This is a genomic window from Methylocella silvestris BL2 (genome assembly GCF_000021745.1).
GTDB classification, from domain to species: Bacteria; Pseudomonadota; Alphaproteobacteria; order Rhizobiales; family Beijerinckiaceae; genus Methylocapsa; species Methylocapsa silvestris.
In genome coordinates this window covers 169117-1081315 of the sequence record NC_011666.1, presented here as the reverse complement: position 1 = coordinate 1081315, position 912199 = coordinate 169117, and the positions used below count along the sequence as shown (strand labels likewise).

824 protein-coding genes, 17 tRNA genes, 2 other RNA genes and 12 pseudogenes (2 of these 855 running past the window's edge) are annotated in these 912199 nt (G+C 63.4%); 472 read left to right on the top strand and 383 right to left on the bottom strand.

The window, feature by feature from the left end:
• Window positions 1-1850 carry the 3' portion of a RelA/SpoT family protein gene (locus MSIL_RS05150; RefSeq protein ID WP_041367639.1) on the top strand. It extends 364 nt beyond the left edge of the window, so only the last 1850 of its 2214 coding nucleotides appear in the window; its start codon lies off the left edge, out of view; its stop codon occupies window positions 1848-1850.
• Between the two features lie 9 nt (window positions 1851-1859).
• On the opposite strand, the gene MSIL_RS20040 is transcribed toward MSIL_RS05150, so the two are convergent.
• Window positions 1860-2753 (bottom strand): tetratricopeptide repeat protein, encoded by an 894-nt coding sequence (locus MSIL_RS20040; protein ID WP_012590036.1) that lies wholly within the window; start codon window positions 2751-2753, stop codon window positions 1860-1862.
• A 146-nt stretch (window positions 2754-2899) separates the two neighbouring features.
• Window positions 2900-3700 carry a hypothetical protein gene (locus MSIL_RS05140; protein ID WP_012590035.1) on the bottom strand — a complete coding sequence of 267 codons (801 nt, stop codon included), beginning with the start codon at window positions 3698-3700 and terminating at the stop codon, window positions 2900-2902.
• A gap of 265 nt (window positions 3701-3965) precedes the next feature.
• On the opposite strand from MSIL_RS05140, the gene MSIL_RS05135 reads away from it, so the two are divergent.
• The 15 genes from MSIL_RS05135 (at window position 3966) to MSIL_RS05065 (ending at window position 17533) form a co-directional block, all read left to right on the top strand.
• Window positions 3966-4748, top strand: a complete 783-nt coding sequence (locus MSIL_RS05135) for a pentapeptide repeat-containing protein (protein ID WP_012590034.1) — start codon at window positions 3966-3968, stop codon at window positions 4746-4748.
• 90 nt (window positions 4749-4838) lie between these two features.
• Complete coding sequence (locus tag MSIL_RS05130) at window positions 4839-5618, top strand: pyridoxine 5'-phosphate synthase (RefSeq protein ID WP_012590033.1); 780 nt, start codon at window positions 4839-4841, stop codon at window positions 5616-5618.
• The gene (gene acpS, locus MSIL_RS05125) at window positions 5615-6052 is read left to right on the top strand and encodes a holo-ACP synthase (RefSeq protein WP_012590032.1); all 438 of its coding nucleotides are present in this window, start codon (window positions 5615-5617) and stop codon (window positions 6050-6052) included. Before MSIL_RS05130 ends, acpS begins: the two co-directional genes overlap by 4 nt.
• Before the next feature lie 292 nt (window positions 6053-6344).
• Window positions 6345-7136, top strand: coding sequence for a signal peptidase I (gene lepB / locus MSIL_RS05120; RefSeq protein WP_012590031.1), 792 nt, complete (start codon window positions 6345-6347; stop codon window positions 7134-7136).
• 2 nt (window positions 7137-7138) lie between these two features.
• Window positions 7139-7846, top strand: coding sequence for a ribonuclease III (rnc, locus tag MSIL_RS05115; protein ID WP_012590030.1), 708 nt, complete (start codon window positions 7139-7141; stop codon window positions 7844-7846).
• On the top strand, window positions 7843-8775 hold the full coding sequence (gene era, locus MSIL_RS05110) for a GTPase Era (RefSeq protein WP_012590029.1): 933 nt from the start codon (window positions 7843-7845) through the stop codon (window positions 8773-8775). Before rnc ends, era begins: the two co-directional genes overlap by 4 nt.
• A gap of 99 nt (window positions 8776-8874) precedes the next feature.
• Window positions 8875-9759: a YicC/YloC family endoribonuclease gene (locus MSIL_RS05105; protein ID WP_012590028.1), complete on the top strand. Its 885-nt coding sequence runs from the start codon at window positions 8875-8877 to the stop codon at window positions 9757-9759.
• 97 nt (window positions 9760-9856) lie between these two features.
• A complete protein-coding gene (gene gmk, locus MSIL_RS05100) occupies window positions 9857-10468 on the top strand; it encodes a guanylate kinase (protein WP_049768247.1) in 612 nt (203 codons plus the stop codon).
• 581 nt (window positions 10469-11049) lie between these two features.
• A complete protein-coding gene (locus MSIL_RS05095) occupies window positions 11050-12195 on the top strand; it encodes a glycosyltransferase family 9 protein (RefSeq protein ID WP_012590026.1) in 1146 nt (381 codons plus the stop codon).
• 85 nt (window positions 12196-12280) lie between these two features.
• Window positions 12281-12850 (top strand): D-glycero-alpha-D-manno-heptose-1,7-bisphosphate 7-phosphatase, encoded by a 570-nt coding sequence (locus MSIL_RS05090; RefSeq protein ID WP_012590025.1) that lies wholly within the window; start codon window positions 12281-12283, stop codon window positions 12848-12850.
• Between the two features lie 127 nt (window positions 12851-12977).
• Window positions 12978-14018: a CgeB family protein gene (locus MSIL_RS05085; RefSeq protein ID WP_012590024.1), complete on the top strand. Its 1041-nt coding sequence runs from the start codon at window positions 12978-12980 to the stop codon at window positions 14016-14018.
• Between the two features lie 418 nt (window positions 14019-14436).
• On the top strand, window positions 14437-15576 hold the full coding sequence (locus MSIL_RS20035; protein WP_187148705.1) for a glycosyltransferase family 4 protein: 1140 nt from the start codon (window positions 14437-14439) through the stop codon (window positions 15574-15576).
• A gap of 67 nt (window positions 15577-15643) precedes the next feature.
• On the top strand, window positions 15644-15898 hold the full coding sequence (locus tag MSIL_RS05075) for a zinc-finger domain-containing protein (RefSeq protein ID WP_012590022.1): 255 nt from the start codon (window positions 15644-15646) through the stop codon (window positions 15896-15898).
• 22 nt (window positions 15899-15920) lie between these two features.
• Window positions 15921-17120, top strand: coding sequence for an FAD-dependent monooxygenase (locus MSIL_RS05070; protein ID WP_012590021.1), 1200 nt, complete (start codon window positions 15921-15923; stop codon window positions 17118-17120).
• A gap of 50 nt (window positions 17121-17170) precedes the next feature.
• Window positions 17171-17533, top strand: a complete 363-nt coding sequence (locus MSIL_RS05065) for a hypothetical protein (RefSeq protein WP_012590020.1) — start codon at window positions 17171-17173, stop codon at window positions 17531-17533.
• Here the strand turns inward: MSIL_RS05065 and MSIL_RS05060 are convergent.
• From MSIL_RS05060 to MSIL_RS05050, 3 genes are read right to left on the bottom strand one after another with little or no spacing between them, the layout of a single operon-like run.
• On the bottom strand, window positions 17530-18258 hold the full coding sequence (locus MSIL_RS05060; RefSeq protein ID WP_012590019.1) for an NUDIX hydrolase: 729 nt from the start codon (window positions 18256-18258) through the stop codon (window positions 17530-17532). The two genes, MSIL_RS05065 and MSIL_RS05060, sit on opposite strands and share 4 nt — an antisense overlap.
• Window positions 18255-18824: a DUF2478 domain-containing protein gene (locus tag MSIL_RS05055; protein ID WP_012590018.1), complete on the bottom strand. Its 570-nt coding sequence runs from the start codon at window positions 18822-18824 to the stop codon at window positions 18255-18257. Before MSIL_RS05055 ends, MSIL_RS05060 begins: the two co-directional genes overlap by 4 nt.
• Window positions 18821-19063, bottom strand: a complete 243-nt coding sequence (locus tag MSIL_RS05050) for a sulfurtransferase TusA family protein (RefSeq protein ID WP_012590017.1) — start codon at window positions 19061-19063, stop codon at window positions 18821-18823. The genes MSIL_RS05055 and MSIL_RS05050 overlap by 4 nt, the downstream gene beginning before the upstream one ends.
• Window positions 19064-19177: 114 nt before the next feature.
• Between MSIL_RS05050 and mobB the strand changes: the two are divergent.
• From mobB to MSIL_RS05025, 5 genes and pseudogenes are all read left to right on the top strand, one after another.
• Window positions 19178-19744 (top strand): annotated as a pseudogene (gene mobB, locus MSIL_RS05045) (molybdopterin-guanine dinucleotide biosynthesis protein B); the annotation flags it as partial.
• Window positions 19741-21021: a molybdopterin molybdotransferase MoeA gene (locus MSIL_RS05040; RefSeq protein WP_012590015.1), complete on the top strand. Its 1281-nt coding sequence runs from the start codon at window positions 19741-19743 to the stop codon at window positions 21019-21021. The pseudogene mobB and the gene MSIL_RS05040, both read left to right, overlap by 4 nt.
• Window positions 21022-21067: 46 nt before the next feature.
• On the top strand, window positions 21068-21478 hold the full coding sequence (crcB, locus tag MSIL_RS05035; protein ID WP_280110214.1) for a fluoride efflux transporter CrcB: 411 nt from the start codon (window positions 21068-21070) through the stop codon (window positions 21476-21478).
• Window positions 21479-21648: 170 nt separating this feature from the next.
• Window positions 21649-21831 (top strand): hypothetical protein, encoded by a 183-nt coding sequence (locus MSIL_RS05030; RefSeq protein ID WP_148213025.1) that lies wholly within the window; start codon window positions 21649-21651, stop codon window positions 21829-21831.
• Window positions 21832-21900: 69 nt separating this feature from the next.
• Window positions 21901-22413, top strand: a complete 513-nt coding sequence (locus MSIL_RS05025; protein WP_012590012.1) for a hypothetical protein — start codon at window positions 21901-21903, stop codon at window positions 22411-22413.
• A gap of 41 nt (window positions 22414-22454) precedes the next feature.
• Here the strand turns inward: MSIL_RS05025 and MSIL_RS05020 are convergent, their stop codons facing one another.
• A complete protein-coding gene (locus tag MSIL_RS05020) occupies window positions 22455-24335 on the bottom strand; it encodes an ABC-F family ATP-binding cassette domain-containing protein (RefSeq protein ID WP_012590011.1) in 1881 nt (626 codons plus the stop codon).
• A 397-nt stretch (window positions 24336-24732) separates the two neighbouring features.
• On the opposite strand from MSIL_RS05020, the gene MSIL_RS05015 reads away from it, so the two are divergent.
• Window positions 24733-25287: a peroxiredoxin gene (locus tag MSIL_RS05015; RefSeq protein ID WP_012590010.1), complete on the top strand. Its 555-nt coding sequence runs from the start codon at window positions 24733-24735 to the stop codon at window positions 25285-25287.
• Complete coding sequence (ahpD, locus tag MSIL_RS05010; RefSeq protein ID WP_012590009.1) at window positions 25287-25823, top strand: alkylhydroperoxidase, AhpD family; 537 nt, start codon at window positions 25287-25289, stop codon at window positions 25821-25823. The genes MSIL_RS05015 and ahpD overlap by 1 nt, the downstream gene beginning before the upstream one ends.
• A gap of 86 nt (window positions 25824-25909) precedes the next feature.
• On the opposite strand, the gene MSIL_RS05005 is transcribed toward ahpD, so the two are convergent.
• Complete coding sequence (locus MSIL_RS05005) at window positions 25910-26827, bottom strand: hydrogen peroxide-inducible genes activator (RefSeq protein ID WP_012590008.1); 918 nt, start codon at window positions 26825-26827, stop codon at window positions 25910-25912.
• A gap of 138 nt (window positions 26828-26965) precedes the next feature.
• Between MSIL_RS05005 and ndk the strand changes: the two genes are divergently transcribed.
• Window positions 26966-27388 carry a nucleoside-diphosphate kinase gene (gene ndk / locus MSIL_RS05000; RefSeq protein ID WP_012590007.1) on the top strand — a complete coding sequence of 141 codons (423 nt, stop codon included), beginning with the start codon at window positions 26966-26968 and terminating at the stop codon, window positions 27386-27388.
• A gap of 55 nt (window positions 27389-27443) precedes the next feature.
• On the opposite strand, the gene MSIL_RS04995 is transcribed toward ndk, so the two are convergent.
• Entirely contained in the window at window positions 27444-28388 is a 945-nt protein-coding gene (locus MSIL_RS04995; protein ID WP_012590006.1) for an aliphatic sulfonate ABC transporter substrate-binding protein, read from the bottom strand.
• Between the two features lie 67 nt (window positions 28389-28455).
• Window positions 28456-29520, bottom strand: coding sequence for a GlxA family transcriptional regulator (locus MSIL_RS04990; RefSeq protein WP_012590005.1), 1065 nt, complete (start codon window positions 29518-29520; stop codon window positions 28456-28458).
• Window positions 29521-29581: 61 nt separating this feature from the next.
• On the opposite strand from MSIL_RS04990, the gene MSIL_RS04985 reads away from it, so the two are divergent.
• Window positions 29582-29887 (top strand): putative quinol monooxygenase, encoded by a 306-nt coding sequence (locus MSIL_RS04985; protein ID WP_012590004.1) that lies wholly within the window; start codon window positions 29582-29584, stop codon window positions 29885-29887.
• A gap of 13 nt (window positions 29888-29900) precedes the next feature.
• On the opposite strand, the gene purN is transcribed toward MSIL_RS04985, so the two are convergent.
• Together purN and purM are read right to left on the bottom strand one after the other, a co-directional pair.
• Entirely contained in the window at window positions 29901-30557 is a 657-nt protein-coding gene (gene purN, locus MSIL_RS04980) for a phosphoribosylglycinamide formyltransferase (protein WP_012590003.1), read from the bottom strand.
• A 13-nt stretch (window positions 30558-30570) separates the two neighbouring features.
• Window positions 30571-31632 carry a phosphoribosylformylglycinamidine cyclo-ligase gene (purM, locus tag MSIL_RS04975; protein WP_012590002.1) on the bottom strand — a complete coding sequence of 354 codons (1062 nt, stop codon included), beginning with the start codon at window positions 31630-31632 and terminating at the stop codon, window positions 30571-30573.
• Window positions 31633-31794: 162 nt separating this feature from the next.
• On the opposite strand from purM, the gene MSIL_RS04970 reads away from it, so the two are divergent.
• The 3 genes from MSIL_RS04970 to MSIL_RS04960 all read left to right on the top strand — a co-directional run bounded on the left by MSIL_RS04970 (window position 31795) and on the right by MSIL_RS04960 (window position 34308).
• Window positions 31795-32343, top strand: a complete 549-nt coding sequence (locus MSIL_RS04970; RefSeq protein ID WP_012590001.1) for a CDP-alcohol phosphatidyltransferase family protein — start codon at window positions 31795-31797, stop codon at window positions 32341-32343.
• Between the two features lie 92 nt (window positions 32344-32435).
• Complete coding sequence (locus MSIL_RS04965) at window positions 32436-33584, top strand: AI-2E family transporter (RefSeq protein ID WP_012590000.1); 1149 nt, start codon at window positions 32436-32438, stop codon at window positions 33582-33584.
• Between the two features lies 1 nt (window position 33585).
• Complete coding sequence (locus MSIL_RS04960; protein WP_012589999.1) at window positions 33586-34308, top strand: P-loop NTPase family protein; 723 nt, start codon at window positions 33586-33588, stop codon at window positions 34306-34308.
• Here the strand turns inward: MSIL_RS04960 and MSIL_RS04955 are convergent.
• From MSIL_RS04955 to MSIL_RS21605, 3 genes are all read right to left on the bottom strand, one after another.
• Window positions 34293-34841 (bottom strand): hypothetical protein, encoded by a 549-nt coding sequence (locus MSIL_RS04955; protein ID WP_012589998.1) that lies wholly within the window; start codon window positions 34839-34841, stop codon window positions 34293-34295. The genes MSIL_RS04960 and MSIL_RS04955 overlap by 16 nt on opposite strands.
• Window positions 34842-34958: 117 nt before the next feature.
• Window positions 34959-35816 (bottom strand): EcsC family protein, encoded by an 858-nt coding sequence (locus MSIL_RS04950; protein WP_244406218.1) that lies wholly within the window; start codon window positions 35814-35816, stop codon window positions 34959-34961.
• Window positions 35817-36105: 289 nt separating this feature from the next.
• Window positions 36106-36306, bottom strand: a complete 201-nt coding sequence (locus tag MSIL_RS21605) for a hypothetical protein (protein WP_187148734.1) — start codon at window positions 36304-36306, stop codon at window positions 36106-36108.
• Here MSIL_RS21605 and MSIL_RS04945 point away from each other — a divergent pair.
• The gene (locus MSIL_RS04945; protein WP_244406217.1) at window positions 36287-36805 is read left to right on the top strand and encodes a transglutaminase-like cysteine peptidase; all 519 of its coding nucleotides are present in this window, start codon (window positions 36287-36289) and stop codon (window positions 36803-36805) included. The genes MSIL_RS21605 and MSIL_RS04945 overlap by 20 nt on opposite strands.
• Window positions 36806-36983: 178 nt before the next feature.
• Window positions 36984-37382: a VOC family protein gene (locus MSIL_RS04940; protein WP_012589995.1), complete on the top strand. Its 399-nt coding sequence runs from the start codon at window positions 36984-36986 to the stop codon at window positions 37380-37382.
• 102 nt (window positions 37383-37484) lie between these two features.
• Here the strand turns inward: MSIL_RS04940 and MSIL_RS04935 are convergent, their stop codons facing one another.
• From MSIL_RS04935 to MSIL_RS04915, 5 genes are all read right to left on the bottom strand, one after another.
• On the bottom strand, window positions 37485-39860 hold the full coding sequence (locus MSIL_RS04935; protein WP_148213023.1) for a TonB-dependent receptor: 2376 nt from the start codon (window positions 39858-39860) through the stop codon (window positions 37485-37487).
• Between the two features lie 334 nt (window positions 39861-40194).
• On the bottom strand, window positions 40195-41679 hold the full coding sequence (locus MSIL_RS04930) for a DEAD/DEAH box helicase (protein WP_012589993.1): 1485 nt from the start codon (window positions 41677-41679) through the stop codon (window positions 40195-40197).
• 334 nt (window positions 41680-42013) lie between these two features.
• The gene (locus MSIL_RS04925) at window positions 42014-43033 is read right to left on the bottom strand and encodes a S1C family serine protease (RefSeq protein WP_012589992.1); all 1020 of its coding nucleotides are present in this window, start codon (window positions 43031-43033) and stop codon (window positions 42014-42016) included.
• 183 nt (window positions 43034-43216) lie between these two features.
• Window positions 43217-44254, bottom strand: coding sequence for a glycosyltransferase family 4 protein (locus tag MSIL_RS04920; protein WP_012589991.1), 1038 nt, complete (start codon window positions 44252-44254; stop codon window positions 43217-43219).
• On the bottom strand, window positions 44254-45072 hold the full coding sequence (locus MSIL_RS04915) for a UDP-2,3-diacylglucosamine diphosphatase (protein WP_012589990.1): 819 nt from the start codon (window positions 45070-45072) through the stop codon (window positions 44254-44256). The genes MSIL_RS04920 and MSIL_RS04915 overlap by 1 nt, the downstream gene beginning before the upstream one ends.
• A 203-nt stretch (window positions 45073-45275) precedes the next feature.
• Between MSIL_RS04915 and MSIL_RS04905 the strand changes: the two genes are divergently transcribed.
• Window positions 45276-45893 (top strand): helix-turn-helix domain-containing protein, encoded by a 618-nt coding sequence (locus tag MSIL_RS04905; RefSeq protein ID WP_012589989.1) that lies wholly within the window; start codon window positions 45276-45278, stop codon window positions 45891-45893.
• A gap of 64 nt (window positions 45894-45957) precedes the next feature.
• Entirely contained in the window at window positions 45958-47178 is a 1221-nt protein-coding gene (locus MSIL_RS04900; RefSeq protein WP_012589988.1) for an MFS transporter, read from the top strand.
• On the opposite strand, the gene MSIL_RS04895 is transcribed toward MSIL_RS04900, so the two are convergent.
• The 6 genes from MSIL_RS04895 to MSIL_RS04870 form a co-directional block, all read right to left on the bottom strand.
• Entirely contained in the window at window positions 47163-47585 is a 423-nt protein-coding gene (locus MSIL_RS04895) for a hypothetical protein (protein WP_012589987.1), read from the bottom strand. The genes MSIL_RS04900 and MSIL_RS04895 overlap by 16 nt on opposite strands.
• Window positions 47586-47606: 21 nt before the next feature.
• A complete protein-coding gene (locus MSIL_RS04890; protein WP_012589986.1) occupies window positions 47607-48326 on the bottom strand; it encodes a cytochrome c biogenesis CcdA family protein in 720 nt (239 codons plus the stop codon).
• Window positions 48323-48730: a thioredoxin family protein gene (locus tag MSIL_RS04885; RefSeq protein WP_012589985.1), complete on the bottom strand. Its 408-nt coding sequence runs from the start codon at window positions 48728-48730 to the stop codon at window positions 48323-48325. Before MSIL_RS04885 ends, MSIL_RS04890 begins: the two co-directional genes overlap by 4 nt.
• Before the next feature lie 116 nt (window positions 48731-48846).
• Entirely contained in the window at window positions 48847-51969 is a 3123-nt protein-coding gene (locus MSIL_RS04880; RefSeq protein WP_012589984.1) for an efflux RND transporter permease subunit, read from the bottom strand.
• Between the two features lie 2 nt (window positions 51970-51971).
• Window positions 51972-53135, bottom strand: coding sequence for an efflux RND transporter periplasmic adaptor subunit (locus MSIL_RS04875; protein WP_012589983.1), 1164 nt, complete (start codon window positions 53133-53135; stop codon window positions 51972-51974).
• A gap of 247 nt (window positions 53136-53382) precedes the next feature.
• Complete coding sequence (locus tag MSIL_RS04870) at window positions 53383-54246, bottom strand: dienelactone hydrolase family protein (RefSeq protein ID WP_012589982.1); 864 nt, start codon at window positions 54244-54246, stop codon at window positions 53383-53385.
• Between the two features lie 318 nt (window positions 54247-54564).
• Here MSIL_RS04870 and MSIL_RS04865 point away from each other — a divergent pair, with 318 nt between their 5' ends.
• A complete protein-coding gene (locus MSIL_RS04865) occupies window positions 54565-55311 on the top strand; it encodes a GlcG/HbpS family heme-binding protein (RefSeq protein WP_012589981.1) in 747 nt (248 codons plus the stop codon).
• 65 nt (window positions 55312-55376) lie between these two features.
• Here MSIL_RS04865 and MSIL_RS04860 read toward each other — a convergent pair whose 3' ends face one another.
• Window positions 55377-55571 (bottom strand): CsbD family protein, encoded by a 195-nt coding sequence (locus tag MSIL_RS04860; RefSeq protein WP_012589980.1) that lies wholly within the window; start codon window positions 55569-55571, stop codon window positions 55377-55379.
• A gap of 270 nt (window positions 55572-55841) precedes the next feature.
• On the opposite strand from MSIL_RS04860, the gene MSIL_RS04855 reads away from it, so the two are divergent.
• Together MSIL_RS04855 and MSIL_RS04850 are read left to right on the top strand one after the other, a co-directional pair.
• Window positions 55842-56588, top strand: a complete 747-nt coding sequence (locus tag MSIL_RS04855) for an ABC transporter permease (protein ID WP_244406216.1) — start codon at window positions 55842-55844, stop codon at window positions 56586-56588.
• Window positions 56578-57342, top strand: coding sequence for an ABC transporter ATP-binding protein (locus MSIL_RS04850; protein WP_012589978.1), 765 nt, complete (start codon window positions 56578-56580; stop codon window positions 57340-57342). The genes MSIL_RS04855 and MSIL_RS04850 overlap by 11 nt, the downstream gene beginning before the upstream one ends.
• A 33-nt stretch (window positions 57343-57375) precedes the next feature.
• Here MSIL_RS04850 and MSIL_RS04845 read toward each other — a convergent pair whose 3' ends face one another.
• The 4 genes from MSIL_RS04845 to MSIL_RS04830 form a co-directional block, all read right to left on the bottom strand.
• Window positions 57376-57774 (bottom strand): winged helix-turn-helix domain-containing protein, encoded by a 399-nt coding sequence (locus MSIL_RS04845; protein WP_012589977.1) that lies wholly within the window; start codon window positions 57772-57774, stop codon window positions 57376-57378.
• Window positions 57771-58913, bottom strand: coding sequence for an LptF/LptG family permease (locus MSIL_RS04840; RefSeq protein ID WP_012589976.1), 1143 nt, complete (start codon window positions 58911-58913; stop codon window positions 57771-57773). Before MSIL_RS04840 ends, MSIL_RS04845 begins: the two co-directional genes overlap by 4 nt.
• Before the next feature lie 11 nt (window positions 58914-58924).
• Window positions 58925-59842, bottom strand: coding sequence for a hypothetical protein (locus tag MSIL_RS04835; RefSeq protein ID WP_012589975.1), 918 nt, complete (start codon window positions 59840-59842; stop codon window positions 58925-58927).
• A 118-nt stretch (window positions 59843-59960) separates the two neighbouring features.
• Complete coding sequence (locus MSIL_RS04830) at window positions 59961-60800, bottom strand: sulfotransferase domain-containing protein (RefSeq protein ID WP_012589974.1); 840 nt, start codon at window positions 60798-60800, stop codon at window positions 59961-59963.
• A gap of 401 nt (window positions 60801-61201) precedes the next feature.
• Here MSIL_RS04830 and MSIL_RS04825 point away from each other — a divergent pair, with 401 nt between their 5' ends.
• The 4 genes from MSIL_RS04825 to ahcY all read left to right on the top strand — a co-directional run bounded on the left by MSIL_RS04825 (window position 61202) and on the right by ahcY (window position 65432).
• Window positions 61202-62533, top strand: a complete 1332-nt coding sequence (locus tag MSIL_RS04825) for a glycosyltransferase (RefSeq protein ID WP_012589973.1) — start codon at window positions 61202-61204, stop codon at window positions 62531-62533.
• A gap of 240 nt (window positions 62534-62773) precedes the next feature.
• Window positions 62774-63199 (top strand): organic hydroperoxide resistance protein, encoded by a 426-nt coding sequence (locus MSIL_RS04820; protein WP_012589972.1) that lies wholly within the window; start codon window positions 62774-62776, stop codon window positions 63197-63199.
• A 124-nt stretch (window positions 63200-63323) separates the two neighbouring features.
• Window positions 63324-63812 (top strand): cupin domain-containing protein, encoded by a 489-nt coding sequence (locus MSIL_RS04815; protein ID WP_012589971.1) that lies wholly within the window; start codon window positions 63324-63326, stop codon window positions 63810-63812.
• A 213-nt stretch (window positions 63813-64025) separates the two neighbouring features.
• Complete coding sequence (ahcY, locus tag MSIL_RS04810; RefSeq protein ID WP_012589970.1) at window positions 64026-65432, top strand: adenosylhomocysteinase; 1407 nt, start codon at window positions 64026-64028, stop codon at window positions 65430-65432.
• A 176-nt stretch (window positions 65433-65608) separates the two neighbouring features.
• On the opposite strand, the gene MSIL_RS04805 is transcribed toward ahcY, so the two are convergent.
• Together MSIL_RS04805 and MSIL_RS20030 are read right to left on the bottom strand one after the other, a co-directional pair.
• Entirely contained in the window at window positions 65609-65947 is a 339-nt protein-coding gene (locus tag MSIL_RS04805; RefSeq protein WP_012589969.1) for a Rieske 2Fe-2S domain-containing protein, read from the bottom strand.
• Between the two features lie 186 nt (window positions 65948-66133).
• Complete coding sequence (locus MSIL_RS20030; RefSeq protein WP_012589968.1) at window positions 66134-66547, bottom strand: protease inhibitor I42 family protein; 414 nt, start codon at window positions 66545-66547, stop codon at window positions 66134-66136.
• Window positions 66548-66672: 125 nt separating this feature from the next.
• Here MSIL_RS20030 and ampH point away from each other — a divergent pair, with 125 nt between their 5' ends.
• Entirely contained in the window at window positions 66673-67794 is a 1122-nt protein-coding gene (ampH, locus tag MSIL_RS04795; RefSeq protein ID WP_012589967.1) for a D-alanyl-D-alanine-carboxypeptidase/endopeptidase AmpH, read from the top strand.
• Between the two features lie 66 nt (window positions 67795-67860).
• Here ampH and MSIL_RS04790 read toward each other — a convergent pair whose 3' ends face one another.
• The 3 genes from MSIL_RS04790 to MSIL_RS04780 all read right to left on the bottom strand — a co-directional run bounded on the left by MSIL_RS04790 (window position 67861) and on the right by MSIL_RS04780 (window position 70625).
• Complete coding sequence (locus MSIL_RS04790) at window positions 67861-68976, bottom strand: alpha/beta hydrolase family protein (protein WP_012589966.1); 1116 nt, start codon at window positions 68974-68976, stop codon at window positions 67861-67863.
• Between the two features lie 162 nt (window positions 68977-69138).
• Window positions 69139-69558, bottom strand: a complete 420-nt coding sequence (locus MSIL_RS04785; protein WP_012589965.1) for an EVE domain-containing protein — start codon at window positions 69556-69558, stop codon at window positions 69139-69141.
• Window positions 69559-69608: 50 nt separating this feature from the next.
• A complete protein-coding gene (locus MSIL_RS04780; protein WP_012589964.1) occupies window positions 69609-70625 on the bottom strand; it encodes an NAD(P)H-dependent glycerol-3-phosphate dehydrogenase in 1017 nt (338 codons plus the stop codon).
• Window positions 70626-70782: 157 nt separating this feature from the next.
• Between MSIL_RS04780 and ybgC the strand changes: the two genes are divergently transcribed.
• The 5 genes and pseudogenes from ybgC to tolB all read left to right on the top strand — a co-directional run bounded on the left by ybgC (window position 70783) and on the right by tolB (window position 75270).
• Window positions 70783-71217 carry a tol-pal system-associated acyl-CoA thioesterase gene (ybgC, locus tag MSIL_RS04775; protein ID WP_012589963.1) on the top strand — a complete coding sequence of 145 codons (435 nt, stop codon included), beginning with the start codon at window positions 70783-70785 and terminating at the stop codon, window positions 71215-71217.
• 201 nt (window positions 71218-71418) lie between these two features.
• Window positions 71419-72165 carry a protein TolQ gene (gene tolQ / locus MSIL_RS04770; RefSeq protein ID WP_012589962.1) on the top strand — a complete coding sequence of 249 codons (747 nt, stop codon included), beginning with the start codon at window positions 71419-71421 and terminating at the stop codon, window positions 72163-72165.
• Window positions 72166-72295: 130 nt separating this feature from the next.
• Window positions 72296-72742 (top strand): ExbD/TolR family protein, encoded by a 447-nt coding sequence (locus tag MSIL_RS04765; RefSeq protein WP_012589961.1) that lies wholly within the window; start codon window positions 72296-72298, stop codon window positions 72740-72742.
• A 5-nt stretch (window positions 72743-72747) separates the two neighbouring features.
• Window positions 72748-73932, top strand: a complete 1185-nt coding sequence (locus MSIL_RS22160) for a PspC-like choline-binding domain-containing protein (protein WP_012589960.1) — start codon at window positions 72748-72750, stop codon at window positions 73930-73932.
• A gap of 11 nt (window positions 73933-73943) precedes the next feature.
• Window positions 73944-75270, top strand: a pseudogene (gene tolB / locus MSIL_RS04755) (Tol-Pal system beta propeller repeat protein TolB).
• A gap of 58 nt (window positions 75271-75328) precedes the next feature.
• Here tolB and MSIL_RS21860 read toward each other — a convergent pair.
• The 10 genes from MSIL_RS21860 to MSIL_RS04705 all read right to left on the bottom strand — a co-directional run bounded on the left by MSIL_RS21860 (window position 75329) and on the right by MSIL_RS04705 (window position 84005).
• Complete coding sequence (locus tag MSIL_RS21860; RefSeq protein WP_049768098.1) at window positions 75329-76078, bottom strand: hypothetical protein; 750 nt, start codon at window positions 76076-76078, stop codon at window positions 75329-75331.
• On the bottom strand, window positions 76060-76608 hold the full coding sequence (gene gspM / locus MSIL_RS04745) for a type II secretion system protein GspM (protein WP_012589958.1): 549 nt from the start codon (window positions 76606-76608) through the stop codon (window positions 76060-76062). Before gspM ends, MSIL_RS21860 begins: the two co-directional genes overlap by 19 nt.
• The gene (locus MSIL_RS04740; RefSeq protein WP_012589957.1) at window positions 76605-77738 is read right to left on the bottom strand and encodes a PilN domain-containing protein; all 1134 of its coding nucleotides are present in this window, start codon (window positions 77736-77738) and stop codon (window positions 76605-76607) included. The genes gspM and MSIL_RS04740 overlap by 4 nt, the downstream gene beginning before the upstream one ends.
• Before the next feature lie 51 nt (window positions 77739-77789).
• A complete protein-coding gene (locus tag MSIL_RS04735) occupies window positions 77790-78686 on the bottom strand; it encodes a type II secretion system minor pseudopilin (RefSeq protein ID WP_041367625.1) in 897 nt (298 codons plus the stop codon).
• On the bottom strand, window positions 78683-79447 hold the full coding sequence (locus MSIL_RS04730; RefSeq protein WP_012589955.1) for a PulJ/GspJ family protein: 765 nt from the start codon (window positions 79445-79447) through the stop codon (window positions 78683-78685). Before MSIL_RS04730 ends, MSIL_RS04735 begins: the two co-directional genes overlap by 4 nt.
• Window positions 79444-79899 carry a type II secretion system protein gene (locus MSIL_RS04725; RefSeq protein ID WP_012589954.1) on the bottom strand — a complete coding sequence of 152 codons (456 nt, stop codon included), beginning with the start codon at window positions 79897-79899 and terminating at the stop codon, window positions 79444-79446. The genes MSIL_RS04730 and MSIL_RS04725 overlap by 4 nt, the downstream gene beginning before the upstream one ends.
• Window positions 79877-80338: a prepilin-type N-terminal cleavage/methylation domain-containing protein gene (locus tag MSIL_RS04720; RefSeq protein ID WP_012589953.1), complete on the bottom strand. Its 462-nt coding sequence runs from the start codon at window positions 80336-80338 to the stop codon at window positions 79877-79879. The genes MSIL_RS04725 and MSIL_RS04720 overlap by 23 nt, the downstream gene beginning before the upstream one ends.
• Window positions 80335-80853, bottom strand: coding sequence for a type II secretion system major pseudopilin GspG (gene gspG, locus MSIL_RS04715; protein ID WP_012589952.1), 519 nt, complete (start codon window positions 80851-80853; stop codon window positions 80335-80337). Before gspG ends, MSIL_RS04720 begins: the two co-directional genes overlap by 4 nt.
• A 121-nt stretch (window positions 80854-80974) precedes the next feature.
• Window positions 80975-82189, bottom strand: a complete 1215-nt coding sequence (locus MSIL_RS04710; RefSeq protein ID WP_012589951.1) for a type II secretion system F family protein — start codon at window positions 82187-82189, stop codon at window positions 80975-80977.
• A 130-nt stretch (window positions 82190-82319) separates the two neighbouring features.
• On the bottom strand, window positions 82320-84005 hold the full coding sequence (locus MSIL_RS04705; RefSeq protein ID WP_012589950.1) for a GspE/PulE family protein: 1686 nt from the start codon (window positions 84003-84005) through the stop codon (window positions 82320-82322).
• Between the two features lie 196 nt (window positions 84006-84201).
• Here MSIL_RS04705 and gspD point away from each other — a divergent pair, with 196 nt between their 5' ends.
• The 4 genes from gspD (at window position 84202) to MSIL_RS04685 (ending at window position 87970) form a co-directional block, all read left to right on the top strand.
• Window positions 84202-86619: a type II secretion system secretin GspD gene (gspD, locus tag MSIL_RS04700; protein WP_012589949.1), complete on the top strand. Its 2418-nt coding sequence runs from the start codon at window positions 84202-84204 to the stop codon at window positions 86617-86619.
• A complete protein-coding gene (locus MSIL_RS04695) occupies window positions 86616-87224 on the top strand; it encodes a prepilin peptidase (protein ID WP_012589948.1) in 609 nt (202 codons plus the stop codon). Before gspD ends, MSIL_RS04695 begins: the two co-directional genes overlap by 4 nt.
• 8 nt (window positions 87225-87232) lie before the next feature.
• Window positions 87233-87805 carry a tetratricopeptide repeat protein gene (locus tag MSIL_RS20540; RefSeq protein WP_012589947.1) on the top strand — a complete coding sequence of 191 codons (573 nt, stop codon included), beginning with the start codon at window positions 87233-87235 and terminating at the stop codon, window positions 87803-87805.
• A 91-nt stretch (window positions 87806-87896) separates the two neighbouring features.
• A tRNA-Gly gene (locus MSIL_RS04685) sits at window positions 87897-87970 on the top strand.
• 87 nt (window positions 87971-88057) lie between these two features.
• Here MSIL_RS04685 and MSIL_RS04680 read toward each other — a convergent pair.
• Together MSIL_RS04680 and MSIL_RS04675 are read right to left on the bottom strand one after the other, a co-directional pair.
• Window positions 88058-88426 carry a hypothetical protein gene (locus tag MSIL_RS04680; RefSeq protein ID WP_148213020.1) on the bottom strand — a complete coding sequence of 123 codons (369 nt, stop codon included), beginning with the start codon at window positions 88424-88426 and terminating at the stop codon, window positions 88058-88060.
• Window positions 88427-88718: 292 nt separating this feature from the next.
• A complete protein-coding gene (locus MSIL_RS04675; RefSeq protein WP_012589945.1) occupies window positions 88719-89696 on the bottom strand; it encodes a hypothetical protein in 978 nt (325 codons plus the stop codon).
• Between the two features lie 411 nt (window positions 89697-90107).
• Here MSIL_RS04675 and MSIL_RS04670 point away from each other — a divergent pair, with 411 nt between their 5' ends.
• The 3 genes from MSIL_RS04670 to MSIL_RS04660 all read left to right on the top strand — a co-directional run bounded on the left by MSIL_RS04670 (window position 90108) and on the right by MSIL_RS04660 (window position 93137).
• A complete protein-coding gene (locus tag MSIL_RS04670) occupies window positions 90108-91484 on the top strand; it encodes a carbohydrate porin (RefSeq protein WP_049768096.1) in 1377 nt (458 codons plus the stop codon).
• Between the two features lie 139 nt (window positions 91485-91623).
• The gene (locus tag MSIL_RS04665) at window positions 91624-92676 is read left to right on the top strand and encodes an enoyl-CoA hydratase/isomerase family protein (RefSeq protein ID WP_012589943.1); all 1053 of its coding nucleotides are present in this window, start codon (window positions 91624-91626) and stop codon (window positions 92674-92676) included.
• A complete protein-coding gene (locus tag MSIL_RS04660; protein WP_012589942.1) occupies window positions 92673-93137 on the top strand; it encodes a DUF6163 family protein in 465 nt (154 codons plus the stop codon). Before MSIL_RS04665 ends, MSIL_RS04660 begins: the two co-directional genes overlap by 4 nt.
• A gap of 126 nt (window positions 93138-93263) precedes the next feature.
• Here the strand turns inward: MSIL_RS04660 and rplI are convergent, their stop codons facing one another.
• The 5 genes from rplI to MSIL_RS04635 form a co-directional block, all read right to left on the bottom strand.
• Entirely contained in the window at window positions 93264-93833 is a 570-nt protein-coding gene (rplI, locus tag MSIL_RS04655) for a 50S ribosomal protein L9 (protein ID WP_012589941.1), read from the bottom strand.
• A gap of 40 nt (window positions 93834-93873) precedes the next feature.
• Entirely contained in the window at window positions 93874-94926 is a 1053-nt protein-coding gene (locus tag MSIL_RS04650; protein ID WP_012589940.1) for a hypothetical protein, read from the bottom strand.
• A 151-nt stretch (window positions 94927-95077) separates the two neighbouring features.
• The gene (gene rpsR / locus MSIL_RS04645; protein ID WP_012589939.1) at window positions 95078-95320 is read right to left on the bottom strand and encodes a 30S ribosomal protein S18; all 243 of its coding nucleotides are present in this window, start codon (window positions 95318-95320) and stop codon (window positions 95078-95080) included.
• The gene (gene rpsF / locus MSIL_RS04640; RefSeq protein ID WP_012589938.1) at window positions 95320-95760 is read right to left on the bottom strand and encodes a 30S ribosomal protein S6; all 441 of its coding nucleotides are present in this window, start codon (window positions 95758-95760) and stop codon (window positions 95320-95322) included. Before rpsF ends, rpsR begins: the two co-directional genes overlap by 1 nt.
• 264 nt (window positions 95761-96024) lie before the next feature.
• Window positions 96025-96441 (bottom strand): hypothetical protein, encoded by a 417-nt coding sequence (locus tag MSIL_RS04635; protein WP_012589937.1) that lies wholly within the window; start codon window positions 96439-96441, stop codon window positions 96025-96027.
• Between the two features lie 249 nt (window positions 96442-96690).
• On the opposite strand from MSIL_RS04635, the gene fabD reads away from it, so the two are divergent.
• From fabD to mltG, 5 genes are all read left to right on the top strand, one after another.
• Complete coding sequence (gene fabD, locus MSIL_RS04630) at window positions 96691-97644, top strand: ACP S-malonyltransferase (protein WP_041368490.1); 954 nt, start codon at window positions 96691-96693, stop codon at window positions 97642-97644.
• 24 nt (window positions 97645-97668) lie between these two features.
• A complete protein-coding gene (gene fabG, locus MSIL_RS04625) occupies window positions 97669-98406 on the top strand; it encodes a 3-oxoacyl-[acyl-carrier-protein] reductase (protein WP_012589935.1) in 738 nt (245 codons plus the stop codon).
• Window positions 98407-98690: 284 nt separating this feature from the next.
• A complete protein-coding gene (locus tag MSIL_RS04620) occupies window positions 98691-98930 on the top strand; it encodes an acyl carrier protein (RefSeq protein ID WP_012589934.1) in 240 nt (79 codons plus the stop codon).
• Window positions 98931-99283: 353 nt separating this feature from the next.
• Window positions 99284-100543 (top strand): beta-ketoacyl-ACP synthase II, encoded by a 1260-nt coding sequence (fabF, locus tag MSIL_RS04615; protein ID WP_012589933.1) that lies wholly within the window; start codon window positions 99284-99286, stop codon window positions 100541-100543.
• A gap of 233 nt (window positions 100544-100776) precedes the next feature.
• The gene (gene mltG / locus MSIL_RS04610; RefSeq protein WP_012589932.1) at window positions 100777-102516 is read left to right on the top strand and encodes an endolytic transglycosylase MltG; all 1740 of its coding nucleotides are present in this window, start codon (window positions 100777-100779) and stop codon (window positions 102514-102516) included.
• A gap of 13 nt (window positions 102517-102529) precedes the next feature.
• Here the strand turns inward: mltG and rimO are convergent, their stop codons facing one another.
• From rimO to MSIL_RS04590, 4 genes are all read right to left on the bottom strand, one after another.
• Window positions 102530-103885 carry a 30S ribosomal protein S12 methylthiotransferase RimO gene (gene rimO / locus MSIL_RS04605; protein ID WP_049768244.1) on the bottom strand — a complete coding sequence of 452 codons (1356 nt, stop codon included), beginning with the start codon at window positions 103883-103885 and terminating at the stop codon, window positions 102530-102532.
• A 142-nt stretch (window positions 103886-104027) separates the two neighbouring features.
• Window positions 104028-104795 (bottom strand): outer membrane protein, encoded by a 768-nt coding sequence (locus tag MSIL_RS04600; protein WP_012589930.1) that lies wholly within the window; start codon window positions 104793-104795, stop codon window positions 104028-104030.
• A gap of 254 nt (window positions 104796-105049) precedes the next feature.
• Window positions 105050-105811, bottom strand: coding sequence for an outer membrane protein (locus tag MSIL_RS04595; RefSeq protein ID WP_041368486.1), 762 nt, complete (start codon window positions 105809-105811; stop codon window positions 105050-105052).
• A gap of 221 nt (window positions 105812-106032) precedes the next feature.
• Window positions 106033-106752: an outer membrane protein gene (locus tag MSIL_RS04590; protein ID WP_012589928.1), complete on the bottom strand. Its 720-nt coding sequence runs from the start codon at window positions 106750-106752 to the stop codon at window positions 106033-106035.
• Window positions 106753-107100: 348 nt separating this feature from the next.
• Here MSIL_RS04590 and MSIL_RS04585 point away from each other — a divergent pair.
• Window positions 107101-107190: transfer RNA gene (locus MSIL_RS04585), tRNA-Ser, on the top strand.
• Between the two features lie 149 nt (window positions 107191-107339).
• On the opposite strand, the gene MSIL_RS04580 is transcribed toward MSIL_RS04585, so the two are convergent.
• Together MSIL_RS04580 and MSIL_RS04575 are read right to left on the bottom strand one after the other, a co-directional pair.
• Window positions 107340-107600 carry a hypothetical protein gene (locus tag MSIL_RS04580; RefSeq protein ID WP_012589927.1) on the bottom strand — a complete coding sequence of 87 codons (261 nt, stop codon included), beginning with the start codon at window positions 107598-107600 and terminating at the stop codon, window positions 107340-107342.
• A gap of 243 nt (window positions 107601-107843) precedes the next feature.
• Window positions 107844-108539 (bottom strand): O-methyltransferase, encoded by a 696-nt coding sequence (locus tag MSIL_RS04575; RefSeq protein WP_012589926.1) that lies wholly within the window; start codon window positions 108537-108539, stop codon window positions 107844-107846.
• A gap of 149 nt (window positions 108540-108688) precedes the next feature.
• Here MSIL_RS04575 and MSIL_RS04570 point away from each other — a divergent pair, with 149 nt between their 5' ends.
• Complete coding sequence (locus MSIL_RS04570; protein WP_012589925.1) at window positions 108689-109492, top strand: AraC family transcriptional regulator; 804 nt, start codon at window positions 108689-108691, stop codon at window positions 109490-109492.
• 65 nt (window positions 109493-109557) lie between these two features.
• Here MSIL_RS04570 and MSIL_RS04565 read toward each other — a convergent pair whose 3' ends face one another.
• From MSIL_RS04565 to MSIL_RS21595, 4 genes are all read right to left on the bottom strand, one after another.
• Window positions 109558-110238 (bottom strand): histidine phosphatase family protein, encoded by a 681-nt coding sequence (locus MSIL_RS04565; RefSeq protein ID WP_148213019.1) that lies wholly within the window; start codon window positions 110236-110238, stop codon window positions 109558-109560.
• 161 nt (window positions 110239-110399) lie between these two features.
• Window positions 110400-111113 carry an acylphosphatase gene (locus tag MSIL_RS20535; RefSeq protein WP_187148703.1) on the bottom strand — a complete coding sequence of 238 codons (714 nt, stop codon included), beginning with the start codon at window positions 111111-111113 and terminating at the stop codon, window positions 110400-110402.
• The gene (locus MSIL_RS04555; RefSeq protein ID WP_244406214.1) at window positions 111061-111714 is read right to left on the bottom strand and encodes a hypothetical protein; all 654 of its coding nucleotides are present in this window, start codon (window positions 111712-111714) and stop codon (window positions 111061-111063) included. The genes MSIL_RS20535 and MSIL_RS04555 overlap by 53 nt, the downstream gene beginning before the upstream one ends.
• Window positions 111715-112162: 448 nt before the next feature.
• Complete coding sequence (locus MSIL_RS21595; protein WP_187148702.1) at window positions 112163-112396, bottom strand: hypothetical protein; 234 nt, start codon at window positions 112394-112396, stop codon at window positions 112163-112165.
• A 415-nt stretch (window positions 112397-112811) separates the two neighbouring features.
• Between MSIL_RS21595 and MSIL_RS04545 the strand changes: the two genes are divergently transcribed.
• From MSIL_RS04545 to MSIL_RS04525, 5 genes are all read left to right on the top strand, one after another.
• On the top strand, window positions 112812-113429 hold the full coding sequence (locus tag MSIL_RS04545; protein ID WP_012589920.1) for a ParB-like protein: 618 nt from the start codon (window positions 112812-112814) through the stop codon (window positions 113427-113429).
• Window positions 113430-113683: 254 nt separating this feature from the next.
• The gene (locus MSIL_RS04540; protein WP_012589919.1) at window positions 113684-114070 is read left to right on the top strand and encodes a GFA family protein; all 387 of its coding nucleotides are present in this window, start codon (window positions 113684-113686) and stop codon (window positions 114068-114070) included.
• 244 nt (window positions 114071-114314) lie between these two features.
• Window positions 114315-114575: a hypothetical protein gene (locus MSIL_RS04535; protein ID WP_012589918.1), complete on the top strand. Its 261-nt coding sequence runs from the start codon at window positions 114315-114317 to the stop codon at window positions 114573-114575.
• A gap of 72 nt (window positions 114576-114647) precedes the next feature.
• Window positions 114648-115175, top strand: a complete 528-nt coding sequence (locus MSIL_RS20020; protein ID WP_012589917.1) for a hypothetical protein — start codon at window positions 114648-114650, stop codon at window positions 115173-115175.
• 218 nt (window positions 115176-115393) lie between these two features.
• Window positions 115394-116164, top strand: coding sequence for a 2-keto-4-pentenoate hydratase (locus tag MSIL_RS04525; protein WP_012589916.1), 771 nt, complete (start codon window positions 115394-115396; stop codon window positions 116162-116164).
• Between the two features lie 107 nt (window positions 116165-116271).
• Here MSIL_RS04525 and MSIL_RS21190 read toward each other — a convergent pair whose 3' ends face one another.
• The 4 genes from MSIL_RS21190 to MSIL_RS04500 form a co-directional block, all read right to left on the bottom strand.
• On the bottom strand, window positions 116272-116586 hold the full coding sequence (locus tag MSIL_RS21190) for a hypothetical protein (protein ID WP_012589915.1): 315 nt from the start codon (window positions 116584-116586) through the stop codon (window positions 116272-116274).
• Window positions 116587-116781: 195 nt separating this feature from the next.
• The gene (gene kdpA, locus MSIL_RS04510; protein ID WP_012589914.1) at window positions 116782-118500 is read right to left on the bottom strand and encodes a potassium-transporting ATPase subunit KdpA; all 1719 of its coding nucleotides are present in this window, start codon (window positions 118498-118500) and stop codon (window positions 116782-116784) included.
• Window positions 118501-119108: 608 nt separating this feature from the next.
• Window positions 119109-120305, bottom strand: a complete 1197-nt coding sequence (locus MSIL_RS04505) for a TCR/Tet family MFS transporter (RefSeq protein ID WP_012589913.1) — start codon at window positions 120303-120305, stop codon at window positions 119109-119111.
• Between the two features lie 48 nt (window positions 120306-120353).
• Window positions 120354-121262: an NADP-dependent oxidoreductase gene (locus tag MSIL_RS04500; RefSeq protein WP_012589912.1), complete on the bottom strand. Its 909-nt coding sequence runs from the start codon at window positions 121260-121262 to the stop codon at window positions 120354-120356.
• A gap of 241 nt (window positions 121263-121503) precedes the next feature.
• On the opposite strand from MSIL_RS04500, the gene MSIL_RS20530 reads away from it, so the two are divergent.
• Entirely contained in the window at window positions 121504-122142 is a 639-nt protein-coding gene (locus tag MSIL_RS20530) for a TetR/AcrR family transcriptional regulator (protein WP_083772285.1), read from the top strand.
• 352 nt (window positions 122143-122494) lie between these two features.
• Here the strand turns inward: MSIL_RS20530 and msrA (MSIL_RS04490) are convergent, their stop codons facing one another.
• Together msrA (MSIL_RS04490) and MSIL_RS04485 are read right to left on the bottom strand one after the other, a co-directional pair.
• Window positions 122495-123028 carry a peptide-methionine (S)-S-oxide reductase MsrA gene (msrA, locus tag MSIL_RS04490; RefSeq protein WP_012589910.1) on the bottom strand — a complete coding sequence of 178 codons (534 nt, stop codon included), beginning with the start codon at window positions 123026-123028 and terminating at the stop codon, window positions 122495-122497.
• A 125-nt stretch (window positions 123029-123153) separates the two neighbouring features.
• Window positions 123154-123762, bottom strand: coding sequence for an alpha-ketoglutarate-dependent dioxygenase AlkB (locus MSIL_RS04485; protein ID WP_012589909.1), 609 nt, complete (start codon window positions 123760-123762; stop codon window positions 123154-123156).
• A gap of 277 nt (window positions 123763-124039) precedes the next feature.
• On the opposite strand from MSIL_RS04485, the gene MSIL_RS04480 reads away from it, so the two are divergent.
• The 5 genes from MSIL_RS04480 to MSIL_RS04460 all read left to right on the top strand — a co-directional run bounded on the left by MSIL_RS04480 (window position 124040) and on the right by MSIL_RS04460 (window position 129287).
• On the top strand, window positions 124040-125449 hold the full coding sequence (locus tag MSIL_RS04480; RefSeq protein ID WP_012589908.1) for a cytochrome c biogenesis protein DipZ: 1410 nt from the start codon (window positions 124040-124042) through the stop codon (window positions 125447-125449).
• Window positions 125450-125507: 58 nt separating this feature from the next.
• Window positions 125508-127031, top strand: a complete 1524-nt coding sequence (locus MSIL_RS04475; protein WP_012589907.1) for an FMN-binding glutamate synthase family protein — start codon at window positions 125508-125510, stop codon at window positions 127029-127031.
• Window positions 127032-127302: 271 nt separating this feature from the next.
• The gene (locus MSIL_RS04470) at window positions 127303-127563 is read left to right on the top strand and encodes a pentapeptide MXKDX repeat protein (protein WP_012589906.1); all 261 of its coding nucleotides are present in this window, start codon (window positions 127303-127305) and stop codon (window positions 127561-127563) included.
• Between the two features lie 85 nt (window positions 127564-127648).
• Entirely contained in the window at window positions 127649-128515 is an 867-nt protein-coding gene (locus MSIL_RS04465; protein ID WP_012589905.1) for a cytochrome b/b6 domain-containing protein, read from the top strand.
• Complete coding sequence (locus MSIL_RS04460; RefSeq protein WP_012589904.1) at window positions 128508-129287, top strand: molybdopterin-binding protein; 780 nt, start codon at window positions 128508-128510, stop codon at window positions 129285-129287. Before MSIL_RS04465 ends, MSIL_RS04460 begins: the two co-directional genes overlap by 8 nt.
• Window positions 129288-129439: 152 nt before the next feature.
• Here the strand turns inward: MSIL_RS04460 and MSIL_RS04455 are convergent, their stop codons facing one another.
• From MSIL_RS04455 to MSIL_RS04445, 3 genes are all read right to left on the bottom strand, one after another.
• Window positions 129440-129685: a hypothetical protein gene (locus MSIL_RS04455; protein WP_012589903.1), complete on the bottom strand. Its 246-nt coding sequence runs from the start codon at window positions 129683-129685 to the stop codon at window positions 129440-129442.
• 86 nt (window positions 129686-129771) lie between these two features.
• Window positions 129772-130254, bottom strand: coding sequence for a cupin domain-containing protein (locus MSIL_RS04450; protein ID WP_012589902.1), 483 nt, complete (start codon window positions 130252-130254; stop codon window positions 129772-129774).
• Between the two features lie 31 nt (window positions 130255-130285).
• Entirely contained in the window at window positions 130286-130546 is a 261-nt protein-coding gene (locus MSIL_RS04445; protein WP_012589901.1) for a hypothetical protein, read from the bottom strand.
• 206 nt (window positions 130547-130752) lie between these two features.
• Between MSIL_RS04445 and MSIL_RS04440 the strand changes: the two genes are divergently transcribed.
• Window positions 130753-131640: a LysR family transcriptional regulator gene (locus MSIL_RS04440; protein WP_012589900.1), complete on the top strand. Its 888-nt coding sequence runs from the start codon at window positions 130753-130755 to the stop codon at window positions 131638-131640.
• Window positions 131641-131656: 16 nt separating this feature from the next.
• On the opposite strand, the gene MSIL_RS04435 is transcribed toward MSIL_RS04440, so the two are convergent.
• A complete protein-coding gene (locus MSIL_RS04435) occupies window positions 131657-132358 on the bottom strand; it encodes a peroxiredoxin-like family protein (protein WP_012589899.1) in 702 nt (233 codons plus the stop codon).
• Between the two features lie 279 nt (window positions 132359-132637).
• On the opposite strand from MSIL_RS04435, the gene MSIL_RS04430 reads away from it, so the two are divergent.
• Window positions 132638-133837, top strand: coding sequence for a patatin-like phospholipase family protein (locus MSIL_RS04430; protein ID WP_012589898.1), 1200 nt, complete (start codon window positions 132638-132640; stop codon window positions 133835-133837).
• 72 nt (window positions 133838-133909) lie between these two features.
• Here the strand turns inward: MSIL_RS04430 and MSIL_RS04425 are convergent, their stop codons facing one another.
• Together MSIL_RS04425 and MSIL_RS04420 are read right to left on the bottom strand one after the other, a co-directional pair.
• Window positions 133910-135121: an MFS transporter gene (locus tag MSIL_RS04425; RefSeq protein WP_012589897.1), complete on the bottom strand. Its 1212-nt coding sequence runs from the start codon at window positions 135119-135121 to the stop codon at window positions 133910-133912.
• A 136-nt stretch (window positions 135122-135257) separates the two neighbouring features.
• On the bottom strand, window positions 135258-135551 hold the full coding sequence (locus MSIL_RS04420) for a hypothetical protein (protein WP_012589896.1): 294 nt from the start codon (window positions 135549-135551) through the stop codon (window positions 135258-135260).
• A gap of 445 nt (window positions 135552-135996) precedes the next feature.
• Here MSIL_RS04420 and MSIL_RS04410 point away from each other — a divergent pair, with 445 nt between their 5' ends.
• The 4 genes from MSIL_RS04410 (at window position 135997) to MSIL_RS04395 (ending at window position 142299) form a co-directional block, all read left to right on the top strand.
• Complete coding sequence (locus MSIL_RS04410; protein WP_012589895.1) at window positions 135997-140124, top strand: non-ribosomal peptide synthetase; 4128 nt, start codon at window positions 135997-135999, stop codon at window positions 140122-140124.
• A 333-nt stretch (window positions 140125-140457) separates the two neighbouring features.
• Complete coding sequence (locus tag MSIL_RS04405) at window positions 140458-140985, top strand: RNA polymerase sigma factor (RefSeq protein ID WP_012589894.1); 528 nt, start codon at window positions 140458-140460, stop codon at window positions 140983-140985.
• Window positions 140982-141806 (top strand): anti-sigma factor family protein, encoded by an 825-nt coding sequence (locus tag MSIL_RS04400; RefSeq protein WP_012589893.1) that lies wholly within the window; start codon window positions 140982-140984, stop codon window positions 141804-141806. The genes MSIL_RS04405 and MSIL_RS04400 overlap by 4 nt, the downstream gene beginning before the upstream one ends.
• Window positions 141807-141906: 100 nt before the next feature.
• Window positions 141907-142299 (top strand): COG4315 family predicted lipoprotein, encoded by a 393-nt coding sequence (locus MSIL_RS04395; RefSeq protein ID WP_012589892.1) that lies wholly within the window; start codon window positions 141907-141909, stop codon window positions 142297-142299.
• Between the two features lie 664 nt (window positions 142300-142963).
• Here the strand turns inward: MSIL_RS04395 and MSIL_RS04390 are convergent.
• A tRNA-Phe gene (locus tag MSIL_RS04390) sits at window positions 142964-143039 on the bottom strand.
• A 99-nt stretch (window positions 143040-143138) separates the two neighbouring features.
• Window positions 143139-144065, bottom strand: a complete 927-nt coding sequence (locus tag MSIL_RS04385; RefSeq protein WP_012589891.1) for an alpha/beta fold hydrolase — start codon at window positions 144063-144065, stop codon at window positions 143139-143141.
• 367 nt (window positions 144066-144432) lie between these two features.
• On the opposite strand from MSIL_RS04385, the gene MSIL_RS04380 reads away from it, so the two are divergent.
• Entirely contained in the window at window positions 144433-144828 is a 396-nt protein-coding gene (locus MSIL_RS04380; protein ID WP_012589890.1) for a response regulator, read from the top strand.
• A 19-nt stretch (window positions 144829-144847) separates the two neighbouring features.
• Here MSIL_RS04380 and MSIL_RS04375 read toward each other — a convergent pair whose 3' ends face one another.
• Complete coding sequence (locus MSIL_RS04375; protein WP_012589889.1) at window positions 144848-147091, bottom strand: lytic transglycosylase domain-containing protein; 2244 nt, start codon at window positions 147089-147091, stop codon at window positions 144848-144850.
• Between the two features lie 208 nt (window positions 147092-147299).
• Between MSIL_RS04375 and dapA the strand changes: the two genes are divergently transcribed.
• The 4 genes from dapA to ribB all read left to right on the top strand — a co-directional run bounded on the left by dapA (window position 147300) and on the right by ribB (window position 151214).
• Window positions 147300-148196, top strand: a complete 897-nt coding sequence (dapA, locus tag MSIL_RS04370) for a 4-hydroxy-tetrahydrodipicolinate synthase (RefSeq protein ID WP_012589888.1) — start codon at window positions 147300-147302, stop codon at window positions 148194-148196.
• Window positions 148197-148215: 19 nt separating this feature from the next.
• The gene (gene smpB / locus MSIL_RS04365) at window positions 148216-148692 is read left to right on the top strand and encodes an SsrA-binding protein SmpB (RefSeq protein WP_012589887.1); all 477 of its coding nucleotides are present in this window, start codon (window positions 148216-148218) and stop codon (window positions 148690-148692) included.
• Between the two features lie 45 nt (window positions 148693-148737).
• On the top strand, window positions 148738-149853 hold the full coding sequence (aroC, locus tag MSIL_RS04360; RefSeq protein WP_012589886.1) for a chorismate synthase: 1116 nt from the start codon (window positions 148738-148740) through the stop codon (window positions 149851-149853).
• Between the two features lie 71 nt (window positions 149854-149924).
• Window positions 149925-151214 carry a 3,4-dihydroxy-2-butanone-4-phosphate synthase gene (ribB, locus tag MSIL_RS04355; protein WP_012589885.1) on the top strand — a complete coding sequence of 430 codons (1290 nt, stop codon included), beginning with the start codon at window positions 149925-149927 and terminating at the stop codon, window positions 151212-151214.
• A gap of 1 nt (window position 151215) precedes the next feature.
• Here ribB and MSIL_RS04350 read toward each other — a convergent pair whose 3' ends face one another.
• The 3 genes from MSIL_RS04350 to MSIL_RS04340 all read right to left on the bottom strand — a co-directional run bounded on the left by MSIL_RS04350 (window position 151216) and on the right by MSIL_RS04340 (window position 153473).
• Window positions 151216-152145, bottom strand: a complete 930-nt coding sequence (locus tag MSIL_RS04350) for a histone deacetylase family protein (protein ID WP_012589884.1) — start codon at window positions 152143-152145, stop codon at window positions 151216-151218.
• Window positions 152146-152266: 121 nt separating this feature from the next.
• On the bottom strand, window positions 152267-153169 hold the full coding sequence (locus MSIL_RS04345) for a metallophosphoesterase (protein ID WP_012589883.1): 903 nt from the start codon (window positions 153167-153169) through the stop codon (window positions 152267-152269).
• Window positions 153170-153281: 112 nt separating this feature from the next.
• Window positions 153282-153473 carry a hypothetical protein gene (locus tag MSIL_RS04340; RefSeq protein WP_012589882.1) on the bottom strand — a complete coding sequence of 64 codons (192 nt, stop codon included), beginning with the start codon at window positions 153471-153473 and terminating at the stop codon, window positions 153282-153284.
• A gap of 753 nt (window positions 153474-154226) precedes the next feature.
• On the opposite strand from MSIL_RS04340, the gene MSIL_RS04335 reads away from it, so the two are divergent.
• The 8 genes from MSIL_RS04335 to phoB all read left to right on the top strand — a co-directional run bounded on the left by MSIL_RS04335 (window position 154227) and on the right by phoB (window position 162110).
• Window positions 154227-155246 carry a lysylphosphatidylglycerol synthase domain-containing protein gene (locus MSIL_RS04335; RefSeq protein WP_012589881.1) on the top strand — a complete coding sequence of 340 codons (1020 nt, stop codon included), beginning with the start codon at window positions 154227-154229 and terminating at the stop codon, window positions 155244-155246.
• A 170-nt stretch (window positions 155247-155416) separates the two neighbouring features.
• Complete coding sequence (locus MSIL_RS04330; protein WP_012589880.1) at window positions 155417-156508, top strand: ATP-binding protein; 1092 nt, start codon at window positions 155417-155419, stop codon at window positions 156506-156508.
• A 237-nt stretch (window positions 156509-156745) separates the two neighbouring features.
• Window positions 156746-157789 carry a phosphate ABC transporter substrate-binding protein PstS gene (pstS, locus tag MSIL_RS04325; RefSeq protein ID WP_012589879.1) on the top strand — a complete coding sequence of 348 codons (1044 nt, stop codon included), beginning with the start codon at window positions 156746-156748 and terminating at the stop codon, window positions 157787-157789.
• 110 nt (window positions 157790-157899) lie between these two features.
• A complete protein-coding gene (gene pstC, locus MSIL_RS04320) occupies window positions 157900-158889 on the top strand; it encodes a phosphate ABC transporter permease subunit PstC (RefSeq protein ID WP_012589878.1) in 990 nt (329 codons plus the stop codon).
• Window positions 158890-158892: 3 nt separating this feature from the next.
• Window positions 158893-159732 carry a phosphate ABC transporter permease PstA gene (pstA, locus tag MSIL_RS04315; RefSeq protein ID WP_012589877.1) on the top strand — a complete coding sequence of 280 codons (840 nt, stop codon included), beginning with the start codon at window positions 158893-158895 and terminating at the stop codon, window positions 159730-159732.
• Window positions 159729-160511 carry a phosphate ABC transporter ATP-binding protein PstB gene (pstB, locus tag MSIL_RS04310; RefSeq protein ID WP_012589876.1) on the top strand — a complete coding sequence of 261 codons (783 nt, stop codon included), beginning with the start codon at window positions 159729-159731 and terminating at the stop codon, window positions 160509-160511. The genes pstA and pstB overlap by 4 nt, the downstream gene beginning before the upstream one ends.
• An 86-nt stretch (window positions 160512-160597) precedes the next feature.
• Window positions 160598-161308, top strand: a complete 711-nt coding sequence (gene phoU / locus MSIL_RS04305) for a phosphate signaling complex protein PhoU (RefSeq protein WP_012589875.1) — start codon at window positions 160598-160600, stop codon at window positions 161306-161308.
• 4 nt (window positions 161309-161312) lie between these two features.
• Window positions 161313-162110 (top strand): phosphate regulon transcriptional regulator PhoB, encoded by a 798-nt coding sequence (gene phoB, locus MSIL_RS04300; protein WP_012589874.1) that lies wholly within the window; start codon window positions 161313-161315, stop codon window positions 162108-162110.
• 138 nt (window positions 162111-162248) lie between these two features.
• On the opposite strand, the gene MSIL_RS04295 is transcribed toward phoB, so the two are convergent.
• Window positions 162249-162911 carry a GcrA family cell cycle regulator gene (locus MSIL_RS04295; RefSeq protein WP_012589873.1) on the bottom strand — a complete coding sequence of 221 codons (663 nt, stop codon included), beginning with the start codon at window positions 162909-162911 and terminating at the stop codon, window positions 162249-162251.
• A gap of 991 nt (window positions 162912-163902) precedes the next feature.
• Here MSIL_RS04295 and MSIL_RS04290 point away from each other — a divergent pair.
• From MSIL_RS04290 to MSIL_RS04280, 3 genes are read left to right on the top strand one after another with little or no spacing between them, the layout of a single operon-like run.
• Entirely contained in the window at window positions 163903-165105 is a 1203-nt protein-coding gene (locus MSIL_RS04290; RefSeq protein WP_012589872.1) for an aspartate aminotransferase family protein, read from the top strand.
• Window positions 165102-166055: an ornithine carbamoyltransferase gene (gene argF, locus MSIL_RS04285; RefSeq protein WP_012589871.1), complete on the top strand. Its 954-nt coding sequence runs from the start codon at window positions 165102-165104 to the stop codon at window positions 166053-166055. The genes MSIL_RS04290 and argF overlap by 4 nt, the downstream gene beginning before the upstream one ends.
• A complete protein-coding gene (locus tag MSIL_RS04280) occupies window positions 166052-167029 on the top strand; it encodes an Hsp33 family molecular chaperone (protein WP_012589870.1) in 978 nt (325 codons plus the stop codon). The genes argF and MSIL_RS04280 overlap by 4 nt, the downstream gene beginning before the upstream one ends.
• 3 nt (window positions 167030-167032) lie before the next feature.
• On the opposite strand, the gene MSIL_RS04275 is transcribed toward MSIL_RS04280, so the two are convergent.
• Complete coding sequence (locus tag MSIL_RS04275) at window positions 167033-171748, bottom strand: DUF3320 domain-containing protein (protein ID WP_012589869.1); 4716 nt, start codon at window positions 171746-171748, stop codon at window positions 167033-167035.
• A 215-nt stretch (window positions 171749-171963) separates the two neighbouring features.
• Between MSIL_RS04275 and MSIL_RS04270 the strand changes: the two genes are divergently transcribed.
• Window positions 171964-172797 (top strand): universal stress protein, encoded by an 834-nt coding sequence (locus tag MSIL_RS04270; protein WP_012589868.1) that lies wholly within the window; start codon window positions 171964-171966, stop codon window positions 172795-172797.
• 37 nt (window positions 172798-172834) lie between these two features.
• Here the strand turns inward: MSIL_RS04270 and MSIL_RS04265 are convergent, their stop codons facing one another.
• Window positions 172835-174460 carry an FMN-binding glutamate synthase family protein gene (locus MSIL_RS04265; RefSeq protein ID WP_012589867.1) on the bottom strand — a complete coding sequence of 542 codons (1626 nt, stop codon included), beginning with the start codon at window positions 174458-174460 and terminating at the stop codon, window positions 172835-172837.
• A 393-nt stretch (window positions 174461-174853) separates the two neighbouring features.
• Between MSIL_RS04265 and exbB the strand changes: the two genes are divergently transcribed.
• The 6 genes from exbB to MSIL_RS20015 all read left to right on the top strand — a co-directional run bounded on the left by exbB (window position 174854) and on the right by MSIL_RS20015 (window position 179681).
• Complete coding sequence (gene exbB, locus MSIL_RS04260; RefSeq protein WP_244406213.1) at window positions 174854-175825, top strand: tonB-system energizer ExbB; 972 nt, start codon at window positions 174854-174856, stop codon at window positions 175823-175825.
• A 4-nt stretch (window positions 175826-175829) separates the two neighbouring features.
• Complete coding sequence (gene exbD / locus MSIL_RS04255; RefSeq protein ID WP_012589865.1) at window positions 175830-176291, top strand: TonB system transport protein ExbD; 462 nt, start codon at window positions 175830-175832, stop codon at window positions 176289-176291.
• 2 nt (window positions 176292-176293) lie between these two features.
• Complete coding sequence (locus MSIL_RS04250) at window positions 176294-177169, top strand: energy transducer TonB family protein (protein WP_012589864.1); 876 nt, start codon at window positions 176294-176296, stop codon at window positions 177167-177169.
• Window positions 177170-177264: 95 nt separating this feature from the next.
• Window positions 177265-177681 carry a lanmodulin LanM gene (lanM, locus tag MSIL_RS04245; protein ID WP_012589863.1) on the top strand — a complete coding sequence of 139 codons (417 nt, stop codon included), beginning with the start codon at window positions 177265-177267 and terminating at the stop codon, window positions 177679-177681.
• Window positions 177682-177875: 194 nt separating this feature from the next.
• On the top strand, window positions 177876-178868 hold the full coding sequence (gene tal / locus MSIL_RS04240) for a transaldolase (protein ID WP_012589862.1): 993 nt from the start codon (window positions 177876-177878) through the stop codon (window positions 178866-178868).
• Window positions 178869-179096: 228 nt separating this feature from the next.
• A complete protein-coding gene (locus MSIL_RS20015) occupies window positions 179097-179681 on the top strand; it encodes a hypothetical protein (RefSeq protein ID WP_012589861.1) in 585 nt (194 codons plus the stop codon).
• A gap of 78 nt (window positions 179682-179759) precedes the next feature.
• Here MSIL_RS20015 and rpmF read toward each other — a convergent pair whose 3' ends face one another.
• A complete protein-coding gene (gene rpmF, locus MSIL_RS04230) occupies window positions 179760-179948 on the bottom strand; it encodes a 50S ribosomal protein L32 (protein ID WP_012589860.1) in 189 nt (62 codons plus the stop codon).
• A 172-nt stretch (window positions 179949-180120) separates the two neighbouring features.
• Window positions 180121-180807 carry a monofunctional biosynthetic peptidoglycan transglycosylase gene (gene mtgA, locus MSIL_RS04225; protein ID WP_012589859.1) on the bottom strand — a complete coding sequence of 229 codons (687 nt, stop codon included), beginning with the start codon at window positions 180805-180807 and terminating at the stop codon, window positions 180121-180123.
• A gap of 109 nt (window positions 180808-180916) precedes the next feature.
• On the opposite strand from mtgA, the gene MSIL_RS04220 reads away from it, so the two are divergent.
• The 3 genes from MSIL_RS04220 to MSIL_RS04210 all read left to right on the top strand — a co-directional run bounded on the left by MSIL_RS04220 (window position 180917) and on the right by MSIL_RS04210 (window position 185452).
• A complete protein-coding gene (locus tag MSIL_RS04220; RefSeq protein WP_012589858.1) occupies window positions 180917-181846 on the top strand; it encodes a polyprenyl synthetase family protein in 930 nt (309 codons plus the stop codon).
• Window positions 181847-181878: 32 nt separating this feature from the next.
• A complete protein-coding gene (locus MSIL_RS04215; protein WP_012589857.1) occupies window positions 181879-182556 on the top strand; it encodes a DUF1345 domain-containing protein in 678 nt (225 codons plus the stop codon).
• 211 nt (window positions 182557-182767) lie between these two features.
• Complete coding sequence (locus tag MSIL_RS04210; RefSeq protein WP_012589856.1) at window positions 182768-185452, top strand: hypothetical protein; 2685 nt, start codon at window positions 182768-182770, stop codon at window positions 185450-185452.
• Between the two features lie 22 nt (window positions 185453-185474).
• Here MSIL_RS04210 and MSIL_RS04205 read toward each other — a convergent pair whose 3' ends face one another.
• Both MSIL_RS04205 and ispG read right to left on the bottom strand, forming a co-directional pair.
• The gene (locus MSIL_RS04205) at window positions 185475-185951 is read right to left on the bottom strand and encodes a J domain-containing protein (RefSeq protein ID WP_041368466.1); all 477 of its coding nucleotides are present in this window, start codon (window positions 185949-185951) and stop codon (window positions 185475-185477) included.
• 140 nt (window positions 185952-186091) lie between these two features.
• On the bottom strand, window positions 186092-187405 hold the full coding sequence (ispG, locus tag MSIL_RS04200) for a flavodoxin-dependent (E)-4-hydroxy-3-methylbut-2-enyl-diphosphate synthase (RefSeq protein ID WP_012589854.1): 1314 nt from the start codon (window positions 187403-187405) through the stop codon (window positions 186092-186094).
• Window positions 187406-187618: 213 nt separating this feature from the next.
• On the opposite strand from ispG, the gene MSIL_RS04195 reads away from it, so the two are divergent.
• The gene (locus MSIL_RS04195) at window positions 187619-188149 is read left to right on the top strand and encodes a C39 family peptidase (RefSeq protein WP_012589853.1); all 531 of its coding nucleotides are present in this window, start codon (window positions 187619-187621) and stop codon (window positions 188147-188149) included.
• Between the two features lie 100 nt (window positions 188150-188249).
• Here MSIL_RS04195 and MSIL_RS04190 read toward each other — a convergent pair whose 3' ends face one another.
• On the bottom strand, window positions 188250-188753 hold the full coding sequence (locus MSIL_RS04190; RefSeq protein WP_012589852.1) for a Fur family transcriptional regulator: 504 nt from the start codon (window positions 188751-188753) through the stop codon (window positions 188250-188252).
• A gap of 188 nt (window positions 188754-188941) precedes the next feature.
• On the opposite strand from MSIL_RS04190, the gene MSIL_RS04185 reads away from it, so the two are divergent.
• The gene (locus tag MSIL_RS04185; RefSeq protein ID WP_012589851.1) at window positions 188942-189727 is read left to right on the top strand and encodes a 3-hydroxybutyrate dehydrogenase; all 786 of its coding nucleotides are present in this window, start codon (window positions 188942-188944) and stop codon (window positions 189725-189727) included.
• A complete protein-coding gene (locus MSIL_RS04180) occupies window positions 189724-190767 on the top strand; it encodes a patatin-like phospholipase family protein (protein WP_012589850.1) in 1044 nt (347 codons plus the stop codon). The genes MSIL_RS04185 and MSIL_RS04180 overlap by 4 nt, the downstream gene beginning before the upstream one ends.
• 106 nt (window positions 190768-190873) lie before the next feature.
• On the opposite strand, the gene MSIL_RS04175 is transcribed toward MSIL_RS04180, so the two are convergent.
• Together MSIL_RS04175 and MSIL_RS04170 are read right to left on the bottom strand one after the other, a co-directional pair.
• Window positions 190874-191389 carry a DinB family protein gene (locus MSIL_RS04175; RefSeq protein ID WP_012589849.1) on the bottom strand — a complete coding sequence of 172 codons (516 nt, stop codon included), beginning with the start codon at window positions 191387-191389 and terminating at the stop codon, window positions 190874-190876.
• Between the two features lie 153 nt (window positions 191390-191542).
• Window positions 191543-192889 carry a DEAD/DEAH box helicase gene (locus MSIL_RS04170; RefSeq protein WP_012589848.1) on the bottom strand — a complete coding sequence of 449 codons (1347 nt, stop codon included), beginning with the start codon at window positions 192887-192889 and terminating at the stop codon, window positions 191543-191545.
• Between the two features lie 493 nt (window positions 192890-193382).
• Between MSIL_RS04170 and MSIL_RS04165 the strand changes: the two genes are divergently transcribed.
• Window positions 193383-194624, top strand: coding sequence for a glycosyltransferase (locus MSIL_RS04165; RefSeq protein WP_012589847.1), 1242 nt, complete (start codon window positions 193383-193385; stop codon window positions 194622-194624).
• Window positions 194625-194669: 45 nt separating this feature from the next.
• Here the strand turns inward: MSIL_RS04165 and MSIL_RS04160 are convergent, their stop codons facing one another.
• On the bottom strand, window positions 194670-195470 hold the full coding sequence (locus MSIL_RS04160) for a DUF2076 domain-containing protein (protein WP_012589846.1): 801 nt from the start codon (window positions 195468-195470) through the stop codon (window positions 194670-194672).
• A 179-nt stretch (window positions 195471-195649) separates the two neighbouring features.
• On the opposite strand from MSIL_RS04160, the gene hisS reads away from it, so the two are divergent.
• The 4 genes from hisS (at window position 195650) to MSIL_RS04140 (ending at window position 199847) form a co-directional block, all read left to right on the top strand.
• Window positions 195650-197155 (top strand): histidine--tRNA ligase, encoded by a 1506-nt coding sequence (gene hisS, locus MSIL_RS04155; protein ID WP_012589845.1) that lies wholly within the window; start codon window positions 195650-195652, stop codon window positions 197153-197155.
• A gap of 239 nt (window positions 197156-197394) precedes the next feature.
• Window positions 197395-198510 (top strand): ATP phosphoribosyltransferase regulatory subunit, encoded by a 1116-nt coding sequence (locus MSIL_RS04150; protein ID WP_012589844.1) that lies wholly within the window; start codon window positions 197395-197397, stop codon window positions 198508-198510.
• Window positions 198507-199484, top strand: a complete 978-nt coding sequence (hisG, locus tag MSIL_RS04145) for an ATP phosphoribosyltransferase (RefSeq protein WP_012589843.1) — start codon at window positions 198507-198509, stop codon at window positions 199482-199484. The genes MSIL_RS04150 and hisG overlap by 4 nt, the downstream gene beginning before the upstream one ends.
• A 48-nt stretch (window positions 199485-199532) precedes the next feature.
• Window positions 199533-199847 (top strand): CU044_2847 family protein, encoded by a 315-nt coding sequence (locus MSIL_RS04140; RefSeq protein WP_012589842.1) that lies wholly within the window; start codon window positions 199533-199535, stop codon window positions 199845-199847.
• Window positions 199848-199857: 10 nt separating this feature from the next.
• On the opposite strand, the gene cowN is transcribed toward MSIL_RS04140, so the two are convergent.
• The 9 genes from cowN to groES all read right to left on the bottom strand — a co-directional run bounded on the left by cowN (window position 199858) and on the right by groES (window position 207944).
• Complete coding sequence (cowN, locus tag MSIL_RS04135) at window positions 199858-200130, bottom strand: N(2)-fixation sustaining protein CowN (RefSeq protein WP_012589841.1); 273 nt, start codon at window positions 200128-200130, stop codon at window positions 199858-199860.
• Between the two features lie 64 nt (window positions 200131-200194).
• Entirely contained in the window at window positions 200195-200869 is a 675-nt protein-coding gene (locus MSIL_RS04130) for a Crp/Fnr family transcriptional regulator (protein WP_012589840.1), read from the bottom strand.
• Window positions 200870-200918: 49 nt separating this feature from the next.
• Entirely contained in the window at window positions 200919-203024 is a 2106-nt protein-coding gene (locus MSIL_RS04125; protein WP_012589839.1) for an ABC transporter ATP-binding protein/permease, read from the bottom strand.
• 612 nt (window positions 203025-203636) lie between these two features.
• Entirely contained in the window at window positions 203637-204380 is a 744-nt protein-coding gene (locus MSIL_RS04120) for an immunity 52 family protein (RefSeq protein ID WP_148213014.1), read from the bottom strand.
• A 17-nt stretch (window positions 204381-204397) separates the two neighbouring features.
• Window positions 204398-204673, bottom strand: coding sequence for a hypothetical protein (locus tag MSIL_RS04115; protein ID WP_041367591.1), 276 nt, complete (start codon window positions 204671-204673; stop codon window positions 204398-204400).
• A gap of 71 nt (window positions 204674-204744) precedes the next feature.
• Window positions 204745-205143, bottom strand: a complete 399-nt coding sequence (locus MSIL_RS21590; RefSeq protein WP_210160582.1) for a hypothetical protein — start codon at window positions 205141-205143, stop codon at window positions 204745-204747.
• Window positions 205144-205423: 280 nt separating this feature from the next.
• The gene (locus MSIL_RS04105; protein ID WP_012589836.1) at window positions 205424-205780 is read right to left on the bottom strand and encodes an integration host factor subunit alpha; all 357 of its coding nucleotides are present in this window, start codon (window positions 205778-205780) and stop codon (window positions 205424-205426) included.
• Window positions 205781-205966: 186 nt separating this feature from the next.
• Entirely contained in the window at window positions 205967-207610 is a 1644-nt protein-coding gene (groL, locus tag MSIL_RS04100; RefSeq protein ID WP_012589835.1) for a chaperonin GroEL, read from the bottom strand.
• 46 nt (window positions 207611-207656) lie between these two features.
• A complete protein-coding gene (groES, locus tag MSIL_RS04095) occupies window positions 207657-207944 on the bottom strand; it encodes a co-chaperone GroES (RefSeq protein WP_012589834.1) in 288 nt (95 codons plus the stop codon).
• A gap of 349 nt (window positions 207945-208293) precedes the next feature.
• Between groES and MSIL_RS04090 the strand changes: the two genes are divergently transcribed.
• A complete protein-coding gene (locus tag MSIL_RS04090; RefSeq protein ID WP_012589833.1) occupies window positions 208294-208866 on the top strand; it encodes a cytochrome b in 573 nt (190 codons plus the stop codon).
• 82 nt (window positions 208867-208948) lie between these two features.
• Window positions 208949-209725, top strand: coding sequence for an SDR family oxidoreductase (locus MSIL_RS04085; RefSeq protein ID WP_012589832.1), 777 nt, complete (start codon window positions 208949-208951; stop codon window positions 209723-209725).
• Window positions 209726-209756: 31 nt separating this feature from the next.
• Here MSIL_RS04085 and MSIL_RS04080 read toward each other — a convergent pair whose 3' ends face one another.
• The 5 genes from MSIL_RS04080 to MSIL_RS04060 form a co-directional block, all read right to left on the bottom strand.
• Window positions 209757-210017 (bottom strand): hypothetical protein, encoded by a 261-nt coding sequence (locus tag MSIL_RS04080; RefSeq protein WP_012589831.1) that lies wholly within the window; start codon window positions 210015-210017, stop codon window positions 209757-209759.
• 120 nt (window positions 210018-210137) lie between these two features.
• Window positions 210138-211397 (bottom strand): CCA tRNA nucleotidyltransferase, encoded by a 1260-nt coding sequence (locus MSIL_RS04075; protein WP_012589830.1) that lies wholly within the window; start codon window positions 211395-211397, stop codon window positions 210138-210140.
• Between the two features lie 13 nt (window positions 211398-211410).
• Window positions 211411-211671 carry a DUF6111 family protein gene (locus MSIL_RS04070; RefSeq protein WP_012589829.1) on the bottom strand — a complete coding sequence of 87 codons (261 nt, stop codon included), beginning with the start codon at window positions 211669-211671 and terminating at the stop codon, window positions 211411-211413.
• Window positions 211671-212333 (bottom strand): CoA pyrophosphatase, encoded by a 663-nt coding sequence (locus tag MSIL_RS04065; RefSeq protein WP_012589828.1) that lies wholly within the window; start codon window positions 212331-212333, stop codon window positions 211671-211673. Before MSIL_RS04065 ends, MSIL_RS04070 begins: the two co-directional genes overlap by 1 nt.
• Window positions 212330-212908 carry a DUF1285 domain-containing protein gene (locus MSIL_RS04060; RefSeq protein ID WP_049768242.1) on the bottom strand — a complete coding sequence of 193 codons (579 nt, stop codon included), beginning with the start codon at window positions 212906-212908 and terminating at the stop codon, window positions 212330-212332. The genes MSIL_RS04065 and MSIL_RS04060 overlap by 4 nt, the downstream gene beginning before the upstream one ends.
• A 229-nt stretch (window positions 212909-213137) precedes the next feature.
• Here MSIL_RS04060 and MSIL_RS04055 point away from each other — a divergent pair, with 229 nt between their 5' ends.
• The 5 genes and pseudogenes from MSIL_RS04055 (at window position 213138) to MSIL_RS04035 (ending at window position 220065) form a co-directional block, all read left to right on the top strand.
• A complete protein-coding gene (locus tag MSIL_RS04055) occupies window positions 213138-214139 on the top strand; it encodes an AAA family ATPase (RefSeq protein WP_012589826.1) in 1002 nt (333 codons plus the stop codon).
• Window position 214140: 1 nt separating this feature from the next.
• Window positions 214141-215097: a DUF58 domain-containing protein gene (locus MSIL_RS04050; RefSeq protein ID WP_012589825.1), complete on the top strand. Its 957-nt coding sequence runs from the start codon at window positions 214141-214143 to the stop codon at window positions 215095-215097.
• Window positions 215097-217908: pseudogene (locus tag MSIL_RS04045) on the top strand (DUF4159 domain-containing protein). The gene MSIL_RS04050 and the pseudogene MSIL_RS04045 overlap by 1 nt, the downstream one beginning before the upstream one ends.
• A gap of 362 nt (window positions 217909-218270) precedes the next feature.
• On the top strand, window positions 218271-218780 hold the full coding sequence (pal, locus tag MSIL_RS04040) for a peptidoglycan-associated lipoprotein Pal (RefSeq protein WP_012589824.1): 510 nt from the start codon (window positions 218271-218273) through the stop codon (window positions 218778-218780).
• Between the two features lie 142 nt (window positions 218781-218922).
• The gene (locus tag MSIL_RS04035; RefSeq protein ID WP_012589823.1) at window positions 218923-220065 is read left to right on the top strand and encodes an MBL fold metallo-hydrolase; all 1143 of its coding nucleotides are present in this window, start codon (window positions 218923-218925) and stop codon (window positions 220063-220065) included.
• 69 nt (window positions 220066-220134) lie between these two features.
• Here MSIL_RS04035 and MSIL_RS04030 read toward each other — a convergent pair whose 3' ends face one another.
• The 4 genes from MSIL_RS04030 to ybgF all read right to left on the bottom strand — a co-directional run bounded on the left by MSIL_RS04030 (window position 220135) and on the right by ybgF (window position 225696).
• Window positions 220135-221238 carry a DUF1176 domain-containing protein gene (locus tag MSIL_RS04030; RefSeq protein WP_187148700.1) on the bottom strand — a complete coding sequence of 368 codons (1104 nt, stop codon included), beginning with the start codon at window positions 221236-221238 and terminating at the stop codon, window positions 220135-220137.
• Window positions 221239-221322: 84 nt separating this feature from the next.
• Window positions 221323-223254, bottom strand: a complete 1932-nt coding sequence (gene ftsH / locus MSIL_RS04020; RefSeq protein WP_012589821.1) for an ATP-dependent zinc metalloprotease FtsH — start codon at window positions 223252-223254, stop codon at window positions 221323-221325.
• 154 nt (window positions 223255-223408) lie between these two features.
• Window positions 223409-224542 carry a tRNA lysidine(34) synthetase TilS gene (gene tilS / locus MSIL_RS04015; protein WP_012589820.1) on the bottom strand — a complete coding sequence of 378 codons (1134 nt, stop codon included), beginning with the start codon at window positions 224540-224542 and terminating at the stop codon, window positions 223409-223411.
• On the bottom strand, window positions 224536-225696 hold the full coding sequence (ybgF, locus tag MSIL_RS04010; RefSeq protein ID WP_012589819.1) for a tol-pal system protein YbgF: 1161 nt from the start codon (window positions 225694-225696) through the stop codon (window positions 224536-224538). Before ybgF ends, tilS begins: the two co-directional genes overlap by 7 nt.
• 353 nt (window positions 225697-226049) lie before the next feature.
• On the opposite strand from ybgF, the gene glmM reads away from it, so the two are divergent.
• A complete protein-coding gene (glmM, locus tag MSIL_RS04005) occupies window positions 226050-227399 on the top strand; it encodes a phosphoglucosamine mutase (RefSeq protein WP_012589818.1) in 1350 nt (449 codons plus the stop codon).
• A gap of 67 nt (window positions 227400-227466) precedes the next feature.
• Here the strand turns inward: glmM and MSIL_RS04000 are convergent, their stop codons facing one another.
• The 11 genes from MSIL_RS04000 to MSIL_RS03945 form a co-directional block, all read right to left on the bottom strand.
• Window positions 227467-227670 (bottom strand): hypothetical protein, encoded by a 204-nt coding sequence (locus MSIL_RS04000; RefSeq protein WP_012589817.1) that lies wholly within the window; start codon window positions 227668-227670, stop codon window positions 227467-227469.
• A gap of 42 nt (window positions 227671-227712) precedes the next feature.
• Window positions 227713-227958 (bottom strand): hypothetical protein, encoded by a 246-nt coding sequence (locus MSIL_RS03995; protein WP_012589816.1) that lies wholly within the window; start codon window positions 227956-227958, stop codon window positions 227713-227715.
• 156 nt (window positions 227959-228114) lie between these two features.
• Entirely contained in the window at window positions 228115-229065 is a 951-nt protein-coding gene (locus MSIL_RS03990; protein ID WP_012589815.1) for a sulfonate ABC transporter substrate-binding protein, read from the bottom strand.
• Between the two features lie 41 nt (window positions 229066-229106).
• Complete coding sequence (locus tag MSIL_RS03985; RefSeq protein WP_012589814.1) at window positions 229107-229895, bottom strand: ATP-binding cassette domain-containing protein; 789 nt, start codon at window positions 229893-229895, stop codon at window positions 229107-229109.
• 4 nt (window positions 229896-229899) lie between these two features.
• Window positions 229900-230808: an ABC transporter permease subunit gene (locus MSIL_RS03980; protein ID WP_012589813.1), complete on the bottom strand. Its 909-nt coding sequence runs from the start codon at window positions 230806-230808 to the stop codon at window positions 229900-229902.
• Window positions 230809-231000: 192 nt separating this feature from the next.
• Window positions 231001-232446, bottom strand: a complete 1446-nt coding sequence (locus tag MSIL_RS03975; RefSeq protein ID WP_012589812.1) for an FAD/NAD(P)-binding protein — start codon at window positions 232444-232446, stop codon at window positions 231001-231003.
• Window positions 232443-233630 (bottom strand): FMNH2-dependent alkanesulfonate monooxygenase, encoded by a 1188-nt coding sequence (ssuD, locus tag MSIL_RS03970; RefSeq protein WP_012589811.1) that lies wholly within the window; start codon window positions 233628-233630, stop codon window positions 232443-232445. Before ssuD ends, MSIL_RS03975 begins: the two co-directional genes overlap by 4 nt.
• A 30-nt stretch (window positions 233631-233660) precedes the next feature.
• Window positions 233661-234419: an ABC transporter ATP-binding protein gene (locus MSIL_RS03965; protein ID WP_012589810.1), complete on the bottom strand. Its 759-nt coding sequence runs from the start codon at window positions 234417-234419 to the stop codon at window positions 233661-233663.
• Between the two features lie 4 nt (window positions 234420-234423).
• Window positions 234424-235266, bottom strand: coding sequence for an ABC transporter permease (locus tag MSIL_RS03960; protein ID WP_148213011.1), 843 nt, complete (start codon window positions 235264-235266; stop codon window positions 234424-234426).
• Window positions 235267-235280: 14 nt separating this feature from the next.
• A complete protein-coding gene (locus tag MSIL_RS03955; RefSeq protein WP_012589808.1) occupies window positions 235281-236249 on the bottom strand; it encodes an aliphatic sulfonate ABC transporter substrate-binding protein in 969 nt (322 codons plus the stop codon).
• A gap of 493 nt (window positions 236250-236742) precedes the next feature.
• Window positions 236743-237054, bottom strand: a complete 312-nt coding sequence (locus MSIL_RS03945) for a hypothetical protein (RefSeq protein WP_012589807.1) — start codon at window positions 237052-237054, stop codon at window positions 236743-236745.
• A gap of 105 nt (window positions 237055-237159) precedes the next feature.
• On the opposite strand from MSIL_RS03945, the gene MSIL_RS03940 reads away from it, so the two are divergent.
• From MSIL_RS03940 to MSIL_RS03890, 11 genes are all read left to right on the top strand, one after another.
• Window positions 237160-237756, top strand: coding sequence for a cation efflux transmembrane domain-containing protein (locus MSIL_RS03940; RefSeq protein ID WP_012589806.1), 597 nt, complete (start codon window positions 237160-237162; stop codon window positions 237754-237756).
• A 216-nt stretch (window positions 237757-237972) separates the two neighbouring features.
• The gene (locus tag MSIL_RS03935; protein WP_012589805.1) at window positions 237973-238839 is read left to right on the top strand and encodes an aldo/keto reductase; all 867 of its coding nucleotides are present in this window, start codon (window positions 237973-237975) and stop codon (window positions 238837-238839) included.
• Between the two features lie 168 nt (window positions 238840-239007).
• Complete coding sequence (locus MSIL_RS03930; RefSeq protein WP_012589804.1) at window positions 239008-239994, top strand: tetratricopeptide repeat protein; 987 nt, start codon at window positions 239008-239010, stop codon at window positions 239992-239994.
• On the top strand, window positions 239994-241397 hold the full coding sequence (gene der / locus MSIL_RS03925) for a ribosome biogenesis GTPase Der (protein ID WP_012589803.1): 1404 nt from the start codon (window positions 239994-239996) through the stop codon (window positions 241395-241397). Before MSIL_RS03930 ends, der begins: the two co-directional genes overlap by 1 nt.
• Before the next feature lie 11 nt (window positions 241398-241408).
• The gene (locus MSIL_RS03920; protein WP_012589802.1) at window positions 241409-242392 is read left to right on the top strand and encodes a phosphotransferase family protein; all 984 of its coding nucleotides are present in this window, start codon (window positions 241409-241411) and stop codon (window positions 242390-242392) included.
• Between the two features lie 75 nt (window positions 242393-242467).
• A complete protein-coding gene (locus tag MSIL_RS03915) occupies window positions 242468-242989 on the top strand; it encodes a hypothetical protein (RefSeq protein ID WP_012589801.1) in 522 nt (173 codons plus the stop codon).
• A 69-nt stretch (window positions 242990-243058) separates the two neighbouring features.
• The gene (pssA, locus tag MSIL_RS03910; protein WP_012589800.1) at window positions 243059-243964 is read left to right on the top strand and encodes a CDP-diacylglycerol--serine O-phosphatidyltransferase; all 906 of its coding nucleotides are present in this window, start codon (window positions 243059-243061) and stop codon (window positions 243962-243964) included.
• 209 nt (window positions 243965-244173) lie between these two features.
• Window positions 244174-244392, top strand: coding sequence for a translation initiation factor IF-1 (gene infA, locus MSIL_RS03905; protein WP_012589799.1), 219 nt, complete (start codon window positions 244174-244176; stop codon window positions 244390-244392).
• A 53-nt stretch (window positions 244393-244445) separates the two neighbouring features.
• The gene (locus MSIL_RS03900; protein ID WP_012589798.1) at window positions 244446-245093 is read left to right on the top strand and encodes a Maf-like protein; all 648 of its coding nucleotides are present in this window, start codon (window positions 244446-244448) and stop codon (window positions 245091-245093) included.
• Between the two features lie 9 nt (window positions 245094-245102).
• The gene (yacG, locus tag MSIL_RS03895; RefSeq protein ID WP_012589797.1) at window positions 245103-245324 is read left to right on the top strand and encodes a DNA gyrase inhibitor YacG; all 222 of its coding nucleotides are present in this window, start codon (window positions 245103-245105) and stop codon (window positions 245322-245324) included.
• Window positions 245325-245382: 58 nt separating this feature from the next.
• On the top strand, window positions 245383-246177 hold the full coding sequence (locus tag MSIL_RS03890) for a YdcF family protein (RefSeq protein ID WP_012589796.1): 795 nt from the start codon (window positions 245383-245385) through the stop codon (window positions 246175-246177).
• A 14-nt stretch (window positions 246178-246191) separates the two neighbouring features.
• On the opposite strand, the gene MSIL_RS03885 is transcribed toward MSIL_RS03890, so the two are convergent.
• On the bottom strand, window positions 246192-246881 hold the full coding sequence (locus MSIL_RS03885; protein WP_012589795.1) for a DUF599 domain-containing protein: 690 nt from the start codon (window positions 246879-246881) through the stop codon (window positions 246192-246194).
• Between the two features lie 127 nt (window positions 246882-247008).
• Between MSIL_RS03885 and MSIL_RS03880 the strand changes: the two genes are divergently transcribed.
• The 3 genes from MSIL_RS03880 (at window position 247009) to MSIL_RS03870 (ending at window position 249281) form a co-directional block, all read left to right on the top strand.
• Window positions 247009-247662: a glutathione S-transferase family protein gene (locus MSIL_RS03880; protein WP_012589794.1), complete on the top strand. Its 654-nt coding sequence runs from the start codon at window positions 247009-247011 to the stop codon at window positions 247660-247662.
• A gap of 48 nt (window positions 247663-247710) precedes the next feature.
• Complete coding sequence (locus tag MSIL_RS03875) at window positions 247711-248424, top strand: vWA domain-containing protein (RefSeq protein WP_012589793.1); 714 nt, start codon at window positions 247711-247713, stop codon at window positions 248422-248424.
• 125 nt (window positions 248425-248549) lie between these two features.
• Entirely contained in the window at window positions 248550-249281 is a 732-nt protein-coding gene (locus tag MSIL_RS03870) for a DnaJ domain-containing protein (RefSeq protein WP_012589792.1), read from the top strand.
• A 69-nt stretch (window positions 249282-249350) separates the two neighbouring features.
• Here the strand turns inward: MSIL_RS03870 and MSIL_RS03865 are convergent, their stop codons facing one another.
• Complete coding sequence (locus MSIL_RS03865) at window positions 249351-251195, bottom strand: D-alanyl-D-alanine carboxypeptidase family protein (protein ID WP_012589791.1); 1845 nt, start codon at window positions 251193-251195, stop codon at window positions 249351-249353.
• Window positions 251196-251429: 234 nt separating this feature from the next.
• Between MSIL_RS03865 and MSIL_RS03860 the strand changes: the two genes are divergently transcribed.
• From MSIL_RS03860 to clpA, 3 genes are all read left to right on the top strand, one after another.
• Window positions 251430-251771 carry a phasin family protein gene (locus MSIL_RS03860; RefSeq protein WP_012589790.1) on the top strand — a complete coding sequence of 114 codons (342 nt, stop codon included), beginning with the start codon at window positions 251430-251432 and terminating at the stop codon, window positions 251769-251771.
• Between the two features lie 746 nt (window positions 251772-252517).
• A complete protein-coding gene (clpS, locus tag MSIL_RS03855; RefSeq protein WP_187148699.1) occupies window positions 252518-252865 on the top strand; it encodes an ATP-dependent Clp protease adapter ClpS in 348 nt (115 codons plus the stop codon).
• A gap of 13 nt (window positions 252866-252878) precedes the next feature.
• Window positions 252879-255359, top strand: a complete 2481-nt coding sequence (clpA, locus tag MSIL_RS03850; RefSeq protein WP_012589788.1) for an ATP-dependent Clp protease ATP-binding subunit ClpA — start codon at window positions 252879-252881, stop codon at window positions 255357-255359.
• Between the two features lie 163 nt (window positions 255360-255522).
• On the opposite strand, the gene MSIL_RS03845 is transcribed toward clpA, so the two are convergent.
• The 3 genes from MSIL_RS03845 to MSIL_RS03835 all read right to left on the bottom strand — a co-directional run bounded on the left by MSIL_RS03845 (window position 255523) and on the right by MSIL_RS03835 (window position 258640).
• The gene (locus MSIL_RS03845) at window positions 255523-255960 is read right to left on the bottom strand and encodes an HIT family protein (protein WP_012589787.1); all 438 of its coding nucleotides are present in this window, start codon (window positions 255958-255960) and stop codon (window positions 255523-255525) included.
• 103 nt (window positions 255961-256063) lie between these two features.
• Window positions 256064-257305, bottom strand: a complete 1242-nt coding sequence (locus tag MSIL_RS03840) for a GNAT family N-acetyltransferase (RefSeq protein WP_012589786.1) — start codon at window positions 257303-257305, stop codon at window positions 256064-256066.
• A 72-nt stretch (window positions 257306-257377) separates the two neighbouring features.
• On the bottom strand, window positions 257378-258640 hold the full coding sequence (locus MSIL_RS03835; protein ID WP_012589785.1) for a flavin monoamine oxidase family protein: 1263 nt from the start codon (window positions 258638-258640) through the stop codon (window positions 257378-257380).
• Window positions 258641-258766: 126 nt separating this feature from the next.
• Here MSIL_RS03835 and MSIL_RS03830 point away from each other — a divergent pair, with 126 nt between their 5' ends.
• A complete protein-coding gene (locus tag MSIL_RS03830) occupies window positions 258767-260251 on the top strand; it encodes an amino acid permease (protein ID WP_012589784.1) in 1485 nt (494 codons plus the stop codon).
• 4 nt (window positions 260252-260255) lie between these two features.
• Here the strand turns inward: MSIL_RS03830 and ruvX are convergent, their stop codons facing one another.
• On the bottom strand, window positions 260256-260741 hold the full coding sequence (gene ruvX, locus MSIL_RS03825) for a Holliday junction resolvase RuvX (protein ID WP_012589783.1): 486 nt from the start codon (window positions 260739-260741) through the stop codon (window positions 260256-260258).
• A gap of 70 nt (window positions 260742-260811) precedes the next feature.
• Between ruvX and MSIL_RS03820 the strand changes: the two genes are divergently transcribed.
• Window positions 260812-261510 carry a metal-dependent hydrolase gene (locus MSIL_RS03820; RefSeq protein WP_012589782.1) on the top strand — a complete coding sequence of 233 codons (699 nt, stop codon included), beginning with the start codon at window positions 260812-260814 and terminating at the stop codon, window positions 261508-261510.
• A gap of 34 nt (window positions 261511-261544) precedes the next feature.
• Here MSIL_RS03820 and MSIL_RS03815 read toward each other — a convergent pair whose 3' ends face one another.
• On the bottom strand, window positions 261545-262336 hold the full coding sequence (locus tag MSIL_RS03815; RefSeq protein ID WP_012589781.1) for an alpha/beta hydrolase: 792 nt from the start codon (window positions 262334-262336) through the stop codon (window positions 261545-261547).
• A gap of 164 nt (window positions 262337-262500) precedes the next feature.
• On the opposite strand from MSIL_RS03815, the gene gatC reads away from it, so the two are divergent.
• From gatC to MSIL_RS22155, 5 genes are all read left to right on the top strand, one after another.
• A complete protein-coding gene (gene gatC / locus MSIL_RS03810; RefSeq protein ID WP_012589780.1) occupies window positions 262501-262788 on the top strand; it encodes an Asp-tRNA(Asn)/Glu-tRNA(Gln) amidotransferase subunit GatC in 288 nt (95 codons plus the stop codon).
• A 52-nt stretch (window positions 262789-262840) separates the two neighbouring features.
• On the top strand, window positions 262841-264322 hold the full coding sequence (gatA, locus tag MSIL_RS03805; protein ID WP_012589779.1) for an Asp-tRNA(Asn)/Glu-tRNA(Gln) amidotransferase subunit GatA: 1482 nt from the start codon (window positions 262841-262843) through the stop codon (window positions 264320-264322).
• A gap of 50 nt (window positions 264323-264372) precedes the next feature.
• The gene (gene gatB, locus MSIL_RS03800) at window positions 264373-265860 is read left to right on the top strand and encodes an Asp-tRNA(Asn)/Glu-tRNA(Gln) amidotransferase subunit GatB (protein ID WP_012589778.1); all 1488 of its coding nucleotides are present in this window, start codon (window positions 264373-264375) and stop codon (window positions 265858-265860) included.
• Between the two features lie 702 nt (window positions 265861-266562).
• Window positions 266563-267012, top strand: a complete 450-nt coding sequence (locus MSIL_RS03790; RefSeq protein ID WP_012589777.1) for a histone H1-like repetitive region-containing protein — start codon at window positions 266563-266565, stop codon at window positions 267010-267012.
• Between the two features lie 202 nt (window positions 267013-267214).
• The gene (locus MSIL_RS22155; RefSeq protein ID WP_280110213.1) at window positions 267215-267343 is read left to right on the top strand and encodes a hypothetical protein; all 129 of its coding nucleotides are present in this window, start codon (window positions 267215-267217) and stop codon (window positions 267341-267343) included.
• Between the two features lie 66 nt (window positions 267344-267409).
• Here MSIL_RS22155 and MSIL_RS03785 read toward each other — a convergent pair whose 3' ends face one another.
• A complete protein-coding gene (locus MSIL_RS03785; protein ID WP_148213009.1) occupies window positions 267410-267832 on the bottom strand; it encodes a hypothetical protein in 423 nt (140 codons plus the stop codon).
• A gap of 512 nt (window positions 267833-268344) precedes the next feature.
• A tRNA-Ser gene (locus MSIL_RS03780) sits at window positions 268345-268438 on the bottom strand.
• 418 nt (window positions 268439-268856) lie between these two features.
• Here MSIL_RS03780 and MSIL_RS03775 point away from each other — a divergent pair.
• Entirely contained in the window at window positions 268857-270542 is a 1686-nt protein-coding gene (locus MSIL_RS03775; RefSeq protein ID WP_012589775.1) for a porin, read from the top strand.
• A 125-nt stretch (window positions 270543-270667) separates the two neighbouring features.
• Here MSIL_RS03775 and MSIL_RS03770 read toward each other — a convergent pair whose 3' ends face one another.
• On the bottom strand, window positions 270668-272104 hold the full coding sequence (locus tag MSIL_RS03770; protein ID WP_012589774.1) for an FAD-binding oxidoreductase: 1437 nt from the start codon (window positions 272102-272104) through the stop codon (window positions 270668-270670).
• A 133-nt stretch (window positions 272105-272237) separates the two neighbouring features.
• Here MSIL_RS03770 and MSIL_RS03765 point away from each other — a divergent pair.
• The 3 genes from MSIL_RS03765 to MSIL_RS03755 all read left to right on the top strand — a co-directional run bounded on the left by MSIL_RS03765 (window position 272238) and on the right by MSIL_RS03755 (window position 274436).
• A tRNA-Trp gene (locus MSIL_RS03765) sits at window positions 272238-272315 on the top strand.
• A gap of 304 nt (window positions 272316-272619) precedes the next feature.
• Window positions 272620-272886, top strand: a complete 267-nt coding sequence (locus MSIL_RS21175) for a hypothetical protein (RefSeq protein WP_012589773.1) — start codon at window positions 272620-272622, stop codon at window positions 272884-272886.
• Window positions 272887-273074: 188 nt separating this feature from the next.
• On the top strand, window positions 273075-274436 hold the full coding sequence (locus MSIL_RS03755; RefSeq protein ID WP_012589772.1) for a cytochrome P450: 1362 nt from the start codon (window positions 273075-273077) through the stop codon (window positions 274434-274436).
• A gap of 13 nt (window positions 274437-274449) precedes the next feature.
• Here the strand turns inward: MSIL_RS03755 and MSIL_RS03750 are convergent, their stop codons facing one another.
• Together MSIL_RS03750 and MSIL_RS03745 are read right to left on the bottom strand one after the other, a co-directional pair.
• Window positions 274450-275232 carry a DsbA family protein gene (locus tag MSIL_RS03750; protein WP_012589771.1) on the bottom strand — a complete coding sequence of 261 codons (783 nt, stop codon included), beginning with the start codon at window positions 275230-275232 and terminating at the stop codon, window positions 274450-274452.
• Between the two features lie 240 nt (window positions 275233-275472).
• Window positions 275473-278715 (bottom strand): Rne/Rng family ribonuclease, encoded by a 3243-nt coding sequence (locus tag MSIL_RS03745; protein ID WP_012589770.1) that lies wholly within the window; start codon window positions 278713-278715, stop codon window positions 275473-275475.
• Between the two features lie 925 nt (window positions 278716-279640).
• Between MSIL_RS03745 and MSIL_RS03740 the strand changes: the two genes are divergently transcribed.
• Window positions 279641-281125 (top strand): N-acetylmuramoyl-L-alanine amidase, encoded by a 1485-nt coding sequence (locus MSIL_RS03740; RefSeq protein WP_012589769.1) that lies wholly within the window; start codon window positions 279641-279643, stop codon window positions 281123-281125.
• Window positions 281126-281402: 277 nt separating this feature from the next.
• Window positions 281403-283817 (top strand): penicillin-binding protein 1A, encoded by a 2415-nt coding sequence (locus MSIL_RS03735; RefSeq protein ID WP_012589768.1) that lies wholly within the window; start codon window positions 281403-281405, stop codon window positions 283815-283817.
• Window positions 283818-283909: 92 nt separating this feature from the next.
• On the opposite strand, the gene MSIL_RS03730 is transcribed toward MSIL_RS03735, so the two are convergent.
• From MSIL_RS03730 to MSIL_RS03715, 4 genes are all read right to left on the bottom strand, one after another.
• Entirely contained in the window at window positions 283910-284485 is a 576-nt protein-coding gene (locus MSIL_RS03730) for a hypothetical protein (protein ID WP_012589767.1), read from the bottom strand.
• 114 nt (window positions 284486-284599) lie between these two features.
• Window positions 284600-284809 carry a hypothetical protein gene (locus MSIL_RS03725; protein ID WP_148213008.1) on the bottom strand — a complete coding sequence of 70 codons (210 nt, stop codon included), beginning with the start codon at window positions 284807-284809 and terminating at the stop codon, window positions 284600-284602.
• A 125-nt stretch (window positions 284810-284934) separates the two neighbouring features.
• Entirely contained in the window at window positions 284935-286110 is a 1176-nt protein-coding gene (locus MSIL_RS03720) for a hypothetical protein (protein WP_012589765.1), read from the bottom strand.
• A 44-nt stretch (window positions 286111-286154) separates the two neighbouring features.
• Window positions 286155-286688, bottom strand: a complete 534-nt coding sequence (locus MSIL_RS03715; RefSeq protein WP_012589764.1) for a hypothetical protein — start codon at window positions 286686-286688, stop codon at window positions 286155-286157.
• Between the two features lie 139 nt (window positions 286689-286827).
• Between MSIL_RS03715 and MSIL_RS03710 the strand changes: the two genes are divergently transcribed.
• The 4 genes and pseudogenes from MSIL_RS03710 (at window position 286828) to MSIL_RS22145 (ending at window position 289625) form a co-directional block, all read left to right on the top strand.
• On the top strand, window positions 286828-287457 hold the full coding sequence (locus MSIL_RS03710) for a cupin domain-containing protein (RefSeq protein ID WP_244406211.1): 630 nt from the start codon (window positions 286828-286830) through the stop codon (window positions 287455-287457).
• Between the two features lie 138 nt (window positions 287458-287595).
• A protein-coding gene (prfB, locus tag MSIL_RS03700; protein WP_012589762.1) for a peptide chain release factor 2 occupies window positions 287596-288727 on the top strand; the annotation gives its coding sequence in 2 pieces (ribosomal slippage) (window positions 287596-287664 and window positions 287666-288727; 1131 coding nt in all).
• 66 nt (window positions 288728-288793) lie between these two features.
• Window positions 288794-289243: pseudogene (locus MSIL_RS22230) on the top strand (rhomboid family intramembrane serine protease); the annotation flags it as partial.
• A gap of 100 nt (window positions 289244-289343) precedes the next feature.
• Window positions 289344-289625, top strand: coding sequence for a rhomboid family intramembrane serine protease (locus MSIL_RS22145; protein WP_280110212.1), 282 nt, complete (start codon window positions 289344-289346; stop codon window positions 289623-289625).
• Window positions 289626-289678: 53 nt separating this feature from the next.
• Here the strand turns inward: MSIL_RS22145 and MSIL_RS03690 are convergent, their stop codons facing one another.
• The 3 genes from MSIL_RS03690 to dxs form a co-directional block, all read right to left on the bottom strand.
• On the bottom strand, window positions 289679-290947 hold the full coding sequence (locus MSIL_RS03690; RefSeq protein ID WP_012589760.1) for a class I SAM-dependent RNA methyltransferase: 1269 nt from the start codon (window positions 290945-290947) through the stop codon (window positions 289679-289681).
• A complete protein-coding gene (locus MSIL_RS03685) occupies window positions 290944-291711 on the bottom strand; it encodes a TlyA family RNA methyltransferase (RefSeq protein ID WP_012589759.1) in 768 nt (255 codons plus the stop codon). The genes MSIL_RS03690 and MSIL_RS03685 overlap by 4 nt, the downstream gene beginning before the upstream one ends.
• Window positions 291712-291796: 85 nt before the next feature.
• The gene (dxs, locus tag MSIL_RS03680) at window positions 291797-293725 is read right to left on the bottom strand and encodes a 1-deoxy-D-xylulose-5-phosphate synthase (RefSeq protein WP_012589758.1); all 1929 of its coding nucleotides are present in this window, start codon (window positions 293723-293725) and stop codon (window positions 291797-291799) included.
• A 448-nt stretch (window positions 293726-294173) separates the two neighbouring features.
• Between dxs and ppdK the strand changes: the two genes are divergently transcribed.
• The 5 genes from ppdK (at window position 294174) to MSIL_RS03650 (ending at window position 302445) form a co-directional block, all read left to right on the top strand.
• Window positions 294174-296873, top strand: coding sequence for a pyruvate, phosphate dikinase (gene ppdK, locus MSIL_RS03675; protein WP_012589757.1), 2700 nt, complete (start codon window positions 294174-294176; stop codon window positions 296871-296873).
• A gap of 91 nt (window positions 296874-296964) precedes the next feature.
• On the top strand, window positions 296965-298977 hold the full coding sequence (locus MSIL_RS03670) for a hypothetical protein (RefSeq protein ID WP_012589756.1): 2013 nt from the start codon (window positions 296965-296967) through the stop codon (window positions 298975-298977).
• A gap of 115 nt (window positions 298978-299092) precedes the next feature.
• The gene (locus MSIL_RS20010) at window positions 299093-300142 is read left to right on the top strand and encodes a glycosyltransferase family protein (RefSeq protein WP_049768091.1); all 1050 of its coding nucleotides are present in this window, start codon (window positions 299093-299095) and stop codon (window positions 300140-300142) included.
• A gap of 99 nt (window positions 300143-300241) precedes the next feature.
• The gene (locus tag MSIL_RS03660; protein ID WP_012589754.1) at window positions 300242-301165 is read left to right on the top strand and encodes a glycosyltransferase; all 924 of its coding nucleotides are present in this window, start codon (window positions 300242-300244) and stop codon (window positions 301163-301165) included.
• A 344-nt stretch (window positions 301166-301509) separates the two neighbouring features.
• Window positions 301510-302445 (top strand): glycosyltransferase, encoded by a 936-nt coding sequence (locus MSIL_RS03650; RefSeq protein ID WP_049768090.1) that lies wholly within the window; start codon window positions 301510-301512, stop codon window positions 302443-302445.
• Between the two features lie 7 nt (window positions 302446-302452).
• On the opposite strand, the gene mdoH is transcribed toward MSIL_RS03650, so the two are convergent.
• Together mdoH and MSIL_RS03640 are read right to left on the bottom strand one after the other, a co-directional pair.
• Window positions 302453-304666: a glucans biosynthesis glucosyltransferase MdoH gene (mdoH, locus tag MSIL_RS03645; protein ID WP_041367563.1), complete on the bottom strand. Its 2214-nt coding sequence runs from the start codon at window positions 304664-304666 to the stop codon at window positions 302453-302455.
• Window positions 304654-306246: an OpgD/OpgG family glucan biosynthesis protein gene (locus MSIL_RS03640; protein WP_012589751.1), complete on the bottom strand. Its 1593-nt coding sequence runs from the start codon at window positions 306244-306246 to the stop codon at window positions 304654-304656. The genes mdoH and MSIL_RS03640 overlap by 13 nt, the downstream gene beginning before the upstream one ends.
• A 205-nt stretch (window positions 306247-306451) precedes the next feature.
• Between MSIL_RS03640 and glmU the strand changes: the two genes are divergently transcribed.
• Window positions 306452-307834 carry a bifunctional UDP-N-acetylglucosamine diphosphorylase/glucosamine-1-phosphate N-acetyltransferase GlmU gene (gene glmU, locus MSIL_RS03635; RefSeq protein ID WP_012589750.1) on the top strand — a complete coding sequence of 461 codons (1383 nt, stop codon included), beginning with the start codon at window positions 306452-306454 and terminating at the stop codon, window positions 307832-307834.
• A gap of 75 nt (window positions 307835-307909) precedes the next feature.
• Window positions 307910-309748, top strand: a complete 1839-nt coding sequence (gene glmS, locus MSIL_RS03630) for a glutamine--fructose-6-phosphate transaminase (isomerizing) (protein ID WP_012589749.1) — start codon at window positions 307910-307912, stop codon at window positions 309746-309748.
• 10 nt (window positions 309749-309758) lie between these two features.
• On the opposite strand, the gene MSIL_RS03625 is transcribed toward glmS, so the two are convergent.
• The 4 genes from MSIL_RS03625 to MSIL_RS03605 all read right to left on the bottom strand — a co-directional run bounded on the left by MSIL_RS03625 (window position 309759) and on the right by MSIL_RS03605 (window position 311799).
• Window positions 309759-310421: a hypothetical protein gene (locus tag MSIL_RS03625; protein WP_012589748.1), complete on the bottom strand. Its 663-nt coding sequence runs from the start codon at window positions 310419-310421 to the stop codon at window positions 309759-309761.
• The gene (locus MSIL_RS21170) at window positions 310352-310672 is read right to left on the bottom strand and encodes a hypothetical protein (RefSeq protein WP_148213007.1); all 321 of its coding nucleotides are present in this window, start codon (window positions 310670-310672) and stop codon (window positions 310352-310354) included. The genes MSIL_RS03625 and MSIL_RS21170 overlap by 70 nt, the downstream gene beginning before the upstream one ends.
• 78 nt (window positions 310673-310750) lie before the next feature.
• Window positions 310751-311323 (bottom strand): GNAT family N-acetyltransferase, encoded by a 573-nt coding sequence (locus MSIL_RS22140; protein ID WP_083772164.1) that lies wholly within the window; start codon window positions 311321-311323, stop codon window positions 310751-310753.
• Window positions 311212-311799, bottom strand: a complete 588-nt coding sequence (locus tag MSIL_RS03605) for an NAD(P)H-dependent oxidoreductase (RefSeq protein WP_012589746.1) — start codon at window positions 311797-311799, stop codon at window positions 311212-311214. Before MSIL_RS03605 ends, MSIL_RS22140 begins: the two co-directional genes overlap by 112 nt.
• On the opposite strand from MSIL_RS03605, the gene MSIL_RS03600 reads away from it, so the two are divergent.
• The 6 genes from MSIL_RS03600 (at window position 311773) to MSIL_RS03575 (ending at window position 316429) form a co-directional block, all read left to right on the top strand.
• On the top strand, window positions 311773-312300 hold the full coding sequence (locus MSIL_RS03600; protein ID WP_210160581.1) for an MAPEG family protein: 528 nt from the start codon (window positions 311773-311775) through the stop codon (window positions 312298-312300). The genes MSIL_RS03605 and MSIL_RS03600 overlap by 27 nt on opposite strands.
• Window positions 312301-312406: 106 nt before the next feature.
• The gene (locus MSIL_RS03595; protein ID WP_012589744.1) at window positions 312407-312646 is read left to right on the top strand and encodes a type II toxin-antitoxin system VapB family antitoxin; all 240 of its coding nucleotides are present in this window, start codon (window positions 312407-312409) and stop codon (window positions 312644-312646) included.
• Entirely contained in the window at window positions 312643-313056 is a 414-nt protein-coding gene (locus MSIL_RS03590) for a type II toxin-antitoxin system VapC family toxin (RefSeq protein ID WP_012589743.1), read from the top strand. The genes MSIL_RS03595 and MSIL_RS03590 overlap by 4 nt, the downstream gene beginning before the upstream one ends.
• Before the next feature lie 90 nt (window positions 313057-313146).
• Window positions 313147-314469 (top strand): proline--tRNA ligase, encoded by a 1323-nt coding sequence (gene proS / locus MSIL_RS03585; RefSeq protein ID WP_012589742.1) that lies wholly within the window; start codon window positions 313147-313149, stop codon window positions 314467-314469.
• Window positions 314466-315737, top strand: a complete 1272-nt coding sequence (locus MSIL_RS03580) for a lipoprotein-releasing ABC transporter permease subunit (RefSeq protein ID WP_012589741.1) — start codon at window positions 314466-314468, stop codon at window positions 315735-315737. Before proS ends, MSIL_RS03580 begins: the two co-directional genes overlap by 4 nt.
• Before the next feature lie 2 nt (window positions 315738-315739).
• The gene (locus MSIL_RS03575; RefSeq protein WP_012589740.1) at window positions 315740-316429 is read left to right on the top strand and encodes an ABC transporter ATP-binding protein; all 690 of its coding nucleotides are present in this window, start codon (window positions 315740-315742) and stop codon (window positions 316427-316429) included.
• A gap of 65 nt (window positions 316430-316494) precedes the next feature.
• Here MSIL_RS03575 and lipB read toward each other — a convergent pair whose 3' ends face one another.
• Window positions 316495-317229 (bottom strand): lipoyl(octanoyl) transferase LipB, encoded by a 735-nt coding sequence (gene lipB / locus MSIL_RS03570; protein ID WP_012589739.1) that lies wholly within the window; start codon window positions 317227-317229, stop codon window positions 316495-316497.
• A gap of 144 nt (window positions 317230-317373) precedes the next feature.
• On the opposite strand from lipB, the gene MSIL_RS03565 reads away from it, so the two are divergent.
• Window positions 317374-317458, top strand: a tRNA-Leu gene (locus tag MSIL_RS03565).
• A gap of 52 nt (window positions 317459-317510) precedes the next feature.
• Here the strand turns inward: MSIL_RS03565 and MSIL_RS03560 are convergent.
• Window positions 317511-318404 carry a polysaccharide deacetylase family protein gene (locus tag MSIL_RS03560; RefSeq protein WP_012589738.1) on the bottom strand — a complete coding sequence of 298 codons (894 nt, stop codon included), beginning with the start codon at window positions 318402-318404 and terminating at the stop codon, window positions 317511-317513.
• A gap of 170 nt (window positions 318405-318574) precedes the next feature.
• Here MSIL_RS03560 and mgtE point away from each other — a divergent pair, with 170 nt between their 5' ends.
• Complete coding sequence (gene mgtE / locus MSIL_RS03555) at window positions 318575-319987, top strand: magnesium transporter (RefSeq protein WP_012589737.1); 1413 nt, start codon at window positions 318575-318577, stop codon at window positions 319985-319987.
• A 39-nt stretch (window positions 319988-320026) separates the two neighbouring features.
• Here mgtE and MSIL_RS21165 read toward each other — a convergent pair whose 3' ends face one another.
• The 4 genes from MSIL_RS21165 to MSIL_RS03535 form a co-directional block, all read right to left on the bottom strand.
• Window positions 320027-320611 (bottom strand): hypothetical protein, encoded by a 585-nt coding sequence (locus MSIL_RS21165; RefSeq protein WP_012589736.1) that lies wholly within the window; start codon window positions 320609-320611, stop codon window positions 320027-320029.
• A gap of 230 nt (window positions 320612-320841) precedes the next feature.
• On the bottom strand, window positions 320842-321570 hold the full coding sequence (locus MSIL_RS03545) for a helix-turn-helix transcriptional regulator (RefSeq protein WP_012589735.1): 729 nt from the start codon (window positions 321568-321570) through the stop codon (window positions 320842-320844).
• Between the two features lie 584 nt (window positions 321571-322154).
• Window positions 322155-323480, bottom strand: coding sequence for an ABC transporter ATP-binding protein (locus MSIL_RS03540; RefSeq protein WP_012589734.1), 1326 nt, complete (start codon window positions 323478-323480; stop codon window positions 322155-322157).
• Between the two features lie 8 nt (window positions 323481-323488).
• Complete coding sequence (locus MSIL_RS03535; RefSeq protein ID WP_012589733.1) at window positions 323489-325225, bottom strand: ABC transporter permease; 1737 nt, start codon at window positions 325223-325225, stop codon at window positions 323489-323491.
• A gap of 262 nt (window positions 325226-325487) precedes the next feature.
• On the opposite strand from MSIL_RS03535, the gene MSIL_RS03530 reads away from it, so the two are divergent.
• Window positions 325488-326234: a glycoside hydrolase family 25 protein gene (locus MSIL_RS03530; protein ID WP_012589732.1), complete on the top strand. Its 747-nt coding sequence runs from the start codon at window positions 325488-325490 to the stop codon at window positions 326232-326234.
• Window positions 326235-326577: 343 nt separating this feature from the next.
• On the opposite strand, the gene MSIL_RS03525 is transcribed toward MSIL_RS03530, so the two are convergent.
• The gene (locus tag MSIL_RS03525) at window positions 326578-328116 is read right to left on the bottom strand and encodes a hypothetical protein (protein ID WP_012589731.1); all 1539 of its coding nucleotides are present in this window, start codon (window positions 328114-328116) and stop codon (window positions 326578-326580) included.
• 597 nt (window positions 328117-328713) lie between these two features.
• Between MSIL_RS03525 and MSIL_RS03520 the strand changes: the two genes are divergently transcribed.
• The 6 genes from MSIL_RS03520 (at window position 328714) to MSIL_RS03490 (ending at window position 336659) form a co-directional block, all read left to right on the top strand.
• Window positions 328714-329907, top strand: a complete 1194-nt coding sequence (locus MSIL_RS03520; RefSeq protein WP_012589730.1) for a glycosyltransferase — start codon at window positions 328714-328716, stop codon at window positions 329905-329907.
• The gene (locus MSIL_RS03515; RefSeq protein WP_012589729.1) at window positions 329904-330509 is read left to right on the top strand and encodes an LbetaH domain-containing protein; all 606 of its coding nucleotides are present in this window, start codon (window positions 329904-329906) and stop codon (window positions 330507-330509) included. Before MSIL_RS03520 ends, MSIL_RS03515 begins: the two co-directional genes overlap by 4 nt.
• Before the next feature lie 140 nt (window positions 330510-330649).
• Window positions 330650-331630 carry an aldo/keto reductase gene (locus MSIL_RS03510; protein ID WP_012589728.1) on the top strand — a complete coding sequence of 327 codons (981 nt, stop codon included), beginning with the start codon at window positions 330650-330652 and terminating at the stop codon, window positions 331628-331630.
• A 484-nt stretch (window positions 331631-332114) separates the two neighbouring features.
• Window positions 332115-333203 carry an alpha/beta hydrolase family protein gene (locus MSIL_RS03500; protein WP_012589727.1) on the top strand — a complete coding sequence of 363 codons (1089 nt, stop codon included), beginning with the start codon at window positions 332115-332117 and terminating at the stop codon, window positions 333201-333203.
• A 415-nt stretch (window positions 333204-333618) separates the two neighbouring features.
• Window positions 333619-334440, top strand: a complete 822-nt coding sequence (locus tag MSIL_RS03495; protein WP_244406209.1) for an alpha/beta hydrolase — start codon at window positions 333619-333621, stop codon at window positions 334438-334440.
• A 494-nt stretch (window positions 334441-334934) separates the two neighbouring features.
• Window positions 334935-336659, top strand: coding sequence for a carboxylesterase/lipase family protein (locus MSIL_RS03490; protein WP_012589725.1), 1725 nt, complete (start codon window positions 334935-334937; stop codon window positions 336657-336659).
• Window positions 336660-336899: 240 nt separating this feature from the next.
• Here MSIL_RS03490 and MSIL_RS03485 read toward each other — a convergent pair.
• The 4 genes from MSIL_RS03485 to MSIL_RS03470 all read right to left on the bottom strand — a co-directional run bounded on the left by MSIL_RS03485 (window position 336900) and on the right by MSIL_RS03470 (window position 341094).
• Window positions 336900-336975, bottom strand: a tRNA-Lys gene (locus MSIL_RS03485).
• Between the two features lie 211 nt (window positions 336976-337186).
• Window positions 337187-338767, bottom strand: coding sequence for a 2-isopropylmalate synthase (locus MSIL_RS03480; protein WP_012589724.1), 1581 nt, complete (start codon window positions 338765-338767; stop codon window positions 337187-337189).
• Window positions 338768-339047: 280 nt separating this feature from the next.
• Window positions 339048-340037, bottom strand: coding sequence for a bifunctional riboflavin kinase/FAD synthetase (locus tag MSIL_RS03475; RefSeq protein ID WP_012589723.1), 990 nt, complete (start codon window positions 340035-340037; stop codon window positions 339048-339050).
• A gap of 172 nt (window positions 340038-340209) precedes the next feature.
• Window positions 340210-341094 (bottom strand): TIGR01459 family HAD-type hydrolase, encoded by an 885-nt coding sequence (locus tag MSIL_RS03470; RefSeq protein WP_012589722.1) that lies wholly within the window; start codon window positions 341092-341094, stop codon window positions 340210-340212.
• 293 nt (window positions 341095-341387) lie between these two features.
• On the opposite strand from MSIL_RS03470, the gene MSIL_RS03465 reads away from it, so the two are divergent.
• The 3 genes from MSIL_RS03465 to MSIL_RS03455 all read left to right on the top strand — a co-directional run bounded on the left by MSIL_RS03465 (window position 341388) and on the right by MSIL_RS03455 (window position 343309).
• Complete coding sequence (locus MSIL_RS03465; RefSeq protein WP_012589721.1) at window positions 341388-342191, top strand: hypothetical protein; 804 nt, start codon at window positions 341388-341390, stop codon at window positions 342189-342191.
• A 76-nt stretch (window positions 342192-342267) separates the two neighbouring features.
• On the top strand, window positions 342268-342903 hold the full coding sequence (mobA, locus tag MSIL_RS03460) for a molybdenum cofactor guanylyltransferase MobA (RefSeq protein WP_012589720.1): 636 nt from the start codon (window positions 342268-342270) through the stop codon (window positions 342901-342903).
• 73 nt (window positions 342904-342976) lie between these two features.
• Window positions 342977-343309 carry a rhodanese-like domain-containing protein gene (locus MSIL_RS03455; RefSeq protein ID WP_012589719.1) on the top strand — a complete coding sequence of 111 codons (333 nt, stop codon included), beginning with the start codon at window positions 342977-342979 and terminating at the stop codon, window positions 343307-343309.
• 144 nt (window positions 343310-343453) lie between these two features.
• Here the strand turns inward: MSIL_RS03455 and MSIL_RS22295 are convergent.
• Window positions 343454-343840: pseudogene (locus MSIL_RS22295) on the bottom strand (YpsA SLOG family protein); the annotation flags it as partial.
• Between the two features lie 236 nt (window positions 343841-344076).
• On the opposite strand from MSIL_RS22295, the gene MSIL_RS03445 reads away from it, so the two are divergent.
• The 3 genes from MSIL_RS03445 to MSIL_RS03435 all read left to right on the top strand — a co-directional run bounded on the left by MSIL_RS03445 (window position 344077) and on the right by MSIL_RS03435 (window position 347920).
• Complete coding sequence (locus tag MSIL_RS03445) at window positions 344077-344430, top strand: septal ring lytic transglycosylase RlpA family protein (RefSeq protein WP_012589718.1); 354 nt, start codon at window positions 344077-344079, stop codon at window positions 344428-344430.
• A 348-nt stretch (window positions 344431-344778) separates the two neighbouring features.
• The gene (gene rpsA, locus MSIL_RS03440) at window positions 344779-346527 is read left to right on the top strand and encodes a 30S ribosomal protein S1 (RefSeq protein WP_012589717.1); all 1749 of its coding nucleotides are present in this window, start codon (window positions 344779-344781) and stop codon (window positions 346525-346527) included.
• A gap of 88 nt (window positions 346528-346615) precedes the next feature.
• Window positions 346616-347920 carry an Hsp70 family protein gene (locus tag MSIL_RS03435; protein ID WP_012589716.1) on the top strand — a complete coding sequence of 435 codons (1305 nt, stop codon included), beginning with the start codon at window positions 346616-346618 and terminating at the stop codon, window positions 347918-347920.
• A 43-nt stretch (window positions 347921-347963) separates the two neighbouring features.
• On the opposite strand, the gene greA is transcribed toward MSIL_RS03435, so the two are convergent.
• Window positions 347964-348437 (bottom strand): transcription elongation factor GreA, encoded by a 474-nt coding sequence (gene greA, locus MSIL_RS03430; RefSeq protein ID WP_041368414.1) that lies wholly within the window; start codon window positions 348435-348437, stop codon window positions 347964-347966.
• 258 nt (window positions 348438-348695) lie between these two features.
• Window positions 348696-352019 (bottom strand): carbamoyl-phosphate synthase large subunit, encoded by a 3324-nt coding sequence (carB, locus tag MSIL_RS03425; RefSeq protein WP_012589714.1) that lies wholly within the window; start codon window positions 352017-352019, stop codon window positions 348696-348698.
• 370 nt (window positions 352020-352389) lie between these two features.
• On the opposite strand from carB, the gene MSIL_RS03420 reads away from it, so the two are divergent.
• Entirely contained in the window at window positions 352390-352872 is a 483-nt protein-coding gene (locus MSIL_RS03420) for an Lrp/AsnC family transcriptional regulator (protein ID WP_012589713.1), read from the top strand.
• A gap of 54 nt (window positions 352873-352926) precedes the next feature.
• The gene (locus MSIL_RS03415) at window positions 352927-353928 is read left to right on the top strand and encodes an isopenicillin N synthase family dioxygenase (RefSeq protein WP_041368411.1); all 1002 of its coding nucleotides are present in this window, start codon (window positions 352927-352929) and stop codon (window positions 353926-353928) included.
• A 120-nt stretch (window positions 353929-354048) separates the two neighbouring features.
• On the opposite strand, the gene MSIL_RS03410 is transcribed toward MSIL_RS03415, so the two are convergent.
• Window positions 354049-355050 carry an aldo/keto reductase gene (locus MSIL_RS03410; RefSeq protein ID WP_012589711.1) on the bottom strand — a complete coding sequence of 334 codons (1002 nt, stop codon included), beginning with the start codon at window positions 355048-355050 and terminating at the stop codon, window positions 354049-354051.
• 124 nt (window positions 355051-355174) lie between these two features.
• Here MSIL_RS03410 and MSIL_RS03405 point away from each other — a divergent pair, with 124 nt between their 5' ends.
• From MSIL_RS03405 to rfaE1, 7 genes are all read left to right on the top strand, one after another.
• Window positions 355175-356377 carry a glycosyltransferase family 2 protein gene (locus MSIL_RS03405; protein ID WP_012589710.1) on the top strand — a complete coding sequence of 401 codons (1203 nt, stop codon included), beginning with the start codon at window positions 355175-355177 and terminating at the stop codon, window positions 356375-356377.
• A gap of 112 nt (window positions 356378-356489) precedes the next feature.
• Window positions 356490-359069 (top strand): PAS domain-containing sensor histidine kinase, encoded by a 2580-nt coding sequence (locus MSIL_RS03400; RefSeq protein ID WP_012589709.1) that lies wholly within the window; start codon window positions 356490-356492, stop codon window positions 359067-359069.
• The gene (locus tag MSIL_RS03395) at window positions 359059-360630 is read left to right on the top strand and encodes a bifunctional tRNA (adenosine(37)-N6)-threonylcarbamoyltransferase complex ATPase subunit type 1 TsaE/phosphotransferase (RefSeq protein ID WP_012589708.1); all 1572 of its coding nucleotides are present in this window, start codon (window positions 359059-359061) and stop codon (window positions 360628-360630) included. The genes MSIL_RS03400 and MSIL_RS03395 overlap by 11 nt, the downstream gene beginning before the upstream one ends.
• A gap of 23 nt (window positions 360631-360653) precedes the next feature.
• Window positions 360654-361379 (top strand): nucleotidyltransferase family protein, encoded by a 726-nt coding sequence (locus tag MSIL_RS03390; protein WP_012589707.1) that lies wholly within the window; start codon window positions 360654-360656, stop codon window positions 361377-361379.
• A gap of 100 nt (window positions 361380-361479) precedes the next feature.
• A complete protein-coding gene (locus MSIL_RS03385) occupies window positions 361480-363018 on the top strand; it encodes a YifB family Mg chelatase-like AAA ATPase (protein ID WP_012589706.1) in 1539 nt (512 codons plus the stop codon).
• Between the two features lie 46 nt (window positions 363019-363064).
• Window positions 363065-364360 carry an AGE family epimerase/isomerase gene (locus MSIL_RS03380; RefSeq protein WP_148213005.1) on the top strand — a complete coding sequence of 432 codons (1296 nt, stop codon included), beginning with the start codon at window positions 363065-363067 and terminating at the stop codon, window positions 364358-364360.
• Between the two features lie 273 nt (window positions 364361-364633).
• Complete coding sequence (gene rfaE1 / locus MSIL_RS03375) at window positions 364634-366091, top strand: D-glycero-beta-D-manno-heptose-7-phosphate kinase (RefSeq protein ID WP_012589704.1); 1458 nt, start codon at window positions 364634-364636, stop codon at window positions 366089-366091.
• A gap of 8 nt (window positions 366092-366099) precedes the next feature.
• On the opposite strand, the gene MSIL_RS03370 is transcribed toward rfaE1, so the two are convergent.
• Window positions 366100-367635: a bifunctional aminoglycoside phosphotransferase/ATP-binding protein gene (locus MSIL_RS03370; RefSeq protein ID WP_041368404.1), complete on the bottom strand. Its 1536-nt coding sequence runs from the start codon at window positions 367633-367635 to the stop codon at window positions 366100-366102.
• Between the two features lie 142 nt (window positions 367636-367777).
• Here MSIL_RS03370 and ribH point away from each other — a divergent pair, with 142 nt between their 5' ends.
• From ribH to MSIL_RS03350, 4 genes are all read left to right on the top strand, one after another.
• Window positions 367778-368272 carry a 6,7-dimethyl-8-ribityllumazine synthase gene (gene ribH, locus MSIL_RS03365; protein ID WP_012589702.1) on the top strand — a complete coding sequence of 165 codons (495 nt, stop codon included), beginning with the start codon at window positions 367778-367780 and terminating at the stop codon, window positions 368270-368272.
• On the top strand, window positions 368269-368733 hold the full coding sequence (gene nusB, locus MSIL_RS03360) for a transcription antitermination factor NusB (RefSeq protein WP_012589701.1): 465 nt from the start codon (window positions 368269-368271) through the stop codon (window positions 368731-368733). The genes ribH and nusB overlap by 4 nt, the downstream gene beginning before the upstream one ends.
• A 101-nt stretch (window positions 368734-368834) precedes the next feature.
• The gene (gene thiL / locus MSIL_RS03355) at window positions 368835-369806 is read left to right on the top strand and encodes a thiamine-phosphate kinase (RefSeq protein ID WP_012589700.1); all 972 of its coding nucleotides are present in this window, start codon (window positions 368835-368837) and stop codon (window positions 369804-369806) included.
• A gap of 160 nt (window positions 369807-369966) precedes the next feature.
• Window positions 369967-372102: a sodium-translocating pyrophosphatase gene (locus MSIL_RS03350; RefSeq protein WP_012589699.1), complete on the top strand. Its 2136-nt coding sequence runs from the start codon at window positions 369967-369969 to the stop codon at window positions 372100-372102.
• A gap of 139 nt (window positions 372103-372241) precedes the next feature.
• Here MSIL_RS03350 and MSIL_RS03345 read toward each other — a convergent pair whose 3' ends face one another.
• Entirely contained in the window at window positions 372242-372733 is a 492-nt protein-coding gene (locus MSIL_RS03345; RefSeq protein WP_012589698.1) for an outer membrane protein assembly factor BamE, read from the bottom strand.
• A gap of 223 nt (window positions 372734-372956) precedes the next feature.
• On the opposite strand from MSIL_RS03345, the gene MSIL_RS03340 reads away from it, so the two are divergent.
• The 6 genes from MSIL_RS03340 (at window position 372957) to MSIL_RS03315 (ending at window position 378003) form a co-directional block, all read left to right on the top strand.
• On the top strand, window positions 372957-373484 hold the full coding sequence (locus MSIL_RS03340) for a ubiquinol-cytochrome C chaperone family protein (RefSeq protein ID WP_012589697.1): 528 nt from the start codon (window positions 372957-372959) through the stop codon (window positions 373482-373484).
• 25 nt (window positions 373485-373509) lie between these two features.
• Window positions 373510-374124, top strand: coding sequence for a YceD family protein (locus MSIL_RS03335; protein ID WP_012589696.1), 615 nt, complete (start codon window positions 373510-373512; stop codon window positions 374122-374124).
• A 369-nt stretch (window positions 374125-374493) separates the two neighbouring features.
• Window positions 374494-375603 carry a phosphate acyltransferase PlsX gene (gene plsX / locus MSIL_RS03330; protein WP_012589695.1) on the top strand — a complete coding sequence of 370 codons (1110 nt, stop codon included), beginning with the start codon at window positions 374494-374496 and terminating at the stop codon, window positions 375601-375603.
• A gap of 3 nt (window positions 375604-375606) precedes the next feature.
• Window positions 375607-376596 carry a beta-ketoacyl-ACP synthase III gene (locus MSIL_RS03325; protein WP_012589694.1) on the top strand — a complete coding sequence of 330 codons (990 nt, stop codon included), beginning with the start codon at window positions 375607-375609 and terminating at the stop codon, window positions 376594-376596.
• A 364-nt stretch (window positions 376597-376960) separates the two neighbouring features.
• Window positions 376961-377299, top strand: a complete 339-nt coding sequence (locus MSIL_RS03320; protein WP_012589693.1) for an integration host factor subunit alpha — start codon at window positions 376961-376963, stop codon at window positions 377297-377299.
• A 185-nt stretch (window positions 377300-377484) separates the two neighbouring features.
• Window positions 377485-378003 carry a MerR family transcriptional regulator gene (locus MSIL_RS03315; protein WP_012589692.1) on the top strand — a complete coding sequence of 173 codons (519 nt, stop codon included), beginning with the start codon at window positions 377485-377487 and terminating at the stop codon, window positions 378001-378003.
• Window positions 378004-378026: 23 nt separating this feature from the next.
• On the opposite strand, the gene MSIL_RS03310 is transcribed toward MSIL_RS03315, so the two are convergent.
• Window positions 378027-378911: an alpha/beta hydrolase gene (locus MSIL_RS03310; RefSeq protein ID WP_012589691.1), complete on the bottom strand. Its 885-nt coding sequence runs from the start codon at window positions 378909-378911 to the stop codon at window positions 378027-378029.
• Between the two features lie 358 nt (window positions 378912-379269).
• Here MSIL_RS03310 and rsfS point away from each other — a divergent pair, with 358 nt between their 5' ends.
• Both rsfS and rlmH read left to right on the top strand, forming a co-directional pair.
• Window positions 379270-379596 carry a ribosome silencing factor gene (gene rsfS / locus MSIL_RS03305; protein WP_041368398.1) on the top strand — a complete coding sequence of 109 codons (327 nt, stop codon included), beginning with the start codon at window positions 379270-379272 and terminating at the stop codon, window positions 379594-379596.
• 12 nt (window positions 379597-379608) lie between these two features.
• On the top strand, window positions 379609-380091 hold the full coding sequence (gene rlmH, locus MSIL_RS03300) for a 23S rRNA (pseudouridine(1915)-N(3))-methyltransferase RlmH (protein WP_012589689.1): 483 nt from the start codon (window positions 379609-379611) through the stop codon (window positions 380089-380091).
• Here the strand turns inward: rlmH and msrA (MSIL_RS03295) are convergent.
• Window positions 380088-380828, bottom strand: coding sequence for a peptide-methionine (S)-S-oxide reductase MsrA (gene msrA / locus MSIL_RS03295; protein WP_012589688.1), 741 nt, complete (start codon window positions 380826-380828; stop codon window positions 380088-380090). The two genes, rlmH and msrA (MSIL_RS03295), sit on opposite strands and share 4 nt — an antisense overlap.
• Window positions 380829-380860: 32 nt before the next feature.
• A complete protein-coding gene (msrB, locus tag MSIL_RS03290; protein WP_012589687.1) occupies window positions 380861-381346 on the bottom strand; it encodes a peptide-methionine (R)-S-oxide reductase MsrB in 486 nt (161 codons plus the stop codon).
• Between the two features lie 208 nt (window positions 381347-381554).
• Here msrB and MSIL_RS03285 point away from each other — a divergent pair, with 208 nt between their 5' ends.
• The 3 genes from MSIL_RS03285 to MSIL_RS03275 all read left to right on the top strand — a co-directional run bounded on the left by MSIL_RS03285 (window position 381555) and on the right by MSIL_RS03275 (window position 384944).
• Entirely contained in the window at window positions 381555-382928 is a 1374-nt protein-coding gene (locus MSIL_RS03285; protein WP_012589686.1) for a murein hydrolase activator EnvC family protein, read from the top strand.
• The gene (locus MSIL_RS03280; RefSeq protein WP_012589685.1) at window positions 382925-384268 is read left to right on the top strand and encodes a S41 family peptidase; all 1344 of its coding nucleotides are present in this window, start codon (window positions 382925-382927) and stop codon (window positions 384266-384268) included. Before MSIL_RS03285 ends, MSIL_RS03280 begins: the two co-directional genes overlap by 4 nt.
• Window positions 384269-384404: 136 nt before the next feature.
• Window positions 384405-384944, top strand: coding sequence for an RNA pyrophosphohydrolase (locus MSIL_RS03275; RefSeq protein WP_012589684.1), 540 nt, complete (start codon window positions 384405-384407; stop codon window positions 384942-384944).
• A gap of 149 nt (window positions 384945-385093) precedes the next feature.
• Here the strand turns inward: MSIL_RS03275 and infC are convergent, their stop codons facing one another.
• Window positions 385094-385621 carry a translation initiation factor IF-3 gene (gene infC / locus MSIL_RS03270; RefSeq protein ID WP_012589683.1) on the bottom strand — a complete coding sequence of 176 codons (528 nt, stop codon included), beginning with the start codon at window positions 385619-385621 and terminating at the stop codon, window positions 385094-385096.
• A 287-nt stretch (window positions 385622-385908) separates the two neighbouring features.
• Window positions 385909-387102, bottom strand: coding sequence for a glycosyltransferase (locus MSIL_RS03265; protein WP_187148698.1), 1194 nt, complete (start codon window positions 387100-387102; stop codon window positions 385909-385911).
• Between the two features lie 152 nt (window positions 387103-387254).
• Between MSIL_RS03265 and MSIL_RS03260 the strand changes: the two genes are divergently transcribed.
• Window positions 387255-388073 carry an alpha/beta hydrolase gene (locus MSIL_RS03260; protein ID WP_012589681.1) on the top strand — a complete coding sequence of 273 codons (819 nt, stop codon included), beginning with the start codon at window positions 387255-387257 and terminating at the stop codon, window positions 388071-388073.
• A gap of 124 nt (window positions 388074-388197) precedes the next feature.
• Window positions 388198-388635 carry a 50S ribosomal protein L19 gene (gene rplS, locus MSIL_RS03255; RefSeq protein WP_012589680.1) on the top strand — a complete coding sequence of 146 codons (438 nt, stop codon included), beginning with the start codon at window positions 388198-388200 and terminating at the stop codon, window positions 388633-388635.
• 189 nt (window positions 388636-388824) lie between these two features.
• On the opposite strand, the gene MSIL_RS03250 is transcribed toward rplS, so the two are convergent.
• The gene (locus MSIL_RS03250) at window positions 388825-389226 is read right to left on the bottom strand and encodes a VOC family protein (RefSeq protein ID WP_012589679.1); all 402 of its coding nucleotides are present in this window, start codon (window positions 389224-389226) and stop codon (window positions 388825-388827) included.
• A gap of 135 nt (window positions 389227-389361) precedes the next feature.
• Here MSIL_RS03250 and leuC point away from each other — a divergent pair, with 135 nt between their 5' ends.
• Entirely contained in the window at window positions 389362-390768 is a 1407-nt protein-coding gene (leuC, locus tag MSIL_RS03245; RefSeq protein WP_012589678.1) for a 3-isopropylmalate dehydratase large subunit, read from the top strand.
• Window positions 390769-390796: 28 nt separating this feature from the next.
• Here leuC and MSIL_RS03240 read toward each other — a convergent pair whose 3' ends face one another.
• Window positions 390797-391612, bottom strand: coding sequence for a hypothetical protein (locus tag MSIL_RS03240; RefSeq protein WP_012589677.1), 816 nt, complete (start codon window positions 391610-391612; stop codon window positions 390797-390799).
• Window positions 391613-391843: 231 nt separating this feature from the next.
• On the opposite strand from MSIL_RS03240, the gene MSIL_RS03235 reads away from it, so the two are divergent.
• A tRNA-Leu gene (locus MSIL_RS03235) sits at window positions 391844-391928 on the top strand.
• A gap of 236 nt (window positions 391929-392164) precedes the next feature.
• On the opposite strand, the gene minE is transcribed toward MSIL_RS03235, so the two are convergent.
• The 4 genes from minE to MSIL_RS03215 form a co-directional block, all read right to left on the bottom strand.
• Complete coding sequence (gene minE, locus MSIL_RS03230; RefSeq protein WP_012589676.1) at window positions 392165-392500, bottom strand: cell division topological specificity factor MinE; 336 nt, start codon at window positions 392498-392500, stop codon at window positions 392165-392167.
• Window positions 392497-393312: a septum site-determining protein MinD gene (gene minD, locus MSIL_RS03225; protein ID WP_012589675.1), complete on the bottom strand. Its 816-nt coding sequence runs from the start codon at window positions 393310-393312 to the stop codon at window positions 392497-392499. The genes minE and minD overlap by 4 nt, the downstream gene beginning before the upstream one ends.
• Before the next feature lie 99 nt (window positions 393313-393411).
• Window positions 393412-394155 carry a septum site-determining protein MinC gene (minC, locus tag MSIL_RS03220; protein WP_012589674.1) on the bottom strand — a complete coding sequence of 248 codons (744 nt, stop codon included), beginning with the start codon at window positions 394153-394155 and terminating at the stop codon, window positions 393412-393414.
• Window positions 394156-394475: 320 nt separating this feature from the next.
• Entirely contained in the window at window positions 394476-395648 is a 1173-nt protein-coding gene (locus MSIL_RS03215) for a patatin-like phospholipase family protein (RefSeq protein ID WP_012589673.1), read from the bottom strand.
• A gap of 297 nt (window positions 395649-395945) precedes the next feature.
• On the opposite strand from MSIL_RS03215, the gene MSIL_RS03210 reads away from it, so the two are divergent.
• From MSIL_RS03210 to astB, 5 genes are all read left to right on the top strand, one after another.
• Window positions 395946-397655 (top strand): efflux transporter outer membrane subunit, encoded by a 1710-nt coding sequence (locus MSIL_RS03210; RefSeq protein ID WP_012589672.1) that lies wholly within the window; start codon window positions 395946-395948, stop codon window positions 397653-397655.
• Between the two features lie 62 nt (window positions 397656-397717).
• The gene (locus MSIL_RS03205) at window positions 397718-398926 is read left to right on the top strand and encodes an efflux RND transporter periplasmic adaptor subunit (RefSeq protein ID WP_187148697.1); all 1209 of its coding nucleotides are present in this window, start codon (window positions 397718-397720) and stop codon (window positions 398924-398926) included.
• A 28-nt stretch (window positions 398927-398954) separates the two neighbouring features.
• The gene (locus tag MSIL_RS03200; RefSeq protein WP_012589670.1) at window positions 398955-402116 is read left to right on the top strand and encodes an efflux RND transporter permease subunit; all 3162 of its coding nucleotides are present in this window, start codon (window positions 398955-398957) and stop codon (window positions 402114-402116) included.
• A 126-nt stretch (window positions 402117-402242) separates the two neighbouring features.
• Window positions 402243-402932: a GNAT family N-acetyltransferase gene (locus MSIL_RS03195; RefSeq protein ID WP_012589669.1), complete on the top strand. Its 690-nt coding sequence runs from the start codon at window positions 402243-402245 to the stop codon at window positions 402930-402932.
• A 39-nt stretch (window positions 402933-402971) separates the two neighbouring features.
• Window positions 402972-404315, top strand: coding sequence for an N-succinylarginine dihydrolase (gene astB / locus MSIL_RS03190; protein ID WP_012589668.1), 1344 nt, complete (start codon window positions 402972-402974; stop codon window positions 404313-404315).
• A gap of 27 nt (window positions 404316-404342) precedes the next feature.
• Here the strand turns inward: astB and MSIL_RS03185 are convergent, their stop codons facing one another.
• Window positions 404343-404798: a cupin domain-containing protein gene (locus MSIL_RS03185; protein WP_012589667.1), complete on the bottom strand. Its 456-nt coding sequence runs from the start codon at window positions 404796-404798 to the stop codon at window positions 404343-404345.
• 536 nt (window positions 404799-405334) lie between these two features.
• Window positions 405335-405988 (bottom strand): glutathione S-transferase, encoded by a 654-nt coding sequence (locus tag MSIL_RS03180; RefSeq protein WP_012589666.1) that lies wholly within the window; start codon window positions 405986-405988, stop codon window positions 405335-405337.
• 162 nt (window positions 405989-406150) lie between these two features.
• Here MSIL_RS03180 and MSIL_RS03175 point away from each other — a divergent pair, with 162 nt between their 5' ends.
• Entirely contained in the window at window positions 406151-407368 is a 1218-nt protein-coding gene (locus MSIL_RS03175; RefSeq protein WP_041368391.1) for a polyhydroxyalkanoate depolymerase, read from the top strand.
• A 63-nt stretch (window positions 407369-407431) separates the two neighbouring features.
• Here MSIL_RS03175 and MSIL_RS03170 read toward each other — a convergent pair whose 3' ends face one another.
• Together MSIL_RS03170 and MSIL_RS03165 are read right to left on the bottom strand one after the other, a co-directional pair.
• Window positions 407432-408295, bottom strand: a complete 864-nt coding sequence (locus tag MSIL_RS03170; RefSeq protein WP_012589664.1) for an SHOCT domain-containing protein — start codon at window positions 408293-408295, stop codon at window positions 407432-407434.
• A 183-nt stretch (window positions 408296-408478) separates the two neighbouring features.
• Window positions 408479-409276: a DUF2189 domain-containing protein gene (locus tag MSIL_RS03165; RefSeq protein WP_012589663.1), complete on the bottom strand. Its 798-nt coding sequence runs from the start codon at window positions 409274-409276 to the stop codon at window positions 408479-408481.
• A 444-nt stretch (window positions 409277-409720) separates the two neighbouring features.
• Between MSIL_RS03165 and MSIL_RS03160 the strand changes: the two genes are divergently transcribed.
• The 3 genes from MSIL_RS03160 to MSIL_RS03150 all read left to right on the top strand — a co-directional run bounded on the left by MSIL_RS03160 (window position 409721) and on the right by MSIL_RS03150 (window position 412231).
• Entirely contained in the window at window positions 409721-410584 is an 864-nt protein-coding gene (locus tag MSIL_RS03160; protein ID WP_012589662.1) for a tellurite resistance TerB family protein, read from the top strand.
• 94 nt (window positions 410585-410678) lie between these two features.
• Window positions 410679-411221: a Dps family protein gene (locus MSIL_RS03155; protein WP_012589661.1), complete on the top strand. Its 543-nt coding sequence runs from the start codon at window positions 410679-410681 to the stop codon at window positions 411219-411221.
• Window positions 411222-411325: 104 nt separating this feature from the next.
• Window positions 411326-412231 (top strand): ROK family protein, encoded by a 906-nt coding sequence (locus MSIL_RS03150; RefSeq protein ID WP_012589660.1) that lies wholly within the window; start codon window positions 411326-411328, stop codon window positions 412229-412231.
• Between the two features lie 59 nt (window positions 412232-412290).
• Here MSIL_RS03150 and MSIL_RS03145 read toward each other — a convergent pair whose 3' ends face one another.
• From MSIL_RS03145 to MSIL_RS03135, 3 genes are all read right to left on the bottom strand, one after another.
• Window positions 412291-413019 (bottom strand): YkgJ family cysteine cluster protein, encoded by a 729-nt coding sequence (locus tag MSIL_RS03145; protein ID WP_012589659.1) that lies wholly within the window; start codon window positions 413017-413019, stop codon window positions 412291-412293.
• Between the two features lie 181 nt (window positions 413020-413200).
• Window positions 413201-413276: transfer RNA gene (locus MSIL_RS03140), tRNA-Ala, on the bottom strand.
• 147 nt (window positions 413277-413423) lie between these two features.
• Window positions 413424-413780 (bottom strand): TIGR02300 family protein, encoded by a 357-nt coding sequence (locus tag MSIL_RS03135; RefSeq protein WP_012589658.1) that lies wholly within the window; start codon window positions 413778-413780, stop codon window positions 413424-413426.
• 211 nt (window positions 413781-413991) lie between these two features.
• Between MSIL_RS03135 and aroA the strand changes: the two genes are divergently transcribed.
• The 3 genes from aroA (at window position 413992) to MSIL_RS21585 (ending at window position 417692) form a co-directional block, all read left to right on the top strand.
• The gene (aroA, locus tag MSIL_RS03130; RefSeq protein ID WP_012589657.1) at window positions 413992-415323 is read left to right on the top strand and encodes a 3-phosphoshikimate 1-carboxyvinyltransferase; all 1332 of its coding nucleotides are present in this window, start codon (window positions 413992-413994) and stop codon (window positions 415321-415323) included.
• Complete coding sequence (cmk, locus tag MSIL_RS03125) at window positions 415320-415970, top strand: (d)CMP kinase (protein WP_012589656.1); 651 nt, start codon at window positions 415320-415322, stop codon at window positions 415968-415970. Before aroA ends, cmk begins: the two co-directional genes overlap by 4 nt.
• Window positions 415971-416201: 231 nt before the next feature.
• A complete protein-coding gene (locus tag MSIL_RS21585) occupies window positions 416202-417692 on the top strand; it encodes an energy transducer TonB (protein ID WP_049768087.1) in 1491 nt (496 codons plus the stop codon).
• Window positions 417693-417714: 22 nt separating this feature from the next.
• Here MSIL_RS21585 and acuI read toward each other — a convergent pair whose 3' ends face one another.
• Window positions 417715-418704, bottom strand: a complete 990-nt coding sequence (gene acuI / locus MSIL_RS03115) for an acrylyl-CoA reductase (NADPH) (protein WP_012589654.1) — start codon at window positions 418702-418704, stop codon at window positions 417715-417717.
• Window positions 418705-418890: 186 nt separating this feature from the next.
• Between acuI and mgtA the strand changes: the two genes are divergently transcribed.
• Together mgtA and MSIL_RS03105 are read left to right on the top strand one after the other, a co-directional pair.
• Window positions 418891-421497 carry a magnesium-translocating P-type ATPase gene (gene mgtA, locus MSIL_RS03110; protein WP_012589653.1) on the top strand — a complete coding sequence of 869 codons (2607 nt, stop codon included), beginning with the start codon at window positions 418891-418893 and terminating at the stop codon, window positions 421495-421497.
• Between the two features lie 194 nt (window positions 421498-421691).
• Window positions 421692-421943 carry a hypothetical protein gene (locus MSIL_RS03105; protein WP_012589652.1) on the top strand — a complete coding sequence of 84 codons (252 nt, stop codon included), beginning with the start codon at window positions 421692-421694 and terminating at the stop codon, window positions 421941-421943.
• Window positions 421944-422246: 303 nt separating this feature from the next.
• On the opposite strand, the gene MSIL_RS03100 is transcribed toward MSIL_RS03105, so the two are convergent.
• The 11 genes from MSIL_RS03100 to MSIL_RS03050 form a co-directional block, all read right to left on the bottom strand.
• A complete protein-coding gene (locus MSIL_RS03100; RefSeq protein ID WP_012589651.1) occupies window positions 422247-422453 on the bottom strand; it encodes a TOBE domain-containing protein in 207 nt (68 codons plus the stop codon).
• 117 nt (window positions 422454-422570) lie between these two features.
• Complete coding sequence (locus MSIL_RS03095; RefSeq protein ID WP_012589650.1) at window positions 422571-422795, bottom strand: hypothetical protein; 225 nt, start codon at window positions 422793-422795, stop codon at window positions 422571-422573.
• A 96-nt stretch (window positions 422796-422891) separates the two neighbouring features.
• On the bottom strand, window positions 422892-423104 hold the full coding sequence (locus MSIL_RS20515; RefSeq protein WP_012589649.1) for a hypothetical protein: 213 nt from the start codon (window positions 423102-423104) through the stop codon (window positions 422892-422894).
• A gap of 87 nt (window positions 423105-423191) precedes the next feature.
• Window positions 423192-423268: transfer RNA gene (locus tag MSIL_RS03085), tRNA-Pro, on the bottom strand.
• A gap of 111 nt (window positions 423269-423379) precedes the next feature.
• Window positions 423380-424951, bottom strand: coding sequence for a Do family serine endopeptidase (locus tag MSIL_RS03080; RefSeq protein ID WP_012589648.1), 1572 nt, complete (start codon window positions 424949-424951; stop codon window positions 423380-423382).
• Window positions 424952-425354: 403 nt separating this feature from the next.
• Entirely contained in the window at window positions 425355-426293 is a 939-nt protein-coding gene (gene hflC / locus MSIL_RS03075) for a protease modulator HflC (protein ID WP_012589647.1), read from the bottom strand.
• Window positions 426290-427396: an FtsH protease activity modulator HflK gene (gene hflK / locus MSIL_RS03070; RefSeq protein WP_012589646.1), complete on the bottom strand. Its 1107-nt coding sequence runs from the start codon at window positions 427394-427396 to the stop codon at window positions 426290-426292. The genes hflC and hflK overlap by 4 nt, the downstream gene beginning before the upstream one ends.
• A gap of 111 nt (window positions 427397-427507) precedes the next feature.
• Window positions 427508-428032 carry a dihydrofolate reductase gene (locus MSIL_RS03065; protein ID WP_012589645.1) on the bottom strand — a complete coding sequence of 175 codons (525 nt, stop codon included), beginning with the start codon at window positions 428030-428032 and terminating at the stop codon, window positions 427508-427510.
• Complete coding sequence (locus MSIL_RS03060; RefSeq protein WP_012589644.1) at window positions 428029-428535, bottom strand: GNAT family N-acetyltransferase; 507 nt, start codon at window positions 428533-428535, stop codon at window positions 428029-428031. Before MSIL_RS03060 ends, MSIL_RS03065 begins: the two co-directional genes overlap by 4 nt.
• A 4-nt stretch (window positions 428536-428539) precedes the next feature.
• Window positions 428540-429457 (bottom strand): DMT family transporter, encoded by a 918-nt coding sequence (locus MSIL_RS03055; protein WP_012589643.1) that lies wholly within the window; start codon window positions 429455-429457, stop codon window positions 428540-428542.
• Window positions 429458-429537: 80 nt separating this feature from the next.
• Complete coding sequence (locus MSIL_RS03050) at window positions 429538-430347, bottom strand: thymidylate synthase (RefSeq protein WP_012589642.1); 810 nt, start codon at window positions 430345-430347, stop codon at window positions 429538-429540.
• Window positions 430348-430492: 145 nt separating this feature from the next.
• Here MSIL_RS03050 and ssrA point away from each other — a divergent pair.
• The 4 genes from ssrA to MSIL_RS03035 all read left to right on the top strand — a co-directional run bounded on the left by ssrA (window position 430493) and on the right by MSIL_RS03035 (window position 432127).
• Window positions 430493-430854, top strand: a transfer-messenger RNA (tmRNA) gene (ssrA, locus tag MSIL_RS20510).
• 189 nt (window positions 430855-431043) lie between these two features.
• On the top strand, window positions 431044-431586 hold the full coding sequence (locus MSIL_RS03045) for an SspB family protein (RefSeq protein WP_012589641.1): 543 nt from the start codon (window positions 431044-431046) through the stop codon (window positions 431584-431586).
• On the top strand, window positions 431586-431870 hold the full coding sequence (locus tag MSIL_RS03040; protein ID WP_012589640.1) for a DUF4169 family protein: 285 nt from the start codon (window positions 431586-431588) through the stop codon (window positions 431868-431870). The genes MSIL_RS03045 and MSIL_RS03040 overlap by 1 nt, the downstream gene beginning before the upstream one ends.
• Window positions 431867-432127, top strand: a complete 261-nt coding sequence (locus MSIL_RS03035; protein ID WP_012589639.1) for a ribbon-helix-helix domain-containing protein — start codon at window positions 431867-431869, stop codon at window positions 432125-432127. Before MSIL_RS03040 ends, MSIL_RS03035 begins: the two co-directional genes overlap by 4 nt.
• Before the next feature lie 7 nt (window positions 432128-432134).
• On the opposite strand, the gene MSIL_RS03030 is transcribed toward MSIL_RS03035, so the two are convergent.
• Window positions 432135-435683 carry an AsmA family protein gene (locus tag MSIL_RS03030; protein ID WP_041367534.1) on the bottom strand — a complete coding sequence of 1183 codons (3549 nt, stop codon included), beginning with the start codon at window positions 435681-435683 and terminating at the stop codon, window positions 432135-432137.
• Between the two features lie 201 nt (window positions 435684-435884).
• On the opposite strand from MSIL_RS03030, the gene MSIL_RS03025 reads away from it, so the two are divergent.
• Entirely contained in the window at window positions 435885-438257 is a 2373-nt protein-coding gene (locus tag MSIL_RS03025) for an ATP-dependent helicase (protein ID WP_012589637.1), read from the top strand.
• A 53-nt stretch (window positions 438258-438310) separates the two neighbouring features.
• Here MSIL_RS03025 and MSIL_RS03020 read toward each other — a convergent pair whose 3' ends face one another.
• The 3 genes from MSIL_RS03020 to MSIL_RS03010 all read right to left on the bottom strand — a co-directional run bounded on the left by MSIL_RS03020 (window position 438311) and on the right by MSIL_RS03010 (window position 440876).
• Entirely contained in the window at window positions 438311-439417 is a 1107-nt protein-coding gene (locus MSIL_RS03020; RefSeq protein WP_012589636.1) for an alpha/beta hydrolase family protein, read from the bottom strand.
• 139 nt (window positions 439418-439556) lie between these two features.
• A complete protein-coding gene (locus tag MSIL_RS03015; RefSeq protein WP_012589635.1) occupies window positions 439557-440057 on the bottom strand; it encodes a hypothetical protein in 501 nt (166 codons plus the stop codon).
• A 30-nt stretch (window positions 440058-440087) separates the two neighbouring features.
• The gene (locus MSIL_RS03010; RefSeq protein WP_012589634.1) at window positions 440088-440876 is read right to left on the bottom strand and encodes a TIGR01458 family HAD-type hydrolase; all 789 of its coding nucleotides are present in this window, start codon (window positions 440874-440876) and stop codon (window positions 440088-440090) included.
• 180 nt (window positions 440877-441056) lie between these two features.
• Between MSIL_RS03010 and MSIL_RS03005 the strand changes: the two genes are divergently transcribed.
• Complete coding sequence (locus tag MSIL_RS03005; protein ID WP_012589633.1) at window positions 441057-442160, top strand: sensor histidine kinase; 1104 nt, start codon at window positions 441057-441059, stop codon at window positions 442158-442160.
• A 5-nt stretch (window positions 442161-442165) separates the two neighbouring features.
• Here the strand turns inward: MSIL_RS03005 and MSIL_RS03000 are convergent, their stop codons facing one another.
• Complete coding sequence (locus MSIL_RS03000) at window positions 442166-442588, bottom strand: META domain-containing protein (protein ID WP_012589632.1); 423 nt, start codon at window positions 442586-442588, stop codon at window positions 442166-442168.
• A gap of 167 nt (window positions 442589-442755) precedes the next feature.
• Here MSIL_RS03000 and MSIL_RS02995 point away from each other — a divergent pair, with 167 nt between their 5' ends.
• From MSIL_RS02995 to MSIL_RS02845, 31 genes are all read left to right on the top strand, one after another.
• Window positions 442756-443004: a twin-arginine translocase TatA/TatE family subunit gene (locus tag MSIL_RS02995; RefSeq protein ID WP_012589631.1), complete on the top strand. Its 249-nt coding sequence runs from the start codon at window positions 442756-442758 to the stop codon at window positions 443002-443004.
• A 118-nt stretch (window positions 443005-443122) separates the two neighbouring features.
• Window positions 443123-443749, top strand: coding sequence for a Sec-independent protein translocase protein TatB (gene tatB / locus MSIL_RS20000; RefSeq protein WP_012589630.1), 627 nt, complete (start codon window positions 443123-443125; stop codon window positions 443747-443749).
• Window positions 443750-443827: 78 nt separating this feature from the next.
• Window positions 443828-444616: a twin-arginine translocase subunit TatC gene (gene tatC / locus MSIL_RS02985; protein WP_012589629.1), complete on the top strand. Its 789-nt coding sequence runs from the start codon at window positions 443828-443830 to the stop codon at window positions 444614-444616.
• A gap of 193 nt (window positions 444617-444809) precedes the next feature.
• On the top strand, window positions 444810-446195 hold the full coding sequence (serS, locus tag MSIL_RS02980; RefSeq protein WP_012589628.1) for a serine--tRNA ligase: 1386 nt from the start codon (window positions 444810-444812) through the stop codon (window positions 446193-446195).
• Between the two features lie 369 nt (window positions 446196-446564).
• Window positions 446565-446936, top strand: coding sequence for a 30S ribosomal protein S12 (gene rpsL / locus MSIL_RS02975; RefSeq protein ID WP_012589627.1), 372 nt, complete (start codon window positions 446565-446567; stop codon window positions 446934-446936).
• 69 nt (window positions 446937-447005) lie between these two features.
• A complete protein-coding gene (rpsG, locus tag MSIL_RS02970) occupies window positions 447006-447476 on the top strand; it encodes a 30S ribosomal protein S7 (protein WP_012589626.1) in 471 nt (156 codons plus the stop codon).
• 32 nt (window positions 447477-447508) lie between these two features.
• The gene (gene fusA, locus MSIL_RS02965; RefSeq protein ID WP_012589625.1) at window positions 447509-449584 is read left to right on the top strand and encodes an elongation factor G; all 2076 of its coding nucleotides are present in this window, start codon (window positions 447509-447511) and stop codon (window positions 449582-449584) included.
• A gap of 40 nt (window positions 449585-449624) precedes the next feature.
• Window positions 449625-450815 carry an elongation factor Tu gene (gene tuf / locus MSIL_RS02960; protein WP_012589624.1) on the top strand — a complete coding sequence of 397 codons (1191 nt, stop codon included), beginning with the start codon at window positions 449625-449627 and terminating at the stop codon, window positions 450813-450815.
• A 131-nt stretch (window positions 450816-450946) separates the two neighbouring features.
• Window positions 450947-451255 carry a 30S ribosomal protein S10 gene (gene rpsJ, locus MSIL_RS02955; RefSeq protein ID WP_012589623.1) on the top strand — a complete coding sequence of 103 codons (309 nt, stop codon included), beginning with the start codon at window positions 450947-450949 and terminating at the stop codon, window positions 451253-451255.
• 92 nt (window positions 451256-451347) lie between these two features.
• Window positions 451348-452085, top strand: coding sequence for a 50S ribosomal protein L3 (gene rplC, locus MSIL_RS02950; protein ID WP_012589622.1), 738 nt, complete (start codon window positions 451348-451350; stop codon window positions 452083-452085).
• Window positions 452082-452702, top strand: coding sequence for a 50S ribosomal protein L4 (rplD, locus tag MSIL_RS02945; RefSeq protein ID WP_012589621.1), 621 nt, complete (start codon window positions 452082-452084; stop codon window positions 452700-452702). Before rplC ends, rplD begins: the two co-directional genes overlap by 4 nt.
• 8 nt (window positions 452703-452710) lie before the next feature.
• Entirely contained in the window at window positions 452711-453007 is a 297-nt protein-coding gene (locus MSIL_RS02940) for a 50S ribosomal protein L23 (RefSeq protein ID WP_041368379.1), read from the top strand.
• Between the two features lie 26 nt (window positions 453008-453033).
• Window positions 453034-453873, top strand: coding sequence for a 50S ribosomal protein L2 (gene rplB / locus MSIL_RS02935; protein ID WP_012589619.1), 840 nt, complete (start codon window positions 453034-453036; stop codon window positions 453871-453873).
• Between the two features lie 2 nt (window positions 453874-453875).
• Complete coding sequence (gene rpsS / locus MSIL_RS02930; protein WP_012589618.1) at window positions 453876-454154, top strand: 30S ribosomal protein S19; 279 nt, start codon at window positions 453876-453878, stop codon at window positions 454152-454154.
• Window positions 454155-454156: 2 nt separating this feature from the next.
• A complete protein-coding gene (rplV, locus tag MSIL_RS02925; RefSeq protein ID WP_012589617.1) occupies window positions 454157-454543 on the top strand; it encodes a 50S ribosomal protein L22 in 387 nt (128 codons plus the stop codon).
• Window positions 454544-454552: 9 nt separating this feature from the next.
• Window positions 454553-455272 carry a 30S ribosomal protein S3 gene (rpsC, locus tag MSIL_RS02920; protein WP_012589616.1) on the top strand — a complete coding sequence of 240 codons (720 nt, stop codon included), beginning with the start codon at window positions 454553-454555 and terminating at the stop codon, window positions 455270-455272.
• 29 nt (window positions 455273-455301) lie between these two features.
• Complete coding sequence (gene rplP, locus MSIL_RS02915; protein WP_012589615.1) at window positions 455302-455715, top strand: 50S ribosomal protein L16; 414 nt, start codon at window positions 455302-455304, stop codon at window positions 455713-455715.
• Window positions 455716-455726: 11 nt separating this feature from the next.
• Window positions 455727-455939, top strand: a complete 213-nt coding sequence (rpmC, locus tag MSIL_RS02910) for a 50S ribosomal protein L29 (RefSeq protein WP_012589614.1) — start codon at window positions 455727-455729, stop codon at window positions 455937-455939.
• Between the two features lie 48 nt (window positions 455940-455987).
• Entirely contained in the window at window positions 455988-456233 is a 246-nt protein-coding gene (rpsQ, locus tag MSIL_RS02905; RefSeq protein WP_012589613.1) for a 30S ribosomal protein S17, read from the top strand.
• 99 nt (window positions 456234-456332) lie between these two features.
• Entirely contained in the window at window positions 456333-456701 is a 369-nt protein-coding gene (rplN, locus tag MSIL_RS02900; RefSeq protein ID WP_012589612.1) for a 50S ribosomal protein L14, read from the top strand.
• A complete protein-coding gene (gene rplX / locus MSIL_RS02895; RefSeq protein ID WP_012589611.1) occupies window positions 456701-457018 on the top strand; it encodes a 50S ribosomal protein L24 in 318 nt (105 codons plus the stop codon). The genes rplN and rplX overlap by 1 nt, the downstream gene beginning before the upstream one ends.
• Window positions 457011-457742, top strand: a complete 732-nt coding sequence (rplE, locus tag MSIL_RS02890) for a 50S ribosomal protein L5 (protein ID WP_012589610.1) — start codon at window positions 457011-457013, stop codon at window positions 457740-457742. Before rplX ends, rplE begins: the two co-directional genes overlap by 8 nt.
• Window positions 457743-457783: 41 nt before the next feature.
• Window positions 457784-458089: a 30S ribosomal protein S14 gene (gene rpsN, locus MSIL_RS02885; RefSeq protein WP_012589609.1), complete on the top strand. Its 306-nt coding sequence runs from the start codon at window positions 457784-457786 to the stop codon at window positions 458087-458089.
• Window positions 458090-458099: 10 nt separating this feature from the next.
• The gene (gene rpsH, locus MSIL_RS02880) at window positions 458100-458498 is read left to right on the top strand and encodes a 30S ribosomal protein S8 (RefSeq protein WP_012589608.1); all 399 of its coding nucleotides are present in this window, start codon (window positions 458100-458102) and stop codon (window positions 458496-458498) included.
• Between the two features lie 25 nt (window positions 458499-458523).
• On the top strand, window positions 458524-459057 hold the full coding sequence (gene rplF, locus MSIL_RS02875) for a 50S ribosomal protein L6 (protein ID WP_012589607.1): 534 nt from the start codon (window positions 458524-458526) through the stop codon (window positions 459055-459057).
• Between the two features lie 23 nt (window positions 459058-459080).
• On the top strand, window positions 459081-459443 hold the full coding sequence (gene rplR, locus MSIL_RS02870; RefSeq protein ID WP_012589606.1) for a 50S ribosomal protein L18: 363 nt from the start codon (window positions 459081-459083) through the stop codon (window positions 459441-459443).
• 80 nt (window positions 459444-459523) lie between these two features.
• Complete coding sequence (gene rpsE, locus MSIL_RS02865) at window positions 459524-460093, top strand: 30S ribosomal protein S5 (RefSeq protein ID WP_012589605.1); 570 nt, start codon at window positions 459524-459526, stop codon at window positions 460091-460093.
• A 10-nt stretch (window positions 460094-460103) separates the two neighbouring features.
• Window positions 460104-460301 carry a 50S ribosomal protein L30 gene (gene rpmD, locus MSIL_RS02860; RefSeq protein ID WP_012589604.1) on the top strand — a complete coding sequence of 66 codons (198 nt, stop codon included), beginning with the start codon at window positions 460104-460106 and terminating at the stop codon, window positions 460299-460301.
• A 25-nt stretch (window positions 460302-460326) separates the two neighbouring features.
• Entirely contained in the window at window positions 460327-460821 is a 495-nt protein-coding gene (rplO, locus tag MSIL_RS02855; protein ID WP_012589603.1) for a 50S ribosomal protein L15, read from the top strand.
• 309 nt (window positions 460822-461130) lie between these two features.
• Window positions 461131-462459 carry a preprotein translocase subunit SecY gene (gene secY, locus MSIL_RS02850; protein ID WP_012589602.1) on the top strand — a complete coding sequence of 443 codons (1329 nt, stop codon included), beginning with the start codon at window positions 461131-461133 and terminating at the stop codon, window positions 462457-462459.
• Window positions 462456-463037, top strand: a complete 582-nt coding sequence (locus tag MSIL_RS02845) for an adenylate kinase (RefSeq protein WP_012589601.1) — start codon at window positions 462456-462458, stop codon at window positions 463035-463037. The genes secY and MSIL_RS02845 overlap by 4 nt, the downstream gene beginning before the upstream one ends.
• Before the next feature lie 69 nt (window positions 463038-463106).
• Here the strand turns inward: MSIL_RS02845 and MSIL_RS02840 are convergent, their stop codons facing one another.
• On the bottom strand, window positions 463107-463556 hold the full coding sequence (locus tag MSIL_RS02840; protein WP_012589600.1) for an RrF2 family transcriptional regulator: 450 nt from the start codon (window positions 463554-463556) through the stop codon (window positions 463107-463109).
• 490 nt (window positions 463557-464046) lie between these two features.
• Between MSIL_RS02840 and MSIL_RS02835 the strand changes: the two genes are divergently transcribed.
• From MSIL_RS02835 to MSIL_RS02830, 3 genes are read left to right on the top strand one after another with little or no spacing between them, the layout of a single operon-like run.
• A complete protein-coding gene (locus tag MSIL_RS02835) occupies window positions 464047-464478 on the top strand; it encodes a hypothetical protein (protein ID WP_012589599.1) in 432 nt (143 codons plus the stop codon).
• 9 nt (window positions 464479-464487) lie between these two features.
• Entirely contained in the window at window positions 464488-464637 is a 150-nt protein-coding gene (locus tag MSIL_RS21580) for a DUF5989 family protein (protein ID WP_012589598.1), read from the top strand.
• Between the two features lie 6 nt (window positions 464638-464643).
• Window positions 464644-466485: a carbamoyltransferase family protein gene (locus tag MSIL_RS02830; protein ID WP_012589597.1), complete on the top strand. Its 1842-nt coding sequence runs from the start codon at window positions 464644-464646 to the stop codon at window positions 466483-466485.
• Between the two features lie 49 nt (window positions 466486-466534).
• Here MSIL_RS02830 and MSIL_RS02825 read toward each other — a convergent pair whose 3' ends face one another.
• Both MSIL_RS02825 and MSIL_RS02820 read right to left on the bottom strand, forming a co-directional pair.
• Window positions 466535-467644, bottom strand: coding sequence for an SGNH/GDSL hydrolase family protein (locus MSIL_RS02825; RefSeq protein WP_012589596.1), 1110 nt, complete (start codon window positions 467642-467644; stop codon window positions 466535-466537).
• 309 nt (window positions 467645-467953) lie between these two features.
• Window positions 467954-469129, bottom strand: a complete 1176-nt coding sequence (locus tag MSIL_RS02820; RefSeq protein ID WP_012589595.1) for an SGNH/GDSL hydrolase family protein — start codon at window positions 469127-469129, stop codon at window positions 467954-467956.
• Window positions 469130-469296: 167 nt separating this feature from the next.
• Here MSIL_RS02820 and MSIL_RS02815 point away from each other — a divergent pair, with 167 nt between their 5' ends.
• The 3 genes from MSIL_RS02815 (at window position 469297) to MSIL_RS02805 (ending at window position 471367) form a co-directional block, all read left to right on the top strand.
• Complete coding sequence (locus MSIL_RS02815; RefSeq protein ID WP_012589594.1) at window positions 469297-470052, top strand: SIR2 family NAD-dependent protein deacylase; 756 nt, start codon at window positions 469297-469299, stop codon at window positions 470050-470052.
• 144 nt (window positions 470053-470196) lie between these two features.
• Window positions 470197-470766 (top strand): cold-shock protein, encoded by a 570-nt coding sequence (locus MSIL_RS02810; protein WP_012589593.1) that lies wholly within the window; start codon window positions 470197-470199, stop codon window positions 470764-470766.
• 91 nt (window positions 470767-470857) lie between these two features.
• Window positions 470858-471367, top strand: coding sequence for a DUF192 domain-containing protein (locus MSIL_RS02805; RefSeq protein ID WP_012589592.1), 510 nt, complete (start codon window positions 470858-470860; stop codon window positions 471365-471367).
• Between the two features lie 6 nt (window positions 471368-471373).
• Here MSIL_RS02805 and MSIL_RS02800 read toward each other — a convergent pair whose 3' ends face one another.
• Complete coding sequence (locus MSIL_RS02800) at window positions 471374-471889, bottom strand: molybdopterin-dependent oxidoreductase (RefSeq protein ID WP_012589591.1); 516 nt, start codon at window positions 471887-471889, stop codon at window positions 471374-471376.
• A gap of 236 nt (window positions 471890-472125) precedes the next feature.
• Here MSIL_RS02800 and MSIL_RS02795 point away from each other — a divergent pair.
• The 14 genes from MSIL_RS02795 (at window position 472126) to mazG (ending at window position 484222) form a co-directional block, all read left to right on the top strand.
• A tRNA-Pro gene (locus MSIL_RS02795) sits at window positions 472126-472202 on the top strand.
• 121 nt (window positions 472203-472323) lie between these two features.
• Window positions 472324-472629, top strand: a complete 306-nt coding sequence (locus MSIL_RS02790; protein ID WP_012589590.1) for an ETC complex I subunit — start codon at window positions 472324-472326, stop codon at window positions 472627-472629.
• Between the two features lie 92 nt (window positions 472630-472721).
• A tRNA-Arg gene (locus MSIL_RS02785) sits at window positions 472722-472798 on the top strand.
• Between the two features lie 43 nt (window positions 472799-472841).
• Entirely contained in the window at window positions 472842-473993 is a 1152-nt protein-coding gene (locus MSIL_RS02780) for a DNA cytosine methyltransferase (RefSeq protein WP_012589589.1), read from the top strand.
• Window positions 473990-474415, top strand: a complete 426-nt coding sequence (locus MSIL_RS02775; RefSeq protein ID WP_012589588.1) for a very short patch repair endonuclease — start codon at window positions 473990-473992, stop codon at window positions 474413-474415. The genes MSIL_RS02780 and MSIL_RS02775 overlap by 4 nt, the downstream gene beginning before the upstream one ends.
• Window positions 474416-474900: 485 nt before the next feature.
• Complete coding sequence (locus MSIL_RS19995; RefSeq protein ID WP_244406205.1) at window positions 474901-475809, top strand: septal ring lytic transglycosylase RlpA family protein; 909 nt, start codon at window positions 474901-474903, stop codon at window positions 475807-475809.
• Window positions 475810-475958: 149 nt separating this feature from the next.
• On the top strand, window positions 475959-477182 hold the full coding sequence (locus tag MSIL_RS02765) for a D-alanyl-D-alanine carboxypeptidase family protein (protein WP_012589586.1): 1224 nt from the start codon (window positions 475959-475961) through the stop codon (window positions 477180-477182).
• Complete coding sequence (gene tmk, locus MSIL_RS02760; protein WP_012589585.1) at window positions 477166-477867, top strand: dTMP kinase; 702 nt, start codon at window positions 477166-477168, stop codon at window positions 477865-477867. Before MSIL_RS02765 ends, tmk begins: the two co-directional genes overlap by 17 nt.
• A complete protein-coding gene (locus MSIL_RS02755; protein ID WP_012589584.1) occupies window positions 477857-478951 on the top strand; it encodes a DNA polymerase III subunit delta' in 1095 nt (364 codons plus the stop codon). Before tmk ends, MSIL_RS02755 begins: the two co-directional genes overlap by 11 nt.
• Window positions 478952-479045: 94 nt before the next feature.
• Window positions 479046-480605: a methionine--tRNA ligase gene (gene metG, locus MSIL_RS02750; RefSeq protein WP_012589583.1), complete on the top strand. Its 1560-nt coding sequence runs from the start codon at window positions 479046-479048 to the stop codon at window positions 480603-480605.
• Window positions 480606-480624: 19 nt separating this feature from the next.
• Window positions 480625-481428 carry a TatD family hydrolase gene (locus MSIL_RS02745; RefSeq protein ID WP_012589582.1) on the top strand — a complete coding sequence of 268 codons (804 nt, stop codon included), beginning with the start codon at window positions 480625-480627 and terminating at the stop codon, window positions 481426-481428.
• Entirely contained in the window at window positions 481425-482222 is a 798-nt protein-coding gene (locus tag MSIL_RS02740; protein WP_012589581.1) for an MBL fold metallo-hydrolase, read from the top strand. Before MSIL_RS02745 ends, MSIL_RS02740 begins: the two co-directional genes overlap by 4 nt.
• Before the next feature lie 371 nt (window positions 482223-482593).
• Window positions 482594-483247, top strand: coding sequence for a cold-shock protein (locus MSIL_RS02735; RefSeq protein WP_012589580.1), 654 nt, complete (start codon window positions 482594-482596; stop codon window positions 483245-483247).
• A gap of 102 nt (window positions 483248-483349) precedes the next feature.
• Window positions 483350-484222 (top strand): nucleoside triphosphate pyrophosphohydrolase, encoded by an 873-nt coding sequence (gene mazG / locus MSIL_RS02730; protein ID WP_012589579.1) that lies wholly within the window; start codon window positions 483350-483352, stop codon window positions 484220-484222.
• Here the strand turns inward: mazG and hflX are convergent.
• The 10 genes from hflX to dusB all read right to left on the bottom strand — a co-directional run bounded on the left by hflX (window position 484195) and on the right by dusB (window position 495715).
• Window positions 484195-485604, bottom strand: coding sequence for a GTPase HflX (gene hflX, locus MSIL_RS02725; protein ID WP_012589578.1), 1410 nt, complete (start codon window positions 485602-485604; stop codon window positions 484195-484197). The genes mazG and hflX overlap by 28 nt on opposite strands.
• Before the next feature lie 111 nt (window positions 485605-485715).
• On the bottom strand, window positions 485716-485967 hold the full coding sequence (gene hfq / locus MSIL_RS02720; protein ID WP_012589577.1) for an RNA chaperone Hfq: 252 nt from the start codon (window positions 485965-485967) through the stop codon (window positions 485716-485718).
• Window positions 485968-486182: 215 nt separating this feature from the next.
• Window positions 486183-487043, bottom strand: coding sequence for a D-amino-acid transaminase (locus MSIL_RS02715; protein WP_012589576.1), 861 nt, complete (start codon window positions 487041-487043; stop codon window positions 486183-486185).
• Between the two features lie 16 nt (window positions 487044-487059).
• The gene (locus MSIL_RS02710) at window positions 487060-487599 is read right to left on the bottom strand and encodes a chromate transporter (RefSeq protein WP_012589575.1); all 540 of its coding nucleotides are present in this window, start codon (window positions 487597-487599) and stop codon (window positions 487060-487062) included.
• A complete protein-coding gene (locus tag MSIL_RS02705; RefSeq protein ID WP_244406204.1) occupies window positions 487596-488126 on the bottom strand; it encodes a chromate transporter in 531 nt (176 codons plus the stop codon). The genes MSIL_RS02710 and MSIL_RS02705 overlap by 4 nt, the downstream gene beginning before the upstream one ends.
• 66 nt (window positions 488127-488192) lie before the next feature.
• Window positions 488193-489560, bottom strand: a complete 1368-nt coding sequence (ntrX, locus tag MSIL_RS02700; RefSeq protein WP_012589573.1) for a nitrogen assimilation response regulator NtrX — start codon at window positions 489558-489560, stop codon at window positions 488193-488195.
• 10 nt (window positions 489561-489570) lie between these two features.
• Complete coding sequence (locus MSIL_RS02695) at window positions 489571-491838, bottom strand: sensor histidine kinase NtrY-like (protein WP_012589572.1); 2268 nt, start codon at window positions 491836-491838, stop codon at window positions 489571-489573.
• Between the two features lie 167 nt (window positions 491839-492005).
• Window positions 492006-493481, bottom strand: coding sequence for a nitrogen regulation protein NR(I) (gene ntrC / locus MSIL_RS02690; protein WP_012589571.1), 1476 nt, complete (start codon window positions 493479-493481; stop codon window positions 492006-492008).
• Between the two features lie 105 nt (window positions 493482-493586).
• Window positions 493587-494732 (bottom strand): two-component system sensor histidine kinase NtrB, encoded by a 1146-nt coding sequence (locus MSIL_RS02685; RefSeq protein WP_012589570.1) that lies wholly within the window; start codon window positions 494730-494732, stop codon window positions 493587-493589.
• The gene (gene dusB, locus MSIL_RS02680) at window positions 494732-495715 is read right to left on the bottom strand and encodes a tRNA dihydrouridine synthase DusB (RefSeq protein WP_012589569.1); all 984 of its coding nucleotides are present in this window, start codon (window positions 495713-495715) and stop codon (window positions 494732-494734) included. Before dusB ends, MSIL_RS02685 begins: the two co-directional genes overlap by 1 nt.
• A 175-nt stretch (window positions 495716-495890) precedes the next feature.
• Here dusB and MSIL_RS02675 point away from each other — a divergent pair, with 175 nt between their 5' ends.
• Window positions 495891-497105 (top strand): bifunctional 2-C-methyl-D-erythritol 4-phosphate cytidylyltransferase/2-C-methyl-D-erythritol 2,4-cyclodiphosphate synthase, encoded by a 1215-nt coding sequence (locus MSIL_RS02675; RefSeq protein WP_012589568.1) that lies wholly within the window; start codon window positions 495891-495893, stop codon window positions 497103-497105.
• Window positions 497105-497596 carry a CinA family protein gene (locus tag MSIL_RS02670; protein WP_012589567.1) on the top strand — a complete coding sequence of 164 codons (492 nt, stop codon included), beginning with the start codon at window positions 497105-497107 and terminating at the stop codon, window positions 497594-497596. The genes MSIL_RS02675 and MSIL_RS02670 overlap by 1 nt, the downstream gene beginning before the upstream one ends.
• Window positions 497597-497603: 7 nt before the next feature.
• On the opposite strand, the gene MSIL_RS02665 is transcribed toward MSIL_RS02670, so the two are convergent.
• From MSIL_RS02665 to eno, 10 genes are all read right to left on the bottom strand, one after another.
• The gene (locus MSIL_RS02665; protein WP_012589566.1) at window positions 497604-498062 is read right to left on the bottom strand and encodes a type II toxin-antitoxin system RatA family toxin; all 459 of its coding nucleotides are present in this window, start codon (window positions 498060-498062) and stop codon (window positions 497604-497606) included.
• Window positions 498063-498156: 94 nt separating this feature from the next.
• Window positions 498157-499134, bottom strand: coding sequence for a lipoyl synthase (gene lipA, locus MSIL_RS02660; protein WP_012589565.1), 978 nt, complete (start codon window positions 499132-499134; stop codon window positions 498157-498159).
• Between the two features lie 94 nt (window positions 499135-499228).
• Window positions 499229-500671 (bottom strand): dihydrolipoyl dehydrogenase, encoded by a 1443-nt coding sequence (gene lpdA, locus MSIL_RS02655; RefSeq protein WP_012589564.1) that lies wholly within the window; start codon window positions 500669-500671, stop codon window positions 499229-499231.
• 24 nt (window positions 500672-500695) lie between these two features.
• On the bottom strand, window positions 500696-502030 hold the full coding sequence (locus MSIL_RS02650) for a pyruvate dehydrogenase complex dihydrolipoamide acetyltransferase (protein ID WP_012589563.1): 1335 nt from the start codon (window positions 502028-502030) through the stop codon (window positions 500696-500698).
• A gap of 99 nt (window positions 502031-502129) precedes the next feature.
• On the bottom strand, window positions 502130-503512 hold the full coding sequence (locus MSIL_RS02645; RefSeq protein ID WP_012589562.1) for a pyruvate dehydrogenase complex E1 component subunit beta: 1383 nt from the start codon (window positions 503510-503512) through the stop codon (window positions 502130-502132).
• Between the two features lie 53 nt (window positions 503513-503565).
• Entirely contained in the window at window positions 503566-504600 is a 1035-nt protein-coding gene (gene pdhA, locus MSIL_RS02640; RefSeq protein WP_012589561.1) for a pyruvate dehydrogenase (acetyl-transferring) E1 component subunit alpha, read from the bottom strand.
• A gap of 174 nt (window positions 504601-504774) precedes the next feature.
• A complete protein-coding gene (locus MSIL_RS02635; RefSeq protein ID WP_012589560.1) occupies window positions 504775-505098 on the bottom strand; it encodes an FtsB family cell division protein in 324 nt (107 codons plus the stop codon).
• Window positions 505099-505131: 33 nt separating this feature from the next.
• A complete protein-coding gene (locus tag MSIL_RS02630) occupies window positions 505132-506391 on the bottom strand; it encodes an anion transporter (RefSeq protein ID WP_012589559.1) in 1260 nt (419 codons plus the stop codon).
• Window positions 506388-507623 (bottom strand): MFS transporter, encoded by a 1236-nt coding sequence (locus MSIL_RS02625; RefSeq protein WP_012589558.1) that lies wholly within the window; start codon window positions 507621-507623, stop codon window positions 506388-506390. The genes MSIL_RS02630 and MSIL_RS02625 overlap by 4 nt, the downstream gene beginning before the upstream one ends.
• Before the next feature lie 113 nt (window positions 507624-507736).
• A complete protein-coding gene (eno, locus tag MSIL_RS02620; RefSeq protein ID WP_012589557.1) occupies window positions 507737-509020 on the bottom strand; it encodes a phosphopyruvate hydratase in 1284 nt (427 codons plus the stop codon).
• A gap of 346 nt (window positions 509021-509366) precedes the next feature.
• Here eno and MSIL_RS02615 point away from each other — a divergent pair, with 346 nt between their 5' ends.
• Window positions 509367-510131 carry a lytic transglycosylase domain-containing protein gene (locus MSIL_RS02615; RefSeq protein WP_012589556.1) on the top strand — a complete coding sequence of 255 codons (765 nt, stop codon included), beginning with the start codon at window positions 509367-509369 and terminating at the stop codon, window positions 510129-510131.
• A gap of 27 nt (window positions 510132-510158) precedes the next feature.
• On the opposite strand, the gene MSIL_RS02610 is transcribed toward MSIL_RS02615, so the two are convergent.
• Window positions 510159-510740 (bottom strand): TetR/AcrR family transcriptional regulator, encoded by a 582-nt coding sequence (locus MSIL_RS02610; RefSeq protein WP_012589555.1) that lies wholly within the window; start codon window positions 510738-510740, stop codon window positions 510159-510161.
• Window positions 510741-510939: 199 nt separating this feature from the next.
• Between MSIL_RS02610 and queF the strand changes: the two genes are divergently transcribed.
• Window positions 510940-511401, top strand: coding sequence for a preQ(1) synthase (gene queF, locus MSIL_RS02605; RefSeq protein ID WP_012589554.1), 462 nt, complete (start codon window positions 510940-510942; stop codon window positions 511399-511401).
• Between the two features lie 5 nt (window positions 511402-511406).
• On the opposite strand, the gene MSIL_RS02600 is transcribed toward queF, so the two are convergent.
• The 4 genes from MSIL_RS02600 to tpiA form a co-directional block, all read right to left on the bottom strand.
• Window positions 511407-512477, bottom strand: a complete 1071-nt coding sequence (locus tag MSIL_RS02600; protein ID WP_012589553.1) for an aldo/keto reductase — start codon at window positions 512475-512477, stop codon at window positions 511407-511409.
• A 57-nt stretch (window positions 512478-512534) separates the two neighbouring features.
• Window positions 512535-514163 carry a CTP synthase gene (locus MSIL_RS02595; protein WP_012589552.1) on the bottom strand — a complete coding sequence of 543 codons (1629 nt, stop codon included), beginning with the start codon at window positions 514161-514163 and terminating at the stop codon, window positions 512535-512537.
• A gap of 138 nt (window positions 514164-514301) precedes the next feature.
• Window positions 514302-514673 (bottom strand): preprotein translocase subunit SecG, encoded by a 372-nt coding sequence (secG, locus tag MSIL_RS02590; RefSeq protein ID WP_012589551.1) that lies wholly within the window; start codon window positions 514671-514673, stop codon window positions 514302-514304.
• Between the two features lie 218 nt (window positions 514674-514891).
• A complete protein-coding gene (tpiA, locus tag MSIL_RS02585; RefSeq protein ID WP_012589550.1) occupies window positions 514892-515683 on the bottom strand; it encodes a triose-phosphate isomerase in 792 nt (263 codons plus the stop codon).
• 141 nt (window positions 515684-515824) lie between these two features.
• Here tpiA and MSIL_RS02580 point away from each other — a divergent pair, with 141 nt between their 5' ends.
• From MSIL_RS02580 to MSIL_RS02540, 9 genes are all read left to right on the top strand, one after another.
• Window positions 515825-517735 carry a peptidylprolyl isomerase gene (locus MSIL_RS02580; protein WP_012589549.1) on the top strand — a complete coding sequence of 637 codons (1911 nt, stop codon included), beginning with the start codon at window positions 515825-515827 and terminating at the stop codon, window positions 517733-517735.
• Between the two features lie 10 nt (window positions 517736-517745).
• Window positions 517746-519263, top strand: a complete 1518-nt coding sequence (gene trpE, locus MSIL_RS02575) for an anthranilate synthase component I (RefSeq protein WP_012589548.1) — start codon at window positions 517746-517748, stop codon at window positions 519261-519263.
• Between the two features lie 101 nt (window positions 519264-519364).
• A complete protein-coding gene (locus tag MSIL_RS02570) occupies window positions 519365-519970 on the top strand; it encodes an anthranilate synthase component II (protein ID WP_012589547.1) in 606 nt (201 codons plus the stop codon).
• Between the two features lie 10 nt (window positions 519971-519980).
• Complete coding sequence (gene trpD, locus MSIL_RS02565) at window positions 519981-521030, top strand: anthranilate phosphoribosyltransferase (RefSeq protein WP_012589546.1); 1050 nt, start codon at window positions 519981-519983, stop codon at window positions 521028-521030.
• Entirely contained in the window at window positions 521027-521857 is an 831-nt protein-coding gene (trpC, locus tag MSIL_RS02560; protein ID WP_012589545.1) for an indole-3-glycerol phosphate synthase TrpC, read from the top strand. Before trpD ends, trpC begins: the two co-directional genes overlap by 4 nt.
• Window positions 521854-522381 carry a cyclic pyranopterin monophosphate synthase MoaC gene (moaC, locus tag MSIL_RS02555; RefSeq protein WP_012589544.1) on the top strand — a complete coding sequence of 176 codons (528 nt, stop codon included), beginning with the start codon at window positions 521854-521856 and terminating at the stop codon, window positions 522379-522381. Before trpC ends, moaC begins: the two co-directional genes overlap by 4 nt.
• Window positions 522382-522383: 2 nt before the next feature.
• Entirely contained in the window at window positions 522384-523616 is a 1233-nt protein-coding gene (locus MSIL_RS02550; RefSeq protein WP_012589543.1) for a molybdopterin molybdotransferase MoeA, read from the top strand.
• Between the two features lie 419 nt (window positions 523617-524035).
• Window positions 524036-524737 carry an aquaporin Z gene (gene aqpZ, locus MSIL_RS02545; protein ID WP_012589542.1) on the top strand — a complete coding sequence of 234 codons (702 nt, stop codon included), beginning with the start codon at window positions 524036-524038 and terminating at the stop codon, window positions 524735-524737.
• Window positions 524738-524929: 192 nt separating this feature from the next.
• Complete coding sequence (locus MSIL_RS02540) at window positions 524930-525961, top strand: cysteine synthase A (protein ID WP_012589541.1); 1032 nt, start codon at window positions 524930-524932, stop codon at window positions 525959-525961.
• An 11-nt stretch (window positions 525962-525972) separates the two neighbouring features.
• Here the strand turns inward: MSIL_RS02540 and scpB are convergent, their stop codons facing one another.
• From scpB to MSIL_RS02515, 5 genes are all read right to left on the bottom strand, one after another.
• Window positions 525973-526710 (bottom strand): SMC-Scp complex subunit ScpB, encoded by a 738-nt coding sequence (scpB, locus tag MSIL_RS02535; protein ID WP_049768084.1) that lies wholly within the window; start codon window positions 526708-526710, stop codon window positions 525973-525975.
• Window positions 526711-526733: 23 nt separating this feature from the next.
• Complete coding sequence (locus tag MSIL_RS02530) at window positions 526734-527528, bottom strand: segregation and condensation protein A (protein WP_012589539.1); 795 nt, start codon at window positions 527526-527528, stop codon at window positions 526734-526736.
• 146 nt (window positions 527529-527674) lie between these two features.
• Complete coding sequence (locus MSIL_RS02525; RefSeq protein WP_012589538.1) at window positions 527675-529051, bottom strand: SPOR domain-containing protein; 1377 nt, start codon at window positions 529049-529051, stop codon at window positions 527675-527677.
• A gap of 287 nt (window positions 529052-529338) precedes the next feature.
• Window positions 529339-531111: an arginine--tRNA ligase gene (argS, locus tag MSIL_RS02520; RefSeq protein ID WP_041367519.1), complete on the bottom strand. Its 1773-nt coding sequence runs from the start codon at window positions 531109-531111 to the stop codon at window positions 529339-529341.
• A 219-nt stretch (window positions 531112-531330) separates the two neighbouring features.
• The gene (locus tag MSIL_RS02515; protein ID WP_012589536.1) at window positions 531331-532548 is read right to left on the bottom strand and encodes a deoxyguanosinetriphosphate triphosphohydrolase; all 1218 of its coding nucleotides are present in this window, start codon (window positions 532546-532548) and stop codon (window positions 531331-531333) included.
• 128 nt (window positions 532549-532676) lie between these two features.
• Here MSIL_RS02515 and MSIL_RS02510 point away from each other — a divergent pair, with 128 nt between their 5' ends.
• From MSIL_RS02510 to MSIL_RS02495, 4 genes are all read left to right on the top strand, one after another.
• A complete protein-coding gene (locus tag MSIL_RS02510; protein WP_012589535.1) occupies window positions 532677-533021 on the top strand; it encodes a HesB/IscA family protein in 345 nt (114 codons plus the stop codon).
• Between the two features lie 453 nt (window positions 533022-533474).
• Window positions 533475-535358, top strand: a complete 1884-nt coding sequence (locus MSIL_RS02505; RefSeq protein ID WP_012589534.1) for a hypothetical protein — start codon at window positions 533475-533477, stop codon at window positions 535356-535358.
• Window positions 535359-535583: 225 nt separating this feature from the next.
• On the top strand, window positions 535584-536900 hold the full coding sequence (locus MSIL_RS21150; RefSeq protein ID WP_187148696.1) for an MBL fold metallo-hydrolase: 1317 nt from the start codon (window positions 535584-535586) through the stop codon (window positions 536898-536900).
• A gap of 100 nt (window positions 536901-537000) precedes the next feature.
• Window positions 537001-538068: an ABC transporter substrate-binding protein gene (locus MSIL_RS02495; protein ID WP_012589532.1), complete on the top strand. Its 1068-nt coding sequence runs from the start codon at window positions 537001-537003 to the stop codon at window positions 538066-538068.
• 68 nt (window positions 538069-538136) lie between these two features.
• Here the strand turns inward: MSIL_RS02495 and MSIL_RS02490 are convergent.
• Window positions 538137-538214: transfer RNA gene (locus MSIL_RS02490), tRNA-Pro, on the bottom strand.
• Window positions 538215-538615: 401 nt separating this feature from the next.
• On the opposite strand from MSIL_RS02490, the gene MSIL_RS02485 reads away from it, so the two are divergent.
• The 3 genes and pseudogenes from MSIL_RS02485 to MSIL_RS20505 form a co-directional block, all read left to right on the top strand.
• On the top strand, window positions 538616-539542 hold the full coding sequence (locus MSIL_RS02485; protein ID WP_012589531.1) for a family 2A encapsulin nanocompartment shell protein: 927 nt from the start codon (window positions 538616-538618) through the stop codon (window positions 539540-539542).
• Window positions 539529-541853 carry a family 2A encapsulin nanocompartment cargo protein cysteine desulfurase gene (locus MSIL_RS02480; RefSeq protein WP_012589530.1) on the top strand — a complete coding sequence of 775 codons (2325 nt, stop codon included), beginning with the start codon at window positions 539529-539531 and terminating at the stop codon, window positions 541851-541853. The genes MSIL_RS02485 and MSIL_RS02480 overlap by 14 nt, the downstream gene beginning before the upstream one ends.
• 307 nt (window positions 541854-542160) lie before the next feature.
• Window positions 542161-542779 (top strand): annotated as a pseudogene (locus MSIL_RS20505) (UdgX family uracil-DNA binding protein); the annotation flags it as partial.
• Window positions 542780-542865: 86 nt separating this feature from the next.
• Here MSIL_RS20505 and MSIL_RS02470 read toward each other — a convergent pair.
• The 3 genes from MSIL_RS02470 to MSIL_RS02460 form a co-directional block, all read right to left on the bottom strand.
• Window positions 542866-545082, bottom strand: coding sequence for a sensor domain-containing diguanylate cyclase (locus tag MSIL_RS02470; RefSeq protein ID WP_012589529.1), 2217 nt, complete (start codon window positions 545080-545082; stop codon window positions 542866-542868).
• Window positions 545083-545347: 265 nt separating this feature from the next.
• Window positions 545348-545974, bottom strand: coding sequence for a response regulator transcription factor (locus MSIL_RS02465; RefSeq protein WP_012589528.1), 627 nt, complete (start codon window positions 545972-545974; stop codon window positions 545348-545350).
• Window positions 545975-546044: 70 nt separating this feature from the next.
• Window positions 546045-547172 carry an ATP-binding protein gene (locus tag MSIL_RS02460; protein ID WP_187148695.1) on the bottom strand — a complete coding sequence of 376 codons (1128 nt, stop codon included), beginning with the start codon at window positions 547170-547172 and terminating at the stop codon, window positions 546045-546047.
• Here MSIL_RS02460 and MSIL_RS21575 point away from each other — a divergent pair.
• Window positions 547155-547580 carry a hypothetical protein gene (locus MSIL_RS21575; protein WP_187148694.1) on the top strand — a complete coding sequence of 142 codons (426 nt, stop codon included), beginning with the start codon at window positions 547155-547157 and terminating at the stop codon, window positions 547578-547580. The genes MSIL_RS02460 and MSIL_RS21575 overlap by 18 nt on opposite strands.
• On the opposite strand, the gene MSIL_RS02455 is transcribed toward MSIL_RS21575, so the two are convergent.
• The 13 genes from MSIL_RS02455 to MSIL_RS02395 all read right to left on the bottom strand — a co-directional run bounded on the left by MSIL_RS02455 (window position 547509) and on the right by MSIL_RS02395 (window position 559100).
• Entirely contained in the window at window positions 547509-548036 is a 528-nt protein-coding gene (locus MSIL_RS02455; RefSeq protein WP_012589526.1) for a hypothetical protein, read from the bottom strand. The genes MSIL_RS21575 and MSIL_RS02455 overlap by 72 nt on opposite strands.
• A 39-nt stretch (window positions 548037-548075) precedes the next feature.
• Window positions 548076-549056, bottom strand: a complete 981-nt coding sequence (locus tag MSIL_RS02450) for a YncE family protein (RefSeq protein WP_012589525.1) — start codon at window positions 549054-549056, stop codon at window positions 548076-548078.
• Between the two features lie 9 nt (window positions 549057-549065).
• Window positions 549066-549596: an SRPBCC family protein gene (locus MSIL_RS02445; RefSeq protein WP_012589524.1), complete on the bottom strand. Its 531-nt coding sequence runs from the start codon at window positions 549594-549596 to the stop codon at window positions 549066-549068.
• Window positions 549593-550621, bottom strand: coding sequence for a vWA domain-containing protein (locus tag MSIL_RS02440; RefSeq protein ID WP_012589523.1), 1029 nt, complete (start codon window positions 550619-550621; stop codon window positions 549593-549595). Before MSIL_RS02440 ends, MSIL_RS02445 begins: the two co-directional genes overlap by 4 nt.
• The gene (locus tag MSIL_RS02435) at window positions 550618-551208 is read right to left on the bottom strand and encodes a tetratricopeptide repeat protein (RefSeq protein WP_012589522.1); all 591 of its coding nucleotides are present in this window, start codon (window positions 551206-551208) and stop codon (window positions 550618-550620) included. Before MSIL_RS02435 ends, MSIL_RS02440 begins: the two co-directional genes overlap by 4 nt.
• Entirely contained in the window at window positions 551205-552245 is a 1041-nt protein-coding gene (locus MSIL_RS02430) for a vWA domain-containing protein (protein WP_012589521.1), read from the bottom strand. Before MSIL_RS02430 ends, MSIL_RS02435 begins: the two co-directional genes overlap by 4 nt.
• Window positions 552242-553138: a hypothetical protein gene (locus tag MSIL_RS02425; protein WP_041368361.1), complete on the bottom strand. Its 897-nt coding sequence runs from the start codon at window positions 553136-553138 to the stop codon at window positions 552242-552244. The genes MSIL_RS02430 and MSIL_RS02425 overlap by 4 nt, the downstream gene beginning before the upstream one ends.
• 14 nt (window positions 553139-553152) lie before the next feature.
• Window positions 553153-554001 carry a DUF58 domain-containing protein gene (locus MSIL_RS02420; RefSeq protein ID WP_012589519.1) on the bottom strand — a complete coding sequence of 283 codons (849 nt, stop codon included), beginning with the start codon at window positions 553999-554001 and terminating at the stop codon, window positions 553153-553155.
• Between the two features lie 25 nt (window positions 554002-554026).
• The gene (locus MSIL_RS02415; RefSeq protein ID WP_012589518.1) at window positions 554027-555064 is read right to left on the bottom strand and encodes an AAA family ATPase; all 1038 of its coding nucleotides are present in this window, start codon (window positions 555062-555064) and stop codon (window positions 554027-554029) included.
• A gap of 121 nt (window positions 555065-555185) precedes the next feature.
• Window positions 555186-555491, bottom strand: coding sequence for a methanol dehydrogenase [cytochrome c] subunit (locus tag MSIL_RS02410; protein ID WP_012589517.1), 306 nt, complete (start codon window positions 555489-555491; stop codon window positions 555186-555188).
• Between the two features lie 68 nt (window positions 555492-555559).
• Window positions 555560-556168 (bottom strand): cytochrome c(L), periplasmic, encoded by a 609-nt coding sequence (gene moxG / locus MSIL_RS02405; RefSeq protein WP_012589516.1) that lies wholly within the window; start codon window positions 556166-556168, stop codon window positions 555560-555562.
• A 55-nt stretch (window positions 556169-556223) separates the two neighbouring features.
• Entirely contained in the window at window positions 556224-557081 is an 858-nt protein-coding gene (moxJ, locus tag MSIL_RS02400) for a methanol oxidation system protein MoxJ (RefSeq protein ID WP_012589515.1), read from the bottom strand.
• A 141-nt stretch (window positions 557082-557222) separates the two neighbouring features.
• Window positions 557223-559100, bottom strand: coding sequence for a methanol/ethanol family PQQ-dependent dehydrogenase (locus MSIL_RS02395; RefSeq protein WP_012589514.1), 1878 nt, complete (start codon window positions 559098-559100; stop codon window positions 557223-557225).
• A gap of 1120 nt (window positions 559101-560220) precedes the next feature.
• Here MSIL_RS02395 and MSIL_RS22290 point away from each other — a divergent pair.
• The 7 genes from MSIL_RS22290 (at window position 560221) to MSIL_RS22135 (ending at window position 566329) form a co-directional block, all read left to right on the top strand.
• Window positions 560221-560736, top strand: a complete 516-nt coding sequence (locus MSIL_RS22290) for a DUF2946 family protein (RefSeq protein WP_083772158.1) — start codon at window positions 560221-560223, stop codon at window positions 560734-560736.
• A gap of 62 nt (window positions 560737-560798) precedes the next feature.
• Window positions 560799-561776, top strand: coding sequence for a hypothetical protein (locus MSIL_RS02385; protein ID WP_012589512.1), 978 nt, complete (start codon window positions 560799-560801; stop codon window positions 561774-561776).
• Window positions 561777-561786: 10 nt separating this feature from the next.
• On the top strand, window positions 561787-562167 hold the full coding sequence (gene copC / locus MSIL_RS02380; RefSeq protein ID WP_012589511.1) for a copper homeostasis periplasmic binding protein CopC: 381 nt from the start codon (window positions 561787-561789) through the stop codon (window positions 562165-562167).
• 28 nt (window positions 562168-562195) lie between these two features.
• Window positions 562196-563137, top strand: coding sequence for a CopD family protein (locus tag MSIL_RS02375; protein ID WP_012589510.1), 942 nt, complete (start codon window positions 562196-562198; stop codon window positions 563135-563137).
• Between the two features lie 141 nt (window positions 563138-563278).
• The gene (locus tag MSIL_RS02370; RefSeq protein WP_012589509.1) at window positions 563279-563644 is read left to right on the top strand and encodes a hypothetical protein; all 366 of its coding nucleotides are present in this window, start codon (window positions 563279-563281) and stop codon (window positions 563642-563644) included.
• A gap of 134 nt (window positions 563645-563778) precedes the next feature.
• Window positions 563779-566010: a TonB-dependent receptor gene (locus tag MSIL_RS02365; RefSeq protein ID WP_085985889.1), complete on the top strand. Its 2232-nt coding sequence runs from the start codon at window positions 563779-563781 to the stop codon at window positions 566008-566010.
• Between the two features lie 196 nt (window positions 566011-566206).
• Window positions 566207-566329 (top strand): hypothetical protein, encoded by a 123-nt coding sequence (locus MSIL_RS22135; protein ID WP_012589507.1) that lies wholly within the window; start codon window positions 566207-566209, stop codon window positions 566327-566329.
• A gap of 525 nt (window positions 566330-566854) precedes the next feature.
• Here MSIL_RS22135 and MSIL_RS22285 read toward each other — a convergent pair.
• The 3 genes from MSIL_RS22285 to MSIL_RS02350 form a co-directional block, all read right to left on the bottom strand.
• A complete protein-coding gene (locus tag MSIL_RS22285; protein ID WP_049768080.1) occupies window positions 566855-567262 on the bottom strand; it encodes a phage integrase central domain-containing protein in 408 nt (135 codons plus the stop codon).
• Window positions 567263-567292: 30 nt separating this feature from the next.
• Entirely contained in the window at window positions 567293-567616 is a 324-nt protein-coding gene (locus tag MSIL_RS19975; RefSeq protein WP_049768079.1) for an Arm DNA-binding domain-containing protein, read from the bottom strand.
• Window positions 567617-567781: 165 nt separating this feature from the next.
• Window positions 567782-567871: transfer RNA gene (locus tag MSIL_RS02350), tRNA-Ser, on the bottom strand.
• 218 nt (window positions 567872-568089) lie between these two features.
• Here MSIL_RS02350 and MSIL_RS02345 point away from each other — a divergent pair.
• Together MSIL_RS02345 and MSIL_RS02340 are read left to right on the top strand one after the other, a co-directional pair.
• Window positions 568090-570399 carry a Tex family protein gene (locus MSIL_RS02345; RefSeq protein ID WP_012589506.1) on the top strand — a complete coding sequence of 770 codons (2310 nt, stop codon included), beginning with the start codon at window positions 568090-568092 and terminating at the stop codon, window positions 570397-570399.
• Window positions 570400-570643: 244 nt separating this feature from the next.
• The gene (locus MSIL_RS02340; RefSeq protein WP_012589505.1) at window positions 570644-572167 is read left to right on the top strand and encodes an aspartate ammonia-lyase; all 1524 of its coding nucleotides are present in this window, start codon (window positions 570644-570646) and stop codon (window positions 572165-572167) included.
• Between the two features lie 555 nt (window positions 572168-572722).
• Here MSIL_RS02340 and MSIL_RS02335 read toward each other — a convergent pair.
• Window positions 572723-574255 carry an endo-1,3-alpha-glucanase family glycosylhydrolase gene (locus MSIL_RS02335; protein ID WP_041367508.1) on the bottom strand — a complete coding sequence of 511 codons (1533 nt, stop codon included), beginning with the start codon at window positions 574253-574255 and terminating at the stop codon, window positions 572723-572725.
• A gap of 1541 nt (window positions 574256-575796) precedes the next feature.
• Between MSIL_RS02335 and MSIL_RS02330 the strand changes: the two genes are divergently transcribed.
• Window positions 575797-577188 (top strand): hypothetical protein, encoded by a 1392-nt coding sequence (locus tag MSIL_RS02330; RefSeq protein WP_012589503.1) that lies wholly within the window; start codon window positions 575797-575799, stop codon window positions 577186-577188.
• A gap of 246 nt (window positions 577189-577434) precedes the next feature.
• Window positions 577435-578688 (top strand): hypothetical protein, encoded by a 1254-nt coding sequence (locus MSIL_RS02325; RefSeq protein ID WP_012589502.1) that lies wholly within the window; start codon window positions 577435-577437, stop codon window positions 578686-578688.
• A 119-nt stretch (window positions 578689-578807) separates the two neighbouring features.
• On the opposite strand, the gene MSIL_RS02320 is transcribed toward MSIL_RS02325, so the two are convergent.
• Entirely contained in the window at window positions 578808-580073 is a 1266-nt protein-coding gene (locus MSIL_RS02320; protein WP_012589501.1) for an NAD(P)/FAD-dependent oxidoreductase, read from the bottom strand.
• Between the two features lie 471 nt (window positions 580074-580544).
• On the opposite strand from MSIL_RS02320, the gene MSIL_RS02315 reads away from it, so the two are divergent.
• Window positions 580545-580760 (top strand): hypothetical protein, encoded by a 216-nt coding sequence (locus MSIL_RS02315; RefSeq protein WP_012589500.1) that lies wholly within the window; start codon window positions 580545-580547, stop codon window positions 580758-580760.
• A gap of 84 nt (window positions 580761-580844) precedes the next feature.
• On the opposite strand, the gene efp is transcribed toward MSIL_RS02315, so the two are convergent.
• Window positions 580845-581414: an elongation factor P gene (gene efp, locus MSIL_RS02310; protein WP_012589499.1), complete on the bottom strand. Its 570-nt coding sequence runs from the start codon at window positions 581412-581414 to the stop codon at window positions 580845-580847.
• Between the two features lie 212 nt (window positions 581415-581626).
• Between efp and epmA the strand changes: the two genes are divergently transcribed.
• The 3 genes from epmA (at window position 581627) to MSIL_RS02295 (ending at window position 586463) form a co-directional block, all read left to right on the top strand.
• Complete coding sequence (gene epmA / locus MSIL_RS02305; RefSeq protein ID WP_012589498.1) at window positions 581627-582682, top strand: EF-P lysine aminoacylase EpmA; 1056 nt, start codon at window positions 581627-581629, stop codon at window positions 582680-582682.
• Window positions 582679-583770 (top strand): lysine-2,3-aminomutase-like protein, encoded by a 1092-nt coding sequence (locus MSIL_RS02300; protein WP_012589497.1) that lies wholly within the window; start codon window positions 582679-582681, stop codon window positions 583768-583770. The genes epmA and MSIL_RS02300 overlap by 4 nt, the downstream gene beginning before the upstream one ends.
• A gap of 152 nt (window positions 583771-583922) precedes the next feature.
• Window positions 583923-586463: a DUF3772 domain-containing protein gene (locus tag MSIL_RS02295; protein WP_148212997.1), complete on the top strand. Its 2541-nt coding sequence runs from the start codon at window positions 583923-583925 to the stop codon at window positions 586461-586463.
• Here MSIL_RS02295 and MSIL_RS02290 read toward each other — a convergent pair whose 3' ends face one another.
• Both MSIL_RS02290 and MSIL_RS02285 read right to left on the bottom strand, forming a co-directional pair.
• On the bottom strand, window positions 586464-587117 hold the full coding sequence (locus MSIL_RS02290) for a cupin domain-containing protein (RefSeq protein ID WP_187148691.1): 654 nt from the start codon (window positions 587115-587117) through the stop codon (window positions 586464-586466).
• 102 nt (window positions 587118-587219) lie between these two features.
• Window positions 587220-587783, bottom strand: a complete 564-nt coding sequence (locus tag MSIL_RS02285) for a nitroreductase family protein (RefSeq protein ID WP_012589494.1) — start codon at window positions 587781-587783, stop codon at window positions 587220-587222.
• 312 nt (window positions 587784-588095) lie between these two features.
• Here MSIL_RS02285 and MSIL_RS02275 point away from each other — a divergent pair, with 312 nt between their 5' ends.
• Together MSIL_RS02275 and MSIL_RS02270 are read left to right on the top strand one after the other, a co-directional pair.
• On the top strand, window positions 588096-590567 hold the full coding sequence (locus tag MSIL_RS02275; RefSeq protein WP_012589493.1) for a YfhO family protein: 2472 nt from the start codon (window positions 588096-588098) through the stop codon (window positions 590565-590567).
• 7 nt (window positions 590568-590574) lie between these two features.
• Entirely contained in the window at window positions 590575-591567 is a 993-nt protein-coding gene (locus tag MSIL_RS02270; protein ID WP_012589492.1) for a hypothetical protein, read from the top strand.
• A 10-nt stretch (window positions 591568-591577) separates the two neighbouring features.
• Here MSIL_RS02270 and MSIL_RS02265 read toward each other — a convergent pair whose 3' ends face one another.
• On the bottom strand, window positions 591578-592192 hold the full coding sequence (locus MSIL_RS02265; RefSeq protein ID WP_012589491.1) for an FMN-dependent NADH-azoreductase: 615 nt from the start codon (window positions 592190-592192) through the stop codon (window positions 591578-591580).
• 80 nt (window positions 592193-592272) lie between these two features.
• On the opposite strand from MSIL_RS02265, the gene MSIL_RS02260 reads away from it, so the two are divergent.
• The gene (locus MSIL_RS02260; RefSeq protein ID WP_012589490.1) at window positions 592273-592680 is read left to right on the top strand and encodes a winged helix-turn-helix transcriptional regulator; all 408 of its coding nucleotides are present in this window, start codon (window positions 592273-592275) and stop codon (window positions 592678-592680) included.
• Window positions 592677-593663, top strand: coding sequence for an L-threonylcarbamoyladenylate synthase (locus tag MSIL_RS02255; protein ID WP_012589489.1), 987 nt, complete (start codon window positions 592677-592679; stop codon window positions 593661-593663). Before MSIL_RS02260 ends, MSIL_RS02255 begins: the two co-directional genes overlap by 4 nt.
• 5 nt (window positions 593664-593668) lie before the next feature.
• Here the strand turns inward: MSIL_RS02255 and MSIL_RS02250 are convergent, their stop codons facing one another.
• Entirely contained in the window at window positions 593669-595342 is a 1674-nt protein-coding gene (locus tag MSIL_RS02250; RefSeq protein WP_012589488.1) for an electron transfer flavoprotein-ubiquinone oxidoreductase, read from the bottom strand.
• Window positions 595343-595540: 198 nt separating this feature from the next.
• Between MSIL_RS02250 and MSIL_RS02245 the strand changes: the two genes are divergently transcribed.
• Together MSIL_RS02245 and ypfJ are read left to right on the top strand one after the other, a co-directional pair.
• Window positions 595541-596386, top strand: a complete 846-nt coding sequence (locus MSIL_RS02245) for a uracil-DNA glycosylase (RefSeq protein ID WP_012589487.1) — start codon at window positions 595541-595543, stop codon at window positions 596384-596386.
• A 105-nt stretch (window positions 596387-596491) separates the two neighbouring features.
• On the top strand, window positions 596492-597394 hold the full coding sequence (ypfJ, locus tag MSIL_RS02240; protein WP_012589486.1) for a KPN_02809 family neutral zinc metallopeptidase: 903 nt from the start codon (window positions 596492-596494) through the stop codon (window positions 597392-597394).
• A gap of 66 nt (window positions 597395-597460) precedes the next feature.
• On the opposite strand, the gene MSIL_RS02235 is transcribed toward ypfJ, so the two are convergent.
• Window positions 597461-597994 (bottom strand): hypothetical protein, encoded by a 534-nt coding sequence (locus tag MSIL_RS02235; RefSeq protein ID WP_012589485.1) that lies wholly within the window; start codon window positions 597992-597994, stop codon window positions 597461-597463.
• 183 nt (window positions 597995-598177) lie between these two features.
• On the opposite strand from MSIL_RS02235, the gene aat reads away from it, so the two are divergent.
• Window positions 598178-598867, top strand: a complete 690-nt coding sequence (gene aat, locus MSIL_RS02230) for a leucyl/phenylalanyl-tRNA--protein transferase (RefSeq protein ID WP_012589484.1) — start codon at window positions 598178-598180, stop codon at window positions 598865-598867.
• On the opposite strand, the gene MSIL_RS02225 is transcribed toward aat, so the two are convergent.
• The 7 genes from MSIL_RS02225 to MSIL_RS02195 all read right to left on the bottom strand — a co-directional run bounded on the left by MSIL_RS02225 (window position 598858) and on the right by MSIL_RS02195 (window position 605578).
• Window positions 598858-599340, bottom strand: coding sequence for a cytochrome c-type biogenesis protein (locus tag MSIL_RS02225; RefSeq protein ID WP_041367488.1), 483 nt, complete (start codon window positions 599338-599340; stop codon window positions 598858-598860). The genes aat and MSIL_RS02225 overlap by 10 nt on opposite strands.
• Window positions 599337-601319: a heme lyase CcmF/NrfE family subunit gene (locus tag MSIL_RS02220; protein WP_012589482.1), complete on the bottom strand. Its 1983-nt coding sequence runs from the start codon at window positions 601317-601319 to the stop codon at window positions 599337-599339. The genes MSIL_RS02225 and MSIL_RS02220 overlap by 4 nt, the downstream gene beginning before the upstream one ends.
• A gap of 14 nt (window positions 601320-601333) precedes the next feature.
• Window positions 601334-601834, bottom strand: a complete 501-nt coding sequence (gene ccmE / locus MSIL_RS02215; protein WP_012589481.1) for a cytochrome c maturation protein CcmE — start codon at window positions 601832-601834, stop codon at window positions 601334-601336.
• Between the two features lie 9 nt (window positions 601835-601843).
• Window positions 601844-602962, bottom strand: coding sequence for a c-type cytochrome biogenesis protein CcmI (gene ccmI, locus MSIL_RS02210; protein WP_012589480.1), 1119 nt, complete (start codon window positions 602960-602962; stop codon window positions 601844-601846).
• Between the two features lie 47 nt (window positions 602963-603009).
• Window positions 603010-604455, bottom strand: coding sequence for an ATP-binding protein (locus MSIL_RS02205; RefSeq protein WP_012589479.1), 1446 nt, complete (start codon window positions 604453-604455; stop codon window positions 603010-603012).
• Complete coding sequence (locus MSIL_RS02200; RefSeq protein WP_012589478.1) at window positions 604455-605165, bottom strand: response regulator transcription factor; 711 nt, start codon at window positions 605163-605165, stop codon at window positions 604455-604457. The genes MSIL_RS02205 and MSIL_RS02200 overlap by 1 nt, the downstream gene beginning before the upstream one ends.
• A gap of 89 nt (window positions 605166-605254) precedes the next feature.
• The gene (locus MSIL_RS02195) at window positions 605255-605578 is read right to left on the bottom strand and encodes a PepSY domain-containing protein (RefSeq protein ID WP_012589477.1); all 324 of its coding nucleotides are present in this window, start codon (window positions 605576-605578) and stop codon (window positions 605255-605257) included.
• 34 nt (window positions 605579-605612) lie between these two features.
• Between MSIL_RS02195 and MSIL_RS02190 the strand changes: the two genes are divergently transcribed.
• Window positions 605613-606359: a S1 family peptidase gene (locus tag MSIL_RS02190; protein WP_012589476.1), complete on the top strand. Its 747-nt coding sequence runs from the start codon at window positions 605613-605615 to the stop codon at window positions 606357-606359.
• Window positions 606360-606388: 29 nt separating this feature from the next.
• Here MSIL_RS02190 and MSIL_RS02185 read toward each other — a convergent pair whose 3' ends face one another.
• Window positions 606389-606661, bottom strand: a complete 273-nt coding sequence (locus tag MSIL_RS02185) for a hypothetical protein (protein WP_012589475.1) — start codon at window positions 606659-606661, stop codon at window positions 606389-606391.
• Between the two features lie 316 nt (window positions 606662-606977).
• On the opposite strand from MSIL_RS02185, the gene sseA reads away from it, so the two are divergent.
• From sseA to parE, 6 genes are all read left to right on the top strand, one after another.
• Window positions 606978-607838 (top strand): 3-mercaptopyruvate sulfurtransferase, encoded by an 861-nt coding sequence (sseA, locus tag MSIL_RS02180; RefSeq protein ID WP_012589474.1) that lies wholly within the window; start codon window positions 606978-606980, stop codon window positions 607836-607838.
• Window positions 607839-608202: 364 nt separating this feature from the next.
• Entirely contained in the window at window positions 608203-608589 is a 387-nt protein-coding gene (locus MSIL_RS02175; protein WP_012589473.1) for a hypothetical protein, read from the top strand.
• Window positions 608590-608974: 385 nt separating this feature from the next.
• Window positions 608975-609313: a P-II family nitrogen regulator gene (locus MSIL_RS02170; RefSeq protein WP_012589472.1), complete on the top strand. Its 339-nt coding sequence runs from the start codon at window positions 608975-608977 to the stop codon at window positions 609311-609313.
• A gap of 89 nt (window positions 609314-609402) precedes the next feature.
• On the top strand, window positions 609403-610812 hold the full coding sequence (gene glnA / locus MSIL_RS02165; RefSeq protein ID WP_012589471.1) for a type I glutamate--ammonia ligase: 1410 nt from the start codon (window positions 609403-609405) through the stop codon (window positions 610810-610812).
• 535 nt (window positions 610813-611347) lie between these two features.
• Entirely contained in the window at window positions 611348-612391 is a 1044-nt protein-coding gene (locus MSIL_RS02160; RefSeq protein WP_012589470.1) for a glutamine synthetase beta-grasp domain-containing protein, read from the top strand.
• 208 nt (window positions 612392-612599) lie between these two features.
• The gene (gene parE, locus MSIL_RS02155) at window positions 612600-614696 is read left to right on the top strand and encodes a DNA topoisomerase IV subunit B (protein WP_012589469.1); all 2097 of its coding nucleotides are present in this window, start codon (window positions 612600-612602) and stop codon (window positions 614694-614696) included.
• Between the two features lie 332 nt (window positions 614697-615028).
• On the opposite strand, the gene MSIL_RS02150 is transcribed toward parE, so the two are convergent.
• Both MSIL_RS02150 and MSIL_RS02145 read right to left on the bottom strand, forming a co-directional pair.
• Entirely contained in the window at window positions 615029-616438 is a 1410-nt protein-coding gene (locus MSIL_RS02150; RefSeq protein ID WP_012589468.1) for a PleD family two-component system response regulator, read from the bottom strand.
• Between the two features lie 43 nt (window positions 616439-616481).
• Entirely contained in the window at window positions 616482-616853 is a 372-nt protein-coding gene (locus MSIL_RS02145; RefSeq protein WP_012589467.1) for a response regulator, read from the bottom strand.
• A gap of 110 nt (window positions 616854-616963) precedes the next feature.
• Between MSIL_RS02145 and MSIL_RS02140 the strand changes: the two genes are divergently transcribed.
• A complete protein-coding gene (locus MSIL_RS02140) occupies window positions 616964-617278 on the top strand; it encodes a DUF3572 domain-containing protein (RefSeq protein WP_012589466.1) in 315 nt (104 codons plus the stop codon).
• Between the two features lie 6 nt (window positions 617279-617284).
• On the opposite strand, the gene MSIL_RS02135 is transcribed toward MSIL_RS02140, so the two are convergent.
• Entirely contained in the window at window positions 617285-618274 is a 990-nt protein-coding gene (locus tag MSIL_RS02135; RefSeq protein ID WP_012589465.1) for a glutathione S-transferase family protein, read from the bottom strand.
• Between the two features lie 107 nt (window positions 618275-618381).
• Here MSIL_RS02135 and hemB point away from each other — a divergent pair, with 107 nt between their 5' ends.
• A complete protein-coding gene (gene hemB / locus MSIL_RS02130) occupies window positions 618382-619473 on the top strand; it encodes a porphobilinogen synthase (protein ID WP_012589464.1) in 1092 nt (363 codons plus the stop codon).
• A 150-nt stretch (window positions 619474-619623) separates the two neighbouring features.
• Window positions 619624-619854: a hypothetical protein gene (locus MSIL_RS02125; RefSeq protein ID WP_012589463.1), complete on the top strand. Its 231-nt coding sequence runs from the start codon at window positions 619624-619626 to the stop codon at window positions 619852-619854.
• A 33-nt stretch (window positions 619855-619887) separates the two neighbouring features.
• Here MSIL_RS02125 and MSIL_RS02120 read toward each other — a convergent pair whose 3' ends face one another.
• Entirely contained in the window at window positions 619888-620328 is a 441-nt protein-coding gene (locus MSIL_RS02120) for a DMT family transporter (RefSeq protein ID WP_012589462.1), read from the bottom strand.
• A 70-nt stretch (window positions 620329-620398) separates the two neighbouring features.
• Entirely contained in the window at window positions 620399-621115 is a 717-nt protein-coding gene (locus MSIL_RS02115) for a helix-turn-helix domain-containing protein (RefSeq protein WP_012589461.1), read from the bottom strand.
• Between the two features lie 243 nt (window positions 621116-621358).
• On the opposite strand from MSIL_RS02115, the gene MSIL_RS02110 reads away from it, so the two are divergent.
• From MSIL_RS02110 to MSIL_RS19970, 8 genes are all read left to right on the top strand, one after another.
• The gene (locus tag MSIL_RS02110) at window positions 621359-622855 is read left to right on the top strand and encodes a replicative DNA helicase (RefSeq protein WP_012589460.1); all 1497 of its coding nucleotides are present in this window, start codon (window positions 621359-621361) and stop codon (window positions 622853-622855) included.
• 37 nt (window positions 622856-622892) lie between these two features.
• Window positions 622893-624305 (top strand): DNA repair protein RadA, encoded by a 1413-nt coding sequence (radA, locus tag MSIL_RS02105; RefSeq protein ID WP_012589459.1) that lies wholly within the window; start codon window positions 622893-622895, stop codon window positions 624303-624305.
• 206 nt (window positions 624306-624511) lie between these two features.
• On the top strand, window positions 624512-625126 hold the full coding sequence (locus MSIL_RS02100; protein WP_012589458.1) for a CvpA family protein: 615 nt from the start codon (window positions 624512-624514) through the stop codon (window positions 625124-625126).
• Window positions 625127-625370: 244 nt separating this feature from the next.
• Window positions 625371-626846, top strand: a complete 1476-nt coding sequence (gene purF, locus MSIL_RS02095) for an amidophosphoribosyltransferase (protein ID WP_012589457.1) — start codon at window positions 625371-625373, stop codon at window positions 626844-626846.
• A 137-nt stretch (window positions 626847-626983) separates the two neighbouring features.
• The gene (locus MSIL_RS02090) at window positions 626984-627733 is read left to right on the top strand and encodes an SDR family NAD(P)-dependent oxidoreductase (protein ID WP_012589456.1); all 750 of its coding nucleotides are present in this window, start codon (window positions 626984-626986) and stop codon (window positions 627731-627733) included.
• Between the two features lie 196 nt (window positions 627734-627929).
• The gene (locus MSIL_RS02085; RefSeq protein ID WP_012589455.1) at window positions 627930-629294 is read left to right on the top strand and encodes an arylsulfotransferase family protein; all 1365 of its coding nucleotides are present in this window, start codon (window positions 627930-627932) and stop codon (window positions 629292-629294) included.
• A 100-nt stretch (window positions 629295-629394) separates the two neighbouring features.
• Entirely contained in the window at window positions 629395-630861 is a 1467-nt protein-coding gene (locus MSIL_RS02080; protein WP_012589454.1) for an MBL fold metallo-hydrolase, read from the top strand.
• A 378-nt stretch (window positions 630862-631239) separates the two neighbouring features.
• Window positions 631240-631884 carry a glutathione S-transferase family protein gene (locus MSIL_RS19970; RefSeq protein ID WP_012589453.1) on the top strand — a complete coding sequence of 215 codons (645 nt, stop codon included), beginning with the start codon at window positions 631240-631242 and terminating at the stop codon, window positions 631882-631884.
• On the opposite strand, the gene MSIL_RS02070 is transcribed toward MSIL_RS19970, so the two are convergent.
• The gene (locus MSIL_RS02070; protein WP_012589452.1) at window positions 631881-634022 is read right to left on the bottom strand and encodes a glycoside hydrolase family 3 N-terminal domain-containing protein; all 2142 of its coding nucleotides are present in this window, start codon (window positions 634020-634022) and stop codon (window positions 631881-631883) included. The genes MSIL_RS19970 and MSIL_RS02070 overlap by 4 nt on opposite strands.
• A gap of 228 nt (window positions 634023-634250) precedes the next feature.
• Here MSIL_RS02070 and MSIL_RS02065 point away from each other — a divergent pair, with 228 nt between their 5' ends.
• The 10 genes from MSIL_RS02065 to xseA all read left to right on the top strand — a co-directional run bounded on the left by MSIL_RS02065 (window position 634251) and on the right by xseA (window position 647049).
• A complete protein-coding gene (locus tag MSIL_RS02065) occupies window positions 634251-636080 on the top strand; it encodes an ABC transporter ATP-binding protein/permease (RefSeq protein ID WP_012589451.1) in 1830 nt (609 codons plus the stop codon).
• A gap of 38 nt (window positions 636081-636118) precedes the next feature.
• Window positions 636119-637381, top strand: a complete 1263-nt coding sequence (locus MSIL_RS02060) for a glucoamylase family protein (RefSeq protein WP_012589450.1) — start codon at window positions 636119-636121, stop codon at window positions 637379-637381.
• Complete coding sequence (locus tag MSIL_RS02055; RefSeq protein WP_012589449.1) at window positions 637378-638811, top strand: glycoside hydrolase family 15 protein; 1434 nt, start codon at window positions 637378-637380, stop codon at window positions 638809-638811. Before MSIL_RS02060 ends, MSIL_RS02055 begins: the two co-directional genes overlap by 4 nt.
• Window positions 638808-639707 carry a LysR family transcriptional regulator gene (locus tag MSIL_RS02050; RefSeq protein WP_012589448.1) on the top strand — a complete coding sequence of 300 codons (900 nt, stop codon included), beginning with the start codon at window positions 638808-638810 and terminating at the stop codon, window positions 639705-639707. Before MSIL_RS02055 ends, MSIL_RS02050 begins: the two co-directional genes overlap by 4 nt.
• Before the next feature lie 109 nt (window positions 639708-639816).
• On the top strand, window positions 639817-641115 hold the full coding sequence (locus tag MSIL_RS02045; protein ID WP_012589447.1) for a DUF3422 family protein: 1299 nt from the start codon (window positions 639817-639819) through the stop codon (window positions 641113-641115).
• 121 nt (window positions 641116-641236) lie between these two features.
• The gene (locus MSIL_RS02040; RefSeq protein WP_012589446.1) at window positions 641237-642925 is read left to right on the top strand and encodes a cation:proton antiporter domain-containing protein; all 1689 of its coding nucleotides are present in this window, start codon (window positions 641237-641239) and stop codon (window positions 642923-642925) included.
• A 120-nt stretch (window positions 642926-643045) separates the two neighbouring features.
• On the top strand, window positions 643046-643594 hold the full coding sequence (locus tag MSIL_RS02035; protein WP_012589445.1) for a sigma-70 family RNA polymerase sigma factor: 549 nt from the start codon (window positions 643046-643048) through the stop codon (window positions 643592-643594).
• Window positions 643591-644307, top strand: a complete 717-nt coding sequence (locus tag MSIL_RS02030; RefSeq protein ID WP_012589444.1) for an anti-sigma factor — start codon at window positions 643591-643593, stop codon at window positions 644305-644307. Before MSIL_RS02035 ends, MSIL_RS02030 begins: the two co-directional genes overlap by 4 nt.
• A 132-nt stretch (window positions 644308-644439) precedes the next feature.
• Window positions 644440-645408 carry a hypothetical protein gene (locus tag MSIL_RS02025; RefSeq protein ID WP_012589443.1) on the top strand — a complete coding sequence of 323 codons (969 nt, stop codon included), beginning with the start codon at window positions 644440-644442 and terminating at the stop codon, window positions 645406-645408.
• A 75-nt stretch (window positions 645409-645483) separates the two neighbouring features.
• Window positions 645484-647049: an exodeoxyribonuclease VII large subunit gene (gene xseA, locus MSIL_RS02020; RefSeq protein ID WP_012589442.1), complete on the top strand. Its 1566-nt coding sequence runs from the start codon at window positions 645484-645486 to the stop codon at window positions 647047-647049.
• Between the two features lie 12 nt (window positions 647050-647061).
• Here xseA and MSIL_RS02015 read toward each other — a convergent pair whose 3' ends face one another.
• Together MSIL_RS02015 and murI are read right to left on the bottom strand one after the other, a co-directional pair.
• Window positions 647062-647448 carry a VOC family protein gene (locus tag MSIL_RS02015; protein ID WP_012589441.1) on the bottom strand — a complete coding sequence of 129 codons (387 nt, stop codon included), beginning with the start codon at window positions 647446-647448 and terminating at the stop codon, window positions 647062-647064.
• 7 nt (window positions 647449-647455) lie between these two features.
• Window positions 647456-648295 (bottom strand): glutamate racemase, encoded by an 840-nt coding sequence (gene murI, locus MSIL_RS02010; protein WP_012589440.1) that lies wholly within the window; start codon window positions 648293-648295, stop codon window positions 647456-647458.
• 130 nt (window positions 648296-648425) lie between these two features.
• Between murI and MSIL_RS02005 the strand changes: the two genes are divergently transcribed.
• The gene (locus tag MSIL_RS02005) at window positions 648426-649844 is read left to right on the top strand and encodes an MFS transporter (protein WP_012589439.1); all 1419 of its coding nucleotides are present in this window, start codon (window positions 648426-648428) and stop codon (window positions 649842-649844) included.
• On the opposite strand, the gene MSIL_RS02000 is transcribed toward MSIL_RS02005, so the two are convergent.
• Window positions 649817-650662 (bottom strand): RNA methyltransferase, encoded by an 846-nt coding sequence (locus MSIL_RS02000; protein WP_012589438.1) that lies wholly within the window; start codon window positions 650660-650662, stop codon window positions 649817-649819. The genes MSIL_RS02005 and MSIL_RS02000 overlap by 28 nt on opposite strands.
• A gap of 64 nt (window positions 650663-650726) precedes the next feature.
• Window positions 650727-651590, bottom strand: coding sequence for a pyridoxal kinase (pdxY, locus tag MSIL_RS01995; protein WP_012589437.1), 864 nt, complete (start codon window positions 651588-651590; stop codon window positions 650727-650729).
• Between the two features lie 163 nt (window positions 651591-651753).
• Between pdxY and MSIL_RS01990 the strand changes: the two genes are divergently transcribed.
• The 4 genes from MSIL_RS01990 to MSIL_RS01975 are packed head-to-tail and all read left to right on the top strand — an operon-like array spanning window position 651754 to window position 654410.
• The gene (locus MSIL_RS01990; RefSeq protein ID WP_012589436.1) at window positions 651754-652695 is read left to right on the top strand and encodes a metallophosphoesterase family protein; all 942 of its coding nucleotides are present in this window, start codon (window positions 651754-651756) and stop codon (window positions 652693-652695) included.
• Between the two features lie 11 nt (window positions 652696-652706).
• Window positions 652707-653051 (top strand): cupredoxin domain-containing protein, encoded by a 345-nt coding sequence (locus MSIL_RS01985; protein WP_012589435.1) that lies wholly within the window; start codon window positions 652707-652709, stop codon window positions 653049-653051.
• A gap of 37 nt (window positions 653052-653088) precedes the next feature.
• Window positions 653089-653631 carry a sigma-70 family RNA polymerase sigma factor gene (locus MSIL_RS01980; RefSeq protein WP_012589434.1) on the top strand — a complete coding sequence of 181 codons (543 nt, stop codon included), beginning with the start codon at window positions 653089-653091 and terminating at the stop codon, window positions 653629-653631.
• Entirely contained in the window at window positions 653631-654410 is a 780-nt protein-coding gene (locus MSIL_RS01975; protein ID WP_012589433.1) for an anti-sigma factor family protein, read from the top strand. Before MSIL_RS01980 ends, MSIL_RS01975 begins: the two co-directional genes overlap by 1 nt.
• A 75-nt stretch (window positions 654411-654485) precedes the next feature.
• On the opposite strand, the gene MSIL_RS01970 is transcribed toward MSIL_RS01975, so the two are convergent.
• The 3 genes from MSIL_RS01970 to MSIL_RS01960 all read right to left on the bottom strand — a co-directional run bounded on the left by MSIL_RS01970 (window position 654486) and on the right by MSIL_RS01960 (window position 657823).
• Window positions 654486-655055, bottom strand: coding sequence for a TetR/AcrR family transcriptional regulator (locus MSIL_RS01970; protein ID WP_049768077.1), 570 nt, complete (start codon window positions 655053-655055; stop codon window positions 654486-654488).
• A 214-nt stretch (window positions 655056-655269) separates the two neighbouring features.
• On the bottom strand, window positions 655270-656478 hold the full coding sequence (locus MSIL_RS01965; RefSeq protein WP_012589431.1) for an FAD-dependent monooxygenase: 1209 nt from the start codon (window positions 656476-656478) through the stop codon (window positions 655270-655272).
• 448 nt (window positions 656479-656926) lie between these two features.
• A complete protein-coding gene (locus tag MSIL_RS01960) occupies window positions 656927-657823 on the bottom strand; it encodes a LysR family transcriptional regulator (RefSeq protein ID WP_012589430.1) in 897 nt (298 codons plus the stop codon).
• Window positions 657824-658112: 289 nt separating this feature from the next.
• Here MSIL_RS01960 and MSIL_RS01955 point away from each other — a divergent pair, with 289 nt between their 5' ends.
• The gene (locus MSIL_RS01955) at window positions 658113-658847 is read left to right on the top strand and encodes an SDR family NAD(P)-dependent oxidoreductase (RefSeq protein WP_012589429.1); all 735 of its coding nucleotides are present in this window, start codon (window positions 658113-658115) and stop codon (window positions 658845-658847) included.
• Between the two features lie 217 nt (window positions 658848-659064).
• A pseudogene (locus MSIL_RS20495) lies at window positions 659065-659277 on the top strand (NAD(P)-binding domain-containing protein); the annotation flags it as partial.
• Between the two features lie 34 nt (window positions 659278-659311).
• Here the strand turns inward: MSIL_RS20495 and MSIL_RS01945 are convergent.
• The gene (locus MSIL_RS01945; RefSeq protein WP_012589428.1) at window positions 659312-660028 is read right to left on the bottom strand and encodes a hypothetical protein; all 717 of its coding nucleotides are present in this window, start codon (window positions 660026-660028) and stop codon (window positions 659312-659314) included.
• A 120-nt stretch (window positions 660029-660148) separates the two neighbouring features.
• On the opposite strand from MSIL_RS01945, the gene MSIL_RS01940 reads away from it, so the two are divergent.
• Window positions 660149-660601: a winged helix-turn-helix transcriptional regulator gene (locus MSIL_RS01940; RefSeq protein WP_012589427.1), complete on the top strand. Its 453-nt coding sequence runs from the start codon at window positions 660149-660151 to the stop codon at window positions 660599-660601.
• A complete protein-coding gene (locus MSIL_RS01935; RefSeq protein ID WP_012589426.1) occupies window positions 660594-661619 on the top strand; it encodes an NADP-dependent oxidoreductase in 1026 nt (341 codons plus the stop codon). Before MSIL_RS01940 ends, MSIL_RS01935 begins: the two co-directional genes overlap by 8 nt.
• Window positions 661620-661840: 221 nt before the next feature.
• Here MSIL_RS01935 and MSIL_RS01930 read toward each other — a convergent pair whose 3' ends face one another.
• Window positions 661841-662638 (bottom strand): SDR family NAD(P)-dependent oxidoreductase, encoded by a 798-nt coding sequence (locus MSIL_RS01930; RefSeq protein ID WP_012589425.1) that lies wholly within the window; start codon window positions 662636-662638, stop codon window positions 661841-661843.
• Window positions 662639-663330: 692 nt separating this feature from the next.
• Here MSIL_RS01930 and MSIL_RS20490 point away from each other — a divergent pair.
• Window positions 663331-663498 (top strand): winged helix-turn-helix transcriptional regulator, encoded by a 168-nt coding sequence (locus MSIL_RS20490; RefSeq protein WP_244406201.1) that lies wholly within the window; start codon window positions 663331-663333, stop codon window positions 663496-663498.
• A gap of 56 nt (window positions 663499-663554) precedes the next feature.
• On the opposite strand, the gene guaA is transcribed toward MSIL_RS20490, so the two are convergent.
• Window positions 663555-665159 carry a glutamine-hydrolyzing GMP synthase gene (gene guaA / locus MSIL_RS01925; protein ID WP_012589424.1) on the bottom strand — a complete coding sequence of 535 codons (1605 nt, stop codon included), beginning with the start codon at window positions 665157-665159 and terminating at the stop codon, window positions 663555-663557.
• Between the two features lie 124 nt (window positions 665160-665283).
• Here guaA and MSIL_RS01920 point away from each other — a divergent pair, with 124 nt between their 5' ends.
• Window positions 665284-666744, top strand: a complete 1461-nt coding sequence (locus MSIL_RS01920) for a cryptochrome/photolyase family protein (RefSeq protein ID WP_012589423.1) — start codon at window positions 665284-665286, stop codon at window positions 666742-666744.
• An 84-nt stretch (window positions 666745-666828) separates the two neighbouring features.
• Here MSIL_RS01920 and MSIL_RS01915 read toward each other — a convergent pair whose 3' ends face one another.
• The 3 genes from MSIL_RS01915 to MSIL_RS01905 form a co-directional block, all read right to left on the bottom strand.
• Window positions 666829-667578, bottom strand: coding sequence for a manganese catalase family protein (locus MSIL_RS01915; protein ID WP_012589422.1), 750 nt, complete (start codon window positions 667576-667578; stop codon window positions 666829-666831).
• 171 nt (window positions 667579-667749) lie between these two features.
• Window positions 667750-668514, bottom strand: coding sequence for an SDR family NAD(P)-dependent oxidoreductase (locus tag MSIL_RS01910; RefSeq protein WP_012589421.1), 765 nt, complete (start codon window positions 668512-668514; stop codon window positions 667750-667752).
• A gap of 10 nt (window positions 668515-668524) precedes the next feature.
• Window positions 668525-669460 (bottom strand): ChbG/HpnK family deacetylase, encoded by a 936-nt coding sequence (locus MSIL_RS01905; protein ID WP_012589420.1) that lies wholly within the window; start codon window positions 669458-669460, stop codon window positions 668525-668527.
• 423 nt (window positions 669461-669883) lie between these two features.
• Between MSIL_RS01905 and MSIL_RS01900 the strand changes: the two genes are divergently transcribed.
• Together MSIL_RS01900 and murJ are read left to right on the top strand one after the other, a co-directional pair.
• Window positions 669884-670882 (top strand): glycosyltransferase family 2 protein, encoded by a 999-nt coding sequence (locus MSIL_RS01900; protein WP_012589419.1) that lies wholly within the window; start codon window positions 669884-669886, stop codon window positions 670880-670882.
• Window positions 670883-670888: 6 nt separating this feature from the next.
• A complete protein-coding gene (gene murJ / locus MSIL_RS01895; RefSeq protein ID WP_012589418.1) occupies window positions 670889-672448 on the top strand; it encodes a murein biosynthesis integral membrane protein MurJ in 1560 nt (519 codons plus the stop codon).
• Window positions 672449-672468: 20 nt separating this feature from the next.
• Here murJ and MSIL_RS01890 read toward each other — a convergent pair whose 3' ends face one another.
• The 3 genes and pseudogenes from MSIL_RS01890 to MSIL_RS01880 form a co-directional block, all read right to left on the bottom strand.
• Entirely contained in the window at window positions 672469-674829 is a 2361-nt protein-coding gene (locus tag MSIL_RS01890) for an alpha/beta fold hydrolase (RefSeq protein ID WP_012589417.1), read from the bottom strand.
• A gap of 176 nt (window positions 674830-675005) precedes the next feature.
• A pseudogene (locus MSIL_RS01885) lies at window positions 675006-675200 on the bottom strand (hypothetical protein); the annotation flags it as partial.
• An 8-nt stretch (window positions 675201-675208) separates the two neighbouring features.
• A complete protein-coding gene (locus MSIL_RS01880) occupies window positions 675209-675823 on the bottom strand; it encodes a TetR/AcrR family transcriptional regulator (RefSeq protein WP_012589416.1) in 615 nt (204 codons plus the stop codon).
• 89 nt (window positions 675824-675912) lie between these two features.
• On the opposite strand from MSIL_RS01880, the gene MSIL_RS21845 reads away from it, so the two are divergent.
• Together MSIL_RS21845 and MSIL_RS01875 are read left to right on the top strand one after the other, a co-directional pair.
• Window positions 675913-676248: an MBL fold metallo-hydrolase gene (locus MSIL_RS21845; RefSeq protein WP_244406199.1), complete on the top strand. Its 336-nt coding sequence runs from the start codon at window positions 675913-675915 to the stop codon at window positions 676246-676248.
• Window positions 676212-676748: an MBL fold metallo-hydrolase gene (locus MSIL_RS01875; protein WP_244406198.1), complete on the top strand. Its 537-nt coding sequence runs from the start codon at window positions 676212-676214 to the stop codon at window positions 676746-676748. The genes MSIL_RS21845 and MSIL_RS01875 overlap by 37 nt, the downstream gene beginning before the upstream one ends.
• 144 nt (window positions 676749-676892) lie before the next feature.
• On the opposite strand, the gene MSIL_RS01870 is transcribed toward MSIL_RS01875, so the two are convergent.
• Window positions 676893-678275 carry a M20/M25/M40 family metallo-hydrolase gene (locus MSIL_RS01870; RefSeq protein WP_012589415.1) on the bottom strand — a complete coding sequence of 461 codons (1383 nt, stop codon included), beginning with the start codon at window positions 678273-678275 and terminating at the stop codon, window positions 676893-676895.
• A 210-nt stretch (window positions 678276-678485) separates the two neighbouring features.
• Between MSIL_RS01870 and MSIL_RS01865 the strand changes: the two genes are divergently transcribed.
• The 5 genes from MSIL_RS01865 (at window position 678486) to MSIL_RS01845 (ending at window position 683156) form a co-directional block, all read left to right on the top strand.
• On the top strand, window positions 678486-678824 hold the full coding sequence (locus MSIL_RS01865; RefSeq protein WP_012589414.1) for a DUF1491 family protein: 339 nt from the start codon (window positions 678486-678488) through the stop codon (window positions 678822-678824).
• A gap of 16 nt (window positions 678825-678840) precedes the next feature.
• Window positions 678841-679245 carry a lysozyme inhibitor LprI family protein gene (locus tag MSIL_RS01860; RefSeq protein WP_012589413.1) on the top strand — a complete coding sequence of 135 codons (405 nt, stop codon included), beginning with the start codon at window positions 678841-678843 and terminating at the stop codon, window positions 679243-679245.
• Between the two features lie 85 nt (window positions 679246-679330).
• Window positions 679331-679777, top strand: coding sequence for an acyl-CoA thioesterase (locus tag MSIL_RS01855; RefSeq protein ID WP_012589412.1), 447 nt, complete (start codon window positions 679331-679333; stop codon window positions 679775-679777).
• 116 nt (window positions 679778-679893) lie between these two features.
• Window positions 679894-680289 (top strand): hypothetical protein, encoded by a 396-nt coding sequence (locus MSIL_RS01850; RefSeq protein WP_012589411.1) that lies wholly within the window; start codon window positions 679894-679896, stop codon window positions 680287-680289.
• A 605-nt stretch (window positions 680290-680894) separates the two neighbouring features.
• Entirely contained in the window at window positions 680895-683156 is a 2262-nt protein-coding gene (locus MSIL_RS01845) for a polysaccharide biosynthesis tyrosine autokinase (RefSeq protein WP_012589410.1), read from the top strand.
• Window positions 683157-683345: 189 nt separating this feature from the next.
• On the opposite strand, the gene MSIL_RS01840 is transcribed toward MSIL_RS01845, so the two are convergent.
• A tRNA-Tyr gene (locus tag MSIL_RS01840) sits at window positions 683346-683430 on the bottom strand.
• A 163-nt stretch (window positions 683431-683593) separates the two neighbouring features.
• Between MSIL_RS01840 and rlmB the strand changes: the two genes are divergently transcribed.
• Window positions 683594-684475, top strand: coding sequence for a 23S rRNA (guanosine(2251)-2'-O)-methyltransferase RlmB (gene rlmB, locus MSIL_RS01835; RefSeq protein ID WP_012589408.1), 882 nt, complete (start codon window positions 683594-683596; stop codon window positions 684473-684475).
• A 42-nt stretch (window positions 684476-684517) separates the two neighbouring features.
• On the opposite strand, the pseudogene yidD reads toward rlmB, so the two are convergent.
• Window positions 684518-684796, bottom strand: a pseudogene (yidD, locus tag MSIL_RS20485) (membrane protein insertion efficiency factor YidD); the annotation flags it as partial.
• 150 nt (window positions 684797-684946) lie between these two features.
• On the opposite strand from yidD, the gene MSIL_RS01830 reads away from it, so the two are divergent.
• Window positions 684947-685768, top strand: a complete 822-nt coding sequence (locus MSIL_RS01830; protein ID WP_012589407.1) for a MipA/OmpV family protein — start codon at window positions 684947-684949, stop codon at window positions 685766-685768.
• 24 nt (window positions 685769-685792) lie between these two features.
• On the opposite strand, the gene MSIL_RS01825 is transcribed toward MSIL_RS01830, so the two are convergent.
• Entirely contained in the window at window positions 685793-686242 is a 450-nt protein-coding gene (locus tag MSIL_RS01825; protein ID WP_012589406.1) for an iron-sulfur cluster assembly scaffold protein, read from the bottom strand.
• 228 nt (window positions 686243-686470) lie between these two features.
• Here MSIL_RS01825 and folE point away from each other — a divergent pair, with 228 nt between their 5' ends.
• From folE to MSIL_RS01810, 3 genes are all read left to right on the top strand, one after another.
• Window positions 686471-687112, top strand: a complete 642-nt coding sequence (gene folE / locus MSIL_RS01820) for a GTP cyclohydrolase I FolE (protein WP_012589405.1) — start codon at window positions 686471-686473, stop codon at window positions 687110-687112.
• A 61-nt stretch (window positions 687113-687173) separates the two neighbouring features.
• Window positions 687174-687599, top strand: coding sequence for a phosphoribosyl-AMP cyclohydrolase (hisI, locus tag MSIL_RS01815; RefSeq protein ID WP_012589404.1), 426 nt, complete (start codon window positions 687174-687176; stop codon window positions 687597-687599).
• Window positions 687600-688061: 462 nt separating this feature from the next.
• Complete coding sequence (locus MSIL_RS01810; RefSeq protein ID WP_012589402.1) at window positions 688062-689027, top strand: patatin-like phospholipase family protein; 966 nt, start codon at window positions 688062-688064, stop codon at window positions 689025-689027.
• A 106-nt stretch (window positions 689028-689133) separates the two neighbouring features.
• On the opposite strand, the gene MSIL_RS01805 is transcribed toward MSIL_RS01810, so the two are convergent.
• Both MSIL_RS01805 and MSIL_RS01800 read right to left on the bottom strand, forming a co-directional pair.
• The gene (locus tag MSIL_RS01805; RefSeq protein ID WP_012589401.1) at window positions 689134-689565 is read right to left on the bottom strand and encodes a CBS domain-containing protein; all 432 of its coding nucleotides are present in this window, start codon (window positions 689563-689565) and stop codon (window positions 689134-689136) included.
• A 213-nt stretch (window positions 689566-689778) separates the two neighbouring features.
• The gene (locus MSIL_RS01800) at window positions 689779-690504 is read right to left on the bottom strand and encodes a carbonic anhydrase (protein ID WP_012589400.1); all 726 of its coding nucleotides are present in this window, start codon (window positions 690502-690504) and stop codon (window positions 689779-689781) included.
• A gap of 173 nt (window positions 690505-690677) precedes the next feature.
• Here MSIL_RS01800 and MSIL_RS01795 point away from each other — a divergent pair, with 173 nt between their 5' ends.
• Window positions 690678-691601, top strand: a complete 924-nt coding sequence (locus MSIL_RS01795; RefSeq protein WP_012589399.1) for a cation diffusion facilitator family transporter — start codon at window positions 690678-690680, stop codon at window positions 691599-691601.
• A 69-nt stretch (window positions 691602-691670) separates the two neighbouring features.
• Here MSIL_RS01795 and MSIL_RS01790 read toward each other — a convergent pair whose 3' ends face one another.
• The gene (locus MSIL_RS01790; protein WP_012589398.1) at window positions 691671-693479 is read right to left on the bottom strand and encodes an ABC-F family ATP-binding cassette domain-containing protein; all 1809 of its coding nucleotides are present in this window, start codon (window positions 693477-693479) and stop codon (window positions 691671-691673) included.
• A gap of 336 nt (window positions 693480-693815) precedes the next feature.
• Between MSIL_RS01790 and MSIL_RS01785 the strand changes: the two genes are divergently transcribed.
• The 4 genes from MSIL_RS01785 (at window position 693816) to MSIL_RS19965 (ending at window position 696715) form a co-directional block, all read left to right on the top strand.
• The gene (locus MSIL_RS01785; RefSeq protein WP_187148690.1) at window positions 693816-695426 is read left to right on the top strand and encodes an adenylate/guanylate cyclase domain-containing protein; all 1611 of its coding nucleotides are present in this window, start codon (window positions 693816-693818) and stop codon (window positions 695424-695426) included.
• Window positions 695427-695508: 82 nt separating this feature from the next.
• Window positions 695509-695823, top strand: coding sequence for a hypothetical protein (locus MSIL_RS01780; protein WP_012589396.1), 315 nt, complete (start codon window positions 695509-695511; stop codon window positions 695821-695823).
• Between the two features lie 136 nt (window positions 695824-695959).
• On the top strand, window positions 695960-696109 hold the full coding sequence (locus MSIL_RS21570) for a hypothetical protein (protein WP_187148689.1): 150 nt from the start codon (window positions 695960-695962) through the stop codon (window positions 696107-696109).
• A gap of 246 nt (window positions 696110-696355) precedes the next feature.
• Window positions 696356-696715: a cupredoxin domain-containing protein gene (locus MSIL_RS19965; RefSeq protein ID WP_012589394.1), complete on the top strand. Its 360-nt coding sequence runs from the start codon at window positions 696356-696358 to the stop codon at window positions 696713-696715.
• 70 nt (window positions 696716-696785) lie between these two features.
• On the opposite strand, the gene MSIL_RS01765 is transcribed toward MSIL_RS19965, so the two are convergent.
• The 9 genes from MSIL_RS01765 to leuS form a co-directional block, all read right to left on the bottom strand.
• Window positions 696786-697187 (bottom strand): F0F1 ATP synthase subunit epsilon, encoded by a 402-nt coding sequence (locus MSIL_RS01765; RefSeq protein ID WP_012589393.1) that lies wholly within the window; start codon window positions 697185-697187, stop codon window positions 696786-696788.
• Between the two features lie 126 nt (window positions 697188-697313).
• A complete protein-coding gene (gene atpD, locus MSIL_RS01760; protein ID WP_012589392.1) occupies window positions 697314-698765 on the bottom strand; it encodes a F0F1 ATP synthase subunit beta in 1452 nt (483 codons plus the stop codon).
• A 27-nt stretch (window positions 698766-698792) separates the two neighbouring features.
• Window positions 698793-699668, bottom strand: coding sequence for a F0F1 ATP synthase subunit gamma (locus MSIL_RS01755; protein ID WP_012589391.1), 876 nt, complete (start codon window positions 699666-699668; stop codon window positions 698793-698795).
• Between the two features lie 55 nt (window positions 699669-699723).
• Window positions 699724-701253 carry a F0F1 ATP synthase subunit alpha gene (atpA, locus tag MSIL_RS01750; protein ID WP_012589390.1) on the bottom strand — a complete coding sequence of 510 codons (1530 nt, stop codon included), beginning with the start codon at window positions 701251-701253 and terminating at the stop codon, window positions 699724-699726.
• Entirely contained in the window at window positions 701253-701819 is a 567-nt protein-coding gene (locus tag MSIL_RS01745) for a F0F1 ATP synthase subunit delta (RefSeq protein WP_012589389.1), read from the bottom strand. Before MSIL_RS01745 ends, atpA begins: the two co-directional genes overlap by 1 nt.
• A gap of 265 nt (window positions 701820-702084) precedes the next feature.
• Window positions 702085-703101: a DNA polymerase III subunit delta gene (gene holA, locus MSIL_RS01740; protein WP_012589388.1), complete on the bottom strand. Its 1017-nt coding sequence runs from the start codon at window positions 703099-703101 to the stop codon at window positions 702085-702087.
• A 46-nt stretch (window positions 703102-703147) separates the two neighbouring features.
• The gene (locus tag MSIL_RS01735) at window positions 703148-703351 is read right to left on the bottom strand and encodes an integrase (RefSeq protein ID WP_148212994.1); all 204 of its coding nucleotides are present in this window, start codon (window positions 703349-703351) and stop codon (window positions 703148-703150) included.
• A gap of 109 nt (window positions 703352-703460) precedes the next feature.
• Window positions 703461-704000, bottom strand: coding sequence for an LPS assembly lipoprotein LptE (locus tag MSIL_RS01730; protein WP_012589386.1), 540 nt, complete (start codon window positions 703998-704000; stop codon window positions 703461-703463).
• A complete protein-coding gene (leuS, locus tag MSIL_RS01725) occupies window positions 703987-706617 on the bottom strand; it encodes a leucine--tRNA ligase (protein WP_012589385.1) in 2631 nt (876 codons plus the stop codon). The genes MSIL_RS01730 and leuS overlap by 14 nt, the downstream gene beginning before the upstream one ends.
• A gap of 147 nt (window positions 706618-706764) precedes the next feature.
• Between leuS and MSIL_RS01720 the strand changes: the two genes are divergently transcribed.
• The gene (locus MSIL_RS01720) at window positions 706765-707457 is read left to right on the top strand and encodes a YggS family pyridoxal phosphate-dependent enzyme (protein ID WP_012589384.1); all 693 of its coding nucleotides are present in this window, start codon (window positions 706765-706767) and stop codon (window positions 707455-707457) included.
• Between the two features lie 40 nt (window positions 707458-707497).
• Here MSIL_RS01720 and MSIL_RS01715 read toward each other — a convergent pair whose 3' ends face one another.
• Complete coding sequence (locus tag MSIL_RS01715; protein ID WP_012589383.1) at window positions 707498-708037, bottom strand: L,D-transpeptidase family protein; 540 nt, start codon at window positions 708035-708037, stop codon at window positions 707498-707500.
• Window positions 708038-708226: 189 nt separating this feature from the next.
• Here MSIL_RS01715 and MSIL_RS01710 point away from each other — a divergent pair, with 189 nt between their 5' ends.
• The 3 genes from MSIL_RS01710 to MSIL_RS01700 all read left to right on the top strand — a co-directional run bounded on the left by MSIL_RS01710 (window position 708227) and on the right by MSIL_RS01700 (window position 710591).
• A complete protein-coding gene (locus MSIL_RS01710) occupies window positions 708227-709117 on the top strand; it encodes a helix-turn-helix transcriptional regulator (protein WP_012589382.1) in 891 nt (296 codons plus the stop codon).
• A gap of 310 nt (window positions 709118-709427) precedes the next feature.
• A complete protein-coding gene (locus MSIL_RS01705; protein WP_012589381.1) occupies window positions 709428-710114 on the top strand; it encodes a response regulator transcription factor in 687 nt (228 codons plus the stop codon).
• Between the two features lie 24 nt (window positions 710115-710138).
• Window positions 710139-710591: a cyclic nucleotide-binding domain-containing protein gene (locus tag MSIL_RS01700; protein WP_012589380.1), complete on the top strand. Its 453-nt coding sequence runs from the start codon at window positions 710139-710141 to the stop codon at window positions 710589-710591.
• Window positions 710592-710603: 12 nt separating this feature from the next.
• On the opposite strand, the gene MSIL_RS01695 is transcribed toward MSIL_RS01700, so the two are convergent.
• Both MSIL_RS01695 and MSIL_RS01690 read right to left on the bottom strand, forming a co-directional pair.
• Window positions 710604-711416 carry an exodeoxyribonuclease III gene (locus MSIL_RS01695; RefSeq protein ID WP_012589379.1) on the bottom strand — a complete coding sequence of 271 codons (813 nt, stop codon included), beginning with the start codon at window positions 711414-711416 and terminating at the stop codon, window positions 710604-710606.
• Between the two features lie 272 nt (window positions 711417-711688).
• Window positions 711689-712372: an outer-membrane lipoprotein carrier protein LolA gene (locus MSIL_RS01690; RefSeq protein WP_012589378.1), complete on the bottom strand. Its 684-nt coding sequence runs from the start codon at window positions 712370-712372 to the stop codon at window positions 711689-711691.
• A gap of 217 nt (window positions 712373-712589) precedes the next feature.
• Between MSIL_RS01690 and metB the strand changes: the two genes are divergently transcribed.
• Window positions 712590-713747 (top strand): cystathionine gamma-synthase, encoded by a 1158-nt coding sequence (metB, locus tag MSIL_RS01685; RefSeq protein ID WP_012589377.1) that lies wholly within the window; start codon window positions 712590-712592, stop codon window positions 713745-713747.
• Between the two features lie 40 nt (window positions 713748-713787).
• Here the strand turns inward: metB and MSIL_RS01680 are convergent, their stop codons facing one another.
• Window positions 713788-716433, bottom strand: coding sequence for a DNA translocase FtsK (locus tag MSIL_RS01680; RefSeq protein WP_012589376.1), 2646 nt, complete (start codon window positions 716431-716433; stop codon window positions 713788-713790).
• 263 nt (window positions 716434-716696) lie between these two features.
• A complete protein-coding gene (locus tag MSIL_RS01675) occupies window positions 716697-717104 on the bottom strand; it encodes a GFA family protein (protein ID WP_041367464.1) in 408 nt (135 codons plus the stop codon).
• Window positions 717105-717423: 319 nt separating this feature from the next.
• Between MSIL_RS01675 and rpmB the strand changes: the two genes are divergently transcribed.
• Entirely contained in the window at window positions 717424-717714 is a 291-nt protein-coding gene (gene rpmB / locus MSIL_RS01670; protein WP_012589374.1) for a 50S ribosomal protein L28, read from the top strand.
• Between the two features lie 55 nt (window positions 717715-717769).
• Here the strand turns inward: rpmB and MSIL_RS01665 are convergent, their stop codons facing one another.
• A complete protein-coding gene (locus tag MSIL_RS01665; RefSeq protein ID WP_012589373.1) occupies window positions 717770-718561 on the bottom strand; it encodes a M48 family metallopeptidase in 792 nt (263 codons plus the stop codon).
• Between the two features lie 62 nt (window positions 718562-718623).
• Entirely contained in the window at window positions 718624-719907 is a 1284-nt protein-coding gene (locus MSIL_RS01660) for a polyhydroxyalkanoate depolymerase (RefSeq protein WP_012589372.1), read from the bottom strand.
• 375 nt (window positions 719908-720282) lie between these two features.
• Here MSIL_RS01660 and MSIL_RS01655 point away from each other — a divergent pair, with 375 nt between their 5' ends.
• From MSIL_RS01655 to MSIL_RS01645, 3 genes are all read left to right on the top strand, one after another.
• Complete coding sequence (locus MSIL_RS01655; protein ID WP_012589371.1) at window positions 720283-721617, top strand: ActS/PrrB/RegB family redox-sensitive histidine kinase; 1335 nt, start codon at window positions 720283-720285, stop codon at window positions 721615-721617.
• Window positions 721618-721927: 310 nt separating this feature from the next.
• Complete coding sequence (locus tag MSIL_RS01650) at window positions 721928-722464, top strand: ActR/PrrA/RegA family redox response regulator transcription factor (protein ID WP_187148722.1); 537 nt, start codon at window positions 721928-721930, stop codon at window positions 722462-722464.
• Window positions 722465-722578: 114 nt separating this feature from the next.
• A tRNA-Ile gene (locus MSIL_RS01645) sits at window positions 722579-722654 on the top strand.
• A gap of 81 nt (window positions 722655-722735) precedes the next feature.
• On the opposite strand, the gene MSIL_RS01640 is transcribed toward MSIL_RS01645, so the two are convergent.
• Entirely contained in the window at window positions 722736-723062 is a 327-nt protein-coding gene (locus MSIL_RS01640) for a BolA family protein (RefSeq protein ID WP_012589369.1), read from the bottom strand.
• A gap of 112 nt (window positions 723063-723174) precedes the next feature.
• On the opposite strand from MSIL_RS01640, the gene MSIL_RS01635 reads away from it, so the two are divergent.
• From MSIL_RS01635 to cobT, 3 genes are all read left to right on the top strand, one after another.
• Window positions 723175-723774, top strand: coding sequence for a J domain-containing protein (locus tag MSIL_RS01635; protein WP_012589368.1), 600 nt, complete (start codon window positions 723175-723177; stop codon window positions 723772-723774).
• Window positions 723775-723853: 79 nt separating this feature from the next.
• Entirely contained in the window at window positions 723854-724852 is a 999-nt protein-coding gene (cobS, locus tag MSIL_RS01630) for a cobaltochelatase subunit CobS (protein WP_012589367.1), read from the top strand.
• Between the two features lie 83 nt (window positions 724853-724935).
• Entirely contained in the window at window positions 724936-726870 is a 1935-nt protein-coding gene (gene cobT / locus MSIL_RS01625) for a cobaltochelatase subunit CobT (RefSeq protein WP_012589366.1), read from the top strand.
• A gap of 1 nt (window position 726871) precedes the next feature.
• Here the strand turns inward: cobT and MSIL_RS01620 are convergent, their stop codons facing one another.
• The 3 genes from MSIL_RS01620 to secB all read right to left on the bottom strand — a co-directional run bounded on the left by MSIL_RS01620 (window position 726872) and on the right by secB (window position 728080).
• A complete protein-coding gene (locus tag MSIL_RS01620) occupies window positions 726872-727207 on the bottom strand; it encodes a HepT-like ribonuclease domain-containing protein (RefSeq protein WP_244406197.1) in 336 nt (111 codons plus the stop codon).
• Between the two features lie 26 nt (window positions 727208-727233).
• Complete coding sequence (locus MSIL_RS01615; RefSeq protein ID WP_012589364.1) at window positions 727234-727527, bottom strand: nucleotidyltransferase family protein; 294 nt, start codon at window positions 727525-727527, stop codon at window positions 727234-727236.
• Between the two features lie 67 nt (window positions 727528-727594).
• Window positions 727595-728080 (bottom strand): protein-export chaperone SecB, encoded by a 486-nt coding sequence (secB, locus tag MSIL_RS01610; RefSeq protein ID WP_012589363.1) that lies wholly within the window; start codon window positions 728078-728080, stop codon window positions 727595-727597.
• A gap of 219 nt (window positions 728081-728299) precedes the next feature.
• Between secB and MSIL_RS01605 the strand changes: the two genes are divergently transcribed.
• Both MSIL_RS01605 and MSIL_RS01600 read left to right on the top strand, forming a co-directional pair.
• Window positions 728300-728932 (top strand): thiamine phosphate synthase, encoded by a 633-nt coding sequence (locus MSIL_RS01605; RefSeq protein ID WP_012589362.1) that lies wholly within the window; start codon window positions 728300-728302, stop codon window positions 728930-728932.
• A gap of 1 nt (window position 728933) precedes the next feature.
• Window positions 728934-729902 (top strand): tetratricopeptide repeat protein, encoded by a 969-nt coding sequence (locus tag MSIL_RS01600; protein WP_012589361.1) that lies wholly within the window; start codon window positions 728934-728936, stop codon window positions 729900-729902.
• 6 nt (window positions 729903-729908) lie between these two features.
• Here MSIL_RS01600 and MSIL_RS01595 read toward each other — a convergent pair whose 3' ends face one another.
• The 4 genes from MSIL_RS01595 to MSIL_RS01580 form a co-directional block, all read right to left on the bottom strand.
• Window positions 729909-730613, bottom strand: a complete 705-nt coding sequence (locus MSIL_RS01595; protein WP_012589360.1) for an RluA family pseudouridine synthase — start codon at window positions 730611-730613, stop codon at window positions 729909-729911.
• 2 nt (window positions 730614-730615) lie between these two features.
• Window positions 730616-731602, bottom strand: a complete 987-nt coding sequence (locus tag MSIL_RS01590; protein WP_012589359.1) for a magnesium transporter CorA family protein — start codon at window positions 731600-731602, stop codon at window positions 730616-730618.
• A 207-nt stretch (window positions 731603-731809) separates the two neighbouring features.
• Window positions 731810-733384 carry an OpgD/OpgG family glucan biosynthesis protein gene (locus MSIL_RS01585; RefSeq protein WP_012589358.1) on the bottom strand — a complete coding sequence of 525 codons (1575 nt, stop codon included), beginning with the start codon at window positions 733382-733384 and terminating at the stop codon, window positions 731810-731812.
• A gap of 55 nt (window positions 733385-733439) precedes the next feature.
• Window positions 733440-733718 carry a hypothetical protein gene (locus MSIL_RS01580; protein WP_012589357.1) on the bottom strand — a complete coding sequence of 93 codons (279 nt, stop codon included), beginning with the start codon at window positions 733716-733718 and terminating at the stop codon, window positions 733440-733442.
• A 188-nt stretch (window positions 733719-733906) separates the two neighbouring features.
• Between MSIL_RS01580 and MSIL_RS01575 the strand changes: the two genes are divergently transcribed.
• Window positions 733907-735622: an AMP-binding protein gene (locus MSIL_RS01575; protein ID WP_012589356.1), complete on the top strand. Its 1716-nt coding sequence runs from the start codon at window positions 733907-733909 to the stop codon at window positions 735620-735622.
• A 4-nt stretch (window positions 735623-735626) separates the two neighbouring features.
• On the opposite strand, the gene MSIL_RS01570 is transcribed toward MSIL_RS01575, so the two are convergent.
• Together MSIL_RS01570 and MSIL_RS01565 are read right to left on the bottom strand one after the other, a co-directional pair.
• Entirely contained in the window at window positions 735627-736259 is a 633-nt protein-coding gene (locus tag MSIL_RS01570) for an NrsF family protein (RefSeq protein ID WP_012589355.1), read from the bottom strand.
• A complete protein-coding gene (locus MSIL_RS01565) occupies window positions 736256-736813 on the bottom strand; it encodes a sigma-70 family RNA polymerase sigma factor (protein ID WP_012589354.1) in 558 nt (185 codons plus the stop codon). The genes MSIL_RS01570 and MSIL_RS01565 overlap by 4 nt, the downstream gene beginning before the upstream one ends.
• Before the next feature lie 194 nt (window positions 736814-737007).
• On the opposite strand from MSIL_RS01565, the gene MSIL_RS01560 reads away from it, so the two are divergent.
• The 4 genes from MSIL_RS01560 to MSIL_RS01545 are packed head-to-tail and all read left to right on the top strand — an operon-like array spanning window position 737008 to window position 739509.
• Entirely contained in the window at window positions 737008-737304 is a 297-nt protein-coding gene (locus MSIL_RS01560) for a BufA1 family periplasmic bufferin-type metallophore (protein WP_012589353.1), read from the top strand.
• A gap of 57 nt (window positions 737305-737361) precedes the next feature.
• The gene (gene bufB, locus MSIL_RS01555; RefSeq protein ID WP_012589352.1) at window positions 737362-738252 is read left to right on the top strand and encodes an MNIO family bufferin maturase; all 891 of its coding nucleotides are present in this window, start codon (window positions 737362-737364) and stop codon (window positions 738250-738252) included.
• Window positions 738253-738260: 8 nt separating this feature from the next.
• Window positions 738261-739052, top strand: a complete 792-nt coding sequence (locus tag MSIL_RS01550) for an HvfC/BufC N-terminal domain-containing protein (protein ID WP_244406196.1) — start codon at window positions 738261-738263, stop codon at window positions 739050-739052.
• Entirely contained in the window at window positions 739036-739509 is a 474-nt protein-coding gene (locus MSIL_RS01545) for a DoxX family protein (RefSeq protein WP_012589350.1), read from the top strand. Before MSIL_RS01550 ends, MSIL_RS01545 begins: the two co-directional genes overlap by 17 nt.
• A 5-nt stretch (window positions 739510-739514) precedes the next feature.
• Here the strand turns inward: MSIL_RS01545 and chrA are convergent, their stop codons facing one another.
• Window positions 739515-740918 (bottom strand): chromate efflux transporter, encoded by a 1404-nt coding sequence (gene chrA, locus MSIL_RS01540; protein ID WP_012589349.1) that lies wholly within the window; start codon window positions 740916-740918, stop codon window positions 739515-739517.
• Between the two features lie 11 nt (window positions 740919-740929).
• On the bottom strand, window positions 740930-741748 hold the full coding sequence (locus MSIL_RS01535) for a chromate resistance protein ChrB domain-containing protein (RefSeq protein WP_012589348.1): 819 nt from the start codon (window positions 741746-741748) through the stop codon (window positions 740930-740932).
• A 238-nt stretch (window positions 741749-741986) separates the two neighbouring features.
• Here MSIL_RS01535 and MSIL_RS01530 point away from each other — a divergent pair, with 238 nt between their 5' ends.
• Complete coding sequence (locus MSIL_RS01530) at window positions 741987-742232, top strand: hypothetical protein (RefSeq protein ID WP_041367460.1); 246 nt, start codon at window positions 741987-741989, stop codon at window positions 742230-742232.
• A gap of 20 nt (window positions 742233-742252) precedes the next feature.
• On the opposite strand, the gene nadC is transcribed toward MSIL_RS01530, so the two are convergent.
• From nadC to rsmI, 6 genes are all read right to left on the bottom strand, one after another.
• Entirely contained in the window at window positions 742253-743101 is an 849-nt protein-coding gene (gene nadC, locus MSIL_RS01525; RefSeq protein WP_012589346.1) for a carboxylating nicotinate-nucleotide diphosphorylase, read from the bottom strand.
• Between the two features lie 38 nt (window positions 743102-743139).
• Entirely contained in the window at window positions 743140-744678 is a 1539-nt protein-coding gene (locus tag MSIL_RS01520; RefSeq protein WP_244406195.1) for an L-aspartate oxidase, read from the bottom strand.
• Window positions 744679-744717: 39 nt separating this feature from the next.
• On the bottom strand, window positions 744718-745755 hold the full coding sequence (nadA, locus tag MSIL_RS01515; RefSeq protein ID WP_012589344.1) for a quinolinate synthase NadA: 1038 nt from the start codon (window positions 745753-745755) through the stop codon (window positions 744718-744720).
• Between the two features lie 59 nt (window positions 745756-745814).
• Window positions 745815-746786 (bottom strand): NUDIX hydrolase, encoded by a 972-nt coding sequence (locus tag MSIL_RS01510; protein ID WP_012589343.1) that lies wholly within the window; start codon window positions 746784-746786, stop codon window positions 745815-745817.
• A gap of 80 nt (window positions 746787-746866) precedes the next feature.
• Window positions 746867-747241 (bottom strand): YraN family protein, encoded by a 375-nt coding sequence (locus tag MSIL_RS01505; RefSeq protein ID WP_012589342.1) that lies wholly within the window; start codon window positions 747239-747241, stop codon window positions 746867-746869.
• Window positions 747242-747347: 106 nt separating this feature from the next.
• Complete coding sequence (rsmI, locus tag MSIL_RS01500) at window positions 747348-748337, bottom strand: 16S rRNA (cytidine(1402)-2'-O)-methyltransferase (protein WP_012589341.1); 990 nt, start codon at window positions 748335-748337, stop codon at window positions 747348-747350.
• A 292-nt stretch (window positions 748338-748629) separates the two neighbouring features.
• On the opposite strand from rsmI, the gene MSIL_RS01495 reads away from it, so the two are divergent.
• On the top strand, window positions 748630-749841 hold the full coding sequence (locus tag MSIL_RS01495; protein ID WP_012589340.1) for a penicillin-binding protein activator: 1212 nt from the start codon (window positions 748630-748632) through the stop codon (window positions 749839-749841).
• A gap of 9 nt (window positions 749842-749850) precedes the next feature.
• Here the strand turns inward: MSIL_RS01495 and MSIL_RS01490 are convergent, their stop codons facing one another.
• Together MSIL_RS01490 and MSIL_RS01485 are read right to left on the bottom strand one after the other, a co-directional pair.
• Complete coding sequence (locus MSIL_RS01490; RefSeq protein WP_041367458.1) at window positions 749851-750057, bottom strand: hypothetical protein; 207 nt, start codon at window positions 750055-750057, stop codon at window positions 749851-749853.
• Window positions 750058-750069: 12 nt separating this feature from the next.
• Window positions 750070-750558, bottom strand: coding sequence for a YciE/YciF ferroxidase family protein (locus MSIL_RS01485; protein ID WP_012589338.1), 489 nt, complete (start codon window positions 750556-750558; stop codon window positions 750070-750072).
• A 697-nt stretch (window positions 750559-751255) separates the two neighbouring features.
• Here MSIL_RS01485 and MSIL_RS01480 point away from each other — a divergent pair.
• Together MSIL_RS01480 and MSIL_RS01475 are read left to right on the top strand one after the other, a co-directional pair.
• On the top strand, window positions 751256-751576 hold the full coding sequence (locus MSIL_RS01480; RefSeq protein WP_012589337.1) for an ElaB/YgaM/YqjD family protein: 321 nt from the start codon (window positions 751256-751258) through the stop codon (window positions 751574-751576).
• On the top strand, window positions 751573-752136 hold the full coding sequence (locus MSIL_RS01475; protein WP_012589336.1) for a hypothetical protein: 564 nt from the start codon (window positions 751573-751575) through the stop codon (window positions 752134-752136). The genes MSIL_RS01480 and MSIL_RS01475 overlap by 4 nt, the downstream gene beginning before the upstream one ends.
• An 86-nt stretch (window positions 752137-752222) precedes the next feature.
• Here the strand turns inward: MSIL_RS01475 and MSIL_RS01470 are convergent, their stop codons facing one another.
• Window positions 752223-753047 (bottom strand): response regulator, encoded by an 825-nt coding sequence (locus MSIL_RS01470; protein WP_012589335.1) that lies wholly within the window; start codon window positions 753045-753047, stop codon window positions 752223-752225.
• Between the two features lie 282 nt (window positions 753048-753329).
• On the opposite strand from MSIL_RS01470, the gene MSIL_RS01465 reads away from it, so the two are divergent.
• From MSIL_RS01465 to fumC, 3 genes are all read left to right on the top strand, one after another.
• Entirely contained in the window at window positions 753330-753614 is a 285-nt protein-coding gene (locus MSIL_RS01465) for a NepR family anti-sigma factor (protein ID WP_012589334.1), read from the top strand.
• A 77-nt stretch (window positions 753615-753691) separates the two neighbouring features.
• Window positions 753692-754249: a sigma-70 family RNA polymerase sigma factor gene (locus MSIL_RS01460; protein ID WP_012589333.1), complete on the top strand. Its 558-nt coding sequence runs from the start codon at window positions 753692-753694 to the stop codon at window positions 754247-754249.
• 51 nt (window positions 754250-754300) lie between these two features.
• Complete coding sequence (fumC, locus tag MSIL_RS01455) at window positions 754301-755707, top strand: class II fumarate hydratase (RefSeq protein WP_012589332.1); 1407 nt, start codon at window positions 754301-754303, stop codon at window positions 755705-755707.
• Between the two features lie 31 nt (window positions 755708-755738).
• Here the strand turns inward: fumC and MSIL_RS01450 are convergent, their stop codons facing one another.
• Window positions 755739-756614, bottom strand: a complete 876-nt coding sequence (locus MSIL_RS01450) for an undecaprenyl-diphosphate phosphatase (protein WP_012589331.1) — start codon at window positions 756612-756614, stop codon at window positions 755739-755741.
• Window positions 756615-756891: 277 nt separating this feature from the next.
• Here MSIL_RS01450 and MSIL_RS01445 point away from each other — a divergent pair, with 277 nt between their 5' ends.
• Window positions 756892-757734 carry a hypothetical protein gene (locus MSIL_RS01445; RefSeq protein WP_012589330.1) on the top strand — a complete coding sequence of 281 codons (843 nt, stop codon included), beginning with the start codon at window positions 756892-756894 and terminating at the stop codon, window positions 757732-757734.
• A gap of 6 nt (window positions 757735-757740) precedes the next feature.
• Here MSIL_RS01445 and MSIL_RS01440 read toward each other — a convergent pair whose 3' ends face one another.
• The gene (locus MSIL_RS01440; RefSeq protein WP_012589329.1) at window positions 757741-758607 is read right to left on the bottom strand and encodes a YihY/virulence factor BrkB family protein; all 867 of its coding nucleotides are present in this window, start codon (window positions 758605-758607) and stop codon (window positions 757741-757743) included.
• Between the two features lie 171 nt (window positions 758608-758778).
• Between MSIL_RS01440 and MSIL_RS01435 the strand changes: the two genes are divergently transcribed.
• Complete coding sequence (locus MSIL_RS01435) at window positions 758779-759936, top strand: DNA recombination protein RmuC (protein ID WP_012589328.1); 1158 nt, start codon at window positions 758779-758781, stop codon at window positions 759934-759936.
• Window positions 759937-759940: 4 nt separating this feature from the next.
• Here MSIL_RS01435 and MSIL_RS01430 read toward each other — a convergent pair whose 3' ends face one another.
• Entirely contained in the window at window positions 759941-760306 is a 366-nt protein-coding gene (locus MSIL_RS01430) for a VOC family protein (RefSeq protein ID WP_012589327.1), read from the bottom strand.
• 247 nt (window positions 760307-760553) lie between these two features.
• Here MSIL_RS01430 and MSIL_RS01425 point away from each other — a divergent pair, with 247 nt between their 5' ends.
• Window positions 760554-761507 carry a DMT family transporter gene (locus tag MSIL_RS01425; RefSeq protein ID WP_012589326.1) on the top strand — a complete coding sequence of 318 codons (954 nt, stop codon included), beginning with the start codon at window positions 760554-760556 and terminating at the stop codon, window positions 761505-761507.
• Here MSIL_RS01425 and recR read toward each other — a convergent pair.
• From recR to ffs, 4 genes are all read right to left on the bottom strand, one after another.
• The gene (gene recR, locus MSIL_RS01420) at window positions 761504-762109 is read right to left on the bottom strand and encodes a recombination mediator RecR (RefSeq protein ID WP_012589325.1); all 606 of its coding nucleotides are present in this window, start codon (window positions 762107-762109) and stop codon (window positions 761504-761506) included. The two genes, MSIL_RS01425 and recR, sit on opposite strands and share 4 nt — an antisense overlap.
• Window positions 762110-762228: 119 nt before the next feature.
• On the bottom strand, window positions 762229-762552 hold the full coding sequence (locus tag MSIL_RS01415; protein WP_012589324.1) for a YbaB/EbfC family nucleoid-associated protein: 324 nt from the start codon (window positions 762550-762552) through the stop codon (window positions 762229-762231).
• Between the two features lie 46 nt (window positions 762553-762598).
• The gene (locus MSIL_RS01410) at window positions 762599-764485 is read right to left on the bottom strand and encodes a DNA polymerase III subunit gamma/tau (RefSeq protein WP_012589323.1); all 1887 of its coding nucleotides are present in this window, start codon (window positions 764483-764485) and stop codon (window positions 762599-762601) included.
• Window positions 764486-764543: 58 nt separating this feature from the next.
• Window positions 764544-764640, bottom strand: an RNA gene (gene ffs, locus MSIL_RS20435) — signal recognition particle sRNA small type.
• 186 nt (window positions 764641-764826) lie between these two features.
• Here ffs and nudC point away from each other — a divergent pair.
• The 3 genes from nudC (at window position 764827) to lanM (MSIL_RS01395) (ending at window position 767092) form a co-directional block, all read left to right on the top strand.
• Window positions 764827-765792 carry an NAD(+) diphosphatase gene (gene nudC, locus MSIL_RS01405; protein WP_012589322.1) on the top strand — a complete coding sequence of 322 codons (966 nt, stop codon included), beginning with the start codon at window positions 764827-764829 and terminating at the stop codon, window positions 765790-765792.
• Window positions 765782-766492: a 7-cyano-7-deazaguanine synthase QueC gene (gene queC, locus MSIL_RS01400; protein ID WP_012589321.1), complete on the top strand. Its 711-nt coding sequence runs from the start codon at window positions 765782-765784 to the stop codon at window positions 766490-766492. Before nudC ends, queC begins: the two co-directional genes overlap by 11 nt.
• Before the next feature lie 207 nt (window positions 766493-766699).
• Window positions 766700-767092 (top strand): lanmodulin LanM, encoded by a 393-nt coding sequence (lanM, locus tag MSIL_RS01395; protein WP_012589320.1) that lies wholly within the window; start codon window positions 766700-766702, stop codon window positions 767090-767092.
• Between the two features lie 80 nt (window positions 767093-767172).
• On the opposite strand, the gene MSIL_RS01390 is transcribed toward lanM (MSIL_RS01395), so the two are convergent.
• Window positions 767173-768855: a tetratricopeptide repeat protein gene (locus MSIL_RS01390; protein WP_012589319.1), complete on the bottom strand. Its 1683-nt coding sequence runs from the start codon at window positions 768853-768855 to the stop codon at window positions 767173-767175.
• A gap of 437 nt (window positions 768856-769292) precedes the next feature.
• Here MSIL_RS01390 and rpsO point away from each other — a divergent pair, with 437 nt between their 5' ends.
• Both rpsO and pnp read left to right on the top strand, forming a co-directional pair.
• Window positions 769293-769562, top strand: coding sequence for a 30S ribosomal protein S15 (gene rpsO, locus MSIL_RS01385; protein WP_012589318.1), 270 nt, complete (start codon window positions 769293-769295; stop codon window positions 769560-769562).
• A gap of 518 nt (window positions 769563-770080) precedes the next feature.
• A complete protein-coding gene (gene pnp / locus MSIL_RS01380; RefSeq protein ID WP_012589317.1) occupies window positions 770081-772225 on the top strand; it encodes a polyribonucleotide nucleotidyltransferase in 2145 nt (714 codons plus the stop codon).
• 88 nt (window positions 772226-772313) lie between these two features.
• Here the strand turns inward: pnp and MSIL_RS01375 are convergent, their stop codons facing one another.
• Together MSIL_RS01375 and MSIL_RS01370 are read right to left on the bottom strand one after the other, a co-directional pair.
• On the bottom strand, window positions 772314-772571 hold the full coding sequence (locus MSIL_RS01375; protein WP_012589316.1) for an LptE family protein: 258 nt from the start codon (window positions 772569-772571) through the stop codon (window positions 772314-772316).
• Between the two features lie 295 nt (window positions 772572-772866).
• Complete coding sequence (locus MSIL_RS01370) at window positions 772867-773232, bottom strand: MerR family transcriptional regulator (RefSeq protein WP_244406194.1); 366 nt, start codon at window positions 773230-773232, stop codon at window positions 772867-772869.
• Between the two features lie 432 nt (window positions 773233-773664).
• Between MSIL_RS01370 and MSIL_RS01365 the strand changes: the two genes are divergently transcribed.
• Window positions 773665-776319 carry a tetratricopeptide repeat protein gene (locus MSIL_RS01365; protein ID WP_012589314.1) on the top strand — a complete coding sequence of 885 codons (2655 nt, stop codon included), beginning with the start codon at window positions 773665-773667 and terminating at the stop codon, window positions 776317-776319.
• 13 nt (window positions 776320-776332) lie between these two features.
• Here the strand turns inward: MSIL_RS01365 and pdeM are convergent, their stop codons facing one another.
• Both pdeM and MSIL_RS01355 read right to left on the bottom strand, forming a co-directional pair.
• Window positions 776333-777052 carry a ligase-associated DNA damage response endonuclease PdeM gene (gene pdeM / locus MSIL_RS01360; protein ID WP_012589313.1) on the bottom strand — a complete coding sequence of 240 codons (720 nt, stop codon included), beginning with the start codon at window positions 777050-777052 and terminating at the stop codon, window positions 776333-776335.
• Window positions 776991-779663 (bottom strand): ligase-associated DNA damage response DEXH box helicase, encoded by a 2673-nt coding sequence (locus MSIL_RS01355; protein WP_012589312.1) that lies wholly within the window; start codon window positions 779661-779663, stop codon window positions 776991-776993. The genes pdeM and MSIL_RS01355 overlap by 62 nt, the downstream gene beginning before the upstream one ends.
• Window positions 779664-779890: 227 nt before the next feature.
• Between MSIL_RS01355 and MSIL_RS21565 the strand changes: the two genes are divergently transcribed.
• The 4 genes and pseudogenes from MSIL_RS21565 (at window position 779891) to MSIL_RS01335 (ending at window position 783636) form a co-directional block, all read left to right on the top strand.
• The gene (locus tag MSIL_RS21565; RefSeq protein WP_012589311.1) at window positions 779891-780298 is read left to right on the top strand and encodes a hypothetical protein; all 408 of its coding nucleotides are present in this window, start codon (window positions 779891-779893) and stop codon (window positions 780296-780298) included.
• Between the two features lie 237 nt (window positions 780299-780535).
• On the top strand, window positions 780536-780850 hold the full coding sequence (locus MSIL_RS01345) for a hypothetical protein (protein ID WP_012589310.1): 315 nt from the start codon (window positions 780536-780538) through the stop codon (window positions 780848-780850).
• A gap of 68 nt (window positions 780851-780918) precedes the next feature.
• A complete protein-coding gene (locus tag MSIL_RS01340; RefSeq protein WP_012589309.1) occupies window positions 780919-781953 on the top strand; it encodes a ligase-associated DNA damage response exonuclease in 1035 nt (344 codons plus the stop codon).
• Window positions 781950-783636: pseudogene (locus tag MSIL_RS01335) on the top strand (cisplatin damage response ATP-dependent DNA ligase). The gene MSIL_RS01340 and the pseudogene MSIL_RS01335 overlap by 4 nt, the downstream one beginning before the upstream one ends.
• A gap of 477 nt (window positions 783637-784113) precedes the next feature.
• Here MSIL_RS01335 and MSIL_RS01330 read toward each other — a convergent pair.
• Entirely contained in the window at window positions 784114-784419 is a 306-nt protein-coding gene (locus tag MSIL_RS01330) for a hypothetical protein (RefSeq protein ID WP_012589308.1), read from the bottom strand.
• A 491-nt stretch (window positions 784420-784910) separates the two neighbouring features.
• On the opposite strand from MSIL_RS01330, the gene MSIL_RS01325 reads away from it, so the two are divergent.
• Window positions 784911-785537, top strand: coding sequence for a class I SAM-dependent methyltransferase (locus MSIL_RS01325; RefSeq protein ID WP_012589307.1), 627 nt, complete (start codon window positions 784911-784913; stop codon window positions 785535-785537).
• 44 nt (window positions 785538-785581) lie between these two features.
• On the opposite strand, the gene MSIL_RS01320 is transcribed toward MSIL_RS01325, so the two are convergent.
• Window positions 785582-786376 (bottom strand): TOBE domain-containing protein, encoded by a 795-nt coding sequence (locus tag MSIL_RS01320; RefSeq protein ID WP_012589306.1) that lies wholly within the window; start codon window positions 786374-786376, stop codon window positions 785582-785584.
• Between the two features lie 617 nt (window positions 786377-786993).
• Between MSIL_RS01320 and MSIL_RS01315 the strand changes: the two genes are divergently transcribed.
• The 8 genes from MSIL_RS01315 (at window position 786994) to MSIL_RS01280 (ending at window position 793647) form a co-directional block, all read left to right on the top strand.
• A complete protein-coding gene (locus MSIL_RS01315; protein ID WP_012589305.1) occupies window positions 786994-787689 on the top strand; it encodes a response regulator transcription factor in 696 nt (231 codons plus the stop codon).
• A gap of 55 nt (window positions 787690-787744) precedes the next feature.
• On the top strand, window positions 787745-789580 hold the full coding sequence (locus MSIL_RS01310) for a sensor histidine kinase (protein WP_012589304.1): 1836 nt from the start codon (window positions 787745-787747) through the stop codon (window positions 789578-789580).
• The gene (locus MSIL_RS01305) at window positions 789562-790122 is read left to right on the top strand and encodes an HPr kinase/phosphorylase (RefSeq protein ID WP_012589303.1); all 561 of its coding nucleotides are present in this window, start codon (window positions 789562-789564) and stop codon (window positions 790120-790122) included. Before MSIL_RS01310 ends, MSIL_RS01305 begins: the two co-directional genes overlap by 19 nt.
• Before the next feature lie 341 nt (window positions 790123-790463).
• Window positions 790464-790865: a PTS sugar transporter subunit IIA gene (locus MSIL_RS01300; RefSeq protein WP_012589302.1), complete on the top strand. Its 402-nt coding sequence runs from the start codon at window positions 790464-790466 to the stop codon at window positions 790863-790865.
• Window positions 790862-791197, top strand: a complete 336-nt coding sequence (locus MSIL_RS01295; protein ID WP_012589301.1) for an HPr family phosphocarrier protein — start codon at window positions 790862-790864, stop codon at window positions 791195-791197. The genes MSIL_RS01300 and MSIL_RS01295 overlap by 4 nt, the downstream gene beginning before the upstream one ends.
• 129 nt (window positions 791198-791326) lie before the next feature.
• Window positions 791327-792121, top strand: a complete 795-nt coding sequence (locus MSIL_RS01290; protein WP_012589300.1) for a HesA/MoeB/ThiF family protein — start codon at window positions 791327-791329, stop codon at window positions 792119-792121.
• Between the two features lie 109 nt (window positions 792122-792230).
• A tRNA-Gln gene (locus MSIL_RS01285) sits at window positions 792231-792304 on the top strand.
• 305 nt (window positions 792305-792609) lie between these two features.
• A complete protein-coding gene (locus MSIL_RS01280; RefSeq protein WP_012589299.1) occupies window positions 792610-793647 on the top strand; it encodes an alpha/beta fold hydrolase in 1038 nt (345 codons plus the stop codon).
• A 711-nt stretch (window positions 793648-794358) separates the two neighbouring features.
• On the opposite strand, the gene MSIL_RS01275 is transcribed toward MSIL_RS01280, so the two are convergent.
• From MSIL_RS01275 to MSIL_RS01240, 9 genes are all read right to left on the bottom strand, one after another.
• Window positions 794359-795219, bottom strand: coding sequence for a peptidoglycan-binding domain-containing protein (locus MSIL_RS01275; RefSeq protein WP_012589298.1), 861 nt, complete (start codon window positions 795217-795219; stop codon window positions 794359-794361).
• 713 nt (window positions 795220-795932) lie between these two features.
• Complete coding sequence (locus MSIL_RS01270) at window positions 795933-796514, bottom strand: hypothetical protein (RefSeq protein WP_012589297.1); 582 nt, start codon at window positions 796512-796514, stop codon at window positions 795933-795935.
• Window positions 796515-796651: 137 nt separating this feature from the next.
• The gene (locus tag MSIL_RS21140) at window positions 796652-796960 is read right to left on the bottom strand and encodes a hypothetical protein (protein ID WP_148212991.1); all 309 of its coding nucleotides are present in this window, start codon (window positions 796958-796960) and stop codon (window positions 796652-796654) included.
• A 95-nt stretch (window positions 796961-797055) separates the two neighbouring features.
• Window positions 797056-797229 (bottom strand): DUF1328 domain-containing protein, encoded by a 174-nt coding sequence (locus MSIL_RS20480; protein WP_012589295.1) that lies wholly within the window; start codon window positions 797227-797229, stop codon window positions 797056-797058.
• Between the two features lie 116 nt (window positions 797230-797345).
• Window positions 797346-798293, bottom strand: a complete 948-nt coding sequence (locus MSIL_RS01260; protein WP_012589294.1) for a quinoprotein relay system zinc metallohydrolase 2 — start codon at window positions 798291-798293, stop codon at window positions 797346-797348.
• A gap of 79 nt (window positions 798294-798372) precedes the next feature.
• Window positions 798373-799809 carry a short-chain fatty acid transporter gene (locus MSIL_RS01255; protein WP_012589293.1) on the bottom strand — a complete coding sequence of 479 codons (1437 nt, stop codon included), beginning with the start codon at window positions 799807-799809 and terminating at the stop codon, window positions 798373-798375.
• An 18-nt stretch (window positions 799810-799827) separates the two neighbouring features.
• Window positions 799828-802260: a transglycosylase domain-containing protein gene (locus MSIL_RS01250; RefSeq protein ID WP_012589292.1), complete on the bottom strand. Its 2433-nt coding sequence runs from the start codon at window positions 802258-802260 to the stop codon at window positions 799828-799830.
• Window positions 802220-808027, bottom strand: coding sequence for an alpha-2-macroglobulin family protein (locus MSIL_RS01245; RefSeq protein WP_012589291.1), 5808 nt, complete (start codon window positions 808025-808027; stop codon window positions 802220-802222). Before MSIL_RS01245 ends, MSIL_RS01250 begins: the two co-directional genes overlap by 41 nt.
• Window positions 808028-808050: 23 nt before the next feature.
• Window positions 808051-813540 carry a hypothetical protein gene (locus tag MSIL_RS01240; protein ID WP_049768074.1) on the bottom strand — a complete coding sequence of 1830 codons (5490 nt, stop codon included), beginning with the start codon at window positions 813538-813540 and terminating at the stop codon, window positions 808051-808053.
• A 253-nt stretch (window positions 813541-813793) separates the two neighbouring features.
• Here MSIL_RS01240 and MSIL_RS01235 point away from each other — a divergent pair, with 253 nt between their 5' ends.
• Complete coding sequence (locus MSIL_RS01235; RefSeq protein WP_244406193.1) at window positions 813794-814675, top strand: PPK2 family polyphosphate kinase; 882 nt, start codon at window positions 813794-813796, stop codon at window positions 814673-814675.
• 95 nt (window positions 814676-814770) lie between these two features.
• Window positions 814771-815310 carry a hypothetical protein gene (locus MSIL_RS01230; protein ID WP_012589288.1) on the top strand — a complete coding sequence of 180 codons (540 nt, stop codon included), beginning with the start codon at window positions 814771-814773 and terminating at the stop codon, window positions 815308-815310.
• On the opposite strand, the pseudogene MSIL_RS22280 reads toward MSIL_RS01230, so the two are convergent.
• The 4 genes and pseudogenes from MSIL_RS22280 to MSIL_RS01205 all read right to left on the bottom strand — a co-directional run bounded on the left by MSIL_RS22280 (window position 815307) and on the right by MSIL_RS01205 (window position 820141).
• A pseudogene (locus MSIL_RS22280) lies at window positions 815307-816936 on the bottom strand (NTP transferase domain-containing protein). The gene MSIL_RS01230 and the pseudogene MSIL_RS22280 overlap by 4 nt on opposite strands.
• Complete coding sequence (locus MSIL_RS01215; protein ID WP_012589287.1) at window positions 816933-817955, bottom strand: XdhC family protein; 1023 nt, start codon at window positions 817953-817955, stop codon at window positions 816933-816935. The pseudogene MSIL_RS22280 and the gene MSIL_RS01215 overlap by 4 nt, the downstream one beginning before the upstream one ends.
• 105 nt (window positions 817956-818060) lie before the next feature.
• Window positions 818061-819191, bottom strand: coding sequence for an FUSC family protein (locus tag MSIL_RS01210; protein ID WP_012589286.1), 1131 nt, complete (start codon window positions 819189-819191; stop codon window positions 818061-818063).
• Entirely contained in the window at window positions 819188-820141 is a 954-nt protein-coding gene (locus MSIL_RS01205) for a biotin/lipoyl-binding protein (RefSeq protein ID WP_148212989.1), read from the bottom strand. The genes MSIL_RS01210 and MSIL_RS01205 overlap by 4 nt, the downstream gene beginning before the upstream one ends.
• Before the next feature lie 132 nt (window positions 820142-820273).
• On the opposite strand from MSIL_RS01205, the gene MSIL_RS01200 reads away from it, so the two are divergent.
• The gene (locus MSIL_RS01200; protein WP_012589284.1) at window positions 820274-821155 is read left to right on the top strand and encodes an alpha/beta hydrolase; all 882 of its coding nucleotides are present in this window, start codon (window positions 820274-820276) and stop codon (window positions 821153-821155) included.
• Between the two features lie 22 nt (window positions 821156-821177).
• Here the strand turns inward: MSIL_RS01200 and MSIL_RS19960 are convergent, their stop codons facing one another.
• Window positions 821178-822647 carry a glycosyltransferase family 4 protein gene (locus tag MSIL_RS19960; RefSeq protein WP_012589283.1) on the bottom strand — a complete coding sequence of 490 codons (1470 nt, stop codon included), beginning with the start codon at window positions 822645-822647 and terminating at the stop codon, window positions 821178-821180.
• Window positions 822648-822725: 78 nt separating this feature from the next.
• Window positions 822726-823016, bottom strand: coding sequence for a hypothetical protein (locus tag MSIL_RS01190; protein WP_012589282.1), 291 nt, complete (start codon window positions 823014-823016; stop codon window positions 822726-822728).
• 113 nt (window positions 823017-823129) lie between these two features.
• On the opposite strand from MSIL_RS01190, the gene MSIL_RS01185 reads away from it, so the two are divergent.
• From MSIL_RS01185 to MSIL_RS01170, 4 genes are all read left to right on the top strand, one after another.
• Complete coding sequence (locus MSIL_RS01185) at window positions 823130-824020, top strand: DUF6502 family protein (protein ID WP_012589281.1); 891 nt, start codon at window positions 823130-823132, stop codon at window positions 824018-824020.
• Window positions 824017-825342 (top strand): DUF5666 domain-containing protein, encoded by a 1326-nt coding sequence (locus MSIL_RS21560; RefSeq protein ID WP_012589280.1) that lies wholly within the window; start codon window positions 824017-824019, stop codon window positions 825340-825342. The genes MSIL_RS01185 and MSIL_RS21560 overlap by 4 nt, the downstream gene beginning before the upstream one ends.
• Window positions 825343-825417: 75 nt before the next feature.
• Window positions 825418-826392 carry a D-2-hydroxyacid dehydrogenase family protein gene (locus MSIL_RS01175; RefSeq protein WP_012589279.1) on the top strand — a complete coding sequence of 325 codons (975 nt, stop codon included), beginning with the start codon at window positions 825418-825420 and terminating at the stop codon, window positions 826390-826392.
• 114 nt (window positions 826393-826506) lie between these two features.
• Window positions 826507-827358 (top strand): dienelactone hydrolase family protein, encoded by an 852-nt coding sequence (locus MSIL_RS01170; RefSeq protein WP_012589278.1) that lies wholly within the window; start codon window positions 826507-826509, stop codon window positions 827356-827358.
• Between the two features lie 15 nt (window positions 827359-827373).
• Here the strand turns inward: MSIL_RS01170 and MSIL_RS01165 are convergent, their stop codons facing one another.
• Window positions 827374-828987, bottom strand: a complete 1614-nt coding sequence (locus MSIL_RS01165; protein WP_012589277.1) for an alpha-amylase family glycosyl hydrolase — start codon at window positions 828985-828987, stop codon at window positions 827374-827376.
• A gap of 59 nt (window positions 828988-829046) precedes the next feature.
• Here MSIL_RS01165 and MSIL_RS01160 point away from each other — a divergent pair, with 59 nt between their 5' ends.
• Window positions 829047-829628 (top strand): GNAT family N-acetyltransferase, encoded by a 582-nt coding sequence (locus MSIL_RS01160; RefSeq protein ID WP_012589276.1) that lies wholly within the window; start codon window positions 829047-829049, stop codon window positions 829626-829628.
• A gap of 11 nt (window positions 829629-829639) precedes the next feature.
• On the opposite strand, the gene MSIL_RS01155 is transcribed toward MSIL_RS01160, so the two are convergent.
• Window positions 829640-831979, bottom strand: a complete 2340-nt coding sequence (locus tag MSIL_RS01155; protein WP_012589275.1) for an Orn/Lys/Arg family decarboxylase — start codon at window positions 831977-831979, stop codon at window positions 829640-829642.
• A 263-nt stretch (window positions 831980-832242) separates the two neighbouring features.
• On the opposite strand from MSIL_RS01155, the pseudogene MSIL_RS01150 reads away from it, so the two are divergent.
• Window positions 832243-833944 (top strand): annotated as a pseudogene (locus MSIL_RS01150) (DEAD/DEAH box helicase).
• A gap of 2 nt (window positions 833945-833946) precedes the next feature.
• A complete protein-coding gene (locus MSIL_RS01140) occupies window positions 833947-834447 on the top strand; it encodes a YaiI/YqxD family protein (protein ID WP_012589273.1) in 501 nt (166 codons plus the stop codon).
• A gap of 98 nt (window positions 834448-834545) precedes the next feature.
• Here the strand turns inward: MSIL_RS01140 and MSIL_RS01135 are convergent, their stop codons facing one another.
• On the bottom strand, window positions 834546-834815 hold the full coding sequence (locus MSIL_RS01135; RefSeq protein WP_012589272.1) for a hypothetical protein: 270 nt from the start codon (window positions 834813-834815) through the stop codon (window positions 834546-834548).
• A 407-nt stretch (window positions 834816-835222) separates the two neighbouring features.
• On the opposite strand from MSIL_RS01135, the gene MSIL_RS01130 reads away from it, so the two are divergent.
• A complete protein-coding gene (locus MSIL_RS01130; protein ID WP_012589271.1) occupies window positions 835223-835735 on the top strand; it encodes an NUDIX hydrolase in 513 nt (170 codons plus the stop codon).
• Between the two features lie 11 nt (window positions 835736-835746).
• Here the strand turns inward: MSIL_RS01130 and MSIL_RS01125 are convergent, their stop codons facing one another.
• Window positions 835747-836397 carry a phosphatase PAP2 family protein gene (locus tag MSIL_RS01125; protein WP_244406302.1) on the bottom strand — a complete coding sequence of 217 codons (651 nt, stop codon included), beginning with the start codon at window positions 836395-836397 and terminating at the stop codon, window positions 835747-835749.
• 378 nt (window positions 836398-836775) lie between these two features.
• On the opposite strand from MSIL_RS01125, the gene MSIL_RS19955 reads away from it, so the two are divergent.
• The 8 genes from MSIL_RS19955 to MSIL_RS01085 all read left to right on the top strand — a co-directional run bounded on the left by MSIL_RS19955 (window position 836776) and on the right by MSIL_RS01085 (window position 853448).
• Window positions 836776-839379 (top strand): PAS domain S-box protein, encoded by a 2604-nt coding sequence (locus MSIL_RS19955; RefSeq protein WP_012589269.1) that lies wholly within the window; start codon window positions 836776-836778, stop codon window positions 839377-839379.
• Window positions 839380-839457: 78 nt separating this feature from the next.
• Window positions 839458-839739 (top strand): hypothetical protein, encoded by a 282-nt coding sequence (locus tag MSIL_RS01115; protein WP_012589268.1) that lies wholly within the window; start codon window positions 839458-839460, stop codon window positions 839737-839739.
• Between the two features lie 303 nt (window positions 839740-840042).
• Entirely contained in the window at window positions 840043-842553 is a 2511-nt protein-coding gene (locus MSIL_RS01110) for a glycogen/starch/alpha-glucan phosphorylase (protein ID WP_012589267.1), read from the top strand.
• A 2-nt stretch (window positions 842554-842555) separates the two neighbouring features.
• The gene (gene glgB / locus MSIL_RS01105; RefSeq protein ID WP_012589266.1) at window positions 842556-844775 is read left to right on the top strand and encodes a 1,4-alpha-glucan branching protein GlgB; all 2220 of its coding nucleotides are present in this window, start codon (window positions 842556-842558) and stop codon (window positions 844773-844775) included.
• 62 nt (window positions 844776-844837) lie between these two features.
• On the top strand, window positions 844838-846091 hold the full coding sequence (gene glgC, locus MSIL_RS01100) for a glucose-1-phosphate adenylyltransferase (protein WP_012589265.1): 1254 nt from the start codon (window positions 844838-844840) through the stop codon (window positions 846089-846091).
• Window positions 846088-847539 carry a glycogen synthase GlgA gene (gene glgA / locus MSIL_RS01095; protein ID WP_012589264.1) on the top strand — a complete coding sequence of 484 codons (1452 nt, stop codon included), beginning with the start codon at window positions 846088-846090 and terminating at the stop codon, window positions 847537-847539. Before glgC ends, glgA begins: the two co-directional genes overlap by 4 nt.
• 37 nt (window positions 847540-847576) lie before the next feature.
• Window positions 847577-849205, top strand: coding sequence for an alpha-D-glucose phosphate-specific phosphoglucomutase (locus tag MSIL_RS01090; protein ID WP_012589263.1), 1629 nt, complete (start codon window positions 847577-847579; stop codon window positions 849203-849205).
• Between the two features lie 10 nt (window positions 849206-849215).
• Entirely contained in the window at window positions 849216-853448 is a 4233-nt protein-coding gene (locus MSIL_RS01085) for a bifunctional glycogen debranching protein GlgX/4-alpha-glucanotransferase (protein ID WP_012589262.1), read from the top strand.
• Between the two features lie 165 nt (window positions 853449-853613).
• On the opposite strand, the gene MSIL_RS01080 is transcribed toward MSIL_RS01085, so the two are convergent.
• Window positions 853614-856982 (bottom strand): transglutaminase family protein, encoded by a 3369-nt coding sequence (locus MSIL_RS01080; RefSeq protein ID WP_012589261.1) that lies wholly within the window; start codon window positions 856980-856982, stop codon window positions 853614-853616.
• A gap of 234 nt (window positions 856983-857216) precedes the next feature.
• The gene (gene aspS / locus MSIL_RS01075) at window positions 857217-859088 is read right to left on the bottom strand and encodes an aspartate--tRNA ligase (RefSeq protein ID WP_012589260.1); all 1872 of its coding nucleotides are present in this window, start codon (window positions 859086-859088) and stop codon (window positions 857217-857219) included.
• 162 nt (window positions 859089-859250) lie between these two features.
• Between aspS and rnd the strand changes: the two genes are divergently transcribed.
• Window positions 859251-860450: a ribonuclease D gene (rnd, locus tag MSIL_RS01070; protein ID WP_041367441.1), complete on the top strand. Its 1200-nt coding sequence runs from the start codon at window positions 859251-859253 to the stop codon at window positions 860448-860450.
• 60 nt (window positions 860451-860510) lie between these two features.
• Here the strand turns inward: rnd and ppx are convergent, their stop codons facing one another.
• Both ppx and MSIL_RS01060 read right to left on the bottom strand, forming a co-directional pair.
• A complete protein-coding gene (gene ppx, locus MSIL_RS01065; RefSeq protein WP_012589258.1) occupies window positions 860511-862082 on the bottom strand; it encodes an exopolyphosphatase in 1572 nt (523 codons plus the stop codon).
• Window positions 862021-864405 carry an RNA degradosome polyphosphate kinase gene (locus tag MSIL_RS01060; RefSeq protein WP_083772146.1) on the bottom strand — a complete coding sequence of 795 codons (2385 nt, stop codon included), beginning with the start codon at window positions 864403-864405 and terminating at the stop codon, window positions 862021-862023. The genes ppx and MSIL_RS01060 overlap by 62 nt, the downstream gene beginning before the upstream one ends.
• A gap of 454 nt (window positions 864406-864859) precedes the next feature.
• Between MSIL_RS01060 and MSIL_RS19950 the strand changes: the two genes are divergently transcribed.
• The 5 genes from MSIL_RS19950 to MSIL_RS01030 all read left to right on the top strand — a co-directional run bounded on the left by MSIL_RS19950 (window position 864860) and on the right by MSIL_RS01030 (window position 870174).
• Window positions 864860-865666, top strand: coding sequence for an aldo/keto reductase (locus tag MSIL_RS19950; protein ID WP_012589256.1), 807 nt, complete (start codon window positions 864860-864862; stop codon window positions 865664-865666).
• Window positions 865663-867270, top strand: coding sequence for a GMC oxidoreductase (locus MSIL_RS01050; protein WP_012589255.1), 1608 nt, complete (start codon window positions 865663-865665; stop codon window positions 867268-867270). Before MSIL_RS19950 ends, MSIL_RS01050 begins: the two co-directional genes overlap by 4 nt.
• Window positions 867271-867470: 200 nt before the next feature.
• On the top strand, window positions 867471-868358 hold the full coding sequence (locus tag MSIL_RS19945; protein WP_012589254.1) for a DUF4436 family protein: 888 nt from the start codon (window positions 867471-867473) through the stop codon (window positions 868356-868358).
• Between the two features lie 135 nt (window positions 868359-868493).
• Window positions 868494-869552: an NAD(P)-dependent alcohol dehydrogenase gene (locus tag MSIL_RS01035; protein WP_012589253.1), complete on the top strand. Its 1059-nt coding sequence runs from the start codon at window positions 868494-868496 to the stop codon at window positions 869550-869552.
• Window positions 869553-869931: 379 nt separating this feature from the next.
• Entirely contained in the window at window positions 869932-870174 is a 243-nt protein-coding gene (locus MSIL_RS01030) for a hypothetical protein (RefSeq protein ID WP_187148688.1), read from the top strand.
• 24 nt (window positions 870175-870198) lie between these two features.
• Here MSIL_RS01030 and otsB read toward each other — a convergent pair whose 3' ends face one another.
• Together otsB and MSIL_RS01020 are read right to left on the bottom strand one after the other, a co-directional pair.
• A complete protein-coding gene (gene otsB, locus MSIL_RS01025; RefSeq protein WP_012589251.1) occupies window positions 870199-870972 on the bottom strand; it encodes a trehalose-phosphatase in 774 nt (257 codons plus the stop codon).
• The gene (locus tag MSIL_RS01020; RefSeq protein WP_012589250.1) at window positions 870966-871406 is read right to left on the bottom strand and encodes a VOC family protein; all 441 of its coding nucleotides are present in this window, start codon (window positions 871404-871406) and stop codon (window positions 870966-870968) included. Before MSIL_RS01020 ends, otsB begins: the two co-directional genes overlap by 7 nt.
• A gap of 42 nt (window positions 871407-871448) precedes the next feature.
• Between MSIL_RS01020 and MSIL_RS01015 the strand changes: the two genes are divergently transcribed.
• Entirely contained in the window at window positions 871449-872981 is a 1533-nt protein-coding gene (locus tag MSIL_RS01015; protein ID WP_244406192.1) for a cation diffusion facilitator family transporter, read from the top strand.
• Window positions 872982-873027: 46 nt separating this feature from the next.
• Window positions 873028-874320 (top strand): MFS transporter, encoded by a 1293-nt coding sequence (locus tag MSIL_RS01010; RefSeq protein ID WP_012589248.1) that lies wholly within the window; start codon window positions 873028-873030, stop codon window positions 874318-874320.
• A 2-nt stretch (window positions 874321-874322) separates the two neighbouring features.
• Here MSIL_RS01010 and MSIL_RS01005 read toward each other — a convergent pair whose 3' ends face one another.
• Both MSIL_RS01005 and MSIL_RS01000 read right to left on the bottom strand, forming a co-directional pair.
• Entirely contained in the window at window positions 874323-875300 is a 978-nt protein-coding gene (locus MSIL_RS01005) for a beta-propeller fold lactonase family protein (RefSeq protein ID WP_012589247.1), read from the bottom strand.
• A gap of 39 nt (window positions 875301-875339) precedes the next feature.
• On the bottom strand, window positions 875340-875891 hold the full coding sequence (locus MSIL_RS01000) for an SRPBCC family protein (protein ID WP_012589246.1): 552 nt from the start codon (window positions 875889-875891) through the stop codon (window positions 875340-875342).
• 155 nt (window positions 875892-876046) lie between these two features.
• Here MSIL_RS01000 and pepN point away from each other — a divergent pair, with 155 nt between their 5' ends.
• From pepN to MSIL_RS00985, 3 genes are all read left to right on the top strand, one after another.
• Window positions 876047-878713 carry an aminopeptidase N gene (gene pepN, locus MSIL_RS00995; protein WP_012589245.1) on the top strand — a complete coding sequence of 889 codons (2667 nt, stop codon included), beginning with the start codon at window positions 876047-876049 and terminating at the stop codon, window positions 878711-878713.
• Window positions 878714-878728: 15 nt separating this feature from the next.
• Window positions 878729-879397 (top strand): O-methyltransferase, encoded by a 669-nt coding sequence (locus tag MSIL_RS00990; RefSeq protein ID WP_012589244.1) that lies wholly within the window; start codon window positions 878729-878731, stop codon window positions 879395-879397.
• A 341-nt stretch (window positions 879398-879738) separates the two neighbouring features.
• The gene (locus MSIL_RS00985; protein WP_012589243.1) at window positions 879739-882126 is read left to right on the top strand and encodes a PAS domain-containing sensor histidine kinase; all 2388 of its coding nucleotides are present in this window, start codon (window positions 879739-879741) and stop codon (window positions 882124-882126) included.
• On the opposite strand, the gene MSIL_RS00980 is transcribed toward MSIL_RS00985, so the two are convergent.
• The 7 genes from MSIL_RS00980 to MSIL_RS00950 all read right to left on the bottom strand — a co-directional run bounded on the left by MSIL_RS00980 (window position 882112) and on the right by MSIL_RS00950 (window position 891754).
• Window positions 882112-885051 (bottom strand): bifunctional [glutamine synthetase] adenylyltransferase/[glutamine synthetase]-adenylyl-L-tyrosine phosphorylase, encoded by a 2940-nt coding sequence (locus tag MSIL_RS00980; RefSeq protein ID WP_012589242.1) that lies wholly within the window; start codon window positions 885049-885051, stop codon window positions 882112-882114. The genes MSIL_RS00985 and MSIL_RS00980 overlap by 15 nt on opposite strands.
• Entirely contained in the window at window positions 885048-886511 is a 1464-nt protein-coding gene (locus MSIL_RS00975; protein ID WP_012589241.1) for a sensor histidine kinase, read from the bottom strand. Before MSIL_RS00975 ends, MSIL_RS00980 begins: the two co-directional genes overlap by 4 nt.
• Window positions 886495-887178, bottom strand: coding sequence for a response regulator transcription factor (locus tag MSIL_RS00970; RefSeq protein ID WP_041368266.1), 684 nt, complete (start codon window positions 887176-887178; stop codon window positions 886495-886497). The genes MSIL_RS00975 and MSIL_RS00970 overlap by 17 nt, the downstream gene beginning before the upstream one ends.
• A gap of 133 nt (window positions 887179-887311) precedes the next feature.
• A complete protein-coding gene (locus MSIL_RS00965; protein WP_012589239.1) occupies window positions 887312-888886 on the bottom strand; it encodes a Do family serine endopeptidase in 1575 nt (524 codons plus the stop codon).
• Window positions 888887-889259: 373 nt separating this feature from the next.
• Window positions 889260-889982 (bottom strand): DUF2155 domain-containing protein, encoded by a 723-nt coding sequence (locus tag MSIL_RS00960; RefSeq protein WP_012589238.1) that lies wholly within the window; start codon window positions 889980-889982, stop codon window positions 889260-889262.
• A 98-nt stretch (window positions 889983-890080) separates the two neighbouring features.
• Entirely contained in the window at window positions 890081-890482 is a 402-nt protein-coding gene (locus tag MSIL_RS00955) for an NADH:ubiquinone oxidoreductase subunit NDUFA12 (protein ID WP_012589237.1), read from the bottom strand.
• A gap of 96 nt (window positions 890483-890578) precedes the next feature.
• On the bottom strand, window positions 890579-891754 hold the full coding sequence (locus MSIL_RS00950; protein ID WP_041367434.1) for an MFS transporter: 1176 nt from the start codon (window positions 891752-891754) through the stop codon (window positions 890579-890581).
• 426 nt (window positions 891755-892180) lie between these two features.
• Between MSIL_RS00950 and MSIL_RS00945 the strand changes: the two genes are divergently transcribed.
• From MSIL_RS00945 to MSIL_RS00905, 11 genes are all read left to right on the top strand, one after another.
• Window positions 892181-895873: a vitamin B12-dependent ribonucleotide reductase gene (locus MSIL_RS00945; protein WP_012589235.1), complete on the top strand. Its 3693-nt coding sequence runs from the start codon at window positions 892181-892183 to the stop codon at window positions 895871-895873.
• Between the two features lie 212 nt (window positions 895874-896085).
• A complete protein-coding gene (locus MSIL_RS19940) occupies window positions 896086-896844 on the top strand; it encodes an ImmA/IrrE family metallo-endopeptidase (RefSeq protein ID WP_012589234.1) in 759 nt (252 codons plus the stop codon).
• Between the two features lie 129 nt (window positions 896845-896973).
• On the top strand, window positions 896974-897138 hold the full coding sequence (locus MSIL_RS21555; RefSeq protein WP_012589233.1) for a hypothetical protein: 165 nt from the start codon (window positions 896974-896976) through the stop codon (window positions 897136-897138).
• A gap of 430 nt (window positions 897139-897568) precedes the next feature.
• Window positions 897569-897841: a hypothetical protein gene (locus tag MSIL_RS00935; RefSeq protein ID WP_012589232.1), complete on the top strand. Its 273-nt coding sequence runs from the start codon at window positions 897569-897571 to the stop codon at window positions 897839-897841.
• A gap of 664 nt (window positions 897842-898505) precedes the next feature.
• Complete coding sequence (locus MSIL_RS00930) at window positions 898506-898703, top strand: hypothetical protein (protein ID WP_148212986.1); 198 nt, start codon at window positions 898506-898508, stop codon at window positions 898701-898703.
• A gap of 73 nt (window positions 898704-898776) precedes the next feature.
• Complete coding sequence (locus MSIL_RS00925) at window positions 898777-900087, top strand: O-acetylhomoserine aminocarboxypropyltransferase/cysteine synthase family protein (protein WP_012589230.1); 1311 nt, start codon at window positions 898777-898779, stop codon at window positions 900085-900087.
• A gap of 307 nt (window positions 900088-900394) precedes the next feature.
• Complete coding sequence (gene cysK / locus MSIL_RS00920; protein ID WP_012589229.1) at window positions 900395-901390, top strand: cysteine synthase A; 996 nt, start codon at window positions 900395-900397, stop codon at window positions 901388-901390.
• Window positions 901391-901563: 173 nt separating this feature from the next.
• Window positions 901564-901689 carry a hypothetical protein gene (locus tag MSIL_RS22130; RefSeq protein ID WP_012589228.1) on the top strand — a complete coding sequence of 42 codons (126 nt, stop codon included), beginning with the start codon at window positions 901564-901566 and terminating at the stop codon, window positions 901687-901689.
• A gap of 807 nt (window positions 901690-902496) precedes the next feature.
• Complete coding sequence (locus MSIL_RS00915) at window positions 902497-902766, top strand: hypothetical protein (RefSeq protein WP_012589227.1); 270 nt, start codon at window positions 902497-902499, stop codon at window positions 902764-902766.
• A 303-nt stretch (window positions 902767-903069) separates the two neighbouring features.
• Window positions 903070-903477, top strand: a complete 408-nt coding sequence (locus MSIL_RS00910) for a DUF2147 domain-containing protein (RefSeq protein WP_012589226.1) — start codon at window positions 903070-903072, stop codon at window positions 903475-903477.
• Between the two features lie 222 nt (window positions 903478-903699).
• A complete protein-coding gene (locus tag MSIL_RS00905) occupies window positions 903700-904632 on the top strand; it encodes a ribose-phosphate pyrophosphokinase (protein ID WP_012589225.1) in 933 nt (310 codons plus the stop codon).
• 257 nt (window positions 904633-904889) lie between these two features.
• Here MSIL_RS00905 and MSIL_RS21550 read toward each other — a convergent pair whose 3' ends face one another.
• Window positions 904890-905117, bottom strand: coding sequence for a hypothetical protein (locus MSIL_RS21550; protein ID WP_041367425.1), 228 nt, complete (start codon window positions 905115-905117; stop codon window positions 904890-904892).
• A 136-nt stretch (window positions 905118-905253) separates the two neighbouring features.
• Window positions 905254-906138 (bottom strand): protein-methionine-sulfoxide reductase heme-binding subunit MsrQ, encoded by an 885-nt coding sequence (locus MSIL_RS00895; RefSeq protein ID WP_012589223.1) that lies wholly within the window; start codon window positions 906136-906138, stop codon window positions 905254-905256.
• Between the two features lie 312 nt (window positions 906139-906450).
• Here MSIL_RS00895 and MSIL_RS00890 point away from each other — a divergent pair, with 312 nt between their 5' ends.
• The 3 genes from MSIL_RS00890 to MSIL_RS00880 all read left to right on the top strand — a co-directional run.
• On the top strand, window positions 906451-907923 hold the full coding sequence (locus MSIL_RS00890; protein WP_012589222.1) for an efflux transporter outer membrane subunit: 1473 nt from the start codon (window positions 906451-906453) through the stop codon (window positions 907921-907923).
• A gap of 248 nt (window positions 907924-908171) precedes the next feature.
• Entirely contained in the window at window positions 908172-909524 is a 1353-nt protein-coding gene (locus tag MSIL_RS00885; RefSeq protein ID WP_012589221.1) for an efflux RND transporter periplasmic adaptor subunit, read from the top strand.
• A gap of 46 nt (window positions 909525-909570) precedes the next feature.
• Window positions 909571-912199, top strand: the 5' portion of a protein-coding gene (locus MSIL_RS00880) for a multidrug efflux RND transporter permease subunit (RefSeq protein ID WP_012589220.1). Its footprint extends 482 nt past the window's final position; 2629 of the gene's 3111 nt are visible here — the first part of the coding sequence; the start codon lies at window positions 909571-909573; its stop codon lies beyond the right edge, outside the window.

The window sequence follows — 912199 nt, the reverse complement described above, 5'->3', positions numbered from 1 at the left end:
TCCTGCTCGCCATCGCGCAAGATGTCCGCGTGCTCCTCGTCAAGCTCGCGGACAGGCTGCACAATATGCGCACGCTGCATTTCGTGCCGCCGGAAAAGCGCGAGCGGATCGCCGAGGAGACGCTCGACATCTACGCGCCTCTCGCCGGCCGGATGGGCATGCAGGGGATGCGCGACGAGCTGGAAGACCTCGCCTTCCGCCATCTGATGCCGGAAGCCTATGCGACGATCGAGGCGCGCCTCGACGAGTTCCGGCGCAAGAACGGCAAGGCCATCGCCACCATCGAGAAAGAATTCGTCGATGAACTCGCGGCTCATGGCATCAAGGCCAAGGTCGCCGGACGCGAAAAGCAGCCCTATTCCGTCTGGCGCAAGATGGAGCGCAAATCGATCGCCTTCGAGCAGCTGTCCGACATCTTCGGCTTTCGCGTCGTCGTCGAAACGGTCGAGGATTGCTATCGCGTGATCGGCGCGGTCCATACCAAATGGGCCGTCGTTCCAGGCCGCTTCAAGGACTATATTTCAACCCCGAAGCCGAACGACTATCAGTCGATCCACACCACAGTGGTCGGGCCGGGCCGGCAGCGCGTCGAATTGCAGGTGCGCACGGAAGCGATGCAGGACATCGCCCGCAACGGCATCGCCGCTCACGCCCTCTACAAGGACGGCCGCATCGCCGACCGCGAGACGCTGACCGGCGAGAGCCGCGCCTATCAATGGCTGCGCCGCACGATCGAGATGCTCGCCGAGGGCGACACGCCGGAAGAATTTCTCGAGCACACCAAGCTCGAACTGTTTCACGATCAGGTGTTTTGTTTCTCGCCGAAAGGCCGCCTGATCGCTCTCCCGCGCGGCGCCAACGCCATCGATTTCGCCTATGCGGTTCACACCGACGTCGGCAATACCGCGGTCGGCGCGAAGATCAACGGCCGCCATGCGCCGCTGGTCTCCGAGCTTCAGAACGGCGACGAGGTCGAGATCACGCGGGCCGAAGGCCAGGTCCCGCCGGCGGCCTGGGAGTCGCTGGTGGTCACCGGCAAGGCGCGTTCGGCGATCCGCCGGGCGACGCGCGAAGCCGTGCGGGCGCAATATGCCGGGCTTGGCCGCCAGATTGTCGCGCGCGCCTTCGAGCGCGCCGGAAAGCCCTATTCCGAGGAACGGCTGAAGCCCGTGCTGGCGCGCCTCGCCAGAGCGAATGTCGAGGACGTGCTCGCCGCCGTCGGACGCGGCGAAATGTTTTCAGGCGACGTCGTCAAGGCAGTTTACCCCGATTTCAAGGAGGAGCGGAAAGCCGCCGCCGCGGCGCGCCCGCATGGCGAGGCCGGCTGGTTCGGCATGAAGAAGGCGGCGGGCCTCGTCTTCAAAATTCCCGGCGAGGGCGGCGACCAGCAGAACGATCAATCGATCCCGATTCGCGGCCTTCAGGGCGATCTTCCGGTGCGCTTCGCGCCGAACGGCGGCGCCGTGCCCGGCGACCGCATCGTCGGCATACTGACGCCCGGCGAAGGCATCACCATCTATCCGATCCAGTCGCCGGCGCTGACCGACTTTGACGAGCAGCCGGAGCGCTGGCTCGACGTGCGCTGGGACGTCGAGGAGGGAACGCATGAATTCTTTCCGGCGCGCATCGTCGTCACCGTCATCAATGAGCCGGGCGCGCTTGGCACGATTTCAACCGTCATCGGCGACAATGACGCCAACATCGACAATATCGTGTTCCGGCCGCTGTCGGCCGATTTCCGCGAAATGACCATCGACGTCGAGGTCAACGATCTGAAGCATCTCAACGCCATCATCTCGAATTTGCGCGCGCGTTCGGTGGTGAGCAAGGTCGAGCGCGTAAACGCCTGAGGCGCAGCTTCAACGCACCGAGAAATAACTCCAGGCGCTCGGCGCATAATCGCCGATTGCCGGAGCGACCGTGTAGACTCGCCAGGCATAATCCGCGGGAGCAGCCGGCAGTCGCGCCAGCAGGGCCGATCGCTCCGTGTAGGCCGAAAACGCGATTCCGGCGGGCGCGCTCGCAAGCGAGATGATCTGCACATAATATTCCACCGGCGTTTGCTGCGCTGGCGCGGACCAGCACAATTCGAGGGTGGTTTTGTCGCCGACGCTCGCGATCGCCTCGGCTGTGAGGGGGGTGGGGATCGCGGGAGTCAGCGTGACGGCCGCCGGCGGCTTGAGCGAAGAGAGGAATATTCGCGCCGCCGCAGCTTTCGTTGTCGCCGCGTCGAGCCCGTTGGCTGCGGCGGCTTCGAACCAAACTTTCGCGAGCGCGATGTTGCGGGGCGCTCCCTCGCCGTTTTGATAGAGCTGGGCCAGATTATATTGCGCCCTTCCATATTCGTGCGCCGCCGCTCTCGCATACCAAGCCGCCGCCGCCGCCGGGTCACGCGCGACTCCGATCCCGCTATCATACATCACTGCGACGTTGAACTGCGCCGGAGCGAATTGCGCGTTTGCGGCGCGCAAAAACAACCGCAACGTCTCGGCCGCGTTTTGCGCGCCGCCGACGCCAAGATCGTTCAGGAGGCCAAGGCCGAAGGCGCCGCGTGGATCGCCCCGCTCCGCGAGGTCGCGCCAGATTTGCCGCGCCTCTTCGTAGTGGCGGTTGTTGAAGGCGGAAAGGCCGAGGTCCGGCTCGCCACGATCGTCCGCCCTGTCCGAAGGCGCGGCGGCGCCGGGAGCGACAGCCCCGAGCGCCAGCGCCAAACCGCCAAAAAGCGCCGCGCGGCAGGCCGAGCTCAGCGCCACGTGATCGTCCCTGGGCGATCGCCCTCTTCCAAAACGTGCGGACTGGTCGAGCCTGCGGGCTCCATCAAAGCGGGCCGCCTTTTGACTGAAGCCGTCGTAACAAGAAAATCGGCGATGCGTTCTCGCATGGTCTCTATCGTTTGAGATCAGGGGATCGAGATCTCGATCGAACCCGGCGGGGGGAGAAATCCTTTTTGGCGGGCGGCCCGCAGATCTGCCGCCTGCACATCGGAGACGCCGATGACCGGAGCGATCGTTTCGAGCAGGGACGTCGCCGCATTGCGGTCGGGCTGGAAATAATAGGCAACCCCAGGCTTTGTGATCGGTCTGTCGGCGACGTTCACGCTTTCAACGCTGAGGCCCGCCGCGCCGAGCGCGCGCCTGACATCCGCCACACGTTCTGAATCTTGCTCCCCGCTCGAAACCATCAACACGACGCGAATAGGCGCTCCGACCGGCGGCGTCGGCGCGCGGCGGATCGGGGCGCTTGTCATCTCCGCCTCGGCGCCGCCGATGGATCGTGTCAGCGTCGGTCGATCGGAGTGGGAGGCGACGACGATGTCCGGCGCCGGCTTTTGCTCGGCGATGTGTCGGATCGCCAGCGTTTGCCCGGCCGCGCCGGGGTTTTCAGCCCCAAGCGGCGGTCGTTGCGACGGGGCGGCCGCGGGAACGAACGACAATTCGGCAAAGCTCGCACGGTGAGGAGCCTCGCCGGGCGCGGCTGCCGCCGGCCGGGAAAAAGACGCCGCCTGCCGATGGTCGATCGCGGAAGCAAGGCTGACGGTGACCGCCACGACACAGCAGGCGGTGATGATCGCTCTGCGCAAATGCCCTGGCCGCTGCGGAGCGCTCGACAGTTCGGGAGCCGGCTGCGCCCAGCTCATCGGCCCGGCCGGACCATGAGAGGTAATCGCAAAATCCCGCATCGCCGGAGTGGCATTGTCCATGCGCTCGACCCTCCCGCTGAGTGTCAAAGTATTGTTGATATTTTTCGAAATATTTCAGGTGTATTTCACGCTTCTATTGTACGTTTGATCGCTGCGGCGAGCAATCTTAAGATCTAGCTCCTGCCGCGCCGCATCATCCGCTTTGTCTTTGCGGTGACTGCGAGCCGACCGGCGTTTGCAGGACTTAAGCTTAAGCGTACGGCTGTCGCAGCGCCGCCGCGGGCGATGGAAAGAGTGATATGCTCGCTAAAAAAGGGAGCGCGCCATGAACGTCCGTCTTCGCTATGTTGTGATCGCGGCGCTTGCATCAACGCCTGTGGGCGTGTTGCGCGCGCAGGACATGATGAGCCAGGTCGATCTGGCGAGCCCCATGTTCACCAAGGCGGAAATGACTCGCGCCGATGTGGAGGCGGCGCTCAAGGCGGCCGGAGACCGGCCGGATTTTTCCAACAAAAGCCTCAACGGCCTCGATCTGTCGAATCTCGATCTCTCCGGCGTCAATTTCCGCGCGGCGCGGATGAACAACACGAATTTTTCCGGCGGCAAGCTCGATGGCGCCGTGCTCGATCAGGCCTGGGCGCTGAAAGCGAATTTTGCGGGCGCGAGCCTCCGCGGCGCCGGCCTCTTCGCCAGCCAGCTGCGCGGCGCCAATTTTGACGGCGCCGATCTGTCCGGGTCTCGCATCACCGCCGACATGTCCGGAGCGACGATGCGCAACGCCAAATTCATCGGCGCCAATCTCTCCGCCGACATGCAGAACCAATCCATGGGCCTCATCCGGGCCGTGCTGAAATCGGCCGATCTCAGCGGGGCGGATTTTTCGGGCGCCAATCTGTCGCGCGACGATCTGCAGTTTTCCAAATTCAATGGCGCGAATTTCACCGGCGCGTCGCTGGCCGGGGCCGACGCCAGCGGCGCTGATTTTCGCGGCGCGATTTTCAAAGACGCCGACCTGACGGGCCTCGACATAAGCTCATCGCGGATCGACGCGGGGCAGTCCGGCGCCTTTGCAAACGCAAAGAATTTTTCGCGTGTCCTGACGGAGTGATCGCCGGCGCCCTTTCGGATGGCGCGGCGGCTAATTCATGATAAGCGCATGCGCTCGCCGTCTGCAGCGGCGCAAGAGCGTTCAAAAACCATGTCCCACAAAATCCCCCGCCTTGGCGTCAACGTCGACCATGTCGCGACCCTGCGCAATGCGCGCGGCGCGGTCTTTCCAGATCCGGTCCGCGCCGCGCTCGTCGCCATCGCCGCCGGCGCCGACGGCATAACCGCCCATCTGCGCGAGGATCGCCGCCACATCCGCGACGAGGACATGGCGCGCCTGAAGCGGGAGATTTCCGTCCCGCTCAATTTCGAGATGGCCGCGACCAATGAGATGGTAGCGATCGCCATCGCGACGCGGCCGCATGCCTGTTGCCTCGTGCCCGAGCGGCGCAGCGAACGCACGACGGAGGGCGGCCTTAATGTGCTCGATGGCCATGATCATCTGAAACTGGTCACAGCGGAGCTCGGCAAGGCCGGCGTGCGCGTCTCGCTGTTCATCGAACCGGGCAAAAGCGCCGTCGAGGCGGCGGAGTCGATCGGCGCCCCTGTCGTCGAATTGCATACGGGCTCCTGGTGCGACGCGCTCGCCCACGGCGAGAAGGAGCGCGCCGCGCAGGAATTCATCCGCATCCAGGCCGCCGCCACGCTGGCGGAAAAGCTCGGCCTCGAATGCCACGCCGGCCATGGGCTCGATTTTGCGACCGCAGCGACGATATCGGCGCTGCCGCAGATCGCCGAACTCAACATCGGTCATTTTCTCGTGAGCGAGGCGATCTTCATCGGCCTGCCCGAGGCGATCAGAACGATGCGGGAAGCAATCGCCGCCGGCCGGGCGAAAGCGCGCCAAGGGGCGCATGGAGAGCATTCGTGATCATCGGCTTCGGCGTCGATATCTGCGACATCCGCCGCATCGAAGATTCGCTCGCGCGATTCGGCGAGCGCTTCACGCAGCGCTGCTTCACCGAGATCGAGCGGGCGAAATCCGACGGACGGGCAGGGCGCGCAGCCTCCTACGCCAAGCGTTTCGCGGCCAAGGAGGCTTGCTCGAAGGCGCTGGGGACGGGGCTGCGCTTCGGCGTCGCCTGGCGCGAAATGGGCGTCGTCAATCTGCCTTCGGGAAAACCGACCTTCAGCCTGACCGGGGGGGCGCTGAACCGCCTCAAAAATCTGACGCCGCTCGGCTGCCGCCCCGCCGTCCATCTTTCCATCACCGACGAATATCCATGGGCGCAGGCGCAGGTCATTATCGAGGCGCTTGAGGACCCCGACGCTTTGCTGCAGCCGCCGGATGTGTTCGAGGCTTGAGGCGGGCGCGCCCGATGCCGGACGCCCTGTACCGCGGTTTCGACGCATGGTAAGGAGCGGTCACCACAAGGCTGCCGTAATGTCGCGGCGGCTTGCGGCCGAGTTTTTGGCGCGGGTCGCGCCGATGCGCAACATGTTGCTCAAGCGCGACGCCAAGCCGATTTCCAGAGCATTTTCCGCAAGAGTTTCTAGATTTTTGCGAGAATAAAATGCGTTGAAACAAACAGATAGGGCGTCTTCGCAATTCCGCGAATTCTGAAAACGCTCTAGCCCCCCTTGAGAGACGAGTTGAATGACAGAGCCAGTGCGGTTGAATGAAAAAGGGGCCCAGGTGAAGCCCCGGGCCGAAGGCGGAATCGGCGAAACCGTCAAGGTCGTGCTTCAGGCCCTGCTGATCGCGCTCGTCGTCCGGACTTTTCTGTTCCAGCCGTTCAATATTCCGTCAGGCTCCATGATCCCGACCCTTCTCATCGGCGATTATCTGTTCGTCTCGAAATATGCCTATGGCTATTCGCGCCACTCGATTCCCTTCAGCCCCGACCTCTTTCACGGCCGGTTGTTTAGCTCGCCGCCAAAGCGCGGCGACGTCGCCGTGTTCAAACTGCCGCGCGACGGCCAGACGGATTACATCAAGCGCGTGATCGGACTTCCCGGCGACAAGATCCAGATGAAGGACGGACGGCTTTTTATCAACGATGAGCTCGTGCCGCGCGAACCGATCGCCAAGGCCCATACGGAAGATTTCTACGGCCGCGAGACGGATGTGCCGACCTATGAAGAGACGCTGCCCGGCGGCGTCAAACACACCATCATCGAGATCCAGGGCGATACCGGCTTCAACGACAATACCCAGGCTTTCGTCGTCCCGCCGGACCATTATTTCATGATGGGCGACAATCGCGACAATTCGACCGACAGCCGCGTGTCGCCGGATCAGGGCGGCGTCGGCTATGTGCCGTTTGACAATTTTGTCGGCCGCGCCGAGCTGATTTTCTTCTCCGTCGGCAAGGGCGCGCCGGCATGGGCGTTCTGGGAGTGGCCTTGGACCGTGCGTTGGGACCGGATGTTGAAGCCCGTGCACTAGCGATGGCGGCGGCTCCGGATCTGAGCGCGCTTGAGGCGCGCATCGGTCATCGATTCTCGGCGGCGGACCTGATCGAGGCCGCGCTCACCCATGTCAGCGCGGCGCAGGGCAAACGGGTCAGCTATCAGCGGCTTGAGTTTCTCGGCGACCGCGTTCTCGGCGTCGTCGTCGCGAATATGCTCTACGGCGCCTTTCCCGACGCCGACGAGGGCGAATTATCGCGCCGCCTCGCCGATCTCGTGCGCAAGGAAAGCTGCGCCGAGGTCGCGCTCGAATGGGGCGTCGAGGCCTATGTGCGCGTCGGCGAAAGCGAAAAGCAGAACGCGTCGGTCAATCGGGCGATCCTCGGCGACGTCTGCGAATCGATCATCGGCGCTGTTTTTCTGGACGGCGGCTTCGCGCCGGCCCAAAGGGTGGTGACGCAGGCCTTCGAGCCGCGCATGCGCTCGCCGCGCCGGCCCCTGCGCGATCCGAAGACCACTTTGCAGGAATGGGCGCAGGCGCGCGGCCTGCCGCCGCCCTCCTATCGCGAGACCGCGCGGACCGGGCCGGACCACGCGCCGGAATTCACGATTTCCGTCGAGATCGCCGGCTTCCAGCAGGCTGAGGCGAGGGGCTTCGCCAAGCGGCTGGCGGAGCAGGCGGCGGCGGCGGCCTTTCTGACGCGGGAAAAAATCGTCGAACCCGGCGACCGGAAAGGCGCGGCATGAGCGAGGACCACAAGCACATTGCAGGGGGCGGCGGGCAGGCGGCGCGTTGCGGCTTTGTCGCGCTGATCGGCGCGCCGAACGCGGGCAAGTCGACGCTGATCAATCAGCTCGTCGGCGCCAAGGTTTCGATCGTCTCGCGCAAGGCGCAGACGACGCGCGCGCAGGTGCGCGGCATCGCCATCGAGGGCGACGCGCAGATCATCTTTGTCGACACGCCGGGCATTTTCGCGCCAAGGCGCAGGCTCGACCGGGCGATGGTCACCTCGGCCTGGGGCGGGGCGGGCGACGCCGACGCCGTCGCGCTGCTGGTCGATGCGCGCAAGGGCCTCGACGAAGACGTCGAGGCGATCCTGGCGCGGCTCGCCGACGTCAGGGCGGCGAAAATTCTCGTCATCAACAAGATCGACACGGTCGAGCCGCCAAAACTGCTCGACATCGCCGCGCAGTTCAATGACAGGCTGGCGTTCGATCATACTTTCATGATTTCGGCGCTGCGCGGCTATGGCGTCGAAACCATGCGCCGCCAGCTCGCCGCTTTGATGCCGCCGGGGCCATGGCATTATCCGGAAGATCAGATTTCGGACGCGCCGATGCGCTCGCTCGCCGCCGAAATCACCCGCGAAAAAATCTTCGAGCGGCTGCACGACGAACTGCCCTATCAGTCGACGGTCGAGACCGATATCTGGACCGAGATGCCCGACGGCTCGGTTCGCATCGAGCAGACAATTTTCGTCATGCGCGACGGCCACAAGAAAATCGTGCTCGGCGAGGGCGGCCGGACCATCAAGGCGATCGGCACCGCCGCCCGCAAGGAGATTTCCGAGGCGATCGAGCAGAAGGCGCATCTGTTTTTGTTCGTCAAGGTTCGGGAGAACTGGGCCGACGATCCCGAGCGTTACCGCGAAATGGGCCTTGATTTCCCGAAGTGACGGCGCTTCTCCCGTCGCCGCCATGGCGCTTGAGCGCGGCGTCCGCCCGGCCTATGTATTCCTCCATCTTTGGCTTCGAGCCCGGCGCAAACACAAAAAATGACAATCGCCAGCATGACCGGTTTCGCCCGGATCGCGGGAGGGGCCGGCGCCTATAGCTGGGCCTTCGAATTGAAATCGGTCAACGCCAAGGGATTCGATCTGCGCCTGCGCTTGCCGCAAGGCTTCGACCCGATCGAGCCTGACGCGCGCCGCCGCCTCGGCGAAAAGCTCCATCGCGGCACCGTCTACGCGACTTTATCCGTAAAGCGCGAGGCGGAAAGCCCCGAGATCCGCATCAATCAGGATCTGCTCGGCAAGCTCCTCGCTGCGGTGCAAGGGCTCGACCTGCCGGCCGGCGTCGCGCCGGCAAGGCTCGACGGGCTGCTCGCGCTGCGCGGCGTCGTCGAGACCGTCGACGCCCTTGAAACCGAAGCCGCCCTCAATGAGGCCCGCGCTGGCGCGCTCAAAAATCTCGACGACGCGCTCGACGCGCTGGTTGCGATGCGTCGCGCGGAGGGCGCGGCGCTCGGAAAGACGCTGGAGGCCCGGCTGGCGCGGATCGCGCTGCTGACGCGAGAGGCGGACGCCTGTCCCGGGCGCCAGCCCGCGGCGATCAGCGCGCGGCTGCGGCAGGCGGTGGAAGCGCTTTGCGAGAATACGAGTCTCGATCTAAACAGGCTGCATCAGGAGGCGGCGATCCTCGCCGCCAAAGGGGACATTCGCGAGGAGCTCGATCGGCTCACGACTCATGCCGCCGCCGCGGGCGCCTTGATCGCCGCCGGCGGCCCGATCGGGCGCAAGCTCGATTTCCTGGCGCAGGAAATGTCGCGCGAAGCCAATACGCTCAGCGCCAAATCGAACGATGCGGCGCTCACCGCGATTGGCATGGAATTGCGCATCGAAATCGAGCAGTTTCGCGAGCAGGTCCAGAATGTCGAGTAGCCTTATGCCGGAAGACGCGCAGCGCGTAGGGGACGCGGCCCCGGGAGACGTCGCGCTCGCCGAGACGCTGCAGGACGGCGCGCGGCGGCGCGGCTTCATGCTGATCTTGTCCTCCCCCTCCGGCGCCGGCAAGACCACGCTGACGCGCATGCTGCTGCAGACGAAGGAGCTCGATCTCACCCTGTCGATCTCGGTGACGACGCGGCTGCGCCGCTCAAGCGAGGTTGACGGCATTCACTACAGCTTCATTTCCCGCAAGAAATTCGAAGCGATGCGCGATGGCGGCGAATTGCTCGAATGGGCGGAAGTGCATGGCAATTGTTACGGAACGCCGCGCGAGCCCGTCGACAAAGTGCTCGCCGAGGGCCGCGACGTCTTGTTCGATATCGATTATCAGGGTGCGCAACAGGTGCGCCAAAAGACCGGCGCCGACGTCGTCACCATTTTCATCCTGCCGCCGTCGATGAAGGAACTGCGCGCCCGGCTCGAGCGCCGCGCGGAAGATCCGCCCGACGTCATCGCCAAAAGGCTGGAGAACGCGCGCAACGAAATCCGCCGCTGGACGCAATATGACTATGTTCTGGTCAATAGCGATCTGCAGAGCACTTTCAGGGAGCTTACGGCGATCGTAACGGCTGAACGCAGCCGCGCGGTTCGGTCGACGCAGGCGATCGGCGCCTTTGTCGAAAGCTTGCTGCAACAGGATTGAGCCGCTGCGCCGGGCGAAGGCGAGGCCGAGCCGGGCTGGGCCGGGCGGTTTATGTGGCGGATCGTCGCGTCGATCGGGCTGAACTTGCGGAAGCGCGCGCCGCCGCTGGCGCTCCACGATAGGCGGAAGCTTGTCCGGTTCAACCTGACGGGCGAAAAGCGCATCTTTAACGCGAGCGCGGCCGTCTAATCCCTTCAAAACGCGCGAAAGCGTCGGCGGCCAAGCTTGCGGCCACGCTTTTTTTCAAGCGCTGCTTATGGTAGGGAAACAGCATGAATCGCCTGTGACCCCCGCCAATAGCGCGGCGTTCTGGTCACAGTAGTGGTCTAGACCTGCGATCTGGATCGCACCCAAGAAAACCAGTCAAGAGGATCGAAACAGGCGCGAGCAGCGCTAAAGTAGCCTTGTGCATAAAGAGCAACGCCGGGTCGGGCCGTCCTGCCCGAAGTTAAAAAATTATCGAACGTCGCGGGCGCAGCCGACGTTCTGCTCGGGGCTTGCATGGCTGAGGCTTGCAGACCAAGCTTGCGCGGCGAAGTTCTGCAAGCGGGCAGACGACAACTTAAAGGATCTTCGCGATCATGCCGAACCAGGTCGACGCCTTGAACAAAGTCACCGTCGATGATGCCGGGCTGCTCAAAACCTATCAGGAACAGGACGAGCCGGACGCAGCAGCCGCCGGCCAAGACGCGAGCAAAGCCCGTCGGCGCATCTTGATCTACCGAATTGGCAGCCTTGGCGATACGGTCGTCGCTTTGCCCTGTTTCCACAAGCTGGCGGAAGCGTTTCCCGACGCCGAGCGCTATGTCTTGACCAATGTCCCGGTCTCCAAAAAGGCCGCCGCGCTCGAACTGATCCTTGGCGGATCGGGTCTCATCCATGGCGTTGTCGATTATCCGATCAAGACGCGCTCGATCCGCGAAATGTGGAAATTGTCGCGGCGCCTCAAGGCGCTCGAGGCGACGACGCTGGTCTATCTGACGCCGCGGCTCAATCGCTTGCTCGTCATTCGCGACATATTGTTTTTCCGCTTCAGCGGCATCAAGCGCATCATCGGCGCTCCGCTCGCGCCGGATGTTCAGATCCTCATTCATGATGCGGAAGGCTTTGGCGCGATGGAAAGCGTGCGGCTTGCGCGCACCCTTAGAGAGCTGGGGCCAATCGATCTCGACGACCGCAAGAATTGGGATCTCAAGGTCACGGACGTAGAAAAAGAGGCCGGGGAGGCCGCTCTTGCGCCTTTCGGGGGCGGCCGCTTCATCGGCGTGAACATGGGCGGCAAGTCCGCAGCCAATCATTGGGGCGAGGAGAACTGGCGCCGGCTGCTGAAGGATCTTGCCCTTACCCATGGCGGCTACGGGCTGCTGTTCCTTGGCGCCGCCGACGAGGCCGGAGCGGTGGAGAAGGTGACGCCCGGATGGCCGGGGATGATCGTCAACGCCTGCGGTCAACTGGCGCCGCGCGAAAGCGCCGCGGCGCTAGCCCGGGCGAGCCTGTTTGTCGGGCATGATTCGGGGCCGATGCATCTTGCCGCCGCCATGGGCGTGACCTGCGTCGCGCCTTTCGGCGCTCTGAACCGGCCGCGCCGCTGGCATCCCTATGGGCCCAATCATCGAATCATTCACCGCCTCGACGGCATCGACAAGGTTCGCGTCGAGGAGATGGCCCATGAGGTGCGCGACGTTCTCCCGGGGCTTGCCGCCGGCGGCCCGAACGCCGGCACGTAAAGCGCGCCGCCGCTCGCTGGATCATAGGCGGCCATTTTGCAACTGGCGCCGTTTGTGCCTGATGATTTACGCTCAAGGATTGCGCATGCCTTCGCCAGCCATTTTTCTCGATCGGGACGGGACGATTATTGTCGAGAAGAACTATCCGTCCGATCCGGATCAGGTCGCGCTGCTACCCGGCGCCGTGGACGGGTTGAAGTCGATGGCGCGGCGCGGCTTTCCCCTGGTCGTCGTCTCCAACCAGTCGGGGATCGGCCGCGGCTATTTTTCGGTCGAGCAGGCTGACGCGGTACAGGATCGCGTGAGGGATTTGCTCGCGCGCGAGGGCGTCGAAATTGCCGGATGGTATCGCTGCCCGCATGCGCCGGGCGAAGAATGCGCGTGCCGCAAGCCCTCGCCGGGTATGATTCAAGATGCGGCGCGCGATCTCGATCTCGACCCTGCGCGGTCTTTCGTCATCGGTGATAAATGGTCCGACGTCGAACTCGCCGCGGCGGTCGGCGCGGCCGGTCTTCTTGTTGTCACCGGCCACGGCTATCTCGACGCCGAACGGGCGCGGGACGAGGGCGTTCCGATCTGCCGCGATCTCCTAGACGCAAGCGGGGAGATCGATCGCCTTCTGGCGCTGCAAGATGTTGCGCGGAGCGCTCTTTAGCGTCAGGGCGAAAGAGATCGGATGGCGACGTCGATGCAAACTTGGAGCGGGAGCGTGAACGCCTGCCTGATCGTGGACAAAATGGGCGCTCGCCGCGCACTCTCTTAGTCATTCTTTGGTGAAATCGATGAAAATTTTGTATCTCGGGCCCGAAGAAGGAACAGCGATCCAGCGGATCGACGCTTTCCGCAGGCTGGGACATGACGTCTTTGTCGCCGACGTTGGTCTTCCGCTCGACAGTCTGCCCGCGCCAATGGCCCTGACCGACGCGTGGATTTTTCGCACCGGATGTCTCGGCCTCGACTGGATCGCCGAGCGTTGGCTGTTTCAACACATCGCCGACAAGACGTTCGACGTTGCGTTCGTCGATCACGGCGATCTCGTCAACGCCTCCAGCGTCAGGCGGTTGAAGAAAATCGCCAAGGTGGTCGTGAACTACAATCAGGATAATCCGTATGTTCCACGCGACGGGCGGAAATGGCGCCTCTTTCTTGATGCGCTGCCTTATTACGATCTTGTCGTCACGCCCCGGCATTCGAGCGTCGGACCGGCGAAGCAGGCTGGGGCGAGACGCGTCCTTGAAGTCAGATTCGCGGCGGATGAGGACGTGCATCGGCCAATATCATTGTCGGACGCGGACCAATCGCGCTTTGCCGCCAAAGTGGCTTTTGTCGGCACCTGGATGGCGGAGCGCGGTCCTTTCATGCTGCGCTTGATCGAACGCGGCGTTCCCCTGCGGATCTACGGCCCAAGGTGGAACAAGGCGGCGGAGTATGATGCGATACGCGCGCATGTCGCGCTCGGCCCCCTCAACGGTCGCGACTATGTGAAAGCGATCAGCGGAGCTTCCATCGCGATCGGGCTTCTTTCAAAGGGCAATGAGGATCTGCATACAACAAGAAGCCTGGAGATCCCGGCCATCGGCACGCTGTTTTGCGCCGAACGCACGAGCGACCATCTCGAAATGTATAAGGACGGCGAAGAGGCGATTTTCTTTGACGGTCCCGACGAATGCGCCGACCTTTGCCTGTCCTTGCTGCAACAGCCGGGCCGCATCAGGGAGATCGCCGAGGCCGGACGCCGTCGCGTGCGTGAGAACGGCGACTTTAATGAAGCGCTGCTGAGCAAGATCGTCAATGCGGCGCTGGAGGCGAAGGCGGACGCTTGAGCGTGTTTCGCTCTCTTGGCTGGACCGAGCGGCCTGATCAGCGAGCCGGGTTCGCGTCGAAGAGCGAGCTCCAGCGGCCCGTCGCGCGGTTTTTGGCGCCGTCCAGCGCGAAGTCGAAGTTTATGAGGCAAAGCTGACAATGTCTTGTAACGCAGACTCCGCAGCGTTAAAATTCGCAAATGCGAAATTTCATCTTTATTTACTCGAAACAAGGCGCGGCGTTTTGCAAGGAGCAAAAATCGACGGCGGCTATGGCGCGGCATTTACTGCCATGGTAAATTTCCGAAAGACTTAACGAAAATGCCATTCCACTGTGCTCGTTAGCGCCGCAGCTTAATGCATTGGTATGTTCGACAAGCCTGCGGAGTGTTTGACCATCGGCGCGAACGCAATCCATTCCCATTTGGCATTTACGAAGATGCGCACCGTCGCTTGCGCTCTCCAGACCTATTCCAAGGTTGGAGGACTGCAAAGCTTCAATCGCAGGTTGTTTCAAAATTTGGGCCGCCGCGCCCTCGACGCCGGCGAGCTCCCTGTGCGCGCCTTTGTCGATGATGACGCCGATGTGGCACTCCCCACGCTTCCCGGCGTCGAATTGGTCGCGCCGAAATCAAGGCTTGCATTTTTCGCTGGAGCTTTCTGGAGCGGCGTATTCGAAGCCGATGCGCTTCTGGTCTGCCATATCAACTTGTTGCCGCTGGCGATCGCCGTTCGGCTGTTTCGTCCCCGTCTGCCGATCGTGTTGTTTGTGCATGGTTTTGAAGCCTGGAACAGCCAAAATCGGCCGCGCAAGCTGAGCGAACATCTATTCCTGAAAGCCGTGACCCGAATCGTTTCCGTGAGCCGCTATACCGCCGCCGTAATGAGCCGCGAATTCGGCGTCCCGCTCGAAAAATTCCGCATCCTGCCGAATGCGGTCGATCATATCGGGCTCGAGGTTCCGGCCCCGGCGCGACGGCCTTTCTCGATCTTGACCGTGACGCGCCTCAGCGCTGGGGAACGCGCCAAGAACGTCCATGAAATGATCGCCGCCGTCGCCGCCTTGCGGAAGGTCCTGCCGGACGTGTCCTATGAGATCATCGGCGAAGGCGCGCTGCGTCCAGAGCTTGAAGCGCTCACGCGCGAGCTTGGCGTCGACGATGTGGTTTCCTTCCGCGGGCTTGTCGACGTCGAAACCCTGCAGGCGGCCTATGCTTCGGCCTGCGTCTTCGCCATGCCGTCGGACAAGGAGGGGTTTGGCATCGTCTATCTTGAGGCCTGGCAATATGGCTTGCCGGTCATCTGCAGCATCCACGGCGCCGCGAGCGAAGTCGTCACGGACGGCGTCGAAGGTTTCGTGGTCGACCCGGCCGATATTTCCACGCTGACGGCGCGGCTTCATGATTTGCTGTCGAAGCCGGATTTCGCGCGGGAGATGGGCGAGCGTGGGCGCCAGAAGGTCGAGGCAAAATATCTCAACGCCAATTTCCGCGTCGATCTTTCCGTTATTCTCGACGAACTCGACGACCCTGAAGGCGAGGGCGCGGTCGCCCGCCGCCATTCGCAGCTCAAATTCTGACCGGGCCTGTTCAAGCCGCCCGCCGCCGCTTATGCTTTAGCAGCCTTCATAACGGGATTAAGAGATCATGGCCGCTCATGCGACGCCGCATTTCCACAATCAGCCTGGCGTTCCGCGCGTGCGAGTCAGCGCGAGGGAATTTATGTGCGTCGGCGCGCTGCCGCCATTCGACCATCCGCATATCTTCATCGACATGGGCGACGCCGATGAAGCGATCTGCCCCTATTGTTCGACGCTCTATGTGTTTGACGCCTCGCTGCGCGGGCCGTGCGAGCCGCCCGAATGCGTCTTCGATCCGCAGTCGACGTCCGCCGCGGCATAACGCCTCGCTGGCTTTTTTATAAATGTCTGGGCATGCCCTGATTGCCGGGGCGGGGATCGGCGGCCTCAGCGCCGCGCTTTTCCTTGCCGCAACGGGCTGGCGCGTCAGTCTGTTCGAATCTGCTCCGGTCATCGAGGCGGTCGGCGCGGGACTGCAACTGTCGCCCAACGCCACCGCGATCCTGCGTCAAATCGGCGTGCTCGAAAGGCTCGGCCGAACAAGCCTCGCGCCAAAGGCCGTGCGCGTGCTGCGCGCGCGTGACGGCGCGACGCTCGCGCTCATGCGGCTCGATCGTGCCGAAAGCCGCTGGGGGGCGCCCTATCTTCTCGCCCATCGCGCCGACCTGCAGCGCGCGCTGCTCGACGCCGCGGCGGGACAGGAGGCGATCGCGCTTCATACAGGCGTCGCGCTCACCGGCTTCGCATCGGGGCCAGGCGGCGTCACCGCGGCGCTGCGCAAGGGAATGACGCGCTTTGAAGTTGCGGGCGATTGTCTGATAGGCGCCGATGGTTCGCGCTCCCTCGTGCGCGGCAGGCTTCTTGGCGGAGATGACGCGCTGAATATGTCGCGTCGCGCCGCCTGGCGCGCGCTGGTTCCGGCCGATCGCGCGCCGCCCGAGGCGCTCCGCCCGGAAAGCTGCCTGTGGCTCGGTCGCAAGGCGCATCTCGTGCATTACCCTTTGCGCGGCGGCTCCGTCGTCAATGTCGTCGCCATCGTCGCGCAGGAGCAGGGGAAGGCCGATGAGGGACCATTCTGGTCGAACGCCGCCGATCCCGCCGAACTCGTAGAGACGTTCAAAGGCTGGCATGAAAGCGCGCGCGCTTTGCTCGCCGGCGCCGGCGAATGGCGCAAATGGCGCCTGCACGATCGCGACCCGCTGCCGGGCTGGAGCGCCGGGCGCGTCGCGCTGCTGGGCGACGCCGCCCATCCGATGCTGCCGTTCCTGGCTCAGGGCGCGGCGCAGGCGATCGAGGACGCCGGCGCGCTCGGCGCAGCGCTCGGCAGAGTGAAAGCGGGTGGCGATATTCCGGGGGCGCTGAGCGCCTATGGCGCAAGCCGGCTTCCCCGGGCGAGCCGCGTCCAGCTCGAATCGCGCGCGCAGGAGCGCATCTATCATCTTTCCGGACCTGCCGCCTTCGCGCGCGATCTCGCCTTGCGGGCGATGGGCGGCGAACGCCTGCTTGCGCGTTACGATTGGCTGTATCGCGCCGCGCCCGCTTGACAGGCGAGAAGGGCCGGTGAAATTGGGGCGTCTTTCCGGCGGGGTTGAAGATGCAGCGGATGATTCTGGCGGTATTGTTGTTTGGCGCAGCGGCCACGCTCGGAGGCTGCAATCAGATCTCGAGCGTCCCTTATTCCGCGCCGGTCGCCGCCGCGCCATCCTCGGGCGGCCCGACAATGCCCTCGCCGCCGAACTGGCCGGCGCTCCCCGCAGCCGCTTCCTGTTCCGGACCGTTGGACGACTTCCAGAAAGTCATCTGGTCGGACGTCAAGACCGGCAATGTCAATCGCTCGGTCTATGATTCGATGGCCGCCGATCTGTCGCGCGCGGCGGGCGCCTGCGCGGCGGGGCAGGACGGCGAAGCGCTCGCCATTTTGCGCGCCACCAAAGCGAAGCACGGCTACCGGGCTTAGGCTTTCGCCAACTCGTCGCGCAGATAGCGCAGCGTGAAATCGGGCATCCTGTCCGCGACAAGATCGGCTTCGGAAAACACCGGATGCAGCGCGGAGAACTCCGGGCTTTTCTGATGCTTGGCGAAGGCGCGAAACTGCGCCTCGATTTGCGACGCGGTGAGCTGCGAACGCGTCGTCTTCATGCAGGCGATGCGCGGTCCCTCGAAAACGACGCGCCAGCCGGCGTCGAAGGCGACTTCGTCGGCTGCGATCCCCGTCTCCTCCAATAATTCACGCGCGACGCTGCCTTCAAGGTCGAGGCGGTCGCCGACGACGTCGCTGAGGTCGGGGGTGCCGGCCGGAAAATAGATTTTTCCGGCATTGGCGGTCGATTCGCTCATACGTCCGAGCATGAAGGCGCCGTCAGCCGAGACGAGCGCCGCCATCGCAAAGCAATTGCGCGTTTCAACATCGGGAAAGCCGAAATCGCGCCAGGCCAGGAAGGCCTTGAAATCGACCGCGGCGGCGACGCCCGACAAAATTCGCCGATCGTTTCGCGTCTCCAGCGCGCGCTCGAAATTCAGAAAGACGCGGCCGTTGAAAAGATGCGGATTGGCCTCGCGCAGCTTTTGCCAGTGCAGGTCGATCTCCGCTGCCTGATCGCTCGCAAAGGCCCAGCCCTTTTCTTCGATTTTGATGATCAGCTCGTCGACGTCTTCAATGTGAGGCGGCTCATATGCGCTCAAGACGCCGCGCCAGCCCGAATCGTCGCGACGGCGCCTCCGACGGCGAATGCGCTCCACCAGCGCCGCAGCGCTTCGGCCGAACAGGGCAGCTCCTCGTCGAGGCCCATGGTGAAATTCCGCCAGGCCCCCAGAAAGCGCATCGGCACGCAGACGAGCGTCGGCACGCCGGCCATGGCGGCCGCGCCGATTTCGGCGTAGAGGCCCTTGCCCTCGATCTCAAGCTTGCCGAAGCGATTGATGAACAGAAGGTCGGGGGATCGTTCGAGCGCCCCGGCGATCTCGCCGGCGGCTCTGGCGATCGCGCCCGGATCGACGCGACAGGATTGCGATTGCCGGCCAAGATCCTGAAGAATCGAGAAGGTCTGGCCGGTTTCGACATTGCGAAGCTCGGTGTCCCGGCAATCGCAGCTTTGCGCCGCCTCCGTGAGCTGGATCACGCCGCCAAGCCTGTAGCCCTCGGCGGAAAGCTCCGCGACAAAGGCCTCGACAATGAAGTTTGCCCGCTCGCCATCCTCGAACACCAGCGAAGCGAGGGTCTTGATGTCCGGGCGATTCTCCCCGCTCATGGCCGCTTCCGCCGGATATGGAAAATCAGCGCGTCATCGCGGCGGTCTTGACGTTCGAGCGCATCGCCTGTCTCGTTGAGAAGGTGCGGAATATCGATCGAGGCGAGCGGGTCGGTGCATTCGACGATGAGCAGATCGCCCCCGTTGAGCTTGCGCAACGCCTTGGCGGTGCGCAGCGCGGGCAGCGGACAGGCAAGACCCCTGAGGTCGAGCGAGGTTGTGGCGGAGTCGGCCCTCATGCGCGTTTGCGGGCTCCGGATCGGCGCGAGAAGTTTTGAAGGATAAACGATCTGCATGCTATATTCCATAAGGAATAGTACGGAGTTCTTGCCCCCTTTGCGCTCGCGCGTCTCGCCGAAAGCGAGGCTCGCATGCGCGTGATCGGACTTTCGGGTTGGAGCGGAGCCGGAAAGACAACGCTGATCGTCAAGCTCATTCCCCATCTTATCGCGCGCGGAGTTCACGTGTCGACGCTGAAACACGCCCATCACGCCTTCGACATCGACCAGCCCGGCAAGGATTCCTATCGTCACCGCGAAGCCGGCGCCAGCGAGGTTCTGATCGCCTCCGCCAAACGCTTCGCCCTGATGCATGAGATCCGCGACGGCGAGGAGCCGTCCCTCTCCGAGCTGCTGGCGCGACTGAGCCCGGTCGATCTCGTCCTGATCGAAGGGTTCAAGCGCGACGCTCACGCCAAAATCGAGGTGAGCCGGGCAGCCAACGGCAAGCCGCCGCTCTTTCCGGACGATCCGGGCATCGTGGCGGTGATCAGCGACGATCCCCCCGGCGCCGGCTCGCTGCCGCACGCCCATCTCGACGATGTGGCTGCGGCGGCGGACCTCATTTTGCGCTTCGCCGAGCCGGTCGAGGCGACGCTCGCCGTGCTCGCGCGGGGCGGCGCGCCTGAAGGCGGTCGATGACGCAGCTCGGCCAGGATATTTTCGCGGCGGGCGAGAAGCCGATGCGCGTCGAGGAGGCCGCCGCCTGGCTCGTGGCGCGCGCGCCGGCGACGGGGGACCTCGAGACCGTCTCGATTTTTGAGGCTGACGGCCGCATCCTGGCCCATGATCTGACGGCGCCGCTCGCTCTGCCGGGCTTCGACAATTCGGCCGTCGACGGCTATGCGGTCGCCTTCAAGGATCTTGCGACGGCGGGCGAGAGCGTGCTGCCGATCGGCGGGAGAATGGCTGCCGGCCGGTCTTTTGATCCTGCGGGCGGCGACGATCTCTCCGGCACGGCCGTGCGGATCTTCACCGGCGCGATGATGCCGCCCGGGATGAACACGGTCTTCATGCAGGAAGATTGCCGCCTCACGGCGGACGGCCGCGTTGTCCTGCCGCCTGGCCTGAAACCCGGCGACAATCGGCGATTGCGCGGCGAGGACATCGACGTCGGCGCGCTCGCCATCGCCGCCGGGCGCAGGCTGGCGCCGGAGGACATCGGCCTTGCCGCTGCGCTCGGGCTCGATCGACTGACCGTCCGGCGCCGATTGAAGGCGGCGATCTTTTCGACCGGCGACGAACTCGTCTGCCCTGTGCTGCCGCGGATCGAGGGCGCGCTGCAAGCGCCGGACGCTTACGACGCCAACCGATTTCTGCTTTGCGCGCTGCTGCGCCGCCAGGGCCTCGAGGTCACTGATCTCGGCATTCTGCCCGACGACAAAACGCAGATCGCCGCGGCGCTGCGCAAGGCCGCGAAAGGCCATGACCTTATCGTCAGTTCCGGCGGCGTCTCTGTCGGAGAAGAGGATCATGTGAAGGCGGCGATTCTCGAACAGGGCTCGCTCCATTTCTGGCGCCTCGCGATCAAGCCCGGCCGACCGCTGGCGATGGGCGTGATCGACGGCGCGCCCTTCATCGGCCTGCCGGGCAATCCGGTTGCGGCCTTTATCGGCTTTGTGTTCGTCGCGCGCGCCCTTATCGCCGCTTTGTCCGGCGCGCGTTTTGAGGCGCCGCTCGCCGTCCCCGTGGCCTCCGGTTTCGCTTACCGGAAAAAGGCCGGGCGCCGCGAATTTTTGCGGGCGAGCCTTTTTCGCGACGCCTCGGGCGTCCTGACCGCCGAAAAATACGCCGGGCAGGGCGCGGCGGTGCTGACCTCGCTGACGCGAACGCGCGGCTTCGTCGATCTGCCGGAGGAGGCCGTCGAGATCGCCCCGGGCGATCGCGTGAATTTCATTGATTACGATCTGATACGTTAGTGTCTAAAGCATCGCGCCGGTCTGAAAACGGCGCGTTTTCGGCGTGATGCTGAGGATCTCAATGGACTATCTCTGGATCATGATCGGCAGCGCGCTTGGCGGGGCGGCGCGTTTCTGGGTTACCGGCTTCGTCGCCGAGCAGACCGGCGGGATCTTCCCCTGGGGCACCGTGCTCATCAATGTGTCGGGCTCTTTCCTCATCGGCTTCTTCGGGTCGCTGACGGGAGCCGAGGGGCGTTTTGTCGTCGGCGAATCGGCGCGCCTGTTCGTGATGATCGGCCTCTGCGGCGGCTTCACGACCTTTTCCTCCTTCAGCCTGCAGACGCTGAATCTGATGCGCCAGGGCGAGATGATTCGCGCCGGGGGCAATATCGCGCTCTCCGTTGTGTTCTGCCTTCTCGCGGTCTGGCTCGGTCATGTCGTGGCGGTAGCGATCAATCAGATGAAGGGCGCTTGAGGCTCCATTTGCAGTCTATTCGATCCACGCATTCGATGATCGCGAATTAGAATAGATATCAAACATCCTTGTTGCAGCAAATAAAGACGTGATTAAAATAGATATCCGTCCGAGAGCAGAGGGATACTATGTGCGATCTTGCCAATGAGCGAAATAGAATAAATCAAATCTTGACGGCTGCTGCGGCCGATTGGGCGGCCGAAGATCCCCGAAAATCCGGCGCTCTCATAGAGCGCTGCGTCGCCGCGCTCGAAGCGGTTTATGTCGGCTCCTGCGTCGAGGAATGCCTGCGCCGGCGGGCCGAAGACTGGGTCGCAGCCTACGGCGAGCAAGCAGAGCGGCGCGCCGCCTGAGGCCGCGCCTGTCCGAACGTCAATTCCATGTCTCGAACCTTGACCTCGATCCATGAAAGATCACCCATCATGTCAGAGCATCAGTCCCATGCGCCTGAAGTCGCGGGCCAGCACGCAGACGCTCCAGCCGAGCATCTTTTCTTCGCGCAATATCGCTATTGGATGGCGGGCTACGCCACCCGCGACATGTTCTGCTGGGATTGCGCCTGGGATACGCTGTTGCGCTATGTCGCGCCGGAGGCGGGCAAGGCGCTTTACGCCGAATTCCACCTCTTCACGCGCGTCCTTAATCAAAGCTCGCGGCGGCCGATTGGCTGGCTGCCGGATCTCTGCCGCTGCCTGTGCCGCGACGAATATTGGGTCTTGAATCTCGTCGCCGCCTCCCAGCAGGGGCAGGCGCATGAGGAGCTTCTGGCTGCGGCCGAACTGGTCGGTATCGACGAGGCGCGCGCCCTTCTTGGCGCGAGCCGGTCGCTGGCGCGGGCGCTCAAGGCGGAGAATTTTGTCTTGGCGCCGCTCGACGGCGTGCTGAGCCGCATCGGACGCGCCGAACGAGCGCCGGCGCAAACGACCTGGCATTGAGCAATTGGCGCTGAGCAGGCCGACGCGCCCGCACGGCCGCGTCACGCCGTCTGGGCCGCCTCGAACTGGCCGGTCAACTCCAGCCATTCTTCCTCGACGGCGCGCAGCGCTTTTTCCAGTTCGCCGCGCTGCGCGGACAGCTGCGCCGCCTTGGCGGGATCCTTGGAAAAGCTCGCCGGATTGGCCAACGCCTTGTCGATGCGATCCGCGAGATCCTGGAATTTGCGCATTTTCTCCTCGGCGGCGGCGATGCGTTTCTTCAGCGGCCCCGGATCCTTGACGCGGATCGGCGCGGGTTCGCGCGGGGCGTTGTCCGCCTTGGCCTGACGCTCTTTCCTTCCCTTGCCCGACCCTGCGCCGGTGCGATCGAGGATGAATTTCTTATAGTCGTCGACGTCGCCGTCGAAGGAGGTCACCGTCCCCTCGGCGACGAGCCAGAGGCGGTCGGCGCAGGCCTCCAGCAGATGGGGGTCATGCGAGACGAGAATGACGGCGCCTTCATAATCGTTGATCGCCTCGATCAGGGCGCCGCGGCTGTCGATGTCGAGATGGTTCGTCGGCTCGTCGAGGATCAGGAGATGCGGCCCGTTGAAGGCGGCGAGGCCCATCAGCAGCCGGGCCTTTTCGCCGCCGGAGAGCTGAGCGATTTTTGTGTCGGCCTTGACGTTCGGAAATCCGAACTGGGCGCATTTGGCGCGGATCTTGGCTTCGGTCGCGTCGCGCATATGGTCGGCGACGCATTGATAGGGCGTCGCCTTCTCGTCGAGATCGTCAACCTGATGCTGGGCGAAAAATCCGACGTCGAGCTTCGAGGAGCGCCGCACGACGCCGGAAAGCGGCGAGAGCCGTCCGGCGACGAGCTTGGCGAAGGTGGATTTGCCGTTGCCGTTCGATCCGAGCAGGCCGATGCGGTCGTCCTCGGCGATATTGAGGGAGAGATGGCGCAGCACAGGCGTCTCGCCATAGCCGACGCTGGCGTCGTCCATGGCGACGATCGGCGGATTGAGCGGCTTTGCCGGCGAGGGCAGATAGAAGGGCAGAATGTGCCCGTCGACGATCGCCGCGATCGGCTCCATCTTGGCCAGCATCTTGAGGCGCGATTGCGCCTGCGCCGCCTTTGTCGCCTTGGCGCGGAAGCGGTCGACGAATGCTTGCAAATGTTTGCGCTGATCGTCCTGCTTCTTCTTGTGCTTCACAAGAATGGCCTGTTGTTCGCGGCGCTGCTTCTCGAAGCTCGAATAATTGCCGCGCCAGAGGGTCAGCTTGGCGGAGTCAAGATGCAGAATATGATCCGAAACAGCATCGAGCAGGTCGCGGTCATGGCTAATGACGAGAATTGTCGCCGGGTAGCGTTGCAGATAATCGATCAGCCAGAGCGTGCCTTCGAGATCGAGATAATTGGTCGGCTCGTCGAGCAGAAGCAGGTCGGGGGCGGAAAACAGCACCGCCGCGAGGGCGACGCGCATGCGCCAGCCGCCCGAGAATTCCGACAGGGGCTTTGCCTGCGCCGCCTCGTCGAAGCCAAGGCCGGCGAGAATGCCGGCCGCCTTCGCGGGCGCCGCATGGGCGTCGATGTCGACGAGGCGCAAGTGAATGTCTGCGATGCGGCCGGGGTCCGCGGCGGTCTCGGCCTCGCGCATCAGCGCGGCGCGCTCGACGTCGGCGTCGAGCACGAAATCGATCAGCGATTGCGGACCGCCCGGCGCCTCCTGCTCGACTCGGCCTAGGCGCATCTGGCGCGGATAGGAGACCTCGCCCGATTCGGGGTGGAGCTCGCCTGAAATGATCTTGAACAAGGTCGTCTTGCCGGCCCCGTTGCGGCCGACGAAGCCGACGCGAGATCCGTCGGGCAAAGCGGCGCTCGCCTTGTCGAACAGAACGCGCGGTCCGAGCCGCAGCGTGACGTCATTGATGTGAAGCATCCGAGCTTTTCGCCCGAGTTGCGTTGCAATGCAAGGAGGCCGGCCCACACGCGGCCAAGCGGCGCGGCCGATCCGCCTGCGCGCCAATTGCTGCGACGCAATGCCGCGTGGAGCGCAGCGGGGCGCGGGCTTAGGTTGAGGCGGTGGAGTTAGAGCAATTCTAACAGGTTGCGCATTGGCCCGAGGGGCGGCGGCGCTTGCCATCCTCAGCTCAAGTCAGAGGTCGCACGCGTTTTGCATCTTGAGCTCAGCGCCCGCACAAGCAAACGGGTGTTATGCGATGCAGCAATATTGGTTCTGGCGATCCTGTCGATTTGCATGAACGATTGGACGCAAAGAACCGTTTGGTAATAACTCTTCATATCGATAGTCATGCGTCTATAAGGAGACAGCAAATATGGCCCGTATTGGCGAAACGCTTCCCGAATTTTCTGTAACTGGCGTCAAGCCGGGCTTTGAGAAGCATGAAGAGAATGGCGAAAGCGCCTTCGAAGAAATCACGCAAGCCAGCTTTCCTGGGAAATGGAAGATCATCTTCTTCTATCCGAAGGATTTCACCTTCGTTTGCCCGACCGAGATCGCCGAATTTGCGCGTCTCAACGAAGAATTCTCCGAGCGCGACGCCGTCGTCCTCGGCGGTTCGACCGACAATGAATTCGTCAAGCTCGCCTGGCGCCGCGATCACAAGGATCTTGCCAAGCTGCCGATCTGGCAGTTTGCAGACACAAATGGATCACTTACAGACGGTCTCGACGTTCGCTCCCCGGCCGGCGTCGCTTATCGCTACACTTTCATTGTCGACCCCGACAATGTGATCCAGCATATTTACGCGACCAACCTCAATGTCGGCCGCGCCCCGAAGGACACGCTGCGCGTGCTTGACGCGCTGCAGACGGACGAACTTTGCCCCTGCAACCGCGAGGTTGGCGGCGACGTTCTGAAAGCGGCTTAATGTCGATCGATAGCCTCAAGGGGCAACTTCCTGATTTCGCGAAGGATGTGCGACTTAACCTCGGCTCCATCGCGAATGACGACAGTCTCAAGGAGCAGACAAAATATGGTCTGCTGCTCGCCTGCGCCCTCGCCAGCCGGAACGCCGAGGTGGCGGCCGCTTTCGATCGCGAGGCCGCCTCGCATCTGACGCCCGAAGCGCGCGACGCCGCGCGCGCCGCGGCGACGATCATGGGGATGAACAACGTTTATTATCGCTTTGTTCATCTCGCCTCGAATCCGGTCTACAAAACCATGCCGGCGAAGCTGCGCATGGGCGTGATCGGCTCTCCCGGCGTGCCGAAGACCGATTTCGAGCTTTGGTGCCTCGCCGTTTCGGCGATCAACGGCTGCGGCATGTGCATCGACGCGCATGAGAAGGTTCTTGCCGACGCCGGCGTGACCCAGGAGGTCATCCAGACGGCGGTGCGTTTCGCCGCCATCGTGCAATCGGCGGCGATCGCTCTCGAGGCGGCGCAGCTGCCGGCCTTCGCTTAAGACGCACGCTTTACGTAAGACATTAACTCAAGCATGGAGCCCGCTGGACCGTAAGGTTGAGCGGGCTTCTTGCGTTTGCGGGGCGTTCATTTTGACAGGGCGGTCAGCTTGTCCGGAATGCCCTTGACGATCAGCCGCGCCAATTCGTCGATGGCTACGCGGCGCGGATGGGTCGGCCGCGACACCAGACGAATCGTCCGCGACGTATGCGGCCCGGTCAGCCGGCGCGCCGTCAGGTCGCCGGGCAGGCGCGGCTCCTCGATCAGCGCCAGGGCTGGGATCAGCGTCATGCCATAGCCCGCCGCCGCCATATGAAGCAGCGTCTGCAGGCTGGTCGCCCGCATGTCGGTCAAATCGCCTTCGTTGCGCCGCGGGCTCGAACAGAGGTCGAGCGCCTGATCGCGCAAGCAGTGGCCGTCGGCGAGCAGAAGCAGCTGCTGCGGGTCGATCGCCGCAGCGTTCACTTCATTTTGCGCCGCGAGCGGATTGTCGCGCGCGAGCACGAGGAAAAATGGCTCTTCGAATAATTCGATGATCGACAGCGCCTCATTATCGGGGTCGGAGGCGATCAGCGCCGCGTCGAGCTCGCCTTGGGCGACGAGGTCGATCAGCCGCTCGGTCAGATCCTCGACCAGCGCCAGCGGCGTCAGCGGCATGGCCGCTCTCGCAAGCGGCAGCACGAAGGGCATCAGATAAGGCGCGAGCGTCGGGATCACGCCAAGGCGCAGGGGGCCCAGCATCGGATCGCGGCTCGCCTTGGCGCAGGCGAGAAGGTCGTCGGCGGCGGCGACCGCGCGTCGCGCATGGGCAAGGATGAGGTCGCCAGCGGCGGTCGTCGTCAGCGATTTGCCAACGCGCTCGAAAATGGCGACGCCGAGCTCTTCCTCAAGCTTCAGGATCTGGCCGCTCAGCGTCGGCTGACTGACGTGGCAGGCGGCGGCGGCGCGGCCAAAATGTTTGAGATCGGCGACTTTGATGATGTAGCGAAGGTCGCGCAGGTTCATGCCACTCGAATATCAATCCTGACCTGCCAATACAATGACGGCGTGAGCGCGGCGGCTTGCGGCCGGGGCGGCGCGCCTCTATAAGCGCCCTCGAATTTCCCTCCTCAATTTCCCCGGCTTCCCAAGGATTTTTCGCTTATGGCGATCGAACGCACCTTCTCCATCATCAAGCCCGACGCGACTCGGCGCAATCTGACCGGCGCGATCAATGCGCTGATCGAAAAGGCGGGACTGCGCATCATCGCCCAGAAGCGCGTGCAGATCACTCGGCCGCAGGCCGAAACCTTTTATGCCGTGCACAAGGAGCGCCCCTTCTTTGGCGCGTTGGTCGACACCATGATCAGCGGCCCGGTCGTCGTGCAGGTGCTGGAAGGCGAGAACGCCATCAAGGCCTATCGTGACGTCCTCGGCGCGACCGATCCGGCCAAGGCGGCGCCGGGCACGATCCGCAAGGAGTTCGCGCTGTCGGTCGGGGAAAATTCGGGCCATGGCTCCGACGCGTCGGAAACGGCGGCGATCGAGATCGCGCAATGGTTTTCGGGCAACGAGATCGTCGGTTGACGGATAGCCGGGCTCGCCGAGGCTTCCGGAGGGCCCGGACGTTTTCAAACCGCGCTCAGGAGCTTGGCGTCCAGGTCCAGATGATGTCGCGAACGGCGATTTGCTTTGGAATGAGCCCGGCCCTGAAAAAGCGATCCGCCGCGGCTTGCTGATTGGCGACGATCTGCTCATTCAGCGGGACGACGTCGAGGTCCGCGCGCTGCACGGCCTTGAGAATCGCTTCTTGATCGATGCCTGTTGCATCGTGGATGGCCTGCGCCAGTTCGGGGCGATGCGCGCGGGCCCAGGCAAGCTCACGGGCGAAGACGTCGATGAGCTTGGTCAGCGTCTGCGGATGGGCCTGCGCGAAGCTTTTGGCGGCGAGGAAGAATTGCGAGGGCTGTTCGACCTCGGTGTTCAGCGCGACGACGCGCGCGCCGGCCTTTTGGGCGAGCGCGAAATAGGGATCCCAGATCGTCCAGGCGTCGACGCTGCCGCGCGAAAAGGCGGCGAATCCATCGGCCGGGGCGAGATAGACCGGCTTGATATCGTTGAACGAAAGCCCGACCGTCTCCAGCGCGGCGATCGTCATGTTATGCGCGCTCGAACCCTTCGGAATGGCGATCGCCTTGCCCTTGAGATCGGCGATGGCTCGGATCGCCGAATCCGCGCGCACGACGATTCCCTCGATCGAATTTCTCGGCAGAGCTGCGACATAAAGCAGATCGGCCCCCGCCGCCTGCGAGAAGATCGGCGGGGCGTCGCCGGTGAAGCCGAAATCGACGCTGCCTGTCGCGAGCGCCTCGAGGATCGGCGGCCCGAATGGAAATTCGATCCATTTGATGGCGATGTTCTGCGGTTCGAATGCAATCTCCAGCGTGCGGCGCTGTTTGAACGCGAACAGGACGCCCGCCTTTTGAAATCCGATACGGATTTCCTTCAGCTCGGCGGCTTTCGCTTCGATGGCCAGCGCGGCGATCGCTCCGCCAAGGGCGGCGCTGAGAAAATGTCGGCGGTGCATGGGCGGATTCCTTGTCGTCGCGCGGTGGGGCGAGGCGGCCTCAAGAAATCTTAGTCTATAGAGACTGTCAAATATACGCCGACAGTGGATTGCCTTGTGCGTGGCGCCGCGATGCCGGTTCTTGCGACGCGTCGCGCAGTCGCAGGTCGCGCGCGCTGCGGCCTGTCCTGCGCCTCAACAGCGTGCGCAAGGTGACGCCATCGGCATAGCCGACCTGCGCCGCGATCTGCTCGACGCTGTCGCTCGTCGTCTGCAGAAGATGCGTGGCGCGCTCGACGCGCAAATCCTGGAAAAACGACAAGGGAGATCGGCCGAGGACGCTGCGCAGCCGTCGCGCCAGGGTGCGCTCGCTTGAGCCAACGGCGAGCGCCGCCGCGCTGAGTGAAAAGCCATCGGCGATATGGCTTCGCGCCCATCGTTCGAAACGCTCGACGATCGGGTCGTTATGCGCGAGGTGATCCGGGACGATGAAGGCGGCCTGCGACGGCCGCGGATCGGCCAGTAGATATTTCCCTGTGATGGCCGCGAGCGCCGGACTCGCGCGGCGGATCACGCGCAAAGCAAGATCCAGATGGCCGAGCGCTGCTCCCGCCGTCATCCGGCGCCGGGTTTCCACGATCATGCGCGACTCGTCGAGATCGACCTGCGGATAGCGGGCGCGAAACAGAGGCGCGAGCCACCAGCTCGTCGTCGCTGGCAGCCCGTCGAGCAGCCCGGCCCCGGCCAGCAGAAAAGTGGCCGTGCAGGCCGCTGCGATCTCGACGCCTTGTCCGGCAAAGGCGCGCAGGAGCCGGCGCGCCTCGGCGACGTCTTTGCGCTCCAGGGCGGCCAGCAGAGTTTCGGGCGTCTTCGCTCCGAGCGCCGGAACGATGACGAGGTCCGGCGGCGGCAAATCCTTAAACTGTCTGACGGGAACAATGAGGCCTTGAGCCGTTTTCACGCGCTTGCGGACGCCGACGATGCGGACCGTGAAGGGCGGCGACGCAACGTCCGCTGTGGCCGCCAGGTCGTTTGCGGCCCCGAAGGCGTCGAGCAGCGCGGCAAGACCCGTGTCGAATACGCCGTCCAGCGCCAGAAGATAGATGATCATGGCGAGAATGATAACAATATTGGCGATCCCGCCAAGCGGCAAAGGGTTCGCATTGGCTTAGAAAAGGAGGGTTCGTTTCATTTGCTGCAAGAAGGAAAGCAAAATGGTCAGTCTCGCTTTGTTTGTGCGTCTCGAAGCCAAGCCCGGGCAGGCTGAGGCCTTGCAGACATTTCTGGAAGGCGGTTTGCAGCTCGCCAATGCGGAGCCGGAGACCTCAGTCTGGTTCGCTCTGCGTTTCGGGCCGCAAAGCTTCGGCATCTTCGACGCCTTCGCCAACGAGCATGGGCGCGAGGCGCATCTCAATGGCGCGATCGCCGCAGCTTTGATGGCGCGCGCCGGAGAATTGCTGGCTGAACCGCCACGCATCGAAAAAGTGGACGTGCTGGCCGCAAAGCTCGGCCAAAGCTGAGGCGTCAGCCTTTCTAGTCGGCGGGATTGCGCAGCGCCGCCGGCGCCTCTGTTTCGTCGTCGCAAAACACCCGATTGCCGAGGATGTGCAGCGAGCCGCCCGCCAGCCTCTCCAGCGCCGCCGGATAGATCAGATGCTCCTGCTCCAGCACGCGCGCCGCCAATGTCGCCGGCGTATCGCCGTCAAGCACGGCGACGGCCGCCTGCGCGACGATGGGACCCTCATCCATCGCCGGAACGACGAAATGCGCTGTGCAGCCGTGAATCTTGACGCCGTCGGCGAGCGCCCGCTCATGCGTGTTGAGGCCGCGATAGGCGGGCAGCAAAGCGGGGTGGATGTTGAGCATGCGCCCGCGCCATTGCCCGATGAACCAGGGCGTCAGCAGCCGCATGAAGCCGGCAAGGCAGATGAGTTCGATCCGATGCAGATCGAGCAGCGCCTGCATCGAGCGCTCGAATTCTTCGCGCCCAGCGTAGATCTTATGGTCGACGGCGGCGCAGGCGACGCCCTGCGATTTGGCGAAGGAGAGGCCAGCCGCCTCGGGCCGGTTCGACAGCACCAGCGCGATTTCGGCCGGAAAGGACGGCTCGCGCGCGCGCTCAACCAGCGCCTGCATGTTGGAGCCGCGCCCCGAAATCAGCACGGCCGTGCGCTTGCGCCATGTCGTCAAAGCGAAAAACTCGTCAAAGCGAAAGGCGCCCGGAATAGGTCACGCGTTCGGCCCCGGCCGGAGTCACGCGGCCGAGCGCGACTGGCTGCTCGCCGGCTGCCCGTAGACTCGCGAGAAGCGCGCCGGCGTCCGCTTCCGCGCAGATCAGCGCCATGCCGACGCCGCAGTTGAACGTGCGCAGCATTTCGGCCGCGCTGACATGTCCGGCCTCAGCCAGCCACGCGAACACGGGCGGGACCGCGATCGCCGAGAGATCGACCTCGACGCCAAGGCCCTGCGGCAGCACGCGCGGCAGATTGTCGGGAAAGCCGCCGCCGGTGATATGGGCGAGCCCTTTAATTCCCGCCTGGGCCCGCAGCAGCGGCAGCAGCGTTTTGACATAGATGCGCGTCGGCGTGAGCAACGCCGCGCCGAGGCTTTGGCCGGGCGCGTAGGGCGCGGGCGCGTCCCAGCCGAGTTTTTGCGCCGCGACGATCTTGCGGATCAGCGAAAATCCATTGGAGTGGGCGCCGGAGGAGGCGAGCCCGAGCAGAACATCGCCCGCCGCGATATCGCTCCGCGGCAGCAGAGCGCCGCGCTCGACCGCGCCGACGGCGAATCCGGCAAGATCATAATCGGCGCCGGCGTAGAGCCCCGGCATCTCCGCGGTCTCGCCGCCGATCAGGGCGGCGCCGGCCTCGATGCAGCCGTTCGCGATGCCCTTGACGACGGCGGCGGCCGCGGCGCCATCGAGCTTGCCGCTCGCGTAATAGTCCAGAAAGAACAGCGGCTCGGCGCCCTGGACGATCAGATCATTGACGCACATGGCGACGAGATCGATCCCAATCGTGTCATGCGCGCCGGTCTCGATCGCGATCCGCACCTTGGTGCCGACGCCGTCATTGGCGGCGACGAGGATGGGATCGGTAAAGCCTGCGGCCTTGAGATCGAACAATCCGCCGAAGCCGCCGATCTCGGCGTCGGCGCCGCGCCGGCGCGTCGCCCGGACGAGCGGCTTGATCGCCTCGACCATGGCGTTGCCGGCGTCGATATCGACGCCGGCGTCGGCATAGGTAAGCTTGGTTTCGTCGGTCATCGTCCGTCCGGCCTGTGAGGGTCCACGGCTAGCCTCTCCGGCGCGCCAACGCAAGCAGGCGGCCAGGTCGGGCGCCAAGTCGGGCGGCAAGCCGGCTTGCCATGTGATTTTGCCTCGCCGCATGATAGGTTTGGCCCAACGAGGAGCTCACCGAAAAAGCGCATGGATTTCCACAATTTCGGCAGCCTGCCCAATCTGATCACCTTCGGACGCCTGATCCTCGTGCCGGTCATCATCTCGCTGATCACGGCGCAGCGCTGGAAGGAAGCCTGCGTCGCCTTCATCGTCGCCGGCATTTCCGATGGGCTCGACGGCTGGATCGCCAAAACCTTCAATTGGCGCACGGAGCTCGGCGCCTATCTCGATCCGATCGCCGACAAGGCGCTGCTCGTCTCGATCTTCGTGACGCTCGCCATCGTCGGCGCGATCCCGGCGACCATCGCGATCATCGTCGTCGCCCGCGACGTCATGATCGTCGGCGCTTTTCTGATCGCGCGCATTCTTGACAAGCCCTTGAAGGTCAGGCCGCTCTGGATCTCGAAGCTGAACACGCTGGCGCAGATCCTGTTTGCGGCGCTCGTGCTGAGCGTCGAGGCCTTCGGCGTCTCAAAGGGAGCCTGGTTCGACGCGTCCCTCTATATCGTCGCAGCGCTCGCGCTCGCCTCGCTCGGGGCCTATTTCAATCGGTGGATCCGGCATATGAGCGCCTGAGCTGCGGCCGAGGCAAACGACAGGCCCGTCCATGCGACAGGGCGGCCAAAAAGTCGCTTGCGCCGTCATCGCGTTGAGGAGAAAGACACATCATGCGCCTCGAATGGCAGATCGGCTTCTGGCTCGGCGCGCTCGTTTTATTCGTGCTGCTGTTGTGGCTGTTCAGCGGCGTGCTGTTGCCTTTCGCCGCGGCTCTGGCGCTCGGCTATCTGCTCAATCCCGTCGCCGACCGGCTCGAACGGCTGGGGTTGAACCGGCTCGGCGCGACGCTGCTGATCATGACGGGCTTCATCCTGATCCTTGCTCTGATCCTGGTTCTCGTCATGCCCGCCTTCTGGCGCCAGCTGCTGAGCTTCCTCCAGGCCCTGCCGGACTATGCCGTTCGGCTGGAAGATCTCGCCTCCGATTTCGGCGCGCGTTTCGCGCAGGACCACGGCGGCTCGATCCTCCAAAAACTTGGCCTCGGCAAGGAGACCTCGGCGGATTTGCGCAGTTCGACGAGCGATCTCGTCAATCAGGCGGCGCAATGGGCGGGGACTTTCGTCAAATCGATCTGGAGCAGCGGCGCCGCGCTGATCAGCCTCGTGTCGCTTCTCGTGCTGACGCCCGTCGTCGCCTTTTACATGCTGCTCGACTGGGACAAGATGATCGCGACGGTCGACAGCCTCGTTCCCCTGCGCCATCGCGCCACGGTGCGCGAACTCGCCCGCGAGATCGACGCGGCGCTGGCCGGCTTCCTGCGCGGCCAATCGCTTGTGTGTCTTTTTCTTGGCCTCTGGTACGGCGTCGGCCTGTCTCTGATCGGCCTCAACTTCGGGCTGTTGATCGGCATTACGGCCGGGTTCTTGAGCTTTATTCCCTATGTCGGCTCGCTGACCGCTCTCGTCCTGTCCGCCGTCATCGCCATCGTGCAGGGCTGGCCGGAATGGCGGCTGATGATCATGGCGCTCGGCGTCGTCGTGTCGGGCCAATTTCTCGAAGGCAATATCCTATCGCCGAAACTCGTCGGCGGATCGGTTGGCCTTCATCCCGTTTGGCTGATCTTTGCGCTGCTGGCCTTTGGCAGCCTGTTTGGATTTACCGGGCTGATCATCGCCGTGCCCTGCGCCGCCGCCTTTGGCGTCATCCTGCGCTTCGCCGTGCGGCGCTATCGTTCGAGCAAGCTCTACACCGAGCTCGAAGGGCCGGGGTCCAAGATCTTGATCGAGGCTCCAGGCGGCTCCTTCAAGGAGACACGCTGAGATGGCGGCGCGCCAACTGCCGCTCGATCTTGCGCTGGAGCCCGGCTTCGCCGCAGAGGATTTCTTCATTTCGGGCTCGAATGAGAGCGCCTATCAGATGATCGAGCGCTGGCCCGACTGGTCGAATTCGGCGCTGATCCTGATCGGGCCGGCGGGTTCGGGCAAGAGCCACCTTGGCGCGATCTGGGCTGCCAAGGCCGGGGCGACGACAATCGCCGCCGCAACCCTTGCGGGGCGCGAGCCCGCCGCGCTCGTCGCCGCCGGCGCGCTGCTGATCGAGGATCTCGAAGCGATCGGGCCGGGGCAGGCGCAGCTGTTCCACCTCGTCAATCTCGCGCTCCCGCGCCGCCTGCCGCTGGTGATGACAGCGCGGCGCCCGCCCGGGCCGGACAATTTCGACCTTCCCGATCTGCTCTCGCGGCTCCGGCTTGCGCCCAGCGTCTCGATCGGCGCGCCGGATGACGCGCTAATGCGCATGGTGCTGGTCAAGCTCTTGATGGATCGCCAGCTCGTCGTCGACGTGCGGCTCGTCGATTATGCGGCGCTGCGGCTCGATTATTCGCTTGAAGCGGCGCGCAGCTTTGTCGAAAAGCTCGACCGCGAGGCGCTCGCGCGCAAGAGCCGCGTCACGCGGCAGATCGCGGCCGAGGTGCTGAGCGCGATGGCGGGCGGAGACGACGGCGAAGCGGATGCCGGCGCAGCGGAGGCTTACGGCCCGACGTAGCGAATCTTCGCGCCTTTGGCGTCGACGATCATCTCGCCTGTCGAAACGCCCGGCTCGGCGATGGAGCGGCCGGACAGAAGTTGGGCGTTTGCGCTGCGCGAGTCGATTGCGAGCAGCGCGTCACGCTGCCGGCCGGACAGGCGCTTGATGTCCGATACCTTGGCGAAATCGGCGGTTTTATGCGGAAGCCCGGATGAGCCGGTAAAAATCCGCAAGCCCTCGCTCGTCATGACCGCATCGCCGCTCTGGAGACTGTCGTCGTCCAGATAATTCGAAACGACGCGCGCCGGCGTATGCGGCTTGTCGGCGAATGATTTGGGCTTGCGCGTCACGAGCCTCCTTTTCAAATGGGGCGCGACATGCATCGGACGGTAGACCGGCGCCGAATATTGGGGCGGCGGCTGCTGGAACAGAAAATCGAAAAAGCCGGCATTGGCTTCGCCTGCGGTGAGCGACAGGCATGCGCCGACAGCGAGGGCTGCGGTGGCGGAGCGTCGTGCGATCCGAGCGAGCGGAACCGTCACATTTTTCACGGGAAGGCTCCAAAATGGGCTGGCAAATTGAATGGCGGCGGCCAAGGCGTGGCGAATGCGCCCCTAAAACGCCACGGTCTTACCACAATGCCGCAAGCGGCGGCAATGAGAGTTCGCTCAAATTTGCGCCGCCAGTCGGTCATATTCCGCACGCACCTGCGCTGCCCCATAGATCCGTTCGAGGCGCCGCACCGTGAAATGGCCGCGCGCGAGCGTCTGGAAATGATCGACAAAGGCGTAGTTGATCGCCGCGCCGCTAGCCGCGCCAATGATCGGGATGCTTTGAGCCGCAAGCTTCTGCGACACAACAAGCCCGAAACGGGCGCTGATCTGGGTGATCAGACGCACCAGCAGGGGCGCCGCCTGGTCGGTGAGTCCGTTTTGCAGAAACCGTTTCGCCGATTGCGTGATGGATTTGGCGAGCAGCACGCGCACGGCGAAATAGCCGGTGTCGAGCGCGTTGCCGGATTCGATGCTGTCGGCGGGGTGCTGCTGCTCCGACCCCAGCGCGAACACTTCGAGGCAGGCGATGGCGACGTCGGGGTCGCTCAAATCCTCGCCCTCGCTCTGGGCGATATCGGCGATCGAGCGCAGCATCACCGTTGTCGTGAACGGGAGCTCGAAGGGCAGGCCGGCAAGGCCGATCGCCCCGCCAGCGGCGCCCGCGAGCGTAGCTACTGACCGATGCAAATGGCGGCGGTCGCGAATTTCCGCGGTCGCGAGGCTTCTAAGGGCGAGCGCCATCGCGCGGCGGATCGCGGCCTCCGCCGTTTTGTTGACGGCCTCTGTGAACTGGCTCGGCACGGCGAGGCTGATCGCCCCCAGCTGACGCCCGATCAGCGCGGTGAGACGCATGGCGAGGCTCGATCGCTGCAATTCATCGATCGCGCGGCGCAAGGCGGCCTCGTCGGCAGGGAGAAGCCCCGCCGGCGCCACAAGCTCGCGACCCGGAGGGCCCATTTCAATTGAGCTCAAACCTCACCTCGTTAACAATGTTTTAACGCAATGCCGCCGGCCGCCGTGGTTCGGCTTGACCCTGTGGCGCCCTACGGTTAACGATTTAGAAACGAATTGGACGGACGCGGGTTCAAACCTTCCGCATCACCATAAGTGCGGCTCCCCATTCGATAGCGCAAGAGGAAGTCGTCCCGAGGGTCCAAACAAAACTGTTTAAGATTGGACGCCTTCGCGGGAAGACGAGGTTAAGCAACGTCGGATCTCGTCCGTGCGTTCGCTGCGGCACGTTAAAATTGAAGTGTTGGATTTAATTTCGCAACAACAGCGCTGCTGGCAAATTCGAATGCGCGACGTTGGAGGCCAGGGGAATGAAAAGCTGGAGCGGGAGAAGGCGGGGGGCGACGAAGCTTTTTTCGTCCGCGTTAATCTCTCTCTCCATGATGACCTCAGGCGCTTTCGCCGTGGGCGCGACAAACTCAGCCTCTTTCATGCCGATCGGATCGGTCACCAGCGTGCCTTTCGGATGGGCCGACTTCTGCCGCCGCTATCAGGGCGTGTGTGACGGCGGCGCAATCGAGCCGCTCGACGTTGTCGCCGCGCCAAAGACAATGAGAGAGATCGAGCGCGTCAACAAATGGGTCAACGCCCATATCGTCGCGATCACCGACAAGGAGCATTGGGGCGTCCTCGACCAATGGGACTATCCCGCCGACGGGAAGGGCGATTGCGAGGATTTCGCGCTGCTCAAGCGCAAGATCCTTATCGAAGAAGGCTTTCCCCGCCAGGCTCTCCTCATGACTGTCGTCAAGGACCAGAGCAACGAAGGCCATGCGGTGCTGACGATCAAGACCAGCAACGGCGACTTCGTGCTCGACAATCTCGCGCCCGACGTGAAGTCATGGAGCCGCACGCCCTACCGCTTCGTCAAGCGCCAGTCCCAGGCCGATCAGAATGTCTGGGTTCAAATCGGCGATCCCACGGCCGAGCCCGACTATGTGTCGCGCTGAGCGTGAACCCATAAATTCGCAGGCGTTCGCGCAAGCCGCCTGATATGAGTTCCGGCTCGACCGGACGTTGCCCGCAAAGGCGGGAAAGTGGCGCGCAAGGGTTTAGCGCCTCGGGGACCGCCGCTTGCTGTTTTTTGCAGCGCATCGGCGCCCGACTGCCTCCAAAAGGAGATCAGTTGTGAGCAAACCCCGAGCCGTCGAAGTCAAGGCTTTTGTGCCGTCCAGGGATTTCGCTCTCAGCAAGCAATTTTACCAGGATTTAGGCTTCGAACTCGCTTGGTCATCAGACGATCTGGCTTATTTCCGGATTGGAGTCTCCAGCTTCCTTCTCCAAAAATTCTACAATAAGGAACATGCCGAAAATTTCATGATGCATTTGCTGGTCGACGATGTCGAGGCTTGGTGGCGTCACGTTGAGGCGCAGGGATTGACCGGCAGGTATGGCGTACGCACGGAGGCGCCGGCTGACAGGCCATGGGGGATCCGTGACTTTGTGATCACGGATCCGACAGGCGTCTTGTGGCGCATAGGGCAAAATATCGCGCCCGCCGGCAAGAAACGCGGTGCGCCCCTCTGAAAAATCTTGCGTTGAATCATGCGACATGAACTCAGCGATCACGGATGCGACGCCGTCAGTCCGATGCTCCAGACCAGGCGGGACTCCCAGCGTTGACCGTTTTCAGAAATTGACCTTGACGCCGGCGTAAAGCGAGACCGGCGCGAGCGGCGTCAACGTGCGCGGGTCGGTCAAGGGCGTCCCATTGGCGATCTGGGCGTTGGTGGTGGTGTCGAAGAAGGCGCCATAGGTGGCGTTGCGGTTGTTGAAGAGATTGTTGACGAGCCCGAACACCTGAATGTTCTCCGTCACCTGATAGGAGGCGTGAATGTTCGCCGTCCAGTAGAGCGGCAGTTGCGGGTTGAGATTTGAGTTGTCGCCGACATAATATTGGCTTCCGACGATCAGCACATCCGCGCCGGCCTTGAATTTGGACGTAAAATTATATTCGAGGCCAAACTTCGCCGTCTGACGCGGGATGCCCGGAATATGATCGCCCGGGGTCACGAAGACGTTCCCGGCCGCGTCGGCGAAGGGATTGTTCGGCGAGGCGAGTTCCGCCGAAAAGCGATAGGTGGCGTCAACCAAAGCGTAATTCGCATAGGCCATGAGATCGCCGCTGTGGTATTCGATGCTCGCCTCGACGCCCTGTCGCAATGTTGCCGGCACATTGCTGTAATAGCCGCGTCCTGTGACCGTGCTCGCCAGCGAAATAATATCGTTGGTGCTCTCGGTGTGGAAATAGCCCGCCTTCCAGTTGATCTGGCCGCCGAGCACATTGTTCGCTGCGCCGCGCAAGCCAGCTTCGATGGTGTGCGAGACGACCTGCTGCAGCGGCGGGTCGGACACCAGCGAATTTTCGAGAAGACAGGGCCTCAGCGGATTGGCGCAATCGAGTTCGAGCGGCGTCGGCGCGCGGTTGGCTTCGGAATAGCCGCCATAGGCCGAAAGCCACGGCAGAATCTTGTAGGTGAGGCCAAAAACCGGGTTGATGCGGTTGAAATTGCTGGCGCTCGTCAGCTCGGAGTTGAGGCCGCTGGTGTCCTCGGTGTTGATATTTGCAATATTGAACCGCGCTCCAGCGGTCGCCGCGAATTCCGGAGTGATGTTGAAGGTGTCGAGCGCATAAATTCCGTAATAGGTCGTCGTGCCGTTCAGATAAGTCGGCACATAGCCGAGGTCGCCGGCCGTCTGGAGAATGGCGTTCGATCCCGCAAATGTTCCGGTCGGGACGACATGGAGATTGGCCTGGATGGCGCCAAGCGTGCTCGTCGACGCAAAGTTGAAGAAGCCGCGGTCGACGCTGCCGCCGAAGGTGAAATAATTGGCGTGGTCGAAGATCTTCTCATTGTCCGTCGCCTGCAGAGTGACGCCGGCGGTCGTCGAATGGGTCTCCGTGCGGTCGATCGTGCCGTAGACGACGCCATCCGTGAACGGAATCGCCTGACCCGTATGGTTGTTCAAAACAACAAAGGCGTTGGGATTGGTGATTGCAGGGAAGTTGTCTTCGTCAAGGCATAACAGGCCGTCATTGGGATCGTCGCATCCCCCGAGATCGGCGTCATTGCCGTCCGAATGCTTCTGCCGGAACGTCCTCATGTAGAAATTGCTGGCGATCTGCCAGTTCTTGTTGATGTCGAATTTGCCTGTCAGCGCAATCGAGCCCATGTCGTTCTGGGTCGTTTGCGGAAAGGTGAAGATGCTGTTGAGGCTCTGGCTCAGGAGATTGACGGGCGTTGGTCCGATCACGCCAAGATTCGACGTCGCGCCGGAGGCGATGAAATGCACCTCCGCATCCTGCGTCCTGTAGCCTAGGTCGCCATAGGCGCGGACCAGCGTCGAGGGCGAGAAATAGCGCCAGCCGCCCTCATGCGCCGTGTCGGCGGTGACATAGAGGCTGAAATTGTCGATCTGCTTGCCGTATTGGAAATAGCCCGTGACGCGGCCATAGGAGCCGCCGAGAATCTGCGCCTCGAAACCTTGCCAGTTGAAGCCGTTTTTCATCTCGATGCTGACGGCGCCGCCAAGAGCGTTGAGGCCGAAGATCGGATTGGCGGTAAAAATATCGGTGCGGGCGATCGCCTGCGGCGGAATCAGATCCCAGTTCACCGTGTCGCCGAAGGCTTCGTTGACGCGCATTCCGTTCTGATAGACGGCGAGTCCCTGCGGCGTGCCTTGCAGCGGCGAGGCCTCGAAGCCGCGATACGTCAGATCCTGTGAAAACGGGTTGCCGTTAACGTCGATGACCGTGACGCCCGGAACGCGCTGCTGCAGCGCGTCGGTGACGCTCGGAGAGCGGGTGCGCTCGAAGGCCGGCGCGTCAACCGTGTGTACCTGACTCGGAAAGCTGAAGCGGTCTTCGCCTCCGGCGCCCGCCAGCGGCGAGGTCGAGATCACATCGACTTCCGGGAGCGCGACAACATTCGCGTCCGCCGGCGCTGCGCCGTCTTGAGCAAGGGCTGCGGAGAAACTCAAGGGCGCGAGCGCTGCGGCCAGCATCAATGCCGTCTTTAATGGTAATTTTCGCGCCACAGCCGCTCGTCTCCCCATCCGCGGCGCATCGGCCGTCTATCCCGTTGCGGTGACGATAAGATTGGGTTCGCGGCCGGACAAGCAAAGTAAAAGCAGAGCGAGGAGAAACGCCGCTGCTGTTGCGCAATTGCGTCATTTGCCAATTATATTTGGATTTAATCCTGATGAATCGTGGAAAAATTCCCGATAAGTACGGGAAATAAAGGCCGCTTCGATGAACATCGCTCTTAGCGTGACCCGACGCCGCTCCGCCGAACGCAACGCGGCTTGCGCCTAAGTCGAAGGAGCAGGTTGCGAAAAGTCAGCTGACGCCGGTCGACTCTTCGGCGTCTTCCCGGGTTTTGGCCGGCTTCAGCTTGACCGGGCGCAGCAGGAACATCGGCACATGATCGCCCATGCCGACCACGGGCGCGTTATCGTCCTCGCGCCGCGGCTTGCGCTGCTCGCGCGCCGGAGCCGGCGGCGCGGCGGACCGCGCCGCCTGAGCCGGGGCGGCGGCCATTGCGGGGGGCTGCGGCTGCTGGCGCGCCCCTTCCGGCTTTTCGCGGCGGCGCGATCTCGGCGCCTCGGCTTCCGCCGGGGCGCTGCGGCGTTCGCCGCGTCTTGGCCTCCGCTCATCCCGCTCCGGAGCCTCTTCCGCTCCGTCCTCGGTGACGTCCGCCATTGTTTTTCCGTCGAGAAAGTCGATCGAACGGCCGATCAGTTTCTCGATCTCGGCGATATGTTTTTGATCGGCTTTCGTCACAATGGTGATGGCGACGCCGCTCTTGCCGGCGCGGCCGGTGCGGCCGATGCGGTGCACATAATCTTCGGCATGGGTCGGAACGTCGAAATTCAAGACATGACTGACATCCGGAATATCGAGCCCGCGCGCGGCGACGTCGGAGCAGACGATCAGCGCGACTTCGCCAGTCTTAAAGGCGTCGAGCGAGGCCATTCGCGCCCGCTGGTCGAGGTCGCCATGCAGAGCGCCGGCGTTAAACCCGTGCGTCAGCAGCGATTTATGTAGCAGCGCGACGTCGCGCTTGCGATTGCAGAAAATAATGGCGTTCTTGAAATCGGCGGCGCTGCGGAGCAGGCGGCGCAAGGTTTCGCGTTTGGCCGGCCCGGGCGCCGAAGCGATCAGGCCTTGCGTGATCGTCGTCGCCGTCGAGGAGGCGCGCGCGACCTCGACCCGCGCCGGATTATGCAAGAAGGTCTCGGTCAGCCGGGTGATCTCCGGCGGCATGGTCGCCGAGAAGAACAGCGTCTGCCGGGTAAAAGGCACCAGCTTGCAGATGCGCTCAATGTCGGGGATGAAGCCCATGTCCAGCATGCGGTCGGCTTCGTCGATCACCAGGATTTCGATGCCGGTCAGCAGCAGCTTGCCGCGCTCGGCGAAGTCCAGCAGACGACCCGGGGTCGCGATCAGCACATCGGCGCCGCGGGTGATCTTGGCCTCCTGGTCGGCGAAGGAGACGCCGCCGATCAGAAGCGCGACATTCACCTTGTGATTGACGCCATAGCGGACGAAGCTTTCCTCGACCTGCGCCGCCAGCTCGCGCGTCGGCTCAAGGATCAGCGTGCGCGGCATGCGCGCTCGGGCGCGGCCCTGCTCGAGGCGGGACAACATGGGCAGCGTAAAGGCGGCGGTTTTGCCCGTGCCTGTTTGTGCAATGCCGAGAACATCGCGTCCGGTCAGCGCGAAGGGGATAGCTTGAGCCTGGATCGGCGTCGGCGTGGTATAGCCGGAAGCTTCGACCGCTTGCAGCACCTTCGCGCTGAGACCGAGTTCCTCAAAAGTCATTTTGTTCCTGAAACGGGCGTTTGCGCCCTGCAAACACGGGCTGCGGCCATAAGGCCGCCGGCGCGGACGAGCCCTTAGGCGCAACCCTTGGGGCTCAACGTGACGGTTTGGTTTTTTTGCCGTAACTTGCAGGCCGATGCGCGAAAGCGCGGCCTGAAGTCGGTCATCCCTGCTGCGGCCGCAGCAGGAACTTAAGCGATATCGCCCTCTCTCTTGCCTGAAAACGCAGGCTGAAGCAATGGAATAGCGACATCGCGGCGGCGTTAAGGCGGGAAAATCATCGATTTCCCCGCCAGAGCGCCCAAACTGCCTAATTCCGGTGCAAAGCCGCGGATCAAACGCGCTCGCGCAGCGCGGCCCAGAACCGGCGCCGGTCGGAGCGCCGCAGAATATCGAGCGGCGCGACCTGGTTGATCTTGTCGGCGCCAAGCAAGCGCAGAAGATCGCCAGCGCTGGCGACTGGCGCGCCATCGACGGCAAGGACGATATCGCCCGTAAGCAGGCCCGCGTGATCGGCGGGGCCATCCTTTTCGACCTGGCTGATCACCGCGCCCGTGGTCTGCTCGAGGCCGAGCCGGAGCGCGATGCGGCGCGGCAGGACGATCGTGCTGGCGCCGACGCCGAGATAAGCGCGGCGCACGCGGCCATGGGCGACGAGTTCGCCAAGAACGAAACGCGCCGTATTCGCTGCGACCGCAAAGCAGATGCCCTGCGCGCCAGCGATGATCGCGGTGTTGACGCCGATGACGGCGCCGTTCGAGGCGACCAGCGGTCCGCCGGAATTGCCGGGATTGAGCGCGGCGTCGGTCTGGATCACATCGTCGATCATGCGGCCATTGTTCGAGCGCAGCGAACGCCCGAGCGCCGAAATGACGCCCGCCGTCACGGTCGAATCGAAGCCGAGCGGATTGCCGATGGCGACCGCGATTTCACCCGGCTTCAGCCGTTTCGAATCGCCGAGCCGCGCCGCCGGCAAAGTGACGTTCTCATCGACCCGCACCAAGGCGAGGTCGGTGTCTGGATCATCGCCAAGGACCCGGCCGGACAGATTGCGCCCGTCCAGCGTCGTCACGGTTGCGCGGCGCGCGCCGCCGACGACATGGCTGTTGGTCAGGATGAGCCCGTCCGGCGAGACGATGACGCCGGAGCCAGAGCCGCCGCTGCGGCCGTCCCCGCGCTTGACGTCGAGCCGCACGACGCTCGGGCCGACCTCCTCGACGATGCGCGTCACGCTTTTCGAATAGGCGTCGAGCAGCGCCCCGTCATCCGCGGGGAAATCGCGTGTCAGCGCGGCCGCGTCATCCTGCGGCGCAGGCTCGGATTCATCGAGCACAAAGGAAGTGAAATAGTCCATTCGGAAACCCTCGGCACACTCGAACAGTCGAAGACTGATCGACGTGATGCGTGAGACTTGAAGCTCAGTCAGAGCAATATGGGATTGCGTGCAATCCCATCGCGCTCTGGCAAGCGTTCCCGCTGATATGGGACGAAATTCGGCTTGTTAAAGGCCCCGCTTGGCCAAGCTTCTCGGCCAAACTCAAAAGAGCGGGGTCGGGACCATCTTGACCTGGCCCAACGCTTTCGCCCGGATGATATTGTCGAGAAACTGCCGGGCGCTGTTCGCCCAGGTGAAGGTCAGCGCATAGGCGCGCGCTTTTTCGCGCGGGGTCTCGAGCGCTTTCAGGCAGGCGGCGCGCAGATCCTCGTCGAGCACGCCGGCGCCGCTCGATCCGATGACGTCAAGAGGGCCGGCGACGGGCAGCGCGGCGACCGGCAATCCACAGGAGAGCGCCTCAAGCAGAACCATGCCGAAAGTGTCGGTCCGGCTCGGAAACACGAAGACGTCGGAGGACGCATAATAGGCGGCGAGCGTGTCGCTGTCCTTCGCGCCGACAAAATGGGCGTCGGGGTAGGCCGCCTCCAGCGCGCGGCGCGAGGGCCCGTCGCCAACGACCACTTTCGAGCCGGGCAGATCGAGCGATAAAAAGCCCTCAATGTTTTTTTCGGGCGCAAGTCGGCCGGCGTAAAGATAGATCGGCCCCGGCAGATCGAGCTTGATCCGCCGGTCCGGCGAAAACAGCCGGTGATCGACGCCGCGCGACCAGAACATCAGCCGCTCGAAGCCGCGTTTTTCGAGGTCATTGGCGATCGAGGCGGTCGACACCATGACGCCCGAACCTGCATTGTGGAACCGGCGCAGCACGGAATAGGTGATTGATTCCGGCAGCCAGGTGCGCGCCCGGATATATTCGGGAAAACGCGTATGGTAGCTCGTCGTGAAGGCGCGCTTGTTGCGCAGGCAATAGCGCCGCGCGGCAAAGCCCACGGGTCCTTCGGTCGCGATATGGATATGGTCGATCGGCGCGCCGTCGAGCCTCTTGCGGATCGAACCGGCGCTGGCGAAGGCGAGCTTGATCTCGCCATAGGTCGGCAGCGGCACGGAGGCGAATCCCTGCGGCGTCAAAAATTCGATCTCGGCGCCGAATTCGCGCAGGGCTTTAGCGACCGACTCCAGCGAACGCACGACGCCATTGACCTGGGGCTTCCAGGCGTCGGTGGCGATGAGGATCCGCATCAGGCGGCCGCCTGACGGCCGGGAAGGCGCGCTTGCGCCAGAGCGCTGGCCTGCGCCTGTTCGGCCGCGGTCGCCTGCCAGTGCAGGATCTCCAGCGTCCCGTCGGCGTGTTCGGCGACAGCGGTGCAGGATTCGACGAAATCGCCGGTATTCACGTAAAGCATCCCGTCGATGTCCCGGATCGCGGCGTGATGAATATGGCCGCAAACGACGCCGTCCGTCTGATGACGGCGCGCCGCGTCGGCGAGGGCGGTCTCATAATCGCCGATGAAACTCACCGCATTCTTCACCTTGAGCTTGGCCCAGGCCGAAAGAGACCAGTAGGGAAAACCGAACGATCGGCGGATCTGATTGAACCAGCGATTGGCCCAGAGCGCGAATTCATAAGCCCAATCGCCAAGAAAGGCGAGCCAGCGGGCGTGTTTGACGACGACGTCGAATTGATCGCCGTGGATGACCAAAAGGCGCTTGCCGTCAGCCGTCTCATGGATCGCATGGTCGATGATTTCGACGCCGCCAAAGAAGACCCCAAGAAAATCGCGCGCGAATTCATCGTGATTGCCCGGCGCATAATAGATTTTGACGCCCTTGCGGGCCTGACGCAGCAGCTTCTGCACGACGTCATTTTGCGCCTGCGGCCAGTACCAGCCGCTTTTCAGCCGCCAGCCGTCGATGATGTCGCCGACAAGATAGATCGTGTCCGCTTCATTATGCTTCAAGAAATCGATCAGGAGACCGGCCTGACAGTCTTTCGTGCCGAGATGAATGTCGGACAGGAAGAGAGTGCGAAAGCGTCTTGGCTCTTTTGCGTCGCTCACCGGCGGACCCCGAACCTGATTTGCGTCACGTCCTAAAGAACAGATTCGCGTGGCTTTTGGATGACACCGCTGGGAGCGGCCGGAGTTGGAGGCTTGCGCGGCCGATAAATCGTTCGATATTCCAAACGAAATCCGCTAGGTTTCGCGGGCGCAAAGGCGCCTGCGCGACAGCGGCGCCGTGAAGATAAATGAGCGGATCGAGCATGGGCGTCGAGGGACGCGACAAGGTCAAGGTGATGGAGGCTGGCGCGCTCGCCTTGTCGGGGCAGCTCGGCAAAACCGTGCAGAGATTGCGCAAGGCCTATAATTTCTCGCTGTCGGAGCTCTCCGAACAATCCGGCGTCGCCAAATCAATCATCAGCCAGATCGAGCGCAACGAAACCAATCCGACGCTGGCGACGATCTGGCGGCTGTCGCAGGCCCTCGACGTCTCGATCGAGCGCGTCCTGCAGGCGGCGGATGACGAGCCCTTCCTCGAAAAGACAGCGCGTCACGAGACGCCGATCCTCGTCTCCGACGACGGCAAATGCAGGCTCTCGATCATCGGCTGGATCAAGACGGTCGAATGGCTGCAATGGTACGAGTTTTCCGCCGAGCCCGGCGGCGCGCTCGAATCCGAGGCGCATCAGCGCGGCTCGGTCGAGAGTCTTTCGATCAGCGAGGGCGAGCTCGAAGTCGAGGTCGCCGGCGTGATCGAGCGCGCCAGGGCCGGCGACACGCTACGCTACCGCTGCGACCGCCCGCATGTCATCCGCAATGTGTCCGACCGGCCTGCGAGCGCGATGATGGTGTGCATTCTGAAGGCTGCGGCGATGGAGTAGGGCGCGCGCCTGCTCTGTGAAGCCGGCGAACGTCCGGCAAAGACCCCCAACAAGGCGGACTGCATTGAGCCTCGCCGACCCCCGCCAGCGCAAGGCCGAGGCCTCCGGCGATCATGAAGCGCGGGATCTGTCGATTTTCGCCGGGCTGCTGTTTCTGCCGCTGGGTCTGCATCTTCCCTATTTTCCGGTCTGGCTCGCCGCGCGCGGCCTCACCGCGGAAGAGATCGCTGCCGCCATCGCGACGCCGCTGATCGCGCGCGTGATTGCGACGCCGCTCATCGCCGCCTTTGCCGACAAACGCGGCGTCGGCCTTGCGGTCACCGCCTGCGCCCTCACCGTATTTGCAACCTATTGCGCGCTGCGCTTTGGCTCCGGCTTTGCGCTGATCTTCGCCGGCGCGGTGCTTGTCTCGGTGGCGATGGGATCGATGCCTGCGCTCGCCGACGCGCTCACCTTGAGCGAAATCCGCCGCGCGGAGACAGACGGGCGTCCGCCAATCGCCTATGGCCATATCCGGGTCTGGACCTCGATCGGGGTGCTGGCGACGATGCTGGCCTCCGCGGCGATCGTCGAGGCGCTGCCCGGCGAACAGATCATCGTCGCGCTGATCCTGCTCTCGCTGCCCTCGGTCGGGGCGGCGTTGTTCGCCGCGATCCGGATGAACCGGGCGCATCTTTACGCCGGCGCGACGGCGGGGCGCCTCACCGCCGATTCGGCGCGGCTGCGACTTGCGCTGCTGACGATCGCCGCGGCCGCGCTGATTCAGGCGAGCCACGCCGAAGTCTATGCGTTCGGCACCATCCAATGGCGCGCGGCGGGCCTTTCTCCCGGCGCGATCGGCGCCGCCTGGGCGGTCGGGGTCGGAGCCGAAATCCTCATCTTCCTGCTCGCCGCGCGTCATTTCCGCTCCGAGCGGAGCGCCGTCCCCTTGCTGTTGCTCGGGGCGGCAGGGGCGGCTTTGCGCTGGACCGCCATGAGCTTTGCGCCGGGCGCGGAAGCGGTCATCGCGCTGCAGACCTTGCACGCCTTCAGCTTCGGCGCGACGACCTGCGGCAGCGTACTTCTGCTCGGCGCGCTCGCCTCGCCGACGCACCGCGCGCGCATGCAGGGCTGGCTTGCCGCGGCGGGCGCCCTCAGCCTGGCCGCCGCGACCTATGGCAGCGGCTGGCTGACCGCGCGTTTTGGCGACGAGGCCTATCTGGCGATGGCTGCGCTCGCCGTGACGGGCGGCGCTATCGCCCTCGCCGCCGGCTGGCTGAAGCGCGGGCTTCAGATTACCGGCTGATCAGACAAAATCCGGGCGCGCCGCGCGAGCGTTGTCGCGGCCGCGCCCGCAAGAAATATCGCGGGTGGCGCAAGCCCGCGCAAGAGTCCGACATAGCCAGGCGCGACGACGACCGCGACCCAAATCAGGTCGGCCCAACCGGCGACGATCAGATTGAGCCAATAGCCAGTCCGATCGTTCCGTGAATTCTTGAGGACGGCCACGGAGATCACGAAGAGGGAGATCGTCAGCATATAGGCCGCGAGCTGAAAGATCCGGCCCTGCGTCAGACCCGACTGCCCGACGCCGAGCTCATAAATGTCATAGGCGACACGAAGGTGAAACAGGCCCCAGACGACATAGAAGCCTGCTCCGATCCGCGCCCATGTCGCGCCCTCGGCGGCAGTCGCTATCTTGCGTGTCTCCATGGCGTTCGGTTTCCGAAAAATCTAAAACCGCGTCGTCAGTTGCGTCAGCCACTCCGGCGACGCGGCGACCAACGCGGTCTCGATGGCCTTGTCGACCCCGAGCAGGAGGCTCGCGGCGGTCACGACGAAAGCGACGCCAAGCGCCGATTTAAACCCGCTGCCGGCCTTGGCGAGACTGCCGCGCCAACGCCGGAACGTCTCGCGCGAGAGCATGCCAAGCAGGAGCAGCGGCGCCGCCGCGCCAAGACCGAATGCGCCCATGGTCAGCGCGACCTGCCCGAGGTTTTTTCCCTGCGCCGCCAGCACGGAGGCGGCGCCGAGCGTCGGGCCGACGCAGGGGCTCCAGACTGCGCCAAGCAGCAGTCCGACGCCAAATTGCCCGGCGAGCCCGATTGTCGAGAACCGCCCGAGCCGCCGGTTCGCCCAATCGCTGACGGGGCCCGCCGCGGCGGCCGCCCACGCCTGAAGTTTTGGGAAGATCAGCACGACGCCGAGGACGAGCAGGAGAGCCGCCGCCGCCTTGCGAAAAACATCGCCGTCAAGACCGATGGAGAAACCGACTGTGGCGACGAAGAGGCCGATCGCGACGAAAGACAGCGCGACGCCGCAGGCGAGGGCGGCGGGGCCAAGTCGGTGCTCGCTGGCTGCGGCGCCGAACACGATCGGCAAGAGCGGAAGCACGCAGGGCGATAAGGCCGAGAGCAGTCCGGCGACGAAGGCCAGTCCAAGGGGCAGGATCATGGCGTCGCGCTCGATAGCGTCTTGTTGAGCAGGGCGGCGATGGACGCGGGAGCGGTGTCGCCCACGGAGCGGCCGACCTCATCTGGTCCCCTGAACGCGATCAGGGTGCTCTGCGATTGCGCGTGAAAAAGCCGCAAGACATCCTTGCGGCTGTCGAAATCGACGTCGAACACGGCCAAATCCTCGAATTTTGGCGCCGCGGTCAATTCGCTGAGGATCGGCTTTTGCGCGCGGCAGGTCGGGCACCAGGGCGCGGTGATCTCGATCAGGATCGGCCGGCCCGCCTTCTGCGCGGCCTCGAAGGCGCCCTGCGTAAATTCCGCAGACTCGGCGGCGTGGCCGGCCGCGACGCTGAAAAGGGCCAAAGCGCCCGTCAAGGCGGCGAGGACAGTGCGGCGATACATGTTTTAACTCCGTGCGCGAAAGAACGCCGTCCTGATTGCAGGCGCGGCGTCTCTGTCTTCGCCGGAGCGGCCGGATTTATTACGGCCTCACTCTTTCTTGACCGGCTGCGTCGTCGTCATTCGGCCGCGTCCGAATGTTTCGCCACGGGGGAGGCGATCGCAGGGTAAAGGTCGAGGGCGCCTGCGCCCTCCGGCCGGTTGTGATCGCGCGCGATCAGCGTATAGACGGCCGGCGTCACGAACAGCGTGAACAGCGTGCCGATGCTCATGCCGGAGGCGATCACGACGCCGATGGCGAAGCGGCTGCTCGCGCCTGCGCCCTCGGCGAGAATCAGCGGGATCATGCCGACGACCATCGCCGCGGTCGTCATCAGGATCGGCCGCAGCCGCACCGCCGCCGCATGTTCGATCGCCTCGCGGCGACTCATGCCTTCCTCTTCCTGCATCCGGTTGGCGAATTCGACCATCAGAATGCCATGCTTCGAGATCAGCCCGATCAGCGTCACGAGGCCGATTTGAGAATAGATGTTCATGCTCGCCGCGCCGACGACGCCAAGGATGTTCAGCGGCAGCAGCGCGCCGAACATCGACGTCGGCAGAGCGATCAGGATGATGAAGGGATCGCGAAAGCTTTCGAACTGCGCCGCGAGCACCAGGAAGATGACGATCAGCGCGAAGACGAACGTCAGCAGCAGCGTATTGCCTTCCTGCACATATTGCCGGCTCTCACCCTGGTAATCGACGGTAAAGCCCGGCGGCATCAGCTCCTTCGCCTTGGCCTGCAGGAATGAAATGGCCTCGCCCATGGTGTGGCCCGGGAAGGGCACCCCCTGCAGGGTCGCCGAATTCAATTGCTGGAAAGTCGGCAGTCCGTTCGGCTGCACGCTGTTCGAAATGCTGGCGACCGTCGCCAGCGAGACGAGGTCGCCATTGGCGGCGCGGACCTGATAGCGCGTCAGCCAGTCCGGCGTCAGCCTGAAGTCGCGCGGGGCCTGGGCGATCACCTCATAGCTGCGGCCGTTCATGCTGAAGCGATTGACATAATTGCCGCCGAGCAAGGTTGCGAGCGAGGAGCCGATCTCCTGCATGTTGAGGCCGATCCGGTTCGCCTTGGCGGCGTCGATTTTCAGTTCGATCTGCGGCAGGTCGAATTTCAGATCGCTGTCGGTGAAGATGAACAGGCCGCTCTCCTGTGCGGCGGCTTGAATCTTCGCCATGACGTCGGCGATGTCCTTATAGTCTCCGATCGAGCGAACGACGAACTGGATCGGCGGGCCGCCGGTCGATCCCGGCAGCGCCGGCGGCGAGAAGGCGAGAATCTGCGCGCCGGTCACTTTCGCCAACTTCGGCTGCAGCTCAGCCAGGATCTTTTTCTGATTGCGTTTGCGGTCTGCCCAAGGCTTCAGGATCAGGCCGCCGAATCCCTGATGCACGCCGGCCGACCCGTTGATCAGAAAGACATGGTCTTTTTCAGGGATCTCGTCCGCCGCCAACTGAACCTGCGCGGTCGCCTTTTCGAGATAATCGAGATTGGCGTATTGCGGGGCTTTGATCAGCGTGAAGATCGCGCCCTGATCCTCCTCCGGGGCGAGCTCCTTTGGCGTCGAGACGAACATCACGGCGGTCATGGCGAGCACGCCGACAAGGATCAGCATCGTCATGGCGCGGAAATTCAGCGTCTTGTGCAGGCGCTTTTGATAGGCGTCGCGCAGCCAGTTGAACAGGCGGTCGAGCAACGCCGGAAAGCCGCGATGCTTGTCCGAGGGCGGCTTCAGCAGCAGCGAACACATCATCGGCGACAGCGTCAGCGCAATGACGCCCGAGACGACCACCGCTCCGGCGAGGGTGAAGGCGAATTCGCGGAAAAGCGCGCCTGTGAGGCCGGAGACGAAGCCGATGGGGGCATAGACGCAGGCGAGCGTGATCGTCATCGAGATGACGGGGCCGGTGATCTCGCGCGCGCCCTGCAGCGAGGCCTCTTTCGGCGTCATGCCGTCCTCGATATGCCGGTAGATATTCTCGACGACGACGATGGCGTCGTCGACGACAAGTCCGATCGCCAGCACGAGGGCGAGCAGCGTCATCAGATTGAGCGAATAGCCGAGCGCCAGCAGAATGATCATCACGCCGACGAGGGAGAGCGGGATGGTGACGATCGGGATAATGGTCGCGCGCAGGCTGCCGAGAAACAGGAAGATGACGATGATGACGACGAGGGCCGCCTCGATCAGCGTTTTCTTGACCTCGTAGATCGAGGCGCGAATGAATTCCGTGGCGTCATAGGCGATCGCCGCATCGAGGCCGACCGGAAGCTGCGCCTTGAGCTCGGGAAAGGCCTCGCGCACATTATTGATGACGTCGAGCGGATTGGCGGTCGGGGTCGGATAGATGCCGACGAAGACGGCCTTCAGCCCATCGAAGACGGACGAGGAATCGACCGATTCCGGCCCAAGCTCGATATCGGCGATGGCCCCGAGCCGGGTCAGCGCGTCGCCCTTCGCCGAAACCACCAATTGGCTGAAAGCCTGCGCGGAATCGAGCGAGGTTTGCGCATTGATGCTGGTCTGGACGAAATCGCCCTTGATCTGGCCTGCGGCGGCCGTGAAATTATTTGCGGCCAGGGCGCCCCTGACATCGTTCGGGGTGACGCCGCGCGCCGCCATCCGGTTCGGGTCGAGCCAGACTCGCATCGCGAAGGTCTGGCCGCCAAGAATCTGGGCGTTGGCGACGCCGTCGATGGTCTGCAGTTTGGGCTGCACCACGCGGGTCAGATAATCCGTGATCTGCGAGCCCGACATGACCTTCGAATTAAAGGACATATAAAGCAGCGCCGTGGAATCGCCCGTCTGCTTGACGACAATCGGATCGAGCGCCTCGCGCGGCAGCTGATATTTGACCTGGCTCACCTTCGACAAAACGTCTGCGACGGCGCGGTCGGCGTTGGCGTTGAGGATGAGATTGAGCGTAATTGTCGAGGTGTTCTGCTGCGAGTTCGACACCAGCGTGTCGATGCCTTCCGCGCTCGCCACCGCCTGCGCGATCGGGGTCGTGATGAAGCCCTTGATGACGTCGGCGTTCGCGCCCGGATATTGCGTCGTGATGGTGATCGTCGTCGAGGACAGCTCGGGATATTGCCGAACCTGAAGCTTCGACATCGCCTGCAGGCCGACAAGCAGAATGAGCAGGCTGACGACGCTCGCAAGGACCGGCCGGCGGATGAAAATATCGGTAAAGGACATTCTCATTCCTTCGGGCGGACGGGGGGCGGCGACAGTTTCGCGTCCGGATCGATTTTCACGGCCATATCAGGCGCAAGCTTGACCTGGCCTTCGCTTACGACGAGCTCCCCCGGCTTGACGCCGTCGAGAATCGCGACGCGATCGGCCTTCGTCTCGCCGAGCCGAACGAAACGGCGTTCCAGCTTCATCGGCTGTTCGGCGCCGCCGGGGGCCGCCTGGGCCGCGCCCGCCTGCGGGGCGGGATCGGCCGGCTTGACGACGAAGACAGTGTCGCCATAGAGCGAATAGGTGACCGCCGTGCGCGGCACGGTCGTGACCTCGACCGGGGCGCCGGCGCCGACCATCACATTGGCGAACATGCCCGGCAAAAGCAGCCTGTCCTTGTTTGCGAACAGGCCGCGCACCAGCACATTGCGGCTGTCGGCGGCGACGCGCGCGTCGACCGTCTCGACCTTGCCCCGGAAAATCTGACCGGGATGGGCGTCGACCGCGACCTCGATCTCCTGGCCGGGCTTCAGCATGCCGAGCCATTTTTCCGGCGCGGGAAAATCCACATAGATCGGATCGAGCTGCTGCAAGGTGATCAGGGTCGTACCCGGCGAGACATATTGGCCAAGATCCATCTTGCGGATGCCGAGCCGTCCCGCGAAGGGCGCGACGATCTGCTTCTGCGCGATCGCGGCGCGAACCTTCTCCACGGCGGCGGCGGCGGAATCGCGCGTCGCCTCGGCCGAGTCGAAGTTTGCTTTCGCCGTATTGCCGGTGACGGTCAGCTGACGCTGGCGCTGAAGCGCGAGATCGGCGTTCTTGAGGACGGCAAGATTGTTCTTGAGATCGGCTTGCTCGACGAAATTGTCGATCTCGAACAGCGGCGCCCCCTTGTCGACGTCCTGACCCGACTGCGCCTTGACGGCGACGAGCGTGCCGCCGATCTGCGGCGCAACGTCGATGCCCTGCACCGCGCGGAAACTTCCGATCGCCGGCAATTGCGGCGTCCAGGATTCATCCATCGCCTCGGCGACCGCGACCGTCGCCGGCGGCGGCGCCGCCTGGGAAATGAATTGCCGGATCATCTGCGGCTTGGTGACGAATTGAAAATAGCCCAGTCCGGCGGCGAGCCCGGCGAGGACGAGGAAAACCACGATAAGACTGATTGTGCGTTTCAAGATTGAGCCCTGATGGGGTCGAAAGAAATATGGGCCTGGCGACGCCATGTCAGCGCGCGCCGGACCTTGTCGCGGATCAATGCCGGAAGGGGACGCGTCCTTCCCTGATCACTCTGCCGGGGTTTTTGCGTCCAAATTCGGGCTTTGGCAAATATAGCTCCAGCACTAACCCGAGCGGAGCGCGCCCTCAAAACAAAATATCGACAACACTCTCACGAATTTAGGCGCCTGCACGGCCTCTCAAAACTTATGCGAGTACCCGATAGGTTCTGAACCAGGCGGTCGCCCGCTTCCAGGCGTCCTCGGCCTGTTCCCCTCGGTAGCTCGTCCGGTAATCGGCGAAAAACCCGTGCGGCGCGCCCGGATAAATCTCAAATTCGGCAATTTTGCCAGCGGATTTGAGTTTTTCCTGCATTTGCCGGACCTGATCCGGCGGAATGCCCTGATCCTCCGCGCCGTAGAGGCCGAGCACCGGCGCCTTCACCTGGTCGGCGAGCGCAAAGGCGCTCTGCGGCATCGCCGCGCTCGGCGGATCCATGAGGCTGCCATAGAAGGCGACGCCTGCCTTGAGCGCTGGATTATGCGTCGCGTAAAGCCAGACGGTGCGGCCGCCGCGACAAAATCCAATGATGCCGAGGCGCTCGCCGTCGCCGCCCGCGGCGACGGCATAGGCGGCGCTGGCGTCGAGGTCCGAGAACAGCTCAGTGTCCGGCTTGCTGTTTACGAGCGGCATCAGGTCGGAAATGTTCTCGATTTTCGTCAGGTCGCCCTTGCGGAAATAAAGATCCGGAGCGACGGCGAAAGCGCCAAGCTTGGCGAGGCGGCGCGTGACGTCCCTGATGTATTCGTGCAGGCCGAACACTTCCATCGCGACAAGGATGATCGGCGGCTTGTCGACTCCTGCGGGCCGCGCGAAATAGGCCGGCATGGCGCCGTCGCTGGTATTGACGGTCGTCATACCGGCGACAAGCCCATCGGCGCTGGTGTGGATGGCGTCAGCCCTGACAGGGCCAGCCGCGATCGTATAGCCCGCGGCGAGCGCCGCCGAGGAACCCATGAAGCCGCGCCGCGAGAGGGGCGCGGCGCGTGTCAGGCCGTGGACGTCGGACATTTGAATCGCCGCGGCGTCCTCGCCGGGATCGGGCGTTGCTTGGCGGCGCATGAGCGACCTTTCGTCCACTTTGCTCTCAGAGCGAAATTGCGAACCGCTTATACAAGATCGCCGCGGAGCATCCAACAGACCGGTGCGAGCGATAGCTGAGCCACAATCTTAATAGTTTAATAATTTCGAGGCCTCGCGCAGCGTGATATTTCTTCCACGGCGCAGACTTCGTTAAGTCGAAGCGTCGACCTCGACGCTTCTCGACAGTCGTTGGCTTGCGAAGTCGGCCGCGATTAAAGCAAGAACCGCAAAGTGGGGTGGGACGACATGAAAAGAATGACATTTGTGCTCGGATTGGGTCTGCTGGCGCAAGTCGCCGCCGAGCCCGCAGGCGCTCATGCGGCGTGCAATATTCCTGACGCAACGATCAAGAATGTTCAAGCTCAGCTCGACAAGGTCATAAAGCTTCCAGACGCCAACGGCGGCATTTTCAAGCCGAACCGCATGTGGTCGGCGATTGTCGACCGCAAAGGCCAGATCTGTTCCGTGATCAGCATTGGCGACGCCTGGCCGGGCAGCCGGGCCATCGCCATCGCCAAAGCCGGCACGGCGAATGACTTCAGCAATGACGCTCTGGCGCTGTCCACCGCAAATCTCTATGCGCCGACTCAGCCGGGCGGCTCGCTCTATGGGCTCAATAATTCAAATCCGTTCGACCCCGCCTTCCTTGCGCAGAATTCGCTGCCGCAGGCGTCGTCCTCGCAAGTCGCCTCGGTCGATAGTTTTCCGGAGCTATCGCGGAACGGCAAGGTTCCCGGCGGCATCATCACTTTTGGCGGCGGCGTCGCCCTTTATGACGCCAACAAGAAAGTGATTGGCGGGCTTGGCGTCAGCGGCGACAGTTCCTGCGCCGATCACGCGATCGCCTATCGCATGCGAAAGGCCGCCAAGCTTGACACTATCCCAGGAGGCGTCGGTCCGGGCGGCACGGACAATATCGCCTACGCCCCCCTGGGCGTCCCCCCGACCGGATTTCAGCAGCCACACTGCTTTCCGAGCGATATAACTCCCTAATCGAGAACGCAAAAAAAAAGCGCGCCCCTCGACGGGGCGCGCCAGTAACGTCAACTCTTGCGCGTTCAGCGCTTGACGGCGTCGGCAACCTTGCGGCCAGCGTCCTTCACATCGCCGACCGCCTCGCGCGCTGCGCCTTCGGCCTTGTCGGCTTTGCCTTCCGCGACAAGGCGGTCGTTGCCGGTCACCTTGCCGGCTACTTCCTTGACTGCGCCCTTCACTTTGTCAGCCGCGCCTTTGATATGCTCTTTATCAACCATGCTTTTTCCTCTCGTGAAGTTGCAAGGGAAACGGCGGACGTCCGGCTTGGTTCCAAAGGAAGCGGGCGCCGATTTCGGCGTCGCCGCCGCGCAAAATAGCGATCTGGCGTGGGCAAGTTGGAAGTGTCGCGCGAGCCGCGTTGACGAATTTGCCTCAAACTGGTCTACATCCGCCGACATTACACAGGCTTTAGCCTAAAAACCGGTCCGGGGATGAATTTAGCGACGCCTTTTGAGAACGCTTGGCGGTATCAGGAACTGATCCGGGCCGTGGTTCGACGCGAACTTGCGGTCCGCTTTCGCGGCTCCATTCTGGGCTGGCTGTGGGCGGTGTTCGGCCCGCTCGTGATGCTGTCCGCCTATACGATCATTTTTTCGAGCGCGGTCGGCGTGCCCGCCTCGGCCAAGAACGTCGGGGTTGGCGGCTACGCCCTGTCGATCTTCACCGGGCTGATTATTTTCAATCTTTTCAGCGAGATCGCCTATCGCTCGCCGGGCATGCTGCATGAACAGGCGTCGCTCATCAAAAAATCGATCTTCCCGAGCGAGACACTGGCCTGGACCGCGACAATTCGCGGCTCCGTCTACGCCCTGATCAGCGTCGCAGTGCTGATCTTGTTCAAGATCGGCGCGTCCTTTTCGCTGCCCTGGACGATTCTGCTGACGCCCCTCGTCGCGATCCCGTTCTTCTTATCCCTGCTCGGGATCTCCTGGTTCCTGATGGCGCTCGGCTCGTTCACGCGCGACGTCGCTCATCTGATGATCTCGATCGTCCCGGTTTTCATGTTCGCGACGCCCATCTTCTATTCGATCGACGACGTTCCGCCGCATTTGCGCCTTTACGTACATTTAAATCCCATAGGTAATAACGTCGAGATGATGCGCGATCTGCTTCTATTCGGCCGATTGCCCGACGCGCTGCTATATTTCGGGACCGTCGCCGGATCGCTCATCGTCTTTTATTTCGGCTATCGTTTTTTCATGCAGTACAAGGCCGTCTTCGTCGATGTCATCTGAACTCGTCATCAGCTGCAGCCATATCGGCAAGGCGTATCAGCTGTATATTCATCGTAACGACCAGTTGAAGCAGGCCCTTTTCGGCCGCTGGAAGCAGTTCTACCGCCAGCATTGGGTGTTGAAGGACGTCAGCTTCAAGGTCCATCAGGGCGAGCGGGTCGGAATTATTGGCCGCAATGGCGCGGGCAAGACGACGCTGCTGCAGATCATTTGCGGCATCACCCGTCCGACCGTCGGCAGCGTCAGCGTTTCCGGCCGCGTCGCGCCCATCCTCGCGCTTGGCTCCGGCTTCGACCTCGAGCTGACCGGCCGCGAGAACGCCCTGATCGGCGGCGCCATCCTCGGCGTCAAGCGCTCCGTCATCGAGGCGCGGCTGAGCGATGTCGCGGCTTTCGCGGATATTGGCGATTTCTTCTATCAGCCGCTGAAAATGTATTCGACCGGCATGGCGGCGCGCCTCGCGTTCGCCGTCTGCGCCTATGCGGACGCCGATATTCTGATCGTCGACGAAGCGCTTTCCGTTGGCGATCGCGCCTTCCAGGCCAAATGCGACGCCTTCATTCAGGAGTTCGCCAAAAAGGGCACGATCCTCGTCGTCTCGCATGACATGAAGATGCTGTCGCATCTTTGCGATCGCGTGATCTGGATCGACGACGGCGCCGTTCGCGACCTTGGCGCTCCGGATGATGTGATCGACGACTATCTCCAGGAAATCGAGGGCCGGTCGCGCCCCGCCAAAGTGGCTTCGGCCTGAAGGCTCCGCCGCAGCCGGGACTTTGAGGCAAGGTCAGGAGCGTGCTTTTCGGGCGGCCTTCGGCTTCGGATCAAAACTCAAATCCGCGGCAGCCGAAAAGGGTGCCAGCGAATGCCGCGCAGAGGCCGCGGCCTCGGCGGCGATCGACCGGTAGAGCGCGATCAGATCTTCGCCGAATTCGGTGACTGTGGCGCCCCAGTCGCGCCGGCCCGGAAAGGTCTCGACGATCGGCCGGTCGAAGCAGCGGTTCAGCCGATCGACGCTCAGCCAGCATGTTCGATAGGAAAGCCCGAGCGCGCGGCTTGCTCCGATGATGGATCGCTTGGCGCGAATCATATCGATCAATTCGACATCGGCCGGCCCGAGCGAACCGCCGTTGGGCCAATGCAACTCAATCGTGACGGTCGCGGCTGCGCGCTTGCGGCCGGTCACGCGGCGGGCGCCGGTAAGAACTCCAGCTGTTCGACCGGGCCGAATCTGGCGTTGCGACGCGCAATCAGGAAAAGAGCGAGGCCAAGCTCGGCGGCGATCGCGAGGGCGATCAGCCAGATCAGATGCGGGTTTTCTCGCACGATCGATTCCGAGCCGACCAGGATGGCGACGTGAATCAGCGGGATGGCGAGAACCGTCGAGGTCGTCGCCGCCGAGCCGCGTCCTGTCGCCGCCGCGACGGTCAAGACCAGCCCGACCGCCAGCAACGCATGAGTCAGCGCCAGAATCGGAATGAAGCAGCGCTTGGCCGCCTCGCTCATCCATTCAGCGTAGCCGCGCGGATCCCATCTCTCAGGCGGGATCGCGGCGAAGAAATCGCCAAGCGGCAGTTCGAAAACGCCGCGCCAATCTCGTTTCGGCAGCGCGCCCGCGCCCTGCATGTCGATCGGCAGCGCATATTGCTCGAAATTGGCGTTGCGCATCGCCTGCGCTCCGGAGGGCAGCGTCTGGATCGAGCCGTGATTGAGGACGATCACCACGCCCTGCTCGTTGCGGCGGAATTCGGCCTCCTCCGCATTGATGATCTGCTCCTCGTTCTTTTCCGCCGAATATTGGTAGATGAACATGCCGGCGGCCACGTCGGCGGAGCGCCAGCGCTGAAAGAACATGGTCCGCGCGCCCTTGTCGAAGGTGTAGAAATGGGCCGGCTCCAGCATCCGGTGATTGAGCGAATTGCGGATGACATGGATGACATCATGCATCTGCCCGACATAAGAGGGGGCGATGTAGGACGACAGGGCGTAGCCGGCCCCGACAGCCGCCGCAGCGACGATCAGCGCCGGCAGGCAGAGCGACCAGACCGAAAGCCGGATCGAATAGAGCACCGCGATCATGCCGTCCGACGACATGCGGCTGAATTCAAGCGCCACGGCGACGCCGACCGACAATGGCAAAGCGAGATAAAGCACGGTCGGCAAGGTGCCGAGCAGGGCGGGCCAGAGCAGGCCGCCGCGGATGGCCGCGGCCGGCAGCGTCTGGAACAAGGACGTCATCACCAGCGGAATGCACAGCATCGCCTCTATCAGAAGCGCGGTGACGCCGATCCGTTTCGCAAGATAGAGGGTCAGCAGCCGCGGCATGTCGCGGCTCCTTAGACTTTGAGGCGCGCGTGCGCCCTCTTTGAGTAATCGAGCCATGCCTTGTCGAAAACGCGGCGGCTTGGCAGCGACGTGGCGCCGGCCCAATGGGCGAAGAAAATCCGGTCTTTCGCCCCATCGAGCGGCAGCCCCTCCGCGTCGAAGGTGACGTCGCTGGCCTTGTAGAAGCTTTCGTCGGAGGCGCCCGGAACGCGTTCGGTCAGCGAGGCGATCTTGAGCCCGCGCCGGTGCGTGATGAAATTGCTGAGCGGCTGAGCGAACAGCATTCCGTGCTTGCGCACGTCATGGAAGATCGCCTCGTCGCGCTCGATCACTTCATAAAAATGCTGCAGCGAAAGGATCTTGTTCGAGGTGATGAAAAAGCCGTCGTTGAACAGCCTGACGTCGCGCAGAAAGTCATATTTCGCGCGCTTCTTGTTGTAGACATATTCGTCGCTGGTCGACGCCATGATGAAATCCGTCTTGCCCGGCTCCAGCTTGCCGAACGCCTCGCTGACGTCGCGAAAGAGGATTGTATCGACGTCGATATAGAGCACCTCGTCAAGCGGCAGGGCGAGCGAAAGGAATTTTCGCAAGCGGCGCCGGTGTCCCGGAAACAGCGGATAAAGCCGGCTCGCCAGGGCGTCGAGCTCGCGCGAATCCTCGGTGACGAGATGAACGCCGTAAATGTCGGCCGCCCGCCGCGTCAAGGTCAAATTATCGTCATAGGGGATGAGATAGAGCGGCGTATTCGCATTGGTGGCCGCATAGCTTTCAAGAAAGGGCAGCAGCCAGTCGGAAATCCGATCATTGGCGACTATGGCGACGCCTCTTGCGCCTGGCTTGGCCGTCGCGGCGTCCGCCGGGCGCGCAACTGCAGCAGGGGCGGCCGGCTGGCGGCCCGTTTGATCGTCTAGAAGAGATTCGCGCATCAGAATGGGTCAGGCCGTGTTGATCAGCCATGGCCCATAGCGCAACGCCGCATGCAAGTAAAATCGGCGCCAGTCAGGCTTCGTCCCTGGCCATCGCGTCAGGGCGCACGCCTCTCGCTTATCGCAATGCGGCTTGATCCGCCCCGTCGAGATAGCCGTATCGTCCGAGCGTCGATCGCGCCTGATCCATGAAGATCCTCAGCGCCTCCGGCGGCATCTCGTCCTTGTAGCTGCCCGCCTCGCCGCGACGGAAGAAAAACGGTCGGTCGAAAGCGTGATCGTCGCGGCCGAATCCCTGCTTTGCCTCTTTCTCGCGCAATTTGCCGAAGGAGCTCGCCTCCGCCACCGTCTGCAGACGTGAGTCGTCGCGGGAAACGCCGGCAAATGCGCAAAAGCGCCGCAGCTCGGCCACGGGGTCGCGCAGCAGATCTTCATATTTGATTACGATCATGTCCGCGCCATAGGGGTTTTTCGCCCAGGCGTCGACATGTTCGCTCCAATGGCAGGGATAAAGCGGCGTCGCCTTGTTGACGAACTCGAGGAGATCGATCTTTTGGCCGTCGATGACCTCGCGATAGTGGCGATAGGACACCATCGCGTCGCGGCCGTCGCGCAAGAGATAAACGACCCGATGATAGTCGGGCAAAGGCAAGTCATGCGACTTGAAGAACATCGGCGTCGCGTAGCGCTTGTAGAACTTGCCATAGTTTACGTCGGGCGTGAGATCATGGATCAATCCTGCCGGGCTGAGATTGACGTCGACGCCGAACACCACGCCCGCGACGAGATTCTGGAACCAGGTGTTGCCGGATTTCGGAAATCCCACGACGAAAATATCTTCCGGAACATATTCGCCGATCGGCGTGAAGCCTTCCGGGACGAACTCTTTTTTTCGCGGTCCCTGCAGAGCGGCGCCCGTCCTCTGCAAGAAAGCGCCGATCCTCTCGAAAGGCGACATATCAGCCCTTTTCCTCAAGTTGGCCGCGCCGGGCCGCCGCTGGCTCAGTTTCGGGATTTATTCGTGAGATATTGCAAATCATGCTTTGTTTGGACAGAACTGATTTTCTCATTTCGCCAAAATAGAATAATTTTTTCCCGCGTTAGGGCGCTGATTTAGAACGTTTTAAATCTTGGTCGTCGTCCGCGGCTCGCCTAATGCATCCTTTACGACGCGATCTTGAAAGGATCGCGATTCAACTTCTTTACGGAGCGATTCAACTTGCCGCGCTGGCCGAAAAGGCCCTAGAGCCTCATCACGCGGCGCAGGCGCGTTCCCTCCCTCCACGCCCGGCGCTACAAGTGGATCAATGGTTTCCCGGGCTTGGAGAGATTCAATCCAAGCCTATTCATGAGCGGGCGATGACGGGCACAACGAGAAACTTCGGCGTCAGTTCCGTGGGAGCTTCCCCGGAGCCCCACCGCGCAGAGGCGGGGCGTCTCGCCGCGCTAGCGGATCGCCGCGCCTCCGGCGCTCCGGACCTCGCCGGCAAGACCGTGCTGCTCATCCATCCGGCCTGGCATTCCTGCGGCAGCCATCAGGTATTCGTGTCGCAGGCTCGGGCCTATCGCAGCCTTGGCGCGCGGGTTCTCAGCCTCGCCATCGCCGATTCGCCAGGCGCCGTCCAAGGATCGCGCGCCCATAAGGTCTACGCGGCGGCGACGCCGGATCTTGCGGCGGACGCCCGGTTCTATTCGGGCATGCCGCTGGCCCGCGTGCCGCGGCTGGCCTTCCTCAATGCGGCGCGCCTCTGGCTGCATGGCAATTTCGCCGCCATTCTGGTCGAAAGCACAACGCTCGCGCCGATCCCCGCCGCGCTCCGGGCCGAGACGAAGATCGACTTCATCCACTGCAATCATTTTTTCTGCATGCCCGCGGCCATGGCGATGAAACAGCGCCATGGCGCGCCGGTCGCGCTCGACACCCATGATCTGCAGGCGCGGCAATATGCCCTGCGCAATGAATCCGGCTGGACCGTCCCGCCGCGGGCAAAATTCGACGCCATGCTCGCGATCGAACTCGCCGAACTCGGCAAAGCCGACGTGCTGCTGCATCTCAATAATGAGGAAGCGGCGAGTTTCAAGATGCTGTTGCCGTCGAGCCGACATGAACTCGTCTATCCGGCGACGCCTCCCGTTGCGGTCGGCGCCGGCGGGCCGGATTTCATCATCGTCGCCAGCGCCAATTACGCGAATTTCCTTGGCGTCGTCTGGTTTCTCGAAGAGGTTCTGCCGCTCGCGCCTAACGTCGCAGTGAAAATCATCGGCAATATCGATCGCGAATTCCGCGCGCGTGCGCCGGCGCTGTTCAAACGCCATGCGGCGCTGTTTTCCGGCCGCATTGAGGATCTCGACGCGGCTTACGCCAACGCCGCCGCCGTTCTCCTGCCGACGACGGAGGGGCATGGCATCTCCATCAAGACGATCGAGGCGCTGTCCTCCGGCGCGCCGCTGATCGCGACGCCGCACGCCTTTCGCGGCATGCAGATCGAACCCGCGCAATTGCGCAATGTGGCGCTTGCGACCGAGCCGGCGCGGTTTGCCGCGGCGCTAACCCGGGCGCATGCGTCGCGTCACGCGCCAGCCGCCGACCGGGCCTCGTCGGACACGCGGCGCGCCTATGAGGCGCATTTCGGCTTCAACGCCTATCGCGCCGCGCTGGCGCGTGTCGCGGCCTCCTTGCTCGGGCTTTAGAGCCATATTCCGAAGCACCGCGGAATTCGCCGCCAACGCAAAGAATCGATCATATTTTGCAAATTTGGAGGGGCTTGCGCCAATATCTTCGAGATCCGGACGCCTCTCCGATTGCTCGGTCTTTTTCGGCCGGGAGAACCCGGCTAAACCGAATATGCGCCAGGCGGAAGCCGGCCGGGGAGGTTGGACGACGTCCAGGTCTCGTCAAGACATGGTTTGAGGAAACGCGCGGAGCAGAAAATGCCAGTCGACGTCAAATACACCGCCGAGGCCACCGCGACGGGAGGCCGTGACGGTCATGCGGGCACCCCCGACGGAAAAATCGACCTGAAACTCTCGACGGTGAAGGAACTTGGGGGCGGGGGCGGCCCCGGAACCAATCCCGAGCAGCTTTTCGCGGCGGGCTATGCGGCGTGCTTCATCGGCGCGCTCAAGGTCGCGGCCATTCAGGACAAGGTCAGCGTGCCCGCCGATACGAGCGTCACGGCGCATGTCGGGATCGGTCCGCGCTCGGAGGGAGGCTTTGGCATCACAGCCGATCTGACGATCTCTTTGCCGGGTCTTGATCCTGCAAAGGCCGAGGCGTTGATCGCCAAGGCGCATCAAAGTTGCCCCTATTCCAACGCGACCCGCGGCAACCTCGATGTCGGCCTGACATTGGCTTGAGGGACCCGCAGGCTCGGATTGGCTTGGCACCGGCCATGACAGGCGGCGGCGCGGCGATAACGGGCCGCGCCGCCGGGATTGAATTTCCGGCAGTATAACAAACAACAATATAACTGGAGGAACCATGTCTAAGAACGCTTGGCCAATCGCGCTTTGCGCAATCGTCTCGCTGCAACTCGGCCCGGCCGCGGCGGCAGTCGATGCAATCCCCATGGTGTTGATCCCTGCGGGCGGCGACGTGCAATGGCAGGCGGGCCCGCCGAGTTTACCCAAGGGAATCGAGATCAGCGTGCTAGCCGGAGATCCGGCGAAGCCGGGGCCGTTCGTTTTGCGGTTGAAGATGCCGCCGAATATCGTCATCGCTCCGCACACGCACGCCACGGCGGAAAATGTGACGGTTTTAAGCGGCGCAGTGTTTCACGGCATGGGGGAGAAGCTGGATGTGAACTCCGGCGACAGGCTGGAGCGCGGCGGCTTTGTCTATTTGCCGGCCTTGATGCCCCATTCCGTCTGGACGACCGGCGAAGCCGTCGAGTTTCAGGTGACGGGGACCGGGCCATTCGGCGTTAACTATATCAACCCGGCCGACGATCCCAGCAAAGGCGCGAAATAGGGAGAGGGTTCGTTTCAACCCGAACGTCCGATTTTGGCGTATTTTAGCGACCCCGGCCAGTCTGGCGCCTCCCTCCTGCCCATGACACAGCACGGGGCCGCGTCACGCCGCCGCTGAGGCTCTTGGATCATATAAAGACTTGCTTATATCTTTATTGCGTTGATCCACTGCGCCTGATATACAGCTTCGAAATCGAAAGCGCCGGAGCCAGCCGTGACCCATTCCTTCAACGATTACGCCATTGCCGACATTAAGCTCGCCGATTGGGGCCGGCGCGAACTCGCGATCGCCGAGACCGAAATGCCCGGTCTCATGGCGACCCGCGCGGAATATGGGCCGAGCCAGCCGCTGAAGGGCGCGCGCATCGCCGGATCGCTGCATATGACGATCCAGACCGCGGTGCTGATCGAGACCCTCAAGGCTCTCGGCGCCGACATCCGCTGGGCCTCCTGCAACATCTATTCGACGCAGGACCACGCCGCCGCCGCCATCGCCGCGGCCGGCATTCCGGTCTTCGCGCGCAAAGGCGAGAGCCTCTACGACTATTGGGAATATACCCATAAGATCTTCGAATGGGACGACGGCGGCGCGCCGAACCTCATCCTCGACGATGGCGGCGACGCCACCATGCTGGTTCATCTCGGCATGCGCGCCGAGGCGGGGGACACGGCTTTCCTCGAGACGCCCGGCAATGAAGAAGAGGAATTCTTCTTCGCCGCCATCAAGCGGCGGCTCGTCTCGCATCCCGGCCTCTACACGAAATACGGCCAGGCGATCAAAGGGGTGAGCGAAGAGACGACGACCGGCGTGCACCGGCTCTATCTGATGGAGAAGGACGGCAAGCTGCTGTGGCCGGCGATCAACGTCAATGATTCCGTGACCAAGTCGAAATTCGACAATCTCTACGGCTGCCGCGAATCGCTCGTCGACGGCATTCGCCGCGGCACCGATGTGATGATGGCCGGCAAGGTGGCGATGGTGGCGGGCTTCGGCGACGTCGGCAAAGGCTCGGCGGCCTCGCTGCGCAACGCCGGCGCGCGCGTGCTCGTCTCCGAAGTCGATCCGATCTGCGCGCTGCAGGCGGCCATGGAAGGCTATGAAGTCACGACCATGGAAGAGGCGGCGCCGCGCGCCGACATTTTCGTCACCTGCACCGGCAATATCGACGTGATCACGGTCGAGCATATGCGGGCGATGAAAGACCGCGCCATCGTCTGCAACATCGGCCATTTCGATTCCGAAATTCAGGTCGCGGGCCTGCGCAATTTCAAATGGCACAATGTGAAGCCGCAGGTCGACGAGATCGAATTCGCCGACGGCAAGCGCATCATCCTTCTGTCCGAGGGCCGGCTCGTCAATCTCGGCAACGCCACCGGCCATCCGTCCTTCGTGATGTCGGCCTCCTTCACCAATCAGACGCTGGCGCAGATCGAACTATGGACCAAACAGGGCCAGTATGAGCGCAAGGTCTACACCCTGCCAAAGCATCTCGACGAGAAGGTCGCGGCGCTGCATCTCGACAAGATTGGCGTGAAGCTCAGCAAATTGACGCCGGCGCAATCGATCTACCTCGGCGTGCCGGAGCACGGCCCGTTCAAGCCGGATCACTACCGGTATTGAGCGGTAGACTCAGCCCATAAACAAGGCCGTCCGCGAGGGCGGCCTTTTTGTTTGCTTGTCTTCCGAAGGCATTCCCTTTCAGATCGCGCAGATACAGCGCGGGCGCTCGTTTAGAGATCGAACTTCGCCGGGAAACGTCGCGCTCTTCGGATATGATAACCCGGCCGGCTCCGACTTCAGCTCTTCGCGCGGGGCTCCCTGACCGGGCCCAGATCGACTTGGATCTCCTCTCCGTCGATACGCAGCGGATAGGGATGCAGGGCGTTGCGCACGGCGTGGGTGACGCATTTGCCGGTGTCGCACTCAAAGCCCCAATTATGGTGCAGGCAGGTCACCTTCCTGCCGTCGAAGCTCGACTCGGTCAGCGGCATGTCGGCATGGGGGCAGCGCCCGCGATAGGCCTTGAGTTCGCCGCCGGCCGGCCAGACCAGCAGAACGCTTTTCTTTCCGGCCTGGAAAAGGCCCATGCTTCCTTCGCCGACTGCGTCGGCGCTGCAGATTGAGGTAAACGCCATCGATTCCGTCTCTCGCAGTGAATGCCAGAGCCGGGCAGCAAATTGCGGACCAGGAAAAAAAGCGCGGCGCGCAGCGTGATCTCTGTCAAATGTCGGGAAAATGACCTTGCCGCGGAGGATTCTCAACAAATCCGCCGATTCTGTTTCGCCGACGCGCCACGAAACGGCAGCGGCTTTCCCCGGCGTTCAGGACGCCACCCGCAGCGTCACGCCAAAGCGCTTAACGATGGATGGGTCGCCCTCCCATTGCCGCCACAGCTTGAGCCCGAGGGTGGTCGTTGCCGTGGACGATCCCGCCGCCCTTGCCCGAATCGTCCAGCTTGCTTCGCCTCCGGCGCCGAGCGCGCCCGACAGCGTCCGATACGGGCCCTGCCGAACGTCGAGCAATTCGGCGTCATAGGGCTCAAGGCTCCAGCCATAGCCGGTCGAGGGATTTTCGGGCAGCCGCAGGGTGATTGTTTCCCCGGCGTGCAGCCGGATCGTTCTGCCATTGTCGGCTTCGCCGGCGATCCGCCCGGGATTCTGCGCCCGCGCGGCGCCGGACGCCAGCATTGCGCAAGCGCAGGCTGCGACAAAGGCCTTGATACATGCGCGCGCCATCGGCGATCTCGCTGTCTTACGCGTTGCTATGGCCTCGGCTAAGGTCTCGTCAAGATTATAGGCGCAGCCGGACCGGGAGCCAGCCTTTGCTCGGGAGAGCTTCGCCATAGAAAGGGAGCATCTGCGTGATCAGGCGAGCCATTTTCCTATCGATTGCAATCATAGCGGCTCCTTTTGCGTCGCGCGCCGACGATGGCGCCGATCCTGTGCTGGCTGCGGCGACCGACGTTGGCGGCGTGGTGATGTTCATGGAGTCTGGCGCGCCCGGCATGGTGCTTGCGGTCGTGCGCGGCGGCCACAGTCTCGTGCTCGGCTATGGCGAGACCGAGAAGGGCAATAAGCGCACGCCGGACGGTGATAGTTTGGTGCGGCTGAATTCGATCACAAAAGTGTTCGCCACCGAAACGCTCGCAGCGCTCGCCGCCGACGGCAAGCTGCGGCTGACCGACACGCTGCAGCGCTATGCCGGCGCCGCCAAGGTTCCGGCGTCGAGCGGCCATGAGATCACGCTGCTCGACCTCGCCACCCATTCGGCGGCGCTGCCGCGTGAAATGGGCGAATCGCCCGAAGGGGTGATGCAGCGCGCTTGGCCGACAAGGGCCGACCGCTGGGCCTGGCTGCCGGGCTACAAGCTGCCATGGGCGCCGGGGACCATCGCTTCCTATTCCAACGTCAGCTTCGATCTGCTCGCCGACGCGATCGAGACCGCCGCGGGCGAAGCCTATCCGAATGTGCTGCGCGCCCGCGTGACGGCGCCGCTCGGCATGGCCAATACAACCTTCACACCGACGCCGGCGCAATGCGAAAGACTGATGGTGGGCTCGGGGCTCGGCGGCGCCGGTCCCTGCGTCGACACCACCGCCACCGACGGCAGCGGCGGCCTCTACAGCACGGCCAACGACATGGCGCGCTGGCTGCGCCACAACATAGAGGACGCCAATGACGGTCCGCTCGCGCTGAGCCATGCGGTCTACCGGCAGCGGCAAGCGCTCGAGGCGGCGATCGGCTTCGACGAGGCGGGGCCGATGTCGGGTCTTGGCCTCGGCTGGGTGATCACGGCGGGGGAGGGGATCCGTCCGACGCTGATCGCCAAGAGCGGCGGCGGCGTTGGATTTATGAGCTATATCGTCTTTGCGCCGGGACGCGGCGTCGGCCTGTTCGTCGCCGTCAACCGGGCCGAATTTGGGATGTTCAAAGCCCTCACCGAAACCGCGAACGGGATCGTCATGGATCTCGTTACGCGCTAGCGGGACGCCGCACCGGTCGCGACGAGGAAGTCGCGACCAGCCTTTCGCGTTTCCGACCGGTAGCCCTTAATGGCGCCGGGGCTTCTCGACGTTTTGCTTGATCCACTTCAGCAGAATATCGGCGAGCTGTAGATTGTTGTTGTCCATCATGAGCATGTGGCTGTTGCCATGGATGCCGAGATCATCCGGCAGCGAGAGGAAAGTGGCGTCGCCGCCGGCGCTCTTGAACGAATTGACCGTCGCCTTGCAATCATTGCGTCTTTGATCGCCATTCGCGCCGACGGCGCCGACGCTGTGATCGCCCCAGAACGAAATGAACGGCACCTTCTTATAATAGGACGTAACGTCCGACGAATTGATCGGCGCGCAGCCGCCCTCGACGGAGATCAGACCCTTGACCAGATTGGAGCGTTGCACGACCGTTCCCAAACCGAGGACGCCGGACTGCGAATGAACGACCAGGATCGCCGGGCCGATCTTGTCGAGCAGCAGCGCGAGATCATTGGTGGTGTTCGTTCCGCCGTTGACGAGCGTGACTTCCGTGTTGGGGACCAGCTGCTTCTGGTACTCATCGAGCGAGGGGAGCGGGAAGCGTTCGTCCGGCCATGCCGTTCCATAAGATGGGCCAAACAGAAAATTCACCCACGCGCCTTCGATCGGATAGAGCTGAAAGCCGGCAGGAGGCAGCAGCGCGACATTCTGCTGCGCGATCGCCTGATTGACTGCCGTCGGGTTAAAGCTCGAGCGTCCGCGTCCGGCCTGGTCGACGACATAGACTGGGTAGCCGTGGCGCACAAAATAGGTCGCCCAACCTTCGCGGCCGTCCGGGGTCGTTTCATAGGTCATGCCTGTATGATTGGACCCATGCACCATGATGACTGGAAGCTTGCGTTCGGAGGGCCACGGAATCCAGTAGTGAACATACATCTGATTGACGGTGTAGGTTCCGGGCGCATTTAATCCCGTCGGCGTGGAGCTCGGAAAATCCGTGTGGATCTTCTGGCCGCCGATGAAGAAGCTCCCCTCGTCTTGGAGGACCAGGGCCTGTCGCATGCTGTGCGGTTGCCACGGGCCGTTGTCATTGGCGCGCGCGCTGGGACCGGCGAAGGCCGCCAAAGCGGCGGCGCAGGCGAGCCCCGCGCGCGTGATCCAGCGAACGGTCGAATTGACGTAAACTTTCATCAGGCGTTCCCCCACTTGGCTTGGCGCCAATAACGCAAAGGGGTTCGCTATCCGTCTTCCACGATCTTCCGATCGTTCCACAAAATGGAGATTTGTGTCTTTGATTGAGACGCGGATCGGACGAGACGCGGCGGCGTGCGGGGCGCTGACCTGGGTAGGCCATCATCGCCCGAGGCCGCCCTCCGCGCAGATGATGTTCCATTCCGCCTCGCTCACCGGCTGCACCGAAAGGCGGGAATTGTTGACGAGGATCATGTCCTTGAGCCTCGGATCGGCCTTGATCGCCTCGAGAGTCACCGGCCGCTTCAGGGGCGTCTTGGCGCGCACGTCGACCATGCCGAACTTGCCGCTGGCGTCGGACGGGTCGGGATAATAGGGCTTGATGATCTCGACGATCCCGACGATCTCCTTGCCCTCGTTGGAATGGTAGAAAAACGCCTCTTCGCCGACTTTCATCGCCATCAGATTGAGTTTTGCGGAATGGTTGCGCACGCCGTTCCAGAACGTGCCTTTCTTGCCCGCCTCGACCTGCTTGTCCCAGGACCATGAGGATGGCTCGCTCTTGAGCAGCCAATGCGCCATCTTTTTCTCCTGCGCGCCGATTCGGGGGCGCGCGGGGCCATTATGCCGTCTTAGCCTTCAGGTTTCGAGGGCCGCGCCAGAAGTTCCGCGATGGCCTCGTCGATGGTGATCCGCTCCGCCAGCACGGCGTCGACGGCGTTGGCGATCGGCATGTCGACGCCCGCGGCGCTGGCGAGATCGACCAGCACGCCGCAGGTAAAGACGCCCTCCGCCAGCCCGACCCGTTCCGTCGCCTGCGCGATCGTCTCGCCGCGCCCGAGCGCGAGGCCAAGGGAAAAATTGCGCGACAGCGGCGAGGTGCAGGTGAGGACAAGATCGCCGAGACCCGAAAGTCCCATCAGCGTCGCGGCCTCGGCCTCGAAGGCGCGGCCGAATCGGCTGAGCTCGGCGAAGCCCCGGGCGATGAGCGCCGCCCCGGCGCTGGCGCCAAGCTCGCGGCCGGCGGCGACGCCGCTCGCGATGGCGAGCACATTCTTCGCCGCGCCGCCGATCTCGACGCCGCGGACGTCGCTCGACGAATAGACGCGAAAGCCCGGCCCGGCGACGATGGCGGCGAGGGCGGACGCCACATTCGGATCGCGGGCGGCCAGCGTCACGGCGGTCGGCAGGCCGCGCGCGACGTCCTGCGCGAAGCTCGGGCCGGACAGGATCGCGGCGATATGTTCCGGCAGCACCTCGCGCACGATGTCGGTCACGAACCGGCCCGTGCCATGTTCGATCCCCTTGGCGCAGACGACGATCGGAGGCGTTCCTTCGAGCAATGGGGCGAGTTGCTGAAGCAACTGGCGCAGCGCCTGCGCCGGGACAACGGCGAGAATGATTTCGGCGTCGGCGGCGGCGGCAAGGTCGGCGACCGGCGTCACATTGGAGAGCAGCGGCACGCCGGGAAGCCGCCGCGCATTGACGCCGGTCGCCGCCATTTCCGCGACATGATCGGGGTCGCGCGCATAAAGGACAATCTCGCTGTCCGCTTTCGCCCGGCCGCCCCGCGCGGCGAGATTGGCCAGCGCCGTTCCCCAAGCGCCAGCCCCCAGAACCGCGATTTTGCGGCCTTCCTCCCTCGCCATCCTCGTCGTCCTTTTTTGATCGAGGCTCGCTCCCCTGCCTTAAATGCTTTCGATTTCGATTCGTTGGCAAGCTGGCGGAAGCTTGAGCAAGCGATTGCAATGAAGCTAAGCTTTTTCGTGATCGCCGCCGCGCGATCGGCCAGCCCTTGACGGATTCATGCAACGAAAACTCCAGCCGCATCCGCACGCCCGCACATTCGAGCTGCGCGTCTATTATGAAGACACGGATTTTTCCGGCGTCGTCTATCACGCCTCTTATTTGCGCTTCCTCGAACGGGGCCGCACCGAATTTTTGCGCGCAATTGGGCTTGAGCATCGGGCCATCTTCGAGCAGGGCGAACGCTTCTTTTTCGCCGTGCGCGCGATGACGCTCGATTTTAAAAAGCCCGCGCTGATGGACGATCTCCTGATCGTCGAGACGCGGATCGAAGCGGTCGGCGGCGCTTCCATCGGCATGGCTCAGAGGATTCTTCGCGGCGACGAGGTCCTCGTCGAGGCGAAGGTGAAGATCGCTGTGGTCGGCGCAGGCAAGGCGATCCGGATCCCCGAACAGATGCGGGCAAGGCTCATCGACAATTCTGAAGCGGGCTAACCGGATCTTAACCTGAACAAAGTCTAAATCGGCCGCGGCCGCCGGAAAGCGTCGCGCAAGGCGCGGACTTGCCGCACCCGGACGCGCAAGCCGCAGAAATGACCGATTTCGGCGTCAAGAGAATTGTCTGGGTCTCGAGGCGGAGCGGCGCGGCGACCCGTTGAGCCTTGCCGCCGCCAGCCGATTTGAGGATGATTTGAAATGAATCCAGCCGATATTGCGGCGACCGGCGTGGCCGCGACGGGTTTCGCCCAGGGGAGCGAGGTTTCCCTTCTGTCGATGTTCTGGTCGGCGCATATCGTCGTCAAGCTTGTCATGCTCGGCCTACTGGCGGCCTCCGTCTGGTGCTGGGCGATCATCATCAACAAGGTGATCCTGCTGCGCAGGACACAGCGGGCGATCGATCAGTTCGAGGAAGTGTTCTGGTCCGGCGCCTCGCTCGACGAGCTTTATACGACGCTCTCGGCGCGCCCGACCTCCGGCATGGCGAGCCTGTTCGTCGCCGCCATGCGCGAATGGCGACGCTCGGTGCAGGGGGCCGCGACCTCCACCTTCATGGGCTTGCAGGCTCGAATCGAGAAGGTGCTCGACGTCTCGATCGCGCGCGAGGTCGAAAAGCTCGAATCCAACCTTTTGGTGCTGGCGACGGTCGCCTCCGCCAGCCCCTTCATCGGCCTTTTCGGCACGGTCTGGGGCATCATGTCGTCGTTTCGTTCGATTGCGGCGTCGCGCAACACCTCGCTCGCCGTCGTCGCGCCGGGCATCGCCGAGGCGCTGTTTGCGACCGCGATCGGTCTTTTCGCCGCCATTCCGGCGCTGATCGCCTATAACAAGCTGCAAGGCGACGTCGCCAAGAAGCAGGCCCAGCTCGAGGGCTTCGCCGACGAGTTCTCATCGATCCTGTCGCGCCAGATCGATCAGCGCGCCGCCCACGACCAGGCGGCGTGAAGTCAGCCGATTGATCGGCGGCAAAGGATGCATTCCAGCGGCGCTGCTTGAGCGTCGCAAACAGCGCTGAAGGCGGACCAGGGTCCTTTCCGAAGGACGGATCCGCACGCCACAGGCGGGAGATTTGATCATGGCGATGTCGACAATTGCTGGACGCAAGGGCGGGCGCGGGCGCCGCGGCTCGCCGCGCTACCGGCCGATGGCCGACATCAACATGACGCCGTTCATCGACGTCATGCTGGTGCTTCTGATCATCTTCATGGTGGCGGCGCCCTTGCTCGCGACCGGGGTCGCGATCGATCTGCCGCAAACCAAATCGGCGGCGCTCAATGTCGAACAGAAGCCCCTGTCTGTCGCGGTCGACGACAAGGGCGCGGTCTTCGTCATGGATGAGCCGGTTGATATGGCCAAGCTTGCCGACAAGCTGAAAGAGCTCGCCAAATCCGGTTTCGACGAGCGCATTTATGTCCGCGGCGCCAATCAGGTGAATTACGGCAAGATCGCCGAGGTGATGTCGATCATCACGACCGCCGGATTCAAGAAGGTCGCCCTCGTCACCGATCCGAGCAAGACCTGACGCCAATGTCGCTGCGCGATCATCCGGGAGCCGCTCTATCCGGCGGCGGGCACGCCCTGCTGCTCGCCGCCTTGGTCTTTTCGTTCGCCCATTCTTCGAAATTCGACGATGCCCAGGAGACGATTCCGGTCGAGATGCTGACCGACTCGCAATTCAACCAGATCATGAAAGGCGAAAAGACCGCCAAACTTAGCGAGAAGCCGCAGCAGAAAGCGCAAAAGCTCGCTGAAATCACCGAGGCGAAGCCGGTGCTGACGCGCGATCCCGCCAAGACCGACGTTCCCACCCCGCCGCCGCGCGCCCAGCCTGTGGACGATCCTGGCCGCAGCGATGAGGCGAAAGCCGCGCCGACGCCGCCGGAACGTCCTGTGGTCGAACCCGCCAAAGCGCAGCCGGAGCCGCAGAAGGCCGAGCCAGCCAAGACCGAGCCAGCCAAAGCCGAGGCGGCGAAACCCGAGCCCGCGAAACAGACGGCCGCGACGCCGCCTGACGCCGTTGCGCCGGACGCCGAAGAGCCAAAGCCCGTCGCCAAACCCAAGCCCGAGCCGAAGAAGGTCGCTGAAGCCAAGCCCGAGCCAAAGAAAATTATTGCTGAGCCCAAGCCGCGGCCGGTTGATCCGCCGAAAAAGCCCGAGCCAAAATTCAAGCCGGACGAGCTCGCCAAATTGCTTGAGGAGCAAAAGCCAAAGGACAAGCCGCAGGAGACGCCGGCGAAGCCAAAATCGGGCGAAGAGAGCGCCGAACCGACGCCAAAGTTCGACCTCTCGGCGATCAGCCGCTTGCTCAACAAGGACGCGCCGCAGCAGAAAGCGGCGACGGGCCGCGAGCTACAGCAGGTCGCCTCGCTCGGCTCTCCGACGGCGAGCGCCGCCAAAATGTCGCCAACGCTCTGGGCCCAGCTCGACGGAATTCTGCAGGACCAGTACCGTCATTGCTGGAATTTCGTTGGATTGGCCGGGCAACAGAAATATGTGCCGCAGATTCATGTGCAATATGCGCAGGACGGCGGGCTTGTCGGCACGCCTGAATTGCTGAACCCGCCGGCCGACCCCAATCTGCGCTCGCTCGCAGACAGCGCCCTGCGGGCGGTGCGCCGTTGCAATCCGCTGCGCATTCCCGCGCAGTACCAGCCCTTCTATGACCAATGGAAAGGCCGGATCGTCCGCTTTGATCCGGAAGACATGCTTTGAACATTGCAAGGTTGAACCGCCGTTTTTTCGCCCTCCTTATCGCTCCTTTCGCCCTGTGCGCGATTTTCGCCGTCAACCCGCTGGCGCTCTGGAGCGCCCACGCCGAGGACCGCTATCTCGACGTCCGCCGCGGCGAGTTCAATCCGGTCTCGATCGCGGTGACGCCCTTCGCCGGCGATCCGACGGCGGCCGGGCAGGTCACGAACATCATCACCAATAATTTCAAGCGCTCGGTGTTTCTCGCGCCGATCGATCCGAAAAGCTTTGCGGGTCCGGCGGCAAGTCCCGATCAAACGCCCGACATGGCGCCGTTTCGCGCGCTGAACGCCCAATTCGTGGTGACCGGCCGCAGCGGCCGCAACGCCGACGGAAGGCTGCAGACAGAGTTCCGCCTGTTCGACGTCTCGACCGGCCAGCAGGTCGCAGGCCAGCAATATGTGACCGATCCGAACAATTCCCGGCGCGTCGCCCATATCATCTCCGACGCCATTTTTTTCGCGGATCACCGGAGAGGGCGGCGCCTTCGATACGCGTGTCGTCTTCGTCGACGAGACGGGGCCGCCGGAGCGCCGCCGCAAGCGCCTCGCGATCATGGATCAGGACGGCGCCAATGTGCGCTATCTGTCGCGCGGCGACGATCTCGTCGTGACGCCGCGCTTTTCGCCGTCTTCGCAGGACGTAACCTATATGTCCTTCGGCGCCGCCGATCCGAAGGTGCTGCTGTTGAATATCGAGACCGGTCAGCGCGAAGTGGTCGGCAATTTTCCCGGCATGACCTTCGCCCCGCGCTTTTCGCCCGATGGACAGAAGATTGTCATGTCGCTGTCGCAGGGCGCGGCGACCAATCTCTACGCCATGGATATCAAGTCGCGTACGACGACGCGGCTGACCGACTCGGGCGCGATCGACACCTCGCCGTCCTATTCGCCGGACGGTTCGCAGATCGTGTTCGAATCCGATCGTGGCGGCAGTCCGCAGCTTTATACGATGTCGGCGAGCGGCGGCGCGCCGAAGCGGCTGTCCTTTGGCGAAGGCCGCTATTCGACGCCGGTCTGGTCGCCGAAGGGCGATCTCATCGCCTTTACGCGACAGAAGGGCGACACGTTCGCGATCGGCGTCATGCGCCCGGACGGAACAGGCGAGCGCATCCTGACGGAAGGCTTCCACAATGAGGGACCGACCTGGGCGCCGAACGGGTTATATCTGATGTTCTTCCGCGATCCCGGCGGCTCCGGCGGCTCGAAGATCTATATGGTCGATGTGTTCGGACGGGGAGAGTTTCTAGTGCCGACGCCAAGCTATGCGTCGGACCCGACCTGGAGCCCCTTGCTCAATTAGCGGATGGGACCGGTCATTTAGCGACCGGTCCCCGTCGGGGCGGCCGTCGCTAAAGATCTTATTCGCCCGAAGGCGACTCTTCCGAGCGCCCAAGCCTGCCGCGCAGTCTCGGATTGACGTGCTCCTCGCCGGCCGAATTCAGCGCCGCCAAGGCGGGCGGCGGTTCGGAAGCGAGCTCCGCGTTGCGCGCCGGCAATTCCAGCGTGACCTCACGCGTTTCCTTTTCGAGCGTCGCCGAGCGCGGGCTGACCGACCGGACGGTCCAGCCGTCGTCGTCCGCCTCGCCGATGCGCAACCGCATGGATTTTCCGGATTGATCGGCAAACAGGCCGACGCTGAACTCTTCGCCACGGACGACGCCGACCAGCGTCATCTGCGGCGGCTCGGGCTCCGCGGGGGCCGGCGGCGGAGGCGGAGGCGGCGGGGGCGGCGCAGCGGCGACGACGGGCGGGGGCGGCGGGCGGCGTGAGACGGAAAACAGCGGCCGTTCGCGCGTGGCTCGCAGCGACTCGAATGTAATCGAGGACAACGGATTGAATTTCGCGGCATGCGGGTGCGGGATCGGCGCGGCCGGGGCCTCCTCAGGCGGCGCGGATTGATCGGCCTCCTGGTCTGGCGCTTCGGCGGTCGAGATCGTGGCGGGAGCCGCCAGGGGAGCGCCCGCGTCCTTCGACGTCAAATCATTGCGGGGAGAGAGTGCCCGCTTATCCGCGCGCGAGGGCTCGGCCAAGGCGAGGGCAGGCAAGGCGGCTGCAAGCATGAGGGCGGTCAACGTCACGCGGCACGAGATCATTTCGGGACCCGCCATTGACCCGCGACGTCGATTTGCACCCGCATCTTTTTTCCTTCCGCTGCGTCGCTCCCATGGGACGACTGGATAATCAGTTGCTCAACGAACAGGAAGGGCGCCCGTTCCTCAATATCGTAAAGCAACGGCTGCAACGCCGCCTGTGCGACTTCGCAACTGGTCGACAGGACCACAAACCCTTCGCTCGCCTGCGATCCCTGAAGATCGATCTGCGAGGACAATACGCTCCCCCCGACCGCCGCGACCGCGGCGACGACTCGGCGCTGCAGCTCCGCGCCGGCGACAGTGATGGTCGGACCTTCGAGAAAAGGCGAGCCCTCGACTTCGTCGCCAGATTGCTTCCCCGCGCCGACGCGTCCCTCGATCGCGGCAAGTCTCGAGCCAGCGGAGAGATAGTCGGCGTAGGCGTCGCCCAGGCCGGCCAAGGTCAACCATATCGTCACAATCAAGCCTATCACAACTGCGACATAGACTAAAGCGGCTAGGGCGCCCGATTGGTTAAGGCGTTTGCCTAAGTCGGCGAAGTTCATTGGCTCTGCGCCTCCGGCCTATGGACGCCCGGCGAGATATGCGCCTCGATGAAGAAATGCTGCCCGGCGTCCGACGGCAGCCGCGTTGTCGGCGCGAAAAACACGGCATGCGTGAATTGCGGCGATTGCTCGATCAGACGGATGAGCCCGGTGGCGTCGCGCGCGACGCCGACGATCTGGACCTTGTCGCTTTCGACGCGCAATTCGGTCAGATAGGAATCATCGGGAAGAATGCGCGACAATTCGTCGTAAACGACGATCATCGAAGGCGCGTCGCTCTTCCTTTGCCGCAACGCAAGGGCGGCCGCATTGTTCGGGTCGTCGCCTGAGCCCAGCGCCGCGCGGCGCTGGGCGATGTTGCGATTGATATCCTCCAGCCGCGACTGGAGTTCGCTCGTCGCGAAGCCTGAAACCGCGAGAGCGGCGGCGCAAAGGAGGCCAAGGCCGATGAGGAGACCCGCGAGCCAGCGCCGCAGCCGTCTGGCGTCGAGCGCCGCGCCGACTTTTTGCTCGAATATTTTGACGGGCTGGGTTTCGCCCGGCGGATTTCCGGCGTCGGGCGCCCGGGTCGAAATGATGACGGTCTCGACGCCGAAGCCGGCGATCGCCTCGACAAAGGGCGTCAGTAGCCGCCGCGACGTCGCGGCGACGGTGACGAGCATGCGGTCGCCCGCGGTGTCCGTCGACGGCAGGCAGCCAAACGCCGCCTCGGCGGGTCCCCATGGAGTGAGTCGATCGATCTGAGCCCGGATGATGCCCTCGAGAAAGTCGGAGGCGCGGCGGGGCAGGTAAAGCGGCCGGAACAGGAAGCGGTCGGACCGCAGCACGATCTCGACGCGCGCGCCCGACAAGATTTGTCCCAGCGCCGCGCCGTCAGCGGCGATGACGGCGCCGTCCTTGATCCGGATCAGTCCTGCGCCCGCGCGGGCTTTGGCTTCGGCCTTGCGCGCAGCCGCGCCTCCCTTCGCGCCGGGCGGGGAGGAATCCTCGATCGTGAAGGCGCCGTCGTCGCCCTCGGCAAGGCGGGCAAAACGCGGCGGCCGCAAGGTCTCGCGCCAGGCCAGCGCGGCGGCGGCCACTTCGTCCAGCCAATGCGAGGCCCTGGCGGACAGCGTGTCGATGAAACTCATGCCATTTTCCGGCTAGATCACGGTGATTTGGGTTGGATCGATATCATGTGTTTAGAAACTTCCATCGAAATCGTCACGCCAGGCGACAATGCGGTAGGGCTGCGCGTCTTTGTCGGCCAACAAGATGACGGCTTCGGAATTGACGCGGCGCCCTGATGAAAAACGCAGTCCGACATTGACGCGGCTCGCCTTGCGCGGTTCGAGCGACACGCTGTCCTTGGCCTGCCCGAGCAGCGACAGGATCGCCTTGGCGTCAAGCGAGCCGCGCCTTTCAACAATCGTCGCGGCCACGTCGGCGTCGAGATGCGGCAGGCTTTGCACAATTTCGGGCGCTGCCGCGAAGACGTCGATCTGCGGCAAGCCGTTGAACACGGTCACGAAAGCCATGCAGCTTTCGACGAGGTCCGGCGGAAGGCCCAGGACGAAGCGCAGCTCGGCGATATTCTGGAACGGCGTCTGTCGCGGCGCGTAACTGAGGCCTGCGTCCTTATAGAGATCGGCCTCCTTGTTCTGTTTGCCCGCCTCGCCTTTCTTGCGCCAGCCGATGATGCGGTCGGCAAACGAATCGGCGTCGTCAGGCTTGGCTCCGAGGGTCTTGAACAGCCCGGCAAGCAGCTCTTTCGGGGCGGCGTTGAGGTCGATTCGCCCGCCCTCGCTGCGGAAGCTCACGAGAATTTCGGCGCCGCCCATCCGAAACTTGAATTCGCCCAGGCTGCGCGGGTCGTCGTCGCTGCGCCCGAGCAGCCGCAGCGCCGTTAGTTCCAGAGCGGAGGAGACCAGCGCCTCGGCCTGCAGCCGGTCGGAGGAAACGCGGGCGGCGACCGCGCTGGCGCTGGCATAGAACGAGTAAACGGAGGCGAGGGTCGCCAGCGCGGCGAGGATCCACAAGACCGCAACGATGACAAAGCCGCTTTCGCCGGAGGCCCGCGCCATAGCGGAGCGTCTCATAACACAGCGCCATGCGGGGGCGCCGAGCCGGCAGGGGGCGACGCATTGGGCGCGGCGGGCTCGCGCGCCTTGCCGGGTTCGGACAGACATTGCGAGCCGCCTCCCGTTGCGGCGCAAGAGGCGGGCGCATTGACATGGATCAGCGCCGCCGTCGAGGCGGCGAGGATCTCATCCGAGGGACCGTCGCGCACGGTAATGCGAACGGCGGCCGGCAGGCGGTTCGAGTCGGTCCAGGCTTCGCTCCAGACGCGATCCGCCCCCGCGAAGCCGAATGAAATTTTCAGGGGGGGCCGCAGCAGCAGGCTCTTGTCCGAAAATTCAAAATCCTCGGATTTCGCGGCGACGCTTGACTGCGGCGTGAAGACGGCGCGCGAGCGGCTGAGACCGCCGTCATCGCCGCCGGCGATTTTGATGATCTCGAGTCCGGTGGGCGCCGGTCCCGTCGAGGGTTTGGGGCCGATTGGCGCGCGCACGAAAGTGACCGAGTCGGCTGAGCCATAGAACAGAATATTGGGATCGCCGATCGGCGTCATATATTCGGCGGCGGCGAGATCCGAGGTGATCCGATCCAGCGCGAGGCTGACGAGTTCCGTCCGTTCGATCCGATGGAAACCGGCGCGCCAGCGGGGCAGCCATTGCCCGGTGATGACGCCAAGAATTGATAGAATGAGGCCCATCAGGGCGACCGCGACGAGCGCCTCGAATAGCGTGAAGCCCGCCTCGCTTTGCCGGGGATTTGCAGCGGCTCCGGTAAAGCTCATTTGGTCTCGCTCGGAACGAGGCGCAGCGTTTCGACCTCGATCGTCGCGCCCGATTCGCTGCGCACCTTGATGACGATCTTCTGCGGCGTCCAGGCCGGCGCGGTCTTGTCGGAAGGCGGCGGCGAAGGGTCGGGGAAGGGCGTCGAGCCAATCAGGAAACCTGCTTCGCCCATATCGCCCGACAGCTCCTCGGTGAGATGGCCGCGGTCGGGCAGGGCCGCCTCGATCTTGCGCAACGCGGAGACGAGCGTCAGCCTCTGCTCGACCTGCCGCACGGAGCGGGAATTCGACGCCACCAGCGAGCCGATTGCGGCAAGGCAGACGGCGATGACGGCGAGGGCGACCAGCGCTTCGATGAGGGTAAAGCCGGCGCGGCCCGAAGCCCGGACAAAAGCCGGCCTTAGCGACCGGCGAAAAAAACGCGGCGGCTCAAAAGGTTTTCTGGGGCACAATTTCGACGCCTCCGGTGAGCCAGGCGACGCGTACTTCGAGGGTCTCGCCCAGCCGCGACAGGGAGAGCGCGCCGCCGCAGGACAATCCGGACGCGAAGAAGGAGATCGTCGTGCCGCCGGCGCGCTGATCGCAGGTGTCCGCCAGCATGGCGCTGAAATTGACGTCCTCCGGCACGATAACGCGATTTTGACTGGCGCCAGAGCGGATGACGCGCCCCGCCGTATCGATTTCGGTCGAGACCGGCGCGCCGCGGCGCATAGCGGCATTGCGGTCGGCCTTGAGAATGGTCGCCGTCGCCATCGCCAGCGCCTGAAGCTGGGCCGGCGAGGTGCCGCGCGGAAAGGCCGGCATCACAAGCGCCGCGAGGATCGCGATGATGGCGAGCACGCAGACCGTCTCAAGCAAAGTGAAGCCGCCTTGACCGCGTCGTGAGTTCATCGGCTCTCCGCTTTCTTCAGGCCTCCGATTTCCGTGCTTTTGATGTCGGCGGCGAGACCCGCGCCGCCTTCCTGCCCGTCGGAGCCGAGCGATGTAATTTCGAATGGACCGCGCTCCGCCGGCGAACGGTAAATATAGGCATGCGACCAAGGATCGAGCGGGACATTGTTGCCCTTTATATATGGGCCGTTCCAGGAGGTTGCGCCACCCGGCCGCTGAACCAGCGCCGTCAGCCCCTGCGCCGTTGTCGGATAGCGCCCCATATCGAGGAAATAGAGGTCGAGCGAACTCGAAAGGCTTTCGATTTGGATGGTCGCCGCCTTGACCTTGGATTCCGAGAGATAATTCAGAACGCGCGGGCCGACGAGGCCCATGATCAGGCCGATGATGGTGATGACGACCAGAATTTCGACGAGGGTGAATCCCGCCTCGCCGGCGCGGCGGGAAAGGGATGTCCCGCCGGGCTGCGCGCCGAGCCGAAAGAAGGCGACGAAGGATGTTTTGACGTTGTTCATTCCGCGACCGTTGTTCAATGTGTCCCGCAATTCTTCTGATCGATTATTGCGACCAAACCATGAGCCTGTCCCGCCGCTTGCCGCTCTCCCGATCGGTGTCGGAGCAGGTCATTTGATCATCTCAGCCCACCACCTGGCTGACCGACATGAGCGCCGTCATGATCGAGACGATCAGGCCGCCGACGATGATGCTGATCGTGACGATCGCCAATGGCCCGATGACGCCGACGAGCTTGTCGAGGCTGCGTTGCAGCTTCACCTCATAATATCCGGCGATGCGCTCCGCGAGCAGAGGCAATTGCCCGGAATCTTCGCCCAGCCTCAAGGTGCGCACCGCCATCGGCGGCAGAGCGCGGGTGTCGCTAAGCGCGTCTGACAACTTGCCGCCGTGGCGCACGCGATCGACCGTTTGCTGCCAAGCTGGCGAGCCGCCAGCGGTCGCCATCATGTCGGCGAGAATGCGCAAGGTGGCGGTCAGCGTCACCCCGGCGGCGAGCAGCACGCCGAGATTGCGGCAAAAGACAGCCGTTTGATGATAGCTCATGATCCGGCTGACGAGCGGCAGCCGCGCCAAAGCGCGCATCAGGGCGTTGCGCGTCTGCGGCCGGCGCAGCAGGAAAAACGCGGCGGCGCCCGCCGCCACGAATCCGAGGCCAAGCGCCGCTTTGTTGGCCGAGAAGAAATCCGACAGGGCGAGGAAGCCCGTCACGATTGGATCGAGCTTGGCGTTGAAGTCGCGCAGCACGGCCCCGAATTGCGGCAGCACGAAAGTCAGAAAGAAAATCAGCACGGCCCCGGCGGCGGAGAGCACGAAGGCCGGATAGCGCAGAGCGTCGCCAACCTTGCGCCGCAATGCCTCGGCGCGCGTGCGCTCGGCCGCGATCGCCTCGAGCACGGGAACGAGATTGCCCGATGTTTCGCCGACGCGAACAAGCGCGACATACATCGGCGGGAACAAGGCGGGGTGATGGGCGAGCGAGTCGGCGAAGCTCTCGCCGCCCAGAATCGCCGCTGTCAGCTTCGCGATCGTCGGACGCAGGCGTCCGACGTCGGAGTCGGTTGCGACAAGCTCCAAGGCTTCGTTGATGCGCGCGCCCGTGCGCAGCAGCAAGGCGAGATCGCCGGTGAAGAAGGTGACTTCCTCGAAGCGCGGCGCGGCGGTGAAGCTGAGGCCGAAGCGCGCCGCGTTTTTGCCGGCGTCATCGAGCTTGGTGTCGACCGGGATGAGGCCAAGATATTCGATGCGCAGCGCGACCTCGGCCGCGCTTTCGGCCGCGATGACGCCGCTGACGACTTCGCCCGTCTGGGTCAGCGCGGAATAGCGAAAACTGAGCATATAACGAGATCCGGCGAGGACGCGGATAGGGTGCGCGAAAGTCGGCGCGGTTCGGGGAGTCTGTCAATACAAATCTCCGAGGCCGTCCGGGTCTTCGCCGCGAGCCGGCGCGGCGGCTTCGGCGCCGGCCTCAGCGGATCGTGGTCACCCGCAAAACCTCGGCGGTCGAGGTGACGCCTGATCGGCATTTGGCGACGGCGTCCTCGACCATCGTCGTCATGCCGGCGCGGCGGGCGGCGCGGTCGATGCTGTGCGCGTCGGCATGCGGGCCAACCAGTTCATAGGCCTCGCCCTTGAGCTCGAGGATCTCGAAGATTCCGTTACGGCCGCGATAGCCAAAGCCGCCGCAGCGCTCGCAGCCGACCGGCTCATAGATGGCGTCGTCGCAACGAAGGCCGAGCGCGCTGAGCCGCGGATCGGCCTCCAGCGCCTCCTGCGTCAAAATGCGCTTCTTCTTGCAGCGCTCGCAGAGCACCCGCACAAGACGCTGCGCGATCACCGCCCGCAGCGTCGATTTCAGCAAGAACCCCTCGACGCCGAGATCGAGCAGACGCGGGATGGCGGCGGCCGCGGATTCGGTGTGCAGCGTCGTCAACACCAGATGGCCGGTCAGCGCGGCGTGGACGGCGATGTTCGCCGTCTCAGAATCGCGCACCTCGCCGACCATGATGACGTCGGGATCCTGGCGCACGAAGGCGCGCATCGCCGTGGCGAAGGTCAGACCGATGCCAGCCTTGACCTGGCTCTGGTTCACCCCCGGCAATTCATATTCGACCGGATCCTCGATGGTCAGGATTTTCCGCGAGGGCTGGTTCAAGAGCGACAGCATGGTCGCGAGCGAGGTCGTCTTGCCGCTGCCGGTCGGGCCGGTGACGACAAGCAGCCCATGCGGAAGCTCGAGCAGCCGCATCAAAATTTTTTCATCCGCGGCGGAGAGGCCGAGCCTTGCGACGTCGAGCAGGCCGCGATCCTGCGGCAGGAGGCGGAGCACAGCGGATTCGCCATATTGCGTCGGCATGGTCGCGACGCGAATGTCGATGTCGGACCTTGCGATGCGCTGGCGCGCGGCGCCGTCCTGCGGCAGGCGCCGTTCGGCGATATTGAGGCCCGCGAGGATTTTTATGCGCGACAGCAGGGCTTGCGGCAGGGCGTCGGCGGGCGCCGGAACCGTCCGCAGCAGTCCGTCGACGCGCATGCGCACGGTCAGCCCGTTGCGAAACGGCTCGATGTGGATGTCGCTGGCGCGGAGCTCGACGGCGCGTTCGAGCAGATCGTTGACGGCGCGCACGACGGGGGCGCCGCTGGCGAGGTCGCGCAGGCTTTCAATGTCGTCGTCGGCGCTGGCGCTCGGCCGCCGTTCGTCGGGCGAGGCGGCCTCATCCGCGCCGATCCGCTCGCCGAGGATGATCGCAATATCTTCGAAAGAGGCGACCTCGACCTCGACCGGTCCGCCGAGCACGATCTCCGCCGCCCGCGCGGCGGCGCGGTCGCTTGGATCGGCGGCGGCGAGCTTTAAGCCGCCATCCTCGGCCCTGAACGGAAAGATCGACGTTTCGCGCAGGAAACGGGCCGAAAACCGGTCGGTCAGCGCTTTCGCCGCGACAAGCTCCGGCAGACTCAGGCGCCGCATGCCATAAAAATGCGCGACTTCGTCTGCAAATCCATTCGCCGAAAGGTCTGTCGCCTCCCAGATTTTCCGTAAGACCGGCTCGCCGGTCGGCTCGCTTGAGACGAGGGTCGCGACCGTCGCCTCGGACGACAGCAGTTTCTTATTTACGAGGAATTTAGCGAATTCGTCTAAAGAGCTGGAGCTCATGAGATCGCGCCTGGCGAAAGGTTGCGTAAATTTCGTCGTAATGCCTGAATATGGTCGTAAGAAGCCGTTTAGAAAGCTCGTCTGGCTGCGGCGTCTCCCCTGCTGGCGGGCAAGGCTTCATCATAGTATCAAACTGTGACATTCATCGCTAACGCGTCGGTTCGGTCCTCAGCCGCATCTAGTTCGAGTAGGGTTATTGTTGAGACTCCAGGGCCGCGCCAAAGTTTATCTTTCGAGCCGCGCGATTTCGGCTGGCTTGATCGTATGTATCATCGTTCTCGTTGCAGCCTGCGCGCAGACGCCGCTGATCGGCGGCGGCAATGAAGCGCCGGACGCCGTCGATCGCGTTCGCGGCCTCGATCTGCAGCCGCGCTTTCCGAAATCGAGCGATACGGTTAACACCGGCGTCGGCGGCAATGACCGTCCGCAGCTCTACTATGGCAGCGCCGCGGACGGTGCCGCGCCTCCCCCTGGCGGAAGCGATAGCGCCGGCGCAGGATCCGGCGCTGGCGGCGGGGGCGTCGATCTCAACTTTGAAAATGCGCCGATCACCGCGGTGGCCAAGGTCATCCTCGGCGACGTGCTTGGCGTCGGCTATGCCGTCGACCCGCGCGTGCAGGGCACAATCACGCTGTCGTCGGGGCGGCCCGTGCCGAAATCGCGGCTGCTGTCCGTCCTCGAGAGCGCGCTGCGCACCAGCAACGCCGTCCTGGTGAATGACGCCGGCGGCTATCGCATCATTCCGGTCGACGACGCCGTCGGAAATGGAAGCGTCGATCGCGGCGGCTCCCGGCTCGAGCCGGGCTACGGTATGACCGTGGTTCCGGTCCAGCATGTTTCGGTCCAGACCATCAACAAGCTGCTCGAAGGCTTCGCCACGCGGCCCGGCGCGATCCGTGTCGATTCCGGGACGAATATGGTCATCATCGTCGGCACCGGGGTCGAGCGCCGCACCGCCGTCGACACGGTCCTCAGCTTCGACCAGGACTGGATGCGCGGCCAATCGGTCGGCATTTTTCCGGTGAAGAACACGACTCCCGAGCCGATCGTCGTCGAACTCGAGAAGATTCTCGACTCGGGCGAGGCCGGCCTCAGCCAGAACATGGTGAAGCTGCAGGCGATGAACCGCTCCAACGCCGTGCTCGTGGTGGCGCGCAAGCCCGAGCTTTTGCGCGCGGCGGCGACCTGGATCGCCCGTCTTGACGGATCGGCGACGGCAAGCACCGGCGTCAAGGTTTACCGCGTCCGCTACGGCGATGCGAAGCTGATCGCAAGACTGCTCAGCGACCTCTTCACCGGCGGCGGCGGCAGCAGCGACAGCGCCGCGAATTCGCTGGCGCCAGGGTCCGGCTCCTCTGTGTCCACCACCGACCGCCTGACGGGCGGAACCGCGTCTCTCGCCGCATCGGCGGGCGGAGGCGGATCGGCCGGTTCATCGCTTGGCGCCGGCTCTGGCTCCAGTAGTTCCTCGTCATCCCTTGGCGCTGGCGCAGGTTCATCGTCAGGCGCCGGTTCGCAGAGCCCGTTCGGCACGCTCGGCACCGCCGCGGGCGCCGCAGGCGGCGCCGATAGTTCGGCGGGGGGCGGCGCAGGCTCCAGCTCGGGAGGACTTGGCGGCGGCGGCGGCGGCAAAGGTCCCGTGCTGCTTCCGGGCGTCAGGATCATGGCCGACGCGGCCAATAATTCCGTCGTCATCTACGCCAATCAGGAAAGCTACCGGATCATCGAAAAAGCGCTGGAGCAGCTCGACCGGCCAAAGCTGCAGGTCGCGATTGACCTGACCATCGCCGAGGTGACGTTGAACGACACGCTGAACTATGGCGTGCAGTTTTTCCTCGGCAGCAGCAATCTCGGACTTGGCGCCAACAATGGCTTCGTCACCAATACGGCGGCGGGCGTGCCGCTGGCGCAGACGGGAGGCGTCGCCTCTGCCGCCGGCACATTGCCCGGCTTCAATCTCACCATCGGCAATGCGTTGAGCCCGCGCGCCATCATCAACGCGCTGCATCAATATACCGACGTCAAGGTGCTCTCCAATCCTTCGCTGGTCGTCGTCGACAATCAGGTCGCGACTCTGCAGGTGGGCGATGAAATCCCGATCCAGACCGGTTCGGCGACGGTGCTTTCGGCCAATAACGCCGTCGTCAACACGATCGACTATAAGAACACCGGCATCATCTTGCGCGTGCAGCCGCGCGTGAATTTCAATGGCAATGTCTCGCTCGACGTCGAGCAGGAGATCAGCAATCAGGCGGGAACGAGCGCGCTCGGACCGACCTTCTCGCAGCGCAAGGTCAAGAGTTCGATCCTCGTCGCCAGCGGGCAGACCGTGCTGCTCGCCGGGCTGATCAGCGATGGCGTCAATGGCACAAAGGCCGGCATTCCGGTCGCTGACCAGATTCCTGTCCTCGGCAATCTTTTCAACAATAGCTCAAACAGGCTGGTCAGCCGAACGGAACTCATCATCTTCATCCGGCCGCAGATCATCCGCGACGGCGTCGACGCCTCTTTCGTGGCCGAGGAGCTGCGCTCCAAGCTGCGCGGCAACAAGGTCGGCGACATCTATCCGACGGGCGCAGTGACGCCGATCCCGCTGCGGGCGCTGCAGCAATGAGTTGGCGTGAGACGGCCGTCCTTTACCGCGGCGGCGACGCGCGTGAGGGCCGCATGATCGGAATCGCCGCGCTGGCCGGCCTTGGCGCCGCCGCCGTTGCGGCGAGCCTTTCCTTCGCTCCGGGCGTCTCCGGCTGGTTCGGCGCGGCTCTGGCGCTTTTAACGCTCGCCATCGCAATTATCGATGCGCGTTCCTTTCTGATCCCGAACGAATTGAGCCTCGCCGTTTTCGCATTGGCGCTCGCCTCTGCGGCGGTTGGCGCGCCGGAGGGCGCAGTGACGGGCGTAGCATTCGCCATCCTGCGCGCCTGCGTCCTCGGCCTCGCCTTTTTCGCCCTGCGGGAAGTTTATTATCGCTGGCGCGGCCGCGAGGGCATCGGATTTGGCGACGTCAAGCTCGCCGCGGCCGGCGGCGCGTGGCTCGACTGGCCGATGATGCCGGTCGCCGTCGAGATCGCCGCGCTCACGGCGATCGCCGCCTACGCGCTCGTCCAGTCGGCCGGTCGCCGCCGCATCGACCCCTCCGGGCGTTTGCCGTTCGGCCTCTTTCTCGCGCCGGCCATCTGGCTCGGCTGGCTCATTCAGACCGGAAATTTTGGATTTTGAGGCAGGCCATGGCCGTTTTAGCGAATCCTGCAAGTTCTTCGACGGAGCGGCTGGGGGACCCGCGGCGCGCCCGCTTCCTGCGCAGCGCGATGGCCGTTTGCCTCTTTTTCGCGGCCGCGGTCCCCGGCCGGGCGCAAGATCGCCTGCAGGTCGGCGTCGCGGCGGCGCGCGCCCATAATTACGTCAAGGCGGCGGAAATTTTTCTGCCCCTGGCGGCGTCCGGCGATCCGCGCGCCCAGGCCTTTCTCGGTTTTATGTATCAACGCGGCCAGGGCGTGCCGCAGAACTGGGTCGTCTCGGCGGCCTGGTATCGGTGCTCGGCCAATCAGGGCTTCGCCAATGCGCAATATGAACTCGGCCTGATGTACGATAAAGGCCACGGCGTTCCGCAGGATTATGTTCTTGCCTATACTTGGCTTAATCTTGCGGTCGCCGGCGCGGGGCCGGAACGCGATCATTGGGTCGTCGTGCGCGACGCCGTGCTGTCGAAACTGACCCTTTTGCAGCGGCAGACGGCGCAATTGCTCGCTTTTACGCAGCCTCCGGCGCAGCCTTGCCTGCCGATCGAGACGGGGCTTTGAGCAGGCCGCGTTTGAACGCGGCCCGCTTTGACTTGGCGCGCGAAAATCGCGTATAGGGCTGTTCGTCGGCGCCTCGATGAAGGGACGCTGCGCGGGTGTAGCTCAATGGTAGAGCAGCAGCCTTCCAAGCTGAATACGAGGGTTCGATTCCCTTCACCCGCTCCAATCTTTCCAGTTTTATTTGTATTTTGCGCTTATGCGCCGAATCCAGGGGTCGGTAAGGCCGGACCAAATTGCAAGATTGGCTGTCCTCTAAGCGTCAGACAACTTTACGCTCAGCTTCTTACGCGCTTCCACTAGCATCGTTGTCAGGCCGCGTTCGGCCTTTCTGTAAATCATTGGCCCAATTGTGGCCGATGCGCTGACTTCGAGGGTGGCAGCGGAAACTGCGGGAAACCGTGAATTCAAGTTTTTCGCGAAGCGCTCTATCCAGTTGGGGTCCTGATCGAGCGGCACAAAATATTGGGCCTGCTGCCCCGGTGCCAGTTGAACTGGCAATGGGCTCGACAGGAGATCGGCGCCGATGATTTGCACGAAGAGCTTTTTTCTGAAAATGCCCATCCTCCAGCCGATATGGGTAAGGGTGATGGGCTGTTGTCCTGCGTTAATTGCCTTAATCACCACGAACTCCGGAGTGTGCTCCTCGCCTGGCGTTACCACAAGTCTGTGTCCTGAGCTCAGATCGAGAATGACAGCTGTCTGGCGTCTCGCCAAGTAGAGCGACACAACACAGCAAGCAATGTGCCCACACCAGATATCCAAGATCCAGCCACTTCCAGTATGCGCAGCGTCCGCTCTTCCATTTTTGATCCGTCACCTGGTTGTATTGCTTAACAATGCTTGCTCCAATTTTTCCCGACGGATGACAGTCGAAACTTGAGTCGCTTGCGCGCCGCGCGAGACCGATTGAGGCTCAAGATCGGGCGGGCCGCTCGACGATATTCGTCCAAAAACGGCGAAGACTGTCGAGGCCTCCGGCCGTGGAGCTCCAGAGCGTTGCATCGCCAATCAGCAGATCTCCGGCAAAAGTCTCCGGCCGCGACTGGAGCAGGGCGTCGAAGGTCGTGTGTCCGGCCTCGACACAAGGGTGGGGAGGCGCGGTCAGATCGATCGCCTGCCGCGCGAGCACGTCGAGTTTGACGGCGGCGTCGCCGAGACGTTCAAAATGCGGCAGATGCGGGTGGAGATTGAAACTCGTGACGCCGGCCAGTAGGTTCAGGCGGTCGAGCGCGGTTTCGATCTCGATCGGCGCCGGCGATCCATCCGGCGCTGCGGCGGGATGAAGCCCGAAATGATTTTCGACCGGAACCCCAAGCGCTGCGAGAAGCGAGCGGCCGAACCCGCCAAAGCGTTGTTGCGGCGGAATGGTGCGATCGCCATGGTGCAGGAAGGCGGCTTCTTGAAGCTGACGGCGCTCACTGTCGGAGAGGTTATGGGCCTCGCCGATATTATGGTGCGGGCAGACGAAAACAAGATGATCCGGGTTGTCGAGGAAGCGCCGAACGGCGTCCGCCTCGGCGGCGCTCGCCTGCTGCCCGGTTCGGAGCGAATCGAAGCTGACGACGATCAATGTGTCGACGCGTTCGAGAATTGCGTGGTCCAGCGGCGTTTGCTCGCCGCTGTCGTCCACGCGCTCGACTTCAAGCACAGCTGCGCCGGTCGCAGCGCCCGTCTGCTCGACGAAGGCCGTATAATTCGGCTTCAAAATATGGTCGAGGAAGCCCGTGATGCTCTGGTCGAAGCGACGAGGGTCTGAAAATTCCTCCAGCCGCGGCCAGAGCATGCGCCGGCTTTCGAACAGCGCCGGAAATCGGTTTTCGATAATCGAAAGAGGGGCGCCGGTTTCGCCCGGCCGGCTCCAGGCGTAGTAGAGGGCGACTTTGCGGGCCATTTCGCAATCCTTTGCAGCGGGACGCTTGGGGTCGAGACGAGCAAGCCTGCGTCGCGACGGCGTGGCAAAAGCCAAATTACCCTGTCAGCCGCTTTTTGGCTCGCCTCATTTGTTCTGTCGCGCCCGAAGCCGAACTCGCTCTATCCTGCGCATCGCAGCGGGCGCATGCAATAAATGTTGCATCTTTACATCGCCGGCGGACAAATGTTCGGCGCGCGACGAAGCTCGTAGAGGAGCGATTATCGAACTAGAACAATACTAAAACACAACACTTGCGACAGGCGAAAGCCTCGCCTTATCCCTTCTACAGGCAACATCTGGTTGCAGCTTTTGGGGGACGATATGCGCGTTTCTTTACTTAGCGCTTCGCATCGGCGCAGCTGGACGCGCGCTGCTGCGTCCGCGGTCGCTTTGACCATCGGATCGACGGGCCTCGCTTATGCCGCGGACGCAGCGGCTAAGCCGCCGGAGCCGCCGCCGCCCGGCATATGCGATGCGCAGCCGTCGATCACGACCAGCATCGCCATTCCGGTTGCAGGCGACATCAAGAAATATCTCTGCGACCACGGGATCAACTTCCAGGTCAATTACATCGGCGAAGTGTTCGGCAATCCGACCGGCGGCATCAAGCAGGGCGCCCGCTATGAGCAGCGCGTCGAACTCGGGCTTGACGCCGATCTCGACAAGCTGGCCGGATTGAAGGGGCTGACCTTCCATGTCAACGGCTATTCGATCGCGGGACAGAGCGTCACGACCTATAATCTTCTGAACTATTCGGCGATCAGCAATATCGCGGCGCATCCCGCCCTGTTGTTGTTCGAGCTCTGGGCCGAGCAGAAACTGTTTGACGACAAGGTCGCGATCCGCATCGGCCAGCTTGCGGCGGACAGCGAATTCTTCATCAGCGAATTCGGCGGCCTCTACACCAACTCCACCTTCGGCTGGCCAAATCCGATGGCCGTCAACCTGCCGAGCGGCGGCCCGGCCTATCCCTTCGCCACGCCGGCGGTGCGCATCAAATATAATCCGATCGATTCGGTCACGTTGATGGGCGCTGTGTTCAACGGCGATCCGACCGGCGCGGGATTTACCGGCGAAGTATATCAGAACGATCCCTCCGGAACGGATTTCCGGCTGAAGGATTCGCCGTTCGTTATTGGCGAGGGGGCCTATGCCTACAATCAGGAGAAGGAGGGGACTGGCCTCGCCGGCACGCTGAAACTCGGCGGCTGGTATCATTTCGGCAATTTCGACAGCCAGCACTTCGACACCAATAATGTGTCGCTCGCCTCTCCGGACAGCAACGGAATAGCAAAGCAGATCCGCGGCGACTGGGGCCTTTACGGCATCCTCGACCAGATGGTGTGGCGCCTTCCCGGCGACGATCCGAAGAAGGGCGTCGGCGTCTTTGCGCGCGTGACAGGCGCCCCGAATTTTCAGAACACCATGAACTTCTATGTCGATGGCGGCGTGAACTTCATGGGTCTGTGGTCCGCCCGTCCGGATGATTCGTTCGGCCTCGCCGTCGCCTATTCGGAGATTTCGCCGTCGGCGCGCGCATTCGACCAGGAGACCGCGGTCTTTTCAGGAACCTATATGCCGTCCCGCAACTATGAAGTTGCGCTCGAACTTACCTATTCGGCGCAGATCATCCCAGGCTTCACGATCCAGCCGGATTTCCAATACATCTTCCATCCTGGCGCCAACGCGGCGAACCCGCTCGATCCCAACAACGCCCCGATTCCGGACGCCGCGGTGTTTGGCGTGCGTTCGGTCATCAGGTTCTGACGGCGGACCCTCGCCCCAAAGCCGTGGTCTAATAGGCTCGACGCCTCCGCCTCGCGGGGGGCGTCGTTCGTCTTTACGCCCGCCGATCCGTTGACGCCGCAACGTCTTGAGGGCTAAGCCTCGTCAAGAGGAGCGGAGCATGGTCGAAGACGTCATCATTGAAACCCGCGGGGCCTGCGGACTGATCACCCTCAATCGGCCGGCCGCGCTGAATTCATTGAATATCGGCATGGCCCAGGCGATTGCCGCCGCGCTCGATCGCTGGCGGACAGACGCGGCGGTCGGATGCGTCGCGATCAGGGGAGCGGGCGGGCGCGCCTTTTGCGCCGGGGCCGATATTCGCGCCCTTTATGAACTCGGCAAGAGCGGGCGAGGCGACGAACAGCTCGCTTTCTTCCGTCAGGAATACCGTCTCGATCAAAGCATCGCGCGCTATCCCAAGCCCGTCGTCGCACTGATCGACGGCATTGTCATGGGCGGAGGGGTCGGGCTCTCCGTGCACGCCGCTCATTGCGTCGCCGGCGACAATGTCACTTTCGCCATGCCCGAAGTCGGCATCGGGTTTTTCCCGGACGTCGGCGCGACCTATTTTCTTCCGCGCCTGCCGGGCGCCATCGGCGCCTTTCTCGCCCTGACCGGCGCGCGGATCGGCTCCGGCGACGTGCTGGCGCTAAAACTCGCCTCGGCCTATGTCCCCACAGCCCGCCACGATGCGCTGGCGGAGCGGCTCGCGAAGGGGGAAGAGCCAGCGGCTGCGATCGCGGCGGAAGCGGCAGATCCGCCGGAGTCCGCCTTCATCAAAGAGCGCGGCTGGATCGATCGCTGCTTCAAGGCGAGGACGGCCGCGGCGATCGCGCAGCGGCTTGGCAACGAACAATCGGGTTTTGCCGCCTCATGCCTCGCCGCGCTCGCCTCGAAGTCGCCGACGAGCCTCGCCATCGCCTTGCGTCAGGTTGAGATCGGCGCCGGTCTCGATCTCGAAGAGGCGCTGCGCGTCGAATTCCGCATCGCCGCGCGCATTCTTGCCGGCCATGATTATTATGAGGGCGTGCGGGCGACGATCATCGACAAGGATCAGCGGCCGAAATGGTCGCCCGCCGACCTTGCAGCAGTCGACCCGGCAGATGTTGAGGCCTATTTCGCCCCGCTCGCCGATGAGCTCGAATTCTCCGCGCCGGCGCACGCCGGATGAAGAATTTTGGCGGCTCCGAACGAGAGGCGGCCCGAGATGGATCGGCGGCGATCCGGATCGGCGATGCCGGCGCACAGGAAGAAAAATCGATCTGGGGACTGATCCTCGTTGTCTTCATGCGCGTGCTGGCGGCGCTGTGGGTGTTTCAGGGCTTAAGCCAATGGGGCGCCATCTTGACGCCGCGCGAACCTTTGTTCGATCAGGTCAACGGCCTCTTCGGGGCGGCGGTTATCTTTTTCGCCATCCTCGATCTTGTGGCGGCTGTTGGGCTGTGGTTGGCGACGCCCTGGGGCGGCGTGCTGTGGCTGTTCAGCGCGATCGCCCAGATCTTCGCGGCGCTGATGATTCCCGGCTTCTTCGCCACCGCCTGGATCGGCGTCAATATGATATTGATCATCGCTTATTTCGCGCTGACCTGGCGGGCCGGGCGAGCGCGCGAGGACGCCAGCCGCCGCCGATGAACCCGGAAGAGATGCGATAAGCTCGCTGAACTTTGAAATGCGTGCTTTGGAGCATGACAGGCCCATGCTCCAATCCTTAAGCGCTACAGCCCGCCGCCAGGCGCATCCGCCCGGCGCGCCGGATGTTCAACGGTCGCCGAGGCTGCCGCCGGCGTCGGCGAGAGCCGCGCCGACCTCGAGGCCGAGATCGTCCATAGTGGCTTCTTCGACCACATTGACTTCCTCGCCGGCGGCCTGACGCTCGGCTTCGGCCGGCGAGCGGGCGACATTGACCGTGATCGTCGCGACCACCTCAGGGTGAAGATGAACCGGCACCTCATGCAAACCGATCGACTTGATCGGCGAGGCGAGAACGATCTGGTTGCGATTGGCCGAGAATCCGCCCGCGGTCACGACTTCGGCGATATCGCGCGGCGACACAGAGCCATAAAGATGGCCCGTCTCGCCGGCCTGCCGGATGATGACGAAGGCCTGGCCGTCGAGCTTCTCAGCGACCGCCGAGGCTTCGCTCTTGAGCTCCAGATTGCGCGCTTCGAGCTGGGCGCGCTGGGTGTCGAAGCGCGCCTTGTTGGCCGCGGTCGCGCGCAGCGCCTTGCCGCCGGGCAGCAGGAAATTGCGGGCGTAGCCGTCCTTGACGCGCACCGTGTCGCCCATCTGGCCGAGCTTGGCGACGCGCTCCATCAAAATAACTTCCATTGGTCTCGTCCTTGTCGTGTTGATCGTTTGGTTGTGTTGATCAGGTCTTGCGGGTGAGTGAATTTCGCTTGCGCGCGCGCAAGGAAAAGATCGATTCGGCGACGCCAATCGCGGCGAAGGCGATCAGCAGCCAGGGCGGCGCCAGCAGCACGAGGCCGAAATAGATGAAGCCGAGAAGAAGCGTCCGGTATTTCAGGCTGCGCGACACGTCATGGACGACGGCGAGGCCTTGCAGCGCAAATCCCATCGCGAGCGTCGCCGCGACGATCGCGCTGACGACGCCGGCAAGCCCGCCGACGAAGCTGACGCCGATGGCGACGACAAGCGCCGGAACATAGATGCGCGACAGCCGCAGCTCGCGCGGAATGTCCGGCCACGGGCGCGGCAGCAGCGAGGAGATTTGCGCCGCGCGGGCGGCGAGCCACAGATTGGCGAGAAGCATCAGAAGCGTTGACGCGGCGATCGCCGGCGGAGCGGCGAGGGCCATCAGCCGCGCCATCTTGTGCAGGTCGATTCCCTGGGGCAGGGGCGTCTCCGCCGCCAACGCTTCGAGCACGGGCGTCAAGGTTGCATCGGCATGCGCCAGCGCCGCGGCGAAACCGCCGTGGCGGGCTGTTGCAACGATCGTGGCGACGACGCCGACCGTCGCTGAAATGGCGATCGCGGCGGCGAGCAGCCGCTCCAGCGGATGAAACTCCTGCGGCGCGGCGCCGGCGCGGAGTTCGCCAGGCGCGCGAGCCTCTTTCGGCTGCGTCAAAGCGAGAAAACTCAGCCACAGCGCCGGGGCGGCAAGGGCCAGGGCAAAGGTCGCGCCGGTGATCGCCGCAGCGCCCGCGCTCGCGCCGCTTTCCTGCTGTGCTTGCTGAAGATAGGCGATCACGCCGACCGCGAGCGAGGCGACGGCGCCGGCGGTGACGCCCGCGGCCCGCCCGAATCCAATCATGGCGATCATGATCGGCAGCGGCGACAAATAGGCGAGGGCGATCGCGGCGAAGGTCGCCTGGGTGACCAGGCTGAACAACAGCGCCGAGGCGAGCCCGGCGCCGGCCGCCGCGGCAAACGCCGCGCTGGAAGAGGAAACCCGATTGATCATATGGCTTGCTGTCCCGCTTGTGGCGGTTAGAGGCGGGTCAGAGCCTTTCGCCCGCCCGTCCCAACACAGGGTCCAACCGATCGACGACCGGTTGGGCTGATATTTATGGCCTTAAGTCCTCGGCGAACGAAATTCGCAAGGCAGAAAAAACCTACCGGATCACATAGGGCAGGAGGCCGAGGAAGCGGGCGCGCTTGATCGCCTGGGCGAGTTCGCGCTGCTTCTTGGCCGACACGGCCGTGATGCGCGAGGGCACGATCTTGCCGCGTTCGGAAATATAGCGCGACAGGAGGCGGGTGTCCTTATAGTCGATCTTCGGCGCGTTCGGTCCCGAGAAGGGGCAGGTCTTGCGGCGGCGGAAGAACGGACGGCGGGGCGCTGCGGTCGTGGTCATCAGAAGCCTCCCTCGTCGCTGGCGGCGGCGTCATCGCGCGGGCGGCGCGGCGGACGGTCGGGGCGCGGCCCGCGGCCGCGGTCGCCGCGATCCGGCCGGTCGCCGCGATCGTCGTCGTCGCGCTTGCGCATCATCGCCGACTGGCCGGCTTCGAGCGCTTCGACGCGGATCGTCAGGAGACGAAGCACGTCTTCATTGAGGCTGCTCTGACGCTCCATCTCGGTGATGGCGGCGGCCGGCGCGTCAATGTTCAAAAGGGTGAAATGCGCCTTGCGGTTCTTCTTGATGCGATAGGCCAGGGTTTTGACGCCCCAATATTCGACCTTCTCGATCTTGCCGCCGAGAGATTCGATGATCCCCCGGAACTGCTCGGTCAGCGTTTCCACCTGCTGGGCGGAAACATCCTGACGCGCGAGATAAATATGCTCGTAGAGAGCCATGCGTTTGCCTTTCTCAAATGTCTCGCGGCGCTCCGGCGCAAAGCCCTTCGAGCCCCGGAAAGGCTCGACAAGACAGACGAAGGCGGAGACACTGGAAAGCGGACAAGCAATTGCCCTGCCCGCGACGCGGGTTTTCCGTTCAGCCCCCGGCCGAAGCCGCGAAGGGCGCTTTATAGACGGATTTCGCCCGCAAGCAAGTGCGCGCGCATAGACTTGAAGCAGAAGGGCCCTCTTTGCCGCGTATCTTTGGCGCATCGAGGAGAATCAGACGCAGGGCCCGCTCTCGCCATTCGGCCAGATGCGCCAGGCTTTGAGGCCGGCCTTGGCGACGACAAGCCGCCCGCTTTTCGCCACCGAAAGGAGGTGCTGGAAAATCAGCGGATTGCGCCACGCCATCGGTTTCGCGGGATCGCAGACGGCGCGATATTCGTCCGAATCCGGATCCTCCATCAAGATGACGCCGACACGGTCCGGGCGAAACTGTGAGCTCAGGCCGCGATCGCCCTTCCAAAGGCACTCAAAGTCCCGGCAGACGTCGGGTCGGGTCTCGTAGACATTGCAGCCGGCTGTTTTGAGGCAATGCGAACACCAGGGCCCGGCGGGCTTTTCCAGTTCGGCAATTTCGAGCACCTTGCAGCAAAAGCTGCATTCGCCGCAGGCTTTTCCTGGAATTGTCGACATGGAGTCCTGTTCGTTTTGGCTTCCCGCCGATTCGAATAGTCTTAAAGCTTTTCCAACAGCGGCCAAGACGCAAGTAGATTTGGTGGTGAAGTTGGCGCCACGCGATTGCGTCTGGATAAATCTTCCGGAGGTAAATCGATCTCAAATTGCGCCGGCCGCTTGACAGGGGTTTGCTGCGGTGTCACTCGCTGCCGCCTCAAGAAGAATTGGATGATTTCGGAATGAGGCTTTGAGCGGCGGGATGTGGATTTGACGAAAGCTTTCCTATTTCCAGGTCAAGGTTCGCAGGCTGTCGGTATGGCCAAAGCGCTCGCCGAAAGATTTCCGCAGGCGCGCGCGCTTCTCGACGAGGTCGACGACGCGCTGGGACAGCGCCTGTCCGCCCTGATGTTTGAGGGTCCGCTCGACGAACTGACCCTGACCGCCAACGCGCAGCCGGCGCTGATGGCTGCAAGCCTTGCCGCCATCCGCGTGCTGGAGGCGGAAGCCGGCCTCGAACTGAAGCGCGACGCCGCTTTTGTCGCCGGCCATTCGCTTGGCGAATATTCGGCGCTCGCCGCCGCAGGGTCGATCAGCGTCGCGGACGCCGCGAGGCTTCTGCGGCTGCGCGGCAAGGCCATGCAGGCGGCGGCGCCGGTCGGCGTGGGGGCGATGGCGGCGCTGCTCGGGGTCGAGGCGGAGGCGGCGCGGGACATCGCCAGCCAGGCGGCCGCGGAGTCGGGCGCAGACGCTGTTTGCGAGGTCGCCAACGACAATGGCGGCGGCCAGACCGTCGTCTCGGGATCGACCGACGCCGTCAATCGCGCCATCGACATCGCCAAGTCGAAAGGGGCGCGCCGGGCGATTTTGTTGCCGGTCTCGGCGCCGTTCCATTGCGCCCTGATGCAGCCTGCGGCCAAGGTCATGAGCGCGGCGCTGGCCGATGTCGCCATCGCGCCGCCCGTCGCGCCGCTGGTCGCCAATGTGCTGGCCGCTCCCGTCAGCGATCCGGAAGAGATTCGCCGCCTTCTCGTCGCGCAAGTGACGGGCGCGGTGCGCTGGCGCGAAAGCCTCCTCTTCATGGCCGGGACGGGCGTCAGCCTGTTCGTCGAATGCGGCGCCGGCAAGGTTCTGTCGGGCCTCATCAAACGCGTATGCGCGGACGCCGCCGGCATCTCGGTTGGAACGCCGGACGATATCGCCGCCTATAAAGCGCTGGCTTAAGCGGCGCATATTGGAGTTTTTGGGATGTTCGATCTTTCCGGCAAGACCGCTCTTGTCACGGGCGCAAGCGGCGGCATCGGCAAGGAGATAGCCCGCGCGCTGCACGCCCAGGGCGCCCGCGTCGCCATCTCCGGCACGCGGCGGGACGCGCTCGACGCGCTTGCGGCCGAACTCGGGTCGCGGGTCGAAACGCTCACCTGCGATCTTTCCGACGCGAAAGCCGTGGAAGGGCTGGCGCCGGCGGCGGAAGCCGCGCTCGGCGGCCTCGATATTCTCGTCAGCAACGCTGGCGTCACGCGGGACAATCTCTTCATGCGCATGAAGGATGAGGAGTGGGACAGCGTCATCGCGATCAATCTCACCGCAAGCTTCCGCCTCGCCCGCGCCTGCATCAAATCCATGATGCGCAAGCGCTATGGCCGCATCATTGGGATCACTTCGGTCGTCGGCGTGGTCGGCAACGCCGGGCAGGCCAATTATGCAGCCTCGAAGGCGGGCATGATCGGCATGTTCAAGAGCCTTGCAAGCGAGGTTGCGAGCCGTAACGTGACCGTCAATTGCGTCGCGCCGGGCTTCATCGAAAGCCCGATGACCGATGTGCTGAACGACAAACAACGCGCCGCCGTGCTGGCGACCGTGCCGATGGGCCGGCTCGGAACGGGCGCGGAAATTGCGGCCTCAGTGGTCTATCTGGCGAGTTCGGAGGCTTCATACGTGACCGGACAGACCCTCCATGTTAACGGAGGAATGGCAATGATTTGAGGCGTTTAACAGGAATTATCGGGCGCGCGCGCAAGCTCTCGCCAACGTGAATGAAGTGTGTTACCAAGCCTGCGTTGAGCTGTGAGGGGAAAGCGATCTTTGCGGGATTGAAGAGCCGGATCGGCCTCCAATCCGGAGCCGCGCGTCGAACTTCAGCAGTCGGATCTGCCGACACGAAGGTTTGGGCGCAGGTTTATAAACAGCGCGCATGGCAAAGACGCCGGGCGCCGCGCATTGACGTCGGCCAATGTCGGCAATTTTATGAGGACGAGGATAAAACGACCATGAGCGATGTCGCTGAGCGGGTGAAGAAGATCGTAATTGAGCATCTCGGCGTAGATGCCGACAAAGTTGTCGACAATGCCAATTTTATTGAGGACCTTGGCGCGGATTCGCTCGACACGGTCGAGCTCGTGATGGCCTTCGAAGAAGAATTCAGCGTCGAGATTCCGGACGATGCGGCCGAGACGATCGTGACAGTTGGCGACGCGGTGAACTTCCTCGAAAAGGCGACCGCCGCCTGATCCTCACGCGCCGCGCTGCGCTTGCGCGCGGGAGCGTTCCTTCGATCACCGTCCGCGATCAATGCCGCAATCGTTTTATAGCGACCGCCGGTATCCGGCCGGGCGCTAGAACGCTTTCCGGTCGAAGCAACGGGGTCCGCTGAGAGGAAGGCGCTTCAACAGCCTGAGCATCGTCTTGTCGATTAGGTTGTTTTGCGGTGATCGGACTATGCTCCGGCGCGCTTTTCGACCGGATGAACGCGTCCGGTCGATCAAGAAATCGCGCCACAATCAAAAGCTTGAGTATTTTTTCGATCAGGTAGAACCATACTGATCGAAATGTGCTTTAGGCAGCATTTGGGCCGGATCGAATTATGCGTAGAGTGGTCATCACCGGTGTTGGCATGGTTTCGCCGCTCGCTTGCGGCAGCGAAGCCACGTGGACGCGGCTGCTCGACGGGCAAAGCGGCGCGCGCATAATCACGGAATTCGACACCTCCGACCTTCCCTGCAAGATCGCGATGCCCGTCCCGCGCGGGGACGGCCAGAACGGCAGCTTCAATCCCGATGAATGGATGGAGCCGAAGGAGCAGCGCAAGGTCGATCAATTCATCATCTATGCCATCTCCGCGGCGACGCAGGCGCTGAATGACGCAGGCTGGAAGCCGACCAGCTACCAGGATCAAATCGAGACAGGCGTTCTGATCGGATCGGGCATCGGCGGTCTGACCGGCATCGCCGAGACCGCCGTCATCCTGCATGAGCGGGGCGCGCGGCGCGTATCGCCCTTCTTCATTCCCGGCCGGCTGATCAATCTCGCCGGCGGCTATGTCTCCATCCAGCATGGCCTGCGCGGGCCAAATCATGCGGTGGTCACGGCTTGCTCCACGGGCGCCCACGCCATTGGCGATGCGGCGCGGCTGATCCAGTTCGGCGACGCCGAAGTGATGGTCGCTGGGGGCGCCGAATCGCCGATCAGCCGCATCGGGGTCGCGGGCTTTGCCGCCTGCCGCGCGCTCTCGACCGGCTTCAACGATCGGCCGAAACAGGCGTCCCGGCCCTATGACAAGGATCGCGACGGCTTTGTCGTCGGCGAGGGCGCGGGCTGCGTCGTGCTCGAGGCCTATGAGCACGCCAAGGCGAGGGGCGCGCGGATCTACGCCGAAATCATCGGCTATGGCATGTCGGGCGACGCCTATCACATCACCGCGCCGCAGCCGACCGGCGACGGCGCCTTTCGGGCGATGAGCGCGGCGATCAAGCGCGCCGGCGTTTCCCCGCTCGACATCGACTATATCAACGCGCATGGCACCTCGACGCCGCTCGGCGACGAGATTGAGCTGCAGGCGGTGCAGCGGCTTGTCGGCGATCCGAAGGGCCTTTCGATGTCGTCGACGAAGTCGGCGATCGGCCATCTTCTCGGCGCGGCCGGCGCGGTCGAGGCGATTTTCTCCGTCCTTGCCTTGCGCGACCAGATCGTCCCGCCGACGCTCAATCTCGACAATGCCTCGGTCGACACAAAGATTGACCTCGTGCCGCATAAGGCGCGAAAGCGAGAAGTCGAGTTCGTGCTGTCGAATTCCTTCGGCTTTGGCGGCACCAATGCATGTTTGATCTTCAAGCACGCCGAATAGCGCTCCGGCGACCGCAACCAGAATTAGCCATATTTCCTTGCTTAGAGAAACCGGGCCAATCGGCGGGCGTCGCCTTCGCCCGAAATAGCGGTCCCGCCTTCGGCCGACTCCGACTATGATGACGATGACCGAAGCAGGCTGAGCGAGTTGGGTTGATGAGCGGCGCGCCACCAGACGATCACGGCGATTCGCCTTCGCGGCCATCCGCGCCACGGCCGGGAGGCCGGTTCGGCATGCGCGTTGCGCCGCAGAGTCCGAACGAAGCGCTCCAGCCGGAAGCCGCGCCGCCGCCTCCGCCGCGGCCGCCGCCAAGCCGGCGCCGCCCCATCATGTCGGCGGTCAGCGGCTTCCTGTCATTCCTTTTGATCGCCGCGGTCGCGGCCATGATCGGCCTGATCTGGAGCGAGCAGCGCGTCCGGGCGCCGGGACCGCTCACCGCCGACAAGGTGCTCTATATCGTTCCCGGCACGGATCTGCCGGAAATCATTGGAGAGCTTGATCGGGGCGGGATCATCGACAGCCCGTTCCTGCTCAATATCGCGCTTCTCGTCGAGGGCAATCGCTCCAAGGTCAAGGCCGGCGAATATTTGTTCAAGCAGGGCGCGAGCCTTCGTGAGGTCATGGACACGTTGGTCAGCGGCAAGCAGGTCCTGCACGCGATCACGATCCCGGAAGGGCTGACCAGTCAGCAGATCGTCGAGCGATTGCTGGAGAGCGACGTGCTCACGGGCGACATCAAGGATCTGCCCAAGGAAGGCAGCCTGATGCCGGACACCTACAAGGTGACCCGCGGCTGGTCGCGCGCCGACCTCGTCCGCAAGATGCAGGACGATCAGAAAAAAATCGTCGATCAGATCTGGGCGCGCCGCACCAGCAATCTGCCGCTGCACTCGCCTTATGAAATGGTGACGCTGGCCTCGATCGTCGAAAAGGAAACCGGCAAGGCCGACGAGCGTCCGCGCGTCGCCAGCGTATTCATGAACCGGCTCGTCAAGCGCATGCGGCTCCAGTCCGATCCGACGATCGTCTACGGCCTCGTCGGCGGCAAAGCCACGCTCGGACGCGGCATCACCCGCAGCGAACTCGAAAAGCCGACGCCCTATAACACCTATACGATCGACGGCCTTCCGCCGGGACCCATCGCAAACCCCGGCCGCGCGGCCCTCGAAGCCGTCGCCAATCCATCGCGCACGCAAGATCTCTATTTTGTCGCGGACGGCACGGGCGGACATGTTTTCGCCGAAACGCTCGATCAACACGGCCGCAATGTGCAGCGCTGGCGTCAGATCGAGAAGGACGCCAGGGACAAGGCAGGCGCAAGCCAGGATATCGACAAATCCGCGCCGCCTGTCGCCTCGCCCCCCGGAGCCGCGAAGAGCGATCAGCGCGGTGAAATGGATGGCGGCGCGGGCTCGATCTATGGCGATCTCGGGCCGTCTGCTCCACCGGCGCAGGTCAGCGCCGGCCCATCCCGGTTCGAAAGCGCCTTCGGGGTGATCGGCCCGGCTCTCGTCGCCGAAGCGCCCTGGGCCGGGGCCGCCCTGAAGCCGGGCGCTGCCGCGCGCGCGGACGCCAAATCGCGCGGCTCTAAATTCGCCGATCAGAGGGGTCTCGCGCCTGTGACGGTCGGCCCCGGTCTTGATGAGCTTGGCATTGGCGTCCAGGGCGCGCCCGCAGCAGCCGAACTCGACGGTCCGATCAATGACGCGGACGGGGACGCGCCGGCGCGTCCTGCGTCGGGTTTTGCCTCTCGTCAGGCGGCGCTGGCGCCGGATGCGCAGACAGCTTCTCCGCTGGGCGGAGCGGCGCAGAACGCCGCCGGCCCCGCGCCGCAGCCCGACGGAAAAATAATACGGCCGCGCATTATCGACGTTTCGGAAGGCACGCCGCTCGATCCGCTGCGCGACAAGACGTATGATCTGAATTTCGCCAAGACAGTGCCGACCGCCAAGCAGATGGCGTTGCCGAACTGAGGCGGCGTCCGCGCTAGGCCGCCGTCCCGTAAAGATCATAGGCGTTGGCGCGCTCGATCTTGACCGTGACGATTTCACCCGTCCGCAGCGGACGGCGAGAAGCAACGAAAACTTTGCCGTCGATCTCCGGCGCGTCGGCCTTGCTGCGTCCGACGGCCTCGCGCCCGCCGACGTCGATGATGACCTGCAGCCGCCGGCCGATTTTCTCCTTGAGTTTTTTAGCGCTGATCGTCTGCGCGCGCTCCATAAAGCGGCGGTAGCGGAGGTCCTGGATTTCCGCGGGGACAAAAGCGCGGCCGAGCGAATTTGCGGCGGCGCCTTCGACAGGCTCATATTTGAAGGCGCCGACGCGGTCGAGCTTCGCCGCCTCCAGCCAGTCGAGCAGGATCGCAAAGTCCTCATCGGTCTCGCCGGGGAAGCCGACGATAAAGGTGGAGCGTATCGCGAGTTCGGGACAGATTGTGCGCCATTTCCGGATGCGCTCGAGCGTTTTTTCCTGATCGCCGGGGCGCTTCATCGCCCGCAGCACCTCTTTGCTCGCATGCTGAAACGGAATGTCGAGATAGGGCAGCACCAGTCCCTGCGCCATCAGTTCGATTGCCTCGTCGACATGCGGGTAGGGGTAGACATAGTGCAGGCGCACCCAGACGCCGAGCGCGCCCAGTTCGCGGATGAGATCGATGAATTTGGCCTTGACCACACGGTCGCCGAACATGCTTTCCGAATAGCGCAGATCGAGTCCGTAGGCGCTGGTGTCCTGCGAAATGACGAGCAATTCGCGCACGCCCGCGGCGACCAGTTTTTCAGCCTCGCGAAGAATCTCAGCGGCGGGGCGCGAGGCTAGATCGCCGCGCAGTTTTGGAATGATGCAGAAGCTGCAGCGGTTGTTGCAGCCTTCCGAAATCTTCAGATAGGCGTAGTGGCGCGGCGTCAGCTTGACGCCCTGCGCCGGGATGAGGTCGAATTTGGCGTCGTGCGGACGCGGCGCCGCCGCATGAACGGCCTGCATCACGGAATCGAAATCCTGCGGTCCGGTGATGCGAAACAGATCGGGAAACCGCGTGCTGATGCCTTCGGGCTCGGCGCCCATGCAGCCGGTGACGATGATCTTGCCGTTTGCCGCCTGAGCCGCGCCAATCGCCTCGAGCGATTCGGCCTTGGCGCTATCGAGGAAGCCGCAGGTATTGACGATCACCGCCGCCGCGCCGTCATAGCTTTTCGTAAGCTCATAGCCCTCCGCCCGGAGCCGGCTGATGATCTGCTCGCTGTCGACGAGCGCTTTCGGGCAGCCGAGCGAAACAAAGGCGATTCTCGGCGCGTCGGCGCCTTGGGCGGTCAGGGCGGTTTCGGAGGAGGGCGGGTTGATCATCATGAATTGGCTTGCCATGGCCGCTGACGGCTTGCAACTGCGGGCGGCGCGGCGCGGCTGGAGCCCAGGCGCGAGAAAGCCCGGCCTTGCGGCCGGGCTTTCTGATCTTGAGGTCCGTGGAAGTTGAGGCTACGCCCCAATCTCAGTACTTGGCGACGACCGGAGCCGGGGGGGCGAAGGTGTCGAACTTGTAGCTGAAGCCAACCTGAACCTGGTTGATGTTGAACTTGCGGTTCACGAATGGGCCAGCATCGACTCCGGCGAGAGAAGCCGGATAGAGCGTGGCGTTGCCGAAGTTCGAATAGCGATATTCGGCGCGGATCGACCAGTTGTTGGTGACGGCGTATTCGAGACCGCCGCCGACAGTCCAGCCCACCTTGGTGGTGGAGGAGCTGTCATAGCTGAACGGGGTCGACAGGCTGGCTTTCACGCCAGCAAAGGCGACGCCGCCGGTCGCGTAAACGAGAACGCGATCCCAAGCATAGCCGACGCGGCCGCGGATCGAGCCCTGGATATCGGCGCTCGTATGCAGGTTGATGCCAGCGACGCCGAAGCCCGGCACGAAGGCGGTGCCCGAGTAGGTCTTGCTGAGGCTGGTGCCATCAACCGAACCTTCGAGGCCGACGACGAACTGGTTCAGCTGCAGATTATAGCCGACATGGGCGCCGCCGATGACGCCATTGCCGCTGTTGCCGAAGTTGACGAAGTTGCCATTGGCGTCGCCAAAATTGGCGCTGCCATTGCCCCAAGCGTAGCCGATCTGGCCGCCGATATAGACGCCGGTCCAGGTGAAGATCGGAGCCGGCGGCACATAGACTGGCGGGGGAGCGCGCGAGGGAAGATCCGCGGCGAGAGCCGTTCCAGCGAGCGCGATGGCGCCAACCGAGGCCAAGAGTACACGACGTAACATTTAGCTTACTCCTAAGGGTTCGAAGCTTCCGCTACCTACCCTCGTTTCGGGGCAGGCACAATGAGCGGAAAGGGGGAATTGGCAGTTGAAGCGACGTATTCCAGCCTGTGTGGCGCGATTGCCACATCACAATCAAGCTTTTGTGAGATTCTGATACAATTGGTTATCAAACTGTTAAAGCAGAAGACCCGGCATTGTGCGCCGGGTCCTCATCAGTATTGACGCCTTGAAAGTCGAAGCTGCTCGTACTGATTTCAATACTTGGCGACGACCGGAGCCGGCGGCGCGAAGGTGTCGAACTTGTAGCTGAACCCGACCTGCACCTGGTTCTCTTTGAAGTGACGATTGATGAAGGGGCTCGTCAGCACGACCGAACCGTAGTTGCTCGGATAGAAGGTCGAGTGGCCGAAATCCGAATAGCGATATTCGGCGCGGACCGACCAGTTGTTGGTGACGGCGTATTCGAGGCCGCCGCCGACCGTCCAGCCGACGCGGGTCGAGGACGCGCTGTCATAGCTGAAGGGGCCGTAGAAATTGGCCTTGACGCCGGCGAAAGCGACGCCGCCTGTCGCGTAGAGCAGGACGCGGTCCCAGGCGTAGCCGACGCGGCCGCGGATGGAGCCTTGGATGTTGCTCTGCGCGCTGAGGGTCAGGCTGTTGCCGAACTCATCGGTCAGGAACGCGCTTTTGCTCATGCTGGAGCCATCGACGGAGCCTTCGAGGCCGACGACGAACTGGCTGAGCTGCAGATTGTAGCCCACATGCGCGCCGCCCAGGACGCCGCTGGTGTCATAGCTGACGGATCCGAGCGTGCCGATGAACGAGTCGCCGAAATTGGCGTTCTGGGTGCCCCAGGCGTAGCCGATCTGGCCGCCGATATAGACGCCGGTCCAGGTGAAGATGGGAGCCGGCGGCACATAGACCGGCGGAGGAGCGCGCGACGGAAGATCCGCCGCGAATGCGGTTCCGGCCAGCGCGACGGCGCCAACCGAGGCCAAGAGTAAACGACGTAGCATCATGCTTTCTCCTTCAAGGGTTGGAAGCCATCCCAAGCTACCCGGATTCAGGGGGTCCAGAAATGCCGCCAGAGGGGAAAAGGGCGATTCTGGGGCGCTATTCCCGCCGGTGTGGCCGGTCGGCAACGAATTCGCCGCCCCGATCACGGATTTGCGGGGAGAATGCGAGTTTTATTCCGGCGCCGGTTCGCGCGATCGATTAGCCGGCGCGGCTTTCACCCCTATCGCGCGTAAGACGGCGCAAAGAGTCCGTCGAATTTATAGCTGAATCCGACTCGCGCCGCGTTTTCCGTGAGATGGCGCGCGACATTGCCGCCCGGGCCGGCCGTGAACGTATAATCCGTCGCCGTGCCGAAGTCGGAATAGCGATATTCCGCCCGCACCGACCAATTATTTGTCAGCGCATATTCAAGCCCGCCGCCGATCGTCCAGCCGGCGAACGAGCGGTTCAGCGAATTATAGCCAAGATAGGACTGGTATTGATTGGTGACGCTGGCGAAGGCTGCGCCTCCCGTCACGTAAAACAAAGCGCGATCGACCGCGAAGCCGAAGCGCGCGCGGATCGAGCCCTGCACCGGAATTTGCGTCGTATAGACGGTCGGCCCAAACGCATAGGTTTTGTCGACGCCGGTCGCTTCGACATCGCCCTCAAGGCCGAGCACGATCTGGTTGAATTGAAGATTATAACCGACATGGGCGCCGCCGAGGACGCCGCTGGGATTATAGCTTGCGCCGGAAAAGACGAAAAAGGGACCCCAGCCGGATAGGGCGTTGTTCGCCCAGCCATAGCCGATCTGGCCGCCGAGATAGAGGCCGCTCCAGGTAAAGATCGGGGCGGGCGCGTAGCCGCCAGACTCCTGTCCATAGGGCAGGTCTGCGGCAAGCGCCGCGCCCGCAAAAACGGCAAGCGTCGTCGTCGTCAAAAGCGCTCTGCGGAGCATCTCATGCCTTCCATTCTTGAGGTCGCGCGCAAGCTGGCCAGCCGCCGCGGGCAAGGCGCTGCAGATGCGTCGGATCTGGATCATCGGCGGTCGAACCGCCATTTACGGTTGCGTACCAAATAGGCTGGAAGCCTTACTAAATTGTCTCGAATTGTGTTTACCCGAACGTTAACGGGCATTTGGCCCGCGGCTGATCCGCCGCGCGGCAAAGTCCGGCGAAACACTTCTGCGGCGCCAGCAAAGCGCTGTTCGCCGCAGCCGCGCGCTGGCGGTTGGAATCGATCCGGCGATTGTGTAGAGCAGAGGCCAAGCGCGGCGGCACGCTGATTTCGAGGCTCGCCGCGATCAGGAAGGGTGGCCGAGTGGTTTAAGGCAGCGGTCTTGAAAACCGCCGTGGGCGCAAGTCCACCGTGGGTTCGAATCCCACCTCTTCCGCCACGAGTTCTCGTTAAATATTGATCTTAAATAGCAATATAAAACGCGCCGCTTCCTGCGGATAAGGACGGACGGATTGCGATCTTTCTAAATGACCGCTCACCGGTTCGTTTCTTTTATCTGAAAGTCTGGTCCCTCATTCGGAGATTTGATTAGCGAAGCGTCTCCTCGGCCAGGAAGGCGGCTATGTCGCGCGCCACCTCCGCCTGCATTCGCACGCGTTCCGCCGCTCCCTCGCTCGGCTTCTCGGGGCCGTCGCCGTCTTCGGCCTTGTCCAGATTGACGGCGGCCTGATCCCTGAGCGCGGCATAGGCCAGCACGCGGTCGATACAGCGGCGACGCTCGGCAGCGATAGCGGCCTCGATCGCGGCGTCTTCGCGCTGTTGTTTTTCCACGGTCGATGGATCGCTCATGCTTTTCGCCCTTTCCCGGTAACGGAGGCCCAGATTACCGCCATTTCGATTACCTTTGCCACGATTTGATCAATCGAGGCCACGCCGGCAAGCGTCGAGCTTTCCCGCGTCACAGCCGAAAGCGATTGGCGATCGTCTCCCATGCGGCGATGGCCGCATGTCTCGTGAACCTACGCCGCCAAGGCTCTGCTCCGCCGGCCACGCGCCTTGGTCGTCGGGCGTTCGGGCGATCCATCGCGAGGATCACGCGGTCCTTACGGTGAATTCATTGCCGCGACCTTCGTCGACCGGAAGCGGTTGCGAAACGTAGTGGTTCGCAGGATTGCGGACATAGTCCAGATAGCCGGGGTCGAAAGCGTTTTCCCCGAGCACCACTGCACCAGGCTTCAACCGGGGTTCGAGCAGCTTGAGCACCGGAAGGTAGAGGGTGAATGCGCCATCGATCAGCAGCAGATCCACGTCGCCGCCGATGTCCTTGAGCGTCTCGAGCGCGTCGCCTTCGCGGATATCCGCCAGATCGGCAAGGCCCGCCGCGTCGAGGTTGGCGCGCGCCCGCGCCACCTTGGCGGACTCGAGCTCGGTGCCGATGAGATGCCCGCCGCCATTGTCCCGCAGCGCGGCGGCGAGATAGATCGTCGAGATCCCCATCGATGTGCCGAACTCGACGATCCGGGTCGCCCTGCAGGCGCGCGCGATCGCATAAAGGAAGCCGCCATAGGCCGAAGAGACGGCAAGGAAATTATCGGCCCGGCTGCGATAGATCCCCCGATAGTCCGCCCGTTCCTCGACGAGCTTTTCCGCGATCACCTGCTCCAGTGTCGCGCCGGAGGCTTCGATGTCCGCCATGATCCCGGTCATATAGTCCCGATCCGCCGCTTCCGCGTCCTGGTGAAGCTTGTCTAAAATCTGGGCGAGGCGCCCGTTGCTCAGCGAATTCATGAGGTTTTCTTTCCCGATCGCGGAAGCCGTAGAGGCCTCGACTGGTCCGTATCGATCGGATAAAGGGAGCGAGCCTTGGCGTCATTCCGAAGTCTGGACAAAATGTTATTCAATCTCGCCAATTTCGCTCTCCTGCGGGAAAGCGCACCATGCCCATCTTGAGCGATGGTCCCGACTGGATCGATCCCGACAACGTGCCCCGTCCGGTCGTCACCTTCGGCGCCGCAATGGCCGAGGTCGGCAGAATCGAGTTAGAGCTCCACCGGCACATGAAGGGGCAGGTCCTGTTTGTGCAGCGCGGCGCGCTCAGCTGCGAGGTCGAAGGTGGGCTGTGGATTGTGCCGCCTCGCAGCGCCGTATGGATACCCGGCGGGGCGCTCCACGCCATCAAGGCGTCCGGCGCGCTCGAAGGCTTCGCCGCCTTCGTCGATCCCGCTGTCAGCCGGGGCCTGCCGGAGGTCTGCTGCGCCGTGTCGGTGGCGCCGTTGCTGCGCGAGCTTTTGATCCGCTCCGCCAGCCTGCCGGCCCTTTATGAGGAAGGAGGCGCGAACTCGCGCCTGATGGCGGCGCTTCTCGACGAGCTCGCGGCGGCGAAGATCGAGGACCTCCATCTGCCGATGCCGACCGATGCCCGCCTCCGCAGGATCGTCGATCTGATGATGGCGTCGCCGGCGGATCGCGGAACGTTGGACGTTTGGGCGAAGCGGGCAGGTCTGAGCGAGCGGACCTTAGCGCGACTGATCAGCCGGGAAACGGGCATGAGCTTTGGCCGCTGGCGCCAGCAGCTCGGCGTCATCCTTGCCGTGAAGTGGCTAGCGAGCGGCGCCTCGATCCAACAGGTCGCCGCCGACCTCGGCTACGAAAGCGCGCCGAGCTTCGTGACCATGTTTCGGAAGGCGCTCGGGACGTCGCCCGGTCGCTACATGGCGGAACGCTCCTTCAGCCGACATTAAAAATCTCAAGCGATCAAAGGTCCGCTGTCTGAGGCGTCATAGCCACGGCTGAACGCCTCCTCAAGCTATTGCTTGCAATCCTGATAGAACTCTGGAAACTTGCTCCGGTCCACGTCCTCGCCCCATGGATTGTCGGGAATCTTGGCGCCATCAGGGCCAGCGTATTCCTGCTGGACCACCGTGAACGTCGGCTTGGATGTTGTGTAGTCAATGATCCAGAAAAAGTCGTAGTTCGCGCCCTTCCAGCTCTTGGGCGCATCGGCATTGCCAATGTCGCCGAGGCTGAGAAGCGTCCAGAGCGTATTCCCGTCCTTGTTCAGGTCCTTGTTGGCGATACGCTTGTGTTCCCACACGACGACGACAATCTTGCCGTCGTAAGCGGGCGAGTTGAGCGCGGCCGCCGCCTTCTGCGTTTGCGCGTCGAGGTCGGCGTCCTCGTTGGGATCCTTGGGAGGGACCGAAAAAGGAGTGACCTGCTCCCCCCAGCTTTTGGCTGAGGGCGCCGCCGTCTCCTGCGTATGCATGGTGACAGCAAGGAAAGCGTCTGGCGTCCCGCCCTTGCCGAAGATGATCTCGTTCCCGGGCGCGCCCTTGCCAAGGTACTGATCCGAGAGCGCCTGAGCGCGCAGTTTCCCGACATCGCAAAGCTCGGAGCTGTTTTTCTTTTCCCCGTGCCTGAGCAGGATGATGCGCGAGGGGTGGGCCTGCGCCGCCTCGGCTCCCAGGACGCCGGCCAGCGCGGCCAATCCTGCGAATATCGCCAATTTATGCATGTCCGCCTCCTGCTCGACGAAGCGACGCCGGTTTCCCGTCGGGCGGCTCCTAGCCGCAGCCTTTCACAGACGCGCCCCGAAACAATGGCCGGGGGAATGCGCCGCCTCATGCCGCCAGTTCGACGCGCAGCGATTCAGTCGTTAGGCTGCAGCTTCTTCAAATCGTCGGCGTTGAGGGTTTTTTCGAGAATCTGATGCCATGCCGCTTTGGCGTCTGTTGGCGAAATCGCCGTATCGTCGGCCCTAAGCTCGAAGACGAGATTATATGTGTTCGTGATATTTCGGCTCGACGAGGTCCAATCCACGATCGTAAACGCGTTCAGACCGGGGTCGATTGCTGCGGACGTCGTCGCGATCTTGATGTCAGACGATCTTTTGGTCCCTTCTTGAAGGGTCGCGAGCGCCGAATCGATCCGATGTTTGTCGCCTTGCAATGTAAAGTGGACAATTTCGTTTGCGTCATTCCTCGCCGATCCCGCGAGATTGTAGGCGATCGCCTGCTTCATGACCATGGCGCGGAACCCCACCTGCTGGTCGTTGCCGGTGACGGTTGCCTCGACAGCTTCTTTCTCGGCCATAGTCCCAACTCCCGCCAAACACATCGCGAACCGGACGCCGTCAGCAACATTATAACGCCTCCCGCCTTCGCAGAAATCGGGCGCTGAGGACGCTGTCCGCGCGGCCCACTGAGACGCTAGCGCTCCACTGGCCTTTGCCCATGCCTTGCAGATCGTGGCGAAGGGAGAGAAAAGCGAGAGAGACTTGGTTTGAAAGCTGGTTTCCCGAAAGTTGCCTTTATGGACGATGATCCGAGGGCCATGGGTCTTCGTCGACGCTGCCTGCGCCAAGGCCTGCGCCCATGCCGCCGCCCATGCCCGCGCCGCCGCCCCCTGCGCCTTGCCTGGACTCATCTTTCCCACGTTCGCCCTTATCGCGCCCGCCAGCGCTGGCAGGCCGGGTGGGCCCCTGCATCGGAATCGCAACATCCGCCGGGATCGGATCAAGATCGAGCGCTTTGCGAATGAAATCGCGGAGCGAGATGACGAGTCCATGCGTGTGAACAGGGCGTCCGGCGACCAACTCCCGCGCGGCGGATCCGGCGAGGCGGACATGCTCTTCGGTCCCAAGCAGGATGATGTCCGAGAGGGCTGCCTCGACAGCATCGCGAATGCGCCGGGTGCGGTCCGGTGCAGCGGCATTGTCGGCGATCGGATCCAAGGCAATTATCGTCTCGTTCTCGGCGAAGGGCTTATCACGGTGGCGCAGATCGCGCAGATGCGTCGGATCGACGGTCAGAGTGCCGGTGAACGAGCCGCCGAGCGTTTTATAGGCCGCTATCAGCGTCCGCAGGCGCTCGTTGATCTGGCGGTTCATCCGCTCGCGCCGTTGCTGGATCGTGACCATCGCCAACAGACGGATTCCGACGCCAAGGAGCGTGAACAGCGCCAAGCCGATCAATGTCGCAAGGAGGCTCTGCCACGAACTGAAATCAATGTTGCGCAGTGAAGCCTCCCGATTAGGTCCGTCATGCCATCCGCGAACCGCATCAGGCGGTAAGACCCGAGCGCGGGCATTTGGGCGCGAGGCGCACTCTTACATAAGAATGCGAAGCCAAGTTACCGGCGATGATCTTGGAAGCCCCTTGCAACTGGGGCGCCGCACTTGTCGTGGCCAGCTTCCTCATCCCACGGATTGTGGCGCAATTCCTGGATCGAGACGAACGCGCAGGCGTCGGTCGATCGCCGAATGGCGGCGGGCGGCGAATTGCCGGGAGTATGGTAGGATCGGGGCATTCGAGTTTGAGTCAGTCGGCAACGAGACCGCGAGGCATCGGATCAGAGGGTTGATCGAGTGCGATGCGTTGAAGAGCCATAGTGGACGTGATGCGAATGGGCCTTCACGCCCCGAACGAGGTTGAATCCATGTCAAAGGCAAAAGCCAGCTGGGCCAGAATGGCTACGAATGCGATCAAATTGAGCGTCAGCGCCCCCGCCGTCATAGCGTTGCGCATGGCGAAGGTCTCGTTTGGCGGCGCCGCCGCCAAACGAGAAAGCAAGCGGATGGTGAGCGAAAAGGTGAAGGCCGCATTTGACACAAGCGTCGATGCAGCATGGAGCATCGCCTCCGGCAAAGCTCGGCAAGTTCCCGGGCGCGCCATCGCTTTTTACCAGAAGCGCGTCGCCGAAAATCTGCGGCGGCTTTCGAAAGGGGGCTGACCCCCGTCCCGGATTGATCGGGGGCGACGCCGCCAGAAGCGTTCGAGCATACCCGTGCTTCGGGCTCCGGCCTGAAACGCAGACTTCCTGAGTATAGCCGTATCGCGGGTCCTGTTGACGCAGATCTTGGCCGCCGCGGCGAAGGTCGTCCTGCGACCGCATCGCGTATTTGTCGAGCTCGACAGACGACCGCCCCGACCTTTCCCTCGAATGGGCAGTCTATCAGGAAATCGTGATGGCGCGATATTTCGCCAATGCTGGCCGCGCAAAGCCGGCGAGCCTACCATCCGCATTCGCGTCGCCGCGGCTTCCAAGATCAAAGGTCGTCAAATGTCCGACAGCCTGAAATTCGGAATCGACGTCTCGACGCTCCGGCCGACGCAGATGACAGTTGGACTGCGCGAGGTCGAGCTCAAGCGGCGCGAATGGCGCGACGCCGACAAGGAGGAGCGGTCGCGTATTCTGCGCCGTCACGTCATACCGGCTGTCGTCGGTCCCAAGGACGAGCCTTATATCGTCGATCATCATCATTTGGCGCGGGGGCTTCTTGAAGAAGACGCCGGCCGCGTCGCCGTCTATGTCATCGCCGACCTTTCGCCGCTGCCCAAGGGCGAGTTTTGGACCTTTCTCGACAACAGCGCCTGGTGCCACGCCTATGATCGACATGGGCGCCGGCGCGAGCTTGACGACATTCCAAAGCGCATGGCCGATCTGGCCGACGACCCCTATCGCAGCTTGGTCGGGGCGCTGATCAGGCAGGGCGGCTGCGCGAAGAGCGACAAGCCTTTCTTCGAGTTTCTGTGGGCCGACTTCCTGCGCCGACGGATCGACGAGGACGTGGTCGAAAAGAACTTCGACAAGGCGCTCGCCGAAGCGCTGCTGCTGGCCAAGAGCGATAAGGCCAAGAGCCTGCCGGGCTGGTCCGGCGTGAGCTCGCAGGGCGATTGAAAGATCAGGGCATGGCCGGATTGCCGCGGTCGCATTACGAAAGCCGCGCGCCTGGATTTATCGCCTGGAACGGCGTCGTCGCTGATGAAGAGCCAAATCCGGTCGCTTGTGTCCCCAAAAGTTTAGCGCCTCTCGCACTCTGTGGCCTCTTGGAGACCGTTTTGAAATTCGGGATTGCCCGACTTTTGACATGAAGAAACCTGATCTCGGCAGCAGCCGCTAAACGGACTCCTGGAAGAAAGCCGAGAAGACCAATGGCAATTCACGGCGGATGTCTCTGCGGGGGTGTGCGTTACGAAATCCGAGCCGCGCTCTCGCAGCCGATCGCATGCCACTGTTCGCAATGCGCGAAAACAAGCGGCAATTATGCGGCGATGGCGAGTTGCCGATCTGCCGATCTCGATCTAATCGCAGCGGAAACGCTGACGTGGTTTCAATCGTCCGAACTCGTTCGACGTGGCTTCTGCGCGCGCTGCGGGGGTAATGTTTTCTGGAAAATGGAGCCGGGCGAAGAGACTTACGTAACGGCCGGCACGCTTGAGCAGCCGACAGGATTGCGCTTGGCCGAGCATATCTTCGTGGCGTCGAAAGCCGATTTCTACGAGATCACGGACGGTCTGCCGCAAAAACCAGAGTGGTAGGACGGCCGGGGGGCCAGGTCGGGACGGAATTCAGACTTCAGGAATCGCCGGATCGCCCGAGGCTTGGGCTTGCAACGGCCCTGCTGAGGCGACGACGTTGAGGCTGTCTGTATTTGCTATGAGAGATCGACTTGAAGCCTGAAATGGGCAAAGACGATCCGCGCCGCTTCGAAGCCGCTGGCGTCGAGGGCATCGCCGAGGAAAATGACGAAGACCGAGGCGCCAAAGCAAGGAAGGACAAGTCATGAGCCTCACTTTCGAAACGCGTCGGCCGACGATCAAAGACGGCCGCGCTGCGTTCCTCGATGAGCCGCCGGCCGAGGCCGCGACGCATCCTGAGGAAATGAAAGCCGTCGTTGAGGTTCAATGGGGCCGCAGCTTTGCGATGAAAGCGTCGGCGCGCTTGACGCCGGCCGGGCTCGTTTGCGGCGCAATCGCCGCCGCCGCGGTCCTGCTTTCCTCCGCCGCGTTGGTGCGGGCCGTCCGGGCGGACAAAGTCCGGTGAGTCGCGCGGAATTGCGCGCTATCTCGACTTGGTGAGGGCGCGCCGAGGCCGAAGCGGGAGAGGAAATGAATAATGAACGGTGAAACCGCTTTGGCGTGGAACGGTGATTGGGCCTGGAGCATGCCATTGATCGTCGTAACTGTCATTTTCCACGTCATCGGCCTTGGCTACATCAATGCAAAAATCCTGGACAGGTTGGGGACCAGGGATCGCCGCCACTTCCTTTTTGCGTTCGCGCTCGTGATGGGCGCCACCACGCTTGCGGCGACTGTTTTGCATGGATTTGAAGCGTGCATCTGGGCCATCGCTTACCGCCTGCTTGGCGCCCTTCCCGATGGACGAGGCGCGATGCTTTATTCGCTAAGCGCGATGACCACCTACGGCCACGCCAATATTTTCCTTGCTGACCATTGGCAGCTCATGGGCGCTCTTGAAGCCCTCAATGGAATGATCCTTTTTGGCCTCACGACGGCATTCTTGTACGGCATGATCCAGCGCTTATGGCCGGTCGAAAAAAGACAGTGGCGGGGTCCACCGACGCCGGATGCGGAGATGAAAATCATCGCGAAAAGGGACAAGAGCGACGGCAATCTAGTTTGAAAAGCTCGTCCAGCCGGACCAACAGTCATCGATGGCAAATCGCGGGCCGAGGTTTTTCATTCGATCTAGCGCCTCGGATCGCGCGTCGCTGGCGCGCATAACCCCGGAATGGAATTGTTATGCTTGATGACGTGTATCTACATGAATTTCCTTTTATAGCATTTTAATTTGACATGACGGTAGATGAGTTGCTCCCTTCGCTGATGTGGAGTGCGCAAATGCAAGAAAATGATCTCGACAAGCTCGGCGAGAAATTGGCTGCTAACAGGAAAGCGGGAATGTTTTCCGATCTCGGTCTGGCCGAGCTTCAGTCCAAGGCCGAAGCGGGCGCCGTGCAAGCAGCAGCGCTGGAAGCCTATGTCGATGGTTTCATCGGCTACGCGTTGATCGCCACAAGCGAGGTTTGCCGTCATACGCTAGGGCTTCATGAGCCCATCTATACCGTAATGCCCAACAGCGCGCATTTTGCAGATGAATGCCTGATCCGCCTGCCTCAGGGCATCATAGGCGCGCAGTGCGAGTTGACTTTCACAATGGGCAGGCCATTCCCCGGTTTCGGGGAGAGCATCGATCGCGCCTCCGCAGCGGAAGCGATCGTCGCCTGCCGGCCGACGATCGGTCTCCTCGGCCGAAGGGCGAAGCCGGGTCCGAGAATAGATTTGGCCTCTATCGCCGATTTTGGGCTGCATGTTGCGACGATCTGTGGCCCCATCGCAGAGCGCCCGGACGTTCAGAGTCTGGATCTGCGCGTAATGACTGCGCGGATCGACGATAAGATCGTTCTGCGCGCGAGCGCCGCCGCGATCCTTGGGCATCCGCTCGAAGCCGTCGTTTGGTTGGCTCGGAAGTTGTCCCTTCAAGGAGCGCAAATCAACGCCGGCGATATCGTGGCGACCGGTTCCTGTGCGCCAATTCTTCAGGTTCTTCCCGGCCAGCGCCTAACAGTCGAGTTCGAAAAAATCGGCGCCGCTTCTTGTCGGTTTGAGTAAGGCCTTCGGACGATAGGCGATCAGCATCTGGCGAGTGCTTCGTTTGCCAGTGCGGCGCGGCCGCTCGTGAAAGAGGCCGCGCCGTGGATGCTGGCGCCGCCTGGTCGTCAGCCGCGCGTTCGGCTGGCGTCACCTGTAAAGTCGACAAAATCATTGGCGACCGCTTTGCCAAGCGCGCCAATGCTGAACTCGAGGGCGCCGGGGACCATGACGACCGCGCGCGGTCGACGCCCGTTCTCCAGCATCGCGAACCGGAGCGCTTCGGAGCGGTTGACGAAAAGACCGCCGCATAGCCCCATTTGGTCCCGCACGACCCAGTTGCCGGCGTGATCCTGGCCAAGGAAGAAGAGAGATGATCGCGACGAAGGCCACGAAGGAGGCTCGCAAAAATCAAGAGAGTCCTTCGTCTCGCTCTGCGCCATGTTGCTTTCCTTTCAGATCCCTGTTGCTTGTGGCAACGCCTCGAACCCGTCGACTTGGATTGGGCGCTGCGCCACGAAGGTGCTCATACCGGCATAAAAAATCGAGATGGAAGCGGCCTTCCTGTTATAAAATGAGATAAAGGGAAAATTGAATATCGGGGGGGGCGACCACAAACGCTTCGGCAGCGCCGGCAATCAATACAGCTGTGGCCCGGCGAAATGCTCCGCGAGCGGGCCCAGCGCAAGAGCTGGAAAGAAGGTTAGCATTCCAAAAATAACAACAGCGCCAACGATCAGAAAGATGAATTGCGTCCCGTCGGTGGGCAAGGTTCCGGCCGACACAGGGACCTTCGCCTTGGCGGCGAGCGAACCTGCGATGGCGAGGACTGGAAGGATGACGAGGAACCGTCCGCTCAGCATCGCCGCCGCCAATGTCAGATTGAAGAAAGGCGTATTGGCGCCGAGGCCGGCGAAAGCGCTTCCGTTGGTCGCGGCGGCGGACGTATAGGCATAGAGCAATTCCGAAAAGCCATGCGGCCCGGCATTGGACAGCGCGGCGAGCGCTGTGGGGAGCACAGCCGCGAGCGCCGTCGGGATGAGTATCGTCGCCGGAACAACGAGCAGCGCCAGCACAGCCATCTTCACTTCGGCGGATTCGATCTTCTTGCCGAGATATTCGGGCGTGCGGCCGACCATCAACCCCGCGACGAAGACGGCAACCAGGACATAGAGCAGCATCCCGAAAAGGCCGGAGCCGGGAGCCCCGACGATTACCTCATCCATCATCATATTGGCCAGGACCATGCCGCCGCCGAGGGGCGTGAAGCTGTCATGCATTGCGTTGACGGCGCCGTCGGCCGAGGTCGTGGTGACATTAGCAAAGAGCGCCGATCCAGCGATGCCGAAGCGAACGTCCTTGCCTTCCATGTTTCCGCCGGCCTGGAGCGGACCTGCCGTCTGATCGACGCCAAGCGCGGCGAAATGCGGATTGCCTGAGGCTTCGGAGAAATAAACGACGAAAAGACCCACAGCGAACAGGATCAACATCGCGCCGAATAAACTCCAGCCTTGCCGCTCATCGCCAACCATGCGGCCGAATGTATTGGTCAGGGCGGCGCCGATGAGAAAGATCAGCAGCATTTCAAAGAAATTCGTGAGCGCCGTCGGGTTCTCAAACGGATGCGCCGAATTGACGTTGAAGAAACCGCCGCCGTCGCCGCCGAGGAGCTTGATCGCTTCCTGCGACGCGACGGGCCCGCGCGCGATGGTCTGCACTGCGCCATCGAGGGTTGCGGCCGCGACAGTACCCTCAAAGGTTTGCGGCGCCCCTTGCGAGGCGAGAAACAACGCTCCGATCACAGAGAGCGGCAACAGCACATAGAGCGTGGCCCGCGTGATGTCGACCCAGGCGTTTCCGACGGTCTCCGCTCCATGGCGGGCGAAGCCGCGCGCCATCGCGATCGCGACCGCCATGCCCGTCGCGGCCGAAAGGAAGGATTGGACCGCAACGCCCCCCATCTGGTTGAAGTAGCTGAGCGTCGTCTCGCCGCCATAGGCTTGCCAGCTGGTGTTCGTGACGAAGCTGACGGCAGTGTTGAAAGCAAGGTCCGGAGCCATTGGCCCGAATCCCCGCGGATTGAGGGGCAATGCGTCCTGGAGAAGCAGGAAGGCGAAGAGCAGAAGGATGCCGGCCAAATTGAAAATGATGAGCGCGGCGGCATAGTTGAGCCAGTTTTGCTCGCTCTCGGGATCGACGCCGGTCAGACGAAACAAGCTGTCTTCAATAAACTTTAGGGGATGAATTGACGTGTGGCGGCCGGCAAAGACCCAGGCCATGTAGCCCCCTAGGGGCCGGATCGTCAGGACGAGGACGACGAGAAGAATGACGATAAGAAGGACACCATACACGGTCATGCGTTATACGGTCCAAAAAAAAGCTTCAATATTAGGTCATAGACCGGTGCAAATCACTGCAATGAAAGGGCGTCGCTTGGTCAACCAGCCAAATGCGCTGGATTTCCGCGAAACGCCGACGCAGGCCGATCGCTTCGATTCGATTGTCGGCCTCGAATACTGTCTGTTTGCGGACAATCTCGGGGCGACTCTCGCGGCTCGCTCCCACGCTCACAGTGCGTTGTCTCCAGTCCCGTCAAACAGCATCCGTGTAGGTAAACCGCGTCCGAAAACTGATCGTCAATCCGCTTGAGCAATTTCTTGATATCGCTCCAACTCATTCGATTGATCCCTTGAGCTGAGCGGCAGTTACCAGACCTCCGGTCCGCGGCTTCCGCTCGACATCGCTGAACAGAAAATGCCCGGCAGTTCTTTGTACGCAGACGCTGGCGTCCATTTTCCTTGCTAGTCGGGATCAGCTATCACGATGGGCATATACAAGCCATTCGTGGCCTCGGTCATCGTTATAAAGAAAGTGTAAAGGAGCGAATGCTCCGAACCGCGCTCTCTCCTGAGGCGGCCCCCACGAGATCAGCCGCCAGATTCTCATATTCCCCAAGAGCTTCGCGCTACGCGCTCGCAGGCCGCGCAGGGCGGGCGGTCCGGGTTCCCAGAAGAACCAACGGGACCGCCATTGAATAAATGACGACCACCGCGAGCCAAATGGCTCCGGGCCACTCCGCCTGGACGACAAAGTAGAAGGTCGAGAAAGCGAGCGGCGCGACGATCGACGCCAAGCTTACAGCCGACGCCAGCACGCCTTGGAACTGGCCTTGACGGGCTTCGTCAACCTGCCGGGTCGCCAGCGCCTGAAGCGCCGGCGTGCCGATGCTGCCGAGTGCGAAGATCGGCATGATCGCGAAGACGATCCAGCCTTGTTTGGCGAACGCCATGGCGACCAGAGCGATGCAGGCGCAGGCGATCCCGACAAGAACAGCCCGGCGCTCCCCGAGCAATTTTGTCGCGGGGCCTGGCAAGAGCGCCTGCACTAGCGTTTGGCAGACGCCGAACGCGCCAAGCGAAAGGCCGATCCAGAAGCCGTTCCACTGAAACGTGTCGAAGCCCCACAGCGCCCAGCAGACGCCATAGGCCTCTCCGGTCGCGCTCAAGATGAAAAACACGAAGATGATGGGCAGCAGCCCCTTCATCGAGAGCACCCATCGCAGCGGCCGAAGCGGGTTGAGCGCGGCCAGATCGATCTTCTGGCGGCCCGGCGTGCGAGACTCCGGCAGAATGAACAGAGCCAGCAGGAAGTTGCAGGCGTTCAGCACGGCGGCGGCGATGAAAGGGAGCCGCAGCCAATAGTCGCCGAGCAGTCCGCCGAGAACGGGCCCGATGATGAAGCCGACGCCAAACATGGCGTTGAAGAGACCGAAGCGACCGGCTCGCTTGTCCTCGGGCGAAATGTCGGTGATGTAGGCCGTCGCTACGGAGACATTGGCGCTGGTGAGGCCGGCAATGGCGCGGCCGAGCAGCAGCATCCAAAGCTGCGGCGCGAACGCGAGGAGGACATAATTGATCGCCGCGCCCGCCAGGGAAATGAGCAGCACGGGACGCCTGCCGAGGTTGTCGCTCAAAGCGCCGAGCACGGGCGCGAAGATGAACTGCATGATCCCGTAGAGCGCGATCATGATCCCGATGTAGGGCGCGATATTCTGGGTGCGCGTCACATCCTCAAGAAGCCGCGGCAGAATAGGGAAGATGAGGCCAATACCGACGGCGTCGAGGCCGATCGTGGCATAGATAACGAGAAGCGGTCTGTTCATAATACCTCAGGAATGGCTTCATCGGCGACGAGATCTGAAGCGCGGCCTTCAGTCGATAACCAGCACCAGCCTGCCTCGAACGTGGCCGCGCTCGCTGACGCGGTGCGCTTCCGAGATCTCGGCGAGCGGGTAGGTCCGCTCGACGGGAAGCCAAAAGCGCCCGGCTTCGATCAGCGCTCCTATTTCAGCAAGCGCGTGAAAGGCGTGGCCGTGAAAGCCGTTGCTGAAGCGGACCCCATGCTGTTTCGCTCCGTCGATGTCGGCGAGCGTCACCACGTTGTGCGGGGCGCCGGCGAGATCGATCAACTCGGGCAGCACGCCGCTTCCGGCGACGTCGAGCGCGGCGTCGACGCCATCGGGCGCAAGGGTGCGGACTCGTTCGGCCATGCCGTCGCCATATGTCACAGGCTCTGCGCCGAGGAGCCGAAGATAGTCGTGGTTGGCGGCGCTGGCGGCGCCGATCACGCGCGCGCCGCGGGCGATGGCGAGCTGAACGGCGGTGCTGCCGATCCCACCGGCGGCGCCGTTGATGAGCAGGGTGATTCCGGCGCCGACGCCGAGTTCGTCCAGGCTGCGCGTGGCCGTTTCGAGCGCGACGGGAAGGGCGGCGGCGTCGACGAAACCGAGGGACAGCGGGATCGGCGCCCGATAGGTCAGCAGCGCCAGTTCAGCCGCTCCGGCGCCATCGTCGGAGACGCCGAACACCCGGTCGCCGACAGCGACGTCGGTGACGCCTTCTCCGACCTCGTCGACGACGCCAGCGACGTCGCGACCCGTCGTCTGCGGCAGCCCCGCGCCGAAGCTCAACAGGCCCCTGCGCAGCTTCCACTCGGTCGCATTGATGCCCGCCGCCCGCACGATGATCCGGATCTGTCCGGGACCGGGATGCGGATCGGGAAGATCCACGATCTCCAGGACTTCGGGACCTCCGAACCGGCTGAATTGCGCTGCTTTCATCCTGTTCCTCACTTTCGACGCGAGCTGTGCGGTGTCCGTGCGCCAGACGCTTCGGGTTGAGGACGTGCACGCTGCCCAAAGTCAGCTCGATGGCGGTCAGGCGTCCGACCGGTCCGGCTTCGACAGCCACCATATCGCCGTGACCGCATAAATATGTACTGAGTACATTCAATGCGCTGCCAATGGGTGCCTGTCAATGAAAATATGTACTCAGTACATAATGCGTGTTATCATGGGCTACATGTCAATGCCGTCCGACCGCCGATCCCGTAAGCGCCTCGCCACGCGACAAGGCATCTCCGACGCCGCCACGCGCCTCTTCATTGAGCGCGGCTTCGATCAAGTGACTGTGGATGAGATCGCGGACGCCGCCGACGTCGGGCGGATGACGGTGTTCAACCACTTCCCGCGCAAGGAGGACATGTTCTTTGATCGCGATGAAGAGGGCCGCGAGATGCTGCGCAGAGCCCTACGGCAGCGTGATCCCAGCGTCGCTCCGATCGAAGCGTTCCGTCTGCTCGCGCATCGGCTGATCGCGGAACAGAGTCCGGCCGTCGAATTTTCTGCTCGGAGCCAAGGTTTCATCCACACGGTCGAGGGCAGCGAAACCCTCAAGGCTCGGGCCAGGGCGATACGGGACGAGCTCGCGAACGTCGTAGCGGCAGCGCTCGCCGAATGCGTCGGGCGAGACCAGACCGATCCCGACGCCCATCTCGCGGCCGGCCTGCTCCTGGCGACCTGGACTGTGGCCTTCATCCAAGCTCACCGGACCTTTCGAAAGACGCAAGATACAGGGCAAGCGGAAGCCGCCTTCCTCGCTCTTGTCGATAAGGGAGCCATCGGCCTGAATGCCGCGATGGCGGGCACGCCTTACGCCTGAGCCATCGCCTTTTGCTGGTTCTCATTGAGGATGGCGTGTTGGAGCGTCCACAAGATCTGCGCATGTGCCGCGCCTGCCGACTTACGCCGAAGTCTTAATTTCAATCTTCGTGGCGGCTCGCTTCTCTGGCGTCGGAATGACAATCTTGAGGCGCCCTGCTCCATGGCGCTTTGACCTGATCGGCCTTCACGTCTTCGGGCGGCGCAATCGCCCGCGAGAACGAACCATTGCTCGACGAGGTGGCAGTTTTGTCTTTCATCTCCTCAAACTTCTTTAAAATAGCTGTCCCGCCGCAGCCCGCCTCCGGCCGAGCGTCAGGTCTCGCGCTAGCGCGCGATCAGCTCGACGCGGGCTATGCCGCGCCAGACTGCTTATGCGCTTCCGCCCGGACGGGAAGTTTCCAGCCAGGGCGGATGAAGTGACAGGTGTATCCGGCCGGATACCGCTCCAGATAATCCTGATGCTCCGGCTCGGCCTCCCAGAAATCGCCGGCCGGCGCGACTTCCGTCACGACGCGGCCCGGCCAGAGACCTGACGCGTCAACATCGGCGATAGCGTCGGCGGCGACCCGCTTCTGCTCCTCGCTGGTGTAATAAATGGCCGAACGATAGCTTAGCCCCACATCATTGCCCTGACGGTTCCGGGTCGTCGGATCGTGGATCTGGAAAAAGAACTCGAGAAGCGTCCGATAACTGATCTTTTCGGGATCGAAGATAATCTCGATCGCCTCGGCATGGGTTCCGTGGTTGCGGTAGGTCGCGTTGGGCACATCGCCGCCGGTATAGCCGACTCGGGTCGAGATCACGCCGGGATAGCGGCGTATGAGATCCTGCATGCCCCAGAAACAGCCGCCGGCAAGAACGGCCCGTTCGGTTTGCGTTGTCATATGTCACTCCTTCTGCGGAAATGGAGGTTCATCGCTCATGTGGTGCGGCGGCTTCGCTTCGGCCACCGGCGAAACCCCATCTCGATGGCTTGCAGGCGAAACGCCAGTCTGATCCACGCTATCCTTCATCGCCGCTCGCCGCCGACTCTCTTCGCTTCGACCAGCCCCTTTTCCGAAAGGCTGCGGAAGGTGATCGACCAGCGCGCGACGTCTACCTGGGCGATGCTATGCTCCCATAAATGCCGCGCGTCGCCGCTGAGGTGATAGATCGAGCGCGGAGCCAGCGGCGCGTTCGCCCGATCGAACCCGGCGGCCGTCCGGCGCCGAAACCGCAGCACAGCGGGCGCGCCAAGAGATATGCCGATGACATGTTCGAACAGCGGCCGGTCGCGATGCCAGCCGATGCCAGCGCCGGGATCGTAGCGGATCAGCAGAGCCTGAGCCAGCGCGCCAGTTGGCAGGCCGGCAAAACCGGCGGCGCTTTCGCGCAGGGGCAGCAGAAACTCTGGAATCGGTTCGGCCGGCCCGAAGCTGGCGGTCTCGAAGTCATAGCGCCAGCCGAACGAGGCGGTCACGCGCTTGCCAAGCCAGCCCTGGAAGCGGAACGGCGATAGGCGCGCTGCATCGATGGCGCTGATCAAAGTCTGCTCTGCCGCGGCCGAGATGATGTTCTCGCCGAGCCTCAGGCCGGGAAGAAGGGAACGCTCGAACAGATCCATCTGAACATTGAGCATCGGCAATCCGGACTCCCATCTTTCAAGCCTATATGGGCGCGATAGCCCTGATTGCACGTCGCTCGCCGCGGCCGGAAGGGACCGCGATCACGCCGACGTGACCAAATCGGCTGCTCCTCCCTGTAACAGCCTCCCTCTCTTCCGCGAAGCATTGGACGAGCAACCGAATGAGGCTGACGGCTTCGCCCGCAAAGCATTTGCGCCGCCATGGGCGCTCGCCCTGAGCCGGCCGTCTGCGTGGCTGTGGAAGCATCATACTAGCCCGGGAGATTCTACCGTGACACTTCTGATTGCGGCCTATCTGGCGGGCGTTCTCACCATCCTCAGTCCCTGCATTCTCCCCGTTCTGCCTTTTGTTTTCGCGCGCGCCGGCCAGCCCTTTCTGCGGAGCGCTCTGCCTATGCTGTTTGGGATGGCCGCCGCCTTTACCGGCCTCGCCACGCTTGCCGCGGCCGGCGGCGGCTGGGCGGTCGCAACGAACCAATATGCGCGCTTCGCGGCTCTGGCGCTGTTTGTCCTGTTCGCTTTGACGCTTTTCTCCGAAAGGCTCGCGGAATGGCTCAGCCGGCCTCTGGTCGCGCTTGGCGCGCGTCTATCCTCATCACGATTTTCGGCCGACAGCGCCGCGCCTTACGCCTCGCTCCTTCTCGGAGTCGCGACGGGGTTCTTGTGGGCGCCCTGCGCTGGCCCAGTTCTGGGCCTCATCCTGACCGGCGCCGCGCTGAATGGCGCGAGCATCGGGACGTCGTTCCTCCTCTTTGCCTATGCATGCGGCGCCGCAACATCTTTGGCTCTGGCGCTTTTTGCAGGAGCCAAGGTCGGCGCCTCGCTGAAGCGCACGCTCGCTGCGGGCGCATCGCTGCGGCGTGGGCTAGGCGTCGCTGTGCTGGCGGCGGTCGGGCTTATTGCGACGGGGCTCGACGTCGAACTCCTGTCGCAGATCGACTTCGCCAATACGACGTCGGTTGAAGAGAAGCTGCTCAACCGCGCAAGGGCGCACGATGTCCTCGCCCCGCGGCCGGCGCCGACCGCAGATCCGGCGGCTCTCGGGGAAAACGATTTTGACCACAAGAGCTGGCTCTCGCCAGCCCTGGGCGCCGAGGCGAGGCTGACCAACGTCGCTTTCCTGCAGCCGGCGCCTGCTGCGGCGGACCTTGGCGTCACAAAAGTCGCCGCCCACGCCGCGGCCGCTCTTCCGGTCGAAGGCTCCTTGCCGGGTTTTGCCGGCGCCGTCGAATGGCTGAACTCGCAGCCCCTGACGCCGCAGGCGCTCCGGGGCAAGGTGGTGCTGGTCAATTTCTGGACGTTCAATTGCATCAATTGCCTGCACGCGCTCCCTCATGTCCGCGCCTGGGCGCAAAAATACCGCGATCACGGCCTCGTCGTCATCGGCGTTCATACGCCCGAACTTTCCTTCGAGAAGGATCCGGCGAATGTGCGCAAGGCCGTCGCGCGGCTTGGAATTGACTATCCCGTCGCCATCGACACCGCCTATGCGGTCTGGAAGGCCTTCGGCAATGAGTATTGGCCGGCCGCCTATTTCGCGGACGCGGAAGGCCGCATCAGACATCATCATTTCGGCGAGGAAGATTACGAGAATTCGGAACGGGTGATCCAGCAACTTCTTGAGGAAGCCGGAAATCGCAACGTCCCGGGCGGACTGGTTACCGCAAGCGGCTCGCGATAGTCGGCTGCCTGTCTAAGTATCGGCGATAAAACAAATACACGAGCAAGGCAGAGCCTCGATGACCGCACTCTCGTCGTCCATCATGCAAGCTGTGGATCTGCTTTCCACATTGTTCGTGTTCGCCCTTGGCTGCGGCGCCCTCGCCCTGTTGATCGTGTTTGTCCTGGACCGGCGACAAACGCGCGACGCCATTTTGCGCAATTACCCCGTGATCGGACATTTGCGCTACATATTCTCGAATCTGGGCGAATTCTTCCGGCAGTATTTCTTCGCGATGGACCGGGACGAGCTTCCCTTCAACCGAGCCGAACGGAACTGGGTGGAGCGGGCGTCGAAAGATAGCGACTCTACTGTCGCATTCGGCTCCACCAAATACATCCGGGAATCCGGAACGCCCATCTTCGTCAATTGCCCTTACCCGACGCTCGACGACGATGTCGAACCGACGCCACCTTTCGTGATTGGGCCGGATTCGCCATACCCCTATCTCGCCAGGTCGTTTTTCAACATTTCCGGCATGAGTTTTGGCGCGCTGTCCGGTCCTGCGGTGCTCGCTCTATCAAAGGGCGCGCGAATGGCCGGATGCTGGATGAATACGGGAGAGGGGGGCCTGTCGTCCTATCATCTGGACGGAGGCGCGGATATCATCTTTCAGATCGGCACCGCCAAATATGGCGTGCGTCATTCCGACGGAACCTTGAATGAAGACAGATTGCGCGAGGTCGCCGATCTTCCGCAGGTCAAAATGTTTGAAATCAAGCTCTCGCAGGGCGCGAAGCCTGGTAAAGGCGGAATTCTGCCAGGCGTGAAAGTGACGCCGGAGATCGCCGGGATTAGAGGAATACCGATCGGCGAGGATTCGATCAGTCCCAATCGCCACCCTGAAATCAACAGCAATGACGAATTGCTTGATTTCATCGAGAGGGTCAAGACGATCACGCGAAAGCCGGTCGGCGTCAAAGCCGTCCTCGGCGCCTATGGCTGGCTCGAAGACCTCATGGCGAAGGTGTTGGCGCGAGGCGCCGGTCCTGATTTCTTTACGCTCGATTCCGGGGATGGCGGCACCGGAGCGGCGCCCATGGCGCTCATGGATAATGTCGGGCTTCCTATCCGCGAATCGCTTCCGCTCGTTCGAGACATCATCAAAAATCATGGTCTGGCGGAGCGCATTCCGATCATCGCATCAGGCAAGCTGACCACCCCCGCCGACGTCGCCTGGGCGTTGTGCGCGGGCGCGACATTTGTCAATTCGGCCAGGGGCTTTATGTTCGCGCTTGGCTGTATTCAGTCCCTCAAATGCAACAAAAATACCTGCCCGACGGGCGTCACAACGCATGACAAGCGACTGCAAAAGGGTCTCGACCCAGCCGACAAGGCTGTAAGGGTCGCCAATTACTGCCGCAATTTGCGGCGCGACGTGGAAGTAATCGCTCATAGCTGCGGCGTGTCGCATCCGCGACGCCTTAAGCGCTTCCATGTTCGCATTGTCTTTCCCGATGGCGTCTCGCGGCCGTTGAGCGAGCTTTATCCGACGGACGATCCCGCCGACGCGAACGCGGCCGCCGCGCGTCGTCGCGCCTAGCGCTGGAATAGCATGGCCGAAGGCGCCTCGAAATGAACGCCGCCGCTGCGTTTCCTGCCGCGCTTGCGCCCGGATCTTCCAGCCCACCGAGCGAACGCGTCGCCTGCGAGGACATATCTCAAAAAGCAGGTAACGTTTCGACGTTGGCGACCGTATCCCTGTTGGAGCCCAAGGCTGGCGCAGTCGGCTGGCTCCAAATGGCGCTCTTGCAGATCTGCAAGAGGCGCGTTCACGCGCGGCCTTGAGCGCCGCGTATCGACAGGAGAGTTTTATGAACACCAGAAACGCCATCGCCCGCTTTGCGGCAGGCGCCTTTTTGATCGTCGGCTCCGTATATGCGAGCGCGGCCTCCGCCGAAGACAAAATGAAGACGGAGACCACGACCGGAGATCACATGAAGGGCGACGCCATGAAGGGCGATGCGATGAAGGGCGACGCCATGAAAGGTGATGCGATGAAGGGCGACGCCATGAAGGGCGACGCGATGAAGGGCGACGCGATGAAAGGCGACGCAATGAAGGGCGACAAGTAAGTCCAGGGGCCGCGTTACCCGCTTCAGTCCTTGCGCTGGAGCGGGTTCGCCCGTCGGGCCGGGCAGTCTGAATCGGAAGCGGAACATGACCGAAATTCAAGAGGCGGCTCCGGCGCTGTCATCGTGGCCGCAGCGGCGAGTGGTTCACCGCCATGCGCTTCTGACGCGCGTGACGCATTGGATCAATCTCCTTTGCGTTATCGTTTTGCTGATGAGCGGCCTTCAGATTTTCAACGCGCATCCGGCCCTTTATTGGGGCCAATACGGAGCAGACGCTGACCACCCGCTGCTTGAAATCGGGGCGAATGAAACTGCAGGCGGACAATTGACGGGCTTCCTCAAAATTGGCTCGGCGACGTTGCCAACGACCGGCGTCCTGGGCGCCTCCCGCAACGCCGATGGCGACGTGGTCGAGAGAGGCTTTCCGCGATGGATCACGCTCCCCGGTTTTCGCGATCTCTCCTTGGGCCGCCGCTGGCACTTCTTTTTCGCGTGGCTGTTCGTCGCAAATCTCCTCGTTTACTACGTTGGGGGATTAGCCAGCGGACATCTTCGCCGGGACCTGTTGCCCAGCAGCGAACAGCTGCGCCCGAAATCCCTTCTGCATGATATCGCCGATCATCTTCGGCTTCGGTTTCCGCGCGGCGAAGCGGCGCTGCGCTACAATCCGCTGCAAAAGCTCGCCTATCTTGGCGTGATCGGCGTGCTGTTGCCGGTCATGATCTTGTCCGGCCTCACAATGTCGCCGGGGATGGACGCGATTTTGCCCTGGCTCGTCGATTTGTTCGCCGGGCGGCAATCGGCGCGGACGATCCACTTCATCGCCGCCAATCTGATCGTGCTGTTTATATTCGTTCATGTCGCGATGGTGCTGCTGGCCGGGCCGGTCAATGAATTACGCTCTATGATCACAGGCAAATTCGCCATCGTTCCAGAGGCTCAAGATGAGTAGCTTCCAAATTCCGCGGCGTCGGCTTCTGGCTCTGGGCGCGGCGAGCCTCGGCAGCGCGCTGCTCGGCGGCTGCGATCGCCTGTCGGAAGCGCCAGATTTTCAGGCCTTTCTCGCCTCGGCCGAGCGTTTGACCTATCGCTCGCAGCGGTTGCTGGGCGAGGGCCGTTCGATGGCGCGCGAGTTCGCCGCCGCCGATTTGTCGCCGGTGTTCAAAGTCAACGGCACCCGTGCGCCGGAAGGTGAAGATTATGCCGCGCTCGTCGAAAGCAATTTCTCCGATTGGCGCCTGCGCGTCGATGGGCTTGTCGTCAAGCCGCTCGACTTGTCGCTGGCCGATCTCCAGGCCCTGCCGCAGCGGACGCAGATCACGCGGCATGACTGCGTCGAGGGCTGGAGCGCCATCGGCAAATGGACAGGCGTCCCGCTTGCCGCCGTGCTGGAGCGCGCCGCGCTCCTTCCGGCCGCCCGCTTTGTGGTGTTCCACTGCGCCGATATGTATGAACATGCGCTCGATGGAACCGGACAATATTATGAAAGCATCGATCTGATCGACGCCTTTCATCCGCAAACCATTCTGGCGCTAAGTCTCAACGATGCGCCGCTGACCGTTGGCCATGGCGCGCCGCTGCGCCTGCGGGTGGAACGGCAGCTTGGCTACAAGCAGGCGAAATATGTAATGCGCATTGAGCTGACCGAGCGGCTTAGCGACATCGGACGCGGCAAGGGCGGCTTTTGGCCCGATCGGGGCTATGAATGGTACGCTGGAATTTGACGCGATCGATTCGCTTGAATGAAGCGACATGACGCTCGTCATTTGTTGGGGCCGTTGCAAACCGCATTATTGAATAACAGGCGGGCTCCGCCGACTGTTGAGATTAGATCTGGACGGATCGCGAGGCAATCCGCCCAAGATCGATGCTTCCCTTAGGGGCCGGTCGCCATCGTATGACCCTCGGCGCGCTCATAGAGATAGCTGAGGTCTTCCATGGGGAGGACGACTACGGTCTTTCCATTCATTTTTCCGATTGTGAGCGTGACCGTCTTACCGCTCTTCATCGTCACGCTCGTCTCTTTCTGGTATTCGAAGCCGTCGAGACCCGCGGCAAATGCGGCGGGGGCGACCGCGAGCGCGCCGGCGATCGCCAGGCAGCGCAAGAACTTTTTATTCATGGCGTGTCACCTCATTGAAAAAGCAGACTGACGCGTGTTGGCGACAGCGCTCGCCGTAAGATCCACGGCTGCGCCAACCTCACCCATCACATGTTGTGATCGGCCGCGTCGTGAAGCAGGTCCGCGGACAAAAGGATCGCGGTCTCGCGTCCTGTATTCTTCCACCAGTGCGACGTCGCATGCGTCTCGGGGGTGGCGTCGCCCGTCTTGTGGACGATCGGAACGGAGCAACCGCTCGCATATTCCGTAACCTCGCCGGACACAATGTAGATGATGGCCGGACGGTCGCCGTGGCTATGCCAGGGAACGACGCCGCCCGGCTCGATCACAAGCTTGCGAAGGCGGAGTTTCCGGTCGGCGATATGGGCCGGCTCCGACGAGAGATCGATTGCGCCGATGACGCTATCGGTCACACCCTTGGCGGCGTAATCGACCGGGGCCGTCGCCCCGGCGACTTGGCTTTTCGTGGGACATTCGCCCGCATGCGCAAAGACGGGCGCAGCTGCGCCGCACAGCGCGAGAAAAGCGATCCTCCAACCTTTGTTTGATGATGTTGCTGTCTTGAACATGCGAGCTCTCCTTGATCAGCGACGGCCGGGCTTAATGTTTGACTGTGAACAACTGCTGATGAAGCGCGTCTGGAATGTTGTCGGCCGGTATGGCGACCATGGTGTGGCCATTCATCTTGACCACATAGACGGTGGCTTTTGAGCCATTTTCAAATGTCGCCTGTTGCGACTTGAGCAATTGGACATGCATCATTCGGGTCTTCGCTTCGGCCGCTCCGGCGAACAGAACGCCGGCGGCAAGGGCGGCGCCGGCAAGGGTGCGAAACATGAGAGTTGAAGTCGGGATGGACATTGGCGTTCTCCTGCGATTTACCAGGCCGGTAGGTCGGCCTGCTGGTCAGGAGAATGGCGAGAACGGGCCTCGTTTTGAAATACTGGATTGCTTCGGGTTTCATAGCGAGAGACTATCCGTAGCGCTTGGCGGCGGCCTATTCCCCTCTCCCGCTCCCGGGCCTAATATTGCGCAAGCTTGTCTATACGGCCCCGAGGCAAATTTCGATGGAGATGCATCAGGTACGCTACTTTCTGGCGGCGTCCCGCACTCTTAATTTTACGCGCGCCGCCGAAGAGTGCCACGTCGCGCAGCCATCCCTTACGCGCGCCATCAAGCTTCTCGAGGCGGAGCTCGGGGGCGATGTTTTCCGTCGCGAGCGGAATCTGACGCATCTGACCGTCTTCGGTCAGCAGATGTTGCCCCTGATGCGGCAATGCTATGAAGGCGCGCTCGCGGCGAAAAAGCTGGCCGCCTCCATACAAAAGGGCGCCGTCGCGTCACTGACGCTAGCGCTATCGCATTCAGTCAGCATGGCCCTTCTGGTCTCGCCCCTCCGGGAGCTGATGCGCGCCTTTCCGGCGCTCGAATTGCGCTTCCTGCGCGGAACCCCGCCGGAGATCGCCGAACGCCTCAAGAAAGGAGAGGCTGCGATGGCGATTGCTGGTCCCCTTGGGGAGACGTGGGACAGGCTCGATGCGTGGCCGCTGTTTTCAGAGGGATTCGATCTTGTCGTCGCTCCGAGCCGCGCGCCTCCCGCCGCCGGCGGCGCCGCGCTCGCCGATTTCGCGGCAGAGCGCCTCCTTACGCGGCCCTATTGCGAGGTCGCGGACGTTTGGCTCGAATTCAGCCGTCAACACGAAATCGCCTTTGGCGGCGAGCATGCGATGGTCTGCGACGCCGATCTCATGCAGCTCGTCGGGGAAGGGCTTGGCGTCGCGATCCTGCCGAAAAGCACCCCTTGCCCCGAGGGTGTGCTTCGAATCGCGGCGTCCGACCTTGATCTCAAGCGAACGCTCTATCTTTACGCCGTCGCCGGGCGTGAGCGGGATGTGCAGACGGCAGCGCTGATTAATCTTCTCCGCGCGAGGGCCTGGGAGCCGCCGGCCCCCTGAGTTTGGCGTAGCCCTGTCAGGCCCGCTGCGACTGAAGCGCCGCCATGATATCTTCGATCGCCATGCGCGCGCGGAACTCCGGATTGACGAAACGCGCGGCGACGCGTCCGTCAGGCGCCACCACGAATGTCGCCGGCAGAGGCAAAAACCAGGCGTTATTGCCTTGGAAGTCCTGAAGTGGAAGGCCGTAGTCTAAACACAATTTTTGAACTGGGGCGCCGATCCACATCGCCAGGCCAAGGGACAAGGCATAGCTGTTGTCCATATCGGTCAGGATCAACACCTTGCCGGCGAGCTCTGCCGCCAGCGGCGCGACGAACGGTTGCCGGTCCGGCATGATCGAAACGATCTGCGCGCCGCAGCCGACGATGTCGCCCTCGGCGGCGGCGAGCGAGCGTAGCTCAATCTTGCAGAATGGACACCAGTGGCCGCGATTGAAGCTGACGACGAGCGGACCGCGCGCGAGAAGCTGGTCGAGGCTCACGAGCCTTCCATCGGCAGCCGGCAGGACGAACGAAGGCATGAGCTCACCCAGCTGTGGCGCGCCGGCGCCGGCCTCGCCAGTCCTCAGTCGCTCGACGATCCGGTCGTATTCGTCGGAAAAAGGCGACTTGAACTCCCGCATCGCCGCGGCGTAAGCGGCGAGCCGCTGGCCCAGCGTCATCTCCGCCGCGCAGATGTTGGCGAGGGCTTCGCGCAATTTCGTTCTGGTGTTCAATTCGTTTCTCGCATGTCCGCCGAAGCGAATGATCGGCCCGGGATTGCGCGCTCGTCTCTCTCATCTATGCGCGGCAAGGCCGCGCCTCTATCAGAGTGCAGGATTTCCGCTGCACTGGCCAATAGCCGGCCGCTATTGAAAGAGGACCCATACAATATTTCATCACAGCCCCGGCCTCTCGTAAAACCGAAGCGTTGGCGCTCGACGCTGTGCGACCCCGCCGCACATTTTGTGGCGCCTCTTCCGCTTCTTGCGAGGCCGCGGGCGATGGAGGTCGAAATGACGACAAGCGCAACTCACGACGAAATCTATGGAGCTGCGAAGGAGCCGCCGGAGGCGCCGCCGCGTGAGTCGCGGCGGCAAAAGCCGGGTCCCGACGTCGGACAAATCGTTCTGGTGTTTCAGGGCGGCGGCGCGCTCGGCGCCTATCAGGCGGGCGTCTATGAGGCTTTGCATGAGGCCGGAATCGAACCCGATTGGGTCATCGGAACCTCCATCGGCGCCATCAATTCAAGTCTGATCGCCGGCAATGAGCCAGAGCAACGCCTTGATCGTTTGAGAGAGTTTTGGCGGCGCGTCGAAGAAAGCCCGGCGCTGGATTTCTTTGGCGCGACGCCATGGCTCGGTCGGAGCCTGCCGAACTGGATGACGCTGACCCAAGGCGTCGCCGACTTCTTCAGGCCAAACCCGCTCGCCTTCCTCGGCCTTCACATTCCGATGGCCCCGGAGGCGGCCGGCTATTATTCGACAAGGCCGCTTGAGCGAACCCTCTGCGAGCTTGTCAATTTCGAGCGCCTGTCGGCCTGTGCGCCGCGGCTGACCGTCGGCGCGGCCAATCTTCGCACGAGCGACATGCGCTATTTCGACAGCCGTGAGGCAAAACTGACCGCCCGGCACATCATGGCGTCCGGCGCCTTGCCGCCCGCCTTTCCGGCGATCCGGATCGACGGCGACCTGTATTGGGACGGCGGCCTGTTGTCGAACACGCCGGTCGAGGCCGTCTTCGACGACAACCCGCGGCGCCATTCTCTTGTTATCGCCGTCCATATCTGGAATCCGCAGGGCCCCGAGCCGGAATCCATCTGGCAGGTGATGCACCGCCAGAAAGAAGTTCAATATGCCAGCCGGGCGCTGAGCCACATCAAGCGTCAAAAACAGATCCATCGTCTGCGGCATATCATCGCCGAACTCGCCGCGCGCCTGCCCGATGACGAGCGCCTGAGCCCGCAAGTGCAGGAGATGGCCGCCTATGGATGCCTGACCCAGACCCATGTTGTGAGGCTGCTTGCGCCGGCGCAAGACGGCGAGGACCACACCAAGGACATCGACTTCAGCCGCCGGGGAATAAAAACCCGCTGGGATGCGGGCCGCGCCGACGCCGCAAGCATACTCGAAGACGCGCCCTGGGACCGCGAAGTCGATGCGCTCGAAGGCTTTCACCTGCACGAATTGCGGCGCATGACTCTTGAGACGGTCTGACCCCCGGCCCGGACGGAAGCCGCCAATAAGAAAGGCCCCAGTGGGGCCTTTTTTGGCGCGGGACTTTAGCCATCAGTGATGCGCGGGCAGGAAAAACCGCGTCCCGAGCAGCGCCGCGACGCTCAGCGAAAACGCGACGCCGCCGATGCAGGCGGCCCAGCCGAAACTGTCGAATATCCAGCCAAGCGTCGCCGTGCCGGCGATCCCGCCGAGAAAGTAGCATGCAAGGTAGAGGCCGCTCGCGGCGCCTCGGTCGCCCGTCGCTGCGGGGCCGACGAATCCCGTCGCCACCGCCTGCGCGAAGAATGTTCCAATCGCGAAAAAGCCGAGACCCGCGGTCACGAGCATGAGAGACGACGTCAGCAGGAACGGCAATCCAGCTGCCGCGACGACGAGCCCGCCGATAAGGCCGCGCCTCTGCCCTAACCGCGCGACAGCCCGCCCCGCCCACAAGGTTGTCGCGATCGAGGGCAGAAAGACGAGATAGACGAATCCGACAGTCATCATGCCCGCGCTGATCGGGGGACGAACGAGGACAAAATTCACAAAAGTGAAAACGCCGATGAAGGCGAAGAGAATGCAAAAGCCGACGCCAAAGCTGGCGCGCAGCGCCGGGTTGTTCAGATGCCCCCTTATGGCCGAAGCTGGATCCGTCGGCGCGTAGTCCTGGGGCGGCGCGGATTGGCGTCGAACCGTGAAATAGACAAGCGCGGTGCCTGCGAGATTGAGGCAGGCAAACAGCACAAAATTCGTGGCCAACCCGAAATGATCCGTCGTCGCTGCGGCGAGAAGGCGACCGAATAAATTGGACGCGACATTGCCTGCGATATAGGCGGCGAAGGCGCTTGCAGTATCCGATGCGCTGCATCGCTCGCTCAAATAGGCGAGCGTCAGCGTGAAGGCGGAGGCCATCAGCAATCCTTGCATGATTCGCAACAGGGCAAACACGGCAAGATTGGGCGCTATGGCGAGCAGCAGCGTCGGGACCGACAATGCGACGAGACTCATGATCACGCCGCGACGGCGATCGATCCGGTGGCTGAACGCGGCGACCGCAAAGCTCGCAGCGGCCATGCCGAAAGTGCTCGCATTGACGGCGAGGCCCATCGCGGCCGGAGTCACAGCGTAGGCATGAGCCAGCGGCGGCAAGATAGCCTGTGTCGCGAACAGGTCGACGACAGTCAGAAAGGCGGTCAACGCGACGAGAATGGAGCGCCAAGCAGCGGCGCCAACGCGCGCACGGCGCGCTTCGATCTTCGCGTGAGAGCGCGCAGCGATTGACATAGCGCTGATCCTTTGCGGAAAGGAGCTGATTTGAGATCGAAAATTGTCGAGTATGAGGCTGGCGGCAGGCCTCCTCCGCCCCGTCCTGACTTGCAGGCCGGCCCAACGGGGAATTGTTGGGCAGGCCTATGCAACTTTACGAGCAGTAGCCCGTCCCAAAATTTTGCTTGCACGGCGTCCGGAACAGCTGCCGCCTCAAGCTGTCCGAAATATGGTTAGCAGGTATGGCGACCATCATATGGCCGTCCATTTTAACGACATAGACGGTAGCCTTGGCGCCATTCTCCATCGTTGCGCGCTGCATGTTGATAAGTTCGACCTGCATCATCTTCCCATGTTTGGCTTCGGCGGCTCCGGAGAAGAGAACGCCGCAGGCCAAAAGAGAGCCTGTGAGGCCGAGACGGATGCGATCGGAAGCTGATTTCGACATTGACGTTCTCCTTGCATTGCCAGGCCAAAGATCAGCCCTCGCTCAGGAAGATTGCTAGAAAGCGGCTTCGTTTTGAAATGCCGGATGGCTTCAGGTTCCATAGCGGCGGCCTATTCAATTTCCTCATAGTCGCCTACGCCGCGGCTGCCAGTGCGAAGAAAACCTTCGGGCGCCTGCTGTTCGGGATCCGCAAAGCATTGAATAGACACGCTCAAGTTGGTGAGCGCGCCACGTAATATTTTCTTGATTTTTTAGGAACAATTTGAAGCGTCGCTGCAAATTCGGTAGTCTAATGCCTGACAGGGAGGTTTGGCCACAATATTAAAATTTCGTAATGATGCAAAATATCGGACTATCGACCAAGCTCAAGTTGTAGATTGCGGTGAGCGCAACGGCGAACGTCGATTAATATTGCGCAAGGCGCTTCCGCGTGAGGAGTCTTACTATGACTTCAGTCGACAAGCGTCAGCCCGTTCAGCCTCACCTTGCCTCCGGCGAGCTTGTTTTCTCCTGCTCGTCGGTGCAACAGCCATTCTGGTTTATGGATGCCCTGGAGCCCGGCAACCCGGCGTCCAATATCGCGCTGCGGTGGGAGCTCGAAGGCCGCATCGGCGCCGCTACGATCGAGCGCGCCTTTCAGGCCATCATCGATCGTCACGAAATTCTGCGCACCCGCTTCATCGACGAAGACGGCGAGCCATTTCAAATCGTCGCCCCCCACTTCGACTTTCAATTGGGCGTCGTCGATTTGACGGCGGTCCCGCAGGCTCGCCGGATCGACGAGGCCATGGCGCTGGTGCGGGCCGAGGCCCGCGCATCCTTCGACATCGAGACACTGCCGCTGATCCGGGCGACGCTGCTGCAGCTCGCGCCGGATCACGCTTTTCTCGCGCTGACCGTGCATCATCTTGTCTTCGACGGCTGGTCGATCAGCATCATCGCGCGCGAATTCGGCGCCTTCGCCGAAGCGATCGACAGCGGCCGACCCGCCGTCCTGCCCGAGTTGCCGTTGCAATATGGCGATTATTGCCGCTGGGAGGCCGCCTGCGCCGCCGCTGGCGTTTTCGAGGCCTCGCTCGACTATTGGCGCCGCCAGCTCTCGGGAGCCGCCTATTTCGAGGTTCCCGCCGATCGCGATCGCAGCGCCGCGAAGGCGCGGGGAGGGGAGATCGCCGCGATCCTTCTGCCGGCGGCGCTTGGGGAAAAGATCGGCGGAATCGGCCGCACGCGGAAAGTCACGCTCTTTGTATTCGGCTGCGCCGTCATTACGCTTCTGCTTCGCCGCTACACCGGAAAATCGGAAATCCTGTTGGCGACGCAGAGCGTCGGCCGCGACGATGTCGACCTCGAGAATTTGATAGGCCCCTTCGTCAATAATCTCGTTCTGCGTTTCGTCGCGGACGACGATCCATCCTTCGAGCGGTGGCTTGCCCGCGTGAACGATACCGTTCAGGACGCACTGCATCATTCGAAGACGCCGTTCCACAAGCTTGTCGAGATCCTGAATCCAACCCGCGATCAAACCCGCCCGGCGCTGGCCTCGGTCAATTTCACGGTGTTCCGCGATGTCGTCCACCGCACTCGCTATGGCGATTTTTATCTGACGGGCCACCCTTCCGCGTCGACCGGCGCGCTTTATGATCTCAATTTCTTTATGGCCCATTGGCCGAACGGTTGGCGCATTGCGGTCGAATATAATTCTGAGCTGTTCGACAAATCGACCGTGGAGCACTTGCTGGCGGGGTTCGCCGCCGCCTTTGAGTTCGCCTTTGCGACGCCGGAGGCGCCGCTGTCGGCCTTCGCGCTTCCCGCCATTGAAGCTGCTCCGGCCGCCGACGCGTCTCCCGTCGATCGGCTGGCCCAGCCGGTCGACATCCTCTTTGCCGAACGCGCGGCCGCCGCCGGCGCCGCTGCGGCTGTCGTCGAGGGCATGCGCACGCTGTCCTATCGCGACCTCGATCGCCGCTCGACCCAATGCGCGAGGCGGCTGCAAGCGCTTGGCGTCCGCCCCGGCGACCGCGTCGGCCTTCTGATGCAGCGATCGATCGAAGCGATCGTCGTCATGCTCGGCGTTTTGAAGGCGGGAGCCGCCTATGTTCCGTTTGATCCCGCTTCGCCGAAGGACCATCTTGCCTTCATGGTCGAGGATTGCCGGCCGGCGCTCGCCTTCGCCGACCGCGACAGCCTCGCCGCTGCGCCGGATGACGCGCATTTCGCCCCGCTTGAGGCTTTGCTCAATGACGCCTCGCGCGAGAGCGGCGCGCCGCTCGAATCCTGCAACGGGCCGGACTCGCTGGCCTATGTCATGTACACCTCGGGCTCGACCGGACGCCCCAAGGGCGTGATGATCCCCCACCGTGGCATCGCGCGCCTGGCAATTGGGCAGAACTACGCCGCGCTTGCTCCGGATGAGGTGATCCTCCATGTCGCGCCGCTCGCCTTCGACGCCAGCACCTTTGAAATATGGTCTGCGCTCCTCAACGGCGCGCGCGTGGCGATCATTTGCGACCCGCGGCCGACGCTGGACGAAATCTGTGAAACCATCAGCCGTCAAGGCGTGACGCTGACGTTTTTGACCACCGGACTGTTTCACCTTCTGGTGGACGAACGGCTCGCAGGGCTGCGGCCCTTGCGGCGCATCCTCGTCGGCGGCGAAGTCATGTCGGCGCCGCATCTTGAAAAAGCGCTGGCCGGATTGCCGCAGACCGAAATTGTGAACATCTACGGTCCAACGGAAAATACGACTTTTACCTCCTTCTACGCGGCGAGGCGCGGAGGCCGGGCCGCCGGCCCCGTCCCAATCGGCAGAGCGATCGCCCACACCGAAATTCTGATTCTCGGGCCGGATATGACGCCGGTCGCAGACGGAGAGGCCGGTCAACTTGCCTGCGCTGGCGCCGGCGTCGCGCTCGGCTATCTGAACAGGCCGGAGCTGACCGCGGAAAAATTCATCGACGATCCGACCGGCGCTTTCACTGGGCGGCTATATCTCACCGGCGACATGGCGCGGCGCGGCGCGGATGGCGAGATCCTGTTCCTCGGCCGCACCGATCGGCAGGTCAAGATCAACGGCAAGCGCGTCGAGCTGGACGAGATCGAAGCTGTTCTGCGCGCCGATCCGCGCCTTGCCGACGCGCTCGTCGAGCGTCTCGACGATAGTCCGGCTCGCCCGCTCGTCGCCTATCTGAAGCTTGCGGCGACGGCAGGCGCCAACGCCTCATGCGCGGCGGCGATCGTCGAGGCTTTGCGCGCAAAATTGCCGCCGCATATGATCCCCTCGGCGGCGGTGCTGATGAAAGAGTTTCCGCTGACGCCGAACGGCAAGGTCGACCGCAAGGCGCTGCCAAGGCCGGGCGCGGCGGCCGCGCCAGAACCGGAACTGCCAGCCACGGCAGCCTGGTCCAAAATGGAGCTGATCGCCGGTGCCGTCTGGCGCGAGGTGCTGAAGCGGGACGACATTAATCTTTCAACCAATTTCTTCGATCTCGGCGGCCATTCGATGCTGGCGACCCGGATCGCCGCGCGCCTTTCCCGCAAGCTTGGCCTCAAGATTCCCGTCTCGTCCCTTTTCAAGACGCCGACGTTGAAGGCTTTTGCGGCCTATCTCGCAAGCCTCGACGATTGGCGCACGGTGACGATCCAGCCGCTGGGAGACAAGACGCCGATCGTCGCCATCAACGATCCGATGCTCTACTACAATGTCGCCCGCGAGCTCGGAGCGGAGCGGCCGATCTTCAACGTCGCCTTGTTCGACGCTGCCAATCCGCAATCGCCGCCTGACCGGGCGCTGGAAGACATTGCGGCGGAATATGTCGAGCTCCTGCGCAAGATGCAGCCGCGCGGCCCCTATATTCTTGCCGGCTATTGCGTCGCCGGCGTCATCGCCTATGAGGCGGCGCGGCAGCTGCGCGAGCAGGGGGACGAGGTGCCGCTCCTCATCCTGGCCGATAGTTGGGCGCCCGGCTATGTCGCGAACCTCTCCTGGCCGCGGCGGCTGCTGTCGGAGTTGGCGTTTCGGCGGCATGTGCTGCAGCGCCAGTTCAGGGACATGCGCAAGGGTGAGATGAGCTTTGGCGAGATCCTTGCCTCCTACCGGCTGGTCCGCAAGAGCCGCATCCTCGACCTCGCGGTCGCGCTGCATATCCTCAAAGAGAAGCCGGTCGGGCGCAATGACGGTCAAGACCAGTGGTTTCTGCGCCATTTGAACGCCGCGCGGCGCGGCTACTGCGTCAAGGAGACGCCGTCCGACGTCGCCCTGTTGCAAAGCGAGATCATTCTGACGCCCCGGATGGATAAGGGGATGGGCTGGACGCAGCATGTCAAAGGGCGGCTAAGTCTGCATCGCATCCCCGGTTGGCATGGCGATATGTTCGGACAGATCGGGGCGCGCGCAATCGCCGAGGCCCTCCATCCTTTGTTGCAGCGAGTCGATGCGGCGCAACCGAAAAAGCCGCCGCCGACCGAAAAACGCGGCGTGCTGTTGTGCGCGCTGCTGTTGTCCCCGGAGATTCTTATCACCGAGATGATCGAGGCGCTGCGCTTTTTCGAAAACGGATGGAGCATTGTGGCATGAGCAAGAGCCTATCTCCGGATCGATTTTAGAACGATCAATCTGCGAGAATTGGAAGCCAGGCGCCCCTTCGTCGGCGGACAGCCGGCTCGATAAGCGCGTCAGCGCTCACCCTGGACGGCAGTCCGGCAAAGAAATTCTTGATTGATGGAATAGAATGGCAGTTGCGGCGTCTCTTGAAGCGAGATCGCCCAGCTGCGGGCTGGAATTGCGAAGACTTTGGATCGATCACTCTAAAATCGGGAACGAAATCGATTGCAAGATTTTCGGAGCGTGACGTCAGGCCAAAAAATCCGTAGCTTTCGGACGTGCTGCGGGGCGCCACAATGACGGCCCATGGCGGGCGCGAAAATTGTCGCCAGTAAGATGACGGACGCCATTGAACAGCATATCCCGGCGTTGCGGCGCTACGCTTTCGCGCTTGTTCGCGATCATGACGCCGCCGACGATCTGGTCCAGGATTGTCTCGAGCGGGCCCTCTCGCGCTGGTATCTGAGGCGATCCGACGGCGATTTGCGCGCGTGGCTCTTTGCGATCATGCGCAACCACTATATCGACGGCTATCGCGGCCAAAAACGGCGCGGCCCGCATGTTGCGCTCGATGAGGCGCACGAAGTCGGCGCTCCGGCCGGGCAGGACCGCGGGCTCGAGGCGCGCGAGGCTCTGGCGGCCCTCGACCAGCTTCCGGAAGAGCAGAAATCATTGCTGCTTTTGATCGGCGTCGAGGATCTTTCCTATGAGGAGGCCGCGCGGGCGCTTGGCGTCCCGGTCGGCACGGTGATGTCGCGCTTGTCGCGAGCGCGGCAAAAGCTGCGCGCTATGCTGGAGACCGGGCCAACGACATATCTTCGGAGAATAAAATGAGCGGCCCGCATGCGCCCATCGGCGAAGATGATCTGCAGGCCTTTATCGACGATCGGCTCGGCGCCGAGCGCCGGGGGGTGGTGGAGTCTTATCTCGCCGAGTATCCCGACGTCGCGGAGCGAGTCGCGACTGACCGCCGGCTGAGGGATAGTTTGCGCGCGGACCTGCAGGCCAAATTTGCAGAGCCGATTCCCCTGCGGCTGCGGATCGCCAGCATTCGGGCGGCGCAGCGCGCGCGGCGGGCCGGGGTCCTGCGTCGCGCGGCTGCGGCTGCGGTCATTTTTCTCGTCGGCGGCGGCGCCGGCTGGATTGGCGGCAGGGCGCATGAAGCTCCTGGCGCGAGGTTGGCGTTCGGCGGCGGCGGCGTCGCTCCGGTCGCAGAGGACGCTGTGTCCGCCTACCGGACTTTTGTCGTCGAGGTCGCCCATCCTGTCGAAGTCCGCGCCGCCAATGAGGCGCATCTCCTGCAATGGCTGTCGAAGCGCCTCGGGCGCCGGCTGGTTGCGCCGGATCTGTCAGAGTTCGGCTACCGGCTGATGGGCGGCCGTCTACTTCCTGGCGGTGGCGGCGCTGCTGCCCAGCTCATGTATGACGATCCGAGCGGACGGCGCCTGACCGTCTATGTTCAGGCGGCGACTGGAACCGAGACGGCTTTTCGCTTTCGGCAGGAAGGGGAGGCGTCCACCTTCGCCTGGATCGATCATGGCTTCGGTTTCGCGGTCACGACCACGGCTGGCCGCGAGGAGCTTTTGCCGGTCGCGGAAGCCGTCTATCGCAGTTTCGATGGCGGCTCCGAGGCGGGGCCGGCGCAAAAGGGCTGATTCTTGGATCAGGCATTCAGAAAAGCCGCGCTGCGGGCGGAATAGATCAGTCGCGCAATCGTCTCTTCTGCGCCGCTGGATTTTCCACGGGAGGACCTCAATGCTGAACTCTATGTTACGCGCCCTGCTTTGCGCCGGGGCTTTGACAGCGATCGCCACAAGCTGCGCCTATGCGGAAAATTCGGTGAAGGTCGGGCAAACCGCGAAGGGCGCGACGCTCGTCGACGCGCGCGGCATGACCCTCTACACCTTCGCCAAGGATGCGGACGGCAAGTCCGCCTGCAATGGCCCTTGCGCGGCCAATTGGCCGCCGGTTACGGCCGCCTCGGACGACAAACCTTCCGGCAAATATTCCGTCATCACGCGCGACGACGGCTCCAAGCAATGGGCCTATGGCGGCAAGCCTCTCTACAGCTGGGTGAAAGACACAAAGCCCGGCGATACGACGGGAGACGGCTTCCTGAATGGCGCATGGCGGGTCGCACAGCCCTGATCCGGACTCGAACGCGGGCGGCAAAGGTTCCGGCGCGGCGGAGCGGCGCTGGAGCGGCTGCGAAGGAATGTCAGAGGTTTCGTAGGACTTTCTTCGCCGGACGCCCAAACAGCGCTTTGGCAGGTCCCCGATGGATCGACCATTGCGATAAACTCATCTGCACTCAGCGCGCAGGACGCCTTCCCAACGGGCGTCGAGGGCGGCGCGGAAACTCTTTCCCCGACTCAGCTCAAGTTGATCTCTCACCGCAAATAAAGAGGCGCTCTACCTCGTCGGCGTTCCTCTTGAGCAAATAGGACCACCTTTGATTTGCGAGATGCAGTTCCACTCTGGCCCGAAGCCAAAGTTAGAGGGCGGCGCCGACTTATCGGGGCGCAGCGTTGGCAAGCCGGTATGATAATAGAATGCGACGCCAAGCAAGATGCCCGCGATAAACCCAATGAGGGGGAAGTATCTGGCGCCGCGCCTCAGCATGGACCGTTCGGCTTGCGCCGCCTCATCTTCGCGCTGGCTGCTTTGGCCGGCGCGCAGACCCCGCCGGATCGGCTGGAGCCTGCGGGCGACACTGAACGCATTTTCTCGCGACCAACGAAAATCGTCGCTCGTTGTCCTAAACGTTGTCGAAACGGAGTGGCCGTAAGTACTAGTCAAATGCTTGATTTAATGGTGCCCAGGGGCGGAATCGAACCACCGACACTGCGATTTTCAGTCGCATGCTCTACCAACTGAGCTACCTGGGCGCCGCGGCGGCGCGCCTGCCGCGAGAGGCGTCTTATAGAGGAGCTTTCCCGCGCTTGTCCAGCTGTCGCGCGAGCCAATTTTCGCCGGCCCTCCCGGCTTCAGCCAAGCTCGTCGACGCTAGCGACGAAGGCGGCGATCCTTCCGATCGAGACTTGGTCCAGAAGCAGCGCCGGATGGCCCTGGCCCGCGGCGGTATAGGTCTGCGCGTAGGGGCGGCGCCGGACCATCTCCGCCAGCGTCTCCTCCGACAGAAGATCGGAGGTTTCGCCGCGCACAATCATCAGTGGCGCTTGCCGCAGCGCATCGAAAGCGTCCCACAGCGGCGGCGGCGGATTGTCCGGGTCGAGATCGTCGATCGCATTGGCGAGCTGGGGATCGTAGCGGCGGCAAAAACACCCGTTCTCATCCGTGAACGTGATTTTCGCATAGGCCGCCCACTCGTCGTCCGAAAGGGTGAAATGTGCGCTCATGGTTCGCTTCAGCGCGGCCACGGCTTCAGTCAGCGACTGCGGCGGCGGCACTTTGCCGATATAGCCGCGAATACGGGCGAGGCCGGCGCGATCGAGAACGGGGCCGATGTCGTTGAGAACGATCCCCGCGGCCAGGGACGGATGCGCCGTGGCGAGCATCAGGGCGTGCAGTCCGCCGCGCGAGGTTCCGATGAAGACGGCGCGCTCGACGCCCGAGACGGACAAGGCGGTGAATATGTCGTTATGCTCAATGGCAAAGCTGTAATGCCTATAATCCGGATCATAATCCGACCGGCCGCGCCCGCGATAGTCGAGCGCAAGCACGCGCCGCCGGCGCCCGCCGGCGAGTCCCTCCGTCAGGGCGCTCGCAAGCGGTCCGAAATCGGCGGAATTGCGCGACAGGCCCGAAAGGCACATGACGGGCAGGCCGGGATCCTGCGCCGATCCGTAATCGCGCAGAAAGAGCTTCAAACCGTCGTCGCTCGCAAAGAAGCGTTCGTGGAAGGGAACGGAAAGCGGCGCGGCGGGGGAGGGCGATAGATCGGGCGACGCCATGCGTTCCTCGCTAGATCACGACGATCTTGGATTGAATCCATCCAAAATTCGGACGCGTGATTCCCAATATCTAGAGCATGATCCCGGTCCGAAAGTCTGCAACTTTCCGGCGTCATGCCAGAGCGGCTTCACAATTATCGGTCGGTGAAACGCTCTATCCCTTTGTTACACGGCATTTTCTTATCGCACAGTCGGCAAGTTTGGCGAAAAAAATCGCGTCGCAGCCGCAAGCTTCACGCCTCCGACGCCATAGCGCGGCGACCGGGAATGGCCTTGCGCCGGGCGGGCGCGCCGGCCTCTGGTAATCAGGCCTTTACCTAAAATCTAGTGCTTTGGAACCAGTGGATTGTCGCGGTGTTGGGCGCATATGCAACAGCGTCGCCAGCCCCAGCCCGTCGTTCTCGTCGTCGAAGACGAGCCCTTTATCCGCATGTTGGGTGCGGATGTGCTTGAGGATGCGGGATTTGCCGTGATCGAAGCCGCCAATGCCGACGAGGCTTTGCGCGTCCTGGCGCTGCGCTCCGACGTCGCGGCCGTTTTTACCGACGTCGAGATGCCGGGTTCGATTGACGGCGTCGCGCTCGCCTCGCGCATCCATGATCGCTGGCCGAGGATCGGAGTCGTGCTGACGTCGGGGCGGCGCGTTTTCGGGCCGGACGCGCTGCCGAAGACGGATCGTTTCGTGCCAAAACCCTATGCGCCGGCGCTTTTGCTGGTCGAGATCGAGGCTGTGATCGCGCGCGCCGAGGGCAGGGACCAATAGCAATCATCAAAGCCCGCCGTCAGGGTGTCGCGTCGGCTTTCTGCACGGGAGCCGAGGCGGCGAAGCGGGCGCGGTAGACTGTCGCATTTTCGAGAACGCGCTGCACGTAGTTGCGGGTTTCCGTGAAAGGAATGCGCTCGACCCAGTCGATCGGATCGACGCCCGGTTTGCGCGGATCGCCATAGGCGTCGAGCCATTGCTTGACCCGGCCGCCGCCAGCGTTATAGGCGGCGAAGGTCAGAATATACGAGCCGCGGCTTGCGGCCAGAAGGTCCCCAAGGTGCGCCGCGCCCAGCTGCGCGTTGAAGGCCGCGTCCGCCGTGAGGCGCGCCTCGTCGAAGGCGACGCCGGCGCGCTGGGCTGTCGTGCGGGCTGTCGCCGCGATCATCTGCATCAGGCCCTTTGCGCCCGCGGTCGAGACGGCGGTCGTATTGAAGGCGCTCTCCTGCCGCGCGATCGAATAGACGATCGAGGGGTCGGCCGAATTGCGCAGCGGCTGATAGGCGGGCACGCCATAGGCCGGAAAAGCGAGGTCGTCGAGCGCGACGCCGCGCTGGCTCGCGGTCTTGCCGACGGTCAGCGAAATATTGGCGTCGCGCTGGCGCGCGACGACGGTTGCGAGCGCCGCCACCTGAGCGGGATCTTCGAGATTGCGCGCGGCCTCGACCGCAAGCGGGTTGGCGAGGCTCTTTTCGCCGATGGCGTAAAGCAGCTCCAGAACCTTGACCGATTCATTGCGCGCCTCGCCCCGGACTTCCTGTTCCGGCATGCGAATGAGGGCCGGCTTCAGGCCGAGCTTGTCGCGTGCGAGCTGACCGTAATAGCTCGCGGAATGGGCGGCCGCGCGCTGATAGAAGGCCTCGGCCGTTGCGGCTGCGTCCGGCGCGCTGGACGCCTCGGCGGCGCGGGCGCGCCAATAGGCGGCGCGCGCCTGCGACATCGGGGTCTGCGCCAAACCTATCAGCGTGTCGAAATGCGCGGCGGCGCGGACCGGGTCGTTTAAAAAGCGCAAAGCGATCCAGCCGGCGTGAAACTCGGCTTCGATCTGCATCTCGCGCGAGGCGGCCGCATGTTCGTCGCAGATCTTATAGGCGGTGCTGGCGTCGCCCTGATCGAGCAGCTTGCGCGCGAGCAGGCGCCGCTCCACCCACCATTCGTCGCCATCGACAATCACGGCGGGATCGCGCGGCGCAGCCATCATGATGGCGGCCGCCTCCGCGATCTTGTCGGCGCGGCGCAGCTTCTGGATCATCGCGAATTTATAGCCGGCGTCGACGCGCAGCGGCGCCGGGACGGCGGCGAGCGCCTTGTCGCTGGGAGCCTCGGCGATGACCGCTGCGCGCGCCTTGGCGAGCGCGACGACGTCGGGGCCCGCGAGCGCGGCGGCGCGCATGGCGTTGGCGACCTGCTCCTTATAGAGAAAACGGTCGGCGCGATATTTATGGTCGGACTTGTCGAGAAAGGCGCCAAAATCGGCCTTCGTGCGGGATTCGAGCGTCGAATTGAGGTCGGAGTTGCGCCAGACGGTTTTGACCAGCGCCGCGGCCTCTTTGGTCTTGCCGTCGTCCTTCAGGACGCGCGCGAGGGCGAGCTTGCCCGCCGCCGTCTGTGGCGTGACATTGGTAAAATAGGATTTGATCAGGCTTGCGCCCTTGCGGTCGCCGAACAGCGCCTCCTCGCTGCGACGGCGCAGCCAGTCCTGCGCCGGCCAGGTCGGATGCGCCGCCATGAAGGCCTGAAGGCGCTCGAAGCCGGATTCGCGCGGAAAGGTCCGCAGCGCGACCCATTCGATTGCGGCCTTGACGATGGGGTCCTTGGCCGTCTTGCCGGCGGCGTCGCCGGCGGCAAGCGCGCCGGCCTTGTAAAACGACAGCGCTTCCTTGAGGCCGGTCAGATCGAGGCCGAGTTCATGGGCGGCGAGAGCGAGATTGGCGGCCGGCGCCTCCGGGGTGGGGGCAAGGCCCGCGCGCAAGGCCGCGTCGTCGTCGGGATCGAGCTCTTCCTCGAGGAAGGGGATCGCCGGAGCGATAAAGCGAGGCTCGGAGGTAGTTAGGGCGCGCATCTGAGCGGTGAGCGCCGCAATATTTTCGGGCAGGCCCTTTTGCTGCAGATAAGCTCCGCTGAGGCCGAGCACGGCCGCGCTGGCGAGGAGGGCGAATTTGGACGGACCGAAGCCGAGGCCCGCAAGAGCCGGGCCGACCGTCTTTCCGCCGCCGGAGCGCGCCGCATAGGACCGCGCCAGCATCTCTCGATCAACTCTCATTGGTGCTCCAGAAGGTCAGTCTGAACCCTTCATCGTTAACAAAAGACAAAATTCCACGTATCGGCTGGCGGCTTTAGTTCAGCGCCGGCCCTTTGCGAAAAAGCGATTGGCGTTTATGTCTCTTGCTGCTTTAAGCCGAACTCACGCTTGCAAACTGAGCCTGCAAATTAAGGCGCCGATCAGGCGGATCGGCGAAGACAGGGAATAAATGACTAAGAATCCGGCTTTTAGAGGCTCCATCACCGCGCTGGTCACCCCCTTCAAGGACGGCAAATTCGATGAAGCGACCTTTCGCGCGCTGATCGACTGGCAGATCGAGAGCGGCACGCATGGCGTGTCGCCGGCGGGAACCACGGGCGAATCGCCGACCTTGTCCCACGCCGAACATCGCGACGTCATCGCCGCCTGCGTCAAAGAGGCGGCCGGGCGCGTTCCGGTCATCGCCGGCGCGGGATCGAACAACACGCGGGAAGCGATCGAACTGTCGCGCTATGCCGAAAGCGTCGGCGCCGACGGGCTGCTGATCGTTGCGCCCTATTACAACAAGCCCTCACAGGAGGGCCTTTATCTGCATTACAAGGCGATCAACGACGCGGTCGGCATTCCGATCATCGTCTATAATATTCCGCCCCGCTCGGTGGTCGACGTCAGCGTCGATACGTTGAAGCGACTCTACGAATTGCCGAATATCGTCGGGGTCAAGGACGCCACCGGAAATCTCGCCCGCACGGCGCAGCAGCGCCAGGCGCTCGGCCCCGATTTCATCCAGTTGTCGGGCGAGGATCTGACCGCCGTGGCGGTCATGGCCCTCGGCGGCCATGGCTGCATTTCGGTGACCTCGAATATCGCGCCAAAGCTCTGCGCCGAGATGCAGGAAGCCTGCCTTTCGGGCGATTTCGCGCGCGCGCTCAAGATCAACGACCGGCTCAGCCCTCTGCATCAGGCGCTATTTCTCGAGCCCAATCCCGCCGGACCGAAATATGCTCTGGCCGCGCTTGGAAAAATCACCGAGGAACTGCGCCAGCCGATGCTGAAAGCGAGCGCGCATATCCACGCGCCCATCCGGGCGGCGCTCGCCCACGCCGGCGTTCTCGTCGATGCGTAAATCATGCGAGGCGCTCTGAGTGGCCCCCAAGAAAGAGAGCCTTTACAAGGTTGCTGCGGAGAACCGTCGGGCGCGCTACAATTATGAGATCGGCGAGACCTTCGAGGCCGGCCTTATGTTGACCGGCACCGAAGTGAAGGCGCTGCGCACCGGCAAGGCGACGATCGCCGAGAGCTATGCCTCGGTGGAGCGTTCCGGCGAGCTTTTTCTCATCAATGCGACGATCCCCGAATATCTCCAGGCGAACCGGTTCAACCATGAGCCGAAGCGTCCGCGCAAGCTGCTCTTGCATGCAAGCGAGATCGTCAAGCTAGCCCAGGGGACCGAGCGCGAAGGCATGACCATCGTGCCGCTCAAAATCTATTTCAACGATCGCGGCCGGGCCAAGATCGAGATCGCCCTTGCCCGCGGCAAGCAGCTGCACGACAAGCGCGAAACCGAGAAGAAACGCGACTGGGACCGCGAAAAGGGCCGGCTCATGCGCGAGAAGGGGTGAGCGTGGGCCAACCGTCCTCAAGCAAAGCGTCGACTGTCACCGCCCATGTCCCACAATAGTTTCGGCCATCTGTTTCGCGTGACGACCTTTGGCGAGAGCCATGGGCCGGCGATCGGCTGCGTCGTCGACGGCTGCCCTCCCGGCCTTCCCCTTGTCGAAGATGACATCCAGATCTTTCTCGACCGGCGGCGGCCGGGCCAGAACCGCTTCATGACGCAGCGGCAGGAGGCGGACAAGGTCAAAATTCTGTCGGGCGTCTTCGAGGACGCGCAAACCGGCGGCCAAGTGACGACCGGAACGCCGATCGCGCTCCTGATCGAGAACACCGATCAGCGTTCCAAGGATTATGAGGCGATCAAGGACGTCTATCGTCCGGGCCACGCGGATTATGTCTATGACGCCAAATATGGCGTCAGGGACTATCGCGGCGGCGGCCGCTCGTCCGCGCGCGAGACGGCGAGCCGCGTCGCCGCCGGCGCGGTGGCGCGCAAGATCATCGCATCGGTCAAGATCCGCGGCGCCCTCGTGCAGATGGGGCCGCATAAAATCGACCGCGCTCATTGGGATTGGGAGGAGGTCGACAAAAACCCCTTCTTCTGCCCCGACGCCGCGGCGGCGCGTTTCTTCGAAACCTATCTCGACGGCGTGCGCAAAGCCGGCTCCTCGATCGGGGCGGTCATCGAGATCGTCGCCGAGAATGCGCCGGCCGGCTGGGGCGCGCCGATCTACGGCAAGCTCGATTCGGAGATCGCCGCGGCGCTGATGTCGATCAACGCAGTCAAGGGCGTCGAGATCGGCGAGGGGTTCGCCGCTGCTGAATTGTCGGGCGAGGACAACGCCGACGAAATGCGCTCCGGCAATGAGGGCAAGCCGATTTTCCTCTCGAACCATGCTGGCGGCGTGCTTGGGGGAATCTCGACCGGCCAGCCGATCGTCGCGCGCTTCGCGGTCAAGCCGACCTCCTCGATTTTGAAGCCGCGCCAGAGCATCGACCGCTTCGGGCGCGAGAGCGAGATCGTCACCAAGGGGCGACACGATCCTTGCGTCGGCATCCGGGCTGTCCCGGTCGGCGAAGCCATGGTCGCCTGCGTCCTCGCCGACCAATTCCTGCGTCATCGCGGCCAGGTCGGGTCTGGTCCGGCTTGGCCGTTTCCGGCCTGACGCGACGCTTGAAAGGGGCGAGCGTTTAGTATAGCTAAACGCTCCTTCTCAAGCGGGAGACGCCGTTTCGCATGAAACTCGGCGACTGGCTTAAGCAGCAAAATGTGAGCAAGGCGGAATTCGCGCGCAGAACGGGCCTGTCCAAAGGCGCGATCTCGCAATTCTGCAATTCCGGAGAAGCCTGGGTGTCACGCGAGACCGCGCAGCAGATTCTCCGCGAAACGCAGGGCGCGGTGACGCCGAATGATTTTCTCGCCATCCGGCAGGTGAAGGAGGTTATGGCCATGGGCCAATCCGTCTCAGCGGCGATCGAGGCCATCGCCCGCGGCGAACTTGTTATCGTCACGGACGACGGCGACCGCGAGAACGAGGGCGACCTCGTCTGCGCCGCCTCGCTCTGCACGCCGGAAAAAATGGCCTTCATCATCCGCCATTGCTGCGGCATCGTCTGCGCGCCGCTGACGGCGTCAGAGGCGAAGCGGCTCAATCTGGCGCCGATGGTGGCGACCAATGACGCCCCGCTGGGGACCGCCTTTACCGTTTCGGTCGATGTGCGCCATGGCTTGACGACCGGCATTTCCGCAGAGCAGCGCAGCAATACGGTGCGCGCGCTCGCCAATGGCAATATGGGGGCGGCGGATTTCGTGCGGCCAGGCCATGTGTTTCCGCTCGTCGCCCGTGAGGGCGGAGTGCTGATGCGCTCCGGCCATACCGAGGCCGCCGTCGATCTCGTTCGCCTTGCCGGCCTGCCGCCGGTCGGCGTCATTTGCGAACTCGCCAATGACGACGGCACGGTCATGGCCGGCCCGCAGATCGCAGCTTTCGCCAGCGCGCATCAGCTAAAGCAGATCTCGGTCGCCGATCTCATCGCCTATCGCCAGGCGCGCGAAAAGCTCGTGGAGCGGGTCGGCTCTTTCCATGTCGAGGGGCCGAGCGGCCCCTTGACCGGATACGCCTACCGCACGCCCTTCGATCAGGTGCAGCATTTCGCCTTCGTTCAGGGCGAGATCGGCGATGGACGCGATATGCCGACGCGGCTGCACCGAGTCGACATCATCGCCGATGTGATCACCGGCGGAGACAGCATCAAGAAGACCTTCGCCTGCTTCAAGAAGCTTGGACGCGGGGTGTTCGTCTATTTGCGCGACGGCGCGGCGGGCGTTCCAGCGATCATCGCCGGGGACGCGGCCGTCGATTCGGAGTCGCTGCGCACCAACGCCTGGCGCGAGGTCGGCCTCGGCGCGCAGATCCTGCGCGATCTTGGCGTTTCCTCGATCAGGCTGCGCACCTCGCGCCCGATGACCTATGTCGGCCTCTCGGGCTTTGGCGTCGAGATCGTGTCGAGCGAAGGGCTTGAATAGATCAGCCGCCCATCAGCGTCTGCACATGGGCCGATGAACACCGCGACAGCGCGATGAGGTCGTAGCCGCCTTCGAGGATCGACACCAGCGCGCCCTTGGCGCGGCGCTCGGCGATCTCCATGAGCTGCGTCGTGATCCAGGTGAAGTCGGCGACCTCAAGGTGCAGGCCGCCGATCGGATCGAAGCGGTGCGCGTCGAAACCCGCCGAGACCACTATGAGATCCGGGCAGAACGCGTCGACGCGCGGCAGAATCTTTTGCGTCATCGCCTCGCGAAACATTCGACTGCCGGCGTTCTCGGGCAAGGGCGCGTTGACGATGGTGCCATGCTCGCCGCATTCGTCGGCTGCGCCGGTAAAAGGATAGAGCGGCATCTGATGCGTTGAGGCGTAGAGCACGCTCGGATCCGACCAGAAGATCTGCTGCGTGCCATTGCCATGATGCACGTCGAAATCGACGATGGCGACGCGCTCGGCTCCATGCGCGCTTTGCCCGCGCCGCGCCGCGATCGCCGCCAGATTGAAGAAGCAGAATCCCATCGCGCGGGCCGTCTCGGCGTGGTGCCCGGGCGGCCGCATCGCCACAAAGGCGTTTTTGCTGCGCCGCCGCATCACATCGTCGACCGCCGCGACGGCGCCGCCGACCGAATGCGACAGCGCTTCCCAGGTGCCGGGGCTCATCACCACATCGTCGGCGAGGTCGAAAAATCCTTCCGCAGGCGCCGCGGCCCGGATGCTTTCGACATAGGATTCGGGGTGTACGTGCAGGAGAGCGTCATAGTCGAGTTCGGGCGCGCATTCGCGATGCAGCAGATAAAAAATTTCGCTTTCAAAGGTTCGTTCGATGACCCTGACGCGATCGGCGCGCTCGGGAAAGGCCGGCCCGGTGTCGTGGTCGAGGCAGCAGGGATGGCTGACAAAAAGCGTCGACACAGGGCGGCTCGCTATGTTTTTGGTTGCGCTGCACAAATTGCGCGCAGCGAAGGTCAAAACTCCCCATATTGCCAACGACAAACGGTGTCTATGAAAACTTGTAAAAAGCCGCTGATCCAGCTCAGGAGCCGGCGCCGAGCGGGGCCGAGCCGACTGTAATCTCGACCAGTTCGGGCGGTCGCATGAACCGGATCGGCGCATGCGAGGTGCCAAGGCCCGCGGAGATGATCAGATGGCGCTGGTCTTCGATGATATGGCCGTAGACCAGATCCTTGAACACGCGCGATACGCGATCCTGCACAAAGGGGATATTGACCTGACCGCCATGGGTGTGCCCGCTCAGCGTCAACGCCACTCGGCGCGGCATTCGCTTGAAGACGAAGGGTTCATGCGCCAGCATGATCGCCGGCGCGCCGTCGGTAATTTTGGCCAGCGCGCCAGGCAGATCGTCGACGCCGCCCACGCGTCCAGCCGGTCCCGCCACCTGGTCGCCGAGCCCAGCGACCCAAAAGGGATGGCCGTCCTTGACGAGCCGCACCGCGTCGTTTTCGAGCACTTTGATATGGGCGGCGGCAAGCGCGTTGCGCACGCCCGCCGCATCATCGGCCGGCATGTTCGGAAGCGGCCCGTGCATCCAGTCATGATTGCCAAGCACGGCATAGGCGCCGAGCGGCGCCTTCAAGACCGATAGCGCCTCGCCCCATTGGTCCGGCATGACCGGCCCGGTCACGAAATTGTGGCCGCCGCTATAATCTCCGAGCAGGAAGACGATGTCTGGCTGCAGCGCATTGGCGAGTTCGGCGATCGAGCGGATCCGCGCCGCAGGCATGAAAGGCTCACAGGCGTGAATGTCGGCAATGACCACAGCGCGCAGCTGCAAATCGGCCGGCCAGCCGGGAGGATCGACGTGATAGGGCGTCACCTGCAGACGAAACCCCGGCTCGAACGCGAAAGCGTAGGAGCCCAATGCCGAAGTCGCCCAAGCGGCGCCGCCGGCGGTCTGCAAGAATAGCCGACGGCTCATGCAAGTCATCCGTCGACCCTACCGTAAACCGCGCCAGGAGCCAAATTTGGAGCCAGAGGCCGGATACGGCGCATAGGGCGGCCGGCAGCCGATGATCGAGACAGCGCCTCGGTCAGGCGGCTTTCTCATCCCGGATCACTGCCGGATTTTGCGCAGCGTCCGCCGGTTTGGCCTTGACGCGCTTGTTTGATTCAAGCGCCGCGGCGACCGCGGAAATGCCGATTTCGCGGTAAAGCCTTGACAAAAGGTCGCGCGCCGGACCCTGGGACGCTTGCGAGGCGTGAGACTTTTCTTGCTGGATCATCAATTTAACTCGCTTGATTTGAGGCGGAGTTCCGCGATGCTGACGAAAATCTCAAGGCCTGAAGTTGAATGCGCGCCGCCTGGCCGGGCGGCTTCGTCTCAGGTCTCAACCCTTGTTAGCGAACACGTTTTCCGCCAGCCGCGCTGTGCGAATTGTTTCATCTGAGCGCCGGACAGCTTCATTTCTGGGTCGAAATTCGCTTTACAAGGTCAAAACCAGTCACAAACACTTGAGTTTACGTGGAAAATCTTCTTTTCGTGAGCGGACGTCGGAGTTTCGTTTTCGGCTGTCGCGAGCGTAAATTTGCTCCGGGCAGCGGCCAACCTCTCAAAGCTAGGCGCGGAAGACTTGAGCGAAGGTTAACGAAGCACGGCTTGGGTCGTCCCAAAAACGAGCCGGTCCGGGTTGACTGCGGCGGACGGGCTTGCGATGAGCGGATTTTCGGAGGGGGCATTCGCCAAATGTTTGCATTTTCACGAAAAGATCACGTTGTGAACGAATTTTGTCGCAAGATTTGTTTCGACGCGACGCGCAATCGCCGCGTTCATGGTCCATCCGTCGCCACGCTCGAACCGGCGCGACGAGCGCTTTCACCCATGGGCGAGCGCCTCATGATGGGTTCTTCAGGATTTCTTGAGCGGCCACAGGGATCGGGTTTTGGATCAGGCACTTTTGGATAGGGCGGCGCGTTCGCAGTCCCGCGCCCGCGCCGTTGCTCTAGCGGCCGAGGCGGCTCCCGGAGATGAGGCGCCCTTGCAGAAATCGCCCATCGCCCTCGCGCGCGAAGCCATCCATCGGCGGCGTTCGATCGGCAAGAAAATCGCCGCGGGCTTCAGCGTCCTCATCGCGATCTTCTCGATCTATGTCCTCGTGCGGACCTTGTCGGCCGTCAATCTTGGCGATCTACGCCAGGCGATCGCGGCGACGGGCAATGATCAGATCGCCATGGCGATGGCGCTGACGGGGCTGTCCTTCCTGACGCTCACCGGCTACGACGCTTTGGCGCTGCGCCAGATCCGCGCGAGAATCGGCTATGCGACGACCGCGCTCGCCTCCTTCACGAGCTACGCAATCTCCTTCGTGCTCGGCTTTCCGCTGATCACCGCCGGCACGGTGCGCTACTGGATCTATTCGCAGGTGGGGCTGTCGGCGAGCAAGGTCGCGAGCCTTACCCTGATCGCCGGCGTCACCTTCTGGTTCGGCATGATCTTCGTGCTCGCGGTGGGTTTGACGCTGCGCGCGGAGGCGGTCAGCGGCATCAATCATTTGACGCCCGCCTTCAACTTGCTGATCGGCGCCGGTCTCTTTGCCGGCCTGCTGTTTTATCTGGTCTGGGTCTCGCTGCGCCGGCGCAAGGTGCGCATCCAGGGCTTTCGTCTGCAATTGCCGGGTTTCAGCCTGTCGGTCGGCCAGATCGTGCTTGGCGTGATCGATCAATGCGCCGCTGCGGGAGTCCTCTATGTGCTGCTGCCGCAGGAGAGCCACATCGATTTCATCGCCTTCGCGGCGACTTATGTCTTCGCCGCCATTCTCGGCGTCGCCAGCAATGCGCCGGGCGGGATTGGGGTTTTCGAGGCGACGATGCTGAAGGCCGTGCCTGGAGTGGCGCAGGAGCAGATGCTCGCCTCTCTACTGCTGTTTCGCGCCATCTATTATCTTGGCCCCTTTATTCTAGCGCTGGCTATGCTTGGGGCGCATGAGGCGTTCCGGCGCTGGAAAAGCCTGCGCGAGGCGATGGATCGCTCGCAGCGCCAGCTCGACGATCTCGAATGAATTTCGTCGCTTATTGAAGATGTCGCAAAACTGAAGCATGATTTTGCTTCGCTGTTCAGATCGCCTTTATGGCCGGAGCTGGCGGAACAGGAGAGTCCGACGATGACGAGTCCGAGACGCGCCATCCGCCGGCAGGCTCCTTACAAGACCCCGCACGAGGCCCCGCGAAAATGAGGTCGAGCGCGCAGACGGTCGACATGCCGGCGCGCGATCGCGCCATGGTGGCTGGGCTGATTGATGCGCTGCCGGAAGCAGCGATCGTCATCGACCAGAACGATCGCGTCATCGCCGTCAATGCGCCGGCGCGCGCCCTGTTTCCGGCGCTGCGCCGCGACCTTTTATTGGCGCGCGGATTACGCGCGCCCGATGTATTCGATTGCCTGGCGCGGGCGCGCGCCTCCGGCGATCAGGAGCGCGCGACCTGGCTCGAACGCGTCCCGGTCGAGCGCTTTCTCGAACTGCATGTCGCCGCCTGGGTTTGGCCGTCCGGCGCGCAATCGATGCTCCTCAGCCTGCGCGATCTGTCCGAATCGCGCCGCGTCGAACGGATGCGGGTCGATTTCGTCGCCAACGCCAGCCATGAACTGCGCACGCCGCTCGCCTCCTTGCTCGGTTTTGTCGAGACGTTGCAGGGACCGGCGCGGGACGATTCCGCGGCGCGCGGGAAATTTTTGAAGATCATGGGCGAGCAGGCGCGGCGCATGACCCGCCTTGTCGACGATCTTCTATCGCTGTCGCGGATCGAGCAGCATCTTCATCTTCTGCCGCAAAGCCCGGTCGATATGGCGGCGATCGTACGCCACATTGCCGACACGCTGACGCCGCTGGCGCAGGATTCAGAGGTCGAGTTCATCGTCGAAACCGCCGGCGTCATCGTGCCGGGCGACCGCGACGAATTGCTGCGGGTCGTCGAAAATCTGGTCGAGAACGCCATCAAATATGGCGCGAGCGAAGCTCCGGACGGCCTGCGCAGGGTCGAGATCGCGCTGGTCGCGCAGGAGCGCCAATGCGTGCTCAGCGTGCGCGATTTTGGCGCCGGCATCGCGCCCGAGCATCTGCCGCGGCTGACGGAGCGCTTCTATCGCGTCGACGCCGGCGCAAGCCGGGCCAAAGGCGGCACGGGGCTCGGCCTCGCCATCGTTAAACATATTGTCGCGCGCCACCGCGGCCGCCTCGCCATCGATTCGCAGCCGGGGCAGGGGACGACCTGCACCGTCACCCTGCCGCTGCAGCCGCCGGCGACCCGCAGCAGGGCGGGATGAACAGCGCCGCATCCTATTCGCGCCTTCACGGGGCCCGACGCGATGGGCAGTGTCATCAATCTGTCATGCAGGCTTCATAAATAACAAGCCTCGGCGATCTAGAGAGCGTAGGCCGGGGAAAAGCTAATCCTGCGGCTCACGCGGCGGCGCTCGATCAAGCGATTGCTCCTGAAAGCCCGGCGCAGGCGCGCGGGCCGGCGAGCCCGCGCATCACCGTCTATTCGAAAGAGGCGTTTCATGAATTTTCCGTTCCTGCGATCAGCGATCGTGGCGGCCGTCGTCGGTCTTGCCGTCGCTCCCGTCGCGGCGGCCGATATCACCGGCGCCGGCGCGACCTTCCCCTATCCGATCTACGCCAAATGGGCCGCAGCCTATAAGACGGAGACCGGCAACGGCCTGAACTATCAGTCGATCGGCTCAGGCGGCGGCATCAAGCAGATCAAGGCGAACACGGTCACCTTCGGCGCCACCGACGCGCCTTTGAAGGCCGACGAACTTTCGACCGACGGCCTTGCGCAATGGCCGATGGTCATCGGCGGCATTGTTCCCGTCATCAATCTCGAGGGAATCAGCGATAATCAGCTGACGCTCGACGGGCAAACGCTGGCCAACATCTTCCTCGGAACCGTGAAGACCTGGGACGATGCGGCGATCCAGAAGCTCAATCCCGGCGTCAAGCTGCCGGCGACCGCGATCGCCATTGTGCATCGCTCGGACGGCTCCGGCACCACCTTCAACTTCACCAATTATCTGTCCAAGGTTTCGCCGGACTGGAAGGCGAAGGTCGGCGAGGCGACCGCCGTGGAATGGCCCGCGGGCATTGGCGCGAAAGGCAATGAAGGCGTCGCCAACAACGTGATCCAGACCAAGGGCGCGATCGGCTATGTCGAATACGCCTACGCCAAGCAGAACAAGATGGTGACGACGAAGCTCGTCAATCAGGCCGGGACCGCCGTCGCCCCGACCGTGCCGGCCTTCCAGGCCGCCGCCGCCAACGCCGATTGGGCGCATGCGCCGGGCTATTACCAGATCCTGACCGACCAGCCGGGCGCGCAGTCCTGGCCGATCACGGCTGCGACCTTCATACTGATGCACAAGCAGCCAACGGACCCCGTCGCCGCCGGCGAGGCGCTGAAGTTCTTCTCCTGGGCCTTCAACAAGGGAACCAAGGCGGCCGAGGAGCTGGACTATATCCCGCTGCCCGAGCCGCTCATCAAGCTCGTCCGGGCGACCTGGGCCGCGGACATCAAGGGACCCGACGGCAAGGCGCTGATCAACTGATTTAAATGCGCTAAAATTGCTGCGGCGCTTCGGCGCCGCAGCAGACCAAACAGCGCCGCGGCGATCGGCTAAAATGACTAAAGCGCGACTAGGCGATGCGGAGAAAGACATTGGTTGACGTCGCCCTCGAGGACGTTCCCTCCGCCAAGGCGCAGGACAAGCTTCGCGTCCTGAACTGGCTGCGGCTGCAGGACAAATCATTCCATTTCATCACCATGGGCGCGGCGCTGACCGTGCTGCTTATCCTCGGCGGCGTCATCGCCTCCCTGGTCATCGGCTCGATTCCGGCCCTTTCGACCTTTGGCTTCGCTTTCTTCACCACCGAAAAATGGAACCCGGTGACGGAGCAGTTCGGCGCCCTGGCGCCGATCTACGGCACGCTCGTCACCTCCGCGATCGCCATGGTGATCGCCGCCCCGATCGGCATCGGCGTCGCCGTCTTTCTAACCGAGCTTTGCCCCGTTCCGCTGCGGCGGCCGATCGGCGTCGCGATCGAATTGCTCGCCGGCATTCCCTCGATCATCTATGGCATCTGGGGCCTGTTCGTCCTCGCGCCCTTCCTGCAGAAACACGTGCAGCCGGCGCTGATCGAAACATTCGCCAACGTCCCGGTGCTGTCTTCGCTGTTTGCCGGCCCACCCTATGGCATCGGCATTCTCACTGCCGGCTTCATCCTCGCCATCATGGTGCTGCCCTTCGTCGCCTCGATCTCCCGCGACGTGTTCGAGACCGTTCCGCCGGTTTTGAAAGAGGCCGCCTATGGCTGCGGCTGCACCACATGGGAGGTCATCCACGCGATCGTTATTCCCTACGCGCGGGTCGGCGTCATCGGCGGCGTCATGCTCGGCCTTGGCCGCGCGCTCGGCGAGACGATGGCCGTGACTTTCGTCATCGGCAACGCCCACCGCATTTCAGAATCCCTGCTCGCGCCGGGAACGACGATCTCGGCCAGCATCGCCAATGAATTCACCGAAGCCGTGGGCGATCTCTACACGTCCTCGCTGATCGCGCTCGGCCTGATCCTGTTCGTGATCACGTTCATCATCCTCGCGATTGCGCGTTATCTGTTGATGCGGCTCGATCGCCAGGCGGGGATCTGACCCATGTCGCTTTACGCCAGCCGCCGCCGCGCCAATGCGATCGCTCTTGGCCTTTGCTACGCCTCGGCGTTCTTTGGCCTCTCATGGCTTGTCGTGATCCTGATCGACCTCTTCGTCCAGGGGTTCGGCGGGCTCTCTCCAGCGATCTTCACGCAGATGACGCCGCCTCCCGGAGCGTCCGGCGGCCTCCTCAACGCCATCGTCGGCAGCCTGATCATCACCTTTCTTGGCGTTCTGATCGGAACGCCGCTCGGCATGCTCGCCGGCACCTATATGGCCGAATACGGCCGCCATTCGAAGCTGACCTTCGTCGTCCGCTTCATCAACGACATCCTGCTCAGCGCGCCCTCTATCGTTATCGGCCTGTTTGTCTATGAGGCGCTGGTCGCTCGGGCCGGGCATTTTTCGGGCTATGCGGGCGCTTTCGCGCTCGCCGTGATCGTCGTGCCGGTGGTCGTGCGCACGACCGAGGATATGCTGTTGCTCGTGCCGAATACGCTGCGCGAGGCGGCGTCCGCGCTTGGATTTCCGCGCGCGCTCGTGATCGGCAAGGTCGCCTATCGCGCCGCCCGCGCGGGGCTCATCACCGGCGTCCTTCTCGCCATCGCCCGCGTCAGCGGCGAAACGGCGCCCTTGCTGTTCACCGCGCTGAACAATCAGTTCTTCAGCACCGATCTCAACGCGCCGATGGCGAGCCTTCCTGTCGTCATCTTCCAGTTTGCGCTGAGCCCCTACAAGGAATGGCAGCAGCTTGCCTGGGCGGGCGCCCTCATCATCACTCTCGCCGTGCTCGCGCTGTCGATCAGCGCCCGGGCCCTCGGCGCGCAAAGGACCGAGAAATGACGACGACGAACGGCCTCGCCAATTTGCGGCAGAAGGTCTCGATCCGGGATCTCAATTTCTATTATGGCGATAATCTTGCCCTGAAGGGCGTCAGCCTGCCGCTCTACGCCAATCGGGTGACGTCGTTCATCGGCCCGTCGGGCTGCGGCAAATCCACCCTGCTGCGCGTCATGAACAGGATGTATGATCTTTATCCGAAGCAGCGCGCCACCGGCGAAGTTATCCTCGACGGCGAGAACATTCTGAGACCCGGCGTCGACGTCAATCTGCTGCGCGCCCGCGTCGGCATGGTGTTTCAGAAGCCGACGCCGTTTCCGATGTCGATCTATGACAACATCGCGTTTGGCATCAAGCTTTATAAGAAAACAGGCAAATCCGAACTTGACGACAAGGTCGAGGCGGCCCTCACAAGCGCCGCGCTCTGGGGCGAGGTCAAGGACAAGCTGAAAGCGTCCGGACTGTCTCTGTCCGGCGGACAGCAGCAGCGCCTGTGCATCGCCCGGACCGTCGCAATCGAGCCTGAAGTCATTCTGCTCGACGAGCCGTGCTCCGCGCTTGATCCGATCTCGACGGCGAAGATCGAGGAGCTGATCGACGAGCTGAAGGTCAACTACACGATCGTCATCGTCACCCACAACATGCAGCAGGCGGCGCGCGTCTCCGACCACACAGCCTTCATGTATCTCGGCGAATTGATCGAATTCGGCGTGACGACCCACATCTTTACGCAGCCGGACAAGAAACAGACGCAAAACTATATCACTGGCCGGTTCGGCTGATCGTTCGCGTGGTATTTTACCAATTTGTGCTGACGCGAACCGGTCTCCGCTTCGCTGGCAAAGACTAGAGCTTCGAGGCAAATGCAATGGCCGATCATATCGTCAAAGCTTACGACAAGGAACTCGAAGGGCTCGGCCAGAAGATCGCCGAAATGGGCGGCATTGCTGAAAAAATGCTGGCCGACGCCATGGACGCGCTCGGCGATTTCGACGTGCAACTCGCCAATCAGACGATCGCCACCGATCCGCGCCTCGACATGCTCCAGCGCGAGATCGAGGAGCAGGCCATTTTGACGATCGCGCGCCGCCAGCCGCTCGCCGTGGACTTACGCGAAATCATCGCGACGATCCGGATTTCGAACGATCTCGAGCGCGTCGGCGATCTCGCCAAGAACATCGCCAAGCGCGCCATCAAGATCGCCGGCGACGTGCGCATTCCCCGCGCCATCATCGGGCTGAAGTCGATGCAGGAAAGCGCGGCCATCCTGTTGAAGGACGTGCTCGATTCCTACGCCGAGCGCGATATCGCCAGAGCCCGCGAGGTCTGGACCTATGACGCCGACCTCGACTCGCTTGAGGATTCCGTCTTCCGCGACCTCTTGACCTTCATGATGGAGGATCCGCGCAACATCTCCTTCTGCGCGCATCTCCTGTTCTGTTCGAAAAACATCGAGCGCATCGGCGACCATGCGACCAACATCGCCGAAACCGTCGTCTATCTCGTCAGTGGCGAGACCATGCCGACCGACCGGCCGAAGGGCCGCAGCATCCTGTCCGACCCGCCAGCCGTAAAGTGATCCCATGAGCGATATTCACGCCAACGCCGACAGCAAAACCGACGGCCGGCCGGGCGCCGCCCGCGGCCTTTCGCCAACGCCGGCGCCGCGCATCCTTATCGTCGAGGACGAAGCGGCGCTGAGCATGCTGCTCGCCTATAATCTTGAAGCCGAGGGCTTTGTCGTCGATCGCGTCGAGCGCGGCGACGAAGCGGAAATCAGGCTCAGCGAGACCATGCCCGATCTCGTCATTCTCGACTGGATGCTGCCCGGCGTGTCGGGCCTTGAGATCTGCCGCCGCATGCGGGCGCGCGAGGCCACGCGCAGCCTGCCGGTCATCATGCTCACCGCGCGTGGCGAGGAGAGCGAGCGCGTGCGCGGCCTCTCCATCGGCGCCGATGACTATGTGGTGAAGCCCTTTTCCGTGCCGGAGCTGATGGCGCGAGTGCGCTCACTGTTGCGCCGCGCGCGGCCGGACCGCGTCGCCGCCGTGCTTTCGGCGGGAGACCTCGAACTCGACCGGCAGAACTGGCGCGTTCGGCGCACCGGCCGCGACGTGCATCTCGGCCCGACCGAATTCCGTCTGCTGGAGCATCTGATGGAGCGCCCCGGCCGCGTTTTCTCTCGCGCGCAACTGCTGGACAGCGTCTGGGGACTTTCGGCGGAAATCGACGAGCGGACGGTCGACGTCCATGTCGGCCGGCTGCGCAAGGCGCTGACGGCGCCAGGCGAACGCGATCCGATCCGCACGGTGCGCGGCGCGGGCTATTCCTTCGATGAAACTTTTGGGAAAGGGCCGGGGGCTTCAGACCGGACGCCTTGAGGCCGTCCGGCGAGATCCAGCCCGGTCCGGCCGGCTGGCGTCACGGCGGGAAACCCTCCCGGCCCGCCATGCTTTTGCAGCGCTTCACCGCCGGGTGAACTCCTCCGGCGGCAAGGCGACGTCTTGGACTTCGCGCCGTTAAGCCGTTTTCGGCGGGCGCTGCCGGCGGCGATCCTGCTGCGGCTGGTAGGCGATGGCCGAATGACAGCCGCAATAGGGTCCCGCGCCGGGCGACTTGCGCGCGCCGCAAAAGCGGAAATCCGCCTGCGTCGGATCGCCAATCGGCCACCGGCACATTGATTCGCGCAGCTCCATGATCGTGACCGGCTCGATGATCGGCACCACGACATCCGCGCTTGGCGCCCGGAGCGGAGCCTCGAACTGCATCGGCTCCGCCGCCAGCGCCGTATTGCCGCTGATGAGGCCTGGCCCCGCCGAGGACCTCTGAGCGGTCGGTTGCGGCTGCCCTCGCGACATCTGGCTGTGCGCGCTCTGGCTGGCGATTGGGCCGGAGGCGTGATGAGCCGAAGCGATCGGGCTATGGGCGATCGCGCCGGAGGCGTGGCTATGAGACCCGTGGCCGGACGGGCGCGCCGGAGATCGCGGCGAAGGTTTCGCGCTTGCGTGATCCTCTCCCGGCGCGTCGCCCTTGGCGCGGCCGGAGAGACCGAGCCTGTAGACCTTGCCGATCACGGCGTTGCGGGTCAGGCCATTTGCAAGCTCATTGGCGATCTTGCTGGCGCTCATCCCCTGCAGCCACATCTTTTGCAGCAGGTCGATGCGTTCATCGGTCCAGGACATCGAACCCTCCCAGGGTTTGGCGATTGCAGCGCCGCGCCATTGATAGGCTCCGCACGCTGCGCTTGAACATTCCGTTTTCCGGCGTCATTCGATCCGGGACGCCGCTGCGTCCGGACCATGATGCTTCGGGTCGCGACGGTTTTGGATGGCGTCCATCCGAAACCACAAAAATCGATCGGCTCTCGCCGTTAGATCGGGACGCGGGGGCAAACCCATTCCATCTGCTGCAAAACCCGTTCTCATCGAGAAACCCGATGATCGCTCCATGAGAACAGGCTCCAACGTATTGATCCGGCGCCAAATTCCATTCGCCGAAGCCATCCGGCTATTGGGTCCGCAAACGGGCCGGCGCTATGATTTGAACGCACAGCAACCATGGGATCCTTGTGCTCCCGACCCTGGCGCCGCTTCCTCATTCAGCCGCGTGACCATGCGTCTCGCGCCCTTGGACCTTACGGCCGTCATTTCGCGCGGCGCCGAGGCGCCGAACGTTGCGCGCGAGCGCCGGTTTCAGCGCCTCGCATTCAGCGTGACCTGTTCCGCTCGCCAGCCTCGCCCCGGCTGGCGAAACCACGACATGTCGTAGTTCGCAGGGCCAACGCTACACTAGTGGTAGAATCGCATGCAAGCCTCACAGAGGGCGCCGGCAGGTTTTCAACAAGTGCTTGCGGCGCCGGGGCGCAAAGCCCATCTTTTCGCTGGCGAGAGGCGCATACGATCGAAAGCCGGCGTCGGCCCCTCGATAGTTGCGCCCACAACAGCTTATGCCGGCTGGCCGCCCCTGCGTATGGCGCAGCTCCACGCCTCTGAGGCTAGCCGAGGCCGCTTGCGCAAGGCTGACGCGCCGCCGAGCTCAAACCCGAACACCTCCTAATTGACCCGGCCGGAGGGAATGCCTACATTGCGCTCTACGACTTTTGCCGCCCAATGGGCGGCTTTTGATTTTTGCAGCTTCCCAATCGGACCTGAACGTCGAACCCGGAGCGAACCTGTGCCCTCGTCGCTGCTTCCGACCTATGCGCGCGCCCATCTTGCCTTCGATCATGGCGAAGGCGCCTGGCTGACGGCGACGGATGGCGAGCGCTATCTCGATTTTGGCGGCGGCATCGCCGTGGCTTCGCTCGGCTACAGCCATCCTCACCTCGTCGAGGCGTTGATCGCCCAGGGCCGCAAGCTTTGGCATACGTCGAACCTTTTTGAGATTCCGCAAGCCGAACGTCTCGCCGCTCGCCTGTGCGAAGCGAGCTTCGCCGATTTCGTCTTCTTTACCAATTCCGGCGCCGAGGCGGTGGAAGGGGCGATCAAGACCGCGCGCAAATATCAATCGGTGTCGGGCCATCCGGAAAAATTCCGCATCGTCACGTTCAAAGGCGCTTTCCACGGCCGCACGCTCGCCACCATCGCGGCCGGCGGCAATCCGAAATATCTCGACGGTTTCGGCCCAAAACTCGAAGGCTTCGATTCTGTCGAATTCGGCGACCTTGATGCGGTCAAGGCCGCGATCGGCCCGCAGACTGGAGCGGTCCTGGTCGAGCCCATCCAGGGCGAGGCGGGAATACGCGTCGCCTCCACGGAGTTCATGCGCGGCCTGCGCGCGCTTTGCGACGCTCATGGCCTGCTTCTCGTCTACGACGAAGTTCAGTGCGGCGTCGGCCGCACCGGCAAGCTCTTCGCCTATGAGCTCTACGGCGTAACGCCCGACATCATGGCGATCGCCAAAGGCATTGGCGGCGGATTTCCGCTCGGCGCGTTCCTGGCGACGCGCGAGGCCGGCAAGGGAATGACGGTCGGAACGCATGGGACGACCTATGGCGGCAATCCGCTCGCGACCAGCATCGGCAACGCGGTCCTCGATGTTGTTCTGGCGCCGGGGTTTCTGGACCATGTCGCAACGGTCGGCGCGAGGCTGAAACAGGGCCTTCTGACGCTGATCGAGGCCTATCCGCGAAGCGTCGCCAATGTTCGCGGGGAGGGCCTGATGCTCGGGCTTGAGCTGCGCGCGCCCGTCGCAGATTTTGTCGCCGCCGCGCGGGCCGAGAAAATTCTCGTCATCCCGGCCGGCGACAATGTCGCCCGCCTGCTGCCGCCCCTGATCATCAGCGAGGCGGAAGCGGCCGAAGGCGTGAAGCGGCTCGGCGCCGCCTGCGCGCGTCTTGAGAAGGCGACGTCTGTCCTCAATGAGGCCGCGGGATGAGCGAGCCCGACTTCGGCCGCAAGTCCGGCGCGCGGCACTTTGCCGACCTCTCGGACATCGCGGCCGGCGACCTTCGCCGCATTATCGATTCGTCCCTCGCGATGAAGGCGAAACGCCGCAAGGGGCGCCGCTCAGTGGATCGTCCGCTCGAAGGCAAGGTTCTGGCGATGATCTTCGACAAGCCTTCGACCCGTACGCGCGTTTCCTTCGACCTCGCCATGCGCGAACTCGGCGGCGAGACGGTCATGTTGACCGGCAAAGAGATGCAACTCGGCCGCGGCGAAACCATCGCCGATACGGCGCGCGTCCTGTCGCGTTTCGTCGACGCGATCATGATCCGCATCCTTGAACATCGCGACATGATCGAACTTGCGCGCCACGCCGACGTGCCGGTGATCAACGGCCTCACCAAGAAATCGCATCCCTGCCAGGTGATGGCCGATGTGATGACCTTCGAGGAGCACCGCGGGCCGATCAAGGGGCGCAAGATCGCCTGGTCGGGCGACGCCAATAATGTGCTTGCGAGCTGGGTGCATGCAGCGCAGCGCTTTGATTTTTCGCTGTCCGTCGCGGCGCCAGCAGAGTTCGGCCTGCCGCCGCAACTGCTCGACTGGGCGCGCCGGTCGGGCGCCAAGCTCGAAGTGACGCGCGATCCATTCGAGGCTGTCCGCGGCGCCGACGCCGTCGTTTCGGACTGCTGGGTATCGATGGGCGACAAGGACGAGCAGCAGCGGCAAGGGCTGCTCTCTCCCTATCAGGTCAACGCCAAGCTCATGGCCGCAGCCGGGAGCGAGGCGATCTTCATGCATTGCCTGCCAGCCCATCGCGGCGAAGAGGTGACCGACGAGATTATCGACGGGCCGCAATCGGTTGTGTTCGACGAGGCCGAGAACCGGCTGCATGCGCAAAAGGGCATCCTCGCCTGGTGCCTTGAGGATTCTGAAGAATGAGCGGCTGGCGGCCTGACAACGCGCCGCAATCGCGGGTCGTTTCGGATCGCGGGCAGGACGACACCGTGCTGCCCTTCGCGGTCGAGCGGCTCGATGTGCGCGGCAGGATCGTGCGGCTTGGCCCCAGCGTCGACGAGATCTTGAAGCGGCACGCTTATCCTCCTGCCGTTGCGCGCATCCTTGGCGAGGCGCTGGCGCTGACCGTGATGCTTGGATCGTCGCTGAAAATCGCCGGCCGCTTTCAGTTGCAGACGCGCGGCGACGGACCGGTCGACATGGTGGTGGTCGATTTCGACGCCCCGGACCGGCTGCGCGCCTTTGCGCGGTTCGACGCCGCCCGGCTGAGTCAGGCGCCGTCCGGCGCCGATCTGCTTGGCGCCGGCCATCTCGCCTTCACGATCGACCAGGGCGCCGAGGCGGCGCGCTATCAGGGCGTCGTCGCGCTGACCGGCCAGGGACTGGAGGAAGCCGCGCATCAATATTTCCGCCAGTCCGAGCAGATCCCGACGCAGGTGCGTCTCGCCGTGGCGCAGCATGTGACGACCGAGGGGGTAAGCTGGCGCGCCGGCGGCCTTTTGGTGCAATTCTTGCCGAGCGCCTCCGAACGGCGCGGGCCGATCGACCTTCCTCCCGGCGACGCGCCGGCCAGCGCCGCCTACGAGCCCCCGCGCGAGGACGACGCCTGGACCGAGGCGAAGGCTCTGGTTGGGACCGTCGAGGACCACGAGCTGGTTGATCCGACGCTCTCCAGCGAGCGGCTGCTCTACCGCCTGTTCCACGAGCCGGGCGTCAAAGTGTTCGAGCCGCAGGGCGTGCGCGACGCCTGCCGCTGCTCGGACGAGAGCGTCAGAAACATGCTGCTCGGCTTTTCGCCGCAGGAGCGGGAGGAAATGGTCGGCGACGACGGTCGGATTGGCGTCACCTGCGAATTCTGCTCGACATTTCGGGCCTTCGATCCGTCAGATCTTGGCTGAATTTCAGTCCGCGGCGGAGACGGAGGTCTGCGCCCTGGCGCGGGCCGGCCGTTTCGGCAAGCCGAGCAGCGCCGCGACCGCCGCCGCAAGGTCTCCCTCGCCATTTTCTCGCGCGCGCGCTCCGGCCAGCTCGATCGCCGCCTTGATCTCGACCGGGGCGATCATCGCTAGCTTTTGCAGCCTCGCCGGCGCGCCGGCGCGGCAGCGCACCGGCGGCGCGCGCTTCTGATTTGCGGTGAGCCAGAATTCGCCGTCGCGGCGCAACTCCTCAGCTTTTGTCTTCAGAAGATCGAAGGCGGCGGCCAGATTTTGCGCCGCCCGTCCGCCGAGCCGGCCGCGGCCGAAGAAGGAGCAGACGCGGCGCATAATTTCGTCCTGGCGGATGGGCCCTTCCTGTTCGATCACCGAGCGGGCGATCGCGGCGAGACGGGAGGCGTCCAGGGCGTCGATGGAATCGCCGGCGAAAGCGTCTCCGCTCGCCATGACATAGGCCGGCGGAAATGCTCCGGCGCGTGGGGCGGAATGTTTTGCCGCGAACGCCGCCGCGGCGCGCTCTTTCGGCCTCGCCTTGCCGGCGCCCCGGCGTGGGGGCGCTTGTTTTGCGCCATGGCCGGCCGCTGCAGCAGCTGGCGCCGAACGCGCCTCGCCGCGCGCAGCTTCCAGCGCGGCTTTGAGTTTGCGCAATTGTTCGTCGCGGCGATAGAACCAGTCCGTGCTCCAGATGCGGTGAACGCGCCAGCCGAGCCCTTCCAACACCTCCTGGCGCAATCGGTCGCGCTCGCGCGCCCATAGCGCCGAATGATAGGTCGCGCCGTCGCATTCGACGCCGAGGATGAAGCGGCCCGGGCGGGCCGGATCGCGCACCGCGAGATCGATACGAAAGCCGGCCGAGCCGACCTGCGATTCGACGGTAAATCCCATCGATTCGATCGCCGCCGCGACATTGGCTTCGAACGGGGACTCGAAATCGCCGCCGGTGGCTTTCGCTTCCTCGAGAACGCCGGTTTCAGCGAATTGCAGGAAGCGTTTCAGCACGCGCGGTCCGGCTCCCGTTGCGCGTTCGAGGTTGATGTCGCCCGAGCCAAAAGAGACGAAGATCTCGCAGCGCGCCCGCGCCCGTGTGAACAGCACATTGAGGCGACGCTCGCCGCCCTCGCTGGAGATCGGGCCAAAAGCCATCCGGTCGAGCGGCTTGCCTGGCTCGCGCGGACCGTAGCCGACCGAGATCAGGATTACGTCGCGCTCGTCGCCCTGCACATTTTCGAGATTCTTGACAAAGGCGTCCTCGCGGCCGCGTTCGCGCAAGAAGGCGTCGAGCAGCGGATCGCTGCGCCGCCGCGCGTCGAGGCAGTCGCCGATGAGGTCGCGCTGCGCCGTCGAGAAAGTGATGACGCCCAGCGAGAGTTCGGGATTGGCTCTGGCGTGTTCGGCGCAGGCCGCCGCAATCGCCTCGGCCTCGGCAAGATTGGTTCTGAGGCCGCCGCGATCATAGGAGCCGGCGACGCGGCGCATGATGAGGCCCTTGTCGCCGCGTTCGCTGGTCGGCGCCGGCGGCATAACGAGCCTGCGGTAGAATTCCGCGTTCGAGACCTGGATCAGGGACGGGTGGCGCGAGCGATAATGCCAGCGCAGCATCTGGCTTTCGACGCCGCGCGCCTCGCACAGCGACAGGATGCTCTCGAGGTCGCTGACCGGAGCAAAGCTCGCGCCGCCGGGGCCGATGGCCTCGTCCTCGTCGGTCGAATCGACGTCGTCGGCCAGCATGCGGTCGAAGAACTGCGTCGGCGGCAGCTGCTTCTTATCGCCGACGATGACCATTTGGCGGCAGCGCGCGACGACGCCGAGCGCGTCGCCCGGCCGCACCTGACTTGCCTCGTCGATGACGAGAAGATCAAACTCAAGCGCGCCCGGCGGCAGATATTGCGCGACTGAAAGCGGGCTCATCAGGAACACCGGCTTGATTTTCTGCACCGTCTCGCCGGCCGTCTTCATTAGCTTGCGCAGGGGCATGTGATTGCGCTTGCGGCCGATTTCCCCCCTGACGACGCCCATCGCGCCGAGCGCGCCGCGGGGCAGGCCGGCCTGATGGCGGGCGCGCACGCTGATAGCGACGGCGTGGCGGCGGCGCTCCTCGAGTGCGCGAAAAATTGCGATCAAGGCGTTGTGCCGGTCGCCGTCGAAGGCTGCGAGCTCAGGGTCGGCGGCGATCGCGCGCCGCCATGTCGCTTCGGCGAATGCGGCTTCGATCATGGCGGGCGCGCGCGTCGGCGCGAGCGCGCCGCTGGCGAGCGCGTCGGCAAAGGAGGGCGGGCCGATCGCGCGCATCTGCCGATCGGCCTTGGCGAGGCGGGCCCATTCTTCGAAGCGGCCCGGATGAATCGCCCATAGGCTGGCGCGTTCGGCGAGCCGTTCGAGGTCGATCGCGCCAATCGTTTTGGTCCGAAACACGGCCGCGAGGTCGACGTCGAGCGCCTGCAGCGTCGCCGCGGCCAGAGGCTTTAGCCCGTTGAGGCTCGCCTCGAAATCATCGGCGAAGAGGCCGGAGACGCCTTTGCGCGCGAGTTCGATGACGCGGTCGAAATTGAGGTCGGCGTCGAACAGAGCGAGCTCTTTCAGCGTCAGCGCCGTCTGATGCAGCAGGGCAAAATCCGTTTCGCCGCCGCGCCACAGGCCGCCGAGGATATCGCGCAAGAAATAGGATTCGACGTCGAGCGCGCGTGAGAGCTCCTGACCGCGGATCAGTTCGTCGACGAGCGCGAGGCGGGCCGCCGGCCCTTTGGGCAGGGGCGCTGTCGCATGGCCGCGGATGAGGCGTTCGCTGTCGCGATAGGCTTTTGAATAGCGCGCGGGCCAGAAAGACGCGCCGCGGGCCAGGGCCGGACGCAGCCGAGCGAGCGGAGCCCGCCAAATGCCTCCATCGAATGCGCCGGCGTAATGAATGTGGCGCCTGCGCCAGTCCAGCCCCTTTTTCGCGGCCTCGATCACCCGGTCGCGGGTGGCGGGATCGCCGATCGCCCTCGCGATGGCCAGCCCTTCCGGCGGCAGCGAGGCGATGACGCGCAAGAGGCCGATGAGGCCGGTGACGCCGGCTAGCGTCGGGCTGTGCTGCAGGCCAAGAAAGCGCGCGACGCCGGAGGCGGTGCCGGCGAGCGCGCCAGCTTCTCGCGCGAGGCGCTTCATCTGCGGAGCGAAGCGCTGGAAGTCGGTCGGCTGAAGCGCGCTCCGACGCACGCCGAAATAGACATGGCGGTTCAGCGGCCCGGCGCCCGCCGTCAGCTTGGCCAGCAGTTCGACGCATTTTCTCTTGGCTTCGTAGTCCTCCTTCGTCCAGCGCGCCGCGATTTTGACCAGCGCGGCGTCGGGCGTGATCTGGCGGGCGTTGGCGGCGATCTGGACCCCGAGCGCCTGGCGCGCGGTCATTCCGGTGTCGCCGACCGGAACATGCAGCCGGCCCGCGACGTGATTGAGCGCGCCGCGGACAGCCGCGAGTTCGTCAGCTGTCTCCAGATCCGCGAAGTCGCGGCCGGCGGCCGATTGCAGGGTCTGGTCGAGCCGGTCCGCGACCAGCCTCTTATTGGCCGTGTGGCTGTGCAGTTCGAGGCAAAGATCGCCGAGGCCGGCGCTTTTCAGCCGATCGAAAACGACATTCAGCGCGGCCATTTTTTCGGAGACGAAAAGCACGGTCTTACCGTCATGCGCGGCGGCGGCGATGATGTTGGTGATGGTCTGCGACTTGCCGGTGCCGGGCGGTCCCTGCACGATCAGATTGCGTCCGGCGCGCACGCTTTCGATGACGCGGGTCTGCGAGGAATCGGCGTCGACGATCTGGACGAGGTCCTGCGGCGCGAGGATCTCGTCGAGCCTCGCGTCTTCGGGAAACAGCGGCGGCTCGCTGGCGAAACCGTCGCGCAGCAGTCCGCGCACAAGCGGGTGTCCGCTCAAGGAATTGTGCGGCCAGTTGGCGGGATCGAGGTCGCGCACGATGAGCAGCTTCGAGGAGGAGAAGAAGCCGAGTTCGACCGCGTCGACGTCGATCGACCAGCGCCGTTTCGAGGAGATTGCGGTCGCAACCGCGCTGAAATAGCCGCTCGGCAGCCAATTCTCGGCGTCGAGCACATCCGGCAGGCTGATCGCGAAATCGCCGCGCAGACGCTCCTGCAGCGCCTGGTTGGAGACGATATCGTCGTCGCGGAAGGCGAGATCGAAGGTCGATCTTTTGGCGTCGCGCACAAGGGTGATCGGCAGCAGGATCAACGGCGCCTCGCGCAGAGCGTCGGATCTTTCATCTTCATACCAGCGCAGAAAGCCAAGCGCGAGAAAAAGGATGTTGACGCCGCGCTCTTCCTCGGCGGTCTTGCCGTCGCGATAGATCGCGTGCAGGCGCTTTTGCAAGGCTTCCGGCGCAAGCAGGGTTTGCAGACCGTTGCGGCCGGGATGCCCGCCGCGGGCCGCCTCCCGATCGGGCCGCGACGCGGCCGGGAGAAAGCGCAACTGCTTGCCTTCGCGAACGAGGTTGACGAAGACGGGATCGGGCTTTGCGCCGATCAGCGGCAGGCAGCGCGCGCGCTTGGCGCCCCGCGGCGTATGGATGAGGCGGTTGCGGGCGCCGGTCTCGACGAGCTTCAGGCGGGCGTCGGCGAGCAGTCGCTCAATGTGCGTTTCGCTTGCGTCGAGCTTCTTTAAGCTTCGCGCCTCCGCAATCGACGTAACACCGCCCATCGACGTGCCCCTTGGCCGGGCGGATTCAAATCGCCTCACGCAAACCGTTACGGTCAAGCTTATGTTGAGTAAATATAATCATCAAACATTATATGTCATATGGTGAAGCTTTCGTTACTTTTGCGCCGGCGCTTTGTAAAAGCGGCGCAAAGGGATGATTTCGCGCGCCAAAAAGAGCATCATGGCGAGCGCGCTGGCTGCAGGGGCTTCTTCCGATGAAATCGATCCTGATCCCGGTCGAGGACCACGTCATGATGGACGCGGTGATGGCCGCGGCCCTGATGCTGGCGCGCCGATTTAATTCCTACATCGAAGGGGTCGCCGTCGGCCCTGACGTCGTCGAGTTTGTCGCAGCGGATTTCGCCCTGAGCGGCGTCGTTCTCGACCATCGCACGCGGCGCGATTTCGTCGATCACGGCCGCCGGACCTTCGAAGGCTTCATGGAGGGCCGCCACGTCGAGCGGCCGCGCGATGGCGAGGCACGGCCGTCCTATGGCTGGCTTGGCGACTCGTTGGTGTCAGACAGCGGCGTCGGCGAATATGGCCGCGCGTTCGATTTGATCGCCGTCGGGCGGCCGGGGACGGGTCCGCGCCTGCCGCGCAAATCGACGCTTGAGGCGGTCCTGTTCGAAAGCGGCCGGCCCGTGCTTATTGCGCCGCCCGAGCCGTCTTCGACGCTCGGCGAATGTATCGCCATCGCCTGGAACGGCACGACGGACACGGTGCGCAGCATCGCCTTCGCCATGCCGCTGCTCGAACGCGCCCATGACGTCGTCATCCTCACCGTGCCGGGACCGGCGCTGCCGGGGCCGAGCGATGAACAAATGGCGCGGAGCCTGCGCCGGCATGGCGCCCCGGCGCGGGTCGGGGTCATCGAGGCGAAGGATGAATCGCCCGGCGCCGCGCTTCTCGCCACCGCCGCCGCGCTTGGCGCGGATCTTTTGATCAAGGGCGGCTATACGCGCAGCCGGCTGCGGCAATTGATTTTCGGCAAAGTGACCAGCGAGATTTTGGCCGAGGCGAATTTGCCGGTCTTGATGGCGCATTAAGTCGCTGCGACGGCGTCGCCCCGCCGGGCAAGCTCCACTACGGCTTTGGTCGAAATGACTGCGCGTCGGCCATTGCCCAGGCGTCGGCGTAGCGCCGATCCTGTGAGCCGGCGAGAAGCGCGCCTCTCTCCAGAGCGGGATAGCTTTCCGCGAGGCTCAAAACCTCGTGCGACGAAATTCGGCGCGAAAAATGCGCCGGCGCGAACTCGCCGGGATGCCGCAGCCCGGCGGCGGCGACGAATTCGGCGAGCGCCTTTGTGGTCTGCTTGTGGTAGTTGAGCACCCGCTCTGCCTTGTTCGGCACGACAAGGGCGCGCTGCCGGGTTGGATCTTGCGTCGCGACGCCGGTTGGACAGCGGTCGGTGTGGCAGCTGTGCGATTGGAGGCAGCCGACCGCAAACATGAAGCCGCGCGCCGCATTGCACCAGTCGGCGCCGAGCGCCATGGCCCGCGCGATGTCGAAGGCGGTCACAATCTTGCCGCTCGCGCCCAGGCGGATGCGCTCGCGCGCATCAATGCCGACAAGCGCATTATGCACGAAGTTCAGCCCTTCGCGCATCGGCATGCCGAGATGGTCCATGAATTCCAGCGGCGCCGCCCCGGTGCCCCCTTCCTTGCCGTCCACCACGATGAAGTCCGGATAGACGCCGGTCTCCAGCATGGCCTTGCAGAGGGCGAGGAACTCCCACGGATGGCCAACGCAGAGCTTGAAACCAGTCGGTTTGCCGCCCGACAAGCGCCGCAGCTCGGCGATGAAAAGCATCATTTCGATCGGCGTTGAGAAGGCGGAATGGCGCGACGGCGACACGCAGTCGACCGCCTGCGCGACGCCGCGCGCGGCGGCGATCTCCGCGCTCACCTTGACCGCGGGCAGCACGCCGCCATGGCCGGGCTTTGCGCCTTGGCTAAGCTTCAATTCGATCATCTTGATCTGTGGATTGGCCGCGGTTTCGGCGAAACGCTCCGGGGAGAATTTCCCGTCAAGGGTGCGAGCGCCGAAATAACCCGAACCGATCTCCAGGATGATGTCGCCGCCAAAGGCGGCATGATGCATGGTGAAGCCGCCCTCGCCAGTGTCATGCGCGAAGCAGCCCATCGCCGCGCCCTTGTTCAGGGCTCGGATCGCGTTCGCGCTCAGCGAGCCAAAGCTCATCGCCGAGATGTTGAAGATCGAGGCCGAATAAGGCTTTGCGCAGTCCGGGCCGCCGACCGCGACGCGGAAGTCGGCGTCCGCCACCGCGTTCGGCGCCATGGAGTGGTGAACCCATTCATAGCCTTCGGCGTAAACGTCGTATTGGGTCCCAAACGGCCGTTTTTCAGGGGCTTTCTTGGCGCGCTGATAGACGATTGCCCGCCTGTCGCGGCTGAAGGGCGCGCCGTCTTTCTCGCTTTCGAAAAAGTATTGACGCATCTCCGGGCGAATCGCCTCGAAGATGAAGCGCAGATGCGCGGCGATCGGGTAGTTGCGCAAGATGGCGTGGCGCTGTTGTGCAAGATCGTGAACGCCAAGCGCTGAAAGCCCGGCGAAAGCGGCAAGACAGAACCACCAGACAATTTCCGAACCGCCCGTTCCCGCGATAATGATGACGAGAACCAGCGTCGCGATTGCGGCGAGCGTCAGCGTGATGAAGCGCGGCGTGAAAGGCAGAAACAGACGGTCCATGGCCTTCCCCCTGGGGGCGCGGCTCTTTTGGCCACGTTCGCGCCGGAAGGTGGCACGTCCGCATGTCGTTGTCATTGCGGGTTCGAGCGCATTTGGAATTCACAGGATCGCGAATGTGCCTTAAGCCGTTGTTTTAACGAATTTCTTGACGCAAAAGGCGGCGGCTCTTGCCGTAAATTCGGCTCGCGCCAGAGGGTAATCCCGTCAAAATCCTCACCGAAGCGATTGAATTTCTGGTTGCGCCGCGCGTCATTCTTTATACTCGACGCAACACGCGGCTAGAGCGGGAACTATTCTAGTGTTGACAGGAACTTTTCTATGACGCGGTTGGAAATAGACATGTCGCGGTCGGCAAATCGCGGTCGCGATTTTTTGCGCGCACGATTTGCCGGCTTGGCGCTCGCGCTCGCTTTTGCCTCGGCGCCCCTGTGCGCGCAGCCGGCGGCGACGCAATCTTCCAGCCCGGCCGCCTCAGAAACGCCGATCGCGGCTCCGGACGCGACGCCGGCGCAGCTCGGCCAAACATCCGCTGCGGCGCAGGCCAGCCCGCAAGCGCCGGCGGTTATAGAAGCGCCTGCGGCCACCAATGCGCCTGCGCCCGAACCCGCAAAAGCCGAACCGCAGCCAAGCGCCTCCCTTGCAGCGGCGACCCCGGCCGATCTCTCTCCCTGGGGCATGTTCCTGCATGCCGACCGTATCGTGAAAGGCGTGATGATCGGCCTCGCCTTTGCGTCCCTCGTCACCTGGACGATCTGGCTTGTGAAAAGCCTCGATCTGTGGCGGGCCCGCGCCTCGGCGCGCAGGGACCTTGAAGCGGTCACCGAGGCCGAAGATCTCAGAGCGGCGCAAACGACGTTCAAGGATCAGCGCTCGCCGGTCGCCCGCTTCGTCGAGGCTGCGCGGAGCGAGGAAGACCGTTCGCGGGGGTTGCCGGCGGAGGGGGTCAAGGAGCGCATCGCGGCGCTTCTGGTCCGCCTCGAGTCGCATGCCGGCCGAAAGATGGCGCGCGGAACCTCGGTGGTCGCGACCATCGGCGCGACGGCCCCATTCGTCGGCCTGTTCGGCACGGTGTGGGGCATCATGGACAGCTTCATCGGCATATCAAAGTCCCATACCACCAATCTCGCGGTCGTCGCCCCCGGCATCGCGGAGGCGCTGCTGGCGACGGCGATGGGCCTCATCGCCGCCATTCCGGCCGTCATGATCTACAATGTCTTCGCGCGCGGCATCACCGGCTACAAGGCGCAGCTCGGCGACGCGGCGGCGGAGGTTCTGCGCCATGTCTCGCGCGATCTCGACCGCGCCGCTCTGTCCGGCGACGAGCCGGACCGGCATGTCATCGCCATGCGCCGCCCGGCGGAGTAAAGGCATGGCCGTAAAACTGACGCAGGCGGACGACGATCTCGAACTCAACCACGAGATCAACGTCACCCCCTTCATCGACGTCATTCTGGTGCTTTTGATCATTTTCATGGTCGCGGCGCCGCTTTCGACGGTTGACGTCAACGTCGATCTTCCGGCCTCGACGGCGCAGGCCGCGCAGCGGCCGGACAAGCCGCTGTTCTTGACCGTCAAGCCGGATTTGTCGCTGTCGCTCGGCGAAGAGACCATCGCGCGGACGGCGCTCGGCGCCGCGCTGGATCAGCGCACCGATCGAGACAAGGAGACGCGGATCTTTGTGCGCGCCGACAAGACCGTGCCCTATGGCGAAGTCATGGAAGCCATGAATCTGCTGCGCGCGGCGGGCTATCTAAAAATCGGCCTCGTCGGCCTCGACGCCGCCTCGGTCGCGGGCGCGCCGCCGCAAAAGGCGCCAGGCGCTCCGCTGTGACCATGCAGGCGCATTTTGTGCTGCCGCCCGAGGAGAAATCCTCGGCGGGCCGCTGGATCGCCGCCGCCGCCGTGGTGCTCATGGCGCATGCGGGGCTCGTCTATTGGCTGACCCGCCAGAGCGAACCCGAAGCCACGGCGAGCGCCCCTGAATCGGCAGTCATGATCGAACTGCCCCCCATGGCGGTCGGCCAGGTGGACGGCGGCGGCGCACAGGTCGCGCCGGAGCCGGAGGTTGCAGCGGAGCAGCCCCAGATCGAACCGGAGCCGGTCCCCCAGCCCGAACCGCAGCCTGAATCTGACCCGGAACCAGCTCCGCCGCCGGAGCCTGTTCCCGACATCGCGCCCGCGCCCAAGGCCGAGGCGGTGCTGGTCCCGCCGGAGCCGGCAAAGCCGCTGATCAAGCCCAAGCTCGAAGCAAAGCCCAAGCCGAAGCCTGCGCCAAAGAAAGTCGCGCCTCCGCCTGAAAAGCCGCTGCCCAAGCGCGCGGAACCGACCCACGTTCCGCGTGGCGTGACGCCGGGGCGAACCGGCGCGAGCCCCGGACAAGGCGGGCAGGGCGGCGGCGGAGGAGGCGGCGGGGGCGGCGGATCGGCGATGTCGGCCTCGAATTGGCGCGGTCTGGTCTCGGCGGCGCTCAACCGCAACAAGCGCTACCCGCCCGGCGCGCAGGGCGCGAGCGGCGCCGCGACGATCGCCTTCACCGTCGACCGCTCCGGCAGGCTGGCGTCGGCCCGTCTCGTTCGGAGCTCGGGCTCGGCGGCGCTGGATCAGGAGGCGGTTGCGATCGCGCATCGATCGAGTCCGTTCCCGCCGCCGCCGGCGGAGATGGGCGGCGCCGTCACGCTGTCCGTGCCGATCAACTTTCGGCAGCAATGAGAGGTCGCGGTCTGCCTTGACCTAGACTTTTCCCCGACAATGGCCCTTAGTCGTCATCAGGGCGAGCAGCTTAGTAGCTTACAGGAGACTATAAGATGACAATGAAACACTCTGTTTTCGCGAAGCTTTCTTTTTGTGGGCTGGTCGCGGCGGCCCTTATCGTCGGCGCTGCGCCCGCAGCCTTCGCCGCTTCGGACGTCGTCAAGGAATATGACAAGGACGCCGACAACACCCTCGATCTCGCGGAGGTCAAGGCCGCGGCTTCTGCGGAATTCGACAAGTTAAACAAGGATAGCGACGACACGCTGGACCGCGCGGAAACCAAGGGCGTGGTCAAGGGGAAAGACTTCAAGGCGGCCGATCCCGATAAAGACGGCACGCTGACCAAGGCCGAATATCTGACGATTGCCGAAAGCCTCTTCAAAAAGGCCGATGTCGACAATGACGGGACGCTCGAGGCCAAGGAATTCCACTCGAAGGCCGGCCGCGCGCTCAAGAAGTTGATCGACTGACCGCAAGCTGTACCTGACGCCGAAGCCGACGCTTCCTTGAACCGGCCGCATGCTTCAGGCAATTGGAATCGATAAGGTGATTTTGGACCGGTCCGGTCCAAAATCACCTCGATCTGGCGGGCGGCGGGGCCAACAGGGCGATGCAATCGGCGGCCGGTTGGTCTATAAGATCCGCCACGCCAACAGGATCGCCTATGTCCGCGCAAAGACTGCCTTCGAAACTCGATCAGCTGAAGACGATGACCGCCGTTGTGGCCGACACCGGCGACATGGAGGCGATCCGCGCCTTTACGCCGACCGACGCCACGACCAATCCGACCCTCATCCTGAAAGCCGCCCAGCTCAAGGCCTATGAGCCGCTGGTCAATGAAGCGATCGTCTGGGGCCGCAGCCATCATCGGCTGACGAGCGAGGTCGCCGACCGGCTGGCGATCAATTTCGGCGAAGAACTGACCAAGATCGTGCCCGGCCGGGTGTCGACCGAAGTCGACGCCGATCTGTCCTTCGATGTCGAGGGGACGGTCGCCAAGGGCCGCGCCATCATCGCCGAATATGAGCGCCGCGGCGTCGGCCGCGACCGGATCTTGATCAAAATCGCCGCCACCTGGGAGGGCGCGCGCGCCGCCGAAATCCTCCAGCGCGAGGGGATCGACTGCAATATGACGCTGGTCTTCTCGCTCGCGCAGGCCGTCGCCTGCGCCGACGCCGGCGCCTTTCTGATCTCCCCCTTCGTCGGCCGCATCCTCGACTGGCACGTGAAGGCGCAGGGGAAAAGCTTTACGGCGGAGACCGATCCCGGCGTGCTTTCGGTCCGGCAGATCTATGATTACTTCAAGGCCCATGGCGTTTCGACCGTGATCATGGGCGCCTCGTTCCGCAACAAGGCGGAAATCGAGGCGCTTGCCGGTTGCGACCGGCTGACGATCTCGCCGCAACTGCTCGATGAACTCGCCCGCGACGACGGCGGACTTGAACAGCGGTTGACGCCCCATATTCCGCCGGATCGGATTCCGGCAAAGCTCGACCTCGACGAAAAGACCTTCCGCTTCATGCTGAATGAGGACGCGATGGCGACAGAGAAACTTGCCGAAGGAATCAGGGTCTTCGGCGGCGATCTTCGCGCTCTGCGTGAGCTCGTCTCGCAGCGCCTTCTCGCGGCGGCCGACGGCGAATTCGCCAGCCTGTAGATCAGACGATCGTGCGGATAACAACGCCGGCGTGACGCAGCGCACCGGCGCCGCCTCGGACCTTCGCCATAAAGGCGGCGGAGGCTCACATGGCTGTCAAATTTGTTCCGCGCATCACCTGGCCCAAGAACGAGCTGCTGCTGCCGCCGGACTATTTCGGCGTCACGCCGCCCCGCGGGCGTCGCCCAGGGCGACATCCGGTATCCCAACATCGTCGACGTTCCCGAAATGATGCGGCTTGCGCCGAACACGAGCGCCGCGCAGTCGGGACAGCTAAGAATCGTCGATGGCCTCGTCACCGCGGCGCCGACCATCCGCTTCGCCGACGCCAATGCGCAATGGCGCCGAAGCTCGGCGTCAGGTTCGGAGCACGGGCCGTGGAAGTTCGAGTTTTTGGGGGGCGATGTGTTCCTCGACCTCGAAATGGGGATTTATCTCGCCAAATCAGTCGATTACAATCCGAAAGACGATCTCTCCGTGCAGATCTTCGCGCGCATCTATGAGCACGAATTGCTGCATGTGCTGGATGAGATCGACATTGCGACGAAATGGCTGCCGCCGCAGCTTCTCGGCGAGCCGACGATCGGGCGTTATCTCGTGCAGGGCGCGCCCTATGTCTATGGGCTCGGCTCGAGCACGGCGCTCGACACGGATTTCCACGACTTCATCGCGTCGATCATCGTCGCGAATGTCTATAATTTCTGGGTGACCGAAAAGAACCGCCGCGCCCGTCTGCGCGACGCTCCGGCTCAATATAAAATTGTGCAGGATCAGGTCGACACGCTGCGCCAGCGGCAGATCAACCGCCATTAAGGGGCAGCGACGCCGTTAGCGTCGGCTCATCCTTCGAGACGGACGCGCCTCGCGTCCTTCTCAGGATGAGGCAAGCCCTCAGGCTTCCTTGTTCTTCGGCGTCAGGATCTGGCGGCCGCGATACATGCCGGTCTTGAGATCGACGTGGTGCGGACGGCGCAGCTCGCCCGAATCCTTGTCCTCGACATAGGTCGGGGCCGCAAGCGCGTCGGCGGAGCGGCGGAAACCGCGCTTCATGGGGGAGGTCTTGCGTTTCGGAACGGCCATAGGTCAGTCTCAACTAAACTTTTGTGCGAGCCGCGGCTCGGCGTGCGTTTCAAGGCGAGCGCGCCTCATACAATGAAAATCCGGCGCTGGCTATCGTAAATCGAAGAGCGGCGGCGAGGGCCGCCTCCCGTTCTGTGTTCCCAATACATTCATTTCGGGTTTTGTCGCGGCCTCAATTGACGCAGGAGAGGTCTTCGTCGCGCAGCCGCGCGGCGATGGTGGCGGCGCGCCGCGTCATCTGGCGGCTTGGATGGGCGGGATCGCGCATGCGCGGATTCGGCAAGGCGGACGCCATCAGCGCCGCCTGCCGCGCATCGAGCCGGTCGGCGCCTTTCTGGAAATAGCGCCGCGCCGCCGCTTCCGCGCCGAACAGCCCCTCGCCCCATTCGGCGATATTGAGATAAATCTCCAGAACGCGCCGTTTCGGCAAGAGAAAGTCGATGATCAGCGCCAGCGGGATCTCGATGGCCTTGCGGATTACGGAGCGCGAGGGCCAAAGGAACAGATTCTTGGCAGTCTGCATGGTGATCGTCGAGGCGCCGCGCGCGGGGCCGTCTTCGTCGGCCGAATCGATTACCTCCTGCAAGGCGCTCCAATCGACGCCATGATGGCGGCAGAACAGCGAATCCTCGGAGGCGATCACCGCCGCGCGCAGATTGGGCGAAATCTGATTGAGCGGGACAAAGACGCGATCGACCGGCTTGCCCTGAATATAGCGCGCCAGCATCAAGGTCGAGGTCGGCGTCACATAGCGATAGGCGAAAATGAGTCCGACCACGCCGAGCAGCAAAGCCAGGGCGAGGCAGAGGACAATCGCGAAGAGTTTGCCCAAAAAACCGAGGGGGCCCGAGCGCGCCATGCCCGAGCCTTGACCGATCTGCCGCGATCGGGCAAGCCGAACCGCAACTTTATCGACAGGCGTCGGAGAGCCGGTCGGCTCTACCTGCAAGGCTAAGAAGGCGAAGCATATGGCGGAGGGCGCCGCGAGGGAATTCGACAAGAGGCTGAAGACGGCCGCCGACGCTGTGGAGACGATGCTGGACCGCCTGCTTGGTCCCTCGCCGCTGGCCGGCGAGATCGCCCGGCCGGGCCGTCTTTTGGAGGCGATCCGCTATTCGAGCCTCGGCGGCGGCAAACGGCTGCGGCCCTTCCTCCTTATCGAGACGGCGCGGCTGTTCGGGGTCGAAGGCGAGGGCGTCACACGCGCGGCGGCGGCGGTCGAAATGATTCACTGCTATTCGCTCGTGCATGACGATCTTCCCGCCCTCGACAATGACGATCTGCGGCGCGGTCGCGCGACCACCCACAAAGCCTATGACGAAGCGACCGCCATTCTCGTCGGCGACGGCCTTTTGACTTATGCTTTCGACGTTCTGGCCGATCCTGCGACGCACGCCGATCCCGCGATCCGCGCCGAATTGGTGCTGGCGCTGGCGCGGGCCGCAGGCTTTGGCGGCATGATCGGCGGCCAGGTTCTCGACCTTGAAGCCGAACAGTCGACGGCGCCGCATACGGCCGAGGCAGTGATCCGGCTGCAAAGCATGAAGACCGGCGCGCTGTTGCATTTTTCCGTGCTGGCCGGCGCGATCATCGGCGCCGCCGACGCAAAGGCCCGCGCCGCGCTGTCGGCCTATGGTCATGCGCTTGGCGCGGCCTTTCAGGTCGCCGACGATATTCTGGACGTCGAGGCGGATGAGGCGACGCTCGGCAAGCGCGCCGGCAAGGACGCCGGCCGCAACAAGGCGACCCTTGTCGCCGCGCTGGGCCTCGAGGATGCGCGAAAACGCCGCGACAGGCTGGCCGCGGAGGCGATCGCTGCGCTCGATCTGTTCTCGCAGGGCCTTGACGCCGCGACGCTGAAAGAGGCGGCGCATTTCGTCGCCAAACGGGCGAGTTGACGGCGCCGGGATAGCCGGAGGCGGAGAGCGCAATGGTTTCGGTCAGCTATCCCTATCGCACCGTCCGCGGCCATCCGCGGCTGTTCGCCGGCCTTGCCGCCAGCGCGCTCGCCTATTTTCTGGCGCCGTTTCCCGTTCACGCCACGCGCTTCCTCATTAGCTGGAACGTCGGCGCGCTGCTCTATTTTCTTCTTTCGACCCTGCTGATCCTGCGGGCGACGCCGGAATCGATGCGCTGGCGCGCGAAGGAGAGCGACGAGGGGCGGTTCTTCATTCTTGTCGTGACCTGTCTCGCCGCCAGCGCGTCCATGGCCGCGATCGTTGCTCAGCTCGGTTCGACGCAGGAGATGGAAGGGACACGGAAAGGGCTGCATATCGCGCTGGCGGCGGCGACGATTGTTTCCTCCTGGTTCTTCATCCACCTGACCTTCGCGCTGCATTACGCGCATGAATATTTCGATGAACTCGACCAGGAGCCGGGCAGGGACCCAAAGCTTGCCGGCGGCCTTGAATTTCCGGGAACCGAAGACCCGGATTACTTCGATTTTCTCTATTTCTCCTTCATCATCGGCGTCGCCTCGCAGACGGCGGACGTGCAGATCACCGGCAAGGAAATGCGCAGGGTGTCGCTGGTGCATTCGATCATCGCGTTTTTCTTCAACAGCGCGGTGCTGGCGCTGACAATCAATATTGCGGCGGGGCTGATTTAGCCGCGCTGCGACGCGCCACATTGCGAAAGCCGCGCGAACTTGCCATAATCTATCGCCGGGCGTCCCGCAGGGACAATCGGCTTCATTATTGAAGTTCATTTTCGCGTTTCATTTTGCAAAGATGTTTTGGCCCTGACGGCCGATACTTGCCTCATCCTCGCCGGTCGGACCACATCCGCGCTCGAAACGCTCTTTGCGCGGGAGAGCGACAATGGAATTTTTCAAATGGGCGGCGGTGGCCATCCTCGCCGGCGGATTGCTGTTGGCGTTGTGGGCCTTCCTCTCGGAATTAACGCGCGCGCTTTCCGCCATGTGGCTGCCTATCGCCATCGTCATCGGCGCAGCGCTTCTTCTGTTCTTCAACGATCAGGGCCGCGAACTCGGCGTCGGCCTCATGAACTCACCGGGCCTGAGGCTCCTCGCGCTCTTTGTTGTCCTGATTTATTGGGCGTTAAACAATTGGCATTCCGCGCGTCTTGGCCTTGACCATCTCTATAAGGGGCAGTTGCTCACCGGCAAGGAAACCTGGGTCTACTGGCCGCCGCGCTTCCTTGGCGTATGCGCTCATCTGCTTGCGGCGCTGAGCCTCGCTCTTGCGGCGCGAAATCAGCCGGCGTTCATTGAACACGGTATGGCCTGGATCGCCTTCGCGGCGCCACTCGCGATCATCCTCGCTGCGGCGCTGTTCTGGGCGGGGGACTATGTCTTCACATCGAGACGAAACGAAGCTCGATCGTACAAAAGACTGGCGAGGAACATTTTTTTTGGCTGCCTTTTCTTCGAAATTGTTCTGCTCGTCGGTCTGCTCGTCGCCCTTCGGCAGGGGCGCATTCCAGATGGCTTTTTCTCGGGAACCGCGGCGATCATCGCCTCGGCTGCGGCATTTTTGCTGTTGATCAACTATTTGCGCCGGGGCAAGCCGGACGGAACAGACGAGACGCACTCCAAGGCGGCCTGGACCATCATCCTTTTCTTGCCTGTCCTGGCCGCGTTCTTCGCCAGTATTTTCGTTCCGATGCAGCTCGGCCGCGCATTTGGCTCGATGATTGTCTGTTTCTTCGCCTTCGGGGCGGTGCTCGCCAGCGTCACATTTTTTTGGCTGATGATGAAATGGACCGCCGATTACCTGAGTGACAGATGGCCGCGGACGACCCAGCGCGGCGTCGCCGAGTTCGCGTTGGTGTTTCTGTTGGCTCTCGCCGTCGGGACCTCCCTCATTCGTCCCTTTCACCGTGTGCGCACCTGCGAGAAGGACGTTTGTCCGATGGCGCCCGTTCCGCACGAGGCGTCGAGCCGCAGCGCGATCAAACACCCGGCCGATCGTCCGACCGTTTCGGAGGGCGCGCCCGCGCCGCAGCTGAACGCCGACCCGCGGGCAACCCAGTCTCTCGCCGATCAGCCGACAGTTAAAGACTGGCAAGCGATCCAGTCTCCCGCCGATCGGCCGACTGTCAAGGATGCGGCGCTCAATTGGTACAGGCAGGCGGTGGATGATTACGCGCCATTGCATCAGGGCGAGCCGATACCAATGTTGGTCGTCGCCGCCGCAGGCGGCGGCATAAGGGCCGCCGTTTGGACCGCGGCGATCCTCGAGAGGCTCGAACACGATCTCGCTCGTCCCGAAAATCCGCGCGAATTGCGCCATTTGCTATTCGCTATCAGCGCCGTCTCGGGCGGCAGCGTCGGCGCGTCGGCCTATGTCGCGGCGGCTGCGAAGCAGGAGGCTGACGGAACAGCTGCCGAGCCGGTGAGTTATCTTGCCGAGGATTTTCTAGCGCCCGGACTTGTCAGCTGGGTCTTTGTCGATGGGCCATCGAATATTCTCCCTGATCTCAATCAGGGTGACCGCGGCGTCGCTCTCGAACAGGGGTTCGAACATGCGAGCGGCGGCCTGCTCGCCGATGCCTTTTTGAGCTTCTTTCCAGACACGGCAAGCGCCGCGCGCCACTGGCGCCCAATCCTGTTGCTCAATGCGACGCATCAGGAGACCGGCCGGCGCATCATCACCAGCAATGTCAAGATCGAGCGGCACGTGTTTCAGGATAGTTATGACGCGCTGCAAATTCTTGGCGCCGACGTTAGAGCCAGCACGGCGTCGCACAACAGCGCGAGGTTCACTTACGTATCGCCGGCTGGGAATCTGGCTCCGCAGCACAAAAACCGCGGTTATGTAATCGACGGCGGCTATTTCGACAATTACGGCGCCGCCACGGCGCTCGAAATCTCGCGCGAGGCGGAGCGCGCGATCAAGCAACAATATGGCGACAAATCCGTCCGACGAGTCGTCCTCCTGATCAGCAGCGATCCAGGCCTCGACGAGGCACGCGCCCGCGTCAGGCTGCGCCAGCGCAAAGCTGACGGGCAATGCGTGTTGAGCACGGCAACGCCGGCGGATACGCAGGATGCCGACAACTATTTTCCTTTCAAGGACGCAACCGGAAGCCTGTCGAATGATGGCGAAAAAGGCGTCGTCTTCTCGTCATACAATGAACTCACCGCGCCGCTGTTCGGGGTGATGTCCGTGCGCGAAGCGCATGGGACACGAGCCGCCGAGGAGCTCGCCGCGGAGATCTGTGCTGAGCAGCCTGTCAGCCAGGCGGCCCCCAAGGCGGCCGACCAGTCGCAGAAGGTCGCGGCCAATCTCGCCGCAGCGGCGGACGCGACTTTGCTTTCGACGCAGCCACTGCCTGCGCGCGCAGACGGATCTTTCTTCGCCCATCTCGCCATGTGTGACGCCGAGACTAACGACATGCGGCCGCCGCCGGCGGCGCCGCCGCTTGGCTGGGTCCTTTCAACCGATACACGCACCAAAATTGGCGATTTTCTCAGTCATTGCGATAACAACCGGGAGCGCGCCGCGCTCGAAACGGCTCTCGGCGTCAAAGAGCTGCATTGAGGCCTGTGCCGGCGCCCGGCGCCTAAGCCGCGCGCGCGAAAACCTGCATCAGGGCGTCGCGCGCCTCCGTGATGCGGCGATACTGTTCGCCGCTGCCGCCGGCGTCGGGATGCGCGCTTTTGGCCATCCTGCGGAAGGCGGCGTTGATTTCTGTTGGCGTTAGCTCGCCCTCCGCGGGCAGGTTCAAAACCTCGCGGTGCTCCTGATCATCGTCGTTGAAATTCAGCCGGAACAGGAAAGCCCGGCGTCTTTCTCGCGCTTCGATCCGCAGTTGAACCTGATCTTCGCGCCATCTCTGCCGCGACATGACAAGGCACGCGCCAAAAGCGATGCGGCCCTGCGTTTCAAGCTCATCGAGACTGAACGGCCCGACCACGCCGTACGGCGCGGCGAGATAGGCGCTCCTGCCGGCGGCGCCCACTTCGATACAGCCGACCGTCGCCATATCGAGAATTCCCATCGAGCCGTTCCAGACGACCCATTCGACTTTGTCCGTCATGCCGCGCGCTTTCATGCATGAGCCCGCCGCGTGTGTCGCTTTTGTCCGAAATGTCGCGACAAGGCGGGCCGTGCGGGCCCCAATGCATGTTCAGCGCCAAACCGTTGGCTACGCCGTTTTCGGCCCAGATGGGCCGGCTCTCACTCCGCCGCGCTTTTCGCCCCGCCGAAGCGCCGCTCGATATAGGTCTCGACGATCGTCTTGAATTCGGCGGCGATGCCCTCGCCCCGAAGAGTCATGGCCTTCTGGCCGTCGATGAACACGGGCGCGGTCGGCGTTTCGCCGGTTCCGGGCAGCGAAATGCCGATGTCGGCGTGTTTTGATTCGCCCGGCCCGTTGACGATGCAGCCCATCACCGCGACGTTTAAGGTCTCAACGCCCGGATAGCGGGTCTTCCAGTTCGGCATCTCGTCGCGGATATAGGTCTGGATATCGCGCGCGAGCTCCTGGAACACCGTCGAGGTGGTGCGTCCGCAGCCGGGGCAGGCGGCGACGAGCGGCACAAAAGTGCGAAAACCCATCGTCTGCAGAATTTCCTGCCCGACTTTGACTTCGAGCGAGCGGTCGCCATTGGGCTCGGGAGTCAGCGACACGCGGATGGTGTCGCCGATTCCCTCCTGCAGCAGCACGCCGAGCGCGGCGGAGGAGGCGACAATGCCCTTCGAGCCCATGCCGGCCTCGGTCAGGCCGAGATGCAGCGCATAATCGCTGCGCCGCGCGAGCGTGCGATAGACCGCGATGAGCTGCTGCACGGCTGACACCTTGGCCGACAGAATGATTTTATTGCGCGAAAGGCCAAGCTCTTCCGCGCGGGCGGCGGAAAACAAAGCGGAGCGGACCATGGCTTCGCGCATCACCGCATCGGCCGGGGCGGGCGCGGCGGTCTTGGCGTTCTCATCCATCAGGCTCGTCAGAAGCTCCTGATCGAGCGAGCCCCAATTCGCGCCGATGCGCACCGTCTTGCCATAGCGGATGGCGGTCTCGACGATGGCCGAGAACTGGCGGTCCTTCTTGTCCTTGAAGCCGACATTGCCGGGATTGATGCGGTATTTGTCGAGCGCCTCCGCGCAGGCCGGATGATCGGCGAGCAGCTTGTGCCCGATATAGTGAAAATCGCCGATCAGCGGCACGAAGCAGTTTTGCCGCGCCAGTTTCTCGCGGATATGCGGCACGGCGGCCGCCGCCTCGTCACGGTCGACGGTGATGCGCACAAGCTCCGAGCCCGCCCGGGCGAGCGCCGCGACCTGCGCCACGGTGCCGTCGATATCGGCGGTGTCGGTGTTGGTCATGGATTGCACGACGATCGGCGCGCCGCCGCCGACCTGCACCGCGGCCGGACCGTCGCCGACGAGGACGCCGACCGAGCGCCGGCGCGGCGACGGTCCGGCTCGCAGCTCAGCGGCGTAGTCGGGCGCCGTGGACAGGGCGGCTGGCGAATCTTGCAGCAGGGTCATGCAGGGCGACGTCCCATGATTTTGCGTTCCAGCGCAGGCGCGCGTGACGCAATCTTAGCCGATCGATCGGCCACAGTGGTGGCGAAAATCGCGCAGAGCGTCAAGCGCGGCCGTCGAGGGTCCGCCGCGCCGCGCGCGCAATGTGCTTTTTGGCGCGGTTTTGCGCAAGGAAGCGCGGCAAAATGCCCCATTGCGAAATAATGGGAGGGGCGAATGGCCAATTTTTATTCAGACAGTCACGGCGAGCGCTGGGGCGTCATGATTCAGGAGAAAAACCAGTCCTGCGGCCCGGCGAGCGTCGCTATGACGAAAGTCTACTACACGTCTTCGATCACCGGCGGCCTCGAGGCCGAGGCGCGCAAACTGTCACAGAATTATCCCGATAATTTCACCGAAAGCAACGGAACCGGCAGCATCGAAAATCTCGCCAGCGTTTTGCGCGCGGAAGGCGTCAAGACTTATAACGCGCTCTTTGTCGAGAATGTCTGGGCCTATCTCTACGCTTACGCCAAGGACAATACGCCGGTGCTTTGCCATGTCAGATGGAAAAAGGGCGGCCATTTCATCGTCTGCGTCGCGGTCTACAAGACGGACCAAAAATGCGTCTTCCTCGACCCCTGGTATGGCCTCGTCGAAATCTCCGGCTCAAAGCTGCCGACCTATACGGTGCAGGATTCAACGGGAACGTTTGAGCCGGTCGCGATCGGCGCGCTGTCGGGCTGGATTATCGTGACGAAGCGGTGAGCATTGCGTGCTCCGTTCAGCAGAGAATGGGGCCGCTAGCTGGGACTTTATTGCTGCCTGCGACGCGGCGAAGTAAATTTCTGGAACAGCCCGATTTGGCCTATGAATTGGCCGCGCACGCCCGGCACACGCCCGCCACTTCCATAACCTGCGTGCGCGGCGCGAAATGCGCTTCGCTGGCCAGCGCCGCGATGCTTGCGCGCAGCGCGCTGGAGTCGGCTTCCGCCACTTCGCCACAGCTTTCGCAGATTAAGAACACGATCGGCGTCTCTCTGGCGTGGCCGTGGCCGCAGGCGAGATAGGCGTTGCGCGAGGCGAGGCGGTGGATGAGGCCGTTCTCCAACAGGAAATCGAGCGCGCGATAAATCGAGATCGGCGCCGGCCTTTTGCCGGTCGCCGCCGCGACCTTGTCGATCAGCTCATAGGCGCCGAGCGGGCGGCGCCCCTGCGCCAGCAGCTCGAGGATGCGCCGCCGGCTCGGAGTGAGCGCGACGCCCTCGCGCCGGCAAAGCGTCAGCGCGGCGTCGAGCGCGGCGCCATCCGCTGCATGGTCACAAGGATGTCGTTCGTCCGGCAGAGGCTGCGGTGAGCGTAAACTTGTCATCCTTCACCATATCGTAATTCTTGCGCTAAAGAGAAGGTCTTGCGCCGCGCGCCCCGCCTGCGGCAAGCTCGCGCGGCTTTTGTTCGAAAACCCCGCCCAGATTCGCCGGCCAATGCAATTCGTCGTGTTTCTCGCCCCTCGTCCCATTCCGCGCCGTTTCCGCTGCGCCGTTTTCCATGGAGCTCAAGATGACCCTTAAATCCCGCAACGCCATCGTCACCGGGTCGACCAGCGGCATCGGGCTCGCCATCGCCCGCGAATTCGCCAAGGACGGCGCCAATGTCACCATCAACGGCCTCGGCGATGCGGCGGCGATAGAGGCCGAACGCGCCAAGATCGAAGCGGATTTCGGCGTCAAGGCGGCCTATTCGCCGGCCAATATGACCAAGCCGGAAGAAATCCGCGCCATGGTGACGGACGCCGAAAAAGCTTTTGGCAGCGTCGATATTCTCGTCAACAACGCCGGGATCCAGCATGTCGCGCCGATCGAGGATTTTCCGATCGATACCTGGAACCTCATCATCGCGATCAATCTGTCCGCCGCTTTCCACGCCATCGCCGCAGCCATTCCCGGCATGAAGGCGCGCAAATGGGGCCGCATCATCTCGACCGCCTCGGCCCATTCCAAGGTCGCCTCGCCGTTCAAATCCGCCTATGTTAGCGCCAAGCACGGCATCGACGGGCTGACCAAGACGGCGGCGCTGGAGCTCGCGACCTTCGGCGTCACGGTAAATTGCATCTCTCCCGGCTATGTCTGGACGCCTCTGGTCGAAAAGCAGATCCCCGACACCATGGCCTCGCGCCATCTGACGCGCGAACAGGTCATCAATGACGTTCTCCTGACGGCGCAGCCGACCAAGCAGTTCGTGACCGTCGATCAGGTGGCGGCGCTGGCGGCGTTCCTCTGCACAGACGCGGCCTCGCAGATCACCGGCTCGAATATTTCGATCGACGGCGGATGGACGGCCGAATGACGGAGGACGCCGCGCCGATTGATTGGACCGGCCAAAAACAGATCAGTCTCGCCCTGCAGGGCGGCGGCTCGCATGGCGCCTTTACCTGGGGCGTCCTCGACGCCATCCTCGAAGATAAGAGGCTCGACATCGAGGCGGTCACCGGCACCAGCGCCGGAGCCATGAACGCGGTCGTGCTTGCGGAAGGATATCTGACCGGCGGTCGCGAAGGAGCGCGCAAGGCTCTCGCGCGGTTCTGGCGTTCGATCAGCGATCAGGGCGCCTTTTCGCCGGCGCAGCGCAAGCTCATCAATCTCTTCTTCAAGGACTTCGATCTTCGGCGCAACATCGCCTATTGGTGGACCGATTTCCTCACCCATTATTCGAGCCCTTACGAGTTCAACCCGCTCAACATCAATCCGCTGCGCGACCACATCGTCGAGATGATCGATTTCGAGAAGGTGCGGGCGATGACGGAAATGAAAATCTTCGTCAGCGCCACCAATGTTCACAATGGGCGGATTACAGTATTCGAAGGCAAGGATCTGACCGCAGATCATGTCATGGCGTCGGCCTGTCTGCCGTTTCTGTTTCAGGCGGTCGAGATCGACGGCGCGCCCTATTGGGACGGCGGCTACATGGGCAATCCCGCGCTGTTTCCCTTGTTCTACAAGACGGGATGTTCGGACATATTGATCGTGCAGATTAATCCGATCGAGCGTCTCGAAACGCCGAAGACGGCGCGCGATATTCAGGACCGCCTGAATGAGATTACCTTCAACGGCGCGTTGATGGGTGAAATGCGCGCAATGGACTTTGTCAACAGGCTGATCGACAAGGGCAAGCTGTCGCGGGACGATTATATGCAGACCCGCGCGCACCGGATCGACGGCGGCGACCTGCTGGCGTCCTATGCGGCCTCGACGAAGGTCGACGCCTCCTGGCCGATGATCGAGAAGTTGCACGCTTTCGGTCGGGACTGCGCCAAGAAATGGCTTGCCGACAATTTCGACAAGATCGGCGTCGAGGGAACGCTCAACCTTCGTCTCGCCTATAAATAAATCGAGCCGCTGACGCGATAAACAGACAATCGTCATATGAAGATCAACGGGACGTCGAAAAATGCCGTTGAGCTGTCTTTCAGGCGCGCCCTAGAAGTCGCCCGCTTCAAGGGGGCGTTTTAGCCGCTTCGGACCTTTGATAGGCGAGCAGGTCGAGCACGGGACCCTCGCCCGTCAATCGGGTAAGCAACGCATGAACCTGTCCGCGGTGGTGGGTTTGGTGGTTGAAAAAATGCGTCAGCGCCGACCAGAGCTCCTGTTCGACCGCAATTGGGGACGTGACCGCTTGATAGGCGATTTTCCGTTTCAGCGCGCTGTCGTCGAGCCCTGCGGCATAGTCTGCGATGCGGCGATCCTCCGCCTGCCGCGCGGCGCGGAGCGACGCGAGATCGTCGTGCAAGATGGCGTCGAGCCGGTTCGGCGGCTCGCCCTCGCCGGTAAAGCGCTTCATCCAGATGCGGTCGGCGACGAGCAAATGATTGAGCGTGCCATGCACGGATTTAAAGAACGCGCCGCAGTCGGCGCGATAATCGGCGTCGGAAAGCTTTGCCGCCTGCTCATAGAGGCGTGTGTTGGCGAAGGCGTTATAGGCGGCCATCATTTCAAAATGGCTTTTGAACATTTTCGTCTCCGCGCTCAAACGCGTCGGCCGGCCGAATGTTTTTGCGGATGCGCGACGCGGCATGCGTCGCTCCAAAAAATAACCCGGAAAGTCTACCGACTTCCCGGGTCTTGTATGCTTTGAAAAACGCCGCCGCAAATGCAGCGTTTAGGATCAGCCCTGATGCGAGGCTTCGCGATCCCCGGCGCGGCGTTCGCCCTGCGGCCGCGACGCGCCGAAACGGGGGCGCGACTGCGCGGGGGAGGAGGCTGGGCCTGCGCCGCGCCCTCTTTCCTGCGGCCGGCCAGGGCCGGCGTTCGGAGGGCGGCGCTGTTCGAGCGGACGCGCCGTCTGGGCCGCGCGGACCGGCGGGCGCGATTCGGGCGAACCCGGCGCGGCGCGGCGATCTTCTGTCGGCAGACGCAGCCGCGTCAGCCGCTCGATATTCCGCAACAAATCGCGCTCGGCGCCATCGCAGAGCGAGATGGCGACGCCTTCGGCGCCGGCGCGAGCGGTGCGGCCGATGCGGTGGACATAAGCCTCAGGCACTTCCGGCAGATCAAAATTGACGACATGGGTGACGCCGTCGACGTCGATGCCGCGCGCCGCGATGTCGGTCGCGACAAGCGCGCGAACCCGGCCGGCGCGGAACGAGGCAAGCGAACGCTCGCGCTGACTCTGGCTCTTGTTGCCGTGGATCGCTGCGGCGGAGACGCCGCAGACCTCGAGATGCTGGGCGACCTTGTCGGCGCCGCGCTTGGTGCGCGTGAAGATGATCGTGCGCGCCATTTTGGCGTCGGCCAGGAGATCGACGAGAATGTCGCGCTTTCTGTGCGTTTCGACGAACAGAACCTGCTGCTCGACGCGATCCGCCGTCTTCGCCACCGGGGTGACCGAGACTTGCGCCGGATTTTTCAGGAGGTCGGCCGCGAGCTTGGCGATCTCGGTCGGCATGGTCGCCGAGAAGAACAAATTCTGACGGCGCTGCGGCAGGGTCTTGACGATGCGGTGAATCGCCTTGACGAAGCCGAGATCCAGCATCTGATCGACTTCGTCGAGGACGAAGAATTCAGTCTTGCCGAGATGCGCGACGCCGGAATCGAGGTGATCGACCAGCCGGCCGGGCGTTGCGACGAGCACGTCGAGGCCGCGCTGGAGCGCGCGGATCTGCGCGCCATGCGGCACGCCGCCGAACACCACGGCGACGGATAGCTGCATTTCCGACCCGAGGCTGCGGAAGCTCTCGGCGATCTGGCTGGCGAGTTCGCGCGTCGGGCTCAGCACCAGCACGCGGGCGCCGCCGCGCGGCGGCTGCTGCGGATTGGCGGCGAGCTGATGGAGAATGGGAAGGGCGAAGGCGGCGGTCTTGCCGGTGCCCGTCTGGGCGATGCCGACGAGGTCGCGGCCGGTCAGCACATGGGGGATGGCCTGCGCCTGAATCGGCGTCGGCTTCGTATAGCCGAGCTTGCTCAGCGCGAGGAGAAGGGGCGCGGCAAGGCCGAGTCCGGAGAAATCTTGCAAGTGGGGTACTTTCTATGCGCCGCTCCGCCTGAATGTCGGACGGTTGCGGCTACAACTATGTTGGACGCCCTGCGTGCCTGGGTCATCCTGCGGAGGGCGTTTAACGTCCGATAGGAGAATAGCGAGCTATTCTTCACGCAATCGGCGCGCCAACATCTACAGTAAAGCAGATGACGTTGTATGCCCGCTTTACAGAGAAAAGTCAAGCTATCCGTTTTACAGAACGACTGTCAGCAGATCGGGCCTTTATATCGCGCAAGAGCAAACTAACTTTCTCGGGGAGCCTAATTTGGCCCGCTAGACTGCTTTACGCCGGCGTTAGAGGGTGGGACGGCGCGGCCCCGGTTCGCCATGCATCGAACTGCCGCAGTCTAGCTCCCCCCGGACGTCGGATTGAGCTTTCGGCCTCGATGTTCTAAGAGCCCCGAGATTGGCGCCGGGGCCTTTGCCCCGGCGCGCGCTCAAGCGTTCGGGCGATGTCTGCGGCGGTTTGATGGACATCATCTTCCTCGACAATGGGCTGATCGGGCGCGGCGAGCACAGCTACAGCCTTGTCAAAAAGGTCGGCGAGGCGCTCGCGGCGCGGGGTCATTGCGTCCGCGCCTTCGGCATGCGGTCGATGGATCCGGCGATCGTCGCCGAAATCGGCGCGATCCCGCATTTCCGCGTCTCCCTCTACGAAAGCGAGAGTCCGACGCCGAATGAGCGCCGGCTGCTTCGCCTTGCCGCTTTCCTGCGCCGACGCCCGTTCGATCCGGCGATCCCCTCGGAGCGCACCAGCGCGAAAACGCTCAACGCCTCCTTCCGTGAAGATCTTGCCGCGCTGCCCGCTGACGTTTTGCGCCGGGAAAATCTTGTCGTCGTGCCGGGTCTGTCGCAGAACCAGCTTCTCGGCCTCGTCCGGGCGCTGAGGGCGCTGCCGGAGGGTCAGCGGCCCCGCGTGGTCTGCCAGTTGATGTTTGCGCCCGACTGGACGCCCTGGGGGCGCAAGGCGCGTCTCGGGCCAAAGCTCTATCGAAAGGCCTTTACGCTGGCGCGGCCGCTGATCGGCCGCAGCCTCTTCTTCACGGCGGAGAATGCGGCCATCGCCGGGCTCTACCGCGAACTTTACGCCATCGACGCCAAAATCCTGCCCGTGCCGTTCGGGGAGGCGCTCGGCGCGGCGCCCGTCGCGGACCGGCCGGCGTTCGGCTTCTTTGGCTATTCCAAATGCGACAAGGGGTTTCATCTCCTTCCCGAGGCGATCGAATTGTGCCGGGCGAAAAACCTTGCCGCGGATTTCGTGGTCCAGTTGCAGCATGGCGGATGGGAGCCGGCGACTGTCGCGGCGGAGCAGGCGCTGCGGGCGCAGGGCGGCGTCCGACTTGTCGAAGGCGTGCTGACGGAAGCGGATTATGCCGCCGAGACCGGCAAGATCGACGCGATGCTGCTGCCCTATGATCCGCTGCTGTTCGGTCTGCGCGGGTCCGGAATCTTTACCCAGTCGGTCGCGGCGGGGCGCCCGGTGGTCGCCGCGCTCGGGACTTTTGCGGCGGCCTCGATCGCCAGCGGCGAAGCGGAGGGCGAGATTTTCGCGCCCTATGACGCGCCGGCTCTCGCCGCGGCGATCATGCGGCTCGCGGCGCGGCTGCCGGAGAGCCATGCGCGCGCGGCGCGACTCGCTCGATCCTTCGGGGACACACATAGCGCCGGCGCCTATGCCGACGTTCTGCTGGCTCACGCCGAAGGGCTATAGCGGCACGGCGGGCGATGTCGCCGCCATGCCGCATCGGCCAGCCGATCAGATGTCGCTCGAATCGTCGCCGCCCGAATAATCGCCGGCATCCTGATAATCATCCTGATCCTGGTCGGCGTCCTGCTGGTAGTCGGCCTGCCGGACGGCGTCGTCGCCATAGTAATTGTTGACGATGGTTTCGCCGCCGGGGTTGCTGGCGAGGCTGGCGTCCGCGCCCGGAACGCCGGCGCCGATGCCAAGGCCGCTGGCGGCATGGGCGCTGCTGCCGAACAGCCCCTTGATCGAATCGGCGAGCAATACGCCGCCGGCGACGCCGGCCGCAGCGCCGAGCGCGCCTTTAAGGAAGCCGCCGCCGCCCGGCGCGCCGCCAAAGCCGCCGCCCATGGGACCGCCCATTGGCCCGCCCTGCGGAGCGCCCCACGGACCGCCCTGGGGCTGGCCATAGCCTTGCTGCTGCGGCTGGTCGCGCCATCCGCCTTGCTGCGGAGGCTGACGATTCCAGCCGGGCGGGGGAGCATCATTGCGCTGCGGCGGGGCGCCGCCGCCAAAGAGCGAGCCTAGGCCGCCCAAAAATCCGCCGCTCTGTTGCGGGGCTTGCGCTTCGGCCTGGGCGAGGCGCTGATTGAGCTGCTGAACTTCCGCCTCAAGCTGCTGCAGCCGATCATTGGCGGCGCGCAGGGCTTGATCCTGAACGATCGTCGTCTGGGCGAGAAGGTAGGGCGCATAGGGCGCCGCCTTCACGGCGTCATTGATAAAAGCCTCGGCGTCCCTGTCGCGCGGCCCGCCGCCGGCGGCTTGAATGCGCTCGAACAGGCCTTGGAGCAACTGGCGTTCCTCGGGTGACATGGTCGTCTCCGATTGAAGAAGATCGGCGGATTGGTCCGCCGCGCTATTAGATGGGGCGCTTCCATCGCAAGCGCAAATTACACTGCGGTAAGGCGCGGCTTGCCGCCGCGGCGTTCGCCTCTTACAGCAATGTCCAGAATTCTTGCGACGCATAGAAGCCGCGGCGGACCGGATAGATCATGACCGACGACAAAACGACCCCCGCGCGCGCCAGCGCAAAATTGCCGCGCGGCTTTGGCGATCGCGGCCCCGCCGAGATCGCCGCGACCGAGAAAATGCTCGCCGCCATTCGCGCCTCTTATGAGCTCTATGGTTTTGAGGCGGTCGAAACGCCTTTCATCGAATTCACCGACGCGCTGGGCAAATTTCTGCCCGATCTCGACCGTCCGAACGAAGGGGTCTTTTCCTTCAAGGATGACGACGAGAGCTGGCTGTCGCTGCGCTATGATCTCACCGCGCCGCTCGCGCGCTTCGTCGCCGAAAATTTCGACAAATTGCCAAAACCCTATCGCAGCTATCGCGCCGGCTATGTGTTTCGCAATGAGAAGCCGGGGCCGGGACGGTTTCGCCAATTCATGCAGTTCGACGCTGACACGGTCGGCGCCCCCTCCGTCGCCGCCGACGCCGAGATGTGCATGATGGCGGCCGACACGCTGGAGCGCCTCGGAGTCAAGCGCGGCGACTATGTGATCAAGGTCAACAACCGCAAGGTGTTGGACGGGGTTCTGGAGGCGATCGGCTTGGGCGGCGAAGAGAACGCCGGCCGGCGGATGACGGTTTTGCGCGCCATCGACAAGCTCGACAAATTCGGACCGGAGGGCGTCGCGCTTCTGCTCGGGCCGGGGCGCAAGGATGAGAGCGGTGATTTCACCAAGGGCGCGGGGCTTGAACGAACCGCGGTCGAGCGTGTGCTCAACTATGTCGCTGCGCAAGGGGAGGGGACGGCGCAGATGCTTGGCGTTTTGCGCGCGTCGGTCGCCGGATCGCAGCGCGGCGAAGAAGGCGTCGCGGAACTCGCCGAGATTGCCGCCCTGATTGACGCCGCAGGCTTCAGCGCGCGCATCCGCATCGACCCTTCTGTCGTGCGCGGCCTCGAATATTATACCGGCCCCGTCTTCGAGGCCGAGCTGACTTTCGAGGTTCAGGGCGAGGACGGCAAACCTGTCCGTTTCGGCTCGATCGGCGGCGGCGGCCGCTATGACGGTCTCGTCGGGCGGTTTCGCGGCGAGAATGTTCCGGCCACCGGTTTTTCCATTGGCGTCTCGCGACTCTATTCCGCGCTGAAGGCGGTCGGCTCGCCCATCGTCTCCGCTGCGTCGCAGCCCGGCCCCGTCGTGGTGCTTGTGCTCGATCGCGAACATCTCGCGCGCTATCAGGGTTTTGTCACGGCGCTGCGCAGCGCGGACATCCGCGCCGAACTCTATCTCGGCGGCTCGGGCATGAACGCGCAGCTGAAATACGCCGACAAGCGCGGCTCGCTCTGCGCCGTCATTCAGGGTTCGAACGAGCGCGACCACGCCGAAGGTGCGCGCGTGACGATCCGCGACCTCGCGCTCGGCGCCGAACTCGCCGGCGCCAGCAAGGACCGCGCAGATTACCTCGAACTGCGCGCCAAGGCGCAATTCACCGTCGCCGAGCAAAATCTGGTCGACGCTGTCAGGGAAGTGATGGCGCGCCGATCTTAAGCCGCGCCATTTCCTTGCGGCGCATCATGTTCTAAGAGTTCGCTCCTCATCCTGAGGAGCGCCTGAAAGGCGCGTCTCGAAGGATGGGGGTGAGGGCGAATAATTGACGCCCTCGTGGTTCGAGACGCCGCTTCGCGGCTCCTCACTATGAGGGCTTGCGCTTAAACCGTGAACATTCAGAAGCCTCCGGGTGCAGAGCCGACCGCACCAAACCCCGCGAGCCCATGTGAGCGCCGACCTTGAGCCCCGATAACGATCCCTTCGACGCCGTAGCACTGCATCTTGCGCGCGCAGGCTATCAGCGCTGCGAGCCGGCGATCCTGCAGCCGGCCTCGATCTTCTTCGATTCCGGCGAGGATCTGCGCGGCCAGCTTTATCTGACGAGCGATCTCTCCGGCGCCGATTATTGCCTGCGGCCCGAATATACGATCCCCGTCTCGCAGCATTATCTCGCCTCGGGATTGGCGGGCGAGAGCGCCGCCTATTCCTATTGCGGCCCGGTGTTCCGCTACGCCCCCAACGAGCCGAGCGAATTCATCCAGGCCGGCGTCGAGAGTTTTGGCCGACGCGACCTTGAAGCCGCCGACGCGGAAATTCTGACGCTCGCGCTGGACGCGGCCGGGGTCGCCGGGGAATTCGATCTCGAAGTGCGGATCGGCGACGCCGGCCTCTTCTCGAAACTCCTCGAATCGCTCGACCTCGCGCCGCAATGGCGCCGCCGCATTGCGCGCGGCCATAGCCAGGGCAAGAGCGTCGCGGCGATCCTCAACGCCACGCAGAATGGCGCGGCGCATGATCATTCTGGAGTGCTGAAAGTGCTGGAGGGCGCCGACAAGAAGGGCGCCCGCGCCTTCGTCGAGGATCTGTTGTCGATTGCGGGCATCGCCTCGGTCGGCGGCCGAACTCCCGGCGAAATCGCCGACCGCTTTCTGGAGCAGGCCGCGCTCCGCGGCGGCGCGGGCGTCTCCGCTGAGACGGTTTCGGTGATCGAGCGCTTTTTCGCAATCAAGGGCGATCCCGATCAGGCGTCGGCAGCGCTGCGCCGCCTCGCGGCTGACGCGAAGCTCGATCTTGCCGCCGGGCTCGACGCCTTCGACACGCGGCTCGGCTTTATCGCCGCGCTCGGCTTCGATCTCGCCGCGCTGCATTTCGAGGCGAGTTTTACGCGCAATCTCGACTATTACACCGGCTTCGTCTTCGAAGCGCACGACCGCGCGCGGCCCGCGGCAAAGCCGATCGTCGCGGGGGGGCGCTACGATCAGCTGTTGCAGACGCTGGGAGCAGCTGAGCCCATTCCGGCCGTCGGCGCCTCGATCTGGGTCGACCGGCTGCGCCCCGACGGGAGCGCAAAATGAGCGATCCTTTCGTCCTCGCTGTCCCTTCCAAGGGGCGGCTCCAGGAAAACGCCGCCGCCTTTTTCGCGCGGGCCGGGCTCGAGATCGCACAGGGACGCGGCGCGCGCGATTATCGCGGCTCGCTGGTCGGCGTCAAAAACGTCGAGATCGCTTTTCTGTCTGCGGCCGACATCGTCGCGCAGCTGGCGAGCGGGCAGGTGCATCTTGGCGTGACCGGCGAGGATCTTGTCCGGGAATCGATCGCCGACGCCGACGATAAGGTGGCGCTGCTGACGCCGCTTGGCTTCGGCTTCGCCAATGTCGTCGTCGCCGCGCCGCGCGCCTGGATCGACGTCAAAACCATGGCCGATCTCGAGGATGTGGCGGCAAGCTATCGCGCAAGGCGCGGCCAGCGCATGCGGGTGGCGACCAAATATGTCAATCTGACCCGGCGGTTCTTCGCCAAAATGCATGTGTCGGATTATCGCATCGTCGAAAGCTCGGGGGCGACCGAGGGTGCGCCCGCGGCGGGGCAGGCCGAGCTCATCGTCGACATCACGACGACGGGGGCGACGCTCGCCGCCAATGCGCTGAAAATTCTCGACGACGGGATCATCCTGCGCTCGCAGGCCAATCTGGTCGCCTCGCTCAGCGCCGATTGGAGCGGACCGGCGCGGGAGAATGCGCGGGCGATTTTGTCGCGCATCGCCGCGGAAGAACTCGCCCGCACGACGCGCGAGGTTTCGACCGTGCTGCCCTGCGCGCCGGCTTCCCTGGCGACGGAGGCGCAAAGCCTGTTTTCGGCGCGGCTGCGCTTTTGCGCGCAGGACGGCCGCATGAGCCTGAATTGTCCGGCCGAGAAAGTTGCGGCGCTGGCCGACTGGCTGATCGGGCGCGGCGCCGATCATGTCGGCGTCACGGCGCTCGACTATGTCTTCTCGGCGGAAAATCCGCTCTATGAAAAGCTCATCGCCAAGCTGACGCCCGCGACGTGACGTTAGAAATACATTCCGCTCAATTTGCAGCACGAAGGAGACCAGCTGATGCCGGCGCGCATAATCATTGATTTTGCCGAGGGAAATATTGTGCTGTTCGGCGGCGCCCCTGAGCCGGGAGTGGCCGATTCGGGCTTCGTCAACGGCACGACGAGAGCCACCGCGGATGTCGTCAAAGCGGCTTTCGGCTCGCTTAGTGAAATCGCCGCGACGATGGAGGCTGCGATCAGCGCGCTGCCGCAAAGACCGGAAACGGTCGAGATCGAATTCGGCGCGACGCTGAGCACGGAAGGCGATCTCTGGGTCGTCGGCGCGCATGCGGCGCCCGAATTCAAGATCAAGCTCGCCTGGGGCAAGCCATAAGGCCCGCTGCCTACATGCAGCTTTCTTCGAGCTGCTCGAGCAGCGCGAGCGTTGGCTGATCGTCCAACTCTTCGAGCAATTCGCGTAAGGTCGGCAGAAAATTATGCAAGACCCGCAAATCGTCGAGCCCGCGCTGATGCGCGAGTTCGCGCTGGCGCATAAAATAGACCCAGAAGGGACTGTCGGCCGCCTCGATATGAGGCTTGAGGCCATCCATGACGCCGCTCGACTGACTTTCCCAATTGGCGTTTTTGAAGCTGATGTAACGGTCGTATTTGCCCATCGCGCCGATCCCTCTGTTCCGGATCGCGCGGTTTTACGCCTGGGGCTGCGGGGGCGTCTGTCAGCTAGCTGACATCTTCGGCGACGCCTGCCGCCGCAAGCAATTTCGCTGGATCCCGCAGCAGGAAATGCTGCCGGTCTTTGCGGGCGATGACGTCCTCGCGGATCAGCGCGTTGAACTCCGTCGAGGCCGTTTGCCGCGTCGAGCCGAGCAAGGCCGCAAGCTCATCCATGCTGAGGCCCACGCGGATGATCTGCCCGGCCTCCGCCGCGCCGTCGCGCCGGGCGCAGCGCAGCAGGTAGCGCGCGATCCGCCCACGCACGTCGTGAAAGGCAAGGTCTTCGATCACGGTCATCGCCTGCGACAGCACGCGGGCGAGCACGCGGATAATGGCGGCCCGCAAGGGCGGGTAATGCGCGAGTTCGCCTTCGAGCATGCGCCTCTCGGCGAGCAGCAGCCGCGTGTCCTCGACCGCCTCGATCTCGGCCCGCGTATGTGTGCTGAAAATCTCGCCCTCGGTCAGATAGGCGAGGCTGAGTTCGCGTCCTTCCGCCGTGAGATAGGCGCGCAGCCGGCCTGACAGGACGACAAAAACGCGATCCGCGCGGTCCTGATCGCGAAACAGCGCGCCCTTTGGCATCGACTTTTCCTGGAAGCGGGCTCGTAAGGCCGCGCCGTCCGCACTGTTCAGGAAGTCGAGGAGAGACGGTCCCGCGGCCATGCCGGCGGAGGCCGTCACTTCAGCGCTCCCCGGAGCGCAAGACCGCAGCAAGGCTGCCTGCACTGGCTCACGCGGGGACGGAATTCTCGACCAGCGTGAAGGCGCCGTCGCTTCCCGGGCGCATTTCGATATGCCGCTTGTGCCGTTCGATCAGGCTGGAGCGATGGCCGATCGAGACGATCGTCGTCTCGCGCAGCTCCTTGAACAAAATATCGTAGACTTTCGTCTCCAGATTTTCGTCCATCGACGCGGTCGCCTCATCGAGGAACAGCCAGTCGGGCTTGGCGAGCAGGGCGCGGGCGACGGCGAGGCGTTGCTGCTCGCCGCCGGACAGACGCTGGCCCCAATTGTCGTCGACATGGAGCTGATCGGCGAAATGCGGCAGGCTCGCCGCGGCCAGCGCCGCGCGGACGTCGGCTTCATCATAAGCGTCGGGCGCGGCCGGATAGGTGACGGCGCCGATCAGCGTGCCGTTGGGGATATAGGGCTTTTGCGGCAGCAGCATCAGCCGCGCGCCGTCGGGAGCCGAGACCGTCCCCTCACCGATCGGCCATATGCCCGAAATGGCCCGGAACAGCGTCGATTTGCCGGAGCCGGACGCGCCGGTCAGCAGCGTCGGCTCGCCAGCCGCCAGCTGCAGATTGACGTCTTTGACGATCACGCGTCCGTCGGGAAGTTTGAGCGTCACGCCTGTGAGGCCGATGTCTTGAGTCCGCGACGGGGACGTGATCGCGCGCAAAATTCCGCCGGGGGGCTGCACGGCCTCGATCGAGGCGTCGAACGAAATCAGACGGTCGAGCACTGCTTTGAAATCGGCGAGCGAGACGTAATAGGTCACGAAGAAGGTCAGCGCGCTGTCGACGCTGCCGAAAGCGCGCGCCGTCTGGGTCATGACGCCGAGCGTGATTTTTCCGGCGAAATAAAAGGGCGCCGCGACGATATAGGGAATGATCGGGCTGAGCTGGCCATAGGAGGCGGTAAAGCCGATCAGATTCTTGCGCACCCGCACGATCTGAAAATAATTGGTGATGATCGCCATGAAGCGCTGCCCGAGCGAGGCTTTCTCAGCGGATTCGCCGGAGAGCAGCGCGACCTGCTCGGCATATTCGCGCAGACGCGCGAGGGAGAAGCGAAAATCGGCCTCATAGCGCTGCCGCGCGAAGGAGAGCTGAACCAGCGAGCGGCCGATGAGATGCGTGATCCAGGTGCCGAAGCCGGCATAGATCAGCGCCACCCAGAACAGGAATCCGGGCACGGCGATCGAGGTTCCGGGCAGGGTGAAATTGGCGGACAGGTCCCAGAGGAGGATCGCGAAGGACACGAGCGAAGAGAGGTTCGAGATCAAAAGGATCGAGAAGGTATAGATTCCATAGCCTTCCTGACCGCCGTTGATGAAGCGGTTCACGTCCTCCGAGATGCGCTGGTCGGGGTTGTCGGCGAGGCCGCCCGCGAGCGACATGCGGTAATGCGTATGGCGGTCGAGCCAGCGCGAGACATAATCCTCGGTAAGCCAGCGCCGCCAGCGGATGATCAAGGTGGAGGCGACGACGAATTCGAGGATCGCCGAAGCGATATAGATGAAGGCCCAGGGCGTGAAGACGGTAAAGAGCTGCGACCAGAAGGCGGCCTGGTCCTTGTTCTGGATGGCGTTGAACCAGTCGCGCGAGAAGAACGACAGGCGCACCTGGATGCCGACCTGGGCCTGATTGATGACGACGAGGAAGACCACCATCATGATGGCGAGCCAGCGCTCTCTCATCACAAAGGACGGCAGCGGCCAGATCTTGACGCTGGTCGCCCCGCTCGCGTCGAAATAGCGGTCGCCGATGCGCGTCATCGACTGCACGACGGGAATAAATGAAATGGCGTAAACGAGGATGGCGAAGATCGCGACGGTGAGCGGCAGGCTCTCCGGCAGGACGTAATCGGCGAGCGAGGCCGGCCACATGCCGACCTGCGAAATCATGAACACGACGCCGAACAACACGGTTTCGGCCGCGAAGATCGCCGCGAAAATCTGCAGGAAGCTCGAAATCTTCGGAGATTTGAACGTCGTATAGGCGCAAATCAGTCCCGTGACGGCCAGAAGCAGGACAGTCGCGTCCCGTTGCATCGCGCCGATGACGCCAGTGACAAGCGAAAAAACGGCGACGAGGGCGGCGAGAAAAATCATGGCTTGCCTTTGGCTCGGATCGTTTGACCGCTATGCGCTTTCGGATGGAATCGCGGCGTCGATTGGCAACTTAGACGGTTTGTCGCTCTATGTGCCCGGAAAACCGGTCAAATTCTAGATATCAGGCTTTACGCGAGAGGCGCTGTTCCCCTGCGGCATCGCAATAACGTCATTTTCGGCGCGGGCGAAACTTAATTGTAGGTAAGACGCGGGTCGCAGCGGGAGAGCGCGACAGGACGCGGCCTTGTGCGCTGGTCAGCCCGGCTGCGTTCTCGGGGGCAAGGCCGGGCCTCGAAGGGCCCGCGACTTTGAGCAGTCTTTTACGGCGGCCAAATGTCCGGGCTGTCGCTCCCCGCGGGCCTGCGCATCATGGCAGTTGCCGCTTGTCCTGGATATTTTCCGGCCGGGTCCAGAATGTTCCGCACCGTAGTCTTGAAGCAGGTTGTCGATGATCGCCTTCGCCTCCTAAATGCCGCCTAAACCTCCTTCTGAACCAGAGTGCCCATCTGCCGGGGCGAGACGCTCGGGATCTCCGCCCGCATCCTCCAACGACACGCCAACCTGACCCCGGGGCGGGCTGCACGCAGAAGGCGTGTGGCGCCGTGCGTTCATCTATTTGGGCTGCGCGTCGGGCGGCCACGGCAGCGCCTCGAAGGGTGCGAGGGCTTTCAGAATGTCTTCGGCGGCGGCCATGTGTTCTGGGTTTTCGATACGGAAGGTTTCATCGGTCGCAGATAGCAACAGGGCGCCGCGCGCGGTGCGCTCGACGATCGCTGAAGGCGGCGGCGTGATCAGGGGCGCGAAGCGTGGCGCCATATAATGCATCCAGGCGAGGCGGAGTTTTTTGGTTCTGTCGCCGAAATACCGAAGCTGCATCGGATAGGCGGCACAATAAGTAGCGTCAAAACTTTCGGCGAGCGCCAGCAGCGCCGCCTTGAAGACGGGATAAGCGATGATCGTGGGATCCGGCGCGATGGCGCGGGCGGTTCCGATTTGGGCGGAGTTTACGAAATGCCCGGAAGTCGCCCACGATCCGGCGGTTGCTTTCACGGACAGCGAGCGCGAGTGCGCTTTTCCCATATTGTTCAGAACCCTCGGCCGGTATCCGTAGATTGGCGTCGGCGCTCCATCCTCGGCGCGCGCCACATTGGCTGCGACAGCGGCCGGCAGGTCATCGCGCAGAGCTTTAAATTTCTTCGGCTTGTTGTTAAGCGCGAAGATCCACTGATCATAGGCTGGATGGATCTCCTTGAGCCGGTCGATGCATGTGAGAAAGCGCGCTGCGATCACGTCGGGCGTCTCTGCTCGTGGTCCCCAGCCGGCGTGAATGTAGTATTCCGGCGAATTTGCGCGCATTATTTCGATCGAAATTTCTATCGGAGCTGCGGCCACTTCATCCTCGAATTTGGATTTGGCACGCCGGAAGGATGCGGAAAGAAAAAAACTCTGATACTTTTCAGCTCATACTCATTGTCAAAGGCTTTTTGAGCGAGAATGTATGCTTCCAGTTCATGGAAATACCATTCGATCGGCCGTCCGCCGCTCGCTTTGACTTGCCTTCCTGCCTGATCTACCCAATCCTCAGCAAGCCTGTCTTGTCGCCAATCTGACCGCATCATCTCCGCATAATGCCCCTTGGCTTCGATCATGGCGCCGTCGGTTTCGCGGCAGTCGTCGAATTTGACGAATCTGCCCGTCGCCGGCTCGGTCAGCCCGAAGGTCAGCTCGGCGGCAGTTGTGGGCGGCGTTGCGGATTGGCGACGTCGCGGATGAACTGTTGATACTGAATATCGAAGGTCTTGCGCCCATTGATGCTCTCTGAAACTGGCGCGGGGCAGAGCTTTGGCTCCTGCCGCTCTTCTTCCGTCCGCGCGACGGCCCCTGCGCCTGCGGCGGCGTCGCCTTTTGCCTTCGCCGCCGCGCGCAAGACGTCGGGATCGACGACGACCGAGGCGCCGACGGCGCGGGCGATTGGCGCGCCGGTCTCATCGCGGAAAATTCCATCCGCGCCAAGGTGGGCGGCGGCGACCATCTCCTCCCCCGCCGCGCCCATCCGTTTAACGCGCAGCGAGCCTTCATCATGATTGACTGTGTAGTTGAGGCCCGGCCCGCTGGGCACTGCGCCTTGTGATGTGACGCCTTGGTTTGGCGAGGGGATGAAGATCAGGCCGAAAGCGGCCGCCGCCCCTGCAATGCCCACGGCGACGCTGGCCGGGGATTCCGCCGCAGCGGGGCGATGATCGTCCCGGCGCCAAGAACAACGCCGCCCTCTGAAATTTCCAAATGTCGGCGCAAGGGGCGCTTGAGCGCCGAAAACTCCGCCTCGAACCGCTCGATTGCGCAGGGCAAGCTCGGTAAGATGGCCGGGTTGCGCTAAACCTCAGCCTGGAGCGAAGCCTCTAATCTTCCGCGTCGGGCGGCGCGGCGGCGCCATTGACGCAGCCTGACAGCACGGGCGAGGGCTTGAAGGTCAACACGCGGCGCGGCTTGATCGGCGCCTCGACGCCGGTGCGGGGATTGCGGCCGATCCGCTCACGCTTGGCGCGGACGGAAAACAGGCCGAACGAGCGGAGTTTGACGCAATCGCCGCGCACCAGCGCCTCGGCGATTTCCTCCAGCGCCATCTCAAAAATGTCCCGCGCCTGCGCGCGCGACAAATTGGGGCATGCCTCATAGACGGCGTCGAGCAACGCCGCGCGGGTCGCTGTTCGCCTGATCGCGTCCGCGTCCGAACGCGGCTCCGACGCTTGTCGCACCTTGGATTCTCCCCGCTGTCTTAACTTGTTGGATTTGATTAGAGCATATTTGAAACCTTTGGGAAGCGATGTCGCTCAAGTATTGCGTCGGAAATATGAGCGCGCATTGCGCTCGCCCGCCGCGCGCAAAAAAAGCCCCGGATCGCTCCGGGGCCTTTGCCTGATTTAGAGACGGGTCGGACCGGATCAGAAATCCATGCCGCCCATGCCGCCCATTCCGCCGCCGCCTGGCATGGCGGGGGAGTCCTTCTTGGGCTGCTCGGCGATGATCGCCTCGGTGGTGATGAGGAGGCCGCCGACGGAGGCCGCGTCCTGCAAGGCGGTGCGCACGACCTTGGTCGGGTCGATGATGCCGAGCTTGACGAGATCGCCATATTCGTCCGTCTGGGCATTATAGCCGTAAGCGTAGGACGGATTTTCGATCAGCTTGCCGACCACGACGGCGCCGTCGCCGCCCGAATTGTCGACGATCTGGCGAGCCGGGGTCTGGATCGCCTTGCGGACGATGTCGACGCCGGTCTTCTGGTCGGCATTTTCGACCGTCAGGCCTTCGAGGGCCTTGATGGCGCGCAGCAGCGCGACGCCGCCGCCCGGCAACACGCCTTCTTCAACCGCCGCGCGGGTCGCGTTGAGCGCGTCGTCGACGCGGTCCTTCTTTTCCTTCACTTCGACTTCCGACGCGCCGCCGACGCGGATGACGGCGACGCCGCCCGCGAGCTTGGCGAGACGCTCCTGCATCTTCTCACGGTCGTAATCGGAGGTCGTTTCGGCGATCTGCGACTTGATCTGGGCGATGCGGGCCTCGATCTCCCCCTTCGCGCCGGCGCCGTCGATGATCGTCGTCGATTCCTTGTCGATGCGGATCCGCTTGGCGCGGCCGAGCATCTGCAGGGTGACGTTCTCGAGCTTGATGCCGATTTCTTCCGAGATCAGCGTGCCGCTGGTCAGAATGGCGATGTCTTCGAGCATGGCCTTGCGGCGATCGCCGAAGCCCGGAGCCTTCACGGCCGCGACCTTGAGGCCGCCGCGCAGCTTGTTGACGACGAGGGTGGCGAGAGCTTCGCCTTCAACGTCTTCAGCGATGATGACGAGGGGCTTGCCGGACTGGACGACGGCTTCGAGCACGGGCAGCAACGCCTGCAGCGAGGACAGCTTCTTCTCGTGGACGAGAATAAAGGGGTCTTCGAGCTCGGCGATCATCTTCTCGGCGTTGGTGATGAAGTAGGGCGAGAGGTAGCCGCGGTCGAACTGCATGCCTTCGACGACGTCGAGCTCGGTCTCAAGGCTCTTGGCCTCTTCCACCGTGATCACGCCCTCATTGCCGACTTTCTGCATCGCGGTCGAGATCATCTCGCCGACCGATTTGTCGCCATTGGCTGAAATCGTGCCGACCTGGGCGATCTCCTCGTTCGAGGTGACCTTCTTCGAATTGGCCTTGAGATCGGCGACGACGGCGGCGACGGCGATGTCGATGCCGCGCTTCAGATCCATCGGGTTAAGGCCGGCGGCGACGGCCTTGGTGCCTTCGCGTACGATTGAAGCGGCGAGGATGGTGGCGGTGGTGGTGCCGTCGCCCGCAGCGTCGTTCTGCTTCGAGGCGACTTCACGGATCAGCTGGGCGCCGAGATTCTCGAACTTGTCGGAGAGTTCGATTTCCTTGGCGACCGTCACGCCGTCCTTGGTGATGCGCGGCGCGCCGAATGACTTTTCGATGACGACGTTGCGGCCTTTCGGGCCGAGCGTGACCTTGACGGCGTTGTTCAGAATATCAATGCCGCGAAGCATGCGATCGCGGGCATCCGACGAGAAGCGGACGTCTTTGGCTGCCATGTTGGAAACTCCTGGAACAGTCTAAATTCTAAAAAGGGCCGGTCGATCAGGCGACGACGCCGAGGATGTCGCTTTCCTTCATGATGAGCAGATCCTGCCCATCGATCTTGACCTCGGTGCCCGACCATTTGCCGAACAGAACCTTGTCGCCGGCCTTGACGTCGAGGGGGGTCAGCTTGCCGCTGTCGTCGCGTCCGCCGGGACCCACGGCGATGATTTCGCCTTCTTGCGGCTTCTCCTTGGCGGTGTCGGGGATGATGATCCCGCCTTTGGTCTTTTCCTCGCCTTCGAGGCGCTTGACGACGACGCGATCGTGCAGAGGACGAAAGCTCATGACGAATTCCTTGGCTGGCCGCTGGAGGCGCTTGCTCCGCGCGAATACGCCCCGTAAAAGGCGGCAGGTGAAACACGGGCGCTTTGTTAGCACTCTCATGTGATGAGTGCCAAACGCAGCCCGTATCTATGCGCCGGCGCCTTGGCTGTCAAGCCTGCCGCATCCGCCGTTTCTTACTTGGGCGCAAGTTAAACGCCGCCGTTCCTGCCGGCTTTACGCCCATTGGACCGGCTTGCGCGGCGCCAAAAGCGCGCCTAGAACTCATCTAAAATTATACAGCCGAACTGCGCGCGCCGCCAAAAGGCGAGCGAAGAATCGGACAAAAAACGCTTTAGGGAGCGAAACGGGAATGACCGATCGGACGCATTCGACCTATGATCCGACGACGATTGCGCTGCATTGGCTTTCAGCCCTGATGATCGTCGCGCTCTGGTTCATCGGCCGCGTCGCGGATTTCATCCCGCGCGGGACGCTGAACACCAATGTCTGGTCGATTCATGTCGCGCTCGGCTTCGCCCTCGTGACAGTGCTGCTGTGGCGGATCGTCTGGCGTTTTACAGGACGGCGCCATCTGCCGGCCGTCTATCCCGGCCCGACCCATGTCCTTGCCGTCTCCTCGCATGTCGCTTTGTACGTGTTGTTGGTGACGGTGGTCACGCTTGGCGTCGTCAATGCTTTTGTCCGCGGCTTCAATCTTTTCGACATCGCCGCGCTGCCGCAATTCGGCGACAAGGAATTGCGCAAGCCGATCACCTATTGGCACGGCCTCGCCGCCAATGCTCTGCTGGCCCTGGCGCTGCTGCATTCCATCGCGGCGCTCTATCATCATCATGTCTTAAAAGACAAGGTTCTGACCCGCATGCTGCCGCAGCGCCGGCCCTTCCCGCCTATGGAGGAGAGGTTCGAGCAGTTCGACAGCTGAACGCGCCGCCAGCGGGCGCTTGACGCGCCGCCCGGAAGCCGGGAAAAGCCATGGCTTGAGGTCGAAACCCCGGGCCAGCTAAATGGACGAGCAAAGGCTAAGCGGCAAGGCGCCGGCCGCGCTCGTGACAGGCGGGGGCCGGCGGATCGGCCTCGCTATCGCCTGCCGCCTCGCCCGAGCTGGCTATGCCGTCGCAATTCATTGCAGCCCGTCCTCGCTGGCCGAAGCGGAGCGCGAGGCGGAGAAGATCATCCATGAAGGCGGCCGCGCCTCTGCGCTCGGCGCGGATCTTTCCGACGCAGCGGCGGTCGATCAGTTGATTCCGAGGGCCGGCGCGGCGTTCGGCGCTTTAAGCCTCCTTGTCAACAATGCGTCGACCTTCGAAAGGGATTCGCCGGCCGATTTCACGCTCGATCAATGGGAGCGAAATTTCGCCGTCAATCTGCGCGCGCCCTGCGTCCTCGCGCGCAGATTCGCCGAGACCGCGCCGCGGGGAGCGAATGCGTCGATCGTCAATATCATCGACCAGCGCGTGCTGCGGCTGACGCCGCAATTCTTTTCCTACACCTTGAGCAAGGCGGCGCTTTGGACCGCGACGCAAACGATGGCGCAGGGTTTTGCGCCTTTGGGGGTGAGGGTCAACGCGGTCGGCCCGGGCCCGGCGCTCGCCAATACGATCCAGGGCGAGGCGGGTTTTTTGCGCGAGGTCGCCGGCCTGCCGCTCGAAGGGCCGATCGAGCCCGACGAGATCGCCGAAGCCGTGCTTTATCTGGCGCGGGCGCGCCACGTCACCGGCCAGATGATCGCGGTCGACGCCGGACAGCATCTTTCCTGGGCGACGCCGGACATCGTGCTGTGAGGACGCGGGGGCGCCCGCCGGCGCGAAGCGCTCAGTCCGCGCTCGGCAGGCGGCGCATGGTGAATTCAATGCGATCGTCCGACAATTCGCGCCAGGATTCGATCTCGGTCATATAGGCCGCCTTCGGAAACCGCGTAAACCACTCCCGCGCCTTGTCGCGCGCTTCGCCGCGCGGCAAAGTGTAGGTCTCGCGCCGCCAGCCGCCGGCCGCCGCTTCATCGGCGGCGCGGGCGCGCGAGCGCCGCGCCAGCCGCCGCGCGACGTCCGATGGGGTTTTTTCCTCCGCGCTCACTTTTGCAGCAAACTCCACGCCGATTTTTGCATCATAGCGCGGCGACGCCGCGCCAAAAACCTCGCTGGCCGCTGAAAGATAAAGTTTGAGGCTTTGCGCCGCCGCCGATTGCCGACGCGGTTAACGATTGGCGGCGGAACTGGTCCTCGACACCGAATCGAGCAGGGCGTCGAGTTTTTCCCGGTCGTCCGAAAACTCCGCTTCGATCCAGCGCTCGCGCAGCGCGGCCAGCGCGTCGCCGACCGCCCGCCCGCTAAAACCCCGGGCGATCAGATCGGCGCCGGAGAAGGGCAGGCGGGGCTCGGGCGCTGTTTTCAGAAAATCGATTGCGTCGCGCCGGCCGGACGAGGATGCGCCAATTGCGGCGAGGGTGAAACCGTCAAGCGCCGACTCTCTTCCGTGGCGAAAGAGAAGGACGTTCAAAAAATGCTTCGGCGGCGGGACGGGTTTGCCATGCAATGCGAGCATGACGCGCGCGGCGCGCGAAAGGCGGTCGCGTTCGGCGTTGGAGAGGCGCAGCCGCTCCGCGATCCGTTCGGCGTCCTCCGGCGTTTCGAGGCAGATCGCCGCTAGCCGCAACAACGGGTCGGCGCGGGCATCTTGCTCGACGAGCCGCCGCAGCCGGGCAGGGTTGGGGGCTGAGGCGATAAGAGGCCCCAGAAGGCCGGCGCCGCTCATCGCCTCGACCGCCTCGGGCGCGCGCCGCGCCGCGACAAGCTTTAAAAGTTCGGCGCGCACGCGCTCGCGCGAGAGCTGGGCCAATCCAGCGCGCGCGCGCATCGCCGCCAACAGGCCATCGCCGTCGATCGGACCCTCGCCATAATCGGCCGAGAAGCGGAAGAAGCGCAGAATGCGCAGATAATCCTCGCGGATGCGCGTTTCCGGGTCGCCGATGAAACGCACGCGCCGCGCTTCGATGTCCGCAAGGGCGCCGACAAAGTCGAACAGCCGCCCGCTCTTGTCGAGGAAAAGCGCATTGATGGTGAAGTCGCGGCGCAGCGCATCGGCGCAAAAGTCGCGCCCGAAGCGCACCGTGGCGCGGCGCCCGTCCGTCTCGATATCTTCGCGCAGGCTCGTCACTTCGAAGGCGCGCCCGTCGACAAGCAGCGTCACCGTGCCATGATCGAGACCGGTCGGAATGATGCGCAGGCTCGCGGCGCGCGCGCGCTCGATGACGAGCGGGGGCGCCGCCGTGGTGGCGAGGTCGATGTCCTCGATTTTGCGGCCGAGCAGCGCATTGCGGACGGCGCCGCCCACGATCCGCGTCTCGTCGCCGTCAATGTCGATCGCCGCGAAAATCCGCTGCAAACCCGGCTGGCCCTTGAGCAGCGCCAAAGCTTGCGCGTTCGCGCTCTCGCCGGGGCCGTCTGGGGCGGTCATGGCGGACCGAGCCTCACTGAATCTGGCCAGGCACAAGATGGCCGTTTTCGATATGGGCCGGCGCATAGGAGCCATGATGGCGCTCGGCGAAAACGCCAATCAGCAGCACGCCGGCGACCGCGACGGCAAGCCCTGCGAGCACCAGCGTGGAAACGGCGCTCTGCGTCCAGTGATCGACCGCGAAGGGATATTTCTGGCGCGCCCAGAGATAAAGGATATAGGCGGCAAAGGGAGAGCCGAACAAAAGCGCAGGTTCGAGGATCACTCGCCACATTAGGAATAAAGCCTCTCGTAGAGATTGCGCAGAATTCCAGCGGTGATGCCCCAGATATAGCGCTCGCCATAAGTCATGGCGTAAAAGCGGCGCAGCCGCCCCTCAAATTCACGGGCGTCGAGGCAATGATTGGCCTCGTCCATCAAAAAAGAGAAGGGCGCCTCGAAGACGTCCGCGACCTCGCCGGGATTGAGGGCGAGATTGAAACGCGGCGTGATCCCGGCGACCACCGGGATCACGCGAAAGCCGGTGCCGGTCACATAAGGGTCAAGGAAGCCGAGCGGCTCGACGCAATCGCTCGCAAGGCCGATTTCCTCATGCGCTTCGCGCAGGGCCGCGCCGACCGGCCCATCGTCCTGCGGCTCGATTTTGCCGCCCGGAAAAGCGATCTGGCCGGCGTGGACCCGGAGCGTCGCCGCGCGCTGGGTCAAAAGAACCCTGATTTCCTCCTCATAGAGGACGAGGCCGACAAGCACGGCCGCCGCGCGCGCGCCGGCGGCCAGGGCATAGCGCGTCGGCTGGCCATTGAAGAAATCTTCATCGATCACGGGATCGTTGACGAGAAGCGCGCTTCCCTGCGGCTCGACCGCAAAGTTAAGCTTTTTGCGGATATCGGCGACCACGCGTTGCGGCGCAAACCGCTCCTTCTTCAGGGACGTCAAACGGCGGCCTCGATGGCGGCGAGTTCGCTCGCGTCGGCAATTGGAAAGAAGGCGCCGCCGGAAGCGACGCCAAAACTTTCCCGTCCCGCGTGATCGCGTGTTTCGCCGAGCGCGACAAGGTCGGCGACAAGCGTGCGGGCGACCAGCGCCCAAAGGCCGCCGCGCACGAAAACATAGGGTTTCAAACCGTCTGCGACGCCTCGCTCGAAGCGCAGCGGATGACTGGAGTCGGCCGTAACGCTGTCGCCGACATTGGTCAAGAAGCGAAGGCTCCGCGCTCCGTTCTCTTCAACTGGCGTCATCTCGACAGCGATGAAAGGCGCGTCCTCGACCGTGATCCCGACGCATTCGGCCGGAGTGACGAGCACGAAACGCTCGCGGTCCTTGCGCAGGATCGTCGAAAAAAGCCGCACCAGCGCCGGCCGCGTCATCGGCGCGCCCTGGTAAATCCAGCTTCCGTCGCGGGCGATGCGCATGTCGATATCGCCGCAAAAGGGCGTGTTCCAGGATTCGACCGGGGGAAGGGGCTTTTGCGAAATCGCCACGTCGCCGCCGGGCGGCAGCGCCGCAGCCATGCGCTGCGCCAGCCCGTCGGCGGCCGGTCCCGCCGCGCGCGCGCCATCTTGCTTTATGTCAATATCCTCAGTCACATCAAGCCTAAGAGACGGCGGAGCCATCAAAAAGAGCCAAATCGCGGCAAATGTGAAAACCAAGCCGGTCGACAATGCTATCCGGATAGACCACTAATTCGTAGAATCGAAGCGTTTTCCGGCGCCCGCCACAGGGCGCAAAAAAAGGACTCTCATGGCAGAAGCAGCGACAGCCTCTCTGGAAGCCGCCGTGGAGCGCACCGCCGAAACGGCGCTGGAGCGCATCGCCGTGGCGCGGGCTGCGATTGAAAGCATCATCTTCGGCCAGACGCAGGTGGTCGAGGAATCGCTTGTGACCCTGCTGTCCGGCGGCCACGGCCTTCTCGTCGGCGTGCCGGGTCTCGCCAAGACGAAGCTCGTCGAGACCTTGGGCGCCGTTCTTGGCCTGAATTCGCGGCGCGTGCAGTTCACGCCGGATTTGATGCCGGCTGATATTCTCGGCTCCGAAGTTCTGGAAGAAGCCTCCGACCGGCGGCGCAGCTTTCGCTTCATTCAGGGGCCGATCTTCGCCCAGCTGTTGATGGCCGACGAGATCAACCGCGCGAGTCCCCGCACCCAGTCCGCGCTGCTGCAGGCGATGCAGGAATATCATGTCACCGTCGCCGGCGAGCGCCACGAGCTGCCGCAGCCTTTTCATGTGCTCGCGACGCAAAATCCGCTGGAGCAGGAAGGCACCTATCCGCTGCCCGAGGCGCAGCTCGACCGTTTCCTGATGCAGATCGACGTCGGCTATCCGGACCGCGCCGCCGAAAAGCGCATCCTCATCGAGACCACTGGCGCGACGCAGGCTGAGGCGCGCCATGTCATGAGCGCCGAAGAGCTGATGGGAATTCAGCGCCTGGTGCGCCGGCTGCCGATCGGGGAAAGCGTGATCGAGGCCATTCTCGACGTCGTGCGCTCGGCCCGCCCCGGCGAGGGCGATCCGGGCATCACCCAGCACATCGCCTGGGGGCCGGGACCGCGCGCGGCGCAGGCCTTGATGCTGGCGACCAGAGCCAGGGCCTTGCTCGATGGAAGGCTCTCGCCCTCGAACGCCGATGTCGCGGCGCTCGCCGGACCGATTTTGAAGCACCGCATGGCGCTGACCTTCTCAGCCCGCGCCGAGGGCGAGACGATCGCCGACATTATCGCCAAGCTCACGGCGCGGCTCGCCTGACATGCCGCTGGTCCGCCTCCTGACGGGCGACGAAAGCCGTCCGGGCGCAGGGCGCCAGGAAGAAGCGCTGACGCTGTCGCAGCGCTTTCCCGGCCTCGTCGTCTCCGCGCGGGATGTGGCGGCGAGCGTTTTGCAAGGGGTACACGGACGCCGCCGCGCCGGCTCCGGCGAGACGTTCTGGCAGTTTCGCCCTTTTGTCGCGGGCGAATCGCGCGGCCGCATCGACTGGCGCCGTTCGGCGCGCGACGATCGGCTCTATGTGCGTGAACGGGAATGGGAGGCCGCCCATACGGTGATGCTCTGGATCGACCGTTCCGCTTCGATGCGCTTTGTCTCAAAGCTCGCCTTGCAGGCGAAGATCGACCGCGCTCTCGTTCTGGGCCTTGCCGCCGCCGATCTTCTCGTCCAGGGCGGCGAGCGCGTCGGCTTGCTCGGCCTGACCCGCCCGCTGGCGGCGCGCAATATCGTCGAAAGGTTCGGCGAAGTTCTTCTCAACGAATTCCGGCTGCGGGAAAAAAACGGCAAAGCCAGCGAAGCCGAGGAGCTGCCCCCGCCCGAAGTCCTGCCGCGCAATTCGCAGGCGGTGCTGATCGGCGATTTCCTCAGCGCCCCGCAAGATATTGCGGCGACGATCGAAGCGCTCGGCGCCCTTGGCGCGCGCGGCCACCTCGTGATGATCGCGGACCCCGTGGAAGAAACCTTTCCCTTTGCCGGCAACACGGAATTCATCGACGTCGATTCGCCGGCGCGGCTCCGCATCGGGCAGGCGGAATCTTTCCGCGCCGATTATATCCGCAGGCTCACCGCCCATCGCGAGGCGATCCGCGCGGCGGCGCGGGCGCGCGGCTGGACCTTGATGCTGCACAGGACAGATCGCCCGGCGACCGAGGCGCTGCTGGGTTTGAGAATGCAGCTTGAGGCCAATCTGTTTAACGCCGCCGCCGGCCACGCGCTTTGATGTTCGCGATCCCGCTTGCCTTCACCGTTCCCCTCGCGCTCGCCGCTCTCGTCGGCCTGCCGATCCTCTATTATCTGTTGCGCGTCACGCCGCCGCGGCCGCAACAGGTGCCGTTTCCGCCGCTCCGGCTGTTTCTCGATCTCCTGCCGATCCGTCAGACGCCGAGCCGGACGCCCTGGCCGCTGCTGGCGTTGCGCCTCCTCATCGCCGCCTGTATTATTTTCGCCATGGCCGGGCCGGTGCTTAATCCGGCGCCGCTCGCTGCGGGGACGGGCCCACTCGTCGTCATCGTCGACGATGGCTGGACGGCGGCGCCGGACTGGGATCGCCGCGTCGAGGCGGCGGCGCAGCGGATCGAGGCGGTCAGCCGGCTGTCGCGTCCGATCTCAGTTGTCGCCGCTTCGGACGGCGCGCAGGAGATCGCCCTTACGGACGCGGCGAAAGCTCGCGACAGGCTGCGCGCGATCAAGCCCGCGCCCTATGTCCCCGACCGTCTTCCGCTGCTTGGCGCGGTCGAGGCCTTCGCAGGCGCGCATCCCGACGCCGCCTATGTGTGGATCACGGACACCGTCGAGCGCGGCCACGCCCATGATTTCGCGCTCGGCCTCGCTTCATTGCAAAAAAGCCTGACGATCGTCACCGGCGCGGAGCCCGCGAGGGCGCTGGCGGGGCCGCAAAATCTTGCCAGCGGCCTTGAGGTTCGCGTGATGCGCTCGGGCCTCGGCGGCCCCGAGCAGGGCCAAGTCCGGGCGCTCGACGCCAAGGGGCTTTCGATCGGCGCCGCTCCTTATGATTTCGCAGGCAAAACCACGACTGTGGCGCGGCTCGATCTGCCGGTCGAATTGCGCAACGACATCGCCCGGCTCGATATCGCGAACGAGCATTCGGCGGGCGCGGTCTCGCTGCTCGACGCGCGGTGGCGGCGGCGCAGCGTCGGCATTGTCAGCGGCGAGGTCGCCGACGTGTCGCAGCCTCTGCTCGCGCCGAACTATTATTTGCGGAAGGCGCTGACGCCCTTCGCCGATGTGCGCGAGGCGCGTCCCGGCGATGGCGATCCCATTCATTCGCTTATGGCCGAAAATGTCGCGGTTCTGATTCTCGCCGACGTCGGAGCGGTTTCCGGGCAGACGCATGACGATCTGCGCCGTTTTGTCGAAGACGGCGGCATCCTCGTGCGCTTTGCCGGATCGCGCCTTGCCGGCGCCTCTGACGATCTCGTTCCGGTGCGCCTTCGCCGGGGCGGGCGGGTGCTCGGCGGCTCGATGTCGTGGGACACGCCAAAGCGCCTTGCCCCTTTCGAGCGCTCCAGCCCCTTCTTCGGACTTGAGACGCCGGCCGAAGTGACGGTGACCCGGCAGGTGTTGGCCGAGCCCGACCCAGGCTTACCGGCCAAGACTTTGGCGCAGCTCTCGGACGGAACGCCGCTCGTCACGGCGAGCCGGATGGGCAAGGGCATGACCATCCTGTTTCATGTCACGGCCGACACCACCTGGTCGAACCTGCCATTGTCCGGGCTATTCGTCGATATGCTGCGCAAAATTGTCGATCTCGCCGGCGAGACGAGACAGGGCTCCGCCCAGGACGCGGACGCTGCGGCCGGCGGCCTCAATCCGCAGACGGATCAGCCCAAAACCGCGGCGCCGACGCGGATCCTCGACGGCTTCGGCGCGCTTGGGCCGCCGCCGGCGAACGCCAAGCCAATTTCCGTCGATTTCTCCGGCGCGGCGGACGCCGAGCATCTGCCTGGCTTTTACGGTCCCGCCAATGCGCCGATCGCCGTCAACGCCCTTGGCCGCGACGACAAGATCGAGGCGCTCGACTTCGCGTTGTTGGGGCTCGCGCCAAGCTTGCTCCGCGGCGCGGAGCCAATCGATTTGCAGCCCTATCTGATCGCCGCCGCCTTTTTTGCTCTTCTGTGTTGATGCGCTGGCTTCGCTCTGGCTTTCGGGCGCGCTGCGCCAGCGCCGTAGCGCCGCCGCCGCGGTTGCGCTGTTGGTCGTCGCCGGCGCCATGACGGGCGTCGCCCCGCCCGCAAAGGCCGAGCCGGCCGCGCCTGCCGTTTCCGCCCGCGATATGAAATCGGCGCTGACGACGCGCCTCGGCTATATCCTCACCGGCGACGCCAAGGTGGACGAAGCGAGCAAGCAGGGGCTGCTCTCCCTCTCGCGCGTGCTGGCGCGGCGCACGTCGCTGACGCCCGGCGAACCTGTCGGCCTTGATCCGGCGCGCGACGAATTGAGCTTTTATCCGCTGCTCTACTGGCCGATCGTCGCCGGCCGCCCGCAGCCGCCGCAGCAGGCGATTTCCAAGGTCAGCGCCTTCATGAAGCAGGGCGGCACCATCATTTTCGATACGCGCGACGCCTTGAGCGCGCGCCCGGATGGGCCGCCGACGCCGGAAGCACGCTGGCTGCGGCAATTGCTCGAAGGGGTGGACGTGCCTGAACTTGCCCCCGTTCCCGCCGATCACGTCGTGACCAAGACCTTCTATCTCCTCGACGGCTTCATCGGGCGCTACGCCAATGGCGCGACCTGGATCGAGGCTCTGCCTCCCGCGCCTACCGACGGCAGCGCCCGGCCGGCGCGCTCGGGCGACGGCGTCTCGCCCGTGGTGATCACCTCGAACGATCTTGCCGCCGGATGGGCGAGCGACGCCGATGGCGAAAGTCTCTACGCCCTGACGCCCGGCGGCGCGCGCCAGCATGAGCTCGCGCTGCGCGGCGGGGTCAACCTCGTGATGTACACGCTAACCGGAAATTATAAGGCCGATCAGGTGCATGTCCGCGACCTTCTTGAGCGCCTCGCGCATTGAATTGCGGCCAGCCTCGCGTAAGGCTCCGGCCGCAGAATCGTTCGTTATAAGCGCCCGGCCGCGACAATCGGCTGCAGGCTGCGTGAGTTTTTTCTTACCGGCGCCCTTGCCTTTCTCGTCCTGTTTGAGATAAGCCGGCGGCATCTCAAGATATGGTCAATGAATAGTTGAGATTTCCATGCGTAATGACGAAGGCCCGCGGCGCCGCAATCTGCAGCGTTAATCTCTCATTAACCATTTCGCTTGATTACTCAAATGCAACGGTGTCTGATAAGCTTCGATCAAGGTTGACGAAACCTTATTTTAACGGTCAACGCCTTACGGATGAGCCTGCCTTGCGATCAGTTGAAGGAGTTAAGAGGATGAGCTTTCTCGAACGCAGGCGCGATTGGAAAATCGCCGCCGTGCTGGGCGCCGCCCTCGCGATTTCCGCCTGCGCCAAGAACCCCGCGGAAGATCCGAACGCGCTCGCCAGCTCGGCCGGACGCGGCGGCCCGGCGATCCCCGGCAGCCCGCAGGATTTCGCCGTCAATGTCGGCGATCGCGTCTTTTTTGAAAGCGATTCGAGCGAATTGAGCTCCACCGCCCAGGCGACGCTCGACAAGCAGGCGCGCTGGCTGCGCCAATACGCCAAGGCGAACTTTACAGTCGAGGGTCACGCCGACGAGCGCGGCACGCGCGAATATAATTTCGCTCTCGGGGCCCGGCGCGCCGAGGCGGCCAAGGCCTATCTCGTCGCGCGCGGCATTCCGGCGGCGGGCATCCACACGATCAGCTATGGCAAGGAGCGGCCGGTCGCGGTCTGTAATGACATTTCCTGCTGGTCGCAGAACCGCCGCGCCGTCACTGTGCTCGCGGGCTCGCAATCGTAGGCCGAGACCTAAATATGGGCGCCGGGTCCAAGCTGTAGCTGCGCCGTGATCCTGTTTATGACCGATTGTCTGGGTTGATCCGCAGGAATAGAATGCGGCGCTGGGCTGTCTGTGAGAGCGGTCGATTGCTCAGGAGGCGGTTGTGGACAGTGGCGAACGGCCTTTTGTCGCGGACCGCCGGCACATTGTTCAAGCCGGGGCGATCCTCACCTTCGGCGCGCTGGCGTCGTGGCTTCTTTCGAATTCGGCGCCGGTTCGAGCACAGACGGTTTCCGGCAAAGTTCCGGAAATCGATGAGCTCACGCTCTCTATTCTGGTGGACAGCTACCAAGTTGCCGTCGGACAGGATACAAAGGTTGGCAACCTCGCCATCAAGCGCTTTGGCTTTGCTGTCAGCGATGCGCCTCCCGGCCCTGCCATCGCCAGCGAATTCGGGCTTTCCCTATACGCCGCGTCAAAAAGAGCAGGCGAAACGCGCAACGCCCTGATCGATTTCGGCTACACACCGGGCGCGCTCAACAACAATATGCGGCTGCTGCGACTCGATCCGAGCGCGCTCGACGCGCTTGTGCTGTCGCATGGACATTACGACCACTTTGGCGGTCTTGTTGGCTTCCTGCGGGAAAATAAGGGAACGCTGAAGAAGAAGCTGCCGATCTACCTCGGCGGCGAGGAGTGTTTTTGTTCGCGGCAATGGCTCGCTCCGCCCATGAAAGGCGATTTTGGCGCGCTCGACCGCAACGCGATGGAAGCCGCAGATCTCGCCATCATGTTTTCGGAAGGCCCCGCGCTCGTCGCCGATCATGGTTTTACGACAGGACGGATCGACCTCTCGACGTTTGAAAAGGTTCTCTCGCCAAGCTCCATGCGCATCGGGCGAACCGGAAACTTCGGCTGCTATGCCGAGGAATTTTCCGAAGACGAACGGCAGAAAGGCGTTGTGCCCGATCAGTTCCGGCATGAGATCGCCACAGTATACAATCTCAAAAACCACGGACTGATCGTCCTGTCCTCCTGTAGCCACAGGGGCATCGTCAACATCGTCAAGCAGGCGCAAGCCGTATCTGGCGTCGACAAGGTGCACGCGATCGTCGGCGGCTTTCACCTCATTCCCTACAAGGAAGACTATCTGCGTGAAACTGTCGCCGCTCTCAAAGCGATCGACCCGGACTTTGTCGTGCCGCTGCACTGCAGCGGCGAGCCGTTCTATGAAATGATGAAAGCCGAGGCTCCAGCCAAGCTGGTCAGATCATACACGGGCACTCAATTTACGTTTTCAGCTTGAAATCCAAAGCGCTGTGGGCCTCACGGTCCGGCAAGCGAGCCGGCCCGCGGGACGGACGCTCGGCGACGGCTATTTCGCCATCGCTCGAGCCCTGTAGAGCGTCGGCCAATCGTCCGGCGCGACGCCGCGGCACTCATCCATCCGCTGGAGAGAGACGAGCCTGAATTGGGCGCCGTCATAGGCCCATCCGGCGCTCTCGCCGCAATCGCCGACGCCGCGGCCCTTATTATTGGACGAGAGAATCAGGCCATTGTCCGACAGGCTTGGATTGACGACCACGGAACTGTCCGAATCCGGCGCCGCAAGTGCCGGCGTCTCGAACACAGCAGCGCTTGCCCCTTTTGGTCGTCCGGGTCCCGCGATCCAGAATCGATAAGCGAAATTATATGCCGCCGCCTGATCGCATATGCCCCAGAGCGTTTCCGTCGCGGACAGGCGGATGACGATCGGATCATAGGCTTTGCAACTCTCGTCCGTCGCGGGAGCGACGCCGGGTGGGCGTTTCGGCTCTGTCCGGTCCATGGTCATCTTCACGGCGGGAATTGACGGCTCTTCGGGCGCGGCCGCGTTGGACGGCGCCGCGCCCTTGTCGATCAGCGCCGAGACGGTCCCGGCGCGATTCTGCTGCGCGTCCATATAGAGCAGCGCCGCCGCGGAGCCCGCGAGCGACACAAAGGCCGGGTCCACAAGTGTCTTGCCGTCGATCAAGCGGACGGTCAGCCGCTTTGCCGTGCGCAGCGCCGCGAGAAATGCGTCGACCTGTTCCGGCGGCAGGGGGGCGCTGACGGAATCGCCGTCTTGGCGCACAGGGATGGGCCGTTCCGGCAGCCCAGCCGCCGCCCCGTCAAACTGCAGCCGTAGCGCTGGCGCCTTGCTTTTTGGCTCTGCCATCAGGGTGACGGACAGGGATGGACGGGCGTCGGCCGCCCCTGCGCGGCTGATTTTCAGATAAGCGCCGCTCATGTCGGACTCGGACGACAGGCCAAGCGCGACGCAATTTCTGAGATTGTCGCAGCCCACCGTCCAGTCCTTGAATTGCTTCAGCGGCTGCGCTTGCAGCGCAGGCGCTTGTTCCGCCGCCGCCGGGGCGCAGCCAGCCGCGAGCGCCAGCGCCAGCATGTGGCCGAAGCGCCGCCGCGCGGCGCCTTTAAGCATGATCATGGCCTCAGACATTTCTTCGTTGCAGCGGCTCGCCTGGTCCCAAAAAATAAGGGCGCCTCGACCAGCGAAGCGCCCCATTCCGTCAAAAGATAGACATCAGGCCTGCGGCTGCGGCTCCAGGCCTCCCGGTTCCGGCCCGGGCTTTGTTGGCCGCGCGCCCGCGCCGATGGTCGGCACCGGCGAGCCGCGCAGGGGAGCCGTGTCGTCCGGGTTTTCCCGGACAGGCTTGCGGCCTTGCAACAGCCCGATGATCTCGTCGCCGGAGAGGGTCTCATATTCGAGCAGGCCGCGCGCCAGCGTCTCAAGATCCTGTTTCCTCTCGGTCAGGATGCGGGTCGCTTCCGAAAGGCCCAATTCGACGAGCCGGCGCACTTCCGAGTCGATTTTGCGCGCCGTCTCTTCGGAAATCGTCTGCTGCTTGCCCATGGAATAGCCGAGGAAGACTTCCTCCTGGTTCTCGCCATACATCACGGTGCCGAGCTCGTCGGAGAAGCCCCAGCGGGTGACCATGGCTCGCGCGAGCTTGGTCGCCTGCTCGATATCCGACTGCGCGCCGGAGGTGATGTGGTCCTTGCCGAAGATGATCTCCTCGGCGACGCGGCCGCCCATGCAGACGGCGAGGCGCGAGGTCATCTGCAGATAGCTCGTCGACAGTTTGTCGCGCTCGGGCAATTGCATGACCATGCCGAGGGCGCGGCCACGTGGAATGATCGTGGCCTTATGCACGGGATCGGTCGCCGGCACGCTCAGCGCGACGATGGCGTGGCCGCCCTCGTGATAGGCGGTCAGCATCTTCTCCTGCTCGGTCATGACCATGGTGCGGCGCTCGGCGCCCATCATGATCTTGTCCTTCGAATCCTCGAACTCGGCCATGGTGACGACGCGCTTGCCGCGTCTTGCTGCGAGCAGGGCCGCTTCATTGACGAGATTCATGAGATCCGCGCCGGAAAAGCCCGGCGTGCCGCGCGCGACGACCTTGAGTTCGACGTCGGGGGCGAGCGGCACCTTGCGCACATGCACCTTGAGGATGCGTTCGCGGCCGATCACGTCGGGATTGGGCACGACGATCTGGCGATCGAACCGGCCCGGCCGCAGCAAGGCCGGATCGAGCACGTCGGGACGGTTCGTCGCGGCGATGAGAATGATGCTCTCATTGGCTTCGAAGCCGTCCATCTCGACGAGCAGCTGGTTCAGCGTCTGCTCGCGCTCGTCATTGCCGCCGCCAAGGCCGGCGCCGCGATGGCGCCCGACCGCGTCGATCTCATCGATGAAGATGATGCAAGGCGCATTCTTCTTGGCCTGTTCGAACATGTCGCGCACGCGGCTCGCGCCGACGCCGACGAACATTTCGACGAAGTCCGAACCCGAAATCGTGAAGAAGGGCACATTGGCTTCGCCGGCGATGGCGCGGGCGAGCAGGGTCTTGCCGGTGCCGGGCGGGCCGATCAAAAGCACGCCGCGCGGAATCCGGCCGCCGAGTCGCTGGAACCGCTGCGGATCGCGCAAGAATTCAACGATTTCCTGAAGGTCTTCCTTGGCCTCGTCGACGCCGGCGACGTCTTCGAAGGTTACCCGCCCATGCGCCTCGGTAAGCAGCTTCGCCTTGGACTTGCCAAAGCCCATCGCCTTGCCGCCCGCCCCCTGCATTTGCCGCGACAGGAATATCCACACGCCGAAAATGGCGATCAAAGGCAAGCCATTGACGAGAAGCGTCAGCAGCCAATTGTTGCCGTCGGACGGCGGCTTCGCGGAAATCGAGACGTTTTTCTTGTAGAGGCTCTGGACCAGGGTCGGGTCGTTCGGCGCATAGGTCGAAAAAGCCCGATTGTCGGTGAAATGACCGCTGATCTCATTGCCGGCGATCGTCACCTCGCGCACGCGGCCCTGATCGACCTCGGTCAGAAGCTGGCTGAAGGTGATATCTTGCGAGGCGGAGCGCTGTCCCGGATTCTGGAACAGCATGACCAGCGCCACGACGAGCAAAATAATAATGACCCAGAGCGCAAAATTACGGAAATTCGGATTCATTTCACCGTCCTGCTCCAGGCGCTTTTGACCCCGAAGGTCCGCCGTCTTGGCAAAGAAAACTTAACGCCGCGCCTGGCGATTAGACGATGAATGTAGGCGTCGGAGGCGCCATTGCCAAGGGGATGCTTGCGCGAAGCCAAGTAGCGCGGTTTGACTAGCGGTTTTCGGCGTCCTTTTGCTTGGGTTTTGGCCGCGCGCGCCGCGCCGCTTCCGCCCGAATCGACAGGCGCAGGCTCGCGTCGAGACAAAGCGCCGCGCCGCCGAGCGTCGCCGCATACGGCCGGCCATCGAGGCAGGCCTGCCTCAAGGATATCGCCAGAGTCTCGAGACGCTCCAGCCGCAGCGGCCCGCTCTTCGCGCTCGCCTCGAGAATCTGCGCCGCGACGACCCGAATCAAAATCTCTTGCGGCTCGCGGGCCAGCTGCGCCATGTCGATGACGGCGCCGCCCCCGCTTTGCAGCGTGACATCGGCGGCGACCGCGCGCGCCCGAGCGGCGAGCGCTTCCTCGGCGCGGGCGGCGCGGCGGCCAAGGCGCAGCAACGCGGCGCGATCGAGGCCTTCATCGGCGAGAAGTTTGAGCAGCGCGCGCATGCGCGTGCGGGCGAAGGCTGGATTGCAATTGGACGGGTCGGCGAAGAAATCATGACGCCGCGCCTCGCAATAGGCGATCAGCGCGGCCTTGTCGCAAGAGAGCAGCGGCCGCGAATGGATGAGCCCATGGCGGAAAAAGCGCGCCGACATGCCGGCCAAACCGCCCGGCCCGCTGCCGCGCGTGAGGCGGAACAAAATCGTCTCGGCCTGATCGTCGGCGTGATGGGCAGTTGCGATCACGTCGGCGCCGAGCCGCGCGGCGCAGGCGCAAAGCAGATCGTAGCGGGCTTCGCGCGCGCGCTCCTGGATGCGCGTCTTCGGCTTGCCGCCGTTCCAGATCAGGGTCTCGTGCGGGAGCCCGGCGGCTTTCGCCCATGCCGCGACGGCTTCCGCCTCGGCGCCGGAGCCCGTGCGAAGGCCATGGTCGACGGTCGAGACATGGAGGAGCGGCGCGGCGAGGCCTCGCTCCTCCCGCGCCCGCGCCCAACGGCTCGCGAGCAGCATCAAGGCGATCGAATCGGGTCCGCCCGAAACAGCGAGCAGGATTTTTTGCGCCTCTTCCCAAGGGCGCAGCAGATCGGCGGCAAGCCGATCTAGCGCCAGTCCGCCGTTGGCGCCCGGGGCGTCGCCGTCCGAACGCGGCCGCGCCCGCGCTGCGGCCGGCCGCTCGGGCGCATCCGGACGGACGCCTAGCATTGGACGCGCTTGGCCTCCCGGTCGGCGCCGGCTTTGACGTTGCCCGGCGCGTTTGGATATTTCCGCCCGATTTCGGCGAAGGTGGCGCAGGCCTGTTCCTTCGCGCCAAGCGAGTTCAGCGACTGGCCCAGTCGCAGCATCGCTTCCGGAGCGCGTGCGGAAGTCGCGTATTGCGTTGAAATTTTGAGATATTGCTCGGCGGCTTCGCGCGGTCGGCTGCGCTGGAAGAAGCTTTCCCCAAGATAATAAGTGGCGTCCGCGCTATAGCGGCTTTTCGGGTTTTTCTGGATGAAGGCGGCAAAGCTCTTCTCCGCCGCCTCATATTGCTTCTGGCGCAAATAGCCGTAAGCGACGTCGAACTCTTCCTTGACGGGATTGATTGGCGCCGCGCCGGGCGCGAGCGCGTTCGGCGTCGCCAGCGCCGCCACCGGGCCGCTGGAGGGGGCGGGGGTCGCGGAGGGCGCGGTTTGTGCGTCCGGCGCCCGCCATTTTGCGCCGGCAAGATTGAGCGGGCCTTCCGGCGCGCCGCCATCGGCGTCATCCAGAGCCGCGACGGCGTCCGTCGCGGCGCTCCCCGCAGCGGCGGGAGGCGGGGCGGCGGAGGCGGCGCTGCCGAGCGGGCGCGGCGCTCCGGGCGCCGCCGGATCGGCCGAGGGATCGAAGGCGTCGCCACGCCGGGCCGCGCGCGCCGGCGCCGGCGGCGATCCTGCCGTTGCCCCCGCCGACGGGGTCGCCGGAGATCCCGAGGCCGCCGAGCGATTGTCGCCGCTGAGGTAATCGTCGATGGCGTCGGTGCGCTTTTGCGGCTTGGCGACGGCTGCCGGAGCGCCGCGCCCGCTATCCTGAAAGCGGAAATCGACGTCTTCCTGAAATTTCCGCAGCTGATCCTCAAGCTTGCGGTTCTGGAACTGCAATTGCTCGATCTGGCCGTTGAGCTGGCGCAGTTGCGCCTCCAGCCGGTCGACCCGGACGAGAACCGAGGAGGGGTCGGCGTCCTGCTGGCCGTAGGGATCGCCGCCGACGTCGGCCGGCGGCGCGCGATAGTTTTGCGCAAGGCGCAGCTCGCCGGCGGGCGCCTCGCCCGCGAAGAAGAGAGAGCCGAGGCAGATAAGGGCCGCGGCGCCGGCGCTTGCGAAAGGCCTTGAAAGCCTCATGATGCGAGTTCCCACAAAATTGGCGTGATTTATCCTAAAATAACGCTTCTGCTGTAGACACGTGGTTTATTGAAGGTGGCTGCGAGATTCCGATAGCTGCGGTCAGAACGACTGGACATCCGATTGCGGACAACAAGATCCGCCTAAATGCGGACAAGATGATGAATGCAAGACGCCGGCGGTTTTGGCTGATTTAAACGGATCGCGGCGGCGTGTCATGTCAGAGAAAGATGCTGTGCGCTGGGCGAAACGGCGACGACTTTGCGCCATGTTCGCGCTTTAGCATCGGGGTCGGGCCAAAGCATACTGCCGAAAAGTCGCAGACGACCGAAAGCTTCAGGGATTGCTGATTAATGCCTCGTAAACATTTTGGAACCGACGGAATCCGCGGCCAGGCCAATTCCGTCATCACGCCCGAACTCGCGATGAAGGTCGCCCAGGCGACAGGGGTGCTGTTTCAGCGCGGCGAACATCGCCATCGCGCGGTCATCGGCAAGGATACGCGGCTGTCGAGCTATATGATCGAATACGCGATGGTCGCGGGCTTTGCCTCCGTCGGCGTCGATGCGCTGCTGCTCGGGCCGATGCCGACCCCGGCGGTCGCCATGCTGACCCATTCGATGCGCGCCGACGTTGGCGTGATGATCTCGGCGTCGCATAATTCTTATGAAGACAATGGCATAAAGCTGTTCGGGCCGGACGGCTTCAAGCTGTCGGACGAAGTCGAGACGAAGATCGAGACGATGCTCGACGCCGGTTTCGCGCTCAAGCTGTCGAAGCCGGCCGACCTTGGCCGCGCCATGCGCGTCGAGGGCGACCGCGCCCGCTACATCGAATTCGCCAAGCGCACGCTGACGCGGAGCCTTTCCCTGGAGGGCTTGAGAATCGTCGTCGATTGCGCCAATGGCGCGGCCTATAAGGTCGCCCCCGAAGCTCTGTGGGAGCTCGGCGCGGAAGTCATTTCGATCGGCGTCGAGCCGGACGGCTTCAACATCAATCGCGGCGTCGGCTCGACCTCGCCGCAGGCGCTGGTCAAGAAAGTGCGCGAAATGCGCGCCGATATTGGCATCGCGCTCGACGGCGACGCCGATCGCGTCCTTATCGTCGACGAAACCGGCAAGATCGTCGACGGCGACCAGCTGATGGCGGTGATCGCCGCGAGCTGGAAAGAGGACGGGCGGCTCTCCCGGCCGGGCATCGTCGCGACCGTGATGTCGAACCTCGGTCTGGAGCGCTATCTTGAAAGTATCGGCCTGACGCTGGCGCGGACCGCGGTTGGCGATCGCTATGTGCTCGAACATATGCGCAGCGAGGGCTACAACCTCGGCGGCGAGCAATCCGGCCATATAATATTGTCGGATTTCTGCACCACGGGCGATGGTCTCGTCGCCGCGCTGCAGCTGCTTGCCGTCGTCAAACGGCTGGAAAAGCCCGTCAGCCAGGTCTGCCGTCGCTTCGAGCCATCGCCTCAGGTCTTAAGAAGCGTCCGCGTCGCCGCGGGCAAGCCGCTCGAGGATGCGAGCGTCGCCCGCGCGATTGACCTTGCTCGCAAGCGGCTTGCTGCGTCGGGGCGTCTCGTCATCCGCGCGTCCGGCACCGAGCCGGTGATCCGCGTCATGGGGGAGGGCGACGACCTCGACCTCGTCGAAAGCATCGTCAATGAATTATGCGACATCGTCGCGAGTTCGGCGCGGGCGGCCTGAGCCGCCGGCGCCTTTATCCTGAGCCGTCATTCGGCGGCTCCTTGCCGACCAGATGGCGTCGCGGGGTTTAGCGCTTGAACTCCGCCTGACAGGCGCGGGTAAGATGAAACATATTGCGCTCCAGACAATGCTGGATGCGCGCATGATCCGGGATGACGGCGCGGCAAAATTTGAACGCGTCGTCGTGGCAAGGATTGCGCGCCGAGGCCGGCGCGGCTGCAAGGGTCACAAGCGCAAGCGCGGCGCCGGCTAGGCTAAGTTTCAAATTCATGGCGTTGTCCAATCCCCAATTTTCTTTGTCGCCTGACGGCCTTTATCTGCGCTTCTTCGCGGGAGCGATGATCGAGCGGCAAGCCGGGCTGAGATAGGCCTTGTAAGTTACGAGGCAGGTATGAATCTTGGCGTGGTCGGGAATGTAGGGGGAGCAGAGGCGGAGCGCGTCGCCCTGGCAATCAGCGGCTTCCTGCGCCTGGCTCAGGGCTTGGCCTGGCGTCGCCGCTGACACCGCCGCGCAAAAAGCGGTCGCGGCGGCAAGCGTCCATCTTACTGTCTTGCGCATTCTTTCGTCCCCCCTCCGACCGTCGGGCCCCCTCGAGCCCGTCTCGGGTTTCCCCGCCCGCGTCGATAATCGATTGCAGGAGCGACCGCAATAGCAACGCCTTTGATGGCGCGCAAAACGGTGGAGCGGGGGGAGCTTCGCGATCGCGCGAAGGGATCAGGCGCGGGGCTTTCTCACGGCTTCGGCGACATTGACCGGTTTCGGCAGCAGGCCGAGCTTCAGGAATGTGTCGGCGATCAGCTGCTGGTCCGCGACGACTTTCTCGGTCAGGGGGGCGACGCCGAAATTCTGCCGCTTCAACGCGACGGTCAGGGCCGCAACCGGGATGCCGGTGAGCGGAGCGAGCGTTTCCGCCGCCGCGGTCGTGTCCTTTTCCACCCAGCGGTTGGTCTCGTCTACCGCGCTGATCAGCGCCTCGATGATCGCCGGATTGGCGTCGGCGAATTTTCGCGAGCCGAGATAAAATTGATAATTCGGCACGATTCCCTCGGCCGTCGTCAGGGGCCGGGCGCCGATGGAAACTTCCGCGGCGGCGAAAAAGGGATCCCAGATCGCCCAGGCGTCGATCGCGCCCCTCTCAAAGGCGGCTCTCGCGTCGGCCGGCGGCAGGAAGGCGGTTTTGATTTCGGAGTAGGCGAGCCCGTGTTTCTCGAGTGCCTTGACCAGCAGGAAATGCACATTCGAGCCCTTGTTGAGTCCGACTGTCTTGCCCCGCAGCTCTTCCACCGATTTGAGAGGGCTGTCCTTTGGAATGATGATCGCTTCGCCCGCCGGCGAGGCCGGCTCGCTGGCGAGATAGATCAGATTGTCGCTCGCGGCCTGAGCAAAAATCGGCGGCGCCTCGCCGGTCTGGCCAATGTCGATCGCCCCTGCGTTGAGCGCCTCCAGCATTTGAGGACCGGCGGCGAATTCCGACCATTTCACGGTAACGCCAAGAGGCTCCAGCTTCTTTTCGAGAATGCCCTTTCCCTTCAACAGCACCAGCGTGCCATATTTCTGGTAGCCGACCCGCACAACAGCGTCGGCGGCGAGACTGGCGCGGGCGGTAACCGATAGTGCAAGTCCAGCGACTCCAGCAAGGGCCGCGCGTCGGCTGATATAGGTCATATAAATCCCCTGCGATGTTGTGTGTTGAATGCCAGTCTCGGTCAGGCGCCAAACAGCTGATCGAGAATGCGCGCCTCGATCGCCGCGCTTTCGGGCGAGCCGCGGCGCCGCGGCCGGGGCAGCGGGGCCGGAAGATCGAGCGCGACCTTGCCGGCGTCGACAAGAACGATGCGGTCGGCGAGCGCTGATGCTTCGGCGACGTCATGCGTGACGAGCACCGCGGTAAATCCCTGTTCGAGCCAGATGCGTTCGATCAACCTTTGCATGTCGATGCGGGTCAGCGCGTCGAGCGCGCCGAGCGGCTCGTCGAGCAAGAGCAGCTGCGGCCGGCTGACGAGCGCGCGGGCGAGCGCGACGCGCTGCTTCTGCCCCCCCGACAGAACGGCGGGCCATTCGCCGGCGCGGTCGGCGAGCCCAACCGCTTCGAGCGCGCTCAAAGCCCGCTCGCGCCCCTCGGCCTTGTTCACCTTGGCGGGCAGCCCGACCTCGACATTGGCGAGGACGCGCCGCCATGGCAGCAGCCGCGGCTCCTGGAACATCATGCGCGTGACCGGCTCCGCGCCGCCGATCGAGACGGCGCCTTCCGACGGCGCGTCTAGACCGGCGAGCTGACGCAGCAGCGTGCTCTTGCCGCAGCCGCTCTTGCCGACAACGGCGAGAAACTGGCCCGCAGGTATGTCGAGGTCGAGATCATTGAGGACGGCCGTCTGTCCGAAGCGCCGCGTGACGCCGATAAAGCGGGCGGGGACGCCCCTTGCCTCCGCAGGGGGCGCGAGCGGCGGCGGCGCCGCGTCGAAGGAGCGCCTTTGATGGGCAAGGGCGAGGCTCATGCGTCTAGTTCCGCGCCGGTTGGAAATTCGGATGCCAGCTGAGGCAGACGCCCTCAAGCAACCGCGTCAGAACATCGGCCAACTTGCCGAGCAGCGCGTAGATGAGGATCGCCAGCATGACGACGTCGACCTGCAAGAACTCGCGCGCCTGCATCGCCATATGGCCGAGGCCCGATTGCGCGGCGATGGTTTCGGCGACGATCAGCGTCAGCCACATGACGCCAAGCGCAAAGCGCAGGCCGACAAAGATCGACGGCAACGCGCCGGGAAGGATGACGCGCAGGAACAATGTGACGGGCGTCATGCCATAGGCGCGCCCCATCTCGATCAGTTGGGGGTCGACGGTGCGGACGCCATGCAGCGTGTTGATGTAGATCGGAAAGAAGACGCCAAGGGCGACAAGAAAGAGTTTGGCTTCCTCGTCGATGCCAAACCACAGGATGACCAGCGGGATCAACGCAAGATGCGGCACGTTGCGGATCATCTGCAGTGTTGTGTCGGTGTAGCGATGGGTAAGCTCGGACACGCCGTTGGCGATGCCGAAGACGAAGCCGATCGTTCCCCCGACGATCAGGCCGGCGAGCGCCCGCGCCGCGCTGACCGCCATATTCTCGAAGAGGTCGCCGGAGCGCGCCGCCTGCCAGCCCGCGAGGGCGATGGCCGAAGGGGCGGGAAGCACATTGCCGTGGATGACGCCAGCCCGGGACAAGGCTTCCCATGCGAGGATGAGAAGGAGAGGGAGAATCCAGCCGGCGACGCGCCGCTCGACGCCGGCCAATCGCCGCGGGGCGTTCTGTGTTTGGGGGGTCCTCGCCGCGACCGGCGCATCAGGCGTGGCGCCGGCGCCCGGTCGACGCGCCGCGTCCGCGGAGAACGCCGCCGCTTGCGCGGCGTCAATGGTTTGCTGCTGCATGAACCCTCGGGTGCTCCTCGCGCGACGGGCCTCGCGCGAATTGCGATGACGTTCAGGGATGCCACAGCGGGAACAAGCTGTCCAGTTATTCTATAGAGTATAAAGATAGGCTCGCGCCCCCTTGGAGCGTTCGAAAGCAGCCTCATCCCCTCGGACGGCCCGCGCCGACGGGCTATGTTTTCGGAGCGATGCTCAGATCGACGCCGGCGCCTTGCGCCGATCCGGCTCAGACGCCTGAGGCGGCGCCAATCGCTCGGCCACATGCGTCGCGATGCTGACGGCGTAATTGGTGACGTCGGGAAGTCCCATCAGCTCGCCGAACGTGCCGCGCGCGAGCGGACCTGCGACGAAGAGATCGCTCGCCGCCTCGCCATCGGCGCCGATCGCGCGGCCGTCCAGATCGACGTCAATCCCGAGCCGCAGCGGATCGGGCCGGGCGAGGCCCGCCGAGCGCATCGCCTGAAGCAAGCGATTGTCGGTAAAGACGCCGCCATGCGCCGGGCCGGTGGCGATAATGACGGCGTCGAAGGCGAGCGTTTCCGTTTCGCCGCTGCTTTTGCCGCTACGGCTCCGCAGCGTGACCAACATGGTTTCACCTTTGCGTTCGGCGCGGCGCAGTGAGGCGGTCTTCAGCGTTAGACCGCCGTTAGCGATCCGCCGGTCGAGCGTCGCCTCGACCTGCGGCGCGATGCGGAAACGATGCACGTCCCAGAAGGGCCGGATCAGCCGCAACAGCCGCGCCCGCTCGGGCAGGGGCAAGGCGCGCCAGATCGCAATGCCCTGCAGGCGGACCTGATCGAGCGCCCCATGCCAGCTTTTGCCCTCGGCTGCTCCCTCAGCGACGGTCTGACGCACGCGGTGCACCAGCTCTCGCGCCGTGCGCGCCGGAGGGGCGGCAAACTCGCCATAAGGCTCGACGTTGGCGGGGGGATGCCCGCGCGATCTAAGACCGCGCCGCGAGACCGCGGTAATGGGGCCGCGATGGCCCAATCGATCGAGCGAGGCGACGATATCGGCCATGGTCAGCCCGGTGCCGACGATCAGCACGCGTGCGTCCGCGCCAATTCCCTCAAGGGCGCCGGGCGCCCAGGGATTTTCGATGAAATGCGGATGGCCGGCGAAGGCGTCGGCCAGTAGCGCGGGCGGGCTTGGGGGCGGGTGGCAGACGGCGAGAACGACGATCTTCGCAAAAACGGTCCGGCCGTCTGAACAGGCGATGGCGTAGCCCTGCGGCGTCGCCTCGACCCGTTCGGCGGCCGCGACGACATGGGCGATCTTGTCGCCAAGCGCGCGAAGCTGTTCGCCCATATATTCGCCAAAGACGGCGCGGGCGGGAAAGTTGCGGCCGTCCGGCAGCCGCGCCGCGGGATCTTCGTCCAGCCGGCCGGAGGCCGTGAGCCAGTCGTTGAAATGATTGGGCTCGGCGGGACTAACCGACATGCGCGCGGCCGGCACATTGATGCGCCAGCTCGGATCGTTGGAATCATAGGCGAGGCCGCGGCCGAGATCGGCGCGCGGTTCGACGATGACGACGCGCTCGAGGTCAGGGCGTAGCCGCAGGAGATGAAAGGCGACCGTCGCTCCGGAAAACCCGCCGCCGATGATGGCGACGGGCGCAGAGACAGACTGAGCGCTCAAGATTGCGCGACGGCCCGCGAGGCCGGGCGGTAGTCGTTTGCGATGGTTTCGCCGAACGGACCAGTATTCACCGAAAGCTCCGATTTCCGGACGCCATGGTTGAGCCTCAGCCGGGGCAGCACAAGCTCCGCGACGCGATAGGCTTCCTCGAGATGCGGATAACCCGAAAGGATAAAGGTGTCGATTCCGAGATCGGCATATTCCTGGATGCGGGCGGCGACGGTTTCGCCGTCGCCGACGAGAGCCGTTCCGGCGCCGCCGCGAACGAGGCCAACGCCCGCCCAGAGATTGGGGCTGACTTCAAGCTTGTCGCGCCGCCCGCCATGCAGCGCCGCCATGCGCGCCTGACCGACCGAGTCGAGGCGCGAAAACACCTTTTGCGCCGCGGCGATGGTGTCGTCGCTGAGATGGCTGATCAGCCGGTCGGCGGCGGCCCAGGCGGCCTCGTTCGTCTCGCGCGCGATGATATGCAGACGGATGCCGAAGCTGATGCTGCGGCCGCGCGCCGCGGCGGCGGCGCGAACCTCCTTGAGCTTGGCGGCGACCGCCTCCGGAGGCTCGCCCCAGGTCAGATATTTGTCGACATGTTCGGCGGCGACGTCATTGGCCGCGGGCGAAGAGCCGCCGAAAAAGAGCGGCGGCGGCGCCTGCCGGGGCGTGAACAGAAGATGTCCGTCCTCCAGCTTGATATGTTTGCCGGAAAAATTGACGCGTTCGCCCGCGAGCAGCGCGCGATAGACGGTGAGAAATTCGCGCGTCACCTCGTAGCGCTCGTCGTGGTTCAGGAAGATTCCGTCGCCGGCGTTCTCGGCCGGATCGCCGCCGGTGACGACATTGATGAGCAGGCGTCCTTCGGAAATCCGGTCGAGCGTCGCGGTCATGCGCGCGGCGAGAGTCGGGGAGGAAAGGCCCGGCCGCACCGCGACGAGGAAACGCAATTGTTTCGTCAGCGGCGCGAGCGCCGAGGCGACGACCCAGGAATCCTCGCAGCTCCGGCCGGTCGGCAGCAGCACGCCGAAATAGCCGAGGCTGTCGGCCGCCTGCGCGACCTGGCTCAAATAGGCGAAATTGGTGTCGCGGCCGCCCCGCGTCGTGCCGAGATAGCGGCCGTCGCCATGGGTGGGTATGAACCAGAGAACATTGAGGCCGTTTTGGGCGTCGCCCGAAGGCGTGGCGTTGGTCATGGAGGTGGTCCTTATTTTAGGAAGCGAGATTCATTCGGCCGCGACGGCATGCGGCGGGGCGCGCCAGGAATGGCCGAGGATGCGGAGCGCCTCGCGCTTCAATTCGTCGAATTCCGGCGAAATGCGGTCGCGCGGACGCGGCAGGGCGATGGGGAGCACGGCGGCGATGCGTCCCGGCCGCGGCTGCATGACGACGACGCGGTCGGCGAGGACGAGAGCTTCCTCGATGTCATGGGTGACGAGCAGCAGCGTCGGCCGCAGCTCGTCCCAAAGGCTGAGGAGATGATCCTGCAGGTCGGCGCGAGTGAAGGCGTCGAGCGCGGAAAAAGGTTCGTCGAGCAGAAGCGCGCGCGGCTGGGGCGCCAGCGCGCGGGCCAGCGCGACGCGTTGGGCCTGTCCGCCGGAGAGCTGGCGCGGCCAACGCGGGGCGTGATCGGCAAGTCCGACGCGCTGAAGCGCCGCCGCCACGCGCGCGCCCTGCTGCGGCTTCGAGACGTCAGAAAGGCCGAAACCGACATTTTGAGCGACGGTCAGCCAGGGAAACAGCCGCGGCTCCTGAAACACGACGCCGACGGCGGGATGCGGCGCGCTGATGGGCTCATTATCGATCAGCACGCGGCCGGAGCTCGGCCGGTCGAGCCCGGCGACGAGGCGGAGCAAAGTGCTCTTGCCGCAACCGGAGCCGCCGATGACAGCGACGATCTCGGCCGCGTCAATATCGAGGCTAACGCTGTACAGAGCGTGCGCGCCGCCGGGATAGATTTTTGAGACCGACTGGATGGTCAGCATGCGCCTAGCCTCCCTCGCCGGATGTTTGCCCGACCGTGTCCTGCCAGCGCAGGAAGGGGGCAGACGCTGCGACCAGCAGCGCGTCGGTCGCCTTTCCGAGCACGGCGAAGGTGAAGATCGCGGCGATGATCTGCGCCGGCTTGCCGAGCTGCTGGCCGTCGACAAGGAGATAGCCGAGCCCTTCCGAGGCGCCCATGAATTCGGCGGCGACGACGAACATCCAGCCGAGCCCGAGACCCGAGCGCAGCGCGACGACGTAATGCGGCAGCACCGCGGGAAACAGGATGCGGCGCGCGAGGGCGACGCCTTCGAGGCGAAAGCTGCGGCCGGCTTCGATGATCTTGCGATCGACCGCGAGGATCGCGCCGAAAATTCCAAGATAGATCGGAAAGGCGACCCCGACCGCGATCAGCGCGATCTTGGAGGCCTCGAAAATGCCGAACCACAGGATGAACAGGGGGACCCAGGCGATCGAGGGAATGGCGCGCAGACCCTGCAAGGTGGGGTCGATCAGTGCGCGCCCCAGCGAGGAGGCGCCGGCGAGGACGCCAAGCGTGGTGCCGGCGAAAACGCCGAGGGCGAAACCGGCGCCGACTCGCAGCAGCGTCGCGCGGATATGCAGCCAGAGATCGCCGCTCGCCGCGAGTTGCGCAAGGTTGGAGGCGATGACGCTGGGCGCCGGCATCAGGCGGCCCTGCGCCCAGCCGAGCCGCACTGCAATTTCCCAAACGAGCAGCGCGCCGACGGGAAGCGCTAGACCGAGCAGGGCGAGCCGCAACGACGCCGCGCCCCAGCGCTGTGGCCGCGCCGCCGGCTCGGCTGAGGCGACGCTGTCGATCGCGCTCACCGCGTCGGCCCGGATCAATTGCTGACGGTCAGAAACGCGGGATCGATCAAGGCGTCGACGCTTTGTTTGACATTGACGTCCTTGGCGATGACGCCGGCCTGCTGCAAGGCGTCGCCCGCCGCGACAAGGGTCTCTTTCTGCGCTGCGCCGATCGGGCCGAAGGTCAACTCGGTGCGGCTCAGCTGACGTTCGATTACCACCGGCGGCAGCTTGGTCGCGCCCTCCAGCAAGACGGCGAGCTCCTTCGGGTGGGCCAGCGACCATTTGCGCGCCGTCTCATAGGCGGCGAGCACGCGCCGGACGATGTCGGGATTTTCCGCGGCGAAACTCTCGCGCGTGTTGAGGACGCCCCAGCTGTTGGCGGCGGGGTTGCGGTAGAACAGCACGGCGCCGTCGTCGATCTCGGCGGAGGCCATGATCGGGTCGAGCCCTGCCCAGGCGTCGACGTCGCCCCGGGTCAGCGCAAGACGGCCGTCGGCATGCTGCAGCAGGACGAGGCGCAGATCCTTTTCGGTCAATCCGTTGGCGGCGAGGGCGCGGATGAGGAAGATATGCGGATCGGTGCCGCGGGTGACGGCGACGGACTTGCCCTTGAGATCGGCGACCGAGGCGATCCCCGTCTCCTTGCGGGTGACGAGGGCGGTCCATTCGGGGCGCGAATAGACATAGACGGCTTTGATCGGATTGCCGTTGATGCGCGCGATCAGCGCCGCGGCGCCGGCCGTCGAGCCGAAGTCGAGCGATCCGGCGTTCAGAAATTCGAGCGCCTTGTTGGAGCCCGCGGACTGGACCCAGCGGATGGCGACGCCGTCTTTGGCGAATTCATCCTCGAGGATTTTCTTGTCCTTCAGAACGATCGAGACGGGATTATAGGTCGCCCAGTCGATGCGGATTTCGCTCGGGGCGGCTTTTGCGCCGAGCGCGGCCGCCATCGTCAAGGCGAAGGCGAGGGAGGCTAGGATGTGCCGGAAGCGGATGGACATGGCGGCCTCGTCTGGATCGAGATGCCCATAGTTCATAAGGACGGTAGACTTAATGTCAATATGTGCGCCGATGGGATGACAGTGTGGGCCGAGGCGTAGGGTCGTTTGCTCTTCTTGGGCGAGGGCTGCGCATGGCGGTGCAATCCAAGCCTTTCAGCAGCGATCCCATGCTTGAGTCCGGCCTGTCCCGATTTTCTCGACCGCAACCAGTGGCGTTCAGGCCCCGGACGGAGGATCGGGATCCGTCGGGTGTCCGATGGCGAGGCGAGCGACATCTGCATCCGCAGCACGCCTGCTACCGATGAGATTCTGGCGGTGATCAAACGCATCGAGGCCTCGCCCTGCCGCCGATGTTTTCGCGACGGCCGACGCGTTCAACACGCGCAAAGGAGCATTTTCGGGAGAGGCGGCGATCGCCGATGAAATCATCGGCGAGGCCATCGTCTTGGGTTTGCCCTGATCGGATCGACAGCTGCGGTCGGTCGCGAAAAATTCAACCTATTTTTTCGGCCGCGGAACTGTTGACGGGCGCGGTGTCCAGGGCTTGGCCTTTTCGATAGGCGGTCTTCTTGTAGACATCGCCTTCTTTGAAGATCTTGGTCGTCCATCCGGATTTCCAGACGATCACTGCGGCGTCGCCCTCGCGCGTCCAGGGACCGCTCATGTCCTCGTCGAGCGTCGCCCGGGCCGTTCCATCCGCGCCGAGCGTGATCTCGAATTCCTCGCCGACGCTGTCCTTGACCTTCCAGACGCCTTCGAGTTCGCTGGCGCCGCCCGCCGCCGGCTTTTTGCTGATGCCGCCCATTGTCTCCGCCCGCCCTTAGGATTTCGATCGAGTGTGCATCCGAACAATCGACCGTCGCAAACGAAAATTCTCGCCGGCTCCGCGCGGCGCTATCCAGGATAGACGATGACCGACGAAGACAATCGACTGCGGCGCGCGGTGCGGCTTGTCGCCATACTTAATCTCAGCTTCTTCGGCGTCGAATTCGCCGTGGCTCTGGCGATCGGCTCGGTGTCCCTCATTGCCGACAGCGCCGATTTTCTCGAGGACGCCGCGATCAATTTCTTGATCTTTGCGGCGCTCGGCTGGAGCGCGGCGCAGCGCGCCCGCGTCGGCATGGCGCTCGCCGCCATCCTGCTCGCGCCGGCGCTCGCCTTTCTGTGGATGCTTTGGCAAAAATTCGGCGCGCCTGTTCCGCCGAACGCGGGGGCGCTGACGCTCACGGGTTTTGGCGCTTTCGCCGTCAATCTGCTCTGCGCGTTCATCCTGGCTCGGTACCGTCATCACAGCGGCAGTCTGACCAAGGCCGCGTTTCTGTCGGCGCGTAATGACGTGCTCGCCAATGTCGCGATCATCGCCGCGGGACTTGCGACGCTCTACGCGCCGTCCATCTGGCCGGATATCCTCGTCGGACTTGGCGTCGCCTTGATGAATCTCGACGCTGCGCGCTCGGTCTGGACCGCCGCGCGGAGCGAACATCGCCTCGCCAGAACGCAAGCCTGACAACCGCCGCCGCAGACGCGGTTTATATGATGTTGATCCAGCAAAAATCGCGCGCCGCATGCGCGGGAGGCGAAGGCCCCATGCGGCCTCCGTGGCTTGCCCCGCGTCGGCGGGCCGCCATATTCGATCCGCATTGGCGGCAGAGAGCGGGCGCTTGCCGCCCTCGATCGAGGGGCTAAAAGATCTCTGCGCCCGTCCGCTATCAGGAGAACAAGCATGAGCGTTACCACCGCCGCCGCTTCTGGCGACTTCACCCTCGGCGACATCAAGATCCACCGGCTCGGCTTCGGCGCCATGCGCATCGTCGGCAAGGGGGTGTGGGGCGGACCGGCCGAGGGCGGCGAAAGCCTTGCCGTCCTGCGCAGGCTTCCCGAGCTCGGCGTCAATTTCATCGACACGGCCGACAGCTACGGCCCCTTCATCAGCGAGGAGCTGATCGCCGAGGCTCTTTATCCTTATGACGGATTGTTGATCGCGACCAAAGGCGGTTTGACGCGGCACGGCCCCGACATATGGGCGCCGGTGGGGCGCCCTGAATATCTGCGCCAATGCGTGTTGATGAGTCTGCGCCGCCTGAAGATCGACCGCATCGATCTCTGGCAATTGCACCGCGTCGATCCGAAAGTGCCGCGCGAGGAGCAATTCGGCGTCATCCGCGACATGCAGAAAGAGGGGCTGATCCGCCACGCCGGCCTGAGCCAGGTGACGATCGACGACATCAAGGCGGCTGGCAAATTCTTCAACGTGGTCTCGGTGCAAAACCTCTACAATCTCGTCGACCGCACAAGCGAGGACGTGCTCGATTATTGCACGAAAGAGGGCGTCGGCTTCATCCCCTGGTTCCCGCTCGCGGCCGGCAAACTGGCGCGGCCGGGGACTTTGCTCGACGCGATCGCCAAGAAGAAAGGCGCGACGACAAGCCAGGTCGCATTGGCGTGGACGTTGCGGCGCAGCCCGGTGATGCTGCCGATCCCTGGCACAGGAAGCGTCAGCCATCTTGAGGAAAACGTCGCCGCCGCGGCGATCGAGCTGAGCGACGAGGAGTTTGCCGGTCTCGATCAGGCGGGCCGCGCCGCGGCCTAGCGCGTCCCCCCAAGACCTGACGATCCGGCGCCCGCCCCTGACCGGGGTGGGTCGCCTTTCGCACGCGGGCGTGCTAGCTGACGGGTTCGCCCTTTTCATGCCGGCCGCCCGAAACGCTCCCGCAGCGCATGTCGCCGACAACCTGCAAAAGCCAAAAAGAAAACGTCCATGAGTGAATTTTTCCGCGAAGTCGACGAGGACTACCGCCGCGAGCGCCTCGCCAAAATATGGACGAAATATCAGGGGTGGTTCATCGGCGCCGCGGTTTTGCTCGTCGCCGCGACCGCCGGCTGGCGCATCTATCAGCATTTTCATCTGCAGGCGGCCGAGGCGGCTGGCGCGCGCTATGAGGCGGCGTTGAGGCTGTCGCAGGATGGGAAATCCGCCGAAGCCGAAGCTGAATTCAAGGAGATTGCGGCCTCGGGGCCGAAGGGCTATGCGACGCTGGCCCATCTTCGCGCCGTCGATGAGATCGTCGGCCGCGATCCTGCGGCGGCGATCGCGGCCTATGACGCGCTCGGGGCCGATCCGACTTTCGACCAATCCTTCAAAGAGGCGGCGCAGACCCGCGCAGCGGTGCTGCGCGTCGATCGGGACGATCCGAAGGCGTTCGAGGAAAAATATGGCGCGCTGGCGCAGCCCTCCTTCACCTACCACGACACCATCCGCGAATTGCTCGCTCTGGCCGCATTCAAGCGCGAAGATTTCGAGGCGGCCGGGCGCTGGCTCGATATGATCGTCGGCGATCCGCGCGCGCCGGGGCCGCTGCGCCAGCGCGCGGAGGCTTTTCTTGGCTTGGTTCAGGCCGGCAAGCTTTCGCCGGCGCCTGCCGAGCCGCTGTCAACGCCGGCGCCGCCGGCCGCCGAGGCCCCGGTTTTGCCCGAAACGTCGGCTTCGCCCCCTGCTGCGCCTGCCGAACCGTCGGCGCTGAAGCCCGGCGCCGAGGCCGCGCCCGAGACGCCGCCAGCTGAAGCGGCTGTTCCCGAGCCGCAAAATCCGGTCGCTGAAGCGCCGCCGGCAAGCGCATCCGCGCCCGACGAAAATTCCGCCAGCAAAAGCGCCGCGCCGCCGCCGCCGGAACCGGAGAAGAGCGGCGCGGAGCCTGACGCCGCGCCGCCCGCCGCCGCGCCGGGCGCGCCGGCGCAACCGAACTGATGTTCACGATCGCCATAATCGGGCGCCCCAACGTCGGCAAATCGACTTTGTTCAACCGTCTCGTCGGCAAGCGGCTGGCGCTCGTTGACGATCGCCCGGGCGTCACCCGCGACCGGCGCGAGGGAGAGGCCCGGCTTGGCGATCTCGTCTTCAAGATCATCGACACGGCCGGGCTCGAGGAGGGCGCCGCGGCTTCCCTCTCGGGGCGCATGCGCGCGCAGACGGAACGGGCGATCGAATCTGCCGACGCGGTCTTCTTCCTGTTCGACGCGCGTCTCGGTCTGACCCCGGACGACCGCTTTTTTGCAAATCTCGTGCGGCGCGCCGACAAGCCGCTGATCCTCATCGCCAATAAGGCCGAAGGGCGAATTGGCGAAGCCGGCGCGCGGGAAGGCTATGATCTCGGCCTTGGCGATCCGGTGCCTCTGTCCGCCGAGCATGGCGACGGGATGTCGGATCTTTACAGCGCCATCCGCGAGGCGCTGCCGGAGCAGACCGAACTGCCGGCCGAGGAAGAGGAAGGCGAGACGCGGCTCATTCTCGGCGAGGATGAGGATGGCTCCGAGCTCGATCCGACCAAGCCGCTGCGCATCGCCATCATCGGGCGCCCGAACGCCGGCAAATCGACGCTGCTCAACACGATTATCGGCCAGGACAGGCTTCTGACCGGCCCTGAGCCGGGGCTGACGCGCGACACCATCGGCATCGACTTCGAATGGGGCGGCCGCAAGATCAAAATGTTCGACACGGCGGGCCTGCGCCGCCGCGCCAAGGTGGAAGACAAGCTCGAAAAGCTTGCAGGCCATGACGCGGTCCGCGCGGCGAAATTCGCCGAGGTGGCGGTTCTGCTGCTTGACGCGACCATTCCGTTCGAGAAGCAGGATCTGACTCTGGCAGATCTCGTCGAACGCGAGGGCAGGGCGCTGGTCATCGGCGTCAATAAATGGGATCTGATCGAGCATCGCGGCGCAAAGCTCTCTGAGCTGCGCGAGGAGGCGATCCGCCTGTTGCCGCAGGTGAAGGGCGCCCCTGTCGTGCCGCTGTCCGGCGCTACCGGCGATGGCGTCGGCAAGCTGATGGAGGCGATCTTCCGCGTCCATGAGGTCTGGAACAAACGCATCTCGACGGCGCGGCTGAACCGCTGGCTCGCTGGCGCGCTGGAGCAGAGCCCGCCGCCCGCCGTCTCAGGCCGTCGCATCAAGATCCGCTACATGACGCAGCTGCGCGCGCGGCCGCCCTATTTTCTCCTGTTCGGCAATCAGCTCGACGCTTTGCCGGCGAGCTATGAGCGCTATCTCGTCAACGGCCTGCGGCAGGCCTTCGATCTGCCCGGCGTGCCGATCCGCATCTCCAAGAAAACGAGCGACAACCCCTATGCGGACCGCAAAGCGCGCCAGAGATAGGCGCCGCCCCGTTGCGCGAGACATGGGTCAGGACCGATCCGCCCCTTGAACCAAGCTTGCCGGCGATCGAAGCGATGGCGCGGCGGCTCTGCCCCGGCGCCATTGTCTGCCGCGCGGAGGAAATTCCTGGCGGTCTGATCAACGCCAATTTCCGGCTCGACCTTGCAGGCGACCCACATCGCAATCGGTTGCTTTTGCGCTACTGGCGGCGCGGGCGCGCGGACGCCGACAAGGAAGTCGCGCTGCTGCATTCCCTCAAAGGGCAAGTTCCTGTTCCCGCCGTTCTTGCGACCGGGGCGGCGGATTCCGAGTTTGGGCTGCCCTACGCCTTCATGGAATGGATCGAGGCGGAGAGTCTGCACAGCGCCGCAGCCGGGTTGGCTTCGGCGGCCCTGCACGAGCTTGGCCTTGCCGCCGGCGGGACGCTCGCCGCCATTCATGGCGTGCGGTTTCCGCGACAGGGTTTTTTTGGCGCCGATCTCGCCCCCGACGGCGGATATGACGCGAGCGTCGACGGACAACTGGCCTGGCTGAATAAGACGCTCGGCCGCGATCAGGCCCGCGACCGGGTCGGCGGCGAACTGGCCGAGGCCATCAGCGCCTTTGTCCGGCGCAAAGGGGAGGCGCTGTCGCATGAATGGGCGCGCCGGCCGACGCTGAGCCACGGCGATTTCGATCCGACGAATATTATGGTCAGCCGAGCCGGAATCGGTTTTGCGATTGCCGCCGTGCTCGACTGGGAATTCGCCTTCGCCGGCGGGCCTGCCTATGATTTCGGCCATATGCTGCGCCCGCCGCTGGGCGATCAGGCGGCGTTCGTTGGCGGCCTCTGCGCCGGCTATCGCGCGGCCGGACAGGATTTGGCTGAAGATTGGCGGGAGGCGGCGCGGCTCGCCGATCTGTTGTCCTGGGTCGATTTTATCTCGCAGCCCTTTTGCGGCGCAAAAGCCGCCGCCTCGGCCCGGCTGATGATGGCGCGCTTGATCGCAGCCTGATGTTTGGCAAGCTGAGCGCCTCGACTTATCTTGCCTGACTTGGCGTTCTGCGCCGTAAAAATGGACCCAGCAAAGATGCCGACGACTTTCGCCCAGATCATTCGTCGCATCCTGCTGCGCCTCGCCGAGGCGCTGGTCATTTTCTATGTCGCGCTGGATTCGATTTTTACGCCGATCTTCCGCCCGCTTGTGCGCTGGGCGGCCGGGCTGCGCGTCGTGCGTCGGCTGCAGGATCTTGTCGCCGAGCTGCCGCCCTATGCGATTTTGGCGGCGCTCGCCATTCCCTTCGGCCTCGCCGAGCCGGCCAAGATCTATGCGCTGGTGCTTTTTGCGGGAGGCCGCTGGCTGACTGGCGTCATCCTGATGGCGCTCGCCTATCTTGTCAGCCTGGTCCTCGTCGAGCGCATTTATGACGCGGGGCGGGACAAGCTGCGCACAATCAGCTGGTTCGCCCGGCTGATGGATTGGCTGGTCGCGTTCCGGGATTCGCTGCTTGCCTGGGCTCGCTCCACCAAGGCCTATGCCCTTGCCATGCAGACGCGCCGGCGCGCCGTCGAAATCTTTGGGCGCGTGCGCGCGCAGTTGCGGTTGCGCTAAACGGCGGCTCGCCATTCGTTTTCCGCGCTGCGCTTGCGGCGCTTGCCGGCTCCTCCTATCTTGCCGCCGATGGATCGCCCCTCTGCAAGCAATGATTTCGGCTCCCGCCGCGAGCGGGGCAAGACGCCGCCGTTCGAGATTGGCGACGAAGCCGCCTTCGACCCCTTCGCTCCGGCGCGGCCGCAGAAGCGGCGCTTTCGCGCGGTGCCGATGCGGGTCATCCTGCCCAATCTCGTGACGCTGCTCGCTCTATGCATGGGCCTGACGGCGATCCGTTTTGCAATCGAGAGTCAGTTCGAGGTCGCGGTGATCTTCGTCATCATCGCCGCCGTGCTCGACGGCCTCGACGGGCGGATCGCCCGCGCGCTGCGGGGCGCGACACGATTTGGCGCGGAGCTCGATTCGCTCGCCGATTTCGTCGATTTCGGCGTTGCTCCCGCCCTGATCCTGTATTTCTGGGGCTTGAATGAATTCAAGAGCCTTGGCTGGTTCGCCGCGCTCGTCTTCGCCATCGCGGCGGCGTTGCGCCTCGCCCGCTTCAACGTCATGGCCGACGAGCCGGACAGGCCGGCCTGGCACGCGCATTTTTTCACCGGCATGCCGGCGCCGGCGGGGGCGATCGTCGGCCTTTTGCCGATCTATCTCAGCCTGTCGATCCTCGACGCGCCTCATGGGCGGCTGATGGTTTTGATCTATATTGTCTATGTGATCGCCGTCGCGCTTCTGATGGCGAGCCGGATTCCGCATTTTTCCGGCAAGAAGATCGGCCGCGTTCCGCGCGAATATGTCATCGTCGTGATGTTCGGCGCGGTCGCCTGCCTGCTGCTGTTGGCGACCTTCCCGATGGAGATGCTGATCTTCCTGTCGATTGCCTATCTTGCCTCGATTCCCTTTGCGATTCGCAAGTTCAAGGCGCATGAAGTCGCTGACGCGGCAAAGCTGAAGACGCCCGGCGTCGTGGGGCAGGATATCTGACGCACGCCGGGCGAAGGCAAAAGCGGCTGTTCACAAATGCGCGGTTCTCGATTAGGGTCCGCGCCAATTGTCAGCCGGATTGATCCGTCTTTCGTAGTTTTGGTCTGATCTCGGTTGCGCGGATGTTCTGCGCGGCCACGCAGCCGTTGGGCCTGCCGCCTTCCCGCGGCGGGCGACCGATGTCGGACGCTGCAAATATAAGGAAACAAATGTCGAAGGAAGAATTGCTTGAATTTCCGGGAGTTGTGGTCGAACTGCTGCCCAATGCGACTTTTCGCGTGCAGCTCGAGAATGAGCATGAGATCATCGCCCATACGGCCGGCAAAATGCGCAAGAATCGCATCCGGGTTTTGACGGGCGATAAGGTCCTCGTCGAAATGACGCCCTATGATCTCACCAAAGGCCGCATCACCTACCGCTTCAAGTGAGGCGTTGAAGTGATTGCGAAAGCTGACGGAACGACTATTTGCGGATCGCCGCGATGACGAAGCCGGAGATCGCGGAGGATTTTACGCGGCCGAAGCTCGTTCTGGCTTCAGCTTCGCCGCGCCGGCTTGAACTGCTGCAGCAGATCGGCCTCGAGCCCGACGCGCTGCTGCCTTGCGATCTCGATGAAACTCCCGGCAAAACGGAACTGCCGCGCACGCTCGCCTCGCGCCTCGGGCGCGAAAAAGCCCGCGCCGCCGCGCGCATCGCGTTGAGCCGGCCCGAACTCGCCAAAGCCTATGTGATCGGCGCCGATACGGTGGTCAGCGTTGGGCGGCGCATCCTGCCCAAATGCGAATTGTCCAGCGAAGCCGAGCAATGCTTACAGCTTCTCTCGGGCCGCGCGCATCGGGTTCACACCGGCGTCTGTCTGATCGTTCCGGGCGGGCGCGAGCGTCATAAGCTGATCGAGACTAGAGTCCGCTTCAAGCGGCTGTCGTCGAGCGAGATGGAAGCCTATCTCGAGAGCGGCGAATGGCGCGGCAAAGCCGGCGGCTACGCCATTCAGGGGTTGGCCGGGGCCTTTGTCATCAAGATCATCGGCTCCTATTCCTCGGTGGTCGGCCTGCCGCTTTACGAGACCATCTCGTTGCTCGTCGGCGAGGGCTTTCCGGCCATGACGACGTGGCTGAACCGGGTTTAGAGGACTGCTATGGTTGAGCCGGAAGCCAATCCTGATCCTGCGGCAGACTCCGCCCCCCAGCCCAGGCGGCCGTGCCCGATCTGCGGCAAGCCTGCGGTCGCGGCGATGCGTCCATTCTGCTCGAAACGCTGCGCCGATGTCGATCTGCACCGTTGGCTCGGCGGCGTCTACGCCATCCCGGCGAGCGAGACCGAGGAGGCCGCAAAAGACTCGGCCTCCGAGGACGAATGAAACTTGCAGGCGTTCCGCCGCCGCCGCGGCCTGACGCTGCGCGATAAAGCCGGGTCTCATGTTCTTTCCAGTCTCCAAGATTTTCTGGCTTGTCGCCGAGCCATTGACCTTCTTGATCCTGCTTGCCCTGATCGGCGTCGTCCTCATGTTCACCCGTTTTTGGCGGGCGGGACGGGCGCTGGCGGCGGCGGGGGCCTTTGCGATGGCGCTCCTGTTCCTGACGCCGGTCGGCGTCGCCTTGCTGCTGCCGATGGAGAACCGCTTTCCGCCGCCGCCGGTCGATCTGCCGGCTCCCACCGGAATTATTGTTCTCGGCGGCGCGCTGAACCAGAGCCGCAGCGTCGCGAGAGGACAGGCGACTTTCGGCGGCGACGGCGAACGGCTGATCGCCGGAATTGAACTCTCCAAACGCTACCCCTCCGCGCGCCTCGTCTTCACCGGGGGCTCCGGCAATCTCGTCGAACAGACGATCGTCGAATCGACCGGCGTCAAAAAATTCTGGCTCGATATGGGAGTTCCTCCCGACCGCATGGAATTTGAATCGCGCTCGCGCAACACTTGGGAGAATGCGCTTTTCACGCGCGACCTGCTGCGGCCGAAGCCCGGCGAAACATGGCTGCTCGTCACCTCGGCCTGGCATATGCCGCGCTCGATGGGGATTTTCCGGCGTCTCGGCTTCGATGTGATCGCCTATCCCGTCGCCTATCGCACTTCCGGCGATTCCTCCGACTGGAGTTTCTTGCGTCCGGCGTTCGAGCGCGTCCCGCTGGTTGTTCTCGCCTTTCGCGAATGGATCGGGCTCCTTGCCTATCGCCTGACCGGCAAGACCGACGCTCTCTTCCCCGCGCCTTGAGGTCGGGTTGGACGCTACACGTCCTCCCGCGTCAGAGAGCGGCGCGCGGCGGAGAAAAACTGCCGGCGCATGACGATGACGAAAATCCCCGTGGTCGTCGCCATCAGCACATAGGGGCTGATGAACCAGCCAATATAGGCGAAGGCGAAATAGAAGCTGCGCAGGCCCTTGGCGAAATGGAGGCCCGCGTCGATGGTCATGAAGCCGGCGCGCTTCTGTGCGACTTCTCTGGCGCGGGCGTCCCGATCTTCGGGGCCCGGCGTTGCGCCAAGCAGGATCGCCGCATAGATGAACAGGCGGTAGGCCCAGGCGAATTTGAAGAAGGAATAGCCGAAAATCAGGGCGAGCCCCAAGACCTTCAGCTCCCAGGTCGCCCGTGTGACAACAAGCCCGAGCGGAAGATCGCCGAACACTTTCAGGACGTCGTCGGCAGCGCGCATCGAGGCGGCCGCGCCGCCGAGCAGAAGCAAGGACGTCGAGGCGAAGAAAGCGGCGCCATTCTGCAGGCTCGACATGATGCTGGCGTCGGCGATGCGCGTATCGCGCGACGCCATCGCCCGCATCCACGCCATGCGATGATGGTTCATCAGCACGGACAGGCTGACCTGATCGCCAAAGCCGCGTTCATTGACGAAACGGTAGAGAATCCAGACGCCGATAAAGAAAGCGACGCCGGCGATGTCTGCTGCGGAAAGGCCGGGCATGGATCCCCCCGAGGAAGTTGGGCCGGTCGCGCGCCTTGTTCCGGCGCCTGTTGTGGGCGAAACAGCCTAGCGCGGTTTCATTATCGGATGTTGAATAGACCGCGCCTCGAGGAGAGTTTCCGCCATCGTGACCTATACGCTGATCATCGCCAACAAGAGCTACTCCTCCTGGTCGTTCCGGCCGTGGATTCTAATGCGCCATTTCGGCGTGGACTTCACGGAAATCACCGTGCCGCTCGGCCAGCCGGACACGCGAGCGCAGATCCTGCGCTTCTCGCCGGCGGGAAAATGCCCCGTGCTGCGCGACGGCGACTTCGTCGTCTGGGATTCGCTCGCGATCATTGAATATGTCGCGGAGGCCTTTCCTGAATTGCCGATCTGGCCGCGCGGCCGGGAGGCGCGGGCGCAGGCGCGCTCGCTTTCAGCCGAGATGCATTCAGGCTTCATGGGCGTAAGGTCGCATCTGCCGATGAATTTTCGCCGCAAGGTCGGCGAGCGGGCGCTGACGGAAGAGGCCAGGGCCGACGTCGCCCGCATCGAAGAAGCCTTTGCTGCGGCGCGCGAGACATTCGGCGCCCACGGCCCGTTTCTGTTTGGCGGATTTTCGGCCGCCGACGCGATGTTCGCGCCGGTCGTCAGCCGTCTGCACAGCTACGCCGTTCCCGTGACGCCGCAGACCCGCGCCTATATGGATGCGGTGATGGCGCTGCCCGCTTGGCGCGATTGGAGAGATGGGGCCTTGGCGGAGCCTTGGGCGATCGAGAAATACGACCGGCTTTGATCGCGCGGCTGCTCGATCAGAACATCCGTCTTGAAATGCGAGGACGCTGTGCAACGGCAAAAGGATGGACGGGATCTCGTTGGAGCCGATCGGAATTCGAAATCCGAGATCGACGCTTTTCTGTCGGAGACGGAAAAGCGTCCGGTGATCGCGACAGGCCGCGGCAGGCTGATCTTTGCCCTCGACGCGACGATGAGCCGGCAGCCCACCTGGGATCTGGCGCAGCATCTGCAAGCGCATATGTTCGAGACGGCCGCCGCCCATGGCGGTCTCGATGTGCAGCTCGTCTTCTATCGCGGCTTCAACGAATGCAAGGCCTCGCGATTCTTGAATGGGGGAAAGGCGCTCGCCGCGGCCATGACCCGCATCACCGTCGCCGCCGGCCATACCCAGATCGGCAAGGTGCTCCGCCATGTTCTCGAAGAAGCGGGCAATGCGCCGGTCCGCGCGCTGGTGTTCATCGGGGATGCGATGGAGGAGCGGGCTGATGATCTCGCCGATCTTGCCGGGCGGCTCGGGCTCATGGGCGTCAAGGCCTTCGTCTTTCAGGAGGGCGCCGACCGCGTCGCCGAGCGGGCGTTCCGGCAGATCGCCTTGCTGACCGGCGGCGCCTATGCCACATTTGACGCTGGCGCAGCGCAGCGTCTGGCGGCGCTCCTCTCGGCCGCTGCGGCCTATGCCGCGGGCGGGCGGCAGGCGCTGGAGCTCGAGGCTGCGGACAAAGGCGCTGCGGCGATGCTGCTCCTCAGTCAAATGAGCTAGCGTCGGAACAATTCGTCCGTGCGCCGGATGTCGCGCCCGAAGGTTGAGATCATGCGTCACCGACGAGAATTTACCGGCCTGGCTGGGTCCACGCCGCGCCAGCCCTTTGGAAATTCAAGGGCGCGATGATCTATCTTATCGTCGCCTTTCTCATGCTTTGGCTTTCGCTGGCCGGGCTTCGCGCCTTCGCCAACGCCAATCCGGCGACGCTCGCAAGGGTGATCAGCCGCGGCGGCGGAATAGCTCTGCTTGTCTTCGCCGCCTTTCTCATGGCGCGCGGCGCCGTCTCCATCGCTCTCGGCTTCGGCGGTCTCGGCCTCTGGCTTTTGAAAGGCGGGCGCGGCCCGTTGCTTTCGCTGTTTGGCTGGCCGTCGGCGGCGAGACGGTCCGGCGCCTCCGCGCGGGTCTCCTGCGTCAGATCGGCGATGATCGAGATGCAGCTTGACCATGAGACGGGAAAGATGCGCGGCGTGATCCTGGCGGGCGAGGATGAGGGAAGGCAGCTAGACTCGCTGACGCGCCCGCAGTGTGAAGTCCTCTACGAGCTTTGCCGTCGAGACGATCCGGAGGGCGCCCGCCTTCTGGAAGCATATCTCGATCGCCGGTTTGCCGGCTGGAGTCACGCAGGACAGGCTCAAGGCGACTCGCGGAGCGGCGAGGCGGGGCGTCGCGCTGGGGCCATGACCCAGGATGAAGCGTATGAAGTCCTGGGGCTTGCTAAAGGCGCGTCGCGTGAGGAAGTTGTTCGGTCGCACCGCTCGCTCATGAAAAAGCTTCATCCAGATCATGGCGGGACGACGGATCTGGCGGCGCGGGTTAATGAAGCGAAAGAAGTCCTGATGCGGCGTCATCCGTAGCATCCAGAGGTTTGCGCCAGCCTTCGCAAGAGCGCGTTGCAATCACGCGCAAAGATTGCCGGAAAACGGTTAGTTTTTCGTTGCGAAGCACGACAATCCGCTCTGCTTCAGCGTCCTGCAGGCGTTTTCGGCGCTTTTTTCTTCGAGCCCCGCGAAGCGCGCCCGGTAAAGAGTTTCCGAGCCCTTCTGCACTTTCTCGGTGAAGGGCTGCGCCGAATTAAGCGTCCTGCCGCAGCTGATCCGCGCCTTGGCGAGCAGCGCATTGGCCTTGGCGATATCGTCGGTTGCGCCGATCTGGATCATCCAGCCGCGCGCCGCCGCGGCGGGACGCTGCTCGGCGTTTTTGCCCTCGACGTCCTTCGTCTTTTCGGCCGGCGCCGCCAGACGGGGCGGCTCGGCGCTCGCAACCGCCCGCCGATCCGCCTTTTCAGCCTTGCCCAGCTTTGCCGGCGCGGGCCCGGCGACCCAGCGCATCGTTGAGGGCGTCGCGGTCGGGGGCGCAAAAAAAGCGGCGTTCATGGTCGAGCCGTCGAGAGAGGCGGTCCTGACCGCGACGCGGCGCGCTGCGCCCGGCTCGGCGTCATTTGCCGTGGCGGGGGTGGGCTGCGTCTTGACGGCGCCGGAGACGAAAGCCGGCCGTGGCTTATCGAGCGGCACGTCGGCGGAAATCGACGCGACGCGGATCGGGTCGATCGCCTGCGGCGGCTGCGGCGTAATGGCCCGCAACGTGATCTTCTGCGTCGGAGCTTGAGCCGCCGGCTGCGTGGCGACATAGGCGAGAGCCGCTTTCGGCGCCGGCGCAATCTCGCGCAGGGGCGCCGCCGCTGCGAGCTGTGGGGCCGCTGCCGGCGCGGCCTGCTGCTGCGCCACGGCGCGCGAGGGCAGATCGGTCGGCGGCGTGTCGCGCTCGACCGGCCGTTGTGGCAGATCGCGCAGCACGGAGGCGGTGCGCACGGTTGCGCCATTGCCGATCTGATCCTCGATCAAATCGGCCATGATGCGGTCGCGGGACGGCGCGCTGACGCCGCCCATCACCACCGCGACGATATAATGGCCGTCGCGCTTGACGGAGGTCAGAAGGTTGAAGCCCGAGGCATTGGTGTAGCCGGTCTTGATCCCGTCCATTCCTTCGACGCGGTCCATCAGGCGATTGTGGTTTCGGATCGCTGCGCCGGCAAAATAGAAGGTCCGGGTCGAGAAATAACGATAATAGCGCGGGAAGCGCTCCTGCACCGCGCGGCCGAGGATGGAGAGATCCCGCGCCGTCGTGATCTGGGCGTCGGCGGGAAGGCCCGAAGCGTTGACGTATTTTGTATTGCGCATGCCAAGTTCGCGCGCCTTGCGGGTCATCAGGTCAGCGAAACGATCTTCGTCGCCGCCGACCGCCTCGGCGATGGCGACCGCAATGTCGTTGGCCGAACGTGTGACGATGGCCTTGATGGCGTCATCGACCGAGATGGTCCGGCCGGGCCGAAGCCCGAGCTTGGTCGGCTTTTGCGCGGCGGCCCGGGCGGAAATCGGGATCTCGCTGTCAAGCCGCAGCCTTCCCTGTTCAAGCTGCTCGAACAAAAGATAGAGCGTCATCACCTTGGTGATGGAAGCCGGATGGCGCGGCTCATCCTCGTTGCGGGCGTAAAGCGCCTCGCCGCTGTTGCCGTCGACGACAATTGCCGCGAAGTTGCGGCTCGGCGCGAAGGGGCGCGCCCGCATGTAGCGGACCGAATGCGCGTGGTGCGCTCTGCCGTAATGGCCGGGGAAATGTTTGCCCGCATGATGGCCATGCGACCTTTGCCGCGCCTCTGCCGGTCCGGCGAAGAAGCTGACAGCCGCGACGCTGACCGCCACGAGCAGGGCGAGGCCGGAAAACGCTTCGGCTTTTTTGCTGCGGCGAACGGTCGCACCTAAGTCAAGCATTGAGCGGCGCCCCTGTCAAAATACGATCAATACGCCGCGCGACGCTAAATCCTCCTCGGTTACCGCCGGGTTAAGGGGTAATTTCAAACGTCAGGAATTTGTTGCACTGCACAATAATACGCTGCAACGCGCTTGACGCTTATTGTGCACTGCGGTATAACCAAATCGTGAGCACGGACGCTCATGAACCGCCGCCTCGGTTGGGCGAGTCGGCAATCGCTCAAGGGGAAGACAATGGCGAATACGATCGAAGATTTCCAGAAGTTTGGCAAAACCCAGTTTGAGACGGCTACGGCTTCCTCGCAGGGCGTTGTGAAGGCGCTTCAGGCGATTGCCCAGGAAACCTCTGAGTTTTCCAAGAAGTCGCTCGAAAACGGTTCGGCTTTTCTTGAGAAGCTTCTCGGCGTGAAGTCTTTCGAGTCGGCAATCCAGCTGCAGTCGGAATTCGCCAAGAGCGCCTATGCCGATTTTGTCGCGGAATCGACCAAGCTCGGCGAGCTTTATTCCGCGCTGGCCAAGGAAGCCTTCAAGCCGGTCGAACTCGCGGTCGCCAAGGTTCAGGCCGCCAAGGAATAATTAATAATCTCAGGCGGTTTCTGGGTTGTTCTGGTTGCCCGGGCTTTGGGGTCCGGTTCGACCGGCGGGCTGAAAAGCTCCGCGCTAGTTTCGGATGTCACTCTCTGGAACTCGGGGCTGACCCCGGAGCGTTTTTCGATCGATTGGATTTATTCGGCCGATCTGAAATCGCTCCAGTCTCAGGGAGCTGGATCCTGTCCTTATCCACCCGATGCTCAATCTGACCGGATAGGGCGCGGATGCGGGGTAGATGACATGCGAGCCTTGCGTGAGTTTCGCGCTGATATCGCCTCCTTTGTGAGCCCGGCTATACGCCGGGCTTTTTTATTGTCGGGCTTCAGGTCGACTGTCTCCTTTCAGCCCCGCCTCGCGGACCCTCGCCGCAGCCGCAGCCGCCGCGGCGCAATTTTTGCTAATTCCCTTCGGGCGTGGGCAGGTCGAACCCGAATTTCATCTGTGCGTTGGCGTAAATGGCGAGAATGCCGCGACCAATTCGCTCTTGCCGGAACTGACTGCGCATTGTTCACTGGAGCTTCGTGGTCGGCGTACCTAAATGACATATGCAATGAGGGCGGGGAGAGTTTGTGACGCGCGCAACTGGTCATCGGTCGGTTCTATTCGGGATGCAAGCGCCGGTGCGGGGGGGCGTCGTTGGCGTCTGCGACGATGCTCGACCGGACCCCGTTCGACCGCAGCAACGCGCGGACCATGACCAAGCGGACCCAATTCGCGCGCGCTTTGCGCCCTTGGCCGCAGGGAAGGACGACAAGGAAAAAAAGGGGGGAGACGGCGGCGCCGGCCAGGGAACCGCCGTTATTACGCGCACCAAGACGCAGACCCGCCGGCCGAGCATGTACCGGGTTCTGCTTTTGAATGACGACTATACGCCCATGGAGTTCGTCGTCGCCGTCTTGAAGAAATATTTCAACAAGGGGCCGGAAGAAGCCACCCGCATCATGCTTCATGTCCACCAGCATGGGGTCGGAGAATGCGGCGTCTTCACCTACGAAGTCGCCGAGACCAAAGTGACGCAGGTCATGGATTACGCGCGCAAGCACCAGCACCCCCTGCAGTGCATCATGGAAAAGAAATGAGAGGTTGGAGCCAATGCCGTCCTTCTCCCGCAATCTCGAACAGTCGCTCCACCGCGCGCTCGCTGTAGCCAACGAGCGCCACCATGAATATGCGACGCTCGAGCATCTGCTGTTGAGCCTGACCGACGACACCGATGCGTCGTCGGTGCTCCGGGCCTGTTCGGTCGATCTCGATCAGCTGAAGAAGAACCTGCGCGACTATATCGAGCAGGAGCTCGACAACCTCGTCGGCGACGGCCGCGAGGACGCCAAGCCGACGGCCGGATTTCAGCGCGTCATCCAGCGCGCCGTGATCCATGTGCAATCGTCGGGGCGCGAGGAAGTCACCGGCGCCAATGTCCTCGTCGCGATTTTCGCCGAGCGGGAGAGCCACGCGGCCTATTTCCTGCAAGAGCAGGACATGACCCGCTATGATGCGGTGAATTACATCAGCCACGGCATCGCCAAGCGTCCCGGTCTGTCCGATCCCTCCAAGACGCCGCGCGGCGCGGAGGAAGATCCCGAGTCGCGCGAGGCCAAGGAGGGCAAGGACACGGGCGAGTCAAAGAAGAAGGAAGGCGCGCTCGACGCTTATTGCGTCAACCTCAACAAGAAAGCGCGCGACGGACGCATCGATCCGCTGATCGGCCGCGAGGCCGAGGTGCAGCGCACGATCCAGGTCCTGTGCCGTCGCCACAAGAACAATCCGTTGCTTGTCGGCGATCCCGGCGTCGGCAAGACGGCCATCGCCGAAGGTCTGGCGCGCAAGATTGTCAAGAGCGAGGTTCCAGAAGTTCTGGCCGAGGCGACCGTCTTCGCCCTCGACATGGGAACGCTCCTGGCCGGTACGCGCTACAGAGGTGATTTCGAAGAGCGCTTGAAGCAGGTGATGAAGGAAATCGAGAACCACAAGAACGCGATTTTGTTCATCGACGAGATTCACACCGTGATCGGCGCCGGGGCGACCTCCGGCGGCGCCATGGACGCCTCGAATCTGTTAAAGCCGGCGCTGGCCCAGGGCACGCTGCGCTGCATCGGCTCGACCACCTACAAGGAGTACCGCCAGTACTTCGAAAAGGACCGCGCCCTGGTGCGGCGGTTCCAGAAGATCGACGTCAATGAGCCGTCCGTTCCCGACGCCATCGAGATCATGAAAGGCCTCAAGCCTTACTTCGAGGAATTCCATAAGATCCGCTACACCAATGAGGCGATCAAGGCCGCGGTCGAGCTTTCGGCGCGCTATATCCATGATCGCAAATTGCCGGATAAGGCGATCGACGTGATCGACGAGACCGGGGCCAGCCAGATGCTGCTGCCGGAGAACAAGCGCAAGAAGACGATCGGGATCAAGGAGGTCGAGGCGACCATCGCGACGATGGCGCGGATTCCGCCCAAAACCGTGTCGAAGGACGACGCCGAGGTGCTTGAGCATCTGACTCAAACGCTGGAGCGGGTGGTTTACGGCCAGAACGCGGCGATCAGCGCCTTGACCTCCGCCATCAAACTGGCCCGCGCCGGGCTGCGCGACGGCGAGAAGCCGATTGGCAGCTATCTCTTCTCGGGACCAACCGGCGTCGGCAAGACCGAAGTCGCGCGCCAGCTTGCCGTCGCTCTCGGCGTCGAGCTCGTCCGCTTCGACATGTCGGAATATATGGAGCGCCACACCGTGTCCCGGCTGATCGGCGCGCCTCCCGGCTATGTCGGCTTCGACCAGGGCGGCTTGCTCACCGATTCGATCGACCAGCATCCGCATTGCGTGCTGCTTCTCGATGAAATCGAAAAGGCGCATCCAGACCTCTACAACATCCTGTTGCAGGTCATGGATCACGGCAAGCTGACCGACCACAGCGGCAAGCAGGTTGATTTCCGCAACGTCATCTTGATCATGACGACGAATGCGGGCGCGTCCGACATGCAGCGCGAATCTTTCGGCTTTACTGCGGGCAAGCGCAAGGGAGAGGATGTCGAGGCGATCAACCGCATGTTCGCGCCGGAATTCCGCAACCGGCTCGATGCGGTCGTCACCTTCGGCCATCTGCCGCATGAAGTCATCGTCAAGGTCGTCGACAAGTTCATCATGCAGCTTGAGGCGCAGCTGGCCGACCGCAATGTCACGATCGAGCTTGCCGACGACGCGCGCGCCTGGCTGGTCGAGCATGGCTATGACGAGCGGATGGGCGCAAGGCCGATGGCGCGGGTGATCCAGCAGACCATCAAGACGCCGCTCGCCGATGAGGTGCTGTTCGGGCGCCTCAAGAACGGCGGCACGGTGCGGGTCGTGGTCACCGAGGAAGATGGCGAGAAGAAGCTGGGATTCGTGTTTCCCGAAGGTCCCGTGTTGCCGCGCCCCGAGCGCGACATCGTCGAGGCCGGCAAGAAACGCGTCAGGTCGGAGCCTGAGGTGCGCCGCGCCAAATCCCGCAAGCTGAAGGGCGCCGAAGGGGACGACGACGAAGACGCCGGCGACGATGACGAAGCCGAACCCTTCGCCGATGAATCGGAGACGAAGCACTGAGGCGGGTTTCGCGATCCGCCCTGTGGATCTGAAAAATGGAAAGCGATTCCGGATTGAAGCGCTTTCCGCCTGCTGAGGTCTGAAGAAAAAAAGCCGCGCCGCCGTCGCGGCTTTTTTATTGAACCATCGCAGCCGTTGGGGCGGCCCAAGCAGGGCCGAGGCTCTATTTCGCCTCCGCCAGCGCCGCGACGATCTTGTCGCGGATCGGAACGAGCGTCTCCGGCTTGGCCATTTCGCCGCTATGCTTGCGCAATTCCACATGGCTCCAGCGCGGTACGATATGAACGTGGAGATGGAACACGGTCTGGCCGCCCGCCGGTTCATTATATTGCAGGATCGTCAGCCCCTCGGCGCCGAGGGCCGCCTTCACCGCGCGGGCGATTTTTTGCACCCGCGGCGCGAGGGCTGAGAGCGCTGCGGGATCGGCGTCGAGCAGGTTTCGGGAAGGGGTTTTGGGCACGACGAGCACATGGCCGTCCGCCTGGGGCATGACATCCATGAAGGCGAGAACGTGATCGTCCTCAAAGACCTTCAGGCAAGGAATCTCGCCGCGCAGGATTTTCGCGAAAATATTGCTGTCGTCATAGGGCGGCGACTCCATCGGTTGAGCTCCGTTTCAAAGTTTCCATACGGCCTTCGCGAGGACCAGCGATAGAGCGCCGGCGCGCGCCGTCAAGCGTTTCGCCGGCTCGCATCCGGACCGGTCAAAAACTCTCCGCCTCGTCGGTTCTCTTGAACGGCGTTAAGCCGGAATATTCTTCGAGCGCCAGATCGGAGTGGATCCGCTCGCGGCGCAGATATTCGCCAATCGCCTGCGCGAAGCGGGGATCGGCGATTTCATGCGCCGAATAGGTTGGGACCGGGCCATAGCCTCGCGCGAGCTTATGCTCGCCCTGTGCGCCGGCTTCGACGCGGGCGAGGCCGCGCTCGATCGCAAATTCGATCGCCTGATAATAGCAGACCTCGAAATGGAGAAAGGGCCGCTCCTCGATCGCCCCCCAATTGCGGCCATAGAGCGCGTCATCGCCAATAAAATTGATCGCGCCCGCGATATAGCGTCCGGCCCGCTTCGCCATCACGAGAAGGATGCGGTCGGCCATCGTCGCGCCGACCATGGAGAAGAAGGCGCGCGTCAGATAGGGCGCCCCCCATTTGCGCGCGCCGGTGTCGGTATAAAAATCAAAGAAGGCGTCCCAATGCGCTTCCGAAATCGAGGAGCCGGTCAGACGCTCGATTTCGACGCCGCCCAGAAGCGAGTCGCGGCGCTCGCGTCGGATCATCTTGCGTTTGCGCGAGGCGAGATCGTCGAGAAAAGCGGCGAAATCCACATAGCCCTTGTTGATGAAATGAAACTGCTGGCCCGTGCGCAGGAGAAATCCCGCCGCGCCGAGCTCCGTCCATTCGTCTTTGGTCGGGAAGGTGATGTGAATCGAGGAGGCCTGCGCCTTGGCGCGCCAGGCGCGCAGTCCCGCGATCAACATTTGCCGGGCGGCCGCGCCATGACCGGGGGCCGTCAAGAGCCGCGAGCCCGTGGCCGGGGTAAAGGGCACGGCGACCTGGATCTTCGGATAATAGTCGAGGCCGGCGCGGCGATAGGCGTCGGCCCAGCCGAAGTCGAATACATATTCGCCCATCGAATGGGATTTTACATAGGTCGGCGCCGCCGCAGCGAGGCGCCCGCGTCTATCCTTGACGAGCACATGGGCGCTGCCCCATCCGGCGGCCGCCCCGACCGATCTTGAGGCCTCCAGCGCCTTCAGAAAAGCATGCGTCAGGAAGGGGCTAAATCGTTCGCGCGTGCGGCCGTCCTCCACGGTCGCGACATGGCCGAGGTCGAGATCCGTCGCCGTCGCGCCGCTCTGCTGCGGATTGGCGCAGGCGTCCCATTCCGCCGCGTCGATCGTCGCCATGGAGGTCGCGATTTCGATTTTATAAGGCTCTGGCATCGGCGGACGGTCTTCCTTCAGCTCGGACTTCGCAGCCGCGTCACAAAGGAGACACTGGAGCCGCATGCAAGGTCAAGGCGCACGCCTCTTGGCGAGGAGACCGCGGCGGGTTTCGATGATCGCTTCAGCGGCCTCTAGCCCCGTAAAATAGGCGCCATGCGCGGTCGAGAAACTGTGCGTCGAGCAGGCTTCGCCGGCAAAGAAAAGCCGTCCGTCGACGGGCGCGGCGAGCCTTTGGCGCGCATCGGAATGGCCGGGCGAGGCGTAGGAATAAGAGCCGCGCGAAAAAGGATCGCTCGCCCAGGCGGTTTCACTCAAATGGCCGAGCCTCGCCACGGTCTGCGCGCCAAAAAGGCGCGACAACTCGCCGCGCGCAAAGTCGAGAAAGGCGCGATTGCCGGCGCCCTCGAGCTCGCGGGCTAGGCCGCCGCCGAAATAGCCCTCGATCACAGGCTGGCCGAAGGGACGCAGCTGGTAGTTGCCCGTCTGCGTCCGGGTTGGATCGCCGAAAAAATGCCCCGCCGCGGGCAGGTCGGCCGTCCCGATCGTCATGACGAGCTTGTTGGCGACGCCAAGCGGCAGGCCCGCCGCCGCCTCTGTTTTTTCCGGCAGGGCAGGGCGAAAGACGATGGCCTCCGACGCGATGAGCGACGCCGGCACGGTGATGAGCGCGGCCTTTGTGGTGAGTCGGCCCTGTGTCGTCTCGATCAGGATGCTCGGCCCGCTATGGTCGATCAGCGTGACGGCGCAGCTGAGCCTTATGGGCAGCGCGTCCCCGAACGCCTTGATCGTTGCGCCATATCCCTCGACAATTCGCCAATTGACGCCGCTGTCGGCATAGCGCCCCCAGTCGGCGACGGAAACATGTTCCAGCTCCGCGCCATTGATATAGGTGCTGATCGCGTCGATCATCGAATTGAAGCGGCCGGCCGGCTCAAGCAGCCTGTCTGCGGAAAAATCGCCGCGGCTCGTGTCGGCCGCCTCAAGGCGGGCGAAAAATGCGTTCGACGCCGCGGCAGCGGCGGCGCGATCTGCGCCGGAAAAGGCGGCGTCGAAACTTTGGCGTCCCCAATCGGGTTCGGTTTCGTCGACGGTGAAGCCGAGGCCGCCGGCGATTTTTGTCCAGGGATTGCGATCGGCTGAATGCAGCCAGGCGCAACCGAGGTCGAGCGCGAAACCCTGTTCGATTTGCGTGTGCGCGCGGCCGCCGATGCGCGCGCGCGCCTCAAGGATGGTAAAGGACAGGCCGTCGCGCTGAAGACGCTTGCCGGCAGACAATCCGGCCGCGCCGGCGCCGATGATCACGGCGTCGAAATCGGCGGGCGTTTGAGCCATTGACGGATCCTTTCTGGCGGCGCGTTTCACTCCGAACGGCCGCGATATTGCAGAGGACTAAAATATGGGCGCCGCAAGGCGAAACTGCTTCGGCGTTTGCCGCGATCTTCGGAAAAGAGGAACCAAGTGACCAGCATCTGGAGCACGAAATCGATAGCGAGCCTGAAGGCCGAGGCGCATGAGGCCGAATTCGGATCGGAGACGCCCAATCTGCGCCGCACCCTGTCTCTCGCCAGCCTCATATCGCTCGGCATCGGCTGCATCATCGGCGCCGGCATTTTCGTTCTGACCGGCCACGCCGCCGCCGCTTATGCTGGGCCGGCGATCAGCCTCTCCTTCGTGCTCGCTGGCCTCGTTTGCGCGCTTGCCGGACTTTGCTACGCCGAAATGGCTTCGACCGTTCCCGTCGCAGGCAGCGCCTATACTTATGCCTATGCGACGCTTGGCGAATTCATCGCCTGGATCATCGGCTGGGACCTTCTGCTCGAATACGCCTTTGGCGCTACGACGGTCGCCATCGGCTGGTCCGGCTATGTCGTCAGTTTCCTGCGCGATTTTCATATCGGAATTCCCGCTGCTCTCGCCGGGGCGCCTTTCGCCTTCGATCCGGCGAGCGGCGCCTGGACTCACACCGGCGCCTTGGTCAACGCCCCGGCGGTGGCGATCGTGCTGGCGCTGACCGCGCTGCTCGTCGTCGGCGTCAATGAATCGGCGAAAGTGAATAACATCATCGTCGCGATCAAGCTGGCGATTATCGTGGTCTTCATCCTTGCGGGCCTGTCTTCGGTCTCCACCGCAAATTGGGTGACGAGCGCCAATCCCGACGGCGCTTTCATCCCGCCGAACGCCGGCCCCGGGGAATATGGCTGGAGCGGCATATTGCGCGGCGCGGCTGTTGTGTTTTTCGCTTATATCGGCTTCGACGCGGTCTCGACGGCGGCGCAGGAGGCGAAAAATCCGCAACGCGACATGCCGCTCGGCATCCTCGGATCGCTCGTCATCTGCACCGTGCTCTACGTGCTGGTCAGCATCGTGATCACCGGCATCGTTCCGTTCGACCGCCTCAGCGTTCCAGATCCGATCGCCCTTGGCGTCGATGTGATCGGGCTCCGCTGGCTCTCGACGGTCGTGAAACTCGGCGCGATCCTCGGCCTCAGCTCCGTCGTGCTTGTGCTTCTGCTCGGCCAGACGCGCGTTCTTTATTCCATCGCGCGCGACGGGCTGCTGCCGCCGATCGCGGCCAAGGTGCATCCGCGTTTTCGCACGCCCTATCTGACGACGATCGGCACGGGCCTGATCGTCGCGGTCATGGCCGGCGTGCTGCCGATCGGCCTCGTCGGCGAGCTTGTCAGCATCGGCACTTTGTTCGCCTTTGCGATTGTGTGCGCCGGCGTGCTTTTCCTGCGTTACACGCATCCGCAGATTCACCGGCCGTTTCGGGCGCCGCTGATCGCGATCGTGGCGCCGCTTGGCGCGGCCGCCGCGGTGGTTCTGATGCTCGGCCTTCCGCGCGATACGTGGATTCGCTTCGCGATCTGGCTCGCGATCGGACTCATCCTTTATTTCACTTATGGACGCCGGCACAGCCGGCTTGCGCGCGCCGCCGAGTGATCGATTATACGGCGTCAGCCTCGATGCGGCGCAAACGGTCGAGTACGCCCTGGAGAATATAAGCGGCCGCCATCTTGTCGACGACCTCGGCGCGCTTCAGGCGCGAGACGTCCTGATCGATCAGCGAGCGTGTAACGGCCGCCGTCGACAGGCGCTCGTCCCAATAGACAAAGGGCTTTGACACGAGCGCGCTGAGACTGCGCACGAAGGCGCGCGTCGCCTGCACGCGCGGACCCTGCGATCCGTCCATGTTGAGCGGCAGGCCGATGATCAGGGCGCCGGCGTCGAATTTTTCGGCCAATTCGATCAGCCTTACGGCGTCCTTGCTGAATTTGATCCGCTGAATCGTCTCAAGCGGGGTGGCGATGCGGCGCTCCACATCCGACAGCGCGAGCCCGATCGTTTTCGTGCCGAGATCGATCCCGATCAGACGCTGCCGCGGCCCGACGCGCGCCGGCAGATCGGCGACTTCAAGAATTTCAGCAGCCATCGGCCTTGTCCCGCATTCCCTTCAGGCGCTCAACATTGCTACAAACCCGGCGCTATCGATGGAGGTTTGCATGAAACTGGTGTGGCTAGGACATTCGGCGTTCCGCGTCGAGCTCGACGGCGCGGTCATACTGATCGACCCGTTTCTCAGCGGCAATCCGAAATTCAACGGCAGCGTCGCAGAGGCTTCCGCCGGGGCGACCCATATCGTTCTGACCCATGGCCATGACGATCACATCGGCGACGCCCCGGACATCGCGAAGGCGACCGGAGCGCAGATCGTCGCCAACTTCGAAGTCTGCATGTTTCTCAATGGCAAGGGCGCCGAAAACATCAATCCCGGCAACACCGGCGGCTCGATCGATTGCGGCGCCTTCGTGGTGAGCCTGACGCAGGCGCTTCATTCGTCGGGGACGACGGAGAACGGACAGTCGATCTATCTTGGCAATCCGAATGGCGTCGTCATCACGCCGAAGCAAGGTCCGACGCTCTATCATATGGGCGACACCGAGATCTTTTCGGACATGGCGTTGATCGCCGAAATCTACAATCCGCAAATCGGCATCGTTCCGATCGGCGACCGCTTCACCATGGGGGCGAAGACCGCGGCGCTCGCGGTCCGGCGCTACTTCAAGTTCGACGCCGTCGTTCCGTGCCACTACGGCACCTTCGGCCTGCTTGACCAAAGCCCGGACGCTTTCATCGCCGCGCTGGGCGGCTCCGGCGTCAAGGTCGATGCGCCGGCGATCGGCGGCCATATGATCTATTGAGGCGTTTTCGAAAACGCCGCAGGCTTTCGGCGCTCTATCGTTCGAGGCGGCGGCGCAACCAGGCCAGAATTTTGCCGGCGGCGACGTCGCGCCAGACATTGTCTATCATCAGGGCGTGCGGCGCGCCTTCGAGCAATTCAAGCTCGGCTTTCCAGAAGTCGGCGGTTTCCTGAAACGCCGTGCGGGGCAGGAAGACGTCGGCGTCGCCGCCAACGACATAGATCGGCGGCGATTCCTCGTTGGGGCGCGGCATGGCCGGCGGCGCGAAGAGATCGGCGCTGGCGAGCGGCGATTCACGCTGAAGCAGCTTCATGATCTCCTTGGCGTCGACGCCCGATCGCCTTGAGACGAGGGCCCGGCTGATCACCGCGGGCGAGGCCATGTCGGGTCCAAGACTCTGCAGCATGGCGAGCTGGAACAGCACGTCCGGCGCGAACATCGTCATGTGCAGGGCGGATGAGCGAAGGCCCGAGGGCGGCGCCGAAGAGAGCGCCACCAGCGCCTTCGCCCTACCACCATTTGCGACATAATGCTGCGCGGCAAGTCCGCCCATCGAATGGCCGATGATGATCGGCTCGCCGCCAATAGTTCCCGCTGCGGCGCCGACGTCGCTGACGTAGTCGTTGAAGGTCGCCTGCGCGAGATCGCCGTCGCTGCCGCCGTGGCCGCGGAGGGAAACGGCATAGGAGGGATACCCCTGCGCCGCGAAATAGCCCATGAAATATTCGGCCCAGATTCCCGCGGCGCAATAGGCGCCATGCACGAAAAGGATCGGGGGGCGTCCGGCGGGGACCTCCGGCAGGCGGCTTAAAATCTCTTGTTTCAAAAGAACTTTCCCAGTTTATTGCGGCCGCATCATAGCCGCGCATTGTGACGGCGGCAAAGCCTTGTCCGCGTCGCCCGGCAGCCAAGGCGCCCGCGCCATTTGATCGGCGCCGTTCGGCGGTGCTATAGGCTGCCTCTTCTTTAAATATAGGTCAGGAAGATCATATGTCCGTCGATCAGGCGACAGTGCGACGTATCGCCCATCTTGCGCGGATCAAGGTCAGCGACGAAGACGTGCCGCATCTGCAGGATGAGCTGAATGCCATTTTGCGCTTCGTCGAAGAACTGGCGGCCGTCGATGTCGAGGGCGTTGAGGCCATGACGTCGGTCATGCCGATGCCGATGAAGAAACGGCAGGACATCGTCACCGAGGGCGAAATCCCCGACGTCATTCTAGCCAATGCGCCGGAGCGCGAGGACCATTTCTTCAAGGTGCCGAAGGTCGTCGAATAGGCGCTGAGTCCATATCAACCCTCAATTTTGACAAGTCAGAACGGACGCGATTTTGACCACGCTCACCGACCTTACCCTCGCCGAAGCGCGCGACGCTCTCTTGAATAAAGATTTTTCGGCCGTCGAGCTTGTGAAGGCGCAACTTGCCGAGATCGAACAGGCGCGCGCGCTCAACGCTTTCATTAAAGAGACGCCGGAAAAAGCGCTGGCGATGGCGGAAGCCTCCGACGCGCGCATCGCGCGGGGCGAGGCGGGACCGCTCGAAGGCGTGCCGCTCGGCATCAAGGATCTTTATTGCACCGAGGGCGTCGAGACGACCGCGGCCAGCCATATTCTCGAAGGATTCAAGCCGGCCTATGAATCGACGGTCAGCGCCAATCTGTGGCGCGACGGCGCGGTGATGCTCGGCAAACTCAACCTCGATGAATTCGCGATGGGATCGTCGAATGAGACATCCTATTTCGGTCCTGTCGTCTCGCCCTGGCGGCGGAAGGGCTCCGACGCCAGGATTGTGCCGGGCGGCTCGTCCGGCGGTTCGGCCGCAGCGGTTGCGGCGCGGCTCTGCTTTGGCGCCACGGCGACGGACACGGGCGGCTCGATCCGTCAGCCCGCCGCCTTTACCGGCACGGTTGGGATCAAGCCGACCTATGGGCGCTGCTCGCGCTGGGGCATCGTCGCCTTCGCGTCGTCGCTTGATCAGGCTGGCCCCATCGCCCGCACCGTGCGCGACGCGGCGATCCTGATGCGCTCGATGGCCGGACATGATCCGAAGGATACGACGTCTGTTGACGCGCCGGTGCCGGACTACGAGGCGACGCTCTCGCGCGGCGTCAAAGGCATGAAGATCGGCATTCCGAAAGAATATCGGATCGAGGGCGTTCCGGCCGAGATCGACGCGCTGTGGGGGCAGGGCGTCGAATGGCTGAAGGACGCCGGCGCGACGATCGTCGATATTTCTCTGCCGCATACGCGCTACGCCTTGCCTGCCTATTACATCGTCGCGCCGGCCGAAGCCTCGTCCAATCTCGCGCGTTATGACGGCGTGCGTTACGGGCTGCGCGTACCCGGCAAGGATATCGTCGGCATGTATGAGGCGACCCGGGCGGCGGGCTTCGGCAAGGAAGTGAGGCGCCGCATCATGATCGGCGCCTATGTGCTTTCCGCCGGCTATTACGACGCTTATTATGTTCGGGCGCAAAAAATCCGCACGCTGATCAAGCAGGATTTCGATCGCGCTTATGCCGATGGCGTCGACGCAATTTTGACGCCGGCGACGCCGTCCGCCGCCTTTGGTTTTGGCGAAAAAGGATCGGGCGATCCGGTCGAAATGTATTTGAACGACGTGTTTACCGTGACGGTGAATATGGCCGGCCTTCCGGGCCTCGCCGTGCCCGCTGGAGTGTCGGCTGAGGGCCTGCCGCTGGGGCTGCAGTTGATCGGGCGCCCGTTCGACGAGGAGACCCTGTTCGCGCTCGCCAGCGTCATTGAGAAGGCGGCGCCGAAGATCGCGCCGCCGCCGAAATGGTGGGCGTGACTACGAGCCGCCGATTGAGACCATCCGGGCCACGGACAGAAAGCAACAGCATGACCACGCGGGCGAAACCTTCCAAACTCATCAAGGGCGCGACCGGCGATTTCGAAATCGTTATCGGCATGGAGATCCACGCCCAGGTGACTTCGCGCTCAAAACTGTTTTCCGGCGCCTCGACCGAATTCGGCGGCGAGCCCAACGCCCATGTTTCGCTGGTCGACGCGGCCATGCCGGGGATGCTGCCGGTCATCAATCAGGAATGCGTGGCGCAGGCCGTGCGCACCGGCTTGGGCCTTGAAGCGCAGATCAATCTGCGCTCGGTGTTCGACCGCAAGAACTACTTCTATCCCGACCTGCCGCAGGGCTATCAGATCTCGCAGTATAAGAGCCCGATCGTCGGCGAAGGAGTCGTCGCCGTCGACGTCTCGCCGACCGAACAGATCAAGGTCGGCATCGAGCGCCTGCATCTCGAACAGGACGCCGGCAAATCGCTCCATGACCAGTCCGCGACGGAGTCGCTCGTCGATCTCAATCGCTCCGGCGTCGCGCTGATGGAGATCGTGTCGAAGCCCGATATGCGCTCGTCCGATGAGGCGCGCGCCTATGTGACCAAGCTGCGCACCATCCTGCGTTATATCGGCTCCTGCGACGGCAACATGGAGCAGGGCTCCTTGCGCGCCGACGTCAACGTGTCCGTGCGCCGCCCGGGCGAGCCGCTCGGCACGCGCTGCGAGATCAAGAACGTCAATTCGATCCGCTTCATCGGTCAGGCGATCGAGGTCGAGGCCCGCCGGCAGATCGGCGTCATCGAGGATGGCGGCGTGGTGCAGCAGGAGACGCGTCTGTTCGACCCGGGTCGCGGCGAGACGCGTTCGATGCGCTCCAAGGAAGAAGCGCATGACTATCGTTATTTTCCCGATCCCGATCTGCTGCCGCTCGAATTCGATCAGGCCTATGTCGACGGGCTGAAGGCCGGATTGCCGGAGCTGCCGGACGCGAAGAAAGAGCGCTTCATCGCCGAATATGGTCTGCCGGCTTATGACGCCGGCGTGCTCGTCGCCGATAAGGAGACCGCCGATTATTATGAGGCGGCCGTTCGCCATGGCGGAGCGAAGCGCGATCCAAAACTCGTCGCCAATTGGCTGACCGGCGATGTTGCGGCCTATGCAAATTCGGTCGGCTTGTCGGTCGCGCAGACTCATATCAAGCCGGGCCAGATCGCCTCGCTCGTTGACCTCATCGCCGATGGAACCATATCGGGCAAGATCGCCAAGGACGTTCTTTCGATCCTCATCGCGGAAGAGAAAGACGCCGATCCAAAAGACATCGTTGAGGCGCGCGGGTTGCGGCAGGTGACCGACACAGGCGCAATCGCGGCTGCCGTCGACGCCATCATCAAAGCCAATCCCGACAAGGTCGCGCAGGCGCAGGCGAAGCCCTCGATGCTTGGCTGGTTCGTTGGCCAGGTGATGAAGCAGACCGGCGGCAAAGCCAATCCGCAGGCCGTCAATGACGAGCTGAAGGCGAAGCTCGGAATCTGAAAATTGCAACGCGAGGCGCCGCGGTTCGGCGCGCTTGCGTCGTCGGATTTGGCTGCAAGACTTGCGTGAAAAAGACCGAGGCTTCGACCACGGTTGCGAATCAATTGGCGCTGATTCGTCGGTTGGTCGACGCCACGCAAGCGTTACGCGCGACGTTGGCGCGAATTTTTTCTATATGCACGAATTTTTTTTTGACCGACGTGGAATGAAAATCGCCAAAGAAACGAAGGCTCCGCGTCGCGCCTGGGCGCGTCTCCGCGCGCCGTTCTTGGGCCTTCGAAAATCTTTCCCAGGGCTGTCGGCTGCAGCCCGATCTTGAGGCTGATTCGATCGCCCGTCGCAGGCAGATCGAATTGAAGACTTCTCGTTGAAAGCAATAGATCTCGGGAAAACAACGGGCTTTTAAAAACAGCGCGTCGTTGGAAGCCTTGCCGCGCGCATCTGTTTCGATCGCGCTGCGATCCGCGGCGCTTGCCTCGCGCGCTTACGCGAAGGGCGCCGGCGGATTAAATGATGATCGTTTCAAATTGCAATTTTGAGGCGGCGAAAGGAGATCGCGCCGCCGCCGCGGGACACGCCAGCGCGCCGTGGCGAGGCGGCGAACAGGCGACGGCTCTTGCGCGCATCATCAACAGCGCTACCCTATCAACGCCTCGAGTCGGCGCTGAACCGACTGACGACTTATCGGAGGGGAGTTCGAGCATGGTGAAGGCAACGACAAAGAAGACGCCAGCGAAAAAGACGCCGGCGAAAAAGACCGCGACGAAAGCCGCCGCGCCGAAAACAACTGCTGCAAAAAAGACCGCTGCGCCCAAGGCCGCCGCGCCGAAGACCGCCGCTAAAAAGACTGTGGCTGTAAAGGCCGCCGCGAAGAAAACCGCTGCGCCGAAAGCCGCCGCAACGAAAGCAGCCGTGAAGAAGGCGCCTGCCAAGAAAGCTGCGGCGAAAACCACAACGGTCAAGAAGGCGGCCGTCAAGACGGCTGCGGTGAAAACGACGACGCGCAAGGCTCCGGCCAAGACCGCGACGGTGAAGGCGCCGGCCGTCAAGAAAGCCGCTGTCAAAAAGGCTGCCGCGAAAAAGGTCGTGCGCAAAGCCGCTGCAAAGAAGTCCAAGGCGAGCGCCCCTGCGCCGACGCCGGAGTCGGCCTGACAACCACTGTCGCCAGGTTCCCAGTGGAGACAGCCAGTCGCACCGCCTTCCGCGCAATGATTGCGTCAAAGCGGCGTTGTCTGGCCGTCTCCATCGCTTGCCTCCCTGATCGCAGAGCGAACAGGTTTTGGTTTCCGCCGCTGAGCGGACTTACAGCGCGCGACGATTTTCGCGGCCGTACGACGCGAGCGCCATTGCGCGAATGACTTTTCAGGCGGTCGGCGCCGACAGCGTCGAACGGATGAAGGTCGCGGTCGAGGATCGCATGCGCATTTCGATCGGCTGCGACGAATTCAGGCGGGTCAACGTTGGCGCTTCGTCTGGAAATTGAATCCGTCGCTGGATCGCAGGGCGATTTCCACGACTCACAGCCACATCCCGGCCCGCATATTAGCGCTCATTGGCGCAAGCACTCTTCGGCGAAATCGCGCCAGACCTTGTCGCGCGCCCCGCCCTCCATTTTCATTTTCTGCCACTCCAGTCCGCAAGCGTGCATGCGTTCGCGGGGCGCCGGCGGCAATGGTCTGAATCCAAATGCGCTGTCGGCGCTCTGATTTGCGACGGGCGGCTCGGTTTGCGGCGGGGCGATCGGAGCGGCGGCCGGAGCGCCGCCGAGATCCGCCGGTCGTTGCGGCGGCAACGGAATGCTTACGCCGGGCCTGATCTTGGCGCCGCCCTCCTGAGCCGGCGCCGGATTAATCGCCACGTGGAAGAGGGCGGTTGCGATCAGCATCGTTGCGGCGCGGAGCTTCGCTGGCCCGGCTGGCAGTCGCGGGCTTGAGGCATTGGCGGGAAGGCGCGTGCGCAGTTGCCGGCTCATGCTTTCTTCGTTGGTGTGACGCAAGATTGCGCGCGGCGGGACCGACGGCGGCGCGACGCCGCAGAGGCGCATGGATCATGCGGGAAGACTATGCTGGCGATCAATGCGGCGGCGGTAATTTCTTCATCAGCTCCACGTCTTGTTAGCTCCACGTCTTCGTGAGAGGGCCCAGCGCCCTTGTGCGGGACGGCGCATCGCTGCGGACTGGATCGACGCCAAATATCGTTGGCTGGCGGTCAGAGCCGACGGATTCAAGCTTGAACTTGATAGAAATTCGAGCTGCCATCATCCGCGGGATGGGATATCGCTCCCGTTTGGCCGGACGGCGGCGGCGTCGCCTGCCACGCATTCGGCCCAAGGCACGAAAGCTCTGAGATCATTTGCGCCACAGAAGACGGTTTCGCGACGCTCGCGGCCGAGCGTCCTACGGGCCACCTCTCGGGCGCCAAAGGCTTGGACAGCCATTCTTGGCGAGATCGCCCTCAAGTTTCAGGGCCGGATAAGGAAAAAGTTGGCGGAGACGGAGGGATTCGAACCCTCGATAGGGCTTTACAACCCTATAACGGTTTAGCAAACCGCCGCCTTCAGCCTCTCGGCCACATCTCCGCGCCGCGCGGACCGCCTTGCGGCGGACGCCCGCTCGAGGTCGGACATATGCCCGACCCTTCAATGGAAGGCAAGACCCGCTGTTTATGACGTTTTGAAGCCGCTAGGGGCTCCAAAAAGTTGCCGCAAAGCAACACTCTCCCAGGTAACGCCTCGGCACCCGTGAAAGGTGTTTTCCGCCGGGCGGCTCGCCGCTAATGTCTGTCTGCGAGCGAGAGGGGGGCCAACCCGATCGTCGAATCGGACCGGAAATTGGCGGCAAGAGCCGAAAGGCGCACCAAAAGTTCGGTCCGAGAAAGAGCGGGATACCGCAAATGTGGAAGGTTTGGCGCAGTTTGTTTTGGAAAGCGGCGTCGCTGCGTCCAAGGCGCCGAGCGCCAGTGCGGTCCTGATCGGGTCTTTTATTCGGAGGTTTGAGATGAGAATGTTTAAGGGGCTGCTCCTGGGTTCCGCCGCCGCCCTGGTGAGCGTCGCCGGCGCCAAAGCCGCCGATCTGCCGACCAGACAAGCGGCTCCGATCGAATATGTCCGCATCTGCGACACCTATGGGTCGGGATTCTTCTATATTCCCGGCACCGACACCTGCCTCAAGGTCGGTGGGTTGGTCTTGGGCGAAATTCGCTCCTACGATGCGGGCTACAGCATCAGTCCACTCGGCGCCACCGGCACCGCTTCGGGCCTCGGCGTGCCGGGCTTGAGCGCCGCTTCGGCAGTCAACCCCTTTACAACTGCTCCCACGGCCGGGTCGACGATCCGTACGGGCGCCGGCGGCGCGACAGCATTTGGCTATGTGCCGAGCTCGACGCAATACGCCAACGCCCGCACACGTGATTCTTATGGCTGGGCCTCCCTCGGCCGCATCGAACTCGATGCCCGCACCGGAACGCCGTGGGGCACGCTCCGCTCCTTCATCCGTGTCGACTCCTTTGTCGGAACGGGCCAGGCGAACACCGGCAGCATCCAGACGAGCTCCAGCTTCACGACGGGCAACTATACCAACGTCGTCAATTCGGCCGTCCGCGAAACCACGATCGTAAGCAAGGCGTTTATCCAGTTCGCCGGTCTCACCGCGGGCCGCGCTCAGTCGATGTTCGACTTCTACGCCAACGCCTACAACTACCAGAACATCAGCGGCTCGAACGCCACCACCCAGCTCCTTGCTTATACTTATTCGTTCGGCGGCGGTTTCTCGTCGACGCTGTCGGTCGAAGACGTCTCGGCGCGCCAGGCGGGCGTCGGCAGCACGGTCACCGGCACGGTCTCGACCGGTCCTGGCCTTGGCGCCGGGGGCGCCGCCGTCGCGGGCTTCGGCGGCATCGCGGGAACCACCTTCACCGGCAATCCGGCGGGCATGCGCTTGCCCGATATCGTCGGCAATGTGCGCGTCGATCAGCCTTGGGGCGCAGCGCAGCTTTCCGCCGCCGGCCATCAGGTTCGCGCCAGCCTCTTCTCCAGCACAGCTGGCGCGGGCACTTACGGCTTCCCGGCCGCGACCGACAACGCTTATGGTTGGGCCATCCAGGGCGGCCTTCAGCTGAACGCCGATTATCTGTCGCCGGGCGACAAGCTCTGGCTGCAGGCGGCCTACGAAAAGGGCGCGGTCAGCTATATTTGGGGAAACAACCTTGCCTCGAGCTATGGCACGGTGAACGGGCTGCGCTTCCAGGGCTCTGGTTTCACGCCCTCCGACACGAGCGCGGGCTGGAACTCGAATATCTATGATTGCGTCTTCACCTTCAGCGGCGCTTGCGAGCAGCAGTCGGGTTGGTCGATCGTCGGCGCCTACAAGCATTACTGGCTGCCGTCCCTCGCCTCCGCCGTCTACGGTTCCTATACGCAGATCAACTACTCCAACAATGCACTTGCCGGCTTTGGCGGCGCGGTCGGCGTCGCCAACCTGAAGGGAACCCGCGTCGGCACGAACCTGGTGTGGACCCCCGTCAAGGGCTTCGATATCGGCGCCGAGTTCATGTACGTCAACTCGACGCAGTCGCGTCCGGTTGGCCTTGCGACCGACGCCGTCCTGACTTCGGTCGGTCTGCCGGCCTACCGTGGCAGCACCAACGAATATGAAGGCCGCCTCCGCGTGCAGCGCGCCTTCTGATCGCCTGGCGATTACATAAGTTGATTGAAAGAAAGGCCCGGCTCTCCAGCCGGGCCTTTTGCTTTTTCGATTAAACGCCTGCTTGCCGAGGCCGCACAAATGCGCCGACGACCGGGGCAAGCGGGTCAGAGCAACTTGCCCGGATTGAGAATTCCGTTCGGATCCAGCGTCGCTTTCAGGGCGCGCATCAGGTCAAGCGCGACGGGGTCCTTTACGCTGGGCAAGAGGTCGCGCTTCAACTGGCCGATTCCATGCTCTGCAGAGATCGAGCCGCCATAGCGCGCCACGACGCCATGCACGATGGTGTTGATCTCATCCCAGCGCGCAAGGAACGCTGCTTTATCGGCGCCGACCGGCTGGGAGACGTTGCAATGGATGTTGCCGTCGCCAAGATGACCGAAGGCGACGAGCCGCGCGCCCGGCGCGGCGGCGGCGAGCGCCGCTTCGACCTCGGTGAGAAATCTTGCGATATCGGCGACCGGCACGCTGACGTCATGCTTGATCGAGCCGCCCTCATGGCGCTGAGCGTCGGACAGCTCGTCACGCAGACGCCAGAACGCTTTGCGCTGGTCAAGCGACGCCGCAACAGCTGCGTCACGGATCAGGGCGCGGTCGGCGGCGTTTTCCAGCAGCTGGAGGAGGCGTTCGTCGAGCCCGTCGGCGCTTTGCGAGCTCAGTTCCAGCAGCGCATACCAGGGCGCGGCTTGGGCCAGAGGATCACGCGCGCCCTCACAATGGGCGAGCACGAATTCGAGACCGATGCGCGGCGCGAGCTCGAAAGCGGTAATCTCGCCGCCGCATCTTTCTCGGGCGAGATCGAGCAGCGCCAGAGCCGCGGCGGGCGAGGGCAGGGCGATGAAGGCCGTTGCGACCGCCGCGGGCCTTGGAAACAGTTTTAGGACTGCTGCCGTTATAATCCCGAGCGTGCCCTCGGAGCCGACGAAGAGATCTTTCAGATCATAGCCGGTGTTGTCTTTCTTGAGCTTCGAGAGGCCGCGATAGATGCGTCCGTCCGCGAGCACAGCCTCGATGCCAAGCGTCAGATCGCGCGCATTGCCATAGGCGATGACGCTCGTTCCGCCACCGTTGGAGGCGAGATTGCCGCCGATGGTGCAGGAGCCTTCGGAGGCGAGCGACAGCGGGAACAGTCGGCCTGCGCGCTCGGCCTCGGCCTGTGCGGTGGCAAGCACCATTCCCGCTTCAACGGTCATCGTGTTCGAGGCGAGATCGATCTCGCGCAGGGCGCGCATGCGCTGCAGCGAGATCACTATCGCCCTGCCGGTCTCGTCGGGGGTCTGGCCGCCGACGAGGCCGGTATTGCCGCCTTGCGGCACGACTGGCGTGTAAGTCTCGTTGCATAACCTGAGGATCGCAGCGACCTCTTGCGTCGAGCCGGGACGCAAGACGCAAAGCGCGCGGCCCTGATAGAGGTCGCGCGGCTCGACGAGATAGGGCGCCATGTCGGCGGCGCTCGCCAGAACGTGGGAGGCGCCGATCATCGCCTCGAATCGATCGAGGAGCGCGGGCCCTGGCGCTCGTTCATCGGGAAAAAATCCGATCATGCGTTCAGCCTTTTGGATCAAGCAGCGCGCTTGATCGCGCTTAGTGGCCGGCGTGGCCAAAACGGTTCTTCGCTTTGCCCGATGCAAAAGCTTGATTTTGGCAGAGGCTTCAAGCTAGGAATGCGGCCTGCGTAGGAGTGTAGCTCAATTTGGTTAGAGCACCGGTCTCCAAAACCGGGGGTTGGGGGTTCGAGTCCCTCCTCTCCTGCCAGCTAAATTAGAGATTTCCATCTGACTTTCTGGCGCTTGAGCGGCTTTCCCTGTCTTTAACCAAACAGTAAGCTGATTCTCGGCCGACCGTCGGCGCGATGATATTCGCCCTCGTGTTTGACGCTGCGCGCGTCCGCGGATGGGAAGATCATCGCCTGCATAATGATCAGCAAGATCTTCGCGCGTTCCGGCAACTGCTCGGCTTCAACGCCCGCTGCTGACGGATTTCCGCGGCGCCGCCAACTCGCGCCTTGAGAGGCGCGCCGCGGCCGGACAGAATGGCGAGCTGCGAAAGGCTAATAGCGATGAGCGCCAACGATGCTTCCAGGAAGCCGAAGCCGGTCGGCGTCGGGATTGAGAAGCTGAATCCTTCGGGCTTGCCGTCCGCAAGCGCCGCGGCCCATCCCGAGGAGATGACAGCCAGCGTCGATCTCCGAATTGGCAGAAGCGTTTCCTTGCAGGCGACGGCTCGTACGACGCCGGCGGGGCTCGTGGCGGTTGGCTTTATGACTGCAACAATCGTCTTGGCAATCGCCGTTCTTTTCAAGGTAAGGCGGCGGGGATCGACCTAGGATTTAAGGGCCCGGCGCATGGCGCGCCGCCTGCTTGTCCTCAAGGCGGCAATGTTGGTCACAGACCGCGATGCTACCGGCGGCGGCCGACCTTCGCGCGGGGCGTTCAGGCAGAAAATGGCAGGCGATAAAGGAGCACGAATGTCGCGTAAGAAAACGCTGTCGAAATCGTCACGGGAACGCCCCCAATGACGGGCGCAGACAAAGAGATCTTTTGGTTTAAGACCGCCACGCGCCGAGGTCCGCGCGGTTGGCCGCTGCTCGGAATTCTTCCCCATTTACGGCGCGACGTGCTGAAAACCGTGCGCGAGGCATGCGCTTATGGCGATCTCGTCGAGCTCAAAAGCCCGTTGTTTTCGCTTCTGCTCTTGAACAGCGCCGATCATGTTGCGCGGGTGCTCCAGACCAACAGCGCCAATTACGGAAGAACGCGATTTCACGCCATGTTGAAGCCCGTGCTTGGCAATGGGCTTCTCACCTCCGAGGGCGACCTCTGGCGCGCGCAGCGCCGCATCATTCAGCCGGCTTTTCTCTTTGCCCGGCTTCCGGCTTACGCCGTCTTCGAGGCTAAGGCGCTCGCCCGGCTCTGCCAGCGATGGGAACAGGCCGCCCGGTCGCAGGAGCCGGTGGATGTCGCGGCGGAGATGAGCGCTTTGTCGGTCGAAGTCATCGTCGGCGCCCTGTTTGGAGATTCGGCGCCCGGCGCAGCGCTGAACGTCCGGCGCGACATCAATCTGCTGCAGGACTATATCACCGGCCGCTTCTGGAGCGTCGTTCCCGCAAAACTAGCCGAGCTTCTTCCCACCGCCGGCAATCTCGCCTATCAGGGCGCCCGTCAGCGTCTCGACCGGCTGATCTATTCCCTGATCGAGGCGCATCGGCAAACTCCCGTGCCGGGCGCGATTTTGTCGTTGATGCTCGACTATCGCGATCCCGAAACCGGCGCGGGAATGGGCGAGCGGCAGATCCGCGACGAGGTGATGACGCTCTTCCTCGCCGGCCACGAGACGACCGCCACCGCCTTGACCTGGCTGTGGCTCCTGCTCGCGGAAAACCCGGAAAGCCGGGCGCGGGTCGAAGGGGAAGCCGACGCCGCTCAGGGGCTCGCCGGCAATCTTCCGGAGCAGAACTTTATCAAGCGCGCGGCGCAGGAAGCGCTGCGGCTCTACCCGCCGATCTGGAGCTTTAGCCGCCATGCCTTGGGGGACGATATGCTGGGCGAGCATTTCGTCGGCAAGGATTCAAACCTCATGGTTTGCCCCTACACGCTGCATCGCCATCCAGACTATTGGACCGATCCGGAGCGTTTCGATCCCGATCGCTTTCTGCCAGCGCGGGCCGAGCGGCGGCCTCGTTTCGCCTATGTGCCCTTTGGCGGCGGCCCGCGCATTTGCGTTGGCGGGCTTTTCGCGCTGGCGGAGCTTGTGAATACGACGACGACAATCGCCGCCCGCTTCAGGCTCGAGCCAATTTCGGCCGACGTCCAACCCGAGGCGCTGGTGACGCTGCGGCCAAAAGGCGGACTGCTGATGAAGATCAGCGAGCGCTGATCTGCGTCTCGACTTAGGAGCAGACGGCCTTGCCGCATTTGCGGACGGCGGCGATCTTGCTTTGCAGATCCGGGTAGCCGACGGCGCCGACGACGACCTCATCGCCGATCACATAGCTTGGCGTTCCGGTGATGTTGAGTTTCTTTGCGAGTTCGATCGATTGTTCGATCGATGCCGTGACCTCGGGGCTGGCGGCGTCTCTGGCCAGCTTGTCGAGGTCGGCGCCGGCGTCCTTGGCGGCGCCGATAGCCTCGCCCTTGCCGACGGTCGCGCGCGTCGCCAGCAGCTTTTGGTGGAACTCCCAGAATTTCGGGCCCTTAAGCTGGATCGAGGCGGCGTTGGCGACCTTGGCCGCGTCGACGGATTCCTGGCGCAGGATCGGCAGGTCGCGCAGAACCACGCGCAGATCCGGATTATCCTTCATCAGCCGGGCGAGATCGCCGAGCGCGCGTTTGCAGTAACCGCAATTGTAATCGAAAAATTCGACCAGCGTGATGGCGCCTTGCGGATTGCCGATGACGGCCTGACTCGCGTCATTGTGGAGCGGGTTGTCCTTATCGGCGAGCACTTGCTCGCGAGCCTTGCTCTCTTCGAGCTTTTCCTTTGCTTCGAGCGCGGCTGCGACGTCGCGCAGAATTTCCGGATTGTTCACAAGATAGGATTTTATGATCGATTCGATTTCCGCCTTCTGCGGCGCCGAAAACTCATCCGCACGCAACGGCGACAGCGAGACCGCGGCCAGGCCGATGAGGATGACCGCGGCGCGGCCGAAAAGCGCGAGGCTTCGCTGAAACATGCAGGCGGCTCCTGAAGCGCGACGGGCCCTTACCCTGAACCAGTCGCGAGATGACCAATGTCGAATTGCGGCGGACGCCGCGCAGTTTTCAGTCTCAGCGAGGAGAGCGGCCCAAGGATGGCGCCGCTCCGGAAAGGCTGGAGCATCGGACGTTCAAGCCCGGAATGTTCGATGCTCCAGATCTCCTACTTGAATTCGCCAATTCGCGCCATGCCGTATGCGCTTGCGCGCGTCGCCGCCTTATCGGCCAAGCGTGGCTTTGGCGCGCTGCCACCAGCCGGATCGCTTCGGCCGATCCGACTCCGGCGGGTTGGACTCGGTCCCCGGCGCCGGCTCGTCAGAGCCGACGATGGAGGAGGCTGTCGAAGCCTCCGTCTCTGAGGCGGCCGTCGCCGGCTCGAAGGCGGAAGGCGCCGGCGGCTCTACGGCGGTCGCGGCTGGCGGAGCCGACTCGAACGGCAAGGTTGGCTCGGACAGGGGGGCGGGCGCTGCGGCGGCTTCCTGAAGATCAAGCGTCGCCGCTTCCGCCTCGCTCGCGGGGGCGGGCAATTCGGAGGCGGCGCGGCGCGGCGCGCGGGGGCGCGGGGTTCTCCGCGAGCGCCTTGCCGGCTGCGCGGCCTCGGCGTCGTCTTCCTCGCCTTCGACGCCGCTGGGAGCGGCGCCTGTCGAGGCAAGGTCCGTCACAGGCTCGGCGCTCTCGGCCTCTTCCGGCGCGGCCTCGCGCGAACGGGCGCGGCGCGGCCGGCGCGCAGGCTTGGCGGGAGCCGCTTCGCGCTCAAAAGACGTCTCGACGACCTCGCCGGATTCGTCCGCCGCCAACTCGGGCGCCGTCTCCGCATTCACTTCGGAGGGCTGATAGTCGGCGTTTTCGAAAGCCTCGGCTATGACGTCGACGCTGGGTATGGCGCCCGGCAGGCCGCCATATTGGGCGATGACCCCAAGCGCATCGTCCGACGGCTGCGGCGCATTGGCCGCAATGCCGGAGCCTTCACGATCGCCGCCGCGTCCGCGCCGGCGCCGGCGCCGGCGCTTCCGCCTGTTCTCGGCGTCGCCTTCGCTCTCGCCCTCTCCGCGGGCATTGGCGTCGCCCGGCTCCTGATCCTCGTCGCCATCCTCAGCAGCGCCTTCCGGCGCCTCATCCTCCGGCGCAAAACCGGGCGCCGCGTCTTCAACGAAGTCGCGCGCCGCGATCTGCGCGGGCTCGGGCGCCGCAAGTTCGATCGGCTCATGTCCGCCGGAGGCGGGCTCGCCGCGCTCCATGGCGTGATAGACGGAGCCGATCAGGCTGTCGTCCACCTCGATGCTGACGGCGACGCCAAAGCGGCGCTCGAGATCGCGCAGATGCGCGCGCTTTTCGTTGAGAATATACAATGCGACCGCCGACCGCGTCCGGATGATCAGATCGTGGCTGGCGCTTTTGAGCAGCGCGTCCTCTGCGACGCGAAGCACATGAAGCGCGATCGAGGCGGTCGAGCGCAGGATGCCCGAGCCGGAACAATGCGGGCAGAGTTCGGTCGAGCCTTCGAGCACGCCGGTGCGAATGCGCTGGCGCGACATTTCGAGCAGGCCGAAATGCGAGATGCGGCCGACCTGGATGCGCGCGCGATCGTTTTTCAGCGCGTCCTTCAACCGGCGCTCGACGGCGCGGTTGTTGCGGCCTTCCTCCATGTCGATGAAATCGACGACGATCAGCCCGGCGAGATCGCGCAGGCGAAGCTGCCGCGCCACCTCATCGGCCGCCTCGAGGTTGGTGCGAAGAGCGGTGTCCTCGATATTGTGCTCGCGGGTCGAACGCCCCGAATTGACGTCGATTGCAACCAGCGCCTCGGTCTGGTTGATGACGATATAGCCGCCCGACTTCAACGTGACCTGATTGAGGAACATGGCGTCGAGCTGCGTCTCGACGTCCGATTTCGAGAAGATCGGCTGCGCGTCGCGATAGGGCTGAACGCTATTTACATGGCTCGGCATCAAGAGGCGCATGAAATCGCGCGCCTCGCGATAGCCCTTGTCGCCGGCGACGACGATATCGTCGATGTCCTTATTGAAGAGATCGCGGATGGCGCGCTTGATCAGTGAACCTTCCTCATAGACGAGGGTCGGGGCCGAGGATTTCAGCGTCGTCTCGCGCACGGTCTCCCACATGCGCAGGAGATATTCAAAGTCGCGCTTGACCTCGGGCTTGGTGCGGCTGGCGCCGGCCGTGCGCAGGATGACGCCCATGCCTTCCGGCACTTCGAGCTCCTGGGCGATGGATTTCAGCCGCTGCCGGTCCGTCGAATCGGTGATTTTGCGGGAGATGCCGCCGCCGCGCGCAGTGTTGGGCATCAGCACGGAATAGCGGCCGGCGAGCGAGAGATAGGTGGTCAGCGCCGCGCCCTTATTGCCGCGCTCTTCCTTGACGACCTGCACCAGAAGCACCTGACGGCGCTTGATGACTTCCTGGATCTTATATTGCCTGCGATAGCGCTGCGGCCGGACCGGAACCTCCTCCATGGCGTCGCCGCCGAGTTGTTCGACATGCTCGTCCTCTTCCTCGGACTCCTCGTCGGATTCGGACGAACGGCGCGCCTCGACGACGGAGCCTTGGCCGGACGGAGCCTCGTCGGGCTCGTCGAGAGACACGCTGGCCGCTTCTGCATAAGGCGCCGCCGCGCCCGTCTCAAAAAGCGGAGCCGGCTGCTCTTCATAGGCGCCTGACTCATGGGAGTCGGCCGCAACGCTCGCAGCCTGATCGGCGTCCTGTTGCGCGTCCTCGCCAGCTGGCGAAAACGCTTCCTCGGTCGACCGGACGGCGTCGGGCGCGGCGGTGAAGGCGGCCGCTGGCGGCGCATCTTCGAAATCCCGCTCGACATCGTCTGAGACGGCTTCAAAAGACATGAAATCGTCGCCAGGCGCCTCTTCGGCGCGGCGATCCTGCGCCTCCGCCTCGAAACGCTCTCCGGCATGTTCCTCGCCACGCGCTTCGTTGCGGTTTGGGCTTCCGGCGTCGTCCTGGGCCGCGTCGAACTGCTGCGTCTCCTCGGACGAGGCCTCATAGGGTTCGGACAGCGTCTCGGCGTCGCCGGAACGCTTTTCGGCGCGCTTGCCGTTACGATCGCCATTGCCGCTGCGATCGCCGCCGTTACGGTCGCCGCGACGATGCCGGCGGCTGCGCCGCGGGCTGGACTCTTCGTCATCGGCCTCGCGTTGCTGCGCGCGCGCCTCTTCCTCGATCAGCGCCTGCCGGTCGACGACGGGGATCTGATAATAATCCGGGTGGATTTCCGAAAAGGCGAGGAAACCGTGGCGGTTGCCGCCGTAATCGACGAAGGCGGCCTGAAGCGAAGGCTCGACCCTCGTAACCTTGGCAAGATAGATATTTCCGCGAAGCTGCTTCTTGCTTGCGGATTCGAAGTCAAATTCCTCGACGCGGTTGCCGCGGAGAACGACGACGCGGGTCTCCTCCGGGTGGGAGGCGTCGATGAGCATTTTGTTGGCCATGGGGGACTCGTTCGGGCGCAACGCGCGCGCGCCCACGGCCCACGGTCTCAATCTTCAAGGAAGACGCCGGGGATTTGTGTGGACGGCGCGCGGGCGCCTCAGATAGGGGATGGATGGGAGGGTGCGGAAGGGAACACAGCGGCCTCTGCGCCGCCGAAGGATTTAAAAGCTTTGACCGGCAGGGACCTGAAGATCGAAGATCCGAAGATCCGAGGCGGCTGGGGCCACGCCGCATAAGAGCCGAAGCCGGATATCGCGCGCCAAAGCGAAGCGGGTTTCTGCGCGCCTCGTCGTCTCCAGCGGTCTGACTGACGGTCGTGAACTGACGCGTCGCGGCTAAGTTCATATGCCTCGTAACCTGATTGAGACGGCCTTTTGATCAGCCGCTCGTCGATACTTTCCTGGCTGGTTCGGCGGCGTCCGGGTCGAGCCATCTATCGAAGCCGAGGCGTCAAGAACGCTCGCGGCCAAAATGGCGCGGTTGAAAACCGATCACGACTGCGACGCTTTCCAACGTCGTGGCAATGCTGAACGCCGTGGCCGAGATCCGCAAAACGAAGCGAATCCTGAGGACCACGAAAGAATTAGCTTTCATATCGGGTTCGGTTACCCTTTGGCAAGGTTTTTTGCCCGGCTGTGTCCCCGCTGCGATAGGCGGCGCCCATGGATTGGGCGCAAGATGGGTCGAAGAAGAGCAACAGACCAGCCTGGCGGCAGCTCCGTCGATCATTCGTCATAGAGCGTTAACCTGGCGAGTCTATCGCCTAGCTTCGGGGATTTCGCGGAGCAACTCAAAAGGGCCGCGAAGAGTGGTCGCGACGCTGAATCGCCGGATGCCGGCGCGCTCAAGCGGCACGAGTCTTAACGCTACAACCGCATTTAAGGGGTCGCGCGGGTGAAAGGCCCGAGAAGGTCAGGAAAGCGGATGGCATTTGATTTCGCCCCCCGAACTCGCGCAGCGCGGATCGCGGCTCCGCGCGGGGCGCTTCTCTTGCTCGCGCTGGCCGGAGCGCTGGTTTTCGCGCCCGGTTTGCGCGCCGAGGACGCCGGTCCGCCCGCCGCGACCGAAAGCGCGGAACTGCAAGCGACGCGGCCGGCGCTCGAGGACGAAGGCGACCATGCGCGCCTGACGATGGAGCTCACCGGTGAAATCGAGCCCTCGGCTTTTGTCACGGCGGCTTTCGTCCTCGCCGATCCCGACCGCGTAATTATCGACGCGCCGCAGCTGCGCTTCATGATGGACCCCGAAATCGGCAAAGCCGCGGCCGAGCCGCCGCAAGCCGGGAAGCGCCATCGCCATCGCCACGCCAAAAGTTCAGCGCCCGCCGAGCGTCTTGTCCGGCCGGCCGGACTGATCGGCTCGTTCCGCTTTGGCCGGCTGGACAAAGGGCGTTCGCGCATTGTCATCGACCTGAACGCCCCGGTCCGGATCGTCCGGGCCGCTTGCGAGACAAGCGAGGACGGCAAGCCGCGCCTTGTCATCGAGCTCGCGCGGACCGAGCGGGCGCGCTTCGTGGCGGCGGCGCAAACCGCGCGCCTCGCCCTGGCGAAGCCCGCCGAGGGCCGGATCGCCCGCAAGATCGAGGCCGCCGGCGGCAAGCCTGTCGTCATGATCGACCCGGGCCACGGCGGCATCGACCGCGGCGCGACCGTCAATGGCCTCATCGAAAAGGACCTTGTGCTCGATTTCGCCAAAGCGCTGGCGGCCAAGCTCGACGCGGACGGGCGGTACCAGCCGGTGTTGACGCGCGAGGACGACGTCTTTGTCGCGCTCGGCGAGCGAGTGAGAATGGCGCAGGACCGCAAGGTCGCGTTGTTTGTCTCGATTCACGCCGACACGCTGGCCGAATCGGCCGACGTTTCGGGCGCGACGGTCTACACCGTCTCGGACCGCGCCTCCGACGCCGAGGCGGCGCGTTACGCTGAAAAGGAAAACCAAGCGGATGCGGCGGCTGGCGTCGAACGCGCGGAAGACGCTTCCGACGTCTCCGACATTTTATTCGACCTGACCCGGCGCGAGACCCGCGCCTATAGCCATGTTTTCGCCCGTACGCTCCTTAATTATTGGAAGTTCGCCGGCCGGCTGAACAAGAATCCGCAGCGCGCCGCCGGCTTCCGCGTCCTGAAGGCGCCCGACGTCCCCTCGGTGCTGCTGGAGCTCGGCTACCTGTCGAGCGCGAAGGACGATGCGGCGCTGTCCTCGCCGCAATGGCGGGAAAAAGCGGTGGCGCGCATGTCCGAGGCGATCGCGGCCTTTTTCGGCGAGCGCGGCGAGGGGTCAGGCGTTCCGGCCAATGCAGGAGAAGACCCCGCGCCGGTCGGCTCGCTGGCCGCAGCGCCCTCGGCGTTGCCCGCCGCCGTCGAAGGAGAAAGCGCGTCCAGCGCGACCACCGGCGCAGCGCGGCGATAGGGTTTTGGCGCGAACGAGCGGCTTTATTCTATAAGGCCTCGCGTGTTCCGTGACCCGCGCGCGGGTCACGGACGGAAATGCCGGCCCCCGAATAGGATCTGGCGCCCCGCAGCCCGACAAACTATTAACACAAAAGCGCCGCAGGGATGAGCCAAGGGTAAGCAAAGCGCTAACGGCAGGCTCGATGCTGCGTCCTGCGGCGAGCGCACGGAGCCCGAATCCTATCCGGGCCGCGCGGTTCGTTTGTTTGTTTTGATTGATGAAAAGGCCTCTTCGCATGCGGCTTATGGCCCGTTTTCTCGGCTTTATTTTCGCGACCGCCGCCATTTTATTCGTCGTGGCCGCCGCTGGATTGGGCTTGGTCATCTGGAACTACGAAAAGGACCTGCCGGACTACACCCAGCTCACCAATTACGAGCCGAAGGTGATGACCCGCGTGCACGCGGGCGACGGATCGCTGCTTGCCGAATATGCGCGCGAGCGCCGCCTCTATCTGCCGAGCTCGGCCATTCCGCCCCTGGTGAAGGACGCTTTCATCTCGGCGGAAGACAAGAATTTCTACCATCATGCCGGCGTCGACCCCGAGGGCATCCTGCGCGCGACGCTTGTCCTGCTGCAGGGCGACAAGCACGTTCAGGGCGCCTCGACGATCACCCAGCAGGTCGCCAAGAATTTTCTGCTGACCAATGAGCGGTCGTTCGAGCGCAAGATCAAGGAAGCGCTGCTCGCCTTCCGCATCGAGGGCGCCTATTCCAAGGAAAAGATCCTCGAACTCTATCTCAACGAAATCTATCTCGGCCTCGGCAATTATGGCGTCGCCGCCGCCGCGCTGAATTATTTCGGCAAATCGGTCAATGAGCTGACGATCGCGCAGGCGGCCTATCTCGCCGCGCTGCCGAAGGCGCCGAACAATTATCACCCCTTCCTAAAGCGCGAGCGGGCGCTGGAGCGGCGCAATTGGGTGATCGACCGCATGGTCGAGAATGGCTATGTGTCGCGCGCCGATGGCGAAAAGGCCAAGCGCGAGCCGCTCGGCGTCAATCCGCGCGTGCTATCGCCGAATTCCTTCGCGGCCGGCTTCTTCGCCGAGGAAGTGCGGCGCGAACTCAACGACCGCTACGGCGAGAAGAAGCTTTATGAGGGCGGCCTTTCGGTCCGCACCACGCTCGACCCCAAGATGCAGCTGATGGCGCGGCGCGCGCTCGTCGACGGCCTCGTGCGCTACGACGAGGCGCATGGCTTCCGCGGACCGATGCGCCATATCGACATCAGCCAGGATTGGGGCGTGCCGCTCGCCGACGTGCCGACGCTCGGCGATGTCGGCGCCTGGCGGCTCGCTGTCGTCGTCGACGCCAATGAGGGCGGCGCACGCATTGGCTTGCAGCCGAAGCGCGAGAAGAGCGGCGAGGTCGAACGCGAGCGCGAACTCGGCTGGCTAACCAACGCCGCCGGACTGAAGTGGACCCGCGGCGCTGGGTCGCGCTCGTCCCTGACGCCGGGGGACGTCGTCTATGTCGAGGCGATCGACGGCAAGGCCGGCCAGTTCCGCCTGCGCCAGATGCCGGAAGTCAGCGGCGCCATTATCGCCATGGACCCCTACACGGGCCGGGTCTTCGCCATGGTCGGCGGCTTCTCCTTCGACCAATCGGAGTTCAACCGCGCGACGCAGGCCCTCCGCCAGCCGGGCTCTTCTTTCAAGCCCTTCGTCTATGCGACGGCGCTCGACAATGGCTATACGCCGTCCTCGATCGTCCTTGACGCGCCGATCGAGATTGATCAGGGGCCGGGACTTGGCGTCTGGCGCCCGGATAATTTCGAAGGCAAATCCAGCGGGCCGCACACGCTGCGCTATGGCGTCGAACATTCGATCAACCAGATGACGGTGCGCCTCGCGCGCGACGTCGGCATGCCGCTGATCGCCGAATACGCCAAGCGCTTTGGCATCTATGACGATCTGCCGCCCTATCTCTCAATGGCGCTCGGCTCCGGCGAAACGACGCTGCTGCGCATGACCACCGCCTATTCGATGCTCGCCAATGGCGGCAAGCGGATCAAGCCGACGCTGATCGACCGCATCCAGGATCGCTGGGGCCACACTCTCTATCGCCACGACGAGCGCGTCTGCGAGGGTTGCGATGCGCCGAAATGGGAGGATCAGCCCGAGCCGAAACTGGTCGACAAGCGCGAGCAGGTGCTGGATCCGCTGACCGCCTATCAAATCACGTCCATCATGGAGGGCGTGATCCAACGCGGCACCGGGCAATCGATCAAAGCCGTCGGCAAGCACCTTGCCGGCAAAACCGGCACCACCAACGAGGCCAAGGATTTGTGGTTCGTCGGCTTTTCGCCGGATCTCGCGGTCGGCGTCTTCATGGGCTATGACCAGCCGCGCTCGCTCGGCGATTCCGCGCAGGCCGCGCAATATACGGCGCCGATCTTCCGTGATTTCATGACCATGGCGCTGAAGGACAAGCCCGACGTGCCGTTCCGCGTGCCGCCGGGCATCAAGCTGATTTCGGTCGACGCCCGCTCCGGCATGCGCTCGAACGGGTCTGGCTCGATCCTCGAAGCCTTCAAGCCCGGCACGGCGCCGCCGGACTCCTATGCCGCGAGCGATGCGACGCCGCGCGCGCAGGCCGTCAATCCCGACGCGGACCGTCTCGTCGGAACCGGGACGGGCGGGCTGTATTAGGCGGCCGAGCAACGGTTTCGCCGGGGACGCCGCCACGGCTCCGATTGGTTGCCCGTGCGATCGCGACCTGAACCTGTCCTTCGTGAGGCGCCTTATTGGGGCGCCTCGCCGCATTTCGGCCTTTCGAATTGACCGTCCGTCATGATGTTGTAGCTGACGTCGGTGGTCCACACGCCGCCCCGTTTCGTCACTGTGTAGCTGGCGAAGTTGATCTTCTCCTTCTCCCATGAGCTTCCAGAGTTCCAGGCGCTCCAGCCGCCGGTCCTTGGATCGTAAACGCGGTAGGCGGGCACATAAAGTTTGACGACGTATCGCGCTTCAATGCCGTTCTGCTGGTCCGCAACGGTGAGTTGCTGAGGCCCTTCGTCAAGACCGATGTTATATTGGCCGTTGTCTTTCTTGTAGAGCAGGAAATCATAGTATCCGATGACAGGCGCCCCTGAGGGAGTTAAAGCCGGCGCGAAGCTATTGTCCGGCGCGCGCCTCGGGACCACCCGAACCATAAGATGTTTTGCGCCTTGCGCATCGATGCATTGAGCCCAAGTGCGATTTTGCATGGCGTCGACCTCGGCGAGCGCTTCTCGCTCGACAGGGTCGAGCTCGCGAGCCGCCGCGCCCGTAAGCAGCAAGAGCAAGGGCGCCGCAAATACAGCAAGATGCCTGATCATTGTTTCCTCCCCGGACTAAAAATGACTAAGTTAAAGCGTTGAGAAACGAAGTTCTTTCGACGAAGCGGCGCGCAACACAAAAACGGAGCGCGGGCGAATATCTAAATAATCGTCTTAGTCCAAAGGCGCGCAGGACGCATTGGCGACGCCATTGGCGCTGTCATCCGCCATTGAGAGCGCGCAGTAATAGGCAGACGATCCTTTTTGCAGATAGATCTTTCGCCGGCTGCTATCGAACGCCTTGATTTCATATCCCTGCGCCAGCACGCTTCGCAGCGTCTGAACGGGCTGCGCATGGGACGCGGGCGCAAACAGTAAGATCATTGTTGCAACGATAGCTCTTCGCATCAAATCCTCCTTCGGCATGTTGACTGGCGGCGCGGTCCTTTTCAGGCCATTCCCTCGACAGCGTGTTGTTTCCTCCGGGGCCGGTCCGGCTTCGATGGCGTTCAGTCGCAGGGAATATCCACTCGGTCGCGCCGCATCGTGTTGAGATCGACGACGCCTTGCCAATGGTTGATCATCTCGCCGATCGCCGTCATGAACGAGCGCCAGGCGTTGTCTTGCGCCAGCATTCCGGGCCCCCGTAAATTTTCGTTGTAGGGCCGCTCGGCGCCCTTTGTGTAAAACAGGACGTTCGATCCAACGCGCCGAAAACCGAACTGGCGCGCGCCGCTCACCGGATGCGTTCCCATCTCAGGGCTGGTGACCGTCTGCAGCACGAAATGATCCGGCTGGAGCTCCACCAATTGGACCGTGCCCGGATCGCCGGGGATCTCGATATCGATGAGCTCGCCGAGTTTGAGCGGGCCCTTCTGGCGTCGCACGAACCGCGTCACGCGATCAAACATCGCTCCTGCCGGCCCGTAACCGTCGACAGTCGCATTGGTGTCCGTCCCCAATTGTTGCAGCAGGCTTTCAGGCGTCAGCCCGGCGGGCATTTGCGTGATGGTGATGGTGTATTCGTCGAACGCCATGTCGCGCCCGCTGCCCAATTTGTTCGATTGGAACTTTGCGCCGGCCGCTTTCAGGGCCTGCTGCAATTGCGGATTGCTAAGCCAGGGCTCCTGATAGAGGCGGGCGTGCTCGGCGGACGGCGCTCGGCAGGGCGGTTTGGCCGGTCTTTCGGGCGCAGTTTCGGGAACATCACTGTGTGGTCCGCTTGCCGGCGAGGGTGGTTTATGGTCGGTGTTGCTGGCGATCAGATCCTGATATCCGGGTCGCGGCCAGCAAATCGCGTTATCGCCGCAAACGCCGCATCGGATCCAGATTTGTCCCTGTGTTTGGCGGTAGAGCTCCTGCATTTGCGGGACCGGAACGATGATCCCGGCGCTGTTGTAGGCCTCGTCATAGCAGCGGCGGTCTGTCCCTCCGCATTCGGCGTCGCGCTGCCGGCAAAACGGACTCTTGCCAACGCCAGGCTGGTTCGTCGTCGTTGGGCCGCTGCTGTTCGAGTGGAATTCGTCGCCTTGAACGGGAGGAGGGCTATTTTGCTCGATTTGTCCGCGAAGCGGCGTTTGCGCATAAGTCTCGTTTGCCGCGGCCAGGGATGCAGCGAAGGACGCCGCCAGCAGCAAAACTGCGGCGATCCGCCCCCAGCAATGTTGCTTGCAAGGATTTTTCATATGGCGGCGTCAGCCAAGCAGGCGATTGCAGCGTCAGGTTCGGCTCAAGGACGGCATTGCACGCCGCAGCGGGCGCGTGAGCGGAAAGTTACCTCTGTCTTACGGAAATTGTTGAGGACGCAAAGCGCGTCCGACAGGCGGCGACGCGAGGTCTCTGCGGGCAGATTGCGTAGGACTGCGCAGATTTTTGGTCCTGTGGAAGAAATCGGAAGCTCTGCGTCGATGCCGCCAGGATTGCGCGCGACCGGCGGCGCTTGCAGGCTGGTCGAGGCAGTTGTAGGCCGGCTCTTGCCGGCCCCCGCGCAAATCGTGCCGGCCATTGCCGACGTTATCGCCTGACGGCATGTCGACGCCAGGGCGTCCCGCGCATTGACGCGCGATTGCGACACTGCGGCCCGCTGCGCCGCGGCGGGATCGCAATTCGACCGCGTCGACTTCCGCTTGCGGCTTTCGTCAAGAGTGGATTGCGGAACTTCCACGCAGGCGGTGATCTGCGCCAATTGCGCCAGCGCCTCGCCAACCCATGTCAGCCCTATCGTCATGAAGGCGAGCGCGCTCAGCATCTCGACGGGTCGCATCTGATCCTCCCAGGCTTTTTATATGACCGGATCATGTTCCGGGTTCTGTCTTTAGGCAAGGCCGATGGGCGGCAGGGCGCGATGCTTCGCGGGCCGTCAATCTCGACGCGAGTCGTCTGAGCGGGAAGGGGCGCGCGATGTGCTGGCCAAAAACTTCGCCGTTCCGGAGGGCGCCTTCGCCAACATTCCTCAAGACGTCGAACACAATCGCTGGATCTTCGCCGGCAAACCGCCGGGCCCGATCTCAGCGCAAACCGTCCAGTCTCCGGCGGGCCCGACGCCGATAAGCTATAGCTATCGTTTGTCGGAACAAACGCCCGTGAAAGTTGGAGGCGGCCAGGTCCGGGTCGTCGATTCATCGAATTTCCCGGCGGCCAGCACCGTCGCGGCCGCGCTGGTCGAAATCGAGCCCGGAGGATTGCGCGAGCTGCACTGGCATCCCACCAATGACGAATGGCAATATTACCTCAGCGGGCGCGGGCGGATGACCGTATTCGCCTCGGGCGGCCGGGCGCGCACCTTCGATTATCAGGCGGGCGACGTCGGCTATGTTCCGTTCGCGATGGCCCACTACGTCGAAAATACGGGCGACGAGCCGCTGCGTTTCATCGAGGCGTTCCGAAGCTTCTATTTTGCCGACGTATCGGTGAACCAATGGATGGCTTTGAGCCCGCCCGATCGTGTTCAGGCGCACCTCAATCTCGATGAGCAGACCATGAAGGCGTTGCGCAAGGACAAGCCGATCATCGTCGGCCCCTCGGCGGCGTAAGTCGTCGGCGCGGAGCCGCAAACCGAACGACCCTCGGCGCTCCGGGCTCCGCGCCATTTACATCAAAGGTTCGCCACCCTATGTTCCGGCCGTCACGCGACGCAGCCGTCGCTTCTATGTGGAAAGTTTTTCAAGCACATGCGCGCCGAAGCCGAAGCCTTGGTCGAATCCATCAAGCAATCCATGGGATTGCTGAGGAGGCATCTTTGACGTCGCGACCGCTGAACGCCGTCTCGCCGAACTGAACGCCAAGGTCGAGGATCCGAATCTCTGGGACGACGCCGACGCCGCGCAAAAAATCATGCGCGAGCGCACCGACCTTGAAGATCGGCTCGGCTCGCTCGCCCGTTTCGATAGCGAACTCGATGACGCCGTAACGCTCGTCGAGCTCGCCGAGGCGGAAGAGGATACGGCGACCGAAAAGGAAGCCATCGGGCAGCTGAAGAGCCTGAAGCTCGAAGCCGAACGGCGCCAGATCGAGGCGCTGCTGTCCGGCGAGGTCGACGGCAACGACACCTATATCGAAGTGCATTCCGGCGCCGGCGGAACGGAGAGCTGCGACTGGGCGCGCATGCTGTTTCGCATGTATGCGCGCTGGGCCGAGCGGCACAAATTCAAGGTCGAGGTGATCGAGGAGACCGCTGGCGACGAGGCGGGCCTCAAATCCGGCACGCTGCTGGTCAAGGGCCATAATGCGCATGGCTGGGCCAAGACAGAGTCAGGCGTGCATCGGCTGGTGCGCATCTCGCCGTTCGATTCCAACGCGCGGCGCCACACGAGCTTCGCCTCGGTCTGGGTCTATCCGGTGATCGACGACAAGATCGACATCGACGTGAAGGAGAGCGACTGCCGCATCGACACCTATCGCTCGTCGGGCGCCGGCGGACAGCACGTCAACACGACCGATTCCGCGGTGCGCATCACGCATATTCCGTCGGGCATCGTCGTCGCCTGCCAGGGCGAGCGGTCGCAGCACAAGAACCGGGCGACCGCCTGGAACATGCTCCGCGCGCGCCTTTATGAGCAGGAGATCGAAAAGCGCGAGGCGGCGGCCAACGCCACCGAAGCGTCAAAGACCGAGATCGGCTGGGGTCACCAGATCCGCTCCTACGTATTGCAACCCTATCAGCTCGTGAAGGATTTGCGCTCGGGCGTCACCTCTGGAACGCCCGACGACGTGCTTGACGGCGATCTCGATTCCTTCATGGAGGCGGCTCTTGCGCAAAGGGTATCGGGAGGCGCGCCGCTTGCGGTGGAAGACGTCGACTAGAGCAGACATGCGACGGGCGACCGCGTCTCGCATTCCCAATGAACCGTGAGAAAGCAAGGGCCGCGCATGACTCCTGCGAGACAACCGATCTTTAACGTGCCGGCGGTCGTGCTCGCCCTTGTTGCGATCCTTGTCGTGATCGAGGCCGTCTGCGACGCCATTCCGCCGCTGGCCCATTTCAAGATCATCGCGGCCTTCGCTTTCGTGCCGGGACGCTTCACCTTTGCGTTCGACCCCGATCTCGTCAACGCGGCGTTCAACACGACCGCGGCGACGAGCGAGAGCGCCGCCGAGCTCGCGACCTTCTTTCTCGGCGACGGCAAGCCTTTGTGGTGGACGCCGCTGACCTACGCCTTCCTGCATGGCGGCTGGGCGCATGTGGGCATGAACAGCCTGTGGCTGGTCGCCTTCGGATCGGCCGCCGCGCGCCGGTTTGGAACGGGGCGGTTTCTGTTTTTTTGCGCGGTCTGCGCGATCGCCGGCGCGCTGGCGCATTTCCTGACCCATATGGCCGATCTGCAGCCGGTGGTCGGCGCTTCCGCGGTGGTTTCCGGCGCGATGGCGGCGGTGGTCCCGTTTCGCCTTCCAGCCAGGGGCGCCGCTCGGCGCCGCGCTGATGTTCGCCGAGCGCCCGGCCGGCGCCTATCGGCTGCCGGCGTTGCCGCTGCGGGAAATCGTCTCGAACCGCAACGCCATTACCTTCGTCGTGCTGTGGTTTCTCGCCAATTTCCTGTTCGGCGTGTTTCCCGCGACGATCGGCCTGACCGACGTCTCCGTCGCCTGGGAGGCGCATGTCGGCGGATTTTTGGCTGGGCTGCTGGCGTTCAAATGGTTTGATCCGCCGCCTGCGTTAGCGGGGCAGGGAGCGGGCCCGGCAGAAGGCTCGGCGCCGGTTTAGCAGTTTCACGATTCATAGAAACGTGAAACTGCTCTAATCTTAGCCCTTAGCCCTTAGCCCAGCAGCTTCCGCGGGCGCTTCTTCGCGGCGCGGCGAAAGCGCGCGACGATCTCGAGATGCGGCGAATGGCGGAACTGATCGACCGGCAGAACGCGCTCCAGCTCATAGCCTCCGGCGCAGAGAGTCGCCGCGTCGCGGGCAAAGCTCTGATGATTGCAGGAGACGGCGACGACAAGCGGCGCGCGCGAGGCCGCGATGGCGCGCGCCTGCTCCGGCGCTCCGGCCCGCGGCGGATCGAACACAATGCCGTCGTAGGATGAGAGATCTTCGCTGGAGAGGGGCCGGCGGAACAGATCGCGCGTCTCGACGGTGACCGGGCGCAACCGCGCCTCTCCCGCCGCTTTGGCGAGCGCGGACAAGGCCGCGCCTTCGGAATCGACGGCGTGGACTGCTGCGAATTCAGCGAGCCGCAACGAGAAAGTGCCAACGCCCGCGAAAAGATCGGCGACGCGTCGCGCGCCCGAAAGCGCCTGCGTCACTTCGGCGGCGAGCGCTTCCTCTCCGGCTTCCGTCGCCTGCAGAAATGCGCCCGGCGGCGGCGCGACCATCGCCTGGCCCATGCGGATCAGCGGCGCCCGATTCAACGCGACAATGGCGCCATGATTGGCGAGCCGGGCGAGATCATGGCGCAATGCGAAATTCACCAGCTGGCCCGCCTGATCTTCGCTCAACGGGCCATGACCCCTGATGTCGATATCGAGGCCGGAGGTCGTCGCCGTTATGAGAATGTCGAGCGGCTTGCCCGAGGCGGCGAGAAGACGGCCAAGACCGCGGGCGATCTGCGGCGCTTCGGCCAGCGACGGCGCCAGCACAGGACATTCTGCGATATCGACGATGCGATGCGAGCGCGCCTCCATGAAGCCGACGCTCGCTGCGCCATCCGCGCTCATGCGGGCATGGAAGGTCACGCGCCGCCGGCCTTGCCCATGCGCGTCGAGCAGAGGCTCCGGCGCGGCGCCGACGCCCGCCTGCCGCAACGCTTCGACCAGAAGCCCCCGCTTCCAATCCGCATAGGCGTCCGGCCGCAGCGCCTGAACCGCGCAACCGCCGCAGGAGCCGTAATAGCGGCAGAAGGGCGCGATGCGGTCGGGACTGGCTGTCTCGATTTCAACGAGCTTGCCGCGACCGCCGTCGACTTCGGCGATAATCGTCTCAAAGGGCAGCGCATAGGGCACGGCGATCAACCCCTGCGGCCCCTGCGCCAATCCTTCGCCGCGGCCGCCGAGGCGGTCGATGCGCAGCCGTTGATGCAGGCTGATCACCGCCGGGCGCCGATCAAAAACTCCCGATTTCCGTCGCCGCCCTCGATCGGCGAGGGGATCAACCCATCGATCCGCCAGCCCAGCGAAGCGACCAGCCGCTTGACGCGCGCGCAAACCTCGGCGTGAACGGCGGGGTCGCGCACCAGCCCCTTGGTCACATGAAAGCGGCCGGCCTCGAACTGCGGCTTGATCAGCGCGACGAGCTTTGCGCTCTCGGCCGCCAGCGCCGTGAGTGGCGGCAGCACGAGGGCGAGCGAAATGAAGCTGACGTCGATCGTGATGAATTGCGGCGCGGCCGGCAGCGAAGCCGCCTCGAGGCTGCGCGCATCCGTATCCTCGCGCGAGATCACCCTTGGATCGGAGGCGATGGCGGAATGCAATTGGCCATGCCCGACATCGACGGCGACGAGGCTCAACGCCCCGCGCGAGAGCAGAACATTGGCGAAGCCGCCCGTTGAGGCGCCGATATCGAGGCAGGCGAGGCCGCGCGGGTCGTAGCCGAAGGCGTCGAGCGCCGCGGCGAGCTTGACGCCGCCGCGCGAAACCCAGGGGTAGGGCGCCTCAGCCTCGATATGCGCCTCGGCGGCAAGAGTCTGCGAGGGCTTTGTGACGGTTTTTCCGTCGATGCGCACGAGCCCGGCGGCGATCGCTTCCTGCGCCTTGGCGCGGCTTTCAAACAGGCCGCGCGCCACGAGCGCGAGATCGGCGCGGCGGCTCTTTGCGCCGTCTTCGGATTCGCCGTCGGGATCGTCTGGTCGTCGCATGAATTTTTTTGGCTCGGACGATGGGCCTCATCAATGGGTGAACAAACGCGCGCGGTTGACAAGCGCGGCGCGGCGGCGCGTCCGTTCAGGCGATTTTCACGTCGAGCGCCTCGCGCCCGAGAACCGAAAGCACCTTGGCGACGATCGCCTTCGCGTCGAGACCCGCCTGCGCATAGAGCTTTTCCGGCTTGTCATGATCGAGGAACAGGTCGGGCAGCACCATTGAACGGAATTTCAGCGGTCGCGCGCCAAGGCCGTCAAGCGCGCCTGAGTCGGTCAGCTTTTGCGCAACGAAGGACCCGAAGCCGCCGACCGAGCCTTCCTCGATGGTGATCAGCGCTTCATGGGAGGAGGCAAGCCGCATGATCAGCTCTTCGTCGAGCGGCTTGGCGAAGCGCGCGTCGGCCACCGTCGTCGAAACGCCAAGGGCGGCGAGTTCGTCGGCCGCCTTCATGACTTCGGCGAGCCGCGCGCCGAAGGACAGAATGGCGACCTGCTTGCCCTCGCGCATGATGCGGCCGCGGCCGATCTCGAGCGGGACGCCTTCGATCGGCATATCGATGCCGACGCCTTCGCCGCGCGGATAGCGCAGCGCGATCGGGCCCTCATCATAGGCCGCCGCGGTGGCGACCATATGGACAAGCTCGGATTCGTCGGCGGCCGCCATCACCACCATGTTCGGCAGAATGCCGAGGAAGGAGATGTCGAACGAGCCCGCATGCGTCGCGCCGTCGGCGCCGACAAGGCCGGCGCGGTCGATCGCAAAGCGCACCGGCAGGTTCTGGATTGCGACGTCATGCACGACTTGATCGTAGCCGCGCTGCAGGAACGTCGAATAGATCGTGCAGAACGGCTTGAATCCTTCGGTCGCGAGGCCGGCGGCGAAGGTCACGGCATGCTGCTCGGCGATGCCGACGTCGAAGGTGCGCTCGGGAAAGGTCTTTTGAAAAATGTCGAGGCCCGTGCCGCTCGGCATGGCGGCGGTGATCGCGACGATCTTGTCGTCCTTCGCCGCTTCCTTGACGAGGGATTCGGCGAAGACGCTGGTATAAACCGGCGCATTCGGCTTCGGCTTCACCTGCTTGCCGGTGACGACATCGAACATATTGACGGCGTGATATTTGTCGTGCGTCGCCTCGGCGGGCGCGTAGCCCTTGCCCTTCTGCGTCACGACATGGACGAGGATCGGTCCCGTCTCCTTGAAATCGCGGACGTTTTTCAGGACCGGCAGCATCTGGTCGAGGTTGTGGCCGTCGATCGGGCCGACATAATAGATGCCGAGCTCTTCGAACAGCGTGCCGCCCGCCCAGAAATTGCGGGCGAATTCCTCAGTCTTGCGCGCCCTGTCATAGACGAAGCGCGGCAGCAGGCGGCCAAGCTGCTTGGCCGCCTCGCGCACGGAGCGATAGGCGTCGCCGGAGACGAGGCGGGCGAGATAGGAGGACAGCGCCCCGGCCGGCGGGGCGATCGACATGTCGTTGTCGTTTAAAATGATGATCAGGCGCGAATGCATGGCGCCGGCGTTGTTCATGGCCTCATAGGCCATGCCGGCCGACATCGCGCCATCGCCGATCACGGCGATGACGTTGCCGGGGCGCCCGGACAGCGTATTGGCGACCGCCATGCCGAGGCCGGCCGAAATCGACGTCGAGGAATGCGCCGCGCCGAAAGGGTCGTATTCGCTCTCGGAGCGCCGGGTGAAGCCGGAGAGGCCCCCGCCGCGGCGCAGCGTCCGGATGCGGTCTCTGCGGCCGGTGATGATCTTGTGCGGATAGGCCTGATGGCCGACGTCCCAGATCAGCCGATCGTCGGGCGTATTGAACACATAATGCAGCGCCACGGTGAGTTCGACGACGCCGAGCCCTGCGCCCAGATGGCCGCCCGTCACCGACACCGCGCTGATCGTTTCTTCGCGCAGCTGGCGCGCGACCTCCGCGAGATCTGACTCCGGCAGCCGCCGCAAATCGGCCGGCGTGTGGATCTTGTCGAGCAGGGGGGTCGAGGAAGTCGTCACGCACGCCTCATCCGTTGTTAACGCGAAGTCATCAATCCGAAGGCTGAATTTCGCCCGCGTCGGGTTGCACTCGGAGCCAACCCCTTAAAGAAAATAGAATTTTGGTTCAAGGCGGCGCTTATCCCGCAACTTTGATCTTGCCTCCCCCTCAAAAGATGAATAACCAAATTTTTTGGCGCCGCAATGCGAAGAGCCGCGTCGCCATCATTTGGTCAAAGAGCGCGGCCTTTCGGTCACAGCGTCGTCATGCGAAATGTGACGCCGTGTCGCCAATGGTTTTGCTCGCCAGCGCGGACGTCGCCGCCGCAGTCCGAAAGGAGCTTCCGGCCAGGATCACGCCTTTTTTGCAGCTTTGGGCCGCATCTTCATGCGTCACGATGAGTCTGGATTTAAATCAGACCGATTGCATTCGGCCCCTCCCGGAACGCGGCTTTCGCAGAGAACCAAGATGGTCAAGTGGGTCTATACGTTTGGCGACGGCCGCGCCGAAGGTTCGAGCGACATGCCCGAGCTTTTGGGCGGCAAGGGCGCAAATCTCGCTGAAATGGCCAATCTCGGCCTGCCGGTGCCGCCGGGCTTCACCATCACCACGGAAGTTTGCGCCTTCTTCTACGAGAACGAGAAACGCTTTCCGCCGCAGCTCGCGGACGCGGTCGAATCCGCGCTCGCCCATATCGGCGATCTGACCGGAAAATCCTTCGGCGACGGGCAAAAGCCGCTCCTCGTCTCCGTGCGCTCGGGCGGGCGGGCGTCGATGCCCGGCATGATGGATACCGTCCTCAATCTCGGCCTTAACGACGTTACTGTCGAGGCGCTGGCGCGGAGTTCGGGCGACGAGCGCTTCGCCTACGATTCCTACCGCCGCTTCATCCAGATGTATTCCAATGTGGTGCTGGGCGTCGGCCATCATGAATTCGAGGACGAGCTTGAATTCTATAAGGAATCGAAGGGCGTCTCGTTCGATACGGAGCTCGACGCGGCCGACTGGCGAAAGCTGATCGCGTCGTTCAAGGAAAAGATCGTCGAGGCGGTCGGCGCTCCCTTTCCGCAGGATCCACATGAGCAGCTCTGGGGCGCGATCGGCGCCGTCTTCGGCTCATGGGAAAATCCGCGCGCGATCACTTACCGCCGCATTCACAATATTCCCTCGAATTGGGGCACCGCCGTCAACGTGCAGGCGATGGTGTTCGGCAATATGGGGCCGACCTCGGCGACCGGCGTTGCCTTCACGCGCAATCCGTCGACCGGCGAAAAGGCGCTTTACGGGGAATTTCTCGCCAATGCGCAGGGCGAGGACGTCGTCGCCGGGATCAGGACGCCGCAGGCCATCTCGGAGGCGGCGCGGCTCGCCGCCGGCTCCGACAAGCCCTCGCTGGAAACCGCGATGCCGGAGGCCTTCGCTGAATTCGTCCGCATCACCGAGCTGCTCGAACGCCATTACCGCGACATGCAGGATCTCGAATTCACCATTGAGGACGGCAAGCTTTGGATGCTGCAGACGCGAAGCGGCAAACGAACGAGCCCGGCCGCGCTGCGCATCGCCGTCGAAATGACGCAGGAGGGGCTGATCGACAAGGAGGAGGCTGTGTCGCGGATCGATCCCGCCTCGCTCGACCAGCTGCTTCATCCGGCGATCAATCCGAGCGCGGAGCGGATCGTGATTGCAACCGGCCTGCCGGCCTCGCCCGGAGCCGCGACTGGCGAGATCGTCTTTACCGCTGAGGCGGCCGAGCAGCTGAAGGCGATCGGCCGCAAGACCATCCTCGTGCGCATCGAGACCAGCCCGGACGACATCCACGGCATGCATGCGGCCGAGGGCATATTGACGACGCGCGGCGGCATGACGTCCCATGCGGCGGTGGTCGCGCGCGGCATGGGCAAGCCCTGCGTTTCGGGCGCGGCCTCGATCCGGGTCGACTATGCGCAGGGGATGCTCACGGCGGGCGGCGCGGTGTTCCACAAAGGCGACGTGCTGACAATCGACGGCGGCGCCGGGCAGGTGATCAAGGGCGCGATCAAGATGAGCCGGCCCGAGCTCAGCGGCGAATTCGGCGCCCTGATGAAATGGGCCGACGACATCCGTCGAATGGAAGTGCGCGCCAACGCCGAAACCCCGCAGGACGCCCGCGTCGCGCTGAAATTCGGCGCCGAGGGCATTGGCCTCTGCCGCACCGAGCATATGTTCTTCGACCCCGACCGCCTCAACGCCGTGCGCGAGATGATCCTCGCCGACAATAAGGCCGGAAGGCGGGCCGCGCTGGCGAAGCTTCTGCCCATGCAGCGCGGTGATTTCGTCGAATTATTCGGCATCATGGCCGGCCTGCCGGTGACGATCCGCCTGCTGGATCCGCCGCTTCACGAGTTTTTGCCGCAGACGCCGGACGAAATCGCGGAGGTCGCCAAGGCGCTCGGCCTGCCGATCGCCAAGATCACGCGCCGGCTCGACGAATTGAAAGAAATCAATCCGATGCTCGGCTTTCGCGGCAGCCGGCTCGCGATCGCCTTTCCCGAAATCGCCGAGATGCAGGCGCGGGCGATTTTCGAGGCCGCCATCGAGGTCAAGCAGCGCACGGGCGCGCTTGTGCATCCGGAGATCATGGCGCCGCTGATTATCGCCAAGGCCGAGTTTGACGCCGTCAAGGCGCGCGTCGACGCGACCGCGGCTATCGTCTTCGCCGAATCCGGCGTGTCGATTCCCTACACGGTCGGCGCCATGATCGAGACGCCGCGGGCGAGCCTGCGCGCCGGCGAGATTGCGGCGACTGCGGAATTTTTTTCGTTCGGCACCAATGACCTGACGCAGACCTGCATGGCGCTTTCGCGCGATGACGCGGGGGCCTTCCTTGGCCTCTATGTCGGGGCGGGCCTGCTCGCGGGCGATCCGTTCATCACCATCGATGCCGACGGCGTCGGCGAACTCGTCGCCATCGGCGCGGAGCGCAGCCGCGCCGCGCGCGCCGACATTAAGCTCGGCATCTGCGGCGAGCACGGCGGCGACCCGGCCTCCATCGCGTTTTGCGAGAGCCTTGGGCTTGACTACGTGTCATGCTCGCCGTTCCGGGTCCCGATCGCGCGGCTCGCCGCCGCGCAGGCGACGCTGGCGCGCGGCAAAGACAAGCAAGACGGGTCTGTCGTCAGGGGAGCGTAAGTCGAAATACCCTGTGTTGAGTATAGACACCCCGTGATCCGCAGCGCGTCATTTGGAAGAATAGCTCTTTTCATAACAAAGCTTTCAATCAATGAAGAAAATACAGGGATTGCTCACGATCAGGGATTGGTGCGCCGCGGCGACGATAGCGGCGCTCTATTCCGCCTTTGTTGTCGTCGGCCATCTCAAAATGGGTCAGCTCTCGGAGGCGCCCACCTATGACGACGTCGGCTATTACGCCGACGCCGCATCCCGGCTCTTGAAGCTTTACGAAGATGGGTTCCCGGGGCTGCTGCGCAAATCCATCGCGCTGCCGCCGCACGCGCCCTATTCCACCTTCGCGACCATGGCCGGCTTTGCAATCTTTGGCATGCATCCCTGGGCCGTTGCGGCAGTTCAGTCGCTGTGGATTTTCGTAATCCTGGCGGCGTTGCGCGTAGCGCTGGTCGACCAACCGCTTTACGTCTTTCTCAGCGCGGCGGCGGCGGTTCTCGCCTGGCCACTGCTTGGGCTGCTTTTGATCTCCGCGCGGCCCGACAGCGTTTGCGCGCTGCTGACCGTGGCGGGCTGCCTCTATATCGTCGCTTCGCCCTGGGTTGGAGCGGACCGCAAACGGCTGTGGATCGCCGGAGCTTTTGCCGGCGCGGCGCTTCTGGCGAAGCCGAGCCTCAGCCCCGTCACCCTGGCGCTCTTTGCGTCCGCCGCGCTTCTGGCGTCCGCAACGGATTTCATCGAGCGCCGCGGGGAGGTCGACCTTCGCCGCCGGTTCTTGCGAACGAACCTTGGCTTTTTGCTGATCGCGGCGGCTCTGTCAGCGCCTTACTATATTTTCGGCCTGCCGCAGACGATCGCCTATATCCATCTCAATATGCTTGGCGCCGACGCCGCGCTGTGGCGCCTGCGTATCCCGCTGCTCGACCATGCCTGCTACTATCTCTGGGGGGCGGGCGGACAGGCGACGATGGGCGCCTTCCTGCCTCTGACGGCGCTTCTGCTGGCGCTTGCCGGCGCGCTGCAGCGGAAATGGCTTTACGCCAATCGCTTCAGGGCAGGGGCCGTCGCGATCTGGGCTTTGCTGGCCTATGCGGCGGTTTCGATCCCAGCGCACAAGAACGCCTGGCTCGGAATCATCGTTAGCTGGACGGTCCTGTTCTTTTTCATTGCGGCGCTCTGTGGAATTTTTCGGGCGGTCGCACGGATGCGCTTCGCCCCGTTCTTGAGGGCCGCGCTGAGCGTCTGTCTCGTCGTCGTCGCCGCGACGATCGTCGAGTTTCCGGTCTATGATCCGATCTGGGGACACAAGGGGAGCGAGCCGCTCAGCGTCTCGGCCCGGCGCTCCGCGTTGATCGACGACATTGCCGAGACGATGCTTTCGCCGCCGGTGCGGGTGCCGGCGGTCTATTTCCCCTCTTCCTCCAAATTCCTCAACAGCGATGTTTTGCAATTCGCCTTGAATCAAAGAAACGTCCCAAGCATTGTCGCCTCGGATCCCAAGACATCGGGCGATCTTGCCGCCCATCTTGCCGCAATTGCGCGAGCGACCGACGTCGTCCTTTTCGAGAGAGAGGATCCCGATCTTTACGGCTGGATGCCGAGCGCGGCGCTGCTGCCGGCCATCAAGCAGAAACTGCTCGACCATCCAGACTTCGAGCTGAGAAAAACGTTCGATACGGCGGACGGCGAGCACCATGTCTTTCTGTTTCAACGCCCGCCCGCTTTCTCCGATTTCAGCGCTTTCCACGGATTCTTGTCGATCGAGGGACGCTGGCCCCCACGCGGCGACGAACGCGGCCGCTGGGCGCTTGGCGAAGCGGCAAGCCTTGAGCTGAAATCACCCGGTCAACAGCAATGGGCGGCCATTTCTGTGCGCGCGCTGAGCCTCATCGCCGATCAATCGGTCAGCTTCAGCATCGACGGCAAATCGATCGGCTCGTGCAGCCTGCCGCAGGTCAATCAATTTAAAGATTGCATGATTGAGATCCCCGGAGCGGTTCTGCCGGCAAGGATCGATTTGACGTTTTCCCGGCCGGGTCCGGAAAACCCCTGGGACGGCAGGCGGCGCTCGGTCTGGTTCAGCGCGATTTCGATCAAAAGAAACCCTTGAACGCGGCGCGCCCATAGAGGGAACTTTAGGCCCGCGCGTGCGCAAAAGCCTTTTTGCTTTTGCCCTCGCTGAGACCTGCTATTGCTGTCGAACGCACTGGGGGGTGTGGCTGCGAATGAAATTTCGATTACCAAGCATCGGAAAAAGGTTTTGGCCCAGCGAAACGCGCGACGACCAGCCATGGACCGACGACGATTGGCCGATCGAAGATAGTTTCGAGACGGTTCGCGGCGCTTTCAATCTGGTGTTTGAAACATCTGGCGTGCGCATCTTCACGGCTTCGCTGATAGACGCCAGCCATTTGTGGACGCCTCTTCTTGGCGAGAAGGACGTCGTCATTTTCTCCGACCCCTGGACGTCCCGGCTGGAAATAGCGCGGGCCGCGCAAGCCGCGGCGCGGTTTCCCGAAAATCTATATTTCCTTTGCAACGACTCGCAGAGCTTTTACCTACGAAAACGCATCTTGCGTAATGCTTCGCTGGTCAACCAAAACTGCTTTCTCGACGAAAATCTCTTCTTCGTCGACGATCGCGCGGAAAAAATCTATGATGCGCTTTACAATGCGCGGCGCTCGAAGACGAAACGGCACTATCTCGCCAGCGAGATCGCCGACGTGATGCGGCTTGCCCTGATCTATCCCCATCATGACAATGGCTGGTACGATCTCGAGGAAGATCAACTTCCCAAACACGTCTACAGAAATAAAGCGAACCTTCGAATCGGCCAGGTGGCGCAGGTCATCAATCAGTCGAGCGTCGGGCTGGCGCTTTCGGAATCCGAGGGCGCCTGCTTTGCCTCCAGCGAATATCTGCTGTGCGGCGTCCCCGTCGTCTCGACTCCGTCGAAGGGCGGCAGATCCTTCTGGTATGACGACGAAAACGCGCTCATCGTCGACGCCGACCCGCACGCCGTCTTCGGCGGGGTGAGCGCGCTGATCAAGGCGCCGCGCGACCCGCACAGGATCCGCGCCGCCCATATCGCGTTAATGCTGCGCCAGCGCCAGACCTTTCTCGACGAGGTGCTGGCGCCGATCGCGGCGCGGTTCAGCCTTGCCGATTGGGACTATCGATCCGCCTTTCACGCCTGCGATCTCCTGAAGGAATTTGGCTTCAAGAAGGATTGCTGGCGCAATCTGGACGAGATCAGGCGCACCCTCTCGGGCTGAGCCGGCGCCGCCATCTTTCCTTGTAAAGAGCCGGGATTCGCGGCAAAAGATTGCATTCCTTTCGGCGTTGCTGCGCCGCAATAAAAGGCCGACGGCGTTATGCATTTCAATATTGTCACGACCGTCTTCAATGGCGAGCGTTTCTTCAATGAAACCCTGCTGAGCGTCGTCTCGCAGGCCGGCGATTTTTCGATCCGCTACCATGTCCAGGACGCCGGCTCGACGGACGGGACGCTGAAGCTTTTGGAAGGGTGGCGCAAACGCTTCGACGAGGGGTTTCCGATCAGCTGCCGCGGCATCGAATTCACTTATGCCAGCGAGCCGGACTCCGGCCTCTATGACGGCGTCAACAAGGGGTTCGCGCATTGCGGCCCGGCCGATGTCATGACCTGGATCAACGCCGACGACCGCTTTGAGCAGGGCGCGTTCGGGACGGTCGCAACCATTTTGCGCAATTTTCCCGACATCGATTGGGTGACCGGCCGCCCGACCACCATTACCGAAAGCGGCGAATTTCTCTATATGGCGCCGGTGAGGGCGTATCCGCGTAGAGCGATCGAAGCCGGCATCTTTGAGGGGCGCTTCGCCATGCCCTTTATCCAGCAGGAGGGCTCATTCTGGCGCCCCCACCTCTGGGACAAGGTCGGCGGCCTCAACGCCAGCTTTCGCCTCGCCGGCGATTTCGACCTCTGGCGGCGTTTCGCGCGGGAGACGGAGCTCGTCAGCGTCGACGCCATCTTCGGTTGCTTCAGGCTGCGCGACGGCCAGCTTTCGGCCGATCGAAAAAGCTATCACGCCGAAGTCGACGCCTCGCTATCTCCGGCTGAGGTCAAGGCGCGCGCGAAGGCGTCGTTCATGTACAAGGTGCGCGGCTACAAATATCCGGTGATGACGCGCCACCAGGGCGGCCCCTGGGTGCGCGAATGCTGGCCGATGTCGGTGCTGCCTTTCCTCGGCGGCCGCGGCTTCAAGCTGGAACATTGGCGGCTGCAGGCGACGGGCTACCTGGGCCTTGCGGACTGACGCATCGCCGGATGCGGTCGCAGGCAGCGCAAGCCGTGGTTTTCCTCCGCTGCAATATCCTCCCGGCGCTTTCCTTTCCAGCTTCTTCGTGGCGGACCGCCTTGCTGCTCGCCGCCGGGGCGATCCGCGCCGCGTTCAACGAACGCAATCTTTGCCGACGCGTTCGCGTTCAAGACGCCGTACCGCCGGTCCAATCGCAAAGGCGTCCGCGGTCAGCTGCGTGGTTGATTTTGCCTGGCGCAGGGTCTAGCTCGGGGCTGCGCGGCGGCGGCTATTGGCTGAATCTCGCCAGATTGTATTTTTCCGGCGGGCGCTTTTCGCTGCGTGGCGGCCTGAATTAGAGAATGGATTGCGCAATGCGCTTCAATATCGTCACATCCGTCTTCAACGGGGAGGCGTTTTTAAACGAGACAATTATGAGCGTCGTCTCGCAGGCCGGCAATTTTTCCGTCCGTTATCACGTTCAGGACGCTGGATCGACGGACTCCACGCTTAAAATACTTGAAGGATGGCGGCAGCGGTTCGAGCAGGGTTTTCCAATCTCTTGTTCCCGGGTGGACTTCACCTTCGCAAGCGAGCGTGACGGCGGGGTTTACGACGGTTTGAACAAGGCGTTCGCGCAATGCGGCGACGCCGACGCCATGACCTGGATCAACGCCGACGACCGCTTCGAGCCGGGCGCATTTTCGACCGTTGCGACGATTTTCAGCTCACATCCGGACGTCGAATGGCTGACCGGGCGCCAGACCGTTCTCGCTGAATCGGGTGAGAATCTTTATATGTCGCCGCTGATCCCGCTGCCGCAAAAGGCCATCGCCGCGGGTATTTTCGATGGCCGCAGCGTCGTGAGCTTCATCCAGCAGGAGGGCACATTCTGGCGCCCGAGGCTGTGGGAGAAGGTCGGCGGCCTCAACGCCAATTATCGCCTCGCCGGCGACTTCGACCTCTGGCGGCGCTTTTCCAAACACGCGCCGCTCGTCAGCGTCGACGCCATCCTTGGCTGCTTCAGGACCCGCAGCGGACAACTTTCGGCTGACCGCAAATCCTATTACGCCGAGGTTGACGCCGCGATGAGCGAGGCCGACCGGATCGCCCGCAAAAAGGCGACCCGCCTCTATAAATTAAGGGGCTACACCTATCCCGTGATGGTGCGTCACTATGGCGGCCCGTGGGCGTGCGAACCCTGGCCGATGTCCGTGCTGACTTTCCTCGGCGGCCGCGGCTTCAAGCTGGAGCATTGGCGCCTGCAGCTGGCCCGTCTCGTCGGATTGGCGGATTGAGGCTGATCTACCCGACCGAGGAGAGCGGCTCGGGAGCGGTCGATTTCCGCGGCAGCTGAAGCAGCCGCGCGATCAGCGTGCGATCGTTCAAAAGCGCCATGCGCTCCTTCGGCTTCAGCCAGGCGATTGCCTCGTCCATCGTCTCGGCATTTTCCAGCTTGGCGTTTGCGAGCGCCCATTCGGCCGAAATATCGCCGCTTGCGCGCTTTTGCGCCGGCAGCCAGGCGAGATGAAGCGCCCAGAATTTCGGATCCTCGGGAAAGGCGGCTTCCCCGGCATCATCCTGCGGCGCCTCATGGCCGAATTGGCGCGCGAGCTCATTGGCGCGCGCGACGATGGGGGGCTTCGACTGCTCTTCCGGCGTCAGCAGAAGGCCGGCGCGGCGAAAGGCCATTCCGACGTTCAAGAGCCCGGTCGACCACGAAATAACGATCGCCAGAATGAGGCCGATGATGGTCGGCGACATCCAAGCGACCAGCGACGGCGCGATCATGAATCCGGCGATCAGCGTGACGACGCCCATCGCGACATGGGAGCGGTGGCGTCGCACGATCGCCCCGAAGGCGATCGAGCCGTCGTCGCGTCGCTGCGGATCCCAGCCGGTGTCGAAGCCGAACGCGAAATGCATCACATGTCCAGCCTGAATCAGCATCATGATCGGGGCGAGCAGCGCCGACATGACGATCTCGAACAGGGCCGACAGAATAAGCCGGATCGCGCCGCCGCAGCCGCGCCGCGTGCGTCCCTGAAACAGCGCCAGCAGGAGCCCGAACAGTTTCGGCGTCAGAAGGATCGCCATGGTCAGCGCGAACAGATTGAGCGACCGCTCGGCGTCAAAGCGCGGCCAGGTCGGAAACAGCGTAAATTCGCGCGAAAAATATTCAGGCCGAATGTAGCTCGCCTGAATGACGAGAATGATGCCGACGAACAGCTGCGCCATCCACAGCGGCGACGACACATAGGCCATGATGCCGGTGATGAAATGCTGCCGCGAGGCTATTTTGAAGCCGCGCGCCGGCAGCACGCGCAGATGCTGCAGATTGCCCTGGCACCAGCGCCGGTCGCGGGCGGACAGATCAATGAGAGAGGGCGGGCTTTCCTCGAAGCTGCCCCCCAGGGTCGGCAGCATATAGACGCTAAATCCAGCGCGCAGGATCAGCGCCGCCTCGACGAAATCATGGCTCAGGATGTGGCCGCCGAAGGGCGGGCGCCCGGGCAAACTGGGCAGGCCGCAATGGGCGGCGAAGGCGCGCGTGCGGATGATCGCGTTATGGCCCCAATAATTGCCCTCGCGCCCCATCCAGACGGAAACGCCGGCGGCGATCACTGGGCCATATATGCGGGCGGCGAATTGCTGCACGCGGGCGAACAGCGTGTTGCGGTTGATGATGAGCGGCAGCGTCTGAATGATGCCGGCGTCCAGATCGCTCTCCATCGCGGCGGCGAGAGTGACGATGGCTGGCCCGGTCATCAGGCTGTCGGCGTCGAGCACAACCATATGCGGATAGCGGCCGCCCCAGCGCGTGACGAAATCCTCGATGTTGCCGGCCTTGCGATTCAAGTTTTTCGGCCGATGCCGGTAATAGACCCGCGCCGCGCCGCCGACGCGCTGGCGCAGGTCGATGAAGGCGCGTTCCTCAGCGAGAAAAATCTCCGGATTTGTCGTATCCGACAAGAAGAACCAGTCGAAGGACTGACCGAGGCCGGAGGCGGCGACATCCTCGATCATCGCCTCGAGCGCAGCAAAAATCCGCGCCGGCGCTTCATTGTAGATCGGCATCACGATCGCCGTGCGCTCATGCAGCACGGCGGGGAGCGCCGGCGCGCGCGGGGCGAAGAACATAAGCCAGAGCAGGCCGGCGAGGCCGCTCGAAAAGGCGAGGGCGATCCACGAAAAATTGGCGACGAACAGGATCAAAAGCGCCCATTCGAGCAAGGTGACGCCGCCGACCGCGACGACTTCATACATCTCATAGGCGCCGTAACAGGTGAGCGCCAATCCGCCGCCGAAGACGAACAGCCGCGCGAACAAGACTCCAAGCCAGGGATGGCGCAGCACATTCTTTCGACGCGTCGAAGGATCAAAGCGCGACAGGCTTTGCGTTGGCATGTCGAGCGGCGCTTCCGCCGGCATCGCCGGGAAGACGCTGGCGCCCTCGCTAGCGAAGTCCCGCGGCGGCGGACGCCGCAGCGCCGGATCGGTTTCCGTCACGCCGTCCATCGATAGATCCATGTCTCGCTGATAGGCTTGCCCTGCGACTCCAGAACGAGCCGCAATTCGGAATAGGCCTCATTGCCGGGATCGAGTTCAAACAGAACCCGAAATGACGCGCTCTCCGTCGAAAGTAACGTCCGAAGCAAAAAAAAGGATCCTGGCGCGACGTTCAATTTCGCAGCGATGTCGCTCGCGTCCTTGATCTGACTGAGCGCGCCCCCTGAAAATTCGACGAGAAAACGGCGGCGCCTCGCGCTCCCTCCGCGCCCCGAACGCGAGAGCGCGACGGTCGCGAGCGGCGGCCGCTCTGGCGGCACTCTGCACCAGAACTGCCGATAGGCGAAGGAGATTTCAGCCCCGACGTTCAGCGGCTGCTTCGGCCGCCAATAGGCGATGATATTGTCATTGACCTCGGATTCGGACGGAATTTCGATCAGCTGCACGGCTCCGGCGGCCCAGTCGCCGATCGGTTCGATCCACAGCGACGGCCGGTTTTCCCAGTGTTGATCGTCGTCCTGAAAATGATCGAAATTGCGGTCGCGCTGGAGAAAGCCGAAGCCGCGCGGATTTTCGTCGATGAAGCTCGAGATTTGCAGCGTCGCCGGATTGGAGACGGGGCGCCACAGCCATTCGCCGCGGCCGGTCAAAATCTGAAGCCCGTCGATCTCGCCGATCTGCGGTCGCAAATCATCGAGCCGCGTCTTGTCGATCGCGCCGGCGACATGGGTTGCGCTCATCGTCGCAATGCCGAAATTGTCGAGCGCGGCGCGGGCGAACAGCGTGCATTCGGTGTCGATGATCGTTGCGTCGCCGGGCCGCAGCGTGAACCGATAGGCGCCGGTGACGCTTTCTGAATCGATAATGGCGTAGACGGTGAGGGCGTTGCCGGCGAGGGTCGGACGCTCGATCCAGACCGTGCGGATCGCCGGGAATTCCTCGCCGGCGGGATCGGCCGTCTTGATCGACAGGGCGCGGGCCATCGTGCCCGGCTCCTGGCCGTGGCCGACGGCGCGAAAAAAGCTGGCTCCCTGGAAGGTTGCAAGCTCGAAGAAGCCGCCATGCTCCAGCGGAGCGAGAACGCGAAATCCCGAAAAGCCGATATCGCCGAGATTGGCCGGCGCGGGCTTGCCGAAATCGAACTGGGCGGCGTCATAGATGACGCGCCGCGCCGCGCCGTCGGCGACGATGTGGATCTGCATCGGCGGCGAGAAGGCGAAGCCGCGATGCAGCGGCTCCAACGCGAAGCCGACATTGTCCTTCGCCCATATTGTCCCGCCCGGGCGCAGATGGATCGCGACATATTGGTCGTAGCTCAGTCCTTTGAAGGCGTCCGGCAGATCGGCGGCGAGTGCCTTATAAGGCTGTTTGGCGAGCGATCGCGCCAGTTCCGTGACCATCGCCGGATTGAATGGCGTCGGCTCGGCGAGCGGGAAGCCCCACGCCGGCTCCGGTGGAGCGGCGGCGGCAGAGGGCGCGGGAGGCGGGGCGGGAGAGGCTTGCGGATTGGCCGCCTCATCGGCGCGGGCCGCAGCGGGTCCTGCGACGAGCCCGATCGCGAATTGCAGAACCTCCCGGCGGTCGACCATGAATCCGTCTGTCCGGCGCTGAACCGCGCCCAAATAAAGCGTTACCTCTAGAAATTGAGCCTTATAACGCATATTGGGGCGCCGATAAGATGCGGTCCTCGCATTTGAAGGGGTTTTTGTGCGCCGCACCCTTTATAGTTAAAGCGCCCGAACGCTTTTGGCCGCTCGGCCGTTTCTATGCGTCCAGTCCGGAGTTTCACGCTTCATGCCAGCCAATTCCAGCCGGAGCCTCAAGGCGCCGGCCTATCCGAGCCGCACCTGTCTCGCTATCGTTCTCGCTGCCGGCAACGGCAAGCGCATGCGCTCGAAACTTCCCAAGGCGATGCACAAGCTCGCCGGCCGATCCATGCTTGGCCATGTGCTGAGCGCCGTCGCCAAGGCCGGCGCCGATAAAATAGTCGTCGTCGTGGGGCCGGACCAGGGCGCGCTGGAGGCCGAGGCGAGGCTGATCGTTCCCGACGTCGAACTCGTCATCCAGGCGGAGCGACGCGGCACCGCCCATGCCGTGCTCGCCGCCCGCGAGGCGATCGCCGCGGGCTATGACGACATCATCGTCGCCTTCGCCGACACGCCGCTGGTGCAGCCGGAAACCTTTTCGAAGATGCGCATCGCGCTCGCCGCCGGCGAGACCGCGATCGTCTGCCTCGGCTTCGAAGCGAAGGACCCGACGGGCTATGGCCGGCTCATCATGAAGGACGGCGTGCTGGAAAGCATCCGCGAGGACCGCGACGCCAATCCCGACGAGCGCAAGCTTTCGACCTGCAACGCCGGCCTCATGGGGATCGCCGGGCGCCATGCGCTCGATCTGCTCGGCGCCATCGGCTGCGAAAACAGCCAGCGCGAATATTATCTGACCGATATCGTCGCCATCGCGAGGGCGCAGAAACTTGCCTCCTGCGCGCTGATCGTCCAGCAGGACGAGGTGATGGGGGTCAATGACCGCGCCCAGCTTGCGCTCGCCGAGGCGCTGATGCAGTCGCGGCTGCGCACGCAGGCGATGAGCCTTGGCGCGACGCTGGTCGATCCGGAGAGCGTAACGCTCGCCTATGACACGACGCTGGGCGAGGATGTCACGATCGAGCCGCATGTCGTGTTCGGTCCTGGCGTCGAGGTCAAAACAGGCGCCTTGATCCGGTCGTTCTCGCATCTGGAGGGGGCGAACGTCGGCGAAAATGCGACCGTCGGCCCCTTTGCGCGGCTGCGGCCGGGCGCGCGACTGATGCAGGAAGTCCATATCGGCAATTTCGTCGAGGTGAAGGCCTCCGAGGTCGGCGCGGGCGCCAAGATCAATCATCTAAGCTATATTGGCGACGCCAGCGTTGGCGCGAAAAGCAATCTCGGGGCCGGGACCATCACCTGCAATTACGACGGCTTCGCCAAATATCGCACGGAGATCGGGGAGGGCGCCTTTATCGGCTCGCATTCCGCGCTGGTCGCGCCGGTCGCGATCGGCGCTGGCGCCTATGTCGCGACGGGGTCGGTCGTGACGCGAGACGTCCTGCCCGATTCGCTCGTCGTTGCACGGGCGCGGCAGACCGAAAAGCCCGGCTGGGCTGCAGGTTTTCGGCAGAAAAAGCGAAAATCCTGATCGCCTTTCAATTGCCCTGAGGTTGAGCCAGCAAGTCGGTTTCCGGCGCGCGATCCCGCCGGCAAGGAGTTTTTCATGTGCGGCATCGTCGGCGTTCTGGGGCTGGGTCCCGTGCAAAACCTCATCGTTGAGGCCCTGAAGCGGCTCGAATATCGCGGCTATGATTCGGCTGGAATCGCCTGCCTCGAAAACGGAAAGCTGTCGCGCCGCCGCGCCAGCGGCAAATTGCGCAACCTCGAAGAGCGCCTCGCCAAGGAGCCGCTGGCCGGCTCGACCGGCATCGGCCACACGCGCTGGGCGACGCATGGCAAGGCGACCGAAAACAACGCGCATCCGCATGCGACGGATAAGATCGCCGTCGTGCACAATGGCATTATCGAAAATTTCCGCGAGCTGCGCGAGGAGCTGCGCGCGAAAGGGCGGCACTTCGCCTCGCAGACGGATTCCGAAGTCATCGCCCATCTCGTGACGCAGAGCCTCGACGAAGGGCTCTCCCCGATCGAGGCGGTCGCCGCGAGCCTGCCGCGCCTCAAGGGGGCCTTCGCATTCGCCATGATCTTTGCGGGCGAAGACAACCTTCTGATCGGGGCGAGCCAGGGCGCCCCGCTCGCCGTCGGCTTCGGCGAAGACGACCGCGCCGGCGAAATGTTCCTTGGCTCCGACGCGCTGGCTCTCGCGCCCTTCACGCAGCAGGTCGCTTATCTCGAAGACGGCGACATGGTCGTGCTGACGCATGACTCGGCCTCGTTCCGCGACGCCTCCGGCCTGCCGGTCGAACGCCGCCGCATTCGCACGCAGGCCTCAGCCTTCCTGATCGACAAGGGCAACCACCGCCATTTCATGGCGAAGGAAATCCACGAGCAGCCGGAAGTCGTCGGCCGCACGCTCGGTCATTATCTCGACATGTCGTCTGGACATGTGGCGCTCCCCTTCGAACTGCCGGTCGACCCGGCGACATTGTCGCGGCTGACGATTTGCGGCTGTGGCACGGCCTATTTCTCCGCGCTCATGGCCAAATATTGGTTCGAGCGCTTCGCGCGCCTGCCGGTCGACGTCGAAATCGCTTCCGAATTCCGCTATCGCGATCCCCCGCTCGATCCGTCCGGTCTCACCATCGTCGTTTCGCAATCGGGCGAGACGGCGGATACGCTCGCCGCGCTCCGCTGCGCCAAGGGCAAGGGCCAGAAAATTCTGGCAATCGTCAATGTCGCGAGTTCGACGATGTCGCGGGAGGCCGATGTCGTCGCGCCGACGCTGGCCGGCCCCGAGATCGGCGTCGCCTCGACCAAGGCCTTCACATGCCAACTTGCCGTCTTCGCGGCGCTGGCGCTCGCCTTCGGGCGCGCGCGCGGCGTGCTCGGCGCCAAGGAGGAGGCGCGCCTCATCGGCGAGCTCATGGCCGTCCCGGGGCTGATGGCGCAGGCGCTGAAATGCGAGAGCGCGATCGAGGGGCTGGCCCGCGAGATCGGCAAAGTGCGCGACGTGCTCTATCTCGGCCGCGGCGCCGCCTATCCCCTGGCGCTCGAAGGCGCGCTGAAACTGAAGGAAATCTCCTATATCCACGCCGAGGGCTATGCGGCCGGCGAATTGAAGCATGGGCCGATCGCGCTGATCGACGGCGACATGCCGGTGATCGTCATCGCGCCGAAGGACGCCGTGCTCGAAAAAACCATCTCGAACATGCAGGAAGTCGCTGCGCGCGGCGGACGGCTGATTTTGATCGGCGATGAAAATCTGGCCCGCGATTTTGCCGGCGAGGCGGAAGCGTCAATCATCATGCCGGAATTTCCGGCCGATTTCGCCGGAATGGTCTATGCGATCCCGATCCAGCTCATCGCCTATCATACGGCGGTGGTGATGGGGAAAGACGCCGACCAGCCGCGCAACCTCGCCAAGAGCGTGACGGTGGAGTAGGGCGTCTCTCTTACTCCGGGCTCCGCCACGGCGTGTCGCTGAGGATCATGCCGCGATAGTCCGAGGGGACGGTGCGGGGCGTATCGCGCAGCGAAACCATCAGCTCCTGCACCCTTTGCAGCCCCGCCACGAAATCCTCCCCGGGCTGGCTGAGCGCGGCCACTTTTTTCAGCCGGGCGTGGCGCTTCGGCAAAGCGCCCTGCTCTTCGGGATCCTCTGCGGCGAGGATTTCAAGCAGGCGCGCATCCGTATAGCCGAGCAGCCTGCCGATAAAATAGCAGCGGTCCGCCTCGCTCTTGATGTCGTCGGCGCCGCCGCCGTTCAGCCGCCGCGCGTGATAGGCGAGGCGGTAGTCGAGCGTTCTTGCCGCAAACAACATCCGATCATAGGCGGCGACAAATTCGGTGAAAAAGTAAGTGAGGCTCGCGGCCGGCGAATCCGCGCTCCACACCATCGGCGAGGCGTTCTTGATCTTCTGATACATGCGCCTGGCCGCGAGCGGCGCGCAATCGACCGCCTTGTCGTCGAGGATCGGCGAGAGCACACGGCTCCGCGCCTGTTGGTGCTCCGCCTCGAAGCGTTGCGCCGCGGTTTCGCTATTGGTCAGAAAGACGGGCTTGGCCGGAAATTCCGCGTAAAGCCCATTGGCCAGCGCGATGGCGTCGCGGTGCATTTTGGCGTTTTCGTCCGAGCGGCGCCGGCTTTCGCGCAGGCCTTCCTGCAAATGCCAGACGACAGGCCGACGACGATTGCGAGTACGGTGCCGACCCAGGCGCTGTATGCAAGACCCGACCAAAAACTGACCCAGAAGGATTCATTGGCGAAACCCTTTGCCGCCGCCGCCATTTGGAGCGCGAGTGTCGTGACGCCGATATCGACGCCAACGGCGACAAGCGCGATGATGAGAAAAGTCAGCGGGAGCATGACGGAGCCCGGCGCGGTTTAACCTTGTGAATCCATGATCCGCTTCGCCTGCGCGCGCCAGGGTTTTCGCGCCGCCAACTACAAAAGCCGCTGCATGGCCAGGGCCTCGACCTCAAAACCCATCTTTTCATAGAAGCCGCGCGCGCCGTCATTGCCGGCGCGGACATACAACCCGATCGAGACCACCTCCGACGTTTTGAGCCAGTCCATCACATGCTGCATAAGCCGCGTCGCGACGCCCTGCCGGCGATGCGCCTCCGCGACTGCGATCGCCATGACGCAGGCCCGTTGCCGCGGCTCGGCGCCCTGATAGGCAGGCTCGTCGAACAGCTCGATTGCGGCCATCCCGATCACCACATCGTCGAGATCGGCGACAAAGATCTCCGATCTTTCGATGTCGCGCAGCAAATCATTGTCGGAGGGCTCGCCGCGTTCGCCCCTCTCGGCGCGATGCAGATCGCGCAGCAGCGCAAGCAGGGCGATCTGGTCGCGCGGCGCGCTATCCCTGATCCAGAGCGCGCCTTGCGTTTTGACGTCGTTTAAAATCGCTGAAACTCCCGTTCGAGCCGGTCGAGAAATCTTGCGCCCCGCTCCCGCGTCATTGCGTCCATACCGTGCAGGGTCAGGGACCGGAACGAGGCTTTCGGGCAAATCCAGGGTTTGACGCCGCGGGCGATGTCCCGCCGCGCCGGATCGCCGGCGATGAGGTTTGTGACGAACCAGGGCGAGCCGGTCGAGCTGACCGCCCAGAGCGCGTCGATATGGGTCAGCAGCGGCGTCAAGCCGCCGCCCTTTTGATGGGCGAAAGCAACCCCCGGCGCGAGCGCCCGGTCGAAGAAGCCCTTGAGGATTGCGGGGACGCCGAACCACCATTGCGGGAAGATGAACACCAGTTTTCGCGCCGCCTGAAGCCGGCGTCCGTAGGGCGCGCAATCGGCGGCGTCGAAGCCCGGCGTGAAATAGGCGCGGCGCTCGGCGGCGGAAAGGCGCGGGTCGAAATCGTCGGCGTAAAGATCGAGGAGATCGACGCTCATGCCGCGGGCCTCCAGCGTCGCGCCGACGCGCGCGGCCGCCGCATGGGCGAAGCTTTCGGCGACGGGGTGAGCGAGAACGATCAAGGCGCGCATGAGGGCGTCCGGCGCGAGGGCGGGCGTCCGGCGCTGGCCTTGCGCTGCTCCAGCGCAAAGCCTATCAAATCCGGGAAATCGCGCCGGGACCAGGATCTCATGTTCGCTCCCGTGACCTCGTTCTACGCCGGGCTACTTGCGCTTCTGTTTATCTATCTGTCCTATCGGGTGATTGCCAGACGCTACGCCGCAAGGGTTTCGATCGGCGTGGGCGGCGATCCGGGGCTCGAGCGCGCCGCGCGGGTGCAGGCCAATTGCGCCGAATACGCCCCGATGGCCCTTCTGCTCATGCTTCTCGCCGAGACGTCGCATTGTCCGATCTGGGCGATGCATCTTGCGGGTCTCACGCTCCTCGGCGGCCGCGCGCTCCACGCTTACGGCGTCTCCCAGCCAAAGGAGAATTTGCGCTTCCGCGCGGCGGGCATGTCGATGACGTTTTTTGTTTTGGCCGCGCTGGCGCTTTTTCTGATCGTCAGGGCGCTGGCGCACGGTTGGGGTTGAAGCTTTTGTTGACAATTGCGACGAGATCCCCACGTGGCGAACCTTGACTTGAGTTGATGAATATCCAAATATCACTTTTGGGATATTTGGATATTTGGAAAAGTCGATGCCTCTTTACATCAAGGACGACACTGTCGCCGAACTCGTCGCCGAACTCGCCGCGCGCCGTCGCGTCTCGAAGCAGGAAGCGGTGCGTCAGGCGGTTTCAGCAGAGTTGGAGCGCATGGCGGAAGCGATTCCCTTGCGTGACCGCTTTGTGCGTCTGCGGCAGGAGCATCCCCTTCCGCCCGTCACCGGACAAAAGGCGGACAAGGCATTTTTTGACGGTCTCGCGGGTGAGTCGTGACCATTTTCGTGGATGCTTCGGCGTTGATCGCCATCATCCTCGAAGAGAAGGACGCGACGGAACTCGCCGACCGGCTGGAGGACGAGGCGGTGCGGCTGTGCTCGGGGCTTTCCGTGTGGGAGACCGTGGCGGGGCTATGTCGGGCGCGCGCTTTCTCAATCCCGGGCGCGCGCGTTCATGTGCGGCGGTTCATCGAGGTCGGCGGCTTCAAATTTGTCGCCATCGGGGAAGAGGAATATGAGATCGCGGCGGAAGCCTATGCGCAATATGGCAAAGGTCGCCATCCCGCCGCGCTGAATATGGGGGACTGCTTCGCCTACGCCTGCGCCAAGGCCAATCGGGCGCATCTCCTGTTCAAAGGAAACGACTTTGCGATGACCGATTTCGGCGCCGACGGTCGAAGGGGATAGTGCGCGGCGGCGCCCCTGCCTTTGCCTTTCGGCGGAGGGCGTCCTAAACCTGCCCGACCAGAACCCCGCCGCCTCGAGACCCGGTCCCCCATGCGCCTCTCCCGCTATTTCCTGCCAATTCTGCGCGAAAATCCCAAAGAAGCCGAAATCGTCTCGCATCGCCTGATGCTGCGCGCCGGCATGATCCGGCAGGAGGCGGCCGGCATTTATTCCTGGCTTCCGTTGGGCCTGCGGGTGCTGCAGAAGGTCGCCGAGATCGTCCGGCAGGAGATGAACAGGGCAGGAGCGATCGAGCTCCTGATGCCGACCTTGCAGCTCGCCGACCTCTGGCGCGAAACCGGCCGCTATGAGGCCTATGGCCCGGAAATGCTGCGCATCAAGGACCGCCACGAGCGCGAAATGCTGTACGGGCCGACCAATGAGGACATGATCACCGCGATCTTCCGCTCCTATGTCCGCTCCTATCGCGAATTGCCGAAGATCCTTTACCATATCCAGTGGAAGTTCCGCGACGAGCAGCGGCCGCGCTTCGGCGTCATGCGCGGGCGCGAATTTCTGATGAAGGACGCCTATTCCTTCGACGTCGACGAGGCCGCCGCGCGGCTCGCCTACAATCGGATGTTCGTCTCCTATCTGCGCATCTTCGCCCGCATGGGGCTGCGGGTCATTCCAATGCGCGCCGAGACCGGCCCGATCGGGGGCGACCAGAGCCATGAATTCATCATTCTGGCCGAGACGGGCGAATCTGCCGTATATTGTGATGCGGGCGTCCTCAATTTGCCCATTCCGGATGAGACGATCGACTATGACGGGGATCTCTCGCCGATCGTCAAGCAATGGACCAGCCTCTACGCGGCGACCGAGGACGTTCACGACGCCGAACGCTTCGCCCTCGAGACGACGGAAGGACAGCGCATCGAAACCCGCGGCATCGAAGTCGGCCAAGTGTTCTTTTTCGGCGACAAATATTCAAAGCCGATGAATGCGAATATCGCCGGGCCTGACGGCGTCGAGCGGCCGTTCCAGGGCGGCTCCTATGGCGTCGGCGTCTCCCGCCTCGTCGGCGCGCTGATCGAGGCCAATCATGACGAAGCCGGCATCATCTGGCCGGCCAGCGTCGCGCCGTTCAAGGTCGGGATCGCCAATCTGAAGGTCGGCGACGCGGCGACGGACGCCGCCTGCGAAAAACTCCTCGCCGCGCTCGAAAAGGCGGGCGTTGATGTCCTCTATGATGATTCCGCCGACCGGCCGGGAGCGAAATTCGCAAAACTCGATCTGATCGGGCTGCCCTATCAGGCGATTGTCGGGCCGAAGGGCCTCGCCGAGGGCAAGATCGAAATCAAGACCCGCGCAAGCGGCGAGCGCGTCGAGCTTTCGCTCGATGAGGCGATTGAACGGCTCATCGCGTCATGAGCGAGGGGGCGCCGAACGGAGCGCGGCCCTTTGCGGCCTTCGAATGGATGGTGGCGCTGCGCTATCTGCGCGCGCGCCGCTCGTCGGGCTTCGTCTCCGTCATCGCCGGCTTCTCTTTTCTTGGCATCGTGCTCGGCGTCGCGACGCTGATCGTCGTCATGTCGGTGATGAATGGGTTCCACAAGGAGCTGCTCGACAAGATCGTCGGCATCAACGGCCATATTTTTCTGCAGGCGACGGATTCGCCGCTGACCGATTATGACGAAGTCTCGCGCGAGGTCGGCTCGCTGCCTGGCGTTCAACTCGCCATTCCAATGATCGAAGGCCCCGCCGCGGTCTCGACCACGAATATGGCCTTCGCGCTGGTGCGGGGCGTGCGCGAGGGCGATATCAAGCGGCTTCCAGGCATTGCCGGAAATGTTCGCGCGGGCACGCTCGAGGGCTTCGACAAGGCCGGCGGCGTCGCGATCGGCCAGAGGATTGCCGATAATCTTGGCCTTCGCGTCGGCGACAAGATCAAGGTGCTGATCGCCAACGGGCCGCAGACGCCGTTCGGCGTCGCGCCGCGCAGCAAGGTCTATCCGGTGACGGCGATCTTCCAGATCGGCATGGCCGAATTCGACAATCTCTTCGTCTATATGCCTTTGCCCGAAGCGCAGGGCTTTTTCAGCAAGGACAATGAAGCCAGCGTCATCGAAGTGTTCCTGAATCGGCCGGAAGATCTCGACGCGGTGCGCGCCCGCATCGATCAGATCGTGACTCGTCCGATGATCATGACAGACTGGCGCGAGCGCAACCGGACCTTCTTCGATGCGCTTAACGTCGAGCGCAATGTGATGTTCGTGATCTTGACGCTGATCGTGCTAGTCGCGGCGCTGAACATTATTTCCGGGCTGATCATGCTGGTGAAGGACAAGAGCCACGACATCGCCGTGCTGCGCACCATGGGCGCGACGCGCGGCGGCGTGATGCGCATCTTCCTGATCACCGGCGCCTCGATCGGCGTCGTCGGCACCTTCGCCGGCTTCCTGCTGGGGCTTGCCGTCGCCTCGAATGTCGAGGCGATCCGGCAGATGCTGAATACATTGCTGCACGCCAATCTGTTTCCGGCGGAGCTCTATTTCTTGTCGCGCCTGCCGTCGGTGGTCGATCCCATCGATGTGCTGACCGTTGTCGGCATGACGCTGGCGCTCTCCATCCTCGCGACGATCTATCCCTCCTGGCGGGCGGCGAAGCTCGATCCGGTCGAAGCGCTGCGTTACGAATAGCCATGACGTCACCGCCGCCGGCGCTTTATCTTGAGAAGATTGAACGCCGCTACGATCAGGCGGGGGCGCCGCTCGAAATCCTGCGCGGCGCCGAATTCGGGCTCTGGGCCGGGCAATCAGTCGCGCTGATCGCGCCCTCCGGCGCCGGCAAATCGACGCTGCTGCATATCGCCGGCCTTCTGGAAAAGCCAGACGCGGGGGAGGTTTATGTCGCCGGCGTGCCGACCGTCGCCATGGCCGATCAGGAGCGCACGGCGCTGCGGCGCTGCGAGATCGGCTTTGTCTATCAGTTCCATCATCTGCTGCCGGAGTTTTCGGCGCTCGAAAACGTCATGCTGCCGCAGATGATCGCCGGCCATTCGCGCAAGGAAGCCAGGGAGCGCTCGGGGCAGATCCTGGATTATCTCGGCCTCTCCGCGCGAAAAGACCATAGGCCTGCCGAATTGTCCGGCGGCGAGCAGCAGCGAGTCGCCATCGCCCGGGCCGTGGCGAATGGGCCGGGCCTTCTTCTCGCCGACGAGCCGACCGGCAATCTCGATCCGAAGACCGCGAACCATGTGTTCGAATCGCTCGACGCCATCGTCCGCGCGACCGGCCTCGCGACGCTGATCGCGACGCATAACATGGAGCTCGCCGGCCGCATGGATCGCAGGATCACCCTGCGCGACGGGCTGCTGGTGGAGCTGGATTAGCTAGAGCAGGACGTCCGCGTCATTTTTCGCGCCGCGCCTGATGGCCGCCTGCGCGCTGGCGGAACTTAAATTTTCACGACGGCGCCGAAAATCGCCTCGAACTCGCGCCGCAATGCGGCGTCGACATCCTCCATGACGATCGGCAGGCCGAGATCGACGAGGCTCGTCACGCCATAATGGGCGCTCGCGATCCCGCACGGGACGATGCCGGAAAAATGCGCAAGATCGGGTTCGACGTTGAGCGCAATCCCATGCAGCGTGACCCAGCGTCTGATCCTGACGCCGATCGCCGCGATCTTGTCCTCCGCGGGCTGGCCCAACAATCCCGGCGCCTTGTCGGGACGCGCCGTCCAGACGCCGACGCGGTCCTCGCGCCGCGCCCCCGTGACGTTGAATTCGGCCAGCGTCGCAATGAGCCAGGCTTCCAGCGCGGCGACAAAGGCGCGCACGTCGCGCCTGCGCTGCGTCAGGTCCAGCATGACATAGGCGACCCGCTGGCCGGGGCCATGATAGGTATATTGCCCGCCGCGGCCGGTCTTGAACACCGGAAAGCGGGCGTCGACGAGGTCAGCGTCCTTGGCGGAGGTTCCAGCGGTGTAGATCGGCGGATGTTCGAGCAGCCAGATCTGTTCGCGCGCTTGGCCTGCGGCGATAGCCTCGGCGCGCTGCTCCATGAAGCGCACCGCGTCCTCATAGGGCGTGAGCCCATCGGAGACGCGCCATTCGACCGGCGCGCCATCGGCTCGGGTCCAGGGGAGCGGTTTCAGGCTTTCGCGCGAGATCGTTGGCGTTGCTGTCATGGGACCGGAGTTTTAGTCCTCTCTGGCGCGGGATCAATGGGCTCACGAAGCGGATCTTCAGGACGCCCGCGCCCTTGCCACGCGGCTTTGCATTTGTTAGACGACGCGCCTGCCCGCGGAGCGATTGCTCCGAAGACGGGCGATGCGGCCATGGCGGAACTGGTAGACGCGCTAGCTTGAGGTGCTAGTCCTGAAAGGGGTGGAGGTTCGAGTCCTCTTGGCCGCACCAAACATTTAAAAGACCTGCTCAACGGCGCCTCTTTTGGCGCTGTTTTTTTGCCTCAGGGGCGCCTGGCGGCGCGCGGCGCCGGCTTGCCGGCATAAAATCCCGCTGCAATTTTCTCGGTCTCCGACGACCAGCCCGCGGGCGCGTCGCGCAGCGGCGGCGGATCGTCGCCCGGCCGGATATGCACGATGCGGAAGCCGCGCCGCTTCATCTCGCGCAGCAGCTGCGGCAGCATCGCCGCCGTCTCGGCCTTGATGTCGTGGAGGAGCAAGATGCCGCCCTTTGCCGCCTCAAGCCGCGACATGACGAGATCCAGTTCCTCCTGCGGCGTCATTTTGTTCCAATCCGAGGCCCAAAGATCCGCACCGAACACCGCAATGTTGCGCGAGGCCAGCCAGCCGTTCAGCGTTGGCGTGTCGGAAAAGCCGGGATAGCGGAAGAACGGCGTGCGCGGCTCCGACGCCGCGGCGCCATAGGCGGCCATATCGTCGGCGGCAAAGCCTTCGTCGATATTTTTCTTGGCCGCCGCCTCGCTTAAGCGGCGCATATCGGGGTGCGAAAAACTGTGATGGGCGATGGTGTGGCCCTCGGCAGCCTCGCGGCGGACGAGGGCGGGGAGTCCTCGCGCGTTGCGGCCGATGAGGAAAAACGTCGCCTTGACGCATTCGGCGGCGAGAGCGTCGAGAATTTTCGCCGTCGTCCCCGCCGCCGGGCCGTCGTCGAATGTCAGCACGACTTCATGATCCGCGAGATCCAGCGTCTTCGGATAGCTCTTGAAGCCGATGGCGAGGCCGCCCCTGGCGCTGAAGGCGAGGGTGCGGCTGACCCCCAGCGCGTCGGGGCCGCAAGATTTTGGCGCAGGCGCCGCTGCGCCGCCGGCCGGCGCGTGGAGCGCGAACAGAGCGGCGGCGGCTAGCGTTGCAGCGCGGGGCGGACGTCGTCGGCTCATGGCGACTTCATAAACCGACCTTGCGGCAGCGTCAGCCGCAATCTTCCCGCCAAAACGTCAAACCCGTCGGGGCGGCAAATCGGCCGCAGGCGGCGTCGCATTGCGGGCTTGCCGGATCGCAAATCCCCTCTATTAAGCCACTGGGGCAGCGGCGAGCACTTGGGGCGTTAATGGCGGAACTGTACCACGAGGAGCCCAACGAGGCCGACGACTCTATCTACGACGAGGACGGCGGCGTCCGCGCGGATTTCCTCGAAGAGGTGAAGGCGGCGATCGAGGCCAATGACGGGCCTCGCGTCACCGTTCTCGCCGGGGCGCTGCACGAGGCCGATCTCGGCGCCCTCATCGTCGCGCTTGAACCCGAGGAGCGCCTGCGCCTCGTCCGGCTGATGGGGACGCATTTCGATTTCGCCGCGCTGACCGAAATCGACGACAATATCCGCGATGAAATTCTGGAAGGGCTGCCGGCGCGCGAAGTCGCCGAAGGCGTGCGCGATCTCGAAAACGACGACGCAGTCACGCTGTTGGAGGATCTCGAGCCGGAAGAGCAGGCGGAAATCCTCGATGCGCTGTCGCCGGTCGATCGCGCCCAGTTGCAGCGCTCGCTCGATTATCCCGACCATTCGGCCGGGCGCCTCATGCAGACGACTTTCGTCACCGCGCCGCCGTACTGGACGGCAGGGCAGGCCATCGACGTCATGCGCGACACCGACGAAGCGGATCTCCCGGATTCCTTCTACGAAGTCTTCATTGTCGATCCGGGCCACAGGCTGCTGGGGACGGTCTTCCTCGACACGCTGCTGCGTTCAAAGAGCAGGGCGCTGCTGGAGGACATCATGTCCGCGGACCGGCGCCGCGTCGAAGTCACGGAAGACCGCGAGGAAGTCGCGCGGCTGTTCCAGCGCTACAATCTCGTGTCAGCGCCCGTGGTCGACGAGGGCGACCGGCTTGTCGGCGTCATCACCATCGACGACGTCGTCGACGTCATCCAGGAAGAGGCCGACGCCAATTTGAAGGCGCTCGGCGGCGTCTCCGAATCGGAGGAATTGTCGGACACCGTGTTCTGGACGGCGAAGAGCCGCTTCGTCTGGCTGCTCGTCAATCTGTTGACCGCCTTCATCGCTTCCTCGGTGCTCGGCCTTTTCGAGGGATCGCTGCAAAAAATGGTTGCGCTCGCCGTGCTCGCCCCGATCGTCGCGAGCCAGGGCGGCAATGCTGCGACGCAAACGATGACGGTTGCGGTGCGCGCTCTGGCGACGCGGGAGCTGTCGCGCGCCAACGCCGCCCGCATCATCCTGCGCGAGGTGCTCGTCGGCGCGGTGAATGGCGTCGGCTTTGGGATCCTCACCGGCGTTATCGCGGGCTATTGGTTTGGCAGCCCGTCACTCGGCGTCGTCATCGCCCTCGCCATGGTGACCAATCTCGTCGCTGGAGCCTTGGGCGGCATATTGATCCCGCAAATACTCGCGAAATTTCATATCGATCCGGCAGTGGCGTCGGGCGCCTTTGTGACGACGGTGACCGATGTCGTCGGCTTCACAGCCTTTCTTGGCTTCGCAACGGTGTGGTTCCGCTTGGGGTGACGCGCGTATTTTTGTTTTGGGCCGGGACGCGGCGCCGCGTCAGCGCATCCTGTCGGCGCCGGCCCTTTTCAGGATCGAGCCCGCCTGCTCAAAAATCTCTTGTAGATCGTCGGTCGGGGCAAGCGCCGATTCATGTTCGAAATTGAGGCCCGCCATCACCAGATCGACCGATGTCACTCGTTCCGAGAGCCATTCCGGGCGCGGCCCGGGGAAAGGCCATTTGAAGCGGAAATCATCGCCGCAATAGTCATCGACAAAGCGCGAGACATAGCCGCTGACAATGATAATGCCTTGATCGCCGCCTCCCCGCTGCGCGTTGGCGACGTCAAAGATCAGCAGCGCTCTGTCGGCCACCTCCCGTACCACTGCGCAGACAAAAGCGACGCGCGGCGGGAGCGGCTGAGGATTGAGGGCAATGGTTGTCCATGGGTCGGGCAATGGACCAGCGCCAAGCCTCGGCGCATGTACTGCTGAAAATGCCGCTGCTGTGCTTTGCAGCGCCTTGCGGATGATCGGACCCCACGCGCCCGGCAGGTGTGACTCGTCCGTATTTGGGAAAAACCCGAGGAACTGGCGGAATACGGTGGATAATGAATCTTCAGAAATTCCTTCCCGGCTTGTCATGGCGATGCCTCTGGGCTTGAAAAGGGCTTTGCGATCGCCGCGAAGACCGACAGGCGGCTTCCCGCGTGACGCGCCGAAGGCGACCACCAAAACTGTCGGCAACCCGACATATAGACCATGTAAATGCGCGAATCGAGCAATTTCAACCGGAACGTGCCGGATGCCCGCCGTCTGGGGCCAAAGTCATGCTTTAGGCCGCCGGCGTTGCGTGTCTAGCAAACCGCGGCAGATCACCGCCCCTTCGAGATCAATCCCACGCCGAGCGCTTTCGCGGCGGCATGGGCGCGATTGAGCGCGTGAAGCTTGACTCGCGCGGACTCCAGAAGCGCCAACACGGTCGATTGTGAAACGCGCATACGCGTTGCTATTTCTACAATCATTTTACCTTCGGCCATAAATTGGAGCGCCTCGATCTCGCGCGACGTTACATCTGCGGCATCGGCTGAATATGAAACACCGTGCAGGTCGCAGGCTCGCGCGTGTACGTAATAGGCAATCTGGACGAGGTCTTTCGTGAGTTCGTGCCTGCGGGCCGTCCACTGAAGATGCGTTTCATTCGAAGTGGCGATAAGCAACGCCCAATAACCGCCAGACGGGCCGCGCACGGGAATCGTGACCCCTTGCCGATTATTGCCGAGGCTGTTCGGCAGAAAATGTATCCCCCTTTTTTGCGCGCTCCTTCGACGAAGCTGAGCCCAGTCCATGGGGAGCACGGCGCGCGCTATCGCCGAAGTCATTGAATCGACCAGCAGCTGAGACTGTATCTTTTGTCGGTCGGCCCAGCCGGGGCATGTGGGTTGAACGATAAAGGGCTCCGAGAGGCTATGTCCCATGAAGGAAGGGCATAAATAAATGAGGGAATGTAGATCGTAGATCCGACGAACGAGGCCGAGCAGTTCATTCAGTTGGCTCTCGGCTACTTCGATTTGAATTTGCTCCAACGGTTCCTGATTCGCCATCGCAACCCCCTAGTGAAATTCGGCGGGTAGACGCAGAGGCTTGGTTGTTTAATAAATACAACAATGCCGTACGACGATTTCTTATGGTAAAATGTGAAGCTGCTTTCTGTTTTTTACTCTCAACACCTGATTCAGTATCCTACAGGCGTCTAAAACTGTCGAGCTTGATTGGACGCGTAGCGCGCCTCTGAGCGCGCAGTTTTATAAGCGGCCGTAGAGGTATGCTCCGGCGATCCAAGCAGAGCAGCTTTTGCAGGCTTCAGCAGTGCTACAAGACATAGCCAAGGACTTGAAAAATCCGCCTGAAAGAAAACGCGCGACCATCTTGAACCTGTGGTCAAAAACACGCTATCCGAGCGCTTGTGAACAGCGGAGCCGACGCTGAGGAAAAGGCGATAGCCGCATTCAGAATGCCTTCCGCAAATCAAAAACCTGTTGCCGGCATGCGCGCTGCATACGTATCTGTATTGTAGAAGGTGTAAAGCAAGCAATGTTGTGAAGCGCTCGATATTCGCACTTCCGACGCGCATGGAATGAAGGGGCGGCAATCCAGCGAGGCAGCGTAATGCTTGCAGGCCACGTTTCTATTGTGGATTTTCCAGGCTGAACATTTCCGCCTTTTCGTCATAGGCGAACAACTCGCCGTAGCGGCCCCAATTGATGACGCTTTGCAGGGTTTTGGCGGCATAGTCCTCGGACATATGATCTTCGAGCTCTTCGAGGAAGCGCGCGGCGCGCGCCGTATGACTCGGGCGCTCCTCGAGGACTGCCCTGATGCGTCCGGCCAACGGGACATAGGCGACGAGGTGGTCGCCGAACAGTTTTTTGCGCGCGTCGGTTTCGAGATCGGCGAAGCGCGTCCCGGCCGGCGTCAACCTGATATCGCCTTCCTCGAGTTCAGCGAAACGCATCAATTGCAACGTTTCGCCAACGGGGAAGAGCTCGTCGATCTCGAGCTGCAAACTATCGGCGAGCGCCGGCAGGTCGGCGCGGCCATGATACGGGTCGGCTGCGACCTCCTCGATCATGCCGGCGATGGTGTTGGTCGAGACCAGCGGCAAGGACATGCCGACGCCAAGGCCCGCAAAAGCCCCTTCGCGGCCGGGCGCGGTTTCGGACCGCTTCGTCATTAGCGCATAGATCTTGTCGACGAGCTGACGGAATTCGGGATCGAGCCGGTTGCGCGGATGGGCAAGCGTCACCTCGATCTCGGCCGCGATGCGGCCGGGATTGGAGGCGAGGACGATGATGCGATTGCACATCAGCACCGCCTCCTCGATGTTATGCGTCACCATCAAAATGGATTTGATCGGCATGCGTCCTTCGACCCAGAGATCGAGCAGGTCGGTGCGAAGGGTCTCGGCGGTCAGCACGTCGAGCGCCGAAAAGGGCTCGTCCATCAGAAGAATATTCGGATGCACGACAAGCGCCCGGGCGAAGCCGACGCGTTGCCGCATGCCGCCTGAAAGCTCCTTTGGAAACGCCGATTCGAAGCCGTCGAGGCCGATGAGGTCGATCGCCTTGAGGGCGCGGCGCCGGGCTTCCTCGCGCGGCGCCTTGCGGGCGCGAAGGCCGAGTTCGACATTGGCGAGCACGGTGAGCCAGGGAAACAGCGCAAAGCTCTGGAAAACCATGGCGACGCCGTCGACCGGGCCCTCGACTGGCGCGCCAAGATAGCTGACTTCGCCCGACGCTGGCCGGACGAGCCCCGAGACGATGCGTAGCAAGGACGACTTGCCGCAGCCGGAACGTCCGAGCAGCCCGACGATTTCGTTCTGTCTCAAGGACAGCGAGACATTGTCGAGGACTCGCGGTCCCTGCTCTCCCGAGCCGGTCTGATAGTGTTGAATGATATTTTTGACTTCAAGCAGAGGCGCGTCGGCGGGAAGCGAGGCGGCGGCGTTGGGCATGGAAAGCCTCAATCCAGTCGAAGACGGCGCTCTGCGAGGCCGAAGAGCGGGCGCCAGAACAGCCTGTTGAACAAAATGACGACGGCTGCCATTACGGCGACGCCGAGAACGATTTTCGGATAATCGCCCTTTTCCGTCGCCTCGGCGATATAGGCGCCGATTCCGTGGGCGGCGACGACCGTGTCGCCCCAGCGCACATATTCCGCGACAATGGCGGCGTTCCACGAGCCGCCGGAGGCCGTCAGCGCGCCGGTGACGTAAAAGGGGAAGATCGCCGGGATCATCACGCTTTTCCACCAGTCGAGGCCGTGGATGCGAAAGCCCGCGACCGCCTCCTTGAGATCGTTCGGAAAGGCCGCGGCGCCGGCGATCACATTGAACAAGATGTACCATTGCGTGCCGAACACGATCAGCGGCGAGAGCCAGATGTCCGGATTGAGGGAAAAGCGCAGGATCAGCACGACGGCGATCGGAAAGATCACATTGGCCGGGAAGGCGGCGAGAAATTGCGCCAGCGGCTGGATCTTGTCGGCGAGCGCCGGCCGAAGCCCGATCCAGACGCCGACCGGCACCCAGACGATCGTCGCAAGAGCGAGCAGTACGACGACGCGGATCAGGGTGAACAACGTATATTCGACAGCCTGTCCGAGGTCGGCGAAGGTGAGCTCCGTGCTTACATAGTCAACGATCCGCCAACCCGACCAGGCGATCATCGCCGCGATCGCGACGAACCACAAAATGTCGACGAGGCGGCTCAACGCCGGGTCGGGCGCGGGTTTGAATTTGTGGCTGCGCCGCAATTCGAGCCGCCAGAGGGCGAAGCTCTGGAACAAATCGGACGGCGGCCGCGTCAGCGCGCGTAGCCAGTGGGTGCGAAGAAAGAGGTCGCGGACAAAGGAGCGCGACTGGCTCTGGCCGGCCGAGAGTTCGACGCGAAAACGCGAGCCGAAGGCGACGAGCGGACGAAACAGCAACTGATCATAGGCGAGGATGACGATCGCCATCGTCACCACGGCGGCGAACACCGCGTCGATGCGCTTCTGCTCGATGGCGAGGGCGAGATAGGAGCCGACGCCGGGGAGCTTGATCGTCGTGTCGCCGACCGAGATCGCCTCCGAGGCGACGACGAAGAACCAGCCGCCCGACATCGACATCATCATGTTCCAGATGAGGCCGGGCATGGCGAAAGGCGCCTCGAGCTGCCAGAAGCGCTGCCAACCGGAGAGCTGGAAGCCGCTCGCGACCTCGACGAGATCGCGCGGCACGCTGCGCAGCGACTGATAGAAGGAAAAGGCCATGTTCCAGGCCTGCGACGTGAAGATTGCAAAAATGGCCGCGCATTCGACGCCGAGAATGGAGCCCGGAAACAGCCCCAGGAAAAACGTGACGGTGAAGGACAGAAAGCCGAGAATCGGCACCGACTGCAGAATGTCGAGCAGGGGAATGAGCACGAGTTCGGCCCGCCGGCTCTTGGCGGCGAGCGTCGCATAGGTGAAAGTGAACAGCAGCGAGGCCGCCATGGCCGCGAACATGCGCAGGGTGGTGCGCATCGCATAATAGGGCAGGCCCGCGTAATCGAGCGAGGTTACCGTCGAGTTCGGCGCCGCGATCGGCAGCGTCAGACCGTGCGAAAAATGCGCGATTGCGATGAAGGCGGAAAAGATTAGCCCAAGGCCGAGCAGATCATATTGATTGGGCAGGGCCTTGCGGCCAAGCGAGGTGAAGGCGACGAAACGTGGCGGCATGGCGGCCTTTTAGACATGTGCCGCATGCGGCCTGGCGGAAGAGGCGGGGAGCGCCGCCGCAGCAAAGAGGCGCTTCAATCGCAACCGTCTCCGAGAAGCGTGACAGTTCGATGACGGGCGCAAAAGGCGAATCCGGCGCGAGCATCACTTCAGCGTGAAAGAAAACAGATTGGCGAAAGCAGGCCGCCGTTTTTTCGACTTGTTAACGAGGCTTTACTCATTTCACGATAATCGAATTGGATCGACATCCCGGTTCAGAACAATGTGGCGACCCCTCTATTGCATTTTCGCGCTGGCGGTTCCCCTGCTGGTCGCCGGCTGTGCGGGCGGCGGCCTCGGAGAGGATCCGTTTCCGACTCCGTCGGATTACCAGATTCACGGCATCGACGTTTCGAAATATCAGGGCGAGATCGACTGGCCGAGCGTGCGTGGGGCCGGGGTGCAGTTCGCCTGGATCAAGGCGACCGAAGGCGGCGATCACATCGACGATAAATTCGCGCAGAATTGGGCCTCGGCGAAGGCCGCGGGCATTCCGCGCGGCGCTTATCATTTTGCCTATTGGTGCCGCCCGGCAGAAGAGCAGGCGGCCTGGTTCACCGCCAATGTGCCGAACGATCCCGACGCGCTGCCGCCGGTTCTTGACGTCGAGTGGAATGGCCAATCGAAAACCTGCCCGAGGAAAGTGCCGCGGGATGTCGCCATCTCGGAAATGAAAATCATTCTCGACGCAATGGAGCGCGCTTATGGGAAGCGGCCGGTGATCTATACGTCGGTCGATTTCCACAAGGATGTGATGCAGGGCGAATTCGCCGACTATCCGATCTGGGTCCGGAGCGTGAAATGCCATCCGGCGCTGAAATATGGCGCGCGCAAATGGCGCTTCTGGCAGCACACGGCGGAAGGGCGCGTCGCCGGCATCAAGGGCAATGTCGACCGCAACGCGTTCAATGGCACGCCGAAGGATTGGCAGGTCTGGCTTGGCGCGGTGACCGTGGCCTCGCGCGCGTAGAGCGCTTTGGCGGATCCGCTTGAACAATCGCCAAAATAAAAGAAGGGCCGCCCTTCCCGGACGACCCTTCCATTGTCGGACCGCGTTTCCGCGAACCTGACGCCTAGGAGGCGAAAACCTCACTGGCGCGAGTCCAGGTCCGGGCCCGCAGCAAATGACAATGAGACACTGGATCACCTCCTTCCGATACGTTGATGATAGGACGAACATAAGCCAATTCTGGCGATTCGCCAATGCGGGAACGCCGGATTCGACGGTTATCCTTGTCGTTTTTGGGAGCCGCAGCCAGAGGCCGCGCATGTAGCGCCGAGCTCGCGCGGGCCCGCGGCTCCATGAGGATGACCTAATTGCCGTGACGGCGCGCCAGAACGCGGCGTGGCTCCCTTAACAGCGCCGCCTTGACGAGATGACGGGCGATGCGCGGCGGCCGTTCGCGGAAGAAGACGAAATGGATGGCGCCGAGGACGATCGCAAGAACGACTATTTCGCGCATCACCAAATTCATAAAGCCGTCGGACGTGGATTCGATCAAGGCGTGCTGCATGTCTGCGAAGAGAAAGATGCTCACGGGCGCCCTGAGTCTGAAACTCGAGAGGCGTGAAAAGATAACCAAAACCGGCAAGAGGAAGATAAACGGATAGGTCAGAAAGCCGATCCATCCCCAAGTCGTGTAGGCCTCCATCGGCAAGCTATAAACAATATAGGTCGTGTAGGGGGGTTCGAGCAGCCCGGTATGCCACGCCAGCCAGTCGCCGACGCTGACGCCATCTTTCTTGAAGCCGAGAAAACCGGGCATCACGCCCGCGAGATTCTTTTCGACCGCCGGAAAGCCGACATAGGTTCTCGTGCGCACGCCGTTCAGCACTGCGTCGAGCAAAGCGACATGGGACAGGCGATTTGCGATGTTTGAGCGGTCGCCAAAATAGTCAAAGGCCGTATCTTCGGTAAAATTCTGAGTTTGGGCGAATTTTGTAGTTTCAACGACGGTCCTGCGAAATTCCGGATCTACAATCATGCGTGTGGCAGTCTGCGAGGCAATGTCGATAAATTGAGAGATTCCGACTCCTCGTTGACTGCGCAAATAAAGAGTGAGAGGCGACAGGAAATTTGCAAAGATAACCGCGAATACGAGACCAAAGACAATCAAACGGGGGCTGATGGCGCGATACATGATGCCGACGAGCGCAACGCCGAGGACGGCGTCGAACAGGAAGGCCCGTTGATTGAGGGCGATGACGGCCAGGAAAGTGAAGCCGAACATGCCCGCGAGCAACGGTGAAAATAACTTCTTGCCGCCCGAAAGCTCTACCGATCGTATGGCTTCCGCGGCAAGACCAAGAACAATGAAGGATACGAGAGCCGCCGCGATGACCATTATTGGACCGGCGCTGGCCTCTCCGTCGCCGCCGCCTCGGGAGCCGATAACAGCAAGGCAACTCACGCCGATGGAAAAGGATATGAGCGCAAGCTTGCGGAGGCTTGGTGGATCGGTCGCGAATTCAAAGAATTGCTTGCCGGGGTCCCATCGCCTCGCCAGCAATACAATGAGGGTGACAATCACCATCAACACCAGCGTCCAGCCATAAGCCGCGGCAGCGTCGAAGAGATAGCTGTCGAGCGATTGACCGTAGCCAATCTTCAAAAGCAAGGCGATGATCAGGTATCGGGCTGAAAAAAGGATCGCGACCATCGAATAGAGATCGCGTCCATAAAGGTGTAATGGAAGAAAGCTGACGGTTATCCCCGCGACGCACATCAGCACGACCGGGAGACTGGATCCGAGGCACAACGCTACGACGCCTAATGCGCTGGCGGCCGCGAAGGGGATGATCAGCGGAACACGGGTGTCTTTCAGGTCTGCAGAATCGAAGGCCTTTTCCAAGCGGCGATCCTTATTTGCTGTCCGGCGCGCCCGATCGACGCAGGTCGGTCACGCCACCAAGGCGCACAACACGCCGGCGCAGCCAGCGCCCGCGCGTGCATAGCTGCGGACAAAAGGCCACAGTCGAGGAATGATGCGCATATTCGTGTAAAGTCCCTGAAAGATCAAATTGCGATAATTATGACGCTGCCCGGATCCGACAGCGGTTTTCCTGGGCTGCGACAAATTCACGCTCCTTCCAGCGTGAATTCCTTCTTCTCGCGCGGCAAGGCCGGAGCTTTCGGCGGCGCTCAGGCTCGGGGCGCATTATCCAAATGCCTGAAAGCCCTAAAATTCTCAAGTGTATTTCCGACCAGAATCGCGTTAAAACTGCAATATGAAGGGTTTCTGCGTGATGAATACTATCTATGCATAAACCGTTATCGGAATGTTACATAGAATGTCAGCGCCGTGCTTTTGCGCACCCGGGCTCAGCTTGATCGGCGTTGCTCCGCAGGCCGATTTCGGATAGGACTTGAATGAAATGCGATCCCTGCCGAGGCCGGCGGCGCGAACCTTGCCTATCCTTATCGACGCAGCAACGGACATCGATTTCGCATGATCATTTTGCACATCATTCCGACGTGTAACCCCGAATATGGCGGCCCTATCGAAGGCATCTTCACTTCGGCGCCGGCCCTGCGCGCGCAGGGTTGCGACCGCGAGATCGTGTCGCTCGACATGCCGACCGATCCATGGGTGAAAACGTCGCCGGTGCGCGTGTACCCCATGGGGAATCCTAGCCCAGCCTATCACGCCTGGAAGAAGCGCATTCCGTTCCTCCGCTACGGCTATAGTCCGGCGATTGTTCCTTGGATTCGGGAAAACGCCAAGCGCTATGACGCGGTCATCGTCAACGGTCTTTGGAATTTCGCCTCGCTCGCCGCGCGGCAGGCGCTGGTCGGCACCGATACGCGATATTTCGTTTACGCGCATGGGATGCTCGACCCCTATTTCAACAAGATTTCCCCCGTCAAAGCCTTCTTCAAGCAGTTGCTCTGGTGGGCCAGCGAGGGTCGGCTGATCAACAATGCGACGTCCGTCATGTTCGTGACGAAAGAGGAGCGCGAACTGGCCAAGACCTCCTTTTGGCCCTATCGGGCGCGGGCGCGCGTGGTGCCTTATGGAATCGTCGACGTCAGCGGCGACGCAGAGGCCCAGATCAAGAGCTTTCGCGCCGCCCTTCCGCAGCTCGGCGAGCGCCGTTTTCTGCTGTTCCTCAGCCGGATTCACCCCAAGAAGGGATGCGACATCCTGGTCGAAGCCTTCGCCAAGATGGCGGGCGGGGATCCCGACCTCGATCTGGTGATCGCCGGTCCGGACTCGGTCGGGGCCGTTAAAGAGCTCCAGGAGGTCGCGGCGCAGCGCGGCGTGGCTGATCGCATCCACTGGCCCGGCATGCTGAAGGGCGATCTGAAATGGGGCGCCTTTCGCGCCTGCGATGGATTCATCCTGCCTTCGCACCAGGAAAACTTCGGCATTGTCATCGCCGAGGCGCTCGCCTGCGGCAAGCCGGTGCTGACCACAGACAAGGTCGCCACTTGGCGCGAGGTGGCTGACAATAATGCCGGATTCGTCGAAAATGACGACCTTCCTGGCGTCACCCGGCTGATCGAGCATTTTTTGAGCCTTTCGCCCCTCGAAAAACAGGAAATGAGCAAACGGGCGCGGGCGACCTATCTTACGAAGTTCGACATGGGCAGCATGGCTCCGGAACTGATCGAGGCTTTCAGGACTTCGCAAGCCGCATGAAAATACTCGACGCACGATCGACCCGGCCGCTCGAGGGCGGCCCGACCTATTCGGTGGCGAACCGCGCTTTTCGGGCGAGTTGGATCCTGACCTGGGTCCTCCTGGCCTCCTGGACGCCGCCACTGATGCATGGGTGGCGGCGCATGCTTCTTCGCCTGTTTGGCGCGAAGATCGCCTCGAATGCGGCAGTCTATGGCACGGTCAAGGTGTGGTATCCGCCGCATCTCGACGTCGGGCGCTTCGCCGTGCTTGGCCCCGGCGTGAATGTCTATTGCGTCGAGAAAATCACCATTCAGGACTACGCCATTGTGTCGCAGGGCGCCAATTTGTGCTCCGCCGGCCATGACGTTGAGGACGCGTTCTTCCAGACCGTCGCGCGCCCGGTCACCATCGGCCGGCGCGCCTGGGTCGCCGCCGAGGCCTTTGTCGGTCCCGGCGTCACCCTCGGGGAAGGAGCCGTGCTCGGCGCGCGGGGCTGCGCCTTCCGCGATCTCGCGCCCTGGACGATCTATGGCGGCAACCCCGCCCGGATGCTGAAGCCGCGCAGTCTGCGCTTCGACGAAGACGGCGCCGGGGAAAATATCCCCCGCGCCGCGGAATGACGCAATCGCAGCGTCGCGGCGTATCCGCGTCGATGCGACGAGATTCGATTGCTTGAGGCGCCCCCAATCCGTCCGGTAGAAGTGTGTTGACATGCCGCAAGGCTTTGTCCGACCTTGATCGGCGTTGAGGGGAAGCCGCTATGCGAACGGTCCTATACCCCGACCGCGCCGTGTCGGCGTTGGGGTTCAGTTGCGTCAGCCTGGGTTCGCGCGTGTCGGAAGCGCAGTCGCGGCGCCTTCTCGATTATGCCTTTGACCACGGCGTGACATGGTATGACGTCGCGCCGTCTGACGGCGATGGCGACGCCGAGACGATCCTTGGGCGCTTCCTCGCCGGGCGGCGGGATCAGGTCATCGTTTCGGCGAAGGTCGGCCCGGCCCGGCCAAATCCGTCCCGCGTCATGCGGCTTTTTTCATCCTTCAAACGCAGCGCCCTCAACGCCTTTCCCGAGCTTGCGGCCGTGTCCCTGCGCGCTCTGAAGGCGGGCCACGAGCGCGAGCCGCTGCGCCCGGAACGAATCGGATCCTCGGTCCTCGACAGTTTGCGGCGGCTTAAAACCGACTATCTCGATGTGCTGGCGCTGCAAAATCCGAGCGTCGAGGATTGCCGCAATCCGGCGATCGGCGACGCCCTCGCCGATGTGGTCGTCAAGGGCTATGTGCGCCGCCTCGCGATCGCTGGCAGTCCGGACGTGATCGAGGCTGCCCGGGAAACCGATCTGTTTCCTGTCGTCATGATCCGGAACAATCCGTTCGAGCGTGCGATCGAGCGCGTTCGCGCCGCCCCGCCCGGGGGACATGCGGAATTTCTCGTGGTGCAAAGCCCGCTCGGAAAGGCCTATGAGCGGCTGTCGCATCTGCTGGTCGGCGACGGCGGCCGGCTGGCGTCGCTGGCGTCGCAGCTCGCCTATGGGCCGCCCTTCATGACCAGCGAGATTTTGCTCGACTACGCCTTCGGCAATAATCCGACCGGCGTCGTCGTCGCCGCCATGTCGCAGATCGCCCATATCGAGCAGAATTGCGCGCGGGCGACGCGGGCGCCGCGCACGGATGTCGTTGAATTCGTAAATAAGACGGTATTATCCGCCCCCGCGCCAAGAGGCTTTGGCCTGCGGCCGTAACGCCGCCGCCAGCCGCATTCGAGCGCCTGTGAGCACGACCGCCCGCGCACTCTGGCGTCCGATGGCTATCGACGCTTCGCCGCCTGGCCAAAGATCAGCCGACAAACGCAGGCGGCGGTCGAGAACAGCCGTTTCCGAAAAAGAGCTATTTTATAGAACAATCCGAATTTCGTGGAAGATCACGGCCGGCGCGGCGTTTAGGGTTCTTGTCACCGAAACGTGATCAAGGGCGCTCGGTTCGAGACAGACGGACATCCTGAAGTTGTTGGCTTGTCGGTTGCTGACGCGCTGCGTGCAGCGGCATTTTACAACGGCGCTATAGCCGCCGAAGCGCGTTGGATGGAACGACCGCGACGCTGCAATATCAGTCGGCGGGGACGACTTGCTCGAAAAAGGGAATTTCGGCTGCGGCGCGCCCCTTGAAAGTGAAAACTGAAACAAGACGGCGCGAGAAAACGCGGCCGCAAAAGAGGGGAGCGCCATCATGTCCATTCGCCGCAAGCCAGGGGCGCGCTGCGCGTTTCTTGCCGCCGCTATCCTTGGTCTGACCGCGCCATCTCAAGGCGATGCGCAAACGAAGCTTCCCCGAAATACCTTCGAATCCGCTCTCGTCCTGCAGGACGAAGGCACGTTCTTTGTGAACGGAAAAGTCGTCACCACGGCTTTCCCGGACGCGCCGGCGACGGGAGCGCCGACGCCCGGGAAGATTATGATCGATCAAATGTATGTTCACTACAGAATACCTATCTTCGCCAAAAAATATCCGATCATTATGGTTCATGGCGGCGGCCTCACCGGCCAGACCTATGAAACGACTCCGGACGGACGCGAGGGATGGGCGACCTATTTCGCGCGCAACGGATATTCGGTGTATGTCGTCGATTTTCCGGGCAGGGGCCGCGCAGGGTTTGATCCAAGCATTATCAACCAGGCGAAGCTTGAAAACAATGCGAGCCTGCTTCCCGCTATTCGACGCACAACAGAAGAGGCGGCGTGGACGACGTTTCGCTTCGGCCCTGCGCTCGGGGTTACATATCCCGGCCTCCAATATCCAGTTAAGAACGTAGACGGATTTGACGCCCAGGGCGTTCCCTACACCGAAGTCACGCTGCAGGGGGGCGCTCTGACGCAGGGACCACAGGCGCTGGTCGCCTTGCTGGATCAGCTCGGCCCGGCAATCCTTCTCGTCCATTCGCAGTCCGGCCCCTTTGCTGACGCTGTCGTCGGGTTGCGTCCCGATCTGGTAAAGGCCGTGGTCAACATTGAGGGAAATCAGCTCACGATTCCGACGGCGCAACAGATTGCCGCCTATCGTGGTGTTCCGGATATCGAGCTGTTCGGGGATAATGTCATTGGAAACCCTGCCTCTACAGGCCAAGATCGTCTGAACGGCCGCACAGCGGTCTCCAAAGCGATCAATGCGGCGGGGGGGAGATCCGAGGTTGTCCAGCTTCCGATGGTCGGCCTACATGGCAACTGCCACATGATGATGCAGGACAAGAATAATCTCAAGGTCGCCGATTATTTGATGAAATGGCTGAAAAAGAACGTGAAGTTCGGGCGGAACGGCTAGGCGCATCCTGCTACGGGCCCAATCACGAAACGAACAATAAAACGCAACAAGAAAACAACTCTGGAGAATCCCAATGGGCATCGAACAATCGTCCAGCCTCGCGCCGTCAAACGCTGAAGCAGGCTCGTCCCGCCGTGGATTTTTTGCGAGAGCTGGGGCGGCCCTCGCTTCGCTTCCGCTTCTCGCCGGCGGGGAGGGCCTGGCGCATGACAATCATGGCGGCGGCCAGGACGGCGCTCGTCGCGGCCCGCTTATCATTGCAAAACAAGGCAGTTTCTTTGCGGGCGGAACGGTCAAACAGGCTCCGGGAGATTTCAATCCCCTCGTCAATGGCGGTCCGGGGCAAACTCTGCATGGCGACCATGTCTATACGCAATTCCAATCACCGGTGTTTCCAAGAAAACTGCCGCTTGTCATGTGGCATGGCGGCGGCCAGAGCGGCAAGACTTGGGAGTCTACGACCGATGGTCGCGAGGGGTATCAATCGATCTTTCTGAGACGAAACTTCACCGTGCACATCATTGATCAGCCGCGACGCGGGCGCGCCGGCAACAGCACGCAACCGGCCACATTGACTGCGACCCCCGGCGACCAGGATCTATTCGTCGCATGGCGGCTTGGCATCTGGCCGAATTTTTATCCGAATACCAAATTCCCCAGAGGCGCCGACGCGCTCGATCAGTTCTTTCGGCAGTTTACGGTCGATACAGGACCTTCCGACAGAGCTGTCGTGACCGACGGCGCCGCGGCGCTGTTCGCGAAGATAGGACCAGCGGTATTGCTGACGCATTCGGCGAGCGGCGTGCTCGGTTGGGTCACCGCGACCAAAAGCGCCAACGTTCGTGCAATTTATGCCTATGAGCCGACCGATTATGTCTTCCCGGATACCGAACTGCCCAATCCGATTGGAACCGGCGTCGCGCAGATCTCTCCAAACCCAGTGCCTATGTCGGATTTTTTAAAGCTCACGAAAATACCCATTCGGATGCAATATTCGGACGGAATTCCTCCTACGTCCAGCCCATATCCGCGCGTGCAGACCTGGATTAACCGGATCGCCATGGGTCGCCTCATGGTCAAGGCGATCAACAAGCATGGCGGCAATGCGTCTCTCCTGCATTTGCCGGACATCGGCATATTCGGCAACACGCATTTCTCGTTTGCAGACGTCAACAATATTCAGATCGCCGATATTTTGTCCGACTATCTACAGCGGCAAGGCCTGGATCGATACTGAAGCAGGGGCGCGGAGACAGCGGCGCGTGCGTGTTGTCGCGCAGACGTCGCAGGCGCTCAACCACAGCGCGATCTCGCATGGATTTCTTAGAGCGGCAGGAAATGGGGAGCGCACGACGCTCCCCGAGGTTGCGGCGTCGATACGATCTAAATTGTCGTCAAGCTCTGCGGGCAATTGTTCGCTTTCGCGCGCAATTGATCCGTTAAGCCCGTGCTTTGGCGGCGCCCGCCGCCTTCACGGCAAAGTGACATTGAAAGGCAACGCGAAGAATACGTATAAAAACAACATTTACGAAGTCTTTTTCGCGGCTTACCCGCCTCAGAGCGTTGCGGGGATAGCCAGATTATTGCGTATCGGAACTTCTTGGAAGACGTGCCGCGAGTCGCGCCGATAGGTTTTCGCTCGCGATCTGACGAGGCCTTTAGCGGCATTCAGCGGCGCACGGGCGTCGGCAGCATTCCAAAAAAAGCATTCAACAAACAATTGGAGGGGATATGTCCCGTATTTTAGAGCTGCGGCGTGGTCTTCGCTCGCGCGGAGACAAGTCGCGATCTTCCGTGAAGGCGCGAGCAGTATTCACTATTGCCGCTGCGGCGTTAGCGCTAGCCGCGCCGGCTCAAGCCAAAGCCGGACCGCTCCGCGTCGACACTGTGGAGGGACCGGTCAAAGGGTTCGTCAAGGACGGCGTCGCCGAATTTCTTGGTGTTCCCTACGCCGCGCCGCCGGTCGGAAATCTACGCTGGACGCCTCCCAAAAAGCATGCGCCTTGGACGAGGGTTCTGCAAGCGACGAGCTTCGGCCCTCAATGCGCTCAGGTTACGACGCTGGGTTTGTTTGCGGGGCCGGCAAACAACAATGAGGACTGTCTCTACCTGAATGTCTTCTCTCCGAACCTTAATCCCACAGGAAAAGGAAAGCTTCCCGTTATCGTCTGGATTCACGGGGGCGGCAATATCGACGGCGCGAGCGATGGCTACGACGGCGCGAAGCTCGCCTCACAGGGCGACGCTGTTGTCGTCACCATCAATTATCGACTCGGCGTATTGGGCTTCATGGCGCATCCCGCGCTTGACGCCGAAGGGCATCCTTTCGCCAACTACGGCATCCTCGACCAGCAGGCGGCGTTGCAATGGGTCAAGCGCAACATCGCCAGCTTCGGCGGCGACAAAAATAATGTGACGCTTGGCGGCCAGTCGGCCGGCTCCCTCGATACGCAGGTCAACATGGTGTCGCCGGCCGCTGCGGGTCTTTTCCACCGAGCCATCTGGGAAAGCGGCGTTCAGGAGCCGGCGCCGTTGCCCTTCGCCGAGCAAAGCGGAACGTCCTTCGCCGTCGCCGCCGGCTGCGGATCCGGTTCCGACGCGGCAACCGCCAAATGCCTCCGCAGTTTGACCGTTGCGCAGATCATGAAAGTGCAAGGGACTGAAAGCGCCAGCTTCTATCCCACCGGCAATGGCATCGTCGCGGACGGCCAGATCATTCCGTCCAATGGCATCAAGGCTCAGTTCGCCAGCGGTCAATTCAATCATGTGCCGGTCATGAGCGGCTCAACGCATGACGAAGGCAATTTTGGCTTGGCGATTACGGAATATTACAAGAAGCCTCGCGTGGCGTTTACGGCGGACGACTTCAAGAGTTTTGTCACGGCGACTTACACCGGTAACTCAGGACCCGCCGGTTCGCCGCCGCCCTATCCGGCGGGCACCGTCGACAAAGTGTTGGCCCGCTATCCACTTGACGCCTACCCGACGCCACAACTCGCCATGGACGCGGTCGCGACGCAAGGCGCGGCGTTTTTCGCCTGTCCGACGCGGCAAATTCTGAAGTCCATTGCCAATCAGGTGCCCGTCTACGCCTATGAATTCAACGATCAGACGGCTCCTTTCTATTTCCCCAAGATGCCAGGCTTTCAGCCTCTCGCCTATCATACCGCCGATATCCAATATTTATTTCCTCTCTGGCATGGCGGCGCGGATGGCATTCCGCATGAGCTCAACAACAAGCAGCAGGCGCTCTCGGACAAGCTCGTAAAGGCGTGGACGAACTTCGCTTGGACGGGCAATCCCAACGGGCAAGGAAACAGCCCGTGGCCGCGTTACGTTCTTCAGCCCAATAAATCATTCTACTTGTCCGAGAATATCCCTACGCTGTCGACGATTTCCGACGCGCAATACGCCGCCGAGAACAAGTGCGACTTGTGGGACACAGTCCTGAAGTAGCAAAGTCCCGCAGCCCGCAGCTCGCAGGTCCTGCGGGCTCACGGGAAGCCAGCGACTCCACAATGATGCGAAGGCTCACGCCAACAAAGTGTGAGCCTTTGCTTTTTCGCCGCTGATCTGGAGATGCCGAGAGATCGATTGGCGACGCGCACAATCGGCGCATCGTCATATCTTCGGCAGGAGCGGCCGGAACGTTCTAAAGGCTTAGATCTTCAGATCTTTGATTAACTTGCGGTTTGATGGTGGGCGCACACAGGCTCGAACTGTGGACCCGCTGATTAAGAGTCAGCTGCTCTACCAACTGAGCTATGCGCCCATCAAACCCATGCAGAGGCCGCTGCGGCCCCGCGCAGCGGGAGCGCTCATGTAGCAAACGGGCTCACCCTTGTCCAGAGTGCGCCCGCGAAAAACGGAAGCGGGGCGGGATGCGTCCGAAGCCGCGGAAAGCCAGCCTGACTTGACCGTGAAAGCGCCCTGGCGGCCAACCATGCCCCGCCAAGGCTATTTGCGCGCGATTGCGTCGAAGATCATCCGGCGAGCGCGTCCCGCTGCGACTTGCCGCGCTTCATCATCAGCTTGTTCAGAGAGGCGATATAGGCCTTCGCCGCGGCGACCAGCGTGTCGGGGTCGGCGCCCTTGGCCGTCACCGTCTTGCCGTCCTCGGCGAGCCGCACCGAAACCTCCGCCTGCGCGTCGGTTCCCTTGGTGACCGCGTGAACCTGAAACAGTTCGAGCACGGCCCCATGCGGCACCAGCGCCTGGATGGCGTTAAAGATCGCATCGACCGGGCCGTTGCCGGTCGCCTGATGCGTCACATGCGTTCCGTCGATGTCGAGGGTCAGCGCCGCCGACTGCGGTCCCTTGGTCCCGGCGAAAACGGTGAGGTCGACGAGCTTGATGCGGTCATGCGCATGCACGATTTCATCGTCGACGAGCGCCATCAAATCCTCGTCGTAGACGACCTTCTTGCGGTCGGCGAGATCCTTGAAGCGCACGAAGGCGTCGTGCAGGGCGTTGTCGGCGAGCTCATAGCCAAGCTCGCGCAGCTTGTCCTTGAAGGCGTGGCGGCCGGAGTGCTTGCCCATCACCAGGGAGGTCTTGCTGACGCCGACGCTGGCCGGGGTCATGATCTCATAGGTCTGGGCGTTCTTGAGCATCCCGTCCTGATGGATGCCGCTCTCATGGGCGAAGGCGTTGCGGCCGACGATCGCCTTGTTGAACTGCACCGGCGACGAACTCACCGCCGACACCAGCTTCGAGGCCCGAGTCAGCAGGGTTGAATCGATTTCCGTGTGATAGGGCAGCGAATCGCCGCGCGTCTTCAGCGCCATGACGACTTCTTCGAGCGCGGCGTTGCCTGCGCGTTCGCCAAGACCGTTGATGGTGCATTCGACCTGGCGCGCGCCGCCGCGCACGCCCGCCAGCGAATTGGCGACGGCGAGCCCGAGATCGTCGTGGCAATGCACCGAAAACACAGCCTTGTCGGCGTCCGGCACGCGCTCACGGATTTGGCGGAACATCGCCTCATATTCTTCGGGCAAGGCGTAGCCGACGGTGTCCGGCAGATTGATCGTCGTGGCGCCGGCGCGGATGGCCGCCTCGACGCAGCGGCAGAGATAGTCGATCGGGGTGCGCGTCGCGTCCATCGCCGACCATTCGACGTCGTCCACGAGATTGCGCGCTTGCGTCACCGTCCGGGCGATGATCTCGAGCACCTGGGCCTCGCTCTTGTTCATCTGATGCTGAAGATGAATCGGCGAGGTCGAGACGAAAGTATGAATACGCGGCCGGCGCGCTTTGCGGACCGCTTCGCCGCAGCGGGCGATGTCGCCTTCGATAGCGCGGGCGAGCCCGGCGATCACGGCGTTTTTGGTGCGTTCCGCAATGGCTGAGACAGCCTCAAAATCGCCTTCGGAGGCGATTGGGAATCCGGCTTCGATGATGTCGACGCCCATATGGTCGAGCACTTCGGCGACCTGCAGCTTGTCTTCAAGATACATGGTCGCGCCGGGCGATTGCTCGCCGTCGCGCAAGGTGGTGTCGAAGATGACGACGGATTCGGAATTTCGCGCGGACTCGAAGCGCGACGGGGAGGCGGGGTCTGTCATGGTCTTATCCGGAAAGGGTGATCGTCAGGGTTTTTTCGGCGCGTTCCCCTGAGCGCCCAGGCAAAAGCCCGGCCGGCCCTCAGGGGCGGATAAGCAGAAGAAGCTTTCCAGCAGGAAGCGAAGCTCCGCCAGGCGCGGCGCAAAGCGCAACGCGGCCAATCAGCGGAGAGTCAAAACCGAAACGCACGGAGCATCTCACCCTAAAAACGCCCTTAAGCTAAAGGCGAGGACTGAAAGTAGAGGAGGCGAGGCGAAATAGCAAGCGCCCGGCCGACGCGCGTCAAGGCGAGGATGAGGCGCGCAGCATCTGCCGCGCCTTCGCGGCATCCGCCGCGATCTGCGCCTTCAGCGCGTCCAGGGAGGCGAATTTCTCCTCCGGCCTGATCCAGCCGACAAAAAACACTTCCAGCGTCTGGCCATAAAGATCGCCGGAAAAATCGAAGACATGCGCCTCGAGCAGCGCCTCGCCATTGTCGACGGTCGGACGGCGACCGAAGCTCGCGACGCCATCATGCAGGACGCCGCCGATGTCCACCCGCACGGCGTAAATGCCGTGACGCAGCCGGCAGGTCGGATCCGGCCGAATGTTGGCGGTCGGAAAGCCAAGCTCGCGTCCAAGTTTCTGGCCCGCCAGCACCTCGCCGACGATCGAATAGGGGCGCCCGAGCAGACGGGCGGCCTCTGCGGCGTCGCCAACTTCCAGCGCCGCGCGGATTGCGGTGGAGGAGGCAGGCGTTGGCGCATCGCCGCCGGCCGAGCCGGCCCCCTCGGCATTGACGCGCCCGACGATCTCGACGGAAAAGCCGAGCCGCGCGCCGGCCTCGCGCAAAAAGGCCGGCGTGCCGGAGCGGCCGGCGCCGAAATGAAAATCATAGCCCGCAACGACGGCACTGACGCCGAGGCGCCGCAGCAGCACTTCTTCGATGAAATGCCCGGCGGGCAGGGCGGCGAGCGCCTCGTTGAAAGGAACGACGATCATCCCGTCGACGCCAAGACGCTTCAGCGACCGCGCCTTGGCCTGCATCGGCGACAGGCGGAACACGGCGCGCCCGCGCTGGAAAAAATCGGACGGATGCGGCTCGAAGGTCAGCACCGCGCAAGGCCGGTCGAGCCGGGCGGCAAGCGCTTCGGCGCGGCGAATCACAGCCAGATGGCCAAGATGCACGCCATCGAAATTGCCGATTGCGACGACGGCGCTCTCAAGTCCCTCGGGCGGGCTTTGCGGGTCGATCGCGAGGATGAAGCGTTTGTCGCCATGCGTTTGGGTCAAGGCAGGCGGCGCCGTGCGGATGGCAGGCAGTCGGTTGGCTGGCGCATGCGGCGCCGCCGCATGGCCTCGTTCAGGTGCTGCGGCATGGAAAAAGCCTGTCGTCGGAATTTTGCGCGAAACTGACGCGGCCCCGGGCTCCAGTCAAGCTTGGCGTCTTTGGTCGGCAACGGTCTTACCACACAAGTTTGGCGATTGCGGCGCTGGGGCGTAGGCCAAAATCCTGCACGAACTGGCGCAGGGCGGCGGCGTCGATGGCCGCGTGCTCGGCCTCTCCATGCAACGCCTCGCGATGAATCCCTGAGGTGACGAGAATGCTGTCGAAGCCCTGCTTCACAGCGCCCCGGATGTCCGTGCGCATGGCGTCGCCGATGGCGAGGACTCGTGAGCGTTCGACCGGGGCGCCGCGCGCTTCGCCCGCGAGAGCCAGCGCGCGATCATAGATCGGCGCAAAGGGTTTTCCCGCCTGAATCACATTGCCGCCGAGACGCTCATAACGTTCGGCGATCGCTCCGGCGCAATAGGAGAGGACGCCATCGACCTCGACCACGAGATCCGGATTGGCGCAGAGAAAATCAAGTTTTCGCGCAAAGATAAGCTTCAACCGCTCGTCGTAGTCTTCCGGCGTCTCGCTAAAGAAATCGATGAAACCGGTGCAGAGGACGAAGTCGGCGTTGGCGATCGGCGCAAACCGCGGCGCTTGGCCGTCGCGCGCTGCGACTTCCTCGAACAGGCCCGTTTCCTGCGGCGCGCCGATATGGAACAGGCTTTGACCGCGCCGCTCGATCAACAGGCTGACGGTGACGTCTCCCGAGGAAACGACGGCGTCATAGGCGCTGGAGGGAAATCCAAGATCGTCGAGCTGGGCCGTGACGATCCGGCTGGGGGCGGGCGAATTGGTGATCAGAACCACAGCGCCGCCCCTGGTGCGAAAGCGGCCAAGCGCGTCCGCCGCGCCGGCGAAGGCTGCAGCGCCATTATGCACGACGCCCCAGATATCGCTGAGGATGACATCATAGCTGTTGGCGATCTCGCTCAGGCCCGCGATCAGACGAGGCACTCAGACATCCTTCAGTTTGCGAAAAAGAGCGCCTTTTGAGATCGGCCCCGCAGGACCGGAGCGACCCGGCAGAGGCGAGGCAGAAGCCTCGAAAGGCCCGCGCCTCTAGGCGGGCAAAACCGATCTGTCAAGCTGGCGTCTTGGCGCCTCGATGAACTCTGGATCTGGGGCCGCTTACCAAGTTTTTCAAGCCGCCGCTTAAGCTGTGGCATGACGACTGACGATATGCTTTATTGGATAGTCAGCCAACGCGAGTGTCAGCCTTGCGTCGATTGCCCGACTTTCGGGAAGGAATGAGAGTCGGGAGAGGGGGGCTGACCGCCGCCCGCAATCTGTTCGCTTGCGTTTTTCTGCTCGCGACGCTGCGTATGGCCGTCGCGGGGGCCTGGCTGATGCCGCCGGGAGCCGGGCAGATCATCGCCGGAACGGCCTTTTCCGGATCGACCCGCGCCTTCGACGCGCAAGGGCGCCTCGTGCCGGTGCCCTCCTACCAGAAATTCGAACTTGGCGCTTATATCGAATATGGCCTGACGGATTGGGCGACGCTTGTCGCGACGCCGTCCCACGATCGGATCAGCCAGCCGGCGCCGGCAATATCCTATTCCGGCATCGGCCAAAGCGGGCTTGGCGCGCGGTTCGGCCTCTATCGATCCGACGAGCTGGTGTTTTCCGCACAGGCGCTTCTGGCCTCGCCGGGCGCGTCCTTCAACGGCAATCTCCAGCCGCACCGGGCCGCTTCGCTCGATCTGCGCGCCCTTGCCGGGTATAATTTCGCCCTCGGCTCCATGTCCGCCTTTCTCGACGCCGAGACCGCTTATCGCTTTTATGCGCAGGAGCAGCCGGGCGAATGGAAATTCGATGTCAGCTTCGGCGTTCGACCGATCGCGAATTTGCTCGTCCTGATTCAGAGCTTCGGCTCGCTCCAGCAAGGCGAGGCCCAGGGGTTCCCGCAATCCTGGTGGGAGAAGCTTCAAGGCAGCTTTGTTTACGATTTCAATTCCGCCTGGTCGGCGCAGCTCGGCGTTTTCATGACCATTGCGGGCAAGAACACCGGGCGGGAGCTCGGGCCGGTTGGGGCGATCTGGTATAAGTTCTGAAAATCGGCGAACGTGCGTAGCTATTCATGTTGAACACGAGAGTTATCTTGCAAGCTATTGCTGGAGTTGCCATCTTGTGACGGAAAAATGCATCGGCGTGCTTCTCGCTGGCGGTCTCGCCCGGCGCATGGGCGGAGGCGACAAGGCGTTGCAAGAGGTCGCAGGAACGACGATCCTTGACCGCATGATCGCGGCGTTGTCGCCGCAGTGTTCGGGGCTGATCCTCAACGCCAATGGCGATCCAGGGCGCCTTAAGGCCTATGGGCTGCCGATCGTCGGCGACGATCCGCCCGATTTCAAAGGCCCGCTCGCCGGCGTTTTGGCGGGGCTCGACTGGATCGCCGCCAACGCTCCGGGAACCTCCTTCGCGCTCAGCGCGCCAACCGACGCGCCCTTTCTGCCGCATGATCTTGTCGCAAGGCTTTTCGCAGCGCGGCGCGCGGAAGGCGCCGAAATCGCCTGCGCGCGTTCAGGCGGACGGGAGCATTCCGTCATCGCGCTTTGGCCGGTGGCGATCCGGCAGGATCTGCGTCACGCGCTTTTTTGCGAAGACCTGCGAAAGGTCGGCTTTTTTCTCAGGCGCCACGCGGTCGCCTACGCCGATTGGGAGATCGAGCCCTTCGATCCCTTCTTCAACGCCAATGCGCCCGACGATCTTCGGATCGCCGAAGAGATCGCCATGCGCCCGGCCGCCAGCGGAAAAATTCTATAGTCTATTATTTTTGTAGACTATCTGACCGCGCTGCGTTATAGACGCGTCATAAACAAAGCGATCGGGACCTAACATGGCGCTTACGCTGGATAAAGTCGAAAATATCTCGCTCGAGGAATTGAAGCAGGGGCTGGCCGATGGCTCGATCCTGCTTGTCGATGTGCGCGAGCCGAATGAATTTGCCGCCGGACATATCCCCGGCTCGACGCTCAATCCTTTGCAAAGCTTCGACCCGTCGCGGCTGCCGCGAGCAGAGGGCAAGCGCGTCGTGCTGTCCTGCCGCTCCGGCAAGCGCTCGCTGACGGCGCTGGACCTTGCCCGCCGGGCCGGACGCGACGACGTCGGCGCCCATTATCCTGGCGGATTTCAGGAATGGGCCCAGCGCGGCGAGAAGGTCGAGTTTTGACGCGTGAGGCTGGCGTCCGCGACGCGGAGGCCGTTTTGAAATTCGGTTCTCCCCATCCAAACGGACTCTCAGAATAGATCGTTCAGAAAGATCCTCGCCAGCCGATAAATGCCCAAAACTTCGCGGTCGCGGCGGCCCTGCGACATTGAGCGCGTCGGGCGCGATCCGCGACATCCATGCGCGGGCCGCCGCGACCGCCTCGCCGGAGCCAAGCTCGATCACGAGATGAGGTTTGGCAAGGGCAATCGCGCAGGCGAGGGCAAGCTGCGACCCCGCCGAGACGCCATGATCGGGGCCGGCGAGGATCAGCGTGGCGTCGCTATCGCGCACGTTCCAGCGCGTGCGCTGCTCCGGGGCGGCCTCGGGGGTCTCCACGAGCCGCGGATAGCGCGCAAGAAGGCCCGGCGGGTTGGGACGATCCTCCGCCCAGCCGCCGCGCGGACACCAGCCGGCATAGGCGAGACCGCGCGACAGGGCGAAATCCAGCGCCGCGCGATCGACGCCGCTCTGGCCGCCTGACACGATCAGCATCGCCGATTCCTGCACTTCCCATTTTCACGTCAATCCGCGAGCCTCTGCGCCACGCGCCGGGCTTTGCCCCATTGTCGCTCCGCCGGACGGAAAAGACGAGGGGGATGAAATGGGTTTGCCGTCTCTTCACGCGACGGTCCCGAGTTGATCCCCCGCATCTGCCAAGCAACAATCTCGATTTTGTCATATTTAGGAATTATCCGCCCCTCCATCGTCAATGATAGAGGAGAAAAAGTTTGAGGTTAGTCAATGTAGCGATCACCGCCGTTTCGAGTATTTTTCCTTTATCGGCCAGCTTTGCTGATTCAGAAGCCGGATATTTTGCAAAGGCTTCCTATTATTCATCCGGAACGCTGACAGCGTCTGGAGAGCGTTTCGATCAGAATGGTTTTACTGCCGCGAGCAAAACGCTTCCGTTTGGCGCGCGCTTGAAATTGACCAATCTCGCAACCGGGCGCTCGATCGTGGTGCGGATCAATGACCGCGGCCCCTTCGTGCGCGGCCGCGATCTCGATCTCGCCCGCGGCGCGGCCGACGCGCTCGGCATGATCGAGGCGGGCACGGCGACCTTGCAGGTCGCCCGGCAGTAGCGCCGCTTCTCGGCCGGGCTTTCGAGCGCCGCGATCATTGATCCGGCTCGAGGTCCGGCCGTTGGCGCTTGAACGCACCCCGCGCTCTCCTCCGAAAATTTAAACGCGCCTCGCGCGCCCGATCAAGAGCCTAAACGCGCGTCGCGCTCTTGCCGTCGCGCCCGGCTCTTGCTAGATACCGCGCATCAGTCTCGCTTTTTTCCGCCGTTCCGGCGCCGGTCCGCTTTTTTAGCGGCAGTCCTCTCGCCCCTTGTGAGCCCAGCTCGCGGGCAGGGATTCCGGCGGAAGAAAGCGCCACCAACCCCAAACCACCGGCGCCGCCCGCACCGCGGGCAACCAGGAGACCAAATGGCATCAACTTCCACCTATGCGCCGACGCGCGAGGATTTCGCGGCGCTTCTCGACGAGAGCTATGGCGACAACGAGGCTTTTGAAGGCTCGGTCGTCAAAGGCACCGTCGTCGCTATTGAAAAAGACGTCGCCGTCATTGACCTCGGCCTCAAGACCGAGGGACGCGTCGCCCTTAAGGAATTTCAGGGTCCGAACCGCGAAGGCGCGCCCGTCGTCGGCGACGTCGTCGAGGTCTATCTCGAGCGCATCGAGAATGCGCTGGGCGAGGCCGTCATCTCGCGCGACAAGGCCCGCCGCGAAGAGAGCTGGGTCAAGCTCGAAAAGGCTTTCGAGAAGCAGGAAAAGGTTGAGGGCGTCATCTTCAACCAGGTCAAGGGCGGCTTCACGGTCGACCTCGACGGCGCCGTCGCCTTCCTGCCGCGCAGCCAGGTCGATATTCGCCCGATCCGCGACGTCACCCCGCTGATGGGCGTGCCGCAGCCGTTCCAGATCCTGAAAATGGATCGCCGCCGTGGCAATATCGTCGTGTCGCGCCGCACCGTGCTTGAAGAATCCCGCGCCGAACAGCGCCATGAGATCGTCGCCAACCTCGAAGAGGGGCAGGTGATCGAAGGGATGGTCAAGAACATCACCGATTACGGCGCCTTCGTCGACCTCGGCGGCATCGACGGCCTGCTGCATGTGACCGATATCGCCTGGCGCCGCGTCAACCATCCGACGGAAGTTCTGTCGATCGGACAGACGGTTCGCGTCAAGATCATCAAGATCAACCACGACACCCACCGCATCTCGCTCGGCATGAAGCAGCTGCTCGAAGATCCGTGGCAGGGCATCGAGGCGAAATATCCGGTCGATGCGCGCTTCCGCGGCCGCGTCACCAACATCACCGACTACGGCGCCTTCGTCGAACTTGAGCCGGGCATCGAGGGACTGATCCACGTCTCCGAAATGTCCTGGACCAAGAAGAACGTGCATCCCGGCAAGATCGTCGCGACGAGCCAGGAAGTCGACGTTCAGGTGCTCGAGGTCGATCCGGTCAAGCGCCGCATCTCGCTCGGCCTCAAGCAGACTCTCGCCAATCCGTGGGAGTCCTTCGCCGAGAAATTCCCAGTCGGATCGGAAGTCGAGGGCGAAGTTAAGAACAAGACCGAATTCGGCCTGTTCATCGGCCTCGACGGCGACGTCGACGGCATGGTCCACCTCTCCGACCTCGACTGGAAGAAGCCCGGCGAGCAGGCGATCGAGGACTATAAGAAGGGCGACATCGTCCGCGCCAAGGTGCTCGACGTCGATATCGAAAAGGAGCGCATCTCGCTCGGCGTGAAGCAGCTCGGCGGCGACGTCGTCGCGCCGGCCGCTGAAGGCGCTCCGAAGCCGACTGACGATCCGTCCGACCTCAAGAAGGGCGTTGTCGTCACCTGCGAGATCATGGACGTCAAGGACGGCGGCCTCGATGTTCGCATCGTTGGCACAGACTTCACCGCCTTCATCAAGCGCAACGAGCTGGCGCGCGACCGCGCCGATCAGCGTCCGGAGCGTTTCGCCGTCGGCGAGAAGGTCGATGCGCGCATCACCCAGTTCGATCGCCGCACCCGCAAGGTGACGGTGTCGATCAAGGCGCTCGAAGTTGCGGAAGAGAAGGAAGCCATCGCGCAATATGGCTCCGCCGATTCCGGCGCCTCGCTCGGCGACATCCTTGGCGCGGCCCTGAAGGCCCGCGAAAAGGGCGGCAAGGCCGAAGACTAAAATCCGGGACCGCGCAGCGGTCCATGAATTCTCCCAGCCCGCGCGAATTTTTTTCGCGCGGGCTTTTTTTGGCTTTATGGGAGCGTCCATGACAGCGGCAGCTTCGCGCCTCGCCGGCGTCGGCGTCGATTTCGGCACCACAAACAGCGTCGTCGCCCTCGCCTATGAGAACGGCGAAGTCGAGAGCCTCAGCTGGCCCTCGCAGTTCGGCGCGACCGACACCTATCGCACCGCGCTGATGTTCTGGCGCGAGGGGCGCAGGATCGCCCACGCCTCGGGCCCAGCGGCGATCGCCCGCGCCGTCGCCGGCGATGGCGAGCAGCGTTTCATCCAGTCGATCAAGACCTATCTGGCGAGCCGGCTCTTTTCCGAAACGCGGCTCTACGGCCAGCGCTTCACCATCGAGCAATTGGTCGCGACGTTTCTGAGCGATCTGCTCGCGGATTTGCGTTTGAGCGCCGGCGCGAACGCGGTGCAAATCCCGATCCTCTCCGGTCGGCCGGTGGTTTTCGCCGGAGAGGATCCGGACGAGGATCTCGCCGTCGCGCGTCTGCAAAGCGCCTATGCGCTGGCGGGCTTTCATGACGTTGCGCTGGCGTTCGAGCCCTTCGGCGCGGCCTATTGGTATGCGCGTCGTCTGGAGCGCGAAGAAACGGTGCTCGTCGCCGATTTCGGCGGCGGCACCAGCGATTTCTCAATTATGCGCTTTTCACGCAAGGACGGCGCGCTAACGGCGCGGCCGCTCGCCCATACCGGCGTCGGCGTCGCCGGGGATTCATTTGACTATCGCATCATCGACCATGTCATCGCGCCAAAACTCGGCAAAGGCGCGTTTTACCGCTCCTTCGACAAGCGCCTGCCGATCCCGGCCTATTTCCATGCCGCCTTTGCGCAATGGCATCAATTGTCGTGGCTAAAAACGGCGCAGACGCTCGGCGAATTGCGCAAGCTGATCCAGAGCGCCGAGGAGCCGGAGCCGCTGGAAGATCTGATGTCGGTGATTCAGCACGATCTTGGCTTCGAGCTCTATCGCTCTGTCGGCGCGCTCAAGGCGCGGCTGTCCGATGAGGAGAGCGCGCGTTTTTCATTCAGCCGCGAGGGCATCCAGATCGAGGCTGACGTCAGTCGCGCCGAGTTCGAAGCCTGGATCGCGCCGGATCTCAAGCGCATTGGCGCCTGCGTCGATCAGGCCGTCGCCGCGGCCGGCCTCAAGCCCGCCGCGATCGACGCGGTCTTTCTGACCGGCGGGACGTCTTTCGTGCCTTCCGTCCGCGCCTTGTTCACGGAGCGCTTTGGCGGTCCCCGCGTGCACATCGGCGACGCCTTCCAGTCGGTCGCCTCGGGCCTGGCGCTGATCGCGGCGGAGCGGGTGGGCGCCGGCCAAACGGGATAGCCCGCAGCGCCGGGCGCGACTTCGGCGGCTGACAAAACTCAGCCTACTGAAACGACACTTTCAAAATCTCATAGCTCTTGCCGCCGCCGGGCGTCGTCACTTCGACGGTGTCGCCGACCTTCTTACCGATCAGAGCGCGGGCCGTCGGGGAGGTGATCGAGACGCGGCCGGATTTTACATCGGCCTCGGTCTCGCCGACGATCTGATAGGTTTTCTCCGCTTCGGTGTCTTCATCGATCAGCGTCACCGTCGCGCCGAACATCACCGTCGCGCCGGACAGTTTCGAGACGTCGATCACCTCGGAGCGGGACAATTTGTCCTCAAGCTCGGCGATGCGGCCCTCATTCAGGGACTGGGCTTCCTTCGCGGAATGATATTCGGCGTTTTCCGACAGATCGCCGTGGCTGCGCGCTTCAGCGATCGCCTGGATGATCCGCGGCCGTTCGATCTGCTGGCGGCGCTTCAATTCGTCTTCGAGGGCGAGATGGCCCGCCGCCGTCATGGGAACCTTGTCCATGGTGGTATCTTTCACATCCCTTAAAACAACAAAAGCGTCCGCTCCTCCCCGGGGCGCGGCGTTGTCGTGGTCTTCAAAAACTGTCGGCTTCGTTGGAGGCCGCAGGGCTATCGCTAATCGCCGGGCTCCAGCGCTTTGCCGCCGCGAATCCGTCTCCCGTCTAAGAGACACTTTCGCGCAGGCTCCTGCAAGTGGCTCGTGTCAGGGGGAAGTTTCAATCGATAGGCCGGGGCGGGGTTTCCGCGGCCAAAGCATTCCTTAACTGAAATAATCCTGCAGCGCGCGGACTTCGAGATCGCCGGCGATATAGGCCTTGATTCCTTCGGACGCCGCGATCGCCCCGGCGAGCGTCGTGTAATAGGGCACTTTGTGCAAAAGCGCCGCGCGGCGCAACGAACGCGAGTCGGCGAGGGCCTGCTTGCCTTCGGTCGTATTGAGGACGAGCTGCACGCTGCCGTTCTTGATGAGATCGACCACATGCGGCCGGCCTTCCGAGACTTTGTTGATGCGCTGCGCCGCGACTCCTTCGGCGTGAAGGAAGCGGGCGGTGCCCCCGGTCGCAAGGATGCGGAAACCAAGCCCGGCCAATAGCTTGATCGTGCCGAGCACGCGCTGCTTGTCGGCGTCGCGGACGGATACGAACACCGCGCCCGAGGTCGGCACATTGGTGCCGCCGCCGAGCTGGCTCTTGGCGAAGGCGACAGCGAAGGAGCGGTCGAGCCCCATGACCTCGCCGGTCGAGCGCATTTCCGGGCCGAGCACCGTGTCGACGCCGGGAAAGCGCGCGAAGGGAAACACGCTCTCCTTGACGCCGACGTGATCGAAGCGGGGCGGCGTCAGGCCGAAGCTGGCGAGGCTCTCGCCGGCCATGATGCGGGCGGCGATCTTGGCGATCGGAACCCCGATCACCTTGGCGACGAAGGGCACGGTGCGGGCGGCGCGGGGGTTCACCTCGAGCACGTAGATTTCCCCGTCCTTCAGCGCATATTGCACATTCATCAACCCGCCGACGCCAAGCGCGAGCGCGAGGTCGCGGGTCTGGCGTTCGAGCTTTGCGATCATGTCCGGCGACAGCGAGCGCGGCGGCAGCGAGCAGGCGCTATCGCCCGAATGAATACCGGCCTCCTCGATATGCTCCATGACGCCGCAGATATAGACGTCGGTCCCGTCCGACAAAGCGTCGACGTCGACTTCGACGGCGTCGCTGAGATAGCGGTCGAACAGCAGGGGATTCTTGCCGAGCACCGTATTGATCTGCCCGGTCTTGTCGTTCGGATAGCGCGCCTTGACGTCTGAGGGCACGAGGCCGGGCAGAACTCCGAGCAGATAATCGTCGAATTCGGCATGATCGCGGATGATCGCCATGGCCCGCCCGCCCAGCACATAGGACGGGCGCACCACGAGCGGCAGGCCAAGATCCGAGGCGACGATGCGCGATTGCTCGACCGAATAGGCGATGCCGTTCTTCGGCTGCTTCAGCCCGATCTTGTCGAGCAGGCGCTTGAAGCGGTCGCGGTCCTCGGCGAGGTCGATCGAATCAACCGAGGTGCCGAGAATCGGGATTCCCGCCCTCTGCAGTCCCTCCGCCAGTTTGAGCGGCGTCTGGCCGCCGAACTGCACGATGACGCCCTTCAGCTTGCCGGCCTCGCTTTCCTTGGCGAGGATTTCGAGTACGTCCTCCATCGTCAGCGGCTCGAAATAGAGCCGGTCGGAGGTGTCGTAGTCGGTCGAAACCGTTTCCGGGTTGCAATTGACCATGATCGTCTCGATCCCCCGCTCGCGCAGGGCGAAGGAGGCGTGACAGCAGCAATAGTCGAATTCGATGCCCTGGCCGATGCGGTTCGGGCCGCCGCCGAGGATGACGACTTTTTCGCGATCCGAGGGGCGCGCCTCGTCGGCCGAGATCCCGGCGAAGGGCGGCGCATAGGTCGAATACATATAGGCCGTCGGCGAGGCGAATTCGGCGGCGCAGGTGTCGATGCGCTTATAGACCGGCCGCACGCCAAGGCTGCGGCGGAGCGCCCCGACGGCGGCTGCGGAGGACCCGGTCAGAGCGGCGAGGCGGGCGTCGGAAAAGCCGGCCGCCTTCAGCATGCGCAGATTGGCGCTGTCGCCGGGCAGGCCGCGCGCGCGCACCAGCGCCTCAAGGTCGAGAATTTCCTGCAGCCGCTCGAGAAACCAGACGTCGATACGGCAGGCCTCGTGGATCTCGGCCGGCGTCATGCCATAGCGCAACGCCTGCGCCGCGACGAGCAGCCGGTCCGGCGTCGGCCGGCCGAGCGCGGCGCGCAGCGCATTCATGTCGTCGCCAAGGCCGAGCCCTTCGATCTCGATCTCGTCGAGCCCGTCGAGCCCGATGTCCAGAGAACGCAGCGCCTTCTGCAGGCTTTCGGCGAAGGTGCGCCCGATCGCCATGGATTCGCCGACCGACTTCATCGCGGTGGTCAAAATATTGTCGGCGCCGGGAAATTTCTCGAAAGCGAAGCGCGGGATTTTGGTGACGACATAATCAATGCTCGGCTCGAAGGACGCCGGCGTCGCGCCGCCGGTGATGTCGTTTTCGATCTCGTCGAGGGTGAAGCCGACCGCGAGCTTGGCCGCTACCTTGGCGATCGGGAAGCCGGTCGCCTTCGAGGCGAGGGCCGAGGAGCGCGACACGCGAGGGTTCATTTCAATGACGATCATGCGTCCGTCGGCTGGATTGACCGCGAACTGGACGTTGGAGCCGCCCGTTTCGACGCCGATCTCGCGCAGCACCGCGAGAGAAGCGTCGCGCATGATCTGATATTCCTTGTCGGTCAGCGTCAGCGCCGGCGCGACCGTGATGGAATCGCCTGTGTGAACGCCCATCGGATCGATGTTCTCGATGGAGCAGACGATGATGCAATTGTCCGCCTTGTCGCGGACGACCTCCATTTCATATTCCTTCCAGCCGAGAACGCTTTCCTCGACCAGCACTTCGCTTGTCGGCGAGGCGTCAATGCCCCGCTCGATGATGTCGATGAACTCCGCCTTGTTATAGGCGATGCCGCCGCCGGTCCCGCCCATGGTGAAGGAGGGACGGATGATCGCCGGCAGGCCGATATCGTCGATGATGGCGAGCGCCTGGGAGAGCGTCTTGATCTGGTGCGAACGCGGCGTCGACAGGCCGATGCGCGACATCGCCTCGCGGAACAATTCGCGATCCTCGGCCATGTCGATCGCCTCGGCGCTGGCGCCGATCATCTCGACGTCATATTGCTCGAGAATGCCCATTTTCTTGAGCGAGAGCGCGCAATTCAACGCCGTCTGGCCGCCCATGGTCGGCAGCAGGGCGAAGCCCCCCGGCGCGGCATATCTTTCCTTGGCGATGATCTTGGCGACGGCCTCGGGAACGATCGGCTCGATATAGGTGCGGTCGGCCATGTCCGGGTCCGTCATGATCGTCGCCGGATTGGAGTTGACGAGGACGATCCGGTAACCTTCTGCGCGCAGCGCCTTGCATGCCTGCGTGCCGGAATAGTCGAATTCGCAGGCCTGTCCGATGATGATCGGTCCCGCGCCGATGATAAGGATCGTCGAGATGTCGGTCCGCTTCGGCATTAGGTCTCTTTCGCGATCGAGGCTGGCGTTTCAGATCATTGTCGCAGAAGCCGCGCGGCCGCCTTAGCCGGCGCTCTGACCGGTTCAAACGGAGCCGTTGCGGGATGGTTCGCTTGAGCGCAGCAAAGACGGCGCCGAGTCCGCACGGGCTACAGCGAGAATTCATGAGGCAGGCAGGTGTCTAAACCAGATCGCCGCGGCTCTCAACCCAAGCGCCGCGGCCGAGGAACGCCGCCGGCGAGGAAACTTTCTTGACGCCGCCCAGAGGAGCTCCGAAAGGCGCGGCTCGGACGACATAGCTTTGAGCTCTAACGTGGGTTGCAATCGACCGCGAGATGATGTGTATATATAGAATAGTAATTCTATAGAAATGATCATCATGAGCCCGCCCAAAATCCTCGATCCCATCGACCGGCGAATTTTGCGCATCGTGCAAAAGGACGCCTCTCTCTCGATCCATGAGATCGCCTCGCGCGTCGGACTGTCGCAAACTCCATGCTGGAAGCGCCTGCAGCGGCTCGAGGCGGCGGGCGTCATCAAGCGGCGCATTGCGATCCTCGATCCGATCAAGCTCGGCCTCGGCATCACCGTCTTCGTCACCATTGAGGTCGGCGATCATTCAGGTCAGGGCCTCGAGCGTTTCGCGACCGCGCTCGCCGCGATGGATGAGGTGATGGATTTCTATCGCACCGCGGGAGACGTCGACTATATTTTGCGGGTCGTCGTGCCCGACACCGCCGCCTTCGATGATTTCTACAAGCGGCTGATCGCGCTGGCGCCGCTGAAGAACGTGACGTCGCGCTTCGCGCTGGAGAACATCAAATCCGAAACGGCTTTTCCGATCGCCGGCTGACGCGCGCCGTCGTTGCGGGAGAGCGCCGTCCGGCAAGGAACGGGAGGCGATAAGATCGATACGCAATCGCCCGCGAGCGCGCTTCCCCTGATCGATCTTGCCCGTGAGGCGGCGGAGCCCGCCGCGCGCCGACGCTTTCTCGCCGATCTGCGCGAGGCCGCCCATGATGTCGGTTTCTTCTATCTGACCGGCCATGGCGTCGCCGAAAACGGCGATGTGCTCTCTGTCGCGCGAAAATTCTTCGACCTGCCGACGCAGGAGAAACGCGCCGTCGACATGATCCGGTCGCCGCATTTTCGCGGCTATTCGCGTCTCGGCGCGGAACTCACGCGCGGGCGCCCGGATTGGCGCGAGCAGTTTGACATCGGCGCCGAGGGCGAGCGCCGCTGGCGCCCGGGCGATCCCGCCTGGATGCGGCTCCAGGGTCCAAACCAATGGCCGGACGCCTTGCCGGAGCTGCGCAGCCTGCTGCTCTCCTGGCAGGGCGCCGTCACCGCTGCCGCCGTCCGCCTGCTGCGCGCCTTCGCCGAGGCGCTTGGGCAAGCGGCAGATGCGTTCGAGCCGCTCTATCGGAGCGCGCCCAACCAGCACATCAAGATCATCCGCTATCCCGCGCAGGACGGCGCCGGCGGCGCGCACGGCGTCGGCCCGCATAAGGACAGCGGGCTGCTCACCTTCGTGCTTCAGGACGACGTCGGCGGCCTCGAGGTCGAGCGGGAGGATGGCTCATGGATCGCTGCGGCGCCTTTGCCAGGCTCGCTGGTCGTCAACATCGGCGAACTTCTCGAAATCGCAACCAACGGCTATTTGCGCGCGACCGTCCATCGCGTCGTTCCGCCGGCCGGACGCGACCGCCTGTCGGCCGCCTTCTTTCTTGGCGCGAGCCATGAAGCGACGACGCCGATCCTCGATCTTCCGCCGGAACTGGCCGCTCGGGCGCGCGGGGCCGAAGCCGACCCGGATAATCCGCTGTTCCGCCATGCCGGCGAGAATTATCTGAAGGGGCGGCTGCGCTCGCACCCGGACGTCGCCGGGCGCCATTACGCCGATCTCTAGCGAATCAGGCCGGCCAGCGGACGTCCTGCGCGGGCCGCTCCGTCAGTGTGGAGGATAGAGCGGGAAGTCCGTATCGAACGGTTGAGCGCTCCGGCCAAATCTATTCGGCCGCGCCTCCCGTTAGAGATAGGCCGCTTTCAGCAGATTTTCCGGATAGCGCTCGCCCGCTGCGGCGTCGCTCGGAATCATCTCGCGCAGCTCGGCCAGCTCTTCGGCGCTCAACTCCACATCGAGCGCTCCCATATTTTCCCAAAGCCGCTCGATCTTTTTTGTGCCGGGGATCGGCGTCACCGTTTCGTCGGCGAGAAGAAAGGCGAGCGCGAGCTGCGCGCTCGTGCAACGCTTGGCCCGAGCCATCTCCGCGACCTGGTCGGCCAGACGACGGTTGTGGTCGAAGTTTTCTGCCAAAAAGCGTGGGTGCGTCGCTCGCCGGTCGCCAGCGACGTCCGCGGCCGTGCGCAGCGCCGGGGTGAGAAGGCCGCGGCCCAGGGGAGAATAGGCGACGAAGCCAATGCCGAGTTCATGCGTCGCGGCGAGCACCTCTTCCGCCTCTTTGCGGTAGAGCAGAGAATATTCCATCTGCACGGCCGCGATGGGATGGATGCGGCAGGCGCGCCGGATCGTTTCGGGTTTTGCTTCCGAAAGCCCGATGAAGCGCGCCTTTCCCTTTCTGACGAGTTGGCTCATGGCGTCCACCGTTTCGTCGATCGGCACTTGCGGGTCGACCCGGTGCTGGTAATAGAGGTCGATATGATCGACCTTGAGCCGTTTCAGACTGGCGTCGCAGGCCTTGAAGACATAATCCGGCCGGCCATTGATCAGGACCTCGCCGGAATTTCCCTCGACATGGCCGAATTTGGTCGCGATGAACGCCTCGTCCCGGCGCCCCGCGATCGCCGCGCCGACGAGGCTTTCGTTATGGCCCCAGCCATACATATCGGCGGTGTCGAGAAAATTGACGCCGGCGTCGAGCGCCGCGTGGATCACCGCGATCCCGTTCTTGTCCTCGCTCTCGCCATAGGCGCCGGAAAGCGACATGCAGCCGAGGCCGATCGCCGAAACGTCCGGGCCTTGAGCGCCAAGGCGATGGAAACGCGCGATTCTGGGCGAGGACGCAGCCATATTTTCTCCGCTGGATCGAGGCGACGGTCGGATTTGCTCACCGCCGGCCGGTCTCCCGTGTAAGTCAATATTGACTGATCGGCAAAATGTTAGTCCATCTCTGCCTGGCTCAGGGAGATCGGCGATGAACGAGGTTCGCGTGACGGAACGGTTTCGCTACGAACCGCAAGGGGCGGAAGCGGATGCGCGCGCCCCTGCGCTGAGCCTGCCGCTCGTCAGCGTCGTCGTCGTCAATTACAATTACGGCCGATTTCTCGGGGCGGCGGTCGGCTCCGTGTTCGGCCAGACCTATCCGAACGTCGAATGCGTGATCGTCGACAACGCCTCGACGGACGAGACGCCCGAGGTGCTGCGCGCGATCGAAGCGCGATATCCCCAGGCCAAAATCATTCGCCGCGCCGCCAATGACGGCCAGACGCCAGCCGCGCTCGACGGGCTCAAGGCCTCGCGCGGGCCTTATGTCATTTTCCTCGACGCCGACGATCTGCTGCTGCCCCATTGCATCGAGACTCATGTCTATGTGCATCTGTCGCTGCGGGTCCATGTCGGCTTTTCCTCCGGCGATCTGCTGCAGGCGGCCGGAAACGAGGTGGTGCTGGGCGCCGAGGAGGCGTTCAACCGGGTGATCACCGCAAGGCGCGGCGTAAAGACCAATTATGCGCGGCCCTATCGACAGCCGGCTGGCGGCCCGTTCGCAACGGCGTGGCCGGGCGAGAATTTCGACCGCTCGATCCTCAAGCGGCTGCGCTTCGTCGCGCCGATGACCAATGAATGGGTCTGGTCGCCGACCTCGGGCAATTGCTTCCGCCGCGACGCGCTCGACCTTTTTTGCGACAACGCCGAGATCGCGACGCTGCGCACCGGCACGGACCTTTATTTCTGCCTCGGCGTCAATGCGATCAGCGGCAGCGTTCTGATCGACGACGCGCTGGCGGTCTACCGGCTGCATGGCGGCAATATATTCTCCAAGCGGCCGCAGCTGCACAATGTGCTGTCCTATCAGCCGGGCTGCTCGGGCGACAGCAATGCGTGGGCGAAGGCGATTTTGGTCGATCATCTGATCGAGCGCGCCGCCTTCTTTCTCGAACGCGGCTGGACGGCTTTCGATTATGCGCGGCTGCTACGCCGGATCGATTGTTCCGACCCCGACGCCGGGCCTGCCACCCCGCGCTGGTCGGCGCGCTCGCGCGTCGCGACGCAACTCGTCGCGCGCTACCCGGACGTCGCCGGGGCGCTCGGCATGCCCGTCACCAAGGGCCTGATGTTCGTCAGCGGCGTTCCCTGGGCGGCGATTATTCGCCCGCCGGCGCAGCGTCCCCGCAAATAACGCCGGTCAGGCCGGGGCAAGATCTTTACCGGATTCTCAAACATAGGCGCTATCGCTACAGTGCAGCGAATCGGCGGCGATCGGTTTGATCGGGCCCGTTTCGGAGAGACTCATGCAGGCGCGCCGACGCAAGCCCCAGAATGCGCGGACTTATGCACGGACGCAATTTGCGTCACGGGGGCGTCGTCTTGCGCGCCTTGTTGCGGGCGCTGCGGGCTTCCTTTTGGCTTCGTTTGGCGTCCTTTTGCCAGCCGCGGCCGAAGGCGCCTTTGACAGCGGCGCCTTTCAACGCGCCGTCCCTGCCGCCGCTGAAAGCGCGCTCGTCATTGGACTGATCCTTTTCGCTGGGGCCGCCGCCTTCGCTACGGTCGCCGCGCATCGGCGATGGGCAGGGCGCGAAGCGGATCTCACCGGCGAGGCCGCGCGTCTTCGCGCCCGGCTCGACCGCGCCGAGCTTTTGCTGGCCGCGTCCGCGGGGATCATCGTCGTTTGGCGCGGCGCGGACGATCAGCCCGAGGTTGAGGGCGACCTTGCCCTGCTGGCGGAGGATCCGCAGCGGCGGCTTCCGCTCGCCTTCGGATCCTGGCTCGTCGCAGCGTCGGCGCAGGAGCTGGGCGTACGCGTCGCCGATCTGCGCGCGCGCGGCGCAGCGTTCCGCGCTGCCGTCGCAACGCTCGACGGGCGCCATCTCGACGTCGAAGGCCGTCCCCTCGACGGCGTCGCCGTCATGCGGATCAGGGATGTGTCCGCCGAACGGATGGAGGCCATCCGGCTTCAAGAGCTCGAAGCGCGCGCAAAGGGGGAGCTGAAGGCCTTGTGGGCGATGCTCGACGCTTCGCCCAATCCGGCGTGGCTGCGCGACGGGGAGGGTAGGCTGACGCTGGTCAATTCCGCCTATGCGCGGGCGGTCGAAGCGGCGGACCCCGACGAGGCCGTGGCGCGCAACGTCGAGCTGCTCGAAAAGCCCGCCCGTGAGGCGAGCCGGGAGGCGCGCGCGACAGGCGCGGTCTGGCGCGGCCGGGCGCCAGCCGTCGTTGTCGGCGAGCGACGCCTGTTTGACGTCATCGACGCGCCTTCGGGCGAGGCCGTCGCCGCCGGCTCGGCCGCTCCGGCCTCGGTCGGCATGGCGAGCGACGTGACGGAGCTTCAAGGCGCCCGCGACGCGCTCGAACGCGAAAAGCAGGCCCATGCGCGCACGCTCGATCAGCTTTCGACAGCGGTCGTTATTTTCGACCATTCAAAGCGGCTCGTGTTCCACAACGCCGCTTACCGCCAGCTCTGGGGTCTCGATCAGGCCTGGCTTGACGAAAAGCCGACCGACTCGGAAATTCTCGATCGTCTGCGCGCCGCGCGGCTCATTCCGGAACAGACCGATTTCCGCGTTTGGAAGGAAGGTCTGCTCGCCGCTTATCAATCGATCGAGACGGAGGAGCAGGCCTGGTATCTGCCGGATGAGCGGACTCTGCGCATCGTCATCAACCCCAATCCACAGGGCGGCGTCACCTATCTCTATGACGACGTGACCGAGCGCTTCCGCCTCGAATCGCAATTCAACGCCGCGATCCGCGTTCAGAGCGAAACGCTCGACACGCTGAAGGAAGGGGTCGCGGTCTTCGGCAGCGACGGCCGGCTCAAACTGTTCAATCCGGCCTTCGCGGAATTATGGAGCCTCGATCCCGATCAACTCGGCGATCAGCCGCATATCGATCGCGTCGCCGAGCTCTGCGCGCCCTTATTCATGCAAGAGGGCGACTGGAACGAGCTGAGGGCGGTGGTGGCCGGCCTGCAGGATCAGCGGCTGGGCTACGAAAACCGGCTCGCGCGCCGCGACGGCGCGGTGCTTGATTGCGCCGCCGCGCCGCTGCCGGACGGAGCGACGCTGATCACCTTCATCGACGCGACGGCGGGGGTCAATGTCGAGCGGGCGCTGACCGAACGCAATCAGGCCCTGATCGAGGCCGAGCGGCTGCGCAATGATTTCGTCCACCACGTGTCCTACGAATTGCGCTCGCCGCTGACCAACATCATCGGCTTCATCCAGCTTCTCGGCGATCCTTCTGTCGGCCCGCTCAACCCGCGCCAGCTCGAATATGCCGGCTATGTGACGAAATCCTCCTCGGCCCTGCTCGCCATCATCAACGACATTCTGGATCTCGCCTCGATCGACGCCGACGCGATGGAATTATCGCTCGAGGAGATCGACGTCGCGGAGACAATGCGCGCCGCGGCCGAGGGGCTCGAGGACCGCGTCGCCGAGGCGGGGCTGACGCTGAGCGTCATCCCGATGCAGGATCTCGGCTTCTTCATCGCCGACGGCAAGCGCATCCGGCAAATTCTGATGAATCTTCTCTCCAACGCGATCGGTTTTTCCGCGCCCGGCAGCGCGATCGGCCTTGCCGCGCTGCGCCGGGGCGAGGAGATCGTCTTCAAGGTCAGCGATCAGGGGCGGGGCATCCCGCGCGAGGTCGTCGATCATATTTTCGATCGCTTCAAGACGCACACCTCCGGCTCGCGGCATCGCGGCGTCGGCCTCGGCCTCTCGATCGCGCGCTCCTTCGTCGAATTGCACGGCGGCCGCATCCTGATCGACTCCGCGCTCGGGGAGGGCACCACAGTGACTTGCATCTTCCCCGCGAAAAGCCCGAAGGTGGGGAAAGTCGAATCACAGGGGCGGGAGCGGAATGGCGGTTGAGGCGCAGCTCGCGGCGACGGCGACAGTCTGGCCGCGGCGCCTTGCCGACGAGGACGCGACGTCGCGCCTTGCGGCGGAAATCGCCGAACTCATCCGTCCGGGCGATCTCGTGACCCTTTCGGGCGAGCTGGGCGCCGGCAAGACCACCTTCGCCCGCGCCCTGATCCGCCTCCTGACAGGCGATCCCGATCTTGAAGTTCCGAGCCCGACGTTTCTCCTCATGCAGATTTATGAGGGCGCGTCGGCGCCGATCGTCCACGCCGATTTCTACCGCCTCGAAAAGCCCAGCGATCTCATCGAACTTGGCTGGGACGAGGCTGCCGACGGCGCCTTCGTCATCGTCGAATGGCCAGACCGCGGCGGCGCCTATCTCGGCGAAGACAGGCTCGACATCAGCTTCGCGCTCGACGCCGACAGCGCGACCGGCGCGCGCGACGCGACTGTGACGGGCCATGGCGCCTTCGCCGGCCGGCTCGCTCGCGCCCGCGCGATCGAGGGCGTGCTCGCCCCGACGCGATGGCGCGACGCGCAACGGCAGTTCATGCAAGGCGACGCCTCGTCGCGCCTGTTCGAACGGCTCGTGCGCGACGACGGATCGAGCGCTGTCCTGATGATTTCGCCGCCGCGCCCGGACGGGCCGCCAATCCGCTTCGGCAAGCCCTATAGCGCGATCGCCCGGCTCGCCGAGGATGTGCGGCCGTTCATCGCCGTCGGCGAGGGCCTTCGCGCCGAGGGGATTTCCGCCCCCGAGATTTATGCGTTCGACCTCGCGACCGGCGTGATCCTGGTTGAGGATCTCGGCGACGAGCCGATCCTGATTGGCGGCGAACCCGATTTTGAGCGCCACGCCGTCGCGACGGAGGTCCTCGCCAGACTGCACGGCTCCGATTTACCCGATACGCTGCCGGTTCCGGGGGCCGCGCCCTATACCATTCCGCCCTATGACCTCGACGCGCTGCTGATCGAGGTCGAATTGTTGCTCGATTGGTATGCGCCCTACCGAGCGCGGCTGCAGCTTTCCTCGGGCGCCAAGGCGACCTTCGTCAATCTATGGCGCAAGGCCTTGACCGAGAGTCTCACCACGGAGACGAGCTGGACGTTGCGCGACTATCATTCGCCCAATCTCATCTGGCTCGCCGCCCGCGAGGGGCTGAAGCGCGTCGGGCTCGTCGATTTTCAGGATTGCGTCAGGGGTCATCCGGCCTATGACCTCGTCTCGCTGCTGCAGGACGCGAGGGTCACCGTGCCGGACGCTCTCGAGCTGAAGCTGCTTGGCCATTATGCGCGGGCGCGCCAGGAGGCGATCGCGCAAAAAGCGGCGGGGGGCGCTTTTGCGATGGGCGATTTCGTCAGGGCCTACGCCTTGCTGGGCGCCCAGCGGGCGACAAAAATCCTTGGCATCTTCGCCCGGCTCGACGCGCGCGACCGAAAGCCGCATTACCTCGCGCATCTGCCTCGGGTTGAGCAATATCTTCTGAAAAACCTCCGCCATGAGGCTCTGGCCGAGCTCAAGATCTGGTATGAAACGCATCTGCCGCAGATTTTTGAATCTGCGGCCTAAGGCAAGCGCAGCGAGACGTCGATATGCCAGTCAAAGCGCCCTCGACGGCGATGGTTTTCGCCGCCGGCCTCGGCAAACGCATGCTGCCTGTGACGCTGACCGTCCCGAAGCCGATGATCAAGATCGGCGGCAAGCCGATGATCGATCATATGCTCGACCGTTTCGCCCGCGCGGGAACGCGGCGCGCGGTCGTCAATGTGCATCACCTCGCCGACCAGATCGAAAGCCATCTTGCGAGCCGCGCCGATCTCGAAATCATCATCTCGGATGAGCGCGACGAACTGCTCGACCAAGGCGGCGGGATCGCCAAGGCCCTGCCATGGCTCGGCTCCGAGCCATTCTTCATGTGCAACACGGACGCGCTCTGGCTTGAGGGGCCGAAGCAAAACCTGCTTCGCCTCGCCGGCGCGTGGGACCCGGCCAAAATGGATATCCTCCTTCTTGTCGCGGCGACGACGGCGAGCGTCGGCGTCGATTGGCCGGGGGATTTTTTCATGGACGCCGAAGGAAGGCTGACGCGCCGCGCCGAGACCAAGGTGGCGCCCTTCGTCTATGCCGGCGTCGGCATCGTCAAGCCGGAGTTGTTCGCTGGCGAAACGAGCAAAATCTTTCCTCTGGCGCCTTTTTTCTGGGAGGCCGCGCAACGCGGCCGTCTGTTTGGTCAGCGGCTGGACGGCCTCTGGCTGCATGTCGGCGCGCCTGAAATGATCGAAGAGGCGGAGCTGACCATCGCGCGGAGCGTGATCTGAAAAATCCGCGCGCTGATAATTGGCGCTTTGTTCATGAGTTGTTCTTGATTCGCTGCGCCGTCTCCGCTACCCTTCTGAAACTGAGGGATGAGTTCACGTCATGGTCGTCAGGGTCGCGACGGTAGCGTTCGAGGGGGTTGATGCCCGGCCGGTCGACGTGCAGGTGCAAATCGCCAATGGCAATGTCGTTTTCACTGTGGTCGGCCTTGGCGATAAAGCGGTCGCTGAATCACGCGAGCGAGTGCGCGCGGCGCTGAATTCCTCGGGCCTGGCCTTGCCGGCCAAGCGCATCACCGTCAACCTCGCGCCGGCCGACCTTCCAAAGGAAGGCAGCCATTACGATCTGCCAATCGCGCTCGGCATCATGGCGGCGATCGGGGCGATCGCGCCCGACGCCCTGCAAAATTACACCGTGCTCGGCGAACTTGCGCTCGATGGCGCAATCACGGCCGTGGCCGGCGTGTTGCCGGCAGCCATCGCCGCCAATGCGCGCGGGCACGGCCTGATCTGCCCGCATGACTGCGGACCCGAGGCGGCGTGGGCCGGGCAGGATCTCGACGTGCTGGCGCCAATCTCGCTGATCCAGCTGGTCAATCATTTCAAGGGAACGCAGGTCATGGCCCGGCCACGGCCGGGCGTGCGCGCAGTCAGTAGCGCGCTGCCGGATCTGCGCGACGTCAAAGGGCAGGAGAGCGCCAAGCGCGCGCTCGAAATCGCCGCCGCCGGCGGCCATAATCTCCTGTTCAACGGGCCGCCGGGGGCCGGCAAATCGATGCTGGCGGCGCGGCTTCCCTCGATCCTGCCGCCTCTGACGCCCGCCGAACTGCTCGAAGTCTCGCTCATTCACTCGATCGCCGGCGATCTTGCCGGCGGGGCGCTGACGGACCAGCGCCCGTTCCGCGCGCCGCATCATTCCGCCTCGATGGCGGCGCTCGTTGGCGGCGGCGCGCGAGCGCGGCCCGGCGAGATTTCGCTGGCGCATCACGGCGTTCTCTTTCTCGACGAACTGCCGGAATTTCAGGCTCAGGCGCTGGACAGTCTGCGCCAGCCGCTGGAGACGGGCGAGGTCGCCATCGCCCGCGCGGCGCATCGCACGGTCTATCCGGCGCGTTTCCAGCTTGTCGCGGCGATGAACCCCTGCCGTTGCGGTCACGCCATGGATCTCGGCTTTTCCTGTCACCGCCAGCCCAATGAGCGCTGCATGGCGCAATATCAGACGCGGATCTCGGGACCTCTGCTCGACCGCATCGATCTTCATGTCGAGGCGCCGGCCGTCGCCGCCGCCGATCTGATGTTGCCGCCGCCGTCCGAAGGATCGGCCGAGGTCGCCGCGCGCGTCGGCGCCGCGCGCGACATCCAGCGCGCTCGCTATGCGGCGATGGGCCTCAAGAATGTCGGATCGAATGCGGCGGCGCCTGCCGCCGTCATCGAACAGGCGGCGCAGCCGGACGCCAGCGGCCTCAAGCTCGTGCAGGAGGCGTCGGAGCGGCTGCGGCTCTCGGCGCGCGGCTTCCATCGCGTGCTGAAACTCGCCCGCACCATCGCCGATCTCGATGGCGCGACGACCGTCGGCGCCATTCATCTCGCCGAAGCCTTGTCCTATCGTGTCGACGCGACGCGCCTGTTGCGCGCTGCGTGAACGAAAAGATAGATGAAATCCAAAATCGTCGTGATCTCAGCGCGATTTGGTCATCAAAATTCAATCAGGGAGGTGTGTGGTCCCGCGGGGTTGTTCGGACCCCCCGTTTCAGGGAGTTTGTGAGATCGTGCCTGCATGCGCCGCCATCGAAGAAAAGAGGACGATGAACGAAACCATCTCCGCCGAGGCGGCCGCCGCCGCGAGCGGTCTGCGCGCGTGGCTTTCCAATTCAGCTCTCCCGCTGTGGGCGACCGCTGGATTTGACCGATCGCTTGGCATGTTTCACGAGCGCCTCGATTGGAGCGGCCGCCCGCGCCTTGATGTCGCCCGCCGCGCCATGGTGCAGGCAAGGCAGATTTACGTTTTTTCGCACGCGGCCCGGCTCGGCTGGTTTGACGAAGGCGCGCCTCTCGCCGAAAGCGCCATGGAATCGCTTGTCGGCCGGTTTTGCGATGCGGGCGGTCCGCGCGGCGGATTTGCTTTTTCGATCGGTCCCGAGGGGCATGTCGCCTCGGGCGTCAGGGACGCCTATGCGCATGCTTTCGTTCTCTTCGCCCTCGCCTCGCTATACCGCCTGAACGGCGACGCGCGCCTGATCGACTATGCCGACGAAACCATCGCTTTTATCGACGAAGCCCTGACGGACCAGAATTTTGGCGGGCTCTACGACGCATCGCCGATCGCGGACCGATCGAAGCGCCAGAACCCTCACATGCATCTGCTCGAGGCCTATCTTGCTCTGGAAACGGCGGCGCCCGGGCGCGGCTATCTCGATCGCGCGCGCAAAATCGTCGATCTGTTCAAGACGCGCCTCTTCATCGCCGAGCCGGGCGTTCTGCTCGAATATTTCAGTGAAGACTGGAGTCTCCCTGACGAGCCGGCCAAGCGCGGAATTTTCGAGCCAGGCCATCATTACGAATGGGTCTGGCTGCTGGCCGAATTCGAGGCGCTCGCCGGCGATGATCTTGGCGCTGAGATCGCCCGGCTTTACCGGGTCGCGCGGCAGGCCGGCCATGCGGCGAACGGGCTGATTTTCGACGAGCTCGACGTCGATATGAATGTGATAAAGTCGGCGCATCGCGTTTGGCCGCATACCGAAGCGGTGAAGGCCGCGGTCGCCATGCGCGCCAAGGGCGACGCGGGGGCGGAAGCCTTTGCCGCGGCGATGATTGGCGCTTTACGCGGGACGTTCCTCGACCGGCCTTTCGCCGGAGGCTGGATCGATCATATCGGCGCGGACGGCGTCCCGCTCATCGCCGATGCGCCGGCAAGTTCGCTCTATCACGTATTTCTGGCGGCGACCGAGGCCTCGGTCGCTTTTGAGCCGAAGATCGGCGCCTGACGCCGCCTCGCGCGGCACGCCGGGTGCATAGGGAAAACACTGCAAGGGCGCGATCGCACAAAGCAACGCCTTGTTTCAAAACAAGAGTTTGGAGAACGGAGAGCGTGGGGCGCGTGCGCTTCGTTCTGGCGGAAGATCTGGAGGCAATTCATGAATTTGCGGGAGCGTGATGATCAAGGCAAAATGGACGGCGCCGTCCCTTCTGTTCCGCTCGCTCATCGTTCACCCTCGGACAAGGAGCCGCAGACTCCTCCCTCAGGATCGGAGCCCAGAATGATTCCCATCATCGACCGTTTCGCGAAATGCCGCGTCGCGGTGATCGGCGATTTGATCCTCGACTGTTATCTTCAGGGCGACGTCAGCCGGATCTCGCCCGAGGCGCCGGTTCCAATCGTGCGCTCCCTGTCCGAACGATCCGTGGCAGGCGGCGCCGCGAATGTCGTCGCCAATCTGGCGACCCTTGGCGCGACAGTCGACGTCGTCGGGCTGACGGGCCTCGATAGCGCGCGGGACGATTTGATTTCGTGCCTTCAGACCCATGGCCGGGTCGATCTGACCGGCCTCATCGGCGTCGCGGACCGTCCGACCACCCGCAAATTGCGCATTCTGGGCGCGCATCAGCAGATCGTGCGCGTCGATCAGGAAGACACCTCGCCCTATGACGATCTTGTCGAACAGCGGCTGATCGCCGCCGCCGCCGCCGCCGCCGATCGCGCCGACATCGTCATCCTGTCGGATTACGGCAAGGGCGCTTTGTCCTTGCGGGTGCTGCGCGAGATCATCGATCGCTGCAACGCCACGCAAAAGAAAGTTCTGGTCGATCCAAAGCGCCTCGACCTCACCGCCTATCGCGGAGCGACCATCATCACGCCGAACCGCAAGGAGCTCGGCGCCGCGACGCGGCTTCCCTGCGACACGGATTCGCAGGCGCTTGCCGCAGCGATCCAGGCGCAGGAGTTAACCGAATCCAACATCCTGCTGACGCGGTCGGAAAAAGGCATGTCCTTCTTTCCGCTGTCAGGACCGCCGATCCACCTCGCGACGGTGGCGCAGGACGTGTTCGACGTGTCCGGCGCCGGCGATACGGTGATCGCGGTGCTCGGAGCCTCGCTGGCCTCTGGGCTTTCCATGCTGGAATCGATGAAACTCGCCAACCATGGCGCCGGCATTGTCGTCGCCAAGGTCGGCACCGCCTGCGTCACGCCGGAGGAGCTTGCCGCCTCGCTTGGCTCCGAGCTCGCCTCGGCCTCCGTCAATGACGGGCGCCACATCACGGCGGAGGACGCCGTCGCGCAGCGCTGGGCCTGGGCCAAGGAGAAGCTCACGGTCGGCGTCGCCAACGGCTGTTTCGATCTGCTGCATCCGGGTCATATTTCGCTCATCAAACAGGCCGCCGCGAGCTGCGACAGGCTGATCATGGCCCTGAATTCCGACGCCTCCGTGCGCCGCCTCAAGGGGCCGACCCGGCCGATCCAGGACGAGGAATCGCGCGCCGCCGTAATAGGCGCCCTGAAGGGCGTCTCCGCGGTCGTGCTGTTCGACGAAGACACGCCGTTCAATCTGATCAAGGCGCTGCAGCCGGATATTCTGGTGAAAGGCGCCGATTACAGCGAGGATCAGGTCGTCGGCGGCGACATCGTCAAGGCGCGCGGCGGGCGGATCGTGCTGGCGCAGCTCTCGCCCGGCCAATCGACCACCCAGCTCGTCAAGAAGGCCGAGCTGACGCATTAACGCGGCGCTCACGCGCCGGGCTTCTGAAGAACGGCGAGGGCCGCCTGCGCCACGCGTTCGGGCGGCTGCGCGGCGTCGACGCGGACCCAATTGATTTCGCCAAGGGAAACGTCTTCCTGCGCCAGAGCCACCTGTGGGCCGGCGTCGGAGGCGTCGCCATGGCGCGCCGAGACGCGCTGCAGCCTTGCCTGAAGCGGCGCGTCGAGCCAGAGGCCGAGGAATGCTCCGCCTGCGCCCGTCGCGACCTCGGCGTCCGCCCGCTCGCTCTCCTTGAAAAACGCGGCGTCGATGACGACGCTCTGTCCGGTTTTGAGGGTCAGCGCCGCGAGCGCGTAAAGGCGGCTGTAAACCGGGACAGAGGCTTCCGGCTGGTAGGCTTCCTGAGGCAGACGCTCCAGCTCCGATACGCGGAACATGCGCTTGCGCGCGACGTCGCTGCGCAGATGAACAGCGCCGGGCGGCCGGCCGATCGAGGCGGCGAGCCGACGCGCGAGCTGCGTCTTGCCCGTGCCTGACCTGCCGCCGATCGCCACAAGACGAGGCGCCTCGAAGGCAAGAAAATCACCGGCCGCCGCAAACAGAAGGCGGGCCGACGCGATCGTCTCTGGCGACGGCGACGGTTCGAGCGTCGCCACCCGGGCGCGGATCGCCGCCCGCAGGCTGAGGAATACGGGCAGGGCCTTTAGGCCGGAAAGCTGCGCCTCAAGGGAATCGCTCGCCGAGAGATAGCGGTTCATGGTCAGATTGGCTTCGCTGAAATGGCCGCGAGTCCAAAAATCCATAAGGAGGAAGGCGAGGTCGTAAAGACGATCGCAAATCGCCAGTTTCTCGTCGAACTCAAGCGCGTCGAACAAGACGGGCGCGTCGCCGATCATGACGATATTGCGCAGATGCAGATCGCCGTGGCAGCGGCGGACGTCGCCCGCCTCTTCCCGGCGCAGCAGCAGCGGCTCGACGTCGTCGAAGGCGCCGAGCATGGCGCCTTGGAGGCGCGCGGCGGCTTCAGCCGGAAAAACATCGCCGGCGTCCGCAAGTCCGCGCCCCGTTTCGATGATCTGGGCGCGCAAGGTCGCGGTCGCGTTCCTGTCACGAAAAACGGGCGCCTTGCAATGCGCAGCGGCGACCATCTCGCCGAACTGCGCGGCAATCTTGGGCTCGAGCGGTCCCTGCGCCGCGAGGCGATCCAGCGTTCGATTTTCATCGAACCGGCGCAGATGCACAGCCCATTCGATAATCTCACTGCCTTTTCCTAATCTTAGATGATTACTCTCACGTGAAATCGGAATGACGCCGAGGTAGAGATCCGGCGCGTTTCGCCGGTTCGCCTCAATCTCTGCCTCGCAGGCAAGCCTGCGTTTCTCAAGGGTCGAGAAATCCATGAAGGGAAACCGCACCGCCCGCTTCACCTTGTAGACGTCGTCGCCAGCAAGAAAGACCGACGCGCCATGCGTGTCGATACGGATGACGGGTTCGCGCAAGCCATGGGTCGCTGGATCGCCGAGAAAGGCGAAAACCTCGGCCTGATCCGCGCTCTCCGCCGCCATTTCCGTCTCCATTCCATGCCCCTCGCGGAGCCCTGCGTCAGACGCGCCGCCGGTTTTGCTTGCCCGCAAAGGCCCGCCTTGCTACTGCCAACACCAATCGGGCATCGCCCGCGGCCTCTCCTGCTTATTGAGCCCCAAGCTGATGGCCATACCGCGACGGTCCTTGACGGAATTGGACCAAAACGCCGCCGGCGCGCATTTTCTCATCGTCGAAGCCCGCTACTATGATTCGATCGGCGCGATGCTTCTCGCCGGGGCGAAGGCGGCCCTGGAGCGCGCGCGCGCATCGCACGAACTTGTCAGCGTGCCGGGCGCCCTCGAAATCCCGATCGCTATCGAGATCGCGACCGATCAGGCCAAGCGTGCGGGCGCGCCTTTTGCGGGAGCCGTCGCGCTCGGCTGCGTCATCAGGGGCGAGACCTATCATTTCGAAATCGTCGCGGCCGAGAGCGCGCGAGCTTTGATGCAATTGGCCGTGGCGCACAAGCTTCCGCTCGGCAACGGCATTCTCACCGTCGACACCGAGGCTCAGGCGGAGGAACGCGCCGACCCGGATCGCGGCGACAAGGGCGGCGACGCCGCGCGCGCGGCGGTCGCGCTTCACTGTCTGGCGCGCCGCGCGGGAGCCCTCTCATGAGCAACGCCGATGGCCGCTCCGCCGCGCGTCTGGCCGCCGTCCAGGCCCTCTATCAGATGGACGTCACCGACAAGGGCCTCAAGGAGACCTGCGCCGAGTTCGAATCCTTCTGGCTCGGCGGCGAAGTCGAGGGTCAGCTTTATAAGCCGGCCGAACTCGCCTTCTTCAAGGATATTCTTTCGGGCGTCCTCGCAGATCAGGGGCCGATCGACCGCGCGATCGACCAGACGTTGGTCGAGGGCTGGCCGCTGGTGCGGATCGACTCGGTGCTGCGCGCGATTTTGCGCGCCGGCGCCTATGAATTGAAAAAGCGGACCGACGTCCCGGCGCGGGTGGCGATCAAGGAATATGTCGACGTCGCCGGCGCTTTCTTCGAGCGCGAGGAATCCGGCATGGTCAACGCCGTTCTCGACCATCTCGCGCGCCGCTTTCGCGCCGAGGAATTCGAGCGGCCGCGCTGAAGCAATTTCAGCAAAAGTTGCAGAGTCTTGCGAAAAGAAGCTGCGCTAAACAATAAGCTCGCGCCGAGGGGGAACGACCGCTGAGCCTCTCTGAGGACGAATTGATCGCCGCTTTTTTCGCCCCGATCGCGGGAGAGGCGGGTCTTGGACTTCGCGACGACGCGGCGCTGCTAAACGCGCCGCAGGGCCGCGGGCTGATCCTCACCAAGGATCTCCTCGTCGCCGGGGTGCATTTTTTTGAAAATGATCTCCCGGGCGCGATTGCGCGCAAGGCGTTGCGCGTCAATCTCTCCGATCTCGCGGCCAAGGGCGCGGCGCCGCTGGGATTTCTGCTCGGCCTCGCGCTTCCGCCGGATTGGACGCCGGATTGGCTGAAGGCCTTTGCCGCCGACCTTGCCGCGGATGCACAAGACTTCGGCTGTCCCTTGCTCGGCGGCGACACCGTCAAGACGCCGGGACCGCTGACGCTTTCGATCACGGCGTTTGGCGCGGCCCCGGCGCAAGGCATGGTTCGCCGCGACGCCGCCCTCACGGGCGATGCGCTGTACGTCTCGGGAACGGTCGGCGACGCCGCGCTTGGCCTTCGGCTGAGGCTCAACAGGGAGGAAGATCGGGGCTGGATCGGCGCTCTTGGCGCGGAAAACGCAGCTTTTCTGGCCGATCGCTATTTGCTGCCGCGGCCCCGTCTCGCCCTCATCGATGCGCTTGGCGACCATGCGCGCGCGGCGATGGACGTTTCGGACGGCCTCGCCGGCGACCTGACGAAAATGCTCGCCCTCGCCGGGCTCACGGCGGATGTCGCGCTGGCGGATCTGCCGCTCTCGCAGGCCGCGCGGGCGGCGCTCGAGGCGCAGCCAGCCTTGATCGAGACGATCTGCTGCGGCGGCGACGATTATGAGATCCTTTGCGCCGCCGCCCCTGAAAAAGCGCTGGCGCTGGAGGCGGGCGCCAAAGCCGCGGGAATCAAACTGACCCGCATCGGGCAGGCGCGGCGAGGCGCGGTTACGCCCATCTTCCGCAACGCAAAAGGCGAGGTGCTGCGATTTGAGCGCGCCTCATTCAGCCATTTTTAGATAAGTCTTTGAATTAAAATAAGTTTATGGTCATTCTGAAAACTTGAGCTTCGATTGATTTGGTCGATTGCGCCCCCTGACTCCTTTCTGTAAATGTCAGCCATCGGGCGGAGCGTCGACTCCAAACCAAGCCCCAACAAAATTTGCAGGGTGGTAACAGATGGCCATTTGGCTTGTCATTTTCGCTGGGCTTCTGTCCGTCGCTTACGGCTATGTGACGTCCTCCAAACTCATGGCTGCGAGCGCTGGCTCCGCGCGAATGCAGGAAATCGCCGGCGCGATTGCCGAGGGCGCGCAGGCCTATCTGAAGCGTCAATATCTGACCATCGCCCTCGTCGGCGCGGTAATTTTCATCGCCTTCTGGTTTTTTCTCGGCGGCGCGATCGCCTTTGGCTTTCTGATTGGCGCAGTACTATCGGGCGCGGCCGGCTTCGTCGGCATGAATGTGTCGGTGCGCGCCAATGTCCGCACCGCAGAGGCGGCTTCGCGCTCCCTCGCTGACGGCTTGGACATTTCCTTCAAGGCGGGCGCGGTGACCGGAATGCTCGTCGCCGGCCTCGCTCTGCTCGGCGTCTCCGGTTATTTTTATGTCCTGACGGGTCCTCTCGGCCACGCCGCCAACAGCCGCGAAACCATCGACGCGCTTGTCGCGCTGGGCTTCGGCGCCTCGCTGATTTCGATCTTCGCCCGTCTTGGCGGCGGCATCTTCACCAAGGGCGCCGACGTCGGAGCCGACCTTGTCGGCAAGGTTGAGGCCGGCATTCCGGAAGACGATCCGCGCAATCCCGCCACGATCGCCGACAATGTCGGCGACAATGTCGGCGATTGCGCCGGCATGGCGGCGGATTTGTTCGAAACCTACGCCGTAACGGTCGTCGCGACGATGGTGCTCGCCGCGATCTTTTTCGTCGGCCAGCCGGTTCTCTACAGCGCGATGATCTATCCGCTGGCGATCTGCGCGACCTGCATCGTCACCTCGATCGCCGGAACTTATTTCGTCAAGCTGGACGCCAGCCAGTCGATCATGGGCGCGCTTTACAAGGGCCTCATTGCCGCCGGCCTGTTCTCCATCATCGGCCTCGCGCTGGCGACCTCGCTCACCGTCGGCTGGGGCACCATCGGGGCGGTCAAGGGCGTTCCGGTTTCCGGGTTCCATCTGTTCCTGTGTGGCCTCATCGGCTTGATCGTCACCGGCTGCATCGTCGTCATCACGGAATATTATACCGGCACCGGCAAACGGCCGGTCGTCTCGATCGCCCAGGCCTCCGTCACGGGCCACGGCACCAATGTGATTCAGGGCCTCGCCGTCTCGCTCGAATCGACCGCGCTTCCGGCGCTCGTCATCATCGGCGGCATCATCGCGACGAGCCAGCTCGCCGGGCTGTTCGGCACCGCGATTGCGGTTACGACCATGCTTGGCCTCGCCGGAATGATCGTCGCTCTCGACGCCTTCGGCCCGGTCACGGACAATGCCGGCGGCATCGCCGAGATGGCCGGGCTGCCAAAGGAGGTGAGGCAGGTGACCGACGCGCTCGACGCCGTCGGCAACACCACCAAGGCGGTGACCAAGGGCTACGCCATCGGCTCAGCCGGGCTCGGCGCTCTGGTGCTGTTCAACGCCTACAGCCATGATCTTGAATATTTCGCCGCAAACCCCGACCAGTTCCCCTATTTCAAGGGCATGGGAGCGGTCTCCTTCGATATCTCCAACCCTTATGTCGTCGCCGGCCTCATCTTCGGCGGTCTGATTCCCTATCTTTTCAGCGGCATCGCCATGACCGCGGTCGGCCGTGCGGCCGGCTCTGTCGTCGAGGAAGTGCGCCGCCAGTTCAAGGAAAAGCCCGGCATCATGCTGGGAACCGAGCGGCCGGATTACGGCCGCGCCGTCGACATGCTGACCAAGGCGGCGATCCGGGAAATGATTATCCCTTCGCTCCTGCCGGTGCTGGCGCCGATCGTCGTCTATTTCGGCGTGCTGCTCATTTCGGGATCGCGCGCCTCCGCCTTCGCGGCGCTCGGCGCCTCGCTGCTCGGCGTCATCGTCAATGGCCTGTTCGTGGCGATCTCGATGACCTCTGGCGGCGGCGCCTGGGACAACGCCAAGAAAAGCTTTGAGGACGGGTTTACCGACAAGGATGGCGTCAAGCATTTCAAGGGCGGAGAGGCGCACAAGGCCTCCGTCACAGGCGACACCGTCGGCGACCCTTACAAGGACACGGCCGGCCCGGCAGTGAACCCGGCGATCAAGATCACCAACATCGTCGCTCTGCTGTTGCTCGCGGTGCTGGCGCACTAAATTGCAGATACACAAAAGGTCAGGCGATGCCACGCCTGACCTTTTTGCATAAAAACTGAAGAGCGGTTGGAGAGCAGGGGCGCTGAAGAAGCGCGCCCGCCGCCGCAGCGGGCGAAGCAGGCGCCGCTTCGCCGCGAGACTATTGGAAGCGCATCAAATTCAGGAACATGCCCTTGAGGAAGGTCGATTCCGCGCCAGCCGTTGGCGTCGTGCGCGAGACGAAGTCGAACACCTTGCCGTCCTGGATGCCGTAATTGGCGATCCGCTCGACTTTCTTGTTTTTGTCGAAATAGACAGCGAACACGCGCTGGTCGATGAGCTTCGGCTGCAGGAAGGCGATGCTGCGGTCGGTCACCTGCGTCACATAATACCAGACGCCGCCGCCGACGGTCGAGGTCGTGGTCGGCGTTCCAAGCAGGGTCAGCACCTGTTCGGCGGAGGCGCCGACGCGAACTTGCTCCAGGGTGCGCGGGTCGGATTGATAGCCATGCACCACCGTGCCGTCATAACCAAGGCACCCGCCAAGCCCCAGCGGCAGGGCCGCCGCAAGGGCGAGCTTCAGTCCGAAGAAACCGGAGCGCGCGCCAGGCGCCGACTTCAGGCGGCTTTTAGTCGCGATGGCGAGCCACATTCCCTAAAATCTCCGGAGCAATTGCGATGTGACGGGTAACGAATTCGAAGCCGCCGGCTTGCTTTGGCCGCGAGGCTGGGCGATGCCTAGCCGTCAGCTTTGGTAAAAGCAAGGCGCCGCCTCGCCAAAGCTCGGCAGACGTCCGCTGGGCGGGGACAATCTGGCGTTTCGAAGGTTAAGCCCGCGTGAATTTCAGGCGCCGGCGGAGCGGATATTTTTAAGAATGCTATCCTGGTTTTCCCGAAGAGCCGCCAATCGCAAGCTTATCGCGCGTCTCCTTGGCGAGATCATTGCCGCTGCGCGCGAGCCCGCGCTATTTGTCGACTATGGCGTTCCGGACAGTTTCGAGGGCCGCTTCGAAGCCATGACGCTGCATGCGACGCTGGTGCTACGCCAGCTCAACGCAATGGCGCCGCCCGCGCCCGATCTGGCGCAGGACCTCGTCAACGCCATATTCGCCCATCTCGACGGGACCTTGCGCGAAATGGGCGTCGGCGATCCGACGGTGCCGAAGAAAATGAAGGTTCTCGCCGAGGCTTTCCTTGGCCGGGGCCTTGCTTATGATAGCGCGGCCCGCGCCGGCGGCCCCGCGCTGGAAGAGGCGCTGCGCCGGAATATCTATGCCGGCCGGGGCGATGCGGCGCGCCTCGCCCGTTATGTCGCGGCGGCGGGCGCGGCGCTGGCTCGCGCGCCTTTCGAAACATTCGTCAACGGGCCGCTGCCGTTTCCGGACCCCGCCGGCGTGGCTTGACAGGGCGATCAGGGAGACGATTGCGATGAAATCCAACGATTGGCGTCAGACCGGTAAAACGCGGTGCGCGCCGGCGGAGAAGGAGGGGGCGCCAAGCGTCGCCTCGCTCATGCCGCGCATCGTCAAAATTTCCGAAGTGCCTGATACGGGACTGAAAATCGCCGCCATCGCCGATCCGGCCGAACGCGCCGCCATCGCCGCGGCGGACGGTCTTGTCGCGATCGAAAGCCTCACGGCCGATCTCGAAATCACCAAGGAGGGCGCGCGGATCGAGGTCGGCGGCCGGTTGAAGGCTCGCGTCGTCGCGACCTGCGTCGTGACGCTCGATCCGTTCGAAACCGAGGTCGAGGGGGATATTGAGGCCGATTTCGTCGTCGCGAGGGAGCCGGCCCCGCGGGGGCCGAGAGCCGCGCGCGGAGCGCGGCGCGAGCCCGAGCCGCCGCCGGTGATCCTGGAGGGCCCCGAGCCGATCCTCAACGGCCAGATCGATCTCGGCGCGCTCGTCGAGGAGTTTTTGGTGCTGAACCTCGATCCCCATCCGCGCAAGCCCGGCGCTTCGTTCGACGCGGATGCGGTTCTGGGCGCCGCCGAGGACGCCGCCTCGCCCTTCGCCGTCCTGAAAAAGCGGACCGACGAATGATCGGGGCAGGCGATGACCGCGATTTCGAACGGGCTGCGAAGCCGAAAGATTTCCAGCGCCGCGTGTTTCGGCGCCACTATGATCTCCGCCCTTTATCCTATATTTGATCGCCTGAGAGCGTCGAAACGCCTGACGCGCCGCGTGTTTTTCGAACCTCGGGCGCGCTTTCGCGCAAGACGGGGCAAAGCGTAAACGCGGCGGTTCAGAATTTGAGAGGCAGGTTCAGCCGGCGGCCCATCTTGCAAGAGACCGCGCCGGTCGAAGCGGCCCGTTGTACTCCTGTCATGCGCTCTGCCGATCCTTGCGCCTCACTCGCCGGCGGATGCGCCAACTATCCTTGTTGCGAACTTTGACGATGTCCTGAACGCCATGATGAAGACGGTTCGCATAGCTCTCGACGCCATGGGCGGCGATTTTGGACCGGAAGTCATGCTTCCGGGAGCGGCTCTGGCGCTTGAGCGCGGGTTGAACATCGCCTTTTTATTGTTCGGCGACGAAAAGCTGATCAAGCCTTATCTGGCGGCCCACCCTGCGCTCGCCGCGGTCGCCACTCTGCATCACACCAATGTCGCGGTGCGGATGGACGACAAGCCGAGTCAGGCCTTGCGCTCGGGGCGCCGCAACTCGTCGATGTGGCTCTCGATTGACGCCGTCAAGAAAAACGCCGCCGATATTGCGGTGTCGGCGGGCAACACCGGCGCGCTGATGGCGATGGCGAAGACGTGCCTGCATACCATGCCCGGCGTAGACCGGCCCGCCATCGCGGCGATCTGGCCGACGATCCGCGGCCGGACCATCGTGCTCGATGTCGGAGCCTCGATCGGCGCCGACGCGCGCCATCTCGTCAATCTCGCCATCATGGGCGCGGCCATGGCCCGCGCCGTCCTCGACGTAGAGCGTCCCACCGTCGGCCTGCTCAATATCGGATCCGAGGAGATGAAGGGCGTCGACGACGTCAAGGCCGCCTCGAAACTATTGCGCGAGATGGCTTTGCCCCAACTCGATTATGTCGGCTTCGTCGAAGGCGGCGATATCGGCAGGGGCACGGTCGACGTCGTCGTGACCGAAGGGTTCAGCGGCAATATCGCCTTGAAGACCGCGGAAGGGACCGCGAGCCAGATGGGGCAATATCTGCGCGAGGCGCTGAGCCGCGATCTGATGTCGAAGATCGGCTATTTCTTCGCCCGCAAGGGGCTCGCGACTCTGAAGGCCAAGATGGACCCGCGCAACGTCAATGGCGGAACGTTTCTCGGCCTCGACGGCGTCGTCATCAAGAGCCACGGCCATTCGGATGTGTTCGGGACCTCGGTCGCCATCGAGATCGCCTACCGGATCGCCCGTCATGAATTGCTGGGCCAGATCCGAGGCGCGCTCGCCCATTCGCATGAACTGGCGTCCCGCGCGCCGAACAGTCAAACCGCCGGCGGCGAGCGGGCCGCCGCCGTGCCGCAATCAGCCCAGCTTCGTATGGATTCTTGAGCTTTGACAGTTTCAACCGAAGGCAAACTCAGCTCCGTCGTCGTCGGCCTTGGCTCTTATCTCCCGAAGCGGATCGTCAGCAACGCCGATCTTGAGAAAGTGCTCGAGACGAGCGACGAATGGATCGTGCAGCGCACCGGGATCAGGCAGCGCCATATCGCCTCCGAAGACGAGCCGACCTCAAAGCTGGGCGTCAACGCCGCGACGGCCGCGCTTAACGACGCCGGGCTGACGGAAGCGGACATTGATCTGATCATCGTCGCGACCTCGACGCCGGATTTTACCTTTCCGTCCGTCGCGACGCAGGTCCAAGCGGCGCTGGGCATGACCCATGGCGCGGCTTTCGATCTGCAGGCGGTTTGTTCCGGCTTCGTCTTCGCCGTGGCGACCGCCGACAAATTCCTGCGCTCGGGCTCGCACAAGCGCGCGCTAGTGATTGGCGCCGAGACATTTTCGCGGCTGCTCGACTGGACCGACCGCACCACCTGCGTGCTGTTCGGCGACGGCGCCGGCGCGCTTATCCTCGAGGCGCAGCCGGACTCAGCCGCTATGGGGCGCGGCGTGCTGACCTCTCATCTGCGCTCGGATGGCCGCCACCGGGAAGCGCTCTATGTGAATGGCGGTCCGTCCTCGACCAAGACGACGGGCGTGTTGCGTATGGCCGGGCGGGAAGTTTTCCGCCATGCTGTCGGAATGGTGTCGGACGTCGTCACCGAGGCTTTCGCGGCGACGGGAACGACGGCGGCGGATCTCGACTGGTTCGTGCCGCATCAGGCCAATCGCCGGATCATCGACGCTTCAGCTGAAAAGCTTAAAATAGCGCCACATAAGGTCGTCACGACCGTCGATCTGCACGCCAATACGTCTGCGGCGTCGATCCCGCTGGCTCTTTGCGTGGCGCGCGACGACGGACGCATCAAACGGGGCGATCTCGTCATGATCGAGGCGATGGGGGGCGGATTTACCTGGGCGTCCGCTTTAATCCGCTGGTAGCGGGAACCGCTTGATTTAGGCTGGGTTTTGCCTCAGAGTTGTTGAAGTTGGCGGGGGCCATGCGGCGCGGGAGCAGCGCTGCTCTTTTCAATTTTATTGATTGCGCAACGCGTCGACGCGGAGCGGCGCGAAAGCTGGACTTCCAGCTTGCCTGGGTTACACTTGGAGCGCTCTTTTCGCGCTCGTGGCGGCTCGCATCTTGGTTTAGGTTCGCTCGCTTGCGGGGGTCGCGCGCGAGGAATGGCTTACGACCGTCGGGCGGAGCCGGACGGTCCTTCGTGGCTGGGCAGAATGAGATTGCAGGATGACCAAGGTGACAGCCATATCGGCTGCGGACGAACTCGGGGAAACTTCGGCGCGGCGCATGGTTGACGGGTTGGATGAGTCCGGCTCGCAAGGTCGCACCGTGACGCGGGTCGACCTTGCGGAATCCGTCTATCGATGCGTCGGCCTGTCGCGCAAGGAATCGGCCGCGTTGGTTCAGATGGTGCTGAACGAATTGTCGGACGCGCTGGCCGAAGGCGAGACGGTCAAACTCTCGTCGTTCGGCTCCTTTGTGGTTCGCTCCAAGTCCGAGCGCATCGGGCGCAATCCAAAAACTGGCATCGAAGTGCCAATCACACAGCGCCGGGTTCTCGTCTTCAAACCCTCCAGCGTTCTCAAGGCGCGGGTCAATGGCGAGGCGGCGGAGGACGAGGATTGATGTTTGAGCATGGTCCGATAACGCCGAACCTTTCGGCGGGCTTTGCTCCGAATTATTGATCTGACGCGACGGTCTGCTCGTCGGACGAGTCCATGCGGGCCAGGGGCGCGTCAGCAACGGCGGCGCTTTGCATTCGGGCGGCTTCCTTGAAACTCCGCCGCCTGCGCCCTTGCCGAAGGCTCGAGATGGATAAGAGCGCCGACGCATTCCGAACGATCAGCGAAGTCGCGGAGGAACTCGACCTGCCGCAGCATGTGCTGCGATTCTGGGAGACTCGGTTTCCGCAGATCAGGCCGTTGAAACGGGCCGGCGGCCGGCGCTTTTATCGCCCCAATGATATCGAAATCCTGCGCGCGATCCGCCGGCTTCTCTACAGCGAGGGCTATACGATCAAGGGCGTGCAGCGCATCCTGAAAGAGCAGGGCGCGCGCTCGGTTATCGCCGCCTCGGAAACAGCCGCGAGCGGAGGCGGGCCGCAAGAGCAGGCCGCCGCCAATTGGAGCGGAGATCTGTTTCAAGGGACGCAGACAAGCTCGCAAGACGACGCCGAGCAGTCCAGCGAGGCCGAGCGAAGCGGCGCCAATCCGCATCTTTACCCCCCCGCCGCCGCGCCTTTGCGTTCGCAGACGATCGACAGGCTGCGGGCGATCATGCGCGACCTCGAAGAATGCGAGCGCATGCTCGACGCCGCCCGCCGCACGTAGAACGTTGACGCATACATCTCATCTCATTCGGTCCGGGCGATAACCCAATCCCCGATCGAGGCGATCGCCTCATCGGCTTCGGGAAACACGCCGGACCAGATCGGATAGACGTGCTGCATGCCGGCGGCGACAGAGGCGAACGCGTCGACGCCAGCGTGGGCGGCTTTGCGGATCAGCGCGATCGTATCGTCGAGCAAGACCTCGTCGCCGCCGACGAGAGCGAAAATGGGCGGCAACCCCGTAAGATCGGCAAAAAGCGGCGAGGCGAGGGGCGCGCGGGCGTCGGCGCCGGCAAGGATCCAGCCGGCCATCTCGCCCAGCGCCGCGCGGCTGCAGGTGATGTCGGTCGACGCCCGGCTGTCAAAACTCTCGCCGCTGAGGGAGAGATCCGTCCATGGCGACATGAGAACGAGGCCGGCGCAGGGCGGCAGGCCTTTGTCGCGCGCCGCCAGCATGGTCGCCAGCGCGAGGCCGCCGCCGGCCGAATCGCCGGCGATGACCGTTCGCGCCGGCTCCGCGCCTTGCGCCAGGAGCCATTGATAGGCGAAAACGCCGTCCTCGAGCGCCGCGGGGAACGGATGTTCGGGCGCAAGCCGATAGGCGGGAGCCAGCGCCCGCGCGGCGCAGGCGAGGGCCAGATGGCCGAGCGTCTTGCGCCGCGATTTCGGCGAACCGCACACATAGCCGCCGCCGTGGAAATAGAGAATCGCCGCGCCCGGCCGGGCCTCCGGCGGCTCGGCCCAAAGGCCGTGAACGTCCGGCGCCGGCGCGAAGGCGACGCCGCGCGGCTCGCTGGTCATGCCTTCCGACCGTTCCGCCGCCCGGCGGCGCATGTCGAGCGGGAGGGAGAATAGTCTTGGGCTGTTATGGATGAAGGTCCAGAACTGGCGGGCCGGCGCGCTGATCATGCGCGCGTCCGGCGCTGCGCGGGTTCATTGAGGATGCCGCCTCCTACGCCGGCCCCCTTTTTAGGCAGGCTGGCGGGCGCGCGCGCTGTGTGCGGAAGTCGGGGTCTGGCGCTTAAATAGGCAAGGTGACGCATGATCCTCCGCGGGCGCCTCTCAGGCGTTTCACGCTTGCGCAAGGTTACGGTTCAGTAATGCAGATTGCAAAGGCGGAGAATTTACGCCATGTTAACGATCAAGCTCGGCGATGCCGCCGAAGTTGCAAGAGGATCGTAAACTGATACCCACGATTTTTGGCGGAACGGCGCCTCAGCCGCTTCACCCGGTCCCCGGTCAGCCCAGACCCGACGCCGGAACCCTCGTGCGGACTATCTTGACGGCTCTCGACGACGCAAAAGCCGAAGATATCGTCTCCATCGATCTGCACGGAAAAACCACCCTCGCCGATGTCATGATTATCGCGACCGGACGCTCCAGCACCCATGTCGGAGCGTTGGCGGATCGCGTCATCAAGGCGTTCAAGGATGTTCAGGCGGCGCCGCGCACCGAAGGGCTGCAGGCGGGCGACTGGGTTTTGATCGATGGCAGCGATATCATCGTGCACATCTTCAGGCCGGAAGTTCGCCTCTTCTACAATCTCGAAAAGATGTGGGGCGTCGGCCGGCCGGGCGAATTGCGCGCCGGCTGATCCAATCCTCCGATGCGCCTGATCCTTCTTTGCGTCGGCCGCTGCAAGGCCGGCCCGGAGACGGAGCTGTCGCAGCGCTATATCGAACGCGCCAATGCGGCGGGACGCGCCCTGGGCTTTCCGCGCGTCGAGCTGCGCGAGTTCGATGAGAGCCGGGCGCGAGAGCCGGCGCTACGCAAAGCAGCCGAGGCCAAGACAATTCTGGCGAGCCTCAGCCCGGGCGCCAGGCTGGTGGCGCTTGATGAAAGCGGCGCGCTCGTCTCAAGCCGGGAGTTTTCCGCGTTTCTCGGGAAAACGCGCGACGAGGGAGCGCCGGCTCTGACCCTCGCCATTGGCGGCGCGGATGGTCTTAGCGGAGAGATTCTTGAAGCGGCCTCGCCGATCGTCTCCTTTGGCCGGATGACTTTTCCGCATCAGCTCGTGCGGATCATGGCGGCCGAACAGCTTTACCGCGCGATGACGATTCTCGCCGGCCATCCGTACCATCGCGATTAACGCTCCGCCGGCGCAAGCACGGGATCGGCGCGATACTCATTCGGAAAGAGCCGCTTCAGGTTTTCGATCTTCGGCAGATCATTGACGACGATATAGCCGTAGGTCGGATTGCGCGCCAAGAAATCCTGATGATAGGGCTCGGCGGGAAAGAAGAGGCGCGAGGGCTCGATAGTGGTCGCGACCGGCGCTTCGAGAACACGCGCGCTGTTCAGCTGGGCGATATAGGCCTTGGCGATTTTCGCTTGCTCCGCGCTGATGGGAAATATCGCCGAGCGGTACTGTGTTCCTTCGTCCGGTCCCTGCCGGTTGTGTTGCGTCGGATCGTGGGCGACAGAAAAGAAGATCTGCAGGATGCGACCATAGCTGATTTTGCCGGGATCGAAGGTAATTCGCACCGATTCGGCGTGTCCTGTCGCGCCCGTCGAGACGTCGGCGTAATGAGCCTGCGCCATGCCGCCGCCGGCATAGCCGGAGACTGCGCTCGTCACGCCCTTCACATGTTCGAAGACGCCCTGCACGCCCCAGAAGCAACCGCCTGCAAGGACGGCCGTGTCGGTCGCGCCTTGCGAGGCGGGTTCATCGATCGCCGGGGCGGGAAGTTGCTTCCCCTCCATGGCGAAGGAAGGCGCCGCGCCAAGCGAAACCAGGCCAATGATCGCCGCGGCAGGCAGCAATGGAGCCAGATAGCGGCGCGCGCGCTTGCCGGCTGGGAAAGCGATCTCATGCGGTCGGGCCATAGCGATCTCCTGATCGGCGAAGGTTTGCGCCGTCACGACGCAATGGGGTCAAAACGCATCGCTGCGCCATTCATGCAGTAGCGCAGGCCGGTCGGCTTCGGACCGTCGTTGAAGACATGGCCGAGATGGCCGCCGCATTGGTTGCAATGCACCGCCGATCGCGTCATTCCGAAAGTCCGGTCCGCTTCGACGCCGACGCTGCCGGCGAGCGGCTCCCAAAAACTCGGCCATCCCGTGCCGCTGTCAAATTTGGCGGCCGAGGAGAACAGCTGCGCCTGACAGCCGGCGCAGGCGAAGACGCCGCGACGATGTTCATCGTTGAGAGCGCTGGAGAACGGCCGCTCCGTGCCGCTGCGCCGCAGCACGTCATATTGCTCCGGCGTCAAGCGCTTGCGCCATTCGGCGTCGGAAAAAGCGACGGGAAATTGCCGCGTCGCCTCGGCCCGGGCGGCGCCCCGCCACAGCGCCAGAACTACTCCTGCGATTCCGCCAGCGCCGACAGTCCGCCTCGTAAACATGGACGCGATTCCTTATTGAGACCCACATAGCCGCTTACGGCGCGGCGGAGGGCTTCGTTACGCCGCGAAAAGTCACATTGAGGTGAAGACGCCGGCGTTAAGCAGCAATCGAAAAAAGCTCGCGAGCGGCGCGCCTAATTTGCGAAAGCCGACGAAGTCTTAGAAATGCTTCAGATATTTTCGAGATTGTGATTCAAGCTGTCATTTCATGGTGAAGGATCAGGTGAAGTCGAAAGCCGCCGCGCCCCACCGGTTCGGTTTCGCGCTCGCCTGCTGCGTGGCGGGGGCGGCCTCGGTGGGGTTCGCCCAGACCGCCGCGCCAAATCCCCCCGCAGGCGGGGACGCCTATGACATGCTCAGCGGCCGCAGGCTCGAGCTGCGCGGCATGCAGGATACGATTGGCGCGGCCGAGGAGCAGCGCGCGAAAATCGAATCCGAAGCCGCCTCGATCCGAACAGACCGCGCCAAGCTGACGACCGCTCTCGTCGATCTCGTGCGTCAGATCGACGATCGCGAGCGCGCCATCGCGGAGGCCGAGCAGAGGCTCGACACTTTGACCGGCAGCGAGGAGGCGATCCGGCGCTCGCTCGCGAGCCGTCGCTCCGTCATCACCGAAGTGCTCGCCTCGCTGCAGCGCATGGGCCGCAAGCCTCCCCCGGCTCTGCTCGTCGCCCCGGACGATATGCTCGCCGCGCTGCGGGCGTCGATGATGCTCGGCGCCGTATTGCCGGAAATGCGGGCGGAGACGGAGGCGCTCGCCTCCGATCTGTCGGACCTCCTGCAATTGCGCAAATCCATCGCCGCGGAACGGGATTCTCTCGCCAATGAGGTCAACAAGCTCGGACTTGACCGCCAACGTCTCGCCGCCCTGATCGACGCCCGCCAGGCCGCGCTCGCCGCCGCCGAGAAGGCGCTCAGCGCCGAGAACGTCCGCGCCGCCGAACTCGCCAGACAGGCGGCGAGTCTCAAGGATCTGATCGCCCGGATGGAAAGCGAAGTCGCTGCGGCGGGGCGCGCGGCGGAGGAAGCCCGCAAAGCCGACGAGGCTCAGAAGGCTGCTCAGGCTGCGGCGCCCGAAGCCCAGCGCAAGATCGCCATGGCGCCGTTCAAGGATCCGGCGCGGCTCGCGCCGGCCAGCGCCTTTGCGGATACGAAAGGGATGCTGCCGACGCCGGTCGCGGGCGGGGTGCAGCGCAGCTTCGGCGCGCCGGACGGATTCGGCGGGACTGAAAAGGGCATGCTCATTGCTACGCGCGCCAATGCGATCGTCGTTTCGCCCGCCGACGGCTGGGCCGCCTACGCCGGGCCCTACCGTAGCTATGGACAAGTCTTGATCATCAATGCCGGGCAGGGCTATTATATTATTCTTGCGGGGATGGATCGGATCAACGTAAACGTGGGTCAGTTCCTGGTGGCTGGGGAGCCTGTCGCCGTTATGGGCGACGGGTCCGCCAAGACGGCTGCCGCCATTGCAATCGGCGCGGCGCAGCCCATTCTCTACATAGAATTTCGAAAAGACGGGGCGGCGATCGATCCGGGCCCATGGTGGGCGAAGCCGGAGTTGCAAAAGGTTCGCGGATGATGCGGAAGGTATCACTTGTCATGCTCGGCGCCGTTCTCGGCGCGTCAGTCGTGACCGTCGGCACGCAGACGAGAGTGTTCTCGGACGGCGTCGCAAGCGCGGCTGCGTCCGATACTTATCGCAATCTCAATCTGTTCGGCGACGTTTTCGAGAAAATCCGCTCCGACTATGTTGAAAAGCCCGACGAGCAGAAGCTGGTCGAATCGGCGATCAACGGGATGCTCACCTCGCTCGATCCGCATTCGAGCTATATGGACGCCAAAAGCTTCCGCGACATGCAGGTGCAGACGCGCGGCGAATTCGGCGGCCTCGGCATTGAGGTGACTCAGGAGGACGGCCTCATCAAGGTGGTGACGCCGATCGACGACACGCCGGCCTCGCGCGGCGGCATTCTCTCGGGCGACATCATCACCGCCATCGACGGCGAAAACGTACAGGGCCTGACCCTGAACCAGGCCGTCGACAAGATGCGCGGCGCGCCCAACACGCCGGTGACGCTGAAAGTCCTGCGCGGGCCGAACAAGGACGCCCAGGACATCAAGCTGACCCGCGCGGTGATCCAGATCAAGTCGGTTCGCTCGCATCAGGAAGGCGACGACATCGGCTATATCCGCATCACCCAGTTCAATGAGCAGACGGGCGAGGGCGTCGCAGCCGCCATCAAGAAGTTCCAGAGCGAGATCCCGGCCGATAAATTCAAGGGCTACATCCTCGACCTCCGCAACAATCCCGGCGGCTTGCTCGATCAGTCGATCGCTGTCTCGAACGCGTTCCTTGACCGCGGCGAGATCGTCTCGACCCGAGGCCGCAACGCCGATGAATCCATGCGCTACAATGCGCACCCGGGCGATCTTTCCAAAGGCAAGCCCCTGGTCGTGCTGATCAATGGCGGTTCGGCCTCGGCGTCCGAGATCGTCGCCGGCGCGCTGCAGGATCACAAGCGCGGCACCATTCTCGGCACGCGCTCCTTCGGCAAGGGGTCGGTGCAGACCATCATTCCGCTCGGCCAGAACAATGGCGCGGTGCGTTTGACGACGGCGCGTTATTATACGCCGTCGGGACGCTCGATTCAGGCCAAAGGCATCGATCCTGATACGATCGTGCTGCAGGACGTGCCCGATGAGCTGAAGGGCAAGGACGACACCAAGGGCGAAGCCTCGCTCAAGGGCCATCTCAAGAACGGCGATGACGAGAAGGGCGGGTCGCAAGCCTATGTGCCGCCGAATCCGAAAGACGACAAGCAGTTGATCGCCGCCGAAGACATGCTGCGCGGCGTGACGAAAACCTCGAGCAAGACCCCGACTCAGCCCGCCACCGAGCCGGAAAAGGTTCCGAACTAGAAACAGCGGGTCGTCAGGCAGGCGGTCTGCTCGCCTGCGGCAGCGCCACAATCACATGGAATCGCGCGGCCCGAGACAGGGCGCGCGGGGCGTGTCATGATCGATGTCGCGATTGCGGAGAGCGGTGAGGTCCGAAGTGACGCAGTTTGGCAATTACCGTCCGTGCGTCGGCATCATGCTCCTCAACCGTGACGGTCTTGTTTTTGTCGGCCGTCGGCGGACGAAGAAACCGCTCGAACAGCCCCGGATCGGGCATGAATGGCAGATGCCGCAAGGCGGCATCGATCCCGGCGAGGATCCCTTCCAGGCGGCGCTGCGCGAATTGCGCGAGGAAACCAATGTCGCTTCGGCGACCCTCCTCAGCGAGTCGCCGGAATGGTACACCTATGATTTGCCGGATGAATTCTCGCGCAAATCCTGGAAGGGCCGCTTCCACGGACAGAGACAGAAATGGTTCGCCTTCCGCTTCGATGGCGACGAAAGCGAGATCGACATCGAGACGCCGGCCGGCGGGCAGAGGCCGGAGTTTGACGCCTGGCGCTGGACGCCGATCGACCAGCTGGTCGATCTGATCATTCCCTTCAAACGCCGGGTCTATGAGCGGGTCGTCGAAAACTTCGCTCATCTGGCGGCGCCGGTCGAAGCGTCGGCGCAGGGCGGACGCGGCTCCAGTTAGCGCTGAGCCAGATTCGCTTCAAAGACAATCCTGACGAGGGCGGAAGCCGTCCGCGTAGGGTTTTATCGAAATCTCAAAATAATTTCGTAAGCGATTGAAATGCCGGCGTTGTTTCCCGTTGCGGCAACGGAAGCGCTGGCTGGCCACGCTTATTTCGGTGCGAGCACCATGACCATCTGGCGCCCTTCCATCGATGGTTCGGCTTCGACCTTGGCGATGGTGACCGTCTCGTTCTTGACCCGCTCAAGCAGGCGGAAGCCAAGATCCTGATGGGCCATCTCGCGGCCGCGGAAGCGGAGCGTCACCTTGACCTTGTCGCCTTCCTCGAAGAAGCGGCGGACAGCTTTCATCTTGGTGTCGTAATCATGCTCGTCAATGCCGGGACGCAGCTTGATTTCCTTGATTTCGACGATCTTCTGCTTCTTCCGGGCTTCGGCGGATTTCTTCTGCTCAAGAAAGCGGAACTTGCCGTAATCGAGGATTTTGCAGACCGGCGGGTTGGCCGTCGGAACGATCTCGACGAGATCGAGGCCCGCTTCTTCAGCGGACTGGAGAGCTTCGAGAGAATCGACGACGCCTCTATTCTGGCCTTCGGCGTCAATCAATTGAACTTCACGAGCGCGGATATCACGGTTTACGCGTGGCCCGTCCTTTTGCGGGACCGGAGGCGCTTTCATCGGACGGCGAATGGCTATCTCCCTTCATGGTTATTGCACGAATCCACGCGCATGCGCTCCGCATCGCTAGAGCATATCGCTATCCGTTGGAATCGATCTGATCGACGGGAATATGCTCCCGTTTTTGAATGAGGGAGCAATTTCTTGTCGAGCAAATGATTCCATTCAGCCGGAACGCGTTTGCATGCGCCGATGGACTCAAAGAAAACATTGGGCGATTGCAGCGGAAAGTCAATGCGGCTCAAGTCGAGACTTCGCTTTGACTGCGCGTTATTCAAGCAAAACAGTCAATTGGTCGGCTTACGGACGGCGTCGAGCCCCGCCGCATAGGCGTCGAGCGTCTGCTCCCACATTAGCTCCATCGCGAACCGCCGCTCGACGTGAGCGCGCCCGCGCAGCGAAAGCCGTTCGCGCGCCGTGGCGCCAAGGCTCAATGCCTCACTCAGCGCTATGGCGCTCGCGCCCGGATCGCCGGTCGGCGCGCGCCAGCCGGTCCGCGCGCTGGGCTCGACCTCCGGCGGGGCGAGCAGAGTTTCGGCGGCCGCCCCCCCTGTGGTTGCGATGATCGGCGCTCCCATTGCCTGCGCCTCGAGAGCGAGGCTCGCGAAGGCCGCCGGATTGCTCGACTGTGCCATGATGACCGAGGCGGCCAGCAAGGCGGCGGCCGGATCGGAAACGATGTCGCCCCGCTGCACAATGTCCTGCAAACCGGAGTCCGCGACGATGGCGTCGATCTCCTTGATCTCCGTTGCGGTGGCGCTGGCGGCGCCGATGATGACCCGAAGGCTCGAGACGTCGAAGGCTGCGTCAGACGATTCGGCGCGGATTTGCTCGGCCAGCATTCGGATGGCGTCCAGCGCCGCCTTGCAGTCTCCGGCGGGCTTGGGGCCGAGCGCGATCAGCGCCACCCTGGCGTCGGGCGGGGCGCCCCACAGCCGCCGGACCGCCTGGACCCGCGCCGGAGGCGTCGATTTCGGCGAGAAGACCCGGCAGTCGACGCCGCCGAGGATGACATGAATTTTGTCTTTCGCCGCCGGATTGAGATGCGCCGCGCCATGCGCCGCTTCGGCCGAACCGGCGATGATCGCGTCGCCGCGCGTCATCACGAAATTGTAGCGCAGCGCGAGCGGTCCGCCCACGGCATAGGAGCTTTCAAAGCTTGTCACAAAGGGCGTCTTCAGAATGCGGGTTGCGGCATAGGCTGACCAAGCTGAGGCGCGTGAGCGCGCATGCACGAGATCGATCCGTTCCGCCTTGATAAGGCGCGCCAGCCTTTCCACATTGATCGCCATCGTGAGGGGGTTTTTGGCGTCTGCGGGAAGGGGCGCGAACAGTCCGCCGCGCGCCTGCAATTCGCTCACGAGACTGCCGCCCCGCGCGGCGACAAAGGCGTTCGCGCCAACGAGGGTCAGAGCCGCCGCGATCTCGATTGTTGTGCGCGCCGCCGCGCCGTCATCGAGGTCGGGCACAATCTGGAGCACGCTCCGGCCCGCGAGCGGATGCGCCGTCCCGTCACGAAAATATGAGCTTGAGCCTGATGACATCCAAAGGAACTGCGTTCAGACAACGAGCGAGTTTTGCGAGAGATTCTTGAAAAATCTCGCCAATTGAGCATAGACGGGCGGGCCGGGCGGTGGAAGGGCAAGCGGCGGGATTTGCTTCGACATGGGAGCCGGACGCAGAGTTTCTGACCGTCGGCACCGGAGAAAAGGGACGCCGCATCGCCTTTTTGCGGAGCGTCCCGCCGCGTCCGGCGGCAAAGCCGGGAATCGTCTGGCTTGGCGGCTTCCGATCGACCATGCGCGGCGAGAAGGCGGCCTATCTGCATCAGGCGTCGCGCGCGGCGGGAAGCGCCTTCCTGCGCTTCGATTATTCCGGCCACGGCGAATCGGGCGGGCGCTTCGAGGATGGAACGATCGGCCTGTGGCTCGAGGAGAGCCTTGCCGCCTTAAGGTCGCTGACTTCGGGTCCGCAGGTCCTCGTCGGTTCCTCGATGGGCGGATGGCTGGCGCTTCTTTTGGCCCGCGCGCTTCATGACAGCGGAGAGGTTGCTCGGCTGCATGGCCTGGTTTTGATCGCGCCGGCCGTCGACTTCACCGAGGCGCTGATTTTCGCGAAAATGAGCAAGGCTGAGAAGGCCGAACTCAAGGCGCGGGGACGCTGGCTGCGCCCGTCCCGCTATGGCGACGGGCCTTATCCGATCAGCGCGGCCTTGCTGGAAGAGGGGCGGGGCCATCTCTTGTTCGGCGGCACCATCGCCAGCTATTGCCCCACGCATATTCTGCAGGGCATGCAGGATGAGGACGTGCCCTGGCGCCATGCGCTGGCCCTGGTCGAGCATATGCATGGCGACCCGGTGACATTGACGCTGATCAAGGACGGCGACCACCGGCTGTCGCGGCCGCAGGATCTGGCGCGGATAGGGGCGGCGGTGGAGGCGATAGGCGGATAGGACGCGCGGCGCGCGCCTCTCTCGACAAACGCGCCTCCCTCGTGTAAGGACCGCGCTCAACTCAAAACAGCGTATCGAAACGCTCGCCCGAAAAAATTCAGGCGGAACGACAGGTTCGACTTCAATGAACATTATCGCGGAACTCGAGGCCGAACAGGCCGCCAAGCTGCTGGCCGGCAAGACCATCCCGGAATTCCAGCCGGGCGATACGGTCATCGTCAACGTCAAAGTCAAGGAAGGCGAGCGCACCCGCGTGCAGGCCTATGAAGGCGTCTGTATCGCGCGCAACGGCGGCGGCCTCAACGAGAGCTTCACCGTCCGCAAGATTTCCTATGGCGAAGGCGTCGAGCGCGTATTCGCGATCTATTCGCCCAATATCGACTCGATCAAGGTCGTGCGCCGCGGCAAGGTCCGCCGCGCAAAGCTCTATTATCTGCGCGATCGCCGCGGCAAGTCGGCCCGCATCGCCGAGAAGATGGAATCGCCCGCCGCCAAGGCCACGCGCGAAGCGGCCAAAAAAGAAGCGAAGGCCGCCAAGAAGAACGCCGCTCCCGCGGAGTAAGAGACCGCCTGTAAGCTCGATTTTTCTAGGCTCTCATGATGAGGCGGCCCGCAGGGCCGTCTCGAACCATGAGGGCTTAGACATCGCATCCTAACGCGTCCTTCGAGACGCGAGCTTTGCTCGCTCGCTCAGGATGAGGGAACGGTTTACAAACGCTTTCTAAGCGCGGCCGCGTCAGAGCGCCCCCGGTTACTTCAGCGGTCCGTTCAAGATCCAGCGATGGCCGAACGGATCGCGAAAGGTCGCAAAGCGAGTCCCCCAAAAGGATTTGGTTGGGCTCGTTTCGACCTTGCCGCCGAGCGAGGTCGCCTTCGCGAAGATTTCATCGACCTGATCCGCGCTCGCATATTCGAGGCTGACAGAGGAGGTGACGAGTTCGCCCGGGACCGACATGCGCGTATGGCCGAGTTCGGGAAAGGCGTCGGCGAGCATGATCGAGCCGCCATTGATGGCAAGCTCACAATGCATGATTCGCAGCCCGTCGAAGGCCGGCATGATCGATTTTTGCTGCGCGCCGAAGACCGCGCTGTAATAGGCGATTGCCGCGAGGGCGGGCGAAACCGTCAGATAGGGCGCAACCGGCGGGCGCATTTTCTCTCTTTGCTCCTATATAGGCCCAAACGGCCGGGGGCAGGGTACTTCCCCGCGAGCCTCGTTGCGAGTAAGAACTGCCGCTTCGCGACGATTTTTGAAGAACGCGCATCCGGCGCATCACGGAAGTTGTAAATGACCAAGCCGCGTACGCTCTACGATAAGATTTGGGACGAACATCTGGTGCATGAATCCGCCGATGGCTCGAGCCTTCTCTATATCGATCGTCACCTCGTCCATGAAGTGACCAGCCCGCAGGCCTTCGAGGGTCTGCGGCTGACAGGCCGGACGGTGCGCGCGCCGCAGAAAACGCTCGCCGTCGTCGATCATAATGTGCCGACGACCGATCGCAGCAAGGGCATCGCGGATCACGAGAGCCGCACCCAGGTCGAGCAGCTCGCGATCAACGCCAGGGAGTTCGGCGTCGAATATTTCAACGAACTCGATCCGCGCCAGGGCGTCGTCCACATCATCGGACCGGAGCAGGGTTTTACGCTGCCCGGCGCGACCATCGTCTGCGGCGATAGCCATACCTCGACGCATGGCGCCTTTGGCGCGCTGGCCCATGGCATCGGCACCTCGGAGGTCGAGCACGTGCTCGCGACCCAGACGCTGATCCAGAGCAAGGCCAAGAATATGCGCGTCATCGTCGACGGCCAGCCGTCCGAAGGCGTCAGCGCCAAGGATATCGTGCTGGCGATTATCGGCGAGATCGGCACGGCCGGCGGCACCGGCCATGTCATCGAATATGCCGGCGAGGCGATCCGGGCGCTGTCGATGGAAGGCCGCATGACGGTCTGCAATATGAGCATTGAGGGCGGCGCGCGGGCCGGGCTGATCGCTCCCGACGACAAGACCTTCGCCTTTCTGAAGGACAGGCCGAAATCGCCGAAGGGAAAAGCCTGGGACGAGGCGGTCGCCCATTGGCGCACGCTTCATTCCGACGAGGGCGCCCATTTCGACAAGGAAGTGCGCCTCGATGCGGCGAGCCTGCCGCCGATCGTCACCTGGGGCACCAGCCCCGAGGATGTCGCGACGATCAACGGCGAAGTGCCGCGCGTCGAATCGGCGATGAGCGAGGCCAAGCGCGTCTCAATCGCCCGCGCGCTCGACTATATGGGGCTGAAGGGCGGCGAAAAGATCACGGATATTTCGATCGACCGCGTCTTCATCGGCTCGTGCACCAATGGAAGGCTGGAGGATTTGCGCGCCGCCGCGAAAATCCTTGCCGGCAAGCATATCGCCGCGCATGTCAACGGAATGGTCGTGCCGGGATCCGGGCTCGTGAAGCAGCAGGCGGAAGCCGAAGGCCTCGACGTCGTGTTCCGCGAGGCGGGTTTTGAATGGCGCGAGCCGGGCTGTTCGATGTGTCTCGCCATGAACCCGGACCGGCTGGAGCCGGGCGAGCGCTGCGCCTCGACCTCGAACCGCAATTTCGAAGGGCGTCAGGGTTTTAAGGGCCGCACTCATCTGGTCTCGCCGGCGATGGCCGCCGCTGCGGGCGTCGCCGGCCATTTCGTCGATATCCGCACCTGGCGTTAGCGTTTCGCCGGGTTTTGCGAACGTCCGGTCAGCAGGTGCTCTCAACCCGATAGCCGGCGCTGGAGATAAAGCCGCGATAGGCGCAGCCGCCGAACGTGCCAGAAAAATTATAGGCGTTCGGCGCAGCTGCGGGGCGATAGGCCGGCTCGCCTTGCCATCTCACCGTGCGGATCGCGTGCGGACGGTGATGTTCGCGCGGCGCTTCGTCCACGTCGCGCTCTGACTGGCGCTCGGCGTCGCGCTTGGCGAGCCGGACGCTTTGGCGCGCGGGGTCCCCGCTCTTTGGCTTTTCCGCTTTCTCCGTCGCGGCTTTTGCCGGCGTCGGCTTGACCATGACGGGCTTTACGACGGCCGTTTTTGGTTCGCTGGGAGCGACTTTTTCGCCCTCGGCGGGGGTTTTCGGCTCGGGGGCCGAGACGGGCGCGGCGGCCGCCGCCTTTGCCGCCATCGCAGCTTTTGTTTCCGCGATGATTTCATCCGCCGTTTTCATGGGCGCCGCGCTCGCCGGCTGCGGCGACGCGGGAGCCGAGGTCAGAGGCGATGCGTCGCGCATGGAGGCGGGCTCGACGGGGACGGCGGTCTTGGCCCAGGCCGGCAGGGGCGAGGGCAGGGCGTCGCCGGACGGTTGAGCGACGGCAGTGGGCGCCGGCGGTGAAACTGCGGGCGCGACTTCGGAGGGCGGATCAGCCGCCAAGGGGGCCGACTGGGGCGCCTGCTCGGCGCCGAGGACAGCGGTCGCCTTTGCCTGCGGCTCCGGAGCGGACTGGCGCCGCGCCATTTCGACTGCCATTGCCGTGGTCACGAGGGCGAAAGTTGTTGCGACAACGATCGTAACATTCTTCATGACTGCGTTTCCTTATCGCCGCCTATCGATTGGCGCCCCCTCAATGCCAGGCGCCCTTTGCTGTGAGCGCAGAATGAACCGGGCGGCCGCCCTCGATCTGTGCGCAGACGCACCCAAACGGGCTATGCGCGGCCCGCCAGAGCCAGCGCTGCGCAAGCAAGGTTGCAGGGCTCGCCGTAATCGGCTAACGCAACGGGCGTGGACAAGCGGCGGCGCAAAGCCGCTGCTTTTGCGGGTGTGGTGGAACTGGTAGACGCGCCGGACTCAAAATCCGGTTCCGCAAGGAGTGTCGGTTCGATTCCGACCACCCGCACCACCTTGACGTGTCGGTGGAATCCGACGGTCAGGGGGGAAAACCCCGCCCGGATTGGCGTCTTAACGCAGGCGGTCGTTCCTTGACCCATGCGCAGATGCCCCGCACCAATCGCGCGCTCTCGCGCCGCTACAACGCAAAATCGCCGCGTCAAGCGGCGATTCTTCTCATGGGTTCGGGGTCGAAAGCGGCGCGCCCTTAGGCGAATTGCCGGGCGCGGTTACGCCGTTTGGCGCGCTTCATCCCCCGGCCGCCGCCTCGATTGGCCGGGACTGGTGCTCGGCTTTTTTTTTAGCGTCGTCATTGGCGTTGAGGCGCACATTGACGCAAAGCGGGGTCGGGATTTCGACCTCGACTTCGAGCGTTGAAATCGCCTCGCCGGTTTCCATGCGCACCTTTATGGCGTTGGATTCGACGGGGAAATGTTTGGCGATGACGGCGACGATCTCCTCGCGCAACAGGGCGACGACGTCGGAATTGCCGATCGCCACCCGCTCATGCGCGAGCAGCAGCTTGAGGCGGTCCTTGGCGACCGGCGCGGTCGACGGCCGCTTGAAGAAACTCATGAAGTTCATGCCGCCCTCCGTCCGAAGATCTTGCCGAAGAAGCTTTTCTTTTCGTTCGGCATCGCTATTTGCAGGGTCTCGCCGTTGAGCCGCCGCGCCGCGTCGAAATAGGCTCGCGCCGCGGCGTTGGGCGTCGCGCTGAGCGTGACGGGCGCGCCAATATTGGAGGCGCGAAGCACTTCTTCGCTTTCGGGAATGATGCCGATCAGCGGGATCGACAGAATTTCGAGAACGTCGTCAACCTTCAGCATTTCGCCGCGCTCGGCCCGCGCCGCGTCATATCGGGTGAGCAGGAGATGTTTCTCCATGCGCTCGCCCTTTTCGGCCTTCTCGGTCTTGGAATCGAGCAGGCCGATGATGCGGTCGGAATCGCGCACCGAGGAAACTTCCGGATTGGTGACGACGATCGCGACGTCCGCGTGGCGCATGGCGAGGGTTGCGCCGCGCTCGATGCCGGCGGGGCTGTCGCAAACGATCCAGTCGAATTTTTCACGCAGCTCGGCAATGACGCGGGCGACGCCTTCGTCGGTCAGGGCGTCCTTGTCGCGCGTCTGCGAGGCGGCAAGCAGCGAAAGGGTTTCGATGCGCTTGTCGCGGATCAGCGCCTGATTGAGCTTGGCGTCGCCCTGCGCGACATTGATGAAATCATAAACGACCCGGCGCTCGGCGCCCATGACGAGGTCGAGATTGCGCAGACCGACGTCGAAATCGACGAGGACGACGTTTTTGCCGCTTTTGGCGAGGGCGACGCCCAAAGCCGCCGTGGAGGTCGTCTTGCCGACGCCGCCTTTACCTGAGGTCACGACCAAAACCTTGGCCATATGCGCTGTCTCCCCGCTAGGCATGGCGTCCGGCCGGGCGTGGGGCCGGAAAACCATGCGTGAACCATTAAAAAAACGCGGCCGTTTGTGGCGGCCCCGCTAGTCCTGAACCGTGATCATCAAGGAATCGCCGTCGAGCCGGACCTGCACGGGCTTGCCGCGCAGGGCGGCGTCTGTGTCGTCGGCGGTCAGGTAGAGCCCGTCGATCGCCAGAAGCTCGGCCTCGAGCTTGCGGCAGAAAATGCGCGCGTTCGGATGGCCCGCGCCAGCGATCGCCCGGCCGCGCAGCGCGCCATAGACATGGATCGAGCCGCCGGCGACGATTTCAGCGCCCGAGGCGACCGAGCCGACGACGATGACGTCGCCGTCGAGATGCTCGATATATTGGCCGGACCGCAATGGCGCCTCGATCAGAAGCGCATTCCCGCGGACAGGCGCGGCCGGTTCCGGCGCCTTGGCTTCCTCGACCGCGGGGCGGTCGATGATCCGCGCGATCGCCTCAACATTGCCGCGCGGCGTTTCATTGACGTAGCGGCCGCCGCTGACGAAGGGCGGCGGCATGCCGAATTCGCGCCACGACGGATCGCCGTGCTCGATCCCCATGATCTGGATGTTGCGCTCGAACAGGGTTTTGACGAGGTCGAGCGCCTCGTCCTTGCTCAATTGCAGGCCGGCGAGATCGAGCACGATGGGACGTCCAACGAAGAAGCCGGGAGAACGCTCGGCCCAGGCGTCGAATTCGGCCAGCCAATCGGCGAGCGGGGGTTGCGGCGCAAGCGCCATCGCGTGGAACGAGCGGCTGTGGAAGCGGATCGAATGACGTGGGCGGGCTGCGGCGGTCACGTGTGCCCCTTAAGAATCTAACTGTCTCAATTTAGGCAACGCTTGGTTAATGACTCGTTAAATATTGAGCGAATACCGGCTTTGCTCTGGCGGTAGCCGAGAGCTTTCCGCAAGTGGCCGAAACGACCGGAGAAGTCTGGGAAAAAGTGCGCTCAGGCCGAATCGAATGGGAAGCGGCGCGAGACATCTGCCGCGCCGATTTCCAGCGGCCGCAGCAAGGCCGCGCTCAGCGCTGATTTTAAATGATCGCAGTCATGTTTTGCGGGCGCCTCTCCCGCCTGCAATCCCTTGCGCGATCCGGCCGCGGAGGGCAGGGCAATCTATTCGCGTCCGTCGACCGACAGATCGAACGCGGAAAATCCTTCGGCGTTGTCCGGGCGCTGTAGAACTTCCGGATGGCGCAGGGTTCGGACGGTGTCGTTATATCCCGCCGTCCAATGCTCCTCCATCGTGAGGCGCGAGAATTCGAAATCCTTGCAGGATCCCTCATAGGCGCTGGCGCGATAGATGAGGTGAATAATATTATAGACTTTTTCGTCCACTTCGGACTCGAGCAGCCGCCATTCCGGATCGTTGCGGCGGTCTCCCGGCAGGCTCTTCAACAGGCTGCCGACCGCGCGGCGCAGCTGTTGTTGCTTCCTGAATTGATCGGTGCCCTGCCGCGTGCGGCTCGAAAACCGGATTTCCTTGGCGCGCAAATCGACCTCCGCGAGATCACGCGGAATTTGCCCCCGCGCGCTCCACAGATCGACCTGAAAGGCCAGCGTGTCGGCGCGCGGATGGCTGTCGAGCACCCATTGCAGCGGGGTGTTGGAGACGATGCCGCCGTCCCAATAAAATTCGCCCTCGATCTCGACCGGCGGAAAACCCGGCGGCAGCGCGCCGCTCGCCATAATATGTTCGGGCTTGATCAAATGCGTCGTCGTGTCGAAATAGGCGAAATTGCCGGTGCGGACATTGGTCGCCCCGACGCTAAGCCGCGTCTCGCCGGAGTTGATGCGGTCGAAGTCGACGAGGCGTTCGAGCGTCGCCCGTAGTGGCGCGATATCGTAGAAACTCAGCGCCTCCACGGAGCCCGGCTGGCGCATGTAGGGCGGCGGCAGGCGCGGCTTGAAAAAGTCCGGGGCGCCCGCGAAAAGGACGCCCATAGCGCGCGTCTGGTTAATGAGGCTGTGCAGATAGTCTCCCTTGATTTCGCCCATCTTCAGGAAGGGCAGGCCGAGCGGCGAGGCGGTGATCTCCTCCCAGAACTGACGCACGCGCGCCACCCGCTGCTCCGGGGGATTGCCGGCGATCAGCGCGCAATTCAGGGCGCCGATGGAGATGCCCGCGACCCAGTCGGGATGAAGATTGGACTCGGCCAGCGCCGCATAGACTCCGCCCTGATAGGAGCCGAGAGCGCCCCCGCCCTGCAGCAAGAGGGCGATACGCTCGAATTTGGGCCGCTCCTTGACCACATGCGACTTAAGCTTCGACGGCGATGGGCTCTGCATGATGGGCCTCGTGCGATGTCTTCGCCATCAGCATAAGCTGTGGCGCGGCTCTGTTGTAACAGAATATTCGCCTTATGGTCGTTGGCAAAGGACGCCAGGCGAGTTTCGCGCAAGGTCTCCCGGCCAAAAGTCCAGCAACGATGCTGATCTAAGACGTGGCTCCCACTGAAAAGACAGGCCGGGACGGAGCGGGCGGCGCAATTGAATTGGTTGAGGCGTGGCTAAACTATCACAGCCTTCGGCGCCAAACTGATGTTAGCTCTGCCGTGGAAGACGCCGTAACCGGGCCATTGACCAGTGAAGCCTTTCTATCGTCTGCCTGGCTCGCCGGGGGGGATCGCCGACGCCTTACCGACCCGCTTGTGGCTGCGGCGCGAGCCACGGGCGCCGGACGCCGGGCCGGCGTCGCGCATCGCCGCGCTCGCGCTGGCGGGTCTCCTCGCCGGTTGCGCCGTCGGGCCGGACTTCGTTCCGCCTGGGGCGCCCGTCGCCCCGAAATATCTCGAATCGCGCAACAAGGCCGTCGACAGTTCGCGCCAGGACTATCGCGACTGGTGGAGGGCGTTTCATGATCCGGCGCTCGATCGGCTGATCGAGATCGCCTACCAGCAAAATCTGACGCTTCTCAGCGCCGGGACGCGCGTGCTGCAGGCCAGAGCGCAGCTTGGCGTCGCCATTGGCGAACTCTATCCGCAACAGCAGCAAGGCCTCGGGCTGACGACCTATAATCGGCCGAGCCACGCCGACGCCGCCGCCAACCCGCAGTTGCAGCTGAACAATTTCTGGCAGTCGCAGCTCGGCGTCAGAGCCGCCTGGGAGCTCGACTTCTGGGGCAAATTCCGGCGGGGAGTCGAATCGGCAGACGCCGCGTATCTTGCCTCGATCGCCAGCTATGACGAAGTGCTCGTCACCCTGCTTGGCGACGTCGCCAGGACCTACATCGGCGTGCGCACCCTGGAGAAGCGCATCGCCATCGCCAGAGCCAATATCGTTCGGCAGAAGGAGGCGGTGCAGGTCGCGCGCGACCGCTTCGCCGGCGGCGCTTCGACCAAGCTCGACGTCTATCAGGCCGAAAATGTGCTGGGCCAGACGGAAGCCTCGGTCCCGCAGCTGACGCAGCAGTTGCAGCAGGGCCTCAACGCCCTGCGCGTGCTGCTTGGCCTGACGCCGGAACCGATCGAATCCCTGCTGCGCGGATCGACCGGCAAAATCCCGGTCGCTCCGCCGAAGATTTTTGTCGGCATTCCGGCCGATCTGTTGCGGCGGCGCCCCGACGTGCGCGCGGCCGAATTGCAGGCGGCGGCGCAAAGCGCTCAGATCGGCGTCGCGCAGGCGGAGCTCTATCCGGCCTTGACTCTGACGGGGCGGATCGGCGGCTCGGCAAGCACCATCAACGGCGCCAAGCTGAGCTCGATCTTTACGCCGGCGGGGCTCGCCTATTCCTTCGGCCCGTCGTTCCAGTGGAACATCCTGAATTACGGCCAGATCACCAACAATGTGCGTCTCCAGGACGCCACCTTGCAGCAATATCTCGTCGACTATCAAAATACGGTGCTGAAGGCGCAGCAGGACGTCGAGAACGGGATTTCCGGCTATCTGCAATCGCGGCTGGCGACGGCGGCGCTCCGGCGCAGCGTCGCGGCGGCCAATGGCGCGCTCGGCATTTCGCTGCTCGAATATCAACAGGGCACGCGCGATTTCACCTCCGTCTTGACCTCGGAGCAGAATCTGCTCCAGGCGCAGAACGATCTCGCCATCGCCGAGGGCGACATTCCGCTCGCCGTGACCGCCGTGTACGCGGCGCTGGGCGGCGGCTGGCAGATCCGCGAGGGCAATGATTTCGTGCCGCCGGCCACAAACGCCGAGATGCGCGCGCGCACGGATTGGGGCGATGTGCTGCCGCCGGCGGGAGCTCCCAAACCGCCGCCGCCCGCGCTGGCTGCGCCGACGCCCGGGCTGCCGGGCCCGGAAGATGCCGGACCAACCGTGCGGGCGCCGGAATTTTGAGTTTTTTTCGTAAAGGGCGTTTTGCCATGAAGCCGAGGTCCATGGAAACAAGGCGCGCAGGGGTGGCGGTCGGCGCTCAATGGCGGGGCGCCCCTTGGCGTGGACTGGCGCTGGCCCTGCTCGCCGCCGCTCTCTTGCCGCTCGAGGCCCGCGCCGGGATCGGGACCGACGCCGCAGAAAAAGCCAAAGCGCCGAATCCGGGCGCGGTTTTCGCGGCGGCTCCGCCGGAAATCCCTGTGGTGCGGCCGAAATCGCAAACCGTCACGGATTATGTCGAGGTCACGGGCACCGTCGCTTCCGCCAATGTGGTCAAGCTGATCGCCCGCGTCGAAGGCTATCTTGAAAAGATCCACTTTGAAGACGGCGCCCTCGTGAAGAAGGACGATCTTCTGTTCACCATACAGCAGGCCCAATACAAGGCTCAGTTGCAGCAAGCCGAAGCGCAATTGCAGGCGCAACAGGCGGCGCTCGTCTACGCCAAGACCGAGGTCGTGCGCTACACCGCGCTTTACAAAAAGAACGCGGCGACGGCGACCGAAGTCGACAAATGGGTCTATCAGCGCGCCGCCGCCGAGGCGGGAATTCTCGGCGCGCAGGGACAGATCGAGGTCGCCAAGCTGAATTTGGCCTATACCGAAATCCGGGCGCCGTTCGATGGCCTGATGGGTAAGCATCTGGTCGATCCGGGCAATGTGGTCGGCGGGGCAGGGCAGCAGACCGCGCTCGCCGAGATCAACCAGCTCGATCCGATCTATGTGACGGCGACCTTGAGCGAGGCTCAGGTGCTCGACATTCGCGCCAATCTCAACGAGAAGCGCCTGTCGCCCGCCGACATCTTGAAGGTCCCCGTCGATGTCGGCCTCGAGAATGGCAAAGGCTTTCCCTACAGCGGCTATCTGGAATTCGTATCGCCGCAGTTTGATCCGTCGACTGGCACGCTGCAGGTGCGCGGCATTTTTAAAAATCCCGATCGCAATTTACTGCCCGGCCTTTTCGTGCGCATGCGTCTGCCAAAAGGCCATGTGGCGCAAGGGGCGCTCCTCGTGCCGGCGCGCGCCATCGGCGAGGATCAGGGCGGCCTTTATCTGATGGTCGTCAACAAGGACAATGTCGTCGAACAGCGCTACGTCAAACCGGCGGAGCAGGTCGGAAATCTCAGGGTGATCAGCTCCGGGATTTCCGCCGACGACCGCGTTGTCGTCGGCGATCTCTGGCGCGTGTCCCCCGGCCTCAAGGTCGTCCCGAAGCTGACCAGCATCGACGCCCAGTAGGACCTCAGGTCCAGCAAGGCTTTGCGCCATGATATCGAAGTTTTTTATCGAGCATCCGGTCCTCGCCAATGTGCTGGCGATTATCATCGTGCTCATCGGCTCGGTGGCGCTTTATACGCTCCCGGTTTCGGAATATCCGAACGTCGTGCCGCCAACCGTGCAGGTGACGACGCGCTATCCTGGCGCGAGCCCGCAGACCGTCGTCGATACGGTGGCGCTGCCGATCGAATTGCAGGTCAATGGCGTCGACCGCATGCTCTACATGCAATCGACCAGCGCCGCCGACGGCACCTATGTCCTCACCATAACGTTTGATATCGGCACGGATCCGAACATCGACCAGGTGCTCGTGCAGAACCGGGTCAACAGCGCCATGGCGCAGCTGCCGCAAGCGGTGCAGTCGCAGGGCGTCACGATCCAGAAAAAGAACACCAGCATTTTGCAGATCGTCACGCTGGATTCGCCGGACGGGCGCTACGACAGCCTGTTCATGAGCAATTATGCGACGATCAATCTCGTCAATGAGCTCGCGCGTCTGCCAGGCGTCGGCAATGTCACGGTGTTCGGCGCGAGCAATTATGCGATGCGGATCTGGCTCGATCCGCAAAAGCTCTATTCCTACGGTCTGCAGCCAAAGGACGTGATCCTTGCCGTGCGCGAGCAAAGCCAGGAGGTGGCGGCGGGGCAGGTCGGCATGCCGCCCGCGCCGAAGGATCAGGACTTTCAATATACGATCGACATTCAGTCGCGTCTCAACGATCCGGCGCAATTCGGCGAGATCATCATCAAGGATATGACCGCGCAGGGCGGCCAGCTTGTCCGGGTGAAGGACGTCGCCCGCGTCGATCTTGGCGCGCAAACCTATTCGCAGGATTTCAAGCTGAACGCCAAGCCGGGCGCCGGCATCGCGATTTTTCAGACGCCAGAGGCCAATTCGATCGCCGTCGCCAAAGCGGTCAAGGCGAAAATGGACAAGCTCTCCGCCCATTTCCCGGAGGGCCTTCGATTCACCATCCCGTTCGATACGACGATCTTCGTCGAGGATTCGATCACCGAAGTCTACAAGACGCTCTATCAGGCGGGCATTCTCGTTCTCATCGTGATCCTCGTCTTCTTGCAGAATTTCCGCGCGACGCTCGTGCCGGCGACGACGGTTCCCGTCACCATCATCGGCGCCTTCGCGGCGATGGCGGCGCTGGGATTTACCGTCAATCTCTCGACCTTGTTCGGCATCGTGCTTGCGATCGGCATCGTCGTCGACGACGCCATCGTCATTGTCGAAGGCGTCTCGAAATATATCGAGCGCGGCATGTCGGGGCATGACGCCGCCATCACCGCGATGAATGAATTGATCGGACCGATCCTCGGCATCACTCTCGTGCTGATGTCTGTGTTCATTCCGGCGGCCTTCATGCCGGGCCTCACCGGCCAGATGTTCGCGCAATTTGCTCTGGTCATCGCGGCGACGGCGCTGATCAGCGCCATCAACGCGGCGACCCTGAAGCCGACCCAATGCGCCATGTGGCTGCGCGAGCCGACCCCGCCCGACCAGCGCAACGCCTTCTATCGCGGCTTCAATTTCGTCTACCAGAAGATGGAGAACGGCTATGCGGCGCTGATCGGCCGCATGGTGCGCCACGCCGGCCTCATGGTTCTCATCTCCCTTGCGCTGGCCGGGCTCGGCATCTGGGGCATTGCAAGACTGCCAACCGCCTTCATCCCAAATGACGATCAGGGCTATGCGATGATCGCCGTGCAACTGCCGGACGGCGCGGCGCTCGGCCGAACCACGGCGGCGCTCGGCCTTGCAACGGAGATCGCAAAGGCTACTCCGGGCGTCGAAGACGTCATTGCTATTTCCGGGCAGTCCGTGCTCGACAACAATGCGACGCTCGCCAACGCCGGCGTCGAATATGTGATCTTCAAATCCTACGCCGACCGCGAAAAGCAAAAAGGGCAGGACCTCATCTCGATCCTTGAGCATATGCAGGCCAAGCTCAATGATCTGCCGGACGGGCGCGGCTTCGTGCTGGTGCCGCCGCCGATTCCGGGCATCGGTCAGGCGGGCGGCTTCCAGATGATGGTCGAATTGCGCGGCGGCAGCCAGAATTACGTGCAGCTCGACGAGGTGACGCAGCAGATCGTCAAGGCGGCGACGGCCGATCCCTCGCTGCAGCGGGTTCTGACCACCTTCCACCCGAGCGCGCCGCATGTGGGCGTCACCGTCGATCGCGATCGGGCGCAAACGCTGAAGGTTTCTGTGGGCGACGTGTTCTCGACGCTCAGCACCTTTCTGGGTTCGAGCTTCATCAACCAGTTCAACAAATTCGGCCTGACCTATCAGGTCTATGCGCAGGCGGATTCACAATTCCGCCTGACGCCGGAGGACATCCTCAATTTCTATGTCCGCAACAAGGATCTGCAGATGGTGCCGATCAGCTCGGTCGCCTATCTCGGCCATGAGGTCGCCCCGCCGCTGCTCACGCTCTACAATCTGTTCCCGGCGGCCACGGTCGTGGGCAGCCCCGCGCGCGGCTTCAGCTCGGGGCAGTCGATGGCGACGATGGAGAAGATCGCCACATCAACCCTGCCGAAGGACGCCGGCTTCGAATGGTCCGGCATGTCCTATCAGGAAAAGCTCGTCGGCAATCAGCTCGTGTTCGTCTTCGGCCTGTCGATTCTGCTCGTCTATCTTGTGCTGGCGGGACAGTATGAAAGCTGGATCCTGCCTTTGTCCGTGCTCTCCGCCGTGCCGCTTGCGCTGCTCGGCCCGGTCATCGCGCTGACCAGTCTCGGCGTCGCCAATAATCTTTACACGCAAATCGGCCTCATGCTGTTGATTGCGCTGTCGGCCAAGAACGGCATTCTGATCGTCGAGGTCGCGCGCGAGGAGCATGTCAAGAACGGCAAATCGGTGATCGACGCCGCCGTGGAGGCTGCGCGCGTGCGGTTTCGCCCCATCCTGATGACCTCTTTCGCCTTCATCCTCGGCGTCGTGCCACTGGTCATCGCGACAGGGGCGGGGGCCAACGCCCGCCGTTCGCTCGGCATCAGCGTGTTCAGCGGCATGATCGCCTCGACCTGCCTCGCCGTGCTGTTCGTGCCTTCGTTCTTTACGCTTCTGCAAGGTTTTGAGGAGCGCAGGAAGCAACGCAAAGCCAAGACGCCGGCGGCCGCGCCCGCGACGTGACGCTTAAGCCTCACAGGCAAAATTGCGGGGCGATCCGCTTGGAAAATCCTTCTGGCGCTACAAAATAGAGTCATCATTGAGATCGATTCGGGAAGCGGGGGTTTCTACGTCGAGCGAAGGAGTTCCATGGGTTTGACGGCGACGATCACGACGGCGCACACGAAGGATGCTGCGGAGATCCTCGCTTTTCTGCGCGCCTCCGGCGACGAGAAGCTCCTGCCTCGGCCCGATTCCGACTACCGCCGCGCCATCGAGGCCGGGATTTTCTGCCTCGCTCGCAGCGAGGACCGGCTCATCGGCGTCGCCGGCGCCTTTGTCCTCAGCGATTCTCCGCCGGTGCTGATCGAAATGGGAAGCTGCTACGTCGCTGCCGATTTTCGCGGCTTCGGTCTGCAGAAGCTTTTCGTGCGCGCCCGCATCGCCGCCGCGACGGCGCTGATTCATCAGGACGCGCGGATTTTGACGGCGATCACGCCGCAAAATCTTGGCTCTCGCGCGTCCGTGCTGAAAGCCGGTTTCGAGCCCCTGACGGAGGATTCGCGGGTTCTCATGGAGCTTTGCGGCTATTGCGCTGCTCGGCCGGGCGAAACTTCGGATCGCCTCTGCTGCTGCGATTTTTTCTATATTCCACGCGGACGCCAGCTTCGCGAGATCGAAGTCTTGCTCGATGCTCCGACGGTCACGACTGTTCGCGCTAATGGCGAGCGGCTGATGGTCTCGATCGACATCGACGCTCTCGAGGGCGCGCCGCGCGCGCGGCTCGATGCGCTCGTCAAGGCGCAGGAGCCTGCGGACCGGATCGGCGCGCAGGCATGACGCGTCCGCCGGGATTTGCGCTCCCGGGATTTGCGCCCCATGGAGGCTGAGGAGATTAATTTCGACGGGCTTGTCGGCCCGACGCATAATTTCGGCGGCCTGTCGCTGGGCAATGTCGCCTCGATCGCCAGCAAGGGGCGCGCATCGAATCCGCGGGCGGCGGCCCTGCAGGGGCTCGCCAAGATGCGGCTGATGATGGGGCTTGGCGTCCCCCAGGGGATTTTGCCGCCGCATGAGCGCCCGCATGTCGGGGCGTTGCGGCGTCTTGGTTTTTCCGGGACGGACGGCGCGATCGTCGAAGCCGCGTTTAAGGCCGATCCGACGCTTCTCGCCAATCTGTCGTCGGCTTCCGCGATGTGGACGGCCAATGCGGCGACGGTCTCGCCGAGCGCCGACACAGAGGATGGGCGCGTCCACATCACGCCGGCCAATCTCGCGGCGAAGCTGCATCGGTCAATCGAGGCGGCGTTTTCGACGCGCCTGTTGCGCGCGATCTTCGCCGATCCGGATCATTTCGTCGTCCATGATTTCCTGCCCCAATCCGGCAAATTCGGGGATGAGGGCGCAGCGAACCATATGAGGCTCGCGCCGAACCATGGCGCGCCCGGCGTCGAGATTTTTGTCTACGGCCGCTCGGCCTTCGACGAAGGCGCTCCCGATAGAGGATTCGAGCCGAGGCAGGCCCTTGAGGCCTCGCAGGCGGTCGCCCGGCTCCATGGGCTCGGCGAAGGCAAGGCGCTGTTTCTGCAGCAGGCGCGGCAGGCGGTCGACGCCGGCGCGTTTCATAATGACGTTGTCGCGGTGGCCAATGGTCCTGTGTTGTTCGCGCACGAACACGCCTTCGAAGACGGCGAGGCTTCTTTCGAGGCGATCCCAGCGGCCTGTTCGTTCAACGCGTCGCTGATCGTGGCGCGCGAGGCGGAGGTTCCGCTGACCGAGGCGGTGCGCAGCTATCTGTTCAACAGCCAGCTGGTGTCCCGGCCGGGAAAGCCCGGATCGATGACGCTGACCCTGCCGGAAGACGTAAAGTCATCGCCCGCGGCCCTCGCCTTCGCGCAGGGATTGGTCGCGAGCGGGACGACGCCGATCGACGAGCTGATCTTCGTCGATCTGCGGCAGAGCATGTGGAATGGCGGCGGCCCGGCCTGCCTGCGGCTTCGAATCGTGCTGACGGGCGCCGAGCGCGACGCCATGCAAGGCAAAGTGCTGCTCGACGAGATACTGCTGGCGCGGCTTGAAGACTGGGTCAGCCGCCACTACCGCGACCGGCTGACGGGCGCTGATCTCGGCGATCCCGCTCTGCTCGAGGAAGGCCGCCGGGCGCTCGACGAATTGTCGGGCCTGCTCGGACTTGGCTCGATCTATCCGTTTCAACGCGCCTAGCGGCTGGCCCGGCGCATCACGCCTCGCCTATTTCCAGGGCGTGATCGGAGGCACCACGGCGCCGGCCGGGGCGGGAGCGTCGACCGTGCCGAAATCGGCCGGCCCGACGATCTCGAGATATTCCATGTCCGGCGAGTAGTCGAAGAGATAATGGGTTATTCCCGGGCGCTGATGGATGCAGTCGCCGGCCTTGACCAGGGTTTCCTTGTCTTCATACATGAAGCGCGCCCAGCCTTTGGTCATCAGAACGATCTGAAAATCGGCGATATGGCGATGCCAACCGGTGCCGTCCGTCGGCGGCTTTTTCGCGCGCACGAGGTGGGCGATCACCTTGCCATTGGTGGCGTCGGCGATGCCGAGATCGCGATATTCGAAGAAGCCGCGCAGGCCTTCGCCATGAAACTCATTTTCGTCTGCCTTCACGATCGAGAATTTCGTCTCGGCCTGATCCGCGGAAGGCTTCTTGAGATCGACGACGCTCATAATTTCATCTCCTTAAACACGAACGGGTCTGTCGCGGCGGCGGGCAAAGGTCTGTGCTGTTCCGCGCCGGAAGTTTTTTGCAGCGCAATACGAGCCGCCCGATCGGACGGTTGCCTCCAGACCCTTTCGACAAGCGAAAAACGTGACAATTAGGCTGCGCCCGACGGCATTCCGGCCATTCTCGCCCACGCTGCGATGCGGCGGGAGCGCCTGCAACAGAATTTCGGATTTTGCGGCGCGGAAGGGACAAAATCGCGAAATTTATCCTCCGGAAGACGATCCAATTCTAGCGGCGGCCGAGTTGTTCAGAAAAGAACGACTGGCCCTTCACGCATAAAGTGCACAATTCATGATCTTAAAGTTTAGAATTAGTGCAATCCGACCCTTCGTCGACGAATGGGCAAGGTAGGTGTCGACGCCCGTGTCCTCCGGCCGCCGGAGGACGAGACGGCGCCGGTTTCCGTTCGGCCACTTGCAGCGCTCGCAACGGAGCCTCGGGCCTTCCGTCCGCTCACGATGAGGGCTTCTGACGCCGACTAGAATTCGACCTCGAGCTCTTCCATGTCCTCGGGCTCGGCTTTCGCCGCCTCGGTCCATTCCGTCATTTCCGGCATCGCCATGATGGCGTCGCAGTAGGCGCTGCATTTTGCGTCGACCGGGACGTGATAGGTGCGCAGCCGCGTCACGACGGGCGCATACATGGCGTCGGCAAGCGAGCGCTCGCCAAGCAGGAACGGGCCGCCGTAGAGACCGAGGTGCTCCCGCCAAATCGCGGTGATCCGATCGATGTCGGCCTGCGCGCGCGCCCAGACCTTGAAGTTCGGAAAATCGCCCTTGAGGTTCATCGGCAACGCGGAGCGCATCGGTCCGAAGCCCGAATGCATCTCGCCGCTGATCGAGCGGCAGCGCGAACGCCTTTCGAGGTCGGATGGCAAGAGATGGGCGTCCGGCCTGATTTCATTCAGATATTCGCCGATCGCCAGCGTATCCCAGATCTTCAGGCCATTATGCTCCAGATTTGGGATCAGGAAGGACGACGACAGCAGCAACAGCTCCGCCCGCATCGCCGGATCGTCGATCGAGACGGCCTTTTCCTCAAAGGGCAGACCGGAAAATTTCGTCATCAGCCAGCCCCGCAAGGACCATGAGGAATAGTTCTTGCTGCTGATGGTCAGAATGGCCTCGCTCAATGCACACCTCTTCAAACCCTGGATCGAAGCTACGCCTCGGTTTCCCCGCCGGGCCGGGCAAAAGCCATTGGCCATGGCGGCGTGAGCGGAGCATATAGCGTGCCGGGCCCCTGCAAAGACTGACTTTCCCTAATGAATTTTCTTGAGATCGGGTGCGGATCAATGATGTATGAAGCCTATGGCGCACAGGCCAATGTGCTCGATTTTTGCCGTCCTCTCGCTTCGGCGACGGTGGCGGCCCTGCGGCAACCCTGGCCCATGTTTGGCGAGATGTTGTCCACGCGTAAATTCGCGGGAATGCTCGAAACCTTCGCAAATCTCGCCATCACGCATGAGCGTCTGCCTTTCGATATTACGGAAGTCGCGGACGGCAACGAGATTGTCCCGGTGACCGAGGAAGTCGTCGCTTCGACGCCTTTCGCGACGCTTCTGCGATTCAAGAAGGAGACGAGCGCGCAGCAGCAGCGCGTGCTGATCGTCGCGCCGATGTCCGGCCATTTTGCGACCCTGCTCAAGGCCACGGTGAAGACGATGCTGCAGCATCACGACGTCTACATCACCGACTGGCGCAATATAAGGGATATCCCGATCGCCGAGGGCGAGTTCAGCTTCGACACTTACGTCGATCACGTGATCGATTTTCTACGCGTGATGGGGCCGAGGTCGCATGTCGTCGCCGTCTGCCAGCCTTGCGTCGCCGTGCTCGCCGCAGCCTCGATCATGGCTGAGCAGGATGACCCCGCGCAGCCGGCGAGCATGACGCTGATGGCCGGGCCAATCGACACCCGGATCAACCCGACCAAGGTCAATGAGCTCGCGAAGACGAAGCCGATCGAATGGTTCGAGCGCAATCTCCTCGCTAACGTGCCGAAAAAATTCGGCGGCGCGGGGCGGAAGGTCTATCCGGGCTTCATGCAGCTCACCGCTTTCGTGAGCATGAATCCCGAACGCCATATGCAGTCATTCAAGGATATGGCGAAAGCCTATACCGAAAACGACATGCCGAAGTTCAAATTCATCAAGGATTTTTACGCCGAATATTTCGCCATCATGGATCTGCCGGCGGAATTTTATATTCCAACCGTCAAGACCGTCTTTCAGGATCATTTGCTTCCGCTCGGCAAGCTGGAGGTGCATGGACGGACGATCAAGCCGAAGGCGATCCGCAAGACGGCGCTGCTCACCATAGAGGGCGAGCGCGACGATATTTGCGGGCTCGGCCAGACGCTGGCGGCGCAAGATCTCTGCTCCGGCCTCAGGCAGTATAAGAAATCGCACCATGTCCAGACCGGCGTCGGCCACTACGGCACTTTTAGCGGCCGGCGCTGGAACAATGAGATCTATCCGAAACTTCGCGACGTGATCGAAATGACCGCCTGAGCTAAACGGGAGAAACCGGGGCCGACGACAGCTTTGGGGCTGCCGTCGCTCCCTTTGGGCTTTCTAGAGCCGGGCCAGCAGCTCTGATTTCTTCGCCGCGAATTCATCGTCGCTTATGATCTTTTTCTCGCGAAGGGCGGCCAGCTTTTCGAGGGTGACGAACACGTCGCTTTCGCTTGCCTGCGGCGCCGGCATCTCCGCCGCCCGTGGCGCGGCGAAATTCATCTGCGGATCGACCGGCGTCAGGATTTGCGCGTCTGGCGCCCGCGCCTCCTGCCTGGGCGAGGTCGATTGAGGGGGGACCGGCGGCGCGGCGTCCGGCTGCCCCACGATCTTGAGGTCGCCGAGCCTCACGGCGCCATATTGGCTGCTGAACGTCAGCGTCTGGTCGCCGCCCTGCTGTTGCGACACGCCCGAAATATTGTGATCGCCGGAATCATAGACGGTGATGCGCTCGCCCTTGCGGATCGCAAGGCGCCGCGCGCCCGGGAAAAACGCATATTGCAGGTCATTCTGGCTGCCCGAAGACGAGGGCTGGCCGAGGTCGGCCGGCCACCAGCCGCCGCCAAAGCCCTGGGCGTACAGGCTGACGCTCGCTCCCGACACATTGTAGCTCTGCCCCTGCCAGGAGCTTGGAGCCGGCGGTTGACGGACGAAAACGCCATCCGTGCGCGACAGCCCGGCGAGATCGTCGCAGAGCGCGCTGACGCGCCATTTCAGATTCTGGTTGAACATGTCGCCGATCATGATCATGCCGCCTTGCGACCACTGACCCATGCCGCCGAATTCGGGATGATTGAATTGGGCCTGAACGCCGTTTCCGAGCGCCAGAGCCTGGAACAAGGACGAAGCGGCGTCGCTACTGAAACCATGCCTGACGGCGATCTCGTCAACGAGCCTTTGGCCCTCGGGGGTCAGCCCCTGCATGTTGCGTCTCCAGTTTGACTTGAAGGGCGCGGCGGCGCTGCGGCCGGTCCGGCGGGTAAAAGGCATCTTACCATACCGCGTTGCGAAGAAATCGGATTCTGGCGCACAAAAAACGCTCCGCGCGCCAGACCATCGTCTCCCGCGCGCGGTTTTTGCCGTTAAATTGGGCGGGCCGGATCGATCTTAATCGGGGAGGATGACGCGGCGATAAAGATGCCAGGTCGCGTGGCCCATGATTGGCGTCAGAATAGCGAGGCCGACGCCCAAGGTCGCGACGCCAACCACGATCGACGCCGCGACGATCAAGCCCCAGACGGCCATCACCACGGGATTTACCAAAACGGCCTTGATCGAGGTGTAGACGGCGACCGCCGCGCCGACGTCGCGATCGAGCATCAACGGAAACGAAATGACGCCGATGCTGAAGGCGGCCACGGCATAGACGAAGCCGATCGAGACGCCAAGCGCGATCAGCCTGTGTCCTGCGGGAGTCGAAAGGACCTGATTGATAAAATGCGCATAGGACTGCGGCGCCCAGACGCCGAACTGCGCCTGATAGAGCGCCTGCGCCGTCGCGAGCCACAACAGAAATATGATCATTAGCAGGGCGCCGACAGCGACGATTGATGGAAGGGCCGGGGAGCGCAGAACGTCGAAGGCGTTGCTCCATGAATAAGGCAGCCCCTGCTCGCGCCGGCGGCTGACTTCATAAAGCCCGATCGCCACGAAAGGACCGATCAGCGCATAGCCGGCAAGAACCGGAAACAAAAGAGGCAGCGCGTTTTCGCCCGAGGTCGACGGATAGAGAAAAGCCCCGATGATGATGTAGATGACTGCAAGGAAAAGAAGATGCGACGGCATGGCGCGAAAATCGTCAAAGCCCGCTGCGAGGGCGGCCCGGAGGTCGGACAAGCCGATCTTTCGAACGCCGGGGTAGACGTTTGCTTCGCCGTGCCCGGCAATGACATGAAAACTGCTCATGACCGCGGCTCCCAGGATTAGATTTGCTCCGGCCGCCTCGTTTGGGATTGTCGATGGTGAGTATTCAACGGGCGGCCCGCGCCAGAACGAAGTGGAGGCGCGCTTACAACGCTGGCCAATGCTTGGCCGCCGGTTTTGTTCCCGTTCACGAAAAATGTGTCCTGAATTTCTGCCGCTCTGGCTCTCCTCGTCTTGACCTTTACTGGCAACCGGCCCGATCGCGACCCGAACACGCGAATTGGAATTGACGGCTAGCGGCTTAGGGCTAATCTCGCCGCGGGGCGCAGGGCCGAGGCCGTCGCTCGATCGAAAAGCCCCGGCTCGCGCCGATCGGTTTGTCACAATAGATCGATAGAATTCGCCGGTTATTTTCAGGCATTTTTGAAGCGGCGAAGCAGAACGAATGTTCGGTTCCAGATCGCGCCGCAAGAGGGAGAAAAACGCATGTTCGACGCAAAGCAGCTTTTGGACCTGATCGCGGGCGGCAGGCTCGGAGCTGGCGGGGACGCCGCCGCGGCAAGCGTCAATGACACGATTGAACGCGGCAAGGCTGCCGTCGGCGACGCCGCCGCAGCCGCAAAGGACGCCACCACAAACGCCGCCAATCAGACCGCGGCGACGCTCTCAAATGTGCTGGGACAGGCTCAGGAGCAGTTCAAGGGCACGCAAGCGGCCGACTATATCGGCAAGGCAAAGGATCTCGTCGAGCAGAACCCGGTCGGCACGCTGGCGACCCTTGGCGGCCTCGCCGCGCTTTTGATCGGCACTCCGGGCGGCCGCAAGACGACAGGAGGACTCGCAACGATTGGCGGCCTCGCAGCGATTGGCGGCCTCGCCTATAAGGCGCTGCGCAACTATCAAGAGGGAAAGCCGCTGACGCAGGGCGTGCCCGGTCTTGAGCAATTGACCGCGCCGCCGCAGGAGACTCCCTTCTCAGCCGACGCCCATACCAATGACACCGCATTGCTGCTGGTGCGCACGCTGGTTGCGACCGCGGCGGCCGACGGCAATGTCGACCAGGCCCAGCGCACGCAGATCATCGGCCAGATCAAGAGCGCGGGCGTCGATGAGGCGGCGGCCGAGTTTCTCGATCATGAAATCGCAAATCCAGCGAGCGCAACGGACATCGCCGCCGCGGTCGGCTCGTCGAAGGAGCTGGCGCTGCAGGTTTACGCCGCTGCTCATATCGTCGCGCGCACCCCGCAGGAGCTGGCGTTCCTGAAGTCGCTCGCCTCCGCTCTCGCGCTCGACCCTGCGCTGGTGGCTCACATCGACGCGACCGCAGCGTCTCTTGCAACGCACGGCTGACGCCAGCGGCGCCGCCGGGAACGGTTGAACGCCCGGCGGCGTTCTCGCAAAAATGAATTCTGGCCCTCCCGGATCGATTTGGAGACTTTAACGAATGGCGCCTTCCAGCAAAGCGCTTCGCGCTGACGACACCAACATTACCGCGCTGCATACGCCGTCCGACCTCGGCGACAACGCGACCGCCGCGATCGCCGCCGAACTCAACAAACTGACGGCCGACGCCTTCGCCCTTTACGTCAAGACGAAGAATTTTCACTGGCACATGAGCGGACCGCATTTCCGCGATTATCATCTCCTGCTCGACGAGCAGAGCGACCAGATTTTCGCTGCGATCGACCCGTTGGCGGAGCGCGCGCGCAAGCTCGGCCGGACGACGATCCACTCGATCGGCGAGATCGCCAAGCTCTCCCGCATCAAGGACAATGACAGCGCCTTTGTGTCGCCAGCGGACATGCTGGACGAACTCGTAAAGGACAATAAGAGCTTCACGGCAGCTCTTCGCGCCGCCCATGAAGTCGCCGACGATCACAAGGATTCGGCGACAACCAGCGTTCTTGAAATCTACATCGACGAATCGGAACGCCGCACGTGGTTCTTGTTCGAGGCGAGCCGGAACGCCGACGGCGGCGGCCACTGAACCGAGAAGAATTCAATGTGGAGGGCCGGCTTTGAGCCGGCCTTTCTTTTTGCGCCTGATACAAACAAAACGAGCTGGAAGATCCAGCCAATCGGCGGCCCTGCATGCGCATCGGAATTGACCTCGGCGGCACGAAAATCGAGGTCTTGGCCCTCGACGATTCTGGCTCTGAACTGATCCGCAAACGCCAGCCGACGCCAGCAGGCGATTATGCGGGGACGCTCGACGTCATTGCGGAGCTCGTGGCTTTCGTCGAGGCGGCGACAGGCCGCAAAGGCAGCGTCGGCGTCGCCGCGCCCGGCGCGATCTCACCCGCGACCGGCCTCGTCAAAAACGCCAACAGCACGGTGCTGAATGGCAAGGCGTTTGATCGCGACCTTTCCGCAAAGCTCGGGCGGCCCGTCAAAATCGAGAATGACGCCAATTGCTTCGCGCTGTCGGAGGCCTCGGACGGCGCGGGGGCAGGGGTAAGCGTCGTCTTCGGCGTCATTCTCGGCACCGGCGTCGGCGGCGGCCTGGTCGTCGATGGCAAGCTTGTGTCGGGGCGCAACAGAATCGCCGGCGAATGGGGCCATAATCCGCTCCCATCCGCGCTTGACGACGAGCGGCCCGGGCCCGCCTGCTATTGCGGCAAATTCGGCTGCATCGAGACTTTTTTATCCGGCCCCGGCCTCGCCCGCGATTATTTTGCCCGTACCGGCGCGGCATTGACGGCCCATGAAATTGCCGCGGCCGCCGCGTCGGGCGAAACGGAAGCGGGACGTTTGCTTGCGCTCTATTGCGATCGTCTGGCGCGGGGCCTCGCCGGCGTCATCAATATTGTCGATCCCGATGTGATCGCGGTCGGCGGCGGCCTCTCCAATATCGACGCGCTCTACAGCGGCCTGCCGGAGCTGATTGCGCGCTATGCCTTCTCCGATCGCATCGACACAGCGGTGCGCCGCGCGGTGCATGGCGATTCGAGCGGCGTTCGCGGCGCCGCCTGGCTTTGGCCGATCGCGGCGCCCTGATCCATAAGCCATCGCCTCAAAAATTGAGGCGTGAAACGGCTCGCGACCGGCGTTTGCGCTCAACCGCCGAGCTCTTTGATGGCGTCGAAGGCTTGCGCCATTTCCTGCTCGCTGACGTCGTTTATCAGCGCGCTGCGAAACACGTCATGGCCATCGAGCCACGCCCGTTCGGCGCCGTGATCCTTGAGTGCGATCCGCAGTCCCTGGTTCAATTCGTAAATGCCCCAAGCGTAACCTGTGTCGCGCAGCGCGGCCTGCATGGCGTTCTGGATCAAGCTTCTCGCCGTCAGATGGATCGCCGAGACCGGAATTTCGACGGGCAGGCCCGCGAGCGCATCGAGGCACGCGGCTTCGTCGAAAGAAACATGGCTGCGGCAGGCGAGGGGCCGGATCGCGTAGATGAGGCAAATATTGTCGCCGACGAAGGGGCAAGGCGCGGCGAGCGCCATTCGGTCCAACTCGTCGAGCTGGCGCGTCGCGCGCGCGGCCGCGGCGATCCTGCGGCCCAGATCTTCGGCGGCTTTCCTGCGCTGCGATTTGATGGCCCGAGCGATCAGCAGAATTTCCGGGGCGGTCGCGACGACGCGGACAGCGCAGCAGGTCGCGCAGCCGCGGCGGCAGGCAAGCCCCGTCACATCGCCGCAGCTTTGATCGAGCGCCGCAAAACAATCTTCAAGCAGCCGGTCGACGACCACTTCCCTGACGCGCGGCCGCGTCAGCCGCTCGCTAAAGCCGCGGCGGAGCGCTGTGAAGAATGCGACAGGGTTTGACGGATCGGGGGACGGCATCTCACTCCCGCAGCGGGAAGGATATCAACCCGCCATAGCTATATAGAATTATATATCGCTTAAGTCAAAGCAGTGTGCTCAAAGGACGCATCGCCGTGATGGCGCCATGCTCCTTCTTCGATCCGTCCCGTTAGGGTTCGATCTCGCGATTTGATTTGGTGAGTCAAACGGAAAGCGGATTTGGTGGAGCCAGACGGAATCGAACCGACGACCTCTTCAATGCCATTGAAGCGCTCTCCCAACTGAGCTATGGCCCCATCGCTTTCGAGCTTCCGCGTCATCCGGTTGGGCTGGATGACGAACGCGGCGTCGCGCCGCGCCGCCGCGTCTTTCGCGCGGCGGGAAGGGCCGCTGTATAGCCGCATCCCTAAGGGCGCACAAGCTGAAAGATCACGGCTCCAAAATCACGGCTCCTCGTCGTCCTCCCGGTCTCCGTCGATCAGATCGCCGACGTCGTCGCCGTCTTCCTCTTCCTCAAGGAACGGATCGTCGGCGACCTCGATCTCGACGTCCTCGTCGACAGCGACGACGAGCTTGTCGGCGTCGGCCTCCGCGTCGACCTCCTCCAGCGACACAAGCTCCGCGGGGGCCGCTTCTTCATCGTCATCGGCGGCGGCGGCCCTTTGCGCCGCGCGCGAGAGCGGCGCGCCCTGGAAAACGGTTCCGCACTTCGGGCAGACAATCGGATTTTTATTCAAATCGAAAAAGCGCGTGCCGCAATTCTGGCATTGGCGCTTGTTGCCGAGTTCTGGTTTGGCCACGGACTTACCTCTTGCAGGGAAGGGACTTCAAAAGGCCCCTCGCAACTGTCGGTCCGGTTAGTGTTCGCGGGCGCGCATGTCAAATAGAAGTTGAGCTTGGCCTGCGGCCTTTGATGACAAGGCGTCCGGCGCCATGCTAACCAGCGCCGCAACGGCCAGCCTTTCTCGGCGGCGCCGTCTCCGGCTTCGGGCTGCGGCAAAAGAGGATTTTATGGAGGTTGCGACAAGCCGGCTGACGGCGGAACGAAGCGGGCCGCTTGCCGGCCGCATCAAGCCGCCGGGCGACAAATCGATCTCGCACCGCGCCCTGATTCTGGGCCTGCTCAGCGTCGGGACGACCGAGATTACCGGTCTGCTCGAAGGCGAGGACGTCATCCACACGGCGAAAGTCTGCGGCGCCCTCGGCGCGCGCGTCGAAAGACTGGCGCCGGGACGATGGCGCGTCGAAGGCTGCGGCATCGGCTCGCTGCTCCAGCCGGAAGAGACGCTTGATTTCGGCAATTCCGGCACCGGCATGCGCCTGATGATGGGCGTCGTCGCCGGCCATCCTATTACCGCAACGCTCGACGGCGACGCTTCGCTGCGCACGCGGCCGATGCGGCGCGTGCTTGACCCGCTCATGATGATGGGCGCGCAAACGCTGTCGCAGGCGGAAGGCGGCCGCTGCCCGATCATCCTCAAAGGGACGGCCGAACCAATTCCGATCGTCTACAAATCCCCCGTCGCATCTGCGCAGATCAAATCGGCGGTGCTGCTCGCCGGCCTCAATTCTCCGGGCGAGACCTCGGTGATCGAACCGGAGGCGAGCCGAGACCATACCGAGAAGATGCTGCGCTATTTTGGAGCGGCGCTGAAGGTCGAGCCGTTCGGCGAGAACGGGCGCAAGATCACGCTGCAGGGCAGGCCGGAGCTTAAGCCCGCGCCGGTCGCGGTGCCGGGCGACCCGTCATCGGCGGCTTTCGCGCTCGTCGCGGCGACGATCGTCGAAAACTCCGACATCGTCATCGAATCGATGATGATGAACCCGCTGCGCACCGGCCTTCTGACGACGCTGCTTGAAATGGGGGCCGATATCGAGATCATCGACCGCCGCGAGGAAGGCGGCGAGGAGGTCGCTGATCTTCGAGTCAGGGGCGCGGCGCTCAAAGGCGTCGACGTTCCGGCCGCCCGCGCGCCCAGCATGATCGATGAATATCCGATCCTCGCCGTCGCAGCCTCATTTGCGCGCGGACAGACGCGGATGCGGGGACTGGGCGAATTGCGGGTCAAGGAATCCGACCGGCTCGAGGCGGTGGCGGCCGGCCTTCGCGCCTGCGGCGTCGATCCGCAGATCATTGGCGACGATCTGATCGTCGAAGGCGGCGCGGAGGTTTCGGGCGGCGGCCTTGTCGCCACTCATCTCGATCACCGCATCGCGATGAGCTTCCTCATTTTGGGCCTCGCCGCGCAAAAGCCCGTCGCCATCGACGATGTCGGCATGATCGCGACAAGCTTTCCGGATTTTCGGGCGCAGATGGAGAGCCTCGGAGCGCGTTTTTCATGATTATCGCCATCGACGGGCCGGCGGCGTCCGGGAAAGGCACTTTGGCGCGACGGCTTGCGGCCCATTTTGGCCTGCCGCATCTCGACACCGGCCTGTTATATCGGGCGACGGCGCGCGCGCTGCTCGATCACGGCCATGACCTTTCCGATCGAGAGGCGGCGATTTCGGCCGCGCGAAGCCTTGCGCTGACCGATTTCGACGAGGCGGGGCTGCGCAGCCGCGACATGGCGGAAGCGGCCTCCGTGGTCGCCGCGATCCCTGAGGTGCGCGCTGCGCTGGTCGACATGCAGCGCCGCTTCGCCGGCCGTCCGGGCGGCGCGCTGCTGGACGGGCGCGATATCGGCACGGTCATCTGCCCCGACGCCGATTGCAAGATCTTCGTCACCGCAAGCGACGAAGCGCGCGCCACGCGCCGCGCCCTGGAATTACGCGGACGCGGCGAAAAGGTCGATTACGCCGCCGTGCTCGAGGATATCCGTAAACGCGATCTGCGCGATTCGAGCCGGGCCGCGGCGCCGCTCAAACCCGCCGACGACGCCGTGGTGCTCGACACCACCAAGCTCGACGTCGAAGCGGCCTTCAAGGCGGCGCTTGTCATCGTGGAAAGCGCGCACGATTCCCTCAGGGCCGGCCATCCGGCATTTTAAGCCTTCAAAAATCCGCCCTCATTGCGGGTCTAATTGCGCCCACGCCACGAGCGGCGAGACCGTTTTTGGCGAACTGTGTCCGCGGCGCCGTTTCGGCGCTGCAAAATTTGTTCTACATATTTGAGTTGATTGCGGAATTCTCCAGCCTCGCCCTGCGCCTTGCTTGGGCGCCAGCGCTGCCGCCGCATAACCGGGCCCTCATCAGCGGCTCCGGACGGGAAGATTGAGCGGATGATGCATTCGGCGTCGCCTCGAAGCTGTGCGAAAGCCGCCGTGCGCGGCTTTGCGGCCGGCGCTGCCCTGAAGCTCGAAGATGATCCAACGCAATATGGCGATTTTCCGCAGGATTTCTGGGCCACGGAGTTTGACGGCGCCGAGCTGAATTTTGCGGCGCGCGACGAATCTGGCGCCGGCGGCCTGAGCGACGCGGAGTCGGAAATCGCCGTCAGCGCGGATGACAGGCTCGCCGCCGATCGTCCGGCCGGCTCCTTCTTTGACAGAGGCGTGATCTTCGTGCTGGCCGCATCGCTTGTGGCGCATGCCTGCTTGCTGCTCGCTTTTCTCTGGGCAAGCCCCTGGGACACACCGCCCGAGGCGTCAAAGGAAACGCCGATCGAAGTCGTGATCGAACAACCAAAGCCCGACCCCGCGAAAGAAGCCGCTGCGAAGCAGTCCGCGAACCGGCAGGCTGCAAGCAAGCAGGCCGAAGCCAAAGCCGCGGAAGAACAGGCAAGGCAAGCCGCGGCCAAGGCGGCCGAGCAGGCCAAGGCTGCGGAGCAAGCCAAGGCGACGCAGGCGAAGCAACAGGCCGATCAAGCCGCTAAAGCGGCGGAGGCCGCTGAAGCCAAAGCCGCACGGGACGCCGCTGCGGCGAACGAGGCGAAAGCCGGGGCGGCTAAAGCTGAATCGGCTAAAGCTGAATCGGCCAAAGCCGAGGCGGCCAAAGCCGAGGCGGCAAAGGCGGCTCAGGCCAAGGCTGACGCGGCTAAGGCTGAAGCAGCCAAGGCTGACGCGGCGAAGGCTGAGGCGGCGAAGGCCGAAGAAGCCAGGGCTGCGCAAATGAAGGCTGCCGAAACGAAGGCTGCTGAAGCCAAGGCCGCCGCAACCAAGGCTGCGGAGGAAAAAGCCGCTGCCGCGCAGGCTGCAGCCGAAAAGGCCGAACAGGCGAAAGCGGCAAGGGCGCAGGCGAGGCAGGCCGAGCAGGCGAGCGCCGAGCAAAAACGCGCCGAACGGGCGGAAAAGAAAGCCGCGGCGGTGGCCAAGAGCGCTGCAGCCCGGGAGGCAGCGGCGGCCAGCGCCAATCGCCAGGGCGCGCCGCTGCAATCCGCCGGGTTTGGCGCGTCGAAGAGCGGGCAGGAGATGCAGCTTCCCTTCGACAACGGGCCGCCCATTTTCCGCGCCGTCGCCGTGCCTTTGCCGACCGAGGGCGGCGACGAACAGATGAGCTACAAGGTCATCGTGTTCGGCATGCTGGAGCGCGCCAAGCAATATCCGCCGGCGGCGCGCGAGCGCGGGGCGCGGGGCAGCGCCGTGGTCTCTTTTACGCTCGAGGAATCGGGCGAGCTCGCCAATGTGTCGCTAATGCGCTCAAGCGGCGATTCCGACCTCGATATCGAGAGCCTCGCGCTGGTTGCGAGAGCCTCGCCTTTCCCGAAGCCGCCGGAGGGGGCGCAGCGCTCCTTCGCCGCCGAAATCACTTTCGATCTGCGGGACGAACCCTGAGCCTTTCATAGCGGGGCGGCGCTCATGTTTCGTCTCCGATCGCAACGACGATGCGGCCGCGGATTTTGCCGTCGATGAGATCGCCCGCGGCGGCGATGGCGTCCTTGAGGCCGATGGTCGTCGTCATCGCGTCGAGCTTCGTGACGTCGATTTCCCGCGCGAGCCGGTCCCAGGCTTCGACGCGGTCGGCGATCGATCGGTAGACCGAATTAATGCCGACGAGCGTGACGCCGCGCAGGATGAAAGGCGCGACGGTCGCCGGAAAATCCATGCCTTGCGCAAGGCCGCAGGCGGCGACCACGCCATTTTCTTTCATCGCCGCGCATACATTGGCGAGCGTATGGCTGCCGAGGCTGTCGACCGCCCCGGCCCAGCGCGCCTTGGCGAGCGGTTTGCCGGGCGCCGAGAGCGTGGCGCGATCGATGATCTCATCAGCGCCGAGCTCGCGCAGATAATCGGCCTCCTGCGGCCGGCCGGTCGAGGCGACGACGCGGTAGCCGAGACGATCGAGGATCTGGATGGCGACGCCGCCGACGCCGCCGCCCGCGCCGGTGACGATGATTTCGCCGGCGCCGGGCGCAACCCCCTGCCGCTCCAGCGCCATGACGCAGAGCATCGCAGTGTAGCCCGCCGTGCCGAGCGCCATCGCGCGCGCTGCGCTCAATCGCTCGGGGAGCCGGATCAGCCAATCGGCGCTGACGCGGGCGCGCCCTGCAAGGCCGCCCCAATGCGATTCGCCGACGCCGAAGCCGTTGAGCAGAACGGAGTCGCCGGCTTTGAACCGCGCATCGCGGCTGTCCTCGACGACGCCGGTGAAGTCGACGCCCGGCACAAGCGGAAACGACCGCACGATCGGACCCCGGCCCGTGATCGCCAGCCCGTCCTTGTAGTTCAGCGTCGAATGGCTGACGCGCACCGTAACATCGCCCTCGGGCAGCCGGCTGTCGTCAAGCCGCGCGAGACTCGCCTTGCTGCGGTCTCCTTCCTTTTCGATCAGGATTGCATCAAACATCCTTCATCTCCCTTTCGCGCGGATGCGCCAGTCTGGCACGGATATGGATGACCACGGGCGGAGCGCTTTTCAAGAATTGATCACGCTCAACTTTGAATGGCATGCTGCGGCGCAAGATCACTTGGATTTTGCTCGTGTCCCGATCAGACGTCGCCTCCCGCGCGGCGGTCCCCAGGAAAACCGGCGATGAATTTGATGCAAGGACGCAGCGAGGCGTCTCCCGACTTGAAGTCCGACGAAATCAGCGCCGAAGATGTGTGGCGGATGCCGGCTGCGCTATTGCTCGCCCGTTTGTCGACGACGCCGGCCGGTCTTAGCGCTGCGGAGGCGGAGGCGCGGCTCGCGGCCGTCGGACCCAACGACGCCGCCGCCGTCAAACGATCGCCGCTTTGGCTGCAATTCCTGTCCCGCTTCCGCAACCCGCTGGTCATCATTCTGCTTGCGGCGAGCGGATTGTCCGCTGCGACAGGCGACATTCCGAGTTTCGCCATTGTGGTCAGCATCGTCATGCTGAGCATGACGCTTGATTTCATCCAGGAGGTCCGCGCGCAGAATGCAGTCGAGGCGCTTCGCCGGTCCGTGGCGGTAAAAGCGAGCGTCCGGCGCGATGGCGCAATCCTTTGCATTCCGATCGACAAAGTGGTCCCGGGCGACGTCGTCGAATTGATCGCCGGAGATCTCGTTCCGGCGGATTCTCGGCTGCTTGAAAGCCGCGATCTCTTCATCAACCAGGCGCTTCTGACGGGCGAGCCCTATCCGGCGGAAAAGCAGGCGACCGAAACGGCCTCGGGCGCCGAGAACCCCGCCGGGGCCGTGAACGCCGTCTTCGCCGGCACGTCCGTCATCAGCGGCTCCGCTACGATCGTCATCTGCCGCACCGGGGCGCGGACGGCGCTCGGCCATCTGGCGACGAGCCTTGCCGAAAAGCCGCCGGCGACTGCCTTTACGGTCGGCATCGGCCGCTTCGGCATGCTGATCATGCGCCTCACGCTGCTGATGGTGATCTTCGTTCTGGTCGTCAACGTCTGGTTTCATCGGCCCTTGCTGGAATCGCTGTTGTTCGCGCTGGCGCTCGCCGTCGGCCTGACGCCCGAACTGCTGCCGATGATCGTGACGGTCACGCTGGCCCGCTCGGCGATGGCGTTGTCCAAGCGCAAGGTGATCGTCAAGCGCCTCTCCGCCATCCACGATCTCGGCGCGATGGACATGCTGTGCACCGACAAGACGGGCACGCTGACCGAGGCTTCGATCAAGCTCGTGCATGTGATCGACGGGCGCGGCGCGGAAAGCGCCTCCGCTTTCGCTTATGCCTTCATCAACAGCCGTTTCGAGACCGGCATGAAAAGCCCGCTCGATGAGGCGATTCTCGCCGCTCAGCCTTTCGACATGGCGGGCTGGACCAAGATCGACGAAGTCCCCTTCGATTTCGAGCGCCGGCGCGTGTCCGTGCTGGCCGCCCACGAGGGGAAGCGGCGTCTCATCGTCAAGGGCGCGCCTGAGGATCTGTTGCGCCTGTCTGTGCGCTATGAATCGGCGAACGGCGAGGAGCAGGCCCTCGATCCGGAGACGCGCCGCGCATTCGAGGCCACTCTCGAAAAAATCGGCGCGCAGGGATTCCGCGCGCTCGGCGTCGCGAGCCATACCCTCGACGACGCCTGCCCAGCGGCCGCGATCGTCGATGAATGCAATCTTGTGTTTGCCGGCTTCGCTGTTTTCCTCGATCCTCCGAAGGCCAGCGCCGGCGCGACGATCAAGTCCATGGCGGATGCGGGCGTCGCGGTGAAGGTGCTGACCGGCGACAATGAAATTGTAAGCCGTCACGTCTTCAGCGAAATCGGCGTGCCGGTTACCGGCGTGCTGACCGGAGATGCGATGACGCATCTTTCCGACGAGGCGCTGCTGGGCGCGTTGCCGCAGGTCAATTTATTTTGCCGCGTCAACCCGCAGCAGAAGCTCCGGATCCTGCTGGCGCTGAAGCGGCTCGGCTATATCGTCGGCTTCATGGGCGACGGCATCAACGACGCGCCGGCGCTGCATGCCGCCGATGTCGGGATCTCGGTCGACGGCGCTGCCGACGTCGCGCGCGCCGCCGCCGATCTGATCTTGCTCGAACATGACCTGTCCGTCGTGCGCGAAGCGGTCGTCGGCGGACGCCAAACGGTTCAGAACGTGTCGAAATACGTCCTGATGGGGTCGAGTTCGAACTTCGGCAACATGTTCAGCATGGCGGGGGCCGCTTTGTTCCTGCCGTTCCTGCCGATGTTGCCGATCCAGATCCTGCTCAATAATTTGCTCTACGACGTGTCCGAGATCGCCATCCCGTTTGATGGAGTGGATCCAGAGGCCATCGCCTTGCCGGTGAGTTGGGATATCGGCTTTATTGAACGCTTCATGCTGGTGTTCGGGCCAGTGAGTTCGATCTTCGATTTTCTCACTTTCTACGCTCTGATTGCGGTGTTCGGCGCTGGCGAATCGCTGTTTCAGACCGGCTGGTTCATGGAATCGATGGCGACGCAGGTGCTGGTCGTGTTCGCCATCCGCACGCGCCGGCTGTTCTTCCGGAGCCGGCCGAACGGGTTTCTCGTCGCGATGGCGCTCGGGGTCGTCGCGGTGGCGATCGCGCTTCCGCTGTCGCCCATCGGTCATTGGTTTGGCTTTGTCGCGCCGCCGCCGCTCTTCTTCGCCTATCTGATAGGCGCGACGCTTGCCTATTTGGCGCTCGTCGAAATCGTCAAAGCCCTTTTCTACCGCGCCATGGCCGCTCCTTCGCCGCGCCGAGCTAGACCGCGATGACTTTGGAGTGCTTCATTCAAAGGTCATGCGGCAGGCATTCCCAACACCGCTGCGAGGAACTTCGAAAGAAGCATGACGTTCGATGGAAGAAAAGGGCGTCTGCCCACTCTGAATCTCCGCGCTCTGTCGACAATTACAGCGCTCGCTCGCGTGATTCATGAGCGTGGCAAATCCCTTCGAAGAGGAGCAGCATAATGAATAATCAAAGTTTTTCGGACGCAGCGAGCAATGTTGGCGACAAGATAAATAACGCCCTCGGGGACTTCGCGGACGACACGCTGCGCCAGGCTCGTGGAACGGTGGACCAAAGTGTCGACCAAGTCCAAAAAGCGTATGGGACGGCATTAAGTGAGACGAAGAGCTTTGCGTCAAATCAACCGATAATGGCTTTGGCGACGGCGATGGGCGTCGGCTTGATCTTGGGATTTGCGCTAGCGAGACGCTGATTTCGATCATGATGACGGCTGTTGCGCTCTTGGTCTCCAAGCGGCGTTTTAAAGCTGGTGGGGGGCGCCAGAATATTTATAGCGGCGTCCCAAATCCAACGCCCTCATAATAAGGAGGCCGGGAGGACCGTGTCGTCCTTCGACAGGCTCAGGACACGACGCCGTCAACAGTGCGCGGCCTACAAGTCCTGATGCCCTGCCGGCCGGAAGCGGCCGTCGGAACGTCATAGGCGGAGTGCAAGCAAAGCAAAAGAGCGGCGCGGAGAAATACAAGCGAGCCGCCGTCTCGTTTCATGCGTTGAGTTACTTGCCGATGATTATATTGGACTCATTAATCAAAGTGGTGACTTCATCGCCGGGCGACAGATTTAATAAATCAACGGCTTCGTTGGTGATCGACGAAGTAACCACGATCCCGTGACCCAAATCGATTCTCACATGCGCCGTGGTCACGCCCTTCTTGACGTCGACGACCTTACCTTTGATTTGGTTGAGCGCGCTAAGTTTCATGTTCCGAACTCCCTCGTCCGCCGTCGCCGAGGCGAATCCGGCAAGATCAGATGGAAGTGGAAGCTATATCCTTTCCGACATAGATGCGAGTCGCAAGGCGCAATTGAAGGCGCTCGATCATCCAGAAATTTCCGACAGCTCTTTGAGCAGCCGGTCCCGATTCGCCATTTGCGACGCCAAGATCTCCTCGAATTGCTCGAGCATTTCTTTCGCCTGTATGGCGTCCTGGCGCTGGCGCTCGAATAAATCGACGATCTGCCGCTGATTCGCGACGAGCTCCTCGCTCCGCGCGATCGCATCTATCGCCGCTGACAATTGTTCCAATAGCTCTGCTTTGTTCATGCCGCGGCCTTAGCACCCGCGGGAGAGCGCCGCCGCCGAATGGATCAAGACGCGACGAATTGCCTCAATTGCGCGAGCGCCGGAGGCTACGTCAGTTCAAGGACGCTCAAAGGGAATGCCGGTTTCCCGCAGGTAGTCGATGAAGCGACGGTCGACCAATTTGGCGACCGCCTTCTGGGACTTCGGCCCTTCAACGAGTTGCCGCTGTTCCGCCTCTTTCGCATCATGCGTGGCCAACCGCGCCTTCCAGGCGTCGAAGGCTTGCTCGATGCTCTGCTCGAGACTGGCGTCAAACCGAATCCATTGCACGGCTATCTCCCGGTCCGCCGACTTGACAAGCGAAACTGCCGCGGCGGCCGGCCAAGATGGAAAGTATAAGCGAAGCCTTCAAAGCATTGGTCGGAGTGAGAGGATTCGAACCTCCGACCCCCTCGTCCCGAACGAGGTGCGCTACCAGGCTGCGCTACACTCCGACATTGGCCGGCAATTGACGCCGGCCGCTTTGGCTGAGGTCTTATAGCCACCTCATTCCCGGGCGGCAAGGGCGAAACCCTGCTTATTGCGCTCGTCGAGACCGCGGATTTTTATGGGAAGGGAAGCGCGACAAAGCGCATTTCTCCCTGGCCATTGGCGACGAGAAGCAGCGCCGACTTCTTGCCGTCGTCCTTCAGCTTGGCGACTTTCTTGGCGACGTCGGCCGGCTCCTTCACCGGCTCCTGATTGATCTCCATGATCACGTCGCCGGGTTGGATGTGCTTTTCCGCGGCGCCCGAATCCGGCTCGACATCGGTCACAATGACGCCGGCGGCGACGCTCTGTTTGATCGAATATTTCCGGCGCGCGCCGTCATTAAGCCCTGAGAAGGCCATGCCGAGCGCGCGCTCCATCGAGGCGTTGGCCGCCGGCGGCTTGTCGTCGTCGCCGGGCCTGACGGTCAAGGCGGCCTTTTGCTTTTCATTGTCCTCGAGCCGGCCGAGCTTGATCGTCTTAGTGATCTCCTTGCCTTGCCGCAGCAGCACCACTTCGACATCCTTGCCGACTGGCGCGGAGGCGACGATCTTGGGCAGGTCGTGGGATTCCTTGATCGGCACGCCGTCGAATTTCAAGATGACGTCGCCAGCCTCGATCCCGGCTGCCTTAGCCGGTCCCTTGTCGTCCGCGCCGGCGACCAGCGCGCCCCGCACCGAGCCAAGGTTCAGCGTTTCTGCGATCGTGTCGTCGACGTTCTGGATCCGGACGCCGAGCCATCCGCGCCGCGTCTCGCCAAATTTCTGCAGCTGATCGATGACCGGCGTCACAGTCGCAGCAGGCGTCGAGAAGCCGATACCGATCGATCCGCCCGAGGGCGAGAGGATCGCGGTGTTGATGCCGACGACCTCGCCGGCCATGTTGAAGAGCGGTCCGCCCGAATTGCCCTTGTTGATCGCGGCGTCCGTCTGGAAATAATTGTCATAGGGGCCGGAATCGATGTTCCGTTTCAGGGCGGAAATGATTCCGGCGGTGACAGTGCCGCCAAGGCCGAACGGATTGCCGACGGCGATGACCCAATCGCCAACGCGCATCTTGTCGCTGTCGCCGAATTTGACCGCCTTCAGCGGCTTGTCGGGCTTCACTTTCAGGACGGCGACGTCGACTTTCGAATCCTTGCCGAGGACTTCGGCCTTCAGTTTCTGTCCATCGGTAAAAATCACCGTGACGTCATTGGCGTCGGCGATGACGTGATTATTGGTAATGATAATGCCTGACGGATCGACGACGAAGCCTGAGCCGAGCGAATTCGACTTGCGCTCGCGCGGCGCGCGCGGCGTGGGTTGGTCCGGCCCGCCTTGGCCTTGCTGGCGGCGGCGGAAGAACTCCTCGAACAGATCATCGAAGGGCGTGCCCGGCTCAAGCTGCGGAGCCCCGCCCGAGCGCTTTTCGTCCATCGTCTGCGTCGCCGAGATGTTGACGACTGCGTCGCTGACGTCAGCGGCAAGATCCGCTAGGGAGTCCGGTCCCTTCGCATAGGCCGGCGGCGCGCCGAGCCCGGGCGCGACGGACGCGGCTCCAAACATGAGCACGGCGGCAATGGCGAGCAGGGAGCAGGCGTTTCGCGGAGCGGCCCCGCCGGCGGCAGACGCAATCGCGCCGCGCCGCGCAGTCTTGAACAGGCCCATGGGCGGTTTCTCCTTCATGTGATGGCAGCGCGCCTGTTCCGGGCGAAGCGGTCGTCCTTTTGACGAATGGACCCGGTATATCTGCGGTTGTGACGCAATGGAGCGGAAAGGGGCGTCGAAATCCAGCAAAACTTCGTGAGGGAGCAGGTCTGGCGTTTCCGGCCCTAGCCGCGAGATCGGCAGCATTGCAGGCTTGGCCTGCCTTTACGCTGAACGAGCGGCGTCGGACCGGCGGACGAGCTTAGCCCACCGCTCAAGCCATTGGATGATCACGACGCGGCGGAAAACGCCGCGGCGTTGAAGCACAATGCCAAGCGCGGCAACATTTTTTTGCCCGACATCGTGCTCTAAACGCTTCTCACGCTTATGATTTCGGACCTCTTCGGTTCAAAATCATCGGTGTCTAGGGGCTCGAGGCCGAAGCGGGCGCCGGCTCCTTGGCGACGGGCGCGACGGCCTGCGCCCGCTCGCCGGAGGGGGAGCCGAAAAACCGGAAAAACTCCGATTTCGGGCTGATCACCATCCGCGTATCGCCCGATTGCAGCCCGGTCTCATAGGCCTGCATGGAGCGGAAGAAGGCGAAAAAGTCCGGGTCCTTGCCGAAGGATGCGGCGAAGATGCGATTTCGTTCGGCGTCGCCCTCGCCGCGCGTCTGGTCGGCCTGCCGCTGCGCCTCGCCCTTCAGCACGACGACGTTCCGGTCGGCGCCGGCGACGATCTTCTGCGCCTGCTCAGAGCCTTGCGCGCGGAACTCCGCCGCCTCTCTGGCGCGCTCGGTCTGCATACGGCTGTAAACCCGCTCCGAAATCTGCCTTGGCAGATCGGCGCGGCGGATGCGGACGTCGACCGCTACGATGCCGAGGCGGGAGCCTTCGGCTTCGACCTGATCCCTGATCCGCGCCATCAGACTGGCGCGGTCGTCGCGCACGATCTGGGTGAGATTGGCTTCGCCGAGCACGCGGCGCACCGCCGAATTCAGCACGAAGCCGAGCTGGCTGTTGGCGCGCTCGATGGTGCCGACCGTCTGGTAAAATTTCAGCGGATCGACGATGCGGTAGCGCAGGAAGGAATCGACCTCGATGCGCGTATTGTCGGAGGCGAGAACCTCCTGCTTCGGCGCTTCAAGGTCGAGAATGCGGTTGTCGAGGTAAACGACGTTCTCGATGAACGGAATTTTGAAGTGCAGTCCCGGTTGGGTCACGAGGCCGCGGCCGGCGACCGGCTCGCCGAAGCGCAGCACCAGAGCCTGCTGCGTCTGCTGGACGGTGAAGAGGGATCCGGTCGCAAGGACGAGCAGGATGACGGCGGCGGCGATGATCGCGAGAGCGGAGACGCTTCTCATTTATGCGCTCCCTCGGTCGCCTTGCCGGTGAGCGCGCTTAAGGGCAGGTAGGGGACGACGCCGGAGCGGTCGCCATCCTGATCGACGATGACCTTGTCCATGCCGCCGAAGACGCGCTCCATGGTCTCGAGATACATGCGTTCGCGGGTCACGCCGGGCGCCTTCTTGTATTCGTCGTAGATTTTGTCGAATCGCGCGGCCTGGCCGGTCGCCTCGGCGACGGTCTGCAGCCGATACCCTTCGGCTTCCTGAATGGTCGCGGCGGCCTTGCCTCGCGCCTCCGGCACCACGCGATTGGCGTAGGCTTCCGCCTCGTTGCGCATGCGGTTCTGATCCTGCTGCGCTGCGGTCACGTCGCGGAAGGCGGCGATGACCTGCTCCGGCGGATCGACCGACTGCAACTGCACCTGCAGGACCAGCACGCCCGCCTTATATTGGTTCAGGATGCGCTGCATGAGCTCCTGCACGGCGGGCTCGATGACTTTGCGCTCGGCGGTCAGAATGCGCTGAATCTGGCTGCGGCCGATGACTTCGCGCATCGCGCTTTCGGCAACGGCCTTCACCGTTTCTTTCTGGTTTGCGATATTGAAGGCGTAATCCTCCGGCCGCACCGGATCGATCTGCCAGATGACCACGAATTTGACGTCGGCGATGTTTTCGTCGCCCGTCAGCATCAGGCTTTCCTCGGGGAGATCGACCGAGGTGCGCATGTCGGGCCGGTAAGTGAAGCCGACATTGATGGTGCTGCGCGTGGTGACGGGGAGCTTTTCGACCTCGCCGATCGGAAACGGCAGATTATAGTTGAGGCCCGGCCCGGTCTTGCCGGTGTAGCGGCCGAAGATCTTGTTGAGGCCGACTTCGCTCGGCGCGACCGTATAGAAGCCCGACAACAGCCAGACGCCAATGCCGATCAGCGCCAAGGCGAGAATGCCGCGCCCGCCGGTAAAGCCGCCGCCGGAGCCGGGCATCCAGCTTTTGATCCGCTCCTGTCCGCGCCGCAGCAAATCCTCGAAATCCGGCTGCTGCGGGGAACTCGGTTTTTGTCCCCACGGTCCGCTGGGTTTCCACGAACCGCCGCCACCGCCATCACTGATCCACGGCATGAAACCTCATTTGTGCATATTTGAAGACCGCCCTTTATAGGAGCGCGCCCGCGCCAGCACAAATCGGAGCCACGGCCGCCCGGCGCTGGAGCCGAGGCGAACGCCGGTTCATTACGTAAATTTAAACTTCCGCTCGAAGCGGACGAAGGCGAATTTTGCTTCGTCTCCTGCCTGCGGCTCGGGGGTAAGCCGCTCCGTCTCGATCCAGTCGGACCAATTGACGGCGGGAAACAAAGCGTCGCCCGGCGGCGAGGCCTCGACCAACGTCAGATACATGCGCTCGACGCAGGGCAGCAGCGCGGCATAGAGTTCGCCGCCCCCGGCGAGGATGATCTCATCGGCGCCCATAGCCGCGGCGCGGGCTTTGGCAAGGCTCAGCGCCTCTTCGAGGCTGAAAGCCAGATGCACCCCTGCGGGCGCGGCGAAATCTTTGTCGCGCGTCACAACGATCGTCTCGCGGCCCGGCAAAGGGCGCCCGATCGAAGCGAATGTCTTGCGCCCCATCAGCAGCGGCTTGCCCCAAGTCAGCGTGCGGAACCGCTTGAGGTCGCTCGGCAGCCGGAAGGGCAGGCGATCGCCGGCGCCGATGACGCCATTTTCACCGAGCGCCGCGACAAGCGCGAGAGCGGCGCTCATGGTTTTGGCGCGCCGGCGCCAAGGCGCAAGAGCGCCTCGTCCTCCACGCGGCAGATGCGCCATTGATCCATCAGCGTCGCGCCCATGGATTTGTAGAAGCGGATCGACGGCTCGTTCCAGTCGAGCACGGACCATTCGAAACGGCCGAGATTTTCAGCGACGCAAAGGCGCGCGACATGTGCGAGAAGCGCCTTGCCGCAGCCTTTGCCGCGAAAGGCCGGGCGCACGTAAAGATCTTCCAGCCAGACGCCATGGCGGCCGCGAAAGCTCGAAAAAGTGTAGAACCAGAGCGCGAAGCCGGCCGCTTCCCCATCCCATTCGGCGACAGCGGCGAAAACGCGCGGCGCGTCGCCAAACAGCGCAGCGAAGATGTCCTGCTCGCCGGCATGCATTTCGGCGGATAGATGCTCATAGTCCGCGAGCTCGGCGACCAGGGAAAGAATCAGCGTGCAATCCTCCGCTCTCGCGGGGCGGATTCTTGCGCGCGGGTTGTTCAAAGCCATGAGGTCAGACGCTCCGTTTGGCGCGGGGGCCGAAGAAGATCGCAAGGCCCGCCCCGACGATGAGGCAAGAGCCGATAATTGTCCGCAGCGTCGGAATTTCCGCAAAAATCACGACGCTGAACAGGCTCGCCCAGAGCAGCGCCGTATAGCCGAAGGGAGCGATGACATTGGCGGGCGCCGCCGCAAAGGCGCGAATGATGCAGAAATGGCTGGCCACTCCGAGGACGCCGAGCAGCGTCATCAAGGCGAGATCGCCGGGCGTCGGCCTCACCGCGACGAAGGGCAGAAACAGCGCGCAAAACACGGTTCCGGCGATGGCCGTGTAAAACAACGTCGTCAGCGGCGCGTCAGCCGTGCGCAAAAAGCGCGTGGCGATCTGATAGAGCGCATTGGTCAGCGCCGCCATTAAAGGCAAAATCATCAGCGCCGAGACGCTAAACCCGGCGCCGACGACGATAATCCACACGCCCGCGAGGCCGATGAAGACGCTGATCCAGCCTGTCAACGAAACTTTCTCGTGGAGGACGACGATCGAAAGCGCGGTCACCAGAACAGGCGCGACCCAGACCACTGCGGAAAAATCGAGGAAGGGCATGATTTTCAAGGACAGCATGCCAAACAGCGTATTGGCGAGCAGGAAGCTCGACCGGGTGAGCTGAAGCGCGGGCCGGCGGGACCGCAGCAGCCGCGGCGCGCGCAGGGCGAGAAAAGCGCCGACAAGGGCGAAATGGACGAAATAGCGTCCGAAGGCGATTTCCGTCGCCGGATAATGGGCGAGCAGGATGCGGGCCGTCGAATCCTGGCACACAAACAGGAGCGTCGTCAGCAGCATCCAGAGAATGCCGGAGGCAATCGAAGCGCTGGCGCCGGGAATCGGCGTCAAGCCGGGCAGATCGCTCTGCGTGGATGCTGAAGGCGCCATGGACCTCGACCGCGGCGGCAGAAGCCGCCGCTTCACGCCTATAGCTCATTGCGCCGCCGGCTGAAAACGCCGCGCCTGCGTCAAACCGCGACAGGCGCCTTGATCACCGGATGAGGGTCGTAATTTTCGAGGCTGAGATCCTCGAAGCGGATATCAAACAGCGATTTGACGTTGCCGTTGATGCGCAGCCTGGGCAGCGGCCGCGGATCGCGCGAAAGCTGCAGCTTCGCCTGGTCGATGTGATTGAGATAGAGATGCGCGTCGCCGAACGTGTGCACAAAATCGCCCGGCGTGAGCCCGCAGACGGAGGCGACGAGTTCAGTCAAAAGCGCATAGCTGGCGATATTGAAGGGCGCGCCCAAGAAGGCGTCGCCGGACCGCTGGTAGAGCTGCAAGTCGAGCCGCCGCGTTCCCGTCGAATCGTCCCGCACGTTGAACTGGAACAGGCAGTGGCATGGGGCCAGCGCCATCGCCGGCAGGTCGGCCGGGTTCCAGGCCGAGACGAGCAGCCGGCGCGAAAAAGGATCGCGCTGGATCTCATCGATCACATTGGCGATCTGGTCGATCGTGCGTCCGTCCGGCGCCTGCCAGGACCGCCATTGCCGTCCGTACACGGGGCCGAGATCGCCGCTGTCATCGGCCCATTCGTCCCAGATGCCGACGCCATTGTCCTTCAGATAGCCGATATTGGTGTCGCCGCGCAGGAACCAGATCAGCTCATGCACGATCGACTTCCAGTGCAGCTTCTTTGTCGTCACCAGGGGAAAGCCGGCGCCGAGGTCAAAGCGCATCTGATAGCCGAAGATCGAAAGCGTGCCGGTGCCGGTGCGGTCCGGTTTGCGGACGCCCTCGCGCAGGATCTTGTCGATGAGATCGAGATAGGCCTGCATGGTCCGATCCTTCGTTGTGGATTCGCCCCGCGGATAGCACGATCTAGCTGGGCCCGGCGGGCGCATCAAGCTCGGCGGCCGGCGCAGCGCCGGTGCGTAGCGGGGAAAAGCCTGTCCTCTGCGGAAAATGCGCCGACCGCGTCGAAGGCTTTGTAATTTGGGCGTTTCACTCTATATTCAATGTGCCGCCTCAAAGCGGCTATGGCGATAAACGACGTCGGAATAAGCTCTTTGGACCCGGGGGCGGTACCCGGCGCCTCCACCCAAGCCCGTCGCGATGATTTGCGGCGGGCTTCGGCGGGGGCGAAATAGGTTCGACAGGGAGTGTAAAGGACTGTCTTTTGCCCGGCATTGTACCGCCGTTATCGGGCTATTCTTATAGTTGCCAATGACAACTATGCTCCGGTCGCCGTCGCCGCGTAATGCGGCGTTAGCACCGAAATCAAGTCCTTGGGGGTAGCACTTCAAGGCGGGGCTCGGAGGCGCCTGGCAACAGAAGCCTCCACTTTCTTTTTCTCCCATTTTTGTTTAAGGCAGATGCCTACGTTTGTGTTCGTCACGGGAGCATGACGCCGAAAAGTCGCAGGCTTTTCGGAGGCGCGTCATTTTTCTGACTCTTGGAATCGAGCACATGTGCGATTTTGAATCGATTCAACCCAAAATCTTCAGGAAAAAAGATGTCATGCCGGGGGTTCGATGGCCGCTGATCTGATCCGGTATGATATTCTTGTGCAGGAGGCGCTGCGCGGAGTCGTCCGTAAAGTGCTCGCCGATATGGCGCGCGAAGGATTGGTCGGAGAACATCATTTCTACATCACCTTCCGCACCAACGGGCGCGGCGTGCGGCTGTCCGCGCGCATGCGAGAACTCTATCCCGAGGAGATGACGATTATCCTGCAGCATCAATTCTGGGATCTGTCGGTGTCGGAGCACGCATTCGAGGTCGGGCTTTCGTTCAAGAACGTTCCCGAGATGCTGCTCGTGCCTTTTGACGCCGTCACCCGATTCTCTGACCCCGCCGCAGGCTTCGATCTCGAGTTCAAGCTGGATGAGGCTGTGGAGACGAGCGCCAACGACGCCGGATCGCCTGTCGAGGGAGATGCTCCCGCGCTTTCGCTTCCGGAGAAGGCGTCGCTGCAAGGCGCCGAGTCAGATGCAAAGGTCATAAAAGAAATGAACGTTACCTCAGCAGGCGAAGACAAGATCGTTTCAATCGACAAATTCCGTAAGAAGACCTGATGCCCAATATCGTCAACCTGCGACTGTTCCGGAAGAGGCGCGCGCGCGAAGACGCAGCGGACGCCGCGGAGCATGCGCGCGTGAGGGCAGGGCTCGCCAAGACCGAGCGGAGCGCCGCCGAAAGGCTGTGCGCCCAGGCGAAACTGCGGCTCGACGGTCATCTGCTGGAGCATCTTTCGCTCGAACCGGTTCGGTCCGACGGAGGAGATCCGACCAAGGTGGTGTGCAGCCGATCCATCGGCGCCCGGACGACGGGTCCGGCGGATGACGCCGCCGCCCGATGAGCGCCGCGCCGCTCGATGAGGGCGCGCGCGATCTGCGCTCCAACGTCAAACATTCCTTGACCATCGCTGGGCATAGAACGAGCATTTCGCTCGAACGCGCCTTCTGGGAGCGTTTGAAGCGGATCGCGGCCGAACGCGGCTCCTCGCTTGCCGCCTGCGTCGCAGAGATCGACGCCGCGCGCGGCAGCGCCAATCTATCCTCGGCGATCCGCGTCTATATTCTTCAGTCGGCGCTTTCGCCCGAAGCTGGCGAATAATCGAGGATTACGGCGCGGCCGATTCCGCGGGCTTCGGCGCCGCCGCTGCTTCGGCCGCCGCCTCGTCGCGCTCGGCTTGCCGGCGGCGCTCGGACAGCAGACGCTGATAGAAGAACGCCCGTTCATGAATGTCGAATTCATAGGCCTCGATGCGCGCGATCTCGCGCTGGATCGCGCGGTTCGCCAGCGCGTTGGCGAGCGCGGCCGCGTCGATTTCGACCGAGGGCGCGCCAGCGAGCCCCTTAATCGTCGCCACGATCTGCGGCGGCGCGCCGCTCCATCCCTTCGGCGGCGCCGGATCGACGAGCGTCAGGCGTTGCGTTAGCAACGCGCGGCGGAAGTCGAACGAGGCGGAAAATCCCGACTGATCCGGTTGTGGCGGCTTTGACGCCAGCGTCAGCACGCCGGAGGCGATCGCGATGTCGAAAGCTCTGTCGCCCGCCTGCAAATCGCCGCGCTTCAATTCGCTCGCAAGGGCCGCCGCAATCTGTTTTGCGCCGAGCTCATGGCCGTCCTCATCGAATTTGGCGACAATCCGGGGCAGGGCGCCGGGATCGATGCGGGGGATGACAAGATCGGCGATTGCGGTTTTGCCTGAGCCGGCGACGGCGCCCGCGAGCCCGTCCGCGCTTCTGCCGCTCCCGGCCGCCTCGATCGAGGCGTCGAGACGCCCGCGCGCTGAGGGCAGATCGAGCGCTACATTTTTCAGATCGAGCCGCGTTGCGAGCGAGGCTTCGGAGCCTGATCGGCGCAGCTTGAGATCGCCGGACGCCTGCCCGCCAGCGAGATCGAGAGTGAAGTCTTCAAGGTCGAGACGCCCCTGCGACATGACCAAAGTCGCTTTGAGATTTTTGCCAAGGCCGGCGCCGGGCGCGAGCGGTGCGCCGAGCGGAGCTTCCCGCGCCGTCAGCGCGATGCGTGCGCTCGGCAGATCAAACGCCGGCGGCGCGAAAGCGAGGCTTGACCAGAGAGCGCCGCCCTTGGCGGGTTCGGGTGGTCCGAGCACGAGGGCGAATAGCGCCGCCGCAGGCAGCCTGTCCGCCGCGAGGTCGCCGATGAGTCGCGGTTGCGCTTTGGCGTCATAGGCAAGCGAACCGGCAAAGGACGACCCGGCGATATTAGCCTTGAGGCTATCGAGTTTCACCTCGCGCGCCGTCAGCGTCAGATCGCCCGAGACGGCGGCCGGGGTCTTCGCGGCAAAATCCGGAAAAACAAGGCCTGCCGCCCGCAAAAAAGGCGCGGCGTCGGGCGCCGTGAAGGAAATTGCTCCGATCGCGGAAGGGTCAAAAAGATCGGCTCCGACGCGCCCGTCGAAGCTCAATCGGGCTTGGCCGAGGACGGCCGAAATCACCGCGGCCTGTGTCGCCTCATGGGGCGAGCCGCGCGCCTTCAGCTCGATATGGGCGCGGCCGGGATTGTCGGCCGCAGTGGCGGCAAGCCCGGCAAGGCGCATGAGCGGCAGGCTGTCGCGGGCGTCGAGGATAGCGGATAGCCTCAGCTCCTCGCCCTTGTCCGGATCGCCATTGATTGTCGCGGCGATCGTCGCGCCGCCGATCGATCCTTTCGCGGTGAGTGTTTTCAAGGCGAAAGCCGACTGCCTCTGCGCGGCTTCGGCAAAGAGTTTGAGATCGACCGGCGTCAGCGCGTCCGCCCGCGACAGCAGGGCGTTCGCCGGGGCCCCTGGAGCGATTTTCGCCAAGGCCGCCGCTATCCCGAAACCACGCGGCGCGCTCAGCACGGCGTCGAGGCGGGCGTTCTGGCTGGACAGCAGTCCGCTCGCGGCGGCCATCGCCCCATCCGGTCCCTCGAAAGTCAATTGATCGAGCTCAATGCGATCGCCTGTCTTGTTGATCGAAAGACCGAGCGCGCCCGCCGGGGCGAACGCGCCGAAACGCACGGCGGCGGCCTCGAATTTTAGCGACCCGTCGAGGTCGCTCACTGCGCGCGACGCGGCGCCCCCTGCATAGGCGTTGGCGACAGCCGCAAGGTCGAGGGAGCGGGTGGAAAGATCGGCCTCGATGCGCGCCGGCCTTGTGGCGAGCTTGCGCCAATAAGACAATTGACCTGAAAGATGTGAATCATCGAGCGCAAGGTCGAGATCGCGCAATTCAATCGCCTGCGATGTAATGCGCGTCGCAGCGCTGAGATCGATTGCAGAAAAGGCAATGTCGTCGAAAGCCCCGCCCATTGGCCATGGCGCTGCCGCCGCTTGCGCGCCAAAGGCCCGCTCGAACCAGGGCTTCAGCCAGCCTGCATCCTCCGTGCCGGCGCTGAATTTACCGTCGAATTCAGGCGCCCCGCCGAAGCGCGCCGCGCCATCAACGAAGAGCCGGGAGCTTTTCGGTCCGCGCGCCTCGAGGCGCAGCCAGACGCCCGGCGTCGCGCCGGGGTCCTCGGCCTTCTTGCCAAACACGATATTGGCGCCAATGTCGGCGAAACCGGCCCCGCCCCAGGTCAGCGCCTTGGCTTTGTAATTCACGACGAACGGCAAAGGAGGCGGCGGAAGCGCGGCCAGCTCCGCTGCGGCCCGGCCGCTGGAGAGAAGGTCCACGTCGACCCGGTCGGAAGACAGCGTCAGGCTCGCCTTAGGAGCCCCCGAAAAATCAAGCTCCCCTACGCCCTTTGCCGTCGCCGAGTTGGGCTCCTCGCCGAGCGTCGCTTCGATCTCGTCAAACGCCGCTCGTTGCGGCGTCAGCGTCAGTTGGCTCAGCGTCCGCAAGGCGGGGTCGGCGCTTTGCAGCCGCAGCGCCCCGGCGAGCTTTTGCGCCTCGGGCGTTAATGTAAGGCCGCCCTCGAAGGACAGCGCGCCGCGTGACGGCGCCTCCGCCGAAAGCTTCAGCTTCATCTCGCCGGCTTCGGCCGCGCCGGTCAGAAACTGAAAGGAAAACCGTCCGTCTGGGAGAGGCGCCGAGCCATGGCCTTTGAAGGGGCCGTAAAGCGATCCGGCTTCCGCTTCAAGATCAAGGCCGCCGAGCTCAAAGCGGCGGTTTCGCGTCGGATCGTCGATGAGAAGCGAGCCGCCCGTCGCCTTGATCCGCTGAAACCGCACGTTTCGGGCCAAAGGGCTGTCTTTTAGCGTGAGCGCCGGCGCTCCGTCTGGGCCAAGCGAAACCTCAAGGCGGGGGTTCTCGATTGCCGCCTCGACAAATTCCACCTCGCCGCGCAGCAAGGGCGCAAAAGCGATTTCGAGCCGCATTTTGCTGGCGGACGCGCGCCAGGACGCGGGGCCCTCCGGGCCTTTGACGGATATATCGCCAACGACAAAATAGGGTGTCGGCAGCAGCTTCAGGTCGATTGGACCAGCAATTTCCGTCTGCCTCCCGATCGCCGCGCTGAGCCGCGATTGGATCAAGCCGCGCTCCGCGCTCCAGTCGACGAGATAGGGGCCGACGAGCGCCGCGGTGAGAACGAGGATCACGCCTATGGCGAAGACGGTCAGGCTATCGCGCAAATCGGTCTCGTCGTTCGGGAAGCCGGATTGATCCTGTCCGATATAGGCAAAGACGGGCCGCGTCTCATCCAAATTCAGCGCATCCATCCGGGTCAGAAAGCCCATGCGGGGCTCCATTCATCCTCGCCTCGACAGGGGAAGCCTCAGGCCCCACATTGGGACATCAGCAGGATCTGCGGGCCTGGGCAGCGTCCCGCCTTATGCTCTTGAGCCGCCGCGATATAAGTTAGCGCGACAAGCTGAAATGATTCGGGGCGGGCGCCGCGCGCCGCCCGAACGCCGCAACGCCTTCGGAGCCGCAAAAATTTGACCGATCCTTTTTCGCTCTCCGAGACCGATGCGCCGGCGCCGCAGCCCGGCGGCATCGCCGCGCGCGCTCGGGCGGCGGCGGGCGGACGGCGCTATCTCGACGGTCTGAACCCTGAGCAGCGCGCCGCCGTCGAGGCGATCGACGGTCCGGTTCTCGTGCTGGCCGGCGCCGGCACGGGCAAGACGCGCGTGCTGACGACGCGCATCGCCCATATTCTCGCCGAGGGCCGGGCGCGCGCGCATGAAATTCTCGCCGTGACCTTCACCAATAAGGCCGCGCGCGAAATGCGCGACCGCGTCGCCCTTCTCGCCGGCCCTGTGGGCGAAGGCATGCCCTGGCTCGGCACCTTCCACGCCATTTCGACCAAGATCCTGCGCCGCCACGCCGAACTCGTCGGGCTGAAGTCGAGCTTTACCATTCTCGACACGGACGATCAGATTCGCCTCCTGAAGCAGGTTCTGAAGGCCGAAGACATCGACGACAAGCGCTGGCCGGCGCGCTCGCTCGCCTATCAGATCGACGCGTGGAAAAATCGCGGCCTCGATCCGGCCCATGTTCCAGCCGGGGAGGCGGCTGCTTTCGCCAATGGCAAGGGCGGCCGGCTCTATGCGCTCTATCAGGAGCGCCTCAAGATCCTCAACGCGGCCGATTTCGGCGATCTACTGCTCGAAACCTTGCGGCTCTTCAAGGAAAACCCCGACGTCCTGAAGCAGTATCAGGACCGCTTCAAATATATGCTCGTCGATGAATATCAGGACACCAATACGGTCCAATATCTCTGGCTGCGGCTGCTGGCGCAGGGCCGACACAATGTCTGCTGCGTTGGCGACGACGACCAGTCGATCTATGGCTGGCGCGGCGCCGAGGTTGATAATATTTTGCGGTTTGAGAGCGATTTTCCCGGCGCGAAGGTGATCCGGCTCGAACGTAATTACCGCTCGACCGGGCATATCCTCGCTGTCGCCGCCGGCCTCATCGCGCATAATCAGGGTCGGCTCGGCAAGACGCTATTCACCGACGACGAAGCCGGGCTGATGCCGACGGTCACCGGCGTCTGGGATTCGGAAGAAGAGGCGCGCGGGATCGGCGAGGAGATCGAGCAACTGGCGCGCAAGGGCCACGCTTATGACGAGGTCGCGATCCTCGTGCGCGCCTCGTTCCAGATGCGCGAATTCGAGGAGCGCTTCATCACGCTCGGGCTGCCCTATCGCGTCATCGGCGGCCCGCGCTTTTATGAGCGCGCCGAAATCCGCGACGCGCTCGCCTATCTCCGCTGCGTCGCCCAGCCGGCCGATGATCTCGCCTTCGAACGCATCTACAACACGCCACGGCGCGGCCTTGGCGAGAGCACGCTGCAACAGCTGCATGAATATGGCCGGCTGCAGCGGGTTCCGCTCATCGAGGCCGCGCGCTTCATGATCGAAACCGATGAGATCAAGCCGAAGCAGCGCCAGGCTTTGCGCGATCTTCTGGCGAATTTTTCGCGCTGGGCTTCGCTGATCGGCGAGAAGCCGCATGGCGAACTCACAGAAATGATTCTGGAGGAATCCGGCTATACCGACATGTGGCGCAAGGACCGCACCGCCGAGGCGGCGGGACGGCTCGAAAATCTGAAAGAGCTCGTCCGCGCCATGGAAGAGTTTCCGGACCTTGCCGCCTTCCTCGAACATATTTCGCTGGTGATGGAGGCCGAGACGAAGGACGCCGGCCCCCGCGTCTCGATCATGACCTTGCACGCGGCCAAGGGCCTCGAATTCGAAACGGTTTTTCTGCCCGGCTGGGAGGAGGGGCTGTTTCCGCATCAGCGCTCGCTCGATGAATCCGGCAGGGCGGGGCTCGAGGAGGAGCGCCGCCTCGCCTATGTCGGGATCACGCGCGCAAGGCGGCGTGCGAAAATCTATTTCGCCACCAACCGCCGCATCCATGGCCTGTGGCAAACGACGATTCCCTCACGATTTCTCGATGAGCTTCCGCCCGATCATGTCGAGGTGGTCGAGGCGGCGACGGGCGCGGCCTATGGCGGCTATGCGCAATCGCGCTTCGCCAATATGGATAGTTTCGGCTCGACCTATGGCACACCCGGCTGGCGCCGTGCGCAGCGCCGCACGGAGGAGACGCGCGCCGAAAGCGGCGCCTCAAGCGGCGGCGGCTTTGCGCGCAAAACGTCGCAACGCGGGCCGATGCAGATCGAGGGCGAATTGATCGCAAAATCGAGCGCGTCATCGGCCTTTGCAAAGGGCGCGCGCGTATTCCACCAGAAATTCGGCTATGGCGCAGTGGCCGCGGTCGACGGCAACAAGCTGACGGTGGATTTCGACAAGGCTGGACGCAAAATGGTGTTGGAGAGCTTTGTCGAGGCGAAGGGGTGATCGTGGAGAAAACGACGGCGCAATAAGCGCCGCCGTTCCCCGTTGTTCGATGCCTAGTGTCCGCGGCGGCGATCGACGTGCTTGTCGATCCAGTCGAGCACCACATCCGCGACGTCGAGGTTGTTCTTGTCGATCATCATCATGTGGCTGTTGCCGCGGATTCCGATGTCAGGCAAATGAATGAAGGTGATGTCGCCGCCGGCCTGTTTGATCGCCTTTGCATAGGCCTGACAATTGTTGAAGCTGCTGACCCAGCTTCCCACAAGATGATCGCCATACATGACCAGCTGCGGAATGGTCGCGAGGATCTTGATTTGAGCGGGCGTCAACGGCAGCGTGCTGGGGTTGGTCGTGGTGCACGATCCGCCCGGCTCGATGGAGACCATTCCCTTGATGTTGGCGGTGCTGACGAGCGCCGCGTTTTGCGGGAAGAATCCGGATTCCGAATGGCCGATGATCACGGCGCCGCCGGCCTTGATAGCCAGCGCGGAGAGGTTGTTATAAGTGGGATTTGGCGTCGGCGGGAAGTCGGGACCGAGGAAGCCATTCAGGTCCGGGATCATCTGCTTGTAGAATTCGTCCACATATTTGACCGGGAATTTTTCATCCGGATAGGGAACGCCTACAGTCGCGCCAAAGCGGAATGATGTGTAGGCGTCCTCGTGGCCGATCGCAAGGATGAATGGAATATCCTTGGCGGTTTTCCCGTCGAGCCCGAGTTTGATCTCGTTCAGGATCGTCGGATCGAACCCGGAGCGTCCGCGCGAAACCTGATCCGGCAGAAAGACGGCGTGCTTGTTGCGGACGAAATATTCATCCCATCCCTGTCGGCCGTCGGGCGTCTCCTGCCATGATTTCGCGCTGAGGCAACAGCCGTGAATCATGATCACAGGCGTTTTCGACTGCCCGGACACTTTCGGATACATGTATTGCACATACATCTGGTTGATTGTGATCGTGCCGGCGCCGGGCGCGCCTGAGGTGACGGCGTCCGTCACGCGGTTCTCGCCGCCGACGAAAAAGCTGCCCTGCGACATCAGGACCAGCGGCTCCCGGCCATTATAAAATTGCGCAGAGGCGCGAGAAGCGCCTGCAAAGCTCGACGCCATTAGCGCCGCCGCGACCGCGACGCCCTTTGTAAGACCGGCAGATTTGGACATTTTTTCCCCATAGGCGCGCGCTCGCTCCAACTTTGGCGAGCGGCTTTGTTATGAGGGCGATGCAAAGTGGCGCCCCGCACGGTTCGTGTCAATGCGAGCGGAGCGGGTTTTCAGATTGGCGTTACGCTGACGCGAAACGCTAAGGCCTCGGCCCCAGGCCGCCGAATGGCGCGCCCCTTGGCGGCTCCAGCGGCGGCGCTTCGGGCGCGGGCGTCCGTATGGGGCCTCGCGGCTGCCTCGGATCGCGCAGCGCGCGCATCGCCGCAAGTTCAGCACGGTGCGCGAAAACGACAGCGACGCCGGCCTCGCAGGTCGACTGGAACGACGTCGCCGCGGCGTCTTTGCGCTGCGCAAAACGGCGGGCGCAGGAATCGCGCGCCGCGTGATAGGCCTTGAAGGTCGGCTCATCGAGCGCCGGCACGAAAATCTTCTCGCATTTGTCCACCACGATCTGAGCGAATTTTGCGTCACCATTGGTATTGGACCGGCAGACATTCATGATTTCATAGGCCTGCGCGCAGCTTGGAGCGTCCTGCGCCGCCTGCGCAATCAGCGCGGGATCGCGGTCTTCGACGGGGCATTTGACGAGCGTCTGGCCGTGTGAAAGCGAGGCTGCAACGAGAAAAAGCAGCGCGGCCAAGGGCGCGCTCTTTGATATTGGCGTCATCATCTAGCCGAACAGTTTTGCGACGGCGGCCGATAGATCGTCTTCGATCGACGTCGGCGGCTCGGCAAGACGTTCCTCCTGGCCCGGACGATATTTGCCCGTGCGCACCAGGACGCCCATCAGCCCGGCGGCCATGGCGCCGCCGACATCCGATTCCGCGTCATCGCCGATCATTGCGACATCTTCCATATCGAGCCCCATACTTTCCACCGCGAGCTTGAAGAAGGCGGGCGCGGGCTTGCCGAGCACCAGCGGTTTCTTGCCCGAGGCAAATTCGAGCGCCGCGACGAAAGGCCCGGCGTCGAGGCTGAGATCGCCGTCAGAATCGAGAAAATTCCGGTTGTTGGCTAGGGCGAAGAATTCGGCGCCATGCAGAAGGGCGCGAAAGGCGCCGTTCAGCGATTGATACGAGAACGCCTCGCCGGCGTCTCCGACCACGACGGCTGTTTGTCCTTGTTGCGGCAGGCCGGTAAAATCCTCGCCAAGGTCGGGATGCACGATCAGGAGCGGCGCGAGGCCGCGCTCGGTGAGGAGATCGCGGGCGATGCGCGCCGGCGTGAAAATCTCGCCGTCTGCGATCTCGAGCGGCAAGCGGCGCAGATCCTCGAGGATGCGGCGGCGCGGGCGGCGCGTGGTGTTCGTCACAAATCGGACCGGAATGTCGCGCTCGCGCAGGCGGCGCACCGCCTCGATCGATCCCGCGATGGGCCGGGCGCCGACGCAAATGACGCCGTCGATGTCGAGAAGAACCCCGGCGGGCGTTTTGGCGATGAGGCTCTGGGCTGGCGGCACATGCGCCTCTTGTGTCTGGCAGATCGGCGCTTTTCGGCGGTTCCGGCGCGAAAATAGCAATTTACGGCGATGCAGCAATTGCGCCCGTTCGACCGGCGCTTTTTATGTCATGGATGTTCAAATAGATATCGGGATAAGCTGCCGACGTCTTATCCTCAATATGAAGGCTTTCCGCGCGCCATGGCCGACGACGACACGCCGGAACAGATTGACCAGCTGCTGACGAGCCCTCAGCTTGCAGAGGCGCTCGAAAGCGAGCAGTTCCGGCGCTTTCTCGATCAGGCGCCGATCGCGCTCGTCGCCTCCGACATGCGCGGCGAGGAACGCATCGTCTACGCCAATCCGGAGTTCGAGAAAATCTCCGGCCAGTCGCCGAGCGAACTCGAAGGCCAGCCGTGGAGCGCCCTGCGCGGACGCATGATCGAGTCGAACGTCGCCCTCGGCGAGGCCATCGTCGCCGGCGCCGACTATCTCGGCAGCTCTGCGATCGAGCCGCCAGGGGCCGAGGTGACGATCATCGATATCTATGCAAATGTCATCGAAGATGACGACGGAGCCGCCATCTTCCGGCTCGCTTCCTTCGCGCCCAACCGCGCCGCGCAGGAAAGCGACCGCGAGGCTCTCGCCAATCAGCTGCGCGACAAGGACATGGCGCTGAAAGAAATTCAGCACCGCGTCCGCAATAATCTGCAGATGATCGCCGCTCTGATTCGATACGAGGCGCGGATCGCTGGCGATAGCGCGGCGCGCGGCCCGTTCGACAAGATCGCTGGCCGGATCGAGGCGCTTCAACTGCTTTATCGGTCCATGGCCGACGACGCGCTTGGGCAGGAAGTCGACCTTGGCTCCTATCTCAGTCAGATCGCCTCGCATGTCATGCGGGCGCACGCGCGCGAAGGCATCACTCTTGACCTAAAGGTCGACGCCTATCCGGTCTCCGTCAATGTCGCCATGCCGACCGGCCTTGTCGTCAACGAACTCATGACCAACGCGCTCAAACACGCCTTTGCCGAGCGCGAGGGCGGCACCATCTCGCTGCAATTTCACGTCGACGCCTCCGGGTGCCGTATCGAGATCTCCGATGACGGGCAGGGACTGCCAGAGGGCGTCGAATGGCCGAGGCGCGGCAAGCTCAGCGAATTGATCGTCCGCTCGCTTCGGCAAAACGCCGGGGCCCAGATGATCGTTGAATCCAAGCCCGGCGAGGGACTGCGGGTGATCATCATTTTTACGCGGCAGGCCGCCTCCGTCGAGGCTGACGCGTCGCAATCGGCCGCCGACTGAAGCGGCTATTTGGTCTCGGAGAGGCGCAGGATCTCGCGGCCGTCCGCGTCGCGCAGGAACAGCAGGCCGCGCTGCTCGTCGCGGGTCCATTGGCGCGCGTCGTCGAGCGCCTCGAAAAATTTCCGCTCCTGATCGCCGATGGCGCCGGGGCAGGCCATCCGGGTCGAGACCAGCGGCCCGAAGGCAATCGCGGCGCCGGCGATTTTGGCGGCGCCCTGGAATCGGTTGCATCCGCCGGAGCCGGACGCCCGTCCGGCGGGCGAGATGTCGAGAGTCGTTCGGCTCCGGTCGATCACGCCCGCGCCCCGGATGTCTTCGGCCAGCCAGGAGCCGAACGGGCCCTCCGGCGCCGCCGCGGCAAGGCGCAGCGCTGACAGCAGAAAGACGCTGGTCAAAGCGGCGACCTTGAAGATTGAGTGCGAGGCCAAGCAGATTCTTCCGAATTCGCCAAGATGAGTGGAATTTGAGTCTAGAGCGCGGCGGCGGCGGTTCACGCCCGACTTTAAATAATGCGGCTTTGCTTGTTTTTAGAGGTCGGGCGGCATAAGTTCCGCACAGAAATCATGCGCCGTCAGGCTTGAAACAGAGGTTCGCCGTGGGAAGTCTTTCGATCTGGCACTGGCTTATCGTTGGCGCGGTGGTATTGCTCGTTTTCGGGGGGAAGGGCAAAATCTCCGACATCATGGGCGATGTCGCCAAGGGCATCAAATCCTTCAAGAGGGGCCTCTCGGAGGACGAAGAAAAGGCCGAGGCCAAGCCTGTCGGCGAGCCTTCGCTGCGCAGCCTCGACCATCAGGGCGCCGGGGATCCTCTCAAGACGCCGGACGCCCGCAAAATCGGCTAAACCCTCCGAGCCGGAAACGGCCGGGCGGGAATGCGTGACGTGAAGCAGCAGTCGGTTCCGGCGCCGGCGCAGGTGCGCCGGGCTTCGGCGCGGGAATTTATGTGAGCGATCCTCCCGCATGTTCGATTTCGACGCCGGCAAACTCATCATCATCGCCATTGTGGCCCTGATCGTCATCGGCCCCAAGGATCTGCCGCGCGTCTTGCGCCAGCTTGGCCAGGCGGTCGGCAAAATGCGGCGGATGGCCAGCGAATTCCAGGGCCAGTTCATGGAGGCGATGCGCGAGGCAGACGTCGCGGACGCCAAGGCGGAAGTCGAAAAGCTCGCCAAGAGCGCACAGCTCGACACGCCTTTCGACCCTCTCGCCGATATCCGCAACGAGCTTAAGGGCGCGATCGACAAGCCGGCCTCCGCGCCGCTTGGCGGTCCGATCACGCCCGATCACGCCGCGCCCTCACTTACCGCGCCCGGACTTACAGCGATCGCCCCGGCGGCGGCCGGGTCGCTCGGCGTCCTGGGCGAGGCCGAGCCCGAGGGCGGACTGGCGCGCGATGAAAGACAGCCGGACGAAGCGCACGCGCCCTCGCCGCCGCGATCCGGCGAAGGGCTCGACGCCGAGATGCGGGCTCTGGCTGACGCGCTCAAGGCGGAGATCGCGGCCCCGGCGGGGGCGGGCGCGTCCTTGCAGCCTTTGCCTCACGATCCGGCCTCTTCCAGGGAGCCGGCGTCAAATGACAAGGCTTAAGCCTCGCCGCGCGGCCACGCCCCGGCCGCAGTCAGACCGGCAAAACTACAGAAAATTCCGCCAGGGACTTCAGCGCCTATGACCGACGCCGACATCGAGGCGACGAAAGCTCCTCTTCTCGACCATCTGATCGAGCTGCGCTCGCGGCTGATCAAGGCGCTGGTCGCCTTTCTCGTGATGTTCGTCATCGCCTTCTTCTTCGCCAAGGACATTTATAATGTGCTGCTTGAGCCCTATCAGCGCGTTGCGGGGCCCGAGGCGACGCTGATCTATACGGCGCCGCAGGAGTATTTTTTCACGCAGATCAGGGTCGCCCTGTTCACCGCGGCGTTTTTGTCCTGCCCGATCGTGTTCTCGCAGCTCTACGCCTTCGTCGCCCCGGGGCTTTACAAGCACGAGCGCCGCGCCTTTGCGCCCTATCTTCTGGCGACGCCGATCTTCTTCGCTTTCGGCGCGATTATTGTCTTTTTCATCGTGATGCCGAATCTGTTGCATTTCTTTATCGGAATGCAACAGGCGAAGGAGCCGGGCAGGGCTCAGATCGAGCTGTTGCCGCGCGTCAGCGAATATCTCTCGCTGATCATGACCTTGATCTTCGCCTTTGGCGTGACGTTTCAGCTGCCGGTGGTGATCACCTTGCTGGGGCAGGTCGGCATCGTCGATCAGGCGTTTTTGCGCGACAAGCGCCGCTATGCGATCGTGCTGGTCTTCATCATATCGGCGATCCTGACGCCGCCCGATATTTTTTCGATGCTCGCGCTTGCCGCGCCGGCGCTGCTTCTCTACGAGCTTTCGATCTTGGCCGTTGGCGTGATCCAGAAAAGGCAAGTCGCGGAGCGCGCAGCCGGCGAAACGCCCGGAAGCTAAGCGCAAGAACGCCCAAAGTTCCGTGCGAGCGAAGCGGTTCGCAAAGCGATCGCAATGGAAGAGGGCGAGCGGAGCGAGGGTTAGAGAATACGTCTCCGAACCACAATGGTCCAATACGGAGGCCCTCGCCCTTCGAGACGCGGGCTTCGCCCGCTCCTCAGCATGAGGGGCGTAGCAATGCGGAATCGAGTTTATGTACGATATCAAATGGATTCGCGACAATCCTGAGGTCTTCGATCAGGGGCGCAAGCGGCGCGGACTGGAGCCTCTCGCCGCGCGCCTGCTTGAGCTTGACGACGCCCGTCGCGGCGCAATCGCGAAATTGCAGGTGGCGCAGGAGCGCCGCAACGCCGCCTCCAAGGAAATCGGTCAGGCGATGGCCGCGAAGGATCAGGCGAAAGCCGACGCCCTCATGGCCGAAGTGTCCGCCTTGAAGCGCGACCTACCCGAACTTGAGGCGGCCGAGCGCGCCGCCGCGGCTTTGCTGGACAAGGCCTTATCCGAAATTCCCAATCTGCCGCTTGAAGAGGTTCCCTTCGGCCGCGACGAAAACGACAATCGCGAGCATCACACGTTTGGTGAGAAGCCGCGCTTTTCCTTCGACCCCGCCGAGCATTACGAGCTTGGCGAGACCTTGGGGCTGATGGATTTCGAGACGGCCGCAAAGCTGTCGGGCGCGCGGTTTGTGGTCAACAAGGGCCCGCTGGCGCGGCTGGAGCGGGCGCTTGGCGCCTTCATGCTCGACCTGCACACGGGCGAGCACGGCTATACTGAGGTCAATCCACCGATTCTGGTCCGCGATGACGCGATGTTCGGCACGGCGCAGCTGCCGAAGTTCGAAAATGACCAATTTTGGGCTCGTCCAGGGGCGCATCCTCTTTTGATCGATATGTTCGGTAGGGAAGAGGCTGAGGAAATGAAGAAAAACAGGCTTTGGCTCATCCCCACCGCGGAAGTCCCACTCACCAATCTCGTTCGTGAATCGATTCTCGACGAAAAACAGCTGCCCCTCCGCTTTACCGCCTCAACGCCCTGTTTTCGCGCCGAGGCCGGCTCGGCCGGGCGCGATACGCGCGGCATGATTCGCCAGCATCAGTTCACCAAGGTGGAACTCGTCTCAATCACGACGCCGGAACAGGCGCTGGCCGAACATGAGCGCATGCTCAGCTGCGCCGAAGAGGTGTTGAAGCGGCTGAAGCTGCCCTATCGCGTCGTCACGCTCTGCACCGGCGACATGGGCTTCGCCTCGCAAAAAACCTATGACATCGAGGTTTGGCTGCCGGGACAGGACCGCTACCGCGAAATCTCCTCCGTCTCGGTCTGCGGCGACTTTCAGGCGCGGCGGATGAACGCGCGCTATCGTCCCGAAGGAGCCAAGAACACGCGTTTCGTCCATACGCTGAATGGTTCGGGCGTCGCCGTCGGACGCGCGCTGGTGGCTGTTCTTGAGAATTACCAGACGGAGGACGGCTCTATTATTGTCCCGGACGCGCTGGCTCCCTATATGGGCGGGATCACCCGCATCGAAAAACCTGCGCTCGAAAGACCAAACTCGGAAAAACCGGTCTCGCGCGCATGATTTTCCTCTGCATGAGGGGTTGACGGGCAAGTCTGACCTCTCTAAGTTCCGCCCACCTCAGGCAGGCAGTAGGTTTTTGTGTTCAGGACGTCGCGTCCGGAACCTTTCGAAACCTAAACGCTGCCGGATCTAGCGACTGAAATGTCCAAAACGATCCTTGGCTCGCGCCTTGGATCTTTAGAAGCAAGACCGTGGTTTCGCCGCGGTCCTCTGCGCGCACCCAGCGCCGAAGGCCGGAACCGGCTCTTGGCGCTGACTTTTTCGCGTTTTTGCGCGCCAGCCGGCGGGCGGGCCGGAAATTCAGGCGAATTGCGCGGCTCCTTGCGGGGCGGCGCCGTTTGCCCTCTTTTGTTCGGGAAGACTTGAAGCATGCCGACGATCAGTCAGTTGATCCGCAAGCCGCGGCAGGAAAAAACCTACCGTGAGAAGGCCCGCCATCTCGGCGCGTCGCCGCAGAAGCGCGGCGTCTGCACCCGCGTCTATACGACGACGCCGAAGAAGCCGAACTCGGCGCTGCGTAAGGTCGCAAAGGTGCGTCTCACCAATGGCTTTGAGGTCATCGGCTATATTCCGGGCGAGGGCCATAATCTGCAGGAGCATTCGGTGGTTATGATCCGCGGCGGCCGCGTCAAGGATTTGCCCGGCGTGCGCTACCACATCCTGCGCGGCGTTCTCGACACCCAGGGCGTCAAGAACCGCAAGCAGCGCCGTTCGAAATATGGCGCGAAGCGGCCGAAGTAATTCGCCGCTTTGAGACGGCCGGCGCAAACAGCCGGCATGATGAATTAGACGTTTACCGGAGCCTACGATATGTCTCGCCGCCACAGCGCCGAAAAGCGGGAAGTCATCCCCGACGCAAAATTCGGGGACGTCATTCTCACGAAGTTCATGAACTCGATCATGTATGACGGCAAGAAGTCGGTCGCCGAGGCGATCGTCTATGACGCCTTCGACATTATCGAGCAGAAGGCCCGCACCGAACCGCTCGGCGTGTTCAAGCAGGCGCTTGAGAACGTCGCTCCGGCGATCGAAGTGCGCTCGCGCCGCGTCGGCGGCGCCACCTATCAGGTGCCGGTCGAAGTCCGCATGGAGCGCCGTCAGGCGCTGGCCATCCGCTGGATCATCACGGCCGCCCGCGGCCGCAACGACAAGACCATGGTCGACCGTTTGTCGGCCGAGCTGATGGACGCCGCCAACAATCGCGGCAACGCCGTCAAGAAGCGTGAAGACACGCACCGGATGGCGGAAGCCAACCGCGCCTTCTCGCATTACCGTTGGTAAGAGAATTAGCCTTCTTCTGAAGGGAATGGACTATGCCGCGCAGTCATAACATCGAGGACTACCGTAACTTCGGCATCATGGCCCACATTGATGCGGGCAAGACGACGACGACGGAGCGTATCCTCTATTATTCCGGCAAGTCGCATAAGATTGGCGAAGTGCACGACGGCGCTGCGACCATGGATTGGATGGAGCAGGAGCAGGAGCGCGGCATCACGATCACTTCGGCTGCGACGACCACCTTCTGGAACGGCAAGCGGCTGAACATCATCGACACCCCCGGCCACGTCGACTTCACGATTGAAGTCGAGCGTTCGCTGCGCGTGCTCGACGGCGCCGTATGTGTGCTTGACGGCAATCAGGGCGTCGAGCCGCAGACCGAGACCGTATGGCGTCAGGCCGATAAATATCACGTCCCGCGCATCGTGTTCGTCAACAAGATGGACAAGATCGGCGCCGATTTCTATCGCTGCGTCGACGAGATCAAGACCAAGGTCGGCGGCCGCCCGGTTTGCATCCAGCTTCCGATCGGCTCCGAATCCGATTTCAAGGGCATCATCGATCTCGTCCGCATGAAAGCAGTCGTCTGGCAGGACGAGGCGCTCGGCGCAAAATATAATGACGCCGAGATTCCCGCTGAGCTTCTGGCCAAGGCCGAGGAATACCGCCACATCCTGATCGAGACGGCGGTCGAACTCGACGACGACGTGATGTCGGCCTATCTCGACGGCGTGGAGCCGGACGAGGAGACGCTGAAGCGCCTCATCCGCAAGGCTGTCCGCTACATCACCTTCATTCCGATCCTTTGCGGCTCCGCCTTCAAGAACAAGGGCGTGCAGCCGCTGCTCGACGCGGTTGTCGACTATCTGCCCTCGCCGATCGATCGCGAGGCGATCAAGGGCGTCGACGTCGACACGGGCGAGGAAGTGCTGCGCATGCCGCGCGACGAAGATCCCTTCTCGATGCTCGCCTTCAAGATCATGGACGATCCTTTCGTCGGCACGCTGACCTTCGCGCGCGTCTACTCCGGCCATGTCGAATCCGGCACAACCGTGCTGAATTCGACCAAGGACAAGAAAGAGCGCATCGGCCGCATGCTGCTGATGCACGCCAACAATCGCGAAGACGTCAAGGAAGCCTATTCCGGCGACATCGTCGCGCTTGCCGGCCTCAAGGACACCCGCACCGGCGATACGCTGTGCGACCTCTCGAAGCCGGTCATTCTGGAGCGGATGGAGTTTCCCGAGCCCGTCATCGAGATCGCCATCGAGCCGAAGTCGAAGGCCGATCAGGAAAAGCTCGGCCTTGCGTTGGCCAAGCTCGCGGCCGAAGATCCGTCTTTCCGCGTTTCGACCGACCAGGAGTCCGGCCAGACAATCCTGAAGGGCATGGGCGAGCTCCATCTCGACATCAAGGTCGATATTCTGCGCCGCACCTACAAGGTCGACGCCAATATCGGCGCGCCGCAGGTCGCCTATCGCGAACGCCTCACCAAGCGCGTCGAGATCGACCATACGCATAAGAAGCAGACCGGCGGCACGGGCCAGTTCGCCCGCGTCATCATCGTCTTCGAGCCGAATGAGGCGGGCGCCGGAAACGTGTTTGAATCGAAGATAGTCGGCGGTTCGGTGCCGAAGGAATTCATTCCCGGCGTCGAGAAGGGCATCAACAGCGTCATGGGGTCGGGCATTCTCGCCGGCTTCCCGGTCGTTGACGTCAAGGCGACGCTCATCGACGGCGGCTTCCACGATGTCGACTCGTCCGTGCTCGCCTTCGAAATCGCGGCGAGAGCCGCGTTCCGCGAGGCGCTGCAGAAGGGCGGCTCGGTGTTGCTCGAGCCGATCATGAAGGTCGAGGTCACAACCCCGGAAGACTATACCGGCTCGGTCATGGGCGATCTGCTCGGCCGTCGCGGTCAGGTCCAGGGTCAGGACATGCGCGGCAATGCGGTTGTCATCAATGCGATGGTGCCGCTCGCCAACATGTTCGGCTACGTCAATCAGCTCCGGTCCTTCAGTCAGGGCCGGGCGAACTACACGATGCAATTCGATCACTATGAACAGGTCCCCGCGGGCGAAGCCGCGAAGGTCCAAGCGAAATACGCCTGAGCCGCGGTTGAAGCGCAAAGCGTTCTAGAGGAGCCACAAGATGGGCAAGGAAAAATTTCAGCGGAACAAGCCGCATTGCAACATCGGCACGATTGGTCATGTCGATCACGGCAAGACCTCGCTGACGGCTGCAATCACCAAGGTTCTCGCTGAAACCGGCGGCGCGACCTATACGGCCTATGATCAGATCGACAAGGCCCCGGAAGAGAAGGCCCGCGGCATCACGATCTCGACCGCTCACGTCGAGTACGAGACCAAGAAGCGCCATTACGCGCATGTCGACTGCCCCGGCCACGCCGACTATGTGAAGAACATGATCACCGGCGCCGCGCAGATGGACGGCGCGATCCTGGTCGTTTCGGCCGCCGACGGCCCGATGCCGCAGACCCGTGAGCATATTTTGCTTGCGCGTCAGGTTGGCGTGCCGGCGCTCGTCGTGTTCATGAACAAGGTCGACATGGTCGACGACGCCGAGCTTCTTGAACTCGTCGAACTCGAAGTTCGCGAGCTTCTCTCGAAGTATGACTTCCCCGGCGACGATATCCCGATCACCAAGGGATCGGCTCTCTGCGCCCTCGAAGGCAAGCAGCCCGAGATCGGCCATGACGCCGTGCTCGCGCTGATGGACACCGTCGACGCCTACATCCCGCAGCCCGAGCGTCCGATCGATCTGCCGTTCCTGATGCCGGTCGAAGACGTGTTCTCGATCTCCGGCCGCGGCACGGTCGTCACCGGCCGCGTCGAGCGCGGCATCGTCAAGGTCGGCGAGGAAATCGAGATCGTCGGCCTGAAGCCGACCGTCAAGACCGTCGTCACCGGCGTTGAGATGTTCCGCAAGCTGCTCGATCAGGGTCAGGCCGGCGACAACATCGGCGCGCTGCTGCGCGGCACGAAGCGCGAAGACGTCGAGCGCGGCCAGGTGCTTTGCAAGCCCGGCTCCGTGAAGCCGCACACCAAGTTCAAGGCTGAAGCCTACATCCTGACGAAGGATGAAGGCGGCCGCCACACGCCGTTCTTCACCAACTACCGGCCGCAGTTCTACTTCCGCACCACGGATGTGACCGGCGTCGTGACCCTGCCGGAAGGCACGGAAATGGTGATGCCCGGCGACAATGTGACGATGGACGTCGAACTCATCGCGCCGATCGCGATGGAAGAGAAGCTGCGTTTCGCCATCCGCGAAGGCGGCCGGACCGTCGGCGCGGGCGTGGTCGCTTCGATCACCGAGTAACGCTTTACGCGATCGGCCGGGCTTTGCCCGGCCAGCCGAGGCCGGCGCGCCGCGCCGGCCTTTAGAAGGCGCAAGGACAGACGAAGCCGGCGAGACGGGTTCTCCGACGCGGGCCGACAGGGATTGCATAGATGAACGGCCAGAATATCCGCATTCGCCTCAAGGCGTTCGATCATCGGATTCTCGACACGTCGACGAAAGAGATCGTCTCGACGGCGAAGCGGACCGGCGCGCATGTTCGCGGTCCTATCCCGCTGCCGACGAAGATCGAGAAGTTCACGGTGAACCGCTCGCCCCACGTCGACAAGAAGTCGCGCGAGCAGTTCGAGATCAGGACGCATAAGCGCGTGCTCGACATCGTCGATCCGACGCCGCAAACCGTCGACGCTTTGATGAAGCTGGACCTCGCCGCCGGCGTGGATGTTGAGATCAAGCTCTAGGCCCAACTGGTCGGGTCGGCTGGTCAGGAAAAGACGAACCCTTGTCGCTTGCGGGCTACGCGCCCCGCGTCCGGGATTTTGAGGATTAAACCATGCGGTCAGGTGTCATCGCACAAAAGCTCGGCATGACGCGCGTCTTCAACGACGGCGGCGAGCATGTGCCGGTCACGGTCTTGAAGCTCGACGGCTGCCAGGTCGTCGCGCATCGGACCAAGGAGCGGAACGGCTACACGGCGCTGCAGCTGGGTATCGGCCGCGCCAAGGTCAAGAACGTCTCGAAAGCCGAGCGCGGCCGCTTTGCGATCGCCGAAGTCGAGCCGAAGCTGAAGCTCGCCGAGTTTCGCGTCGAGGAGAGCGATCTCCTCCCCGTCGGGGCGGAGATCACCGCCGATCATTTCGTCGTCGGCCAGTTCGTCGATGTCACGGGAACGAGCATCGGCAAGGGCTTCGCCGGCCCGATGAAGCGCTGGAATTTCGGCGGCTTGCGCGCGACGCATGGCGTCTCGCTGTCTCACCGTTCGCACGGTTCGACGGGCGGTCGTCAGGATCCGGGCAAGACATTCAAGAACAAGAAGATGGCCGGCCACATGGGCGCGGAGCGCGTCACCACGCTCAATCTGAAGGTGGTGCAGCTCGACATTGAGCGTGGTCTGATCCTCGTCGAGGGCGCCGTCCCCGGCGTCGCCGGCGGATGGATTCAGGTGCGCGACGCGATCAAGCGGGCGCTGCCAAAGGATGCGCCGCAGCCCGGCAAATATCGCCTCGCCAACAGCGCCGCGCCTCAGCCGGCCGAGGCCGACGCCGCATCGGATACGGGAGCGCAAGCGTGAAGATCGACATTACTTCCCTCAACGGCGACAGCGCCGGGTCGATCGATCTCGACGATTCGATCTTCGGCCTTGAGCCGCGGCAGGATCTCATCGCCCGCATGGTGCGCTATCAGCTCGCCAAGCGGCGCGCCGGGACGCATAAGACCAAGGGCCGCGCGGAAATCGCCCGCACCGGCAAGAAGCTCTACAAGCAGAAGGGCACCGGTTCGGCCCGCCACGGCTCGGCCCGCGTGCCGCAGTTTCGCGGCGGCGGACGCGCCTTCGGTCCGGTCGTGCGCTCCCATGCGCATGATCTGCCAAAGAAGGTTCGCGCCCTCGCGCTGAAGCATGCGCTTTCGGCCAAGGCTCAGGGCGGCGGGATCATCGTGTGGTCGGACGCCAGCGCCACTGACGCCAAGACCAAGGCGCTGAAGGCGAGCTTCGCCAAGGCCGGCCTGCTCAGCGCCCTCATCATCGACGGCGCTGAGGTCGAGCAGAATTTCGCGCTCGCGGCTCGCAACATTCCGCAGATCGACGTCCTGCCGGTGCAGGGCATCAATGTGTACGACATTCTCCGCCGCGAAAAACTGGTCTTGACCAGAGCCGCGATCGACGCCCTGGAGGCGCGCTTCAAATGAGCTCGAAACTGGCGCTCGACGCGCATCATTACGACGTGATCATCGCCCCGGTCATCACCGAGAAGGCGACGCTCGCCTCCGAGGCCAACCAGGTCATCTTCAAGGTTCGCCGCACCGCGACGAAGCCGGAGATCAAGGCCGCGGTCGAACGCCTCTTTGAGGTCAAGGTCACCGGCGTCAATACGCTGATCCGCAAGGGCAAGCGTAAAGTGTTCAAGGGGACGCGCGGCGTTCAGTCGGATGTGAAGAAAGCGGTCGTGACCCTCGCCGAAGGTCACAAGATCGACGTCACGACCGGCCTTTAGAGTTCAGGACTTAAGGATAGACGCCTATGGCGCTGAAGACGTTCAACCCAGTCACGCCGAGCCTTCGCCAGCTCGTGATCGTCGACCGTAGCGACCTTTACAAGGGCAAGCCGCTCAAGCAGCTGACTGAAGGCAAGTCGTCGTCAGGCGGGCGCAACAACAATGGCCGCATCACCGTGCGTTTTCGCGGCGGCGGCCACAAGCAGACCTATCGCATCATTGACTTCAAGCGCCGCAAGCTCGACGTCGCGGCGAAGGTGGAGCGGATCGAATATGATCCGAACCGCACGTCCTTCATCGCTCTGATCCGTTACGCCGATGGCGAGCAGTCCTACATCATCGCGCCGCAGCGGCTTTCCGTTGGCGACGAGGTGGTGTCGTCGCAGCAGGCCGACGTCAAGCCCGGCAATGCGATGCCGCTCGCCAGCATGCCGGTCGGCACAATCGTGCACAACATCGAGATGAAGATCGGCAAGGGCGGCGCCATGGTGCGCTCCGCCGGAACCTTCGCTCAGGTGGTCGGCCGCGATCAGGGCTACGTCATCATTCGCCTCAATTCGGGCGAGCAGCGCCTCATTCACGGACAGTGTTTCGCGACGGTCGGCGCGGTGTCGAACCCGGACCACATGAACGCCTCGATCGGCAAGGCGGGACGCAGCCGCTGGCTTGGCCGCCGTCCGCATAACCGCGGCGTCACCATGAACCCGGTCGATCATCCGCACGGCGGCGGCGAAGGCCGCACCTCCGGCGGACGTCATCCGGTGACCCCCTGGGGCAAGCCGACGAAGGGCAAGAAGACGCGCTCGAACAAGTCCACCACGAAATTCATCGTGACCTCGCGTCACAAAAGCAAGAAGAAGGGCTGACCATGGCTCGCTCGATCTGGAAGGGCCCGTTCGTCGACGGCTATCTGCTCAAGAAGGCGGATGCCTCGCGCGCCACTGGCCGCTCCGAAGTCATCAAGATCTGGAGCCGCCGCTCCACCATCCTGCCGCAATTCGTCGGGCTGACGTTCGGCGTCTACAACGGCCACAAGCATGTCCCGGTCAATGTGACCGAGGAGATGATCGGCCATAAGTTCGGCGAATTTTCTCCGACGAGGACCTTCCACGGTCATTCGGCGGACAAGAAAGCCAGGAGAGGCTAATCATGTCCAAGGAGAAGACCCCCCGGGCGCTCAAGGATAATGAGGCGAAGGCTGTCGCGCGGATGCTGCGCATCAGCCCGCAAAAGCTCAACCTGCTTGCGCAGCTCATTCGCGGCAAGAAGGTCGAGCGCGCTCTCGCCGAGCTCGAATTCTCGCGCAAGCGGGCGGCCTTCGACGTCCGCAAGACGCTGGAGTCGGCCATCGCCAACGCCGAGAACAATCATAGTCTCGAAGTCGACGATCTCGTCGTCGCCGAGGCTTTCGTCGGCAAGGCGCTGGTGATGAAGCGCTTCAGTCCGCGGGCGCGCGGCCGGTCTGGCAAGATCCAGAAGCCGTTCTCGCATTTGACGATCGTGCTGCGCGAAGTCGCCGTAGCGGCGCAGGCCTGAGGAGAGAAGATGGGACAGAAAGTCAACCCGATCGGCCTTCGGCTCGGCATCAACCGCACCTGGGATTCGCGCTGGTTCGCCGGCAAGAACGAATACGGCAAGCTGCTGCATGAAGACATGGCGATCCGCGCGGCCTTGATGAAGACCTTGAAGCAGGCGGCTGTCTCCAAGATCATCATCGAGCGTCCGCACAAGAAGTGCCGCGTGACGATCCATTCGGCGCGTCCCGGCGTCGTGATCGGCAAGAAGGGCGCGGATATCGACAAGATCCGCAAGCTCGTCGCCAAGATGACGGACAGCGAAGTCCTCATCAACATCGTCGAAGTTCGCAAGCCTGAGATCGATGCGACGCTTGTCGCGGATTCGATCGCGCAGCAGCTCGAGCGGCGCGTCGCCTTCCGGCGCGCCATGAAGCGCGCGGTTCAATCGGCAATGCGGCTTGGCGCGGAAGGCATCCGCATCAACTGCTCCGGCCGTCTCGGCGGCGCCGAGATCGCGCGTCTTGAGTGGTATCGCGAAGGCCGCGTGCCGCTGCATACGCTGCGCGCCGACGTCGATTACGGCACCGCGACGGCGCATACGGCCTATGGCGCCTGCGGCATCAAGGTCTGGATCTTCAAGGGCGAAATCCTTGAGCATGATCCGATGGCCCAGGACAAGAAAATGGCCGAGCAGGATCACGGCGGCGGCGGCGGCGATCGACGCAGGCGCGACCGCGACGCGGCTTGAGCTGCGCGAACATCTGAGAGTTTTTGACTATGCTGCAACCCAAGCGCACCAAATTCCGCAAGGCCTTCAAAGGCCGTATTCACGGCGCGGCCAAAGGCGGATTCGAATTGAGCTTCGGTCAGTTCGGACTGAAGGCGCTCGAGCCCGAGCGGATCACCGCGCGCCAGATCGAGGCGGCCCGCCGCGCCATGACGCGCCACATGAAGCGCGCCGGCCGCGTGTGGATCCGCATCTTCCCGGATGTGCCCGTGTCGAAAAAGCCGACCGAAGTGCGCATGGGCAAGGGCAAGGGCGCGCCGGAACTTTGGGCCGTCCGCGTCGCCCCCGGGCGCATTATGTTTGAGCTCGACGGCGTGCCGGTCGATCTCGCCCGCGAGGCGCTGCAGCTTGCGTCCGCGAAACTGCCGATCAAGACGCGCTTCATTCAGCGCATTCAAGAATAGGAGGAGCGGCGATGAAGGGGACCCAACGTTTGGCCGACCTCAAGGTCATGACCGGCGACCAGATCGAGCAGGAGATTTTGAACCTCAAGAAAGAGCAGTTCAATCTCCGCTTCCGGCGCGCCACCGGGCAGCTCGAGAATACAGCGCGCGTGCGCGTCGTTCGGCGCGACATCGCCCGTCTCAAGACGATCGCGGCGCAGCAGCGCGGCGCGGCCGCGAAATAGGCTTCCTTCCGGCTCTCGCCGGTCCGAAAAGAACAGGTTTGAAAGACTATGCCGAAGCGAATTCTCCAGGGCGTCGTCGTGAGCGACAAGCAGGAAAAGACCATCGTCGTGAAGGTCGAGCGCAGGTTCACGCATCCGCTTCTGAAGAAGACGGTGCGGCGCTCGAAGAATTATCACGCGCATGACGAGACGAAGGCTTTCAAGATCGGCGATACGGTGTCGATCGAAGAGACGAAGCCGATGTCGAAGCTGAAGCGCTGGATCGTGTTGCCGGCGGCGCAAGCCCAAGGCTGAAGATTGCAGGAATGCTAAAGGGGGTTCGCCTCCTTCAGACGTAGTCCGGAGCGCAGCGGGCGCCGCCGGAAACCGGTCTGACTAGAAAGGTATGAAACGATGATCCAGATGCAGACAAATCTCGACGTCGCGGATAATTCCGGCGCGCGCCGCGTGATGTGCATCAAGGTGCTCGGCGGCTCCAAGCGCAAATACGCCGGGGTTGGCGACATCATTGTCGTCTCCGTCAAGGAGGCGATCCCGCGCGGCCGCGTCAAGAAGGGCGATGTGATGAAGGCCGTGGTGGTTCGCACCGCCAAGGACATCAAGCGCGCCGATGGTTCGGTGATCCGCTTCGATTCCAACGCGGCGGTGCTGATCAACAACCAGGCCGAGCCGATCGGCACGCGCATCTTCGGACCGGTGCCGCGCGAGTTGCGCGCGCGCAACCAGATGAAGATCATCTCGCTCGCGCCGGAGGTGTTGTGATGGCGGCAAAGATCAAGAAAGGCGACAAGGTCGTCGTACTGGTCGGACGCGACAAGGGCCGCTCGGGCGAAGTGCTGCAGGTCATTCCGAAGGAAGACCGCGCCCTCGTTCGCGGCGTCAATCTCGTCAAGCGCCACCAGCGGCAGACTGCGCAGCAGGAAGCCGGCATCGTCTCCAAGGAGGCGGCTATTCAATTGTCGAACCTCGCGGTCGCCGACCCGAAGGACGGCAAGCCGACTCGCGTCGGTTTCAAGGTTCTCGAAGACGGCCGCAAGGTTCGCTTCGCGAAGCGTTCCGGAGACGTGATAGATGGCTGATTCCAAAGCAGGGAAAGGCGGCAAGGGCGCCGCTCCCAAGGGCGGCAAGGACGCCAAGACGGCGGCCAAGGGCTCGAAGTCGACAGTCAAGGCGACAGCCAAGGCCGAAGGCGGCGGCGGCGGGCGTGAGCGCGCGGCGGGTCCGACCGCCTCGGCGACCGATCTCGCTCTGCCGGCCGATTACGCGCCGCGTCTCAAGAAGCATTATGAAGAGGTCGTGCGGTCGCAGCTAATCGAGCAGTTCGGTTACAAGAACCCGCTTGAAGTGCCGACGATCGAGAAGATCGTCCTCAACATGGGCGTCGGCGAGGCGGTCAACGACACCAAGAAGGTGACGCTGGCCGCGGCCGATCTTGGACTGATTGCGGGCCAGAAGCCGGTGATCACCCACGCCCGCAAGGCGATCGCGACCTTCAAGGTGCGCGAGAACATGCCGATCGGCGCCAAGGTCACCTTGCGCAAGACGAGGATGTACGAGTTTCTCGATCGTCTCGTGACGATCGCGCTGCCGCGCATTCGCGACTTCCGCGGGCTGAACCCGAAAAGCTTCGATGGACGCGGCAATTACGCGATGGGCATCAAGGAGCACATTATCTTCCCCGAGATCAACTATGATCAGGTGGAGAACGTCGTCGGCATGGACATCATCGTGTGCACCACGGCGAAGACCGACGAAGAGGCGCGCGCATTGTTGCGCGCATTCAACTTCCCGTTCCGGCAGTGAAACGGTTTCGTTTCAGACGCGGCGACCAGGGGTAGAGGTTTATGGCGAAGAAAAGCTCGATTGAGAAGAACAAGCGCAGGCAGAAGCTGGTGAAGCAATATGCCGCGCGGCGCGCCCGCTTCAAGGCGATCGCCGATGACAAGAGCCTGAATGTCGAGGAGCGTTTCGAGGCGCGTCTCAAGCTTGCCGAACTGCCGCGCAATTCGTCGGCGGTCCGCGTGCGCAACCGTTGCGAGGTCAGCGGCCGTCCGCGCGCCTACACGCGCAAGATGAAGATGTCGCGCATCGCGTTGCGGGAGCTGGGGTCGCAGGGCCTCATTCCCGGCCTCGTCAAGTCAAGCTGGTAGGAGCGGCGTCATGGCTGTCAACGATCCGTTGGGCGATATGCTCACCCGTATCCGTAATGCGCAGATGCGCCGCAAGGGCAAGGTGCAGACGCCGGGCTCGCGGCTGCGCGCCCATGTTCTCGACGTGCTGCAGTCGGAAGGCTATATTCGCGGTTATTCGACGACCGAATATGGCAACGGCCGCACCGAGTTCGAAGTCGAGCTCAAATATTTCGACGGCCTGCCGGTGATCCGAGAGATCCAGCGCGTCTCAAAGCCGGGCCGGCGCGTCTACGCCGCGGTCGACGCCATGCCGCGTGTCGCAAACGGCCTGGGCATTACAATCGTCTCGACGCCGAAGGGCGTGATGGCGGACCATGCCGCGCGCGAAGCCAATGTCGGCGGCGAAGTTCTCTGCAGGGTCTTCTGACCGAAAGAACGAGGAAGTTTCAATTATGTCTCGTATCGGAAAGAAGCCGGTCGCGATTCCCTCCGGGGTGACGGCCAATGTCGACGGCCAGCTGATCTCGGTCAAGGGCGGCAAGGGTCAGCTCTCCTTCGCCGCGCCGGAGGACGTCACCGTCGTTCTCGGCGACGGCGGCATCGAGGTCTCGCCGCGCAATGAGACGAAGCGCGCGCGCGCCATGTGGGGCATGACCCGCTCCATGGTGAATAATCTCGTCGTCGGCGTATCGAAGGGGTTCGAGCGCAAGCTCGAGATTACCGGCGTCGGCTACAAGGCCGCTGTGTCCGGCAAAAATCTCCAGCTCTCGCTGGGATTTAGCCATGACGTGACCTTTCCCATTCCGGACGGCATTTCGATCGTCGCGGCGAAGCCGACCGAGGTCGCGATCTCGGGAATCGACAAGCGTCAGGTGGGACAGATCGCATCTGAAATCCGCGCGCTGCGCCCGCCCGAGCCCTATAAGGGCAAGGGCGTCAAATACGCTGGCGAATTCATCTTCCGCAAGGAAGGCAAGAAGAAGTAAGTTGAAGGATAGAGGAGCCAGCTATGGCGCAGGACAATAAGGCGACAGACCGTCGGCGGGCGCGCGTTAGGCGCACCCTGCGCGCGCGCGCCTATGGCAAGCCAAGGCTTTCGGTGTTCCGCTCGTCGAAGCAGATCTATTGCCAGATCATCGACGACGAGGCCGGCCTGACGCTGGCCGCCGCTTCGTCGCTCGAAAAGAGCGCCCGCGAGAGCCTGAAGACCGGCGCCGACGTCGAGGCGGCGCGGGCGATCGGCAAGCTGATCGCCGAGCGCGCGACGGCCGCCGGCGTCACCGACGTCGTGTTCGACCGCGGCTCGTATCTTTATCATGGCCGCGTCAAGGCGCTGGCCGAAGGAGCTCGCGAAGGCGGCCTCAATTTCTAAAGCCGGAGCGCCAGCGGGCGAGCCAGTCTCCGCCGCCGGCGAGGCGCAACGGACAACCGATATGAAGATGGAACAAAAAGATGGCGCGTGAGGGTGAAGGCGGCCGTGGCCGCGACCGCGAGGAGCGCGACAGCGAATTCATGGACCGCCTGGTCCATATCAATCGCGTCGCCAAAGTGGTGAAGGGCGGCCGCAGGTTCGGTTTCGCCGCGCTCGTCGTCGTCGGCGACCAGAAAGGCCGCGTCGGCTTCGGCCATGGCAAGGCCCGCGAGGTGCCGGAAGCGATCCGCAAGGCGACCGAGTCGGCGAAGCGTTCGCTGATCCGCGTGCCGCTGCGCGAGGGCCGCACGCTGCATCATGACGTCAATGGACGCCATGGCGCGGGACGCGTCGTTTTGCGCGCGGCCCCGGCCGGCACCGGCATCATCGCCGGCGGTCCGATGCGCGCCATTTTCGAGACGCTCGGCATGCATGACGTCGTCGCCAAGTCGCAGGGCTCGTCCAACCCTTACAACATGGTGCGGGCGACGTTCGACGCGCTTGGCCGGCAGGATTCGCCGCGCGCCGTCGCTGCGCGGCGCAACCTTAAAGTGTCCGTTCTGCAGGGTCGCCGTCCGGGCGGCGAGGCAGAAGCCGCAAGCGAAGCCTAAGGAACCTATGATGACCGCCAAAACCTTGCCCAAGGTGATCGTCGAGCAGATCCGGAGCCCGATCGGGCGCCCGGCTGACCAGCGCGCGACTCTGAAGGGGCTGAAGCTCAACAAGATCCGCCGCCGCGCCGAGCTTGAGGATACGCCTGCCATCCGCGGCATGATCGCCAAGGTCGCGCATCTCGTGCGCGTCGTCGAAAACGACTGAGGCCGCGGCCGTCGAGGATAATGCTATGAAACTCAATGAAATTCAGGACAATCCCGGCTCGTCGAAGTCGCGCATGCGCGTCGGCCGCGGCATCGGCTCGGGTAAGGGCAAGACCTGCGGACGCGGCGTCAAGGGCCAGAAGGCGCGCACCGGCGTCGCCATCAAGGGCTTTGAGGGCGGCCAGATGCCGCTGCATCGGCGTTTGCCGAAGCGCGGCTTCTACAACCCCTTCGGGCTCGACTATAATGAGATCAATCTTGGGCGCCTCCAGGAGGCGGTCGACGCCGGCCGGATCGATGTGGCCGCCGTCGTGACCAATGAATCGCTGATCGCCTCCGGCCTCATCTCAAAGCCGCGGGACGGCGTCAAGATTCTTGGCGTCGGCGAACTCAAGGCGAAACTGTCTTTCCAGGTCGCCGCTGCGTCGAAAAGCGCCGTCGCCGCCATTGAGGCGGCAGGCGGATCGATTGAACTCCTGAAGCGCGCGCCCGAGGCGCCGACAGCGTCCGCCGAGGCGTAACAGGCGCGAGACGCAAAGACGCGCGCGTCTACGCCGCCGTTCCCGATGCGGGGCGTCGAACCGCAGGGGAGGGCTTTTGATCGTCTCCCGCCTGACCTATAAGGGTGTCGGCGCCCCGTTCCCTGCGGAGCGCGTCAGACCTGAATCTGGCGGACGATCGCTTGCAACCCCACATTCGCGGGCGCGGTCATCCTCCTTCGCGCGTCAGGCCCGCGCCGCGCGGCGAACGCGATTGGCAGGCGCTTCGGCCGCTGGCTGACGCGGGGTCCTGAGAAGGCATTCCGGCGTAAGGCGCCCGAGGAGCACGAGATGGTATCGGCTGCGGAACAGCTTGCGGCAAACGTCAATTGGAGCGCTTTCGGCAAAGCCGAAGAGCTGAAGAAGCGCATCTGGTTCACCCTCGGCGCGTTGATCGTATTTCGGCTTGGCACCTATATTCCGTTGCCCGGCATCGATCCCGCCGCCTTCGAGGCGAATTTCACCAATCACAAGCAGGGCGTTCTCGAACTCTTCAACATGTTCGCGGGCGGCGCCGTGCAGCGCATGGCGATCTTCGCGCTGAACATCATGCCGTATATCTCGGCCTCGATCATCATTCAGCTGCTGACGTCGGTCATTCCGACGCTCGAGGCGCTGAAGAAAGAGGGCGAATCCGGCCGCAAGGTCATCAATCAATACACGCGCTATCTGACCGTCGTTCTGGCGGCGTTCCAGGCCTATGGCATCGCCGTCGGTCTTGAGAGCCAGCAGGGCGTCGTCACCGATCCCGGCTGGTTCTTCCGCGTGTCGACGGTTCTCACGCTGCTTGGCGGCACCATGTTTCTGATGTGGCTCGGCGAGCAGATCACCTCGCGCGGCATCGGCAACGGCTCCTCGCTGATCATCTTCGCCGGCATCGTCGCCGCCTTCCCCTCGGCGATCATCAATACGCTTGAGCTCGGGCGCCAGGGCGCGATCTCGACCGGGCTCATCATCGCGGTTCTCGTGATGTCGGTCGGCGTGATCGCGTTCATCGTGTTCATGGAGCGCGCGCAGAGGCGGCTTCTGATCACCTATCCAAAACGCCAGCAGGGCAACAAGGTCTACGAAGGCCAGACCTCGTTCCTGCCGTTGAAGCTGAATACGGCGGGCGTCATTCCGCCGATCTTCGCCTCTTCGCTGCTGCTGCTGCCGACGACGATCGCCAATTTCTCGCAAAACCAAAGCGGAATCGTCGCCCTGTTCTCGAGCTATCTCGCCCACGGCCGGCCGCTCTATATGGTCGCCTACGTCGGGCTGATCGTGTTCTTCGCGTTCTTCTACACCGCAATCGTCTTCAACCCGGTAGAGACGGCCGACAATCTGAAGAAGCACGGCGGCTTCATTCCCGGCATAAGGCCCGGCGAGCGCACCGCGCAATATATTGACACTATCTTGATGCGGATCACCGTGATCGGGGCCGCCTATCTCGCCGTGATTTGTCTATTGCCAGAAATGCTTATTTCCTACGCCGCGCTTCCGTTCTACTTTGGCGGCACGTCGCTTCTTATTGTTGTGAGCGTCACCATGGATACGGTGGCTCAGGTGCTCGGCCACCTCCAGGCGCATCAATATGAAGGGCTCGTTAAAAAAGCAAAATTGCGGGGGAGACGAAAATGAGGCTAGTTTTTCTGGGTCCGCCAGGGGCCGGAAAGGGGACGCAATCGACGCGGCTCCAGCAGAAGTTCAACATCCCGCAATTATCGACTGGAGACATGCTGCGCGCCGCCGTGAAGGCTGGCACCCCTGTCGGTCTGAAGGCCAAGGCGATCATGGACGCCGGCGGGCTTGTTCCCGATGAAGTCGTCGTCGGCATTATCGCCGATCGCATCGACGAGCCGGACGCCAAGGAGGGCTTCATCCTCGACGGCTTTCCGCGGACGGTGAAACAGGCCGAAGCGCTTGCCGACATTCTCATCAAGAAGAACATGAAACTTGACGCCGTGATCGAGCTCAAAGTCGACGACAAGGCGCTGCTTGCCCGCATCGAGAACCGGGCTCAGGAAAGCCTCGCCAAGGGCGAGACGATTCGGGCCGACGACAATCCCGAAGCCTTCAAGAAACGGCTTGAATCCTACCACGCGCAGACGGCGCCGGTGTCGGCCTTCTATGCGGGCAAGGGCGCGCTCAAGGCAGTCGACGGCATGGCGCCGATCGACGACGTCTCCGCCGCCATCGAAAAGGCGCTCGCTTTCTGAGCGATTTCAGGCTGGCTTCCCGAGCGCTGATCGACAAAAGCGTCGATCAGCCGCCGCCCGGAAACTCAATCAAATATAATACATGAGGCGCGCGTCATCGCTTTGCGTCAGGGCGCGCATCTCAGCCAAAGTGCGGTTGTCGAGCACCTCAGCGATTGCATTGCGCGCCTCGAGCATGATCAGCCGGACGCCGCAGCGCTTCTCGTCCGTGCAATCGTCGCATCGCCGGTAGGATGTGGCGCTGGCGCATTGGATCGGGGCCAGCGGCCCGTCAAGCACACGCACGATGTGGCCGACCTTGATCTCATGCGCCGGACGGGCCAGCGTATAGCCGCCGCCCTTGCCTTTCTTTGAATTGACGAAACCGGCGTTGCGCAATTCGCCGAGGATTGTGTCGAGAAATTTCTTCGGAATTTGATTCGCCGTCGCAATATCCGTCACCAGGGTCGCTTCGCCGGGAAGATATCCGGCCAGGTGGACCATCGCCTTCAAACCATATTTGCCTTTTTTGGTGAGCATCAAATCCCCATGCGCGCGTTTTTGGACAGGATCGCGCTCGCGTCACGCTTTTTGAGCGCAGCTGATTTTTGAACCAGCTTAATCAAGAATCATGAAAATCATCGATTCCAAGAATTTAGCGCATAATGCTGGCTCGGAAACTCTGTAACTTTTCAGCGTCATGCGCCACGCAAATAGGCGCCCTTTCGCCAAATGTCCACTATTTTTGTAGGCTTTAGCAGACAATAGTTGCGGCGCGGCTTGAATCTAGGAGAATTATTCGACCGGCGTCAGCTCGGGCCGATAGGTGTAGAAATGGCGCCGCCGCTTTGGACTTGTTTTGACGACGGGGAAATGACAAAAGACTCGCGATTCGATAGGCTCGAACTTACACCATAGTCGATCTCCATATAGGGCGCGCCCTTGTATTGTTGGCAGCGCGAAGCGGCTGGCTGCGGCCAGCGGCGTATCAGGACCTCCCGACACTTTCCCGAGGACGAAGCACAAGCCCATGCAGACCCATGAAAATGTCTCCAGCTTCCGAAAGGTCGTTCTGGGGTCCAATCGGAAATTCGGGCTGACCTTCGCCGCGATCTTTGCGGTCTTCGCCTTTTTGCCTCTCATTCATCATCACTCGCCGCATCACTCGCCGCGCTGGATCCTGCTTGCGGTCGCAGTGCTTTTCGCAGCTGTGGCCATGGCCGCGCCCGAGCGTCTCGATCCGCTCAACCGCGCCTGGTTCAAGCTCGGCCTGCTTTTGAACCGCATCGTCAATCCGCTCGTGATGGGGTTGATGTTCTTCGGCGCGGTGACGCCGCTCGGCTGGATCATGCGCAAACGGGGCGCCGACCTGCTCAACCTCCAGCTCAAACCTGACGCCGCCACCTATTGGATCGCCCGCGGGCCCGCCTCCGGCGAGGGCGGCATGACCAAACAATTCTGAGGAACAGCCATGTCGATCATTGCAGAACTTTTCGAATTTCTCGGAGCCAGAAAGAAGTTCTGGCTGCTGCCGCTGCTGGCTCTCTTCCTGATCTTCGGCGGGTTGTTCGTGCTGAGCCAGGGCTCCGCCGTCGCCCCCTTCATCTACACGCTGTTCTGACGCGCGATGCTCGTTCTCGGCATTTCGGCCTTCTATCACGACAGCGCGGCCGCCTTGATTCGCGACGGCGAGATTCTCGCCGCCGCACAGGAAGAGCGCTTCACCCGCAAGAAGCACGATCCGGATTTTCCGGCGAACGCAATCCGCTATTGCCTCAGCGAGGCGAAAGCGTCGGCTGCGGCTGTCGATCGCATCGTGTTTTATGAAAAGCCATTCCTGAAATTCGAGCGGCTTGTCGAAACCTATCTGGCTTTTGCGCCCAATGGCTTCGCCTCGTTCCGCAAGGCGATGCCGCTGTGGATCGGCGAGAAGCTGTTTCAGCGCGACCTTCTGATCCGCGCCCTGAAGGAGATCGACCCCGCGCTTGGCGACAAGGCGAAGCTGCGCTTCAGCGAACATCATTTTTCGCATGCGGCTTCGGCCTATTTTCCCTCGCCGTTCCGCGACGCGGCCGTGCTGACCATGGACGGCGTCGGCGAGTGGGCGACGACCTCGGCGGCGGTCGGCGAAGGCGAATCCTTGAAAATCACCAAGGAGATCCATTTTCCCCATTCGCTCGGGCTGCTTTACTCCGCCTTTACCTATTACACCGGCTTCAAGGTCAACTCCGGCGAATACAAGGTCATGGGGCTCGCCCCCTATGGCGAGCCGAGATTCGTCAAAGAGATTTTCGAGCATCTCGTCGACGTCAAGGCCGACGGCTCGTTCCGGCTGAACCAGGATTACTTCGGCTATTCGACCGGCCTTACCATGACCAACAGCCGGTTTGATGACCTCTTCGGCGGTCCGGCGCGTAGCGCCGCCGACCCGCTCGATCAGCGTCATATGGACCTCGCCGCCTCTGTTCAGGCGGCCACCGAAGAGATCGTGCTGCGGCTGACGCGCGCGCTCGCCGCGGAGGCCGGAGCCTCGCGTAATCTCTGTCTTGCTGGCGGCGTCGCGCTGAATTGCGTCGCCAATGGCAAGATTTTGCGCGACGGCCGCTTCGACAATATTTTCGTGCAGCCCGCGGCCGGCGACGCTGGCGGCGCCCTCGGAGCGGCGCTCGCGGTCTATTTCGACGAAAAGCCGGCCGGCGCGCAAAAGAGCGTGAAAAAGCCGGACGCCATGCAGGGCGCCTATCTCGGTCCGAGCTATGAGCAGGCCGATATCGAAGCGCGACTGACCGCGGCCGGGGCGGTATTTTCCGTTGTCGACGATGACCATCTGATCGAGAAAACCGCCGCCGCGCTTGCCGCCGAGCAGGCGGTCGGCTGGCACCAGGGACGGATGGAGTTCGGGCCCCGCGCGTTGGGCAATCGCTCGATTCTTGGCGATCCGCGCTCGCCGACGATGCAGAAGGCGCTGAACCTCAAGGTCAAATATCGCGAGAGTTTTCGGCCCTTCGCCCCGTCCGTGCTGCGCCAGGACGTCTCGGACTGGTTCGAGCTCGACGTCGATTCGCCCTATATGCTGCTCGTCGCCCCGGTGAAGTCAGAACGCTGCCGCAAGATGTCGGATGCGGAGGAGGCGCTGTTTGGCATCGACAAGCTGAATATACAGCGATCCGACATTCCGGCGGTGACCCATGTCGACTATTCGGCGCGCGTCCAGACGGTGCATGAAGAGACCAATCCGCGCTATCACGCGCTGATCAGCCGTTTCAAGGCGTTGACCGGCTGTCCCGTGCTGATCAATACGAGCTTCAATGTGCGCGGCGAGCCGATCGTCAATACGCCGGAAGACGCGTTCCGCTGCTTTATGGGCAGCGAGATCGAGTTTCTCGCGGTCGGCAATTGCATCCTGATCAAGGATCAGCAGAACCCGGCGCTCAAACTCGATTACAAGAACGCCTTCGAGCTCGATTGACGCGCCGGCTTGATCTCAGCGTTTCGAGGCGTTGCTGGCCGCAATCCTCTCAATTCGGTTTCGGCTGCAGGACGCCCGGCAGGTTCTGCTCGATATAGGCTTTCAGCGCCTCCATCCGCAGGCGATGGGCGAGGGCGGTTGGATGTCCGTCGCCCTTGATGACCAAAGGCTGGCCCTCGGCGAACTCCTTCTCGAGCGAGGCGTCGATGACCATGGCGCCGCCTTGCCTCAAACGTTCGATGATTGTCGCGTCGGTGAAGCCGGTCTGAGCGAGATATCCATGCCCGTTCAGATAGGGCACGATTGTCGGCGCGTGATATTTCGTCTTGGCGAGATCGACCGCCGCGATAATGATCGCGATATAGCCCTCGACGTCCTTCGCCGTGATCGTGCTGCGGTAGGGCTGCAGCGCAAAGCGGTAAAGGGCGCTGCTCTCCATGAACTGGCGGAGTTTTAGCGCATCGCCTTCATAGCATTGGCCCTTGTCGACCAGCTTGCCGTTTTCGATCTCATAGCGCGGCCCGTCGATGACCCATGAGGCTTTGCAAGACGTCCGCTCGGCGTGCCACGGCGACGTCAGAAACACGAAAACGCCGGGATCGGGGCCGATCGCCTGATCGAACAGCCCGGTCTGCATTTCGCGCAGGAAATGCTGCGGTCCGTAGCCGGTAAAGCCGAGATTGATCACGCGCTGTTTGCGCTGGATCAGATCGGCGAATTGCTGCGGCATGGTGTCGGCGTCATCGACGCCGAGGCCGAAGGTGAAGGAATCTCCGACGAAGACGATCGTCGGATTGGCGTCCCCCGAGCGCGTTTCGCGCAGAAGATTGGCGTCGATCGTGTAATCCGCGCTGTAAATGACGGCGCCGGTCTTCGGGTCAATGCGGTCCGAATGGAAGACGCCCGGATGCTGCGGCGCCCATCCAAGGATCGGCCGACGCCCGTTCCAGCCGTCGGTCGTGACGACGATTTGCTTTGGCTCGAGGAAGGTGGCGGCCGCTTCCATCACGCTGAGCCCCAAGGCGAGCGAGGCCAGAACGATTGCGCAATTCCGCGCAACCCCGCGCAGCAGGGAGGCGATGACGGCGAACAGCGGAAACAGAAGCGAGAAGCTGACCAGCCGGAACAGCGTCGGCGAATGACTCGCCTCGACGTGCAAGATCAGGGCGATCAGCGCCGGAATCGCGGCAAGGCGCAGGACGATGGAGATGAAGCGCGGCGTCAGCCAGCCGAAACGAAGCTTTTGAGCCCAATCGGACGAGGGATCGATCTTATTCAGGGTAAAACACTCCTGTTGGCCCTGAGGCGATGCGCGTCCCGGTCTGGAGCGTCAAGGCGGTTCCTGCGCGAGGAGGTGGCCTTAAGACCGGAACCAAACGCGCGAGGACGAAGGTCCTCGCCGCTTATAAGCGTCGCGTCAAGAGCGCGCGATTCCTGGCCGCAGGTGAGAAGCCGCGCGCAGCGCCGTCTAATCCAGATTCGAGAGAAGGACGCCGGCCATATTTTTCTCGAGATAGGTCTTGATCATCTCGGCGCGGCGGACATTGGCGAAGGGGGTCGGATGGCCGTCGCCCTTGATGGTGATCGTTGCCCCCGCGGCCGCCTCGGCCTTGAGCGAGGCGTCGAGGACAATCGCGCCCGCAGCGGTCAGACGCGCCATGATCTCCTCATCGGTGAAGCCCGAGGCCGCCAAATAGGCGGGCGGAACCCGCAGATAGGGGATCAGCGTGGCGACGCCGTATTTTTGCTTGGCCATGGCGACGGCCGCCTCGAGAATGCGGACATAGAGCTCGACGTCGTCATGGCTGACCATGTGGCGATACGGCTCTGTCAGCGTGCGGTAGGCGACCGAATTCTGCAGCCATTCGCGAAGCCAGAGCTTGGCGCCTTCATCGCAAAGGCCCTTGAAGACGACGTGGCCGTTTTCGACTCGGTAAACAGGCGCGTGCGCCGTCCAATAGGCCTTGCAGGCCGTTCGCTCGGCGTGCCACGGGGCGGTCAAAAAGATGAACAATTTCGGATCCGGGCCGATAAGCTGATCGAAACGAGACGTCTCCATCTCACGCAGGAATTGCTGCGGCCCGTAGCCGGTAAAGCCAAGGTTCAGGACGCGTTGCTTCGGATTCAGGGAGTCGGCGAACACCTGGGGCAGCGTTTCATTGTCCTGGATGCCGTCGCCGAATGTATAGGAATCGCCAAAGAACACGATGGCCGGCCCGTTTGCGGCCGAGTCCGTTTTGCGCAAGAGATTGGAATCGATCGTATAATCGGCTTTGTAGATCAGCGCGTTGGTTTTCGGGGCGCGCATCTCGGCATGATAGACGCCCGCTTTGTCCGGCCCCCAGCCCATAATCGGCTGACGCACCGACCAGCCGCGCGTAATGTCGAGGCCGCCGCCCTGCTGCATCGCGATCGCGACGCCCTCCGCAAGGGTCAGGCCGACGCCAAGGGCGGTCAGGGCGATCAAGACGTCCCGCCCGCGCCCTTGCAGGGCGACCGCGAGATTCGCCAGCAAGAGGCTGGCGGCGAGCAAGGTCCACACGCGGAACTGCGTCACGGGATGCTTGATTTCAAGCCAGGCGATAAGCCCGACAAGACCCGCCGCTATCGCGAGTTGAAGGAGGAGAGACGTTTTCCGCGTCATAGATGCCCGAACTTGCCAGAAAGAAATAATCGAAAGGAGGCGTCGATAGATGTTCGACGCTGAAGTGTCTAGGCTGCGCCGGACAGCCGCGGGGTCACGTTTTATTTCAAAGCGCGACGGCGTTCCAGCGTTGTCGGCTAAGGCGGGCAGGGAGGAGGCGAGGGTTGTTGGTAACGAACCTTCAGGCGGCGCAGGCCGCGCTCGGCGATTTGATCGAAGTCGCCGGCCAGATCGCGGCGTTCACGGGCGCCGGCATCTCGACGGAATGCGGCGTGCCTGATTTTCGCTCCAAGGACTCGCCCTGGCGACGCCTGAGGCCGATCGAGTTCGACCTGTTCCTCTCCGACGCTTTGATGCGCGAGGAAGCCTGGCGGCGAAAATTCGCGCTCGACGATCTTTACGCCCATGCCACGCCCGGCCGCGGCCACTACGCCCTCGCCAATCTCGTCGCCAGCGGCAAGGCCGCCAGCATCATCACGCAGAACATCGACAATCTGCACCAGGCGTCGGGCGTGCCTGCCGAGCGCATCATCGAATTGCACGGGAATGGCTCTTACGCGGGATGTTTGTCCTGCGGCGCCCGTTATGAGCTTCTCCCGATCCGGCGCGCTTTCGAGGCGACCGGCGCCGCGCCCGTTTGCGCCGCCTGTGGCGGCATCGTCAAATCGGCAACGATCTCCTTTGGTCAGCCATTGCCGAAGGAGGCGCTGGCGCGGGCTTACAAGGCAAGCGTCGCCTGCGACTTGTTTCTCGCCATTGGCTCGTCACTCGTGGTCTATCCCGCCGCCGCCTTCCCATCGCTCGCGCGCGAAACCGACGCGCGACTCGTCATCGTCAACGGCGAGGAGACGCCGCTCGACGCCGAAGCCGACCTCGTCCTGCGCGGCGACATCGGCGACATTTTTCAACCTTTCGCCTCATAGCGCAGGCGGTCGCCGCTCCGTCATCCACACATTCCTGCGAGCGGCGGCTGTCGCCTGTCCCGAGCGATGATATCCTTGACGCCCGATCACCGCGTCGGAACCGATTCTCAAAGCCCTAAGGCCGCATTCCGAAACAGGTGCTCCTTGGACGAAAAGCCGCTTGTTCGCCGCGAGGCCGTGTTCGAAAGCGGCCCGTTAAAGCCTGACAGCCTCGTCGAGATCAGCGGCGAGATCAAATGGTTCGACGTCGCCAAGGGGTATGGCTTCATCACGCCGGATGACGGCGGACCCGACGTGCTTTTGCACGTCACGATTTTGCGGCGCGACGGCTATGCGGCCGCCCATGAGGGGGCGCGAATCGTTTGCGAAGCCGCGCGGCGGGCGAAGGGACTGCAGGTCCTGAAAATCAATTCGATGGATGCGCCGCCGACGCGCCCGTGCGAAGGACGGCCGAGAACGCATGTCCATGTCGCCCCGAGCAGCGGCTTCGAGATCGTCGTCGTGAAATGGTTCAACCGCATGAAAGGATTTGGCTTTCTGACGCGCGGCGATGGCACCGAGGATATTTTTATCCATATGGAGACCTTGCGGCATTATGGCATCGGCGAATTGCGCCCCGGCGAAAGCCTGCTGGTCCGTTTCGGCGACGGACCGAAAGGCCTGATGGCGGCCGAAGTGCGCCCGCTCAACGCCGCCGCGCCTTTGACGCATTAGATCGCGATGATATTGGAGTTGGCGCAGTCCAGATCATGACCGCGATCCGCCTCTGAATTAAGCGCGACGCGATCGCCGCCTGAGTTTGCCGATGCCGTCGATCAAGAATTTCTCGGGGCGCGCTCTGGCGCGATGGGCCACGGCGGCATTTCTGCTCGCTATGATTTTGACGCTGGCGCAGCCGCTGACCGCGTTGCGCGCGGGCGCTGACAGCGGGGTCGCGAAGCTCGAATCTCTGGAAATCGTCACGCCGACCGGGCCGCACGCCTTCCTCGTTGAGGTGATGCGCACCGAGGCCGGGCGCGAGCGCGGGCTGATGTATCGCCGCGCGATGGCTCAGGATCGCGGCATGCTGTTCGACTTCGGCGTCGAGCAGCCGATCCAGATGTGGATGAAAAACACCTATCTGCCGCTCGACATGATCTTTATTTCAAGGAGCGGCAAGGTCGTCGGCGTCGCGGAGAACGCCGAGCCTTTGTCCGAGACGATCATTCCGTCCGGCGCGCCGGCCTATGGCGTGCTCGAACTGAATGCGGGCGCCGCCGCGAAAATCGGCGTGAAAATCGGCGACAGCGTCCGGCATGCGATGTTCGCGCCCTAAGATGGATCAGCGTCCGCTGTCGCGAACGGTGATCCTGGCGATATTCGAAACAAAGCGGCCGCCGGCCTTGTCTCCCGGCGCGACGAGCTTCGCAAGACCGCTGTTCCCGAGCGATGCGCCGTCCTGCGCATAAGCCAGGATGATTTGATTGCCGCCAAAGAACGGGTCAATTTCGCCGACGCTGAAGACGGACACATAACCGTCGCTGCCGTACACCGTCACGGTCTTGCGTAAAATGTCATTCTTGACGGTGGGATCCACGACGATCCCTGCCTTTTGCAGGACGTCCCAAAGCAGAACTCCCGTAAAGGAATGGGTCGTTACGGCTCCCGCGGCGAAATAGGTGACGTCCGCGCTTGCGACGGGAAAGGTCTTCAGCTTGGCGAGGTTGACGACGAGGCGCTGCGTCACCTCTCCGCTGACAATGAAAGAGGCAGTCGGCGGCGCGGACTGCGCCCAGACCGCGATTGGCGAGACAAGCAGCGCTCCGACGAGCGCGAACGCGGCAAAAATTGATTTCATTCGGATGTCCCCCTTGGATCATTGAACCGGCGCACTGTTTCTCGCCTGTTAGCTGTATATTTACAGATACAACTATGGGTCAATCGTCGTTTGGGCTGTATTGACGCTTTGCCGAGAGCGTCGCGACGGCGATGAGGCCGGCAAGCGCGATTGGCGCGGGGGTCGCTTGAGGATGATCTTGTTCGGACCGCCGCTGCGTGATAGCGAAAGCCACTCTCGCGGCGGGACGTTCAAGTCGGGGTATAGCGCAGTCTGGTAGCGCGGAAGTTTTGGGAACTTCAGGTCGCAGGTTCGAATCCTGCTGCCCCGACCAGCGGACCGTTAGCCTTCGCGGCAAAGCGCGTGGATTGACGCGCGCTTTTTCGTTAGGCTGGCAAGATCGAAGCTCGCGCCGCAAGAACGGCGCGGCCGTCACGATGGCATCGGAACGCTCCATGACCGCACGTATCTATCAGCCTGCGAAGACAGCGACTCAGTCGGGCAGCGCCCGGACCAAATTATGGCTTCTGGAATTCGAGCCGGCCTCGCCGCGCGAGATCGATCCGCTGATGGGCTGGACCAGTTCGAGCGATATGAAGAGCCAGGTGCGTCTTCGCTTTGGCGATAAGGATGAAGCCATCGCCTATGCGCAAAAGCATGGCATTGTTTATCGCGTCGAGGAGCCGAAGCCGCATCCGCGCAAGATCCTGTCGTATTCGGACAATTTCCGCTCGACGCGGATCGGACAATGGACTCATTGAGCCGGTCCGGGCATGTGCAGGCGTTTGATTGGCTGGCGCCGCCTTCCGCGAGATAGCGAATTGGACCGCCGCTGGCTCCCGCGGCGGCGTGAGACTCCGTAGCTCAGTTGGATAGAGCAGCCGCCTTCTAAGCGGCAGGTCGCAGGTTCGAATCCTGCCGGGGTCGCCATCGCCGCAAAATTTCGGCGCGCCAAGGTCCGGGGAGAGCAGGGTTGCCGGATTTCCTTGAGTTCTTCGCCGGCGGGGGCATGGCGCGCGCGGGACTCGGCCCAAACTGGACATGCCGATTCGCCAATGATTTCGACGCGCGTAAATGCGCGTCCTATCGAGCCAATTGGGGCGCCGGCGAACTCTTTGAGGCGGACGTCGGCGCGCTTCAACCCGCGGACATTAAGACGCCGCGCGCCAATCTCGCCTGGGCGTCTTTTCCCTGTCAGGATCTCTCGCTTGCGGGGGCACGGGCGGGACTTGGCGGCGCCCGGAGCGGATCCTTCTACCCGTTCTGGAGCCTGATCGAAAAGCTTGCGCGGGAGCGCCGCGCGCCGGACCTCATCGTCCTTGAAAATGTAAAGGGAGCGCTGACCTCGCATGGCGGCGCCGATTTTACCGCGCTATGCGCTTGTCTCAGCCGCGCCGGCTACGCCTTCGGAGCGGTGATCGTCGACGCCGCGCTGTTCGCGCCGCAATCGCGGCCGCGCCTTTTCGTCATCGGCGTTCGCGAACATCTTCGCCTGCCGCAGTGCCTCGCCGCCGCCGCTCCGTCCGGGTGGCATCCCCCCGCTGTGCGGCAGGCCCATGCCGCGCTGCCGCCTGCGCTGCAGCGCCGGTTCATCTGGTTGAGCATGCCCGAGCCGGCCCCTCAGGCGGCGCGCCTCAAGGATATTCTTGAAGATGACGGCGAGGTCCGCTGGCGCAGCGACGCCGAAACGGACGCTCTGCTGTCGCTGATGAACGAGACAAACCGGCAAAGGCTTGCGGCCGCGCGGGGCGCGGCTGAGGGCGGCGCGCCCGTCGTTGGCTGCGCCTATCGCCGGACGCGCCTCGAGGCCGACGGCGTGCGGCGCCAGCGGGCCGAGGCAAGGTTCGACGGGCTCGCCGGATGTCTGCGGACGCCATCGGGCGGATCGAGCCGGCAGTTCATTCTTGCGGTCGAAAAGCAGCGCGTCAGATCGCGGCTGATCACCGCGCGCGAGACGGCAAGGCTGATGGGGCTTCCCGATTCCTACATCCTGCCGCAGAATTATAATGACGCCTATCATCTGACGGGCGACGGTTTGGCGGTTCCGGTCGTCCGTCATATTGCGCAGCATATTCTTGAGCCGATTTTGGCGCATCAGGCGCAGCCCGCGGAGGCGGCTGAATGAGGGCAGGGTCCTTGCCGCTTTCCGAAGGGTCTGTCAGCGTCGAGCGAAGCGCCGTCATGCGCGCCGTGAAATCGACGAACACAAGGCCGGAAATGATCGTCCGGTCGCTTGCGCACCGTCTCGGATTTCGCTTCCGCCTGCACCGCAAGAACCTGCCGGGCTGTCCCGATCTTGTCTTCGCCACTCGTCGCAAGGTGATTTTCGTCGACGGCTGCTTCTGGCATGGCCATGACTGCAAGCGCGGCGCGCGCATGCCGAAAACCAACGCTTCCTATTGGACCGCAAAGATCGCGCGCAACCGCAGCCGCGACGCGAGGACGAGACAGGAGCTCACAGCGCAAGGCTGGGATGTGCTGACAATCTTTGAATGCGAGACCAAGGATGCGACAGCCTTGCGCGAAAGGCTTGAAGCGTTTCTGTAGTCCCCGCGCCGCGGCTCGATCGCATCAGCTCTATGCAAGCCGCGCCGTTTACCATGCGGAAGCTTTTGATCTCTTAACATTTGCGCCGTTTCGGCCCCTTTGGCGCGAATGTGCGGACCTGTGGCAGGATTGCATAATACATTGAAATAGAAGGATAAATCGACGCTTCAATAGTCGCAATTTCAGGCCATTGAAGGCTGTTTTAACGAAATTCCAGTCGGCTTCCTCAAACGCTCATGCATAGTGTAGCAACAAGCTGTCGCCGTTAAAGCTTCGGCAATAGCTCGAATGCAAAGCTCGCATTCGAAACTTTGAGCAGATGATCGCCCGTCCGACCGTGGAGGGCAGGGAAACGACAGGATATGCGCATGCTGGCGAGACGGCTTCTGTATATCTCATCCCGAGCCCTCGCCCGATGCGCGCAGTTTTCATCCCGCGCCAACATTGCCTCCCGCCTCTCGCTCGCGCCGCGCGGGGCGCTCCTGATGGCGGTTGTCGGCGGCGGCGCCGTCAGTCTTGGCGGCTGCGCGCAACAACCGCAGTTGCAACGCGTGGCGGCTCATTCCAAGGAATATTTTCCTTCGTCGAAATATGGGCCGGCGAGCGCGCGGGTCGTCGCGGACGGCGAACCGGTGCCCCACGGCGGCGGGGCCTATATGGTCGGAAAGCCCTATACGATCGCTGGCCGCACCTATTATCCGAGCGAAAAGCGCTACTCCGCCGTCGGGCTCGCCTCATGGTATGGCGACGCCTTCCATGGGCGGCGCACCGCCAATGGCGAGGTCTATGACAGTCAGGCGATTTCAGCCGCCCATCCGACCATGCCGCTGCCTTGCTATGCGCGCGTCACCAATCTGCGCAACCATCGCTCCATCGTTGTCCGCGTCAACGATCGCGGTCCGTTCGAGGCCAATCGCATCATGGACGTGTCGCGCCGGACCGCCGACGCGCTCGAATTTCGCCATATAGGCACAGCGAAAGTGAAGGTCGAATATCTCGCCGCCGCGAGCCTTGACGGCTCAGACGATGAAAAGCTTCTCGCGACGCTTCGCCTCGACGGCCCGGCCAGTCTCGACGGCGCCGCGCCGACCATGGTCGCCGACGCCACCGACCTGCCGACGCGCGCCGCGTCGCTCGATCCTTCGGCTCTGCGGGCTTCTGCCGGCGATGACCTCCCAAGCCGCACCGCCGCAGCTCAGCCCCTCCCGGTCGCACGTCCGCAACAAAGCGCCCCCGCAGCGGCGGCCGACGAGTCCGCCGCCGACGACGACGCCCCGCCGCCGCGCCTCAGCCGGCAATTCTCCGCGGCGCCTCTGCCGCCAGCGCGCCCCACGGCCCTTGGCGCAGCCTCCGGCCGCGTCAATGTCGCAATGCGCGCGAAGCAAGCCGATTAAGGCGGTCAGCTTCTCCCAGTAGATGCGCGAGTCCCGCCTTGATCGCGACTATTCGCGGCGCCACATTAACCGTGTATTTGTAACCAGGGGCGCGTAGCCTGCGGCTGCTCGCGTCTCGAAGACTCGGTTGCGCGCGGGGAAGCATTCAAGTGATCGTTCCAAATCCGCCGCTTCACATCCTCAGGCTCATGGGCCTCGCCATCCTTGCCGGGGTTTGTTTTGGCTCGGGTCCAGCCTCGGCGCAAGCGATCCAGACAAGCGTCCCGCACGCCATATTGATCGATGTCGAGACCGGCAGCGTGCTGTTCGAGAAGGACGCCGACGCCCCGGTGACGCCCGCCTCGACGGTCAAGGTCATGACCGCAGACGTCGTTTTTGGCGAACTCGCCCAGGGCCGCATCAAGCTCGACGACGAATTTACGATCAGCGAGCACGCCTGGCGGACGGGCGGGGCGCCCGCGCGCGCTTCCAGCATGTTCGCCGCGCTCAACAGCCGCGTGCGCGTCGAGGATCTGATCCGCGGCCTTGTGATCGATTCCGGCAATGACGCCGCCATCGCGCTCGCCGAAGGAGTCGCCGGGTCCGAGACCGCCTTCGCCGGCTTGATGATGAAGCGCGGCCACGAGCTCGGGCTGACCCGATCGGTTTTCACCAATCCCTGGGGCAAGGACGATCCGGAGCAGAAGGTCACGCCGCGCGAGATGACAATTCTCGCCGCGCATGTGATCGCGACCTATCCAGATTATTATAAATATTTCGGCGAGAAGGAGTTCACCTGGAACAAGATCCGCCAGACCAACCGCAATCCGCTGCTGACGATGGATATCGGCGCCGACGGCCTCAAGACCGGCAATATCGACGCCAGCGGCTTTGGTCTCGTCGGTTCGGCCGTGCAGAACGGCCAGCGGTTGATCCTGGCGCTTTATGGCGCGACGACCGCGAAGGAGCGCGCCGAGGAAGCGCGCAAACTGTTTCTCTGGGCGTTCCGGTCCTTCAGCTCCAAGTCGCTGTTCAGCGCCGATGAGACGATCGGCTACGCCAAGGTTTACGGCGGAGCTAGCTTCGAGGCGCCGCTTGTCGCTGGGCGAGAGGTCAAGGCGCTCGTGCCGCGCGTCGGCGGCGAGAAATTTACCGGGCGCATCGTTTATAATGGCCCGCTGATCGCGCCGGTCGAGGCCGGGAAGGAAGTGGCGCGGCTGAAAATCTTTCGCGGCGCGGTCGAGGTGCTCGATCTGCCGCTGAAGACGCAAGAGGCGGTTGAGGTTGGCTCGCTGCCGCGCCGGGCCATGGGAGCAGGGCTTGAATATGTCGGGGGCTTGTTCCGCAAATATGTGGGCAGCAAGATCGACAGCAAATATGTCGCAAACCAATGATCCCGCGCCGTCGTCCCCTCGGCGGGGCAGGCTGATCACGCTTGAAGGCGGCGAGGGCGTCGGCAAATCGACGCAGATTGGCCGTTTGCTGCAGCGCTTGCGGGACGAAGGAATTGAAGCTGTCGCAACGCGAGAGCCCGGCGGCTCCGAAGGCGCCGAAATTCTTCGCCGGGTGCTGCTGTCGGGGGTCGTCAAGCCGCTCGGCCCCGCCGCCGAGGCCATTCTCTTTGCGGCGGCGCGGATCGATCATATCGACGCCCTGATCGAGCCGGCTCTTGCGGCGGGAATTTGGGTCGTGTCCGACCGCTTCGCCGATTCGACGCGCGCATATCAGGGCGGCGCGGGCTCGCTCGATAACCGCCTGATCAATGCGTTGGAGCGAACGGCCCTTGGCGATTTGCAGCCGGACCTCACTTTGATCCTCGATCTTCCGCCAGGGGAGGGGCTGCGCCGCGCCGCCGCCCGCCGCAAAGACGCAGACGGCGTCGATCGCTTCGAGGGCGAGGATCTTCGCTTTCATGAGGCGATCCGGGCCGCATTCCTGACGATCGCCGCTGACAATCCGCAGCGATGCGTCGTCGTCGACGCCAGCGCTTCCGAGGTTGAGGTGGCCGCAGCGATCTGGACAGCAGTGTCGGACCGCCTCCTCAAGGAGCGGGAGCTCGATCGCGCGCATGGCTCCTAAAGCGCTGACGGATAACGACGCCGTTCCGGAATCCGATCGCTTCGAGGATGCGCCACACCCGCGCGCCGCGTCGGATTTTATCGGCCATGAGGAAGCGGAGGCGGAGCTTTTGCGCGCTTGCGCCGCGGGTCAACTGCCGCACGCGATCCTGATCGGCGGGCCCTCCGGCGTCGGCAAAGCGACGCTGGCGTGGCGGCTCGCGCGGTTTCTCCTCGTGAATCGAGAGCCGGCCGCGGCCGCCGCCAAGGCGCAAGATCTCGCCACCGAGCAGGATCATCCGGCTGCGCGGCAGGCGCTGTCGCTGGCTCATCCGGATCTCTTCGTCTTGCGCCGCGAGTGGAATGAGAAAACAAAAAAGCTGGCGACGGAGATCCGGGTCGAGGACGTGCGCCGCGCCATCCATATGTTCCATCAGGCGGCCGGCGGGCAGGGCTACCGCGTCGCGATCGTCGACAGCGCCGAGGATCTCAACGCCTCCGGCGCCAATGCGCTGCTGAAGCTCATCGAGGAGCCGCCGCCGCGCTGCGTTTTCATCATCATCGCGCATCGCCCGGGCCGCGTGCTGGCGACGATCCGCTCGCGCTGCCGCAAGCTGATGCTGAAGCCGCTTCAGGAGAACGAAGTCGCGCGCATCGTCGCGACGCTGGGCCCCCCGTGGTCGCAAGCGCCAAAGCCGCAATTGCAGGACGCGATCGCACGCACGCGCGGATCGCTGCATGGGACCTTGCGTCTGCTCAGCGGACGCGGGCTCGAACTTGACGGAAAGCTGCGGCGGATGCTCGGCGAATTGCCGAAAGTCGACTGGCGCGCCACCCACGCCCTTGCGGAAGAGGTCGCGCCGCGCGACAACGCCGACGATTATGACGCCCTGCTCGCCGCTGTCTACGACTGGCTGGAGGCGAGGGTGCGCAACGGGGCCGGGGACTCGCTCGTCCGTCCCGGCGCGCTTGCGCCCTATGCCGAGGTATGGGAAAAAGTGACGGAGGCAGCGCAGCAGACCGAAGCGCTCAATCTCGACAAGCGGCCATTTGTTCTCGCCCTCTTCGCCGATCTTGCCGCGGCCGCACGCGCGGCTTCGGCCTGAATTCGGGACGGCGGCGCGCGATTGGCTGGCCTCGACCGCCGTGAAACGCCAAGACTGTCTCCAAATCCTCAAGATCGCCGCGCCGAGTTCGCCAATGTCCGCCCCGACTTTCTACATCACGACCGCGATTCCCTATGCCAATGGCGCGCCCCATATCGGGCACGCTTATGAGCGGATCGCGACCGACGCCATTGCCCGCTTCAAGCGGCTCGACGGCTACGAGACGCTGTTCGTGACCGGCATGGACGAACACGGCCAGAAAATGCAGCAGACCGCCGCACGCGAGAATTTGAGCCCGCTACAGTTAGCGGACCGCACGGCGGCGCAATTCTACGCGATGGGCGAATTATTGAACGCGTCCGCCGACGATATTGTGCGCACGACCGAGGCGCGCCATCACGCCGCCTCGCAGGAAATCTGGAAGCGGATGCAGGCGTCGGGCGACATTTATCTGTCGAAATATCCCGGCTGGTATTCGGTGCGGGACGAAGCCTTTTTCGATGACTCCGAGCTGACGGACGGGCCGGGCGGATCGAAGCTGGCGCCGACCGGCGCGCCGGTCGAATGGGTCGAGGAAGAGAGCTATTACTTTCGGCTGTCAGCCTATCAAGAGAGGCTGCTTGCGCTTTATCGCGAGCGCCCGGATTTCGTGACGCCGGAGAAATATCGCAATGAAATCGTCGCCTTCGTCGAGCGCGGTCTGACCGATCTGTCGATCAGCCGTTCGACTTTCGACTGGGGCGTTCCCGTGCCGGGCGATCCGAAACATGTGATGTATGTCTGGGTCGACGCGCTGACCAATTACATCACGGGGACCGGTTTTCCCGACGCCGCCTCGCCCCGCGCGAAATTCTGGCCGGCCGACGCGCATGTGATCGGCAAGGATATCACCCGCTTCCATGCGATTTACTGGCCGGCGTTCTTGATGTCCGCCGGACTGCTGGTTCCAAAGCAGATCGTCACGCATGGATTTCTGTTCAACCGCGGCGAGAAAATGTCGAAGTCGATCGGCAATGTGATCGACCCCTTCGCCCTCGCCAAGGAATATGGCGTCGATCCGTTCCGCTATTTCCTGCTGCGCGAAGTTCCGTTCGGGCAGGACGGCAATTATTCGCATGAGGCGATCGTCAACCGCACCAACGCCGATCTCGCCAATGATCTTGGCAATCTGGCGCAGCGCTCGCTATCCATGCTCGCCAAGAATTGCGGCGGCGTGTTGCCGTCGTCCCCGGCGCTGAACGAGACGGACGAGGCGCTCCTGTTTCAGGCGCGGGCGCTGCCGCAGAAGGCGCGCGGGCATATGCGAGACTATGCGCTGCATCTGATCCTCGCCGAAATCTGGCGCGTGGTTGGCGAGGCCAATCGTTATTTTGCAACGGAAGAGCCCTGGGTGAAGCGCAAGACCGATCCGGCGCGAATGGAGAGCGTGCTCTATGTGACTGTTGAGGTCTTGCGTATCATCGCGATCATGACGCAGCCCTTTATGCCCGCCTCGATGGAGAGGCTTCTGGACAGTCTTGGCGTCGCCAAGGACGCGCGCAGCTTCGCCGACGCAGAGAACTTTATTCTACGCGCGCCGTCCGGTCCGTTGCCGGCGCCGACGCCGGTGTTTCCGCGTTATGTCGAGGCGGACGACGCGCCGGCGCCGGCTTGATCTTTCCCATGGGCGCGTGATGCTGATCGATAGCCATTGCCATCTGGATTTTCCTGATTTCGCCGCCGAGCGCGACGCTGTGATTCAGCGCGCCCGCGAGGCCGGAGTCGCGCGCATGGTCACCATCTCGACCCGGATCGAGCGGTTCGACGAGATTAGCGCGCTCGCCGAGGCCTACCCGGATGTATTCTGCACCATCGGCGAGCATCCGGAACATGTCGGCGCCGCCCCAGAGCCCGAGCTCGATCAGCTCATTGCATTGGCGGCGCATCCAAAATGCGTCGGCATTGGCGAGGCGGGCCTCGACTATCACTATGAGAGCGCGCCGCGCGACAAGGCTGAGCGCGTGTTCCGCACCCATATCGCAGCGGCGCGGCGGACCGGATTGCCGCTCGTCATTCACAGCCGCGACGCCGACGCCGATATGGCCCGAATTCTCGAGGACGAGATGGGGAAGGGGCCATTCAGGGCCATTCTCCATTGCTTCACATCGTCTTTGACGCTGGCGCGGACCGGCCTCTCGCTGGGACTGTCGATCTCTTTTTCGGGCATCGTCACCTTCAAGAAGTCGCAGGAGCTGCGGGATATCGCGGCGATCGTGCCTCTGGATCGTCTCCTGGTCGAAACCGACGCGCCGTTTCTCGCCCCTGTCCCTCACCGCGGCAAACGCAACGAGCCAGCCTTCGTCGCAGCGACTGCGCGGGCGCTGGCGGAAGTCAAGGGCGTCTCGGCCGCAACGCTCGCCGCGGAGACCAGCGCCAACGCCCTTCGTCTTTTCAGCAAGATGCCGCCCCCCGTGGTGAAGCAAGTCGCGGCCGAATGAGCCTTGCGATCACGATTCTCGGCTGTGGATCGTCCGGCGGCGTGCCGCGCGTCGCCCAAGGGTGGGGCGCCTGCGATCCGCTAAATCCGCGCAACAGACGCCGCCGCTGCTCGATCTTTGTCGAACAGACCGGGCCGGACGGCGGCAAGACGGCGGTGCTCGTCGACACCTCGCCGGACCTGCGCGAGCAATTGCTCGATCTCGGCGCGACGCGGCTCGACGGCGTGTTGATGACGCATGCCCATGCCGACCATACGCATGGCATCGACGACGTCCGGCCGCTTGTCATTTCGGCGCGGCATAAAATCAACATTTACATGGATGAGACGACGTCGGCGGTCGTTCGCTCCAATTTCAACTATATTTTCGTCACCCCGCCGGGCAGCCAATATCCGCCGCTTTTAACGGAACACCGCCTTATCCCGGGCGCGCCTGTGGCTGTCAACGGTCCGGGCGGTCCGTTGCGGGCGACGCCGTTCCGGCTCGAACATGGCGAAATCGACGCGCTCGGCTTTCGCTTCGGCGACATCGCTTATTCCCCGGACCTCAATGGAATTCCCGCCGAGAGCCTTGGCTATCTCGAAGGCCTCGATCTCTGGATCGTCGACGCCTTGCGCTACACGCGCCATCCGAGCCATTTCAGCCTCAGCGAGACATTGGACTGGATCGCGAGATTGAAGCCGAAACGGGCGATCCTGACCAATCTCCATACCGATCTCGATTTCGCGCGCCTTGCGGCAGAGCTTCCGCCTCACGTGGAGCCGGCCTATGACGGCATGCGGATTGTCGGCTGATCAAAGGCGTCGATCCTTAGCTTGACTGGATTAGGGTAACGAGAGCGCTGTCTTCGGATGTCGCTGCAACATTCTGATATCAAGATAGCTTTCACTATGTTCCATAATATAAATTATGCGAATCAACACTGAGGCCTTACGCCCCTTTGCCAAAGCTCTCCCCAGCCCGTACTTTTTTCGTTCCGATTAGGGTAGCCAAGCGAAGCGTCTATTGATATATTTTGGGCGACACGGGGCGTCGGGCATTCCTAAAGAATTTCATAGGTGATGATCTCAAGCTGGCGCCTCTGGCGGCCGGCCTTTTGGCGTGTCGGCTGTCCCGTGGTTCAGGCAAAAAGCGGCGGCGCAGGCTGAGACGAATAGGCATTGACATGAGCAAAGGCAGAGACTTCCGGGGACCGAAGAAGCGCGGTTTCGACGATGATGGGCCGTCCCCCTACGACCCGCCGCGGCAGAGCCGGTCGCCCCGCGGCGGCGGCTTCGGCGGTGCGCCTGAGATGCCGATGCCAACTTCAGGGCCCAGCATTGACGCGGTCGTGAAATGGTTCAAGGGCGACAAGGGCTTCGGCTTCGTCGAACTCGGAAATGGTACAGGCGACGCGTTCCTGCATATCGGCGCGCTTCAGGCAGCCGGATATGAGACGGTGCCGCCGGGCGCAAAGCTCAAGGTCAATGTCAGCAATGGCATGAAGGGCGCTCAGGTTACGCGGGTGCTCGAAGTCGACACCGCAGGCGCTGCCGAACGTGCGCCGCAGCAGCCGCGCTTTAGCAGCGATTCGCCGCGCCCTGCCCGCCGCGCCCCCGATCCGTCGACGGCGATCTCGGTCACCGGCACGGTCAAGTGGTTCGACGACAATAAGGGCTTCGGCTTCGTCCAGTCGAATGATGGCGGCAAGGACGTGTTCGTCCATATCTCCATTCTTGGGCCGTCGGGCGTGCAGAATCTGGCGGAAGGCCAGGCGGTCAGCATGCGGGTCGTCGATACGCCGAAAGGCCGCGAAGCTCTGTCGATTTCGCTCGAGTAGGCTTCCCCGAATCGAGTTGTCGAAACGCTCCGGCGCGCCACGCGCGCCGGGGACAAACTTGCCCTGCCGCCTGTATCGCGGCAATTCCGGTCTGCCCGCTATATGCAGCCATCCACCGACATCCAGCGGCTCCTCGAGATCATGGCGGCGCTGCGGACCCCGGGCTCCGGCTGCGCCTGGGACCTTGCCCAGACCTTCGAGACGATCGCCCCCTATACAATCGAAGAAGCCTATGAGGTCGCCGACGCCATCGGCCGGCGCGATCTGCCCGACCTCAAGGACGAGCTCGGCGATTTATTGCTTCAGGTCGCTTTTCATGCCCGCATCGCCGAGGAGCTCGGCGCATTCGATTTCGGGGGCGTTGTCGAGGCGATCACGGCGAAAATGATCCGCCGCCATCCCCATGTCTTCGCAAAGCAGCGCGATCTCCCGGCGGAGGAGATCAGCAAGCTTTGGTCGCGTATCAAGGCGGAGGAAAAAGCGGCCAAGCTGGCGGCAAACTCCGAGGCGCCTGCCGCTTTAGAGACAGAGAGCCACCTCGATGGGGCGCCTCTGGCCCTGCCCGGCCTCACCCGCGCGGTAAAGCTGCAGGCGAAGGCTTCGGAGGTGGGGTTCGACTGGAATGACGCCCGTCTGGTGCTCCACAAGATTCGCGAGGAGACCGACGAAATCGAGGCAGCTCTCGCAAGCGGCGAGGCCAAGGCGATCGCCGATGAAATTGGCGATCTGTTGTTTGCCGTCGCCAATCTCGCCCGCCACGTCAAGGCCGACCCCGAAAGCGCCGTGCGACGGACCAATATGAAATTCGCGCGGCGTTTCCGTTTTATCGAGCAGGAGCTCGAACGGCGCAAGATCCCGCTCGGGCAAGCAACGCTCGCCGAAATGGACACTCTCTGGAACGACGCCAAGGCTCTCGAACGCGCGCCAAAGCATTCAGCCGCCTCGGTTCAGGACGGCGATCCTGCCTCCACCTGAGCTGAGCCATCCGCCATCGGAATGAATCGCCGGCGTATCGATTCGGCGCGTTCGGGGCCAACCCTGACTTTCATGTGCAGCGTTCCGTCGGCGCCGGCGCTTCGGCGCAAGACTTCCGCGTTCTCGTAGAGCCAATGCAGCCCTTCGCCATTTTCCGGCTGAAGTTCGATCTCGAAGGTCAGGCGATCCATCGCCAGACGCGTCTCGATCTGCGCGCGAAGTTCGTCCAGCCCCTGCCCCGTCAGCGCCGAAACGATGACCGGCTCGGCCCCATCCCGGCCGGCTCTGCGCTTTGCGGCGTTACGCGCCGCATCGCGCGCGGCCTCATCGAGCAGGTCCGCTTTGTTCCAGACTTCAAGGATGCGGCGATGATCGTCCGGATCGACGCCGAGATCGCGCAGGATCGTCTCGACGTCGGTCCGTTGGGCGTCGGCGTCTTCATGGGCGATGTCGCGCACATGCAGAATAAGGTCCGCCTCCAAAACTTCCTCGAGCGTCGCGCGAAAGGCGGAAACAAGCATCAAGGGTAGGTCCGAAATGAATCCGACCGTGTCCGACAGGATGATCTTGGCGCCAGCGCCAAGCGAAACCGCGCGCAGCGTCGGGTCGAGCGTTGCAAACAGCATATTCTCGGCGAACACGTCCGAGTGGGTCATCCGATTGAAAAGCGTCGATTTTCCCGCATTGGTATAGCCGACCAGGGCGACCACGGGATAGGGAACGTCGCGGCGGCTTTTTCGGTGCAGGCCGCGCGTGCGCTTCACCTTTTCGAGATCCTGCTCGATGCGGGTCATGCGCTCCTGAATCAGCCGGCGATCGGTTTCGATCTGCGTTTCGCCGGGGCCGCCGAGAAAGCCGAAGCCGCCGCGCTGGCGTTCAAGGTGGGTCCAGGACCGCACCAGCCGCGATTTCTGATAGGCGAGATGGGCCAGTTCGACCTGTAGCGCACCTTCGCTGGTGCGCGCGCGCTGGCCGAAGATTTCAAGGATCAGGCCGGTCCGATCGATCACTTTGGCCGAAAAGGCTTTTTCCAGATTGCGCTGCTGAATGGGCGACAGCGCGCAGTCCATGATCACGAGATCGATGTTTTCGGCCTGCACGAGATCCGCGATCTCCTGCGCCTTGCCCTTGCCGATAAAGGTCGCGGGGCGGACATTGGCCAGCATGACGATCATCGCGCCGACGATGTCGAGGTCGATCGCCGCTGCAAGGCCGGCCGCCTCATCCATTCGCGCCTCGGTCGATCGGGCCGCAAAGCCCGCGGACGAACTCTTTTTTGATTGAGATTTTTCGTTGAGATAGGGGCCGACGACCAGCGCTCGCGTCAGCATCTTGTCAGAGCCCTGGCTCTTGTCTTCAAGTCCCGGTCTTTTATCCAGCATCAAGTCCTGCGTGTTAGCGTCGGCGAAGATCGCCACAGCTGATATGGGGCGCCGATCAGAATTTCGTGAGGGGCCGGCGGAACAATTGTCGGCCGCCCCAACCGCCCGGCGTCATGACGCGGCGGCGTCCTCGCCCGATTCGAACATCTGAATCGGCTGACCCGGCATGATCGTGGAAATCGCGTGCTTGTAGACAAGCTGCGAATGGCCATCGCGGCGGAGCAGAACGCAAAAATTGTCAAACCAGGTCACGACGCCCTGCAATTTCACGCCATTGACCAGAAAAATTGTTAAAGGAACTTTGTTTTTACGAACAAAATTGAGAAAAGTGTCCTGTAAATTCTGTGGCCTTTCAGCTGCCATCTTGCGATTCCTTTTTTGGCGCGTTGGGGCGCGGTTCGTTTCTGGGTGGGGCGCAATCGCGTCTCGGTCTGGCCCCATACGGAAGCGGAGCGCCCAGTTACATTAGAGCTTTTGCCGACTTCCTTTGCAATCGCTCTTTCTCGATCGGCCGAGCGCTCGCTTGGCGCAAACGCCACGCCGCCGGCACGATCAGCGATTACTATGCCTCTCTTTGATCAGTTTGAATGCGCCGCGGCAAGATGGAACAGCGCGCGCAGTTTGCGCGCCAGTGGTCCTGGCGCACCGTCGCCGATCTTCACGCCGTCGATGGCGACAACAGGCATGACGAGAGTCGTCGCGCCGGTAATGAACGCCTCCTGCGCCGCGAGCGCCTCCTTGAGGCTGAACTTGCGCTCCTCCAGCCGCAGCCCTTCGGCGGCGATGATGTCGAACAAAGTCGTCCGCGTGACGCCGCGCAGAATCGAATGGTCGAGCTGGCGGGTCACAATCGCTCCCGATTGATCGACGATCCAGGCGTTCGAGGCGGCGCCCTCGCTGATCATGCCGTCGGAATCGACAAGCCACGCCTCATAGGCGCCCTGCTCCTTGGCGTCCTGGCGCGCGAGAACATTCGCCAACAGGCCGATAGATTTGATGTCGACGCGTTTCCACCGCAAATCCGGCATGGTCGCGACGCCGACGCCCTTGCGCGCCGCGGCCTCGCCCTTTTCCGGCGCGATCGCCTTCGCCGAGACGACGAGGCTGGCGCGGACGGGGGGATCCGGAAAGACATGATCGCGTTTGGCGACTCCCCGCGTTACCTGGATGTAGAGATAGCCGTCAGACAGCCTGTTTCGCGCGCGGATCTCGCGCAGGATCACTTTCAGCGCCCCGGGATTGACGGGAGCTTCGATGCGCAATTCCTTGAGCGAGCGCCCCAGCCGGTCAAGATGACGCGCCTCGTCGATCAGGGCGCCGTCGTAGACCTCGCATACCTCATAGACGCCGTCGCCGAACTGATAGCCGCGATCCTCGACCGAAACGACCGCGTCGCGGCTCGCGACATAGGCTCCGTTGACATAGGTTATTCTGCTCACAGGCGCTCCGGGACTGTCAGATGGGGAAGCCGAACAGAGAGCCGGCCAGCCCCACGCAGGCTCCGCCCGCGATGCCATATAAAGGATTAATCCGCGTCAATCCGCATAGGAGGGACATGCCGCCTGTCAGCGCCAGCGTCAAGACGCCGCGATCGGCGGCCCGCGCCAGCACGAGCCCGCTCGCCCCCATCAGCCCGACCGCGATCGGAGCAAGCGATTTCTTGAGGATCGCGACGGCTCCGCTGGCGGAATAGCGCCGCAGCGCGCGCTCGCTCGCAAAAGCCAGCGCCGATGAGGGACCGATCATCGAAAGCGTCGCGACGACAAGGCCGGATGCGCCCGCGACATGCCAGCCCATCAGGCTCATGACAATCACATTGGGCCCCGGCGCGGCTTGCGCGAGCGCCACAAGGCTAGCGAACGTCTGATCGTCCATAAGGCGCAGGACCGTGACCATCTGCCGGTGCAGTTCCGGCAGGGTGGCGTTGGCGCCGCCGATCGCTCCCAGCGAGAGGCTCAAGAACGCCGCGGCGAGCTGGCCAAGCGTGACAGTCATAGACGCGCCGCGCTCATCGGCGCCGGCGGCGGGCGGCCGCAAACAGCGCGAGGCTGGCGGGAGCGACCAGCAGCAGCGTCGTCAGCAAAAGAAAAATGCAGCAGGCCCACGCTGGCGAAAGTCGCTCCCGCGACGACAAGGGCGAGCATCTCGCCGTTCAGCGCGCGAAGCAGTTTGTAGGCGTTCCCGATAACCAATCCGGCCGTCGCCGCGGCGGCGCCTGAGAGAGCGCCTTTGACGGCAGGCAACTCGCCGAAGCTATCGAACAGCGAGGCAAGCGCGATCAGGATGGCGAGTGGGGCGAGCAGCAGGCCGCAGAGCGCCGCGATCGAGCCGGCCGGTCCCTGAAAGCGGTCGCCGAGCATCACCGCGAGATTGACGGTGTTCGCGCCGGGAATGACGCTTGCGGCGCCGTGCAATTCGGCGAATTCGCGATCGCTCAGCCAGCCCCGCTCCTCGACGAGGATCGGCCGCACCCAGCCGGCGACGCCGCCGAAGCCGTAGAGGCCAATCTTGAAAAACGCCATAAAAAGATCGCGCCGCGCAGGCGGCCGCTCTGTATCCGTCGCAGGAGCCGTGGTCATGTTTTGGCGCTAATCAACCCGCAGCGATTTCAGCTTCCTGTGCAGCGCCGAACGCTCCATGCCGATGAATTCGGCCGTGCGGGAAATATTGCCGCCGAAGCGGTTGATCTGCGCCACGAGATATTCCCTCTCGAACACCTCGCGCGCGTCGCGCAATGGCAGGCTCATCAGCTTCTCGCCGCCCGCCCCATTGGGCGTCGAGGGCACCAGAGCGCCGATCTCGGATGGCAAAAGATCGGCGGTGATGGCCGCGTCGGGATCGCCGGCCGACAGGATCATCAGGCGCTCCACGTTGTTGCGCAATTGCCGGATGTTGCCTGGCCAGTCATGCGATTGCAGCACGGCCATGGCGTCGTCAGCGATGAGCCGCTTCGGCATGCCTGTCGTCGACGACACCTGATCCATGAAAAAGGCGATCAGTTCGGAAATATCCTCACGCCGCTCCGACAGCGAGGGCACGCGTACAGGCACGACGGCGAGGCGATGGAACAGATCCTCCCGAAACGAGCCGTCCTCGATCAGGCCGGCAAGGTCGCGCGCGCTCGAGGAGATGATGCGCACGTCGACATGAACGCGCGTTGCGCCTCCGACCCGCTGAAAATTCTGCTCGACGAGAACCCGCAGGATCTTGCCCTGCGTCTCCTTCGGCATGTCGGCGATCTCGTCAAGATACAGCGTGCCGCCATGGGCCTCCTCGAGCGCGCCAATCTTGCGCTGCGCGCCGTCCCTGCCCTCGACCCCGAAGAGTTCGATCTCCATCGTGTCCGGCGCGATCGTCGCCGCATTGATGACGATGAAGGGACCGTTGGCGCGGGCCGAATGCTCGTGAATGGAGCGCGCGGCGAGCTCCTTGCCCGATCCCGGCGCGCCGGTGATGAGAATGCGCGAATTGGCCGGAGCTAGGCGGTCGATCGTCTGACGCAATTGATTGATCGCGGTCGAGCGGCCGATGATCTTGTTGACAGCGCCGGCGCGCAGCCGCAGATCGCTGACCTCGCGCTTGAGCCGCGAGGCTTCGAGCGCGCGCTCGGCGACCAACACCAGTCGGTCCGCCTTGAACGGCTTTTCGATGAAATCATAAGCGCCGAGCTTGATCGCCTGGACCGCCGTTTCGATATTGCCGTGGCCGGAAATCATCACCACAGGGAGCATCGGATGCTGCTCCTTGACGATCTTCAGGATTTGCAGCCCGTCGAGCTTCGAGCCCTGCAGCCAGATGTCGAGAAAGACGAGGCCCGGCCGGCGCGCTTCGACGGCGGCCAGCGCCTCGTCCGAATTTTTGGCGACGCGCGTTCCATGGCCTTCATCCGAAAGAATCCCGGACACGATCTCCCGGATGTCAGCCTCGTCGTCAACGATGAGGATATCGCTCGCCATGACGTTTCCTTCACGAGTCTTGAGTTGCCGTTGCGGTCACAACTTCAGATGAAGCGTCCGCCTGATCCGGCGTCGCCTGGTCGAGCGGGAAGAACAGGCGGACCCATGCGCCCCGCCCTCTCGGCGCATCGCGCAATTCAAGTCCGCCGCCATGGTCGGCAAGGATCTTGGCGACGATCGGGAGCCCGAGTCCGGTGCCCTCGGCTCTCGTCGTCATGTAGGGCTCCAGCAGCCGCTGCCGGTTGTCCTTCGGGAACCCCTTCCCATTATCGACAACGTCGATGACCACCATGTCCTCCGAGACGGAAAGCGCGACGCCGATATGGCCTTCGAACGGCCCGCTCGCCGCCACTTCGGCCTCAATGCCTTCAGTCGCGTTCTTTACGATGTTGGTCAAGGCTTGTGACAGAAGGCGCCGGTCGAAGCGGCCATGCACAGGCTCCTCGGGCAGGCTGTCCTCGAAGATGATGTTCGGATGGGCGACCCGCATCAGAAACAGGACGCGGCGCACGCATTCGCCAAGATCGTTGTTTTCGACGCGCGGCTTCGGCATCCGGGCGAAGGAGGAAAACTCATCGACCATGCGCTTGATGTCGTCGACCTGGCGAATGATCGTATCGGTGCATTGATCGAAGATGTCCCTGTCCTGCGTGATGAGCCGTCCATATTTGCGCTTGAGCCGCTCGGCCGAAAGCTGGATCGGCGTCAGCGGGTTGCGAATTTCGTGGGCGATGCGGCGGGCGACGTCGGCCCAGGCGGCGGTCCGCTGCGCGCTGACGAGATCGGTGATGTCGTCGAGCGTGACGATATAGCTCCTGCCGCCGCGGCCCGTGGGCACGGTGGTGATGGAGACGCTGAAGAGCCGCTCCAGCCCGCCGCGCACGATCGAGATTTCAGCCGGCGCCATGCGCGACTGGCCGGCGCGCGCTTCGGCAAAGACCTCCCGGATCTCGGGCAAGACGTTGTCGAGCGGCTGGCCGAGGATCGATTTGGCTCCTTCGCCGTCCGGCTGCACCAGCCGCGCCGCCGAGGGGTTCAGCACCGTGATCTCGCCTTTCGAGCCGACGCTGACGACAGCGACGGGAACGCCGGACAGGACCGCCTCGGTGAACAGGCGGCGCTCATCGATGAGGCTGCTCGCAGCGATCAGGCGGTTCTGCTGCAGGCGCAGCTCCGATGTCATCTTGTTGAAGGTTTCGCCGAGATGGGCGAGATCGCCTTCCGATTTGCGCACCGCGACCTGCACATTGAGATTGCCGGACGAGACCTGATCGGTCGCGGCGATGAGGCGCCGGATCGGCGCGACGAGACGATTGGCGAAAGAGAGGCCGAGCCAGGTCGCCGACAAAAGCATGATCAGCGCGATCAGAATGAACATCGTCGCGAAAGCGATCTGAATGCTGCGGCGATGGCTGTCGAAGGCGTCGTAAAGCGTCACGAGCCGCGCCGCCTGGCGCGGGAACTCCACCGTAAAGGGATCAACCGGGCGCGCGACGTAAAGGAAGGTGTTCTCGAAGGAGATCATCGCCCTGACGGCGGCGAAGGTTCTCCCCTCATCGAGAATGAGACAGAGCGGCTCGTTTTTCTTGGCGTCGTCGAAATCCGCCGGCTCGGGCCGGACGATCGTCGTGCCGATCGCTGATCCCGTTTCGATCTTTTCGATGACCGATCCGTCCGGCTTCATGAGAGCTGCCGCAGTGAAGCCGAGAAAGCGCGTGCGCGAGGTGAAAAAGTCACGAAACAGCGGCCGGTCGACCTCGAACATCAGCTTGGCCCGGTCGAGGTCCGAGGCGGTCAGCCGCGCTTCCTGCAGCAGTGATTTGCATTGCGCCTCGCGAAACAAGCGCGCCGCGTCGATCGTCGTCTGAACGAAGGCCCGCCCATCATGCATGAAGCCGGGATTGAGGCTCCGTTCCAGCGTGACCGAGCCGACCCAGGCCATCAGCAGCGCCGGCGCCGCCGCGACGATCGAGAACAGCGCAACGATCTGGATATGAAGCTGCGCGCCGGCGACGCCGGCGCGGCGCGCCCGAAACAGCGAATAGGCTTCGATCAGGATGAAGCAAAGGACGACGAAGATGCCAACCACATTGGCGATCAGGAGGCCAAGCAGAACCGCATCGCTCGGCGGCACCGGCGTGAAGCCGGCGAAGATGAGAAAGCTGCCGAGCGCAATCAGCAGAACCAATATGACGACGGCGGGTCCATAGCGGACCGTAAAGCGCCGCTGGCTGCGCGATGCTCCCTGATTTTTTGGTGCTTCCAACCTGTCGCGCATCTTCTGTCAGCCGGACCGACGGCATCAATCCATAGAAACGGAAGTTGCCATTATGCCACGGTGTTGCGCGATTGCGACATTTCCGCGGCCATGACGCGCGCGCCAAGGAAATGTCGCCTCCGATGAGCAGCGAAGTTTGCGCATTTCAGACCGATCGGGCGAATCGATCAGCGCGGCGAGCGCATCAATCGGATGTCGAGATCGCGGACCTTCTTGCGCAGCGTATTGCGATTAAGCCCCAAAAGCTCGGCGGCCTTGATCTGATTGCCCCGCGTCGCCGCCAGCGCCGCCGAAATCAGCGGATATTCCAATTCGCGCAGGATGCGATGGTAGAGGCCGGGCGGCGGCAGGCTGTCGCCATGACCACGGAACAGCTCGGCAAGATGGCGCTCCATGGCGACGGCTAGGCCAGGGCCGCGGTCGGACTGTTCATGCTGCCGAACGCCGGCGGGGGACGCGGCGTGTCCTTGCGCCAGCGACGGCCCGTTGCTGGCGAGCTCGATGTCAATGAGCTGACCGGTCACCGCTTCCTGCGGATAGAGCGCCGCGAGCCTTCGCGTCAGATTTTCGAGCTCCCGGATATTTCCCGGCCAGCGGTAGCGCTTCATGCGGTCGAGCGCTTCCGGCTCGATATGTTTCAGCGGCAGGCCTTCGCTGGCCGCCTGCGCGAAGAAATGCTGGGCGAGATCGCCGATATCCTCGACGCGCTCGCGCAAGGGCGGCAGGCGCAGCGGCACGACATTCAGGCGGAAAAACAGATCCTCGCGAAACAGGCCCTGCTGGATCAGGACCGCCAAGTCCTTATTGGTCGCGGCGATGATCCGCACATTGGTCTTGATCGGCATGCGGCCGCCGACGGTCGTATATTCGCTCTGCTGCAACACGCGCAGAAGCCGCGTCTGCGCCTCCATCGGCATGTCGCCGATCTCGTCGAGGAACAGCGTGCCGCCCTCGGCCTGCTCGAAGCGGCCTGCCGAGCGCTGGTTGGCGCCGGTGAACGCGCCCTTCTCATGCCCGAACAATTCGCTTTCGATCAGGTCGCGCGGGATGGCGGCCATATTGATCGCGACGAACGGGCCCTTCTTGCGCTTGCCGTAGTCATGCAGGGCGCGCGCGACCAGCTCCTTGCCGGTGCCCGATTCCCCGCTGATCATCACGGTGAGGTCGGTCTGCATCAGCCGCGCCAGCGAGCGGTAGATTTCCTGCATCGCGGGCGAGCGTCCGACGAGGGGCATGCCCTCGAGCTCTTCATTGCGCTCGACCTTGACGCGGTTCTTCGGCTCGCTCATCGCGCGGCCGACGATCGACACCAATTCGCGCAGATCGAACGGCTTTGGCAGATAGTCATAGGCGCCGCGCTCGGACGCCTTGATCGCGGTCATGAAGGTGTTTTGCGCGCTCATGACGATGATCGGGAGTTCCGGCCGCAGCTTCTTCATCTTCGGCAGAAGCTCGAAGGCGTTTTCATCCGGCATGACGACGTCGGTGATGACGAGGTCGCCGTCGCCCGACTGAACCCAGCGCCAGAGCGTCGCCGCGGTGCCAGTGGCGCGGACATCATAGCCGGCGCGCGAGAGAGCCTGACTGAGCACGGTGCGTATCGCCGTGTCGTCGTCTGCAATCAGGATATTTCCGGTCGCCATAGCCATAGCCTTTTGTTCAGGCGCGAAAGCGGATAAGCGCCAGCGCCGCAACCCTGTCGCTGCGCGCTTTGATCTTCCAGGGACTTGCGTCGAGACGATCCGTTGTCAGAGGTCCGCGCCATCCGCCTGCGCGGGAGCCGAATACATCGGCATGAGAACCCGGAAAGTCGTGCGCCGCATCGCGGACTCACATTCGATCACGCCGCCGTGGTCCCCGATAATCTTCGCAACCAATGCAAGTCCAAGGCCAGTTCCGCTTGCCTTGGTGGTGATGAAGGGATCGAACAGATAAGGCATGACGTCGGCCGGGACGCCCTGGCCATTGTCCCGGACGCAGCATTCGAGCGGCAGGCTGACGGGCGCTTTTTCTCCCGGAATCTGCATGCGAACGCCGGGGCGGAACGCCGTTGAAAGCTCGATGTCGCCGTCTTTGCCGACCTCGATGGCCTCCGCCGCGTTCTTGACGAGGTTGAGGAACATCTGCACCAGCTGATCCCTGTTGCCGAGAACGAGCGGCAGCGAGGGATCGTAATTTTCATGAAACCGGATGTGCCGCGCGAAGCCCGCTTGCGCCACTTTCTTCACATGGTCGAGGATCGCGTGAATATTGACGCTTTCGCGTTCAATCGGCCGTCCGTCCGAGAAAGCGCTCATGCGGTCAACCAGCTTGACGATCCGGTCGGTCTCTTCGCAGATCAGCCGGGTCAGCGCCCGGTCGGAATCATTGGCCTCGGTCTCGAGCAGCTGCGCCGCGCCTCTGATGCCTGATAGCGGGTTCTTGATTTCATGCGCGAGCATCGAGGCCATGGCGGCGACGGAGCGCGCGCCGCCGCGATGCGTCAGCTGGCGCTCCATTTTTTCGGTGACCGAGCGCTCCTGCAGCATGACGACGACGCCGTCCTGACTTTCCGGCAGCGGCGTCACGAAAATGTCGACGAGCAGTTCGGCCCCGCTCCGCGCCAGGGTCAGCTCGACGCGGTAGCTATTCTGCGCGGCTCCGCTTGCATTGACCTGTTCGACAAATTGCAGCAGCGGCGAGCCCGACGCGACAAGCTGGTTCAGGCGATGCTGGCGCATCGCCTCGCGGCTCATCCCGAAGAAGGTTTCGGCGGCGACATTGGCGTCCGTGACGGCTCCATCGAGGGTGACAGCTAGCACGGGATGCGGCAAGGCGTCGAGCATCCTGGCCGGATCGAGCGCGGACGGGCGCGCCGCAGCCTCATGGGAACGAGGAGCCCATAGCACCGCCATCATGCCGCCTCCGCGCGTAAGGGAAAATCGAACAACTCGCTCAGAATCGATCGCACCGTTTCGGGATCGTCCGCGGTGACGAGCCTTGCGCGCAGAGCGCCGGCCGCGGGCGATCCCGACCGCTCGGCATAAGCCGCAAGGTGCTTCCGGGCGTGACGCATCCCCTGCTCGCGCCCGAACAGGCGCAGCACGCCGTCGTAATGTTCCTGCGCCGCCTCGCTCTTTTCCGCCGGCGACGGCTCCGCGCCGACCACGCCCGTGGCGAGGCGTTCAGCGATCATCCCGACGAGCCAGGGCTGGCCGATCGCCGCGCGGCCGATCATCACCGCGTCGGCGCCGGACACATCCATCATGCGGGCGGCGTCGGCGAGGCTGGCGCAATCGCCATTGGCGACGACCGGAATCGAGACCGCCTCCTTGACGGCGCGGATCGCGCGCCAGTCCGCCTTGCCGTTATAGAATTGACTGCGCGTGCGGCCGTGAACCGTCAGCATGGCGATCCCCTCTGCCTCAGCGAGGCGACCGAGCTCGGCCGCGTTGATCGAGGCTTCATCCCAGCCAAGACGCATCTTGAGCGTCACGGGAATGTCGACGGCGCGCACGGTGGCGCGGATCAGATCCAGCGCCAGGGGCAGGTCGCGCATCAAATGCGAGCCGGAATAGCCGTTGATCACTTTCTTCGCGGGACAGCCCATATTGATGTCGAGGATTGCGGCGCCCGAATCGGCGGCGATGCGCGCGGCCCGCGCCATCGACTGCGCGTCGCAACCGGCGATCTGCACGACATGAGGGTCGACGCCGCGCCCTTCGGCCTTCAGCCGGTTCTCTGCGTCGCCTTTCGCATAGGCTTCAGCCGCCACCATTTCGGTAAAAACAAGCGATGCGCCAAAGCGTTGGGCGACGCGGCGCATCGCAATGTCTGTCACGCCCGACATCGGAGCCAGAAAAGCGCATCCGGGAAGGGCGACCGATCCAATTCGCAACGCAGCGCTTCTCCCCGTCTTGCCTAATTTTTCAGCAGCAGCGCTCATGCCTATATCATAGTCATTTTGTGCAGCGCGGCAATCCTCTTTTTTGAACCTTTCGCAACAGTTTGGCTCGCATTTGACGCCGCTTGCGAAACGCGAGAGGAACAGCCGCACGATTTCTGGACCTTCGATGAAATTTCCCGCCCCTCCGCCCGCCAAAATCGCCATCGTTGTCGTCGCGGCCGGCCGCGGGTCGCGCGCCGGCGACGGGGCGCCAAAGCAATATCGGCAAGTGGCCGGCCTAACCGTCCTCGCCCATAGCCTCAACGCGCTGGGCCGCGCCGCGCCGGACGCGATCATCGCGCCCGTCATCCATGCCGACGATTTCGATCTTTATAGCGAGGCGATCGCCGGCCTCGATCCGGCGGCCCGAGGCCAGTTGACGGCGCCCGTCTGGGGCGGCGCGACCCGGCAAGACAGCGTGCGCGCCGGGCTGGAGGCTCTTGCCGCCGACCCTACGAACCGCCCGAATATCGTTCTGATTCATGATGCTGCACGAATCTTCGCAAGCGAAACATTAATCATGCGCGCCATTGAGGCGGCAAGAGAATATGGCGCCGCGATCCCCGGAATCGCGGTCACCGATACGATCAAGGAGATCGATGTCGAGGCCTGCATCGCCGCCACCCCACCGCGCGCGCGTCTGCGGGCGGTGCAGACGCCCCAGGCCTTCGACTTCAGCCTGATCCTCGACGCGCACCGCAAAGCCGCCGCGGCCGGAGCCGCCGATTTGACCGATGACGCCGCCATCGCCGAATGGGCCGGGCATCGCGTTTTTGTGTTCAAGGGGGACGCCGACAATATGAAGATTACGAGCGCTGAGGATCTCGCCGCCGCCGAAGGCAGGCTCATTCGCGATCTCGCCGACATCAGAACGGGGCAAGGCTATGACGTGCACGCTTTTGGCGCCGGCGACCATATCTGGCTCGGCGGCGTAGAGATGTCGCATGATCATGGCCTTGTCGGCCATTCTGACGCCGACGTGTTAAGCCACGCCGTCACCGATGCCCTGCTGGGGGCTCTCGCCGACGGCGACATCGGCAGCCATTTTCCGCCCTCCGATCCGCAATGGCGCGGCGCGGCTTCAAAGATTTTCCTCGCGGCGGCGGCGGCGCGGGTGCGCGCGCGCGGCGGCATGATCGCCCATATCGACGCGACCGTGGTCTGCGAACGGCCGAAGATCGGGCCGCATCGCGACGCCATTCGCGCCAGCCTCGCGGCGATCGTCGGCGTTTCCCTCGACCGCGTCGCCGTGAAGGCGACGACCAGCGAGCGCCTCGGCTTTACGGGGCGGGAAGAGGGGATCGCCGCCTTCGCAATCGCCACCGTACGTTTGCCGCTCTGATGTTTGGCGACCCCCTGCTCGCCCGCGCCGCCGGCCTCGTCGCGCTTTATCGCGAGAGCAGCCTCACCTTCGCCAGCGCCGAATCCTGCACGGGCGGCCTGATCGCGGCGCTCGTCACAGCGATCCCGGGCTCCTCGGACGTCTTCGAGCGCGGCTTTGTCACTTATTCCAACTCAGCGAAGGCCGAAAGCCTTGGCGTCGAGGCTGCGTTGATCGAGCGCGTCGGCGCGGTCAGCGCGGACGTCGCCGCCGCGATGGCGGCGGGCATTTTGACGCATTCGCCCGCCGATGTGGCCTTGTCGGTCACGGGAATTGCCGGGCCCGGCGGCGGCTCTCCGGCAAAGCCGGTTGGGCTGGTCTTTTTTGGCTGCGCCCGTCGCGGCGCGGAGCCAAAGGTCCTCGAACAGCGCTTTGGCGACCTTGGCCGCAATGAGGTCCGCATGGCTTCGGTCCTGGTCGGCCTTGACCTTTTGGAGGCGGCTGCGCGTTAAACCGCCGCTATCTCAAGGACGCGCCATAAACGAGGTCGGCGCGTTGTTCGAAGGCTTCGGCGAATTTCCGGAACGCCTTGTCGAACACTCCGCCCATCAAGAGCCCCAGCGCCGGGCTGCGGAACTCATAGGCGATTTCGAATTCGACGATCGAGGCCCCCGGCCCCTCGTCGCGAAAGGACCAGCGATTTTCGAGTCGCCGGAACGGGCCGTCGACATAAGAGACCAGGATCTGAAGGATTTGCGGATCGCAGACGACGCGGCTTGTGAAGGTTTCGCGCAGCGCTTTATAGCCGACCGTCATCTGCACGACTTTGGTGACAACGCCTGCGTCCTCGGTTTTGCGGCGAAGCTTCAAGTCGAGGCACAAGGGCACGAATTGCGGATAGGCTTCGGTATCCGCCACGAGATCGAACATTTCCCTCGCGCTATGGCGAACTTTTCGGGTCGTGCGGAAAGACGGCATATCTCATCATGACTGGCTGCGCGGCTCAGGTTGAACAGCCAGCGTGAATCGATGTCGAAGCGCAATGGCCTCCGAAGCTGAGAGCAGGATCTAGCTATTGCCCCGCTTCCGCGCAAGGCGCGAGCGCCTGGCGCTTCGCCTTCAGCCTGGCGAAATCTTCGCCGGCATGATGCGACGATCGCGTTAGCGGCGAGGAGGACATCAGGAGAAATCCCTTGGCGCGGCCGATCTCCGCATAGGAATTGAATTCTTCCGGCGTCACAAAACGCGCGACGGCGTGGTGCTTCTTGGTCGGCTGCAAATATTGGCCGATGGTCATGAAATCGACGTCGGCGCTGCGCAGATCGTCCATCAGCTGCAGCACTTCCTGCCGTTCTTCGCCGAGGCCGAGCATGATCCCCGATTTCGTAAACAGAGTCGGATCGAGCTCCTTCACCCGTTGCAGCAGCCGCAGCGAATGGAAATAGCGCGCGCCGGGCCGCACGCCGAGATATTTTCCGGCGACCGTCTCGAGATTATGATTGAAGACGTCCGGCTTGGCGGCGACGACAATCTCGAGCGCGCCGGGTTTGCGCAGAAAGTCAGGGGTCAGCACCTCAATCGTCGTTTTCGGGCTGAGGCTGCGGATCGCCGCGATCACCTCGGCGAAATGGCGCGCGCCGCCATCGGAAAGATCGTCGCGATCGACCGAAGTGATGACGACATGGGACAGACCGAGCTTGGCGACCGCGTCGGCGACCCGCTGCGGTTCATTGCGATCCAGGGCGCGCGGCAGGCCCGTCTTCACGTTGCAGAAGGCGCAGGCCCTTGTGCAGGTGTCGCCCATGATCATGAAGGTCGCGTGCTTCTTCGCCCAGCACTCGCCGATATTGGGGCAGCCGGCTTCCTCGCAGACCGTGACGAGCTTGTGCTCCTTGACGATCTTGTTGGTCGCCGCCCATTCGGGCGAGCCCGGCGCCCTGACCCGGATCCAGTCGGGCTTGCGCAGCGTCGGCTGATCCGGCCGGTGCGCTTTTTCAGGATGGCGCGTCTCGGCTGGTTTGGTGTCGAGGAGGTCAGAATCCGAGGCCATAAGTCTTCCTGCCCTGCCCTCGCCGGCTGGCGGGGCGTCTTGCTGAGATATCAATATGGGCGGATCGCGGGCGACTGTCCAACCGCGCGACCTATTACGTATGGATCACGCGGCCATAGGCGTCGAGAACGCTCTCATGCATGGTTTCCGACAGCGTCGGATGCGGGAACACCGTGTTGATCAACTCTTCCTCGGTCGTCTCGCAATTCATGGCGATGACAAACCCCTGAATGAGCTCGGTGACCTCCGCCCCGACAAGATGCGCGCCGAGGAGCTTTCCGGTCTTGGCGTCGAAGATCGTCTTGACGAGGCCGTCCGGCTCGCCAAGCGCAATCGCCTTGCCGTTGCCGATGAAGGGAAAGCGCCCGATCTTGAGCTCGAAGCCGGCTTCCTTGGCTTTTGCCTCGGTGAGGCCAACCGAGGCGATTTGCGGATTGCAATAGGTGCAGCCCGGGATCATCAGCTTGTCCATGGCGTGCGGATGCTTGCCGGCGATGGATTCGACGCAGATCACGCCTTCATGCTCGGCCTTATGCGCCAGCATGGGAGGCCCGGCGACGTCGCCGATGGCGTAAATCCCGGCGACGTTTGTGCGGCCGTAATCGTCGATCTTGATTGTGCCGCGATCGAGCGTGACGCCCAGCGCCTCAAGGCCGAGATTTTCGATGTTGCCGACGACGCCCACGGCCGAGATCACGCGTTCGGCTTTCAGCGTCTCAACCTTGCCCTTGGCGTCCTCGAGCGTCGCGGTGACGCCGTCCGCGGTCTTCTCGAGTTTTGTCACCTTGGTGGAGGTCAGCAGCTTCATGCCCTGCTTCTCAAAGCGCTTGCGGGCCAGCGTGGCGATCTCGGCGTCCTCGACCGGAAGGATCTGCGGCAGCACCTCGACGACGGTCACCTCGGCGCCGAGCGTGCGATAGAAAGAGGCGAACTCAATGCCGATCGCGCCCGACCCCATCACGATGAGGCTCTTGGGAAAGGCGTCGGGCTTCATCGCCTCGAAATAAGTCCAGATCAGCTTGCCGTCGGGCTCAAGCCCTGGCAGAGCGCGTGGCCGCGCGCCCGTCGCGATGATGATGTTTTTGGCGCGATAGACGCCTTCCGCCAGAACGCCCTTCGGAATCGGGTTCTGCGGCTGCACGATGGCCTTCTTGGTCGCGGCAACGGCGACTTCGCCGACTTTCGTGATCGTGGCTTCCCCCCAGATCACATCGACCTTGTTCTTTTTCATCAAGAATCCGACGCCGGCGTTGAGCTGCGCGGAGATGGCGCGCGAGCGTTTGACGACGGCGCCGACATCGGCCTCGGCCTTGCCGCCGGCTTTCAGCCCATAATCCTTGGCGTGCTCCATGTAGTGGAAGATCTCGGCCGTGCGCAGCAGCGCTTTGGTCGGGATGCAGCCCCAGTTGAGGCAGATGCCGCCGAGATGCTCGCGCTCGACGACGGCCGTCCTGAGGCCGAGCTGGGCGGCGCGGATGGCGGCGACATAGCCGCCAGGCCCTCCGCCGATGATCAGAACGTCATAGGGGTCAGCCATGAGGATCTCGCAAAAGAAATGATTTCAAACGAGCATCGACATCGGATGCTCAATCAGGGATTTGAAGGCGTCGAGCAGCTCGGCGCCAAGCGCCCCATCGACCGCGCGATGATCGGTCGAGAGCGTGACGCTCATCAACGTCGCCACCGCCGGCGCGCCGTCCTTGACGACGACGCGCTTCTCGCCCGCCCCGACCGCGAGGATCGAGGATTGCGGGGGGTTGATGATGGCGGAAAAATTCTTGATGCCGAACATGCCGAGGTTCGACACCGAGGAGGAGCCGCCCTGATATTCCTCCGGCTTCAGTTTCCGCGCCTTGGCCCGCGCCGCATAATCCTTCATCTCGTTCGAAATCGCCGACAGCGACTTCGTGTCGGCCGAACGGATAACCGGCGTGATGAGGCCGCCAGGAATTGAGACGGCGACGCCGACATCGGCATGCTTGTGCTTCAGCATGACCGATTCGGTCCAGGTGACATTGGCTTCCGGCACGCGGATCAACGCCAGAGCGAGCCCCTTGATGATGAAATCATTGACCGAGATTTTGTAAGAGGGCTTGGCGTCCTTGTCGCGAGAGGCCTGCGCGTTCACCGTCTCGCGCAACGCCAGCAGAGCGTCGAGATTGCAGTCGACCGACAGATAGAAATGCGGGATCGTCTGGCTCGCTTCGACAAGGCGCCTCGCAATTGTCTTGCGCATTGAATCATGCGGCGCCTCGTCATAGGAGCCTGGCGCATAGAATTTGCGGATGGCTTCATCCGACGCCGGGGCGGGAGTCGGCGCGGCCGGAGACGGCGCGGCGGGCGCCGCCGGCGCCTTGGCGATTTGCGGTCTTGGCTGGGCCAGCGCCGCCTTGACGTCGCGCTCGACGATGCGGCCATGCGGACCTGAGCCGGCGACGCCGGAGAGATCGAGCCCCGACTCCTTGGCGATGCGGCGCGCGAGCGGCGAGGCGAACAGGCGCGGCCCCGCCTGCCCGTTGACGGCGGCGGGCGCCGGAGCCGTTTGCGCTGCGGATGCAGCGGGCGCGGACGGGGCGGAAGCTGGCGCGGCAGACGCGGGCGCCGCGGGCGCGGGTTTGGCGGCGGCAGGGGCCGCGGCGGCCGATACGTCCTCTCCATCGGCGGCGATGACCCCGATCACGTCGTTCACGGCGACGTCGGCGGTGCCATCGGGGACGACGATCCTGGCGAGAACGCCTTCGTCCACCGCCTCGACCTCCATCGTCGCCTTGTCGGTCTCGATTTCAGCGATGACGTCGCCGGATTTGATCTTGTCGCCTTCTTTCTTCAACCATCGGCTGAGATTGCCTTTTTCCATGGTCGGCGAAAGGGCGGGCATCAGGATGTTGACGGGCATGGGAGGCTCTTGATCTCGAGCTGAACGCCGGCTTTTGTCAGATCAGATCTGGCGGGCGGCGTCCCTTGCGGGAAGACGGATGCGGGGCCGGGACGGAAATCACACGTAGAGGGAGGCTTTCGCCGCGGCGACGACTTCGCCGACGTTCGGAAGCGCGAGCTTTTCGAGATTGGCGGCATAGGGCATCGGCACATTCTTGCCCGTGACGCGCGCGACTGGCGCGTCGAGATAATCGAAGGCGTGCTCCATCAGCACGGCGGCGATCTCGGCCCCGACGCCGCTTTGCGGCCAGCCTTCCTCGACGGTGACGCAGCGGCCGGTCCGCTTTACGGAATCGATTATGAGTTCGGCATCCATCGGACGGATGGTGCGCAGGTCAATGACCTCGGCTTCGATCCCATCCTTGGCCAGTTCGTCGGCGGCCTTCAGCGCATAGACCATGCCGATGCTGAAGGACACGATCGTCACATCCTTGCCGGGGCGGGCGATGCGGCCCTTGCCGATTGGCACGAGAAAATCATCGATCTTCGGCACGTCGAAACTGTGCCCGTAGAGAATTTCATTTTCGAGAAAGATCACCGGATTGGGGTCGCGGATGGCGCTCTTCAACAGGCCCTTGGCGTCGGCGGCGCTATAGGGGGCGACGACATAAAGACCCGGAACATGGGAGAACCATGCCGTGTAATCCTGGCTGTGCTGCGCGGCGACGCGCGCGGCGGCGCCGTTCGGGCCGCGAAATACGATCGGACAGCCCATCTGTCCACCGGACATATAGAGCGTCTTGGCGGCGGAATTGATGATCTGGTCCATCGCCTGCATGGCGAAGTTGAAGGTCATGAATTCGACGATCGGGCGCAGCCCCGCCATCGCCGCTCCGATGGCAAGACCGGCGAACCCGTGTTCGGTGATCGGCGTATCGACGACGCGGCGGTCGCTGAACTCCTGCAGCAGGCCTTGCGTGATCTTATAGGCGCCCTGATATTCGGCGACTTCCTCGCCCATGACGAAGACGCTTTCGTCGCGGCGCATTTCCTCGGCCATAGCGTCGCGCAGCGCCTCGCGCACGGTCGTCGAGACCATCTCGGTCCCTTCGGGAAATTCCGGCGCGCGCGAGATCGCCGGGGCAGCGGCCGGCTGAAGCGTTGCGGGCTTTGCCGCCTGCGGTTCCGCGCCTGCCCCGTTCGGGGCGGGCTCGGCCGCCGGCGCGGTTTCCGGAACGCTCGCCTTCGAGGCGTCCTCGCCTTCGCCGGCGAGGATGGCGATCGGCGTATTGACGGCGACATTGTCGGAACCCGCCGGAATCAAGATCTTGGCGAGGGTTCCTTCGTCGACGGCTTCAACCTCCATCGTCGCCTTATCGGTTTCGATCTCGGCGAGAACGTCTCCGGAGCGCACCGGATCGCCCTCTTTCTTCAGCCATTTTGCGAGTTTGCCCTGCTCCATCGTTGGCGAGAGCGCGGGCATCAGAATGTTGGTCGCCATCGGAATTCCCTGAACCCTTCTCGCCCGCTTGCCGCGGGCCTTGCGAAAGCGCCTTATTTCAGAATATCGGTCCAAAGCTCGGCCGGATCGGGCTCGGGGTCATGCGAGGCGAAGTCGACTGCTTCGGCGACAATGGCGCGAACCTCGGCGTCGATCGCCTTGAGCTCGTCCTCAGGCACATTGTGGTCCCGCAGCAGCCGCGCCCTGACCTGCTCGATCGGATCATGCTCCTCGCGCATCTTCTGCACTTCTTCCTTGGAGCGGTATTTGGCGGGATCCGACATCGAGTGGCCGCGATAGCGATAGGTCTGCATCTCAAGGATGATCGGGCCGTTGCCGCCGACGCACCAGTCGCGGGCGCGTTCGATCGCCGCCTTGACCGCGCGGACATCCATGCCGTCAACCTGTTCGCCGGGAATATTGAAGCTCTGGCCGCGCTTGGAAAAGTCGCTCATCGCGGAGGAGCGCTTGACTGACGTCCCCATGGCGTAGCGGTTGTTTTCAACGATGAAAATAACCGGCAGTTTCCAAAGCTCCGCCATATTGAAGCTTTCGTAGACCTGCCCTTGATTGGCCGCGCCATCGCCGAAATAGGTGTAGGAGACATTGCCGTTGGAGCGGTAGCGATTGGCGAAGGCGAGGCCCGTTCCGAGCGGCACCTGCGCGCCGACGATGCCGTGGCCGCCGTAGAAATGCTTCTCCTTGGAGAACATGTGCATCGAGCCGCCCTTGCCTTTCGACAAGCCGCCCCGTCGTCCGGTCAGTTCGGCCATGACTCCCTTGGGATCCATGCCGCAGGCGATCATATGGCCATGATCGCGGTAGCTGGTGATGGTTTGATCGCCGGGCTTCGCCGCCATCATGACGCCGACGACGACGGCCTCCTGCCCGATATAGAGGTGGCAGAAACCGCCGATGAGGCCCATGCCGTAGAGCTGCCCGGCCTTCTCCTCGAAGCGCCGGATCAGCAGCATTTCGCGATAGGCCTTGAATTCCTGCTCTTTGGTGAAGACAGGCGGCGCCGGCGGCGGTTCAGTCCCTTTCCGGGACCGTGATTCGGTGCGGACGGAGCTTGATGCGTCGGCCATCACGGACCTTCCTTGCTTGGCGTCTCGGCGTTTCCGCAGGCAAGCTAGCGCAGCTTGTCGCCGAAAGCGAGCGGCGCGCGCCAAATGATTTAGATCAATTTCTGAAGGCTGCGTAGCCCTTGCCCGCGGCAGAGGCAAGCGGCGGACGATAGTACTTTGCGGCTAGGGGTCGGCCTATTGCGCCGGTCGCGGCAGCATGACGACGAGGTCATTCTTGTCGGCGCGGCCAATCAGGGCGCGCGCCTCTTCGTCAAGGAGATCGCGGTCGACGATGGCGCCATTGATCAGCGCGATCCGGCGGCGCCACAGGGCGCTTTCGGCCTTGAGGCCATCGAGTTCGGTCTGGAAACCTGCAATCTTCAGCTGATATTCGTCGTTGGTTTTGAGGCCGCGCTCGCCATTCAGGGCGTGCCAGACGAAATAGCCGCCCGCCGCGCCGGAGACGCAATAGAGCAGAAGCGGAAAAACGATCGCGCGGATGCGCCTGCGGATGACCATGCCCGAACTTCGCCGACGAAGGTTAGCGAATGATTAACGCGGTCCTGCATTCAGCGCGAAGGTCCCGAAGCCAAGGCTGAGCAGAGTCAAGGGTAGGCCGACCTTGAAATAATCGAGAAAGGAGATGACGACGCCCGACCGCTTTGCGCGCTCCGCGACGATAAGATTGGCGATCGAGCCGACGAGCGTCAGATTGCCGGCGAGCGTCGAACTCATCGCCACAATGAGCCAGGCTTGATTGGCGTCCGGGAGCGCCTCAAGGAAGGGTTTCAAGACCAGCACCGCGGGAACGTTGCTGATGAGATTGGACAGGGCGGCGGCGACCCCGGAGAGGATCCAGCCACTGTCGAGGCGAAGTCCGGCGACGGTCGCCAGCGTCGTCGGCGTCAGCAGAATTTTTTCGGCGCCCGACACGACAATGAACAGCCCGGCGAACATCAAGAGAAGCGCGCCGTCGAGTTGGGCATAGATCTTTTTCGGATTGACGGCGCGTGAGACGAGGAGCAGCGAGCCGCCAATGATCGCCGCCTTCGCCACTGGCGCGCCGGCAAAAAAACCGGCGATCACGCAGGTGGTCACCAGAGCCGCCTTGGCCGTCTGCCAGCGATGCAGGGGGGATCGGGCCGCCGGCTCAGCGGCGGTGAATTTCGTTGAAAACTCAGCGCGATGCAGCAGCGCGATGAGGCAGAAGGTCAAAAGCAGCGCAACAAGGGCGATCGGCGTCAGCCTTAGGGCGAATTGCCCATAGGGAATATGCGAGGCGACCCCGATCATCATATTCTGCGGATTGCCGGTAAAGGTTGCGACGCTTCCAGCGTTCGAAGCCATCGCAACGGCCAGCAGATAGGGGACGGGATTGCGGCGCAATTTGTGCGCCGCTTCAAGGACCAGCGGCGTCAGGGCGAGGCAGATTGCGTCATTGACGAGGAACGCCGACAGCAATCCCGTGACCGCGACCACGCCGGCGAGCAGCGTCAGCGGGCCGTGCGCTCTCTTGAGCACAAACCGGCCTGCAAAATCGAAGAAACCGGAAATCCTCAGTTGCGCGACGATGATCATCATGCCGAGAAGCAGCGTGATCGTGTCGAGGTCGACCGCTTTGAGCGACTCCTCGAAACTCTGCGGGCCGACGATGAGCATCAGCGCCGCGCCCACAAGCGCCATGCCGGCGCGGTCCATCCGCAAGCCGGGCGCGCGGCCGACGGCGACGCCGCAGAGCGTGGCCAGGAAGATCGCGATCGTCGCAATCGCGCGCCAGTCGATCGCCCCCCAGTCTATTTCGCCAAAGCTCATCGCGCCGCGGCCACGGCGGGAATTTGCGCAGCCTGTGGCCGATCGGGCTGAAGCGTTTCCGGCATGGCGAAGAGATAAAGCAGAAATCCGCCGGCCGCTATCGCGCCGAGTACGAGAAAGGCCGCCGAATAGCCGGCATGGACGACGATCAATCCCGCCAGGGTCGTGCTCACGGCAGCGCCGATCCCCTGCGCTGTAATGACCGCGCCCTGCGCCAGGTTGAAATGGCCCGTGCCGCGCGTGAGATCGGCAACCACGATAACAAACAGCGCGCCATAGAGGCCTGCTCCGACGCCGTCGAGCGTTTGCACGGCGACAAGCCAGATGGGGTCGTCGGACAGGGTGTAAAGAAAACCGCGCAGCGGCAGAATCGCAAAGGCGGCGAGAAACAGCGGCTTGCGGCCCCAGACGTCGGCTCTGAGGCCGACGAGGGCCGCCATCGGCGTCATGACGATTTGCGCAGCGACGATGCACGCCGACATCAGGGCCGTGCCCTGGTTCTTATCCTGCAGCGCCAGCTTCTGGCCCACCAATGGCAGCATGGCGGCGTTGGCGAGATGGAAAATCACGCAGCAAAGGCAAAAGATCAAAAGGCCCTTGCATGAGAGCAGAACTTTCAGCGCCGACGGCTTTTCGCCCGTGGCGTCGTCGCCCGGCGCAAGTCCCCTCGCCTGCTCGTGGTCGATCGCCTTGGGATCGACGGCAAGGACGCTTGCGATGGATAACAGGGCCATCGCCGCCATCAGATAGAAGACGACCATCGGCCCCCATTTCCACGCCAATAATCCCGCGACCGCAGCCAGAAAGGCGTTGCCGGCGTGGTTGAAACCTTCGTTGCGGCCGATCCGGCGCGTGAACCGCTTTGGGCCGACGAGACCGAGGGTGATCGCTGCGATCGCGGGGGCAAAAAACACCGCCGCTGCGCCGGCCGCCGCCTGCGAGGCGGCGACGAGCGCAAAAGAGGGCATGAAGGGAAGAAGAAGCGAGGCGACTGTGACGACCAACGCGGCGACAATGATGATGGCGCGTTTGGCGCGGCTGGCGTCCGTCAGCGCGCCCGCCGGCGTCTGGGCGACAATCCCCGCAAGTCCAGCCACCGTCATAACGAGGCCGATCTTGTCTTCCGGCCAATGACGCTCGGTCAAAAGATAGATGGCGAGATAAGGCCCGAGGCCCTCGCGGACATCGGCCAGAAAGAAATTCAATGCGTCGAGCGTATATTGAAGGCGCACGTGACCGCCAAGGGAGCTGAGAGCTTGTCGCTCCAAGTCCTGGCGGCGCGGCAAGTTCCCCCGCCTCGCCGCTGAATTAGCGGCGGCGACGGAGGCGCATCACTCGGCCCTCGTCAGGCGAGGGCTTTCAGCGCCTTCAATCCGGCGTAGCGCGCCTGCGAACCGAGCTCTTCCTCGATGCGGATCAGCTGGTTGTATTTCGCGGTGCGGTCCGAGCGGGCCAGCGAGCCGGTCTTGATCTGCCCGCAATTGGTGGCGACGGCGAGATCGGCGATGGTCGAATCTTCGGTTTCGCCCGAGCGGTGCGACATCACCGCGGTGTAGCCGGCCCGCTGCGCCATATCGACGGCGGCTAGCGTTTCGGTCAGCGAACCGATCTGGTTGACCTTGACGAGGATCGAATTGGCGATCCCCTTCTTGATGCCTTCCTCAAGCCGCGTGACATTGGTGACGAACAGATCGTCGCCGACGAGCTGAATCTTGGAGCCGATCAGTTCCGTGACGGCCTTCCAGCCGGCCCAGTCGTCTTCCGACATGCCGTCCTCGATGCTCGCGATCGGATAGGAGGCGCTGAGCTTGGCGAGATAATTCGCCTGTTCCTCCGGGGAACGAGTGACGCCCTCGCCGGAGTAGACATAAGCCCCGTCCTTAAAGAATTCGGTCGCGGCGCAGTCGAGGCCGAGGAATATATCGACGCCGGGCTTGAAGCCGGCCGCTTCGATTGCCTGCACGCAGAAATCGAGCGCCGCTTCGGCGGAGGGTAGATTGGGGGCGAAGCCGCCCTCATCGCCGACATTGGTGTTGTGTCCGGCCTTCTTCAGCGAGCTTTTAAGCAGCTGAAAAACCTCAGAGCCCCACCGGACGGCTTCCGCGATCGAGGGGGCGCCGACCGGCAGGATCATGAATTCCTGAAAGTCGATCGGATTGTCGGCATGCACGCCGCCATTGATGATGTTCATCATCGGCACGGGCAGGACATGGGCCTGAACGCCGCCGACATAACGGTAGAGCGGCAACGCCGAGGCGTCCGCCGCCGCCTTGGCGACGGCGAGCGATACGCCCAAAATAGCGTTCGCCCCTAACTTGCTCTTGTTCGGCGTGCCGTCGAGCGAGATCATAATCTCGTCGATTCTGCCCTGGTCTTCGGCTTCAAGGCCGCTCAGGGCCTCGAAAATATCCCGGTTGACGTTTTCGATCGCCTTCAACACGCCCTTGCCGCCGTAGCGCGACTTGTCGCCATCGCGCAATTCGACAGCCTCATGCGCGCCGGTCGAAGCGCCGGACGGAACAGCGGCGCGGCCATGCGAGCCGTCCTCGAGCGTGACGTCGACCTCGACGGTCGGATTGCCGCGGCTGTCCAGAATCTCTCGTGCGGCAATATCGATGATCGCAGTCATGACGGCTCCTTGGGGACTGTTCGATTTTGGGGGTGTGGGTCTGAGGCGTGCTTTAGTGAACGGTCGATTGGCGGGCTTGTCCGATTTTGCAAAGGTTTTTACGACGAAGCTTCGCCGGACGAAAGGGCCGGGGCGCGCCGCCGCATGTGGAATTTTTTAAGCATAGGCGGGAAAAACATTGGCGGGTCAGAGCGCCGGGCCGGGATCGCCGCAAGGGCCGGCAATGCCGACCACGCCCATTGATGGGCAAGCGAAAGACTTGCCGCGCGCAAAGCCTTTGTTCAAGGTTCTCTTCTAGCATACGGCTCCTAGGGCGCTTGAGCGCGCAATTCGGATCGAGCGGAATATGGCGGCGGGCAGGATAGCCTTTGCGATTGTGTTATTGTGCACATCCTGTGGCGCCGATGACGCCGTCGCGGCTCCCGACGCCGCTCCCGCGCAAACGCCGACGCCGCTCGCGCGCCCCACCGATCTTGGCGGCGGCGCTCCGCAACAGGCCCAAGAACCCGCCGGGCAAGCCTCTGATGGGGTTGCCGAAGAGCGGCAGAAATTTCGCGGCCTGCTGCGCCGGGAGGCGGAGAAGACGGGGCTGCCGTCCGATATCGCCGACGCCGTCGTCTCGATCGAAAGCGGCTATGACCCGAGCGTGATCGGCGGCGTCGGCGAAATCGGCCTCATGCAGGTGCGGCCGGAGACCGCTGCGATGCTCGGCTTTCGCGGCGACAGCGCCGAACTCGCTCAGCCTGAAGTCAATATCCGCTATGGCGTCGCCTATCTCGCCGAGGCCTGGCGCCTCGCCGGAGGCGATCTCTGCCGGGCCTTGATGAAATATCGCGCCGGCCATGGCGAGGAGCAGATGTCGGCGCTTTCAATCATCTATTGCGGCCGCGCGCGCGCTCATCTTGCCGCCATCGGCTCGCCCTTCGCCGCGGGGGCCTCGGTTCCGATGATCGCCGATGCGGCCGGGCCGCGCCTGCGAACCGCAATGCGCCGCGCGCCGCGGATTCGGACCGAGGCGGTCAGCCGGGCGTTCTGGGCGGCGCATGAGGCAAGAATCGCCGCGATCACCCGCCGCATCGAGGCGAAATGGCGAAAGGTGGCTTCGCGCTAGCTGCAAAATGCCCCGAGCCGGATCGGGCTATTGCGCCAAGCCGCGCAGCAGCAATCGGAATACCGCGTCGAAATTCAGCGACGCCTCGGGACGGCTCCATTCGTCCGCATGCAGCGGATGGTGGAACTTGACTGTCGCGTCCAGGATCGCCCGCGCGGCTCCGCCGGGATCGATGGCGGCGAACGCCCCCTGCTTCGCCCCATCGTCGATGATTTTCGCGATATGCGTCGCGCGGCGCTCCATCTCGGCGGCGACAATCGATCGATTGGCGCGGGCCAGGCCGGCATAAGCCTGAAACAGATCCGAATCGTTTTTTGCCTTGGCCGATTGCGAGGCGATCAGCACGTCGAACCAGCGCCGCAGCCGCTCGGGCGCCGGGCCGTTCTCGGCCGCAATGACGGCGAGCGGTCCCGCGAGCCGCTCGAGCCAGCGCGCGACCACGGCGTCGATCAGCTCCGCCTTGCCATCGAAATGCCGGTACAGCGCGCCGTGGCTGACTTTTAAGGCGCGAGCGACATCCGTGACGCTGGTTTTGGTCGGCCCGAACCGGCGCAGCGCAGCCTCTGTGGCGTCGAGGATGGCGTCGGGGGTGAGCGGTTGGTCATTCATCGGCTGCGGAGCCTCGCCATATGGTTTTGCAGCTATACCGATCGCGATAACAGATTTCAACATCTGTCATCACGTTGTTGCATTATTGATTTCGTTCGCGAGGCACAGAATTGGCTTGAAACAACGGCGCGGTTTGGCGAGATCAGGGCTAAGCAATCCGGGGCCGGCCCGTCAGCCCTCCCCTTCTCAATGAGGCCCCATGGTCAAAATTCACGACGGGGCGAGCCAACTGGGCGCAAACGTCGCCGCGCCGCGCTCGCCGGAGGAGGCGACGCTCGAACGCGTGGCGAACCCGCATGAGGAAGCGCTTTATCTCGCCCGCTTCACCGCGCCCGAATTTACCTCGCTCTGCCCGGTGACCGGGCAGCCGGATTTCGCGCTCCTCGTCATCGACTATGCGCCGGACAAATGGATCGTCGAATCGAAGTCGCTAAAGCTTTATCTGGGATCGTTTCGCAACCGTGGCGCTTTCCACGAGGACTGCACGGTGCGGATCGGCAAGGATCTTGTCGCCGTGCTGGCGCCGCGCTGGCTGCGCATCGGCGGCTATTGGTATCCGCGCGGCGGGATGCCGATCGACGTATTCTGGTCGACGGGGGCGCCTCCGCCTGGCCTGTGGCTGCCGGATCAGGGCGTGCCGCCCTATCGCGGGCGCGGGTGAGCGTTTTAGGGCGCGAGATTGCCGCTTGTTTGGTGCACAGCGTTGATCCTGTCCTCGAGCTCAGGCGGGATCGTCACTTTGATCGAGCCGATATCGGTCTTCAATTGCTCCATCGTCGTCGCGCCAATGATCGTTGACGTCACGAACGGCCGCGAGGTCACGAAGGCCAGCGCCATTTGCGCCGGGTCGAGGCCAAATTCCTTCGCGATCGCAAGATATTTGGCGATCGCTTCTTCGACGCCCGGCTTCTCGCAGCGCTGGGCGCGGCCAAACAGGGCTGTCCTGGAACCGGGCGGCCGCGCGCCGCACTGATATTTGCCGCTGAGATAGCCCTGCAGCAAAGGCGAATAGGCGAGCAGCCCGACCTTTTCGCGCATGGCGATTTCGGCAAGGTCGATCTCGAACGTGCGGTTCAACAGATTATAGGCGTTTTGAATCGAGACGACGCGCGGGCCCTTGCCGGCTTCCGCCGCGGCGACAAAGCGCATGGTTCCCCAGGACGTCTCATTGGACACGCCAAAATGGCGGATCTTGCCGGCCTTCACGAGTTCATTGAGAATTTCGACGGTCCCGGGAATCGGATTTTCGGGCCCCTTGGCGGGCTCGCGGAACGTCGTCGAGCGGTCCGCGAACAGCTGAACCGGCCGATCGGGCCAATGCAGCTGGTATAGATCGATATAGTCGGTTTGCAGCCGCCGCAGCGATTGATCGACCGCGTAAAAGATATTTTTGCGATTAAGCTCCGTCGGCTTGCCGAACAGCCGGTACGGCTTGGTCCCGCCGCGCAGCCAGTTCGCGCTGCCGCGGCCGCTGACTTTAGTCGCGAGCACGATTTTGTCGCGGTTTTTCCGCGCCTTGAACCAGGACCCGATGATCTTTTCCGTCTCGCCCTGCGTCTCGGGGTTCGGCGGAATGGGATACATCTCGGCGGCGTCGAAGAAATTGACCCCCTGCTCCAGCGCATAGTCCATCTGCGCATGGGCCTCGGCGTCGGTGTTCTGCTGGCCCCAGGTCATGGTGCCAAGGCAGATCGCCGGAACATTGAGATTGGTGCGGCCGAGTTGGCGCAACTCCATGACGACCTCCGTTACGCAGGCTGAGATTCGTTCGCGGGAGCCATGCGTCCCGCTGGATCAAACGAGGCGCGATTGCTCCAGCGCCGCGGCGATAAAGCTTGCGAACAGCGGATGCGGCTCGAACGGCCGCGATTTCAGCTCGGGATGGAATTGCACGCCGATGAACCAGGGGTGATCCAGAAGTTCGATCGTCTCGGGCAGCAGGCCGTCGGGAGAGAGGCCCGCAAAGATGACGCCGTTTTCGGCCAGCCTCTCGCGATAGGCTGTGTTGACCTCATAGCGGTGGCGATGACGCTCGGAGATCTCGGTCGCGCCATAGATCGCGGCGATCTTCGAATGCGGCGCGAGGCTCGCGCGATAGGCCCCTAACCGCATCGTCCCGCCAAGATCGCTCTCGGCGGCGCGAATCTGAAGTTCATTGCCACGCATCCACTCGGTCATGAGGCCGACGACCGGCTCTTTCGTTGGACCGAATTCGGTCGAATTCGCGTCCTTGACGCCGGCGAGCGAGCGAGCCGCCTCGATGACCGCCATCTGCATGCCAAAGCAGATGCCGAAATAGGGCACCTTGCGCTCCCGCGCGAAGCGCGCCGCAAGAATCTTGCCTTCCGCGCCGCGCTGGCCGAAGCCGCCCGGAACGAGAATGCCATGCACGTGGTCGAGATAGACGGCGGGATCGTCGCTCTCGAACACTTCGGACTCGATCCAGTCGATCCGGACATTGATCCGGTTCGCCATGCCGCCATGGGCGAGCGCCTCGATCAGCGACTTATAGGCGTCCTTGAGGCCGGTATATTTGCCGACGATGGCGATCGTCACCTCCCCTTCGGGATTATGGACGCGCTCCATCACCGCGTTCCAGCGGCTCATATCCGGCTTTGGCGCCGGCTCGATGCCGAAAGCGGCGAGAACCTCCTGATCGAGGCCGGCGGCGTGATAGGCGCGCGGCACGTCATAGATCGATTGGACGTCGCGCGCCTCGATCACGGCGCTTTCGCGCACGTTGCAGAAAAGCCCGAGCTTGCGCCGCTCCTCGCGCGGAATGGTGCGGTCGGTGCGGCAGAGCAGAATGTGCGGCTGGATGCCGATCGAACGCAATTCCTTCACCGAATGCTGCGTCGGCTTGGTCTTGAGTTCGCCGGCGCTCGGGATAAAGGGCAGCAAGGTCAAATGGATATAGATCGCATGCGACCTTGGCAGATCATTGCCGAGCTGGCGGATCGCCTCGAAGAACGGCAGGCCCTCAATGTCGCCGACCGTGCCGCCGATCTCGACCAGCACGAAATCGACGCCGTCCGTTCCCGAAAGAACGAAATCTTTGATCGCATTGGTGACATGGGGAATCACCTGCACCGTCGCGCCGAGATAGTCGCCGCGGCGCTCCTTGGCAATGATCTCCTGATAGATCCGGCCGGTCGTGATATTATCGTCGCGCAGCGCCGGGCGGCCGGTGAACCGCTCGTAATGCCCAAGATCGAGGTCCGTCTCCGCTCCGTCGTCGGTGACGAAAACCTCGCCGTGCTGATAGGGGCTCATCGTCCCCGGATCGATATTGAGGTAGGGATCGAGCTTGCGCAGGCGGACGGTGTAGCCGCGGGCCTGAAGCAATGCGCCGAGCGCCGCCGAAGCCAAGCCTTTACCAAGCGAGGAGACCACGCCGCCGGTGATGAAAATATACCGCGCCATGGGCTTTGAGCTCTATCCGAGTTTCGCCGCGAGAGGAAGCCTATTCCGCTTCCTCTCCGGCTCATCCACAGTGAAGATTTGTCAGACCGCGCCGGGGGAACGGCTGCGGTTTGGCCGCTCAGATGAAGACGCGGGCCATCAACGCGGCGGCGAAGCCGGGGGCGCCGACTGGCGCTGATCTTCGAGCTGCTTCAGCTGATCGAGAAGGCCGCCGCCCGTGCTCGGGGCCGCCGGCGCATTCGGCTCAGGCGCAGCCGCCGGGACATGCTGCAGGATCGAGGAAGGCGCCTGGGTATATTTGGCGAGCGCCGTCAGCCCCAAGCTCGTCGCGAAGAACAGAGCCGCGAGGATCGCCGTCGCCCGGGTCAGCACATTGGCCTGTCCGCGGCCGGTCATGAAGCCGCCGCCGCCGCCAACGCCGAGCGCGCCGCCTTCCGACCGCTGCAACAGCACTGTCACGACAAGCGCCACGACGATCATGAGGTGGATGACGATCAGCACCGTCTGCATCGAAACTCTCTTCCCTGACTCTGCCTGAGGGGTCCTGGACCCCGATTTCGGTCTTTAAGATAAGCAGTACCCGCAGCGTCGCCAGTTTTCCGCAGCGGCGCCGGATTTGCCGGGTTCTACAACGGGCGGCGTCGAAGGCGCCAGCAAATAAAGCGGCGACGCCTCGGCGGCCTTCGGCTTGGCGCCTGTCGGAAGCGTCCTTTCAGGCCGCAATTGGTTTAGGACGCCAGGCAATAGTCGCGATAAACGCCTGCGATCCCCATAAAATCCTTGGCGGTCAGACTGGCGCCGCCGACGAGGGCGCCATCGACATTCGGGACGCGCATAAGATCGGCCGCATTGTTCGGCTTGACGGAGCCGCCATAAAGGATGCGGATCCCATCACGAATGCGCGGCAGATCGACGCCGACCCGCTCGCGGATGAATCGGTGCATCTCGGCGATATCTCTGAGCGTCGGCGTCAGGCCTGTGCCGATCGCCCAGACCGGCTCATAGGCGATCACGAGGTTTTGCGGCGTCGCCTCGCCGGGAATCGAGCCGGTCAGCTGCGAGCCGACGATCGGCAGGGCGTCGCCCGCCTCGCGCTGGCCGCGGGTCTCGCCGACGCAGACGATCGCGGTCAGTCCCGCCCTGAAGGCGCCGCGGGTTTTTTCGCGGACGGCGGCGTTGCCTTCATTGTGGCCGGCCCTGCGCTCGGAATGGCCAAGAATGACATAGGAGGCGCCGGCGTCCCTCAGCATTTCCGCCGAGAGATCGCCAGTAAAGGGCCCCTTCGGCTCCCCATGGCAATGCTGGCCGCCGAGCCCGACTCCCGCCGCATGGCAGGCGGGCGCCGCGGAAATCAACAAAGTCGCCGGCAGACAGATCACGACCTCGGCCTCACCGGCTTCGCCGGCCGCCGCGGCCACGCAAATCTTCTCGGCCTCGACGAGATCCTTGCGCAGACCGTTCATTTTCCAGTTACCGGCGACGAGGGGGCGCCGTTCCGACCGCGAGGGCCCGTTTGTCATTATCAAGCTTCCGGCTTTAAGGCTCGCGATGAGCCGCAGACGCGTTGCAAGCGATAGCGCACCTTCTTATAGTCCCGCCCGAATTTGTAAATGTTTGGCCCAAGCTAGGCCGCGAGCTCTCTCGGGAAAGATAGTAACTAAATGCTTGACGCCATGCGCGCCGCGACAAAGGGCTGGATCGGCCGAACGGTCATGGGGATCGTGCTCGGATTCATTATTCTGAGCTTCGCGGTCTGGGGCATCGGCGATATTTTCCGCGGCTTTGGCGCAAACAAGCTCGCCGAAGTCGGCAACGAACAGATCACGACGGAGGCGTTTCGCTTCGCCTATCAGACGGAATTGCAGCGGGCGCAGCGACAGGCGCGGCGCGCCATCACCAATGACGAAGCCAAGCGCTTCGGCCTCGATCGCCAGGTTCTCTCGCGGCTCGTCAGCGAAGCCGTGCTCGATCAGGAGACGCACGCGCTCGGCCTTGCGATGAGCGACGCCGAGATCGCGCGGACCATCGCCGCCGACCCTTCTTTCAAAGGGGCGAGCGGTCAGTTCGACCGCGCCCGCTTCGAGGAGTTGCTGCGCGACAATGGCCTGACCGAAAAGGCTTTTGTGCGCGAACAGCGCGGCGTCTATCTGCGTCAGGAGCTGATCGATTCCATGACGAACGGCCTGCAATTGCCCAAAGCCATGCTTGAACTGATCCATCGCTACCAGACCGAGACGCGCACGCTCGATTATTTTGTGCTGCCCGCCGCCGCAGCCGGGACCATCGCTTTGCCGTCCGACGACGAACTCGGCAAATATTTCGAAGATCGCAAACTCGGCTATTCCGCCCCGGAATACCGCACGCTCGTCACCTTGACCCTGACGCCGGAGAGCATCGCGAAACCGGACGCCGTCTCGGACGCCGACGCTCTGCGCCGCTACGATGAAATCAAGGGCGAAAAATATGGCGCCCCCGAGAAGCGCCAGATCGATCAGCTGTTCTTCTCCGATCCTGCCGCTGCGGCGGCTGCGCGCGAAAAACTCGACGCGGGCGCGAGCTTCGAGGACATCGTCGCCCAGCAGGGCTCGACCATGAAGGACGTCTCGCTTGGTCTCGTGACGCGGGGCCAGCTGATCGACAAGGCTGTCGCCGACGTCGCCTTCGCCCTCCCCGAGAGCGCGGTCAGCGCGCCCGTCAAGACGCAATTCGGCAGCGTGCTCATTCGCGTCGCCGCCATCGAGCCGTCGAGCGCAAAGCCGTTCGAGGACGTCAAGGAGGAGATCAAGAGGGAGATCGCCACGACCAGAGCGCGGGGAGAAATCGCGCGGCTGCATGACGCCATCGAGGATCAGCGCGCGTCCGGCAAGACGCTGACCGAGGCGGCAAAGAGCGCCGGCCTCGAGGTCCGCGTCATTCCGGCCGTCGACGCCGGCGGCAAGGACGCCGCGGGCGTTCCGATCGCCGATCTGGCAAATAGCGCGGCGTTGTTGAAAGCCGGTTTCGCCTCCGACCTTGGCGTCGACAATGAAACGCTGAGCCTGCCGCAGGGCGGCTATCAATGGTTCGAGGTCGGCAAAATCGACAGGGCGCGGCAGAAGAGCTTCGAGGAGGCGAAACCCGCCGTCGAGAAGGCCTGGCGCGACGATGAGACGGCGAAGCTGATGACGGCTAAAACCATCGATCTGACGAAACGGCTTGAGTCCGGCGAGCCCATGGCCAAAGTCGCCGCCGAGGGCGGTTTTGAGGTCAAGCGGGCGCAGAATGTGCGGCGTGGCGGCGGCGATAATTTTCCGCAGCCGGCTGTGGCCCAGGCCTTCAACGTCGGCGTCGGCGGCGTCGGCTCGACGCGGCTCGAGGCGGGCGACCGGCTCGTGTTCAAGGTCGCCGGCGCGACCGCGCCGCCGATTGATTTCGCTGACGCCACTCTCGTCTCTTTGGCGAATGAAGTGAAAAAATCCTACTCCGACGATCTGGTGACGCAATATCTTGGGACGCTGCAAAACAAGCTCGGCGTGAAGATCAATGCGCAGGCGCTCGCGGCCGCGACGAGCGGCTCAGCTGACCTCTACTGAGACGACGCCGATGGATTCTCCAGCTCATGCGGATTACGCCGCAGCCTATGCGGCCGGCCGCCCGTGCCTGGTTTCGGCGCGCCTGATCGCCGATCTCGAAACGCCGGTTTCCGCCTTTCTGAAGCTGTCGGCGGGGCGCGTCGGACGCATCTTCCTTCTGGAATCCGTCGAGGGCGGAGCCGCGCGGGGCCGATACTCCATGATCGGCCTCGACCCCGATATCGTCTGGCGCGCTTTCGGCGACAGAGCCGAAATCAACCGGTCCGCCTTGAGCGATCCCGACAGCTTTTCGCCTTGCGCGGAGCCCCCGCTCGACTCGCTGCGCGCGCTGATCGCGGAATCCCGCATCGACGCCAGCGAGGAGCTGCCGCCGATGGCGGCCGGCGTCTTTGGCTATCTCGGCTATGATATGGCGCGGCAGATGGAGCAGCTTGGCGCGCCAAAGCCAGATCCCCTCGGCGCGCCAGACGCGATGATGATGCGCCCGACCGTGATGGTCGTGTTCGACTCCGTCCGCGAGGAGATTTTCGTGGTGACGCCGCTGCGCCCTGCCCCCGGCGTTTCCTTCCTTGCCGCCTATGACCATGCCCGCGAACGCATCGACGCGGTGAGCGTGACGCTGGAGGGGCCGCTTCAACATGACTGGGTCGCGGCCGATCCCGCGCTTTCGACTGTCGCGCCGACCTCAAATACCAGCGAGGCGCGGTTTCACGAGATGGTCGCGCGCGCCAAGGATTACGTCCGCGCCGGCGATATTTTTCAGGTCGTGCTGTCGCAACGCTTTTCGGCGCCTTTTGGGCTGCATCCTTTCGCGCTCTACCGCGCCCTGCGCCGGGTCAATCCCTCGCCCTTCCTCTGCTACCTTGATTTCGGACCGTTCCAGATCGTCTGCTCGAGCCCTGAAATTCTGGTCCGGCTGCGCGACGGCAAGGTCACGATCCGGCCCATCGCCGGCACCCGCTGGCGCGGCAAGACCAAGGCCGAGGACGATGCGTTGGCGCAGGACCTTCTTGGCGACGAGAAAGAATGCGCCGAGCATCTGATGCTGCTCGATCTTGGCCGCAACGACGTCGGCCGCGTCGCCGAGATCGGCTCCGTCAAGGTGACGGAGCAATTCGCCATCGAACGCTACAGCCATGTCATGCATATCGTCTCGAACGTGGAGGGCCGTCTCTCGAAGACGCATGACGCAATCGACGCCCTCAGCGCAGGCTTTCCCGCGGGCACCGTTTCGGGGGCGCCGAAACTGCGCGCGATGGAGATCATCGACGAGCTCGAGACGGACAAGCGTGGCGTTTACGGCGGCTGCATCGGCTATTTCGGCGCTTCGGGCGAGATGGACACCTGCATCATCTTGCGCACCGCCATGGTCAAGGATGGCGTCATGCATGTCCAGTCGGGCGCTGGCATCGTCTATGACAGCGATCCCGCCTATGAGCAGCGCGAATGCGTCAACAAGGCGCAAGCTCTGTTCCGCGCCGCCGAGGAGGCCGTGCGTTTCGCGTCGCGGGCCAAGCGCGGGCAATAGAAGCCGACCGCTTTGCGCAACGCCTCGCCGTCTCGGGCGATCCTCCTTGACCTTGCCGGCCGCGCGCCGCAAAAGAGCGGCTTACGAGACGGACCCCGCCCGTGACCGCCATAACCCTCATCGACAATTACGACAGCTTCACCTGGAACCTCGTGCATTGCCTTGGCAGCCTCGGGGCGGATGTCACTGTCCATCGCAACGATAAAATAAGCGTCGAAGAAATCATGGCCGCCGCCCCGGACGGGATCGTGCTCTCGCCGGGGCCCTGCGGGCCGCCTGAGGCGGGGATCTGCCTCGAACTCATCAAGGCCGCGGCGCCCACGATCCCGATCTTTGGCGTCTGCCTCGGACATCAGGCGCTGGGCGAGGCCTATGGCGGCGAAATCGTGCGCGCGCCGGCCCCCGTGCATGGCAAGATCGCGACCATCGACCATCAGGGCGAAGCGCTGTTTCACGGCATCAATGGGCCGTTCCGCGCCGTGCGCTACCATTCACTGGTCGTTCGCGCCGAGACCGCCCCGGCAGACCTCAAGGTGACGGCGCAGACGGATGGGCTCATCATGGGTCTGTCGCATCGGCATTTTCCGGCCCATGGCGTCCAGTTCCATCCCGAAAGCATCGCCTCCGAGCACGGCATGCGGATTTTTGAGAATTTCCTCACCCTCGCCGCGCGCTGGAACGCGACGCGCCGCGCCGCCGCCGTTTGAGGATTGCATATTGGACGCCATGAAACCGTTGCTCGGCAAGCTTGCGACCGGCGCCAGCCTGACGCAGGCGGAGGCGACGCGGGCGTTCGACCTCATTTTTGAAGGAGCCGCCACGCCGGCCCAGCTCGGCGCCTTCCTGATGGCGCTGCGGGTTCGCGGCGAGACGATCGACGAGATCGTTGGCGCGGTCGCCGCTATGCGGGCGCGGATGCTTCGCGTCGATGCGCCAGCGGACGCCATGGATATCGTCGGCACGGGAGGCGACGGTCATTCCACCTACAATGTCTCGACGCTGGCGGCGCTGATCGTCTCCGCCTGCGGCGTTCCCGTCGCCAAGCATGGCAATCGCGCCGCCTCGTCGCAGTCGGGCGCGAGCGACGTGCTGTCCGCCCTCGGCGTTAAAATCGGCCTTGACTCCAGGGAGGTCGAAGCGTGCCTCGAGGCGGCAGGAGTCGCCTTTATGAGCGCGCAGGCGCATCACGCGGCGATGCGCCATGTCGCGGCGGCGCGAGCGGAGCTCGGGACGCGGACCATCTTCAATATCCTCGGCCCGCTCGCCAACCCTGCGGGCGTCAAATTTCAGCTGCTTGGCGTCTATGCGAAGAGCTGGCTGGAGCCGCTGGCGCAGGCGCTGCGCGCGCTCGGCTCGACGCGCGTCTGGCTGGTTCACGGCGCGGACGGGCTCGACGAGGCGACGACGACCGGTCCGACGCATGTCGTCGCGCTGGAGAATGGCGCGATCCGCGCGTTCGACATCACGCCGGAAGACGCCGGCCTCCAGCGCGCGGCGCTCGCCGACCTCAAGGGCGGATCGCCCGCCTTCAACGCCGCCGCCCTGAAAGCCGTGCTTGAGGGACGAAAATCGCCCTATCGCGACATCGCGATCCTCAACGCCGCCGCGGCGCTCATCGTCGCCGGGCGCGCGGCAGACCTCCGCGAGGGCGCCAGGCTGGCGGCCGCCGCCATTGACGATGGCCGCGCAGCCTCTACCCTGTCAAAACTCGTTGAAGCATCGAACCGGGCGAGCCTTCCCGCCGTCGCCGCAGGATCTTGTCCATGACCGACATTCTAAAGAGCATCGCGCTCTACAAGCGCCGCGAGATCGCGCAAGCCAAAGTGCGGATGCCGTTCGAGACGCTGGAGCGCAAGGCGCATGACCATGATCCGCCGCGCGGCTTCGTCAAGGCGATCGAGGCGAAACACGCGGTCAATCAGCTTGCGCTGATCGCCGAGATGAAGAAGGCGAGCCCGTCCAAAGGTCTGATCCGGGCCGATTTCGATCCGCCGGCGCTGGCCCGCGCCTATGAGGAGGGCGGCGCCGCCTGCCTCTCCGTGCTGACCGACGGCCCCTCCTTCCAGGGCGATCTCAGCTTCCTTGAGGCGGCTCGCGCTGCAACCCATTTACCCTGTCTTCGCAAGGACTTCCTGTTCGATCCTTATCAGGTCTATGAAGCAAGGGCCAATGGCGCCGATTGTGTTCTGATCATCATGGCTTGCGTCGATGACGAGGAGGCGGGCCAGCTGACGCGGGCGGCGCATGATCTTGCCATGGATATTCTCGTCGAGGTGCATGACGAGGCCGAACTCACGCGCGCGCTGCGGCTCGAAACGCGGCTTGTCGGCGTCAACAACCGCGATTTGCGAACCTTCGAGACCAGCCTCGAACTGACCGAACGGCTGGCCGAAAAGATTCCTTCCGACCGCATCGCCGTCAGCGAAAGCGGAATTGCCTCGCATCAGGACTGTCTGCGCCTCAAGGCGCATGGCGTTTCGACATTTCTCGTCGGAGAGAGCCTGATGCGCCAAAAGGACGTTGCGGCGGCGACCAAGGATCTGCTCATCGGCAAATTGCCGCCCCTCCACGGCAAGCACGCGCACGGATTATGACTGTCGCGAAATCGGGCCTCACCCATCTGTCCGCGGGCGGCGAAGCGGTGATGGTCGACGTCTCCGCCAAAGTGGCCACCGAGCGGATCGCCATCGCCTCCGGCCGCATTGTCATGCGCGCGGAGACGCTCGCGCTTGCGCTATCGGGCAACGCCAGCAAGGGCGATGTTTTCGGCGCGGCGCGGATCGCCGGCATTATGGCCGCCAAGAAGACCCATGAGCTCATTCCGCTCTGCCATCCGCTGCAGCTGACGAAAGTCGGCGTCGATCTTGAAGCGGACGCCGCTCTGCCGGGAATCGTCGTGCGCGCCAGCGCCAAGGCGTTGGGGCAGACTGGCGTCGAGATGGAGGCGCTGACGGCGGTCTCCGTCGCCTGCCTCACCCTGTACGACATGCTGAAGGCGGTCGACCGCGGGATGCGGATCGAGGCGATTGAACTTTTGCAGAAGACCGGCGGAAAATCGGGCGATTGGCGCCGTGACGACGTCGAGGCCGCCAAGCCCTCCGAAGTCAAGGCTCCCTGAGCATGAGCGGGCGCGCGTCCCTGACCGTTGAAGAGGCGAAGGCGCGCATTCTCGCAGGCGTCTGCCCGGATCGTCCGCGAGAGACGGTCCCACTGGCAAGGGGGCTCGGCCGCACCCTTGCCGCGGACCTTGCTGCAGGCAGGACACAGCCGCCCTACCCCGTTTCCGCCATGGATGGCTACGCCGTCCGCGCCGCGGACCTTTCGATCCTGCCGACCCGGCTAAAGCAGATCGGCGAAAGCGCCGCCGGACATGCTTTCGCGGGAAAGCTCGGCCCGATGGAGACGGCGCGGATCTTTACCGGCGCGCGGGTTCCGGACGGCGCCGACGCCATCCTGATTCAGGAAAACGCGCGCGTCGTCGATGGCCTGATCGAGCCGCTGCGCGGCGTCCCGCCCGGCCTCTATGTTCGCAAGGCGGGGCTCGATTTTATCGAGGGCGCGACCTTGCTGAAGGCGGGAACGCGTCTTGGCCCGGGAGCGATCGCGCTCGCGGCGGCGATGAACCACGCCGAGCTGCCCGTCGCCAGGCGCCCCCGCGTCGGCCTTCTTGCGACCGGCGACGAACTCGTGGCTCCCGGCGCAGCCGTCGGCGTCGATGAGATCGTCGCCTCCAATGGTTTCACCGTCGCCGCCCTCGTCGAATGGGCCGGTGGCGAGCCGGTCGATTTCGGCATCGTTGGCGACGATCTCGCCGCCACCGAACACGCCATCGGCGCCGCTCTCGAGGCCGAATGCGATGTGCTGGTGACGAGCGGGGGCGCCTCGGTCGGGGATCATGATCTAGTCCGGCCAGCGCTTCTCAAGCGCGGCATGGAGCTCGATTTTTGGCGCATCCTGCTGCGGCCCGGCGCCCCGCTGGTTTATGGCAGGCTTGGGCCCACGGCCGTCGTCGGTCTGCCCGGCAATCCCGTGTCGGCGACGGTTTGCGCAATCCTTTTTTTGTGCCCGCTGGTCCGCGCGCTCTCAGGCGATCCCTTGGCTGCAAAGGACTCCAGCGAAACTGCGGTGCTCGGAGCGCCGGTTCGGGCCAATGATTCGAGACAAGATTTTATGCGCGCGACATTGGCGCGCGAGGGCGACGGCCCGCCCGTCGCGACGCCCTTCGACGCGCAGGATTCATCGCTGCTGAGCGTGCTCGCGCGGGCAGAATGCTTGGTGATTCGCCCCTCGCATGCCCCAGCCGCCGAGGCCGGCGCGCCGTGCCGGATTCTGCGTATGCCCGGCTTTGGTTAAGCGGCGCCAATGCGTTGCCGAACGCCACCGAATTTTGAACCACCGACAATTGACAAAGCGCATCGCCTCTGACCAATTGATGCCCGCTCAACGATACACGCTAGTATTATGCAACTATAGACGGTTTCAGAGTCGCCCGAAGCAACGCCTTATCAATCCCCAGCCTGCAAACTGTTCAAGCCTTCCGTTTCTGCGCGCCCCCTTTAGCCGCGCGCCCTTCCTGGTCTAGACTTGGCGCCGCTAAGCAAGGTTTTCATAGCTTGCGGCCGTTCTGAACGAAGGGTTGCTCAAATCACGTCGGGCAAGACTGCAGCTTTCGAACCACAAGGAGCGTCGGCTTCGATCCGCGGGCGACAGAAGAATGAGCGCCGATGCAGTCGGCGCCTGCAACAAAGAACTTTGATGATTGGGGTGGGATCATGAATTTTTCGATGTCTCAACGGCTGACGGCCGAGTTTCTGGGCACCTTTTGGCTGACCTTCGGCGGTTGCGGCAGCGCCGTGCTCGCCGCGGCGTTTCCGCAGCTCGGAATTGGCTTTGCCGGCGTCGCGCTGGCCTTCGGCCTGACCGTTCTCACCATGGTTTACGCGGTCGGCCCGATCTCGGGTGGTCATTTCAATCCGGCGGTGACCGTTGGCCTTTGGGCCGGCGACCGGATTACCGCGAATTACGTCCTGCCCTATATTATCGTCCAGGTCGCGGGCGCGATCGCCGCCGCCGCCGTCCTCTATGTCGTCGCAAGCGGCCATCCGGAGTTCAAGCTCGGCGGCTTCGCCTCCAATGGCTACGGCGCATTGAGTCCCGGCCATTATTCGCTGCTGGCCTGTCTCGTCATCGAAGCGCTGTTGACCTTCTTCTTCCTGCTGATCATCCATGGCGCGACCTCGGCCGCGGCGCCCGCCGGCTTCGCCGGCATCGCCATCGGCTTTACCCTGACGCTGATCCATCTGATTTCGATTCCGGTGACCAACACCTCGGTCAACCCTGCGCGCAGCACCGGCCCGGCGCTGTTTGCCGGCGGCGAATATATTTCGCAGCTCTGGCTGTTCTGGGCCGCGCCGATCGCCGGCGCCCTTCTGGCCGGCATTGTCTCAAGGGTGCTGTATAAACCCGCCGCTTGAGCCAAGGCTCAATCCGCTGATCTCGAGAGCCTGCCGCGCCCCTGCCCGGCAGGCTTTTTTGCATCGAACCGCAATGGCGCCGCCGCCAAAGCTCGACAGCCAAGCTTAGAGCAGTTTATAGTTTTTATGGATTTATCGTCAGATACCTCGGGCCAATTCGCGCGATTTTGTAAGAGCGAGACATCAGGCAAAATGGCATTTGCAAAATCGGTCATTGAGGCGATCGGCAACACGCCTCTCATCAAATTGCGGCGGGCATCGGAAGAGACCCAGTGCCTCATTCTGGGGAAGGCGGAATTCCAAAACCCCGGCGGCTCCGTCAAGGATCGGGCCGCGCTTGCAATCGTCGCCGACGCCGTGGCGCGCGGCGCGCTGAAGCCGGGCGGAGTCATTGTTGAAGGCACGGCAGGCAACACGGGCATCGGTCTCGCCCTCGTCGCCAATGCGCTCGGCTATAAGACCGTGATCGTCATTCCCGAGACGCAGAGCCAGGAAAAGAAGGATCTGCTACGGCTGCAGGGCGCGGAGCTCATCGAGGTTCCGGCGGTCCCCTATGCGGATCCGAACAATTACGTGAAATTATCGGGCCGTCTCGCCGAACGCCTAGCCAAGGAAAATCCCGCAGGCGCCATTTGGGCCAATCAATTCGACAATGTCGCAAATCGCCAGGGGCACTTCGAGACCACGGGGCCGGAAATATTTGCGCAGACGGACGGGCGCGTTGACGGCTTCGTTAGCGCGGTCGGCACCGGCGGGACTTTGGCCGGCGTCGGCATGGCGCTGAAGGCCAAGAATCCCGGCGTTCAGATCGCGCTCGCCGATCCGCCGGGCGCGGCGCTTTATTCCTATTACACGACGGGAGAGCTGAAATCCTCCGGCTCTTCGATCACCGAGGGGATTGGTCAGGGCCGCATTACGGCGAATCTCGAAGGCGCCCCCATCGATTTCGCCTATCAGATCGGCGATGAGGAATCGGTGCGGCTGGTGTTCGACCTCGCTGAGAACGAGGGGCTTCTGCTGGGCGGCTCGTCCGGCGTGAATGTTGCGGGCGCGATACGGCTGGCGCGGGAGCTCGGCCCCGGCCACACCATCGTGACGATCCTGTGCGATTCGGGTTCGCGCTATCAGTCGAAGCTGTTCAACCCAGAGTTTCTGCGCTCGAAGAATTTGCCGACGCCCGGCTGGCTGGAGCGCCCGTTGCAGATCAAGCCGGATTTTCTTTGAGGGGACGCGCGTCAGTCGTCGGTGGGCTGTTGCGATCCAGCCGGATCCCGCTCGGCGGCTTCCTCCTCCTCCACCGGCTCCGCATCATCCTCCAGCGGATCCTCATCGGCGGCCAGCGCGTCGTCGTCGCTCGGCTGCGGGATGGAAAAGCTCGACGGCAGCCGCCCGTCGAACAATCCGGCGCCCTTCAATTCTTCAAGGCCAGGCAGGTCGCCAACGGCCTCTAACCCGAAATGGATCAAAAATTCCTGCGTCGTGCCATAGGTCAGCGGGCGTCCCGGCGCGCGCCGGCGCCCGCGCAGCCGGACCCAGCCTGTTTCGAGCAAGACGTCGAGCGTCCCCTTGGAGATGGCGACGCCGCGAATGTCTTCGATCTCGGCGCGCGTCACCGGCTGGTGGTAGGCGATGATCGCCAGCGTCTCCAGCGCGGCGCGCGACATTTTCTTCTGCTCGCCCTCGCCGCCGGCGAGCAGCCAGGCAAGATCGGTCGCCGTGCGGAACATCCATTTGCCGCCGACGCGCACGAGATTGACGCCGCGCGCGCTGTAGCTCGCTTTCAGATGATCGAGAACGGAGGCGATCGCGACGCCGCGCGGCAGCCGCCTTTCGATCTCCTGCTCGGCCAGCGGCTCCGGGCTTGCGAAAATCATCGCCTCGGCGATCCGCATCGCTTCGACAAGCTGCGCATTGGCCGCCGCGGATGGGCCGGGCTCGGCCTCGGTCTGGAAGAGTCTGGCGATGTCTCCCATCTGCGTGTGTAGATCCCTTCCCGTCATGGCGTCGATTGCGGTCCGGCGCCGGGCGCCTGCGTCTTGATCCACAGCGGCGCGAAGGGCGCGTCCTGACGGATCAGGATCGAACCCTCCCGCGCCATTTCGAGCGAGGCCGACAGGGTCGAGGCGCGGATCGTCCGCCGCGTTTCCGGCGTCGTGCAAAATTCGATCAGGAAAACGTCGAGATCAGTCCAGTCGAGCGCGCGCCCGATCATTTTCTCAAGCTCCTCGCGCGCCTGCGCCAGCGACCAGACGAAGCGCTGCTTCAAGGTCACGCGCGTCAGCGCATGTTTCTGGCGGCGCTGCGCGTAAGCGGCGAGAAGATCATAGAGGCTCGCCTGCCATCGTGGCGCGCCGTCGGGGTCGACGAGTTCCGGACGCCCGCGCGAAAATACGTCGCGCCCCATCCGCGGGCGGGCGACGAGCGCCTCGGCGGCGGCGCGGATCGCCTCCAGCCGCCGCAGCCTCAGCTGCAGCGCCTCGGCCAATTCCTCGACTTCCGGCTCTTCGCCCTTCTCAGCGCGCGGCAGCAAAAGCCTGGACTTCAGATAGGCGAGCCAGGCGGCCATGACGAGATAATCCGCGGCCAGCTCGAGGCGCAGGCTGCGGGCGGCTTCGATAAATTCGAGATATTGCTCGGCGAGCGCCAGCACGGAAATTTTTTCAAGATCGACCTTTTGGCGTCGCGCGAGATCGAGGAGCAGATCGAGCGGCCCCTCGAATCCTTCGACGTCGACGACGAAGGAGCGTTCCTCGTCCCCTTCGTCCGGTTTTGGGTCGAAATCAAAATCCAAAAGGCCGCCCCGTTCGATGATTCGATCAAGTCAATCAGATTGACCGGATTGAACCGACGCCGCAACACGCCTTGCCGTTCAGTCCATTCTGTCCACAGCGGGCTCGTCCGGCGCTGCGAAACCCGCCGGCCGCGCCATCGCCGCCATCAGTTCTTGGCGACGAAGCAGGCCCCGCCCGCGCCCTGCACCTTCTGGCAGAGGCTGGTCGCATCTTCCTTCGAAAGTCCGACCGAGCGGACGCGATAGACCGTCTTGTCGCCGCTCACCGCCTTGCGGATCGAGGGATGGAAGCCGGCGATCTGCGCGCCATATTTCTTGATCAGCTTGCCCTGGATGTCGCGCGCCTCGGCCTCGGACGCGGGCGCCGCCAGTTGGGCGGCGTAGCCTCCGCCGGCCGCGGGCGTCGCCTGCGCATCGGCGCTGGCGACCTCGACCGAGCGGGTTTTGGCCGCCGGTTTGGCGGCGGCATTCACGGCGGCGTCCCCCGGCGCGGCGGGTTTCGGCGTCGTCGCCGCGCGCGTGGTCGTCTTAGGCGTCGCCGGCTTGGCGGCAACCGTCGCGGCGTGATGCTCCGGGACCGGCGCTGCAGCCGCCGCGGCGATGGGATCATTGGCGATCACGCTGCCGTCAGGGCGCACCGACACTGTCTTGACTTTCTTCGGCTCGATCAGATTGGCGATGCTGCGCTCCTCGCTCCCTTGCGGGGCCTGCGCGCGTCCCGGCGGCGGCGGCGCGGCGACGCTGGCCGCGCCTGAACCGGACCCGTTCATGGCGATCACGCGCGGCGCGCGGTCCGGCATCCGGGAGAGGTCCACCGGCTGCTCGGAACCGTCGGCGACGGCGACCGGAGAGGCCTGCGGCGTACGGTCGAGGATCGAGGCGTTCTGGTTCGGGGAGTCGACGCCTCCAGTCGTTTCCGGCTGCACCTTGACGGGGCCGTCGACGGCCTTGATCGAAGCGACCATATGGGAGGACGACGATCCGCCCTTCAAGGCGAAGGTCGCGCCGATTCCGCCTATGCCGGCGATGATGATGGCGGCCATGATATAGAGCGGGCGCCGCGACCTTGGCTCCGCCTCATAGTCGGGGGCGGCGTAAGGCGCTTCCTCTTGATAGCGCCATTCCTGCGCCTGCTCGAAGGGCGCCGAATAATTCGCGACTTCCTCTTCCCGGTCGCGCCGGCGCTCGCCCGGATGGGGAAAGTCTTCGCTCTCGGGAGCGTAGACGGCGCTGGCGTAAGAGCGATGAGGGTCGAAGGGATCAGGCTCCGCCTGCGGCCACGAGTCGTGGTCGGCGGGCGTCTCATAGCCATCTTGCGCGTCGCGATCCTCGATCGCGGGCCGGGCCGCTTTATGCTCGAAAACCGCCTTATAGGGATCGTCGCGATCGCCGGCGAACCGCGCGAGTTCGGCAAGCGGATCATCGTCGGACCGGCTCGAAGGGGTCGTCTGGCGCAGGCGCTTCTCGAATTGCTCGAGATCGATCATCGGGCGCCGCTTAGCAACAGTCTCACGCGTACTCATCCTACCCTCCCGCCGCCACTCTGCAAGCGGACAGAGCGCGCGCCGGAACGGGCGCGCGGTCGATACGCTTACTGCGGGCCGCCCCGGGGGGCGAACCCGTCTTTAGCCAACTCTGCCGGCGCGGATTTCTTAAATGCGATTGTCCGCGCGTCGACGCCGTTCACACGACTTTGCCCGGCTAGCGTTCTCCTGGAGATGGACCTGCAGCGGTCTTAGAAATCGCGCCGAAGTCAAAACCCTGAGCCTATCCCGGGCGGCAGATCCTGCCGACCCGGCCAAAATAGCCTCTAGCGCATCTCGTCAGGAGCGCTGACCCCCAAAACTCCAAGGCCAGCAGACAATACGCCCGCCAATACCTTTACCAAAGCAAGCCTTGCAATGGTTAGATTTGGCATTTCTTCATTAAGAAATCGTAATTGTGGCTGATCTTTGCCGCGAGTCCAATGACCGTGCAAGGCGGACGCCAGTTCGTGCAAATAAAAGGCGAGACGATGCGGCTCATGGGCGCTGGCCGCCGCCTCGATTACACGCGGAAATTGCGCGACAAGTTTGACCAGATAAAGCTCGCCAGGATCGACTAAAAGCCCAAGCTCCGCCTCTTCGAAGGCGGACGTCGTGAGTTTATTTGCAGGAATGCTGACATGGGCCTGCCGCAACACCGATCTGGCGCGCGCATGCGCATATTGGACGTAGAATACCGGATTATCTTTCGATTGCTCGATAACTTTGGAAAGATCAAATTCCAGCGGCGCGTCGTTCTTGCGAAACAGCATCATGAAGCGGACGGCGTCGCGCCCGACTTCGTCGACGACTTCGCGCAAGGTGACGAAATCGCCCGACCGCTTTGACATTTTCACCGGCTCGCCGGCGCGCATCAGCTTGACGAGCTGACACAACTTGACGTCGAGGCTTGCCTTGCCGCGCGATAAAGCCTCGACGGCGGCGCGCATCCGGCTGACATAGCCGCCGTGATCCGCACCCCAAACGTCGATCAGCAGCGCGAAGCCGCGATCGATCTTCGTCTTGTGGTAGGCGATGTCCGAGGCGAAATAAGTATAGCCGCCGTCTGACTTCAGCAATGGCCGGTCGACGTCGTCGCCGAAGGCGGTCGAGCGGAACAAGGTCTGCTCGCGGTCTTCCCAGTCCTCCGCCGCCTGACCCTTCGGCGGCGGAAGCCTGCCCTCATAGACGAGACCGTCGGCCCGCAGCGCCGCGATCGCCGCGGCGACCTGATCGCCCGCCTCGCCGCGGGTCAGCGAACGCTCGGAAAAGAAAATCGCGTGGGTGATGTCGAGCGCGGCGAGATCGTCGCGGATCATCGCCATCATGCCCTCGATCGCGGCCGCCCGCGCCGGCTCCATCCACTCGGTTTCTGGGCGCTGGACCAGGCTGTCGCCAAAGCGCGCGGCCAAAGTCGCGCCGACGCTTTTCAGATAGTCGCCGGGATAGAGTCCCTCGGGAATGTCGCCGATCTCTTCGCCAAGCGCCTCGCGATAGCGCAAATGGGCCGAGCGGGCGAGAACATCGACCTGCGCGCCGGCGTCGTTGATATAATATTCGCGCGTGACGTCGGCCCCGGCAAATTCGAGCAGGTTCGCCAGCGCGTCGCCGAACACCGCCCCACGCCCATGGCCGACATGCATCGGGCCGGTCGGATTGGCCGAAACATATTCGACATTGACCTTGCCGCCGGCTTTGGCTGCGCCCTTGCCGAAATCGGCGCCAAGTTCGAGCGCCCGCCGCAGGATGCGGCCGAACACGTCGGGCTTAAGCGAAATATTGATGAAGCCTGGCCCGGCGACTTCGGCGCTGGCGACGTCGGGGTCCTCCGCCAGCGCGAAGGCGATTTCGCTCGCGAGCTGGCGCGGATTGGAGAAGGACGCCTTCGCCTCTTTCGCATAGACCATGGCGGCGTTGGCGGCCAGATCGCCATGCGAGGCGTCGCGCGGCGGCTCGACCACGAAGCGATTAAGGTCAAGCTCCGCCGGCAGGCGTCCTGAGGCGACAATGGTCTCAAGGATTGCGGCGATGCGCTGATGGAAATCGGCGTAAATGTTCATGGGCTTTGGTTCTTCATCCCGCAATGTTCGCCAGCTCCGCGGCAAAAGCTTGCGGCGGGGGCGGCAGTCCGATTTGGCTTTTATCGGATAAGCTTGCAAGGCGCGAGACGGACGCGGCGAGGCGGGAGCGATCGCCGCCACGTGGCGGCCGGCGATCGGCGACGCTGAAGAGTAGGCCCATTATAACTCACCGGGCGGAAACCGGCAGCTATTCCGGGGCTACCGAAGCTCCGGCGCCGCGCCAAAAATGCGGCGATGCTCCTGCAACACGTAACGATCGGTCATGCCGGCGATGTAATCGCAGATGACCCGCGCGCGGCGCGTGTCGTCGCCCCCCGCCGCTTGCGCCGCCGCCGCCCAATCCACCGGCATGCTCGTGGGCTTTCCGAAAAAATGCGGAAACAGATTGAAGATCACCTCCGCCGCCTGCGCGCGGATGCGATTGAGCGGCTCGCGGCGATAGAGGATATGCAGAAGAAACTGCTTGATCTCCGCCTCGAGCCGCGTCATCGCCGGGGAGAAGGCGACCATCGGCGCCGCGCCGTCGCGGATATCTTCGGCGCTGCCGGCGCCGGCCGCATCGAGGCGCAGCCTGCTTTCGCCGATGGCGTCCTCGATGAAACGCGTGATCAGGCGGCGCACCAGTTCGTGAACGAAGCGCGCCGGCTCGAGGCCGGGGCGCAGCGCCGCGACTTCGGCGGCGAGATCGCCGAGAAAAGGCGCCTGCGCAATATCGACGACGTCGATCAGTCCGGCGCGAAGGCCATCGTCGATGTCATGGGCGTTATAGGCGATGTCGTCGGCGATGGCCGCGGCCTGCGCCTCGGCGCTGGCGAAGCGGGCGAGATCGAGATGGAAAAGCGCGTCGAATTCGAGAATGGCGGCGGGAACGCCCGATTTCGCAAAGCGCGGCGTTGGCGACCCATCGGGCAAACGCAGCGGGCCATTATGTTTGACGAGGCCCTCGAGCGTTTCGAAGGTCAGATTGAGCCCGTCGAATGCGGCATAGCGTCGCTCCAGCTTGGTGACGATCCGCAGCGTTTGCGCATTGTGGTCGAAGCCGCCATAGGGCGCCATCATCACATGAAGGGCGTCTTCGCCGGCATGGCCGAACGGCGGATGGCCGAGATCATGCGCAAGAGCGACCGCTTCGGCGAGATCGTCATCGAGGCCGAGCGCGCGCGCCAGAGCCCGCGCGATCTGGGCCACTTCGAGCGAATGGGTGAGGCGCGTGCGGTAATGATCGCCCTCATGCGGGATAAAAACCTGCGTTTTATGCGCCAGCCGCCGGAAAGCTGTCGAATGGATGATGCGGTCGCGATCGCGTTGGAATTTGGTCCGCGACGGAGAGCCCGGCTCGCTGAACAGCCGCCCGCGGCTCGCGTCGGAGTCGGCCGCATAGGCGGCGCGGACGGGCCGAAAGGGTGAGACTGACATGAAGCCCCCATCGCGCGACGACTAAGCTCGTTGCAGTTATGAACGCGGCGACCTATGTTCTCTATTTAGCCGCGAGGCAAGCATGTGGCGCGCTTGCGCCCAATCGTCCAAGATGTTCGAGGTTGATCATGAGCGAAGCCGCTGTCGAAGCGCCCGTCGAAATGTCCGAAAACGCCGCGCTGCGGATTTCCGAGATCCTCAAGACCGAGCCGGAAGGCTCCTTCCTGCGCATCGGCGTCGATGGCGGCGGATGTTCGGGCTTCACCTATACTTATAAGATCGAGACGGCGCGCGACGACGAGGACCTCGTGCTCGACCGCGACGGCGCGCTCGTTCTGATCGATCCGGTCTCGCTGGAATTCTTGCGCGGCTGCCGGATTGATTTCATCAACAATCTGATGGGGCGGATGTTCAAAATCGAAAATCCCGCCGCTACCGCGTCTTGCGGCTGCGGGTCGAGCTTTGCCGTCTAGGGCGATCCCGATCCGATTTTGACCGATCTGACCGGCAAGAACTGAACGATTTCGCGCCGATCGGATTTTAGGTCGACATGCGCTTTGGACGGCGCGTGTTCCGCGGCTTGCGGCATCTTATGAAGGCGCTTGGGCCCACTTGCTTTATTGTGAAGACGATCGTTTCTCCATTTACCGTCGCGATAATCCTTTAAGGTGAAGCAGGGGCTGAGGGCGGCTCGCGGGCGTCGCGACATGCGCTTTCGCCTCGAGTGACCTCGCCGCATAGGATCAGCCTCAAGCGGCGCCCTGCCCTAAAAGCGCGATGCCGAAAAGTTGCAGACTTTTCGGGCCGGCCATCGTCTTCTAAATATTTGAAATTGATCAGTTTCATGATTTTGGATTGTTTCGGTCCAAAGTTTCGTGATCCACATCTCTTCTGCGCGACCCGATCATCGCTAACCCCGAGGCGTTATGAAGCTGCAGCCTTTCCTTGCCGCCGCCGGTTTTGCCGGTTTCGCAGCGATTCTGGTTGATGTCGGCGAACGCCATGCGTTCGACGGGGCGGTCGCCGCGGCCCTTGCGGCGAACCCGAGCCTCAGAATCGAGAGCGCCGCCAGCGAGCCGTGGCGGAGCGAAATTCGATTTGGCGGCGTCGACTGGCGAGGTCGGGGCCTGTCGTTTCACGCCGGAACGGTCAAAGTCGCCGATGCGCCCGGATGGACGCTGATCCCCGCCGCCTTCGCCGCGGCAGGTTCCGCCAGCGCGACGGACGTCACAATCGTCACGGGCTCCTCAACCTATAAAATCAAGCAAATCGACCTCGCCGGCGCGTCGATCTCCAGCGCCGATCTCCTGAAACTGTTCGATTCCAGCGAGAAACAATCTGCCCCCGACCGATTCGCAACGCTCTCCGCCACGACGATCACGATGCCCGAATTGACGATCGAATCCCGCATCGGGGAGACGACGCAGATCTTCACCTATCGTGATGTTGTGCTAAGCGGCGTCAAGGACGGCAAGGCGGCGGGCGTCGCCGCCAGCGGCGCCAGTTTTTCCTTGTCCGATCCGAAGACAGGCGAGGTTAAAGGCGCTTATGGCCGCATCGGCCTCAAGGATTTGGACCTCGTGCTTTCGGCGCGAATGGTCAGCGAGACGCAAGATCAGCCGACGGAAAAGCTTCCGCTCTATAATTCCCTCGCTGTCGACGGCGCCCATATTGAAAACGCGCAATTCGGATTGGACCTGAAGACGATTACGCTCGCCAGCGTCCTGGCGAGACCGCCGCTGAAGCCTGCGTCCATCTCTGGCGCCGCCAAGTTGGACCCGACGACGGCCGACGCGCTGAAATGGCTTGATGCGATGGAGATCAACGAACTCGCCGCCACGGACATCAAGCTCGAACTGCATAACGGCCAGGAGCCTGGTCATCTTCGTTTGACGCGCGCGCTTTTGGCCCGCCTTGACGGGCGCCGCATCGACGCCCTCGATTTCGAGGGGGCTGTTTTCGAGCGGGGACCGCGGCGCATTTCATTAAATAGCGCCAGCCTCAAAGGGCTGAATCTCGAACCCTTGACCGTCAATGAAAACGGCCAAACTCTGCTTGAGAAAAATCTGCGGCCGAGATTTGATGAGATTGTGCTGACGGCTCTCGCCAGCGACCGTCCTTCCGCCGCAGACGAACCAGCGCAAAAAAGCGGCGCCTTCAAAGTCGATCGCATCGGCGTCAAAAGCTTCGAGTCGAATGAGGCGGCGAGCATCGGACTTGACGTCGCGGTCGATCATTTCGTGACTGCGCTCGACGAGCCGGGGCCCCTGCCCGATCTTGTCGCCATGGGCTATTCGCAGCTCGATCTGACTAGCCGGCTGAACGCCGTCTGGACGCGGGCCTCGAGCGAACTCGCGATCAGCGACTTCTCGCTTCAGGGCGCCGACATGGGCGCGCTGCAATTGTCCGCGCTGCTTGGCGACGTGACGCCGGAGATCGCCTCACATGACCAGGAGGTCGCGACGGCCGCGGCGCGCCGCGTGCTGGTCAAGAAAGTCGATGTGACGCTCGTCAATGAAGGCGTCGTCGACAAGGCGCTCGCCGCCCAGGCGAAGAGCCAGCATCTGAGCGTCGACGAAGTTCGGCAGGCCGATATGATGAAAGCGAGCCTGTTGCTGCCGGCTCTGGCGGGAAATGCGCCGGCTCTGCGCCTCGTCGGCTCGGAGCTGGCCAAATTCATCGCCGATCCGAAAAGCTTCAATCTGATCGCGCTCTCGCCGCAGGGCGTCGGCGTTTCCGATCTGGAGTTTGTCGCAACTCCTGCCGAGCTCTTGAAAAAGCTCGAGATCACCGCCTACGCGAACCGCTAGGAACCGCACTTATCGCGCCCTGAGATCTGTCAGACGCTGCGCCACATGTCCCAGACAACAATATCCAGATTATTGTAGAGACCGGACGTTCATGGAAGACGCAACCGTCGCAGCGAAATATAGCCTCCGCTTCGGGCTAATTCGGCGGGGGCTATCGTGTTGCGAAGAAATAGAAGAATTGCATTCGCCTTTTCGCTCGCGCTGGGATTCAGCGCTGGCGCGAATTTGGGGCGCGCCGAGGATCTTGGCGGCGCTGTAGATCAAGCGGGGCGCGGCGGACATAATAATGAGGAGCTTGCGGCGATGATCGCCGCCAGGCAGAAATTCTTTGGAACAGAGAACATCAACTCCCGTACCGGAGAAGTCCGTCGCGATCGGGTCATCTTCAGCTGGACGACGAACGCAACGCTTGCGGTGTCTTTGAAAGGACGGGTCATCCTCCTCGACACCTACCTCAATCGGCTGGAGGTTGCGCCCGATCCCAACAAACCCGACCTGCGCCGGACTCCGATCAGCGTCGATGATCTGGTGCAGCTTCATCCGGAAGCGATTTTCCTCGGGCATGGCCATGGCGATCACGCCGACAACGCGGCCTATGTCGCGAAATGGCTGAACATCCCGATCTATGCGTCGCCGGAAACCTGCGACGTCATGCAACTCGACGTCGCCCGCATGGCCGCCGATCCCAACACTGCGAATGGGGGCGCCAAGCTGGTGCCCAACGCCAGGCCGGTAACGTGCCTTCCGGTGGTGTCGCGCGGTTCTGTGCCGGGATCCGAAATCCACACCATCAAGCAGCTTGAGCCGCTTGCCTGCATTGTCGTGTTTAAACACATTCATTCGGGAGCGGTGCCCACGGATACGTCGTTTCCATCATTCCCGGTGCAGAACATCGGCGATCCGCGGGAACCGGATCTTTATCCGCCCGGAACCTGCGTGACCCCGACAAAAGCAAATGGCCTGCAGGGATGTCTTGGCAATCCGCCGTTCCTCACGCCAGTCAAGGGGCAGGAAAATTTGACGACGACAGGCTTCGGCAGCGTCGCCGGAAGCCCGGGCGGCCCCATCAGCCTGTTCTTTCAGTTCGTGCTGCGAGACAGCCACAACTTCACCTTTGTCTGGCACAACACCACAGGACCGCTGAAGGAAGGCGCGGGCTCTGACCCCGGACTGCCCTCGCCGACGGTCGGCGCGCATCTCTTTTCGATCATGGACGCGCTGCCCCAGACAAATGTCGAGTTCGGCTCAATTGTCAGCCTCGGCTACGCCACCAACGGCACGCGCGACGCGATTATGTATCAACAGCATCTGAAGCCGCAGATCTATGTGCCGATCCACATGACGGACGTCGCCGCTGTGAGTTCATCGCTCGAATTCAAGAAAGCCTATGTCCAGGCTGTTCTCGCCGCAGGAGGCCCACGGCCGGAAATCCGTTGGCTGGTCGATCCAAATGATTTCCTGAAGCCGATGGTCTATGACCCGTCTGATGATCGCTGGGATATCGACGGCCGAAAGAAACGCGTTCATGAGTTCTGCCATTAGGCCTGCGCGCGGTTGATCGATGCGGCGAGCGTCGCGCGCCAATCCGGCGGCGGCGCTCGACTCCGCCGCCGCCGCTTCCATCCAAGAGCGGAAATTTGCGATGAGACTCACAGGCGCCGTCGGCGATCACGCGCCGACGCGGAGACAGGCGGTCGCGCAAATCTCCGCTTTTTGCGCATTAGGGTTTTCGCCGTCGAGGGGGGCGGCCGCCGTCCCGAAGATTACAGTCGCTCTCGTCCGAAGCGCAGGGTCCGGCCCGCTCTTCATTGCGGCCGCAAAGGGATATTTCGCGGACGAAGGGCTCGATGCCGAGCTGCGCTTCGTTGCGTCCGATGATGACGCGAGGGCCGCCGTCGCCGCAGGCGAGGCCGCCTTCGGCGTTTCGCAGCTGACAGCCTCATTTTTCAGCTATGCGGTAGATCAGCGGCTGACGCTGATCGCCTCGCAATTCAGCGATCAGGCGGGGTTTCCCGCCAATGCTCTCGTGATCGTCAAACCGGCCTATGACGCAGGGTTCAAAAGCGTCCCCGATTTGCGGCGCAAACAGATCGGCCTCGAGGATGTGGGATCTGGCCGTCGCTACGCCCTGGCGCATATCGCCGCGCGCTACGGGCTAGATCCAGACGAGCTCACGATCGCCGCGCTTGAAAGGCCTCAAAGAGAATTTGAGGCGTTGCGCAAAGGCGAAATCGACGCCGCCGTCGTTTCGTTTCACACGGCGCTCGAAACCGCCTCCTCCGCCAGCGATCTGGTTCTCGTCAGGATGGGCGATCTGGCGCAGTCGCAAATGGGGGCGGTCTTCACGGCCCAGCAGACGATTGATTCAAACCGCCCGATCGTCGAGAAATTCATCCGCGCCTATCAGCGGGGCGTCGCCTCCTACGATCTTACATTTCTTCAGCGGTCCGACGGCGACGACGAAGCCAAGCCCGACGACTACGACTCGACGTTGCAGCTGGTGTCTGAACAAGCGAATGTCGCGCCGCGCCTTATCGATCAGGCGCCTCTTTATTGCGATCGCCTCGGGCGATTGGACGAGGCCGACGTCTCGGCGCAGCTCGCATTCTGGCAAGACCACGGAATGGTCGCCCGAAGCGCGTCGGCAGCGAATCTGATCGATGGGTCCTTTACCGCCGAGCGCCTGCCGGGCAATCCGGATCCGAACTGACGGACGCGGCGGCGCCATGCCGTCGATGGCGGCCTTGTCACGAATTTTCTTGAGAAGATGGGGATGATTGGTCGGAGTGGCGGGATTCGAACCCACGACCCCTAGTCCCCCAGACTAGTGCGCTAACCGGGCTGCGCTACACTCCGACTGCCGCGTCTTATAGATAAAGGCCTTGGCCGGCGCAACGCCTGATCGGTCCTCGGCGAGCCAATAAGCCTCGCGGCCAAGGTCCGCCCGTCGCCGAGGGCCCCCGTCGAACACTGACAGCCAGATAAAGGAATTTCTTCAAGGAAAGCAAAGACAAAACTGACATTAGGCTTTGATAAAGAATTTACATTGCGATGTATCTGTCGCAAAAATATAACAAGATTATCTCCATAAAAAATATATACTATAGAAATCGTTAGTTGATGATACTATAGAAAAGCTGGAATGCATCTATTCCGGCTCAATTCTGCAAAAAAGAACAAAATTCTCCTAAAGCGGTGCTACAGCCTGCTCAGCTTGCAACGCGACGCCGCATGAGTTGCGGCAGGAGGAATTTTCGATGGCTGATGAAGTCGAGGCTCGTAGGACGCTCAGCGAGCCGGCAGCCCGCCAGCTCGCCAACGCCACCAAGACCAGAGCGCAATGGTCCGGCATTACGCCACGGTGGCTCGTCTCTTTTCTCCCATGGGTTCCTGTCGAGGCCGGCATTTACCGCCTGAACCGCGTCGTTGAAGGCGAGGGCGAGAGCGACGTCGAATGCAGCCCCAGCCGCGAGCGCGACACCGATCTTCCCGAGACCTTCGTCGATTATGATCATCATCCGCGCGAATATTTCCTCAACGCGGTGACGACCATCCTCGACGTCCAGTCGCGCGTCACAGATCTTTACAACCAGCCCTATGACCAGATTCAGGAACAGCTGCGTCTCTTGATCGAAAAGGTCAAAGAGAAGCAGGAAAACGAACTCATCAACAATCCGGAATACGGCCTGATCCCGAATGCGGCGCCGAATATGCGGATCAACGTGCGCGCCGGCGCGCCGACGCCCGATGATCTCGACGAGCTGATTGCTCTCGTCTGGAAGGAGCCGGCCTTCTTCCTCGCTCACCCCAAGGCCATCGCGGCCTTTGGCCGCGAATGCACCCGCCGCGGCGTGCCCCCGCCAACCCTCAATTTGTTCGGCACGCCCTTTCTGACCTGGCGCGGCCTGCCGCTCGTGCCAAGCGACAAGCTGCCCTTCGTCGACGGCAGGACGAAGATCCTGCTGCTCCGGACGGGCGAGCGCAAGCAGGGCGTCGTCGGCCTGTTCCAGCCGGGCGTTCCCGGCGAAGTCGCGCCAAGCCTCTCGGTGCGCTTCATGGGCATCAACCGCAAGGCGATCGCCTCCTATTTGATCTCGCTCTATTGCTCGTCGGCGATCCTCACGCCGGACGCGCTCGGCGTTCTCGAAGGCGTGGAGATCGACCGCTATCATGTCTACGCCTGAGCCTGCCGCCGCGGCCGCGGCGCTGACGCCGCTTCCGGCTTCGCCGGCGTCTCAATGGGGCGGCGCGGCGCCCTCCGTACCCGATCCGGCGACGATCGCGGCGCTCGCCAACGCGCTGTTCAAGGCGTTTCCCGGAGATCCCGCCCCTTCCACGGGCGCCGCCGGCTCGGGCGCGCCGGAGGCGGGCTTTCCGCCTGCTCCGCCGCAGCCCGATCCGCTGCTCGCCTCGGTCGGGCCCTCGCATGTTGCGGCGCAGGCCGGATCGCCACCCTACGCTCCGGTCTCGCCCGCTTTCGCATCCTCGCCCGGATTTCCGTCCGGAGGCCAGCCGGCGTCAGCCCCCAACGTCGGGCTGCCAACAGCTGCGTCAACGGTCTTCGCTTTTGCCCCCGCGGCCTATTCGCAGCCCCTATCGCCGGCCGCTGCTCCCGTCACGACGCCGTCAGGATATGGCGGCCAATCGGAAGCCGTCCCAAGCGAGGCGGAGCTCGCCGCCCTGCCCGGCGCGTTGACGGACTCGACGGCCCTGACCCATCCGGCGCTCGGCGGCGCCGGCTATTCCGCGGGCGATAAGGCTCTGCCCGGCGAGTCGCTCTATTTCCTCGATGGCCGCGATAGCCACGCCGGCGCGACGCGGCAGGGCGTTCCGCATGCTGGCGCCAAGCCGTCCGACGCTCCGGCGCTTCCGGAAACGGGATCGCTGCGCCCAGGCGCCGCGCCGGACGCCCCGCTTCCCACCGCCGGGGCGACCGCGGCTCCCGCCGTGAATTCCCCAGCCGCAACCCCCGCCACCCGGCCGGCGGTCTTCGGAGCGACGCCCGGGGGACTCATCACGCCCGCCGGTTTTCCGAACGCGCCCGCCTTCAAGATTCCGGGCTTCGAGCCGCGCGAGGCGGCTTCGCTCTTTTCTTCAAATCCCCCGCTTCCGGGCGACCTCTTCACTCTCCCCGCCGAAAGCGCCGCGCCGGCTCCGCCCGCCTCGCCGCTGCCGGAAGCAACGCCATCCGGCGTCCATACGATATACCCCGTCGCTCATGAGGTGAGGCCTGAACTCGGCCCGACCATTGGCGTCGGCGCGCGTCCCTTCGACGCCGCCTCGATCCGCCGCGACTTCCCCATCCTGCGTCAATATGTGCATGGCAAGCCGTTGATCTGGCTGGATAACGCCGCAACGACGCAGAAGCCCCAGGCGGTCATCGACCGGATCTCGTCCTTCTACGAGAACGAAAACTCAAACATTCACCGCGCCGCCCATACGCTCGCGGCGCGGGCGACGGACGCCTATGAAGCCGCACGTGAAAAGACGCGCCGCTTCATCAATGCCCCCTCAACGAATGACATTATTTTCGTGCGCGGCACGACCGAAGCGATCAATCTGATCGCGCAGAGCTACGGCCGCCGCAACGTCAAGAAAGGCGATGAGATCCTCATCACCTGGCTTGAGCATCACGCCAATATCGTGCCCTGGCAGATGCTCTGCGCCGAGACCGGCGCGATCCTCAAGGTCGCCCCGGTCGACGACAAGGGTCAGGTCCGGCTCGACGAATATGAAAAGCTGCTGTCGCGCCGCACGCGCATCGTCTCCTTCACCATGGTCGCCAACGCCATCGGGACGGTCACGCCGGCCAAGGACATGATCGACATGGCGCATCGCCTCGGCTCCTGCGTCATCGCCGACGCCGCCCAGGCCGTCTCGCATATGCCCGTCGACGTGCAGGCGCTGGATTGCGATTTTCTGGTGTTCTCCGGCCATAAGGTGTTCGGGCCGACCGGCATCGGCGTCGTCTATGGCAAACAGCAGGTGCTTGAGGCGATGCCGCCGTGGCAGGGCGGCGGCAATATGATCGCCGACGTCACCTTCGAAAAGACGATTTACCAGCCGCCGCCGGGCCGTTTCGAGGCGGGCACCGGCAATATCGCCGATGCGGTCGGGCTTGGAGCCGCCTTCGACTATCTCGACACGATCGGCATGGCCAATATCGCCGCCTATGAGCATGAGCTTTTGATCTATGCGACCGAAGGTCTCAAGAGCGTTCCGGGACTGCGCATCATCGGCTGCGCGGATGAGAAGGCCGGCGTGTTCTCGCTGGTGCTCGACGGCTGCCGCAGCGAGGACGTCGGCGCGGCGCTCGATCGCGAAGGCATCGCCGTGCGCTCCGGCCACCATTGCGCCCAGCCGATTCTGCGCCGCTTTGGCCTCGAGACGACGGTCCGGCCGTCCCTCGCCCTCTACAACACCTTTGACGACATCGACGCGCTCGTCGCGGCCCTACGGCGCATCTCCGTCAGCCAGCGATTTCGCGCGCGTTAAGCGCTGAACGCCGAAGAGCCTCGCTTTTCGGCGTTCGCTGACGCGGCGGCGCTTATGCGGTCAGCGCCCGGCGGAAAGACGCGCTATGGCTGCGCTTGCCTTTTGGTGCGACAAGAACATATAGTGAACATAGCGCCAGCGACGTTTCGACACTGAACATCAAGCGACTGTCGGGCGAGCCGTTTCCCTGACAATCGAAGGTTGCGCGACCCATTCTGCGCGTTGCGCGTTAGGCGAAGATTGAACGGAGGCCGCCATGGCGATCGGGCGCAATGCGGACAAGGGCGTCGCCGCCCTTTTCGAACGGGAGCCGAAAACCCTCGGCGAATTGAACGCGATGATCGCCGCCTCGCCGCCGCTCGTGAAGGGCGTAACGCAGGCCGTGCTTGGCGAAGGCCCGATTGGAGCCTCGATCGCCTTCGTCGGCGAGCAGCCGGGCGATCAGGAAGATTTGCAGGGCCGGCCCTTCGTTGGCCCGGGTGCAACTCTTGAACCGCGCCATGTCAGAGGCCGGTCTTGATCGAGCCAAAACCTATGTCACAAACGCCGTCAAGCATTTCAAATTCGAGCAGCGCGGCAAAAAGCGGCTTCACCAAAAGCCGACCGCCGGCGAGGTCAAGCATTACCGCTGGCAACTCGAAAAGGAACTCGATTTCGTTCAGCCGCGCCTCGTCGTAGCGCTCGGCGCCACCGCCGTTCTGGCGCTCGCCGGCAAGGCCTTGCCGATCTCGCGAGTCCGCGGGGCGGCTAAATTCGCAGGGCGCGCGGGAATTATCACCGTGCATCCGTCCTATCTCTTGCGTTTGCCCGACCCAGAGGCGAAGCAGCGCGAATATTCGGCCTTCGTTGCGGATCTTAAGCGAATTCGCGCGCTTGCCGAAGACGTTGAGGACGAAGGAAAGCTTTCGCACGCTATGTCGTCATAGACGCCGCAAGCAAGATCTAGCGCGGCTTCTTCTCCCTATCCGCGAGCACGCCACAGCGCTCATCGAGACAACATGGACGTCAGCGATTACGCCGGCGACGGAAATGACGTCTCGACGGACGAAGGGGCGGTCACAGAAGACAACTCTGCCTGGTTACGGCCCTTGATCTTGGCGCGGTACATAGCGGCGTCCGCGCGAGAGATGAGCGATTCCGCGGCATCCCCATCAACATATTCAGCAACCCCGAAACTACAGGTGACGGCCCCGGCCTTCTCGAATACGGCTTGGCCGATCGCGTTTCTCAGATTTTCTGCAGTTTGATACGCCATTTGACCATTGGATTCTGGGACCAGAATGACAAATTCCTCTCCCCCCCAACGAGCAAGCACATCGGTGCCCCTGATATGCGCCGCAGCTATGCGGGACAGTTGCACCAGCACGTTGTCGCCCACCTGATGACCGTGGAGATCATTGATATTCTTGAAGTGATCAATGTCGAACAGCACCAAAGAAAGCGGTCTGTTGTAGCGATTCGCCCTTAATATCTCGGCCGCCAGCGCCTGATCGAATTTCATGCGATTGAAGAGGCCTGTGAGGGGGTCGGTGCTCGCCTGAAATTCAAGGCTGCGAGCCAATTCTTGCAATTTGAGGCGCTTGTCCATTTGAACGCTGTCGTAGACTGATCGCTCCTTGCCAAAAAGATAAATCAACGCCATCAATGTCGCCAGTAGAGTGATGACGATTCCCAAAACACGGTTGGCGAATAACTCCGCCATCGGGATCGTGAGGACCAAAGACCATTCGCTGTCATTCGCGAAGCGCCTGCGGACGAACACGCGCTCTCCACCGAGATTAATCCATGTAGCGTCTACGATCTCCCGCTTCGAGGGCGGCGCAATATTCACCGTCGGACTCTGTCGCGCTGGGATAGATTTCCGGTCGGAGGATGGAGGCCACAATTGGCGGAGAAGAAGCGCCGGTTGATTCGTCAGCACGATCAGACCGTCAGGATCAACGAAGAAATAGGGTTGGTCGAACGCCCTGAGATCGGCTTCAAGAACGTTCAGGGACTTCTTAAGGACAGCATGGCCGACCACCTCGCTATTTGCGAGGCGAATCGGGTAGATCGCATAGAAATAAGGCCGGCGCTCCACAGGATCCAATGCAAAATGGGAGATAGGTTCTCCCGCATTGGCTTTCGAAAAATGGGAAGTTGAAGCGTCACCGGGAGCTTGCAACGCAGAGTCGTCCCGCGGATCGAAAGCAGCGACGATTGCTCCGGTTAGATCCAATATGTAGCCGAGCTTGGCTCCTGACGCCTTGACGCCAACCTCCAGAACGGCTTGGGCGACCTCGCGGTCATGTCGGCTGCCGCCGACCAGCAAAGGAAGCACGGACGGCGATCCGGCCAAGGTTCTCCCCACAGCCTCAACGACGCCAGTCTCGCCAGAGAATCGGCTCGCAAGCAGATTGATATCGCCGCGCGCCTCGTCCTGGACATTTCGTTGATAAATCCCTCCGAGGAACTCCGTCAGCAGCCAGCCAAGAACAAGAATCGTCGCCATGGCGCCTGCGGTCAAAACAAATTGCTTGCGTAAAAACCGTGTAAACCGCTCGGACGAAACCTTCAAAATCAGCTTTTGTCCCCAAATCGCCCAGATCGAAAGAGCTATCCAGCACGCGAGCACACCGCGCACGAGCTGGATGGGAACGCCTGTGTTATGGATGAACCATTCGTAGTTGAAAACGCTCGCAGGCCAGAATGGAACGGCCGGGACAATCGCGCCGGCGGCGACGCCATAAAGCGCAAATCCCACCGCGGCAAGAATTGAAAAGCGTCTTGCTGCGCCCGAGAACCCTCGGGCGTGCAGCGCAAATAAGACACTGGCGGCGAGAGAGCCCACAAGCCCAATCGCGTAGCGCGCAGTGACGCCAGCCACATTCAGCCCGCCGGCGAACCCGCCATACGCTGCCAACAGAACCAATACGACATACAACCAGCGCCCTGGCGGCCTTAGGCCAAAATGAATGGCTTCCAGCCGCGCAAATTCCATCAACAGCAAGAACGACACCGTCATTAACACAGTTCGCGCAAGGGCGAATGGAAATGCGTCGCCGACGATCAGCGCGGTCAAATCCAGCCACTCACTTGCCCCATGAACAACGCCAAACAGTCCCAGCACGGTCCAGGGCTGTTTCCGGTCTCCCTTTGCTATGGCGAAGCAGGTTGCGCCGAGAAGGATGAACGCAAGCCCATAGAAGAAGAATATAAAGTCCATCTGAGTGCTGAAGAAGTCCGCCATAGTTCCTCGCGCATGAGCTCCGGCGTCAAACCTCTCCGGCATCCTAAATGAGTAAAGTTCCCGCCATCGCTTAACTAAGTCTTGGCGTTAGATCTTCAGAGATTCAAAAAAGATAAGCCTCGTCAGCTAACTCGTCGCGCCCTTAAAAGCACGAATTATTGTGATTTTTCTTGCATAAAACAAAAATGCGGGATCGCTGATGCTCGCCCGACGCGAGATTCGCTCTGCGCCAGGCAATTCCGGTCGGAGAGCGCAGATTGACGCCCTATCCGATATGGCGAACCGCAAGGGCGATCAACTCGGCAAGGCTGCCGGCGCCGAGTTTCCGCCGAAGCAAAGAGCAGACATTGACGACCGTCTTGTAGCTGACCCTCAGCTCGTCGGCGATGGCGCGGTAAGATTTTCCTTCCGCAAGGAGCGCCAGGGTCTGAATCTCACGCCGCGACAGATTTGCAAGCGGATTCGACGAGGCGTGTACGTTGACCAAAGCCACCTCGGTTGCAATCGCATTGCTCAGATAGGGTTTACCGGAATCAACTCTCTTGAAGGCCTCTATGAATTCGTCCGGGCCTGCGTCCTTGACGACATAGCCCATCGCGCCCGCTTCAAGAGCGCGACCGATGATGACCGGATCGGCATGCATGCTGAAAACCAGGATCCGCGCCTTCTGGTCGCGCAGGCGCATGCGGCGGATGAGGTCCAGTCCGGCAAGTCCGTTGCTCTTGATGACCAGGTCGACGATCACGACATCCGGCTTCGCCCGGTGGAAAAGGCGATATCCCGACAAGACGTCGCTCGCGACGAAGACGGGCGACACTCCGATATCTTCGAGAAGACGCTTGGAAGCCTGAAGAAGGATCGGATGATCTTCGATAATAAGCGCTGATCTCATTATGGCGCGTCTGCTTTCATAGTGCGGCTCTCACCACGCCGCGCGTCGCGTGACGTGAAGACGCGGAGCGTCAGATGGGGAGAATCATGCAAACGCGCGCGCCATATCCATCCCGATTGGCGATCGACCAGACGCCGCCAAGAGCGTTGACGCGCTCCTTCATCCCCGCAAGACCAAAGCCGGCTTGAATGTCGTCCATAATTCCTTTGCCTGAATCCTCAACAACCAAGCGCAAACATGTCTTGCATTTTGCATTTTCCTGCATGTCCTCCATCTCATGAAGTTCAATCGTAATCGTCGACGCCGTCGAATGGCGAATGGCGTTCGTTACGCTTTCCTGAACACATCGGTAGACCGTCAAATCGATCGGCTCGCTGTAGGTGTATCGCAGCCCTTCCGCCTTTAGAGAAATGGAAACGCCCGCGTGAAGTTTTGAAAGATCGGCAATGAGAATTTCCAATACCTTCTGCAAGGGAACATGGCCGAGCGCCATCGGTCGCAAGCTGGTGAGAATACCACGATTGGCGACTCGCATGCGTTCGATAATTTCCGCCATCAGGGCCGTCTGCTCGGTCAGCGTTTCAATCGCACTGGAGTGATCTTCATGGGTTAATGATGCGGCAATGGCTTTGAGCAGGCGGAGACTGGCGCTCAGCCCGAAGAAGCAAGGCCCGAATTCATCGTGCAGATCGAGCGCGATGCGGCGGCGTTCCTCGTCCTGCAGATTGATCAACCGCTGATTGAGCCTTCGATTTTCGTCATGCGTCTCGCCAAGCGCCGTGGCGAGATGGTTGAACCGGCGGACGATCTCAGCGAGTTCGCGGATGCGCGGTTCGGCGACGCGAGTTGCAAAGTTCTGGTGTTCGAGCTCGGACAGCCCATGCGCCAGCCTGGTTAGCGGCACGAGTATGCGGCCGAAAGTCAGATACAACATGCCAAGTATCGCCAGATTGGCGACAAAAGCGATCGCAGTCAAGGCCGACATATCCTCCCACACTTCCGCCACTTCATCCTGTGGAGCCTCGATAATGAAGACTGTTCCAATCTTGCGATGCTGCGCGATGATCGGCATCTGATGCCGCTCCGCGGGGGGAGCAATCAAGGACACGAACCAGCCAGGAGCAGGCTCGCGCTCCCGTAGCTGATCCGTCGTCAGCGTGCGGTCGACGAGGATTTCCTGTTGGTTCGCATCGAACACCGCAAATCGGACGTGGCGGATAAACCCGAGCTGCTGCGCCAGCGTGTTGAGAAGGCGATCGGGCGGCGTATGCGGTTCGGTCAGCCGAACCGATTCGGCGACAAGTATTTCCGCCAACCGCACCGACACTTTCATCTCGATCAGCGCCGCGTGACGGGCCTTTACGATGATAACGCCGGCGCAAACTATTCCGGCCAGAATGTCGATGAGGACGAAGCCGAGGATCAGCTGTGTGCGAAGCGAGAGCATCCATCGGTCTGGCGCGGAAAGGGGTGGCGATGGAGAATCTGTCATGTCTCAACTATTGGCGAAAAGGGCTCGAGTTCCTTAGACGTTCTATGGCGCATGTTGATAGCGGCTTCTCAGTTCCGCGAGCGCCTCGTCGCTGTTCTTCCCCGCCATTCTTAAGTTGACATAGTGCTGGCACAGCTCGCCATAAAGAAGTTTGCGCCCACTGAATTCCGCCAGCTCCGTGAACTTATCCAGAATCGCGTCGTAATTTTCCTCGATCCCCTGTTCAGACAGGGTTGACGATGTTTGCACCGTTCGATTGGCGATCATTCGCTGGTCTTCCACGAACAGCTTCGAGGCTTGCCTCAGATACAGATCATAGGCCGCGGCCATGGCGCTATCTTTGGCCGCCGGCTGGAAGGCGCGCCGGCTTGCAAGCCACCAGCCCAGATCGACGTGGTCGCCAAGATAAACCCATGCGGGGACATCCGGCGGCGCCTCCTGCGCGATATTGCGCCTCTCGGGCGGCGGGGCGTCGTCGCTACAGGCCGACAGCAGAGACGTTGGCAATAGCGCGATCGCGCCCGCCAGTACGGATCTGAAGGCAGTCCCCAAAACTTTGCGATCATTCATACGATGTGGCCTTGCCGAACGATGAGGCGCGCAGCTCTCTCAAAGGGTCGGGCCAGACACGCGGAGGGCCGCGCGCGGGCCGCCGCCGGTCCTGATCCGCCGCGCCTCGAGGCCGGCTTCGAGATCGATGACCGAAATGTCTCCCGAGAACCAGTTCATGACATAGGCTTTGCCAAGCTCCGCGGCGACCACGACGCCTTCCGGGTAGCGGCCGACCTTTATCTTGACGGCCGCCTCAAAGCGGTTCGTAGCGATAAGGGACAGCGTCCCCGCCTGTTGATTGACGACGAGAAGCGTCTTGCCGTCGTCCGCCACAGCGAGGCCGTAGGGCATCGGGCCGGATTCGAACGCGCCAACCACAGCAAGCCGTTCCGTATCGACAAGGGAGACGTTTCCGCCGCGGACATTCGCGGCGTAAAGACGTCGCCCGTCCGGCGTCAAAGCGAGCGCGAAGGGCGCCTCCCCGACCCGGAGCGCCGCAATGCGCTCGAGACGGTCCACGTCGATGACGCCGATCGTTGAATCCCCCCTTTCCGCGACATAGAGCCGGCGGCGGGACGGGTCGGCGACAATCAATGCGGGCGAGCGCCCGATTGCGATGCGCCCGTTGACTTCGCCGTTGCCGCGATTGACGCGGATCAAGACGGCGTCATTCCAGTCGCCGACGACAAGTTCGTCGTTGGCGGCGACGGCGAGGCCAAAAGGCGTCCCGCCAACATAGAAGGTCTGGAGCAGCTTCTGTTCCCGCACGCCGATCACGGAGATTTCTCCGCAATCCGGATGCGTCGCATAGATGGCGGACCCGTCCGGCGCGCTGGCGAGAGCGGCAGGCCCTGCCCCGAGCGCGATTACCGCCGCCACTTCATCGCGCATGGGATCGATGACGAGGATCCGGCGGCCATCCTGGTCCGCGACATAGATGCGCGACCCGACTCTTGCGCCGACGGGCGCTGCGAACGCTCGGGGCGCCGCAAGGGCGAGGCCGAATGCGCCGGAAAGGAGATCGCGCCGCGTGACCAACCGCTTCTCCTAAGGTTTCGCTTCGGCTTTCGCCTTTAGACCGGCCAGTCCCGCTTTCATAAATTCCGACATGGATTTTTGGGCCGCCTCATCATTCAGATCTTCCGGCGGAAAGTTGCCGGTGTCGCCGCGATAGAAACGGCCGAACCATTCGACCGTGCTGCCGCCATCCGCAGCGGGCTTGACGCTGAGGGTCGCCGAATAAAAACTGACCGCCAGGGCGTCGAGATTGGGGTCCTCGACGCGATAGCTGTAGCTCATTCCCGGGGCGTCATATTCGTCGAGATCCTCCGTCAGAACGCCGCCCTTTTTCAGCGTCAGCTTTCGCGTCGCGCCGGCTTTATTTCCGTCTGTAGACTGGCTTTCGGCAATAAGGGGATGCCAGCTGGAAATGGCGCCAAAATCGGCGACGATCGCCCATACAGCGTTCGGGCTGGCTGCGATGGCGATCGTTTCTTCGGCCTTTTGCGGCGTTGGTCCATGCGCGGCGGCCGCGGTCGCGAAAAGCAAGAATGCGACAATCGAAAAGAAATGTTTCATGCCCGCGATTTTCTCCAGATTGCGAGGGTTGAGATGCGATCCGCGCGCAATCGCTTCAAGAGAGTCCACAGGGGCGGAGCCCCGTAGAGAGCGACGAGCAGGATGAACGCCAGTCCGAGCGCGAAAGGCCGCAGCGGGCGCTCCCGTTCGACCGCGTGCGGCCGGGCTTCCGCCAGGATGGCCTTGCGAAGCGCCGAGGCGTCCTCAAGACGAATGTAGCCAAGGCCTGTCTTGTCGCCGAGCGACTTGAGGTAGGGCTCGCGCAGCGACGAGAGATGTTCCGTTCCCGTCGCGGCCGCCGAGCCAAACGGCGCATTGCGCGGATTGTAGCCTTCACGCTGCTCCGCATCCGCCGGCGGCGGACCGAAGCGATTTTCGTGCGGCACGTCGGCGACGCCGAAAAAGCCGATTTCGCGGCCTTCGTCGTCGAATTTGGGAATGGGAGAAAGCGCAAAGCCCCCAGTCCCGACGATGAGCCCTTTCACCGCGCCTCGCTCGCCCGTAAATTCGGGACCGCCCGAAGCTGGCAAAGGCGGCGCTTCCTGACCGTCGGTGAAGAAGACGAGATCCGCGTTCACATCATGCGCTATGTCGATGGCGCGATAGAGGCCCGCTGCGATATGGCTGTCGCCTTCCCAGGCCATGCGCCAATCGAGTCCGGCGATCGCGCCCTCGACGGGAGCAAAGGCGCCGCAGACATCGATCGGCTCGAACAGAAGGAATGGCTGGCGCTCCGTGAATATGGCGAGGCCGACGCGCGCCGGACATGGCAGCTCGGGAAGGAGCGACCGCAGGCTTGCTTTCACATGTTCAAGGCGGCTGACAGGATGGCCATTTTCGCGGTAGTCGCGGGTGTTCATACTGCCGGTGATGTCAACGACAACGAGGAGATCGACGCCATTGGCCTTGCTTCGAAAACTTGGCAGCGCGAAACTTACAGCGAGTAGAAAGGCCGTTGCGCAAAGCAGCCAGAAGCGCCCGTCGCGCAGCGTCTCGCGGCGCGGAAAGCGCGGCCCCGCAGTCACGGCAAACCCCGCGGCTTGCCCGGCAGATCGGTCCAGAACTCTCCCGGTTTGGCGGGGATCTCTTCGCCGCGCGCTTCGTCGAAGCCGGGGAAATCGCGGATGAGCCGCATCGCAACGTCGAGATTATAGCGCGCGTCCCACAGGTCCGGGTCGAGGCTCAGCGCCTGCCTGTAGTCGGAGCGGGCGAGATTGATGAGCGGCTCGGCCTTTTCCAGTTTGCCGCTCTCGACAAGATCGAAGCCAAGACGCATTCGCGCATTGCCGAGATCGTAGCGCGCTCGCGCTCGCACGGGCGCGCCGGGCTTCTGATCCAATGCATTGACGAGCGCCTGCGCTTCATCGATCGAATCGTGAATGAGCAGAAAATGGATGCGGGCGAATACAACTTCCCCCGCAGAATTAAGCGAAACGGGAACGTCGCGTCCCTCGCGAAGGGCGGCGATTTTGCGGTTATCCGCGCTGGCTGCAGCGTATTTTGAGGCGGCATAGGCGACGCCAGCGAGAGAAGCGGCGAGGAAGCCAACGAGAAGAGGCGATCTCGCCCTGCGCGCAATCTCTGCGAGGCGGCTCCAGATCCTTCGCATCATGCGGCTCTCCTGCGAGAGGGCCCCGCCGCTTGAGGAAGGCCCAGCGGCAGACTGCTTTTGAAGAGCCCTGTCTCGAAAATCTTCGCGGCGACGAGGGCGAGACTCGACAGCAGCCCGAGCGCCGCAAAGAAGCCGGTGAGATCTTCCGTCGGCAGGCGTTCGCGATAGACGATCGGATGGGTTTCGAGTCGTCCGATCTCCGCGACCGCAGCCTCGACAGCGCCGGGATTTTCGACCTCGAACGCCTTGTAGGGAATTTTGAGGCTCTTGAAGAAGAGATCGAGATGACGCTCGGGCATCGCCTGCGGCGTATCCTCGCCGGGCTTTGGCGTGTCTGAAATGCCGGTCGAATTGGCGGTGCGAAGAAACAGCCAGTAGAGATTGACCGGCATGCGCGCGAAGGTCATGCGCAACGTCTGCTGCACTTTGGGATCGATCACAGCCGCGCCGTCCGAAACGAGCAGAAGCACGCGCGGGGATTGGCCGGCGTCCTCGGACAGCAGGCTGAGCGCCGTCGAAAGACCTCGCCCAATGTCGGTGTAATCAAGGCCCGGACGATCGATCGCGGCGACGGCGCCAAGCACGGCGTCCATATTGTCGGTCAACGGAAGCATGCGGATCGGCGAGGTCGAAAACCCGACCACGCCGAAGCGATCATGCTGCCGCCGCCGGACATAGTCCTGAAGGACGCGCCGCGCCGCGTTTGCCTTCGACTCTTCGCCGCCTTCCGGCGGCCGCCCGGCAAAGGTCTCGTTCATGCTGCCGCTGCGATCGATGAGGAGCGCGGTCTCGGCGCCGTCGCCGATCTTCTCAACAAGCTCCCCGCCTCGACGCGGGCCGGTGAGCGCCAGCGCCGTCGATCCGATGGCGGCGACAGCGGCAAACGTCAGCGCCAATGATAACAGGCGCGACAGGACGTCGACGGGAACGCCGCCGAGCGAAGGGTATGCGGAACGGCGCAGAAGGCCGCCAAGCAGCGGCAGCGCCGCCAGCGGCGTGAGCCAGAGGAACTGGGGATCGGCGAATGTCAGACTCATGCCGCGGCTCGCTCGAGCTTCGCGAGACGCTGGCTGAACGAGACAAGTTCAGGTGGCGGCAAAAGGCGTTCCGCCGCCGCCTCGTCGCTGGCGAAGAAGATACGGTGCGAGGCTCCGAAGAAGCGCGCGAAACTCTCCGCCTCGACGAGATAATCTGGATGTTCGGCAAGAAAGCTCTCAAGATCTTCCGCCAGCAGGCGGCGCCCGGCGGTGACGTCGATCGATTGATGCAGGGTTCGGAGCGCAGCGCCAAACTGGTCTATTGACCCGTCCGGCCGCATCCTGCGAAGACGCCGGGCCGCCAGCGCGAAGGGCCGCGCCTGCGCGCGCCGAAACGGGGGCCACGAACGATCAAAGGCCACAAGCCCGAGCATCAACGCCGAGAGGCCCGAAAAGACCAATAGCGCGCGCCGGCTCGGCCCGAGACTGACCGGCGCAGGAGCAATATCGGCGCGCAGGAAATCGATGGGGTTATCGGCGGTCGGCAGAATCTCGCGCAGCGGCGACACGCTGAACGGCCACGGCGCCACAGACGCCTTGGCGGAATTTCCGCCGGATTTGAAGATCAAGTCGAAGCCCGGAATCGTCATGCGCCGGACGTCGAGCGCAACATAAAAGTTCTGATAGACGAGTCGCAGGCGCCATTGTCTCGGACTGCCGCCGAGATCGTCGACCGACACGCTGCGCAGATCGAGCCAATAGGCGACCGGCCCCGCCTTCGGCAGCGACGCGGGGTCGATCAGATAGCCGGAGTCGACGGCGACGAAGACCTCAAGGGCGATGAGGTCGCCAACAAAATAGCCGAACGGCCGCGGCTCCTCCCTTTGCACAGAGACAATTTGCGCTTGCGCTGCAGGACAGGCGATCGCCAGGCACAACCAGATGAAAGCCATGCGCCACATTCGCGTCAGGCTTCCAAAAGCTGGCGGGACAAATTCTCGATGTCGAGGCGATCGGCGACGATGACGGGCGTCCGTCCGTAGCGCAGGAACAGGCGCCGCAACTCGCTCTTGCGCCGCGCAGCCTCATCCAGCCATTTGCGGCGGAGGGCCGGACGCATGAACACCACCCGGCTCTGGCCTGTCTCCAGATCCTGCATCTCGATGAGGCCCCATTCGGGCAAATCACTCTCTTCAGCGGAATCGCCGACGACAATCGGCACGACATCGTGGCGAACAAGACTTGCGAGAAGGGAGTCGATGACGGTCGCCGGTTGACGGAAATCGGAAAGAATGAAGACGAGCTTGCGGCGCCCCGCGATGAGGCCCGCAGCCTCGGCCAGTCCCGCCGCGCTCCGCCCCGCTGGAGCCGATCGACGAAACAAATCCTCGATCTCCGTTTCCAGGCTTCGCCGGCGCGTCGCTCGAATCTGGAAATCCCGGCGGATGTGCGCGTCGGCCCCTATGATCCCGAAGGCGTCGCCGTAGCGATGCGCCGCGCGCGCCATGGCGACACAGATGTCTTCAACAAGGGCGATCTTCGAGGCCCGCCCCGTAAAACCCATCGAAGCCGAAAGATCGACCAGCGCATAGACGTTGACGACGCTGCGCGGCTCGAAACGCCGCACATGGATCTCGCCGAACGGATCGCGCAGACTGGCGCGAAGATCGATCCGGCGCGCCTCCGGATGGCGTGAAAAAGGCGCATGATTGCGAAACAGGCCGAGACTGCCGACATCGGCGCCGGGATGAGCTCCGGGGCGCCCCGTTCGCGGTCGGGCATGCGGGCGGTAGGACAGGAGCGCATCTTCTCTCATCGGGATGTCCAAGAATATTGACCCATCAGGGCGATGGGACCGTCTCAAAGACTCGCCGGCAAAGCTCCGCGACCAGCGCCTCGCGACGCAGTTCATAAATCGGATCGAGGAAAATACGGTGCGCCATCGTCTCGAAGAACACGTCGCGCACGTCTTCCGGCAGGAGAATGTCGCGGCCCTCGAGCCAGGCGCGAACGCGGGCGGCGCGAACCAGAAAGCTCAGTCCGCGCGGACTGCCGCCGCCCTGGATCAGCCGCTCCATGTCGACATCCGCAAGCGCGATCCCGAACGAAAGCGGATCGCCGATCGCCTGCCACAGCGTCACAACGTAATCCTCGATGACCGGGCTTGCGCGGACTTGTTGCTGAATGGCGCGAGCAACTTCGTCGAGCGCGCGATAGTCGACCACATTTGGCTGGACTGAGTTGACCAGCGCATCCGCGTCGTGGAACCGCGTCTCGAATATCAGGCGCCGCCGCGTTTCCCTGTCGGCCGGCGCTTCGACGCCGATCTCCATGAAGAATCGATCCCGCGCGGCTGCCGGCAACTCGAATGTTTCCTCCCGCTCGACGCGATTGCGGTCGGCGAAAACCTGGAGAAACGGAAAATGATAATCCCGATCAAAAGCCGAGAGGCTGCGCTCGGCCATGAGCCGCAGCAAAAGCGCATGAACTTGCGGCCGCGCGCGGTTGATTTCGTTGAAGAAAAAGATCGATAGCTCTTCGCCGCGGCGAAGCGCCGGACCCGGCTCGACCCGCGGCCGCCCGTCCGCCGCAAGATAGGTATGATAGATGAGATCACCCGGCATCAGGTCGATCGTGCCTTCGACCCGCTCGAAAGCGCCTCCTATCGCGCGCGCGAATGCGCGCAGAAGAGTCGTCTTCCCGGTGCCGACATCGCCCTCCAGCAACACATGTCCGCGCGCGAAGACCGCGATCGTCAACAGCGTTATGGCGCGTTTTTGACCGAGCACCGCCTTGCCGATCTCAGCCTGCAGCGCATGGGCGGCGTTGCGCCATGCCGCGAGATCTGGAGCAGACTCTTGCTGCGGCGCCGCTGTCATATTTTCCATTGTGCTGGATGTCGGGATCGAGGCATTGAATCCTGCGTCCCGCCCCGGCGATGCGCGGGAACGGGACGAAATCCACATGGGGCGGAGCGAGGCGCCGGGACGCGCTCGAAAATCAGTCTGCGATCTTTTCGACCTCATAGACGAACTTGCCGGTCTTCTTGAAAGCCGCGACGCGCTTGGCGTTGCGTTCTTCCATCGCGGTGATTGACTCCGACTGCTTGGCGAGCTCTTTCGGATTGTGCTTCGGGTCGTATTTCGAACCGGCGATCTTCGCCGGAAATCCCGGCTTCGGCTCCCAGCAATTGCCTGGCGCGACACAGGTCTGGCCATCATAGGCTGCAGCGGAAAAGGTCGTCACTGCAAGCACGAAACCAGCGGCGCAGACCGAGGGCAATGCATATGCGATCTTCTTGAGCATGTTGTTCTCCTCCGGGTTAATCGCGATGTTTGGCGCGATATCGCTTGGCGGCCATTGTTGGCCGCTTATTATTTGCTGAGCGCCGTCGCTGGCTTGGCCTCGGCGGCCGGATTGCAGAGACCCGGCGAATCCGCAGGGATCGGCGCATCGTGTTCGCTGTAGGGCTTAAAGTGCGCTTTCTCCTCTGGCGTCAGCCAGACCGCTCCGCTGGCGCCATCCTTGTAGAGGTGACGGACCCACGACATGACCTGCAATATCTCGTCAAGCGTCAAATTGAGCGATTGCGGTCCCATCTGCGCTTGCGCGCCGCCGAAGATCGTCTCGAACATGCCCTGGTCGGTCTGATTCTTCGGATAGGTCCAATAGTCATCGTTAAGGCCCGGACCAATCTTACCCTCGGCGAGATGGCCGTGACAGCCCGAGCACGCCGTTAGGAAGATCTGCGAACCTTTGTACAGGCAGCTCTTGTCCGAGCTATACGGGTTGTGCCCGGTTTGCAGAAAGCGCTTCACGCCTTCCGTGTCGCGCCCGTCTGGCAAAGCGTCATCGAGCGACATGGGTTCGCCGGTCACCGTATTCCTGAGATCGAGGCTGGTTGTTTGTGCGAAAGCTCCTAGGCAGATTGTGACGGTCAACATGGAAAACGCGAGGTTCCGATAGAATTTCAGACGCTTCATTCTAGATTCCAGGTCACGCAAAGTTTCTGTCATTGACGTTTGTCGGCGCGGCCGGTCACATCCCCTTGTCGAGCAGAGGAATGCCTTCCTCCTTGAGAATCGATGTGATCCTGGGCTGAGCTTTCGCGAGGCCTGCGTTCACCTCCTCGAGAAGGGCAACGTCATCTTTACGCACCCCAACAGACTGATCGAAATGTTGCGGCGTCTTCGCTCCATCGCCGCTGATTGCGTCATCGGAAATTACCGTCATGCGAAGGGGCTCCGGCGAGGCCTTCACGTAGCGCGCGACTTCCGGCGCGAACGCGGCCGCGAGACCGGCGTTGCCCAGAACGACTTCCTCGACGATCTTTGAGGGCGGGATCTGCGTATATTCGTTCCGCGGCGCCTTGAAGTTCACCAACGAATAGAGATAGGCCATGTTGTCTTCATATTTGCCGAGATCTTTCAGCATCACCTCTCCAGGCGAACCGAACGAAACGGCGATATGACCGACCTTGTCAATTCGCGGATCTTTCCAGGACTCAATATCGAGGTTTTCATTCTCGCGCGAGAGGAAGACATAGGCGGAGCGATAATAGGGGGCGCTCGAAAGCACGCGCGCGTCGCCCGTATCAACTCCGATGACGACGTCGCAGAGATTCTTGTCGAGATAGTCGCGGACGAGGTAGATCGCCGGCCGGGCGGTCCATACAAAGACGGGCTTGCGATTCATCGCCTCGGCGAGCGCGATGGCGATACGGTTCTCGAAGCCTTTGCCGTCCTTGATCGAGAACGGCGCCTCTTTTTCCGACGCGCAGATTCTCAGGTCCCTGCTTTTGTCGGCCGCGGCCTGCTCCGCAATCGCGCCGCCGCCAAGGGCGACAAGCGCTACGCCAGCGCCTAGCCAGCCGAAAAGAAGATTGTCGCGTCGCATGGCTGGGATATCCTCGGTTTCATCTGTGAAAAATGAGCGGAACGCCGGTGTGTTCGGTCCGGAAGCCGGCGTTCCGCTCTGAACATTTCGCGGCTGGTCGGGGGAAGCCGCGAAACGTCAATTCGAGGGCGTCGATCGGGGCTATTTGCTTGATGCAAACTCGCCGAGATTCACGTCGTCATAGGGGCCCTTCCCGTCGAGCGAGAAGACCATCGTGCCGCCGCCCATCTGGGTGTAGTGCGCGAGCTTCTTGAACGCGCCGACGGCGCCAAGGCCGGCGGTCGGATCCTGAAGGTCGAACACGAGGCCAACGCCCGGCCATCCGCCGACGCCATAGTTGATGGCGACATATTGAATGCCCTTATGGGTGTAGGTAATCGGATATCCGATGGAGCCGGACGGAAGCTTGAACTTCCACAGCAGCTCTCCGGTGTCGGTGTTGCGCGCCTTGATGAAACCGTCGAGCGTGCCGTAGAAGACAAGGTCGCCAGCCGTGGACATGGTGCCGCCCCAAACCGCGAATTTCTCCATCTTCTCCCATTTGAATTTGCCGGTGATGGCGTTGTAGGCCTTGATCTGTCCGAGGCCTTCATAGTTCTGACGGTCGCCCTTCGGACCGGGATACATGTTCAGCGTCGCGCCCACAAAGAACTGACCTGCGCGGTAGGGAAGCATGAAAGGCTCCCAATCCATGCAGATATGATTGATGCCCATGTAGAAGAGCTGCTTGTTGGCGTCGTAGGAGTCATGACCCTGATTGTGATAGCCCATCGCCGACGGACACACCTCGCGAGCGAGATGGTCCATACGCGTGCCGAACTCGGGATCGCGGACCGGTGTGCCAGACTTCAGATCGACCTGCTTGAAGACGTTGACGGTGTCGTCGATCTTGTTGGCGCTGACGAGGTCGCCATTGGTCCGGTCAAGCGTGTAGACGATGCCGTTGCGATCCGGATGGGTCAGAAGCTTGCGCAGCTTGCCGTCCTTGTCTTTCTGATCGGACAGCATCATGACATTGACGCCGGCGAAATCCCATTCGTCGTGAGGGGTTTTCTGATAGCCGAAATGGGCTTTGCCGGTGTCGACGTCACGGCCGAAAATCGTCATGGTCCATTTATTGTCGCCTGGACGCATGGTTTCGTTCCATGGCGCCGGGTTGCCGGTGCCGAAATAAGTCATGTTGGTGTCGGGGTCGAATGCGTACCAGCCCCAGTTTGTGCCGCCGCCGATCTTCCAGGCGTCGCCTTCCCAGGTGGAAGTGCCAAGACCTTTCTGGCCATAATGGGGGTTCTTGATATTGAAATCGTCGGCGAGAAGCAGGTCCGAATCCGGGCCGGTCGCATAAGCGCGCCATTTCTGCTCGCCCGTTTTCACGTCGTATCCCGTCACATATCCGCGCACGCCAAGCTCGGCGCCTGAGGACCCGACAAGAACGATATCTTTTACAACATAAGGCGCGATGGTGAGCGTCGAGCCCACCTTGATGTCGGAATTCTCGACCTTCCAGTAAACCTCGCCCGTCGCCGCGTTCAAGGCGACGACATGGCCGTCAAGCTGCGTTTTGAGGATCAGCGAGGGCGTCTTGCCGTCGCCCGGCCAATAGGCGAGGCCGCGATTGACGACGTCACAGCATGCGACCGCGCGCGCCGCGGGATTTTGCTTGGGCTTGTCTTCCCAAAGGATCACGCCCGGCTCGTCGAGATCGAGCGCAAAAGTCGTGTTGGGAAAGGGCGACGAGATAAACATCTTGCCGTCGACGACGAGGGGCGCGCCTTCATGACCATTCAAAACGCCAGTCGAGAAGGACCAGGCCGGTTTTAGCTGCTTGACGTTGCTCGCGTTGATCTGGGTGAGCTTGCTAAAGTTGTCGGATTTATAATCCTTGCCCGGCATCACCCAATTGTCGTCGCTCTGCGACAGTTGGTTTAGCTTGTCGTTCGCCGATGCAATCGGCGCAAACCCGAACTGAGAAATGGCCACGAGCGTGGCCACGGATACAGAGGTTAAAAGTGTGCGCATTCTCGACGTCCCTCACGTTCCTGCCCAGTAGAGACGCACGGTCCGCCAAGCTCTAAGACGCCTGACGGAGGTCGCGGTCCTGAAGTTTTTCCCGGCTGCTTTTGCAGACCGATTCAAGCTTTATCGCAAGGAGCTGCGCCTTCTTACGCTGCGCCAGACTCACTCGTGAGAAGCGGGTTCATTAAGCACCGCGCGGGTTGTGGCGGAAGGAGCGAACGTTCCATTTCACCCGGGAACAATTGGCAATCCCGAAGCGCATCGAGCGCAGTCGACTCGGATAGCCGCGCTTTTGCCATGTATGGCGCAAGACGAACTGCTTTTCGCCGTTGCGCTACCGCGGCCGCAACGCCATCGGCGCTGCCGTTTCAAAGCCTTCAGGCGCAAGACGACGCGAGACCGCCGTAAACGTCCGCGCCGCCGTCTGCCCCGCCGCATTCTTGAGTTACTGGCCTCGACGCTGATGGTTGCCGTTGAGCAGGAGGCGTCTCCTACCCGGAACGCCCGTGGAGAAATGCTGAGCGCGCGCCCTTGAAGGTCGAAATGGACTGATCTGTGCGACTCGTAATTAATAGCCAACCCGATGGGGCGACCAAAGCAAGGAAGAACGCCAGACGGGTTCGGAAACTCCGCGAGCTTCAGGCGAATGCCGTTCAGGCCCTGATGAACGAAGCTTGCCGGACCCGCAGCCAGATCAAAATCCACCCGCAAAATGCGATTGGCCCCGATGAACACAGCGGCGAAAGATCGGCCCCGGTCGGCTTCGTTCCGTCAATATTATCGCATGCGGCACAAAAGCCGCGCGCCACGCGGCTTCGCGTTCAGCAATCTCTTTGGCCCGCGCTTCCTCGATGATGTGAGCGGTTTCAGTGATTGCCGCGTCCACCTTCTCTCTTCAGAAGATCGGCGCTGGAAATCGACGCGCCGACGACGTGAGGCTGAGAAAGCACGTTCAGAACTAAGGCGCGCTTTCGGCCGCGAGAAAATAGGGCGTGTTCGAAGAGGCGTACTAAGCGTGGAAGACCGGATTGCGGCGACGCAGTAAACGACCTTGCCGTGGCCCGCGCCGACCGACCCCGGGCGCTGTGGCGGAAAAGCGCCAGCCCGCGAATTTCCTGCGCCGATGGGTGGTCGGCTCATGTCGGATCAGCACGGCTCGATTGCGCGTCGCGAAATATTGGCATTAAGCTTGATCATAGCGATCCTTGAGGGAAGCACCGTGACCGCATCTCAGCGTGCGTGCGTCCGCCCCCGGCGCCACAGCGCCGGCGTTCTGGCGTTTGCGCTCGCGGCTTGGATCGCCGTGGTCTTCGCGCCGCTTCACCTCTGCTGCCTTGGCAGAGCCCCCTCCTTCGCTGCGCAGACTTCAGCCCTCGACGGCTATGCGCCCATCATCATGTGCTCTTCCCACAGCCATGACGGCGATCATGCGCCGGACGACGGGTCGGGCCATTCATCGCACACTGATTGCGCCTGCTGCGGCGTCTCGGACGCCCTCGCGACCGCGCCCGACGCAATGTTCGCGCCCGCGCGGTCCCCGGTCTTGGCCGACGAGTCCGCCCCCGCCGTCTCCTTTGGATTTTTTTCGCGCCGACGCACCCTCGCCGGTCGGCCGCGGGCTCCGCCTTCCTCCGTCTGAAAGCTCCGCTGCGGCCGCGCCCAAGGCGCACCGCCCATCCATTTCAGATCGAGGAAAACTCCATGTCTCTTAAAGCTTTCGCAGCCCCTTGCGGGCTTGCGGCGACGCTCGCTTGCGGCCTTCTTTCGTCAGCCTCCGCCCATGTCATCGTCGGCAACCGCTTCTTTCCCGCGACGCTGCTCATAGACGATCCCGGCGTCAACGATGAGCTTTCGCTTCCGACCTTCGCCTACCTGACCGGTCCCGACGGCTCGCAGTCCTATTCATTCGCGGTCGAATGGGACAAGCGCATCACGCCAAACCTCGGCATTTCGGTCAGTGACGGCTTCATCCACCAGAATAATCCCCGCGCCAACGGCTGGGACAATCTCGAGACCGAAATCAAATATGTGCTGTTTGAGAACCCGGAGCATGAGTTCATCTTCGCCACGGGCGTCGGCTTCGAATGGGGCGGCACCGGCAACGCCAGCGTCGGCGCTGACCAGTTCACGAGCTGGGGGCCGCAGATCTATTTCGGCAAGGGCATGGGCGACCTTCCCGATAATCTCAGCCTGTTGAAGCCCTTTGCGGTCACCGGCCAGCTCGGGGCCTCCTTCTCGACCCACCCGATCGACGTCGCTGTGAGCCACGACTCCGACACGGGGGCCAATGTCGCCACCCTCGACTACGATCCGACGTTCTTCAACTGGGGCTTCACGCTTCAGTACAATCTGCCTTACATGAACGCCAATGTCAGCGCGATCAGCAATGAGTTCCTGAGGCGCCTGATACCGCTTGTCGAGGTGGCTTTCTCGACGCCGGTCGCCAATCTTGGGCCGGTCGACGCCGGCAACAGCCATACGACGACCGGGCTCGTCAATCCAGGCGTGATCTATGTCGGCGACGGCTTCCAGCTCGGCGTCGAGGCCCAGCTGCCGATCAATTCTCAAAGCGGCAAGCACGTCGGCGCCATCGCCCAGCTTCATCTTTATCTCGACGATCTCTTCGCCAACAGCTTCGTTGGCAAGCCCATCTTTCCCGGTCCGAATGCAGCCTTTTAGGATACGAGCCATGACAACCATCCGAAATTTTCTTTTCGTCGCGCTGGCGCTCGCGACCGCCTTCTGCTCCACGGGCCTTCCCGCCAGCGCTCACGCAATGCTCGAATCGGCGACGCCGGCTGTGGGCGCCACGGTGACGACGGCGCCGACAGAGATTCGTCTGACTTTCAGCGAGGGGGTGGAGGCAAAATTCTCCGGCGTGCAGGTGACGACCGCGGCTGGAGCTGCGGTCAAGAGCGGCAAGCCCGCGCTCGATCCCGCCGATAAGAAAACGCTGGTCATCCCGATCAGCGACGCGCTGGCGCCAGGAATCTACAAGGTAAAATGGCATGTGGTGTCGGTCGACACCCACAAAACTCAGGGCGCCTTTTCCTTCACGGTCGGGCGATGAGATGTAAGCGCCGCGCCGAAGGGCGGTGATGATGACAATCTTCGATGGTCTCGTCGTCGCCCGCTTCGTTCATTTCAGCGCGGTTTTCGCGCTGTTCGGCGCATCGCTGTTCTGGCTTTACGCCTTTCCGCGCCTTGAGGCCGGCGACCGCGCGCGGCCGTCGAGCCTTGCCACAACGCGCCTTCTCCTGCGCTGTTGCGCGGTCGCGGCGTCGCTGTCGGGGCTCGCCTGGCTGACAGGCTCGCTCGCCGACATGACGAGTGCGGACGGCGCGCTGGATCTGTCGGGCCTCGAAAATCCCGCGAACTGGCGCTCCTTCTTCCTTGAGACCGATTTCGGCCCGCCATGGATCGCGCGCCTCGCGCTGCTTGGGGCGGCCCTCGCGGCCGTCTGGCCATGGCGCGGGGCGGGGTCGCTCCGAGCCATGGCCGTGATCGGAGCGCTACTGCTCATCTCCCAGGCCTTCCTTGGACATGCGGCGCAGGGCGGCGCCACCGTCTATGGCTTGGCCATGGTCGCGGCCTATGTTCTGCATCTTTGCGCCGCCGCAGCCTGGGCTGGGGGCCTCGCGCCACTCCTGTTCGTGATGCTGGAGCGCGACCGGGAAGGGGAAGCTGCGGGCGTTGCGCTCACCGCGCTCTTGCGCTTTTCCGTCGTCGCGAGCATCGCCGCGCCGCTGGCGGTCGCCACCGGCGCTGTAAACGCCTGGTTCCGCATCAGGCTTTGGCGCGCAGACCTTGCCGGCTCTCCTTATTTCGAGATCCTTCTCGCTAAAGCGACGCTCGTCGTGGTCATGCTTATCCTCGCCGCTATCAACCGTTTCGTGCTGACGCCGCGGCTCCGCGCAAACGGGGTCGAGGCGCGCCGCGCGAAACGCGTCCTGTCGTGGACCATTGCTGCTGAACTGGCGGCCGGCCTTCTCGTTCTCGTCGCCGCCGCCAATCTCGGCCTGACTCCACCGCCGGGCTGAGCAGGGGCGACAAGCCGCCGGTCCGTGGCGCCTCGGCCACGTCACACTGAAATCGGCGCCCCGCGCCGCCAGCGCGCGCCGCCAGCCCTTTCTTCCGCGCTCACGCCCATGTTACCGCTTGCCATGGATGAGAGGCTCTCCATGACGCGACCGGCGAGATGGTTCAGAAACGTGGCGATGGCGGCCGCCTGCGCGGCGGCTTATGCGCTCGTTCTGCAAATCATGCTGACGAGCGCGCTTGCCGCCAGCCTTCCCGTCGACCGGAGCGTTGGCGGCTCACTGCCCTTGTGCGGGAAATTCTCCGGCGACAAGGGCGCGCCGGCAAAAGGGCACTGTCCGTTATGCTGCTGCCGCGCTGACGCGCCGCCGCCGCCGCTCCCGCCGGCGACGCCGGTCATTGATCGCTTCGCGATTGAACTGCATTTTGAGACGGCGCTGCGCGTGGGCGCAGCATGCAGCGCGCAACGCTCACCAGGCCAGCCGCGCGGCCCCCCGGGGCTCGCCTAGCGCCGCCGCCGCGTCGCGGCGAACCCGAACCTCCCTCAACTTTCTCCTGATTCGGCTTGTACGGGCCTGAACGCGAGGCCGCGACTTCAATGAGTCGCGCCTGTCCGCGTTCGCCCGCGCCGATGGAATTCGCCATGACCCCCCTTCACGCCGCATCCTTCCGCGACGCGCTGCGCGCGACGACCTCGCTTGCCCATCCCCTGCTTCCGCTGATCTGCCTCGGGCCGCTCTGCGCGGCGCCGGCGCTCGGCCAGACCGCGCCGAGTCTTCCTACCGTCATCGTCGAGCCGGCCGCGCCCGGCGATGGCGGCGCGACTTCCGCATTGGCCGGTCTCATGCCGGCCAGCGCCTCCTTGATTTCCGGCGCGTCCGCAAGGAGCTCCGAGCTCTGGACCAGCGACTCGGGCGCGCTGATCTGGGATACGCCCGGCGGCTCGGCCTGGGGCGCCGGCGGCGTATCGAGCCTGCCGGCCATCAACGGCATGGGCGCCGATCGCGTGCAAACGACGGTCAACGGGATGATTTTCGCCCCCGCCTGCCCGAACCAGATGAACCCGCCCCTTTCTTTTGTGAATCCCGCCATGATCGCCAGCGCGCAGGTCTACACCGCCGCGGCTCCCGTCAGCGTCGGAGGAGACTTCACCGGCGGCAAGATTGTGACAAAAACTGCGCCGCCGATTTTCGTGTCGGGCCCGGATATCATCACGAGCGGAAATGTGTCCGGCTTCATCCGCTCGAACGGCCTCGCCTATGGCTCCAGCATCGACACGACGATCTCGAATTACGACACGAGCCTTGCCTTCGCCGGCGGGTTCGCGCGCTCCGGCGACTATACAGCCGGCGACGGGACCAAGATCAAGTCGACGCTCTATGAGACGATGAATTACGCGCTCAGCCTTTCAAAGAAGGTGCAGGACGGTTTCTTCACGCTGCAGATAGGCGGCCAGGCGATCCCCTATCAGGGCTTCGTCAACCAGTACATGGACATGGTCGACAACCACAGCGTCTACCTCAACGGTCACTACGAGGGCGCGTTCAGCTGGGGCGGCCTCGACGCCACGGCCTATGGCAATTACATCCGCCACACCATGGGCTTTCTGCCGCCGGACAAGACCGGAGACATGCCGATGGACACTAGGAGCATTGACGCGGGCTATTCGGTCAAGGGAACCGTCGTCATCGACGCGCAGGATCTTCTGCGCGTCGGCAACGAGCTCGCCTACAATAATCTCGATGACTGGTGGCCGCCGGTCAGCGGCTCTATGATGATGGGGCCGGATACATTCATCAACATCAACAATGGGCAGCGTACGCGAATCGGCTCCTTCGCGGAATGGGAGCGCCGCTGGAACGGCGCGTGGACGACCGTTCTTGGCGCGCGCAACGACGTGGTGGCGATGAATACGGGCGACGTTCAGGGCTACGATGCGATGATGTATGGCGCCGATGCGGCCGCCTTCAACGCCCAGAACCACGCCCGCACCGACGTGAATTTCGACGGTTCCGCGCTGGTCCGCTTCGACCCAGATCCCGGCAGCCGTTACGAGCTCGGCTTCGCCCACAGGGCGCGTTCGCCCAATCTCTACGAACGCTACGCTTGGTCCACGAACGTGATGGCGATGCAGATGATCGGCTGGTTCGGCGACGGCAACGGCTATGTCGGCGACATCAACCTCAAGCCGGAGGAGGCCAACACCGTGAGCCTCACGGCGACATGGCGCGATCCCGACAAGGCCGCGTGGGAGCTCAGGGCGACGCCTTACTACAGCTATGTCGCGAATTATATCGACGCCGACCGCTGCGCCCTTGCCGGCTGCCTCGCCAATCTGGCGACCAATCTGACGACGACGGATAATTTCGTCTATCTCCAGTTCGCCAACCACAACGCCTGGCTCTATGGCGTCAATCTGGATGGCAAGCTCAACCTCTGGGATACCCCGGAATTCGGCCAGGGCCGCGTTCGCGCCAACTTCAATTATGTGCGCGGCCAGCGCACTGACGGGATCGATCTCTATCACATCATGCCGGTCAATGTGACGCTGGCGCTCGATCAGGCCTATGGCGGATGGACATCGAGCATAGAGGTTCAGATCGTCGGTTCGAAGACGCTGGTGAGCCAGGTCCGCAACGAGCTCGAAACCTCGAATTACGCGTTGCTCAACCTGCGCCTCGGCTATCAGTGGGATGCGGTGAAAGTCGATTTCGGAATCGAGAACGTGCTCAATGCCAACTACTTCCTACCGCTCGGCGGCGCCAATCTCGTCAACTACCAGACCACCTCGATGATGGGGACGGCGACGGCATGGGGCTTCCCCGTCGCGGGCCTCGGGCGGTCCTTCAACGGGCGCATTTCCGTGCGGTTCTGAGCGACTCCTCCCGACGCGGCGTGCAACCGCTCGATGATTTTCGGTTGCCCGCCTCGGACGTAGAACCGCTCTGCGGTCTGGAAACGTCGTCCCGTGTCGCGTCTTGTTGGCCAGCGCGGGGATCCAGCCGACGGTTGGGGAAATGGTACGCTTTCCTGGCCCTGAAGGCCGCTCCTCACTCGGTTAGGTTAGGAGCATGGCCGACGCCGGTGCGACGCTCGCGACGACGGCGATGATCGTCTTCAAATGGATGCTCGAAGCCAAAACACCATCATTCAAGGCGTTGGCGCCAGCGAATAAAGCGCTGGGGCATTTCTGAGGGCTGCTTCCATGTGCCTCCGGGAGCGATGGCCCTTCAATCTCGGCCTGCACAAGTCGCTTTGAAGAAATCTTAGGAGCGCTCGCGTCATATTACGGCCTGGATTGCGCTTCGCGCGGAACCGACGCAGGGCAAACTCTCATGAGCAGCCTCAGGCGCGCCAACATCTGCCGCCTGCGATTCTCAAGAGCTACAATCGCGCTCTCGCCCATGCGGAGCTCGACGCCGGCGGCGCGGAGCGTATGAATTTTTTGCAGGATCGATTTTTCGCTGACGCCGAAGCGCTCACTGAGCGCGCTCGCGGGAACGCCCTGGTTCCAAGCTTTGACGAGCCGCGCCTCGCCCGCCCTGGATGAGTTCGAAGCGCGACTGCGGCTACGACGCCCCCAGCAACTCTTTGTCGGGCTTTCACCAGGAACAGCTTATCAAGAGGACGACCACCATTCTCCGCGGCGAGGAAGAATTGCCGTTCGAGGCTCCGCAAGCAGGCCCCAATCTGGTCTTTGAAATCGGCGTCGCTGCGGCTCAGGATTTTAAGGCCATTTGGCGTTCAAGACCTCGCCGCTCCGCGCGGCCGTCAAAATCGCCAGTTTGAGGGCGCGGGCGCTCAGGCCTTCGGCCTAGCGTAATCTCTTCAGAAAAGGCGGGCACGTCTTTATAAGGCATCGCGGCATGATGGCCGCGGGAAAGCTTCTCAGGCTTCGGCAAAAGCATTTCCAAATGACCGCCCCATCGCGCGGGATTGGGCGCGCGATCGTCGATATGACCTGCGACGCGGGCCGAATCGACCGCGGCCTCGATGCGCCCGCGCAACCGGCTCGCCGTTTCGGGCTTTGTGCGCCAGATTGGTTGCAAAACACGCAAAACGTCCTGCGTCGACACGTCGGCGACGGCGATCGGCCGCAAAGAAGCGGCATAGACCTTCAAGGTCATACACCATTGCGCTTTGTGCTTTTCGTTGCGCTAGCCCGACTCTTTCGAGGCGAGCAGAGCGTCGGGGCATTCGCCGAAAGTCACGCGGGCGGCATTGGCGCGGCGTTCTGCGGCGCGGGCGTTGAGCGGATCGATCCCTTTGGCGAGCATCTCTCTCATGCCGCCGGCGAGTTCGCGGGCTTGGGCAAGGCCGACCATATGCCGGGAGCCGAGCCCCGCTTCGCGCTCACGGCCGCCGCGAACCCACATAAAAGTCCAGCGGGCCACGCCCAAGGCGTCGACGCGCAAATAAAGCTTGCCGCCATCCGCGTGGCGACCGGGCTTTGCCACGGTCGCGCAAAAGCGTGCCGTCAATCGATGGAGCTACGCCACTCAGGCCTCAATTTCCGTCCTAATTCTATCCTAGTCCCGGACGGTGCTTGAGGCAAATAATGAGAGACATGAACAAACGCAGTATTCGTCAACTAGTTGATTTTTTATGTCGTTTTTGACGTTGACAAACACTTGCAAACATGCCGGTGGCGGAGGGAGCGGGATTCGAACCCGCGATACGGTTTCCCGTATACACACTTTCCAGGCGTGCGCCTTCAACCGCTCGGCCACCCCTCCGCATTTTCGCTAAAATGATTGGACGAACGTCCAGACCCAAGCTGCTTTCGACCCTTCTCGGGATCGCAGCGCCGCCGGGGGCGCGAATCCGGCGCACTATAGTGGTCCGCGCGGCGAGCGCAACCCGCCCTTCGCGCCGCCGCTTTGGCTCCGATCGATTGGATTTGAGCCTGCCCTGCCCTAAGCTGCGCGCCCGAATCGAGAGAGGCCAAATACGCATGTCATCCGCCAACGACCGCATTCTGAGCGCCATCGCCACCGAAATTTCCGCCCGGCCGGAACAGGCGAAGGTCGCGGTCGATCTCATCGATTCCGGCGCAACGGTTCCCTTCATCGCGCGCTATCGCAAGGAGGCGACCGGCGGCCTCGACGACAACCAGCTTCGCCTGCTCGAAGAACGCCTTGTCTATCTGCGCGAGCTTGAGGCGCGTCGCGCCTCCATCCTCGACCAGATCAAAACGCAGGGAAAATTGACCGAGGCGCTGGAGCAAAAAATCGCCGCAGCCGCGACCAAGGCGGAACTTGAGGATATTTATCTCCCCTTCCGTCCCAAACGCCGCACCCGCGCGGAAATCGCCAGGGAGCGCGGCCTTGGGCCCCTGGCCGAGCGCATTCTTGTCGATCGCGCCTGCGTCCCCACCCAACTCGCGCAAGGCTTTCTCTCTGCGGACGTCCCCGACATTAAAAGCGCGCTCGATGGAGCCCGCGATATTCTGGCCGAAACTTTTAGCGAAAACGCCGATCTCGTTGGCGAGCTTCGCGCCTATATGCAGCGCCGCGCGGTGCTGCGCGCCCGCGTGATCGAGGGCAAGGAAGAGGCCGGCGCCAAATTTTCGGATTATTTCGCCCATAGCGAGCGCTGGGCGACGACGGCCGGCCATCGCGCCCTCGCCATGCTGCGCGGGCGCAACGAGGAATTTTTGTCCCTCGACATCGAGGTCGACGCCGATATTGAGGCCCCGATCAGGCCGGTCGAGGAGATCATCGCCCGCCATTACGCCATCGACGCCAAGGCCGGCGCGGCGGATTCCTGGCTGATGGAGGTCGCGCGCTTTGCTTGGCGCGCCAAACTTTCGCTGCATCTGTCGCTGGATCTTATGAGCGAGCTGCGCGAACGGGCCGAGGCCGAGGCGATCGACGTTTTCGCTCGCAATCTCAAGGATCTGCTGCTGGCGGCCCCGGCCGGTCCGCGCGCCACCATGGGGCTCGACCCCGGCATTCGCACCGGCGTCAAAGTCGCGGTGATCGACGCCACCGGGAAACTGCTCGACACATCGACGGTCTATCCGTTCCAGCCGCGCAATGATGTGCGGGGCGCAGAGGCGGAACTCGCCCGGCTCATCCGCAAACATGGCGTCGAACTGATCGCCATCGGCAATGGCACGGCCAGTCGCGAGACCGAGCGTCTCGCCGCCGAAATCATCAAGCAGCTGCCGGCGCCGCAGCCCACCAAAGTCGTCGTCAGCGAGGCCGGCGCCTCGGTCTATTCGGCCTCCGCGCGGGCCGCCGCGGAAATGCCGGACCTCGACGTTTCGCTGCGCGGCGCGGTCTCGATCGCACGGCGTCTGCAGGACCCGCTCGCCGAACTCGTCAAGATCGAACCAAAGGCGATCGGCGTCGGTCAATATCAACATGACGTCAATCAGTCGCGCCTCGCCCGCGCCCTCGACGCCGTCGTCGAGGACGCCGTCAACGCCGTCGGCGTCGATCTCAACATGGCCTCGGCGCCGTTGCTGTCGCGCGTCTCGGGGCTCAGCGCTTCGCTTGCCGAGGCGATCGTCGGCCATCGCGATCAACACGGAGCCTTCAAGACGCGCCGAGCGCTCCTCGAAGTGCCGCGTTTGGGACCCCGCGCCTTTGAGCTCAGCGCCGGATTTTTGCGCATCCCGAACGGCGACGAGCCGCTCGACGCGTCATCCGTTCATCCCGAGGCCTATGGCGTCGCGCGCAAAATCGTCGCGGCCTGCGGGCGCGATCTGCGCGCGCTGATGGGCGACGGCGCGGCGCTGAAAGCGTTGAATCCGGCCCGTTTCATCGACGAGCGCTTTGGCCTGCCGACGGTGCGCGACATTCTCCTCGAATTGGAAAAGCCCGGTCGCGATCCGCGTCCCGAATTCAAGACGGCGGTCTTCGCGGAAGGGATCGATGAGATCGCCGCGCTGAAGCCCGGCATGGTCCTCGAAGGCACGGTGACCAATGTCGCCAATTTCGGCGCCTTCGTCGACATCGGCGTGCATCAGGATGGGCTTGTCCATGTGTCCCAATTAGCCGACCGCTTCGTCAAGGACCCGGCCGAAGTCGTCAAGGCGGGCGCCGTCGTCAAGGTCCGCGTGCTGGAAGTCGATCTGAAACGGAAGCGGATCGCTTTGTCGATGCGCAAGGAGGATCTTGCTAAAGGGTCTGGCGCCGCCCCGCCGCCGCCGAGCGACGCGTTTCGGCCGCAGGACCGACGTCCGAAAGCTGTGGATCGAGGCGCGTCAGAGGGCGCGCTCGGCGCCGCTCTCGCCGAAGCGCTTCGCCGTAAATAAGCGCCGAAAATCGGGCGCAGCGAAGTTATGTTGCATCGCAATATTTCAACGTAATGCGCGTTTCAGCGCGGTTTTCGCTCCTTTTCGGCCAGAATGTGACGAAAAGCGCATTCAACTCACGCCGCAACTCCATATTTAGAGTCAAATCTTCATCGATTTGAAATGGAAGCCGTCCGAGCATCTGTAATCAATCTTAAAGTCGAGCGCGCGCCGTTTTGCGCTGCACATCAACTGGATTAACGCCATGATGGAGTTTGCTGTCGACGCCCGAAATGACGACCTGCTGGAGCCGCCGCCAGCTTTAACCCTCGCCGAAACCCACACCTACAGTCTGTCCGCGTCAAAAACCCGGCGCGAGCACGACCTCCTTGGCGAAGCCGAGATCCCAAATGAGGTCTATTGGGGCGTTCACACGCTGCGGGCGATCCATAATTTTCCGATCACCGGCGTGCCGATCGGGCATTTCCCCGAGCTTGTTCGCGCCCTAGCCCTGGTCAAGCGCGCCGCGGCGCGCGCCAATCGCCGGCTCGGCCATCTCGAGCCGGAGCGCGCCGAGGCCATCGACCGCGCCTGCGAGCTGATCGCGAGCGATCCGCGCTTTGCCGCCCATTTCGTGGTCGACGCGGTTCAGGGCGGCGCCGGCACATCGACGAACATGAACGCCAATGAGGTCATCGCAAATGTCGCGCTGGAATTTTTAGGCCGTCCGCGCGGCGATTATTCCGCGTTGCATCCGATCGATGACGTCAATATGGCCCAATCGACCAACGACGCCTATCCGACGGCGCTGCGGCTTGCGGTGATCTTCGCCTCGCGCTCCCTCGCTCATGCGCTGGAGGAGCTTGCGTTTTCTTTCAAGGCCAAGGCGGTCGAGTTTAGCGACGTTCTCAAGATTGGCCGCACGCAATTGCAGGATGCGGTGCCGATGACGCTCGGCCAGGAGTTCGACGCCTTCAGCGTGACCATCAAGGAAGACGTCGATCGGCTGCGCGAAGCGTCCGATCTTTTCCGCGAGGTCAATCTCGGCGCGACCGCGATCGGCACTGGACTCAACGCCGATCCGCGTTACGCCTCGCTCGCCGTCGCCGAGCTTGCCCGTCTGTCGAACGAGCGCCTGGCGCTCGCCGCCAATCTGATCGAGGCGACCTCGGATATGGGCGCCTTCGTTCTGTTCTCGGGCGTTTTGAAGCGCGTCGCCGTAAAGCTCTCAAAAATCTGCAATGATCTGCGGCTGTTGTCGTCTGGCCCGCGCGCCGGATTTGGCGAGATCCGCCTCCCCGCGGCGCAAGCTGGCTCCTCGATCATGCCGGGAAAAGTCAATCCGGTGATCCCGGAGGTGGTGAGTCAGGTCGCCTATTTGGTGATTGGATATGATTTGACCGTGACCCTTTGCGCTGAAGGCGGCCAGCTCCAGCTCAACGCCTTTGAGCCGACGATCGGCTATTCGATCCTGACGTCGCTGCGCATGCTGACCAACGCGATCGATACTTTGAACCAGCGCTGCGTCATTGGCATCGAAGCCGACCGCAAGCGTTGCCTCGAACTCGTCGAGAACAGCATCGGCCTCGTTACCGCGCTCGGCCCCATGCTCGGCTATGAGACCTGCTCACATATCGCGCGCCGCGCGCTTCAGGAGGGCCGCCGCGTGGCCGACATCGTGCTTGAGGAAGGGCTGATGACGCCGACGCAGCTCGCCGATCTGCTCGGCATCGAAAACATGACGCGTCCCTCACGCATGGCCTCGCCGGTCTTTGAACCGAAGCGTTAAGTCGAGGCATCCCGCCGAGCGCAGCGCGAGCGACACGCCAAAAACGCGGTGGCGGCGCGGGCGCCACAGCAGCGGACGGAACATGCGGTTTTCAACCCGGACGTAATGTGCTCCCGCACCCCCGTCAGTCACTGTCCTTTTTCGAGATGTTCCGCGCCAAGCGTGCGGGGCACGCAAGACACGCCGGGCCCCTCCCACGCCATCGTCAGCAACGTGGCGGCAAGCGACGCGGCGGCAAGCGGCGAGGCGAGCGACAGCGCCTATCGTTCACTGCGTGGGTCGCCTGCAAGATGTCGCCAAGGCCTCGTCGGCATGGTGATGCGGCTCGCTTCCTGCTACGATCGGGCGCCTTGGCGCCGCGTCTTTATGGTCGCTCGGCTATTTGATGCTGTCGGTCTATGTCACGTTTGCCCGCGTCTACTCTGCCAGCAGCCGAAAAAACGAGCGGCGGATCATCTTTGCGATGACCCGCCACTTCAGCGACTCAGACATAGGGGTGCGAGCTGTTCAACCGGGACGCACAGAACTTCCGGCCGGCAGATACAGGTTCTAACTCTACTTCGCCGGCGTTGGGATCGCCCCCGAGATTACGGTCGCATTTAACGACGGAAGCGGAATGCTGGATTTCAGCCAGCAAGACCTGCCGCGCGTCGACCAGGACTTGCACGAACTGTCCGCTTTGCAGCTCTGTTCGCAAAGGTTCGGGTCTTCCGACGCGATCGTTGTTGTCCTCAAATCGCCGCCATAGTAATCGACCCCAGCGCTCCACGCAAACGTGCTTCCGCTGTAATAAACGGGGTCCGGAATGCCTGCGGGAAAACAGGACGAGCATATCGTCAAGCCTGGGACCGTCTGGGACGGGATTTGGCCTGACCCATAGGTCGGGAAGCCGGTTGTCGTAAGCGTGGCCGCCCCGCCGCGGATGATAGAAAACACCGGCGTGCCGTTTACCAAGGGTATTGTGAAGACATTCAGTCCTGCTTTTCCAGCCTGCGTCTGGCTCACGCCTTTAATGTTGATCGAAAGGGTGGCGTCGGCTTTTAGAAAAGCCACCATTTCAATATTATCATAGGCAGGAAGGTTCCACGACGGGATCGTCGGACGCGCTTTCAAACCCGGTATCGTCGCGTTATGCGCGGCGAGGTAAGTCTGCCGACGATAGAAGTACATGATGGCGTCGTTCGTAATTTGAGGCGCCGCGCCTTTCCTCCACCAGGTCGTGTAATAGCCCGTAAGGTCGTAATATCCGGTCGAAGGGGCGCCGAATTGATTGGACGAAGGCTCGACGGCCGTGCTTTCGCCGAAATCGTTCCACGTAAAGATCATGATGTTGCCGAGCGAGGCTCCGAGCGCGATCTGTGATTCCCAGGCGCCGCGATATGCCGCGCTGTTTTGCGCCTCGTAAACAGTACCGCCTCCGCTCTGATATCCCTGCGGGCTCATGCCGCCAAAAAGCTTGACAGGCCCTGTCCAGTTAATGGGGGTTCCGCCGCCATAGGTTTTGCCGCCGGACGCGCCGCCAACGTTCCGCAAAGCGAGGGCGGCCATCGTCCGATCGGCGCTTACACCCTGGATGCCATTGATCGATACCGTCGGCAAGCTTGCATAGGGAGAAAAGACACACCCGTTAACCTGGCCGTTGCAGCCGAGGCTGCCAAAAGTGGGGGCCCAAGAAATTGGCGTACCGTTGGCCTTCATCGTCGCGAACGCTGCTGAATATTGAGAGGCGGGAAAGCACTCCGTGCAAAAAGGAGAAAGCTCAGGATAGTTGTTGGCGTCGGGCCAACGGTAGAGATTGGGATGATTGTAGATTGTTGTCCCGCCGATTTTTGCCTTCCAAAGATTTGGAAGATCTGACGGCTTGATGCCAGCAGACATGTCAGGCATGGGCAGAACTTTGAATCGTCGATCGACGGCCGCAGCCGCGTTGAGCATGTTAATCAAGGTGCCCGGGTAGCCGCTCATTCCTCCGCCACCCGGATTGCCGGGGCAATTGGCGCCTGATTCCGACCAGTCGCAGAGCGAAAAGAGATTGACGGCGACCCCATTTATGCCCCGTGCAATCATGCGCACGATCTCAGCCTTCAAGTTATCGATAATATAGGTCGACTTTGATCCGCCCGTTATCTGGGGCCCAGGGCATACTCTTTGGTTTCCGCCTGAGCCAGGCGTATTCCCCGGGATAATATAATACATACAAGTGCTGTTCGGCCAATAATCATCCTGTCTGGTTTGCAAAGGAGAATTAACATAGTGAGCGAAAACAACTTTCGACGACCCCAAGACATCATCATAACTTGGGGATTGGTAGGGAATTCCATCGGCGCAAGCCGAAGAAGCAGCGACCCCAAGGCAAATGACCGGGATAGCGTATTTCGCCACCGCCCGCAGAAAAGCCGTCAGTGCTTTTTGAGCGCGTGGTCGAAAATATTGCAAATTCATTAGCGGCGGCATTTTTTCCTCGGGGGTTTTAAGCGGTGACGTTGCGATGCCGCCCGCTTGGCTTGGACTCGGCAGTATGTTAAATCGAAAATGTGTCCGTAAAATGTAAATATGAAATAATCATATTCGTTACATTTTACAAGGCCGAGAAATCTCGCCATCGCGAATTCCGGTAATTTAAATTAAAGATGAAGCCTTTAAATAATAGAGCTGCCGCAAAACGACCTATATACGGAATGCTCAATGTATATCTTATTTAATTCCGCAGCAAATCATAATAAAAGATATGATATAATAATTTAAAGTATATTTAATACGTATAAATTCAATATAAATAATTTTTTTATTTATATAGTTTTATGACTTATATAAAAACTATTTATGTCAAATATTAATGTACTATTTTATATTCATGTTATTGTCATATAGTATCTATTAACAGTATAGTATTTAATATCAATGTTATTTTAATACGTTTATACATCTTTTTTTTCATTTGTATCAATATTAATTACAACTTCAAACCCGGCCGCGGCACGAACTGACGGAAGTGTGTAAATATGGCGGAATAATATTCATCACACATTCGCCACAAAACTTGATTTTGAAACGTAGCCATGCCCGCAGCATCTCGGCCATTTTGGCGTTTAGGCGCGCGTGCGAAACAGTGTTCCGACCAACGTCAACGTAAATGGAAATATCAAGGCGTAGTCCCGCTGTGAGCCAGACCTCTTGTTTTCGAATACACTGGGTTGTCTTTCCAGTTTTTGCGGACACATGCGTGAGGCAAAAGGTCTCGCAAAAAACGCAGCAAGGGGCGCCCCGGGCGGTCGCCGCTCCCAAACCGAACACCGCGCCCCACCTTTTCGGAAGGAGCTCGAGGGAAAGCCCGATGATAATGGTATGAATCGGTTCCCGCGGTTTTGAGGATCTCGATCACGGCGGGGAGTCACCGGCAATATGGTTTTCGGAGCGGCGCCAAATTTTAACTGCTATCATCCATTAACAGAAGCCATCATTAGGCGACGCCTGCCTTGACGCAGCGCTGGAATAGAGGAAACTCGCTCTTGATTACCCGGCGCCGCCGATCGACGGTTCAAGAATTTTTGACGCGTAATCATTAGAGGCGCTGCGCTTTTTTTGTGACGCAAAGCCCTTGCGGACGAGAAAAGGGCCAAGGAATAGCAATGCAAGAAGAGTATCGTATATTTCCCTTCCAGATGGCTCTTGTTTTATTTTCATGTATTGTTTCAGCTCTCTTTTTTCTATTTATTCTTCCATATAATGCCCAGTATAATGACTCACTTGTCATTTTAGCGTTTTGCATTTCTGCGCTGTTTTTGATGCTAATTACGAATTTATGTGATCCCCGCCCTCGCCCGATTCATTTACTGTTTTGTATATACATGATATTCTTCTATCTTCTTCCTGGCTACTTCCACACAGCATACGCACGATTCCCGTTTTTCCAGGCGGGATACAGCCCCGCGCAGGTCTTGACAGCGTCCATGGTCGTCGCCACCTTTTTGGCGTTTTTCTTGATCGGCTATGGGATTGTACTTTTCCCGCGCGGCAAGCGGGCCCGGCGGGCAATCGTTCCCGGTCGCCTGCAGAGGGCGGCGATTTTTTGCCTGATAACAGGCATAGTCTGTGCGGGGTCTCTGGGCTTCAGCGGCTTTATGACGACCATTCGAGACAGCAATCTCACAACCCAAACGACGGGCGAAACGGCGACTCCGATCAAGCTGATTATTGGCGCCCTCGCCCGGGCGACCAGTTTCTATGGCTTTATGTATGGGATCTTTCTTTTGAGGGATGATCGGCGCCTGATAAATGCGCTCGTTTGCCTTTCGACTACGGCGTTATTTTTTACTTTGAATTCACCTCTGGCAGTAACACGGTTTGTAATCGGCAGTTACGTCATTGGCGTATTTATTGTTCTTGTTCAATTTAACAGACCTCAAAAATTAATGCTGGCCTTTGCTTTCATCGGAGCGCAGGCTGGTTTGTTTTCATATATAAGTTACTTGTCACGAGGCGATCTCGGCACCGCCTATGTTTGGGCTCCTCTTGATGACTTCACAACCAGCGGAGACTTTGACGGTTTCCAGTCTACGATCAACGTCACGTCGTATCATGACCAGCTAGGTGGCAAGCATGGCGTGAACTTAGCGTCGGCTCTATTATTCTTTGTGCCAAGACCTCTTTGGCCGCAAAAATCAGGAGGCACCGGCGGGGAGGCGGCGATCTTCGAAGGTTACCCAATGTGGAACATTTCGTCGCCGCTTCCATCGGAATTCTACATCGATTTCGGATTTCCGGGCGTCGTCGTCCTGTCGTTCATCTTTGGCATGCTGATAAGGCTCGGCGACGATTATTTTCTTCATTTCAAAAACACAGCGGATGCGCTTGGGCAGGTGCTGGTTGCGACCGTTGCGTCTTACATCTTTATTATCCTGCGCGGCGCCCTAGTCGCAATTTTAGGTCCTTTCGCCGTTTCCCTGGCAATTGCGACCCTTTGCCATGCATATGTGACAGCTCCCGTCAAGGAGGACGAGGACGACGAAAGCGACGTTTAGCCCACTGCACCGGCGGACCGGCATCCGGAAATCTGCAGAGGCGAGTGACGCCCACCTGAAGCTTCGATAGCAAGCGGCTTCCTCCGATCTCCGACGCGCCGTAAACCCGCGACAGGGTCCTGGCTGTATGGTACTCGAGCCCGGATGCGCGATTATGCAATCAGATCAATGTCGCTGGGGCGCTGTCCCGAGGCTCAACCTTGGTAGAGGCGTCTCGTTCACTTCATTTTGGTGGAGAAACGTTCCATGAATTCCTGGCGCGGGCGCTGGCCGATAATTCTGGCAATCGGGGTAGGCGTCGCCGTTTTTGCTGCGGCCTATGTGACAACCGGGTCGACCTATCGAGCGTGGCGATTTCTAGGCGTACCATCGATGTCGCCAAGCTTCGCGGACTTGCGGGCGATAACACAGGGGATTGACTGCTTCCGAAGCGGTCGTGACCCCTACATTGACGCTTCCTGCGACGCCTTCGGGCGTCTCTACAACTACCCGTCTCTTTGGCTTCATTTCGGCGCGTTCGGGATCTCGGGCGCGAACACGAATCTCATCGGAGCAGTTTTTATCCTTCTGATTCTGGCCTCGCTATTGTCTATCTTCAAAACGAGTACCCTGGAAGGCGGAGCGATCGCCTTCACGGCGGCGACGGCGCCTCCCGTGATGCTCGGTCTCGAACGCGGAAACAGCGATATGCTTATATTTTCGCTGATTGTACTAGGTATCAGACTAATTTATTTTATATCCGATAGCCTGCGAAAGGAACCCTCAATCGGCGCCATCTCGACATTGATCTTTACTCTGACGCTGTTGAAGCTATATCCAATCGCGGGTATTTTGTCTGTTGCCCGATGGAAGCACGGCTACTCCGCAGTTATATTGACTGTTTTAGTTTCTGCAGCCGTACTCATATTTGGTTATGGAACGACACAGCTAAGCGCAATCGCCATGAATACACCGCAATCGCGTACTTTATCCTACGGCGCGATGCCCCTTTTTATTGCGATGGGCGAAGCCGGCGTTTTCTCGATCAGCATCGAGCGCATGCGATTGGCGGCTAGTTTGACCGCTCTCGCTATCGGCGGCTTGTCGATCCTGGGCTCGCTATATAAACCTGAATTTTTGTATAAATATACCGCGCCATTGAATCAGCGCTCGGCCAGAAGCACCATCGCCCTCGCCTCTCTCGCCATCTTCTGCTTTACGTTTGTCATGGGATCCAGCTGGATCTACAGGTTGATTTTTTTGCTGGGGACGCTACCAGCCACAATCGAGGCATATGACAGGACACGGCGGAAAACGCTCCTGATCTTCCCTATTGTATTTGTGGGATATTGTTGGCTCAGTCGGCTATCGCCCTATATGCCTGCGTCCCTCGTGATCGTGCAGGAGTTGCTGGACTGGGTGCTGTTTGCATTTGGATGCGCGTGGCTGGCGAATACAGTTTTCCCCCAGCTTTACGGTGGTCCCGCCGTATCGGCGGAACGCGCTGCTGAACTGGGCTAAAGAAGCGAGTTTTGTCCGGGGCCGCAGATTCAGCCCCGAATTCCTGCTCGTTGCTCCTTCCGCCGCGCCTGGCCGGTCGCTCTCGCGGGCAATCCAGTTGCCGGTATGACCGTTCCAGTTCACGCGGCGGCGGCCGCAAGAAGCGCCTTCAGCGACACCTGCTCATCGGCGAGATCCCTCGCGCTCGCTTTGATCCGGTCGCCGATCAGCCGTTTCGAGGCCATGAACTCCGAGGGGCGGTTGATGGCGTCGGCGGCGATGACATAGCCGTCCTTGAGATAGAAGGCGATGAAGGACGAGCTTTGCGTCGAGCCGCGAATCGCGAGTTCGTCATAGCCTTCCGACAGCCCGACCATCTGCAGCTTCAGATCATATTGATCCGACCAGAACCACGGCGGCGTTGCGGCTGGAATAGGCTTGCCGGTCAGCACGGCGGCCACAGTGCGCGCCTGCTCGAGGGCGTTCGGCACCGATTCGAGGCGCACGGTCCGATGTAAGAAGCCGTGGCGCACATGAACGGCGCAATCGCCGATCGCGAAAATCTCGTGATCATTGGTCCGGCCGGCCTCGTCCACCAGAATGCCCCCGTCGACGGCGAGGCCCGCGCCCTTGGCAAGCTCCATATTGGGGACGAGGCCAATGCCGACCAGGACGAAATCGGCCTCGATCGCCGGATCCTCGCCGCACAGAACCGCGCCGACGTCATTGCTCCCCTCGCGCGCGGAAAAACCGCTGACCGCGACCCCGGTGCGAATCTCGACGCCGGCGGCGCGGTGGAAGCGCTCGTAAAAATTCGACACTTCAGGCGCGGTGACGCGCGCCAGAACGCGGGGCGCAGCCTCGAGCACCAAAACCTTGAGGCCGCGTTTGATCGCGACCGCGGCAAATTCCAGCCCTACATAACCGCCGCCGACAATCACGAGGCGCCGGCCGCTCTGAAGTTGCGGCCGCAATTGCTCGACGTCGGCAATGCTGCGCAGGTAAAAGATATTGCCAAGGTCGGCGCCGGGAACGCGGAGTTTTCGCGCTCGCCCCCCCGCGGCGATGACCAGCCGGTCATAGGCAAGGCTCTCGCCGCCCGCCAGCGCAAGCTTTTTGGCGTTGCGGTCGATGGCCACAACGCTCTCGCCCAGACGCAGCTCGACATTGGCTTTTTCGTAGGCGACGGCCGCCTTGTAAATCAGCCCGTCCGCGCCCATTTCCCCGGCAAGATAAGCCTTCGACAAGGGCGGGCGCATATAGGGAAGCACGTTTTCGTCCCCGAACAGCACGATTCGCCCTTGATGCCGATTCTGACGCAGCTGAGTCGCGACTTCGGCGCCGGCCTGGCCGCCTCCGACAATGGCGATGGTTGCATCAGGGTCGACGGCGTCGCTTTGTGGCACGACTGTGGCTCTCCTTGGAAGCTCGGGCGGACGCCCGAGCCGCCTCATCGCGCAAGCACAGCCTCAATGCAAGGCAAAAACGGCGCTGGGCGGCAGGATGAATTGACGGGGCTCGCGGGCTCTTTCAGCTTTCGTAAAGCATAAGGTAAGAAAACCTTAAAAAGCGCTGCGTCAACTTGAGCAGAGAAAGAAACTGGAAACTAAATTGGATCGAGTTTGTATTAACTTTGAGCGTTAGGGGCCCGAAGTCCCGCGTGAAGCTCGCTCCGGCGCTTTGCTCCGCTCGTGCCTTTACTCACATCGCTCACGCAAGCTCCATGGAATTTCATAAGAGCATGGAACAAAAGGCTGCGAATCAAGTTTGTGGGAGTAAGCGGCCCGTATGGAAGCGGGAGAGAATTTGCCCACTTGAAAACGTAGTTTGGTCAAATTCATGTATCAAAAGTTAAGGCCGGGCGACCGGAAGAGCCAATGAACCGAATGTTGAAACAGGAGAGCTTTTCAGTGGAAACGATGGCGCCATTTAGCGGCCGTTTTGAACGCCCTGTGGCGACGAAAGCCGCTGCCAGCGCGCTATGCGCCCAGTTCGGCAGCCGGCTGCGCAAAGTGTTCGACGTCCCTTGCGTCGAATCCACTGAAGATAAGTTCGCCGCCCTGCTCGAACAGATCAACGCCAAGCTCGGTTAGCTTGGCGCTTATGACTTCAGCGACCTTTGAGGCCGTCCGCTTGGGCGGCCTTTCCATTTGTGGCGAACGCTTTCAGGCCGCCGATTAGTCCTTGGCGCGCTCGACATAGGAGCCGTCTTCGGTCTGCACGACAATGCGGGTCCCGGCGGAAATATGCGGCGGCACCATCGCGCGCGCCCCATTCGAGAGCTTGGCCGGCTTGTAGGACGACGACGCCGTCTGGCCTTTCATCGCGGGTTCGGTTTCGATGACTTCGAGCGTGACCCGGGCCGGAAGCTGAATGCCCACCGCGACCCCGTTGAAGATCGACAGGACGCAATTCATGCCTTCCTGCAGATAGATCGACTGATCGCCGATCACCTCTTTCGGAACGATCACCTGATCGTAATTCTCGCTGTTCATGAAGGTGTAGCCGTCTGCGTCCTGATACAGATAGCTGAAATTCATGTCTTCTACATAAGCGCGCTCGACCTGTTCGGTGGTCTTGTAGCGGTCGGTCGTCTTGACGCCGTCCGAGAGCCGGCGCATGTCGATTTGCGTCGTCGGTGTGCCCTTGCCGGGATGGAAGCTTTCGGCCGTCAGGACGACATAGAGCTGCCCGTCGTCGCGCTCGATGATATTGCCTTTGCGAATAGAACTGGCGATGACTTTCACTGGTTTTCCTTTATGCAATGGATCGACGCCGGCGCGCGCCGATCGGGCGTCCGGGTCCTGGCGGTCGAAGCGGAGGCGAATTGTTCAGATTTTCTTCAGCCCGACCGGGCGAGGCCCCTAGCGGGCGACCTGAAGAAAAGCTGAGCTGGCGCGCCTCCCGCCTTACGGGATATCGCTAGCCATGTTCCCGGTCTCTTTTCAAGCGAAATAGCATGAGCGACGCGCCTTCGCCCTGGTGGCGGCCCGACAGATACGCCGACCGCCGCCCCTTTCTCAAGGCGCGGACGAAGATGGCCGCAGCTGCGCGGTCGTTCTTCGGCGCGCAGCATTTCGTCGAGGTCGATACGGCCGCTTTGCAGATTTCGCCCGGCAATGAAGCCCATATAAGCGCGTTCGCAACGCAGATCATTAGCCCTTCGGCCGAGACATCGCCGCTTTATCTGCACTCCTCGCCCGAGTTCGCCATGAAAAAGCTGCTCGCCGCCGGCGAGGAGCGGATTTTTTCCTTTGGCCACGCGTTCCGCAATCGCGAACGCGACAAGCTGCATCATCCCGAGTTCACGCTCCTCGAATGGTACAGGGCGAAGACGCCCTATCAGAGGCTGATCGAGGATTGCGCCGGCCTCCTTGCGGCGCTGGCGCAGGCGGCCGGAGCCGACCTCCTGGTCCATGGCGGCGCGTCCGCCGACCCCTTTGAGGATCTTGAGCTTCTCGGCGTCGCCGAGGCTTTCGACCGCTACGCCGGAGTGGATCTTCTGGCGACCGTCGACGGGTCCGCGACGGATCGCGACGCGCTGGCGTCGGCGGCAGGCAAGATCGGCGTGCGGGTCGTCGCGGACGACAGCTGGTCGGACATCTTCAGCAAGATTTTGTCGGTGAAGATCGAACCCCAGCTCGGCCATGGCCGCGCGACGATCCTCATGGATTATCCTGCGAGCGAGGCGGCTTTGGCAAATCTGCAAGAAGACCAGAGGCTTGCCGAACGATTCGAACTTTATGCTTGCGGCGTCGAGCTCGCCAATGGCTTCGGCGAATTGACCGATCCCGTCGAGCAGCGGCGCCGCCTCGTCGCGGAAATGGCGGAGCGACAACGGATCTACGGCGAGTCTTATCCCCTCGATGAGGATTTTCTCGCCGCCCTCGCTCTGATGCCGCCGTCAAGCGGCGTTGCGCTCGGCTTCGACCGGCTGGTGATGCTGGCGACGGCCGCCGAAAGGATCGAACAGGTGATCTGGACGCCGGTGGCCGAGGCCTTTCCGAGCAAATGATCGCGACCGCGAAATCTCTCCGCGCAAAATCCTTGCGCGCAAAAACCCTGCGCAGCGCTGACGATCTCGTCGAAGCAGGCCTGGCCTCGGCGCGACGGCGCGCGGAAATCGAAAGCGTCGGCGAAACCTATCCCATCGCCGTGACGCCGGCCATCGCCGCGCTGATCGATCGCGACGCTCCAAATGACCCCATCGCGCGCCAGTTCGTGCCCGACATCGCCGAGCTTTCGCCACGCCCGGAGGATCTCGCCGACCCGATTGGCGACGAGGCCTATTCGCCTGTCGAAGGCGTGGTTCACCGCTATCCCGACCGCGTTCTGTTGAAGCTGCTGCTTGTCTGCCCCGTCTATTGCCGCTTCTGCTTTCGCCGCGACATGGTGGGTCCCGGCAAATCGGCGCATCTCTCGCCCGAGGCGCTCGACGCAGCGCTCGCTTATATCGCCGCCGACCCGCGCATCTGGGAGGTGATCCTGACCGGCGGCGATCCTTTCGCCCTGTCGCCGCGGCGCCTCGCCGAGATTATGGAGCGGCTGGCGGCGATCGAACATGTCAGGATCGTCCGGGTCCATACCCGGGTGCCCTGCGTCGACCCTGACGCGATCGACGCCGCCCTGATCGCCGCGCTCAAGAAATCGGGCAAGACCATTTACGTGGCGCTTCACGCCAATCATCCGCGCGAATTGACGTCAGAGGCTCGCGCCGCTTGCGCGCGTCTGATCGACGCCGGCATTCCCATGGTCAGCCAGAGCGTCCTGCTCGCGGGGGTCAATGACGATGTCGAAACCTTGAGCGCCTTGATGCGCGGCTTCGTCGAGGCGCGCGTAAAACCCTATTATCTGCATCACCTCGATCTCGCGCCGGGCGTCGCCCATTTTCGCGTTGACATCGAGAAGGGGCGCGAGCTGATGCAGCAATTGCGCGGACGCCTCTCGGGCCTCTGCCAGCCGGCCTATATGCTCGATGTGCCGGGCGGACACGGCAAATCCCCCATCGGGCCGGATTTCATCGAGCCGGCCGGCGCCAACGGCGTTTTTCGCGTGCGCGATTATCAGGGCGCGACGCACCTCTATCCGCCGCAAGTTCCTTAAATGAAATCAATGTGATAGATAAATTGTGCCCGACAAGGGTTCCAATTGCCGCTGAAAATCGCCTATCTGGACGTTTGTCGACGCAACAATCGCGCGACGCGCAAACCGCTCCTTTTTGGGGAATTGCCTGGGTGAAATGTCCTGGCTGCATTTTGGCTGTCTCGATCGCGGCCCTGGCGCTGCTCGCGGTTGCGCCCGCGCGCGGACAGACAGCGCAGCCCGCCGCCCCCGCGGCGCAGCAGGCTCCCAAAGCGCAGCAGCCCCAGGACGCGGCAAAGGACAAGACCGCGCCGGCCGCGGCCCCTGCTCAGCCGGCGGGGCCCCCCGCCCCGCCGCCGCCCGATCTCGCCCGCGCGCAGGATGAGCTCGAAAAAGCGAATGCCGCCTTGAATGACGTCGAGGCCGGGCTCGAGCGTCACGACTTAAGCGACGCCGATCTCGTCGCGAAGCGGCAGAGGCTGGCGCCGATCGGCGACGTCCTCAATGCGACGGCCGAGAAGATCGCGCCGCGGCTCGGCGAAATCAAGGCGCGGCTGGATCAGCTTGGCCTTCCGCCGGATGAGAAGTCGCCGCCGGAAAATCAAAGCGTTACGGAAGAACGCGCCGCTCAGCAGCAAAGCTATAACAATGCCGACGAGCTGTTGAAACGCGCCAAACTGCTGAGCGTCCGGACGGAGCAGTTGCGCACGAGCGTCGCCTCGCGCCGGCGCGCTTTGTTCACGCGCTCCTTGTTCCAGCGCTCATCGAGCATCGCCGACGCCAGGCTGTGGCGCGACGTTCTGCCCGAAACGCCGAAGAATGCGGAAGGCGTCGTCACCCTTTTCACCGACTGGGCCGGGCGGATCAACGACCGTTTCGACGGCTGGCGCCTGGCTGCGTTCTGGCTCTGCCTTCCCGCCGTGTTCCTCATCTACATCCCGCTGGCGCGGCTGGCGCGGCGCGTGCTCGCGCGCCGCGATACGGTGGAAAAACCAAGCCGCCTCCTGAAAATATTCGGCGCCTGGTGGATTGCGCTGGTGATCGCCTTGCCGCCGATCGCGCTGATCTATCTCGTCGTCTTTTCCCTCGATGCCGCCAATCTCACGAGTTTCCGGATTCAGACGGTGTTTATGGCCATCGCCGGCGCCGTCGCGCGCGTCTGCGTCGCCGCCGGTCTCGCACGCGGTCTGTTCGCGCCGACGCGGCCGAACTGGCGCCTGCCGCCGATCAGCGACGCCGCGGCCTCGCGCATCGTCAGCGTCGCGGTCAGCGTCGCCGCCATCGTCTCGATCACGCGCATCTGCGAGGCGCTGAACGAGGTCGTCGACGCATCCTTTTCTTTTTCGGTGGCGACGCGCGGCTTGGGCGTGGCGATCGGCGCGGCTGCTCTGGGCATGGGCCTGTGGCGGACCGGCGCCGACGTCTCCGACGAGGATTGCTTCGGTCCGCCGGTCACGCGGCGCTTGAACTGGTTTAGCATTCTGCGCGGCGTCGCTCTTATTGGGGCCGTGGTCGCCGGCGGCGCGGTGCTTGCCGGCTACCCCACCTTCGCCAGCTTTTTCCTCGATCAGCTGCTTTGGGTCAGCGCGATCGCCGCGCTTTATTTTCTCGCCAGCGTTTTGATCGATGAAAGCATCACCGCGGGGTTCAAACCCGGCGCCCGGCTCGGCGATTGGCTGACGACACGGGTTGGCGTCAGGCGCAATTCGCTGGAACTGCTCGGAGTCGTGCTCTCCGGCGTGTTGCGCGTGAGCCTCTTCATCATTGGCCTCATCGCGATCCTTGCGCCCTGGGGTCTCCAGTCGACCGATGTTCCGCTCGATCTGCGCGCGGCCTTTTTCGGCTTCAAGGTCGCCGAGGTGACGATATCGCCGGTCGCCATCTTCGGCGCGGCGGTGATTTTCGCTCTCGTCTCGGCCACCGTTCACGCCCTGCAGCGCTGGCTGGATTCCAGCCTCCTGCCCAAGACAAATCTCGATTCGGGGCTTCGCAACTCGATCATCACGAGCCTTGGCTATCTCGGCTTTCTGCTATCGGCCGGCGTTGCGTTGAGCTATCTCGGCCTCAGCTTCGAGCGCCTCGCCATCGTCGCCGGCGCGCTATCGGTCGGTATCGGCTTCGGCTTGCAATCGATCGTCAATAATTTCGTCTCCGGCCTGATTCTGCTTTGGGAGCGCGCAGTGCGGGTCGGCGACTGGATCGTGGTCGGCGGCGATCAGGGTTTTGTCCGGCGCATCAATGTGCGTTCGACGGAAATCGAAACGGTCGATCGCTCCCAGGTGATCATCCCGAATTCGAGCCTGATTTCCGGCGTCGTCAAGAATTTGGTGCGCAACGACCGTTCCGGCCGCGTGTTGATCGAAGTCGCGGTGAACGCTTCGGCCAATCCGGAGGAGGTGCGCGAAGTCCTGTTCGCGACGGCCAAAGCCAATGACCGCGTCCTGAAAATCCCCGCGCCACAAATCTATTTTACCGGAATGAGCGGCGCGACGTTGAATTTCGAACTCGCCGCCTTTGTCGCCGACGTCGAGACGATGGCCCGCGTCCGCAGCGATCTGCATTTTGCGATTTTCAAAGAATTCCGGGCGCACAAATTCTTCGACGGCCCCGACGCTGGACCGCAGAAGATCGAGATCGTCGGCGCTGCGGCGCAAAGCCTGTCGCCGCGCGCGCCGGCTCAGACCGACGCGGACAACGCCCGCGCCGCCGGCTGATCAGCCGGCCGTCGGCCGCGCAGCTTCTCCCGCCGCCGCGAGGTGCCCCGTCTTGACATAGAGCATGCAGCCGCCGGGTGAAATCAGACTTTGCGGATGACCGCCGGGGTCGCGGATCCAGCTGCGCCGCGCGTAATTTCCTCCATCATCCTGGCACGAGCCCGCAAGCACGACCGCCTCTTCGCCCTGGGGATGAATCATGCGGTTGAGCACCGCGCCGGGGTCGAGCCGGACCAGAAAGGTCGTGACGCCCGCGAAATGATGCAGAGGCTGGATGGCGAAGCCCTCCGGCGCCTTGCGCCATTCGCCACAGGCCGTCTCGATTGCGACGCGCTCCTCATCGCCGGGCAGGAAATAGCCAAGTTTGACGAAGAGCAGGCACCCTTGCGCGCTCGTCGGCGTATGGGTCGACCCGTCCGGATCGCGCAGATAGGCGCCCTCGCCATGAAAGCCGCTCTCGTCTTCGAAACCGCCTTCCATCACGAAGATTTCCTCGCCGCCGTCATGCACGCGCCGCGGCAAGGAGGCGCCGGGAGCAAAGCGCGCGAAATAGGTCGTCCGCACGCTCTCCTCGCCAAAGAGTTCGAGATTGAGCCATTCGACGCCCTTTTGCGGCGACGGCGTCCAGGTCGCGGCGTCCGGAAAGATGATCAAGCGTTTCGCGAAATTAGCGTTAATGCTTGTTTTTTCGTTCTTTTCCGGGATGGATTTGAAGGATCGCGACAATGAAGCGTCTCCGGGGTGCGCGTCGAATTCTTAAAATCGCGTGACGATGTCGCCAAGCGCCGGGCGGATGCGGTCCTCGCGCTCCGCATCATTGCGGCCGATGTGCACGAAGCCCGCCATTTTTTCGCCCGGCCGGAGGCCAAGACGCGACAACACGTCGCGGTCATAACCGAACCACTCGGTCAGCCAGCAGGTCGCAAAGCCCATCGCATTGGCGGCGACGACAAGATTCATGCAGGCTGCGCCCGCCGACAAAACCTGCTCCCATTCGGGAATCTTCGGGTGAGTCGCCGCGCGCGACACGACGCCAATGACAAGCGGCGCAAGGCTCAGCCGGTTTTTTTCGATTTCAAGCCGTTTTTCGTCAGCCTCGGGATGGGCGTCCCGAAAGACTTCGGCGATCATAGCGCCGGCGCGTTCGCGCGCCTCTCCTTCAAACACGATGAACCGCCAGGGCGCAAGCTTGCCGTGATCCGGGACGCGTGAGGCGATGGCGAGCAGCGTTGCGATCTGTTCTGTAGTTGGCACCGGACCCTGGAGCGTAACCGGGGGCGCGGAGCGCCGCGCTTTCAGCATTTCAATCATTGCATTCATGGGAGGTTCATCGACTCCGGCTTAGATGTGTCATTCGATGAAAGCCTGCCGGCGCCGAAGACACAAGCCCGCGCACAGACGTGAGACGCAGAGCTGGCATGAATCGTTTCGCACGCGCTTTTCGAACATGACTTGCTAGGCTTGCCAGACTGTTGACCACCTTCCGCCAATTCGCCGACCTCGCCGTCAAACTCCATGAAAATGCCGTATAAAGCGATCAAATGCGCATCCTTGCGGCATATGATGCTCATTTGCTCGGCGTATTTTGTACCCTGAAGCTGCTCCCGCCCGACCAATTCCCCGAGACCCTCAATGTCGCTCTTCGATACGATCAGCTATCCGCCCGCAGCTTTCAAAGGTCAGGGCGCGCGGCGCGGATCTCTCGACGCGCTTGAAGGGCTTGAGGCGCCGGACTGGTCGCGCCGCACGACGGCCTTCGCCGTTGCGGCGGTCATCGCGTTTTTTGCCGCGGCGCTCGCCTTCTGGCTGATCGCCGGCGCCGTTGTCCCCTGGGATTCCAAGAATCACTTCTATCCAATGTTCCGATTCCTCGCCGACGCTTTGCGCCACGGCGAGCTGCCGCTTTGGAACCCCTATCATTTTGCCGGGCACCCCTCGGCCGCCGATCCGCAATCGCTGCTGTTCACGCCGAGCATGGTGCTGTTTGCGCTGATCGCGCCAGACGCCTCCATGCGTTTGTTCGACGCCGTGATCCTGGCGCATTTGTGCTTTGGCGGGCTGTGCGTCGTCGGCCTCTGCCGCCGTTGGCGGTGGCGCCCTGCCGGCGCGCTGCTCGCGGCGCTGATTTTCATGCTTGGCGGGGCCGCCTCGGCGCGGCTCCAGCACACCGGCATGATCATCTCCTACGCCTTTTTCCCGGCGGCGTTCTGGGCTCTCGATTGCATGTTGGAGCGCCGATCGCTCTGGCGCGCGCTGCTGTTTGGGGCTTTGGCCGCCTTGATGACGCTGGGGCGCGATCAGGTCGCCTTCTTGATGGACATGACCCTCGCCGGACGGGTGGTCTATGCGATCGCCCAGTCCCGCGCGCCGCTTGCCTATATCCGCGACCGGCTTGGCGTATTCGCCGCCGCGGGCGCGACGCTTGTCGCTATTATCGCCCTGCCCGCGCTTTTGACGATGCAATTTCTGCATGAGTCGAACCGTCCGGGCATCGCCTTCGGCGTCGCGGCGGCCGGGTCGCTCGCGCCAGTCAATCTGATGACGCTGCTCGCGCCGAATTTCTTCGGCTCGCTCAATCACCTTTACGACTATTGGGGTCCCGATTACGACACCATGGCCAAGGCGGACTGGACCGATCGGGCCGTCGACTATCTGTTCATCGGCGCCTTGCCGATCCTCCTGATCCTCTGGCACGGCTTCGGCGCCGGCCGGCTGATGGCCCGTGGCGGCCGCTTTTTCCTCATCCTCATCGTCGCGGCGCTGTTTTATTCGCTTGGCCGCTATACGCCGCTGTTTTCCGTGGCGTTTGACTGGATTCCGGGCGTTTCGCTCTACCGCCGCCCGGCCGACGCGACGTTCGTCCTGAATATCGCGCTGGCGTTCGCCGCTGGCTATCTGCTGCATCGTTACGAATTGGATGGACTGCCAGGCCTTTTCCCCGCCGGTCCGCGCTGGCTTGGCGTTGCGGCGGCGGCCGTGACAGGGATCGCGATCGCCGTGCTGATCGGCGCCGGACTTGGCTTTTCGCTGCACGAAGGACAATTCTCGGCCTCGCTGCAACAGCTTGGCCTCTCCGCGGCGATCGCCGCGGCAGGCGCTGCGGTTCTGGCGGCGCCGTCCACGCGCCGCGCCCGCGCCTTGGCCGCCAGCCTCATCGTGCTCGCGAGCGCCGGTGAGATTTTGTGGCGCAACGCGGCCTCCCCGCTCAATGCCGAGCCGACGAGCCGCTACAGCGTCTATGCCGACATGACGCCGGCGGAAAAAGATGTCGTCGCGGTGCTGCGCCGTGAAATCGCCGCGAAAACCCGCGACGGCGATCATCCCCGCGTGGAAATTCTCGGCCTTCCGGGACCCTGGCAAAACGCCTCGATGACGCTCAAGCTTGAAAACACCATCGGCTATAACCCTCTGCGCATCGAGGATTATGAACGCGCCGTCGGCCCCGGCGACAATTCCGGCGATCCGAACCTGCGCCATTTCCCCGGCACCTTCCGCGGCTATAAATGCCGCCTCGCCTCGCTGCTGGGTCTCGAATATCTGGTGCTCGACCGGCCGCTGACAGGCCTGCCGCGTCATGTGCCGCGACCGAAAGCGACGCTGATTTATTCCGGCGGCGGCATGTATGCGTACAAGCTCGGCAAAGCCGCGCCGCGCGCCTATTTCGCCTCCGAGATCAAGGCGGTCGATAGCGGACAGGCGCTCGACGCGCAGGTCTTGCCCGATTTCGACGCGTCACATGAAGCGTTGATCGATCGCAGCAGCCTCGCGAGCCTGAAAGAACTTCTGCCGCTCCCGGACGACGCGGTTTCCCCGGCGCCCGCGCCCAATCTTTCGCGCGTCGAGGTGACTAGCTACAAGGACAATGCGGTGACGCTCGACGCCACCACTGATCGGCCCGGGCTTGTCGTGCTGCACGATCTTTTCTATCCTGGCTGGGAGGTTCGCGTCGACGGCAAGCTGCAGCCGCTGTTGAAGGCCAATCTGCTCTTTCGCGGCGTCGAAATTCCTGCGGGCAGCCATCGCATCGAATTCGCCTTCCATCCCTTTTCGCTCGCCAATCTATCGGCCGCGGCGTCGGCCGTGTCGCACAGGACGGAAGAGTGACGCGCCCGTGAGGTTCGATAAAGGAAAAGGCGCCGCGCAGGTTGCGGCTCTGCTTTGCCTCGCTCTCCTGACGCTGGCGAGTCCTCGGCCGTCCGCGGCGCAGACGCCGCCAGCTGCTCCCTCCGCGGCCCCCTCGGGCGCTCCCCCCGCCGATGCCGGCGCCATCCCGCCGCTGCGCCTGCCCGCCGGTCAGGCTCCGGCCAAGGCAGAGGCCGTCTCCGGCAACATCCTGCATTTGACGGCCTATCTCAGCGCGACCGACGCGCAGCCCCTGCGCGGCGGCGTACATTGGCGCGTCTTCAACGAGCGCGTCGAGCTCGATGGATCGCATGTGCTCGTCGCCGAATCGACCGATTCGACGCCGGCGCTGACCCTGCCCGACGGCGCCTTTATCGTGCACGCCGCCTTCGGCCTCGCCGGCGCGACCAAACGCGTCACAATCGAGGGAAAGGGCGTCAGCGAACGCGTGGCGCTCAACGCCGGCGCGCTGCGGATTATGGGACTGCTCGGCGACGCCCCGCTCCCGGCGACAAAATCGCAGATCTCAGTCTATGTGCCCGAGCGCAACAATTCCGAGGCGAAGCTCGTCGCCAATATCAAATCCGGCGAGACCATCGGTCTGCCGGAAGGCAATTATCACGTCGTCTCGACGCTGCTCGATCCGCAAACCACGGGGGCGGTCAATCCGACCAATTCCGTCATCAACGCCGATCTCCGCGTCCAGGCCGGAAAACTCACCGACGCCTCGCTGCGCCACCGGGCCGCGACGATGACGCTGAAGCTTGTCAGCGGCCCGTCGGGCGAAGCGCTCGCCAACACCTCGTTTACGATCCTGACGCCCGGCGGCGACGTCATCCGGGAAATGATCGGCGCCTTTCCCTCGCTCGTGCTGGCGGAAGGCGAATATGTCGCGATCGCCCGCCACGACAACAATGTCTACCAGACCAATTTCAAGGTGGAATCGACGCTCGACCGCGACGTCGAGGTGCTGGCGAAATAAGGTCTTCCGCTCAGGCGGCCTCAAGCCGCAAAATTGCGTCTCCCGCCTGTTTGATCGCCAAGGCGCGGGCGTCTTCGCCAAAAGCGAGGCCCTCGGCCCGGATGATTTCGACATCCGCGATGCCGATGAAGCCGAAAATCGCGCGCAGATAAGTCTCCTGGTAGTCGAGCGCAGCGGCGGCCGCGCCCGCCTCGAAAACGCCGCCGCGCGAGGAGGCGATGATCAAGCGCCGGCCGCCGGCCAATCCTTCAACCGCGCCATCGGCATAGCGAAACGTCTTGCCGGCAATCACCAGCCTGTCGATCCAGGCTTTGAGCTGGCTCGAAATCGCGAAATTATACATTGGCGCGCCGACGACGACGATGTCGGCGGCAAGAAACTCCGCCAGAATCGCGGCGCTCTCGCCGAGGGCGGCCTGCGTCGAGGGATCTGGCGCGGGCGCGCCGGGCGCGCTTGCGGCGAGGAGCGCGCCGGACAGATGCGACAGCGGATTTGCGGCGAGATCGCGATGCGAGACGTCGAGGTCAGGCGTGACTTCTTGCAGCCTCGCGATGATGGCTGCGGTCAACTGGCGGCTGACGGAATGATCGCCGAGGATGCTGGAATCGATGTGCAGAAGTTTCATGGACGGACGCCTTTTCACAGTATAGATTTGTGACCAAGGCACTAAGCTATCCTGTCCATGCCGCGCAAGGAGGCACAGAGTTGGAACCCAGTCACGCGCATGTTCCCTCGCAATGCGGGCGCGTCGCGCCGATCCTTGCGCGGATCGGCGACAAATGGAGCATCCTCGTCATCATGATTTTGGGCGACGGCCCGATGCGCTTCAATGAATTGCGGCGGCGCATCGGCGGCGTCTCGCAAAGGATGCTGACCTTTACGCTTCGCGGGCTGGAGCGCGACGGATATTTGACCCGCACAGTTTTTCCGACCGTTCCGCCGCGCGTCGATTATGAGTTGACCCCGCTGGGCCAGTCATTGCGCGCGCCGGTGCAGGCGCTCGGAAACTGGGCGCAGCAACATCTCGTAACGATCGAAGACGCCCGGCTCCGTTTCGACGAAGCCGCCAAGCGCGAGCCCCCCGCCCCGCCACCCTTGAGGTTTTCTCCGTGAGCGGCTCGACGGTCTGGCCGAACGCGCGAACGGCGCGCATCATTCCGGCCAATGCGGCAGGACTCGCCGAGGGCGCCCGCCTTCTCCAGGCCGAAAAGCTTGTCGCCTTTCCAACCGAGACGGTCTATGGCCTCGGCGCCGACGCCTCTTGCGACGCCGCGGTCGCCCGGATTTACGCGGCGAAGGGCCGCCCGGCTTTCAATCCGCTGATCTCCCATGTCGCGAGCCTCGCGGAGGCCTCCCGGCACGGGATTTTTTCGGCCGCCGCCCGGCGTCTTGCCGAAACATTCTGGCCGGGTCCGCTGACGCTGGTCCTGCCGGTCGCTGCGACCAACCGCGTGTGCGAACTGGCGCGGGCGGGGCGGCGGACGGTGGCGCTCCGAGTTCCTGCGCATAAGGACGCTCTCGCCCTGATCGCCGCGGCCGGGCTGCCGATCGCGGCCCCCTCCGCCAACCGGTCCGGGCGCGTCAGCCCGGTCACGGCCCGTCACGTCGCAGAGGATCTTGGCGACGAGGTCGATCTCATCCTCGACGGCGGCGCCTGCCACGTCGGCGTCGAATCGACCATCGTCGCCTGCCTCGGCGAGACGCCGCAATTGTTGCGGCCGGGCGGCCTCTCGCGGGCGGTGATCGAAGAAGCGCTCGGCCTCGCCCTGCCGGCGCGCGAGGCGTCGAGCGAAATCGTCGCGCCGGGAGCGCTCGCTTCGCATTATGCGCCGCGCGCCCTGGTGCGGCTCGACGCCGAAAAGCTGGAGCCGGGCGAAGCCGGGCTCGACTTTGGCGGGCGGTTTACGCGCGGCCCGGCGACGCTGGATTTGTCGCCCGCCGCCGATCTCGACGAGGCGGCGGCCAATCTGTTTGCTTTTCTGCGCGAGCTTGACGCGGGAGGCCCCGCCGCGATCGCGGTTGCGCCAATTCCCCGCAGCGGCATCGGCGAGGCCATCAACGACCGGCTGAAGCGCGCCGCCGCGCCGCGCGCTTAAACCCCTCACATATTCGGGTAATTCGGGCCGCCGCCGCCCTCGGGCGGCGTCCAGTCGATATTCTGCGCGGGGTCCTTGATGTCGCATGTTTTGCAATGCACGCAATTCTGCGCGTTGATAACAAAGCGCGGATCGGATTTTTGCGCCTCATCCGCATAGGTCACTTCGTACACTCCCGCCGGACAATAAAGCCGCGCCGGCTCGCCATAGACCGGCAGATTTTGGGCGATGGGGATCGAGGGGTCCTTCAGCCGCAAATGGACCGGCTGATCCTCCTCATGGTTGGTATTTGAGATAAACACCGAGGACAATTTATCGAAGGAGCGCCGCCCGTCGGGTTTCGAGTAGGCGATCGGGCGGACCTCGGCGAGCGGCTTCAGGCAGGCATGATCCGGCTTGCCATGGGCCAGCGTGCCGAAGGGCGAATGGCCGGTCAGCGTATTCAGCCACATGTCGATCCCGCCAAGACCGATCCCCTTCACAGTGCCGAATTTCGACCACAGCGGCTTGACGTTGCGCACCGGGAAAAGGTCGCGCCCGATGACGGACCCGCGCCAGGCGTTTTCGTAGGCGGCCAGCTCGTCATTGGCGCGGCCCTGGCCCAGCGCTTCGATTACATGTTCGGCCGCGAGCGCGCCGGAGGCGATGGCGTTGTGCGAGCCTTTTATGCGCGGGACGTTGACGAAGCCAGCGGCGCAGCCGATCAGCGCGCCGCCCGGAAAGGCGAGTTTTGGGACCGACTGCCAGCCGCCTTCGGTGATCGCCCGCGCGCCATAGGAAATGCGGCGCGCGCCCTCGAACAGCGGCGCGACGGAGGGATGCGTCTTGAAGCGCTGGAACTCGTCATAGGGCGACAAGGTCGGGTTCGCGTAATTCAGATGGACGACAAAGCCGACCGAGACGTGATCCTCATCGAAATGATAGAGGAACGAGCCGCCGCCCGTTGAATCATCGAGCGGCCAGCCGAAGGAATGGCGCACCAGTCCCGGTCGGCAGAGCGCCTTGTCGATCTGCCACAGCTCCTTGAGGCCAAGGCCGAATTTCTGCGGCTCGCGTCCCTCCGACAGGCGGAAATGGGCGATCAGTTTTTTCGCGAGCGAGCCATGCGCGCCCTCGGCGATGAGCACATATTTGCCGCGCAGCTCGATGCCGCGGGTAAATGAATCTTTGGGTCGTCCATCGCGGCCGATGCCCATATCGCCCGTCGCGACGCCCAGGACCTCGCCCTTTGGCCCGAACAGAAGCTCGGCTCCAGCGAAGCCGGGAAAAATATCGACGCCGAGAGCCTCCGCCTTCGCGCCGAGCCAGCGCGTGAGATTGCCGAGCGAGCCGATGAAAGCGCCGTGATTGCTCATCAGCTTCGGCATCAGAAAATTCGGCAGCCGGACCGCCCTGCGTCCGGTGAGCCAGTAGAATTCATCGGCGGCGACCGCCGTGCGCAGCGGCGGGTCTTTTTCCTCGCGCCATCCCGGCAGCAGCGCGTCGAGCGGAGCGGGATCGATGACGGCGCCCGACAGAATATGGGCGCCGAGCTCGGAGCCCTTTTCAATGAGGACGACGGCGAGATCGGGCTGGAGCTGCTTCAACCGGATGGCCGCAGCAAGTCCGGCGGGACCGCCGCCGATGATGACGACGTCGAAATCCATGCTTTCGCGCGGCTGCGCCAGATCGCTGCTCATCTGCCTCTAGTCATAAGTCTCTGCCTCGCCAATTCACCGTCGTGAGCGCGCTCGAATCCGAGCGAGCCGCGCGGCTTCCCAACCCGCCGCCGTTTTCCGTTCCCGAAAAATCTGCGCGCTTATAAATCATGCTCTACAAATCGAGATTAATCTTTTCGGCGCGGCGCGCGCGAAAATTCGTCTCAAGTGGAAGACACGGTGGCCGAAAGCCTGATCGCGCTCTTGCGCTGGTATGCTGAGATGGGAGTCGACATTGCGCTCGACGAAATCCCGCACGACCGCACGCGCGCGCCGGCGCAGCCTCCCCCCGAGCGGCCCGCGATCGCGATCAACGCGCCGCCGCAAGCGCCCGCCATGTCGGCGCCCCGCCAGCCGGTTGCAATCGCGGGCGCCGATTCGCTTGAGCGCGACGCGCGCGAGGCGGCCGCAGCGGCGAAAACCCTCGAAAAGCTGCGCGCGGAGCTTCTCGCCTTCGAGGGCTGCGGGCTCAAGACCACGGCGACGCAGCTCGTGTTCGGCGATGGCGAGGCGGGCGCAAAAGTCATGTTTGTCGGCGAAGCGCCCGGAGCCGACGAGGATCGGCAGGGCGTTCCCTTCGTTGGCCGCGCCGGGCAGCTCCTGAATCGGATGCTTGCGGCGATCGGTCTCGACCGGCGCGATGTCTATATTGCCAATGTCGTGCCCTGGCGTCCGCCCGGAAACCGCACACCGACGCCGATCGAGACGGCGGCCTGCCTGCCCTTCACGCGACGCCAGATCGAGCTGGTCGGCCCGAAAATCCTCGTTTGCCTTGGCTTGCCCTCGGCGCAGACGCTTCTCGGCGCGAAAGACAGCATGACGCGGATACGCGGCCGCTGGCTGACCTATGATTGCGGCGGAACGCCAATCCGCGCGCTCGCCATGTTCCATCCAGCCTATCTGCTGCGCCAGCCGGGGCAGAAGAAGCTGGCCTGGCAGGATTTGCGGATGCTCGCGCGAGCGCTCGCAGACATGGGCGAGGACGCCCCGAAGACGCCCGGCGAAACGCCTGACGCGCGCGCGTAGGTTGCGCTTTTCGCATCTTGTTTGAACCGCCGATCTCGTCCAGAAGTCTTGCAGTTTCCTGCGATGCTGCAAGACTTCTGCACGCCGAAAGCCTGGAGCCGGTTAATGAGATGGGAAGATTATCGCCGATCCGACAATGTCGAGGACCGGCGCGGCGAGACGGAATACGCCAGCGCGGGACAAAGCTTTGGCGGCGGCGGGGGCGGCGGACTGGGGATCGGCGCCATTGTCGTCCTCGGGTTGATCGGCTGGGCCTTCGGCATCGATCCGCGGCTTCTCATCGGCGGCGCCGAGCTCTTTAACGGCGCGCGGCATTCGCAGACGCAGAGCGCGCCGCCGCAGCCGCAATCCAAGCAAGCGGGAACGCCGACCGACCAGATGGGCCAGTTCGTCGCGGCGGTTCTCGCCGAAAACGAGGACGTCTGGACGGACATCCTCCCCTCGCAGGCCGGCGTCAATTACGTGAAGCCGAAGCTGGTTCTTTATAGCGGCTCGACTCGGTCCGGCTGCGGCGGCGCCAGCGCGTCGATGGGCCCCTTCTATTGCCCGAACGACCAGAAGGTCTATCTGGACACGTCCTTCTTTCGCGACATGAAGGAAAAACTCGGCGGCGGCGGCGATTTCGCTTACGCCTATGTCATCTCGCATGAGATCGGCCACCACATCCAGAATCTGCTGGGAATCTTGCCGAAGGTGCAGGCGGCGCAGCAGCGCGCCTCAAAAGCGGACGCCAATGCGCTATCGGTCCGCGTCGAGCTGATGGCCGACTGCCTCGCCGGCGTCTGGGCCGCGAATGCGCAGAAGAAATATCAAATCCTGCAGCCGGGCGACGTCGATAAGGCGATCAATACGGCGCAGGCGATCGGCGATGATCGTCTGCAAAAGCAGGCGCAGGGCTATGTGGTGCCTGACTCCTTCACGCATGGATCGGCGGCGCAGCGCGAGCAATGGCTAAACACGGGGCTGAAATCCGGCGAGGTCAACGCCTGCAATACGTTCAAGAGGTGAGCAGGCTTTCCAAGTCGTTGGCGCCTGATGTCGGTCCGAAAAATCCGCAACTTCTCGGCATCACGTCTATGCGACCCGCCGCGCATGGGTGCGCAGCGTCGTCGCCGGCCGCAGGAACTGGGCGAGCCCCGCGAGTCGCGTCGCCGAGCCTTCGAGGCAACGATCGCGCGGCGCGATAAGCCCCGCAAGCGGCGCGGCGCCGGGAAACATCCGCTCAAACAGGCGCTCGGGCGCGGCGCGCAGCATGGCGACATCCGCGCCGCTGGCGCGCGGGGGCCGTTGCAGGAAATCGCCGGCTTCCTCGATAAAGCCCTGCTGTGGCGCAAAGCCCGAGCGGAGCAAAAGAATATGCGGGCCGCGCGCCGCCTCGATCGCCTCGCGAAGCCACTCCTGCTCGCCGGTCGCCTCGATCAGGCCGCAGCCGGCGTGATCGGCGATGATTTCAAGTCCCTGGCTGAAGGGTCCGGCGATGGCGACGTCGCGCAAGAGTCCCTCGACATTCGCTCTCACCAGCGAGCTCAGCGTGCGGACGAGACTTTCCGCGGGATCGACGCCGGGCGAGAGATGAGTCATTTCGTAAAGCACGACGGCTGAAAGCATGAGCAGATCGAAACATTCTTAGGCAGGGCGAGCAAGTCAGTCGATTGGCCATATACGAGCCGCCGATCCGGACAAAGTGGAATCTGACCCGGGCGCAGGCCGGAGGCCGGCCGCGATTGCGCAAGCGACGCCCGCAAGGCATGCTGTTGGCGGCGCCAATCGCCACCAAAAAAGGCAGGCTGCATGAGCCGCGCGCGCGACCCGTTCGAAATCACCGCCGACATTCTGCTGCGCGCCTATTCCATAGGTCTGTTTCCTATGGCCGAGAGCGCCGAGGATTCGAGCCTTTTCTGGGTCGATCCCGAGTTTCGCGGCGTCTTTCGCCTCGACGGCCTCATCGTATCGAAAAGCCTTGCGAAAACAATCCGCTCCGATGTCTTCGAAGTCAGGGTGGACCATGATTTCGACGCCGTGATCGATGGCTGCGCCGCCTCCTATCCCGATCGCGAAAAGACCTGGATCAACAAGCGCATCCGCCGCCTCTACCGCCAGCTGTTCGACGCCGGACGCGTGCATACGGTCGAGTCCTGGCAGGACGGCGAGTTGGTCGGCGGTCTCTATGGCGTCCATCTCGGCGGCGCGTTTTTCGGCGAAAGCATGTTTCACCGCAAGACGGACGCCTCGAAGGTCGCGCTGGCTCATCTTGTGGCGCGGCTGCGGAAGGGCGGCTTCAGCCTGCTCGACGCGCAATTCGTGACGCCGCATCTGCAATCGCTTGGCGCCGTCGAAATCCCCAAGGAAATCTACCGTCGCCGCCTTGCGCGGGCGATGGCCCAGTCGGCCGATTTCTGGGTCTGGCCGAAGGGTCGCCAAGTGACGGGCGTCGAAGCGCTCGAGGCTCTGCCGAAGCGCAGCGCGCCGCCTCAGGCCTGATCGCGTTCGAGCGCCGACTTGAGCTTTGCCGCTTCGGCCTCGCTGAGTTCTTTGGGCGCTAAAGCGTTCGGCTCGCGCCGCCGCATATTGGCGATGATCGCGGCCGCCCCGACAATCAGAACGATGAGCGGCGCGCCCCACAGCGCCAGCGTCTCAGCCTTCAGCGGCGGCTTCAAGAGGATGAAATCGCCGTAGCGGCGCACGAGATAGTCAAAAATCGCGGCGTCGCTGTCGCCGGCTTTCAGGCGCTCGCGCACGAGCAGGCGCAGATCGCGCGCGAGAGGCGCATGGGAATCGTCGATCGATTCATTCTGGCAAACCATGCAGCGCAAATGCGCCGAGATGTCTCTCGCGCGCGTCTCAAGAGAAGCTTCGGGAAGAATCTCGTCCGGCTCGACGGCCCCGGCCGAGACGGGCGCCAGCGCAAGGGAGCCAAGCAGCAGAAGGGCGCGAAGCGAAGGTTTCATCCTCATTCCGCCGGCGCGGCTTGCGGCGCGACCGGCTTTCGCGCGCGGCGGCCGACGCCGACGCGAAGCCGCATGTCGCTTAAAGACAGCGCGCCGCCGAAGGCCATGATCAGCGCGCCGCCCCAGATCAGCGAGACGAGCGGCTTCCAGAAAATACGCGCGTCGACTCTGCCGTCGGGTTCGAGGCCGCCGATGCTGATATAGACTTGGCCCAAAGAAAGCGTGGCGATGCCGGCTTCCGTTCTGTTGCTGCGCCGGGTCGGATAGGAGCGCAGCGATGGCTCGACCACAGCGGCGACGACGCCTCCGGAGCGGATCACCGTCGTTGCAAAAATCTCCGAGTAATTCGGCCCCTCGCGCTTGGCGATCTCCTGCAGCGTCAATTGAAACGGCCCGACGTCGAGCGAATCGCCCGGACGCAAGGTGGTGATCTTTTCGACGCCCCAGCCGGAGGCCGCAAGGCCGAGCAGCGTGACGCCGATGCCCGCATGGGCGAAGGCCGTTCCGAACGCCTGTCGCGGCAGCCCCGACAGGCGCCGCAGCATCAAGGCGGGCGACGCGCCGGCGCTAATGAGGCGCCTGCCGATATCGGTGAAGGCGCCGACGATGACATAGGCGGCGAGACCGCCAAGGATGAAGCTGACGGCCGGACCGCCGTGGATCGCCGCCAGCGCCGCCGCCATCAGAAGGCCGGCGCCGAAGGCGTAGATCAGCCGTTGCGCCGCGCCGAGCAGATCGCCGCGCTTCCAAGCGAGCATCTGGCCGACCGGCATCAGGATGAACAGCGGGACGAACAGCGGAACAAAGGTCAGATTGAAGAAGGGCGCGCCGACCGAGATCTTTTCCCCCGTCATCGCCTCGAGGGCGAGCGGATAGAGCGTGCCGACGAAGACGGTGGCGCAGCAGGTCGAGAGGATCAGATTATTGACGACGATCGCGCCTTCGCGGGAGATCGGGGCGAACAGCCCGCCCTGCTTCAGGCCGCCCGCGCGCGCCGCGAACAGAACCAGCGAACCGCCGATAAACAGCACAAGAATCAAGAGAATGAACACGCCGCGCATCGGATCGGTGGCGAAAGCATGCACCGAGGTGAGCACGCCGGAGCGAACCAGGAAGGTGCCGACCAGCGACAGCGAAAAGGCGAGGATCGCGAGGAAAATCGTCCAGATCTTCAGCGCCTCGCGCTTCTCCATGACGCTTGTGCAATGGAGCAGCGCGGTAGCGGCGAGCCAAGGCATCAGCGAGGCGTTTTCAACTGGATCCCAGAACCAGAAGCCGCCCCAGCCGAGCGTGTAATAGGCCCAGTATGACCCCATTGCGATGCCGAGCGTCAGGCAGATCCAGGCGGCGAGCGTCCATGGCCGAACGAAGCGCGCGAAGACGGCGTCGATGCGTCCGCAGATCAGCGCGGCGGCGGCGAAGGAATAGGTGATCGAAAGCCCGACATAGCCAAGGTAAAGCAGCGGCGGATGGATCGCGAGGCCGGGATCCTGCAGCAGCGGATTGAGGTCGTTGCCCTCGGCTGGCGGCGCGCCCAACCGCGCGAAGGGATTCGACGTCAAAAGAATAAACAGCACGAAAGCGGCGCTGATCCAGGATTGGACGGCGAGTGTATTGGCGCGCAAATCCTCAGGCATCGAGCTGGAAAACAGCGCGACCGCCGCGCCGAACAGAGCCAGCACCAGCACCCACAAAAGCATCGAGCCCTCGTGATTGCCCCAGACGCCGCTGATCTTGTAAATCAGGGGCTTGGCCGAATGCGAATTCTCCACCACGTTGAGTAGCGAGAAATCAGACGTCACATGCGCATAGGTCAGCGCGAAGTAAGAATAGCCGATCAGCAGGAAGCTCATGATCGCGACCGGCGGCGCGACGGCCATTAGGCGGCGGTCGCCCGCAAGCGAGCCCCAGATCGGCAGCACGGAATTGACGAGCGCGAGCGCCAGCGCAAGGACAAGCGCGTAATGGCCGGTTTCGACGATCATGCCAGCCTCATCTTTCAGTAAGCCTGCGCGCCCTGCGGCGCTGTCTGGGCCGGAATAGCGCTGGGCTTGCCCTCCGACTTGCCCTCTTCCTGCCAGACGCCCTGTTTCTTCAAGGCGTCCGCGACTTCGCGCGGCATGTAACGCTCATCATGTTTGGCGAGGACGCTGTCGGCGTGGAAAACGCCGTCCGGCCGCAGGGCGCCCTCTGCGACGACGCCCTGCCCTTCCCGGAACAGATCCGGCAACAGGCCGGTATAGGTCACGGCGACGTCGTGCTTCATGTCGGTCACGGTAAAGCGCACGGTCTGATCGCCCTGACGGTCGAGCGAGGCCGGCTTGACGAGTCCGCCGATGCGCAGACGCGCGCCGTTTGTCGCCGGTTTTTCTGCGAGCTCGGTCGGCGAATAAAAGAAAACGATGTTGTCGCGAAGGGCGAACATCACAAGGCCTACGGCGAGGCTGACGACGACCGCTCCGGATGCGATCAAGGCGAGCCGCTTTTGCTTGCGCGTCATGTCGGGCTTTTATCCTTCAAGGCCGAGTTCGCGCGCGAGCGCGTCGATGCGGGCGCTGGCCGTCGCATCGCCGGCGAGATTGCGTTTGGCGTCGACCACGGCCGAGCGCGCCTTTTCGGATTCATGCAGTACGGCATAGGCGCGAACAAGGCGCAGCCACCCTTCGACGTCCTGTCCATTCTCTGCGAGCTTCGCCGCGAGCCGGTCGACCATGCCCTTGATCGCCTGCGCCTGCTCCGGGCCGGCCATACCGGCTATGTTTGCGGCCAGCGCCGGGTTTTGCGCGGGTCCCGGCGCTGCAGGCGCGGGCGCTCCGTCGAGCGCGGCGAGTTTTTCGCGCAGGGCCGGCGCATAGGGCGCATCGGGGGGCGATTGCGCCAGCAGCTCGGTCCAGATTTTCTTCGCCTCCGTCTTGTCGCCAGCCTCTGCGGCGGCAAGGCCAAGATAGAAGCGCGGGCGCGGCGCCGCCGGATCCTTCGCCACGGCGCTCTCGAAGGCTGTTTTCGCCTCTGCCGTGACGTCGCCCTGCGCCGCCGCGACAAGCGCTTCGCCGTAGAGCGACAGGCGCTCCGCCGTCTCGCCCTCAAGACGCAGCATTGCGGCATAGGCTTTGGCGGCGTCCTCGTAGCGACCGAGGCGCATATAGATCGGCGCAAGGATCGCATAGCCCCTGGCGTCGTTCGGATTTTCGGCAAGATGCGCCTCGACCTTGCCGATCGCCGCCATGATGTCGAGTTTTGCCGCGGGCTGCGCCAGCCGGGCGGTCAGCGGAAGGTCCGGCAGTCCGGGATGGCCGATGGCGGAATAGAGGCCGATTGCGAGCGCCGGCACGAACAGCACCGCCGCCGCGATGGCGGCGCGGGCTTTGGTTTGAGACGCGTCGGCGGCGCCCGGACCCGGCGTCTCCGACGCGGCGATCAGGCGGCGCGCCGCCTCCGCCTTCGCGCCCTCGGCGTCATGCTTGGCGACAAGCCCCCGCGCAGCGTCCCGTTCGATCTCGGCCAGCTGCGCCTTGTAAAAGGCGACGTCGATCGCGCTGCGCGACGGCCCGCGCGGCGTTCGAAGGAGAGGCCAGAACACGCTTGTCAGGGCGGCCGCCGTCAAAGCTGCAAAAAATACCCACAACATGACGTTCTCTTAGTCATCGGCGCGGGCCCTTGCAAAGGGTCTTTCGCTCACGAACGCGTTGGCTCGGGCGGGTTTTGCGTCGACGGCAGGCGCAATTGCGCGCGAAGACCCCCGGCGGGGCTGGCGTCGAGCGTCAGGCCGCCGCCATACATCGTCGCAAGATCGACGACGATCGAGAGGCCAAGCCCCGAGCCCGGCTTGGTTTCGTCAAGGCGCCGGCCGCGCGCGATCGCCTCCTCGCGCCGGTCGGCGGGAAGCCCGAGACCGTCATCGTCGATGACAATATGGAAAAAGGAGCGCTCGGCGTCCGGGTCTGGCGTCTCGGCGGCGACAGTGACATTGACGCTGCCGCGCGCCCATTTGCCGGCGTTGTCGATCAGATTGCCGATCATTTCCTCAAGATCCTGCTTCTCGCCCAGAAAACGAATGGGCGATGGCGCGTCGAGCGAAAATTCAAGCGCCCGATCGGCGTAGATCTTCTCGAAGGCGGCGAGCAGCGCGCGGATCACTGGCTCGACCTCGGTCGATCCGGTCAGCATTCCGGCGCGCACGGCGGCTCTGGCGCGGTCCAGATAATAGCCGACCTGATCGCGCATGATCGCCGCCTGCTCCGCGACCTTGGCCGACAGTGGCCCGGGCTCCAGCGCCGCCTCGTTTATGACGACGCTCAGCGGCGTTTTCAGCGCATGCGCCAGATTGCCGACCTGGGTGCGGGCGCGCTCGACCACGGCGCGATTGGCGCCGATCAGCAGATTGAGCTCGCCGGCGAGCGGAGCAAGATCCAAGGGATAGACGCCGGAGATCGATTCGGCTTCGCCGCGGCGGATCGCCGCAACGCCCTCGCGCAGCTGCCGCAAAGGCGCAAGGCCGTAGCGCAATTGCAGCGCGGAGGATGCGATGAGCGCCAGGGCCAGCAGCGTGAAGGTGACGGTCAGATAGGCTTCGAATTGTTCGATGGCCGATTCGAGTTCGGCCGTCGTCGCCCCCACCTGAACGAGATAAATGCCGTCGTCGCCGGCGTCGACGATTCGCTCGACGATGCGCAGGCGCCGGTCGTCGGGGCCCTTGGCGTAGCCCTGACGCGCGCCGCCGATCCCGACCGGAACGCCAAGATCCGACAGCCGGGGAAGGCGCGCGGCGAAGAGAGAGCGCGAGCTCCTGATCTGGCGCTGATCGCCGTCGAGCCTTGTGATCTGCCAGTACCAGCCGGAGAGAGCGAGAGCGAATTGCGGATCGCTTAATTCGTCCGGCCCCGCCCGGTCGGCCTCGCTGGCGGTCGCAATGTCGGTGATGAGGGCGCGCAGATAGACGTTGAGGCGCTCGTCGAAATTGCGCTCGGCGGCCTGCCGGTAGACGGCGGTCAGAAGCGCGCCGGCGAGGAACAGGATGGCGAAACTTAAAATCGCCGCCGACAGGAAAAGCCGCTTGGCGATTGAAATCCGGCTTGCCGCCCACCCCGAGGCTTTGCCCGCAACGGGGTCCGAGCGCGACATCAGCGGCCGGCGGGCGGCTCGGAGCGGCTTGCGGCCGCGCCGTCGTCCGCCGTCGGAGGCGCCAATATATAGCCAAGGCCCCGCATCGTATGGATGACGTCGACCCCGAGCTTCTTGCGCAGGCGTCCGACAAAAACCTCGATCGTGTTGGAGTCGCGGTCGAAATCCTGATCGTAGAGATGCTCCACGATCTCGGCGCGTGAAACGATCTTGCCCTGATGATGCATCAAATAGCCCAGCAGCCGATATTCATGCGAGGTGAGCTTGACCGGCTGTCCCTCGACCGAAACCTTGCCGCCGCGTTCGTCGAAACTGACCGGACCGCAGGAGAACACGCTCGAGGCATGGCCCGCGGAGCGCCGCATCAGGGCGCGCAGCCGGGCGAGCAGCTCCTCGATATGAAACGGCTTGGTGACATAATCATCGGCTCCAGCGTCGAACCCTTTGACCTTTTCGCCCCAGCGGTCGCGCGCCGTCAGGATCAACACCGGCATCACGCGGCCGGCCTTGCGCCAATCGGAAAGGACGGTCACGCCATCCTTGCCCGGCAGGCCGAGATCGAGCACGACGCCGTCATATGGCTCGGTATCGCCGAGGAACCAGCCCTCCTCGCCGTCGAAGGCGCGATCGACGGCGTAGCCCGCGCGCTCAAGCGCAGAAACAATCTGCCGATTCAAATCCTTGTCGTCCTCGACAACGAGCAGGCGCATTCTGGTTCTCCTGCCCGGCGGCTAAAGCGCGATGCGCAAATCTGCGCGGATGTCTTGGGTGAAGATCGCGCCGCAGCCCATGGATCGCCTTAATCGCCGCGCTTCTTTTCGCTTTTTGCGTCGATGATCTGGCCGCTCTTGGCGTTAACGAACGCGCGGATCAATTTTCCGTCGCGGCGCAGCAGACTGATCTCATAGACGAAATCATCGTCGCCGAGGCAAAGTTTTGCCGCCAGCGCTTCGGCCTGCGTGCGCGCGGCCGCCTTCTGCATCGCTCTGAACGGCTCGGTCAGGCCGTCCGTGACTATCTTTTCGCGCGTTTCCCCGGTCGAATAGCATTGTGGCGCCGCCTGCGCGCGCGCGCAAAGGCAGAGGCCGACAAGGACCCCAAGCGAAAGAATGACGCTATTCATGCCAACACGCTGCCGCGCGGAGACTGAACCGTCAATGAACGCCGGCTCCATGCGGCCGTTTTTTCGGCTTCTGTTGCAGCTTTCCGCCACGCTTCTACTCGCCGCGCCAGCGAACGCGGTCGTCGGCGCCGCGGAAGACGCGCCCGACCTCGCTCCCTTTGCCGTGATGGTGCTGACGCGGGCCGCAAACTCGGCGGGATTTTGTACGGGCGCGGTCGTTGCTCAAAATGTCATTCTGACCGCAGCGCATTGCGCCTCAGCGCCCAAAGACATGCGAGTTTATGTCAAGACGGCGGGCGGCGCGGCGCTGCTTGAAATCGCCGAGACCCGGCTGCATCCGCTTTACCGGGCTGACGCGATCCGCCGCCGCGTGGTTTCAATCGACCTTGCGCTGCTGCGCCTCTCCCGCGACCTTCCCGCAGCTTTTTCGCCGTTGGGTTTTGCAGAGGCTTCGGCGGCGCTGGGGCAAAGGGTTCGCCTCGCCGGATTTGGCTTTGGCGTCGAAGGCCAGCCAAAAACCGGCGGCGTGTTGCGTTCGGCTGAGCTGATCACTGCTGCGCCAATGTCGCCTGTCTTGCTATGGGCGCGGGGCCGGCCGGGATCGCGGTCCGGCGCTTGCGTCGGCGATTCCGGGGCGCCCTTGCTTCTTGACGGCCGGCTGGTCGCGATCGCCACATGGGCCAGCGGCGAAAAGGGCGCCGCATGCGGCGCCCTTACCCAAGCGATCCTGATTGGGCCGCAGCAGGACTGGATCGCCGCTGCGCTCAACGCATGGCGGTGATTTGCCGCAATCTTTGTTAGCAAGCTCGGCTAGTATTTGCCCGAACCAGTGGTCTCCGTCGGCGGGACAGACCCAGCCGCGGGCGGCGTCTCGGGCGCCGATGTAGCTGAATTATCCGGATAGGCCGAGCGTCCCATGCCGCCCGGTTGCTTCGTATTGCTGGTCGAGGCGTCGCCGTTCTCGGAGGCCGGTCCGACGGCCTTGTCGCCATTTCCCCGGCCGTTGCCGGACTCCGACTGAGCGAAAGCGACGGCCGGCGCGAGCGCCAGCATAGCGGCTAAGATAGCGGCAGCAGACTTCATTCTAAAACTCCTCCGTGTGGACATATGCAGCCGTTTTTTCTCGGCCGCTTGCGGCGGGCCTAACGGGCGGCGGCGTAAATGGTTCGGATGGAATTTGAGGGCGCGTCGGCGCAGGTCCGGCAGGTTTTCAAAGGCGCGCCGCCTTACGCGGCGCCACCGCGCATGTTCCACGACAAAATTTTACAAAGCGAAGGCCAAAAGTTTTGCAGTTGGAAGACGCGGCGGCGCGCTTTACATCTTGCGCGGGCAATCAAACGAGTCCGCCGCGACTTGCAATCCCCTTTGCGCAGGCCGGACCGACGACGAGGCGACGCAGGTGAACCAGACTCTCTTCGTTTCCACCGAATGGCTGGCGGACCGGCTCGGCTCGACAGATCTCGCCATTGTCGACGGCAGTTTCTTCATGCCCGCCGAACAGCGCGACGCCCGCGCCGAATTTGCCGCCGGGCATATTCCAGGAGCGGTGTTTTTCGATATCGACGCCATCGCCGATCGCTCGACGTCCTTGCCGCATATGCTGCCCTCGCCCGAGGCGTTTGCGGCCGCGGCGGGAAAACTCGGCCTCAGCGAGGGAATGACGATCGTCGTCTATGACAATTCCGATCTCGTCGGCGCGGCCCGCGTCTGGTGGACCTTGCGGCTGTTCGGCGCGAAAGAGGTGAAGGTCCTTGAAGGCGGCCTCGCCAAATGGCGCAAGGAGGGACGGCTTTTGGAGACAGGCGAACGGCTGCACAAACCGCGGAATTTTGCGGCGAAGCTGAACCGCGCCGGGGTCGCCGCCGCCGCCGATGTTCTGAAGGCGAGCGAAATGGCGACGGCGCAGATCGTCGACGCGCGCAGCGCCGGGCGCTTTACGGGAGAGGTCGCCGAGCCGCGGCCGGGGCTGCGCTCGGGCCATGTTCCGGGAAGCCGCAACGTGCCATGGCCCGAGGTCGCCGCAAAGGGTCGCGTTAAACCGCCCGAAGAAGTCAAAGCCGCCTTCGCCAAGGCTGGCGTCGACTTGTCGCGGCCGATCATCACGACTTGCGGCTCGGGCGTCACCGCGGCGATCCTGCTGCTCGCGCTTGAGAGCGTCGGCAAACAGGGCGTCGCGCTGTACGACGGCTCCTGGAGCGAATGGGGCGGACGTCTCGACCTGCCGATCGCCACCGGAGAGGCAGAAGACATTGCCGGCTGAAGCTTGCCTGAACGGATTGCGCGCTGGGGATTTGATCGCAGCTCGGCCGAAAGAGCTTGACGCTGCAAAGGGCTGAGCTATCATAAGTTTAAGCGCGACTCGGGGCGAACCAAATTGGCGTCCTCGCGTTCGTAGCGTTAAGTGGAGCGCCTGACGACCGTCAGGCGCGGTATCGGTCGACGCAGCCAAGCGCCAGCGTTTTTCTAGATCGAGCCAGGCTGGCCCTGAGAGGCCTCCACATTCCCCTTCCTTCTTGGGGGGCTGAATATCTTCACAGCTCGTAGCCCAACCCGTCGCCTTTGCGCGCCGGGAAAGCCTCCGCACGGAAGGGACTCCGCATCTCGAGACATTTGGAGTGGTTCACATGTGTGATTATTCGCTTGAAATGTATGCCTCGCGGCCTGCCCGCGAGTCGGAGAAATATGTGACGACGCGGTTCCCTTCCGGGAGCATCGGTCTTGCAACGCCGGGCGACTGCTCCACCGCCGTGTGCGTGCAATATGATACGCACCTTAATCTCGAAGGCATCTCCAGCGATCTGCAGACGCGGCTCGGCGTTCAGCCCGCCGAACATGTGGTGTTCGCCCGGCTCGAGCACGGCGCCTACAGGGACGGCGTCAAATTCGGCAATGGCAAGGAGATCTCATTGCAATTGCTCGGCTCCGGCGTCAGCGTGACGTTGGTCGACGTGCGCCCCGCCAAGGAAGAGGCGCCGGCAAAGGTGGAGGAAGTTCTCGAACCGGCGGAATAGCGGCCGGCTTTCCTTCGTCAAATTTGGCTTCTTCCCCGCAGAACCCGCTCCAAATTTGGAGCGGGTTTTTTACTGGGCGGACTTCAAAACAGGATTGCTTGCTTTATTGGCGTTCGCGGATTTTGCGCGTCGCCGCGGCGCCGGCCTCCGTCCCCTCGCCTTCGCCTGCACGGCGGGATCAGGCCAGGACCGCGTTGCCGATCGGGCGCGCTGATTGCAATTTTGGCCCGCTGATTGCTATAACAAGCCGCCTTCTGCATGGAGGTCCCGAATGCGTTCCTGTAGGCGATTTCGCCGAAATTCGATGGCGTTTTCCTCCTGTAAATGATAAACGCCGGCTCGAAACGCGATGGCTCCCCACAAAAAAGCGACTTAAGAACCGCCCATGAAAAAAATCGAGGCGATTATCAAGCCCTTCAAGCTCGATGAGGTGAAGGAGGCGCTGCACGAAGCCGGCGTTGCTGGAATCACCGTTACCGAAGCCAAAGGTTTTGGCCGGCAAAAAGGCCATACCGAGCTCTATCGCGGCGCCGAATATATCGTTGATTTCCTTCCCAAGGTGAAGGTGGAGGTCGTTGTCGCCGACAGCATCGTCGACGCGGCGGTCGAAGCGATCCGCAAGGCGGCGCAGACTGGTCGTATTGGCGACGGCAAAATCTTCATTTCCAATATTGAAGGCGCGATCCGCATTCGCACCGGCGAAACCGGCGCGGACGCCATCTGAGCCCCACCCGTTTGCGCTGAGGCTTCGCCTCGCCGATTTTCCGGCGCTATCAATCAGATCGGCTATCCAACAATCCGAAAGGCAGGACTATGAAGACCGTCGCCGACGTGCTCAAGGAAATCAAGGACAACGACGTCAAATATGTCGATTTCCGCTTCACGGATCCGCGTGGCAAATGGCAGCACGTGACCTTCGACATCAGCCTGATCGATGAGGACATTTTTGCCGAGGGAACCATGTTCGACGGCTCGTCGATCGCCGGCTGGAAGGCGATCAATGAATCCGACATGCTGCTGATGCCGGATCCCTCGACCGCCGTGATGGATCCCTTCTTCGCGGCGCCGACGATGGTTATCGTCTGCGACATTCTGGAGCCGAACAGCAACGAGCCCTACAGCCGCGATCCACGCGGCATAGCCAAGAAGGCCGAAGCCTTCCTCGTTTCATCGGGCATCGGCGACTCTGTTTTCGTCGGCCCGGAGGCCGAATTCTTCGTCTTCGACGACGTGCGCTACCGCGCCGATCCTTATAATACGGGCTTCGTGCTCGATTCCGCCGAGCTGCCGTCGAACTCCGACACGCCCTATGAGGGCGGCAACCTCGGCCACCGCATCCGCACCAAGGGCGGCTATTTCCCGGTGCCGCCGCAAGATTCCGCGCAGGACATGCGCGGCGAAATGCTCGCGGCGATGGCCGCGATGGGCGCCAAGGTCGAGAAGCATCACCACGAAGTCGCCTCCGCCCAGCACGAACTCGGCCTGAAGTTCGGCCCGCTCACCACGATGGCCGACCACCTTCAGGTCTATAAATATTGCATCCATCAGGTCGCGCAGAGCTACGGCAAGACGGCGACCTTCATGCCGAAGCCGGTTTTTGGCGACAACGGCTCAGGCATGCATGTGCATCAGTCGATCTGGAAGGGCGGCAAGCCCTTGTTCGCCGGAGACAAATACGCCGACCTCAGCCAGGAATGCCTCTATTACATCGGCGGCATCATCCGGCACGCCCGCGCCCTGAACGCCTTCACCAATCCCTCGACCAATTCCTACAAGCGCCTGGTGCCCGGCTACGAAGCGCCGGTCCTGCTTGCCTATTCCGCGCGCAACCGCTCGGCGTCCTGCCGCATCCCGACCGCTTCCAACCCGAAAGCCAAGCGCGTGGAGGTCCGCTTCCCCGACCCGATGGCCAATCCTTATCTCGCCTTCTCCGCCATGCTGATGGCCGGCCTTGACGGCATCATCAACAAGATCGATCCCGGCCCGGCGATGGACAAGGATCTTTACGATCTTCCGCCGCGCGAATTGAAGAAGATCCCGACCGTTTGCGGCTCGCTGCGCGAAGCGCTCGCAAATCTCGACAAGGACCGCGCCTTCCTGAAAGCCGGCGGCGTCTACGACGACGATTTCATCGACAGTTATATCGAGCTCAAGATGGCCGATGTGATGCGCTTCGAAATGACGCCGCATCCGGTTGAATTCGATATGTATTATTCCTACTGAGGAATTTCGGCCGGAAGCAATATCCTCTCAGGCTACGCTCGAGCTTAAGTTGTTTCTACATTCGGCGGGAGACGACGGGCTGTATTCGCCCCGAGTCTCCCGCCGTTTGTAATTTGTACTGCCCCAAGATCGGAAGAGCGCGGTTGCGCGACGCCCAAGGGCTCAACTGGGGCGCGCTATTATGGACATCCGACTGCTCGTTTTGAGTCCCATCTGCCTAAAACGCGGGCGCCGACTGGAGAGCAAGGCGCACGCCAAAGCTCGACAGCAGCCACGCATTTTGGCGGCGTCCGCGAAAGCTTGGGCACGGCGCTCGGACAGGGTCTCGCCTTTCTTCTATCGCATTGAATTTACAAGAGTTTATGGCGCTGCATCGGTAACGCAAAAGAGAGTGGCGAATCCGCCTATTTTGGCATGGATGATGCGAGAGACCGGTGTGCCCGCGCCCTTGCAGCTGTGAAAACTGCTTACGCAAGTAGCGTTCAACTCCACCGCGGCGCTACTGCGTCAACAACGAAAGGAGGCTAGAGGAAACATGGCCAAATATAAGCTCGAGTACCTCTGGCTCGACGGGTACAAGCCCGTCCCGAATCTTCGCGGTAAAACGCTCATCAAGGAATATGATAATTTCCCGACTTTGGATCAGCTTCCGAATTGGGGTTTTGACGGCAGCTCGACCAAGCAGGCCGAAGGAAGAAGCTCCGACTGCGTCCTAAAGCCGGTTTCCGTCTATTTCGACTCGACGCGCAAGAATGGCGTCCTTGTCATGTGCGAAGTGATGATGCCGGATGGCGTCACCCCGCACGTCACCAACGCCCGCGCCACCATTCTCGACGATCCGGGCGCGTGGTTTGGATTTGAGCAGGAATATTTCTTCTATAAGAACGGACGCCCGCTCGGCTTCCCGGAAAGCGGCTATCCCGCGCCGCAGGGCCCCTATTACACGGGCGTCGGCTACAGGAACGTCGGCGACATCGCTCGCCAGATTGTCGAGGAGCACCTCGATATCTGTCTCGACGCCGGCATCAATCACGAAGGTATCAACGCCGAAGTCGCGAAGGGCCAGTGGGAATTCCAGATTTTCGGCAAAGGCTCCAAGAAAGCCGCTGACGAAATGTGGGTCGCCCGCTACATCCTGCAGCGCCTCTGCGAAAAATATGCAATCGACGTCGAATATCATTGCAAGCCGCTCGGCGACACCGACTGGAACGGCTCCGGCATGCACGCCAACTTCTCGACGACCTTCCTGCGGGAAACGGGCGGCAAGGAGTATTTCGAGGCCCTGATGGCGGCCTTCGACGCGGCGAAGGCGGAACATATCGCCGTTTATGGCCCCGACAACCATATGCGCCTGACTGGACTGCATGAAACCCAGTCGATCGACAAGTTCAGCTATGGACTTGCCGACCGCGGCGCTTCGATCCGCATGCCGCACAGTTTCGTCAAGAACGGCTACAAAGGCTATCTTGAGGATCGTCGCCCCAATTCTCAGGGGGACCCCTACCAGATCGCTTCGGTCATCCTGAAGACGATCGAATCCGTGCCGACTGTCGCGCAGTTGAAGGCGGCCAGCGCGTAAGGGCGCAAGATCGGACGAACGAATGCGGGGCGGCCTTAGGGCCGCCCCTTTTCTTTTGCATGGCCTTCGGCGCGAAGATCGACCGCCGCATTTACCGCGCGTCAATCTATCCCCTTTTATTTGTTTCTGTTCTGTTCCTTTCCTCCGATCGCCATGGCATAAGGGTCATGGCAGTTCTGGAGAGCCGTTTCGGAGTGTGTGGCGTTCAATGGCCAATCATGGTGATCTTTTTGGAGCTGCGGCGCGCAAGCCCGCCGCGGCGCGCCCCGAGGCCGGCAAAAGCGCGAGAAGCAGCGCCGCAAAGGGCGCCGACATAAAAAGCGCGGCGCAGGAGCCGGCGCGGCTCGGAACGCCCGGAGAGGCCGGTTACACCGCCGCCTCGATCGAGGTGCTTGAAGGACTCGAACCGGTCCGGCGCCGGCCTGGCATGTATATTGGCGGCACAGACGAGGCGGCGCTGCATCATCTCTTCGCGGAGGTGCTCGACAACGCCATGGATGAAGCCGTCGCCGGTCACGCCAGTTTTATCGACGTTTCCTATGACGCCGCCGGCTTTTTATCCGTGACCGACAATGGCCGCGGCATTCCGGTCGATCCGCATCCGAAGTTTCCCAAGAAATCCGCGCTCGAAGTCATCATGACGACCCTGCATGCGGGCGGCAAGTTCGATTCCGGCGCCTATCAGACCTCGGGCGGCCTGCATGGCGTCGGCGTCTCCGTGGTCAATGCGCTGTCCGAAAGCCTCGAGGTCGAGGTCGCCCGCGGCCAGACGCTCTATCGCCAGAGTTTTGCGCGCGGAAAGCCGCTCGGCCGGCTGGAGGAAGTCGGCAAGGCGCCGAACCGGCGCGGCACGCGGGTGCGCTTTACGCCCGACCCACAGATTTTCGGCAAAGGCGCGCAATTCAAACCCGCCCGGCTCGTCAAAATGGCCCGCGCCAAGGCCTATCTGTTCGGCGGGGTCGAAATCCGCTGGCGCTGCGCGCCGGAGCGCATTGAGCCCGGCTCATCGACGCCGCGCGAGGCGGTTTTCCATTTCCCCGGCGGCCTCAAGGATTTTCTCGCCGTCGACATCGAGGGCAAGGAGCGGGTCATCGAGCCGATCTTCGCCGGCAAGATCGAAAAGCCCGGCGGTCACGGCTCGCTCGAATGGGCGCTGGCGTGGCTCGCCATGGACGATGGCTTCGTCCACTCCTATTGCAACACAATCCCGACGCCCGACGGCGGCGCGCATGAGGCGGGCCTGCGCGCCGCCCTGCTCCGCGGCCTGAAGGACCATGCCGAACGGATCGGCCAGTCGCGCCGCGCGGCGGCGATCAGCGCCGACGACGTCATGGGCTCCTGCGCCGCCCTCGTCTCAATCTTCATCCGGGAGCCGGAATTCCAGGGCCAGAACAAAAGCCGGCTGATGTCGGCCGAGGCCTCGCGCATTGTCGACCAAACGGTGCGCGACGCCTTCGATCATTGGCTAGCGGCTGCGCCCTCGCATGCTTTGAAATTGCTCGACTGGGCGGTGGAGCGCGCCGAGGATCGGCTGCGCCGGCGGGCTGAAAAAGACGTTGCGCGCAAGACCGCCAGCCGCAAATTGCGCCTGCCCGGCAAGCTCGCAGACTGCTCGAACACGGCAGCGCAAGGCTCTGAACTCTTTATCGTAGAGGGCGATTCCGCAGGCGGTTCGGCGAAGCAGGGGCGCAACCGCGCAAGCCAGGCGATCTTGCCCCTGCGGGGCAAAATTCTGAATGTGGCCAGCGCCACGCGCGACAAGCTCGCCGCCAATCAGCAATTAAGCGATCTCATGCTCGCGCTCGGCTGCGGCGTCGGCGCGCATTACCGCGAAGACGAACTGCGCTACGAAAAAATCATCATCATGACCGACGCCGACGTCGACGGCGCGCATATCGCCTCTCTCCTGATCACCTTTTTCTACCGGCAGACCCCCAAGCTCATCGAAGGCGGCCATCTTTATCTTGCCGTTCCGCCGCTGTACCGGCTGACGCAGGGCGCCCGGCAAGTCTATGCCCGCGACGACGCGCATCGCGACGAGTTGATCGCGCGCGTTCTCACCGGCCGCGGCAAGATTGAAATCAGCCGATTCAAGGGCTTGGGCGAAATGCTTCCCGCGCAGCTGAAAGAGACGACGATGGATCCGGGAAAGCGCAATCTGCTGCGCGTCGTCGTGCTGCCGGAAGACCGGGAAGGCACGTCGGATTCCGTCGAACGGTTGATGGGCAACAAGCCGGAGGCGCGCTTCGCCTTCATTCAGGAGCGCGCGGCTTTCGCTAATGCCGCCGACCTCGTCGTCGTCTGAATTTCAGCGCAACCAACTCGCACATGGGCGAGGCCTGAAGGTGGCCGGCGGCAAGTAGCGTTTCGAGGAGGCCACTCCAACTACTTGCGCGCCGGCCGACCCTACGGACCCAGGAGATGCGGCGGACCTGAGCACTCCGTAGGGTAACTTCCAGTCAAGTCGCCAAATGCGCTTCGATGGCGCAGGGCGCGGCGGATATTTCTTGAAGGACCCCTTCCGCGCCACGCCCTTTCGGGCTCGGCGCAATGACGTTAGCGCGCGGCGGCGGCTAAATGCAATCACTTGTTGGCCGCGAAATCGCTGTTTCGTTAACGCGCGCGAAGCCGTCCGCTTCACCCCGTCCGCACGACCCTGAATCCGGGAAATTTGCCGGGCGGCTCGGTCTTCGCCTCGACGAAGACGCGATTGCGGCCGGCCTCCTTCGAGCGGTAGAGCGCCCTGTCGGCTTCCCGCAGCAGATCCGGTCCGGCATGGGCGCTTTCCGCAAGGCCGATTGAGATCGTCGTCGACAGGGAATGCGCCTTGCCAATCGGGAAAGCGGCGCCCGCGACGCCGGCCCGCACGCGCTCGGCCACCTTGGCGCCGATGTCGACCCGGGTGTCGGGCATCAGAATAACAAATTCATCGCCGCTCAGCCGGCAGAACATGTCGGAACCGCGCACGAGGCCCTTGACGCGTCCGGCGAGCCCCTGCAGCAGCCGGTCGCCGGCTTCATGGCCATGCGCGTCGTTGACGCTCTTGAAATGGTCGATGTCGAACATCATCACCGAAAGCGGGCGCGCCTTGCGCTTGGCCTCCTCCATCAGCGAGGGAAACACGCCGTCGAAGAACCGGCGGTTGTGCAGGCCCGTCAAGGCGTCGATCACCGCCATTTCAAGCGAGGCCTCCACCTTCTCGCGCAGATTGTCGGCGTAGCGCTTGCGCCGCAGCTGCGTTCGCACGCGCGCGACCAGTTCGTGGCGCTCGATTGGCCGCAGGAGATAGTCATTGACGCCAAGGTCGAGGCAACGCAGCGTCCTGGCGCGGTCCTCGGGCTCAGCGATCGCCAGAATGGGCAGCTCCCGCGTCGCCTCGATGGAGCGGATCTGGCTGCATAGCCGCAATCCGTCATAGGCCTCAAGGCTGAGGCTGACGATCAAAAGATCATATCCGCCCGCGGCGCCCTCCACCAGAGCCTCCAATGCGTCGGGCTCGAGCTCGACCTCATGCAAGCCCTTCAGCGCGCCATAAATCGTCTCGACCGACGAGCGGCGGTCGTCGACGACCAGAACGCGCCCGCCAAGACCGGTTTCGACAGCGGCTGAATCAAGCGATTTGCTGATTCCCATTTTGGCGGCGCGCATCGCCCGCGTGCGCAATTCGTCGAGCGACAGCCGCAGCCGCGCGAGCGAGCGCACGCGGGCGATCAGCGCGACGTCGTCGATCGGCTTTGTCAGAAAATCATCGGCGCCCGCCTCGAGCCCCATCAGCCTGTCCGACGTCTGGTCGAGCGCCGTCACCATCACGACGGGAATATGAGCGGTGAGGGTGTCGGCCTTCAGCCGCCGGCAAACCTCGAACCCATTCATGCCCGGCATCATCACGTCGAGCAGGACGATATCGCATTCGCCGCGGGCGCAGATTGCGAGGGCGTCGGCGCCGTTGCTCGCGGTGACGACCTCGTAATATTCCGCCGACAGCCGCGCTTCGAGCAGCTTGACGTTCGGAAGGTTGTCGTCAACGACCAGAACGCGAGCAGTCATAAGGCCTCCTTCCCGTCATGCGGCCGCCCTCCGGCGGCGCGGATCAGCGTTCGTTCAGATAGCTGCGCACCGTCTCGAGAAATTTGACGATCGAGATCGGCTTCGACAGATAGGCCTCGCAGCCGCCCTGGCGGATCTTTTCCTCGTCGCCCTTCATCGCGAAGGCGGTGATTGCGATCACGGGAATGTGGCGCAGCGCCTCATCCTGCTTGAGCCATTGCGTGACTTCGAGCCCCGAGACCTCCGGAAGCTGGATATCCATCAGGATCAGATCCGGCATGTGCTCGCGCGTCAGTCCGACCGCCTCGAGCCCGCTGCGGGTCTGCACGGTCTTGTAGCCGTGCGCCTCGAGAAGATCGTTGAACAGCTTCATATTCAGTTCGTTGTCTTCTACGATCAGGATGGTTTTTTGCATGAAAGACCCTGTTGAGCCCTTGCGAGACGGCCAAACGCCATGCCTCAGCGCCACCTGATCCGATCTGCAAGGGGTAACGGATAGAACTTGACGAAAGGGAAAACGCCAATATGCAAAGTTTCGGCAATCGTCGCTTTCCAGGAAAAAACGATCCGTCGCGGGAGCGCGCCGAGACGCTGGCGATCGAGGCTTTGGGTTATATCGCGGGCGACGCCAAAGCGCTCGAGCGATTTATGAGCCTTTCGGGACTGCAGCCCGACAATTTGCGCGCGGCGGCGGCCGAGCCGGGATTTCTCGCCGGCGTCCTCGATTTTCTGGCCTCCGACGAAACGCTGCTGCTGGCCTTCACGGCGAACGCGGGACGCAATCCGGGTGAGGTCGAGCGCGCGCGTCTGGCCCTTGCGCCCGCCGGCGAAGCCATTTGAAACGCCTTAACCACTCCCGCCAAGCCGCGCGCGGTCGTGCGGGGCGGAGAAATCGATGCTTGGCCCGACAGAGACGATTCCGGTCGGATTGATCTGCAGATGGCTCTGATAATAGTGGCCCTTGATGTGGTCTGGCCGAAAGGTGTTTGCGATCGTTCCGGTCTGGTAGAGGTCGCGCACATAGGCCCAAAGATTTGGATAATCAGCGATCCGCCGCACATTGCATTTGAAATGGCCGACATAGACGATGTCGAAGCGCAAAAGAGTCGTGAGGAGCCTTATGTCCGCCTCTGTCATCTGCTCGCCGCAGAGATAGCGGCGCTCGGCCAGCAACGCCTCAAGATAATCCAGCGTCTCGAACAGCGGGCCGATCGCCTCCTCATAGGCCGCCTGCGTCGTCGCAAAGCCGGCGCGATAGACGCCGTTGTTCACCGTCGGATAAATCCGCGCGTTGAGCGCGTCGATTTCGTCGCGCAATTCCGGGGGATAATAATCCCCCGCCGCCGCCCCGACGCCGTCGAAGGCTGAATTGAACATGCGGATGATTTCGGAGGATTCGGTCGAGACGATCGTCTTCGTCTCTTTGTCCCACAGCGTCGGCACGGTCACCCGGCCGCTATAGGCGGGATCGGCGGCTTGATAGATCTCATAGAGATTGCGCGCGCCAAAGAGCGGATCGCCAATCACGCCGTCGGCCGGCGCGAAGGTGATGCCGTTCTCGCGCATCAGCCAATTGACGATCGAGACGTCGATCAGCGGCGCGAGGCCCTTGAGCTCGCGAAAGATCAGCGTGCGATGCGCCCAGGGACAGAAATAGGCGGCGTAGAGATGATAGCGGCCGGGCTCGGCCTTGAAGCCGCCGCGCCCCGATGGGCCCGGGGCGCCGTCCGGGGTGATCCAGTTGCGGAATTTCGCGGCGTCGCGCTCAAACCGTCCGCCATGGCTTTGCGTGTCATACCATTGATCGCGCCAGACGCCGTCGACGAGCAGTCCCATAAAGCCTCACATCTGTTTGCGCTGGGCGACCGGCGCTTGCGGGCGCCCTTGACGCGGCCTAAACATCGACCGCGCCGCCGGCGCCTTTTCCGCGAGACCCTTGTTGCATGATCTGGCCCCTCAATTCAAAACCGAAACAGTTTCCGGCCGATGAGGGCGCTGCCGCGGCCGCGGCGCGCGCCCTCGCCCCGGACGGCGATGCTCCTGCGCCCCTGCCCGGCCCGACGGTGCGCCTGCGCCGCAACCGCAAGGCGGAGTGGACGCGCCGCCTCGTCCGCGAAAATGTCCTGACCGCCAATGATCTGATCTGGCCGATTTTCGTGCGCGAGGGAGTCAATCAGCATGAGGCGATCGCCTCCATGCCGGGCGTCGAGCGCCTCTCGATCGACGCCGCCGTCGAAAGCGCGCGCGAGGCGCATGCCCTTGGCGTGCCGGCGATCGCGCTGTTTCCCTATACCGACCCCGCGCTTCGCGACGCCGCCGGGACCGAGGCGCTGAACCCGGACAATCTGATCTGCCGCGCTGTCCGGGCGATCAAAGAAACGACGCCGGAGATCGGCCTCATCACCGACGTCGCGCTCGATCCCTACACCAGCCATGGCCATGACGGCCTGATGCGCGGCGAGGAAATTCTCAACGATGAGACGGTCGAGGTTCTGGTCAAACAGGCGCTGAATTTCGCGCGCGCGGGCGCCGACATGATCGCCCCCTCGGACATGATGGACGGGCGCGTCGGCGCGATAAGGCGCGGGCTCGACGCGGAGGGATTTACCTCCGTTCAGGTGCTGGCCTATGCCGCTAAATATGCCTCGGCCTTCTACGGCCCGTTCCGCGACGCCGTCGGCACGCAGAAGACGCTCATTGGCGACAAGCGCACCTATCAGATGGACCCGGCCAATTCGGATGAAGCGCTGCGCGAGGTGGCGCAGGATATTGCCGAGGGCGCCGACATGGTGATGGTGAAGCCCGGCCTGCCCTATCTCGACATCATCTATCGCGTGAAGGAAAAATTCGGCCTGCCGACCTTCGCCTATCAGGTGTCGGGCGAATACGCGATGATCGAAGGCGCGGCGCGCAATGGCTGGCTCGACGGCGACCGCGCGATTATGGAGAGCTTGCTCGCTTTCAAGCGCGCCGGCGCCGACGCCGTGCTGACCTATTTCGCCCCGCGCGTGGCGCGGCTGCTGCGGGACGAGTAAGGACGCCTCAGCGAAAAGAAGCCCTCATGGTGAGGAGCAGGCAAAGCCTGCGTCTCGAACCACGAGGGCGGCCCACCCTTCGAGACGGGCTCTTCGAGCCCTCCTCAGGACGAGGTTGTGTGATCAAAAGATGCGACGACAGGACCCGGAATGATCTACAGAATTTTTCTCATTGTCGCTTGCGCCCTTCTGAGCTTGGCCATGCTTGACGCGGCCAGGGCGCAGGATTCCGAAGGCGCGTGCGGCGGCTCCTACACCGGTCAGGACCGCGCCAGCTATGCCTGCGGGCCGACCCGAAAGCCCTATTGCCAGCAAGGCACCGGGCGGTGTCAGTGCCTTGAACGGCGCGCCTGCGGCGGCAAGCAGGACGAGGAATGGTAGAGGCGGCGGTCCGGCGCTTGCGCGCCGCCGCAATCAATAGCGGATCAAAACCACGCCGAGGATCAAGAACGCCGCGCCGGCTAGGCGGACGGGATTGGCGTCATGCTGCGGCACGCCGAGAAAACCGAAATGATCGAAAATCAGCGATCCGAGCATCTGACCGACGACGATCAGAGCGACGACGGTCGCGGCGCCGAGCCGCGGGACCATGAATATCGCGACTCCGATGAAGACCGCCCCGAAGAGACCCCCGGTCCATGAATGCCAGGACGTTTGCGTCGCCATATTTCTCATCGGCAGCGGATCGCCCCGCGCGATAACCATCGCCAGCATGGCGAAAGCGCCGCCAAGATAGCTGACCAACCCAGCCCACCATGGCGACCCCAGCTCCAGGCGCAAATTTGAGTTGAGCGCCTGCTGCAGGACAAGGCTCGCCCCGGCGCCGACAACCAACAAATAAAGTCCGAACTCCATGCCCGCTCTCCTATCTGCGAGCATTTGAACAGAGCGCGACGCGCAGGTCTGGAACGTTTGTGACCCTGCGTCAGCCGAGGCGATAGCGGCCCGGAGTCGCGCCAAACGCGCGCCGAAACCATCGGCCAAGATGGCTTTGATCGGCAAAGCCGGTCTCCGCCGCCGTGGCCGCGACGGCTTCTCCCGCCCGCAGCAAGTCCCGCGCGCGATTGAGCCGGCCGATCAACTCAAACGCGTGCGGCGGCATGCCGTAGCGCTTGGCGAAAGCGCGCGAAAATCCTTCGCGGCTCTGTCCCGTCCGCGAGGCGCGGCGGCTTACGGATTCTTGGCGGTCCGGACGGAGCGCGATCGATCGGTCGGCTGCGCAGCCGCCCTTGTGGGCGCGGATGAGAGCCGCAAGGTCACGCCATTCAAAGCCCTCGACCATGCGCCATTCCCGTTCGATCTCCGCCTGCATCGCCGACACGGCATAGTCGCCGGCCGGAAGATAGGCGTTGACGCTGACGAGATCGGAAGACCCTTCGAGGGAGCGATGCGGCGTCCAGGCGGGAATGCAGGCGCAACGACGGGACGTCAGTTCGATGACGGCGTCGCCCAATTGCAGCGCGCGGCGGCCGGCAAGAACAAAGGTGACCTGAAATTCTTCGTGGAAATGCATGGCGAGTTCACTGCCGCGCCCGCGCAATAGGCCGAGTTCCGAAATTCCGTCGATCATCGGGCGCCAGTAGACCCATTGCGAGCCGGCGATCGTTGGATCGGCTGCGTTGCAATTGAAGAGATCGGTCATGACGCCGCCTTGCGCAAAGGCGCTGGCGCAGCCAGGGGCGCCAGCCGCTCTTTCGTGACCGTCGAGCTCTTATCCGACGGCGCCGGCGCAAACAAGCGCCTCAGCGGCTGCCCGCCATGTGAATAGCGGGCGCGGATCCACTCGTCTTTTGCGCGCGCGGGGCGGACATGGCATCAAGGGCGACCCTTTGCGGGCTGATTCGCTGGCGGCGAAAAAGCCAAGCAAAACTGCAAGAAAGACCCTATGTCAGCGATCGACAATCTTCGCCCCGGCGCGGCCCGCCAAAGCGCCGAAACCCCGACCTACCGCCTCGCGCCGCACAATATCGAGGCCGAACAGGCGCTGCTCGGCGCCGTGCTGGTCAACAATGACGCCTTCGATCGCGTCTCGGATTTTCTAAAGCCCGAGCATTTTTCCGAAGAGGTGCATCGGCGCATCTACGATATCGCGAGCCAGCTCATCCGGGCCGGAAAGATCGCCTCGCCGATCACGCTGAAAACGTTCCTGGGCGAGCATGACCTTGGCGGCGTCACCGCGCCGCAATATCTCGCCCGCCTCGCCGCCGAGGCGACCACGATCATCAACGCCGAGGATTATGGCCGCACCATCCATGATCTGGCCGTTCGGCGCGATCTGATCCTGATCGGCGAGGACATCGTCAATTCCGCCTATGACGCCCCCGTCGCCGCCTCGCCGCGCGAGCAGATCGAGGAGGCCGAGCGAAAACTCTATTCGGTCGCCGAACTCGGCCGCTATGAGGGCGGCTTCCAGCGCTTTTCCGACGCGCTCGTCACCGCCGTCGACATGGCGGCCAAGGCTTTCGAGCGCGACGGGCGCCTCTCCGGCATCGCCACCGGCCTCTCCGACCTCGACCGCTATATGGGCGGCTTGCAGGCCTCCGATCTCATCATCATCGCCGGCCGTCCCGGCATGGGAAAAACGGCGCTCGCGACCAATGTCGCTTTCAATATCGCCAAGGCCTATGAATTCACCGTGCGGCCGGACGGGACGCATGAGACGATGAATGGCGGGGTCGTCGGCTTCTTCTCGCTGGAAATGTCGGCCGAGCAGCTGGCGACCCGCGTGATCGCCGAACAGTCCGGCGTCGCGTCTTATAAGATCCGGCGCGGCGACATGACGGAAAGCGAATTCCACCGCATCGCCGACGCCGCGCGAACAATGCAGCAAGTGCCGCTCTATATCGACCAGACCGGCGGCCTTTCCATCGCGCAGCTCACCGCGCGGGCGCGCCGTCTCAAACGCCAGCGCGGGCTCGACGTGCTCGTGATCGACTATCTGCAGCTTCTCGGCGGGTCGAAAAGCCGATCTGACAGCCGCGTGCAGGAAGTCACCGAGATTACGACGGGCCTCAAAGCTTTGGCGAAAGAACTCAATGTGCCGGTGATCGCGCTGTCGCAGCTCTCGCGTCAGGTCGAATCGCGCGACGACAAGCGGCCGCAGCTCTCGGATCTGCGCGAATCGGGTTCGATCGAGCAGGACGCCGACGTCGTCATGTTCGTCTTCCGCGAGGAATATTATCTGAACAATAAGCAGCCGCGCGAAGGCACCGAAGAATTCGTCACGTGGCAGACGGATATGGAGCGCGTCCACGGCAAGGCGGAAGTGATCATCGGCAAGCAGCGCCACGGCCCGACCGGAACGGTGGAGCTTGCCTTCGAGGCCGAACTGACGCGCTTCTCCAATCTCGCCCGGGAAGACGCCCTGCCCGATCGGATTTGAGTTTGGGCGATCAAACGCAGAACCCGGCGGGATTTTGATGGCGAAGTCGCAAGCCTCCTTCGTGTGCCAGAATTGCGGCGCCGTCACGAGCCGCTGGCAGGGGCGCTGCGAGGCCTGCGGCGAATGGAACACGATCATCGAGGAGAGCGCCGCCTCCGGCATCGGCGCGCAACAGGCCGCCGGCGCGCGCAAGGGCCGCGTGTTCGACCTTGCGAGCCTCGCGGAGGCCGATCGCCCCGCCCCGCCGCGCATCCTGACCGGCATCAATGAGCTTGACCGCGTCACCGGCGGCGGCTTCGTTGCCGGCTCGGCTCTACTGCTCGGCGGCGAGCCGGGAATCGGCAAATCGACGCTGCTGATCCAGGCCTGCGCCGCCCTCGCGGCGAAGAACCGCCGCGTCGTCTATATTTCCGGCGAGGAGGCGGTCGATCAGGTGCGCCTTCGCGCCCATCGCCTTGGCCTTGGCCAGAGCCCCGTCGAACTCGCCGCCGAGACCAGCGTCGAGGACATTGTCGCGACGCTCTCGCGCGGCGAGCGGCCGTCTCTGGTCGTCATCGATTCGATCCAGACCATGTGGTCGAGCGTGATCGAGGCGGCGCCCGGTACGGTCGGCCAGGTGCGCGGCGCGGCGCAGGCGCTCATCCGCTTCGCCAAGATGAGCGGCGCGGCAGTGATTCTCGTCGGCCATGTCACCAAGGACGGCCAGATCGCGGGCCCGCGCGTCGTCGAACATATGGTTGACGCCGTGCTCTCCTTCGAAGGCGAGGGCGGACGCGACCTGCGCCTGCTGCGCAGCGTCAAGAACCGATTCGGGCCGACCGACGAGATCGGCGTCTTCGAGATGACCGGGCGCGGGCTCGCCGAAGTCGCCAACCCCTCCTCGCTGTTCCTGTCGGCGCGCGACGAGGCGGCGCCGGGCGCGGCGGTTTTCGCCGGCATGGAGGGCTCGCGCCCGCTGCTCGTCGAATTCCAGGCGCTGGTCGCGCCCAGCACGCTCGGAACGCCGCGCCGCGCCGTCGTCGGCTGGGACGCCTCGCGCCTGTCGATGATCGTCGCCGTGCTCGAAACCCACGCCGGCATAAAGCTCGGCCAGCACGACATTTATTTGAGCGTCGCCGGCGGCCTCAGGGTGCGCGAGCCGGCCGCCGATCTCGCCGCCGCCGCCGCCCTCATTTCATCCTTGAGCAATATTCCGCTCGCCGCCGATTCGGTTTTTTTCGGCGAGATCGCGCTCTCCGGCGCGATACGATCGGTGGCGCAGGCGCCGGCGCGGCTGAAGGAAGCGGCAAAGCTCGGCTTCCGCCATGCGACGATTCCCGCCGCCGCGGAGCGCGAGGACGCCGCCCCGAAATCGATCGCCGCCAAGCCGATGCGGCATATTTCCGGCCTCGCGGCGGACATCGGCTCGAAGCCGCCCCGAGCGGCGCTGCGCTCCGGCCGGCAAGGCTGACGTAGGAGCTGAGGCTTTTCTTTGAAGATGCGGTTCTTTATAGGAAAGTCGCGGCGCTTTGACAGGGGGAGCCGCTCGCGCTCGAGCCTTACGCCTCTTCGAGCCGATCACGACGCTCCGATCGCAATCGAGCCTTCGCATTTTGGTCAAGGCCCAACGCATGGGTCCGACGCCAGAACAGCCGGACCGAAAAGGCCAGGGAACCCATGCCGTCCTATCTCGACCTAGGCTTGATCGTCGTCATCTTGGTCTCGGCCTTGCTCGCCATGCTTCGCGGTTTTACGCGCGAGGTTTTGGCCATCGCCTCCTGGGGCGCGGCGGCGGTCGCCGCGATCTATCTGCACCCCTTGGTACTGCCCTACATCAAGCCCTATGTCTCGAAGGACGTGATCGCGCTCGCCCTTTCCGCCGCCGCCGTGTTCTTTGTGACGCTGATCATCGTCTCGCTGATCACCATCAAATTTTCCGACGCGATTCTTGATTCCAAGGTCGGGGCGCTCGACCGTTCGCTCGGCTTCGCCTTCGGGGCGGTGCGCGGCCTGTTGCTTTGTGTGATCGCCTTCATCTTCTTCAATTGGCTGGTGCCGGAGAAAACCCAGCCGGAATGGGTCAAGGCCGCAAAAATGCGCCCGTTGTTACAGGCGACGGGCGATCAGCTGATGGCCATGCTTCCCGACGATCCGGAGGGCATTCTCGCCAAGCTGAAGCAGCCCAAAGCTGCTCCCAGCGAGGAGGCGGCGCCCGACGCCGACGTCGAACCCAAACCCGCCCCTGCAGCCCCGGCAGCGCCGCCGCCAAAGCCCCTCGGCAAGAAGAGCTGAGCGCCGCCTGAAGGCTCCGGAGGCGAATTTGACTGGGGATTTTTAAAAAAAGCCGGGGGTGCGACAAATCCCGCCAGCGCGCGGGGTCGACTAAACGCCTCATCTCGACTATGTAAGTTTTGTGGCGCCGGCGCGGCTCACGTCAAGCTCTTCAACAAGATTTGAGTCGGCGCCGCTGCGGCGGGCGTTAAGCCTTTGACGGTCAGGCGCCTCCATACAACAAGCGTTGGTTGCGGAGGCGGTTATGGACACTGAAGCTCAAAGCGACAGCTGGTTTGACCTTGATCTCGAAGCGGACCGGCTTCGCGAGGAATGCGGCGTCTTCGGCATCTTCGGCCACCCCGATGCGGCGGCGATCACCGCGCTCGGCCTGCATGCGCTTCAGCATCGCGGACAGGAGGCGGCCGGCATCGTCTCCTTCGACGGCGCGCGATATAATTCCGAACGCCGCCTCGGCCTTGTCGGCGATCATTTCTCCAAGGCCTCGACCATTGCCCGCCTGCCGGGCGAAGCCGCGATCGGTCATGTCCGCTATTCCACCACCGGCGAAACCATCCTGCGCAATGTGCAGCCGCTCTTCGCCGAACTGAATTCCGGCGGTTTCTCCGTTGCGCATAATGGCAATCTGACCAACGGGCTGACGCTGCGGCGCGACCTTGTCCAGAGCGGCGCGATCTATCAATCGACCTCCGACACCGAAGTTATTCTTCATCTCATGGCGCGCAGTCGCAAGCTTCGCATTGTCGAGCGCTTCATCGAGGCGGTGCGCGCGCTTGAAGGCTCCTATGCGCTCGTCGCGCTCGCGAACACCATGATGATCGGCGCGCGCGATCCGCTCGGCATTCGTCCGCTGGTGATCGGCGAACTCGACGGCCATTATATTCTTGCCTCGGAAACCTGCGCCCTCGACATCATCGGCGCGCGCTTCGTGCGCGACGTCGAGAACGGCGAGATCGTCGTGATCTCGAAGGAAGGCATCGAGAGTCTGCATCCCTTCCCGCCGCGGCCGATGCGTCCCTGCATCTTCGAGTATATTTATTTCGCAAGACCGGATTCCGTCGTGCATGGCCGCCCGGTCTATAATGTTCGCAAAGCGATGGGCGCCGAACTCGCCCGCGAATCGGGCGTCGACGCCGACGTCGTCGTGCCGGTGCCCGATTCCGGCGTTCCGGCGGCGATCGGCTACGCGCAAGCCGCGGGCATACCGTTCGAACTCGGCATCATCCGCAACCATTATGTCGGGCGCACCTTCATCCAGCCGACGCAAAGCGTGCGCGAGCTTGGGGTGAGGCTGAAACACAGCGCCAACCGCGCCGTCGTCGAAGGCAAGCGAATCATTCTGATCGATGATTCGATCGTACGCGGCACAACCTCCGTCAAAATCGTGCAGATGATGCGCGACGCCGGCGCCGCCGAAGTTCATTTCCGCATTTCCTCGCCGCCGATCACCTATCCCGATTATTACGGCATCGACACGCCGGTGCGCGAAAATCTCCTCGCCGCCACGCATACGCTGGACGAGATGCGCGACTATATCGGCTGCGATTCGCTGGCCTTCCTCTCGATCGAAGGCACCTATCGGGCGATGGGCGAGAAGGGCCGCGATCCGCAGCGCCCACAATTCACCGATCATTGCTTTACCGGCGACTATCCGACCTGCCTCACCGATCTGACCGGCGAAACCAAGAGCCAATTATCCCTTCTCGCCGAGGCGAGCTAGATCCTCTGACGGCTCTTACGGCCCTTCTTCCAAAAATTTGATCGGTTCATCGGGCGGATTTGCTGCAAGGTTTCCCCTTTGCAGACTCATGCTCTAGACATTCGCTCGCACAGCAAACAGTCGAGCGTCAGTCCTCCATGTCAGCATCCCTTCAAGGCCGCATCGCCCTCGTCACCGGCGCCTCCCGCGGAATCGGCCGCGCCGTCGCGCTCGAACTCGCGCGGGCCGGCGCGCATATCATCGCTTTGGCGCGCACGCAGGGCGCGCTCGAGGAGCTCGACGACGAGATCCGCGCCGCCGGCGGCCAGGCGACGCTGACCCCCTGCGACATCAAGGATTTCGACGCGCTCGATCGCCTCGGCGGCGCAATTTTTCAACGGTGGGGCAAGCTCGACATTCTTGTCGGCAACGCCGGCGTGCTGGGCCCGGTGACGCCGCTCGGCCATATTGAGCCAAAGCAATGGGACGACGTCTTCGCGGTCAATGTGACCGCCAATTGGCGGCTGATCCGCTCGCTCGATCCGCTGCTGCGCGCCTCGGAGGCCGGCCGCGCGGTGTTTATCTCGTCGGGCGTCGCGCATACCGCCGAGACGCGGCCCTATTGGGGCCCCTATGCGGCCTCGAAAGCGGCCCTCGAAGCTCTCGCCCGCACCTACGCCGCCGAGACAAAAAATATCACGCCGGTCCGGGTCATGATCGTCAATCCCGGCCCGCTGCGCACCAAAATGCGCGCGCTCGCCATGCCAGGCGAAAATCCGCTCACCCTCAGGACGCCCGAAGATCTCGCGCCGAAGATCGCGGAGATTTGCGCCCCGGAATGGACGTCGACCGGAAAGCTTTATGATTTTCCGCAGGACAGCGTGCTGAGTTTCTCCGCTCCTGCCTGACGCCTCCCTCGCTTGCGGCAGACGCAGCGATGAAAGGCGCCAATTCCCCGTATACTATATAATTCCTATCGACTTTATAGATTTATATCCGTTAGAGTAAGGCCTCTTAACGGAGACGACATCGATGGATCTCCCTGCCTCGAACAAAATGCGCCGCAAAGGCGCGTGCGAGCGGTCTCGGGCTGTCTTCTTTTCCATGGCGCGAGCCACAAAACGCCTGGCCTGCGTCCTCGGCTTCGCAGCCGCCGTATCGGGCGTCGCCGCCAGCCCGAGCGTCTATCCGACCGGGGTCACCAAATACGATCCCGCCAAAGCCTATAATGGCTATGTGCTCTTTACTGGTGCGGACAAGATTACCCGTCTGATCGATGTCGACGGCAATGTCGTGCGCGAGTGGAAATATTCCGGCTTTCCGAGCTATTTCATCGATCCGGCGCTGGCGGGCGGGCAAAGGGGCCATATCCTCGTCACCCTCGCCGTGGCCCCGGCGAAAGGCGCCGGCGCGGTTCCGGGCGGCGGCAATCTCGACATTTCCAAAACGATCGGCGAGGTCGACTGGGACGGCAAGGCCATATGGGAATGGGGCGGCGACCAGGCCCCCGGCGGCGCGGCGCAGCAGCATCACGATTGGCGACGGCTGCCGAGCGGCGACACGGCGATCCTCGCCAATCTGGTTCATCCCGTCAAAGGCTTCTCGCAGCCGCAGCTGCTCGACGACGTCATTTACGAAATCGGTCCCAAAGGCGACATCGTCTGGAAATGGATCGCTTCCGATCATCTGGAAGAATTCGGCTTTACGGCCGATCAATTGAAGCTTGTCCGCGATGCGGACACCCCGGATTATTTTCACCTCAACAATCTGAGCGTCGTAGGCCCGAATCGCTGGTTTGATGCGGGAGACAAGCGATTCGATCCGGAAAATTTTGTGATCGACTCCCGCAACGCCAATTTCATTGCGATCATCGACAAGAAGAGCGGCAAGATCGTCTGGACGCTTGGGCCGAACTATCCGCGCGGCGTCTCCGAGCGGGGCAGAAAACCGGTTCCGCGTCCGGTCGACCAGATCTCCGGTCAGCATGACGCCCATGTCATCGCGGCGGGCCTGCCCGGCGCCGGCAATCTGCTCGTCTTCGATAATCAGGGCGAAGCCGGATATCCCCGCGCGCCGCTCAACGTCACCGGCGGATCTCGCATCCTCGAGATCGATCCGGTGAAGAAGGAAATCGTCTGGGAATACACCGGCGAAAGCTCTGGCGGCCCTGCCTGGAGCTTCCGGTCGAGTTTCATCAGCAGCGCGCGGCGGCTGCCGAACGGCAATACCCTGATCGATGAAGGGTACAACGGACGCTTCTTCCAGGTCACGCCGCAGGGCGAGATCGTCTGGGAATATGTCAGCCCCTATTTCGGCGAGTTCCCGAAAGCCGGATCCGGTTTGCGCAGCAATTGGGTCTATCGCGCCCAGCCTGTCCCCTACGAATGGGCGCCGGCCGGGACGCCTCACGCGGAAATTGCGGCGCCTGCGCCGCAGGCGGCCGAACTCCGCGCGACGCCGCCGCTCTAGGCGCGCCCCGCCGGACCGCGCACGCCCCCATCTCGCTCAACGATGATTTGAAGACGTCGCAACCTTGTTGGCACGCGACAGCCGCAACAGGAGACTTTTCATGCGAAAGACGATTATTCCCGCCTATGGCCTGACGCTGGCCCTGACCATGGCGCTGTCCGCGGCGCAAGCCGCCTCCCTGCAGGAAGCGGCCAAGGCGCTCGGGGTCGACGGCGTCAAAACGCTCGAATTCTCCGGGTCAGGCCGCTGGTTCCAGTTTGGCCAGGCGCCCAATCCAAACCTTCCCTGGCCCCAGTTCGACGTCAGCAGCTACCTTGCCGACATCAACTATGACGTCCCGAGCGCCCGCGTCCAGGTCACGCGAAAGCAGACCATCGAACCCGGCCGGCTGCGGCCGGCGCCGGTCGAGCAGAAACCCGATCTCTATGTGAGCGGCGCCCAGGCCTGGAATGTCGCGCCTCCGCCGAACTCCCCGCCTGGAACCGCGGCCGTCGCCACGCCCCAGCCCGCGGCCGTCGAGGAGCGTCTGGCCGAGATCTGGTCGACGCCGCAGGGCTTCCTCAAAGCGGCGTTCGCCAACAACGCCAAGTCGGAAGCGAAGGGCGCCGATGTGGAGGTGTCGTTCACGGTCGGCGGAAAATATCACTATATCGGCGCGATCAACGCCCGCAATCAGCTGGAGCGCGTGCGCACCTGGATCGACAATCCGGTGCTTGGCGACACTTTGGTCGAGACAAGCTTTGGCGGCTACAAAGACTTCGGCGGCGTCCAGTTCCCTGCACGCATCGCGCGGACCCAGGGCGGCCATCCCGTGCTCGATCTCGATATCGCTTCAGTGAAGCTGAATCCGCCGGTCGACATCACGGTTCCCCAGATCGTGGCGAGCGCTCCGCCGCAGACCGTCGACGTCAAAAAGCTGGCCGACGGGGTATTTTATCTCACGGGCGGAACTCACCACAGCGTCGCGATCGAGCAGCGCGATCATGTCGTGCTTGTCGAAGCGCCGCTGAACGAGGAGCGTTCGCGCGCCCTCATTGGCAAGATCGCCGAACTGGTTCCGGGCAAACCCATCAAATATGTCGTCAGCAGCCATCTTCATTTCGACCATTCCGGCGGTCTGCGCGCCTTTGCTGACGCCGGCGCAACCATTGTGACTCAGGAGCTCGACAAACCCTATTTCGAGAAAGCCTGGGCCGCGCCGCGCACGCTGAACCCCGATCTCCTGTCCAAATCGCAGAAAGCCGCGACCTTCCAGACTTACGGCGACAAATTTGTGCTGAACGACGGCTCGCGCTCGATCGAGATTCACAAGATCGCCGGCAGCGGGCACGCCGACGATATTTCCCTCATCTATCTGCCGGCCGAAAAAATCCTGATCGAGGCCGATGTCTACACGCCCGCAGCGCCGAATGCGCCGCGTCCGACGACGCCCAATCCCTACAGCGTCAACCTCTATGACAACATCCTTCGTCTCAAGCTGGACGTTGACCAGATCGCTGCGCTGCATGGACCCGGCGTCGTCAAACTCGCCGATCTGCGAGCCGCGATCGGCCAGACGACGAACTGACGATTTGGGAAAAACGCGGCTCGCCTCGTCCTCTCGAATTGCGGAGCGAGCCGCACGCCGCCCCCTGCCGTGGGCCGCGTAGCCCCCTCGCCGATAGAGCTCCGGTCGAAACGGCGCCGCTTGGGCTCGGCGGCGCGCGGATCGACCCTTGGCCGAAGCAGAATGAGCTGACGACTCTCCTGCTCCGGCCGATCTTTGCATCCGCGGACGCCGAAAGAGGCTCTCCAGTAACTTATTGATTTTATATAAAGTCTGGCGCGAGAGCTCCAAACGCAGATTTGTTCGCCATCCGCGCGGCGCGAAAGCCTTTCCGCTCGACACCCGCCGTCCAGATTGATAACCGCCTTGGGCTGGGGACCATCGGGGCCCGGAGGCGCCATGAAGCTCTACTCGGAAGACAGTTCCCCCTTTTCCGCTCCGGTGAGGGCGACAATCTATGCGAAAGGATTGCAGATCGAAATCGAGCCGCCGCCGGGCGGACTGCTCTCGGCAAGGTTCCACGCCATCAACTCGATGGGGACGATCCCCTGTCTCATTCTCGATGATGGAACGCCGCTGCCAGAATCGGCGGCGATCATGGAATATCTCGAAGACAAATTCGCCGCGTCGCCGCTGCGGCCGGAGTCGCCCGAAGCCAGGGCGCGCGTCCGGCTGCTGCAGCGCATCGGCGAATTGCTCATCATGGCGCCGCTGGTCGAACTCTCCCGGCGGGGCGTTCCCGAACTTGACGATCCCTACGCGGCGGCCTGGCTGACGCGCGTCGTGCGCGGACTGTCGTCGTTGCAGACCACGATCGGCGATGATCCGTTCGCGGCCGGGTGGCGGCTGACGCTCGCCGATTGCATCTTGGCTCCGGCGCTATTTATCCTTCCGAAAGTCACCGCCGCCTATGGCAAATCGGGATTGCTGCAGGCCTATCCCGGCGTCGGCCGATATGTTTTGCAAGTGAACCAGCATCCCGCGATCCGCCGCGTTCTGGACGAGATGGCTCCGGCCTGGGCCCTTGAGCAAAACGCGGTTTAAGGCGCCGTCGCCTGCAGGCTCAGCTTCCTGTGCCGCCTTGGATCGGCATCGAATCCAACTGAAAATTCAAAAGCGCCGGGCTCGAAGCAGGGCCGAAAATCGACGCCGGGAAAGGCGAGTTCGCTTGCCGCAAGCGCGAAGCGTAATGTGCCGCTCTCGCCCGCCGGCAAGGCGATTTTGCCGAAGCGCTTCAGTTCGAGCACCGGCCGCGCCACCGAGGCGACGAGATCGCGCGCAAAGAGGAACACGGTCGCCTCGCCGTCGAGCGGTCCAAGATTGTGGACCTCGACCGAAAAGTCGAGCGTGTCGCGCGCGCAGAAACTCTGCCGGCCGGCAGCGAATTCTTCGAGCGAAAACGGGCTGTAGGACAGGCCATGGCCGAACGGAAACTGCGGCTCCACGGCGCAATCGATATATTTGGTCGTGTAATGATCTTCGGCGGCGAAGGGCCGGCCCGTCGGCCGGGCCGCATAAAACAGCGGGATCTGTCCGACCGCGCGGGGCCAGCTTAGCGCGAGACGTCCGACCGGATTGAACTGGCCAGTCAAAACATCGGCAATCGCATGGCCGGCTTCAGCGCCCAGGAACCAGGTCGCCGCCACAGCGTCGGCGCGCTCGAAAAGCCAGGGCAGCGTGAGCGGACGTCCGCTCGAGAGCAGGGCGACGACGGGGCGCCCAAGTTTCTGCCCCAGACCGAGCGCGGCTTCGGCAAGCTCTCTTTGTCGCCCGGGCAGGCCGAGATCGGCGCGCGAGGCCGCCTCCCCGCTCATTTCGGCGCTTTCGCCAAGACAGAGAATGATCAGCTCCGCCTCCTCGCAGAGCGCCATCGCGTCAGCAATGCCGGCCGCGTTCCCATAATCGACGGCGACGCCCGCCGCACAAAACATCTCGGTTGTAGGAAGCGCGGCCGTCAGCCCGTCCAGAATGGAAACGGCGGCGTTTCTGTCGCCGGCGGCGGCCCATGAGCCATCCATTTCGCCCGCGGCCTCCGACAGGGGGCCGATCAAGGCGATTTTTCGCAAAGAAGGGGAAAGCGGCAGCGCGCCATGATTGGTCAAAAGAACGATCGAACGCCGCGCGGCGTCTCGCGCAAGCGCCGGCTCCGCGCTGTCGCGGCCTTGGCGCCTTGCGCCCCGAAGAACGCCGTCGAACAGCCCAAGTTTTTGCTTTAGCTCCAGCACCCGATGCACGCAGGCGTCGATGTCCTCCTCCGTGACAAGGCCCCGCGCCAAAGCCTGCGGCAGGCCGTCGGCGTAAGCCGAACTCATCATGTCGATGTCGACGCCCGCCCGCAGCGCCAGCGCGGCCGCCTCAATCAGATTGGCGGCGACGCCATGGCGCATCAGTTCCGCCAACGCGTTGTAATCGCTGACGATGACGCCTTCAAAGCCCCGCGCCTCGCGCAGCCAGCCGCGCAGAAGCGGTTGATGCGCGGTCATGGGGACGCCGGCGAGATCCATGAAGGCCGGCATGATGGCTGCGCAGCCGGCCTCAATCGCCGCGGCGAAAGGCGGCAGGTAGACTTCGTGCAAAGCGCGCTCGGACACATCCGCGGAGGCGTAGTCGCGGCCTCCCTCTGCGGCGCCATAGGCGCAAAAATGCTTGGCGACGGCGGCGACGGCCGCCGGAGCCGCGAGATCCTCGCCTTGAAAACCGGCGATCTTGGCCTTGGCGAATTCGCATGTGACGAAGGGGTCTTCGCCGGCGCCCTCGGCAATCCGGCCCCAGCGCGGATCGCGCGCGACGTCGAGCATCGGCGCAAAGACCATGGAGACGCCATCGGCGGCCGCCTCCCGCGCCGCGGCCCGCGCGGTCGCGCGCCAGAGCGCTGGATCGAAGGCGCAGGCTTCCGCGAGCGGAAGGGGAAAGATCATGCGATGGCCGTGCAGAACGTCGAAGCCGACGATCAGCGGAATGCCGAGACGCGACTCCTCCATCGCAATCTTTTGAATAGCGGCGATTTCCGTTGCGCCCCAAAGATTGAGCAGGCTGCCGATGCGCCCGGCGCGAATTGCGGCCTCAACGTCGCCGCCAACGATCGGCCCGGTGACCGCATAGCTTCCGGCGGTCATGGTGAGCTGGCCGATTTTTTCCTCCAGCGTCATGTCGGCGAGAAGTGTCTTGAGATCGAGCGCCACGTCCTTCCTCCTCTGCGTCCGCCGCCTGAACAATGCCACGGTCAGCCGCCCTCATCCGGTCGCGGCCAAGCTGGACCGCTCAATCGACCGGAAAAATAGACGCGAAAGGGTTTGGGAAACGATTTACCGTGCGCGGGCGCACGGCGGGATTTCGGAACCTGCGCGTGACTATTTCGAATCGCTTAATATATCGAACGAAGCATCAGTGACAGGCGGCGCCCGGGTTTGATGAGCCAAGAAGACCGTAACGAGGGGGAGTCCAGCTTCCGCGACGAGGGTTTCGCCAGGCAGCTGCTCGGCATGGCCCGCTCGCTGATGGCCGCGCCCGAACGCAACCAGTTTCTGCTGCTCGCCTTCGCGCTCTGCGCCGTGGTTGGGGCGACCGCTTTCGGCCAGATCAAGCTCAACGCCTGGAATCATCCCTTCTATGACGCCCTTGCACGCAAGGACATGGAGGAATTCCTGCGCCAGCTGTGGAATTTCGCGCTCATCGCGGGCGGCCTTCTGATCCTGAACGTTGCGCAGATCTGGCTCAACCAGATGACCAAGCTCAAGCTGCGAAGCCGGCTGACGCGTAATCTGATCGATCTCTGGCTTGGCCCGACACGAGCCTTCCGCCTCGCCAATGCGGGCGAGATCGGCGTCAATCCCGATCAGCGTATCCACGAGGACGCGCGTCATCTCGTCGAGCTGACAACCGATCTTGGCGTCGGCCTGTTGCAGGCCACGCTGCTCCTGATCTGTTTCATCGGCGTTCTTTGGGTTCTGTCCGAAGGCGTGGCGCTGACACTGTTCGGCTACCGCGCCGACATCCCAGGCTATATGGTCTGGGCGGCGCTGCTTTATTCCGGCGCGGCGTCCTGGATGAGCTGGCGCGTCGGCCGGCCGCTGATCGCGATCAATGCGGAGCGCTACAGCCGCGAGGCGGATCTTCGCTTCGCGCTGGTGCGCGCCAATGAACGCAATGACGCCATCGCTTTCTACGGCGGCGAGGAAGACGAGAAGCAGCGGCTGCGCAACGAGCTTGAGCCGGTGCTCTCCATCATGCGCCGCCTGGTCTCGGGCGTGACGCGGCTGACCTGGGTGACGGCCGGCTATGGCTGGTTCACCATCGTCGCGCCGATCGTCGTCGCGGCGCCTGGGTTCTTTTCGGGAGATTTGTCGCTCGGCGGATTGATGATGGTCGTCGGCGCGTTCAATCAGGTCCAGCTGGCGCTGCGCTGGTTCGTCGACAATTTCAGCGTGATCGCCGACTGGCGGGCGACGATGATCCGGATCTCGATGTTCCGGCGCGCGCTGATCGAACTCGACAGTCTTGGCGACAAGAGCGGCCGCATCGAGCGGGTCGTCAATGAAGCCGACATGATCCAGTTCGACGATTTAAGGGTGTCCTCGGCTTCGACCTGCACGCGGCTCAGCGAGCGCCATGTGACGATCAAGCCCGGCGAGCGCATCCTGATTATCGCGCGGTCCAGCGCCGGCCGGAGCAATTTCTTCAGCGCCATCGCCGGCCTCTGGCCTTGGGGCTCGGGGCGCATCAGCGTGCCGGAGCCGGCTTCGATGATGTTCATGTCGAGCCGGCCCTATCTGCCGCCGGGATCGCTCCGCACGGCGCTGGCCTATCCGGCGCCGGTCTCGAACTTCCCTGAAGCGGCGTTCGCCGAAGCGCTCGACCGCATTGGTCTCTCTCATTTGAAGCCCGGGCTCGATAGTCTGAGACGTTGGGATCGCGAGCTTGGCGGCGATGAGCAGCAAAGCCTGCATTTCGCCCGGCTGCTGCTGCACAAGCCGCGCTGGATCCTGATCAACGAGGCGCTCGACGCGCTCGACGAGGAAACCCGCGCGATCGTGCTCGACATTTTCACGCTCGAACTTGCGGGCGCGACGGTGCTTAACGTCGGGCGTCCAGACACGCAAAACGGCTTCTTCTCGCGCGTGCTCCATCTCATCGACGATCCCGGCGGCGAGCGCCTTGCGCCCCGCCCCGAGGCGCCGGCGATCGCAGCCTCTCCCGGCGCCCCAGTCGCAACATCGACGAACGCCAGTTATCCTGGCTAGACTGTGGGCCAACAAGAAGAAGAATCGCGGGGAGCTTCATGACCAACGCCAAACCTCCGCAACGCTCCGATGAGGCGCTGCTAGATCTCGTTCAGCGCAAAAGCTTCCTCTTTTTCTGGGACGGGGCGCATCCTGTCAGCTTCCTCGCGCGCGACCGCACCGGGCTGGAGAGCGACGCTGAAGACGATCTCGTTTCGATCGGCGGCAGCGGCTTTGGCGTTCTCGCCATCGTCGTCGCGGCGGCGCGAGGCTTTGTCACGCGCGAGGCTGCCGCTGAAAGGCTCATGGCGATGGTCCGCTTTCTCGAGCGCACGCCCTCCTACCACGGTCTCTTTCCCCATTTCATGAACGGACGCACAGGCGCGACCATCCCTTTCGGCCGCAAAGACGATGGCGGGGATCTTGTCGAGACGGCGCTGCTGTTTCAGGGACTTTTGTGCGCGCGGGCCTATTTTAACGCCGACGGCGTCGAGCAGGAGCTGCGCAATCATATCACCTGGCTGTGGAGCGAGGTGGAGTGGAGCTGGCATGCGCGCGACGGCCGCAAGGCGCTGACCTGGCACTGGAGCCCAAACAACGGCTTCAGCATCGACGTCGAGGTCCGCGGCTGGAATGAATGCCTGATTGCCTATGTCCTGGCGGCGGCCGCGCCGCGCTATTGCATCGACCCGATCGTCTATCACGCCGGCTATGCGCAGAGCCGCACCTTTCTCAACGGCAGGACCTACTACGGGCTGGAGCTGCCCTTGGGCCCCGATTACGGCGGCCCGCTGTTCTTCGCGCATTACTCCTTCTGCGGGCTCGATCCGCGCGGCCTCGTCGACGACTACGCCGACTACTGGCGCCAGAACGTGCAACATACGGTGATAAACCATACGCATTGCGTGCTGAACCCCGGCGGCTTCAAAGGCTATGGCCCATCGAGCTGGGGATTGACCGCGAGCGACGATCCCGCCGGCTATATGGCCCATGCGCCGGACCTTGATAATGGCGTCATCTCGCCAACCGCCGCCCTCTCCAGTTTTCCCTATGCGCCAGCCGAGGCGATGCGCGCGCTGCGCCATTTTCACGACGATCTGGGCGACTGGATTTTCGGACGATTCGGCTTCGTCGACGCCTTCAGCCAAACGCATGGATGGCGGGCGGAGACCTATCTTGCGATCGATCAGGGGCCGATCGTCGCCATGATCGAGAACTACCGCTCAGGATTGTTGTGGCGCCTGTTCATGTCTGATCCCGACGTCCGGCGTGGCCTGACGCGTCTGCGCTTTCGCTCGCCGCATCTTGGCGGCCAGACATGAGCGCTCCCTTCAAACAACAGGCGTCGCTCGATGTCTGGATGCGCCGTCAATATGGGCTTTCCGCCGCGAAAATGATGAGCGCCATTTCACGGGTCGACCTCGTCAAGGAGCGGCGCGGTTTTGGACGGCTGTTGCGGCCGGCGAAAGGCTCGATCCTCGCTTCGCCCGTGATCGCCGCCTATGATCCGGACCCCGACTATTTCTTCCACTGGCTGCGCGATTCTGCCGTTATCATTGACGCCTTGCGGCTGTTGATCGAGAGCGAGGAAATCGCGCGGCCCGAGGGCCTTGCGCATTTTTCCGATTTCCTCGGCTTCAGCCTGACGCTGTGCGGTCTCGACGGGCGCTCATTTCTGGCGGGAGCCGGCGATTACCGGGCGAAGGTCGAGCCTCATTTCGCGCAATTTCTGCGGCCCGAGGCGGATCTTCTCGCCATCTCAGGCGACGATATCTTGGGCGAACCGAGATTCGATCCCGACGGTTCGATCGACATCCTGAAATGGTCGCGGCCGCAACATGATGGGCCGGCCCTGCGCGTGCTCGCGGTCGCCCGATTCTGCCAGTCGGTCGGCCCGGGGCCGGACATTTTCAAGCAGGCGGAAGAGCTCATCATCCGCGATCTCGGCTTCACCTTCGCCCGCTGGCGCGCGCCATCTTTCGATATCTGGGAGGAAGAGCTCGGGCGCCACTATTATACGCAGCTCGTCCAATGCGAGGCGTTGCGCGAGGGCGGCTTATGGCTCGAGTCGCGCGGCGCAATCGAGAGCGCCACCGCATATCTTGACGCATCGCAGGAGATCGCCGCGGGCCTCGACGACTTCTGGAGCGCGCCGCAAGGTTTTGTACGAAGCCGCATCGCCGCGGCGGGCTCCGGCCCGCAAAAGGAGCTCGACATCGCGACCGTGCTCGCTGTGATCCACGCCGGGCGCGAGGCTGGCGCGCATAGCGTGTGCGACTCGAGACTGATTGCGACGCTTGGCCGGCTCGAAGCGCTTTTCGCCGATGCCTATACAATCAACACGACACAACCGGGCGCAGACGCCCCGGCAATGGGCCGCTATGACGGCGATCGCTACTACAGCGGCGGCGCCTATTTTTTCTCGACGCTCGGCGCGGCAGAATTCCATTTCAAAGCGGCGCAGGCCGTGGCGAAGGGTTTCCTCCACGACGCCTCGGAATGGGCGCGCATCGGGCTCGATTCAAAACATGACGGTCATCATCTCTTTGAGGCGCTCCTGCGGTGCGGCGATCTGTTCATGACGACGGTCGCCGCCTACACGTCGGAGAACGGCGACCTCTCCGAACAATTCGATCAAACGACTGGCGTCCAGACATCGGCTAAAAATCTCGCCTGGAGCCACGCCGCTTTCATCAGCGCCTACGCCAGCCGGGAGAAGGCGCTTCGTTCCGCCAAAGGCGTCTCGCCGTGATCGAGAAGCTGGAATTCCTGCTCGCGCTGGCGCGGGAGCGTAATTTCAGCCGCGCGGCGGAATTCTGCGGCGTCACCCAGCCGACGCTGTCAGCTGGCATCAAGCAGCTGGAAGAGACGCTCGGAGTGCTGCTCGTCAATCGCAGCTCGCGGTTCCATGGCCTGACGCCGGATGGCGAGCGCGTGCTGGAATGGGCCAAGCGCATCGTCGCCGACGCGCGCGCGATGCGTCAGGAAATCCGCTCGCCGAAAAAATCTCTCATTGGTCATTTGACCCTTGCCGTCGTGCCGACCGCGCTTGGCATGGTGCAAAAACTCACCGTTCCCTTCCGCGAAAAGCACCCGCAAGTGCGCTTTACAATTCTCTCGCAAACCTCGCGCGAGATTTTGATCATGCTCGACGGATTGCAGATCGACGCCGGCCTCACCTATGTCGACAATGAACCGCTCGGCCACATTCGCGCGACGCCGCTTTATCGCGAGCGATACAGGCTGCTGACCTCCGCCGATCAGCCGCTCGGCGATCGCGCCTCCGTGACGTGGAAAGAGGTGGCGAAAATCCCGCTTTGCCTGCTGACGCCGGACATGCAGAACCGCCGGATCATCGACCGCATGCTCGCAAGCTCGGCGCCGACCGACGCGCCGATGCTGGAATCGAATTCGATGGTGGTGCTCGCTGCTCATGTGAGAACGGGCCAATGGGCGAGCATCATTCCCGAAACCTTCGCCGACATCCTCGACCAGACGCAGTCGCTGCGTTCGATTCCGATCGTTGAGCCGAAGGAGGTCCAGACGATCGGGCTTGTGCTGCCGCGCCGCGAACCGATGCCGCCGCTCTCGCGCGCCCTGCTTGCGGAGGCGACCCGTCTCGCCGCGCTTGAGGGCGTCCCGGCATGAAGACGCCGGGCGAGGATTGACATTTTCCAGCCTTTGCCGCGACGCATGGTCCGGCCATGCCAAAAGAGACAAAACTCAGATTTCAGGGGCGATTTGCGTGAACGATGAAATGACCTCATCCGAGAGCGGCTTTCGGGAGCACCCCCTTCGCTCGCGCGTGCTGGCCGAGGTCCATGCCCGCCCGTTCGAGTCGATGGCGGGTCCGAAGCGCATCCTGCATTTTGCGTTCATGACCGACTATGAGGAGGCCGAACGCGCGCAGGCCGCGCTGGCGCAATTCTGCCTCGACCGCGCCGCGCCTCCGCCGCTCGCGGGCGCAAGGCGCCACCGCGTCGAACTGGCGCCGGTCGTGCTGCGCTGGGAGCGGCATGGCGAATTTTTGACCTACACATGGGAGTTTTCGCAGGAGAATGACGGCGATCCCGAACGAACCGCCTTCAGGCCAGGCGCCGGCGAACTCGCCAAGATCATGCGCATGCTGCCGCAGCCGGGTCCGCTGATCGTCGCGGTCGATCTCGACGTCGTGCCCGAAGCCCGCCTCGGCGAGGGCTGGCTGCGCCTGTTCGGCCAGGCCGAACTCGCGGCGGCCGAAGTCTCGCATGGCGCGGCGATCGTGGCGACGGATTTTCGCGCCGACGTCTACGGCTTTGTCCGCATTCTCGTCATCGACCGCAAGCTCACCGAGCTTGAAGCGGGCGCGCTGGCGCAGCGGCTGCTCGAACTCGAAACCTACCGCACGCTGGCGCTGCTTGGCCTGCCGCGCGCGCAGGACCTCTCGCCCGCCATCAGCCGCATCGAGGCCGAACTGCCGCGCCTGATCGCGCAAATGAGCGATAGCGAAGGCCTCGAGGCCAGCCGGCAATTGCTCGGGCGGCTTAACGCGCTCGCCGCCGAACTTGAAACCGGGGCGGCGCAAAGCCTCTATCGCTTCGGCGCGACCAAAGCCTATCACGAGGTCGTCGAGCTGCGCCTCAAGGGAATCGGCGAACATGCGATCGGCGACATTCCGACCCTCGCCGCCTTCCTCAGCCGGCGGCTGACGCCGGCGATTCGCACGGTCGCCGCGATCGAGGCCCGTCAGGACACGCTCTCGCAAAAGCTCGCTCGCGCAGCGCAATTGCTCAGAACCCGCGTCGAAGTCGAGCTCGAGAGCCAGAACCAGAATCTGCTGCGCACCATGAATGAGCGCGTGCGCATGCAATTGCGGCTGCAGCAAACGGTCGAAGGCCTCTCCGTCGCGGCAATTACCTATTATATCTCCTCGATTATCCATCTGATGCTGGAGGGCGCGCATCAGCAGGAGCATGAGCTGAACCCAGCGCTGGCGACGGCGATCGCCGTTCCCTTCATCGCGGGTTTCGTCTGGTGGAACGTGCGCCGACTGCGCGAGCGCCATCCGGTCGACTGACCGCCTCGTTCACGCTTTTTGTGCGTTGTCCGGCTGCACAGCGGATGGCGAAGGCTCGCGGCGATGCTTATGATGCGCGGCGGCGCGTCGAGCGCTAGCCTGGCAAAAGGAAAACTCACCTGTGCATCACGAAGTCCCGCTTATCACCACGATCGCCGCGGCCTTCGGATTTGCGCTTGTTCTGGGATTTGCCGCGGCCAAACTGAAATTGCCCTCGCTCGTCGGCTATCTCATCGCCGGCGTCATCATCGGTCCCTATTCGCCGGGCTTCACCGCCAATGCCGAAATCGCGGCGCAGCTCGCCGAGATCGGCGTGATGCTGCTGATGTTCGGCGTCGGGCTACATTTCTCGCTCGACGATCTCTGGGACGTGCGCAAGGTCGCGCTGCCGGGCGCCGTGCTGCAGATCACCGTCGCGACTGCGCTCGGCGCAGCGCTCGCTCATCTTTGGGGCTGGAGTCTTGGCGGCGCGCTGGTATTTGGCCTCGCCCTGTCCGTCGCCAGCACGGTCGTGCTTTTGAAGGCGCTGGAGACCCGCGGCATCCTCGACACCACCAACGGCCGCATCGCGGTTGGCTGGCTGATCGTCGAGGATCTCGCCATGGTGCTTGTCCTCGTTCTGCTGCCGCCGCTGTCAAACGCCCTGAGCGGCGGCGAAGCCGGCCCGGACATCTGGTGGACGCTCGAAGTCACCATCGCCAAGATCGCCGCTTTCGTCGCCTTGATGCTGGTGATCGGCCGGCGCGTTTTTCCGTGGCTTTTGTGGCAGGTGACCCGCACCGGCTCGCGCGAATTGTTTACCCTCTGCGTCGTCGCCGCCGCGGTCAGCCTCGCTTATGGCGCGGCCGAACTCTTCGGCGTCTCCTTCGCGCTCGGCGCCTTTTTCGCCGGCATGGTGATCCGCGAATCGGAATTCAGCCACCGCGCGGCAGAAGAGACGCTGCCGCTGCGCGACGCTTTCGCCGTGCTGTTCTTCGTTTCGGTCGGCATGCTGTTTGACCCCCACATCCTGATCGAACAGCCCTGGCGCGTCCTGGCTGTCGTTGCGATCATCATCATCGGCAAGTCGCTGGCGGCGGCGGGCCTCGTTCTTTTGTTCCGTTATCCGCTGAATACTGCGCTGACCGTCTCCGCCAGCCTTGCCCAGATCGGCGAATTCTCATTCATTCTGGCGAGCCTTGGCATGAGCCTTGGCCTTCTGCCGCGCGAAGGACAAAGCCTGATCCTCGCCGGCGCGCTGATTTCGATCACGCTGAATTCCCTCGTCTTCAGCGCTCTCGAGCCGATCCAGCGCTGGATCCGCTCGAATTCTGCGCTGGCGCGAATGGTCGAGCGCTCGGATGATCCGCTCTCCGAGCTGCCGATGTCGACCGAGGATAAATATCTTGCGGGACAGGTTGTGCTGGTCGGCTATGGGCGGGTTGGACGGCGCATCGGCGCCGCGATGACCGAGGCCGGCATTCCCTTCGTTGTGGTCGACCAGAATCGCGAGCTGGTCGAGCAATGCCGAAGCAAGAATATCCCCGCCGTTTTTGGCGACGCCGCGGAAATCGCGGTGCTGATCCAGGCGCATATCTCCAAGGCGAGCCTGCTCGTCATCGCGACGCCCGACACGCTCGACGTGCGCGCGATGATCAGCACCGCCCGCAAGGTCAATTCGTCGATCGAAACCGTCGTGCGCACCCATAATGAGGAGGAAGCCGGCCTGCTGCGGCAGGAAAAGGCCGGCATCGTGTTCCTTGGCGAGCAGGAGCTCGCCAATGGCATGACCCATTATGTTCTGCAGCGATTTGGCCGCGAGGCGGCGTAGGGCGGCGCACGGCCGCCGCGCCGCTGGCGCCCGTCGCCGATTTTGCTAGAGTTCGCGCGCCGTCTTCGTCGAGCGAAGGCGGCTTTGACATCTTAGCGCCGCCGCGGGAGAAGCGCCGTCATGCCGAAAGATGAGGCGAGCCTCGTCGATTTGATCGCCGCTGTCGCGGACGGCGACCGCGACGCGTTTCAAGCGCTTTACGATGCGACAAGCGCGAAACTTTTTGCGATCATCTTGCGTATCATTCGCAACAGATCGACGGCGGAAGACATTTTACAGGACGTCTATCTGCGGGTCTGGCGCAATGCTTCAAGCTATGCGCCCGAGGCGGGACCGCCCATGGCCTGGCTGAATTCCATCGCGCGAAACCGGACCATCGACGTGTTGCGTCGAAAGAGTTTCTTCGCCCCGCCCGCGTCGGACGAAACCGACTGGTATGAGAAGATCGCCTCGCCGCGCGACGAGGAGGCTGAGCTTATCGACATCGGCGCGCTGCGCCATTGTCTTGGCGGCATCGAGGAGCCCAACCGCAGCTGCGTGCTCCTTGCCTACTATGAAGGCTATTCGCGCGAGGAGCTCGCCGTCCGTTTCGACAAGTCTGTGAATACGATCAAAACCTGGCTGCACCGCAGCCTTCTCGCCCTCCGGGCGTGCCTGGACAAACTATGATGAGCGACGAACGCGAAATTGCCGCGGCGGAATATGTGCTTGGCACGCTGCATGCCGACGAGCGCACGCTGTTCGCGAGCGCGCTCGCCAATGACGCCGAGGCGCGGGACGCCGTCGCCGCCTGGGAAAAGCGTCTCGCGCCCCTGCGCCAGGCGCTCGACGAGATCGCGCCGCCGCCGGAAGTCTGGGAGCGTATCGAAGACGCCCTGCCCGCGACGACGTTCGCCGCGATCATTGACGGCGATCGCGACGACGATGTCTCCAATGTAACCGCGCTTCGCCGCACCGCGTCGATCTGGCGCAGCGCCGCGCTTTTCGCTGGCGCGCTCGCGGCCGGGCTCGCCATTCTCACCGTCTCGCGCGAACTGGCGCGCCATCCCGCCGTGCAGCCGTCCTATGTCGCAGTGGTCAATCGCGGCGGCGATTTGCCGGCGCTGGTCGTGCGCGTCGATCTCGCTGACGGAACCGTGTATGTGCGCCCCGTCGCTGCGCAAACCCCGTCCGGCAAGAGTCTCGAGCTCTGGTACATCGGCGAGGGCAAGGCGCCGAAATCGATGGGCGTCATCAGCGACGCCGCTGCGAAAATGCCGCTCCCGGCGGGGCTCTCGACGCAGAAGGCGGTTTTCGCCGTCACACTCGAACCGCAAGGCGGCTCGCCGACCGGCGATCCGACCGGCCCGGTGGTTTATTCCGGTCAATTGATCAAGGAGTGAGCGCCGCTGGCCGACGTTCACCAAAATGGAATTCTTCAGCAAAGTTGGTAGAATTTTTCCCGATTTGCAGGAATACTCTCCTCCGCGCCGATCCACACGAGATCGGCGCCGCCATAGAGGCCGGAGGATCGCGTGCGCGCGCAAACGGGACCGGAGGCCGCGCGCAGCCCAGTCTCCGCGCGCACGCACAGGGCTTTCGGCCTCTTCGCCAGTCTGGCGGCCGCCCTTCTGCTGTCGACAGCCTATCTTCGGGCGCAGGAGGCGGATAGCGAGGCCGACGAAAAATCCCGCCCGCTCGAAACCAAGAACATCTTCGGCTTCACCTCCGGCACGGACATCGGTCCCGACCAGGATCGCGAGATGGAGTTCGAAACCAATCTCGCCTTCGGCAAGCGCAATGGCGTCTATAATGTCGGCAGCCAGAAGGCGACTCTCGAAGTCAATCCGACCGATTGGCTGGAGATCGACACCGGATTCAGCGGAGCGTTCGGCAGGATTCGCGGCGTTGACGGCCTCGCCGACCGCAGCGCCGTAAATTTCGGCGGCGCAGACACGAAATTCAGCTTCGTTCTTGTGCACAGAAGCCCGGCGACGCCGGTTGGCTTTACGGTTTCGATCGAACCCGAATGGTCGCGCATCAGCGAGGCGGCGCGGGTGAACTGGTCCTTTTCCGCCGAGACGCGGCTCATTTTCGACACGGAGCTCGTGCCGACAAAACTCTACGGAGCGCTGAACGTTATTTACGCCCCCGAAGTCGCAAGCGATCCTGAAAGCTTCGCCGTCGAGCGGAGCTCGCGCTCCGGAATTTCGGGGGCGCTCGCCTATTCGTTCGATCCGGCGCTGACGCTGGGGGCGAAGCAGATCGTTCTCGGCGCCGAACTCGAATATCAACGCGCTTATGAAAATTTTGGGCTGACGCGATTTGCCGGCGACGCGCTTTTCTTTGGCCCGACTTTTTACGTTCATTTCAACGAGCGGCTGTTTCTCGCCGCCGCCATTTCGACGCAGATCGCCGGGCGTCAGGCGGGGGATGCGCGTCCGCTCGATCTTGGCGACTTTTCCCGCAACAAGGCGCAGATGACGATCGGCGTCGATTTTTGAAGCAGCGGCGCGGCTTGACTTCAAAACAGCGATGGGCTCGGCTCGGCGCCAGAACCCGTTGAAAATTTGAGCCTCATGCCAGAGCCCGTCGCGAGCAATGCTCCCGAACTCACCGTTTCCGAACTCTCGAACGCCCTCAAGCGGACGATCGAGGATCGCTTCGGCTTTGTGCGACTGCGAGGCGAGATTTCAAACTATCGCGGCCCGCATTCCTCCGGCCACGCCTATTTCTGCCTGAAAGACGCCGGCGCGCGCATCGACGCGGTGATCTGGAAGGGCGTATTTGGCCGATTGCGCGTTAAGCCTGAAGAAGGGCTCGAGGTCATCGCCACCGGCAAGATCACCACTTTCCCGGGCAAATCGAGCTATCAGATCATTGTCGAGGCGATCGAGCCCGCCGGCGTCGGCGCCCTCATGGCGCTGTTCGAGGAGCGGCGTCGCAAGCTCGCGGCCGAGGGCCTGTTCGACGAAGCGCGCAAGAAAGCGCTGCCATTTCTGCCGCTGCGCGTCGGCGTCATCACCTCGCCGACCGGAGCGGTGATCCGCGACATTCTGCATCGCATCAAGGACCGGTTTCCGCGGCATGTCCTGGTCTGGCCGGTCCGGGTTCAGGGCGAAACCTCCGCTGCGGAAGTCGCCGCCGCAATCGCGGGATTCGGCGCCCTGCCCGAGGACGGTCCGCTGGCGCGCCCGCATGTGATCATCGTCGCGCGCGGCGGCGGCTCGCTTGAAGACCTCTGGAGTTTCAATGAGGAGATCGTCGTCCGCGCCGTGGCGGCGAGCGCCATTCCGCTGATCTCGGCGATCGGGCATGAGACGGACTGGACGCTGATCGACCATGCCGCGGATCTGCGCGCTCCGACCCCGACGGGCGCCGCCGAAAAGGCGGTGCCGGTGCGCCTCCAGCTCATCGCCGACGTCGCCGATCTCTCCCGCCGCCATGCGGGCGCGATGGCCCGCCTTCTCGACCGCCGGCGCAGCGAGGCGCGTGCGCTTTCCCGCGCCTTGCCGCTCCCGGAAGAGATTCTGGCCCTGCCCCGGCAGAAGCTCGATCACGCGGGGCGCCGCTTCGCCAACGCGATTTTGCGCGCGCACGACCACTATTCGCTCGCGCTTGGGCGGGCGGCGCAGCGCCTCGCGCGGCAGACGCCGCGGGCGCGGATGGCGCGCGCGGGCGAAAAACTCGCCGGGCTTCAACAGCGAATGCAACGATCGGCCGTGATCGGGCGAGAGCGTCGCGCCGCGGCGCTGAACAGCCTCGGCGAACGTCTCATCAATGCCCGTCTCTCCCGCGCGCGCGCGGAGCAGGAAAGAACGGCGGCGGCGCGCCACCGGCTCGACGTGCTAGGCCCGCGCCTGTTGCGCGCGGTCCATGAAAAAATCGCCGCGCGGCGCGCCGAGCTGCGGCGATTGGATCAGCTCCGCGAAAGTCTCGGCTACAAAAATGTGCTGGCGCGCGGTTTTGCGCTTGTGCGTGACGCGGAGGGCAATCCGCTGCGCCTCGCCGCCGCCATCACGGACGGCGCCCTGCTGGATCTCCAATTCGCCGACGGCCATAAACCCGCTGTCGCCGGGGCCGCGCCGGGCGCGCCGCGAAAGACGTCGGCCTCCCGCAAGCCAAGTCAGGGTTCGCTCTTTTAAAAGCGCCGGCGCCTATTCCGCATGATGACAAACGGCCTCGATATTGTTGCCGTCGGGATCGAGCACGAAGGCGGCGTAATAATTCGGATGATAATCTGCCCGCAGTCCCGGCGGCCCATTGTCCTTTGCGCCGGCCGACAGCGCCGCCGCGTAAAAGGCGTCGACCTGCGGCCGCGACAGCGCCTCGAACGCCACGTGAACGGCGCTTGCGGGGGCGCTCCCGTCGCTGATCCAGAAAAATGGTTTGCCGGCTCGTCCATATCCCGCATGGGCGGAGCCGCCGGTCTCCTGCGCCCAGACCTGCATCACGATTTCGATCCCGAGCGGCGCCAAAGCACGGTCGAAAAACGCCTTCGAGCGGGAAAAATCCGCAACCGGAACGCCAATATGATCGATCATGCGCGCCTCACGCAAAAACCAGCGGCATCGGCTCCAGCGCGATTTTTGCAATGCCGCGCAGGCGGAGCGCCTCGCGCAGTTTCGGCCCAGCCTCTTTGGAGCCCGTGAACACCGCGAGCGCCGGTTTTCGCGCAGTTTCACCCCCGCCGGCCGCAAAACCCAGTTCAGCCGTAAGCACATGGTCCGTGCGCCGCGCGATCGCCGGCGCCGGATCGATCCAGGCGACAGGCCAGGGCGCAAGGCGCTCGAATTGCGCGATCAGCAAGGGGTAATGGGTGCAGGCGAGCGCGATGGCGTCGGTGCGGCGTCCCTCCGCCTCGACAAAGGCCGGCGCGATCTCGTCAAGGATCGCGGCGTCCGACGGCGCGTCGCCCTGCATGAAATCTTCCGCGAGGCTGGCGAGGCGGCTCGATCCGACCAGCATCACCTTGCAATCGGCGGCATAGGCCTCGATCAGGCCGCGGGTATAGTCGCGCGCGACGGTTCCGGGCGTCGCCAGCACCGAAATCATCTTCGACTGCGATGTCTGCGCCGCCGGCTTGATCGCGGGCACGGTTCCGACAAACGGAAGATCTGGGAAGGCCGCGCGCAGATGCGGCAGCACAAGGGTCGAGGCCGTGTTGCAGGCGATGACCGCCACGTCTGGCGAAAATAAGTCGATCAGCCGTCCCATCACGGCGAGAACGCGGGGGGCGAGCGCTGTCGCCGGCAAGGCGCCGTAGGGAAAGCCTGCTTCATCGGCCGCATAGACGAATTGGGCATCGGGACGCAGCGCCGCGATCTCGGCGAACACGGTGAGGCCGCCGAGCCCCGAATCGAACACGAGAATTTTTGGCGGGCGGGACATCGATGGAACCGTAGCGATCTTTCCAGCCTTTCGTCACCTTGGGCCGCAGGCGCCGTCGCGGCCGCCAGCGTCGGATGCAAGCGCGCGAAAGGTTAAGGCAGTCTTGATTGGCGTAAAACAAGACGCAAAGATGGCGCCGGTCGAGACCGTGATTCCCGCGCGGCTCGATCGGCTCGCCTGGAGCTGGTTTCATACGCTTGTGGTCCTCGCGCTCGGCGTCACCTGGATTCTTGACGGGCTCGAAGTGACGCTGGCGGGCTCTGTCGCCGGCGCCCTCAAGGCGAGCCCAAGATTGCAATTCTCCGACGCCGACGTTGGACTTGCCTCGACCGCTTATCTCGTCGGCGCGGTGGCCGGCGCGCTGCTGTTTGGCTGGATGACCGATCGCCTCGGCCGCCGCCTTATGTTTTTCGCGACTCTCGGCCTTTATCTCGTCGGCGGCGCGGCCACGGCCCTGTCCTGGGATCTGCCGAGCTTCTGCCTCTTCCGCCTCCTCACCGGGGCCGGCATCGGCGGCGAATATAGCGCGATCAATTCGACGATTCAGGAGATGATCCCGGCCCGTTATCGCGGCCGGACGGACCTTGCCATTAATGGTTCGTTCTGGATCGGCGGCGCCCTTGGCGCGGCGAGTTCCCTGGCGCTGCTGGATCCGGCGATCATTGACCCGGAAACCGGCTGGCGCCTCGCCTTTATGATCGGCTCGCTGATCGGCCTCGCCGTGCTGGTTATGCGCCGCTTCATTCCCGAAAGCCCGCGCTGGCTCGTCATCCACGGCCGGCTCGACGACGCGGACCGCATCATGGATGAGATCGAGGCGAGTGCCGGGGCCGGCAAGGCGCCGGAAACGCTCAAACCCCTGCGCATCCGTCCGCGCCGCTTTACGCCGCTGCGCGAAGTGTTTCACACGCTCTTCGTGGTCTACCGCCAGCGCTCGCTCGTCGGCCTCGCGCTGATGGCCGCGCAGGCGTTCTTCTATAATGCAATTTTTTTTACTTATGCGCTTGTGCTGACGCGGTTTTATGGCGTTCCGGCCAATCATATCGGCTGGTTCATCCTGCCCTTTGCGCTGGCCAATTTTATGGGGCCGCTGGCGCTCGGGCCGCTCTTCGACAGCCTCGGCCGCAAGCCGATGATCAGTTTCACCTATGCGATTTCCGGCGCGCTTCTCGCCTTGAGCGGAGTGCTGTTCGCGTTCGAACTGGTTAGCGCGGCGCAATTGACCATCGCCTGGATGGTCATTTTCTTCTTCGCATCCGCCGCGGCGGGAGCCGCCTATCTGACGGTCAGCGAGACCTTTCCGGTCGAGATCAGGGCGCTCGCCATCGCCGTTTTCTACGCCGCCGGCACGGCGATCGGCGGCGCCGGAGCTCCGTATCTGCTTGGCGTCCTGATCGCGACCGGCTCGCGAATGAGCGTGCTGATTGGATATCTCATCGGCGCGGCGCTGATGCTGGCCGCCGCGCTGGCGCAATGGCTTTACGGCATTGCGGCCGAAGGCAGGCCTCTCGAGGCTGTCGCTCAGCCCTTGTCTTCGCTCACAGAATGAGGCTCGGCGGCTGTTCGTTTGGCGCGCGCTTTGGCCTCCGCCCGCGGACCCTCCACGAGCCGCACGATGGCGCCCCGCAGCGTGCTCACATCCTGCGCGGAGAGATCCAGCCTATGAAAGATATTCTTGATGTTTCGCCGCATCACCGGCGCCTTGTCGAGCGGACGGAAGAATCCGACCCGCTCCAATTCCCCTTCGAGATAGGCGAAGAACGACAAAACCATCTCGCGCGGCGCCGGCGGTGAGCGCGGATCGGCGACGAAGGGCGCCTTCGCCTCGGTGGACGCGCGCATCCATTCATAGCCGATCAGCAGCACCGCCTGCGCGAGGTTGAGCGAGGCATAGGCGGGATTGACCGGAAAGGTGATCAGCCTGTCGGCGAGCGCCACCTCGTCGTTGGAGAGGCCAGTGCGTTCGGGCCCGAACATCACGCCGCCCTTCGCGCCGCCGGCAATCGCCAACGCTGCGCCCGGCAGGGCCTCGGCGGGCGTCAGCACCGGCTTGTGCTGGCCGCGTTCGCGCGCCGTCGTTGCAAACACGAAATTAAGGTCCGCGACCGCCTCTTCCGGCGTGTCGTAAAGCTTTGCCCCTTCGAGCAGATGGACCGCCCCGGCGGCGGCGGCATGCGCGCCCTTCTTCAAGGCGCCGGTGCGCGGCCAGCCTTCGCGCGGCGACACAAGCCTTAGATCGGAAAGACCGAAATTGGCCATCGCCCGCGCGCACATGCCGATATTCACGGCAAGCTGCGGGCGAACCAGGATGATCGCCGGGCCGCCGGTCAGGCATTCCTTGGTGTGGTCGGTTCCGGCCCCGGTCATGGGCGGCGAGATCCTTTTGATTTCGTTCTCCGCCGGTGTTGCCCCAAAGGCGCGGCGATAGCAATCAGGAGAGGATATCCTCGGCGACGATCCGCAATTCATAAGAACCTTCGGCCAGCGTGCGCGCGAGTACGGAAGATACGCCGCGCGCAGCGGATTCGCTCGCCGCAATGAGCGGCCTGCCCCTGGCGAGATGGGCCGCGAGAAGCCCGGCGAACAAATCGCCGGCCCCATTCGGCCGGATCGGCAGCCGGACCGTTGCGATGCGATGGATAACGTCCGATTCGCAAACCACAGTTTCGATGCAATCCCGCGGCGTATCCGCGAGCGCGCAGCCGGTGACGACAACGCGGCCCGGGCCGCGCGCGGAAATCAGCGCCGCGGCCCGCCTCAGAGCGTAAATGTCCCGCGCCGGCGCGCCCGCCAAAATCTCGAGCTCGAACTGATTGGGTGTCAAAATGGCGGCGGCCGGGACGAGGCGGTCGCGGATGAGATCGACGAGACCCGGCGCGACGAAGACGCCCGGCTCGTCGTCGCCGATCACCGGATCGCAGAGATAGGCAAGCTGCGGATTGCGCGCTTTTGCGCGATCGACGAAATCCCCGACGACGGCGCCGATTTCGGCCGAGCCAAGATAGCCGGTGAGCAGGATCGAAGAGGCCTCGATCAAGCCGCGCTCCGCGACGCCAAGAAGCAGGTCGGCGACAAGGGGCGCGTCGAGCACGCGTCCGCGCAGCGTCGGGTAGCGCGGATGGTTGGAGAGCAGCGTCGTCGGCACGGCGGCGACGGCGACGCCAAGCGCCTGCATGGGAAAGAGCGCGGCGTTGTGGCCGACCGAGCCGTGAACGACCTGGCTCTGGATTGAAATAATCCGCGGCCCCTTGCCTAGCGCTGGGGGAGGTTCACGCTGGCGGTCGTCATAAGGCAATGAAAGCCCCTCTCGGACTTTATTTCGGCGAAGGGGAGCATAGCCGCAGCCAGGCGGCAAGGCGCGGCCCGTCGTCGCCGCGCATTTTTCGCCTGGAGCCAGGGAATAAACGGCGCCCCTCTCCGGTTCTCTCATCGCGAAGCGTTTTTCGCGGAGAATCGAAATGACTCATGATCAATCCGAATCGGGCGGCCTCAGCCGCCGCGGCGCGCTCGAATGCATGCTTTGGGCGGGCTCCGCCGTCGCCTGGACCGTCTCGGGCGGCGTGCCAAATTCGATGAGCCTCGCCAAAGCGGCGACGCTCGCGGAGCAAAAACCCTTCAGCTTCCTGCAGCTTAGCGACAGCCATGTCGGCTTCGACAAGCCGGCCAATCCCGACGCGCTCGGCACGCTGCGCGAGGCGGTCGCACGCATCAAATCCCTGCCGACGCAGCCGTCCTTTTTCATCCACACCGGCGACATCACGCATCTTTCCAAGGATTCGCAATTCGACGACGCCGATCAGGTCCTGAAAGAACTCAACGCGCCGATCTTCTATGTTCCGGGCGAGCATGACATCGTCGACGAAGAGCCGGGCAAGGCCTATCTCGCCCGCTATGGCAAGGGAACCAAGGGAGCCGGCTGGCGCTCCTTCGACGAAAACGGCGTCCATTTCATCGGCTGCGTCAATGTCGTCGACCTCAAGGCCGGCGGCCTCGGCAATCTCGGCGAGGCGCAGCTCGCCTGGCTCGCCGACGACCTTCGCGGATTGTCGTCATCGACGCCAATTGTCGTCTTCGCGCATATTCCGCTCTGGACCGTCTATCCGGAGTGGGGTTGGGGCACGCAGGATAGCGCGCAGGCGCTGGAGCTATTGAAACGGTTCGGCTCGGTGACGGTGCTGAACGGCCATATTCATCAGGTGATGCAAAAGGTGGAGGGCGCCGTCACGTTCCACACCGCCCGCTCGACCGCCTTCCCGCAGCCGGCGCCCGGGACAGCGCCCTCGCCCGGACCGATGAAGACGGCGCCCGGCGCGCTGCGAACCTATCTCGGCGTCACCGACGTCAACTTCATTCGCGGCGGCGAGCCGCTCGCGATCACCGACAGCACGCTGGCGAGCTGAGGGAGCGGAGCATGCTGCGAACCGTCTTGACCGCGAAGCGCCAAAGCCTTTTCTCGTTTCTTCTTGCGGCGGCGCTCGTCAGCCCGCTCCCGGCGGGCGCCGCCGCCGTGAGCGTAAAGATCGACAATTTCACCTTCAATCCGCCAGAACTGACAATCGCCCCCGGCGATACGGTGACCTGGACCAATGGCGACGATATTCCCCATACCGTCGTCGGCGTCGACAAATCCTTCAAATCCAAGCCCCTCGATTCCGACGACAAATTCCGCTTCACTTTCAAGGAGCCGGGCCAATATGAGTATTTCTGTTCGATTCATCCGCATATGACCGGCAAAATCATCGTGAAGGCGCCCTGATGAAGGGCGTCGCCTTGAGGTCGCGAGGAGTCTGCCGGTGACGACGACGCTCGCCAAGGCGCGCTTCTCGCAGCTCGTGCTGCCGCGGCTGGACGAGGGCTATCGGCTGGCGCGCTGGCTGACAGGAAGCGCGACCGACGCCGAGGACGTTCTTCAGGACGCTAGTCTGCGCGCTTACCGCGCGATCGAGAGCTTTGCGGAGGGCAATGCGCGCGCCTGGTTCCTGACCATCGTGCGCAACGCCTGCTATTCCTGGCTCGAAAAACGGCGGCCGGGCGTCACGCTGTCGAGCGAAGCGTTAGATGCTTCCGACGCAGCGACGCTGGAACAGGGGGGCGCATTCGCGCCCGCCTTCGAGACGCCGGAAAGCCTGCTTCTCGCCAAGGACGAGGCCGCGCGCCTGGCGCGCGCCGTCGACGCTCTTCCCGTAGCCCTGAAGGAGGCGCTGGTGCTGCGCGAATATCATGGATTGAGCTATCGCGAGATCGCCGAAGTCAGCGGCGCGCCGATCGGCACGGTGATGTCGCGTCTCGCGCGGGCAAGACAACAGCTCCTCAAGGGGCTAGAGGCGCAAAATTGATGACGGACGAGGACATTTTGCTGCTGAACGCCTATCGCGACGGCGAATTATCGCCGGGCGAGGCGCTGGCCATGGAGCGGCGGCTCGCTGAGAATCCCGAGCTCCGGGCGCAGGCTCAACGGCTGGAGGCTCTGTCCGGCGCTTTGCGCGGGGCTCTCGCCGGCGCGCCCGTTCCAAGTGGGCTGCGCGGCCGGATCATTCAGAAGATTGGCTTTCGCGACGGCGCGCCGGGCGGCCGGCTGACCCGTTTTCTGTCGCCGCTCGCGGCGACTTTGCTGGTCGGGCTGGCGGGCGGCGTCCTGCTCGGCAGCGGAACGACTTTTCTGGCGATGAACCGCCCCGGCGCCGAGACGTCCGGCGAGATTCTTTCGGCCCATCTGCGCGCGATGATGGCGCCGCAGCCGTTCGACGTCGCTTCGTCAAATCGGCATGTCGTGAAACCGTGGTTCAACGGCAAGACGACGATCGCGCCCGACTCAGTCGATCTTGGCGAACGCGGCTTTCCGCTGGCCGGCGGCCGCGTCGACGTGATCGACGGCAGGCCGGCGCCGACGCTGGTCTACCGGCGCGGTCCCCATGTCATCAGCGTCACCGCGCTGCCGCGCAGCGAGCTGGCGTCCTTGCCGGAAAGAGAAAGCCGCGCAGGCTTTTCGTTTGAGCGATGGGCCGCGGGCGACCTCGCCTATGTCGCCGTGTCGGATATCGCCCCGGCCGATCTACGGACATTTGTCGACGCCTTCCGCGCGGAAGCCGCGCCGCCGGCAAAGGCCGGAAATTAAGCCTGCGTCGGCGGGAGGAGAGATGGCTCGTGGGATGTGGTTCAGCCCGGCGATCACCCGCCTGCAGGACAGGCGCTACCGCTTCGGAAGGTCATGGAGCCTCAGCAGCGGCAACACGATATCGTCGACGATCTCAGCGATGGTCGAAGCCGGAACTGGCGCGAGCGTCATGAACGCCTCGTGCCTGAGGAGATCAGCCGGCAAGGATATAAGGCGCGGCGTGAGACCCTGGCCGCTCAATTCGCCGCGCGCCACGGCGCGCTCAATGATTTTCTCCAGCAGCTTGCCTTCGGCGCCCAATATGGACTGCCGCAGAGAGGACGGCGTGGCCTTGGTCTCCCGGTAGAGATCCGACATATCCCGCGCGATGATGCCCGCGATAAGAGCCCCACGTTCCATCGACTGCTGAAGGACTGAGATCATCTCGTCGCGCAGCCGTCCAAGGTCGGGCGCCACGACAGGGTGTTCCGCGACGTGGTGGCCGATCGCGGCGATCGCCAGCTCAGCGCGGCTCGACCACCGCCGGTAGATTACCGGCCGGCTCGTGTGGGAACGGTCCGCCACAGCGTCCATGGTGAAGTTGCTGTAGCCGCCCTCCGTCAGTTGCTCCCACGCGACCTGGAGCAGGGCCTTTTCGAGCGCCATCCCGCGACGGCGCGACAGCTTGGGACGCTTAGTTTGGTCGGTCATCGGATTCAGAAAAAAGCCAGAGGATGCTTCCCGTGATCGGCCAACCACAGGTCCCCTGGCGGGTCAGCATGGCCCCGCATTTCGTGATCTTCGATCCTTCGTCTTCAGGAAGAGTGGATCGAGTCCCTCGCAGACCATCGATCCGATATGGCTGGCTCAATTTCCTGCGTCAACTATAGTCAGGCAAGGCGAGCGCGCTGTGGATCTGGCGTGAGTCGGCTTTCCGGACGACATTGCCGACCGGCGTCTCCGCCATCCGCCGGAACATCGCATTGCGGGCGTCGAGCTCCTCCTGAGTGTCGGGAATCATGATGTGCTTGCCTTCTTCGACCAAGGCCTGGTTCATCTCGACAAAGGGCCGCGCCAATTTCTCATACGCCTCAAAGGCAGACGTGTAGTTCGGCTGGGTTGCGAGCTCGCCGGCCAGGATGTAGGCGCCGACAAGCGCCATGCTCGAGCCCTGCCCCGACAAGAAAGAGGTGGCGTGCGCGGCGTCCCCGGCGAGCGCGATGCGTCCCCTCGACCAAATCGGCATGTGGATCTGGCTGACGGCGTCGAAGAACAAATCCTCGGCCTTCCGCATGTCCTCGACCAGTTGGGGCACGATCCACCCGTTGACGCCTTCGAACATGCTGGCGGTCAGCTTCCGCTTGTCCTCATCGGCGATACGCTTTCGGAATGGCGAGGTGGGATGTCTGAAAATCAGGAACGCGTGGGCCGGGCCGCCATCGTTCCCTGCATAGACGACCGCATTCTTCCCCGGCAGCGTATAGGCCAGGGCGCTGCGGTCGAGACCGAAAATGTTTGGGATCGTGAACCCGGCGAAGCAGAATCCGATGTATTTTTCGAACTGCGACTCGTCGCCGAAGATCAGGGACCGGGTGTTCGAATGCAGCCCGTCCGCGCCGATGACGATGTCGTAGGTCCCTGTGTCTCCGCTGGCAAATGTCACGGCGACGCCATCCGCATGCTCGTCCAGCGCCGCGATGGAATCGTTGAACTTGTAGTTCGCCTTGTCCTTCGTGGCGGCATACAGGATCGTCGCGATGTCGCCCCGGCGGATTTCGACGTCCCTGCCCCTGACGCCTCCTGTGACGGCTTCCGGATCCATCTTCGCGATCACCGCGCCGCGCTCGTCCACGAAGGCGATGCTCTGGGAGTCGACATGCGCCGCGCGCATCTGCGGGTAGAGGCCCATTCGCTCGACGGCGTCGAGCGCCGTCCCGCGGATATCGATCGGATAGCCGCCGCCCCGCAACGAAGACGCCTTCTCCACGACCGTTGTGTTGATTCCGTAGCGGGTCAGCCAGAAGGCCAAAGCAGGTCCCGCAATGCTGGCGCCCGATATCAGGACGTTTTTGACTGCTCGCTCGCCCATAGCCTGCGTCCTTAAATCGTATTGCTGGTGCGCGCCTCTGACCGCCCATTTGCAACCGTTTCGCGGCTGCTCTGCATAAGAAGTGGGGATGGGGCCAAGGCGCTGACTTGCTGCAAATAAGGTTCAAAGTCCTTACGGCCCGCGTCGGATTCTGTCAATAAGATACATAATAGTTTCTTATTTGACTCGCTGCAGGCGGAAGCTTGTGGCCCGCGGAGACGCGTTTCCGGCGATGCTCATATTTTCCTCGGAGTTCGCCGCAAAAGCGGCGTCTCCAGCCTGCCAAAATGACCGTCAGCGATGGTGAAGTCCGTCGCCGTCAGTAGTCTGGCCCTCGCGCCGATTGCGATACGGCGCAACATTCGCGGATTGAACGACGCTGTTTCAAGCGATCGCAGCTCGGCTTCCGAATGGATTACGGAAAGCGCCGCCGGCGACCTGCTGGGCGTCAGTCGCGCGATATGGACAGCCCCGCGAGAAGCGGCGCGTACGCGGCGAGCCTGCGGGATACGAACTCCGTGAAAATCCGCACGCGCTCCGTCTTGCGTGTTTCCCCCTGTGTGAGAAGCCAAACCGTTCCGTACATGTGCAGGTCGGCGCGCGGCGCCCTTACCAGCAGGGGGTCGGCATCGCCAATGAAGCACGGCAGTGTCGTCATCCCGATCCCTTGCCGTACAGCAACGATCTGCGCCTCGGCGTCCGTCGTCCTGAATGGGACCCCCGTGGCGCCAACCTCACCCTCGCTGGCCCAATCCGGAATTCCATGAATGCTTATGACGATCCACCGGATGGGATCAGGCGCGCCCGCGCGCCACGCGGCCAGTCGATCGCGAGATATGTAGACGCCGCCGAACAGCTCCGGTCCCTTCAAGCCGTGAAGGTTGAGCGGCAGGGTTTTGCGGTCGTAGACGACGCGGAGCGCGACGTCGGCCTCTCGGTTGGTCAGATTCGCCAGCTCGCCGGACGACAGGATTTCCATCTCGATGTCCGGATGCAGGCGCGTGAAATCGGCGAAATCCGGCATGAGCAGGTGTGTCGCGAGAGGCGGCGCCAGCGTCACCCGCAAAAGCCCGCGCACGCTCTGGTCGCGCCCGAAGACGCGCGTCTCCAGCTGGTGCGACGACGCTTCCATCTGGTTCGCGAGCTCGAGGACCTCCTCGCCCGCAGCCGTCAGGCGGTAGCCCGAAGGCAGCTTTTCGAACATCTGCGCCCCGAGGCGTTCCTCGAGCTGGGCGATGCGTCGCAGTACGGTTGAATGATTCACCCCGAGGCGCCCGGCGGCGGCCCGCACCGAGCCTCCGCGTGCGACGGCAAGAAAGTAGCGAACGTCGTCCCAGTCGATCATGGCGCAATCCCGCGCCGCGCGGCGCCCCTTCCAAAGTGCGCGTCCAACACTCGAACAGCATCTCGTGAGTGGCTGGCGCAGGGCGGTTATCATAGCATACGCCGACGAGCGCGGCCCAGTTCCGAACGGCGGGCGCCGATCGTCGCGGCTGGCGTCGGTCGTCCAGCCGGATCGATTTCGCACCACCAATGTGCGCGTTTCCGCACTCAAACCCTGACCCCGGCAGACTTATTTCCAGGCTCTCGGGTTCTTCCCGAACGACCAAAGGCAGAGCCTGAAAGGAAAAGTTATGGGAAAGCTAGACGGTAAGGTTGCAGTCATTACAGGTGGATCGAGCGGCATGGCGCTGGCGAGCGCTAAGCGGTTCGTGGAAGAAGGCGCCTATGTCTTCATCACGGGCCGAAGGCAGGAGGCGCTCGACGAGGCCGTCAAGCTGATTGGCCGGAACGTGACGGGCGTGCGCGGCGACGCGGCCAATCTCGATGACCTCGACCGTCTGTTCGACACGGTCAAGCGGGAAAAGGGCAAGATCGACGTCCTGTATGCGAGCGCCGGCACGGGCGAAGCCGTCCCACTGGGCGAGATCACCGAGCAGCATTTCGATGCGACCTTCGGCCTGAACACGCGCGGCACGCTGTTTACGGTTCAGAAGGCGCTGCCGCTGTTCAACGATGGCGGATCGATCTTCATGACCGGGTCAGTTGCTTCGGTGAAAGGTTTTCCTGGTTACGGCGTATATGCGGCGAGCAAGGCGGCGTTGCGCTCATTCGCACGCACCTGGCTCAACGAACTGAAGGGGCGGAATATCCGCGTGAACGTGCTGAGCCCGGGGCCGATCGCCACACCGATGCAGGACCAGGTTCTCACCGAGGAGGCGAAGCGGATGTTCGAATCCCTGATCCCGCGGGGAAAGATGGGTCGTCCTGAGGAAATTGCGGCGGTCGCGCTGTTTCTTGCTTCAGACGATTCGAGCTTTGTGAATGGGGTGGAGTTGTCTGTCGACGGCGGCTTCTCGGCTATCTGAAATCTCGCCGGATCGCGGGAAGCGGCTGATCGTCCGGCCGCGCGGAAGTCGTTCACGGCAGGACGTCCACGCATCAATTCGGGAATTCGGACCGATGACGCGCAATCGCTTGGGTTGGCGGTCCGAATATCTCGCGAAGGTCGCCATGCAGCAAAACGGATATTCCCGCGCCGTTGAAGGCCGAGGAATCAATATCAACACGGATCGGAGAAGCGTTATGAGCTATGCGATTGTAGGATTTGGTGCGGTAGGCTAGGCCCTCGCCCACGCCTTTGCCCGTAAAAACATCGACGTCACCGTCGCCAGCCGCCGAGCGCCCGAGGCGCTGGCGCCGCAAGCTCGGGCGATTGGACCCACGGTCGTCGCCAAGTCGCTGCGGGATGCACTCGATGCCGACACCATCATCTTGGCGGTCCCGTTCGGGGAGAATCGCAGCGCCGATTTTGGCCGGCGATATCCTACCCTCAGACAGGCTCGATATTGTGGAAGTCGATTGCTACAAACACGCGGTCGCGCACCGGTCTATTGTCCGGTCCAATCGAATAGACGGGCCGCTTGGTCGGAAAGATGAAGCCACCGAACTCCTTTGGCTCGGTTGCATAGTTGGCGCTAGCCGTTCCGCCCATGACCTCGACGCTGTAGTCGTGGCGCTGCAGAATGCCCGCGGCATTGAAATAGAATGTCTGATCCGTGGAATGGCTCTCGATATCGGTCGGAAACGTCACTTTGAGGCGGCGCCATGTTTCGCCGTCTTCCGACCAAGGCTCCACTTCCTCGGTCTGGAAGCCCGGGAGCTTGAAGAGAAACGGCGTCGTCAGATAGGTCCACATCGCATAGCCGGAATAGATGAGGTGATGGGCGTCCCAACGCGTCGTCACACTATGCCCCTCGAAGGCGGCGCGCGGCGCTTCCCGTTGCTCGATCAATTCGCCGCCGTCCGTCACGATCGCCGTGCGGCCGGCCTCGAAAAGGCTGTGGCGGCCAGCCTCGACAAAGGGCGTGTACTCGATGTGCTGTCGATGAGGGTCAGCCGTGACGCGCGCATCGGCAAAGACGTCCGGCCATCCCTTGAGGGGCCATATCCCGCCGCCGATCGTGACATGCGCGTACAGCGTCTTGAGATGCTGCCAACGCTCCCACCCACCATGCGCTGCGATAGCAAGTTCCAGTAGATCGCTCATTCTCCGCGTCTCCGATCGCGCCGACTCCGCGGCATAAAGTTTAATTTTGCAACCTATCGACAATTACACTCGCTTAGTTTAATTTCGCAACCGATATTCGCGGCGACGTAGGAGAAATAATTGAAGGGCAAGCGAACCGATGTTGGGAAGTCCGGTTGCGGCATCGCGCGCGCCCTCCAAGTCGTCGGCGATTGGTGGTCGCTTCTCATCGTCCGCGACGCCTTTAGTGGCCGCCGGCGGTTTTCCGAGTTTCAGAAGAATCTCGGCCTGGCGAAGAACATCCTGTCGGTGCGTCTCAGAAAGCTGGTCGAGGAAGGCATATTCACGGTCCAGCCGGACCCGGACTCGGCGCTGAGCCATCTCTACGTTCTCACGCCCAAGGGACAGCAACTCGGGGTGATCCTGGTCGCCCTTTGGCAGTGGGGCGAAGAAAACTGCTTCGCGCCCGGCGAGCTGAAATACAGGATGGTCGACACTCTGAACCGGCAACCGCTCACCAAGCTCCAGCTTGCGGCGCAGGACGGACGGATTCTTGGTCTCCAGGATTTTCGTGTGAAGGCGAGACATGAGTGAAGTGACCAGTGAACGAATCGTTCTTGCAGCAAGGCCGCAAGGGACTCCCCGCCCGACAGACTTTCGGCTGGAACGGCTGCCGCTGCCTGCGATCCGGGACGGCGAGGTCCTGCTGCAGACCCACTACCTCTCGCTCGACCCCTATATGCGCGGCAGGATGGACGATCGGAAGTCCTACTCGCCGCCGACGCCCGTTGGCGGCGTCATGGAAGGCGAGATCGTCGCACGCGTCGTGCAATCCCGGCGTCCCGACTTTCAGGTCGGCGAGAATGTCGCCGGGCGTCTGGGTTGGGTCACCCACAGCATTTCCGATGGCGCCGGACTGACCAAGCTCGACGGACGATTCCAGCCGATCACGACGGCGCTCGGCGTCCTCGGGATGCCCGGCCTTACCGCCTTTGCCGGCCTGTTGGAGATCGGCAAGCCTCGGCCGGGCGAGACCGTTGTCGTGGCTGCGGCGACCGGCCCGGTGGGCTCCCTGGTGGGGCAGATCGCCAGGATCAAGGGCGCGCGGGCTGTCGGCGTCGCCGGCGGTCCGGACAAATGCGCCTATGCCCTGGACACGCTTGGTTTCGATGCCGCGATCGACCATCGATCGCCGACCTTCGCGGACGATCTGGCCGCTGCGTGCCCACGCGGGATCGACATCTATTTCGAGCTTGTGGGCGGCGCGGTCTGGCAGGCTGTCCTACCGCTCCTGAACGAGTTCGCCCGCGTCCCCCTTTGCGGTCTTGTCGCCGAATATAATGCGCCAGGGACCGGGGTGGACCGCCTTCCCGCAACGATGCGCACGGCGCTTTCGCGAAGCCTGACCCTCCGAGGCTTCATTGTTCGCGAGTTCTGGGATCAGCGTCCTGCCTTTCTCGATGAGGTCGGCGCCTGGATCAACGACGGCCGCGTTCGCTTCCGAGAGGATATCGTTCAAGGCCTCGCCAACGCGCCGGCAGCGTTCATCGGAATGCTGGAGGGAAAGAATTTCGGCAAGCTGATCGTCGCCGTGGATGATACCGGGCGCTGAACCGCGCCGGCATCCCAATTGTAGCGCTCATGGTAGAGGGTTGCCTGCCGGAGTGTGCTTCTGGGTTAGAATCACGATCTCGCAACGCTGTCGGAAATCAAGCTGCTTGATTACGTCGCCGTTGTCGCTCTGTCGCCACTGCTTCGCGGCATGATCGTGACGGTACCCCGACCTATGCTGGGCTGCGTTGGCTTAACGCAGCCCAACCTTCTTGATCACCGTCAAGAGACGCCGTAGCGCGGCGCCGGCACGTTATGCGACAGGTTGGGCGCCAGCGCTGTACGGGCGGCATCGAAGGCGCTCCAGTCGGCCGCATTGGGCAACGACGGGATGGTGACAAGTTCCCCTTGGTCGAAGCCGGCGAGCGAGGCGTCCACCATGTCGCCCGCATCCATCACCATCGACGGCGGGAAATCGTCGATAGAACGGCCGCTTCGCTCGAAAATCTCGGTTCGGGTCAGACCAGGCAGGACGGCCTGAACCTTGACGCCCTTGCCGGCGACTTCCGTATTGATCGCCTGCGTCAGGTTGAGGACGAAAGCTTTGGTGCCGCTGTAAACCCCATGGAAGCGTTCAGCTAGCAGCGCGGTGACGGACGCGATGTTGATGATGCCACCCCTGCCCCGCTTGGCGAACGTCTGAGCGGCAGCAACGCAAAGGCGGTTTACGGCGACGACGTTGAGTTCAATCATTGTGTCGAGATAGTCAATGTCGCCCTCAAGTATGGTGGTTCTGGAGGAGATACCGGCATTGTTCACGAGGAGCGTGATCGCGTCGTCTTCTCGCAGACGTTTTTCGACTTTGCGTACCTCGCCCCTATTCGTCAGATCAGCCTGCAGCGCCTCAGCCTTGATGCCATAAGTGGCGGCGAGCTTCTCAGCCAAGGTATTCAGGCGGGCAGCATCGCGGGCGACCAACAGCAGATCATAGCCACGCTTTGCAAGGCGATCGGCATAAGTAGCTCCGATGCCTGACGAGGCGCCGGTGACAAGAGCAGTACCTAGAGACGAACGTGACATCGGTAATCCTTCTCGGTGTTACGAGCTTTAATGGAAGCGATGTGCTAATTATTGAGAAATAACTCCCGTTGTTGCATTATCGCTTTGTGTAGCCCTTCGTTATTTATGCCCGCCAGCAGTTCCCTCGCGGCGAGAGAGGGATAGCCTGTTTGATCAAGGAAATGATGTTGTCTCAGCCTTCGATCGGCTGCTTCAGAACGGTTGCCTCCAGGGTTGCGTCTTCTGCGAGCATTGCAAACCATGGTGGTGGCCCAGCCGTTGGCGGCACGATCGGTGCAGCATTGTTGAGTTCATCGCTGTTTTCCTAAATCCGATGAATTTGCAGGTTCGATCAAATGATGAGAGCGGTTGGCGATCGGTAAGCCGACGATTCCCCGCCGCGGGACGTGCGCGACGCCGAGTTGGAAGGCGCGCATCCGCGTTGGCGGCGCTATACCGATCGAGCGCTCCAGCACCACAGAACCCGCTTTGAGGGGTCGAAATAAAGGCGACGAGGGCATTTCTTTTGGGTCTCTAGAAACTGGCCATACGGTTTAATTTTACAACCCTTGGACAGACTAGGACATTAGGTTTAACTTTGCAACCTATTTTGGCGGAGCGGGGCGGCGAGGAAACGAAAAAGAACTGATCTCAGCACCGCAGATTGCGGCGTTGCCCGAGCATTATCCGCGATCGGAAGCTGGTGGTCTCTTTTGAACCTTCGGGATGTCTTCAAGGACAAGCGTCGGTTCAATCAGCTCCAGAAGAGCCTCGGGTTGGCAAAGAACATCCATTCCAGTCGGCTGAAGAAACTCATCGACGAAGGTGTCCTGGAGGTCAGCGCGGAAGACGACAATCCACGCGGAAATATTATACTCTAAACCGAAAGGCGACGCCCTGTGCGTTGTTCTTGTTGCGTGTGGCCGCGGGGCGAGGGCTATTCCCACTCGATCGTGCCAGGCGGCTTTGACGTTATGTCGTAGACAACCCTGTTGACGCCTTTGACTTCGTTGACGATCCGTGTCGCGGCCCGACCGAGAAATCCCATGCCGAAGGGGTAGAAATCGGCCGTCATGCCATCGACCGAGGTGACCGCCCGCAGGGCGCAGACGAATTCATAGGTGCGACCGTCGCCCATCACGCCGACCGTCTGCACGGGCAGCAGCACGGCGAAGGCCTGCCAGATCTCGTCATATAATCCGGCCTTGCGGATTTCATCGAGATAGATGGCGTCGGCCTGGCGCAAGATTTCGAGCTTTTCCGGCGTGATTCCGCCTGGGCAGCGGATCGCCAGCCCCGGCCCCGGGAAGGGATGGCGCCCGACAAAGGCTTCCGGCAGACCGAGCTCGCGGCCAAGCGCGCGCACTTCATCCTTGAACAGCTCGCGCAGCGGCTCGACCAGCTTCATATTCATGCGTTCGGGCAAGCCGCCGACATTGTGATGCGACTTGATGGTGACCGAAGGTCCGCCGCTGAACGAGACGCTTTCGATCACATCCGGGTAGAGCGTTCCCTGCGCCAAAAATTCCGGGGCGCCGCGGCCGTCGGCGGCGATCTTTTTCGCCTCCGCCTCGAAAGCGGTGATGAAAAGACGCCCGATGATCTTGCGCTTTTCCTCCGGATCGCGGACGCCGGTCAGGGCCCCGAGAAACAGCGCCTTCGCCTCGACGTGATGCAGCGGAATATTGTAATGGCCGCGAAACAGGGTCACGACCTCTTCGGCCTCGCCCTGCCGCAGCAGGCCGTGATCGACGAAGACGCAAGTCAGCCGTTCGCCGATCGCCTCGAAAATGAGCAACGCCGCCACCGCCGAATCGACGCCGCCGGAAAGGCCGCACAGCACGCGCCCCGAGCCGACTTGCGCGCGGATCGCGGCGATCGCCTCCTGCCGGAAGGCGCCCATGGTCCAATCGGCGCTGAGCCCGGCGACCTTATGCACGAAATTGGAAATGAGTTTTGCGCCGTCGGGCGTGTGGGCGACTTCGAGATGGAACTGCACGCCGAAAAATCTCCGCGCCTCGTCGGCGATGGCGGCAAGCGGCGCGCTCGGCGAGGTCGCGATGGGGACAAAGCCTTCCGGCAGCTCGCTGACTGCATCGCCATGGCTCATCCAGACCGGATAGCTTTTGCCGCGCCCCCAGACGCCGTCGAACAGGGCGCTTTCGCGCAAAATCTCGACTTCGGCGCGGCCGAATTCGCGGCTGTGACTATGTCCGGCGATAACCGTGCCGCCAAGCTGCTCGGCCATGACCTGCTCGCCGTAGCAGATGCCAAGAATGGGCACACCGGACTCGAATAGAGTTTTGGGCGCGCGCGGCGAATCTGGCTCCAATACGGATCGGGGGCCGCCCGAGAGGATAACAGCCTTGGGGTTCAGCGCATTGAAGGCCTTTTCGGCCGCCTGAAACGGCGCAATCTCGCAATAGACGCCGGCCTCGCGCACGCGGCGCGCGATCAGCTGGGTGACCTGCGATCCGAAATCGACGATCAGGACCTTGTCATGGCGTCTGACGATCGTCTCATAGAGCTTGTCCTCAGCCATGCGGCGACCTCTTGCGGCAAAAAGCTCGATTAGGCGATCAGGCGTTGGGGCGCAAGCGCGCGCGGCGTAGTGCGTGATGAAACCATACCGCTGGGCGCCGGTTGAAGCGCGATCAAGGGGACCCATGGCCGCGCCAAAAACACAAAACACTGCGATTGTCTGGTTCCGCGACGATTTGCGGCTGGCCGACAATGAGGCGCTGGCGGCGGCCCTTTCGACCGGCGGTCCGCTTCTCTGCGTCTATATTCTGGAAGATGGGACGGCCGGCTTTCGTCCCCTGGGGGGCGCCGCGCGCTGGTGGCTGCATCATTCGCTGCAGGCGCTCGGACAGGACATCGCGGCGAAAGGCGGCCGGCTGGATCTTTTTTGCGGCGAGGCGCGAAGAATCCTGCCCGCGCTGGCCGAGGCGGCCGGGGCGCGCATCATTTGCTGGACGCGCCGATACGGCGGTCCGGAAATGGCGGTCGACGCGGCATTGAAGGCGCAGTTCAAAACCTCCGGCGTCGAGGCGAAGAGCTTTAATGGGCATCTGCTGCACGAGCCCTGGGACATTACGCGCGGCGACGGCCATGGTTTTGCGGTTTATACGCCCTATTGGCGAGCGGCGAGCGCGGCGGCGCAAGTCGGCGAGCCGCTCCCCGCGCCGGACCGTCTTCCGGCCGCGCCCATTCCGCGCGGGGCGCTGCGAACAACGAGCATTGAAGCGCTTGCCCTGTTGCCGGAAAAGCCCGATTGGGCCGGCGGCTTGCGCGCAGCGTGGAGGCCGGGAGAAAATGGCGCGCAGGAACGGCTTAAGGCTTTTCTGGAGGGCGAGATTGCGTCTTACTCGCTTGAGCGAAATAGGCCCAGTGCGGACGCGGTCTCGCGGCTGTCGCCGCATCTGCGTTTTGGCGAGATCGGCCCGCGCCAGATTTTTGCAGCGGTCCGAACAGCCTGGGACAATGCAGCCCAAAAAGGCGGCGTAAAATTTCTTGCCGAACTCGGATGGCGCGAGTTCAACTACCATCTGTCGTTTTATCATCCCGACGCGGCGCGCCAAAATATCCAGCGCCGCTTTGATAAAATGCCGTGGCGCGAACCGGCGCCGCGAGAGCTCTCCGCCTGGCAGCGCGGCGAGACTGGCTATCCCCTTATCGACGCCGGCATGCGCGAACTCTGGGCCACGGGCTATATGCACAACCGCGTGCGCATGGTTGTGGCCTCTTTCCTCATCAAGCATCTGTTGATCGACTGGCGCATTGGCGAGAACTGGTTCTGGGACACGCTCTGCGACGCCGACCCCGCCAATAATCCGATGAACTGGCAATGGGTCGCGGGATCGGGCGCAGACGCCGCGCCCTATTTCCGGATCTTCAATCCTGTGCTTCAGGGCGAAAAGTTCGACGCGGCCGGCGACTATGTACGCCGCTGGATTCCAGAGCTGGCGAAACTGCCGAATAAATGGATTCACAAACCCTTCGCAGCGCCGCCGGCCCTGTTGCGCGGGGCTGGAGTAGAGCTAGGTAAAAATTACCCGCGGCCCATCGTCGATCTTGCCGAAGGCCGCGCGCGGGCGTTGGCGGCGTTTGAAAAGGTTAAGGGTTGACACAGTTGACGCAATGGCCGCGCGTGGCTCGGCCTCGCCGCCGACAGACAACAGAGTCCGTCGGCGGCTTTCCGTCAGAGCCAGCTAGGCGCGGGCCTTTTTCTTTATCTTTGAGGTTTTTTCATCATCCGGATTGATCGGCGCCGCCGGCATTCCGCCTGCCGGTTGCGGATCCGAAATATACTTAAAGTTGGGCTCCTCGTTCCACGGGCCGCGTGCGTCTTCGCCTTGCGACAGATTGAAGACGAGCTTGACGGTGTCGTCTGGTTGTATGTTGCCAAAGAATGGATCGTCGAGCTTGCCGATGGAATCGAGCGCCTTCATGAACATGTTGGCGTGGGTGATCTCACGGGTGAGAAGGTGAACCAGGGTTTTCTTTGTGCCCTCGTCGTCACATGCGTTGATCAGCGCCTCATAGGTCTGCCGCGCGCCGGCTTCCGCCGAAATATTGGCGCGAAGATCACGCACCACATTGCCGCCCTCCTGAATGTAAGACGCCGTCCAGCAGCTTCCTTGGCTATCTAGAAAATGGGGGCCGCCGCCTTTCAGCTTGAACAAGGGCGCGTCATAGACGTCCGTTTGATCGAGCTTGCTGGTATGTTGCGCGATGAGCTTGCCAACCATTTCGAGATGGCTGAACTCTTCGATCGCAATATCCTGAAGCATGTCGCGAATGCCGGCGTCTTCGACATGAAACGACTGCACCCAATATTGCAGCGCGGCTGTGAGTTCGCCTGTGGCCCCGCCGAATTGCTCAAGGAGGAAGACGCCAAATCGGGCGTCAGGCTTGCCAACGCTAACCGGCTGGATCAGTTCCTTGCGATGAATGAACATACCGTCGTCCTTCGAAGTCGAGAAATGGCTAAAGTAGCCGACCATTGTTGATATTGTGGTCGCAACGTTGAAGGTAACGGAAGGTTGCTGCGGGCAAGGCGAAAAACGCTGGCGTCCCGCAGGCGACCGGGACAGGCGTATATGTCGCGAGGTCGAACGCAGAATGTTCGGTCAAAGATCCGTGCGCGCGCGGCGCGCGAGGCGGCGCATCAGCGGCAACAGAAGCGGATAGGGCAACAAGCGCGCGGCCTTGAACAACAGGGCGAGACGGCGCGGAAAGGCGATTTCAAATCCGCGCTTGTCGAAACCGTCGCAGATGATGGCCGCCGCCTTTTGCGCGCTCATGAGGAAAGGCATGTCGAAATTGGCGTGATCCGTCATCGGCGTTTCCACAAAGCCCGGATTGACGATCTGGATTTTCAGCCCCCGAGGCTCATAGGTCATGCGCAGAACCTCGGCCATATAGATCAACGCCGCTTTGCTCGCGCCATAGGCCATCGAGCCCGGCACGCCGCCGTAGCCCGCAAGCGAGGCGGTGATCGCGATCTGTCCCCCGCCCCGCGCCTCCATCGCGGCAAGCAGCGGCGCGAGGCAATTGATCACGCCGCCGACATTGACCTCAAATGTGCGCCAGACGACCTCTGCGTCGAAGCCTTGGCGCTCGGCCGGGAAATAGACGCCGTGATTGAGAAACGCGAGCGTGATCGGGCCGAGCGCGGCTTCGACCGCCGTAACGATCTCAGCCATGCGCTTGCCGTCGGCGACATCGCCCGGAAAGCTGACGATTCCCCCGTGCTCGGCAGCAACCGCGTCCAGCTCGGCGGCCCGCCGCGCGCTGACGGCGACGGTAAAACCTTGTCCCGCCAACCGAAGCGCGACCGCGCGGCCTATGCCCGAGCTGCCGCCGGTGACAAAAGCGACGTCCTTGCGCTTCACCGCGAGACCGTCACGCAGCGATCTCGATCCGCGGCGGCGCCATACGCGCCAGCTTCACGCAAGCGCGTTCGAGCATATCGGTGAAGGCCGGCGAGAGCAGAAAATTCAACTCCCGCTCGCGCGTGATCGTCACCGGATCGGCCAGCACGAGCTCCTCGTCGCAATAGCCGGGGTGGCACATGATGAGATGACGCCGGCCTGGGGCGCGCAGATAGGCGGCAAAATCGGCGGCGTAATCGCAGCAGGGATCAAATTTCGAGAAGCCGGCAAAGCCTTCATTCGTTGCAAAGCCGCGCGCCGCCGCCTCGCGCGCAAAGCCGGCGGCGAGCCAGGCGACGCCGAGCGCCTTTTTGAGCTCGATCCCGCGCCGCAGGATGCGCGTCGGACGATCGGCGCTGTTGCGCAGCCAGACGCGGCCCTTGAGCCCGCGCAAATCGAGCTCGTCGAACAGCCATTGCCGCACCTGCGGCAGGATCTGCACATGCTGATGCCCATCGACGAAATCCGGAAGGGCGCCGAAATGGTCGAGGAAAGAATCAAGCTGCCGCGCGATTTCGTGGCGGATCTCGCGCTCCGGCAATTGGCCCCGCCGCGCGCCGGCAAGAACGCGCGAAATTTCAGGGAAATGGCCGGAGGAAGCGAATTTCGGCATGAAGCTCAGCGGCGAGCCAAGCGTCAAGTTCAGGTGAAGGCCCACATCGGCGCGGGCGGCGTAGCGCCGCAGCGAGGCGGCGCCCTTTGGCCAGGATGGCCGCGTCGTCATCGCGCTGGTAGCACTGAGCCGGCCGGCCTCGATCGCTTCGATCACGCCTCGATTGACGCCGGCGGAAATGCCGAAATCGTCGGCGCAAAGGCTGATTGCGACGAGCGGACGGCCGGCCCGGGTGAGTGTTCCCCCCACGGCCTCAGCGGCCTGCGTGGCCTCGTCCTGCGCGAGCTTCCTCATGATTTTGTCCTCGCGCGCCTCCGCGCTCGATTTAAAAGCGGATTTTAGGCCCTCGCTTGCGCAATTCAATGCCAAAGCCTAGAGGATGGCGTCGAAAAGCGGAATTCTCGCTTCGGCTTACGCTATCTTCGCTCTCATCGGGCGAAGGATCGAGGCCGCAACAGCGCTTGCCGGTTTTCGCATGACCAGCCATCCGGCCCTAGACGATCACCCGCAAAACGCGCGATAGAGCGACATCGGATCCCGTGAATCGCCGGCTTCGCGTCAAATTCTCGTTTTGACGCATCACGCTGGCGGCGTGCCCCTGCGCGGTCTTGGCGCTTTCTCCGGCTCCGCTGCGACGCCCAAATCGCGGCTTGCCGCAGCGGCGCAAACTTTTGGCGAAACTCCTTGAGACGCGGCGCCCATGAAAGAGACAAGCCGATGATGCGCTCCGAAGGCCTGCTGACGGAAGCGGAGCTTTCCGTCGTCGCGCCCGTCTATAATGAATCGCAAAATCTGCGGCCGCTGCTTGATCGGCTGATTCCTGTGCTCGAATCCTGCGCCCGGTCGTTCGAGATCATTTTCGTCGACGACGGCTCGACCGACGATACCATCGAGGTTCTGCGCAAGGCGCATGATCTCGATCCGCGCATCCGGGCGGTCTCGCTCAGCCGCAATTTCGGCAAGGAGATCGCCATCGCCGCCGGGCTCGACCATATCAGCGGCGGCGCGGCTGTGATCATTGACGCCGATCTGCAGCATCCGCCGGAAATCATCCGCGCCTTCGTCGAGAAATGGCGGGAGGGCTACAAAAACGTCTACGGGCAACGCATCGACCGCGCCGCCGACGCTCCCCTTCGTCGCGTATTGACGCAGCGATTCTACCGGCTGTTCGGCGCCGTCGGCGAAATGCAGCTGCCGGAGGGCGCCGGCGATTTCCGGCTGCTCGACGCCAAGGCGGTGGCCGCGCTCAAAACCATGCGCGAACATGCGCGCTTTTCCAAAGGCCTCTACGCCTGGATCGGCTTCAAATCGATCGGCGTTCCCTTCGAGGTCGCCCCGCGCCTCGCCGGCCACTCCAAATTCAGCTATCGCAAGCTGACGCATTTCGCGCTCGACGGGCTGATGTCGTTCACGACCATGCCGCTCAAGATCTGGACCTATTTCGGATTGGCGACCTCTGTCCTGGCTCTGGCGCTGGCCGCTTTCTATGTGATCCGAACGCTGTTGTTCGGGGTTGACGTTCCGGGCTACGCCTCGCTGATCGTGTCCATCACCTTCTTTGCCGGCATTCAGCTTCTCTCGCTTGGCATCCTCGGCGAATATATCGGGCGCATCTTTGCGGAGGTGAAGCGCCGGCCGCTCTATCTTGTCGAGGAGCGTCTTGGCCTTGACGAACGCGCGGGCGAGGCCTTTCCGCCGCGCCCCGACGTCGCCTGAGCCGCGATGTATAAAAGCCTGCTCTCCGTCGGCGGCTTCACGCTGATGTCGCGCGCCGCAGGCTTTTTGCGCGACATTGTGCTTGGCGCGGTGCTGGGCGCCGGGCTGCTCGCCGACGCTTTCGTCGTCGCGCAGCGGCTGCCCAATCACTTCCGGGCCATTTTCGGCGAAGGCGCATGGAACGCGGCTTTCGTGCCGACCTATTCGCAGGTGCTGCAGGGCGAGGGGCTCGACGGCGCCCGGCGCTTCTCGGGCCAGATTTTCGTGGGTTTGCTTGTCTGCCAGCTCGTGCTGCTGGCGCTTGCGCTTCTGTTCACGCCCGCCTTCGTCGATCTGCTGGCGCCGGGATTTCGCGAGGACCCTGAAAAATTCGACCTGACGGTGACGCTGACGCGGATCACCTTTCCTTATCTTCTGTTCGTGACGTTGGTCACGCTGCAATCAGGCGCGCTCAACGCGCATGGGCTTTTCGCCGCCGCCGCCTTCGCCCCTGTGCTGATGAATCTGTCGATGATCGCCTTTCTTGGCGTCGCCTATCTCTTTCCCGATGCGGGCGTGGCGGCGAGTTGGGGCCTGACGATCTCCGGCGTGTTGCAGCTCACCCTCACCAGCGTCGCCGCCTGGCGCGCCGGCATCCTCGAGCGTTTCGCCTGGCCAAGGATGACCGCCAATGTCAAGCGCTTCCTGACAACGCTCGGCCCCGCGGTGATCGGCTCGGCCGGCGTCCAGATCGCGCTTTTCACCGACACGATCATCGGCTCCATGCTGCCGACGGGGGGCCCGTCCTCGATCTATTACGCCGACCGCATCTATCAGCTGCCCCTCGGCGTCATCGGCATCGCAGCCGGAACCGTGCTGCTGCCGCAGATGAGCCGCCTCCTTGCCGCCGGCAGGCCCGCGGGGGCGCTGCACGCGCAGAACCGGACGATGGCCATCTCGCTGGTGCTGACCGCGCCTTTCTTCGTCGCCTTCATCATGATCCCCGACTTCATCATGAAGGGCATTTTTTTGCGCGGCGCCTTTACGCTCGAAGCCGCCTACGCCTCGGCCGACGTGCTCTCCGCCTATGGATTTGGCCTCATCGCGATCGTGCTGCTGCGCTCGGCGGTGGCCAGTTTTCAGGCGCATGGCGACACCAAGACGCCGATGCTGATTTCGCTGGCCGCGGTCGCGGTCAACATCGGTCTGAAGCTGATCTTGTTCGAACCCTGGGGCGCCGCCGGCCTTGCGACGGCGACCGCCGTCGGCGCCTGGGTCAATCTGCTGCTGCTCGCTTTTTTTGCGATCCGGCGTGGCTCGATGAAACCCGACCTCATCTTGTGGAAGACGGCGGCCTGCGTCTCGACCGCGTCCTGCGCGCTGTCCTTTTTCGCGCTGCTCGCGGCGGCGCCGATCGAGCGGATCGGCGCGAAAATCGGCCATTTCGCCAATGAGACCGAGCTTCTGCTGCTCGGCTTCGGCGGCGCGCTGATCTATGCCGCCGTGCTGCTCGCCGGGCTGCATATCGCCGGCGTCAAGCTGCGGAGATCCTCGCCCCCCGAAGACAAGATTTTCGAGTCGGCGTGAGGTTCGGCCCCGTCCGCCGCCTATTGGAGGCCGATTGATCTAGACGCCATGGCTTCGGCCAGGGGATCGACCAGCGCAGGCCGCGCCTCGATCAGCGGCAGGCCGAGGACGCGCCGGAAACGTTGCAGGGTTTGCAGCGTGTTCGGCTCCATCTCATCCCGCGCGCCGGCAATATATTCGACGACATCAACCGCCTTGACGCGTTCGTCCGTCTCCGGAAGGAGGCCGGCGAGGGCGTCGACCGCGCGATCCCGCTCGAATTCGACGATCACCGATTGCTCATGGATCAATTGCGTCCGCCGCTCCGCGCCAAGCGAGGCGAAGGGCTCGTCGTGATTGAGGACCCGCGCCGAGCGTTCGAGCCGCGAGCGGCGGACCGAACCGCGCGTCCCGGCCAGAACGATCAGCATGCGAATCACCGCCTCGGGAAAGCCGCCGCGGCCGATGTTGAGGAGAATCGCCTGCACCTCGGGCAGAGATTTAAGTTCCGCCGGATCCTTCCGCGTGCGCTGGAAATTATGCGTGCGGCCGACCCATTGCATCAGCGGCGACGCATAAAGCCCGAAAAAAATCAGCTCGTTCCATGCGTCGCGCAGGTCGCGATGAAAATCGATCGCCTGCCCCGCCGACTGCATCCATAACGCCTCCGTGCGGCGAAAAATATTGGCGGCGTCGGCGGGTTTTCGCCCGGCTCTGACCTGCGACGCCAAGGCTGCGACAACAGGCATGGCCGGGTTGCGATCGGCAAAGAGCGCCCGGCGCAATCGCACGGGATTTGCAGCCCTGAGCATGGCCGCGCTTTGCGGCGTCACGAGGGACTGGATCAGCGGGCGCAGACAGAGGTCGTAGAGTTCGCCGCCAAGTTCGGACAGGCGATTGACCGCGGCGAAAGCCATGTCCTCGCGGCGGCGTCCGTCGTCGATCGCTTCGATATCGGCCGTCTTGCGCTCCTCGAAATTAACCCGGAAGCGGGCGCCGATTCCTTCGCCCTCCTGATCGATAATCTGCATTTCGTAAAGGCCGGGCGACAGCGCCTCGATCGTCTTCATGGTCGAGCCGACTTCCGAATGCTCACGCTTGGCGACGGAGGACGAGACGAAAATGCCAAGATGGCCGACCTTTTCGTGGATCATATAGATGATCCGTTGCCCGCGGATCTTGATCTCGTTTTCGTCGGCGTAAGTGTCGGGAATCCAGTTCAGCGCCTGTTGCGGCGGGGTGATGGCGTCGCCATAGCTGGTGAAGACGATGATCGGCGAGCGGATCTGCTTCAAATCGATCTGGCGGCCGTGCTCAATCCGGGCCTCGTTGCGCGCAAGGCGATTGCCCACGAAGAGCTGTTCGACGATCCAGCGGATCTCGGCTTCCGTCATGAAATGATAGCCGCCCCACCAGCGCTCGAATTCGAGGAAGCTGTCGCGATTGGCGTCCACATTGGCGTAGAGATCGTAATATTTGGTCCAGTGATGGCGCGAGGGATTAAGCGCCTCGAAATTGGCGACGAGATAGGCTCCGTCGAACTCGCCATGGCCAAGATCCGACAGGAGGAGCGGCGTTGCAACGCCGCCATTGAGGCCAGCGCGATAGCGCATCGGGTCTTCGCCGACGCGGCCGGACCATGCGGAGATCGGCGCGCCATTGATCACCAGCGGGCCGCTGATGTCGGGGTTTGCCGCGGCAAGAATCGTCGCCGCCCAGCCGCCCTGGCAATTGCCGACGATGATCGGCTTTGGCGATTGCGGATGGCGCCGCGCGATCTCTTTGACGAATTCCGCCTCAGCCCGCATGACGTCGGCGAGCGTCTGCCCCGGCTCTGGATGCGGACGGAAGGCGACGAAATAGACCGGATGGCCGTCGGCCAGCGCGACGCCGACCTGGCTGTCGTGCTTCGAGCCGCCGATCCCGGCGCCATGTCCGGCCCGCGGATCGATGATCATATAGGGCCGCTTCCAGTCGAGAATCTTGACGCCTGGCGGGGGAAGGATCTTGAGCAGCACATAATTGACCGGCCGCTTGAGGCTGCGCCCGTCGACGATCGTCTCATTGTCATAGATGAGAATAGGCGGCGTTCCAGCGGCCTCATGGGCGAAATCGTTGTTGGCGCGCTCGCGCAGCACGTCGATCGTCAACGCCGACCGCTGCGCGGCGTCGATCCAATAATCAAACAATTGCTGCGGCAGTTGAGCCCGCGCCGCATTGGCCGCGGCGGCGAGCGCCTGCGCCTGCTCGAAGGCCGCATGCAACAGCGCGCCGTGGCTGCGGGTGATCCGGCCGGCGTGACGAGTCGCGACGGTAAGCAGCAGATCCATCTGCCGCAACAGGACATTTTCCGCCTCCGCCGCGTTCCTCGCGCGGTCGACGGGACTGAAACTAGGCTCCATGACTTCCCCGCCGATTTTCAATCCGCGCTGGCGGCGCGCGCGCCACCTGGCCGCTCGCCACGCCTGCTGCACGGGACGCGTATTACCGCCGCCGCGTGCAGGCATCGTCCCGACCAAACCTTAAGCGGACCGCGCGGCGTCTATGTGACGCTGTTTGACGTCTCAGTCTCCCGGCGTCACAGCGCCAGCGCGTCCAGCACCCGCGCCCAGCTGCGCGCGCCGTTATGGAAAGAGCTCAGCTCATATTTCTCGTTTGGCGAATGGACGCGATCGTCCTCGAGGCCAAAGCCGATCATCAGCGTATCCATATTGAGGTCGCTCTTGAAACTGCCGACGATCGGGATCGAGCCGGCGAGCACGGCGTCGCGGCCCGCTCCGGTCACGATGTATCGATTGCGCCGGCCGACATGAGAGCCCGGATTCCCTTTGCCAGGTGCTTTGGTTCGACCTCGCCGAGGATCGCGGCCTGAACCACGAAGCCGAGAATTTCGGCCAGGATGACCTTTGCGACGTCGCGCGCGGATGCCCGCTCCCTTAGCACGCCCGCCTGTCGCCAGTTCTCCGCGGCCTCGGTGAGCCGGTCCCGGAAGATCCGATAGAATGTCTGCATGGTCTCGCGCAGCCGCTCGTTGCGCTGCGCCTCGCTCCATCCGAGCAAGGCGATCCGCTTCAGGTCGTATCCGTCGCGCGCGGTGAAGGCCGAAATTGCCTCCGCGATCTTCCCAACGAACTGGTCCGGCGGCAGCTGCGACGCTGATTCCAGTATCGGCTCCAGGCGAAGCCGCAGGCCGCTGAGGGAAGAGGTCACGGCGGCAAAGATCAGATCCTCCTTGCTCGGGTAGTAGGAATAGACGGCGCCGGCAGAAAGTCCCGACGTTCTGATGATGTCGTCCATCGTCGTAGCGTGCAGGCCGCGCCGCTGGAAATTCGTCCAGGCGGCTTCGAGAATCTGCGCTCGGCGTGCGTCGCGCTTGGCGTCTGAAATCTTCGGCATTAGCACCTAATAAAACGAACGACCGTTCTTTACAAGGGCCATCGAACAGTTTTATAAAAGGAACGTTCGTTCGTTTTTTGGAGACGGAGATGATCAAAGTTACCGCGATCGAGACGGGCAAGGCCCGAATGAAGACGGCGCAGAGAACCGGGCGCGAGGATCGCGGCCCGATCGGCCGCAAAATCGATATTTTCCGGGACAAGAACTGGGTCGAGCCGTTGCCGATCCTGTGCTTCCTCGTCGAACACCCCGAGGGCCGGTTTCTGATAGATACCGGCGATACTTGGCGCAACTCGGCGCCGGGATATCTGCCAGGCTGGAATCCGTTTTATCGTCAGGTCTCGATCCGGGTTGCGCCTTCCGAGGAGGTCGGCCCCGCCTTCGCGACATGGGGCTCGACCCGGCGCGCGATCTCGCCGCGGTGATCCTCACCCACTTCCACCACGACCACACCGGCGGCCTCGATCATTTCCCGCACAACCGGATCATCGGACCTCGCGCCAATTACGAAGTGTCGACCGGCCTCCGGGGCAAATTGATGGGCTGCCTGCCGCACCGCTGGCCAGTGTGGTTCAAGCCGGAACTGGTGGCGACGGACGGTCCGCCGATCGGCCCTTTTCCCAATTCGCGGCCGATCACCCGCGACGGCCGGATCGCGCTTGTGCCAACGCCGGGCCATGTCGCGGGGCATTGCTCGGTCGTGGTTCGAGGGGAAGACGTCTCATACTTCATCGCAGGCGACGCCGCCTATTCGCAGGACAATCTCCGGGCGGGGCGCACGGACGGCGTCACAAACGATCCCGCGACGGCGCTCGCGACGCTGCGCAACATATCGGCCTACGCCGCGCAGCAGCCGACCATCGTCCTGCCCGCCCACGACCCGGACGCGGTTCGCCGCCTCAGCGAGCTGGAGGTCTTCAACTGAGGCTACAGGGGCGACTGGCCTGCGTCCCGGCCGTGCAGTCGGGACCCGAAGTGAAGGTCGAATCGCCGTTTCGGCGCGCGCGTTTCGTTCCGGCCTTGGCCCGAGCAGGTCGAACGTCAGGACATGACGCACGGCATGGCGCCTTCACAGCGCTAGGGCGTCCAGCACCCGCGCCCAACTGCGCGCGCCCTTGTGGAACGAGCTCAGCTCATATTTCTCGTTTGGCGAATGGACGCGATCGTCCTCGAGGCCAAAGCCGATCATCAGCGTATCCATATTGAGGTCGCTCTTGAAACTGCCGACGATCGGGATCGAGCCGCCGCAGCCGGCGAGCACAGGCGTCGCGTCCCACTCGGCCTGCAGCGCCCGGCTCGCGCGCGACAGCGATTCCGAACTGAACGGCAGGTTCAGCGCCTTCGATCCGCCGTGGGGGATGAATTCGACGCGGCAATCTTGCGGCAGGCTCTTGCGCACATAGGCGCGAAAGCTCTCGGCGATCTTGGCCGGATCCTGCGCCCCGACCAGCCGGAACGAAAACTTGGCGCTCGCCTGCGCCGGCAACACCGTCTTCGAGCCCTTGCCGGTGTAGCCGCCGATAATGCCGTTGACGTCGCAGCTCGGTCGCGACCAGACCATCTCGAGCACGCTGCGGCCTTTCTCGCCGGCCGGAACCGAGAGGCCGACGGCGCCGAGGAAAGCGGCCTCGTCGAATTTCAGGGCGCGCCACTGTTCGGCGACCTCCTCCGGCAATTCCGCGACGGCGTCATAAAAGCCAGGCAGCGTAATTTTCCCGTCCGCGTCATGCAGTCCGGCGATGACGCGCGCCAGCGCGTGAATGGGATTGACCGCCGCCGAACCGAAAATCCCCGAATGAAGATCGCGGTCTGCGCCGCGGATGATCACTTCCTCCGTGACAAGGCCGCGCAGCATGGTGGTGATCGCGGGCGTGCGCCGATCCCACATGCCGGTGTCGCAGACGAGCGCGAGATCGGCCTCAAGCTCGCCCTTGTTGGCGGCGAGAAAAACCGGCAATGAGGGCGAACCCGTCTCCTCCTCGCCCTCCAGCAGCACCGTGATTTTGCAAGGGAGATCGCCGGTCTCCTTGAAGGCGCGAACAGCCTCGATGAAGGTCATCAGCTGGCCCTTGTCGTCCGCGACGCCGCGGCCGACGATGCGCCGTCCCGTCTCCGCCTCGACGATCTTCGGCTCGAATGGCGGGCTCTCCCAAAGCTCCAGCGGATCAGGCGGCTGGACGTCATAATGGCCGTAAAAGAGCAGATGCGGCACATCCGGCCGGGCCGCCTTGGCGTGGGCGACGACCATCGGATGGCCGGCGGTCGGGCGCACCGAGGCCTCGAAACCGAGCGAAGCCAGTTCATCCGACAAAAACTGCGCCGCGGCCGCGCAATCATCGGCGAAAGCGGGATCGGTCGACACGGATTTGATGGAAACGAGCTTGAACAGCCGCGCCAGCGCGGCTTCAAGATTGGCGTCGATGCGGTCGAGGACGGTTTTCAGCGCGGCCATGAGGCAATCCTTTGATCAAGCGGGCGGCAATCGAGCGCGAGACAGGCGACGGCTACGCCGCCGGTGGTTGATCCAATCCAAGGTCATCGCGTTCCAGCGCCCTCGCGGCCAGCGCCGCGATACGCCGACACAGATTTTGCATCGACGAGGCGCATGTCCCTTCTATAACGGCAAAGGCGATTCTGGATCACCCTGTCGACGGATGGAAAAATGAGGCTGCGCGCCGATTTTTGGGTCTCGGCCTATCTGCGGCGCTGCGCGCATGAGGGCGCCGCGGCTGTGTTGCGGCGGCGCGGCGCGGCCGAAGCTGGAGCGATCTTCGTCAAGATCGACCGCCTCGACGGCGCGGCGGCGCTATTCGGGCCGGCTCCCCAGAGCGAAATGATGGAAGCCAACGATCGCTTGTTCGCGCGTCTGCACGCGGCCGAATGGATCGATCCGGCCGAGGCCGAGCTCAAGCTGGCGCGGCAGATCAAATTCGATCCCGACCTCTGGATCGTCGAGACGGAGGACCGTCTCGGGCGCTCTTTCCTCGATCTCGTTGTCTGACGGGGAATACGAACCGATGCGCCCTCTCATTGTCGCCCTTTCACTTTTCGCCGCGCTGTCCGGCATGACCGCCAGGGCCGAGGATTGCGGCGCGGCGGCGACCCAGGCCGCGATCAATGATTGCGCCAATACAGCATTGAAAAATACCGACGCCGAACTCAATGCAATCTATCGCAGCCTCATTGGCCGCCTCAAAAACAGCGACGATTCGCGGCAATCCCTGATCGCCGCGCAACGCGCCTGGCTGCAGTTCCGCGACGGCGAATGCGCCTTCGCCGCCAGCTCCGTCAAGGACGGCAGCATCTATCCAACAATCGTCGCGAACTGCCGCAACGCCCTTACCGCAGACCGCGTCAAGGCGCTCGGCGTCTATCTGAACTGCGCGGAGGGCGACATGGGATGTCCGGTACCGCCGAAATGAGCGAGACCCACGGAAATATTTGGAGGGGCAATGAGATCGCTCAACCGCCAATTCAACGCCTGCGGCCGGCGTCAGGAGCCGCATGATGGCCAATGAATCCGAACAAAGCTCTGAGACGCATTCCGACGCCGAACCGGGCCCGCCGGATCGGTCTCCGGTGATCCGCGCCATCGCTATGCCGGCCGACACCAATCCCGCCGGCGATATTTTCGGCGGCTGGCTGATGGCGCAGATGGATCTTGCGGCCGGCAACGTCGCGGCGCGGCGCGCGCGCGGGCGCTGCGCAACCGTGACTGTCGAGGGAATGACCTTCTTGAGCCCGGTCTTCGTCGGCGACGAAGTCAGCCTATACGCTTGGCTGGTGAGCGAAGGCCGCACGTCGATGCGCGTCAAGGTGGAGGCGTGGCGGCGCTATCGCGAGGAAGAAGCCGTGAACAAAGTGACCGAAGCCCTGTTCGTCTTCGTCGCCATCGGCAAGGATCGCAAACCGACCCCGCTGCCGCCACGGCTGGCCGCGCCCGAAACGAAGTAAGCGCGAACCTCCCGCTTTGAAAAAAGCGAATGAATCATGCGGCATTTTTTCTCAGCCTCGCTTGGTCTTTGCGGCGAGATCTGCAATTTTAAATGATCTGACGCGGAGATCTCGCAATGGGTTTTGGCAGCCGCCCCCTGGTCACCCCTTCTCTTGTTTTCGCAGTCTTTATTGCGGGCGCGTCGAGCGGCGATGCGCTGGGAGAGCCCTCGCTGAGGGCCGGCCCCCATGACGGCGTTTACGCCGTGGAAATTCATACGCGGACCGGCGGCTGTGATCCGGTCTACCGCTGGACCATCACCGTCTCGGCGGGGCGCGTCAGTTCTCCCGTGGACGGATTCATGCAGGCCTCGGGCAAAATCAACGCGCAAGGCGGCGTCTCGCTGGCGTTCCGGCGCGACAATCAGGTCGCCAATGTCGCCGGCAAGGTCAAAGGCCGGCTCGCGTCAGGCACATGGTCGTCGCCGACCCTGCAATGCGCGGGATTCTGGAGCGCCGTGCGCAGCGGGTGAGCCTGCCGGCGGGCCGCCAGGCGCGAGCGTGACCGTGGACAAGGGGAGAGTTGGCCTAACTATTGCTTCCTATTTCCGGAGAAAATGCAGCCAGCTTTGCCGCAGCGTCAAGCTTTATATGGCAATGATGGACCGCGCGAAGGTAAAAACCAGCGTCTTAGCGCATCCACTAAAGATCAACCTACGGTCACAGTCAATTGTTTGTCATGATTGAAGGCAAGATAGACGACGGCGCGAAGACCCAGGAAAAATAAAGCTTTGCTGGAAGATTGGATAGTTGGCGGTTGCGATTGTAAGTCCAGGGACAGTCTGATAAGTTTAAAGCGCTTTTCGATGAGAATAATTCAGCGCAAGTGGGGGATGCGCGAGGTGTGTCGGGCGCGTATTTTGCGCGCCGGATCGCGGACGGCTGCGCAGGCGCCGCGTTCTCTCACGCGACAGTCCTGCGCTGGCTCAGCCCGTCGAATTTATCTGGCGGAGCTGGCATCCCAAGGAGCTCTCGCAAGTATCCGCACGGAATTCGGCGGTGCGCGATATTTGTAGTCAAGCAAGCTTGTATGATAACGAATTAACCATCTGATCCGGCCGACAGCGAGTTGACATTTATGCTTCAGATCAACAAAAGGGCGCCCCTCGCCGGCCAGGACTCCCAAAAAGTCATCGCGCCGCTGATCGACGCCCTGCAGAATGCAGCGCGCATCATCCGCCGGCAGCTGCCGATCGTCATCGTCATCATGATCTGCAGCGTCGCCCTGGCGATCCTCTATCTCGCCAATACGCCGCCGAAATTCACCGCCGTCGGATCGATGGTGATCGACACGCGCAAGATGCAGGTGTTGTCGGAGAAGCAGACCCTGATGGGCGAAGCGCAGATCGACGCCGCCCAGGTCCAGACGCAGGTCGAGCTCCTGAAGTCCGATAGCGTCGCCCTTGCGGTGATTCGTCAGCTGCATCTGATCGACGATCCCGAGTTCGTTTCGCCCCCCACCGAGTCGAAGGGCGGCCTGTTGAGCTTCCTGTTCCCGCCGAAACCGGTCACGCCGCTGACCGACGCCGAAAAGGAGCAAATCGCCCTCGGCGTTTTCAGGGGCGGGCTGAGCGTCACGCGCGAGGGATTGACCTATGTCATCGACATCGGCTTCACCTCGCTGCAGCCGGCGAAATCGGCGCTGATCGTCAACACGACCGTCGACGCCTTCGTCGCCAATCAGATGGACGCCAAATATGACGCCACGAAGCGGGCCGGGATATGGCTCGCCGAGCGCATCAAGGAGCTCCGCACGCAGGCTTCTGCGGCGGAACATGCGGTCGTCGAGTTCAAGAAGGCGAACAATATCGTCGACACGGGCTCTGGGACAGGCGGCAAGCTGATCAACGATCAGCAATTGTCGGAAGTGAACAGCCAGCTCATTCTCGCCAGCGCCGCGACCGCCGAAGCCCGCGCCCGCCTCGAGCGCATCACCGCGGTCATGTCGCAGGACGTTCCCGACGCCTCCGTGGCCGACGCGCTGAAAAGCGAAGTCATCATCAAGCTGCGCCAGCAATATCTCGACCTCGCGCAGCGCGAGGCGATTTTCTCGCAGCGCTACGGCGCGAACCATCTCGCAACGGTCAATCTGCGCACGCAGATGCAGGAGATTCGCCACAGCATCTCCGACGAAATGCGCAAGATCGCGGAGAGCTACAAGAGCGACTACGAGATCGCGCGCACCCGCGAGCAATCGCTTAAGGATCATCTGTCCGCCGCCGTCACCCAGTCGCAGACCTCGGGGGAAGCCGGCGTCCAGCTCCGCGAACTGACCAGCAATGCAGAAGCGGCGCGCTCGCTCTACGACAATTTCCTGCAGCGCTACATGGAGGCCATGCAGCAGCAGGATTCCGCGCCGATCAGCGAGACGCGGCTGATCAGCCCCGCCATGCCGCCACTGGTGAAAAGCGCCCCCAAGGGCTCGATGATCCTGATGCTGGCGCTCGCGGGCGGCGGATTGCTGAGCTTCGCGGTCGCCTATCTCCGCGAAGCGTCCGACGGCGTCTTCCGCACCAGCGACCAGGTCGAAGAAACACTTCGGGTTAATTGTCTGGCCATCGCGCCGGCCCTCAAGGCCGCGGGCCCGCGCGCCGACGGAGAAGACGGCGACACCAAAACCGCGACCGGACAAGGCTTCCTGCGCAATGTCGTGGACGCGCCTTTCTCCCGCTACGCCGAGGCGGTGCGATCCGTTAAAATTGCGGCCGATCTCAATGGCGCGCTGAAATCGCATAAGGTCATCGGCCTGACCTCAACGCTGCCCAATGAAGGCAAATCGACTTTCGCCTCCAATCTGGCTCATTTGATCGCCGACGCCGGCGGCAATGTGGTCCTCGTCGACGCCGATCTGCGCAGCCCGTCGCTGTCGCGGTGGCTGGCCCCGGACGCGCCTGGTCTGATCGACGTCGTCATCGGCAATGTGTCGCTCGAAAAGGCCATCATCCAGGTTTCGACCAGCCGGCTGCATTTCCTTGCGGCCGGAGCCACGTCGAAGCTGCCGCACACCAACGAAATCCTCGCCTCGGCGGCGATGAAGAGCCTGATCGACAGCCTGCGGACGAATTATGATTATATCATCGTCGATCTGTCGCCCGTGGCGCCGATCGTGGACGTCCGCACCACCGGTCATGTCATCGACACCTATGTTTACATCATCGAGTGGGGCAAGACGAAGATCGACATCGTCGAGCGCGGACTGTCCGAAGCTCAGGGTGTGTACGACCGTCTTCTTGGCGTCGTCCTGAACAAGGTCGATATGGCCGCGCAGAGCCGCTACCAGCGCTATCACGGCAATCATTATTATCGGAAATATTACTCGAAATACGGCTATCTCGAATAGCCGCCCCTGGAGCGGCGTCTGTAGTCTAGCGCAGTGTTGTTGAACGAAAAGCGCCCCGCCGTCTCGTGACGCGTGCGGCGCTTTTCTTGCGCTTGAGACCAATTCACCGATTTGCGGCGGGAAGCGCCGGCGCCGCTCTTGGCGACCCCCCCCCCGGGACAAAAGCGGGGCGGGAACGAAAGCGGGCGGTGGTGGGGGAGGTAGGACTCGAACCTACGAAGGCGTAGCCAGCGGATTTACAGTCCGCCCCCTTTGCCGCTCGGGACACTCCCCCAAGATTCCGTCGCCGGACTTGATGGACGGCTTATGGAAACCCCGCCCGCTGCTGTCAACTGGAAATCTCTGGCGACCGGCGCGGCGGACGCGGATTGCGCTCAGCCTGCGCTCATGACACAGACGTTGAACCACGATGATCAGCGCAACGCCGAGCTTTTGATTTGAAACGCGACAAACCCATGGACGCCACAGGCGGACCGTCCCGCCCAGCCCGGCGCGACAAGCCGCAAGGATGGCGCGCCGCGGGGCCCGCCGGGCCAGCGCCGCGTCCGGCGCGCGCGGCCGAACCGCCGCATAAAGCCGCGACGCCCTCCTTCCGCGGCTCTTCGGCTGATATCTCTGTCCTTTATGGCTTCCATGCAGTGCGCGAGGCCCTGCGCGCCGGAAAACGCAAGATGTTCGACATTTACGCAACCGAGGCGGCCGCGCAAAAACTCGCGCCGGAGATCGCCGCTGCCGGACTGACCGCGCGGCTCGTGGCGGCCGAGGACCTGTCGCGCCGGCTAGGCCCCGCCGCTGTGCATCAGGGCGTCATGCTGGAGGCGCGCCCGTTCGAAGCTCTCGACATTTCCGACATCGCCCCTGAAAGCGGCGTGGTCCTCGTGCTCGACCAGATCACCGATCCGCATAATGTCGGCGCCATCGCGCGGACGGCGGCGGCCTTTCGCGTCGACGCTTTGGTGATGACCGAACGCCATGCGCCCGAATTGACAGGCGTTCTGGCGAAAGCCGCGTCGGGCGGCCTCGAACATGTGCCGATCATCCATGTCGTCAATCTCGCGCGCGCGCTGCGCGCCCTGAAGGATCAGGGCTATCTGCGCGTCGGCCTCGATTCGGAGGGCGAAAGCACCCTGACCGACGCCCCGCTAAGCCGGCCGCTGGCGCTCATCCTTGGCGGAGAGGGCAAGGGACTGCGCCGGCTCACGCGGGAGAATTGCGACCTCGTCGCGCGTCTCGACATGCCGGGACCGATTAAAAGCCTCAACGTCTCCAATGCCTGCGCCGTCGCCCTGGCCCTCGTCGCGCTTCGGCTCGGAGCCTGACTTGGCTTCGGCCCCATCGCTCTCGTCGCCCTGAAGAAGCGGGCCGCGCCAGCGGCCATAGCGCCACGGCCGCCACCAGCGCGCGCCAATGGGCAGTTCGGCGGGAACGGGATCGAATCCTGCCGTGCCAAAAGGCTGGCAGCGGCAAAGCCGGGCAAATCCCATCCAGCCGCCGGCCCAAAGCCCGTGGCGCGTGATCGCGTCGCTCATATAGGCCGAGCAACTCGGCAGATGGCGGCACTGCGAGCCGACCAGCGACGACAGCGTCAGCTGATAGGCCCTGATCAGCCCCACGGCCGCCCCGCGCCCAATTCGCGTCATGCGTTGCATCAGGTCTGTCCCATCGGGCGCCGATCCTGCGTGCGTATCGCGTGGGACTGTGGCGGATATACACTATGAGCCGCCACAGACTCGCCGCATAGTATCGCAGCGTTTTCCTGCCTTATAGCCTGTGGTGCCCATCCCGTGTCCATGATCAAAACTTTGGCTCTCGCTGGACTTGTTTCCGCCACGGCCTCGGCAGGCTTCGCCGCCGACGTCGCGCCGACGCCGCCACCGCCGGCGAGCGGCTGGACCCTGACGGTCGGCCTCGGGCCGCAGGTTCAAACATCCTTTCCCGGCGCGAAGTCGGTGACCGTGTGGCCGACCGGCACGCTGGCCCTTCGCCGCCCCGGCGAACCGGAGCCCTTCGCCTCCCCGGACGACGGCTTCGGCCTCGCGCTGTTCGACATCGGCTGGTTCAAAGCCGGTCCGGTCGGCCGCGTCATGTCCTCACGCGGGCTCAGCGGCGGCAACGGCGCCTTCTATGGCCTCCACGACGTCGATTGGACGCTGGAGCTCGGCGTCTATGGCGAGCTTTGGTACACCGAGCACTTCCGCGCCCGCGCCGAAGTGCGCCAGGGCGTCAATGGCCATGACGGGCTCGACGCCAACATCGCGCTCGACGCCATCCAGAAATACGACGCCTTCACTTTCGCAATCGGTCCGCGCCTGCAATTCGGCGACACCCAATATATGAACGCTTATTTTTCCGTGACGCCCTATGAGGCGGCGGTAAATGGAAGGGTCGGGGCTTATCAGGCGAACGGCGGCCTCGCTTCCGTCGGCGGCCTCGCTTCGGTCAAATATGATTTCCTGCCGGATTGGAGCGCGACCGTGTTCGGGGGCTATAGCCGCCTCGTCTCCAGCGCCGCCGCGAGCCCGATCCCGAATAATCTTGGCTCGTTGAACCAATACACCGGCGGCGTCGTGATTGCGCATTCCTTCCATCTGGACATCCCGTTCCTGCCCTGAACCGGCGATCAGGGGCTCCGGCCCCTATCCCTCCTGCTGTTGCGCCTGCGCCATCTCGATCTGATTGACGCAGTCGAGCGTCGCGTCGAAGGTCAGCAAAGTGGAAGCGTGCCGCGCCTTATAGTCGCGGACGGGTTCAAGCACCGCCGCCTCCGCCCATTTTCCGTCCGGCGGCGCGCCATTCTCCTTGAGCATTGCGCGCATCCGGTCGCGCAGCGCGCGGATTTCCGGGGCGGTTGCGCCAATCACATGGCGCGCCATAATCGAGGCCGCCGCCTGGCCCAGCGCGCAGGCCTTCACGTCATGGGCGAAATCGACAATCTTTCCGTTTTTCATGACGATGTCGACGATAACCGTCGAACCGCATAAGCGCGAATGCGCCTTGGCGGTGGCGTCAGGCGCAGCCAGCCTGCCCAGTCGCGGGATATTTCCCGCCAATTCCAGGATGCGGCTGTTGTAGATTTCTGTCAGCATGGGCGATCCGCAACGGAAGCTTCGGGGTGACGGCCGTTTTGTCATACTATATAGAAATCTAAGGGCGTAACGACGAGACTTTGGCGCATTTCTCGGCAGTTCCCCCGAGAATGGACCGTTCGGCGCCTCTGCTTTCAGCAGCAATCTGCTTCTGGCCGCGGAAACACGGCTGCTCCTCACCCGGGAGCCGCTGCAGGATGAACATTGACGTTTTTGGAGGCGCCACTGATGGATGCCGTGGTTAAGTCCTTGGTTGAACGCTCCGAGCCGCAGCGCGACATTTCAGCGCGGGAGGCCCGGCCGACGCGCGAAGAGGCTGAAGCCGCGGTGCGCGTGTTGCTGCGCTGGGCCGGCGACGACCCCAATCGCGAGGGCCTCGTCGATACGCCCGCCCGCGTCGTCAAAGCCTATGGGGAGCTTTTTTCCGGCTATGGCGAGGACGCGACCGAAGTGCTCTCCCGCGTATTCGAGGAGGTCCACGGCTACGACGACCTGATTCTCGTGCGCGACATCGAGTTTTCGTCGCATTGCGAGCATCACATGGTGCCCTTCATCGGCGTCGCCCATATCGCCTATTATCCGTCCGAAGAGGGCGTCGTCGGCCTTTCGAAGCTGGCCCGTCTCGTCGACGTCTTCGCCCGGCGGCTGCAGACACAGGAGGCTCTGACGGCGCAAATCGTTGGCGCGATCGACCTGCATCTGCGCCCACGCGGTTGCGCCGTGATGATCGAAGCCGAACATATGTGCATGTCAATGCGCGGCGTCCGCAAACACGGGGCGCAGACGATCACGACCCAGTTCACCGGCGTCTTCCGCGACGACCCCGCCGAGCAGGTGCGCTTCCTCACCTTGCTGCGGCGCGGAAAATAGCCTCGGCCGCAAGCGCGGCGATCGCCGGTTTGCGCCCGCGCTCTGGCGCAGAAGGATTCTGATGTCCGACGCCCCTGCCCCGCCAGACCTCCTAAGCGCCTCGAAGCGGGAACTCGAGGAAGGCGCCGCCTTCACGCCGCGCTTCGGACCCGACGGCCTCATCATCTGTGTGACGCGGGCAGCCGAAGACGGCGAGATCCTGATGGTCGCCTATATGAACGCCGAGGCGCTTCGGCTGACGCTCACGACCGGCGAGGCGCATTATTGGTCGCGCTCGCGTCAGTCGATCTGGCGCAAGGGCGCGACATCGGGCCAGACGCAGAAAGTCCGGGAAATCCGCGCCGACTGCGATCAGGACGCCCTGCTGCTGACGATCGAGGCCGGCGGGGATGGCGGCGCGTGCCACACCGGACGGCGCTCCTGCTTCTATCGCCGCCTGTCCGAGACGGGCGATGGCGAGACGGTTCTCCTGTTCGATCAGGCCTGATCTGCGCCCAAAGGGCTCCGCCGATCTCTGTTGCGGGCGCCGGCGCCGGATCGGAAATCATCGCGCCTGCGCTTGTCTTTCCGGCAAATCACGCCACTTTTGTGGTGAGGCGCGCATAGCGCGCCGGGATTCATGCGGGCGTCGCGCTCGGAGATTGCCGTGAAAAAAGTTTATCTCGCCTATGCGCTGCTGGCCGCGGTGGTGGCGCTTCTTCTTGCCGCGCAATTTGGCCGGCTTCCCGCCTGATTCCATCGCGGCGCCTCGCATTGGCGCCGCCTCAAAGGTCGGCCACGAGGGCCAGCGGCGCGCCATGCAAACGTCAGGCGGCCGCGAAAATCGGCGCGGCTGGCTGCCTGTTCAATAATTGTCAACATCGGGAGAGAACACTCCCCCAATGTGTTTGACGGGGCGAGTCGACGCATCCCGGCTTGTGACGTCTTTGCGGGAAAAGAGTTGAATTTCATGCGCGCCGCGCCAAAAATCGGGATCGCGCTCGGAGCCGGCGCCGCGCGCGGCTGGGCCCACATTGGAGTTCTGCTCGAACTTGCCGAGCATGGAATTTTTCCGGACGTCATCGCGGGGACGTCGGTCGGCGCCGTGGTCGGCGGCTGTTACGCCGCCGGCAAGCTCGAGAATGTCGAATTATTCGCGCGCAGTCTGACGAAAAAAAGCGTCTTCGGCATGATGGACGTGTCTTTTTCGGGCGTCGGCCTCCTGACCGGCGCTCGCCTGCGCCGCCGGCTGCATCAAGCGCTCGAAGGCCAGCGGCTGGAAGAATTACCAAAGAGCTTCGCCGCAGTGGCGACGGAAGTCGGCACCGGCCATGAGATCTGGCTGACCAAGGGCGACGCTGTCGAGGCGATCTGCGCCTCCTACGCCTTGCCCGGCATTTTCGAACCGGTTCGCATCAACGGACGATGGCTGTTCGACGGGGCGCTGGTTAACCCCGTGCCGGTCACGGTTTGCCGCGCGCTCGGCGCGGAGATCGTGCTGGCCGTCAACCTCGTCGGCGACAATGGCTATCGCGGCTCTGTCGTCAGCGACCGGCTATCAATCGAGCCCTCGCTCGAAAAACTTGCGGTGGCGATCGAAAGCGAGCCGCGCAGGAACGGCCTGTTCGGCGCCCTGCGCGGAACCCACCGCCGGCATTTCGGCAAGCGCGAGGATGGCGCGCCGGGTATGGGCAGCGCGATGATGGACGCCTTCAACATTGCTCAGGGCCGCATTTCGCGCTCGCGGCTCGCGGGCGATCCGCCGGACGTCATCATCAACGCGCGCGTCAGCAAGATCGGGCTGTTTGATTTCCATCGCGCCGGCGAACTCATTGAGATCGGCCGCGAGGCCGCGCGCCGGGCCATCACGGAAATCGCCGAGCATATCGCCCTGACGCCGCGAAGCGACGACGCGCCGCCGCTCAAGGATGACTGAAACAGGCCTTGTTCTTCGGCGAGGCGGGAAACGCGCAAAGGCGCGGCGCAACAAAGCATGCTGTCTTGCCGCGCGGCGACAGCGCCGTCATAAGCCGCGTGCGGCCTCAGGCTGTGGCGATATACTCCTTCAGCGCTTCGTGCTGCTGCTCCATCTCGGCGAGGCGGAATTTCACCAGATCGCCGATCGATACGAGCCCCGCCAGCTTGCCGTCCTTGACGACCGGCAGATGACGGAAGCGCCGCGTCGTCATCTTCTCCATCGCTATGCTGACGCATTCGCTTTCCAGCGTGGTGATGACCTTGGCCGTCATATATTTCGACGCCGCGTCGTCCAATGCGCTGGCCCCGTCCCGGCCAAGCGCGCGCACAATGTCGCGCTCCGAGAGAATTCCGAGAACGCCACCCTCGGAGTCGGTTACGACGACCGCGCCGATATTCTGGACCGCCAGAATCTGCAGAACTTCCGCAATGGTGCGGTGAGGCTGGATGGTGCTCACGTTCCGGCCTTTTTCCGCAAGAATGCGAGCGATTGTCATTTTGGGTCTCCTTCCCACTTTGTATCTTCGCGCTCTCTTCGGAGCGCTCCCGCCTCATAAGATGCACGCCTTGTGACGCCGGCGCAACATCGCTGTGCGGGTTTAGGCCATGCGGCAAGCGCAAGCGCCGCAGGACTCGCGTCGGCGCTTGATGTCAATCAGAAGGAAAATCACGTAAAGATCTGGAATCAAGCCAGAAAGCGGCGGCTTTACCTAAAAGCGCGGTTCGCTCAATGCCGCGGCGTGCGCCTGCGCGGAGACCGCCTCGAAGCGTCCCGTCCCTTCATCGAGCGCCAACAGTTTGCCGCCCGCGATGCCAAAATATGCGCCGTGCAAGGTCAACAAGCCCCGCTTTTCGAGCTCCGCAATTTTGGGGAAGGTGCGCAGATTGGCGAGCCCCTGAATGATCGAGGCGAAGGCGAGACGCTCGGAATAGTCTTCAACCGGTTCCGTCGCCGGGCCGACTCGATCCGCAGCCGGTTTGATCAGGCTGATCCATTTGCCAATGAAGTCGCCGCCCGAAAGCGGCTTTTGATAGGGATCGAGATCCGCTTCGGCATAAGCCCGGACGCCGCCGCAGCTGGCATGGCCAAGTATTAAAATATGTTCGACGCGCAAAGCGAGCACAGCATATTCAAGCGCCGCTGAGGTTCCATGCAAATCGTCGTTCGGCCCGAACGGCGGGACGAGATTGGCGACATTGCGGACGCAGAAAATTTCGCCGGGGCTGGCGTCGAAGATAACTTCCGGCGAGACGCGGGAATCGCAACAGCCGATCAAAAGGATGCGCGGTCTCTGTCCGGCCTCCGCCAGATGCTGAAAGCGGCTTTGCTCGCGCGCGAAGCGCCCGCCGAGGAAAGCCTCGTAGCCGGAGACGAGACGCTCCGGCAAAAGCCGCTCGGGAGCAGCGTCGGCTCGATCTTGTGGGGAGCCTGTCATGCCTTGCACTCATGGATAGGGGAGGCGCAACCTTTGCGCGCATGGGGCGAGGATTGTGCGTGGCGCGATCCTACAGACATAGGCGGCGCGCGACAAGGCGTCTATGCGCCGGGCGCAGCCTTGACCGGCGCGCGATTTCCTCGCACAGCGGCTCTCAATCGGGGGAGCAGAAATTGAGTGAAGTCGCGCAGCCTCAAGACGTCGGCGCGGAACAAAACCTGCTGCGGCTTTCGATCGCCGTCACGCTCGGCCTTGGCGCTCTGGGATTGATCGCCGGCCTCGTCATCGGATCACGGTCGATCCTGTTCGACGGATTTTATTCGGTCGTCGACGTCGCCATGACCAGCCTCGCCTTGATCGTATCGAAGCTTCTGACCAGGGACGGCAGCCGTCGCTTCCAGTTCGGCTATTGGCATTTCGAGCCCATCGTTGCGGCGTTCAACGGAACGATCCTGACGCTGTCCTGCATTTACGCCTTTTTCGACGCCGTCAGCCTTTTGATGCAGGGCGGCCATCGCGTCGAATTCGGCCCCGCCGCGCTCTACGCAATCATCTCCTGCGCCGTCTGTCTGGCGATGGCCGTTCGTATGCGCCGGGCTGGCGAAGCGCTGAATTCCGAGCTTTTGCGGGTGGACGCGCGCGGCTTTCTAATCGGCGGCGCGGTGAGCCTCGCCTTGCTCGTCAGCTTTCTCGGCGCGATGGCGCTTGAGCGCGCGAACCATGGGTCGCTGTCGCCCTATGTCGATCCGATCGTCCTTGCCGCGGTGATTGTCGTTCTGGCGCCGATCCCGATCATGACCGTCGTGCGCGGCGTTAAGGAGATTTTTCTGGTCGCGCCGAAAGCCCTGGATCAAGAGGTCCGGCGCGTGCTGGAGGCGGCCAATGTCCGTCATGGCTTCGCCGGCTTCACGAGCTATGTCGCCAAGACCGGGCGCGCCCGCTTCATCGACGCCTATTTTCTCGTGCCGCCCGGCTTTCCGGCGACGAGCATCGAGGTGTTCGACCACATCCGCGACGAGATCGCTGCGGAGCTCGAGGAAAAGGAAACCCCGCTCTGGCTCAACATCAGCTTTACCGCCGACCGCAAATGGGCGTGACGCGCAATCACTTGGAATCGATCACCGTTTTTATAATTTTAATTGAATCCTAAATTATCGTGATCTTGGTTAACCCCCGACTTCCTCGCGCCGAATTTCCAGCTCCAGCCAATCCTCCTCGGCGGCGTTGAGTTCGGCCTCATATTTGGCGAAAGCCGCCGAGGTTTGGGCAAATCGCGCCGGATCGCGCGCGTAAAATCCCGCATCGTCGAGTAGCAGGCGCAGGCTCCCCATTTCCTTGCGCAATTGCTCCATGCGCGCGGGGAGCGTTTCCAGCGCGTGCTTCTCCTTAAAGCTCAATCTCGGCTTCGCCGCAGGCTTTTCCGCACGCGGCGCCGGCGCGGCCTTTGCTTTGCCGGGCGCGGCCGCGCTGGGGCCCGCGCCGACGCCAAAGCCGCGCTGCGCGACCATATCGGAATAGCCGCCCGCATATTCGACCCAGCGGCCGCCGCCTTCGGCCAACACGACGGAGGTCGCGACGCGGTCGAGAAAATCGCGATCATGACTGACGATAATCAGCGTGCCCTTATAATCGGCGAGCATCTCCTGCAGGAGGTCCAGCGTCTCAAGATCGAGATCATTGGTCGGCTCGTCGAGAACCAGCAGATTGGACGGCCGCGCCAGCGCCCGGGCCAGCATCAGCCGGCCGCGCTCGCCGCCGGAGAGGCGGCCGATCGGCGTGCGCGCCTGCTCCGGCCCAAACAAAAAATCCTTCATATAGCCGACGACATGCTTGCGCTCGCCATTGATCTCGACGAAATCGCTGCCGCCGCCGGTCAGGGCGTCCTTCAGCGCGGTTTCCGGATCGAGGCTCGCCCTGCCCTGATCGAGGCTCGCCAACTCGACATTGGCGCCAAGGCGCACGCGGCCGGAATCGGGCGGCTCGGCGCCGGTCAGGATCTTGATCAGCGTGGTCTTGCCGGCGCCATTGGCGCCGATCACTCCGACCCGGTCGCCGCGTAAAATCCGCGTCGAGAAATTGGCGACGATCAGGCGCTCGCCATAGGATTTGCTGATCTCATCGGCCTCGACGACGAGCTTGCCGGAAATCTTGCCCTCGCTGGCGACGAGTCTGACGTCGCCGGCCGCCCCTTGACGCTGGCGTCTCTCGACCCGCATCGCGTTGAGACCGGACAGACGCTTCTGGTTGCGCTTGCGCCGCGCCGTCACGCCATAGCGCAGCCAATGCTCCTCTGCGACGATCTTGCGGTCCATCTTGTGGCTTTGCCGCTCCTCCTCCTCCAGCGTCTGGTCGCGCCAGGCCTCGAAATCGGCAAAACCGCGAGACAGCGAGCGCGTGCGGCCGCGATCGAGCCAGACCGTGCAGCGCGAGAGATTCTGCAAGAAGCGGCGATCATGGCTGATGATGACGAGCGCCGAGCGCAGTCCTTTGAGTTCAGCCTCGAGCCATTCGATGGCGGGCAGATCGAGATGGTTGGTCGGCTCGTCGAGGAGCAAAATATCGGGCTCGGGCGCAAGAACGCGCGCCAGCGCGGCGCGGCGCGCCTCGCCGCCAGAGAGGGTTTTGGGGTTTTCCTCGCCAGTCAGCCCGAGATCGTTCAATAGCCGCCGGCCGCGATAAGGATCGCCAAGCGGTCCGAGCCCGGCCTCGACATAGGCGAAGACCGTGTCAAAGCCGGAGAGATCCGGCTCTTGCGGCAAATAGCGGATGGTGGCGTCGGGCTGCAGAAAACGCGATCCGCCATCGATCTCGAGAAATCCCGCGGCGATCTTGAGCAGCGTCGATTTGCCGGAGCCATTGCGTCCGACGAGGCACAGCCGCTCGCCGGCGCTGACGGAGAGATCCGCGCCTTCGAGCAGAGCCCGTCCGCCAAAAGTCAATGACACGCTTTGCAGCACGAGGAGAGGGGGCGCCATGTAAACCAAAAAATCCTTGCGTAAATCAGTCGATCACTTCACTTCCGTCGACGGCGCCGCGGAATTTTGTTCCGATGTCTGCGGTTATATCAGCAAGACGTTGTGACGCCGCAGCCATAGCGCCAATGGCGCGGCGGCGTCCTTCTGCGGTCACGCCTCAAGGGAGAAGTCTCCGCCTTGTCGAGCGTCACGTCTTCAGCGTCAACCGCGCAGCGCAAAGCGTCGCGCTTTCCGCCGATTGAGCGAACGCTTCGGCTCAGCACGGGCCTCCTTCTGTTTACCTTCGCCGCCAGCCATTTTCTCAACCATGCTTGCGGCATATTCCGGCTCCCGACAATGGAGGCGGTCCGGTTTGTTCTGCTGTGGCCATGGCGCACGCTCCTCGGACAGACGCTGCTTTACGGCTCCTTCCTGATCCATGGAGGCCTCGGGCTTTACGCCATCTATCGCCGCCGCCATTTGCGGATCCCGCGCGGCGAATTGTTCCAGATCCTGCTCGGACTCTCAATTCCGCCGCTGGTCATTCTCCACGCCGTTAATGTGCGTCTTGGCTACCAGCTGTTCAATCTTCCGCTCACCTATCCCTGGCTGATCTACCGCTACTGGGAGCTTTCTCCCTTTGTCGGCCTGCCACGCCAGTTTCTCCTCCTGCTGGTCTTGTGGATTCACGGCTGCATCGGATTACGGAGCTGGCTGCGCTTTCGGCCATGGTATCCGGCATGGACGCCGGTTCTCGCCGCGCTGGCGACGCTGGTCCCCATCCTGGCGATGAGCGGCATTATCGCGGCGGGGCGGGATTTCGACGCCACGGCCGCGCAGGATGCGGCCTTCCGCGGCGCTTTCGCCCGGCTGCAGACGCCGGCCGAGGCCGCGGCGCTCGCAAAGATCGGCGAAACCTTGATTCTCATCTATCTCGGGCTCGTCGGCGCTGTCTTCGCGGCGCGCGCCGCGCTTGACTGGCGCCGACGGCGCTACCGGGCGATTGCGATCACCTATCCGGACGGCGCGCGGGCCGTCGTGCCGCGCGGCTTTTCGATCCTCGAGGCCAGCCGCTGGGCGGGCACGCCGCATATGTCGATGTGCGGCGGACGCGGCCGCTGTTCGACCTGCCGCGTGCGGATCAGATCAGACCTTGCCGCGCTGCCGTCGCCAAATGTCGCCGAAGCGAACACCCTCGCGGCGATCGGTGCGCCCGCCGATGTCCGGCTCGCCTGCCAGCTGCGGCCGATCGAGGACGTCGACGTCACGCCGCTGCTCACGTTGAAGCGATGGGAAACGCGGATGGCCGCGAGCCGCCCTGTGGCGTCAAACGAACATGAGATCGTGGCTCTGTTCGTTGACCTGCGCGATTCGACGCGGCTCGCCGATGGGAGGCTTCCCTATGACGCCTTTTACGTCATCGATAAATATGTCGGCGCCGTCTGCAAAGCCGTCGAATCTCACGGCGGCGAGGTCACCAGCGTCGCGGGCGACGGCGTCATGTGCTTTTTCGACGGCGGCGGCGATCCGCGCGCCGCCGCGAGAGGGGCCATGATCGCCTTGCGCGACTTATGGATCTCCCTGTCCGAACTCAGCGTCGAATTCGAAGCGGCGTTCGATTTCCCGGTCCGCTTCGGCGCCGGATGCCATATCGGCATCGCCGTCGTTGGCGGGTTGGAGAGCCGGCGCGCCGTTCAGTTCCTGGGCGAAGTCGGCAACATCGCGGCGCGGCTTCAGGCCCTGACGAAAGAGGCCGGATGCGCCGTCATCCTGTCGCGCGCCGTCATCGAGCGCGCCGGCCTGCCCGTGCCGGCGCTCGAGCGCCGCAGCGTCCAGATTAGAAGCGTATCGCAAGAGATCGAAACCGTCGCCTTCCGGGAGAGGGAGGATTTCGCCGATCTCATCGGGCATGAGGCCAGTCGAGGCCCCGGCGGCGCGGCTGGATCGGGGCGGCTCCGGCAGGTGTGAAATCCCACCGGCGCCCGGCTCCGGCTCGGATTAATCCTTGGTGCAAGGCGGCGTCATTCGCCAAACATCAAGGAGACGGATCATGAAAGTTCTTAAAATTGCGCTCTTCGGCGCCGCGCTGCTCATTCCCGCCGCGGCTTTTGCATCCTACGCCCCGGAAGGAAACGGCCATGTCGACGTTGCGAGCTACGCGGTGCCCGAAGGCAATGGCAATGTCAACTCCGCCAGCTATGCGGCTCCCGAAGGCAACGGCAACGCCAACGTCGCCAGCTATGCCGCGCCCGAGGGCAACGGCAACGTCAACTCGGCCAGCTATGCCGCGCCCGAAGGCAACAGCAACGCCAACATCGCGAGCTACGCCGCCCCGGAAGGCAATGGCAATGTTAACGTCGGCTAGAACCGCGGTGGGCCGCACGGGGGCGCGCAATCGCCCGGCCAACGGCCAGCGGGGCGCTTCCATCGAAGCGCCCTCCAGTCAAGACGGGCGGCTCCGCTCGATCAGAGGCGCACGAGCCGCGCTGAAACTCATCGGAATGGCCGTCCTCGTGGCCGGCTTTGCGGCCTTCGGTCTCATCGCGGCGTCCCGGGCCGCGCGGGATCATTCGCCCCACCCCGGCTTTGGGGCTCCGCTGGCGTCAGCGCCCGCCGCCGCGACCGGCGACGGCAATCCCTGGCAGATCTGAGCGGCGCCCTGAGCTCCATGGTCAAGCGGTTTTCTGGCGTCAAGGCGTCGCTTTCTCGATAAGGGAGGCGGCGCCTCAGTTCATCAAAGCGAGGCGCGGAACTGCATCGGCGCAATTTGCCAATACATCCTCATATCGATCAGAAAATGAGGAAATCTATCCAACGCCATGTTGTATCTTATTTTTGCACGTTGGCGCCTCTTTGCGGGCGGACGTCGCGAATTGGCAAAAGCTCCGGAGCAACATATGACCTTGCTGAACGCTGCGCCGATGGGCGTCGCGCTTTTCTTAAACGCATGCTCTGGGGCCCTGGCGGCTCCGCCCAGCGCCGACGCGTCGATCGGCGCCGAGCCGATCTATGAGCGAGAGGTGACGATCGAGAAATTTGCCTTCCGGCCGGCTGAAATTACCGTCAAAGCCGGAACCGTCGTCACTTGGCGCAATCTGGACGAGACGCCCCATGCGATCGTCAGCGACGATTTCAAATCAGAAATGTTCGATGCGGATGAGACCTTCTCTCACACCTACGCCAAGCTCGGAACATTCCCTTATGTCTGCGGCGTGCATCCTGCGCATATGAAAGGCAGGGTTATTGTAACGCCCTAAGGCGTTCCGGGCCGAAGGACCGGAGGGCTGCCGCGCCAGTCGATGCGTTCTTCAGAACGCGACGAGAGATTCAGATTTTGAGGGCGGCCTTGAGCTCAAGCAGCTGATCGCGCTTTTCAGCGGCGAGGCGCCGCGTTTCATCGACAGAGGCGTCGGCGATATCCTCCTCGGCGTCCTTGATGTCGGCGTCGATCCGCGCGGCGTCGAGGCTTTCGAGCGGGATCGCCTGCTCGGCCAGGATGGTGAGGCCTGCCGGCGACACTTCAGCGAAGCCCCCGCGCACGAAAAAGCGATGAAGCAAGGCTTTCGATTCGGCGATGTCGATCACGCCGGGCTTTAGCGTTGTCATCAGCGGCGCGTGATCTTTCAGAACCGTAAATTGTCCCTCGGTTCCAGGCACGACGACGGACTCGACAGCGCCGGCAAATACCAGCCGCTCAGGCGAAACAAGCTCGAAATGAAAGTCCGGCATAGCCGCGTCCCCAAATTTGATCCGGCCTGATGATCCCGCGCGCCGGCCTGACGGGCTGGATCGGCATGGGCTTCAGCGCGCCTTGACCCGCGCGGAAAAATCCGCGCGAGCAGGTTCGTCGCAGGCTCAGGCCGCTTCGGCGGCGAGGCGCTGTGATTTTTCGACAGCTTCCTCGATGGAGCCGACCATATAGAAGGCCGCTTCCGGCAGATGGTCGTATTTGCCTTCCACGAGGCCCTTGAAGCCCTTGATCGTGTCGGCGAGGGCGACGAGTTTTCCCGGCGAGCCGGTGAAGACTTCGGCGACGTGGAACGGCTGCGACAGGAAGCGCTCGATCTTGCGGGCGCGCGCGACCGTCAACTTGTCCTCTTCGGAGAGTTCGTCCATGCCAAGGATGGCGATGATGTCCTGCAGGCCTTTGTAGCGCTGCAGCGTCTGCTGCACCTGGCGGGCGACCGCATAATGCTCCTCGCCGACGATCAGCGGCGACAGCATGCGCGAGGTCGAATCGAGCGGATCGACCGCAGGATAAATGCCCTTTTCGGCGATCGAGCGCGACAGCACGGTCGTCGCGTCAAGATGGGCGAAGGAGGTGGCGGGCGCCGGATCGGTCAGATCGTCGGCCGGCACGTAAATCGCCTGCACCGAGGTGATCGAACCCTTGGTGGTGGTGGTGATGCGTTCCTGCAGCGCGCCCATGTCGGTCGCGAGCGTCGGCTGATAGCCGACCGCCGACGGGATGCGGCCAAGCAGCGCCGACATTTCGGAGCCTGCCTGGGTGAAGCGGAAGATGTTGTCGACGAAGAACAGAACGTCCTGGCCCTTGTCGCGGAAATCCTCAGCGATGGTGAGGCCGGTCAGCGCGACGCGCGCGCGGGCTCCCGGCGGCTCGCTCATCTGGCCATAGACGAGGGCGCATTTCGATCCGGCCGCCGAACCATTGTTCTCGCGCGGATTGAGGTTCACCTTGGATTCGATCATCTCGTAATAGAGATCATTGCCTTCGCGGGTGCGCTCGCCGACGCCGGCGAAGACGGAATAACCGCCATGCGCTTTCGCGACATTGTTGATCAGCTCCATGATCAGCACGGTCTTGCCGACGCCCGCGCCGCCGAAGAGGCCGATCTTGCCGCCCTTGGCGTAAGGCGCGAGCAGATCGACGACCTTGATGCCGGTGACGAGGATCTGCGCTTCGGTCGCCTGTTCGGCGTAGGTCGGAGCCAGCTGATGGATGGCGCGGAAATCGCTCGCCAGGATCGGGCCGGCCTCGTCGACCGACTCGCCAATCACATTCATGATGCGGCCGAGCGTTCCCTCGCCGACCGGCACGGTGATCGGCGCGCCGGTGTCGCGGACCGCCTGACCGCGCGTCAGCCCCTCGGACACGTCCATGGCGAGGCAGCGGACGGAGTTCTCGCCAAGATGCTGCGCCACTTCGAGCACGAGCCGGTTGCCGCCATTTTCGGTTTCCAGCGCATTCAGGATTTCGGGCAGCACGCCATCGAACTTGACGTCGACGACGGCGCCGATGACCTGCGTGACATAGCCTGTTGGCGTATTGGTTGCGGCGTCAGACATGGTTCGACCTCTTCAAATCCTTCAGGCTCAAAGCGCTTCGGCGCCGGAGATGATCTCGATCAGCTCCTTCGTGATCATCGCCTGGCGCGACCGGTTATATTGCATCGTCTGTTTCTTGATCATTTCGCCGGCGTTGCGCGAGGCGCTGTCCATCGCGCTCATCCGGGCGCCCTGTTCGGAGGCGGCGTTCTCGAGCAGCGCGCGCAGAACCTGGATCGAGACGTTGCGCGGCAGCAGCGTCGTCAGGATCTGCTCTTCGTCGGGCTCATAGTCGTAGACCGCCTCCGGCGCGGCTGTCTCCTCACGTGAAACCGACAGCGGCACAAGCTGCAACGCCGTCGGAATCTGCGAAATGACGCTCTTGAAGCGCGCATAGAAAAGGGTGCAGACGTCGAAGTCGCCAGCCTCATACATCGAGACGATCTTGCGGCCGATCGCTTCGGCGTTGACGAAGCCGAGCTGCTTGACGCTGCGAAGGTCGACGACTTCGATGATCTCGCGCTCGAATTGGCGGCGCAAGATGTCATTGCCCTTCTTGCCGACGCAGATGATCTTGACGGTCTTGCCCTGACCGATCAGCGCGGTCGCCGCTTCGCGCGCAAGACGCGCGATCGACGAATTGAAGCCGCCGCAAAGACCGCGTTCGGCCGTGCAGACGATCAGAAGATGGATCTTGTCGCGGCCATTGCCGGCGAGAAGGCCCGGCGCGGGCGAACCCGGCGCGATGGAGGCGGCGAGCGCGTTCAGCACCCGTCCCATGCGCTCTGCGTAGGGGCGAGCGGCCTCGGCCGCGTTCTGAGCGCGCCGCAGCTTCGCCGCGGCGACCATCTGCATGGCCTTTGTGATCTTCTGCGTCGCCTTGACGGAGGCGATGCGGTTGCGCAGATCCTTTAACGAGGGCATGGCGTGTCCGCTTCGCTGAGTTCCGGGTTCTTGGCGAGATTCAAGCGAAGTTCGTTCAAGCGAAGTTCTTGGCGTAGGTCTCGACGATGGCCTTCAGCGCCTGCGTCGAAGCGTCGGAGAGATCCTTCGACGAGCGGATCGTCTCAAGCAGATCGCCATGGCTGGTGCGCACCAGGGCGAGCAGACCGTCTTCGAAGGCGCGCACGCGCGCGACTGGAAGCGCGTCGAGATAGCCGTTGACGCCGGCGTAAATCACGACGACCTGCTCTTCCATCTTCAGCGGCGCAAACTGCGGCTGCTTCAGAAGCTCGGTCAGCCGCGAGCCGCGGGCCAGAAGCCGCTGCGTCGTCGCGTCAAGATCGGAGCCGAATTGCGCGAAAGCCGCCATCTCGCGATATTGCGCGAGCTCGCCCTTGATCTTGCCGGCGACTTTCTTCATCGCCTTGGTCTGGGCGGCGGAGCCGACGCGCGACACCGACAGGCCGACGTTCACGGCCGGACGGATGCCCTGATAGAACAGATCCGTTTCAAGGAAGATCTGGCCATCGGTGATCGAGATCACATTGGTCGGAATATAGGCCGACACGTCATTGGCCTGCGTCTCGATCACCGGAAGCGCGGTCAGCGATCCGGCGCCATTGGCGTCGCGCAGCTTGGCGGCGCGTTCGAGCAGGCGCGAATGGAGATAGAACACGTCGCCGGGATAGGCCTCGCGGCCGGGTGGGCGGCGGAGCAGCAGCGACATCTGGCGATAGGCGACGGCCTGCTTCGAGAGATCGTCATAGACGATCAGCGCATGCATGGCGTTGTCGCGGAAATATTCGCCCATGGCGCAGCCGGAGAAGGGCGCAAGGAACTGCATCGGCGCCGGGTCCGAAGCGGTCGCGGCGACGATGATCGAATATTCAAGCGCGCCGTTCTCTTCCAGCACCTTGACGAACTGGGCGACGGTAGAGCGCTTCTGGCCCACAGCGACATAGACGCAGTAGAGTTTGGCGCTTTCGTCCGTGCCCTGATTGGCCGATTTCTGGTTCAAGATGGCGTCGAGCGCGACCGCGGTCTTGCCGGTCTGGCGGTCGCCGATGATCAGCTCGCGCTGGCCGCGGCCGATCGGGATCAGCGCGTCAATGGCCTTGAGGCCGGTCGCCATCGGCTCATGCACCGACTTGCGCGGAATGATGCCGGGCGCTTTCACGTCGACGCGCGAGCGCGTCTCGTAAGGGATCGGGCCCTTGCCGTCGATCGGGTTGCCCAGCGCGTCAACGACGCGGCCGAGCAGCCCCCGGCCGACCGGAACGTCGACGATAGCGCCGGTGCGCTTGACGGTCTGGCCTTCCTTGATGTCGCGGTCGGAGCCGAAGATGACGACGCCGACATTGTCGACTTCGAGGTTCAACGCCATGCCCCGCACGCCGTTCTCGAACTCGACCATTTCGCCCGCCTCGACATTGTCGAGGCCGTAGACGCGGGCGATGCCGTCGCCGACCGAAAGCACCTGGCCGACTTCAGTGACCGAAGCTTCGTTGCCGAAGTTGGCGATCTCATTCTTGAGAATTTGCGAAATTTCAGCGGCGCGGATGTCCATCAGCCGACCTCTTTCATGCGTGCGCGGATCGAATTAAGTTTTGTCTTGAGCGAATTGTCGACCATGCGGGAGCCGAGCTGGACGATGATGCCGCCGATGATCGACGGATCGACCTTGACCGACATTTCGACGCGCTGGCTGCCTGCGACCGCGGCGAGCGCGTCTTTCAGGGCCGCCACATGCTCGTCTTTCAGCGGTTCGGCCACCGTCACCGCGGCGCGGGAGAGGCCGACCGCATGGTCGTGAAGAATATTAAAGTCGCGGATCATGTCGGCGACCGCGAACAGGCGGCGCTTGCTGGCGACGAGGTTCAGGAATTGCGACGTCGTCGTTCCGGAGAGCCCCGCCCGGTCGAGCAGGGCGTCCAGCGCCTTCGTCTGCTGCTCGGCGGAAAAAACCGGGCTGCGCACGAAATTGCGCAGATCTTCGCTCTCATCGAGCATCGCCGCAAAGGTTGCAAGGTCCGTCGCAACGCCTTCGGTCGCGCCGCGCTCCTGCGCCAGAGCGAACAAGGCCTGGGCGTAGCGCCCCGCCATTCCTGAAACCAGTGTTTCCTGCTTCGCCAATCGACGCCCCAGCGCTCAATCGCCCCCCGTCCCGCGCGCCTTTCGCGGGAACCGGCCTTTCATGACGTAACACGAAAGGCCTAGACAGAAGACTTTAGTGGAATCTATTTAGATGCGGCGCGGGAGAAGGCCGCTTTCCGCCGGCGAAGGGGTTGCTAACATAGGATATTTTATGGCGCAACCCTGGCCACACGAATGCGTGAGCCAGCGTCAATAAAGCGCAATCTTGGCCGCACGCAAAGCGCCCGTTGATGACCGTAACGCCTCAGGCTCTGGCGCCGCGCGCCTGCGCCGCCGAGGCGACGCTCCATAGCGCCCGCAGCGCGATGGGCTGGGCGAGTTTCGGCTCCCGCCGCGTGCGCCGCACGGCCTCGGCGAGAATGTCGATCGCCCGCGCAAGCCGCTCGGCGGTCCAGAGCCGCACATGCTGATCGAAGGCGCGCGACCGGCCAAAACCGTAGCCGTGCCCGTGTCCGCCGCCCGCGTCGATCTCAAGGCGGGCGCGGCGCAGACCGAGACTGTAGCGAAGCGCCGCGCCGAGAAGCTGATTGACGTCGGCGCCCTGCGCGGCGAGCCGCCGCGCGCCAGCCTCGACCGCCGCAAAGTCGCCGCCAAAGGCGCCGTCGACGGCGTGGTCCAGCAGGAGGCTCGAGGCGTCGGAGACGATCGCCTCGACATGCTCAAGCCCGATCGCGCCGGCGCCATGCGCGTAAAGGACCAGTTTTTCGAGCTCTCCGCGCGTAGCTAACCGATCCTGGCCGAGCAGCGACGCCAGGAGGGTTTTTGCCTCAGGCGAGACGCTGAGGCCGGCGCCCGCAGCCTCCCGCTCGATCAGATGGGCGATCTCCTCTTGCGAATCCGGCATGCAGGCGATCGCGGCGGCGCTTTTCTCGCGCTCGCAAAGGCGCCTCAAGACGGCGTCCTTCTTCAGCGCGCCGGCCTCAATGATGATCGTAGAGCCTTGCGGGGGGGCGGCGAACAGAGGCTCCAGCGCCGTGACGAAGGCCCTGCCCTGCGCCTCGATCCAGATCGCCCGCCGGTCGCCGAACAGGCCGATGGTGTTGGCCTCATCGGCGAGGCGCAGCGGGTCGGCGGCGAGATCGTCGCCGCCGATGCGCAGCAGCTGGAACGGATCCTTGGGATTGTCGACGGATTTTTTGACGAGGGCCCGGGCGCGTTCGGCGACGAGGCCAGCGTCGGGGCCATAAAGCAAATAGACAAAAATATGCGGCGCCGGCCGTTCGAGAAATTTATCCGCTTCAAAGCTTTTGATCGCGACCATATCGCCGATGTCTCGTCACCCGACTGACGGGCTCCGGCCTATTTATTCAATGCAGGAAGAGCTTTGCGAAAATCGCCGCTTGAAAAGCGAGGACGAACCCCATCATCCATTTAAGGATCGCGGTGTCGGCCTTAAGGGACGTCACATCATCGTCGCGTTTGCTGACAGCGGCGGCCGCCTTCAAAGCCTTGTCTTCTGGAATGTCGATCGCACGAAACGCTTCGAACACTTCAGTCTGCATAACGCTCAACTGCCTTCTCCGCCTCTTGGAATTCCGGCCGCCGACCGAAAGTTAACCTAAGATATAGCGACTCTTTGAAGAGGCGGCGCATCATTTTTCATCGCGGCTGCCGCCAGCGTTAGCTTTTGCCGGCGAACGCCGCCGCAATATTGGTGCGGATCTGCTCGCCAAGCAGATGCGCGTCGCGAATCTCCGCATCGCGCGAGGCGCGTACATTAGCGTAGCGCTGCGACGTGCGGTCGTAGCTGGACGCCACCGTCGCCGTACCCTTGGCGATCGTCGCGCCAGAGAGGGTCTCGGTCAGCGTATAGGTCGCCGCAATGACGACGGTTCCCGACGTCGGATAGCCGGTCACGGTGTCGATCAGAGGCGAGCGAACCGATTCGGCGAGGCCGACATAGAGTGTATAGCGCGGCTCGACATGCGCGCCCGTGCCGTTGAAGCCAAATCTGAGGTCGTTTTCAAGATAATGGCCGGAGCGATTGCTGATCGGAACGATCCGGATCGCCTGCAGCTTGCTCGCAACGTCGCCGCCGCCTTCGGACAGCGGTCCGTACAGCGGCTGCAGGCACCCGGCGAGCGCGAAGCAAAGCGCGGCGGCAAGCGCGCAGCCGGGCAGCCGTTTGCCGCGCGAAATCATGGATTTAAGCGACAACATTGACGATTCTCTGCGGCACGATGATGATTTTCTTGACCGGACGGCCTTCGAGCGCACGCTTCACCGGCTCGAGCGCCAGCGCCGCCGCCTCGATCGCCTCGCGGCCGGCGGCGCGGTCGATGATGAGATCGCCGCGCTTCTTGCCATTGACCTGCACCGGCAGGTCAATCGTTTCCTCGACGACGAGGGAATGATCGGCCTGCGGCCAGGGCGCCTCGGCGGCAAGGCCCTTATGGCCGAGCCGGGCCCAGCATTCTTCGGCAAGATGGGGCATCATCGGCGCGATCATCAGCGTCAAGATCTCCGCGGCTTCGCGGAAAGCGAAGCGGAGGTCCGGCGCGATCTCGACGCTGTCGATGTCGCCGACCGCGGCGCCGAGCTTGTTGGCGAGATCATGCGCCTGCGCCACGGCGCGATTGAAGCGCAGCCGGTCGAGGTCTTCCTCGAGACGGATCAGGCTTTGATGCGCCGCCCGGCGGATCGCGGCGGCCTGCGGCGAGATCGATTGCGGCTTTGGCGCGCCGTCGGCGCCAGACAGGAAGATCAGTTCGCCGATCAGTCGCCACAGCCGCTGCACGAATTTCGCTGCGCCCTGCACGCCTTCCTCGGTCCAGATCACATCGCGTTCGGGCGGCGAATCGGAGAGGACAAACCAGCGCGCGGTGTCGGCGCCGAACGTCCCGATGATCTCGTCGGGATCGACCGTATTGCGCTTCGACTTCGACATTTTCTCAATGCCGCCGATTGAAACTTCCGCGCCGCTTGCAAGATCGAAGGCTCTGCGGCCCGCCGGGCCGATCTCGATGCGGACGTCGGCCGGAAACATCCAATCGCCCGCCTCCGAGCGATAGGTTTCATGCACCACCATGCCCTGCGTGAAGAGGCCGGCGAAGGGCTCGCGGATCTCACCGGCGTGGCCGGTCGCCTGCATCGCTCTGGTAAAGAAGCGGGCGTACAGCAGATGCAAAATCGCATGTTCGACGCCGCCGATATATTGGTCGACCGGCAGCCATTTGGCGATGGCGCTGGGGTCGGTCGGGGCGTCCTCCATCCAGGGCTGCGTGAAGCGCGCGAAATACCAGGAGGAATCGACGAATGTGTCCATCGTGTCCGTCTCGCGCAGCGACGGCGCCGCGCAGATCGGGCAGTTCACATGCTTCCAGGTCGGATGCCGGTCGAGCGGATTGCCCGGCTCGTCGAAGCTCACGTCGGGCGGCAGCTCCACCGGCAAATCCTTGGCCGGCACCGGGACCGCGCCATGCTCCGGGCAATGGATGATCGGGATCGGACAGCCCCAATAGCGCTGGCGGGAAATGCCCCAGTCGCGCAGGCGGAAATTGACCTGCCGCTTCGCCTGCGGCCGGTTGCCGAGGGGATGCTCCTCAAGGCGCCGCGCAACCTCCTCCTGCGCCGCCTCGACGGTCATCCCGTCCAGAAAGCGGGAATGGAACAGAAGGCCGTCGCCGTCATAGGCCTTGTCGGCAATCACGAAAGTTTTCGGGTCGGCGTCCGGCGGCAGGATGACCGGCGTCGCGCCAAGCCCGTAGGCATTGGCGAAATCAAGATCGCGCTGATCATGCGCCGGGCAGCCGAAGATCGCGCCGGTCCCGTAATCCATCAGGACGAAATTGGCGACATAGACCGGCAGCAGCCAGTTTTCATCGAACGGATGGCGGACCCTGAGCCCCGTATCGACACCCTTCTTCTCCGCCGTTTCGATCGCCGCGACGGAGGTCCCCCTGAGACGGCATTCGGCGATGAACGCCGCGAGCGCAGGATCGGCTTTCGCGCAATCGGCGGCGATCGGATGGTCCGCCGCAATCGCCAGAAACTTCGCCCCGAAGAGCGTGTCCGGCCGGGTCGTATAGACTTCGATCTCGGTCGCCGGCGCGCTCAGCGTCGGCTCCAGCGCGAAGCGCACCAGCAGCCCTTCCGAGCGGCCGATCCAGTTGGCCTGCATCAGCCGGACCTTCTCGGGCCAGCGCGTCAAGCCGTCGAGGGAGCGCAGCAGATCCTCGGCATAGTCCGTGATCTTGAAGAACCATTGCGTCAGCTCGCGCTGCTCGACGAGCGCGCCGGAGCGCCAGCCGCGGCCGTCGATCACCTGCTCATTGGCGAGAACGGTGTGATCGACCGGGTCCCAATTGACCTTCGACTTCTTGCGGTCGACGAGGCCGGCGGCGAGAAAATCGAGGAACATCTTTTGCTGATGGCGATAATAGGCCGGATCGCAGGTGGCGATCTCGCGCGACCAGTCGAGCGACAGCCCCATCGACTTCAGCTGCGCCCGCATGGCTTCGATATTGGCGTAGGTCCAGGCGGCCGGATGGCTTTTGTTCTGCATCGCGGCGTTCTCGGCCGGCATGCCGAAGGCGTCCCATCCCATTGGATGCAGCACGCTGAAGCCGCGCGCCCTTTTATAGCGCGCAATCACGTCGCCCATCGTGTAATTGCGGACATGGCCCATGTGGATGCGACCCGAGGGATAGGGAAACATCTCGAGCACATAGTATTTGGGGCGCGGATCATCGTTGTCGGTTTTAAAGGTCGCCGACCGTTCCCATTTGTCCCGCCATTTCGGCTCCGTTTCGCGGGCGTTATAGCGCTCGAAGTCCATGATCTCTAAAGGCCGTTCGCTTGAATGACGTCGATTGAGGTTGCGCGGAGACAGCATTATTGAGGGGGCGGGTCAACCTGACCGCGGGGCCGCGCTCCCTTTCGTTCCGGAGAATGCGCTTCTTTGTGTGAAGGAAAGGCTGCGGCTTTGCAACCAACGGTGAAAAATTCGCCCTCCGTGCTGGACCGGCTGGCCGAGGTGCGCAAAGAGATCGGCCGCGCCGCCGCCGACGCCGGCCGCCCGCCCGGCGATATCGCGCTGGTCTGCGTGTCAAAGACCTTTTCGGCCGCCGAGATCGAGCCCGTTCTCGCGGCCGGCGAAAGGCGCTTCGGCGAGAACCGGGTGCAGGAGGCGCAAGAGAAATGGCCGGCGCTGCGCCAGGCCTATCCGGACGTCGAGCTTCATCTGATCGGCCCGCTGCAATCGAACAAGGCGCATGAGGCGGTCAAATTGTTCGACGTCATCGAGACAGTCGACCGCGACAAGATCGCCAAAGCCCTCGCGACCGAGGCGGCGAAGGCCGCCCGGCGGCCCAAATTCTATGTGCAGGTGAATACCGGGGCCGAGCCGCAGAAGGCCGGCGTTCTGCCCGGGGAGGCCGACGCCTTCATCGCCCGCTGCCGCAACGAATATGGGCTGGAGATCGCCGGTTTGATGTGCATTCCCCCCGTGGACGATCAGGCCTCGCCGCATTTCGCCCTTTTGAACCAGATCGCCGCGCGCAATGGGCTGCGCGAGCTCTCCATGGGCATGAGCGGCGATTTCGAGCTCGCGATCCAGCTTGGGGCGACGCATGTGCGGATCGGCAGCGCGATTTTTGGAGGGCGGCCACGGCCTTGAGCGATACATAAAAAATATCGCTCAACATATTGATACAAATCTATCTGATCGTCAGAATCGTCTGTGTCGACAATCGCGGCAGCAGGCGGCGGAAATCCCGCGGACGCAGGGCGATGCAGCCCTCCGTCGGGTCTAGCCCGTCCCGGGCGCAGTGCAGGAAAATCGCGCTGCCGCGGCTCTTGCGGCGGGGGTGGATATTGTAGTCGAGCACGATGACGATGTCGTAGAGGCGATCGTCACGCCACAAAGTCTCGAAGGATCTGGCAAACGGCGCCGCCACCTGCCGGTTATAGAGCGCGCTCGCGGGATCGTCACACCAGCCGTCGCCCGGACGCGTGGCGCGCATCGGCAGCGCCGACGATCTGGGCGCGCGCCGATCTGCGCGAAAAAAACCGTACAGCAGCCGCCAGCTTCCCGCCGGAGAGGCATGATCGCCTTCCCGCTTGTCCCGCCTGACGCCGGCGGATCCGATCGCGCAGGGCAAGATCAAGCTTCCGACCTGCAGCCTGCCAACGGCCGGTGAGCGTCCGGGAATCCGGGTCGCGACGAGATGGAGGGAGGTTTTTGGCGCCGCCTTCATGGATCACTTTACAACTCTTGCGTAGACGCGCCGCGGCCCGCGCCAAGTCATCTCGATTATTGGCCAGGCTCGCGCGCGGCGCCAAGCCGGGGTGGGATTGCCCCTTTGACGGACAAGCCCGCGCCCGCCTCGCTACTCTGTGAATCCATGTTATTCTTCCGCTGTTTCGGGAAAAAAGCATAAATTCGCATGACGCAATTCCTCACCACGCGCGAGCTGGCGGCGATGCTCCGCGTCAAGGAGCGCAAAATCTACGATCTGGCGTCGGAAGGCGCGCTGCCGGTGCGCCGCGTCACCGGAAAACTGCTGTTTCCGCGCGATGAGATCGAGCAATGGCTTCTGTCGCGCGGCGGGGCGGGCGACGAACCGGCCCGAAAGGAGCTGGGGCCGGCCGCCGATTCGTCCGCCATTATTGCCGGCGGACATGATCCTTTGCTCGAATGGGCGTTGCGCGAATCGCGCTCCGGGATCGCCGCCTTCCTCGATGGCGCGCTCGACGGCCTGCGCCGCAGCGGCGACGGCTGCATCGCCGCCGGATTGCACATTCCCGAATCGGAGGGGCGCGCGTGGAATGTCGGCGCCGTGCGAGAGAAATTCGCCGGTCAGCCGGTCGTCCTGATCGAATGGGCCAAGCGCACGCGCGGGCTGATCTTCCAGCCCGAAGAAGGCCCTCTCACGTCGCTCGCCGCTGCGCGAAAATTGCGCTTCCAGGCGCGCCAAGCGGAGGCTGGCAGCGAATTGGTGCTCGACCTTCTGCTCGAGCGGGAGGGATTGAAGCGGAGCGACCTCAATTTTATCGAGACGGTCGAACGATCGGAAACGGATCTCGCCACGGCGATCGGAGCAGGCCGGGCGGATGTCGGTCTGGGCATCGAGGCCGCAGCGCGCCCGTTTCGGCTGGCGTTCACGCCCCTCATCGTCGAGCGATTCGATCTTCTGGTCTGGCGCAGAGCCTATTTTGATCCGCCGTTTCAAAAGCTTATCCGCTTTTGTTCTAGCGACGCATTCAGACGCCGCGCGGAGGAATTGGGCGGCTATGACATCGGCGCGTACGGCGCAGTTCATTTCAACGGACCGTAGCACGCTGCTCCCGTCCAAGCGGTGAGCGCTGCGCATTCAGCCGCCGTTCATGCGGCGTGACTAAAACTGCGCAGCGAGGGCGCCTCGGCCGAGCCGGGACGAAAGCCAAGCGAGCGGCCGTTTTGCAATAAATGCCATAAATCCTTATTACTCATTCGCGCTATCGGCGAGCAGGCGGGGCCCCATGCTTGCCGATGGCGCGCCACGCGAGCCTTTCGGGCTCGCGTCTGAATGATGCTGACAGGAATTGCAGGCCGCTCCGCGGTTTCGGCGAGAAGCGGCGACGCAGATTGAAATCAAGGACAGGTCCATGGCGCAAGTTATGAAAATCTTGATCGCGGACGATGATCCGGACTTGCGCGCCGCTCTGGCGGAACAACTCTCGCTGCACGAAGAGTTTTCGGCAGTGCACGCCGATTCGGCGCAAAGCGCGCTGTCGGCCTCGCGGCAGGAAACTCCCGACCTCATCATCATGGACGTCGGCCTGCCGGATATGGACGGGCGCGAGGCGGTCAAGCAGATGCGCGAGGAGGGATTTAAGAATCCGATCATCATGCTGACCGGGCAGGATTCGGATTGGGACACGGTGCAAGGCCTCGACGCCGGCGCCAATGATTATGTGATCAAGCCTTTCCGCTTCGCGGTGCTGCTGGCGCGCATGCGGGCGCATCTGCGCCAGCACGAAACCAATGAGGAAGCGCTATTCCGCATCGGCCCCTATACATTCCAGCCGGGCGCGAAGCTGCTCATCAGCGAAAAGGGCGAAAAGCTGCGCCTTACGGAAAAGGAAACCGCGATTTTGCGGTTCCTCTATCGCGCCGGTCAGAGCGTCGTCATTCGCGAAGTGCTGCTGCGCGAGGTGTGGGGATACAACTCCAACGTCACCACCCACACGCTTGAGACGCATATCTATCGGCTGCGGCAGAAAATTGAGCGCGATCCGGCCAAGGCCCAGTTGCTGATCACCGAGGCGGGCGGCTACAAACTGATTCCCTAAAGCGGAAATCAGAAAAAGGCGGCCATGGCTCTCGAGGACGACGTCGCCAAGCTGAAGCGCAATGCAACCTTTGCGGCGCTCGAGCCGGATGCGCTGCGGCTGCTCGCCTTTTCGGCGGAAACGAAGGTCCTGCGCGCCGGCGATATTCTGTTTCGCCGCGACGAGCCGTCAAACTGCGGCTTTCTTCTCTTGTCCGGCTCCATCGCCCTCGACCCCTCGGGCGACGGGTCCGCCGCCGCGCGCATTCTGCGCCCGCCGGCGCTGATCGGCGAAATCGCCCTTATTACCGAGACGCTGCGGCCCGCGACCGCGATCGCGCGGGAGCCCTCGACTGTGCTGCGGCTGTCGCAGCAGATGTTCCGGCGGGTGCTCTCCGAATATCCGCAGAGCGCCGAGCGGCTGCGGCTCGCCCTCGCCGCGCGCCTGGCCGAGTTTACTGCCGAGATCGAAAAAGCGTGGGGAGCGCCCTCGGCCTAGGCCTCCTCCCCGTCAGGCGTCGAAGCGGACGATCACCGGCACATGGTCGGAGGGACGCTCCCAGCCGCGGCTTTCGGTCAACACTTTCATGCCGCCGAGACGCGGCGCGAGACTTTCGCTGACGAGGACATGGTCGAGGCGCCGGCCGCGGCCCGAAAGCGCCCAGTCCCGCGCGCGGTAGCTCCACCAAGTATAGAGTTTCTCCTCCGGCGGCACGTAGCGGCGCATGGCGTCGACCCATGGCCCCGCCTGTTGAAACACGCCGAATTTTTCCACCTCGATCGGCGTGTGGCTCACGACGCGGAGCAGCGCCTTGTGGCTCCAGACGTCGGCCTCCAGCGGGGCGATGTTGAGATCGCCGACCAGGATCGCGTCGGAGGCGGCGATCGCGCCATGATGCATCCATGCCGCCATTTCATCGAGAAAGGCGAGCTTATGGGCGAATTTCGGATTGATCAGCGGATCCGGCTCGTCGCCGCCGGCCGGAACATAGAAATTATGCAGACGTACAGGCCGCGCGGCGCCCTGCGGCGTGAAGCTGACGGCAAGATGGCGCGCGTCCCCCTTCTCGCAGAAGCCGCGCCGGTCGATATCGCCTAGAGGCAGGCGCGAGGCGATGGCGACGCCGTGATAGCCTTTCTGGCCGTTGATCTCGACATGCGGATAGCCAAGCTTATGAAACGCCGAAAGCGGAAACTCCGCGTCGCGGCACTTGGTCTCCTGCAGGCACAAGAGGTCCGGCGCATGCTCATTCAGGAAGCGCGCGACAAGATCGATCCGCAGGCGGACGGAGTTGATATTCCAGGTGGCGATGGAAAAGGACATGTGAGGGCTCCGCTGGCGATTGATCACGGCGGAGCTTGCGTCGCAACATGAGACAGCGGCGACGCACAGAAAAACGCGGCGGGGAACGCTCCGCGCAGCCCAAACGAAAAGGGCGTCCGGCTTTTGACCGGACGCCCTAGGAGCGAAGCTTGCCGGGAGGGGGGCCGGCAGAGCCTTCAAGGCGAAGCGGGGGGAAACGCCCTGTCAGCTGAATCGCTCACATGATCCCAAGATAAGCGCCCCCTGCCCCAATTCAAGAGTAAACAACGGCCTCAATTATTTGTGTTCGGAATCCGTTCCTGCGTCAGCTGGAAAATGTTCGGGTCTGGTTTCTTGGTCAAATCGATGTTGAACAAAGAGATTACTGTTTCGTAACCTTGCGGATCTGTAACCTGCCACTGCTTGAGCGTGAACTTGGCCGGATCGAAGATGAGTTTTATCTCGGAGGTTCCGCCGAAAGTCGCCGTATCCTCGACCTGAATCACGACGGAACTCGGATCGCTCGCAACATTAACGATTTTAACGTCGCGATTGAGATCCACATGGTCCTTCAGCAAGAACTTCAGCGGCGTCTGGCTGATGAAATAGACGTCCTTTGTCGCCGTCTTGCGATCATGCACTGCGACGGACAGGCCATCCGCGACGATCTCAAGCGTCGCCGGCGGCGCATATTCGAACCGCAGCTTGCCCGGCCGCTGGACGAAGATCTTGCCCTCCGCCCGACGCCCGTCCGGGCCGATCTGAACGAAATCGCCGATCATCGTCGTCGCCGTATTGAAATAATCATTCGCCTTCTGGATCGCGACCAGCGGGTCCATGGGAACGAAAGGCTTTGTCGGAGCCGCCGCGGCGGCGGGCTTGGCTGGCTTTACGGTCGCAGGCGCCGGCTCGGCATGGAGGCCGAAGGAGGCGAGCCCGGCGAAAGCCGCGAAAACAAAGGCTGGCGTTCGCGTCATGAAACCTTCCCGATGATGGCGCCTGTCACGGCGATCCTAAAGCGTGATCCTTAAGAGTTGCAGACGTTGTAGATAGGATTGCGCCGCAAGACAAAGATGGCGGTTTGGGGCCCTGCGCGCCGGGGCGCGTTTGTTTTCAGCCAGCCGCCTTGCGCGGGCGCATGCCGTTCTGTTCTATAGGCGCCAACCTTGGAAACGCGCTTGTGGAAAAAACGAAATGACGCATGAAAAAGCGCTCCAGACCATCGCGGCCTCGAACGGGGTCGCGGCGGACAGCGCCTACGGAGCGGCGGCGCCGCCGATCTATCTTTCGAGCACCTTCGCCTTCAAGGGGTTCGAGCGGCCGGGCGGTCACGAATATACGCGAACGAGCAATCCGACCCGCGACCTCCTGGCCGACACGCTGGCCAAGCTTGAGGGCGGCGCAGGCGCGGTGACCCTGTCAAGCGGCATGGCGGCGATCAATCTGCTGCTCGATCCAATGGAGCGCGATGATCTCGTCATCGCGCCGCATGATTGCTATTCCGGCGTCCAAAGGCTCTTGTCCGCCCACGCCGCAAAGGGTCATTTCAAGGTCGAGTTCGTCGATCAGAGCGATGCGGAGGCCGTCGCCACGGCGCTCGGCCGCAATCCGAAACTTTTGATGATCGAGACCCCGAGCAACCCACTGATGCGCGTGGTCGACATCAGGGCATTTTGCGAGGCCGCGAAAAAAGTCGGCGCGAAGGTCGCCGTCGACAATACGTTCCTCTCGCCCGCTCTGCAGCGGCCGATCCCGCTCGGCGCGGATTTTGTCGTTCATTCGATGACAAAATTCCTCAACGGCCATTCCGACGTGGTCGGCGGCGCCGTGATCTGCGCCAGCGAAAGCGACGCCGAGGAGATGCGCGGCTGGGCCAATATCACCGGCGTCACCGGCTCGCCGTTCGATTCCTATCTGACATTGCGAGGATTGCGGACGCTGTTTCCGCGCCTCGAACGCCAGCAGCGCACTGCGGAAACGATCGCGCTGTTCTTACAACAGCATCCTTCTGTCGAGGCGGTGCATTATCCGGGGCTCGTCTCGCATCCCTCCCATGCGCTCGCCAAGGCGCAGCAGGCGGGCTTTGGCGCGATGCTGAGTTTTGAGGTCGCGGGCGGAATCGCGGCCGTGCGGCGGCTGGTGGAATCGGTCCGCATTTTCACTCTGGCGGAATCGCTCGGCGGCGTCGAAAGCCTGATCGCCCATCCAGCGACCATGACGCACGCCAGCATGGCCCCCGAGGCGCGCGCGGCGGCGGGGATCAAGGATAATCTGCTGCGGCTCTCGGTCGGCCTCGAACATGAGGGGGATCTTGTGTCCGATCTGGCGCAGGCGCTGAAGGCGCCCGCTTGAGGGCGCGCGGGACTGGTCGTTAAGCCCGTCCGCCTGAAACCTAAGCCTCTCCAGCGAGATCGAAGGCGCCGCGGTCGACGCCGCCGCCGACGAGGATCGCCCGTTTGCCGGAATGGTTTGGCGCGCCGACGACGCCCTCCTGCTCCATCCGCTCGACCAGCGAGGCCGCCTTGTTGTATCCGACCGACAGGCGGCGCTGGATGTAGCTCGTCGAGCATTTGCGGTCGCGCAGAACGATCGCCACTGCCCGGTCGTAGAGATCGCCCGATTCTTCGGCGTCCATGCTGCCGGGCGAGACCGCCTCCCCCTCCTCGTCAGAGCTGTCGTCCTCTGAGGTGATCGATTCGAGATATTCGGGCTGGCCCTGACTTTTAAGATGGGCGACCACCTTCTCAACCTCGCCATCGGCGACGAAGGGCCCGTGCACGCGCGAGATGCGCCCGCCTCCCGCCATATAGAGCATGTCGCCCTGGCCAAGCAGCTGCTCGGCGCCCTGCTCGCCCAGAATGGTGCGGCTGTCGATCTTGGAGGTCACCTGAAATGAGATTCGCGTCGGAAAATTCGCCTTGATGGTGCCGGTGATGACGTCGACCGAGGGCCGCTGCGTCGCCATGATCAGATGAATGCCCGCCGCGCGCGCCATCTGCGCGAGCCGCTGGATCGCGCCCTCGATATCCTTGCCGGCGACCATCATCAGATCGGCCATCTCGTCGACGATCACGACGATGAAGGGCAGCGGCGAGAGATCCATCGGCTCATGCTCGTAGATCGCCTCGCCCGTCTCGCGGTCGAAGCCGGTCTGCACGGTCCGCATCAAGGTCTCGCCCTTGGCCGTCGCCTCGACGACGCGGGCATTGAAGCCGTCGATGTTGCGCACGCCGAGTTTCGACATCTTCTTGTAGCGGTCCTCCATCTCGCGGACCGCCCATTTCAGCGCCACCACCGCCTTTTTCGGGTCGGTGACCACGGGCGTCAAAAGATGCGGGATGCCGTCATAGACGGAGAGTTCGAGCATTTTCGGATCGACCATGATCAGCCGGCATTCTTCCGGGCGAAGCCGGTAGAGCAGCGACAGGATCATGGTGTTGATCGCGACCGATTTGCCCGAGCCCGTCGTTCCGGCGACGAGAAGATGCGGCATGCGCGCCAGATCGACGATAATCGGTTCGCCGCCGATGTTTTTGCCGAGGGCGATGGCCAGACGATGTTTCGATTTTTCGAAATCGTCGGAGCCGAGCAATTCGCGCAAAAATACCGTTTCGCGCCGCTGGTTCGGCAATTCGATGCCGATGGCGTTGCGGCCCTGCACCACGGCGACGCGCGCCGAGATCGCCGACATCGAGCGGGCGATATCGTCAGCGAGCCCGATTACGCGGGAGGATTTGATGCCGGGCGCGGGCTCGAGCTCATAGAGCGTGACGACGGGGCCCGGCCGGACATTGATGATCTCGCCCTTGACGCCAAAATCATCGAGCACGCCCTCGAGCAGGCGCGCGTTCTGCGACAGGGCTTCCTCGGACTGCGAGCTGACGAGATGTTTCGCCTCGGCGAGCATATTGAGCGGCGGAAACACATAATCCTGGCGTCCGAGACGCTCGCGCAGCGAGGGATGCGCCTCCTTCTGGGCGCGCTGCCCTGGCCGCACCGGCGGCGGCGGCGGCGCGACGATGCGTCGCGAGTCGGGTTCGGCCATGGCGTCGGCGCTGGCTGTTTTCTGAACGGTTCGGCTTTTTTGCCGGGCCGCCGCCCGCGTCGCCGGCGGCGCATAGGCGGTGGCGTCAAACCCGGGCTCGGGAATGCCTTTTTCCAGCCAGTCGGCGTCGGGAGCGGGTTCGAAGGGCTCATTGTCGCCCGATGCAAATTCGAAACTGCCGAGCGGGGGATCAAAATCGCGCGGGGAAAACTGCGGCGCCGTCTGCCAGGGCGCAGGGCGGGGCGAGGGCGCGCGCGCGGCCCGGCGGCGCGCGAGTTGACGCTGCGCGGCGGACTTGAGGCTCAAAAAGGCGTGAATGACGGCGCCGAGCGCGATAAGCGCAAAGCCCGGACCGCCGGCGTCATCGTCAGCGCCCCCGCCGCGCCGGCGCACAGGCGCATCGTGCTCTTCTTCGTCGAGTTCGTCGAACCGGTCGCGCAGCCCGACGCTCGCCGAAAGGGCGAGAATGGATCCGGCGGCAAGCGCGACGCCGACGAGAATGAGGCCCGGCGCGAATCCGGCGGCGAGCTTTTTTGGCAAGAGGAGGATCGCGTCCCCGACGACGCCGCCAAGGCCAGTCGGCAACGGCCAGCGCGCGGCGATCGGCAGCAGTGAAGCGAACCCCGCCGCCAGCGCCGCCCCAGCGATCCACAACATAACCCGCGCCGGAATCCGCTCCAACCGGCGCGCCGTCAACAGACGACAACCCCAAAAGCCCGGCGGGACCAGAACGGCGATGACGCCAAGCCCGAGCATCTGCATCAGGAGATCGGCCGTGACTGCGCCCGTCGAGCCCAGAAGGTTGCGCACCGGCCCAGGCGTCGCGTGATTGAAGCTTGGATCCTCGACGGACCAGGACAAAAGCGCGATGACGATGGCGATCGTCGCCGCGACGATGACCAATCCCGCCAATTCCGCGCCGCGCCGCGCCGCGAAGGCGCGCAGGGCGTCGGGGATGATGTCGAGCGCCGTCATACTGGTTGTCGTTCGCATCCGATCCCCGTCGTCGAACTGCCTGTCTCTGCTCGCCGCACACGGCTTTGGCGTCGAGCGCCGCGCGTCCGCGATGACGTCGAGCAAGGCGCAAATTAGCAATGGACGGTTAAAGGCGCTTTAACCTTAAGGGACCGGCGGCCACGCCAAAGGCGCAGGACGAACCTTTTCGGTAGAGTCTCAGTTTGAATTTCGGCTCTCGCCTTCTTTGCGTTCGCTGAAAGCTGGGCGACGCTCATCGCAGGCGGTCATTCCGGAGCAACTCATCGGCCGATGATGCGAGCGTCCTGCACATAGTCGAAGCCGCCCTTGCCCGGCCAGGCTCGTCCGTCAGGATAGCGCAATTCAATTCCGGCGAGATCCTTCTCATCCGCTAGGCGCATATTGACGCCCATCTGAACGTTGCCAAACTTCGATATAGCGCTCGCGGTCAGAATAAAGTGGGTCGTTGAACCACAATTTGGACAGAACTGGATTTCTGCAGCCGGGTCATCCTTATCTCCTCGGCTATATCCCTTCGTCGCTCCTTCGATCCCGACTTCCGAGGGATGGAAATAGGCCCAGCGGGCGCCCGATTTACTGCAAAGCATGCAGTTGCACTCGTTGATGAAGTCCGGTCGCTTTGGGACGTCGATGCGGACTTGGCCGCAGAGGCAGGTGAGCTTCAGCATTCCCGTGTCATAGCTGGAAAGCCGCATGCCCGATAGCAGCCGTTCAGTCCCCCCAAATGACGAAATTCAAACGGAGACGCTACCACCTTTTTCGCTCAGCCTTGACGCGGCGCGGCGCGTGGCCTATGTCCTGCGACTTCACATGCCGCATGAGAGTGCATTCGCGATTCACAGGATCGCCGCTGTGCATTGATGCTTGGTTGCAACGCATTTTCTTCACGCAGAAGTCTGCAACTTTTGCGGAAAATGCTTTAGTCGGGATGAAGCCGCCCTTTTGGGTCGCGGGCCTGGCGCGTTTGAGATTGAAGAGGAAGTTGAGATGTCCCGCCGCTGCGATTTGACCGGCAAAGCCGTACAGACCGGCAATCTGGTCAGCCATTCGAACCACAAGACGCGGACGCGGTTTCTGCCCAACCTCTGCAATGTCACGCTGATTTCCGATGTGCTGCAGCGCAAGGTCCGTTTTCGCGTGGCGGTCGCTGCGCTGCGCTCGGTCGAGCATCGCGGCGGACTCGACGCCTTTCTCGCCAAGGCGGACGATGCAGAGCTGTCGCTCGGCGCGCGCGCGATCAAGCGCGAGATTTTGAAGAAGCAGGCCGCCGCTTCCTGATTTTTGGCCCGGCTGCCGCCCCACCTTCCTATCTGCGGAATTCGCGTCGCCCGGCTTATGGCCGGGCGTTTTGCGTTTGCGCGCCAAAGCGCAGCAAGCCGGCCCCGTTGCGGCGCAGCCAGGCCTCGGCCGCCGCCACCTCCGGATAAAGCCGTTCGACGACGGCCCAGAACGCGTCCGAATGATTCATATGGACGAGATGGGCGACCTCATGCGCGGCGAGATAATCCAATACGAAAGGCGGCGGCAGGATCAGCCGCCAGGAAAAATTGAGCGCGCCCGAGGATGAGCACGACCCCCATCGGCTGGTGGTGTCGCGCAGCGTTATCCGTCGAACCTTGACGCCGAGCCGGGCGGCGTGCCGCGCGACGCAAGCCTCGAGATCGCGCCGCGCCTCCCTGACCAGAAAATCCCGCACCCGGCGCGCCGCAAACGCGGCCTCGCCGCCAACGAGCAGGAGGGGCTCGTCCCCCGCCTGCGCCGGCGGCGCCGCGGCGACCGCCCCTGCCCCGCGCGGCGGCGGCTGCAAGACGATGCGGTGGGAAACGCCGCGGAGCGGAATTAATGATCCGGGCTCAAAGGGGATCGCCTCGGGAAGCCGCCTCAGCCTTGCGCCGACCCAAGGCGCATGCCGCTCGGCGAAAGCGCGCGCGTCCTTGACGCTGGCGCGCGCGGGAACCGTTAGCACGACATCGCGGGCGCCGGCGCGCACTCTCAAGGTAAAGCGCCGCGCCGCGCCGGAGCGGCGCAGAAAAATCCGGTAAATCTCGCCGTCGTGAGCGACGTCGATAAAGGACCGCTCCCCGGCGGGAGGCGCTTCCCTGAGAAAGAGCGAGCGCAGCGACATGGCGGCCAGTTTAGCGGCGCGCCTGTTGAGTCGCTATCGCCAATTGCGGGCGCAAAGCCGGATCAGACGCCGACCAGCGACAAATTGCGGGCGGATTTTCCGGCGCCGTGGAAGTCGAGAATGCGCGGCACGATCTGGTTGCGAAAACGCGATCCGTTGAAGACGCCGTAATGACCGACCTTCTCCTGCAGATAATCGGTCTGCATCGCGGCGGGCAGATTGAAACAGAGGTCATGCGCCGCGAGCGTCTGGCCCGCGCCGGAAATATCATCGTTCTCGCCTTCGACCGTCATCAGCGCCACGCGGCGGACGGCGGAAAAATCGACGACGCGGCCGCGGTGAACCATCTCGCCCTTGGGCAGGGAGTGCTTGACGAAAACAGTATCGACCGTTTGCAGGTAGAATTCGGCGGTGAGGTCCATAACGGACAGATATTCGTCATAGAATTCGCGGTGCTTTTCGGCCGAATCGCCGTCGCCCTCGACGAGATGGCTGAACAATTCGAGATGGGCGCTGACATGGCGATCGATATTCATGCCCATGAAGCCGGCGAGCTGCAGGAAGCCTGGATAGACCTCGCGGCCGGCGCCGCGGTAGCCGAGCGGCACGGCGCTGATGCAATTGCGCTTGAACCAGGCGCTGCCGCGCTCTTGAGCCAGCAGATTGACTTTCGTCGGACTGCGCCGGGTGTCGATTGGGCCGCCCATCAGGGTCATGGAAGCGGGAATATGCGGGCTGTCTTCGCCCTCCATCAGCGCGACCGCGGCAAAGAGCGGCACGGCGGGCTGACACACGCCGAGCGTATGCAGCGGCAGCCCATCGTTTTCCCGGCTGAGCAAGGCGCAGATGGAAATGAGATAGTCGATATAATCGTCGAGGTCGAAGCGGCCGGCCGACAGCGGCAGCGTCTTGGCGTCGAGCCAATCCGTTATATAGACATCATAGAAAGGCAGGAACGCCTCGACCGTGCCGCGAAGCAGAGTGGCATGATGGCCGGACATCGGGGCGACGATCAAAAGCTTGGACTGCGGCGTTGCGAGGCGCTTTTCGAATTGGCGCTCGAAATGGAGCAGCCGGCAAAAGGCGCTTTCCCAAACGACTTTCTCGACAATCGGGACGCGGTCGCCGTCGACAAGGATGCTGGCGAGGCCAAATCCCGGCTTGCTGTAGCGGCGCGTCATACGTTCGAAAAGCTCGACCGTCGCCACCATGTTCTTGCCAAGATGGGTATAGGAGAAAAGGTTCGCGGGGCTCTTCAGCCACAGCTGGGCCATGTCCGACATCGCCCGGGCCGGGGCGAGGGCGAAGTGTGAGATTTCATGCAGCTCGTAAGTGAATGGAGGCATCTTTGCACTCTTTTCGGCCCTTTGGGCGGAAGTCAGCTGCTAAAGTTTCTTCCCGCGATCGTGGATTTCTATTGGCGAAATTCCGTCCTATAATGCAGCATATTTAAGCATAATGGCGTCGAATTGAATGAGTTGCATGTCTTTTCGCGACCAAGTGACAGAATTCACACTTTTTCGTCTCGCGGGCGTTGCATTAAAGTTAAGCTCGCGCCGGCAGGATAACGGCAAATCCGCATCCGCGTTCCGAGAAATGAACGGCTAATACATGAGCACTAGGCGCGCCCGAACCGCTGCAAATTTATCCATGGCGGCGATCGTCGAAGCGGGGCAAGACCCATCTGGATCGCGCGCGCGATCCTCCTTGCAGGCGCCGCAATGAGCAGTCTGCTGAACATCGATTTTCGCCGCCGCACCCGGCGCCTGCACGTCGACACGCTGGTCAGACTCCGCTGGCTCGCGCTCTGCGGACAGGCGGCCGCGGTTCTGTTTACGGAGCTTGTGCTCGAGTTTCCGCTGCCGCTGGTGCCCTGCCTGCTGATCATCGCCATTTCAGCCGTGCTGAACGTCGCGCTGCGGGTCCGGTATGGGCGCGTCGACCTCCTGAACGAAAAGCCGGCGGCGGTGATTCTCGCCTATGACATTCTGCAGCTGACAGCGCTGCTCTATTTGACGGGAGGCATCGAGAACCCTTTTTCCATGCTGTTTCTTGCGCCGATCATGGTGTCGGCGGTGTCGCTATCCGGCTGGACGACATTTGCCCTGACCCTGCTGACGATCGGGGCGGCAAGCGTTCTGACCTTCCATCACTATCCTTTCCCCTGGTACCGGGGCGAAACCTTGACCCTGCCCTTCATCTTTTCGGCCGGCGCCTGGACCGCGCATGTCGTCAGCGCGATCTTTATCGCGATTTATGCGTCACAGGTGGCGCTGGAATCGAGCAAGCTGGCGGACGCCCTGTCGGCGACGGAGCTGGTGCTCGCCCGAGAGCAGCATCTGACTCAGCTCGACGGCCTCGCCGCTGCCGCGGCGCACGAACTCGGCACCCCGCTCGCGACCATCACGCTTGTCGCCAAGGATCTCGAACGACAGCTCCCTCAAGACGGGCCGATCCGGGAGGACGTCGCCCTCCTCGCCCAAGAGGTCGCGCGCTGCCGCACGATTCTCGGCAAGCTCGCATCGCTCGGCAATGATGACGGCAATGTCCTTGATGAGATGACGGTCACCGTGATGATTGAGGAGGTCGTCGCCCCGCAGCGCGATTTTGGCGTGAAAATCGCCATCACTCAGGCCGGGTCGGGACGCAAGCCGGTCATGCGGCGCAACCCCGCCATTCTCTATGGGCTTGGCAATCTCATCGAAAACGCGATCGATTTCGCCAGCAACGAAGTGCGCATCGACGCCAGCTGGGATTTGAGCCGGGTGAAGCTCGTTATCGAAGACGACGGTCCGGGGTTCTCGCCGGAGGTTTTGAGCCGCGCGGGAGCGCCCTATGTCACGACCAAAACCGACCGCCGCCTGAAATCCGACGACGGCTCCGGGCTCGGCCTTGGCCTGTTCATTGCAAAAACATTGCTGGAGCGCTCCGGGGCGACGGTGTTGACCGGCAATGTCCCGGCTCCTGCGACGGGAGCGCGGATTATCGTCGAGTGGAAACGCGCAGCCTTCGAGCGCGGCGTCAAAATTCCCGCGCCCGCGAAAGTGGCGTCCTAGAGACCGATCACGCCAATAGGCTCGCTGAACCGCATATCTCTTTGTTAGAACGGATTTTTATCGCATAGGGCTGCATCTTTGGTAAGAAATGCTCTAGAGATGGCGGGTGAACTCCCCCGCATCCCACGTCCGGTGGAAATCGCGGTTGAATGGGGCTAGTCTGCCGCAGCATTCGGCGCCCTGACCGAACAGACGATGCCTCGCATGGCTGGAGCGGCCTCCGGCGGTTGAGAAAATCGAGATTATGATGACAGATGGACCTCCTGACGCGATCCCAGGAGAAAGCTTGAGCGACGATCAAGCCGAGACGATGGCCGAGGGGCAGGATCGCTCCCTGTTGATCGTCGACGACGATAAGCCGTTTTTGTCGCGCCTGACGCGGACGATGGAGAGTCGCGGCTTTAGCGTCAGATGCGCCGAATCGGTGGCCGAAGGCCTTGAGGCGATCGCGCAGAGCCCTCCCGCTTTTGCGGTGATCGACATGCGGCTCGGCGACGGCAACGGCCTCGACGTGATCGCCGAATTGAAGGCGAAGCGGCCCGACGCGCGCGGGGTGATCCTCACCGGCTACGGCAATATCGTCACCGCAGTCACGGCGGTGAAATTCGGCGCATTCGATTATCTCGCCAAGCCCGCCGACGCCGACGAGATCTATCATGCGCTGATGGCGGTCCAGCACGACAAGGCCGAATTGCCGGAAAATCCGATGTCGGCCGACCGGGTCCGCTGGGAGCATATTCAGCGCGTCTACGAATTATGCGGCCGCAATGTTTCCGAAACCGCCCGCCGCCTCAACATGCACCGGCGGACGCTGCAGCGAATTCTCGCCAAGCGCGCGCCGCGATAGCCCGCTCGCCGAGGCTCGCCGCGGCCATTGCTTCAGAACGCAAAAAAGGTGTAATGCCGCTTCCCCGGCGCAAGCCGGGGACCGAAACGCCCTCGCCGCTCATGCGGCCGCGCGGGGCCGGTAGCTCAATGGTTAGAGCCGGCCGCTCATAACGGTCTGGTTGCAGGTTCGAGTCCTGCCCGGCCCACCAGCATGTCAAAAGCGCTGAAGCTTTTTGTCCGTCTTGGCGGCCTTGCGCCCGAGGACGCCTGGCTGCGGAGACGCCGGCAACTTATTCGCCGGGCGCCTTCGCCTCGATCGCCAGCGCATGCACGCCGGCGTCGAGCTCTTGCGACAATGCGGCGTTGATGGCGCGGTGACGGTCGATCCGGCTCTTGCCGGAGAAGGATTTCGAGACCACTTTGACTTTAAAATGGGTTTCGCCGACTTGATCGGCGCGGCCGGGGCGGGTCGCCACATGCGCGTGGCTGGCGTGTTTTTGTGACTCGTCGATAATTTCGATCGTCTCGGGCGCGAAGGCCGCCTCGAGCTTCGCGCGGATCGCAGCCGCGACGGGCGCTTGCGCTCCAGCCGCGCTCGCCTCTATGTGATTGCTCATTCCATGCTCCTGCGCCGCGCAAGCCAGCCCGGCCTTGTCAAGTGGATCAGCAATCTTTTTACCTCGCTCCCGCGCTTGCGGCCACCCCAAAGACCTCCATAATGCCAAGGTCATGAATTTGAACTCTCGCATCTTCGATCGAATCCGGGTCAAACGTGAGCCGAAGGCGGCGGTCCAGCCGAACCAGCCGCGCTGCGACTATCCCGGCTGCTCCGAGCCTGGCGGCCATCGCGCGCCGATGGGTCGGCTGCGCGAGGGCCAGTATTTTTCCTTTTGCCTCGATCACGTCCGGGAATACAATGCGACCTATAATTATTTCAACGGGATGAGCGCGGAAGACGTCGCCCTTTACCAGCGCGATGCGCTGGTCGGCCATCGCCCAACCTGGTCGATGGGATCAATGCGCGGCGAAAAGGGATTTCGCGAGGACGCGGAGCCCGCCGGACCCGACGCGCTTGGAGTGACCTCTCCGCGCAGTTACCGGCGCGCCGCGGCGGAACCTTCAAAGCCGCGTCTTGGTTTGGCCGCCGTGCGCGCGCTCGACACGCTGGGCCTTGACGCCACCGCCGACGCGGCCGCGGTAAAGACCCGCTTCAAGGATCTGGTCAAGCGTTTGCATCCCGACGCCAACAGCGGCGACCGTTCGAATGAGGACAGGCTGCGTGAGATCATTCGCGCCTATAAATATCTGAAATCGGTGCGATGCGGCTAAGTCCGGCGACGAATATCAAGCGGTTCAGCGATGAGGGCCGCCCACAGGGGCGAGCCAGCGCCATCGCTACGGAGGGGGAATGCAAAGCGTAAGACTCGACGAGGGCGCCATTACGGGCCTTCCGGACATGAAGATCTCCGTGCGTCAGGTGTTCGGCATCGACACCGACATGGAGGCGCCTGCCTATTCGGCGAGCGATCCGCATGTGCCAGACCTCGATCCCGATTATCTGTTCGATCGCGACACCACGCTCGCCATTCTCGCCGGCTTCGCGCGCAACCGCCGCGTCATGGTCACCGGCTATCACGGCACCGGCAAATCGACCCATATCGAACAGGTCGCCGCGCGGCTCAACTGGCCCTGCGTGCGCATCAATCTCGACAGCCATGTCTCGCGCGTCGATCTCGTCGGAAAGGACGCCATCGTTCTGAAGGACGGCCAGCAGATCACCGAATTTCGCGACGGCATCCTGCCCTGGGCGCTGCAGAACAATATCGCGCTCTGCTTCGACGAATATGACGCCGGCCGTCCCGACGTCATGTTCGTGATCCAGCGCGTGCTCGAAGTGTCCGGGCGCCTGACGCTGCTCGACCAAAGCCGCGTGATCCGGCCGCATCCCGCCTTCCGTCTGTTCTCGACGACGAACACGATCGGGCTCGGCGACACCTCCGGCCTCTATCACGGCACGCAGCAGATCAATCAGGGCCAGATGGACCGCTGGTCGATCGTGGCGACGCTCAACTATCTGCCGCACGACAAGGAGGTCGAGATCGTTCTCGCCAAGGTGAAGCGGTTTCAGGCCACCAAGGAAACCCGCGACCAGATCGGCAAGATGGTCCGGGTCGCCGATCTGACTCGCAACGCCTTCATCTCCGGCGATCTCTCGACGGTGATGAGTCCGCGCACGGTCATCACCTGGGCTGAGAACGCGGAGATTTTCGGCGACATCGGCTTCGCGTTCCGGCTGACCTTCATCAACAAATGCGACGAACTCGAGCGCGCGCTGGTCGCCGAATTCTATCAGCGCTGCTTCGGCAAGGAGCTGCCGGAAAGCGCGATCAATGTGGTTATGACCTGAGAGCTTTCTGAGGTCCGCCCCGAACCCTTGCGCCGATGCGCGCGGACCCGCGCGTCCGGCGCAGGATGATCCGCTGGAGTCGCATGCCCGCCTCGAACCAGAAGCCGCCCGCCAAGACCCAGGCGCCGCAGGAGCCGTTCAAGCGGGCCGTCGCCGCCTGCATGCGCGCCATGGCGAAGACGCCGGAGCTTGAGGTCGTCTTCGCGCCCGAACGTCCGAGCCTCATCAAGACAGGATCGGTCGCCAAAGCCCGCCTGCCCGAGCCGTCGCGAAAGATCGACGCCCATGAGACGGCGATCTTGCGCGGACACGCCGATTCGCTGGCGTTGCGCCTTGCCTGCCACAATGCCGAAACGCACCGGCGGCTGTCGCCGCAGGTCTCCGGGGCGAGAGCCGCCTTCGACGCCGTCGAGCAGGCGCGCGTCGAGGCGATCGGCTCGCGCCGCATGGAGGGCGTCGGCGACAATATCGACGCCATGCTGGACGATCGGTTTCAGCGCGCCCGCTATCCCGACATCGCGACGCGCGCCGACGCGCCGATCGAGGATGCGCTGGCGATGATCGTGCGCGAACGCCTGACCGGCCGGAACCCGCCCAAAGGCGGCCAGCGCATCGTCGACCTCTGGAGGCCCTTCATCGAGGAAAAGGCGGGCGTCGACCTCGACCGGCTGCGCACGACGATCGAGGACCAGCGCGCCTTCGGCCAATCGGTGCATAAGCTTCTGACTTCGCTCGAAATGCTCGACGAAGGCAGCCTCGACGACAATTCTGAGGACGATGAGAACAGCACCGACGACGTCGACGAGGGCGACGCCGAGGTTGAGGCCGCGGAAGGCGAAAAGGACGATTCGGGCGAATCGCGCGAGATCGAAAAGAGCGAGGCCGCCGCCGACGCGACCGATGAAAATGAGGCGGATGCGGCCGACGCGCCGACCGGCGAGTTCGAGGAAGAGGCCGATTTTTCCGAGTCCGAGCAGGCGGCCGATCCGCGCCGGCCGCCGACGCCGGGCCGCGCCGAACAGCGCGGCTCCGACTATAAGGCCTTCACCAAACGATTCGACGAGATCATCGCCGCCGAGGATTTATGCGATCCGGAGGAGCTCGAGCGCCTGCGCGCCTATCTCGACAAACAGTTGCAGAACCTCTCCTCCGTCGTCTCGCGGCTCGCCAACCGGCTGCAGCGCCGCCTGATGGCGCAGCAGAGCCGGTCCTGGGAGTTCGACCTCGAAGAAGGCATGCTCGACCCGGCGCGTCTCTCCCGGGTCATCATCGATCCGCAGCAGCCGCTGTCGTTCAAGAGTGAGAAGGACACGGATTTTCGCGACACCGTCGTCAGCCTGCTGATCGACAATTCCGGATCGATGCGCGGGCGCCCCATCACCGTCGCCGCCACCTGCGCCGATATTCTGGCCCGCACGCTGGAGCGCTGCGGCGTCAAAGTGGAAATTCTGGGATTCACGACAAGAGCGTGGAAGGGCGGCCAGTCGCGCGAAGCCTGGCTGCAGGCGAACAAGCCCGCCGCGCCGGGGCGGCTCAACGATCTGCGCCACATTATCTATAAGTCGGCCGACGCGCCGTGGCGCCGTTCGCGCAAACATCTCGGACTGATGATGCGCGAAGGGCTGCTCAAGGAAAACATCGACGGCGAGGCGCTCGACTGGGCCTATCGCCGCCTGATGGCGCGGCCGGAGCAGCGCCGCATCCTGATGATGATCTCGGACGGCGCGCCGGTCGATGATTCAACGCTATCGGTCAATCCCGGCAATTATCTGGAAAAGCATCTGCGCCATGTGATCGAGACGATCGAGACGCGCTCGCCCGTTGAGCTCATTGCGATCGGCATCGGCCATGACGTGACGCGCTATTACCGCCGCGCCGTGACGATCGTCGACGCGGAGGAGCTTGGCGGCGCGATGACGGAAAAGCTCGCCGAACTGTTCAGCGAAACCGGGGCGCCGGAGCGCGGCGCCGGCCGCAAGAGCGCGTCGTCGCGGCCGGCGCAGCCGCATTTGCATTAGACTAATCGCGACGTTCGCTTTTTTCTTCCGCCTTTAGTTCTTCGCGGCAGACTCTCTCCAAAATCGGAAGATCGGCTTGCGCCAGCTTCCACATGATCGGCGCGGCAATGCTTTCATAATCATGGCGCAGGACGTTGCCGATGCCAGCGACCTTCTGCCAGGGGATTTCCGGGTGGCGCGCTTTCAGCTCATCCGTCAGGCGGCGGCTGGCCTCGGAAACAATCTCGACCCCGCGCTCGACGAGCCATCGCCGTCGCCAATCAGCCGCGAACTCATCGATAGACACGTCCCTCAGTTCGGCGCGAATCCGTTCGATGGCCTCGATGATGTCGCTCAAGGGAGGAATGAGCGAACGCACTGCCACTAGAATACCCGGATGGCTGTTTCTTCGATTTGCCGCCGCAGGGTTCTGTGCAGGCTATCGCGCGTCATGATGTCAGTCTTCCTGCCGAGGATGCGGGCGGCGAAGGCCTTCACATCCATCAGTTCGAAGAGGCCGAGCTGTCCCTTTTCATAATCGAAGAACAGGTCGACGTCGGACTCATCGTCCGCATCGCCCCGCGCGGTCGAGCCAAACATATAGAGACGCTCGACGCCGAGCCGCCGTAAATCGGCTTCGTGTCGCTTTAAGCGGGTAACGGCCTCCTCGCGATCCATTTATCGCACCCTAGCACCGAACGATCCGCGCTGCTTTGCTCTAATGGACGGATGGGAACCACCGCCCTTAGGCGACCGTCGGCGCCTGCTCATTGGCTGCGACCTGGCTCATGCGCTGGCGATACAGCGCCGCGAAGTCGATCGGATCGATGTAAAGCGGCGGGAAGCCGCCGCTGCGCACTGCATCGGCAATGATCTGCCGCGCGAACGGAAAAAGAAGCCGCGGGCATTCGATCATGATCACCGGATGCGCGTCCGATTGCGGAATATTGATCAGGCGGAACAGCCCGGCATAGTCGAGCTCGAATTTGAACAGCGTGTCGGCGTCGGTTTTCGCCGAGCCTTCGAGCAGGATGTTCACCTCGAAATCATTCTCGGCGACCTGCTTGGCATTCACGTTGACCTGGATCTGGATGTTCGGCGGCTTGTCCTGAGGGCCGAGCGAGCGCGGCGCGTTGGGATTCTCGAACGAGAAGTCCTTGGTATATTGCACCATCGCATTGATCGCGGGGGCCGCGTCGACTTCAGCCCCGGTTCCGTTTCCATTAGCCATAATTTATGTTCTCCCGCGGCTGCGGGTAGCACGGAAGCAAAGCCCAAACAAGCGTCCCGCATTTGTCATCGTCGTCAGATGGAATGCGGATTTCCCGGTCCCGAAACGCTGCGTCTTTGAACGGCTCGATCGCCCCTTCAAGAAAAATTGGAGAGGTTTGGCCGGCGAATATGGGCTAGAAGCTGGCGACTCCTGCTTTTCTGCAACGCGATAACCGCCATGCCCGATGATGCGCCGCGCCTGTTTCTGATCACGCCCCGGATTTCCGAGGCGGATTCTTTCGCGCCGCAGCTCGCCGCCGCGCTGAGCGTCTGCGACGTCGCCTGCGTGCTGCTGCGGACGCAAACCCGCGATCCGGGCGACGCCAAGAAAATCATCAAGATTCTCGCCCCGATTGCGCAGCAGCGCGACGTCGCCGTTCTTGTCGAGGGCGACCCGCAGCTTGCCGTTCGCGCCGGCGCCGACGGCTGCCATGTCGAGGCCGGCGCCGAGGCGCTGCAGGGCGCCCTTTCCAGCCTGAAGCCCGATCGGATCGTCGGCGCCGGGGCGCTGCAAAGCCGTGACGAGGCGATGAGCGCCGGCGAAACCGGCGTCGATTATCTGATGTTCGGCGGCCCCGATCATCCGCAGCCGCACGAATTCGTGCTCGAGCGCGTCGCCTGGTGGGCCGAGATCTTCAACATACCCTGCGTCGCCTATGCGCAAACGCTGGGCGAGGCCGCTGATTTCGCCGAAGCGGGGGCCGATTTCATCGCGCTCGCCGACGCTGTTTTCGCCGACCCCCGCGGCCCAACGGCGGCGGTGGCGGACGTCGCGGCCATCCTGGCGACGATCCGTGAAAAGGCGCGCTGATTTGCGAGGCGCGTGCGCTGTCCTTGCTGCGGGAGTCGCCGCCGCCTTGATTTGCGGCGCGAAACCGGGGCCTGCCCAGACGCTTGATCCAGCGCGAGCGCCGGCGGAGGCGCCCTCTCCAGCCAAGGCGGATGACGCGCCGGATCTCGCCTTCGGCGCCTATCAGCGCGGCTATTACGGAACAGCGCTCGCCGAGGCGATGAGGCGCATCTCAGCCAACCCCCAGGACGCCGCGGCGATGACGCTGCTCGGCGAGCTTTATGCGCAAGGTCTTGCCGTGCGCCGCGATCCGACCGAGGCCAACCGGTGGTACAAGCTCGCGAGCGACCGCGGCGACCGCCAAGCCAGTTTCAAACTCGGCCTCGCCAAGCTCACGGGAGACGGGACGCCGAAGGATCGCGCCGGCGCCGCGGCGCTGTTCAAGGCGGCGGCGGAGAAGGGCCACCCCGGCGCGATGTATAATCTCGGCGTCCTCGCGATCGACGGCAACGGCGTCGTGTCCGACTTTTCCGGCGCCGCCAAATATTTCGAAACTGCCGCCAATCTCGGCGATGGCGACGCCGCTTATGCGCTTGGGATTCTTTATCGCAACGGCTCCGGCGTCGAAAAAAGCGACGAACGCGCGGCCTATTGGATCGCCCGCGCCGCAAAGGCCGACAATGTTCCCGGCGAAATCGAATATGGCATCATGCTGTTCAACGGCGTTGGCGTCGCCAAGGACGAGACGGCGGGGGCAAAGCAGTTTCTCAAGGCGGCGGCGCGCGACAATCCCGTGGCGCAGAACCGGATCGCCCGCATCCTCGCCGCCGGCCGGGGCTTGCCGAAAGATCCGGTCGAGGCGATGAAATGGCATCTTCTCGCCCGCTCGGCCGGGATCAAGGACGCCTGGCTCGACAGCGAAATGGCGAAGCTCTCGCCGAAGGACAAAGAGGCCGTTCAGACCGCCGTCCGGCAATATGTCGGGCGGTGAGGCCCGCTATCCGAATTCGGCTCCCGCCATGCCGCAGCTTTCAAGCGCTGCGCGAAAAGACTCCGGGATCGGCGCTTCGACGCGCACAGCGTCCTTGTTCTTATAGAGCGGGATCTCGATTTTTTGCGCGTGGAGCTGCAGCGGGATCGCGCCGCCTTCGCCGTAGATCGGATCGCCAAGGATCGAAAAGCCCATCGCCGCGCAATGCACGCGAAGCTGATGCGTGCGCCCTGTGAGCGGCGTCAGCGCGAGCAGCGTGTGGGCCGGGCCCTTGGCAAGGATGCGCCAGCGCGTTTGCGAGGACTGCCCGGCGGGATCGACTTTCATCCACCAGCCCCGGGTCTCGTCGCGGCGCCCGAGCGGAAGGTCGATCAGCCCCTCCTCCGCGCCGGGGCGTCCGTTGACGATGGAGACATAGGTCTTGCCGATCTTGCCCTGCTTGAACAAAAGCCCGAGTTTTTCGAGCGCCTTGTGATGCCGGCCGAGCACGAGACAGCCGGAGGTGTCGCGATCGAGCCGGTGAGCCAACGCCGGACTGCGCGGCAGGCCGAAACGCAGCCAGTGGAAGGCGGCCTCGAGATTGGCTCCGCCCTTCGGCCCGCGATGAACGGCTACGCCGGCCGGTTTATCGATCACGAGCATCAGGCCATCGCGATACAGCAGCCTGGCGTTAAGCTCCGCCTCCGAGAGGGGCGACGGAGCTTCGTCCAAATTCACCACCAGCCGCGCTTCTTAAACCAGAGAAAGGGAATGAGGGCGCTGATCAAGATCACCGCCAGGCCATAGGCATAGCCAAAGGACCAGTCGAGCTCTGGCATGTTCTTGAAATTCATGCCGTAAATGCCGGCGAACAGGGTCGGCGGGATGCCGACGACAGACACGATGGTCAGGATTCTGAAAATGTTGTTCTGTTCGATGTTGGTAAAGCCGAGCGTCGCATCGAGCAGGAACTGGATTTTGTCCGTCTGGCGCGTCTCATATTCGTTGAGCGAGCTGATATCTCGGCCAAGGCTTTTGATCTTGGCGCGCTGATCGGCGCCAAGATAGTCCGCCGCCTCGCTCGTCACAAAGGGCAGCATCCGCGACATGCCGAGCAGCACGTCGCTGATCTTCGACGCCAAATCGCCGAACCGGCCGACATGCGTCAGCTGACGCCGCAAATCGCTGCTTGCCTGTTCCGGTCCGCGCGACTCGTGAACGGCGCTGGTCCCGAACACCGACTGGGACAGGATCTCGAGTTCGGCGTTGATCTTCTCGAGTTCGTCGGCGGCGCGGTCGATGATCGCCTCGAGAAGCGTGATGAAAGCGCCGGGGCCATCCCCCGCCCGGCCGTTCTCGACGAGGGCGGCGTATTGGAGATCCTCGCAAGCCTTGATCTGCTTGTATCGGATCGTCAGCATATGATCCTTGCACAGGACGAAGCCAAGCGGCGATGTCTGCGGCTGACCGCTCGCCGCGCGCACGATCATCGGCATGCTCATGAAGAGATGATCCTTGTCGCGGTAAAGTCGGCTTGACGTCTCGATTTCGGAAAGCCGTTCGAGGGTCGGCACCACGATCTTCAGGGTGCGTTCGAGATAGGCCACTTCCCTTTGATCGGGCCGGAATGCGTCGATCCAATTGACCCCGCTGGGCAGGACGGAGGAGTCAAGATCGGCCTCGATCTTCCCCTTGGCGACGGTCGAATGAAGGATCAGCATGAGCCCTGCCTTAAGAGATAATCAGGCGAACGCGCCAGCCTTCCCGACTAGCCGGGCTTTATTACAATTGGGAGACAGAGCTGTCAGCCGGCGCCTGAGCCATATTCCGATGACTTGATTCAGTCTGATCGACAGAACTGGGTCAAGCTTCTGAATTCGCGGCGATTGATATCGCCGAATGGGCCGATCCGTCGAAAGGCGCTTCAATCAAAAAGGATGATATTGGAAGATCCAGGTTTCGCTTAAGATCTTTTCGCCCGACCGCAGGAAGAGGCGCATTTCCACCGGATCGATCCCGGGCGAAGCGGTCAGGTCGAACTGGGCGCGCCAATGGCCCGGCTGATCGTCCGGCACGGCTTCGGTGAAAATATAGGAGAAGGTCCCGCGCGAGGCCCACAGCACCGGCTCGGGCTTTTCGCCGAATGGCAAGTTCGCGAGCGGCGGCCCGGCGAACTCCACCATGAATTTCCGCACGCCCTTCGGTCGCGGCTGGCCGGGCTGGCCGCCATTGCCGAGACGGGTCGCAACGCAGCGGGCGAGATCGGTCGGAAACGGCTCGTCCGCCTGCCAATGGAGGCGATAGGCGAGCGACACATCCGACCCGGCCGTCGCTGGCGTCGCAGGCGTCCACATGGCGACGATATTGTCGTGGATTTCGTCGTCGGTCGGAATTTCGACGAGCTCGACGCTCCCTTTCCCCCATTTGCCGGACGGCTCGACCCAGAGGCTTGGGCGGCGTTCGTAATAGACGCCGTCCTGATAATGATCGAAATTGCGATCGCGCTGCAAAAGCCCGAAGCCGCGGGGATTTTCGTCGCCGAAAGCCGACGCCATGATGCGCGGCGGATTGTTCAGCGGACGCCAGATCCGCTCGCCGGTCCCCGACCAGATGGCGAGCCCGTCGGAATCATGGACCTCAGGGCGCCAGTCGATTCCGGTCTCCTTCTTCGTCTCGGAAAACCAGTACATGGAGGTGACCGGCGCCAGGCCGAACCGCGTCACGTCAGCGCGCAGGAACAGCGTCTGATCGATGTCCATGACGACGCCTTTGCCGCGCGTCATGACGAAACGGCAGGCGCCGACGATCGAGGGCCCTTCAAGCAGGGCATAGATCGTCAGCGAATCCCCTGTCGCCGACCCGTCGATATAGAATTTGGTGAAATCGGGAAATTCTTCCGGCTTGCCGGCGACGGCCACGTTAAGCGCCACCGCTCGGGCGGAGAGACCATATTGGCGCAACGCGCCGATCGAACGGAAATAGGCCGCGCCCAGAAAGGCGACCCAGTCATTCTTGCGCCAGTCGAGCGCGCCGTCGCGCGGCTCCTGAATACGCAGGCCGGCAAAGCCCGCGCCCTGCGGCAGCTTTTTGGCGACGGAATCATCCGGCATCGTGAAATAGCTTTGATCGTAGATGATCTCGCGCGCGCTGGCGCCTTCGACGACATTCATCTCGACGGCTTTCTGGAAGAACATGCCGAGATGGAAAAAGCTGACCGGAAACCGCCCCGGACCGTTGGCGAATAGCGCATGATCCATGTCGAAGGCGATTTTGCCCCAGGCCTCATAATTGATCTTGCCGACGATCTCGGGCGCCGGATGCGGCGGCCCGACATAGGGCTCGGCCGCCCTGCGCTTTGCCGCCGCCTTCAACCCTTCAAAGGAGAAAGGCCGCGCCGGACCGAGCTTCAGCCCCTCCAAGGCCGCGGCCGCGCTGAATCCCGCCGCGCTAAAACCCATCGCAGCGGCGGCCTTCAGCACCGACCTCCGGTCAAAGCCAGTCATTCTCAAACCCTTGTGATGAGATGCGCGCAGCGCGTCGGGGCGTCGGGCGTAGGGCTCAGCCGCGGATCGGCTCATGCCTGATGGCGATGCGCATGAAAAAATAGAGGAGGACGAAGCCGCAAAGGGTGAAGCCGATCTCGATCAGCCGGCTGATCGAGGGATCGAGCTGCAACAGGCCGCCGATCGCCCATCCCGCCGCCCAGGACGCGCCGACCATTTCCGTGCCGACGAGGATGGCGACCGCGACGATGGTTGAAAGATGCAGCCAATTGATTGGCTTGGGGGTCGCCAAATTCGCCGGGGAAGGCGAATTCTGAGCCGGAATCTGAGCCAAGTCGCGATTTCTCCTGCATGCGGCGTCGCCACCGCCTCGCGCGCCGCGGCGCGCCAAGATAGGCAAATAGGCCCCGCGAGTATATCATAGCGGCGCGCGGAGCAAGGCCGCGGCCGCGCTCCGGGCTCGGCTTTGGCCCGCGACACGAAACAAGAAACGAAGAACCCGCGGGGCAATGGGCAGACGCCATGAGAGAACAGGCCGTGGATTTGCGCCCGCCGTGGCTCAAGACCTACCCCTCGAGCGTTCCCGCCGAAATCGAGACGCCGCGCTACCGGCTGCTTGCCGAAGCCCCCGCCGATCTGGCGGCGAGGCGCGGCGGGGCGAGCGCCTTCACCACAGTCATGCCGAATGGCATGTCGGGGCGGCTCTCCTTCAATGACGTCGACCGGCTGTCCGACGCTTTCGCCGCCTATCTGCGCGAAAATCTGAAACTTCCGACAGGGGCGCGAATCGCGGTGCAGACCCCGAACGGGCTCGCCTATCCGATCGTCGCCTTTGGCATATTCAAGGCGGGCTGCACGCTCATCAACGTCAATCCGCTCTATACCGCCACGGAAATGATGCATCTGTTCGCCGATGCGCAGCCGGACGCGATCGTCGCCATCGACATGTTCGCGGAAAAACTGGCGGATGCGCTGGAGAACGCGCCCATTCCCAATGTTGTCCTGACCTCGGCGGCGAGCCTGTTTCCGGCCGCGCCCCGGCTCATCATCGGGGCCGTGCAAAAATATGTCCGAAAGGAAATCCCTCGCCCGCGCTTTGCCGCCTGCGCCTTCGCTCAGGCGCTCGCCATGGGGGCGCAAAAAATCTCGGAAGGCGCGGATGTGCGGGCCTATACGGCCGGGCTCGATCCCGATGCGGTCGCCTGCCTGCAATATACCGGCGGCACCACCGGCGTCAGCAAAGCCGCTATGCTCAGCCATCGCAATCTGATCGTGAATGTCGCGCAATTCTTGAGCTTCGTCGGCGGCGCCATTCGCGAGGACGATCATGTGCTGACTGCGCTGCCGCTCTATCATTGCTTCGCCTTTACCGTGAATATGCTAGGCTTCTTCTTCCGCGGCGCGCACAATGTGCTGATCCCCAATCCGCGCCCGCTCGTTAATCTGCGGCCCGCCTTCGCCAAGGCGCCGATTTCTTTCATTACCGGCGTCAACACCCTGTTCAAGGGACTGCTGCATGAGCGCTGGTTCGTCGAGAAGCCGCCACAGCATTTGCGCCTGTCCGTCGCCGGCGGCATGGCGCTGCACGAGAGCGTCGCCAAAAGGTGGGAGCAGGTGACGCAGACGCCGCTGATCGAGGGCTATGGCCTCAGCGAAGCCTCGCCTGTGCTGACCTTCAATCCCACGCTTCGCGTCAAACCGGGAACGATCGGCGTGCCGCTGCCCTGGACCGACATCAAATGCGTCGACGACAATGGCCGCGAAGTCGCGCCGGGGGAACATGGCGAACTGATCGCGCGCGGTCCGCAGATCATGAGCGGCTATTGGCGCCAGCCCGAGGAAACCAGGATCGCCCTGCGCGATGGCTGGCTCTACACCGGCGACATCGCCACCATGGATGAGGAAGGCTATTTCACCCTCGTCGACCGGCGCAAGGACATGATCCTCGTCAATGGCTTCAATGTCTATCCAAATGAGGTCGAGGCGACGCTGACCGAACATCCGGGCGTCAAGGAATGCGCGGTGGTCGGCGTGCCCGACGCCGGCGTCGGCGAGGCGGTCAGGGCTTTTATCGTCCGCGCCGACAAATCGCTCGACGCCGAGGAGTTGCGCGACTTCTGCCGGACGCGGCTCGCCCCTTACAAAATACCAAGACACGTCGTCTTCCGCGACGATCTGCCGAAATCGAATGTCGGCAAGATCCTGCGCAAGGATTTGCGCGGCGACATGTCGCCGTGACGCTTTACCAGCGCAAAAGACGCGCCCCGACCGCCGCGCCGAGCGCCGTCAGGAAAGCGATCGCGATCGGATACCAGACCGCCACGAACAGCGGCGAATCATCGGGGCAATGGGAGGCGTAGAGCGCCGCGCCGATCGCCCCGGCGAACAGGCCAGCGCCCGCGCCGGCGACGGCCGGGCGCTCCGGCGCGCCGTTGCGCAACGCCACGAGGATGGCGATGAGCGGCGCGATGCCAAGGAGCGGAATAGTCTTCAGGCAGAACATGGCGTTGTGTCCGATCATCGTCGTTTCCCAATTGGCCGGGCTGACGACGAATAATTCGAAGATAACGCCGACCCCAAGCAGCGCCGGCGGCAGCGCCAGCAGAAACAGAGCGCCCCGCCACGACCCGCCCGGACGGAACAGGCGAAGGACGAAAAGGCCGGCGAGCGCCGCGAGCAGATAGCAAACCAGCAGCTTCAGGGAAAAGCGCGGGTCGGCGAGCAACGACAGGAAATGCGGCCGCGGGCCGAAACGCGAGAACAGCGCGATCGCGACAGCGAGGCCTGGAATCAGCGCGAGGCACAACGCGCGGCCAGGGGCCAGGGGCATCTCCCTGTCCTCGGAAATCGCGTTGATAAGCTCGCTCGTCTTCATGATTCAACACTCCTGAATTTTGCCGCAAGGGCCGCAAGGCCCCGATGCAAAGCGACGCGAACGGCGCCATTGCTCATCGACAGGCGGCTCGCCGCCTCGTCGATCGAGACGCCCTCGACTGCGATGCAGTTCACCACCTTGCGCTGGCCAGGCGGCAGCTCTTCGAGGTGGCGCTTGACGTCGGATACAATCGAGTCGGATCCCGCGTCGGCACTCGGCAAAGACTCGGCGAAATCGTCGATCGACAGCTCTATTCGCCGGCCGCGCCGCCGCAACGCATCGATCAGCTTGTGACGAGCGATGGCGAAAAGCCACGGACTGAGCGGCGCCTGTTCATCCCAGGTCTGCCGCTTCAAATGCACCGCAAGTAGGGTCTCCTGCACAATATCCTCAGCGTCGGTCAGCGCGGCGCCTGCGCGCGCGACGCCCCTTCGCGCGAAGGCGCGCAGCGCCGGCGTCAGCTGGACAAGCAAATTCCGATAGGCCGCGGCGTCGCCCCCATTGGCCGACAGCATGAGCAGGCGCCATTGCTTTTCGCGGTCCTCGACGCGCACGCGCGCTCCAATCGCATGATGATCTTCGCCGCCGTCGCCGCTGGCGTTACACGACTGCGTCAAAGAACGGTCAATAATTCGTCAACGCCAAAAAAGCGACGTCCCGTGTAACGCCCCGCGCCGTAGAGGCGAAGATGAAGGCGCAAGGCGCAGATGCTTCGCCTGGGCAGTCCCTCTCGATAAAGGAAACGAACATGTCCGCCAACACCAGTTTGACCGCTTCCGCTCTCGCCGGCGCTTTTGCCGCCGCTCTGTCCCTTATTGCGTCGCAGGCCTCGGCCGGCCCGGTCGAGCCGCAGCCGGGCAAGGACAAATGCTACGGGATCTCGCTGAAAGGCCACAATGATTGCGCGGCGGGCGCCGGAACCTCCTGCGCCGGCACCTCCAAGGTCGATTATGACGGCGGCGCCTGGAAATATGTCGCCAAAGGCGCCTGCGACACTATCAAGACGCCGCATGGAACGGGTTCGCTCGCTCCCACCAAATCCTGACAAGAGGGATTGACCGGCGCGCGGAGTTTTCGCGCGCCGCATCGCTTGGAGCGCGCTATGAATTACATTTCCGCCCCGCCTGCGCTTCTTCCGGCGCGCGCCGGCGTCGGCTTCAAGCCGGAGCATTTCGACGGGATCGCCGCAGAACGGCAGCCGCTCGGCTTCTTCGAGGTTCATGCCGAAAACTACATGGGCGCGGGGGGCGTTCCCCATGCACAGCTGCGCTTCCTGCGCGAGCGCTACGCGCTTTCGCTGCATGGGGTGGGTCTCTCGATCGGCTCGCCCGAGCCGCTCGATCGCGATCACCTTTCCCGCTTGAGGCGGCTTTGCGCCCTCTATCAGCCGGAGAGCTTTTCAGAGCATCTTGCCTGGTCATCGCATGGCGGCGTGTATTTTAACGATTTGCTGCCCCTGCCCTACACGGAAGAAACCCTCGCCGGCGTCGCCGCCCACGTCGACGAGACGCAGACCGCGCTGGGTGGGCGCATCCTCATCGAAAATCCGGCGACCTACGTCCGCTTTTCGCAAAGCGACATTCCCGAAACGGAATTTTTGGCCGAGCTCGCACGGCGCACGGGGTGCGGTCTGCTGCTTGATCTCAACAATGTATTTGTCAGCGCGCGCAATCACGGCGAGTCGGCGCTCGGCTATCTCGCCAGCTTTCCGCTGCGCAGCGTGGGCGAGATTCATCTTGCCGGATTTTTCGACGCCAGCGAGGAGGCGGCCGCGCCTTTGCTCATCGATTCGCATGGGGCGACGGTGGCAGACGAGGTCGTCTCCTTGTTCGAGTGGACAATCGAACAAACCGGACCTCTGCCGACGCTGATCGAATGGGACAATGACGTTCCGGACTGGCCCGTGCTGCTTGCCGAGGCGATGAAAGCGCAAGACCGGCTTCGCCATGCCGAACGCGGCTATGCGCGGCGACTTGACCGGAGAGCGTTATGACGTCCGTCATGTCTAGCCTTGCGGGCGATTTCGCCGCCGCGTTGCGCGATCCGCTCGCCACGCTGCCCGCTGCGCTTTCGGCTCACGCCGCTCCGGCGGCATCGAAGCGCTTTGCTGTCTATCGCAACAATGTCGCGGTGAGTTTGATCGGCGCGCTAGAGGCGCGTTTCCCGGCGACGCGCCGTCTCGTCGGAGATGAATTTTTTCGCGCCATGGCGTGTCTCTATATCAAGGCGCAGCCGCCGCGTTCGCCGCTGATGATGCGCTATGGCGACGAATTGCCGGGCTTCATCGCGAGTTTCGAGCCGGCCGCCGAGATCGTTTATCTTGCCGATATCGCGCGCCTCGAGGCCGCGCGCACGCAAGCCTATCACGCCGCCGACGCCGAGCCGCTCGAATTGTCAGCCCTCGCGGCGCTCGATCCCGAGAGTCTCGCGCGTCTGCGCCTCGCGCCGCATCCGTCGCTGGACATTGTCGAATCGGCGTTTCCGATCGTCACCATCTGGGCAAGCTGCACCGGCGAAGCGCCTTTGACGGCGATCGAGGATTGGCGCTGCGAAACCGCCCTCATCGCGCGGCCGCGGCTTGAAGTCGAGGTCCGCCGCGCTCCGCCTGGCGCAGCGGCGTTCCTCGAAGCTTTAGGGCGCGGCATGAGTTTCGGTGAGGCCGCCAATAGCGCCGCCGCTCGCGCGAAAGATTTCGACCTCACTCTCATGATCGCCAGTCTGATCGGCGGCGGGCTCGTCGTCTCAGCGGACGGCGCCAAACGGATGGAGACAATTCATGGATATCACGCATAGAATTTCCGAGCCGGCCGTCCCCGTGCGGGCGATCCAAATCTTCATCGACCTTCTCAACCGAATTCCGCAATCCTTCCTTTCGCTCTGCGCGCGCGTGTTTCCCGCCGCCGTGTTCTGGATGTCCGGCGAGACCAAGGTCGATGGCTGGCATCTTAGCGACAGCGCCGTCGATTTATTCCGCGACGAATACAGGCTGCCCCTGATCGATCCGTCGATCGCGGCGCATCTTTCGGCCTTCGCGGAGCATTTCTTTCCGTTCCTGCTCGTCGTCGGCCTCGCTTCGCGCTTCGCCGCGCTCGCTTTGCTTGGAATGACGCTTGTCATTGAAATCTTCGTCTACCCCGACGCATGGCCGACACATGGCGTGTGGGCGACATGCTTTCTTGTGGTCATCGCCCGCGGCCCGGGCGTTTTTTCGCTGGATCATCTGATCGCCCGGCGCTACGGGGCCAAATAGAAAGATCAGCCCGCCGCCGTCAGCTTCAAAAGCACGGCGCCGCCGGCCGCGCAGGCGAGGAGCGTCGGCGCCATGCCAATCTTGAATCGCAACATCGCGACCAGCGCCGCCATGGACAGAAGCGCGGCGCGCCAATCGATCGAAGCGATCACCGGCAGGTCGGGACTGATCCCGAGAAAATCGAAGCGCCACGCCTCACGAAAGATGACGTGCAAGGCAAACCACAACGCAAGATTCATGATCACGCCAACGACGGCCGCCGTGATGGCCGACAGGGCGGCGGAGATCCCCTTATTGTCGCGCAGCGCTTCGATGTAGGGGCCGCCGAGAAAGATCCAGAGAAAGCATGGCGCGAACGTCACCCAGCTGGTGAGCAGCGCGCCAAGGGCCCCAGCGAGCAGAGGGGTCAGCGCGCCCGGCGCGCGATAGGCGGCGAGGAAGCCGACAAATTGCAGCACCATCACCAGCGGCCCCGGCGTCGTCTCGGCGAGACCGAGGCCGTCGACCATTTCGCCAGGCGCAAGCCAGCCGAAGGCGACGACCGCCGCTTGCGCCACATAGGCCAGAACCGCATAGGCGCCGCCGAAGGTCACGACCGCCATCGAGCTGAAAAAGGCGCCGATCTGCGTCCAGACGCTGGACCATCCAGTGAGAATCCAGAGCGCTGCGACCGGACCAAGCCAGATCGGCAGCCAGACGGCGAGTACGCGCAAAGCGCGCGCGAGCGAAGGCTCCGTGTGAGCCATCTCGCCGCGCTCAAACATGCCGTCGACGACCCCCTTGAGATCTGGCGCCGAACCCGCCGAACCATGTCCGCGGGCGATGAAGAGCTCGGGAGCGTAACGGGCGCCAATCCAGCCCAGGGCGCCGGCGGCCAAAATGATCAGCGGGAACGGAATATGAAACACATAGAGACCGAGAAAGGCGGCGGCGGCGATCGCGACCATCGCCCGATTCTTCAGCGCACGGCGGGCGATTCGCAGCATAGCCTCGACGACAACGGCAAGCACCGCCGCCTTCACGCCGAAAAAGAGCGCATCGACCACAGGGGCGGTGCGAGTGAGCGCGTAGATGATGCTAAGGGCGAGCATCACAACAGCGCCGGGCAGAACAAACAACACGCCGGCGACGAGGCCGCCGGGCGCGCGATGCATCAGCCAGCCGATGTAGACAGCAAGCTGCTGCGCCTCGGGACCCGGCAACACCATGCAATAGTTGAGAGCATGCAGAAAGCGCTGCTCGCCAATCCAGCGGCGCTCTTCGACAAGCTCCTTATGCATCAAGGCGATCTGGCCGGCCGGGCCGCCGAAGCTCAGCAGGCCGATTTTGGCCCAGACCCTCGCGGCCTCCGCAAACGTCGGAGGCGCGGGCGGAGCCATCGTTTCCTGCGGCCTGAAATTGACGGACATGCTCGCCTCCCTCACGCCATTTTCCGGCCGGGCGGCCAGTTATGCGTCTCGTCGGTGGCGTCGCGCGACCAGCGATAGAAGGCGTCATAGAGAAGCAGTCCCGCCTCGAGCTGCTCGAGATCGTCGCGGAACATGCGCGACAGTCCGAGCGAGGCGGCGAGAAAGCCCGGCGCTTCCGGCGCGAGATCGAGCCGAGCGGTATCGGCCGCCCGCACGATCGTCGCCAGCCGCGCGAGCGGCTCAGATTTCAGGCCGAATTCCTCGATCATCGTATCGAAGGCGCATCGCTCGCCGCGATGGCTCCAGAACACATTGTCGATGTCGAAAGCCGCGCCGTTGAAGCGTTCTGCCACGGCGCCGACCTCGGAGGCCGCAACAAAGAGAAAAACGGCGGCCGGATCGACAAAGCGGCGAATCAGCCAGGGGCAGGCGATGCGGTCGACCTTCGGCCGCGCGCGCGTCACCCAAAGCGTTCGCCCGGCGGCGTCGGCCGGCGGCAGCTTGGCGGTTTTGACAAGCAGGCCGCCTCCCGTGCGCCAGGCGTCAAAACCGCCTTCCAGCGTTTCGGCCTTGACGCCGGCCTGACGCAGCCAGGCGGCGGCCCCCTGGCTCGGATCAGATCCGCGCTGACAGAGCACGACGACGTCGCGGCCAATCAGTTCTTTGGCAAGGATTTCGACCATCCGCGCGTCGCGGCGGCGGGAAGCCGGCAGCAGGCGGGGGTCGGAGGCGAACTCCTCCTCCGTGCGGAGATCGACGATGGTCGGCGCGGTCGACAAACCGACGAGCCGAGTTAGCTGCGAGGGGGTAATTTCTGTATTTGAGGGCATCAGCGTCCAACCCTTTTAAGGGATCATGGACGCGATCTTTGGGCTGGCGCCTCACGGGGTAATCGCGATCAACCCCATGGCGGCAACTAACCACGGCCGCTCCTTTGGCGTCAATGACTCTTGCTTTTGATGGCGGCGCGAACACACGGGATTTTCCCCGGTTTCGCCGGAAAGCGGGGAACCTTTCATGTCCGCCGGCATTGTAGAGCTAGCGCCATGTTTCACTCTGGAGAACGCCATGAAAAAAGGTCTTTTCGCCGCGGTCGCTTTTAGCGCCCTTGCTCTGACAGCCGGCGCGGCCTCGGCCCAGATTGAATTTCCGCTCCTTATCGCCGACGTCCAATATAGCCAGCCGATGCTTGGCGTGACGCCGATCGAGACGGTTCAGGAAGGCCGTAGCGCTTTCGCGCCGGCGCCCGCCGACACGCTGACCCCCTTCGACGAATTCGCCCCGATCGATTTCGAGCTGGAACCCGCGCAGTAACCATCAGGCGGCGCTTCGGCTCAGGGCTCGAAATCGAGCCCGATGTCGAGGATTGGCGCGCTATGCGTTAGCCAGCCCACCGAAATGACATCGACCCCGGACGCCGCGACGGCGGGGGCCGACGCTGCCGTTATCCTCCCAGACGCTTCTGTAACGGCCCTCCCCGCGACGATCCTGACAGCCTCTGTCAGCATGTCGGGAGTCATATTGTCGAGCAGGACGACGTCGACCCCCTGCTCCATCGCCTCCACCAGCTGTTGCAGCGTATCGACCTCAAGCTCGATCTTGACGAGATGGCCGGCTGCGGCTTTCGCGCGCCGCAACGCCTCGGCGACGCCGCCGGCGATGGCGACATGATTGTCCTTGATCAGCAGAGCGTCGTCGAGGCCGAACCGATGGTTCGAGCCACCGCCGGCGCGCACGGCATATTTCTCGACCGCCCTCAGGCCGGGCGTGGTTTTCCGCGTGCAGACGATCTTGGCCTTATACCCTTTGACCGCCGCGACCAGCGTGGCGGTTGCGGTCGCAACGCCGCTGAGATGGGAAAGAAAGTTCAGGGCCGTCCGCTCGGCTGTCAGAACGCCCCGCGCGGGTCCGGTGATGACAGCGATCCGATCGCCCGCCGCGACGGCTGCGCCGTCCGGACGCTCGATGCGGACAAAGATGCGCGGATCGATCAGTTCGAAAGCCAGCCGCGCAAGGTCGAGGCCAGCCACCACTCCCGGCTGCCGGGCGGCGAGAACCGCGCGCATGTTGAGGCTGGCCGGAGCGATGGCGTCGGAGGTGACATCGCCCGCCCGGCCAAGATCTTCCAGCAGCGCGCCGCGAACCAGCGGCTCGGTCAGCAATCTTGGCAGCGGCGCTAGCATCGCGCGGGGCTCATCTCACACCATGTCCTGGACGAATTTCAGTCGGCCATTTCGGGAAGGAATTCCTCGGCCGCCCGCACCGCTTCGTCAAGCCGTAGCGTGGTTCGGCGGGGCGCCGCCGCAAGACCGGGATAATCCGTGCGGGCATGGGCGCCGCGGCTTTCCTGCCGCTTCAGCGCCGCGACGGCAATCATCAGACCGACGCTCGCCGCATCGCTCGCGGTCGCGTCCGTGCGCGACAGGGCAAGCAGAGCGCCGGCGGCCTGCCGCAATCCGTCGCGCTCGCGCAACACGCCGACTGCACGCGACATGATTTTCCGCACAGGCGCCGGATTTTGGGGGACAATCTGCGCCGCCTCACCCGACAGCTTACGCCGGCGCGTCGGGCTCGCCGCCGCGACGCTCTCGGCGACAAAACCGCCGCACACAATGGCTTCGAGCAGCGAATTGCTGGCGAGCCGGTTCGCTCCATGCAGTCCCGTGCATGCGGCCTCCCCGCAGGCCCAAAGCCCTTCAATGGAGCTGCGGCCGGCAAGGTCCACCTTGATGCCCCCCATGTGATAATGCGCCGCCGGGCGGATCGGGATCGGCTGTGTCGCGGGATCTATGCCAACAGCATGGCAAAAGCCGGTGATCGCGGGAAATTTTTCCGCGAAATGGGAGCCGACGGCTTCGCGCGCGTCGAGGAAGACGCGATGGCCCGCCGCGAGCTGCGCGAACACGGCCCGGGCGACGATATCGCGCGGGGCCAGTTCTTTGCCCGGCGTCTGCGCCATGAATCTGTGGCCGCGCTCATCAACGAGGATGGCGCCTTCGCCGCGCACGGTTTCGCTGATAAGCTTTAGTGGAAAATCATCGCTGTCGAGCGCGGTCGGGTGAAACTGCACGAATTCGAGGTCAGCCATCTCCGCCCCGGCGCGGGCCGCCAGCGCGAGCCCCGAGCCGAACGAACCCGCCGGATTCGTGCCGTGCAGATAAAGCCCGCCGACGCCGCCCGTCGCGATCACGACGTGGTTGCAGGCGATCAGCAACGGCTCGCCCTCGGCTTCCGCAACAAGGCCGGCGACGGCGCCGTCCTCGATAATGAGGCGATGCGCTTCGACTCCTTCGAGGAAGGTGATCGAGGGCGTGTTGCGCGCGCGGGCGATCATTGCGCGCATGATTTCGCGGCCGCTGCCGTCGCCGCCGGCGTGGACGATGCGCCGGCGCGAATGGGCGGCCTCGAGGCCGAGCATCAGGCGTCCCTCCGCGTCGCGGTCGAAGGGCGCGCCAAGCTTTACGAGATTTTCGATCGCCGCCGGCGCAGCAGCGAGAATGGCCTTTGCCGCCACTGCGTCGCAAAGCCCGTCGCCTGCCTTCAGCGTATCGGCAAGATGCAAGGCGAGATCGTCGTCAGGGCCGACGCTGGCGGCGACGCCGCCCTGCGCCAGCACGCTCGAGGCTTCCGTCCCGAGCCGCGCCTTGCTGACAAGAATCACCGGGGCCGGCGCGAGCGCGAGCGCCGCCGAAAGTCCGGCAAGGCCGCCGCCTATGATGATGCAAGCGCCTGTCGCGTCCATCGTGATTGCACCTGCCATGATCTGATTTTGAGAGACGAGCCGAAACCGCGCAGCGGGCTATTTGACCGCCAGCATGCGCTCGACCGCAAGCCGGGCCCGGTCGGCGACGCTCGGGTCGATCTCGACGGCGTGCTGCATCGTCTCAAGCGAGCGCCTGATGTTGCGCAGCGTGATCTTCTTCATATGCGGACAGAGATTGCAGGGACGCACGAAGTCGAGATCGGGATGCAGCACGGCGACATTGTCGCTCATCGAGCATTCGGTGAGGAGCACCAGCTTGGCCGGACGCTCGCGCGCGACATAGGCCTGCATCGCCGCGGTCGAGCCGGAAAAATCAGCCTCCGCCACGACTTCGGGGGCGCATTCGGGATGGGCCAGCACGACGACGCCGGGGTAATCCTCGCGCAGATCGCGCACCTCCTGCGCGGTAAACAGCTCATGCACCTCGCAATGGCCGGACCAGCTGATGATCTTGACGTCGGTCTGCGCCGCGATGTTGCGGGCGAGAAATTCGTCCGGCAGCATGATGACGCGGTCGACGCCGAGCGATTCGACGACGGCCTTGGCGTTGCCGGAGGTGCAGCAGATATCGGATTCGGCCTTCACTGCGGCCGAAGTGTTCACATAAGTGACGACCGGGACGCCAGGATAGGCGGCGCGCAGGCGCCGGACATCTGCCGGCGTAATCGAGTCCGCAAGCGAACAGCCGGCCCCCAAGTCAGGGATCAGCACGGTCTTGCTTGGATTGAGCAGTTTCGCCGTCTCGGCCATGAAGTGCACGCCCGCGAGCACGATGACGTCGGCGTCGACGGTCATCGCTTCCCGCGCCAAAGCGAGGCTGTCGCCGACGATATCGGAAACGCAGTGAAAAATTTCCGGCGTCTGATAATTATGCGCCAGCACGACGGCGTTGCGCGTGCGCTTCAGCGTCATAATAGCGTCGATCTCGGCGGCATAGACTGGCCACTCGATCGCCGGCACGGCGTGGCTGACCTTGGCGTAAAGGTCGCGCGCAGAGGGCGCCTGGGGTTTGGGCGTAAAGGAGTGACCTTCGCCGCGAATCGTTGAACGCAATACTTCCGCCGGCGAAGCCATAGCCTTATACTCCCTGTGAGCATTATTGTATCATATGCTGGGGATGAGTATAAGATTTGTCAAGCCTTGGAGATCGGAAGTTTGGTGCCGACGATCGCCCGTTCGGTGAAGACCGCGCGCCGGAATCGAAACAGTTTAGCCGGTCTTCCCCCTGTATCCTGAGCAGCTTGGCCGGTTTCCTCGACGAGCTCTTGCTGCTCGATCAGACGACGAAAATTCTGCTTATGCACCAGTCGGCCAGCCAGCGCTTCAACGCAGCGCTGTAGCTGTAACAGCGTAAAGGTCTCCGGCATGAGCTCGAACACGACAGGATGATATTTGATTTTCGCCCGCAGCCGCGCGATGCCGGTGGCAAGAATACGGCGATGATCGAGGATCATCGGGCGACCGCCCGTCGCCGCCCGTCCTGTCAAGGTCGAGGCCGCTCCCGATTCAGCGATAAGGCCCGCCTCGAACAAAAGCTCATAGCGCTGCAATACGAGATCTTCGTTCCAGGGCCGGCCATCGAGCCCAAAGGTAATCGAGGCGCGTTGCAGCCTGATCTGGCGCTGCTCCGGGTCGCGCCCGGCCTCGATCCAGCCGCGCAGGCGCGGCTCGAGCTCTTGCGCAATCATCGCCGGCGTGCCGACGCGGTGATCCTCCCAGGGAAAATAGGCGTACCAGCTGCCCCAACCCGCCTCGCTCTCGCCTGACGCCTGCTGCTCGCGCGTCAGCCCGAGATAGCTGATCGAGATCACCTGCTGTTCGACGCCGGCGCGGTCCCTGTCGGCAAAGGTGTAAAGCTGCTCCATATAGCCGAGCGGAAGGCTCGTCTGCCGCTCGACCCAGGCGCGCAGCCCCGACTGCAGCGAACGGTGGCCGACTTGGAACGGCCCGGAGGGGAGCGCCCCCTGATCTTCGATGGTCAGGACGCGCGGGTCGCCATTGGTCACGGCGACGGTCACCGCGATGAGATCGACGGCGATCGCCTGCCCCGCCGCGAGGGAGGGCGGCGCAGCCTCGTTGATCTCATCCCTTTCAAGCGTCTGCATCCGTGTTCGCCGATTCCAAAATCGAGGTCTTGCGTAATCTAGCGATCGCTCGATTTTTCGCCAGTAACCGCGACCAGAGATCAACCAAAATCAAGTTCGACGGCTGCGGCGACATGATGCGGCCAGCGCCAGGGCGCGACGAAAACCGCGTCGCCGCGCAAGGTCATCGCCGCCGCATAGGGATGCGACGCCAGCCAGACCCTCGCCGCCCGGCAGATGCGCCTCCGCTTTTGCGGCGTGATCGACTGAAGCGCGCCATCCATCGTCGGGCGCGCCTTGACCTCGACGAAAGCGATGGTGTCGCCGCGCCGCGCGATAATGTCGATCTCGCCGCCATGAATGCGGTAGCCGCGCTCAAGGATCGCGTAACGCTTCAGGCGCAGCGCGAGGATTGCGGCCCGCTCGGCCATCCTGCCTTGCCACAGCGCCGCGCGCCGGTCGTCAGCGTCTCGCATGGGGTCAGCGCGTGCGCTGGCCGACGCGACCCGCCCGGCCGGGGCAAGCCCGCGTCAAGCGCATCATGTTGGTCACGCTGCTGGGCTTGGACATGGCGCCGCCAAATCAGTCTGTTTTTTCGTCGGACTTGTTTCGCGATTCCGACGAGCCCGTCAATTCGATCGCCCTTGCATAGACCTTGCGGCGCGGCTGGCCGGTCGCCGCCGAGACGATCGCCGCCGCGTCCTTGACCGAAAGCGTTTCGAGCGCGTCGGTTAGCCGCGCGTCGATGTCGTCCTGATTGTCGATCAGGGCGCGAGCGTCGGGCGGCCCCACGAGCAGCACGATCTCGCCTTTCGGCGGTCCTTCCGCTTCGAGCGCGGCGGCAAGCTCGGGCAAGGGCGCGCGGCGCACCGTCTCGTAATATTTGGTCAGTTCGCGAGCAAGCGCCGCGTCGCGCGGACCAAGCACGGCTGCAAGATCAGCCACCGTCTCAACGATACGGCGCGGCGATTCGAAGAACACGAGCGTTCCCGGAATTGGCGCAAGTTCAGCAATGCGCTGACGTCGCGCCGCTGATTTCGGCGGCAGGAAACCTTCGAAGAAAAACCGGTCGGTCGGCAGGCCCGCCACCACAAGCGCTGCGAGGACGGCGGAGGCACCCGGCACGGAGATCACCTCGATATTCTGCGCCAGCGCATCGGCGACCAGCCGATAGCCGGGATCCGAGACGAGCGGCGTGCCGGCGTCTGACACCAGGGCCAGCGCGGCGCCGCCGGCGAGACGGGCCAGCAGATGTGGGCGCATGACCGCCGCATTGTGCTCATGATAGGCGACGAGCGGCGTCGCGATGCCATAATGGGCGAGCAGCGTTTTCGTGACGCGCGTGTCTTCGGCGACGACGGCGTCCGCCGCGGCGAGGGTCGCCAGCGCGCGAAAGGAGATATCGCCGAGATTGCCGATCGGCGTCGCGACGACATGCAGGCCCTTGCGGATCGGCTCAGCCTCCGCGCGCAGACCAAAGGCCGTGAAGGCGCTGGAGGCCCCACCCTCCGCCTTTCCCGCTGCGTCGGCGCGAAAATCGGCGCTTTTGCGTTCCCGATCGCTGATGCTCATGGCTGCTGCCCCGCCGATTAAAAAACGGCTGCGTTCTTTAAAACAATCTTTCGTTCTGTTTATAGAACATCTGCCCGCATTTGGCAAGAAAGCGCTTTAGGCCGGCTTGCCCGCGCGGCGATTTTATGACTGAAACGAGCATCCATTTTTATGCTAACACAATTTTAGGTTTTTCTTCCGCCAGTGCGGCCGCCGGCCGAAAACCGCGAGTGAAGCGACTGCAACTGATGACCAAAAGCTCCCGTCAGCCTCACCCGAGCCGCAGGCTCCAGGCCATCGCCGGAGACGGCGCATGAACGCCCTGTCGCAGCTAACCCAACGGCGCTTCCCATTGGCCATGGTCGGCGCTGCCGCGCTTGCCTTTTGCCTTGCCGCCTGCGGCCCCTCGGGCGGCCCGGTCGTCCGCGCGCCCTCGGAGACCGTCAGCAGCCAACCCGTCGCGCCGCCCAGCGCCCCCGGTGAGCGGATCGGCTCCGGTCCCGTCAAGGTGGCCCTGGTGCTGCCGCTGACGCAGACCTCGGGAAGCCCCAGCGTCGTCGGCGCATCGCTGCGCAATGCGGCCGAACTCGCGCTGAATGAGGCCGGCGGCAATGATCTCACATTGATCGTGAAGGACGACCGCTCGACCCCGGACGGGGCGCGGATCGCTGCCCAGGAAGCTGTTGCCGAAGGGGCCGATCTCATCATCGGGCCGCTGTTCGCGCCGGATGTGCGGGAAGTTGGACGCGTTGCGCGCGGCGCCGGAAAATCGGTGATCGCCTTTTCGACGGACTCCTCGACCGGCGGCAGCGGCGTCTATCTTTTATCTTTCCTGGTCGATTCCTACGTCAATCGCATCGTCGATTACGCCGCCTCGCGCGGCAAGAAATCGATGGCGGCTCTCATACCGCAGAATGATTACGGCCGAGTCGCTGAGGCCGCTTTTCAGCAGGCGGCGGCGCGCAACGGCGTTCGCGTGATGACGATCGAACATTTTCAGGCGCAAACGCTTGCCGCCTCGGTCCAGAAAATCGCCGCGCTCGGCGATCAGATCGACGCGCTGTTCATCCCCGAACAGGCCGACGCCATGCCGGCGGTGTCGCAGGCCCTGACGACGGCGGGACTGAACGCCAAGCAGGTGCAAATCCTCGGCACGGGTCTTTGGAACGACGCGCGCGTGCTGAAGCTTCCGGCGCTGCAGGGCGCGTGGTTCTCGGCGCCCGAAAATGGCGGCTACAACGCTTTTTCGACCCGCTACGCCGCGAAATACGGCGCGGATCCGGCGCGCATCGCCACCCTTGGCTATGACGCCGTGTCTCTGGCGGCGGCGTTGGCGCATACGCAGGGCTCGCAACGCTATTCGGAAAGCGTGCTGACCAACCGCTCCGGCTTCAACGGCGCGGACGGCGTGTTCCGCTTTCTGCCCGACGGCTCGAATGAGCGCGGCCTTGCGGTGTTGCAGATCGACAATGGCGTAACCACTCCGATCAGCCCGGCGCCGCATTCCTTCGCCGGCGCCAGTTGAGCGAAAGCCTCACTGCACGACAAACATCATCACGCCGGACAGCGCCGCCAGCGCCAACCCGCCGATCAACACATAGCGGACGGTGGCAACGGGGAGTTCGTTGCGCCGATCCGCTTTGGCGCCGACAACAGGCGCGACGGGATTTTTCAAAGGGTTCTGGTCCATCGGAAAACGCCTTCCCGCGTAGGGGCGGCGGCGCAGCCGCTCGCCCCGCATGCGGACGGCCGCTTAAGCCGCCGCTTTGTTAACGCTCTGCACCGCAAGCTTTGACAGCGCGGCGTCCGTTTTCTTTTCTTCCTCGAGAGTCACGCGCAACAGCTCTGCCGCCTGCTGCATGCCAAGTTGCTCGGCCCAGGCGATCAATGCGCCATAACGGGCGATCTCGTAATGCTCAATCGTCTGCGCTGCGGCGATAACGCTGGCGTCGCGCACTTGCTTGTCGTCTATATCCTCTAAAGCTTCCTTCCCTTCGGCGAGAATACCGTCCATCGCCTCGCAACGTATGGCGCGCGCCGCAACGCCACAGCTTTCGAAAATCGACTCCAGTCTTTCGATCTGCTGCTCCGTTTCGTCGCGATGCTTCTCAAAAGCCTGCTTCAGCTCCGGCGAGCCTACGCCTTTGGCCATTTTCGGAAGCGATTTGTAGATCTGTTTCTCGGCGTAATAAATATCCTTGAGGGTGTGCAGAAAAAGGTCGTTCATCGATTTCACGGGCATGGTCGCTCCTCATATCTGTTTCGGGTTGCAACAGGGTGTCGCAAGGAAAAGCGCGAAGCGGCATAAGGTTCATTTGCCCTTGCCACTTTCGCCGCGGCCGACATCGGCGAGGAACCGGCAAGGTGGGCGCACGTTAAACGCGCTCATATCTGCCCATGAAGGACATTGTCTTGGCCCTGCAAAGCGCGCTCGAATTCCAACAGACTCCAAAACCGCCTGCCCCTGACCCGCAGCCGCAACCGGATGTGACGCCGGGAAACTTTCCGCCGCCGCCTGGGCCCGACATCCCCCCGCCCGACCCCGCCCCGCTCCCGGTCGACAATCCTGGCGATTTGCCGCTGCCGCCAATCATCGATCCGCCAGCCCCGGACCCGTCGGATCCAATCAACGTCCCGCTTCGGGTAGCTGACCCGTCCAATTGGCGCAGGGAACCAACCAACAGCGGCAGAGTTTGATTTCGCGCTGGAAAAAGCAGTGGGGACTCCTCCCCTTGGCGACAAGTCTTTTTCATCCTGATTCTAAATGCTAGATCGCGCCATTCCATTATGGCGCTGCAGCGGGTCATCTGGTTATGATTGCCGGTGATGCGGCGGCGGCGCTGACGCTCGGATTTGATCCCGATCAACTTGGGGTCAACATTCCAGCAATACTTTACGAGCGGCGGTCTTGGCGCCGCCAGAAACAGCACGGAGATAATATGACCGACACGAAATCGCTCGAAGATGCTTCAAAGGACTTTGCAGCAGACCTCAGCGCCTTGCGCGACGATATTTCGAAGCTGACGGCGTCTGTGGCGAAGCTGGTCAAGGCCGAGGCTTCGGCGACCACCGACAGCGTTTACGGGGCAATGGACGCCGCGCGGCAGAAATTGAGCGATCACGCTTCGGACGCAAAGGAGAAAATCTCGGGCGCAAGCTCGGATCTTGAAGCCGTGATCGAACGCAATCCCCTGATGGCGGTGCTGATCGCGCTCGGCGCCGGACTTGTCGTCGGTCTCCTGACCGGCGGGCGCAAGTGAATAATTTCTTCAAGCGGCTGGCGCATGACGCGACGGTTCCACTGGAGGATATGCTTGGCCGACTGGTCAAGAAATTTGCGCTGATCATCATGGCTGTCGGCTGCGTCATCGCAGCCTCCGCCTTTCTGACGGTCGATCTGTTTCTCTACATCGAGAGCGTCTCGAGTCCGGTCGTCGCCGCCGGCAGCATAGCCGGCTTCTATGCTGTCTTTGCCCTGTTGTTTTTCTCGCTCGCGCTTCGGCGTCCGGCGGTTGTGGAGACAGGGGCTCCCCCCCCGCAGACGGTTGCGGCGCTGATGGAGCCGGCCAATCCGGCGCTGCTCAGTGCGCCGTCCGCGGCGGCTCGCCCGACGGCGGCGCAATTTGCCGCAAACCTCGACACGATCGCATCGCCCATCCTCGACGCCCTCCGCGAAGCGGGAATGCAAAAGGAGGCGAAAGCGGTCGAAGCGGGGACGCAGGTCGCCAAGCAGCTCGGCCCCTTTTCCCTGGTGGTGATGGCCGCGGGGGCAGGCGTTTTCCTTGGCCGCACCTTGGGGTCGAAGCGCAAGCTTCTCTGATCCAAACTACATGCAACGCCGCCAAAAAGAAGCCGATGCGCGTCCACGCGCATCGGCTTTTTGTGTTGCGAGCAAAGGATGGCCGCTCAGACCAGCGCGCCCTTCGAAGCCTGTTCTTCCTTGCGATGCGATCTGCGATCGAAGAACAGCGCCTGACTGATCACCGCCTTCAGACTGTCGACGCCGAAAGGCTTGGTAATGAGGAAGGCGGGCTCCGGCGGCGCTCCTGTCAGGAAGCGTTCCGGATAGGCTGTGATGAAGATGACGGGAACGGAGAACGACTCAAGAATTTCGTTGACCGCCTCGAGACCGGAGCTGCCGTCAGCGAGCTGGATATCGGCCAAAATCAATCCGGGCCGCTCCTTGTTGACGGCCTCAACCGCTTCGCGGTGCGTGCGCGCGACGGCGATGACGCGGTGTCCCTGCTCCTCCACCAGCGTCTGCAGATCCAGCGCGATAAAGGGCTCGTCCTCGATGATAACGACGTCCGTCCTGATCTGGTTGGCGATCTCCTTGCCGGCCGCATCGATCAGGGAGGCGGCCTCCTCGATCGGACATTCCAGCGTCGCCGCCACTTCGTCCGTCTTGAACCCCTCGAGCGAGCTCAGGAGGAAGGCGATGCGCGGCCGCAGGGTGATGGCCTCGAGATTACGATGAGCGCCGATCTCGTCGCCGGAAAATCCGACTTCGTCGACGTGATCATTGACCGAGACCGAGCTCCAAACCTTGAGAAAAAGCCGGTAGAGCGCGGTGCGCACATCCGGCTCGGTTTCAAATTCGCTCGGGTCCGCAACGATCGCCTCAAGCGTCGCAAGAACATAAGCATCTCCACCCGCCTGCGATCCCGTCAGGGCGCGGGAAAACCGGCGCAGATAGGGGATATGCGAGGAGATTGCCTGAGATATTGACATTAAAAACGCCCCTGTGGACAAACTTGCGCCGCTGCGTGCGGCCTCGAAGGAAAATGCCAAGGCTCGCGAAATGGTTCCCAAAACCGGGAACTTTGTGCGGCGCAAGGCGTTTTGAGCCGAGACTTAGCAAGTTACCGCCTTTTGCGGCCGCACGCCAAGTCTTTCGGAAAATCAGCCGGATAGCTATCGCGGATCAATGCATGTTAGTCGAAAGCCGGGGCAATAAAACGGCGGCGCTGCGAAGCAGCGGCGACCGTGTGGACCAGCAGCAAGGGTGATAGAGTGACGAAACTGACGAAGGCTGGCGTGGGCGCGCGGAATGGCGAAGAATCGGCGGGGGAGGATATCAAGCCAGAGATTGAGGCCATCAGCTATGGTGTGTGTGCGCCCGGACGGGTGGTCCCTGTAAAGGCGAGAGCGCCCGCGAAAATGGCCGACCAGATCGGCGTCAGCCTGCGCAGCGTTTACAATGACGTTCTCTCCCAGCCGGTCCCAGACCGGTTTTTTGATCTGTTGCGCGAGCTTGAGAGCGCCGGGGGCGCACAGTTTAAGAAGGGCGCTCCGTGACCGTTGACCAAAAGGATCTTCTGGAGCAGGAAGACGATCTGCCTGACGCGCCGGTCTCTGGCGCCGTGAGCGCCCAGATGACGTCCGATATGCTTGCTGTCATTCCCAATTTGCGCGCTTTTGCGGTCTCGCTGTGCGGCAACCTCGACCGGGCGGACGATCTTGTGCAGGAAACGCTGGTCAAGGCCTGGAGCAAGCTCAGCTCTTTTGTCGAGGGGACCAATCTCAGGGCGTGGCTGTTCACCATTTTGCGCAACATCTATTATTCCGAGTATCGCAAGCGCCGGCGCGAGGTGGCCGATTCCGACGGCTCGATCGCCGGCAAGCTGGCGACGGCGCCGGCGCAAAACAGCCACATGGACATGCTGGATTTTCGCGAAGCCCTGCAACATTTGCCGACCGATCAACGCGAGGCTTTGATCCTCATTGGCGGCTCGGGCCTCTCCTATGAGGAGGCGGCGGGCGTTTGTGGCTGCGCTGTCGGCACAATGAAGAGCCGCGTCAACCGGGCGCGCAGCCGTCTTGCCGAATTGCTATCGATCAGTTCGAGCAGCGAATTCGGCGACGATGGCGACTGGCAGGCGATCGACCCCCATCTTGCCGGCCAGCGCTTCTCGCGCGGCGGCGGCGAGTGACCCGCTCACGCCCTCGCGCGTGAGACAATCGCCGCCTGAAAAGCAACAGCGATGACCGAACTCAAGACGCGCATCGAACGCGACAGTTTTGGACCGATCGAGGTTCCGGCCGAGCGCTATTGGGGGGCGCAAACCGAGCGCTCCCGCAAGCTGTTCGCCATCGGCGACGATATCATGCCGATCGCGATCGTCCACGCGCTGGCGCTCATCAAGCGCGCAGCCGCTGAGATCAATCGCGAGTTTGGCCTGCTCGATCCAAAACTCAGCGAGGCGATCGTCGTCGCGGCCGGCGAGGTTGAAAGCGGCGCCCTCGACGCCGAATTTCCCCTGTCCGTCTGGCAGACCGGATCCGGCACGCAAACCAATATGAACGTCAATGAGGTGATCGCCAACCGCGCCAATGAGCTGCTCGGCGGCAAACGCGGATCGAGAGATCCGGTGCATCCCAATGATCACGTCAATCTCGGCCAATCCTCGAATGATTGTTTTCCGACGGCGATGCATATCGCAGCCGTCCTGCAGATCGAGCGCAGCCTCACGCCCGCGATGCAAAGGCTCGAGCGCGCGCTCGGCGAAAAAGCGGAGGCCTTCGCCGCGATCGTAAAGATCGGCCGCACCCATCTTCAGGATGCGACCCCGATCACGCTGGGCCAGGAATTTTCAGCCTATGCCGCGCAGCTCCGGTATGGTCTGGAACGGCTCGCCGCCGTGCTGCCGGGCCTCTACAGGCTGGCGCAGGGCGGCACCGCCGTCGGCACCGGCCTCAACGCGGCGGACGGTTTCGACAAGGCGATCGCGGCGAAGATCGCGCATCATACGGGGCTGCCCTTTGTCACCGCGCCCAATAAATTCGAGGCGCTCGCGAGCCATGACGCGCTCGTCTTCGCCCATGGCGCGCTGAATTCGATCGCCGCCGGTCTCTACAAGATCGCGAGCGACATCCGCCTCGCCGGCAGCGGCCCGCGATCGGGCCTTGGCGAATTGAGGTTGCCGGAGAACGAGCCTGGCTCGTCGATCATGCCGGGCAAGGTCAACCCGACTCAGGTCGAGGCGCTGACGATGGTCTGCGCTCGCGTGTTCGGCAATGAGACGACGATCGCCTTCGCCGGCTCGCAAGGGCATTTCGAGCTGAATGTCTATAAGCCGGTGATCGCCAGCGCCTGTCTCGAAAGCATCCGCTTGCTCGGCGACGCCTGCGACAGCTTCCGCGCCCATTGCGTCGAAGGCTTGCAGCCGAACGAAGAGCGCATCGCGGCCTTGATGCGGCAATCCTTGATGCTCGTCACTGCGCTCGCACCGAAGATCGGCTATGACGCCGCCTCCCGCATCGCAAAATCGGCGCACGCCAAGGGATCGACGCTCCGGGACGAGGCGCTGGCTTCGGGACTTGTCGACGCCGAAACCTATGACGCCCTCGTTCGCCCCGAACGCATGCTCGGGCCGCGCGCACGAGATTGAGCGCGCGGCCGCTAGACTGCCGGCTCCAAGATCAGTTCGGCAGCCAGCCGAGCAGCACCGCGACGAGAAGAAAAACGCCCATCAATCCGCGATAGACGACGAAGGGCCACGCCGAAAACCGCTCCAGAATGCGCAACAGGCCCCAGATCGCGGCAAAGGCCGAGATCGAGGCGATCACCAGACCAAAGAGCAGGATCGACCAGCCGTGGCCGTCGAGGCCTACCTTGTGGAGAACCCAGAATTCATGCAGACCCGCCGCCGCGATCGCGGGCAAGCCCAAGAGGAACGAGAACCTTGCCGCCTCCTCGCGCCTGAAATCCCGGAACAGGCCCGCCGTCAGGGTCGATCCGGAACGTGACACGCCGGGAATCAGCGCGCCGACCTGCGCGACGCCGACGATCATGGCGTCCTTCAAAGTGGCGTTCTCCATCGTCCGCTTCGGCCGCGAATAGAGCTCGGCAAGGCCCATCAGCAGCGACATCACGATGCAGGACATGCCGATCACCGTCAGCGTCCGCAGCGGCGAGCCACAGGCGTTGAGAATGGGCGCGAGCAGCACGCCGGCGACGATGATCGGGATCGTCGCCAGCACGATCCAGACCGCGAAGCGGAAGTTCCAGTCCTGAAAATCGCGGCGAAGCGCCGCTTCGATCGAGCCAAAGACGAGGCCGCGCACATCGCTCCAGAAATAGGTGATCACCGCCGCCAGCGCGGCCATCTGCATGGCGGCGGAAAAAGCCGAGCCGGGGTCCTGCCAGCCCAAAAAGGCGGGCACGATCCGCATATGAGCCGTTGAGGAGATTGGAAGAAGTTCGGTTATGCCTTGAACGACGCCAAGCACAGCGACCTTGGCGTAGCCAAGCGCAACGAAGCCGGTATCGAGCCCTTCAGTACAGGCTGACGCCATCAGTGATGTCCCCGAGGGTTTGCATGTCGCGGCGCGGAATGCGCCCGTTTCCTTGTTCCAGTTTCCGCAGGCAAGATCAACGCCAAGCCGCGGCCGAATTGCGGCGCGGCCGCCGCTTCTTCCATCCTCTTGTTTCAAGACGCGATTTCGTCCAAGAAGGATCGCGTCTGCGCCGAGGACGCACGGCCCGCGCGGCGCCGGGATCGCGGGTTTGGCCCGGCTATTGGTCGAGGTTGCGGCAGATGGGCGCGCGTAACCCCCTTGAGATGGAACGCGCATGCGTCGGGCGCTCAAGCTGACCGTGTGCAAGCTGAGCTGCCGCGGCATGAATTTGGCGTCGGCTCTCCGGCGCGGCGCCGTTATTGCCGCGCTGACCTGCGCCCCGCCCGCGCAAGGCGGCGTCCGGCTGCTTGCGCCCGGCGACGAGATGACGCCGATCACAAACTTTCGCGACGCCCGTCCGGACGCGCCGGCAGCCGCAAAAGCGCCAAAACTTGGGACCGTCCGCGTCGCCGTTGAAGGGGGCGACGCGCGGCTTGTTTCGGGCCTTGCTCCTTACGCCGCGCCCTTCGAGGTTGTGGCCCCTTCGGCGGGTCCCGATCTCATCTTCGACCCCGGCGCGCATCAGGCGCGATCGAAAGGCGAGGTCGTCGCTTATGACATCGATGAAAACGACCTGCCGGCGGTGATCGACCGCACCGCGCTGGCCGAGAGTCTCGCCAAGCTAATGGCGGCGCGGCCGCAGCCGATCCGCCTCGCCGGCGGGACCACGATTCGGCGCAAGGGCGACAAGGTCGAAGTGCAGCTTGCCGACATGCGCGGGCGTTCGCTCGTTCTCTTCGCCGTGAACGGAAACGGCGCCGTGCAGGCGCTCTATCCGATCGGCGCCGACCCGCGCGTGATCGACGACGCCGCCTTCGCCTGGACGTTTCAAATTCGCGAGCCGTTCGGGACGGATCTCATCGTCGCCATCTCCGCTGCGCAGCCGCTGGCGGCCTTTGAGCGCGGGCTGAAGGAGCTGAGCCATAATCGCGCCGCGGGGCAGATCCTGCAGCTGATTTCGCTCGCCGCCCCGGCCGACGCCCGCATCGGCGTCGTTGCTCTCTCAAGCGCGCCGTAAGAAAATTCAAGGCGCCGAAACGGCGCCCGATTTCTTTTCCTTTTCCGCCGCCGCCCGCGCGCGCAGCAAAGCCGCGTTCAGCTCGCCGCCGGCGATAAAGATCGACGAGATCATATAGAGGAACACAAGGGCGATCATAACCGAGGCTAGCCCGGCGTAGGTCGTCACATAGTTGCGCGCGAATTCGGCGAGATAGGAGCCGAAAATCGCGCCGCCGGCGACCCAGAGGGCGAAGGTGAAGACGATGCCCGGGAAGATCTGCCAGAGCGTGCGCCTGCCCGCAGGCAGAAATTTATGCACGATGACAAGAGCCAGCAGCAGGACCAGCGTCGCGATGCCGAACCGGCTGAAAGTCACGAGCCGGTCCAGCGGCTCAAGATGCGGCGCGAAGTGGAGCGCGATGGTCCAGATCAGCGGGGCGAAGACGACCGACAAGGTCAGCGTCAGCAGAGCGACCGCGCCGATCATTACATAGCCGATCGATTCGAGCCGCAGCACGTACCACGGTCGCGTTTCCGCAACGCCATAGGCGCGATTGAGCGCGATCCGCAACGCCTCGACGCCGCTCGACGAGAAATAGATCGAGAGCACGCCGCCGAGGGTCACAAGGCCGCCGCGCGTCTGGGTCAGCACATTATGCACTTCGCTCGCAAGCGGCTTCGCCACCTGTTCGGGCCAGGTCTGAAACAGGATCTGCACGGCCTCCTGAGAGAGATCGGCGGAGCCGAGAAATCCAGCCAGCGCCGTCACGAAAATCAGAAATGGAAACATCGAAGTCAGAATAGACAGCGCGATATGGCTGGAGATCGCCCAGCCGTCGTCCTGCACGAAATTCATGGCGGCGTCGTAGAGCACATGGAACATGAAGCGCATCGCGCGAAGGTCTTTCGTTAGTGTTTTTTTATCGGCCGCCTCGCCGGTCGAAACATCCGGCCCCTGCCAACAACCGCCGCCCTTGCGCTGCCCGGACCAGATGTTCTATGTTCGTTCACGATTGGCCGCTTCCCTGTCTGTATCCGGGCCCGAATCGAATCAAGATCCTTCATGGACCGCCTTGTCGCATGGCTCAATGGCGCGCCGCTCACAGCTCCGCAGCTCATGCTCGCCGGGGTCGGCGCCGCGCTTGTGCTGCTCTTTATCTTTGCCATCAGCCTGGCGCGGTCGTCGCGCCGCAACAGCGTCGCGGCGATGGCCGCCGCCGGGCGCCAATATGAGATAGAGCAGGCGCTCGGCGCGATCGCGCGGCAGAACGCTGAGCTTTCGGGCCGCATGCGCGCCGTGGCCGATTCGTTCGGATCGCGCCAGAGCGACCTCGCGCGCTTCGTCGCGGCGCGGCTCGACGCCGTCGGCGAGCGGGTCGGCGCCGATGTCGAGGCCTCCGGCCGCAACGCCGGCGAGCAGCTCGCAAGGTTGAACGAGCGCCTGGCCGTGATCGACGCCGCGCAGGCGCGCCTGACGGGTTTGTCGCAGGACATGGTCGGGCTCAAGGACATTCTCGCCAATAAGCAGGCGCGCGGCGCTTTCGGACAAGGCCGCATGGAAGCGATCATCAGCGACGCCCTGCCTTCCTCCGCTTATGCTTTTCAGCACACGCTCTCGAACAGGATGCGCCCGGACTGCGTCATTCGGATGCCGGGCGATCCGCGGCTGATGGTGATCGACGCCAAATTTCCGCTCGAAGCGTTCACGGCTCATAAGGCGGCCCAGAGTTTCGAGGCGAAAAAACACGCCGCGGCGCGGGCGCGCGCGGATCTTGGCAAGCATATCCGGGACATCGCCGAGCGCTATTTTCTGCCCGAGGAAACGCAGGATATCGCGCTGATGTTCGTGCCTTCCGAATCGCTTTACGCCGACATCAACGAACATTTCGACGATATCGTGCAAAAAGCCCATCGCAGCCGGATCATCATTGTTTCGCCGTCGCTGCTGATGATGGCGATGCAGCTGACGCAGGCGCTGGTGCGCGACGCGCGGGTGCGCGAGCAGACCCATGTCATCCAGGCCGAGGTGCGCCGCCTCGTCGAGGACGTCGCGCGGCTGCGGGCGCGCGCCCTGAAACTCGACGCTCATTTCCAGAACGCGCAGCAGGATGTCGGACAGCTCATCGCCTCAGCCGACCGGATCGCCCGGACCGGCGAGCGCATCGACGAAATGGACTTTTCGGATGCGCCTGGCGGCGACAAGCTGAAGGCGGCCGAATAAGCGCCTATTTCGTCTTGGGCTGCCAGAAGCCGATCGTCGCGCCGGTCGGATCGGAGATGATCGACAAAACGCCAAAATCCCCAACCTCGGTCACCTCGTGACACACCTTCGCGCCGAGCGACTTCGCTTTCTCCGTCATGGCGACAATATCGTCGACGAGCACATAAGGCATCCACGCTGAGGGCATGCCGGGGACCGGCGCCTGAAACATGCCGCCTCCCGTGCCTTCGCCCACATTGATCAAGGTGTAAGTCATCTCGGGCGACATTTGCTGGTCGGTCAGCTCCCAGGCGAACAGATCCTTGTAAAAGGACTTCGCCTTGCCGATGTCGGTCGTCGTCAGTTCGACATGCACGAAAGGATTGCCCATATTTCCTCCCCGATTTGACGGTCTTGCTTGCCCAGGCTTGTGATCCAGCCCGTTTTCAGATCTTGCAACACGTCGTCCGGCGGAACGTTCGCGGCGTTGTCGCTTCAGGCCGCAAGTTCAATTTTCTGCGCGGCGCCGGACGACGCGGCGCGGCTTCATCATCGATAGCACAGGATCTGTTACAGGACGACAACGCCGGGGTCGGCGCACATCGACCGTAAGCAGGATCGCGTGCAGGAGTTTATGAATGACTTTACAAAAGTCAGGCGATTCGACTCAAGGCCTCGCGCTTTATTATGCGATCCTTGTCGCCGCCACCTTTCTGATGGCCTCGAGCTTCATCGCCGGCAAAATTCTGCTGGCGCATGACGTTCCCGCTTTTCTGCTGGTCGGCTGGCGTTTCGTCCTCGCCGCATTGGCGGCGGCGCTGGTTCTCTATCTCACGACGGATGATTTTCGCGCCGCGCTTCTGCCGCGGCGGCTGGACGTTGCCGACTGGATGACCGTCGCCGCCATCGGCGTGTTGCAGACGGCGATGGCGATGGGCCTTCTGTTCTGGGCGATGGAGACGATCGCGCCGCCGACCGCCGCGATCCTTCTCTTCACCAATCCCTTGTGGGTCGCGCTCATCGGCCATGCCGTGCTCGATGAACGCCTGTCGGGCCTGCGCCTGACAGGCCTTGCGCTCGGCGTCGGCGGCGTCGCGCTGGCGCTCGGCGGCGGCTTCAGCCTGCGCGAGGGCGCGATCGGCGGCGAATTACTGGGGCTCGGCGCGGCTCTGTCCTGGACCGGGTCGACGCTTCTCAACAAGCGCGCGCGCCTGCCGATCGAAACCTGGGCCCTGACATTCTGGCAGATGCTGATCGGCGCGCTCGCCTTGCTGATCGTCGCTTATGCGCGCGGCGAAAACTGGCCGCAGCATCTGCCACTGTCCGCCTGGGGCTGGTTCCTGTGGCTGGCGATTCCCGGCTCGACCGGATCGTTCGGCCTGTGGTTTCTCGCCCTCACGCGGGGCGGCGCGACGCGCTCCAGCGGCTATCTTTTTCTCGCGCCTCTGTTCACCGTGATTCTTTCGGCCGCTTTGCTCGGCTCGACCTTATCGGCGGCTCAAGGAGCAGGCGGCGTGCTGATCGGCTGCGCCCTCTGGATGATCAACCAGAGCCCACGGAAATCCGGTGCGGCCGCGAAGCTGGACTCCTAAAAATCCGTCCGCGCGCGGAGAGCCGCCGCCAGCGTGCCTTCGTCGAGATAGTCGAGTTCGCCGCCGACCGGAACGCCATGCGCGAGACGGGTGGTGCGCACATTAAGATGAGAGATGAGATCCGTCACATAATGCGCCGTCGTCTGGCCATCGACGGTGGCGTTGACCGCCAGAACGACTTCTGAAATTCCGCCGGCGGCGACCCGCTCGATTAGGCTTGAAATGTTGAGATCCTTGGGGCCGACGCCGTCGAGCGGCGACAGGACGCCGCCGAGCACGTGATAGCGCCCCTTGACGGCGCCGGAGCGCTCCAGCGCCCAGAGATCGCCGACGGTCTCGACGACAATCAGCGTCGAGGGATCGCGCCGCTCGTCGCGGCAGATGGTGCAAGGATCACAGCTGTCGACATTGCCACAGACCGAACACGAAACGATCGTGTCGCGGGCGACGCGCATCGCCTCCGCGAGCGGCCCAAACAATTCCTCACGCTTGCGGATGAGATGCAGCGCCGCGCGCCGCGCCGAACGCGGACCAAGGCCCGGCAGCCGCGCCAGCAGCTGGATGAGACGTTCAATCTCGGGACCGCAAATGCGATCGCCCATCAAATTTCCGCCATTAGATCACGAGGATTTTGGACCTGGTCCAAAATCATCAAACGTCATTGGTTCTGAATAATTAGCGGGATGTCGGTCCAAAGGCGGCGACTTTTCGGCGTCACGCTCTAGAACGGCAGCTTCATGCCCGGCGGCAGCGCGAGCCCCGCCGTCACGCCTTGCATCTTCTCCTCCATCAGACGCTCGGCCTTTTTGCGCGCGTCCTCATGGGCGGTGATGATGAGGTCTTCGAGAATTTGCTTTTCATCCGCCTTGATCAGCTGATCGTCGATGGCGAGATTGCGCAGCTGCCCCTTGGCGCTGAGGGTGACGCGAACCATGCCGCCGCCCGACTGGCCCTCGACTTCGAGCCGCTCGATCTCGGCCTGCATCTGCTGGATCTTCTCCTGCATGGCCTGAGCCTGCTTCATCAAACCCAGCATATCGCGCATGATCCGTCCTCATCGTTAAGCGGCGCTTGTCCCGCCGCTTCTCCTGTCACAGGTCGACTTCGGCATAGAAGTCGTCGGCAAAGCCAATATCGCCTTCGCCCGACTCGCTTGAGGCGGCGGGTTGCGCTGGCTCCTGCGCCGTGCGCACCGCGACGATCTCGGCGCCGGGGAAAAGCTCCAGCGCGCGGCGCACCAGCGGATCCGCCCGCACCCCCTCCATCGCCGCCTCGGCCTTAGCGTCGGCTTCGTCCTTGAGGCTCGGGCGCCCCGCCTCCCTCGATACCGCAACGAGCCAGCGGCGTCCCGTCCATTCCTGCAATTTGCGCATCAGCATAGGCGCAAGCTGCGGCGAGGCGTGGGGACCCGGCGCAAATTCGATGGAGCCGTCCTGGAAACGCACCAGCCGCACATCGCGTTCAAGCGCCAGCTTCATTTGGATGTCGCGATGCTTGGCGGCGAGGGCGACGATATCGGCAAAGCTGCTGAGCCTTGCCGAAGGCTCCGCCGGGGCCTCGGCCGGCGCAGCGGCGGATCCCCCAGCGCCCGTCGAGATCATACGGGGCGCCGGCGCGCGAAGGTTTTGCGTGCGATCGACCGGATCGCCCCGGTCGGGAGCTGCGACGCCGGCTCTCGGCGGGGCCGAAAAATCCCCGGTCAGCGACGCGAGCTTGCGCAGCGCTTTATCGGGCGTCGGCAGATCGGCGGCATAGGCGAGCCGCACCAGCACCATATCGGCGGCGGCGAGCGGACGCGGCGAATCCTTGATCTCCTGCAAACCCTTCGACAGCAATTGCCAGGTCCGGGTCAGGACGGCCATCGAGAGACTGGCGGCGAACTCCGCGCCGCGCTTGCGCTCCTCCGGCGTGATGGAGCTGTCTTCGCTCGACTCCGGCGCAAGCTTCAGCCGCGTGACGAGATGGGTGAATTCGGCCAGTTCGACCATAATCGCGGTAGGGTCCGCGCCGCCGTCGTAAAGATCCTTCAGCCCGGTCAGCGCCTCGGCGATCCGGCCGCGCATCAGGGCGTCGAAGAGGTCGATGATGCGTCCGCGGTCGGCAAGGCCAAGCATTGCGCGCAGCGCTTCGGCGGAAATCCCCTTTGCGCCGATTTGATCGGCCGACGGCCCATGCGCGATCGCCTGATCGAGCAGGGACAGAGCGTCGCGGACGGAGCCTTCCGCGGCGCGGGCGATCAGGGCCAGCGCCTCATCCTCGATCGCGACTTTTTCCCTGGCGCAGATCGTCGCAAGAAAGGTCGAAAGCTCGCCGGCGTCTATTCGACGCAGATCGAAACGCTGGCAGCGCGAGCGCACCGTTACCGGCACTTTCTCGATCTCGGTCGTCGCGAACAGGAATTTCACATGGTCCGGCGGCTCTTCGAGCGTCTTGAGCAGCCCATTGAATGCCTGGCGCGAGAGCATATGCACTTCGTCGATGATATAGACCTTGAAGCGCGCCATGACCGGCTTGTAGCGGGCGCCTTCGATGATCTCGCGCACGTCGTCGATGCCGGTATGCGAGGCGGCGTCCATCTCGATGACGTCGACGTGGCGCGATTCCATGATCGCCTGACAATGCGCGCCAAATCCCGCCATGTGGATGGTCGGGCCGTCGACTGCCGGGCGTCCGTCGCCCGTGGGAAGCTCATAATTGAAGGCGCGAGCGAGAATGCGGGCCGTGGTCGTCTTGCCGACTCCGCGCACGCCAGTGAGAATATAGGCCTGATGGATGCGGCCGAGATCGAAGGCGTTCGACAGCGTCCGGACCATCGCCTCCTGACCGATCAGATCGTCGAACGACGACGGCCGGTATTTGCGCGCCAGAACGCGATAGGGCGTCGCCGCCGCCGCGGCGGGAGACGGCGCTGCGCCGAACAAGCCGGCGCCCTGGCCGTCCGCAACCTCGATTCGACCGTCCTCGCGATCGTCCTGCATCGATGACCCAGATGGAGAACCGGCCTTGGCCGCGCCGCCGCGAACGCTGCGGCTGATCGGTGGGAGGCTGGACAGAGACCCGCCCGGTCTCGTTAGGGCTGCTTCCTTCCGGACCTGACCCGGTTGGCGAGTGGTGCGTCCACCGCCAACCTCCCAAGCCCTATTTGGACCGCCGCGGCCGTTTTCGCAACCTTTTTGCCGAAGGCGCCAACCTTCCCGCCAAAGACGCATTGTCGCCTCATTTGGTAGAAACGTGGGAAGGGCTTAAATTCGCCGCCGTTAGGCCCTGGCCTCACGCTAGCCTCTCCGGGGCAAGGCCTCTCGCAATTTCAGGACATTCGATGCACGGCAGCGCGCCCCCTCCTCCCGATCCGGCCGATCGCTCTGCGGCGGCGGGTTTTTCGGTCAATTCGCTCGACCGCATGTCGATACGCCGTCACGACGCCGAATTCCTTCGCAGCCTGCAGGATTCCGCGACGGCGCGCACGCTCGTGCTCGCCGGCGAAATGCCGGTGGTCAAGCGCGGCGAATCCGGCTTCGACCCGTTCTTTACGCTCAGCGAGGCGGCGGCCCTTGGCGCGATTCGTGAGACGGCGTTTCTTGGCTTCGACAAGCAATCGGCGCTGTTTGCGAGCCTCATCGAACGGGAGGAGGACCTTCCTGCCGCGACCGATATCGCCTTTCTCGATATTCGCCTGATTGCGACGCAGGGGCTTTTGCCGGCCGATGTGGTGGGACCGCTCGGAGAAGCCAAAAGCCTCCTGTCATGGCATGCGCGGCACCGATTCTGCTCGAACTGCGGCGCGCCAACCCATCCGCGCGCCGGCGGGTGGCGGCGCGGCTGCGAGTCCTGCGGCGCGCAGCATTTTCCGCGCACCGATCCGGCCGTCATCATGCTCGTCGTCGATGGCGATGATTGCCTTCTCGGGCGGCAGGCCAATTTCGCCCCAAAAATGTATTCCTGCCTCGCCGGCTTTATGGAGACCGGCGAGACCATCGAGCACGCCGTGCGCCGCGAAGTCGCCGAGGAGGCCGGAATCAGCGTCGGGCGGGTTGACTATCTCGCCTCGCAGCCATGGCCATTTCCAAGTTCGCTGATGATCGGCTGCGTTGCGCAAGCGCTCAGCCGGGATTTGTCCCCGACGGACCAGGAGCTCGAGCACGCGCGCTGGTTTTCCCGCGACGAAGTCCGCCAGATGCTGAATGATTCCCATCCCGACGGGCTGACCTGTCCCTCAAAAGTCGCCATCGCCAATCTTCTGCTGACGGCCTGGGTCGCAGAGGACGTGTTCTGGAATGCCAGATAGGCCGGCGCGCCGCGGCGCCCTGACCCTTTTTTCCGGCGGCCAGGATTCGACGACCTGCCTCGCCTATGCGCTCGACCGTTATGATCACGTCGAGACGATCGGCTTCGATTACGATCAGCGGCACCGGATCGAGCTCGACCAACGCGGCAAGATCCGCGACGCGCTATTGCGCGATTTCCCCGCCTGGAAAGACAAGCTCGGCGAGGATCATCTGGTGCGCATCGGCGCGCTCGCCGAAATCGCGACCACGGCGATGACCCATGACGTCGAAATCGCCTTTGACGCCAATGGCCTGCCGAACACTTTCGTGCCCGGCCGCAACCTGTTGTTCCTGACCTTCGCGGGCGCGCTCGCCTACCGCCGCGGCCTGACGCAGATCATCGGCGGCATGTGCGAGACCGATTTTTCCGGCTATCCCGATTGCCGCGACGATACCGTCAAGGCCATGCAGATCGCGCTCAATCTTGGAATGGATACGCGCTTCAACGTCGAGACGCCGTTAATGTGGCTCGATAAGGCCGCGACCTGGCGTCTCGCCGAGCGGCTTGGCGGCAAGGCGCTGATCGCAATCATTCTCGAAGAAACGCACACCTGCTATCTTGGCGAACGCGGCAAGCGGCATAACTGGGGCTATGGCTGCGGCGAATGCCCGGCCTGCCAGCTGCGGGCCAAGGGCTGGCGCGAATATCGGAACAGCTGAAACGTCGATACGCCGATTTTTCGTCCGAAACCCATTCGCCGAGCCGCGTTGACATTTTACGTCCGAGCGACGCCGCCCTCGCGACGTAGAAAAGTTCATTCAATAAGCGGGATTTTTTCCCATAATTTTTCTGTATTTTAGGGATTCACTCCCTGATTCCAAGGTGTTATAGCTATGCTACCGTAGAAAAATGCATAGGTGATCTTTATGTCCTTCAAAAATACCGCGGCCGTTTCCGTTCTGGCTCTTTGCGTTGGCGTGTTCGCCTTGCCGGCCTTCTCCGCAACGGCGAATCTGAAAGTGCTCGATCCCGACAATGACGGGACGGTCAGCCTCGCCGAAGCGCAGGCGGCGGGTCACAAGAAATTTTTGTCGCTTGATCCGGACAAGGACGGCACGCTTGACGCCAAGGAAGCGGCGACCGCCGTGCATGACTTCGCCGCCGCCGATCCCGACAAGGACGGCACGGTCGATGCGAAAGAATATGCGGCCGAGATCGAGGCGGCCTTCAAGAAGGCCGATCCGGACAAGGACGGCACCCTCGACGCCGCCGAATTCGCCACTCCCGCCGGCCAGAAACTTTTGAACCTCATCCAATAAATAATGGCGGCGGCCCTTATCCGCCGCCGCCCAAATGCGCCGCAGCCGCTCCGCGCCTCAAGAGACGGAGCGGCCGCTCCCTATGCGGCCCTTCTGCCCAACGCCTCGACGATGCTGGCGCGCGCCTGCTCCGCGTCGCAAACATGCTGGCGTTCTTCCGTCTCTCCGATCAACGCAATGGCCTCATCGACAAGCAGAAGCGCCTCGTCGAGCAGGTCATCCCCGCCGTCGCAGCTCCACAAAAGCCCCAGCGCATAAGCGAGATTAATCTGAAGCTTTGCGACGTCGATTGGCTCTAGCTCCTCACGCACGACGAGCGCGCCGCGATAGGCGTCGGCGGCGCGGGTCAGCAGCTCCCGGCCATAGTTTCGATTTTGCGTCCTCTCGTACTCGCCCAGCGCCAGCAGCGAATCGCCGAGGCTGACGCTGGTCGCGGCGAATTGAGCCGGTTCGTGCTCCGCCGATTGGCCGTCAAGAGCGCTTTGGAACGCCTCGACGGCAAGCTTCAGAGGACCATGACCATAGTCCTCCTCCCGGCTTTCCTGCTCCGCCAGCGCCTCGAGCGCGAGCCCAAGGCTGTTTTGCAGCTGCGTCCATTCTCGCGGCGCGATCTCGCGCCGCAGCTCGGCGAGCGCGGATTGATAGGCCGCGATCGCCTCGCGCAGCTTGCCGCTGTCCCCGGTCGAGGCCGCAGTTTTGGCGAGCACGTCGCCGAGATTGCCTTGCGCCATGGCCCAAAGATCCGGCGCCGTCTCCCTTGTCCATTCTTTCAGGGCCGCCCGATAGGCGTCCTCGGCCGGACGAAGACGTTCGACCCCACTCTCCAAATCGGCGAGCCGTTGCAGCGCGTCGCCCAGATTGTGCTGCGCGCGCGCCCATTCGAACGGCGAGGAACGAGGCGTCCATTCCTCCAGGGCGGCGTGATAAGAATCAATCGCCTCCTCGACCTTGCTGGCTTCCGCGCCATTGACGCCGGAGGCGACCAAGGCGTCGCCGCGATGAAACTGCGTCGCGGCCCAGGCATGCGGAGCCTGTTGGCGCGGCACAAGGCTCAAGGCGTGGTCGTAGGTCTCGATCGCCGTCGTGAGGCTCTCATCATTGCTATTATAGGTCGCGTCGCCAACCAGCGCGCGGGCCTGCTCCATGCGCAGTCGCCATTCCTGCTGACCTGAAGCCAAATCATCACAAAAGCGCGCCACAAGCGCCGCGGCGGCTCCATAATTCTCGGCGGCGCCCCGATAGTCGAGTTTGACCAAATCGAGCGCCGCCGCTTCGGCATAGATCTGGGCGTCCCGCCGCGCGCCTTCACCGTTTAGGCTTTTCGGGATTGCCTCGCGGCTTTTGCGCAACGCCTCGCCAGCGCCACGGAAATCGCCGAGATCCACAAGCCCCAACGCGTCCGGGCAGGATCGCGCCAGCCGCGTCCGCAGCCGCGCCAATGTGTCGACCGCGTTCTGGCGGCGCGCCGCAAGATCAATCTCCTCCACTTTGGCGCCGCGCAGCATCGCTTCGATCGCCTCGCGGCTCGCAACGGTGACGCCATTCCGCTCCGCCTCGGTCACCGGCCCATCGCCCGAACAAAAATCAGGGTCGGGCGGCAACCTCCCGAGCAGCTTCCGCAGCATGCGAAATCCAACCAGCAAGACGGCCGCTCCGCAGCCGATGAGGAGAATGAATCTTTGGCTCTCGGCTGTCGCCGATTGTTGCGCGGAGCTAAACAACTCATTCGCGGATTTCAACAACTCGATGCCGATCGCCAACATAGAACAGATCTCCTTCAGCGCCATCTTGGGCGCTTGTTCACCGAATGAACCATTGATCGCAAAGAAATCGCCCCAGATTCAAAATCTTGAGCATCGTCTGTCGATTCGATTAATTAAAATCTGACCGAAATAGCCTCTAGGTCTATGCTTCACATTATAGAGCAGACTCAAAGAATGCGTAAAGAATTGCGATGAACAAGCGCTTCCCACAGGCTGTTTTATTTGATGATAAGTTTGCGGCCTTCTCGTTGAAGCAGGTGGGAGCGCGAAATCAGCGACGCTTCCCTTGAGCGCGCTTTCCTGTATAAGGGCGCTGCGCGGTCCTCGCGCGCCCCCTGAGCTCCACCGTGCTGGACGACATCCCGGCACGGCTGCGCTTTGGGTAAACCTGCGGACGCGCCGCGCGTCCGCTCGATTGCTATGGAAAGGTTGCCCCGATGTCGATTACGCCAGAGCGCAAGCAGACGCTCGTGAAGGAATATGCCCAGAAATCGGGCGATACAGGTTCGCCCGAGGTGCAGGTCGCGATCTTGACCGAACGGATTGTCAATCTCACCGAACATTTCAAGACGCATGTCAAAGACAACCATTCGCGCCGCGGGCTTTTGAAGATGGTCTCGCAGCGCCGTCAGTTGCTCGACTATGTCAAGAACCGCGACGAGCCCCGCTACAAATCCCTGATCGAGCGCCTCGGCATTCGCCGCTAGCAGATGGCGCCGACAGGTCGAAAGACTTGTCGGCCTGTGCCCAGGCGGGGCGGTTTGGTCTGGTTGAGGCCAAGATCATCCTGTTCGGGGGACAGTTCGCACGGCTGCAGCGTTGCAACTCAACGCAACGCCGCGGAATTTGCGCCATTGCGTAACCGGGCGGGCAAGATCATAACTTCCGCGAGACAGAACCTCGGCAAAACTTTGGCTCGCGGCTCGTCAAGAGTCGTTCGCGCCGGCAAATGATCTCTGCAAATGGCAGATCATGATGCAAAAAGAGAGACTTAAGCGCGCGCTTTAGATTCCATCCGGAATTTCGCGCCCGCATAACGGGGGCGAGCGCGCCAGAAGCGCAGGCCCCTAAAGGACGCGGCGGCACGGGGCCGCCGGTCTTCCGGCGAAGCAACGCGCCACGGCAGGATCGCCAGGCGCTGTCATGGGCTTTCCACGCCCGCCGACAGCCTCTTGCCATCTTGCTTTGGCATGTCTTCGCCTTTCATCTGAAGAAAGACGAATATATGTTTGAAATCCATCGTGAAGAACTAGACTGGGCCGGCCGAAAGCTAACCCTCGAAACCGGCCGGATCGCTCGCCAGGCCGACGGCGCCGTGCTCGCCACCTATGGCGAAACCACCGTCCTCGCTACCGTTGTCTCGGCGCGCACGCCGAAGCCGGGGATCGATTTCTTTCCGCTCACTGTCAATTATCAGGAAAAGGCCTTCGCCGCCGGGCGCATCCCGGGCGGTTATTTCAAGCGGGAGGGCCGGCCGTCCGAAAAGGAGACGCTCGTCTCGCGCCTGATCGACCGCCCGATCCGCCCCCTGTTTCCGGAAGGATATCGCAACGATACGCAGGTCGTCGTGACCGTGCTGTCGCATGATCTCGAGAACGATCCGGATATCCTCGCCTTGGTCGCGACCTCGGCGGCGTTGACGATCTCCGGCATTCCCTTCATGGGCCCGGTCGGCGGCGCGCGCGTCGGCTACATCAATGGCGCGTTGAAACTGAATCCGACGGTCGACGAACTCAAGGAGTCCGCGCTTGACCTCGTCGTCGCCGGCACGGGCGACGCCGTCCTGATGGTCGAATCGGAAGCGAAAGAACTGTCCGAAACGCTGATGCTCGAGGCGGTCATGACCGGCCATCGCGGCTTCCAGCCGGTGATCGACGCGATCATCCGCCTTGCTGAAAAGGCCGCAAAGGAGCCGCGCGAACTCGCCGTCGCCGACAAGGCCGAGGTCGAGGCGGCTGTGCGCGACATTGCTGAAGGCGAGCTGCGCGAAGCCTATAAAATCACCGCCAAGCAGGAGCGCTACAAGGCCGTCGACGCCGTGAAGGCAAAGGTTGCTCTGGCGCTGTTCCCGGAAGACGCCGAGCCGCGCTTCTCCAAGGAGAAAGTGGCGGAGGCGTTCCACGATCTTCAGGCCAAGGTCGTCCGCTGGAACATTCTCGATCTCGGCGTGCGCATCGACGGACGCGACCTCAAAACTGTGCGTCCGATCCTCGCCGAAGTCGGCATCCTGCCGCGCGCCCATGGTTCGGCCTTGTTCACCCGCGGCGAGACGCAGGCGCTGGTGGTCGCGACCCTCGGCACCGGCGAAGACGAGCAATTCGTTGACAGCCTGGAAGGCACCTATAAGGAGCGCTTCCTGCTGCACTATAATTTTCCTCCCTATTCCGTCGGCGAAACCGGCCGAATGGGCTCGCCCGGGCGCCGCGAGATCGGCCATGGCAAGCTTGCCTGGCGCGCGGTCCGGCCGATGCTGCCGACCGCGGCCGAGTTTCCCTATACGATCCGCATCGTCTCCGAGATCACAGAGTCGAACGGCTCCTCCTCGATGGCGACAGTGTGCGGCTCCTCGCTCGCGCTGATGGACGCGGGCGTGCCGCTGAAGCGGCCGACCGCCGGCATCGCGATGGGCCTCATCCTTGAGGGCGAACGTTTCGCCGTCCTGTCCGATATCCTGGGCGATGAGGATCATCTCGGCGACATGGACTTCAAAGTCGCCGGCACGGAAGAAGGCGTCACCTCGCTGCAGATGGACATCAAGGTCGCGGGCATCACTGAAGAAATCATGAAGGTCGCGCTTGATCAGGCGAAGGGCGGCCGCCTGCATATTCTTGGCGAAATGTCGAAGGCTCTGACCGGCGCCCGCGCCGAACTCGGCGAGTTCGCGCCGCGGATCGAAACGCTGAAAATCCCGACCGACAAGATTCGCGAGGTCATCGGCACGGGCGGCAAGGTCATTCGCGAAATCGTCGAAAAGACCGGCGCCAAGATCAATATCGAGGACGATGGCACGGTGAAGGTCGCGTCGTCAGACGGAAATTCGATCAAGGCGGCGATCGCCTGGATCAAGTCGATCGCCAATGATCCCGAAGTTGGCCAGATCTACGAAGGCACGGTCGTCAAAGTTGTCGATTTCGGTGCCTTCGTGAACTTCTTTGGCTCGAAGGACGGCCTCGTGCATATTTCGCAGCTCGCCAAGGGCCGTGTCGCGAAATCCTCGGACGTGGTCAAAGAGGGCGAAAAGGTCAAGGTGAAGCTGCTTGGCTTCGATGATCGCGGCAAGGTTCGGCTGTCGATGCGTTATGTCGATCAGGAGACCGGCGAAGATCTCGAAGCCAAGGAAAAGGCGGAGCAGCAGGCGTCCGTCGATTAAGGCTCCGCCACTCTCCAAAATCAACGAAAAGGGGCGCCTCTCTGCGGCGCCCCTTTTTCATGTCAGGTCAGGATCTCAGAGCCGCCGATCAATCGCAATCCATGGCGATGCGCAAAAGCCGCTCCTTGAGACATTCCACGCCGCCAAGCATCGCGTAGCTGCCAACCGAGCCGGCGTAGGAATAGGAGACCACTTTGTCCCGATGGACATAGGCCCCGGCAAAGCCGCGGATTTCGCCAGAACGGGCGGCTTCCAAAAGACGCTCCAATTCCTCGACGACTGTGGGGTTGGGCTCGGACGGCGGCGGGATGATATCGCCGCGAAGGCTGATGATCTTTTCTGACATTTTGGACCGCTTGGCGTGACAATCCCGCGAATGCGCAATCGAAGCAAACTTCGCGCCAAGCAAACAGATGACGAGCTAAACGCCGCGACCGACCGTCGTCCGCCGCCGATCTACGATGGCATCAGCTCGGAAGCGCGCCGGCGCGCTGAGGGAACGCGTTAGGCGGATGCGGATATGGATTGCGTGAGGAAGACCCCGGACTTCGTAGGGTCCGCGCCGTCTGCCGTGAGATGTTTGTCGGAGCCATTGTAGCTTTTCGGACTAACGCCCTACCCCTCCGATCAGGCGGCCGGCCTCACGCTGTGGCTCCAAGGAATGAGGTTTCGACAAGACGGCAATGCGCTTTTCTCAACTCGACGATGGCTGCGTCGAGCTCCTTGCGTTGGCGTTCGAGGAACCCGATTTGGGCGATGATCTGCTCCGGCGGGAGCGCCATTTCGAGATCCGACGTGTCCGCCTCGAGCAGTTCGCTCTGCGAGGCCAGCATGGCGCTGATCTCCGCAAGCGTAAATCCGAGCTGCTTGCCCTTGAGAATCATCTTGAGATTGCGTCTTTCGCGCGCCCCGTAAAGGCGCGTCGCGCCCTGCCGTTTCGGACTTAGCAGGCCGCGATCTTCGTAGAAACGCAAGGCGCGGATGCTGACGCCAAAATCGCGCGCCATGTCGCGGATCGTGCACGCCGGCGCCGGCGGAGGCCTCTCGCACGGCGAAGATTTGCGGCGAGCCTCCTCAAGCGATGTATCCCCGCGGCCGCCTGAGGTTCTTGCCAGATGCGTATCCATTGAAGCCTCCGAAATATGCCAGCCGGCGCTGCGCAGTTCAAATTGGCGCGGTTACAAATTTAGATTGCGTGTTTTGCATAGACGATCACGGGATCGACGAGCGCCATCATCCGGCGCGAAGCTGGCGTCAAGCTGAACGCAAGGAGCCCGGATTTAACGCTTTGTTCACCCCGTGCTCCCACCATCGAAGGCAAGCGCTCGTTCTGCGTATGCTTGCGCCTTTGATTTTTTAGGCTTTGAATGTTTTGCGGCGCGGGGGCGCGGCTATTGTCAATTCAAGACTCACAAACTGGCTTCGGGCGAGCATCGGCGATGCGGCCGGAGGATCATGATAGCGAATCGGAAAACGCTTCGCTTCGGCGCGCCGCTCAACAGCGCGCCGACGAAACGGCGGCGTCGCTGGAAAGCTGGCTGCGCCGCGCGATGACGCGGATCGCCGAGCGCGGAGCCGACAAGGCCGCGCCTGTCGATCTCACGGAGAGTCTCGCCGCCATGGCGGCCCTGCTGAACGAGGCGTCGCGTGGCGCGCCCACCAGCGATTCTCCCCAGCCGCCGTCCAGCCAAGACCCGTTTCGAGGCGCGGGCGCGCGCGAAGCCGTGCTCCCGCCTGTCTCCGCAGACGCGCCGGGCGACCGCGCGATCTCGGCGCCGGCTGGGCAAAGCGCCAGGGCCCGCGCGCTATCCGAATTGAAAGCTCGGCTCGACGATCTGGAGCGCATCATCCGCGCCGGCGGCCGCGCCGCCGCGGACCCCGCGTTGCGGCTCGCCCTGAAGGATATTGAGACGCGGCTCAGATCATCCGCGAACTCCGAGCCAGATGATGACGGTCCGTCCGGCCGCGAAACGCCGTCAGGGACAGGCGCTGCGGCCCTCACGCCCGCCGCGCCAGGGGAGCCGCCCGAACGCGACGGCGAAATCGGCGGCTTGCAGGCTCTGACCAAGCGGCTGCGCGATCAACGGTCTCAGCGGCAGGCGTCCCGCGCCGCGACGGACGCCGGCGCAGTCGAGACGCTCGCGCCGGAGCTTCGCGCCCTGACGCGCCAGATCGAGATGGGGCAGCGCCAGCTCGGCGAGAAAGTTGAGACCGAGCTGCAATCTCTCACCTTCAAACTTGAGGCGACCCGCAAGCAGAGCCCGGGCGATCTCGCAATGGACGCCCTCGAGCAGAAGATCGCGGCGATCACGCAGCGGCTCGAGACGACCGATCGCGGTTTCGCCTCGATCGCCAATCTTGAACAAACCATCGCCCGGCTTTCCGAACAGCTCGGCCAGGACGCTGAGGGCAAGGACCGCATCCTTGATTCCAGCAACGAAGCCCGCGAGGAGGCGGACCGACGGGTTCATCTCGCGCTTAACGCCGTGCAGGAGTCCGTCGGCCAGATCGCCAACCGGCTCGCCCGGATCGAGGCCGACATCGGCGAGGCTCGGCCCGCCCGCGACGCGGCCCCCGAAGAGCCGGTTCGCCGGACAGCAACCGACGTTGCGACGCAGGCCGAGCTGCTGACGGGTCAAGCGGCGGCCAACGGCGGCCGCAGCCCGAACGCGGTCGGGGACGATATTCTGATCGAGCCGGGGGCAGGTCTTCCATGGCGCTTTGGGGCGCCGCCGGATCGTCTCGCCGCCGTTTTTGGTCACTCGGCCGGGGAGTCCGGCGCGGTTCTCGCGCCCTCCCCTGTCGCAGCGAAACCGCTCGCGCCGCACGAGCGGCCTGTGGCGATCCCGGCCGACCTGCCGGCCGCTCGCGCGCCGGCGCCGAAGCAGAATTTCTTCCGCGCCCATCGCGCTTCGCTCGTCTCGGGCCTTGCCGCCCTTAGCCTTGCGCTTGGCGTGATCGCGCTGGCGAAAACCGGGGCCCTTAAACCGGTGCGTCCGGCGGCCCTGCTGAAGCCGGTTGGCCAAGCCCGGACAAATCGAGACGCCGCGAAAGCGCCCGCGGCGCCAAGCGCCGCCCAAGCCGAAGCCCCTCCCCCTGCGGCGCCTCAGAACGCTGCCGCCGCTGTAGGCGGAATCCCCAAGGAGCCCACACCTCCGAGCGCGCCGGCGCAACCGGAGCCCCCGAAACCCACGGACCTCAGCCTGTTCGATCCGGCGGCGCTCAACGCCGGACAGGCAGGCTCAATCCGGGCGGCGGCCGAGCCTGGCGGCGACCAACTCGCCACGCCCCTGACGCGGCTGATCGCAGGAAGCGATCCCATTCTGTTTGAAGGCGTCATCGCTCGGGCAGAGCCTGCGACTGCGCCCGGCGGCTTTTTTGCGCCCTCTCTCTCGCCCGCCTCGCTGTTGAAATCGGGCGCGCCGCCGGCCTTGGCTCCGGCCAATCTCGCCCGGCTCGCTGGGACGCCGCTTGACGATCTGCGCGCCCGCGCCACCGCGGGCGACGGCGCGGCGCAATTCGAACTTGGCGCCCGCTATGCGGACGGACGGGCCGGCGTACAAGATCTCGCCCTCGCCGCTGGATATTATGCGAAGGCGGCCGGGAGCGGCCTCGCGCTCGCGCAATACAGGCTGGCGACGATGACCGAAAAGGGCGCCGGCGTCAGCCGCGACCTTGGCCGCGCCAAGGCGCTGTATGAAGCCGCGGCGGCGCAGGGCAATGTGCGCGCCATGCACAATCTCGGCGTTCTCGCCGCGCAAGGCGCCGAGGCCGGGCCCGACTATACGACGGCCGCCGTCTGGTTCGAGCAGGCCGCAAAATTCGACGTCCGCGACAGCCAGTTCAATCTCGCGGTTCTTCTGGCGCGCGGTTTGGGGACGCCGCCCGACGCCGGCCGCGCCTATGTCTGGTTCTCGATCGCGGCGGCGGGCGGCGACGCCGAGGCCGACCGAAAGCGCGCCGATATCGCAACAAAGCTGTCGCGCGAGGATCTCGACGCCGCCAAAGCGGCCGTTCTTTCCTTCAGGCCGCAGACGCTCGATCCGCTTGCGAATGAATTGAGCCTCACCTCAAGCCGCGCCGCGCGCAACTGAACCCGTTTCTGGTTCAGTCCGGCAGGCAGAGCCGATGCGGCACGGCATAGACCGCGCTGCGGCCGATGACATAAGCGAACACTGCCTTTTCCGCCTCGCCATCGAACAAAGCGTCGAAGGCAGGGTCGCGCACATTGAGCCCTCCGGCGAAAGCGCCGAAGGCCGGCAGGACGCAGCGCGAGCCGTCGCTGACAAAGCTGCGGCCGCGCACGCTGCCGCCGCGTCCAGAGAGTTTTGCCGCGGGATGTAGATGGCCTGCAATTTCGCCGCGCCCACGCGCAGCCGACGGTTCATGGCGAAACAGGATCGATCCGATCGCGAGTTCGTCAAGCGCCTCGCCCGCGAGGCCCGCAGGCGGCGCCGGATCATGATTGCCGGCAATCCAGATCCAGTCGCGGCCGCGCTGCAGCATCGCAAGAGCGCAGCGGTCGCCGGGATTGAGGCGATCCCCGGCGCCCGAATCGTGGAAGGAGTCGCCGAGAGCGACGATGCGGCGCGGCTGGTAGAAGCCGATGAGAATTGCCAGCACAGCTAGTGTGGCCGCTGTATCGTAGGGCGGCAGAAGCACGCCCCGCGCGGCAAAGGCCGAGCCTTTTTCGAGGTGCAGATCCGCGACGACGAGCAGGCTTTCGCGCGGCCAGAACAAAGCGCCCGAGGGATCGGCCAGGAATTCAGCGTCGAGGACCGGAAGCGCGGCGGCTCGTCGAGGTCTTTTTCGCGCGGAGTCCCGCATTGTCCGGCGGCGTTCCTTTCGGCCTTACGCTGGCGCGCGCAGGCGGCGCGGCTGCGGGCGTCGCCCGACCATTTCCCAATCGCCCCGCATTGGCAAGTTCGGGCCGCCCCGGCGCGCTGTCGGCGAGCACTTCGTCCACAAGGGTTTGCGCCGCTTCCGCCAGCGTTTCATCCTGCGCCTCGCCATAGACGGTTTCGCGCCCGATTTCGAGCAGGATTGGAACCGCGAGCGGCGAGACGCGCGCCAGCGCCTTATGGATGGTCCGGCCGCGCGCGCGCAGCAGCAGCCCGGCCAGCCGTTCGAGGTCGAGCAGGCCCGTCGCGGCGTCGGCTCTGGCCGCCTCGAGCAGAATATGGCGCGGCTCAAACCGGCGCAGCACATTGTAGATGAGGTCGGTGGAAATCTTGACCTGCCGGCCGGTCTTGCGCCGGTCGAGAACATTGCGTTCGATCAGCCCCGAGACGATCGCGCAATTGCGGAAGGTCCGCTTCATCAGCGCCGATTCCTCAAGCCATTCCTCAAGATCGTCGCCGAGCATGTCCTCGCTCAAGAAATCCTCGAGCCGCAAGGCTCCCGTCTCGAACAGCGCGCCGACGTCGGTCAGCGACCAGATACACAGCGCATAATCATTGGCGACGAATCCCAGCGGCTTTAAGCCGGCGCGCTCCATCCGGCGCGTCAGCAGCATGCCGAGCGTCGTGTGCGCAAGGCGTCCTTCGAATGGATAGAGGGCAAGATAATAGCGCCCGCCGCGCGGAAAGGATTCGACGAGAAGCCGGTCGGCCGGCGGCAGGGCGGAGCGCCGGCGCTGCAGATCGAGCCAGTCCGCCACCTGCCCGGGCAGCGTGTCCCAAGACGACTCCGTGGCAAGGATGCGCCGGACGCGCATGGCGAGATAGGTCGACAATGGAAATTTACCGCCGGCGTAGGAAGGAATTTTCGGCGCGTCGGCGCTGGCGCGCGACACGATCGCCTCATTCTCGACGACGCCCTGCAGCCGCAAGATTTCGCCGCCGAATAGAAACGTGTCCTGCGGCGCCAGCATCTCGATGAAATATTCCTCGATCTCGCCGAGGACGCGGCCGCCGCGCCGCAACGGCCCGGTGTAGCTCGCCGACGGTTTTGCTCCGCCCGGAACGAGCCGCACCTTCAGAAGGTCCGCCTCGACGATGGTCCCGACATTGAGCCGGTAGCTCTGCGCGACGCGCCCATTGGCGATGCGCCAGCGTCCATCCGCGGTCTGCTTGATCTTGGCGAAGCGCTCATAGCTTTTCAGCGCGTAGCCACCAGTGGCGACAAAGTTCAGGGCGGCGTCGAATTGTTCCGGCGAGAGCCGCGCATAGGGCTCGGCCGAGCGTATCTCCGCAAAGAGTTCGCCCGCGTCGAAAGGGTCGGCGCAAGCCATGCCGAGAATATGCTGGCATAAAACATCGAGCGCGCCGGAGCGCGCCATCGCCGTATCCTGCGCGCCTTCATTTGCGGCGTCGACGGCGGCGCGGCACTCCAGCACTTCAAACCGGTTGGCCGGCACGAGGATGGCGCGCGACGGTTCATCCAGCCTGTGATTGGCTCTGCCGATGCGCTGCGCAAGGCGGCTCGCGCCCTTCGGCGCCCCGACATTGATGACAAGATCGACATCGCCCCAGTCGACGCCAAGATCGAGCGTCGACGTGCAGACGACGGCCTTCAGCCTGCCCGACGCCATCGCCTCCTCGACCTTGCGCCGCTGCGCGACGTCGAGCGACCCGTGATGCAGGGCGATCGGCAAACCATCTTCGTTGCGCCGCCAAAGCTCCTGAAAAATATACTCCGCCTGCGCGCGTGTATTGACGAAGACGAGAGTTAGTTTTGCGCCCTTGATCGCCGCGTAGATTTCGCCGAGCGCGTGACGGGCGCTGTGCCCTGCCCACGGCAGATGCTCCTTCGTGTCGAGAATGGAGAGGTCTGGCGCGGCGCCCCGGTCGGCGACGACCAAAGCGGCTGTGGCGTTCGGCGTCGTCTGCGCCGTTAGCCACCGCTGCAACTCCCCCGGATCGCGCACCGTCGCCGACAGGCCGGTCGCCGTCAGCCCAGGAGCGATGCGTCTCAGACGCGAAAGGCCAAGGCAAAGCAGATCGCCGCGTTTCGAGGCGGCGATGGCGTGGAGTTCGTCAAAGATCACACGGCGAAGGCTCGAAAACAGAGTCCGCGCGTCCGGGCCGGCGAGAAGCAAGGCCAATTGCTCCGGCGTCGCAATCAAAATATCGGGCGGGTCCCGGCGCTGGCGCTGGCGCCGCGCCGCCGATGTGTCGCCGGTGCGCGTCTCAACCCTGACGGCAAGGCCCATCTCCGCGATCGGGATTTCAAGATTGCGATGGACGTCGACCGCGAGCGCCTTCAGCGGCGAGATATAGAGGGTGTGCAGCCCCTCCCTCTTCTTTTGGCGGTCGAGCTCGATCAGGGTCGGAAGAAATCCGGCCAGAGTCTTGCCGGCCCCCGTCGGCGCGATCAGCAAAGCGTCGGCGACGCCGGCGAGATCGAGAAGGTCGAGCTGATGCCGGCGCGGCGTCCAGCCTCGGTCGGCGAACCAGGACCGGAAGCGCGGCGGCAACTCGAGATCGGAATTGGTCACGGCGCGCTCCAGAACGCCGGCGTCTGCCGGCGTGTGTCTGAGATAAGCGTCTTTTTGACAATCTCACCCCTTGAGGCCCTCGATTGGGTCTTGAAAGGGTTAACCGATGCGCGCAGCTCTCAGTCATTTGAACCATTCCGGTCGGCGTTCATTCATGACGGGTTCAGTATCGGGCTCCCATATTTGGGCGGAAGGCGGCGTTTCGGGCCGCATGTAAGGAGATTTCGATGATCAGCAGATTGAGGACTGGCGCAATCGTGGCCGTTTCCTCTCTGGCGCTAGCGCTTCCGGTCGCGACGGTTTCGACTCCGGCCGCGGCTCAAGGCTGGCATGGCGGCGGATGGCGCGGCGGCGGCGGATGGCATGGCGGAGGCTGGGGCGGCGGCGGTTGGCGCGGAGGCGGTTGGCGCGGCGGCGGCTGGGGCCGGCCCGGCTGGGGCGGCGGCTGGGGTGGCGGCGGTTGGGGCTGGGGCGGTCCGGCTGCTGTCGGCCTCGCGAGCGGCCTCGCCCTTGGGGCGATCGCCGCTTCGGCGGCCCCCGCCTATGGCTACGGCGGCTGCTACCTGCAGAACCAGCCCGTTTACGACGGCTGGGGCCAGTTCGCGGGATATCAGCGGGTCCGCGTCTGCTATTGACCGAGCAAAATTTGCCCTCCGGCCAACCCTGCCGGAGGGCAATGTCCGAAAGTGGCTGTTTTGACACGGCCTCTCGCGATCGATTCAAGAGGGTGTTGCTTTTTTCATTTTTTTTTGCTGGGGCCCGCAACCTTTCAGCTTGAGCTGCGTTTCTTGTGTGATGTCGCACAGCACGGCCTCTCCATATGGGAGAGGTTCACATCAACGGATGTGCTGAGGCGGACGGGAGACGGGCTAATGATGAATTCACGCAAAAAGATCGGAATGCAGGCGCTCAAGGTCACCATGGCTAGCGTCGCAGTATCCTGCCTTGGCGTGGCTGTCTTTGCCGCTCCGATGACGATGACGCCAAAGACCAAGATCGCGTCGAACGGCGCCGTGATCGAGCACAGAAGCGCTTATGTTCCGGGCTATAGCCCGCTCGCGGCGGGTCCGGCGTTGCAGCTTGGACGCGCGACCGCAGGCGAAGAAGAAGATTGCGTCCGCGTGACGCGGATGGTTGGACCCGACGGCCGCATTTATGTGAGCCGCGGCCTTGTCTGCGCCAACTAAGAGTTTCAGTCCGGCGCAAGCCGCCGGCATAGCTTGCTGACGCATGGTCTCTTCCCCATCTCGGGATCATGGCGTCAGCTCATTTCCTCTCCCTTTCGCCCGCTGGCGTTTATTGCGCAGCGGGCGATTTTTTTATTGATCCGCTACGGCCCGTCCCCCGCGCCCTGATCACTCACGGACATTCGGACCACGCCCGGCCGGGTCATGGCGAAGTCCTCGCTACGCGCGAAACGCTGGCGATCATGGCGATCCGGCTCGGGCCCGGTTTTGCCGGCCAGACGCAGGCGATCGGTTACGGAGAACATCTCCGACTGGGATCGATAGACGTGAGCTTCCATCCGGCCGGCCACGTCATCGGATCGGCGCAAATCAGAATATCGGATGGCAGGACGATCGTCGTCGCCTCGGGCGACTACAAGCGCGAGGCCGACCCAACCTGCGCCGGCTTCGAGCCGATCGCCTGCGACGTCTTCATCACCGAGGCGACCTTCGGACTGCCTGTGTTTCGGCATTCGCGCACGGCGGATGAAATCGCCAGGCTGCTCGCCTCGCAACAGCTGTTTCCGGATCGCCCCCATCTCGTCGGGGCCTATGCGCTCGGCAAGGCGCAGCGGGTCATCGCTTTGCTGCGCGGGGCCGGCTACGACCGCCCGATCTATCTGCATGGCGCGATGGAAAAGCTCTGCGCCTTCTATGCACAGGAGGGCGTCGAGCTTGGCGATCTGCGGCTCGTCGCCGCCAATGATCGCGCCAAGCTCGCCGGCGAGATCGTGATCTGCCCGCCGGGGGCCTTGCAGGATCTCTGGTCGCGCAAATTTCCCGATCCCGTCGCCGCCTTCGCCTCGGGCTGGATGCGAGTGCGCGCGCGGGCGCGACAGCGCGGCGTCGAGCTGCCGCTCGTTATTTCCGACCACGCCGATTGGGACGGGCTGACGCAAACCATCGTCGAGACGGGATGCGAAAAAGTGCTCGTCACCCATGGCGAGGCGGACGCCCTTGTCCATTGGGCGCGCGGCCAGGGAATTGAGGCGGAGCCTCTGCATCTGCTCGGCTATGGCGATGAAGAATCGGATGGCGTCGTCCCCGCGGAGACCGAGGCTTGAATCATTTCGCCGAGCTGCTCGATCGCCTCGCCTTCGAATCGTCCCGCCTCGGCAAATTGCGGCTGATGAGCGATTTTTTCCGTCGCACGCCTGATCCCGAGCGCGGCTATGCGCTGGCGGCTCTGACCGGCGCGCTCTCGTTCCAGCACGCGAAGGCGGGCCTCATCCGCGGGCTGATCACCGACCGCGTCGATCCCGTGCTGTTCGAATTGTCTTATGATTTCGTCGGCGATCTGTCGGAGACTGTCGCTCTGCTGTGGCCGGCGCCGCCCGACGATCCTTCGGCCGGAAATGGCGCGCCGCTCCTGCTCTCCGACGTCGTCCGCGGCTTGAGCGCGACCGGCAAAATCGATCTTGCACGAAACCTGGCCGGCTGGCTCGATTCGCTGGATGAAACCGGCCGCTGGGCGCTGTTGAAGCTGATTACCGGGTCGCTGCGGGTCGGCGTGTCGGCGCGGCTCGCCAAAACCGCGCTGGCCGAGGTCGGCGGCAAGACGCCCAATGACATCGAGGAAGTCTGGCACGGGCTCGCCCCGCCCTATATCGATCTTTTCGCCTGGCTCGAGGGACGCGAAGCCCGCCCCGACTCCTCCGACCCTGCGCCCTTCTCTCCGGCGATGCTGGCCCACGCCATCGAAGCCAAGGATTTCGACGAACTGCCGCCCTCCGATTTTTCGGCCGAATGGAAATGGGACGGCATCAGGGTGCAGGCTGCGAGCGGCGTCGCCGCGAATGGGCGGCGCATAACGCGGCTGTTTTCGCGCACGGGAGAGAATGTTTCCGGCGCGTTTCCGGACCTCACGGACTGCATGGCCGCGCTTCCGTTCGAAAACTTCTCGCTCGACGGCGAGCTTCTGATCCTGCGTGAGGGGAAGGTCCAGCCGTTCAGCGTGTTGCAGCAACGGCTGAACCGCAAAACGACTTCAGCGAAACTGCTCGCCGATTTTCCCGCCCATATCCGCGCCTATGATCTGATGCGGCAGGACGGCGAGGATCTGCGCGCCCTGCCCTTCGCCGAGCGGCGCGGCCGGCTCGAATCCTTCGTTGCGCAGGCGTCCTGCGAGCGCCTGGACCTCTCGCCGCTGGTCTCCTTCGCGTCTTGGGCCGAGCTCGCGGAGGCGCGGCGAAGCCCCGCCGCCTTTCGGCGCCGGAGCCGACGCAGAAGCCATCGAAGGCTTGATGCTGAAGCGCAGAGACTCGATCTATGTCCCCGGACGGCCGAAGGGCCTCTGGTACAAATGGAAGCGCGATCCATTCACCGTCGACGCCGTGCTGATGTACGCCCAGCGCGGCCACGGCAAGCGCTCCTCCTATTATTCGGACTTCACCTTCGGCGTCTGGCGCGACGACGATGAGGGCGCCCAGCTCGTGCCTGTCGGCAAGGCCTATTTCGGCTTTACCGACGCGGAGCTGCGCGAGCTTGACCGCTATGTTCGCAACAATACTGCGAACCGCTTTGGGCCGGTCCGAGAAATCATTCACAGTGAAAGTCAGGGGCTGGTGCTCGAAATCGCCTTCGAGGGGCTCAATCGATCGAGCCGCCATAAATCGGGCGTCGCCATGCGATTTCCCCGCATCGCGCGAATCCGTTGGGACAAGCCGGCGCGCGAAGCCGATCACATCGAGAACCTGACGGCTTTGCTGAAGGAAACCGGCCGGATGGGCGATAAAACATCCGTCTGACGGTCATCGATAATTACGACTGACGATGTTTGTGATTTGACAGAAGGCGTCGACCGCCACAATCCTGCCATATTCTGGCGGCGGCCGAGCGATGGGATTTCGGCGGCGCCTTGGGGGACCAGGCCATGGACCGAAGAGCGTTGTTGAAATCCACTCTGACCTCTGCCGCGCTCTTAGCCTTTGCGAGCGGCGCCGCGAGCGCGCTCACAAGGGTTGCCCCGCCGAACGCCATTTCGGCGGCGGCGGATGATTCAAATGTCCAGTCCGTCTGGTGGCGTCGGCATTGGCATCGTCGGCATTGGAGGCGCTGGCGGCGTTGGTGAAATCACATCTTCGTTCCTGCAAAATCGCGGACCGTGATCAAGGGTTAAGCCGCCGCCATGAAAGCCCGGCAAGTCAGATGAATCTGGATTGAACCAATCCAGATTCGTCGCCCGGGCTCGCAACGCAGAATGCGTTCTGGCCCCGCTAAAGGCCTCAGTTCGCCTTCGCTGTCTGCTGGAGGATCGCCTGAAAGCTTTCGAAGGGAATGCGGTAGTGGCCGCGCCCGCCCGCAAGCGCCTGGAAATAGTTCGGCGCCGTACGGCAGAGATGATGAAACCACGCCTGAGCGCTCGTATCGACGGGACGATTGTCGATGGTGTTGACCGTTCCATCCGGGAAAAAACGGACATTGACGATGACGTCTCCGAGGGTTTTCAACGCCTGGCCGGCTTCCACTTCTTCCGGCGAATGAATTTTTTCGGCCGTGTTCACGCTTTGAGAATCAAGATCCAGAGACATTATTTTCTCCCGCTGGAGCATGAGGCCGAAAACCTGGGCTTTCGATGCGGTCATGCGTTAAAATTGAAGCTTGGGAGCGGGATGGATCTTCCCGCCCATCGAAGTCCGAAGGCGGCTCGCAGCGCAATATTATATATTCGATTTATATTTAAGATTTGAGCTGCTCCGTCCCGCCCCTCGCATCGATGAAAGATGCGAACCGTCGCATCGCTTTAACAAAATGACTCATCCGTAACGCTCCCGCTTTGATGTCAAACAAATTTGTGAATGTCCTAGTTTTGGGGAGCGAATTGGGGCGCCTTCGCAGCCTAAACGGCCGAAGGAGGCTTATTTTATATAGACGGACTATATGTATTTGCGGCCCAACTTCGGCCTCAGATTCGCCGCCCATTCCCCGGACCTTGCCGCTTCTCGCTGCGCCTGCCCGCGATTGCAAATATCGCGCGCCCGGTTACTTATCGCCGATCGACAGCAAGCAGCCCGGCTCTCCCATGAATCTCGACCCAAAGGAACTCGAAGACGCCGGGCGCCTGACGGTGAAACATTATGACGATTCAGCAGAAAGCTTTTGGGAAGGCACGCGCGACCACGACGTGCGCCAGAATATCGCGGCGCTGCTGGATCATATCGCGGGCGAACCACCGTTCACCCTGCTCGACTTTGGCTGCGGACCCGGCCGGGACCTGAAGACTTTTTCGGATCTCGGCCACAGAGCGATCGGGCTCGACGGCTCCGAAAAATTCGCCGCCATGGCGCGCGCACACAGCGGCTGCGAGGTCTGGAAGCAGGACTTCCTGAAGCTCGATCTACCCATCGAGCATTTCGACGGGATTTTCGCGAACGCCACGCTGTTTCACGCGCCGGCTCAAGAATTGCCGCGCGTGCTCGGACAATTATGCGCCTGCCTTAAAGCCGGGGGAGTCCTGTTCGCCTCAAATCCGCGCGGCGGCAATGAGGAAGGCTGGAGCCGCGGCCGCTACGGCGCCTACCACGATCTTGCCGCCTGGCGCGGCTTTGCGACCTTGGCAGGATTTGTCGAATTGGCCCACTACTATCGTCCGGAAGGCCTGCCGCGCGAGAAACAGCCCTGGCTCGCAACCGTCTGGAGGAAAGCCTAGGCCCGCTTCGCGACCCTCCTCTTCCCCAAGAGGTCGCCGCCAACTCAATCTGTGGCGAGAATGACATGCGAGGCGTTGAAGATCGCCTCGAGCCTGTCGCCCTCCGTAATCGCAAGATCGTCGGATGATACGCGCGGCGCTACGGCGATGAGAATCTTGCCATCGCCGATATCGAGCTCGATTTCGCTGTTCGCCACGCCGTTGATCCGCCGCGCGACCCGACCCTCAAGCCGGTTGCGGCCTGCGGCGATTGCCGTCTCGCCCGGCGGCGCGAGCATGACGAAAGAGGATTTTACCAATGCGACGGCGCTCCGCCCGGGCGCAAGCCGCAGAGTTTCGGCGGCGCCCCGCGTAATGATGGCGGATATGTTATTGGCCTCCGAGACCTGCAAAGTCACATTTGCGTCGACGGGATCGAGATCGATGCGGACGACTTTGCAACGGAAGGCGTTCCGGGCGCTGATTTTGACCGAAAGCCCCCAAAGCAGGAGATCGTCGAAATTGTCGAGGCCTTCGGCGGCAATCGCGTTCGAGATGCGGAGCAGCTTTTCCTCAAGTCTGCGAAAGGCCGAGATGAGCTTGCGGCCCTCCTCCGTGACTTCGGCGGCGCGGCCGCGCCTGCCGCCCGCGCGTGTGACGAAGGCTGGCTGAGGCAGCAGATTATTGATGGCCTGGACGGCGTCCCATGCCGCCTTGTAGCTGAAGCCCGCAACTTTCGCCGCTTGCGTCATGCTGCCATGCTCGATGACCGCTTCGAGCAGCGCGATACGGTCGCGGCCGACAAGCGTTCGCCCATCGCTTCGCAAGCTGAGCAGAGCGTCGAGTTGTTCGACCGGCATGACTCTAATCTCTTATAAAAGCTGCGGCGCGGCCGTGAGGCTACGCGCGCGCCCCTGCCGCCGCAAATTTTGCGCCTGCGCGTCCGAACGCTCTTCTCCGGACCGATCGCCGCATCATTCGCTCATGGGTTGAAATCGGCGATAACATGGCCCGAAACTGTTCGATTGGTTGTCCTGCCTTATTTCGGCCGCGCATTTTGCCTGTTATGCACCGTTAGCCTTGGCAAAAGAACTCCGAGTCATGAGCTTTGATAACCGCCGAGAAACATCAATCGAGAAGATGGCCGGCCAAGTCGAATGATGACAATCTAGGCAATAGCCCGTATGGTGATAACTGGAGTCTTTCCGATGTTGTCCCGGTCTAGCGCCCGCCAAACGGGAAAACTCGGCAGAAGCCGCAATGTGGTCGCTCTTTATCGAGAATTATTGCGCCGCAAAAACTGGCGCTATGGGACTCGACTTCCGCTTGTCTGCTCGCTCATCTTAAATTCCTGCGGGCAACGCTTGCTCTCAACCGGCGGACATCCGCCCCGCGCCGAAAAACGCGTTGAACGAAGACCGCGCATTGCCGGCCGCGACGCCGGAAAATGCCCTGGAGTTCGAAGTTAGGACCCTCCATGCCCGTGATCGCGCTGGTCGACGACGACCGCAACATTCTGACGTCCGTCTCCATCGCCCTCGAAGGCGAAGGCTATCGCGTCCAGACCTATACTGACGGCTCGACCGCGCTGGACGGGCTGAAGAGCGACCCCCCCGATCTCGCCATCTTCGACATCAAGATGCCGCGCATGGACGGGATGGAGCTGCTGCGGCGGCTGCGCCAGAAATCCGACCTTCCGGTGATTTTCCTGACCTCGAAGGACGAGGAAATCGACGAGTTGTTCGGCCTCAAGATGGGCGCCGATGATTTTATCCGAAAACCTTTTTCGCAAAGGCTGCTGGTCGAGCGCGTCAAAGCCATCCTGCGCCGCGCCAATCCAAAGGACGCCGCCTCGCAAAAAGAGGCCGACGCCAAAATCCTGGAGCGCGGGCTGCTCAAGATGGATCCCGAGCGCCACGCCTGCACCTGGAAAGACGATCCCGTCACTTTGACCGTCACCGAATTCCTGATCCTGCAGGCGCTCGCCACCCGCCCCGGCGTCGTCAAGAGCCGCAACGCGCTGATGGATGCGGCCTATGACGACCAAGTCTATGTCGATGACCGCACAATCGACAGCCATATCAAGCGGCTGCGCAAGAAATTCAAAGCCGTAGATGATGATTTCGAGATGATTGAAACATTATATGGCGTCGGCTATCGCTTCAAGGAATAGTAAACGGCTTGATTGATGCGCTCATCCGGGATGCGCTTTCTTGGGGGAAGAAGCGATGACCCTTGAATTGCAGCAGGACGTCGAGTTCGAGCGAAAACGGGACGCGGCTGTGCGCGCAAAGCGCATGCGCCGCAGCATCTCCGCCCGGATGCGCGGCCTTCTGCGCGCCGTTGGCTCGCGTTTTTCTTCCTCGCTGACGCGCCGCATCGTCGTCTTGAACCTTGGCGGCCTGGTCGCGCTGCTGGTCGGCTTCCTTTACCTCAATCAGTTCCGCGAGGGGCTGATCGACGCGCGCGTGCAAAGCCTGCAGACCCAGGCCGAAATCATCGCCGCCGCCGTCGCCGCCTCGGCCACGGCGGACAATGAGTCGATCACCATCGATCCGGAAAAGCTGCTTCAGCTCGCGCCCGGCGAAAGCTACGGGCTGTCCGAGGATACGGCGCCCTCGCTGGAATTCTCGATCAATCCGGAGCGGGTCGGGCCGGTTCTGCGCCGGCTCGCCTCGCCGACGCGCACCCGGGCCCGGATCTACGACCGCGACGGCTATCTGCTGCTCGATTCGCGCTCGCTCGCCAGCCGCGCCAATATTCTGCGTTTCGACCTACCGCCCCCTTCCGCCAGCGACGAAGCCTCGTTCTTCGAGCGCCTTTGGGGCAAGGTCAAATCCATGATCTGGCGCTCGGATCTGCCGACCTATGGGGAAAACGGCGTCGACAATGGCAAGGTCTACCCCGAGGTGACGCATGCGCTCGGAGGCGGCGTGCAGTCGATCGCCCGGCTCAACGCCAAGGGCGAGACGATCGTCTCCGTCGCCGCGCCGATCCAGCGCTTCCACACCGTGCGCGGCGCCGTGCTGCTCTCGACCGAAGGCGGCGACATCGACAAGATCATCGCCTCCGAACGCTGGGCGATCGTCCGGATCTTCCTCGTCTCCGCGATCATCATGTTTTTGCTGTCGCTATTTATCGCCGGCGCCATCGCCGAGCCGATCCGCCACCTCGCGGAGGCCGCCGAACGCGTGCGCCGGGGGACCAAATTACGTCGCGAAATCCCGGATTTCACCGATCGCGCCGATGAGATCGGCCATCTCTCCGGCGCGCTGCGCGACATGACCCAGGCGCTCTACAACCGGATCGAGGCGATCGAAAGCTTCGCCGCCGACGTCGCGCATGAACTCAAAAATCCGCTGACGTCGCTGCGCAGCGCGGTCGAGACCCTGCCGAATGTCAAGAAGCCGGAATCGCAGGCGCGTCTGCTTGCGGTCATCCAGCACGACGTCAAGCGGCTCGACCGGCTGATCAGCGATATTTCTGACGCCTCCCGCCTCGACGCCGAGCTTGCCCGCGCCGACATGGATATTGTCGACCTCGAGAAGGTGATGAATACCGTCACCACCGTCGCCAATCAGGTCAAGGCCGAGTCGAACGTCCATATCAGCCTGACCGTGGCGCGCGGCTGTCACCACGACATCCGCAAGAGCGCCTTCCGCGTGCTCGGCCATGATTCGCGGCTTGGCCAGGTGTTCAACAATCTGATCGACAATGCGCGCTCCTTTTCCTGCGACGGCGGCTGGGTGCGCGTGCATATGCGGCCCGCCGAGGATTGCTCCTCCGACGACGGCCAGTGGCGCGACGGCTTCGAGATCACAGTCGACGACGACGGCCCGGGCATTCCGGCTGACGCCTTCGAGCGGATTTTCGAGCGGTTTTACACGGATCGGCCGTGCCAGGGTTTTGGCCAGAACTCGGGGCTTGGCCTCTCAATCTCGCGCCAGATCATCGAAGCGCATGGCGGCCGCATTTCGGCGCGCAATCGCATGGGATCGGTCACCGAGGACGATGACGCGCCCGTGCTTGGCGCAAGGCTCACCATATGGCTGCCGCGCGCCTGAGCCCGGCCACGGAGCCCCGCGAAGCACTAAACATCCACGCCAGCGCCATCGTCATTCAGGAAGCCGGCGTTTTGATCCGCGGCGCTTCGGGCGCGGGCAAGAGTTCGCTGGCGCTGGCGTTGATCCAGACGGCCGCCAATGCCGGCCTGTTCGCCCGTCTCGTCGGGGACGACAGGATCGAAGTCAGCGCCCGTCACGGCCGGCTCATCGCGCGAGGCCACAAGGCGATCCTTGGACGGATCGAGCAACGCGGCGTCGGCATTCTCGAACGACCTTACTTAAGCGCCGCCGTCATCCGGCTCATCGTCGATCTCGTCCCGCCGGACGAGGCGCCCCGCCTCCCCGATGCAGCGCGCGGTCTTGGGGCCGAACCGAAAACGCTGGAGCCTTGCGTTTGCGACGACTGGGACTTTCGCAGCCTGGAGCAAATCGCGATCTTGGGCGTCCGCCTTCCCCGCGTCAGGCTGCCGGATCACGCCTCCGCCGCCGACCTCGCGCTCGCCATTCTGCAACGGTTTCGCTGCGTGCGAAGCGGCGACTGAAACATTTTTGACAGGGTGCCGAACAAAATCACGAAATCGCGCGCAGGATGATTCATTTCACTTGCCAAGCCGGACGCAACGCACAAAATGAGCCGCCTACGCCAAGGCGAGGCGCTCGGTTGGCCCGCGCCGCGCCGCGCGGCGTGTGGAGACTTTCTTTAGAAATCAGGAACATATACCTGATCGTTGTCATCTCGGAACTGTCGGTTCGATGGAATCTCCGGATCGTCCTTTGGCGCTCCGGCCAGAGCGAGCGAACAGCGCGTGGTCCTTCCCTTGACGAATGCTTTCCCTGCAAGCGCTGATTATCGACAAAGGTCCGGCATGAACGGGAGCTTCCGTTGATCGGAATGGTCCTCGTGACGCATGGGCATCTCGCGACCGCGTTCCGTGCGGCGCTGGAGCATGTCGTCGGCCCGCAGAAACAGATCTCGACCATTTCAATCGGACCTGACGACGATATCGAGCAGAGACGCAAGGAGATCGTCGAGGCCGTCGAAGACGTCGATAGCGGCTTCGGCGTCGTCGTTCTCACCGATATGTTCGGGGGAACCCCCTCCAACCTCGCGATTTCGGTCATGAACGGGGCCCATGTCGAGGTCGTCGCCGGCATCAATCTGCCCATGCTGATCAAACTCGCCTCGGTGCGGGAAACCTCCAGCCTTGAGCAGGCGGTGATCCAGGCGCAGGATGCCGGAAGGAAGTATATTTACGTCGCAAGCCGCGTGTTGAGCGGCAAATGAGCGACGACGAACCCGACCCCTGCGACTGCGACAATTCCGCCGGATTCACGCCGCCAGACGGCGCGCTGGTGCGCGAGCTGAGGATTGTCAACCGCAAGGGGCTGCATGCGCGGGCGACCGCCAAATTCGTCCGCTGCGCCGATAGTTTCGACGCCGAAATTCTGGTCGGCCGCTGCGGCGATATGGTGGGAGGCGGATCGATCATGGGCATTCTCACTCTCGGCGCTGGGCTTGGCTCGACGATCCTTGTGGCGGCGACTGGCCGCCAGGCGCAGGAAGCGATCGAGGCCATTACCGAGCTTGTGGCGAACCGGTTCGGCGAGGACGAGTAGATCCCGCGCGGCGAGCAGATGGCGCGTCGTAATATGACTCCACGATTCCCATATTCGTCGGGCAAGCCGGATTTGAAGCGAGAGAGCTTCCCCGTCATTGAGCGTAAATCGAGCTGGAGGCGCGAGGCTTTGAGCCAGCCTGTTCTTTCACCGGAAGAAATTGAGCGTTACGCGCGTCATATCGTGCTGCGCGGCGTCGGCGGCCCCGGCCAGCAGAAGCTGCGCGCAGCGCGCGTCCTCGTCATCGGCGCCGGAGGACTTGGCGCCCCGCTGCTGCAATATCTCGCCGCGGCGGGCGTCGGGACGATCGGCGTCGTCGACGACGACCATGTCTCGCTGTCAAACCTGCAGCGTCAGGTGCTGCATCGAACGGAAGACGTCGGCCGCGCCAAGGTCGACAGCGCAGCGGACGCAATCGCTCGGCTCAATCCGCATGTCGAGGTGAAGCTGCACGCTTTGCGGCTGAAGGAGGCGAATGCCCGCGCGCTCGTCGCCGGCTATGACGTCATCGCCGACGGCTCAGATAATTTCGCGACGCGCTATAGCGTCTCCGACGCCTGCTTCTACGAACGCAGGCCGCTTGTCACCGCGGCGGTCGGCGCCTTCGACGGATCGCTGACCGTGTTGAAGCCCTATGAAACAGGTCCAAACGGCGAGCCAAACCCAAGCTATCGCTGCATTTTTCCGCAAGCGCCGCCGTCGCGGCTCGCGCCGAATTGCGCAGACATTGGCGTGCTTGGCGCGCTGACCGGCATGCTCGGCGCGATGATGGCGCTTGAGGTCATTCGCGAAATCGTCGGCTTTGGCGAGAATCTTGTCGGCCGGCTGGTGCTGATCGATGCGCTCGACATGCGCTTCGAAACCGTACGCTACCGCTGGGATCCGGACAACCCGCTGAACGGCGAGAAGTCCGCCGCCTCATAGCTCTCCCGGCTCCCGGCCGGATCAGCGTTGACAGAGCCAATCCGACGAACTAGATGACGACGGCGCTCGCCGCCCAGCCGCCGCAAGAATTGCGGCTCGCTGGCCTTGGTGGGGGATAGTTCAACGGTAGAACTGCGGACTCTGACTCCGTCAATCTTGGTTCGAATCCAGGTCCCCCAGCCACAATAACCCGTTGATTTAAGTATATTATTTCTTTGTCGCCGGCGCTTGCCGCGGGGGTCGCTGCTCGGCGCGCGACGGCCAAAGCAGCAGCGCAAGCATGGCGCCTGCGCCAATGGTGGGGACAGCCGCCAATCCTCCTGGCGAGCCGATCAAGCGCCATCGGATCTCTTCTCACAATTTCTCCAGATTATTGTATAAATCTGAATTTCTTGGAAGAGTTGCTTTCCTTGGGCCGCCTATCATAACCAAACTATTTAGCTAAAGCCAAACTTAGCTCAACAAAATAAATAGAGGGGGGCAGGAAAATGAAAACCTCAGGCTATTTGTGCGCCGTCGCGTTTGCGGTTTCTTTAATTTCGCATGCCGCACCGGGTCGCGCCAATGATGACGACTGGCGGCATCATCAAAGCAACAAGCCCCTGCAATTAAGGGAGCAGGGCACCTTCTACGTCGGAGGACAAATAGAGTTTCGAACCCCCAACTCAAGCAGCACGACGCCGGATCCGAGATCGCTTCCTGGCAATATCGCCGTCAACCAAATGTACGTCGAATATCAAATTCCCTGGGACAGGAAATACAAATATCCCATCGTCTTCATGCATGGCGGCGGCCATACCGGAGAGTTTTTCCGAACGACCCCAGACGGACGCGAAGGCTGGTTTACAAGCTTCACGCGTCGTGGCTTCGCAGTGTACGCTGTCGACGCGCCCAATCGTGGACGCACGGGCTGGAATCCGACGAATCGATTTGCCGTAAGTCAAGGACTTGAGCCGCCCTCGGCGCTTGAGTTCGCAAACATGTATTCGGAGCAGTCGGCGTGGACGGCATTCCGGTGGGGGCCAACATTCGGCGTGCCTTATCCCAACACACAGTTCCCCCTCAGTTATGTGAATCAATACCTGAATCAGATTCAGCCCGCCTATCGCGATCCTCCACAAAACACATACATCCAAAATGACTTGGAAGCTCTGATCGACAAGATTGGACCCTGTATTCTCCTTGGTTGGTCAACGGGCACAGGAAATGTGATGGTCGCGGCAAGCAAGCGGCCTGGCGTCGCCAAAGGCGTTATCGGACTCGAAGTGTTCCCCCCGGCAGCCGGCAACGCGCCCGTGCTGAGCGAAATGGCGAAAATACCATTTCTCGGCATCATTGGTGACAACACATCTCCGACCGACGGGCAAGCCTATACACAAAGTCTCGTTAAGCTTGGCGGCGACGCAAAGACCATCTACCTCCCCAACGTCGGGCTTCGCGGCAACGGACATACGATGGCGATCGAGAAAAACAATGAAGCGATTGCCGATCTGATACAGGCCTGGATTGATCGTCACGTGCGATAAGGTTCGCGGCGAACAAAAATACGGAGCCGGTTCTGCGCGCCGGCTCGTTTTTCTTGGCCAAATTGCTCGGCCCCGCCGACCTCTCGAAAACTGGCGCCCCGCCGCAGTCGCGACGCTGTGAGACGCAATCCTTTGCGGCGGCTTCACGCTCTTGTCAGGCGGCTTTTGCCGTTTTGGCTGCTAAAGCCATGCAAAGAAGCAATGAGAGGGACGCGAATGCATAAGCTTATGGTTGGTCTGATGACTCTGGCGCTCGGTTTTGCGGTGCTGCCGCCCGAGCAGGCGTCGGCGCAGGGCTGGCATCACCGTGGCTGGCACCATAGCGGCTGGCATGGTCACAGAGGCGGATGGGGCGGTCACCGTCGCTGCAGGACTCATTGGGTGAATGGCCGTCGAATCACCCGCTGCTGGTAAGGCTGCGACATCCCCGGCGTTTTCACTTTCTCGTTTTGAGGGAATTATTGCTTTACTCCACTTGAGAGATAAGCATAATTCTCAATTACCAGCGGGTGGATACCCTGGTAAGCAGCGCCCAACAGCTGCATCTCAACAGGCTCGATTTTGGCTCCGATCGAGCTAAGCTCTCGCAACGTAGAAGGGGACCAGACCTCCGGCTGGCTCCCCTCCATTTTTTGTGCGTGTGCTTCGCCGGATGCGATTTCTGTCGCTGCGTGGATCGACAGGAAATAATGATTTGCCGAGGAACAAGGACTATCCGAGTTTAATTAAAACCCAAGCATAGCTTGTTGAGTATCCCAAAGATGGGTTTGTATTATTTTTCAAAGTCTGGATAGCGACTTTCTCAATAATTGTCGCTATCGGAAGCAATTTTAGCACAAACACTTCCTCCCCGGCGAAGGTTATCCGACAGCCGGTTTGAGAGATTCTGCTAATCTCGTCTATCTCATTCATGCCGTTCGGCTGTTGTGTATCTTTGCGATTATAAAGCGGCGAAGACCGCATGCAGATGTCGCTGACGCTATTGTCCTCAAGTCCCGGCCCCGTCTCCGATTTATACGTGAGCTTTCGCAGCGGCCCGCCGTCGTGGTCGCAATAGAGAGGATTGCAGGAATAGTCTTCAAAACCCAGATAGTCCGTCTCATACGTGCCGTAGATGTTGATCATCTTGCCAAAGCGGTTGGGATTTTTCGGCGTCAGAAGATGGATCTGAACCTGAAGCGGGTGGCATTTCGAATGATCGTGCGGCTCGCCCAAAAGATTTGTGCAGACGAATTGACTAGGCGGCGTTTTCTCGAACTCCTTCATGTCCTGGTCGAGCCAGGCGATGGTGCGCTTGCCGACAATCGCATCCGGCTTCGTCTGACGAAGTTCCGTATTGAGAATATTTCGAGGCGGCCCTTTGTATTTCAGCACGGCGCGCGACGTCGAAGGACCGTAAAATTCCCGGGTGATTTCGTTCGCCTCAATCAAGCCCGCGCCCAAAATCGTCAAAGCTTGCTGGATCAAGGCGACGTGTTGGCCCCGATCTCCTTCCAATACGTGAAACGGATCCGCGACGAGGCAGCTCTGTAATCGGTCATTGCGTTTGAAGTGTTCGGATTCGAGCGGCATGCAGCGCTCCAAAAACTTTTGCGCCCGGTAGTAAAACTATTGATCGCTTATTAAAGCCTCGCAAGCGGCGCCTTAGCGCACATCGTTTGAAGCGCACAGGCTACGATGCGGACGCGCTCCATACGTCGGGGCGCGAGCGATCCAGCCGCACCTTGGCGCGCTCGGACGAATTGCAATGTCGGGTATAAATCGCAACTCCTCCCAAAGATGGCTGGACTCTTCGCGGATAAGTTGAAACATTCTGATAATAGAAAGTTTTGCGCGAAATTTGTCTGGCATATGCGAAATGCGTGGTAGGTCTTAATGGTCATGCCATGAAGGAAGCTGCATGACGGCGGCGGCGGCGGCGTCAACGCCGCGCCGAGACTAAGCTTCCTAGAAAAACTATCGGCGATGTAGAAGGGCTCCGCATCCGCCGCAACTGACACAGCCAAGGTATTGCTTGGTTGTTTTTTTTCGCTGCATCCCTCCCTCCGTGCTATCTTAAGGTTGAGGGATGCAAGCAGCGGCTTGTCGTGGTGGATGCCGACTGATTTGCATTCTTCGGCAGGAAGGCGGGAGTTGGGCGACTAGCTCCCGCCCGGCGGGCCGGTCCGGCGTCCTCTAGCTCCCGGACGCAAACCGCCGGCGAATGCTGCGACGTATCGGCTGGATGCTGCGTCGTTTGCAAACGCGGAAGCGTAGTTGGGCGAAACCCGTTTTCAGATCGCCGCTCAAGGCGACGCCTGCCGGCACTTCAGTTCCTGCGCGAGCAACCATTCCGGGCCGAACATGTGGGGATCGACGCCCCGCTTCGGCAGGACCGAGGCGTCGGCTGGCGGATTGGTCATATAGACCAGCTCCCATTTGATCCCATCCGTCTCGGGATTCGTGCGCGACACAAAGCGGGCCGACTCGAAATCGGACTTTGACGGATAACCATTTTTGACCGGGGGCGCGCCCAGCACAACGACCAATTTGATGCGCTTGAGTTCGTCGGGCTTTAGTTGTTTGAGAATATGCAACACGTCGTAGCCGCCACCCGAGAAACCGTAGATTCCGGCGTATGACGAATCGCCTCGCAACTTCAAAACGGCCTGCACGGTCTGCGGATTTTTGTCCCGATCGCCGTCCTTCAGCGGATCGCCCGAAACGTCGAGCACGTCCCCGTCGTATCCCCTGCACGTCGCATAGTCTTTCGCGGCCTTTTCATGCAACGCCCCGTCGGGATAGGCGACATTGTCGCCCTTCTCATTGGGATATGTCGGCTTTTTGGCGCTATTGCCCCGCAAGATCAGCATCTTCGGATTGGGCATCCATCGTCTCTTGGTGTGGAACGGTCCGGTTACCTGAAGCTCCCTCGCCTCGGGGAAATCAGGTTACCTCCACACGGCAAATTGCTCAGGTGCGCTGGCGCACGCAACGCGCGTCCGCGATCTTGGCAGATCGCTCTTCATTGTTGTTGGGGTCTAGGATGAATACGAAGCCAGGCTCGCGCTTCGGGTCCTTGCACCCGTCCCGCATAGACCTCGTCCGCCCAGCGGCTTTGACCGCTATAGGTCGTTGTTTGCGTCGAGGTTTGGGTCGAGGTGTTGGTGGACGTATTTGTCGCCGTATTTCCAGAACTCGTATTTCCGCGTTCGGCGCCCGCCGCATAGGCCGCGGTTGATATCCCTATGGCGACGAGGGCGGCGGCGACACAAATGTTGAGCGGGTAGCGTTGGCGCATTTTGGTTTCTTGATTGCTGTCTGAATGCCGCATCACCGTAGCCCAGTCTACGCCGCAACCCTCGTCAGAGCAAACCAGGCGCAGGCGGACGCCACAGGATCCGCCTTTGCCCACGAAAAGTCGCTCGCCTACACGCGCCGGATCATGCTGGCGATGAGGGAAATGACGAAGAGGACGATCGCGACCCAGAACAGGATTTTCGCCGCCTCGACGGCCGTGCCCGCGACGCCGCCGAAACCAAACACCGCCGCAATAATGGCAACGACCAGGAATACGACGGCGTAATACATAAGATTGCCCATATCGAAACTCCGCGTTGTAGGCGCTGGCGACGCCGACTGGCGCAAAAACGCCGCTACGCTTCAAACTGGCGGCTGGGGCGTTTGGTTCCGGCGGACGCTGGAGCACGGCCTCGAATTCAGCGCCATTCAAGCTCCTTATAGGCGGCGATGACGTTACGGCCGTTGTAGTCGTCGAACAAGGTCCAACGACCCCTTTCGTCCTGCGCTACGCTGGCGGACGCTTTTTCGATCTCGACGCCCGCCTCGATGGCCTTCTCGACGCCGCGCTGCAAGGTGGTCAAATAGCGTTCGATATCCGCCGCGCCCGCCGGCCATGCAATGGCGACCGGCCCATGACCCGGAACCGCTCGGGGGGCGCCGATTTGCTTCAGGCCCTGCAGTTCTTTCAGCCAGCCCGGCAGCGAGCCGTCGAGAGAGGGCATGCGCTGGACGAAGACGAGGTCCGCCGTGAGCAACAGCCCCGTCTTGCGGTCGATCAGGCTGAGATCGGACGTGGTGTGCGCGACCCCATGCGCATGAGCGGCGATAATCCGGTCGCCGAGATCGAACTCCGCCGCATCCTGCACCTCGAGCGTCGGCTGAACGATTGTTCCGGACCGATCCTCGCCGACGATATCGGCCAGCACGCCGCGATAATAGTCGCCGCGCTGGCGCATCGCCTCGCCCAGCGCATGATGGCCGACGAAAACAGGCTGGTCCTCCAGGAAGGCGGCCGCGCCAAAAATATGGTCGGGATGAATATGACTCATCACGACATATTTGATCGGGAGCTTCGTCTTCTCGCGAATGGTCGCCCTCAGGCTTTGCCCGTCGATGAGGCTCCCGCCCGGATCGACGACGAGCACGCCATCGCGGCCGATGATGAAGCCTATATTGGCGATCGCGTCCTCATTGGCGGCGGTCGCGTCCTGATCGACGCCGCGGCGGATGTGAACGCCCTCGGCGACCTCCTCCGTCGCGAAGGGCGCGACGGCTGCGAAGGCGCGCCGCGCCGTTGCGGGCAGACAGCAGAGGCAAAAGCTGCCGGCAAGCAGCTTCCGGCGCGTCAACACGCTGAGTTTCAAGCCGCGCTCCTCCCAGACAAGCCGCTCTTTCGGCGACTTCCTTCGATTATCGCGCGCGGCGCCCTCAGTCAAAGCGCCTTCAAGGGATCACGGGCGGCGTATAAACGAGGGTGAGGCCGAGCGCCCAAAGCAAGAACAGCACGATCGGCAAATGAAAAGCGAGCTGCAGCGCCGTGAAGCCGACAATGTCGCGCGCCTTGACGCCAAGCACGCCGAGCAAGGGCAGCATGAAGAACGGATTGATCAAATTCGGCAAGGCTTCCGCCGCATTATAGACCTGCACCGCCCAGCCGAGATGCACTTTGAGTTCGTTGGCGGCCTGCATGACATAGGGCGCCTCAAGCACCCATTTGCCGCCGCCGGAGGGAATGAAGAAGCCGAGCGCCGCGGAATAGAGGCCCATCACGACGGGAAAGCTTTCACGCGTATTGATGCTGGAAAAGAACTCGGCGAGCCGGAGAGCGAGCGAATGTCCCTCCGGCGTCATCGCCGTCATGATCGCGGTGACGCCGCCATAGAGCGGAAACTGGATCAATATGCCGACGGTCGCGGGAACCGCTTTCGCCGTGGCGTTGAGGAAGCTGCGCGGGCGCCAATGCAGCAAGAGACCCAGCATCAACAGGCCGAAATTATAGGTGTTGAGATTGGAGATCGCCAGGATCCAGTTCTTCGCAGCGAATTCCTGAATGAGCCAGCCGCCGGCGAGCGCGGCGAGCAACAGCGTGATCGCCGGGCTATATTCCAAATATTCGCCGGGACGCTCGCGCGGACGCAAGGGCGGGGTCCTTGTCGCGGCGTCGATTCCCATCATCGACGCCGTCACCGCCCGCGAGGGCGAAGGCGCGGACCAGTAGGCGATCAGCGTCGAGACGACCGTCAGGACGGCCAGCATCGCCATCGATTGCCAAAGGAAGATCGTCTGCGTGAATGGGATGACGCCAGTAATCTCAATGAGGGCCTTCGGCATCGCGCCGGCGTTCGCCTGCAGCTGTGCGGCCGAGGAGCTCACGCCAAGAGCCCAGGTGCAGCCGAGCCCCATATAGGCGGCGGCGCCCGCCGCGCGATAATCCATCTTCAGGTCTTCGCGCTCGGCGATGGCGCGCGCGAGCAGTCCGCCGAAGACGAGGCTCAGCGCCCAGTTGATCAGCGAAAGCGCCATGGTGACGATCGCGATGAAGGCGACCGCGCCGCGTCCGCTGCGCGGCAGAGCGGCGATGCGGTCGATGAGGCGCGCGACCGGCGGCGAGCTCGCGATGACGTAACCACTGATCACCACCATGACCTGCTGCATGGTGAAGGGAATGAGGCTCCAGAAGCCGTCGCCGAAGCTTTTGGTCACAACCGCGGCCGACGCGCCATTGACGAGCGCCGCCACGGCCACGACGACCACGGCCGCCGCGGCAAAGATAAAGGCGTCAGGGAACCAATGTTCCGACCAGGCCGCAAAGCGCAGGGCGATGCGGGCGAGCAGATTTTCCCCTTCTGCGCGCGGCTTTGCGCCCGCCTCAAAACTCATGCCTTCCCCCCGCCCTGTTCATTCAACTGTGATGCGCACGATTTTCGAGGCGCCCGGCCGCAACGGCAAGCGCAGTTGAAATTGATGCGCGCCCTTCTGCAACGGCCAGTTGAGCGGCGCGTCGGGGTCGGCGAGGGCGAAGGGCGCGCCATCGACATACCACACCACTTGCGGCGTCTTCGGCTCGACCAGCGCTTTCAGGGAAATCCGCGAGAGACTAGCGGGCGCGTCGGGATTGCGCCAGACGCGGATGTCGTTTTCCGGCGAGACGATCGACAGGCGGATGTTGTCCTGCATCGTTTCCGCCGGCGCGCGTTCATCACTGGTCACGCGATACCCTTCCGCGATCGCCCAGGCTCTTTGCCGCGCCGGGATTGGCGTCTCGGCCTCTGGCGCCGGAATTTCGGCCGGCCGCAGCCATTCGGTCAAGGTTTGGCCGCACCCCTTCGCCGAGGAGGCGCGCATGGCGCCGAACAGGCAAAGCTCGACGGGGACGCGGCCCTGCGGCGGCGGAAAGCTGAGATTCTCGAGATCGCCGGGCGTGGTCTTGTGCAGGTCGATCAGGATCGCCCGCGCGAGCCGCGCGGCTGAATTGGAGCCGGTGAGCCGCGTCATTGTGCCGGCGTCAGGGCGCCCCAGCCAGACGCCGACGATGTAGTCGCGGGTGAAGGCAAGGGTCACTGCGTCGCGGTAGCCCTGCGAGGTGCCGGTCTTGACCGCCGCCGGAAAGGGATATTCGAGCGGGCCGTAGCGCGGGAAGCTCGGCAACCGCGCCATCGGATCCGACAGAAACGACGTCACAAGCCGCGCCGCGTCAGCGGACATTACTCGGACGGAGGACGGCCGCACGCCATCCTTGAACCAGACGAGCTCGCCGAGCATCCCGTCGTCGGCGAGCGCGCCATAGGCCCGCACCAACCGCTCCAGCGTGGTCGGCAGCGCGCCGAGCGCCATGGCGACGCCGAAACTATCGGCCGGCGCCGAGATCTCGGTGAGGCCAAGCTTGCGCAGGAAATGCAGCGCCTCGTCGAGGCCGACGCCGCGCAGAAGATTGATCGCCGGCACGTTGCGGGAATTGGCGAGCGCCTGACGCGGCAGCATCGGCCCGAGAAAATGTCCGTCGGCATTGCTGACGCCCGAGGCTCCCTCCGCCAGATCCGCGAGGACGCCGCCCGGCCGCGCCACGCCGCGATCAAGCGCCAGCGCATAGATGAAGGGCTTTAGCGCGCTGCCGGGCGAACGCGGCGCGCGGGTGAAATCCACCGCGCCGGCTCGCTTGTCATCGTAGTCATTGGAGCCCAGCGCGGCGACGACCGCGCCGCTCCCTCGCTCGACGACCATGGCCGCCACCTGCCCCGCGCCGGCGCCGCGCCAGACGTTGAGAGAACGCCGCGCCAGCGCCGTCAATCGCCGCTGCGCGTCGAGGTCGATGCTCGTTTTGACGCGAGGATCGCCGCCTTCGCGCAGGGGCTGGCGTCGCATGAGATTTTCATAGCGCAGCACCAGATGCAGCGCCTCGGGGCGGCGCAGCGGCGGTTGCGGCGAGAGCGCCTTCAGCTGGCTTTGCGCAAGGCTGAGTTCGACGCCATCGATGACTTTCTGGCGCGCCAGTTCGGCCAAAGCGCGGGCGCCGCGCCGCTTGGCCTGAAACAGGCCCCACGGCCGCAACGGATTGAGCCGCGTCGGCGATTGCGGCAGAGCGGAAAGCAACGCGATTTCGGCAAAACTCAGATCCTCTGCTGGCTTGTCAAAATAAAAGCGCGCCGCGTGAGCGATGCCATGGCTGCCATTGCCATAGGGCGCGAGGCGCAAATAATGCGCGAGCAGCGCCTCACGGCCGTAACGCTGCGTCAGGACGACGGCGGTGGCAGCCTCCTCGATCTTGGCCTTGAGGCTCCGTGGCGCCGGATGCTGCATGCGCGCGATCTGCATGGCGAGCGTCGAGGCTCCCGCTCGGGCGCCCGAACGAAAGCGACGCCACGCCGCGCCCGCGACCGCAATCGGATCGACGCCGGGATGGGCGTAAAAACGACGGTCTTCCAGAGCCAGCGTCGCGCGGACGATTCGGTCCGGGAGATTTTTCATCGGCCAATAGCCGTAGTCGAGGAGAGGCGCGCCGGCTTTGCCGCATGGAGCGGGATGAGGAAAAGCGGATACCGGTTTTTCGCCCGTATCCTGCTTCGGACACTCGAATCGATCGCGTCTCATGATTTTGGATTGATTGCGATCTATTCGGGGCGCGCCGATCTGGGCGAAAAAAACGCCATGCCGATCGTAGAGCATCGGCGTCGGCGCGGGCGAGATCAGCTGCGCGCGCTGATCGACGACGATCGAAAATTGCACGCCGAGCGCCGCCAGCGCGACGCCACAGGCAAGCAGGGCCGATCGCCGCCAGTCTGGCGCGCGCGCGCTATTTGGCGATGATGATTCGCCGTCCGGCGCTCGAGCCATGGACCCCTGCCTGATACATCGTCTCAGTCTCGCCGGGCGGCTGCGTAAAGCTACCTTCGATCATCGCCTTGGCGCGGAAGGCGAAGCGATAGTTTCCTTTCGGCAGAAAATCATAGGCGTAAAAAACCTGATCGTCATGAAAGGCGGTCCAGGTCGGCGCCAGCGTCGGATCGAAACTGGGCGTCGCATCGCGCGGAGCCGTCGCGAGATTGGGATTGAGCGGGTCGAAGCCGGCCGCCAGCGGGATAGTGATCGCGACATGCGTGCGATCCTGCGGGCTGACAAGCTCGATCGCCTCTTCGATCACATCGCCGCTTCGGATATGAATCGCGCCATCGGCGCCGGGCTCCACCAGGAGCGGCGGCGCGCCCTCCGCAATTTTGTAGGTCTTGCGCGAGACGACAAACCCTTGCGCGCTGGCCTGCGCCTGATCGCCGGGCTCCGCCAGCAGATAGGAGACATTTGAGAGCGCGACGATCGGGGCGCTGCCCGCATTGGCGATGCGCGCCTCGGCGGCGCCATTGACGCCAAGGCGGGCGACCGGGACGCCGGCGCTGAGGCTAGCCGTCTCCGTCTTGCCGTCCTGCGTCACGCTGACATCCGTTTGCGCGGAAGTCTTCCGCCAGATCGAGGCAAGCGCGCGAACCGCGGCGGCATTGGCGTTGGTGTCTCCCCAGCCGTCGCCGGCGCCAAGGCGCAGCAAGCCGTCGCGCAGCACATTTGAGCGCGGATCCTGCGGCGCGACGAGCGCCGCCGCGCGGGTCATCTCGGCGAGGCTGCGCGCTTCGGACGGCAAAATTTCAGGATCGCCGTCATCAGCCGCCTGCCCCGCATAGACCTCCTTGCCGTTGCGGTTTAGGAATTTTACGCGGGTCCACATGTCTTCAATGAGAGCGCCCGCGACCTGCTTGCCATCGCCGGGCAGTTGCAGCGCGACCTGCGTCATCAGCGCGACCGAGACATTCGGCATCGACGCGGCGCGCCGGCTGAGCTCGGCCGCATAGGCCTGATCAAGCCTGCCGCCATCGGCGAGCGCGGTCAGCGCCTCGACCCGCTCGCGCAATTCCTCGCCGGTGCGAAGCCGCGCATAATCGGAGCGCAGCGACTGCTTCAAGACGGCGGCAAGACGCTCGCTCAGCGCCTTGTCGACCGGCTCGCCCGCGCGTTGCGCCGCGACGAGAAAGCCATAGGCCCAGGCCGTGAGCGACACATTTCCGCGCGCCCGCGGCCAGAAGGCGACGAGGCCGTCGGCGTCGACGCTCTGCGAGATCGCAACGATGGTATTATGCACGTCATTGGTCAGCCGGTCGCCGAGGTCGGAAGCGGCAAGGACCGGTTCGAAGGGTTTGAGCGCGAGCGCCGCCGAGGCGAGCGAGATGCGCTGCTCGGTGCAGCCATAGGGATATTCGACGAGATAGTTAAGGCCGGCGACGAGCCGGACGATCGCGGGATCGGAGGCGACGTCGAGGCTGCGCCGGAGCGAGCCGGGACGCAGCTTCGCCGCGATGGCCGGCAAGGTTAGCGCGCCGCCGGCGGCGACGTCGAGCATTTTGCGCTCGCGCGTCACCGGCCTGTCAGGCTTGATGGGCAGCTCGATTTCCACCGCGTCGCGAGCCGAATCGGCGTCGCGCTTCAGCGCAAAGCGCAAGCGCGCGCTGTCGCCCGACGGCGGGACGACGACAGGAAAATCGAGCCGCGCCGGATGGTTCGGCTCAAAGGCGAAATTGCGTTCGCCGGACCCTTGCAGCGTCAGCCCCTCGACCGCCAGGCTGGCGCGGCCGGAGCCTGCCGGCCCCTCGACGACGCGTCCCAGAAATGCAGCCGAGAAGACGTCGCCATTGCGCAGGAAACGCGGCAGCGCCGGCTGCGCGACGAGATCCTGCCGGATCAGCATTTCGCCCGTCGCAAAGCCGAACCGCTCCGACCCGCTGATCGCCTTTGCGCGCAGCTTGAAGATGGTCAAAGAATCCGGCAGCTTGACTTTGATTTTGACCACGCCGCTCGGACCGACGACAACTTTCGGCAGATAGATCGGCACGGGCGTGAAATTCTTGCGCACCGATACATTGTTGTCGGAGCCCCATTCCTCGAGGCCGGCGTCGCCGCCCGGCGCCTCGTCGAGCGGGATCAGTCCGAAAGCCATATTGCGCGTGTCGCGCGCGGCCATCGTCGTCGGCCGGTCGACGATGAAATTCGGCAGCGGATCGAGCGGACGCTCCTTGGCGAGCGAGAGCACCGCCTGATCCACCATCCAGAAGGTCGCCTCCCCGGCGACGGGTTTGCCGAGATCGTCGGAAAGTTTCAGCGCGACCTCGATCTCCTGGCCCGGCCGCGCCTTTTGCGGATAGTCGAGCGCGACCGTCACGATATTCTTGACCGGCGTGACATTGATCCATTTCGTCGCGGCGATCGTCACCGGCTTGCCTTGATCGAACGGCGCCGAGGCGTCGGCTCCGGCGTCCGGCAGGCGTCCGCGCATGATCAGAAAATGCACGGCAAGCTTCGGCAGATCGGGCGTCGCGACGGCGACTTCGAAGCGGCCAAAGCCATTGGCAATGGCGACCCATTCGTAGCGGAAGCGGCCGGAAGGATCCTCGACGATCGCCAGCGCGCGGGCGTTCTGGAATGGGCTTTGGATGATGAGGCTCGCCGTCTCGCCGGGGGCATAGGCCTCCTTGTCGGCGGCGACCTCGGCGGTCTGCGACGGGGCGCGCGCAAAAGTCGCCGGGCTGTCGCCGCCGACGAAGAAATCGACCGCGATCTTCTGTCTTCGCCCGCTGCGGTCGGAAGCCTCGAGCTCGACCAGATAGACGCCGGCCGCGCGCGCCTCGAAGCCAAGCTTCTGTGCGTCCTTGCCGCTGGCGATCAGTTTCTCGCTCACCGTCTCGTCGACGATTTCGGTTACATATTTCGCCGCGCCCTGGCTGAAGTCGCTCGCCTGCAGGGTCGAACTCCAATTGCGCCGCACGAGGCGCGCCGTCATCGCGACCCCCTCGATCGGCGCGCCCTTGGCGTCGACGGCGAGGATTTCGGCGTCGATCGGCCCCGGCTGCTTCTGGTAGCGCGGCGTTTTGACGCCGAGCACGAAGGGCGGCAAAGCCGCGACCGAGACGACGTTGCGCACCTCGGATTGATCGTCGCCGGCGACCGTCGCTTCGATCTGATAGCGGCGCGGCTGCGCAGTCGGCTCGATCGATGGATCGAAGGCAATTTTCGCCGCCCCGGCGCCGTCCGTCGTCCCCTCGCGTTCGAGGACGGGAGTCGATTTGAACTTGCCGTCGCCGGAAAAACGCGCGTCGGTCGAGAAGAACCAGCCCTCGCGGCCGGGCGGCGTCCAGGCATAGGGGAACTGGCTGGCGCGCCATTTGATCGGCCGGTCGGCGACGAGGCCGCCGGCGAAATAGCGCGCCAGAAGCTCCACCGAAAACACGCCGTCGAGCGTTGCGGTCTGCGGCGCGTTGAGCAGCACCTCGAAGGTCGGCAGGCGATAGGCCTCTTTCTTGAACGGCGTTTGCCCGCAGGAGACCGGCCCCTCGTTCTCCGCTTGCGCCGCGTTGTGATCCTCCGGCTCCGCTCCCTCGTCCTGCGGCTCTGCGCCCTCGTCCGCGGCGTCGTCCTTGACCTCGGGGTCAGGCTCGAAAGCGACCGAATAATCCCCGGTCGCCGGCGTCGCGGCGTCGAATTTGCGGTAGACATTCCCGGTCTCGTCGATCGCCGCCGGCAGGCGCCATTCCTGTCCGCCGGGGCCGTTGACGAGCAGCGTGCCCCCGCCCTTGGCGTAGCTCAGCGCGCCGCCGAGATAGCGCCTGACATAGCCCTTGATCTCCACCGGCTCTTCCGGCCGGTAAATTGGCCGCTCCGTGAAAAGATGGCAGAGCGTGCGGGGAGGCTCCACACGGTCGATCTGCGGATCGACCGTCCAGGCGAGCCACGCTTCCTCCGGCTTGGTCCAGTTCTCGCTCGCATATTCGGCCGGGCCATGGGCGGGATCGAGCGCCAGAACGTCGAGGCCTTTGGCGACGATGATGCGCTTGATGGTCGCCTCGGCGGGCTCGCCGACGTCCCATGTAAAGGCGCCCTCGGCGTCGGTTCGGCCGGAGACGAGGGCGACATATTTATCCTCGTGCAACCCTTCGAGTTTGATCTCGGCGCCCTCGACCGGCTTGGCCGTCGACAGCGAGGTGACGACGAAGCGGACGCGACCCGTCTCCTCCACCGTGCTCAGCGTCAGGTCCGTGACCTGCACGCGCATAAAACTGCGCTTGTCGGCGCCGATCGGACGCATGCCGACGAGATAGGCGCCGGCTTCGCCAGCGCCTTTGATGCGCTCGAAGAAGGGTTTGAGATCGAGCCCGAATTTGGCGCCCGCCCCCTGCCGCCGGATCGGCAGCGCCGCGAGCTCCGAGACGGCGGGCGAGCCGAGCGCTCTGATCCTTTGCGCGATCGCGTCGGCGTCGGCGTCTTCGTCCTTGCTCCAGCGCTCCGGCGCATTGCCGGGCAGCGGCGGCTCTTTGGAATCGTCGGTATCGACGCCCTCCGTCGGAAATGGCCAGAAATCGCGCGAAAGTGGATTGATCGCATAGATGCGGAGATCGACCTTGTCGAAGCCCGCCCCGCGCATCGGGATCAGCTGCGGGCCGAAGCGTTCGACGATGCCCTGACGGACGTCGAAGGCCAGGCTTGCGCGCGCCGGCGCAAAGGCGAAGCGCTGCAGGAAAGGGGCGCCCGCGAGCTGGCGCTTGCGGTCGTCGGCGAGAGTGCCCGGCGCAACGGTCAGCTCATAAATCGTGTCAGCCAGAAACTGTCCTGAAATTTTGAGATGCGCGCCGTCCGGCTCAACTTTGAGGCTCTCGACCGGCGGCGAGATGCGCAACGCGTCGCGCGCTTTGGCGATGTCGAGGGGTTCCGGCGCCGCGCTGAAACCGATCGAAAGACTCCGCGCCCGCGGCTCGTCGTCGCCGTTCGAGGGCGCGCAATGAAGCAGCCCGTCGAGATTGGCGCGCTCAAGCCCCTCGCCGCAAGAAGCGCCGGTGACGGTGAAGGGCGCGGCGCTTTGCAGGCGCAGCTCGAAGGAGGGCTCGTCAAGACCCGGCTCGTTGGACAGTTTTAGCCGCAGGATGGCGACGCGCCCGTCCGGAACCGCATTCTTCAACCGCACCAGATAGGACCGGCCGGCATCCTTCTTGGCCCCCTCAAGCGGCAGGATCGTGAAATCCTGCGCGGCGAGAAATTGCCCGTCGCCCCCGGCAAGGCCGGGCGCGGGGCGAAGTTCGATCGAAGTGAGCCGCGTCAAGGCGGCGAGATCGACGGGACCGGCGAAGGTCAGAACGATATGATCGAGTTCGGCGATCGGCTCCGACTCGGCCGCGGGATTCGTGGAGGCCGGCTCGGGCAGCAGCGGGATGAGGCGCGTGCTGGCGCCGTCAGCCTCGAAAATGACCGGTTCGAGCGGACGCCACGCCGCTGAAGGCCGGAATTGCAGCGCGCGCGGCCCAAGCCATTGCCAGGCGCCGGGAATGTCGGGCGTCATCTTGACGAATTGCGCCGGCGCGTCCTCTGGGCCGCCGCCTTGCGGCCCGGCGTCGCTTTTGAAAAACAGCGTCACCGGGTCCCAGCTGCGCAAGAATCGTTCGGGCACGATCCGCGCGCCGTCCGCCCGTTCGAGAATGTCGAATTGCGGCGCGCTCTCGGCCCGCGCCGGATGCGGAGCGAACGACAAGCAAGCGGCGGCGAGGAGGAAAGCGCAGGCGAGCGCCAGATGTTTCATGGGAGCGTTCCTTGCGAACCTCGTCATGGCGCGCGGCTCGGCTTTAGTCCGACAAGTTCGAGATAATGCTGCGCGACGTCGGGCGGCGGTCCGTCCGGTGGCGGAGTCAAGCCGACGAGCGCGGGCCGCGCGGTCAGCGTCGCCCCATCGGCCGGCGCGCGCGCCTCGATGATGTAGCGGCCAGGCTGCAAGCGCTGGAGCTGCGCAACGCCCTCGCCCAGGCTGCGGCCGGACTCGTCGAGCAGCCGCACGCGCGCGCTGTCGGGATCGGAGCGCACGCCGACGCCGATGGTCGCCGCGCGCGGCAGATCGAAGGCGAACAGCGCGGCGTCGCCTGGGCCGAGCGTTCGCGCCTCGCCGACGCCCTCGCTGATCGCAATCAGTGGATCCAGCGCGAGGGAGAGCGCGCCGGACAGCGGCCCGTCATGCGGCGAATAGAGATTGAGTTCGGCGTCTCCCGCCGGCGCATAGGCGCGGAACTCGGCTCCGGCCGGAAACAGCGTCGGCTCGCCCAAAACGCCATTGTGCGAGAGGGCGAGAATGACCGGCGCGTCGGAGCGCGCGACCACGAGCCCCGGCGCCGGAACGGCGAAGCGCAGCTTCATCGCCTGACCGGCGAGCGCGACGCTTTGCGGCGGCGCAACCATCTGCGGCTCGCTGCGTGGCCAGGGCGATTGACCGGCGTTTTCGACCCAGGCGGCGACGAGGCCGGCGTCATGATCGAGGATCGCTTCGCCCGGACCCGGCAGGATCAAAGAGCCGCCGCGCAGAACAGCGCCTGCGTCGCCAACAAAGGTTGCGCGGGCGCCTGCTGTGACGAGACGATCCCCCGCCGCGGCCTCGACGCGTAGCGCGGACGATCCCGCCGCGCCGAAGAAGCGCTTCATGATTCCGCCGGCGGCGAGCGGCTTGTCGTTCGGGGCGGGCGCCGATGCGAAAGACGCCGGTGCGGGCGCTGAGCCGATGTTGAACAGAAGAATGCGGGTCCAGACGCCCGTGAGCCGGCGCGACAGCGCGCTGTCGCCGCCAAAGATCGTCGCCGGCGCAAAGCCGCCGTTCAGCACCGCGCCTGCGCCCGGCCCGAGATTGACCTCGATCTCCTTGGCGCCGGCGGGGAGCGCGACCATTTGCACGACGCCTACAGGAAGCGTCGCCGCGTAGCGATCCGTCTCGGCGGCCATCGGCTGCGCCGTGAGATCGAAGGCCTTCAGACTGACGCGTAAGCCGGCGTCGCCGCCGGCGTTCCAGACGCGAAGCGGCTCGCCGCCGTTGAGCGCGAGCGCTTCGCCGACCGGCCCGGAGGGCGAAACGCCCATGCCCTTGCCGGCCGAAAGCCCCGGCTGGCCGAAGGTCGAGCGGGCGCGCCAGACGCGGAGGGTCCCCTCGCCCGCCTTTGGCTGCGTCAGGGTCGCGACATCGCCGGCCGCCAGATCAAGCTCGATTTCGTGAAGGTTCGACGGCAAGGGCGCGACGTCCAGGGCGCCAGCGCCGCCGCGCTTCACAAACCACAGGCGCTCCGACTGCGGCGCAAGCACGCTGTCGCCAGCCTCGGTCAGCATGCGTCCCGGCGCCGAGCCCTGCCGCAGCCCATCTGGGGCGCCCGCGAGGCGGACGAGGCTTTTTGACGGAGCGCCTGCCGCCGCAACAAGGACAGGCTGCGACATCCCCTCGATGGCAAGCGGCCGCAGCTCCGCCGCGCGCAGGCTTTCGCGCGGATCGACCGCCCGCGCCGCCACAGTCATGGCGGCTTCGCCATCGAGCGGCCACAGCGTGACGCGCAGCGGACGGCTTTCGTCGCCGTCGGAGGGAATGGCGACGACAGGCGCGCGGCCGCGATCCTGCCCAAGCGCGCGCCAGGCGCCGCCCGGATCCCGCCGTTCGAGCGACAGCACGCTATCGGAGGAGGCTTCCGCCGCGACGACGAGAAGCGCACCGGCGCTAACGGGCGGAAGCGCCAATTGCTGCGCGCCAAAACCCGAGATGTGCTGCACGCCATCAAGGTCGAGGTCCGGCCCTTTGACGGCTTCCGGCAGCGAGAGCCGCAGTTCGACGGCGTTTTTGGAAGATGGCGCGGGCTCGGCGGCATCGCCTTCGGACGCGGCGTCGCCGGCCGCCGTATCCTGAGCGTCGGACGATGCGGCCTCGGGTTCAGATGAATGATCGCTGCTGGAATCCTCGTCCGTCGACTCCTCGCTTGAATTGTCGGCGTCGGACTGGCTTGCGTCGTCGGGAGACGCGGCGGCGCCGTCCGCCGCCGCAAGTTCGAGCCGATAGGCGCCGGCCGGCAGGCGGCGCGCGAGGCTTAGGCTCCAATCGTCCACGCCGCCCGCGAGCCGCTCGATCGTTCGCCCTTCCGCATCCTTCAGCACGCCGGTCAGCTCCTTCGAGGCAAAGCTCGTCAGATTGACGATTCGCTCTTCGGCGAGCGTGAAGGGCAGGGTCGCCGGCAGATCGGCGCTGCGCGGCGCGCCAGGCTGAAGCTCGACTGAGGCGAGGGCCAGCGTGTAATCGAGGCGGTCGTTGCGCCCAATGGCGCGGGCCTCGACGACATAGTCGCCCGCCGCAAGCTCGCCGGCAAAACCATGCGAGGCCGAAAAGCGCGCCAATGGCGCTCCCTCGGCCCCGGATTTGATCAGTTCGGCGCTCATGCCGTCGCTAACGTTCAGCGTGATTTGCGCGGCTCCCGCGAGCGCAAAGGTCCATCGGTCGGGGTCGCGCGGCGCGCCGGAGTCCGCCGGCTCACGCCATTGCAATTTTGCCGGCGCCTCGAAAGCGAGCGGATGCGGCCCATGGCCCGCGAGGGGCTCGGGCTCGCGAATGTCGCGCAGCCGCGCGACGACGCGGGCGTCGCTTTCGACCGGGGGCACGACGAGCCGGTAGCGCCCTTTTTCGAGGGTCTGGCGGAGCTGCGACATCGGGCCGGGCGGCGTCAGCGGCCAGCCATCGGCGTCTTCGAGACGCGCCGAAAAATCCACGCCCAGCGAATAAAGGTCGATCCTGTAGGGCGCGGCTTGCGGCGCGACGACATCGAAGAGGGCTCCGGCGCCATTGGTCAGCGCCGCTTTGGCGCTTTGTTCGGGCGCAAGCGTTCCCGCCTCTTTCAATACGGCGCGTCTTGCGACGACGCCGAGCCGACCTTCCGAGCCGAGAGCCCTTATGGCGATCCGGTAGCGGCCGGCGCGCAAATAGGTCTGCAACAAAGCATTGTGGCCCGCTCCATTGTCGGAGGCGCTGTCGATCGACGGTTTGAATGAGGTTCCGATCACAGCCGAGGTCTTGAGCCGGCCAAGGGTCTCGACGCGGTAGAGGCCCCCCTCCGCGACATCGAGATTGAATTCGCGCGTTTCTTCGCGCCCAAGATCGAGAAAGCGCGGTTCGCCCGGCGCTAGGACGGGCAAGGCGGACACTGTCGGAATCGCCGGGACGGGCGCAAGCGGCTCGCGTTTCGACCATGCGAGGATGACCTGCCGGTCGTGGTCAGCCGAGGCGATCGCCGCGACAAGCGTGCGGCCATTGTTGTCCGCGACCTCGTTCAGGAAGGTCACGCCGATCGGCTTGCCGGAAACGTCAGCCGCCGCGATCGCGCCGCCTGCCGGCGCGCGCAACGGAACGAGCAGCGCGCCGGGCGCCGCCTCGGCCTGCGCTTTCGGCGGCGCGGATTTGGCTACAGGTTTGGTTTCGGCTTTTTGCGCTGGTTTGGGCGCCGTCTGACCGGCCGCCGCGGGCGTCTTTTTGTCCGGCGACTTCGGCGGCGAGAGAGGCTGAGGCTGAGGCTGAGGCTGAGGCGGACGGGGCGGCGGGAGAGGCGCGGCCGGCGCAGCGTCTGGCGCAGGCCGCGGTTGTTCGAGCTGCGCCGCCTTTTGCTCGATGACCAGCGGCGCGGCGGAGAGATCGGCGGGGAGTTTTCGCGCGACCGGACCAAGCATCAGGTTCGGGGCGCTATTGGCGAAGATCTGGAAGGCGGCGCCCTTATCGATCTCGCGCAGGCCGAAGTCGATCGAATTGCGTTTCGGCAAGACCGCAACGGGCGGCGTGAGGCCGGGCTGGCCGAAAGTGAGGTCGATCACGCCAGCGGCGCCGCGAATGGGCTCGAGCTTCAAAATGTAGAAGCCGGCCTCAACGTCCCATGCTCGCGGCGCGGCGCCGTCCGCGCGCGGCGCATTGGCGCCGAGCAAAGGCTCAAGGGTCGCCGTCGCGCCGGGCCCCTGCGTGCGTAGCGCAACCGGCCCGGAACCCGATATCTCAAAGATCAGGCTCGTCGGCCCGCGGAGATTGAAGCGGCCGCGCCAGGCCTCTCCCGGCGCCACGCGCAGCGCTTTTGAAACGACAACGGCGCCTTTGCCCTTGGCGAAACGCGCCAGCAGAACGGTCGCGGGCGCCTCGTCGCCGCCCTCCCCGGCGACGTCGACCGAAATCAGATGCGGCCCCGTCCCGTCGATCTTCAAATTGTCGGCCGGCGCGAGCGCGCGTAGCGCAAAGCGCTGGCCTTCAAATCCGGTCACTTCGGCGATGGCCGGCTCATTGCCTTGCAGAGGCGCGGTGACGGAAGCGACCGGCTCGCGGCTGGTTTTCAGAATCGCCGCCGTCTGCGGCGCGGCGCTGGCCCGCGCGACGCTGAGCCGAGCCGGCGCGGGTTCCGGCAGTTCGAGCCGGACATAAGTCGCAGGCGGCGGGATCTTGAAGCGCGTCGAGCCCGATGCGCCGATCACGCCCTCGAACCAGCCGCCGGCAAGGCTCCGCGGCGGACCGGCCCGCATTTGCAGCGGATTGTCCGTCGAGAGGTCCGCCCAGACAGCTGGCGGACCGCCATAGGCTGTGGCGAGATAAAGCCCCGGCTCAACGTCGCCTTCGAGCCGTATCCGTGTGATCGGATGGCCGGGCTGCGGCTCCGCCTGCGTCGTGACGGGGGCGAGATCGACGAGATCGGCGCCGTTGCGCCACAGCCGCAGATCCTTCAGGGCGCGGCCGGCTACCTCCACAGATATGCGTTCCCCGCCGCTGACGAGGATCCAATAGGAGCGCTGCTCGAGATCGCTTAGCGTGGCGCTGAGAGCGCCATTGCGCAACAATTCGCCCGAAACCGACGCCGCCGTGCGAAAGGGGGTGAGGATGAGTTTGGCTTCGCCATTCGCGCCCTTGGCGCCAAAGCTACGGAGCTTGTAGACGCCGCGATCGAGCAGAACGTCGAGGCGCCCATCTTCGGCGCCGGCTTTCCCGGCGACCGCGCCGGGGCCGGTCATCATATCGACGAGTTGCAGGGCGACGCCCGATGCGCTTTGCGCGCGCAGGGAAAACCGTCCCGGCGTCTCGACTGTGAGAAGAACGGAATCGTCCGCCGCGACCGATACGCTGGCGCGGGAGAGGCTGCCTGCGGGGTCGGCCGGTCCCGGCGGCAAGGCGCTCGCCGCGCGCCCTGTGCAAAGCGCGCCGCCATCGCCCGGGGCGCCGCAATCCGGCGCTCGCGCAACGGCGCCGGGGGAGACGGCCGACAGCGCCGCGAACGTCAGCAGCAAAGCGGAAATGAGTTGACGGCCACGGCGGAACGCGCACGCTGGGCGGCCAGAATAAACAGAGTTCACCGGCGCGATTCCCGCTTTTGACCCACCGCGACGGCGACATCTGCGCACGGAGAGCGGCGCCAAGCTAGACGCATTTGATCAAATTTTTTGCGGCTGCCGCAGATCATCAACCGGCTGGATCAATTTTCTAATTTCGGACTAATTCGGTCCAAAATCATAAACATGATCGATTCCAGAAGTTTGGAGCATGATGTCAGTCCGCTCCAAGGCGTCAGAGGTAAAGATGGACTATCGCAAATTGTTCTTCGTTGATCAGGGTCAACGCTTTCGGCTGAAGGATCAGGATCCCGACTCCTCTCCAGGCCTCGACTCCAAGGCGGAGGGCGAAGCCGCCCTTGCCGCAGCGGGCGAACAGCTGACCCATCTGCAGCGCCTGCTCTACGCCGAGAAGAAGCACGGCCTGCTGATCGTGCTTCAGGGGATGGACGCGGCCGGAAAGGATGGGTCGATCAGGCGCGCCTTCACCGCCTTTCATCCGCTCGGCGTCATCGCCACGAGCTTTAAAGTGCCGACGCTCGAGGAAATGGCGCATGATTTCCTGTGGCGCGTGCATCCGCACGCGCCTGCACGCGGATCGATCGCGATCTTCAACCGCTCGCATTATGAGGATTTTCTGGTCAATCGGGCGCATCGGCGGCTCGACGATCAAGCCGCCGATCTACGCCTCGAGCAGATCCGCAATTTCGAAGCGCTGCTCGCGCAAAACGGCGTCGTGATTCTCAAGTTCTTTCTCCATATCAGCAAGGAGGAACAACTCGCACGTTTCAAGAAGCGCCTGCGCGATCCCGAGAGCAATTGGAAGATCGAAGAGTCCGACTATACCGAACGGCTCTTCTGGGCCGATTACATGAGCGCCTATGAAGAAGCGCTTGCCGCCACGAGCCTGCCCAGCGCGCCATGGTATGTGGTTCCGGCTGACCGCAAATGGTTTCGCGACGCCGCTCTGATGCAGATCACGGTGGAGGCGCTGAAGGCGCTGGATATGAAATTTCCAGAACCCACGGTCGATCTCGCCGACATCGAACGCAAATATCATACGGCGGTGCTTGAACAAGACAACAAGGGCTGAGGATGACGCAGCGCGGCGTTGCGAGCGGATTGCCGTAAAGCTTTCGGTCAAATAACGTGGTTCCTTCAGTCGCAATTGACGCGGGGGGCGGGGATTTGAGACGGGCGCTTTATCTGATCTTAGGAATTGTTGGAGCGCTTGCCGCGCAGCAGTCTGCCGCCGCGCGCTCGCCCAATAGTCTGCCGCTTGAGCTTCGGCGCTATATCGTCGAGCTGAACAACTCCTGCAAGGAAGCCGGCGGCGCGCCGGGGAAATCGTCGAACCTTGTGAAATTCGCCGATCTGACCGGAGACGCCGTCGTCGATTATGTCGTCGACGTCAGCGCCTATGAATGCGGCGGCGCCGCTTCCGCGCTTTCGGCAGGTCAAAGCGGCGCCGCGGTGGCGGTCTTTGTCGGCGGCCCGAACAACACCGCCGTCAAAGCCTATGACAACACCGTCTATGGCGTGAATATCGACGAAAGCGGTCCGAAACCGCGACTCTATATTGACGTCGCAGCGCTCGACTGCGGGCAGAAGAACGCGGCGAAACTGCCCTTCAGCAGTTGGAAATTCTGTTCGCGGCCGCTCGACTGGAACGCCGCCAAAAACACATTTGTTTTCGCGCCGCTCGCCGAAGCGCGGCCTGTTCGTTAAATCCGCGCGGCGACGCGCTCCAACGCGTCCCGCGTATCGATGTCGATGAGGGAAAAATCATCGTCGACCGGGCATTCGACCAGACGGTCGCCCGCGGCCTCGATCAACGCCCTCGCGCCGCGATCGCCTTCCAGCAGGGACAATGCTGGAAACAGCTCGCGGCCGATCAGCGCCGGATTGCCGCGCGACCCGTCACGCACCGGGACAGCCGCGCGCGGTGGCCTGTCCGAAGCGCCGGAGCGCAACTCGAAGGCGGCGATCAGGCGATCGATCAGCGTGGCGGAAACGAGCGGCATATCGCCCAACAGGACAAGCGCTCCAGCGGCGCTGCCGGGAACGGCGGAAAGCCCCTGCTTCAGCGAGCTTGCAAGGCCCGAAGCGTAGTACGGATTATGCGTGAACGCGAGCGGCAAGCCTTGCAGCGCCGCCTCGACCGCCTCGCTTTGATGCCCGGTGACGATGATGACCGGCCGCGCGCGCGAGGCAAGCGCAGCCTCGGCGACGCGACGCACGAGGGGGCGCCCGAAAAGCTCGGCGACAAGCTTTGTGTCGTCATGATCGTTTTGCGAAAAACGGCGCGATCGGCCCGCCGCCAATATGATGGCTGCAATCTCAATCATGCGCGGGCCGGCGCGGCTGCGGCCGCGTCTTGATTTCGCTCAGCAGGCCGCCGACGCCCATACGCCTGATATCGGCGGCGCCGACGTCGAGGCCCGCGAGCAGGCGGCACAGCACCATATCGAAGCCGTTCTCCTTCGGCGAGCGCGCGCAGCCCGGCGCGCCGATCACCGGCTTTTGCGGAAAGCCCGGCAACGCGCCAATGAGCAGCAGATTTCCCGGATCGACCGGCATGCCGAAATGCGAAACGAGGCCGCCGCAGAGCTCGATCGCCGCCGGAATGACGTCGCGCCGATCGGCGATGGCGCTGGCGCCGAATATGATGATGAGATCGCAGGCCGGCGCGACGCGCTTCAGCGCCCGCGCCAGCGCGCCCGTTTCATGCTGCGCCCGCTCCTCAACCGCAAGGCCCGCGCCTGTCCCGTCAAGACGCGCTTCGAGGGTCCGCAGCGTCTTGTCTAAGATGGAGGGTTTCAAACCCGGCAGAAGCGTCGAGACGACGCCGATCCGCAGCGGCAGAAAAGGCGCGATGCGCAACGGTTTTTCGCCGGCTCCCGACATCGCGCGCTCGAGCGTCGTTCTTGGAAGTGCGAAGGGAATGATCTTCACCGTCGCCGCCGTCTCGCCCGCCGCGATGCGGCTCATGGGGCAAAGCGTCGCCACTGTCACGCTTTCATCGACGGCGTTGATCCGATCGATCGCCTCAGCGTCGACGAGCAGCACGCCGCTGCGGCCGGCGATCAGATTGCAGCGTCCGGTAAAGGCCGTCTCCAGTTCGAGATGCGCTCCGGCCAGAAAAGCGGCGACACTTTGCGCCGCCGGGTTCTCTTCGACGTCGCCGTCCTCCGCGATCGCCACCACAATCTCCGCGACCCCCGCTTCGCGCAGCGCGGCGATATGTTCCGCGCCGATGCGCTCGCCTTTCCGGAGATTGAGGCCCGGCCGGCTGATCGCGTGAGCGAGCACGCCGCCCTGCGCCTTGTCTATGGCGACGGGGCCAAATCTCATGCGGCCTTTCCGGACGAGCCGGACCTTTGCTCGCGACGCAGATCCTCGATGATCTCGCCGAGGATTGCGACGGCGATTTCGGCGGGACTACTTGCGCCGATGTCGAGGCCGATCGGCGCATGGATGCGGGCCAGCGCGCTCTCGCAGAAACCGGCGGCGCGCAGCCGCTCCAGCCGCCGCGCATGGGTTTTGCGCGATCCGAGCGCGCCAATGTAGAAGCAGTCCGAGCTGAGCGCGGCGCGCGCCGCTTCGTCGTCGATGCGCGGCTCATGGGTCAGCAGCGCCACCGCCGTGGCGGCGTCGAGCGCGAGAGCCTTCAGCGCCTCGCCCGGCCAATCCGCAACAAGACGCGCGCCGGAAAAGCGCGCGCTGCTGGCAAAGGCGGTGCGCGGATCGACGATAATTGTCTCGAAGCCCGCGACCTTGGCCATAGGCGCCAGCGCCTGCGAAATATGGACGGCGCCGATGGCGATGATGCGCGGCGGCGGCGTGAATACAGAAAGAAACGTCGGCTCCTGCCGTCCCGCGACGAGGCCGCTCGCGCGCGCCGCAAATCGCGCCCCAAGCTCGGCCGCCAGCGGATCGCCCGCCATGGAGGCCGCCTCAGCCACACGCTCTTCCCCGGAGCTGAGCCCGCTCACCAGAGCGCAGCTTTTTCGCGATGCGCGGGCGCGGTTGATTTCGGCGATGATGGCGGGCGCGAGCGGGCGCAGGAAGACGCTGATGCGGCCGCCGCAGGAGAGGCCGACCTTCCAGGCTGTCTCGTCGGCGACGCCGAATTCGAGCAGGCGACAGTGGCCCGAGCCGATCGCCTCCTGCGCCTGCGCGATGACCTCGCCTTCGACGCAGCCGCCGGACACCGAACCTAGAAATTCCCCGGCCGCGTCGATGATCAGATGACTTCCCGGCGGGCGCGGCGCCGAGCCCCAGGTCTCGACCACGGTGGCGATGGCGACAGCGCGGCCATCGCTGACCCAGCGTTCCGCCTCAAGAAGAATGTCCTCATCCGACGCCAGCATCGAAAACTCTCCGGCTCCGCGGCAAAAGCGAGACCGGAATATGGGGCCCGCGCGACGCTTTGCCAGCGCATCGCTTTCATAATGAGAGCATGGCGGCGACAAAGTCTAATCGACGGCGAGGCGCGCGGGCGTCGTCTCGGGAACCAGGATCTCGAAGACGATCGACACTAGAAGCAGGATCAGCAGGCCGAAACTGACGCCGCCGAGGCGTTCGACGGCCGGCCAGATGCTGGTCGGCGGCCCAAATCCCTGCACCAGCGTCATGATGAAGACGATGGCTCCCTGGGTGCCGACATAGCCAATCTTGCGCGGGGTGGCCTGAAGGTGGCAGCCGATCCAGACGCCGCCCATCAGCGTTGCGAGCCAGACGAGGAAATTGGTCAGCGGCGCGGCGAGGCAGACAAGCGCAATGATCCCACCCATAAAGCAGCCGAGCAGTCGGTGAAGCGCACGACGGACCATCATGAGGCCGGGGTCAGGCGTCGCGGCCGTCGGCGCCGGCACGGCCATCACGGCGCTGATCGTAATTGCCATCTGCGCGAGGCTTGGCAGTTCGGCGTAGCTCCAAACGATCGGAATGAGCATGACGGTGAACGCCGCGCGAAGCGCATGCAGCCGCGCCATGGTTTGAGCGTCGTCGAGAAAGCTGCCCCATCCGGCGGCGGGAAGCATCGCTCCGCCCTCCTTGGGCGCAAGGAGGACCGCAATCAGCAGCGCCGACGCCACGCCGATGGCGACTTCCATGATGCGATAGATCGAAAAATAGAATGTGTCCTGCGGCGAGGACAGCGCCAACAGGATAATGAAATTAAACGTGATCGAGCCAAGCAGCCAGGCGTAGGCATGCGGGCTGAGCTGAAAGCCGAGCGTGCCGATGAAGGTCGACATAAACAGAAAAAGACAACAGGCCACCCAGTCATAGGAGAGCCAGGACGCGAGCATGAGGGCGGCGATGGCGCCTGCGATGGTGCCGATCATACGCAAGACCCCTTTTGTCAGGGACGCCGGCAGGGTCGCCTGACTGCACATGAAGGCGCTGATCGCCGCCCACCATACGTCGTCGACGTGCATGGCGAGCGCGACGACTGTCGCCAATCCGACGGAGAGAGCGGAAGCGGCGCAAAACCGCGCCCGCGGGCCAAAGAGGCTCGCCTCTCTGAGATCGGCGGCGAGCTCGCTGAAGATCGAACCTAAGGCCTCGCCCTCGGCCCGGATGGCGGCGCCGATCCCGCTCATGGGAAAATCACCACGCGCGCGTCGGCGCCCATGTAGAGCGTCTCCGGCGGATCGACGAGCGTAAGGGTCACAGGAAAGCGCCGTTGCAGGCGGATCCAGTCCGTCGTCGGGGCGACATAAGGCATCAGCTTCTGCGTCCCCTCTTCGCGGCTGATGCCGCGCGCAATGCCTTTTATGCGCGCGCGATGAAAGCGCCAGGGCTCCGAATCGAGCCACACCCAGGCGTTCGCGCCAAGGGTGAAATTACGAATATAATCCTGCTTGTAGTTGGCGATGATCCGCCAGCCGGTGGCGGCGACGATGCCGATCAGAGGCACGTTGACGGTCCCCGTATCGCCGACTCGCACCGTGAGATTGTTGATGGCGCCGTCGAGCGGCGCGACGATCTTGGTGCGGTCGAGCCGCCATTGCGCGATCGCCAGATCCGCCTCGGCCTTACGCAGCGAGGCCTGATGCATCGCGGCGGTGGAAAGCGTTGCGGCGACGTCGGATTGCGCCGACGCCGCGTTGGCCTCGGCGCGGCTCAAGGCGTCATTGGCTCTGTCCACTGCCGCCTGCGAGACGTCCGCCGCGCTCATCAGCGTCGATGCGCGCTGTTGCGTCAGCCGCGCAAGAGCCAGCGCGGATGTTGCGCTTGTGACGGCGTCATTCGCCGCAGCGATCCGGTCCTTGTCGATTTGAACCTGCGCCCGCGCCTCTTCGGCGAGCGCCTGCCGCTGATCGACGTCGAGCTTGAAAGGGACAGGATCGATTTCGACGAGGAGATCGCCCGTCTTCACGGTCTGATTGTCGACGATATGGACGGCGACGATGCGGCCGGTGATCTCGGGCGCCACCGCGACAAGGTCCGATTGCACGAAAGCGTCGGCGGTATAGGCGACATAGCTCGTGACGACCTCATAGGCGAGGAAAACGGCTGCGATCACGCCGACGATCAAAGCGAATCGCATCCATCGCTTCACGGAATCTTTCGCCTCCAAAACCGCCGCGTCAGATCGCCTGCCGCTGCGGCTCAGTTTATGGCATGATCACGCCAAAGCGAAAGGGCCGCCTCCGATGAGGCCGCCGCTGCGGGAGGCGACATGTCCGATTTTGAGATTGACGCCGTGCGCGCCCTGCTTGGCTCGAAGCCGCGTCCGGTCGGCCTCGCCGAGCGCCGGGAGCGGATCGAAGCCGTCGCCGGACATCCGGCCGCCCCGGACATCGCGCTCGAAACGGAAACCTTAAATAGCGTCCCGCTCGAATGGTCCCTCGCGCCGACGAGCGACCCCTCGCGCGTGCTCTTGTTTTTCCACGGCGGCGGCTATTGCTCAGGCTCGATCAAGAGCCATAGGGGCATGGCGACGGAGGCCGGACGCGCGGCCGGCGCGCGCACGCTTGCAGTCGGCTACCGGCTCGCGCCCGAACATCCGTTTCCGGCCGCGCTCGAGGATGCAAAGGCCGCCTATGGGTTGCTGCTCGATCGCGGCTATGCGCCCTCGCGAATCGCTGTCGGCGGCGACAGCGCGGGCGGCGGCCTGTCACTCGCTCTCATGATCTCCTTGCGTGAGGAAGGCCGCGCCCTGCCCGCCTGCGCCTGGCTCATATCGCCCTGGGTCGATCTTGAAATGACAGGCGCGAGCATCGAGACAAAGGCGGCGATCGATCCGCTGATCCACAAGGCCTATCTCCAAGAGCTGGCCGAGGCCTATCTCGCCGGCGCCGATCCGCGCAATCCGCTGGTCTCGCCGCTCCACGCCGATCTTCGCGGCCTGCCGCCGATCCTGACGCAGGTCGGCTCGGCGGAAACCCTGCTCGACGACGCGGTGCGCATCACGGGAAAGGCCGGCGCGGCGGATGTCGCCGCCAGCCTCGAAATCTGGCCCGACATGATCCACGCCTGGCCGCTTTGGGCCGATCGAGTGGCCGCCGGGCGCCGCGCTCTTGCGGCGGCTGGAGCCTTTATGAGATCGAAATTCGCTTAAGTTCGGCACGCGCCCGCTCCGCTCACGCCGCCTTGGCGGCGGGGCTGTCTTCGCTTTCCCGCAACAGCAGAGGATCGCTCATCGGCCGCCGCTCGGCGATGAGCGCCTCGATCTCGGCTGCGAACTCCGACCATTGGCGCAAGGGCGCCGCCTCGATCCTGCGTTGAAACGCGGCGCGCTGGTCGGCGTCGAGAAGGCGCCGGATTGCGCTTTTCATGTCGTCGAGATGATGCGGCGAGAAGGCGGCGCAAAGATCGCGCGCCACCGGGCCGATCGATTGGGCGTTTGACGCCGCGCATGGCTTGCCGAACCAGAAACTCTCGCCGACCGGCAGACCCCAGCCCTCGAACAGGCTCGGGAAGACAGTGAAGCTGCAGGCGGCGTAGAGCCAGCGCAATTCATCATCGCTTGGCGCCTCGATAAAGCAGATCGCTCCGTCCGGCTCGAGCGCGTCGATGCGGTTCAAGGTCGCCTGCGCCTTCCAGCCGCGCCGCCCGGCGATAACGAGCTTCGGCATGTCGCCGCCGCGCTCGGCCGCAAGCTCTTCCCAGGCCGTCATCAGGAGAAAATGATTCTTGCGGATCTCGATCGTGCCGACGCAAAGCGCAAACCCTTGCACGGCGAGGGCGGCGAGGCGCGGCGGGGCGGCGCCCGCAGTCTCGTTACGCGCCGATCCCGGAAACTCGTCGGCGAGCGGCGTCACCGAGGACGAAATGCGTCCGCCCCAGCCGTCGATGCGCCGGCGCGCCCGCTTGAGCTCGCTGCGGGTTTGCTCGGTCGTCACGACGAAATGGGCGGGGAGGCTCAGCATTTCGCGATATTCGCGCGCGAAATCATGGCCGGTGAACGAGGGCATCGCCAAGGGAATGAGATCGTGAAACAGGACGATGAGATTGGCGCCTTTGCCGGCGGCGTCCTTGCACAGATTGACGATCTCCCGATTGAGCCAGAAGGCGCCGCCGATGAACAGCGCATCCTGCGGCCGCAGGTCGGGCGCCTCGGCGTAGCGCTCGATATTGAGATTGCGGCGGCGCCGGCGGAGCAGCAACAGGGCTCCCTTGGCGTTCCAGCGGATGTCGCAAAAAGTCTCTTTCAGCAGAGCGAAGATCCGATCGACGTCGCCGTCGGCGGCAAGGATCAGCGGGCCAAGATCGCTCCATTTGTTGCGATGCCAGCCGAGCGCTTGCGCCACAGGGTTGCGGGCGAGAAGGGCGCGGGCGATTTCGAGCTGCACGCGGGGAATGCCCGCGCAGGCGTCATGCCAGATCGCGTGGCAGACCACATCGGTGAGATCGATGATGATGCGCGGCGGCGCATCTTCTTCGACGGCGCGCTCTCGCGGCGCCGGGGCCGGCGCTTTATGGCGAACCGCCCTCTTGGCGAGCCAGTTCGACAGGATCTTGCGCAGAAGACCGGATGGCGCGGGCGACGCGTCGCGCCCCTTCGCGGGTGTCTCGCGCTCGGGAGAACTTTGCAGAAATTCAGCGAACATGGGCGTGTCCTTGAAAAAGGCGATCGGCCGCGTCTGCGCGTCATCGCATCGGCAAATCCAACAATGGGCTTCGGGGGCTTAGGGCGCGCGGGCGGCCGGACGGTCGAGCAGGATCGCCCCATAGGGCGATGTGGCGGAGATCTCGAGCGGCCACGCGCGGGCGATTTGCAACTGCGCCTCGCCATGCCGGGAGGCGACTGCCAAAGGCAGGATCAGGCTCGCGCAAGCGGCGGCGAAGGCAAGCGCGCGGCAAAGCGCCTGCCCATGCGGAGAGGGGACCGCCCTGCCGCAGGCGCGAGATTGCGCGCGCCCGGCGAGCAGCCGCCGCATTTTTCTCTTGCGGGCAGAAGCGAATAGAGCGCCAAACATGTCGGCTCCTACTAAGTGGGAAAATGTCACACGCATAATTTAGTGGGTAATTTTCCCACGTCAAGCGTTTTGTGGGATTGTGTCCCACGTCGCTTTCCGCCATATCTGCGACGATGGACGCCCCCAACCTTCCCCCTCCCAGCCCCGAGCGGCTGCAGTCGCCGATCGCCCGCCTGCTGCGACCGCTCGTGCGGCTGTTCATCCGGAGCGGGATGACATTTCCCGGCGTGGTCGATCTCCTGCGCGAGCTTTATGTCAACGTCGCCGAATATGATTTCGCGCTGCCGGACAAGGAGCAGACCGACAGCCGGGTCAGCCTGCTGACGGGCATTCACCGCAAGGAGGTCCGCCGCCTCAGGGGCGCCGGCGCGCCGATCTCGACGACGCCGGCCTCGGTCTCACGCACGAGCGCCATCATTGCGCGCTGGCTCGCGGCGCCCGAATTTACCGACGCCGGGGGACGCCCGCGGCCCCTCGCCCGCCTTTCGGACCAAGGCGCGGCGCCGTCTTTCGAAACGCTGGTCGCCTCCGTCACGCGGGACGTACGGCCCCGCGCGGTGCTCGACGAATGGCTCGACCGAAAAATCGTCGCCATCGACGCCGATGGATGCGTCGTCCTCGCCGAGGGCGCCTTCGTGCCGCAGCGCGGCGCGGATGAGCAGCTTTATTATCTCGGCCGCAATCTGCACGATCATGTCGCGGCCGCGGTGGCCAATGTGCTCGAGGGACCGCGCTTTTTCGAGCGCGCCGTGCATTACGACGGCCTGTCCGAATCGCTTGCCGAGACCCTCGAAAAAAGCTCGCGCGACATCGCTGCAGGCGCCCTGCAGGAAGCCAATCGACAGGCTCACAAGGCGTGCGAAACCGATCCCGGCGGCGATCATCGCTGGATCATGGGGATCTACGTCTACCGCGAGGAAAATCCGGCAGCCGCAAGTCAGCCGGAACCGGTGGAAACAACAAAAACAAATACAACCAAACCGCCGGGAAAGACGCCGTCGTGAGCCGATCGCCGCTCTTCAGCCGCAGGGATTTTTTCGCCTTGATGGCGACGCTGCCCAGCTGCGCCGGATTAGCCGCCCGCGCCATCGCCGAGCCGCGCGATCAAGGCATCGGCGGCACAGGCGCGAGCTTTACGCCCGACGAAAAAGAGAGCGATCGCGGCATTGGCGGCACGGGCGTGATCGGCACCATTCGAAAATTCGGCAGCATCATCGTCAATGATCTGCGCATCGCCTACCCAAAGGACGCGGTCGTTCGGATCGACGGCGAGACGGCGAGGGCCAGCCAGCTCAAGATCGGCCATGTCGTTCGGATCGTCGCGCTCGATGTTGGCGGACAATTGTCGACCCGCCGCATCAATGTGACCAGCGAGGCCGTCGGCCGCATCGAATCCGCCGACGCCAGGAACCTGACCGTTCTCGGCCAAAAAGTCGCGCTATCCGGCCTGCCAAAGACCGCGCGTCGCGCATGGAAGGTCGGAGATCATATTGCGGTGAGCGGCCTGCGGCGTCCTGACGGCGTCATCGCCGCCAGCCTCATCGAGCCGCGCGCGTCAGACCTGCAGCAGGTCGCAGGTCCAATCGACGTCGCCGCCGACGGAACGCCGGCCATCGGCGGACTGAAGCTCGCCCATCTTGATCCCACTCTGGTCGGACAGCGCGCGGTGCTGCGCGGCGCCTTGAGCGGCGGCGCCTTTCATGTGACGGAAGGCCGAAACGAAAGCGCGCTGCTCGGCGGCGTCCAGAAGCTCTCGGTGGAAGCCTATGTCGAACGAACCCGCGACGGGCTTCGCCTCGGCTCCGGCCTGCCGGTCCATGGCGACGACGACGCCCTGCCGCTCGGCCGGCCGGTGCGCGCGATATTGACGACCGCGCGCGATGGCGCGGACTGGCGCCTCCATTCGGTTCGCATCGATCATGGCGGCATGCCTTCGGGTCGTCCGAATGGAATACCGGGCGACGGCGGTTCGGCGCCGGGATCACGCGAGACTTCGCCCTCGCCGCGCGGCGGCTCGTTCGAACCGCATTCGCAGAGCGGCGGGCGCGGCGCGGGTCCGGGCCTCAGTCCAGATGCGGGTCGTGGCGTTCCCGCCAAGGGCTCTTCCGCGGGAGCCCCATCCGGCGGCCCTGCGCTGCCAGGCTCCGCGCCGTCCTCCCCCGGCGGGTTCGGCGGTCCGGGGGGCTTTGGCGGTCAAGGCCCGGGCGGGTTTGGCGGCCAGGGTCCGGGCGGATTTGGCGGCGATGGAGGCTTCGGCGGGCCAGGCGGCAACCCGGGCGGAGGCAATCCCGGAGGCGGCTTCGGCGGCGGGGGCGGACGGCGCTAAAGTCGTCGCCGCGCCTGTCTGGTTGCGGCGATATAAGGGCGCGCCGACGCCAAACGCGAAAGGATGATCTTCGACATGAATACGACCGAGCCGCCGCCGGCCATCGCCATTCTCGACGATTATCAGAATGTCGCATTGAAGATGGCCAACTGGACGCGCGTCGAGGAACGCGCCGCCATCACCGTCTTCAACGATCATCTCGCCGACCCCGAGGCCGTCGCCTTACGGCTCGCGCCTTTCGACATCCTCTGCGTGATGCGTGAACGAACGCCCCTGCCCCGCGCCCTGCTCGAACGCCTGCCGCGGCTGAAGCTGATCGTCACCACGGGGCGCCGCAACGCCTCGATCGACCTCACTGCGGCGGCCGAGCGGGGGATCGTCGTCGCGCACACCGGCTATTCCTCGACGCCGACCATCGAATTCGCCTTCTCGCTCATTTTGGCGAGCGTTCGCAATATCGCATCCGAAAACGCCTCGCTGCGCGCGGGCGGCTGGCAGCGCTCGCTGGGCGGCTCGCTGCGCGGCGCGACATTGGGCGTGATGGGCCTTGGCAATATTGGCGCGGAGATGGCCCGGCTCGGCCTCGCGTTCGGCATGACGATCATCGCCTGGAGTCAGAATTTGACGCCTGAACGCGCGGCCGCGGCGGGCGCGACGCTGGTCTCAAAAACCGAGCTGTTCGAACACTCCGATATCCTCTCGATCCATCTCGTTCTCAGCGGCCGCACAAGAGGTCTTGTCGGCGCGCAGGAACTGGCCCTGATGAAGCCGACGGCGCGCCTCGTCAACAGCTCGCGCGGGCCGATCGTCGACGAGTCGGCGTTGATCGAGGCGCTGCGCGAAGGACAAATCGCCGGCGCCGCAATCGATGTCTTCGATTGCGAGCCCTTGCCGCAGGACCATCCGTTCCGGACGCTTCCGAATGTGCTGGCGACGCCGCATATCGGTTACGTCTCCAAAGACATGTATCGCGTTTTTTACGGCGACACGGTGAAAAACATCCTCGCCTATCTCGACGGCAAGCCGCCGCCGTTTTTGCTCACGCCCTGAGTGTGAGCCGCGATTTTTTGCGCCGCGCCGCTCTGTGCGCTTTCTCACAGACAGCTCAGGGAAAGCCAAATGGAGTGGCGGCCTGGCGTTTTGCTCTGAGGGGAAGCTAAGCCCATGCGCATGAAGGTCTTGCCCGCCGCCGCCGTCGGCGTCTCTCTTCTCGGCGCGATCTCCGCCCAGGCGGGCGCGCCGGAACAGATCTCCTTCCCCGGCGGCGACGGCGCGCTCCAGGGCTGGCTCTATGCGCCGGGAGGCGCCGGAGCGCATCCCGCCATCGTCGCCTTGCATGGATGCGCGGGATTGACCGACAAAAGCGGCGCGCCGAGCGCGCGCCACGCCGACTGGGGCCAGCGCCTCGCAGCGGCTGGTTTTGTTGTGTTGTTTCCGGATAGTTTCGCCTCTCGCGGGCTTGGGCCGCAATGCAAGGAGAGCAACCGCGAGGCGCGGGCCAGCCGCGAGCGGGTCGCCGACGCCGAGGACGCCTTGCGCTTTCTCGCCGGCCGGCCGGACGTCGATCCGCGCTCGATATTCCTCATCGGCTGGTCGAACGGTGGCTCCTCGACGCTGTATGCGGTCCAGCCGAAGCACGGCGCCGATGGCGTCGACTTCGCGCGCGCCGTGGCTTTTTATCCCGGCTGCCGCACGCCGCTCGAAACGGGCCGCTGGAAAACGCGCATGCCGCTCCTGATCCTGATTGGCGGAGCGGACGACTGGACCCCGCCGGCGCCCTGCGTCGATCTCGCGGCGCAGGCAAAAGCGCAAGGCGATAACGTCGAGACCGTGGTGTATCCCGACGCCTATCATGACTTCGACCATCCCGGCCTTGCGGTGCATGTCGTCGACGGGCTCGCCTACACCGCCTCCGGCGGCGGCAGCGCGCATACGGGAACCAACGCCGCGGCGCGCGCGGACGCAATCAAGCGCGTCGAAAGCTTTCTTGGCGTCGGAGGGTTACCGGCGCATTGAACATCGGATGCGCGCTCAGCCCAACACCGCGAGCACAACGCCCTCATCCGGCCGCAGGCGCAGCACTTGATCGACGCGTTCGCCCGCCCGGTCACAATAAGTCGAAATCGCCACGCAAAACGACGAGCCCGCGGGATCGAGCCGCCAAAGCTGCGACGCGCCGCCGAGATTGAGCACGACGATTGTCGTCTCTTGCCCGGAGCGGCGTTCATAGGCGAGCAGTTCATTGCTGCTCGCCAGCAGGCGCCATGAGCCGAGCGACAGCGTGCGATGATCGCGGCGGTAGTGGAGCAGGCGGCGCGTCAGATGAAGCAGCGATGCGGGCTCCGCCTCGAAGCGCTCGACGTTCCGCTCTGGCCAGTCCGGCGTCAGCGGCAGCCATGGCTCATGCGTCGAGAAGCCGGCGTTGGCGCTGTCGTCCCATTGCATGGGCGTGCGCACCGGATCGCGCCCCACCGCGAGCGAGGGTTCGCGCAGGGCCCAGGGGTCGCGGATGCGGGGCGGCGAAATGTCGACATGGCCGATCCCGAGCTCATCCCCATAATACAGCGTCGGCGTGCCGCGCAGGGTCAGGAGCAGCATCGTCGCGACGCGCGCCTGCGCGTCGCCAACGCGCGTCGCCACACGCGGCCGATCGTGGTTGCTGAGGACCCAGTTCGGCCACGCGCCCTCCGGCAAAAGGGCCTCGTAGGAGGCGATCATCGCGCCAAGCGATTCAGCCTGCCAGGGGGTTTCGAGAAGCTGAAAATTGAACGGCAGATGCGCGCCGGAAAGCGCCGCGCCGTAATAAGCGACAAGGCGCTCCATCGGCAGATAGATCTCGCCGATCAGCAAAGGATCGCCAAATTCGGCGAGAACGCCGCGCATCTCCGCAATCAAAGGATGAATATCATCCTGATCGCCGGAATAGAGCTGAAGCAGCTCCTCGATCTGCGGCCGGAGCGGCGTCCAACCGGGATTTGCCGGATTGTCGCGCAGCGCTTCATCCTTCATGAGCTGCGAAATGACGTCGACGCGAAAACCGTCGACGCCGCGCCGCAGCCAGAACCGCAGCACGTCGAACATCGCCGCCTTGACCTTGGGATTGCGCCAGTTGAGGTCGGGCTGCTGCGGCAAAAAGGCGTGATAATAATATTGGCCGCGCGCGGAATCGAAACTCCAGGCCGGGCCGCCAAAATGGCTGCGCCAATTGTTGGGCGGGCCGCCGGAGGGCGCGCCGTCGCGCCAGATATACCAGTCGCTCTTGTCGTCCCGCCTTTGTCGGCTTGCAGCGAACCATTCATGCTCGATCGAGGTGTGGTTCGGCACGAAATCCAGGACGATCTTGAGGCCGCTCCGATGCGCGTCCGCCAGAAGAAGATCGAAATCGCGAAGGGAGCCGAAAATCGGATCGACGTCGCAATAATTGGAGACGTCATAGCCGAAGTCATGCATCGGCGAGGGATAGAACGGCGAAATCCAGATCGCGTCGACGCCAAGGCCGACGAGATAATCGAGACGGCGCCGGATCCCTTCGAGATCGCCAATGCCGTCGCCGCCCGAATCCTGGAAGGAGCGCGGATAGATCTGGTAGATCGCGCCGGGGCGCCACCAGTCGCCGAGGATCGCGGGGGGGCGGCCGTCCGTCATAAAATCTTCACGTCTCGATGCTCGAACGGGCGGCGCGTCTCGTGCCGGAACCTTTTGCCATGCTCGATCAGCCCTCCCGGATCATCGTGCGCCACTCGACCGAAGTCGACGTGCCCGCCATGGTGGATATTTATGCCTATCATGTTCAGAACGGGCTTGGCGACTATCAGCCCGAGCCACTGCGCGACGACGATTTGAAGCGCCGGCGCAAGGCCATGCTGAAACGGCGTCTGCCGCATATCGTTGCAGAACTTGGCGGCGCGGTCGTCGGCTACGCCTATGCCGTGCCTTTTCTCAAGCGCCCGGCCTATCGCTACGCCGTCAAACATTCGATCTATGTCCACAAGGATCATTTGAACGCCGGCGTGGGCCGCATGCTGCTGCCGGTGCTGATCGAGGCCTGCGCGGCGGCGGGGTTTCGCCAGATGATCTGCTATGTCGACAGCGCCAATGGCCCGTCGCTGCGCCTGCATGAGTCGACGGGCTTCGAACGCATGGGCGTCCTGAAGTCGGTCGGCTTCAAATTCGGACATTGGACCGACACCGTGCTGCTGCAGCGCCCGCTCGGCGACGGCGGCGCCTCGCCGCCGGCCGCGCTCGACGATCCGCGCGACGACGCCCCGCCGGCGGCCGGGAAATAGCTGCCCGCGCGCTATTCGCGCGCCACATAAGTGTAGAACCGCACCTGACCATCGGCCTCGATCTCGCGATAGAGGCCCTGGATCTCCGCTTCGAAACCCGGAAACAGATTGGCGCTGCGCTCGAACATTTTGAGATAATCGAGCATAGGCGAGTTCTGCGCCGCAATGCGCTCGCCGGGCACCATCGTCGCGATGCCGGGCGGATAGACGACGAACAGCGTCGTCACGATCCGGCCGGGGAGCTTGTCGAGCGGCAGATAATCAACCTTGTTGCGCACCATCAGACGCACAGCCTCCTGCGGCGCTATGGCCATTTCCGGCAGATTCTCCGGGGCGAATTGCGCCCTCTGCAATTTGCTGACGCCACAGTTTTTGTAGAAAGCGTGCATCTCGCCGCAGAGATCGCGCAGCCGCATGGTCTTATAGCGAAGAGGCCGCGCCGCCACGAATTCCGGGATGACGTCAATCAGCCGCGCATTGTCGTCGTGCAGCTTCTTGAACGCGACGAGCGCGCTCAGAAGCGTCCAGGCTTTGCTCGACTGGACGCCTGGCGTCAGAAGAAACAACAGCGAGTTGAGATCGTTCTTTTCTGCGACAATGCGATTTTCGCGCAGATATTGCGCGACGATCGGCGCCGGAATCCCATGCGCCTCATAGGCGCCTGTCGCGCGGTCGAAGCCCGGCGTCAGAAGCGTCAGCTTCATCGGATCGGTGATCGCGAAATTTTCCGCAACATGGGTAAACCCATGCCATCCGGCGCCGGGCGCGAGCTCCCAATAGCGCGCGTTGGAGGAGAGTTCTTCGGTCGAAATATCCTCCCAGGCGATCTCGCCGCCGCCCGGCAGGCTGACCTTGTCGGCGACGAAAGCGTCGAAAAACCATTTGCGCGAAGGATCCTGCTCCTTGACGTCGAATTCGCGGCGCACGGCGCGGATTTTCTTGCGCAGCTCGATCCCGAGCCGGACGGTGTCGTCCCACAGCACTTCGCCGGAGCGGCCTTTCATCATCTGCGCGCCGACGTCGAGCGAGGCGAACAGCGGATAGAAGGGCGAGGTGGAGGCGTAAAGCAGGAAGGATTCATTGAAGCGGCGGTGGCCCACATAGCGGTCCTGCCCGCGCAGATGACTGTCCTTCACATGGATCTGCGAGGCCTGCGAAAAACTCGCAAGCTGCTTATGCGTCGATTGCGTCGCGATGACGCCGGGGGATTGGGGTCCAAGTCCGCGCAGCCCCATGGCGAAGCGGTCGGCGAACAGCGGATGAAACTTCATGAAGCCCGCCCAGGCCTCGTCGAACAGAATATAGTCGCACAGCGGACCGATCGCCTCGAGGATCATCTGTGCGTTGTAGATTGTGCCGTCATAGGTGCATTGCTCGATCACCGCCGCGCGGAACGGGCGCTCCTTGCGCCAGGCGTCCTTGTCCTTCACCAAGGGGTTGTTACGGATCTTTTCCCGGATCCGGTCCGCGTTCAGCGCCTCGGGGTAGATCGGCCCGATCAATCCATAGGCATTGCGGTCAGTCTCGAGAAAAATCGGCACGCCGCCGGAGAGCGTCAGCGCGCCGTGATGCGCCGCCTTGTGGTTGTTGCGGTCGAACAGCACGAGATCGCCTTCGGCGACCAGCGCGGACAGGACGATCTTGTTCGAAGACGACGTGCCATTGAGGACGAAATAGGTTTTTTCCGCGCCGAAGATCGCCGCCGCTTCTTTCTGCGCGCGCAGCGCCGGGCCTTCATGCGTCAGAAGATCGCCAAGCTCCAGCACCGAATTGTCGAGATCGTCGCGGAACACCGCCTCGCCGAGATGCTCGACGAAGATGCGCCCGATCGGACTGCGGCTGTAGAAAATCCCGCCATTGTGGCCGGGACAGGTCCACAGCTGATTGCCCTCATTGGCGTAATCGACAAGCGCGCCGAAAAACGGCGTCTTCAGCGTGTCGGCATATTGGCGCAGGCGGCTGACGAGATTCTTGGCGATGAACTCCGGCGTCTCCTCGGCAAGAAAGACATAGCCGTCGATGTAATCCAGCACCTCGACCGGGATTTCCTCAAAATGCCGGCGCCGCACGAGAATGACGATCGGCATTTCAAGGCCGCGGCGGCGCATCAGATTGATCAGGGCCGGGACCTTTCCCTCAAATCCTTTCTTGCCCCAGTCGATCACCATGCAGCCGATCGCGGCGTCCGTCTGGACCGCCATCTCGGCGTCCTCGGTGCGTCTTGCATGGATGACTTCGACGCCGACGCTTTCGATCGCGGCGACGATTTGTTGCAACCGCTGGCCTTCAAGATCCTTTTCATCGAAGGCCGGAGCGCAGACGAGGAAGGTAAAACGCCTGTAAAAATCCATGGCTCGCTCTTCGCCGAAGTTTCGCGACTGGCTTGATAGCAGAGGCGGACCCGCTCCGTCGCGGTAAAAGGCGCCGCCCGCAGCGTCATAATTCCGTCATTTCAACGGGCTGCGCAGTCCGCCAAAGCGCGCCGGACCGGAAGGCGCCCGATTGATTGGCGCAAAAGGCGAAATCGCGCTATGTCAAGAAGCCGCAAGACGCGGCCGCGCTCCGCCCGCAGTTTGACGTCGCGGCGGCGCTCCCTTCAAGGATATCTCAAAACTTGCCTTTCCAATCATCCAACCCGGCGCTGGCGCGCGCGCTCGCCGAACGCAATTACGATCAGGCGACCGACGTGCAGACGGCGGCGCTGGAGCCCGCCGCCGCCGGCCGCGACCTGCTTGTCTCGGCGCAGACGGGTTCGGGCAAGACCGTGGCCTATGGTCTCGCCATCGCCGAGGATCTTTTCGCCGGCGCCCCGGCGCTCGGCGCGGCCGGCGAACCGCTCGCCCTGATCATCACCCCGACGCGCGAGCTTGCCCTGCAGGTGCAGCGCGAACTCGAATGGCTCTATCATTACGCCGGCGCCCGCGTGATCTCCTGCGTCGGCGGCATGGAGCCGCGACGCGAGCGGCGGGACTTGGCCGCGGGCGCGCATATCGTCGTCGGCACGCCCGGACGGCTGCGCGATCACATCGAGCGGGGCGCGCTGATCGTTTCGCGCCTGAAGGCGGTGGTGCTCGACGAAGCCGACGAAATGCTCGATCTCGGCTTTCGCGAGGATCTCGAATTCATCCTCGAAACGACGCCGCCCGAACGCCGCACCCTGTTGTTTTCGGCGACCCTTCCAAAAGGCATCGCGACGCTCGCCAAGCGCTTTCAGAAGAACGCGCTGCGCATCGAGGTCGCCGGCAAGGAACGCGGCCACGCCGACATCGAATATCGGGCGATGCGCGTCGCGCCGAATGAGATCGAGCACGCTGTCGTCAATGTGCTGCGCATGATCGATCCGCCGGGCGCGATCGTCTTCTGCAATACCCGTGAAGCGGTGCGCCATTTGCACGCCTTCCTGGTCGAGCGCGGCTTTTCCGCGGCGCTGCTTTCGGGCGAACTCAGCCAGAACGAGCGCAACCATGCGTTGCAAGCCTTGCGTGATGGCCGGGCGCGAGTCTGTGTCGCGACCGACGTCGCCGCGCGCGGCATCGACCTGCCCGGCCTCGCGCTGGTCATTCACGCCGATCTTCCGCACGACGCCGAAATTCTGCAGCATCGCAGCGGCCGCACCGGGCGCGCCGGGCGAAAAGGTATCAGCATCATTCTTGTGCCCTCCGCGCGCAAGCGACGCGCCGAGCGCCTGCTGATGGAAGCCGGATTGCAGCCAAGCTGGAGCGGCCCGCCAACCGCGGAGGAAATCCGCCGCCTGGATCACGAGCGGCTGCTGCGCGATCCGCTGCTCGACGAGCCGATCGGCGAAGAGGATTCCGAGATCGCCCGCGCTCTTTTGGACGAGCGCTCGCCTGAGGCCATCGCCGCCGCCCTCGCCCGCCTGTTGCGCGCGCGCCTGCCGGCGGCCGAGGAGGTTCAAGATCCAGGCGAAGGCGCCAGAAACCGGCCTCTCCGTGATGGGGCCCCCCAACGGGCCACAGCGCGGGGGCGAAGGCGGCGTCTGGTTCAAGCTCGACATCGGCTCGCAGAAAAAGGCCGATCCGAAATGGCTGCTGCCCATGCTGTGCCGTCGTGGCGATGTGACCAAGCAGGACATCGGCGCGATCCGAATTTTCGAACGGGAAACCTGGTTTGAAGTCGCCGAGCCTGCCGCGAAACAATTTTTCGCCAATGTGCGGCGTCAAGGCGGCGGCCACGGCAAAGACCAGGACGCGATCCGGATCGAGTCCGCGGAAGGCGCGCCTCAGCCAAGCGCCTATGGCGGCTCGTCGTCGCGCGGCGCGCCGCCTTCGCGGCGGACGAATCGTACAAAGGCCTGAGCGTGACGGACCGCGGCGCAATCGACAGCGCCTCGCCGCAAGAGATCGAAATTTTCGTCGACGCCGACGCCTGCCCGGTCAAGACGGAGATCTACCGCGTGGCGGAACGGACAGGCTCCGTGAAGGTCTACGTCGTCGCCAACAGTTTTATTTCTGTTCCGCGCGACCCCGCGATCCAGCGCGTCGTCGTCGACGCTGCGCCCGACGCCGCCGACGACTGGATCGCGGCCCGGGCAAGACGCGGAGCGATTGTCGTCACCGCCGATATTCTACTGGCCAGCCGTTGCGTCAAAGCCGGCGCCGACGTCATTTCGCCGACAGGAAAAGCCTTGACCGAGGCCCGCATGGGTCTGGTTCTGGCGACGCGCAACCTTCTTGACGATCTGCGCTCCCAGGGCGAGATCACCGGCGGCCCCAAGCCGTTTTCGCAAAATGACCGATCGGCGTTTCTCTCCGCCCTCGATCTCGCCATCGTCCGGCTCAGGCGCCGCGGTTTCGCCTAAACGCTGTCGCAATAGAGCATGAGGCCGACAAGTTGGATAGTTTGCGCGCCGACACCATGCTCTAACTCTTTGGAATCGATTGCGTTTACGATCGTGACCTATTGCGGCGGCTTCGCGTTGGAATTCATGTTGGACTTGGGCAATTCACCGCTCTGAGCTCCAGGCTTGGCCGGAATTCCCGGCGCTCCGCCGCCCGCGGGCGTCATCTGATCTTCGGCCGACCGGCCTTCCTGCTTCTGGATGGCGGTGCTCGGCTGAACATTCTGGCCGGTCGCTGAGCCGGACGAGGTTCCAGCCGATTCCGCGAAAGCGGCCCCGGCGAACAGCAGCGGAGCAGCGGCGAGTGCGAGCATCAAACGTTTTGACATATAGTCCTCCCGTTATTGTTGAACGGCGCTTTAACCGGACCCTATCGATTAGGTTCCACGATAATGGCGCGGTTCACAGGCGGAGCGGAAGGCACGCGTCGTGGCGCGGCGAGTTGCGCCCTATTCCAACAGGCGCATAGTCAGCGCTACGACGCGCTGTCATATTGCAGTGACATGATTCGCTAAAATGGCATGGCTAGCCGGTAGAATTGATTCGACAGGTGCTTCAGCAGCGGGCGTCCCGCTTGCTTGGCGTCAAGATGCTATATAATAAAAGATCAGCTTATCCGTAAGCCCGGTTTGAACGTTAGATGAGATTGGGCGTTGCCTGTAGCGATGACGCCTTGAAGTTATCAAAAATCCCTTTCCGTCCAATTCGCCAAGGCGAAGTTTGAGGTGGCCACAGATTGAGCAAACCGCCGGTGAGGAAACCCTCGCCCGTCAGCCTCCAATATGGCGCGCTCCCGTATCGCTTCACGCATGCCGGAGCGCTGGAAATTCTCTTGATCACGACGCGGCGGAGCAGACGATGGATCGTTCCCAAAGGCGATCCGATCAAGGGACTGAACCCGGCAAAATCCGCCGCGCGCGAAGCGTTCGAGGAGGCGGGCGTCCGCGGCGCTGTTGCGGATAAACCTTTTGGATCGTTCCGATTTCACAAGACGCTGGAAGGCGCTCCAAACCTGCTGTGTCAGGTCAGGATCTATCCCTTGCTCGTCAAAGAGCAGATGCACGACTGGCCGGAAGCGCATCAGCGGGACTTGCGCTGGTTCGAGCCCGCAGAAGCGCAGAACGTCGTCAACGACAAAGGGCTTCAGGAGCTCATCGGCCGCTTCGCCGAAAAAATGGAAGCGAAAGCCGCGCGCGTGAGGAAATCGGCTGCGGCGACCGCCGCGGCGCCGGCCGGACCGCTGGCTTGACTGGGCATGATCTAAACGGCGAGCGCCCAGACCGATAGCGGATAAGACAAGATAAAGCCGAAAGCCGCTCCGGCGCAGATGTCGCTCGGATAATGATGGCCGGTGGCGATTCGCGCCCAGCCCATCAAAAGCAAGAGCGCCAGCGCGGCGGGAAGACAATCGGGCCAGGCGAGCACGATTGGCACAAGCACGCCGCAGAGGGTCATGGCGTGGCCGCTCGGAAAGGAATGCTCGTCGAGAACGCCGGACAGCGACAAGACCCTCGCGTCCATGCGAAACGGCCGCGGTCGCCCGATCATGCGCTTGATCAGCGGATAGAGGCAGTGCAGCAGCCCCGCATTGAGGCCCGCGGCCAGGATCACGCGCCCCGCCTTGCTGCCGAAATGTTCGACGATCATCAAAGCAAGAATCGGATAGAGCCAGCCATTGCCAAGCCTGCTGATCAGCACGGCGGAAGTTCTGCCGACGCGCCATCTCGCTGAGCGGGAAAAGAACCGGACAGCGCCGAGATCGGCCGAAGACAGCCGCTGCTTGGAGACGGCCCAAAGCCGCCCGCCCCGGCCGCGCTGGGGCGAAGGCGGTTGGCCCGGCGCCTCCGACGCGCGGTCGCCGTCCGCGCTGTCTGCGTCGAGCCGATCGGCCGTCAAGGCTTTTTCCGTCATGCGCGGCAATGTTTTGATCCTTCGCGACCGCCGGCCCGATCATACGGGCCGCCCGCCGTCTCAACCAAGCACAACATTTTGACAATTTGATTGCCGCACGCCGGCCCAGCCTGCGACAGGTTCTCCGAGGCAAGCGGCGGCAGTCAAGCGGAGACGCGGCGACGCTGTGGCTGTTCAACACTTTTTCGGCGCGGCGCTCTCACGCAAGATGCGCGAGCCATGGCGCAAAACGCAAGGCTGTGCGAGAAAAGCTGTCTCTGACCGGGGGGCTCGCTGTTCTGGGCAGTTCCCGCGCCGGAAGCCGGTTTTCGGGCAGCCTTGGCTGCGTTTCGATGCGATTCCAGGATTCGCCGCTGCGCCGACGGCGGTCCGCCGTCCATGAGAGGGACCGCTTTGTCCTCCGCAAACGCCATGCAAGCTGTAGACTATATCACGATCAGCCTCTCGTCGAAGGGGGAGATCGCGAGCTGGGACGCGGCTGCGGAAGCTTTGACAGGGTTCCGGGCGCAGGACGTCATGGGCGGCGACATCGAGCATCTCGTCGCGGTCCCGACGCCTCAGTCGCACCGCGCGCTCGCCGCCCTTCGCGCCGGGTTCGCAGCGAAATTCGGCGCCCTCATTCGCTGCAAGGATGGCGGCCTCGTCGCCGTCGAGATCGAGGCAAAAGCCCGGGGCGACGCGCCGGGCGCGATTTCGCTCCGCGATCTGACCGCCGAACGGCTCGCCAGCGGCGCCTCCCGCCACGCCGGGGAGCGGCTGAAGCTCGCCCTCGGCGCCGCCGCGATCGGCGCCTATGAGATCGACCTTTTGACGCAGCGCTATCAGCTAGATGGGCGGGCCTCGGCGATCTGGGGCCGCGATCCAACGGATTCCATTTGCTTCTCGATGCTTGCCGATCAGGTGCTGGATGAGGATCGGCCTGCCGCCGAAGGGGCGCTCGCCGCCGCCAGCGATCCCGCCGGCGACGGCTCCTATGCGACCGAATTCCGTATCCGTCGGCACGGCGACGGCGTCTTGCGCTGGCTGTCGTTGCGCGGACGCACTTTTTTCGAAAATGGGCAGCCGGTCAGCCGCATCGGCGTAATGCTCGACGTCACGCAGAACAGACGCCTTGAAGAAGACAACGCCCATCTCGCCGCCATCGTCGGAACGACCGGCGACGCGATCTACAGCCTGACGCTTGACGGCGCGGTGAGGAGCTGGAATCCCGCCGCCGAGCGCATGTTCGGCGTTTCGTCGCGAGAAATGATCGGCAAAGCCGAGACAGCGCTGATCCCGCCCGAGCTGCAAAGCGAAGCCGAGGCCCTGTTCGAGGCGGCGAAGGCGGGCGACATCGTCCGGCGCGAGACAAAGCGCCTGCGCCGAGACGGATCGTCCTTTGATGTCCTTTTGAGCATTGCGCCGATGCGCGGCCGCAACGGCGACGCCGCCGCCATTTCCGTGCTGGCGCGGGACATCTCGGACGAAAAGCGCGTGCTGGCCCAGCTCGAACAGGCAAATGCGCGGATGGCGCAGCAGACAGCCGAGCTCGATGCGGTGTTCGAGGCGTTGAATGTGCCGGTGACCGTGTTTAACCGCGATGGCGCAATCGCGCGCACCAACGCCGCTGCGCGCGCCGTCTGGGGCGTCACTCCAGATATGCCGCAGCCGCTCCCGTTCGGGGACGTCGCCGCCCAGCTCAGCGTGCGCAATTCCGCAGGCGAGACGATCGACCCTGCCGCCCTGGCGGCGCGCCGCGCGCTCGCCGGCGAAAGCGTTGGGCCGCAGCATTATCAGATCACCTCGCCCAGTGGGCTGAAACATGATTTCGAAACGGCGGAACTGCCGCTCATCGTGGACGGCGCGATCACCGGGGCCGTCGCGGTCTGGCACGATGTCACGGAGGCGCGGCGGCGCGACGACCAGGCCTCGATCCTGCTGCGCGAACTCTCGCACAGATCGAAGAACCTTCTCTCCGTCATCGAATCGATCCTGCGCCAATCGGCCAAGGGCAGCGTGTCGAAAGATGATTTCGTCGCCCGCTTCAGCGACCGTCTGCGCGCCCTCGCTCATTCGCATGATCTGCTCGCGAAGACCAATTCGCTGAGCGTGTCGATGACCGATCTCATCTTTTCGCAGGTCGGTCATCATTGGGAGCCGGGCCAGCGCCGCATCATGCTGAGCGGCCTCGGCGTCCGGCTGAAGCCGGACGCGGCGCAGATGATTGGCATGGCCTTGCACGAGCTCTCGACCAACGCCGCCAAATATGGCGCGCTGTCGAATGCGATCGGCCGCGTTTCGATCGGATGGCGGGTCGATCACGAGGCGGAGGCCGAGCCGATGTTCGTTCTGAATTGGGTCGAGCGCGGTGGGCCGCCCGTGCAGGCGCCCGAACGCGCGGGGTTCGGGACGACCGTCATCCAGCGGGTGGCGGGACAGTCGCTGCGCGGGACCGCCAGCCTGATCTATCCGGAGGAAGGCGTTTCATGGACGCTCCGCGCGCCGCGCTCCTCGGTGATCGACACGGCGCAGCAGGACGCTCCGCGCGCAGAACGCATCCGGTCGCCTGCGCTCGAAAAATTGCAGACCCTGTGGACCAATCTTTACCGCGACGGCAAGCTGCCCCGTCTCGATGAGCTGTCGCTCGACGACATCGAGCCGCAAGACCATGTCATCGTCGCCGACGTCGACAATGCGATCAATCCGCCCGCCGTGCGTTTCGTGTCGGTCGGCAAGGCCCTGGTCGACCGCATGGGTCTGCGGCGGGAATGCCAGGATATTGAAGTATCCGAAACCGAAATTCTCGGGGCCGAGGACGGCGCCTACCGCCGCTGCATCCGTTCCGGGCGGCCCGCTTATGAATATGCCTATTTCAACCTCACGCAGGGCCGATCCTTCTTTTTCGAGCGGCTGCTGCTGCCGCTCTCCGACGATGGCCAAAGGGTCTCCCGTATTATCGGAATGGCGAGCTTCGACGACGGCGTTTCCGCCGGAGCGAACTAAAGTCGCGGCGGATTTCGCAAAGGCGGGCGTGAACCCCTGGGCTATGGCGGCGTTCAGCTTGGCGAAAGAGAGGTCGAAATGTCTTCCGTCAAATCAATCCATATCCTGAGAAATGCGGCTTTGGCCGGAGCGCTTGCCGTTGGCGTTGCGGGCGCCCTCGCGGCGGGACCGGCGCAAGCAAGACCCGGCTGTCTCAAGGGCGCGCTCGTCGGCGGCGTCGCCGGGCACCTCGTTGGCCATGGCGTTCTCGGCGCGGCTGCCGGCTGCGCCTATGGCTCGCATGAGCGGAATAAATACGATCGCCGAGATAACGACGAAGGGCGCTCTTCCTATGCGCCGCGGCAATACAATCAATATTGAGATTACGAGAAGGCGGGGCGGGCCTTCGCCGTGACGTCACACGTCGAATGGCCGGCCTGCTAAAACTTAGGCAAATTGCCGCAGCGTGCGGCGCGGAACGCGAAACGCGCCCTCCTGAGGCGCAATCTTGTCCGCCGATAGAGCCATGAAGGCCGGCAAGGTTCGGCTTTGTCGCCTATCGCCCTTGGTCTAGCATGACGCTCCAACCGGAACCTCGCCAAAGCGGCCCGCATGGCCCGCGCTTTGCTCCGCATCAGGTCCGCAGCGCTTAACGACCTGCGCAGGAAAGGGAGCGCCGCTCAGATGGATGTTCAAGCCGATGCCCCGCTCGTGGCGGATGCGGCCGCGCCGGCCGCAACGGGCCAAGTTCCGGCCGCGGCGGAAGTCGCCGAAATCCGCGATCGTATCCTTGAGAAGCTCAAACATTCGGTCAGCAAGAGCGTCGGCTCGGCGACCCCGCATGACTGGTTTATCGCGACGGCCCTCAGCGTGCGCGACAAGATCGTCGAAAGCTGGCTTACCTCGATCGACACCGCCAAGAAGACCGGCCGCAAGCGGGTCTATTATCTCAGCCTTGAATTCCTTATCGGCCGGCTGCTGATCGACGCCCTCACCAATATGGAGCTGATCGACCAGACCCGCGCCGCGCTCGCCGAGCTCGGAGTCGATCTTGAGGCGCTGCGCGAGGTCGAGCCGGACGCGGCGCTCGGCAATGGCGGCCTTGGGCGTCTCGCCGCCTGTTTTATGGAAAGCATGGCGACGCTCTCCATCGCCGCCTATGGCTATGGCATCCGCTACGATCATGGCTTGTTCCGCCAGCGCATCAAGGACGGCCGTCAGCTCGAATATCCGGAAGATTGGCTCTCCTATGGCAATCCGTGGGAGTTCCAGCGGCCCGAACTCGTCTATGGCGTCGGCTTCAGCGGCCATATCGAGACGCAGACGCTGCCGGACGGCGAATTGAAGCAGGTGTGGATGCCGGGCGAGACGGTTCAGGCCCTCGCCTATGACACGCCCATCGCCGGCTGGCGCGGCGCGCATATCAACACGCTGCGGCTGTGGGCCGCGCGCGCGGCCGATCCGCTGCGGCTCGACAAATTCAACAGCGGCGACCATGTCGGCGCGCTGATGGATCAGGTCCGCGCCGAATCGATCTCCAAAGTGCTCTATCCGGGCGACACCAGCCCGGCCGGGCAGGAGCTGCGCCTGCGGCAGGAATATTTCTTCGCCTCGGCGTCGCTGCAAGATCTCGTGCGGCGGCACATGTCGTTGTTCGGAGACATAAAGACTCTGGCCGACAAGGCCGCCATTCAGCTCAACGACACCCATCCGGCAATCGCCGTCGCCGAATTGATGCATATTCTGGTCGATCGCTACGACATCCCCTGGAACAAGTCCTGGGCGATCACCAAAGCGACATTCAGCTACACCAACCACACCCTGCTTCCCGAAGCGCTCGAAACCTGGCCGGTGCCGCTGATGGAGCGGCTGCTGCCGCGCCATATGCAGATCATTTATCTGATCAATGCGCTCCATCTCGAAAAGGTCGGCAAGGGACCGGACGCGAGCGGCGCGCGACTCGCAGCGCTTTCGCTGATTGACGAATCTCATGGGCGGCGCGTGCGGATGGGGCATCTCGCCTTTCTCGGCTCGCATAAGGTCAACGGCGTGTCGGCGCTTCATTCCGATCTGATGAAGACGACCGTTTTCCGCGATCTTGAATCCGTCGAGCCGGGCAAGATCACCAACAAGACCAATGGAATCACCTTCCGCCGCTGGCTCAAGGAAGCCAATCCGTCGCTGACCTCGCTGCTGACCGAGGTGGTCGGCGACACGCTTCTCGACGACGCGACGATCCTCGAGAAAGTCGCCCCCTACGCCGATGATTCCGCCTTCACGGAGCGCTATGCGGCGATCCGGCGCGCCAACAAAGTCGCGCTGAGCGCCCTCGTTCGCGACCGGATTGGCGTAAAACTCGATCCGGATGCGCTGTTCGACGTGCATATCAAGCGCATTCACGAATATAAAAGGCAGATCCTCAATATTCTCGAGACAGTGGCGATCTTCGAGGAAATCCGCGCCCAGTCGTTCCGCGAGTGGATTCCGCGCGTGAAAATTTTCGCCGGCAAGGCGGCGGCGAGCTATACGACGGCCAAGCTGATCATCCAGCTCGCCAATGACGTCGGCAAGGTGGTCAATTCCGACCCGACGGTTCGCGGCCTCCTCAAGGTCGTGTTTTTACCGAACTATAATGTCAGCCTCGCCGAACGCATCATTCCCGCCGCCGATCTCTCCGAGCAGATCTCGACCGCGGGCATGGAAGCCTCGGGAACCGGCAATATGAAGTTCGCGTTGAATGGAGCGTTGACGATTGGAACGCTCGACGGCGCCAATGTCGAAATCCTCGAAAAAGTCGGCGCGCCGAATATTTTCATCTTCGGGCTGACGGCGGATCAAGTCGAAGCCAAACGGACGCAGGGCATTAGCGGCCAGGAGGCTATCGCGCGGTCGCAACGCTTGTCCGAGGCGCTGGAATCGATCGCCTCGGGCGTCTTCTCGCCGGAGCAGCCGGACCGCTACCGCCCGCTGGTCGATGCGCTCACCTACAATGACTTCTTCCTGGTGACCGCCGACTTCGACAGCTACTACAATACGCAGCGCGACGTGTTCAAGCGTTGGCGCGATAAAAAGAGCTGGTGGCGCTCCGCCGTCATCAACACGTCAAACATGGGGTGGTTCTCTTCCGACAGGACCATCACGGAATATGCGCAGGAGATATGGAACGTACCAACGACGCCGCCCGGACGAAACTGACAATGGGACAAAACGCAGGCGCCCCGGAGCGGGACGCCGGCGACTGGCGGCTTGGCGAGGATGACATCGCCGCCATTGGCGAAGCCCGGCATGGCGACCCCTTCGCCGTTCTCGGACCGCATGAGACGAGTGACGGCCTGGTGATCCGGGCCTTTTCGCCCGACGCCGACACGCTTGCCGCGGCGACCGCCGACGACGGCTATTTCAAACTGGAGAGCCGCGGCGGCGGCGTGTTCGAGGGACTGGCTCCCGGCGCCTCCCGACCGTTGCGCTATGAGCTCGAGGCCGCCAACGCCGGCGGGTCGTGGCGCTTCGTCGACCCCTATTCCATCGGGCCCGTGCTCGGGCAGATGGATGATTATCTTCTCGTCGAAGGCACGCATCGCGCGCTTTACGAAAAGCTCGGCGCCCATCTCATGGAGGTCGAGGGCGTCGCGGGCGTTCATTTCGCCGTCTGGGCGCCGAACGCCGTGCGCGTCTCGGTCGTCGGCGATTTCAATCGCTGGGACGGGCGGCTGCATCAGATGCGCAAGCGCATCGATTCGGGCCTTTGGGAGATTTTCGCGCCGCATGTCGGGGCGGGAACCGCCTATAAATATGAAATCATCGCCCACGACGGCCGGCTGTTGCCGCTCAAGGCCGATCCTGTCGGGTTTGCTGGGGAAATGCGCCCTTCGACCGCCTCCATCGTCGCGCGCATTGATGATTTCAAATGGACGGACGAGGCTTTTCTGGAGCGCCGCCGGACGCGCCAGGCGTGGCGCGAACCGATGACGACCCTCGAGGTTCACCTCGGCTCGTGGCGGCGCGGCGAAGGCGGCCGCTTTCTCACCTATGACGAATTCGCCGATCAGCTGATTCCCTACGCCCTCGATCTCGGCTTTACCCATCTTGAACTAATGCCCGTCTCGGAGCATCCGCTCGACGCCTCCTGGGGCTATCAGCCGATCGGACTGTTCGCGCCGACGCGGCGGTTCGGCGACCCGGCCGCTTTCGCCCGTTTCGTCGATCGGGCGCATGCCGCCGGCCTCTCTATAATCCTTGATTGGGTGCCGGCGCATTTTCCAACCGACATGCATGGGCTCGCAGAGTTCGACGGCGCCCCGCTCTATGAGCACGCCGACCCGCGTCGCGGATTTCACCCCGATTGGAACACGGCAATCTATGATTTCGGCCGGCGCGAAGTCTCCGCTTTCCTCATCGCCAATGCTTTGTTCTGGCTCGACCGCTATCATATCGACGGATTGCGCGTCGACGCGGTCGCCTCCATGCTCTACCTCGATTATTCGCGCAATCCCGGCGAATGGCTGCCCAATGAGGACGGCGGCAACGACAACCGCGACGCGGTCGCTTTTTTGAAGCGGTTCAACGAGCTGGTCTATGAGGCCCACCCCGGCGTCGTCACATTGGCCGAGGAATCGACCTCCTGGCCGGGCGTCTCGGCGCCGACGGCGTCGGGCGGGTTAGGCTTCGGCTTCAAGTGGAATATGGGCTTCATGCATGACACGCTGGAATATATGGAGATCGACCCGATCTACCGGCGCTGGTCGCATGACAAGCTGACCTTCGGCCTCGTCTACGCTTTTTCCGAAAATTTCGTGTTGCCGCTGAGCCATGACGAAGTCACCCATGGCAAAGGCTCGCTGCTCGAGAAAATGTCCGGCGACGACTGGCGCATGTTCGCCACCCTGCGCGCCTATTACGGCTTCATGTGGGGCCATCCTGGCAAGAAGCTGTTGTTCATGGGACAGGAATTCGCCCAGCGCCAGGAATGGCGCGAATTCAGAGAACTCGACTGGCATCTGCTCGATTCGCCCGCCCACAAGGGCGTGCAGAGTTTGATCCGCGACCTCAACAGCCTCGTCAAGGATACGCCCGCGCTCTACCGGCGCGACAAGGATCCGGCTGGATTTTCCTGGGTCATCGGCGATGATTTCGACCATTCCGTGTTCGCCTTCCTGCGCTATGGCGACGACGGCGACCAGCCCGTTGCGATCGTCAGCAACTTTACGCCGGAGCCGCGCTACAACTACACGATCGGTTTGCCGCGCGGCGGGTTGTGGCGCGAGGCGATCAATACGGACAGCTCGGCCTATTGGGGTTCGGGCGTCGGCAATTTCGGCGCGATCCTGGCGCGGGACGAGCCTTCGCATGGGCAACCTGCTTCGGCGCAAATCACCCTTCCCCCTCTCGCAACCCTGTTCTTCATCCCCAACATTTGAGCCGAAGCAACGCCGAGCCGAAATGAGCCGCCCTTGTTGAAAGCGTCCAAAGGAATCGATCGATGAGAACGAGCGCGCCGATCGGCCGCCAAGCCATGGCTTTCGTGCTCGCAGGGGGACGTGGCAGTCGGCTCCTCGAACTGACCGATCGCCGCGCCAAGCCCGCGGTCTATTTCGGCGGCAAGATGCGCATCATCGATTTCGCCCTGTCGAACGCGCTGAACTCGGGCATCCGCCGCGTCGGCGTCGCCACGCAATACAAGGCGCACAGCCTGATCGGCCATCTGACGCGCGGCTGGAATTTCTTCAGAGCCGGCAGCAATGAGACCTTCGACATCATGCCGGCGAGCCAGCGCGTCTCGGAGGATCAATGGTATGCCGGCACCGCCGACGCCGTATTCCAGAACATCGACATCATCCGCGACCGCGCGCCAAAATATATGGTGATCCTCGCCGGAGACCACATCTACAAGATGGACTATGAGATCATGCTGCAACAGCATGCCGACTCCGGCTCCGACGTCACGGTCGGCTGCCTTGAAGTGGCGCGCGAGGAGGCATCCGCTTTCGGCGTCATGCACGTCGACGCAAACGACCGCATCATCGACTTTGTCGAAAAACCCGCCGATCCGCCGGCGATGCCGGGCAAGCCGGATAAGGCGCTGGCCTCGATGGGCATCTATGTGTTCGAGATGAACTTTCTGTTCGAACAGCTCGAGCGCGACGCCGCCGACCCACATTCGAGCCGCGATTTCGGCAAGGACATCATCCCCTATCTCGTCAAGCATGGCAAAGCGATCGCCCATCACTTTTCCGATTCCTGCGTGCAAGCCGGCGACGCCGACGCCGCCTATTGGCGCGACGTCGGCACGGTCGACGCCTATTGGGAAGCCAACATCGACCTGACCGACATCGTCCCGGACCTTGATCTGTTCGACAAGGAATGGCCGATCTGGACCGACGGCGCCGTCACGCCGCCCGCCAAATTCGTCCACGACGAAGATCTGCGGCGCGGCATGGCCGTCTCCTCCGTGGTCTCCGGCGGCTGTATCATCTCGGGCGCCTATGTGAAGCGCTCGATGCTGTCCACCGGCGTTCGCATCAACTCCTATTGCGACGTCGAGAACGCCGTCATCCTTCCTTACGTCGAAATCGGCCGCTCGACGCGGCTGCGCAATGTCGTGATCGACCGCGGCGTCAAGATCCCCGGCGGCCTGATCGTCGGCGAGGACGCCACGCTCGACGCCGGGCGCTTCCGCCGCACCGAGAAAGGCGTCTGCCTCATCACGCAAACGATGATCGACAAACTCAAATGAGCGAGATCAGCGTTCTCGCCATCGTTTCGGAAATTTTCCCGCTGATCAAGACCGGCGGACTCGCCGATGTCGCGGGCGCCCTGCCCGCGGCCCTCGCCGGCGAAGGAATCGAAGTCGCAACGCTTGTGCCGGGCTATCCGGCGGTGATGGCGCAAATCGAATATGCTGAGACCGTGATCGACGCCAGGCCGCTTTATGGCGCGCCGGCGCGCGTGTTGCGCGGGTCCGCGGCCGGCCTCGATCTCTTCGTGCTCGACGCGCCGCATCTCTACGATCGTCCGGGCAACCCCTATCTGCTGCCGGACGGCCGCGACTTTCCAGATAATCCATTCCGTTTCGCAGCGCTATGCCAGACGGGGTCCGCGCTCGGCTTTGGCGCGGCGCCCGGATTTTTACCCGATATCGTCCACGCCCATGACTGGCAGGCGGGATTAGCCGCCGCCTATCTTCACTACGATGGGCGCGAGCGTCCGGGGACCGTCGCGACCATCCACAACCTCGCCTTCCAGGGCAAATATCCGGCCGAGCTGCTTGGCGCGCTCGGCCTGCCGCCGCAGGCTTTCTCGCTTGAGGGCGTCGAATATTACGGGACGATCGGCTTCCTCAAGGCCGCGCTCGCGCTGTCCGACCGCATCACCACGGTCTCGCCGACCTACGCCGCCGAGATCCGCACGCCCGAACATGGCATGGGGCTCGACGGATTGTTGCGCACGCGGGCCGAACGCCTCATCGGCATTTTGAACGGCATTGACGACGAGGTTTGGGACCCATCGAGCGATCCACTGATTACCGAGCCCTTTGACGTCGAAACGCTGGCGCGGCGGCCGGCCAACAAGGCCGCGCTACAAGACAAGTTCGGCCTTGATCCCGATCCCGGCGCGCTTCTTCTTGGCGTCGTCAGCCGGCTTTCCTGGCAGAAAGGCCTCGATCTTCTCCTCGCCAATCTCGATCTGCTGGAGCGCCTTGGCGTCCAGCTCGCGGTTCTCGGCTCCGGCGAACCCGAACTGGTGCGCCAGCTCCTCGAGGCCGCGGAGGCCCGGCCCGGCCGGGTCGGCGCGGTGATCGGCTATGACGAGGCCATCGCCCACCGCATTCAGGCCGGCGCCGACGCGATCGTGATCCCCTCGCGTTTCGAACCCTGCGGCCTCACCCAGCTCTGCGCGCTGCGCTACGGCGCCTTGCCGATCGTCGCGCGCGTTGGCGGCCTCGCCGACACCATCATCGACGCCAATGAAATGGCCCTCGCCTCGGGCATCGGCACCGGCCTGCAATTCTCGCCGCCGACAGCGGACATGCTGGGAGCGACGCTTGAGCGCGCCGCGCGGCTTTGGGCCGAGCCGGAAATCTGGGACGAACTCATCGAAAATGGCATGTTGACCGACGTCTCCTGGAGACGCCCGGCGGCGCTTTACGCCAAGCTTTTCCGCGACCTCGTCCGCGAACGCTAAAACCCCTGACGCATCTCACCCCTGATCCGGACGCAACATGATCGAGACTATCGCCACGACGCCCTTCGAAGGACAACGGCCCGGCACCTCGGGGCTGCGCAAGAAGACGCTCCTTTTTCAGCAGAAGAATTATGTCGAGAATTTCGTGCAGTCGATTTTCGACTGTCTCGAAGGGTTCGAAGGCTCGACCCTCGTTGTTGGCGGCGACGGTCGCTTCTTCAATCGCGAGGCGATCCAGATCGTCATCAAAATCGCGCTCGCCAATGGGTTCGGCCGCATTCTCGTCGGGCAAGGCGGGCTGCTGTCGACGCCAGCCGCCTCCAATGTCATCCGCCAATACGGCGCCTTTGGCGGCATCGTCTTGAGCGCGAGCCACAATCCGGGCGGCCCGCATGGCGACGTCGGGATCAAATATAATGTCGCCAACGGCGGCCCGGCGCCGGAAAAAGTCACCGAAGCGGTGTTCGCCCGCACCAAGGAAATCAAACAATACCGCATTCTCAACGCGCCCGATCTCGATCTCGACCGGCTGCAAACGCTGCGCTTCGGCGCAGCGACGGTCGAGATCATCGACCCGGTGTCGGACTATGCCGCGTTGATGCAGAAGCTCTTCGATTTCGACCGCATCGCGGCCCTGTTCAAATCCGGCTTTCGCCTGCAATTCGACGCCATGTCGGCGGTGACCGGCCCCTATGCCGCGCGCATTTTCGAGGAGTTTTTGGGAGCGGCGCCCGGCTCCGTCCTGAACGCGACGCCGCTGCCCGATTTCGGCGGCCATCACCCCGACCCAAACCTTGTCCACGCTAAGCATCTTTACGATCTCGCGATGACGTCGGATGGTCCGGATCTCTGCGCCGCCTCCGACGGAGATGGCGATCGTAATCTGATCATCGGGCGCGGCCGTTTCGTGACGCCGTCCGACAGCCTCGCGCTGATCGCCGCCAACGCGCATCTGGCGCCGGGCTATGCCGGCGGGATCAAGGGCGTCGCGCGCTCGATGCCCACCAGCCGGGCGGCCGATAAGGTCGCGGAAAAACTCAAGATCCCGCTGTTCGAGACGCCGACGGGCTGGAAATTCTTCGGCAATCTGCTCGACGCCGGAATGGCGACGATCTGCGGCGAGGAGAGCGCCGGCACCGGCTCCGATCATGTGCGCGAAAAGGACGGGCTCTGGGCCGTGCTGATGTGGCTCAACATTCTCGCCGCGCGCGGCGAAAGCGTCGACGCCATCGTCACAAAGCACTGGGCCGAGTATGGCCGCAATTATTATGCGCGTCATGATTACGAGGAAGTCGAGTCGGACGGCGCCAATGCGCTGATCGATGCTTTGCGCGCCGCCCTGCCAAGCCTCAAGGGCAAGCAATACGGCGACCTTCGAATCGCCGGCGCCGATGATTTTTCCTATCACGATCCGGTCGATGGATCGGATAGCGCGCATCAGGGGCTTCGCATCCATTTCGAGGACGGCGGGCGCATCGTCTATCGGCTTTCCGGCACCGGCACGGCGGGCGCGACCCTTCGCGTCTACATCGAGCGGTTCGAGCCCGATCCCACGCGCCAGCAGATCGAGACCGCAACGGCGCTGGCCGATCTCATCACTTTGTCGAATGAGATCGCGGGCATCGCCAAATTCACCGGCCGCGCCGCGCCCTCCGTCATAACCTGAGGCGCATCATTTGAAGCCTTATTCTGTTTCTCCGGGATCGCCGGAGCCGCTCGGCGCGTCGCTTCAAGTGGACGGGGTCAATGTCGCCGTCATCTCAAGCGCCGCCGATGCGATTTTTTTCTGCCTGTTCGACGACGATGGCCGCGAGATCCAGCGCATCAAACTGATCGGCCGCACCGGGGATGTCTTCCACGCCCATGTTGGCGGCGTCGGCGCCGGGGCGCGCTACGGCCTGCGGGCGGAGGGGCCGTTCGATCTCTCAAAGGGCCTTCGCTTCAATCCGGCAAAACTGCTCGTCGATCCTTACGCGATCGAACTCGACCGTCCATTCAAATTGCATCCGTCCCTGTTCGACGCCCGCATACATGGCGCGCCGGAGGATTTGACGGACAGCGCCGCTTTTGTCCCTAAAGCGATCGTCACGCCGGCGCCAGCGCTGGCGGCGCCGCGTCGGCCGTCGACGCCCTGGCGCGACCTCATCATCTATGAAATGCATGTGCGCGGCTTTACGCGGAACCATCCGGGCATTCCGCAAGAGATTCGCGGCACCTTCGCCGGCCTCGCCCATCCGGCGGCAATCGCACATCTGACGCGACTCGGCGTCACCGCCGTAGAGCTGCTGCCGATCCAAGGCTGGCTCGACGAACGCCATCTGCCGGCGCTCGGCCTCGCCAATTACTGGGGCTATAATCCGGTCGCCTTCAACGCGCCGGACCCACGCCTTGCGCCGGGTGGCTGGCCAGAGGTCCGCGCGGCCGTGGAGGCGCTGCAGGCTGACGGGATCAGCGTCATCCTCGACGTGGTGCTGAACCACTCCGGCGAAAGCGATCATCTCGGTCCAACCGTATCGCTGCGCGGGCTCGACAACGGGCTCTACTACCGGCTCGATCCGCAGAATGCGACGCTCTACGAAAATCAGGCGGGTTGCGGCAATGTGCTGGCGCTGGAGCGCCCGCACGCGTTGCGCCTTGCGCTCGACGCGCTGCGCACCGCCGCGATCCGCGCCGGCGTCGACGGCTTCCGCTACGATCTCGCCCCCGTTCTGGCCCGCGGGCCGCAGGGCTTCGATCCGTCGCATCCCTTCCTCGCCGCGGTTGCGCAAGATCCGACCTTGCGCGAGCTGATCCATATCGCCGAGCCCTGGGATCTCGGCCTTGGCGGCTATCAGCTCGGCGCCTTTCCGGCCTCATGGGGCGAGTGGAACGATAAATCGCGCGATGCGATGCGCCGCTTCTGGCGCGGCGATCATGGTCAGCTCGGCGCGATGGCGACCCGCTTTGCGGGCTCGGCCGATATTTTTGCAGGCCGGCGCCGCGCTTTGTCGCGCTCGATCAATTTCATCACCGCCCATGACGGCTTCACCCTCGCCGATCTCGTCGCCTTTTCGCAAAAGCACAATGAGGCGAATGGCGAGAACAATCGCGACGGAACCGACGACAATCTGTCATGGAACTGCGGCGCCGAGGGAGAAACGTCTGACCCCGCCATGATCCAGCGGCGCAGGGGCGATGTGCGGGCGTTGCTAGCGACGCTGATCGCGTCCCGCGGCTCGCCCATGCTGACCATGGGCGACGAACTCGGCCGCACGCAGAAGGGCAACAACAACGCCTATGCGCAGGACAATGAGCTCGCCTATGTCGATTGGGCGAACGCCGACGAGGAGCTCATCGATTTTTGCGCGCGGCTGATAAAACTTCGCCGCGAGACTGGCGCGCTCAGCGGCGAGACGCCTTTGACCGGCGCGCCGCCCGACGCCTCCGGCGCGCCCGACGTCGAATGGCTCGGCCTGTCCGGCGAACCGCTGACGCCGCAGCAATGGGAGGAGGCTTCCGCCGACGCGCTTGTCGCGGTCTTCTACGATCCGGGCGACGCCAGGCTGGCGCCAAGCCGCGCCGCCGTCCTCATCAACCGGGGTTACGCCCTGCTGCACGCCCGCCTGCCCGGCGCGCGCGAAAGCCATATCTGGACACAGAAGATCAATTCGGCCGAGCCGCGCGCGACCGGGGCTGAGGCGCCGGACGGAGCGGTCAGCCTGCCGCCGCGCTCCGTCGTCATTTTGACCGAGACCGCCGCCGCCTCCGCGCGCCCCCGCGCGGGCGTCGACGAGCGCGTGCTCGACGCTCTGGCCGCCGCCGCCGGCATCGCGCCCTATTGGCACGATATCGAAGGGCGCCGGACGGATGTAAGCGTTGAGACGAAGCTCGCTCTGTTGCGCAGCCTCGAACTCGCCGCCGCCAATACGGGCGAGGCGCGGGCCCGCCTTGCCGAACTCTCGGAGGAACGCGCCTTCCGGCCGCTGCCTGTCGCAACCAGTCTCGTGCAGCATGGCGAACGGACGATCCGGCTCGGCGGCGCGCTCGCCGAGCGGCAGCTTCCCTTCGCCCTGACCATCGCCTGCGACGACGGGTCGACCCACATCGTCGAGATTAGCCCGGAGATCGGCCGGCGCGGCGAAATCCTCGCGCCGGACGGGCGCCGCGCCTTGACGCGCGAAATTCCCCTGCCGGATTTGCCGCTCGGCCGTCACGAAGTGATGAGCGAGGCCGCCCCCGATTGCCACGGCCATCTTGCGATCGTTCCCTTCGCCGCCTTCCTACCGCAAGCGCTGCGCGAGGGCCGCGTGTTCGGCGTCGCCGCGCAGGCGTACGGGCTGCGGCGCCAATCAGGCGGCGGCGATCAGGGCATCGGCGATTTCACCTGCCTGCGCATCCTCGCCGAAGAGGCCGCACGCGCCGGCGCGGCCTGCGTCGGCGTCAATCCGCTGCATGCGCTCTATCCGCACGATCCCGAGCGGGCGAGCCCCTACCATCCCTCGGATCGGCGCTTTCTCGACCCGCTGGCGATCGACGTCTTCGATCTGCCGTCCGAACTGATGAGCGAGGCCGTCATGGCCGCGTTGTCGCGCGCGGCGCCAGAAGCCGCCGCGCTCTCGGCGGCGGGCTTCGTCGATTATCGCGCGGTCTTCGCCCTGAAAGATCGGCTGTTCGACGTCATTCACGCCGCCTTCCGGGCGCGCCGGCTCGCCGCGCCCGACGATGCGCTGGTGATGGAGTTTGAACGCTTTCTGGTCCTTGGCGGCGAGAGTTTGCGCCGCTTCGCCATTTTCACGGCGATCGAGCGCGCGCTCGGCGCAACGCTCGGCCAGTTCGGACCCGAACTGAACGCTCCGCACGCGCCGGGGATCGAGGCTTTTGCCGCTCAACATGACGATGAGGTGAAGCGCGCAAAATTCCTGCAATTTTTGGCGGACAGGCAATTTGCCGCGGCGGCGCAAGCGGCCAAGACGGCGGGATTATCGCTCGGCTTCTATCGCGATCTCGCAGTCGGCTGCGCGCCGGACGGCGCCGAAGCCTTTTCCGACATGAGCCGGTTGATGCAGGGCGTCTCGATCGGCGCGCCGCCCGACCCGCTGGGGCCGAAGGGTCAGGTCTGGGGTCTGCCGCCGCCCGATCCACGCGCCCTTGCACGGGACGGCTATAAAGGCTTCGGACGGCTGATCGCCGCCAACATGGCCTATGCCGGCATTTTACGCATTGACCATGTGCTGGGCTTGAAGCGCCTGTTCCTCGTGCCGGAAGGCGCCGAGGGCAAGGACGGCGCCTATCTCGCCTGCCCGTTCGAAGCGCTGATCGGACAGGTCGCGCTTGAAAGCCAGCGGGCGCAGACGGCCGTCGTCGGCGAAGACCTCGGCACGGCGCCCTCGGGCCTGCGCGACGAACTGGCGCGCGCCAATATTCTCTCCTACCGCGTCATGCGGTTCGAGCGCGAGGGCCGCGAATTTCTGCCGCCTGAATCTTACCCGGCGCTGGCCGCGGCCTGCGTCGCGACGCATGATCTGCCGCCGCTCGCCGGCTGGTGGAGCGGCGCCGATCTTGGCGAGGCGGCAGCGCTCGGCCATATCGCGGACGAGCAAGCGGCGGCGCGCGACCGGGCCGAAGAAAAAGCCGAGCTTCTCGCCGCCGTCGCCTGCACAGATTTTTCGGGCGACGGCGTCGACTATAACGCGCCATTGACCGAGGCGGCGGCGGCGGCGATCCATGGTTTTGTCGCGCGAAGCGGCGCCGCCCTCGTGCTGATTCAAGCCGACGATCTCGCTATGGAGGTCGTGCCGACCAATCTGCCCGGCACCGATCGCGAACGGCCGAACTGGCGGCGCAAGATTTCAGAGCCGGTCGAGCGGCTTTTCGCACTTCACTCGGCGCAGACGATTCTGGAAACGGTCAGGCGCTGGCGGGGGAGTTAGGGCGGAGGCGCGCGCCAATCTCTCATGGCGAGGAGGCCGCACGCCGTCTCGAACAGGACGGCGCAGGCGTCTGTAGGCGCCCTCACCCCATCCTTCGAGACGCGCCTTTCAGGCGCTCCTCAGGATGAGGAGGCCGATCGGATCAATCGGTCCGATCGGCATAGTTCATACGCCGCGCGGGCGGCGCAGATCCAGCGTCAGCGGGAAATCGGCCGTGCGCTCCTCCGGCGGAACCTTGATCGCTCCCGGCGTATGGCCGAACGCCTCGAAGCGCGCGAGGCGGCGCGCTTCGGCCTCGTAGGAATTGACCGGAAAGGTCTCGTAGTTGCGCCCGCCCGGATGGGCCACGTGATAGACGCAGCCGCCGATCGACCGGCCGGACCAGGCGTCGATGATGTCAAAGGTCAGCGGCGCATGGACCGGCACGGTCGGGTGCAGCCCGACGGCGGCCTGCCACGCCTTGAAGCGCACGCCGGCGACAGCCTCGCCCGAAACGTCGGTCGTCGTCATGGGCATGCGCCTGCCGTTACAGGCGATGATGTGACGCCCTTCGACAAACCCCTCGCATTTGATCTGCAGCCGCTCGATCGAGGAATCGACGAAGCGCACCGTGCCGCCGATCGCGCCTGTCTCGCCCATGACGTTCCACGGCTCAAGCGCCTGACGCAGCTCCAGCTTGAGGCCGCCATGCTCGATCGCGCCGTAGAAGGGAAAGCGGAACTCCCATTGCGCCTGGAACCAGGCCGGATCGAACGCATAGCCGGCGCGGCCGAGATCGGCCAAGACGCCGAGAAAATCCTCCCAGACAAAATGCGGCAGCATGAAGCGGTCGTGCAGCGTCGTTCCCCAACGCACCAGACCGCCCTGCTGCGGCTCGCGCCAGAACCAGGCGATCAGGGCGCGCAGCAGCAATTGCTGCGCAAGACTCATGCGCGCATCCGGCGGCATCTCGAAGGCGCGGAATTCGACGAGGCCGAGCCGCCCCGTTGGACCGTCGGGCGAATAGAGCTTGTCGATGCAGATCTCGGCGCGATGGGTGTTGCCGGTCACGTCGATCAAGAGATTGCGGTAGAGCCGGTCGACCAGCCAGAGCGGGATCGATCCGTCCGGCCCCGGCGTGTTGGCGAGCGCGGTCTCGAGCTCATAGAGCCCGTCATGGCGTCCCTCGTCGACGCGCGGCGCCTGGCTCGTCGGGCCGATAAACAGGCCCGAAAAGAGATAGGAGAGGCACGGATGACGCTGCCAATAGATGATGAGGCTTTTCAGGAGGTCCGGGCGACGCAGGAACGGCGAATCCTGCGGGGTCGCGCCGCCGACGACGACGTGATTGCCGCCGCCGGTGCCGGTGTGGCGCCCATCGACCATGAATTTATCAGCGCCGAGCCGCACCTGCCGCGCGTCCTCGTAGAGGCCCTTGGTCGTCTCGACCGCCTCGCGCCAGCTGTGGCAGGGCTGGATGTTGACCTCGATGACGCCGGGATCGGGCGTCACCTTGATGACCTCGATGCGCGGATCATAGGGCGGCGGATAGCCCTCGATATGCACGGGGGTGTTCAGATCCTCGGCCGCGACTTCGACCGCGGTGACAAGTTCGAGATAGTCTTCGAGCCGTTCCGTTGGCGGCATGAAGACGCAGATCACGCCGTCGCGCGGCTCGACGCTGATCGCCGTGCGCACGGCGCCCTCGATTGCCAGTTGCTCGATGACGTCCTGGCGCGTGCTCGACGGTTCGAGCGATTTCTGGAAATGCTCGACGCGTTGCTTAAGCTTTGCGGCGTCGGGCAAGGGGCCGCGATCCTCCAGCGGATCCTGCGGATGGATATAGGGATAGGAGGATGGCGCGATATAGGGCAGCGAGGCGAGCGGCAGCCGGTATCCGACCGGCGAATCGCCCGGCACCAGAAACAGCTTGCCGCGCCGCATGCACCATTTCTCGCTGACCCAGCGCAGGCCGCGCGAGAGCGAGGGCGGCGAATTCCAGCGCTGCACCGGCAGCACGAAGCCGGTCGGCTTGGTCAGGCCCCGCGCAAAAGCGCGGATCATGCGGTTGCGCTCTTCGGGATCCTCGATTTTTGGATCGAGCGGATTGACGTTGTCCGGCAGATTTCCTTCCTTGACGACCCAGACCGCCGGATCCTCATAGGCCGGCATGACGCATTCTTCCGACACCCCGAGGAAATCGGCGACGCCGCGGGTCAGGGCCGCCGCCTTGTTGCGCTGGTCGTCGGTAAACGAAACCTCGGCGGCCCCGGGCGTCTTTTCGGCTTCGGGCGCGAGCGTGCGTCCGACGGAGCCGATCAGTTCGGGATCGCGCCAGATCGGCTGGCCGTCCTTGCGCCAATAGAGCGAAAAGCCCCAGCGCGGCAGCGATTCGCCGGGATACCATTTGCCCTGGCCGTAATGCAGAAGGCCGCCCGGCGCGACGCGGTTGCGAATGCGGCGGATCAGGGCGTCAGCGAAGGAGCGCTTGGTCGCCCCGACCGCCGCGGTGTTCCATTCCGAGGATTCGAAATCGTCGATCGAGACGAAGGTCGGCTCGCCGCCCATCGTCAGGCGGACGTCCTGCCGGATCAGATCCTCGTCGACCTGCTCGCCGAGCGCATCCAACTTTTCCCAGGCCTCATCGGAGAAGGGCATGGTGATGCGCGGCTTCTCATGGACGCGCGTCACCGTCATGTCGAAGTCGAAATCGACCTTTGCACCCGCTTCGACGCCGCCCGAGATCGGCGCGGCAGAGGAATAATGCGGCGTCGCAGCGACCGGGATATGCCCCTCGGCCGTAAACATGCCCGAGGTCGCGTCCATGCCGACCCAGCCCGCGCCCGGCAGATAGACTTCCGCCCAGGCGTGAAGGTCGGTGAAATCGACCTGCGTGCCCTTCGGCCCCTCGATCGGCTCGATGTCGGCGCGCAGCTGGATCAGATAGCCGGACACGAATCGCGCCGCGAGGCCAAGATTGCGCAGGATCTGCACCAGCAGCCAGGCCGAGTCGCGGCAGGAGCCCGTCTTGAGCGTCAGCGTCTCCTCGGGCGTCTGCACGCCCGGCTCCATGCGGATCACATAGCCGACCGCCTTTTGCAGGCTGGCGTTGAGATCGACGAGAAAATTGACGATATGGACCGGTTCTTTCGGCAGCTTCGCCATATAGTCGGCAAGCTCCGGCCCCAATGGCTCGGGCTGCAGATAGGGCGCAAGGTCCGCCTTGAGTTCGGGCTCATAGGCGAAGGGAAATTGCTCCGCATAGGGCTCGATGAAGAAATCGAACGGGTTGACCACCGAGAGATCGACGGTCAGTTCGACCTCGACCTTGAATTCGCTGACCTTCTCCGGGAAGACGAAGCGCGCCTGCCAATTATTATGCGGGTCCTGCTGCCAATTGACGAAATGATCCGGCGGCGAAACCTTGAGACTGTAATTCAGGATTTTGGTGCGCGCATGCGGCGCCGGACGCAGCCGCACGATTTGCGGGCCGAGCGAGACCGGACGATCATAGATGTAATGGGTGAGGTGGTAGATAGCGGCCGATATGGACAATGCTTCTGACCCGCGTTCCGCCGAGCGAGCCGGTCCCGCGCTTCTCGCGCCTGGACCTCAAGCCGCCGACAAAGCCTAATTTTCTATAGCAATCGAGCGTTTGTGGCGAAACAGCGCGCGCCTCCCAAGGCGCCTATGTTTTATTCATTTTCGCGCCAAAGACTCGCCAAAACGCTCGCGCCGCAAGTCACCGCAATTCGCGCGCCAAGGCGAGCGCGCGCGTTGCACCGCGTCCTATTTCTCCGGCAAATTGAGCTTGATCGAGAGCTCGCGCAGTTGCTTCGCCGTCACATTGGAGGGGGCGCCGAGCAACAGATCCTCGCCGCGCTGATTCATCGGGAAAGCCACGATCTCGCGCAGATTTTCCTCGCCCGCGAGCAGCATGACGATGCGATCGACGCCCGGCGCAATGCCGCCATGGGGCGGCGCGCCGTAGTGGAAGGCGCGGTACATGCCGCCGAATTTCTGCTCCAGCACTGTTTCATCATAGCCGGCGAGCGCGAAGGCCTTGCGCATGATGTCGGGACGGTGATTTCGGATCGCGCCGGACGACAGCTCAAAGCCGTTGCAGACAACGTCATATTGAAAAGCGGTTATTTCGAGTATCCGCTTCCGAAGTTCATTGCTCTCATTTAAATCGCGATTGCGCTCCCCTCGGTCAATTCCAACAATTTCTTCACGGACACCGGTCTCTAGAGCGAGAAACTGCTCTAGGTTGCAATTCGGCATCGAGAACGGATTATGCGAGAAATCGATTCGCTTCTCGTCCTCGTTCCATTCATACATCGGGAAATCGACGATCCAGCAAAGTTCGAACACGCCGGTTTTCGACAGTTTAAGCTCCGAGCCGATGCGAAGCCGCGCCGCGCCGGCGAGCTTGGCGGCCCGATCCGGCCGGTCGCAGGCGAAGAACACGGCGTCGCCGGACTTCAGGCCGGCCTTGGCGGCGATCGCCTGCTGCACGTCGGCGGGAAGGAATTTCGCAATCGGACCCTTGCCGACGAGCGCTCCAGCGTCGCCCTCGAAAATCACATAGCCGAGACCGGCCGCGCCCTCGCCCCGCGCCCAATCATTCAGCTTGTCGAAGAAGGAGCGCGGCTGCGCGCCGGCCCCCGGCGCCGGAATGGCGCGCACGACGCCGCCCTGCTTGATGACGTTCTTGAAGGCGTTGAAGCTGACGTCCTCGCGCGAAAACTCCTCCGTCACGTCGACGATGACGAGCGGATTGCGCAGATCCGGCTTGTCCGTGCCATATTTCAGCATCGTCTCGGCGTAAGGGATGCGCGGGAATTCCGGCGTCACCGCAAAACCCTCGCCGAACTCCTCGAAGACGCCGCGCAGCACCGGCTCGACGGTGGCGAAAATATCCTCCTGCGTGACGAAGCTCATCTCGATATCGAGCTGATAGAATTCGAGGCTGCGGTCGGCGCGCAGATCCTCGTCACGGAAGCAGGGCGCAATCTGGAAATAGCGGTCGAAGCCAGCCGTCATGAGCAGCTGCTTGAATTGCTGCGGGGCCTGCGGCAGGGCGTAGAATTTGCCCGGATGCAGACGCGAGGGCACGAGAAAATCGCGCGCGCCCTCGGGGCTCGAAGCTGTCAGGATCGGCGTTTGAAATTCGAAAAACCCCTGCCCCTTCATGCGCGCGCGGAGCGAATCGATCACCCGTCCGCGCAGCATGATGTTGTTGTGGAGTTTTTCGCGCCTGAGATCGAGGAAGCGATAGCGCAGCCGCATGTCTTCGGGATAATTCTGGTCGCCAAACACCGGCAGCGGCAATTCGGCGGCCGCGCCCAAAACTTCGATCTCCGTCACATAGACTTCGATGAGGCCGGTCGGCATCTCGATGTTCTCGGTGCCGGCCGGGCGTTGGCGCACGAGCCCGTCAATCCGGACGACCCATTCGGAGCGCAGCTTCTCGGCGAGGGGAAAGGCGCCCGAATCAGGATCGACGACGCATTGCGTGATTCCATAGTGATCGCGAAGGTCGATGAACAGCACGCCGCCATGGTCGCGGATGCGGTGGCACCAGCCGGAAAGCCGGGTCGGCTGCAAGGCGTCGGTTTCGCGCAGATCGCCGCAGGTATGGGAACGGTAGCGGTGCATCGTGTCATTTTGCCCGGAAGGAGTTGGCGCGGAGAAGGCATGGCCATGTCGTCCTGTCAAGGCGCGGCCGGCGCGAGCTCGGCCGCGCCATGACTATCCGGATCGTCCGCGCTGAATAGCTGCAAGGTAGCGGATCGCCGAGCTTTGCTTTATCTAAAATCCATGAGCCTGATCACGACAACTGAGGCCCTGGCGGAGGTCTGCCAGAGGCTCGCATCCCATGCTTTCGTCACAGTCGACACGGAATTTCTGCGCGAGACGACGTTCTGGCCAAAACTCTGCGTCGTGCAGCTCGCCTCGGCCGACGAGGCTGTGGCGGTCGACGCCCTCGCCAGCGGGCTCGACCTTGCGCCGCTGTTCGAGCTGATGGCCGATCCCGCCGTCGTCAAGGTGTTTCACGCTGCCAGGCAGGATCTTGAAATCGTTTGGAATCTGGCAAAGATCATCCCGGCGCCGCTGTTCGACACTCAGGTCGCGGCGATGGTGTGCGGCTTCGGCGATCAGGTCTCCTACGGCGATCTCGTCCAGACCGTCTGCAAGGTCTCGCTCGACAAATCCTCACGCTTTACCGACTGGTCGCGCCGGCCGCTCCTGCCGGCGCAGGTCGATTACGCCATCGCCGACGTCACCTATCTGCGCGATATTTACGCCATCCTCCAGGACAAGCTGAAAGAGACCGGTCGGCTCGGCTGGCTCAGCGATGAAATGGCGCTTCTGACGTCGCCCGCAACTTATGAGCAGCACCCGGACAACGCCTGGGAGCGCTTTCGCAACCGCGTTCGCAAGCCGCGCGATCTTGGCGTGCTGATGGAAGTCGCCGGCTGGCGCGAGGCCGAGGCGCAGGCGCGCGACGTGCCGCGCTCGCGCATCCTGAAGGACGACGTGCTGATCGAGCTCGCCCTGGCCGCGCCGCGCTCGGCCGACGCGCTTGGCAATCTGCGCGCCTTTCCGCGCGGCATGGAGCGCTCGCGCGCGGGCGCCGAAATCCTGGCCGCGATCGAACGCGGCCTGGCGCGCGACCCGAAAACGCTGCCAAAGCTCGAGCGTGACCGCAGGACCGGCGGCAATGGCGCGACCGTCGAGCTTTTAAAGGTCCTGCTGCGGCAGATCAGCGAAAGCCATGGCGTCGCCGCGAAAATGATCGCAAATGTCGAGGATCTCGAAGCGATCGCCGCCGACGACAACGCCAAAGTCGCGGCGCTGACCGGCTGGCGGCGCGAACTGTTCGGCGTGAAGGCGCTGGAGTTGAAACATGGACGCCTCGCGCTCACGGTCGAGCGCGGACGCGTTGTCATGCTGGAATGGCAGGAGGCTTCTCAGGAAGCGGAGGAGCCGGCCGCGCCCGAGACGGCGGCAGGCTAGCTGGGGCTCGCTGTTACCGTACGACGCTGATCCGAAAGCTCCGTAATTTTCGGCGCCCTGCTACCCGGCCACCGCGATCGCGGCGTCGCGCCCGATCAGCCGGGCGAGCTGCTTGACGCGGCTGTAAAGCCTGTCGCTGGCGAGATCGGCGAGATCGATCGGAAGCGTCAGCACCACCTTGTTCTTCGCACAAGCGAGCGGCGTGCGCGGCAGAACGCCCGGCATGGCGCCGGAGGCGATATAGGCGAGGCGCATCATCGCGGCGACGATGCGGGCCCGGTCGAGCACGCGGGCGGAGGCCAGCGCGCGGATTTGCGGGCTGATTTCATCGTCGTCGAGGCCAAGATAGCGATAGGCCATGGTCAGAGCGAGAAACGCGCGGCCGGAATGGTCGATGGCGGTCAAGGACGAATTCTCGACGAGATTGATGCTTTCTTCGCTGCGGTAGTCCGGATGCGCGCGCCAGTTGACGTCGGCAAGCAGGCAGGCCGCATGCCTCAGCCGCTTTTCCTCTGGCAATTCATCAAGTTGCGATGATTTAATAAAGTGATCTGTCCAGTCGCAAAGATCATGGGCATGGGCGGGCGCGCGGGAAAATAGCAGATTTGCGTCGGCGGTCGCCCGCAGGAGCGGATCCTCCCGCCGTTGGTGGGCGTCGAGCTTTTCATAGAGCAGCCCCTCCCGCACGCCGGCGCTGGAAATCATGATTTCCTTGGGGCGGCCACGGCGGATGATCTCGGCGATGACCGCCGCGCCATAGGGCAGCAGCGGCCGGCGCTGCGCATTGACGGCGTCGATCGACAGCAGCGTTTCCGTATTCACGCGGGCGACGATATTGGCGAAATCGGCGGCGTCCTGCGCCGGGATGACATAGCCATGCATGACGGCCAGCGGATAGTTGCGCTGGCGCATATGCAGCTTCGCGAAGGCGCGCCATGTGCCGCCGACCGCGTAGAAGGTGCGCCCTTCGAGCCGTTCGACGAGGCGCGAATCGGCGAGGGCGTCGCGCACGATCCTTGCCGCCGCTCGGGCGGATTTCTTCGAGGCGTCGATCAGGGTCAGGCCGCCGAGCGGCAGCGTCACGCCCTTGCTGAGCTGCGAGCCCTTGACGTCGATCAGTTCGAGCGAGCCGCCGCCGAGATCGCCGACGAGGCCGTCCGGCTTGTGAACGCCCGAGACGACGCCATGGGCCGAGAGTTCAGCCTCGCGCGGGCCGGACAGCAGCGAGATCGGAGCGCCGATCGCCTGCGTCGCCGCGGCGAGGAATTCGGGGCCGTTGCCGGCGTCGCGCGCCGCCGCCGTCGCCAGAACATTCAGTTCGCCAACGTCGAGAATCTCGCATAGCACCTTGAACCGGCGCAGCGCCGCGAGCGCTTTTTCCATGCCGGATTTGGACAGGAGGCCGGTCGTTGCGACGCCGTCGCCGAGCGCGCAAAGGGATTTTTCGTTGAAGATCTGCCGCGGCGCGCGGCTCAATCCCTCATAGGCGACGAGCCGGACTGAATTCGACCCGATGTCGACGATGGCGACAGGCTTGCCGTCGCCTGCTGCGTTACCGAGCGGCCTGACGTCAACGCCCGTCCAGCCTCTTAAAGAGAGTTTTGGGACTGGATGTTTTGAGAGATTTTCCACGGCCGGACAGACTCGGATTTGTCATGAAATAGGAATGCGCGTTGAAGGGCTCGGCCCCCGCCGGCGCCTGTATGCGCGCGCTCGACCCGTCAGGCAAGACGCTATAGCTCTGCTGATTGTCGATAAGGTTTGCGACCATGATCTGGTCGAGCACCTGCTCGTGGACGGTTGGATTGAGGATCGGCGAAAGGACTTCGACGCGCCGGTCGAGATTGCGCTGCATAAGATCGGCCGAGGAAATATAGACCCGCGCCTTGGGATGAGGCAGGCCATGGCCGGCGCCGAAGCAATAGATGCGCGCATGCTCCAGAAAGCGGCCGATGATCGATTTGACGCTGATGTTCTCCGAAAGGCCCGACACGCCGGGCCGCAGGCAGCAGATGCCTCGCACGACAAGGTCGATCGGGACGCCGGCCTGGCTCGCCCGGTAGAAGGCGTCGATGATCTCAGGATGGACAAGCGAATTGCATTTCGCCCAGATCGCCGCGGGTTTTCCGGCCCTGGCGAAGGCGATCTCCTCCTCGATATGCTGCAGCAGCCGCGCCTTCAGCGAAATCGGCGAAACCGCCATCAGCTCAAGGCCCTCGGGCTCGGCGTAGCCGGTGATGTAATTGAAGATCCGCGACACGTCGCGCCCGATCGCGGGATCGGCGGTAAAGAAGGAAATGTCGGTATAGATCTTCGCCGTGATCGGGTGATAATTCCCCGTGCCGACATGGCAATAAGTGGTGAGCCCGCTGCCTTCGCGGCGAACCACCATCGATAATTTGGCGTGGGTCTTCAGTTCGATGAATCCGAACACGACCTGCACGCCCGCCCGTTCGAGATCGCGCGCCCAGCGGATGTTGGCCGCCTCATCGAAACGCGCCTTGAGCTCGACCAGCGCCGTCACCGATTTGCCGGCGTCGGCAGCGTCGATCAGGGCGCGCACGATCGGACTGTCCGCCGAGGTGCGATACAGCGTCTGCTTGATCGCGACGACATTTGGATCCGTCGCCGCCTGGTTCAGGAACTGGACCACGACGTCGAAGGATTCATAAGGGTGATGGACGACGAGATCCTTCTGCTTGATGGTGGCGAAACAATCGCCACCATTGTCGCGCAGCCGCTCGGGAAAGCGCGGATTATACGGCTTGAACTTGAGCTCCGGCCGGTCGAGGCCGACGATCTCCGACAATTCGTTGAGGGCCAGCATGCCGTCGACGACAAAGACCTCCTCGGGCAGCACGGCGAGCTCTTCCTGCACGAAGCCGCGCAATTCGTCGGGCGTGAGGCTGTCGAATTCGAGCCGGATCACCGAACCGAGACGGCGCCGCTTCAACGCCGTCTCGAACAAGAGGACGAGATCTTCGGCCTCTTCCTCGACTTCGAGATCGCTGTCGCGGATGACCCTGAAGACGCCGGCGCCGCGTACGCGATAGCCCGGAAAAAGAGTATGCGTGAACATCGCGACGAGATGTTCGAGCGCGAGGAAACGTGCGCCCGGATTTTGCGGATTTTCCGGGAGCCGGACGAATCGCTGGATCTTGGCCGGCAGGCGAATCAGCGCCTTCGACATTTTGCGGTCGACCGGCCCGATCAGTTCGAGCGCGATCGTGAAGCCGAAATTGGGAATGAAGGGAAAGGGGTGCGCCGGATCGATGGCGAGCGGCGTCAGCACCGGAAACACATGGGACAGGAAATATTGCTCGAGCCAGCCCTTGTCAGTGGCGTCGAGCTCGGTCCGGTCGAGGATCGCGATGCCCACTCCGATGAGTTCGTCGCGCAATTCGCGGCAGCGGCGCTGCTGCTCGACGGCGAGAAGGCTCGCGCGCTCGCGAATGCGGGCGAGCTGTTGCGTCGGGATCAGCCCGTCCTCGGAGGGCGTCGTTACGCCTTCGCGCACCTGGCCGCGCAGGCCCGCGACGCGAACCATGAAGAATTCGTCGAGATTGGTCGCCGAGATCGACAGAAAGCGCAATTGCTCGAGCAGCGGGTGATTGCGATTCGAGGCTTCCTGCAGCACGCGCCAATTGAACTCGAGCCAGGACAATTCGCGATTGATGAAGCGATGCGGCGAGCGGTGCAGATCGGCGATCTCACCTTCCTCGCGCGGCTCGTCGGAAAGCGGCGCGGGGCCGGCCTCGTCGGCGACGGCGGCCGCGGCGATGGCGAAATCCGGCTCCCCGGCGAGCTCCGCCGGCAGGATCTCCTCAATGTCCTCTTCCACGCATTCGGCCGCGAGCACGGATTTGGCTGGCTCGGGCTGCGGCGCGAACGACGGCTCCGGTTGGACCGCAGCGGCGCGCCGGCCGGGCGCGCGCGTTGCTCGCGTCGGTTTCATTGGCTCGGCTTCCGAGGTCACTTCGGTTATCTCCCGAGGGAAAACGATGGAGGGCGCCCTTTATGGAGGGCCAAACTGTCCGGCCCTCATAAGGCGCCACATAGGCGTTCGCTGGTCAGCTTGACGGCCGGACCAGCGCTTGTAAAGCCTGCGCGGGCTGAAGTCAGCGTGCGAGAGACCGCGCCGGCAATCCAGCGCGCGCAGCCCCGCAGATCGTCTGCGCAAATAAAATCGCTGCGTCTTTTCGCAGCGCCGCCGCGCGAGCCATATGGCGCGGCAATCGCATGGCGCGGCGCACGCCACTCCGCGAGCGCGGAAATAAAGTTTTGAGAACCAGTTAAAGTGCTTCAGCTCTGCTGCAAGTTCAAAGAACCGTGCAGGTCAAGCTATTGCAAACAACGACTCTTTCAGATAGGTTCCGGAGCGTCGATCCTAAAGAAACGACGGAATTTTGATGCAGAAGATTGTTATTCCTGCAACGAATATCTCAACGTCTCGCTTTATATTTGGAACTGCCAGCCTTTTTAATGCAGGCTCCTTTCGTGACCGTCAAAAATTATTGGACGCCGCCGCTGATCACGGCTTTTCCCATTTTGACACCGCGCCTTATTACGGCTTCGGCATGGCCGAGCGCGACCTGCGCCATCTGCTTGGAAGGCGCCCGTCCCTCACCGTGACGACGAAAGTCGGAATTTACTCGCCGGGCGGAGAAATGCAGCCAGGCGCGGCCATACTTTTACGGAAAATCGGCGGAAAACTGCTCCCTTCGCTATCCAGGCCGACAATCGACTGGAATGTTGCGCGCGCGCGCAAAAGCCTCGAGGGAAGCCTGCGGCGTCTCGGCCGAGAGCGGATCGACCTCTATATGATGCATGAACCGGTATTACGGCTCCTGGATGCGGACGAATGGCTTCGATGGCTGCAACAGGCCAAGGCCGCAGGCCAGGTGGGGGCGTTTGGCCTCGCGCTGACAGCCGATAAGCTGGAGCCCTTTCTGGAGGCCGGGTCGGAACTCGCCAATATCGTGCAAACCTTTGACAGTCTGGAAAAAAAGGAAGCCGATGTGCTGGCGCGCTACCATCGGCCTTTTCAAATCACCTACGGATATGTCTCCGGCGCGCGGGCGCAGGGAAATACATCGTCGGTCGCCGCCATTCTCAAAGAGGCGCTCGGGCGCAATCCGCACGGCGCTATCGTCGTCAGCACCAAAAGGCCGGAGCGCCTTGGCCAATATGCTGATCTCCTGGAGCATGAATCATGATCCGCGATCTTATCGGCCATAAGGATCAAGGTTCCGAACCGATCACGGCTGATGTGCTCGTCATCGGCGCCGGCACGGCCGGTCTCGTCATCGCTGCCCGTCTTGCCGCGCAAGATCTTAGGGTGGTCGTGCTGGAATCGGGGGCGCGTCAGCAGGAGAAGGACGAGCACCCGCTGAACGAAGTGGTCCAGCTGCGTTCAATTTATACCGGCGCGTCGCGCGGCCGATTCCGCTGTCTCGGCGGAACCTCGACGCGGTGGGGCGGCGCGCTCATCCCCTTCGTTCCGGCGGATATGGATCCGGCCCTTTGGCCGGTGTCTCACGGCGAGCTCTGCGCCTATCTGCCGGACGTCGAAGAGCTCTTCGGCCTTGCGCCGGGAACCTATGACTGGACCGACTGGGCCAAGTTCGGCGGCGCGCAGTCCGATCACGTCGCGCGCCTGGCGAAATGGCCCCCCTTCGGCAAGCGCAACGTCGCCAATTTGCTGTCGTCATCGATCGATCGCGCAGACGGGGCGGAGATCTGGCTGAATGCGACGGCCACCCGCTTCGACATCGGCGATGACAGACGCCTGGGAGAGGTGACCGCCGAAGCGCCGGACAAATCGAAGCTGCGCGTCCGCGCGCAACATGTCGTCATCGCCGCCGGAGCGATCGAAAGCACGCGCCTTCTCCTTCTCGCGGATCGACAGAACGGCGACAAATTCTTCGCGCCGGACGGCGTGCTTGGGCGTTATTTTCACGACCATCTTTCGGTCGGCGTCGGCGACATCGAGGCGAAGGACAGGACGGCCCTGAATCGCGTCGCCGGATTTCGCTTCGAAAAAGGCGGAAGCATGCGCAACCTCCGTTTCGAGCTGTCCGAGAATGCGCGGCAGCGGGAGCATCTGCCGGCGTGCTTCGCCCATATCGCTTTCGAGGAAACCAGCCGCAGCGGCTTTGAAGCGTTACGAGCCGTTTACCGCCAGCTGCAAAAGCGGCGCAATCCCAGTTTCGCGACGCTGATGGAGCTCGCGCGCGGCTTTCCTTGGCTGTCGCGCGCCGTGTGGTGGCGATTCGTCGAAGGGCGGCTGCTTTATCCCTCCGACGCCTCCATCAAGCTCATCATGGTGCTCGAGCAGCCGCCCCGCGCGGAGAACAGGATTTTCCTGTCCGACGATCGGCGCGATGTCTACGGCCAGCCTCTCGCGGTGATCGACTGGGCGGTCGGGGCGGAGGATCAGCGAGCCATGACGGAAGTCACCGATCTGTTCATGAAAAGCTGGGCGGGGACCGGCCTTGCCGGCCTTGGACAGATCCACAGGCGCCCGCCGCAGGAGGCCGAGGCCGATGTCGCCGGCGGCGGCGGCATCTTTCATCCGGGCGGCACGGTCCGGATGGGGCGAACGCCGGCGGACGGCGTATTGAACGGCGATCTTCGCGCCTTCCGGGTTCCCAACGTGCATGTGATTTCGACCGCAGCCTTCCCGACCGGCGGCGGCGCCAATCCAACCATGATGCTGATGATGTGCGCCATGCGATGCGTGGCTCAGCTTTCGAAGGAGCTGAAGCCAACCTCCCCCGGGACTTCCCCGGCGACGACGGCGCTGGCCGAAGCGCGCTGACTCGGCCCGACTCGGTCCAGATTCATGAAACGCGATCGATTCCAACTGTTTGGAGCGTGGTCCGAAAAGTCTACATCTTTTCGGCGTCATGCTCTAAACCCTGATCCGCGCGAGCGCCGCCGTCGCGCAGACGAGGGGATCCGAGGCCAGATGCGTCGCCGAAAAAATCAATTTCGCCAATCCAATGCGCCGTCATCGCCGTGAGCCAAACAAAGCCGAGCCCTTTCCCGAAGCGCCGGGCGTTCGCGCTTATCTTCCTCGTCGCCGCCGCAGCGCTTGTTTACGCCGCAGCGCTGCGCACCTTCGACCTGACCGAAATTCCGACCGAACGCAGCTTCGCCAAAGATCCGGACGCGGCGCAACGGATTAAGATTTATATCGAGCCCATCTCCGTCGACCCGGCCAATGAAGCAATCCAATTTCGCGTCCATGTCGCTCCGGGTCGGGGAATGCCCGGCAAGCGGCCGAACTCCGCCGATCGCGATCTCAACGTCATCGTGAGATCCGGCGACGCGGTCGAGCAGCAGGTCTTTCGCGCCCATGAGCCGATGACGTTCCTGACAATCGGCGCCGACCTCAATCAAGGCAGCATCGCCCGCTACCCGTTTGATCGCTACGTCATCGACCTGCGCGTCCAGGCCCTTGAGGGCGCGGAGGCCACGCCCGAACATGAACAGGCGATTGCGCTCGACGTCACGGTCTGGGAGGGGCTGCTCGGCTATCAAATCCGCTCGAGCATGGCTCCCGGCGGCGACGCCGGCGATCTCCGCCTGCGCTTCGACCTGCGCCGCGCCGACGCGCATGTCTTCTTCGCGCTTGCGACCTATGGCGCAATGATCGTCCTCGCATGCAGTTCGCTCTTGATCAGCTTTCTCGTCTTTCTGGGATACCGAAAGCCGGAGGCGGCTCCGCTCGGCGCGCTGGCGGCGCTGGTCTTCGCCCTGCCCGCGCTTCGCAACGCTCTACCCCTCGCGCCGCCGCTCGGCGTCTGGGCCGATGTCCTCGTGTTTCTCTGGGCGGAATTGGCGGCGGTGCTAGGGCTCGCGCTGTTCGTCGTCGCCTGGGCGCGCGAAAAGCCTTTTGGATAGCCGTAAAATCCAGATCTCTTTCGCCACGCTCCGGAAAACTTTACCCGTAGCGACTGAGCTTCCGCAGCGCTTTAGCCGTACTGTGCGACTCTGCGACGAATCCCGCCCAACTCTGCATCAATACGGATGAAACGAATGCTGACTAAAGCCTATGCCGCGCAATCGCCGACCACCCCGCTGTCTCCCTTCGCCATCGAGCGCCGCGCGCCGGGACCGCGGGACGTCGCAATCGACATCCTCTTTTGCGGCGTTTGCCATTCCGATTTGCATAGCGTGCGCGGGGAATGGCCAAACATTCCATTTCCTTGCGTGCCCGGCCATGAAATCGTCGGCCGCGTCACCGCCGTCGGCGCCGCGGTCTCGAAGTTCAAGGCGGGCGACGTCGCTGCGGTCGGTTGCATGGTCGGCAGCTGCCGCCGCTGCATCTCCTGCGACGACGGACTCGAGCAATATTGCGAGCATGGTTTCATCCAGACTTACAATGGCTCGACCACCGGCGTCGGCGATAACACCTTTGGCGGCTATTCCGCCGCGATCGTCGTCGACGAGCATTTCGTGCTGCGCGTCAGCCACCCCGAAACCGATCTTGCGGCAGTCTCGCCCCTGCTCTGCGCCGGGATCACCACCTGGTCCCCGTTGCGCCATTGGAAGGCGGGACCTGGCAAGAAAGTCGGGATCGTCGGCATCGGCGGCCTCGGCCACATGGGCATAAAACTCGCCCACGCGCTCGGCGCCCATGTCGTCGCCTTTACAACCTCGCCCGGCAAGATCGAAGCGGCGCATGCGCTGGGCGCCGACGAGGTCGTCGTGTCCAAAAACGCCGAGGAGATGGGCGCGCACGCGCACTCCTTCGACTTCATCCTGAACACCGTCGCCGCGCCGCACGATCTCGACGCCTTTGTTACGCTTTTGAAGCGCGATGGAACCATGACCCTCGTCGGGGCGCCGTCTTCGCCGCACCCCTCCCCCAATGTCTTCAATTTGATCTTCGGCCGCCGCTCCATCGCCGGCTCGCTGATCGGCGGCATCGCCGAGACGCAGGAGATGCTCGATTTTTGCGCAGAGCGCGGCATCGTCGCCGATATTGAGATGATCGCTATGCAGGAGATCGAAAAAGCTTACGCCCGGATGCTGAAGAGCGACGTCAAATACCGCTTTGTCATCGACATGGCGACGCTGAAGCAGGCCGCGTAATCGCAATTTCGCGCGGCGGCGCACCGGTTGGAGCACGCCGCCGGGCAAAAAAAAACGCCGCTCATCAAACGCTCGAAGGCGTGACGGAAGCGGCGCTGTTCAAGTTGGGGACCTGCCATTGAACGTATAGGTCAAAGCAATTGCGGCGCCACAACGCTTGGTCGGCCCGCGCCTCTGGCGCGGAGCCGGCTTCTGCGCCGGTCAGCCCACGAGAGTGACATCACGGCCACATCGGCGAGCGAAATGCTTATCGCCTGCGCATAAGTCCCTGTTCGATATGGTCAAGCCAAGGCTGTCGCCTTGCCGCAGGCTAGCGATCGTGACATGATCCTTACGAGTTCCGCTCGATCGTTTTCGCAAGGTTTGCCCAATGGCGCGCATGAGATTCGTGTTTTCCCTCCTTGGCCTTTGCCTCGGAGCTTTCGCGCTTCCGGGCAGCGGCGCGGCCAATTCCCTCGGCGACGTCGACGGCCTGCCGTTCTTCGGCCGCCCCTACCCTTACGGCTATGTCTATCACCGGCCGCCGATCGAGTGCTACGACGTCAGCCCGGTCGACACGCCGGACGGCTGGCGCTGGAAGGTCACCTGGATCTGCGACGGCCACGTCACCGCCAAATACTGATTCGCGGCCTTGCCCTGACGGCGGCTATGCGCCCTGTCCGCGCAGCGCCGTCAATTGGCTCCGCAACTGCGCCGGATCGGCCAGCCGGAACTGCGCCGAAGTCGACGCCTCCATGGCGGCGATCCTGATCGAAACCCCGCCCTGCTCATTGACGAAGCCAAAGCCGATCTCATCGGTCAGATCGTCGCCGATGAACACCGGCGTGCGGCCAAGGAATGGCGCCCCCGCCATCAGGCTCGCGATGCCGGTCGCCTTGGTATGGGCGGTCTGCTTCAGTTCGGCGACCATCTTTCCCGGCTGAACGGAAAGTTCCGGGCGGTCTACGAGCGCCTGCATGAAGGCCAGCGCCTCTTCGGCCAGCTCCGGCCGCTGACGGAAATGCAGCGCCAGGGTCGCTCCCTTGTCCTCCAGCCGCAAGCCCTCATGCCTTTGCGCGAAGGCCCGCAGTTTTGGCCGCGCGTCATCGACGGCCGAAGCGTCGGCAAAGGTGCGGGCGCCGTCCGGAAAACGAATCTCTGCCCCATGGAGCCCGGCGGCGGGCAAAATAAGGGGATCGAAAATCCGGTCGAGATCCGCGATCGCGCGCCCGCTGACCAAGGCGACGGCGCCGCCGCAAAAACCCATTATGTCGCCGAGCAGCGCGCGCAGCTTTGCATCGGCCAGAACGTCCTCGGGCCGTTGCCTGATCTCCAGCAGCGTGCCGTCGACGTCGAGAAAATAGGCCGAGGTCGACGGCGGGGCGATCTTTTCCAGTTCGCCCGGAGCCAGAAGCTCTGGAGCCTTCGCCGCCTCTACCAAGCGCCGACATTCTCCATCGAGGCCCAGGGCTCTTGCCTGGCTTTCGCCTCGCCCTTCTGCAAAAGCTCGATCGAAATCGCGTCCGGCGAGCGGACGAAGGCCATGCGGCCGTCGCGCGGCGGCCGATTGATCGTGACGCCCGCTTTCATCAGCCTGTCGCATGTCGCGTAAATATCGTCTACGGCAAAGGCGAGATGGCCGAAATTGCGCCCGCCGCTATAGGTTTCCGCGTCCCAATTATAGGTGAGCTCCAGCAAGGGCGAGTGGGTGTCTTTCGCCCTGCCGGCGTCGCCGGGCGCGGCGAGAAAAACAAGCGTAAAGCGGCCGGCTTCATGCTCGGTTCGCCGCATCTCTACAAGGCCAAGTTTTTGCGTATAAAATTCGAGCGATTGGCCGAGGTCCGAAACCCGCACCATCGTATGAAGGAATTCCATGCCGCAGCTCCTGTTCCGACGCCTCTCCCGAGACCGGCGCTTATGATCCGCGGCCGCGATATAGCACAAAAGGCCCTTGCGGTAGGCGCCCGGCTGCGCGACGCCTTCCTTCCGCTGCGCGACGCCTGCCTCGCCCGCCTTGCCGCGCTAATGGCTGCCGCCGCCCCGCAAGAGCAAGCCGCGAGCGCGGCGCTGCAGGCCGAGGTCAATCAGAAGCGCAAGGAGCGCGTGGCGCTCGTCTCGATCGCGGTCTCGGCGACCATGGCGATCGCCAAGCTGATCGCCGGGCTCGCCTCGGGGTCGCTGGCCGTGATGTCGGAGGCCGGCAATAATTTCGGCGACGTCGTCACGACGGCGCTGACCTATTATGCGATCCGAATTTCGAACAAGCCGGCTGACGACGAGCATCATTACGGCCACGCCAAGGTCGAAGCCCTGACGGCGCTGGTCGAGACCGGCGTGCTGTTCGCCCTTGCGACTTTCATTCTGATCGAGGCGGTGCGGCGCTTCTTCAACCATGACGTCGCCGTCGAGGCGAGCCCGCTGGTTTTCGCCGTGCTCTTTATTTCGATCGTGGTCGACTCCTTCCGCTGGCGCGCGCTCAATAAAATCGCCAAGGAAACCCGCAGCGAGGCGCTTGCCGCGGACGCGCTGCATTTTTCGAGCGATATCGTCGCCTCCTCGCTTGCGATTGCCGGCCTCATCGCCGCCCATTTCGGCTTTCCGCAGGGCGACGCCGTGGCCGCGCTGGGCGTCGCCGGTTTCATCGGCGTCGCCGGTTACAATATCGGCCGCCGCACCATCGACACGCTGGTCGACGCGGCGCCGAAGGGGCTCGCCGAAGAGGTCTGGGGCAGCGCCGCGGCGGTGCCGGGCGTCATCGACGTGCCGTCCGTGCGTCTGCGCCCCGCCGGCGCCGAAATTCTGGGCGATCTGGAAATTTCCGTCGCGCGCACGCTCTCCCTCGAAAGCGTCGCGGCGATCAAGGCGAATGTCGCCGAGGCGATCAAGGCGAGCCATCCGGAAATATCGGTCACCATCGCGACGCAGCCGATCGCCATCGACAGCGAAACCTTTCTCGAACGCATTCTGCTGATCGCCGCCAAGCGCCACGTTCCGATCCATCACATCACCGTGCAGGACGTCGACGGCCGCGCTTCGGTCAGCTTCGACATCGAGCTCGACGGGCGCATGTCGCATGGCTCCGCGCATGAGATCGCCTCAAGTCTCGAAAAGGAAATCCGCAAGGAGCTTGGCTCCGACGTCGAGGTTGAAAGCCATATCGAGCCAATGGAGCCGCGCCATTTGACCGGCCAGGACGTCGACCCGAAGATCAAGGCGAAGATCGAGGCGGCGCTGATAAAGAAGGCGCATGATCAGGGCGATCTGCTCGACGTCCACAACGTGCGGGTGCGGCGGACCCCAGCGGGGCTCGTGGTCAACTATCATTGTCTCGTCGATCCGGCGCTGAGCGTCGACGAAACGCATGATCAAGTCGACGCGCTGGAGCGCAAGATGCGAGCCTCTTTTTCCACGATCACCCGCATCGTCGGTCACGCCGAGCCCGCGCAATGACGAGCGCGCGGCTGCGGCGCAACGGGCGCACGTGAAGGACCCCGTCTTGCCAAGCGGTCTTGCGACGCTCGCCGCCCTGATGCGGTCGAGACGGTTCGCGCCGCTGTTCTGGTGCCAGTTTCTGTCGGCCTTCAACGACAATTTCGTGCGCAACATGCTCGCGATGCTGATCCTGTTCCGGCTTGGCGAAACCGGCGCCGGCGCGCTGATCACGCTCGCGGTCGGCATATTCGTGGCGCCGACGCTCATCCTGTCGGGGCTTGGCGGCGAAATCGCGGACGCGCAGGATAAAGCGCGCTTTGCCCGCGCGCTCAAGGGGGCGGAAATCGCGGTGCAGGCGCTCGCCGCGATCGGGCTTTGGATGGCTTCCCTGCCGGTGCTGTATGCGGCGCTGTTCGGGCTCGGCGTCATCAGCGCGCTGTTCGGACCGTTGAAATATGCAATCTTGCCCGAGCTCATGGCGCGCGATCAGCTTGTCGCCGGCAATGCGTTGGTCGAGGCGGCGACGTTTGCGGCGATCCTGCTCGGCCTCATCGCGGGCGGACTTTCGGTCGCGCGCTCGCCGGCTTCGACCATGCTGCAGCTGATGGCCATCGCGCTCGCCGCCTTTCTGACGAGCCTGTTCATCCCTTCGACCGCCCGCGCCGCCCCCGGCCTGTTAGTCACACATAATATTTTTGCCTCGACGGCCGGGCTCATCGCCGAATTGCGGCGCGACGCGAAGCTCTGGAGCCGCAGCATCGCCGTCTCCTGGTTCTGGATGGTTGGAGCCGTGGCGCTGTCGCTGACGCCGGTCATCGTGCGCGCCAAGACGGGCGGCGATATTGCGGTCGAGACCGCGATCAGCGCTTTGTTCGCGCTCGGCATCGGCGCCGGATCGCTCGCCGCGGCGCTGATCGCCAGGGGCCGCATCATCCTTTCGGGCGCTCCCTTCGCCGCGCTGGGAATGGGCCTCTTCCTGATCGATCTTGGCGTCTCGACCGCGCAGCTTCCGGCGGCGACCACCGAGACGGGGCTTTTGACCTTCTTTGCATCCGCCGCAGGCGTTCGCGTCGCGGTCGACGTCCTCGGCCTCGCCAGCGCGGGCGGCCTCTTTGTCGTGCCGCTGTTTGCCGCTATTCAGGCGGACGCTCCCCCCGCGTGGCGGGCGCGTCTGGTCGCCGCCGTCAATGTCCTGAATTCCACCTTCATTGTCGCAGGCGTCGCCGCGACCGCCATCCTGCAAAGCGCCGCCATCGGGTTATCCGAGCCCGTGCTGTCAATATTACTGGGGGTGTTGACGGTCGCCTTCGCCTTATATGTCCGCCGCTGCGTCGCGCCTGCGCCGGTCAAGACCTGAACTCAGCGCGTCTCGCGCAGAAAAAGGCCGAAGGAGCGCGGACCGTCGCCAACCTCGATCTTCGCCGTGACCTTCAAGGTCTTCGGATCGATCGCCTGGACGTCATTCGAGAACCAGTTCACGACATAGACGACGCTTTCGTCGGCGCTGGCCTGGAGCCCCTCGGGATATTCGCCGACTGACACGCGGCCGATCGGCTGGAGCGTTTCGAGGTCGAAGGCCGAGACCGTTCCGGCATATTGATCGCTGGAAAAGCCGCGACGGCCCGCGAGCGCGACAACATAAGGACGCTTGCCGACGGGGACTGTCCCGATCAGCGCGCGCGTGTTGAGGTCGATCACCGAAATATCGTTGCTTTCAACATTCGCCGTGTAGACGCGCGCGCCCTTGGCGTCGATCGTGACGCCAAACGGATGCGCGCCGGTTTTCACTTTGGCGATCGACCGGAAACTGCCCGAATCGAGAATCGAGACGGCGTCGTCATCGCGGTCGGCGACGACGATCAGGCCGCCGTCGGGCGAAACGGCGACGCCGGAGGGCGAGGCGCCGACTTCCGCCGTGGCGATAATGACGCGCGTTTCCAGATCGATCTTGTAAATTCGCGGCTGGTAGAAGCCCGAAACATAGAGGAAGCGCCCGGCCGGATCCGCGGCGACGCCGAGCGGCGTGTCCGGCATATCGATGCGGCCGCTGATCCGCCGCGAGGCGGCGTCGATCAGCGTGACGAATTTGCCCTCGGTGCTGGTGACGAAAGCGGTTGCGCCATCTTTCGACATGGCGATGCCAGCAGGCTTCCCGCCGATTTCGATATGCGCGATGGTCTTGCGCGCAACGAGATCGACGACGCTGACGCCGCCGCCGCTCTGCTCCGTGATGAAGGCTTCATCGGCCGACGCGAGCGCCGCGGCGCCGGTCAGAAGCGCAAGCGCGGCAGCAAGCCGCGGCAGCAGAGGGACGACGCGCCGGGGAATCCGGCGCATCAGCCGACTTCGCAAGTCGGCGGCAGGGCGCGCGTCATTTTAGTTGGTCGCTTCGAGCTTCTTCTTGAGCGCCTCGAGCCCCGCTTTGTAGACGCCCGTCACGGCGGTTTTGGCGGCTTCGTCGCTCAGTTCCGGCGGCGGATCATTGTTCGGATAGCCGCGATAAAAGGCGCCGTGCCACTCGACCAGGCTTTTCTTGCCGTCGTCTTCCGCTTTCACTTCGAGCGTCGAGGAATAATTGTTCACCGGGAGAACCTTCACGTCGACCTTGTCGATGCGATAAGAATAGCTGTGGTCTTCGGCGCTATACTTATAGAGTTCTTCGTCGATCGTCGCGCCATTGCCGAGATCGAGCTGGCGCTTGGCGACGTCCGGCGTGTTGCCGCCGTCGCCTGTGGTCTTCTGGATCGCAGGATGCCAGCTCATGTCCTGAAAATTGCCGATGACAGCCCAGACCTTGTCCGGCGCGGCGTTGATCTCGATGGATTCGGTCACCTTCTGCCGCGTCGGCCCATGCGCCAGCGCGGCGCCCGCCGCGCAGGCCAGAAGGGCGGCTCCGCAGAGCGTGGATGTGAATAGGCGTCGAGCCATGGCGTTCGCGTCCCCTCGTTGCTGGTTCTTCGTGGCGCCTTGGCGCCGCCGGACGCGCTTCCCTGCACTTTGCGCCGCGCGGACGCAAGCCCTATGATCGCGGCAAAATCGGACGGCGCCGTTTTCCCGCCGTCCATCCCCACGCCGAGGTCTTGATGCGTACAGACAGCGCCGAACCGGTTCGCCTGAAGGACTATAAAGCTCCCGATTATTTGATCGACAGCGTCGATCTCAACGTCAAACTCCATCCGACCGCGGCGAGGGTTGTTTCGCGCCTCAGCATCCGGCCAAATCCGAACGGCCGCCCGGACGCCGCGCTGATCCTCGACGGCGACGGGCTGATCGTCAAAAGCATCGCCATCGACCGCGCGGCGCCCGCCGACGGCGTCGTCGTGGTCAGCCCGCAGCAGCTCGCCCTCGCCAACCCGCCGCAGCGGCCCTTTACGCTGGACGTCGAGACCGAGGTTAACCCGACCGCGAACAGCCGTCTCATGGGCCTGTTCCGTTCGGGCTCGGCCTATTGCACGCAATGCGAACCGGAAGGGTTTCGCCGCATCACCTTTTTCCTCGACCGTCCGGACGTGCTCAGCGTCTATACGGTGCGGTTGGAGGCCAGCCGCGCGGAGGCGCCGCTCCTGCTCGCCAATGGCAATCTCGTCGAGGCCGGCGAGCTTGCTACAGGCGAGGACGGCGTCGCGCGTCATTATGCGGTCTGGCACGATCCCTTTCCAAAGCCCTCTTATCTCTTTGCGCTGGTCGGCGGCGATCTCGGCTCGATCCACGACGCGTTTTTGACGCGGTCCGGCCGCAGGGTTGCGCTCGGCATTTATGTCGAACACGGCAAGGAGCCGCTCGCCGCCTATGCGATGGATTCGCTAAAGCGCGCCATGGCCTGGGACGAGACCGCTTTCGGCCGGGAATATGATCTCGACGTGTTCAACATCGTCGCCGTGTCTGATTTCAACATGGGCGCGATGGAGAACAAGGGCCTCAACATCTTCAACGACAAATATGTGCTGGCCTCGCCGGCGACGGCGACAGACGCCGATTACGCCCATATCGAGGCCGTCATCGCGCATGAATATTTCCACAATTGGACCGGCAACCGCATCACCTGCCGCGACTGGTTTCAGCTCTGCCTGAAGGAAGGCCTCACCGTCTTCCGCGACCATGAATTTTCGTCCGACATGCGCTCGCGCGCCGTCCATCGCATCGCCGACGTGCGCGCGCTGCGGGCGGCGCAGTTCCCCGAGGATGCGGGGCCGCTCGCCCATAATGTGCGGCCCGAAACCTATTATGAGATCAATAATTTCTACACTGCGACGATCTATGAGAAGGGCGCCGAAGTCATCCGCATGCTCAAAGTTCTGATCGGCGCGGAGAGTTTTTCGCGCGGCATGGATCTTTACTTCGAGCGTTATGACGGGACCGCCGCGACGGTCGAGGATTTCATCTCCTGCTTCGCCGAAGCCTCTGGGCGCGACCTTTCCGACTTCTTTCGCTGGTACCGGCAATCCGGCACGCCGCTGCTCGAAGCGGCTTCCTCCTATGACGCGAGCGCCGGGACTTTCACGCTGCATCTGGAGCAATCGTCAAAGCCGACGCCCGGACAGGATCATAAAGAACCGTTCGTGATACCCGTCGCGCTCGGCCTCGTTGGACCGGACGGCGATCTGCCGCTGAAGACAGAGACCGACAACGCCGCGAGCGCGCGCGAAATCGAAAGCGGCGTGTTTGTGCTGTCGACGCCGCAGCGAACCATCATTTTCCGCGACGTCGAGAGCCGCCCGGCCCTTTCAATATTGCGCGGCTTTTCGGCGCCCGTCAGGCTGGATTATGCCGCAAGCGAAGCCGATCTCATCCGGCTCATCGCGCGCGACAGCGACAGTTTTACGCGATGGCAGGCGGCGCAGACTTATGCGAGCCGGCTGCTTACGCGCGCGGTCGCCGACATCGGCGCCGGCAAGAGCCCTGCCGAGGATTATGATTTCGTCGACGCGCTCGCCAGCGTGCTGACGGAAAGCGCCGATCCCGCCTACGCGGCGCAGATGATCACTTTGCCGAGCGAGGCCGACATCGCCCGCGACATCGGCGAAAACATCGACCCCGACGCCATCCACGCCGCGCGGTTCGGTTTGCGGCGCGCGATCGGCAAGGGTCTTTCTTCGCATCTTCACACGGTCTATGCGCGCCTTGCGCCGGACGGCCCCTATTCGCCTGACGCCGCGGCGGCCGGCCGGCGCGCGCTGCGCAACGCCGCGCTCGATCTTCTATGCGCCGGCGAGCCCGAGGAAGGCGCGGCGCTGGCGTCGCGGCAATTTGCGTCCGCCGACACCATGACCGACGAGATCGCAGCGCTCGGCGCTCTCGCGCAAACGCCGGGAGAGACGCGAGAGGCGGCGTTGAAGACCTTCTACCGGCGGCACGCGCATGACGCGCTGGTCGTCGATAAATGGTTCGCGCTGCAGGCAATGCTGCCGGACGCCGATACGCTTTCGCGCATCAAGGATCTGACGGGCCACCCCGCTTTTTCGTTCGCCAATCCCAACCGCGTGCGCTCGCTTGTCGGCGCCTTCGCGACCGGTAATCTGACGCGCTTCAATGCGGCGGACGGCTCCGGCTTCGACTTCGTCGTCGAAATCGTGCTCTGCCTCGATCCAAAGAACCCACAGGTCGCGGCGCGGCTTCTCTCCGCCTTCAAGAGCTGGCGTACGCTGGAGCCCGGGCGCAAGGCCCTCGCGGAGGCGGCGCTACGCCGCATCGCGGTGCGCGACGTCCTCTCGGCGGACGTCAGGGACATCGTCGATCGTTCACTTGGCTAGTTGTGGATTGGATTTATGACGGAACAGCTTTGGACCGAGGTCGACTCCTATATCTCCGGCCTGTTCGCCCCGGATGACGCGGCGCTTGACGGCGCCCTCAAGGCGAGCGTTGAAGCCGGCCTGCCGGCGATCCAGGTCGCGCCGAACCAGGGCAAGTTTCTGCAGCTGCTGGCGCGCGCGATCGGCGCGCGGCGGATCCTCGAAATCGGCTCGCTTGGCGGCTACAGCACGATCTGGCTCGCCCGCGCGCTTCCCGCCGACGGACGGCTGATCACGCTCGAGGCCGATCCCAAGCACGCCGCGGTCGCGACGAAAAACTTCGCAACGGCCGGCCTGTCCGACAAGATCGAGCTGCGCCTTGGCTTTGCGAAAGATACTCTGGCGCAACTCGCCGCCGAGGCGCAGGACCCGTTCGACTTCATCTTTATCGACGCCGACAAGGCGAACATCCCCGCCTATTTCACCGCGGCGCTTTCCCTCTCGCGCCCCGGAGCGCTCATCATTGTGGACAATGTCGTACGCAAGGGCCGCGTGATCGAGGCGGACAGCGCCGATCCGGACATCGAAGGCGTCAGAGCCTTTAATGAACTCGCCGCGCGGGAGACCCGCGTCAGCGTCACCGCAATCCAGACGGTCGGGTCCAAGGGCTATGACGGTTTTGCCGTCCTTTTGGTTAACGCCTGAGCGCTGATTTTCGCGCGGGCGCCCTCGCCGGAGGCGGGCGCGCGGGCGGGCTTTGAAGCTTTGTTCGAGCCTCAGTCTATCCAATTGATTTTTCGAATAGTCTTGCCGCGAAACACGCGCCGCGAGCATTTTGCGCCGCGTGCTGAATGTTATTTTTCAATAAGTTACAAGATCACTCGCGGCGTTGGCTAAGCAACCTCTGGATTTCGCCGTCAAGCTCATTTTTTTACATTCATTGTTAATGAATTCTCTGGACAAAAAAGCCAAGTCGGAGTCTCATGATTCTCGACTCGGGGGAGATGCGGCACATTTGCCCCGGGTCAGTTTCGAGGGGGACCGACATGGCGCGCGCAAACGCGGCCAGTGCGTCTGCGCATGCAGACGCACTGCGTGAACTTGCCGGAAGCTCGGCGGCTAACGCTGAGTCTGTTCGTGCAGCCTTTCCGATCAGCAGCCTCGAAATCTGGGTTCGCCGCGCCGTCCCCGCGATGGTCATTCTGTTCATCTGCGCGCTCGCCGCCATGACGGTGGCGATGGCCCGCGAATCCTATGAACGCGCCATCTCCGACTCGCTCTCAGACCTCGAGCTACTCGCCGCGGTCGTCGCCGATGATCTGCGCGAGACGCTGAAACACACGCCGGCTGGCGACATTCCCACCGCCCTCACCGACGCCATGCCCTCGCGGGCCCTCGCCCGGGGTCAGCAGGCGATGATCACCGATCTCACCGGTGAGATCATTGCCTCGACGCCCGGCGCGCGCGCCATCCGCGGCCCGCTGCTCGACTTTCTCGGCCCCTCGCAACCCCTGACGATCTTCGCCGAAAAGGCCGGCGTGCTGCGCATCATTCTGCCGGACGGCGCAGACGCACTCGCAACCGTACGCACGCTCAATCAACCCTTCGGTCAACTCGCCATCGTCTACCCGATGTCGGCTGTGCTCGCCGACTGGCGCGCGGCGTCCCTGCGCACGGGGGTATTGCTCGTTGCCACAGCCTTGGTGCTGATCGCGTTGGCGCTCGCCTATTTCTGGCAGGCCTCCCGCGCCCGCGAAGCCGACCGTGTATGCGAACGGGTGCGCGACCGCATCGATACGGCGCTGAGCCGCGGCCGCTGCGGACTGTGGGACTGGGATCTCGCCCGCGGACGCATCTACTGGTCAGACTCGATGTACCAGATCCTCGGGCTCGCGCCGGTCGGCAATTTCCTCTCCTTCGGCGACATCAACGCGCTGGTGCATCCGCAGGACGGCGACCTCGCCGCCATCGCCGAAATGCTCACGGCCTCGAAAGCGGAAAGCGTCGATCACGCCTTTCGCATGCAGAACGTCAAAGGCGAATGGGTGTGGCTGCGCGCGCGCGCCGAGCTCGTTCGCGAGCAGGCCGGCGCAACGCCGCATCTTGTCGGCATCTGCGTCGACATCACCGAACAGAAGACGCTCGCCGAACGCACCGCGACCGCCGACATGCGCCTGCGTGACGCCATCGAATCCGTGTCCGAGGCCTTCGTTCTCTGGGACGCCGATAACCAGCTCGTGATGTGCAATTCGAAGTTCCAGAAATTCCACAATCTGTCGAGCGAGGCGGTCATTTCCGGCACGCCTTATGCGCAGGTCATGGAGAAAGGAACGCCGCCAATGATTCAGGCGCAAACGGCGCTCGGCGAGCGCCCGCAGGCGGGCGCGCGCACCTATGAGGCGCGGCTCGGCGACGGGCGATGGCTGCAGATCAATGAACGGCGCACCAAGGACGGCGGCTATGTTTCGGTCGGCACCGACATCACCGCGCTGAAGCGTCACGAAGAACAGCTGATGGAGAGCGAGCGGCGCCTGATGGCCACCGTCGCCGATCTCCGCAAATCGCGCCAGACGCTGGAGCAACAGGCGCAACAGCTTGCCGACCTGGCCGAAAGATACCTCGAGCAAAAGGCCGAGGCTGAAACCGCCAACAAGGCCAAATCCGAATTTCTGGCCAATATGAGTCACGAGCTGCGCACGCCGCTCAACGCCATCATCGGCTTCTCGGAAGTGATGCAACAGGAGACATTCGGCCCGCTCGGATCGAAAAAATACGTCGACTACTCGAACGACATCAAACAAAGCGGCGAATATCTTCTTGGCGTGATATCGGACGTGCTTGACATGTCGCGGCTGGAATCCGGCCGCGTGCGTCTGCAAAAAAGCGAATTTGAGCTCGACGCCGCAGTCTCCGGGGCTCTCGCGACGGTGGAGCAGATCGCGCGCGAAAAGGAGATCACGCTCGTCGCGGAGGCGATGCCCGGCAAGCGCGCCAACGCCGACCGCGCCGCCTTCGAGAAGATCCTGGCGATCCTCTTGCGCAACGCCGTCAAATTCACGCCAAAGGACGGCCGCGTCAGCGTGCGCGCGCGCTTCGTCCAGGGCGCCCTCAATGTCTATATTGAAGACACCGGGATCGGCATCGCCCCGGCGGCGCAGGCGCGGCTTGGGCGTCCGTTCGAGCAAATGGGCGGAAGCCTCGACAATGGCATGAAGGGCTCGGGGCTTGGCCTTGCCATCGCGCGTTCGCTCGTCGATCTGCATGGCGGCTCGATGCGCATCCGCTCGACCGTCGGGTCCGGCACGATCGTGCTCGTACATCTGCCGCAATGGCGCGACGCGCCGCGTCAGAAACTGCTGTTGGCAGCCGCCGCCGCGCCCCGCCGGCCGCATGCGCCGGCGCAGAAGCTCCGCGCCTCCTCAGTGCGCCACTAGAATTCTCTCAAAAATCCTGCGCACGATGCGACGCCTGTCGCGTAAATCCGCTTCGAGGGCGCTAAGGCTTGGCAGTTCGGCCGCGGCCGCAAGCCGGCGCTTCACGCCCTCGCTGGCCTCGCGGGGATCTGCGCCGGGATCGAGCGCGAGCCGCAGCATTTGCATGACGCTCGTCATGACGTGGTGGGCGAACAGCAAGTGGCGCGCGTCCCCGGTTTCGATCAAATGAAATTCGGCCGCCGCCGCGATCATGCCGGACGTCGACGAGGAGATCATCGCCGGATGGTCGGCAGCATGGCGCAGCGTGAGATATTGCGCGATGAATTCAATATCGATCAATCCCCCGGATGCGAGCTTCAAATCCCACCGGTCCTTGTCGCCTTTGACTTTGGCGATCAGCTTGCGCATCTCGGCGACTTCGCGCGCCAGATGGTCCCCGCGCCTGCGCATAAGGACCGCGCGGATCGCCTGCTCGATCTCAAGCGTCAGGGCGCTGTCTCCGGCGAGCGCGCGGGCGCGCGTCAGCGCCATATGCTCCCAGGTTTCCGCCGTGTTGTTTTGATAGTCGACTAAGCCGGCAAATTGCGTGGCCAGCGGCCCCTGACGCCCCGACGGACGAAGCCGCATGTCGACCTCATAGAGGCGGCCCCGTTTGGTCGCGACCGTCAGCGCCGCGACGAGCCGCTGCGCGACGCGCGTATAATATTGCACGGCGTGCAGGGGACGCGGGCCATCCGACTCCGGATTTGCATGATCAAAATCATAGATCAGGATCAGGTCGAGATCGGACGTCGCGGTCATCTCGCGCGCGCCGAGTCGGCCAAGCCCGAGCGCCGCGACGCGCCCGCCCTGGACGCGCCCATGCTCAGCCGCAAACATGCGCAAAACGAAATCAAGCGCGGCGGCGACAATCGCTTGCGCAAGCGCTGAATAATCGCGCCCGGCCTCCAGGGGCGTCATCGCTTCGGAAAAAAGCTTGAGGCCGATGCGAAACATTTCCTCGCGCCCGAAGTCGCGCAGAAGATCCAGAAACTCCTCGAAATGCTCCGTCCTCTGCGCAAGACGCGCGGCGCGCTCGCGATAGACGGCGTCGTCGGTCAGCGCCTCGAAAACATGCGGAGCGACGGCCGCGTCGAGGAGATGCGGATTGGCGACAATCATTCGCGCCAGCCGCGGCGCGCCGCCGAGAATGTCGGCGAAGAGTTCGCAGATGGGCGGGTTGGATTTTAACAGCGAGAACAGTTCGACCGCGGCGGGCGTGTGCGCCAGCGCCTGGTCGAAGCCTGCGAGCGCAAGATCGGGCTCGCCCGACTTCGAGAAGGCCTGAAGCAGCGACGGAACAAGCTCCGTCAGCACTTCGCGCGCGCGGGCCGTTCGCACGGCGGGCCGGCGGCCGAAATGCCAGCCGCGGACGGTTTCAAGCGCCAAGGACGCATCCTTGAAACCGAGCCGCGTTAGCGTTTCGAGCGTTTCAGGATCATGCTCCGCGCCGGTGAAGACGAGGCTGCCGGCGCTTGCGTCAAGCGCCGGCGCATGTTCGAACAGCCGCGCGTAATGATGCGAGACAAGGCCCATGCAGCGCATCAGCGCCGTCTCGAAGTCGGCCTCGCGCGCGAAGCCGCAGAAATGCGCGAAGCGGGCCAGCTCGCCAGCGTCCTGCGGCAGGCGTTGGGTCTGTTCGTCGGCGATCATCTGCAGGCGATGCTCAACCTCGCGCAACACAACATAGGCGGCGCTGAGGTCGTTCACGGCGTCGGCAGGCGTCCAGCCGTCGGCGCCGAGTTCGGCGAGCATATCGAGCGTGCGCGAGCCGCGCAGATTCGGGCGCTTGCCGCCGAAAACCAACTGTTGCGTCTGAACGAAAAACTCAACCTCGCGGATCCCGCCCCGGCCGAGCTTGACGTCATGGCCCGGCACCGTCACTTCGGCGTGGCCGCGCACGGCGTGGATCTGGCGCTTCATCGCATGGATGTCGGCGAGCGCCGCATAATCGAAATATTTGCGCCAGATGAACGGCGTCAGGGCGCCCAGAAACTCGCGCCCGAGCTCCAGATCGCCGGCCATCGCCCGCGCCTTGATATAGGCGGCCCGCTCCCAGTTCTGGCCGAGCGTCTCATAATAGCTGTAGGCGGCCGGCAGCGAGACGGCGATCGACGTGGAGCCGGGATCGGGACGAAGGCGCAGATCAACCCGCAGCACATAGGAATCGGCGGTCGCTTCCTGCAGCAGTTTGACGAGACGCTTGGTGATCCGGACATAGGCGGTCGAAGCCTCGCCGACCAGCGCCGAGCAGTCCGGATCGTAGAAGACGGCGAGATCGACGTCGCTCGAATAGTTGAGCTCGTCCGCTCCCAATTTGCCGAGGGCGAGAATGACAAGGCCGCAGCCGCGCTCCGGCTCGTCGAGCGAGGCGAGCTTCAGCTTTCCCGCGTGATGCGCCTCCCGGAGCAGAAAGCGCAGCGCCGCCCGGATAAAGGCGTCGGCCGCGAGCGAGAGCGCCCGTGTCGTCTCGACAAGGCTTTTCACGCCGCCAAGATCGGCGAGCGCGATCAGGAGCGCGCTTTCCTGCTTGGCTTGTCGCAGCGCGCGCATCGCCGCGGCTTCATCCTGCGTCGAATCGCAAGCAGCCCCGGCCCGCAGGATCAATTCATGAAGCGAGGAATTAAAATCGGCGTTAAGGCAGCGCGTGAGGCGCCCCGGATCACGGACAATGAGCCGCCACAGGAAGGGCGAATGATCCGCCAGCGCGAGCAGGAGCCGCCTGACCTTCAGCTTTCGCACAAGGGAACGAAGGTCGGTCGCCGGTTCCGAACGCATAAAATCGGCAAGGCGCTCACGCGCGCGGGACGGGTCGCTGAGACGCGGGGCCGTCCGCAGCGCGCGCCAGAGAGGCGTCGCGCCGGCCTCGCGCCCCGGCCCGGTCATGCCGCGGCCTCGGGCGGCGGCAGGCTGAGCTTCGGCGCGGATTCATTCTTGGGCGTTATGGCCGCGGCGGGCAGCGCTATGACGACGCGAAGGCCCGGCGCATTGTCCTCAAGCCGCAGGGTCCCGTTATGAAGCCGCGCAACGGCCGCGGCGAGGGAGAGCCCAAGTCCGGAGCCCGGCCGCGAGCGAGAATTTTCGAGCCGAACGAAGCGGTCAAGCACGCGCTCGCGATCGGCCGGCGGAATGCCCGGGCCATGGTCGCCGACGACAATCTCGACGACGGCGCCGGCGCGACGCGCCAGAAGTTCGATGTTTTTTTGCGCGGGGCTATCCGCGGCCCCGGTCTCGGCAGGCTCCGCGCCGTATTTCAGCGCATTGTCGACGAGATTTGCGATCGCTTGGCCGACCAGCTCGCGGCTGCCGTGAATGATTAAATTCGGCTGGGTTTGGACGTCAAGGCCGAGGCCAAGCTCTTCGACGGCCGGCTCGTAGAGTTCGCCAACGTCGGCGATCATCGCGCCGGCGTCGAAGTCGATCGCTCCCTCAGGACCCGATCCCGCCTCGGCGCGGGCGATCTTGAGGAGCGCGTCGAAGATCTGGATCAGCCGGTCGGATTCCTCCAGCACCTTTTCGAGCGCGCCGCGATAGTCTTCCGGCGTCTTGCCGAATTGCAGCGCGGCCTCGGCGCGCGCGCGCAGGCGCGTCAGCGGCGTCTTGAGGTCATGGGCGATATTGTCGCTGACCTGCTTCAGTCCTGTCATCAGAAGCGAGATGCGGTCGAGCATGGCGTTGAGATTTTGCACGAGCCGGTCGAGCTCATCGCCGGTGCCGGCGATCGGGAGCCGGCCGGTGAGATCGCCGGCGACGATGGTTTTCGCCCGCGCATTGATGGCGTCAACCCGATTCAGCACGCGGCGGGCCACCCAAAGCCCGCCAAGCGTGCCGATCGCGACGAGCCAGATCAGCGAGGTCAGCAAGGCGCCGCGCAGAATGTTGCGCAGGCTCTCGCCTTCTTCGAGGTCGTGCCCGACGACGAGGCGGAAGCCAGCCGGCAGCACGAAGATACGCGCAAGCGCGCGCCTTTTCTTGCCGACGGCGCCCGCCGGCTCATAGGTGGTTTCGACAAGGCCCGGCCGCTCCAGAACGCCCGGCGGCAGGCTCGCTATATTGCCGACGAGGGGTTCGCCGGCGCCGGTCGTGACGAGATAGAGATCGGCGCCCGGGCGCTGCGTGCGGTTTTCGACGCTCTGGACCAGACGGCGGATGCCGCCCTGCGCATATTGCTCGGCCAGTCCCGCAATGTCGGCGTCGACCGTATTGGCGATCTGCTGGTCGATCAGCATTTTCACATTGTCGCCGACGCTGCTCAGCACGAGCCCGGCGCCGATGGCGGAAATGACCAGAAACGCCAGCGAAACCTTAAAAACCGTCGTGCGAAAAAGCTTAGCGAGAGCCGTCACGGATCATATATCCCGCGCCGCGAATGGTCTGCAGAAGGGGCGGTTCAAAGCCCTTGTCGATCTTGCTGCGCAGGCGGGAGATATGGACGTCGATGACATTGGTCTGGGGGTCGAAATGATAGTCCCAGACATTCTCCAAAAGCATGGTGCGCGTCACCACCTGCCCCGCATGCCGCATCAGATATTCGAGCAGCCGGAACTCGCGCGGCTGCAACTGGATCTCCTTGCCTTCGCGCGCAACCTTATGCGCCAGCCGGTCAAGCTCGAGACCGCCGACGCGATAGACGGTCTCTTCACCCGTCCCATTCTGCTTGCGCCGGGCCAGGATTTCGACGCGGGCGAGAAGTTCGGCGAAGGCGTAGGGCTTTGAGAGATAGTCGTCGCCCCCTGCCCTGAGGCCCTTGACGCGGTCGTCGACCTGCCCCAGCGCCGAAAGGATCAGCACCGGCGTTTCGACTTTCTGCGCCCGCAACCCGCCGATCAGCGACAGGCCGTCGAGCTTCGGCAACATGCGGTCGACGATGAGGACGTCGTAATCCTCTTCGCGGGCCCGGGCGTAGCCTTCGAGACCGTCGCCGACATGGTCGGCGACATGTCCCGCCTCACGGAACGCCTTGGCCATGTAATTGGCCGCTTCCGAATCATCTTCGACGATGAGAATGCGCATGGACGGCATCATACTCGATTCTCCAAAAAGCATCAGGCCGGGAGTTTCCTCCCGGCCTGTGCGTCCTGGAGCCCGCGACGCAGCGGGGGGCGTCCCGTCGCGGACCCACTTAAGTCTCTCTAGGGAGCGAGACTTAGGAAGCGGGGTTGGTCGCCACGGCGACGAAGCGCGTGCCTTCGCCGCTCTTGACCCGCAGCAGCACGGCCTTGCGGCCATCCTTCTTGGCGTCAGCGATAATCGCCGCAATTTCGGACGGCTTGCTCACCGCGCGGCCGCCGGCCTCGAGGATGAGATCGCCGACCCTGAGGCCCTTCTGCGCGGCCGAGCCTTCGGGATCGATGTCGGCGACAACGACGCCATCATTGCCCGCGCCTTGCACGGAAGACGCCGGAGCCAGCTTCAGCCCGAGGCCCGCAAGCGCAGAATTATCCTGCAGCGCCGCCGGCTTTGCCGCCTCTTTCTCGTCGGGGAGCGAGCCGAGCTTCACCGCTACGGTCTTCTCCGCGCCGTCGTGCCAATAGAGCAGATCGGCCTTCTTGCCCGGACCAAGCGCCGCCACTTTCTTGGCGAGATCGCGCGGTCCATCGACGCGCTCGCCATTGACGCCGAGGATCACGTCGCCGGATTTGATGCCCGCTTCCTTGGCGGGCGAATTGTCCTGCGCGTCGGCGACGAGTGCGCCCTTGCTCGACTTGAGGCCAAGGCTGTCGGCGATCTCATCGGTGACCGGCTGAATCTGCACGCCGATCCAGCCGCGCGCCACGGCGCCCTTGTCCTTGAGGCTCGCAATGATCGACTGCGCCGTCTCCGAGGGGATGGCGAAGCCGATGCCGACGCTGCCGCCGGACGGCGAGAAGATCGCCGTGTTGACGCCGACGACGTCGCCCAGCGTGTTGAAGGTCGGGCCGCCCGAGTTGCCGCGGTTCACCGGGGCGTCGATCTGCAGGAAATCGTCATAGGGGCCGGCGCCGATGTCGCGGCCGCGCGCCGAGACGATGCCGGCCGTCACCGTTCCGCCAAGGCCGAACGGATTGCCGACCGCAATCACCCAGTCGCCGACGCGGGGGGTGGCGCTGGAGAATTTCACGTGAGGATAGGAGCCGTCTTCCTTGATCTTCAACAAGGCCAGATCGGTCTTCTTGTCGGTGCCGACGACCGTCGCATGAAGGGTCTTGCCCTCGTCGGTGGTGAGCGTGACTTCGGTCGCCTTCTCGACGACGTGGTTATTGGTCACCACATAGCCGTCCGACGAAATGATGAAGCCCGAGCCCTGCGCCTGCGCCGAATGCGGCTTGCCGGGACCGCCCGGATGCGGCATGCCCGGCTGGCCGAAGCGCTTGAAGAAGCGCTCCAGCGGATCGCCCGGCTGAAGGCGCGGAATCTGGCCGGGGCGCGGCGAATCGCTGTTGTCATCGTCGTCATCCGACGCGTCGGCGGTCTCAGTGATCTTGACCTTGACCGAAACGACTGCGTCGCGAACATGGTCGACGACATCGGCGAAGGATACCGGCGAGGCGGAAGGCGCTTGCGCCGCGATGGGAGCGGCGGTTTCGGCGACCGCGGAATGCGGCGAAACGAAGCCGGTCGTCAGCGCTCCGGTCAAGGCAGCCGTCGCCACGGCGCCAAGCAGGACGACCCGAAGGCCGCGCCGGGGCGCGGGACGCGATTGGCCATTCTGTTCAGAACCAGGAAGCAAAGGGAAAGCCATCGAGTGTGTTCTCCATCATGGAAATCGGCAGAGGATATTGCCAAGCTATTGGCGAAGATGATTGGCCTCGACCAAGGGTAGGGCTTCGGCGAAAAGGCGGCCGGCCGGGCTGATTGAGGCAGTTTGCCGAGGCGAGGCTTACGCCCCTGTTTCAGTCAGATGAAACTTAGGACAGATTTGGTCTCGCCAATCCGCGCAGTCCAGCGAACTCGCTGATGTGTAGATTTGGCGGGCAATGCGCCAAAGCAAGGGCGGCAGGGTCGCGTCCGAGGGGTATTTTCAAGGCGAGGGAATTTTAACGGAGGGCGCGCGGGCGCTTTCGACGGCGCGATTGGTCCGCCGGCGCAAGCAGCTTTAGACCCGTAAGGCAAGTTTACTGCGGCGCGCGCGGATCCGGGATGTCGCCGGGCGGAAGAGGCGATTCGAAATCATCGGCCGGAGCCTGCCTTCGCGCGCGCGGCTGCGTCGGCGGCGGCCGAAAACCTGGCGGCGGCGCGACTTCAACAGGCGCCTGGTCCTGAAACGGCAGCGGGGCCTCGCCAAAATTATCCACTGGCGGCTGCGGCAGCTGCGGCTGCACGCGGCGTGGTTTCGTCGCTTTCTTCGGCGTCGGACTTGCGTTTTCCGGCGGTGGGGGCGTCGGCTCGGCGGCGGCGCTCGGGCTTACGACGATTTCCTTGCCACCTTTGCAGTCGGTCAGCCAGATATCGTAGATCGGGTGCTCGATGCCATGCAGGCCGGGGCTCGCCGCAAACATCCAGCCGGAAAAAATCCGCTTATAGTCGTTTTTGGCGTCGACCTCGTCGACCTCGACGAAAGTGGTCGTCTGCGGCGCTTCGGTCGCAGGCCGGGTGTAGCAGGCGCGCTCGGTGATCTGCAGCGTGCCGAACTGCACCGTTTCATCGGTCGCGACCTCGAAGGTTATGATTCGTCCGGTAATCTTGTCGAGGCCGGAAAAGACCGCGATGGGATGCTTGATGCGGTCGGCCTGAGCCGGCCCCGCCAGCACGAGGGCGCCGAGCGCCGCGGCGGCGAAAAGCCGGCGAGCCGGCCGGCTTTTGCGCCGGAGCGACGGGCAAATCGCGGCTTCGTTCATGGGAGTTTTACGTGACAAGAAAGCCTGCCGATGACTCGCGCAGGGCGTCCTGACGGAGCGGCCGTCCGGAAAACATCATATCGCGCGTCGCTCTCAAATTAGCCTTCGGGGGCCCAGGCTTCGTAATCGCCGGTGGCTTTCGGGCGGGCGTTGGCGCGCAGCGTCGAGCCCGGCGGGCGCCAAGCCTCCGGCGTGCCGGTCAGATTGGGCAGATGCGGCAATTGCCAGGGGCGCGGCTTGTAATCTTCTTCCGTGGGGGGTGTGTCGACCGTGTGATGCAGCCAGCCATACCAGCCGGGCGGCGTCTTCGAGCCTTCGCTGACCCCGGCATAGATCACCCAGCGCCGCTCGAAGCCGAGCGCGGGATCGATCACATGGGAGCGATAATAGCTATTGCCGAACTCGTCGGTTCCGACCAGCTTGCCGTGACGGGCCGTGTAAAGCCTGGTGTTCAGGGTCTGGCCGTTCCACCACGTGAAGATCAACAAAAGCCATTTCATCACGGCGCGCCTCGAACTTGAGCTTGGCAGACGGGTCCCTGTCGCGCTGACTTTATGGCGGGCGCTGGGCCCGCTGTCCAGCCCGATGCCGCCGTCCTATCGCGGCCCCGGCCGGAGATGGGGCGCAAGGGCAAGGGCCAGCGGAAAGATAGAAAGCGCAACCATGGCTGTGGCGACGACCGCCCAATTCGCCCCGACGGCGTCGCCGAGCACGCCATAGAAAATCGGCGAGACGGCTCCCGACCCGATCGTGCCGGTATAAAACAGCGCAAAGGCCCGCTCGACTCGATGAGGCGGCGTCAGCTCCGGAACCGTTCCATAAAGCACCGATGAGGTGCCGTTCAGCATGATTCCGAGCAGCGGCAGCAAGACGAGGATCGCCGGAAGCGGCAGGATCAGAACGGCCAGAATGGCGGCGGCCGTCCCGCCCTCGGTCAGTAGCACCGTCCGCAGCACGCCGATCCGCGCGCCAAGCCAGCCGCAGGTGAATTTGCCCGCGGCGCCGCCAATGAAGACCAAAGCCAGGGCGACGCCAACGGTCGGCAGCGAGGCCCCATGAGCCTTGAGAATAAAGGGAAGAAAGGTCAGAAAGCCCATCCGCACGCCGGTGTCGAGGACGCCGATCGCAAACAGCAGCGGAAAGCCGCCGCGCCCGCTGCCCCTCTGTTCCCGTCGGTCGCCCGCCTTGCTGCCCCCGGCGATCGGCGGCATGAAAGCGGCGATCGCAATCGCCGTCGCGGCGCCGATAAGGGCGAGCAGCCAGAGCGCGTGGCGCCAGGACATGAAGATGAGCAGCAGCGAGGTCAGGGCGGGAATGGCCGCCTTGCCGAGATCGCCCGAAAAATTATAGACGCCAAGCGGCCCGCGCGAAGCTTTGCCATAGGCGCGCGATACGGCCGCCGAGGCGATCGGATGCTGCGTGCTGGAGCCCGCGCCGGAGAGGGCGAGCCCGGCGCAGAGGCCGAGCAAGCCGCCGGAGGCGCCGGCGAGAGCGTAGCCGATCCCCGACAGCGCCGTGCCGAGCGCTAGAATGATTCGGCCGTCCCATCTTTCGGCGAGACGCCCGACCGGAACCTGCAGCGCCGCCATGCTGGCGGCGTAGAGCGCGCGCAGCAGGGCCAACATGCCAAAGCCAAGCGCGAACTCGGCCTGCCAGACCGGCAACAGGATGTAAATCAGGTCGGTATAGCCATCGTGCAGCGCATGCGCCGTTCCGGCGACGGCGAGGGTGCGGCGCGCCCCGGAGGGGCTAGCGAGGAGCGCCTCGTTCATGGCGCTCTGGGCGCTGCTCTGTCCTGTCAAATATGCAGATCCTTTTCCCCACGGGGCGAGCGCCCGCCGGCCTCTGGCGCCTGTGGCGCCGCTTCTTGAGAATGCGCGACGTTTCCGCGTTGAAGACGTTATTCTGCAAACGCATTACAATCGATCACGTTCATGATTTTGTCATAAACCCATGGGGTTGAGCTAGAGGCGCCCTCCCGGATGGCAAGGCGCGCCGCCTGCCGGCGGCTTGAACGCGCCAGGCCGCAGGCTCGATCGTGATTCGACTGACCTGAATCCGAGTTCTCCACAAGCCCCGTTAAACTGTGCGGAAGGCAAATTTATTCATTGTCCCTTGCCACAAGATGTACGACATTTACGGCATCTTAATCGTTCAGCCACTATATATGGTAGAGACGACAGCCGAGGATACGACAGATGCAGATCGCACGCCGCTATACGAAAGAGGGTCAGTCTCCCTATGCGGAGATCGAATTCCGCTTCGCCAATAGCGAGATCCGCAACCCTGACGGCTCCGTCGTCTTTTCGCTGAAGGACGTCGAGATTCCGGCCGCCTGGAGCCAGGTCGCGACCGACGTGCTGGCGCAGAAATATTTTCGCAAGGCCGGCGTTCCCGCCCGCCTCAAGCGAATCGAGGAGACCTCCGTCCCCTCCTTCCTGTGGCGCACGGTCGCCGATGAGGCGGCGCTCAACGCCCTGCCCGAGGGCGAACGCTGGACCTCCGAAATCTCCGCCCGGCAGGTATTCGACCGGCTCGCCGGGACCTGGACCTATTGGGGCTGGAAGGGCGGCTATTTCGACTCCGAAGACGACGCGCGCGCCTTCTTCGACGAATTGCGCTACATGCTGGCGAAGCAGATCGCCGCGCCCAATTCGCCGCAATGGTTCAACACCGGGCTGCACTGGGCCTATGGCGTCGACGGCCCGAGCCAGGGGCATTTTTACGTCGATCCCTTCAGCGGCGAACTGACCGCTTCGACCTCATCCTATGAGCATCCGCAGCCGCACGCCTGTTTCATCCAGTCCGTCGCCGACGACCTCGTCAATGAGGGCGGCATCATGGATCTTTGGGTGCGCGAGGCGCGGCTGTTCAAATATGGCTCCGGCACCGGCTCCAATTTCTCAAAGCTGCGCGGCGAAAATGAAAAACTGTCGGGCGGCGGCAAATCCTCCGGCCTGATGTCGTTTTTAAAGATCGGCGACCGCGCCGCCGGGGCGATCAAATCGGGCGGCACGACGCGCCGCGCCGCGAAAATGGTGGTGGTCGACGCCGATCACCCCGACATCGAAGACTACATCCAGTGGAAGGTGCGCGAGGAGCATAAGGTCGCCGCGCTCGTCGCTGGCTCCAAGGCGCTGCGCAAGGCGCTGAAGGCTGTGGCGCGCGCCTGCGTCAATTGCGACGGCCCGGGCGATGACTGCTTCAACCCGGAAAAAAATCCGGCGCTGAAGAAAGAGATCAAGCTCGCCCGCCGCGCCTTCGTGCCCGACGCCTCGATCAAAAAGGCGATCCAGCTCGCGCGCCAGGGCGCGCGGGAGATCGACTATGAGACCTTTACGACCGATTGGGACAAGGAGGCCTATCTCACCGTCTCCGGCCAGAACTCCAACAATTCCGTGCGCGTCACCGATGATTTTCTGCGCGCGGTGGAAGAGGATTCGGACTGGACGCTGACGCGCCGGCTCGACGGCAAGGCGCATAAGGTGTTGAAGGCGCGCGCGCTGTGGGAGAAAATCGGCGAGGCCGCCTGGGCTTCGGCCGATCCGGGCCTGCAATATCACACGACGATCAATGATTGGCACACCTGCCCGGCCGAGGCGCCCATCGTCGCCTCGAACCCCTGCTCCGAATATATGTTCCTGGACGATACGGCGTGCAATCTCGCCTCGCTCAACCTGTTGCAGTTCCGCGAACCGGTCACAGGCGCGATCGACATCGACTCCTATGAACATGCGGTGCGGCTGTGGACCATCGTGCTCGAAATTTCGGTGATGATGGCGCAATTTCCCTCGAAGGAGATTGCGGTCAACTCCTACCGCTATCGCACGCTCGGCCTTGGCTACGCCAATATCGGCGGTCTTTTGATGTCGTCCGGCATATCCTATGACAGCGATCAGGGCCGCGCGATCTGCGGCGCCTTTTCGGCGATCCTGACCGGCGTCTCTTACGCGGCCTCGGCCGAGATGGCGCGCGAGCTCGGCGCCTTCGAGGGCTATGGCGCCAACGCCAACGCCATGCTGCGGGTGATGCGCAACCATAAGCGCGCCGCCGACGGCAAGGTTTTCGGCTATGAGGCGCTGTCGATCGCGCCGGTGCCGCTGGATCACGCGGCGCTCGGCGCGTTCCAGGCGCTCGGCGAACACGCCAAGGCGGCATGGTCGCAGGCTGTCGCGCTTGGCGAACAGCATGGCTACCGCAATGCGCAGGTCTCCGTCGTCGCCCCGACCGGCACGATCGGTCTCGTGATGGATTGCGACACCACCGGCATCGAGCCTGATTTCGCGCTGGTCAAATTCAAGAAGCTCGCCGGCGGCGGCTATTTCAAAATCATCAACCGCGCCGTTCCCGAAGGCCTTCGCTCGCTCGGTTATGGGCAGAAGGAAATCGACGACATCATCGATTACGCGGTCGGCCGCGCGACCTTGAAAAGCGCGCCGGGGATCAACCACGAGACGCTGAAGACCAAGGGCTTCACCGAGCAAAAGCTCGCCGAGCTCGAGACGACGCTGAAGGGCGCCTTCGACATCAAATTCGTCTTCAACAAATGGACGCTTGGGGCCGAGTTTCTGACGCAGGAGCTGAAGATCCCGGCCGACAAGGTCGACGATCCGAATTTCAACCTGCTCACATGGCTGGGTTTTTCGCGCGGCGAAATCGAGACCGCCAACACCTATGTCTGCGGCGCCATGACAGTCGAGGGCGCGCCGCATCTGAAACTGCAGCATTATGGCGTGTTCGATTGCGCGAGCCCGTGCGGGCGCACGGGAAAACGCTATCTTTCGACCGAAAGCCACATCCGCATCATGGCGGCGGCCCAGCCCTTCATTTCGGGCGCGATCTCGAAAACGATCAACATGCCCAACGACGCCACGGTCGATGATTGCAAGGACGCCTATATGTTGTCCTGGCGGCTTGGCCTCAAGGCCAATGCGCTCTACCGCGACGGCTCAAAGCTGTCGCAGCCTTTGAACAGCCAGCTGATCGAGGATGACGACGACGAGGCCGAGGAAGCCGTCGAGGTGTTGATGGCTTCCAATGCGCCGGCGCGGACCGCGGCCGTTGCGGAAAAGATCGTCGAACGCATTGTCGAGCGGATCGAGCGCACGCGCGAGCGCGAGCGCCTGCCCGACCGCCGCAAGGGCTACACGCAAAAGGCCGTCGTCGGCGGCCACAAGGTTTATTTGCGCACCGGCGAATATGGCGACGGACGCATCGGCGAAATCTTCATCGACATGCATAAGGAAGGCGCCGCCTTCCGCTCGCTGATGAATAATTTCGCCATCGCCATTTCGGTCGGCCTGCAATATGGCGTGCCGCTCGATGAATATGTCGACGCCTTCACCTTTACGCGCTTCGAGCCCGCGGGCCTCGTGCAGGGCAATGACGCGATCAAGAACGCCACCTCGATCCTCGACTATATTTTCCGCGAGCTGGCGATCTCCTATCTCGGCCGCAACGACCTCGCCCACATCGACCCGTCCGACATCGGCCATGACGTGCTCGGCAAGGGCGAGACGCAGGGCAAGCCGCCGGCAGGAACCACAGGCGGGGGTTCTTCTGCGACCGCGGCGCCGGGCGCGGCGAAATTCGTATCGAGCGGCTTTGTCCGCTCCAAAAGCGACAAGCTAATGCTGATCTCCGGCGGCTACGGCGGCAGCCAGGCCGCGACGGCGCTGAAGGAAAACCTCGAACAGGATGTCGAAGCCGAACTCGGCCAGCTCAACTGGACGACGCCGGCCGAAGGCGCGGCGATCGCCGAAAAGCGCAGCCAGGCCCGCATGAAAGGCTACACCGGCGAAGCCTGTGGCGAATGCGGCAATTTCACCCTGGTGCGGAATGGGACGTGCTTGAAGTGCGATACTTGTGGTGGGACGACGGGGTGTAGTTGAACGAATAATAATTTGACGCCTGAAATGTCATAACTGATTCGCCCGAGGCAATCTTACAGGGAATTTGATATGACGCTGGCCCTCAAGATCGAGACAGTTACGTCGAATACTCTTATCTAAAAATAATCCTATACAGACTGCGCAAGTGGTTCTGGAAAAACGACTACGGTTGCGGGGAACAGAATGCGGTGTTGTCATGAGGTATACCCAGAATGGACGATTATCGAGTCAAAGGCCGATCTAACTTTGAAATTCATCAAATCGCAAAGAAAACTCGTGATTTTTTTGGTGTCCACGGGGAACGTTATATTGACGTGCTAACATGTCTGACGTCGAAATCAATCTTGACAGTCCACGGCAAAAAAAAGCTTAACTTTCATATCCGCCCCGATGATGAAATGGGCACTGCTGACGGTATGACAAGTCACGGCAAAGACTTCGTGACCATAGCCGTCAAGCAGTCTGTTCGTGACGCTGCTTTTCTAGGCGTGGGCCGCGCACGTAACACTCTAGCCCATGAACTGGGCCACGCTGTGATGCACAAAAGTGTGGAAATGCCGAGACGTACCATTGGCAACATCACACCAAAGTGGTTGAAACCATTTGAGTCTGCGGAACATCAAGTAAAGGTTTTCGCACCAGCCTTCCTGATTAATGATGCGATTGCGGAAACATTAACATCTGCCGATGCTATTTCAATCGAATTCGGTGTGAGTTTAGAGTCCGCTAACATCTATTGGGAGGAAATGATCGCTTTGCGCGATCGTGATCTCGCAACCGAAAAGATACGTAGTATCGCGAAGGCGTTTCGTAACTCATTGACGCCGGTTCCATCTACACTGCGTTTTATCAACGAGGCCTGCACGACGTGTGGTAACAAAACAGTGTTTCCGGTAGGCTCCAAATTTATGTGCCAGACCTGCAATAACGTTTTTGATCGTTTCCAGGACGGCGACCGTGGCGATCTATGAGCCTCCAGGTCACGCCTGTTAACCGAGGATTGATCGCCGCCTTTACCTTTTAGGCCTAGCGTCTTGCCGTTCCTTTTTTGAGGAAACGTCATTACCATTCATCGCGACATTCATTCCGACGCTAAGCACATGGAATCTATTGAGATCTTCAAAAAAGCCATTGCCGCCGAGCTCAAGAAATCGCTGACCGTCGACTATATGACGTCGCACGGGCGCCCTGATGTCTATCGCTTTTCCCCAGCTCAACTGGACAACGCCGGCTTCAGCTGGCTGAATGGTATGCCTTGCGCCTGACGCGCCCGTGCGCTCACCCCATGCTTCGAGACGCCATTTCTGCCTCCTCAGCATGAGGGTGTTGTTTGGCTCGACAAAGATTCCCGCTCAAACAGCACCAGCTTCCTCACCCTGAGAGTGGACGAAGTCCGGGTCTCGAAGGGCGAGGAAGCGTTCGCTTACGGACCGCGAGATGCGCCCCCCTTCTTTGCCAATCGGCGTAACACCCTCTCTGCCGCGCATCCTCGCAGCTGATTGATGCTTGAAGGAACCACAATCCGCAAAATCGCCATTCGCTTGACCTTGACCGACGCGGCGACGCGGCGACGCGGTCAGCTTTGCTGAAAGAGGACCGCCGACACTAATGCCGGAACCGGGGGACCGCTCGGGGGTTAGCAGAACTCGGTTGCCCTGCCCGGTTCAAGCAGGAGCGAATCATTGGAGGGTCCTCATGAAATTGATTTCAAAGGGTTATTTTGCGCTGTTTATGGCCGGCGCCGCCGTGTTCGGAGTTTCTGCCACCGTCAGGGCGGATGAAGTCACGACGACGACCCGGACGCGCGAAGCCCCGTCTGAGCCCGGAGTGATTGTCGGCGTGCCCGGCGTTGTCGGGGTTGAAGTCGGGAGAAGTTCGGCCGAGCACGGCTGCGAGACTCGGAAGGAGACGCGCACGGACGACGAGACGGGCGACAGCGTCAGCCGCAAGACAACAAACTGCGAATAGCTTTCGCGGCCGCTGGTTGGGGGCGACGCCCCCAATAGCGACTTAAACTTAACCGCCGATAAAGAGCGGAAATACCTCAAATCCTTCTCAACCGACGCGACCGGCTCTCGGGCCGGGACGTATCCTCGCCGTTTTCCGCGGCGCCGCCTTCCGCATCGAATGGAGCGATCCAGTCTTCCCGCGCTGCCAGCTCCCGCAGAGACGGGACGCTGGTGTATGAGGGCGCGGCGATCATCGCGCGCAACGCGCATCACCGTCCCGCTCCAATCCATCGCCGGCTCCGCGCATAGGACGATCTCGCCGATCCCAACCGCCGGCCCGTCATATCCCGCCTGGTCCGGGCGCACCGCCGGGCGGCCACCGCCATTGCGACAATCCCACTCGCGCCGTTCTAGGCCAACAGCGGTAATTGCCTCGTCACAACAATTCCTTCATCAAAGGAGCTTAGACAGCCCGTGGAATTGCAATCTGCTGCGCCCTGAAACGCCCCAAAGCTTTACTTCACAATTTTTATCAACTATTCTCCGGGCATTGGCCAAGGCCGATGGCGAGCGATGTCCGGGGGCCCGATCATTCGCAGCAGATGCGGGGAGGCGCGCAGAGCGCGTTTCTCCGCGCGGCAAAGCCATCCGCTCTGCAAAAAACAACTTCCGGACCCGAATTCATGGCCTTGATCGACGATCGCATGCTGCTTCAGAATTTTCCCGCCTCCGTCACCGTCTCTTCCCGCGTGCAAATTCGCGAACGGGCGCCCGTAACGCCGCCGGGCGACAAGCCCGGCCGCCATACAGAGGCGACGGCCGCCGCGAGACAGGCTTCCGGCCCCGAGAACGCCGCTCTGCGCGGGCGCCCTCACCTCTGATCCCTTTGCCTGTATAATCTCCACCAAGAAGAGATCGGCCGCCGCGCCGGCCGGAAAGACAAGGAGACGCCGCATGCCCCGTCCGACCAACAAGCCGGAGACCCTCGCCCTGCACGCCGGCTGGCGCGCGGACCCCGCGACCGGCGCCGTCGCCGTGCCGATCTACCAGACCACGTCCTATCAATTCCGCGATACGCAGCATGCGGCCGACCTTTTCGCGCTTAGAGAGCTCGGCAATATCTACACCCGTATCGGCAACCCGACGCTCGACGTGCTGGAGCAGCGCGTGGCGGCGATCGAGGGCGGCGTCGCTGCGCTGGCGCTGGCCTCCGGGCAAGCGGCGTCCGCCTTCGCCGTGCAGAACCTCGCCCGCGCCGGCGACAATATCGTCAGCGCCACGGATCTTTATGGCGGCACCTGGAATCTCTTCGCCAACACCTTGAAAGATCAAGGCATTGAGGTGCGGTTCGTCGATCCGGACGACCCGGAGGCGTTTCGGCGCGCCACTGACGCGCGCACCCGCGCCTATTATGCGGAGACGCTGCCCAACCCGAAATTGACCGTCCTGCCGATCGCCGAAATCGCTGCGATCGGCCGCGCGCTCGGCATTCCGCTCATCGTCGACAATACCGCGGCGCCGATCCTTTGCCGGCCGCTCGACCATGGCGCCGCCATCGTCGTTTATTCGGCCACCAAATATCTCGGCGGCCACGGCAATTCGATCGGCGGCCTGATCGTCGACGGCGGCAATTTCGATTGGGAAGGCCACAAGGAGCGCCAGCCCGCGCTGAACACGCCGGACCCGAGCTATCATGGCGCCGTCTGGACCGAGGCGGTGAAGCCGATCGGCCCCGTCGCCTATATCATCAAGGTCCGCACCACCCTGCTCCGCGACATCGGCGCGGCGCTCTCTCCCTTCAACGCGTTTTTGCTGCTGCAAGGCATCGAGAGCCTGCCGCTGCGGATCGAGCGGCACGTCAGCAACGCCGAGGCGGTCGCCCGCTATCTCTCCCGCCACGCTGGGGTCAAGACCGTCATTTACCCCTCGCTCCAGAGCGGCGCGACGCGGGAGCGGGCCGACCGCTATTTGAAGGGCGGCTATGGCGGCCTCGTCGGCTTCGAATTGTCGAGCGCCGAGGAAGGCCGCAAATTTATCGATTCGCTTGAGCTGTTCTACCACGTCGCCAATATCGGCGACTCGCGCAGCCTGGCGATCCACCCGGCGACGACGACGCATTCTCAGCTCTCGGGCGAGGATCAGCTCTCGACCGGCGTGACGCCGGGCTACGTGCGCCTCTCCGTCGGCGTCGAGCATATCGACGACATCATCGCCGACCTCGATCAGGCGCTGGCGGCGGCGACGGGACTGTCGCGCGCCGCCTAGATTTGCGGCGCCGTTAATGTTGACAGTTTTACTAGACTTTATAGAGTGCCGCATCCGCGCGCTCGCGCCCAGCCCTTCCGGCCGGCGCGGCGGCGCGCGTCGACGCTGAAAGTGTGTTTGAGATGGTCAAAGAAGCAGGCGGAGCCGGTCTGAAGCCGCCGGCCCCTCCGGCGCCAGATTTTCTCGATGCGCGGCAGGCGCGAGACGAGTCGCTAACATAAATAAGAACACTGATTTCGCCGCCAAGCGCTGCTTGACCCTCGTCACAAGACGCGCAGATTGAACCTTATAACAATGGAGCACTGACATGGCGCAGAGCGCTGTCCGCCCGGCCGAAGCCGCCGTAACTGAACACGTCCCGGGACGCGGACGCATTTACGATTCGATCACCGAGACGATCGGCGATACGCCGCTGGTGCGCCTATCGAAGATCGAAAAGGAAAAAGGCCTGAAGGCCCATTTGCTCGCCAAGCTCGAATTTTTCAATCCGCTGGCGAGCGTCAAGGACCGTATCGGCGAACATATGATTTCGACCCTCGAGGCCGAGGGCAAGATCACGCCCGGTAAAACGACGCTGATCGAGCCGACGTCCGGCAACACCGGCATCGCGCTCGCCTTCGTCGCCGCGGCGCGCGGATATAAGCTCATCCTCGTCATGCCGGAATCGATGTCGATCGAGCGCCGCAAGATGCTGGCGTTGCTCGGCGCCGAACTAGTGCTGACCCCCGCCGCGCAGGGCATGAAGGGAGCGATCGCCAAGGCTCAAGAGCTGGTGGATTCGACGCCGAACTCGTGGATCCCGAAACAATTCGACAATCCGGCAAATGTGGAGATCCACAAGAAGACCACCGCCGAGGAAATCTGGAACGACACCAAGGGCGAAATCGACATCTTTGTCGCGGGCGTCGGCACCGGCGGCACGATCACCGGCGTCGGCACGGTGCTGAAGCCGCGCCGTCCCGGCCTGAAAATCGTCGCCGTCGAGCCTGAGGATTCGCCCGTGCTGTCGGGGGGGCAGGCTGGCCCGCACAAGATTCAGGGCATCGGCGCCGGCTTCGTGCCGTCGATTCTCGACCGTTCGGTGATCGACGAGGTCGTCACTGTCGGCAATCAGACGGCGTTCGACACCGCCCGCCTGCTGGCCCGGCTCGAAGGCATTCCCGTCGGCATTTCCTCCGGAGCGGCGGTCGCCGCCGCCGTCGAGATCGCCTTGCGGCCGGAGAGCGAAGGCAAGACGATCGTGATCATCATCCCGTCCTTTGCCGAGCGATATCTGTCAACGGCCCTGTTCGAAGGGCTCTGAGCGGCAGCTTTCACCGCAAGCTCGTATTGCGACTCCGTCGAGGCTTGCCTCGGCGGATTTTTTTTTGGCGGGGCATGAACGGCCGGCTGCGATCCCTAGTGGGAACCTCTGCGCGCGGGGCAACGTTGTGCAAGCGTTGCGGGTAAGCCGCAGCGACTTTCGATAGGATCGCCATGCGCAACCTTTTCCTGTTCGCCGCCGCTTTGGTCGCGACGAAGATCATTTCCAATCTCATCTACAATCGCCGTTTCATGGCCGCGCCAGCGTCCGTGCGCCGCCTGAACCGGCGCTATTTATGAGATAAATTTGCCACATCGGTCGGAAAAGCCTGTGCGCAAGACGCAAAGCTTACCAGAGTAACGATACTTCGGTGGCGGACGGCATTCGGCATTTTTGCGCCGCAGCAGCGCGGTTCCGGCCAGATCAGGGTGGGCCGGGGCGGCTCCGGTCTGAAGTTTAGCGTTGCCGCAGTTCTGCCGCGCTGCACAGGCCAGAGCCGAGTCAGCTCCTGCGGCAGCCGACGAAATATATGCCTTATTACGCCATATTAACTTTTTATCAATAACTTATGGCTTTGGCGCATAAGCAGGTCGAAGCCGCTTTTTTGGCTCGCCGCAGTCAACTAGCGCGTTGGAGCCCGGCGTGCGCCCGTGCTGAGTCACGAACAAGAGCGGCGCTGCCGTCGAGGGTATCAGACAGACTCGAACCGGCAATATTGCGGTGCAACAAGTAAACGCCCGAACTCTGCGGAAGTATTCCCCTGCATTTCAAAATAGGCCGGTCAAATTCGGCTTGCGGGAAAGACGGCGACAGTTCTATTTTGACGGGAGCTCCAGGAGGGCGAAGTCAGGAGTCGAGGTCGTCTTTACACCGTGTGAGACCCCGTTTCCTGCTGGCCTCGGCTCTAGGAGGCGCCGCGGCCGTTCTTGCGGCGTCGAGAACGTGATTGTGCGCCGCATCGGATCGAAGATTGGAGCTGCGGCTAGTCTGCTGGCGTTGAGTTTGCCGCAAAATGAGGCTTTCGATTTTACTTCGTTTGGAGCAAATTGCGGGAAATCAAGACAACGACAAGATAAAAAGACTAAAAAAATATCGGGAGGCATCGAATGATAAACTTGCTATTAGTTGGTGCATTATTAGGCATGGTTCTCGGGCGCTTCTTCAGAGTCTATGTGCTGATTCCCGCGAGCGGTCTGATGATTGCTCTGGCGTTGACCGATCCGGGCATCTTTGCGCACTCCTTCTGGCGGTCCTGCTTCAACGGCCTCGTAATTCTCGCGGCTGTGCAATCGGGCTATGTCGTGTCATTGCTGGCGAGCTTCCTTCCCGCTCTTTCCCTCGCCCGCCGCCGTAGCCTGTGGGCTTCGCACCCGTAGGCGATTCGCCGCTGGTCTGCCGCCAAACGACGTCCGACCGAATTCGGGCGTCGAAGCGTTTTTCGTAATGCTCTGCTTGCGGCGCGCGAGGAACTCCGACGCCTCCGTTCTGATCGCGCTCTTTGAGCCGCTAGCCTCGTCTGCGCCGACATTAGGCCGATTTTAGTTACGCTCCGCCGCGCCATGCCTTATGCCTCCGCGTTCCTGCGCGAAGAGATCGCGCAGGTCGAGTTCAATCTCGACAGCGCCGCGCGCCCGGCTATAGTCCGGCCGCGCGAGCAGCCAGAATGAGTTGGAGGAAATATGAAGCGCGTTGTCCTGACGGCCTTTGCCCTCGTCACCCTTTTTGCCGGCGCCGCCAGCGCTGATCCCATCGGCGATTGGCGAGTCGCGGATGGCGGCGCAACCGTGCGCATCAAGAAATGCGGCGCCGGTCTCTGCGGCTTCGTCGCCTCGACGAAGGGAGCGCCCGGCAAGGACGAGCGCAATCCAGATCCAGCCAAACGCAACCGCTCGGTTCTTGGAATCGAGGTTTTGATCAATCTGCGGCCGTCCGGCAATAATGTCTGGACCGGCACCACCTATAATGCGGAAGACGGCCTGCTTTATAACGCCACGGTAACCCTCAGCAGCGAACGCACGCTGGAAATCAAAGGCTGCGGCGCAAATGGCGGCGTCTGCGGGTCCGAGACCTGGAACCGGGTCAGATAGGCGCGACCGCAAATCCTCCTGAGCCCGCATCCATCGCGGGCTTCGCCATTGCGGCGCGGCGTGCGCGGTGGTTATGAGAGCGCTTTGGCGGCAAGAGCATCATGCGAAAGACGGCGCGACTTATCGGCCCGGCGTCAGGCTCTGACCTCTTGGAGTCGATCACGTTCATGATTTTGGATCAAAGATCCAAAGTCATCGTGATCTAGCGGGATCTTTGCGCTCATGAAAATTCTGGCGGGCAACTCCAATCGTCCTCTGGCCGAGGCGATCGCGGCCTATCTCGGCGTGCCGCTGACCAAATGTCAGGTGCGCCGCTTCGCCGACATGGAGATCTTCGTCGAGATCCAGGAAAACGTCCGCGGCCAGGACGCCTTCATCGTTCAGTCGACCTCCTATCCGACCAATGATCATCTGATGGAGGCGCTGATCATGACCGACGCGCTGCGCCGCGCCTCGGCCCGCCGCATCACCGCGGTGATCCCCTATTTCGGCTACGCGCGGCAGGACCGCAAGGCCGGCCCGCGCACGCCGATCTCGGCCAAGCTCGTCGCCAATCTGATCACACGAGCCGGCGCCGACCGCGTCCTCACCGTCGATCTGCACGCCGGCCAGATCCAGGGCTTCTTCGACATCCCGACCGACAATCTGTTCGCCGCCCCGGTGCTGGTGCGCGACATCGAGGCGCGGCTGCCGAAGGGCAATCTGATGGTCGTCTCGCCCGACGTCGGCGGCGTCGTGCGCGCAAGGGCGCTCGCCAAGCGCATCGACGCGCCGCTCGCCATCGTCGACAAGCGGCGCGAGCGCGCCGGCGAATCCGAAGTGATGAACATCATCGGCGACGTCGCCGGCAAGGTCTGCATCCTGATCGACGACATCGTCGATTCCGGCGGCACGCTGTGCAACGCCGCCGACGCGCTGCGCGCCGAGGGCGCGATTGCGGTCTACGCCTATATCACCCATGGCGTGCTCTCCGGCGGCGCCGCCGCGCGCATCTCGGCCTCGAGCCTCAAGGAACTGGTGCTGACCGACACCATCCTCTCGACCGAGGCGATCCGCGTCTCGAAGAACATCCGCATCGTCTCCGTCGCCCCGCTCATCGGCGAAGCCATCACGCGAATCGCCAAGGAAGAAAGCGTCTCGAGCCTGTTCGACTGACGGCGATCTTTCTCTAGGGGAGAGCCTGCTGTGCGAAACAACGCGTCGCGTGATGACGCACGCGTGTAGCATTCTTGTGTGACAGCGTCCTCGTCGCGCGCCAACAGCGATTGACCTGAAGCAATACAAATTTTCTCTATCTATTTAGGCTCGGAACAATCAGCCTCGCGCAACATTCATGTGTCACTTTTCAAAGCGGCCGGGCGGAGAGGTTGGAATGCAATTTGCGTCGCCACCTTTAGTGCGTTGACATTAGTCTATAATTTTAGTGTATTATTGCCTTGAGCGAAGCTGAAAGGCCCTCCGAAATGCCCGACGCCTATGTAATCCAGATTGGCGGCCGAACCGCCGGAATCGTTGCGCGGGACGGGCGCGACTGCTCTTTCAATTTTTTTGCTGCTTCGCAAATGTTCAATGCGATGGAGGGCCAGCGCTTCGAGGATCCCGCCGCAGCGGAGAAAACCGCGCGTTACCTCGCCAAGCATGGAAGCCTGCCCAGAAAACCCGATGTCGCTCTGGTCGCTTCGGCTGGTCCACCAGACGTCGTCTTGACGCCGCCTCTCAACCCGGAGCCAAATCAGCCCGCCCCCTTCAGACCCGAACCATTCAGCCCCGAGCCGTTTACCCCGGCGCCTTGGCGTCGCCAAGCGCGCGTCGTCTGACCCTCGGCGCCCGTCGCGCAAAGGCCGGTCTCGACAGCCGTGCGGCGAAGAGAACGAGGCCCGCCGCGAGCACATACCAGGCCGGCCGCGCCATATAGGAAAAATCAAGGTTCGCGGCGAGCACTAGCGCCAACGGAGCGCCCGCCGAAACGGCGAACCAGAGCGCCTCCCCCAAAGCGGTCGCCGTCGCTGCGCCCAAGGCCAACGCGGCGACTCCGGCAGCGGAGAGGTCCCCGCCCGCACTCGCCGCCAAAACGCGATAACCCAGGAGAAGCGCAAAAATTCCCGCCATGATGGTCGGCTGGGTGACGTCCAGCTTAGATTGCATGAAAAAATGCACGCTCGCCAGCGCCGCGATCGCATAGACGGCGCGATGCAAGCGAGTCCAGCGCCGCGACCCTAGTCGCGCGATCATTCTGTCCGTCGAGGTCCCGCTGAGCAGACAAAGCAGCATGAGCGCGACAAAGCCGATCGCGAGATACAGCCTCTTGACGATTTCGGAGGCGATATGCAGCGCGGCGAAATGTTGGTCATAGGCGAACAGTCCGACATGCAAGACCGCATAGGCGAGCACGGACACCCCAAGTATCCGCCGGATCGACACAAGCTTCGGCCAGCGCGTGGCGAGCCGCAATGGCGTCACCGCAAGCGTCAGGGCGAGCAGCCGCACCGCCCATAAGCCCGTCTGGTGGATCGCTTCCATGACCGGGCGGGAGCCAAGCCGCCCCTCGAATGCGGAAATCCCGATCCACAGCGCCGGCGCCAAAACGGCCGCAAGCGCGGCGCATTTTAAAGGGGCGAACCGGCCGGCGCGGTCGGTCAGGGGGATCAGCAGGGACGACACTTTGCGCAAACTCCTTTACGGCTTCGATCCTACTTCGTCTCCGCGCTGCGTCTTGTTTCAGGCCGGGATTGATTTAGCATCACATCTTATTGATATTTTTGGGGCCCGCGCTTCGGCTCGCAAGCGCGGAGGCGGCGCGCTCGTGGCCTTCATGGCTTGGCCAGCCTTGCTCGCGCCACGCTATGTTGTTAACGACCACGGAACTGCGGCCATGGCCTTTGCGCCGGCCTGTCGCTCGCGCCAATTGCGCTCGAGATCGACAGGCCTTTGGGAACGAGTCTTTTGTCTTCTACGACGAATAAGCGAGGCTGATTGACCTTCCGCGCCTCGTTTCCAGCCCTGGCTTCAATCGTCGCGCTGGCCGCCGGCCTTTGCGGCTGCGCCGTCGGCCCGGATTATATGAAGCCTTCGGCTCCAACGCCTATCCGCTACAAGGAGCTGAAAGGCTGGAAGACGGCGACTCCTCTCGACGGCGCCGACCGCGGCCAATGGTGGGCGCCGTTCCGGGATAAAACGCTCGATTCGCTTATCAGCCAGGTGTCGATCTCCAACCAGACAGTCATCGGCGCCGAGGCGGCCTATCGCACCGCCAAATCGCTCGTGCGCGAAGCGCAGGCAGGACTGTTCCCGACTGTCTCCCTCAATTATTCCGGAACGGGAACGCATAGCGGAAGCAAGACGAGCGGATTTAACACGGGCAGCTCCTCCACTTTATTTACCTCGGACCTTGCGACCAACGCCAGCTGGACGCCGGATATATGGGGTCTGGTGCGGCGCTCGATCGAAAGCAACGCCGCGGGCGCGCAGCTTTCGGCCGCGGACCTCGCCAATACGACGCTGGCGTCGCAATCGCTGCTCGCGACCGCCTATTTCAATCTGCGCGCCGCCGATGCGCTAAAAGATTTGCTGGAGCGCACGGCGAAGGAATTTCAGCGCACGCTGGAGATCACTCAGCGCCAATATACAGCGGGAACCGTCTCCAAGGCGGATGTCGCGACGGCGCAGGCGCAGCTCTTCAACACGCAGGCGCAGGCGATCAACGCCGGCATCGCCCGCGCCCAATATGAGCATGCAATCGCGGTGCTGATCGGCGTTCCGCCGGCCGAACTCAACATCGCGGTCGCTCCGTTCAAGACGACGCCGCCCACGGTTCCCGTGAGCCTGCCTTCGGTCCTGCTCGAACGCCGGCCCGATATCGCCGCGGCCGAGCGTTCCATGCAGGCGCAAAACGCGCTGATCGGCGTCGCCGTCGCCGCCTATTATCCGAACATCAGCCTCTCTGGCGCCTTCGGCTTCGCCGGCCGCGGGCCCCTCGCCGTCTCCCTCGCCAATGAGGCGTGGAGCGTCGGCGTGGCTGCGGCGCAGACGGTGTTCGACGGCGGATTGCGCAGCGCCACGGTGGACGCCGCACGCGCAACCTATGATCAAAGCGTCGCCAATTACAGGCAGACGGTGCTTTCAGCGTTTCAGGGCGTCGAGGACCAGCTCGTCGCCCTGCGCCTGTTGGCGCAGCAAGCCAAGGTCCAGGACGACGCCGTCAGGGCGGCGCAGGAAGAAGTCGACGTCCTGCTCAACCAATATTCCGCCGGCACGGTCGCCTTCACGGCCGTCGTCGTGGCGCAGGCGCAATTGCTGACCAACCAGACTTCGGCGCTAACCATCCGGCAAAATCGATACATCGCCACCGTCCAGTTGATCGAGGCGCTTGGCGGCGGCTGGAACGTCAAGGATCTTCCGGCCATTGCGGAGATCGAAGACTCCAACCCCCTGCTGCCGCGCTTATAGACAGCGGCTACGGCGAGGCCGAAGCTGGCAAATCAAAAGAACGTTAATCACTACAAAGAATTGATTAGAGTTCGGCCATCATTATGTTTCATTGACGCGCAAGATTTGCGCGTCGCCGCGGAGTAAGCCGCTGCCCCGGCGAACGCCGGAGAAGATCTCACTTCGCGGACATGGCCTGTTCATTTGCCTGCCGCGATAATCGGATCTGGCGATTCTCATAAGGCGAAGCTCCGCTTTGGACCAATTTCATGGATGACCGCACCCGGCCGCCGGGCACAGACCCCCTCGATCCGGTCTATCTTCGCGAGGAGGCGAAGGCGCCGAAATCGACTCCTGCGCCGCTGCAGCCGGTCGGCGCGACCGCGCCGGCCAAGTCGACGCTGCGGCGGGCGATCCTCATCGTGCTCGCCGCGCTGATCGCCTTCGGAACCTATCGCTTCATCAAGATGGACCATTCGAGCGCCACAGGGCCGGCGCCGCAGGCGGCCCAGGCGCAGCCGGTCGGCGTCGCAACCGTCGCAAAGGGCGACATCAACATTCTCGTCAGCGGGCTTGGGACGGTGACGCCGCTCGCTAATGTGACGGTCAAGACGCAGATCAACGGACAGTTGATCGACGTCGGCTTCAAAGAAGGCCAGATGGTCAAGAAAGGCGATTTTCTGGCCCAGATCGATCCGCGGCCCTATCAGGTCGCCAAAGAACAATTTGAAGGGCAACGCGACCGCGACCAGGGCCTGCTCGATCAGGCGCGCAACAATATGCAGCGCTTCCAGACGTTGCTGAAGCAGGATTCGATCGCCCGCCAAACCGCCGAGGACCAGATCTATCTCGTCAAGCAATATGAGGGGGCGCTGAAGGCCGATCAGGCCCAGATCGACGCGCAGACGCTCAATCTCACCTATGCTCGCATCGTGTCGCCACTCGACGGCCGCGTCGGCCTGCGCCTTGTCGATCCCGGCAATTACGTGCAGACCAGCGATACCGGCATCGCGGTCATCACCCAGCTGCACCCGATCTCCGTGATCTTCACCGTGCCGGAGGATGAGCTTCAGGCCATCCTGGACCGGATGAACACGGGCGCCGAACTGCCGGTGTCTATCTTCGACCGCGCCTATGTGAACAAGCTTGCAACCGGCAAGCTTTCGAATGTCGACAATCAGATCGACGCCACGACGGGCACCATCAAGATCCGCGCCGAATTCGACAATCTCGATGACAAGCTGTTTCCGAACCAATTCGTCAACGCGCAGCTTCTGATCGACACCTTGCGCGGCGCCGTAACGGCTCCGGTGACGGCGATCCAGCGCGGCGCGCCGGGAACCTATGTCTACCTCGTCGGAGCGGACGACAAGGTCGTCATGCGCAAGGTGACGCTCGGCCCGCAGGAAGGCGGCCGCGTCGCCATAACCGCCGGGCTGGCGCCGGGCGACCGCGTCGTCGTCGATGGAACCGATAGGCTGCGCGACGGGGCTGAAGTCTCCATTGCGGCCATTGACGGCGTCGCCACCGACCCCCCGGCGAAAGATCAGGCGGGCGCAACGCCCGATGGCAAATCGGGACACGGATCCAGGCGTCACGGGCAGCAGCCGGGGGCGCAATGACGGCCGGCGCGCGGACAAGTTTTGACGTCATCGCACGGTCCAGCTGATGAATCCGTCGCGATTATTTATCCTGCGGCCGGTCGCGACATCGCTGCTGATGGCGGCGATCCTCATCGCCGGCGCGGTCGCCTATCGGTTCCTGCCGCTCGCCGCGCTGCCGGAAGTCGATTATCCGACGATCGAGGTGCGCACTTTCCTGCCCGGCGCGAGCCCGGAAGTCATGACCTCGGCGGTGACGGCGCCGCTCGAGCGCCAGCTCGGGCAGATGCCGGGACTGAACCAGATGACCTCGTCGAGCTCCGCCGGGGCGTCCGTCGTCACGCTGCAGTTCAGCCTCAATCTGACTCTCGACGTCGCCGAGCAGCAGGTGCAGGCGGCAATCAACGCCGCCAACAGCCTTTTGCCGGCGGATCTGCCCGCGCCGCCGATCTATTCCAAGGTTAATCCGGCCGACGCGCCGATCCTGACGCTCTCGGTGACCTCGAAAACCCTGTCGCTGACGGATCTTCAGGATATCGGCGAAACCCGGATCGCCCAAAAAATCGCCCAGCAGCCGGGCGTTGGCCAGGTCACGATCAGCGGCGGCCAGCGCCCGGCGATCCGCATCCAGTTCAACCCGCAGGCGCTGGCCGCCTACGGCCTCAACATCGACGATCTGCGCTCGACGATCTCCAACGCCAATGTGAACGCGCCAAAAGGCGGCTTCGACGGCCCGCATCAATCCTCGACAATCACGGCCAATGATCAGCTGACCTCGATCAAGGATTATCGCAACATCGTCATCGCCTACCGCAACAATGCGCCGGTGCGGCTGAGCGACGTCGCCACGATCATCGACGGCCCCGAAAACACCAAGCTCAGGGCCTGGGCCAATGGCGAGCCGGCGATCATCATCAATATTCGCCGTCAACCCGGCGCGAATGTCATCGCCGTCGCCGACAGCGTGCAGAAGCTGCTGCCGAACTTGCGCTCGACTCTGCCCGCTGCGGTCGACATCACGATTCTCAGCGACCGAACCACCACGATCCGCGCCTCGGTAGCGGATGTTCAGGTCGAGCTCGGCATTTCGGTGGCGCTGGTCGTGGCTGTGATTTTCGTTTTCCTGCGCAATGTGCCGGCGACTATCATACCGAGCCTCTCTGTGCCGCTGTCGCTCGTCGGCACGCTGGTCGCCATGTATCTGCTCGGCTTCAGCCTCGACAATCTGTCGTTGATGGCGCTCACCATCTCGACCGGCTTCGTCGTCGACGACGCCATCGTGATGATCGAGAACATCAGCCGCTATGTCGAGGACGGCGACGAACCGCTCGAGGCGGCGCTGAAGGGCTCGCACCAGATCGGCTTCACCATCATTTCATTGACGGTTTCGCTGCTCGCGGTGCTCATCCCGCTGTTGTTCATGGGCGATGTGATCGGCCGGCTGTTCCACGAATTCGCCATCACGCTCGCGGTCACGATCATCATTTCGGCGGTCGTCTCGCTGACCCTCGTGCCGATGATGTGCGCCCGGCTGATCCGCCATCGCCCCGAAAGCCAGCGCAGCCGCCTCGATCTTTGGGCCGAGCGCGCCTTTAACAGCGTCATCGCCTTTTACGGCCGGATGCTCCGGATCGTCCTGCGCCACCAGCCGCTGACGCTATTCGTCGCCATCGCCACCCTCGGCCTCACCATCTTTCTCTATATCGTCATTCCGAAGGGATTTTTCCCGGCGCAAGACACGGGCATGATCCAGGGCGTCTCGGAGGCGACGCAGGGAATATCCTTCGACGCCATGGCCACGCTGCAAATGCGGATGGCCGAGACGATTTCAAAGGATGAGGCCGTCGCCAGCGTCAGTTCCTTCATCGGCGTCGACGGCGACAATCCGACGCTGAACAGCGGCCGGTTTCTCATCAATCTGAAGCCGCGCGACGAGCGCGTCGGCGCCCGCGACGTGATCCGCCGGCTGCAGACGGAGGTCGCGAAAATTCCCGGCGCGCAGCTATTTCTCCAGCCGGTCCAGGATCTCACCGTGGATTCGACCATCGGCCGGGCGCAATACAGCTTCATTCTGCAAAACGCCAATCCGGCCGATCTCGCGGAATGGCTCCCGCGCCTGATCGACCGTCTGCATCAATCGCCGGCGCTGACCGACGTCGCCAGCAATGCGCAGGCGCGCGGCCAGGCTGTGGACCTCGTCGTCGACCGCGCGACGGCGGCGCGCTTTGGCATCACTCTCGCCAGCGTCGACAACGCTCTCTACGACGCCTACGGCCAGCGCATCGTTTCGACCATCTTCACGCAATCGAACCAGTATCGCGTTATTCTCGAGGTCGATCCGAAGCTGCAGCGCGACCTCTCGCACCTCGATTCGCTCTACCTGCCGTCTTCCGCCTCCTCGACCCAAGGACAGGTGCCGCTGTCGGCGATCGCTCATGTCGAGCAGACCGAGAAGCCGCTGCTGATCACCCATCTCAACCAGTTTTCGGCGGCTTCGATCTCGTTCAACACCGCGCCCGGCTATTCGATCGGCGCGGCCGTCGAGGCGATCGAGGCGGCGCAGACCGAGATCGGCCTGCCGCACAGCTTCACCGTGTCGATGCAAGGCGCCGCCGGCGCCTTCACCACCTCGACCTCCAACGAGCTGTTCCTCATCATCGCCGCCGTCGTCACCATGTATATCGTCCTTGGCGTGC

Excerpts from the sequence above, each read along its gene's own strand:
- MSIL_RS05140 (WP_012590035.1), bottom strand. The coding sequence starts at position 3,700 with ATGGACAATGCCACTCCGGCGATGCGGGATTTTGCGATTACCTCTCAT.
- MSIL_RS05135 (WP_012590034.1), top strand. The coding sequence starts at position 3,966 with ATGAACGTCCGTCTTCGCTATGTTGTGATCGCGGCGCTTGCATCAACG.
- MSIL_RS05130 (WP_012590033.1), top strand. The coding sequence starts at position 4,839 with ATGTCCCACAAAATCCCCCGCCTTGGCGTCAACGTCGACCATGTCGCG.
- lepB (WP_012590031.1), top strand. The coding sequence starts at position 6,345 with ATGACAGAGCCAGTGCGGTTGAATGAAAAAGGGGCCCAGGTGAAGCCC.
- rnc (WP_012590030.1), top strand. The coding sequence starts at position 7,139 with ATGGCGGCGGCTCCGGATCTGAGCGCGCTTGAGGCGCGCATCGGTCAT.
- era (WP_012590029.1), top strand. The coding sequence starts at position 7,843 with ATGAGCGAGGACCACAAGCACATTGCAGGGGGCGGCGGGCAGGCGGCG.
- MSIL_RS05105 (WP_012590028.1), top strand. The coding sequence starts at position 8,875 with ATGACAATCGCCAGCATGACCGGTTTCGCCCGGATCGCGGGAGGGGCC.
- gmk (WP_049768247.1), top strand. The coding sequence starts at position 9,857 with ATGCTGATCTTGTCCTCCCCCTCCGGCGCCGGCAAGACCACGCTGACG.
- MSIL_RS05095 (WP_012590026.1), top strand. The coding sequence starts at position 11,050 with ATGCCGAACCAGGTCGACGCCTTGAACAAAGTCACCGTCGATGATGCC.
- MSIL_RS05090 (WP_012590025.1), top strand. The coding sequence starts at position 12,281 with ATGCCTTCGCCAGCCATTTTTCTCGATCGGGACGGGACGATTATTGTC.
- MSIL_RS05085 (WP_012590024.1), top strand. The coding sequence starts at position 12,978 with ATGAAAATTTTGTATCTCGGGCCCGAAGAAGGAACAGCGATCCAGCGG.
- MSIL_RS20035 (WP_187148705.1), top strand. The coding sequence starts at position 14,437 with ATGCGCACCGTCGCTTGCGCTCTCCAGACCTATTCCAAGGTTGGAGGA.
- MSIL_RS05075 (WP_012590022.1), top strand. The coding sequence starts at position 15,644 with ATGGCCGCTCATGCGACGCCGCATTTCCACAATCAGCCTGGCGTTCCG.
- MSIL_RS05070 (WP_012590021.1), top strand. The coding sequence starts at position 15,921 with ATGTCTGGGCATGCCCTGATTGCCGGGGCGGGGATCGGCGGCCTCAGC.
- MSIL_RS05065 (WP_012590020.1), top strand. The coding sequence starts at position 17,171 with ATGCAGCGGATGATTCTGGCGGTATTGTTGTTTGGCGCAGCGGCCACG.
- MSIL_RS05055 (WP_012590018.1), bottom strand. The coding sequence starts at position 18,824 with ATGAGCGGGGAGAATCGCCCGGACATCAAGACCCTCGCTTCGCTGGTG.
- MSIL_RS05050 (WP_012590017.1), bottom strand. The coding sequence starts at position 19,063 with ATGAGGGCCGACTCCGCCACAACCTCGCTCGACCTCAGGGGTCTTGCC.
- MSIL_RS05040 (WP_012590015.1), top strand. The coding sequence starts at position 19,741 with ATGACGCAGCTCGGCCAGGATATTTTCGCGGCGGGCGAGAAGCCGATG.
- crcB (WP_280110214.1), top strand. The coding sequence starts at position 21,068 with ATGCTGAGGATCTCAATGGACTATCTCTGGATCATGATCGGCAGCGCG.
- MSIL_RS05025 (WP_012590012.1), top strand. The coding sequence starts at position 21,901 with ATGTCAGAGCATCAGTCCCATGCGCCTGAAGTCGCGGGCCAGCACGCA.
- MSIL_RS05020 (WP_012590011.1), bottom strand. The coding sequence starts at position 24,335 with ATGCTTCACATCAATGACGTCACGCTGCGGCTCGGACCGCGCGTTCTG.
- MSIL_RS05015 (WP_012590010.1), top strand. The coding sequence starts at position 24,733 with ATGGCCCGTATTGGCGAAACGCTTCCCGAATTTTCTGTAACTGGCGTC.
- ahpD (WP_012590009.1), top strand. The coding sequence starts at position 25,287 with ATGTCGATCGATAGCCTCAAGGGGCAACTTCCTGATTTCGCGAAGGAT.
- MSIL_RS05005 (WP_012590008.1), bottom strand. The coding sequence starts at position 26,827 with ATGAACCTGCGCGACCTTCGCTACATCATCAAAGTCGCCGATCTCAAA.
- ndk (WP_012590007.1), top strand. The coding sequence starts at position 26,966 with ATGGCGATCGAACGCACCTTCTCCATCATCAAGCCCGACGCGACTCGG.
- MSIL_RS04995 (WP_012590006.1), bottom strand. The coding sequence starts at position 28,388 with ATGCACCGCCGACATTTTCTCAGCGCCGCCCTTGGCGGAGCGATCGCC.
- MSIL_RS04985 (WP_012590004.1), top strand. The coding sequence starts at position 29,582 with ATGGTCAGTCTCGCTTTGTTTGTGCGTCTCGAAGCCAAGCCCGGGCAG.
- purM (WP_012590002.1), bottom strand. The coding sequence starts at position 31,632 with ATGACCGACGAAACCAAGCTTACCTATGCCGACGCCGGCGTCGATATC.
- MSIL_RS04970 (WP_012590001.1), top strand. The coding sequence starts at position 31,795 with ATGGATTTCCACAATTTCGGCAGCCTGCCCAATCTGATCACCTTCGGA.
- MSIL_RS04965 (WP_012590000.1), top strand. The coding sequence starts at position 32,436 with ATGCGCCTCGAATGGCAGATCGGCTTCTGGCTCGGCGCGCTCGTTTTA.
- MSIL_RS04960 (WP_012589999.1), top strand. The coding sequence starts at position 33,586 with ATGGCGGCGCGCCAACTGCCGCTCGATCTTGCGCTGGAGCCCGGCTTC.
- MSIL_RS04945 (WP_244406217.1), top strand. The coding sequence starts at position 36,287 with ATGCCGATCGGATCGGTCACCAGCGTGCCTTTCGGATGGGCCGACTTC.
- MSIL_RS04935 (WP_148213023.1), bottom strand. The coding sequence starts at position 39,860 with ATGCTGGCCGCAGCGCTCGCGCCCTTGAGTTTCTCCGCAGCCCTTGCT.
- MSIL_RS04930 (WP_012589993.1), bottom strand. The coding sequence starts at position 41,679 with ATGACTTTTGAGGAACTCGGTCTCAGCGCGAAGGTGCTGCAAGCGGTC.
- MSIL_RS04925 (WP_012589992.1), bottom strand. The coding sequence starts at position 43,033 with ATGGACTATTTCACTTCCTTTGTGCTCGATGAATCCGAGCCTGCGCCG.
- MSIL_RS04920 (WP_012589991.1), bottom strand. The coding sequence starts at position 44,254 with ATGCGGATCCTCATCGCCACCGACGCCTGGAAGCCCCAGGTCAATGGC.
- MSIL_RS04905 (WP_012589989.1), top strand. The coding sequence starts at position 45,276 with ATGGGCGTCGAGGGACGCGACAAGGTCAAGGTGATGGAGGCTGGCGCG.
- MSIL_RS04895 (WP_012589987.1), bottom strand. The coding sequence starts at position 47,585 with ATGGAGACACGCAAGATAGCGACTGCCGCCGAGGGCGCGACATGGGCG.
- MSIL_RS04890 (WP_012589986.1), bottom strand. The coding sequence starts at position 48,326 with ATGATCCTGCCCCTTGGACTGGCCTTCGTCGCCGGACTGCTCTCGGCC.
- MSIL_RS04885 (WP_012589985.1), bottom strand. The coding sequence starts at position 48,730 with ATGTATCGCCGCACTGTCCTCGCCGCCTTGACGGGCGCTTTGGCCCTT.
- MSIL_RS04880 (WP_012589984.1), bottom strand. The coding sequence starts at position 51,969 with ATGTCCTTTACCGATATTTTCATCCGCCGGCCGGTCCTTGCGAGCGTC.
- MSIL_RS04870 (WP_012589982.1), bottom strand. The coding sequence starts at position 54,246 with ATGTCCGACGTCCACGGCCTGACACGCGCCGCGCCCCTCTCGCGGCGC.
- MSIL_RS04865 (WP_012589981.1), top strand. The coding sequence starts at position 54,565 with ATGAAAAGAATGACATTTGTGCTCGGATTGGGTCTGCTGGCGCAAGTC.
- MSIL_RS04860 (WP_012589980.1), bottom strand. The coding sequence starts at position 55,571 with ATGGTTGATAAAGAGCATATCAAAGGCGCGGCTGACAAAGTGAAGGGC.
- MSIL_RS04850 (WP_012589978.1), top strand. The coding sequence starts at position 56,578 with ATGTCATCTGAACTCGTCATCAGCTGCAGCCATATCGGCAAGGCGTAT.
- MSIL_RS04840 (WP_012589976.1), bottom strand. The coding sequence starts at position 58,913 with ATGCCGCGGCTGCTGACCCTCTATCTTGCGAAACGGATCGGCGTCACC.
- MSIL_RS04835 (WP_012589975.1), bottom strand. The coding sequence starts at position 59,842 with ATGCGCGAATCTCTTCTAGACGATCAAACGGGCCGCCAGCCGGCCGCC.
- MSIL_RS04830 (WP_012589974.1), bottom strand. The coding sequence starts at position 60,800 with ATGTCGCCTTTCGAGAGGATCGGCGCTTTCTTGCAGAGGACGGGCGCC.
- MSIL_RS04825 (WP_012589973.1), top strand. The coding sequence starts at position 61,202 with ATGACGGGCACAACGAGAAACTTCGGCGTCAGTTCCGTGGGAGCTTCC.
- MSIL_RS04820 (WP_012589972.1), top strand. The coding sequence starts at position 62,774 with ATGCCAGTCGACGTCAAATACACCGCCGAGGCCACCGCGACGGGAGGC.
- MSIL_RS04815 (WP_012589971.1), top strand. The coding sequence starts at position 63,324 with ATGTCTAAGAACGCTTGGCCAATCGCGCTTTGCGCAATCGTCTCGCTG.
- MSIL_RS04805 (WP_012589969.1), bottom strand. The coding sequence starts at position 65,947 with ATGGCGTTTACCTCAATCTGCAGCGCCGACGCAGTCGGCGAAGGAAGC.
- MSIL_RS20030 (WP_012589968.1), bottom strand. The coding sequence starts at position 66,547 with ATGGCGCGCGCATGTATCAAGGCCTTTGTCGCAGCCTGCGCTTGCGCA.
- MSIL_RS04790 (WP_012589966.1), bottom strand. The coding sequence starts at position 68,976 with ATGAAAGTTTACGTCAATTCGACCGTTCGCTGGATCACGCGCGCGGGG.
- MSIL_RS04785 (WP_012589965.1), bottom strand. The coding sequence starts at position 69,558 with ATGGCGCATTGGCTGCTCAAGAGCGAGCCATCCTCATGGTCCTGGGAC.
- MSIL_RS04780 (WP_012589964.1), bottom strand. The coding sequence starts at position 70,625 with ATGGCGAGGGAGGAAGGCCGCAAAATCGCGGTTCTGGGGGCTGGCGCT.
- ybgC (WP_012589963.1), top strand. The coding sequence starts at position 70,783 with ATGCAACGAAAACTCCAGCCGCATCCGCACGCCCGCACATTCGAGCTG.
- tolQ (WP_012589962.1), top strand. The coding sequence starts at position 71,419 with ATGAATCCAGCCGATATTGCGGCGACCGGCGTGGCCGCGACGGGTTTC.
- MSIL_RS04765 (WP_012589961.1), top strand. The coding sequence starts at position 72,296 with ATGGCGATGTCGACAATTGCTGGACGCAAGGGCGGGCGCGGGCGCCGC.
- MSIL_RS22160 (WP_012589960.1), top strand. The coding sequence starts at position 72,748 with ATGTCGCTGCGCGATCATCCGGGAGCCGCTCTATCCGGCGGCGGGCAC.
- MSIL_RS21860 (WP_049768098.1), bottom strand. The coding sequence starts at position 76,078 with ATGGCGGGTCCCGAAATGATCTCGTGCCGCGTGACGTTGACCGCCCTC.
- gspM (WP_012589958.1), bottom strand. The coding sequence starts at position 76,608 with ATGAACTTCGCCGACTTAGGCAAACGCCTTAACCAATCGGGCGCCCTA.
- MSIL_RS04740 (WP_012589957.1), bottom strand. The coding sequence starts at position 77,738 with ATGAGTTTCATCGACACGCTGTCCGCCAGGGCCTCGCATTGGCTGGAC.
- MSIL_RS04735 (WP_041367625.1), bottom strand. The coding sequence starts at position 78,686 with ATGAGACGCTCCGCTATGGCGCGGGCCTCCGGCGAAAGCGGCTTTGTC.
- MSIL_RS04730 (WP_012589955.1), bottom strand. The coding sequence starts at position 79,447 with ATGAGCTTTACCGGAGCCGCTGCAAATCCCCGGCAAAGCGAGGCGGGC.
- MSIL_RS04720 (WP_012589953.1), bottom strand. The coding sequence starts at position 80,338 with ATGAACTCACGACGCGGTCAAGGCGGCTTCACTTTGCTTGAGACGGTC.
- gspG (WP_012589952.1), bottom strand. The coding sequence starts at position 80,853 with ATGAACAACGTCAAAACATCCTTCGTCGCCTTCTTTCGGCTCGGCGCG.
- MSIL_RS04710 (WP_012589951.1), bottom strand. The coding sequence starts at position 82,189 with ATGCTCAGTTTTCGCTATTCCGCGCTGACCCAGACGGGCGAAGTCGTC.
- MSIL_RS04705 (WP_012589950.1), bottom strand. The coding sequence starts at position 84,005 with ATGAGCTCCAGCTCTTTAGACGAATTCGCTAAATTCCTCGTAAATAAG.
- MSIL_RS04695 (WP_012589948.1), top strand. The coding sequence starts at position 86,616 with ATGAGTTGGCGTGAGACGGCCGTCCTTTACCGCGGCGGCGACGCGCGT.
- MSIL_RS20540 (WP_012589947.1), top strand. The coding sequence starts at position 87,233 with ATGGCCGTTTTAGCGAATCCTGCAAGTTCTTCGACGGAGCGGCTGGGG.
- MSIL_RS04675 (WP_012589945.1), bottom strand. The coding sequence starts at position 89,696 with ATGGCCCGCAAAGTCGCCCTCTACTACGCCTGGAGCCGGCCGGGCGAA.
- MSIL_RS04665 (WP_012589943.1), top strand. The coding sequence starts at position 91,624 with ATGGTCGAAGACGTCATCATTGAAACCCGCGGGGCCTGCGGACTGATC.
- MSIL_RS04660 (WP_012589942.1), top strand. The coding sequence starts at position 92,673 with ATGAAGAATTTTGGCGGCTCCGAACGAGAGGCGGCCCGAGATGGATCG.
- rplI (WP_012589941.1), bottom strand. The coding sequence starts at position 93,833 with ATGGAAGTTATTTTGATGGAGCGCGTCGCCAAGCTCGGCCAGATGGGC.
- MSIL_RS04650 (WP_012589940.1), bottom strand. The coding sequence starts at position 94,926 with ATGATCAATCGGGTTTCCTCTTCCAGCGCGGCGTTTGCCGCGGCGGCC.
- rpsR (WP_012589939.1), bottom strand. The coding sequence starts at position 95,320 with ATGACCACGACCGCAGCGCCCCGCCGTCCGTTCTTCCGCCGCCGCAAG.
- rpsF (WP_012589938.1), bottom strand. The coding sequence starts at position 95,760 with ATGGCTCTCTACGAGCATATTTATCTCGCGCGTCAGGATGTTTCCGCC.
- MSIL_RS04635 (WP_012589937.1), bottom strand. The coding sequence starts at position 96,441 with ATGTCGACAATTCCAGGAAAAGCCTGCGGCGAATGCAGCTTTTGCTGC.
- fabG (WP_012589935.1), top strand. The coding sequence starts at position 97,669 with ATGTTCGATCTTTCCGGCAAGACCGCTCTTGTCACGGGCGCAAGCGGC.
- MSIL_RS04620 (WP_012589934.1), top strand. The coding sequence starts at position 98,691 with ATGAGCGATGTCGCTGAGCGGGTGAAGAAGATCGTAATTGAGCATCTC.
- fabF (WP_012589933.1), top strand. The coding sequence starts at position 99,284 with ATGCGTAGAGTGGTCATCACCGGTGTTGGCATGGTTTCGCCGCTCGCT.
- mltG (WP_012589932.1), top strand. The coding sequence starts at position 100,777 with ATGCGCGTTGCGCCGCAGAGTCCGAACGAAGCGCTCCAGCCGGAAGCC.
- rimO (WP_049768244.1), bottom strand. The coding sequence starts at position 103,885 with ATGATCAACCCGCCCTCCTCCGAAACCGCCCTGACCGCCCAAGGCGCC.
- MSIL_RS04600 (WP_012589930.1), bottom strand. The coding sequence starts at position 104,795 with ATGTTACGTCGTGTACTCTTGGCCTCGGTTGGCGCCATCGCGCTCGCT.
- MSIL_RS04595 (WP_041368486.1), bottom strand. The coding sequence starts at position 105,811 with ATGCTACGTCGTTTACTCTTGGCCTCGGTTGGCGCCGTCGCGCTGGCC.
- MSIL_RS04590 (WP_012589928.1), bottom strand. The coding sequence starts at position 106,752 with ATGCTCCGCAGAGCGCTTTTGACGACGACGACGCTTGCCGTTTTTGCG.
- MSIL_RS04580 (WP_012589927.1), bottom strand. The coding sequence starts at position 107,600 with ATGAGCGATCCATCGACCGTGGAAAAACAACAGCGCGAAGACGCCGCG.
- MSIL_RS04575 (WP_012589926.1), bottom strand. The coding sequence starts at position 108,539 with ATGAATTCGCTGAGCAACGGGCGCCTCGCCCAGATTTTAGACAAGCTT.
- MSIL_RS04570 (WP_012589925.1), top strand. The coding sequence starts at position 108,689 with ATGCCCATCTTGAGCGATGGTCCCGACTGGATCGATCCCGACAACGTG.
- MSIL_RS04545 (WP_012589920.1), top strand. The coding sequence starts at position 112,812 with ATGTCCGACAGCCTGAAATTCGGAATCGACGTCTCGACGCTCCGGCCG.
- MSIL_RS04540 (WP_012589919.1), top strand. The coding sequence starts at position 113,684 with ATGGCAATTCACGGCGGATGTCTCTGCGGGGGTGTGCGTTACGAAATC.
- MSIL_RS04535 (WP_012589918.1), top strand. The coding sequence starts at position 114,315 with ATGAGCCTCACTTTCGAAACGCGTCGGCCGACGATCAAAGACGGCCGC.
- MSIL_RS20020 (WP_012589917.1), top strand. The coding sequence starts at position 114,648 with ATGAACGGTGAAACCGCTTTGGCGTGGAACGGTGATTGGGCCTGGAGC.
- MSIL_RS04525 (WP_012589916.1), top strand. The coding sequence starts at position 115,394 with ATGCAAGAAAATGATCTCGACAAGCTCGGCGAGAAATTGGCTGCTAAC.
- MSIL_RS21190 (WP_012589915.1), bottom strand. The coding sequence starts at position 116,586 with ATGGCGCAGAGCGAGACGAAGGACTCTCTTGATTTTTGCGAGCCTCCT.
- kdpA (WP_012589914.1), bottom strand. The coding sequence starts at position 118,500 with ATGACCGTGTATGGTGTCCTTCTTATCGTCATTCTTCTCGTCGTCCTC.
- MSIL_RS04505 (WP_012589913.1), bottom strand. The coding sequence starts at position 120,305 with ATGAACAGACCGCTTCTCGTTATCTATGCCACGATCGGCCTCGACGCC.
- MSIL_RS04500 (WP_012589912.1), bottom strand. The coding sequence starts at position 121,262 with ATGAAAGCAGCGCAATTCAGCCGGTTCGGAGGTCCCGAAGTCCTGGAG.
- MSIL_RS20530 (WP_083772285.1), top strand. The coding sequence starts at position 121,504 with ATGTCAATGCCGTCCGACCGCCGATCCCGTAAGCGCCTCGCCACGCGA.
- msrA (WP_012589910.1), bottom strand. The coding sequence starts at position 123,028 with ATGACAACGCAAACCGAACGGGCCGTTCTTGCCGGCGGCTGTTTCTGG.
- MSIL_RS04485 (WP_012589909.1), bottom strand. The coding sequence starts at position 123,762 with ATGCTCAATGTTCAGATGGATCTGTTCGAGCGTTCCCTTCTTCCCGGC.
- MSIL_RS04475 (WP_012589907.1), top strand. The coding sequence starts at position 125,508 with ATGACCGCACTCTCGTCGTCCATCATGCAAGCTGTGGATCTGCTTTCC.
- MSIL_RS04470 (WP_012589906.1), top strand. The coding sequence starts at position 127,303 with ATGAACACCAGAAACGCCATCGCCCGCTTTGCGGCAGGCGCCTTTTTG.
- MSIL_RS04465 (WP_012589905.1), top strand. The coding sequence starts at position 127,649 with ATGACCGAAATTCAAGAGGCGGCTCCGGCGCTGTCATCGTGGCCGCAG.
- MSIL_RS04460 (WP_012589904.1), top strand. The coding sequence starts at position 128,508 with ATGAGTAGCTTCCAAATTCCGCGGCGTCGGCTTCTGGCTCTGGGCGCG.
- MSIL_RS04455 (WP_012589903.1), bottom strand. The coding sequence starts at position 129,685 with ATGAATAAAAAGTTCTTGCGCTGCCTGGCGATCGCCGGCGCGCTCGCG.
- MSIL_RS04450 (WP_012589902.1), bottom strand. The coding sequence starts at position 130,254 with ATGTTCAAGACAGCAACATCATCAAACAAAGGTTGGAGGATCGCTTTT.
- MSIL_RS04445 (WP_012589901.1), bottom strand. The coding sequence starts at position 130,546 with ATGTCCATCCCGACTTCAACTCTCATGTTTCGCACCCTTGCCGGCGCC.
- MSIL_RS04440 (WP_012589900.1), top strand. The coding sequence starts at position 130,753 with ATGGAGATGCATCAGGTACGCTACTTTCTGGCGGCGTCCCGCACTCTT.
- MSIL_RS04430 (WP_012589898.1), top strand. The coding sequence starts at position 132,638 with ATGACGACAAGCGCAACTCACGACGAAATCTATGGAGCTGCGAAGGAG.
- MSIL_RS04425 (WP_012589897.1), bottom strand. The coding sequence starts at position 135,121 with ATGTCAATCGCTGCGCGCTCTCACGCGAAGATCGAAGCGCGCCGTGCG.
- MSIL_RS04420 (WP_012589896.1), bottom strand. The coding sequence starts at position 135,551 with ATGTCGAAATCAGCTTCCGATCGCATCCGTCTCGGCCTCACAGGCTCT.
- MSIL_RS04410 (WP_012589895.1), top strand. The coding sequence starts at position 135,997 with ATGACTTCAGTCGACAAGCGTCAGCCCGTTCAGCCTCACCTTGCCTCC.
- MSIL_RS04405 (WP_012589894.1), top strand. The coding sequence starts at position 140,458 with ATGGCGGGCGCGAAAATTGTCGCCAGTAAGATGACGGACGCCATTGAA.
- MSIL_RS04400 (WP_012589893.1), top strand. The coding sequence starts at position 140,982 with ATGAGCGGCCCGCATGCGCCCATCGGCGAAGATGATCTGCAGGCCTTT.
- MSIL_RS04395 (WP_012589892.1), top strand. The coding sequence starts at position 141,907 with ATGCTGAACTCTATGTTACGCGCCCTGCTTTGCGCCGGGGCTTTGACA.
- MSIL_RS04385 (WP_012589891.1), bottom strand. The coding sequence starts at position 144,065 with ATGGCGTCGCCCGATCTATCGCCCTCCCCCGCCGCGCCGCTTTCCGTT.
- MSIL_RS04380 (WP_012589890.1), top strand. The coding sequence starts at position 144,433 with ATGCAACAGCGTCGCCAGCCCCAGCCCGTCGTTCTCGTCGTCGAAGAC.
- MSIL_RS04375 (WP_012589889.1), bottom strand. The coding sequence starts at position 147,091 with ATGAGAGTTGATCGAGAGATGCTGGCGCGGTCCTATGCGGCGCGCTCC.
- dapA (WP_012589888.1), top strand. The coding sequence starts at position 147,300 with ATGACTAAGAATCCGGCTTTTAGAGGCTCCATCACCGCGCTGGTCACC.
- aroC (WP_012589886.1), top strand. The coding sequence starts at position 148,738 with ATGTCCCACAATAGTTTCGGCCATCTGTTTCGCGTGACGACCTTTGGC.
- ribB (WP_012589885.1), top strand. The coding sequence starts at position 149,925 with ATGAAACTCGGCGACTGGCTTAAGCAGCAAAATGTGAGCAAGGCGGAA.
- MSIL_RS04345 (WP_012589883.1), bottom strand. The coding sequence starts at position 153,169 with ATGAGCCGTCGGCTATTCTTGCAGACCGCCGGCGGCGCCGCTTGGGCG.
- MSIL_RS04340 (WP_012589882.1), bottom strand. The coding sequence starts at position 153,473 with ATGATCCAGCAAGAAAAGTCTCACGCCTCGCAAGCGTCCCAGGGTCCG.
- MSIL_RS04330 (WP_012589880.1), top strand. The coding sequence starts at position 155,417 with ATGAGGTCGAGCGCGCAGACGGTCGACATGCCGGCGCGCGATCGCGCC.
- pstS (WP_012589879.1), top strand. The coding sequence starts at position 156,746 with ATGAATTTTCCGTTCCTGCGATCAGCGATCGTGGCGGCCGTCGTCGGT.
- pstA (WP_012589877.1), top strand. The coding sequence starts at position 158,893 with ATGTCGCTTTACGCCAGCCGCCGCCGCGCCAATGCGATCGCTCTTGGC.
- pstB (WP_012589876.1), top strand. The coding sequence starts at position 159,729 with ATGACGACGACGAACGGCCTCGCCAATTTGCGGCAGAAGGTCTCGATC.
- phoU (WP_012589875.1), top strand. The coding sequence starts at position 160,598 with ATGGCCGATCATATCGTCAAAGCTTACGACAAGGAACTCGAAGGGCTC.
- phoB (WP_012589874.1), top strand. The coding sequence starts at position 161,313 with ATGAGCGATATTCACGCCAACGCCGACAGCAAAACCGACGGCCGGCCG.
- MSIL_RS04295 (WP_012589873.1), bottom strand. The coding sequence starts at position 162,911 with ATGTCCTGGACCGATGAACGCATCGACCTGCTGCAAAAGATGTGGCTG.
- argF (WP_012589871.1), top strand. The coding sequence starts at position 165,102 with ATGAGCGAGCCCGACTTCGGCCGCAAGTCCGGCGCGCGGCACTTTGCC.
- MSIL_RS04280 (WP_012589870.1), top strand. The coding sequence starts at position 166,052 with ATGAGCGGCTGGCGGCCTGACAACGCGCCGCAATCGCGGGTCGTTTCG.
- MSIL_RS04275 (WP_012589869.1), bottom strand. The coding sequence starts at position 171,748 with ATGGGCGGTGTTACGTCGATTGCGGAGGCGCGAAGCTTAAAGAAGCTC.
- MSIL_RS04270 (WP_012589868.1), top strand. The coding sequence starts at position 171,964 with ATGAAATCGATCCTGATCCCGGTCGAGGACCACGTCATGATGGACGCG.
- MSIL_RS04265 (WP_012589867.1), bottom strand. The coding sequence starts at position 174,460 with ATGGACCGTCTGTTTCTGCCTTTCACGCCGCGCTTCATCACGCTGACG.
- exbD (WP_012589865.1), top strand. The coding sequence starts at position 175,830 with ATGGCCGTAAAACTGACGCAGGCGGACGACGATCTCGAACTCAACCAC.
- MSIL_RS04250 (WP_012589864.1), top strand. The coding sequence starts at position 176,294 with ATGCAGGCGCATTTTGTGCTGCCGCCCGAGGAGAAATCCTCGGCGGGC.
- lanM (WP_012589863.1), top strand. The coding sequence starts at position 177,265 with ATGACAATGAAACACTCTGTTTTCGCGAAGCTTTCTTTTTGTGGGCTG.
- tal (WP_012589862.1), top strand. The coding sequence starts at position 177,876 with ATGTCCGCGCAAAGACTGCCTTCGAAACTCGATCAGCTGAAGACGATG.
- MSIL_RS20015 (WP_012589861.1), top strand. The coding sequence starts at position 179,097 with ATGATGCGGCTTGCGCCGAACACGAGCGCCGCGCAGTCGGGACAGCTA.
- rpmF (WP_012589860.1), bottom strand. The coding sequence starts at position 179,948 with ATGGCCGTTCCGAAACGCAAGACCTCCCCCATGAAGCGCGGTTTCCGC.
- mtgA (WP_012589859.1), bottom strand. The coding sequence starts at position 180,807 with ATGGCGCGCTCGGGCCCCCTCGGTTTTTTGGGCAAACTCTTCGCGATT.
- MSIL_RS04220 (WP_012589858.1), top strand. The coding sequence starts at position 180,917 with ATGGCGGAGGGCGCCGCGAGGGAATTCGACAAGAGGCTGAAGACGGCC.
- MSIL_RS04215 (WP_012589857.1), top strand. The coding sequence starts at position 181,879 with ATGGTTTCGGTCAGCTATCCCTATCGCACCGTCCGCGGCCATCCGCGG.
- MSIL_RS04210 (WP_012589856.1), top strand. The coding sequence starts at position 182,768 with ATGGAATTTTTCAAATGGGCGGCGGTGGCCATCCTCGCCGGCGGATTG.
- MSIL_RS04205 (WP_041368466.1), bottom strand. The coding sequence starts at position 185,951 with ATGACGGACAAAGTCGAATGGGTCGTCTGGAACGGCTCGATGGGAATT.
- ispG (WP_012589854.1), bottom strand. The coding sequence starts at position 187,405 with ATGACCCTGCTGCAAGATTCGCCAGCCGCCCTGTCCACGGCGCCCGAC.
- MSIL_RS04195 (WP_012589853.1), top strand. The coding sequence starts at position 187,619 with ATGGCCAATTTTTATTCAGACAGTCACGGCGAGCGCTGGGGCGTCATG.
- MSIL_RS04190 (WP_012589852.1), bottom strand. The coding sequence starts at position 188,753 with ATGACAAGTTTACGCTCACCGCAGCCTCTGCCGGACGAACGACATCCT.
- MSIL_RS04185 (WP_012589851.1), top strand. The coding sequence starts at position 188,942 with ATGACCCTTAAATCCCGCAACGCCATCGTCACCGGGTCGACCAGCGGC.
- MSIL_RS04180 (WP_012589850.1), top strand. The coding sequence starts at position 189,724 with ATGACGGAGGACGCCGCGCCGATTGATTGGACCGGCCAAAAACAGATC.
- MSIL_RS04175 (WP_012589849.1), bottom strand. The coding sequence starts at position 191,389 with ATGTTCAAAAGCCATTTTGAAATGATGGCCGCCTATAACGCCTTCGCC.
- MSIL_RS04165 (WP_012589847.1), top strand. The coding sequence starts at position 193,383 with ATGGACATCATCTTCCTCGACAATGGGCTGATCGGGCGCGGCGAGCAC.
- MSIL_RS04160 (WP_012589846.1), bottom strand. The coding sequence starts at position 195,470 with ATGTCACCCGAGGAACGCCAGTTGCTCCAAGGCCTGTTCGAGCGCATT.
- hisS (WP_012589845.1), top strand. The coding sequence starts at position 195,650 with ATGACCGACGACAAAACGACCCCCGCGCGCGCCAGCGCAAAATTGCCG.
- hisG (WP_012589843.1), top strand. The coding sequence starts at position 198,507 with ATGAGCGATCCTTTCGTCCTCGCTGTCCCTTCCAAGGGGCGGCTCCAG.
- MSIL_RS04140 (WP_012589842.1), top strand. The coding sequence starts at position 199,533 with ATGCCGGCGCGCATAATCATTGATTTTGCCGAGGGAAATATTGTGCTG.
- cowN (WP_012589841.1), bottom strand. The coding sequence starts at position 200,130 with ATGGGCAAATACGACCGTTACATCAGCTTCAAAAACGCCAATTGGGAA.
- MSIL_RS04125 (WP_012589839.1), bottom strand. The coding sequence starts at position 203,024 with ATGATTTTTCTCGCCGCCCTCGTCGCCGTTTTTTCGCTTGTCACTGGC.
- MSIL_RS04120 (WP_148213014.1), bottom strand. The coding sequence starts at position 204,380 with ATGCGCGCAAATTCGCCGGAATACTACATTCACGCCGGCTGGGGACCA.
- MSIL_RS04115 (WP_041367591.1), bottom strand. The coding sequence starts at position 204,673 with ATGATCGAAGCCAAGGGGCATTATGCGGAGATGATGCGGTCAGATTGG.
- groL (WP_012589835.1), bottom strand. The coding sequence starts at position 207,610 with ATGGCAGCCAAAGACGTCCGCTTCTCGTCGGATGCCCGCGATCGCATG.
- groES (WP_012589834.1), bottom strand. The coding sequence starts at position 207,944 with ATGAGCTTTCGTCCTCTGCACGATCGCGTCGTCGTCAAGCGCCTCGAA.
- MSIL_RS04090 (WP_012589833.1), top strand. The coding sequence starts at position 208,294 with ATGACCGATCGGACGCATTCGACCTATGATCCGACGACGATTGCGCTG.
- MSIL_RS04085 (WP_012589832.1), top strand. The coding sequence starts at position 208,949 with ATGGACGAGCAAAGGCTAAGCGGCAAGGCGCCGGCCGCGCTCGTGACA.
- MSIL_RS04075 (WP_012589830.1), bottom strand. The coding sequence starts at position 211,397 with ATGACCGCCCCAGACGGCCCCGGCGAGAGCGCGAACGCGCAAGCTTTG.
- MSIL_RS04070 (WP_012589829.1), bottom strand. The coding sequence starts at position 211,671 with ATGTGGCGAGTGATCCTCGAACCTGCGCTTTTGTTCGGCTCTCCCTTT.
- MSIL_RS04060 (WP_049768242.1), bottom strand. The coding sequence starts at position 212,908 with ATGGCTGCGGCGCTGCCGCCCGGCGGCGACGTGGCGATTTCGCAAAAG.
- MSIL_RS04055 (WP_012589826.1), top strand. The coding sequence starts at position 213,138 with ATGGCAGAAGCAGCGACAGCCTCTCTGGAAGCCGCCGTGGAGCGCACC.
- MSIL_RS04050 (WP_012589825.1), top strand. The coding sequence starts at position 214,141 with ATGCCGCTGGTCCGCCTCCTGACGGGCGACGAAAGCCGTCCGGGCGCA.
- pal (WP_012589824.1), top strand. The coding sequence starts at position 218,271 with ATGAGCTTTCTCGAACGCAGGCGCGATTGGAAAATCGCCGCCGTGCTG.
- MSIL_RS04030 (WP_187148700.1), bottom strand. The coding sequence starts at position 221,238 with ATGTCTGAGGCCATGATCATGCTTAAAGGCGCCGCGCGGCGGCGCTTC.
- ftsH (WP_012589821.1), bottom strand. The coding sequence starts at position 223,254 with ATGAATCCGAATTTCCGTAATTTTGCGCTCTGGGTCATTATTATTTTG.
- tilS (WP_012589820.1), bottom strand. The coding sequence starts at position 224,542 with ATGCTAGGCGTCCGTCCGGATGCGCCCGAGCGGCCGGCCGCAGCGCGG.
- ybgF (WP_012589819.1), bottom strand. The coding sequence starts at position 225,696 with ATGAGGCTTTCAAGGCCTTTCGCAAGCGCCGGCGCCGCGGCCCTTATC.
- glmM (WP_012589818.1), top strand. The coding sequence starts at position 226,050 with ATGCCTCGTAAACATTTTGGAACCGACGGAATCCGCGGCCAGGCCAAT.
- MSIL_RS04000 (WP_012589817.1), bottom strand. The coding sequence starts at position 227,670 with ATGAATTTGAAACTTAGCCTAGCCGGCGCCGCGCTTGCGCTTGTGACC.
- MSIL_RS03995 (WP_012589816.1), bottom strand. The coding sequence starts at position 227,958 with ATGCGCAAGACAGTAAGATGGACGCTTGCCGCCGCGACCGCTTTTTGC.
- MSIL_RS03990 (WP_012589815.1), bottom strand. The coding sequence starts at position 229,065 with ATGACCTATATCAGCCGACGCGCGGCCCTTGCTGGAGTCGCTGGACTT.
- MSIL_RS03985 (WP_012589814.1), bottom strand. The coding sequence starts at position 229,895 with ATGAGCCTCGCCCTTGCCCATCAAAGGCGCTCCTTCGACGCGGCGCCG.
- MSIL_RS03980 (WP_012589813.1), bottom strand. The coding sequence starts at position 230,808 with ATGCAGCAGCAAACCATTGACGCCGCGCAAGCGGCGGCGTTCTCCGCG.
- ssuD (WP_012589811.1), bottom strand. The coding sequence starts at position 233,630 with ATGACCAACGCCACGCCTTCGGGCGACGCCCAAAACGGCCTCAATGTT.
- MSIL_RS03965 (WP_012589810.1), bottom strand. The coding sequence starts at position 234,419 with ATGCTGACCATCCAGTCGGTCTCAAAAATCTATCCCGGCGGCGCGCAC.
- MSIL_RS03955 (WP_012589808.1), bottom strand. The coding sequence starts at position 236,249 with ATGTCCATCCGCTTCCGGCACATCCTAGCCTCCCTCGCCTTCGCCTTG.
- MSIL_RS03945 (WP_012589807.1), bottom strand. The coding sequence starts at position 237,054 with ATGGGCGGCATCAGCAAAAAGCCGGCGGCGGGCGGCGCCAGCGAACTC.
- MSIL_RS03940 (WP_012589806.1), top strand. The coding sequence starts at position 237,160 with ATGACCGACGAAGACAATCGACTGCGGCGCGCGGTGCGGCTTGTCGCC.
- MSIL_RS03935 (WP_012589805.1), top strand. The coding sequence starts at position 237,973 with ATGAGCGTTACCACCGCCGCCGCTTCTGGCGACTTCACCCTCGGCGAC.
- MSIL_RS03930 (WP_012589804.1), top strand. The coding sequence starts at position 239,008 with ATGAGTGAATTTTTCCGCGAAGTCGACGAGGACTACCGCCGCGAGCGC.
- der (WP_012589803.1), top strand. The coding sequence starts at position 239,994 with ATGTTCACGATCGCCATAATCGGGCGCCCCAACGTCGGCAAATCGACT.
- MSIL_RS03915 (WP_012589801.1), top strand. The coding sequence starts at position 242,468 with ATGCCGACGACTTTCGCCCAGATCATTCGTCGCATCCTGCTGCGCCTC.
- pssA (WP_012589800.1), top strand. The coding sequence starts at position 243,059 with ATGGATCGCCCCTCTGCAAGCAATGATTTCGGCTCCCGCCGCGAGCGG.
- infA (WP_012589799.1), top strand. The coding sequence starts at position 244,174 with ATGTCGAAGGAAGAATTGCTTGAATTTCCGGGAGTTGTGGTCGAACTG.
- MSIL_RS03900 (WP_012589798.1), top strand. The coding sequence starts at position 244,446 with ATGACGAAGCCGGAGATCGCGGAGGATTTTACGCGGCCGAAGCTCGTT.
- yacG (WP_012589797.1), top strand. The coding sequence starts at position 245,103 with ATGGTTGAGCCGGAAGCCAATCCTGATCCTGCGGCAGACTCCGCCCCC.
- MSIL_RS03890 (WP_012589796.1), top strand. The coding sequence starts at position 245,383 with ATGTTCTTTCCAGTCTCCAAGATTTTCTGGCTTGTCGCCGAGCCATTG.
- MSIL_RS03885 (WP_012589795.1), bottom strand. The coding sequence starts at position 246,881 with ATGCCCGGCCTTTCCGCAGCAGACATCGCCGGCGTCGCTTTCTTTATC.
- MSIL_RS03870 (WP_012589792.1), top strand. The coding sequence starts at position 248,550 with ATGATCTATCTTATCGTCGCCTTTCTCATGCTTTGGCTTTCGCTGGCC.
- MSIL_RS03865 (WP_012589791.1), bottom strand. The coding sequence starts at position 251,195 with ATGCTTGACTTAGGTGCGACCGTTCGCCGCAGCAAAAAAGCCGAAGCG.
- MSIL_RS03860 (WP_012589790.1), top strand. The coding sequence starts at position 251,430 with ATGGCGAATACGATCGAAGATTTCCAGAAGTTTGGCAAAACCCAGTTT.
- clpA (WP_012589788.1), top strand. The coding sequence starts at position 252,879 with ATGCCGTCCTTCTCCCGCAATCTCGAACAGTCGCTCCACCGCGCGCTC.
- MSIL_RS03845 (WP_012589787.1), bottom strand. The coding sequence starts at position 255,960 with ATGGAGTCGCCGCCCTATGACGACAGCAATATTTTCGCGAAAATCCTG.
- MSIL_RS03840 (WP_012589786.1), bottom strand. The coding sequence starts at position 257,305 with ATGCCAGAGCCTTATAAAATCGAAATCGCGACCTCCATGGCGACGATC.
- MSIL_RS03835 (WP_012589785.1), bottom strand. The coding sequence starts at position 258,640 with ATGGCTCAAACGCCCGCCGATTTCGACGCCGTGATCATCGGCGCCGGC.
- ruvX (WP_012589783.1), bottom strand. The coding sequence starts at position 260,741 with ATGGCTGCTGAAATTCTTGAAGTCGCCGATCTGCCGGCGCGCGTCGGG.
- MSIL_RS03820 (WP_012589782.1), top strand. The coding sequence starts at position 260,812 with ATGAAACTGGTGTGGCTAGGACATTCGGCGTTCCGCGTCGAGCTCGAC.
- gatC (WP_012589780.1), top strand. The coding sequence starts at position 262,501 with ATGTCCGTCGATCAGGCGACAGTGCGACGTATCGCCCATCTTGCGCGG.
- gatB (WP_012589778.1), top strand. The coding sequence starts at position 264,373 with ATGACCACGCGGGCGAAACCTTCCAAACTCATCAAGGGCGCGACCGGC.
- MSIL_RS03790 (WP_012589777.1), top strand. The coding sequence starts at position 266,563 with ATGGTGAAGGCAACGACAAAGAAGACGCCAGCGAAAAAGACGCCGGCG.
- MSIL_RS22155 (WP_280110213.1), top strand. The coding sequence starts at position 267,215 with ATGACTTTTCAGGCGGTCGGCGCCGACAGCGTCGAACGGATGAAGGTC.
- MSIL_RS03785 (WP_148213009.1), bottom strand. The coding sequence starts at position 267,832 with ATGAGCCGGCAACTGCGCACGCGCCTTCCCGCCAATGCCTCAAGCCCG.
- MSIL_RS03775 (WP_012589775.1), top strand. The coding sequence starts at position 268,857 with ATGAGAATGTTTAAGGGGCTGCTCCTGGGTTCCGCCGCCGCCCTGGTG.
- MSIL_RS03770 (WP_012589774.1), bottom strand. The coding sequence starts at position 272,104 with ATGATCGGATTTTTTCCCGATGAACGAGCGCCAGGGCCCGCGCTCCTC.
- MSIL_RS21175 (WP_012589773.1), top strand. The coding sequence starts at position 272,620 with ATGAGCGCCAACGATGCTTCCAGGAAGCCGAAGCCGGTCGGCGTCGGG.
- MSIL_RS03755 (WP_012589772.1), top strand. The coding sequence starts at position 273,075 with ATGACGGGCGCAGACAAAGAGATCTTTTGGTTTAAGACCGCCACGCGC.
- MSIL_RS03750 (WP_012589771.1), bottom strand. The coding sequence starts at position 275,232 with ATGTTTCAGCGAAGCCTCGCGCTTTTCGGCCGCGCCGCGGTCATCCTC.
- MSIL_RS03745 (WP_012589770.1), bottom strand. The coding sequence starts at position 278,715 with ATGGCCAACAAAATGCTCATCGACGCCTCCCACCCGGAGGAGACCCGC.
- MSIL_RS03740 (WP_012589769.1), top strand. The coding sequence starts at position 279,641 with ATGGCATTTGATTTCGCCCCCCGAACTCGCGCAGCGCGGATCGCGGCT.
- MSIL_RS03735 (WP_012589768.1), top strand. The coding sequence starts at position 281,403 with ATGCGGCTTATGGCCCGTTTTCTCGGCTTTATTTTCGCGACCGCCGCC.
- MSIL_RS03730 (WP_012589767.1), bottom strand. The coding sequence starts at position 284,485 with ATGATCAGGCATCTTGCTGTATTTGCGGCGCCCTTGCTCTTGCTGCTT.
- MSIL_RS03725 (WP_148213008.1), bottom strand. The coding sequence starts at position 284,809 with ATGATCTTACTGTTTGCGCCCGCGTCCCATGCGCAGCCCGTTCAGACG.
- MSIL_RS03720 (WP_012589765.1), bottom strand. The coding sequence starts at position 286,110 with ATGAAAAATCCTTGCAAGCAACATTGCTGGGGGCGGATCGCCGCAGTT.
- MSIL_RS03715 (WP_012589764.1), bottom strand. The coding sequence starts at position 286,688 with ATGCGACCCGTCGAGATGCTGAGCGCGCTCGCCTTCATGACGATAGGG.
- MSIL_RS22145 (WP_280110212.1), top strand. The coding sequence starts at position 289,344 with ATGTTCGCCGAGCGCCCGGCCGGCGCCTATCGGCTGCCGGCGTTGCCG.
- MSIL_RS03685 (WP_012589759.1), bottom strand. The coding sequence starts at position 291,711 with ATGCGACGACCAGACGATCCCGACGGCGAATCCGAAGACGGCGCAAAG.
- ppdK (WP_012589757.1), top strand. The coding sequence starts at position 294,174 with ATGGTCAAGTGGGTCTATACGTTTGGCGACGGCCGCGCCGAAGGTTCG.
- MSIL_RS03670 (WP_012589756.1), top strand. The coding sequence starts at position 296,965 with ATGAAGAAAATACAGGGATTGCTCACGATCAGGGATTGGTGCGCCGCG.
- MSIL_RS20010 (WP_049768091.1), top strand. The coding sequence starts at position 299,093 with ATGAAATTTCGATTACCAAGCATCGGAAAAAGGTTTTGGCCCAGCGAA.
- MSIL_RS03660 (WP_012589754.1), top strand. The coding sequence starts at position 300,242 with ATGCATTTCAATATTGTCACGACCGTCTTCAATGGCGAGCGTTTCTTC.
- MSIL_RS03650 (WP_049768090.1), top strand. The coding sequence starts at position 301,510 with ATGGATTGCGCAATGCGCTTCAATATCGTCACATCCGTCTTCAACGGG.
- mdoH (WP_041367563.1), bottom strand. The coding sequence starts at position 304,666 with ATGGACGGCGTGACGGAAACCGATCCGGCGCTGCGGCGTCCGCCGCCG.
- MSIL_RS03640 (WP_012589751.1), bottom strand. The coding sequence starts at position 306,246 with ATGGTCGACCGCCGGGAGGTTCTGCAATTCGCGATCGGGCTCGTCGCA.
- glmU (WP_012589750.1), top strand. The coding sequence starts at position 306,452 with ATGCCAGCCAATTCCAGCCGGAGCCTCAAGGCGCCGGCCTATCCGAGC.
- glmS (WP_012589749.1), top strand. The coding sequence starts at position 307,910 with ATGTGCGGCATCGTCGGCGTTCTGGGGCTGGGTCCCGTGCAAAACCTC.
- MSIL_RS03625 (WP_012589748.1), bottom strand. The coding sequence starts at position 310,421 with ATGCACCGCGACGCCATCGCGCTGGCCAATGGGCTTTACGCGGAATTT.
- MSIL_RS21170 (WP_148213007.1), bottom strand. The coding sequence starts at position 310,672 with ATGCTCCCGCTGACTTTTCTCATCATCGCGCTTGTCGCCGTTGGCGTC.
- MSIL_RS03605 (WP_012589746.1), bottom strand. The coding sequence starts at position 311,799 with ATGCGCGCCTTGATCGTTCTCGCTCACCCCGTCGCCGAAAGCTTCGCC.
- MSIL_RS03595 (WP_012589744.1), top strand. The coding sequence starts at position 312,407 with ATGCCTCTTTACATCAAGGACGACACTGTCGCCGAACTCGTCGCCGAA.
- proS (WP_012589742.1), top strand. The coding sequence starts at position 313,147 with ATGCGCCTCTCCCGCTATTTCCTGCCAATTCTGCGCGAAAATCCCAAA.
- MSIL_RS03580 (WP_012589741.1), top strand. The coding sequence starts at position 314,466 with ATGAGCGAGGGGGCGCCGAACGGAGCGCGGCCCTTTGCGGCCTTCGAA.
- MSIL_RS03575 (WP_012589740.1), top strand. The coding sequence starts at position 315,740 with ATGACGTCACCGCCGCCGGCGCTTTATCTTGAGAAGATTGAACGCCGC.
- lipB (WP_012589739.1), bottom strand. The coding sequence starts at position 317,229 with ATGACAGCAACGCCAACGATCTCGCGCGAAAGCCTGAAACCGCTCCCC.
- MSIL_RS03560 (WP_012589738.1), bottom strand. The coding sequence starts at position 318,404 with ATGAGCCGACGACGTCCGCCCCGCGCTGCAACGCTAGCCGCCGCCGCT.
- mgtE (WP_012589737.1), top strand. The coding sequence starts at position 318,575 with ATGGCGGAACTGTACCACGAGGAGCCCAACGAGGCCGACGACTCTATC.
- MSIL_RS21165 (WP_012589736.1), bottom strand. The coding sequence starts at position 320,611 with ATGACAAGCCGGGAAGGAATTTCTGAAGATTCATTATCCACCGTATTC.
- MSIL_RS03545 (WP_012589735.1), bottom strand. The coding sequence starts at position 321,570 with ATGGCGAATCAGGAACCGTTGGAGCAAATTCAAATCGAAGTAGCCGAG.
- MSIL_RS03540 (WP_012589734.1), bottom strand. The coding sequence starts at position 323,480 with ATGCCCAACGCCGCCGCCTCGCTTCCCGCCGACGCGCCTCTGCTTGAA.
- MSIL_RS03535 (WP_012589733.1), bottom strand. The coding sequence starts at position 325,225 with ATGCCGCCACGTTTCGTCGCCTTCACCTCGCTTGGCCGCAAGGCCCTG.
- MSIL_RS03530 (WP_012589732.1), top strand. The coding sequence starts at position 325,488 with ATGTGGCGACCCCTCTATTGCATTTTCGCGCTGGCGGTTCCCCTGCTG.
- MSIL_RS03520 (WP_012589730.1), top strand. The coding sequence starts at position 328,714 with ATGATCATTTTGCACATCATTCCGACGTGTAACCCCGAATATGGCGGC.
- MSIL_RS03515 (WP_012589729.1), top strand. The coding sequence starts at position 329,904 with ATGAAAATACTCGACGCACGATCGACCCGGCCGCTCGAGGGCGGCCCG.
- MSIL_RS03510 (WP_012589728.1), top strand. The coding sequence starts at position 330,650 with ATGCGAACGGTCCTATACCCCGACCGCGCCGTGTCGGCGTTGGGGTTC.
- MSIL_RS03500 (WP_012589727.1), top strand. The coding sequence starts at position 332,115 with ATGTCCATTCGCCGCAAGCCAGGGGCGCGCTGCGCGTTTCTTGCCGCC.
- MSIL_RS03495 (WP_244406209.1), top strand. The coding sequence starts at position 333,619 with ATGTGGCATGGCGGCGGCCAGAGCGGCAAGACTTGGGAGTCTACGACC.
- MSIL_RS03490 (WP_012589725.1), top strand. The coding sequence starts at position 334,935 with ATGTCCCGTATTTTAGAGCTGCGGCGTGGTCTTCGCTCGCGCGGAGAC.
- MSIL_RS03480 (WP_012589724.1), bottom strand. The coding sequence starts at position 338,767 with ATGACAGACCCCGCCTCCCCGTCGCGCTTCGAGTCCGCGCGAAATTCC.
- MSIL_RS03465 (WP_012589721.1), top strand. The coding sequence starts at position 341,388 with ATGAGAGTCGGGAGAGGGGGGCTGACCGCCGCCCGCAATCTGTTCGCT.
- MSIL_RS03455 (WP_012589719.1), top strand. The coding sequence starts at position 342,977 with ATGGCGCTTACGCTGGATAAAGTCGAAAATATCTCGCTCGAGGAATTG.
- rpsA (WP_012589717.1), top strand. The coding sequence starts at position 344,779 with ATGGCATCAACTTCCACCTATGCGCCGACGCGCGAGGATTTCGCGGCG.
- MSIL_RS03435 (WP_012589716.1), top strand. The coding sequence starts at position 346,616 with ATGACAGCGGCAGCTTCGCGCCTCGCCGGCGTCGGCGTCGATTTCGGC.
- greA (WP_041368414.1), bottom strand. The coding sequence starts at position 348,437 with ATGGACAAGGTTCCCATGACGGCGGCGGGCCATCTCGCCCTCGAAGAC.
- carB (WP_012589714.1), bottom strand. The coding sequence starts at position 352,019 with ATGCCGAAGCGGACCGACATCTCGACGATCCTTATCATCGGCGCGGGA.
- MSIL_RS03420 (WP_012589713.1), top strand. The coding sequence starts at position 352,390 with ATGATCATCATGAGCCCGCCCAAAATCCTCGATCCCATCGACCGGCGA.
- MSIL_RS03410 (WP_012589711.1), bottom strand. The coding sequence starts at position 355,050 with ATGGCTGCGTCCTCGCCCAGAATCGCGCGTTTCCATCGCCTTGGCGCT.
- MSIL_RS03405 (WP_012589710.1), top strand. The coding sequence starts at position 355,175 with ATGAACGAGGTTCGCGTGACGGAACGGTTTCGCTACGAACCGCAAGGG.
- MSIL_RS03400 (WP_012589709.1), top strand. The coding sequence starts at position 356,490 with ATGCAGGCGCGCCGACGCAAGCCCCAGAATGCGCGGACTTATGCACGG.
- MSIL_RS03395 (WP_012589708.1), top strand. The coding sequence starts at position 359,059 with ATGGCGGTTGAGGCGCAGCTCGCGGCGACGGCGACAGTCTGGCCGCGG.
- MSIL_RS03390 (WP_012589707.1), top strand. The coding sequence starts at position 360,654 with ATGCCAGTCAAAGCGCCCTCGACGGCGATGGTTTTCGCCGCCGGCCTC.
- MSIL_RS03385 (WP_012589706.1), top strand. The coding sequence starts at position 361,480 with ATGGTCGTCAGGGTCGCGACGGTAGCGTTCGAGGGGGTTGATGCCCGG.
- rfaE1 (WP_012589704.1), top strand. The coding sequence starts at position 364,634 with ATGATTCCCATCATCGACCGTTTCGCGAAATGCCGCGTCGCGGTGATC.
- MSIL_RS03370 (WP_041368404.1), bottom strand. The coding sequence starts at position 367,635 with ATGGCGGCGGAGAGCGCGGATCAGGCCGAGGTTTTCGCCTTTCTCGGC.
- ribH (WP_012589702.1), top strand. The coding sequence starts at position 367,778 with ATGGCCATACCGCGACGGTCCTTGACGGAATTGGACCAAAACGCCGCC.
- nusB (WP_012589701.1), top strand. The coding sequence starts at position 368,269 with ATGAGCAACGCCGATGGCCGCTCCGCCGCGCGTCTGGCCGCCGTCCAG.
- MSIL_RS03350 (WP_012589699.1), top strand. The coding sequence starts at position 369,967 with ATGGCCATTTGGCTTGTCATTTTCGCTGGGCTTCTGTCCGTCGCTTAC.
- MSIL_RS03345 (WP_012589698.1), bottom strand. The coding sequence starts at position 372,733 with ATGTGGCTCGCCATCGCGACTAAAAGCCGCCTGAAGTCGGCGCCTGGC.
- MSIL_RS03340 (WP_012589697.1), top strand. The coding sequence starts at position 372,957 with ATGCTATCCTGGTTTTCCCGAAGAGCCGCCAATCGCAAGCTTATCGCG.
- MSIL_RS03335 (WP_012589696.1), top strand. The coding sequence starts at position 373,510 with ATGAAATCCAACGATTGGCGTCAGACCGGTAAAACGCGGTGCGCGCCG.
- plsX (WP_012589695.1), top strand. The coding sequence starts at position 374,494 with ATGATGAAGACGGTTCGCATAGCTCTCGACGCCATGGGCGGCGATTTT.
- MSIL_RS03320 (WP_012589693.1), top strand. The coding sequence starts at position 376,961 with ATGGTTGACGGGTTGGATGAGTCCGGCTCGCAAGGTCGCACCGTGACG.
- MSIL_RS03315 (WP_012589692.1), top strand. The coding sequence starts at position 377,485 with ATGGATAAGAGCGCCGACGCATTCCGAACGATCAGCGAAGTCGCGGAG.
- MSIL_RS03310 (WP_012589691.1), bottom strand. The coding sequence starts at position 378,911 with ATGATCAGCGCGCCGGCCCGCCAGTTCTGGACCTTCATCCATAACAGC.
- rlmH (WP_012589689.1), top strand. The coding sequence starts at position 379,609 with ATGCGCCTGATCCTTCTTTGCGTCGGCCGCTGCAAGGCCGGCCCGGAG.
- msrA (WP_012589688.1), bottom strand. The coding sequence starts at position 380,828 with ATGGCCCGACCGCATGAGATCGCTTTCCCAGCCGGCAAGCGCGCGCGC.
- msrB (WP_012589687.1), bottom strand. The coding sequence starts at position 381,346 with ATGTTTACGAGGCGGACTGTCGGCGCTGGCGGAATCGCAGGAGTAGTT.
- MSIL_RS03285 (WP_012589686.1), top strand. The coding sequence starts at position 381,555 with ATGGTGAAGGATCAGGTGAAGTCGAAAGCCGCCGCGCCCCACCGGTTC.
- MSIL_RS03280 (WP_012589685.1), top strand. The coding sequence starts at position 382,925 with ATGATGCGGAAGGTATCACTTGTCATGCTCGGCGCCGTTCTCGGCGCG.
- infC (WP_012589683.1), bottom strand. The coding sequence starts at position 385,621 with ATGAAAGCGCCTCCGGTCCCGCAAAAGGACGGGCCACGCGTAAACCGT.
- rplS (WP_012589680.1), top strand. The coding sequence starts at position 388,198 with ATGAACATTATCGCGGAACTCGAGGCCGAACAGGCCGCCAAGCTGCTG.
- MSIL_RS03250 (WP_012589679.1), bottom strand. The coding sequence starts at position 389,226 with ATGCGCCCGCCGGTTGCGCCCTATCTGACGGTTTCGCCCGCCCTCGCG.
- leuC (WP_012589678.1), top strand. The coding sequence starts at position 389,362 with ATGACCAAGCCGCGTACGCTCTACGATAAGATTTGGGACGAACATCTG.
- MSIL_RS03240 (WP_012589677.1), bottom strand. The coding sequence starts at position 391,612 with ATGAAGAATGTTACGATCGTTGTCGCAACAACTTTCGCCCTCGTGACC.
- minE (WP_012589676.1), bottom strand. The coding sequence starts at position 392,500 with ATGAACTTCATGAGTTTCTTCAAGCGGCCGTCGACCGCGCCGGTCGCC.
- minD (WP_012589675.1), bottom strand. The coding sequence starts at position 393,312 with ATGGCCAAGGTTTTGGTCGTGACCTCAGGTAAAGGCGGCGTCGGCAAG.
- MSIL_RS03215 (WP_012589673.1), bottom strand. The coding sequence starts at position 395,648 with ATGCAGAGCCCATCGCCGTCGAAGCTTAAGTCGCATGTGGTCAAGGAG.
- MSIL_RS03200 (WP_012589670.1), top strand. The coding sequence starts at position 398,955 with ATGATATCGAAGTTTTTTATCGAGCATCCGGTCCTCGCCAATGTGCTG.
- MSIL_RS03195 (WP_012589669.1), top strand. The coding sequence starts at position 402,243 with ATGGGTTTGACGGCGACGATCACGACGGCGCACACGAAGGATGCTGCG.
- astB (WP_012589668.1), top strand. The coding sequence starts at position 402,972 with ATGGAGGCTGAGGAGATTAATTTCGACGGGCTTGTCGGCCCGACGCAT.
- MSIL_RS03185 (WP_012589667.1), bottom strand. The coding sequence starts at position 404,798 with ATGAGCGTCGTCGATCTCAAGAAGCCTTCCGCGGATCAGGCCGAGACG.
- MSIL_RS03175 (WP_041368391.1), top strand. The coding sequence starts at position 406,151 with ATGATGTATGAAGCCTATGGCGCACAGGCCAATGTGCTCGATTTTTGC.
- MSIL_RS03170 (WP_012589664.1), bottom strand. The coding sequence starts at position 408,295 with ATGCAGGGGCTGACCCCCGAGGGCCAAAGGCTCGTTGACGAGATCGCC.
- MSIL_RS03165 (WP_012589663.1), bottom strand. The coding sequence starts at position 409,276 with ATGAGCAGTTTTCATGTCATTGCCGGGCACGGCGAAGCAAACGTCTAC.
- MSIL_RS03160 (WP_012589662.1), top strand. The coding sequence starts at position 409,721 with ATGTTCGACGCAAAGCAGCTTTTGGACCTGATCGCGGGCGGCAGGCTC.
- MSIL_RS03155 (WP_012589661.1), top strand. The coding sequence starts at position 410,679 with ATGGCGCCTTCCAGCAAAGCGCTTCGCGCTGACGACACCAACATTACC.
- MSIL_RS03150 (WP_012589660.1), top strand. The coding sequence starts at position 411,326 with ATGCGCATCGGAATTGACCTCGGCGGCACGAAAATCGAGGTCTTGGCC.
- MSIL_RS03145 (WP_012589659.1), bottom strand. The coding sequence starts at position 413,019 with ATGCCGTCCCCCGATCCGTCAAACCCTGTCGCATTCTTCACAGCGCTC.
- aroA (WP_012589657.1), top strand. The coding sequence starts at position 413,992 with ATGGAGGTTGCGACAAGCCGGCTGACGGCGGAACGAAGCGGGCCGCTT.
- cmk (WP_012589656.1), top strand. The coding sequence starts at position 415,320 with ATGATTATCGCCATCGACGGGCCGGCGGCGTCCGGGAAAGGCACTTTG.
- MSIL_RS21585 (WP_049768087.1), top strand. The coding sequence starts at position 416,202 with ATGATGCATTCGGCGTCGCCTCGAAGCTGTGCGAAAGCCGCCGTGCGC.
- acuI (WP_012589654.1), bottom strand. The coding sequence starts at position 418,704 with ATGTTTGATGCAATCCTGATCGAAAAGGAAGGAGACCGCAGCAAGGCG.
- mgtA (WP_012589653.1), top strand. The coding sequence starts at position 418,891 with ATGAATTTGATGCAAGGACGCAGCGAGGCGTCTCCCGACTTGAAGTCC.
- MSIL_RS03105 (WP_012589652.1), top strand. The coding sequence starts at position 421,692 with ATGAATAATCAAAGTTTTTCGGACGCAGCGAGCAATGTTGGCGACAAG.
- MSIL_RS03100 (WP_012589651.1), bottom strand. The coding sequence starts at position 422,453 with ATGAAACTTAGCGCGCTCAACCAAATCAAAGGTAAGGTCGTCGACGTC.
- MSIL_RS03095 (WP_012589650.1), bottom strand. The coding sequence starts at position 422,795 with ATGAACAAAGCAGAGCTATTGGAACAATTGTCAGCGGCGATAGATGCG.
- MSIL_RS03080 (WP_012589648.1), bottom strand. The coding sequence starts at position 424,951 with ATGGGCCTGTTCAAGACTGCGCGGCGCGGCGCGATTGCGTCTGCCGCC.
- hflC (WP_012589647.1), bottom strand. The coding sequence starts at position 426,293 with ATGAGAAGCGTCTCCGCTCTCGCGATCATCGCCGCCGCCGTCATCCTG.
- hflK (WP_012589646.1), bottom strand. The coding sequence starts at position 427,396 with ATGCCGTGGATCAGTGATGGCGGTGGCGGCGGTTCGTGGAAACCCAGC.
- MSIL_RS03065 (WP_012589645.1), bottom strand. The coding sequence starts at position 428,032 with ATGAGCGCCGCTCTCGCGCTTGTCGCGGCGCTCGGTGAAAATGGCGTC.
- MSIL_RS03060 (WP_012589644.1), bottom strand. The coding sequence starts at position 428,535 with ATGGCTTTGAACAACCCGCGCGCAAGAATCCGCCCCGCGAGAGCGGAG.
- MSIL_RS03055 (WP_012589643.1), bottom strand. The coding sequence starts at position 429,457 with ATGGCGCCTTCAGCATCCACGCAGAGCGATCTGCCCGGCTTGACGCCG.
- MSIL_RS03050 (WP_012589642.1), bottom strand. The coding sequence starts at position 430,347 with ATGCAGGCCTATCTCGATCTCATCGACAAGATCCTGCGCGAGGGCGTC.
- MSIL_RS03045 (WP_012589641.1), top strand. The coding sequence starts at position 431,044 with ATGGCCGCTGATCTGATCCGGTATGATATTCTTGTGCAGGAGGCGCTG.
- MSIL_RS03040 (WP_012589640.1), top strand. The coding sequence starts at position 431,586 with ATGCCCAATATCGTCAACCTGCGACTGTTCCGGAAGAGGCGCGCGCGC.
- MSIL_RS03035 (WP_012589639.1), top strand. The coding sequence starts at position 431,867 with ATGAGCGCCGCGCCGCTCGATGAGGGCGCGCGCGATCTGCGCTCCAAC.
- MSIL_RS03030 (WP_041367534.1), bottom strand. The coding sequence starts at position 435,683 with ATGGGCTTTCTGACCCGGATGGATGCGCTGAATTTGGATGAGACGCGG.
- MSIL_RS03020 (WP_012589636.1), bottom strand. The coding sequence starts at position 439,417 with ATGTCCAAATCTGCCGGTCTTACAAAGGGCGTCGCGGTCGCGGCGGCG.
- MSIL_RS03005 (WP_012589633.1), top strand. The coding sequence starts at position 441,057 with ATGGCCGACGACGACACGCCGGAACAGATTGACCAGCTGCTGACGAGC.
- tatB (WP_012589630.1), top strand. The coding sequence starts at position 443,123 with ATGTTCGATTTCGACGCCGGCAAACTCATCATCATCGCCATTGTGGCC.
- tatC (WP_012589629.1), top strand. The coding sequence starts at position 443,828 with ATGACCGACGCCGACATCGAGGCGACGAAAGCTCCTCTTCTCGACCAT.
- serS (WP_012589628.1), top strand. The coding sequence starts at position 444,810 with ATGTACGATATCAAATGGATTCGCGACAATCCTGAGGTCTTCGATCAG.
- rpsL (WP_012589627.1), top strand. The coding sequence starts at position 446,565 with ATGCCGACGATCAGTCAGTTGATCCGCAAGCCGCGGCAGGAAAAAACC.
- rpsG (WP_012589626.1), top strand. The coding sequence starts at position 447,006 with ATGTCTCGCCGCCACAGCGCCGAAAAGCGGGAAGTCATCCCCGACGCA.
- fusA (WP_012589625.1), top strand. The coding sequence starts at position 447,509 with ATGCCGCGCAGTCATAACATCGAGGACTACCGTAACTTCGGCATCATG.
- tuf (WP_012589624.1), top strand. The coding sequence starts at position 449,625 with ATGGGCAAGGAAAAATTTCAGCGGAACAAGCCGCATTGCAACATCGGC.
- rpsJ (WP_012589623.1), top strand. The coding sequence starts at position 450,947 with ATGAACGGCCAGAATATCCGCATTCGCCTCAAGGCGTTCGATCATCGG.
- rplC (WP_012589622.1), top strand. The coding sequence starts at position 451,348 with ATGCGGTCAGGTGTCATCGCACAAAAGCTCGGCATGACGCGCGTCTTC.
- rplB (WP_012589619.1), top strand. The coding sequence starts at position 453,034 with ATGGCGCTGAAGACGTTCAACCCAGTCACGCCGAGCCTTCGCCAGCTC.
- rpsS (WP_012589618.1), top strand. The coding sequence starts at position 453,876 with ATGGCTCGCTCGATCTGGAAGGGCCCGTTCGTCGACGGCTATCTGCTC.
- rplV (WP_012589617.1), top strand. The coding sequence starts at position 454,157 with ATGTCCAAGGAGAAGACCCCCCGGGCGCTCAAGGATAATGAGGCGAAG.
- rpsC (WP_012589616.1), top strand. The coding sequence starts at position 454,553 with ATGGGACAGAAAGTCAACCCGATCGGCCTTCGGCTCGGCATCAACCGC.
- rplP (WP_012589615.1), top strand. The coding sequence starts at position 455,302 with ATGCTGCAACCCAAGCGCACCAAATTCCGCAAGGCCTTCAAAGGCCGT.
- rpmC (WP_012589614.1), top strand. The coding sequence starts at position 455,727 with ATGAAGGGGACCCAACGTTTGGCCGACCTCAAGGTCATGACCGGCGAC.
- rpsQ (WP_012589613.1), top strand. The coding sequence starts at position 455,988 with ATGCCGAAGCGAATTCTCCAGGGCGTCGTCGTGAGCGACAAGCAGGAA.
- rplN (WP_012589612.1), top strand. The coding sequence starts at position 456,333 with ATGATCCAGATGCAGACAAATCTCGACGTCGCGGATAATTCCGGCGCG.
- rplX (WP_012589611.1), top strand. The coding sequence starts at position 456,701 with ATGGCGGCAAAGATCAAGAAAGGCGACAAGGTCGTCGTACTGGTCGGA.
- rplE (WP_012589610.1), top strand. The coding sequence starts at position 457,011 with ATGGCTGATTCCAAAGCAGGGAAAGGCGGCAAGGGCGCCGCTCCCAAG.
- rpsN (WP_012589609.1), top strand. The coding sequence starts at position 457,784 with ATGGCGAAGAAAAGCTCGATTGAGAAGAACAAGCGCAGGCAGAAGCTG.
- rpsH (WP_012589608.1), top strand. The coding sequence starts at position 458,100 with ATGGCTGTCAACGATCCGTTGGGCGATATGCTCACCCGTATCCGTAAT.
- rplF (WP_012589607.1), top strand. The coding sequence starts at position 458,524 with ATGTCTCGTATCGGAAAGAAGCCGGTCGCGATTCCCTCCGGGGTGACG.
- rplR (WP_012589606.1), top strand. The coding sequence starts at position 459,081 with ATGGCGCAGGACAATAAGGCGACAGACCGTCGGCGGGCGCGCGTTAGG.
- rpsE (WP_012589605.1), top strand. The coding sequence starts at position 459,524 with ATGGCGCGTGAGGGTGAAGGCGGCCGTGGCCGCGACCGCGAGGAGCGC.
- rpmD (WP_012589604.1), top strand. The coding sequence starts at position 460,104 with ATGACCGCCAAAACCTTGCCCAAGGTGATCGTCGAGCAGATCCGGAGC.
- rplO (WP_012589603.1), top strand. The coding sequence starts at position 460,327 with ATGAAACTCAATGAAATTCAGGACAATCCCGGCTCGTCGAAGTCGCGC.
- secY (WP_012589602.1), top strand. The coding sequence starts at position 461,131 with ATGGTATCGGCTGCGGAACAGCTTGCGGCAAACGTCAATTGGAGCGCT.
- MSIL_RS02845 (WP_012589601.1), top strand. The coding sequence starts at position 462,456 with ATGAGGCTAGTTTTTCTGGGTCCGCCAGGGGCCGGAAAGGGGACGCAA.
- MSIL_RS02840 (WP_012589600.1), bottom strand. The coding sequence starts at position 463,556 with ATGCTCACCAAAAAAGGCAAATATGGTTTGAAGGCGATGGTCCACCTG.
- MSIL_RS02835 (WP_012589599.1), top strand. The coding sequence starts at position 464,047 with ATGCAGACCCATGAAAATGTCTCCAGCTTCCGAAAGGTCGTTCTGGGG.
- MSIL_RS21580 (WP_012589598.1), top strand. The coding sequence starts at position 464,488 with ATGTCGATCATTGCAGAACTTTTCGAATTTCTCGGAGCCAGAAAGAAG.
- MSIL_RS02830 (WP_012589597.1), top strand. The coding sequence starts at position 464,644 with ATGCTCGTTCTCGGCATTTCGGCCTTCTATCACGACAGCGCGGCCGCC.
- MSIL_RS02820 (WP_012589595.1), bottom strand. The coding sequence starts at position 469,129 with ATGACGCGGAAAACGTCTCTCCTCCTTCAACTCGCGATAGCGGCGGGT.
- MSIL_RS02805 (WP_012589592.1), top strand. The coding sequence starts at position 470,858 with ATGCCGTCGATCAAGAATTTCTCGGGGCGCGCTCTGGCGCGATGGGCC.
- MSIL_RS02800 (WP_012589591.1), bottom strand. The coding sequence starts at position 471,889 with ATGAAATCAATTTTTGCCGCGTTCGCGCTCGTCGGAGCGCTGCTTGTC.
- MSIL_RS02790 (WP_012589590.1), top strand. The coding sequence starts at position 472,324 with ATGACCGCACGTATCTATCAGCCTGCGAAGACAGCGACTCAGTCGGGC.
- MSIL_RS02775 (WP_012589588.1), top strand. The coding sequence starts at position 473,990 with ATGAGGGCAGGGTCCTTGCCGCTTTCCGAAGGGTCTGTCAGCGTCGAG.
- MSIL_RS19995 (WP_244406205.1), top strand. The coding sequence starts at position 474,901 with ATGGCGGTTGTCGGCGGCGGCGCCGTCAGTCTTGGCGGCTGCGCGCAA.
- tmk (WP_012589585.1), top strand. The coding sequence starts at position 477,166 with ATGTCGCAAACCAATGATCCCGCGCCGTCGTCCCCTCGGCGGGGCAGG.
- MSIL_RS02755 (WP_012589584.1), top strand. The coding sequence starts at position 477,857 with ATGGCTCCTAAAGCGCTGACGGATAACGACGCCGTTCCGGAATCCGAT.
- metG (WP_012589583.1), top strand. The coding sequence starts at position 479,046 with ATGTCCGCCCCGACTTTCTACATCACGACCGCGATTCCCTATGCCAAT.
- MSIL_RS02745 (WP_012589582.1), top strand. The coding sequence starts at position 480,625 with ATGCTGATCGATAGCCATTGCCATCTGGATTTTCCTGATTTCGCCGCC.
- MSIL_RS02740 (WP_012589581.1), top strand. The coding sequence starts at position 481,425 with ATGAGCCTTGCGATCACGATTCTCGGCTGTGGATCGTCCGGCGGCGTG.
- MSIL_RS02735 (WP_012589580.1), top strand. The coding sequence starts at position 482,594 with ATGAGCAAAGGCAGAGACTTCCGGGGACCGAAGAAGCGCGGTTTCGAC.
- mazG (WP_012589579.1), top strand. The coding sequence starts at position 483,350 with ATGCAGCCATCCACCGACATCCAGCGGCTCCTCGAGATCATGGCGGCG.
- hflX (WP_012589578.1), bottom strand. The coding sequence starts at position 485,604 with ATGCTGGATAAAAGACCGGGACTTGAAGACAAGAGCCAGGGCTCTGAC.
- hfq (WP_012589577.1), bottom strand. The coding sequence starts at position 485,967 with ATGGCAGCTGAAAGGCCACAGAATTTACAGGACACTTTTCTCAATTTT.
- MSIL_RS02710 (WP_012589575.1), bottom strand. The coding sequence starts at position 487,599 with ATGACTGTCACGCTTGGCCAGCTCGCCGCGGCGTTCTTGAGCCTCTCG.
- MSIL_RS02705 (WP_244406204.1), bottom strand. The coding sequence starts at position 488,126 with ATGGCGTTTTTCAAGATTGGCCTCTACGGCTTCGGCGGCGTCGCCGGC.
- ntrX (WP_012589573.1), bottom strand. The coding sequence starts at position 489,560 with ATGGCGAGCGATATCCTCATCGTTGACGACGAGGCTGACATCCGGGAG.
- MSIL_RS02695 (WP_012589572.1), bottom strand. The coding sequence starts at position 491,838 with ATGCGCGACAGGTTGGAAGCACCAAAAAATCAGGGAGCATCGCGCAGC.
- ntrC (WP_012589571.1), bottom strand. The coding sequence starts at position 493,481 with ATGGCGACCGGAAATATCCTGATTGCAGACGACGACACGGCGATACGC.
- MSIL_RS02685 (WP_012589570.1), bottom strand. The coding sequence starts at position 494,732 with ATGGCGGTGCTATGGGCTCCTCGTTCCCATGAGGCTGCGGCGCGCCCG.
- MSIL_RS02675 (WP_012589568.1), top strand. The coding sequence starts at position 495,891 with ATGAAATTTCCCGCCCCTCCGCCCGCCAAAATCGCCATCGTTGTCGTC.
- MSIL_RS02670 (WP_012589567.1), top strand. The coding sequence starts at position 497,105 with ATGTTTGGCGACCCCCTGCTCGCCCGCGCCGCCGGCCTCGTCGCGCTT.
- MSIL_RS02665 (WP_012589566.1), bottom strand. The coding sequence starts at position 498,062 with ATGCCGTCTTTCCGCACGACCCGAAAAGTTCGCCATAGCGCGAGGGAA.
- lipA (WP_012589565.1), bottom strand. The coding sequence starts at position 499,134 with ATGGCCTCGGATTCTGACCTCCTCGACACCAAACCAGCCGAGACGCGC.
- lpdA (WP_012589564.1), bottom strand. The coding sequence starts at position 500,671 with ATGGCTGACCCCTATGACGTTCTGATCATCGGCGGAGGGCCTGGCGGC.
- MSIL_RS02650 (WP_012589563.1), bottom strand. The coding sequence starts at position 502,030 with ATGCCCGTCAACATCCTGATGCCCGCCCTTTCGCCGACCATGGAAAAA.
- MSIL_RS02645 (WP_012589562.1), bottom strand. The coding sequence starts at position 503,512 with ATGGCGACCAACATTCTGATGCCCGCGCTCTCGCCAACGATGGAGCAG.
- pdhA (WP_012589561.1), bottom strand. The coding sequence starts at position 504,600 with ATGGCCGACGCATCAAGCTCCGTCCGCACCGAATCACGGTCCCGGAAA.
- MSIL_RS02635 (WP_012589560.1), bottom strand. The coding sequence starts at position 505,098 with ATGGTCATCCGCAGGCGCATCCGCGCGATCGTTTTTCCGCTTCTGCTC.
- MSIL_RS02630 (WP_012589559.1), bottom strand. The coding sequence starts at position 506,391 with ATGAGCTTTGGCGAAATAGACTGGGGGGCGATCGACTGGCGCGCGATT.
- eno (WP_012589557.1), bottom strand. The coding sequence starts at position 509,020 with ATGACTGCGATCATCGATATTGCCGCACGAGAGATTCTGGACAGCCGC.
- MSIL_RS02615 (WP_012589556.1), top strand. The coding sequence starts at position 509,367 with ATGGCGGCGGGCAGGATAGCCTTTGCGATTGTGTTATTGTGCACATCC.
- MSIL_RS02610 (WP_012589555.1), bottom strand. The coding sequence starts at position 510,740 with ATGAATGACCAACCGCTCACCCCCGACGCCATCCTCGACGCCACAGAG.
- queF (WP_012589554.1), top strand. The coding sequence starts at position 510,940 with ATGGTCAAAATTCACGACGGGGCGAGCCAACTGGGCGCAAACGTCGCC.
- MSIL_RS02600 (WP_012589553.1), bottom strand. The coding sequence starts at position 512,477 with ATGGAGTTGCGCCAACTCGGCCGCACCAATCTCAATGTTCCGGCGATC.
- MSIL_RS02595 (WP_012589552.1), bottom strand. The coding sequence starts at position 514,163 with ATGGCGCGGTATATTTTCATCACCGGCGGCGTGGTCTCCTCGCTTGGT.
- secG (WP_012589551.1), bottom strand. The coding sequence starts at position 514,673 with ATGCAGACGGTGCTGATCGTCATCCACCTCATGATCGTCGTGGCGCTT.
- tpiA (WP_012589550.1), bottom strand. The coding sequence starts at position 515,683 with ATGACAAACGGGCCCTCGCGGTCGGAACGGCGCCCCCTCGTCGCCGGT.
- MSIL_RS02580 (WP_012589549.1), top strand. The coding sequence starts at position 515,825 with ATGCTTGACGCCATGCGCGCCGCGACAAAGGGCTGGATCGGCCGAACG.
- trpE (WP_012589548.1), top strand. The coding sequence starts at position 517,746 with ATGGATTCTCCAGCTCATGCGGATTACGCCGCAGCCTATGCGGCCGGC.
- trpC (WP_012589545.1), top strand. The coding sequence starts at position 521,027 with ATGACCGACATTCTAAAGAGCATCGCGCTCTACAAGCGCCGCGAGATC.
- moaC (WP_012589544.1), top strand. The coding sequence starts at position 521,854 with ATGACTGTCGCGAAATCGGGCCTCACCCATCTGTCCGCGGGCGGCGAA.
- MSIL_RS02550 (WP_012589543.1), top strand. The coding sequence starts at position 522,384 with ATGAGCGGGCGCGCGTCCCTGACCGTTGAAGAGGCGAAGGCGCGCATT.
- aqpZ (WP_012589542.1), top strand. The coding sequence starts at position 524,036 with ATGAATTTTTCGATGTCTCAACGGCTGACGGCCGAGTTTCTGGGCACC.
- MSIL_RS02540 (WP_012589541.1), top strand. The coding sequence starts at position 524,930 with ATGGCATTTGCAAAATCGGTCATTGAGGCGATCGGCAACACGCCTCTC.
- scpB (WP_049768084.1), bottom strand. The coding sequence starts at position 526,710 with ATGGGAGACATCGCCAGACTCTTCCAGACCGAGGCCGAGCCCGGCCCA.
- MSIL_RS02525 (WP_012589538.1), bottom strand. The coding sequence starts at position 529,051 with ATGAGTACGCGTGAGACTGTTGCTAAGCGGCGCCCGATGATCGATCTC.
- argS (WP_041367519.1), bottom strand. The coding sequence starts at position 531,111 with ATGAACATTTACGCCGATTTCCATCAGCGCATCGCCGCAATCCTTGAG.
- MSIL_RS02515 (WP_012589536.1), bottom strand. The coding sequence starts at position 532,548 with ATGTCAGTCTCACCCTTTCGGCCCGTCCGCGCCGCCTATGCGGCCGAC.
- MSIL_RS02510 (WP_012589535.1), top strand. The coding sequence starts at position 532,677 with ATGAGCGAAGCCGCTGTCGAAGCGCCCGTCGAAATGTCCGAAAACGCC.
- MSIL_RS02505 (WP_012589534.1), top strand. The coding sequence starts at position 533,475 with ATGAAGCTGCAGCCTTTCCTTGCCGCCGCCGGTTTTGCCGGTTTCGCA.
- MSIL_RS02495 (WP_012589532.1), top strand. The coding sequence starts at position 537,001 with ATGAGACTCACAGGCGCCGTCGGCGATCACGCGCCGACGCGGAGACAG.
- MSIL_RS02485 (WP_012589531.1), top strand. The coding sequence starts at position 538,616 with ATGGCTGATGAAGTCGAGGCTCGTAGGACGCTCAGCGAGCCGGCAGCC.
- MSIL_RS02480 (WP_012589530.1), top strand. The coding sequence starts at position 539,529 with ATGTCTACGCCTGAGCCTGCCGCCGCGGCCGCGGCGCTGACGCCGCTT.
- MSIL_RS02470 (WP_012589529.1), bottom strand. The coding sequence starts at position 545,082 with ATGGCGGACTTCTTCAGCACTCAGATGGACTTTATATTCTTCTTCTAT.
- MSIL_RS02465 (WP_012589528.1), bottom strand. The coding sequence starts at position 545,974 with ATGAGATCAGCGCTTATTATCGAAGATCATCCGATCCTTCTTCAGGCT.
- MSIL_RS02455 (WP_012589526.1), bottom strand. The coding sequence starts at position 548,036 with ATGAATGATCGCAAAGTTTTGGGGACTGCCTTCAGATCCGTACTGGCG.
- MSIL_RS02445 (WP_012589524.1), bottom strand. The coding sequence starts at position 549,596 with ATGAAACATTTCTTTTCGATTGTCGCATTCTTGCTTTTCGCGACCGCG.
- MSIL_RS02435 (WP_012589522.1), bottom strand. The coding sequence starts at position 551,208 with ATGATGCGAAGGATCTGGAGCCGCCTCGCAGAGATTGCGCGCAGGGCG.
- MSIL_RS02430 (WP_012589521.1), bottom strand. The coding sequence starts at position 552,245 with ATGAGTCTGACATTCGCCGATCCCCAGTTCCTCTGGCTCACGCCGCTG.
- MSIL_RS02425 (WP_041368361.1), bottom strand. The coding sequence starts at position 553,138 with ATGGCTTTCATCTGGTTGTGCCTGGCGATCGCCTGTCCTGCAGCGCAA.
- MSIL_RS02420 (WP_012589519.1), bottom strand. The coding sequence starts at position 554,001 with ATGAGAGAAGATGCGCTCCTGTCCTACCGCCCGCATGCCCGACCGCGA.
- MSIL_RS02415 (WP_012589518.1), bottom strand. The coding sequence starts at position 555,064 with ATGACAGCGGCGCCGCAGCAAGAGTCTGCTCCAGATCTCGCGGCATGG.
- MSIL_RS02410 (WP_012589517.1), bottom strand. The coding sequence starts at position 555,491 with ATGCTCAAGAAGATCGCATATGCATTGCCCTCGGTCTGCGCCGCTGGT.
- moxG (WP_012589516.1), bottom strand. The coding sequence starts at position 556,168 with ATGAAGCGTCTGAAATTCTATCGGAACCTCGCGTTTTCCATGTTGACC.
- moxJ (WP_012589515.1), bottom strand. The coding sequence starts at position 557,081 with ATGCGACGCGACAATCTTCTTTTCGGCTGGCTAGGCGCTGGCGTAGCG.
- MSIL_RS02395 (WP_012589514.1), bottom strand. The coding sequence starts at position 559,100 with ATGCGCACACTTTTAACCTCTGTATCCGTGGCCACGCTCGTGGCCATT.
- MSIL_RS22290 (WP_083772158.1), top strand. The coding sequence starts at position 560,221 with ATGGGTGGTCGGCTCATGTCGGATCAGCACGGCTCGATTGCGCGTCGC.
- MSIL_RS02385 (WP_012589512.1), top strand. The coding sequence starts at position 560,799 with ATGTCTCTTAAAGCTTTCGCAGCCCCTTGCGGGCTTGCGGCGACGCTC.
- copC (WP_012589511.1), top strand. The coding sequence starts at position 561,787 with ATGACAACCATCCGAAATTTTCTTTTCGTCGCGCTGGCGCTCGCGACC.
- MSIL_RS02375 (WP_012589510.1), top strand. The coding sequence starts at position 562,196 with ATGATGACAATCTTCGATGGTCTCGTCGTCGCCCGCTTCGTTCATTTC.
- MSIL_RS02370 (WP_012589509.1), top strand. The coding sequence starts at position 563,279 with ATGACGCGACCGGCGAGATGGTTCAGAAACGTGGCGATGGCGGCCGCC.
- MSIL_RS02365 (WP_085985889.1), top strand. The coding sequence starts at position 563,779 with ATGACCCCCCTTCACGCCGCATCCTTCCGCGACGCGCTGCGCGCGACG.
- MSIL_RS22135 (WP_012589507.1), top strand. The coding sequence starts at position 566,207 with ATGGCCGACGCCGGTGCGACGCTCGCGACGACGGCGATGATCGTCTTC.
- MSIL_RS22285 (WP_049768080.1), bottom strand. The coding sequence starts at position 567,262 with ATGACCTTGAAGGTCTATGCCGCTTCTTTGCGGCCGATCGCCGTCGCC.
- MSIL_RS02345 (WP_012589506.1), top strand. The coding sequence starts at position 568,090 with ATGTCATCCGCCAACGACCGCATTCTGAGCGCCATCGCCACCGAAATT.
- MSIL_RS02340 (WP_012589505.1), top strand. The coding sequence starts at position 570,644 with ATGATGGAGTTTGCTGTCGACGCCCGAAATGACGACCTGCTGGAGCCG.
- MSIL_RS02330 (WP_012589503.1), top strand. The coding sequence starts at position 575,797 with ATGCAAGAAGAGTATCGTATATTTCCCTTCCAGATGGCTCTTGTTTTA.
- MSIL_RS02325 (WP_012589502.1), top strand. The coding sequence starts at position 577,435 with ATGAATTCCTGGCGCGGGCGCTGGCCGATAATTCTGGCAATCGGGGTA.
- MSIL_RS02315 (WP_012589500.1), top strand. The coding sequence starts at position 580,545 with ATGAACCGAATGTTGAAACAGGAGAGCTTTTCAGTGGAAACGATGGCG.
- epmA (WP_012589498.1), top strand. The coding sequence starts at position 581,627 with ATGAGCGACGCGCCTTCGCCCTGGTGGCGGCCCGACAGATACGCCGAC.
- MSIL_RS02300 (WP_012589497.1), top strand. The coding sequence starts at position 582,679 with ATGATCGCGACCGCGAAATCTCTCCGCGCAAAATCCTTGCGCGCAAAA.
- MSIL_RS02285 (WP_012589494.1), bottom strand. The coding sequence starts at position 587,783 with ATGAATGCAATGATTGAAATGCTGAAAGCGCGGCGCTCCGCGCCCCCG.
- MSIL_RS02275 (WP_012589493.1), top strand. The coding sequence starts at position 588,096 with ATGTCGCTCTTCGATACGATCAGCTATCCGCCCGCAGCTTTCAAAGGT.
- MSIL_RS02265 (WP_012589491.1), bottom strand. The coding sequence starts at position 592,192 with ATGAAACTTCTGCACATCGATTCCAGCATCCTCGGCGATCATTCCGTC.
- MSIL_RS02250 (WP_012589488.1), bottom strand. The coding sequence starts at position 595,342 with ATGAGCAGCGATCTGGCGCAGCCGCGCGAAAGCATGGATTTCGACGTC.
- ypfJ (WP_012589486.1), top strand. The coding sequence starts at position 596,492 with ATGAGATGGGAAGATTATCGCCGATCCGACAATGTCGAGGACCGGCGC.
- MSIL_RS02235 (WP_012589485.1), bottom strand. The coding sequence starts at position 597,994 with ATGCTTTCAGCCGTCGTGCTTTACGAAATGACTCATCTCTCGCCCGGC.
- aat (WP_012589484.1), top strand. The coding sequence starts at position 598,178 with ATGAGCCGCGCGCGCGACCCGTTCGAAATCACCGCCGACATTCTGCTG.
- MSIL_RS02225 (WP_041367488.1), bottom strand. The coding sequence starts at position 599,340 with ATGAGGATGAAACCTTCGCTTCGCGCCCTTCTGCTGCTTGGCTCCCTT.
- MSIL_RS02220 (WP_012589482.1), bottom strand. The coding sequence starts at position 601,319 with ATGATCGTCGAAACCGGCCATTACGCGCTTGTCCTTGCGCTGGCGCTC.
- ccmE (WP_012589481.1), bottom strand. The coding sequence starts at position 601,834 with ATGACGCGCAAGCAAAAGCGGCTCGCCTTGATCGCATCCGGAGCGGTC.
- ccmI (WP_012589480.1), bottom strand. The coding sequence starts at position 602,962 with ATGTTGTGGGTATTTTTTGCAGCTTTGACGGCGGCCGCCCTGACAAGC.
- MSIL_RS02205 (WP_012589479.1), bottom strand. The coding sequence starts at position 604,455 with ATGTCGCGCTCGGACCCCGTTGCGGGCAAAGCCTCGGGGTGGGCGGCA.
- MSIL_RS02200 (WP_012589478.1), bottom strand. The coding sequence starts at position 605,165 with ATGCGCCTGCTCGTTGTCGAGGACGACAAGGATTTGAATCGGCAGATT.
- MSIL_RS02195 (WP_012589477.1), bottom strand. The coding sequence starts at position 605,578 with ATGAATAGCGTCATTCTTTCGCTTGGGGTCCTTGTCGGCCTCTGCCTT.
- MSIL_RS02190 (WP_012589476.1), top strand. The coding sequence starts at position 605,613 with ATGAACGCCGGCTCCATGCGGCCGTTTTTTCGGCTTCTGTTGCAGCTT.
- MSIL_RS02185 (WP_012589475.1), bottom strand. The coding sequence starts at position 606,661 with ATGAAGTCTGCTGCCGCTATCTTAGCCGCTATGCTGGCGCTCGCGCCG.
- MSIL_RS02175 (WP_012589473.1), top strand. The coding sequence starts at position 608,203 with ATGTGTGATTATTCGCTTGAAATGTATGCCTCGCGGCCTGCCCGCGAG.
- MSIL_RS02170 (WP_012589472.1), top strand. The coding sequence starts at position 608,975 with ATGAAAAAAATCGAGGCGATTATCAAGCCCTTCAAGCTCGATGAGGTG.
- glnA (WP_012589471.1), top strand. The coding sequence starts at position 609,403 with ATGAAGACCGTCGCCGACGTGCTCAAGGAAATCAAGGACAACGACGTC.
- MSIL_RS02160 (WP_012589470.1), top strand. The coding sequence starts at position 611,348 with ATGGCCAAATATAAGCTCGAGTACCTCTGGCTCGACGGGTACAAGCCC.
- parE (WP_012589469.1), top strand. The coding sequence starts at position 612,600 with ATGGCCAATCATGGTGATCTTTTTGGAGCTGCGGCGCGCAAGCCCGCC.
- MSIL_RS02150 (WP_012589468.1), bottom strand. The coding sequence starts at position 616,438 with ATGACTGCTCGCGTTCTGGTCGTTGACGACAACCTTCCGAACGTCAAG.
- MSIL_RS02145 (WP_012589467.1), bottom strand. The coding sequence starts at position 616,853 with ATGCAAAAAACCATCCTGATCGTAGAAGACAACGAACTGAATATGAAG.
- MSIL_RS02140 (WP_012589466.1), top strand. The coding sequence starts at position 616,964 with ATGCAAAGTTTCGGCAATCGTCGCTTTCCAGGAAAAAACGATCCGTCG.
- MSIL_RS02135 (WP_012589465.1), bottom strand. The coding sequence starts at position 618,274 with ATGGGACTGCTCGTCGACGGCGTCTGGCGCGATCAATGGTATGACACG.
- hemB (WP_012589464.1), top strand. The coding sequence starts at position 618,382 with ATGATCTGGCCCCTCAATTCAAAACCGAAACAGTTTCCGGCCGATGAG.
- MSIL_RS02125 (WP_012589463.1), top strand. The coding sequence starts at position 619,624 with ATGATCTACAGAATTTTTCTCATTGTCGCTTGCGCCCTTCTGAGCTTG.
- MSIL_RS02120 (WP_012589462.1), bottom strand. The coding sequence starts at position 620,328 with ATGGAGTTCGGACTTTATTTGTTGGTTGTCGGCGCCGGGGCGAGCCTT.
- MSIL_RS02115 (WP_012589461.1), bottom strand. The coding sequence starts at position 621,115 with ATGACCGATCTCTTCAATTGCAACGCAGCCGATCCAACGATCGCCGGC.
- MSIL_RS02110 (WP_012589460.1), top strand. The coding sequence starts at position 621,359 with ATGTCAGCGATCGACAATCTTCGCCCCGGCGCGGCCCGCCAAAGCGCC.
- radA (WP_012589459.1), top strand. The coding sequence starts at position 622,893 with ATGGCGAAGTCGCAAGCCTCCTTCGTGTGCCAGAATTGCGGCGCCGTC.
- MSIL_RS02100 (WP_012589458.1), top strand. The coding sequence starts at position 624,512 with ATGCCGTCCTATCTCGACCTAGGCTTGATCGTCGTCATCTTGGTCTCG.
- purF (WP_012589457.1), top strand. The coding sequence starts at position 625,371 with ATGGACACTGAAGCTCAAAGCGACAGCTGGTTTGACCTTGATCTCGAA.
- MSIL_RS02090 (WP_012589456.1), top strand. The coding sequence starts at position 626,984 with ATGTCAGCATCCCTTCAAGGCCGCATCGCCCTCGTCACCGGCGCCTCC.
- MSIL_RS02085 (WP_012589455.1), top strand. The coding sequence starts at position 627,930 with ATGGCGCGAGCCACAAAACGCCTGGCCTGCGTCCTCGGCTTCGCAGCC.
- MSIL_RS02080 (WP_012589454.1), top strand. The coding sequence starts at position 629,395 with ATGCGAAAGACGATTATTCCCGCCTATGGCCTGACGCTGGCCCTGACC.
- MSIL_RS19970 (WP_012589453.1), top strand. The coding sequence starts at position 631,240 with ATGAAGCTCTACTCGGAAGACAGTTCCCCCTTTTCCGCTCCGGTGAGG.
- MSIL_RS02065 (WP_012589451.1), top strand. The coding sequence starts at position 634,251 with ATGAGCCAAGAAGACCGTAACGAGGGGGAGTCCAGCTTCCGCGACGAG.
- MSIL_RS02060 (WP_012589450.1), top strand. The coding sequence starts at position 636,119 with ATGACCAACGCCAAACCTCCGCAACGCTCCGATGAGGCGCTGCTAGAT.
- MSIL_RS02055 (WP_012589449.1), top strand. The coding sequence starts at position 637,378 with ATGAGCGCTCCCTTCAAACAACAGGCGTCGCTCGATGTCTGGATGCGC.
- MSIL_RS02045 (WP_012589447.1), top strand. The coding sequence starts at position 639,817 with ATGACCTCATCCGAGAGCGGCTTTCGGGAGCACCCCCTTCGCTCGCGC.
- MSIL_RS02035 (WP_012589445.1), top strand. The coding sequence starts at position 643,046 with ATGCCGAAAGATGAGGCGAGCCTCGTCGATTTGATCGCCGCTGTCGCG.
- MSIL_RS02030 (WP_012589444.1), top strand. The coding sequence starts at position 643,591 with ATGATGAGCGACGAACGCGAAATTGCCGCGGCGGAATATGTGCTTGGC.
- xseA (WP_012589442.1), top strand. The coding sequence starts at position 645,484 with ATGCCAGAGCCCGTCGCGAGCAATGCTCCCGAACTCACCGTTTCCGAA.
- MSIL_RS02015 (WP_012589441.1), bottom strand. The coding sequence starts at position 647,448 with ATGATCGATCATATTGGCGTTCCGGTTGCGGATTTTTCCCGCTCGAAG.
- murI (WP_012589440.1), bottom strand. The coding sequence starts at position 648,295 with ATGTCCCGCCCGCCAAAAATTCTCGTGTTCGATTCGGGGCTCGGCGGC.
- MSIL_RS02005 (WP_012589439.1), top strand. The coding sequence starts at position 648,426 with ATGGCGCCGGTCGAGACCGTGATTCCCGCGCGGCTCGATCGGCTCGCC.
- MSIL_RS02000 (WP_012589438.1), bottom strand. The coding sequence starts at position 650,662 with ATGACCGGGGCCGGAACCGACCACACCAAGGAATGCCTGACCGGCGGC.
- MSIL_RS01990 (WP_012589436.1), top strand. The coding sequence starts at position 651,754 with ATGACTCATGATCAATCCGAATCGGGCGGCCTCAGCCGCCGCGGCGCG.
- MSIL_RS01985 (WP_012589435.1), top strand. The coding sequence starts at position 652,707 with ATGCTGCGAACCGTCTTGACCGCGAAGCGCCAAAGCCTTTTCTCGTTT.
- MSIL_RS01975 (WP_012589433.1), top strand. The coding sequence starts at position 653,631 with ATGACGGACGAGGACATTTTGCTGCTGAACGCCTATCGCGACGGCGAA.
- MSIL_RS01970 (WP_049768077.1), bottom strand. The coding sequence starts at position 655,055 with ATGGCGCTCGAAAAGGCCCTGCTCCAGGTCGCGTGGGAGCAACTGACG.
- MSIL_RS01965 (WP_012589431.1), bottom strand. The coding sequence starts at position 656,478 with ATGGGCGAGCGAGCAGTCAAAAACGTCCTGATATCGGGCGCCAGCATT.
- MSIL_RS01960 (WP_012589430.1), bottom strand. The coding sequence starts at position 657,823 with ATGATCGACTGGGACGACGTTCGCTACTTTCTTGCCGTCGCACGCGGA.
- MSIL_RS01955 (WP_012589429.1), top strand. The coding sequence starts at position 658,113 with ATGGGAAAGCTAGACGGTAAGGTTGCAGTCATTACAGGTGGATCGAGC.
- MSIL_RS01945 (WP_012589428.1), bottom strand. The coding sequence starts at position 660,028 with ATGAGCGATCTACTGGAACTTGCTATCGCAGCGCATGGTGGGTGGGAG.
- MSIL_RS01935 (WP_012589426.1), top strand. The coding sequence starts at position 660,594 with ATGAGTGAAGTGACCAGTGAACGAATCGTTCTTGCAGCAAGGCCGCAA.
- MSIL_RS01930 (WP_012589425.1), bottom strand. The coding sequence starts at position 662,638 with ATGTCACGTTCGTCTCTAGGTACTGCTCTTGTCACCGGCGCCTCGTCA.
- guaA (WP_012589424.1), bottom strand. The coding sequence starts at position 665,159 with ATGGCTGAGGACAAGCTCTATGAGACGATCGTCAGACGCCATGACAAG.
- MSIL_RS01920 (WP_012589423.1), top strand. The coding sequence starts at position 665,284 with ATGGCCGCGCCAAAAACACAAAACACTGCGATTGTCTGGTTCCGCGAC.
- MSIL_RS01915 (WP_012589422.1), bottom strand. The coding sequence starts at position 667,578 with ATGTTCATTCATCGCAAGGAACTGATCCAGCCGGTTAGCGTTGGCAAG.
- MSIL_RS01905 (WP_012589420.1), bottom strand. The coding sequence starts at position 669,460 with ATGAGGAAGCTCGCGCAGGACGAGGCCACGCAGGCCGCTGAGGCCGTG.
- MSIL_RS01900 (WP_012589419.1), top strand. The coding sequence starts at position 669,884 with ATGATGCGCTCCGAAGGCCTGCTGACGGAAGCGGAGCTTTCCGTCGTC.
- murJ (WP_012589418.1), top strand. The coding sequence starts at position 670,889 with ATGTATAAAAGCCTGCTCTCCGTCGGCGGCTTCACGCTGATGTCGCGC.
- MSIL_RS01890 (WP_012589417.1), bottom strand. The coding sequence starts at position 674,829 with ATGGAGCCTAGTTTCAGTCCCGTCGACCGCGCGAGGAACGCGGCGGAG.
- MSIL_RS01880 (WP_012589416.1), bottom strand. The coding sequence starts at position 675,823 with ATGCCGAAGATTTCAGACGCCAAGCGCGACGCACGCCGAGCGCAGATT.
- MSIL_RS21845 (WP_244406199.1), top strand. The coding sequence starts at position 675,913 with ATGATCAAAGTTACCGCGATCGAGACGGGCAAGGCCCGAATGAAGACG.
- MSIL_RS01875 (WP_244406198.1), top strand. The coding sequence starts at position 676,212 with ATGGGGCTCGACCCGGCGCGCGATCTCGCCGCGGTGATCCTCACCCAC.
- MSIL_RS01870 (WP_012589415.1), bottom strand. The coding sequence starts at position 678,275 with ATGGCCGCGCTGAAAACCGTCCTCGACCGCATCGACGCCAATCTTGAA.
- MSIL_RS01865 (WP_012589414.1), top strand. The coding sequence starts at position 678,486 with ATGAGGCTGCGCGCCGATTTTTGGGTCTCGGCCTATCTGCGGCGCTGC.
- MSIL_RS01860 (WP_012589413.1), top strand. The coding sequence starts at position 678,841 with ATGCGCCCTCTCATTGTCGCCCTTTCACTTTTCGCCGCGCTGTCCGGC.
- MSIL_RS01855 (WP_012589412.1), top strand. The coding sequence starts at position 679,331 with ATGGCCAATGAATCCGAACAAAGCTCTGAGACGCATTCCGACGCCGAA.
- MSIL_RS01850 (WP_012589411.1), top strand. The coding sequence starts at position 679,894 with ATGGGTTTTGGCAGCCGCCCCCTGGTCACCCCTTCTCTTGTTTTCGCA.
- MSIL_RS01845 (WP_012589410.1), top strand. The coding sequence starts at position 680,895 with ATGCTTCAGATCAACAAAAGGGCGCCCCTCGCCGGCCAGGACTCCCAA.
- MSIL_RS01830 (WP_012589407.1), top strand. The coding sequence starts at position 684,947 with ATGATCAAAACTTTGGCTCTCGCTGGACTTGTTTCCGCCACGGCCTCG.
- MSIL_RS01825 (WP_012589406.1), bottom strand. The coding sequence starts at position 686,242 with ATGCTGACAGAAATCTACAACAGCCGCATCCTGGAATTGGCGGGAAAT.
- folE (WP_012589405.1), top strand. The coding sequence starts at position 686,471 with ATGGATGCCGTGGTTAAGTCCTTGGTTGAACGCTCCGAGCCGCAGCGC.
- hisI (WP_012589404.1), top strand. The coding sequence starts at position 687,174 with ATGTCCGACGCCCCTGCCCCGCCAGACCTCCTAAGCGCCTCGAAGCGG.
- MSIL_RS01810 (WP_012589402.1), top strand. The coding sequence starts at position 688,062 with ATGCGCGCCGCGCCAAAAATCGGGATCGCGCTCGGAGCCGGCGCCGCG.
- MSIL_RS01805 (WP_012589401.1), bottom strand. The coding sequence starts at position 689,565 with ATGACAATCGCTCGCATTCTTGCGGAAAAAGGCCGGAACGTGAGCACC.
- MSIL_RS01800 (WP_012589400.1), bottom strand. The coding sequence starts at position 690,504 with ATGACAGGCTCCCCACAAGATCGAGCCGACGCTGCTCCCGAGCGGCTT.
- MSIL_RS01790 (WP_012589398.1), bottom strand. The coding sequence starts at position 693,479 with ATGGCGCCCCCTCTCCTCGTGCTGCAAAGCGTGTCATTGACTTTTGGC.
- MSIL_RS01785 (WP_187148690.1), top strand. The coding sequence starts at position 693,816 with ATGGAGGCGGTCCGGTTTGTTCTGCTGTGGCCATGGCGCACGCTCCTC.
- MSIL_RS01780 (WP_012589396.1), top strand. The coding sequence starts at position 695,509 with ATGAAAGTTCTTAAAATTGCGCTCTTCGGCGCCGCGCTGCTCATTCCC.
- MSIL_RS21570 (WP_187148689.1), top strand. The coding sequence starts at position 695,960 with ATGGCCGTCCTCGTGGCCGGCTTTGCGGCCTTCGGTCTCATCGCGGCG.
- MSIL_RS19965 (WP_012589394.1), top strand. The coding sequence starts at position 696,356 with ATGACCTTGCTGAACGCTGCGCCGATGGGCGTCGCGCTTTTCTTAAAC.
- MSIL_RS01765 (WP_012589393.1), bottom strand. The coding sequence starts at position 697,187 with ATGCCGGACTTTCATTTCGAGCTTGTTTCGCCTGAGCGGCTGGTATTT.
- atpD (WP_012589392.1), bottom strand. The coding sequence starts at position 698,765 with ATGTCTGACGCCGCAACCAATACGCCAACAGGCTATGTCACGCAGGTC.
- MSIL_RS01755 (WP_012589391.1), bottom strand. The coding sequence starts at position 699,668 with ATGCCCTCGTTAAAGGATCTGCGCAACCGCATCGCCTCCGTCAAGGCG.
- atpA (WP_012589390.1), bottom strand. The coding sequence starts at position 701,253 with ATGGACATCCGCGCCGCTGAAATTTCGCAAATTCTCAAGAATGAGATC.
- holA (WP_012589388.1), bottom strand. The coding sequence starts at position 703,101 with ATGGTCGCGATCAAAAGCTTTGAAGCGGATAAATTTCTCGAACGGCCG.
- MSIL_RS01730 (WP_012589386.1), bottom strand. The coding sequence starts at position 704,000 with ATGTTGTCGCTTAAATCCATGATTTCGCGCGGCAAACGGCTGCCCGGC.
- leuS (WP_012589385.1), bottom strand. The coding sequence starts at position 706,617 with ATGGACTTCGAGCGCTATAACGCCCGCGAAACGGAGCCGAAATGGCGG.
- MSIL_RS01715 (WP_012589383.1), bottom strand. The coding sequence starts at position 708,037 with ATGAAGGCGGCGCCAAAAACCTCCCTCCATCTCGTCGCGACCCGGATT.
- MSIL_RS01710 (WP_012589382.1), top strand. The coding sequence starts at position 708,227 with ATGACGCAATTCCTCACCACGCGCGAGCTGGCGGCGATGCTCCGCGTC.
- MSIL_RS01705 (WP_012589381.1), top strand. The coding sequence starts at position 709,428 with ATGGCGCAAGTTATGAAAATCTTGATCGCGGACGATGATCCGGACTTG.
- MSIL_RS01700 (WP_012589380.1), top strand. The coding sequence starts at position 710,139 with ATGGCTCTCGAGGACGACGTCGCCAAGCTGAAGCGCAATGCAACCTTT.
- MSIL_RS01695 (WP_012589379.1), bottom strand. The coding sequence starts at position 711,416 with ATGTCCTTTTCCATCGCCACCTGGAATATCAACTCCGTCCGCCTGCGG.
- MSIL_RS01690 (WP_012589378.1), bottom strand. The coding sequence starts at position 712,372 with ATGACGCGAACGCCAGCCTTTGTTTTCGCGGCTTTCGCCGGGCTCGCC.
- metB (WP_012589377.1), top strand. The coding sequence starts at position 712,590 with ATGACGCATGAAAAAGCGCTCCAGACCATCGCGGCCTCGAACGGGGTC.
- MSIL_RS01680 (WP_012589376.1), bottom strand. The coding sequence starts at position 716,433 with ATGCGAACGACAACCAGTATGACGGCGCTCGACATCATCCCCGACGCC.
- MSIL_RS01675 (WP_041367464.1), bottom strand. The coding sequence starts at position 717,104 with ATGCTGAAGCTCACCTGCCTCTGCGGCCAAGTCCGCATCGACGTCCCA.
- rpmB (WP_012589374.1), top strand. The coding sequence starts at position 717,424 with ATGTCCCGCCGCTGCGATTTGACCGGCAAAGCCGTACAGACCGGCAAT.
- MSIL_RS01665 (WP_012589373.1), bottom strand. The coding sequence starts at position 718,561 with ATGTCGCTGCGCTCGCTCTTTCTCAGGGAAGCGCCTCCCGCCGGGGAG.
- MSIL_RS01660 (WP_012589372.1), bottom strand. The coding sequence starts at position 719,907 with ATGCCTCCATTCACTTACGAGCTGCATGAAATCTCACACTTCGCCCTC.
- MSIL_RS01655 (WP_012589371.1), top strand. The coding sequence starts at position 720,283 with ATGAGCAGTCTGCTGAACATCGATTTTCGCCGCCGCACCCGGCGCCTG.
- MSIL_RS01650 (WP_187148722.1), top strand. The coding sequence starts at position 721,928 with ATGGCCGAGGGGCAGGATCGCTCCCTGTTGATCGTCGACGACGATAAG.
- MSIL_RS01640 (WP_012589369.1), bottom strand. The coding sequence starts at position 723,062 with ATGAGCAATCACATAGAGGCGAGCGCGGCTGGAGCGCAAGCGCCCGTC.
- MSIL_RS01635 (WP_012589368.1), top strand. The coding sequence starts at position 723,175 with ATGAATTTGAACTCTCGCATCTTCGATCGAATCCGGGTCAAACGTGAG.
- cobS (WP_012589367.1), top strand. The coding sequence starts at position 723,854 with ATGCAAAGCGTAAGACTCGACGAGGGCGCCATTACGGGCCTTCCGGAC.
- cobT (WP_012589366.1), top strand. The coding sequence starts at position 724,936 with ATGCCCGCCTCGAACCAGAAGCCGCCCGCCAAGACCCAGGCGCCGCAG.
- MSIL_RS01615 (WP_012589364.1), bottom strand. The coding sequence starts at position 727,527 with ATGGATCGCGAGGAGGCCGTTACCCGCTTAAAGCGACACGAAGCCGAT.
- secB (WP_012589363.1), bottom strand. The coding sequence starts at position 728,080 with ATGGCTAATGGAAACGGAACCGGGGCTGAAGTCGACGCGGCCCCCGCG.
- MSIL_RS01605 (WP_012589362.1), top strand. The coding sequence starts at position 728,300 with ATGCCCGATGATGCGCCGCGCCTGTTTCTGATCACGCCCCGGATTTCC.
- MSIL_RS01590 (WP_012589359.1), bottom strand. The coding sequence starts at position 731,602 with ATGCTGATCCTTCATTCGACCGTCGCCAAGGGGAAGATCGAGGCCGAT.
- MSIL_RS01585 (WP_012589358.1), bottom strand. The coding sequence starts at position 733,384 with ATGACTGGCTTTGACCGGAGGTCGGTGCTGAAGGCCGCCGCTGCGATG.
- MSIL_RS01575 (WP_012589356.1), top strand. The coding sequence starts at position 733,907 with ATGAGAGAACAGGCCGTGGATTTGCGCCCGCCGTGGCTCAAGACCTAC.
- MSIL_RS01570 (WP_012589355.1), bottom strand. The coding sequence starts at position 736,259 with ATGAAGACGAGCGAGCTTATCAACGCGATTTCCGAGGACAGGGAGATG.
- MSIL_RS01560 (WP_012589353.1), top strand. The coding sequence starts at position 737,008 with ATGTCCGCCAACACCAGTTTGACCGCTTCCGCTCTCGCCGGCGCTTTT.
- bufB (WP_012589352.1), top strand. The coding sequence starts at position 737,362 with ATGAATTACATTTCCGCCCCGCCTGCGCTTCTTCCGGCGCGCGCCGGC.
- MSIL_RS01550 (WP_244406196.1), top strand. The coding sequence starts at position 738,261 with ATGTCTAGCCTTGCGGGCGATTTCGCCGCCGCGTTGCGCGATCCGCTC.
- MSIL_RS01545 (WP_012589350.1), top strand. The coding sequence starts at position 739,036 with ATGGATATCACGCATAGAATTTCCGAGCCGGCCGTCCCCGTGCGGGCG.
- chrA (WP_012589349.1), bottom strand. The coding sequence starts at position 740,918 with ATGTCCGTCAATTTCAGGCCGCAGGAAACGATGGCTCCGCCCGCGCCT.
- MSIL_RS01535 (WP_012589348.1), bottom strand. The coding sequence starts at position 741,748 with ATGCCCTCAAATACAGAAATTACCCCCTCGCAGCTAACTCGGCTCGTC.
- MSIL_RS01530 (WP_041367460.1), top strand. The coding sequence starts at position 741,987 with ATGAAAAAAGGTCTTTTCGCCGCGGTCGCTTTTAGCGCCCTTGCTCTG.
- nadC (WP_012589346.1), bottom strand. The coding sequence starts at position 743,101 with ATGCTAGCGCCGCTGCCAAGATTGCTGACCGAGCCGCTGGTTCGCGGC.
- MSIL_RS01520 (WP_244406195.1), bottom strand. The coding sequence starts at position 744,678 with ATGGCAGGTGCAATCACGATGGACGCGACAGGCGCTTGCATCATCATA.
- nadA (WP_012589344.1), bottom strand. The coding sequence starts at position 745,755 with ATGGCTTCGCCGGCGGAAGTATTGCGTTCAACGATTCGCGGCGAAGGT.
- MSIL_RS01510 (WP_012589343.1), bottom strand. The coding sequence starts at position 746,786 with ATGCAGACGCTTGAAAGGGATGAGATCAACGAGGCTGCGCCGCCCTCC.
- MSIL_RS01505 (WP_012589342.1), bottom strand. The coding sequence starts at position 747,241 with ATGCGAGACGCTGACGACCGGCGCGCGGCGCTGTGGCAAGGCAGGATG.
- rsmI (WP_012589341.1), bottom strand. The coding sequence starts at position 748,337 with ATGAGCATCAGCGATCGGGAACGCAAAAGCGCCGATTTTCGCGCCGAC.
- MSIL_RS01495 (WP_012589340.1), top strand. The coding sequence starts at position 748,630 with ATGAACGCCCTGTCGCAGCTAACCCAACGGCGCTTCCCATTGGCCATG.
- MSIL_RS01490 (WP_041367458.1), bottom strand. The coding sequence starts at position 750,057 with ATGCGGGGCGAGCGGCTGCGCCGCCGCCCCTACGCGGGAAGGCGTTTT.
- MSIL_RS01485 (WP_012589338.1), bottom strand. The coding sequence starts at position 750,558 with ATGCCCGTGAAATCGATGAACGACCTTTTTCTGCACACCCTCAAGGAT.
- MSIL_RS01480 (WP_012589337.1), top strand. The coding sequence starts at position 751,256 with ATGACCGACACGAAATCGCTCGAAGATGCTTCAAAGGACTTTGCAGCA.
- MSIL_RS01470 (WP_012589335.1), bottom strand. The coding sequence starts at position 753,047 with ATGTCAATATCTCAGGCAATCTCCTCGCATATCCCCTATCTGCGCCGG.
- MSIL_RS01460 (WP_012589333.1), top strand. The coding sequence starts at position 753,692 with ATGACGTCCGATATGCTTGCTGTCATTCCCAATTTGCGCGCTTTTGCG.
- fumC (WP_012589332.1), top strand. The coding sequence starts at position 754,301 with ATGACCGAACTCAAGACGCGCATCGAACGCGACAGTTTTGGACCGATC.
- MSIL_RS01450 (WP_012589331.1), bottom strand. The coding sequence starts at position 756,614 with ATGGCGTCAGCCTGTACTGAAGGGCTCGATACCGGCTTCGTTGCGCTT.
- MSIL_RS01445 (WP_012589330.1), top strand. The coding sequence starts at position 756,892 with ATGCGTCGGGCGCTCAAGCTGACCGTGTGCAAGCTGAGCTGCCGCGGC.
- MSIL_RS01440 (WP_012589329.1), bottom strand. The coding sequence starts at position 758,607 with ATGCGCTTCATGTTCCATGTGCTCTACGACGCCGCCATGAATTTCGTG.
- MSIL_RS01435 (WP_012589328.1), top strand. The coding sequence starts at position 758,779 with ATGGACCGCCTTGTCGCATGGCTCAATGGCGCGCCGCTCACAGCTCCG.
- MSIL_RS01430 (WP_012589327.1), bottom strand. The coding sequence starts at position 760,306 with ATGGGCAATCCTTTCGTGCATGTCGAACTGACGACGACCGACATCGGC.
- MSIL_RS01425 (WP_012589326.1), top strand. The coding sequence starts at position 760,554 with ATGACTTTACAAAAGTCAGGCGATTCGACTCAAGGCCTCGCGCTTTAT.
- recR (WP_012589325.1), bottom strand. The coding sequence starts at position 762,109 with ATGGGCGATCGCATTTGCGGTCCCGAGATTGAACGTCTCATCCAGCTG.
- MSIL_RS01415 (WP_012589324.1), bottom strand. The coding sequence starts at position 762,552 with ATGCGCGATATGCTGGGTTTGATGAAGCAGGCTCAGGCCATGCAGGAG.
- MSIL_RS01410 (WP_012589323.1), bottom strand. The coding sequence starts at position 764,485 with ATGCAGGACGATCGCGAGGACGGTCGAATCGAGGTTGCGGACGGCCAG.
- nudC (WP_012589322.1), top strand. The coding sequence starts at position 764,827 with ATGCACGGCAGCGCGCCCCCTCCTCCCGATCCGGCCGATCGCTCTGCG.
- queC (WP_012589321.1), top strand. The coding sequence starts at position 765,782 with ATGCCAGATAGGCCGGCGCGCCGCGGCGCCCTGACCCTTTTTTCCGGC.
- lanM (WP_012589320.1), top strand. The coding sequence starts at position 766,700 with ATGTCCTTCAAAAATACCGCGGCCGTTTCCGTTCTGGCTCTTTGCGTT.
- MSIL_RS01390 (WP_012589319.1), bottom strand. The coding sequence starts at position 768,855 with ATGTTGGCGATCGGCATCGAGTTGTTGAAATCCGCGAATGAGTTGTTT.
- rpsO (WP_012589318.1), top strand. The coding sequence starts at position 769,293 with ATGTCGATTACGCCAGAGCGCAAGCAGACGCTCGTGAAGGAATATGCC.
- pnp (WP_012589317.1), top strand. The coding sequence starts at position 770,081 with ATGTTTGAAATCCATCGTGAAGAACTAGACTGGGCCGGCCGAAAGCTA.
- MSIL_RS01375 (WP_012589316.1), bottom strand. The coding sequence starts at position 772,571 with ATGTCAGAAAAGATCATCAGCCTTCGCGGCGATATCATCCCGCCGCCG.
- MSIL_RS01370 (WP_244406194.1), bottom strand. The coding sequence starts at position 773,232 with ATGGCGCGCGATTTTGGCGTCAGCATCCGCGCCTTGCGTTTCTACGAA.
- MSIL_RS01365 (WP_012589314.1), top strand. The coding sequence starts at position 773,665 with ATGCGGCCGGAGGATCATGATAGCGAATCGGAAAACGCTTCGCTTCGG.
- pdeM (WP_012589313.1), bottom strand. The coding sequence starts at position 777,052 with ATGCGGGACTCCGCGCGAAAAAGACCTCGACGAGCCGCCGCGCTTCCG.
- MSIL_RS21565 (WP_012589311.1), top strand. The coding sequence starts at position 779,891 with ATGATCAGCAGATTGAGGACTGGCGCAATCGTGGCCGTTTCCTCTCTG.
- MSIL_RS01345 (WP_012589310.1), top strand. The coding sequence starts at position 780,536 with ATGATGAATTCACGCAAAAAGATCGGAATGCAGGCGCTCAAGGTCACC.
- MSIL_RS01340 (WP_012589309.1), top strand. The coding sequence starts at position 780,919 with ATGGCGTCAGCTCATTTCCTCTCCCTTTCGCCCGCTGGCGTTTATTGC.
- MSIL_RS01330 (WP_012589308.1), bottom strand. The coding sequence starts at position 784,419 with ATGTCTCTGGATCTTGATTCTCAAAGCGTGAACACGGCCGAAAAAATT.
- MSIL_RS01325 (WP_012589307.1), top strand. The coding sequence starts at position 784,911 with ATGAATCTCGACCCAAAGGAACTCGAAGACGCCGGGCGCCTGACGGTG.
- MSIL_RS01320 (WP_012589306.1), bottom strand. The coding sequence starts at position 786,376 with ATGCCGGTCGAACAACTCGACGCTCTGCTCAGCTTGCGAAGCGATGGG.
- MSIL_RS01315 (WP_012589305.1), top strand. The coding sequence starts at position 786,994 with ATGCCCGTGATCGCGCTGGTCGACGACGACCGCAACATTCTGACGTCC.
- MSIL_RS01310 (WP_012589304.1), top strand. The coding sequence starts at position 787,745 with ATGACCCTTGAATTGCAGCAGGACGTCGAGTTCGAGCGAAAACGGGAC.
- MSIL_RS01305 (WP_012589303.1), top strand. The coding sequence starts at position 789,562 with ATGGCTGCCGCGCGCCTGAGCCCGGCCACGGAGCCCCGCGAAGCACTA.
- MSIL_RS01295 (WP_012589301.1), top strand. The coding sequence starts at position 790,862 with ATGAGCGACGACGAACCCGACCCCTGCGACTGCGACAATTCCGCCGGA.
- MSIL_RS01280 (WP_012589299.1), top strand. The coding sequence starts at position 792,610 with ATGAAAACCTCAGGCTATTTGTGCGCCGTCGCGTTTGCGGTTTCTTTA.
- MSIL_RS01275 (WP_012589298.1), bottom strand. The coding sequence starts at position 795,219 with ATGCCGCTCGAATCCGAACACTTCAAACGCAATGACCGATTACAGAGC.
- MSIL_RS01270 (WP_012589297.1), bottom strand. The coding sequence starts at position 796,514 with ATGCCCAATCCGAAGATGCTGATCTTGCGGGGCAATAGCGCCAAAAAG.
- MSIL_RS21140 (WP_148212991.1), bottom strand. The coding sequence starts at position 796,960 with ATGCGGCATTCAGACAGCAATCAAGAAACCAAAATGCGCCAACGCTAC.
- MSIL_RS20480 (WP_012589295.1), bottom strand. The coding sequence starts at position 797,229 with ATGGGCAATCTTATGTATTACGCCGTCGTATTCCTGGTCGTTGCCATT.
- MSIL_RS01255 (WP_012589293.1), bottom strand. The coding sequence starts at position 799,809 with ATGAGTTTTGAGGCGGGCGCAAAGCCGCGCGCAGAAGGGGAAAATCTG.
- MSIL_RS01250 (WP_012589292.1), bottom strand. The coding sequence starts at position 802,260 with ATGGCTCGAGCGCCGGACGGCGAATCATCATCGCCAAATAGCGCGCGC.
- MSIL_RS01245 (WP_012589291.1), bottom strand. The coding sequence starts at position 808,027 with ATGAAACATCTGGCGCTCGCCTGCGCTTTCCTCCTCGCCGCCGCTTGC.
- MSIL_RS01235 (WP_244406193.1), top strand. The coding sequence starts at position 813,794 with ATGATGTCAGTCCGCTCCAAGGCGTCAGAGGTAAAGATGGACTATCGC.
- MSIL_RS01215 (WP_012589287.1), bottom strand. The coding sequence starts at position 817,955 with ATGCTGGCGTCGGATGAGGACATTCTTCTTGAGGCGGAACGCTGGGTC.
- MSIL_RS01210 (WP_012589286.1), bottom strand. The coding sequence starts at position 819,191 with ATGAGCGGGATCGGCGCCGCCATCCGGGCCGAGGGCGAGGCCTTAGGT.
- MSIL_RS01205 (WP_148212989.1), bottom strand. The coding sequence starts at position 820,141 with ATGCGATTCGCTTTGATCGTCGGCGTGATCGCAGCCGTTTTCCTCGCC.
- MSIL_RS01200 (WP_012589284.1), top strand. The coding sequence starts at position 820,274 with ATGTCCGATTTTGAGATTGACGCCGTGCGCGCCCTGCTTGGCTCGAAG.
- MSIL_RS19960 (WP_012589283.1), bottom strand. The coding sequence starts at position 822,647 with ATGTTCGCTGAATTTCTGCAAAGTTCTCCCGAGCGCGAGACACCCGCG.
- MSIL_RS01190 (WP_012589282.1), bottom strand. The coding sequence starts at position 823,016 with ATGTTTGGCGCTCTATTCGCTTCTGCCCGCAAGAGAAAAATGCGGCGG.
- MSIL_RS01185 (WP_012589281.1), top strand. The coding sequence starts at position 823,130 with ATGGACGCCCCCAACCTTCCCCCTCCCAGCCCCGAGCGGCTGCAGTCG.
- MSIL_RS01175 (WP_012589279.1), top strand. The coding sequence starts at position 825,418 with ATGAATACGACCGAGCCGCCGCCGGCCATCGCCATTCTCGACGATTAT.
- MSIL_RS01170 (WP_012589278.1), top strand. The coding sequence starts at position 826,507 with ATGCGCATGAAGGTCTTGCCCGCCGCCGCCGTCGGCGTCTCTCTTCTC.
- MSIL_RS01165 (WP_012589277.1), bottom strand. The coding sequence starts at position 828,987 with ATGACGGACGGCCGCCCCCCCGCGATCCTCGGCGACTGGTGGCGCCCC.
- MSIL_RS01160 (WP_012589276.1), top strand. The coding sequence starts at position 829,047 with ATGCTCGATCAGCCCTCCCGGATCATCGTGCGCCACTCGACCGAAGTC.
- MSIL_RS01155 (WP_012589275.1), bottom strand. The coding sequence starts at position 831,979 with ATGGATTTTTACAGGCGTTTTACCTTCCTCGTCTGCGCTCCGGCCTTC.
- MSIL_RS01135 (WP_012589272.1), bottom strand. The coding sequence starts at position 834,815 with ATGTCAAAACGTTTGATGCTCGCACTCGCCGCTGCTCCGCTGCTGTTC.
- MSIL_RS01125 (WP_244406302.1), bottom strand. The coding sequence starts at position 836,397 with ATGACGGAAAAAGCCTTGACGGCCGATCGGCTCGACGCAGACAGCGCG.
- MSIL_RS19955 (WP_012589269.1), top strand. The coding sequence starts at position 836,776 with ATGAGAGGGACCGCTTTGTCCTCCGCAAACGCCATGCAAGCTGTAGAC.
- MSIL_RS01115 (WP_012589268.1), top strand. The coding sequence starts at position 839,458 with ATGTCTTCCGTCAAATCAATCCATATCCTGAGAAATGCGGCTTTGGCC.
- MSIL_RS01110 (WP_012589267.1), top strand. The coding sequence starts at position 840,043 with ATGGATGTTCAAGCCGATGCCCCGCTCGTGGCGGATGCGGCCGCGCCG.
- glgB (WP_012589266.1), top strand. The coding sequence starts at position 842,556 with ATGGGACAAAACGCAGGCGCCCCGGAGCGGGACGCCGGCGACTGGCGG.
- glgC (WP_012589265.1), top strand. The coding sequence starts at position 844,838 with ATGAGAACGAGCGCGCCGATCGGCCGCCAAGCCATGGCTTTCGTGCTC.
- glgA (WP_012589264.1), top strand. The coding sequence starts at position 846,088 with ATGAGCGAGATCAGCGTTCTCGCCATCGTTTCGGAAATTTTCCCGCTG.
- MSIL_RS01090 (WP_012589263.1), top strand. The coding sequence starts at position 847,577 with ATGATCGAGACTATCGCCACGACGCCCTTCGAAGGACAACGGCCCGGC.
- aspS (WP_012589260.1), bottom strand. The coding sequence starts at position 859,088 with ATGCACCGCTACCGTTCCCATACCTGCGGCGATCTGCGCGAAACCGAC.
- rnd (WP_041367441.1), top strand. The coding sequence starts at position 859,251 with ATGAGCCTGATCACGACAACTGAGGCCCTGGCGGAGGTCTGCCAGAGG.
- MSIL_RS01060 (WP_083772146.1), bottom strand. The coding sequence starts at position 864,405 with ATGAAACCGACGCGAGCAACGCGCGCGCCCGGCCGGCGCGCCGCTGCG.
- MSIL_RS19950 (WP_012589256.1), top strand. The coding sequence starts at position 864,860 with ATGCAGAAGATTGTTATTCCTGCAACGAATATCTCAACGTCTCGCTTT.
- MSIL_RS01050 (WP_012589255.1), top strand. The coding sequence starts at position 865,663 with ATGATCCGCGATCTTATCGGCCATAAGGATCAAGGTTCCGAACCGATC.
- MSIL_RS01035 (WP_012589253.1), top strand. The coding sequence starts at position 868,494 with ATGCTGACTAAAGCCTATGCCGCGCAATCGCCGACCACCCCGCTGTCT.
- MSIL_RS01030 (WP_187148688.1), top strand. The coding sequence starts at position 869,932 with ATGAGATTCGTGTTTTCCCTCCTTGGCCTTTGCCTCGGAGCTTTCGCG.
- MSIL_RS01020 (WP_012589250.1), bottom strand. The coding sequence starts at position 871,406 with ATGGAATTCCTTCATACGATGGTGCGGGTTTCGGACCTCGGCCAATCG.
- MSIL_RS01015 (WP_244406192.1), top strand. The coding sequence starts at position 871,449 with ATGATCCGCGGCCGCGATATAGCACAAAAGGCCCTTGCGGTAGGCGCC.
- MSIL_RS01005 (WP_012589247.1), bottom strand. The coding sequence starts at position 875,300 with ATGCGCCGGATTCCCCGGCGCGTCGTCCCTCTGCTGCCGCGGCTTGCT.
- MSIL_RS01000 (WP_012589246.1), bottom strand. The coding sequence starts at position 875,891 with ATGGCTCGACGCCTATTCACATCCACGCTCTGCGGAGCCGCCCTTCTG.
- pepN (WP_012589245.1), top strand. The coding sequence starts at position 876,047 with ATGCGTACAGACAGCGCCGAACCGGTTCGCCTGAAGGACTATAAAGCT.
- MSIL_RS00990 (WP_012589244.1), top strand. The coding sequence starts at position 878,729 with ATGACGGAACAGCTTTGGACCGAGGTCGACTCCTATATCTCCGGCCTG.
- MSIL_RS00985 (WP_012589243.1), top strand. The coding sequence starts at position 879,739 with ATGGCGCGCGCAAACGCGGCCAGTGCGTCTGCGCATGCAGACGCACTG.
- MSIL_RS00980 (WP_012589242.1), bottom strand. The coding sequence starts at position 885,051 with ATGACCGGGCCGGGGCGCGAGGCCGGCGCGACGCCTCTCTGGCGCGCG.
- MSIL_RS00970 (WP_041368266.1), bottom strand. The coding sequence starts at position 887,178 with ATGCGCATTCTCATCGTCGAAGATGATTCGGAAGCGGCCAATTACATG.
- MSIL_RS00965 (WP_012589239.1), bottom strand. The coding sequence starts at position 888,886 with ATGGCTTTCCCTTTGCTTCCTGGTTCTGAACAGAATGGCCAATCGCGT.
- MSIL_RS00960 (WP_012589238.1), bottom strand. The coding sequence starts at position 889,982 with ATGAACGAAGCCGCGATTTGCCCGTCGCTCCGGCGCAAAAGCCGGCCG.
- MSIL_RS00955 (WP_012589237.1), bottom strand. The coding sequence starts at position 890,482 with ATGAAATGGCTTTTGTTGATCTTCACGTGGTGGAACGGCCAGACCCTG.
- MSIL_RS00950 (WP_041367434.1), bottom strand. The coding sequence starts at position 891,754 with ATGAACGAGGCGCTCCTCGCTAGCCCCTCCGGGGCGCGCCGCACCCTC.
- MSIL_RS00945 (WP_012589235.1), top strand. The coding sequence starts at position 892,181 with ATGCAGATCGCACGCCGCTATACGAAAGAGGGTCAGTCTCCCTATGCG.
- MSIL_RS19940 (WP_012589234.1), top strand. The coding sequence starts at position 896,086 with ATGGACGATTATCGAGTCAAAGGCCGATCTAACTTTGAAATTCATCAA.
- MSIL_RS21555 (WP_012589233.1), top strand. The coding sequence starts at position 896,974 with ATGGAATCTATTGAGATCTTCAAAAAAGCCATTGCCGCCGAGCTCAAG.
- MSIL_RS00935 (WP_012589232.1), top strand. The coding sequence starts at position 897,569 with ATGAAATTGATTTCAAAGGGTTATTTTGCGCTGTTTATGGCCGGCGCC.
- MSIL_RS00930 (WP_148212986.1), top strand. The coding sequence starts at position 898,506 with ATGGCCTTGATCGACGATCGCATGCTGCTTCAGAATTTTCCCGCCTCC.
- MSIL_RS00925 (WP_012589230.1), top strand. The coding sequence starts at position 898,777 with ATGCCCCGTCCGACCAACAAGCCGGAGACCCTCGCCCTGCACGCCGGC.
- cysK (WP_012589229.1), top strand. The coding sequence starts at position 900,395 with ATGGCGCAGAGCGCTGTCCGCCCGGCCGAAGCCGCCGTAACTGAACAC.
- MSIL_RS22130 (WP_012589228.1), top strand. The coding sequence starts at position 901,564 with ATGCGCAACCTTTTCCTGTTCGCCGCCGCTTTGGTCGCGACGAAGATC.
- MSIL_RS00915 (WP_012589227.1), top strand. The coding sequence starts at position 902,497 with ATGATAAACTTGCTATTAGTTGGTGCATTATTAGGCATGGTTCTCGGG.
- MSIL_RS00910 (WP_012589226.1), top strand. The coding sequence starts at position 903,070 with ATGAAGCGCGTTGTCCTGACGGCCTTTGCCCTCGTCACCCTTTTTGCC.
- MSIL_RS00905 (WP_012589225.1), top strand. The coding sequence starts at position 903,700 with ATGAAAATTCTGGCGGGCAACTCCAATCGTCCTCTGGCCGAGGCGATC.
- MSIL_RS21550 (WP_041367425.1), bottom strand. The coding sequence starts at position 905,117 with ATGCTTGGCGAGGTAACGCGCGGTTTTCTCCGCTGCGGCGGGATCCTC.
- MSIL_RS00885 (WP_012589221.1), top strand. The coding sequence starts at position 908,172 with ATGGATGACCGCACCCGGCCGCCGGGCACAGACCCCCTCGATCCGGTC.